The following is an 890,412-nucleotide window of genomic DNA, read 5'->3' on the forward strand; positions in this document are numbered from 1 at the left end:
GCAGCACGAGCGCGGGCATCCGCACCTTGTCCTGAATGGCGTGCCCGACCTCGTGCGCGGCGACGGCCAGGGCCGACACGCTGGGCAGGCGGTAGTTGGCTTCCGAGAGGTTCACGGTCTTGCGGATGGGGTCGTAGTGGTCGGAGAGCTGGCCGGGCACCATGTTGACGGGCACGTGCGAGAGGCCGTTCTCGTCGAGCATCATGCGGGCGAGCTCCGCGCCGGTCAGGTTGCGGCTGTTGCGCACTTGCCCCCACTTGCCGTAGGTACGGCTGAGGTAGCCCTGAATGAAGAGCGAGGCCACGAAGATGATCAGGATCAGAGGCCCATACGGCCCCATGAAGGCGAGGAAGTCCATACGCTCTCAGTATGAGTGACCTACACTCAGGTTCGGTGAAGACGGGCTTTAACTGCGTTCACGGTTGCCGCACGGCACGGACCAGGAAGCAGAGGGCGGTGCGCTCCTCCTGCTCCTGCTCCAGTTTGATGAAGCCGGGTTGCACAGTGAGGTCGAGGGCATTCCCGACCAGGTAGCCCCGCGCGATGGCGAGGGCCTTGACCGCCTGATTGACCGCCGCCGGGCCGATGGCCTGCACCTCGACCTGACCCTGTGACCGTAGCAGCGCTGCGACCGCGCCCGCCACGGCGTTGGGCCGCGACTGGCCGGAAACACGCAGAACTTCGGGCGCGGGCGGGGGCTGGGTCATCACTGGCATTCACTATAGCCTCATCTGACGCTCAGGGGGAAGGCAGGAGAAAGGGGGCACACCCGGTCGGCACGCCCCCTCTCGACCTCATTCTGTCAGTCGGCGTATTCGGCAAAGACCGCGCGGCTGATCACGAGTTGCTGAATCTCGCTGGTGCCCTCGTAGATCTCGGTGACCTTGGCGTCGCGATAGAGGCGCTCGACGGGGTACTCGCGGCTGTAGCCGTTGCCGCCGAAAATCTGGATGGCGTCGCGGGTCACGTCCACGGCGGCTTCCGAGGCGAGCAGCTTGGCGATACTGGCCTCCTTGCCGTAGGGCTGGCCCTGGTCCTTGAGCCACGCGGCCTTGAGCGCGACCATCCGGGCGGCCTCGATGCGGGCGGCCATGCGGGCGACCTTGAAGGAGACGCCCTCGAATTCCCGGAGCTTCTTGCCGAACTGCTCGCGCTCGGAGGCGTACTTCGCGGCGTGTTCCAGGGCAGCGCGGGCGATGCCGAGGGCCTGCATGGCGATGCCGATGCGCCCGGCGTCGAGGCTGGCGAGGGCGATGATGAGTCCCTGGCCCTCCTCCCCCACCATGTTCCCTGCGGGCACGCGCACCCCGTCGAAGGTGACGGTGGTGGTGTGGGCGGCGTGCAGGCCCATCTTTTCCTCGGGGCGGCCGAAGCTCAGGCCGGGGGTATTCTTCTCGACCACGAAGCAGGACACGCCGCGGGCGCCGGGGCCTCCCGTGCGGGCCATGACGAGGTAGGTCTCGGCCTGCCCGCCGGAGGTGATCCAGGCCTTGGAGCCGTTGAGCACCCAGGTGTCGCCGTCACGCTCGGCCCGCAGTCGCAGGCTGGCGGCGTCGCTGCCCGCGCCGGGTTCGGTGAGGCAAAAGGCGCCGATGTGCTCGCCACGAGCCAGGGGGCGCAGGTACCGCTCGCGCTGGGCGTCGGTGCCGTAGCGCAGCAGCATCTGCTCGGGCAGGCCGTTTTGCACCGAGACGATCACGGCGACCGAGGCGTCGGCGGCGGCGATTTCCTCCAGGCACAGGGCGTAGGTCACCGAGTCGAGGCCCGCGCCGTCCCAGGCCTCCGGGAGGGTGGCGCCCATCAGGCCGAGTTCGGCCAGCCCGCGCAGTTGCTCGTGGGGGAACTCGCCGCTGCGGTCGTACTCGGCGGCCTTGAGCGCGATCTCGGCGCGGGCGTACTCGCGGACATGCTGCACGATCATGCGCTGGTCGTCCGACAGGGCGAAGCTCATGCCCGTGTCGGCAGCGGGAAGGGTCGCGGTCATGGGGTCAGGCTAGCAAAGGGAGCTCAGGGCGACTGTCGGGCGGCTTCCAGCGTCTCCATCAGGGCCTCCTCAATGCCGCGCCCGCGCCAGGCACTCTCCACGCCCAATGCCTCGCTGCCGTCCCAGGCCAGGGCCGCGCCGATCACGGAACCGCCCGCCACGGCAAGGGCGGCCGCGGTCAGGGCCTCGTGCGGGGCCTGGGGGCAGAGCCGCACGGCCGCCGCACGCAGGGCGGGCGCGAGGGGCAGGGGCGGACGGGTGACGCGGACGCGGGCGGGCAGGGGGGGCACGGGCGGAGTGTACCGCCCCCTCTGCCCTACAATGCGCCGCGATGATGGCGCGGCAGGCGAAGGACGGTTCGGAAAAGTTCAGCACGGGACGGCGGGTGCTGGGCTGGCTGGCCGTGGTGGGCCTGAGCCTGCTCACGCTGGGGGGCGCGGCGCTGACGCTGGGGGCGTTTGCCAACCTCAATCCGGGGGCTCCGCTGTGGCTGCGGACGCTGGGGAGTGTAGAGGCGCTGCAGGCGGGAGCGCTGGGGGTGGGGGACCTGCCGGGCTTCTGGCGGGCGGTGGGCCTGAGTGTGATCACCAGCGTGCTGGCCGGGCTGATCGCCTTCGCCCGGCCGCGCTGAGGAGCGGCGAACCGCGTTTGGGGCGCGTGCTACGATTGCCCCGTTTTGCCCCTGGGGACGTGCTCGGGGCCGGGAGGAACTTGTCATGGAACCCTTGCTGATTCAGGAGGTGCTGGCGACGCTGCCGCACCGCTTTCCCTTTGTGCTGGTCGACCGGGTGCTGCGGGCCGGGGAGGGCGAGGTCCATGCCCTCAAGAACGTGAGCATCGGGGAACCCTTCTTTCAGGGGCACTTTCCGCAGGAACCCGTCATGCCGGGCGTATTGATCGTGGAGGCGCTGGCGCAGGCGAGCATGTTCTGTCTGCACGGGCAGCTCGAACCCGGCACGGTGGGGTATCTGGCGGGAGTGGAGGGGGCACGCTTCAAGCGCAAGGTGATTCCGGGCGACCAGTTGCACCTGCACGCCAAATTGGAGTTCCTGCGCCGGGGCCTGGGCAAGACGACCTGCCGCGCGGAGGTGGACGGGCAGGTGGCGGCGGAGGCGACGATTCTGTTCGCGGTGGCGAAGGGGTGAAGAGACTTGTGGCCCGGCGCGGGTGGCGTGTAGAAAAGGCTTCTGTGTCCTCCACCCGCCGCGCCGAAGGCGCCCGATGACCCGCCTCACCCGCCTCGTCACCCGCGAGTTGCTGCCGCCGCTGCTGGTGGGCACGCTGCTGTTCACGGCGATTCTGAGCTTTGGATACTTCTTTATCTCCAGCCAGTGGTTGCGGGGCGTGCCGCTGGGACTGGTGGGGCAATGGATTGCCTACCAGGTGCCCGACACGCTGGTGAAGGTGCTGCCGATGGCCGCCGTGCTGATGACCGTGGTGGCGTTCGGGCGCATGAATACCGAGCGCGAACTCGTGGCGGTGCAGGCCGGGGGCATCAGCCTGGGGCGGGCCGCGCGGCCGGTGTTAGTGGTGGGGACGCTGGTGACTGCGCTCGCGATCTGGCTGAGCCTGTGGGTGGCGCCCCGCGCGAACGTGGAGACGCGGGGGCTGTACTGGGACGTGCTGACGGGAACGGGCCTCGCGCGGCTGGCTGGGCAGACGCTTGACCTGCGGGGCGGGCTGACCCTCTATCTCGCCGGGTACGACCACGCCACCCGTCAGATGCGGGGGGTGCGGGTGGAACGCTGGCAATCGGACGACCTTCGCCGGGGCACCATCATCTTCGCGGAGGGCGGCACCTTCGAGGGCAACCGGCTCAGCCTGACGGGGTATCAGGTGTTCACGGTGAATTACGCAGCGGCGGCGGAACTCAGCCGGGTGCCGGAGAACGATCCGGTCGCCTTCCGCGCCGCCGTGCAGGAGGTCTTTCCGGGCGTGATCCTGCCGGACGAACCCGGCGCGGTGCTGAACCTCGACACCGGGCGGTCGCGGCAGGAGACCTTTGCCGAGTACGCGGATGCGATTGGGGCCGACGCCGGGGGCTGGAACGAACTGACCGCCACCCTCCGTGACCCCCAGGCCACGCCCGCCGAGCGGCAGGACGCGCGAATTGACCTCAACCGCAAGCTCGCGCTGCCGTTCGGGAATCTGGTGCTGGCGCTTGCGGCCTTGCCTTTTGCCCTGCGCTATGGGCGCACGCTGGGGGTGTCGCTGGGCGTGGCGCTGCTCGTGGCGGTGGCGTACTACCTCGTCTTCTTCGTGGGGCTGACCGTGGCGGGGAGGATGCCCACCCTCCCTGAACCCGGCGTGTGGCTCGCCAACGTGCTGTTCGCGGTGGTGGGGCTGTGGCTGCTGAGGCGGACGTGACCCAGGAGGCCCCGCCCTCCCCTCCCGAATTGCGTGCCCTGATCCTCTCGGCCTCCTTCGGGAGCGGGCACCATCAGGCGAACGGGGCGCTGGACGCGGCCTTGCGGGCAGCGGGCGTCCCGCTCCAGGCGCGGCACGCGGACTTCTTGACCTACGTGAATCCCGTGGAGCGGGCGGTCACGGCGGGTACCTACGCGGCGTGGCTGCGGTACGCGCCGGGCATGTACCGGGCGTTCTACAACTGGACGGACCGGGAAAGCGAGCCTCGGGCCTTGACGGGCACTTTCGGCTGGCTGGGCCTGCGCGGGATGCTGCGGGACGTGCGGGAGGTGCAGCCCGAACTCGTCGTGAGTTCGTATCCCACCCCCGTCGCGTTGGCACACACGGCGCGGCGGCGGCTGGGGGCGGACTTCCTGAATGCCCTGGTCGTCACCGACTACCGCATCCACCACCACTGGGCGCGGCCCGAGGCCGAGCTGCTGATGGTGGCGACCGAGGAGGCGCGGGAGCAGATGGGCCGCTGGCGCCTTCCGCCGGAGCGGGTGGCGGTGACGGGCATTCCCATCGCCCCGGCGTTCCGGGCGCTGGTGGGGGCGGACCGGGGGGCGCTGCGGGAGAAACACGGCTTGCGGCCTGACCAGCCTGTCCTGCTGGTGTCGGGCGGGGGCACGGGCAGTTACCGGGCGCTGGGGCCGCTGCTGGAGGAGCTTGCGGGGCTGGGACGTCCGGTGCAGGTGCTCGTGCTGGCCGGGGCACGGGAGCGCGGCGTGCGGCGCTTCGGTGGCGCGACGATTCACGGGCTGGGGTTCCGCGAGGACTTCCCGGAACTGCTCGCCGCCTCCGACCTCGTGGTGGGCAAGGCGGGCGGGCTGACGGTGGCGGAGGCGACCGCGCTCGGCGTGCCGCTGGTGGTCCACGACCCCATTCCGGGGCAGGAAGAACACAACGCCGACTACCTCGTGCGGCACGGGGCCGCGCTGTGGCCGCGCACGCGGGCGGAGGTGCGGGGCGCGGTGCTGCGGGCGCTGGACGAAGGCGAACACGCTCGCCTGAGCGCGAACGCCCGCGCGGTCAGCGTGCCCGACGCCGCCGACCGGGTCGCGGCGGCGCTGCTGCGGGCACTGGGGCGGGGATGAGAGGGCGGGCATGAAGCGGCGGACTTGGGTGGCGCTGGGACTGCTCGCCTATATCGGCCTCCCCTATCTGCTGGTGCAGCGGTTAGGGCTGGGACTAATCCGGGAAGGTCGGCAGGGGGAGAGGGCGGTGGCCCTCACCTTCGACGACGGCCCCGACCCGCACACGACCCCCACTGTTCTGGACGCGCTTCGGGAGGCGGGGGCGCGGGCCACCTTCTTCGTGGTGGCGGATCGGGCGGAGGCGCACTCCGAGCTGATTCAGCGGATGCTCGCGGAGGGACACGAGGTTGGAGCGCACGGGGCAAGGCACCGTCATGCCTGGCTGCGCTCACTGTGGGGGGCCTTCCGCGATCCCGGCGAGGCGGCGCGGCGGGTGTCGGCGGTCGTGGGCCGCCCCGTGCGGCTGCATCGCCCCCCGCACGGCGGCTACACGCTGGCGACCGTGCTGGGCCAGCGGGCGGCGGGGCTGATCGGGGCACATTGGAACGTGGAGGGCCGTGACTGGCACCCCGACTCCACCCCGGAGGGCCTGCGCTCGCGGGTGGGGGCACTCGTGCGGCCCGGCGCGGTGGTCGTGCTGCACGACGCGGGACCGGGAGCGCGGGTGACCGGGCCGGGGCTGCCGGGCCTGCTGGCCGACCTGCGGGCGCGGGGGTACCGGATGGTGCCGCTGGAGGAACTGGAGGGGGCCGTGCCGCTCACCCCCGCCGACCTCCCCCGGCGGGTGATGGGCGGGCTGGACGCGGGGCTGGACCGTTTGGGCGGGGTGCGGCCTGCGGGGGGGCGGGCCGATGGGCTGTTCCGGGTGGGCCGGGTGCGCTTTCCGCTGGACGGCGTTTGGCTGGCCGATGGAACGCCGGTTCCGCGCGGCACGCCCGCCGCCGAGTTTCACGTCAACAACCCGCTGATGGTGGACCTGGGCCTGCGCCGCAGCGTCCGCCTCGCCCGCGAGGACTTCCGGGACGTGGCCCACGACCTCGTGACCCGGCCGGAGTTGCGGGGCGCGGAGGTGGTCTTCTGCCTGAGTGCGCTCTCGCCGCTGCTCGCCACCCTGGGGTTTGAGACGCACGACCTCCCGCCCACCACTGCCCACCGCCTGCACCTGTGGGCCAACCTGCTGCGCCGCGCCTACGGCAGCCCGCCGGACGCCCCGGAGCCGAAGCTCAGCGTGATGGGGCGGGGGGCCTTTTTAGAGCGGTACGGCACACCCCCGAACCCCTGACCGCGTACCCTCTTCCCCGTGAACTACGACGACCTCGCCGACCTCTACGACCGCCAGTACGACCTCTACCGCGACGACCTGCACTTCTACGCGGGGCTTGCGGAGCGGGCCGGGGGGCCGGTGCTGGAAGTGGGGGCAGGGACCGGGCGGGTCACGACCTTCCTGGCGCGGCGCGGGGCCGACGTGACCGGACTGGACCCCAGTGCCCGGATGCTGGAACGGGCACGCGCACGGGCGCAGGAGCAGGGACTGACGGTCGAATTCGTGCAGGGGGACGCGCAGAGCGTGCGGCTTTCGCGCCGCTTCGCGCTGATTCTGGCGCCCTTCAACGCGCTGATGCACCTCTACACGCCCGCCGAGCAGCTCGCGGCGCTGGAGAACCTCCGCGCCCACCTCGCGCCGGGTGGGGCCTTCGCCTTTGACCTGTATGTGCCGCGCTACGGCGAGATGAACACTCTGCGGCACGAGGGCGAGACGTTCCACGGGCCGGACGGCTCGCGCACCGACGTGTTTCTGGTGCAGCGCCGCGACCGGGTGCGCCAGCACGTGACGACCGAGTACCACGTGGATACCACTGCCCCCGACGGCCTGCTGCGGCGACGGCACTTCACGCTGACCCAGCGCTACTACACCCGCTACGAGGTCGAGTGGCTGCTGCGCTGCGCGGGCTTCGAGGCGCCGCGCGTGACCGGGAGCTTTCAGGGCGGCCCGCTGGAGGAATCGAGCGAGGTGATGGTGTTTCAGACGCGGGCGCGGTGAGGCCAGGCTTCAGCGCGACCGGGCCGCCCGCTTGCGCCCGCCCACCTTCCGGCGCACCTGCCGCCAGCCGTGGCCGGGCCAGACACCGTCCGCGACGAGGTGCAGCCACTGGCTGAGGTAATACCCCAGGACGAAGGGCAGCACCACCTTGAGGCTGACGGGCTGCGGCACCGACGGCAGCGGCGCCTCCGGCCACACGAAGCGCACGAGGCCGAGGAGCACCAGGCCCCACAGCCCCAGGTACAGCAGCCGGGTCAGCGGCCCCAGCAACCAGGTGTGCGAGAGGCCCCGGTGCCGGAACAGCCAGCCGTAGGGCACCCACAGCACGCCCAGCACCCCCCAGCGCCGCTTGGAATCCACCCCCCCACCGTCCGCGAGGTCGAGATCGGGCGAGAGCAGCAGCGTTCCGGCGAAGAAGGCGAGGGAGAAGTTGAGCGCCTGCACGGGCGTCACGGTGAGGAGGTCCTGCCGCGTGGCGATCAGGGCCGCCGCCGCGAGGACGCTGTAGGCGGCGACATTGATGAGGTTGTGGACACGTCCGCTGGGCACGGGGGGCATTCTGCCGCCCGGCGCGGGAAAACGGTACTGCCGCGCCACAGGGTGGGCGGAATGTCGGCCCGTCTTCATTCGGGCGTCAGGTCAGCGGGGCATCATGCGGTATTCATGAAGCGCCCCCTTCTCCTGTTCCCGGCCGCTCTGCTGCTCGCCGCGTGCAGCACGCTGCCTGCGCCGCCCCTCCCCGCCCCGGCACCGACCCCACTGCCCGCGCCCGGCTCCGCGCCGCTGGCCGACCGTACCCTGGACCTCGGCACCGCGCTGACCCTGGGCACCGAGGCTCCCTTCGCGGGCACCTCCTGGCGGGTGGAGGACACCCCGGCGTGGCTGAGCGTCTCGCCCACGTCGGGCACCGGGGCGCTGCGGGTGCAGGTGCGGGCCAACCGGGCGCTGGGCACGCCGACCAGCGCCGATCAGGCGCGGCTGACCGGGCAAGTCAAGCTCTCGTGGCAGGCGGGCGAGCAAACGGGTACGGCGGTCTGGACCGTCACCGCCGACCAGTACGTGCTGACTGGCCGCGTGACTGACCCCGCGCAGGCGCAGGGGACGGACGTGGGCACGGCCCTGGCCGAGGACACGGCCCCCGCCGAGGCCCGCAGTGTCATCGTGAAGTACCGCTCGCCCGCCGCGCAGACGCTCGCGCTGGGCCGCAAGGTGGCCGCGCAGGACAGCACGCTGGCGAGCACCCGCGCGGCTCTGGCCGAGGTCACTCCGCAGGCCCGGCGCGACCTCGGGGGGCGACGGGCCGAACTGGTCACGGACGATGTGGCGGGCACGCTGGCCGCGCTGCGGCGGGACCCCAACGTGGAATACGCGGTGCCCAACGCCGTGCTGCGGGTACAGTCCACGCCCGCCCCGCTGGAGCCGAGCGACGAGTACGCGGGCCTCCAGTGGGCCTACCGGCTGCTGGGCTACCGCGCCGTGTGGCGCGATATGGAGTCGGGCGGCTACACCCGGCCCGTCACGGTGGCGGTCGTGGATTCGGGCGTGCGCTACGACCACCCTGACCTCGCCGGGGCGCTGCTGGGGCCGGACAACGGCGCGCTCGACGTGCTGAACTTCGTGCCCGCCGACCAGAAGGGCGCCTACGACAACGGCGATGGGGACGGCCCTGACCGTGACCCCAGCGACCCCGGCACCCCCGCCCGCCGGGGCGGCAGCCACGGCACCCATGTCAGCGGCATCATCGCGGCCCGCTGGGGGCAAATCGCCCAGTTTCCCGGCTGCACGGCCTGCAGCACCAGCGGCGTGGTGGGAGCGGCCTACAAGGCGCCCGTGAAGGTGTTGCCGATTCGCGCCATTGACGCGCAGGGCAACACCGAGGTCTCGGACGTGGTGAACGCGGTGCGCTACGCGGCGGGATTGCCCGTGACGCTGGGGAGCCAGACCTACCGGCTGGACCGTCCGGCTGAGGTCATCAACCTCAGCCTGGGGGGCGAAATCCCCGCAAGTCAGGCCGCGCCGCTGTGCGAGGCAGTCGCGGAGGCCACGGCCGCCGGGGCGCTGGTGTTCGCGGCGGCGGGCAACGGGTACGGCACCACCCCCTACTACCCCGCCGCCTGCGAGGGCGCGGTGGCGGTGGGCGCGGTGACCCTCTCGGGCGCGAGCGCTCCGCTGCGGGCGAGCTACTCCAACCGGTACCCGGCGGTGCAGCTCGCCGCGCCGGGGGGGGTGGACCTCGCGGGGGCGACGTATCACAACGGCGGGCAGCTGAACGGCAAGCCCTACGCGGACGTGATTCTCTCGACCGATTGGGACTACAGCAAGAACCAGCCCACCTACATGGGACAGGCCGGGACCAGCCAGGCCACTCCACAGGTCAGCGCCCTCGCCGCGCTGCTGCTCAGCAAGGGCGTGACCCAGGGCCGGGACGATACCCTCGCGCGGCTCACGGCGACCGCCACCGACCTCGGGGGCAAAGGCCGGGACGAGGCCTTCGGGTACGGGATGGTCAACGCGGCGGCGGCGCTGGGGGCTCCAGCCGTCAGCGACACGCTGGGGCTGCGGCTGTGGGACACGCGGGGCCTGGCATATCAGCCCGCGCTCGACGCACTGGGCCGCTTCACCGCCTACCTGCCCGACGGCACCTTCCGGGCGCTGGCGGGCCGCGACCGTGACGGCAACGGCATCTACGGCGAGACGCACGAGCCGGGCAGCGAGCGAGAGGCCGTGCTGGGGCCAGAGCGGACGCGGGCCGACCTGGGCGAACTGACGCCGACGCCCTGAGCGGGACCCACAGGGCTCCACTCGGAGGCCCTGGGCACGGGACTTTCCGGCCCAGGGCTTTTGCCTGCCCGCCCTATGTGACCTGCTTGACACTCCCCGCGCCGCCCCCTACCCTGAGCGCACGTTCAGAGCTTGAGCTGCCGTTCATGTTGCCCCGCCCGGTCCACCGTGGTCCGAGGGGGCTGAGCGGCGTCCCGGAGGGTTCATGAAAAAACTGCTGCTGACTGCCCTGCTTGCCACGCTGCCCACCGCCGGTGCCGCGACCCTCGTCTACGGGGCCAACGGCGACCCGGTCAGCCTGGAACCGGGCAACATCACCGACGGCATCAGCATTCTGGTGCAGCACCAGATCTACGACACGCTGGTGGCCTTCAAGGACGGCACCACCGACCCCGAGCCGGGCCTCGCCACCAAGTGGACCAGCAACGCGAACGCCACCCAGTGGACCTTCACCCTGCGTCCGAACGTGAAGTTCCACGACGGCACGGCGTTTAACGCCGACGCCGTGGTGTACAACTTCAGCCGCTGGTGGGACCCCAAGCACCCCCAGGGCTTCCGCAACCAGGGCCGCACCTTCGAGATCTGGGGCCAGCTCCTGGGCGGCTACAAGGGCGACGCCACCTCGGTCGTGAAGAACATCGTCAAGGTGAACAACACCACCGTGCGCTTCGACCTGAACAAGCCGTCGAGCGTGTTTCCCGAGGTGATCGGCGCCGGGTACTTCGGTATCGCCAGCCCCACCGCCATCAAGAAGGACGGGGCCAAGTACGGCACCCCGGCGAGCAAGCCTATTGGCACCGGACCCTTCATCTTCCAGAGCTGGCGCACCGGCGACCGCGTGACCCTGGCGCCCAACCGCAGCTACTGGGGGAGCAAGCCCAAGGTGGACGGGCTGATCATCCGCGCGATCAAGGACGCCTCGCAGCGCCTCAACGAGCTGAAGGCAGGCACCATCGACTTCACGTCCGACCTCACGCCCGACGCGCTGAAGTCGGTGCAGGCGGACCGCAACCTCGTGGCGGTCAAGAAGCCCTCCTTCAACGTGGGCTTCCTGAGCCTGAACAACCGCAACCAGTACCTCAAGAACGACAAGGTGCGCGAGGCCATCTCGATGGCGATCAACCGCAAGGCCATCGTGGACGCCTTCTGGAACGGGCTGGGGATCAGCAACGCTTCTTTCCTGCCGCCCGTGCTGGCGTGGGCCAACTCCAAGAATGTCCCCGCCGCCTACAAGTACGATCCGGCCGCGGCCAAGCGCCTGCTCGCGGAGGCGGGCTATCCCAACGGCATCTCGCTGGACCTGTGGTACATGCCGGTCAGCCGTCCGTACTTCCCGACGCCCAAGCCCATCGCGGAGGCCATCGCGGCGGACCTCAGCGCCATCGGCATCAAGGTCAACCTGAAGACCGAGGACTGGGCCAAGTACCTCGAAGACCGCAACAAGGAACCCGGCTTCGACATGTACATGATCGGCTGGACGGGCGACTACGGCGACCCCGACAACTTCTACGGGGCGTACTACGGCCCGACCGCCAGCGACGACATCAACTGGAATCCGCCTGAACTCCAGCGCCTGCTCGAGCAGGGCCGCGCCGCTGTGAGCCGCACCGCCAAGGCGCGGGTGTACTCGCAACTGCACGAGATCACCTACAAGGCGAACTACCGCCTGCCGATGGTCCACAGCCAGCCGCTCGCGGCCGCCCGGACCTACGTGAAGGGCTGGGTGCCCAGCCCGCTGGGCAGCGAGGCGTTCAACAACGTCTCGCTGGTCGGCAAGCGCTAACAGCGGCCGCGCACCGCACAACAGGGGGCGCGGGGCGGGCGGAGCAGGAGCGCCCGCCCCGCGCCCCCTGGTCCGGACGGCCGTCCAGTGCCGGACCTCCCCTCCTTAGTTTCAGTCCGGTGAACTCCGGAACCCGTTCGGCCCGAACCGAACCTGGGACGACCCGAAAGGACAACGACCTTGGGCAGTTACGTGATTCGCCGCCTGCTGCGGACCCTGCTGGTCATGATCGGGATCAGCGTGGTGGTCTTCGCCTTCGTGCGCTCCATCCCCGGCGACCCGGCGACCGCCCTGCTGGGCGAACGGGCGACCCCGGCCGCGGCCGCGGCGCTGCGGGAACAACTGGGGCTGAACAAGCCCTGGTTCATCAATTTCGCCAATCCGGCCAACCCGCTCGACGCCCAGTTTCCCCGCTACGTGGGGCAGCTCCTGCAGGGTGACCTGGGCAGCGGCCTCAAGAGCAACATCCCGGTGCGCGACGAACTCGCCGCCCGCTTTCCGGCGACCGCCGAGCTGAGCCTCGCGGCGCTGCTGTTCGCCCTGCTTGTCGGGCTGCCCGCCGGCATCCTGGCCGCGCTGCGGCGCAACAGCGGCTGGGACAACGCGGCAACCACCATCAGCTTGGTGGGGGTAAGCATGCCCGTCTTCTGGCTGGGGCTGCTGCTGTCGTACTTCTTCGCGGTGCGGCTGGGGTGGTTGCCGCCCTCGGCCCGGCTGGGCAACGAGACCATTCTGGAACCCATCACCGGGTTCTACGTCCTCGACGCCCTGCTGCGGGGGCAACCCGCCGCCGCCTGGGACGCTGTCCGGCACCTGATTCTCCCGGCCATCGCGCTGGGCAGCATCCCGCTGGCGATCGTCGCCCGCATCACCCGCTCCAGCCTGCTGGACGTGCTGGGGCAGGACTATGTCCGCACCGCCCGGGCCAAGGGGCTTTCGGCCCGCAGCGTGACCCTCAAGCACGCCCTGAGAAATGCCATGCTGCCGGTCGTCACCGTGGTCGGGTTGCAGGCGGGGGCACTCCTGGGCGGCGCGGTCCTCACCGAGACGATCTTCTCTTGGCCGGGGCTGGGGTCCTGGGTCTACGACGCAATCAGCCTGCGTGACTACCCCATCATTCAGGGCGGCGTGATCTTCGCGGCGCTGGTCGTCAGCGTGGTGAACCTGCTGGTCGACCTCAGCTACGCGGCGCTCGATCCCCGGATTCAGTACCGCTGAGGCGCGGGCCGGTGACCCAAGCGCGGCTCCTCCCCCGCCGTCTGGCGGCCTTTCGCCTGACCTCCCTCCCCTGGCCCCCAGACCCCGACTCCCGAGGTACTCCATGACCACCCTCTCTCCTCCGCAGGCAGCCTCCCGGCAGCCCAGCATCTTCTGGCGGCGGTTCCGGCGCTCGACCCCGGGCAAGGTCGGAGCCGTGATCGTGGCGGTGTTTGCCCTGCTCGCGCTGCTGGCCCCGGTGCTCGTGCCCTACGACCCCACCACCGACCGCGACTACCGGCTCAACCTCAAGCCGCCCTCTGTGGCCGCGCTCTGGAACCCCGAGGTCGCTGAGGAATACCGCGATCCCGTGACCGGGGCGGTCAACGTCTGGCAGGCCCCGTTCGGGACCGACAACCTGGGGCGTTCGGTCGCCACCCGCGTGCTGCACGGGGCGCAGCTCAGCCTCAAGGTGGGCGTCGTCAGCACGATTCTGGCGCTGCTGGTCGGCACGGTGCTGGGCGTCCTGTCGGGTTACTTCGGCGGGTGGCTGGACAACGTCACCGGGTACCTCAGCGACGTGATGCTGGCGTTTCCGGGCATCCTGCTCGCCATCGGCTTCGCCAGCATCTTCTCGAGCGACAATCCGCCCGTCCTGATCGCGGCGATGGACCGCCTTTTCGCGCTGAACAGCCCCCAACTCGTGACCGCGATGCTCGCCGTGTCGCTGGTGCAGGTGCCGGTCTATATCCGTCTGGCCCGCTCGGTGGTCCTGAGCGTGCGCGAGCGCGAATTCGTGCAGGCGGCGGGGGCACTGGGGGCCAGCCAGAGCCGGATGGTCTTCCGGCACGTGCTCCCCAACAGCCTCTCGCCGCTGATCGTGCAGGGAGCGCTCAGCATCGCCACGGCCACCATCGAGGTCGCCGCGCTGGGCTTCCTGGGGATCGGGGCGCAGCCGCCCCTGCCCGAGTGGGGCACCATGATCAGCGACTCCCGGCAGTATTACGTGGACGCCCCGTGGACCATGATCTTTCCGGGCCTCGCGATCTTCCTGACGGTGCTGGGCTTCAACCTGCTGGGAGACGGCCTGCGGGACGTGCTGGACCCCAGAAGTACCCAGTAGCGGTAAGGGGGAGGGGGCAGAGGGCCGGGACGCTTCCCCCCTCTGCCCCCTCCCTGCTGGGTTCAGGCCAGCGCCGCTGCCAGGTCGCCCACATCCTCGGGGCGGTAGCGCTGGCCGGTGGCGTGCAGGAGCTGGCGCACCAGCCGCAGCCCGGGCAGACGGGCGAGGTCGAGCCGCGCCGCGCCGCTGCTGCCGGTGCTCGCCTGCCCGGTGAGGTCGAGGAGGGTGTGGTAGGGCTGGAGGAGGCCGGGAGGCAGGGTGCCCCCGGTGAGCACGATCAGGTCGGCCCGTTCGGAGAACGAGGTGAGGGCCGAGTCGCGCCGCCCCACCGGAAAGGCGCGGACCCCGGCGGGCACGTCGCGGGCGAAGCGCTCGGCCTCGGGGTAGGAGTCAGCCACGAGGCCCACGTTGCCGAAGCCCAGCCGCAGCAGCGGCAGGGCGCGGGCGAGGTCGGTGCCGGACCCCAGCAGCAGGGCGTCGGCGCCGCGGGCAGCGTACCCGCTGCCCTCCAACGCGTCCATCAGGGCGTCCGCGAGGGCGTAGGTGCCGTGGGTCCCGGCCCCGAAAGCCACCGCGTCCACCCGGCCCACCCGGCGGGCGTCGGGGTCGAGGTCCACGTGCCCGGCGAGGGCCACCTCACGCGAGGGGTGAACGAGCGCCCCCACAAAACGCAGGGTGCGGCAGGCGTCCAACATGGCAGTGGGGTCGTCGTCGGGGACGGGCACGGCGAGCAGTCCGGCTCCCCGCAGGGCGCGGGCGGCATCGGCGGAGTACCCGATCAGGGCCAGGGGAGCGTCGCTGGGAAGGCGCATCGGGGGGCAGTCTAGCGCCCGGCAGGGAAGCGGCGCCGCCTCCTTTCGGGGGCAGCGCCGGGAAAGGTGGGCCGCTCAGTTCTGACGCTTCTGATCGCCCTGCTTCGAGCCGTCGCCCTGGGTCGCCCCGCTCACGGCGGCCGAGTCGGGCGCGGGCGAGCCGCCCCAGGTCGCGCCGCTGGTGCCCGCGTCGGCCGGAGCCGTCGCCGTACCCGCCGCCGCGTGGCTGGTGGCGGCGTCGGTCGCCGGGGTGGCCGGGGCGCTGGCCGGCGCCGAGGCGGGCTTGGCGGGCGCCGGGGCCGGGGCGGGCGCGGTCTCGTCGAGGCTCTCGAGCCACATGGAGCCGATCACGTTGCGGGCGTCGCGGCTGACCTTGTGCAGGCGCTCGGCGGCCTCGGGGCTGACCCCCTCCACAGCCTTGAGGATGCTGTGGCGGGCGGCGGGCACACGGGCGAGCACGATGGCGCCCCCGACGAGGGCGATCAGCAGGGACGTGCCCCCCAGGCCGCTCCCGGCCTCGGCTTCCTTGCGGCGGTCCTCACGGGCGCGGCCCCTGGCCTTCTTGCCCTCCTTGTCCAGGCGGGCGAGTTCGCGGCTGACCTGCTTGTTCAGGGGCGCGATCCGCTTCTCGACCTCGCGCTCGAGGCGGGCCTGGTCCCAGTCCCGGCGGGCGGACTTGAGTTCGCGCTCGGCCTCGCGTCGGGCGCGGGCGAGGCGGCGTTCGGCGTCCCGGCGGGCGCCCTGGGCCTCGCGGCCCGCCTTGGCGAGGGCCTTCCCACCCTCCCGGCGGGCCTCGCGCACCTCGCGGGCGATCTGGTGCTTGGCCCCCATCGCCACGTGGGCGGCGCCCTCGCGGCCTTCCTCGGCAAGTTCGGCAGCGGCGTGGGTCAGGTCGGCGGCCTTGTGGGCGACGGTGCTCGCGGCGGCCCCGGCGACCTCCTGCACGGTTTCGAGCAGGCTGTGGGCGCGGCCGGGCGCTTCCTCGCGCAGGGTTTGCACGGCCTCGCCGCCCTTGTGGACGGCGGCCTGCGCGACGTGCGCGGCCTGCTCGGCGGCGGTGGCGAGCGCGGGCTTGACCGTCTCTTCCAGCGTGTGCCCGGCGGCGGCGGCGAGGGACTTGGTGCCGCCCATGACCCGCTGACGGGTGTTCGTGTTCAGGGCCGCGGCCGCGAGGCCACCGAGCAGCAGCAGGTTCAGGATGCCCAGGGTGGTCTGGTCCTTGGAGGAGGGCGCCTCACGGTCCTGGCGCGAAGAGTGGTTGTTCATCGGGAACTCCTTTCGTCTTCCGGGGGGCGGCGGGAAAGGCCGCGCGGGAAAACCTTGCGGCCCCATTGTGGGCGCCCTGCCCCAGGGGAGTGTGGGGCGAACGTAACGCGGGTTTCATGTTCGGCCCCCCGCTTGGGCAATCAGGCCCCACTCTGCCCCCGGCCCCACGCTCTAGACTCGGGGGCGTGACCCGCAAGGCCCGCACCCCCCAGGTTGCCCCCGTGCCCGCCGCGCGGGAGGCGTCGGTTTCCCCCCCTGCCCTGCCGCTGCTCCGCCGCCTGGAGGTGCGGCACCTCGCCACCATCCGCGACCTCTCGCTGGAGCTGCGCCCCGGCTTTTCGGCCTTTACCGGCGAGACGGGCGCGGGCAAGAGCATTATCGTGGACGCGCTGGGGCTGCTGCTGGGCACCCGCGCGAATGCGGACCTGATTCGCACGGGCGAGGAGAGCCTGCTGGTGTCGGGGTTCTGGGACGAGGGCGGCGACGAGTTCAGCGCCAGCCGCCGGGTGACCACCGGGGGGCGCGGCACCGCCCGGCTGGACGGCGAACCGGTCAGCGTGCGCGAGCTGGGGGAATGGTCGGGAGGGCGGCTCACGATTCACTGGCAGCACAGCGCGGTGACGCTGCTCAGCCCGGCGCGGCAGCGGGCGCTGCTCGACCGCCAGGTGCCCGGCGAGGCGGCGGCCTACACGGGGGCGTACCGCGCCTGGACCGAGGCCCGCGCCCGATTGGAGGCGCTGCGGGCGGGCGAGCGCGAGCGGGCGCGGCAGCTCGACCTGCTGGCCTTTCAGGTGCGCGAGATCGCGGAGGTGTCGCCCCAACCCGGCGAGGAGGAGCCGCTGACCGCCGAACTCACCCGGCTGTCGAACCTCGAGACCATCGCGCAGGGAGCGGCGGGAGCGCTGGAACTGCTCTCGGAGGGCGAGACGACGGCTGCCGGGCTGATCGCCGAAGCGGTCAAGGCGCTGAACGCGGGCGCGAAGTACGACGAGACGAGTGCCCAGCTTCAGCGTGACCTGCGCGAGGCGCTCGACGCCGTGCAGGCGGTCGTGGGCGAGCTGCGTGGAGTGGCCGAGGACAGCGCCCCCGACCCCGAGGAACTCGCACGGGTGGAGGGCCGCCTCTCCGCGCTGGGCAAGCTGCGGGCCAAGTACGGCCCCACCCTGGAAGACGTGCTGGCCTTTCACGCCGAGGCGGAGGCTGACCTGAACCGCCTGACCCGCGACGAGCAGGACGCGGGGAGTCTGGAGGCGGAGGTGGAGCGGCTGCACGCGCAGGCCGTCCGCGAGGGCAAAGCGCTAGACCAAGCGCGGGGGAAAGTGGCGGGGCCGCTCGCCGCCCGGCTGGTGGCGGTGATCCGCGAGCTGGGGATGCCGCATGCCCGGCTGGAGTTCCGCCTCTCGCCGCTGGCCGCGCCCGGCCCGTCGGGGCTGAGCGACGTGGCCCTCTATTTCACCGCCAACCCCGGCGAGGACCTCGGCCCGCTCGCGGACGTGGCCTCGGGCGGTGAGCTGTCGCGGGTGATGCTCGCCATCTCCACCGTGCTGGGGGCCGACACGCCCACGGTGGTCTTCGATGAGGTGGACGCCGGGATCGGTGGGGCGGCCGCGCTGGCGGTGGCAGGGCAGCTCGCGGGGCTGGCGGGGGGACGGCAGGTGCTGGTGGTGACCCACCTCGCGCAGATCGCGGCCCGCGCCGACCACCATTACAAGGTGGAAAAACGGGTGGAGGGTGGGCGCACGGTGAGCCACGTCCGCCTCCTCACCGAAGACGAGCGGCTGGAGGAGATCGCCCGGATGCTCAGCGGGAACACCTCGGAAGTTGCCCTCTCGCACGCCCGCGAACTGCTCTCCCACGGCTGATACGAATTCCGATTGAACAGTTACAAACACTACGCCGTTTAGGGCTGAGCAAGGTTGTGCGCGAGGACGGCTAGGACGACACGGAAGCGAAGGGAGGCGAGCGTCTTCGTCTGAACGGAGCGGATTTGGGCCTCCACCAATTGGGAGAAGACGGTTTCAATGCGCTTGCGTAACTTCGGGTGGCGGTCTTCCCGCCACCCGGTGTCGTACCGGGAGTTTTTCTTGGGTGGGAACACGTATCCCAGGCAGCAGTAGCCCTTATCACCGATGATCTTTGGCCCGCCGAACTCCGGCCATCTGCGGTTCAGCTCGTAGCTGACCGTGGTGTCGTGAAGGTTGGCGGGTTTCAGCAGGTACTGAACGATTTCACCCTCCGGCGTCACCCAGGCGTGGAGCTTGTAGCCGTACACGTCGCCCTGCGTCCCAAAGCCCCACCGAGCGCCAGGAAACGCGCAGCGTTTCCCTCGTTTGGGTCGGCAGACGGGCAGTGGCATGGAGTCGATGATGACCTCTCCGCACCATTTGGGAGGGCTGACGATGGCTTCGAGGCGCTCCAGGAGACGGAGGCCACGGGTGTAAGCCTGGGTGTACGAGGGAAGACCGCTCCGATCTTCCCTCAGTATCTGCCACCAAATCGACGGAAACGGATGCTTGAAGACGAGACGGCTGAGCAGCAATGCCACCAACAGCGCATCGCTGAGCTTCTGGTGTTTGAATCGCTTGTGGTCGCTGAAATGCCGTTTGGCCCAGCGGTGAAGCTGACGAATGACAGTCCGCCGACCTAAACTGTGGTGGAGACGGTATCTACCCATACCGTCTCCATTTTTTCTCGTCCCCGCACTGCCCGAGACCACCTGACTCAAGCCCTAAACGGCGTACACTGTTCAATCCGAGCGGACTTGTAAAGCTGCGAAGCAGAGCGAGCAGGAAAAAACGGTTGCCGGGAAAGGAGTTCTCAAATCGGCGCTCTCCCGGTTTGAGAACGGATTGGACGGAAACCGTAGAACGGGCGGGTGGGGACTTGGTCAAGGCGGCCTTCAGTCCTCGGTCAGACGCGGCCCCTAAGCTGAAAGTCATGAAGAAGACGATGATGGGCGCCGCCCTGCTGGGAGCGGGCCTGCTGGCGGGCTGCACGATGACCGGACCCGGCTCGCTGCGGGTGCACGAGGTGTCGCTGTACGGCGGCACCCAGGAGCGGATCGTGTGGGTGTATGGCGCCCTGGAGGGCGGCCGGGGCAGTGTCAAGGTGAATGGCACGGCCCTTGACCTACGAGCCCAGATCAGCGATCCGCTCGCGCTGCCGGGGACCCTCAGCGTGAATGGGGCGGCGACCTACCGCCTTCCGACCTCGACCGTGACGGCCAAGCTGACCGTCACGCGGGACACGCTGGGGCGCTTCTCAGTCCCCGTCAACGAGGCACGGGGCACGGTGTACTTTACCGATGGACGCACGTGGTCGCGGCTGAATGGGGCGTCCGGGGCCAGCCTCACCGCCCTGCCGGTGAGCGGGCTGCGCGGCGCGGGTGAACTCACCGACGCCGAGGCCGACGTGCTCTCGCGGGCGCTGACCGGACAGGGGCCGCTCGCGGTGACGGTGCTGCCGGAGACCGAGGTGCCCGACCCCCGACTGACGGTGGAACCGACCCCGGCCGAGTACCGCCGCACGGCGCTCTACATCCAGTCTGGCGTGCCGACCCTGGCCGCTCAGCCGGGCACCCCGACAACACCCCCCACCGCCGGAGGCCGCGTGACCGTTACGGAACTTGCCAGCGGCACCAACGCCGCCCAGACCAGCCCCGCCGTCCAGGTCGCCACCTCGCAGAGCGCCCTGAATGCCCTGTACCGGGTCGCCTACGGCAACCAGACCGGCGCCCCCGGCGTTCCGGCGCTCCGAGCTGGGGAAACGGTGGTTGGTGTGTTCCTGGGACAGCGGCCCACCGGGGGCTACGGCATCCGGGTGACCGGGGCCAGCGTGCAGGGCGGCAGCCTGACCCTCACAGTCGAGATTCGGGCACCGGGGCCGGGGGCCATCACCACCCAGGCGCTCACGAGTCCCTGGACCCTGGTTCGGGTGCCGGGCGTGTTCCAGAGCGTGCAGCTTGTGGACAGCTCCGGGCGACCCGTTCAGCTTGGCGGCGCGAGCGGCCAGACGCGCTGACCTCAGTTCCCGCTGACCCCATCTGCTCGGCGGGTGGGGTTTTTACAATTCCCCCGCTGTCCGTCCCCCTTGGCTGGACTGAAAGCGAGAAGGACTGCTGTTTCCGGGCATGTGACAGCGGCGGGTTTGGTATGGAACCGCTTCATGCGGCAGGATAACTTCGTTACAACGTCACATTCCTGCTGTTCGAATTCCCGGAGGACCCCATGAGCCTGACCCAGCCCCCCCTGCTGCAAGCCCTCGGCATCCGCAATGCCACCGTGCACCACAACCCCGGTGTGGATGAGTTGTACGCCGCCGCTATCCGCCTCGGCGAGGGCGTGCAGGCCGCCACCGGCCCGCTGACCGTCCGCACCAACAAGACTGGCCGCAGCCCGAAAGACCGCTTCATCGTGGAAGACGACCTCACGCGGGACGCCGTGTGGTGGGGCGGCTTCAACGTGCCGACCACCCCGGAGGTCTTCGACCGCCTGCTGGCGAAGATGACCGTGCACGCCGAGGGCCGCGAGCTGTTCGTGCAGGACGTGTTCGCCGGGACCGATCCCGAATACCGCCTGCCCGTGCGGGCCGTGACCGAGATGGCCTACCACTCGCTGTTCGTGCAGAACATGTTCGTGCGGCCTACGGCCCAGGAGCGTGAGGGGTTCGAGGCGCAGTGGACCATCCTGAACCTGCCCTCCTTCAAGGCCGACCCTGCCGCAGACGGCGTGCGCAGCGACACCTTCATCTTGGTGAACTTCACCCGGCAGATGATTCTGGTGGGCGGCACCCAGTACGCGGGCGAGAACAAGAAGGGCATCTTCGGGGTGATGAACTTCCTGCTGCCGGGACGCGGCGTGATGCCGATGCATTGCTCGGCGAATGTGGGCGAGGGGGGCGACGTGGCCCTCTTCTTCGGGCTGAGCGGCACGGGCAAGACCACCCTCTCGGCCGACCCCAGCCGCAAGCTGATCGGGGACGACGAGCATGGCTGGTCGGATAGGGGCATCTTCAACTTCGAGGGCGGCTGCTACGCGAAGGTGATCAACCTGAACGCGGAAGCCGAGCCCGCCATCTACCAGACCACCCGGACCTACGGGACAGTGCTGGAGAACGTGGTGCTGGACGAGGGCGGCACCCCGAACCTCGACGACGGGAGCCTCACTGAGAACACCCGTTCGGCCTACCCCATCACCCAGATCGGGAACATCGTGGAAGAGGGCATGGCCGGGCACCCGCGCAACGTGGTCTTCCTGACCGCCGATGCCTACGGGGTGCTGCCGCCCATCAGCCGCCTGAGCCCCGAGCAGACGATGTACCAGTTCATCAGCGGCTTTACCGCCAAGATTCCCGGCACCGAGCAGGGCGTGACCGAGCCGCAGCCCACCTTCTCGACCTGCTTCGGTGCGCCCTTTATGCCCCGCCACCCCGGCGAGTACGCCAAGCTGCTCGCCGAGAAGGTGCAGCAGCACGGCGTGCGCGTGTGGCTGGTCAACACCGGCTGGAGCGGCGGGCAGTATGGGGTGGGCCAGCGCATGAGCATCCGGCACACCCGCGCCCTGATCAACGCGGCGCTGAACGGCGAGCTGGACAGCGTGGCCTTCGAGCGCGAGCCGTTCTTCGACCTGGAAATTCCCACCGAAGTCCCCGGCGTGCCCGCCGAGGTGCTGAACCCCCGTCAGGCGTGGGCCGACCAGGACGCCTACGACCGCACCGCCCGCAAGCTGGCCGGAATGTTCCGCGAAAACTTCAAGCGGTTCGAGGACGGGGTGGACCCGGCGGTGACGGCGAGCATGCCGGACCACGGGTAAACATTCCCCTACGTCCCCTACGAGAAAAGCCCCGGCCTCGGCTGGGGCTTTTTCTTGGCGGCACTGTCAGTTCACCGGCTCCGGCACGGCCACCTTCTGCGTTCCACTGAGTGTGATCCCCACACTTGCCGCGATCACGCAGCCCATCGCCAGCCACTGCCCCAGCGTGAGGCGCTCGCCCAGGAACAGGAGGCCACTCAGCGCGGCGATGGCGGGCTCCAGGCTCATCAGCACGCCGAAGACGCGGGCGGGAAGGGCGCGGAGGGCCGCCATCTCCAGGCTGTAGGGCAGGGCGCTGGAGAGGACGGCGACCGCCAGCCCCGCGAGGAGGGCGCTGGGGGCCAGCAAGCCGGTGCCCGCCTGCACAATGCCGAAGGGCAGGGTGACCGCAGCGGCCACCGTCATCCCCGCGACCACCCCCGTCACGCCGGGCACCCGCCGCCCTACCGCACCCCCGGCCAGGATATATAGCGCCCAGAAGGCCCCGGCCGTCAGCGCCAGCGCCACGCCCATGGGGTCTAGGCCCTCCCCCGCCCCACCGCGCGGCGCGATCAAAACGATGCCCAGCGCGGCCAGCGCCACCCACCCCAGGTCCTGCACCCGGCGCGAGAGGACCAGCGACAGCACCAGCGGCCCCACGAACTCCAGCGTGACGGCCAGGCCCAGCGGCAGCCGCGTCAGCGAGAGGTAGAAGGTGAGGTTCATCAGGCCCAGCGCCGCGCCGTAGGGCAGGATCGCCCGCCACGCGGCCCAGGGCAGCTCGCGCAGGCGGGGACGGAAGACCAAGCCCAGAATCCCCGCCGCCAGTGCGACGCGCAGCCCAGTGGTGCCCGCCGCCCCCAGTGTGGGAAAGAGCGACTTGGCGAAGGCCGCCCCTCCCTGAATGCTCACCATGGCGACAAGCAACGAGGGGATGGGCGGCAGGGCAGGCAGGCGCACGGGGGGCATTGTAGGGGCCGGACGGACGAAGGGGAGGCCAGGGCATGACGCCCCAACCTCCCCTGTTTAGACGTTAGACGGCTCACGCCCAGCGGATCAGCCCCGCCTCCAACTCGTTGCTCAGCCCCTCGATCACCGGGACCATCCGCACGCCCACGGTGTAGAGGCCGCTGCCGGGCAGGGGCACGGCGGCGCGGTATTCGCCGTCGCCCTGGCGCTCCAGCGGGAAGCGGGTCACGTCGTCGCCGCGCTTGAGGACCGCCTCCACCCGCAGGTCCTCGGGGCGGATGCCCGCCGGATTCACCTGCGCCCGGACCTCCACCGTCTGGCCGGGGCGGGCGGTGGCGGGCAGGTCGGCACTCGCGCTGAGGCTGGTGTGGGGCCACTGCCCGTGCACCCAGGCCTTCCATTCCGCGATCTGGCGGGCGCGGGCCGCGTTTCCGGCGGAGAGGGCCGCGCCGCGCTCGCTCAGGGGCACGTAGTACTGGCGCACGTAGTCGATGACCTGCCGCTGCATCGAGAAGCGTGGGGAGACGGTCCGGATCGCCCGGCGCACCGTCCTCGCCCAGCCCGCCCGGTCGCCGTAGTAGCTCGGGACGATCTCGCGTTCCAGCGTCTGGTAGAGGCTGTGGGCGTCGGCCTCGTCCTGCACGTTCAGGTCGGCGTATTCGCGCTCCTCGCCGATGGGCCAGCCGTTGGTGCCGTCGTAACCCTCGCGCCACCACCCGTCGAGGATGGAGAAGTTGGGCGACCCGTTGAAGCTGGCCTTCATGCCGCTGGTGCCCGACGCTTCCAGCGGGCGGCGGGGGTTGTTCAGCCAGATGTCCACCCCCTGCACCAGATGGCGGGCGACGTTCATGTCGTAGTTTTCCAGAATCACTACACGGCCCCGGAACTCGGGCTGCTGCGACATCCGGTAGATCTCCTGGATAAAGGCCTTGCCGGGGTTGTCGGCGGGGTGCGCCTTGCCCGCGAAGACGAACTGCACGGGCCGCTCGGGGTCGTTCACGATCCGGGCGAGGCGCTCGCGGTCGCGGAACAGCAGCGTGGCCCGCTTGTAGGTGGCGAAGCGGCGGGCGAAGCCGATGGTGAGTGCGTTTTCCGAGAGCAGCTCGTCGGTGGCGGCGAGGTCGGCGGCCGAAGCCCCGTTGCGCAGCCCCTGCTCGCGCACCCGCGCCCGCACGAAGGCGACCATCTCGCGCTTCATGTCACGCTGCACGTCACTGAGTTGCGTGTCGGTGAGTTGCTCGACCGCCTCCCACATCGCCTCGTCCTCCAGGCGCTCGGTCCAGTCCTGCGGCAGCACGGTCGAGAGCAGGTCGCGCATGGGCTGCGAGGTGAAGGTGAGGTTGTGCGCCCCGTTGGTGACGTGGCCGATGGGCACCTCGGACGCTTCGGCACCGGGATACAGGAACTTCCACATGTCGCGGCTGACCTCGCCGTGCAGCTCGGAGACGCCGTTGGCCGCGCGGCTCATGGCGAGGGCGAACACCGTCATGGAGAAGGTGGGCACCCAGTGGCCGTCCCAGTGCTGGTCGTGGCGGGCCAGCGCGTACAGGTCGTCGCGCGAGGTGCCCAGCAGCTCGGGCCACCCGCCGAGGTAGCGGTCCACGAGGTCGTAGGCAAAGGCGTCGTTGCCCGCCGGGACGGGCGTGTGGGTGGTGAACAGGGTGGAGGCGGCGACCGCCTCGGTCGCGGTGCGGAAGTCCAGCCCGGCGCCGACGAGTTCGCGGACGCGTTCCAGCCCCAGCAGGGCGGCGTGGCCCTCGTTCATGTGGTACACCTGCGCCGGAACCTCCAGCGCCCGCAGCGCCCGGATGCCCGCGACCCCCAGCAGCACGTACTGCTGGAAGCGCAGCTCCTGGTTGCCACCGTAGAGGCGGGCGGTAAGCTTGCGGTCCTCGGCGGAGTTCTCGGGGACGTTGGTGTCCAGCAGCAGCACGCGGATGCGCCCGATCAGGAGTTCCCAGACGCGCACGTGGATGTCGCGCCCGGCGATCTGCACGGACACGCGGGCCTCCTCGCCTGCCGGGGTGCGGGCCGGGCGGAGGGGCAGGGTGGTCAGGTCCAGCTCGTCGTAGCCTTCCTCCTGCCAGCCGTCGCGGTTGAGCATCTGCCGGAAGTAACCCTGGTGGAAGAGCATCCCCACTGCCGTGAAGGGCAGCCCCAGGTCGGAAGCACTCTTGCAGTGGTCCCCGGCCAGCACCCCGAGGCCTCCGGAGTAGATGGGCAGCGACTCGTGGAAGCCGTACTCCATGCTGAAGTAGGCGACGGGCGACATCCCCGGCGCGTGGCGGCTGGCCCAGGTGTCGGTCTTGCCGAGATAAGCGTCAAAGTCCGCGATCACGGCGCGGTAACGCGCCAGGTAGGCGGGGTCGGCGGCCGCCTCGTCCAGCCGCGTCTGAGGAATTTCCAGCAGCAGCCGCACCGGATTGTGCTGGAAGCGCTCCCACAATGCAGGATCGAGGTCGTGGTACAGCGCCTGCGCGTGTGGGGTCCACGACCAGTAGAGGTTGTAGGCGAGGTCGGAGAGCCGGGCGAGGGCGGGCGGCAGCTCCGGAAGGACGGTGACCTGACCGAGAACGTTCATACCTGCCGAGCTTATCCGAAGCGGGGCCGGGGGTGGGGTCAGCCGCCCTCGTGCGGAAGGGCCTGACCCGAAGCCCTGCGCTCGGCCTGAACGCGCTGTTCCTCGCGCACCTCACGGTCGAGGAAGTAGTTCAGGGCCGTGCGGATGCCTGCGATGGCAGCCAGTTTGCCGATGTCGTCCCAGGTGGGGGCCACCGCCGTCTTGAGAATGTCGGCGGCGAGCAGCAATTCGAGGACCAGCGCGAGCCAGTGCCCCAGGCGCAGGCGCAGGCCCTCCATGCTCTGGCCCCGGCCCATGCGCCGGGCCAGGAGGTGCCACACGGCCTCCAGCACCGCGTAGCCCACGATGACGGCCGAGACCGCCTCCACCCCGGTGGCGAGGGTCAGGGTGACCTGCCGCACGAGGTCCTCCATAGGACCCAGAAAGCCCGCTGCCTCGGCTGTCATGGGGGCAGCCTACCGCGCTAGGGTGGAGGGGTGACCGGAGATGAGGCGCAGGCTCTGCTGCACGCCGAGGGCGAACGACTCTCCCGGCGGCTGGCGCAGGTGCTGGGCGGGGGCGAGGCCGACGTGGGGCGGGCACACCTGCTGGGGCTGAGCCTGGCGACCAATCTGGTGGGTGCCCTGATCCCCACCATCGAGCAGGTCTCGCGCCACGCCGGGCGGCCCCTGCACGCGCACCTCGTGCCGGATGGGCGCGGGCGGGCAGTGGTGGAGACGGCGACCCCGGACGGCGAGATTCGTGCCCGGCTCCCGGTCGACGATCTGCTCGAAGACGCCCTCTTCGTGCGCGGGCGGCTACACCCGGCCGTGTTTGCCCACCTCGAAGGCGGCATGACGGGCAGCGAGCACCACGCGGCGCGGACGCTGGCGGCCTGCCTGAAAAGTGCGCCCGTGCTGGACGCGCTGCGGCGGCAGCTCACGGGGTTGCTGCAAAAGTAGCGGGGAGAGGCTTACGCGCCTCTCCCCCGGATGTCCGCCCGGCTTCAGTTCAGGCGGGTGATGCGGTTCAGCGGTCCCGGCGTGACCGTGTTCGCCTTGAGGTAGTTCTGGAAGGCGTCGAGGTCCACGTCGCCGCCCGTGCGGTTGGTGCCCTGGGTGAAAACGGTGAAGTTGTCGCCGCCGTCGGCCAGGAAGTTGTTGATGGTGACCCGGTAGCTCGCGGCGGGGTCGAGGGCCACGCCGTTGAGGGTGATGCTCACGACCTTGCTGTCCTTGGGCTTGCTGGCGTCCCAGGTGTAGGCGAAGCCCTGGCTGACCTGCAGGATGCGGTTGGCCCCGGCGCTGGGGTTGTCGAACTGCTGCTCCAGCACCGCCTTGATCTGAGCGCCCGTCAGCGTGATCACAGTCAGGGTGTTGCCGAAGGGCTGCACCGCGAACACGTCGCCGTAGGTCACGGTGCGCGAGGGGTTGGCCCTGACCGGCAGGTCGGCGCGGATGCCGCCGGGATTCATGAAAGCGATCACGGCCCCGCCCTTTTCGGGGGCGCGGGTGGCCGCGAGTTGCGCGTCGGCGATGACGTCGCCTAAGGCGCTCTCGCCCGCCGCATTCGCGGTCCGGGTGATCTGCTCTGCGCCCAGGGTGGCGACGACCTGCGCGGCCACGGGGTCGGTGATGGCCTTAGCCTTTTGCACGATGGCGGTCATGGCCGGGTCCTTGGGGGCAGTCGCGGCATTCACCACGACGTTGCTCGCCCGCACGTCCAGCACGCGGTTGGCGCGGGTGTCGATCTTCAGATCGAGGCGCTGGAGCAGGTGGCCCAGGGCGTCCCCCTGAATCACGACGCGCTCCCGACCGTCGGGGCCGGGCACCCGGCAGTTGTAACCCCGGTGGGTGTGCCCGGTCATGACCGCGCTGATGGCGGGATCGAGCGTCCGGGCGATCTCCACGATGGGACCGCTGAGTGTCTTGCAGTCCACGATGTCGAACGCCTCGCCCGCCGTGCCCCCCTGATGAACCAGGGCGACGATGGCGTCGGCGCCCGCGGCCCTGATCTGGGGAATCACCGCGTTGATGGCACGCGCCTCGTCCTCGAAGCGCAGCCCCGCCACACCCGAGGGGGTCACGACGGTGGGCGTGTCCTCCAGCACCGCTCCCACAAAGGCCACTCGCGCCGGGCCGACCTTCACCAGCTTGTAGGCCGGGAAGACGCGCTGCCCGGTCTTCTCGTCCACCACGTTGGCGGCGATGTAGGTAAAGCCCGCCCCCGCGAAGGTGTTCTCGAACTTGCAGGCGCGGGTGGGGTCGTTGCTCGCGCAGCCGCCCTTCTGGAAGCGCTGAAGTTCCGCGAGGCCATAGTCGAACTCGTGGTTGCCCAGCACGTTGACCTGCATGCCGAGCCCGGTCAGCGCCTTGATGGTGGGCTCGTCGCGCAGCAGCCCGCTGATCAGGGGGCTCGCGCCCGTCATGTCGCCCACACCCACGAAGACGGTGTTGGGATTGGCCTTGCGGACCTCGGCGAGCACGCCGCCGATGGCCTCGACGCCGCCCGCCTGGATGGTCTGGGTCTTCGTGCGGTCGGCGGGGTCGGGAATGCGGAAGGAAGTGGGCAGCAGATTGCCGTGAAAGTCATTCACGCCGATGACGGTGACGTCCGTCTGCGAGGGACCCAGGATCAGGGAGCAACTGCTCAGGCTGAGCGCCGCACCCACCAGCATCAGATTCTTCTTCATGCGCCTCTCAGGATAACGGGGAACGGTCAGGGGCAGGTAAGGCGGGGTTCCGGGGAAACCGGGAAGGCCACCGCTCCGCCCGGCACCGGGGGGCGTCAGGGGAACGGGACCGTCCGAGCCTGCAAATGCTTTTGCACAGCCTTCAGGAAGGCAGAGGGGTCGGTCGTCTGCCCCTGCGCGAGATCGGGCCGCCCACCGCCCCGGCCCCCGGTCGTCTTCAACACCCCAGTCAGCAGCGTCCCGGCGGGAACCTCTGCCTGCCCGCTGCCGATTCCGCAACGCCCGGAAGGGGTCACGGCAGCGCACACCTCGCCGGGTGGGGTCGCGGCCAGCACGTCGGGGAGGAGAGCGGGGTCGTCCAGGGTCAGGGCTCGCAGCGGCACCCCCGCCACCTCCCCCACCGGGGCAGCGGTGACCAGCGCGGCGGCGAGCCGGGTTCGCAGGGCCGCCGCTTCCGCCTTCAGCGCGTCCCGCTCGTGGCCCAGGGCCGCCACCCGCGCGGGCAGGTCGGGCACGCCCACGCTGAAGCCCTGCGCGAGCGCCCGCGCGTCGTGGTAGGTCGCGGCCAGGAACTCGGCCGCCTCCTCCCCCGCCCGGAAGACCACTCGCGTCAGGCCGGAGCGGATGCGCTCGGTTCGCAGGACGACCACGGGCGCGGTCATCCCCGCGCGGGGAACGTGGACGCCACCGCAAGCGCTCACGTCGAAGGGCACCCCGGTCTCGTCCCGGAAGATCACCAGCCGCACCTGCCCGCGCACCTGGGGGGGGCGCCGGAGGGGGTAGTTCGGCAACTCGGCCTCGGGGACCACGCGCGTCTCCAGGGTCAGGTCGTGGCGGGCGAGCGTCTCCCGCAGCAGCCTCTCGGCCGCCCGCGCGTCGGCCTCGGTCGGGAAGCCTTCGAGGTCGAGGGTGCAGTCGGGGCCGCGCATCCCCACGGCGGCGACGCGGAAGGCCGGATTGATCCGGAAGAACGCCTGCGCGAGCAGATGTTCCCCGCTGTGGCGGGCCATCTGCCGCCAGCGGCGGGCAGGGTCCACCTCGCCCACGACGGGCGTGCCCACGGGGGGCGGGTCACCCTCCAGCGTGTGCCAGATCAACCCGCTCACCTTGTCCTTCTGGGTGTCAGTGACGCGGGCCTCGCCGCCCTCCCAGCGCAGCATCCCCGCATCGGCATTCTGGCCGCCGCCCTCGGGGTAGAAGGCGGTGGCGTCCAGGGCGACGCGCCCCTCCTCCACCGCCGTCACCGTGGCCGCGAAGCTGAGCTGGGTGGGGTCGTCGTAGTACAGCGGCCGGGTCATGCGGCCCCGTGCGGGCGGGGGGTCAGGCCGCGCTCGCGGACAAGGCGGCGGACCTCCTGACAGCGGCACGAGGAGTAGTCGCACAGCAGCGCCTCGGGATTAGCGGTGACCAGCCGGACGGTGGCGTCCACGAGGTCGCGCACCCGGTACAGCTCCAGGGTCGCATTCCCCACGGTCACGCTCTGGCCCGCGACGTGGGGCTTGACCCGCCCGAAGGCCGCCGAGCAGTTGGGAAAGGCGGTGGGGCGCACCTCGCCGCCCACGGGCACGTAACGGGTGAGCAGCGGCATCCCCGCCACGTGCTCGCCGTAATGGACGCTGGTGTTGCTGCCGAAGTCCACGCCCATCATCAACGCGAAGCCGTCCAGGTCGTACAGCGCCCCGATGGGCTGGTAGGGACTGTCCAGCGTCTGCACTCCTGTGATCTGCTCGGCCGCCTGCCCCAGCGCGATAAAGGACAGGGTGGGGTGAAAGGAGCGCACGGCGTCCGCGCGGTCCACGAGTTCCTGCGGCACCCGGCCGATGTCACGGCTGACGCGCAGATCACGGTGAAAGCGCTGATGCACGGGCGAGGTCGCGTGCCGCAGCAGCGTGCCGTAGGTAAAGGCCGGGGCCACCACCGTCGCGGTCCGTTCCGCCAGCGCGTCCACCACAGCCTTCGCCCCGCCCTCCAGTTGCCCGAACGAGCGCAGGCTGGCGTGCACGATCACATGCTGCGAGCCGGACAACCCCAGGGCCGCCAGCCCCTCGCCAAGATCGGAGGGCGTGACGACGGGCTTGCGGCGCAGGTTCAGCACGGGGGAAGTGTAGAGCAGTCGGCCACCCGCCGTCAGCGAGGAGCAAGCCAAAAGCCCCAGCCGAAGCCAGGGCCTTCTTGCTGTGGGCCAGGAGACGGCGATTACTTCACGAACAGCATCTGCCGGTAGGTGGGCAGGGGCCAGTGCGCGTCGGCGACCAGCTTTTCCAGGCGGTCGGCGGCCTGCCGCACCCCAGCCATCGCGGGGAGAATCTGGTCGCGCATGTGGTGGGCCTTTTCATGCACGGTGTCGCCGCCCAGCGCCCGGTTCTGCTCGCGCAGGGTGCCCAGGGCGTCGTACAGCTCGTCGGCGGCGGCTTCCACCTCGGCGGTGATCTCGCGCACGGCCCGGCTGCCCCCCGCCCGCGCGAGGTCGCCCAGGTACGCCACGGCGGCGGGCAAAATCATCGTCTGCGCCACCGATTCGGTCGTCTCGCCCTCGATGTTCACCGTCTTGAAGTAGATGTCGAAGAGGATTTCCTGCCGCGCCGCGAGTTCGCGCTCGGTAAGCACGCCGAAGCCCTCGAACAGGCGCACGTTCTTCTCGTCACTCAGGTGCTCGATGGCGTCCACGCTGGTCCGCAGGTTCAGCAGGCCGCGTTCCTCCTTGGCCTCGCGGTGCCACTCCCCCGAGTAGCCGTCCCCGTTGAAGACGATACGCTTGTGGGCCGTGTACGTCTCGCGCACGAGTTCGCCCACCGCCTCGTCGAGTTCCAGCCCGCGCGTCAGGCGGGCCTGCAACTCGGCGGTGAGGGTCTGGACCGCGTCCGCGACGATGGTGTTCAGCACCGTCACCGGGAAGGAGATGCTCTGCGAGGACCCCACCGCCCGGAACTCGAACTTGTTGCCGGTAAAGGCGAAAGGACTGGTGCGGTTGCGGTCCCCGGCGTGGCGGGGGATGGGCGGCAGCACGCTGGACCCCAGGCCCAGCAGCCCGGCTTCCGGCCCGCGCCCGCCCTCACCGGATTCGATGCGGTCGAGGATGTCGGTGAGTTCGCTGCCCAGGAAGATCGAGAGAATGGCGGGCGGCGCCTCGTTCGCGCCGAGGCGGTGGTCGTTGCTCGCGCCCGCGACCGAGATGCGCAGCAGGTCCTGATGCTCGTCCACGGCCTTGAGGACCGCCGTGCAGAAGAACAGGAACTGGAGGTTTTCGTGGGGGGTGTCGCCGGGTTCCAGCAGATTCTCGCCCGCGTCGGTGCTCATGCTCCAGTTGCAGTGCTTGCCCGAGCCGTTCACGCCCGCGAAGGGCTTCTCGTGCATCAGGCAGACCAGACCGTACTTGCGGGCGGTGTTGCTCAGCACCTGCATCAGCAGTTGCTGGTGGTCGGCGGCCACGTTGCTGGGCTCGAAGATGGGCGCGATCTCGAACTGGCCCGGCGCGACCTCGTTGTGGCGGGTCTTGACCGGGATGCCCAGGGCGTACAGTTGCAACTCGGCGTCGGTCATGAAGCTCAGCACCCGGTCGGGAATCGCGCCGAAGTAGTGGTCTTCGAGTTCCTGCCCGCGCGGCGGACGCGCCCCGAAGAGGGTCCGCCCGGTCATCACGAGGTCGGGGCGGCGGAAGTAGTACTCCTCGGCCACCAGGAAGTATTCCTGCTCGGCGCCCACCGTGCTGACCACCCGCGTGCCCTCGGACGCGCCGAAGAGGTGCAGGGCGGGCGCGACGGCCTTGTTCAGCGCCTCGGCCGAACGCAGCAGCGGCGTCTTGAGGTCGAGCGCCTCCCCGGTCCACGAGGCGAAGGCGGTCGGGATGCACAGGGTCGCCCCGTTGCTGTGCCGGATGATGAAAGCCGGGCTGGAGGGGTCCCAGGCGGTGTAGCCCCGCGCCTCGAAGGTGGCCCGCAGGCCGCCCGAGGGAAAGGAGGAGGCGTCGGGTTCGGCCTGGATCAGTTCCTTGCCGCTGAAGGCCGCGATCGCGAGGCCGTCCCCGTTGGGCGAGACGAAGGCGTCGTGCTTCTCGGCAGTCGAGCCGGTGAGCGGCTGGAACCAGTGGGTGTAGTGGGTCGCGCCGCGCTCCATCGCCCACGTCTTCATGGCGAGCGCGACCGTGTCCGCGATGCCGGGGTCGAGCCGCTCCCCGCGCTCCACGGTCGCCCGCAGGCTCTTGTAGGCGGGCTTGGAGAGCCGGGCCTTGAGTTCTTCCAGCGTCAGCACGTCGCGGGCGAACAGCTCGCTGACGACCTCGGCGGGGGTGGGCACCTCGGCCCGTTCGACCCGCCAACTGCGGGCAGCGGTGAGCACGTCAAAGTCGTGGTTCATGGTTTCCTCCTGGGGTCAGGTGGGCCAGGAAGCGGCGCCGCCTGCGAATGACCGGAGTATGGGGGCGAGGGTGCAGGCTGGTCAACTTCTGGCGAACAGATTGCATAGATAGTCCCAAATTCCGCTTCCATCCGGCACGGCGCATGCAGATCGGTCTCCAAAACTTGATCAGGTCTGGAACATCTCCCCACCACCCCTTATCGTGACTCCCGGAGGCCCCCTGTTCATGACCCCTGCCCTGTCCGCCGCTGCCCGCCACCTGCTCGACCGCCTGAACGACGAGGGGGTCGAGTTTCTGCGGCTGCAATTCACCGATATCCTCGGCGCGACGAAGAATGTGGAGGTGCCGCGCTCGCAGTTCGAGAAGGCCCTGCGCGGCGACGTGACCTTCGACGGGAGCGCGGTCGAGGGCTTCACCCGCGTCGAGGAGAGCGACATGTTGCTCTCGCCGGACCTCTCCACCTTCCTGATCTACCCCCCCTTCTCGGACGAGGACCGCGAGGGAGGCCGGGTCGCCCGGCTGATCTGCGACGTGACGCTGCCGGACAGCACACCCTTTGAGGGCGATCCCCGGCGGGTGCTGCGGCGGCAGGTCGAGCGGGCCGCCGCGTTGGGGTTCGAGATGCTGGTGGGCACCGAACCCGAGTTCTTCCTCTTCGAGCGCCCGGCGCCCGGCAGCGGGGCGCGGCAGGGCACGGTGACGCACGACCGGGCAGGCTACTTCGACCTCGCGCCCGTGGACCGGGGCGAGCGCATCCGGCGGGAGATCACCCAGCACCTCGTCGGGATGGGCTTCGAGATCGAGGCCGCTCATCACGAGGTCGCGCCGGGGCAGCACGAGATCGACTTCCGCTACGCGCCCGCGCTGGAGGCCGCCGACCGCCTCGCCACCTTCAAGTTCGTGGTCAAGCGGGTGGCGCTGGAGCACGGGCTGCTGGCGAGCTTTCTGCCCAAGCCCATCGCGGGGGTCAGCGGCTCGGGGATGCACTGCCACCTCAGCCTGATGCGCGGCGGCGAGAACGCCTTCGCGGATGCGGGGGCTGAAGACGGGCTCTCGCTCACCGCCCGGCAGTTCATCGCGGGGCTGCTGGAGCATGCGGAGGGCATGGCGGCGATTACCAATCCGCTGGTCAACTCCTACAAGCGGCTGGTCCCCGGCTTCGAGGCCCCGGTCAACGTGGCCTGGAGCACGGGCAACCGCTCGGCGCTGATCCGCATCCCCGCCAAGCGCGGCGCGTCCACCCGCGCCGAGGTGCGGATGCCCGACCCCAGTTGCAACCCCTACCTCGCCCTGGCCGTGATGCTGGCCGCAGGACTCGACGGCATCGAACGCGGGCTGGAGCCACCTCCCGCCATCGCCCGCAACATCTTCCGCATGACCGTGCGCGAAAAAAGGCACCACCGGGTCCGCGACCTGCCGGGCGACCTGCGTGAGGCCGTGGGCGAACTGGAGCGCGACGAGGTGCTGGGGGCTGCCCTGGGCGAGCATGTCATGGACCGCTACGTCACGGCCAAACGCGCCGAGTGGGCCGAGTACAACGCGGCGGTCCACGCCTGGGAACTGGAGCGCTATCTGGAGCTGATCTGACCTGTGTTCGGAGCGTTCCACGGATATCGGGGCCATCTGCCGCTGTCTACCGCCCGCAGAGGAGACCAAGCGCCCTCACGCATGGGTCACAGGTGGGTCAAAAAGGCGGGACAGGAAACTCGGTTGCTTGAACAGGCCTATCCGCGCAATCGGGACAGAATCATCCCTTTATTGCTTCCCCTTTTTTGCCGCTGGCGAGATGAGCGCCGCGTTGACTTCCCCTTTAGGTGTCCCTACAATCAGGCCACCCGACAACGGCGCCCCTAAAGCGCGAATACCCCTGGAGGAAGCATGAAGAGCACCGCCCTGAGCCTGTCCGTGTTGGCCGCACTCGCCCTGGGGAGCGCCAGCGCCCAGACCACCGTCAAGATCGCCACGCTCTCGCCGCTCTCGGGTGGTCAGAGCGACCTCGGCACCCAGATTCGCAACGGCGCCCAGCTCGCCGTGAACGAATACAAGGCGCAGTTCCAGAAGCTGGGAATGAACCTCCAGCTCACCGCCTACGACGACCAGGCCGACCCCGCGACCGGCACCGCGCAGGCCCGCAAGATCGCCGCCGACCGCTCGATCCTCGCGGTCGTGGGCACCCTGAACTCGGGCGTGGCGATTCCCAGCAGCCAGGCGCTGGTGTCCAGCCGCGTGGCGATGGTCAGCCCGGCGAACACCGCGAACAACGTGACCGACCGGGGGCTCAGCAACATGAACCGCATCGTCGCCCGTGACGACGCGCAGGGTCCGGCGGGCGCGAACTTTCTGGCCGACAACCTCAAGGCCAAGAAGGTCTACCTGATCAACGACAAGACCGCCTACGGCGAGGGCCTGACCAAGGAAGTGGAAAAGGCACTCAAGGCCAAGGGCGTGCAGGTCGTGGGCAACGAGGGCACCGAGGAGAAGAGTGACTTCTCCTCCATCGTGGCCAAGATTCGCCTCCAGCGGCCCGACGCGGTCTACTTCGGCGGCATCTACAACCAGATCGGCGTCTTTATCAAGCAGCTCCGGGAAGCCGGAATCACCACCCCGGTCATGGGCGGCGACGGCATGGACAGCTCCGAACTCGCCACCATCGCGGGCAAGGGCGCGACCAACATCTACTTCACGACCGTGGCCGCACCCATCGACGCCCTTCCGGCGGCCAAGACCTTCGCCGCCAACTTCCAGAAGACCTTCAAGGATCAGGCCCAGGGCTTCGCAGCCTTCGGGTATGACGCCGCCAAGGTCGTGCTGCAGGGCATCCTGGCCGCGCACAAGGCCAACGGCAACAAGGTGCCCAGCCGCACACAGGTCGAGTCGGCGATCCGCAAGGGCAACTTCACCGGGCTGCTCTCGGGCAACGTTTCGTTCAACAGCGTGGGGGACCGCAAGAGTGCCACCCTCTACGTGATGAACGTGCAAGGGGGCAAGTACCGTCTCTCGGCCCGCCTGCCTGTCCGACCCGCCCGCCAGTAATACCCGGCAAGCACAGGGACTCCCTGCACTGGGGGCTGGGCGACGGAGGCCCAGCCCCCTTCCTGTGGCCCGGCTTCAAATGTGATCTGACGCGCTAACGTGCGGGTGGCTCCTTCGCGGGCTCCGGTATTCGTTTTCCCCTCTTCCCCGCCCCGACCGGGGCACCCTTTTTCCCGAAAGGAGTAGGACCTTGGATCTCGCCACCCTGCTGCCATTTCTCGTGAACGTGATCGCGGGCGGCCTCGTGCTGGGCTTCGTGTACGCGATCATCGCGCTGGGCTACACCATGGTGTACGGCGTGCTGCAACTGATCAACTTTGCCCACTCGGAGGTCTTCGTGACGGGCGCGGTCGTGGGCTTCGAGGTCTTCCGGGTGCTGACCCCCAGCCCCATGAACGGCTACCTCAAGCTGCTGATCGCGCTGCTGGCGGCGATGCTGATCTCGGGAACGCTCAACGTGCTGATCGAGCGCCTGGCCTACCGGCCCCTGCGGAACGCGCCCAAGCTGGTGCCGCTGATCACGGCCATCGGCGTGTCGCTGATCTTGCAAGACGTGCTGCGGCTCATCGAGGGCTTCCAGGGCCGCTTCGACCTGACCTATACGCTGCCCGAAGGCTTTTCCGGCAAGTTCTGCGGCGAGGGCAGCAGCTGCGTGGCCCTGGGCAATACCCTACGGACCATTGGCCTGGACCTGCAGCTCAAGGACGTGATCCTGATCGCGGTCTCGCTGCTGAGCCTGGGCGTGCTGAACTACCTCGTCAACCGCACCCGGCTGGGCAAGGCGATTCGCGCGGTGGCGCAGGACCGCGTGACCGCCGGGCTGATGGGCATCGACTCGAACCGCATGATCAGCGCGACCTTCCTGATCGGCGGGGCGCTGGGCGGCATCAGCGGCGTGCTGTTCGGCATGAAATTCGGCACCGTGAACGCCTACTCGGGCTTCGATCCCGGCATCATCGCCTTCACGGCGGCCGTGCTGGGCGGCATCGGTTCGATTCCCGGCGCGGTGCTGGGCGGGCTGACGCTGGGCGTGATTCAGAACCTGATCGGCGTGACGAACATCTTCGGCGGGCTGCTGGGCATCGCCAACCTCGAGGCGATTGACGCCTCCTACCAGCGGATCGGGGCCTTTATCGTGCTGGTGCTGATCCTGATCTTCAAGCCGACCGGCCTGCTCGGCAAGAGCAACGTGGAGAAGGTATGACGGCGGTACATTCCGTCTCGCCCCGGCGGGTCACCCCCGACCGCACTGGGCTGCTGCTCCTGATTTTTCTGGTGACGAGTGCGCTGCTGCTCGTCTCGCACAACCGGGACCTGCTGGGCACCCTGGGGAGCCTGGGGACGCTGCTGCAAAACCCCATCGTGGAAGCGATCGTCGTGTCGCTCTTCCTGGCGAACGTGCTGTTCGCGTACCTGTGGCGGGCCGCGCCGTGGGCCAAGGCGCTGGTCGGGCTGGGGAGCCTGCTGCTGATCCTGCCGTGGGCCGGGCAGGAGGACACCTCGCTGCTCGACCTGAGCATCCAGATCATGATCTTCGCGGCGCTCGCCCTGGGATTGAACATCGTGGTGGGCCTCGCGGGCCTGCTGGACCTGGGGTACGTGGCCTTTTTCGCGGTGGGGGCCTACACCTGGGGCATCTTTGCGAGTCCCCGCTTTGCAGAGATCCTGCGCTACTACGGTGAGAACCCCGGCGCGACGAACGCCGGAACCCTGGCATTGGGCCTGTTCCTGACGGCGGTCACGGCGGCGAGCATGGTGGCGATCAACCGGCACCACCGCCGGGTGCCCCCCACCCGCGCCTCGTCGTGGAGCTTCGGGCTGGCGAGCCTGGGGCTGGTCGCGGGCCTGATCCTGACCGCCCGCGCCCTGCTGGTCCTCAACGCCTTCCGGGCCGAGGGGCTGGCGACCGGCATCGATCCGAATTTCTTCTGGCTGTTCCTCGCGCTGAGCATCCTGGCGGCCGCCATCGTGGGCGTGCTGATCGGCCTGCCCGTGCTGCGGCTCAAGGGCGATTACCTCGCCATCATCACGCTGGGGCTGGGCGAGGTCATCCGGGTGCTGGCGAACAACCTCGACCTGTACTCGGCGGGATCGCAGGGCATCACGCCCATCAAGAGCGCGTCGGTGGGCTGGTTCGACACGCTGGCCGCGCGGCTGGGCTTCGCGGAGGACCAGTACGGCCTGCTGTTCCTGTATGCGCTCTCGCTGCTGATGGTGGCGCTGATCCTGATCGTGAACGTGCGGCTCGACCGCTCGCGCATCGGCCGGGCCTGGATCGCCATCCGTGACGACGAGGTCGCGGCGCAGGCGATGGGCGTGCCGCTGGTGCAGACCAAGCTGATCGCCTTTGCGACGGGGGCCTCCTTTGCGGGCGTGATGGGCATGATCTTCGCGGCCAAGCAGACCTTCGTTTCTCCCGAGAGCTTCAACCTGTTCCAGTCCATCGGCGTGCTGAGCATGGTGATTCTGGGCGGCATGGGATCGTTCCCCGGCGTGATTCTGGGAGCGGCGGTGGTGACGCTGCTCAACCTCCGCATCCTGCCTGGCCTGGGCGAGGCGACGGCGGGCCTGAGCTGGATTCCGCAGCAGGCCAATCCGGGGCAACTCCAGCGCCTGATTTTCGGGGCGATTCTGGTCGCCATGATGCTGCTGCGCCCGGAAGGCCTGCTGCCCAGCCGCCGCCGCACGCTGGAGCTGCACCACGAGGACAATCAGGAAGACGACAGCGCCAAGGGCACCGGCCCGGCCCTCACGAGCGGCGGGGGCGACGTGTACAGCCCCGGTCTGGAAACGCGCCGGGAAGACGAACCCGCAGGAGGGTCCAAGTGACGGCCTACCAGGGGAGTACGCCCCTCATTCTCGACGTGCAACACCTCACCAAGACCTTCGGTGGGCTGACGGCCGTCAACGACGTGACCTTCGGCGTGCCGCAGGGCGGGATCATCTCGGTGATCGGGCCGAACGGAGCGGGCAAGACGACCTTCTTCAACCTGATTACCGGCATCTACGCGCCCGACCGGGGCACCATCCGGCTGGCCGGGCGCGACCTCGTGGGGCTGCGGCCCGATCAGGTGGCGGCGGCCGGGATCGCCCGCACCTTCCAGAACATCCGCCTGTTTTCCTCCATGACCGCCGAGGAAAACATCATGGTGGGGCGGCACAGCCGCCTGAAGGCCAGCTTTCTGGACGCTGTGCTGCACACGCGCGGCTTTCACGACGCCGAGCGCGAAGCCCGCGAGACGGCGCGGATCATGCTCGACTTCGTGGGGCTGGGGCGGTGGCGGGGTGAACTGGCGACGAACCTCCCCTACGGCGACCAGCGCAAGCTGGAGATCGCCCGCGCCCTGGCGACCACGCCGAAGCTGATCCTGCTGGACGAACCGGCGGCGGGCATGAACCCGCGCGAGACCGAGGACCTCAAGGCCCTGATCCGCGCCATCCGCGACGACCTCGGCGTGACGGTGGTGCTGATCGAACACGACATGCGGCTGGTGATGACCCTGTCCGAGAACATCACGGTGCTGGACTACGGCACCAAGATCAGCGAGGGCCTGCCCCATCAGGTTCGCAACGACCCCGCCGTGATGGAAGCCTACCTGGGGCGCGGCGCGGCGGCCGGGGACTACGGCAAGGAGGCCAGATGACCGCAGCGACGACCGCGGGCGAGACGGGCGCGGCTCCGCTGCTGGAGCTGCGCGGGGTGCACACCTACTACGGCCAGATTCACGCCCTCAAGGGGCTGGACATGACCGTGAAGGAGGGCGAGATCGTTGCCCTGATCGGCGGCAACGGGGCGGGCAAGACGACCACCCTGCGGACGGTCAGCGGGATGATGAAGGCGCGGGCCGGGCAGGTGATCTACGCCGGGCAGGACGTGACCGGCGTGCCCGCCCACACCCTGCTGGGCCGGGGCATGAGCCACGTCCCGGAAGGCCGCCGCATCTTTCCGCAGCTCACGGTGCGCGAGAATCTGGAGGTGGGCGCCTACTCGGTCACCGACCGGGGGCTGATCGAGCAGCGCATTCAGGAAGGCTTCGCGCTGTTTCCGCGCCTGAAGGAGCGCGAGAACCAGCTCGGCGGGACCATGTCGGGCGGCGAGCAGCAGATGCTGGCGATTGCCCGCGCCCTGATGGTCAACCCCAAACTGCTGCTGCTGGACGAACCCAGCATGGGGCTGTCGCCCCTGTTCGTGGAAGCGATCTTCGACATTGTGCAGATGCTCAACCGCGAGCGCGGCACCACCATCCTGCTCGTCGAGCAGAACGCGAGCATGGCGCTGGGGATCGCCCACCACGGCTACGTCCTCCAGACGGGCGAGATTCGCCTCAGCCGCGCGGCGGCCGAACTCGCCCGCGACGAGACGGTGCGCAAGGCTTATCTGGGCGACGAGTAGGGTTCGGGTTGAGGGGCCGCCTTCCCATCCGGGGGGCGGCCCCATTCATTGCACCCGGTTCATGGCCCTTCGTACGTCTACGCCGCCTGGGGACGGGTAGGGTCAACCATGCGACTCTCCCACCTCGGCGCGGCGGCCTTGCTCCCGGCCCTCCTCTCGGCGTGCCTGCCTGCCCCGCAGGCTTTTGACCCAGCGCGGTTGCCCGAACCCACCGACCTCGGCGCGAAGAATGCACCGATGGAATGGTGGTACGTCTCGGGCTACCTGCCGGAGTCGGGGCTGGCCTTTCACTGGGCGCAGTTCAAGGTGAACTACCGGGGCATTCCGTACCACGCCGGGCACGTGGCGGTGACCGACCTGCGGACCGGGCAGCTCAACTTCTACGAGAACGGGGCGCAGCAGGCCCGCTTCGGCTTTCCGCCCCTGCGGGTCGAGCAGGGCGAGTGGCGGCTGCGGCAGGAGGGGGCCGCTTATACCCTGCGGGCCGGGCCGCTGAACCTCACGCTCACACCGCGCAAGGGGCCGGTGGTGCATCCGCCGGGGTACTCGGGCACGCCGGAGGTCGGGCGGCTGTACTACCAGAGCATCACCCGGCTGGACGTGGCGGGGACGGTGCTGGTGCCGGGGGCCGGGGCGCGGACGGCGACCGGGCGGGCGTGGCTCGACCACCAGTGGGGCGACCAACAGCCCGGCGCCCAGGCCCGCTGGGACTGGTTCGGGCTGCACCTCTCGGACGGCTCGGACCTGATGCTCTACCGGGTGCGGAATGCGGCGGGCCAGGTGGTGCAGGTCGCCGCCTCGCGGGTGGACGCGGCAGGAGTGGCGCGGGAGGTGCCGGGGGTCACGATGACGCCGGGCCGCACCTGGCGCAGCCCCAGCGGGCGCGATTACGTGCTGACGTGGCAGGTCACCGCGCCGGACCTCACCCTGACCCTGGAACCCGTGCGCGACGAGCAGGAACTCCTCTCGCGCAACACCTCGGTCGCCTACTGGGAGGGGCCGGTGCGTGGGTCGGGGATGCTCGCGGGGCAGCCCATCACCGCCGAAGGAATGGGGGAGTTCGTGGGCGGCCTACTGACGCGGGCCGAGGGTGGGCGCTTCGTGCCGTCCGGGCGATAAAGGGAAGCACGTCACCCCATCCTCGACTCTAGAAACTTGACATGACCACACTCAAGTCGCACAATGGGGGCACTTGAGGAGGTTCCCTTGAATCCCGAACGCTTCACCGAGGCGGCGCTGCAGGCCATAGCCGCTGCCCAACAGCTCGCCCAGTCCAACCACCAACAGACCCTGACCGTCGCGCACGTCCTGCGGACGCTGCTCGACAACGACACCGCCGCCCGCGCGGTCACGTCGGCGGGGGGCGACCTCTCGGCGATTCGCGCCGCGCTGGACGCCGAACTCGCCAAACTCCCGCGCGTGCAGGGCGGCGGTGAGAACCTGTACCTCGACCCCGCGCTGAGCCGTGCCCTGCAAGCGGCCGAGAAGGAAGCGCAGGCGCTGGGCGACGCCTTCGTCGCCGCCGACACGCTGCTGCTCGCGCTGCGCGGGGAGAGCCGCACCGCTGGCCTGCCCGCCGAAGCGGCGCTGCGCCAGGCCGTTCAAGACGCCCGGAAAGGAAAGACCGTGACGACCAAGACCGCTGAACAACAATTCGACGCGCTGGAAAAGTACGGGACCGACCTGACCCAGCGTGCCCGCGACGGCAAGTTCGACCCGGTGATCGGCCGCGACGAGGAGATTCGCCGCGTGATGCAGATTCTGCTGCGCCGCACCAAGAACAACCCCGTCCTGATCGGGGAACCCGGCGTCGGCAAGACCGCCATCGCGGAGGGGCTCGCCATCCGGATCGTGAAGGGCGACGTGCCCGAGGGCCTCAAGAACAAGCGCATCGTCTCGCTGGAGATGGGCAGCCTGCTCGCGGGGGCCAAGTTCCGGGGCGAGTTCGAGGAACGGCTCAAGGGCGTGATCGAGGAAGTCGTGCAGTCGGCGGGCGAGGTCATCCTCTTCGTCGACGAGATTCACACCATCGTGGGTGCGGGCAAGACGGAAGGCAGCCCCGACGCGGGCAACATGCTCAAGCCTGCACTGGCCCGTGGCGAACTGCACCTGATCGGCGCGACCACCCTCGACGAGTACCGCGAGATCGAGAAGGACCCCGCGCTGGAACGGCGTTTCCAGCCCGTCTTCGTGGACGAGCCCAGCGTGGAGGACACCATCTCCATCCTGCGCGGGATCAAGGAGCGCTATCAGGTCCACCACAACGTCGAGATCACCGACCCCGCGCTGGTCGCCGCCGCGCAGCTCTCGCACCGCTACATCTCCGACCGGCAACTGCCCGACAAGGCCATTGACCTGATCGACGAGTCGGCCGCCCGGCTGCGGATGGCGCTGGAATCCAGCCCCGAGCGCATCGACCAGCTTCAGCGCCGCAAGCTGCAACTGGAGATCGAGCGCGAGGCGCTGCGGCGCGAGAAGGACCAGGACTCGCAAAACCGCCTGCTGGATATCGAGGAGTCGCTGAAGGCCGTCACCGACGAGCTGAGCGAGGTTCGCAGCCGCTGGGAGGCCGAGCGCGGCGAAGTTCAGGCGCTGCGCGAGAAGCGCGAGGCGCTCGACGGGGTCCGCACCGAGATCGAGCGTGCCCGGCGCGAGTACGACCTCCAGAAGGCCGCCGAGCTGGAATACGGCACCCTGCCCCAGTTGGAACGCGAGGTGCAGGAGCTGGAACGGAAGCTCAAGGACGCCGAGTTCGCGCATATGGAGGTGACCGAGGAGGACATCGCCGCCGTCGTGAGCCGCTGGACGGGCATTCCGGTGAGCAAGCTGATGGAAGGCGAGCGCGAGAAGCTGCTGCGGCTGGAAGAACAGCTTCACAGCCGGGTGGTGGGCCAGGACCGCGCCATCGTCAGCGTGTCCGACGCGATTCGCCGTGCCCGCGCGGGCTTGAACGACCCCAACCGGCCGCTGGGAAGCTTCATGTTCCTGGGACCGACGGGCGTGGGCAAGACCGAGCTGGCGAAGGCGCTGGCCGAGTTCCTCTTCGACTCCAGTGACGCGATGGTCCGCCTCGACATGTCCGAGTACATGGAGAAGCACACGGTGGCCCGCCTGATCGGGGCGCCTCCCGGCTACGTGGGCTACGAGGAAGGCGGCCAGCTTACCGAGGCTGTGCGGCGCCGCCCCTACGCAGTGATCCTGCTCGACGAGATCGAGAAAGCGCACCCCGACGTGTTCAACGTTCTGCTGCAGGTGCTGGACGATGGCCGCCTGACGGACGGCCAGGGCCGCACGGTCGACTTCCGCAACACGTTGATCATCCTGACCAGCAACATCGGCTCGCCGCTGATCCTGGAGATGCAGCACCGGGGCGAGAGCGCCGAGGCGATCCGCGAGGCCGTGATGGAGGAACTGCGCGGCGAGTTCCGGCCGGAGTTCCTCAACCGCGTGGACGACATCATCGTGTTCGACGCGCTGACCCCGGCCGACCTGCACCGCATCGTGGATATCCAGACCCAGGGCCTGCGGCGGCGTCTGGCCGAGCGCCGGGTCGCCCTGCACCTCACCGACACGGCCAAGGACCGCCTCGCGCAGATCGGGTATGACCCCGCCTTCGGTGCCCGGCCCCTCAAGCGGGCCATCGCCCGCGAGATCGAGACGCCACTCGCGCGCGAGATTCTCTCCGGCCACGTCACCGACGGCAGCAGCCTGACGGTGGACTACGACGGGCAGGGGTTCCGGTTCGAAACGGGTGTGCTGAACTGAGGCAGGACAAAGCCGCCGCCCCTACGTGGGGCGGCGGCTTCATTTGTTCGGCTTAGCGGCGGGTCGTGTTGCTGGTGTTCACGACCGTCTGGGTGTAGCGCTTGCCCCCCAGCCCGGCGAGGCCCAGGATTCCGGCGAGGCCCAGCCAGCCCCAGTCGGTGGCAGAGTCGGTGGCCTCGGCGGGAGCGTTGGTGCCGGTGGTTTCGCCTTCGCTGCCGTCGGTCTGGGCGTATGCCGTCACGGGAAGGGCCAGCACGGCCGCCAGGGTCAGGGTCTTGAGCACGTTCTTCTTCATGAGGAGCAGTGTGACGCATCCTCCAGACGGGAGAGATGACGGTGCCTTGAGCAAACCTGTATGTGCGCGGGGCGGGGCCATTCAGGCGCCCGATTTCCACACCAGCCCCACCGCTTCCTCCACGCTGCGGACCCCCTCGCGCCCGTCCAGGCCGGGCGGCACGATGAGCTGGCGGTAGCCCGCGCGGGTCGCCTCCTCGGCGCGGCGCAGGGCGCCCTGGGTCGAGCGGACCTCACCCGCCAGCCCGACCTCCCCGAAGACCGCCACGTTGTCCGGCAGCGCCCGGCCCACGACCGCCGAGTACACGGCGAGCGCGACCGCGAGGTCGAGGCCGGGGTCGGGGACCTTCAGGCCGCCCGCGAGGTTCACGTACACGTCCAGCCCACCCAGCGTCAGCTCCAGCCGCCGCTCCAGCACCGCCAGGACCACGTCCACCCGGCGCGGATCGAGGCCCACGACCACCCGGCGGGCATTGGGGTAGGGCGTCTTGCTGGCGAGGGCCTGCACCTCCAGCAGCATGGGCCGCTGGCCGTCGATGGTCGCCGCCACGACGCTGCCGGGTACGCCGACGGGCCGCTCGGCGAGAAAGGCCGCCGAGGGATTTTCGACGGCGACCAGCCCCTCGCCGCGCATCTCGAAGACGCCGAGTTCTCCGGCCTGCCCAAAGCGGTTTTTCACCGACCGCAGGAGGCGGAAGGCCCCGACCGTCTCCAGAAAGACGGTGGTGTCCACGATGTGCTCCATCACCTTCGGTCCGGCGACGGTGCCCTCCTTGGTGACGTGGCCCACGAGGACGGTCGCGGTGCCCGTCTCCTTGGCGGCGCGGGTGAGCAGGGCGGTCCCCTCACGCACCTGCGCCACGCCGCCGGGGGTGCCGTCGCCCTCCACGGTGACGGTCTGGATGGAGTCCACGATGCACAGAGCAGGCTTGTGCTCGGCCATCAGCGCGGCGACGTGCTCGGCGCGGGTGTCGCGGGTGAGCTGAATCTCGGCGGTGACCCCCAGACGGTCGGCCCGCAGGCGAATCTGCTCCAGCGATTCCTCGCCCGCGACGTAGAGCACCGTTTGCCCCTGCCGGGCGAGGCGGTCGGCCACTTGCAGCAGCAGGGTGCTCTTGCCGATGCCGGGTTCGCCGCCGATCAGGGTGACGCCGCCCGCGACCAGTCCGCCCCCCAGCACCCGGTCGAGCTCGGGGATGCCCGTGGGCGTGCGGGGTTCCTCGCGCCGCCCCACGCCCGACAGTGGGGTGAGCTTGCCGCCGGTGACGCCGCCGTAGCCGCCCGCGCCGCCCGGCCGGGCCTTGCCGGTGGCGACCGTGGGCACCTCCTCCTCGAAGGAGTTCCAGGCCTGACAGTTCGGGCAGCGGCCCAGAGGCTTGGCCGACTGGTAGCCGCAGGAGGTGCAGACGTACTTGGTCGTGACTCTCGCCACGCGGCCTACCCGTTGGGCCTGGCGTCCGCCCGCCAGTAGTCGCCGCCCCCGGTGGCAAGATAGTCCCCGTCCACCAGCTCGGTCAGCAGCACGGAGGGGTCTTCCAGCGTGCTGTGGTCGTGCAGCAGCGCCGAGACCTCGTCCTCCGAGTAGCGGCGGCCCGGCTCGAACAGCCCGGTGAGGTGGTCGAGGATGGCGAGCTGGTGCGCCCGGCGGCGGTCGGAGGGCCAGCCGGTGATGCGGCCGTGTTCATCTTGAAAGGCGGCGATGCTTTTGGTCATGGGGGGCATGCTAGCGGGTGAGGGGGTGGGAGACCGTGGCGGGGGTGGAGACCCCTCACCCCGCTGCTTCGCAGCGCCCCTCGGCAAGCAGCTCTACGAGTCTCCCAGAGGTAGAGGGGAAAAGAAAAAACCCTCTCCCCAGGGGAGAGGGCCTCGCGCAGCGAGGGGTGAGGGGTCTTCTCAGGCCAGAATCTGCGGCGGCGCGGTCATTCCGCGCTCGAACTGGATGCCGTCCTCGCCCAGCACGACGCGCAGTTCCTCGCCCGCGTGCCCGAGGAGTTCCAGCGCCAGCGGGTCTTCGAGTTCCTCGCGGACCAGGGTGCGGAGCTGGCGGCTGCTTCCGACCGCGTGCTTGGGGCTGCGGGCCTTGAGCTTGCCCACCAGCCACGCGGCGATGGCCGGATCGAAGGTCACGTTCAGCTCGCGGCTGGCGAGTTCCTCGCGCATCTCGCCGAGAAGCTGCTGCGCCACCCGCACCAGTTCCTCCTCGCCCAGCGGCCGGAAGCGAATCACGTCGTCGAGGCGGTCAAGGAATTCCGGCGTGAAGATGTGCCGCAGCGGCGTGTTGGAGTCCTGCGTGACCGGGCTGAAGCCCACCGTCGGGTTGACGTTGAAGCCCGTGTTGCTGGTCATGATGATGATGGTGCGGCGGAAGTCCACCGTGCGGCCCAGGCCGTCGGTGAGGCGGCCGTCGTCCAGCACCTGCAGGAAGGTGTTGTACACGTCCGGGTGCGCCTTCTCGATCTCGTCAAGCAGGATCACGCTGAAGGGCTGGCGGCGCACAGCCTCGGTCAGGCGCCCGCCCTGCTCGAAGCCCACGTAGCCGGGAGGCGAGCCGATCAGCTTGGAGATGGAGTGCGACTCCTGAAACTCGCTCATGTCCACCCGGATCAGGCTGCGTTCGGAGCCGAACAGCGTCCGCGCGAGCGCCTTGGCGAGGTGGGTCTTGCCCACCCCGCTGGGACCGACGAACAGGAAGCTGGCCGCCACACGGGTGCGTCCACCCAGGCCCACGCGGGCGCGACGCAGGGCGCTGGAAAGCGCCTTGATCGCGTCGGGCTGGCCGTACACCTGATCGGTGAGCTGGGTTTCGAGGTCGGTGAGCTGCGCGGCCGACTCCTCGGAGTACACGCCGCCCATCGAGTTGATGACGCTCTCGATGTCCTCGCGGGTGACGTAGGGCTCGCCGTCTTCGGTCTCCGCGACCGGGAGGCCCACGCTCATGTTCAGGCGGACGCGGCTGGCGGCCTCGTCGATCAGGTCGATCGCCTTGTCGGGGAAGTTCCGGCCCGGCAGCGAGCGTTCGCCGATGCGGACGGCGAGTTCCAGCGCCTGCTCGGGAATTTGCACCCCGTGGTGCTCCTCGTAGCGGGGGCGCAGGCCGCGCAGAATCTGGAGGGTTTCGGCGGGGCTGGGTTCCAGCACGATGACGGGCTGGAAGCGGCGCTCCAGCGCGGCGTCCTTCTCGATGTAGCGGTGGTACTCGCCCGTGGTCGTCGCGCCGATGACCTGAATCTCACCGCGCGAGAGGGCGGGCTTGAGGATGTTCGCCGCGTCGAGGGTGCCCTCCGCGCCGCCCGCCCCGACCAGGGTGTGCAGCTCGTCGATAAAGGCCATCACCTTGGCGTTGCGGAGTTCCTCGATAATCTGCCGCAGCCGCTCCTCGAACTCGCCGCGGTATTTGGTCCCGGCCACGACGCCCGAGAGGTCGAGGCTGACCAGGCGGACGCCGTGCAGGTTGGGCGGCGTGCGCTTCTCGTGGATGGCGAGCGCGAGGCCCTCCACGATGGCGGTCTTGCCCACGCCGGGGTCGCCGATCAGGACGGGGTTGTTCTTGGTGCGCCGGGTCAGGATCTGGGTGACGCGCCGGATCTCCTCCGAGCGGCCGATGACGGGATCGAGCTTGCCCTCGCGGGCCTGCTGGGTCAGGTCGCGGCCGTACTCGTCGAGGAAGGGGGTGGCGACGGGCTTGGCCGCCTTGCCGGACGTGCCGCCCTCGCCCTGCGCGAGGACCCGCCAGCGAATGGTGTCCACGTCCTTGGTGAGTTCTTGCAGGATGCGGAAGGCCACCCCGTCCCCCTCGCGGATGATGCCGAGGAGGATGTGCTCGGTGGAGGTCACCTGGGCGCCGAGGTTGCGGGCCTCCGAGGAGGCGAGTTCCATCACCCGGCGGGCACGGGGGGTGATGGAGGGGGCGTCGTTGAGGCGGTTGCCCTCGCCCCGGCCGATGATTTCCTCGACGCGGCGGCGCAGGCCGTCGAGCGAGGCACCGAACTCGGTCAGGATGGTCGCGGCGGTGCCGCCTTCGCGCATCAGGCCGAGCAGCAGGTGTTCGGGGCCGACCATGGCGTGCCCGAGGCGGTTGCCCTCTTCGCGGGCGTAGTGGAACACGAGGCGGGCGCGGTCGTCGTATCGGTTCATGGAGGCTCCCCCCTGTGTCGGTGTCCGAGAGTGGGACGGGGCGAAGTCGTGCGGGGTCCGGGATTCAGAGAAGGAGGGCCGGGCAGGGCGGCGCGGAAGAAAACGGGATAGCCTGCCTGAAGTCTAGTCTATGGGCCGCCGGAGGCAGGAAACGCGGCGAAGGGTCACCATCTGGCTGGCCCGGACGGAGCCTCTCACGGCCCGCCCCCCGCCGCCGCGAGCCGCCGCAGCGCCGCCGACAGCGTGGTGTCCTCGCCCCGCGTGGTGAGCGCGGTGAGGTCGGCGGGCGCCGCCACGTCGGGCGTGAGGGCCGCGGGCAAGGGCTGCCCCGCCGCGTCGAAGGCCCGCAGCACGGTCAGCGAGAGCAGGTGCCCGCCCGGCAGCGGCAGGAACTGCACCCCGCTGTTGCCGACGCCGCGCGTGGCTTCCCCGACCACGACCGCCCCCGCCCCCCGCGCGAAGTGCGAGAAGACCTCGGCGCAGGAAGCCGTGCCCGGCCCGACCAGCACCGCCGTCGGGCCGCGCCACACATTCAGGTTGCCTGCCGCGGCACGGGCCACCGCCGGACGCACCTCCTGCCCGCGCACGCCGCCGTAGCTGGAGGTGCCCCCCTCCCAGCGCGACTGGTAGATCACGGGCGCGAAGACGCTCGCCGCCGCCACGCACTCGCCCAGCGAGCCGCCGCCGTTGTAGCGCAGGTCCACGACCAGCGCCGAGGCCCCGCCCGTCTGCGCCTCGGTGAGCCGTTTCAGGAACAGTTCGGAGCTGTCCTGCGGCAGAAAGCTGGGAAAGTCGATGACGGCGACCCGTCCCGCGCCCTCCGCGTTCACCCAGCCGAGGGTCGGCTCGTCGCGGGCTTGCAGCGGGGCCGTCTCCAGGGTGAGGTCGCGGTCGGGCACCCCCGCGCGGCGTAGGGTCACGGGGAGGGGGGCAGCGCGGCGCTCTAAGGTGACGAACTCGTTCGGGCCAAGGGGAAGGTTCTTGCCCCCCGCGTCCTTGCCGGGCACCTCGCCATTGACGCGGGTGAACAGGTCAAACTTGCGCACGCCCGCGAGGTCGGCGGGACTGCCGGGCATCACCGAAACCACCAGGAGTCCACCCACCACCCGCGCCGTCCGCACGCCCGTCCGGGGCACGGCGCGGTTCTCGCTGACCTCGCGCAGCCGCTCGGCCCCCTCCGGGTCGCGGACGTTGGTGTGGGGGTCGCCGAGTTCGGTCAGGAGGTCCCCCAGCACCGCGCGGGCGGTGGCGTAGTCGCAGGCGTCACCCTGGGGAGCGCAGCGCTCGGCCAGCACGTCGGCATAGCGCCGGGTGAGGTCGGCGCGGTCGGCGGTTGCCCAGCCGAAGTAGCGCGTTTCCAGGGCCTGGGTCGCCGACCCGTACAGGTCGGTCGCCGGACTCGCGCCCGCCAGCCCCAGGGACAGCGAGAGCGCGAGCGTCAGCACGCGGGAGGGGAGCGGGTTGTGGGACACGCCCCAGGCTAGCGCGGGGGCGGGCGGGGGAATCGTGCTGGGCTACCCGATGCGGGTGGTCAGCACGCCGATGCCCTCCACCTCGACCTCCACCGTGTCCCCGCGCGAGAGGGGGCCGACGCCCTCCGGCGTCCCGGTGAGCACCACGTCGCCGGGTTCCAGGGTCACGTAGCGGGTGAGGTAGGTCAGGATGGTGGGCACGTCGAAAATCATGTGGCTCGTTCGACCGTCCTGCCGCGTTTCGCCATTGATCCGCGTCATCACACGCACGTCGGCGGGGTCAAAGTCCGTCTCCAGCCACGGCCCCAGCGGGCAGAAGCGGTCGGCCGCCTTGGCGCGGAACCATTGCAGGTCGGTCTTCTGGCGGTCGCGGGCGGTGAGGTCGAGGCCGCAGGTATATCCGGCCACGGAGTCCAGCGCGTTCTCCGGCGTGAGGTCCCGTGCCTGCCGCCCGATCACCAGAGCGAGTTCACCCTCGAAGTGAAAGTTCTCGGTCCACTCCGGGTAGGCCACCGTCTCGCCCTCGGCGGCCAGCGCGTTCGGCCCCTTCAGGAAGATGCCGGGTTCCTTCGGCAGTTCGCCCGTGTCGTTGCCGAGTTCCTTGATGTGGTTGACGTAGTTGCGGCCCACGCAGACGATCTTGCTGGGTTCGGCGGGGGCGAGCAGGGTGGCGGCGGAGAGGGCCACCGTCTCCCCCGTCCGCTCGCCCGCCATGCCGCGCGTGAGGTGCACGGTGTCCCCTTCGAGTTCGCCCCAGGAAGGGGTGCCGCCGTGTGCGATTCGGACCAGACGCATGGGGCGAGGATATACGCTCGGCCATGCCTTCCCTCGCCCAGCTCCGCGAACTCCAGTCCATCGCCCAGGCCGGGCTGACCTACACGCGCGACCCCTACGACCGCGAACGCTTTGCGCGGCTGCTCGCCCTCACCGCTGAATTGCTGGCCGAAGGCACCGGACAGACGCCGGGGGAGGTTCACGGACTGCTCCAGATTGAGCGCGGCTACCTCACCCCCAAGGTGGACGTGCGGGCCGTCGTGCTGAACGCGGCGGGCGAGGTGCTGCTCACGCGTGAGCGGGTGGACGGCCTCTGGAGCCTGCCGGGTGGCTGGGCCGACCCCGGCGACAGCCCCCGCGAGGTCGCCGTGCGCGAGGTCCGCGAGGAAACGGGACGTGAGGTGCGGGCGGTGCGGCTCCTCGCCCTGCTCGACAAGGACAAGCACGCGCATCCGCCCGGTCTGTGGGCCGTCTACAAGGCTTTTATCGCCTGCGAGTTGCTAGCGGATGTGGCCGCGCACCCCGACAACACCGAGACCCTGGAGAGCGGCTGGTTCGCGCCGAGCGACCTCCCACCCCTGTCGCTGGGACGCAATCTGCCGGAGCAGGTGCGGCGGATGGTGACGCTGTGGCGGGAGCCGGGGCTGGGTGTGGACGTGGATTGAGGGACGGCTACACTCCCGCTATGCCTCCCCACCGTCCCGTCACCCCCGCGCAGCGCGACCTCGACCGGGCCATCCGCGCCGCGATCCGGGCAGATGGACGCATCGGGCACGCTCTCGCCTACGGCAGCTTCACCCAGGGCACCGCCGACGCGTTCAGCGACCTGGAGTATTACGTGTTCCTGTCGCCCGCCGAGCTGCCCGGCTTCGACGTGCGGGCGTGGCTGGAGGGGGTGGCCCCGGTGCGGCATTTCGTGCTGAACGACTTCGGGACGCCGAATGCCGTGATGGACGGCCTGATCCGGGTCGAACTGCACGCCGAGCCGGAGACCGCGCTCTTGGGGGTGGAGGGGTGGCCCAACTGGCACATGAACCCGGCGGCCATGCTGGTCAAGGACCGGGACGGCCGCCTCGCCGCCCATCTCGCGGCGCTGCGGGCAAAGGATCAGCCGCAGCCGGAGGACGAAGCCCAACTGATCCACGACCGCCTGCTGAACTGGCTGGTCTTCGGTCTGAACGTGCTGGAGCGCGGCGAACGGGTGCGGGCGCTGGAGCTGCTGGGGTGGGTGCGGGGCGGGCTGCTGCGGCTGGCGCGACTGGCCGAGGGAAGCACCGAGCACTGGCTCACGGCCTCGCGCCGGGCGGAGTGGGAGCTGAGCCAGGGGACGCTGGAAAGATACGCTCTCCTGACCGGAAGGCTGGACGAGCTGGAGGGGCTGTATGCCGAGGCGTGGCATTGGATGCAGGAACTCACCGAACGGGTGCTGGGGCTGCGGGGCGCGAGTCCAGAGCTGGCGCGGGAAGTGGGTGGCCGCCTGGGTGGGCTGCAACGGCGGCGCTAGACTGCCGCGCGTGACTTCCCTTCCCCCCGCCCCACTCCCACCGGGCTTCATCCGCGCCGGGGACGTGCTCGATGAACGCCTGAGCGCCGCGCAGGTGCGGACGCTGGATCAGAGATACGGCAACGAGGAACTGCTCTACGGTCTGGGCCTGCTGGACCTCGCCGGGCCGTTCTACCGGGTCTCGCCCTGGGAGATGGAGGACGAGCAGGGCGTGCGGCGCATCAACGCGTCGGGCTACGCGGCGGTGCCCTTCGGGGATATGCCGCCCGTCATCACCAGCTTCCTGCACGAATTTCTGGACAGGAACCGGGCGCTGAGTCTGCCGCAGCAGTCCAGCTCGCCGTGGCGGGCGGCCCTCCAGACCAACCTGGTGGGGCTGCTCTCGCGCGAGCTGCCCTCGCACGCCGACTCGCAGGTCTTCTTCTGCTCCAGCGGCACCGAGGCCATCGAGGGGGCGTTGAAGTTCGCCAAGGCGTGGCGGCCCAAGGCCAAGTACTACATCTCCTTTTCCAGCGGCTATCACGGCAAGACGCTGGGGAGCCTCAGCCTCACGCCCAACCCGGAGTATCAGGACATTTTCCGGCCGCTGGTGCCGGGCGCGGTCACGAGTCCCTACGGCGACCTGGAGGCGCTGAAGCAGCTCGTGACGCGGCTGGGGCCGGACAAGGTGGTCGCGGTGGTGGTCGAGCCGATTCAGGGCGAGGGCGGCGTGAACATTCCCCCGCCGGGCTTCCTGCGCGGGGTGGGCGAGCTGTGCCAGAGGTACGGCATCGTCTGCATCGCGGACGAGATTCAGACGGGGCTGGGCCGCACCGGGCACTGGTTCGAGTCGGCGGCGCAGGGCCTCGACCCCGATATTGTGACCCTCGCCAAGCCGCTGGGCGGCGGCATGACGGCGGTGGGCGCGACCATCGTGCGGCACGAGATCTACAAGAAGATGCTGGGCGGCCTGAGCTCCAAGCGGCACTCCAACACCTTCGGCGGCAACGCGCTGGCGATGGCCGTGGGCCTCAAATCGCTGGAGTACCTCGTCGAACAGGACCTCCCCGCCCGCAGCGCCCGCCTCGGCGAGATAGGGCTGGCGCGGCTGAAGGCCTTGCAGGAGGAGTACCCCCGCCTCTTCGAGAACGTGCGCGGTCAGGGCCTGCTGCTGGCGATGCAGTTCCGGCCGATGGTGGGCGTGCCCCTGCCCGGCCTCCTCCGGGAGATCGTCTTCGAGGCGACCGCCATCCTCGCCCTGCGCGAGCTGCACGCGGCGGAGGTGATGGCAAACCTCAGTCTCAGCTCCAAGCGCACGGTGCGGCTGACCCCGGCGCTGGACATGCCGGAAGAGCTGTTCCGCACCATGCTGGGCCGGGTCGGGGTCTTCGCGGGCCGCAACCCCGCCTCGCGCCACCTGCTGACGAACACCCCCCCGGCGGTCACGGCGCGGCTGGCGAAGTTCGCGGCGAGCAAGCCGAAGAAGCGGACGGAGAGCGACGGGTAGACGAAACCCCCTACGCCAACCCGCACGCCCGCTGCACCAGCACATGTACCTCGTCGCGGCCCATCCGGCGGGCACGGAGGGGCAGGTCGGTGGGCAGCTCGGAGAGGCCAGGCACCAGCGGCACGAAGCGGAACTCCGGGCGGGCGATCAGGTCGCGGGCAGCGGTGAAAGCGAGCACCGCGTCGAGTCGCAGTTCGTAGTGGGCGTTCAGCTCGGCGCGTAGGGGGTCGGGGTCGCCCGCCAGCAGGGCGATCAGGGCGGGGTGGGCGACGAAGCCCTCGTCCAGCGCTTCGGTCACGCGCGGTACGTCCAGCAGCAGGGCCGCGCCGGGGATTGCATACCCGCTGATGCGGCGGCGGCACGTTTCGGGGAGGTCGCCCCGCACCCCTGTCACCTCGCGCCCCACTCGCACGGCACTCGCCAGGTACGTCCAGAAGCGCCCCAGGCTGCTGTAACGGGCCAGTTCCACGTACCCGGCGGGCCGGGTGGGCAATGGGCGGGTGGGCCGGAGGGGGGCGGTCACGCCCGCATGCTAGTCGCGCCTACCACTGGGACACGGAGTCTCAAGGCCGGGTGAACGGGGCCTGGGGTGAAAGGCCCCAGTCTGAACAACTTGCACCGGGTACAAGGGGAAGCATGACCAATCCAGCCACCCTCCAGGCGATGCTCGCGCACCTCGACCTCGACGCCCTGACTCGGCTGGGGCAGAAGGTGGACCTGCCGGGCCTGCTCTCCAGCGTGTCGCAGCTCAACGACGGCCAGCTCAAGCAGCTCGCCCGCACCCTGGGCGGCGGCGGGGGCCGCACCGCCGACCTGCCCACGCCCGACGGCGACTTCTACGGTCAGTTGGGCCGCCTGACCCCCGAGCAGCGGGAGGTCCGGGGGCAGGTCCGCACCTTCATGACCGATCAGGTGCGGCCCATCATGAACGTGTACTGGAACCGCGACGAGTTCCCCCGGCAGCTTATCCCCGAGCTGCGAAAGCTCGACCTCGTGCGCCGGGTCTGGAACGAGGACGGCACCCGCAAGCCCGACGCCACGCTCGTCGAGGGCCTGATCACCCTGGAAGCCTGCCGGGTGGACGTGTCGACCGCTGTATTTTTCGGGGTGCACGCGGGGCTGGCTTTCGCCTCTATCGCGCTGGGCGGCAGTGAGGAGCAGAAGGCCGAGTGGCTGCCCAAGATGCTCGACCTGGAAGCCATCGGCGCCTTCGGCCTGACCGAGCCGGAGGGCGGCTCGCAGGTCAGCCAGGGCATGCGGACGACCTGCCGCCGTGACGGAGACAGTTGGGTCCTGAACGGCGAGAAGTACTGGATCGGCAACTCGCCCTTCAGCGACTTCACGGTGGTCTGGGCGCGGGACGAGGAGACGAACGAGGTGCGCGGGTTCATCGTGCGGGCGGGGACTGGGGGCTACCGGGTCGAGAAGATCGAGGGCAAGACGGCGCTGCGGATCGTGGAAAATGGGCACGTCTTCCTTGAGGACTGCCGGGTGCCCGAGGCTGACCGCCTGCAAGCGGTGCGCGGCTGGCGCACGACCGCCGAGGTGCTGCGGCTCACGCGGGCGGGCGTGGCGTGGCAGGGAGTGGGCTGTGCACTGGGCGCCTACGAGCTGGCGCTGGGGTACGCGCAGACCCGCGAGCAGTTCGGCAAGCGCATCGGGGAGTTCCAGCTCATCCAGAACCACCTCGTCCACATGCTGGGCAACGTGACGAGCATGCTCGCGCTGGTCCTGCGGCTCTCGGACATGGCCGACGCGGGCGAGATGAAGGACGAGCACGCCTCGCTCGCCAAGGTGGTCACGGCGGCCCGCTGCCGTGAGACGGTCGCGCTGGCCCGCGAGACCTTCGGCGGCAACGGCATCCTGCTGCAAAACGGGGTCGCCAAGCACTTCGCGGACACGGAGGCGATCTACTCCTACGAGGGCACCAACGAGATCAACACGTTGGTGGTGGGCCGGGCGATCACGGGATTCAGCGCGTTCGTGTAAAGCCTTTTCAAGAAGGCGGGCTCCCAGCATCTGAACTGGGAGCCCGCCTTCTTGGATTCGTTCGTCGAGATCAGCCTGGCGACCCCGACAGAGTTCAGGGCAGGCGCTGCACGAGCTGGTCATACAGAAAGTTGGCCGCGTCGTGCTGGTGCTGCCACAGGGTCAGCAGCCCGAACTGGTCCTGCACGGTCACCCGCCGCCCCGCCGGGAGGTCGAAGTCCAGCCGCGCGGTGAGCTTGGCCCACGGCACCAGCGATCCGGGCGCGATCAGGATGGGGCTGACCTTGATGACGCCGGGCGTATTGGGGTCCGCGACGATGGTCGCCCCCGGATAGCGGCGCTTGATCGCCCCGGCCGAGTCGCGGCCCATCGCGGCCAGGATGCCGGTCCGCTGCTCGGCGCTGAGCAGGTTGGGGTTGCCCTGAATCTGGGGCGCCAGGATCGCGTAGCGGGCGGTCGAGAGGGTCTGGGCGTTCCAGGCGTTCGCGGCCTGAGCACCCGCCGGGGCGGAGGACAGAGCGAGGGAGACGAGGGCCAGAGGCAGGAACACTTTCTTCATGCGGCCCAGTGCAGCACGCCGCACCTGACGGACGGTGAAACGGGCGTGAGGGTGCCGCCGTCACGTTCGCTGCAGGATGCGGACTGACCCCGCCCCAGGCGACAGAACCCGGCGGGCGATTCGCCCTAGCATGGCCCCCATGCAAGAGCTGCTGACCACCCTGCGCCGCCTGCGTGCCCCGGACGGTTGCCCCTGGGACCGCGAGCAGACCCACGAGTCCCTGCGCCCCTACCTGCTGGAGGAGGCGGCCGAAGCTGTGGACGCCGTGTCCGAAGGTCCGGACGCCCTCGCCGCCGAGTTGGGAGACGTGCTGCTGCAAGTCGCCTTTCATTCGGTCATAGCGGAGGAGGCTGGCACCTTCGACTACGCGGACGTGGAGCGCGGGATTGTAGACAAGCTGGTGCGGCGGCATCCGCACGTGTTCGGGAACGTGCAGGTCGCGGACGCGGAGGAGGTCGTCACCAACTGGCAGGCGATCAAGGCGGCCGAGCGAGGAGGGCAGCCCCGCCGCGCCGCCGACCGGGTGCCCGCCGCGCTGGGGGCGCTGGCCCGCGAGACTCAGGCGCAGAAGCTGGCAGGGGACGCGAGGGGGGAACGCGGCGAGGTCCGGGGAACCCTGGACCGGGCACCCGACTCCGCCGAGGGGGTGGCCGAGGTGCTGGCCGCCACGGTCGCCTGGGCACGCTCGCTGGGGGTGGACGCGGAAGTCGCCCTGCGCGAGCACACCCAGGCGCGGCTGCTGGCCCTGCCCGACTCGGAGGAAGGATGACCGACCCGGCCCCCGATCCTCTGGGCGCCGTGCTGGAGGACCCCTGGGCGCTGTGGGTCGGGCAGCGCACCCGTGCGTCCCTGCATCTCCCCGACTTCCGCCGTGCCGCCGTCCTCGTGGGGCTGACCCGCGAGGCCGATCCCCGCGTGCTGCTCACGGTGCGCTCGGCGGACCTGCCCACCCACCGGGGCCAGATCAGCTTTCCGGGGGGCAGCCTCGACCCTGGCGAAACCCCGGTGCAGGCCGCCCTGCGTGAGGCCGAGGAGGAGGTGGGCCTCTCCCCCGCCGACGTGACGGTGCTGGGCGAACTCGACGACGTGTTCACCCCGGTCGGCTTCCATGTCACACCTATCCTGGCCCGCATTCCGGCTGAACCGAGACTTACCCTGAGTGCGGAGGTGGCCGAGCTGCTGCTGCCCACGCTGGGCGAGTTGCGGGCCGCCCCCCTGGTGCGCGAGATGCGGCATCTCCCCGGCGGCGAGCGGGTGCCCCTCTACCGCTATCCCTGGCGCGGCCACGACATCTGGGGGATGACGGCGCGGGTGCTGCATGACCTGCTGGGCGAGGGGCCGTAAGGGCACACCAAAACCCCCACCGACGCGGGTGGGGGTCTGGGCTAGTCCCTCGCGGCTTTAGCGGGCGGGGGTGATGGTGATCTGGGCGTTGCGGGTGACGTTGTAGGTGTTCACAAAGGTGCGGTAGCCGGGGGCGATCAGCACGACCTCGTGGCTGCCGCGGGGCACCGACACGCTCAGGACGCCGCCCTGGATGGTGCCCACCTCGCGCCCGTCCACGAACACGCGGGCGCCCGCCACGTTGCTGCGGATCGACAGCGTGAACTGGTTGCTCACCACGGGGGCCGGGGTCACAGCCTGGGCGAAGTCCACGTTCAGGTTGGTGGTCACGCCCGCCCGCACCGTGATGGTGGTGGTGAAGTCGCGGAAGCCGGGGGCCTGCACGCGCACCGGGTAGGTGCCGGGCCGGATGTTGCTGAAGGTGGTGTTGGCGCTGCCGAGGCGCTGGCCGTTCAGGGTCACGGTCGCGTTGGCGACGTTGGTGCCCACGAACAGGCTGCCCGTCTGGACCGGGGTCTGGCCGACGACCGTGAAGAAGGCCGTGTCGGTCACCCAGCTATTCTGGGGAATGGGGTTGACCACGATGCTCAGAGCCTGCGCCAGTTGGTTCTGGCCGCGGGCCGACACGGTGGCGAACTGGTCTTGCTGGGTCTTGAAGGTGCTGATCTGGTCGAGGTCCAGCTCGGTCAGGCTGGCGAGCGCGAGCACCTTGTTCAGACCGAGGTCCTCCCCGACGGTGAAGGTGAAGTTCGCGCCTGGACGGGGGAAGGTCACGGTGGTGTTCGCCTTGACGAAGTTGTTGCCGCCGAGGCGGTTGGGGAGAATCTGGGTGACCTCGCCGTTGGCGTCCACGTTAAAGAGGTAGACGTAGGCGTCGCGGTTCACGCTCGTCGAGATCGAGATGTTCTCGCCCACGCGGTAGGTGGGGTTGGCGTTGCCGCTCGTGTCCTTGTTCACGCGCACGCTCACCGAGAGGGCAGGCTGCGCGGGGTTCACGATGATGCTCTGGGCGCTGATCTTGGGGGCCGCAGCCGCAGTGCCGAGGAGCATCGCGGCGGGGATCATCAGAAGCTTCTTCATGGGTGTACCTCCGAGACGCAGGCTACGGGGGTCTCCATGACGGGCCATGAGCGGGCACACCCCGAAACTTAATGGTGCTTCAGCCTACGGTCAGTTTGTGTGGAGGCAGCGGGGGCGGTGCTTTGCGGCACCCGGTTTGCCACGCTGAGGCTGGTGAGGTCACTGCCCCACCGAACTCCAGATCAGCGGATAATCCGGGCCGGTTCCACCCCCGCCGCCCGCCGGGCCGGGATCAGGGCCGCGAGCAGGGTGGTGCCCAGCCCCACCGCGTTGACCCACAACAGATCGGTCCAGCGCACCTCTACCGGCAGTGCGGTGATGAAGTAAAGGTCGCCCGGCAACTGGAAGGGCCGCACGGTGAAGTACAGGCTGATGCCCAGCCCCAGCAGGTTGCCCAGCAGCAGGCCGCCCAGCCCCAGCACGGCTCCCTCGATCAGAAAGACCCGCGTGATCAGCCCCCGTGTGGCCCCGATGGCCCGCAGAATGGCGATCTCCTGGGTCTTCTCGAACACGGCCAGGGTCAGCACGTTGGCGATCCCGAAAGCCGCCACGATCACGATCAGGAAGACCACAAAGGCGATCACGCGCTTTTGCAGGGCGAGCTGGTCAAGGAGCGTGCCATACAGGTCCTGCCAGGGCAGGGAAGCATAGGGCCGCAGCCGGGTCAGCTCCTGTCCTACCTCGCGGGCCAGGTCCGGGTCACGCAGCCGGAGTTGGTAGCCCGTGACGTTGCGCGTGCCCTGGAGGGTCTGGAGGGTGCCGAGACTGGTAAAGGCGTAGCCCGAGTCGATCAGGAAGTTCCCCGTGCTGAACACCCCCACCACCCGCAGGGCCGCCCGGCGCTGGGTGCTATTCAGCAGCCGGACCTCGTCGCCGGTAAAGGCGCCCACGCTGCGGGCCAGGGCCTCGCCCAGCAGGATCTCGTTCTGACCCAGCCCGCGCAGCAGCCGCGCTTCCTCCGGCCGCAGCCCCAGAACCTCGGCGGCGGCCGGAGTCACGCCGAAGAGGGTGGCGAAATCCACCCCGGCGGCGCGGCCCTCCCCGGCTGGGCGGGTCAGCAGCCCCTTGTCGCCCACGAAGGGCACAAAGGCGGTGACGCGCGGGTCCGAACGCAACTCAGCTTCCAAACCCGCGTCCCGGCCCGAGGGCGCGTAGGCATTCAGGCTGAGGTGGGGGCTGGCCCGCAGCGTGGCGTCCACCAGGGCGCGGGTAAACCCGTTGGTGAGGCTCAGGGCCGCGATCAGCACCATCACGCCCACCGCGATCCCCAGCACCGTGAGCACGTTCTGTGTCCGCCTCCGCGCGAGGTGCGCCCTCGCGACGGTCCAGGCGAGGTCCGGGGTCCGGCTCATGGGTGGGCCTGCGGAGTCAGGACGGGCGAGCAGAAGGTCTGAATCACGTCTGGGGACGATAGCAGCTTCGCCCCGGCCCGCCCGGCACGGCGAAGGGCGCGGGGCCTCCGGAGAGACTTCCGCGCCCTGACTGGGAGCGAGGGATCAGCGAACGGCAGTGATGCGGACCTGCCGCGCCCCGAACTGCAGGGCCTGGCTGCGGGTGCCCATCCAGATGTCGATGCTGTTGGTCTTGCGGGCGGCCATCGTGTCCTCGACGTAAAAAACCCGGCCCTTGAGCAGGTGGTTGTACTTCCCGCTCAGGTCCTCGATGGTGATGCGGCTGCCGTAGGGAAACATCCGCAGCAGGTCGCGGCTGAGAGCCACCACGCCGGGGCGGGTGCGGGTGCCCGTCGCGGTGATGAAGGGGGTGGAGTCGGTCTGCGCGGCGAGGCTGTTGTAGGCCGTTGCCCGCGCGATCACGCTGCGGCCCGTGCGGGTACGCTGGGCCAGCACTTCCTGCGCCTGCTCGATGGCCTGAGCGCGGGTCTGGGCGGCGGTGGGCTGAACCGGAACGGACTGGGGGCGGGCTACCGGCGCCGCCGCGACCACTGGGGCGGGGGCCACCTCGGGCGCGAGGGCTTCACGCACGGCCTGGGCCGCCAGGGCCGGAGCAGGAAGAGCGGGGGTTGCAGCAGCGGTGGCAAGGGCGGCCAGCAGGGCCGTCGGCAGCGAACGAACAGATTTCAGCATGCATTCTCCTGCGGCCGCACACGCAGGGCGGCGCGGCCGGGTAAGGTCTGGAAGAGGGCAAGCCGCAAGGGGCTTTCTTCAGGACTGAGCCTAAAGACCAGGAATGGGAGCCTTCTGTGAAAGTTGGAGAATGTCTCTCATTATTACATGGGTTGGAAGTGACACGCTGATCCTTGGTCGCCGAAATTTAGCCTTCCACACATAGAAACCGAGATGAGCAAACCTCTAACTCTCTCATTCATATTTTCATGAAGTTTTGGAGGTTTTCCCCGTTTTGCGCCGCCAACCATCCTTGAGACCGAGGAAGCGGGCGGCAATGGTGGAGCCTCTTCCACTTCGTCCAGGTCGTAAAGAAGGCCAGCTCACGGTGGGCTGGCCTCTGAACCGAAGGTGAACTTGGAAACCCTCAGGAAGTACTCAGGGTTTGGCCTCTTCGTCCTTCTCAGGAGGGGGCGGGGTGGGGGCGGCTCCCCAGCGGGAGAGGAGGTCGGAGGCGATGTCGCGGTAGATGGGTGCGGCGAGCTGGGAGCCGTGGTAGCCGCGCTTGGCGCCGTGGGCCATGACCGCGATGGTCACGCGGGGGGTATCGGAGGGATACGACACGATTCCGGCGAAGGTCGAGTCGTAAAGGCTGCTGGAGTAGCCCTGGGCGCCCAGCGATACCTGCGAGGTGCCGGTCTTGCCCATCAGGTCGTAGCCGTTCAGACCCGCCTGGGTGGGAATGGCCTCCTTGACGACCTCCTTGAGGATGGTGCGGGTCGTGCGGGCGGTGGCCGGGCGCAGCACGTCGCGCCGCTCCCCGGCGGGTTCGCCCTCCACCAATCGGGGGGCCACGTAGCGGCCGTCGTTGGCAAGCACGTTGTAGGCGGCGGCAAGCTGCAGGGTGGTGCTGCTCATGCCCTGCCCGAAGGCGTTGGTGGCCCGCACCAGATCGTTCCAGTTGCGCAGCGGTTGCAGGCGCCCGGTACTGCTGGTGACCGTGGGCAGCTCGGCATAGTCCCCGAAGCCGTAGGCGCTGAGGTACCCGCGCATTCGCTCGGGGTCGAACTTCTCGACGATGTGGCTCATGCCCACGTTGCTGCTGTAGCGCAGAATCTGGCGGGTGGTCAGCCGCCCGGGGTGGTCCACGCTGTCCCCGATGGTGCTGCCCCAGCGCTCGCCCACATAGCGGCGCATGGGCGTGTCGTACACGGTGTTGGGGGTGGTCAGTCCCTCGTTGAGGGCGGCGGCGACCACGAGCGCCTTGATCGTCGACCCCGGCTCGTACACGTCGAGCAGGGGTCGGTTGCGCCGGGTCTCGGCCGAGTACACGCGCCACTTGTTGGGATCGAAGGGGGGGTAGCTCGCCGCGGCGAGAATGCGTCCGGTACGCGTTTCAAGCACCACCACCGAGCCGTATTGCGCCTCGTGCTCGGGAACGTAGCGGGCGAGCGCGGCCTCGGCGGCGGACTGGGTGGCGGGGTCGAGGGTCAGGCGCAGGGGCTGGCCCGCCTCCAGGCTGCGGTTGTAGGCGGCTTCGAGACCCTCCAGGCCCTCGGTCGCGCCCATCATGCCGAGCACCTGTCCGGCGAGGGTGCCCTGGGGATAGACCCGCTCGCCGTCCACGCTGCGGGCGAGCACGGTGCCGTCACGGGCCACGATGGGGCCGCGCGACTGCACGACCGAGCGCTTGACCCCCTGCGGCACGCCCCATTCGAGCTGCGCGTAGGCCCACACCAGGGTCATGAACAGCGCCAGCGCGATCAGTTGCATCCAGCGCGAGCGACTCTGGATCTTCACTTCCATTCGGTCTGCACCTCCAGCGTGGTCCGGGGAGTCAGGGGGTCGGGAAGGGGCACGGCCCCGAAGCGCCCGGTCGTCGTGGGTGATCCGGCGAAGCGGCGCATGCCGTTGGCAAAGGCCCAGTCACGCACCCGCGCCGAGCCGGTCAGGGTCTGCACCCGCAGTTCCAGCTCGTCGCGCTCGGTGGTGAGCTGCGCCTCGCGGTCTTGCGCGGCCCGCAGGGTGGGGCGCACGTCCTGGGTCAAGGCCCGCGCCCCCACCAGCAGCAGCGCGAGCGCGAGGTAGATGGCGAGGTAACGCACCGCCCGCGCCCGCCAGGTGGCGATGCTCACGTCCAGCCGCGAAAGGTCGGGCAGACGCCTCCAGATGGTCACCGGGCCACCTCCCGGCCCGCCACCTCGTCCGGGCTGAGCTTGCGGGCCGCGCGGAGCTTGGCGCTGCGGGCGCGGGGGTTGCGGTCCTGCTCCTCTTCGGAAGCCTCGACCGGGCGCTTGGTGAGCGGCTCAAGGCCCGCCGACCCCCGCAGGAAGCGTTTGACGATGCGGTCTTCGAGGGAGTGAAAGGAGATCACCGCGAGGCGACCCCCCGGCGCGAGCACCGCCTCGGCGGCGGCGAGGCCGTCGCGCAGGGCGCCGAGTTCGTCGTTGACGTGGACCCGCAGGGCCTGAAAGGTGCGCCGGGCCGGGTGAATGCCCCGCGAGAAGCCGGGGTAGGCCCGCTTGACGAGGTCGGCGAGGGCCACCGTCGTCTCGATGGGCGCCTTTTCACGGGCTTGCACGATGGCACGGGCGATGCGCCGGGAGTGGCGGTCCTCGCCGTACTCGTAGATGATCGCGGCGAGTTCTTCCTCCGGCAGCGTGTTCACCACGTCGGCGGCGGAGAGGCCCGACTGGCTCATCCGCATGTCGAGCGGAGCGTCGGTGTGGTAGGAAAAGCCGCGCCCGCTGTCGTCGAGCTGAAAGCTGCTCACGCCGATGTCGAGCAGCACGCCGTCGACCTGCGACACGCCGAGGCTAGACAGCAGCTCGGGCAGGTCGCGGTAGTTGCCTTCCACGACCGTCAGGCCGGGAAGGGCGGCTTCGCGGGCGCGGTTTAAGGCATACGGGTCTTGGTCGATGCCGATCACGGACGCGCCCGCCTCCAGCAGCAGGCGGGTGTGTCCGGCGCCGCCCAGGGTGCCGTCCACGATGACGCGGCCGGGAGCGGGGGCGAGAGCTTCGATGACCTCGGTCGCCAGGACCGGGATGTGGGAGAGCGTAGGGGGGGACAGGTCGTCGGGGGGCAGGGTTGTCATGTCAGTTACGCCACGAAATGGGCGAGAAGGTCAGGGTTGGGCGGGTCCTGCTGCACGGCGGCGATGGCCGCCTCCCAGCGGGCCGGGGTCCACAGTTCCAGACGTCCGGGAGCACCCGCCACGATCACGTCGCTGCCCAGCCCCGCGAAACCGCGCAGGGCCAGCGGCACCGAGACGCGGCTCTGGTTGTCCAGCCGCGCCTTGCTGGCGCCGGAATAGAAAAACCGCACGAAGGCGCGGGAGGCCGCGTCCGTGAGGGGCAGGCCTTCGAGTTGCTCTTCGACCCGCCGCCAGCTTGCCAACGGAAAGACGTAGAGGCAGCCTTCCATGCCGCGCGTGAGGATCATCCCGTCTTCCACGAAGTCCCGAAAGGCCGGAGGCATGACCAGTCGGCCTTTGTCATCGATGGTGTAGGGGTACTCTCCGAACGGCAACGTTTCTCTCTTCCCACACGCCTCCCACCGGAGGCTCCGGCCGGGGGCGCACGACGCGCAGCCGCGCAGCGGCGTACCAGACGCGACTGTGGGCTGCTACCGGGAGTGTAACAGCCCCCCCCACGCTTTACCACCGATTCCCACAATTTCCCCGATTCGGGGAGCAGTGGCCCTCCCTTTTCCCACTTGTCCCACCGGGGCGACTGCCTCTGCCCCTCCCCTGTCGCCGCGCCCTACCCTCCGGGGATGAGACTGAATCCGACGGTGACCGGGGCGCTGCTAGCCGCCCTGGGAGTGGGGCTGGGCGCTTTCGGAGCGCACGGCTTGCGCGGCGTCCTGGACGCGGGCGACCTCGCCACCTTCGAGACGGGCGTGCGTTACCAGATGTACGTGGCGCTGGCGCTGCTCGCGCTGGGGGCGGGGGGACGGCGGGGGGCGTGGGTGCCCCTGCTGCTGGCGGGAGCCGTGATCTTCAGCGGCAGCCTGTACCTGCTTGTGCTGACCGGGCCGCGCTGGCTGGGGGCGGTGACGCCGATCGGCGGCGTGCTGATGATCGCCGGGCTGCTGGTGGCCGCCTGGGAGGCGCGGAGCAGGGAGGGCGGCCGGGCATAAGCAGGCCCACCGCCCCGGATGGGAGACGGCGGGCCTGGAGTGGACCGGGGAGGCGGTAAGCCGGGTTCTGTCTCCCACCGGGAGGTGGGGCACGGCCATCTCTCTGGGATACGCGTCGCCGCGTGCCTCAAGCGACCATCCTGGCGATCATCGGAACGGGCCGTTCCTCCCGCGCTGTCGGGTCTTGCACCGGATGGGGTTTACCAGCGCCCCCGGTCTCCCGGAGGCCTGGTGCGCTCTTACCGCACCGTTTCACCCTGACCATCCCCACCCGCGCCGGGGCTGTCTGGGAATGGCGGTCTGGTTTCTGTGGCACTGTCCTTCGGCTTCGCCGCCTCCCCCCCGACCTGGCGCTCGGGTGGGCGCTTGACTCGCCGACCAGCCGTTAGCTGGCATCCTGCCCTGCGGTGCCCGGACTTTCCTCACCCCTGCGTGAGCAGGAGCGCGGCCGTGAGCCTCCCCGCGTTCCGGAGTGTAGCAGGGCGGGTGGACGAGGGAATGGGGAGGGGAGGGCGACCTCCAGCCTCCGCCACTTTACAAAGGGCAGAACACCGACGGCACGCCTACCCCCACCGCTCCAGCGTCTCCGCCTCCTGGCGCTCCCACACCCGGCGCGGCACCTCGGCGGGGTGCAGGAGGTGGTGCAGGTCGCGGCTGTCGAGTTCGCGGTACTCGCCCGGGCCGAGGTCGCCCAGCCACAGGCCGCCCATCCGCAGGCGCAGCAGCCGCACGACCGGATGCCCGACTGCCTCCAGCATCCGGCGCACCTGTCGGTTGCGGCCCTCTCCCAGGGTGACCAGGGCGCCGCCGGGCGCGGGGCGGGCGCTGAGGGCCTGAGCCAGACCATCGTCCAGCGGGAGGCCGCGCTCCAACCGCGCGAGTTCAGATGGAGTGGGGTCGCCGTCCCCATCCGTCCAGGCCCGGTAGACCTTCTCGTGGCCGTAGCGGGGGTGGGTCAGGCGCAGGGTGAGGTCGCCGTCGGTGGTGAGGAGGAGCAGCCCTTCCGAGTCGCGGTCCAGGCGGCCGACCGGGTGCAGGCCGGGAACCGGGGGCATCGCGTCCAGCACGGTGCGGCGGCCGTACTCGTCGCGGGCGGAGGTGACGTATCCGGCGGGCTTGTGCAGGACGTAGGTGACCGGGGGCGCCGCCGTCACGTCGATCAGGCGCCCATCCACCCGGATTTCGTCGGTGGGGATAACGGTCCGGCCCAGCGTGGCGACTTCCCCATTGACGGTGACGCGGCCCGCCATGATCAGGGCCTCTGCCGCACGGCGCGAGGCGATTCCGGCCCGTGCGAGGCGCTTGTGCAGGCGCTCGGGGGCACCGCCGCTGCCGCCCGTCACGCGCCCCTCCGGGAACTGGCGGAGGGCCAGCCCAACAGCCCTGCCACGGCCAGCGCAGCCAGCAGGCCCGCGAAGCCCAGCATCGCGCCGCGCACGGCGGGGGGAGCGTGTCGCCCAGCCGCAGCACGGCGGGCACCAGGGCCGCGACCAGCAGCAAGTTGCCCCCGGCGAGCGCCCCGGCGCCCAGTGCGTCCGGTCGGCTGCTCGCGGCGAGCAGGAAGAGGCCCCAGGCCAGCACCAGCCCGCCGCTCACGCGGGCCAGCCAGAGCGGCGAGACGGTCAGCAGCGTGGCGACCTCGGGCGGCAGGAAATACAGAAACAGGCCGACCGGCACGAACACCAGCGAGGTCAACCACAGGGCAGCACGCAACACGTCCCGCAGTGTAGCCGCCGGGCCTGGGGCCACTGGTCCGGCCTGCCTCAAGGCGGGGCGAGCGGGGCCGACTCCTCCGAACCCTGCGCCGGAGTGCCGCGCCGCAACCACGGCAGGGCGACGAACGCCCCCAGCAGGCAGGCCACTCCGGAGAGGGCGATTACCCCACCCGCGTTCACGCCCAGCAGCAGCAGGCCACCCAGCGCAGTGCCCAGGGGCGCGGCAGGTCCCAGCAGCATGGTCCGCAGGCCGAACAGCCGCCCCTGCCGCTCGGCGGGCACGCTGCGGTGCAGCAGGGTGGTTTCCAGCGCGGTGTAGGGTCCCCACAGCACCCCGCCCACGAACATGACCCCCAGTGCCGCCCCGAAGCCCGGCACCAGCGGCAGCGCGGCCACACATAGCCCCCAGAGCGCCATGATGCCGACCAGGACGAGTCGGGTGGGCAGGCTCCGCGCCAGCACGCCCACCAGCAGCGTGCCTCCCAGGGTCCCCACCCCCAGCGCCGACCACAGCACCCCGTAGCCCTGCGCCCCGGTGCCCAGCGTCTCGCGGGCGAAGACAGGCAGCGCGGCCTCCAATGGGCCGTACCCAAAGTAGAAGAGGGTGGTCAGCCCCAGCACCGCAAGGACGGCGGGGGGCCACCGCCCGCCCGTGGGTCCCGTGGGTGCCCGCTCCCCCCCAGCGGCCCGCTCGCGGCGCGGTAGCAGGGGCAAGGCGAGCAGCGCCCAGGCCATCGCCAGGAAGGTCAGCGCGTCCAGCCCCAGCGCCCGTGGCGCTCCCCACGCCCCGACGAGCAGCCCCGCGAGCGCCGGACCGAACACGGTGGGCAGCTGGGTGGTCAGGCCGTAGGCGGCGTTGCCTCCCTCCAATTCATGGTCGGGGAGGAGGGCGGGCACGTAGAGGCGCACCCCGATCTGGGTGGCGGGGGCCAGCGCCCCCATCAGCGCGGCGATCAGGAAGACCAGCCACAGCTCCAGCCCTCCCAGCGCGTCCAGCAGCGGAATCAGGGCGATCAGGGCGGCGCGGGCCACATTGTCAGCCAGCATCAGCGGGCGGGGCTGAAAGCGGTCCATCGCCCGGCCCCAGAGGGGAGCGGTGACCACGGCGGGCAGCGCGAAGCACAGCAGCAGCCCCCCCACCGCCGTGCCCCCGCCTGTGCGTTCCAGCACGTACCACGTCAGCGCGAGCCAGCTCAGGGTGTCGCCCAGGCCCGAGACCATCGCGCCCAGCCACAGCCGCCGGAAGAGGGGCCGGGTACGTAGGACGGTGAAGAGGGAGGCGGGCGGCATCCGGCGGAGTATGCCGCGCCGGAAGCACCCGGCCCCCGCCCCAGCTCTCTTTTGTCCCCCTGACCCTGCTACGCTGCCTCTCCTATGCCCGTGATCGCCGTGGACAAACCGCTCGGCCTGACCTCCCACGACGTGGTGAACCGTGCCCGCCGCGCCCGGGGCACCCGGCGGGTGGGGCATACCGGAACGCTGGACCCCCTGGCGACCGGCGTGCTGGTGCTGTGCGTGGACGACTCCACCAAGCTGGTGCAGTTTATGGAGCACGACTCGAAGGACTACCTCGCCTGGATCAGCCTGGGGGCAGGCACGCCGACCCTGGATGCCGAGGGGCCGCTCGGGGAGGTCGTGGAAGTCACGCCGCCCGACGAGGCCCGCGTGCGCGAGGTGCTGGCCGGATTCCTGGGGCCGCAGCTTCAGATCCCGCCGCAATACTCCGCGATTCAGGTAGGTGGGCAGCGCGCCTACGCGGTAGCGCGGGCCGGGGGCGAACTGGAGTTGAAGGCGCGTCCGGTGGAGATTCAGGGGCTGGCGTTGCTCGGCCTCTTTTCCTCTGTAGACGACGCTCCCCGAATCTTCTCGCGTGGTGCGGAGGGGTGGACCCCCGACCCGGCAGGACGGACCTTCACTCTCCCTCCAGCATTGGGTGACTTTCCCACCCTGCTCGTCCGCGCCCGTGTGGGCAGCGGCACCTACCTGCGCTCGCTGGCGCGGGACGTGGGGGCGGCGCTGGGGGTGCCCGCCCACCTCGCCGGGCTGGTGCGGACGCGGGTGGGCCGCTACGACCTCGCGGACGCGGTGGTCGTGGACGGGTTGGCGGAGGCCCAGGGCTTGCCCGACCTCGCTGTGCTGGACTTTCCCCGGATTGAGGCCGACGAGCGCCTTGCCCGCGAGCTGCGGCAGGGCAAGCGTCCGGCGCATTCCGCGCAGGGGCGGCACGTGGTCACGCTGGAGGGAGCGCTGGTGGCCGTGGTGGACGGCGACGGCGAGCGGCTGCGGGTGGTGCGGGCCTGGGCGTAGCTCAGATGCCCGGCGCCACCTCCACCCGAATCGCCCCCATCTCCTCCAACGCGCCCGCCAACGCCGTCAATCGCTCGTCAGCCAGCGCGGGCGCGATGAACTGAACGCCGACCGGGAGGCGCACCCCGTCCACCGTCTCGAACCCGGCGGGCACGCTCAGCGCGGGCAGCCCGGCGAGGTTCACGGCTACCGTGTCCACGTCGGCGGCGTACATGGCGAGGGGATCGCCCGTCTTCTCGCCCCGGCGGAAGGCGGGAAAGGGGCTGGTGGGCGAGACGAGCAGGTCGAAGTCGCCAAAGGCCCGCGCGAAGTCGTCCGCGATCAAGCGGCGCACCCGCATGGCCTTGCTGTAGTAGGCGTCATAGTAGCCGCTGGACAGGGCATAGGTGCCGATCAGGATGCGCCGCTTGACCTCGTCCCCGAAGCCGCGCTCGCGGGTTCCCGTCATGCTGCCCACCACGTCCCCGGCCGGAACGCGCTCGCCGTAGACCATGCCGTCGTAGCGGGCGAGGTTGCTGCTCGCTTCCGGCATAGCGATCAGGTAGTAGGTGGCGATGGCGTGCCGCAGGTGGGGCAGGCTGACCTCCCGGACCTCGGCACCGGCTCCACGCAGGGCGCCCAGCATGGCTTCCAGCGCGGCCTCCACCCCCGCCGTGTTCCCCTCCAGGCTCTCGCGAATCACGCCGACCCGCAGCCCGCGCAGCTCGTCTGGGGTGCCCACTCGGAAGGCCGGGGGCGCGTCCAGGCTGGTGGCGTCACGGGGGTCGTGCCCGGCGATCACATTCATCAGGCCCGCGAGGTCGGCGGCCGACCGCGCGAAGGGGCCGATCTGGTCCAGACTGCTCGCGTAGGCCACCAGCCCGTAGCGGCTGACCCGTCCGTAGGTGGGCTTGAGGCCGTACACGCCCGTCAGCGCGGCGGGCTGCCGCACCGAGCCGCCCGTATCGCTGCCCAGGCTGACCGGAACCAGCCCCGCCGCCACCGCCGCCGCGCTCCCGCCGCTGCTGCCGCCGGGCACCCGCGAGCGGTCCCAGGGGTTGAGGGTGGGGCCGCAGGCGCTCGTCTCGGTGCTGGACCCCATCGCGAACTCGTCCATGTTCGCCTTGCCGACGATCACCGCTCCCGCCGCCGTCAGCCGCTCCACCACCGTCGCGTCGTAGGGCGAGACGTAGTTCGCCAGAATGCGGCTGCCGCAGGTCGTCGGCGTGCCCCGCGCGTTGATGTTGTCCTTGAGGACGACCGGCACCCCCGCGAGTGGCAACGTCTCCCCCGCCTTCACACGTTCTGCCACCCGCGCCGCCGCCGCCTCCGCCCCCGCGTTCAGGCTAACAACCGCGTTGAGGTCACGGGCCGCCTGGGTCCGGGCGCGGGCGTCCTCCAGCAGGGCCTGCGGGGTCACGTCCCCGGACTGAACGGCGCGGGCGAGGTCGGTGGCGGTGGGGAGGTGGGCGGACATGGGACAGAAGCTATCAGCCGCGCAGCAGCCCCGCGAACTCGGCGCCCTCCAGCGGCGGCAGCTCGTCCAGCCCGGTCAGGCCGAATTCCAGCAGGAAACGCTCGGTGGTGCCGTACAGCAGGGGCTGTCCCACCGCATCCGAGCGGCCCACCACCTTGACGAGTTCGCGCTCCTGGAGCGTGACCACCGTGCCCGCGCTGCCGCCGCGCATCGCCTCGATCTCGGCGCGGGTGACGGGCTGGCGGTACGCGATGATCGCCAGCACCTCCAGCGCGGCGGCACTCAGCGCCGGGAGGGGCGGCGGGGCCAGCAGCGGCGCGAGGTGGGCGGAGAGGGCCGGGGGCACGACCAGGCGGTAGCCCCCCGCGACCGCCTCCACCTCGAAGCCCAACCCCGCCTCGCGCAGCCGGACGGCGAAGGCGTCCAGCAGCCGGACGGCGGCCTCCTCGGGCAGCCCGAGCAGTTCGGCCACCTCGCGCCGGGTCACCGGGCGTCCGGCGGCGAGGAGGGCCGCGCCGACGAGTTGCTCGGGGGTGGGGATCACGGGCGGCGACCCGCCAACCGTGCCCGCACCTCGGCCACCGGAAGCGCTCCCTCGCGCAGCACCTCCAGCCCGCCGTCCGGCCCCACCCGCACCACCGTACTCGCCTCACCCCGTGCGGGCACGCCGCCATCGGGCAGGAGGAACACGCCCAAGCCATAGCCCTGCGCCTCGGCGTGGGTGCGGGCGGCGGGAAGTCCGGCGGGATTGAGGCTGGTCGTGGCGAGCAGGCCCCCACAGGCGGCAAGCAGCGCCGAGGCGACCGGGTGGTCGGGCAGGCGCAGCCCCACCCAACCGCCGGGCGCGAGGGGGGGCGGACAGGCGTCCGAGGCGGGCACCACCAACGTCAGCGGCCCCGGCCACAGCTCAGCGAGGGCGTCCACGACCTCCGGGGTCCGGGTCAAGGGGCGGGCGTGGGCCACGTCCAGGCACGACACCTGCACGGGCTTGGCGGGGTCGCGGCCCTTGAGGACGAAGAGGGCGGCCAGCCCCTCCGGGGAGGCCGGGTGCGCGGCGAGGCCCCAGACCGTCTCGGAGGGGTAGCCGACCACGCCGCCCCCGGTGAGCAGGGCGGCGGCCTGGGTGATCTGGGGGGAGACCCCGCTGGATAAGGGTGTGTTCATGGGAGATTCAGGGCCGGGCGCCCGCGCCCGTTGTAAGGGGAACGCAAGACCCCCGCCACTATAGTCACCGTCATGCCGGTCTACGAATACCGCGTCCGGGACCGCTCCGGGAAGGTCCTGAAGTCCCAGATGGAGGCCGAGACCGAGCGGCAGGTCCGCGACGCCCTGCGGGCCAAGAACATGATGATCGTCGAGATCAAGCCCCCCAAGACGGGCCTGAACGCCGACGTCAAGATTCCAGGCCTGACTGACCGTCCCCCCGGACTCAAGCAGGTGGCGGTCTTTTCCAAGCAGCTCGCCACACTGATCAACGCGGGCGTGCCACTGGTGCAGTCCCTCGCCATCCTCCAAAAGCAGATCGAGAGCAAGGCCTTTCAGGCCATCGTGGCGAGCATCCGCACCGATGTGGAGGGCGGCACGCCGCTCAGCGAGGCCATCGTCAAGCATCCCAAGGTCTTTAACCGCCTGTACGTCAACCTCGTGCGGGCGGGCGAGACGAGCGGCACGCTGGACTCCATTCTGGAGCGCATCGCGGCCTTTCAGGAAAAGGAACTCGCCCTGCGCGGCAAGATCAAGAGCGCGATGACCTACCCGGTGATGGTGCTGGTCTTCGCGCTGGGCATCACGTACTTCCTGCTGACGACCATCGTGCCGCAGTTCGCGGGGATTCTCGCGCAGCTCAACGCGCCGCTGCCCTTCATCACCCGGATGCTGATGGCGGTGTCGGACTTCCTGAAAAGCTCAGGGCTGCTGATCTTTGTCTTTATCGCAGTCATTGTGGTGGCTTACCGCTACGTCTACAAGACGCCGAAGGGCCGCCATACCATCGACGACATCAAGCTGCGGCTGCCCGTGTTCGGCAACCTGCTGCAAAAGAGCGCCATCGCGTCTTTCGCCCGCACCTTCGGCCTCTTGATCAGCAGCGGCGTGAACATCATCGAGAGCCTGGAGATCACCAAGGGCACCGCGAACAACGCCATCGTGGAAGAGACCATCGAGAACGCCAAGAACGTGGTGATGGTGGGCGAGCCAATGAGTGCGAGCCTGGCGACGAGCAAGGTCTTTCCACCCATGGTGGTCAGCATGGTCTCCATCGGCGAGGAGACGGGGGCGCTCGACTCCATGCTGGGCAAGGTGGGCGACTTCTACGACCGCGAGGTGGACGAGGCCGTCGAGAGCCTGACCGCCGCCATCGAGCCGCTGATGATCGTCTTCCTGGGGGCCATCGTGGGGACCATCGTGGCGGGGATGTTTCTCCCGATGTTCTCGATCATCGGGCAGCTCAGCCAGTAAATTGTCAATCTCAATCGGGCATGTCAGAAAATAGTCCAGCATGTCAGTGCTCCCAGAGGCCCTTCTCCCGAAGGGTCTTTTGGCGTCCAGGGCGATGAAAATCCGCGCCGTGTCGTGCCGAGGCTCGCCCCTCATGCTGCATAAAGCACTGTATTGACATGCTGAGCTGAGCAAGAAAATCCTTCGTCTCAGGAATTCCCCGTTCTGGCGCTCGATTTCGCTGCTCAATCCAGTCTGTCAGTTCTCAACTCAGCATGTCAGTCCGGAGAATGCGCTCCTGGACGGTGAATTTCAGCCTGAAAGCTTCTGGCCGCGAACATTGCTGACATTCCTGGCTGCGCCACTTCCGCGGCTCAGGTGCCCGTTGCCTCGTCTGAGACGCCATTCGGCCTTCGTGCAGAGTGCGTGTCAGTTCATCACCTGCCTGTCATCACCCGCCGGGGGTGTCCACATCTGCGCCCCCTGCCCCACGAAGCGCGCTCTAAGGTGACCAGGACCGCACTTGACCCTCTATGACACCTGGCACATACTGTGACCGACACCCTGGACGCCTCGCCCGCGTCTCCCCGGTCACCGCGCCGGGGAGAAGACACCGCCGCCTTGTGTCTTCACGCCTCAGGAGGACCCTTATGACCGCCGCCTGGCCTGTCACCCCCTCTCCTGACGAACGGGTCCCGCCCGACCCGCCGCAGCGCTCCCCGTTCGCGGTGCTGTACCGCCCGGTGGGCGCCCTGGACCTGCTGCGCGGCGAGCCCGCGGTGCTGCGCGGCCTCTCGCCCTTCGACCTGGAGCCGGCCCGCGAGGTTCCCAACTACCACGGCCAGCAGGGCCGGGTCGGCTGGTACGCCTCCGCCAAGATGGGCGCGCACCTGCGCTTCGAGTCGGGGCTGGAGCGCCTGCGCATGCAGTTCCTCGACTTCGACCCCGGGGTCACCGCCTTCGCCGCGCAGCCGTTCACGTTGGAGTGGACCGAGGGGGGCAAGACCTACCACTACACCCCGGACCTCTTGATCGTGCGCCCCGGTCGCCCCCGGCTCGTGGAAGACGTCAAGCCCGCCGCGTTCCACGGCTCCCCGCGGCTGCAGCGTGCCTTCGGCGCGGCCCGTGACGCCCTGGCCCCCGTGGGCGTGGACTTCGGGCTGTGGGCGTCACCCGAGACCACCGTGGTGCGCAACGTCCAGTACCTCGCCGGCTACCGGCACGCTCCCCGTGGCCTGACGACGTACCTCAAGCCTGTGCTCGCCGCCCTGCGCGACCGTCCCCGCACCCTGGCCGAACTCGCCGAACGCACCGGCCCCCCGGCGCTGACCCGCCCGGTGATCTACCACCTGATCTGGGCGCACCGCGTCCACTTTGACCTCACCCAGCCGCTCTCGCACGGCACGGTTCTTTCCCGGGCCCCCCAGCCGGGCGAGGCCACGTGACCCGCCTCGCCGCGGGCGCCGCCGTCCATCTCCAGGGCGCCGCTTACCTGGTGCTGGGCTTCACCAAGGGCGGGGAGGTCCGGCTGCGCGACGCGGACGGGGGCGAGCGGGTGCTGACGCCCCTCGACCTGACCCAGGACCCCACCTTCAGCTCCCTGGGCGAGGCGGCCACCGCCCTCTCGCCCCAGCAGGCCGCCTGGGACGCGCTGAAGCCCGAGATCCGCGCCCCGGCGCTGGAGCGCGAGGAGCACGTGCGCGAGGTGCTGACCGGGTACCGCCTGGGCCAGCCTGACCCCCGCTTTCCCGGGGAACCGCGCCCGGCCTACCAGGAAAACAGTCAGCAGAAGCGGATCGACGCCAAGGCCGCCGAGCTCGGCGTCAGTTCCCGGCAGGTCTTTCGCTGGCTGAGGGACTACCGCGCCGCCGGCAACCATCCCGCGGCGCTCATCGACCGCAACGCGGTCCGGGTGGCCGGGCGCCTCGGGGAGGCCGAGGTCGTGATCAGTGACGCCATCTTGCGCGTCGCGCGGCGCCGGCAGCAGGACAGCGACCTCTCCTACGTCACCCTGCGCGACCTGGTGGCGCGCGAGCTGGAGCAGACCGGCCACCCGGATGTGCCCCTCCCCAGCCAGAACACCTTCATCAAGCTGGTGAACCGCTACGCCCCGGAACTCACCCAGTCCGCGAAGCGGCGGCGCAGCGACGCCAGTCGGGGCGAGAAGCGCCCTTTCGGCAAGATCGTCTGCATCCGGCCCGGCCAGTACGTCCTGATCGACATCACGCCCTTTGACCTGATGGCCCGCAGCGAGATCGACGGCAAGGAGATCCGGCTGCGCCTGGTCGTCGCCATGGACCTCTACTCGCGCGCCATCGTGGCCGCGCGCCTGATGCCCTACGAGCCCGGGGCCGTGGACATCACCACGCTGATGCTCGACATCGTGCACCCGCTGCGCCCCCACCCCTCGTGGCCGGCGCTCCCGGAAGACGCCCGGCTCCCCTACCTGGGCATCCCCGAGGGCCTCATGCTGGCCGCGCACGACATGCCCGAGGGCCAGCCGCTGCTCAATTTGCCCCCGGTGTTGCCCGAGGCCATCGTGGTGGACAACGGCAAGGTCTTTATCAGCCGGCCGCTGCGCGAGCTCTGCGCGCGCCTGGGCACCGACATCCTGCTGGCCCGTCCCGGGACCGGCAGCGACAAGGCGCACATCGAGCGGCTCTTTGGCCACATCCGCGGCGCGCTGGCGGAGCGCCTGAAAGGGTACGTCGGCCCCCATGTGCTGGCGCGCGGGCTCCAGGTCGAGGCGGTGCACTTTCCCTGGGAATTGCAGTTCGAGCTCACGCAGTGGGTGGCGCGCTACTACAACCGCCGGACCCACGACGGGCTGAATCATCCGCGCACCCCCAAGGTCAAGCTCACCCCGATGGAGATGTTCGCCTTCGGCGTCTCGCACGCCGGCCACCTCACCGTGCCGCTGGGCAAGGACGCCTACTACCTCGCGCTGCGCACCGAGCGGCGCCTGATCACCGATACCGGCGTGCGCATCGACGGCGCGCAGTATGACAGCGACGTCCTCAACCCCTTTCGCAAGGCGGAGTCGCCCTATCCGGGGCTGGGGCGCAAGTGGCCCTTCAAGATCGATGCCCGCGACCCCACCGTCATCCACTTCCAGCACCCCGTGACGCTGGAGTGGCACGAGGTCCCCGAACGCGACGCGGAGTGGCGCGCGCGCCCCTTCCAGCTCGAGCTGGCCGACCAGGTGAAGGAGGTCCTGGAGGAGCGCGCGGCCATGCCCGACAAGGACCCGCTGGCCGCCGTGCGCCGTGAGATGGACGACGCCTACACGGCGCGCGTGGCGCGGTCCCAGCGCCTGGCCGCGCACACCGCGAAGCAGGCCCTGACCGGCCCCCAGAAGCAGGCCGCCTCACGGCGCGAGGCCGCCGAGACCCAGCGTGAGGCCATGACCGGCCGGGGGCGGGCCCCGAAGAAGCCGGTCAAGCCCACGGCCCCGCCCCTTCCTGAGCCAACCACCGAGAACCTCTTCGAGATCGTGGGAGATGAATTCTAAATGACCGGAATCATTCTGCCGTTCGGTCCCCCGCAGGGGGATGGCGAGGACGCCCAGGGCGACAACATCTACACCTACGACGGCTGGCGCGCGTTCGTGAACCGCCCGGTGCCCACCCCACCTCCCGCGATGACCCGCGCGCTGTATGAAGCGCTGCCGCGGGAGGGTCGCGAGTTGTACGACGAGACGCGCCGCACCTACATCATGCAGTTCGGGCCGATCAACACGCCCATGCTGGACGTCGCCAAGCAGGTGATCAAGGAGCAGGTCGACGCCAACGTGCGGGCGCCGCTTGACCAGGTGAAGACCGGCGTGATCATCGACGGGCACGCCAACCTGGGCAAGACGACCATGGTCAAGGCCATCGCCCGGCAGTTCGAGCGGAGCATCCGGGCGCGGACCTCCTTCGCGGGGCCGGAAGCCGAGCACCTGTTCATCCCCGTGGTGCACGTGACCCTGCAGCGCGACACGACGCCCAAGGCGATGGCCCAGGCGATCTGTCACTACCTGCATGTCCCCCTGCGCGGCCGCGAGACCGAGCACCAGCTGGTGCAGGCCATCCACGAGGCGGTCCGGCGGCACAGGATCTTGCTGTTCGTGGTGGACGACATCCACTTCCTGCGGGTGCGCTCGAAAAGCGGCCAGGAGACGTCGAACTTCCTGAAGTCGCTGATGAGCCTCACCGGGGCCACCTTCGTCTACGTGGGCGTGGGCGTGGAGGAGCTGGGCATCTTGCAGGAACACGGCCCCACCCTGGCGACCAGCCAGACCGCCTCGCGCTTCATCCACCTGCCCATCCCGCCCTTCGAGAAGGGAAGTGACGCCTGGACAAGACTGCTGCGCGCGGTCGAGGGGCACCTGGCGCTGCTGGATCAGGAGCCGGGCACGCTCGAGAAGCACGCGGCGCTGCTCTTTGGCCGCAGCGGGGGCAGCGTGGGCCCCCTGATGAACCTGCTGCGCAAGGCGGCCCTGCAGGCGGTGGGGGGGCAGGAGCGCATCGGCGCCCAGGCGCTGCGCCAGGCGCGCATGGACTACAAGTCCATGATGGACGGCAGCCTCGAGGAAGGGGGCAGCGAGTGAGCCGGCCCCGCCCGCTGTCCTCGGCGCCGCGCCCGCTCGGGGGCCCCGGGGGGCCGGAGGCCTTTCCCAGCTACGTGGACCGGCTGGCCGCGGGGCAGCTGATTCCGGCGGCCGTCTCGACCATCCTGAAGGACACCGGCCTGCTGACCGAGGACCGCTTCGACGCCCGCGTACTCCCCGGCTACGGCATCGACCTCACCCCCGAGCAGCGGGAGACCTTCTCGCGGGCCTGCCGGCTGGGCCCCGGCGAGCTGGACGCCATGCTGATGCGCTCCCTGGATGGGGTGGCTTACGACCTGATCGGGCTGGACGTGCGCGACGCGAACAGCGTCCGAGCGGTCGCGCACCGTGAGTGGTCGGGCTTCGCGGGCTCCGCCTGCTGCCCGGAGTGCCTGCGGGAGACCGGGGGATGGCGGCTGCGCTGGCGGCTGTGGACCTCGTTCGTGTGCCTGACCCACGGCCGGCTGCTGGGGGCGCGCTGCCCACGCTGCGAGCACCGCACCGGCAACTACCGGGCCGATCAGGGCAACCGCCCGCGCTTTCTCACCCATGTGCCGGTGCCGGGCCTGTGCGCCAACTCGCTGCCCCGGGGCCTGAGCGCCCAGGGGCGGGCGGCGGAGCCCTGCGGCTTCGACCTGCGCACCCTGGAGACGGCCGACCTCTCGGGGGCGCCGCGCCTGCTCGCGGCGCAGCGCGCGGTGAACGCGGCGCTGGAGCGCGGGGAGGCGGTGGTCGCGGGGCAGGAGGTGTCCGCCCTGGTCTATGTCCGGCACCTGCGCTCGCTCGTGGCACTCGCCCTGCACGCCGCCCAGCCCGGGGACCTGGGCGAGTTGCCCGCTCCCATCCATCGGGCCTGGCAGGAGGCATGCGAGGCCCGGGACGATCTGCGGGCCTCGGAAGCCGGAAGACGGGGCACCCGCTTCCACCCCTACAAGGCAGCGCCGGACGATCCCGCCCTGGTGGCGGCCACCCTGCCCTGGGCGGTGGAGCTGCTGGCCTCGCCGGACCAGGCCGGGGTGACGCGGGGCCTCAGACCCCTGATCGAGCGCTCGCGCGGCATCCGCGGCAGCGCGGTGCGCGCCCTGGGCCGCGACTTTCACCTCGAAGGGGTGCTCGCTGCGGCGCTGGACGAAGCGCTCGCGCCGCGCGCGCTGACCCAGCGCACGGTCGGGCACCTCGCCCCGGGTGGGACGGGGGAGTACCGGACCTTTGACCCCGCCCGGGTGCCGCACCTGATCTGGGCGGCGGACTACGAGAACGACTTCGGGCCGCTGCTGCGGGACTCGGGCCTGAGCGAGCAGGCGGCGCGGGTGGCGATCAGCATGGCGCTGGTGCGCCTCGCGCGGCCCTGCAGTGTGCGGGAGAGCGCCGCGCTGCTGGGACTCGAGGGCCGCTTCGGGGGCACGAGCACGAACCCGATGATGCTTTACCTGGGACGCACCGCCGGCAAGGAGGCTTTCAGCGAGGCCCTGCACGCCCTGGCGACGCGCCTGGAAGGGCCGGGACCGCACCGGGACTACCGGGCGGCGGAACGGGCGCTGGAGGACTTCGTGGAACTGGACGCGGACGCCTGGGAGGCCTGCCGGAACGCGGCCGGGCTGCCGAGTGCCAAGTCCGCGGCGCTGCGGCGCAACTCGGCGGCGTGGATCTGGTCGGAGATCCTGAGCAGCCACCCGCACTTCTCGCCGGCGCTCACCGCGCCGGGGCTGAACCGGGTCTCGGCGCGGGAGGTCTACCGCCGCTTCGAGGCCAGCCAGTTGCCGGCGCTGGAAGAGGCGCTGAGCGTGCAGCGCCGCTGGATGGAGGGGGAACTGGGGCTGAGCTGAGAGTTGCTCGTCTTTATGCGGGTCCACAGTCCCGGGAGCTCACGGCAGGGTTGCTGACCGTGAGCCCGTACCTTCCTGGAGTCAGCCGGGCTCCTTCTGCTGTCAGATGACCTTGCGCGTGTACCACTCCTCGAGAGTGCTCGAGGTAATAATCTCAACCCGTGGCCCCGTCTGGGGGCGTGTCAGACCGGCCTGACGGTAAGACAATCCCAGAAGGCGTTCCGCATAGGGACTGGGCGACAGCGTAGCGACAGCAACGTTCGAGGAGGTCCCAAAGTGCTGGTCAAGGGCCTGCGCGAACTGATGCATGCGCTCAACCTTGCTGACAAATTTGGCAGATACCCTGTCGTTGCTCCTCTGCGCTGCCCGATATTTGCTATCCAGGTTCTTCTTGACCTCCAGGAACTCTCCAACAGAAAGTGCCTCGAACCAGGCATTGACATCAATGGGCTTATCGACCATGGAGGCGACAGGCGTAGCAGGTGGCGCCGGGAAGTGAGGGCAATGCTCATGATAGATCTCCGCATTGTCCTGGCTGTATTTCATGCGCATCAGTTCGAGGTATACGAACTCGATGATGGCCGCCAGCGCGTCAACCCACACATCCCGACGCGAGGGAGCGCTGTACTCAAGATAGTGAGCCTGGAGCTTTTCGCAGAAGGTCCGAGTCTCGTCTCGTAGAACAGATTCAATCGAGCTGCCATAGCCGTCGACCAGATTTTCAAGGACAACTTGATACCTTGCATAATCAGCTGAGGTGCGCGTTAGTTCGCGCAGATCATCAATAATGTCAGAGCCCTGGATAAAGAGTGATGCGAGTTCGCGGGCGAACTGCTTACAGGCCTCTTCATCAACGCCCGGCTTCAGAGGGGATCGGCCGTCCTTGAAATTCTCCGGCGCCACTATTCCAACTCCGCGCCGTCCTCGACTGGTGTAGGCGCTTCCAGGCGGGTGCGAATCTGCAACAGTGGCAGGTGATACTCGGGCAACCCGCTGCGGGTCAGCATGTCTGAGATGAAGCTGCGCACATAGGGCCAGGCAATCAGGCTCGGTGTGTCTACCTCCATGAAGCTGCGCAGATTCGCTGTGGCACCCTCATAGTCGGCGCTTCTGAACATGCTGATGATGGTAAAAGCGAACTTGACCGCCGGAGCTGGCCTGGCGTCCTCGCGTGCGGTGGAATCCTCAGGGTCATCTTGGGACACGACCTCCAAGGCGAGAACGCCCTGGAGGTCGTCTACCACGGTTGAGTGAAGTACGTTGACGTCAAAGTCGGGGAAGCGGTAGGGGCCTTCCCCAGCCAAATCGAGCCGCTCAAAAGAGCATTTCAGATACTGGACGCTTTCGAGACGTATGGGATGATGGGCAGACAACTCGAGCTGGCGCACTCACCAAATATAAAGCCCCGGCGTGGGCCGAGGCTTTGTGGGCAGCGCTCTCGCGCGGCAAAGGATGGTCTGGGGGTATCCAACCGGGCTCTGGAAGGCTTGCCGGGGTGCTTGAGCGTCCGGTCTCGATATAAGCATGCTTCGCGAGCGTCTGCAAAAGCGCCTCTGGCAGAACCCCTTTTCGAAGAGCGGCAATCACGGTCTCGCGCCGCTCTGGCGCGGCCTCAGCCAGCAGCTGCTCACGGTTCAAGCGCCGCAAGAGCACGGGACCCACATCGGCTAGCGCCTCGATACGCGCCACAACATCGTCCTCGGTCCAGGAAAAGGTCTCTTCGGAGAAGTTGATCAGCGCCTCGAAAATTCGCATCTCTTCGGTAGAGCGAACCGCGAGGCGCGAGCGCGCCGCTTTCAGACGCATCAGATTGGTCTGAGCGTCCTCCCGCATCTCCTCCCAGTACTGGACAGCAAAGTCATCTTCCAGGGTGAGATGTTCGGTTGCGTTGTCAAGAACAGCGATGAAGGAGTCGAAGCGCTCCATGGCTCGGTTCTGATAGCTCTGTGACGACATTTTCTCTCCTCCCTTCCTTTCTTGATGGGCGACCTGAATCACCGGTGCTTATGAATCAGTCTGTCCAGGATAGCGCGTGGCGTGGAGGGTGCCTGAAGGTCAGACTAAGAGTTGCACCCCCCGCCGGGGCGGACATGATACCTCACTGGCCCCAGCTCTGGAGGGACTTTTGCTGACCCTTCTGTCTCATCCACATGGCCTATGTGCTATCCTGTCACAGGTGTCACATGACTCAGACTGAACTGACCGGGCGGCCGCGTGATGTGCTGCACATGATCGCCACGCTGGAGAACGCGGGGGAGATGGTCACCCTGCACCGGGTCGCGGTGGCGCTGGGCCTGCCCCGGCAGAACATCTGGATCTACGTGCGCAAGCTGCAGGAACGCGGCCTGATCATCTACAGCCCCTCCGAGCGCTTCACCACGCCGCTGCGCCTGAGCGAGGAAGGCTGGTGGGTCTCCGAGGTGCCCCGCGCCGCCGGCATCGACCTGCGCTTCCCGATCCTGGGCGAGGTCGCCGCCGGCCGCCCCACCCTGGCCGGCGAACAGGTGGAGGCCTACGCCACCCGGCTGCAAGACGTGCTGGACCTGCGCGAGGGCGACTTCCTGCTGAAGGTGCGCGGGGACTCCATGACGGGCATCGGCATCTTCCCCGGCGACCTGGTAGCGATCCGTCCCCAGCAGGAGGAACCCCACGGCGGCGAGGTGGTGCTGGTCCTGGTGCCCGGCGAGAACACCGCGACGCTGAAGCGCTGGCACCGCGACAACGGCACCGTCACCTTGGTCAGCGAGAACCCGGCCTGCGCTCCCATGACCTTCCCGGTCCAGGAGGTGCGGGTGCAGGGCTGCCTGGTGGGGCACATCGGCGCGGGGCGCAGCCGGCGCTCCCCGAACGGGGAGTAGCCCATGACCTCGCGGCCGGGAGAGGACACGCTTCGGCTGGCCCCCCGACTGCCGGGTGTTCACCCCGCGGTGCGCTACGGGGAACTCGAGCCTCCCGACCGCGCCCTGCTGCTCGCTCTGGAAGCCCAGGGAGGGGCCGCGGAGGCGAGGTGCCTGGCCCGGGTCCTGGCGGTGCCGGCGGTGGACCTTCACCCCCGCCTGGGCGCCCTCGCGGCCCTGGGCCTGATTCAGGAGGCGGCGGGCCGCTGGGGGATCGTCCCGGAACTGCGCAGCCGGGTGCAGCGCGACCTGGGCGCCTCGGTGGGAGCGCGGGTGGTGCTGAGAAGCGACCAGACGGTGCGGTGCCCAGAGCCCAACGTCGGCGAGCGGGTGCTGCGCTCACTCTGCCGCGAGGTCTTCGCGCCCCATGTGGTGCGGCCCTGGGTGCCGCTGCGCCAGGTGCTCGACGTGCAGGTCATGAACACCCTGCTCGACGAGCCGGACCGCGCCTTTCTCGCCAACCGCAGCGTCCAGGTCGACGTGGTGGTGGAGGACCTGGAGAGCGGGCGGGCCCTGCTGGCCGTGGAACTCGATGGCCCGCAGCATGAGCGCAGCCCGCAACTGGAGCGCGACGCGCGCAAGGACCGCATTCTGCGGGTCGCCGGCCTGCCGCTCGTGCGGCTGTGGACCTGCGAGGCCGATCCGCCCGGGGAGGAGCTGCTGCGCGCCCTGCTGGGCTGGCGGCTGCGCGGGGCGCTGCGGGACCCCCGCTTTCTGGCCGCGTGTCCCGCGGCGCTGCGGGAGGTGCTGGAACGGTGCCCTGCACCGGCCGGAGAGGAGTTCCAGACCCTGCGCGCCGTCCTGGGCGAGGAGTTGCTCACCTCCCTGCTGGGGGAAGGCCCGGGCGCGCCGGCGCGTGAGGCGACCCTGACGGAGATCGTGGCGGGGCTGCGCGCGGCGCACAGCGACGAGGGGATCCGCCAGTGGTTCGAGCGCGCCCGCTACACGCTGCGCGGGGAGTGCCCCCGCGACATCCTGCGGGGCGAGTGGTCTCCGGGGGACGCGCGGGTCCGGCGGGTCTGCCGGCTCGCCGCGGCGGGTGGGAGCTTCTTCGCGACCTGACCGATCAGGAGGACGACATGACGCAGCACTTCGCGCCCACCCCGGGCACGCCGGCGGTCTACACCCTGGACCTGGATTCTTTCGCCACCGGGGAGGGACGACTCATTCAGGTACTGGGCACTGTGGCGAGCAGCGAGGAGGAGGCGCAGGAGCGCTTCTGGGAGACCTTCTGGGCCGACAGCCGGGCGCCGCACAGCACTTCCGCCCGGGCCTGAGGGTGCAGCGCGGCACCCGGCCGCGAGCGCCTGGCGCGCCACTTCACGCCGGAGTTCCTGGACCGTCTCGAGAAGATCTCCGGGGCAGCGGGGGCGCTGAGCCTCTCGCTGGGCTGGTCTTCAACCTGAGCTGAGGGGCAGCGCCGCGCCAGGACGCCCCAGGCTGCTGGCGACCTCCGGTCCGCTCAGAGAGGCCGGGCGGACCCCTCCAGCGTTCTGGAGCCGCTCCAATATTCGCCGCGGCCCCGACAGGCCTTCCGTAGACTGTCGCCAGTGACTTCCCCTCCGAGGTGCTGGCCATGATGAGCTACGAAGGGCTGCCGTTCGATCCGAACGGTCCGACCCTGACCCTGCCCGAACTCGAGCAGCGCCTCTGGGGCGCCGCCAACGTCCTGCGCGGCCCGATCGACGCGGCCGACTTCAAGGCCTACATCTTCCCGCTGCTGTTCTTCAAGCGCATCAGTGATGTCTGGGACGAGGAGTACCAGGCCGCCTTCGAGGAGTCCGGCGGCGACATCTCCTACGCCACGTTCAAGGAAAATCACCGCTTTCAGATTCCCGACGGCCACCACTGGCGCGACGTCTTCGCCGTCACCGAGAATGTCGGCTTCGCGCTGGCCGCGGCGCTGCGCGCCATCGAGCAGGCCAACCCCGACACCCTCTACGGCATCTTCGGCGACGCCCAGTGGACCAACAAGGCCCGGCTGCCCGACGCGTTGATGCGCCAGCTGCTTGATGGGTTCCAGCGGCTGCGCCTGGGCAACCGCAATGTCCGCGAGGACGTCATGGGCCAGGCCTACGAGTACCTCATCAAGAAGTTCGCCGACTCGTCCAACAAGGCGGCCGGCGAGTTCTACACGCCGCGCGCCGTGGTGCGCCTGATGGTGAACATGCTCCACCCGCAGGCCCGCGAGAGCATCTACGACCCCACCGTCGGCACCGGCGGCATCCCGCTCGAGGCCGTCCACCACATCCGCGAGTCGGGCGGCGAGTGGCGCAACCTGGTCATCCGCGGTCAGGAACTCAACCTCACCACCCAGGCGATTGCCCGCATGAACCTGTTCCTGCACGGCATCGAGGACTTCAAGATCGCCCGCGGGGACACGCTGCAGGAGCCGGCCTTCCACCAGGGCGACGAGCTCGATCAGTTCGACTGCGTGCTGGCCAACCCGCCCTTCAGCCTGAAGGGTTGGGGCGCCGATCGGTGGGCCGCCGATCCCTATGGCCGGGGCGTCTTCGGCGTGCCCACCGACGGCAACGCCGACTATGCCTGGATCATGCACATGCTGAAAAGCCTGAAGCCCGGCAGTGGCCGCATGGCGGTCGTCATGCCGCTGGGCGTGCTGTTCCGCGGCGGGCGCGAGGGCAAGATCCGGCAGAAGCTGATTCAGGGCGACTACGTCGAGGCCGTCGTCGAGCTGGGGCCCAACCTCTTTTACGGCACCGGCATCCCGGCCTGCATCCTGGTGCTGCGCCTGGAAAAGGAGGAGGCTGCGCGCGGCAGCGTCTACTTCGTGGATGCCTCGCGCCTCTTTACCAAGGCCCGGGCGCAGAACTTCATGACAGACGCGCAGGCCGACGAGATCCACATGCTCTACCGGACCCGCGCGGACCGTCCCGGATTGAGCCGGGTGGTGCCCATCGAGGAAATCCACGCCGCCGGCTACACCCTCAAGCTGGGCCAGTACCTGCAGGCCGAGAGCCAGGGGGAGACCCTGACGGTGGCAGACGCCCTGACGAATCTCCGCAAGAAGCTGGCGGCCCAGAAGGTCGCTGAGGACCGCCTGGAGATCCTTCTTCAAAAGGCAGGCCACCTGTGATCACTCAACGCGACCTCGAAGCGCACCTCTGGGGCGCCGCGACGCTGCTGCGCGGCAAGATCGACGCCAGCGACTACAAGCAGTTCATCTTCCCGCTGATGTTCTTCAAGCGCATCAGCGACGTCTGGGACGAGGAGTTCGAGGGGGCCAAGGAAGCGTCCGGCGGTGACCTGGCGTTCGCGGCCCTGAAGGAGAACCACCGCTTCCAGATCCCCACCGGGCATCACTGGGACGACGTGCGCGCCGTGACGGTGGGCGTCGGCCAGGCCATTCAGGCGGCGCTGCGCGCCCTGGAGCAGGCCAACCCGAAGACCCTGGAGGGCATCTTCGGCGACGCGCCCTGGACCAACAAGGAGCGCTTCAGCGACGCCACGCTGGTGGCCCTGCTCGACCACTTCAGCCGGGTGAGGCTGGACAACGCCAACGTCCCCCACGACCAGCTGGGCAACGCCTACGAGTACCTGATCCGGCAGTTCGCCGACGACTCCGGCCACACCGCGCAGGAGTTCTACACCAACCGCACCGTGGTGCACCTGATGACCCGGGTGGCCGGCCTGAAAAGTGGCGAGAGCGTCTATGACCCCACCATCGGCACCGGCGGCCTGGCGCTCAACGGCGTGCTGGGGCTGCGCGACCAGGGCCAGGAGTGGCGCAACGTCAAGGTCTACGGTCAGGAGGTCAACCTGATCACCAGCGGCATCGCGCGCATGAACATGTTCCTGCACGGCATCGAGGAGTTCCACATCGCGCGCGGGGACACCCTGGCGGAGCCGGCCTTCCTGGACGAGGGTGGTCTCCAGACCTTCGACGTGGTCCTGGCCAACCCGCCCTACAGCATCAAGCGCTGGAACCGCGAGCGCTTCGCGGCCGACCCTTATGGGCGCAACCTCTACGGCACGCCGCCCCAGGGCAACGCCGACTACGCCTTCTTGCAGCACATCATCGCCAGCATGAACGCGACCGGGCGCGCGGCGGTGCTGTTCCCCCACGGCGTGCTGTTCCGCGACGCGGAGGCGGAGATGCGGCGCAAGATCCTCGAGGACGACCTGATCGAGGGCGTCATCGGGCTGGGGCCCAACCTCTTTTACAACTCGCCGATGGAGGCCTGCGTGCTGGTCCTGAACCGCAGCAAGCCAGCCCAGCGGCGCGGCCAGGTCGTGATGGTCGATGGCAAGCACCAGGTGACCCGCCAGCAGGCCTACAGCTTCCTCTCCCCGGAGAACGAGGCCAAATTGCTGGGCGCGTGGCGCGAGCCAGACCAGCATCCGGACATCGCCCGCGTGGTGTCCCTCGAGGAGATCGCCGGCCAGAAATTCAGTCTCAGCATCCCGCTTTACCTCTACCAGGGTCAGGATGGCCTTCAGAGTCACGACGTCCAGGTGGCGGTGTCCACATGGCGAGAGAGTCGCGCCACCCTCCAGGGACAGACCGCCACCCTCTTCGACCTGCTCCAGGAGGCCAGCCATGCAGATTGATCCCAGCGGGTGGCAACCCGTCACCCTGGGCGAGATGGTTCAGGAGATCTCGATCCACGAACGCGCTCCCGAGAAACAGGGGATTGACCGGTATGTCGGGCTCGAGCACCTCGATTCTCAGGACCTGCGCGTTCGCCGCTGGGGGCTGCTTTCCGAGGGCGTGACCTTCACCAAAGTCTTCCGCGCTGGCCAGGTGCTTTTCGGCAAGCGCCGCGTCTATCAGAAGAAGGTGGGCGTTCCCGACTTCGATGGCCTCTGCTCCGGCGACATCATCGTGCTGGCCACCAAGAGCGAGCAGCTGCTGCCCGAATTCCTGCCGCTGGTGATTCAGTCCGACGCTTTCTTCGCCTACGCCGAGAAGACTTCAAGCGGTTCGCTATCCCCGCGCACGAAGTTCCGGGAGCTCGCGAAGTTCGAGTTCCTGCTCCCCCCGCCCAAGCAGCAGCGCGAGCTGGTGGAGCTGCTGCTGGGGGTCGATGGGGCGATTGAGGCATCCGTGCTTACAGAGCAAGCCGCTCGGGAACTGTTCCTGGCGCTGGGCGCGCGCGAGATGACTCCTCCCCCGGGCTCAACGTTGATCTCTCTGGATCAGGTCGCTGACATCGTTGGAGGAAAGCAGTTGTCGCCCAGCCAAGCGACTGGGGACAACATGGTTCCCTATCTTCGAGCGGCCAATATCCGCCTTGGCTGGATCGACTTCGATGACGTCAACCAGATGAATTTCGAACCGCGAGAACAACAACGGCTCACGGTGCACCCTGGCGACACCTTGCTGATGGAAGGCAATGCCAACCCGGCCTACGTTGGCACACCGGCCCTCTTTAGCGCTGCCATGCCGCGCGGCTTTTGCATTCAGAACACTGTCATCCGCCTTCGTCCGACAGACCCGGCGAGGCTGCTACCGGACTACCTTTACATCGCGATGCGGCACTTCTTCGAATCCGGCAAGTTCAAAGAACTGGCCTCGGGAAGCAGCATCAAGCACCTGGGCTCCACTCGCGTCGCGCGGCTGATGGTGCACCTGCCTCTGCCTCATGAGCAGGCCCACACCGTCAGCCTGCTCAAGGCCGCTTCAGAGACGGCCGATCAGACTGCCCAACACCTCGCCCACCTCCGCACCCTGCGCGCCGCGCTGCTCAACACCGCCCTCTCGCCAGCGCCGGCGGCCGTCACCGCGCCGGCACCCGCCCTGGTCTCCGCATGACCTTCAACGAGGCCAACACCGCCGAGGGGCTGGTCACCCACACCCTCACGCGGTTGCGCGGGCTGCGCTGGCGCTTCGTGCCGGCCCGGGACCTGTCCCGCGAGGAGCGCGACGTCTGCGTCTGGCCGCTGGTCACCGAGGCCCTGGTCCGGCTCAACCCGGAGATCGCTGCCCGGCCGGCACTGGCCGAGGAGGTGATCTACAAGCTGCAGGCGATCTTGCACGGCGCCCGCGCCAACCCGGTGCGCGCCAACGAGGAGTTCACCTCCTGGCTGCGCGGGGAGCAGACCCTGCCCTTCGGGGAGAACCACGAGCACGTGCCGGTGCGGCTGATTGACTTTGCCGACCCCGCGAACAATGACTTCGTCGTCACCCAGCAGTACACCTACCGGGCGGGCACGCTGGAACGGCGCTTCGACACGGTGCTGCTGGTGAATGGTCTGCCGCTGGGCATCGGGGAGGTGAAGTCGACGACGCGCCCCTCGGTCTCCTGGCAGGACGGGGCCAAGGACTTTCTCGACGACTACTGGAAGAACTGCCCAGCGATGTTCGCGCCGAACGTCCTGTGCTTCGCGTCGGAGGGCAAGACCTTCCGCTACGCGGCGCTGGGCGGCGGCTACGAGCACTGGGCTCCGTGGCGCGAGACCACCGACCGCACGCCCAGCCCGCTGGAGGAGGTCAGCCGGGCGGTGCAGGGACTGCTGCGCCCCGAGACGCTGCTGAAGATGCTGCGCGACTACAGCATCTTTCCGGTGGTGCAGGGCGGCCGCAAGGTCAAGGTGCTCGCCCGCTACCCACAGGTGGAGGCCACCGAGCAGATCGTCGCGCGCGTGGTGCAGGGCCAGACCCGCCGGGGGCTGATCTGGCACTTCCAGGGCAGCGGGAAGAGTCTGCTGATGGCCTTCGCGGCCCAGAAGCTCAAGACCACGCCGGCGCTGCGCAACCCGACCGTGATCATCGTGGTCGACCGCACCGACCTGAACAGCCAGATCGGCGCGACCTTCGACGGGGCCCAGGTGCCGAACACGGTCACGGCCGACAGCCGGCGCGACCTGGAGCGCCTGCTGCGCGAGGACACCCGGCAGACCATCATCACGACGATCCACAAGTTCGGCGAGGCCGACGGCGTCCTCAACGCGCGGGAGAACATCGTCGTCCTGGTCGACGAGGCTCACCGCACCCAGGAGGGCGACCTGGGGCGCAAGATGCGCGCGGCGCTGCCGAACGCCTTCCTCTTTGGCCTGACCGGCACACCCGTCGCGCGAGGGGACCGCAACACCTTCGCGTGGTTCGGCGCCAGCGAGGACGAGGACGGCTTCCTGAACCACTACTCCTACAGCCAGTCGATCCGAGACGGGGCGACCCTGCCGGTGCACTTCGAGCCGCGGCCGGCGCACCTCAAGGTCGACCGCGCGGCGGTGGACGCCGGCATGGAGGTGCTGGCCGGCGACCACGGGCTGACCGATGCCGACACCCAGGAACTGGTACGGCGCGCCGGGCGCATGGAGCACCTCTTCAAGGCCCCGGCGCGCCTCTCGGCCATCGCCGACGACATCGCGGCGCACTTCCGCACCCGGGTGGCTCCTGCCGGCTTCAAGGGTCAGGTCGTGATGTTCGACCGCGAGGCCTGCGTGCGCATGAAGGGACTGCTCGACGAGCGCCTGGGCGAGGACGTGAGCGAGGTGGTGATGATCACCCAGCCCGGCGACCTGGAGCGCTGGCAGGAAGCCGGCCTGACGGTCACCCCGGAACAGTTCGCCCGCTGGACCGAGCTGGACAAGGACGCGGGCAAGCTCGAGAAGCTGCTCTCGCGCTTCCGGGACCCCAGGGACCCGCTGCAGCTCCTGATCGTGACCAGCAAGCTCTTGACCGGCTTCGACGCGCCCATCAACCAGGTCATGTACCTGGACAAGCCGCTGCGCGACCACACCCTGCTGCAGGCGATCTGCCGCACCAACCGCCTGTATCCCGGCAAGACCAGCGGGCTGGTTGTGGACTACCTGGGCGTGTTCGACGACGTGGCGAAGGCCCTGGACTTCGATCCCGAGAGCATCAAGGGTGTGATCCAGAACATCGCCGAGCTGGAAGCCGGGTTCCCGGCGGCGATGCGGGCGGCACTCGCGCACTTTCCCGGCGTCGACCGCAGTGTGGACGGCTTCGAGGGCCTGATGGCCGCCCAGCAGGCGCTGGCGACCCCCGCGGCGCGCGACGAGTTCGCGGCGGACTTCAGCGTGGTGCACCGGCTGTGGGAGGTGCTCTCGCCCTCCGCGGCGCTCGCGCCCTTTGAAACGGACTACCGCTGGCTGGGGAGCGTCTACGAGAGCCTGCGGCCGCCCAGCGGGATCGGCGTGCTGCTGTGGCATGCTCTCGGCGCCAAGACCATCGACCTGATCCACCGCCACGTGACGGTGGACCACATCGAGGAGAGCCTCGACACCCTGGTGCTGGAGGAAAGTGTCCTCGGGCTGCTGTCGGGCGATCAGGCCGAGCAAAAGGGGAAGCAGATCACGCTGGCGATCGAGCGGGTGCTGCGCAAGAAGGGCAACGTGGCGAAGTTCGAGCTGCTGGGTGAGCGACTGCAGCGCCTCCAGGAGCGCTACGCCCAGGGCCTCACTGGGGGGCTGGCGTGGCTCAAGGAGCTGCTCGCCCTGGCGCGCGAGGTGCTGGAGACCGAGCAGCAGGAGCAGGTCGAGATCATCCCCGACGGCAAGAGCGCTCTGACAGCTCTGTTCGAGGAGCACCGCGGCGAGGAGACCCCCGAGATCGTGGGCCGCATCGTGGGCGACATCGACGAACTGGTGCGCGCGGCGCGCTTCGACGGCTGGCAGCACACCACCGCCGGCGACCGGGCGATGCGCCAGGCGCTGCGCCGCGCGCTGCTGAAGTACAAGTTGCACACCGACGAGGAGCTCTTCGACCGGGCTTACGGGTATATCCAGCAGTATTACTGACTTTCAAGGCAGGTGAATGTGACGACGAACTTCGGTCCGACAGTCCTCCTAGACTTCAGCGACCCGGCGCAACTGGAACTGTTCCTGCGGGACGCTATTCGCCGCAAACAAGAGCATGACAAGCTGGACTTCAAGCAGGACCTGGAATTCACGACGTCGACCGGCGAGAAGAACCCCAAGGGGCGCACGAATCTCGTTCGGTTGGTGTGCTCGCTGGCCAACAGCGAGAGTCCGCTTTTCGGGGATTACGGCTTCCTGATCCTGGGGGCAGACAGTGAGGGGCAGATTCATCACGTTCCTGAACTGGACAAGGGGAGCGACAAGCTGCACGCTCAGATCGGCGACATCCTGCGCGAGTACCTGGAGCCGGTGCCTGACTTTCAGGTGCATGTGTTCCAGGAGGCCAGCGCGGCCTGGGGGTGCATTTTGATCCCGCCTGGGCAGGCGGCCCGGGGGCCGTTCATCTTCAAGAAAGAGTCGACGGAAAAGGGCTGCAATTGGCGTCGCGGCGAGTGGCGGGTGCGCCGCTCCGCGAAGGTGGTCGAACCGGATGGCTCAGACTATGCGCGGGTGGAACGCGCCAAGCTCGAGCAGGTCCTGCAACCGCTGCGCGCCCAGCTCCACCGCCATGAGCAGGCCATCGCGCAGCTTCAGGGCAAGCTCGACATGGTGAAAAAGCATCAGCTGCCGCAGATCGAGCTCCAAGCTGAGCCTTGCAAGACGCCGGTGATCCTGCACGGGGGCAACCTTGACAAGCTTCGTGCGCGCGCCATCGAGGCCGCCCGCCAGAGCCCGGAGCTTTACACGGCAATTGACGACTTTTTGCAGGAGGCCAAGCGGCGCATCACGGCGCGCTCAGCGCCCGTAGCGACAGCAGCGGTGACAAGTGCAGGGACGCTTGGCAAGCTTGCTGGTCTGGACACGGCTTCCCTTCTCAAGGCCCAGCAGCTTAGCGACGTGATCGGGGGCCCTCGCACCAGAAGGACTGTCTCGCCAAGCCGCATCAAAGCGGTGCAGAGCTTCTTGGAAGAAGTGCTGCAGGAGCCGATTGACCCCTCATGGATGGTCTTCGACGATCTGTATACCCGGACTATGCTTCTGGACCGCCAGAGCTGGGAAGGCGATGATTACCCTCTTTTTCAGAAGTTCTGTGCCCTCGAAAAGCATCATTCCGCACTGCTGCTCGACCGGATGGAGCGTCAGCGCAACCGCGAACAACTTGACGGATGCTTTGAATTCACCCTCCGGGTGAGGAACGCTGGGCCGGTTAAGACTGGGGATCTGCAGCTCACCGTTGAAGCGACGGAAGACAGCGACGTGACCCTGCTGGAGCAGATGCCTGTGCCCCGGCATGAGCTTCCTGTAGAGGAAGAGGGCCCTTTCCCCCGCTTCAAAATGCCCAAGATCTACCACCCTGCTCAACCCGAGCCGACTGCCGACATCCTCGAAGAGGACTCCTGCGAACTTGAGGCCGCTTCCCTCTCGCCTGGACAGACCGGGCCGGCCTGGACTCTGCCGGGGCGCTTTGCGGTAAAAGATCTGCCGGCTACGGGGAGCCGCAGGCTCAAGCTGAACATCAAGGTCATCTCGGATGAACTTCCTCAACCCCTGGTGCAGGTTGTGGAGACCGAGGTCCACTTTGCGAGACTCGACCGTCCAGTGCACTGAGGGGACTGGCTGACCGAGGGGAGGAAGAGGGTCGAACGGCCCGGTGCTTTGCTGCGTCCCGCCCCGAGACCAGGAGGTGCCATGAACCAGCGCCAGAGAATTCGCTATGCGCTCCGCGCCGGCGGCGAGCTCACGATTCCAGGTGCAGAAGCGGCGCGGCCTGCTGCGGCGCGCGGCGCCTACACCTGCCTGGTCTGCGGCGAAAGCCTCACGCTCAAAGCCGCCAGCAGCACGAAGGTGACCCCCTACTTTTCCCACGCCCCGGCCAGCCGCAACCGGGAAGGCCACGCCCCGGAGTCGGTGATCCACCACGCCGCCAAGGCGCGCCTGATGGCCGCGCTGAGTGCCGGCACCTCCCTGGTCGCGCTGTGGCCCTGTCCCGAGCTGGCCTGTCCTGGCCTCGCGGCACTGCCGCTGCACCTGCCTGAACACGACGAAATCCGGGCGGAAGTGGGGCTGGAAGACACCGGCTACCGGCTGGACGTGGCGTTGCGCCGGGCTGGACGAACCGTCTTTGCCTTCGAGGCCCGCCACACCCACGCGGTCGGGGAGACCAAGGCCCGCGATCTGGACGGGAGCGTGCCGTGGATTGAGTTCGCCGCCGAGGAATTCGTGGCGCAGGGCCACTTGCGGGTGCTGGACGGTCCGCGCCCCACCGAGTCGGCCGAGACCGGCCTGTGCCGGGCGTGTGCGGCGCTCAGACCCAGTGAGCGGGTCTGGGCGACCGAGGCCCTGAACGTGCGGCGCTGGCTGTGGAGCTTGCCCTGGGAAGCGCAGCTGATGGCGGATCATCACGTGCGGCAGTTGGAACAGTCCTTTGAAGGGCTGAAGCGGTCACAGGCGCGCGAAGCGCGGCGGGAGTGGTTCCAGGCCCGGGCCACCGGCGACGCGGAGATCTTCGAGATTGCGTTGCGGTTCAACGCCTGGGGGCATTCCCTGATCCATGAGCGTGCCGTCAGGGACGAACCCTGGGGGTCTCCTTACCCGGTGGGGCTGGGCTACGTCGTCCAGGCGTATCCCGAACCAGCCCTCGCGTTGCGGCTGACGGGCCGTCAGTTGCGGGCCCTGTGGTGGGGAGAACACCGGCAGGCGCTGCTCGAGCGCCGCCTGGAGCACCTCCGGGCGTGGCCGGTTCTGCCCTGTCCAACCCCGGCGCTGCCGGCGACGGGGTCATGGAGCCATGCAGCGACCCGGCACGCCGCGCTGATGCGCCTGGCAGAGCATGGGTCACGCACGGCCCTGAAGACCCGGCTTCATGCGCACGTCACCCTGTCGGCCATCATGGACGCGCCCGGGGCGTTCTCGACGAGTGGCGGGCACCACTGGATTTCTCTCAACAACCAGATCCCCCGTATCCGGGGGCTGAGCTTTTCGGGCGTGATCCGGTTGCTGCTGAAGGCTGGAGTCCTGGAGGAGGGCAGAAGTCAGGGCGGGCGCGGATTTCCGGGCCTCCCGCTGGACCCGCGGTCATGTCCTGGGTTTCCCCAGGAAGTGGCGGCCGGCGAAGCTGAGGCAGAGGGCCGGGGCCCTCCGGACTTTCCAGCGCCGCGGCCCGCTCCTCGGCCTCAGCCCACACTGTGGGACCTGGTGGAGTAGGGGATGTAACCGGGGGCGGGCGCACACGATTTGCGCCCTACTGAGCGTCTTGCCCCCGCTCACCCCACTGCTGGCCAGCGCCGGTGTCTGAAAGCCGCCCTGGCAATCACTTGCCGAGGCTTTTTCCGCATCAGAAGCGCAAAGTTCGGTAAAAGTTGTAAGGCGATCCGCAGAAGCACGCGCCACAATGGTCACAAATGCGCTTACGACACGCGACGCAGACTTCATCGAAGGGGTAGATATACTTCTTGCAATGCCAACAGTGGGTGTGAGGACGGCGGATTTCTACAAGTATCGGTCTGTATAAGGCTTTAGCCTCTGCTTGCGCTTCTGCGTGACTGAATAGCTCTGATAAGCGCTCCAGCGGAGCCTCTTTTGCGAGCTGGATCCCTACACGCCCCGCGAGACGCACAGTGGCCTGACGTATTGCAGTGTCGTCCGGTGGTAAAGCTTGAGGCATTAGCTTGTGCAAGGTCCGCAGCGTGGTTCTGGAACGTCCACTTGCGCCGTCTTTTCCAGTCAAGAAAATATCTACAAGTTGAATCCAACGGTCATGCACACGTTGTATTTCCTTCTCGGCTATATAAGCTTCGCGGTAAGGCAACACACGGTCGGCCACTTGCGGAGAACACTTTCCTTCGAAAATCTTGAAATGAGCACGTTCCACCGCCTGCAGGGTAAGAGTTGGAAATTCCACTAGCAATTCCTCAAGACGGTAGCGTTCGGGGTGGCGGAGATTAGTTCCGCACATCTGAGCAAAGTCCGAGGTGGTTTCCTCTCCGGGGGCCGTGAGGTACGCACGAAATCTCAGTGGATCTCTGCAGGTCATCTCAATGCGATGTAGGTGGTAGGAGCGGGAACTACCGTAAAGACGGATCCGCCGCACCGGTTCTGTCAATTGAATGCTAGGCATCGTCTTGCCGAGCGGCGGGGATGCGGTGCTGTCTGCGTAAGGCGTTGGCAATGTGAGTGATATTAATTCATAGTGAGCCAGGATGGCTTTGATTCGCGCTCCTAGATCAGATAGGTTCGGAGATGACTCGTGACTTTCTGGTACTGCCTTGGAGTGGACTGGCCGAATTCTTGGAATCATGTCTGGTGGAACATCGGCGCCAAGTGGCTGCATGTCCAAAGAGGCTAGACTCTGCGCAGAGGCGTCTTTTTGCGAAATGATCACTGGTCCGGAATTATGGACGCCTTTCTGAGGCTTTGGAGAAAGCCCGTCACCTGAACCCTCCACCCTGTTCTGTGCCTCAGACTTCGGTGGGACCGGGAGGCTGCGCTGATCTTTATCAGTAGCTGCAGACATGTGATCCAGAACTTTTAGCCGTTCAAGTTCTTTGCAGACGCGTGTCTCAGGGGCTGATCCCTTCAGTCCGCCAAACAATTCTGCGTGGAGTTGCAGGCGTTGAGCGGGGCTGAGTCTGGGGATGCGCAGCAGAGCGAGTTCCAGGTTGGCGCGCTGCGGATGCTCCAGATTGTTGGCAAGAAGCTCCAGCAAGTCGACCAGCCGTGTTCCCGCGCTCCAGCGAATCAGCGCGTACAGGCCGCTTGGAGTCTCAAGGTCGCGGTAGCCCAGGATCGGACATGTGCCGGTTCCAACCAGGAGCACACTGACCACCGCGCGCGCCGCGGGGTACGAGAGTACCGTCTTGGCCAGATCGCCCTCGCGCAAGTCGACGAACAGGTTGTCTGAGCTCAAGGCGAGAGGTCCCGAAGCGAGCGATGGCGCTGATACTCCCTGCGCTGGGGCCACCTGAGCAGCCACGACGAGGGGCTTCTGAGCGCCGGAGTTCAACTTCAGGTCAGTGGCACGGGTCGGGTTCAAGACCTGGGCGCCGAGCCGCGGCGCTGGGTCCGGATTCCTGGGTGTCAGAACTGCTGGCCCGGGAGTAGCCGGCCGGTTGTCCGGAAGAACCTTCGGCGGTGTGACCCCTGTAGCAGCGGTTTTTTTCTGATCCGGTTCCGCGCGGGAGTCGGGTGAAGCTGGAGGAGGACTACCTGACGAGGCACCCAGGACGAGCAGGGTACACAGCCCGCCGATCACGAATGCTCCCAGGACAGGTCCCAGAAGGGTGCTGATGACTGCCCATATGAAGCAGGCCGTCACGATCCAGCTGATCACGCGCATGTTCCGAGCGTAAAGATCGCGCGGTTGGTCCCAGATCAGCGCAGGATTTCAGCCGCCGGAAGACGCGAGGAAGCGCCGGCCGATGTGCTCTGCGCATGTGGGAAGTCTCCACGGGAATGTTCCTCCATAGGGGGCGCGTGCCGTGCCGTGAGGGTCCAACTCCAGCCAGGCCACGCCCAGTTCCGCCGCCCCCGCGCCCCCGATCCGGTGCTGGTGATAGACCTCGAAGCCGAAGACGACGCTGTCCCCTTGCATGGCTGCCACATCCAGCCGGTAGGCGCCCAGCAGGGCCTCCTCGGCGGCGTGGGTAAAGGCGGGGGGAACCCACGGCTCGTTGTGGGTCGCTTTACAGCCCAGGCGCTAACAGAACCGGCGAATCACGAAGGGGCGCTCACGCCGGCTCAAGGCCTCGGCGAGCCGCATCTTGGCTGCGAGGTGCATGACGCTCTCGCCGGCACAAGTGCTGCCAGGTTGGTGGGAGAAGTGCGCGCCGACGGGCCGGCCACGGCGCTGGTGCGCGCGGCGCAGCGAGACGGGCTCATGGCACTCCAGGCACGAGAAGGGGCCCGTGCCGGCGTAGGTCTCCGGATCCGCCAGAAGGCCGCCGGCGTCAATGGCGTAGGGAACGGCACGGGGCATGGTGGAAGCGTAATTGGCAGGGGGAGGGCGGCCGAACTGAGGAGGCTGGCGCGAGCCCGCCTCTTGTTCCCCCGGCCCGGGCGTGGGTCACGCCCGGGGAGCAGGGTTCCATCCAGGCGACTGACACGCCATCGCCCTGCGGCTTGAGTCATACCAGAATTGCTACGCTTTTCAAGGCAGTGTGGTAAATTGACCACATGACGATCCTCACGCCCGGTCTGGACCCTGCCCGTCGGCGGCGCGAGAGCGTCCGCCAGCGCGACAAGCGCTCGCAGCTTGAGCGCCTGACGCCCACCGCGCTGCTGGCCGCGCGTGACATCCTGACGCACTGGGGCCTGAGCGAGGCGTTGCAAGTCCGCCTGGTCGCGGGCGACAGCGGCATGACCAAGTCGACCTACCGCAGCAAGGTCGCCGCCGCCCAGGCGGGTACCCCGGTGGCGAGCCTGTCCGACGACGAGCTGCGGCGCTGCTCGTTGATCGTGCAAATCGCGCAGCTGCTGCAGGGGCTGTACGGCGGCGACCAGGCGCGGCTGTGGCCCACCCGGGTCTCGGACCAACCGCTGTGGGCTGGCCGGTCGCCCGCCGAGTACATGCTGGAAGAGGGCTTCGCGGGTCTGCTGAAGGTCCGTGACCACCTGCTGGCCCGGTCGCTTTGAGCCGGCCTGGCTTTGACCCGGTCCGCACCCGGGGAGCCATGGTGCCCCAGCCCACCCGGCTGCCTGGCACCATCCGGCTGGTGTCCTCGGTGCACCGCCTGGACGTGGCCACCACCTTGCGCGCGGTCACCTCGGGCCATGACCCGGCGCTCCTGGCCGAGCTCGCGGCGGTCGCCGGACCCATGACCGCGCCCACCGGGATCTTCACGCCGGCGGGCCTCGCTCAGCTGCTGGCCAACACCCGGCGCTACGGCGCCGCGGGCCGCTTTACCGTGGCGGGTGACGGCCGCTGGTATGCCGGCCTGGACCTGGACGTTGCCGAGGCCGAGCGCGGCCACCACCTGATGCGGGAGTACCGCCGTGACCGCGCCATGCCGGGTGCAGTGGCCTCGCTGGATCCCTACCAGGCGCACGTCCAGGCAAGCGGATGCTGCCTGCGGGGCGCGCCGCCTTACGACCAGCGGCTGATTCTCTCACCGGACGACTACGCGCCCGGTCAGGCGCTGGGCGCGGAGATGATGCGCCGGGGCGACCCTTTGCTGCGCTATCCCAGCGTGCGGCGGCCCGGAGGCGAGTGCGTGGTGGTATTTGCCGACCATGCCCTGGAGAGCGTCCAGTTGCTGCCTCCCCGAACGGCCCGGTGGACCGGCGAGGGGTTGGAGTGGTCCTAGGGCCATCAGGCTGAGCACAGGGGGGGAGAGCCGGGCTGCCCCAGGACCTTGGCCTGTTCCCCATGCCCAGGCCCGCCCCCCCTCTCGCCGGCCCGCCGTGCCGGGGAGAGGGCGGCGCGCCTCGGGGGCAGCATTTCCCCGGGAGCGTGCGTGGGTCAGGGTCGGCTTCCTGCGCAGCGAGGACGGGGTGGGTGGCCAGGGAATCACCGGGGGCCGGTGCCCCGAATGCCGGTCCTGGTGGAGGGCACGGCCGAGCGCACTGCGCGGGAAGCCCCCCCGCGAAAAAGGGTGACATGCTCAGCTGCACAGGGGTTGCTGACATAGGGCTGTATGCAGCCCGCGCAGCGCGTGCTGGACGCTGGGGGTGGTGACATGCTCGGCGTGGATTGACATAAATCTGTACAGCCCGTAGATAGTCGTCACCATTCGGATATACATGACACTAGACACTAGTCCTCAAGGCGCCCATTTGGGCGTCTATTCTCTTTCGAATTAGTCATATTTTTAATTTAGAGTACATCTGCTCTTATGTATAAGGCTCGAATATGTCAGCTTTACGCGCACCTGCTTAAGCTCAGAGGAGTCTGGAAGAGAGTGCAGACACAGATAAACGCTTAATTGACACCATTCGAAGGTATTTGTCACAAAATAAGACCCATTAGCATAGGATAAAGATGTCGGACAGCGGATCTCAAGAAGGTGCGCCAGTACATCAACTAATCAGAACGGCTGAGAAGAAAATCTTAATGCTGACATTCTGGTCATGTGCACCACTTCGCTACGATTGTCTATGCCCGACATTAGCGCGGCTCGCGTGAGCATTTCTGCCGGCTCAGGGCAGCCTTGGATCTTTTCGACACCATCCGGAGATGATTGACACTGGTCCCGCGGAGAATCCATTGCCATATTTTATGCCGACAACATAATATTAAGATTACATTTATTTGCAATCCATCCTGTCCTGTACGAAATAGATTTGTCCAAAAAAGCCTCCTAGAGCGCATTATTTGTAATAGAGGGCTTGCGCATCATAGCCTGGAAGCGTTCTCAGGAGGCCTAAATGGACGGTTGTCATGTCACTTACGTTCTTCGTAAAGGCCAGACCACTACCCGAACCTTCACCGAGCTGAGCGCCCTCGACCCCAACGACCTGCTCCCGCTCCGGCTCGACTTCGTCGGTGAGCCCGGGCAGAGGACCCGGACCGTCCGCGTTGCCACTCGCCCCACCAACTACCGGGGGCAGACCAGCATCGGCGGCACCTACTGGTTCACCCGCGCTGGGCGCCGCTTGCCGTACGCCAGCGGCCTCGAGCGCCTACGCCTGCAGTACGCTGACCTCGACCCCAGTACGCTCGGTGCGGCGACGCAACCGTTCGCGCTGGTCTTCGAGTATGGCGGTAAGAAGTATTGGCACCTCCCCGACCTGTTCTTGCGCCGCCGCGGTCAGCGCAAGCTGCTCGTCGACGTGCGCCCCCGTGCCTTGCAGGGTGACCCGCGCAGCCGACTTGCTTTCCAGACCACGCGCGAGGTCGCCGAGGCCGCTGGCCTGGAGTACGAGGTCTGGGGTGAACCCACCGCTGTCCAGGCCTACAATGTCCGCTTCCTCAGCGGCTTCCGCCGCCAGCCCTCGGGCTTCGAAGCTGCCGCTTCCGGGGTGCTGGCCCTCGCGCTCAGGGACACCCTTACCATCACCGAGCTGGAGGCCGCGTGTGCCACGCCGCGCCACTTTGTCCGGCCCACCCTGTTCCACCTAATGTGGCGCGGTGAGCTCCGCTTCGACCTCGACCGACCCCTAAGCAACCAGACCGAGGTGCTCCCCGGTCCCCTCGCGCCCCGCCGCGTGGTGACCTCGTGACCCGCGCAGCCACCGTCGATATAGGCACCCGCCTGCGCTACGCCGGGCGAGACTGGACGATTGTCGCGCAGCCGGCCCTCAACATCGGGCTGCGCGACGACCAGGGACTGGAGATCACGGCGACCTGGGGCTCGATCCTTCAAGCCCCCGACTACGCGGTGCTGGGCTTGGAGGAGAATCCACCGCATCCCTACCATGTGATGTTTGCCTCGCTGCCCCAGGAGGTGCGCGACCGGGCCCTGGTACTTGAGCGCCACGTCTTGGAGGTGCTCATCGGCGCGCAGGAGCGGGGCGGGCCGATCAACCCACATTACGACCCGGGTGCCCTCTCTCAGAATGAGCGCATCCGCCGCAAGGTCGAGGAACTCAGGGGAGAGAACCGCGACTCGAAAGTCAGTGACCGCCAGGTCAAGCGTTGGCTGTCAGCTTACCAGCAGAGCGGACAGTCCGCGTTCGGTCTCGTTGATCGCCGCCACCTGCGAGTCCGGGAGAGCCATTCCGAGGCCGACCGCGTAGTCATGCGCGCGATTGATGAGGTGCAGGCCGACCTGCGGGGCCGCTCGGACGTCTCGCTGAACGAGATCCGGCGGCTCACCCGCAACAAGCTAGAAGCTGGGAATCAGCTCGCTGAGAGCGAGGAGGACAAGGTTCCGGACAGGGTTCGCATGCCAGCCCGCACCAAATTCTCAGAACTCGTCCGGGTGGTGGCACCCACACTGTTCAAAAGCGCCCGGCAGCGCGATAGCATCCTCGCCAACCTGAAGAAGCGCCCCTTTGGGCGCGCGACCGCCGATCGCCCGGGGCAGGTCATCTTGCTTGATTACACTCGGTTCGATCTGCGGGCGATCAGTGAGGTCGATGGCAGCGAGCTGAACTTGCGGCTGCTGATCGCCCAAGACCTCTACAGCCGCGCCATCGTGGGCTGGGACCTCGTCGAGGTCGAGCCCCGGGGCGTCGATGCCACGCGCCTAGTCATCGGCATCCTCTTCCCAAAACTCTGGCACCCCGCCTGGCCCGAGACCTCGAGGTGGCGCTACACCGGGGTTCCGCAGGAAATCATCGTGACGGAATTCGGCCTTCCAGACGGCACCGAGCTGGCCGGACCACCCCCGCTGCTGCCTGAGCAGCTAGTGATCGACGGCGGGAAAATCTTCATCGGCCAGCATCTCCACGCCGTCGCCGACGAGTTCGGCTTAGACTTCCGCTATGCCCGGCCCTACAAGGGGAGCGACAAGGCGCACGTTGAGGTCCTATTCCGGACCATCCGCGTACGCTTCGCCGAGGGCCTGCGCGGCTACGTAGGGCCCAACATCCAGCACCGCGGGAAGAAGGTCCGGGGCTACCACACCCGCGGCGAGTTGATGCGCCTAGTGGGCGAAATGATTACCTCCGAGTACAACGAGCGCTGCCACGACGCCCTCTATGACCCGGACCGACCCAAGGTCAAGATCAGCCCCAACCGGATGCTCGACCTGGGGCTGTCGATGCAGGGCCTGTTCACCGTGCCGCGCTCGCGGAACGCCTACTACCTGGCGCTGCGCCCTGTGAAGGTCAGGCGCATCAAGGAGAACGGCGTCCACCTTGAGTACCGACGCTATGACGGCCCGGAGCTCAACCCCTACCGCGGAGGCCGCTCCCCGTTTACCCACCTGAAGGGAGAGTGGATCTTTCTGATCGACGACCGCGACCCGTCGTACATCTTCTTCCAGGACCCCCTGGAAGACGGGAATTTCTTTCCCATCCCGTGGGTGGACGCCGACCACTTGGCCCGGCCCTTCCAGGACGTGCTGAAGTCCGGGGCCTGGGAATCCCACGCCGAGAACGGGTTCGAGAACCACGCGGAGATCGATGCCCGGCGCGACGCGCGGCGCAACCGCTACGACGCGCTGATGGCAGAGCAGGACCGCCAGGGCCGTGCCGAGGCGGTGAAGCGGCTGCTGAAATTTAATGACAAGTCCGGGGGCGGCAAGCTGGATCGCGCCGACCGCAACACGCTGGCGCGTGAGAACGCCGCACAGCAGGGGCGCGAGGCGCTGCTGGGAACCGAGGCGCCCCCGCCCCTGGAGCCTGTGCCTGGACCGGGCATCGCCCCGGGAGCGCTGGACGACCTGCCGTTCGACGTCGACGAGGACAACGTCGAGATCCGGACCCTGGACTTCGATGATGACCTCGAGGACGACGATCTCGCCGAAGTCGAGGACTCCGAGGAGGACGTATGAGTGATCACCCCGATCAACACGGCCTGCCGAAGGGTGACAACAGCATCCAGACCCGCGAGGACTGGGAGGCCTACTGCGCACATAAAATTCCCCCTCGTCCGGAGCTCCTCACCCACGAGGCCTACGCGGGGCTGAGCGAGGAGGCGCGCGAGGACTACGACCTCGCGCGCGATGCCTGGCACAGTGACTTCGGCGTGGGGTCCACCCCGGCCATGACGCTGGCCCTTGAGCGCTTCCGACTGGTCGCGCGGCTGAACGCGAACAGCAACGACCCTGTCAAGGCGCACCTGGCGCTCACTGGTCCGCCCACCCAGGGGAAGACCACCATCATTCGCCACCTGGGCCGCGACTTTGAGCGGCGGCTGCGCCAGCGGCAGAAGAAGCAGGGCATCGCGCTGAGCAGGAACGCCCGGATCTGCCCCGTGGTGCATTACTCGCTGGATTCAGAGAGCACGACGCGCAGCCTGAACACCGGCATCCTGCATTACCTGGGTGTCATGCTCTCGGACACGCGGGCCTACAACAACGCTCAGCTTTCGCAAGCCACCGCCCAGGCGCTCAAGCGCTACCAAGTGCAATTGCTGATCCTCGATGACGTGCACCTGCTAAAAGACAACGCCGCAGCGATCCGCAACTACCTGAAGGCGCTCACCAGCAAGGCGCCCATCATGCTGCTGCTCGCAGGTATCGATCTCGACAAGACGGACCTCTTCGAGGAAACCAAGGACAAGACCGGCGTGAAGGCTGGGCAGACTGGCGGCCGCACCGGCCTGATCAAGGTCACCCGCTTTACCAAGGGCGGCAAGGCGTGGCGGAGTCTGATCGGCTGGATCGAGGATCAACTGGTGCTGATGGACCATCAACCCGGCAGCCTGGTACGCCTGCAAAGCTACCTCTGGAACCGCTCGCAGGGGAGCATCGGCTCGTTGATGACCCTGCTGCGCCTGGGCGCCCTGTCGGTCACGGGTGCGGCCCGCGAGTGCATCGACAAGAGGGTGCTGGACGGCATCAAGATCGATCATAATGCCGAGAAGCACGGCAACCGGGAGGAGGAGTGAACCGACTTCACCTGGGCCACCTCTCGGTGGGCCGCGAGCTGGGCCTGCGCTGCGACCCCATCCCTGGAGAGAGCTTTCCAAGCTACGCCGAACGCCTGTGCCTCTGCCAGCCTCCGTCGACGGAGGCATCGGTCAATCTCCTGCTCGCCCGCACGGGCCTCGTCCCAGCCGAGCATCATAAGGCACGGTTGTATGGCTATGGCACCGCGCTCTCGCCAGAGCATTTAGAGCGCTTCGCCCGGGTGACCGGCAACAGCGAGAAGGTCATTGGCGCGACCCTCCTCACCCACTATGCCGGTGTCTGCCTCACCCTGCCCGACGTGACCTCCGCAGATCCCGACTTCGCGCGGGCGCTGGCCCACGGCAACTGGGTCTACGGCGCTGGTACGCACGTGGGTCCCTGCTGCCTCGCCGCGCCGTGGGCAGACGCGCCTGACGGAGTGGAACACGACGGCCTGCAGCGTGCCTGGATGCTGCGCTGGAAGCTGCCGTGGGTCTTCCTGTGCCCTGAGCACGAGCGCTTTCTGCTTGGCGTGTGCCCGCGCTGCGGTCAGCGCCCAGGCAACCACCGAAACGACTTGGGCGCGATGCCGCGCTTCTCGAGCCTGCCGCCCCGCGCCGGAGTGTGTATGAATCCCCGTGCCCCTGGTGAGCGCGGCGCGGGCCGGGACTCTCTGCCCTGCGGCTACGACTTGACCAAGGCCCCGGTGACCCGGGTCAGCCAGGTGCGTTTGCTTGAGACCCAGTGCACGCTCGACCGGATACTGGCGGGGCAGACCCCGGAAGTCGATGGGCACCCTATCGCGCCACTGGAAGTCTTCGAGCACCTGCGGTCATTGGTAAGCCTGGCGCTGCACGTCGCGCGCGCAGACGATCTCGGTCCCCTGCAACCGGAGGTGGAGGCGGCCTTCGAGCGCCACACGCGAAAGCGGGAGGCGGCGCGGGGGAACAAGACCCCCGGGCGCAAGGGTACCCCGGTCCACCCCTACAAGGCTGCACCAACCGACCCGCTGCTGATGGCCGCGACTCTGCCGCTGGCGATGGACATCCTGATGGCCCCCGGTCGAGCAGAGCGCGAGGCGCGGATCGCGGGGCTGGCCGCACGGGTCCGGGAGGTCAAGCGCGGACAGGCCTGGCAACTCGCGGAGTATTTCCACTTCACAGGCCCGGTGTTGGAGGCGTATGGGGCCCAGCTCACCGCGAACGCGCAGACCCCCCGCCGATTAGGTCGCCACGCCCATAACCGCAAGCCATACAGTTGCACCGCCGATCACATTCCCCCCCAGCTCTGGCCCGAGATCTATCGCGAGCGCTTCGCGCACTTTTTCGTGGCCAGCGACACATGGACGGACAAGAAGATTGGCCTGCTGGAGACCTCGGCCCGGCGCTTTATCTCGATGATGCTCGCGCAGGTCGTGGCCTCCCTGGATCGCGTGGGAGCCGCGCAGGCCCTGGGGCTGCCTCCCTCCCACGCGGCTGGCCTGTACAACAAGGCCATGGGCATTGTGCGCGCTGGCGGCCACCTGGAGGCATTCGACGCGGCCCTGGTGGCCCTTGCAGAGGAGCTGTCCGCGCGGGAGCACCGGGTGAACTACAAGGCCCGGCGCCAAGCGCTGGCCGGGTTCTGTGAGGTGACCCCGGAGCAGTGGGCCAGCATGCGCGTCACCCGGGGCACCGGGTCGGCCGCCCAGCGCCGGGGGGCCGCGGCCTGGATCTGGTCATCCCTGGTCCTGCTAGATCCCCTGGATTCGCCGGCGCTCACAACGAAAGACCATCGGGAACGGGCGGCCAGAATCGCTGGGTACGCCCGATTCCGCCAGGTCTACCTAGAGGTGCTCCGGCCTGACCTGGATGAGCTCGCGCATCAAGTGTTGGCTCAGGCGATGCGACCCGCTTGAGTCCCGGGGAACAGGACTTCCTCTCATTGCCCCCGCTTGCGTTCGCAAGGATGATCCCTCGTTCTCATTTCAGGTGACATGATGGCAGAGCCCGTCCCACGCAGACTGACCCACCAGGCGCGCGAGATCTCACAAGAGATCGTCCGGATCGAAAGTCCGGGGGCATGCGTCCCCACAAGGCGTCTCGGCCACGCGCTTGGGCTGCAACGCCAGAGCCTATGGATGTACTTGGTGAGCCTGCAGCGGAAGCAAGCGATGCGGTCTGAGACCGAGGAACGCTATGCGGCCGCGCTTGGCTTGAGGAAGGCAGGGCAGCTGCTGGGAACTGAGCTGGCGGCGCATGACTTGCGCTTCCCGATCCTGAGCGAGGTCACCGCTGGCACAGTGGAAATGGGGAATAGCTCATGACTTCGCGGCCGGGAGCGGTCTGGGATCGGCTGGCCTTCCGTCCGGCGGTGCACCCCGTGGTGCGCTACGGGGAACTCGAGCCCCCGGACCGCACCCTGCTGCTTGCCATGGAAGCCCAGGGAGGGGCCTCGGACGGGGTGGGCCTGGCCCGGGTCCTGGCGGTGCCGGCGGTGGACCTTCACCCCCGGCTGAGGGCTCTCGCGGCCCTGGGCCTGATTCAGGAGGCGGCGGGCCGCTGGGCGATGGTCCCGGAGCTGCGTGACCGCGTGCAGCGCGACCTGGGCGCGTCGGTGGGGGCGCGGGTGGTGCTGAGATGTGACCAGACGGTGCGGTGCCCAGAGCCCAACGTCGGCGAGCGGGTGCTGCGCTCACTCTGCCGCGAGGTCTTCGCGCCCCATGTGGTGCGGCCCTGGGTGCCGCTGCGCCAGGTGCTCGACGTGCAGGTCATGAACACCCTGCTCGACGAGCCGGACCGCGCCTTTCTCGCCAACCGCAGCGTCCAGGTCGACGTGTTGGTGGAGGACCTGGAGACCGGGCGGGCCCTGCTGGCCGTGGAACTCGATGGGCCGCAGCATGAGCGCAGCCCGCAACTGGAGCGCGACGCGCGCAAGGACCGCATTCTGCGGGTGTCTGGCCTGCCGCTGCTGCGGCTGTGGACCTGCGAGGCCGATCCGCCCGGGGAGGAGCTGCTGCGCGCCCTGCTGGGCTGGCGGCTGCGCGGGGCGCTGCGGGACCCCCGCTTTCTGGCCGCGTGTCCCGCGGCGCTGCGGGAGGTGCTGGAGCGGTGCCTGGCACCGGCCGGAGAGGAGTTCCACACCCTGAGCTCCGTCCTGGGCGAGGAGCTGCTGACCTCCCTGCTGGGGGAAGGCCCGGGCGCGCCGGCGCGCGAGGCGACCCTGACCGAGATCGTGGCGGGGCTGCGCGCCACGCACAGCGACGAGGGCATCCGCCAGTGGTTCGAGCGGGCCCGCTACACGCTGCGTGGGGAGTGCCCGCGCGACATCCTGCGGGGCGAGTGGTCTCCCGGGGACGCGCGGGTCCGGCGGGTCTGCCGGCTCGCCGCGGCGGGTGGGAGCTTCTTCGCGACCTGACCGATCAGGAGGACGACATGACGCAGAACTTTGCGCCTACCCCGGGCACGCCGGCGGTCTACACCCTGGACCTGGATTCTTTCGCCACCGGGGAGGGACGGCTCATTCAGGTACTGGTCACCGTGGCCAGCAACGAGGCGGAGGCGCAGGGGCGCTTCTGGGAGACCTTCTGGGCCGGACAGCCGGGCGCCGCAGAGCATTTCCGCCTAGGCCTGAGGGTGCACCGCGGCATCGACCGCGAACGCCTGGCGCGTCACTTCACGCCGGAGTTCCTGGACCGCCTCGAGAAGATCTCCCGGGCGGCGGGGGCGCTGAGCCTCTCTCTGGGCTGGTCGTTCAACCTGAGCTGAGTGGGCGGCACCCCGGCCGAAGACCTACCGCCGGAAGCCCTTCGTGCCACTGGTGTCGAGACGGCAAAGGGCGCACAACTCTGCGGCGTCTCGGTCGCTGAGTGCACCCCCCTCGCCCAGTAGGGGGAGATACACCAATTGCTCACCCTCCCCCTGAACCTGAAAGCGCACTGCATGGCGGTAGGTGTCGATCTCCTGCAGGTGCAGCAGCTGCGGGGCGGTCCAAGTCTGTTGACCTGCAGACACCGCTCGACGCCATACCACTCGATCAGCTGGACCTGCAGGTAGGCAAAGCCGGTGCCCGGCTGGCCCGCCTGCTCTATGACGTTGCGGATGCGCGCGGCCTTGATGTCGCGACAGATATTCTTCTCTCCACCGGCGTGAGTCTTTTCCGACCAGTTGACCAGGATCAAGCTGCGGTCCGGCGCTTCGGTGGGTAATTCTCGCACCAAAGATCTGCGTCCTTTTCTGGGTCCTCGGTCCATAGAATGGTCGGACAGCGAAGGAGGGGCATGGGGCTGCGAGAATTCATCCGGGCACTTCTGTTCGGTGAGCAGGAAGACAAGAGTTTGGCACCGCCGGGAACGCCAGTCGACCAGGCGCCACCACAGGCGCGTACCGGTCGCCATTGGCACAGTCCTGTGACGGCTGAGCCTACCTTTGCCGTGATTGAACTGGAAGGCCCCAAGACGCCTGCAGGACGCGCCTCGCAGGGCGCCGAGCATGTTCTGCACCCGGTCGCCTCACCGGCCACCCACCGCCCCGTTCCACCTCGCCCCACTGCTGTAAGAGGAGTTCCCGCCGCTCCCACGAACGCGTCTTCTGCGGTCCAAAGAGAAAGTGTCCAGCCGGCGGCGAGCGCATCTCTACCATTCCGTCCTTTACCCCCCGCTGGAGCCTCCCCATCAGGGGCGTCCAGCCAGCCGCAGAGCGGAGCGGGCAACTTCGGCGTCCCGAATCCCCCGCGTCCGGCACCGTTCCGGCCGGTTCTCACCGGAGCGGCCACGGCACCGGTGGTGCCGAGTTCACCTCCACTTCCAGCTCGTCCGGCTGTCTGGTCGCCAGCGCCGGTCCCTTCCAAATCCATGGACCCGCGACCCGGAGCGCGCGAAGAACTCCTGGGGATGCTGGAGACGCGGCGTCAGCAGGTGGAAGCCACAGCGTCGTTCCAGGCCGCACTGGCCGACCCCTTTGAAGACCTGTGCTTGGCCTTGCAGGACAGCCTGGAAAAGCTGGCACGACACCCGCTGGAGGGGACCGAACTTCAAGAAATCTCCCTCGACCTGCGGCCCCCCCACTCGGAGTCCTTCCTAACCGGTGTGCCGCTGATCGCTCCTGAAGCACCCGCAGCCACAGATGGGATAGCTCTCCCCTCCCTGCCTCGGCAGGCGCGTTGGGAAAGACTGCAGCGCGACCGGGCTTACCGGGGTTCATTCCTGGAAGAGGCGCGTCGCCGGGTGAACGAGACGCGCAAGCGGGCGCAGCCTGTGCCGCTTCAAGCGTACTGGACGAACTACCACGTTCTGGATCACGCTCAGGAGAACTGGTATTTCTTCTGGCGTGCGCGCTTTCGCGCGGGGGAAGCCCTCCCCACCGACCTGAGCTACCTCTTCCTCCACGCCTACGAAGTCCTGCATGGTGTGGGCTTTCACTCACCAGACGCGGCCTTCGGGCACCTGCGCCGGCTGTGGCACAGCTACCGCGGGGCCCATCCCAGGCTGGACGACTACCTGCGGGCCTGGCTGACCGACTTCGTCCATTATTACGAACTCGACGACCAGACGGCTCAGGCCTGGTTGGAAGAGGCCCGGGCGCACGGCCGGGCCGATCTGACGGCCACCACCTGGGAAGACCGGGCGAACCTGATCATCCAGAGCTGGCTGGAAGGCGACGACCGCGACCATGTTCCCGAGGAGATGTTCCGCCAGCTCATCACCTACATACCGGGCAGCAACAAGTTCTACCGAGAGGCCCAGGACAAGGCGGTGCTCGACGCCCTGTTCGGCCGTGCGATCGCCCTCACCGACGACTTCTACTGCCAGACAACTGGCAAGTCGGTGTTCGAGCGGCTGGGTCCCAAAAAGGCGGCCCAGATCAAGAGGCAGGCCTTCGTGGGAGCCGTGTTCGAGGGCCCTGCTTTGTCCTACACGGTTGGCACGGTGCGGCGCTACCGCCGGGATGGGAAGCTCTCCAAGCTGCTCACCCAGGCAGTCCGGTACGCCGAGAACCTTGCCCGCAAGGAGGCCGGCTTCAAGGCTTTGCTGCGCGACATCGATCTGCCGGCGGAGTTGAAGGCCCACCTCGATGCCCACCTGATCCCCGAACTGGGCACCCTCCGCACGTCGAAGGCCCAGCCGCCTCCTGCCCCGGAGCGCCCCAGGGTGCAGCTGGACCCCAGCCGCCTGGCAGCCTTGCAGCAGGAATCCGAGGAGATTCGGGAGCGCCTGCTGGAAGGAAGCGCCACCGAGGAGACCCCGGAGGGGGCCGCAGTGCCTGCGCCGCCCCTTCCCGAAGTCCAGACAGTGGTTCCCGCTGGGCCACCGTCTGTCATGCCGGCCCCATCCCACCACCCGCCGCTCCCCGCCGACTTGCCGGAGGGGCACCTCACCGAGGTGGCCGGGGTCGCCGAGGTGCTAAGCGCCGCCTCGGAGGCTGGGCGCGATCTGCTGCGGCAACTGCGGAGCCACGGCTGGGAACTCGCCGAGCACGACCTGCGCCTGCCGCCGGGGACCTTCGCCAGCACCCTGGTCGACGAGGTGAATGAGGCGGCGCAACAGAGGCTGGGCGATGTGCTGCTGGTGCAGGAGGATGGTCTTCTGATCGCCGTGGAAGACTACCGGGACGAGCTGGAGTTCTTGCTGTCCTCACCTGAGCAGACGGCGGCCGCGTCCGCTCCGGCACCTCTCCCCGAGGGGCCCTGGCAGGCGCTCGCCGAGGTGCTCCCGCCCCTGCACTTGGAGCTCCTGGGTCACCTGCTGCAGGCCGACCTGACGGTTCCGGAGTTGGAAGCCTTCACTGCCACCCGTCATGCCCTCGCCTCAGCTGTCCTGGAAGACCTCAACGCGCACGCCCTCGACACCGTCGGCGACATCCTCATCGACCCCTATGGCGATCCCCTGGCCTTAGAAGACGCTTACCGCGAAGACGTGCGGCGGGTGCTGCAGGCGCAGGGCCTCATCCGCCCGGAGTAACCCACCCCCATGACCAACCCACCTGCTGTTCCCAAGCGCATCACCACCGCCCTCTTCAGCTCCCTCGGCGCAGGCGTCGTGCCCCGCACCGGCATCGAGCACATCGTTGTGGGCCGCAAGCCCGAGATTGAGGCCCTGCTGGGCGACCTAGCGAACGTCGCCGAAGGCGGCACCGGGTTCCGGGTCATCTCCGGGCGCTACGGCGCTGGCAAGAGCTTCTTGCTGCAATTGCTGCGCAACTACGCGATGAACCGCAACTTCGTGGTCGCCGACGCGGACCTCAGCCCGGAGCGCCGCCTCACGGGCGGGCGTGGGCAGGGCCTGGCCACCTACCGGGAACTGGCGCGTAACCTCTCTACCCGCGTTCGGCCGGACGGGGGCGCGCTGCCCGCCATGCTGGAAAAGTGGATCAGCGGCGTGCAGGGGCAAGTGGTCGCGGGCGGGACTGCCCCAAGTGATCCAGCATTCGGAAGTGCCGTCGAGGCGCGCATCCACGAGGCGGTGAACGAGCTCGAAGGGCTGGTGCATGGCTTCGATTTCGCAAGCGTGATCAGCGCCTACTGGCGTGGGCATCAGCTTGGGAACGACGAGCTCAAGAACGCGGCGCTGAAGTGGCTGCGCGGCGAGTACTCCACCAAGACCGAGGCGCGCGAGGCACTGGGGGTGCGCGTCATCATCGACGACGATACCTGGTACGACTACGTCAAGCTGCTCGCGCAGTTCGTCAAGACCATCGGCTACGCGGGATTGGTTGTCGTGATTGACGAGGCGGTCAACCTCTACAAGATCACCCAGAGTGTCTCGCGGAACGCGAATTACGAAAAGCTCCTGACCATGCTCAATGACACGCTGCAGGGACGCGCGCAGCATCTGCAGCTCCTGGTAGGCGCGACGCCGCAGCTGGTCGAGGACACCCGCCGGGGCCTGTTCTCCTATGACGCCCTGCGCACCCGGCTTGAGCAGAGCCGCTTTGCCCGGAGCGGCCTGCAGGATTACGCCGGCCCGGTGCTGCGGTTGGAGACGCTGACGGGGGAGGAGGTGTTCACGCTGCTGACCACCCTGCGGCGTCTGCACGCCCTACACCACGGGTACACCCCGACCATCAGCGACGACGAGCTGGTGGAGTTCATGAACGAGGTGCTGGGCCGTCTGGGGGCCGAGGGCTTCCTGACCCCCCGGGACGTCACCCGCGATTTCGTCAGCGTCCTCAACCTGCTGCGACAGAACCCTGATCAGACCTTCCTGGGGCTCGTGAAAGGTCCGGACTTCGTCCCGTCAAAGACGGACGTGCTCGCCGAAGTGCAGCGTGAGGATCAGGTGCCGGTGCCCGAGAGCGCTGAGTTCGCTGCCTTCGACCTGTGACCCCGGCGGACCCCTTCACGCGCTTGGCGCCGTTCATCCAGGAGTACATCTGGCGGCAGGGCTGGACCGAGATCCGGGCGGTGCAGGCGGCGGCCTGCGTTGCGCTGCTGGACAGCAACGACCACGTGCTGATTGCCAGCGGCACCGCGAGCGGCAAGACGGAGGCCGCCTTTCTTCCGATCCTCACCTCGTTGCATGAGGACCCGCCGCAAAGTATCGGGGCGCTGTACATCGGGCCGCTGAAGGCGCTGATCAACGATCAGTTCTATCGCCTGGGCGGCCTGCTCGAAGAGTCGGGCATTCCTGTGGGCGCCTGGCACGGCGATATCAGCGCCAACGAGAAGAAGAAGACAGTCGCCCGAGCGCGCGGCATCCTCCAGATCACGCCCGAGTCCTTGGAAGGGCTGTTCCTTCGGCGCGGCACGATTCTGGGGCAGCTCTTCCGCGACCTGCGCTTTGTGGTGATCGACGAAGTGCACGCCTTTATGGCTGACGAGCGCGGTCGCCAGGTGCTGTGCTTGCTGGAACGGCTGGAGCGCGTCACCCGCGTCACCCCGCGTCGGGTCGGGCTCTCGGCCACCCTGGGGGACTTCTCGCTGGCGCAGGCGTGGCTGGCTGGAAAGACGGGGCAGCCGGTGCGGGTGGTGAACGACGCCGGGGCGAAAAGACGTCTGCACCTCGCGTTGGAACACTTCCCGGTGCATGAGGCGCAAGGTAGCGAGGACTTCGGCCCGCTGGATGAGGCTCCCGGGCTGTACCACCACCTCTACGAGCGCACGCTGGGGCGCAAGAGTCTGGTGTTCCGCAACAGCCGTCAGGCGGTTGAGGAGACCGCAGTGGCCCTGCGCTCGCTCGCCGAGGCTCAGGGCTCGACCGACATCTACCACGTGCACCACGGCAGCGTCGCTGCCGCTTACCGCGAGGATGCCGAGCGGGCGATGCGTGAGGAGGGCCGAGCGGCCTGCACCGTGGCAACCGTGACCCTGGAACTGGGCATTGACCTGGGGCAACTCGAGCGGGTGCTGCAGGTGGACCCCCCGCCTACGGTGTCGAGCTTCGTGCAGCGTCTGGGGCGGACTGGGCGACGGGGTGGCGCCGGCGAGATGATCTTCTACACGCTGGAGCGCGGGCACACCGATCAGGACCCACCCCACCGGCGCCTGCCCTGGACGCTGCTGCAGTCCATTGCCACGGTGCAGCTGTACCTCGAAGAGCGCTGGGTGGAGCCGACCCGCCAGCCCCAGTTGCCCTTCAGCCTACTGGTGCACCAGACGCTCGGCGCGCTGGAGCAGTACGGGGAACTGGCCCCGCGTGATCTTGCGGCCCGGGTCCTCACTCTGAGCCCCTTCCAGCACGTCACCCAGGAGCAGTACCGCACCCTCTTGCAGGGGCTGCTGGCCTCCGACCACCTGCAGCGCACCGACGAGGGGGGGCTGCTCATTGGCCTTGCGGGCGAGAAGCTGGTCCAAGACTGGCACTTCTTCGCGGTCTTCCCGGATGTGCCAGAGTACGCCGTCTTCAATGGGGCCAGTGAGATCGGGACGCTGAGCAGCGCTCCTGAAGTGGGAACGGTGATTTCCCTGGTCGGGCGGGCCTGGCGGGTGACTGACGTGGACGAGAAGCGCCGGCAGGTGTTCGTGCGGAAGGAACGCGGAAGGAATACCAGCGCTTGGGCCGGCGGTGGCGGGGAAATTCACGACCGTGTCGTCCAGAAGATGCGCGAGGTCCTGGTCGCGGATACGGATTACTCCTACCTGCAGCCGGCGGCGCGCGTCAGGCTGGGGGAGGCCCGCGCCCTGGCGCGCACCTCAGGGCTCCTAGAAGGGCCGGTGCATGCCCTGAGCGAGCGCAGCCTGCTGCTGCTCCCCTGGCGCGGCACCCGGGTGCACGACACGATCCTGGCGGTGCTGTCCCGGCTGACCCCTGGAGGCGCCCAGAGCGATACACCATACTCGCTGATCGTGGCGGGGAGTCCAGAGGACCTGGCCCGGCAGGTGGCGGCCCTGCCTGCGGAAGATGAGGTGAGGGCGCATCTGCGCGAAGCGTTCCTCGCAGGTCCCCACCCGCAAGGGCCAGGGAAATTCGACGCCCTGGTGCCTCAGGAGCTGCTCGCGGATGCCCACGTCACCGATCGCTTGAACTTAGCCACGGCGCTGGGGGACCTGCGTGAGCTGGCTGGGGCCGCACCCCAGAACGCCTGAACTCAGCACCAGGAGTATGGCGACACGGCGAGCACCAGTTCAAGCCTGCCGCGTCGCCGCTGTTTGTGGGCCCGGGAAGCTTTCGGAGCTCGCCCCTGGGACAAAGCACTTTGGCTCCAATCCATAAATCTGCCAACGGACCGAGGAACCCGCCGATAGACTTTCCTCAAGCCCGGCGCAATCAGCACTCTTGACTTCGTCATCGTCGCGCCTTGAAGGAGCAAGCTCATGAACAGTCCCCTTGCGACCATCCAGGAACACCACCACGAGAAGCAGGCCGAGCAGAAAAGGGCCCTCGCGGCCAAGATGTTCAACGGTCTGATCCAGGCCGACCGCTACGTCGGAGAAGTCTTTTCTGTGGGCTTCAATGAGTTCATCGTGCAGGTACATGACAGCTTTCGGCGTGAAGTGGGTGGGATTCCGCAGGGGGCTTTCCTGATCGCAACCCGCGTCTCGCCGGGCGTCAAGAATCTCTCTATTGATGCCGAAGACAGCGAGATTGTCCTGTTACGTGTGATGGCTCCGACCACTCTGCCGCGCGATGGAGAACGGCAAGATCAGCGGGCAGACGCGGTGGCGCGGGCCATGCAAGGGGACTCCGCCTGGGAGACGGAGGTCGACGAATACACCCACAACAACCTCTCCTTTAGCGGCCTGCGGTGCCGCGTGCTGGGCACCCTCTACATTGAGGAAAATGCTGAGGCGCCAGGCGGGCTCCAGTTGCGCCTGGGCACCGACATCGACAACTTCTACTCGGGCCGGGGAATGAAGATCTACAAGCCCTCAGCAGACGCGCTCAAGCAACTGGTCAACTACCGTGACCCCGAGTTCCGCAGTGACCACCCACTGGGGGACCACACGGTCACGATCGCCAGCCTGCGGTACGGCAGCACGCGGCGCAACCTGAGCAGCGACAGCGTGGACATCAGCATCACCCCTGCGGACCTGATCGGCCAGAAGACGGCGCTCTTTGGCATGACGCGCACCGGCAAGTCGAACACCACCAAGATCATCGCGCAGGCCATTTACGAACTCCGGAGGACTCCGGTGCCTCCTGATCCCGCTGATACGCCGGAGCAGGCGCACGCGCGCGCGAACAGCAACCGCATTGGCCAGTTGATCTTCGATCCGCAGGGTGAGTATGCCAACGAGAACGTCCAAGACGGCGGACGCAACAATCCCAACGCCCTGAAGAACATTTATAGCCACCTGGGACTTCCGCGCGAGACTGAGGTGGCCACCTACGGCTTGCTGCCGCACTCCCGCGACTCCCACCGACAGCTGATGAAGATCAACGTGTACGGTCAGCCGCTTCGCCCCGCCCAGCTGCTCGCGCTTCAGCGCGCGAAAGGCGAAGCGGCTGAGGCTGCTCAACGTGCCGCCAGCGAAGCTTTTGCCGAGGACGTTCACACGCTTTTGCTGGGCAAGCAGCTGTTCAACGAACTCCTGACCGGCATCGACTCCATCTACATCCGCAACTTCGTGGCCACGGACCTGACCCCGCCTGATCTGAGCGCTTTGCCCGAGAAGGATGCGTACGGCCAGGCAGTGCGATACAACCGCCACTTGCTGGTATACCGCGCGCTGCTTGCCGGCGGTGGCCTCGAGGCACCGTTCCTGCCAGACGTTGCCGGCCTGTTTTCCAAGGACCTACGCGAAGTGCTGAGCACCCCCTATGAGCCCGAGGAGGCTGCCTCGGGGGGGCGTGGACGCGCACGGCGCAACCCGGAGATGCGCGACGCGGCCACTCAGACGGAGTTCGAGCAAGCCGCCGAACTGCTCGGGAAAGCGCAGCCGAGCTGGGATGACGTCATTACAGTCTGCAAGGCGCTCGCCAAGCTGATCGGCCGGCCCGAGTTCGCCGAATTTGACCGGAATTACCGGGCGACGCACGATGGTCGCTCGTGGTCGGATGCCACCCTGGCGAACTTGCTGGGCATGTTCTCCTACGCCAACGGCCCCAAGCTCTCCTCGCGCCTGAAGCCCAACCACGAGGCCAAGCTCACCACCGACTACGCCCAGAGCATCTACGCCGACCTGTTGGCCGGCAAGCTGGTCATCATCGACCAATCGCTCGGCGGTGCGACAAGCAATCAGGTCGTGGCCAACAAGGTGATCGAGAAAATCCTGCAAAGTCACGTCGAGGTCTTTGGTCAGGGGGAGACCCCGCACCCGATCATGATCTTCGTTGAGGAGGCCCACAACCTGCTGCCCAAAAAGACCGCGGACGGGGAGGTCAACATCTGGGCCAGACTGGCCAAAGAGGGGGCGAAGCTGAACCTCGCTCTGGTCTACGCCACGCAGGAAGTCAGCGCGCTGCAGAGCAACATCCTCAAGAACACCTCGAACTGGTTCATCGCGCACCTGAACAACAGCGAGGAGATTCGGGAAATCAGCAAATATTACGATTTTGAGGACTTCGCCGACTCCATCCAGCGCGCACCCAACAAGGGCTTCATCCGGATGCGGACGCGAACCAACGTCTTCACGATCCCAGTGCAGTTGCGCAAGTTCGACCTGGCCACCAGCAGTGCGCCCAGCGCCACTGTTGCACCCGCGCCCGGAGGGAACTGATGCCCCACGAAGGCGAACGGGCGGGGGTCACCACCAGCCTCAAGCGCCTGCTCAGCAGCGATGAGGCCCAGAAGCTCAAGGCCCGGCTGCAGAACCGGGCTCCAAGCGAGCCACCTGCAGAGGCCAGCGGCATCATTGTGGAGCGGCCCGACCCCTCCAAGTTGCCGCGCTTCGTCATCGCCATTGACGGCTCCCAGGGGGCAGTTCAAATCGAGGAGGGATTTCCTGGGGCTGAAGTGGGGGTCGTGACGGTCGCCAGCGTCATGATCGACCTTCACAAGTTGCGCGAAGCCCGGGTAGGCGGGATTCCCGATCCCCGAAAGTTCCGCAACCTGCACGAGCCGCATGGCATCGAGGTGTTCCTGCCCTCCACCAACATGGTTCTGGATGCTTGCGGTGACGCCCGCGAAAGCTACCGCAACGAATTCTTCCGCGTCCTTGGCGAAAAGCGCCTCGCTGAAGACGGCGAGAGCCTGCTCGAGACGTACGAGGCCCTACTGGTGGCCCGCGCCGACACGGGGGCAGACAAGCTCGCCTGCCCTCTGCTGGAGAGTTGCACCGAGCCTAAGGCGGGGCACAAGTACCACCAGGCCCTGGGCACCTACACCTGCGCCTGCGGCAAGAAAGTACTGTTTTCCACTGACGCCCTGCGTATCCACGAGAGCTTCATGGACGCGGGCAGCAACCAGACGGTCATCACGGAAAGTCGCAGTGTCGTCGAGCACCTCGTCCTGGTCAATTACCTGCGCTACTTCGAGAAAAAGAAGATGTGGGGTAGCATTGAGGACGTGGCCTTTGTGATGGACGGGCCTCTGGCGGTCAGCGGCCACCCCGCCTGGCTGGCCATGAGCATCAAAAAGGAGCTTCAGCGACTCGCAGAAGCCAGCCGGAAGGCGGCGGGCGTGACGCCCATCATCTTCGGCATTGAGAAGACCGGCATGTTCCAGGAACATCTCAAGCTGCTGGATCAGCGGGTTCAGAAGAAGACGCGCAGCCCAGACCAGCGGCCCGATCCACGTAAGCTGGCTCAGAAGGGCTTTCTGGAGCCAGGACGGGTCATCTTGGTCAACGACGGCTATACCAAGAAGCACATCATCTTCAAGTACGAGCCTCCAGATGTTGATCCGGATCTCTATAAAGCCTACGGCGCCACCAGTCATTATGGACGAAAGGTTCTTTACAAAACGGCGTCAGGCGCCCTCATCACTGCGATGCCAGCCTTTTTGAAGGCTGGCGACGACGATATGAAAGCCGAGGCGTGTCTGGATCAGTTCAACAGCCTGGGAGCCATCCTTTCGCTGCTGGATGCGCTGGTTTCGAATGCATTCCGGGATGCTACGATTCCCCTCGTGGTTGCACACGCTGAGGCCTCGCTCCCCGCACGCGCCAATGAGAGCGTCCTCAAGCGCTTTTTCCTCGAACATCAGAAAGCGGCGGACCCATCGTGACCCCGACGCTTTCTGCTGAACCTGACCCAGCCGCCGCGCCCTCGTCAGCGGCTGCCTATCCACTGTTGCCGGCGCCCAAAGCCAACTCAGCCACGGTGGAATCGCGCTGGATTCGCCTAGGGCCCTGGTATGCCATGTTCCCGCTGGACTTTGCCTATGAGATGATTCAGCGCTACACCGGTCCAGGCGACCGGGTCCTGGATCCCTTTATGGGGCGGGGCACCACCCTCGCCGCAGCCAGCGCTTTGGGGCGTATCGGCTTAGGCAGTGAGATCAACCCCGTCGCGTGGGTATACGCGTCCACCAAGCTCCATCCTGCGCCGAGGGAAGCAGTGCTGGCCCGTCTCCAACAGCTCCTCGAGTTCACCCCGACCTTCCAGTTGGAGCACGTGACCGACCTCCCAGATGTGGTTCCTGAGTTCTTTGACTGGGCCTTCCATCCCGAAGTCCTGAAGTTCCTACTTGTGGCTCGGGAACATTTGGACTGGCAAGAAGACGTGGTAGACCGCACCTTAATGGCCTTGATGTTGCTCGATCTTCACGGCAACGACGAGAAGTCCTTTTCGAACCAGATGCGGCAGACCAAGAGCATGAGCCCGGAGTACTCGGTCGCCTGGTGGCGCAAGAAAGCTCTCCGGCCTCGCAACAAGGACGTCGGTGAAATGATGCGCCGCAAGATCGAGTGGCGGTACAAGTTCGGCGTCATTGAAGGCGACCGCAAGACCCGCGCACTCCTGGGAGACTCGACCCAGACGCTCAAAAGGCTACGGCCCCGGGAGCATCAAAAGCATCAGTTGCTGCTGACCTCCCCGCCCTACTACGGTCTGGTCAACTACAACCGGGATCAGTGGATCCGACGCTGGTTGCTTGGCGGGCCATGGTCCAATACCACTCGGGGCTCCCACAAGCACGAGCGTGCTTTCGCCCATCAGGAGGACTACCGGCAGTTATTGCTTGACGTCTTCGCGATCTCAAGGCGGCTGCTAAATCCGAACGCGACGGTCGTCGTGCGGACCGATGCACGGAAGTTCACGTTGGAGACCACCAAAAGCGTGTTGCTCGAAGTCTTTCCCGAATGGACCATGCGGGAGAATGCCAGCCCATTCAAAGACCCAACGCAGACTCGGCTGTTCGGCGACACGCAGTCCAAGCCTGGCGAGGTGGATTTGATTCTCACCCGTGCGGCCGCGCCGCGTCTGTAGAAATCAATAGTGCCAGCGCTTTGTGCTGGTCCAACCTCCTCTGCTGCGGTGTTGAAAAATCGGCGGCTCTCGAAGCTAGTCATGGATCCCGTCATATTTGAAGCGCTGGCAGACCCGGCGGATCAGAAAGGGGCGCTCGCGCTGGGTGAGGGTCTCGGCGAGCCGCATCTTGGCGGCCAGGTGTATGACACTCTCGCCCGCGCAGGTGCTCTCGGGTTGATGGGAGAAGTGCGCCGCAACTGGCCGGCCACGGCGTAGGTGCGCGCCGCGCAGCGAGACCGGTTCCTGGTACTACAAGCAGGAGAAGGGCCCCATGCCCGCGCACGTCTCCGGATCCGCCAGCATCCCAGCGGCGTCAATGGCGTAAGGGACGGCGCGGGGCATGGCTGAAGCGTATGTGGGAGGGAGGAGGATCCAGTCTTCCTGACAGCGTTGGGGGGTGTTCCTTTCTCCCGCCGGCGCGCCAGGCGCCGCTGAGTGGGCTGCTGGCGACTGGATCAAGGTCTGCTTTCAGCTGCGCCCTGGCTGTTCACGCCAGCAGTTCGTCTTCCAGCATGACGGCTTCCGGGACATTCTCTAGGTCAGCGGTCTCCGCGGTGTACAGGTACTGCACGTTGAGCGTGATCATCTCGCTGCGCCGCAACAGGAACACGTCGCCTTCGATGGAGTAATACCGCGAGTCGAGCGATGCGTCGGAGTGGTACTCGGTGCCGGCTGGCCGGTCCGCAGCCAGGGGGCGCCGCACCGTCTCTTCCAGCATGACCGTATCGAGCTCACCCGCTGCGGTCAGGAGCCAGTCAATCACCAGGCCACGTACCAGGACCGGGCCATCTTTGTGCTTCATGTCCACCACCGCCGTGAGGTAGATGCTGGGCTCGATTACCACGCCATCGAACTCTGCGGCGTTGGTCTCTCGGTCAAGCAGATCGTGCCAGTCGTTGTTCAGACTGATCCAGCGTGCCAGGAAGCCGGACCGGGCGCTGCGGTGTGCCCAGGTGCCCAGGATGGCCCCCAAGGCGCACACCACACCGAAGTAGCCCAGATAGACAAAGGGGCGACTGCTCAGGTCTTGAATGACTGTGGTCAGCAGGACCGAGTCTTTCCCGAAATTGCCCAGCAGGAGCGAGAGCACCACATCGAACCGTGGCGCGAGGCCCACCTGTGAGGCGAGCATGCGTATGCTGGCCAATCCGGCACCCGCTGCTGGAGTTATCCGGCCTCCAGGAATGGAGTTATCCGGCACCCTCCCAGCCAACGGACGAGCTGTCCCCATTATGAAAGGCTGACCGTCTCCGGGGTCAACTTCCTGCTCTTCTTTCTGAGGCTTTCTCCCCGAAGTTCGATCCGGTAGGCGTGATGCAGGACGCGATCCAAGATCGCGTCCGCCAGCGTGGGATCTCCCAGATTCGCGTGCCAGGCCGGGGTCGGGAACTGACTGGTAATGATCGTCGAAGCCCGTTCATAGCGGTCATCCAGAATCTCCAGCAAAATCCTTCGACCTTCCGCTGTGGGCACATCCAGCCCCCAGTCATCCAGAATCAGGACGTTCACCCTGGCGATGCTCGCCAGGAGCTTCAGATACCGTCCATCCCCTTTCGCCAGGGTCAGTTCCTGCAACAGTCGCCCGGTTTGCGCATACAACGCCGTGAAGCCCTGACGGCAAGCCTGGTGCGCCAGGGCACACCCGATGAACGTCTTCCCGACGCCCGTGGGGCCGGTGATGATGACCCCCCTTTTTTCGGCGAGCCACTGACCCTGGGCCAGTGAACGCAGCAACCGGGCATCCAGCCCCCTCGGGTGTTTCACATCCACCTCTTCCAGGCTCGCATTGACCTTCAAACGCGCCGCCGTCAGGCGGCGCTGCAAGCCCCGGGTATCCCGGCAGGCCCGCTCACGGTCGACCAGCAAGGTGAGTCGTTCCTCGAAGCTCAGCTCGCGGAGACCAGGTTGTTCCTGTTGTTCTTGCAAAGCGAGCGCCATGCCATCGAGCTTCAGGGCGCGCAACTGTTGAATCACCGGATGGGGCAACATGTCAACCTCAATTCAGGGTGCGCTCGGCACCCGGTTCGTCGATCTCTGCGAAGTACCCAGGACCACGCAGATTGCTGTGGTCGGCTACAGGGAGTGCGGTGGGGGCATCGGGGAGTGGCGCTTCGTCCAGACGGTGCTTCAGGATGGATTTCACGCTCTGCAAGCTGTGCGCTTGCAGAGCCAACGCCCGCCGACAGGCCGCTTCCAGCCGCTCCCCGTACTCGCGGTGCAGGCGAAGCAGACCCGTCACGACGCGCTTTCTCTGTTCAGGATGTTGATCTCCGTCGAAGATGGCGCGCACCAGGGTCGTCGTGGCCTCCCCAATCTGCTGAGCCTGACCCAGGAGTTGGTCCGGACCCACCTCTCGGTAGTACCGGTGGTGGGCGGGCATGTGGTCCGGCACCGTGGTCTGTTGCCGGGCCGACGTCAGCGCGTCGGGGACCCGGTGATGAACCGCGATCCGTACGCCTGAACGGTAGATCTCGATCAACCGCGCGGTGAGTCGCAGATCCACCCGGGTCTTGACGTGGTGATGGGGCACGCTGTACGCGTGCCCCTGGACGACGACGTGGTAGTCCAGACCGACCGTGGCGTGCTTCCACTCGGCCACCTCGAAGGGCTGGGCGGGCAAGGGGCGCAGCAGGGGTTGATCCAGGGTTTCGAACTCACTGCGGCGACTGCCTGGCCTCTTCTGAAAGGGTTGCCCATTGAGGGTGTTCAGCAGTTCCCAGACCGCTTCGTTCGCCTCGGACAGGCTGAAGAACACCCGGTCGCGCAGCGGGGCGAGAATGCGGCGTTCCACGATCTGCACGTGCACTTCCACCAGGGCCTTGTCTTTGGGTTTGCGGACCCGGGCAGGGATGACGGCGACGTCGTAGTGCTGTGCGAATTCCTGATAGGTGCGGTTCAGCTCGGGTTCGTAGCGGCTGGCGTGGGTCACGCCAGCCTTGAGGTTGTCCGGGACGATGATCTCGGGCACTCCACCGAAGAAGTCCAGCGCCCGGACATGCGACGCGATCCAATCGTGAATGCCCTGGGTTCGGGTCACTTCGGCGTAGGTGTAGTCGCTGGCACCCAGGGTGGCCACGAACACCTGGCCAGCCTGGACGACCCCATTCCTCGGGTCGGTCAAGGGCAACGTCAGTCCGGCGTAGTCGACGAAGAGCTTCTCACCTGCCCGGTGGGTCTGGCGCATGGTCAGGCCCGTTGTGGCCTTCCACTTCCGGTAATTCTCGTTGAAGGTTGCGTATTGCCAGCCGTCCGGATGGTGCCGACGGTACTCTTCCCACAGCAGTTGACGAGTGACGCCTTTGCGCCGCAGTTCCCGGTCAATGGCGGCCCAGTCGGGCTGGTGGGTGACACTGACGGCAGCCTGCTCACGGGTACGAAAGAGCAGCACTTCGAGCTGGACATCGTCCAGCTCTGGGGGAGAGGCCAGCTCAGCCCCGCTTGCTGAGCGCGTGCGACGTAATCCTGCACGGTGCTGCGGGCGAGTTGGACGCTTTGTCCAATGAGGCGGTCACTGAGCTTCAGTTCCAGTTTCAACCGCAAGACTTCCCTGATTTTTCGCATGGACGCTCGCTTTCTGGTCATCCTGCAAGGATGACCAGGGGAGTCTCGTCCGCGACCGGAGGGTGCCGGAATCAACCAGCGCAGGGTGCCGGATTAGACCAGCGGAAGGTGCCGGATAACTCCAGCGACCCCCGCCGGATTACGCCAGCGTACGCAGCGAGCAGACCGACCCCGGTGTGCAGGGCAGCACTGAAAAGGGTGAGCCAGCCCAGGTCTGCCGCGACCTGCTGAGCGGTGACAGGGCTGCGCCGGTAGGTGCCACGCAACATCGCGTAGCGAAAAAGGAACCCTGGCAGAAGCACCAGGGTCAGAAGCAGCACAGGAAAGGCGATGTTCACCGGACGGCAACCCTCTTCTTGGGCTTGATCTCTGTCTTGGAGTTGTTCCTGGCTTCCTGCTTGAAGCGCAGGCCTTGACCGCCAGCGCGGGTAAAGATGACGACGGAGGTGCCGTCAGCCGTCTTGGCCTGCGCCAACCCATCGCGGCTCATGGCAGCTCTGTGCACGGCAAAGCCCCCATCTGGCGTGTCAATCACGCGCCGCATCAGCGCGCTGATTTTGGACTTGCGAGCCATAAAGCACCTCCTGGTGTGTGCATGCTGACTACCCTTCAAAACGCGGCATGAGAGTCGTCAGGGTACGCCAGGACGACGGGGACGGGTGCAGCAGCAGGTCTTGGAGATGGTCGAGGCCAAGCCGGAACACGGACACCGCACGGTGTCCGTGTTTCTTGATCTGTACGTCCTTCTTGTTTGCCAGCAGCTCCCCAGTCACGCAGGCCCAGATGAACGCCACGCTGACCACCGTCAATAGGGTGGACACCCGCTCCGCGCGGGTCAGGCCCGTGTCCTCCAAGTTGAAGCCCCTGGTTTTCAAGGCAGAGTGCAGATTCTCTGCCTGCCAGCGCCCTGCGTATCGTCGAAGATTTGGCCCCACGTGACCCCGGTACGCGAGGTAAAGCGTTTCTCCAGCCGCATTCTTCGTCGCGGCGACGCGAAGCGATACCCCGTAGATCAGGGTCTGGCGCCGCCAGACCCTGACTTCACCGACCTGGAGCTTCTTGAAGACGGCCCACACGGGCAGACGGTGTTGGCCGATGGTGGCGCGTGCCGGGAGTCGAATACAGGGCGCGATGCCATGTTGATCGAGGAAGCGGAACCAGTGCTGCCCAATAAACTCGCGGTCGGCCAGGAGGCACCGGACCGGCCGATCTGGGCAGAGGGTCAGGAAGCGCGCCACGAGTGATTCCCTGGTTCGGGAATCACTCGCCCCACCATGTGGGAGCAGCGTCCACATCAGGGGCAGACTGAACCCATTCCAGACTGCAGAGAGCAGCAGGATGTTCACGTCCTGCTGGCCGAATCTCCAGTTCGTCCGGTCTAAGATCAGGTCCAAGGGACCCTCTGGCAGGAAGGAAAGGGCGAAGCGGGGAAAGAGACCCTCCGGAAAGGAAAACTGGACGAAGCGACACAGCCGCTGGTAGCGGGCCGTGAGCGTGCCTGGCAACGTGACGTGGGTTTTGAGGCTGTACAGGACCACCGTACGAGCCTGGATGACCGCCAGGACCAAGGCCGTGAAGACGACCAGGCGGCGGGCATCAAGAGGAAAGGCAGACCGCAGGGCAGTCTGCAAGGTATCGTGGGGGGGTCGGCTCCCAGGGGTTTTCATCGCAGAAACACCGTACAGGAGCCGACTTTCTGCTGCCCGTCACCCGTTTTGAAGAGTAGTCAGGTGTGCATGATCCCGTGTCCTGGAAGCGGTTGCAACTGGTCTGGCTGATGGGACGTTCACTTGGTACCCGGGGGAACTGGGATCCCAAGTCCCCGTGCTTCATCCATGCACCATCCTTGACCCTGTTCTCCGCGGGTCACTGCGGGCGCTCCGGCGTGGGTGTGGAGCCTCTCCTGAACTCCGACATCGGCGCGGCGCCCCCTGCGGTCACTCTCGGTGAGGCGCTCTCGTGGGCCCAGCTTCAACGCCGTTGGCGCGGGCGTGGGCCATGACCCGCTTCCCGCGCGGTCAGGGCCGACGATGCGGGGACACCTCCAGGCGCTGGCGCTTCAGCGCGTGCTTGGTGGGAGGACTGAGTCTCGGCGAAAAAGGAGGACATGCTGAGCTGCGATAGACCAACTGACATGCAGTTCTATACAGTCACGTCAGGCCGCGGAGACGCGCGGCCCAGTGACATACCGAGCTTGAAGGGGCATCTAGGCATTCGGGCCATTTCATCAGGAATGGACGGCATGGGCTTCAAAGAATGTACTGGCCGGGAGGCTGCCTTAGGCCAGGGGCATCAGCGTTGCCGCCGCGCACGGACCAGCTTCAGGAACTCCTCCTGAAAGCCGTCAAGCACCGACTGACTGTCGATGGGCTGCACGCCGAAGCGCAGCAGCTTGAAGACATCCTTGAAGTAAGGCTTGTCAGTGATATCGACCATTTCATCCTGCTCGAACAGCGGGGTGCCGACCAGATGAATCGGGAATTCATCATCGCCAGGCTGAGGAAAGGCTCCGTCAATGCGCTGATACAGGTAGTAGGCGTCATCGTCCCACTTCCGGCCGACACACCAGATGATGCCGTTCTCCCCCGCGATTTGATTGGCAATTCCCTGCTTGGTGGTGGCAACCACGTTGCTCAACTGGATCTCTTCGCAGTCTTGCCCCATCGTCTCAGGGTTGTGATACATGACGTAGTGCCCTTGCATACACGAGAGTAGCAAGATGCGCGGACCGAGATTGGCCTCCACAAGCATCGGTGCATGTCTCCGCGTCAGGCCAGATCCGCGCCGCGCCAGCCTGGGCCACGGGCCACATCGCCGTATTTCCCTCGCTCGCCCTTCAGACCTTTTCACATGGGGAGGTGTCGGCTTCAGACTGCTGCCTTCTGGTGGTGATAACTATCTGCGGCACCCGGGTGGTGACATGAATAAAAAGTCCCCGATGAACACGAAGTCCATCGGGGGGGGTGGTGACAAATGCCTGCGTGTTGTACAAAATCCGTGTCGGAGGACAATTTACTTTCCCAATTCCAAATGTATATTCCCACTCGGCTGGGATCAGGCGCACCCCGGGGGGTGCGCTTTTTGCCGCGCAGCACGATGATTTCGCTCCCAACCCGAACCTGGACCTCCAGAAAATGGGAAAGTCGCGCGCGCCACGAAATGAGCTGGAGCGCGTATCAGACGCGACCCAGCGTACTTTCCTACTCGGGCCGATATTTTCCCACTCCGCCCGGGGAGCCAAAAAGCCGTCCTTTTCGCTGTGCTGGACGGCTTTTCTTCCGCCCTCAGGAGCGTCGCGTCCTGCCGCACCCTGACTCGACCCCCTGGGCGAACAGCAGGTCGGAAAAAAAGTGGGAAAGTTGTGCGCCTCTTCCCGAAGCACTTTCTCCGTCCAGGTCGGGCTTCAACCTACTTTCCCACTCCGCACCTGATTTTCCCACTCCCCGCCGGCCCGGACGGTCCAGCGTGCCAACCACGCCCGCCTTCCGGGGTACAGCGCTGTCCATGGGTGCTCGGACCGACCGGGACGGGCTAGTACAGCGTTCATTTAATACGAATGGCTTCGTAGTGCCGTCCTAGCGTCCGGCGGGCGACCTGGGTGGAGAACTGCCAGTTGAGGGTGACGCCCGCGCGTGAACGCGCTGCCACCCAAGCCTCGACTTCCGACCGAAGCCGTTCCAGCACTGGAATACGCCGGTTCAAGCACTGCCGCTGAAGGGCACTGAATTCCAGTTCTGCCATGTTCAGCCACGAGGCATGTTTGGGCGTGTAGACCCACTCGAAGCGGCCCACCAACCGGTGGGCCGCCTGTGGCGACATGAACTTGTAGAAACTGCCGCCGTGATGCGTATTGAGGTGGTCCTGAACCAGGGTGATCTGGACGGCTGCTGGATAGGCCCGTTCCAGGTTCTGCATGAAGGCGGTGTACTCCTCGGCGGTCCGTCGGGCACAGACCTGGACAAACCGTCGGCCTGTTTTCGGCTCGACGGCCAGCAACACAGCCGCGCTCCCAAAGCGCTGGTATTCGTAGTCTTGTTTGGCGACTCGCCCCGGTTCCGATGGAACCGGGGCCATGACGTCACCGATCAGGAAGCAGGGTTGCTCATCGAAGCACAACACGGGAAAACGGTCGTCGTAGGGCCGAGAGTACACGTCCAGAACGCGTTCCATCTCGCAGAGGAAATTCGCCGTCAGGTGCGCGATGCACCACTGCCTTTTGCGGTGCGGCTGGACCGCGTTTTTTTCAGAATGTAGAACACCGTCGACGGAGCGATGTGGTCGACCAAGTTCAGCTCTACAGCCTTCTCTGCCAGCAAGCGAATACCTCAGGAGTTGCACCTCGCATAGCGCAGTGAATAGCCGTGCTGGCGGAGAAATTCCGAGTTTCTGCTGAACGTCAGGAGCAGGCGGTTCAAATGAACGTCTGGCATGACCGTCATCAGTGCCAGAGCAGCACACGCCTCCAGGGTCATCCCGGTCTCTCGGTGCAGGATGGCCAGTGTCCAGGCCAGGAACACCAGCAGGACCCAGCGATCCAGGCCCACAGCAGTTCGCAATGCGAACTGCGCCAGACCAAACTGGTGCTTGCCCTCCTTGAAGAACGATTCCTCACTCCACCGCTTTGCCCCCTCGGCGACCACCTCGTCGCCTTCCATCAGTTCCGAAGAAACCGCGTGAAACACCCGGTCTCCACGGTCGACGCGACCCAGCACCAGCGGGTCATGCGGCCAGTTCTTCAATTCGATGTAGCCTCCATGCGGACAGTCAGCCACCGTGACCTCGCCTGGGTGCATCGTCCGCCGGGTTGACCGAACGCCCACCACAAACTCGAAGCCCAGCTGCCTGACTTCATCCAGGAAGACAGCGGATTCGAATCCGCTGTCTGCTAACACGCGAATCCGGAATCGACGACGGATCGCGTCTGGGACGGTTCGCAGAAGTTCTCGTGCCAGAGTCACTGGGGTCGCTGTCCCCTTGCCCCGGTAGACCCGGTACCCCACGGGAAACTTCACCGCTCCGTATTCGGCGAACAACACGACCAGATGGATGCCGTGAACCTCGTTGTAGACGCGAACGAAGGGCAGCGTGCTGCCCTTTTTTTCGATGCTGGTCAGGTCGACACTCAGCCGCAGGAGTGGGCGGTGTTTTCGTCGGGCCGCGACAAGCAGCGCGTCCCACTGGGCGCGCTGCAAGATGGCCCAACCCTGTGCCGTATCCCAGGGGTACTCGTTCAGGAGGCGGCTCAGCGCACTTTTGCTGACCAACTCAGCGCGGTGCAACGCCGTTTTGGTGGCAGTGTCCAGGAACATCGACAGCGCAGCCTCCAGGCTGCGCTGTTGGTAGGACGTGGTTGGAACGGCCAGGAACTCATCTGCCAGAATGCGGACGCGCTCCCCCAGAATCTGTGACGTAGACACTCCCAGATTTTCTCGGCTGGGAGCGCTTCCCCGTCGTTATGCAGGTGCAACTCCTGAGGATGACCCTGGAGGCGTGTGCTGCTCTGGCACTGATGACGGTCATGCCAGACGTTCATTTGAACCGCCTGCTCCTGACGTTCAGCAGAAACTCGGAATTTCTCCGCCAGCACGGCTATTCACTGCGCTATGCGAGGTGCAACTCCTGAGTTACACCCGTGGCCTCCGTCTCCTGGAGCGCCTCGAAGCCATCGTCAGCCCTCCCAAATGGTGCGGAGAGGTCATCATCGACTCCATGCCACTGCCCGTCTGCCGACCCAAACGAGGGAAACGCTGCGCGTTTCCTGGCGCTCGGTGGGGCTTTGGGACGCAGGGCGACGTGTACGGCTACAAGCTCCACGCCTGGGTGACGCCGGAGGGTGAAATCGTTCAGTACCTGCTGAAACCCGCCAACCTTCACGACACCACGGTCAGCTACGAGCTGAACCGCAGATGGCCGGAGTTCGGCGGGCCAAAGATCATCGGTGATAAGGGCTACTGCTGCCTGGGATACGTGTTCCCACCCAAGAAAAACTCCCGGTACGACACCGGGTGGCGGGAAGACCGCCACCCGAAGTTACGCAAGCGCATTGAAACCGTCTTCTCCCAATTGGTGGAGGCCCAAATCCGCTCCGTTCAGACGAAGACGCTCGCCTCCCTTCGCTTCCGTGTCGTCCTAGCCGTCCTCGCGCACAACCTTGCTCAGCCCTAAACGGCGTAAATTGTCATCCGACAATCCGCCAATCAAGTTGTCGATCTCCTCCCGCGTGGGCATCGCGTCCTGCGCGCCGGGGCGGGTGCAGGCCAGCGAAGCCGCGACCCCCGCCGTCCGCAGCGCCCCCGGGAGGGGTGACCCCGCGACCAGTTCGGCGGCCAGCACGCCCGCGAAGGTGTCCCCTGCTCCGGTGGTGTCCACGGGGATGACGGGGAGCGCGGCAAGGGGATACGTCTCGGCTCCAGTCACCGTCAGGCTGCCCCGCGCTCCCAGAGTCACGGTGACCGCGTGAGGTCCGGACGCGAGGAGGGCGCGGGCCTGGGCCTCCACCTCTCCCCCACCGGGGGCGAGGGCGGCCAACTCGGGTTCGTTCACGAGCAGGTGGGTGACCTGGGCGAGCAACTCGGGGTCGGGGGCCTGCACGGGAGCCGCGTTGAGAAGCACGGTCAGGCCCGCCGCCCGCGCTCGCCGCGCCGCCTCGCGGGTCACCCCGACGGGCAGTTCGCCTTGCAGCAGCAGGTGGGAGAAGGGGGCGAAGTCGGTGGGCAGATGCTCGGGCGTCATCCGGGCATTGGCGCCGCTCGCCACCGTGATCGCGTTCTCGCCGCCCTGGGCCACAGTGATCAGGGCGAGGCCCGTGGGCGCGTCCAGCGTGTGCAGCCCGCCGAGGTCCACCCCCGCCCGCGTCAGGCCGCGCAGGGCCGCCTCCTGGAAGGGGTCGGCGCCCACGGCCCCGCACAGCGCCACCCGCGCTCCGGCGAGGGCCGCCGCGACCGCCTGATTGGCCCCCTTGCCGCCCGGCGACACGCGCACGTCGCCCCCCAGGACCGTCTCACCGGGAGCAGGGATGTGGGGCGCCCGCACGGTCAGGTCGGCATTCACGCTGCCGACCACGAGCAGGGTCACTCCACCTCCGCCGTCTCGGCGGGGTAACGCTCCTGCCACAGCGCCCAGCCCTCGTCCGGAAAGGCGCGTTTGGCCTCGGGGGCGAAGAGGCGGGCGCCCTCGGCCTCCAGTTCGGGGTCGGGGCAGGGCAGCACCTGGGTCTCCTGCATGGCGGGGTGGTCGCTCCACTTGATCAACCGGCCCGAGCCGCCCCAGGGGTCGTCGGTGGCCCACACGACCCGGCCGACCCCCAGCAGGGCGGAGGCGCCGCCGCACATCAGGCAGGGTTCCAGGCTGGTGTAGAGGGTCAGCGTCTCGGGGTCCCTCAGCTTTCCCGCCGCGAAAAAGAGGTCCATCTCGGCGTGCGCCACGCTGGCAGCCCCCACATGCTCGGGCGTCTGGGCCTCCCCGACGCGGTTGCGGCCCCGGCCGATGATCTCGCCGTCGGCATTGACCAGCACCGCCCCGACGGGCGAGCTGCCCGCCTCCAGCGCTTCCCGGGCGAGGGCGAGGGCCTCCTGAAGGTAGGAACGGTGGGGGGCAGTCATGCGGCCCAGTGTGGCACGGCCCCCAGGGGAGGCGCGGGGCCGCAAGGTGAGGCTATACTGAGTCCAATTTCAAGGCGCCCCCGCCCACCCGCCGCCCCCTGCAGGCGGCGGGTGCAGCGGAGCGGGGGGCGCGAGGAGCGTGAAAGACCGGCATGGAGAGACCCTGGCTGTCCCACTACGAAGAAGGTGTGCCGCACGAGTTCACGCCGACCAACGACACCCTGCCCGACCTGCTGCGGCGCACGGCAGAGCAGTACCCCGACCGCACCGCCCTGACCTTCCTGGGCGCAAAGACGACCTACCGGGCGCTGTGGCAGCAGGCCCTGAGCTTCGCGGCGGCGCTGCAGAAGATCGGGGTTCAGCCCGGCGAGCGCGTCAGCCTGATGCTGCCCAACTGCCCGCAATTCGTGGTGGGCTTTTACGGGGCGCTGCTCGCCGGGGCCACGGTGGTCAACACCAGCCCGCTGTACACCCCGCACGAGTTGCAGCACCAGCTTCAGGACAGCGGCAGCGAGACGCTGATCCTGCTCGACGCCTTCTACCCCCGTTACGAGCAGATTGCCGGGACGGTCCCGGTGCAGCGGGTGATCGTGACCGGGATTCAGGACGCACTCCCCTTCCCGAAAAACGTGCTGTACCCGCTCAAGGCCCGCCGCGAGGGCACCTGGGTGGGCGTGAAGGCCGGGGGGTCGGTGTACTCCATGACGCAGCTCGTGCGGCAGGACGGCACGCCAGAGCCGGTAGTCATGCGTCCCGACGACGTGGCCCTGCTCCAGTACACGGGCGGCACGACCGGCGTGCCCAAGGGCGCGATGCTGACCCACCACAACCTCGTGGCGAACGCTGAGCAGGCCCGCGCGTGGATGACCGACCTGAGGGCCGGGCAGGAGGTCACGCTGGCCGCCATCCCCTTCTTCCACGTCTACGGGATGACGGTGGCGATGAACCTCAGCCTTCTGATCGGGGCGACCATCGTGCTGGTGCCCAATGCGCGGGACATCAAGATGGTGCTGGGCCAGATCGACGCGAGCGGGGCGACCCTCTTTCCCGGCGTGCCGACCCTGTACAACGCGATCAACCACCACCCCGACACCCCCAAGCACGACCTGACCAGCATCCGCGCCTGCATCAGCGGGTCGGCGCCGCTGCTGCTGGAAACGGCGCGGCAGTTCCGGCAGATCACCGGGGGCGCCAATCTGGTGGAGGGCTACGGCCTGACCGAAGCCAGCCCCATCACGCACACCAACCCGATTTTCGGTGACCAGCGCGAGGGCAGCATCGGCCTGCCGTTCCCCGGCGTGGACGCTGTGGTCATGGGCGAGGACGGCCAGCCGGTCCCGACCGGCGAGGTGGGCGAGCTGTGGGTGTCCGGCCCGATGGTCATGAAGGGGTACTACAACCGCCCCGACGAGACTGAGAAGGTGCTGCGCGAGTGGCAGGGCCAGACCTGGCTGCTGACCGGCGACATGGCCGTCATGGACGACGACGGGTACTTCCGCATCGTGGACCGCAAGAAGGACCTGATCATCGCGGGGGGCTTCAACATCTACCCGCGCGAGGTCGAGGAAGTGCTCATCGCCCACCCCGCCGTGCTAGAAGCCGCCGCCGTGGGCGTGCCCGACGAGTACCGGGGCGAGAGCGTGCACGCGGTCGTGGTCCTCAAGCCGGGGCAGGAGGCGACCGAGGCCGACATCATCGCCCACTGCCGCCGCGAACTCAGCGCCTACAAGGCGCCCCGCAGCGTGGAGTTCCGCGCCGAACTGCCCAAGACGGCGGTCGGCAAGGTGTTGCGCCGCCAGCTCGCGGACGAGGCGAAGGCGGCCCGGCAGCAGCCCGCCTGACCTTTCCCAACTGACCACGCAGGACTCCGGGGCAGCCTGGGGTCCTGCCCTTTTGGTGAGGGTCACCACCTTTCACTTGCCAGGTCAGCGGGTCTCAGAAGTCCCCGCCAGGAGTGACTTCTAAGTCCTTTTTTGCCGACTGACAGCGGGTTTGTGCCCTTTCGGAGAGCGTGTTAGGCTCGCCTTCATACCCAAGGAGGCAGGACCATGACGAACACGCTGATGGAGGGTTTCCTCCCCTTTGAACACGAGCCGTATTTCGCCTTCGGTCAGCCGGAGGTGGCCGAGCGCCAGCGGGCGGCCTACCGCGCGGTGCGGGAGAAGTATGTGGGCCAGAGCTTTCCGCTGCATATCGGCGGGCGGGCCGTGGAGGGCGAGGACACCTTCGAGGTCCGCAACCCCGCCGACACCCGCGAGGTGGTGTGGCGCTTCCCGAAGGCGACCCCGGCCCAGCGCGAAGAAGCGATTCGCTGCGCCGCCGAGGCGTTCGAGGACTGGCGCTTCTCCGACCCCCTCCAGCGGGCCACCATCTTCAAGCGGGCGGCCGAGCTGTTGCGGGCGCGGCGGATGGAATTCAACGCGGTGATGGGCCTGGAAAACGGCAAGAACTGGGCCGAGGCTGACGGCGAGGTCGCCGAGTGCGTGGACCACTTCGAGGTCTTCGCCCGCGAGACGCTGAAGTGGGCGCAGGGCAAGCCCGTCTACCCCATGCCCGACGAGCACGTCACGACCGTCTACGAGCCGCTGGGCGTGGTCGTGACCATCAGCCCGTGGAACTTCCCGGCGGCGATTCCGCTGGGCATGAGCCTGGGGGCCATCGCGGCGGGCAACACCGTAGTCTGGAAGCCCGCCTCTGAGACGCCGCTGTCAAGCCTGCTGATGGTCGAGCTGCTGTACGAGGCGGGCCTCCCGCGAGGCGTCATCCAGTTCCTGACCGGGACGGACGAGGTGCTGGGTGATCCCCTGGTGGACCACAAGGATGTCCGCATGATCGCCTTTACCGGCTCCAAGGAGATCGGCTGCCGCATCTACGAGCGGGCGGCCCGCGTGGGGCCGGGGCAGCGCTGGCTCAAGCGTGTGATCGCGGAGATGGGCGGCAAGGACCCCACGGTGGTCTGCGCCGACGGCGACATTGACGCGGCGGCGCTGGGCATCGTGCAGTCGGCCTTCGGGTACGCCGGGCAGAAGTGTTCCGCATGCAGCCGGGTCATCGCCGAGGAGAGCGTGTACGACGAGCTGCTGGAGAAGGTCGTGCGGTTGGCGGGGGAGCTGAAGGTCGGCTCGCCGGAGGAGAACGGGGCGATCGGCCCGGTGATCCATGCGGGGAGCGCCGAGCGGATCATGGGCTATATCGAGCGCGGCAAGCAGACCGCCCGCCTGGTGCTGGGCGGCGAGCGGGCGGACGCGGGCGAGGCCGAGGGCGGTTACGTGCAGCCCACCATCTTCGCGGACGTCGACCCGAAAGACCCCCTCTTTCAGGAGGAGATCTTCGGCCCGGTCCTCAGCTTCACGAAGGCCCGTGACTGGGAGCACGCCATCGAGCTGGCGAACGACTCCGAGTACGGCCTGACCGCCGCCTTCTACAGCCGCGATCCGCGCAAGATCGAGGAAGCGCGGCGGCGCATTCACGTCGGAAACCTGTACGTGAACCGCAAGTGCACGGGAGCGCTGTCGGGCACCCACGCCTTCGGCGGCTACGGCATGAGCGGCACGAACGCGAAGGTGGGCGGGCCGGACTACCTCTTCTGGTTCGTGCAGACGAAGACGGTGGCGCAGAAGTACTGAGGCTAGGGCGCGGCGCTGGCTCCGAGCCAAGCCCGCGCCTCGGCCTCGGTGCGAACAAAACGAATCAGGGGGTGGGCGGCATGCTCGTGGGCGAGTTCGCCAAAGCGTTCGCCGTGGGCCGCGAAGTCCGGCAGGACCAGCGCCGTGGGAATGCCGTAATTGGTGAGCTTCTGAAAGAGGTCGCCCGCCAGTCCGCTGCGAAGGTGGAAGAACTCCGGGCCGAGGTCCGCTTCGGTGAGGATCAGACCGCCCAAACCCCAGGCAGCGCCGATCAGGTGGGAGACGTCGGGCAGGCTCCGGACACTCACGCCCAGTTCCCCTGCCGTCTTGACCCGAGGTTCGTCCTTCATCCGGAGCAGGCTACCCCGCCTCCCCTTCTGCGAGACTGACCCCATGACCGACACCCAACCCGACCGCAACGAGCGTGCCCAGCTCGCCTTTGCCCGGCTGCTGCCCAAGCTGTTCCGGGGCGGGCAGGCCTTTGTGGGCGTGGAGGCAGCCCTGAGCGGCATGGACGCAGAGACCGCCGCCCGCCGCCCGGACGGGCTGCCGCATTCGGTGGCCGAACTGGTGGCCCACGTGAACTGGTGGAACCGCTGGATGCTCGACATCATCGAGATGGGGCAGGCCCTGCCCTACCCCGCCCACGCCGCCGACACCTGGCCTGCCGTGACCCCGGAGGACTGGCCGCGCGTCAAGGGCGAGTTCTACGAGCTGCTCGCACGGGTGGACACCCACACCGCCCGCCCGGACCTTGCCAACCCGGTCAACCACGACGAGACTATCGGCGAGCTGCTGGCCGACTTCGCCCTGCACACGGCGCACCATTTCGGGCAGGTGGTCACGGTGCGGCAGGCGCTGGGGGCGTGGCCGCCTCCGGGGGGCGGGGATACGTGGTAGACGCCGACCTCGCCGTCACTGAGCTGAACGCGGGCGACTCCAGCCGCGCCTCGCACGTGTGGCGGGTGGACACGGAGGGCGGGCCGGTCATCCTGCGGCGCTCGTGGTGGACCTCGCCCGACGTGAGTGCGTTCATGCTGGGCCTCTCGCGCCTCTTCGGGGTGGACCCGCGCGACCTGCACGCGACCGCCGACGCCTACCGCTTCTGGGGGGCGGTGGGGGCTTGGCCGGTGCCGGAGGTCCTGGGAGTCACGGACTTTCTGGGCAGCCCAGCGCTGCGGGTGGCCTTCGTTCCGGGTGAGGCTCCACGTGACCTGCGGGAAGCGGACGCGGCGGAGTTGGGGCGGCGGGTGGCGCGGGTCCATGCCCGGACAGCGGACGGCTTTGGCCCGGTAACGGGTCAGCCGTCGCATCCCCTGGCCGACTTCTACCCCCAGGCGCTGGCGGTAGTGCGTGAGTTGGCGGCGCAGTTCGGGCCGGAGGCGTGGGCAGGCCACTGGCCGGACGTGGAAGCCGCGTTCGGTGTGGCCCCCTCCCCCACCCAGGCGGTCCCGATGCTGCTGGACTGGAACGGTTCGCAGTTCGTGTGGCGAGACGGGCAGCCCTTCGCCCTGGTGGATGTGGAGGCGTCGGCCTTCGCGCCGCCCGAACTCGACCTCTGCCTGTGGGAGGTGCTGCTGGACGCGGCGAGCGCCCAGGCGTTCCGGGCCGCCTATGCCCAGACGTTGCCCTTTCCCGACCTCGGCCCGCACCGCGCGGCGTGCCGCCTGATCCTGCGGGCGCTGGAGGTGGAGGGGTCGCCGCCCCTCCCCGCGTGGCTGGCCCTGCCCCATCACTTCGACTCCTGATTCCCGAAAGGTGCCCCTCCCCGTGACCGACTCCAGCGTCTTCTACCGTTCGCGCAAGCCCTCTCCGACCGCTGTCCGTGGGGAGGGGGTGTACCTCTACGACGCGGGCGGGCGGCGCTGGCTGGACGGTTCCTCGGGGGCGCTGGTGGCGAATATCGGGCACGGGCGCCCGGAGGTCGCGGAGGCGATGGCGCGGCAGGCCCGCGAGTTGCCCTTCGTCCACGGCTCGCAGTTCACCTCGGACGTGTTGGAGGAGTACGCGGCGCGGCTGACGGCCTTCCTGGGGCTGCCGAGGTTCCGTTTCTGGGCCGTGTCGGGCGGCTCGGAGGCGAACGAGAGCGCGATCAAGCTGGCGCGGCAGTACCACGTGGAACGCGGCGAGTCGGAGCGGTACAAGGTCATCACGCGGGTGCCGAGCTACCACGGCGCCTCGCTGGGAGCGCTGGCGGCGTCGGGGATGGGGGCACGTCGGGCGATGTACGCCCCGCTGATGAACGAGGCCGCGTGGCCCAAGATGCCCAAGCCTGACCCTACCCTCTCCGGCGAGGACGACGCCGAGCGGCTGCGGGCGGTGCTGGAGGAGGCGGGGCCTTCGAGTGTCGCCGCCTTTATCTGCGAGCCCGTCGTGGGCGCATCGGATGCCGCGCTGGCCCCGAATCCGGGCTATCACGCCCGCATCGCGGAGATTTGCCGGGAGCACGGCGTCCTCTTCATCGCCGATGAGGTCATGAGCGGCATGGGCCGCTGCGGCTCACCGCTGGCGGTACGGCTGGGGGGAGACGTGACCCCGGACCTCGTGGTGCTGGGCAAGGGACTGGCGGCCGGATATGCGCCGCTGGCGGGACTGGCCGCCTCGCCGGAGACTTACCGCACGGTGATGGAGGGGTCGGGCGCCTTCCAGCACGGCTTCACCTACGCCGGGCACCCGGTCAGCGTGGCGGCGGGGCTGAGCGTGTTGGAGATCGTGGAGCGCGAGAGGCTGCCAGAACGGGCACGGGAGCAGGGGAAACGGCTGCTGGCGGGGCTGCGCGACCTCCAGGGATGTCATCCCAGCGTGCTGGAGGTGCGCGGGCACGGCCTGTTGCTGGGCGTGGTGCTAGGTGATCCCCGGACGGGCGAGGCTTGCACGGCACCGGGCCTCGCCGGGCGGGTGGCGGCGGCGGCGTGGGAGCGCGGGCTGATCACCTACCCGGGCACGGGCGCCCTGGACGGCACGCGCGGCGACCACCTGCTGCTGGGGCCGCCGCTGAGCATCACCGATGGGGAAGTGGACGAGATGCTCGCGGCGCTGGACGGGGCGCTGGAGGCAGTGGGCTAAGGTCTACAAGAGAGGGGAGCCGCCCGGCCTAGCCAGCGGCTCCCCCTTCTTCCTGCCCCTACAGCGTCAGAACCTCGTGGCCCTTGGGCGTCACGACCACCGTGTGCTCGAACTGGGCGCTGGGCTGCTTGTCGGCGGTGATGACCGTCCAGCCGTCGGAGAGCAGCCGGGTCTCCGGGCGACCGAGGTTGATCATCGGCTCAACCGTGAACACCATGCCGGGCTGGAGCTTGAGACCGGTGTACCGCGCCCCGTGATGGTAGATGGTGGGTTCCTCGTGCAGCCGCTTGCCGATGCCGTGGCCGGTGTACTCGCGGACCACACCGAACCCGCGCGACTCGGCGAGGGTCTGAATGGCGTGGCCGATATCGCCCGTGCGTCCCCCCGGCCGCACCTGCTCCAGCCCGGCAGCGAGGCACTCGCGGGTGGTGTCCACCAGCGCCTGTACCTCGGGGCGCACCTGCCCCACCGTGTAGGTGTAGCAGGCGTCGCCATAGACGCCGTCCATGTACACGCCGATGTCCACCCCGATGATGTCCCCCTCCTGCAACTCGCGCGGGCCGGGGATGCCGTGGCAGATCACCTCGTTGACGGACGCACAGATCGTGCCGGGAAAGGGGTTGGTCCTGGGGCCATAGCCCAGGTAGGCGGGCGCGGCCCCGTTCTTGCGGATATGTTCCTCGGCGAGGCGGTCGAGGTCGGCCAGGGTGACGCCGGGCTTGACATGCGGCTCCAGCACCCGGAAGCTCTCGGCGACGAGCGCCCCCGCGCGGCGCATGGCTTCGATCTCGCGGGCGGATTTCAGGGCGACTCGGCTCATAACGGATGAGGCTAGCACACGGCTGCCGGGCCGCCGGGAACCCTGGGCACGCTACGTAGGGCCGACTCACGTCGAATGTTTTGCTCCTCCCCTTGAGGGGGGAGGCCGGGACTGGTACAGCTCTGCGGAGCAGCTCTACGAGTCCGCAGGAGAGGGGGTGAGCGGGCACGCCCTCCCAGCGTGGCTGAACGGCTCTGGCGGTGTCCTCCGAGTGGCTTCTGGATGCCAGGCCTGCTCACCCCCTCCCCGACCCTCCCCCCTCAAGGGGGAGGGAGAAAGCCTCACCAGAAACGCGTTTCTCCCTTCTCAACCGAAAAGTCCATATCGACGTGAGTCGGCCCTAGCACGCTACGCTGCCCGGCATGAACGTCGTGATCAGCGTGGATATGGAGGGCGTGTGCGGGGTGGCAAGCTGGGTGCAGGTCAGCCCGCCCGAGTTTGGCGGCCTGGTGAACCCGACCGAGTACCAGGCCGCCCGCACCCAGATGACGCTGGAAGCGGCGGCGGCAGCCGAGGGGGCACTCGCCGCAGGCGCGACGGGTGTGCTGGTGAACGACTCGCACGACACGATGCGAAACCTCCTGCCCGAGCTGCTGCCGCGCGGCGTGCGCTTCACGACCGGGAACGACAAGCCGCTGAGCATGGTCCAGGGCGTGCAGGAGGAGGGCGTGGGGGCACTCCTCTTCGTGGGCTACCACGCGCGGGCGGGCAGCGTGCGCGGGCCGCTGGCGCATACCTGGAACGGCTTTATCCGGGATGTGCGGGTGAATGGCCGCTCCACAGGCGAGTACGGCCTGAATGCCCTCGTCGCCGGGCACTACGGGGTGCCTGTGGCGTTCGCCGCCGGGGACGATGTGGCCCTGGCAGAGATCACGGCGGAGCTGGGAGAAGGGGTGGTCACCGTGCCCGTCAAGGAGGGGCTGAGCACCTATGCCGCTGTCCACCTCCACCCCCAGGAGGCCCGCGAGCGCATCCGGGAAGCTGCCGAGCGAGCGGTGCGGGCGGCGAAAACGGCCACTCCGTACACGACCCGGTGGCCTGCCCACGCCGAGCTGCGCTTCGACCATCAGGCCCGCGCCGATCAGTGCGAGCGGGTGCCCGGCGTTACGCGGGTGGACGCCGAGACGGTGGCCTGGGAGAGCGGGGCCGCGCTGCACCTCTTCGGCATGTTCCGAATGCTGGCGCGGGTGGCGGAGATCAAGCTGAACGCCTGAGCGTCAGCCCAGTACCTCCCGCACCCGCTCCACCTCGGCCCGCCAAGCCGCCTCATCCTCGGCGTCGGCCCACAGGTCGGGGAGGTCGCTGTCTCCGGCGATCACGCGTGAGACGGCGGCGTGGGCCACGTCGCGCAGGCCCGCCAGCTCGGCGGCGTCGGCCCCGGCGACCCAGGCCCGCAGGCCCGCGTCGGTGAGGCGGGAGGTGTCGCCCGTCAACACGGCGGCCATCACCTCGGCAGCGGCCAGGGTGCGCCAGCCCTCCTCGGCGGCAAGGAAGTCAGTGTCGGGGTCGAGGGCCACGTCGAAGGCTTCGGCCAGGGCAAAGGCACCGTCCTGGGTCACTTCCTGCGCGAAAGCCGCGCCGACTTCGTTCTCGAATGCACCGGGTCCCCAGAGGTTCATGGGGCCAGCTTACGTGGGTTCAGCCTGGTGCCCAAGGCGGCTAGCGCGGCGCTCAACCGCTCGGCCAGTGCCTCGTCCTCTGTGGTCAGGTGCAGATCGCCCTCGTGACAGAACAGCAGCTCGAAAGGCTGCCCCGCCTCAGGGACAAGGCCGCTCCACCACCAGTCGTCGCGGCCGAGGGTGAAGCCCAGCGCCTGCCTGTTCCGGAGCAGAGGAAGGAGTTCGGATACCGGGCACCGCACCTCCGCCCACTGCAACGCTCCGAACGCCGGACTGTCCCCAAACGCCGATTCGGTCCAGCCATGCAGGGTCGTGACCTCGGTGACGCCGCACTTCGCCAGCACACCTATGACGGCCTCGGCCACACGCGGCCAGCGTTCCGAGTGAATCCAGGGCGTGTCCCAGCGCCGGGTCACCCCTGGACTGTCTTCTGCCCGTACCGCTCCTCCACATACTTGTCGAGCAGCGCCTGAAAGTCCTCCACGATGCGCGGCCCCCTCAAGGTGGTGAGCAGCTTGCCGTCCTGGTAGACGGGGGCGCGGGGGTCTTCCCCGGTGCCGGGCAGCGAGATGCCGATGTGGGCGTGCTTGCTCTCGCCGGGGCCATTCACCACGCAGCCCATCACGGCGACCTGCATCTCCTCCACGCCGGGGTACTTCACCTTCCACTCGGGCATGGCGTCGCGGATATAGTCCTGAATCTGTCCGGCGAGGTGCTGGAAAAAGGTGGAAGTCGTGCGCCCGCAGCCGGGGCAACTCGTAACTTGGGGGAGGAACTGCCGCAAGCCGAGGCTCTGGAGAATCTGCTGGGCGACCTCCACCTCCAGCTTGCGCGGGGCGCCCGGCTCGGGCGTGAGCGACACGCGGATGGTGTCCCCGATCCCCTCGGTGAGCAGTGGCGCGAGGGCCACACTGGACGCCACCATGCCCTTCATGCCGATGCCCGCTTCGGTCAGGCCGAGGTGCAGCGGGTAGTCGCACAGCGGCGCGAGCTGGCGGTAGACCTGCCACAGTTCGGGGGCAGAGCTGACCTTGACCGAGATGATGATTTTGTCGTGGGGCAGCCCCAGCCGCTCGGCGTAGCGGGCCGACTCCAGCGCGGAGGTCACCATCGCGTCGATGGTCACGTCGGTGGTGGATTTGGGATTCCCCGCCGCCGCATTCTCGTCCATCAGGCGGGCGAGGACCTGCTGGTCGAGGCTGCCCCAGTTCACGCCGATGCGGACGGGCTTGCCGTACTGCTTCGCCACCTCGATCATCGTGGCGAAGTTGGCGTCGTGGTGCTGCCCGGCGCCCACGTTGCCGGGGTTGATGCGGTACTTGGCGAGCAGCCGGGCGGTTTCGGGAAACTCGGCCAGCAGGATGTGCCCGTTGTAGTGGAAGTCCCCGACCAGGGGCACGTTCAGCCCGAGAAGGCGCAGCCGCTCCACGATCTCGGGAATGGCGGCGGCAGCTTCGCGGGTGTTGACGGTCACGCGCACGATCTCGGACCCGGCGCGGGCGAGCTGGGCGACCTGCATGGCCGTGGCCTCGGCGTCGGCGGTGTCGGTGTTCGTCATGGACTGCACGACGACGGGGTGATTGCTTCCCACGGGCACGCGGCCCACCCAGGTGGTCACGGTCTGACGGCGCGGCGTCCTCATATGCGGGCAGTCTACCCGCGCCCGTGCGGGACGTTGGGAGCGGGGGCTACTGGGCGGGTCCTACTGGGCGGGCACCTTGACCGTGCCCTTGACGATCAGGGCCTGCAACTTCTCCAGATTGACCTTCATCTGGGACGGAATCAGGGCCTCGTTGTAGCGGTCGAAGGCCAGCCCGATGCCGCCGTTGCTCAGGCCGAAGGAACGGTCGCCGCTTTTCCAGGGCCGCCCCATCGCCACGTCCTTGACCACGGTATAGACGGCGTTGTCCACCCGCTTGAGCATGGAGGTCAGGCCGTGGTTGAGGGTGGCCGGGTTCTTGTCGAAGTCGCCCAGCGCGTTCTGGTTGGTGTCCACCCCGATAAAGAAGACCGGGCGGCTGTCGCCCGCGCAGGCCTTGCGGTAGGCGGCGCTCTTGGGAACCGCCGCGTAGGGGTCGGCGCGGAACTTCAGGTCGGGGGGCAGCGTCCCCACCTTGAGGCAGGGCTGGGCCTTGATGTGGTCGATCACGCCCCGGCCACTCGCGCCCGCCGCCGCGTAGATGATGTCGTTGCCGTTGCGGGTAAGCTGCGCGGTGAGCATTTTGGCGGTGCCCGGCAGGTTAAAGCCCGCGCTGGAGTCACTGACATACACGCTGGTGACCTGACAGTCGGGGCAGGCGAAGGCCACCCCCGCCTCGAAGCCCGCCTTGAAGCGCCGAATCACCGGAATGTCGGTGCCGCCGATAAAGCCCACCCGCCCGGTCGCGCTCTGCTTGCCCGCGAGGTACCCGGCCAGGAAGCTCCCCTCCTGCTCGCGGAAGCGCAGGCCCACGGTGTTGGCCCCCTTGGGCAGGTCGTCCACCAGGATAAAGCGCGTGTCCGGGGCCTTGGCTGCCGCCGCCGTGAGCGCCGCGTTGTTGGCGTAGCCCACCCCGACCACGACCTTCGCCCCCGAGCGCACCAGACTGGGGATGCCGCGCCCAACCTCGTCGTACTGCCCCGGCTCGAAGGTGCGGACCTGCCCGCCCGTCTCGGCGATCACCCGCTGAACTCCCTGGTACACCGTCTGGTTGAATCCTCCATCCTGACGGCCCCCCAGGTCGAATCCGATGCCCACCGTGAAGCCGATGGCATGGGCGGAACCGAGCAGCAGGGCGGGCAAGGAGACCAGCAACGCGGATTGTGGACGCATACACTATCTTTCCCAGCCTCCTCTTACAGAGGCCTGACGCCGGTGGGGGGGGTGGGGGTATCCGCGACCCCCTTGACCACACCCCACCGGGCCGCGCAGACTGCCCCCAAACCAGAAGGCAACGCTTGCTCCCCGCCGGGCACGACCTCTCTCCGCAGTGACAGGAGGAGGGCCGTGCCCGGCGAATGCGGCATGGAGGCAGAAATGAACGACCACAGAACAGGGATCAGCGCCGCGCATGACCATACCCCCGGCTACACGGGGCGGTTGGGAGCGGAGATAGGCGAGGGCGTCCGGCTGCGGCTGCGCGTGGCAGGTGAGGGGGCCGGGGACGTGACGGGTGTGCGGCTCGACTTCGTGCGGGTGGGCGAGATCGAGAGCGTGCGGGCGGCCGAGGTCGGCGGGGCCGGAGAGGGCCGCTGGTTCGAGGCCGAGTTGCCGCTGGACGCCGCCCGCGTGCGTTACGCCTGGACGCTGGAACTGCCCGGCGACAGCCTGCACCTCACCGCGCTGGGGGTGCACCGGGTGCGGCGAGGCTTTCGGAGCTGGTTTCAGTACCTGGCCGGGCACCGGGCGCCCGAGTGGGCGTGGCGCAGCGTCTTTTACCAGATTTTTCCCGACCGCTTTCGCAACGGCGACCCCGCGAACGACGTGCGGGACGGCGAATACGTCTACCAGGGCCGCCCGGTGGAAAAGGCCGAGTGGGGCGCCCCCATCACCAAAGCGGGCGACATCCACGCCCACTACGGCGGCGACCTCCAGGGGGTGACCCAGGCGCTGCCGTACCTGGAGGACCTGGGGGTGAACGCGCTGTGGCTCACGCCGATCTTCGTCTCGCCGTCCAACCACCGCTACGACATCAGCGATTACCGCCACGTGGACCCGCACCTCGGGGGGGACGCGGCCTGGGACGAGTTGCAGGCGGCGGCGGACGCGCGGGGCTTCCGGCTGGTGCTCGACGGGGTGTTCAACCATGTGGGCAACGAGCACGCCCTCTTCCGGGCGGCGCTGGAGGACGGGGCGGCGCCCGAACGGTCCCTGTTTACCTGGCGCGACGAGCCGGGCAAGCCGCCCTACCACGCTTTCTTCGACCTGCCCAGCCTGCCCAAGATCGACTACCGGGCGCCGGAGGCGGTGTCCGAGTTCCTGAACGGCGAGCGCAGCGTGGTCCGCGAGTGGCTGCGGCGGGGCGCGGCGGGCTGGCGGCTGGACGTGGCGCACATGATCGGCACGGGCGGCAGCGACGAGGACAATCTGGAACTGCACCGGGCGCTTAAGGCCGCGGCCCGCGAGGAACGGCCCGACGCCTATGTTTTCGGCGAACGCTTCTTCGACCCCGAGCACGCGCTGGACGGCCAGGGCGAGGACGGCGCGATGAACTACCACGGCTTCGGGCTGCCGGTGATGCAGTGGCTGGGTGGGCAGGACCACTACGGCCGCCCCAGCCGCCCAGACGGCGAGGAGCTGGCCGAGCTGCTGCATGACGCCTGGCACGTCCTCGCGCCGCCCATCGCGCTGAGCATGTTCAACCTCCTCGAATCGCACGACATCGGGCGGGCGCTCTACCGGCTGGGCGAGGACCGGACGCGATTTCTGGCGGCCTTCACCCTGCTGATGGGCTATCCCGGCGTGCCCTGCACCTACTACGGCAGCGAGGTGGGTCTCAGCCAGCGCCAGCCGGGCATGATGCCGTGGTGCCGCGAGAGCATGCCCTGGGACGAGGCCGCCTGGGACACGGGGCTGCGGGAGCGGGTGCAGGCCCTGATCCGGCTGCGGCGGAGCACGCGGGTCTTGCAGGAGGGCACCTTACGCTTCCTGCACGCCCAGGCCGATGCCGTGGCCTTTCTGCGGGAATACACGGACGCGGAGGGCGGGGTCGAGCGGGCCGTGGTCGTCGCCAGCCGCCGCTCGGAGGCCCATCCCGTGACGCTGACCCTCCCGGCGGGCGAGTGGCGTGACGGGCTGCGCGGCGAGCCGCTGACGGGCGGCGAGGTCACGCTGGACGCGGCGGGCGGGCGGGTGCTGCTTCAGGGCTGAGGGCCGCCAGCCACCGCGCCGCTTCGCCCGGCGTACGCAGCCGCACGACCCGCAGGTGCGGATGGGCGGCGAGGTGCCCCGGCGTCTCGCGACGGCGTTTCCAGTGGGTCTTGAAAAACCACGCCAGGATGCCGTCGCGGGTGAACTGCACGTGCAGGCGTTCGCGGTTGCCGTTCCACAGCTCCTCGCGTGTCAGGCTGCGCCGCAGCGTGCGCGTGAGCAGCCGCCAAAACACGACCTGACCGGGGTAATCTAGCCACACCAGCGTGTCGGCCCGCGCCCAGCCGATGTCCCGCGCCTTGGAATAGTTGCCGTCCATGACCCAGGCGTTCCCGGCGGTGAAGGCGGCGACCTGGGCGCGGAACTCCTCGAGCGGGGCCTCCTGCCAGCCGGGGAGGTGGTTCCAGGCGTCCTGCTCGCCGTGGGGCACCCCCAGCCGCGCGGCTAACGCACGGGCCAGGGTGGTCTTGCCGCTGCCGGTGGTGCCGATCACGATGACTCGCTGCATGCGGGGCAGGAAATCACGGCTCTATGTGCGAAGGCATCCGCCATCCGGCCGGGGCTGAGAGCTGATGGCTCACGGCTGACCGCTTGCTATGCTGCCCCCAGACATGGCACACGCAGATGACGGGCGGCTGTACGCGCAGTGGGTCGAGCTTCTTTCGTGGCTGGAATCGGAGGCGGCGGCGCGGGGACTGGGCTTCCAGAAGGTCGCGGACTTTCCCGACTACATCTACCGCATGGAGCGGCCCTACGACCTGCCCACCACGGTGATGAGCGTGGCGCTCACGGCGAACGGGCAGCCCCTGATGGTCGCGGCGGTCAGTCCCCGGCACGTGGACCTGAAGGGCGTCTCGCTGCGGCTGATGGGCGGCAGCAAGCACTGGCACCTCCACGCGGGCGGGGCCGGGTTGCTGGAGGGCAAGCGGCCCTTCACGCGGGAGCGGCTCTCGCAACTCGTGGAGGGGGCGGTCAGGGGGCTGGCAGCGGTCTGACCGCATCGAGTATCAGCGAGACAAACCCCAGGTGCCCCTCCCGGTTGCGGTGGTCCAGCCGCCGAGAACGGTAGATCGGGCCGGTGGTCACGTCCCAGTCGTGGGCGTGAAACCGGCCCGAGTCGTCGCAGTATTCGAGCAGCCGGACCTCGAACCCCGCGTCCCGGAACACGGCGCTCAGACGGCGGTAGGCATAGACGACCTTGTGATCGGCGGCCGGATGGTCAGCGGGGCCAGGGCCACCCACCTGCACGGTGCGCTAGTACTCGGGGTCGGGGAAGTGGGCGTCGGGCACGGCCACGCGCAGGAAGCCGCCAGGCTCCAGATACCCGAAGCACAGGCGGGCGGCGGCGCGGCCTTCCTCCTCGGTCAGGTGTTCCCAGACGTGCTCGCACAGCAGGGCGTCGGCCCGCCGCTCCCCGAACCACGCGGCCCAGGTGGTGGGGTCCAGCAGGTCCAGTTCCTCACGCCCGGTGGGAATCCAGCCGTCCCAGCGCTGGTCCCCCGCCCCGATGAGAACCCGCAGGGAACCGGAGGCCGGGATCACAGCACCCGGAAGGCCACGAAGGCCATGCCGACTCCGATCAGGGTGCCCACCAGCACTTCCAGATAGGTGTGCCCCAGCAGCACCCGCAGGGGCAGCGGTGCGAAGCCCTCGCGCACGACGGTCCGCAGTTCCTCCACGAGTTCATTCAGCAGCCGCGCCTGCATCCCGCTGGAGTGGCGCACCCCCGTCGCGTCGTACATCACGATCAGGGCGAAGACGGCGCTGGCGGCAAAGAGGGGGCTGCCCATGCCCTGGGTGATCGCCACCCCGGTCGTCAGGGCGGCCACCATCGCGGAGTGGCTGGACGGCATGCCGCCCGTTTCCATAAAGGCGGCCGGGCGCCAGCGCCGCTCCAGCAGCAGGATCAGCAGCACCTTGATCACCTGCGCCCCGGTAGAGGCCAGCACCGCCGTCCACAACCAGCGGTTCCCGAGCAGGTCGTCGAGAGGGGAAGTCGTCACAGGGCAGGGAGTCTAGCGCGGCTGGGGCCGCCCCAGCCGACGCTCGGCCGCCGTGACAGTGTTGGCGAGCAGGGCGGCGATGGTCATCGGGCCGACCCCGCCCGGCACGGGTGTCAAGGCCCCGGCGACCTCTGCCACGTCCGGATGCACGTCGCCCGTCAGGTGGGAGGCGCCTGACCCATCCACCACCCGGTTGATCCCCACGTCCACCACGGCCGCGCCGGGCCGCACCATCTCCGGCGTGATGAGGTGCGGGCGGCCCGCCGCGACGACGAGCACCTCCGCCTCCCGCGTGACGGCCCCCAGGTCGGGCGTGCGGCTGTGCGCCAGCGTGACCGTCGCGTCGGCGGCGAGCAGCAGCGCGGCCATCGGGCGGCCCACGATGGCGCTGCGGCCCACCACGGCGGCCCGCCGTCCCCTGACCGGGATGCCGTAGTGCTCCAGCAGAAACATGACCCCGGCGGGCGTGCAGGGGAGCAGGCCGGGCCGCCCCGACCACAGCTCGCCCACGTTGACCGGGTGGAAGCCGTCCACGTCCTTGGCCGGGTTCACCGCCCGCAGCACCGCTGCCTCATCAATGTGGGGCGGGAGGGGAAGCTGCACCAGAATCCCGTCCACATCGGGGGCGGCGTTCAGCTCGGCGATCAGCGCGAGGAGGTCGGCCTGTGAGGTGCTCTCGGACAGGGCGTGAACCGTGCTCCGAAGACCCACCTCCCGCGCCTTGCGGTCCTTGCCGCGCACATAGCTCACCGAGGCGGGGTCGTCGCCCAGGCGCACGATGGCGAGGCCGGGGGGTCTGGGCAGGGCACGGGCACGCGCCGCCGCCCCCGAGAGCAGCGCGGCGGCGGCGGGCGCTCCGGCGAGAACCTGGGCGGTCACGCGCCCGGGCGCTCCGGCAGGCTGCGGCTGAGGCCCCCCAGCACCCCGTTCACGAAGCGGCCCGAGTCCTCGCCGCCGAACTTGCGGGCGATGCGCACGGCGCTCTCGATCACCGGGGGGTGCGGTTCGTCCGTGTGCAGCAGCTCGTAGGTCGCCAGCCGCAGCACGTTGAGGTCGGTCTGGGCCATCTGCTCGAAGTCCCAGCCGCGAATGGTCCGGCGCAGGTGGTCGTCGACCTCGGCGCGGTGCGCGTCCAGGCCCTCCACGAGTTGCCGGGCAAAGGCCAGCGCTTCCTCGTTCAGCGGGGTGAAGGTGTCGTCGCCCTCGCGCATGGCGCCCTCCGCGCGGGTGAAGACGGCGGACAGCGGCATTCCTGTGTTCGCTCCGCCGCCCCGCTCGGCCTCGAACAGCACGCGGAAGGCAAACTCGCGGGCGGCCCGGCGGGTGCCGACGGGCTGCTGGGCACGGTCGCGGCGGCGGGTCAAGCGGCCCCCTCGCGCGGGAGGGTCACGCCCAGCACGCTGACGTTGACGGCCTTGACCTTCAGCCCAGTCATCAGCTCGATGTTCTCGCAGACGGCGCCCTGCGCCTGCCGCGCCAGCCCGACGAGGCTGCGGCCGTATTCCACATTCAGGCCCACGTCCACGGTGACCTGTCCGCCCTCGCGGGTGACCCGCAGGGCACGGGGGCGGCGCGGCCCGCCCTGCTGCCGCAGCACCTCGCCCACCTTGAGGGGCGCGGCGGCGATCTCCACGCCCTCGATGCCGTCCAGCGTCGTGGCGGCGATGTCCGTCAGGACACTTTTGCTGATGTCTACGTCCATATCAGCAGACAGTGTAGCCGGGGGAGGTGGGAGGCTTGTGGCGTGTGGGGCGGGGAGGAGGGTGGGCGACGCTCCTCACGCCGCCCACCCCCTCGCCAAGCCAGGGGTTAGACGCCGCGCTCTGCCAGCAGCGCCGCCAGCCCAGCCTCGTCCAGCACCGCGACGCCCAGTTCCTGCGCCCGCGTGAGCTTGCTGCCCGCGTCCTCGCCCGCGACGAGGTAGGAGGTCTTCCCCGTCACGCTGCCGGAGACGCGGGCACCCGCGGCCTCCAGCTCCGCCTTGATGGCCTCGCGGGGGCGCGAAAGGCTCCCGGTGAGGACGAAGGTGAGTCCGGCGAGGGCGTCGCCGCGCGGGGCCGCCTCCTCGACCGGGGCGACCCCCGCCCCGCGCAGGCGGCGCAGCAGGTCGCGCATCGTCTCGTCGGCGAGGGCAGCGGTCACCGTCTGGGCCAGAACGCCGCCCATACCGGGCACCGCCTCGATCTGCTCCGGCGTGGCCGCCAGCAGCGCGTCCAGCGTGCCGAAGGCGCGGGCCAGGGCCTGGGCGCCGCGCTCGCCCACGTGTGGGATGCCCAGCGCGTGAATCAGGCGCCACAGCGGGCGGGTCTTGCTGGCCTCCAGTTGCGCGAGCACGTTGGCGGCCTTCTTCTCGCCGCTGCGCTCCAGAGCGGCGAGCTGTTCGGCAGTGAGGTGGTAGAAGTCGGCGGCGTCCCGCACGAGGCCCACGGCGAGGAGCTGCTCGATCAGCTTTTCCCCCAGCCCCCGCACGTCCATCGCCCCCCGGCTCACGAAGTGGCGCAGCCGCTCGTACTGCTGCGCGGGGCAGGCAGGATTGGGGCAATAGGTGTTGGCGTCACCCTCGGCCCGCACCGCCTCATGCCCGCACTCGGGGCAGTGGGTCGGAAAGACGTAGGGCTGGGCACCTTCGGGCCGTTTGCCCACGACCACCCGCAGAATCTGGGGAATCACCCCGCCCGACTTGCGCACGACCACGGTGTCGCCGATCCGCAGGTCCATGTCACGGATGTAATCCTCGTTGTGGAGGGTCGCCCGGCTCACCGTGCTGCCCTCGATCAGCCGGGGTGAGAGGTGCGCCAGCGGCGCGAGTTTCCCGGTGCGGCCCACGTTGATGACGATGTCTTCCAGCACCGTCTCGACCTCCTCCACCGGGAACTTGTAGGCGATGGCCCACCTTGGAGCGCGGCTGGTAAAGCCCGCCTCCTCCTGCATCGCGAGGGGATCGAGCTTGAGCACGGTGCCGTCCGCGTCGAACTCGAAGCCCGAGCGGCCCCCGGTCATGCGGCGGTGGTAGTCGGCGGCGGCCCCGATCCCCGTGACGGTCTCCGAGTAGCGGCTGGTCGGGAAGCCCTGCGAGGCCAGCCACGCGAGCAGTTCGGCCTGGGTCCGCACGGGTACGCCGTCGCGCTTGCCCAGGCTGTAGAAGATCGCTTTGAGGTTGCGGGAGCGCGTCACTTCCGGGTCCTTCTGCCGGAGTGCCCCGGCCGCCCCGTTGCGGGGGTTTTTCAGCAGCGGCAGGCCGAGTTCCTCGGCGCGGGCGTTGTAGGCGGCGAAGTCGGCCCGCGAGAGGTAGACCTCGCCGCGCACCTCTAACTCCCCGGTCAGGCCCGGCAGCTCGCGCGGAATGCCCGGCACGGTAAGGACCTGCTCGGTGACGAGTTCGCCCGTGGTCCCGTTGCCGCGCGTGGCGGCCCACTGGAGCACCCCGTCCACGTAGTACAGGTTCACGCTCAGGCCGTCGATCTTGAGTTCGCCCGTGTAGGTGAAGCCGTCGTACTCGGGCGGCAGCCCCAGCGCCCGCGCGAGCTTCTCCTGCCACTCGCGCAGCTCGTCGTCGTCGAAGACGTTGTCGAGGCTGGTCATCGGGGTGGGGTGGTTCACGGGCTGAAAGGCCGTGCTAGGTGCCCCCCCGACCGCCTGGGTGGGCGTGCTCTCCCCCACCCATTCGGGGTGCGCTTCCTCCAGGGCACGCAGCTCGCGCACCATCCGGTCGTACACGTCGTCGGGAATCTCGGGGTTGTCGAGTTCGTAGTAGGCGCGGGCGTGGCGCTCGACCTCCGAGCGCAGGGCCAGGTAGTCGGCCTGGGTCGCCTCGGTGGGGGGAGTGATGGGGGGGGTACCGGGGACGGCCTCGGTCATGGGAAGCAGCCTAGAGCATTTGCCGGAAAGGGGCTTTTTCCGTCTCTTGGGGCCGGGAAAAGTACCCAGGGCAGAAGGTCAGCGCGAGGGCGCCCCGGCCTTCCAGCTTCCGCTTTTCCATTCCAGTGCCGCCGACTAAGAAAGCTTCAAGACCGTCCGAAGGCTGCCTCAAGCCCAGTTCATCCACCGGGGGGAATGGTGACCCCTGCCCAGGTCTAGACACCCGGCATATTCCGTATACTCTGGGCTGGGCCTGACGCCTGTGCTGGCTGAGGCCGGGTCCCGAGCACTGACTCTGTTCCACTCCACCGGAGGAAGCATGAAAAAAGTTGTGACCATCGTCCTGGCGGCTGCCGCTGCCACGGCCTCCCTCGCCACGGCCCAGGGCGCACTGCGCGTCGGCATGGCCTACGACGCGGGCGGCAAGTTCGACAAGAGCTTCAACCAGTCCGCCTACGAGGGCGGCGTGCGTGCCCAGAAGAACCTGGGCATTCGCCTGAACGACTTCGAACCCAGCGACCCCAGCCAGACCATCCAGGGCATTCGCAACTTCGCCAACCAGGGCTTTGACCTGACCATCGGCGTGGGCTTCGCGAACAACGCCAGCATCACCCAGGTCGCCAAGGAAAACCCCGACCTGTACTTCGGGCTGGTCGACGACGTGTCCCCCCAGAAGAACGTCGCCTCGATGGTGTTCGCCGAGCAGGAGGGCAGCTACCTCGTGGGCTACCTCGCCGGGCTGAACTCCAGCACGGGCGTGGTGGGCTTTGTGGGCGGCATGGACATCCCCCTGATCCACAAGTTCGAGGCCGGGTACACGGCGGGCGTGAAGGCCGCCAACCCCAAGGCCCGCGTCATCGCCCAGTACGTGGGCACCACGCCTGACGCCTGGAACAACCCCGGCCGGGCCAAGGAAATCGCAGCCTCCATGCGGGCCAAGGGTGCCGACATCATCTTCGCGGCGGCGGGCGGCAGCGGCAACGGCGTCATCGACTACATCAAGCAGACCCAGTGCCTCAAGGCGGCCAATCTGCCCAGTGGCGTGAAGTTCAACACCAACAACTTCGCCAAGGTCCGCAAGAGTGCCTCGTACACCAAGACCTGCGCGGGCAACACCCGTCCGATGTTCTTCATCGGGGTGGACTCCAACCAGAACCGCCTCGGTGACTTCGACGCCAACCCCGCGACCATGAACCACGGCCTGACCTCGATGCTCAAGCGCGTGGACAACGCGGTGTACGCGCTGATCAACGACGTCAAGAACGACCGGTTCAAGGGGGGCGAGCGCCGCTTCGGCCTCAAGGAGAACGGCGTCGGGTACGCGGTCGACCAGTACAACCGCGCCCTGATCCCCAGCAGCCAGATCGCCCGCGTCGAGGCGCTCAAGCAGCGCATCATCAAGGGCCAGGTCAAGGTGCCCAGCACCCGCTGATCTTCCCCTTTCTCGACTGGGCCGCTCCTTCCGAGGCGGCCCGGTTTGCTTTGCCCAGACTCCCGCCTGTGCCCCGCCCCATCCCCGGAACAGGTGCTAGAATGGCCCGTTTCAGAGCGAAGGGCAGACCCGTCCTTACGCATCAGGCAGAATCCCCCGGCGGCGCGGGCCTGTGCCAGCACGCCGCCCCAAAGGAGTTTCCGGCTTGCAGAACCAGAATCTGGTGGTGCGCGGCGCACGCGAACATAACCTCAAGAACGTGACCGTGGAGCTGCCGCGCGACAAGTTCGTGGTCATCACGGGGGTGTCGGGCAGCGGCAAGAGCACGCTGGCCTTCGACACCATCTACGCCGAGGGCCAGCGCCGGTACGTCGAAAGCCTCTCGGCCTACGCCCGGCAGTTCCTGGGCCTGATGGAGAAACCCGACGTGGACGGTATCGAGGGGCTGTCCCCGGCCATCTCCATCGACCAGAAGACGACCAGCCACAACCCCCGCTCGACGGTAGGCACCGTGACCGAGATTCACGACTACCTGCGCCTGCTGTACGCGCGGGTGGGCACGCCCTACTGCCCGGTCTGCGGGCGCAAGATCGAGAAGCAGTCGCCCAGCGAGATCACGACCCGGCTGCTCACGCAGTTCCCGGACGCCCGCGCGATCCTGCTTGCCCCGGTGGTGCGCGGACGCAAGGGCGAGTACCGCAAGCTGCTCGCCGACCTGCGGCGCGAGGGCTTCTCGCGGGTGCGGGTGGACGGCACCCTCTACGAACTGGAGGAAGCCGAGAAGCTCAAGCTGGAAAAGTTCGAGAAACACGACGTGGACGTGGTCGTCGACCGCCTGACCCTGCGCGAGAGTGACCGCAGCCGGGTGGCCGAGAGCGTGGAACTGGGTCTGCGCCGGGGCGAGGGCTTGCTGCGGGTGCTGATGCCGGAGGCGGGCGAGGGCGGCACCCCGCACGAGGAGCTGTACTCCGAGCAGTTCGCCTGCCCGGAACACGGCAGCGTGCTCGAAGAACTCGAACCGCGCTCCTTTTCCTTCAACAACCCCTACGGCGCGTGCGGGGACTGCGCGGGACTGGGGCACAAGAACGAGTTCTCACCCGACCTCGTGGTGGACGAGAACCTGTCCATCGCAGGGGGCGCGATCCTGCCCTGGAGCAAGAAGGGCACGGGCGGCGGCGTCTACTACTGGGACAAGCTCAAGGCGCTTTCCGAGCATCTGGAGTTCGACCTCAAGACGCCGTGGCGCGACCTGCCGGACGCGGCCAAGAAGGCGATCCTGTACGGTCCCGGCGAGCCGTTCGAGGTGGTCTACCGGCGGGGCGGCAAGGAGACGATGCGCTTCATGACCGAGTTCGAGGGGGTTATGCCCAACCTCGAACGCCGCTACGCCGACACCGAGTCGGAGTACATGCGCGAGAAGCTCGAAGAACTCATGGAGCTGCGCCCCTGCCCCACCTGCGGGGGGACCCGTTACAAGCCCGAGATCCTGGCGGTGCGGGTGGGCGGGCTGAACATCTCGCAGTCGAGCGGGATGAGCGTACTGGAGGCCGACGCCTACTTCGGGCGCCTGCAAGACGGGCAGCTCGACCACGACGCCATCGCCCCGCACCTCGGCGGGCATCTGGGCGGCACGGCGCGGGCGCACGCTCCCCGGCGCTACGAGTACGGGCTGAGCGAGTTCGGGGAGGCGGTGGCGGCGCCCATCCTGCGGGCGATTCGCACCCGGCTGCGCTTTCTGGTGGACGTGGGGCTGGACTACCTCAGCCTCGACCGCACGGCGAATACCTTATCTGGCGGCGAGGCGCAGCGCATCCGGCTGGCGACCCAGGTGGGGTCGGGCCTGACCGGGGTGCTGTACGTGCTCGACGAGCCGTCCATCGGCCTGCACCCCAAGGACAACGGGCGCCTGATCGGCACCCTGAAGAACCTGCGTGACCTGGGCAACACCCTGATTGTCGTCGAGCACGACGAGGACACCATGCTGGAGGCCGACTACCTCGTGGACATGGGGCCGGGCGCGGGCGTGCACGGCGGCGAGATCGTGGCGGTGGGCACGCCGGGCGAGGTGCGCGACAACCCCGCCAGTCTGACCGGACAGTACCTGCGCGGCGAGCTGAAGATCGAGGTGCCGGAGACCCGCCGCCGCGGCAACGGGCGCAAGCTGCGGGTCGTCGGTGCTCGCGAACACAACCTCCAGAACGTGACTGCCGAGATTCCGCTGGGCACCATGACGGTGGTGACGGGGCCGAGCGGGTCGGGCAAGTCCACCCTGATCCACGACATCCTGCACGCCACGCTGGCCCGCGAACTCAACCGCGCCAAGACCAATCCCGGCCGCTTTGAGCGCATCGAGGGCATGGAGCACCTCGACAAGGTGATCGAGATCGACCAGAGCCCCATCGGGCGCACGCCCAGAAGCAACCCGGCGACGTACACGGGCGTCTTCACCGAGATCCGCGACCTCTTCACCCGGACGCCGGAGGCGCGGCGGCGCGGGTACGCGTCGGGCCGCTTCTCCTTCAACGTGAAGGGCGGACGCTGCGAGCACTGCAAGGGCGACGGGGTCATGAAGATCGAGATGAACTTCCTGCCCGATATTTACGTGCCCTGCGAGGTGTGCAAGGGGGCGCGGTACAACCGCGAGACGCTGGAGGTCAAGTACAACGGCAAGACCATCTCCGAAGTGCTGGACCTGACGGTGGAGGCGGCCCGCGAGTTCTTCGAGGCGATTCCCGCCATCGAGCGCAAGATGAGCGTGCTGTGCGACGTGGGGCTGGGCTACATGAAGATCGGACAGCCCTCCACCACCCTCTCGGGCGGGGAGGCGCAGCGCATCAAGCTGGCCTCGGAGCTGTCCAAGCGGGCGACGGGCAAGACGATCTACATCCTCGACGAGCCGACGACCGGCCTGCACTTCGAGGACGTGCGCAAGCTGATGGGGGTGCTCGACCGACTGGCCGAGGGCGGCAACACCCTGGTCGTGATCGAGCATAATCTCGACGTGATGAAGTGCGCCGACCACATCATCGACCTCGGGCCGGAGGGCGGCGTGCGGGGCGGGACCATCGTGGCGACCGGCACGCCCGAGCAGATCGCCGCGCACCCCACCAGCCACACCGGGGAGTACCTGCGCCGGGTGCCGGGCATCGTGCCCGCTGGAGGTGAGGCGCCCGCTGAACCTGAGCTGGTCGCCGCCGCGCCCGCCCGCAAGAGCCGGAGTAAGAAGGCAGGGGCCGCGTGACCGGGGCGACCTCCGCTTCGGCGGCCCGCCCCGCACGGGACCGCTCCGGCCTGCGCACCGCCCTGCGGCTGCTGGGCGGCTGGGCGCTGCTGGGGCTGCTGGCGTGGCTGATGTGGACCCCCGGCGCGTGGCCCGCGCTGCTGCTCGCCTGGGTGCTGCTGACCCTGCTGGCCGACGAGTTCGGCGGCTGGTTCGGGTATCTCGGCGTGCTGCTGGGGGGGCTGGCCTTCGTCGCGCCGACGCCGGAGCCCGCCGGGTGGTCGGTGATCGTGCCGCTGGTGGGGGGGGCGCTGGTGGCCCTGCTGCTGGTCAAGCACTCCGGGGGACCGTTCGTGCTGCCCTTCGCGGCGGCCATCTTCGCGCTGCCGTTGCTGGCGGTGGCCCGCTTCGGGACCAAGCTGGACCCTGGCCTGACGCTGCCGGGCGAACCCGCCTTTTTGCGAAACGCCCTGCTGGCGATGGCCGTGGCGCTGGGCGTCAGTCTGATTCGCCAGGTGACGGAGGCCGTGCTGCGGCGCCGGGCGCGGCGGCGGGCGGCAGCTCCGGCGGCGGCCGTGCCCCTCGCGGCAGTCACCTTCGAGTTTCCCGACACGCCCACCCCCGAAGGAACCGACGCGGCGCGTCCGGGCTGACAACTCTTCTATCCGTCACGCCCTGCCGCTCACCCCGGCGGGGCGTTTTGCCTGCCGGAAAAGGGCAATTTGAACTACACTTCAGGGGTGACCCGACTGCAAGGCAACAACCAGAACCGCACGGTGCTGGTGATCGGCACGCTGATCGCCGCCCTCCTGATCGCGCTGGCCGTCTACGCGGTGCGCGGCAATTCCGGCGGCAACACGGGTGGCGACACCGCCACCTTCAACCTTGGAGGCCAGCCGGTGATTGGACAGGCGGACGCGCCCGTCACCGTCGCCGTCTTCGAGGACTTCAAGTGCCCCAACTGCAAACGGTTCGAGGAGGAGTTCATGCCTGAGATTCGTGCCCAGTACATCGACACCGGGCGGGCGCGGCTGGTTCATATGAACTTCCCGTTCCTGGCCGAGGCGGCCCGGCTCCCCGAAGACGACAGCAAATACGCCGCGCAGGCTGTGGAGTGTGCGTTCGTCCAGGGCGGCACGGAGGCCTACGAGGCCCTCCGGCAGATCATCTTCCGGGCACAGGGTCCCGAGAGCGAGCTGTGGGCCACCAAGTCGCGCCTGAAGGAACTCGCCCAGAATGTCGAGGGGCTGGACCAGGCCCGCTTCGCCACCTGCCTGGACAACGACGAGACCGCCGCCGCCGTCGAGGCCGACGAGCAGCAGGCGCGGCAGGCGAATGTACCGGGCACGCCCGCGGTGTTCGTGAACGGGCGCCTGCTGGACAGCTACGACGCGGCCACCGTCGGCGCGGCCATCGAAGCTGCCGCCAACTGAGTCCCGGTGACCCGCGACAACCGCCTCTATCTCGCCTGGGTCGTCGCGCTGGTCGCGACCCTGGGCAGCCTGTACTTCAGCGAGGTCCGGGGATTTGCCCCCTGCGTGCTGTGCTGGTATCAGCGCATCGCCATGTACCCGCTGGCACTGCTGCTGGGGCTGGCGGCGCTGCGCGGCGACCTGGGCATCCGGGGCTACGCGCTGGCGCTGGCCGGGATCGGCTGGATCATCGCCCTGATTCAGAACCTGGAAGACTGGGGCGTGATTCCGGTCCTGCGCGTGTGCAGCGCGAACAACGCCGTACCGTGTGACGTGCACTGGCCGGTGTGGGACGGGCCGCTGGCGGGCCTGAACTCGGTGCTGACCATTCCGGTGCTGTCCATGATCGCCTTTACCTTGATCATCGGGCTGCTGAGCTGGCGGCGCGAGCGGCGAGTGTGAACCTCTGCCCGAACGCGAACCGGGCCGCCCTTCATCCTGGGGCGGCCCGGTTCGCGTTGGGGGGTGGTCAGACCGGCCGTCCCGCCATCATGAAACTGGCCGTCATCCCGCCGTCTACCGGGAGGATTGCCCCGGTCAGGAAGCTGGCCTCCGGGCTCGCCAGGAAATACACCGCCTGCGCCACCTCGCGCGGCTCGCCCAGGCGGCGCAGGGCGTGCAGGTCCTCGTAGTCGCGGCGGGTCTGCTCGGGGTCGCCGGACTCCGCGATGGCGGCCAGGACGCTCTCGGTGGCGATGGCGCCGGGGGCCACGGCGTTGACCCGCACGCCGCGCGGGGCCAGGTCGAGGCTCATGGCGCGGGTGAGGTTGACCAGGCCACCCTTGCTGGCGCTGTAGGCGGCGTTGTTCTGCTCTGCGAAGAGGCCCTGCACGCTCGCCACGTTGACGACGGCACTGCCCGGCGCCATCAGGTCGATCAAGGCCCGCGTGAGCAGCAGCGGTGCGGTCAGGTTCACGCCCAGGGTGCGGCTCCAGCCCCGTTCGCTGACCTCCAGCACGCTACCGGGCGCTCCCTGAAAGGCCGCGTTGTTGACGAGCACGGCGACCCCGCCCTCCTCGCGCACGGCCCGCACGATGCGCTCGCGCCCGGCGGCAGTACTCACGTCGGCGCGGACGCGGGGGTGCCCCCGCAGGGCGGGCGGCAGGGTAAGGTCCACCCCCAGCACCCGGTGGCCCCGCTCGGCGTACAGCTCGGTGATCGCGCGGCCGATGCCCCGCGCGGCGCCGGTCACGACCACCACGCCGGGCGGCAGGGCGGGAGCGGCAGCAGGCGGGGCGGTGCGGCGGGCACGGGTCATAGGGGCAGTGTGAGGGGCCGCCCCCCGTGCCCGCAAGCCGGACCACGTCGCTCAAGGGGCGCTCAAGGTGGCGGGCGAGCACAGGAGGGGGATGGCCGAAGTTGGGCCGCAGGCGGGGCGAGCAAAGCCGTGAGCCTGCTGACCTGATCGCTTCCGCCCCCGGCGAGTTCCGGTGGTTCGCACCCGCTCCCCTCTCCCGGAGGGGCGCTTTTCCGGAGCACTTCGGGTATCACTGGGACGTGAACCGCCCATCTTCCACCCAGGGGACCGCGTGATTCCCCGCGCCGACCTCCACACCGCCGCCGACCGCTTCGGCACGCCTCTCTACGTCTACGACGCCGCCGAGTTGGACGCGGCGCTGGGACGGGTGCGCTCCGCTTTCGGGGGGGCGCGGGTGTACTACGCCATGAAGGCCAACCCCAACCTCACCCTCTTGCGGCGCCTGCACGCGGCGGGGGTGGGCTTCGAGTGCGTCAGCGGCGGCGAGATCGCCCGGGCGGAGGAGGTCGGGGCCTCCGGGGACCGGGTGCTCGTCAACGGACCGGCCAAGCTGCCCGGCGAGTACGCGGCGGGGGCGCGACTGGGCGCGACTTTCGTGGTGGACCGCGAGGAGGAGGTGGGCCTGCTGCCCCCCGGCTCGCGGGCACTCGTGCGGGTGAATCCGGCGCTCGCGGTGAGCACCCACGACCACCTCGCCACGGGCGCGGCAGGGAGCAAGTTCGGGGTGACGCCTGCCCAGGTGCCCGGCGCGCTGCGGGCGCTGCGGGACGGGGGGCACACGGCGCTGGGCCTGCACGTCCATATCGGCAGCGCGATTCGGGACGCCGCCGACTTCAGCGCGGCCTTCGCACGGCTGGCCGAGTTGCATCTGGCGGTGGGCGACTTGGACGTGCTCGACGTGGGTGGCGGCTGGGGGGTAGACGCCGACCTGCCGGGCATCGCGCGGGAGGCGCGGGCGGCGGCGAGGGTCTTCGGAGCCGAGCTGTGGGTCGAGCCGGGGCGGTATCTCGTCGCGCGGGCGGGCACCCTGCTCACGCGGGTGGTGGGCCAGAAGCGCACCGGCCGCCCCTTCCTGCTTACGGACGCGGGCATGACCGAGCTGCTGCGCCCCATGCTGTACGGGGCCGAGCACCCGGTCACGGCCTTGTGGGAGGGTGAGCCTGCGGGGGTGTGGGACGTGGCGGGGCCAGCCTGCGAGAGTGGCGACCTGCTCGCCCGGGATGTGCCCCTCCCCACGCCGGTACCCGGCGGGCTGCTGGCGATTGGGGAGGCCGGGGCCTACGGCGCAAGCATGAGCAGCACTTACCTCACCCGCCCGCGCCCCGCCGAGGCGCTCTGGGAGGGCAGCGAGTGGCGGCTCATCCGTCGCCGCGAGACGCCGCAGGACGTGTGGGCGATGGAGACCGGCCTGGAGTGACGCACGGCCAGAGGCCCGCCGGGACGTTCGCCCTGCCCTCGGCTATCATGCGAGGGTGACCGTCTCGTCCACCCGCCCCCATCCGCCCGCCCCCGACACCACCCGCGCCCGCATCCTGACCGAGGCGGCGCGGCTGTTCGTGGCAAGCGGGTATCACGGGGTCTCCATGCGCGAGGTGGCAGCGGCCGTCGGCGTGACCAAGCCCGCGCTCTACCACCACTACGCGGACAAGGAAGCGCTCTTTCTGGCGATGCTGGACGGCACCCTGACCGGCCTGGCGCGGCTGGTGGCCCACGCGGGCACGCAGGTGGGGGTGCGGGCACAGCTCGAAACGTTGGTGGGGGACCTGCTGGCGAGTGCCCCCGAGCAGCGCGTTGGCCTGCAACTGGCGGGCGAACTGCGCCACGTCTCCCCCGAGCGCCGCGCCGCCTTCGAGAACGACTACCGCCGGGTGTGGATGGGCGGCCTGAACGGGCTGATCGAGGCGGCCGCCTCGCGGGGAGAGTTGCGGGGCGACCTGCCCCCCGGCGTCCTGACCCGTGCGCTGCTCGCGCTGCTGTACCCGCTGGTGACCGGCGCCCCGCCCAGTGATCCGGTGGGAACCGCCCGTGGCCTGCTGACCATCTACCTCGACGGGGCGGCGGGCGACCCCCGTGCCGGGGCGCGGCCGGAACATGAAGGGCCTTCATCTGGCATTTAAGATTCGTGCACAACTTCTCCCGGAGCATGGGTCCTATCGCGCGGCGACTTCAGGCCGCGCGTCTCCGTCCCTCTGCCCCGTTTGCCGTCCCGGCGGCCTTTTGGGTGGACGCTCGCCCGCCTGGGTGACGGCCGCCCCTCCCCCTGGAGTCCCCCTGTGTTAGAAACCCTGTTCGGCTGGATCAGTCAGCCCGAGGCCTGGCTGGCCTTTGGCACCCTGCTGCTGCTGGAGATCGTCCTCGGCATCGACAACGTCATTTTCATCAGCATCCTGGCGGGCAAGCTGCCGCCCGAGCAGCGGCAACGCGCCCGCACCGTGGGCTTAATGGCCGCGCTGGTGATGCGCCTGGGGCTGCTGTTCTCGATCTCGTGGATCTACAGCCTGCAAAACGACCTCTTCTCGGTCTTCGGACGTGGCTTTTCGGGGCGTGACCTGATTCTGATCTTCGGGGGACTCTTCCTGCTGTACAAGGCCGTCAAGGAGATGCACGAGCAGCTCGAAGGCCCCGGCACCCACGAGCCGGGCACCGGAACGAAAGTCGCCGCAGCGGGCTTCGCGGCGATCATCGGGCAGATCATGCTGCTGGACATCGTGTTCAGCCTCGACTCGGTGATCACGGCGGTCGGGATGGCCGACGACATCGGCGTGATGGTGAGCGCGGTCGTGCTGACGGTGCTGATCATGCTCGTCGCCGCGCGGCCCATCGGGGAATTCGTGCAGGCGCACCCCACCGTCAAGATGCTGGCCCTGGCCTTCCTGCTGCTGATCGGCGTGAACCTGATCGCGGACGGCTTCGGCTTCAAGATCCCCAAGGGCTACACCTACTTCGCGATGGGCTTCGCCATCATGGTCGAGTTGCTGAACCTGCGGGCGCGGAAAGGCAAGCCGGTCGAGCTGCACGACACGGGGCGCCACCCCGACAAGGCGTAAGAAAGACCAAACTCAGCGGAGGCGGAGGCTCACGGGCTTCCGCCTCTTCTCTATTCGGGGACGGCAACCGAAGCGATCTCGCGTTCACCCTGAAGCAGCACCAGCCGCAGGCCCCTGGCTTCAACGACGACCTCCAGCGAAGCCGTCGCCCAGGCTCCAGGATGTTCGCCGCGCCTGCCCATCCCCTCCGGCGCGGCGTCGTGGGCGGCGCTGAGCAGTCGCCAGACGCCCTCCTCCTGGGGACTCGTTCCGTCGCCCAGCCAGGCGGTGCTCTCCTCCACCCCGTCCCAGAGCATCGGGAGCTGGTCATTCACCACCTCTCCGAAACTCAGGCGCGGGCCGAACAGCTCGCGCAGGGCGGCCAGGAGCGGCTCAAGTCTCACGCTCACCGCTCAGGAACAGCCCGGCCGAGGGGCAGAGGTCGCGCAGCACGCACGCCTCGCAGCGGGGGCGGCGGGCGAGGCAGGTCTGGCGGCCGTGGCGGATGGTGGCGACGTGGGCGGCGTAGCGGACGCTCCACTCGTGGGGCAGCACCTCGTCGAACCAGCGCTCGATCTTGAGCAGGCTCCAGCGGGCAGGCACGAGGTCGAGCCGCGCCGCCACCCGCCCGATGTGGTTCTCGACCGGGATGGCGGGGCGGGCCAGATCGAACAGCATGAGGAGCGACGCGGTCTTCATTCCGACGCCGGGGAGGGATTCGAGGAGCGCCCGCACCTCCGCGTCCGGCAGGGAACGCAGGTCGCGCAGGCTGAGGTGGCCGCGCGTTTCCTCCAGGCGGTGCAGCACGTTCCAGATGTAGTCCGCTTTCATCCGCGCCAGGCCGCCGCCCGCGCCGCGCAGGGTGGCCTCCACCCCGTCGGGGCCGTCGGCGAGGGCCGCCTCCCAGACCGGGTAGGCGGCTTTCAGGGCGGCGAACTGCCGCCGGGTCACCGTCCCCGTGTTCTGCTGCGCGAGGATCGTCTCCACAAGGTCATCGAGCGGTTCGGGGCTGATGCGCGGCGCGGGGAGGGTGGGCAGGTAGGCCTCACGCAGCCTGCGCAGCACCTCGGGCAGGTGTGCGGGCGGCGGGGCCTCCTGGGCGGGAGTGGGGCGCGGCACGGAGGGCGCGGGTCAGGGGCGGGCACGCAGGCGGGTGCGGTTTCCGGCGCCGTCCACGGCCTCCAGATCGGCGTAGACGCCCGTGGTTTCGGCATAGAAGTCCACCCGCGAGCCGGAGGTGATGTTCAGGCGCTTGCCGTCCACGAGCACCTCGGTCACCCGGTTGTCGTCGGTCGCCACGCCCGTGACCCGGATCAGGGTGCCGCTGCGCTCGACCCGGGCCGCCTTCAGGATGGGGGCCTTCCCGTCCACGGTGATGGGCACCTCCAGCACGCTCTTGTTGCCCGCCGCGTCGAGGGCACCGATCAGGTAGGTCGCCTTGTTGCCCTGCACCTGGGTCTGGAACGCGAAGTTGGCGATCTTGCGGCTGCCCGGCTGGATGGGAATGGCTTTGCCATCCACCGTGATGCGCTCGACCCCTTGATCGTCGAGGGCGTAGCCCCGGATGGTAAAGGCCCGTGCCCGGCCCACCCCGCCGCCATCGGGACTGGTCACCACAATGCGCGGCTTGAAGGAATCGGCTTTGCGGGCGCAGCCCCCCAGCAGGGGCGCGAGCAGCAGCAGGGCGAGGGCGGCGCGGCGCATGAGGGCAAGTATAGCGGGGCCGCCGCTCCCTCCCCGAAGCGGGGTGCTTTAATACCGCCCGTGACTCTCTCCCCCCGCCTCCCCGGTCCCGCCGTCCCCGAGGGCACCCGCGACGTGCTGCCGCCCGAGTGGCAACAGCGCGAGCATCTGCGGGGGCGGCTGGCCGCCGAGTTCGCAGGGTGGGGCTACCGGGGCGTGGACGTGCCCGCGCTGGAGTTCGCCGACCCCGGCCACCCGCAAGACGCCCGCGCCTTCAAGCTGATCGACGTGGGCGGCGAGGTGCTGGCCCTGCGCGGCGAGTTCACGACGGCGGTGGGGCGGCTGGTGCGCTCGCGCTTTGCCGGGGGGCCGTTTCCGCTGCGGCTGCAGTACGGTGGGCGGCTGTGGCTGCGGGCGCTGACAAGCGAGCTGGGGCGCCTGCGCGAGTTCGCCCAGGTCGGCGTGGAGCTGATCGGCGTCTCCACCCCGCAGGCTGACGCGGAACTGCTCGCCCTGGGGCGCCGGGCGCTGGAGGTGGTGGGCGTGGTCCCCGTGATGGAGGTGGGCTATCCCGGCTTCGTGGACGCGGTGCTGGAGGACGCGGGCCTTTCCCCCGCCGCTCGGGAGGCGCTGCACGGGGCCATCGACCGCAAGAGCGGCGCGGACGTGGACCTGCTCGCCGCGCGGCATGGGCTGGAGGCCGGGGTGACGCGGACCCTGCATACCCTGACCGACCTGTACGGCGGCCCGGAGGTGCTGGCACAGGCGGGCGAACTCGCGCGGGGCGAGCGGGCGCGGGCGGCGGTGGCGCACCTGCAGGCGGTCGCGGGGCGGGCGGAGGGGGCCTTGCTGTTCGACCTCGGGGCCAGCCGCCGCTACGGGTACTACACCGGGCTGACCTTCCGGGCCTACGCGCCAGGGCTGAACCAGCCGCTGCTGGGGGGCGGGCGCTACGACCTCGGCGGGTTGCCGGGGGCGGGCTTCGCCATCGGGCTGGAGCGGCTGACCGAGGTGGCGGCGCGGGGATTGCCCCCCGAGCCGGAGGTGGTGCTGGCGCTGGACGCGGCGGGGGCCGAACACGCCCGCGCCGCCGGACTCACTGCCGAACTCGCCTGGACCGAGGACCGCGCCGAACTGCTCGCCTATTGCGCGGCGCGGGGCATTCGCCGGTGGGCGCAGGGGCAGACCCTGACCGAGGTGCCCGCATGAGTCCGGCTCCCGTGCGCGGCCCCGAGCACCTCACCCTCGCGCTGCCCAAGGGCCGCATCCTGACCGAAGCCGCCGCGCTGCTCACCCAGGCCGGGCTGCCGCTGGAACTGCCCGGCCCCTCGCGGGCGCTGCGGCACGAGCTTCCGGGCCTGACGGTGCTGGAGCTGCGCAATCAGGACGTGCCCGTCTACGTGGATCTCGGCGTGGCCGACTTCGGCATCGTGGGCAAGGACGTGCTGGTCGAGTCGGGGCGGGCCGTGTTCGAGCCGGTGGACCTCCGGTTCGCGGCCTGCCGCCTCTCACTGATCCGCGAGGTGGGGGCGGGGGGGCCGATCACGCGGGTCGCCACCAAGTACCCCCGCTCGGCCCGCGCCTACCTCGCCGCGCAGGGCATCCCCGCCGAGATCGTCAAGCTGTCCGGCAACATCGAACTCGCGGCGCTGACGGGCCTCGCCGACGCGGTGGTGGACCTCGTGCAGACGGGGAGCACCCTGCGGGCCAATGGGCTGGAGGAGCGCGACGTGCTGTTTCACTCCTCCGCCCGGCTGGTGGTCAACCGCACCGCCCTCAAGCTGCGGCGCGAGCGGCTGCGCCCCTTGATCGAGCGGTTGCGGGAACTGGTGGCGACGGGGTGAGGTTGAACGCGGGTTCACCGGCGGGGCAGCTCATTGTCGTCAACGGGACGTCCAGCGCAGGCAAGACGACCTTTTGTGAGGCGCTGCAAGACGCGCTCCCCGAGCCTTACCTGCTCACGGGATACGACGCTTTCTGGGCCAGCATGCCCGCCCGCTACTTTCCCTGGGAGACGCACGAGGAGGACGGCATTCGGTACGTCACCGGGGTTCAGGCAGGACGGCCCAGCACCACGTTGCAACTCGGGCCGGTGGGACAGCGCACCGTGTCGGGCGGTCATCACGCCGTGGCCGCGCTGCTGGCCTCGGGCCACAATGTGATCGCGGACGTGCTGTTCGTGCACCCCGACTGGTTCGCGGAAGCGAGGCGGCTGTGGACCCCCTTCGCTCCGCTGTGGATCGCCCTGAAACCTCCCCTGGCGGTCAGCGAGGAGTGGGAGGCGGGGCGGGAAGCGACCCTGGCGGGCCGACCCACTGGCCTCGCGCGGGGCCTCTTCGCCGCCGTCCACGCCCACGGTCCCCCCGACCTGGAACTCGATTCCTCGCGGCGCTCTGCCGACGAGCTGGCTCAGGCGGTCGTGGCCTGGCTGGGCCGTGGGCGTCCCCAGCCTTTTGGCGGGATGGGGACACGCGGCCGTTAGCCTCCCGCCTGGTTCGCCCGCTCCAGCGCCGCCGTCATCCGCTCCAGCGCCTCGATCAGAATCGGGCGGCTGGTGGCAAAGTTGACGCGCACGCAGCCCTGGTAGCGCGTGCCCTCCTCCCCCGGCGCGAAGAGGGGACCGCCCTGCACGGCAACGCGGGCCTCGTCGAGGAGGAACTGCTGCATGTCGGCAGCGCGGGGATGCGCCCGCAGGTCCAGCCAGCCCAGGTAGGTCGCCTCGGGCGGCGAGAAACGTGCCCAGGGCAGCCGCGCCTCCACGAAGGCCGCCATCACGTCGCGGTTGCCGCGCAGGTAGGCGACCGTCTCGCGCAGCCACGGCCCCGCTCCCTCCAGCGCCGCCCGCCACGCGGTCACGCTCAGGGTGGAGGGGTGGCCCATCAGCCCGCCCGCCGCCCCACGCACCCGCTTGACGAGTTCGGGGTCATGGCCCACCATCACGCCGATGCCCAGGCCCGCCGTGTTGTAAGCCTTGGCGGGGCCGGTCAGCGTCACCGTGCGGGAGCGCACGCGGGGGTCGGCGGCAAAGGACTCGAAGGGCACGTCCGAGAGCCGCAGGTCGGCGTGCAGTTCGTCGGACATGACCTGGAGGTCGTGGCGAAGCACGAAATCGCGCAGCCGCTCCAGTTCTTCTTTGTCCCAGACGCGCCCGCTGGGGTTGTGGGGGTGGCACAGCAGCAGCAGGCGGCAGCCGGGGGCGGCGGCTTCCAGAGCCTCCCAGTCGATCTCCCAGCGTCCGCCCGAATCTCGCGGCTCGCGCAGCGGCGCGGCGGCCACCCGGCGGCCCTGGGCCGTGATCGCCTGATGGAAGGGGTAGTAGATCGGCGTCATGGTGAGCACGGGTTCGCCCGGCGCACTCAGGGCCGCGACCGCCGCGTAGATGCCCGGCACCACGCCCGGAATGAAGGAAAAGCCTTCGCGCGGCAGGTCGGTCAGGCCGTGGCCCGCCAGCTTCTCCCCGAGGGCCGCGATCAGGCGGGCGTCCCCCATCATCTGCCCGTAGCCCAGCCCATGCGTCAGGCGCTCCTGCAACGCCTCCACGATGGCAGGCGCGACCGGGAAGTCCATGTCGGCCACCCATAGGGGCAGCACGTCCTCCGGGTAGAAGGTCCACTTCATGCTGTCGGGATGGCGCAGCGTGGCGGGGTCAAGGGAGCTGTAGGGGGAGGCGGCAGGCTCGGGAGCCAGTTCGGGCACCTCCAGCTCGGGCTGGTCGGGGGTGGGGAGGTCTGGGTGGGTCATGGGAGGAGCATACGCCGCTCTCCCGACCCACCCGGCGGTCCTCAGGGCGTCAGCCGGTGGCGGTCGCGGGGGAAGGCCCGCGCAAAGCGCACGTTGCCGATCCCCAGCAGCCGCGCGGTCAGGCGCTCGGCGCCGATGGCGAAGCCGCCGTGGGGGGGCATGCCGTACTTGAAGACCTCGGCGTAGCCCGCGAGCGCCTCCGGGTTCAGGCGGTAGGCCGCGATGGATTCTTGCAGCATGGGGTACTCGTGGATGCGCTGCCCGCCCGACGTGATCTCGATGCCCCGGAACAGCAGGTCAAAGCCGCGCGTCAGGCCCTCCCCCTCCGGGTAGGCGTAGAAGGGCCGGGCGGCGCGGGGGTACTTCGTGACGAAGACGAAATCGGTGCCTTCCGTCTCCGCGTAGTGCTGCGAGAGCAGGCGCTCGGCCTCCGGGTCGAGGTCCTTGCCGCCGACCGGGTGGCCGTACTTCTCCTCCACCAGCCGCCGGGCGTCCAGCAGCGGGATGCGCGGAATGTGGGCGGGCACCTCCGGCAGGGTGGCCCCCAGCAGGGCGAGTTCGGGGGCCGCGTGCTCGCGTAGCCGCTCCATGATGGCGGCCAGGACGCGGGTTTCCACGTCCATCACGTCCTCCTCGGACTCGATAAAGCCCAGCTCCACGTCCAGCGAGAGGTACTCGTTGAGGTGGCGGGAGGTCGCGTGTTCCTCGGCGCGGTAGACGGGCGCGACCTCGAAGACACGCTCGAAGACGCCCACCATAATCTGTTTGTAGAGCTGCGGACTCTGCGCGAGGTACGCCGGATGCCCGAAGTAGTCGATGGGAAAGAGGTTCGCGCCGCCCTCCGCCCCCGCCGAGACGATCTTGGGCGTGCTGATCTCGGTGAAGCCCTCGCCCCGCAGGTGGTCACGGAAGGCTGAGACGAGTTCGGCCTGCACCTTCAGGATCGCCCGCTCGCGCAGGCCGCGCACGGTGACCACCCGGTAGTCCAGCATCGTCTCGGGGTGAACGTGCCACTCCATCTTGGGGATTTCTACGGGGGGCGGCTCGGCGGCGGGGGTCAGCACCCGGAAGGACTCCACCTGCACCTCGTACCCGCCGGGGGCCTTGGGGTGGGCGGTGACGCGCCCGACGACCTCGATGCTGCTCTCCGGCAGTGGCAGGTCCAGCCCGCTCCCCACGCACTGCACCAGCCCCGCGCGGTCGCGCAGCACCAAAAATTGCACGCCCCCCAGGTCGCGGCGGGCGTGCAGGAAGCCTTGCAGTCGAACGGTCTCTCCCGCGTGGGCGGGAAGGGCCGAGGTCAGGGTGCGGGGAAGCGTGGTGGTCATGATGGTCTCCTGGGGCAGGCGGGGCGAAATAAGGCGAAATAGGAAAGCCCCCGACTCCTTTGATGGGGGGTCGGGGGCGCGGCGATGCTGCGGCGAGACGTCCCCTACCGGGGATCGTCATTCAGGTTCACGGGGGTGACGCGGGCCGCACTCATGCCGGGAAGTGTAGCGGGCGCACCCTGAGGCGTCAACGCGGGGGGCCGGGGGGTATCTTCGGGGGCGTGGACCTCAAGCCCGAACTCGACACCGCCGCGCGGCTGGCGCGGGAGGCAGGAGCGCTGCTGCTCGCCCACCTCGCGCGGGGGGTCACGGCCCAGCAGAAGACGGGCGCCGACGATCTCGTGACCGCCGCCGACCGCGAGGCTTCCGACCTGATCCTGGCGGGCCTGCGCTCGGCCTTTCCGGGAGACGGCCTCCTGAGCGAGGAAGCCGCCGATGACCCGGCCCGGCGGGGCCACGAGCGGGTCTGGATCATCGACCCCATCGACGGCACCAAGGAATTCACCTCGGGAAGCCCCGACTATGCGGTAAGCATCGGGCTGGCGGTGGGCGGCAAGCCGGTGCTGGGCGCGGTGTACGCCCCGGCCACCGATGAGCTGTTCGCCGGGGCGGTGGGCCTGGGGGTCACGAGGAACGGCGAGCCGACCGGGTTCGCGGGCCGCGCCGGGTACGTGGTCAGCGTGTCGGACACCGAGTTCCGGCGCGAGTTGCACGCCCACGACCTCCCCGGCATGGCCCCCAGCGGCTCCATCGCCCTGAAGCTGGCCCGCATCGCGAACGGCGAGGCCGACGTGACCTTCTCCATGAGCCCGCGCTCGGAATGGGACGTGGCGGGGGGGCACGCGCTCCTGCGGGTGCTGGGCGGCGACCTGCGGCGGCGCGACGGGCGGCCCATTCGGTACAACTCCGCCCGGCCACACCTGGAGCAGGGGATCATCGGCGGACGACCGGACGCGCTGGCGTGGCTGGAGGGCGAACTCGCGCGGCGGGGTCTCCCCACCGCCCACCTCGGCCTGACCCCGGAGGACCCCGCCTGGTCGACCCTCGCGCCGGGGGATCAGGCGGCACTGACGGGTCATCCCGGCGTCTGTGTGCGGCACGGGGGCGGGCGAGCACTGGCCCTGATCGTGGTGGGACCGGGCGGCGCGGTGGAGCGAGCGGAGGGCGACGCCTTCCACCTCGACCGCCTCTCGCGCGACGTGACGCGGGCGCTGGGCACCCTGGACGCCGCCGCGCCCGTCCCGGAGGGAGGCCCGCGCTGACCGGGGACGCCGCCGTCCCTGCCCCGCGCTGGGGCCGGGTCACTCTAAGGCCCTTGCCCGCCCTCGGGGCGGAGGAGTGGGCGACCCTCTACCGCTTCTTCCGCGACCGCGAACTCGCCGACTGGAACGGGGCCAAACCCATCCGGCTTCCGGAGTGGCTGTTCAAGCGAATCATGCTGGAGGAGGAGGGCACGGGCGAGCGGGCGGGGTTCGGGGTGCTGGATGAGCGCGGCGACCTGATCGGCAGCGCCGAGCTGTACGACCTCCACCCCGCGCCGCCCCTGCCTGCCCGCATCGGCACCCTGGGCGTGATGATCGGCCTGCGGACGCTCTGGGGTCAGGGCTACGGCCGCGAGGCGGTCATGGCCCTGCTGGCCTGGGCCTTCGAGGGCCGCGAGGTGCCGCTGACACGGGTGCGCCTGACCACCTTCGGGCACAACCGCCGGGCGCAGCGGGCCTTTGCCGCCTGCGGCTTCCGCGAGGTGGGCCGCTCCCAGGTGGGGGACCACACCGACGTTCATATGGAAATCACGAGAGGAGAGTGGCTGGATGCGCGTGCTGATGCCTGACCTGCCCGAGTTCCGGGCGCTGACCGTGGAGGGCCTGACCGCTCTCCCCTACCGCAATGGAGACCTGCCGGACGGCGAGGCCGAGGGCGTGGTGCTGTGGGGCGCGAACGCCGAGACGCGCTCCCAACTCTTCACCCGACTAGGCCTGCGCTGGGTGCTGACGCTCACGGCGGGCATCGACCATGTGCAGGGCCAGTTGCCGCCCAGCGTCGCTCTGTACAACGCCAGCCCGCTGCACGCCCGCGCGGTCGCCGTCCATACGCTTGCCGGGATGCTCGCCGCCGCGCGGGGCCTGCACCGCTTCCGGGACCAGCAGCGGGAGGAACAGTGGCAGCCCCGCCGCGACCTGGCCACGCTGGAGGGGGCGAGCGTGGTGGTGTGGGGTTACGGCCACATCGGGCAGATTCTGGAGGACCTGCTGGCCCCCCACGGCGCCCACGTCACCGGGCTGCGCTCGGCCACCCCACCCGCCGAGCGGAATGCGGCGCTGGCGGAGGCCGATTGGGTGGTCCTGCTGCTGCCCGACACGCCGCAGACGCGCGGCATCGTAAATGCGGATGTGCTGGCTCGCCTGAAGCCCGGCGCGTGGCTGAGCAACCAGGGGCGCGGCTCGCTGGTGGACACGGACGCGCTGCTGGCCGCCCTCGACTCCGGGCGCCTCGGCGGCGCGGTGCTGGACGTGACCGACCCCAAACCGCTCCCACCGGGGCACCCGCTGTGGGAGCGGGAAAATGTCATCATCACGCCGCATATCGCCAGCACGACGGCGGACCTGACAGCGCGGGGGGCGGGGTACACGCGAACCTTCCTGGAGGCGCTGGCGGCGGGCCGGGAACCGGAAGGACGAGTGGAGACGGGAAGGGGGTACTGAGGCCCGGATTCCAACACGAAGCCCCCGGCACATTCACCGGGGGCTGTCCTCGTGCTTGAGCTTTACTTCAGCAGATTCCGGCTGATCACCACGCGCTGAATCTCGTTGGTGCCCTCGTAGATCTGGTTGAGCTTCACGTCGCGCAGCAGCTTTTCCACCGGGTACTCGCCCACGTAGCCGTAACCGCCGTGCACCTGAATCGCCTCGTTCGCGGCGTCGAAGGCCATCTCCGAGCAGTAGGCCTTGGCGATGGCACTCTCCATGCCGTGCGTCAGGCCCTGATCGACCAGCCACGCGGCCTTGAGGTACATCAGGCGGCCCGTCTCCACGCCCATCGCCATCTCCGCGAGCTTGAACTGGATGGCCTGGAACTGCGAGATGGGCTTGCCGAAGGCCTCGCGCTCCTTGGAGTACTTCACGCTCTCGTCGAGCGCCCGCCGGGCGATGCCCACCGACCCTGCCGCGACCGGGATACGGGTCTTGTCCAGCGTCTTCATGGCGATCTTGAAGCCGTCGCCCAGGCCGCCGAGCTGGTTCTCCCTGGGCACGCGCACGTTCTCGAACACCAGCTCGGAGGTCAGCGAAGCCCGTTGCCCCAGCTTGTGCTTGATCTTGTTGTAGGACAGGCCGGGCGCGTCCTTGGGCACCACGAGCGCGACGGTCGCCTTGTGTCCGCCCTGCTTGTCGGTGGTGGCGAAGACCACGGTGATCTCGGCCACGCCTCCGTTGGAAATCCACATCTTGGTGCCGTTGATGACCCACTCGTCGCCGTCGAGCACGGCGGTGGTGTGCATCCCGGCGGCGTCCGAGCCGTTGTTGGGCTCGCTGAGCGCAAAGGCCGCGAGGCTGGGCTTTTCGGTCATGGGGGCCAGGAAGCGCCGCTGCTGCTCCTCGGTGCCGCCCACCAGGATGGGCGTGATGCCCAGCTCGGAGGCCATCAGCACGGTGTAAATCCCCATGCAGCCGTAGGCAAGTTCCTCGCCGATCAGGCACTCGTCCACCATGCCCAGCCCCAGCCCACCCGCGTGTTCGGGAATGGCGACGTTGAGCAGGCCGACCTCGAAGGCCTTTTCGACCACCGGCCAGGGCAGTTCTTCTCTCTGGTCGTACTCGCTGGCGACCGGAATGATCTCCTTGCGGGTGAACTCGCGGGCAAGCTGCTGAAGCTGTTTCTGTTCGTCGGAGAGGGAGAAATCGATCATGGAGACTCCTTGAAAGAGGGGGTGAATTGAACTCGGTTCAAGGTAACACGGGGAGAGCGTGTCGCTTGTGGTCGGTGGCTTGTAGAGGCCGGGACGTGGAAGCTGAGGTAGACGCCCCTCTACACGCCAAAAGCCACGGGCCACACGCCCTTACAGCACGTCGTCCGCGCTGCCCCGTTTCTTCACGTTGTTGCGCGTCTTGCGCCAGCGCAGGGCCTTCACGATGGCGGGCGCGGCGGGGTTGAGGGTCAGGTCATAGGCGGGGTACCACACCCGCTCTTCCGAGAATTTCAGCTTCATCTTGAACACGCCGTAGGAATGCTTGCTCTCGTCGAGGACGCGCGGGATGCCCCAGAAGTCGAACAGCTCATAGCCCCGGCGCTTGGCGTCCAGCATGGCATTCCAGTAAAAGGCGTCGGGGGCCTTGGCGTCCTTGTACGGCGTGCCGTCAGGCTGCACGCGGTCGTCACGCACGCTGCCACCGAAAAGGTAGGCGGTCGTGGTCCCCATCGCCAGGAAAAAGCCGCCCGCGAGCGCCTTGCCCTCGTAGCGCGACAGCACGAGATACGCTTCGCCGCCGTAGGCATTGCCCTCGCGCAGCATCGTCTCGTAGTAGGCGCGGGGAAAGGCGCCGAGTTTGGCCCGCTCGTTGGTGGCGGTGAAGATCTCCCAGAAGGCCTCGAAATCGTCGTCGCGGCCCGCCACCACCCCCAGCTTGGCGGAGGCGCGGACGTTGCGCCGGGCCATGGAGTGCAGCCCCGCGAAGAGATCGTCCTCGGACCGGGTCAGGTCCGCGACGATGGTGTGCTCGGGCTGCTCGGTCTCGGCGCGGCGGAAGGGGCCGTAGTCGGACGGAACGACCGCGCGGCCATCGGCGGGAACGGGGTGGGGCGGCTCGATCTTGAGCAGGGCGTCGGTCGGGCGGGCGACCCTGCGCACCGCCTCGGCCACGGCGGGCAGCAGGTCGAGCGATTCCAGCGCCGGGCCGCGCGGGGCGTACAGGGTCGAGAAGCCGGGCACCAGCCGCTTACGCAGCAGTTGCAGCGCCCCCACCGTCTGCCCGCCCTGGCCCTGAATCAGGAACCGCAGCGGCTCCTGCCCCAGCGTGCGCCGCGCCTCGCCGTAGCCCCAGCCTTGCAGCGGGCTGGTGATGGGAAGCGAGCGAACGGCGTCGTCGTACACGCGGGGGTCCTGGGTGGGCACGAGGGTCAGGCGCATCGGGGGGGATTGTAGCAGCGGGCCTCGGCGGGGGGCCGCTCTCCCCCCGGCCGCGCTACAGTGGGCAGATGCAAAAGAGCCTCCTGACGCTCGCGCTGCTGCTCGGCGGCGCGGCCCTGGCCCAGAGCACGGGCACGCCCCCGACTACGCCCGCTGCTCCGGCGACCCAGACGCAACCGGCCCCGGCCGCACCTGCACAAACCCCGGCGGCTCCGGCCACCACGACGCCCGCCGACCCCCAGACGGTCGTGGCACGCGTGGGGGGTGAGACGGTCACACTGGGCGAGTACGAGCGGGCCTTCCGGCTGGCGGTGGCGCGGGTGCTGAACTCGCAGGGGATTCCCTACTCGGAAGAGGCGCTGGCGCAGTTCGCCGAAGCGCGGCCCCAGTTCCTGACCCAGTATGCCCGCGACCGGGCGGTGTACCAGCTCGCCCGCCGGGGCACGGCGGTCACGGCGGCGCAGGTGGACGCCCAACTCGCCGAGACCCACGAGGGCTTTGACACGGACGCCGCCTATGCCCAGGCGCTGGCCGCCAACGGCTTTGCGAACGAGGCCGAGTTGCGGGCCGATATCGAGCGCGAGCTGGTCGTGGACGCCTACCTCGAGGGCATCAAGTCGCGCCTGAAGTTCGGGGACGCCCTGGTCGCCAGCTTCTACCAGCTCAACCGTCAGTCCTTTAACCGCCCGGCGCAGGCGTGCGTGCGGCACATCCTCGTCGCCACGCAGGCCGAGGGGCAGACCATCCTGCGCGACCTCGCGGCAGGCGGGGACTTTGCGGCCATCGCCCGCGAAAAGAGCCAGGACCCCGGCAGCGCGGCCGAGGGCGGCGAGCTGGGCTGCATCGAACCCGGCGAGACGGTCGAGCCGTTCGACCGCACGTCCTTCGCGGCGCCCCTGAATCAGCCGCAACTCGTGCAGTCCGAGTACGGCTGGCATGTCCTCGTCGTGACCCGCCGCACCCAGGCGGGCGTCGCCCCGCTGGCCGAAGTCGCGCCTGTCATCCGCGAGCAGCTCGCCCGCGACGCGGCTCAGAAATACCTTGACTCACAGCTGGCCCGCGTCACCATCACCACCACCCCGGCAGCTCTCCCCGCCCCAGCTCCCGCCTCCAGCCGCTAGACGTCTCAAGCTCCGCGGCCTCCTCTGCAGAGGGGGCCTTTTGCATTTTGGCTAAGGACCATCACTTCCGTCACACTTCGATCCGGGTCAGGTCACGGATGGGTCACAGGTGAGAACACCGGGATGAAAACTCATTCAAATGATCTACGATTCGGCGGTTTTTGAGCATTGTGAAAACCGATACGTAGACGTTTATATCATTCGATAGGCAAATCCCCATTTTCGCGGCCTGTCTAGATGTTTGCATGAAGGCATTTTCAACCCTCGTGATACATCAATGGCGTCGGCACAACACGCCTCGTATTCCAGTCTCGCCCGAGGCACCTTTCCCGTATTGCTTGGAGGACCATTCATGACTGCACGCCCCCTGCTCAGCTCGCTCGGTCTCGCCCTGCTGCTCGCTTCCTGCGGTGGTCAGACCCCGACCTCCCAGACTCCCGCCGCGCAGGTGCCGGACACGTCGGCCACGCAGCGCCCCGCGCGGACGCTGGCGCCCCTGCTGGGCACGGATAACCCGGACGCGGTCGCGGGGCAGTACATCGTGGTCTTCAGCGAGGGTGCGGCCCCGAGCAACCTGGGCGCGCAGGACGCGGGCGGGCTGATCCGGGCGCTGAACCTCGATCCCCAGGGCATCACGGTGCAGCACCTGTACTCGCAGACCATCCAGGGCTTCGCCGCCCGCCTCAGCCCCCAGAACCTCCAGGCGCTGCGGGCCGACTCCCGCGTGAAGTACATCGAGCAAGACGGCGTGATGCGCATGACGGCCACGCAGAGCGGCGCGACCTGGGGCCTGGACCGCATCGACCAGCGCAACCTGCCGCTGGACGGCAACTACGTCTACAACTCGACCGCCAGCGGCGTGAAGGCGTACATCATCGACACCGGGATCAACACCGCGCACACCAACTTCGGGGGCCGTGCGGTGTGGGGCACCAACACCACCGGCGACGGCAACAACTCCGACTGCCAGGGCCACGGGACCCACGTGGCAGGCACCGTGGGCAGCAACACCTGGGGCGTCGCCAAGGGCGTGCAACTCGTGGCCGTCAAGGTGCTGGGCTGCGACGGCTCCGGCACCAACTCGGGCGTGATCGCGGGTGTGAACTGGGCCGTGAGCAACAAGGGCAGCGGGGCGGCCGTGGCGAACATGAGCCTCGGCGGCGGCTTCAGCCAGGCCGTGAACGACGCGGTGAACAGCGCTGCGAGCAAGAACCTGATCATGGCGGTCGCGGCAGGCAACGAGAACCAGAACGCCTGCAACGTGTCCCCCGCCAGCGCCGCCAGCGCGATCACGGTGGGCAGCACGACGAACACCGACGCCCGCTCGTCCTTCTCGAACTACGGCTCGTGCCTTGACCTCTTCGCGCCGGGCAGCAACATCACCTCGACCTGGATCGGCTCGACCACCGCGACGAACACCATCAGCGGCACCTCGATGGCGACCCCCCACGTCGCCGGGTCGATCGCCCTGCTGATCGCGGGCGGCAACACCACCAACAGTGCGGTCACGAGCGCCCTGCTGAATGGCGCCACCACCGGCAAGGTCACGGGAGCGCAGACCGGCAGCCCCAACCGCCTGCTGTACACCGGCACCGGCACCACGACCACGCCTCCCTCGACCGGCACCACCACGACCTACACGGGCAGCGTGAGCAGCCGCACCAGCTCCTACAAGCCTGGCACGAGCGGCTTCTCCTACGCGGGCGGCACCCTGAAGGGCACCCTCAGCGGCCCCTCGGGCACCGACTTCGACCTCTACCTCCAGAAGTGGAACGGCAGCACCTGGGCCGACGTGGCCGCCAGCGAGAGCGCGGGCAGCACCGAGAACATCAACTACGCGGCGGCGAGCGGCACCTACCGCTGGGAGGTCTACGCCTACTCCGGCAGCGGCTCCTACAGCCTGACCGAGACAAAGTAACCTTTCCCCCGCACTTCCTCCAACTGCCCCGGCTCCGGCCGGGGTCGTTCCGTATACGACTCTGTTCCTCCTGATTCATTCTGTCTTGACCGTAACAGCGTTACGTTATAAACTAAACGCATGAAGTTGAGCGATGTTCAGAAACGACTCCAGGCTCCGTTTCCCGCTCATCTGGTGGGATGGAAGCCGCAAGCCTTCAATGGGGAGCGTACCCGCGCCCTGCTGCTCGCCTACGTGGATGCCCGCGCGGTGCAAGACCGCCTGGACGCGATCTGCCCGGACGGCTGGAGCTTCGAGATCGAGGTGATTCCGGGCACCCAGCACCCCACCGTCAAGGGCCGCCTGACCGTGCTGGGCGTGACCCGCGAGGACATCGGGGAGGCGGGCGAGGGCGAGTACGGGACCCTCAAGGCCGCGTCGTCGGACGCGCTCAAGCGCTGCGCGGTGCAGTTCGGCATCGGGCGTTACCTCTACGACCTGCCCAAGCAGTGGGCGGACTGGAATGACCAGCGGCGTGAACCCGCCGTCACCCCCGAGTTGCCCGAGTGGGCACGCCCCGATCACGAGCGCAGCCCCGGCGGAGCGCACCTCGTGCAGGCGATGGAGCAGCTCAAGTACGAACTGCCCGAGGACCTCGACCTCCAGCGCGAGGTGTACAAGCACCTTAAAGCTGCCCTGGGCAGCCTGCACACGGCCCCGCAGGGCGGACACGGACGGGCCGCGTGATCGGCACGGCGCGGGGCACCGCCGCCCGCCCCCGGCGCGGGTGGAGCGCCCCCCGCCCGGCCCCGGTGCAGGACCTGGCCCCCGCCTCCCCGCGCCACGTCGCCGCCGTCATGCTGGGCGTGATGGGGCTGATGCTGGTGGGCGGCACCCTCGCTCAACTGCTGTAAGCCTGGAGAGGAAGGTGGGAGACGCATATGACGTCTCCCACCTTCCTTTTTGCTCTACAGGCGGCGCTTCGTCGCCCCCGTCGGCACGTGGCTCCAGGGGTCGTCCGGCCAGGGGTGCTTGGGATAGCGGCCGCGCAGGTCCTTGCGCACCTCGAAATAGCTGCTGTTCCAGAACGAGCGCAGGTCCTGGGTCACCTGCACCGGGCGCCCGGCGGGGGAAAGCAGGTGCAGCAGCACGGGCGTGCGGCCCCCGTTCACGGCGGGCGTTTCGGCCAGGCCGAAGAGTTCCTGCAACTTGACGGCGAGAATGGGAGGCGATCCGTCCGGGCGATACGCGAGGCGCACGCGCGAGCCGCTGGGGACGGGGAGGTGCGTGGGGGCCAGGTCGTCCAGGCGGGCGGGCAGCGGCCAAGGGAGCAGGGCTTGCAAGGCGGGCAGCAGGTTCACGCGCCCCAACTCGTCGCGGGTGCGCACCCCCGTGAGGGAGGGGCCGAGCCAGCCTTCCAGCGTCTCCAGCAGGCCGGAGTCGGAGAGGTCGGGCCAGTCCTCGTCCGGGCGCCACTGCCGCAGGGACTCCACGCGGGCGCGGAGTTGCTCGGCCTCCGGGGAGAAGGTGAGGAGGTGCAGACCCTCGGCGCGGATGGCCCCGGCGAGAGCGGCCACCCGTTCCCCGTGAGGCAGGTCGCGCAGGGGTCGCGAGTCCAGCACCAGCGCGCCCACCCGGCGCTCGCGGGCGGCCACCAACGCTCCGGTGCGGGCGTCCCAACGCACGGCGTCCTGCCACTCCGCACGGGCCTCCAGCGCGGCGGGGTCGAGGGGCGCGGCGAGGTAGATGCGGCCCTCCCCGGTCCCCGCGTCGAGGTGGGCCACCGCGAGGGCAGGCGCTCCCGCCAGCGCGTCCCCCTCCGGTAGCCGCGCCCCCTGGCCCCCGCGAGCAGGAAGCGGCCCCCACCCCCGCCCGTGCGAGCGCCACCCGCTCCGGGTAGGCGAGGGCGACGAGCTGCCCCACCGCGAAACCATCGGGCGGCAAGTCGTCGGAGCGGACGCCCAGTTCGCGCCGCCACTGCCGCGAGAGGCGTTCTGCCCGGTCGAGGACGCCAGGCTCTCCCCCACCCCGCTCGCCCCGACGCCACGCCCGCAGCGCCGCGACCCGGTCGGTGAGGTCGGCCCCCGTCCCGGCGCCGAGGGGATCGCGTTCTTCCAGCAAGGCGGCCACGTCGGCGGCCAGTGGCCCCAGCCCCAGCGCCTGCCCGTCGTGCAGCAGGTGCGCGAGGCGGGGGTGGGTGGGCAATTCCAGCAGCGCCCGGCCCCGCGCGGTAATGCGAGCCTCCCCGTCCAGCGCGTCCAGGTCGCGCAGCAGGGTGCGGGCGGCCTCCACGCGGGGGCGGGCGGCGCGTCGAGCCAGGCGAGGGCGGCGGGGTCAGGCGCACCCCACCCGGCGAGTTCCAGCGTGAGGGGGGCGAGGTCGGCCTCCACGATCTCGGGGGGGCGGGCAGCGGCCAGCGCGGCGTGGGTGCGCTCGCTCCAGAGGCGGTAGGCCACGCCGGGAGCGGTACGGCCCGCGCGTCCGGCCCGCTGCTCAGCGGCGTCGCGGGTGACGCGGTTGGTCACCATGCGGGTCAGGCCCGTGCCGGGGTCGAAGGCCTGGGTGCGGCTCAGGCCCCCGTCCACCACGATCCGCACCCCCTCCAGGGTCAGCGACGTTTCTGCGATGGAGGTCGCCAGGATGACCCGCCGCCGACCGGCCGGGTCGGGCAGAATCGCCCGCCGCTGTTCGGCCAGCGGAAGGTCGCCGTAGAGGGGCAGCACGAGGGCGTCCACGCTGGACAGCGCCGCCATCGCCCCCCGAATCTCGCGCACACCGGGGAGGAAGGCGAGCACGTCGCCCTCTGCGTGGGCGGCCAGGGCTTCCCGCACCGCACGGGCCACCGCGTCCTCCACCCGGCCCGCCGGGTCGGTCGGCAGGTAACGCACCTCCACCGGGTAGGCCCGCCCCGCACTCTGCACCAGCGGTGCCCCCAGGCGTTCCGGCAGGGCGGGATCGAGAGTGGCCGACATGACGAGCACCCGCAGGTCCTCCCGCAGCGCTCCCCCCACCTCACGCAGCAGGGCGAGGGCGAGGTCGGCGTTGAGCGACCGCTCGTGAAACTCGTCGAGGATGACCAGCCCCACCCCGGTCAGTTCCGGGTCGCGCTGGAGACGGCGCGTCAGGATGCCTTCCGTGACAACTTCGATGCGGGTGCGGTCCGACACCCGCGACTCGAAGCGCACGCGGGAGCCCACCGTGCCGCCGACCTCCTCGCCCAGCGTCTCCGCGAGCCGGGCGGCCACCGCGCGGGCCGCCACCCGCCGGGGCTGGAGCATCACGATGGACCCGCCCCCCAGCCACTCCTCGTCCAGCAGCGCGAGCGGCAATCCGGTGCTCTTGCCCGCGCCGGGCGGGGCTTGCAGCACCACCAGCGGGTGCGCCGCGAGCGCCGCGCGGAGGTCGGGGAGCACCTCGAAGACGGGGAGGTCGGTCAGGCTCACGGGGAGGATGGTAGCAGCGGCACCCCCGGCAGGGTCAGCACGTCCCGCAGGTCGGGCAGAGTCCCGTCAAGATCGAACAGGACCGCCCGAACCCTCAGGACGCCTCGCCTCCGCTGGGGGGGGCACCTCCCTCCCCATCCGGTGATTTGTGAAAGGCCGCGCCCAGACGGCGGACATTCTCGTGAATCAGGGTGGTATTCAGGGAGACGGCGGCGAGCATGCCGCTCGCGGCGGCGCTCATCACGTACTGCGGGGCTCCTGTCATGTCCCCGGCGGCCCACACCCCCCGCATGCTGGTCATGCCGTGCTCGTTGACGATTACGCGGCTCTTGGCGTTCAGCTCGCAGCCCAGAGAAGCGGGCAGGCTGCTGCGCTGCACCTGGGTGGGGTTGAGGAACATCGCGTCCAGCGTCAGCCGCTCACCGTTCCGGAAGCGCACCCGCACGGTGTCCTTTCCCTCCAGCCGCAGAATCGGGGTGGAGATCACGGGGATGCCCACCCGCCGCAGGTCCTCGCGCTGTTCGTCGGTCAGCTCGTCGGGGCCGTCGGTGAGGAGCACCACCCGATCGGACCACGCCCGCACGCTCAGGGCGAGGTGATGGCCTTCCTGATGCGAGCCGAGCACGCCCAGCGCCGATTCACGGTTGGGCCAGCCGTCGCAGTAGGGGCAGTGGTGGACGGTCTGGCCCCAGCGTGCGCGCAGGCCCGGCACGTTGGGCAGCACGTCGCGCACCCCGCTGGCAAAGAGCAGCCGCCGGGCCTGAACCCAGCCGCCGTCGTGCCGCAGCGCGAAGCCGTCCCCCCAGGGCCTCACCTCGCGGGCCACACCGGGGCGCACGGTCACCGGGTAGGGCGCAAGGTCAGCCAGCCCCAGGGTCTTGAGCTGGGTGGGCGCGGCCCCGTCACGCGTGAAGACCCCGTGGGCCGCCTGGGAAGCGGCGTTGCGCGTAGGCCCGCCGTCCAGCAGCAGCACCTCGCGCCGGGAGCCGCCGAGCACCAGCGCGGCATTCAGGCCCGCCGCCCCCGCCCCCACGATCACGGCGTCGTAGCGCTCCACTAGCGGACCCCAGGGCGCACGGTCACGTCGGTGAGCATGGCGTCGCGCGGAGCCTCCAGCACGAACTGGATGGTTGCCGCCACCGTCTCCGGGGCGATGTAGGCGTCCGGTTGGTATGCGCCGCCCTCCTGCGCCCGCACCGACTGCTGCATGGGCGTGGCGGTGCGGCCCGGATAGACGCTGGAGACGCGCACGCCGTGCCCGGCTTCCTCCTCGCGCAGGGCATCGGCCAGCGCCCGCAGCGCGAACTTGCTCGCGGCGTAGCTGGCCCAGCCGGGGTTGGCCCGCAGGCCCGCCCCGCTGTTCACGAACACCACCGTGCCGCGCCCTTCCCGCACGCGCGGCAGCAGCAGCCGGGTCAGCTCGGCGGGAGCGACCACGTTCACGGCGAGGGTGTGGGTCCAGACCGGATGGTCCTGCTCTGCCACCGCACCCAGCTCCACCACCCCCGCGTTGTGGACCACGTTCGTCACGCGTCCCAGGTGCGCCAGCGCCGGGGCGAAGGTCTCCGGCCGGGTGAGGTCGAGGGCCAGCGGCGTGCCGCCCACCTCCGCGCAGAGGGCGCCCAGCCGTTCGCCCTCCCGCCCTTGCAGGATCAGGCTGTGGGTCCCGGCGAGTGCCCGCGCCAGCGCCGTACCGATGCCGCCCGTGGCCCCGGTGATCAGGGTGACGGGCCGCTGTGAAGTCGTCATGGGGGCACGCTAGCGCAAGAGGCGCACCCTGAAATATCGCTCCTGAAACCAGGTGGCCTTCATGATCTCCTCGTCCGGCCAGCGGGTCCCGTGAGGAACCACGACCAGCTTGTCCTCGCGGTCATCCTCACGGACGATCACGGCCGTGACCACGCCCCCCGCCCCCTGCACCGGCACGTCCCAGCCCAGCAGGTAGGCGTCGATGGGGTGGCCGTCGCCGCTGATGGTGCCCGGAATCTCCCCATAGTTCACCGGGTAGATCAGCTCCGGCCAGCGCGGATGGACGCTGCCCAGCGGACGGTCCACGACGACGCGCACCGTCCGACCGAGGTAGGAGGAGAGGTCGGGCTTCATGGGGGGAGGATAGAGAACCACCCCACCGGTAGGGGTGGGGTGGCGGGGAAGGGCAGCGTCAGTTGCAGACGTTCAGGGGGGTAGCGCTGTTGCGCGGAGCAGGCGCACCCGTCACGAAGTCGTCGCCATTCTGGTTGGTGTCCTGGCAGCCGTTCAGCTTGCGGAAGATGGAGGTGGTGTTGGACGGGGCCGGAGTGTTCGCCGTGCCCTCGCGCTCACCGGCGCCCGTGCCGAAGCCGACGAAATCAATCACGTCACTGTCCGACGCACCCGTGATGGCCTCGGCATTGCCCACCAGCGCGATCTTGCCGCCGGTTCCTCCCAGGGCTAGGCTCCCCGTCGCATCCGGCGTGGGCAGGGCGGGGGCCGACGCATTGCTCCCGTCGGCCAGCTTGACGAGGTAGTACGCTCCGGGCGCGATGGTCGCCGTGGGCAGCGCGAAGGTGTTGCTGGCAGAGAACGTCGCCGTGTTGCCCGCGTACTGGAGGCTCAGTCCGGCCGTGCTGACGGGCACCGCGCTGCGGTTAAACAGCTCCACATAGTCGCTCCGCAGGGGCGCCCCGCTGTTGCCGCCGCCGCCATAGACCTGGCTGATGACAAGCTTCCCGAGTGCAGGGGACGCCTGCACGGGTGCCTGCACCGTCACCGTCAGGGTGGCCGTGCTGCTCACAGTGCCGCTGGCGGCCTTCACCTCGTAGACGTACTCGCCAGGCGCAGTGGTGCTGGACGTGGTGACCTTGACCTCGAAGCCCTGGCCACTGGCGACAGTCGCTGGCACCGTGACCAGCTCAGGCGCGTTGTTCAGGGCCGTGACGCTGAGCTTGAGGTCGCCGCTCACGTTCTGCGCGGAGGTCGTGAAGGTGCGGGTGACGGCGGGCGCTCCGGCCGTGACGGTCAGGCTGGCCGTGCCGGGCGTCAGGCTCACGCTGGGCGTCGTGGCGGGCGGCGTGTCCGACTTCAGGTTCAGGCCGACGAGGACCGGGTCGTGGTCGCTGGAGCGGAAGGCGTCGGGCTGGAACAGGTCGGGGGTGGTGCAGGCGGGCTGGCCGTTACTCACGCTGGTGCAGTTGGGGTTGTTCTTGAACTCGACGTTGTAGTCGAGGAAGGTCGGCTCGTCGCTGTTGACGTGCCACTCGGTGATGCCGGTCACCTGGCCGCTCAGCGCGGTGCTGGACAGAGCATGGTCGAGGTAGCCGAACTGCCCGCCGAACTGGTACGAGTAGCGGTCCTCGGCAGGGATACGCTTGTTCAGGCTCTCGAAGCCCCCGGCGGTCAGGGTGCGGATGGGGTCTTCCTCGCCGTAGCTGTTCAGATCGCCCATCAGAAGGACGTCCGGGTCGCCCGAGGTGGTCTGCACGGTCTTGACGAAGTTCAGCAGTTGCCTGGCCTGCTCCACCCGCTTGAGATTCCAGCAGCCCTGGCCCTGATCGGTGTCGGTCGTGTTGCCCGTGCCGCACCCCTTGCTCTTGAAGTGGTTGGCGACCACGCTGAACACTTCGCCCGTGCCGTTTTCGCGGAAGGTCTGGGCGACGGGCGGGCGGTCGTTGATGCTGTTGGTGTCGGTGAGGAACGAACCGACGGGCGTCACCTTGCCAGGCTTGTAGATCACCGCGACCGTGATCGCGTCGGTGCCCACCTTGCCGGTCTTGACGGCGGCGTAGGTGCCCGCTCCCGCCTTGGCGTTCAGGGCCGCGACGAGGTCCTCAAGCGCCACGTCGCCGTTGTTCTGAATCTCCATCAGCGTGATCACGTCGGCGTCGAGGCCGAGCAGCGTGCTGACGACCTTGGCCTTCTGGCGCTCGAACTCGTAGGCGCTGTTCGCGCCACGGTCGGCGCTTGTGAAAGACGTGAAGTAGTTCAGAACGTTGGCACCCGCCACGCGCAGGCTGCCGCCGACAGGCTTCGGCGCCGCCTGACGGGGGTTGGCCTCCACGAACTGGGGCGCGGCGGTCGGTTCGAGCTTGAAGACGTTGTTCGCGTAGCGCAGCAGGCCCGTCAACCCACTCACGGTGTCGCCGGTGCGCCGGGTGTTCGCCCCGCTGAGGTAGGGAAGGGTCGCGGGGTTCTGCGCGTTGCTGGCGTCGTTCAGCACGATGCGGCGCAGGGCCTGGGTCGCCGCCGTCTCGCCGGACACGTTGCCGTTGGTGGGAATAAACAGCCGCCCCCCGCTGGACAGCCCGAGTTCGCCGTAGCGGCCGTACCCGTAGTTGTCGGTCACGGTCATGACCTGCGGGATGGTCACCAGCATGTTCTCGTACTGCTCGAGCTGGTCGAGGCTGTTGACCGGGAAGGTCAGCGTGACGGGCTTAGCGACCTGGGTGCCGCTGCACTTCTGGAAGGTGGTGACGCTCTCGAGCTGGGTGGCACCGAAGTATTCCTTGACGGTGCCGCTGACCTGCACCACGTCGCCCACGGCGACCGTCTGGCGGGTGCCGCCCGTGAAGACGAAGAGGCCGTCGCTGGTCGCGTCGTTGCCGTCGGGGGCGACCTCCTGAATGGAGAAGCCGCCCAGACCCGCCTGGAAGTCGCTGGTGACCACGCCGCGCACGGTGACGGTCTGGCCCGCCAGCGGGCTGGCCGCGCCGCTGCCCTGCACCGCGCCGATGTTGGTGACAGTGCCTGTAGGGGCCGGGCAGGTGGGCGCCGTCTCGCCACCTGCGCCGAAGGGCAGGGACACCGCCGTCCCCTCGGCCGCAGCGGTAAAGGTCTGCACCTCGCCGTCACGGACCTGCTCGCCGGTGATGGCGCGGGGCTGCACGGTGTAGGTGTAGCCCACCGGCAGGCTGAGGGTGCCGCTCCAGTTGCCCTGCCCACGGGGCACGAGTTCCAGCGTGTAGGTCTTCTTGAGGTCCTGCGGGCGCAGGCTGGCGGCGCCCAGGCTGGCGTCGGGCGCCGTGATGGTGGCCGTCACGCGGTCGGCCTCCACGCCCGTCACGCCCAGGGTCACCGGAGCGACGTTCGCGCCGATGTCCACCGTGACGTTGCCGGTGGTCGTGTCGAGGACGTTCACGGTGACGCCGCCCGTGCTGCTCAGGCCCGCGGTGTTCCGGACAGTCACGCTGACGTTGCGGGTGCCGGGCGCCGTGTAGGTGTGCGTGGGGTTGAGTCCGGCGCTCTGACCACTCACGGTCAGGGTCTCAGTCGCGCCGTCGCCCCAGTCCACCGTGACCGTCTGGAGCTGGGCGCTCCCGGTCTGCTGAGCGCCGATGTTCAGGGTATAGAGGGCATTCTTTTTGACGGTGGCATCGGCCGTGAGGGTCGGCGCAGCGGGCGCCACCGCCGTCACGACCTCGGTCAGGGGCACGCTGACCACCGCGTCCTGCTCGCTCAGGCGCAGGGTGGCGGTTCCCTGCTGCTGGAGGGCACCGTCGGTGCTCCGGCCCTCGACGACCACGGAGATGGCCCGGCCGGTCGGCACACCCTGAAGGGTGCCCGTCGCCGTGCTGCCGCTGCCGATCAGGCGGGCTTCCAGGGCACCGACCTTGGCCACGAGGACATTGCTCTTGGCCATCACGCCCGTTGCGGTGACCTGAATGGCGCTGGTCAGGCGGTTCATCCGCAGGGCGATGGGCGCCTCGTCCTTGAACTGCACCGCGCTGCTGCCCTTGTACAGCACGACCTTCTCGGCGTCCGCTCCGTCGTAGCCCCGCGCGACGAGCGTGTAGGCGCCCTTGACGAGGTTGGGAACCGTGAAGGTGGCCGCGCCGTTCTTGACCGTGGCGGTCAGGGTATGGACCTCGCCCTGGGTGGCCGCCTCGGTTCCGCGCACCTCCAGCGTGACCTGAGCCACCTCGTCCGGCAGGGACAGCGCCTGGAAGATCGCCTTGCCGGTCGAGGCGTCGGGGGCCTGGGGAGTGCCGGAACAGGCGGAGAGCAGCAGGGCAGCGGACAGCAGCATTCTCTTCTTCATGGGTTCTCCTGAGACAGAGCCGGAGGCTCGGGGACACACAGCGGGATTCCGGCAGGGCAAACCCGCCGGAAAGACCCGGCGCACCCTGCCTGGATGAGCAGACTATAAAGCTTCGGTGACAGAGTTCCAGGCCCCCGTGACAATTGTGTGAGAGGTGTTGTGTTTTCGGCCGGGCCAGTGGGACGGGCGCGAGCAGAGGCAGGCGCGGCGGCCCCCCTGCGCTGCGGCTGGAGAGCGTGTCACAGTAACGGGGTGTCCCCCCCCGATGCCCTCGTCGTCGGCGCTGGTCCCAACGGGCTGGCTGCGGCCATCACCCTGGCCCGCGCGGGGCTGCGGGTGAAGGTGTTGGAACGCAATGCCGCACCCGGCGGAGGCCTGAGCAGCGCTGAGCTGACCCTGCCCGGCTTCGTCCACGACGTGGGCAGCGCGATCCATCCGCTGGGGTACGCCTCGCCCGCCTTTCGGGAGTGGCCGCTCCACGCCTTCGGGCTGAGCTGGGTGCAGCCGGACGCCCCCTACGCCCAGGTGCTGGAAGACGGCTCAGGCGTGGTGGTCGAGCGCGATCTGGACGTGGCGGCGCAGGACTTCGGGTGGGATAAGGCGGCGTGGCAAGCCCTCTTCGGGCCGCTGGTGAAGGGAATGGACGCTCTGCTGGACGACGTGCTGCGGCCCCTGCCCCGTTTACCCCGCCACCCGCTCCTACTCGTCCGGTTCGGACTGCGGGGAGTCCCCCCGGCCACGTGGACGGCGGGCCTGCTGCGGACCCCGGAGGCGCGGGCGGCGTGGGCAGGGCTGGCGGCGCACGCCAATCTGCCACTGTCCACACCGGGAACGGGCGCGGCAGCCCTCGTGCTGGGCACGCTGGCGCACGGGGTGGGGTGGCCCTTTCCGCGTGGGGGGGCACAGGCCCTGACAGACGCGCTGGTGGCCTACCTGCGCTTCCTGGGCGGCGAGATCGAGACGGGGGTGGACGTGCGGCGCCCGGCGGACCTCCCCCCCGCCCGCGCCGTATTGGTGGACTCCAGTCCCGCCGTGCTGCTGGACATTCTGGGGACTCGCGTGACCCCCTCCTACCGCGCCTGGCTGAGCCGTTACCGCTATGGCCCCGGTCTCCTCAAGCTCGACTACGCGCTGAGCGGACCGGTCCCCTGGCGCGACCCGGCGGTGGGACGGGCGGGGACCGTGCATCTGGGCGGCGGGTTGGAGGCGATCACGCGGGCCGAGGCAGAAGTCGCGCAAGGTGTTGCTCCAGAGCGCCCCTACGTCCTCGCCGCCCAGCACACCCTCTTCGACCCCACGCGGGCACCCACCGGGGGCCATACCTTCTGGGCCTACGCGCACGTCCCGCCGGGCACGCCCGACACCTACGCCGGGACCATCGAGGCGCAGATCGAGCGGGCGGCCCCCGGCTTCCGCGACCTCGTGCTGGGGCGGCGGGTGACGAATGCGCGGGCGCTCGAAGCCCTCAGCCCGGTCTTCCGGGGTGGGGACGTGAACGGGGGCCGGGGCGACCTGTGGGGGCTGCTGGCCCGCCCGGTGCCCACCCCCACGCCCTACCGCACGCCTGTGCCCGGCGTGTATCTCTGCTCCAGCGCGACCTCGCCCGGTGGGGGCATCCACGGGATGAGCGGGTATTGGGCGGCGCGGGCGGTGCTGGGGGACGTGTTCGGCATCCGGGAGAGCTGACCGGTCACCTGCACCCGCCCCCCGTGCCGGGCGTCCTTCAATCCCCCACGAACACCTGCCGCTCGTACCCGCTCGCCACGCCCACCTCCGGCAACCCGGTCTCGGCGACCTCCCGCAGACGGGTCAGCACCAGGGCCAGGGTCGGCCCCTCGCCGTACATCCGCACGGCCTCGTCGGTGAGCAGGAGGTCCAGCCCGCGCGTGCCCTCCCCGTTGCGGACGCGAAAGATCTCGCCGTGGGGGTCGGGGAGACGCTCGACGGTCACGCCGGGTGGGAAGCCCTCGCGGGAGACGAGTGCAGGGAAGTCCATCTCAGGCCTCCACCGTCTCCAGGTGCCCCGGCGTCAGCGGCTCGCGCAGCAGTCGGGCAAAGCCGTCCGTCCCCTCACGCTCCATCCATCCGCGCACGAGGTCGCCGCCCACGCTGTAGGTGAAGATGTACGCCCGGAAGGTCGGCTGCGAGATGAAGCGCAGGCTCTGGCGGGCGCGGGCCTCGCTGGCGGGAGCGTAGTGGCGGATAAAGTCGAGCACCTCGGCCTCCGGGCGGCCATCGGCGTGCAGCATCAGCGCCGCCGTGCCGCTGACGCGCTTGAGACCCTCGCGGGCGCGGCCCGCCGCCAGGAACGCCCGAAGGTCGTCGGGGTCCAGACCCGCCACACCGGCCAGCTCGCCCGTCAGCCACGCCTCGACCTCCTCCCGACTCATCAGCGCCCGCAGCGCGTTCGTGGCGATCCCTTCGGAGACCACGCACTCGGGCGCGTTGATGAGTTGGATGGAGTGTTCCCACCAGCCGCGCCCGCGCACCAGCCGCGCCTCCTTGGTGGCGTGCTCGGTGTGGTGGCCGGGGTAGCCCTCGTGGGCGAGCAGGTCGGGCAGGGCGGGCAGCAGCACGGGGAGGTCGGTGTTGATGTCGATGCGGCTCTTGAGGTTGCCCAGCGGCCAGTTGTACCCACTCCATGGCCTGTCCTGCACCAGCCCGATGGAAAAGTCCTCGCCGTCCGGCAGTCCGAAGCGCTCGCGGGTGCGCTCCCGCAGGGCCGCGAGGATGGGGTCGGCCACCCGCAGAATGTCGTCCACAGGAAGGGCCACCCGCGAGCGCAGAGCCTCCTCGCGTTCCTCCAGCGTCCCGGTGCCGGGCAGCGCTGCGTCCAGGGTCCGCAGGGCCGCATCCAGCTCGGCCTCCTCCGCCCGTACGGGGTCGATGTCGTAGAGGCCGCGCACCTCCTCGGCGTAGGGGAGGTTCTCGCCCTTCAGCAGCCGGGTCATCGTGACCATCGCCCGCACCTGCACGGTCAGGAAGCCGCGCCGGGCGGGGTCCTCCACTCCCGCCACCTCGTCGAGCAGGGCCAACGCCTCGGCGTGCAGCTCGGCGGGGTCGCGCCGGGTCCGGTCGGCCCATTCGGCGGGGCCGCCGTAGCCGTCGATATAGCCTTCCGAGTGCGCGTCGATGGCGTGGGCGAGGCGGATATAGCGTTCGGCGGGGTCCATAGGCGTGAGGATACGGCCTGCCTGCTACCGGGTGCCCTCCGGCAGAAAGCCGTGCTCGGCCAGAAACGCCGCGATCCGAGCGGAGTCGGCGGCGTGGCGGTCGGGGTCGTACTTGTAGGGACTGGTGTAGAACTGCGCCAGCGACATGATGCCGCCCTCCTCGGCCTTCGCCCGCAGCCGGGGGTCGGCCATGTAACGCTCCCAGCCGCGCACCTCGCGCTCGCGGTAGAGGTCGTCCAGTTCGGCCCCGTCCGGTACCCGGTACGTCTCGTCGTGGACAAAGGCCCGCAGCGGCAGGCGGTCGCGCTTGCCGGGAGCCTCGTCGGGCACGCCCACGACGATGCTGGTCACGGGCACGCAGCTTTCGGGGAGGCTCAGGAACTCGGCGATCTCGCGCATCGCGTTGAGGGTGGTGCCCATGTAGCAGATGCCGTAGCCGCGTGCCTCGAAGCCCAGGCTCACACTCTGCGACAGCAGCACGGCGTCGAAGGCGCCCACGTGGTAGCCCAGCAGGTTGCCGAAGTTGTCCCGCGCCCCGCGCCGCCGCAGCCACGTCCGCCTGCGGTGCCAGTCGGCGCAGAAGGTGACCACCAGCGGTGCCTGCAACACGAAGTCCTGCTCCCCGTGCAGCTCGTATAGCCGCCGCTTGCGCTCCGGGTCGCGGGTCAGGACCAGTGAATAGCTGTTGAGGTTCCCCGACGACGACGTGCCCGTGATGGCCTCGTGCAATACCTCGTCGATGACCGCTTGCGGGATGGGGTCGGGCCGGTACTGGCGGATGGAACGGTGCCCGGCGAGGGCCTCGGGGACGGTCTGCATGGGCCGAGTGTAGGGCCGCCCATCCCTCGCCCGGCTCCGAAAGGTTCCGCAAGGTTGCTCTGGCCCGTTGCCGGTGGGCCGCGTCCTATCCTCTCCCCCGTGACCCTCTTTGACCCACCCGCCCCCCTCGCCGAACGCCTGCGCCCGCGCACCGTCTCGGAGGTCGTGGGGCAGACGCACCTGCTGGGGCCGGGCAAGCCGCTGACCCGGCTGCTGGCCTCCGGGCGGCTGGGGTCGCTGATCCTGTGGGGGCCGCCCGGCGTGGGCAAGACGACCCTGGCCCGCCTGATCGCGGGCGAGGTCGGCGCCCACTTCATTCCGCTCTCGGCAGTGTCGGCGGGCGTGAAGGACGTGCGCGAGGCGGTCGCGGAAGCCGAGCGGCTGCGGGGACGCGGGCAGCGCACCATCCTCTTTCTGGACGAGATTCACCGCTTCAACAAAGCGCAGCAGGACGCCCTGCTCCCGCACGTCGAGTCCGGTCTGCTGACCCTGGTGGGCGCCACAACCGAGAATCCCAGCTTCGAGGTCAACCCGGCCCTGCGGTCGCGGGCGCGGACGCTGGTGCTCGAACCGCTCTCGCAGGAGGACGTGCGCGGGCTGCTGGAGCGTGCCCTCTCCGACCCACGCGGCCTGCCGGGGGTGACGGCTCAGCCCGAGGCCCTCGACCTGCTGGCCCGGCTGGCGGATGGGGACGCGCGGCGGGCCTTGAGCACGCTGGAGGTGGCCGCGACCCTGGCCGACCCGGTGACCCCCGAGGCCGTCACGGAGGCCTTTGGCCGCCACCTCCCCGCGATGGACAAGAACGGCGAGGACTTCTACAACCTGATTTCCGCGTTGCACAAGTCGGTGCGGGGGTCGCATGTGGACGCTTCTCTGTACTGGCTCGCCCGCATGATCGAGGGCGGCGCGGACACGATGTACGTGACCCGCCGGATCGTGCGGATGGCGGCCGAGGACATCGGCCTCGCGGACCCGCAGGCACTGCGGCTGGCGGTCGCGGCCCGCGACACGGCGGAATTTCTGGGCAGTCCAGAAGGCGACCTCGCCCTCGCGCAGGCGGTCGTGTACCTCGCGCTGGCTCCCAAGAGCAACTCGGTCTACGTGGCGTGGAAGAACGCGCTCAACGCCGTGCGGGAGGGCGAGAACCTCCCCATCCCCCTGCACCTCCGCAATGCCCCCACCGCGCTGATGCGGGGGCAGGGGTACGGGAAGGGCTACGCCTACTACTTCGACGACCCGGAGGGCAGCTTCGAGCAGAACTACCTACCCGATGGGGTGCAGCTCGACCTCTACGCCCCGACCGGCGAGGGCTGGGAGGCGCGGGTCGCGGAGCGCTGGCGCAAGCTGCGGGAGGCGCATGGGGAGGCAGAAGCGATACCGGACGCGGAGGCTTGAACGCAAAAAAAACTCCTCCCCCTTGAGGGGGGAGGCTGGGAGGGGGTGAAGGGTGAACTACCGCTCCAACTCCGTCCGCGCCCGTTCCCAGTCGCTTACGCGGCTAATCTCGGCAAGGTCGTCGGCGCTCAGGGTGAGGTCGAGCGTCCCCAGCAGCTCGGTCAGTTGCGCCACGCTGTTCGCCCCGATGATGGGGGCGGTCACGCCGGGCTGGGCCAGCAGCCACGCGAGGGCCACCTGCGCGGGCTTCGCGCCGTGACGACCCGCCACGGCCTCCAGCGTCTCCACAATGTCGAAGTTGCGGTCGCTGAAGCGGCTGCGGGCATTGCCCTCGGCCCGCACGCTGTCGGGGAGGGGGGCGCCGCGCCTGTACTTCCCGGTCAGCATCCCGCCGCCCAGCGGACTCCAGGGAATCACGCCCAGGCCGTATTCCACACACACCCGCCCCAGCTCGCGCTCGAAGTTGGCCCGCGTGGGCGAAAGCAGGCTGTACTCGGGTTGCAGGCTGACGAAGCTCTCCAGGCCCTTCTTGTCACTTGTCCACAGCGCCTGCATCAGCCGCCACGCCGAGTAGTTCGACGCGCCGAGGTAGCGCACGTACCCACGCCGCACGAGTTCGGTGAAGGCCTCCATCGTTTCCTCGATGGGCGTCTGGTTGTCCACCCAGTGGGCCTGATACAGGTCGATATGGTCCACCCCCAGGCGGCGCAGGCTGTCCTCGCAGGCCTTGAGAATCCAGCGGCGCGACAGGCCCTCGCGCTGGTAGATGCTGTCCCGCCCCTCGCGGCCCCCCTCGCCCATCGGCCCGCGCACCTTGGTGGCGATCACCATGTCGTCACGCCGCCCGCGCGACTTCAGCCAGCGCCCGATGATCTCCTCGGAGACGCCACCGGGATTGCCGGGGGTCCAGGTGGTGTAGATGTCGGCCGTGTCGATGAAATTGCCGCCCGCCGCGTGGTAGGCGTCCACCAGCTCAAAGGACGCGGCCTCGTCGGCGCTCCAGCCGAACTGCATGGAGCCGAGGCCCAGGGGAAAGAGGTGCAGGCCGCTGCGGCCGAGTTTGCGGTAGGTGGTCATGGAAAACCTCGTGGGGAAAGAGGGAGGGAAGGGAGACGCGGCCCCCCCGGACAGGAAGCCGCGCCTGGGACCGGCCCAGCCTACCGCCGCGCCCGCCCCAGGGCCACCGCCGCGAGCGCTGCACCCGCGAGTCCCAGGATCAGACCGCGGTTCCGCGCCGCCGCCGTGTACGCACTCGTCCCGCGCACGGTGCCGGGGTAGTCGCCGCGTTCCTCCAACTTGCCGGAAGGGTGGTAGAGGATGTGGGCGTCTTCGGGCAGCGGCGGGCGGTCACTCTGCATGCCGGGCAGGGCGACCTCGGCCATCAGCTTTTCGGTGGCGGCGGGCGCGAGCATTCCCGAAGTTGCCATGCCTTTGCCCCCGCCGCCCACGAACAGCTCGCGCGTGGGCTTGGCCGCCGCGTGCAGGATGGCTCGGGCGACGACCTCCGGGGCGTACACGGGCGGCACGTGCTTGGGTTCGGTGGGCAGGTACGAGCGGGCGTGCAGCGGAAAGGGCGTGTCGATGGGGCCGGGCTTGATCAGGGTGACGGTCACGGGCACGTCGTCGTGCTCCAGCTCCATTCGCAGCGTGTCGGTAAAGGCCTTGACCGCATGCTTGGAGGCCCCGTATGCGCCTTGAAGGGGAATCGCCTGCTCGGACACCACGCTTCCCACGTTGATCAGCGTGCCACCGCGCTCGCGTAGCTGCGAAACAGCCACCCGCGAGCCGTACACCACCCCCCAGAAGTTGATGTCGAAGAGGCGGCGCATGTCCTCCACGTCCGACTCCAGCAGCCGCCCATACATCCCCACGCCCGCGTTGTTCACCCAGGTGTCAAAGCCGCCGAAGCTGCTCTGGGCGACCTCCGCGATGCGGGCCACGTCCTCCTCCCGGCTCACGTCGGCCACGACGGGGACGGCCTGCCTGCCCGCCGCCGTGAGCTCGTCCGCGAGTTGCCGCAGGGCTTCCTCGCTGCGGGCGGCCAGGACCAGCCGCGCCCCCTCCTTCGCCGCCAACCGCGCCGTGCTCAGGCCGATGCCGCTCGACGCGCCCGTGATGACGATGACCTGTTCGTTCAGCGGTTTGGCTTTCATGGAGCCGAGTGTGCGCGGCACGGCGGCCAGGTTTGTCTCGGTTCGGGTGAAGGGAGGCTAGCTCAGCGCGGCGTTGAGGTCGTTGCGGAGCTGTTGTGCTGCCTCCCGGCTCGCCGTCACGCTCAGCCCATCCGCGTACTGCACGGCCCGGCTCGCGCTCGCCAGCGCCCCGGTCCCGCCGGGGTGAAAAGCCGGGGCGAGGTCGGCGGCGGCGGCTCCCTGCGCCCCCAGGCCGGGGAGCAGCAGCAGGGCGCGGGGCATGGCGGCCCGGAACGCGGCGAGGTCGCCGGGGTGGGTGGCGCCCACGACCGCACCGACACTCGCATACTCGCCGCCCGGCTCCTCCGCCCCCAGCCGCGCCACCTCCGCCGCCACCCGCTCGCTGAGGCCGCCGCCTTGGAGGTCGGCCTGATCGGAATTGCTCGTCTTGACCAACACGAAGACCGCGCCGCCGTTGGCCCGCGCCGTCTCCACGAAGGGGGTCAGCGTCCCGAAGCCCAGGAAGGGATTCACGGTCAGGGCGTCCCCCGCGTGCCCCCCCGCCAGCCAGCCCTGCGCGTAGGCTTCCGCCGTGGAGCCGATATCGCCGCGCTTGCCGTCCAGCAGGATGGGCAGCCCCAGGGTGCGGGCCGCCGCGCAGACCTCCTCCAGCAGCGCGAAGCCAGGCAACCCCAGCGCCTCGAAAAAGGCGAGCTGCGGCTTGACGCACGCCGCGTAGGGCGCGGTGGCCTCCAGCACGTCCAGCGTGTGCTCGCGCAGGTGCGCGGGGTCGCGGTAGAGCCTCAGGCGGGGGTCCAGCCCCACGCACAGCCGGGTCCCCAGGCGGCGGGTGCGGTCGGTGACGAGGGCGGCGAAGGTGGGAGGCATCGGGACCGAGGCTATCAGCCCCCTCGACCGGCCCGTCCGCTCCCCCCGGCCGGAGCGCCGCTATCCTGACCCATGACCTTTTCCATCGTGGGCCGCGACCGGGTGACGGGCGACCTCGGCGTCGCCGTGGCGAGCAAGTTTCTGGCGGTCGGCGCCCTGGTGCCCTTCGCGCGGGCGGGTGTGGGCGCCGTCGCCACCCAGAGCTACGTGAACCCCAACTACGGCCCCGACGGGCTGCGGCTGCTCTCGCAGGACCTCTCGCCGGAGGAGGTTGCCGCCGAGTTCCGGCGCACCGACCCCGACATCGCGCAGCGGCAGTTCGGCATCGTGGGGGCGGACGGGCGCAGCGTGACCTTCAGCGGCGAGGGCTGCCACGCCTGGGCGGGGGGCTTCACCGGGCCGGACGTGGCGATTCAGGGCAACATCCTGACCGGGCCGGAGGTCGTGGAGGCGATGCGCGTGGAGTGGGAAGCCGCCGAGGGCCAGCCCCTCCCCCGTCGCCTGCTCGCCGCGTTGCGGGCCGGGGACGCGGCGGGCGGGGACAAACGGGGGCGGCAGTCGGCGGCCCTGCTGTGCGTGGGGCCGGGGCGCGGCTACGGCGGCCTGACCGACGACTGGGTCAACCTCCGCGCCGACGACCACGCCGACCCGGGCGAGGAACTGGAGCGGCTGCTGGGCATCCACGACCTCCTCTTTGGGCCGCCCGAATCCACCCGCGAGCTGACCGGGGAGGAGCTGGAGTGGCTCCGCGCCCTCCTCATTGTGCAGGACCACGCGACCTCGCTTCCGGCTGGTCCCTGGGACCCCGAGACGGAGGCGGCGACGTGGGCGCTGTACGGCACCGAGAATCTGGAGGAACGCTGGGTGCCGGGCGGCCAGTTCGACCCGGTGGCGCTGGCATATCTGGCCGAACGCTACGGGGACGACGTGCAGCCCGCGCCCCTGAGTCCGCAGGAAAGGGAAGCCCCAGCCGGGGAATAACCCCCGGAAGCTGATACCCTCGCCCCATGCGCCTTTCTGCCACCGATGTCTACGCCTTTCAGGCGCTGGGGTATCTGGGCACCCAGGAGCTGGGGCGCTGGGTGTCCAGCGAGGAGATCAGCGACGCCACCGGGGTCCACCGTCCCTACCTCGTGCGGATTCTGGCGGCGCTGACCGCCAAGGGCGTCGTGAAGAGCAAGAAGGGGATCGGCGGCGGCTACGCGCTCTCGCGCAAGCCCCGGCTGATCTCGCTGTGCGAGGTGGTGCGGGCGGTGGACGGTCCGGTCGCGCCGCTGTCGTGCATCAGCCTGAACTGGCACGAACCCTGCGTGGAGGAAGACCGCTGCCACGCCCGCGCGAGCATCTACACCCGGATGCGCGACGCGATGCTGGCCGTTCTGCAGGAGTTCAGCGTGGAAGACCTCGTGATCGACGCCCGGCAGGGTGTGAGTTACGGGCACTGCCTGGGGCATTTGCTCAAGCCGAACGCCTAAACGCGGCGGTGTCTACCCGGTGGGAGGGCAGTCTTCCAGACAACCCACATTGTTGACCTGTTTTGTCATCTACTGTATCTCCCACCCTGGGCTGCCCTGGCAGTCCTCCCCACCCCCTACACGCCCGGAGTGACCATGAGCGATATCGAAGCCCTGAAAAAAGAACTGCCGCCCTTCCAGATTTTCGACCTGATTCCGCAGTACGCCGCGCAGGGGGCCATCGACCCCGAGAAGATCGATCTGCTGAAGTGGGCGGGCATCTACCCGCAGCGCCCGCAGGAAGACGGCTACCTGATGATGCGCGTCAAGGTGCCCACCGCCGAATTCTCCGCCGGTACCCTGCGCGTCGTGGCGGGCATCTCGGAGGACTTCGGACGCGGCTTTCTGGACGTGACCGACCGTCAGGCTTTCCAGTTCCACTGGCTGACCATCGACAAGGTTCCGGAGATTTTCGAGCGGCTGGAGGGCGTGGGCCTGCTGCACACCAAGGGGGCGTGCGGTGACACCGTCCGCGCCGTGATCGCCTCGCCGCTCGCGGGGCTGGATGCCCGCGAGGTGCTGGACGTGCGGCCCCTCGCGGCGGCGATGGAGGGAACGCTGAGCGGCAACCCCGACTTCGAGGACCTGCCGCGCAAGTTCAAGATGTCCATCACAGGGACCCCCGAACTGGAAGGCATCCACCTCGTCAACGACGTGGGCTTCCTGGCACACACGGTAGACGGCGAGATCGGCTTCGACGTGTGGGTGGGCGGCGGCCTGGGGGCGGTGGCGCACCTCGCCAAGCGGCTGGGCGTATTTATCCGGCCCGAGGAAGTGGTCGAGGTGGGCCGCGCCATCGCCGGGGCCTACCGGGACCACGGCTACCGGGTCAACCGCAAGAAGAGCCGGTTGAAGTTCCTGATCAAGGACATCGGCGTGGAGCGGTTCCGCGAGATCGTGGAAACCGAGTACCTGGGCCGCCCCCTGCGCGACGGCCCGCCCGCCCCGGTCGCCCGCTTCGGCGGCAACGACGTGCTGGGCGTGCAGCCCCAGAAGGACGGGCTGAATTACGTGGTCGTGGCGACCACCGTGGGCCGCATCGATCCCCGCAAGGCCCGTGGCCTGGCCGACCTCGCCGACCGCTACGGCCGGGGCGTGCTGCGGACCACTGCCTTCCAGAACATGATGATTCCCCATGTCCGCACAGAAGACGTGGCGGCGCTCACCGCTGAACTCGAAGCGCTGGACCTCGCGCCCAAGACCACCCTGCGTGGCACGACCATCGCCTGCACGGGCACCCAGTTCTGCCGCCTCGCCCTGACCGAGACGAAGGCCCGCACCGCGAATCTGGTGAACGAACTCGAACCCCGCTTCGCGGACCTCGACGTGCCCTTCACCATCAACCTGACGGGCTGCTCGAACGCCTGCACCCGCTACCAGGTGGCCGATCTAGGCTTCATGGGCGCCCTGCGCGGCGAGGAAGAGGTCTACAACGTGCACCTTGCCGGAAGCATCGGGCAGGCGCAGCGCACTGGGACCAAGCTCAAGGGCGTGGTGCCCGCCGTGCGGCTCAACGAGTACGCGGGCGCGGTGCTGGCCGACTTCCAGGCCAACAAGCTGCCCGGCGAGAGCTTCGTCGAGTACGCCGATCGGATGGGCGCGGACCGCTTCACGCCCGACGCGGTGCTGAACGCGGGCCGTGAGCCGACCCCGGAGGTCGTGCCCGCATGACGGCGACCCTGAACCGATCGGAGGTCGGCACCGGGCGCGTCGTGTGGTTCACTGGGCTGTCGGGGGCGGGCAAGAGCACGCTGGCCTCGGCCCTGCGCGAGGAACTCGCCGCGCGGGGGGTGGCGGTGGAACTCCTGGACGGCGACGCGGTGCGCGAGAACCTCTCCAAGGGGCTGGGCTTCACGAAGGCCGACCGCGACACCAACGTCCGGCGCATCGCGTTCGTCGCCGGGTTGCTGGCAAAGCATGGAGTCACGGTCCTCGTCAGCGCGATCAGCCCCTACGCCGACACTCGGCGGGAGGTCCTCGCCGCGCTGCCCTCCCCCACCGAGGTCTTCGTAGACGCGCCGCTCGCGGTCGTGACCGAGCGGGACGTGAAGGGGCTGTACCTCAAGGCCATCGCGGGCGAGATCCCCCACTTCACGGGCGTCTCCGACCCCTATGAGGCTCCCGAGACCCCCGACCTTCACCTGCGGACCGACCAGATCAGCGTGGAGGAGGGGGTGCGGCAGCTCCTCGCGCACCTGGGGTACCCGGCATGACGGCCGCCGACGTGCGGACACCGGCGGAAGGCGGCGTGCCGCTGACCACCGAGCCGCGTGCTCCCCGTGAGGCGGCCGGGCACGTCGACCCCACCGCGCCCGCCTTCGCGCCGGACACCGACCCGCTGGAGGTCATCGCCTGGGCGCTGGCCGCCCACCCCGACGTGCTGATGCCGAGTGCCTTCAACCTCAACGGGGTCGTGCTGCTGGACCTCGCGGCGCGGGCGGGCTACCGGGGCGAGGTGGTGCTCGTGGACACCGGCTACCACTTCCCGGAGACGCTGGCGACGCGGGACCGCCTCGCCGCGCGGTATCCGGGGATGACCTTCGTGACCCTGAACGCGGGCGCCCACCCGGAAGACGGCCAGACGCCGCCCGACCTCTACGCCGCCGACCCCGACGCCTGCTGCGCGGTGCGGAAGGTGGCGCCCCTCCAGGCCTACCTGCGGGAGAAGGCCCCCTCCGCCCTGCTCAATGCCCGCAGCCGTGACCAGGCGACGACCCGCGCGGACATTCCCTTCGTGGAGACGGGGGGCGCCCGCGTCAAGATCAATCCGCTGGCCCACTGGACCCGCGAGCGGCTGGAAGCCTACGCCCGCGAGCACGACTTGCCCGTCAATCCGCTGTACTTCGACGGCTTCCTCAGCATCGGCTGCTGGACCTGCACCCGCGCCGTCCGCCCCGGAGAGGACGCCCGCGCGGGCCGCTGGGCCGGGAAGGGCAAGACCGAGTGCGGCCTGTGGGCAGGCGAGAACCGCCTCTGACCTCTTTTTTTCGACCAATAGTTGACCCTTTTCATCCACTGATCCCGAAAGGCTGCCCATGACGACCCTGTCCGACCCTTCCCCCATCCTCCTGCCCACGCCGCTGGGGGGCACGCTGGTCAACCGCGTGCAGCGCCCCGGCCACGACTTCGACCCCGCCGAGCTGGCCGGACTGCCGCAACTTGAGCTGCCTGACCGCGCGTATGCCGACCTGGAGATGCTGGCGACGGGCGCGTATTCGCCGCTGACCGGCTTTCTGGGCGAGGCGGATTACCTCAGCGTGATCGAGCAGATGCGGCTCGCGGACGGCACCCCCTGGAGCCTCCCCATCACGCTGGCGGTGGGGCGGGAGGACGCCGGGCGGTACACGGGCCGGGTTGTGCTGACGCGCGGCGGCGAGGCGGTAGGCACGCTGGACGTGCAGGAACGCTACGAGGCCCGCAAGAGTCTGGAAGCCCGCGAGGTCTACCGCACTGAGGATCCCGCCCATCCCGGCGTGGCGGCGCTGTACGCGGGGGGGGACGTGTATCTGGCCGGACCCGTGACCCTGTTTGAAGTGCCGCGCGGGGCCTTTCCCCGCCACCACCGCACCCCCGCCGAGGTCCGCGAGGTAATCGAGGCGCGGGGCTGGCGCACCACGGTCGCCTTCCAGACGCGCAACCCGATCCACCGGGCGCACGAGTACCTGCATAAGGTCACGCTGGAACTGGTGGATGGGCTGCTGCTGCACCCCCTGGTGGGCACGACCAAGGGCGACGACGTGCCCGCCGAGACGCGGGTCAAGGCCTACGAGGTGCTGCTGGAGGGCTACTACCCGCAGGCCAGGACGCTGCTGAGCGTCTACCCCGCCGCCATGCGCTACGCCGGGCCGCGTGAGGCGATCCTCCACGCCCTGTCGCGCCGCAACTACGGGGCCACCCACTTCATCGTGGGGCGCGACCACGCGGGGGTGGGCAACTACTACGGCACCTACGACGCGCAGGAGATCTTCTCGGCCTACCGCCCGGAGGAACTGGGCCTCCAGATTCTGAAGTTCGAGCACACCTACTACTGCAAGAGCTGCGGCCAGCTCGTCAGCCCGCGCACCTGCCCGCACGGGGCCGACCATCACCTCGTTCTGAGCGGCACGAAGGTCCGCGAGCGCCTCCGCGCGGGCGAAGGCCTTCCGGCCGAGTTCACCCGTCCCGAGGTGGCCGAGGTGCTGCGGGCGGCGTACGCGGCGCAGGAGTAGGGCGGGCTCCCCAAGCAAGCTGTGCCCCCACGCCTGCGCCCGCCGCAGGCGTTCTCAGGGGGACCGTGCGCCGCATGACACTCTCTCTCACGCCTGCCCTGTTCACTGGGCCTACCCAGGAGGGACGAATGACCCGAACCCATATCCAAAGTCTTTCCGCGCTGGCCCTGGCCCTGCTGCTGGGGGTCGCTTCCGCTCAGGGCGCGACAACCGTGCGGCTGGGCTACTTTCCCAATCTCACCCACGCGCCCGCGCTGATCGGGCTGGAGCGCGGCACCTTCCAGAAGGCGCTGGGCAGCAAGGTCAAGCTCGACGCCCGGTCCTTCGTCTCGGGCACCACGCTGACCGAGGCGTTCGCGGCGGGGCAGATCGACATCGCCTATATCGGCCCCGGCCCGGCGATCAACGCGGCGACGCGCGGGATGCCCCTCCAGATCATCGCCGGGGCGAGCGAGGCGGGCGCGGTGCTGATCGCCCGCAAGGACAGCGCCATCCGCAGCTACGCCGACCTCGCCGGGAAGCGGGTGGCGGTGCCCAGCCTGGGGAACACCCAGGACATCAGCCTGCGCCACATTCTCAAGGAAGAGGGCCTGAAGCTCCAGACCGACGGCGGCAACGTGGTCGTGACGCCCGTGGCCCCCGCCGACATCGCCGCCGCCTTCGCGGGCAAGCGGGTGGACGCCACGCTGGTGCCCGAGCCGTGGGGAGCGCTGCTGCAAGCGCAGGGGCACCGGATGATCGGCAGTGAAAAGACCGTGTGGCGCGGCGGGCGCTATCCCACGACCCTGCTCATCGTGAACACCCGCTTCGCGCAGGCCAATCCCACGCTGGTGGCGAACTTCCTGAAGGCGCATGCGGACGCGGTGGCGTACCTGAACCGCAGCCCGGCGGCGGCCCGCACGCTGATCAACGCGCAACTGGACAAGCTGACCGGGCAGAAGGTGGACGTGCGGGCGCTGCAACGCGCGATGGCCCGCACCCGCTTCACGACCGCGCTGGACCTCGACGCGCTCACCGAGTACGCCGCCCTGAATGTGGAAGCCGGATACGCCCGCAGCGTGCCCGACCTGCGGACCTTCGTCAACCTCGGGTATAAGCGATGAGTGTTCCGGCGCCGAGAACCGACCCGGCCCCCGTCCGCACCCGGCTCTCGCGCTGGCGGGTGCTGTCGTGGCAACTGATCGGGCTGGCCCTGATTCTGGGCGTGTGGTGGCTGGTCACCGACGGGCTGAAGCTCTACCCGCCCTACGTCTTTCCCAGCCCGTCCCAGGTCTGGACCGAGATCAGCTACGGCCTGTGGGGCACCGGGCCGCAGGACGGCAAATTGCTCTCGGCCATCGCGGGAAGCCTGCGGCGGGTGCTGACCGGGTACGGGATCGCGGTGGCGCTGGGCGCCCTGGTCGGGCTGCTGATGGGCGCGTGGCTGCCGCTACGGGCGACGCTGGGCGCGTACCTGACGGGCATTCAGAGCGTGCCCTCCATCGCCTTCGTGCCCTTCGCCATCCTCTTTTTCGGCCTGAACGAGCGGGCGGTGCTGTTCGTGGTGGTGCTGGAGGGCTTTATCCCGGTGGCGCTGGCCGTGTCGGGAGCGCTGCTGAACGTCTCCCCCGCCTTGCGTATCGCCGGGCGGACGCTGGGAGCGCGGGGCCTCTCCATGACGACCGGGGTGCTGCTGCCCGCCGCGCTGCCCAACGTGCTGACCGGCTTGCGAACCGCCTGGAGTTTCGCGTGGCGGGCGCTGGTGGGCGGCGAGCTGCTCATCAGCGGGGTGGCTTCCATCGGGGAGCAGTTGGAGGTCGGGCGGGCCACCGCGAACGTCGCGCTGGTGCTGGCGACCATCATCATCATCGGGATCATCGGCGGCGTGTTCGACGCGCTGCTGCGGGCGTTGGAGGGCCGGGTGCGGCGTGACTACGGGCTGGAGGTGACACAATGACCGTCAGCATGAGTGCCCCGGTTGCTGCCCCCACCGCCCCCCAGGGCCTGCCCCTGTTGCTGGACGGGGTGACCTACCGCTACGGGCGCACCCGCGCGGCGACCGCCCCGGCGGGCCTGGGGCCGCTGAGCCTGGAGGTCCGGGCGGGCGAGTTCCTGTGCGTGGTGGGGCCGTCGGGCAGCGGCAAGAGCACGCTGCTGTCGCTGCTGGCGGGCTTCCTGCGCCCGCAGGCCGGAACGATCCTGCTGGGCGACCTGCCCGTTACCGGCCCCGACCCCCGCCTGACGCTGGTGCAGCAGGAGGCGGCCCTCTTTCCCTGGCGCACGGTCGCCGGAAACCTGTCCTTCGGGCTGGAGCAGCGCCGACTGCCCCGCGCCGAGCGCGACGCCCGCGTGGGGGACGCCCTGCGCCTCGTCGGGCTGGAGGGCTACGGCGGGCGGCGGGTCCACGAGCTGTCGGGGGGACAACGGCAGCGGGTCAGCCTCGCCCGCGCCCTCGCGCTGCAACCCCGGCTGCTGCTGCTGGACGAACCCTTCAGCGCCCTGGACGACCGCACCCGCACGGTGCTGGCCGACGAGTTGCTGGGCATCTGGTGGTCGCGCAAGATCACGGTGGTCTTCGTGACCCACAACCTCGACGAGGCCCTGGCCCTGGGGCAGCGCGTCGTCGCCCTGCGCGGCGGCGAGGTGGCGCTCGACGCCCCGGCACGGGAACTGAACGTGGCCCGGCTGCGGGAGACGCTGGAGTAAGGGGGCAGACGAAAAGAAGCCGGAGCCTTGCGCCCCGGCTTCTCTCTTTGGAAAACGTTATTCGGTCTGCTTGTCCTCGCGCACCATCGCCTCCGGCTCGCGGTCGGGGCCAGCGGCGAGGACACGCTCGAAGGCGGCGACCACCGCGTCGATCTGCTCGCGCGTGATCGTGACGGGCGGCAGGAAGCGCACGACCATCGGGGTGGCGGCCAGGGTCAGCACCCCTTCCTCGTGCTCCAGGGCGGTGATGTAGGGGGCGCTGGGTTCATGCAGCTCCACACCGATCATCAGCCCCAGCCCGCGCACCTCCTTGATGCGGGGCGAGCCTATGGCCCGCAGCCGCTCCATGAAGTAGGCGCCCTTCTCGCGGGCCTGCTCGGCCATGCCCTCGTTCCGCATCGCGCGGAGGGCGGCCACTCCGGCGGCCATGCTCAGCGGATTGCCGCCGAAGGTTGTGCCGTGCCCGCCCTTGGGCATCCGGTCGGCGACCTCGGCGGTCATGGCGAACGCGCCGATCGGCACCCCGCCCGCCATCGCCTTGGCGAGGGTCATGCCGTCGGGAGTCACGCCGTAGTGCTCGGAGGCGAACATCTTGCCCGTGCGGCAAAAGCCCGTCTGAATCTCGTCGAGGATGAGGAGCGCCCCTTTCTCGCGGGTGAGCTCGCGGGCGGCGCGGATGAACTCGGGGGTCGCGGGGTGGACGCCGCCCTCGCCCTGCACGGGTTCCAGGATGACGGCGGCGGTCTTGTCGGTGACGGCCGAGCGCAGTTCCTCCACATTCCCGTAGGTCACGAAGTCCACGTTCTTGTTGTCCACCGCGTCCCCGAAGGGCTCACGGTACTTCGGCTCCCAGGTCAGGGCGAGGGCGCCCAGCGAGCGGCCGGAAAAGCCCCGGCGCATGGACACGAAGCGCTGGCGCCCGGTCGCGGTGATGGCGAACTTCTTGGCCGCTTCCATCGCCTCGGTGCCCGAGTTGCACAGGAAGACGCGCTCCAGCCCCTGCGGCAGCACGCCCACGAGTTCTCCCAGGAACTCGGCCCGCTTGTCGTTGGGGAGCGTCTGGGGCATCACCATCAACTTGCCCGCCTGCTCCTGCACGGCCCGCACCACGTCGGGATGGCTGTGGCCGATGTTCGCCACGCCGTACCCGGCCACGCAGTCGATGTACGCCCGGCCCGCGTCGTCCCAGACGGTCGCCCCCTGGCCGCGCACCATCACGACCTGGTGCTTGTTGTAGACGCCCGAGTCGAGCCGCAGTTCGACGTCGAGCCACTTGCTCCTGTTTTGCGTGCTTGTGGTCATGAACCCTCCTTGTCTCGCTCCTCAGTGTAGAGGCTGCCCATGAGCAGCCCGGCAGGGGTGTCCAGCCGGGCAGGTCAGCCCCGCCCTCTCAATGGGCAAAGATGACCTCGGCCGCAACCCGCGCCCCAGTTCTCCCGTAGAAGGGGTATATGCGCAAAGCCTTCCACCTCCCCCTCCTCGCGGCGCTGCCCGCTGTCCTCGCGGCCTGCGGCGACGACGACCTCGACCTCGACCGCTACAAGCGGACCAAGTACACCTCCTACGAGCAGTGCCGCCTCGCCAACCGGGACGCGATTCAGCGCGGCCTGCAAAACCCCTGCCAGAAGACCAGCGGCGGCTTTTACGGCCCCTACATCTGGCTGGCCTCGGGCCTGACCCGCTACGTGGGCTACACCTCCTCGGGGCGCGTGGCCCCCACCGGTCTGACCTACGACACCCGCACGGGCAAGACGACCTCCTTCAAGGCGCCGGGTGTCAGCCGGGGCGGATTCACCAGCACGGGCCGCGCGAGCAGCTCCGGCAGCGCGAGCTACGGCGGCTGAAGGATGAGCCTCCGATTCCCGCCTGTCCGAAGCAAAGAGGGCCGCGCCTTCATCCCCAGTCTGTCTTCGGTCGGGGGCCGTCATCCGGCCCCGCAGGGGTCCTGATGCAGCGCCGCACCCTCCCGCCCCGCCCCAACTGGGAGGCCCGGCTGCAAGAGGTCGGCATGACCTGGTATGCCCCCACCCCCGAACACCCGGTCCCCTACTGGGGCGAGGAAGGCTACTACGCCTTCACGCCGGGCGAGATCGAAGGCCTGAAACGGGACGCGCAGGACCTCACCGCGATGGTGCTGGAGACGACGGGCGCCGCCATTGAGGGCGGGCGACTGGGCGAACTCGGCATTCCTGCCTTTCTGCACCCGGCGGTGCGTGAGTCATGGGACCGGGACGACCCGACGCTCTACATGCGGCTCGACCTCTCGTATGACGCGCGCGGGCGGGCGCGGCTGCTGGAGGTCAACGCGCAGACGCCGACCAGCCTGGTCGAGGCCGCCGTATGCCAGTGGCAGTGGCTGGAAGACCGGCTGGAGCGCGGCGAGCTGCCCGCCGGGACGGGCCAGTGGAACACGGTTCACGAGGGACTGGGCGAGCAGTGGGCCTACCTCGTGCGTGAGCGGGGCGTGACCCAGGCGCACTTCAGCTCGGCGCGGGAGGTCGAAGACATCGCCACCGTGACCTACCTGCGTGACCTCGCGGGGGCGGCGGGGGTCAGCGGTTCCTTCCTGGCGGCGGACGAGGTGGGCACCAGCCCGCAGGAGCCCTTCCTGCTGGACACCTGGACGCTGCCCATCCGCAATCTGATGTGGCTGTGGCCCTTCGAGTACGCCTGGGAGTCGCGCGACGGTTCCTTCCTGGCGACCACCCAGACCCGGTTTCTCGAACCGCTGTGGAAGGCGGTCACGTCCAGCAAGGGCCTGCTGGCGCTGCTGCACGAGCGGTATCCGGACTCCGGACTGGTCCTTCCGGCCTCGCTGACTCCAGGGCGACTGGGCCGGGATGTGGTTCGCAAGCCGCTGTACTCGCGCGAGGGGCAGAATGTGCAGCTTCCCGGCGAGGCGGCCACGGCGGGGGCCTACGGCGACCTGCCGCTGGTGGAGCAGGCTTACGTGGAACTGCCGACCTTCCTGGCGGGCGACGGCCCCCGCTACCCGGTCCTGGGCGTCTGGGTCGCCGGGGACGAGGTCTGCGGAATGGGCATCCGCGAGGGCCGGGGGCGGGTAACCGACAACCGGGCGACGTTTGCGCCGCATGTGGTGGTGCCGGGATAAGCGGTTGGGGGTCAGTCCTCCACATTTTCCGGACTGAACTCCGCGAGAATCCGCTCCACAAAGGCCCCTTTGCGGGAGGTGTACTCGGTGCGGGCGGCCCCATGCTCCCGCGCCAGCGCCGTCTTGAGGGCCTGGTACTCGTCGCGCAGGTCGGGGCGGGAGCGCAGCACGTCCCGGAACAGAAGGTAGTTCCGCCACCGACGCTCGCCTACTGGCATCAGGTGCAGGTAGTGTGTCCGCGCCTCGTCGGGTCCTCTGGCGAAGAAGTATTCGCCCCACCCTTCCCGGTCCCCGAACGATGCATAGCCGATCTCTTCCAGTGGACGGATGCAAACGTCCAGCCGCGCGGCACCCTCCACCCCCACGGCGAGGTCGAGGATGGGCTTGGCAGCGAGCCCCGGAATACTCGTGCTGCCCACATGCTCAATCGCCACAGCCAGCGGCCCCAGCGCCTGCGCCACCCGGACGCGCTCCTGCGCGAACAGCGCCGGGTACTGGGCCGATGAGAGGCGAAGCTCGACCGTTCCCCGGCGAAGTCCCAGTGTCATGGTGCCAGTGTAGGGGGAGGCTCTTTAGTGGTCCCCGCCCAACCGCTCCGGCGGCGGATTGAGATGGGTCTTGTCGGTGCCCTCGGTGGCGGCCTCGGTGTCGAAGGGATTCTCGTTCGCCAGCCGCTCGACCTCACGGGCCGCCGCCTCGGAGGTCTCGGGGGTCCACTCGCCGTGGCGGGTCATGGTCTTCTCGTCGCTGGACTTCTTCTTGTCGTCGCTCATCTGTCCTCTCCTTAGAGTCCCAGCCAGTCGTTGCCCGCGTCCTCCGTGCCCTGCCCGACCTCCTCGGCCACCTCGTCGCGGCGGGTGGCCCAGGCCGGGAAGGGGTAGTTCACGAGGACGGGGTTGGGCACGTCGGGTTGCGACACCAGCATGGTGCCGGGTTGCAGGATGCCCGCGCGGGCGCGGAAGCTCTGCGGCAGGAAGCGGTATTCGGGCCGCTCGGCTTCGGCCAGATCGAGGCGGCCCACCACCCGGATCGCCGCGTTGGACACGATGCGCCGCTCGACTTCCGAAGCGGTTTGCTGCGCCCCGATCAGGATGATGCCGAGGCTGCGGCCCCGCTCCGCGATGTCGAGCAGCACGTCCTTGATGGGGCTGTCGCCCTCGCGCGGGGCATACTTGTTCAGCTCGTCGAGCACGACGAAGACGGTGTCCTGCCGTCCGTACCGCTCCTTGTGCTCGAACAGCTCGCGCAGCAGCACCCCCACCACAAAGCTCTGCGCGTGGGCGCCCAGCTTGTGAATGTCCACCACGCTGGTCTGCACCCCGGCCTTGAGGAGGTCGGGCCGGTACTGCGCTGCCCGCGCCGGGGTGAGGTCGCCGCGCACCAGCGGCGCCAGATGCTTCTGCACCCCGCGCAGGCGCCGCACGAAGGCGCGGAGGGTCCCCTGGTTCTGCTTGAGGACCCACTTGGGATCGCCCTCGCCGTCATTCTGCTCCAGCAGCTTGTATTCGAGGTAAGAGATGAGCTGTGCGAAGGTCTGGATGCGCGTCTTGCCCATCTCGTCAAAACGCACGTCCTCGGCGAGCAGCGTTTCGGTGTCGGGCTGCCAGTCCTCCACGGTGAGGTACGGCGCGTCGTCCCCGGCGGCGAGGCGGGCCAGCTTCTCCTCAATGTTGCCGATCACGAAGCCGAGGTTAAGGCTGGCGTTGCCGTCGGGGAACACATAGGGCAGCATCCGCCGCTGACAGAACTCGCGCAGGCTGAACACAAAGGGAGTTACACCGCCGGACCGCTGCTCCACGTCGGGCACGATCACGTCGCCCGCCCCGGCTTTGGGGGGCGCGAGGAACTGCACGTCGCGGAAGGGACTAGCCGGGAGGCCCAGCAGGTCATAGCGCCCGGCCGGGAGGCCCTTGGCCGCCTGCACGCCCCGCTCCACCGGGTCCACCTCGCGGTTGGGCTGGTCGAGGAACAGCAAATCCTCGCCCTTCACGTTGAAGATCAGGGCGCGGGTGCGGTGACCCTCGCCGTGGGTGTCCAGCACACCGCTGCGGAAAATGGCGTGCAACAGGAAAAGGGCGTAACTCGTCTTCGTCGCCACGCCGGAAATCCCGCTGATGTTGATGTGGCCGCCCTGCTCGCCGTTGACGAACTGGTAGTTCAGGGGCAAGACCTGCCCGTCCGCGAGGAGACCGCCCGGAAAGGAACGTTTCATCTTGTCCGCGCTCAGCGCCAGCCGCAGGTCCTCGCCCCGCGCGTGCCGCACCTCGTCGCCGGGCTGGGGCGGGATGAAGTTCTCGGGGCTGACGCGGGTCACGAGCACGCGGGCCGCGTAGCTCACCGAGGCCGGGAGGAGGCCCGCGACCACGTCCTGCACGTCGCTGTCGAAGGTGACGCCCTCGTGCCGCGTCCGCACATGGTCCACGATTCCGTAAAAGTGGACCGGGGAGCCGTCGGGCTTCTGCGTCCGCACGGCCACGAGGTCGTCCATGCCCACGCTCGCGCCGGGCGTCACCGCGAACCAGAAACTGACGGGGGTGGCGTCCTCGGTGCCCAGCACCATGCCGATGCGCTCGCCCTGCTCCTGTCCTGAAAGGCTCACGAGGCGACCCCCAGCTCACGGGCGATGTGCGCCCGCAGGCGCCGCGTCACGAGGTCGGCGCTCCCCATCGCGCGGGTCATGGCGTGTTCCAGCGCAGCGGTCGGAATCAGGTTCTGCGGGGCGCGGGGGTCCTTGTGCGGCTGGCTGGCGAGGCGGCACAGCAGCGGGCCGCTCACGTTCGCCACTGTCCGCACGATGGGCGGCAGGAAGTCGGGTTCCTCTGGCGCGTACATCTCCAGCCGCATCACGCCGGACATGGGGTGCTGGTAGAAGGCGGCCTCGCACAGCCGCACGTACCAGATGAAGCGGGTGATGCGGTTGTTCTCGTAGCGCATGTGCAGGATCGGCGTGCGTTCGCCGGGCTTCAGGTCGGTCAGCAGCCCGGCCCGGTCGGGGGGCAGGTACTGGGTCTGCATCGTCTTGACGCAGCCCACCACCGCACCCCCCAGGTTCTGGCTGCGCAGGGTGCCGTCCTGAATGGTCAGCGCCGTCAGGGCCTCGCGGTCGTCTCCCTCATCGAAGGGGACCCGTGAGGCCAGCCCGTGCGACAGCTCCTGCTCGGCGGCCAGCATGACCTGTTGCAACTTGTGCAGCGGCGCGAGCGGCTCGGCGCTGTCGGCCACGACGGGCGCATACTGGAGGTGCCCGGTGTGCGGGTCACGCGGCGAGAGCAGGCAGGGGTCCACCCGCAACCCCGGCGCGTGGGCGAGGAGCCGCTGCGCCCGGACCTCCCGCAGGGTGGCCGGACGGGTGCCGTGGGGGCACAGCTCGACCGCGCCCACCACGTAGGCCCCGAAACCGCCCATCCCCGCCGCGCCGTCGCCATCCTCGATAAAGACGCGCGACTCCATGCGCCGCTTGCCATCCACGACGTACACAGTTCCCAGCCGCGCGGGGATGGCCTTGGGCGCGACGGCCGCCCAGCGCGGCGTCTCGATGTCGATGAGTTCTCCCTCGAACCGCTTCAGGCCGAGTTGCCCGCCTTCCATATCCACGGGCCAGGGGTCGAGGCGAATCCGCATGAGGGGATTCTAGGGGCGAAGGGGGACGGGCGGATAAGCCCAGCCCATAAGCCGAGAGCGGAAGCCGCCGCCTCCGCTCTGTTCCTGGCCCCCTGAGGGTTCAGTCGCCGTGGTAGCCGCTCAGCGCCCGCAGGCTGGCCTCGTCGGTCAGGGTCAGGCAGCGGTAGGCGGGGGTCAGCAGGCCATCGTCGCGCATCTCGCCGATCAGCTTGGAGACGCTCTCGCGGGTGGCGCCGGTGCCCTCGGCGATCAGCTCGTGGGTGGCCCGCACGAAGCGGGTGCCGTCGCCGTGCCGCCCACCGAGGCTGGATTCCGCGAGGTTCAGCAGGTAGCGGGCGATCCGCTCGCGCAGTTCGCCGTTCTGAATGTGAACACCGTCATTCATGACGCGCTGAAGCTGGGCGCTGAGGCTGCGGGTGACTTCCCAGAGCTCGGCGGCCCCGAGGTGCTGCGGGTGCAGGGGCACCACCACCGCGTCGGTGAGCGCCGTGACCTGATGGGCACGGGCGATCGCGTGCAGCGTTTCCTCGCCGAACACGTCGCCGGGCCAGATGTGGCGCACGGTCAGGGTGCGGCCCTGGGGCGTCAGGCGCACGGCCCGCAGCAGCCCGCTTTCCAGCCGGTAGAGGCTGGGAGCCGCGTCGCCGGCGTAGTACAGCGTCTCGCCCCGGCGCAGGGGGCGGCGGTGCAAGTCGGTGTGGTGCAGGGCGGTCGTGGTCGGGATACTGTTGAGGGTCATGCGGTGACTCCTAGGGGCCAGAGGGCGAGGACAGAACTGCGAACCTGACGAGACTGTACAAGGTCTGTTCAAGGTTGAATGCCGCCTGGCCTACCTTGTGAAGGCCCGCTCTGTGGGGAATGTCACACCGCCGGGAGGGTTTCAGCTTTCACCGCGCCGCAGCCCTAGCGAGTCTGGCATCTAGACAGCTTAGGAAGAAAATACGTCCAAGCCGTCCAGCACGACGCGGGCGTGCGCCTCGACCGTGAGGGCGTGGTCGCGGTTGTACCCCCCGGCCATCATCGTGACGACGGGCACCCCAGCGCCCCGCGCCCAGGTCAGCACCCTGCGGTTGCGTTCGCCCACGCCGTCCAGGGTCAGCGCAAAGCGGCCGAAGCGGTCCCCCGCGAGCACGTCCGCCCCCGCGAGGTACAGCAGGAGGTCGGGGCGGAAGGCCTCCAGCGCTGGAAGTACTTGCCCCCGCAGCACCTCCAGATACTCGCTGTCCGTCACCCCGTCGGGCAGCCCGAGGTCGAGGCTGCTGCGCTCCTTGCGAAAGGGGTAGTTGCGCTCGCCATGCACGCTGACGGTCAGCGCACGGGGTTCGGCGGCCAGCAGCGCGGCGGTCCCGTTCCCCTGATGCACGTCGAGGTCGAGGATCGCCACCCGCTGGGCCAGCTCCTCGTCGAGCGCGACGCGGGTCAGCAGGGCGGCGTCGTTGATCAGGCAGAAGCCCTCGGCGCGGTCGCGGAAGGCGTGGTGCGTCCCTCCCGCGAGGTTGGCGCCCCAGCCGTGCGCGAGCGCGTCGTGCAGCGCAGCCAGACTCCCCCCGGCGGCGCGTCGGGCACGCTCGACCACCCCTGGACTCCAGGGCAGCCCGAAGGCCCGTTCCTCGGCGGCCGTGACCTCGCCCCGGCGCCAGCGGCGCAGCCAGACTGGGTCGTGGATGCGGGCGGCGTCGGCCCAGCGCAGGGCGGGCGTGTCCAGCACGGGAAGCAGTCCCGTCAGGCGGTCCCGGACCCCCGCGTATTTGTAGGCCGGGAAGCGGTGGCCTTCCGGCAGGGGAAAGGTGTAGGCCGCCGGGGTGTACGCCCGGAAGGGGTGGGAGAAGTGGGAGGCGGGCGCGGTCACGCGGGCCAGTGTGCCGCCCGGCGACCCCCGCCTGCCGCAGCCGGACACACCTTCGACAGAGGGTGAACAGCCCAGTCATGCCCCGGCCTTCGCTTACCCTGTGGCCCATGACCGCACCTGTTCCCCTCCCCCTCATCGTGAGCGCCGGAGAAGCCCTGACCGACCTCGTGACCACCGGGGAAGGGCTGTGGCGGGCACATCCCGGCGGGGCAGGCTGGAATGTGGCCCGCGCGTGTGCTCGGCTGGGGGTGCCCTCGGCGTTCGCTGGAGCCGTGGGCGAGGATAACTTCGGGGACGACCTCGCGCGGGCGGGGGCGCAGGCGGGACTGGACGCCCGCTTCCTGCAACGCGCTCCACAGCCCACCCTGATGGCGGTGGTCTACCAGCTCGACCCGCCCGCCTACCGCTTTCTGGGCGAGAACAGCGCCGACCTGCACTTCGACCCCGGTCGGCTGCCGGAGGGCTGGCTGGGCGCGGCCCGCTGGCTGCATGTGGGCGGCATCAGCCTCGCGCGGCCTCCCCTCTCGCGGACCCTGCTGGACCTCGTCGCGGGGGCGAAGGCGGCGGGGGTGCGGGTCAGCTTCGACCCCAACGCCCGCACCGCGCACCGCCACCCCGACTATCCGGCGACCTTCGAGCGGGTGGTGCGGCAGTCGGACCTGCTGAAGTTCAGCGACGAGGACCTCACCTTCTTCTTTCCGGGGCAGAGCGAGGCCGACGCGCTGCGGCACCTGCGGGGCCTGAATCCCCGCGCCCCGCTGGTGGTCACGCGCGGCGGGGCCGGAGCCACCCTCTACCACGCCGCCGGACGGGTGGACCTGCCCGCCGTCCCCGTCACGGTCGCGGACACGGTGGGGGCGGGGGATGCCCTGTGCGCGGGCCTGCTCGTGAGCGCGACCGAGCGCCCGGAGGCCCTGTGGACCGAGCACCTGCGGCTGGGACTGCGGGCGGCGGCAGCGGCCTGTGCGCGGCCCGGCGCCTACGCGCCCACGCGGGAGGACCTCGCCGCGCTCCGGGATTGAGGGCCTGGAGTCAGGACACCAGCCGCACGTCGTCGTGGTGGTCAGCCTCGATCATGCCCACGAAGGCGGCCACGTACTGCGGATCGAGCTGCCGCCCGGCCTGGGCGCGGAGTTCCTGGAGGGCCTGGGCACGGGGCCACGCCGCCTTGTAGGGCCGCGCACTCGTCAGGGCGTCGTACACGTCCACCACGGCGAAGAGACGGGCCGCTTCCGAGATGTCGTGGCCGCGCAGCCGTGCCGGGTAGCCGCTGCCGTCCCAGCGCTCGTGGTGGTGCCGCACGAGGTCGAGGGTCTCGGCGGGCAGGAAGTGCAGGTCTTGCAGCAGGTTGTACCCGATCACGCTGTGCGACTCGATGATGCGCCGCTCGTCGGGGTCGAGGGGACCGCGCTTGTGCAGCACCCGGTCGGGAATCGCCAGCTTGCCCAGGTCGTGCAGGTACGCCCCGCGCCGCAGGGCCGCGACCCGGTCCTCGTCCCAGCCCAGCAAGCGGGCGAGGCGCACGCTGGCCCCCACCACGCGGGTGGTGTGGCCGCCCGTCTCGTCGTCGCGGCGCTCCAGGGCCGCGCCCAGCGAGCGCAGGGTGAGGTCGTTGGCGGCACGCAGTTCGCAGATCGCCTCCCACTGCCCGAGTTGCGCCCCGATCAGGCACGCGCAGGACTCCAGCATGCCCCGCTCGGCCGCCGTGAAGGGAGCGTCGGGGCGGCCCAGGATCAGCAACCCCAGATCGTGCCCTCCGCCCGTCACGGGCACCGCCAGATGCTCCCGCCGCGTCTCCCGGGGCACCAGGGCCAGCACTTCCTCCGCGAGGGCGTGGTCGGCCTGCACGCTGTGGCTGTCGCCCGACGGGTAGATCGGCCGGTGAAGCTGTTCCGTGAACACCCCACGTGCGCCCAGCACCTGCGGCGTGCCGCGCACATAGCCCACGTAAGCGAGATGGGGCGCGAGGCCCAGGTCGGCCACCATGGCGGCCCCCGCCCGGATGATGTCCTCGGCCCGGTCCGCTTCCACCAGCCGCCCGCTGCCCTCCTGAAAGGCCGCCGTGATCCGCCGCAGCCCCGCGACCTCAGCCCTCAGGCCGCCCTCACGCAGCCCCAGGGCGCCCAGCCCGGCCACCAGCAGCAGGGCACCCAGCAGTTCGGAGACGCCCACCCCACCCCGGGCCGCCGAGATCAGGAAGGCAACCACGTAGCCCACCACCGGCCCCCAGCGTCGTGCCCCACCTAGGGGCCACGCCAGCACCGCCAGCACGGCCGTCAGCCCGGCGAGCAGCCCGGTCTGCCCCACAGCTGCAGCCCAGACCAGCCCCCCGCTTCCCAGAGTCAACAGCCCTGTGGTTAGCCACTCCCGCCCCTTCACAGATGCAGTGTAAAGGTTGGCTAAAGATTTATTTGGACTCCGATTAGATTTGTTAGAGCACCGTCAGAGGATTCAAGGGTTCTCATCCGGCTCTCTTTTTCACGTCAGTTTGCCTGCAAGCCAGCAGGCTCCCCCTGTTCCGTTCAAGTGGCCTGGCAAGGCGAATGCTTCGGAGCAGAGTGGCCGGGAATGCTGAGGGGCATCGGCAGAGGGATGGAGGGCAACTCTCCCATACGGTTGCTGTCCATTCCCCATCTCTTACAGGAAGAGCGCCGAGGGCAGAACTCTTCTCCCGGCCACCGTCGTGTTCCTGCTCGCTTCGCTCGGGTTGAACAGTTGCCGTCCTGACTGGTCCAGACTCGGTACCAACCCGCTCCTGGGGGGAGGCTGGCCCGAGCTAGGAAGGGCCAGTCAGGGCCTTCTCGTCCGACTGGCCCTTCTGCCGACGCGCGGTCAGGCGGGTTGCAGCTCGACCGGGCGGTTGTGCGCGTCCACGATGACCACGCGGGGTTCGAGGGTGCGGGCTTCTTCCTCGGTGAAGTTGCCGTAGGCCGCGATAATCACGAGGTCGCCGGGCCGCATCAGGTGCGCGGCGGCCCCGTTGATGCCGATCACGCCGCTGCCGCGCGGGCCGCTCAGGGCGTAGGTGCTCAGGCGGTTGCCGTTGGTGACGTTGTAGATATCCACCCGCTCATGGACCAGGATGTCGGCCGCATCGAGCAGGTCCTGATCGATGGTCACGCTCCCGACATAGTCGAGGTCCGCCTGGGTGACGGTCGCGCGGTGAATCTTGGCCCTGAACATGATGCGTTCCACAGCCGGGCATTGTACGGGGTGGGAACGGCCGGAGGCGTGAGGGGGATCTTGATCTTCGGCCCGCCCCCCCTTCCCCGGCAACGCTTACTCCGGCAGCGTGCCGTCCACGAACACCGTCTTCTGGTCGGTGTAGTGGACCTGCCCGGCGGGAGCGCCCCTGGGCCGCCACACGTGCTTGATGCGGGTGTAGTCCACCGGCACATTGGAACTGCCCCGCGCCTTGGAGTGCGCCGCCGCTAGCCCCGCGGCGTACAGGATGTCGGGCAGGTCTAGGTCACGCCCCCCCGAGCGCACCAGGACGTGGCTGCCGGGATAGCCCTGCGCGTGAAACCAGTGGTCCAGGCTGCGGCCCAGCCGGTGGGTCAGGGTGGCGTTCTCCTTGTTGTTGCGCCCCACAAGCACCTCGAAGCCGCCCGGCGTGGTGAAGCGCATGCCATAGGGACTCTTCTCGGGACGCTCCTGCTGCAGGGTGGCTGAGAGGGCTTCGAGGTCCTCCAGGCTGGCCGTGTCGAGCTGCGCGAGGCGGGCGCGGGCTTCTTCCAGCTCGGTTCGCAGGGTCGGCTCGCGCTCGGCCAGCCGCTCGTAGACCTCCTCGCGGCGGCGGGCGCGGGCATACCGCTTCTCGGCGTTCTGCACGGCGCTCAGGCTGGGGTCGAGGGCCACCGGAACTTCCCCGCTGCCGTCGAAGGCGGGCAGCAGCGCGGAGGCAGCCCCCGACTCGACCGTGTGGGCGTAGGCCATCAGCAGGTCGGCCTCGGCGCGGTCCTGCGCGGCGGCGTCCAGCCCGGCCTCGGCGCGGGACACGTCCGCGAGCTGGTTGTCCAGCAGGGTCACCCGCTTGTCCAGCGGCTCGCGCAGGGCCTTGCGCAGGGCGGCGGCCTTCTCGGCGCGGGCGGCCTCGCGGGCGCCTTCCTGCATCACGCCCTCGGAAACGCTGGGGTCGGCGACGAGGGACCGCACCGCCGTCAACACCTGCGGCCAGCGGTCGCCGGGCGCCTCGCCGGGAGCCAGCCCCACGCGGCGCCCGAGTTCGGCCCCCAGCAGCGGCCCCAGCCCGTCGAGCCGCTCACGCCAGCGCCCGACGGGCAGATCGGCCAGCGAGCGGGCTTCCTCCGGGGTCAGGGTGCGGGGGTCGAGCTTGTCGTAGGGGGGCGGCGGCGTGTACTCGCCCCCCGAGCGCACCGTGCGGAAGCGGTTGCGGCTTCCGGTGATCTCGCGGGCGGCGATCAGGATGCGGCCGGAAAACCCCTCGCCCGGCTCCAGCACCAGCACGTTGGCGTTGCGCCCGGTCACCTCGAACAGCAGCCGGGTGGGGGGCTGGGGCACGAAGCCGTCCTCGCCAGAAAAGTGCAGCGTGAACACCCGGTCGAGCTTGAGCTGCTCGGCCCCCACGAGGTCACCGCGCACCCGCGCCGCGAGGTAACGCTGAAAGCCGTTGTGCGGTTCGCCGCGCAGCCGCTCGCGCGACAGGAACACCACCGGCTGCGGCGGGCGGTAGCTCAGGACCAGATTTCCCACCCCGTCGAGCAGGAGCGCGGCCGTCGTCTCGTCGGGAAAGACCCAGCCCAGCGTGCGGGCGGGCAGGTGCGGGGCGAGGTCCCCCAGCACCCGCGCGAGCATCAGCCCTTCCATGCGCGGGCCTCGGGGAGGGGATCAGGGAAGCGGGTCACCGCGGCATCGTAGCGGGTCGGGAGCGGTCAGGCCGCCGGGGAGGGTAACAGGGAGAAGGGGCAGGCCCTCCGAAGAAGACCTGCCCCCGCCCCGCTGTCCGGGCCGCTTAGAAGAAGTTGCCCAGGCGGAAGTAGAATTTGCCGTTGCCGTTCTGGGGGCTGTAGCCGTAGTCGAAGCGCAGCGAGGGCAGCCGCGCTCCGCCGAAGCCCAGGTTGAGCTGCACGCCCGCCCCGATGCCGTACTTGGCCTCGAAGCCCTCGCCGTCGTTCCAGGCGTCGCCCGCGTCGGCGAACAGCACCCCGTACACACCCTGGGTAAAGGAGTTGGTGAGGTTGAAGTCGTAGCGGTACTCGGCGCTGGCGGTCAGGTAGTTGGTGCCGAACAGCTCGTTGTTGTCCAGGCCGCGAATCTGCCGCGCGGCGACCGGGGTGCTGCCGCCGCCCACCGTGAAGCCCTCGCCGCTGGGCGCGTTGCCCTGGAGGGTCCCGGCGTTCACGCGCACCGCGACGGCCTGCTGGCGGGTCTGGATGCCCAGGCCCTTGTCGAGGGTGCGGCCCAGGCCCAGGTAGGTGCTGGCTCCGGCCTCCACGGTGGTCCAGCCCACCGGGCGCTCGCCCTCGGCCCCGAAGGCGTAGGTCGCCCGCGCGTCGGCCCGCACGCCGCTCGACGGGAACTCGGCGTTGTCGCGCGAGTCGTAGACAGTGCTCGCCGTGACCGAGGTGGTGCGGCTGGTCTCGGGCAGCGCGGCCCCCGCCTGCTCGTCGGTGTAGGGCGTCTCGACGTTGGTCTCGTCGTCCTCCTTGCGCGGCTCCAGGAAGTAGGTGCGGTAGCTGTATCCGGCGCCCAGCGACACCCGCAGGTTCTGGGTGACGCTGCGCCCCAGCGAGACGCCGAAGCCGGTGTTGCGGGTGGTGTACTCGCGCCCGGTGTCCACGGTGGTGTCGCCGCTGCGGTCGGTCAGGGGCAGGTTGCCCGACACGTTGCTGTAGACCTCGGTGCTGAGGCTGGTGCGGTTTTCGCGGAAGTCGAGGAAGTCGAGGTCCAGCCAGGGAATCGTGTACGACACGCTGCCGAAGAGGTTCTGCTTCGCGTCGTTCTGCTGCGCCCCGGCCCGCACCGTCAGGCTCTGGCCCAGCCCGAAGAGGTTGGGGTTCTCGTAGGACACGTCGCCCGCGAAGCCCGTCAGGGTGTCGTACTGCAGGCCCAGCGCCACCGGGATGCCCTGGCCGCTCTCGGCGACGGTCAGGACGTAGGTGATGTTCTCGGGGTTCTGCGGATCGCTGCGGACATCGGTGCCCACGATCTGCACGTAGCCCAGGCGGCTGACCCGCGCGAGGCCCGCCCGCAGCTCGTTGAGGTTGAAAAGGCCCCCGGTCGCGGGCAGCTCGCGCAGGATCACCCGGTCCTGGGTGCGCTTCTGGCCCTGCCACTGGAGTTCGTACCCGGCGAGGCGCACTTCCCGGATGTTGAAGGTCAGCACGCCCTCGTTGAAGGTCACCGCGTCGCGGGTGCTGATCTCATACCCGGCGCGGCGGTAGGCGTCGCGCAGCGCGAGGAAGTCCTGCTGGGCGAGCTGGGGCGAGTACACGTCGCCGACCTTGGTCTTGATCGCGGCGGCCAGGGTCGCGGTGGGCACCTGGGTGTTGCCGGTAAAGGCGATGGAGCGCACCGGCCCGCTCGCCACGTCGGCCGCGCCGAAGTACACGGCGACCTGCGCGGGATTCTGGGGGTCCGCCTGGAGCGCGAAGCCCACCGGGCGCCCGGTCGCGTTCGACAGGGTGCGGACGTCGGCCTGAAGCCGCGCAAGCGAGAGGGGCTGGCCCACCTGCGTCTGGAGGGTGGTCCCCGCCGGGGGCTGAACGCCGTCGAAGTTGACGGCCGAGGCGCGGCCCTCGATGACCCGCACCCGCAGCACCCCGTTCTCCAGGGTGGTCCCCAGGACATTCACGCCGCTCTGGACGTATCCGGCCTCGTCGTAAGCGCGTTGCAGGGCTTCCACCGCCCCGTAGAAGGCCTGCGGGGTAAAGCGCTTGGCGTCATAGAGGGGCTTGAAAATCTCGGTAACGCGCTGCGCGGGCAGGAGGGTCACGCCCTCGACCTCGACGCGGCTGATGGCGGTCGTCTCGTCCACCACGAAGGTCACGTCCACCGTGCCGTCGGTGTTCACCTTCGTCTGGGCACTGATGCTGGGGGTGAAGGGGAAGCCTTCCGCGCGGTAGTTCTGCGCGAGCGCCTCTCTTGCCTGCTCGATGCGGGCGTTGTTCAGGGTCGCGCCCGGCGCCACATTGAGCAGCTCGGCGATGCTCTGCTTGAAGCCCTCGGCGGGCAGGAAGGTCAGCCCGGTCGCCTCGATCTTGCCGATGGTGGCGTTGGGCGTCACGTTGACGACCAGGGTGTCGCGGCCATTCACGGTCCGCAGCTCGGCGACGGCGGTGCGGAAGTACCCGGTGCCCAGGACCTCCTGCTCGACCTGGCGCAGGTTCACGCTGGAGAGGGCCGCGCCGGGCTGGACGCCCAGGGTGGCCTTGACGTAGTTGGCGAGCAGTTCGGTGGTGCCGTTGACGACCACGTCCTGCACGGTGGCGGCCTGCTGCGCGGCGGCGGGCGCGGCGAGCACGAGGGTCAGGGCGAGCGTGTGAGAATGTCGCATGGGTCTCCTAGTCTGGCACAGCGTGCCCCGGCACCGCCGCGCAGGCCTTTGCTGCTGGGCGTTCTGGCCGGGGAAGCTGGCGGCTGCCCTACCCTTTCCGCTGCGGGGCTGAGAAGGATGAAGGGCACTTGACGGCGTCTCCACGTCCAGCCTCCGGCGCGGGGACTTGAGCTGGGCGGCCGAAGCGGCCAGAATGCCCGGCGTGACCCACCCACCCAGGGGCCGACCATGAGGCGCCGCTTAAGGCCCTCCGGGGACAGGCCATGACCGTTCCGGCGGTGCTGGCCGCCATTCGCGCGGCCGAAGCCGAGGCCGGACGCGGGCCGGGCGGCGTGCGCCTGGTGGCGGTCACCAAGGGCCAGCCGCTGGAGGCCATCGAGCGCGTCATCCTGCCGCACGCGGGCCTGCAACCCGGCGGCCTGCCGCTGGGCGAGGGCCGGGCGCAGGAGCTGCGCGACAAGGCGGCGGCGCGGCCCGACCTGGAGTGGCACTTTATCGGGCCGCTGCAACTCAACAAGGTCAAGTACATGCGCCCGGTCACCCTGATTCACGCGCTGGAGGAGGTGCGGCAGGCCGAGGCCCTCGCCGAGGCCGGGGCCAAATGGGGCCGGGCGCCCGCCGTGCTGCTGCAGGTTCACAACGGCGAAGCGCAGAAGCACGGCGTCGCTCCGGAGGACCTGCGCCGGGTCTACGGGGAGGTCCTCGCCACCGGCCTCACGGTGCGCGGCCTGATGGTGATGGCGCCGGACGGTGACCCCGAAGCCGCCCGGCGCGTCTTCGCTGACACGGCGCGGCGGGCGCACGACCTCGGCCTCCCGGAACTCAGCATGGGCATGAGCGGCGACTACGAGCTGGCGATTCACGCGGGCGCGACCCTGGTGCGCGTCGGAAGGAGCCTTTTTCTATGACGATTCCCCCCCTGACCGATTCTGACCCCACCCAAGCCCCCCGCCTCAGCGACGCCCTGCTGCCGCACACCCCCGAGACCCTGAGTCCCCTCGACATCACCCACCAGACCTTCGGGCGCCGGGCCTTCGGGTACGACCGGGGCGCGGTGCGGGCCTTTCTGGAGCGGGTCGCGGGCCGGGTGGAGGCGCTGCTGCACGAGCGGCAGGCCCTGCGCGAGCGCCTGGGCAGCCTGGAGCGCGAGCTGGAGGAGCGCCGCCAGTCCGAAGACGAGATTCGCCGGGCGGTCGTCGCCGCCGAGCGCATCGGGCACGACCTGCGCGAGAACGCCGCGCGGCAGTGCGAGCTGATGCTCTCGCAGGCGCAGACCGAGTGTGACGCCCTGCGGCAGGCCGCCGACACCCGCGCCGCCGAGCTGGAAGCCGCGCACGAGGTGCGGGTGGCCGAGCTGGAGGTCCGCTACCGCGACCGGATGGCCGAGCTGGAGCGCCAGCACCACGACCTCACCCTGGAGCGGGACCGCGCCCACGCCGAGCGCACCACCTATCTGGACCGCGCCTACAGCGAACGCCACGCCGACCTCAGCGCCCGCCTGAGTGCCGTGCGCACCGAGTACGCGCAGTTCGTGAGCCAGTACCGCGCCCTGATGCAGTCCTTTTCCGAACTCAGCGCCCGGCACCTGCCCGCCGCCGACGACACCCTCCCGGGGACGGCGCCCGTGACCGTCATTCACGAAACCGCCACTCTGGACGCGGAGGACCCCCGGCACGGCGAGGGCCAGCGCCCGCCCCTGGTCGAGCAGAACTTCGCGTGACGGCGGGCGCGTGTGGTCGGGGCTGGGGCGTAGCCTGAGCGTATGCCCCAGCCTCCCGCCGACGCCCTGCCCGCCGTCACGCTGCCACTGACCGACCCCGACTTCATCCGCGACCCGTACCCCTGGCTGGCGGAGGTGCGGGCGGCGACCCCGGCCTTCTATGACCCGGCGTTGAACCGGGTCTTTCTAACCCGACACGCGGAGATCGCGGCCACCCTGCGCGACCGCCGCTTCGGGCGCTCGGTGCTGCACCGCTACTCGCGCGACGAGCTGGGCTGGCCGCCCCCCGACCCCGCGCAGGCGGGCTTCGACGCCTTCAACACCAACCACCTGCTGGACTCCGAGCCGCCCAAGCACACCCGGCTGCGCTCGCTGGTGGGGCTGGCCTTCACCCCGAGGCGGGTGGAGGCGCTGGGGCCGCGCATTGAGGCGCTGCTCGCCCGGCAACTGGCGGCCCTGGGCGGGGCGGGCGGGTTCGACCTCGTGTCGGGCTATGCCGAGCCGCTGCCCGTCACGGTGATCGCGGAGTTGCTGGGGGTGCCGGAGTCCGAGCGGCATCAGCTCCGGCCCTGGTCGGCGGCCATCGTGCGGCTGTACGAGCCGACCTACACGCGGGCCGATCAGGAGGAGGCCGAGCGGGCGGTGCGCGACTTCGGGGCGCTGCTGCGGGACCTCGCGCGGGCGCGGCGGGAGGAGCCGCAGGACGACCTGATCACCGCACTGGTGCAGGCCGAACAGGAGGGTGACCGCCTGACCGAGCAGGAACTCATCGACACCTGCATCCTGCTGCTCAACGCCGGGCACGAGGCCAGCGTGAATGGGCTGTCGGCGGGCGTGCTCGCGCTGATGCGCCACCGGGAACACTGGGAGACGCTGGTGGCTGCCGCCGGGCGGGAGGACAGTCTGCCTCTCTTCCGGACGGCGGTCGAGGAGTTGCTGCGCTTCGACACGCCACTCCCCCTCTTCGAGCGGTACGCACTGGAGGACCTGGAGGTCTGCGGCGCGGCCCTGCGCCCCGGCGAGAAGGTGGGGCTGCTGTACGCGAGCGGGAACCGCGACGGGCGGCGCTTCGAGCGGCCGGACGAACTGGACCTGACCCGCGACCCCAACCCGCACCTGACCTTCGGGCTGGGACTGCACTACTGCCTGGGAGCGCCGCTGGCGCGGCTGGAACTGGCCCTGAGCCTGCGGGCGCTGGCGCGGGCCTATCCGGGGCTGCGGCTGGCGAACCCCAGCGCCGAACCTGAGTATGTCGGCGGCTTCGTCATCCGGGGGCTGGCGCGGCTGGATGTGGTGGCGGAATGACCCGGCCGCCCGGCGACCGCCGCGCCGGATGGCGGGTCACGCTCGGCAACGTCGTCTTCAACAACGACACCCCGGCGGGGCGGGCCTTCGATCTGGTGCTGATCGTGCTGATTCTCGCCAGCATCGGGGTGGTCATGCTCGACAGCGTGCGGCCCTTTCGGGCAGCTTACGGCCCTGGCCTCAAGCAGGTCGAATGGGTGCTGACGCTGCTGTTCTCGCTGGAATACGGGCTGCGGCTGGTCACGGCGCGGCACCCCTGGAACTACGCCCGCTCGTTTTTCGGGCTGGTGGACCTGCTGTCCATCCTGCCGGGGTACCTCGCGCTGTTCGTGCCCGGCGCCGAGACGCTCTTGATCGTGCGGGTGCTGCGGCTGCTGCGCATCTTCCGGATTCTCAAGCTGGCCCGCTTTCTCTCGGAGGCCAGCGTGCTCACCGAGGCGATCCGGGCGAGCGCCGCCAAGATCACGGTGTTTCTGGTGACGGTCCTCACGCTGGTCACCATCATCGGGGCGCTGATGTACCTGATCGAGGGACCAGCGAACGGCTTTACCAGCATTCCCACCAGCATCTACTGGGCCATCGTCACCCTGACCACCGTGGGCTACGGCGACATCGCGCCCAAGACGCCGCTGGGCAAGGGGCTGGCCTCGCTCGCCATGATTCTGGGCTACGGGATTTTGGCGGTGCCCACCGGCATCGTGACGGTCAGCCTCGCCCGCGCCCAGGGGGCACAGAATCAGGGAGCGCAGGACCGCCGCCCGGCCCCCCGCGTGTGCCCGCGCTGCGGCCTGGAGGGACACGACCCCGATGCCCGCTTCTGCAAACGGTGTGGCGAAGAATTGCCTAGCGCGTAAGCCGCTGCCACCAGCCGGGGGCCAGTTCTCCCGCCCGCGCCTCGGCCCCGGCTTCCTCTGACCGACCCAGCGCAAGGAGAGCGAGGACGCGGGCGGGACTGCGGGGGGCAGCGCGGGTGAGGGCTTTCTCAGCGGTGCGCTCCGCTTTCGATCCGGTCCCTAGAGTCCGCTGCGCGTGGGCCAGGACCGCGAGGAGGTGCGCGTCGGCTTCCTGCCCGGTCAACTCGGCCACCTTCAAGCCTTCGGCGAGGGTCCGCAGGCCGAGGCGGGAGTCGGCGGGAAGATATAGCTCTCCCAGCAGCGTCGCGGCGGCGACGAGTGCCCCGGCGTCCCCCTCCTGCCGGGCCAGGAGTCGGGCGTGCACGGCGAGGGCTTCCGCCTCCACCTCCCCAGCCAAAGCCGCCGCGCGGGCACACAGCAGGGCGGGACGGGCGGTGCCTTGAAGGGGGGCGAGTTCACGCCGGGCTTCCCCCACCTCGCCCAGGCGCAGGTGGGCCGCCGCGCGGGTCAACGGTTCACGGCCCCAGGCCAGCGCCAGCCGGGGGCGTCCGTGATGGAGCGCTAAAGCCGCAGCTTCCTCGCGGGATAGCTCAGGGGAGGAATCGAGAACGCGCCGGGCTTCGACCTCGCCCTGGTCCAATGCTTCGGCGAGGCGAGCGGCATCCATACCGGGCCAGGATACGGCCCGCTGGGAGGTGGGGCGAACGGCTCAGGCGCTCAGCGCCATATCCAGTCCCAGGAAGCGCCACAGCGAGCGCCGGGGCACGCGCAGGCCTTCGGGGTGTTCGACGGCGGCGAGACGGCCGTCGCGAATCCAGCGGCGAACGGTGCGTTCGTGGGTGCCGGTATAGTCGGCGACTTCGCGGACCTTCAGGAGCTTGGGCATCGTCTGGAACTGTTCGGCAAGCGTCAAGGCAAACCTCCCTAAAACACGTGGGGCCGCCCGCAGGCAGCCCCAAGACGTTTGGGTGTGTGCGCGGCAAGCGCGGCGCCGGGCGCTCCTCCACCGGGGAGGCTGAGCACGGGCACAGGCGAGACGCGCAGGCTGTTCAAGGTGCCCGGAGCGTACCACGCCCCCTGTCAATGTGGCGTCAATTGTGAAGGCGACCTCAGGCCTCACCCTCACCGCGCTACGCTGCACGCCGATGAGCCTGCTGACCCAACTGTCCGGCACCCTGATCAACGTCGGCGCCGTCCTCGCCGGGACCCTGGTGGGCCTGCTGCTGGGCGGCCGCCTGCCCGAACGCACCCAGCGCACCCTGCTGCAAACGCTGTCGCTGGTGACCCTCTTTATCGCGCTGGGTATGGCGGGCGAGCTGAACCGGGTGTCGGGCGGGCCGATTCCGGGGGTGATCCTCGCGCTGATCAGCCTCGCGGGAGGAGCCGTGATCGGGGAGGCGCTGGGCATCGAGGAGGGGCTGACCCGGCTGGGTGAAACCCTGAAGCGCCGCTTCCGGGGCGGGGGCCGCTTCACGGAGGGGTTCGTGGCCGCCAGCCTGCTGTTCTGCATCGGGCCGATGACGGTCGTGGGCGGGCTGCAAAACGGGCTGACGGGCGACAACGCCACTTACGTCCTCAAGAGCACGCTGGACGGCATCGCGGCGCTGGCGCTGGCGGGGGCGTACGGGATCGGCGTGGGTTTCAGCGCCCTGACGGTCTTCGCGCTGCAAGGCGGAATCAGTCTCGCGGCGGGGGCCTTCGCCGCCGGGCTGCTGGGCGGCGCGGACCCGGAGGTGCTGAAGACCAACCCCTATGTCCTGCTGATCACTGGGATGGGCGGGCTGATCATCGTGGGCATCTCGTGGAACCTGATGCTCTCGGGCCTGGGCTGGGAGGACCGCCGGGTGCGCGTCGGGAGCCTGCTGCCCGCGCTGGCGCTGGGGCCGCTGGTGCTGTGGGGAACGGGGCTGCTGTAACGCCTTCCCTCTCGCCCAGCGAGGGAAAACCCCCTCCGGTGGGAGAGGGCTTCTCGTGGCGCCAGCCCCGCTAGGCTTCCGGCGTTCGCTTCGGCCAACCCGCATTCATCGGCACCCCGAAGACGAACATCGGTGCCAGAAAGAGCATCCCGCCGAAGACGAGGAGGAGGCTGCCGACCGCCTCGGCTCCACGCGGCGGAAGCAGCAGGAGCAACGGCACCAGGGCCAGTGCGAGTGCAGCACACGCCCACGCTGCTCGGCCCCGCCGCTTTCCATCCGGGCCGGGAAGGGCGAAGGCGAGGGCCAGTACCACGAGCATCAGGGCGTGGGCCACGCCGAGCGTGACGTGCATATTCCCGGTCACCCCCAGAGGGAGTGGGGCGACAAAGGCTCCTCCCAGCGCTGCCATCACCAGCGTGACGTGCCTTTGGGCTGGGGTCGCGCTGCCGAAGCGGGACGACCCCCACAGCAGCACCGTCAGGCCCAACCCCATCAGCGGGAGGGTCAGCAGCTCGGTCCTCGGGCCGTAGCGGTCGGCCTCGCCCGCCGCGTTGAAGTGCAGTGGAACCTGCTCAGGGAGGGAAGGCAGCAGGACAAGGAGCGCAACGAGCGAGAGCAGCGGCACCCCCACCGCCACCCCCAGCAGCACCCGCTCGGGGGCCGAATACGCCGGGAGGTGCCGCCGCGCCCCCGCCACCGCCGGACGCCGCTCGGGGTCCGCGAGGTATTCGCGGTAGGACAGGCGGTGCAGGCTCACCATGACGGGCAGGAGCAGCACCATCAATCCGACCGGAAGCACCCACGGCAGCAGCAGGTCAGGGGGCGTCAGGGCCGCGAACGCCGCGTAGACCAGTCCCAGGGTGACAAATGCCCGCGCCGCCTCCCGCTGGGTGCTGTACCACGCCCGTTCGGAGAGCAGCGCCCAGCGGGTGCGGAAGCCGAACCACAGCCCCGGCCGGGCACGGGCGGTCGCGTTTCCGATGACCACGAAGCTCAACCCGATGGCCACCGTCAGCGCCCGCAGCAGGTCCCACCCGAAGGCCAGTGCGGCGGCGGCGACGGCCGCTTGCAGCACCAGCGCCTGCGCGGTGGCGTCCGCGACCGGGCGGTGCTCGCGTTCCAGCCCTCCGAGAAGCGCCACCAGCCCACCCAGCGCCAGCGACGAGACGCTCAGCGGCAAGAGGATCAGCCGCTCGCCCTCCGGCAGCCGCGTCCAGGCCAGGGCCAGCAACCCCAGCGCGACCACCGTTCCTGACGCCAGCAGGGGATCAACCCGTCGTCTTTCCACGCTCACCCTCCTCTCCTGCCGGGCCAAAGAGGTCCAGCAGGTCCGCCACCACCTCCTGAAACACCGTCGTGTTCAGCCGGTAGATGACCTGCGTGCCGCGCCTCTCGGTCCACACCAGATCGGCGGCCTTGAGCACCGCGAAGTGTCCACTGAGGGTGCTCTTGGTGACCGGAAAGAGCCGGGCCAGCTCTCCCGCCGTCCGCTCTCCGCCGCGCAGTTCGCGCAGGATGGCGCGGCGGGTGGGGTCGGCCAGGGCGCGGAAAATCTCGTCGATGCGGTTCAGGGGCACGCTGCCCTCCCCTCCCCGTTACCGCAGCGCCCCGCGCAGGAACTCCACCACGGCCGACACCACGCCGCGCTCCAGCGGCAACTCGGCGTCGCCATACCGGGCAAAGTTGGCGGCGGGGGCCAGCGGCGCGGGCACGAGGACGTGATTGACTCCACGGGCAAGGTGGGTCCGGGCGGCGGGCTGCGCGGCGGCCAGCAGGCGGGCGTCCTCCGGGCGCACCTGAAGGTCGCGGTCGCCCTGCACGATCAGGGTGGGGAGGTTCTGGGAGGCGATCAGGCGCTGCGGGTCGTAACGCAGGCTGCTGATGAGGTACGGCTGCACGCTGGGGCGGAACAGGGGCGCGAGCACGGGCGAGACCTCGGCCACGCGCTCGCCCCGGCCCAGGGCATCCAGAATCCAGTTGGATTCCTCCACCAGCGCGGGCGGGTTGGCCGGATTCTGCCCGATCTGGCGGCGGATGGTGGTGCCGATGTCCTCGCCGGGAGCGGCGAGCAGGACCACCGCCCGCGCCGGGGTCTGCCCCTGCACGGCGGCCAGCGCGACCGTTCCACCCTCGCTGTGCCCGATCACCGCGACCGGGCCGAGGTCAGGCTGCCCACTCAGCCACGTCAGCCATGCCCGCGCGTCGTTCACGAAGTCCTCAAAAGTCTGCGCCTCCTCACGCGGGTCCGCCAAGGTGCTCGCGCCGATGCCGCGCTTGTCGGGCCGCAGGGTGGCGATGCCCCGCGCGGCGAGGTTCGCGGCCAGCTTGCGGTAGGTGCCCCCCGGTCCCACGAGTGGATTGTCCCCATTGCGGTCGGTGGGACCGCTCCCGGCCAGGATCAGCGCGACGGGCGGGCGGGCGTGCTGGGGGCCGTCCGGGGTCTGGAGGGTGGCAGCCAGCCGGGCACCCGGCACCTCCAGCGTGACCTCACGGCTGGCGGCGAGGGCCGGGGCGGAGAGCAGGGCAGCGGTCAGGGGCAGCAGTCGGGCGAGTCGCATGGAAACCTCCAGAGAGAAAGTCATTCGCTAGTTTGCCAAGTACCGAACTAAGGGTAGCACGTCATCCTGCCGTCAGTCCCGCCTCATGGGAGGCATAGGCAAGACGGGGGGCTTGACCGGACCTTCAGAAACAGGCGTGTGGGAGAGGCCTATCAGTGGCTCGTCAGCTTCGGCCCCTACGCTGCGCCGCATCTGAGTCCCACCCCATCCCAGGAGGTTTTATCCATGCGCCATTCCCTGACTGCTACCCTGACCCTCTCCGCCCTGCTGGGGACTGCGGGGGCTGCCGAACCCCGCCTCAGCGCCCAGAGCATCATCGTGAACCCCTCGCAGCCCAGCCTCGACGTGCAGGTCTGGGTGGGCAAGGACGCCAGCGGCACCCGCAACCCGGTCTACCGCCGGGGCGAGCGCATCACGATCGGGCTGAAGACCAACCGCGACGCCTACGTCTATCTGTTCAACGTGAACGCGAACGGGCAGATTGACCTCTTCTTCCCCAACGCCTATGAGGAGAACAATTTCGTCAAGGCGAATACGAACCGGACCTTTCCCGGCCGGGGCGCGAGCTACAGCCTGACGGTGGGCGGGCCGAACGGCCAGGACCGCCTGCTGGCGCTGGCGAGCACCCAGCCGCTGGACCTGAACGATGTGGCCCGCTTTGTGGAGGGCGAGAGCTTCGCGCAGGTGCAGGTGCGCGGGCAGGACAACCTCGCGCGGGCGCTGAGCATCGTGGTGCGGCCCCTCCCCGCCAACAGTTGGGTGACCGACGTGGTGACCTTCCGGGTGGGCAACACGGCGCAGGGCGGCGCGACGGGCACGGTGACCGAGACGCCCTCCCAGCCAGCTCCGGCTCCGGTTCAGCCCGTTCCCGTGCAACCGGCCCCCGTCCAGCCCACGCCCTCCCAGCCCGTGACGCGGATTCAGCCTGGCGAGAAGCGCGACGGCTCTTTCGACACGGCGATGGTGGACGCCTACGGCCGCCTCAAGGGCGAGGAATCGCTGGGCGACGCCACGACCTACGCCGTGCCCTGGGGCGACGGCCTGTGGCAGAAGTTCCGGGGCGTGGCGGCCTACGGCGACGCCGTGCTGCTGCACGCGAACGGGTCCAGCCGCGCCTACGCGGTCCACGGGCGCATCCTGGAACGCTACCTCGCACTCGCGCAGGCCGAGAACGGCGGCACCCGCCCGCCCTCGCGCCTGGGCTGGGCCGCCGCCGACGAGAAGGTCATTCCGCGCAACCCCTACGGCACGACCGGGCTGTACGGCTACTTCCAGAACGGGGCGCTCTACTCCAGCGAGAAATACGGCACCTTCTGGCTGCAAGGGGCCATCCTGAAGACCTATCAGGGGCTGGGCGGCTCGGGGTCCTTCCTGGGCTTCCCCACCCGTGACCAGTACCTGCTGAACGGGGCCTGGGCCGCCGACTTCGAGGGCGGCACCCTGCGCACCGTGAACGGCGTCGTCAAGGTGTACCGCAAGTAATCCCACCCCGCGCCGGGGGTGACTGGCCTCATCCGCCCCATCCCCGGCTGTGTGTCTCCCGCGTCCCCGGATGATTCGCCGGGCCGGGTCCGAATAGGCCGCGCGGCCAGGGGCGGTGAGCCCCGCTCCCAGCCGCGCACGTCCCGAAGCCCCCCCCATTCAGAAGGACCGTTTCAGAGGGAATCCAGCAGGTGAACGCGCCCCCAACCGGAAGTGGTGGGGGCGCTCGCCGGATGAGGAGAGCGTTACGGCCGACTGGGCGGGGCCACGCCCGCAAAGAGTTGCTGGTGAATCCGGTCGATGCGGGCGCGGCTGAGGGTCGCCCGCGTGGTCAGAACCAGGGTACTGCCACCGCTTACCGTGCGGCATTCGGCAGTGGTGACCAACCCCTCAGCGTTGTTGAGGTTGTTCTTGCTGACAAACTCCAACTGGCCGGGCGACTGCCGGGACAACAGCAGGCCCGGCCAGAGGCCCCCCTCCTCCCCCAGGGGCACCGGCGAAACGGCACGGGCCACCCGTGGCAAGGCGGCCAGCAACTCGGCGCAGCTCGCGCGGTAGTTCCGGCTGGCAGTGACGTTCAGACCCAGGGCCGTGGCCGCGCGGGAGTCCGAGTTCGTGGCGTTTGTCTGAATGGGCGCACAACCGGCCAGAGGGAGCAGCAACAGGGGCAGCACACGTTTAAACATGTCTTTTTCCTTTCCGAGAGTACGAGTCTCCCGTTCCACGTCCACTCTCAGCTCAGCTTGGCCTTGAATTCCTCGTAACCGAAGGTCTTGACCCGCTCGTAGCGCCCGTCCGCGTGCAGGATGCCGAGATCGGGGTGCTTGACGCCGTTGAAAAAGGTCGTCTTGACCATCGTGTAGTGGATCATGTCATCGAACACCACCCGGTCCCCGACCAACAGAGGGCGGTCGAAGACGTACTCGCCCACCACGTCCCCGGCGAGGCAGGTCGTGCCGCCGATCAGGTACGGATGGTCGCCGGGGGCGTAGTCGTTCGCCTCGCGGTGGGTGGTCTCGCCCTCGCCGGGGTCGCGGGCGCCCAGGATGCGCGGGCGGTAGGGCATCTCTAGCACGTCGGGCATGTGGGCGCTGACCGAGATGTCCAGCAGGGCGATGTCCTTGACGTTGTGGACCACGTCGAGCACGCTGCTGACCAGCCACCCCGTCTGCCACCCGAAGGCACTGCCGGGTTCGAGGATGACGTGCACGCCCCACCGCTCGCGGAAGGCGCGCACCACCCGAATCAGGCGCCCCAGGTCGTAGCCCTCGCGGGTCATCAGGTGCCCGCCGCCGAAGTTGACCCACTTCATCCGGGGCAGGAACTCCCCGAAGTTGCGCTCGACGACCTCCAAGGTGCGCTCCAGCGTGTCGGAGTCCTTTTCGCAGAGGGTGTGAAAGTGCAGTCCGTCGATGCCTTCGAGCAGGTCCTCGCGGAACTCGCGGCGGGTCACCCCCAGGCGCGAGAACGGTCCGGCGGGGTTGTAGAGGTCCGTCTCGACCTCAGCGTATTCGGGGTTGACGCGGAGGCCGACGTGGAGTTGCTTCCCGGCCGCCCGCGCCGCCTCGACCTGCGGGCGAAAGCGCTCCCACTGGGAAAAGGAGTTGAAGACGAGGTGGTCGGCCAGTTCCAGAATCCGGGGAAAGTCCTCGTCGGAGTAGGCGGGGGCGTAGACGTGGACCTCGCCCTGCATCTCCTCGCTTGCCAGGATCGCCTCGTTCAGGCTGCTGGCGGTCGCCCCGGTGATGCCGTACTCGCGCAGGATCCCAAAAGTGCTCCACATGGCAAAGCCCTTGAAGGCGACGATAATCTGGGCGCCGCTCTCCCGCTGCACGTGGGAGATCAGCGAGAGGTTGCGCCGCAGCCGCGTCTCGTCGAGGACAAAGGCGGGGCTGGGAATCGCCGCCCAGTCGATGGTGTCCGTGGGCGTCACGGCAGGGAGGTGGAGGTCGGTCACGGTCATGGGGGACAGGGTAGCGGGCCGGGGCGGGGGAAAAGGCCATACTGCACCCCATGCTGCGCATCGGCTCGGTGGTCTGGGGCGTGCAGGACGTGGAACGCGCCGTAAAGTTCTGGACCCAGGCGCTGGACTACCGTCCGCGTGACGAGCCAGACGCCAACTGGGTGGTGCTGGTGCCCCGCGAAGGTTCAGGGGTGCAACTGGCGCTGAAACGGGTCACCTCACCTCAGGCCAGGCGGCACCACCTCGACCTCTACGCGACCGACGCGGCGGCGGAGGTCGAGCGCCTGCTGGGGCTGGGGGCCGAACGGGTGGAGTGGACCTATGAGCCGGGGGCGGACTACGTGGTCCTGGCCGACCCGGACGGGAACCGCTTTTGCGTGGTTCAGAAAGGCTGAACCCTAGCCCGCCACGAACCGCAGCACGTCCCCCGCCCCGCCCGCAGAGTCGAGCAGCGGGACCACCGTGCTGACGCTGATCTGCGCGGCGTAGCGCACGTCCTCCTCCAGCCCGATACCGCCCAGATAGGTGCCGTGCCCGCTGCCTGACAGCACCTCGGCGGGGTTGCCGGAGCTGCGGCGCACGGTCAGGGCGATGCGGGCGCCGTCGTCGGGGGTGAAGTCGCCCATCGCCAGGAGGTACTCGGCCAGCACCCCGGCGGCGTACACGTCCTCCAGACCCACCCGGCCGTCTGTCCCCGCGCAGACGATGGCGATTTCCTCGGTCGCGCGGGCGCGGGCGCGGCGAGCGGCGGCGTGGGCGTTGGTCAGCGCCGCGAGGAGGACGTGCTTGCCGCTCGCGGCGGCGAGGTGGGCGGCGGCGGTGCCGTTGGTGGTGTTCATCACGACCGATTGAGCGGCGAAGGTCTGGGTGGCGGCCTCCACCGGGCTGTTCCCGAGGTCGAAGCCGGGGATGGGTCGCCCGCCGCGCTCACCCGCCAGCACGGTTCTTTCCCCGCGCTGTGCCAGGGCCACCTCCGGGGTGGAGGTGAGCAGCAGTGCCTCCGCTCCGCGCTCCAAATAGGCCACGGCGGTCGTGGTGGCCCGCAACACGTCCACGACGAGCACCACGTCGGAATACGCGCCGTGGGGCAGCAGATCGACCCGGAGCCTCAAGCGAGCGCCTCCCGCAACCGGGCGAGGCCCGCCGCCGCCCCGTCCGGCCCGAAGACGCTGCTTCCCGCGACAAGGCAGGTCGCCCCCGCCTCGGCCAGCAGGCGGGCATTCGCGGGCGTGACGCCGCCGTCCACCTGAAGCTCAGCCGCGCTGCCCAACTCGTCCAACCAGCCGCGCAGGGTGCGGACGCGCTCCACGCTTGCCGGAATGAATTTCTGGCCGCCGAAGCCGGGATTCACGCTCATGACGAGCACGAGGTCCACGTCGGCCAGCACGGGGCGCACGGCCTCCAGCGGGGTGCCGGGGTTGAGGGTCACTCCGGCCCGCTTGCCCAGTTCGCGGATGGTCTGCACGGCGCGGTGGATATGCCGGGTGGCCTCCACATGCACCGTGATGCCGTCGGCCCCGGCGTCTGCAAAGTCGGGCAGGTAGCGCTCGGGTTCCTCGATCATCAGGTGCACGTCCATAAAGAGATCGGAGGCCCGCCGCGCCGCCGCGAGGATGGGCAGCCCAAAGGAGATGTTGGGCACGAAGCGCCCGTCCATCACGTCCACGTGCGCCCAGTCGGCGTCCGCGATGGCCTGCAACTCCTCTCCCAGGCGGGTGAAGTCGCAGGACAGGAGGCTGGGGGCGAGCTTGACGGGGCGGGCGGGAAAGGTCACCCGGCCATGCTAACGGTTCTCATGGTGGGTCCGCTCATCTGCGGCTGTCTGCCCGCCGGCCCGTCCCGGTGGCATCATGCGGGCAACGATGTCCCCTTCCCTCTCGCCCCTGGAGGCTCGCCCATGACCGCACCGACCGACCTCTCTGCCTGGAAAGCCCTCGCGCAAAAGGACCTGCGCGGCGCTGAGCCGGAGACGCTCAACCGCGCCACGCCCGAGGGCCTGATCCTGAGGCCCCTCTACACCGCCGCCGACGTGGAGGGCCTGCCCACCGACACGCTGCCGGGCCTCCCCCCGTTCATCCGTGGCCCCCGCGCCACCATGTACACGGCGCGGCCCTGGACCATCCGGCAGTACGCGGGCTTCTCCACCGCCGAGGAATCCAACGCCTTCTACCGCCGCAACCTCGCCGCGGGGCAGAAGGGCCTCAGCGTCGCCTTCGACCTCGCCACCCACCGGGGGTACGACTCCGATCACCCCCGCGTGGTGGGCGACGTGGGCAAGGCGGGCGTGGCGATTGACTCCGTCGAGGACATGAAGATCCTCTTCGACGGCATCCCGCTGAACGAGATGTCGGTGTCCATGACGATGAACGGGGCGGTGCTGCCGGTGCTGGCCGCCTTCATCGTGGCGGGCGAGGAACAGGGGGTGCCCCGCGCCGGGCTCTCGGGCACCATCCAGAACGACATCCTCAAAGAGTTCATGGTGCGCAACACCTACATCTACCCGCCCACGCCGTCCATGCGGGTCGTGGCCGACATCATCGCGTACACGGCGCGGGAGATGCCCAAGTTCAACTCCATCTCCATCTCCGGCTATCACCTTCAGGAGGCCGGGGCCAACGCCGCGCTGGAGCTCGCTTACACGCTGGCGGACGGGCTGGAGTACGTGCGGGCCGCACTCGCCAAGGGCCTCAGCGTGGACGAGTTCGCGCCCCGGCTCTCCTTTTTCTTCGCCATCGGCATGAACTTCTACACCGAGGTCGCCAAGCTGCGGGCCGCCCGGCTGCTGTGGTCGGAGATCATGGGGCAGTTCGAGCCGAAAAACCCCATGAGCCGCGCCCTGCGGACCCACTGCCAGACCAGTGGCTGGTCGCTGACCGAGCAGGACCCCTACAACAACGTGGTCCGCACGGCAGTGGAAGCGATGGCGGCGGTCTTCGGCGGCACCCAGAGCCTGCACACCAACGCCTTCGACGAGGCGATCGGCCTCCCCACCGACTTCTCGGCCCGCATCGCGCGGAACACGCAGCTCATCATTCAGGAGGAAACGGGCATTCCGCAGGTCGTGGACCCCTGGGGCGGCTCGTACCTGATGGAGCGCCTGACCCACGACCTCGCCGACAAGGCCCGCGAACTGATGCGCGAGGTCGAGGAACTCGGCGGCATGGCGAAGGCCATCGAGTCGGGCGTGCCCAAGCTGCGCATCGAGGAGTCGGCCGCCCGCAAGCAGGCCCGCATCGACCGGGGCGAGGACGTGATCGTGGGCGTGAACAAGTACCGCCCGACCGTCGAGACGCATGTGGACGTGCTCGACATCGACAACGCCGTGGTCCGCCAGTCGCAGCTCGCCCGGCTGGAGCGCCTGCGGGCGGAGCGCGACGGGGAGGCGGTGCGGGCCGCCCTCGCCGCATTGGAGGACGCCGCCCGCACGGGTGAGGGCAACCTGCTGGCCCTGAGCGTGGAGGCGATGCGTGCCCGCGCCACCGTGGGCGAGGTGTCGGACGCGCTGGAGCGGGTCTGGGGCCGTCACCAGGCGGAGGTCCGCACCCTCTCCGGCGTCTACGCGCAGGGCTACGAGGGTGACGATGGCTTTACGGCCCTGCAAGCCGAGATCGAGACCTTCGCAGAAGCCGAGGGCCGCCGCCCGCGCATCCTGGTCGTCAAGATGGGCCAGGACGGACACGACCGGGGGGCAAAGGTGATCGCCACGGGCTTTGCCGACCTGGGCTTTGACGTGGATGTCGGCCCCCTATTCCAGACGCCGGAGGAAGCGGCGCGGCAAGCCGTCGAGAACGACGTGCATGTCATCGGCGTGAGCAGCCAGGCGGCCGGGCACAAGACGCTGATTCCGCAACTGATCTCGGCGCTGCGTGAGCAGGGCGCCGGGGACATCCTCGTGGTCGCGGGCGGCGTGATTCCGCAGCAGGATTACGCGGAACTGCGGGCGGCGGGAGTCGCGGGCATCTTCGGACCGGGGACGCCGATCCTGCACTCGGCGCGGGAGGTGCTGGGGCTGCTGCGGGAGCGGCAGGAGCAACCCGTCGCGGGAGCCACGCGTACCTGACCCCATGAAGCGTCTGTTCCTCTCCCTGCTCTGCCTCGCCCCCCTCGCCGCCGCGCAGCCTGCCCGCCTGCCCCCGGTGCCGAACCTGCCCGCCGCCCGCACGGTGACGGTGGGCGACCTGCGGACCTGCACCGTGGGGGACGTGCGGCTCACCGTGGACCGCGCCGGGCGGGTGCGTTTCCTGACCCACGGGCACCGCTACCCCGACAACACGCTGGTGGTGCGCCAGAGCTACGACCGCACCGGGCGCCTGACCGGGGTGCGGGTGGACTTCAGCGGTTTCGCCGGGCGGCTGCTGGACGTGCGGGGTGTGTTCGACGCGCGGGGCCGCCTGATCCGCGAGACGGGCTACCGCCGCGCCGGGGTAACTACCCCGCTGCGCAGCTTCATCCGCCCCCTGCCGAGGAACGCGAAGTGTTGACGGTTGGTCATGCCTGAGCATCCCCTCGCCTCTCCCCTCCTCGCGGGCAATCGCCGCGCCCTGGCCCGCGCGATCACCCTGACCGAGTCCACCCGGCCCGACCATGAGGCGGAGGCGCAGGCCCTCCTGTCCGAGTTGCTGCCGCATACCGGGCGCTCTATCCGGGTGGGCCTGACCGGGGTGCCGGGGGTGGGCAAGAGCACGCTGATCGAGGCGCTGGGGCTGCACCTCGCGGACGGGGGGCACCGGGTCGCCGTTCTCGCTGTGGACCCCTCCAGTGCCCGCACGGGCGGCTCGATCATGGGCGACAAGACCCGGATGCCCCGGCTGACGGTTCACCCGCACGCTTATATCCGCCCCAGCCCCAGCCGGGGCACCCTGGGGGGCGTCGCGCGGCGCACCCGCGAGGCGATTCTGCTGTGCGAGGCCGCCGGGTACGACGTGGTGCTCGTGGAGACGGTGGGGGTGGGCCAGAGCGAGACGCAGGTCGCCGCGATGACCGACCTTTTCGTGTTGCTGACCCTGCCCAATGCCGGGGACGAGCTTCAGGGCATCAAACGCGGGATCATGGAACTCGCCGACCTGTGCGTGGTGAACAAGGCGGACACTGACAAGGGGGCGGCCACCCGCGCCCAGACCGAGCTGACGGCGGCCCTCAAACTGCTGACCCCGCGCGGTGCCCCCTGGCGCCCCCGTGCCCTGCAAGCGTCGGCGGCGACGGGCGCAGGCATCCCCGAGCTGTGGGGGGCGGTGGAGGCGTACCGGGAGGCCGTGGAGATCGCCGCCAGACGCCGCGAGCAGACGGGCGCGTGGTTCGACGAGCTGCTGCGCGAGGCGGCGTGGCGGGCCTTTCAGGCGGGGGTGGACCCGGCGCGGCTACGTGAGCTGCGGGGGGAGGTGCTGGCGGGCCGATTGACGCCGGTGCAGGGGGTGGCCGAGCTGTCAGCGGTCAGCCTTCAGCAGTCAGTCGCGCCAGGATGACCCCATGGTCCTCGTGAAAGCGGCGCGGGGTCCGCAGGGCAAGGGCAAGGGGCACCGGACGGGCGGCGAATCCCAGGGGGGGGAGGCCCCAATAGACATGGGCCGTCGTCGGCGCGACGAGGGCGCGGGCGGGGTGGGCGAACTCGTGGCCGCCCACTGCCGTCTGACCTGTGGGCAGCACCCGCCCCGGTAACTCCCACAGGCCGAGGCCGATGGGGTCGCGGCGGGTGTGCAGCATGACGCGCTCTCCCTCAACAATCCACCAGCGCTCCTCGTGCAGGTGGGCACCGGGGGGCAGGGCAGCGCGGGCAGCTTCCACCGCCTCCCATTCCATGCATAGGCGGTTATAGGCGGGCGTCCCCGCAAACCAGGTCAGAAACACCCGTACCGCCTCCGGCACCCCGTCCGGCAGCGGTCGCCCGGTGAAGTAGGCCGCCCGCAGGTCGGTCGCGTTCAGGCCGGGGACCTCCGGCACGGGCAGGCGGCCCCAGCCCGGAAACCAGCGCAGGTAAGCGGTGCTGGCGTCCTTTTCAAAGCCGACGAGCGAGACGGGGACGCCTTCCCCGAACACCCCCGCCGCCTCCCGGCGCACGTCTGCCGCCCACAACTCCGCGTCAAAGCGGTCGGCCAGGGGGCGGAAAGTCACGCGGCGCACGTCGGCCCCGACCTCCCGCAAGGCGCCCCGCAGCAGCCTTGCCCGCTCGGGGGCGCTGAAGGGATTTTTCACCGAGCGGGCGAGGTTGGCGCTGCCCAGCAGCACGAGCAGGTGGTCAGCGTGGGCCAGCGCGTGCTGGATGCTCGCCAGGTGCGCCGCGTGGGGCGGCTGGAAGCGGCCGACGTAGACGGCCCCGGCGGTCATGGCCGCACGTGCCCCCGCAGTTCCTCGGCCACCCGGTCGCGCAGGGCGGCCACGTCGTCCGCCAGACCCACCCGGTAGAGGTGCGGGTTGAGCATGCGCCGGGTCCCCGCCGGAAGCCGCGCGAGGTCGGCGCGGGCGCGGGCCTGGAGGTCGGGCAGGCTCTCGGGACCAAGGGTGCGCTGGCCCCCCTCCATCACCACCTCGCGGGCGGGACGCCACGTCAGGCCGCCGGGCAGCCGCGAGAAGCGCAGCGGATTGACGGGGTCGCTCACCCGCTCGCCGGGGCGGGGCGCGTCGCCCAGCGTCAGCGCGTCCAGCGCGTAGCTCCCGTCCGCCTCCACCGCCCGCCACACGGCTTTTTCCCCCGGCAGGCTGGACTTGCGCGGCTCGCCCGTCAGCTTCATCTTGGGCACGCCGTCGAGTTGCGCCAGCTTGAACACGCCGCCCAGCGCCCCGCCCCCCTCGCCGCCCGCCGTGACGAGCTGGGTGCCCACCCCGTAGGTGTCGATGCGCCCGCCCTCCGCGATGATGGACGCGATCACCGATTCGGAGAGGTCGTTGCTGGCGACGATCTTCACGTCGGGGAAGCCCGCCTCGTCGAAGGCCGCGCGGACCCGGCACGAGAGGTAGGCGAGGTCGCCGCTGTCGAGCCGCACGCCGCGCAATTCATGGCCGCGCTCGCGCAGCTCGCGGGCGACGGTCAGGGCGTTGGGCAGGCCGCTCTGGAGGGTGTCCACCGTGTCCAGCAGCAGCACCGTGCTGTCGGGGTACAGCTCGGCGTAGGCGCGGAAAGCGGTCAGCTCGTCGGGAAAGCTCTCGACCCAGGCGTGGGCGTGCGTGCCGCTGACGGGCAGGCCGTAGAGCCGCCCCGCCTCCACGTTGGAGGTGCCCACCGCCCCGCCCACGAAGGCCGCCCGCGCCGCGCTCAGCGACCCGTCCGGTCCCTGCGCCCGCCGAGCGCCGAACTCCACCACCTGCCCGCCGTGCGGGCTGCTCCCCGCCGCGAGGACGCAGCGGGCGGCCTTCGTCGCCACCAGGGTCTGAAAGTTCAGCGTGTTCAGCAGCGCCGTCTCCACCAGTTGCGCCTCCCACAGCGGCGCATGCACGGTCAGCAGCGGCTCGTGTGGGAAGACCACGCTGCCCTCCCGGAACGCCGTGATCCGCCCGGAAAAGCGCCAGCCGCGCAGGGCTTCCAGGAAGGCAGGGCGAAACTGCCCCAGCCCCTCTAGATAGGCGAGGTCGCCGTCCGAGAAGCGCAGGCCCTCCAGCATCTCCAGCGCGGGTTCCAGCCCCGCCCACACCGCGAAGCCTCCCTGAAAGGGCAGCTTGCGGAAGTACAGGTCGAAGACCGCCTCCTGCGCGTGCAGGCCGTGGTGCCAGTAGCCCTGCATCATGGTGAGTTGGTAGAGGTCGGTGAAAAGGGGCGAGGCGGGAACAGTCACGCCGCATTCTCCGGCATGGCGGCTTCGGAGAGTTGCCGCCCGCGCGTCTCCACGCCGATCAGCCACGCGCAGAGGGCGGCCAGGGCGAAGCAGGCCGCGAACAGGCCCAGCGCCCAGGCGAGTTGCCCGGTCAGCAGCAGCGCCCCCAGCGACGGCGAGAGCAGCGAGGCAAGCCGGGCCATGCCGCTCACAAGGCCCATCCCAGTCGTCCGCAGCGGCGTCGGGAACAGCTCCGGCGTGTAGGCGTACAGCGCCCCCCACGCCCCCAGCAGCGCGAAGGACAGCAGCGCCGAGGTCCCCAGCACCGTGCCCGGCGTGCCCGCCAGCAGGAAGAGGAAGGCGGCCACCGACGACACCCCCAGGAAGCCCGCGAGCGTGCCCCGCCGCCCCACCCGCTCGACCAGATACGCCGAGAGCAGGTAGCCCGGCACCTGCGCGAGCGCGAGGAGCAGCGTGGTCCGGTACACCGCGCCCAGCTCCAGCCCCCCCGCCCGCAGGTACGACGGCAGCCAAGTGAAGATGCCGTAGTACCCCAGGCTCAGGCCGAACCACACCAGCGCGAGCAGCACCGTGCGCCGCCGCAGCACCCCCGCGAAGAGGGCCGCCGGGGTCACGCGGGACGCGGGGGGCGGAGCGTGCAGCGGGGCGTCGGGCAGCGCGGTCCCATTTGCCCGGGCCACCCGCGTGAGCGCCGCCCGCGCCGCCGCCTCCTGCCCCCGCACGAGCAGCGAGCGCGGCGAGTCGGGAATGCCCAGCCGGGCCACCAGGCCGACCAGCCCCGGCAGCGCGGCCAGAGCGAGGAGCCAGCGCCACGCCACGGCAGGCTCGAACAGGGTGCTGAGGGACCACGCCAGCCCCGCGACCGCGACCGTGCCCACCGCCCAGAAGCTCTCCAGGTACACCAGAAAACGTCCCCGCCACGCGGTCGGCACGAACTCGGCCATCATCGCGTAGTCCACCGGGAGCGTGCCGCCGATGGCAAAGCCCGTCAGGACGCGGGCCACCACCAGCCACGCCACCGAGGGCGCAAAGGCCCCGGCCAGCCCGAACACCACCCCCAGCGCCACCGTCGTCAGAAACACCGCCCGCCGCCCCACGCGGTCCGCCAACCAGCCCCAGAACAGCGCCCCCACGAACATCCCCGCGAAGGTGGCCGTCAGCAGCAGCGTCGCGTCCGCCGAGCCGCGCTCCAGCCCGAAGGCCGCCGAGATGCCCGGCAGCGCGAAGCCCATCAAGAGCACCTCCATCGCGTCGGCCGCCCAGGTCAGCCCGCAGATGGCGAGCAGCCGCCACTGAAAGGGGCCGAGACCGAGACGGTCCACGGCGTCGTCGAGGGAAATCGGCCGGGCAGAGGAGGTCATCGCCTGAGGAGTGTACGGGGCGAGATGCACCGATGGGGGCGAGGTTGGGAGGGGCGTGGGTTTGATGGGGGGTCGCACGCCCCCCCTGCTTCGCAGCTTTGCAAGTCACCCTGTTGCTTCGCGAAGCTCCTCTCTGCAAGCAGCTCTCCGGGTCCCACGAGGGGAGAGGAGCAAGCCACGCCTTAGCTGTCGTCCTCTTTTTCCTTTGTCGGCCGATCTCAACGTCCCCGACCGACGGCTCTAAGTTCCAGGCAGACGAGCCGTTCGGCGCATCTGCGCCGAGGCCTTTCACTTGAGCGAAGGATGGCGTAGAGGGTGAAGCCGGGGCGGGGCAAGCAGAGACAACGATGCGGGGGGACAACCTTTGCCCAGCGCAGCGCCGCTCCCCCTGTCCCCTCTGGGGGAAAATCAAATCAAGCTGCCCTGCCCCTTACCCTGTCCCCATGTCCCCCCTCCGCGACCACATCCGCCGAGAACTTCGCGTCCTCCCCGATATCGACCCCGCCGATGAAATCGAGCGCCGCGTGACCTTCCTTGCGGACTATCTGCGGGCCACAGGTACACGCGGCTATGTCCTGGGCATCAGCGGCGGTCAGGACAGCACCCTGGCGGGGCGGCTGTGTCAGCTCGCCGCCGAGCGGGTCCGGGCGGAGGGAGGCGAGGCCACCTTCCTCGCCGTTCGGCTGCCCTATGGCGTGCAGGCAGATGAGGCAGACGCGCAACTGGCACTGAACTTCATCCAGCCCGACCGCGCCGTGACGGTGAACATCAAGGCGGCGGTGGACGCCTCGGCTCAGGCCGCCGCCGACGCACTGGGCCAGCCCCTGCGCGACTTCGTGCGGGGCAATGTCAAGGCCCGCGAGCGGATGATCGCCCAGTACGCCCTCGCCGGGCAGGAGGGGCTGCTGGTGGTGGGCACCGACCACGCGGCGGAGGCGCTGACGGGCTTTTACACCAAATACGGCGACGGCGGCGTGGACCTCACGCCCCTGACCGGCCTGACCAAGCGGCAGGGAGCGCAGCTTCTGGCGCACCTCGGCGCTCCGGAGGCCACCTGGCGCAAGGTGCCCACCGCCGACCTGGAAGATGACCGCCCCGGCCTTCCCGACGAGGCCGCGCTGGGCGTGACTTACGGGCAGATCGACGCCTACCTGGAGGGCCGCGACGTGCCGGAGGACGTGGCTGCGCGGCTGGAGCGGCTGTACCTGAACACCCGGCACAAGCGCACCACGCCCGTGACGCACTTCGAGGACTGGTGGCGGGCCTAAGCCGGGCGGACCTAGGGCTACTCCCCCCCCTCGCGGGCCTCGCGCAGCAGCCAGACCCCCAGCAGGTCAAACAGCCCCACGAAGGCCAGCGTACCCAGCGCCGCCGCCCACTCCCCGCGCCCCAGTTGCAAGACCAGCGCGATCAGCCCCCCCACATTGAGCAGGGCCAGCAGCGCGAGCAGCAGTCCCGGCAGCATCAGCCCTCCAGCGAGGCGGCGCGGGCCTCGACCTCGGTGGCGGCCCGTTCCGCGTCGGCCTCGCGGAAGAAGGCGGCGGCCTCCTGATAGGCGGCCCGCGCTCCGGCCCCGTCACCCCCTTGGGCGGCGAGGTCGCCCCGCGCCCGGTGGAGGCAGGCCAGGGTCATCGGGTCGTCGGCGGCGTGGGCGTCGGCCAGGGCTTCTTCCAGCGCGGCGCGGGCCTGCTCCACTTCGCCCAGCGCGAGGTGACAGACCACGAGTTCGTAGCCGTTCACTGCCCGTTTGAAGGGCCGTTCCGCCTCCGGCAAGGCCCCGATCAATGCCCGCTCCTCTCCAAAGAGCCGCAGCGCCGCCCGGTGCTCGCCTGCCAGCCGCTCCACCATGCCGAGCTGATGCACGGCGATGTGCTCCCAGGGGTCACCCGCGTGGGCCTGCCGCAGCCGCCCGTAGACCTCACGCGCCCCGGCGTGGTCACCCGTGTGCGCCCGCACGTACCCCAGCGCCATCTGGCCCGCGCGGGAGGCGAGGAGGTCGGGGTCGGCCTCCAGGCGCTTCCGCGCTTCTTCCCAGTCCTCGCGGTCGATGGCGGCCCAGACCTCTGGCAACATGGCTCAGGATAGGCCGGAAGGGAAGCCGCGAGGTCAGAGGGTTCCCGGCTGCGTTACGCTGCCCATCGTGATCGACCGCTACCTGACCCCGGAGATGAAGACGCTGTGGAGCGAGGCGAGCAAGTACCGCGCGTGGCTGCGCGTGGAACTCGCCGCGATGGAGGCGCAGGCCCGGCACGGCGAGGTGCCCCCGGAAGCCTTCGCCGCCCTAACCGCCCGCGCTGCCGAAGATCCCCTCGACGACGCCTTCGCCGCGCGGGTGGCCGAGATCGAGGCGGTGACCCGGCATGACATCGTGGCCTTCACGCGGGCGCTGACCGAGCGCTACGGCGAGGAAGCCCGCTTCATCCACCACGGCCTGACGAGCACCGACGTGGTGGACACGGCCCAGAACCTGCTGCTGGACGAGGCCTTCGGGCTGATCCTGGCCGACGTGCAGGCCCTGCGCGAGGTCTGCCGGGTGCAGGCGGTGGCCCACAAGCACACGCCGACTGTGGGCCGCACCCACGGCATCCACGCCGAGCCGATGACCTTCGGGCTGAAGTTCCTGAACTGGATGGCGGCGCTGGACCGCGATCTGGAGCGGCTGCGGGCGGCGCGGGAGCGGGTGCGGGTGGTCATGCTGTCCGGGTCGGTGGGCACCTACGCGCACGTCGCCCCGCAGATCGAGGAGGAGGTCGCCGCCGCCTGGGGCTGGCAGGCCGCGCCCGTCACCAACCAGACCCTCGCCCGCGACCGGCACGCGGAGGTCCTGGCGGCCCTCGCCATCCTGGGGACCACGCTGGAGAAGATCGCGGTGGAGATTCGCCACCTCCAGCGCTCGGAAGTGCGCGAGGCGATGGAGCCCTTCGGCAAGGGGCAGACGGGCAGCTCCTCCATGCCGCACAAGAAAAACCCCATCCTGACCGAGAACGTGACGGGCTTCGCGCGGCTGCTGCGCGGCTACCTCGCCGCCGGGCTGGAGAACGTGGCCCTGTGGCACGAGCGCGATATTTCCCATTCCAGCGCCGAGCGCATCATCCTGCCCGACGCCACGAGCGCCGCGAGCTACGCCACCCGCCGCCTGACCGGGGTGGTGCGTGATCTGGTGGTCTTCCCGGAGCGGATGCTGCGGAACTTGAACGATCTCGGCGGGCTGGTCTTTTCCCAGCGGGTGCTGCACGCCCTGATCGACGAGAAGGGCATGAGCCGCGAGGCCGCCTACGACCTCGTGCAGCGCCATGCCCTGCGCAGCTGGGAGACGGGCGAGGGCCTGCGCGAGCTGCTGGGCGCGGACGAGGCCAACCCGCTGAGCCCGGACGAGCTGAACGCCGCCTTTGACCTGGGGTGGTACCTGCGGCATGTGGACGCGATCTACGCCCGCTTCGGGCTGTGAGGGGGAAAGGATGAGCGACCCAGTTTCCGTCGCCCTCGTCGGCGGCGACACCCCCCAGGGGGCCGAGTTCCTGCGGCTGGCGTTGGCGCACCCAGGGCTGGAAGTCACCGGGGTGAGCGCCCGCGCCCAGGCCGGGCAGCCCATCGCGGAGCTCTATCCCACCCTGCGCGCAGTCACCCGCCTGAGCTTCCGCGCCGCCGCCGGGCTGGAAGAGGCCGATGTGCTGGTGCTGGCGGACACGGCAGAGGGCGGCCCCCAGGAGGGCACCCGCCTGACGCTGGACCTCACGGGCCGCCGGGTGGCCGAGGCCCTGACCCCCGGTTCGGGCTGGGTGTATGGCCTGCCGGAGCGGACGCGGGGGGCGTTGCGCGGGGCCACGCGGGTGGCGGTGCCCGGCGACCTCACCACTGCCGCCGTGCTGACGCTCGCGCCGCTGCTGGAGCAGGGAGTGCTGCTGCCGCGTGGCCTGCGCCTGACCGAACTGCGGGGAGCGCCCGCACCCGCCTTTGCCGTGGGGCACGCTCAGGCCGATGAGATTGCCCGCGCCCTGCCGGGCCGCTTTCCGCTGGAGTTCACGGCGGCGGGGTTGCCGGGGCTGAATGGGCTGCTGCTCCTCGCGGAAGCCTGGGTTCCCGACGGCTACAGCGAACGCGACGTGTGGAGCGCCTACCGCGAGGCGTATGCGGGCGAGGCTTTTGTGCGGCTGTTGCCGGGCGACCCACCCGACCCCGCCCGGCTGCGCGGTACCCCCTTCATCGAGCTGGGCACCTGCCTCGACCTCGACTCGGGCCGCGTGCTGCTGACGGCGGCGCTGGACCCCCGGGGGCGTGGGAGTGCCGCGCAGGCGCTCCAGAGCCTCAACCTCGCGCTGGGTCAGCCGGAGGGAACCGGGCTGGGATTCACCGGGCTGCTGCCCTGACCCCTACGCCGGATGCGGCGGCACCCGCACGATGCTGAGCATGTACCGCCCCAGGGCCTGAATCGCCAGGTAGAAGTGCTCGAAGTCAATGGGCTTGACCACGTAACTCGCCGCGTGCGCCTGGTAGGAGCGCAGGATGTCCTCGTCGGCCTGGCTGGTCGTCAGCACGATCACCGGGATGGTCATCAGGTGGGGGTCGCGCTTGAGGTCTTCAAGCACCTCCAGCCCGTTCTTGCGCGGCATGTTGATGTCGAGCAGGATCACGTCGGGGCGCGGGCAGGTTTCATAGCCGGGGGCGCGGCGCAGGAAATCGAGGGCCTCGACCCCGTCGCGGGCCACGTGCAGGCAGTTGGCGATGCCCGCCGCCGCGAACGCCTCCTGGGTCAGGATGATGTCGGGCTCGCTGTCCTCGACCAGCAGAATCTCGATGGGGGTCGCGCTCGCCAGGGGGTGTGGGGGGTCTGCCGTGCTCATGGGGGGCTCCTGTCCTGTCTGCCCCCAGTCTGCGGGCCGGACCCGTCCCCCACGCTGAGCGGCGCTTCACACGGGCGCAACCCAGCCTTGACCTGGCCTTGACGGTCGTGCCCGCTCGGCCCCGCCCCCAGCCCTGCCGTACCCTGACCCCATGAACCTGCTGCAAGGTGCCCTGGGCGGCACCAGTTTTCCCGACCCCGAACGGCTGCTCGCGGACCTGAGCTGGGAGGACGCCTCCCGCCCGGTGATCGGCGTGCCCTATACCCTGGCCGACCTCCTCGCGCACCTCGGGGTGACCGCCCGCGCCAGCCTCGACCTCGCGGCGGGGCGGGCCGAGCAGTGGCCCGACGACCTCGACCCCTGGCCGGGGGTCATGGACGAAGCCGGGTTCCGCACCCTCCTCGTAGAACTGCGGCTGGGGCTGACCGAGGCCCGCGCCCTGGCCGATTCGCCCTCCGACCGGGCGCGGGACATCCTGACCGACCTTGCCGCGCACAGCGCCTACCACTGGGGCCAGGTCGCGCTGCTGCGGCGGGTGCTGGGCCTCTGGCCGGAGGGCGAGTGACCGCCCCGCTCGTCCGGGTGGGCACCCTCAACCCCGCCAAGCTGCGCCCGGTCGCGGAGGTCTTCGCGGCGTGGTGGCCCGGCGCGGCGGTGGAGGGAGTCGCGGTGCCCAGCGGCGTGCCCGAACAACCGCTGGGCGAGGCGCAGACCCGCGCGGGGGCGTTGAATCGGGCGCGGGCGGCGCTGGCCCATCTGCCCAGCGGGGATGGGTGGGGCGTGGGGCTGGAGGGCGGCGTGGAGGTGGCGGGCGACGAGGCCCGGCTTTTCGGGGTGGTGGCGGTCGCCCGGCGGCACTCGGGCGGGGTCCAAATGGAGTGGTCCCGCACCGCCGACCTGCGCCTGCCCCCTGAGGTCGCGCGGCGGGTGCGGGGCGGCGAGGAACTCGGCCCAGTGATGGACGCGCTGCTGGGCACATCGGGCATCAAGCGGGGCGTGGGCAGCGTGGGCGTGCTGACGGGCGGCCTGCTGACCCGCGCGGACGTGTGGCGGCAGGCCGTGATCCTGGCCGCGACGCCCCTGCGCGGGGCTTCCGGGCTGTACCCTGGGGCATGACGAGCGAACCGCAGGTGGTCAACAACGAGGCCGAGAACCGTTACGAGCTGCGGGAGGGCGACGAGGTGCTGGGGTTTGCCGAGTACCGCCCGGCGGGTCAGGCCCTGATGTTCAGCCACACCGAGATCGACCCCGCCCACGAGGGCAAGGGCCTGGGCTCGCGGCTGGTGCGCGGTGCCCTGGACGACGCCCGCGCCCAGGGCCGGGAGGTCGTGCCCATGTGCCCTTTCGTGGCGTCGTACATCCGCGAGCACCGCGAGTACGTGGACCTCGTGCAGCCGGGGCAGCGCGGGGTGTTCGGGCTGTAATTGACAGGACGGGAAGCCCCCTCGCCCGAGCGACGAGAGGTCTTCTTCTGTTCCCAGTTCCTACGTGGTTTCAGGCTTGACCGTCGGGCCGCCCTCGTTCAGGTCGGCCTCGGCCCGCTGCTTGATGGGGTTGCGCTCGGTGACCCTCGTCTCGGCTTCCGAGCCGGGCACGGTGGGGGCACCCGGCACCGGGGCGGGGAGCAGGCGGCCCCCGAGGGCCAGCAGGTCGGCGGTGAGCTGCGGGGCGAGGGCCTGGGCATAGCGCAGCAGCAGGGCGGGACCGCCCACCATCGTCTCGGCGTCGCCGCGCACCAGGGCGTCCACGATGCGGCGGGCGGCCTCGGCGGCGTCGAGCGAGAGGACCGGGGCGTTGTCCACGGTGGCGAAGAGGGCGTATTCCTTCTCGGCCTGCCCGGTGACTCCGGCGTGGCGGGGGCTGCCGGTCCGCATCAGGCCGGGGCAGACGGTGGTGACGCCCACCCCCTCCCGCGCGAGTTCGGAGCGCAGGGCCTGCCCCAGCCCTGCCACCGCAAACTTGCTCACCGAGTACGGCGCGAGGTGCGGCACGCCGACCTTGGCCCCCACCGACGCCACGATCAGCACCCGCCCGCCCCGCGCCCGCAGGAAGGGCAGCGCGGCCCGCGTCAGCCGCAGCGGGGCCAGGGTGTTGACCTCCAGCGACTCGCGGAAATGCTCCTCGGTCATGTTCTCCAGCGGCCCCACCGTGATGATTCCGGCGTTGTTCACGACCACGTCGAGGCGGCCGTGCTGCCGGTTGGCCTCCTCGACCGCGCGGCGCACGTCGGCGTCCACCGTCACGTCGCCGGTCACGGTGTGGACGGTGGCCCCCCGCCCCCGCAGGTCGGCGGCGGCGCGGTCGAGGTCGGCGGCGGTGCGGGCAAGCAGGGTCAGGCGGGCGCCCCGCGCGGCGAACTCACGGGCCAGGGCCAGTCCCAGACCACGCGAGCCTCCACTGATCAGGACACTGCGGCCCCGCAGGTCGAAGGGCGCATTCAGCAGGCGGCGGGCGCTCAGCAGCCCCACCCCGGCAGCCAGCAGCAGACGCTTGGGCACTCTCATACCCCCGAGTGTGCCCCTCCCCCGCCCGCGAACTCCCTAGAGTGAAGGCATGAATAACCCGCCTGCCCCCTCTCTCTTCGAGCGCATCATCGCCCGCGAGCTGCCCGCCGACGTCGTGTACGAGGACGACCGCTTTGTCGCCATCCGTGACATCGCGCCCAAGGCCCCCATCCACCTGCTGGTGATTCCGAAAAAGGTCACCACCCGCGTGGACGAGATCACCGACCCCGCCGAGATGGGCGAGCTGTGGCTGACCGCCGTGCGGGTGGCGCAGCAGCACGCAGCCGACTTCCGGCTGGTCGTGAACTGTGGGGCCGGGGCCGGGCAGATGGTCTTCCACACCCACGTCCACATCCTGGCCGGATGGGACGGGGCACCGGGGAGCGACGTGCTGTGATTCTGCAACCCTTTCAGGCCATCCTCTTCGACCTTGACGGGGTGCTGGTCGACAGCGAGGAGCTGGCGAACGGGGTGTGGGTGGAGCTGCTCGCCCAGCACGGGCTGACGCTCGACCGCGCCCGGTTCATGAGCCGGGCCGTGGGCAGCACCCACGCGGCCCTCTTCGACTGGCTGCGGTTGGAATACGGCTGGGAGCGGCCGGAGGGCTTCCTCCCCGACCTCGACGCGCGGCTGGCGCGGGCCTTTCACGCGACCCCCGCCATCGAGGGCGCGGCCGACACGCTGGTGGCCCTGCGGCGGGCGGGACTCCCCTTCGCGGTGGCGAGCAACAGTCTCCGCGCCCGGCTGCACCTCAAGCTGGAGGCAGCGGGGCTGGCCCTGCTGGTGGGCGAGCACGCCTACGACCCCGCGCATGTGGGAGGCCGGGGCAAGCCGCAGCCGGACCTGTACGCCTACGCCGCCGAGCGCTTAGGCGTCTCCCCCGCCCGCTGCCTCGTCGTGGAGGACAGCGTGACGGGCGTGCTGGCAGGAGTCAGTGCCGGGGCGACCGTGTGGGGCCTCCTCGCGGGCGGGCACGTTCACCCCGACAGTGCGGCGGCGCTGCGGGAGGCCGGAGCGGTGCGCGTGCTGAACGACCACGCGGAGTTGCGGGCGGCGCTGGGGCTGACGGTGGTGGCGTAGAGCGAGGGGAGGACGGCCCACCGCCTCTACGCCATCGGCAGCTCGATCATGCCGCCCTCTTCCCTACGCCCCTCCATGCGGGCGGTCACGGCGAGGCCGGTCGGCGTCTGGGCGAGGCCGCCTTCGGCCGTCTCACGCAACTCGGCGGGCATCAGGCGGCCCACCGAGGCCATCGCGCCCACCACCTCGTCGGGCGGGATGAAGGATTCCAGCTGCGCGAGGGCGAGTTGCGCCGCGCTCACCGCGTGGACGGCAAAGAAAGCGTTGCGGCTCACGCAGGGCACCTCCACGTAGCCGCCCACCGGGTCGCACACCAAACCGATGGTGTTCATCAGGGCGAGGCTGGCGGCGTGAACGGCGGCGCGGGGGGTGCCCCCCAGCAGTTCCACGACGGCGGCGGCGGCCATCGCGGCGCTCGACCCGATCTCGGCCTGGCACCCGCCCGCCGCGCCCGAGATGAACATGCGCTTGCTGATCGCCTTGCCCACCCCGGCGGCGAGAATCATGGGGTCCACCAGCCGCTCGTCGGGGAGGCCGAGGTGGTCGGCCACCCCGAGCAAGGCCCCCGGAATGGTCCCGGCACTGCCCGCCGTCGGCGCGGCGACGATGCGGCCCATGCGGGCGTTTTCCTCGTTCACGGCCATCGCGTAGGCCTGCACCCGCTTCAGCAGCGGGGCGTTGAGCGCGTCGGGCGCGTCCCACAGGCCCTTGGCGTTCCAGCCCACCATCCCGGTGATGCTCTTCGCGTCCGAAGCCAGGCCGCGCTCCACCGACGCCCGCATCTCCCCGATGCGGCGGCGCATCTCGGCGCGGATGTCGGCGGGGTCCAGGCCCGTCTCGGCGCAGTCCTGCGCGAGGACCCACGCGGAGGCGGGGGCCGGGGCATTCATCAGGTCGTGCAGGGTGGTCATGGGGGGAGCCTCCTCCAGAGGGGTCTAAGGGTCGGAGAGTCGAAGGGTCTGAGGGAACTGGGCGCCGAGCTTCTTAGACCCTTCGACCTTTTGACCCTGAGACGGCGGCGAGAGCCGCCTAGCCGTCCATCAATTTGGGCAGCAGGCGCACCCAGTCGGCATCAGGCCAGCGGCCGAAAAAGGCCAGGGCCTCGGGGCTGAGGGGCGCGTCGAGTTCGATGGCGACGAGGGCCTGTCCGCCCCGCGCGGCGCGGGTGCAGGTCAGGGTGGCGATATTGACCCCGTCGGCAGCGACCGTAGCCGCGATGCGGGCGATCATGCCCACCGCGTCGGTGTAGCGCAGCAGCAGGGTGGGAGCCGCCCCGCTGAAGTTCACGCCGAGGCCCTGCACGTGGGTCACCAGAATGACGCCGCCGCCCGTGGAGCTGCCCTGCACGGTGACGCGTCCGCTGTCGCCCTGCACCTCGATCTGCGCGGTGTTGGGGTGCACGTCCCCGAGGTCCACGTCGCGGAACTCGACGGTCAGCCCCGCGGCCTCCGCCTCCTCGAAAGCGCGGGGCAGGCGAGGATCGTCCGGGGCGTAGCCCAGCAGCCCCGCCACCAGCGCGAGGTGCGTGCCGTGGCCCCGGCCCGTCTTGGCGAAGCTCGCGTGCAGGCCGATCACGGCCCGGCGCGGGGCCTCACCCAGCAGGTGGTGGGCCACCAGCCCCAGGCGGCAGGCCCCCGCCGTGTGGCTGCTGCTCGGCCCGATCATCACGGGGCCGATCATGTCGAGAAGGGACATGGGGGAAGTATAGGCAACCCCCATGAGGGGCGTCCGGGGCGGGGGGACGCGGAAAACGGCGAAGGGCCGCCGCTGCAACTCAAGCGGCGGCCCTCGCGGTCGGCTTTACTGGTCTTCGCTGCCGTCCGTCAGCTCCGAGAGGTTCTCTCGCAGCTCCTCCAGCTTGCCTTGCCCGGCCCCTTCCGAGAGGCCGTTGGCGTCCATGTTGCCGGTCGCGCCCTGCATGGCTTCCTCGACGATCTCGGTCTGGTTGGTCGCGTAAGTGTGGCCCTGGTCCTGGGTGGGGTCCGTGGTGGTGCGGTCGTCGGTCATGCCCCAGGGTGGGCCGGGCGGGGGCGGGGGCGGATGTGGAGGACGCGGCGACGAATCTTAATCCAGCGCCGAGAGCAGCGCCCGACCACTCGTTCCCGGCTGCCCCAGCGCGGCGCGGGCAAGGGGAAGGCGAACCCGGTTCGGCGCGTGGGCGAAGAGCCGGAGCATGGTGCGGGCCAGTGCCCCCGCATCCGTGCGCGGCGCGAGAAAGCCGTGCCACTGGTCGGCGGGCAGGCGGAAAAAGGCGGAGAAGAAGGCGGGGAGTGCGTCCCCCGGCAGGGCCAGCAACGCGTCCACCCCCAGCAGGGCGACCTCGCGGGCGGCGCGGCGCTCCTGGGGCCACAGGGCCTCCCACCCGGCGCGGGTAGCGGCAGCGGGGCCACAGGCGGCCAGCGTTTCCGCGACCGCCCCCGCCACCACGGGCGCGTCGGCCAGCGCCCCGGCCACCTGAAAGCCGCTCACCGGATGCACCAGCCCCGCCGCCGACCCGAAGGCCAGCCAGGGACCGGGCCGGGGGGCCGCCGTGTTCATGGGAAAGGCGACCCACTCGACGTGCTCGACCTCGCGCGGGGGCGTGCCCTGGGCGGCGAGGCGGGCACGTAGGCGCTCACGCAGCAGCGAGCGCGTGACCCCAGGCCGGGCGATCAGGCTGGTCTCCTCCACGAGGTAGCGGTCCCCGCCCAGGTGCATGGTGTACAGGAAGGTCGGCTGGGCGCGGACCTCGGCGGGCGGGAGGTGCCCAGCGCGGTAATCCATCCAGACCATGCCGCCGGGAGGACCGGGGGGGCGGTCAAACTGCGCGACCACGCCGTAAGCCGTCTGGAGGGCCGCGCCGCCCGGCCTCACCGGGGCACCCAGACTCCCGCCGTGGCCTCCTGCATCCACGACGACAAAAGCCCGCCACGTCTCGCCGTCCGTGCCGCGAACCTCCCAGCCCTCCCCCACCCGGTCGGCTCCGGTAACCTGGCCGCGCGTCCAGCACAGGCCATTCCCCGCCCGCGCCAGCAGGCCCTCCAGCAGCCGGGCATTGTCCAGCAGGGCGTAGGGCCGCAGCAGGGGTGTCGCCTCGGCCCCGGCATAGACGCGCACGTCGCTCCAGACCTGCGCGAGGGCGTCCCGTGCGGGCGCAGGTACCTCGTCCAACCACGCGCCGTAGGTCGCCGGAAAGGGGCGGGGCAGGTGCGGGGCCACCAGGCGCACGCTCAGGCCCCGCGCGGCGCACGCAGCCGCCAGCGCGACCCCCGCCGGGCCTCCTCCCACGACCAGCACGTCCGTGCCTCCCACCGTCATCCCCGGCAGGCTAGCGTGGGAGGCGAGCGTGGGAGTGTGGGGGTTCGTGCGGCCGGGCTGACGGCGGGTGCGCTCCGGCTCAAGGCCGCCTCAAGCCCGAGTGTGCCCCCCATGCCAGCCGGGAGACGGCCTGCCCGCTAGCCTCCCCACATGTCTTCCCGTTCTGCTCGCCGCCTGCTGCCCGCCCTGGGGCTGCTCGCCCTCGGCCTGACCCTCGCCGCCTGCTCGGGCCAGACGGCCGGGGCGGGTGCCCAGGGCCTCCTTAACGCGGCCGTCAGCACCCGTGGGCTGGAGGTCACCCGCGACCAGCGCTACGGTCCCGACGCCCGCAACGTGCTCGACGTGTACGCGCCGCCGAACGCGCGGAATGCCCCGGTGGTGCTGTTTGTCCACGGCGGCTCGTGGCAGAGCGGTGACAAGGAGGGACACAAGTTCGTCGGCGAGAGCCTCGCGCGGGCGGGGTACGTGACGGGCGTGATGAACTACCGCCTCGCGCCGCAAAACCGCTACCCCGCCTATATCCAGGACACCGCCGCCGCGCTGCGGTGGATGCGCGACAACGCGGCCAAGTTCGGCGGCAACCCCGACAGCCTCTTCGTGAGCGGGCACTCGGCGGGGGCCTTCAACGCGGTGGAGGCGGTCGTGAACGAGCGCTGGCTGCGCGAGGCGGGCGTGCCCATCCGGGCCGTGCGCGGCGTGATCGGCATTGCGGGGCCGTACTCTTACGACTTCCGGGACTTCCAGAGCCGGGTCGCCTTCCCCGAGGGCGGCACCCCCGACGAGATCATGCCCGACCGCCACGTGCGCCCCGACGCGCCGCCCCACCTGCTGCTGGTGGCCGAGAACGACACCACCGTCCACCCACAGAACGCCCTGAATATGGAAGCCGCCTTGAAGCGGGCCGGGGTTCCCGTGACCCGCACGGTCCTGCCGCGCCTCAACCACATCACGGTCGTGGGGGCGCTAGCCCGGCCGCTGACCTTCCTGGGGGGCACGCGGCAGACGGTGATCGACTTTATCGAGGCGCACCGGTTGAAGTGAGGGCAGACTGAGGGAGATGCGTCCCCTCTCCCCTTCTGCTCCCTGGAAAGGCCCCGTGGTTGCCGGACTGGGCTTCCTGACCGTCTGGGCGCTGTGGCCGCTGATCTGGCTGGGACTGAGTTTCGGCTCTCTCCGCACTCAGGAGACGGACGCCGCGCCTCTGCTTTGGGCTGCGCCCGGCGCCTTCCTGAGCGGACTGGTCAGGGTTAGCGGGGCACCTCATCAGATTGACGGTCGGTACCTGTTGCGCTCGGAGGACAACCTGGACCGTAAGCTCAGGAGCGCAGGCTGGACGTTTGTCGACCAGATGGGGGCGAGCCGCTTCTACCACCAGAGCGAGGCGAGACTCACGACGACCTGCCGCCAGTTCAGCCGGTACTTCTCGGTCTGCAACGCTGTAACAAAAGACTGAACCTCAGGCCGGGGCCACCGCCACCTGCGGCACCAACTGCCGCCAGCTCTGCACATTGCCCACCTGCACCGTCACGAAGCGCTCCAGCGCCCGCCACAGCGCGGGCCGCTCGTCTTCCGGCACGGGGTGCTCCATGCTGACCCGCACCGAGCGGCGCACGACGTTCCGCAGGAAGTCCAGGCTGGCCGGGGGGTAGGTGGGCAGGCTGGAGCAGTCTCCGCACAGCAGTTGCCCCCCCAGCGGGTCGGGGTGTGCCGGGTCGGGAGCGCCGCAGCGGGCGCAGCGCGAAGTCTGGAGGACGAAGCCCGCCAGCCCCAGCAGCTTGTAACTCATCACCAGGGCCACCCACTCGGGGTCCGGCTGGTGCGAGACGCCGCGCAGCGCCCCGGCAAACAGGTCGAAGGCCTGCTCGGAGAACTCGCCCTCCTGAAACAGGGCGTCGGCGAGTTCAGCCATCAGGTGCGCAAAAGCGTAGCGCTCCGGCTCGGCCAACCGGGGAAGTGCCCCTTCCAGCACCGCCTGCTGCACGGTGGCGAGGTCGGCCTGCGGGGTCTGGTAAAGCTGCACGCCGACGTGGTGAAAGAGGTTCAGGCGGCTGCTCAGGGCGCCGCGCACGCCCCCCCGCGCGATGGCCTTGACCTTGCCCTGCGGGGTCAGCAGCGTCACGATGATGTCCCCGGCGGGCGTGACCCGCCGCCGGATCACGATGCCGCTGCGGTTGGCGCTGCGCGATCTCACAGCCCGCAGTCTAGGACGGCGGGCGCGGGGCGAGGGGGCGAGCGGGCACGGTTGGGGGACGCCCGCCCCCTGCGTGACGAACGGCTGAAACTCCCCCCACGTTCGGGCCGGATAGCCTCCCGTACACTCGTCCTCATGAGCGACACGCCCCCCAAGAACCACAGCGCCCGCGACGTGTTGCGGGAACTGTTTCCGGAGTCGTACCGCGAACTGTTCGGGGAGGCGCAGGGCCAGGACTCGCCCCTGACCCTGGGCCTCTACCCGGTGGCAGACGGACGGCTCGCCCTCGTGCACGGTGACCAGCTCGCCGAGTTCACCCCGCTGGACCCCAAGGGCAAGAACGCCCTGCACTGCGACCTGTGCCACTTTACCCGCTCGCGGCAGGAGGCGGCCTTTTACCGGGTGGTGATCGCGGCAAGGCGGACCCGCTACGTGACCCTGTGCCTGGACACGGCAGCCTGCCAGCGCCGGGCCGGAACGCGCGGGCTGGCGACCCTCGCCGACCGCATCTTCCCTATTGAGCCGAGTTACGCGGACTGAGCGGGGAGGGGAAGCCTGACCCTGGTGGCGACTGGTCACTGGCGACTGGCGACCCCCCATGCCGTACCCTGCCCACATGGATACCGTCTGGGCCGAACTGGAGCTGATGCGTGGGCTGCTCGCCGCCTTCGTCCTCAGCGGGCTGATCGGCTGGGAGCGCGAGCAGCTCGGCCGAGGGGCGGGCCTGCGGACCTACATCCTGATCGGGGTCAGTGCGGCCCTCTTCGTGGTGCTGGCCGACACCCTGATCGTGCGCTTCGGGGACAACTCCGAGCTGGTGCGCTTCGACCTCGTCGGGGTGCTGGGCGCGGTCGTCAGCGGGGTGAGCTTCCTGGGGGCCGGGGCGATCTTCTCGGACCGCAGCAGCGGGCAGGCCAAGGGGCTGACGACCGCCGCTGGAATGCTCGCCACCGCCGGGGTAGGCGTGGCCTGCGGCCTGCACCTGTATGTGCTGGCGACCGGATCGACCCTCCTGATTCTGTTCACCCTGGGCGTGTTGGGACGGCTGGCCGATCGGCATAAGCCGGAAGGGGAGCGGGGACACTGAGCCGGAGGAAGGCTCTCTCGCTCCAGATTGGATACAATATCCAGGTGCCTCCCTCCTTCGAGCGCCCCAGCTTGGTCCGCGACGGTGTGTATGACCACCTGCGCCGGGCGGTGCTGGACGGCGACTTTCTGCCCGGCGAGCGGCTGGGCGAGGCCGAACTGGGCCAACGCCTGGGCGTGAGCCGGACCCCGGTGCGCGAGGCGGTGATGCGCCTGACGCAAGAAGGGCTGCTCGTCGCGGAAGCGAACAAGGGCGTGCGGGTGCGGCAGGTCAGCGCCGAGGAGGCCCGCGCCACCTACGTGGTGCGCGAGGAACTCGACGGGTTGGCGGCGGCGCTCGCGGCGGCGAACCACACCGCCGAGGACGCCCGGCACCTGGAGGAGGCACTCGCCCGGCTCGGCGCGGCGCGGACGGAGGACTACCGGGTGCAGACCCGGTTGGACCTCGCCTTTCATGCGGCGGTGACGGCGGCGGCGCACAACCTTCCCCTGGCGGAACTGGCGCGGGGCCTGGAGCAGCGCGTGGCCCTGATCAAACACCAGACCCGCACCTACAACGCCCACCCGGACACGGCGGCGGGGCACACGGCGATTCTCGCGGCGGTGCTCGCCCGCGACGCGGAGGCGGCCAGAGAAGCCGCCCGGCGCCATGTCCGCACCTTCGCCCCCCTCGTGCTGGAGAACCTCGGAGTCAGACCGCATGCTTGACCAGATTTACCGCAAGGCCGTCCTGACCGTCTCAGGACAGAAGTTTGTCGAAGACCTCGTGCGCTCGCGCGGCTGGGGAATGGCCCAACGCTTCGTGGCGGGCGAGGACGCCTCCTCCGCCATCCGCGCCGTGCAGGACCTGAGCCGGGACGGGATTCTCGGGAACCTCGACCTCCTTGGGGAATTCGTCGCCTCTCCTGAGGCCGCCAACGACTTCGCCGGGAAAGTGCTTCACCTGCTCGACGAGGCGCACGCGGCCGGGCTGACCCCCTACGTCAGCGTGAAGCTCTCCAGCGTGGGCCAGGGCCAAACCGTTGAGGGCGAGGACCTCGGCCTGAGCAACGCCCGGCGCATCGTGGGGCGGGCCAAGGAATACGGCGGGTTCGTGTGCCTCGACATGGAGGACCACCCCCGCGTGGACCAGACCCTCGCGCAGTTCCGCCTCCTCGTGAACGAGTTCGGGCACGCGCATGTCGGTACCGTCCTCCAGAGCTACCTCTACCGCTCGGAGACCGACCGGGACAGCCTCGACGACCTGCGGCCCAACCTGCGGATCGTGAAGGGCGCGTACCTGGAACCCGAGTCGGTCGCCATGCCCGACAAGGCCGACGTGGACGCGAGCTACCGACGCCTGGTGTACGCGCACATGAAGGCCGGGAACTATGTCAACGTCGCCACCCACGACGAGTCCATCATCGAGGACGTGAAGCTCTTTGCCCTCGCGCACGGGGTCAGCAAGGACGCCTTCGAGTTCCAGATGCTCTACGGCATCCGGCGCGACCTGCAACAGGACCTCGCGCGGCAGGGCTACCGGGTGCGGGCGTATATCCCCTACGGGCGCGACTGGTACCCCTACTTCTCCCGCCGCATCGCGGAAACGCCGCGCAACGCCGTCTTCGTGCTGCGCGGGATGCTCAAGGGCTGAAGGCGGCAGCGGGCGTGCTGTATCCCGACGGCGGCCACGTGAACGGCTTCTACCTGGGGCAATTCCTGGGAATGTTGGGCTGGCGCTCCGGGCAGGCGGCGCACCCGCTGACCTATCTCGACCCCGACAGCGAGGTGGGGCTGGACACGCTGGCAGCGCTGCTGCTGCCGCACCTCGACGCGCTGGGCGAGGCGCAGGAAGCGGCGCTGGCCCGCACCTGGGCCTACGCGATGGCCGAGTTCGACGACCGCGACCTGGGCTGGTTCCTGCTGGGCCGCCTGCCCGAACCGCCCCGGCACCCCCGCGCCTTTCTCACGGGCCTCGCCCGCCGCCTCTTTCCGGGCGGCCTGCCCGACCCTGACCCCCACGCCCGGCGGCTCGACCGCCCGCAGGACTCCCTCTTCGACCTCGTGCCGCCGCTGACACGCGGCCCCCGGAGTGCCCCATGATCAAAGTTCAGGACTACCGCCCTCAACCTTTCACCGACTTTACCCAGCCCGAGAACGTGCAGGCCTATCAGGAGGCGCTGAAAAAGGTCCGCGCTGAACTCGTCGGCAAGCATTACCCCCTCGTCATCAACGGCGAGCGGGTGGACACCGCCGAGCGGCTCACCTCGCTCAACCCCTGCGACACCTCGGAAGTCGTCGGCACAACGGCCAAGGCCACCATCGAGGACGCGCAGCGTGCCCTGGACGGCGCCTGGGCCGCCTTCGAGAGCTGGAAGAAGTGGGACATGGACGCCCGCGCCCGCATCCTGCTCAAGGCCGCCGCGATCCTCAAGCGCCGCCGCCTCGAAGCGTGTGCGCTGATGAGCATCGAGGTTGGCAAGAACTATGCCGAGGCCGACGTGGAAGTCGCCGAGGCCATCGACTTTCTGGAGTATTACGCCCGCTCCGCGATGAAGTACGCGGGCTTCGGCGCCGCCGAGACGACCTGGTTCGAGGGCGAGGAAAACGGCCTGCTGTACCTGCCCCTCGGCGTGGGCGTGAGCATCAGTCCCTGGAACTTCCCCTGCGCGATCTTCATCGGGATGGCCGCCGCGCCGATCGTGGCCGGGAACTGCGTGATCGCCAAGCCCGCCGAGGATTCCGGATTGATCGCCGGATTCATGGTGGACATCATGCTGGAAGCGGGGCTGCCCGCCGGGGTGCTGCAATTCCTGCCGGGCGTCGGCAAGGAGGTGGGCGAGTACCTCACCACCCACGCGCGGACGCGCTTCATCACCTTCACCGGGTCGCGGGCGGTCGGCCTGCACATCAACGAGGTCGCCGCCAAGACCATGCCCGGCCAGAAGTGGATCAAGAAGGTGATCCTGGAACTCGGCGGCAAGGACGCGCTGATCGTGGACGAGACGGCCGACCTGGAAGTCGCCGTGACCGCCGCCGCGCAGGGCGCTTTCGGCTTCAACGGCCAGAAGTGCAGCGCCATGAGCCGCCTGATCGTGGTGGACGAGGTGTATGACCGGGTGGTGAACGCCTTCGTGGAACGCGCGAAGTCGCTCAAGATCGGCACGGGCGAGGAGAACGCCAACGTGACCGCCGTGGTCAACCAGATGAGCTACGACAAGATCAGCGGCTATCTGGAACTGGCCCCGCAGGAGGGCCGGGTGCTGCTGGGCGGCCAGCCTCTGCGTGAGGTGAACGGCAAGCAGGGCTACTACCTCCAGCCCACCATCGTGGGCGACGTGGACGCGCACGCCCGGATCGCGCAGGAGGAGATCTTCGGGCCGGTGGTCAGCGTGATGCGGGCGCGGGACTGGAACCACGCGCTGGAGATCGCCAACTCGACCGAGTACGGGCTGACGGGCGGCGTGATCAGCAACAAGCGCGAGCGGCTGGAGCAGGCGCGGCACGAGTTTGAGGCCGGGAACCTGTACTTCAACCGCAAGATCACCGGGGCCATCGTGGGCGTGCAGCCTTTTGGCGGGTACTACATGAGCGGCACAGATTCCAAGGCGGGTGGGCCGGACTACCTCGCCAACTTCCTGCAACTCAAGAGCGTGACCGAGCGCTGGTGAGCTAAAGGCAGAATCAACATTGAAGGGCGGGCGCCGTGATGGGTCGCCCGCCCTTCCCTCAGGTGACGTGGAGCCGGATGGACACAGAAGGATAGGCGATTGCGCCGCGCTCCGGGGCGAATGTGTGGACAGGCATGCGGCATTTCCCCGACTCACAGTACGAATCTGACTGATTTTTGACCGATTCCAAAGCTGTCTAGACCGTGTAGGAGTGTACTTCTCACTACGCTCTAGTATTCGCCCCACATTCCATTCATCTGAACGGGACATTCCTCCCAGTTCCTTCCACACCGGGGACCGGTGCGGCCGCCTTCGTCTATCGCCTTCTCGCTTTTCCAGAGGTTTCCATGACGCACACCCGCACCCTGCTCGCCGCCACCCTCGCCCTGACGCTCGCCGCCTGCGGCCAGCAGACCCAGGCCCCGGCGCCCGTTGCCGCGACGCCCGCTCCCACCGCCGACGAGGCCATCGCGGGCGCGTACCTCGTGGGGTTCAGGGAGAATGCGCTGGGGGCGCAGAGCCTGGGTGCCCAGGAGCTGGCGGCGCAGGCACAGCTTCAGGCGCAGGCCATCACGGCGGCGGGCGGCGTGCTGACCAGCCAGTGGGCCGAGATCAGCGCGGCGGCGGTGCGCCTCAGCCCCGAGGCGCTGCGCAAGCTGGAGGGCAACCCCCTGGTGGAGTACGTGGAGCCCGACCTCAAGCGGGTCGCGCTGGGTCGCCGCAGCGGAACGACCGACGCGCAGGGGGGCGGCGGCCTGAGCGCCCAGGGCCTCTCGGCGCAGGCCACCCCGGTCTACACCGCGAGCGGCGAGACCACCTGGGGCGACACCGCGCTGAAGGTGCCCACCCTGCGGGCCAGCAACTACACCGGGGCGGGCGTGGCGGTGTGCATCGGCGACACCGGAATTGACGGCAACCACCCCGAGTTCGGCAAGAAGCTCAAGGGCTTCAAGAACTTCACGGGTGAAGCAGGCCGCGACAACGCCTACCTCCTGAACGACGTGAACGGGCACGGCACGCACGTTGCCGGAACGGTATTTGCCCAGTACGGGACGGGCACCGGGGCAAGCGGGCAGCAGGACGGTATGGACGCGAACGGCGTGGTCGGCGTGGCGACGGGCGTGAACCTCTACATGGCCCGCGTGCTGGGCGACGACGGCTCGGGCAGCTCCAGCGGCATCATCAACGGGGTAAACTGGTGCGCCGCGCAGCTCAAGTCGCAGGGCGGCACCGAGGCCAAGGTCGTGATCAGCCTGTCTCTCGGCGGGGGCCGCGCCAGCAAGACCGAGCAGCGGGCCTACACCAGCGTCTACAACAAGGGCGCACTGATCATCGCCGCAACGGGCAACGACGGCGCCGCCGTCTCCTACCCCGCCGCCTACACCAACGTGGTGGGCGTGGGGGCGATCGACGACGCGGAAACCAAGGCCGACTTCTCCAACTTCGGCACCCAGGTCGATCTGGTCGGCCCCGGCGTGAGCGTGCTCAGCTCGGTGCCGCTGGGCCACGGGACCAAGGCGAGCGCCTCGGGCGGCGGCGTGACCTTCACGGACGTGCAGGCCGCTGACCTCAGCGCCAAGGCCACCTTCACGGGCACCGTGGTCGCGGCGGGCGGCACGAACAACGAGTTCTGCGGCGTCGGCACCCGCAACGCGGCCCTCAGCGGCAATATCGCCCTGATTTCGCGCGGCACCTGCTCCTTCGAGGAAAAGGTCGCCAACGCGGTCGGCAGCGGCGCCAAGGCCGTCATGATCTACAACAACGCCGCCGGACCGCTGGGCATGAGCCTGACCAACAGCTACAGCGTGCCCGTCGTGGGGATCACCCAGGCCGACGGCCAGGGCCTGCTTGCCAAGCTGCCCACCAGCGGCACGGTCAGCGTGACGGGCGCGGACTACGAGTACTTCAACGGCACCTCGATGGCGACCCCGCACGTCAGCGCCGCCGCCGCCGTGGTGTGGGCCGCCAAGCCCACCCTGACGAACACGGGGCTCCTGAACCTGCTGACCTCCACCGCCAAGGACCTCGGCACGGCGGGCAAGGACAACAACTTCGGGTACGGGCTGGTCAACCCGCTCAAGGCGATCACCGGGCAGTAAGCCAGACCTTTCAAAGGGCCGCCCTCCTTCTTGGGAGAGCGGCCCTTGGAGTTTGCTAGCCCCCTGAGCCTCGGTCCTCTCCGATCAGCCGGTCCACGGTCAGCGCCCCGCCCAGAATCGCCGGAATGCCGCCGCCAGGATGCACGCCGGTCCCGACCTGCCACAGCCGGGGCAGGGGGCGGTAGGGCTGCGGGTGCAGGGGACCGCCGCGCCACGCGGGGAGGGCCGCCCCGTAGATCGCCCCACCGGGGTGCCCGCCCGCCGCGTAGTGGGCCGGGGTCAGGGCCACCACGTCCCGCGCCGAGGCGAGCAGGCCGGGCACACCGAGGGTGCGCTCGACCCGCTCCACCTGACCGCGCACCCAGGGATGCTCGGGGCCGAGGTCACGCCCGGTGGCCGGGGCCGTGAGCAGCACGGCGAGACGGGGGCCGTCGGCGTGGACGAGGGCCAGGGTGTCCGGTGGGAGCGCCCCGGCCCGCGTCGCCGCCCGGAAGGTCCCAAAGTCGGCGGGCGGAATCACCGAGGTCGCGGGCAGCCCCGACTCGCCCGGAAGCGCCGCGTAGAGGGCCACCCCGCTTACCGTGCGCCGCTGGAGAGGCGAGCGGACCGGGCGGCCCAGCAACGCGGTCAGCCGCGCGGGGTCAAGGGCACTGACGAGGAGGTCGTGGCGCCGGACCTCCCCCCCCCGCAGGGTCAGGGTGCCGGGCCGGGCGTCCACCCGAATCACCTCGGCCCCCTCCTCCACCCGCACGCCCCGTACCCGGCCTAGGGCGAGCAGGGTGTCCAGCAGCCCCCCCATGCCGGAGGCGGGCCGCGTCACGTCCCCGGCGGCGAGGGCCGGAATCAGGGCGTAGAGGGCGGGCGCGTCCTCGGGAGCAAGGCCCGCGTTCAGCGCGTGCGTTCCTACCGCGTGGGCCAGCGCCGGGGGCAGCCGCCGGACCCAGCCCGCAGCCGTGAGGTGCGCCCCGGTCGCCCGGAAGAGGGCTGCACTCGCCCGCTGGAATACGGGGTCGGTCAGGCGGGGCGGGGTGGTCAGCAGCGTGGTCAGGTGCCCCGCCAGGGGCCGGGCGGCGGCGCGGTAGGTCTCCCAGGCCGCGGAGAGCGGGTGCCCCGGCGGCACGGGGAGGGGCACCGCCCCGAACGGCGTGTGGTGCAGACCCAGACCACCCGGCAGGGGCCGCAGCTCCAGGGGGTCGCCCTCCTCGCCCAGCCGGGCCAGCAGGGTCCGCCACACCTCCGGAAAGGTAAAGAGGCTGGGGCCGGTATCAAATTCCAGCCCCCCCACCCGCACCCGCCGCAGCTTGCCCCCCGCCCGGTCCCGCTCGTAGACAGTCACGGCGTGCCCCCGCGCCCCCAGCAGCGCCCCCAGCGCGAGACCCGCGAGGCCGCCGCCAAGAATGCCAACCGAGCGCGGCGAAATGCCCCCCCCGCTTACGGCCACAGCCCCCGCGCCAGCAGGTACACCAGCGGCACCCCCGCCACCGTCCCCACGACCCAGGGCGACAGGATGCTGAGGGGATACAGCCGCGCGGCCCGCTCGGGGGTGGGTTCGCGGCGCAGGGCGAGCGCGAGGCCGCCGCACAAGCCCCAGAGGGCCAGGGCCGTCAGTTTGGAGACGGGCCACAGCAGCGCCCCGGCCAGGGCGAACCACGCCAGGGCGTAGAGGGCCGTGCCGGGTAAGCCCAGCGTGGTCGCCACCGTCCGGACCCCGGCGGCGCGGTCGGCGGGCACGTCCTGCGCGGCGTCAAAGGCGTGCTTGCCCACCGAGTAGGCCATCAGGGCGGCCAGCGGCAGCGCGGGCACGGGCTCCCCCAGCGCCAGCGCCGGGAGCGCGAGGGGCAGCGCGTAGGCCACGTTGCTCAGGCCGTCGAGAAAGGGACGGGCCTTGAGCCGCACCGGGGGCACGCTGTACGCCGCGAACAGGCCCGCCGAGAGCAGCAGCACGAGCAGAGCCGGAGGCGGGAGCAAGAACGCCAGCACCGCCAGAAACGGCGCGTTCAGCCCCAGCACGGCCCTCAGCAGCGGTCCCCCCTCCCCCGGCCCCAGCCGCGCTCCCTGCCACCCCCCCTTGCGCTCGGAGGCGGCGTCTTCCTCGCGGTCGGCGAGGTCGTTCAGGCCGTAGATCAGCAGGTTGAAGGGCAGGGTCAGGTAGGCGAGCAGCGCCACCAGCCCCGGTTCCAGAGTCCAGAGCCGCCCGGTCAGCCACAGCCCCACCACGAGCGGCCCCACCGTGTTGACCCACAGGGCGGGGCGCGACACAGCGAGCAGCCGGGCGAGGGGGGGCAGGTGGGCAGGCAGGGTCAGGGAGCGCATCGGGGGGAAAGCGGCCAGACTGGGAGGAGGCACGGGCCGCTGCCCGCGCATTGTAGGGGGCGGGGGCCGGGACAGGTTGCCGCCTCCCCCCCGGGGACAGCCCCCCGAGGACGGCAAACCTTACGGTCCGCACGCGCCCGGCGTGGCCCAATGGGGGCCTGCCCCCGCGGCCTCCCCCCCCCGCCTCCTCCTCGTTTCTCCCCCGACCTCCCCAGGAGCCTCATGCCCGAAGACACCCTCCCCGACACCACCCCCCTCTTCACGGCCGCCGAGGCCGAGACGCGCACCGGGGTGCCCGCCGCGACCCTGCGGCAGTGGGAACGGCGCTACGGCATTCCGGCTCCGGCCCGGAGCGCCAGCGGCTACCGGATGTACTCGCCCCTCGACCTCGCGCAGATCGGGCGGATGCAGGCCCTGCTGCACGACGGGGTGCCCGCCAGCCGCGCGGCGGAACTCGCCCGGCAGGAGCACGCCGGCCCCGCCCCCGCTCCGGCGGCGCCCAGCGCCACCCCGCAAAAGCGGCTCTCGGACGAGCTGCTGGCCGCCTTGCTGGCACCGGACCTCGACCGGGCAGCGCTCGTGCTGGGCGCGGCGCACTCGCAGTTTCCGGTCGAGGAGGTGGTGCTGGCCGTCATGGCGCCCACGCTGACAGAGATCGGCACCCTGTGGGCACGGGGCGAGATCACGGTGGCCCACGAGCATCAGGCCAGCGCCTACGTGCGCGGGCGACTGATGGGCCTGCTGGAACTCGCGGGCCGCGCCGAGTTCGGGCCGCGCGTGCTGGCCGCCTGCGCTCCCGGCGAGCGCCACGAGATCGGGCTGCTGATTCTGGTGCTGCTGCTGCGGCGCCGGGGCGTGCAGGCCGAGTACCTGGGCGCCGACCTGCCGCTCGCGGACCTCGCCGCCTACGCCCGGCACCGCCCCGCCGACGCCGTGCTGCTGGGCCTCAACGGCGAGTGGGCGCTGGGGCCGACCCAGGCGCAACTCGGCGCCCTGCGGGGGCTGCGCCTGCCCATCTTCTACGGCGGGGGGCTGCTCAATGCCCGCCCTGCCCTCGCCGCCGAACTCGGCGGGCAGTACGCGGGGGCCGACGCCCAGCGGGCTGCCGATACCATCGTCGCGGCCCTGCGCCCCGGCGCACAGGAGGAGTCATGAAGATTCTGGTCACTGGAGCAAGCGGGTTTGTCGGGAAGGCGGTCGTGGCTGAACTCGTGCGGCGCGGGCATGCGGTCGCGGCCGGGTCCCGCCGGGGCGAGGGGCTGCCGGGCGCCCCCGGCGTGACCCTGGACGTGACCGACCCCGCCAGCGTGCTGCGGGCGGTGACGGGAGCCGAGCCCGACGCGCTGGTGCATCTGGTGGGCATCATCGCGGAGGAGGGCACGCAGACCTTTGCGCGGGTTCACGTGGAGGGCACCCGGCACGTCCTCGCGGTGGCCCCCCGCCCGGTGCGGTATCTGCACATGAGCGCCCTGGGCGCGGACGAGGCGAGTGCCAGCGGCTACAGCCGCTCCAAGGCGCAGGCCGAGGCGCTGGTGCGCGGCAGCGGGCTGGACTGGACCATCTTCCGGCCCAGCCTGATCTTCGGCCCTGGCGACGACTTCTTCGGGCGGGTGCTGCGCGACCTCGTCTCCACCGCCCCGGTGGTCCCCCAGATTGGGGACGGCCGCTTTCCCTTCCGGCCCGTCAGCGTGGAGGACGTGGCGCTGGCCTTCGCGGAGGCGCTGGAACGACCAGAGACGGTCGGCCAGACCTACGAACTGACCGGCCCGCAGGAGTACACCTTCCGCGAGCTGCTGGAACTGGAACTGGGAGCGCTGGGCAAGCGCAAGCCCATCGTGCCCGTGCCGCTGCCACTGATGGACCTGATGGTTCCCGCAATGGGTGTGCTGCCCAAGCCGCCCATCACCCGTGATCAGTACGCGATGCTCAAGGCCGGAAACACCGCTCCGCCCGAGCGGGCGCGGGACGCCTTTGGCCTCCCGATGCGGCGGCTGCCGGACGCGCTGCCGGGGATTCTGGGACGGTAGGGGAAAGACCCCTCACCCAACCCTCTCCCCGTGGGAGAGGGTTGGGTGAGGGGTCCTGCTTCCACCAGCCGCTCTCAAACGCTCTTGGGCAGCTCCTGCAAATACGTCAGCGGCAGCGTGCTGTCGCCCTGCTTGAAGGCGGCGAGGTAGCCGACCAGCGTGCCGCCCGAGCGCTCCACGAAGCGGCCCAGGGCCTGCGCGGTGCCGCCCGAGGCGATCACGTCCTGCACGACGAGCACCTGCTTGCCGCGCAGCCGCTCGGCGTGCGGGCCGTCGAGCCACAGCGTTTCGGCCACGCCCATCGTCATGCTGGGCACGTCCTGAATCAGCGGGGACTGCATGTAGGTGCGGCGCTTCTTGCGGGCCACCACATAGGGCAGCCCCGCGCGGTCGCTGATCTCGTGGGCGAGGGGCAGCGCGTTGGTGACCACCGTGAGCAGCACCTCGGTGCCTTCCGGAATCAGGGGCACGAGGGCCTCGGCCACGGCGTTGGTGAACTCGCTGTCGCCCAGAAACTCGACGAGCGGCACCCGCCCCACGCTGCCCACCCGCACGGTGGGAAGGTCGCGGGTCACGCCCCCGACACTGACGCGCAGGCCATGGTGTTCGGTGCCAGGCTGTTGGGTGAGGGTCATGCCCCTACCCTATCCGATCCCCTCGCCGGGCCGCAGCGCAGAGGGATCAGGAAAAGAGCGGCAGGTGCCCCAGCGCCGTCACGTCGGGGCGCTCCTGGCCCTCGGTGAAGACTGCCACGACCGCTGCGACCTCGCCGCCCACCTCCTCGATGATCTGGCGCAGCGAGTGCAGGGTGCCGCCGCTGGACACCACGTCGTCCACGATGGCGACCTTCTTGCCCTTCACCTTGGGCACGTCGAAACCGTCGAGAACGAGCAGTTGCGGCTTGCCGGTCGTGATGCTGACGACCTCGCGGGCGACCGGCTCGACCATGTAGGGCTTCTCGGTCTTGCGGATGACGATGTAGGGCTTGCCCGTCTCGCGGCTGATGACGTGCGCGAGGGACAGGGCCTTGACCTCGGGGGTCACCAGCACGTCAATGTCCCCGGGGAGGAGGGCAGCCAGGGCACGTCCAGCCTCCTCGGTCACCTCGGTGTCGCCCAGCATGTTGAAGAGGGCCACGCTGACGCCGGGACTGACCTCGACGACGGGCAGCTCGCGGGTCACGTCCCCGACCTCGACCTTGTACGTTCTCACGCGCCCGAGTGTAGCGCCCGCTGTCCGGCCTGCCCCAGCGAGACGACCTCCTCCACCCCGCGCGGTCCCAGCCGGGCCAGGAACCCCGCCTCCGGACGGTAGGCCATCGCGCTGTCGAGGGCCACGCAGCGCCCGCCCCGGTAGGTCAGCGGCTCGCCGGGACCGGGGGGCCACCCGCTCCCACCCCCCAGCAGCAGCGGCACCGGGGTGTGCCCGTGCGCCAGCCGCTGCCCCCCGAAGGTGCCCAGCAGCGCCTCCACCGCCGCCTCGCCGCCCGGCTCCGCGAAGGCGTAGCGGGCCGCGAAGTCGCTGGCGAAGCGTGCCCAGGCGTAGGGGTCGTCTCCCTGAAGGCGGCGGCGCACGGCGGCATTGACGGCCTCCACGCTCGGCCCCAGCTCCAGATACAGCGGGCTGTCGGCGTGCAGCAGCAGCCAGCGCCCGGCGCGGGCCAGGGCGGGACGCGCCGCCAGCCACGCGAGGTCGTCCCCCGTGAGCCCCCGCAGGTCGGCGGGCTGGCCGCCATTTTCCAGCCAGTACTCGCGCAGGCCGTGGGGGTCCCGGCGGCCAGGGGCAAAGCGCTGAGCCCCCAAGAGCATCACCTCGTGATTGCCCAGCAGCGCGGTCACCCGCCCCCCCGCGAGCGGGGCCTGCGCCTCCAGCGCCCGCACCAGCCGCACCACCCCGGCTCCGTCCGGTCCCCGGTCGAGGTAATCACCCAGGAAGACGAGGTGGGCCACGCCGCCCGCCCAGCCCGCATCTTCCCCGATCAATCCCGCGCCACGCAGCAGCGTCCGCAGCTTGCCCGGCACCCCGTGCACGTCGCCCACCACCCAGAGGGGGGGCGCGGAAGACACCGGGGTCATCGGGTCAGCTCTCCGGCCTCCGGTTCCGGCGCGGTCCCGGCCTCCTCGTCCAGACGGTCACTCTCCTCGCCTTGGGGAGCGGGGAGGGTGCGCCAGCTCGTCATCCGGTCGGTGATGTCCTGCTGGAGGCGCCGCACGTTGCCCTCCATCTGCGAGCGGGCGCCTTCGAGTTGGTGGCGCAGCCGCATGATCTCCTCGACCCCGGCGAGATTGACGCCGAGTTCCTGGGTCAGGCGGCGAATCTCGCGCAGGTGCTCAATATCGCGCTCGGAGTACAGCCGGGTCTTGCCGCTGCTGCGCCCCGGACGGATAAGCTGCTTGCGCTCGTACAGCCGCAGGGTCTGGGGGTGCATGTCCACCAGCTCGGCGGCGATGGAGATCACGTAGACGGGACGGTCCCTGGGGTCGAGCTTGCCGTCCTCGGCCATCCGCTCGGGGGCGGTGGCCCGCTCGCGCAGCTCGTCTTCGAGCCGCTCGATCTCGGCCTCGAACTCGCCCTGAAGGTCGTCGAGTTCGTGCTGAAGGCGCATGACTTCCTCGACCCCGGCGAGGTTGACGCCGAGTTCCTGGGTCAGGCGGCGAATCTCGCGCAGGTGCTCGATGTCGCGTTCACTGTACAGCCGGGTCTTGCCGCTGCTCCGGCCCGGCCGAATCAGGCCCTTGCGCTCGTACAGCCGCAGGGTCTGGGGGTGCATGTCCACCAGCTCGGCGGCGACCGAGATCACATAGACGGGGCGGTGCTTGGCGTCGGCGGGCATGGTCGGCTTGAGTATACCGCGAGCAAGGTTGTTGAAGGTGGCGAAAGGTGAAAAGGGGTACGCGGTTCGCGGGAGGCGGGACGCGGCGGAAGACGGGCAGGGTCTTTTCCCCGCGCACGGCGTCCCGCGCACCGCCTCCCCGCTATCATCCGCGCATGACCCCATCTCAGACCGACCTCGCCGCCCTGCTCCCCCGCGAGGAGGCCGAGCGTGAGCTGTTCGACCTGCTGCGGATTCCCTCCGTCAGTGCCGACCCCACCCACCGGGGTGACATGACGCGGGCGGCCGAGTTCCTCCAGCGCAAGCTCGCGTCGCTGGGCTTCGCGGCGCGGGTGGACCCCACCGCCGGGCACCCGCTGGTGTATGCCGAGCGCCTGAACGCCCCCGGCCAGCCCACCGTGCTGATCTACGGGCACTACGACGTGCAGCCCGAGGCGCCGCTGGAGGAGTGGACCACCCCCCCCTTCGAGCCCACCGTGCGGGACGGGCGCATCTACGCCCGTGGTTCCACCGACGACAAGGGGCAGGCCTACGCCCACGTGCGCGGCGTCGAGCTGCTGCTCTCGCAGGGCGAACTGCCCGTGAACGTCAAGTTCCTGCTCGAAGGCGAGGAGGAGGTCGGCAGCCCCAACCTGGAACCCTACCTGCGCGAGCACGCCGAGGAGCTGAAGGCCGACGTGATCGTGATCTCGGACGGCAGCCGCTTCGCGCCCGACGTGCCCACCGTGACCTACGGCCTGCGCGGGCTGAGCTACGTGGAGATTCACGTGCAGGGGGCCAACCGTGACCTGCACTCGGGGTCCTACGGGGGGGCCGCACCCAACCCGATCAACGCGCTGGCACAGATCATCGCGGGGTTGAAGGATGAGCAGGGCCGCATCACCATCCCCGGCTTCTACGACGGGGTGGAGGAACTGACCCCCGAAGAGCGCGAGATGTGGGCGCGGCTCCCGCACTCCGACGAGGAGTTCGCGGCCTCCATCGGCGTTCCGGCCCTGCCCGGCGAGGCGGGGTACTCCACCCTGGAGCGCCTGTGGGCGCGGCCCACGCTGGATGTGAACGGGATCTGGGGCGGCTACCAGGGCGAGGGTAGCAAGACGGTGATTCCGGCCAAGGCGGGCGCGAAGGTGTCCATGCGGCTGGTGCCCGGCCAGGACCCCGACCGGATCACACGCCTCATCCAGGACTACGTGCCCACCATCGCACCCGCCGGAGTCACGGCGGAGGTACATGCGCACCACGGCGGGCAGCCCGTCAAGGTGGACCTCGACTCCCCCTACGTGAAGGCCGCCGACCGTGCCCTGACCCGCGTCTACGGCAAGCCCGCCGCCTTCGGGCGCACGGGCGGGAGCATCCCCATCGTGGCGGCCTTCCGGTCGCTGCTGGGCGCTCCCGTGCTGCTGGTCGACTTCGGCCTGAACGAGGACGCGCCGCACTCGCCCAACGAGAGCTTCGCCGTGGAGGACTATCACAACGGGATTCTGACGAGCGCGTACCTGTTGCAGGAGCTGGCGGAGTGAGCGTGGATCGTAGAACGTGGACCGTGGGCAGAACCCTCCACGTTCCACGATCCACCCCCCACGTTCTGGGCGCGAGCCACCCATGCGCCTAGGCTTCCTCGCCTCCCACGGCGGCAGCGCGGCCCGGTTCCTGACCGCAGCATGCTGGGATGGGCGGCTGGACGCCGTGCCAGTTGCCCTCGCCAGCAACAACAGCGGCAGCCCCGCGCTGGCGTGGGCGCGGGAGGCGGGCCTGGCAGGAGCGCACCTCAGCGCAGCGAGGTACCCGGACCCGGAGGCGCTTGACGCAGCGATCCTGGCCTTCCTGCGCGGGGCAGGGGTGGACACGCTGGTCCTCAGCGGCTACATGAAGGCGCTGGGGCCACGGGTGCTGGACGCCTACGCGGGCCGGGTGCTGAACATCCACCCCAGCCTGCTGCCCCGGCACGGCGGGCGCGGGATGTACGGGGACCGGGTTCACGCGGCGGTCCTGGCGTCTGGAGATAAGGAGTCGGGCGCGACCGTCCACCTCGTCACGGCGGGAATTGACGAGGGGCCGGTGTTGGCGCAGACGCGGGTGCCCGTGCTCCCCGGCGATACCCTGGAGACCCTCAAGGCCCGCGTGCAAGCCACCGAGGGCGAGCTGCTGCTGTCGGCGCTGCGGGGGCTGGGATGAAGCGTAAGGTCTTCGACCTGCGGCCCTGGTCCCGTGCCCTGCACCACACCCAGACGGTGCTCCACATCCCCGGCTTCGCCATCGTGGACTTCACCGCCCACGAGGTCGGGCGCGTGCTGGACGTGCCGTTCGGGGAGCGGACGATCCGGATTCTGGACCACGGCTTCCGCTGGGTGCGCGTCCACCCGACGGGCACGGGCGAGGGCACGCTCGGGGACGCCCTGACCGCCATGCTGGACGCCTCGGGCGAGGTCCGGCAGCTCTACGTGGACATTCACGGGGGCGAGGGACTGGGGGAAGGCGGCCTGCCCTGGTGCGACGACCTCTATCTGGACGTGGTCGCGGACTGGACCCCGGACGGGCGCGTGACCGAAGTACACATCATCGACGGCGACGAGCTGGAGGAGGCGGTACGGGCCGGTCTGGTCACGCCCGCGCTGGCAGAGGCGGCCTGGGAGCGGGCGCGGGAGGTGGAGGCGGCGCTGCGGGCGGGAACGTACCCGCCGCTGCGGGTGATGACCGACTATCTGCGCGACCCCTATACCTGATCGCCGCCGGGGTTTGCATTTCGGGGGGGGACCCGCTAATCTTCTGTGCGCTGGAACGGTGCCCGAGTGGTTGAAGGGGCACGCCTGGAAAGCGTGTGTACGGGCAACCGTACCGAGAGTTCGAATCTCTCCCGTTCCGCCAGCACAAGAAAAGAGCGCCGCAGCCCCCGGTTGCGGCCTTTTTCGTTGTTCGTCGCCGCACATTTGCAACGGCCCCGGCCGTTACGCTGGAGCATGGAGCCATGGCCGACGCGCTGCTGACCCTGCTGCTGTGGCTGCCCGCCGCGTTGCTCCTCGTCTACGGCGCAGCAGGTCTCGCGGCGCTGGGCGAGCGCTCGCGCACCGGGTCACCCTCAGCGGGGTGGCGGGCGGCGATGTATCTGACGACGGCGGCAGCCTGCGGGCCGGTGGCCTGGGCACCGCTGGACGCGGCCCTGGGCGGCAACGGAGTCGTCACGAACACCACACCCCTGCTGCTGCTCCTGGCGCTCAGTGGGGCGCTGTACCTCCCTGCCGCCCGGCAGACCCGGCAGGAACGCGGCGGACGGGTCACCACCGGAGTGCTGCTGTGGCCGCCCGCTTTCCTGATTCTGCTGTTGCCCTGGGTGGGGGAGCTTCTCAGTGTGGTACTGGACGCGGTGCTGAACTGAAGCTCGGCCGCGTCTACGCTCCACACATGGGTATCCTGACCATTCTCACGCTGCTGCTGAGCGCCCTCGCGTTGCCCCTGGCGCTGGCCTGTGGGGTGGCCGGGGTCCTGCACCTGCGCAGAGCCCGGCACGGCCAGTCCAGGGCCGCCGGATGGTGGGGCGCCACCTGGATGGCGACGGGCGGGGCGTTCCTGACTCTGGGCCTGCCCAGCCTCAGCGCGGTCCTCACCGGGCAGACGCCCCCGGACTACAGCTTCCTGCTGTCAGCCTGCACCGCCCTAAGCGCCGTCCTGTTCGTTGTCACGGCTCAGCGGGCCAGGGCAGAGCACTCGCGCGGGCGAAGTCTATGGATCCTCGCCTTTCTGCTCCTGCTCCTCCCATGGATTGGAATGGCTCTGGGGTATCTCCTCCCCTGATTGATCCTTTTACCCCCGTCCCGCCCGCCAAGCGCTCCACAGCGGCAGCAGCGCCAGCCCCGCGCACGCGTAGGCCAGCGCCGGAAACCCGAGCTGCGCGATCACGAGGCCGCCCAGCAACGTCCCCGCCCCGGCGGCCACATAGCCCAGCCCGTCGGTCAGACCCTGCGCGGCCGGGTGGCGCGAGAGCGCCTTGCTGCCCGCCACGAAGGCCAGGTTCCACCCCAGCCCCAGCACAAACATGCTGACGCCCAGCCACGCGGCCCCCGGCAGCGTCGCGCTGAGGGCCGCCGCCGCCAACAGCACCGAGCCGCCCACATACCCCACCCGCACCCCCAGGCGGTCGATCAGCGGCCCGGTCAGCCAGCCGAAGCCGAACATGCCGACGATGTGCCCCGAGATCAGCGCGGCGACCCCGGCGTGGTCCACGCCCATCTCGTGGGCGCGGTGGGGGGTCAGACTCATCAGGGTGACCATCAGGCCCTGCGCGGTGGCGAGGGCGAGGGCGGTGGAGCGCACGCCGGGCTGCCGGAAGGTGGCCGCAAAGCCCGGACGCGATCCCACAGCCCGCTGCGCCGGACCTGTCACCGGGCGCCACACCAGCATCAGGAGGGCCGCCACCCCCAGCAGCCCGCCGCCGACCAGCCATCCGGCGACCTCCGGGGTGGTGCCCAGCCGCTCACCCAGGCGCTCCACCCCGCCGGAGAAGCCCGTCATCAGCAGCGACCCGGCCACGCTCATCAGCATCAGGAGGCCCAGGGCGGTGCCCCGGCGCGACTCGGGGACGCTCTCGGCGGCGGCGTAGCGGGCCTGTTGATACCCGCCCTGCGCCGCGCCCATCAGCGAAGCCCCCAGTAGAAAGACGGGAAGCAGGCCCGCCCGCGCTCCCGCAAAGCCCAGTCCCGCTCCCAGTGCCCCCAGCGCGAAGGCCGAAGCCAGCCCCACCCGCCGCCCCCGCGAGAGCATCAGCGCCCCGAACAGGCCCGCCGAGAGCGCCGCCGACGCGCTGATTAAAGTGGCGGGCAGGCCGATCAGGGACTCGAAGCCCAGGTTGCCGACCACCAGCGCCGCGAGGATGGTGCTGACGGTGGTCGCCCCGGTCGCCAGCGCCTGCGCCGCGTACAGCGGAAAAAGCCGCCCGAGCGGGAGGGCAGGGGCGGCGGCAGGAACGGCAGCGGCGGGCGGCTCAGCCACCCTGGGCGGCCCAGCGTTCGGCAACGGCGGTCTTCAGGTAGGTGGCGGCGTCCTCGGTGCTGGCCCCCGGCGTGAACACGCGGCCCACGCCCAGTTCCTCCAGCTTGGGGAGGTCCTGATCGGGGATGATGCCCCCGCCGAAAAGGATAATGTCCTCGGCGCCGCGCTCCCTGAGCAGCGCGGACACCTCGCGGAAATAGTGCATGTGGGCGCCCGACAGCACGCTGAGGCCGATAGCGTCCACGTCCTCTTGCAGGGCGGCGTTCACGATCATCTCGGCAGTCTGGCGCAGGCCGGTGTACACGACTTCCATCCCGGCGTCGCGCAGGGCGCGGGCCACCACCTTGGCCCCCCGGTCGTGGCCGTCCATGCCGGGCTTGGCGATCAAGACCCTGATGCGGCGATCTTCCATAGTTGGGTGTTCCTCCTGACAAGCGTCTGCGGGAATGGTAGCGCGGCGGGGCGGGCGTGTGGCGTGTCGCTGGTCGCGGGTGGAGCATCCCCGGCCGAACCGGGCGCTTTGATCGCCACCCGCCCACCGCTTACCTGCCCGCCCGCTCCACCCGCGCCACCACGCGCTCCTGCCCCAGCGCTTCGAGCATCTCGAACATGCCGGGGCTTTCGCTCGTTCCGGCGACCGCCGCCCGCAGGGGCTGCATCACCTTGCCGGGCTTGAGGCCGCGTTCCTCGGCAAAGGCCCGCAGCGCCGCCTCGGTCGTGGCCTGATCGAAGGCGGACAGGTTCTTCAGCCGCGCGGCGAGGTCGGGCAGGAAGGGGCGTCCCTCCTCGAGCAGCTTCGCCGCCTTCTCGGTGACGGGGTACTCCTCGGACCAGAAGTAGGGGGTCTTCTCCAGAAACTCGGAAAAGACGTCCATGCGCGGAATCATCATCCGGACGACGGCGCGGAAGTAAGCGTCGAGTGGGAGGTCGTGCTTCTGCGAGGCGAGGTACGCGTGCAGCCGCTTCGCCACCTCCTCCTCCGTCAGCACCTCGCGCAGGTACTTGCCATTCATCCACTTCAGCTTGTCGAGGCTGAAGACCGGGCCGCCCAGGGTCACGTCCTCCAGCCGGAAAACGCGCTGGAATTCGGCGAGGTCGAAGATCTCCTGGCCCTCCGGGTGCGTCCAGCCCATCGTGGCGAGGAAGTTCAGCATCGCTTCGGGCAGGAAGCCCTGGTCCATGTACCACTCGACCGAGGTGGGGTTCTTGCGCTTGCTGATCTTGGACTTGTCGGCGTTGCGCAGCAGCGGCATATGCGCCCAGACGGGCTCGGGCCAGCCGAAAGCCTGGTACAGCAGCACGTGGATGGGCGTGGAAGTGATCCACTCCTCGGCGCGGACCACGTGGGTGACTTCCATCTGGCGATCGTCCACGACGTTAGCGAGGTGGTAGGTGGGAAAGCCGTCGGCTTTGAGCAGCACCTTGTCGTCAATCTCGCGGTTCTGGAAAGTGATGGGGTCGCGCAGCCGGTCGTTCACGACGGTCTGGCCCTCGCGCGGCACCTTCAGGCGAATGACGGCGGCCTCGCCCGCGTCCACCCTGGCCTGCGCGGCGGCGGGGTCAAGGTCGCGGCTGGGGACGGCGATCACGCGGCCTTCACCTTGCGCCTGCTCGCGCAGGGCGGCCAGTTCCTCGGGCGTCTCGAAGGCGTAATAGGCGTGCCCGGAGGCGACGAGTTGCCGGGCGTAGTCGCCGTACAGATCAAAGCGCTCGCTCTGGCGGTAGGGACCGTTGGGACCGCCTTGCAGCGGGGACTCGTCGGGGGTCAGGCCCAGCCACTGCATCATCTGGAAGATGCGGGTCTCCGAGTCCGCGACGTAGCGGCCCCGATCGGTGTCCTCAATGCGGAGGATGAAGCGGCCTTCCTCGCCGCGTGCGCGGGCCTGCGCCGCGAGGGTGTGGTTGAAGAGGCCGATATAGGCCGTCCCGACGTGCGGGTCTCCGGTGGGACTGGGGGCAATGCGGGTGACGACAGGCATATGGGGGCCATGTTACGAGAGCGGGGCGGGAGGCGGAGCGAGGACGGCCCCGCCGCAGATTCGCCCTCGGCCATCCTCGCCCGCTGATACGCTCCCCCGCATGACCCGCCGCGCCGTCCTGACCTGCCTCGCCCTGCTGACCGGGGGCGCCTCCGCGCAGTTCGCCCCGGCGACGCCTGTGCCGAGCCCGTACCTTTTCGTCCAGCCCATTCCCAACCAGCCCGACCTCGACCTCAGCGGCGAGTATGTCGGCCGCCTGCGCGGTCAGAACAACCAGACGGGGCTGCTGGACATCAGCGTCAAGGTGAGCGGGTACGACGTGACCGCCAGCGTGTTCAGCCGCGCCCTGAAGCAGAGCTTTCAGGCCAGCGGCACCCGCAGCATCTTCCGGGCCAGTCCCGTCACCGTCAATCTGGTGGGGCAGAGCGGGCAGGGCAGCGCCTGCGAGGGCGGCTTCACGGAGCTGTATCAGGTGAACGTGACCTTCGTCCGGGCCAGCGAGCTGAGCGGCGAGGGCGGGCGCGGCAGCATTCAGCGGATGATCTGCGACAGCGTGACGCGGCAGTTTCGCCCCGACCCCCAGAACAGCGGCGAACTGGAAGTGGCGCGGAAGTAAGGCCCGGCCGCCTATCCTCGGGGCCATGCTCTCCGCCCAGACCGCCCGCTTTTTCGGCTACTACCCCGGCACCGTCGCCCTCGTGACCGCCGAGCACGCGGGGACGCGCAACGTGCTCAGTGTGGGGTGGCACACGGCCCTGAGCGCCGAGCCGCCGCTGTACGGGGTGGCGGTGGGGCGGGAACGGGCGACCCACCCGCTGATCGTGGGGAGCGGGCACTTCGGCGTGAACTTCCTGCCCTTTGCGGCGGCTCGGGCGGTGCAGGGGGCAGGCGTGCTGAGCCTACACGACGGCCCAGACAAGTTCGTGCGGCTGGGGCTGGAGACGCTGCCCGACGCTGGGCTGGCCCTCGCTGGGGCCTACCTGCACTACACCTGCGAGGTGGCGGAGGTGGTGCCCACCGGGGACCACGACCTCTTCGTGGGGCGGGTGACGGGGGTGCGGTACGACCCGGCGATGTACGACGACTCCGGGCTGTTCGCGGGCGAGGCCGCCGTGTACCTGGGGCGCAGCGCCTACGTGACAACGACGCACGAGCGGGTGGCCTACCCGCCGGAAGTCTTCGGCGACTGAGCGGCGTCCCGCCCCCGCGCCACGTCGCGCACCCCCCGCCGCCCGAAGGCGTGGGCGAGGTCGCGCTCGGGCAGGCGCAGCACGGTGGGCCGCCCGTGCGGGCACGACCAGGGCTGCTCGCAGCCGGACAGGGCCGAGAGCACCGCCTCTCCCCTCCCCGCGTCCAGCATCCCGGCCTTGAGCGCGGGGGCGCAGGCGAGGCGGGCGAGCACCTCGCGGCGGGGGTCGGGGCCGTCGCCCAGGGCCGCCTCCACAATCTGCTCGTGCAGCCGGGGCACCGGAAGCGCGGCGAGGACGGCGGGCAGCGTCCGCAGCCGCACCAGCCCCGCGCCGAAGTCCTCCAGGGTTAGTCCCCAGCCGCGCAGCTCGGCGCCGCGCTCGTGCAGGCGGGCGACCTGTTCGGGGGTGAGGTGCAGCAGCTCGGGTTCGGGAAGTTCCACGGGCGGCTGTGCCCCCAGCGCCCGCGTGAAGTGCTCGTAGAGGGACCGCTCGTGCGCCGCGTGCGCGTCCACGACCCACAGGTCGCCCTCCCCCTGCGCGAGAAGGTACAGCTCCTGATAGACGCCCAGGAGGGTGAGGCGGGGAAAGTTGCCGCTCGCGGCGGGCGTGGCGGACGGCTCGGGGGGAGCGAGGGGCGCCGGGGCCGCCCGCACCAGCGGATGCGCCGCCAGTGCCCCCGTCACCGCCGCCCGCACCCGCGCTGCCACGCCGGGGAGGTCGGCCAGCGCGACGACCTGCTTGGCCGGGTGCACGTTGGGGTTGTGGTCCTCGGGGGGGACGGTCAGGTCCAGCACGCACAGCGGGGCCACCCCGGAGGGCAGCAACTCCGCAAAGCCGTCGATCACGGCCCGCTCCAGCTCCGGCGGCGCCAGCACCGGCCGCCCGTTCACGCTGAAATGCATCCGGTCACGCCGGGCGCGGGTGAGTTCGGGGCGGGAGACGACGCCGCGCACGCCGTCCGTTCCCACCATCAGCACGCGGTTGGCGCTCAGCGGGCCGTACACGCTCGCCACCGCGCCCCGGTGGTCGGCGGGGGCATGGGTCAGCCGGGCCTCGCCGTCCACGGTCAGGCGCCAGTGCAGGCCCGGATGGTGCAGCACGTAGCGCCCGACCAGCGCGGTGACGTCGCGCACCTCGGCGGCGGCGGGGGCCTGGGTGCGGAGGCGGGCGGGCAACCGGGCGAAGAGCTGGCGCACCGTCACCGTCGTTCCCGCCGGGGCGGAGGTGCGGCGCACGGTCACGTCGTCGCCCGAGGCCGTCACCTCTGCCGCGCCCACCTGCGCCGCCGGGCGGGTCACCAGATGGAGGTCGCCCGCCTGTGCCGCCGCCCACAGCGCCTCGCCCCGGAAGCCCAGGGTGGTCACCCGCTCCACCGCGCCCGCCTCCGGGGCCAGCTTGCTCGTCGCGTGCCGCGCCGGGGCCAGTGCCACCGAGTCGGCGGGGATGCCACCGCCGTTGTCACGCACCCGGATCAGCGCGAGGCCGCCTCCCTCCACCTCGATCTCGATGCGGCTCGCGCCCGCGTCCAGGGCGTTGTCCACGAGTTCGCGCACCACGTCCAGCGGCCGCGACACGACCTCCCCGGCGGCGATCAGCCGGGCGACGTGGGGGGGCAGCACTTGGATGGTCATGGCCTTAACTCCTCCGCGCCGCCGCGCAACTCACCCTGCCAGCGGTGCAGCAGTTCCAGCGCCGCCATCGGCGTCAGGCGGCCCAGGTCGAGGGCGGCGAGTTCGCGGGTCAGCTTGCGGTCGTCCCCGCCGCTGTTCAGGGCGGTCAGCAGCCGGGCGGCACGGCTGGTGACGGGGGCGGGCAGCCCAGCGAGCCGCGCGACCTCCACCCCGTAGCTTTGCCGGGCCGCGCCGGGAATGACCTGATGGTAGAAGGTCAGGCCGTTTCCCCCCCCCTCCGACAACTCGGTTTCCTCGGCGGCGACGTGCAGGTTGACCAGGCCCGGCAGGTCGGCCTCCAGCCGGGTCAATTCGAAGTAGTGGGTGGCGAAGAGGGTGTGCGCCCCGGTCGCGTGCAGGTGCTCCAGCGCCGCCTGCGCGATGGCGAGCCCGTCCAGCGTGGAGGTGCCGCGCCCCACCTCGTCCAGAATGACGAGGCTGCGGTGGGTGGCCCCGTGCAGGATGGTCGCCAGCTCGCTCATCTCCACCATGAAGGTCGAGCGGCCCCCCGCGAGGTCGTCCGAAGCCCCGATGCGGGTGTGGATCGCGTCGTAGACGGGCAGTTCGGCGTGGTCGGCGGGCACGAAGGAACCCACCTGATGCAGCAGCGCACAGAGGGCCACCGTGCGGAGGTACGTACTTTTGCCCGCCATGTTCGGCCCGGTGAGGAGCAGGGTGTGGCGCGACTGCCCCAGCTCGGCGTCGTTGGGCACGAAGCGTCCGCCCGTCGCCCGCTCCACGACCGGATGCCGCGCCTGAGAGAGCCGCGCCGCTCCCCCGGAGGTCTGGGGCCGCACCCAGCCGCACTCCACGGCGATCTCGGCCAGCGCCGCGAGCACGTCGAGGTCGGCCAGCGCCCCCGCCGCCTCCGCCAGCGCCTCCGCGTGGGCGGCGAGGCCGTCGCGCAGGCCGGTGAAAACCTCCAGCTCCAGCCGCCCTGCCGCCGCCTCCAGCCGGGCGATCTCGCGTTCGCGCTCGCGCAGGTCGGGCCTCGTGAAGCGGGCGCGGTCTTTCAGGGTGGCGATCTGGCGGTAGTCGGCAGGGACCTTGCCGAGGTTCGCCCCGCTGACCTCCAGGTAGTACCCGAAGACGTTGTTGAAGCCCACCTTCAGGCTGCCAATGCCGGTGCGGACGCGCTCGGTCGTTTCCAGCTCGGCCAGCCACGCCCGGTGCCCCAGCGCCTCCGAGCGCAGGCCGTCGAGTTCGGCGTGGAAGCCGTCGCGGATCAGGCCGCCCTCGCCCGCGCGGATGGGCGGGTCGTCCACCAGCGCGGCGCGGATCAGGGTCACCACGTCGGGGAGGCCGCCGAGCCGCGCTTGCAGGCTGCCCAGCAGGCCGTCCTGCTCGTGCAGGAGGCGGGTCGCCTCGGGCAGCAGCTCCAGCGTGCGGGCCAGCGACGCCACCTCGCGCGGGGTGGCCCGGCGGGTGGCGACGCGGGCGGAGAGGCGCTCGAGGTCGTGCGCCCGGTACAGCAGCGCCCGCACCCCGCCGCGCAGGTCGGAGGCGCGGGTGAGGGTCTCCACCGCGTCCAGCCGCGAGCGGATGCTGAGTTCGTCCAGCAGCGGTGCCCGCAGCCACGCCCGCAACCGCCGCCGTCCACCTGCCGTGCGCGTCTCAGCCAGCACGTCCGTCAGGGTCACCCCCTGCGGGGACTGCGCGTGAAAGATCTCCAGCGCCCGCGCCGCCGCGTCGGTCAGGCGCATGTGGGCGCCCGGCTCGTAACGCACCACCCGGCGCACCATCTCCAGCCGCCCTTGCAACACCTCACGGGCATAGCCCACCACCGCCCCGCACGCCCGCACCAGGGCCACGCTCCCCAGCGACCCTGGCACCTCGCCCAGCACGGCCCGCAGCTCGTCCTGGGCGGCGTCCTCGGCAAAATTCGCGGGCGAGAGCATCACCGGGAAGCGGGTCTGGAAGTCGGCCAGCAGCGCGGCGTTCCCGGACAGCTCCGGGGCCAGCAATACCTCGCGGGCGCGGTGGCGGGCGAGTTCGTCGTAGAGGGCCGTGCGGGTGTGGAAGGCGGCGCAGCGGAACTCCCCAGTGGAGAGGTCGAGCAGCGCGAGCGCGTACCCGTCCCCGGTCGCCACCGCACCCAGGTAGTTCTCGTCGGCGGTGAGGTGCCGCTCCTCGGTGACGGTGCCCGGCGTGAGCAGCTGGGTGACCTTGCGGTCCACCAGTCCCGAGCCGGCTTCCTCGATCTGGTCGGCGACAGCCACCCGCACGCCCGCCGCGAGCAGGCGTTCGACGTTGCTGTCCAGCGTCCGGATGGGCACGCCCGCCATCGGGGTGGAGAAGTCCTTGCTGCTCTTGTGGGTCAGGGCGATGCCCAAGAGCCGCGAGAGGCGCTCGGCGTCCTCGCCGAAGGTCTCGTAGAAGTCGCCGCACTGAAACAGCAAGACCGAGTTAGGAAACTTGTCCGCCACCTCGTCCCGCATCCGCACGTACTGCTCCAGCATCGGCGGCAGCGGGCCGTGGCCAGTGCCCTTCAACACGCTCTGCGCAACCTCTTTCGTCCGGGGCACGGAGACAGAATAGCGATGAGGCCGACAACGAAGGCGGCCTCAAGCACGATGCGCAGAGCTGTCGGAGGCGGGCTAAAACCCCTCGATCGTCTGGACGATGCTCTGTACGGCGGGCCAGGCGACAAAAGCCAGCACGGCCACGACCAGCAAGACCAGGAACAGGGTGATCCAAAACCGGGGACCAAAGGGCGAGCGGGGTCTAGGCGGCTGAGTCATGGGCAAGGTTACCAGCGCTTCTCGCAGAACCTGCACCTGTTTCGCGTTCGCCTGGGCATGCTGCTCGCTGTCGCTCACTCGCAGCCCACCCCATCCCGGTCGCGGTCGAGGTGCGTGCCGTACCCCGGCTGCCCGACCCGCACCGGTGCCGCACCCGCTGCCCGCGCCGCTGCGCAATTGGGGTAGTACACGCTCGAGGCTGGTGGCGTGACCGGCGCCGGGGCAGGTTGACTCCGGGGCGCAGGGGCTGACGCTGGCGCTGGAGCCGCCGCCCGCCGCTCTGTGGTGATCGCGTACCTCCCCCCAGGTTGCACCCTCACCGTGACCGTGCCCTGCTGGTCGGTGCGGAACACGTTGGCGCCCACCTTCCGGTAGAGGTTCAGCGCCGTACTCGTCGGGTGCCCGTAATTGTTCGGCCCCACCCCGATCACCACGTTCTTCGGCCGCACCGCTGCCAGCCACGCCGCACTGTCCCCGTTCGCCGCCCCGTGGTGGATGCTCTTGTACACGTCCACCGGACCCCAGAAGCTGGCCGACTTCTGGCGCAACCACGCCTGTGTCTGAGGCGTTTCACTGTCCCCAGTCAGCAGCGCCCGGAAGGTGCCGTACTGGATCAGCAGCCCCACACTGTTCGCATTCTGGTCGTTACGGGGCATCCCTGGGGGCGGCGGGATGACGGTGACCTTCACGGCCCCCAGGTTGATCACCTGCTCACGGGCCAGCAGTCCCTGGGTTCCGGCCTGGCCCACCACGTTCAGGAGTCGGCCGTACGTTTGCGTGGTGGCGGCAATGCCGTTGTTCAGGAACAGCTTGGGCTTGAACAACGCGATGGCCGGGATCAGCCCGGTGATGTGGTCGGCGTCCCCGTGGCTGGCGGCGGCGAGGTCGAGGCGGGTGACCCCGTACTGACGGATCAACTCCCGCATCCGGCTCTCGCTGCGCCCCCCGTCGTACAGCAGGGTCTGCCCGGTGGGGGCCGTCACCAGCACCGCGTCGCCCTGACCGACGTCGAGGAAGCGGATGGTCAGGACGCCGGAAGGCGCGGCCTGGGCCGCCGCCATGCCCAGGGAGAGAGCCGCCAGGGTCAGCAGCCGCCTCACAGGTCGATCTCCCCGGTGGGGGCGGCCCTGTTCATGGCGTCGAGCTGAGACTGTGCGGCCGTCCGGCGCCGGGTCGTTGCCGCGTGGTCAATCTCGATCTCGAGGTCGCCATGCTCGACGTGCAGGCGGACCACGTCCCCCTCCCGCACACCACGCGGCAGGCTGGCGAGGTCCCAGTCCGCAGTCGTGCCGTCAGGCAGTTCAATGCGGGCAACGTTGCCCTCGATGCCGTCCACGGTGATCTGGGTCGGCCCGGCGAGGGTGGGTGGGGTGTCGTCCCGGTCGTGGGAGGAGTGATCTCGGTTCATGCTGCAAAGTAGCGCGATCGGCTCAGGGATACAGCTCAAATCCGCTGGCTTGGAGTGCCTGCTCCAGCGCCCGCTTGGCCAGTTGCAGCTCGGCCGAGCCGCTTGCCTCGAAGTACACCTTGATGGGCCGCCCCGGGCGAGAGCGTGCAACATCCCAGGTCACTCCTGACAGCGCGTCCTGCGACCCGATCTGCTGAAGGGCCGCTTTGACCGCCTTCTCAGGGATGCCCGCGTGGAGAGCCATATCGTCTTTGATCACGCAGCAACTTAGCGCAGTCTGAGCCCCTTCAAGCAGGCGCTCGCCACGGTCCGGACATCACTCGGATGAGACCGGCGCCGTGGCGGCAGATGCTCGCTCCTGGTTCAGCGCCAGTAGTCGGGCCAGGACCTCGTCATCACTCAGGGGCCATGTCCAGCCGTAAGCAGCGGCGACAGCCTGGTCAAGACGTTGATGGGCTTTCAGGAGGGCGTGGGCGGGGTGAGTGGCATCCGGATGCGCCCGCAGCGCCACCACGGCGTTGTAGAGCCCCGTAAGCGTCGCCTTGGGGTCCTGCGCCAGCAGATGGTCCCGGAGCTGCACGACGTAACGCGCGGCCTTCTCCACCTCGGCTTTCACCTCGTCCGTGGCATGGGGGAAGGGGAAGGTCTCGAAGCAGGTGGACGGGGTGTACCGCAGGTCATTGCCCACCCCCATGAAAGTTCCCATTGTCTGAGCCCATGCCCGGTGGAAGCTGGAAGCCAGCACGCCGAGGGTAAAGTCGTCGTCGCGGGCAACGACCACGACTTGGCTGTCTGGCAAGGTGCCTTCGGGCAGCCACACCGGCAGCAGGTGCTTGGCGACGCGGGGGATGCCGATGAAGCGGCGTAGACCCGCCGTCGCAGCCCGCATCTCGGGACGGGAGCGCTGGTGCAACCACCACCTCTCCCTCGAAGCGCGGTCACTGTTTTTCTCCCGCTCGGGCTTCACCTGCTCGACCACGTACTCGAAGGGCGCGACGTACTGGGCGGCTTCCTCCTTGGTCATCTGGCCGAAGTCCACAATCCAGCGCCCGCTGGGACGGCGGGTGAGGTCCATTCCGTTCACCCAGGGCTTGACCACGTCGGCGTTGCTGACCCCGTCGGGGTTGGGCAGGGTGAGCCACTGCTGGGCGACTTTGCCGGGGATGTCGAAGTCGCCGCCCTTCTGGGTGCCGATGAAGCTCAGCCCCGCGTTCTCCGGGAGGGGCACGGCGGCGCTCACGTCCACGCGGGTGCTGAGGTCGGCGTTGATGGTCGGGACGACCTCGCCGTTCAGCCGCTTGACCGGCTCGCTGCCGTCGTCGAACGCGAAGAGGCTTACCCGCACCGCAGCTCCATCCTGCGCCCAGGGCTCGTCGGGCCAGGCCACGAAGATGTCTCCGGTCGCCTTGACGCGCTCCAGCACCACCCGGTTCTTGCCCCCCCGGATGCTGTTGGTGGTGACGAACCCGGCCCGCTTCGTGACCCCGGCCTCCACCATCGCGCGAGCCTTTTCCGGCCAGTAGCAGACGAGGTCGCTCTGCCCCGGCAGGCGGTCGCCGTACACGCGGCGCAGGGTGTCGGTGTACCCGCGCCCCAATCCCCCGACCATCTTCTTGTCGCCCAGGAAGGGGGGATTGCCGATGATGAACTCGGCTTCGGGCCACTCGGCTTCGCTGCCGTCCTCGTTGAGCAGGGCGTCCCGGTGCTGGATGGTGTCGAGCCGCTGGAGCACGGGCGTCTCCCACTCCCCGCCGTGCGCGGCTTTCCACTGGAAATGGGCAATCCAGACCGACACGCTTGCCAGCTCATGCGCAAACGGCTCGACCTCAATGCCCAGGAGCTGCCGGGGGTGCACCTTCGGCGGCATCGCGAACGGCCCCGCGCCCAACTCGAAAGCCAGCGAGCGCACCTCGTGCTCCAGGTCGAGGAGCTGCCCCAGCGTCACCACCAGAAAGTTGCCGCTGCCGCAGGCCGGGTCGAGCACCGTCACCCGCGCGAGGCGGTCGTGAAAGCCGCGCACCACCTCCAACGCCGTAGCCTTCCCGCCCCGCTTGCTGCTGAGCGCATCCGCCTGCGCCTTCACCTCGGTCCACTCCCGGCGCAGGGGCACCATCACCACCGGCTCCACGACGCGCAGAATGTCGCCCACGCCCGTGTAGTGCGCGCCGCGCTTGCTGCGCGTGGCCGCGTCCAGGCTGTTCTCGAACAGCGTGCCGAAAATGGCGGGCTCGACCTCGGCCCAGTCCAGGGTCGCGGCGACCAGCAGCGCGTCGGCATCCTCCCGCGTGATGCCCAAGGCGGCAGAGTCGTCGAACAACCCACCGTTGAAATGCCGGATGTCGGTGCCCCAGAACTCGCCGCCGCCCTGCATGGCGCTGAACAGCTCCTGGAAGTAGCCCTGGGACCGGTCTGGGTACTCGCGGGCACGCTTCAGCAGACGGGTCAGCAGGCCGCGCTCCAGCAGGCCGACGTCCTCGGCAAACATCGCAAAGACGACGCGCATCAGGAAGTGGGCGGCCTGGGTCTGGGGCACACCACGGGCCGCGAGGGCCTGCGCCACCTCACCCACGCGGGCGGTGGCGTCCTGGGTAACGCGCTCGCGGAGCTGCCGGGGGTCGAGTTTGCCGGGATCACGGAAGCAGGCGCGTAGCGCAGTGAGGGCAGTCAGGTCACCGCCGACCGGCGCGTCGCGCTCGAGGTCGTCGAGGGTGATGCGGATGACCCTGGGGCTGCTGCCGGTGAAGTTGGTGTGGATCTCGGTGGTGCTCAGGTCGCTGACCAGCAGCAGGGGCGGGTTGCCCAGCTCTCGGGCGTACAGCAGGGCCTGCTGCAGGGCCTTCCCCAGGCTCTTGCCCTTGGCCTTGTACTCGACGACGAAGTGGCCGCGCTTGAACACGTCGGCGTAGCCGGTCTCGCCGGTGCCCGCCTTCTTGACGTGCTTCTCGAAGGCGTAGTCGTCGCCGGTCAGGTCACTCGTGGGGGTTGGCTCGCCGAGCAGAGCGCAGAGGTCGCGCCAGTGCTCCTGATAGCCCGCGCGTTCGCTCAGTCGGGGAGCCAGCTCCCGCCATTTCGCGGCGAACTCCTGTGGGGTCACTGCCGCTCCTTGGGTTGAACGGTCAGCTCTAAGTCCAGTGCCTCCAACAGGTCCACCAAGCTCTGAGGAATCTGACCCCTACGACCTGACAGCAATGCGGCCACAGCAGGCTGAGAAATGCCCAGACGTTCCGCGAGCACCGCCTGCGTCAGCCTCGGTGAGCGCATCTCCATAGCGAGACGCATGGCCTCACGAATCCGCTGATCGACCGGCGATAGACCATCTGGCATGGCAGCATCATAGCCTCCAATAAACATATTGACTATTATAACCATATCGGTTATACTTCACACATCAGAGAAGGGGCACCCGCCCTAGGAAAGTGAGAGCCCCTTCCTGAAATCCCCCCTAGCAGGAGAATTGCCATGCAGGATACCAGCCCCATCAGCGTCACCCGCACCTGGAAGCTCGACCTCTACGCCGACTACGGCGACGGCTCCAGCGCCCGCGTCTTTATCGCCACCCGCACCGTCACCCTCAGCGGGGGCCGCGACGAGCAGGGCCACGCTCTTCCCATCGTCGCCACGGTGGATGGCGCTGAAGTCCCCACCGAAGAAGCGGTCCAACTCCTGACCTGGGCCAAGCGCGACGGCCGCGCCACTCTTCTGAGCGACGAGCGCTTCATCCCCACCATCGGCAAGGCTCAGGGCTGTGAGCTTCACCGCGAACTGGGCCGCCTGGGCTACCGGAACCACTACAGCGTGGCCGGGGAGGCCCTGGAGCGCCCCGTCGCCAGCCTCGCCACTCTGACCGCGCAGGAAGCCGGGGTCGTCCGCAGCTACGCCTACGGCCAGCTCGGGCTGACCACCGGGAGCGTGGCCGCATGACCCGCCTTACCCCAGAGGTGCTGGAGGCTGCCACCGCCGAACTGGTGCGGGCCACCTGCGAGTACACCCGCAGCGCCCAGATAGAAGCCGACGTCCGCTTCAAGCTGGAGTTCGCCGAGGCGCACGCCATCGTGGACGGCGTGGAGGGCCGGAACGAGGCCGAGCGTAAGGCCAACCTCCGCCTCTCGCTCTCCGAGGAGTACAGCGCCCTCAAGGCGGCGCAGGATGACCTGCGGGACGCCCGGCGCGACCTCGACGTGGCCCAGGCGATGCTCAACACCCTGCGCTATCAGCTCCGCCTGCTGGAAGTCACGCGGGAGGTGGCCCTGTGATCCCCTCCTTCCGGCTGGGCCGCTCCCAGCGGCACGCGGCGGCGGCCGCCCTCGCCGCCATCCTGCGCCGGGAGGGGGACGAGGCCTCTCCCCTACCCGGCACCCTCCAGCGCCGTCTGGGGGAGGTTCGCGACATGCAGGCCCTCCTGGCTGGCAGCGGCGAGGTGCTCGAAGTCCACCGCGCCCTGCTCGCCGGATGCTGCGCGTATATGGCCGTGCACCTGGACCGCGACGAGCTGAACGACCTCGCCCAGGAACTACGCCGGGAGTACCGCGTGAGCCGGGGCGATGCCTCGGTTCGCCTGCACGCGCCCAGCCCCGCCTCCGCCGCCGTGAAGGCCGCGCCCCTTCTGGGCGTCGAGGCCGAGACGGCGGTGCAGGTGAGCAACGTCCACTGGGAGGTCTTCGTCACCCGCCAGGGCGTCGGCACCTTCGGGTATCAGGACACCCTGATCGTCGAGGCGGTGGCCTGATGCGGCGCCCCGATCTGGAGGCCGCGCGGGCGGAAGCCCTTGCCGCCCTGGGCCGGGGTGCCGAGCGCACCCTGGAGAAGCTGGAGGCAGCCGGGCTGGCCGTCGTGCGGTGGGCTGACCTGCCTGCCTCCGACGCTGGACGTCGCACCCTCACCGACGTCGAGCTCACCATCCCCGAGGACTGGCGTGAGCCGTTCGCGCTGATTGTCGAGGCCGGGAGTGAGGTGCTGGACCTGCACGCCCTGCTCGCCGCCGTGCCCGCTATCCGTGAGGCCGTCCACCTCGGGCGGATCATGGGCCACCGCGTGCACGTGGAGATCGACGAGGCTGAGGGCCTGGTCATGCGGGCCTGGACGGAGGAATCGTGACCGGCGAGCGCGAGACGCTGGGCACCGCGACCTACCACCTCGACGACGACACCCTGCGCTGGAGCCCTGGCGCCCGCCTGGACGCCGACGAGTACGCCCGGACCCGCGCGGCTGGATTCAAGTGGTGGCGCAGCTCGGAGGCGTGGGTGGCGAGGTGGACGACCCAGCGCGAGGACTTCCTGCTGGAGTTCGTGGAAGAGATCGGGCACGAGGCCGACCCCGACGACCCGGATGCCAGAATCACCCGCTTCGCGGGCCGCGCCGCCGCTGCCGAGGGTCGGTCTGATGAACGGGTGCGAGCCGCCATGCAGGGCCTGCCGCCGATGGGCGAGCCGATCAAGCTCGGGCACCACTCCGAGGGGCGGCACCGCCGGGCCATCGAACGCAGTGACCAGAACATGCGGAAGGCGGTCGAAGAGGGCCGCAAGGCGGAGTACTGGCGCGGCAGAGCGGCGGGCGCGGAGCGCCGGGCCAGGCAGAAGAGTGACCCTGGCGTGGTCCGGCGCCGGATCGAGAAGCTGGAAGCGGAGCGGCGCATGGTCCAGCGGTCCCTCGCGGATCTGGAGGCGCGTCCACCCACGCCGGAACGACAGGCCGCGCGGGACCGGAGTGCAGTCCATTGGCGGCGCTGGGCTGGGCACCTGGACCTGCGGCTGGAGTTCGAGCGGGCGCGGCTGGCCAGCCTGAACCCGGAGCCGTTCGTGCCGCTCGCCGCCTACAAGAAGGGAGACGTGGTGGACACCCAGCGCTACGGCCGGTGCGAGGTGGTGCGCGTGGGGCCGAAGAACGTCAAGGTCCGGCAGCTCACGGGCCCGACGAAGGGGTGGGAGTGGGCGGTGCCGCCGCACGACCTGCGGCCTGTGCCCCCGGAGGAGACGTCCACCAGCGGTTGACACCCCAAGAGAAAGGCCCCGAGTCCGTGGACTCGGGGCCTTCTACTGTGCCGTTCAGACGGCCTGCGCGATCCACTGCGCCTTGCTCTTGAACCGGGCGCCGCTGACCTTCCCGCGGTAGGCCTCGGCCTCCTGGCCGGTGAGCAGTTCCAGCCGCACGGCCTCGCCGTCGAGCACGAGCTGACCGGGGTCGCGCCCCACCCGCACCACGATCCAGAATTGCTTCCCGTCGGCGTCCTGGGCGAGCGAGGCGAGCCAGCCCCCGCCCAGGCGCTTCCCGGCCTCGGCCGCTTCCTGCTTGTTGCGGTAGGTGGTGGCCGGGGTCCACGACAGGTGCACGATGGGGTTGTCGCCCTCGGGGCTGGTGGCCGCCGCCACGGCGCTCAGGTCGCCGCCGCAGGGGGGACCCCACTGCACCACGATCTTGCTGGGCTTCGCGGCCTGGACAGGTGCGGCGGGAGCGGGCTCTGCCTGCGGGGCCTCCACGGTGACCGACTCGGCCTCGGCTTCCTCGACGACCGCTTCTTCCTCGACCGACTGGCCGCGCAGCTCGTCGGCGAGCGCCAGGGCTTCGGCGCGTTCCTCGGCTTCGAGGCGGGCGAGTTCCTCGGCCTGGGCGATGAAGCCCTTGATCTGGCCGGGCGTCACGCGCTGGCGCTCGCCGCTCGTCAGCAGGAAAAAGTCCTTGCTGGTGCGCTCGACCGTGATGCCGTGCTCGGCGGCCTGGGCGATGAGAAGGTCTTTGGCTTGGGCGGTCATGGGGGTCTTCTTCATGGCGGTTCTCCTGGGGGTGAGTGGGATGGTGGGGCCGAAGAAAGGGGCCTTGCGGCCCCCTGCGGTTACTGAAGCTCCATCGTGAGCATCGCTCGCATCAGCGGAAGCACCACCTCCACCACCCGCGCCTCCTCCCCCGACTCGACCTGCACGACCACGTCGGCCGGGTAGCGGCTGTGCCGAAGGGTCACCGGCGTGACGAGGGAGTGTCGGGCGGCGCCCAGGGCCTCGCGCATGGGCACCGTGAAGGTGGCGGTGAGGTCGCGGCCCAGCTCGACGGTGACCAGGTGTGCGGGGACGCCGCCCTCGGCCGTGACTGGGCCGGAGACGGTCTGGACCTGCTGAACGGTGTAGCTGCTGCGGGTGATGGTGGGTTCGGTCATCTGGGTTCTCTCTCTGGAGGGGTCAGGTCGGTGTCTCCGAAGCCTGCTGCGTTCCCCTCTTGAAATAAAGTGTAAGGCATAGAGCCTAACAAGTCAAGCGAGGCGGAATGGAAAAGGCCCCCGAGGTGGGGGCCGGTCTCTTGCCGGATGGCGAACGCGGGGGCATCCCCACCGATGTGGGGAACGGCGCTCAGCTTAACCGCTGGCGGTAACCCGCAGCACCGTGGCCTTCCCGACGCCGACCTCCTGCGCCACCGCCTCCAGGCTGAGCCCCTGTGCCCGCAGCTCGCGGATCCGGGTGACCTGCCCGTCACTCAGCCGGGGCTTGAGGGCCAGCCCGTGCCGCCGTCCCCAGTTGCTCAGCGCCTGGTTGCTGTACCCGTGCTCGCGCTCCATCGCGGCCAGACTCCCCAGCCGCCCGAACTCCCTGGCAAACCACTCCGCCGAGTAATACAGCGGCAGTCCCTCCCGCCGGGCCTCCTCCTCGCTCCAGTTCGTTTTCGCGTCGTCCTGTACCCGCCGCACCGCCTGCCGGTCCACCGCCGGAGACGGCCGCCCGGTGGGCGCTGCCGGGGGCGTGGGGTCCACGGCCTCCTGCTCGGTCCACCCGTAGACCTGCCCCCACAGCCCGGTGTAGGTCACGGCCTCGACGGGGCGGTACTGGCGGTACAGGAAGGGCCGGACCGGCTCATCCCAGCCGGGGTAATCCACCAGGGGGGCGGCGTCGCTGGGGGCGGCCGAGCGCTCGACCGCGTAGCGGGGCTGATCGTCCACCCGCTCGCGCCAGGGGTGCAGGCTCAGCGCGGTCGCCAGAGCGTGCGGCACCGGGGCACCCGGCAGGCACAGCGGCAGGCTGGGGAGGTAAGCGCGGCGCCCCAGCGCGAGCGGCCAGTGCGGGTTGCGCAGGGCACGGAACAGGTCGCGCAGCAGCTCGGGGTCGCCCTCCAGCCCCACCAGGAAGCTGGCGTCCGCGAGCACGGCGCGGGCGTCCACCCGGCGGTCGTAGGCGGGGTTCTCGTGGGGGCGGGTCTGGAACTCGGTCTGGACCACCCCGGCGCGGTCCACCCGCACCCCGTAAGTCAGGCGGCGCAGGTGCTCGACGCTCTCGGCGCGGTCAATGCCAAGGGCCGCCGCCGCGAGGCCCAGGACCCCGCTTTTGGTGGGCACCATCTGGGTGGGGTGCAGGCCCATCGCGGAGGGCAGCGGCTGGGTGTCGCGGGGCTGGGCGCCGCCCAGGCGGTTGCCCCAGGACTGGAGGGGGCCTTCGAGGCGGATCAGCAGGGTGCTAGGCACGGTCCGCCTCCATCGCCTCCTGAATCCGCGCGGCCAGGGCATAGGGGGTGTCGCTCCCCTCACGCCACAGCCAGCCGCTCTCCATGACGGGGGCGAGGTGCTGCGGCAGGAGGTCGGCGTACCAGCCGGATACCCCGGCGTGATGCAGCACCTCCTGGAACTCACCGGACGTGCGCAGGGGAGCGGCACGGCGGCTGCGGGCCAGGCGCTTGAGCAGCCAGGCCCACACGTCCTCGCCGTTGATGAAAAAGCCCATGCTGGCGCCGATGGGTTCGGCACCGAACATGATCTTGAGGTGCAGGGCACCGAACCAGCGGCCCCAGTCCTTGAGGGACAGGCCCTCTTTGCCCTGGAGGACGCCGTTGACGGTGGCGCGGTTGACGCCCACCATGCGGGCGAAATCGGCCTGGGAGAGGCCACGCTCGTCGAGGTGATGTTCCAGCAGTTCAGGCAGGTCACGGTACATTAGGGGTCCTCTCTCTGACTCTCTCGGAGAAGGTGCGGCTCTCGGGTCGTGGAAGGCCCCGCCTCTGCGTTGGCGGGGCCTTTGCCGTGGGGCTTAGAACTTGGCCAGCGCGGCGGCCATGATCGGGGCGAACTCGTCGTCGCTCAGGGTGCTGTCGGCTTCCTCGACCGTGATGCGGGCGTCGGGGTAGCGGGCCTCCAGCTCCTCGATGACCAGCTCGGTCAGGCGCTCGGTGTCGGCTTCGTCGCCCTGAGCGGTGGCTTCGATGATGCTGGCCTGGACGTTAATGTTCTGCATGGTGTTCCTCTCTGGGAGGGGGTCGGTCCGGTGTCTCCGGCTGTCCGCTGCGTTCCCCTCTTGGAAGACATAGTAAGGCATAGAGCCTAACGTATCAAGCGAGGGCATGAGGTACAAAAAAAGCCCCCTCCGCCCCAGCCGAGGCCAGGGGGGAGGGGGCAGGGGTCAGGGGAGCTTACTGGCCGGGGAACAGCCGCTTGAACCCGGCCTGCACGAATGCGGCGAGCATCCCGCTGTCGTTGATGCCGTGCAGCCACATGGTCTGCGGCACGCGGGGCACCAGTTCGCGGATCAGGTAGCTGAGCACCTGCGTCACCAGCAGCCCACGGGCGGTGCCGGTCACGATGGGCTTGAGCGCCATCCCGGCCTGCACCCCGGCCTCGACGAGCGCCCCGACCTCCTGCCAGGTCGCGCCGTCGCGCAGGGCCTCGACGCGGGAACGCAGGGTGGGGACGTGGGTGTCCAGCCAGGGGGTGAGCTGATCGGCGGTGGCGGCCTCGCCGGAGCGGGTGGCAGCGTTGAGGGAGAGCAGAGCGGACAGCAGAGCAGCGTTTTTCATGAGGAACCTCAATGGGCGCGGCCCCCGCGCTGGGCAGGGGCCGGGAGAGGGTGGATTGGGAGCGAATCCTCGCTAGTGAGGATCGGATAGTCACTAGCGAGGATTCGCGGCGGGCCTCACTTCAGGGGCGTGGCGGGGATGTCCTTGGGGTCCGGCGCGGGCGGGGCGACCCGCTCCAGTTGCACCGCCCCGTCCGGGTACCGCTTGAGGGTCACCCCGCCGTACACGGTCGGCTTCCCGTCCCACTCGACGTTCTTGCCGTTGGTGTCCCGAATGAAAACCTTGCTGGGCATCTCTTCTCCTTCCGCGTTGGCCTTCAGCCACTCGCGCTGGGCGTGCACCCGCCGCAGCCAGCCCTTCATAAACACCTGCTGGCTGGGCCGGGCGGCGACGATGCTCCGGTAGAACCGCTCGCGCACGTCGGTCAGCGCCAGCGCCTGCACCAGGGGCGAGGCGTTCGGGCGGGCCTGCTGCGCCTGGGCCAGCATCCGTTTGGCGTTGCCGGGGCCGTGATTGACGTACAGGTCATAGACCGCCGCACTCAGCGGCCAGGGCAGCGTGGCCGCCAGCGGCTGCCAGTACCAGGCCTCGTACAGCGGGAGCACGTCCGCGAGGGTCAGCGAGCGCACCGCCTTGACCTTGTGCCCCTGGCTCTTGCACCAGCGCTCCCACACCCGCCGGGTCACCCCCAGGTTCGTCTCCCCGCCCGGATCGGCCGGGTGGTTCACGTACCCGCCCTCGAACTCGGCCGTGAACCCGTGCGCCCGCTCGAAGGCGGATTGGAAGACCCACGCGTCGGGCAGGCGGCCCACCGTGGTGATGCCCGGCCACTCGTCGAGCGGCACCCAGTTCAGGGCGCCCCGCAGGTGCTGGCCGCGCCGGACCTCGGCGTTCTCCAGCACCCACAGCCGCCCGTCCGGACCGAGGCCGATGGGACCGACGTGGCCCTGATCCTCCGGGACCCGGCTGAACACCAGGTCCCCGGCACGGGCCTGCTCGACCGGCACCGTCCACCCACGCTCGATAAAGGCATGCTCGATGCTGCGTGCCCAGGGGGTGTCGGGGGCCTGCTCGATGTTCTCAGCGGTCCGGTACTTCCCCCAGTCCAGCTCGCGGAAGAAGCGGCGCTCCTCCCAGCCGTTGGCGTGCTCGACCACCTGCCGGGCGGCCCGCAGGCAATACCTGGGGCGGGTCTCGATGGTCAGGGCGCCGCTGACCACCAGCCCGATGGTGTGCTGAATGCGGTTCATGCGTCTCCTTCGCCGAGCCGCTCGCGCAACTGGCGGATGAGTTCGGCGTCGTTGGGGCGGGTGATCACCCGCACCGGCAGGGTGACCAGGGCCAGCAGCAGCAGGGCGTACCCCACCGTCAGCGGCTCCTCGGTGATCTGCCCCAGGCCGATGCGCAGCAGCAACCCGAACACGGTGGCGGCCATGCCCAGCCCCACGACCGGGTGGTAGGCCCGCACGAACACCAGGGCGTAGGTCGCCAGGATGATCACCGCCCAGCGCACCCGCCCGAACCACTGCCAGTCCGCGAGCGGGTAGGCCGCCACGTCGGCCAGCAGGCCCGGTGCCCGGATCGCCAGCCAGCCGAGGGCCAGCGTCACCAGGAACAGCACGATGTGCCAGGGCCGCAGCGGCGCGTGGGTGGGGGCGGCCTGTGCGGCCACGGCCCGGCGGATGCGCTCACCCTGCGGGCGGCGCTTGGTCTCCACTTCCATCATCTCCCCCTCCCTTCCGCCGCTTCGAGACGGCCTTGCTGAGTCGGTCGGCCCCGCTCGCCACGTAATCGAGCGCGGTGTCCAGCCCGTTGCTGCCGATCCAGTCGGTGAGTTTCGGCCCCAGGGTCCCGCCCACCCCCGCGCAGAGGGTCATGCCCCCGAACGTTTTCAGGGGTGCCCACAGCTCGGGGACGAAGGCGGCGGCCATCGCGCCCACCAGGCCGCCGATCAGGGTGTCGGGAATCAGGTCGGCCCAGCCGGGGAGCGGTTGGCCGAGTGCCCGCTGCTGGTTGCGGGCTCGCAGAATGGTGAGGACGGACATCAGGGTGGCCATCCCCAGCGCGTAGAGCACGGTCGGCCAGTCCACGCCATGCAGCAGGCTGGTGGGCGCAGGCGCGGGCGGTGTGGGCATCGGGCCTCCTGTTCATGGGGACTCCCAGGGGGAGAGCATTCCGGGGACGTTCAGCGGGTAGGTCGCTTTGCCGCTCTGCGAGCGCCATCGCGACTTCCAGTACCAGGGCACCGGCCTGGAGAGCGTGGGCACCCCCTTGACGACCTCGCGCCAGGGGTAGACGCGCCCGGACTCCAGCCGCACGTAGGCGTGGCCGCCCTCGGGGCAGTCAGGGCGGGTCTCCCAACGCACCCGGTACTGGCCGGGGGTCGTGGTGGGGAGGGCGATGGCGGTGACGCGGCAATAGGGGCGGGGGGCCTCGCGGGCCTGCACGATGAGTGCGACCCCGCCGGTCAGCGAGAGGGCCGCCCCGATCAGCAAGGCGGCCCGGACGTGGGTACGCAGAGGCATCACCATCTCTCTCCCGGCGGCGGAGACCTGCACTCGGGCCGGGACCGGGTGCAGGCAGGAGAGGGCTACTGGCAGGCGGTGAACCCGGAGGGGCCGTACTCCTCGATCACCGCATCCGGGTCCCCGTGGTTGTAGCCCTGGGCGGGGATAGCGACACCGCGCTCGCCACCCATCCCGGACGCGTAGCCGTTGCCGTAGCGGGCGCGGATGGTGGGCCGGGTGCTCTCGACCACGGGGACGATCAGCACGCTGGTGGGGAGGCGCTGGAGGCGCACGAGCTGACAGGCGGGGAGGGTGGGCGTGACGGCGGGCGACTGGGGCGTGTGCGTGGAGCAGGCGGCGAGGGCGAGGGTGAGGGCGGACAGGGTGAGCAACTTACGCATGGCGTACCTCCGGGTACTCCGGCAGGCAAAAGCGACGCCCCGCCTCAGGGCCGGGGCCTGGGCGGGGCGGAGGTGGAATCACTCAGGTGTGTCGCAGGGGAGTGGTCAGCGGGGCCACTGTTTGCCGGACTCGCGCAGGGGGGCGGGAGGGGGTGCAGCCTGCCCATTGGTCGCGGCCTGGAAGGGATTGACCTTCACCTTCTGTCGCACGTCCGTTCCTCCGGCCAGTTCCGACGCCACGTTCGTCAGGTAGTGCTGTGTGGGCGCAGGCATGGCTCACTCCTTGGCGTAGGCCACGCGGCCCATCGCGCTCGACGAGGCGTGCAGCACCGAGGTACTGACCGCCACGTGGTAGGCCCGGTTCGCGCCGTCCGCATACAGCGTGCTGTCCACACCCGCCGTACAGTCGTTCGGCGGTAGGAACACGAACAGGCGTGGCAGGCCCGCCGTCCCCCCACTCACGTTGAATGGCCCCTGCGGGATGCCGGTCGCGCCGTCCATGCGGTTGAGCGTGAACACTGCGCTGCCGCCCCCCGTGGCGAACACGGCCCACGACTGCGCGTTGTATTCCCCAGCGCTCACGCTGCGCGTCTGCGCCACGCCCTGCTGCACGGCGGACTGCGTGCCGACCGCGCCAATGTTGCCGCCACCGACGACGCACCCATAGGCGGTCGCGTCGTCGATCACGGTCCCGTCCAGGCGGCGTCGGCGCTCCAGGGCCAGCAGGAAACCGCCGTTGATAATGTGCAGCGCGAGGAGCAGGCCGTGCTCATAGGCGTTGACATACCACTCGGTTGAGGTCGCGTTGCCCGCTGCGTTGTTGACGTTCGCCCGGTGCGTCGTGCCCGCCCCGGTCAGGGTGCCGTCGCCTCCGGCCTCCGTCCCCAGCCGCATGGCCACGTTCTGCATGGTGGTGTTGCTCGATCCCCAGGACACCGCCAACTCCACGCACCAGCGGGTCGGGAACCCCGCCACGGCGGGCATCTGATAGATGACCCGGCCCGCGTTGGTGTTGACCGCCGGGGCTTTGTTCCACGCCGGATTCTCCGCGGTGCCTGCCCCAATCGCGTCCGCGTCTGCAAACACCAGGGTCCACCCGGCGGCCAGTAGGGTGGCGTGGAGCTGCGTGAACATGTTCTGGATGGTGCTGGTCCGGCCATTGGCGGGGGAAAACGCAACAGGCATTCAAGCCTCCTCGATGACGAGTGAGAGGTCGGTGGCCGCGCTGACCCTCAGGTACAGGGTGGCCGCGTTGAGGGCCTCGCCCACCGCGACCGTAAGTTGGCCGGGAACGGTGGTGAGCTGCACGAGCGGCTGACTGTTGGTGGGGGCGGCGGTGGGGGTGGTGTCCAGCCGGGTGGCATCCGCCGTGCGGTCAGCGGCCGTGGCATAGATCGCCAGCGTGCAGGGGGCGGTGGTGCTCACCCGGCGTAACAGCCCGGCGGGGTGAGGATTGGCGAGGTCGAGGTTGCCCGGGGCGGGGGCCGAGGCGGTGACCGTAGTAGGAGCCGCTCCCTCTCCGGCCGGACCGGGGGGGCCAGCCGGACCGACCTCACCCTGGGGACCAGGGATGCCCTGCGGGCCAGGGGGACCGGGTTCCCCCGGCAGCCCCCGCTCCCCCTGTGGGCCGGGAGGTCCAGCGGCTCCAGCAGGGCCGGGGTCGCCTCGCTCACCCTGCGGGCCTGCTGCTCCTGGCGGCCCCGGCTCCCCGTGTTCACCCTGTGGTCCCGCCGGACCTGCGGGGCCAGGGGCACCGTCTGCACCGGGAGGGCCAACCGGACCAGCGGGTCCAGGCTCACCCTGCGGCCCGGCGGGACCGGCCTCGCCTCGCTCCCCTTGGGGTCCGACCGGGCCAGCAGGCCCCGCCGCACCGGGGGCGCCATCTGCCCCCTTCGGCCCCACGGGACCCGGCTCGCCCGGAAGCCCCTGCGGTCCGGGAGAACCGACTGGCCCCGGCTCTCCCGGCTCCCCTTGCGGTCCTTGCGGCCCTGGCAGCGGCAGCGACACGGGACCTGCCTCCACCCCGCCGATGATTTCCTGCACGGCCTCGGCCACGCCCCCGCCCCGTGCATCCCCACCCGTGATGCGCGTCAGGTCAATCACGGCTCACGTCCTTCCGCAGCTTGATCTTGCCCGCCGCGAACGTCCAGACCAGCGGACCCAGTGGGTTGCCGGGCCGGGGGTCGGTGAGTTCGAGGTCCCAGACGCCGGACTCCACGTCCTGCATGTCGGCGGCGGCCACCTCGAAGGCGATGCCCACGACCGGGGCCGTCTCGACCCGCACGGCGCCGTTGGTGTGGTCCGCCTGGGCCAGCGGCACCGCGTCGTCGGCACGGGAGCGAATCTGCACCCGACGCTCGGTGAACTGAGCAGCGAACGCCTGAGCGTCCTCGGCCGTCATGGGCTGGCCGTCCACCAGCAGGGGAATGAACCGGGCGAGCGTGTCGCCACGCACCCCGGTCAGGTCGATGATGGTCGTTCGCATGGCACCTCCAAAGGACGCGCCCCAGCCGGTGCGGGCTGGGGCGGGGAAAAGGGCGGGGGCTCAGGACCGGGGTAAGAAGCGGGCGAATCGTTTGTGGTAGTCCTCCATCAACCGTTGCAGCGCGGCAGCGACCTCGCCCTCGCCCGTTTCCTCGGCGCGACGCGCCTCCTTCTGGAGAACCTTCCAGAACTCCTCCAGGTGCCGCTCCTGCTCCGCGCTGCGATGGTCAAACCTTTTCCAGTCATGCATGTGGTCATTCTGGAGGACAAGCCCGGTTAGCTGCCCGCGACGAGGTTGACCTTGTAGGACGTGCCGTCCGCCCGGATGTAGCGCAGATACGGTGCGCCGCTGCCGGAGTCCACGATCTCGAACCCCCCCGGCCCCAGGTCATCGGAGCGTGCCCGCACCACCCGCATCGCGTAGGGGTCCAGTGGCCCGGCGGCGTTCGCGGGCGTGAACAGGGCCTCGACCTCCGGCACCCCCGCGATCAGGGCCTCGTTCGCGCCATAGAGCTGCGCGGTCCACTGCTCCGCGAACGACTGGGGACCGACCGGCAGGCTCGCGGTGGGGCCGAACGCCACCTGCAGGACCCCCCGCGCCCGCAGCGAGAAGGGCCGGTCGAAGTACAGATTGATGTACCCGTCCGCCTGCTCAGCGCGGGCCACGGTGGGGGCCGGGTCCAGGGCCGCGAAGTTGTTCTCGACGCTCATCCCGAACTGCCCTCCCGCAACGAGAGTGCCGCGTATCCGCAGCCCGGCCAGGGCGATGTGGGTCGCGGTCTGCCCCATCGTGAGCCGCAGGAGGTAGACCGAGGCCACCTGCCCGGCGTCGTCGAACGCCACATAGGGCGTGTGCATGGGGCGACCGCTCAGGACGGCGGTGACCGGGCCGTCCCCGCTGCTGGGTTCCTGCTCCAGCGCCGCGACCCGCCCCTCCAGCGCGGCGAGGTTGGGCTTGCCCCCCAGGTCCCCGTAATCGCCGGAGAACTCCTGATCGGGCTGCTCGCCGTTGAGGGTGGTCGTGCCGCCCTCGACTGCTGGCGTGAAGGTCAGCACGTCGCCCCCGTACAGGGTGCTGCCGGTCGCCAGCGCCGCGCCCTCGCGGGTCACGGTGCCGCCCTCGATGGAGGTGACGGTCAGGCCGTCGAGGCTGCCCGGCAGGGTGTAGGTCAGTGGCCCCACCACGCTGAGCGGGATGGGGCGGGGGTCCGTTTTCATGGAGACTCCTGTTCGGTGGTCAGCAGCGAGAGCTGCGCGAGGTACAGCACGGTGGGGCGCGTGGTCGTCAGCGTGATGGCGACGCCAGTGGCATCCCCAAGAACCGCGTGGGCGTCCTGCCACCAGCCGCGTTCACGGTGGGGGCCGAACACGCTGCGACCTGCGACCCGCAGCACCATGTCGCCCCGGTTGATCGCCTTCCAGTCCGCCCGAACCGCAAAGCTGAGGGCATAGGCACGGGCCTCGGCGGGCGGGAAGGTCACGTTCAGCGCGTGCTCCCCCTCCGGCACGCGCCAGGTCACTCGGGTGGCGAGTTGGGGAGCGAGGGCAGGCACGACCAGCCGGGCGGCGGTCCCGGTGAGACTGCCAGAGTCGGCGCTGAGCGTGACGGGGAACAGCTCGCGCCCGGTGAGGGGCGGTGGGGCATAGACCGTGTCCGGTCTGCTGAGCACGTCCGGGTAGCCGGTGGTATCGGCGGGATCGGAGCCTGCCGGTCGGTGGATGGTGGCGAGGCCGCCCACCATGCCCCCCTGCGCCTCCCAGGTGACCACGCGGTCAGAGGTGGCCGCCTCATAGACCAGTCTGTCGGGGTCACGGAATAGCAGGCCCGGCACATGGGGGAGCACCGCACCACCCCCCAGGTCGTTGCCCATCCCGCTCAGGAGGCCAGGAGGCAGGCCGCTCAGCCGCACGAGGGTGAGCCCCCCGGAGAGCCGCTCGCGTGCCACCACCGTCGCCTGAAGGTCCGGCCGATCCACCCAGCTCACGCCCCGGTAAAGCGCGGCCGGGTAGCGATGCCAGGAGTCGGGCTGACCCGGTGGGGAGGTGAGCTGCTGCGCGAGCACGACAGCCTCAGACTTCCCCGCGTCCGGGTTGTACTCCACGGGCTGCAGGGTGTCCTGGGGAGCGGCGGGAACCTCGATGATGCCCGCGCCATCGGCCCGCCACCACCGCCCGGCCGCGTGGATATAGACCACGCCGTCTGGGGTAGAGGCACTGCGGAGGTTGACCTCGGCGCGGCGGAAGCGGGCGAAGTCCCCGAGCGGCTGCCACGGCGTCACCTGCACCGTGTAGTTGCCGTCGTGGAGGATGTTGACCAGCACGAAAAAGATGTCAGATTGGGCAGCCACGTCCTCGCCCTCGTGGCTGACGGTGGCATACACGACGCGCAGGGCACCGGCTCCAGACGCACCTGCCACGAGATACAAAAACGCGCTGCCGTTGCGGGGCGTCCCTGGGGGGTCGCTGCCCTCCTGCACGGGAGGCGGCAGGGTCGTGATCGTCGGCTCCGGCGGATCGCCGTCCTCCGTGGGGGGCGGGACCCGGAAGAGGGTCAGACCGTCCCGCACCGCACTACCGCGCACGATGCGTCCCCCGGTGCTGGGATACGGCGCGGCAACCACCAGGGCGCCGCCGCTCGGGGTTCGCATGACGGCCAGCGGGTGCAGGTCGCCCAGGAGCTGCGTGGGGAGGGCCGCGAGGGTGACGCGGGTGGAGTGGGTGTGCCACCCGTCCGTCCACTCCAAGGTTTCAGGTGAATCAAACCGCGTCGAGAGACCCGCTGAGGGCAGGTACTGCGGGAGGGCCACCGAGAGGGATCGGGTAACCGGCTGAGGGATGAAGGGCGGGTCCTCAGCCGGTCGCTGCGCCTTTGGCACATGCGCCTGCCCGTGCCACACGATCCCCGGCCGGGGGTCGATCACCACCGCCTGCCCTGGCCGGGGAGCCCCGCCCGGAGGCCTGCGGAACACCCTCCCGTCGGTCAGCACCACCCGCTCGGGCGTCACGCGCAGCACCGTCCCCTCGCTGTACCCGCTGTCCCCCGCGTCCCGGCAGGGCTCGCACAGCCGCCCACATAGGCAGCCGTCGCAGCCGCCGCGCAGGAAGCGCAGCACGGTCGAGGCGGGGCCGGGGCTCAGCCCCACGACACCACCCACCAGCCCTGCCCAGGGTTGACGACGAGGGCCTCAGCGCGGGGACGCGGCGTGATGCCGGGGCACCGCGCCGTCACGTCCTGGCCACCCACGCGCACGACGACCCGCTGGCCGGGCAGCACGCGCAGCACCCGGCCCACTTGCTCATTTGCCATCTGCTACCTCGTTTCGGTGACCACCGTCATGGAGAACTGCCCGTTGCTGCCGCTCGCGCTGATGCTCTGCACGGCGTCCAGGGAGGGCGGCGTGGTCGGGAGGATGTAGGTCCGGGTGATGCGCAGGCGCGGCCCGCCCTGCTGGGCCATGTAGGCGGCGTAGCGGGCCAGGCCCTCCGCCGTGCGGACCCAGGGCAGGGTCGCGGAGAGGACGGCCCCGTTGCCCCCTGCCCCCGGCGCAGGTGCCCGGTAGCGGATCGGCTCGGTCTCCGTCCAGCTCCGGGGTTTCTCCGGCTCCGGCTGGCCACTGGGGTCGCCGCTGCCGCCGGGCGTGGAGATGGGGTCCTCCGGTCCGCCCGGTGCCCGCCTCGGGGGGGGTGGGCCGTCGTCCCGGTCGTCGCCCTCGCCGTCCTCGTCCCCCTCGCCGCCTCCTCCGGGGCCGGAACTGGGGGGCGTCTCGAACCAGGGCTTGTCGAGCGGGTAGCTCTCCAGGCCAGGGCTGGAGGTGTTGCGGGGCAGAGGCGGCGGGGCCGTCTTCTGGTCGCGTTCGGAGGGCATGGTCGCCTGGGGCGGGGCCTGCTCGCTGACGCTGGTCTCGGAGGGGGTCGCTTTGAATCCTGCCTCCACGTCTTCCCACTCGTCGTCCACCAGGGTGGGCAGCAGGGTCGTCATCACGCCGCTGCGGTTGTAGTACCAGAGACCGTCCCCGATCGGCTGCCACTGCTCGCGCACGGTTTCGTGCATGTTGCCGTATTTGCGCTCCGCGACCTCCCCGTCATCGTCCTTCTTCACCTTCACGACCGAGGCCTTGCTGCGCCAGGTCGTGCGGCGATTGAGCCAGCCCTGGGGGGACCACTCCTGATGGACCTGCTCCTGCTCGCGCCCGATCTCGATGTCGCTCCGCCCCTTGATCGCCTCGGTGTTGTAGAGCACCGTTTCCTCCACGGAGGCCGTGAGGGTCCGCGGCCAGCCGGGGATCTCGTACAGGTAGCGGGCTGTGGTCGTTTTCAGCCGTCCCCAGAGGTTGCGCTCGACGACGCGCTCGCCCTTTTCGTCCTTCTCCCGGCGGTAGATCGGCACATCCCCCCACAAATCGACCTGCGTGGCGTCCACCCGGCTCCCGGTTTTCCAGATGGTGGTGTACTCGGTCTGAGTTTTTGTGCTGCGGTAGAGGCGCAGCACGCGCTTTCTCCCGGACTCGAAATCGTCCGCCTCGGGGTCCGGCTCCGGCTGCGGCGGCTCGGAGTCGGTGAGTTCGTAGGCGGCGTCCGACCACACGCCCGCCCCCACGTCGTTCGTGCCGCGCACCTGCACGGCGTATCGGGTGGCCCAGTCCAGCCCCGTCAGGGCCACACTGGGGCGCACACGCTCGCCGTCCTGGGGCACGGTGGCGGCAGGCACAGGCGGGAGGAGTTTCCAGTCCAGCCCCGCCTCGGCCGCCCCCACCGGGGCCAGCGCCCAGCGCACCTCGAACCCGGTCGCGCCGCTCGCCCGCTCCCACTCGGCGGTGAGGGTCTGATCCTTCGCTTTCAGGCTCAGCCCCTCCACCGGCCCCGGCGGCAGGTTGACGAGCTGCACGTCCAGCAGCGCGGGCTCGCTGTCCCCCTGCTCGTTGATCGCGTAGACCTGTACCCGCACCTGCCCGCCCACCGGGAGGCCGTCCGGCACCGCCCAGGTCTGCGCGGTCTCCACCCGCCGCAGCAGCGTGGCGTCCGGGGTCAGGGTCCGCACGTCCACCCGGTAGCGGTCGGCGGGGCCGCGCCGGGGGGACTCGGCCTCCTCGGGGTCCGCCTTCGGCGCTTCCCACTTCACACCCACGGCCGTGCTGCTGCGGGCGTAGGCGGTGAGGTTCTCGGGCGGGTGAGGCGGGGCGTCCACGTCCACGGGCGGCGTGACCACCAGCGCCCACTCCGAGGGCTCCCAGATCACGTTGCGCGTCTCGTCGCCCGCAATCGCCGTCGCGTTGACCCGCAGCCGGTAGGTGTAGGTCGTCAGGGGCCGCACCGTGTCGTCGGTGTGCCGCGTCGCCGTGGTGATCGTGACGCGGCTCCAGAGGCTGTACGGCGTGGCCTGCCCCTCCACCCGCTCCAGCACGTACTGGCTGGCGCCGGGCACGGCATCCCAGGAGAGGGGCACGGCGGTGGCCGCCACCTCGCCCGGCTGGGGCGTCGGGCTGATGCCCTCCTCGAAGCCGCTGCTGCCGTTCCCGTCGCGCTCGTCAGGGTCCGGGGAGTTCTCCAGGCGGTCGGGGTCCTCGGGGTCGGTGGGGTCCCGATCCCAGTCGGGGTCCTCGCCGTTGGGAATGCCGTCGCCGTCGTCGTCTCCGTTCGGGTCGGTGCTCGCGGGCTCGCCCCCCTCCAGCTCGATCACGGGCGCGTCCAGGGTGATGCGCTCGATGCGCTCGGATTCAACCGGCGCGGGCAGCAGCACATCCCCGGTGGGGCCGGGGGCGCGGATGGTCAGCAGGCCACCCTCCCAGCCTGCCGTGATGCCGAGGCGGCCCCAGATATCGGCCACGACCTCCTGAGCCGTTTTGCCCGCCGTGGAGTACGTCGGCCCCCCGTCGGCGCGGAAGTCGTAGCCCGGGAAGGGGGCCAGGATCAGCAGGCGGTGGGGCACCGTGGCGAGGGCGGCCTGCACCACCGCGTCCACCGCCATGCGCCGCCCGTCGCGCAGCGCGGCTGCCCGCTGGGCTTCCGGCACCTTCGCCACCCGCAGCGCCCGTTCCTGCTCGGCCCGCGCGTCCTTGTCCGCCTGGGTCTCCCAGGGCACCAGCTCGGGCAGGGTAGCCTGCGGCACCAGGGCGCGGTCGGTCGCGTGCAGGGTCGTGGTCCACCCGGCGGCGCTCCGCTCGGCCTCCCACTCGGGGAGGGTGCCGGCGACCGCGAAGGCGGCCCCCTGCCCCCCGGCCCGCGCGGTGACGGTCGGCACCGTCTGGCCGCGCACGTCGCCGATCACGGTCACGTCCAGGCGGGCGCCCTGGCCGCGCTCGGCCGAGTAGCTGAACGATTCCACGTCCATCTCGCCCGCCGTCAGCTCCAGCGGCAGGACGCGCCCGAAGGCGGAGGCGTCGGCCCAGGCCACGCCCGGCACCTGCCCGGTGAGGTAGGTGTCCAGCACCAGCCCGCGCTCGGGCACGCGGCCGGTCAGCATCTGGGAGAGTTCGAGGGAGCCCCCGACCCGGCCGGTCAGGGCCTCGTTCATTTCCAGCGCGACGGGGCGCTCAGCATCGGGCTGGGACGCCATCAGGATGATCGGCAAGGTCTCACCTCCTCAGGTCAGGGCGCGAATGCGTAGGAAGGCCCGGAACACGCCCGGCTCGGCGTCCGGCGGCACGGTCCGGGAGTAGGTCACGTCCAGGCTCTCGCCGGGCGCGAGGCCAGGGGCGGCGTGCATCTGGCCGGGGGTCAGGGTCGTCTGGCCCACCGTGACCGTCACGCCGGGGAGGTCGTCCACCAGCGTGATCTGCACGGCGCTGAGGGGCTGGTCCCCGATGTTCTTGAGGCGGCGGCTGACAGTCTTCGTCTCGCCGGGCTTCACCTCGCCCAGGTCGGGGCCGGGGGCAGGGGTGCCGTCGGGGAGGGTCCAGGCGGCGCGGTAGGTCATGCGCCGCCCTGCTGAGGGATGTAGATGGTCATGGCGTAGCTCCGGTATCTCGGATCAGAGGTGGGCGGGAAGCGGGGCGGCTCCTCGAAGGTGCAGCCGGTGAAAGTGCCGCTGGGTTCGTACCCGGCCAGGGTCACGTCGAACGGGCCGTCCCCCAGGGCACGGATGGCCTCGGCGTCCTGGGCGCTGATGACGAACCCCTCGGGAGCGGTGATGGTGAGGCGGCGTGAGGTGGGGAGTGGGGGTCGGGTGGCGATGATGCGCCCGTCGAGGGCGACCCGCTCGGCCACCGGGCGACCACCCCCCTCCAGGCTCACGCCGTCCACGGCGGGGAGGTAGCGCAGGTCTACCCCACCGATTTTCATGCGGTACATCAGCTATTTCGCCTCCTGCATTCCCGGTCCGCTTCGTTGGCGAGGGCCAGCAGCAACTGCCGCATGGTCGGGTTGTTGGTCCCGGTGACGTTCTGGCCGTTCACGGTGATGGTGATGTTGTTGTTGGTGACGGCCGGACGAGTGGCGGGCAGGGTGGGAGCTCCGGGGGTGGTGATGCCCGGCAGCCTCACCGCCTTCAGTTGCCGCTGGAGCTGCGCCATGAACTGCCGCCCCGCGTCAGCACCTGCCTTCCCGGCCTGAGCGGGCACGCCCTTGAACGCCCCCTCCAGACTCTTCTTCATCTGCTCGGCGCTGCTCTGCACGTCCCGCTCGCTCTGCTGGACCTGACGGCCCAAGGCGTCCACCTGGCTACCTGCGGCGGCCGCTCCTCCCGACACCCCCCGGAGGAGTTCCTGCAAGCCCTTCGTGCGGTCGCTGAGGGCATCCTGCGCCGCCTTGCGGGCGGCCTCAGCGCGGCCTTCCAACTGGGTCACCCGCAGTTCGGTCTCGCGGACGATGGTGTCGCGCTCGCGTTCCAGCGCGGTGGTGTCCAGGCCCGCCTTCTTGGCCGCTTCGATCTGGGCGTCCAGGGTCCGCAACCGGGCGTCCGACTCGCGCTTGATCCGGTCGCGCTCGCGTTCGTGCTCGCGGGCGCGGGCCTCGCCCAGGGCGACCACGGAGTCCTTGAGCCCCCCGTAGCTCTGCTGGAGGTTGCGGGTGGCCTCGGCGAGTTGCGCCGCGTCGTACTGCCCCCCCAGCAGCAGGGTGCGCAGCGCGTCCCTGGCCTGGTCGTAGGTCGTCTGGTTGAACGAGATCGCGTTGTTCAGCAGGTTCTCGTCGCCGAATTCCTGCCCGAAGCTCTTGAGCACGTCCTGCACGGATTGCAGGGCATCGCGCTGACGGGTGTATTCGCCCCGGAGTTGCTCCAGCTTCTGCCGCTGCGCTTCCAGCGCGGTGATCAATCCGCCCAGGGCGTCCTTCGCCTCGGTGAAGTCCTCGGGCTTCAAGGACCCCTCGCGGAACTGCTGGAGGAACGGCACGGCCCGCTGATAGGCGTCTCCCAGGTCCTCGGTTGCTCCGGCCAACTCGCGCTGCGCCGCCGCAACTCCGGTCTCCGATCCGGTGAGCCGCACGATCTGCCCGTAGAGGTTGACGAGTTCCTCCGCCTCGCCGGTGATCTGGTCCTGGAGCTTGACCTGCTCGCGCTGGCTCAGGGTCACCTCGTGCTGGGACTGGGCCAGCCGGTCGGCGAGGTCCCGGCGTTCGGCCTCGGTCAGCCCCAGTTGATCGGCCTGGGCCAGCACGGACGCGACGGCCGCCGCCTCCCGCTCACGGGCTGCGGTGACCTTTACCTGAAGAGCCAGACGCTCGGCGGCGCTCTCCGCAAGTTGCTGGGAGCGCCCCAGGGCCGCCACGTCGCGCCCCGCCTCCTCAGCGGGGTCGAGGGCGGCTTGCAGGCGGGCCTGCCGGATACGCTCGGCCGCCTGCCGCTCGGCCTCCTCCTGGGCCGCGAGACGCCCCAGCGCGGCGGACTGCTCGCGCCCCCCCAGCGCGTCGAGGTCGGCGTAGTACTGCGCCCAGACTGCCCGGCGCTCCCCGGCGGAGAGGTCGTCGGCAGAGAGGCGCTGGTCCCGCTCACGGGCGAGGCGCTCGCGGTCCAGCCGTCCCTGCTCCTGGGCCGCTTCCTCCGCGAGTCGGGCGCGGTCCCGCACCGCCTGGGCCTCCAGTTCGGCAGACGCCACCACGTTGCCCCGGAGGGCGGCGAGGCGGCGGGAGAGGTCGAGTTCGAACTGCGCGGCCTCCACCCCCCGCGCGGCGGCCAGGGCCTGTGCCTCGGCGTCCGCGACCGCCTCCCACGCCTGGGCGAGACGGCGGGCCGCTTCGCGTGCCAGGCGCTCGTCCTCCTGACGCCAGCCCTCGCGCATCGCGGCGATCTCGCGGTGGCCATCCTCCTCGATCTGGCGCTGGGCCTCGGGGTAGCCCTCCAGCTCGTCGACGCGGTCCTGAATGCTCTGGCGCAGGTCGTCGAGGTCGAGTCGCCGCTGAGCAGCGCGGCGCTGGCCCGCGTCCTGAATGTTGGCGACCTCGGCGTCCCGGGCCGCGCGGGCGGCGTCCTGCAGCGTGCGGGAGACCTCCTCCGCGCGGCGCTGGTCCTCCTGCGCCCACTGGTCGTAGAGGGCCGCGATCTGGACGCGCCCGGCTTCCTGCACGCGCTGCTGCTCGGCAGGGAACCCCTCCAGTTCGGCAATCTGCTCGCCCAGGTTCTCGCGCAGGTCGGCCAGGGCGACGGCCCGCAGCAGGGCCTCCTTCTCCACCCCGTCGCGCATCGCGGCGAGGCTGGCGTCCCGGGCCGAGCGCTCGATGCCCTCCACAGTGCGGGCCGCCTCCTCGGCCCGGCGTTGATCCTCCCGGTGCCAGGAATCGCGCAGCGCCTCGACTTCCTGACGCCCGGCCGCCTCGACGCGGATCTGTGCCTCGGGGTAGCCCTCCAGCGCGGCCACACGCTGGGCGATGTCGGCTTCAAGGTCTATGAGGGCGACGGCGCGGAGGGCCGCCTCCTTCTGGAGCCCGTCCTCCATCGCCGAAACGACGGCGTCCCTCGCGGACCGTTCGGCGTCCAGCACACGCTGGGCGTTCTCCTCGGCGAGGCGGAGGTCCTCCTCCGCCCAGCCCCGGCGCATGGCCGCGACCTGCTGGCGACCTGCCTCCTCGACCTCGCGCTGCTGCTTCGGGAAATCGGCGAGAGCGACGGCCTTTTCGGAAACCTCGCGCTGCACGTCCTGAATCTCGCGCTCGCGCAGGGCCGCGCGTTTCTCGGCACCTTCGCGCATGGCGTCCAGCTCGGCACGCTGCGCCCCCAGCGCGAAGGTGCGGGCATCCTCCACCGCCTGGAGTGCGAACTGCTTACGGATAGCCGCCGCCTCGGCCTGCTGCTGGCGCTGGAGGTCTGCCAGTTCCTCCAGCAGAACGCTGTTGTTGAGGTTGCCCGCAAAGGGCTTCTGGACCTCCTCGCGGAGCTTCTTGAACTCGCGGTCGAGCTGGGCCAGGGCCGCGTCGAGATCGGACATGCCCTCCACCCGGAGCGTGAAGGCCCGGTCCTCGATGGAGGCGCGGAGCTTCTCGATCGCCTCCTGGCGCTTCTTGGCCTGCTCGGGCGAGAGGCCAGGGCCGCCCAGCTCGGTCTTGATTCCAGAGTGGCGCTGCGCTTCGGTCCGGACGGCGATGAGGTTGGCACGGAGACGGTCGAGGTTGTCCTGCGCGGCTTTCACCTTCGCGGGGTCCACCTCGTAGATGCGCTCGCCCCAGAAGTTGGTCCCCTTCAGCTCCCCCATCTGCGCCTTTTGCAGATCGTCCAGGGCCAGCAGCACCTGCGCCTGCACCCGCGCCACCTCGGTGCCCTCCTGCCGCAGTTCGCGGACCCGCTTGATCAAGGCCTCCGAACTGGCCTGCTGATCCGCGTCGATCTGATCGTAGGTCGAGGCTGTGTCCTGCATGATCTTGTTGACCGCTGCCGCCAGGGCGGAGACCCCCAGCGCGATGGCCCCCAGCGGGTTGCTGGCGATCCAGACGTTCACCGTGGTGAAGAACCCGCCGATGGCGGTCAGCAGGGCTGCCCAGATAGCTGGTGCCGCCGCCGCGATAGCCGCCCCCCGCAGCGCCACGAAGGCACCCACGAGAGGAGCGATGTAGGGCAGCAGGTTCTCGGACCCGTTTGCGAACCGCTGGAGGGTGTCGACCCCAGCGGTCAGGCCCCGGACGAGGCCGGTCATGACCGGCAGGAGCTTGTCACCCACCGTGATCTGGAACCTCTCCCAGGAGGCCCCGAGCTGCTGCACGGCCCCGTTGTAGGTGTCCATGCGCTCGCGGGCGACGCGGGCCGCCTCCCCCTGGAGGCCCATCGCGTCAATGTTTTTCTGAATCGCGTCCGCACTCTCGTCGAGCAGGATGGTCGCGGCTCGGATGGCGTCCTGGCCGAAGATGTCTTTGAGGGCCGCGTTCCGCTGCTGTTCGGTCAGCCCCTTGAGCTTGCCGCGCAGGTCTTCGAGCACGTCGGCCAGGGGGCGCATGTTCCCGGCCGCGTCGTAGACGTTGAGGCCGATCTCTTCCATGGCCGACGCCGCTGTGCTGCTGGGCGACTGGAGAGACAGCAGCATGGTTTTCAGCGACGTGCCCGCGTCGGACATCTGTTTGAACCCGCCCTGGGCCAGGGTCGCCATGTACCCCGAGAACTGGTTCAGGTCGAGCCCGGCGCTGCGTGCCACGGGGCCCACCGAGGCAATAGCCTGGCTCAGATCTTCAGCCCCGAGGAAGGTCTTGTTGCTGAAGTTGGCGAAGGTATCCGCGATGGCGGGCATGTCCTGGGCGCTCAGCTTGAACGCAGTCATCGCAGCCACGGCGAGCTTCCCGCCCTCGGCCGCGCTGATGCCCGCGGCCCCTGCGAGGTTCAGGGCACCGACCAGCCCACCCCCGACCACGTCCGCCGCACTCAGGCCCGCGCGGTTCAGCTCCAGCATGGCGGCGGCGGCCTTGCGAGCCCCCACCCCCAGGGGTTGCCCGAGGTTCATCCCCGCCTCGCGCAGGTCGTTGAGCCCTTGGGCGGTCGGCTGGGTCAGGGCCCTGATATCGGCCATCCCCTGCTGGAACTCGGCGGCAGTGCGGAAGGAAGTGGCGAGCCCGGCGGCGAACGCCCCCAGGGCGACGGTGGTCCCCATGATGGCGGGCGACATGTCCCCGAACAGGCCGGTCACCTGGGCCAGGCCAGGCACGAACCCGGTGAGCTGCTGGAGGGCGTTGCTGATGTTCCCCGACAGCCCGGCGACGTTGATACGCCCGTTAATGGTGTTCGCCTCGCGGGCCGTCTGAGCGAGCAGGCGGTTCACGTTGCCGAGCTGATCGGCGGTGAGGCGGCCGCTCGCCGCCATGCCCTGGAGGGCCACCCGGACTCGGTTCAATTCGCCCGTGTACGCGGCGGTGGCGGCCTGCCGCTGGGCGAGGGTGGTCGCGGAGGCCGCAGCCGCGTCGAAAGCCGCGCGAGCTCCGGACAGCTCGGTCCGGAGCTGCACGATCTTCGCGGTCTCGACGTTGCGGAGCCCCTGCACCGTGCGGGTGACGGCCTGATCGAGCTGCCGGAACTCGGCGCTGCCCGCCTGTGCTCCAGCAGCAGCCACGCGCAAGGCGGATTGCAGGCCTGCGAGTCGGGTCGCGTACTGGTTGGCACTCACGTTGCCGCGCTTGTACTCGTTGTTGAGTTTTTCCAGGTCCGCCAGGAGGGTCCGGGCGTTCGCGCTGAGCCCGGCGCCCGGCCCCGCCGCGCCGCTGCCGCCGCCTCCCCCCAGACTCCGGAGCTGCGCGATCAGGGCCGTGAGTTGGCTGATCTGCGTGTTGATCTGCGCCTGCACGGCGGTCAGGGAGGAGAGGTTCAACCCGACAACCGCGTTGAGCTGGGAGTGCAGGCTTGCGAGCGCGGCGGAGATGCTGCCGGGGTTGAACGAGATGCTGACGGGCAGCACCTGACCGCCCAGGGCCGCCGTGAGCTGCGCCCGCATCGCGCTGGCCGAGGTCCCCGCCAGCTTCGTGGTGAGAGTCATCGTGCCGTGCTTCTTGGCGAAGTCGGTGACCTCGCGCACGGCGTTTAGCGCGTCGCGGGCGCCTTTGCGGAAGGGGGCTACGTCGAGGGTCGCCTGCCCTGTCAGGGCCGGGAGGCTGGGGTTCGTCATTTGCAAGGCTCCTGAGAGGGTGGAGGGGCTACGGTGGGGACATGACCCGGATTGGCATGGTGGTCCTGCTGCTGGCAGGCGTGGCAACGGCCCAGAGCTTCCGCATCACCCCCGCTCGAATTGGGGCGGACGAGGTGCGGAAGGACACAAGCAAGGAGTTCGCCGAGGGTTTCCACTACGGCGAGATCGAGAAGGCCTACCCCTACGTCTCGATCAAGGGGCTCCGACAGCCGCCCGGCAACAACGACCTGATCAGCAACTGCAAAGTGGTTGTGCGCAACGGCCTAAAAACCCCCAGCGTGGCGAAGTTCGCGAAGGTGAACAAGCCGGTCTACAGCACGGTCGGCGGCGTCTACGTCGTGAGTGGTGAGGTGGATTCCCAGAACAGCTACGGGGCGATGATCCGCTCCAAGTTCTGGTGCTCCAGCGCCTTCCAGGGCACAGCCAAGGGGGGCACGCTGTACACGATCTTCGACGTGTACTCCCGCTAGCGCCTCACCGCCGCCCGCACCTTCTCCCCGAACAGTTCGCGCATGCGGTGCGCGGCGTAGGCCTGCGCACCGGTCAGCACCGGCCCTGGCAGCACCCACCGCTGCCCGCTGCGGCCCAGCGTGAGCGGGTCACTGGGGTCCCCCTGCATCAGCGCAAGTTGCTGGAGCATCGCGTAGCTCATGCCGCCCCGCCCGGCCTCGACGTAGGCAGCGTACTCGGTGTCGTTGCTGACCGTGACCGTCACCGTGGTGCGGGTGGCCCGCGCCGTGGCGTCCAGCCCCCGGAGATAGGTCTGGGTGCGCTCGTAGGCTCCGGCCTCCGTGTTGTAGATGTTCGCCTGAGCGCCCAGGATGGCGTGCCCGAGGGCCTCGTCTCGCACCTTCCCGGCGATCTGGGGGAGGTCGTCGCAGGCCTCCTGCAGGCCCAGCAGCGCCGTTTCCAGGGCGCGGGGGTCGAGCTTGATGCCCATGCTGGCCTCCTCAGTTCTTCAGGCCCATCGCCTCGCGCAGCGCCTGCCACTTCGCTTCCTGTTCGGCGACCCGGCGCTGGCGCTGGACGGCCTCGGCTGCCCAGGGGTAGGCCTGGCGCTCCAGCCGCTCCAGGGTCTGGTTGTACGGCTGGAGGTTGTAGTGGGCGCGGCTCTTGCTGGGCGGGTCGTTGGGGTCGGGGACGTAGACCTTGCCCTGCTCCATCCCGTCGGCCACGGCCATCAGCCGCAGCCGGTGGAGCTGCTGCTCGGCGTCCCGCTCGCCCTCGATCTCGGCCGCACGGCTGATCAGGCGGAACGGCTGGGTGATCATGTTGGGGTAGGCCGCTGCGCCGAACACCCGAATCACGAACTCGTCGAGGGTGAGGTCGGGAGGCCCTGACGGTTCAGCCGCGTCATCTGCGCCGCCGTCTGTTCCGCCAGGGCCAGCAGTTTTCCCAGGTTCTCGTCGGCCTCCTCCAGCGGGTTGAGGTCGTAGAGCGCCTGGAGGACGAGCAGGCGGTCCCCCCAGGTGAGGCGGGGCATCCGGCTGCCCGGCTCGACGGCGGCGTCCACGAGCCGCCAGAACGCGGCCCAGATGTCTTGCTGGATATCGGCGGCCCGGAACTCCTCCCACTCGGCCCGCAGGGTGCCCAGGGTGGCCGTCAGGGTCATCAGGTCGATCAGGTGCGCGTCGGCCACGTCGGCACCCCAGGCCCGCAGGGTCACGCTGCCTCGGGAAAGCTGCAGGGTCGTTCGAATGGGGAGCATGCCGCCTCCAGATCAAAAAGGAAGTCTCGTGTTGTGGGGAAAAAGCCCGCCCCCAAACGGGAGCGGGCCAGGTCACGGGAGGGCTCAGGCCGCAGCGGCGACAGCCTCGCCCTTGAGGGCGGCGACCAGCGCGGCGAGTTCGTCGATCGGCCCCTGGAAGACGGCACCCATGTCGCCCTTCGCGTTGTCGAAGGCGGCGAGCACGCCCGCCTCGGTGAACCGCCCGCCCCACTGCCGGACGGGCACGCGGAAGATCCGGGTGGCGCGGCCCTCGTAGTCGCCCAGGCCGTTGCTCTGGAGGGCGACGCGGGGGTGCCAGAACAGCTCGTAGCGCTTGCTGTCGCCGTTGCCCTCGGTGATGCGGATGACCATCATCCGGGCCTCGATGCTGGCGCCGGGCTCGAAGGGGCTGATGGTGCTGCCGTTCAGGGTGGCGTCGGTCAGTGCGATAGGCACGCTGCCCTGGTGCAGCGCCTGGATGTACTCGTCGGCGGTGATGGGTTCGATGGTCTCGTAGATCGCGCTGACGTCGGTGGTGTCCTCCAGCAGCGTGATGGGCTGGCCGCCCTGGGGGTTCTGCACCAGGATGGGACTGCGCTGCACGTCGGTGGTGGGGGCGAGCTGCGCGTCGGGGCGGAAGTACCCCAGCCCGACCCAGTCGGCAGGAAGGATCAGGGCGCCCACGGCGGCCAGCGGCGAGACAAGCACGAAGTTACCCACGCGCCGGAAGTTGTCGGCGTTGAACTGGGAATCCTTGTTCTTGACGTTCAGGGCGTCGATATAGGAGTAATCGGACACGGTTAACCTCCGGCCAGCAGGCCGTCGAGCGTGACGCGCTCGTAGGTGGGGCGGTAGAGCCACGCGCCCGGCTGGAGTGGCTGGGCCACCGCCGGGCGAGACTCTCGGTAGGCTTCGGGGGCGTAGGAGTGGCCACAGAGGATGCGGCGCACCCGGAGGCCCAGGTCCTGGGCGAGGGCGGCGTCTGGGGCGATGGTGGCCACGGCGACGGCGTAGGAGGCGACGAGCCCGTCGGTGCGGATAGGGACCGGGGTTTCCACCTGCACGTAGCCCTGGGGAGCTTGCTGCTGGAGGTAGGCAAGCTGGCCCCGTGCGCCGCCTTCCACCAACTCACCCTGGGCGTCCTCCTCCTGCCACTCGGCGGGCACTTGCACCTGCTCGGGCCGGAGCACGGGCACGGTCTCGGGCAGCGCGGCCCTCAGGCGGGCGTAGAGATCGGCGACGATCACGGGGGGTTCACCTCCTCAGGACGCAGGTGCCGACGGCCTGGCCGGTGAAGTCGCTGGGCTGGCTCCACTCCATGACCTCCAGCCGCCCGCCGTCCCAGGGCTCGACGAGGACGGCGCCCTTGGGCGGGCGCTTGTGGTCGGGGTGGACAGTCAGCAAACGCACGTCGGTGTAGCTGGCGCCCTCCAGGGTGCGGGCGAAGGCTTCGGCGGCGGCGATGGCCGTGCGGCCTACCCTCTGCGGGTCCTTCACGCTGAACTCGCAGGGGTAGAGGCGCTCCCTACCGTTCTGGACATAGCGGAAGGTGCCGGAGTGGCGGAATACGAGGGGAGCGTTGGCTCGCAGCTCCTGCTGGGCGAGGGCGCGGTACTCGTCGAGTTCGCTCATCCCACGCCCCAGGGTTCAAGGATGGGTGCCGGGTTGGCCTCCCCCTGGTTCGCGGTCGTGGGCGGGGCGAGCCCGGCCTGAACCTGCGCGACATCCTGTTGATCACGCAACAGCACCACGCGCCCCAGAATGTCCCGCTCCACCGTGACCTCCCCCTCTGCCCGGAACTTATCCGCCTGACCCAGCAGGTAGGTAATCCACGCCCCCAGCGCGAGATAGGCCACGTGGGCCTGACGCTGCGCGTTCGTGGCCGTCTCACGCTCCCCGGCCAGCGCCTCCCACAGTTCGAGGCGGCGGTCAAAAACCCTTTCGCTCATGCCCAAGGCCTCGGCGGTCAGGGACAGCTCCCCCTCCAGGCGCTCGGCGACCGTGAGCGTCATGCCCCTACTCCGTCAGCGCCTTGAGCGCGGCGTCGGCCAGCGTGTCGCTGATGCCCTTGACCGCGATCAGCCGCTCGCGGGCGTTGGCCGGAATCAGCTTGCCGTCCGCCAGCGCCTTCTGAGCGGCGTCCCGCTCCGCCTGGGCGGCTTGCACCTGGACCTGGGCCTGGGCGGTCTGAGCCTGAGCCTCGGCGAGCTGCCCGCTGGTCTGCTCCAGGCTCTGCTGCAGGCTGTCGCGCTCGCTGGTCAGGATGGTGACCTGGGGCTGCAGCTCCTGCACCCGAGCCTGAGCCTGCTGCGCTTCCCGGGCCTGCTCGCCCACCTGGGTGGTGAGTGTGCCGACCTGCTGACTCAGCGACTCTACCCTGCGCTGCGCGTCGTCGCGTTCGCCCGTCAGGGTCCGCAGCTGGGCCTCCAGCTCGTCCACGCGGCCTGCATGTTCCGAGCCGCCCGCCTCCGCGAGTTGGGCTTCGAGCTGCTGAATCCGGGCATTGGCCGCTGCGAGTTGCTGCACGGCGTCATCCGCATCCGCCTGCGCCTGCGCCGCTTCCGGGTTGGTCTGTGCCTTGTACGCTGCCGCCGACATCAGGAACTGCTTGGCCTTCAATTTGTCCACCACGGCGTCGTCGAGCGTGCTGGTGTCAAAGGGCTCGCCGAGGGCGCGGTGCCACACCAAGCCGTCAAAGTACGGCTTGGCCAGCACCAAATTCTGTGTTTTGGTCATGGAAAACCTCCCGGACCGGGCTCGGCCCAGTCCGTGGTGTCAGTAGGAGCGGGAGGAAAAGCTCAGGTGCCCTGGGCGATCACCACGGCGCTGCGCTCCGCCACGGTCGCGGCGTGCACGTCGCCCACCTTCACGGCGAAGGTGTGGTTCTCGAAGGATCCGTGGTTGAGCTCCACCGTGTCGGGCACGCGGGTGTAGGTGCGCGGCCCGGCCTGGAACCCCTCGAGGTAGCTGATCTCCAGTGGGCGGGCGTTGCGGTCCAGCGCCACCCAGTCACGGTCGCTGAGGTCCGCGTACCCAGCGGCCGGGTCGTTGTACCGGGGGTTCCCCTCCGGCCCGTCGTTGAAGATCTCCGCCATCAGCGGCTCGTTGTGCGGCGTGCCCGCGCGGTAGACCGGGTTGATGTTGGGCTCCAGCCCTCCCTGGGTGCTGCCCGCCAGCGCCTGGCTGTTCAGGCTGACGTAAGCCAGCGAGTCCCAGGCGGGGGGCAGGTACAGGTCGGTCATCGTGCGGGCCACGAAGCGCCCGTCTACGGTCTGGCTGGCGAGATAGCTCTTCACCGCCTGGATGTTCTGGATGGTCGGTCCCTGCTCGCCATTGAGCAGCGGCAGGCGCGGCGCCATGCGGGCGACCGCGTCGATGACGCTCCACGCGCGGGTGCGCGCCGCCGCCTCGCCCAGTTCCTCCATCGCCTCGGCGAACTCGCCGATCTCGTCGTTGGTGTACATCTCCCAGGTGTAGGCGATGGCCAGCTCGTAGTTCACCGCGCTGTAGAACTCGCCCTGGCCGATGAAGCCGGTGTACTGGACGTTCGTCGCCTCGGGGCGCCGGGCCAGGAAGCGGTGCAGCAGGTTGGTGGCCCCCCGCGCCTTGATGGGCTTGAAGTTGTTCACTGTGCGGGTGCGGGCCACCTTCAGCAGCTCGCTCTCGAAGGGGGCGTAGCCGGGACGGCGGGCCGCGTCGCGGGTGTAGGCCAGCGCCAGCAGGAAGTCACTGGTGGTCAGCGTCTCGGTCTGCCGATGCGCCCAGCGGATGCCGGTGAGGTCTTCGAGCACGCCGTCCTGCGCCGCCAGAGCCATGTCCCAGCCCTCGCGGTTGGAGATGCGCAGGTCCTGGCTGCGCTGGAGGTTCTCGTCGAGCAGGGCACCGTAGTAGCCCTTGTAAAACGCCTGGATGCCTGTTTCCAGGATGGTCATCATGGTGAGGCGGTCGACAACCTGCTCGGGGATGTAACCGCGCAGGGCGGCCTCGCGGTACCCCATGCGGAGTTTCTGTACGGTCATGCGGCTCCTTGCTGGTGCTCAGGGAAAAGAGGGCGAAGGGCCGGGGTCAGGCGTTGGCACGGACGGCGAGCAGACCGTTCACTTTCCAGCCGACGAACACGCCGGTGTTCACGTCGCTGTAGGTTCCGTCGGGCTGCTGGTAGACCTTGGCCCCCTGCGCGAGGGCGGCAGGCAGATCGACGCGCAGGGTGACGGCGATGCCGGGGAGGAAGACGCTGGCCTGCCCGGCGACCAGGCCCTGGGGGGTCACCCTGGCGGGGTTGTTCAAGTCGTCGGCGGTGACGCGGGCGGTGACGGCCACGCCCAGCAGGCCAGCGTTGCCGATGGCGACCGGGTGGCCTTCACGGGTATTCGCGGGCACCGCGAGCGGGAGGGTGATGCCGTCCATCGGGCTGCCGTGTGCACGGGTCTTCATGGGTGGGACCTCTCGGGGGAAAGAAGAAGGCCCCTGGCGAAGCGCTCAGGGGCCGGGGAAGCGGGGCGGGGCTCAGCGCAGGCCGAGGCTGCCGCGCACGTTGGCGACGGGGTTGTGGCCCTCCACCTGTCGGGCGGGGGCACTGTTGTTGCCGATGGGGAGGGAGACGCCTCCGGCCCGCTGCGCGGCGCTCTCGTGCTGGCGCCCGCGTGGGGGAGTGGCCGCCGCGCCCATCAGCACCCGGCGCTCCTCGATCATCTGGCCGACGAGCTGCCTGGCCTCGTCCTCGCTGCCCGCCGCGACGCTGACCTGGATGACCTGCTCGCGGAACCGGGCGTCGAGGTCGAGATCGCCCACCTTCGGCGCCCGGGGGAGTTGCGCGGCCTCCAGCGCCGTGATGGCGATATTGGTGCGTTTCTCGGTGAACGCCTGGCGCTCGCTGGCCTCCAGGCGGGCATTCAGGGCCAGTACGTTGCGCTCCAGCGTGCTCTCCGCGTGGGTGCTCGCAGGCGCGGGGCTGGGCGCGGGCTGGGGCGCCGGGGCGGGCGAGGGGGCCGGGTTCTGGGCGGGTTGAGGCGCGGGCGTGGGCCCCGGGCTGGGAGCCTGGGTCACATCCTCGGCGATGGCGACCATCGTCGCGGCGTACTCGGTCTGGTGCTGGGCCTTGATCTGCTCCAGCGTGAGGCCGGGGAAGCGGTCCAGCAGGGCCTTGAGTTTGGGGTTCATGCTGCCCTCCTTGGGGCGGTGGGTTTCCTTCTGCCGGGCGGTGCCGGAGAGGTCAGAGGGGTCGGACACCGCGTCGATGGTGAGCAGTCGGAAATCCGGCTGAATCACCGCGATGATCTGCTCAGGGTCAGGGAAGTCGGCGAGGCCGGGGATTTCCTTCGCGGGCAGGTACTGGGCGCTGCCGGTCCCGTTGCTGCTGATGCCGACGGCGACCTTGCGTTTGAGCAGTGCCCGCATGGTCTGCCCGGCGACGTGGTCGTCCACCAGCACGCCGGTCGCCCGCACGGTGTCCCCGTCGAGCCACAGCCGCTCGTAGAGCACCCAGATGTTCTCCAGGCGGCCCTTGAGCGGGTCCCAGCGGTCCCAGGCGTCCTCAGGATGCTCCAGCAAGCCCCACAGACGCCCCCCCGTGAGGTCATCCTGGGCCGCGTCGATGGCGGCCTGCCAGACCTCGCGGGGATAGAGCCGCAGGTTGCGGTTCACGCGCCCGGCGGTGGCAACCGTCACGTCCACCAGGGTCACGGTCTCGCCGCCTCGCTTCTCCTCGCGCAGGGTGGCGTTCCCCCGGTCGGGGGCGAGGCGCTCGCTGAGGGTGAGCACGCCGGTGGGGGCCGCGCTCTCGCGGAGGCGGCCGGAGACGAGGGCGGTGCAGGGCGAACGGTTGAGGTGTTCGGGCATACGGGCTCCTTTCAGCCCCGCAGCGGGGGCGGGGGCTGCAAGCGGGCGAGGGCAGCTTCGGCCTGCTGGGGCGTGATCTCACCGCGCTCCAGTTGCTGACGGAGGCGCTGGCGCTCCCGCTCACGTTCACGGGAAGTGAGGGTGGCGTGCTGAGGGGACGGGGTGGGGTTCAAGGGAAACCTCCGGGGAACAGCAGCAGCCAGCCCCAGAGCCCCACGCAAGCGGCCAGGGCGACGCCGATGAACGCCATCAGCCAGGGTGGCCCCTCGCCGGGGTTGTCCTCCTGGGGGGGGCGCGGCGGGGGCGGGGGTTTAGGGGGACGGGGGGCGACTCGGCCCATCGGGTTCACCTCCTGGGGTGGGGGGAGCGGCCTGGGCCTGCCCGAAGCTGCGCCCGGTCGCCGCCATCAACTCGGTCTCGGTCGGAACGTCCGCGCCCAGGCGACCGGCGGCCGACTGATCACTCAGCCAGCCCCGGTCGGCCATCGTGGTCACCACCCGCAGCAGCGTGTCCAGTGACTCGTCGTCGAGGCGCGGGAGGTTCCAGGGGAACTCCAGCAGGTCGGCCGTGACGGTCCGGTATCCGGTGCTGCGGCTCAGGCCGTCCCGGCTGACCTTGCTGTAGGGCACGCGGTACTTGCGGTCCGGCCCGTAGCGACGGATCAGCTCGGTGCGCAGGGTCCGGTCGAGGTAGGAGCGCAGGGTCGCCTGCCGCCGCAGGCCCAGCGTCACGGCGGGGGTGCCCATCTCGCTGGCGGTCGCGCGGTTGACGCTGCCGCCCTCCCCCAGCCAGTGCTCTGGCAGCCCGCCCAGGCAGAGGCCGACCAGCCGCAGGAACACCCGCATGTCCTCCTTGGCGTCCGAAGCGCCGCTGGCCGGACGGGGGAACTCCAGCTTCTCGGTGACCCCGTCGTAGCGGTTGCCCGCCTTGTCGGTGTACCCCGGCTTGGTGATCAGGGGCACCACGGCACCCTTGGCCGGGACGTGGCGGAACGCTCCCGCTTTCGCCCGCCAACGGGCCTCGCCGCCGTCGGGCTCCTCCGGGTTGAGCATCGCCGTGTAGACGCCCACGATGCGCTGCTGAATCTCGTGGATGTTCAGGCGGTGGTTCGCCATGGCGATGTACGCCATCGCCGAGTCCACCGCACCGCTGACCAGGGGGTAGCCGCGCGGGTCGTTCCACAGGGCGTCCGAGGCCGTCCAGACGAACTCCCCCCGGCGCCAGGTGCGCTCGCGCAGGCCCTGGCGCAGGTGCAGGGCGCTCACCATGTCGGCCGCCACTGTCCCCAGCGAGGTGTCCCCCTCCACCCGTACCCCGGCCTCCAGGTCGAGGAACGCGATGCGGGCGGGGGCGTCGGCCCCAGGATCGTCGGCGCCGGTCGGCCAGACCGTGGCCTGCTCGCCGTCGGTCAAGAACTCCGGCAGCCAGCGTTCGGAGATCAGGGTGCCGAGGTTGTTCGCCTGCCAGAACTCCTCCAGAGCGGTGCGGGCGGCGCGGTCGTACACGTCGCCGTAGGAGAAGGTGTCGCCGATCAGGAAGCTCATGGCGATCTGCATGGCCCCCCAGAACAGGGGGTTGAGGTAGTACATGCTGCGGCACTTGAGCCGCTCGGCGTCGCGGTTGATGCCGTAGCGGCCGGGGCGCAGGCTGGGGCGACCCAGGCCGTCGGCGTAGGTCCACCCGCCCCGCAGGCCGGGGTCAAGCGGGCTGCCCCCGAAGGCGTCGGCGATGCTGGGGTTGGCAGGCAGCGAGGCCCCCCGCAACTGGGCGGGGGGCGGGGCGTGCTCCTGCTGACTGCTCACGGGCTGGCCGTCAGGGCCAAGAATATAGGTCGTCGTACCCACCTCCTTCCTGTGCGGACCTGACGGTCAGGACCGCCGCTGCGTGCGCAGCCGGATCATGTCTGACCCTGCCCCCGAACAACCTCTCCGGCGCGAGGGCGAGCACCGCCCCGTCCCCGTCATCGGGGGACTGGCCCTTGGTGCGTCTCTTGAAGTCGTTCTTCTTCTCCAGCTTGCGGACATCCCGGTCCCCCTTGGTGACGTAGCCGTACTTGCGTTCGGTGAGATCCCGCTTGAGCAGCAGCGGCGGATGCTCGATGCGAATGGCGCTGAGCACCTCGTCGGCCATCGCGTACATCTCGGTCACGAGGTCCGCGTACTGGTCCGGGTCGGTGGAGCTGCTGCCGAAGGCGACCTCATGCACCACGAACCCGTCCGGGAACAGGGCGGCCACGTCCACCAGCTTGCGAATGCCGTCCACGATGCCGCCGCCGTACCCGGCGTCCACGCGGACGCTGGCGGCCGTTGCGCCCAACGCCGCGTACTTCCGCAGCGCCTTGGCCGCCGCCTGCACGTAGCGGTCGGTGCGGCTCATCTCGTCCAGCTCCTGCGCTCCTTGGATCGCTTCCTCGAACCGCAGAACGCGCTCGAACAGGCCGTAGAGCGTCCCCGCGTCGTCCCCGAAGCGGGAGCAGTCGACGCCGAGTTGCACGCGGCGCACCGGACGGCGCAGGGGCTGCTGGGTGGCCAGCGCCACCATGACGGCGGCGCCCACTTCCGCCACGCCCTCGCGCCGCACGTCGCGGGTCAGGCAGGCGTCGAAGCGGCCCGCGCTGATGAAGGTGTCTCCGCCGCCGCCGCTGGGCGGGATGCCCAAGGCGCCGTACAGGAAGCCCCGCTTGGGGGCGAAGATCGTCCCCGGTGGGTGGAAGCCGCCGCCCGCCCTCGGCACCGGCCAGGGCACCGCGAAGGTGTGGCGCGTCTCGTCCATCTCGGGCACCACCTCGCACCCGAAGGTGCGCTGGTCCTCGATCATTTCGTTAAGCGTGCTGCGGGTCGTCCCGCCGGGCACTTCCACGCTCCCGTTCACGACGTTGGGGAAGTCCAGCAGCGAGAGCCGATACACCATCGCCAGCGGGTGCATCTTCATTTCCTGAAAAGTGCTGCTGCTGGTCTTGGGGTTGGCGTACAGCAGCCAGATGCGCACCGTGTTGCCGGTGAACTGGCGCTTCACCGCGTCGTACATGAACTCCGCGATGCCCTCGGCTTCCTCGAAGACCCACAGGTGGAAGTCGTTGTGCTGCCCCTGCACGCGCTCCGTGCCGGTCCCGCCCGCGTCGTTGGTCACGAAGCCCATGGCGAAGTGGTCGGCCGAGGTCTCCGCCCGCATGTCCTTGGGCATCAGGCCGGGCATGACGTTGCGCCGCCGCGCTTTGGCGTTGGCGACGTGCATGCGGATGTTCTTCCAGAGCGTGTCGCGCACCTGATCGTTGGTGTTCGCCGTGCTCTGCACGACCGACGCGCCGAACACCCGGTAGAACCAGATGATCGCCGGTGCCCCCAGCCCGTAGGTCTTCCCCAGGCCGTGCGCGGCCTCGATCACGAACACGTAGGGGACGTTCTGCTCGCCCGCGAGCTGCCGCCGCACGCTGTCCTGAATGGCCTCCAGGATCTCGTACTGACCCGGCTTCCCGTTCATGCCCCGCCAAGGCTTCATGCCCAGGACCCGCTCGCAGAAGCCGATGAGGTCGGTCCCGTAGCGCTCCGTCCATTTGCTCTGCTCGTCGCGCACCGGCCCCTGGGCCTGGAGCTTGCCGCTCTCGCGCAGGCGTTTGCGGGCGATGGCCTGCATCACCGCGCCCCGGGTCATCCAACTGGGCGGACGGTTAGAACTCCGTGTCATCGTCCTCGTCAGGCGGAATCATGGCGGCCAGGCGCCACAGCTCCTCTTCGGGCAGCTTGTCGAGGTCGTCAGGCGACTTGATGCGGCCGAAGTTGATGTTCAGCTCCTCCATGCCCAGGGCCTTGCGCTCCAGCTCGGTGCCGATCTTGATGGTCCGGGCCATGTCGAGCACGTCCATCTTCTCGGGGTCCTGATGGGCCATCGCCCGCACACCCAGGGTGACCAGGGCCTTGCCGACCTTGGCCTGCCGCCTCCGCACCTCGGTCTTCATGTCGAGGTCGAGGGCACGCAGTCTGCCGTCAACTTCCCGACGCATCTGGAGGCGCAGGTCCATCCAGTCTTCCGCTGCTGATCGGCGTTCGAGCTGCCTCTCGCTGGGGTAGCCCGGTTTGGCGGCGAGGCTCGCCAGTGTGACGGTGTCCTCTCCGCGGATGTACTCGCGGCGGATAGCACTCCAGTTGTGCTTGACGCGCTTGTCCTCGGCGCTTCGCGCCCCGCCGCTGCCGCTGTTCTTCGGGGTCGTCTTGGTTTTGGCGGGGTCACGTTTGCTCATGGGGGTTCACCTCCTTGGGTAGGGTGTCGGTATGGAGTTGCAAGTCACGCGTCGGACGCGGCGGATAGCACGCACCCTGTCGGGACTTATGGCGGCGGCATTGGCGGTCGGGCAGGTGATCTACCTGCACCAATTGGACGGCGCCCCCCTTCCTCCCAGCGTTTTGCCTGAAGGGGCTCTGGACCTGCTGAGGTGGTTCGCTGTGGCCGCGTTCGGCCTGGCGTCGGTGTGCTTCAGCTATTACCGAACTCTGGACCGTGAGCCGCAACTTCAGCCCCAGGTTCGGGCAGCGGGGGCGCAACTGATGCTGAGTTCGATCCTGACGCTCCTGGGGCTTGTGACCATTGCTGTCATGCAGGTACTCAAGCCGCTGAGGGGGGCTGGGACGGAGAGCCCGCCCGAACTGCTGCCGCTCGTGCTGCTGCTGGCCGTCGTGTTCACCCCCATCTTTTTTGCCCTCCGCTATGCCGTCTTAGGCATTGAGGCTGTCGTTGCCGTGGCCATCACCACGGCGAGCGCAGACGATGCGGACTTTGCGATTGAGATGGGACAGCGCAGGCGCTGATTACTTCGGCGTCCACCCCTGGCTGAACTCGGCGTGGCCGATTGTGCCGCGTTCGGTCATCCCGCCCCGGTCGTAGAGGCGGGTGACTTCCTCGCGCTCCATGCCGCAGCGCTGCATCACCTGCTCGGGCGTCATGTCCTCCTCGTCGATCAGGCGGCGCACGATGTCTGCCATCGGCAGCACGCCATGCTCGCCCCTGGCCCGGTTATGGCGGATGGTGCTGAGCATCTGGTCGCCGGTCGCGGGCGGCAGCAGGCGCACCACCGGCACGTACCCGTCGGTCATCGCGTAGATGCGCGGGTCGGCGCTGCACGTCCAGCGGTGGAAGCCGTCCACCACCTCGCCGTCCGGGCGGGCCACGATGGGTTGCGTCCACCCGTCTTCGAGAATGCTGACCTTCAGCAGTTGCATCTCGGGCTTGGCGACGAAGTTCGGGTTGTATCCGTTCGCGTGGAGGTCGTCGCGGTGAACCCACTCGATCCGCGAGAGGGGCTGGGCGTCACGGCCGTGCTTCATGGCGTGTCTCCTTGGAGGGCGCGGGCCTCTGCCAGCTCAGCCTGATAGCGGGCGAGATCCGCGCGGTACTTCGCGAGGTCTTTCTGAAACTGCTCGGGCGTCTTGCGGCCGATGTTCGGCTGGCGGCGCTGTTTGAAGTTGCCCCGCATCGCCATCTTCACGAAAAAGGCCCACGAGTACCCGGTCAGCGGGTGGTCCACTGTGGGGGCCAGCAAGTCTGCCGTCTTGCGGTAGTGCATCCGCAGGTGTGCCCGAATGCCCTTGCTGACTTGCGCGGCTTCCTTCTCCGGAAAGTTGGCGGTCACCAGGTCCCGCAGCCACTCCTCGTAGGTCAGGCCCGGCGGCTTCTCCGGAATCTCCCCGAAGGCGTACAACTCGGTGCGGCTGTAGCGCTTGGCCGTCTGCGCGCCGGGCACGCGGCTGAGCATCCGGTCCCACAGGGCAGGCTCGCACTGGTGGTACTGATCGAGGCGCTGCATGGGTTCCTCGCCGAAGGGTGGCGCGAGGCGCTGCTTGCCGGGCGTGAAGCCGATCTGGTCGAGCAGGTCGTACACCCGGCAGTAATCCCAGCCCAGCCGCTTGGGAGCCAACCACACGTCCTCGGTGCGCCAGTCGTAGATCGGGTAGGCCTTCCAGACGTTCCCGGCGTGCTGCACGTCGTTGGCCCCGCCGTAGCCGCCGCGGTCCTTGACGATGTAGTTGTCGACCACGCGGCGGCTCACGGCGGCCCGGCGGATCAGGCTCTCGTCGGCGCGGATGCCCAGCAGCTGCACCACGTTGCCCAGGGTGGGCGGAAACAGCAGGCCGCTCACCTCGGGAATGCTCAGGCGGGTGGCCGGATCCGTGTAGTCGTACCCCGGGATCTCGGTGATCGCCTCGGGCGGCAGCTCTCGCACCCACAGAGGGCGGTCCTCGGGTGCCCAGGGGTACCAGACGGGTGACTCACTGGAACAGGCGTTGCGGTGCTTGACCGGCACGCAGATCCAGCGCAGCGCCACATCCGGGTCGGCGGCCACCCGGCGCACGTAGTCGATGTTCTCGGTGTAGATGCATTCCTCGTCGTAAAACACCACGTCGAGGGGCGTGCGCCCGAGTTCGCGTGCGGCCTCCAGCGCGAGGTTGAGGACGATGGTGCTGTCCTTGCCGCCACTGAAGCTCACTGACACATGGTCAAAGCGTTCGAAGATCGTGCGCATGCGCTCACGGGCCAGGGTCAGCACGTCCTTGTCGCTGGCTTCGGGCTTCAGGCGGCTGTTCTTCGGGTTGTACTTGAAGGGCTTCAGGCCAGGGTGGGGCGCGGACACGTCCCCCGCGATCTCCTCGCGCATCAGGGGGTCCATTGCGGGCCTCCCTGATGACGGCGCAGGTGGGCCGTGGTCGCCAGCGGGTACTGCTCGCCCGAGCCGCACACCGTCACCGTGGCGTCGGGCAGCGGCGAGCTGCCCGGGAAGGGCAGGCTGCACAGGTAGGTGCCCTCCTCGCGGGTCAGCGCGTGCAGGGGATGGCCGCGCCGAGCGGCGAGCACCCGGCCGTCGTCCGTGAGGACCAGCAGCGCCAACGGCACGCCGGGAGCCAGCGTGTCCAGCAGGGTGGCCACCCCCGCGCCCAGGTCGGTACGCGTGAGCAACAGCGCCAGGACCTCGCTGTCGCTCGCCGTTTCCGGGGCGAAGCCATGCCGCTGCGCGAGGGCAGCTGCGCCGGGCACCGTGCCGTTATGCGCGACGTGCAGGGAGCCCGCGCGGAGCGGTTGCGCACAAGCAAGGTCGTCATGCGCACCGGCAGTCGCCAGCCGCGCGTGACCGATCACGCTGTCCACCACGGGAGAGAGGGCCGCACTGTTGACGGGGCCGAGGCGGACGTGCCGCACTCCAGGGGTGGCCCAGCCGTGGGCGTGAGGGCCGCGGGTGCCTGCGGCGCGGGCGAGGCTGCGCAACCTGTCCGCCTCCGGCGGGCCGCTGCCGCGCCAGAAGCCGAAAAGACCGCACATTACGCCAGCCCCCGCGCCGCCAGGTAGTCGCGGGCCTGGGGCAGGATGGTCGCGGCCTCGCGGACAATCTGCGGGTCGATCTCCCACGTCTCGTCCCAGCCCTGCACCTGGCTCTTGGTATAGAGGCGCTGCGGCCAGCAGCCGGTGCCCACCTGCCAGCCGCGCGGATACCCGTAGATGGGTGGGAGCGAGTAGCCCTCGCGCTTGATCAGGGCGAGCACGGCCTCGTGCGACCAGTCGCGGATGGGGCTGTAGCGCGTGATGCCCTCGCGGTTGCGGTAGAGGCCTCCCTGACCGCAGAAATTGCCCTCCGCGTGGCGGCGGCCCAGCACCAGAACGTCGAGGCGATGTTCCTGGAAGTACCGCCGCTGCGCCGTGTGCTGCACCAGCCGGAACCAGCGGGCGTTGTCCTGCGCCCGCTGCGGGAACAGCATCTGCGGATTCTTTGCCAGCCACGCGAGATCCTGACCGGTGTTGATCACCTGCACGCCAGGCGGCATGTGGTTCGTGACCCAGGCAAGGAACTCCGGGTACTCCAGGTTGGTCATCCCGAAGACGCAGGCGTCAATGCCGAGCTGGGCGCACAGCCACTCGATCACCAGAGAGTCCTTGCCGCCGCTCCAGGCGAACGCCACGCGCTTCCCAGCGAACTGGACGCGCATCTCGGCCAGGGTCCGCTCGATCAGGGCGTCCAATTGCGTGGCGGGGCAGAGGTCTTCGACCCGCGCCCAGGTGTCGAGCCAGGCCTGCTGGCTGGACACCTGCTTGCGAGGAATAGCCGCGTCGGTCATACCCCGCGCTCCCGCATGTCGCAACTGCTCGCGTCGGGGCGGTCGTCGGTCAGGAAGATGGTCTGGGCCATCATCCGGAAGCCCGACATGCGCTCGCGGAACGTCTCGATACTCTCCTCGGGGTGTACGGAGTCGATCACCGCGTTGGGGCCGAGCGCGTTGAACTGGTGCGAGACGCCGCGCGGGATCTGCATGTCCACGAAGGAGCAGGGCGGCACCAGCAGGTTGTAGCGGGTGCGCTGCACGCCCTCCGGGAGGTCGGGCATGTCGTCCTCGAACTGGAAGGGCACGAAGGGCGTCACGCCCGGCACGTTCGTCACGATGAACGGCGAGAGGCTGCCCACACGGATCACCGTGTCCGGACCGGTCATCATCCGCACGAAGCGCAGGCCGGTGTGCAGGTGCATCCGCGAGCAGATGCCGCGCTCTTCCACGTTGTAGAAGTCCATCAGGTAGCGGCTGGCGAAGTACCCGTCGAAAGGCTTTTCCAGCATGTACACGTCGCCTTCCTCGAACTCCTGGGCGCGGGTGATGCCGTCCTCGTCGGGGGTGCGGGCCGCGCGGCTGCCGTGGGCGGCCCGCACGATGCGGGCAAAGGCCCACACCATCTGCCCGGCCAGCTCGTCGCTGAGCTGCATGACGGGCGTGACGACGTTCTGCGCGGGGTCCACGAAGGTAGCCACATCGTGGATTTCGTTCTCGTCGTCGGGGTGATGCTTCATCGGCTCGGGATTCACGCGGCCACCTCGCTGAGGTAGGCGCGGATGATCGCCATGAAGGCCTCGGGCGCGGTTGCCACGCCGAACTGCTCGCGGGCACGCTTCACGGCCCGCTGGGCGAGGTCGCGGTCCGGCGCGGGCACCACGTACACGACTTGCACATACTCGGGGTTTCCTGGTCCTACCGGGGCCACCGGGGCGGGAGACTCAGTGGGGGCCGCGTCACCTCCCGCCGCCGGGGTGGGGGTGGCCTGCGCCTGCGGCGCCGCTGCTGCCGCGCCGATCAGGTCGTTCAGGAACTCGCTGGGGGCCTCGGGGAGCGCGGGGGCGCTGGCCGCCTGGGCGTCCGTCTCTTTCACGAACGCTTCGAGGTCGAATCCGGCCACGGCGCGGAGATCATCGTCGAGGCCGCCCAGCATCCCGGCGAGCAGCTCGTCGTTCCAGCCGCCGAGTTCGCCCGTTCGGTTGTGAGCCACGAGGTAGGCGGCGGCCTCGTCCTCGCTGCCGAAGGAGCCACCGCGCGTGACGGGGACCAGCCACATGCCGTCCTCGCGGACCTGCACGAACTGCGGCGCGGGCTGACCGGCGGCGTGGGCACGCTCCAGCACGGAGAGGCGGCCGTGCCCGGCGATCAGGCGGCCCGTGGCCTCGTCGATGGCGAGGGGGTCACGGAAGCCGAAGCGGGCGATGCTGGCGGCAATGGCGCCGTCGGCGTGCTCCTTCGGGTTGCCCGGCCAGCGGGCGAGCTGGTCGAGGGGCAGGTACTCGATGCGCAGGGCAACATCGGCAGGGGCGGCGGGGGTCTTACGTGGGGCCATACAAGCTCCAGCCCGACTGTCTACCGTGGTGGACACGGCAGGCTCCCATCGGGGCGACGCACAAGGATTTGCCCATGGGGCAGCGGCGTCTTGAGGTGGTCGTGGGGCAGGGGATTCCTGCGGCCCGGTGGTGCGCCCTCCCGGAGATGCACCGGGTGAGCCGGTCCGCTGTGCCCTGGAGGGCGTGGGCGGCGCGGCGGCCTGCCTGCTCGGCGGGGCGCGGAGGGTGCCCGTCTCTCCGGGCGGTCACGCCTGGCTCCCGGCGTTCGGCCTGCGAGGGTGGCCGCAGGGGGCCGCACCCGGTTCACGGATGCAGGACGCGACGCCCAGAGGCTTAGCCCTGCGCGGTTCGGTGGGGTATGGGCGACCAGGGCCGCATGTCGATGGAGGCCGGGGGATCGGCAGACGGGGAACGGGAGAGGCTCAGCACTTCATGGCGGGACCTCCAGGGGCGGGGTGAGCTGCACCGGGGCAAGACCAACGCGAAGCGCCCCCACTTCAGAGGCAGGGGCGCGTGGCATTCGGGTAGACGTGGTGCAGCTTGAGCGAAATTAGGCTGTTTCTGGGGAAACTCTGTCAAGCCCTCCCGGCAGGGTGGGCGGGTGGTACCCCGGCTGCGGATGATTGGGCGGAATCTCCCCCGCTGGGATGTCCTTGAGGGGGTGTTCGACCAGCAGCGCCCGCCGCACGCATTCCAGCGCCCGGAGGAGGCCAGGGAAGCGGCCCACGCTCTCGCGCAGTTCGAGGTGATCGTCGTGGTCACGGTAGATCAGGTGCTCATCGTCGTCCTGCCGCCGCCCCGGCTTGCGGCCCCCGGCACGGTCGCTCAAGTCCTCAATCCAGCGGCACAGGTCGGCCCAGCCCCCCGGCCCCACCCGCGTGCCGGTCAACGCTTCGAGTTCGGCGGCGTTCGCCACCACGAGGCTGTGGCCGTCCTCGCCGTAGACGATGGTGAGCCGGGCGTAGTACTGGGTCATGCCTCCGTCCTCGTCCACCACGCGAACGCTCAGCACGTCGCCGTGGAAGTAGCGACCCGTAAAGTGCTTGACCCGCGCCCGCTCCAGCTCGCGGCCTACGGTGACGTATTGAAGACGCTGCTCCTGCACCTGGAGGGCCAGCGTGAGCGCATGGTCGTCGCGCCCCGCGATCAGCATCTGGCAGGCCTCCAGGGCCAGGGCATACGAGCGGGTCAGCGCGTCCGCCAGTTCCCCGTGCAGCCGGTGCCCCTTTCCGCTCCCACCCGACTTCACGGCCATCGGCCCCAGCTCGCTCTCCCCTACCCCGATGATCTGGCGCAGCACCCCGTGAATCTTGGCCTGCTCGCGCTCCCCCTCGGAGAGGTCGCGTACCTCCTTGTCGGACAGGAAGTAGCGGCGGTGGATGCAGCGGGCGATGTTGTTGATCATCGCCCGTTGTTCCTGGGTCAGGCGGCCCACCTCGGCCTCCTGGGTGGGCACAGGGAGGTGGGGCGTCGCCACCGGCCCGCGTCCACCCCGCCCAGCCTGCTGCGCCGCCGCTGCCACCGCTTCCGCACCTGCCGCTTCGAGGAGCACGCGGGTGATATCCGCTTTCCGGGTGACATCGCTACCCCGGGGAGCGACGGTGCCCGCGAGCTGCCGCACCCGCTCCTCGGCATCCCAGCGCAGGGGCTCGGCCCCGGGTTGCCCATCCTGCTGGGCGGCGCTCGCCAGCATTTTGACGATCCGCTTCCACACGGGCCGGGAACGCGCGTCGGTCAGGTACGGCGGCGTCTCCGGCTGAGCCGGGGTGCGGCCGACATGGCGAGCGGGAACCGTTTGTTCCGCGCCGTCGGGGAAGCGCAGGCGGACGCTGGGCGCCCGCACGCCGCTCCGGGGACCGCGCACGACGACTGCCCGGCTGCCCGCTCGGGGGTGGGAGCGGGTGGGTCGGTAGTACACCAGCTCGCCGGGCTTCAGGCTCAGCAGGCTGTGCGGCAGGGCTTTCCCTGGCTTGCGGGCGGCGCGGTGCTCGGCCAGTCGCTGCTCCTCGTCGAGGCGGGCTTTCCAGCTCATCGCTGCTCCTTTCTCTGCTCCAGCAGGGCGACCAGGCGGTCACGCTGGCGGTTGCGGGTGGCGATCTCCCCCAGCGAGGGGCCGCGCCGGGGGACATAGGCCGGACCGTAGCGCTGGCGGTAGGACTCCAGGGCGAGCTCGCCGTAGCCGGTCAGCACGTACCCCGGACCGTCCGGCCCCCAGGTCACCCACTGGACGCGGCCGTCCTCCGCGAGGCGGCGCAGCAGGGCGCGGTGGTGATCGGTCAGAGGAGCGTGCTCGTCCTGGGTCCACAGGCCCGCGTCTTTCACAGCGAGCGCGGGGGGCTTCGGGATGCCGCTGAACACGGCGAGGAGACGGTAGAGGTGGGGCAGGCCAGATGGAACGGAACGGGTCTCCTGGGGGCGCTCAGCGGTGTGGGTCATGCGGTCCTTTCTTCGGCTTCGGCGGCGAGGAGGTCGTCGAGGGTCCAGGCCACGACCACCCGGAACCCGGCGGCGCGCAGGCGGGCGTGGTAGGCGAGTTGGGTGTCGGTGGGCTTGTTACCGGGCTGCTTGAGTTCGGCGAACCAGAGGCGGCGTGCCCCGTCCTGGCGGTAGACCAGCAGGTCGGGGAAGCCCGGCGTGAGCCATGCCCGGCCGCCGCCGTCGCTGCCGAGGTAGCTCTCGTGCACGTCCCAGCCGCGCAGGATGAGTTCCTCCACCGCCGCCGCCTGAAACGCGGCCTCACTGACGTACCCGTTGCTGGCGGACCGTGGAAGCCCCGCGCCCGGCACTCTGACCGGGGCGGGGGCCTGCTCCCCTGGGAACAGGTGGGCGTGACGGCGGCGGTACTCGCGCAGCCAGGCGTCGTCGTAGGGGGTCAGAGCAGCACCTCAAGGTAGTTGGACGGGGTCAGCACCGCGTGGGGCGTGGACTGCCACCACCGCCACCAGGGACGCAGGGTGACAGTGCCGACGCGGACGTGGTGGTAGGTCTTCAAGAGATGGTGCACCTCCATCTCCTCGGCCTGCCGGATGCCCATGCCCCGGTACATCCCGCGCAGCACCCGCCCGGTCTCCGGGCAGAAGGGGATGAAGACGCGCGAGACGTAGGCGATCTGGGCAGCGTCCTCGTGGGCTTCCGGCATAAGGTTCTCCAGCGGGACGACGGCCCCCGTGCTGCTGATAGCGGCCAGCGCACGGGAGCGGGTCGAGGGGTCCAGGGGGCAAGACACGTGGTGGGCGGTGGGGTGTCCACAGAGACGGCAGGTCAAATTTGGTCCTCGCTTCCTTCGGCCTCGTGCTGCTGGCGCCACGCTCGCGGTGCATCCCAGACCGACTTCATGACGGGACCGGGGCGCATCTCTCCTGTCGCCGGGTCCAGCACCTCCAGCCAGTAGCCCTCCGGCCCGAACATCAGCCCACCGCGCAGGCCCATGCCCTGGAATCCGGCCACGTAGTCCATCGGCTTCACGTCGTCGGTGCCCTGAAAGTCTTTGCGGTCCTGGGCGCCACGCTGCACGGCTTTGGCGACGGCCTCCACGCGGCGCTCAGGCGGGATCTCGCTCAGGGGCACCGGCTCCTGGGTATCGGGGTGCTCGACCTCCATGCCTTGTGCGAGGCCGCGCACGGTGTCGGCCACCCCCTGCACGTCGGCGCTGCTGGGTTGGGCCTTGCCGGTCACGGCGCGGGTCACGTCGATGACCAGGGCATAGTCGTCGGGCGCCACCACCCCCAGGGCACGGGCCACCCGCTCGTTGCTGATCTCGATGCCGCGCGAGGCGGCCTCCTCCGCTACCTCTGCGAAGTCGATCAACTGATAGAGGCGGGCACGGGAGAGCCCGAACGTCTCCAGCCCGTAAGCCTCGAAGGTGGGGTGGCTGCTGCGGTAGAGCTTCTCTGCCTGGAGCGTCCGCAGCGCCCGGCCCGCCATCGCGCCCGCGCGGACGCCGACGGCGACCTGTTCTTCCAGCTCGGCGCGGCGGGCGCGTTCCTCGGGGGTGAGGAGTTGCTGGATTTCGATCTCGGCAGCGGTCACGCGGCACCACCGTCCTGCTCTTCCAGCGTGAAGAGGACCGACCGCACCAAAGCCTCCGCCGGGTGCTGGCCCCCCTCTCCGATGTCGGGGACGAAGGGCCGGTAGTGCGCCACCGCACACCACTGCACGCTGTTCAGCCACAGGTGCGGCTGCCAGCCCTGCTGCACGCACCAGGCCACCAAAGCCGCCTGGAAGATGGCGAGGCCACCCCAGCTCCAGCGAACCTCACCGTCCGTGACTTGCGCCACCACATCTCGCCGGTCGTCGAGCGTGACCGCAATCCAATGCGCCTTGACCTCCAGCAACTCGGGGCAACGGTCGGCCAAGCGGCGTATCGCGTCCGGGAAAGGCAACGGTGTGACTGGCAGGGATTCAGCCCTCACGCCTGCACCCCCTCAAGGTCTCGGCGGCGCGTCCAGCCGAAGCGCTCCAACTCGTCGACCAGCCGGTCACTGCGGCGCAGGCTCTCGCGGAACACGGAGGTGCGGGCCTGGAGGTCGAACTCGCTGGGCTGCCAGGAGGTCGTCGAGAAGGTCATGGAGTGGCCGAGATCGAATGTCTTCACCATGTGCAGTTCGGCGCTGTCAGGCTCTGTCTCGCTCGCGGGGATGGTGGCCGTGTAGACCCGCCGCTCAATGCTGGGCTTGCCGGGCTTGCCCTTGCTGCGGACTTCAAGGTGCAGGGTGGCGTTCCAGGGGGTAGGGGCGTTCACGGGAACTGTGCTTGCCTCAGGCATTGGCCACCTCCTCGTTCAGCCAGGGCAGATCTGCGGGCGTGAGCAGTGCCGTCGCCTGAATCAGCCGCAGGGTGGCCAGCGCGTCGTCGAGCGCCGCGTGGGCCCGGAGGTCATCGGTCTGCACGCCCCGCTGGATGCAGGCGTCGCGCAGCTTGGCCCAGCGCCAGGAGCGGTGATGGTCATTCCACAATCCCGCAAGAGGTGCGTAGGCTTCCATCACGCATTCCGCTGAGCGACAGAAGGTCTGAAAGGGTTTGTACTCGTCGCTGTGCCCCCGGCCGCTGGGGTGGGCGTACCACTGCGGCATCGCGGCGTCGAGCGTGTCGCTCAGGCGAGGCACGTCGAAAGCCTTGTTGTAGATCACGATGCGGTGGGCGCTCAGGATGTCGCGGAGGCGCGGCCAGAACGCGGCGATAGATGGGCAGTCCTGCACGTCGGGGTCGGTGATGCCGTGGACCGCCTGCGCGCCGGGTTCAATCGGGCAGCTCGGGCGGATGCGCTCATTGAAGAGTGTCCGGCCCCAGGCGTCTACAATGCCCAGCTCGATCACCTCCCCGTGAAAGCCGGTGGTCTCGGTGTCGAGAACGGCGAGGCGGGGGTCGGTAGCCCAGTCGAGAAACAGGTCGAGGTGGGGACTGTTCGTCATGGTCAGGCGCTCCGGAGGTGGGAGAGGGCTTCGAGTTGCGTGTTCACGTCGGCCAGCACGTCACCAGTCAGTGTCCAGAAGCCCAGGCTCCCGGACACCGCGACCGGATTGGGCAGCACGCGCACGTTGTCCAGCACCAGGGCGAGGCTGCCGAAGTACCAGCGCTCCAGCCCGGGCGGGCAGGGGTCGCCGGGCAGCAGCAGGCCGGTCACGGTGACCACGCTGGTGACGGCCTTGGCGGGCACGTCTTGGCGGCGGTAGAGCACGCCAGTCAGCCGCTCGATGTACTCGGCCCCCTCGCGGTCGTAGGTGCCGCTGCTGTGAATGGCGAGGTCCTGGCCGACCATGCGCCGGGCCTGCGCGATCAGGTGCGGGTGCCGGGCCCAGCGTGGGCGGTTCTCGGTGCGCTTGCCGTGGCGCTCAATGGCGGTCGGCCAGGGGATGGAGAGGGAGAGGGCCTTCACGACCGCCCCCCGTGATGTGCTCGCAGGTCCGCCGGGCTGTCCAGTACAGGCACGTCTCGCTGGAGAGCTCTTGGGTCCCATAAGCCCAGGTGGATGGCGAGACGCACAGGCAGGATGTGGCGGTGGACGGCTTCCCCATACAGAAGGCTGCCCGCGCAGTACCGGGCGCGGCGGTCGGTGGTCTTGTAACCCGTGCAGGTGGTCGTCTTGTGGCAAAAGAAGGGCGTGCCCTGCTCCTGTTCACGAACGATCTCGTCGACCTTCCCGGGGCGCAGGTAGCCGGGCGCGTCGCGGCGGAAAGGGCAGTCCTGACAAGGCCGCTTCAGGCTGAACAGGGCGGCCACGTCTTCGTTGCTACGGAGGGGCAGATGCTCAGGCGTCATGCGCTCAGCCCCTCGCCGTCGCGGTCCTCGTCCTTGGGCGGGAACAGCGGCGTGGACGGCTCGACGATCTCCACCGTTAGTTCCACCTCGTAGGTGTCGGGGCTCGCGGGGTCGAAGTACCGCTCGAAGTGGGCGTGCTCGTTGAAGTGAACCTCGACGACCGCCACCACCTTGTAGTCCTTGGTCTTGCTGCCCTTGCTGGTGAGGTTCCAGGTGCGCCGGTCGCCACCCCCGAAGATGCGCAGGGTGAAGGTGGCCGCCTCACGGGTGTCCTTCTTGCGCGTGATGCGGTGCGCCCGCTGGAGGTACTTCAGGTCCGCACCACTGGGGAGTTCGAGGTGCAGGGTGGTGAACGGCACGCCGTCCTTGTCCCACTCGTGCTTGATCGCGTCCACGCTGACTTTCAGGGTCTGTTTCATGGGTTCCTCGCAGCGGCCAGGACCGCCTCGGCCAATGCCTGGAGAGCGGTGGGGGCGGTTTCGACGCCCAGGTACCGGGCTTCTTCGGCCTCGCCTTCGAGCACCCACACGCGCCCGATGTAGCCGGTGCCTTCTTTGCCGCGCAGAACGCGCTGCGTCCAGCCCCAACCGCGTGCGTCGCACTCCGCTTGGAGGGCGGCCTGAACGATGCCGCCGTGCAGCTCGGTGTCGAGGAAAGCGTCGACGCAGGGGCCGCCCGTCCGGTGGTGTCCGTCGGCGCTAATGCGCAGGACGTTGTGCTTCGCAAACCAGATGAACCGGTGGGGGAAGGCCTGCGCGAGCGCCGCCGACGTCTCGGGCCGAATCATGCGCCCCCTCCGAAATCGAACAGGCTGGGCATGATCCACTGCCCCGGCGGAATGGCGACGGGCGGGACGACGGGCGCGGCCACCTCAGGGGCAGGTGCGGGGGGCTCGGCGGGCACGGCCTTCCACTCGCCCGGACGCACGAGGCCTGCACCACGGCGGTTCTCCACAGCAGCGGCGCGGCTCCCGTCCGGCCAGGTGAGGTAGTGCGTGACGGTGGCCCGCCCCAGCACAGGCGAGAGCACCTCCTGGCCGATCTCCGGCAACGGCCGCTCGGGGGCCAAACTCGGGCCAGCCGCCGCCGCTCCCTGGGGTTCAGGGGCCTGGGGCTCGCCGAGGATGGGGGCAGAGCGCAGGGCCGCGAGCTGCTCGGGCAAGAACCGGGTGACCGTCATGCCCTGGGCTTCCATGCAGCGGCGGAACTCCTCTCCAAACCCCTCGGGCCAGTCGCAGGTCGAGGCGTGCAGGAAGCCGCGAGCGTTGTGGGCCTGGAGGTAGTCCATCAGGCCACCTCCCTGGCCTGTTCGCGCTGCTCGCGCTGGCGCTCATAGGCGTTGGCCCGCTCCCAGCCCCGGTGCCAGTGGCGGGCACCGTCCTCGGGCTCCTGGGGGCCGCTGCGCTGGCTCTGGAGGTTCATGCGGGCGTTCCAGCCCTCCCGCCAGCGGCGGGCGTGGAAGAGGGTGCAGCCGAAACCGATGACCTCGCCGCTCGGCAGGATCAGGCCGTAGCGGTCGGGGTTGCCGGGACGGGGGTAGGGCTCGATGGACAGGGCAGCGTGCGCCGAGGTCTGTACAGGTATCGTCATGGTCAGTCCCTCCGGAAAGGGGCCGCGCGAGGCAGCCCCCTGTGTGGCTTCAGTCGGCGGCGGTCGCGGTGGCGTCAGGGGTCGCGGGCGGCTCCGGGAAGCGGACCAGCGCGGGCACGAAGCCCTCTGTGTGCAGCCGGTCAGCGTGCTCCAGCAGGCGGGCACGCATCTCCTTCAGGGTCCCGCAGTCCTCGATCAGCGCCCGGCCCAGCCCCGCTTCGTCCGCGAGGGCCAGCAGCTCGTGCTTGGGGTAGCGCTTGAGCCACTCGTCGGTGAGCCTGAAGCTGGCGGCGAGGCGCTGCGGCGCGTCGGTCAGGGAGGCCAGCAGCGCGTACTCGGCAGAGGCCGGGCGCTTGTTGTCGTAGACGCTCCAGTCGTAAGCCGTGACGCTCACGAGAGTGTTCAGATAGTCCAGCAGCGTCTCGTCCGGCGTGTCGATCAGTAGGCGCAGCAGGGCGTGAACGTCCGGGACCTTGCCGTACAGGACCGCGTGATAGGCCTGACTCCGGGTTTCGATAGGAGCGAGAACTTCGCCCAGCCGCGCAGAACGGACGTGCAACTCCGGCATGAGCTCGGCACGTTTGGCCTTCTCCGGCAGGCCGTTGAGTTCGGCCAGCTTCACCCGGCCGGACCCCGGCTGTCCGCCTAGGATCAGGCCCCACACCGTCAGCGCCAGCGTCAGGTGTGTATTGCCTAGGACCGACTCGCGCAGCGCCCGCGCCCGCAGCTCGTGCGCCTCTTGATAGGCGCTGTCCGCCGTCTCCCGGACCTTCTGCGGCTTCTCTCCGCCGTCCGTCGCGCTGGCCCGCAACTGCACGCGGTCTTCCTGCCGCACCTCTCCGGTGTGTGGATTCAGAACGAAGACCAGCCCGCCCTTGCCGTCGTCCGCCCAGCCGGTATAGGGGCCGCGCCCATAGCGCTCGAATTGTCCGTCGGTGATGACGTGGACGAACTCGTGCTTGCCCTTGGCGCGCAGCTTTTCGGCCTTCGCCTTCATCCACTCGATCTGGAGGTTCAGCGCCATGGCCTTATCGGCGAAGTACGCCTCGAACGTGTCGAACAAGTCCTTTCGGACCTCCAGTCCACTCTTTTCCACATCGAATCGGGCGTGCTTCGCCAGGAACTCTCCTCGCGTAAGCATTTGGGCCAGCCCCGTCGCGCTGGTCTTCATGTAGCCGGTCGCGGACGAGGTCATGCTCAGCTGGAGGTCCTGGCCGGGCGCACGCGCGATCACCATCGCGGCCGCGAGGCTCAGCTCACCCCGGTCCAACAACTCACGCGGGGTGGTGTGCAGGTTGCGGGCCACGAGGATGCGGTCAGCCACGGGCTGGGCGGACTTGTACCCGAACATCGCCTGGATCTCCTCGATGCTGCGCCCGGCCTCGTTCAACCGCTGCATAGCCTCGCACTCCTCCAGCGGGGTCATCGAGCGGCGGCGCATGTTCTCGGTCGCGCTGACGCCCAGGGCCTCGGCATCCGTCATCTCACGGACGTGGACCATCAGGGGGTAGTCGGCGGGAATCTCGCCGCGCTCGACCCGCAGCAGCTGCGCCCGGCGCCGCGTCTCGCCCGCGACGATCTCGACCTGGCCCTCGGCGTTCCAGCGGCCGGTGCAGTTCTCGATCTGCCCCTCGGCCGCGAGGCTGGCCGCCAGTTCCTCCACGGCCTGCGGGTCGTAGTGGTTGCGGACGTTGCAGGCGCTGCGGACCGTCTGGCTCAGCGGCACCAGCAACAGTCCGAGGATGCCAGGGGTGAGGCGGGGGGCCTGGCCCTCCAGGGAGGGCGCTTCTCCAGCAACGGGCTGTTCGGTGGGGACGGGCATAGCAACCTCCTGTGCGGGAGCGGGCTTGCGGACGCAGAGGGTCACGGTCTGGACGCCCGTGCCGCTCTCGACAAAGGCGTTTTCGGCGTTCGGGGTGTGCTCGCCGTGGTCTTCGACGAGGGTGCGGAAGGTCTGCGCCCGCTTGTCCTGGCGGAAGGTGAAGCCGCTGGGGGCAATGGCGACGAGCGTGCCTCCGGGGGCGAGGCAGTTAGTCCAGGCGTGCTCGATGTGCGTGATGTAGGCCTGCGCGTCCCCCTCGGCGGTGAACGGCGGATTCATGACGATTACGGGGTAGGGCTCGGTGGGCGTGAAGGCCAGGAAGTCGCGGGCCACCGGCTGATACCCGGCCCCGACGAGGTGGGCGTGCCGGGTGTCGTCGAGCTCGATCACGTCCACCTCGGCCCCGGCGTCCAGCAGCGCGTCTGCGATGGCCCCATCTCCGGCGCTGGGTTCCAGTACCCGCACGCCTCGCACGTCGCCCAGGAAGCTGAGCATCAGCTCCACCAGCGGCTCGGGCGTCTCGAAGAAGGCCAGCGGGTTCTTCTTGGGCAGCTTGTCGCCGTCCAGCACCCCGGCCAGGATCTGGCGCACGTCGCTCGTGAACAGATGGGCCTGGGCCTTGCGGTTCCACTTGCCGCCCAGGGCCTCGATCGCCTTGGCGGTGGCCTGATAGAGCTTGCGGTCGAGGTCACCGGCGAGGGTCAGCGTCAGGCCGTCCTCGCTGATCGTGGCCTCGCGCAGGACCGCCTGCACGTCGGGCGAGAGGGCGCGGGTCACTGCGGCCCCCATTCCACGCCGCCCTGGGCGCGGGTCAGGCCGGAGACGCGGGCCTCGATGTCGGCCAGGATCGCCTCATGCTCCTCCAGCTGGCTCAGCAGAACCGGGGGCGTGATGCTGGCCTTCAGCGCGGCGTAGCGGTCGGCGGCCTCCACGCGCTCCTCGGCGCAGTTGTTGGGGTTCAGCGCGTAGTGCAGCGCGTTCTCGGCGGCGTCGCGCAGGGCGGGCTGGCAGCAGTCCATTGGCTTGCGCTTGAACTCGCGCGGGCCGTCCTTGGTAGGCAGCGTCAGGTACGTGATGCCAGGGGCGCCGCAGTGGGGGCAGTCCATCGGCAGGGCGCTGGGGCGGGGCGTGCGCTTCGCCTCGCGCTGCTGCTGCTGGGTCTCGATGCTGCGCTGGAGGCTGCGCCGGGCGTTGGGCGACGCCATGAGCATCCGGGCGAGGCTGAGGGTTTGCGGGTCGATCTGCTCGGTGGGGATGGGCTCGGCGTTGCTCACGACTTCGCTCCTTGGATGCGCGACCGCACGAGGTCAGACACGCTGGCCTTCGTGGGGGCGGCGGGGGTTTCGGGGACGCGCACGATCTCCGCGTCCAGCAGTGCAATGAAGGGGGTGCGCCACTTGGCGAGCTTTTTGTCCTTGGCCTCCGCCTTGGCGGCGGTCCGCAGCTCGCCGATGCGCTCGGTGGTCAGGTCGCCCCAGGCCGCGCGGTCGGGGTCCTCGGCCAGCAGCTCGCCGTAGAACTTCTCGCCCATCGCGGAGCGCAGCGCGGCCTCGCCGGGCCGGGCCGGAACTTCTTCAGTGCCCGTGGCCTGACCCGTTTCGTGCCCACCTTCCGACTGAGCACCCGTGACGGGTCGAGCGCTCGCCTTCCCGGCCCCGTCAGGGGCCTCGGCGCGATCAGCGCCGCGAGTACCGGAGGGTTGACCTTCCCCGGCTTCCTGGGTCGCGGCGGCGGAGCGCGAAGCGCCCTCCTCTGCCGTGGTCTCTGACGTAGTCTTTGCTTCCTTATTAAGGGTTGTTGGGTTTGTCGAGAAGTGCTTGTGGGGTTTCCCAACAACCGGTTGTTGGGTTTCCCGATAACCACTTGTGGGGTTTCCCAACAAGTGAAGGGCCTCCTCCAACTCGTCTTCCTTGACGCGGTAGTGGGTGCGGTTGTTCTCGCCGCCGGTCGCCACTTCGAGGTAGGCCTCGCAGGTCTTGTGGCAGCGCCGCACCTGATCGGGCGAGAGCAGCAGCTCGGCCTTCCACTCCTTGAGCGTCTTGTGGAACCACCCTTCCGGGTTCTTCGTGCGGGTGCTCCAGTACAGGCACTGCGAGAGGAACGCGGCGGCGGTGTAGTCGCCCAGCAGGTACACGAAGGGGACCGGAACGGGGATGACGTTCTCCTGGCCCAGAAACTGGCCAACGAGGGCCACGCCCCGGTTCTTGCTCCTCATGCCGCCACCACCTTCGGCAGCCAGCGTCCGCCCGTCGCCATGCAGCGGCAATGGGGCGAGAGCAGCGGCAGGGGGACGCCGGGGTGACCGGCCTGAGCGGGCAGCCAGCTTGTCCCACCGAACGGCTCCCGCCAGACGTTGTCGTGAGCCTCCCAGCCCAGCGTGCAGGCGATCATGCCGTCCCACTCGGGCGTCCCGTGGCGGCACAGCCCGCAGACCTCGCCCCGCAGCGCCAGGCGGTCGGTCGTGGCGACAGGCACCTGCGCGACCTCGGCCATCAGCGCCGCCCGCGCCTCGCGGTCCAGCGTGCTCGGCATCGGCCCGCTCACCGTGGCCGCGAGGTACGCCTGCTCGCTGACCTCGTGCTCGTTGTAGAGGTACGTGGTGCCCTTGCCCCGGCGCTTGTGGACTGTACAGGCCGTGGTCCCGCAGCGGCGGCAGGTCCGGGAAGTCCCGCCCTCCTGCCGCCCGGAGATGAACGTCGTCCCGCCCCAGTCGTGCGTGCAGGGGTGCTGCCAGTCGGCGCGGTCGCGGAGGTGGAACCCGTCCACGCCCTCGACGGCCCAGGCCTTGAACACCGGCTCGACGAACCCGGCGTCACGGGCGACCACCTTGCACTCGGTCCCGCTGGGAAGGCGCGAGGCGGTGCGCCACAGCAGCAGCTCGCGCCGCCCGCTCTCCCGCACGACCGCCCGCAGGTGCAGGCCCCGCGAGACGGTCCGCCGGGCCACCTGGCCCGCCGCTGCCGCCGCGAACATCTCGGCCAGCACGTCGGCCAGGGGCGCCGCGTCAGTCGCTGGCATGGGCCACCTCCGGAAGAGGCAGCACGTTCAGCCGCGCGAACGCGCCAAACAGAGCACGGGCCGCGCCGTTGTAGGCCGCTGCTGCCAGCTCCGGCGTGTCGTACAGGCCGAGGAACGTCTGTCTCCGGTCCTTGTGCACGAACGCAGCCCACTTCCCCTTGCGCTGGACCACGCCCTTGTACCCGCTCTTGTTGTTGCGGTGCATCCGGCGGTTGAAGGAGTTCTCCTGCTGCGTGCAGGGCCGCAGGTTGGCGCGGCGGTTGTCCAGCTTGTTGCCGTCCCGGTGGTCCTTGTAACGCCCGCCCTTCTCGTCGACCAGCAGGAGGTGCATCTGGATCGTGGTGCTGCGGATGCCGGGCTTGCGCCAGTACGTGCGAACGTACCCGTCGCTGTTGACGTGCCACCGGTACTGCGAGAGGAGGGCGTAATCCGCGTCGTCGCAGAGCGCCACCTTCCCCTTCCCCCGCTTGCCGACGAGTGCGATCTCGGCCATCTCAGCCCACCGCCCCCATCGCCTCGGCCTCGCCGGGCAGCCCTGCGGGATTGGCCCGCCACTGCTCCAGCAAGGCCTTGGGCTTGAAGCACCGCTCCAGGGCTTCCAGGGCCTTGCGGCCCTCCGCTTCGGTCAGGTCCGCGCTGGTTGCCAGGGGCGCGTCCCGGCGCTCGGCCAGCCAGGACGTGAAGGCCAGCCGGGTGGGGCGGTCGAGGCCCCAGCGGCGGCCCTCCAGATGCGCGGCGATCTGGCCCTTGGTGCCCCGCGTGATCGGGTCAATACGGGAGGTCGGCAAGTCGCCCTCCGTTTCAGACTCGCGGGGAGCGCTGTCGTACGACTGCGGCGGATGGAGGCTGGTCAGCGCCGCCTTCAGGTGCTTGTAGACCTCGCGCTGGAGGCCCAGGTCGTCCGGCAGTTCGGACCTGAGTTGCTCCATCGCCTGGACGAGGTGCGCCCCGCCGGGGCTGCGCTCGTGCTCGGGACGCGCCCACTCGGGTAGCTCGGGGAGGGTGACCGGCTCGCGCTTCTTCTCGTCCCAGTCACCCCAGAACTTGGGCAGATCGTAGAGGTAGCGTCCGATACCGAACTGGACGGCGCAGCGCTTGAGGGCGTCAGAGGCAGCGGCTTTCAGCGTGCCCGCGTCGCCCTCGCCCGCTTCGCCGAAGTCCTCGCGGGTGACGCCCAGGACGGTCAGGCTGCCGTGGACCGTCGGCGTGGGGGTACCGGGCACTTCACGGCAGCGGAACTCCCAGGCGTCCGGGCAGATGGCGTCGAGGCGGCTCTGCACGGCGCGGGCGTCCACATAGGCCACCAGCAGGGCGCGGGTGCGGTCCTTGGTCAGGGCCTGCGGCTTCCACCCCACGAGGTGGGCGGGAAAGGGCATCTCCAGCCGCTTCTGAACGTCAGACAGCTTCACGGGGTCACCTCCTGGGGCACGGCGTCTTGAATGCGCCGGGTGAGCAGCAGCAGGCCGCTGGCAGCCCCGATCTCCGGGACGACCAGCAGCAGCCGAAGGGGTTCAGTCACGGCCAGCGCGGCGTGCTGCAGGGCATCCAGCCCCAGCACGACGGCCAGCACCACGAGCGGCAGGGCTAGCAGCAGCCCCAGGGGGCCGAAGCCAAACTGCGAGCGGAGGTAGGAGCGCATCAGCGCCCCCTCTCGATCAACTCGGCGAGTTTGTCGGCCGGGTCGCCCACCGTGATGGGCGGGATGTGCAGTGCCGCGTCCTGCACGAAGGCGCTCTGCCCCAGCAGGGCCAGCAGTGCGTCAGCGTGCTCCACGGCATCAGCAGCGACGTGCTGTGGCTCCCGTTCGGGGTTGGCGCTCAGCAGCGCGGCCTGGGCGCTCTGGGCCAGGAGGGCGCGGGGGGAGAAGCGTGTCACCGCGTCACCTCCCGCACGGGGGCAGCCTGCGGGTGGTCGCACTCAGGGCAGGCGGTCAGACTGGCGTCGTAGGTCCCGCCGCAATGGTGGCACCACGCGCTGGGGCGGTAGCCGGTGCCCACCGTGGGGCGAGCGGTGAGGCTGAGGCGCAGCAGCTCGATCTGCGCGAGGTTGCGGGCAGCGTGCGAGGCGCTCACCGGGCACCCCCCGCCGCGCGGTCCAGTCGCTCGATCTCGGCCATCAGCAGCGCCGCCGCCTTCACGAGGTTGCGCCGCTTGTCGGTGGGCTTGAACCCGGCGGCGTCCCACGGCCAGGTCAGAAGCGGGAAGTGGGCGAAGACCACCCCCTCCGTGGCGTAGGCGACGGCCGCCCGCACGAGTTCGTTCTCGGTCAGCCCGTCGTCGGCCAGCGGGGAGCGCTCCTCCTCGGTGATTTGGCGGTGGCGCTCGCGCAGCACGTCCAGGGCGGCGGCGGTCTGCGGGGCCTCGTTCAGCAGGCGCTGACCGGTCACCACCAATGCCCGCACCTCCTCGCCGCTGAGGTTCCGGCACCCATGCGGCTGCTCCGGGTCGTGGACATTGGTCTCCGGGTCCCACAGCGTCAGGCGGTAGGGCTGCTCTGGCGCGTGCATGTCGGCATGCGGGTCGCGCTCCAGGCGCAGGACCTCGACCTGACGGTAGACGCCCCCCGTCATGCCGCCACCGCCAGCAGCGACCGCAGCTTGGGCCGGGCGTAGACCCAGGGGGTGATGTAGACCTCGGGCCACCAGTAGTTGCCGCGCTGACGGCTGATGGGCAGCGAGATCGGGCGCACCCACAGGTGGACGCCGTGCTCCTCCTGAATCCGCTGGAGCGTCGGCTCCACCTCGCCGGTTGGGCAGACCTCCTCGATCACGTGGCAGGCGCGGCCGCTGGGCAGGCGGCCAAGCCAACCGGGCACGAACACCAGGCGCGTCCAGCCCTCGCCCGCAGCCTGCGGCGAGACGGAGTGGCGGAAAAGGCGGCGCTTGCCGAGGCGGGAGGAGAGGTCGAGCGGGTGGCCGTCTACCACGGTGGACAGCGGGCGCTTGAGCGGGTCGAGGATGGAAGCCTGTGGTACAGTCATGAAGACCTCGAAAGTTCGTAGGCGGGCGCGTGTTCGGACGCGCCCTCTTCTTTTGGCTCAGGCCGGGCGAATTCCTTTGGCCTGCTCGTGACGCGCCTGGGGCGCGGGCGGAGTGATGGGATGAGGGGCCAGCCCCCGGACGTCGAGCCCAGCGGCGGCGGCCCGCTCCAGCACGAAGGCGCCGAAGTGGTGGGCGATGACCGGACACGGCTCGCGGCGGATGCGGACCTCTGTGATGGAGTTCTTGCGGATCATGCAGCCCCCTCTTGCTCTAGCAATTTTTTGGTAATTGAGGCATCCCAAAGTGCTTCAACTGGTACAGCTAGGGCCTCCGCAATGGGGGCTGCAACGCTGACCACGGCGTCTTCGACGACACCGCGCTCCTGCTTCTGGATGGTCGAAAGTTTTACGCCAGAGACGTCGGAAAGCTGCTGCTGGGTCAGCTTTCTCCACGCCCTGAGCGTCTGGAGCTGGCTCAGGCCATAGGCCCTAACAGGTGAGGTTGTCGGCTCCATACCCACAGTCTAGCAGTCATATTCTAGCAATTCAATGCTAGAGCGGGTGAAGTGTGGCGGATCGGGAACCTCGTCAGTAGCATTACCGTACTAGCAGCCAAATGCTAACCACGCCTATGCCCAGACCCCGCGCCAGAGCCAACCAGAAGGTCATCCCCAAATGGGCAGAGGCCCTAAGGGAGCGGCGCATTGCCCTCGGTCTGTCCCAGGAAGACATCACCGAGAAAACCGCCGACCTGGTGTCACAGCGTAGCGTCTCCGCACTGGAGACGGGCTCTACCCCCCTGAGCGGAATGGCGATTGGACGCGTCGTCGCGCTCGCACGTGCGTTGGGCTGGACACTGGCCGAGATGCAGCGGGCCACCGGGGTAGATCTCGGCATTGCAGAGGCATCCACGGTCGGCGAGGGGAGCGCGGACGTCTATCCCCTCTCTGCCGCACTCAACCCCGAGAAACCCGGCGGGGCGATTGACCATGAGGCCGTGGTGCCCGGCGTCGAGCAGCCCCTGCTGCTGCGGGCCGACACCGATGAGATGCACGGCACCACCCCGGCCAGCATTCGTCCCGGCGATTACCTGCACGTCGACCGCGCCCACACCACGCTCGAAGAGGGCCGCGTCTACGTCGTCACCGACGCCGACGGCCCCCACGTTCGCCTCTACACCACCACTCGCCTTGGCGCGGTCTTCCGCGCCGAGAACCGCCAGTACGAGGACATCCCCGCCCAGGAAGCGCAGGTGGTCGGGCTGGTGGCTGGCGTGACCAGCGACTACAACCCTCAACTGCTCAACTGATGGAGGTTTCCCTCGTGCAGTCGTACTTTTTGCCCAAACGTTATGCCCCGAGCAAAGCCCCGGTCTTGGGGTTAATCAGTGCCGGAACACCGCTCGACCCGTCTCCGTTCTCCGTGCGCAGGCGGATGCCCATTCCACCGGGCTTCCGCCGCTTCGGAATGTTCGTGCTCCAGGTGGACGGCGACAGCATGACGCTGGCGGACGGCACTGGGATCACCCACGGCAGCTTCGTGCTGGTTGACCGCAAGGACCTTCTCACGGACCAAGGGCACACGTTCGCTTTCCAACTGCCAGACGGAACGATGGTGGTCAAGCGACTACGGCTATTCCAGGGACGCCCCGCGATGTACAGCGACAACGCGGCGTACCCTCCCGTGCAGATTGACCCCAGCATCCGCAATTGCGGGCGCGTCTACGCGGTCAGTCAGGACGGTCGGCGTTGGGAGTTGACGCGGTACCGGGGGTGGGGAGGGACGAGTTAGCGATGGGGTACTACACGGTTGTCGTCCCAGACACGAGGGATGTCTACGGTATTCAGCGGTTTGCTGGAAGGCTCGAAGTGTCTGGGGAGTTCAGTCGGCATGGCCAGGATGAAGCGGCCTGTTACCTGACGTGGCCAGACGACGAGGTCCCCCTGGAATATGCCGAGCGTGTCGCTCAAGGCCTGAGCTGTTTTGAAGAAGATGTTGCTGTCTACAAAGACATCGTCGAGCGCCCCTACCGCTTCCAGCCGCAACCCCTTGACCACGGAAATTTGGTGCGGGTGTTCAACGAAGGCATTCGCCGCGGCTACTTCGAGCCTGCAGAACCGCTTCCTCTTCCGGAAGCGACCTTGCGAGCGGTTAAGTCACTTCAGCGGGAAGGAAGGCTCAGTCGACAGTTGGAGGTGAAACTCCAGGACGACGGCGTGGAAATCACGGCCTTCGTTTCGCCAAACATCCGCAAGTGGGGCCGCCTCCACGAAGAGGTCTACGAGGCTGTGGAGGGGACTGGAAGGCCGGACTTCCTCGTGACCTTGAAGATGGTCGAGCGTGACGTGCAGTGGGGACCGCTGCCGGGGGTCGTGCGATGAGTGTGGCCGCCTCTTGTATCGGCGAGATGGTGCAGCGCAGTCTCCCATTCCCTTCGCTGAAGTGGGTGCCCGAGCCTGCGTTGCGGTTTCCCTCGGAGGCCAAGGCCTCGTTTCTCACGCTGCCCGGCGGCGCCAGCATGATCGGCGTGTGTGCGGGGTAGTGGTGGTCAAAGTTGCGCGACAACCAATGGTTGACGTGATAGGCCGGAAGTGGAGGCGCAATTCTTGAAAAAGCTTCTTGTTCCCTGCCTGCTTCCGGCGCTTGGCCTTGGCTGGGCGCTGGCTGACACCCAAATCGCAGGCACATCCGTGTCCTACTCGGTGAAGCAGGACCCCCTCACCGGCCACAACGCCAGCATGGTGTTCATCGACGAACCCAGCGACAAATCCGGCAACACTTACGCCACCTTCGTGTGTGACCTCGGCTACCCCTACTTCCGCATCGACAGCAGGACAGCATTGGGCACTCGTTCAGGCGAGAAGGCGTTCATCTTCTACCGCTCGGACGGCGGTGCGCTACGCCAAGCCGTGGGGTACATCCGCGAGAACCGGCAGACCGGCAAGCTTTCGGTGCTGGAGTTCAACTACACCCAAAGCAGCGACGTGGTGCGGGCCTTTCTGACGAGCCAGAAGAACGTCGTCATTCGGATTCAGGCCACGACGATGGTCCCCCGCACGATGAACTTTGCGACGGCGGGCTTCGTCAAGGGCTTCCGTGCCGTCAAGCAGTGCGACTAGGAGATGCCATGAAGAAGACCTTGCTTGTATTGTCTGCCGCAACGCTCTTACTTCTCCCCACGGCTGAGGCCAAGGCCATTACTCTTCGAAGCATTATTACTGGAAGCGGGGGGCAGACACAGATTTTCCCCAGCCTGTTCACGGTGACGAAGCGGACTGCCGACTACACCTATCTGACCCTGGGGATCGGGCAGGTCGCCGTCGATGATTCCAAGCGCCTCCGCGCTGTCATGGTGCTGGCCCTTAAGGAATACCTCAAGCCGAGTGAGCGGGCGCTGTTCAACAAGACCGTGCATCAGGTGGCGACGAAGTGCTTCAACTTGGCTCCGGAACGGTTGCCCGCTATCTCGGCGTGGCTTGATCGCCAGAATGCTTCGCCACTGCGAGACGCCTCGGTGAACTTCGGCCCCATGAGCATGAACTACAGCCGGGAAATCGGGGATGACGGCACCTACGTCACGAATGTGACCATGCAGCGGACTGGTAAGCCAGGTGTAGCTCCCTGGGTCAATTACTGCGTCCGATGATCCGCCCCCTCGCCGCCCTGGCGCTGCCCGGCACAGCACCGGCTGCCTCACGTCTCCATGCCAAGCCGGACACCACCAGCGCGGTGCTGCTCTCCCTAAAGCCCGGTACGAAGCTGGACATCAAGAGCTGCACGACGACCCAGTGCAGCGTGACCGTCAGCGGCAAGGCCGGGTGGATGCTGCGCCCGCAGGTCAAGGCGGGGCCGTTCAACTGCGCGGCCCTGATCACTGTGAGCCTGCGCGACCTGCCTCGGCGAGGCCAGTTACAACCGCGGCCGGGACCGGGACAAGGACCGACTCGGGTGCGACACGCTGCCGTAAGCGAACGGGGCCTTCAGGAGGTCTATGCCTACTAAATTAAGAACGGTGCACTATTTCGAGGTTGAGGCGCTTCTCCGGGATCCTCAAGACCCTAGGGTCACTTCACCTGCGGATTTGGAGCCTTTGTGGCGAAACATGGCGCGACTGGTCCCTATTAAGGGCGTTCCCAACTCGTCATTCCATGAATTCTGGGGACAAGCAATGGTGGTAGCTGTGGACCTTAACGACGACGAGAAGGTATACGGTCGCTCCGCAAAAATGCGCAGGGATGCCCTTCCAGGCCTGCTCAGCGCCGGCAGGTTTGGGCGAATTAAGATTGGGGACGACGATTACCTCCACGAGACATCGCACTGGGTGTTTTTTAAGCGCTCACGCACTCTCGCTATCGAATACAACCAACACGCGCCCAGCTATCGCTATTTACAAAAATATCTGGACGATATGGCGCGGGCATTGCATGTGCCCATTGATGACCTGCAAGTAAAAATTCTGCTGGAGGAAGACACAGTGCAGCGGCTCATGCAAGAGGGTCCAGCGACGGTCATCGAAGTGGCGGCGCACTCTGACGAGGCGAAACTCTTGCCACGGACGAATTCCTTATCCAGGGCGTTGCGTGGTGTGGTCGAAGGAAATCGCCGGGACCAATTCAAAGCCACAGTGATGTGGTCGCGAGAGCGACCCAAGAAGGATGGGGTTCGCGGGCTACGCGACTCATATAAAGAGCAGGCGCTGGAGCTCCTGCAAAGCAGCCGGGATCTGCTGGAAACCCTTCGTGTGACGGTGGAGCCCAGCCTAGGCGCTAAGCCGAAGAAAATCGATCTGCTCCGAGACCGTTTCGTGGCGAAGATTGAGGTGGAGATGACTCCTGAGCGGAGCGTTGACTCAGATGATACATACGCCAAGATCGTAGACCACTATAATAATTCTAGATTGGGCGTAATTCCTAGAGCCTAGCGATGAGAGGGGGAATGTCATATGAGGGCAAGGGACGGGGCCAAATGGGTGTTCAACACACTGGTGGACATCCCCCTCCTGATGTACCTGCTGGCGCTAGGGGGCGCATTCTTCGCGTTACGTTTACCACGCGGTTTCACCGATGCATTCGTGGAATCCTCCCTACCACCAATGCCAAGCGTGGCCTTCGCATTGTTCGGGTTCATGATCACCGCGATCTCAATTCTGACCACTATAAAAACAACCCCATTTTTTGCGTCGCTTCACAAGGTGACCGCCGATGGAAGCTCGCCATGGAAAAGGCTCGTTGGCGCATTCATGCATTTGACGACGGTGTTTGCATTTCTCGGCATCTTCTCGATATCGATCACGAAGGAGCGACTTCTCGCCTTGCAGAACGAGAATTACGTGCTCGTTTTGTTCATCTACTTGAGTCTTGTCCTTCTCGCCTTCTGGGCCACAGCAGTCGCCATTTATTTGCTTCGGCTTGTCGCGAATGCACCGCTGCCTCCTGCAGAGCCGCAGATCGATCAGGTGGTCACAGGACGCCAGACAGATATTGTATCGAAAGAGCCCGTTCACGACATACAGGCGAAGTTCGACTAACGTATCCGGGCCTGAGGGCAAAACACGGCAGTGGAGCCCTTTGATGCCGTCGTCTGGGTCAACTGCATCGCAGCCAATGAACTTGACCATCGGCGCGATCCGCGTCTCCACTGACATCCAAGCCGACCGCTACGGCCCCGACCGGCAGCGCGACGACATCACCCGCGAGGAAAGGTGGGAAGAGTTCAAGAGGTGCACTCCATGACCCGCCCCGCCGCCCTCTACATCCGCGTCTCCAGCCACCTGCAGGCCCGCGACGACCGCTACGGCCTCGCCCGCCAGGAGGCTGAAACCCGCGCCTACGCCGCCCGCACCGGCCTGAGCATCCCCGACGGCGCCCTGTACACGGACGTCATCACCGGCCGCAGCGAGACGCGCGACGGCCTGGAGCAGCTCAAGGCCGACCGGCAGCGCTACTCGGCCATCATCACCAGCGAGGCCGACCGCCTGGGCCGCACCCCGCTCGCCGGGCACAAGATCCTCAGCGAGCTGCTCGGTCTGGGTCTCGACGTCCACAACGCCACGGACGGCTTGTACGACCCGGACGACGACGCTTCTGTCCTGACCTTCGACATGCGGATGGTGATCGCCCACCAAGAGCTGCGAAGCATCAAGCGCCGCATGTTGGGGGGAAAGCTGGCCGCCGCAGAGAAGGGCGAGATCATCCCCCACGGCTGGCGCTGCTACGGCTACCGGCAGGCCTACGAGTTGGAAGGGGGCCGCCCTATCCGGCGCATCGAGGTGGACGAGGTGGAGGCGGCCATCGTGCGGGAGATCTTTGAGCGGCTCATCCGGGGCGACACGACCGTCACCATCGCCGAGGACCTGAACGCCCGTGGGGTTCCCAGCGCAATGAATTCCAACTGGCACCATCAGCGGCCCTGGTACATGGCCCGCAACACGGCCTACAAGGGTGAGGCCCGCATGACCCTTCGGCACGCCAAGCGGGAGTTCACCTTCCCAGTGCCCGCCATCGTGGACGAGGACACCTGGCAGCTCGCGCACGACAGCCTGCGCCGCAAGCCCATCAAGCACACGGAGACCTTCTGGCTGAACGGTCTCCTCCGGTGCGCCGAGTGCGGGGGAGCGATGAGCGGGACCAACTCGCAGGCCAACCGCACCAGCTACCGCCACTACCGCTGCTCCCGGGCGTTCAAGCATCGCTTCTACGGGGACGTGCCGAGCTGCACGCAGCGGACGCACTACCGGATGAACGATCTGCACGAGCACGCCGACCGGATCGTCCGCGAGATCGCCGAGCACCCCGAGCGGTACGCCGGGCAGGCGGCCCCCACGCCCCCGGACCACAGCCGGGCACTGAAGGAGATCGACCGGCTGGAGGGGCAGCTCAAGCGCTACCTCACCGACTACCAGCGCGAGCTGCTGACCGGCGACGAGTACGCCGGGCTGCGGGACACGGCGCGGCGGCGGCTGGAGGAGCTGCGGGTGGAGGTCGCGCCGCCGAAGGTGGTCACCCTGCCCAACACGGCAGCCGCCCTCGAAGCGATTGGGCGGCTGGTGCAGGAAGGTGTTCCCACGCGGGAGGTGCTGCTGCGCTCGGGCACGCGCCTGAGCATCGCTCCGGGTGGGGTACTGGACGTGGTGCTGCGGGTGTAGGGAGGGGCGCTAGTTTCCTAACCTGATCTCGCTGACTTGAAACAGCAGGATGAAATCAGGGTGCTCGTCGCGCAGGGCGACGTACTGCTCCAGCATCGGCGGCAGCACCCCCGACCCGGTTCCTTTGAGCACATGTTGGGCAGCAGCTCCCGGCACGCGCCGAGCATAGCGCAGCCCATTCTGTTCTCAGCGGAATGGAAGTCGCGTTTGGAAATGGCAAAAAGGAAAGCCGCCCCGCGTGGGGGCGACTGCCGGAGTGTGGGAGAGGGTCAGCGGAAGAAGGGAAGCTGGGGCACCTTGAGGGGCTGACCCTTCAGGCTGGCCGCACCCTGGGTAAACAGGCCGTCCCCACCTTCCAGGTAAAGCCAGTCGGCGGGCAACGAGCCGCTCGTGAGGTTCAGGGTGGTCGTGGGGCTGTCCGACAGAGTGAAGCTGGCGGTGACCTTGTTCCAGCCCTGACCCAGTGCCCAGTTCACCTTCAGGCGGGCCGTGAAAGTCCCGTCGGTGCAGGTTTGGCTCCCCGTGACACTGACGCCCCGGTCCACGTAGACCAGCAGCCCCGTGGTGATGGTCGCGCTGGTCGGGGTGCCCGCGCTGTTACGGGTGATCTGGATGTTCGCGGGGAGGACCAGCCCATCTTTGTTGGCGTCCACGTAGAAATTGACCGCCGCACCGTTGACTTGGGCACTGGTCTTCAGCGTTCCCGTGCAGCCCTCCACATCGCCAACTTCTGACGCGTCCAGGGGGGTCAGGCGGTCGGCGGCCAGGCTGCGGGGCAGGCTCAGGGAGAAGCTGCCGTCCGCCGCCAGCGCCGTCCGAGCGACCTGCTCGCCGTCGTCCGCCACGGCAAGCAGGCTGCCCGCGCCGCCTGTCCAGGCCACCGTGCCAAAGGTCAGCGTCGCGTCGTCGAAGCTGGCCTCCTTGAGGGTGCCCGACACCGCACTCAGGTTGCTGGGCGGCGGAGTCCGGTCACAGGCAGCGAGCAGCAGGCCAGCGGAGGCGAGGGCCAACAGGGAAAGGGATTTCATATCTCCCTTACCGTAGGCCCGGCCCGCTCCCCCCGCAAGCAGATTTGCGTTCCTCTCCCCTGCCCTACTCGTCACATCCCAGCGCCCGCAACAGGTCCAGTTCCGTGATGGCCGGGCGCACCGGCCCCTGGTCAGACGACGAGACGGGAGGCCGACGCCCCAGCAACCGCTGCAACAGTTTCCGCATGCTTCTTCCTCCCTGACGCTTCTCTGACGAGAGCTTAAGCTTAGCTTAAGGCGCGGAAAATGTCACATCCCCCAATGGGGGCCATGCACCGCGTCCCGCCCGGCGCAGGCGTGGGGGCGGGCGCTCTAGCATGGGCGGCATGAGCTACCACCCCTACGACTCCCGCATGGCGCACGACGCCAGCCGCAAACTCACGGACGGGGACGTGCAGGACCTCAAGCCGGACGGCTGGTGGGGCAACGACGGCCAGCTCTACCGGGACTTCCAATTCGGAAGCTACATGGAGGGGGTCGAGTTCGCGCTGCGAATCGCGCAGATGGCCGAGGAAATCGGGCACCACCCCGACCTCCACATCCATTACGCGCGGCTACGGGTGCGCTACTTCACCCACGACGCGGGCGGCGTGACCCTGCAGGACATCGAGGGGGCGCGGGCCGTGAACCGGCTATGGGAGGAGACGCAGGCTTGAAGCTCTCGATTCCCGACGCCGACGTGCTGTGGGCCGGGTTGCCCGACCGGCGCAAGCACGAGCTGACGCTGACGGTGGAACCGGGCGACCTCGACGACCTCAACCACGTCAACAACACCGTCTACCTCGCGTGGTGCGAGCGGGTGGCCCGTGCCCACGCGCTGCGCGAGGGCATGGGCACCGACGCGCTGGTCGCGCTGGGAGCCGTCCCCGTCGCGCGGCAGCATGTCATCACGTACCACAAGCCCGCGCTGCTGGGGGACCGGGTGCGTGTCCGCACGGCCCTGACCCAACATGCCGGGGTCCGCAGCGTCCGCGCTTACACCCTCGACCGGGCGACCGAGGACGGCAGCGACGGCGAGCGGCTGGCCGAGTGCCAGACCGAGTGGGTCTGGGTGGACCCGGTGAGCGGGCGGCCCAAGCGGGCGCCGCGCGAGGTGCTGGAGGCTTTCGGGTTCTAGTGGGGGTCCTGCACAGAGGGTGGGCCGCGTCCCGGAACGTCGCCCGCCTGTCTGCTGTTCCCGCCGCGCCGGGTCAACGGCTCAGCGCCACCCGCAGCCCCAGCGCCACCATCGCCGCGCCCGTGATCCGTTCCAGCGCGGCGCGGACGCCCGGCGAACGCAGGCGGGGGGCGAGGGTCCCGATCAGGAGCACGAGCAGGCCCAGCCAGATCACCCCCCAGCCGAAGTGGATCAGCGCGAGGGTCAGCGACCGCGCCAGGGCACCCTCGCCGGGGCGAACGAAACCGGGCAGCACGGTGAGGTAGAACAGGGCCACCTTGGGGTTGAGCACGTTGGTGGTCAGGCCCTGCGCGAGGGCGGGGCCGAAGCCCAGGCGGGGGCTGGGCGCCCCGGCAGCCTGCGCCGTGTGCCGGGCTTCGCGCCATGCCCGCACGCCGAGATAAAGCAGGTAAGCGGCTCCTGCCAGTCGCACGGCCTCGTACAGCGCCGCGCTGCGGGCCAGCAGCACGCTCAGGCCCAGGGCGCTCAGGGCCGCGTGCACGAGCAGCCCGCTCGTGACTCCCAGCACCGCCCCGAACCCCGCCGGACGCCCCCCCGCCAGCGCCGCTCGCGTGACCAGCGCCGTGTCTGCCCCCGGCGTGACCGTCAGCAGCAGCGAGAGGCCCGCGAAGGCGAGGAGGGCGGAATCCATGGTTCAGGGTAACAGGGCCTGGAAAGAAAGGCGGGAGACGTTCCGGGACGCCGCCCACCGACTTCTCTTCTCCACACGCCCTACGTCACCAGTCCCGCCGCCTGGGCCGCCCGGTGCGTCCCGGTGTCCAGCAACTCGCGCAGGACGCGCACCGTCTCCTCCAGCTCGGCTTCGGTGTTGTACAGCGCGACGGGGGCGAGGCGCAGGATGTCGGGCTGGCGGAAGTCGGGGACAATGCCGCGCGAGCGCAGGGCGAGGCTCAGGGCGTGGGCCTCCGGGTGCGCGAGGGCGACGTGTCCGCCGCGCTGCCCCGGCTCGCGGGGGGTGACGACGCGCAGCTCGGGCAGGTGCTCGCCCACCCGCGCCATCAGGGACGAGGTCAGCTCCAGGCTGCGGGCGCGGACCTCGGCCATGCTCACCGTGTCGAAGACGGTCAAGGCTCCTTCCAGCGCGGCCAGCGCGAGGATGGGCGGCGTTCCGAGCTGGTACGCTCCGGCCCCAGCGGCGGGGCGGAACTCGTGCGCCATCTCGAACTGGGTCGCCTTGTCGTGGCCCCACCACCCGCGCAGGCCGGGGCCGAGGTCATGGTGCCGCTCGTGCAGGAACAGGCCGCCCGGTGCCCCCGGCCCCGCGTTGACGTACTTGTAATGGCACCACACCGCGAAGTCGGCCCCGGCGTCATGGAAGGCGTGCGGCACGCTTCCGATGCTGTGCGCCGCGTCCCAGCCGATCAGGATGCCGCGTTCATGGGCCAGGCGCGTCACCCCCAGCACGTCCAGCAGTTGTCCGGAGCGGTAAAGCACGGTGGGCAGCAGGGCCAGCGCCACATCGTCCCCCAGCGCTGCCGCGATGTCGTCCTCGTGGAGGGTGTGGCCGTCGCGGGAAGGAATCAGCCGAACCTCCGCCCCGTGCCGCGCGGCCCAGCTCTGGAGGGCGTACACGTCGGAGGGAAAATCGAGGGAGGTGGCGACGAGGTGCCGCCGGTCACCCTGGGGGCGGTACAGGGTGGCGAGGAGGGAATGCAGGTTGGCGGTGATGCTTCCGGTGGCAATCACTTCGTGGGGGTGCGCTCCGACCAGCCGCCCGATCTGCGGCGAGAGCGACTCCGCGAGGCCGAACCAGGCGTCCCAGCCCCCCACCGCGTCGCGCTGCCACTCGCCTAAGCGCCGCAGCACCGCCTCCCGCGCCGCGTGGGGCATCAGGCCGAGGCTGTTGCCGTCGAGGTAGATGCCGGGCGGCAGGGCGAACAGGTCACGTCTGAGGGCGCCGTCGGTCATAGGGTCTCCGGAAGGGTCCCGGCGGGCAGCAGCACCGCGCGTGCGGGGGCACCGTCGGCCCCCACGAGGGGCAGCGGCAGGCACACGAGGTCATACTCGCCGTCCGCTACCCCGCTGAGATTCAGGCCCTCCAGAATCAGGATTCCGGCCTCGCGGCAAGCGTGGTGCGCGTCCAGCGTCTTGCTCGTGAGGGGATCGACGCTGGGGCTGTCGGTGCCGATCAGCCGCACGCCGCGTCGGGCGGCCTCGCGGACGAACTCGGGCGAAAGGGCCACGAAATCTTCCGGGAACTCCGCCCACTGAGAGGGCTGACCCGTGTGCAGCAGCAGCCGGGGCGGGAGGACTTGGGGCAGGCCGTCCAGCACCCCCGGCTCCACCAGCCCTGCCCGCGCCCGCACCGTCAGCACCCGGCAGCGGCCCAGGTAAGGCTCCAGCCCGACCCCCTCCAGCCTCGGCGCGTCGTCGGCGTAGTGCCAGGGAGCGTCCACGTGGGTGCCGGTGTGGGTGCTCGTCCGCAGTTCGCCCGTGTTCACGCTGTCACCCTGCGCGATGCGGGCGCCCGGCTCCAGGCGATACGGCGCGTCCCCCGGCCAGGTGGGATGACCGGGGGTGAGGAGTCTGGAGATGTCGTGCATGGTGGGGAAGCTATCAGCTTTCAGCGGTCGGCTGGCGGCACCCTCACGTCCCCGGTGTACTCCCCGGAAACACCGCCACGCGCCCCACCATGTACGCGCAGCCGTACAGAAAGAGGGTCACGACGGGCAGAAAGCGCAGGCCCCGGCGGTGTTCGACGAGCTTGCCCCGGACCAGCACCTCCAGCACGTAGAGGCTCAGCAGGCAGAAGGCCGAGTACATCCAGTGTTCCCAGTCGCGGCTGGGGTCGGCGGGGTAACCGTACTTGGTCAGGCCATCCTGCACGGCGGTGGCACTGGGCACCTTCGCGCCGCCCAGCGAGAGAATCACGCCCGTCACGACCGGGATCAGGGTCAGCACCCAGGTCAGCCGCAGCCACGCCAGGAAGCCGCCGCGTACCTCGCCCCTCAGCGCCGGGCCGAGGCTCCACAGAAACAGCACCAGCGTGGCGAGCGCGTAGGGCGTGGGAAAGAGGAAGGCCAGCCCATTGTTGAACTGGTACCCGTGGATGAGCCGCAGCAACTCCATACCCAGCAGCCTAACCTGAACCGCGAACCGGACCGCTCATGCAGCTTCTGTCCGGGTGCTGCTCCCTTCGGCTGGATGCCGGGGGGGGTTCAGCGGCCTGCCGTCGGCCTCCGGGTCACCACTCCAGCCGCGTCTCGGGCGGGAGGTAGGTGCCGGGCCGCAGCTCGGCCCCGTCGGCGGTGCGGCGCAGCGTCAGGCCAGCGGGGACGGTCGCCAGCAGCACGCGCGGGCCGCTGACGGTCACCCGCAGCCCCTCCAGCGCGGGGGCACCCAGCAGCGTGCCCAGGTCCACGAGTCCTGGCGACAGGGTGACGGCGTGCTCGCCGTAAGGGCCGCTCAGGCGCAGGCTCACCCCGTCGGCGTGGAGCGAGAGCGGCAGGCCCAGGCCCACCAGGCTGCCCAGCGGCGGGTGCGGCGAGCGGGCGGGGTGCGCCACCGCCAGCCCCAGCAGGGTGCCGGGGCGCACGACCTCGCCCCCTTGCAGCAGGCGGGTGCCCTGACTGACCTCCAGATCGGTGGGGACACGCAGCACCCGGAGGCCCCCCGCCTCATGCGCCAGCCGCAGCCCGCTGAGGTGCGGCACCCGCGCGAGTTGCCCGAGGTCAAAGGGCGCGTCCAGCGGCGCCGCCAGCGGTTGCCGCCGCCCGCCCCGGCCCACCAGCCACAGGGCGAGGTCGGGGGTGTACTCCAGTCCCTCGATGGCCTCGGGCGCGGGGTGAACGGGCGCGGGCGGCAGAGTGGGACGTGGGCGGCGACGGCGACGACTCAGCAGCAGGAGGAGGCCCCCCCCCACCAACGCGGCGAGGCCCATTCCGCCGAGAACGGCCCAGAGCGCCCCCGAACCATTCTCCGATCCGCGCGGCCCCCTCTCCGGCGCCCCGACCGGGGCCAGGCCAAACGTCCGCCCCCCCCGACCAGTCGGGCACCCCCGCGCCCGCCGCCTCGCCTACCCGCGTGAACTGCACGGCCACCTCGCGCCCGCCCGGCAGGGTCCAGACCTTCCCCCCAGGCCGGGGGGAGACGCAGGGTCAGATCCTCAGCAGCCAATTCAGCGGGCAGGCGGTAGCGCAGGGTGACACTCTCGCCGGGACCGAGGGCGCGGTCGGCACCGGGATTAAGCCACAGCAGCCCGGTCTGCCGGGGCCGCACCGGCACAGAGGTGACCGCGCTCGGTGCCGCCGTCTCCCCCACCGCCAGCCGCAGCAACGCCCGCCGGGGCAGGCCACCCGCCTCGGGAGCCGGGGCGCACAGCAGGGCCGGGGTGCCGGGGGTGACCTCCTCCCCAACGCGCAGGGCCGCCTGTCCCCCCCCCACCGCCGGACGGGACAGCGTGACGCCCGACGGGCCGCTCAGGGTGAGTGGAGTGCCGTCGGGCCAAGGCACGGGCACCCGCGCGGGGTCCGTCACGGTGCGGAGCGTGGTTCCCGGCGCCACCCGCGCGAGCACCGGCACCTCGCCCACCGGCAGACTGACGCCCCGCGCGTAGCCGCTTGCCCGCAGCGCCGCCCGCGCGTCGGCGGGCAGCGGCGTGCCCAGCGCCACGTAATGCAGCGTGTCCAGCCCCCCCCTTCCCTGGAAGGCCGCGAGCGCCCGCGCCGCCGTCCAGTCCCCGGCGGGGTCGTTGTCGGTGCCGTCGGTCAGGACGATCACGGTGGTGACGTACCCCCCGGCCTGGAGCGGCGCCAGGCCCTCTCCCAGGCTGCGGTAGAGGTAGGTGTTGCGCCCATCGGCCCGCAGTGCGGCGAGGTCGGTGTTCCAGCGCGTTCGGTCGGCGGGGAAAGCGTAGCCCCGCCGTGAGCGCAGGCCCTGGTCGAAGGTCAGGAGGTCTACCCGGTCAGGCCGCTCGGCACGCACATAGTCGTTCACCGCCGCCTTGACCCGCCCGAAGATGTCCGCCTGCCCGTCCCCGATGCCGCGCATGGAGCCGCTGGTGTCCAGCACGAAGACCACGCGGGTGCGGCTGGGCAGCGACGCCGCGAAGGTGACCGCGTCGGTCGGCATAGGTGGTCCGGGCAGGCGGCACTGCTCCGGCGGCAGCGCGGCGGGCAGGCGGCGCAAGGTCACGCGCGGGGCGGCGGCAGGCGTCACGGTGGAAGCCGCTACGGAGGCCGCTGCCCCAGCCCGGCTGCCCGGCCACGCCGCGAGTCCAGGGGCCAGCAACCACGGGGCGAGGGCGAGGAGGACGGCAGAACGCGGGCGCATGCGCCCATCATTGTGACCGCTGATACCGGGGGCGTCCAATGCCGCCGGAAGTTCGTGCACCACGCCCGCCCAATTCACCCCCCCTGATTACGCTCCATGCGTAATATATTTGACCCGTTTCAAGTCTGGGAGTATACTGTCAAGACCTTCGGGGGCGCACCCAGCGCCCGTTTTTTCCGAATCGACCTGCCCAAGCTCAGGACGTGTCCCTACGGGGGCAACGCCAGGAGGATCATGACCCAGACTCCCGCCTATGACGCCAGCTCCATCTCGATTCTCAAGGGGCTGGAGGCCGTTCGCAAGCGCCCCGGCATGTACGTGCAGGGCGGCACCGGCATCGACGGCTACCACCAACTGCTGACCGAGATCATCGACAACGCCATCGACGAGGGCCTGGGCGGCTTTGCCGACGAGGTTCACGTCATCATGCACGCCGACGGCTCGGCCACTGTCACCGACAACGGGCGCGGCATTCCCGTGGACATGATGAAGTCCGAAAACCGCCCCGCCATCGAGGTGATCTTCACCGAGCTGCACGCGGGCGGCAAGTTCGGCGGCGGCGCCTACAAGGTGTCCGGCGGCCTGCACGGGGTCGGCTCCAGCGTGGTGAACGCGCTGTCGACCTACCTCGACGTGACGGTGAACAAGGGCGGCCAGCTGCACCACATCCGCTTCGAGAAGGGCGCGGTGACCACGCCGCTGGAAGTGCTGGGCCAGACGCCCGCCGACGTGACGTGGTCGACCAAGGTCACCTTCCACCCCGACCCACAGGTCTTCTCGGAGTTCGAGAACCTCTTCAATTACGACCGCATCCGGGGCCGCCTGCGCGAGCTGGCCTACCTGACCGGCCTGAAGATCGTCGTGCGCGATGAGCGCACCGAACTGCACGCCGGGGAGATCCGCGAGGAGGTGTTCCACGAGCAGGGCGGCATCGCCAACTTTGCCCGGGCGCTCGTGACCGACGACACCAAGCTGCTGTACGACCAGCCCATCGTGATGCGCGGCTCGCACATGGACGTGGAGGTCGAGGTCGCGTTTATTCACGCGAACACCTACTCCAGCGACAACATCCTGACGTACGCGAACATGATTCGCACCCGCGACGGTGGCACGCCGCTGACTGGCTTCAAGACCGCGTACACGCGCATCCTGAACAAGTACGCCAAGGACAAGAACCTGATCAAATCCGGCAACCCGGTGCCCAGCGGCGACGACCTGCTCGAAGGCATCTACTGCGTGGTCAGCGTCAAGCTGGGCGAGCCGCAGTTCGAGTCGCAGGCCAAGGTCAAGCTGCTGAACAGCGAGGCGCAGACCGCCGTGAACGCCATCGTGGGCGAGAAGTTCGCGGAGTTCCTCGAAGAGAATCCCAAGATCGGCAAGACCATCGTGGAGAAGGCCGCCGAGGCCGCCCGCGCCCGCGAGGCCGCCCGCAAGGCCCGCGACATCGTCCGGCGCTCCAACCCGCTGGAAAACGACGACCTGCCCGGCAAGCTGGCCGACTGCTCCTCGCAGGACCCCTCCGAGTCCGAGCTGTTTATCGTCGAGGGCATCTCGGCCGGTGGCTCGGCCAAGGGCGGGCGTGAGCGGCGCTTCCAGGCGATTCTGCCCCTGCGCGGCAAGATCCTGAACGTCGAGAAGTCCGAGCTGAACAAGATTCTCAAGAACGCCGAGATCCGGGCGCTGATCGGGGCCATCGGCGCGGGCGTGGAGGGCACCGGGGACCGGATGCACTTCGACCTCTCCAACCTGCGTTACCACAAGATCATCATCATGACCGACGCGGACATGGACGGCGGGCACATCGCCACCCTGCTGCTGACCTTCTTCTACCGCTACATGCGCCCGGTCGTCGAGCAGGGTTACCTCTACATCGCGCAGCCGCCGCTGTACCGCATCCTGGTGGGCCGCGAGAAGAAGGGCACCTACCTCTACACCGAGGAAGAACTCAAGGCGCACGTCGCCCGTGCCAACAAGGAAGGCAAGAAGTACGAGATTCAGCGCTTCAAGGGGCTGGGTGAGATGAACGCCGTCCAGCTCTGGGACACCACCATGAACCCCGAGACGCGGGCGCTGAAGCAGGTCAAGGTCGAGGACCTGATGGAGACCAACGAGGTCTTCGAGGACCTGATGGGCTCGGAAGTCGCCCCCCGCAAGAAGTTCATTCAGGACAACGCTCGCTTCGCCGAGATCAGCGTCTAAGCGAAGGCAGAACCGAGAAGCCCGCCCCGTGCCAGTGGGGCGGGCTTCCTCCTTTGGGGGCTTGACCCGCTGGTCGGAGTGCGGACAATGGAGCATCTGCCCTGCTTGACCCCCCTGTCCACCCCAGGAGTGCCCATGACCCGTCTGCTGATGCCCACGCTCCTCTCGACCTTTTTGCTCGCTGCCTCGGGGTACGCCCAAACCGGACCGAAAAGCAGCCTGGTAGGCGCTCCTTTCACGCCAGACGCGGTCATCGTGACCGACCGCAGCGCCGTCAATGAATTCGCAGGGGCGCTGCGGGAGGCGGCCGCCCAGGCGGGGGGCACCTGCCAGAAGAGCGAATACGTGGTCTGGCCGGAATCCAGAGACGACCTCGCCGAGCAATTTCAGGAGGGCCTGAAGGCCCTGGGCTACAGCCTCACCCTGCTGGACGAGGCCGACGAGGACGGGTATGTGGCGGCCTTTCGCCTCGCCGGAACGGGCAAGACGCCGCTGGCTGGTCTGTGGGTTGACGACGGCGACGGGGTGGTGCTGGGATGGTGCACCCTGAACACGGCCGCTGCGCCCCGCGCCAGCGCGTCGGCTCCGGCTCCCCGCCCAGCCGCGGCACCTGCACCCACCGCGCAGGCCAGCGCCCTTCACCTTCAACCGGGCAAGTACGGCTGCACCGAGACGCGGCCCCGACTGGTGAACGGCTCCTGGCAGTTCGAGTTCCAGGCCCGCGGCGCCATCCAGCTTCAACCCGACGGGCGCTACGTGGACCCTTTTGGCGTGACGGGCCGTTACACGCTGAATACCGGGCGCACGGCGGCCACCTTTTCCGGCGGAGCGCTTGGCGGCGGCACCGCCACCCCCATCGAGGGCGAGGTAGGCCGCCTGCGCGTGACGATTCCTACGGCGAGCGGCGAACGCCGCTGGACCTGCGGGCGGATGTAACCGCCCGGCTCAGCCCCGCCCTGCCCCCCACTCCACAAACTCCACCAGGTCCGCGTACTGCCGCTCCAGGCTGGGGCGGTGGACATACATCATGTGCCCGGCCTCGTAGAAGACCTCGCGGACATTCCCGCGCAGGCTGGGGTCGAGACCGAGGTGATCGAGCGTGTGCCGGGTCGCGTGGTACGGCGTGGCGAAGTCGAAGTAGCCTGACGCCACCAGCACCTTGAGGTGCTCATTCTGGTGCATGGCTTTCCGCAGCGTGTCCGAGACACGCACATGCTTGTTCTCGAACTCCTTGTAGCTCCAGGGCCGCACCCGCATGGTCAGAATCTCGTAGGGGAGGTCGGACTCGAAGCCCAACTCCGTCCGCACGTAGTGGTTCATCGCCGCCGTGTACGGCCCCAGGATGGCGCTGAGGCTGGGGTCGTACTCGTTCGCCTCGCCGCCCGAATCGCGGTCCAGCCCGGTAAAGCGGCTGTCGAGACGGCCCACCGTGCGGCCTTCGTCGCGCAGCAGTTCCTTGCAGAAGCGGGCCAGGGTGACGCGCAGGTTGTTGCGCCGGACAAAGCCCACGTCCAGCCCGGTCAGCGCCGCGTAGCGCTCGGCCACCACCCGCTGTTCTTCCTCGCTCAGGCGCGGGCCGAGATGCAGGGCGCGGGCATAGTCGCCGTCCGCGAAAGCCTCGGCCTCGCGCAACACGTCGTTCAGCGAACGCTCACCGCCGAGCTTGCCGTGATACCACGCGGTCGCGGCGGCGGTGGGCAGGTGGACGATGTACGGCAGGTCGTGCCCCGGCGTGAAGTCCACCGTCGAGAAGTCGAGAATCGAGCTGATGAGCATGATCCCGTTCAGGAACAGGCCGTGCCGCTCCTGCAAGTACCCGCTGAGGCCCGCCGCCCGCGTGGTGCCGTAGCTCTCGCCGATCAGAAACTTGGGGCTGAGCCAGCGCCCGGCCCGGCTGGTCCACAGCCGGATAAAGTCGCCCACCGACTCGATGTCCTTCTGGAAGCCGTGGAAGTCGCCGGGCTTCTCGCCTTCCGTGACGCGCGAGTACCCGGTGCTCACCGGGTCGATGAACACGAGGTCCGAGTGCGTCAGCAGGGTGAAGTCGTTGTCGGTCAGGTCGTAGGGTGGCCCGGTCAGCGCCCCCGCGTCGCCCATGACCACCCGGCGCGGCCCCAGCAGGCCGAGGTGCAGCCACACCGACGAGCTGCCAGGCCCGCCGTTGAAGCTGAAAGTGACGGGCCGCGTGCGTGGGTCGTGCTCGCCGTCGAGCGCGTAGGCCACGAAAAAGACGCGGGCGCGGGGCTTGACCCCCTCCGACTCGCCGTCTTTCGCGTGCTTCTCCTCGGCCAGCACCATCGTCCCCGCCGTGACGGTGTAGGCCAGTTCGCGGCCCCCCACGGTGATGCGGTGGCGGGTGACGCTGACCTCATCGCGGGGCTTCTCGTCCTCGGGGCGGTCCCGCTCGCCGGTCTTGACCTTGACCCTCACTTCGGTGCCCGGCTCGGTCGCCTGCTTCTCCTGTTCGTCGCTCATGGGTAGGGTAGTTCTAGCGCGTGGGGCCGCCGCGGCTTCCGACTAGCCGAAATACCCCAGCAACTCCATCAGCATCCGCGCGTAGTCATCTGGCTTGAGGCCCCGCTTTTCCAACCGCACCGACGGCGGGAAGGTCGTCACCTCGGTCCGGTGGGGAAAACGCTTGAGGCCCGGCGCGTCGTAGTCGAGCGACTTGTACGCGAAGGTCACCTGAAGGTGCGTCATCGTCTCCCCGATGCTCAGCACGCGCTTGGCGACCGCCGTCAGCCGCAGCTTGGCGAGGTCGATGAAGTTCTGAACCTCCGGGGTGGGCGGCCCGTACTTCTTGCGGAGGTCGCGCTCCACCCGGCTGACCGCCTGGAGGGTCCGCGCCTCGGAGAGCCGCCCGTAGGTGGCGATGCGCTCCTCCTCGTTGCCGCTGAAGTAGTCGGGCGTGAGGCGGGCGTTGATGGGCAGGTCGATGGAGACGGAGGCGGGCGCTTCCATCTTCTCGCCCTTGAGTTTGGCAACCGCCTGCGCGAGCATCTCGGTGTATACGTCGATGGACACGGCCTGCACGTGCCCGTGCTGCTCCTCGCCGAGGATGTTGCCCACCCCGCGAATCTCCATGTCCTTTTCGGCGAGCAGGTGCCCCGAGCCGAGGTCTTGCAGGTCGGCAATTGCCCACAGCCGCCGCTGGGCGTTCTCGGTCATGCGCGGCGGGTAGAAGAGGTAGGCGTAGGCGGTCTGCTGCCGCCGCCCCACGCGCCCGCGAAGCTGGTAGAGCTGCGCGAGGCCCAGGCGGTCCGAGCGCTCGATCAGGATGGTGTTTGCCTCGGGGATGTCCAACCCCGTTTCCACGATGGTCGTGGAAATCAGCACGTCGAAGGCCCCCTCCGCGAAGCCCAGCATGATCTCCTCGAGTTCCTCCTCGTTCATGCGGCCGTGCGCCACGCCGATGCGGGCTTCCGGAATCAGGTTGCGCAGGTACAGGCTGCGGGCGCCGATGGACGCGATGCGGTCGTGGATGTAGAAGACCTTGCCGCCGCGCTCAATCTCGGAGAGGACCGCGTCGCGCACGGTCACCGGGTCGAAGGGCGCGAGCACCGTCTGGATGGGCTTGCGACCCTTGGGCGGCGTCTGGATGGAGCTCATGTCGCGCAGGCCCACCATGCTCATGTACAGGGTACGCGGGATGGGCGTGGCGGAAAGGGCCAGCGTGTCCACGGCCTTGATGCCCTCCGGAATCTCGATCTTGCCGTCCTTGGGCACGTCGGGCAGCCCGCGCATGGCCCGCAGCTTTTCCTTCTGGCTCACCCCGAAACGGTGTTCCTCGTCCACGATGATCAGGCCGAGGTCCTTGAACCCGATATCGCCCGAGAGGAGGCGGTGCGTCCCGATGATGATGTCCACCTTGCCCTGCGCAAGGTCGCCCAGGATGCTCTTGGCCTGCTTGTCCCCGGTGAAACGCGATAGGCCCTCCACCCGCACGGGCAGGTCTTTGAAGCGCTCCACAAAGGTGGAGGTGTGCTGCTCGGCGAGCAGAGTGGTGGGCACCAGCATGGCGACCTGTTTGCCGTGCCCCACGACGCGGTGGGCGGCCCGCAGCGCGACCTCCGTCTTGCCAAAGCCCACGTCGCCGGAGATCAGGCGGTCGGCGGGAATGGGACGCTCAAGGTCGCCCATCGTTTCCTTCAGGGCCGTCTTCTGGTCGGCGGTGAGGTCGAACTTGAAGTTCTGCTCGACCTGCGCGTCCCACTCGGGTTGGGGCGGGAAGGCGTTGCCGGGCGTGACCTGCCGGGCCGCGTACTGCACGAGCAGCTTGCCCGCGACCTCCTCGGCGTTCTTGCGGGCTTTTTCCTTGGCCTTGGCCCAGTCCTTCTTGTCGAAACTGGAGAGGACCGGCGGGTCGTCGGTGGTGCCGGGGTGCCGCCGCAGCACGGGCAGTTGCTCGATGGGCACGGCGAGGCGGGCGCCGCCCCGGTAGTCGAGGTTGAGGTAGTCGCGCGTGACGCCCAGCACCGTGCGCGTCTCCAGCCCCTGAAACTGCCCGATGCCGTGCTCGGGGTGGATCAGGTAGTCCCCGACGTGCAACCCCAGCGCGTCCGTGACGGGCTTGCCCGCCAGCTTGCGCCCCCGCAGCGCCGAGCCGCCCTGGAAACCGTAGATCAGGTCTTCTGTGAGCACGACCGCGCGGTGCTCGGGAATGGCGAAACCGCCCTCGCCGTTCGCGCGGAGGAAGCCCAGGCCGCCCTCCTCCACGCGGGGCACGCTCAGCCAGGGAATCTCGTGGGTGTTCAGCAGCCGGTCCGCAAGGTAAGCGGCGGTGCGGTCGTGGCGCACCAGGATCAGCACCCGGTATCCAGCCCCGCGCCACTCGCCAATATCGCGCTCCAGGTCAGATAAGCGGGCGCGGTAGAAGGGCAGCGGCGTCAGGCCCAGGTCGTAGTCGGTCAGCTCCAGCGGGGCGCGGCCAAAGGACGTGACCTCGCGCTCCCGCAGCCGGGGCCACAGGGTATCGGTGAGCGGCCCCAGCGCCGAGGCGTAGAACTCTGGCGCGTCCAGGAACACGCGGCCCGGCAGCAGGTCCAGGCGGGTGGCGTCCCACTTCACGTCGGTGAGGTAGTCGGCGGTGGGTTCCAGGGTGAAGTCCCGGATCTTCTCGCCTGTCAGCTCGCCCGCCCCCAGGCGGCGCAGGGTGTCCAGTTCGTCCCCGAAGAACTCGGCGCGGAGGGTCAGCCCGTCCTCGCCCGCTGGCACGCCCGCCCCCGGCCCCAGCCGCAACTCCAGCGTGTCGCCGCGCAGGAGGTAGCCCGTTTCATCGTCCTCGGGGTCTTGAAGGCGTTCGTAGCCCAGGCGTTCCAGCCGGGCGAGCAGGTCCTCGCGGGGGTAGCTCGCGCCCACCCGCAGGGCGAGGGCGTGGTCCTCGGGGTGCGCCGGGAAGAGGTCGAGGGCTGTGGTCACGTCCAGCATGACGTGATCGTGCTTGCCCGCCCAGTCGCGCAGTCCCGGATTGACCGACACAGGCGAGCCCAGCGCCCCGGCGGAGGCGTAGGTGCCCAGGCGGTCGGGGGTGGTGAGCAGCACGGCGGGGCCGGGGTGGGCAGCAAAGAGGGCGGCGCGGGCCACCTGTGGCAGCAGCAGCACGTTTCCGACCGGAGCGGTCGGCATCAGTCTGGAGAGGTTGGGGGCGGCGACCGTCACCGGAAGATTGTACGCGGGGAGGGCAAAGGGTACGGGGAGCGAGAGAACGGTCAGGCGGAGGCGAGGGCGAGGATGCGGTCGGGGAAAGCAGAGAAGGCGCTTTCGGGGGCGTCCACCTGCGGATGGTCCCAGGCAATCAGACGCACCGCCACCAGCCGCGCCTCACGGTGAACGACGAGGTTCTGTCCCCGGTATCCGTCGTGCCGGAAACCGACGTGCGGGCCTTGTTCGGTGCCCAGCCACTCCGCGTCCCTCGGAAACTCCTGGGGCCGCAAGCCCACTTGCCCGATCAGGTGCAGGACGCGGTCCCGCTCTACCCCCTGGCAGCGGCACCTTTCCAGCGCCGCCACCTGCTGCGGCGTGCCGCCTGCCCGCCGGAGCGATGCGATCTGGGCCTCACCGATGCTGTACCGCGTCCAGGCAGGGAGCATCCACCACAGCAGGCCGATGGACGGCTCGGCGGGCGTGGCGGGCCGCGTACTTTCCTCCAGCCACCGCCGCGAAATCAGGCCGCCTGCACCGTCCAGGGCCAGGTGCCCCAGCCGCGCGAGGTCGCGGGCATGGAGACGCAGCCCCGCCAGACCGTGCGGATTTCCGGCCGGGTCACGCACCCATTCCCACTCCTCCATCCCCAGCGGCCCGAACAGTTCCGCACGGGCGAAGTCGTCGGCCCTCTGCCCGGTGGCCCGCTCCAGCAGACCGCAAATCAGGTTGGCGGCCTTGTTGTTGTAGGCGAAGTATGTTCCAGGGTCATGGTCCAGCTCGGCACACAGCGCGAGCTGTACAAAGTCGGAGCTGGGGTAAATCTCCTTTCCCGTATGCAACTCATTTTGCAGGCCGCTCGTGTGCGTCATCAGGTGCCGCAGCGTCACGTCCCGCTTGCGCCCCTGCTGCCATTCGGGGAAGAACTCGCACACGGGCACGTCCGCCCCCGGCAGATGCCCCAGGGTCACCGCACGGCCCACGACCAAGCTCAGTACGGCCTTGGTCACGCTCATCGTCTCGATGGGACGGTCGCCGCGCCCGTCTATCACCTCGTCTACGACCACTTCACCGTCCCGCATCACGATGAGGGCGCTGGTGTTCGTGGCGCGGGCCTCGTCCACGAGGGCGTCGAGCTGGGCTGTGGGCATGGCCCAGCGTATCCCGGCGGCCCAGCCTGCGCCCGCCGATTTACCGGCCGGTGCGGCACCCCGTCAGCAGCGCGCGCGTACGCCCCGTGTTTATCCCGACAAAAGTGCTCAGGGTCGCCTCGCCCTGATGCTCCCACCACTCCAGGCCGCCGCGTGCCCCCTCCGGCCCGGCCCGGCTGGCGTAGCGGGCACCGCTGGCACTGAGAGCCTCGGCCAAGCCGTATTCACGCCCGCCCCAGTTCAGCACCACGAAGGTGGGGCCACCCGGACCGAAGGTGGCGTAGGTGGCGCTGATCTTCTGCCCACCGCCACAGGTGTAGTGGAAGGTTCGGGAGGAGCCGGGCGTGGAAGGGCCGCCCCCCGCTTCGGCAACCGGGGCTATAGCGAGGACCAGCAGGGCAGCCGCGACCAGCCTCATCGCTCCAGCCTACAGGCCGGGGGCCTCTGCCCATACAGATTACAAATCTGGTCAACTTCTCTGTTATGCTTTGTTTTGTGAAGCGGACGATTCTTTCTCTTACCGCCCTGGTGCTGCTGGGCAGCGCGGGCGCACAGCAGGCCAAGGAACTGCGCCTCGGGGTGTTCCCCAACGTGACCCATGCGGCCGGACTGGTCGGCGTTCAGCGCGGCCTCTTCCAGAAGGAACTTGGGGGCGTCAAGCTGGTCGTCAAGGAGTTCGCCAACGGCTCGCAGATCAACGAGGCGTTCGCGGCTGGCGCGATTGACGCGGCCTATGTCGGCCCCGGCCCGGCCATGAACGCCTTTATGCGCGGGGTGCCTATCCAGGTGTACGCGGGCGCCGCGAACGCGGGTGCGGTGCTGGTCGGGCGCAAGGACAGCGGCATCCGCAACGTCAAGGCGCTGAAGGGCAAGAAGGTCGCCGTGCCCACGCGCGGCTCGACCCAGGACATCAGCCTGCGGCACCTGCTGCACGAGAACGGCCTGAAGGCCACCGACGAGGGCGGCAACGTGACCATCGTGCCCATCGACCCGGCCAACATGCCCGCCGCCTTCGCCACCAAGCAGGTGGACGCCGCGCTGGTGCAGGAGCCCTGGGGCGCGATCATGGAGTCGCAGGGGGCCAAACTCATCGCCAACGAGAAGGCGATCTGGGAGGGAGGGAACTACACCACGACCGTCCTCGTCGTGAACACCAAGTTCGCCTCGCAGAACCCCGAAGTCGTCAAGGACCTGCTGCGCGGGCACCTCGCCGCGATCAATTTCATCGGGAAGAGCAACGCCGGGGCGCAGAAAGCCATCGCGGACCAGATTCAGGCCTTTACCGGCAAGCGGCCCAACACCGCCGAGCTGTTCAAGGCGCTGGCGCGGACCAAGGTGACCTGGGACATCAACCTCAAGACGCTGGCCGAGTACGCGCAGCTCAACAAGGAAGCGGGCTTCGCGCGGGACGTGCCCGACCTGAACAAGTTCGTGAACCTCAGCGTGATTCGCGGGCTGGCGAAGTAGGAGCCACCATCTTCCAGCAACCAGCAAGAGCCCCGGCATGACGCCGGGGCTTTTGTTGTGCTGATCGCTGGCGGCGGGAAGCGGGCCGCTACACTACCCCCATGACCGGACCCAGAAAAGGCTCCAGGGGCCGACCGCCCAAACGCACTGCCGCGCAGGGACGCGGCGGCATCACCCGCGACACCAGCCGCCCCGCCCGCGAGCCGGGGGGCCGCGAAGAAAAGCAGGGCGCCGGGGAGCGTCCCCGCACCCAGGGCCAGTCGCAGGGCCGGGGCGCCCTGTCCGGCACCAATCCCGCCCGCCGCAAGCCGGGAGAGCGCGGCGAAGGGCGGGGCGGCGAGCGGCCCTTCGCGTCGGGACCGGGCCGCAAGGCGCCGCCCAAGGTGACGCGGGAGGGCGCGGGCGGGGGCAAAAAGCCCCTGCCTGACCTCAAGCGGGTGCAGCTCGACGCGCCGGACCCGGACACGACCTTCCGCGACCGCGACGGCGAGCGCCTGACCTTTCCCGACAGCGCCCTCAAACGGGTCGCCGCCCGCATCCTGACCGACAAGAACAAGGCGTGGCGCTACCGGGCCTTCCCCTTTCCCCTCTTCACCGACCGGGGCACCGAGCAGTCCTTTTACTTCGACTTCTACATCTACGACGCGGAAGACTCGGTCATCCGGCTGATTCTGGTCGTGCCCTTCGAGTCGCGCGAGGTCTGGGACCGGGTGGGGCGCTTCAAGCGGCAATACCCCATGTACCGCTACGAGCTGTGGACGCCGGAGCGGCTGGCGCAACTGGGACGGCCACGGGCGCAGCTCGGGTTCTGAACCATCCCTCCCAGCGAAGTGTCTTCAAGCGTCAGAGCGCCGTGAGAGCGATCTGGTAACGTTTCCACCTATGGGCGGCGACCTCGCGGCAGCGGGCCTGACCGGGCCAGCGCGGGGCCGCCGCCGCCTCTGACTTTCGCGCACTACACCGGGCCTTTCCTGGCCCGTGGAGGACCCAGCACCCATGACCATCACCGATCTTCCCGCCACCCAACCCGCCCTGCTGCGGCCCGGCAGCCCCTATCCGCTGGGGGCGACCTGGGACGGCAAGGGCACCAACTTTGCCCTGTACTCCGAGAACGCGACCGGGGTGGAACTGTGCCTCTTCGACGAGGCGGGCACCGAGACGCGCGTGCCGCTGACCGAGCAGACCGCCTTCGTGTGGCACGGCTACCTGCCGGGCGTGGGGCCGGGCCAACGCTACGGCTACCGGGTCCACGGCGAGTACGCGCCCGAAAAGGGCCTGCGCTTCAATCCCAACATCGTGCTGCTCGACCCCTATGCCAAGGCGCTCGACGGCGTGGAGCAGCATGACCGGGGCATCCTGGGCTACCAGGGCGAAGACGACCTCACCATGCAGACCGCAGAGCAGCGCGGCGCTCCCCTCGGCATCGTCATCGATCCGCTGTTCAACTGGGTGGGCGATGTCAAGCCGAGCGTGCCCTTTCACCAGTCGGTGATCTACGAGGCGCACGTGCGCGGCCTGACCATGACCCACCCCGACGTGCCCGAGGCGTTGAGGGGCACCTACGCGGGGGTGGCGACCGAGCCGGTGCTGCGCTACTTGCGCGACCTCGGCATCACGGCGGTCGAATTCCTGCCCGTTCACCAGCATGTGGACGACGGCTTTCTGCTGGGCAAGGGCCTGAGCAACTACTGGGGCTACTCGACCCTGAACTTCTTCGCGCCGGAGGTCCGCTACTCGGCGGCGGCGCGGCGCGGGGACCCGGCGGGCGCGGTGCCCGAGTTCAAGAACATGGTCCGCGCCCTGCACGACGCCGGAATCGAGGTCATCCTCGACGTGGTGTACAACCACACGGCCGAGGGGAACCACATGGGGCCGACGATGAGCTTCAAGGGCATCGACAACCCCACCTACTACCGCCTGGTGGCCGACAACCCGCGCTTCTACTTCGACTACACGGGCACCGGCAACTCCCTGAACGTGCGCCATCCCCAGACGCTGCAACTCATCATGGACTCGCTGCGCTACTGGGTCACCGAGATGCATGTGGACGGCTTCCGCTTTGACCTGGCCTCCACGCTGGCGCGGGGGCTGCATGAGGTGGACCAGCTCTCGGGCTTCTTCACCATCATCCACCAGGACCCGGTGATCTCGCAGGTGAAACTCATCGCCGAGCCGTGGGACGTGGGGGAAGGCGGCTACCAGGTCGGCAACTTCCCGGTGAACTGGGCCGAGTGGAACGGCATCTACCGCGACGACATGCGGGCCTTCTGGAAGGGGGAAGGCGGGCTGGCCTCCGAGATCGGGTACCGCCTCACGGGCAGCAGCGACCTCTACCAGCGCGACGGGCGCAAGCCATACGCCTCCATCAACTTCGTGACGGCCCACGACGGCTTCACCCTGCGCGACTCGGTGACCTACGAGCAGAAGCACAACGAGGCCAACGGGGAGGGCAACGCCGACGGCCACAGCCACAACCTCACCTGGAACTGCGGGGTGGAGGGCGAGACGGACGATCCCGAGGTGAACCGCCTGCGCTCTCAGCAGCAGCGCAACTTCCTGGCGACCCTGCTGCTGGGCCAGGGCACCCCGATGCTCCTGGGCGGCGACGAGATCGGGCGCACCCAGAAGGGCAACAACAACGCCTACTGCCAGGACAACGAGATCAGTTGGTATGACTGGCAGAACATCGACGCCGACCTGCTGGCCTTCACCCGGCGGTTGATCCGGCTGCGTAAGGCGCACCCCGCCCTGCACCGCCGCAAGTTCTTCTCGGGCCGCACCATCCGCGGCGAGGACGTGCGCGACATCGTCTGGCTGCGCTTCGACGGCGCCGAGATGAGCGACGAGGACTGGAACAACCCCCAGACCCAGAGCCTGGGGATGTTCCTCGACGGCGACGGCCTCGACGACGTGGACGCGGAAGGCCGCCCGCTGAAGGACGACGACCTGCTGCTGCTGCTGTCGGCCTCGCATATCGACCTGCCCTTCCGGCTGCCCGACCTTGACGGCTGCCCGCAGTGGGAACTGCTGCTCGACACCACCGACGACGGTGCCCGCGAGCGCCTTCCCGCCGGGGAGGAAACGACCCTCCAGGCCCGGAGCGTGAAGCTCTACCGCTGCGTACGCGACTGAGGGCACCACTTTCTCGCCGGAGGTTCAAGGATCGCCTGGACCTCCGACGTCTTTTGGTGAGCTTCATCCTCTTCAGACAGGACCGTCAGCATGCCTCACCGGAGCTTTACCTCCTTTTCATCGGTCCGTTCACTCCCGGCGCCTAGCCTGACGCGTTCGCCGCCTTCCCCCCGCGAAGGTGGCCCGAAAGGAGTCCCATGCGCTCAACCCTTCCCAGTGCCCCTGCGGGGGCGCTGTCTTCCCCACCTGCGCCCCGACTGGGGGCCGAACTGCTGCCCGGCGGCGCGGGCACCCGCTTCCGCGTCTGGACGACCACCGCGCAGGAGGTCGCCGTGCGCATGGGCGGCACCGACCATCCCATGACCGCACTGGGAGACAACATCCATGAAGTCACCCTGCCCGTGGGCGCGGGTACCCGCTACCAGTTCGTGCTGAACGGGCAGGCGTGGCCCGACCCCTACGCCCGCTTCCTGCCGGACGGGGTTCACGGCGAGGCGGAAGTGGTGGACCCCGCCGCCTACGGGTGGCAGAACGCCGACTGGCGCGGCTTGCCCCTTCCCGAATGCGTGTTCTACGAACTGCATGTCGGCACCTTTACCCCCCAGGGCACCTACCGGGCGGCGATGGAGCGGCTGCCCGAACTGGTGGAGCTGGGCGTGACCGCCATCGAACTGATGCCGCTCGCCGCCTTCCCCGGCTCACGCGGGTGGGGCTACGACGGCGTGGCCCTATACGCTCCCCACGCGCCCTACGGCCGCCCCGAGGACCTCAAAGCCTTCGTGGACGCGGCACACGGGCTTGGGCTGGCCGTGTTCCTCGACGCCGTCTACAACCATTTCGGGCCGGACGGTAATTATCTGGGCGTGTACAGCCCGCAGTATTTCACCGAGCGCTTTCACACCCCCTGGGGCGCGGGGCTGGACTACGCCGAGCCGCATATGCGCCGCCTGATCACGGACAACGCGCGGATGTGGCTGCACGAGTACCGCTTCGACGGGCTGCGGCTGGACGCCACCCAGGAGATGCAGGACGATTCGCCGGTCCACATCCTGCGCGAGCTGGCCGACCGGATTCACGACCTGGGCGGGTCGCACCTGCTGCTCGCCGAGGACTACCGCAACCTGCCGGGGCTGGTGACCGACCTGCACCTCGACGGGATGTGGGTGGACGACTTCCACCACGAGATGCGCGTGACCCTCACTGGGGACCGCGACGGCTACTACCAGCACTATCAAGGCGGAGCGGCGGCGCTGACGCACGTGCTGAACCGGGGCTGGACTTACGAGGGGCAGCACTGGGAGGAATGGGACGGACCACGCGGCCAACCCGCCGACACGCTGGAGGCCCCCTCCTTCGTCTATTTCATCCAGAACCACGACCAGGTGGGCAACCGGGCGGTGGGCGACCGCGTGCACCATCTGGAGCGCGTCACGCCCGCGATGTACCGGGGCGCGTCCACCCTGCTGCTGACCCTGCCGATGACCCCGCTGCTGTTTCAGGGCCAGGAGTGGGCGGCGTCCAGCCCCTTCCCCTTTTTCAGCGACCACCACGGCGAGCTGGGGCGGCTGGTGTCGGAGGGCCGCAAGAAGGAATTCGGCCACTTCGAGGGGTTCTCCGGGGAGGACGTGCTCGACCCGCAGGCGGAGGAGACGTTCCGGCAGGCGAAACTCGACTGGGCCGAGCGTGAGTCGGGCGAACACGCCCGGACGTTGGCGCTGTACCACATGCTGCTGCGCCTGCGCCGCGACGACCCGGTGCTGCGGAACCGCGAGCGCCGGACCTTGACCGCCGGACACACTGGGGACGTGGTGTGGGTCCGCCGGGTCACGGACGTGGGCGAGCGCCTGTTGCTGTGGAACGTGGGCCGGGAAGCGGTGAGCACTGAGGGTCTGACCCTCCCCTTCCGCCTCCCGCCCCGGACTGTCCTCCACTCGGAAGGCCGCCCCGACCTCCGGCTGGAGCGCGGCGAGGCCCTCCTCCTGGGAACCAGGCTGCTAGGGTCGGAAGGATGACCGACGGCCCCACCCCCCACGATCCACGATCCACCTCCCACGTTCCGTCCTCCACCTACCGCCTCCAGCTCCACTCCGGCTTCGACTTCGCCGCCGCCCGCCGCCTGCTCCCGTACCTCGCGCGGCTGGGCGTGACGGACGTGTACCTCTCGCCAATCTGGACGAGTGCGCCGGGGTCCACCCACGGCTACGACGTGACCGACCACGCTGCGGTCAATCCGGCGCTGGGCGGCGAGGCGGGGCTGCGGCGGCTCGCGGCGCGGGCGCGGGAACTCGGGCTGGGCCTGATCGTGGACTTCGTGCCCAACCACATGGGCATTCAGGGCGGCCACAATCCCTACTGGGAGGACGTGCTGACCCACGGGCAGGCCAGCCGCTACGCGCACTTCTTCGACATCTCGTGGCAGCCGCTCAAGCGGGCGCTGGAGAACAAGGTGCTCCTGCCGGTGCTGGGCGAGCAGTACGGCCGGATTCTGGAACGCGGCGAACTGGTGCTGAACCGCGAGGGCGGCGTCTTCTTCCTGACGTACTGGGAGCGCCGATTGCCGATCTCGCCGCGCACGCTGGCCCGGCCGCTGACGGCGCTGGCGACCGAGCTGACGGGGACGCTCCCGGCCGCCGACCACGCCGAACTCGCCTCGGTCGCGCGGGCGGCGGCGAACCTCCCCGTCTCGACGAGGGCCGAGCTGACCGACGCCGACCGCCTCGCGCGGGCGCAGGAGTCGGAGGTCATCACCCGGCGGCTGGGGGCGCTGGCGGAGGCGTCGCGCTCAGTGAGGACGGCGCTTGACCGGATGGTGGCGGAGACGAACGCCGACTCCGCCCGCCTCGATGCGCTGATTCAGGACCAGAACTACCGCCTCGCCTCCTGGCGGGTCGCGGCCGAGCAGATCAACTACCGCCGCTTCTTCGACATCAACGACCTCGCGGCGCTGCGGATGGAAGACCCGCGCGTCTTCGAGTGGGCGCACGCCAAGCTGTTCGAGTTGATTGGAGACGGCATCTTGCAGGGCGTGCGGCTGGACCACACCGACGGCCTGTACGACCCTGCCGGGTACTTCGTGGCCCTGCAACGGGGGGCGGCGCGGGCGCTGGGGCACGAGTGGGAGCCGGGCCAGGCGCTCCCCGTCTACGTGGTGGCCGAGAAGATTCTGGAACCCGGCGAGAAGTTGCCCGAGGACTGGGCCATCCACGGCACGACGGGCTACGACTTCCTCGCGCAACTGAACGGCACCTTCGTGGACGGAGCGAGCGAGGACGAGACCACCGCGATCTACCGCCGCTTCACCGGGGACCGGGACAGCTACGGCGACCACCTCTACCGGGGCAAGCACCTGATTCAGCGCGTTTCGCTGCCCGGCGAGGTCAACGTGCTCGCCGAGCATCTGGAACGGCTGGCCGAGGCGGACCTAAGATTCCGCGACTTCACGCTGAGCGGGCTGCGCGAGGTCATCCGCGAAACCATCGCCTCTTTCCCCGTCTACCGCACCTATATCCGCGAGGGCGGCGAGCGCGAACCCGGCGACGACGCCAAGATCGAACATGCGATCCGTGACGCCAAGGCGCACCGGGCGGCGGCGGGGCGCGACCTCGACCCCAGCCTGTTCGACTTTCTGGAGGCGGTGCTGAAGCTGGACGCCCCCGACAAGGCCACCCGCGAACGCTACGCGGGCTTCGCGCTGAAGTTCCAGCAGCTCACCGGGCCGGTCACGGCGAAGGGGGCCGAGGACACGGCCTTTTACCGCTACGCTCGGCTGCTCTCCCTGAACGAGGTGGGCGGCGATCCGGCGCTGTTCGGCACCCCGCCGAGGGCCTTCCACCGGGACGCGCAGGTCCGCGCCGAGCGGTGGCCCCACGCCATGCTCGCGGGCTCGACCCACGACACCAAGCGCGGCGAGGACACCCGCGCCCACATCTCGGTGCTGTCCGAGCTGCCGCAGACGTGGGCGGCGTACCTCAGCGGCTGGTCGGGCCTGCTGCGCGGCTTCGAGGTAGAGACGGGGACGGGCCGCGCTCCTTCCGCGCTGGACACTTACACTTTCCTACAAAACGCACTGGGGGCCTACCCGCTGGACGGGCGATTAGAGGGCTTCCCCGACCGCCTGGCCGACTATGCCCTCAAAGCCGCCCGCGAAGCCAAGCTGCGAACGAGCTGGGCCGCTGGCGACGCCGAGTACGAGGAGGCGCTGACGAGGGTGGTGCGCGGGCTGCTGGCCGACGAGCGCTTCTCGCGCGACCTCGCCGAGCTGCACCGCCGTATCAGCCCGTATGGAGCGCAGAACGGGCTCTCGGCGGCGCTCGTGCGCCTGACCGCCCCCGGCGTCCCCGACACCTACCAGGGGGCCGAGGGCTGGAACCAGAGCCTCGTGGACCCCGACAACCGCCGCCCGGTGGACTACGCGTGGCGCACCCGGACGTTGGCCCGCATCGAGAAGCGCCACGCCGAGGACCCCGCCCGCCTCGCCGCCGACCTCCTCGCCCGCTACGAGGACGGTGGGGTCAAGCTGCTGGTGACCTGGGCGGCCCTGCAAACCCGCCGCGCCCACCCGGAGCTGTTCGCGGAGGGCAGTTACCGACCCATCGAGGCCGGGAAGTACCTGCTCGCCTTCGCCCGCGAGCATACGGATGAGGTGGCGGTCACCGTCGCTCCCCGCCTCACCTACACCCTCACCCGCGAGAAGACCCCCTGGGCGCTGGGCGAGGTCTGGGGCAACCGCCAGCTCACCCTGCCGCGCCCCGGCACCTACCGCAACGTGCTCACGGGTGAACGTCTGCGCGTGCGCGGCGAGAAGGTGCCCGTGGCGAAGGTGCTGGAGACGTTCCCGCTGGCGCTGCTGGTGCGGGAGTAGCGGTCAGCCGTCTCGCGGGAACCTTTTCGCCCCGCACCCCGTATCCTGTCTTGTATGCAACTGACCGCAACCCGGACGGAAAATCTGGTTCGCACCTTCATGGCGCGGACGTACTCGTGGATGGCGGCGGGCCTGGCCCTGACTGCTGGAGTCGCCTACCTGACGGCGCAAAACGAGGTGCTGGCCGCGCAGGTCTTCGGCTGGCGCTGGGGCCTGATCATCGCGCAACTCGTGATCGTGTTTGCCCTGAGCGGGCTGGCGCACCGCATGAACAGCGCGGTGGCGGGCATGCTCTTTATCGCCTACGCGGCGCTGACGGGCCTGACCTTCAGCTCGCTGCTGCTGGCCTATGACCCCTCGGCGGTGACGGCGGCCTTCCTGACCACGGCGGGCACCTTCGGGGCGATGAGCGTGGCGGGCTTCGTGATCAAGAAGGACCTCAGCGCGATGGGCCGCTTCTTCATGTTCGCGGTACTGGGGCTCTTTATCGCCATGATCGTCAACCTGTTCGTGGCGAGCAGCGCCCTGACCCTGGGCCTCAGTGTGATCGGCGTGCTGCTCTTCGCGGGCCTGACCGCCTACGACACCCAGATGCTACGCAACCTCGCCCTCAGCGGGATTCAGGGCGAGATGGCCGAGCGGGCGGCGATCAACGGGGCGCTCGCCCTGTACCTCGATTTCGTGAACATGTTCCTGTTTATCCTGCGCCTGTTCGGGTTCGCGGGCGGCAGCGACGACTGAGCATCCGCACAAGAGAGGAGGCCCCAGCATCTGCCGGGGCCTCCTTTTTTGGAGCACGACGGTCGGCTTACCTCACACCGGTCAACTTCAGCCAGTAGTACTCGTGTTTGCCCATCAGTACTGGGTACGGCCCCTCCCCCACCACCGGGAAGTGGCTGCCCCCCGCCAGGGTCACGGGCACGCGGCCCACGTGGGCCGAGAGGTCCAGCAGCGCAGCCTGGGCACTTCCGGCGAAGTTGGAAATGATCAGCAGCGTCTCGCCGTCGTACTGGCGGGTAAAGGCCAGGATCGCCGGGTTGCCCGTCTCGATGAAGGTGAGGTCGCCGTGCGCGAAGGTCGGGTGGGCGCGGCGCAGTTCGAGCTGGCGTGAGAGCCACCTCAAGAGGCTGCCGGGGTCCTGCTCCTGCGCGGCCACGTTGACGCGCCCGTAGCCGTACACCGGGTCCTGAATGGGCGGGTAGAAGCACTGGTCCGGCAGGGCGGTGGAAAAGCCGCCGCTGATCCCCGCGTTCCACTGCATCGGGGTGCGGACGCCGTTGCGGTCGGCGAGGGTCAAGTTGTCGCCCATGCCGATCTCGTCGCCGTAGTACAGGATCGGGCTGCCGGGCAGGGCCAGCAGGACCGTGTGCAGCAGCTCGATGCGGCGGCGGTCGTTGTCCAGCAGCGGGGCGAGACGGCGGCGAATGCCCACGTTGATCTTCATGCGGTGGTCGGGCGCGTAGGCCGCGTACATGAAAGCCCGCTCGTCGTCGGTGACCATCTCCAGCGTCAGCTCGTCGTGGTTGCGCAGGAAGGTCGCCCACTGCCCGAAGGACGGAATCTCCGGCAGGCGGCCCATGATCTCGCGGATGGAGGTCGTGTCCCCGCGCCCCAGGCTCATGTACAGCCGGGGCATCACCGGGAAGTTGAAGCACATGTGGAACTCGGGGTCGGCCTCGCTGCCGAAATATTCCATCACGTCCTCGGGCCACTGGTTGGCCTCCGCGAGCAGCAGGCGGCCGGGGTACTCCTCGTCCACCACCCGGCGAAGCTGGCGCAGGATCGCGTGCGTTTCGGGGAGGTTCTCGCAGTTGGTCCCCTCGCGCTCGATCAGGTACGGCACTGCGTCCACCCGGAAGCCGTCCAGCCCGAGGTCCAGCCAGAACCGCAGGGCGCCGATCAGTTCCTCCACCACGCGCGGGTTGTCGAAGTTGAGGTCGGGCTGACTGGAGAAGAAGCGGTGCCAGTAGTAGCGCCCGCACCCCTCGTCCAGGGTCCAGTTGCTCGTCTCGGTGTCGGTGAAGATGATGCGGGCGTCCGCGTACTCGGTGCCCGTGTCGCTCCAGACGTAGTAGTCGTGGTACTCGTTGGGGCTGCCGTCGGGCAGGGTGGGGCCGCGCCGCGCCGCCTGGAACCAGGGGTGGTCCGAGGAGGTGTGGTTGGTCACGAGGTCCCCGATCACCCGCAGGCCCCGCGCGTGCGCCTCGCGCAGAAAGACCTTGAAGTCCTCGAGCGTGCCGAGGTCCGGGTGGATGTCGGTGTAGTCGGCCACGTCGTAGCCGTCGTCGCGCAGGGGGCTGGGGTACCAGGGCAGCAGCCACAGGCAGTCCACCCCCAGCGACCGCAGGTAGTCCAGCCGTCCGGTCAGGCCGGGAAAATCGCCCTTGCCGTCGCCGTTGCCGTCCGCGAAGGTGCGGACCGAGAGTTCGTAGAAGACGGCGCTCTTGTACCACTCGGGTGGGGGGGAAGGCTGGGCCTGCGTCATGCCCGGCAGTCTAAGGGGCAGGCCAGAAACGGTGCCAGGGGGCACCCTCCTCATGCGGCCCATCCATCTTTTTGATAAAGATAAATCATTATGCGTTTTGCCTCCCGCTTGGTGCTGTCCACCCTCCTGTGTTCTGCCGCCGCGTCCGCCCAGGCCGCCTCCATTCCCGTGAGTGCGACGACGAGCATCGTGGGCGACTTCGTGAAAGCGGTGGGCGGCACGCGGGTGAGCGTGAACGTGGTCGTTCCGGCGGGGAGCGACACCCACAGCTTTCAGCCGAGCACGGCGGCGATCCGGCGGCTGGCCGGGAGCCGTGCGCTGTTCGCCAACGGCGCGGGGCTGGAGCCCTGGCTGCCGAAGCTGAAGGCGGCGGCCCCGAAGGTGCCCGTCACCGAACTGACGCGGGGCCTGAAGCTGCGCGAGCTGGGCCACGCGGCGGGGGAGGACCACGGGCATGATGACCACGGTCCCCTCGACCCCCACGCGTGGTGGGACGCGGACCTCGCCGCCGGGTACGTGCGGAACGTGCAGGCGGCGCTGACCCGGCTCGATCCGGCGGGCAAGGCGACCTACACGAAGAATGCGGCGGCGTACCTGAAACAACTGCGGGCGCTCGACGCCTACGCGAAAAGGCAGTTCGCCACCGTCCCCGCCGCCCGCCGCCGCGCCGTGACCAACCACGACAGCCTGGGCTACCTCGCCCGGCGCTATGGGCTGACCGTGGTGGGCACGGTCCTGCCCGGCGGCGGCACCGAGCGCGAACCGAGCGCCCGCGAACTCGCCGCGCTGGTGTCGTCGGTGAAAAAGAGCGGCGCCCGCGTGATCTTCACCGAGGCCGCGCTGAACACCCGCCTGGCGCAGGCGCTGGCCCGCGAGACGGGGGCGAAGGTGGCCCCGCCCCTCTACACCGACACGCTGGGGCGGAAGGGCAGCGCGGGCGACACGTTTCTGAAGGCCTTCCGGCACAACGTGGACGTGATGGTCAAGGCCCTGAAGGGGTAAGGAACGCGCCCTTCTTGATTCTGCGGTCGCAAGAACGGCCCGCGACCCGCTATGCTGGCCCGATGCTGGGGGTCGAGAACCTGACGGTGCGCTACGGCACCCACACGGCGCTGGAGGGCGCGACCGTGCGCTTTGAGGCGGGACAGTTCAGCGCCGTGATCGGGCCGAACGGGGCGGGCAAGAGCACGCTGCTCAAGGTGCTGGCGGGACTGCTGCCCGACCCCCAGGGGAGCGTGCGCTTCGATCCGGGCCACACCCCGCGCAATTGCGTGTCCTACGTGCCGCAGCAGCAGACGCTGGACTGGGCCTTTCCCGTCACGGTCTGGGACGTGGCGATGATGGGCCGCACCGGGCGCCTGGGCTGGCTGCGCTGGCCGGGGGGCAAAGACCGCCAGAAGGTGGCGGCGGCGCTGGAGGAAACCGGGGTGTACGCCCTGCGACACCGCCACATCGGGGCCTTGTCGGGCGGGCAGCGCCAGCGGGTGCTGCTCGCGCGGATGCTGGCGCGGGAAGGCCACCTGCTGCTGCTCGACGAACCGCTGACCGGGGTGGACCCCGCCACCCAGGAAGGGCTGATGGCCCTGCTGCGCCGCCAGGCCGACCGGGGCCGCGCGGTCGTGATGGTCACCCACGACCTCGACCAGGCGCGGCGCTGGTGCGATCACCTCGTGCTCGTCAACCGGCGGGTCATCGCGGACGGCACCCCCGACGAGGTGTATACCCCGCAGAACATCGAAGCGACCTTCAGCGTGAGCCACCTCGGGCACACGCACGCGGAGGCGTGATGGGGACTGCGCCGCGCCGACCCTCCCGGACAGGGGCCGCCTGATGGAGTGGCTCACCGACCCCCTGCAATTCGACTTCTTCGTGCGGGCACTCGCGGCGGTCGTCCTCGTCAGCGTGCTGTGTGCGCTGGTGGGCGCGTGGGTGGTGTTGCGGGGCCTGAGCTACATCGGGGACGCGATGAGCCACGCGGTGCTGCCGGGGCTGGTGGGGGCGCTGCTCACCGGGGGCAACCTGCTGGTGGGGGCGCTGGTCGCCGCCGTGCTGACCGCACTCGGGATCGGGGCAGTCGGCCAACGCTCGGGCCTCAAGCAGGACAGCGCCATCGGCATCGTGTTCGTGGGGATGTTCGCGCTGGGCGTGGTGATGCTGTCAAAGGCGCCGACCTTCGCCACCGACCTCAGCACCTTCCTGATCGGCAATCCGCTCGGGGTGACCCCCGCCGACCTGTGGAGTGCCCTGGGCGTGACGGCGCTGGTGGCGCTGATCCTGGGGGCCTTTCACAAGGAGCTGCTGCTGGCCTCCTTCGACCCCACCGAGGCCCGCGCCATCGGGCTGCCGGTGGGTCGGCTGACCCACCTGCTGCTGGTCGTGATCGGGCTGGTGGTCGTGCTGACGGTGCAACTGGTGGGCACCACCCTCAGCGTGAGCCTGCTGGTGACCTCCAGCGCCGCCGCCAGGCTGCTAGCCCGCAGCCTGAAAAAGATGATGGCGCTCGCCGCCGGGCTGGGCATCCTGGGTGGGGTGACCGGGCTGTACCTGAGCTACTTCCTCGACACGGCGGCGGGCGCGACCATCGTGCTCGTGAACACGGCGATCTTCGTGCTGGCGCTGCTGTTCCAGCGCAAGGAATAACGTCTCCGCATGGTGGCTTAGTCCGCCTGGTCATGCATTAGGCTCGGGGCAACGGTCCGGGTTCCCCGGCGTTCGGCCCTCCCCCATTCCATGGAGCCTCCCACCTTGCGTTTCTTCCCCCTGTAACCGCGACCTGAAGCCTCGTCCCGCCCGCTGTGGCCGGGACAGCTCGCCCGCAGGGGGAACAACAGTGCTGGGACAATTGAAGGGGGTCGCCCGCAGCTTTGGCGACCGCGTGGTGGTGCAGGACGTGGACCTGGAGGTGCAGCCCGGAGAGCGGCTGGCCCTGGTCGGAGAGAATGGCAGCGGCAAGAGCACGCTGCTGCGCGTGCTGGCGGGCCTCGACCGCCCGGACGAGGGCACAGCGACGCGGACGGGCCGCGCCGCCCTGCTCTCCCAGCACGCGGAGATGGGGACGGAGACCGTGCTGGACGCCGTGACGCCGGAGGGCCTGCGGGCGGCCCGGCGCACCTTCGAGGCCGCCTCGGCCGGGCTGGGCGAGGGCACCGACGCCGCCTTCCACGCCTTCGCGGAGGCCGAGGAAGCGTTCCGGGTGGCCGGGGGCTACGAGTTCGAGGCGCAGGCGACGGCCGTGCTGGGCGGGCTGGGTCTGGACCCAGGGATAGAGGCGGGGCAACTTTCCGGCGGCCAGACCCGGCGTGTGATGCTCGCGCGGCTGCTGCTCTCGCCCGCCGACCTTTACCTCCTCGACGAGCCGACGAACCACCTTGACGCAGAGGGCGCGGCGTGGCTGGAAGGGTGGATTCGGGCCTCCCCCGCTGCGTTCGTGCTCGCCAGCCATGACCGCGCCTTCCTGGACGCGGTGACCTACCGCACGACGGAGCTGGAACGCGGGCGGCTGACCGTCTACCCCGCCCCGTACACAGAAGCGATGGCCCTGAAAGCGGCCCTGCGCGAGGCCCAGCAGCGCGACCACGAGGCCTACCGCCGCAAGCGGGCCGCCCTCGACGAAGAGCGGCGACGGCAGGCCAGCAAGGGCGCGGTGGAGGAAAACCGCCGCCGGGCGCGGGACAACGACAAGTTCCTGAGCAGCCACAAGGCGGGCCGGGCGCAGAAGCTCTTCTCCGCGCGGGCGCAGGCCATGCAGCGCCAGATCGACCGGCTCGACGAGGAAGCCGTCCCGAAGCCCTTCGAGGACCGCCGCACCCTGCGCCTGGACCTCCCCGACGCGCCCCCCGGCCCCGCCGAGGTGCTCACCGTTCGTGACCTGACCGTTTACCGGGAGGGAGAGCCGGTCCTTGCGGGGGTGCGGCTGGACGTGCGCCGGGGCGACCGCATCGCGCTGACCGGGCCGAACGGGGGCGGGAAAAGTACGTTGCTCGCCGCGCTGCTGGGGCAGCTTCCCCACGCGGGCGAGGTGCGCTGGGGCCAGGGCTTGGCCCTCTACGCGGCGGGTCAGCACGGGGAGGAACTCGCGGGGCTGCCCACCGTCGGGGACGCGCTGCTCGCGGCGAATCCAGCGCTGACCGCCCACCAGCTTCACGCGGTCGCGGCGCAGGTGGGCCTGCCCGGTGGACCTTCGTTTCCGGTCGCGGGGCTGTCGGGCGGGCAGCGCACCCGGCTGAGCCTCGCCCGGCTGAACGTGACGCGGGCGCAGGTGCTGGTGCTGGACGAACCCACCAACCACCTCGACGTGCGGGCGATCGAGGCGCTCGAGGCCCTGCTGCTCGCCTTTCCGGGTACGGTGCTGCTTGCCAGCCACGACCGGGCGCTGGTGGGGCGGGTAGCAACGCGAGTCTGGGAGGTGGGAGGGGGCGGGGTCCGCGAGGAGCCGCTCGTGACGGTCTAGCCGATCTGGTCGCTCTTCTCGCGGTTGTGGCGGGCACACAGCAGCTGCACGTTCTCGGGCGTCAGGCTGGTGCCGCCGCGCGACCACGGCAGGACATGGTCGAACTGGAGGTCGTCGGTCGCCCCGCACTCCACGCACCGGCCGCCGTCCCGCCCCCACACGGCCAGCTTGACCCAGCCGGGAATCAGGCGGCGGCGTTCGGGGTGGGCGGGGACCAGCCCAGCGTCCCCCTCCTCACCCTGCACCGCCTCCAGCCGGAAGACGAAGACGTACCGGGTTCCGTCGTGCTCCTGCGTGACGCCCGTCAGGTGAAAGACGCCGTTATAGGTCCAGATGCCGGGGCGCAACTTCTCGTAGACGCGGACCCGTTCGGGCACTGCCTCCCCACGCTCGGCCGCCAGAGCCGCCTCGAAGAAGAGGCCATTCTGAGTCAGTTTGCCGCCCGGCGTCCGCAGGGGCTGGTCCACCGTCTTGGGGTCGAGGCCACCCGTCCGGTTGACCGGCGCGTCGTGGCCCTCGTAGCGCAGCACCGTGCCGTCCTCGGTGAGCTGATCGCGGTAGGGGGCGCCCGGCTGAACGGACATGAGGAGAACGCTGTGACCCCCCCGCACCCGGAAGTTCATCCCGCGCTGGAGGGAAACCCCTTCTCGCAGGCACATCTCCAAGTGGCTCATCACACGGGCGGGCATGGGGGCACGCTACCAGGTCCGGGGGCGGCCACCCACCAAAAAAGACCGCCCCCCGGAGGGAGCGGCCTAGCGCACGAACTTCAGTAGAACTTGGTGATGCGCTCGACCGCGTGGCGGTGGTGGGGAAAGCCTTCCTCGGCCCGCTTGCCGACCGGGAGCATTCCGGCGAACTGCACGTGCCCCGGCAGGCCCAGAATCTCCCTCACCCGCTGGGGGTCGAAGCCCAGCATGGGCACGGTGTCGTAGCCCAGGCCACGGGCGGCCAGCATCAGGAACCCGAAAGCGATGTTCGCCTGCGAGAGGCCCCACTGGCCGCGCTGGGCCACGTCCTGGGCACCGAACACACCGTCGAAGGTCTGACGCTGCCCGGTGCGGCCCGCCTCACCCATGCCGGGGTGCGCGGTGTCCTCCACGGTTGCCAGGGTGTCTTCCATGTCGCTGTACACCACGATCACGGCGGGCGCATTCGTCACCTGCGCCTGGCCGTAAGCGGCCTCGCGCAGTTGCTCCTTGAGCTGTGGGTCCTGCACGACGGCAAAGCGCCACGTCTGGGCATTCCAGGCGCTGGGCGCGAGGCTGGCGAGGCGCAGGATCTCGCGCAGGTCGCCCTGGTCCATCGGCTCCTGTACGAACTTGCGGATGCTGCGGCGGCTCTCGATGGCTTCGGTCACGGTCAGGGGGCGGGTCAGGGTCGCGGTCATGCCTGGGAGGATATTGTCAACCGCTTTGAAAAGTCAAGCGGTGTGAGATTCGCCCTGATTGGCAGCCCGGGAACGTGTACAGTTGGGGCATGAGCACCGCACACCCAGGCTTCTGTCCGGTCTACCGGGCCATCGGCGTGTTGCAGGAAAAGTGGGTGCTGCACATCGTCCGGGCGCTCTTGGGCGGCGAGAAGGGGTTCAACGAACTCGCGCGGGCGGTGGGCGGCTGCAACAGTGCCACCCTCACGCAGCGGCTGGAGCACCTCGAACACCTGTCGCTGATCGCCAAGCGCACCGAGGACTCGCCGGGCAAACTCGCCCGCAGCGTCTATACCCTGACCCCCGCCGGGCGCGAGTTGCAGAGCGTCATCGACGCCATCGACGGCTGGGCGCGGCAGCACCTGGGCGCCGCGGACGTGGCGACCCCCGCGTGACCGCCGTTCTGATCTTTATCGTCCTGCCCGTTGGCCTGATCGTCCTGTCCCACTTTATCCGGCCCGTGCAGCGCGACCGCCGCCACGGGGACGCGTTTGGCGAGTCGCTCGCGGCGGGCGGCATGTTCGGTGGACACGGGCTGGAGCCGGACGAGCAGGCGGTGCGCGAGGAGACCGAGCCGGTCCGGTTCAAGTTGGACTGACCCTAACCTTAGCCTTTCAGAAGAGTGCCCCGGCATGGGCGGCGATGAGCAGGGCCGCGTCTGCCGGGGCGAGCTGCGCCGTGTCGAGGACGATGGCGCCGGGGGGTGGGGGCAGCAGCCCCTTCTCCGTCACCACCCGGCGGACCCCCTCCGGGTCGCGCAGCTTGAGGCGGCCCACGCTGCGCTCCGGCAGAGCGGCGCGGCGGGCAAGTTCGTCGGTCGGGCAGGTCAGCCACACGGGCACGAAGGTTGCCCCCCGCCCCGCGGCCAGCGCCCGGAACCGCTCCAGCGACTCGGCCTCGCCGGGCTGGTCGGCCAGATAGATCGTGAAGATGTGCGACAGTTCGCGCGGGGAGGCCGCCACCGCCTCACGCACCACCGCCCGCACCCGCGAGGCGAAGGGCCACGCCTCCGGGGGCACGGGCCGCACCCCGTCCAGCCCGAAGGCGTGAAACACCGGATCGTTGGTGAGGTGGTTGTCGAGCAGCGCCGCTCCGGTCAGCCGCGAGAGGTGCGTGCCCACCGTGCGCTTGCCGCTGCCCGGCGGCCCGACGAGGAGGTACAGGAAAGCCATGCTTGCCAGCCTAACCTGAGCCCTTCCCGCTCACATACGCCAAACGGCGGCGCCCCCGCCGCTGGGTCAGGAGCGCCGAGAGCTGACCGCTGACGGCTGAACGCTACTCCAGCACCGCCTCGTGCACGATCTCCACGTTGCCCGTCATGATGCGGCTCAGCGGGCACATCTGGGCCGCCTGCTGGACATGCTGCTCGAAGTCGGCCGGGTCGCTGCCGCTGACCTTGCCGCGCACGACGAGGCGCATGCGGCTGATCTTGAAGCCGGGGCCGTCCTTGACCATCTCGCAGGTGGCGTCCGTCCTGAGGTCCTCGACGGTGTGGCCGTGGCCCGAGAGCAGCGCCGAGAGCTGCATGGTGAAGCAGCCCGCATGCGCGGCGGCGAGGAGTTCTTCGGGGTTGGTGCCCACACCCTGCTCGAAGCGGGTCTTGAAGGAGTACTGCGCGTCTTGCAAGGTGCCCGACTCGGTGCTGACGGTGCCCTGACCGCCCCGGAGGTCGCCCGTCCAGTGGGCGCTGGCCTTGCGTGCGATATCTGCCATACCCGGCAGTGTGCGCCCGGCCGGGCGGGGGCGCACTTGAGGCAGCCTTTAGACTGCGGCATGACCACCCTGACCACGCCGCAGTCCTGGGAGACGGGCGCTCCCGTCGCGGGTTACCACTGGCCCGCCGCTGCGCCCCGCGCCGCCGTCCTGCTCACCCACGGGCTGGGCGAGTACGCCGGGCGCTACGTGGAGCGCTACAACCGCCTGATTCCGCGCTTGGGGGAGGCGGGCTTTTCGGTCTACGCCTACGACCTGCGCGGGCACGGCGCCTCACCAGGGCGGCGGGCGGTCGTGGACGCCCGGACGCTGGTGGAAGACCACCTGCTCGCGCGGGAGACGCTGCGGGGCCAGCCGCTCCCGGTCTACGCTTTCGGGCACTCGCTGGGCGGCCTGATCACGGCGGCGAGCGTGGCCCGCGACCCACGGGGGCTGAGCGGGGTCATTCTCTCCAGCCCAGCCTTGCTGGTCGGGGAGGACGAACCGCGCTGGCTGAAGGCCGCCGCGCCGCTGCTCGCCCGCATTGCGCCCCATGCCGCCACGACGGTGCTCGACAGCGCGGGCCTCTCGCGCGTCGCGGAGGAGGTCGAGGCCTACCGCGCCGACCCACAGGTCTACCAGGGCAAGGTGCCTGCGCTCACCGCCGCCTCCATGCTGCGCCTCAGCGGGGAGCTGTGGGCGCACTACGACCGCTGGCGCCTGCCCACGCTGGTGCTGCACGGCGCCGCTGACCGCATCACCGACGTGCGCGGCACCCAGCGCTTCGTGGAGGCGATCCCCGCCGAGGACAAGACCCTGCACCTCGTCGAGGGTGGGCATCACGAACTCCTGAACGACGAAGGCCGGGATGAGGCGCTGGCGTGGATTCTGGGGTGGTTGCGGGAGCGGAGTGGGGGGCAAATTGTCTGAGAATCCCTCACGTCCGCCTGCTCGGGAGCGCCGCAGGGCACCCCGCAGACCCTGACCACGCCGGGCGGGAACCTCACGGGCGAGCGGGTGCAGACGCGGCAGGTCACGCTGATCATGGAGGACGGCAGCCGCCAGACGGTGACCGGCTTCGTGCGAGCCGGGATGCTGCTGCTCGAAGACGATATCCTCCTCGCGGACGATGTGAGCAAGGTCTCGCCGCAGGGCACGTATGTGGTGGACACGCGCTACCGCTGGACGGGCCGCACCATCCCCTACGCCTTCGCGAGCAACGTGCCGCAGGCCGTCCGCGACCGGGTGACGCAGGCCGCCGCCAACATCCGCGCGACGACGAACGTGGTGGTGACTCCTCGCACCACCCAGAGCAACTACGTGCAGATCACCTACAACACCGGCACGAGTTGCGCGAGCAGCCTCGGGATGGTGGGCGGGGCACAGACCCTCACGCTGGCCGATCGCTGCTCGGTGGGCACGATCATGCACGAGTTCGGGCACGCGATGGGTCTCTTCCACGAGCAGACCCGCCCCGACCGTGACCAGTACGTCGCGATCCAGTGGCAGAACATTCCCGCCGACTGGCAGAGCCAGTACCAGATTCGCTCGGGCAGCCGGGGCTACGGCGCCTACGACTTCGACTCGATCATGCACTACCCCGCCTATTTCGACGGCAAACTGGCGATCAAGCCCCTGAACAGCAGCATCGACCTGAACCGGATGGGCCAGCGGGGCGGCTACAGCTCCACCGACGTGAGCACCATCAACGCGCTCTACCCGCGCTGAGCGCATCAAATAGAAAATAGGAGAGTCTGACCCCGCAAGGTCAGGCTCTTTTCAATCGCTGGGACTTATGGCGTGACTTCGGCCAGCGGGCGATCCACCTTCTCCCCCACCGGCTCGGGCTCGCGCCTGTCACCTCCGCCGTCCCGGATGTCGGGGTGAATCCCGAAGTCCTCGGCGATCAAGCGGGCGGTCATCTTGGCCGACATCATCACGCTGGGCGTGCCCGCGCCGGGCTGCACCCCGGCCCCGACGAGGTACAGGTTGCGAATGTCCTCCGAGCGGTTGTGCGGGCGGAAGTAGGCGCTCTGGACAAGCTGCGGCTCCGGCCCAAACGCGTTGCCGAGGTACGAGTCCAGCGTCCCCTCGAAATAGTCCGGCGTCACGAACTCGCAATGGGTCAGGCGCGAACGCAGGTCCGGGATGTGGCCGCGTTCCTCCAGAAAGGCCAGCACCCGGTCCACGAGTTTTGGCCCCTCGACCTCCCAGTCCAGGCCCGCGCCCTTGTGGGGCACTGGAATCAGGGTGTAGGCGGCGTGGTGGCCCTCGGGGGCCAGGGTCGGGTCGGTCAGGGTGGGGATGTGGAGGTACTGGCTGAAATCGTCCGGCAGCGGTTTGCCGCCGAAAATCTCGGCCAGCAGTTCCTCGTAGCGCGGCCCCAGGATGATGTTGTGGTGGCGCAGGTCGAGGGGGCGGCCGTCGTCGCGGAAGCCGAAGTAGATCACCACCAGGCTCATGCTCTGGCGGGCGGCCTTTACACGGGGGTCGCTGTTGACGAGGCGGGCGCGGCGGGGCAGCCGCTTGAGATAGGTGTTCGCCCAGTCCCCGTTGCTCACCACGATGTCCGCGTGCCGCTCCTCGCCATCCTCCAGCCGCACGCCCCGCGCCACCCGCGCTCCCAGCGGCGCCCGCACCGGGCGGCCCCGGTCGTCCGTGACCAGAATCTCCTCCACCCCGCGCCCGTACTCGATGCGCCCGCCGAGTTCCTCGAACTTTTGCACGAAGGCCCGCACCAGCGCCCCCGTCCCCCCCATCGCGTAGTGAATGCCCCAGGTCTTCTCGACGAAATGGATCATCGCGTAGATCGCGGGCACCGAGAGGGGGTTGCCGCCGATCAAGAGCGTCTCGAAGGAGAAGACCTGCCGCATCTTGGGATTCTGGAAGTACTTGGAGGTAAAGGAAAAGAGGCTCCGCACCGCGTCCAGCCGCATCAGGTCGGGCACCACCCGCAGCATGGAAGGCACGTCCCCGAAATGGGTGTAGCCCAGTTCCAGAAAGCCGCGCTGAAAGATCGCCTGCGCGTCGGCGTGGAAGCGCTCGTAGCCTTCCAGGTCTTCCGGAGCGAGTGCGGCGATCTGGCCGCGGGTCGAGTCGGGGTCGCCGTCGTAGTCGAAGTGGGTGCCGTCGTCGAAGATGATCCGGTAGAAGGGCAGGATGGGCACCAGCCGCACGTACTCACGGGTGCGCGGGCCGCCGCTCTCGCCCTCGCGAACGCGCTCGCCGGTCAGGACATGCTCGGGGTAGTCAGGGAGGCCAAGTTGCCCGCCGCCGCGCTCCAGCGCGAACAGTTCCTCAATGAAATGCGGCACCGTGATCACGGTCGGCCCCATGTCGAAGACATAACCATCGTCGGTGCGCTTCTGGTAGGCGCGGCCACCGGGACCGTCCATCCGTTCGAGGATGGTGGTGTCGAAGCCCAGGCTTTGCAGCCGGATGCCCAGGCTCAGGCCACCGAAGCCGGAGCCGATGATGAGGGCGGTTTTGCGGGTCTTGGCGGGACGTGGGGAAGTGTGGGGATCAGGCATGGGGGTCCTTGTCCGGCCCTGGCGCGGGGGTCAGAAGCCGTGGGGAAATGATCGGGAGCCGTGGTTCGGGGGCGGGGCCTACGGCTCGAAGCTCAGGCCCGCGCGGCCGCGCAGTTCCCACCACGCGCGGGGCAGCAGCAGCAGCTTGCGGGGGCCGCTGACATACGCCCGGCGGCGGAAGTTGTCGTAGTCGGCGCGGGCGAGGTCGTCGAGGATGCCCTCGTAGGAGTGGGCGGCCACCTGCACCGCGAGGCGGGCCGACCCGTTCAGGCAGGGAATCCCCGCTCGGCCCTCGGCGTACAGCTCGCGGGCGAGGCCGGAGAGGTGGCGCATCAGGGCGCGGTACTCGGGGGTCACCTCTCCCGCCTCCAGGGTGGCGCGGGACACGCCGAACTCCCGCATCAGGGCGGCGGGAAGGTACACACGCCCACGCTCGAGGTCCTCGCCCACGTCGCGCAGGACGTTGGTGAGCTGCATCGCCTGTCCCAGCTGCAACGCGGCGTGCAGGGTGCGCTCGCCACCCCGGTAGCCGCTGATGGGCGCGATCATGAACCCCACCACGCCCGCGACCCGGCGGCAGTACAGCAGCAGGTCGTCCAGCGTGTGGTATTCGGCACCGCGCAGGTCCATCTGCAGGCCCTGATGCAGCTCCTCGAAAGCCGAGAGGGGAATCGGCCAGCGGCCCGTCGCCCACGCGAGGGCCACGTCGCCGGGGTCGTGGCCCGGCTCGCCCGCGAAGGCCGCCTGCACCCGCGCCCACCAGTCGGCCAGGCCCCGCTCGGCGGCCTCGCCCCGGCGTTCGTCCACCACGTCGTCCCCGGTGCGGCAGGCGGCATACACGGCCCACACCGCCGCCCGTTCCTCGGGGCCGAAAAAGCGCGACCCCAGATAGAAGGTCTTGCTGTGGTGCCGCGTCACGTCCCGGCAGTGGGCCACGGCCGCCGGGGGCGGAGTCGGGGCAGGGGGGAGTTGGGTCACAATCGGCTCCTCTCTCTGCGAGTGTAGGGGTCAGGGCAGGGGGGAACGTGACGGTTTATTACAGATTTCTGCGGCTTTGACGGGCCGGAGCCTCTATCCCTCCCGCCCGTAGCGCTCGAAGACGACCGCCCCCAGCCGCAGTCCGTGGGTGCGGCGGCAGCCCGCAAGCTGCCGGGCCACCCAGGCCGGGTCGGGAAAGGTCAGGCCGCCAAGCGCGGGCTGCGACAGGGCGGCTTGCAGGGGTCCCCCCGTCCGGGCGAGGTACATCAGCCACAGGGTGCCGCCGGGCCGCAGCAGACGCTCCAGCTCGGCCAACAAGCGGGCCGGGTCACGGGTTTCGTTCAGGGTGGCGCCCACGGTGATTCCCTCAAAGCTGGCGTCCGGCAGCCCGCTCGCCTCCAGGTTGGTCAGCAGCCAGTCCACTCCCTGTTCCCGCACCCGCCGCCGCGCCGCCGCGAGCATCGGGGCGCTGAGGTCGGCGGCCACGACCTCGCACCCAGACTGCGCGAGCACCTCCGCATAGAACCCCGTGCTGGTGCCCGCGTCCAGCCAGCACTCGCCAGAACGGGGGCGGCACAGCATCCGGAACAGCGCCGCCTCGCGCTCCAGGGAAAAGGGCTGGCCGGTCAGCCATGTCAGCGACCGCGCCCGCCACGCGGCGTAGCCCCACGCGGTGGGGGCCAGGAGGTTGCTGCGCTGCGCCAGGGTCAGCGGACGGACGGCGCCTGCGGCCGGGTTCAGGGTTTCTTTGGTGTGGCGCGGCGCGGGCATGGGGTTCATTATGCTGGTCACATTGGCCTGCTCCGGCAGGTTGAAGTTCCTGGAGGATGTATGCAAGAGCAACGCAAGAGCATGGGGAGTGCCCTGGTCGACGTGTTCGACGCCGCCGTGGCCCTCGCCAAGACCGAAGTACGCGGGATCGCCCATCAGGTGGGGCAGGTCGCCAAGGCCAAGGGGCTGGGGGTCGTCCTGCTGCTGGGCGCGACCGGACCGCTGATTCTGGGCCTGGTGTTCCTGATTCTGGCGGTGTTCTACGGCCTGATGCGCCTGGGCCTGGGCGCCTGGGCCGCCGCGCTGATCATCGCGCTGCTGAGCTTCGCCGTGATGGGCGTGCTGGTGATGCTGGGCCTGCGCAAGCTCAGCGCCGAGGTCCCGCGCGAGGGCGGCGGGCGCTCTGACCCCAGCCGCCCCATGACCGAGGACGAGCGGCTGGAGGCCGAGTATCAGGAACAGCAGCGCCGCAAGCTGAGCGACGTGAACTACCCGGCGGGCGCGGCGACCCGCGCGGCAGGCACCGACGCCGTGATCGCCACCCCCATGTCGGGCGGCGCGGGCACGGCCGCCTCCCGGACGGGCGAGGCCAGCGTCAGCCCCAGCCGAGGATCGCACCTGACGGGTCAGGTCGCCGAGGCCCCCACTGGGAACTCGGCTCCGCACACCCGCAGCTCGCCCGACACCGCCGCGAACATCGACAGCCTTGGCCCGGCCCACACCGGGACCCGTGCGAGCGCCGCGTCGGTGGCAATGGGCGCGGACGTGGAGCGCGGCACCGTGCGCCCCGGCCTGAGCACCTCCGGCTTCACGGCGGGGGGCGCTGGCGTGAACACCAGCGATCAGGGGTCCGGCCTCAAGACCACCCTGACCCGGCAAGAGGGCGTGTCGCAGGGCACCGAGCTGCGCGGCACCGACGCCGGGCAGGTGCGCCTCCCCGTGTACGAGGCCACCGAGACGGGCGAGCCGCAGGTGTACGGCAGCGGCCTGAACAAGAAGCTCGACGGCAGCGAGACGCACGACGCCGGAGCGGGCGGGCACGGCGGCCACACCAAGAGGCACGATCCCAATATCCAGCACCCCGTGGTGCTCAAGGACGCGCCGGGCATCCCGGTGAGCACCGAACCCACCTTCCGGGATGACATGGCCAAGGAGGACCAGTGATGGACAGCCACTCCCGCAGCGAGCGTGACGAGGCCCGCGCCCGTCTCAAGGCCAGCGTGGACGCCCTGACCGAGCAGGCCAGCCTGCAGGTCCAGATGCAGAAAGACCCCCTCAAGATGCTGGGGGGCGCCTCGGCGGTTGGGGCGCTGGTCGGCATGGCGGTGGGGCGGCAGTTCCGGCGCAGCAAGAAGATCTACGTGGACGCGACCAGCCCCGCAAAGCACCAGAAGGCGTTGATCAAGGCCCAGCACAAGCAGCAGGGCGGCAAGGGCATCGGCGGAGCGCTCGTCGCTACCCTGACCACCCTGGCCTTCAAGACCCTGAACGAGCGGGTCCTGACACCCAAGCTCGAGGAGATCGCGGGCGGCCTGATGGAAAAGGCCGGGCAGGAGCCGGGCAAGGGAGGCAGTGGGCAGGCGGTGGCGAAGCCCAGCCCCCGCTCCAGCGCGGCCACTCCCACCTCCTCCGGTGGAGCAGCGAGCTTCCTCAAGCGCCCTGAGCCTGTGGGGACGGCAGGCAAGCCCACCTACGGCGAACAGAGCCTCAATCAGGCTGTCGCCACCGGTTCGCCCAGCGTGTCTGCCGCGACGGCTCCCTCGCACGTGGGGGTATTGCCCACACCGAAGAGCACGGTGGAGGCCAAGGCCCAGGGCACGCCCATCGCGCCCCACGAGAAGGTCAATCCCAACCTGCGCTGAGTCACCTGTGTCATCCAGCAGCCCACCCGCGAAGGTGGGCTGCTTGGTCATGGTCCCTGGCCGGGTCTGCTAGCCTGCGGGCCATGACGGCGACCCGCAGCACCCGCCAGCGCGACGTGATCGCCCGTGTGATGGAGGACGCGGAAGGCCCCCTCGCGGTGGGGGACGTGCTGACGCGGGCACAGACGGACCTGCCGGGTCTGGGGGTCGCCACCGTCTACCGCACCCTTAAGCTGCTCACCGAGCAGGGCCGCATCCACCCCGTCACGCTGGACGGCGAGACGCGCTACGAGCGGGCCGGACGCGGCCACCACCACCACTTCTCCTGTACCCGCTGCGGCCGGGTCTTTACCCTGCACACCTGCCCGGTGGCCCTGCCCAGCGGCACCGTCTACCCCGGCGGATTCATCGTGGAGGCGCACGAGGTGACGCTCTACGGACGGTGCCCTGAGTGTGCCCAGGAGGGGTGACTTTTCTCCACAACGAGCGGCCCGGACCGGGGTGAACTTGCCGGGCCGCTCGCCTGCCGGAGTCAGGGGGTCAGAGAGGTGCGCAGGCGTTCCAGCTCGGCCGCGTTGGGTCCCGGCGTGCGGTAGGGATTGAGGGTAGGCTGGGCCAGCAGCGCCTGCACCGTTCCGAACCCTCCGGGAAGCTGGAAGCTGTAGAGCATCGCCGTGCGGTTGACCGGCCCATCCGGCGCGGCAAAGCGGGCACGGGCGGCGAGCAGTTCGGCCCGACGGACGAGGTCGGCCTCGGCCCGCGCGAGCTGGGTCCGCTGGGCGTCGGTGAGCGCGGAGAGGAGGCGCTCGCGGCTCTGCCCCGCCGCCGAGGCCCCCAGGGTTGGGGCGGTAGCTAGAGCTTGGGCTTCGGCCCGCAGGGCGGCGCGGGCGGGGGCGGCCAGGGCCAGCGCCCCCCGAGCGGTGAGGTCAGCCAACACCCGCACGGTACGCAGCAGCCGCAGGGTGGGCAGGGCCGCCTGAACCCGCTGGGGCGTCTGGACACTCATGGGCACCTCGCTGCGGGGTGGGAGGCCCCGGCCCGTGGCCGCGGGCGTGGCGGCCCCCACCCCCCCACCGAGGGCGGTCAGGGCCAGGGCGATCAGGACAAGCCGGGTCATGGGGTCAGCTTAACCCCGGCGGGTGATGGGGGGCTGACCCCGCCGGGACCAGCCAGAAGAGGGGGAGCCGGGACTTCCACGCCCCGGCTCCCCCCCCAGTGGTGAACCCTTACTCCGCCAGGCGGCGGGCACGCTGCTCGGGGGTCTCCTCGGGCAGGATCCACGCGCCCTTCTTGGGCAGGTGGTCCTTGCTGATGCGCGGCTGGGCCTTCACGGTCTGGGTGGAGAGCCCAGTCAGGTTCTCGTACCACTTGTAGGCCTGCACCTGCACGCCCGCCGTGGTGGCGGCGTCGAGCACGGCGCGGTAGCCCTGGTGGCCCAACTCGGCGGCCCGGAGGTAGTTCATGGCGGCGTATTCGCGCTGGGCCTGCGCGAACAGCGCGTCGGCGCTGCGGGCCGCGCCCTGCACGCCCTGAACCTTCCCGGCGCGGCGGGTGATCTCCAGAATGGCGTTGGTGTTGTTGAGGTACGCGGCCGTCAGGTAGCGGTACTGCGCGTCGAGGTTGAACTGCCCGAAGGTCCGCGACAGGTCGTTGTAGGACATGATCGTCGCACTCTGATCGCCCGAATCCACGAAGCGGAAGCGCCCGCTGGAGCCGTAGGAGATATCTTCCTCGCTGTCGTAGCCGTCGTGCGGGTGCGAGAGACTCAGGTGGTGCCCGACCTCGTGCACGGTGGTGTCGGTAAAGCCGTAGCCGCCGGGGTTGATCAGTCGGGGCGTCAGGAAGGAGTACACGAAGCTCTGGGTGCCGGTCTGGCCGTCGTCATAGGCGATGCCCAGCAGCCCGCCTTGGCTGTCCGTGGCGTCGTTGAAGGCGTAGATCGGCAGCAGGTACTTGTCGCCCGCCGCCTTGTAGCTCTCGCGCAGCTCGCGCACCCCGAACTGGAACAGTTCTTCCCCGAACAGGTCGGCGTAGTCGGGCGAGCAGATGTCCTCGGCCTCGATCGGGAAAAAGCAGTTGTACACGTCGGCAAGGTCGCCGTCGAGCGCGGTCTGGCGGACGTTGGTGCTGAACTTGGCGAAGGGCTGAAGCACCGACACGCGGTCTTGCAGCAGGGTGCGGTTGAGCAGCGTGCCGGGATCGCGGGCACCCTCGCCCTGCTCGATCCGCACGTCGAGCTCAATCTCCTCGGGCATGCGCGGCGGCGTCAGGGCCACCCGGTAGATGGGGCTGGGCGTGAACAGCAGATTCAGGGCGGTGTAGCGCACCACCTGCGCGAGGTCCACGCTGACTTTGCGCCCGTAGGCGGTGCTCGCCTTGCGGGTGCCGTATTCCCAGATGGGCGGCATGCGGTAGTCGGGCTCGCCGTCGCCGGTCGAGTCCGCGTTCGTCACGTCCCAGCCGTCGGTCCAGGGATCGGGGTTGGCCGACAGGTCATAGAACCACACCCGCTGCGGCGCCGCGCCCCCCCGCACGCTGCCGCCCCAGGCGATCAGGCGGCGGCTGGCGCGGGCACCGAAGCGGGTCCCGGTGTCGGTGTCGGCCGCGTCAGCGCGGGTGTAAGAGTGGAACTTGAAGTCGGGGCGGCCATACCAGTTCACCAGATAGACCGTGTACTCGCCGGGCTTCACGCCCACGCGGGAGACGTTGTCGGCCAGCCAGTTCTCGGTCGCCAGGGCGTCAATCTCGAAGTTTTTCTCCACGGGCCGGTTGATCAGGGGCGAGGGCGTCTCGCACTCGTCGGTGGGCACCTGGTACGGCTCGCCCGTCTCCTCGTCCACCTCCGTCACGAACTGACAGTTGAAGTACTTCTGGAAGACGGTCAGCGGCTTCTCGGCCGCGCTGCTGTTCAGGAACCCGAAGAAGTCGTCCTCGAACTTCTGGTCCGCGAAAACGTAGTTGTAGTCGTAGTCGAAGACGTTGCCGGTGTACTCGGTGTTGCCATAGGCACTCGGGACGCGGGCGATCGTCTCGTAGGACTTCGGCAGGATGTCCCGGAAGTCGCGCGTGTTCACGTTCTGGGCGGTCTGAACCTGGCCGGGCAGCGCTTCCCGGTAGCCCACGAAGACCACGTTGACCTTCAGGCGGGTGCGGATGCTGTCCTGCTCGCCGGGCTTGAGGGTGCTCAGGCGGCCGAACTCAGTCTGGGTCCCCGGTGTTTCCTGGGTCCGGGTGGTGCAGGAGGCGAGCAGCGAGGCGCTGAGCAGAAACAGGGCGGTGGCACGAAGGTTCATAAGCCTCCTGGGGTCCAGGCCGGACCGTGAATGGAATCGGACGTTGCAATGAGAAGTGTAACGATTTTTTGAGAGGCCATGCACCCATCCGGGGGCGGTGTCGCCTGGACAACCCCATTGACCCGCTGCCCTGCCGCCTGCTACGGTCCTGAACAGCTCCCGCGTGGAGCGACCCCTATCCAGAGCGCCCGAGAGACCTGGCTCGCGGACGGCGCGGCAACCGGACCCCATCACGTCACGGTGCCAAGGCCAGCCCGGTGCGGTGTCAACGATGACCGCCGCACACGGGACCGATCAGGGAAGGTCACGCGGACGATTTCAACCGCCCCTTCTCGATTGCCCGAGAGGGGGCTCCCGCCTTTGGGCGCGGCTCCCCACAGTTTCCCCGCTTCTTTTCTGTGAGGAGGGTCCACCATGACCAGTTCCAAGTCTGCTCCACTGCACTTCGACACCCTGCAAGTCCACGCCGGGCAGCGCCCCGACCCCGCGACCGGGGCGCAGGCGGTACCCATCTACGCCACCAACTCCTACGTCTTCGAGTCGCCGGGGCACGCCGCCGACCTGTTCGGGCTGCGGGCCTTCGGCAACATCTACAGCCGGATTCAAAACCCCACGACCGCCGTGCTGGAGGAGCGGGTGGCCGCGCTGGAGGGCGGCGTGGGCGCCCTGGCGGTGGCAAGCGGGCACGCCGCGCAGTTCCTGGCGATCACGAACGTCGCGCAGGCGGGCGACAACATCGTCTCCACACCGAACCTGTACGGCGGCACGGTCAACCAGTTCCGGGTGACCCTGCGGCGGCTGGGAATCGAAGTGCGCTTCACCAGCAAGGAGGAGCGCCCGGAGGAGTTCGCCGCCCTGATCGACGACCGCACGCGGGCGGTGTACCTGGAAACCATCGGCAACCCGGCGCTGAACGTGCCCGACTTTGAGGCCATCGCGGCGGCAGCCCACGCGCAGGGCGTGGCCGTCTTCGTGGACAACACCTTCGGGGCGGGCGGGTACTACTGCCAGCCGCTGCGGCACGGGGCCGACGTGGTGCTGCACTCGGCGAGCAAATGGATCGGCGGGCACGGCAACGGGATCGGCGGAATCATCGTGGATGGGGGCGGCTTCGACTGGGGCAACGGGCGCTATCCCCTCTTCACCGAGCCCAGCCCCAGCTACCACGGGCTGAACTTCTGGGAGACGTTCGGCACGGGTAACGCGCTGGGGCTGCCCAACGTCGCCTTTATCACCCGTGCCCGTACCGAGGGCCTGCGCGACCTGGGGCCGACCCTGGCCCCGCAACAGGCGTGGCAGTTCCTGCAAGGAGTGGAGACGCTGTCCCTCCGGGCCGAGCGGCACGCGCAGAACGCGCTCGCGCTGGCCTCGTGGCTGAGTGCCCACCCGGACGTGGCGCGGGTGACCTATCCGGGTCTCTCCAACCACCCGCATTACGACCGGGCACAGGCGTACCTGCCGCGTGGGGCGGGCGCGGTGCTGACCTTCGAGCTGCGCGGGGGACGTGAGGCGGGCGAGGCGTTTATCCGCTCGGTGCGGCTGGCGCAGCATGTGGCGAACGTGGGCGACACGCGTACGCTGGTGATTCACCCGGCCAGCACCACCCACTCGCAACTCGACGAGATCACCCAGACGGCGGCGGGCGTGACGCCGGGGCTGGTGCGGGTGTCGGTGGGCATCGAGCATCTCGGGGACATTCAGGAGGACTTCGCGCAGGCGCTCGCCGCCGCGCTGGTGGATGCGTGACGGCGGTGGCGCGGCCCCCCCAGCCCGGCCCGCCGCCTCTTACACGGGAGGAGGCACAAGCTCAAACTGCCCTCCTCTTTCGGAACGCGCCACTGCTGCTGGACTGTGGACAGGCCGCCCACGACGTGCGGGTCGCGTACCACACGTACGGAACGCCCGCCGAACACGCCGTCCTCGTGCTGCACGCGCTGACAGGCACGAGCGCCGTGCACGAGTGGTGGCCGGACTTTCTGGGACCGGGGCGACCGCTGGACCCCACGCGGGACTACGTGGTGTGCGCGAACGTGCTGGGGGGCTGCGCGGGGACGACGGGTCCGGCCGAGTTGCCGCGCGTGGGGGGCGAGGACCCGCCCCTCACCCTGCGGGACCTGGCGCGGGCCGGGCGGGCGCTGCTGGAGCACCTCGGCGTGCGGCGGGTGTCGCTGGTGGGGGCGAGCATGGGCGGGATGCTGGCCTACGCGTGGCTGCTGGAATGCCCCGATCTGGTGGAACGGGCGGTCATCATCGGAGCACCCGCACGCCACTCGCCGTGGGCGGTGGGCCTGAATACGGCGGCGCGGGCGGCCATCCGCGCGGCCCCCGGCGGCGAGGGGCTGAAGGTGGCGCGGATGGTCGCCACCCTGAGCTACCGCAGTCCCGAGAGTTTCGCCCGTAGCCAGCCAGGCTGGGGCACCCGGCGCCCCGGCACCGCCGACATCACGACCTATCTGGAATATCAGGGAGAAAAGCTTGCAGCCCGCTTCGACGAACGCTCCTACCTCGCGCTGACGGGGGCGATGGACCGCTTTCAACCGTCGGACGCGGAGTTGCGGTCCATCCGGGTGCCCGTGCTGGTGGTCGGGATTTCCAGCGACCTCCTGTATCCGCCCGCCGAGGTGCAGGCCCACGCCGAGACGCTGCCGCGCGGGCAGTACCGAGAGTTGAAAAGCCCGCACGGCCACGACGCTTTCCTGATGGACCCTGGCCTGCTGCCGGAGTGGGTGTCAGCCTTTCTCCAGCGGGGCTGATTGCCCCCCCATTCCCCCGTTTCCTTCAGAGTTGCCCAAGCGTTCTCTCAGAAGCTGGCGTGAGGGTGGCACTTCGGTTCCTCGCCCGTTAGCGTCGGGAAGCCATGACCACGGCTTTCCAAGTGATCGAGGCAGTCGGGCTGGTGCTGCTGTCGATGTACCTGTCGTATTCGCTGTGTGCGCTGGTGGCACAGCCCCGGCGGCTGCCGCCCCACCGGGCACCCCTGCAGTTCACCTTCATCATCCCGGCGCTTAACGAGGCGGCGGTGATCGGGGCGACCCTGCGGAACCTGCGGGCGGCGGCCCCGGGCGCGCGGCTGGTCGTGATTGACGACGGGAGTGAGGATGGCACGGCGGCGCAGGTCGAAGCTGTGGGGCAGGCTGACCCCGGCGTGCGGCTGCTGCGCCGGGTGCCCCCGCAGGCCCGCACCGGCAAGGGCGAGGCGCTGAACTGGGCGGTCGCCCAGCTGCTGCAGCGGGGCCTGCTGCCGGACGTGCCGCTGGACAAGCAGCTCCTCGTGGTGTTCGACGCGGACGGGCGGCTGGACGAGGCCGCGCGGGTCTTCGCGGACCCCGACGTGATGGCGGCGCAGGCCCGCATCCGGGTGCGCCAGAGCGGGGCTGGGGCGCGGGGCTGGCGCGGCCTGCTGGGAAGGCTCCTGCTGCTTCAGCAGGACCTCGAGTTCTACATCGTGCGGCACATCCAACTGCTGCGCCAGCGGGTGGAGACGGTGGGGCTGGGCGGCAACGGGCAATTCATGCGGGTGTCGTACCTGGCAGATCGGCTCGCGGCCGGACAGGACCCCTGGCCCCCGGTGCTGCTGGAAGACTTCGCCAGCGGGCTGGAAGTGCGGCTCGCCAGCCCGCGGCACCGCCTCGTCTTCCTGGAATCGGGGGTGACCCAGCAGGGGCTGACCGACGTGCGGCGCTTCGTGCGGCAGCGGGCGCGGTGGACGCACGGTAACCTGCAATGCTTTCCCAACCTGCCCCGCATCTGGCGCACGCCGATGCCCTTGGGGGCACGGCTGGACCTGACCTATTTCCTGGCGCAGCCGTGGCTCAACCTGCTGACGCTGGGGCTGCTGGTCTACTACCCCGCCCGCGCCCTGGGACGCCTGCTGACGGGCGAGGTGAACTGGGCGCTCACGGCGGCGCTGACCCTGCCCGGCCTGATCCTGCCGCTGGCCTGGGTCTTCCTGTACAGCCGCGAGAACCGGCTGGGGCTGCGGCAGGCCGCCTTCGCCGCCGCCGGGCTTCCGGTCTATACCTTCATCATGATGATGAGCGTGCCCCTGGCGTTCCGGAACTTTCTGCGCGGGGAGCACGGGTGGGCGAAGACGGCGCGGCACGCGGAGGCGTGAGGGCTGGCCCCCTTCCGGCTCAGGGTTCGCGCAGCAGCTCGGCCAGGCGATCGGCCGTGTGGGTCAGGGTGTGGCGAGAGAGGATATGCGCCCGCGCCGCTGCCCCGAAGTCGCGGGCGCGGTGGGGGTGGGCAGCCAGAGCACCCAGCGCCGTGGCGAGCAGGCCTGGCCGGGGCTTGACGAGCAGCCCCGATACCCCGTCCTGCACGAGTTCGGCCTGCGCGGGAATGGGGGTGGTCACGACCGGGAGGGCCGAGGCCATCGCCTCCAGCGTCACGAGCGACTGGTTCTCCGCCAGGGTGGGTTGCAGCAGGGCGTCGGCGGCGCGGTAGAGGTCGGGCATGTCCCAGCGGCGGCCCAGGAACCGCGCATTGGTGACCCGCCCCCGACGGGCCACCCCCTGCACGAGGTTCCCGATCGGCGAGTCCATGTCCCCGGTAAAGACGAAGTCGAGGTGCGGGGCCGCCCGCGCCGCGAGCAGGGCCGTCATCTGGTTTTTCTCGGGGGCGAAACGGCCCGGCACGAGGACCGTGAAGCGCCCGAAGCCGTGAGCCTCCCGCAGCGCCTCCCGTTCCGCCTCGTCGTGGGCGGGCCGGTAGCGCTCAGCGTCCACGCCGTTGTGCAGCACGCGCACGTCAGGCAAGCGCATCTGCCGCCGCACGAAGTCCCCGGCCCACTCGGAGACGGTCAGAATCCGGTCGGCCTGCCGGAAGGGTCCGGCCTTGGTCCAGGGGTACGCCTCGCGGTGGGTGAAGCGCAGGGGCTGGGGATAGTGGAACTCCATCTGGTCGTGGCTGACCACCCAGCGCGGCCCCCGGAGGCGGGGCAGCAGTTCGCTGTAGTGGTGGCGATACCACATCTGGAGGACGCGCAGGTCGAAGTCGCGCGTGAGTTCCGGCAGCTCCTCCAGCGCCCCGTAGCGGTGGACGGCCACCCCCGCCTCCCCAAAGCGGCGCACGAGTTCGTCCAGCCGGGGTTCGCGGCTCAGGAACATCGTCGTTTGCAGGCCCCGTGCCTGAAGCATGGGCAGCAGATCGAGCAGCCAGACCTCGCTGCCCGCCACGCGCGGCGCGTCGGTCATGAAGGCGATGTGGGTGCGGGGGGAGGTCGGGGAGGCGGAGGCGGTGGAGGGAGCCGACGAACGCATTCGCGCAGGCTAGAGCAAATCGTGGGCAGGCGGGCGCTGACACGCCCGGTCCCTACTCCACCGCCTCCCCGCGCTGCAGCTTCACCGCCCGCACGAGGTTCTGGAACATCAGCGCACTCGTCAGCGGCCCAACCCCGCCCGGCACCGGGGTCTGTGCCCGCACCGGGAGGTCCGGCCGGGCGTCGCCTACCACCCCCTCTCCCCCCTCCGGCACGTTGATCCCTGCGTCCACGACGACGTGATGCGGCTGTACATGCTCCGGACGCAGCAGGTCCGCGTGCCCGACGGCGACGACCACGGCGTCCTGCCCCTGCAAGACCCCGGCGAGGTCGCGGGTGTGCTCGTTGCAGAGGGTCACGGTGACGCCCCGGTTGTTTAGCATGAAGGTCAGGGGCCGTCCCACCGTGCGCCCTGGCCCGATCACGGCGACCCGCCGACCTCGCAGGTCATCGCCCAGCGCCTCTCGCAGCAGGAAGCGCACGCTGCGTGGGGTGGGGGGCAGCAGGGCCTCGGTCTCACGGCCCGCCGCGATCAGGGCGAGGTTGGCGGGGGTCAGGCCCTCCACGTCCTTGCGGGGAGCGATATGGAGGAGGGCAGCGTCGGCGTCCAACCCCGGCGCGAGCGGCAGTTCGAGGACGATGCCGTGCACCTCCGGGTCGGCGGAGAGGTCACGCAACTCGGCCTCCAACTCGGCCTGGGTCGTCCCCGCGCCGAGGTCACGCACGCTGAATCGCACGCCGAGTTTGTCTGCCTGCCGCTCCTTGCTGTGGACATAGACCGCCGAAGCCTCGTCGTGGGAGGCAAGTACCGAGACGAGGTGGGGCCGGAACTTCCACCCGGCGAGCGCCGCCCGCACCTCGCGGGTCACCTGCTGTGCCAGGGGTTTGCCGAGGAGAGAGGTCGTCATTTCCCTCCCCTAGTGCCGGAAGTGCCGCGAGCCGGTGAAGACCATGCTCAGGCCGAGTTCGTTTGCCGCCGCGATGACCTCGGGGTCGCGCTTGGCGCCGCCAGGCTGGAGGATGGCCGTGACACCTGCCTCTGCCGCCAGGCGCACCACGTCGTCGAAGGGGAAGAAGGCCTCGGACGCGAGGACCGAGCCGCGTGCCCGCTCGCCCGCGTTGGCGACGGCGCGTTCGGCGGCCCAGATGCGGCTGACCGCCCCGGCCCCCAGGCCCACCGTCACCCCACCCCGCGCCAGGGCGACCGCGTTGGAGCGGGCATGCTTGACCACGGCCCAGGCAAAGCGCAGGTCGTGCCACTCCTCCTCGGACGGCTCGCGGGTGGTCACCACCTCGGGGCAGAGGTCGTCCCAGGGGCGGGTGTCGCGCTGCTGCACGGCGAAGCCCCCCGCGATCGGGCGCAGGTCCAGCGGGCTGGGGGCCGTGTCCGGCGCCGCGACGAGCACCCGCAGGTCGGGCTTTTTGGCCGCGAGCCACGCTGCCGCCTCGGGGGTCACGTCGGGGGCGATCAGCACTTCGAGGAAGGTGCCGCGCATCGCCTGTGCTCCTGCCAGGTCCACCGGGCGGCTCACCGCCACCACGCCGCCGAACACGCTGAGGGTGTCGGCGTCGCGGGCGCGTTCCCAAGCCTCCGCCACCGTGCCCGCCACTGCCACCCCGCAGGGGTTGCCGTGCTTGACGGCCACACACACGGTGCCCTCCTCCTGCCCGCTCAGCTCGGCGGCGAGCGCCCAGGCGGCATCGGCATCGGCAGAGTTGTTGAAGCTCATGGGCTTGCCCGACAGCAGGCGGGCGTCCAGCACCGGCCCGCGCTCCCACTCCCGTCGGTAGATCGCGCCGGGCTGGTGGGGGTTCTCGCCGTAGCGGACCTCGGCCACGCGCGACAGGGACAGGGTGAGGCGGTCCGGGAACTGACCTTCCTCCTCCCCCGTCAGGTACCTGGCAATCGCCGCGTCGTAGTCGGCGGTGTGGCGAAAGGCCTTGGCGGCGAGGCGGCGGCGGTCCTCCGGAGTCACCTCGCCCGTGAGGGCCAGCGGGTAGTCGGCGGGGTCCACCACCACCAGCACCGCCGCGTGGTTCTTGGCCGCCGCCCGCAGCATCGCGGGGCCGCCGATGTCGATCTGCTCGACCGCCTCCTCGAAGGCCGCGCCCCGCGCCACCGTCTCGCGGAAGGGGTAGAGGTTCACGCACACGAGGTCGATGGGGCCGATGCCGTGCGCCTCCAGCTCCGCGAGGTGCCCCGGCTCCCGGCGGGCGAGCACGCCCCCGTGGATGGCGGGGTGCAGGGTCTTGACCCGCCCGTCCAGAATCTCGGGAAAGCCCGTCACGTCGCTCACCGCTGTCGCGGGCACGCCCGCCGCCCGGAGCGCCGCCAGGGTCCCGCCCGTGCTGAGCAGCTCCCAGCCCCGCGCGGCCAACTCCCGCCCGAACTCCACCACGCCCGTCTTGTCGCTTACCGAGATGAGTGCCCGACCTGCCATCTGCCCTCCCGAACGCGGACGCCCCCGGCCCTGATGGCAGGAGCGTCCGACCCAGGCGCGCGATCTCGTGAAAGTCCGGGCGGCTTCCCCGTGGTGTGCCCCACGTTCAGCGCCAGTCGCCGCCGGTCGGGGGTCAGGATACAGAGTCAGGGCGCGGCGGCGATAGCCTCCACCTCGACGAGCAGCTCCGGGCGCACCAGGGCGGCAACCTGCACGGCGCTGCTCGCCGGAGGCCGGGCGAGGTCGATGAACTCGTCCCGGACAGCCCGGAGCTGCGGCAGGTCCGCCATATCCGTCAGGAAGAGGGTGAGCTTCACCACATGCTCGAACGTGAACCCGACCTCGGCCAACGCGAGCCGGAGGTTCCCGAAGACCTGCCGGGCCTGGGCAGTGAAGTCACCCGCCCCCACGACCTCTCCCTGGGCATTCACCGCGATCTGGCCGGAAAGGTAGACCGTGCGCCCACCTGAACGAAGCGCAGATGTTCAGGTGGTCCCGCCATCAGTTGCTGTTGCCCGACCCGTCGGGGTTGCCGCTGGGCGGCGTCTCGTGGACAAGGGTGGAGGAGGCAGCCGAAGGCCCTTCGCCCAGCACCCCGCGCAGTTCCTCCAGCACCTGCCGCTCACGGTCGTTGATCTGCTCGCCACCGAAGCCGAGGAACCCGCCCTCCTTGGCCGCCGCCGCCGTGCGCTCGGCCACGCTCAGGAGCAGGCGGCGGAAAGCGGCGAGGTCCCCCGGGCCAGCCTTGGCCCCCACCAGCCACACGGCGCGGCGCACCTCCTCGATGCTGCGGGCGCGGGCTTCGTCCAGGCTGCGGGGGCGGTCCTGCTGGGGCACCTCCTGGGCGCTGGGGGGCGTGCCCATCAGGTCAGCGGCCATCGCCTCGAGCAGGGGCGTGCGGTCGGCGGCGCTCACGCTCTCGCGGATGGCGGCGCCGATGGCCTGCGCCTCGGCCACCAAGCCCGTCACGCCGCTGGGGCTGGCGGCGACCACGGCGGCTCCCACGCGGCCGGGGGCGGTCATGACCTGATACCACTCGTCGGGGGTGAAGCTGTCCTTGAGGCTCATGGGGGCACCTTAAGCCGGGCGGGGCGGGCGCTGCCTTGCGGGAGCCTTTACGGGCAGGCGAACGCGGCCATGAGCGCCCGTTGAGGGTCGGCGCGGTCCCCGCCAGGCTGGGCCTATGGTGAAGGCATGGAAGAGATCACGGTCTCCACGTGGCCGGAGCTGCACGAGGTCCTGTACGCCGACTCGTGGGATCCGGCGCTGCGAAGGCACCGTTCGCCCTACGTGTTCCGGGGGCAGGGGCGGGGGTCGGCGCCGCTGACAACCTCGCTGCAACGGCAGGGGGGCGATACGCGGGCCATCGAGCGCCACCTGCTGCGCAACTTCCGCAAGTACGCCCACCGCAGCGGCATCGACCGGGACCTCGCGTGGTACTGGCTGGCGGTGGGGCAGCACCACGGCCTGCCCACCCGGCTGCTGGACTGGACCTCCTCGCCCCTGGTGGCGCTGCACTTCGCCACCGCCGAGGAAGACCTCTACGGCGAGGACGGCGTGGTCTGGATGACCAACTTCGAGCGGACGAACGCGACCCTGCCCCCGCCGCTGGCCGCCCTGCTGGAGCAGGAGGGGGCGGGCGTGTTCACGGTGGACATGCTCGCCGCCTTTTCGCGGGCGCGGGAGCCGCTGGTGGTGGCCCCCGCCTCGCCCGCCTTCGAGCTGAACTGGCTCGAGGACCTGGAGCGCGAGGGCGAGCAGCCCTTCCTGCTGTTTCTGGAGCCGCCTTCCCTGGACGAGAGGATCGTGCAGCAGGCGGCGCTTTTTTCGCTGCTCTCCACCCCCGACCTCGCCCTCGACGAGTGGCTGGCCGGGCACCCCGGCAGCGCCCGCAAGGTGATTCTCCCGGCCGAATTCAAGTGGGAAATCCGCGACAAGCTCGACCAGTCCAACATCACCGAGCGCACCCTCTTTCCGGGGCTGGGGGGCCTGGGCAAGGCCCTGCAACGCTACTACCGCCAGCGCGGGGAGGGCCGGGGGCAGGGCGACGCGCTCGAGGAGCAGAAGGAGGAGTTGCGGCAGTGGGAATGACGGCCCGGGCCGGGGCGCCCTAATACATGTGAAAGTCCTGCAACCCGGTTGCCTCGCTGTACTGGGTCTCGACCGCCGACACGCGGGCGTGGGGCGGGCCGCGCCGCAGCCAGTGCAGCAGCCGGGCCAGGGCCTCGGGGGAACCCTCCGCCACGACCTCCACCCGGCCGTCGAGGAGGTTCTCGGCACTGCCCGACAGGCCGAGGTCGCGGGCGTAGCGCTGCACGTAGCGGCGGTAGCCCACCCCCTGCACGGTGCCGGAAACGAGAGCGGTCAGACGCATGGGCGGATGCTAGCCCGCTCCAGACGCGGGGAGGGTGCCGAAGCTGACGCTGGGGTGAAAAACGCGGGCGGACGCTCACCCCGGGGCCTTTAGAATGGGCCGGATGCCCGCCCGAACCGTCCCCCCCACAGGCCCGGCGTGACCCAGGCTTCTCCTCCCCGCTCCCCGTCCCGCCGCCCCCTGCGGTGGGCCGGGCTGCTGGCGCTCGCCGCGCTGCTGGGGCTGGCGGCGTGGTTTGCGCCCTCGCTGCTGGGGCAGTGGGCGCTGCGGCAGTTCGGCGGGGACATGGTGACGGCCGAGGGCGTGGGCGGGCGACTGTGGTCGCCGGGGCTGCGCGGCGCACGGGTCAGGATTCCCGGCGTGGACGCGGCGGCGGACGAGGCCAGCGTGCGCGTGACCGGCGTGGACCCCCGCACCCGCACCCTGCGGCTGGACGTGGCCGTGAAGGGCGGCACCGTGAACCTGCGCCTGGGCGACCTGCTGCGCCGCGGCCCCGCGTCCGAGGAAGGCGGCGAGGGCGGCTGGCGGGTGGTGCTGGGCGGACTGGACGTGCAGAACACGCGGGTGAATGTGGATGGGGCGGGCCTGAACGTGCCCGACGGGCGCTTCCGGGTCTCACCGCTGGAGGATGGACGCCTCGCCGTGCGGGGGCAGACCCGGCAGGGCGACCTGAACGCGAACGTGACTGTGCAGGAGGGAGAACTGGGCAACCGCTTCCTGCTGGACGTAGACGCCGACGCCCGGATCATCAACCACTACTGGCCGGGCGTGACGGGCGGGCGGATCAGCGGGCAGTACGCGGTGGGCGGGGGCGACCCGATTCGCGGCGACCTGCGGGTGCGCGGCGCGGGCCTGCGGGTCCCGGAAGCCCGCTGGGTCACCGTGCGGGACGTGAACGGCACCTTCGCCCACCGGGGCGACGCGCTGGCACTGCGGCTCGCCGGGCGCGGCTGGGATGGCCCGGTGACCGCGCGGGCAACCGCGAACACCCGCGAGCAGCGCTGGGACGTGACCGCCGAGGCGACCCCCCGGGTGGCCGGACTGGCGCGGGCGCTGGGCACCACGGGCGACGGCACCGTGCGCCTGCGGGCCACCGCCGGGGGCTGGAACCGCGCCGAGGTGCGGGCAGAGGCGAGCGGGGCGGGACGCTTCTCCGGGGTGCCCTTCCAGGGGCTGCGGGCGACCTACGCCTTTGCCAGCCCGGCCCAGCACGGCGAGCTGCCCGAGGCGAACACCCTGGGCTTCCGCGCCCGGACCAGCCTCAGCGGGGAGCAGACGCTGGCGGGCGAGTGGGCCTTCGGGCGCTCAGGGCAGGCGACGTGGGCGGGCGACTTCGCCGGGAAACCGCTGGACGTGCGGGCGGGCGTGGACGCGCGGAACCTCGTCACGCTGGCGGGCGAGGGCCTGGGCGGGCCGCTCGCCGGGCGCTACTCGCTGCGGACGCAGGCGCTGACCGCCACCCTGAATCCCACCTTTGGGGCGGCGTCGGCGCGGGTCGCGCTGGAAGGCACGCCGCGTGACCTGCGGGCGCGGGTGACCGATGGGGTCGCGGGTCCCTTCCGGCTGGCGGGCACCGCGCGGCTGGACCGGGAAGGGCTGCGGGCCGACCTGGGCGCGGCGCAGCTTGACCTGAACCGCGAGTTCCGGGGTGGTTGGACGCTGCGGAATCTCAGCGGGGCGGGTGTGACCCTGAGCGGCGGCGGCAACCTCGATCTGCGCGAAGGTCTCCTCGGCGGGACGCTGGCGGCCGACGTGCCCGGCGTGACCCAGACCTTGCGCGGCCCGGTGGCCCTGAACCTGCCCGAGCAGCGCGGCACCTTCGAGCCGGACGGACAGCGGCTGGTGTGGAACGGGGACGCCTTTACCCTGACGGCCCGCGACCTCGCGGTGGCGGGTGGGGCGCGGGTCAGCGGCACGGCGACCGTCACGACCGCGCGGCAGGTGACGGGCACGCTGACGGCGCGGGGCAACGGCTATGACCTGACGGCCACCGGGCGCGGCGACTATGCCGACCTGCGCGGCACGGCGGGCGGCGTGGGCGTCTCGGCGCGGACCGTGCTGGCCGACGACTTCCGCACGACGGCGCAGGTCGAGGGGGCCGACATCGCGGGCGAGTTCGCCGTGGAGGACGGCGGGGTGCGGTTCGCCCTCACGACGGCGGGACCCGGCGGCGATCGGGAGACGGCACGGGGCGTGCTGAGTGGGCAGAACTGGGACGCGACCGGGCGGGTCAACCTCGCGGCGCTGCGGCCCCTGGTCGGGCAACCTGACCTCGCCGGGACGCTGAACCTCGCGCTGGCGGGTGCAGGGGGCACGGCGGGAGTGGACGCGCGGGTGGCCGGGGCGAGCGTCGCGGGCACGCTGACCCGGCGCGGCGGCGAGGTCACAGCCGACCTGCGCGGTGCGTATGCGGACGCCCTGGCCCGCCTGAGGGGCCGGGTCTACCCCGACGTGGCTGCCTCTGGCCCGGTGACGTGGCAGGGGCAGACCCTCGCGGCGAGCGTGACGGGGCCTTACGGCGACCTGCGGGCACGGCTGACCGGGCGCACCACGCCGCTGACTCAGGCGGGCGTGACACTGCCGGGGCAGCCGCTGGACCTCACGGCGACGCTGACTCCCCGGCTGACGGCGAACGGCACCTGGGGCGACCTGCGGGTGCGGTACGACGCCCGCTCGGGACGGGTGGCCGTGCAGGGCAGCCAGGCACTGACCGCCTTCGGGCGCTCCGGGCGGGTGCAGGGAAGCGCGACGTGGGCACCCGACTTCGTGGGCGAGGTGCAGGCGCGGGGCACGCTGGAGGGCGGCTACGCCCTGACGCTGGCCGGCCCGTGGCGGGCGCTGGACGTGACCGCGCGGGGACCGGGTGGCCTCCGGGCGAGCGGGACAGCGGCAGTCCCCGCAGCAAGCTATGACCTGCGGGTGCGCGGGCCGCTGGAGGGCTTCTACGTGGACGGACGGGTGCGTGGCACTGGAACCAATCCACGCGGCACCCTCGACGTGTTCGACGGCGTGGGCGGCTCGGCGCGGGTCAACCTGCGTGGCCTCTCCGACTTCGACGTGCGGGCGCGGCAGCTCACGCTGGCGGGGCAGCCACTGGTGGGCGACCTGACAGCGCGGGGCGGGCGCCTCTCCGGCACCCTGAGCGCGGGGCCGCTGCGCCTCGTCGCGCGGGACGGCCGGGTGGACGCCTCTGGGGAACTCGCCGGGCATCAGTTGAGCGCCCAGGGCCGCCTGACCCTGCCCGCGACCCTGCGAGACCTGCGCGTGAACGTGACCGGACTGCTGCTGACCGCGGCGGCTACCGGGGACGTGGACAACCTGCGCGGCACCATACGTCTGCGGCCCCAGCGCTTCGGGACGGGAGCGGCGCGGGCCACCCTTCCGGCGCAGACGTTCCCGCTGACCGCTGACCTGACCGGACCGCGCGTGACGGTGGGGGGATTGACCTACGCGGCAGGGCGCTGGAGTGGCGGACTGGGCGGGCAGTATGCGCTGGGCGGGCAGGCTGGAACGGTGGCCGTGCGGGGGGGAGGCCGGACGCTCGCGGCACTGCCGTCGGGTCCCCTCGCCGGGCGGGTCAACCTCCTGCCGCGACTGGGCGGGCGGGTCCAGACAAGCCTCTCCCCCTTACTGGCCGAGTTGCCCGCCGATCTGCGGAGCGAACTCGTCGCCGGGCAGCTCGTCGCGGATGTGACGGCGGACGGCGCGACCCTGAGCACCTCCGGCAGCCGCTATCTGGGCGGGCCGCTGGGCCTGCGGGCGCGGGTGGACTGGCGGCGGGGGGTGCGGGCGTCGGGGACGCTGAGCCATCCGGGCAGCCGGGCGCCCTTCGTCTACGACGGGCGCGACCTGCGGGTGCGCGGCGCGAGGCTGGATGCCCGCGTGCTGCGGCCCTTTGTGGACGCGACCGGGCGCGTGACGGCCACGCTGACGCTGCCGGGGCTGGACCCGGAGCGGGCGAGCGGGCAAGTCGGCGTGAATGTCCGGGCGCTGGGCGAGCGGGTCACGGGCCGCGTCACGCTGCGGGACGGGCAGCCTGCGGGCGAGCTGCGGGCGGGGCCGCTGCGCCTGACCGCACGGGAAGGAACGCTGGCGCTGACGGGCGAGGCGGCGGACCACACCCTGACCGCGACGGCCCGGCTGCGGGGGCTGAGCGAGGTGTCGGACGTGCGGGCCAGCGTGACCGGCCCCTACGTGGAAGCGAGTGCGGCGGGCGACCTGACCGCCCTGCGCGGCAACGTGCGGATCCGCGAGCAGGGCTTCGGGTCGGACGCTGCACGGCTGGTACTTCCCGCCCAGACGTTGCCGCTGAGCGCCGCCCCCACGGCGGGCCGCGTCACGGTGGGCGGCCTGAGCTTCACGGGTGGGCGCTGGGCTGGCGGGACCAACCTCCGCTACACCCTCGGCGGGCGGGCCGGAACGGTGGCCGTGCGGGGTGGGGGCCGGACACTCGCGGCGCTGCCGTCGGGTCCCCTCGCCGGGCGGGTCAACCTCCTGCCGCGACTGGGCGGACAGCTTCAGACCAGCCTCTCCCCCTTCCTGGCCGAGTTGCCCGCCGATCTGAGGCGCGAACTTGTCGCTGGGCAGCTCATCGCGGACGTGATGGCGGACGGCGCGACCCTGAGCAACTCCGGCACGCGCTACCTGGGCGAGCCGCTGGGCCTGCGTGGGGCGGTGTCGTGGGGGGACGGCGTGCGGGCCACCGCCGAGCTGACCCACCCCGGCACCCGCATCCCGCTGACCTACGACGGGCGCGACCTCGCCATCCGGGGAGCAGTGCTGGACGCCCTCGCGCTGCGGCCCTTCGTGGAGGCGACCGGGCGTGTGACTGCCGACCTGACCGTGCCGGGGCTGGACTTTGGCCGGGCAACGGGCCGCGCTGACGTGAACCTCGCCGCCGCCGGACAGAGTGCGACCGGGCGGGTCACGCTGACACGTGGACAGCTCGCGGGCGACCTGCAGAGTGACCTCGGCGGGCGGGCGCTGCGGGTGCGTGGGCCGCTTTATCCCCGTGCGAATGCCGACCTGATCCTGGGGGAGGTGCGCGGCACCCTCAGTGGCAACGCGGCCGGGACACTGACCCTGCGGGCGGCGGGTCGGTACGAGGGCCGGGCCGTGGACCTCACGGCGGTGGGCCGGGCGCTTACCGGACCGGAGGCGAGCGCGACCCTGCGCGGCACCGTGGCGGGCGGGACCCTCGCGCTGAACCTGAACCGCACCCCGGACGACTGGGCGGTCACGGGCCGGGTGGACGTGCCCGACCTGGGGCCACTGGCGGGCACGGACGGGCGGGTCAGCGGCACGGTGAGCGGCACCCTGCGCTCGCTGCGGCTGGACACCGCAGGCGAGGTCGCGGGCGTGGCCTTCCGTGCTCCGGCGACCTACGCGGGCGGCGTGCTGCGGGTGCAGGGCGGCACCGGAACCCTCCCGGATGGCCTGGGCACCTTCCGGGCGAGCGGTCCTGTCTTCCCCGAGTTGCGCCTCAGTGCGAAGGCCAGCCTGCGCGACGCCCTTCCCGGCGAGTACACCGGGCAGGTGCTGGGGACGCTCTCCAAGCCCGACGTTCGGGTGCAGGGTGCCCTCAGCGGCGGGGTGGGCGGCCTTCAGGCAGCGGGCACCCGCGTCACGGCGCGGCTGTTCGGGCGCGACTGGAAGGCCGACCTGGGCGGCGAGGCCCTGGCCGGGACCGTACGTGGGCGGCTGGGGTCGGGGGCGCTCGGGGGACTGCTGGCAGCGCGGCTGAACGTCCACGCGCCGTACATCGCCGGAGATACCCGCGTGCGGCTCGACGGGGTGACGGGCTGGAACGCCCGCACCGGCTGGCTGGGCGACCTGCGGGCCACGGGAACGGTGCCCGGCGGAGCACTCGACGCCCGGCTGACCGGCGCCGGACCGCTGGCCCTGGCGGCGAGCGTCGGCCCGGCGCGGGTGACGGGGAGCTTCCCGGCCGACCTCCCGCTGCGGCCCGGCGGCACCCTCGACCTCGCGGCGCTGGACGTGGGGGCGCTGTGGGAGCGTCCTGGTCAACTGCGGGTCACCGGGCGGGCCACGCTGGAGGGCACGACCTGGGCACAGGCCGGGGCCACCTTCGCTGGGCGGCTCGACGACGTGGAGGGTGACCTTAGCGGCGATGTGGGCGCGACCTACCGGGCGGGGAACGTCTCGCTGCGCCTCGCCGGAGCGCGGCTCTCGGGTGGGGGCACCCTGGAGGGCGGACGCTACCGCCTGAATGTGCGGGCCGACCCCGTGCGCCTCGCGCGGCTGCTGCCCCCCGGCTGGGACGTGGACGCGCTGACTTTCGGCGGACAGGTGGAGGCGAGCGGCACCCTGACGGGCGGTCCGGAGCGGGTCGAGGCCCGCAGCCTCGCCCTGCGCGGCGAACAGGGCGAGGCTGGACCGTTCAGCCTGTACGGGCGGGCCGTGTTCTCGCGGCAGCCCGGCACCCCTGACCGGCTGGAGGCCGAACTCGACGGCAGCCTGCGCGGCGGAGTCTTGAAGGCGCGGGGGACGCTGCCGGACGGCGTGCGCGTGACGGTTCGGGATGTGGACGCCCGTGCCTTTGGCGTCGGTCAGGTGGGGGGCGACCTCACCCTGACCGGGCCGCTGCGGGACCTGCGCGTCTCCGGGGAGGCGACGGCCCGCACGGACGACTTCGATGCCCTCGCCACCCTCTCCGGCCCGGTCCGGGGCGCCCGTGCCCACGCCCGCCTGACCCTGAAGGGCCAGGGGCGGAGCGGGCTGCTCTACGCCGACGCCCGCGACCTCGACCTGGGGGCGGGCACGCTGCGGGCACGGGTGTATGGGACGGCTCGGCAGGGCGGCAACGACCTCACGCTGGACCTGGAGGGCACCTGGCCCCGGCTGGCGGGCACCGCAACGGCGCGGGTCGGTGGCCTGCCCGCCCCCGTGACCCTGCGCGGCGACGGGCGCGGCGGCTACGCGCTGGCAGCGGGAGCGCTGGGCGAGGGCACCCTCACCCTTACGGATGGGGAGGGCTTCATGCCTAACCTCGGTGGCACCCTGCGGCTGCGGCCGCTCGCGTTGGTGGAGGGCGCAGCGGGCGAGGCGACGGCGGAGGTCACCCTTTCCGGTCCGCTCACCGCACCGCGCCTGACCGGGACGCTGGAGACACGCGGGGCGGAAGCCTTCGGCGTCACGCTGGCCGACACGCGGGGCACCTTCGGAGGCACGCTGGCCGACCTGCGCGGCACGTTGACGCAGGGGACGGACCCGGTCGCCACCCTGGAGGGACAGCGCCTGACCCTCTCCGGCCTGACGCTGGGCGCGGCGGGCGGCACCCTGCGGGCGAGCGGGACGGCCACGCTAGACGCGTCCCCAGCGGCCGACCTCACCCTGTCGGCGGGAGACGGACTGGAGGGCAACGTGCGGGCCACTTACCGCGCCCGTGCCCTCGCGCTGGACGGCACCCTGGGAGCAGCGGGGCTGCGGGCCGCGCTCGACGTGAACGCCGACCCCTTCACCGGCTGGCACGGCACCGTGCGGGTCACAGGCGGCCCCGACGGGGTGCTGACCCAGCCCGCCGTGCTGCGGCTGGACGGCCCGCTGGGACAGCCCCTGGTGCGCGGCGAGGTCGGGCTGCTGGGAGCAGGAGCGCGGATCGTGGCGACCCCGAACGGGGTGCAGGTCCGGCTGGTGGACGGCCCCGGCGCCCAGGCGAATGGAGTCCTGGAAGTGCGCCGGGGCGAGGCCGGGAACTGGCGCTGGCTGGGCACCGCTGCGCTGACCCGCCCCGAACTCAGCCTCAGCGTGACCCCGCAGGGACCGCTCGCCGACCCCCGCCTGACCCTCAGCCTGCGCCGGGGCGAGTGGAGGGCGGCGGGCGAGGCGAGCCTGCGCTCGGCTGACCTCGACCTCACCGACGGCGAGCGGACCGGGGCGCTGACCTGGAACGGGGACGTGCTGCGGGCCGACCTGCCGGGCCTGGACCTGGGGCGGCTGAACCTGGAGGGTGTGACGGGCCGCCTCACCGCCAGCGGCACGGCGAACACCGCGAGCGGCGAGGGCCGGGTGGCCCTGCGGGTGACGGACGTGACCACCACGTACACGGTGCCCTACCTGGGCCTGACGCTAGGGGGAGACTTGACCGGGGACGTGACCCTGGCGGGCGGACGCCCCCGCCTCACCGCGACCGCCGCGCTGCCCGCCGGAACGCTGAACCTGACCGCCGCGCAGGGCGAGGGCGGCTGGACCGGCCGCCTCACGGGGAGTGTGCGGCGGGGGGACGGCACCCTCACGGCGGACGTGACCGCCGGGACGGGGGGCCTGACCGGGTCCCTGGCGGCGGCCCGCTACCCCCTCGCCCTGCCGGGGCTGGGCGCGACCGGGGAGGAGGTGCGGCTGGACGGCGAGGTGGCCCTGCGGGGGCAGACCTTTGCCGCGAACCTCAGCGCAGTGAACACGGTCGGCGCGGCCCGCGTGACGGGCACGGGCGGACTGGCCGACGCGCTGCCCGCGCTGGAGGCCCTGGGCACCCTGCGCCCCACCGGGGACGGCTACCGCCTGCGGGCGCGGCTGGATGAGGTGGAACTGGGCGAACTCGCGCTCGCCCCTGGCCTCGCGGGGCGGGTCAGCGGCGAGGCCACCCTGAACGACGGCGGCGGCACGGTCATCCTGACCAGCCCGGCGCTGACCCTGGGACCCAAGCAACTCGGCGCCCGCGTGGAGGGCACCCTGATCGGCGGCGACTGGCGCCTGCGCGGGTTCCTGGGCGAGACCGACTTCCTGGCCTCGCTGACGGGCGGCGTGCTGAGCGGCCAGGCCACCCTCCAGGCCCTGCCGCTGGGAGCGCTGACCACCGCCGTGACGGGCACCCCGGTCGGCGAGGGCGTGGTGACGGGCGTGGCCCGCTTCCGCGTTCCGCTGGCCGACCCGCTGGCGGGCAGCGCCACCGTCGTGGCCGAGCGCATCCGGGTGACCGCCGTCACGGGGACCGGGCCGCAGGCCGTCACGGAAACCTTGACCGGGACGGGCACCCTGGACTACGCCAACCGCGAGCTGCGGAACGTCAACATCCAGCTCGCTGGGGCCGGAACCTGGGACGTGCGCGGGGGCTATGCCCGCGAGCGGGTGGACCTGCAGGCCCGCTTCGAGGGCACCACCTTCACCCCGGTGCTGCGGCTCCTGCCGGGGCTGGCCGGGCTGGACCCCAGCCTCAAGGGGACCGTCACCCTGTCAGCGGCGGGCACCTACGACCGCCCGCGCGGCCTGCTGCGGGCACAGAACCTCGCCGGGAGCGTGGCAGGCCTGAGCGTGCAGGTACCTGTGCTGGAGGGCGACCTGCCCGACTCCGGGGCCTTTACCGCCAGCGGGCGCGTGCTGACGGGCGGCGTGTTGGGGAGCGACGGCACCTTGGAGGTGCGCGGGCAGCTCAGCCTGGGGCGCCTGTCGGGAACGACCGCCACCTTCCGGGGCCTGCTCGCCCCGCAGGCGCTGGGGGCGCTGCCGAACAGCGTCGTGACCGTGACCCAGGCCGGGGAGGACCGCTGGACCGTGGAGGCCAGCAGCCGCACGCCCGCCACCGCCGCTGGTCCCGCCGGAACGCTGCGGCTGACCGGGGCGCTGACTCCCCGTCTCGATCTCACCCTGACCGCGCAGGGCTACGCGCTGCCCATCTCGGTGATCTCGGCGCGGGACAGCAGTCTGGACGCCGACCTGCGGCTCCTCGACGACGGCGCGGCGGTGCGGGTCAGCGGCGCGGCCTCCTTCGCGCGGCTGGTGCTGGGGCGCGTAGGCGCGGTGGCGACCATTCCCCCGCCCGGTCAGAGCACGGCGGGCACGGACGGCCGCCCCACCGACAACTTCCCTTCGCCGCTGCCGCCCGAGTACACGACCTTCCCCGACCCGGCCGGGGAGGAAGGGGGGAACGTGCCCGCCCCGGCCCGGCCCTTCCTGGAGCGGCTGGTGTTCGAGGACATTCCCATCCGCGCCCCCGGCGGCATCCGGGTGGACGAGGCGCTCGCGCGGGCCGAGTTCGGCGGCGGGCTGGTGCTGTCGGGCACGGGGGCGCGGCCCCGGCTGACGGGCGAGATCGTGGCCGAGCGCGGCAGCCTCTTTCTGCGCGAGAACGAGTTCGCCCTGCGCGAGGGCCGCGTGACCTTCGCCGGGGACGGCCTCTACCCGTCCTTCGCGCTGAACGCTGCCGGAACGGTCGCCGCCGTGACCACCCGGCAGCGGGTGCCCGTGGTACTCGACGTGCGCGGGCAGTTCGAGCCGCAGGAAAACGGCCAGAGCGTCCTGAACCTCCAGACCACCCTGAGCTGTGCGCCCGGCGCGAACGGCACCTGCGCCGACCCGGTCACGCGCACGCCCTACACGGAAGCGCAGCTCTACGCGCTGGTGGCGACCGGGGTGCCCAACCTCGACGCGCTGCCGGAGAACCTCGCCTCGCTGGGCACGAGTGCGCTTCAGACCGCGCTGAACATCTTCGTCCTGGGCGAGCTGGAGCGGAACGTGGCCCGCGCCCTGGGGCTGGACGTGTTCCGCCTGACGCCCAACCTCGCGGCGGACGGCGGCGAGTTCGGGGCGACGATCACGCTGGGGTCGTACCTCACCCGCAACCTCTACCTGCAATACCAGGTGGACCTGACGGGCGAGGGGCTGCTGGACGCGACCTACACCACCCCCGACGGCCGCCTCTCCTTCCAGGTCAGCACGCCGCTGGGCCTGGGCCTCCAGGCAGTGCGCCCCTCCATCAGCGCGGCCTACAACTTCGGCCCGCGCAGCAGCGTGAGCGTGGGCGTGGCGAACGACGAGGACAGCACGACCTTCCGCTTCGGGGTGACGTACCGGTTTTTCGGGAGGTAGCGGCCCCAAAAGAAACGCCCCAGCACAGGCCGGGGCGTCTTCTTTTTGAAGGGGGCTTAGCGGCTCACCGCCCCGCTCACCCGAGGCTCCAGCGCGTACAGCGCCACCACCGCGACGAGGGTGCCCACCCAGCCGGGGGCCGAGCCGAGGTCGAGTTCGAAGGTGCGGCCCAGGACCGTGCTGCCGAGCTGCCCGCTGAGCTTCTCGCCCTGCTGCTGCGCGACGATGTTCCAGCCCACGATGGGCTCGCCCAGAAAGCCGGTCACCCGGTCCACGCCACGCAGCACCAGCTTCTGGCCGCCGACGTTGCCGCGCAGCTCGCCTTCTTCCAGCTCGATGCGCACGCTCTCGCCGCCGACGGTGCCCTGCACGCCGCGTTCGGTGATTTCGAGGTTGATGTCCTTGCCGTACAGCCCGCCGCCCGCGCGGCCCGAGATGCGGTCGCCGTCGATGGCGCAGCGGACGCCGAAGCCGTCCGCACCGCCGAGGCGGCCCTTGATGAGGTCTTGACTCATGCCGGGGAGTATAGCGGGAGGGAGCGCACGGCTGGTCGGTTGTGAGGTCTGGGGAAACCGGAGCAGGCCCCTCGTCCCTACGCCCCCCGCGCGACCAGCCCAACCCGCTCGAAGTAGTCCCGGCGCCGCAGCAGCGGCCCGCCCTCGCCCAGCCGCGCCCGGCCCACGTCCCAGCGCTCGAAGAGAATCCGCAGCGCTCCTCCCAGCAGCGCCGCCCCGTACCACGCGGGCGGCGGGGCCGAGAAGCGCAGCGTCTCGCCGTCCCAGGCGAGGTGGGGACACCCCTCGTCGTGGGCGGCCCAGACCATGCCGCCCCGCTCACCGAGACGTTGGGCGCGGACCCGCAGCGGCCCCTCGCGCACCTCCGCGTCGTACTGGGGGGCGGCGTAGACGTCGGCGTACAGCTCATAGAGGTGCCCCTGGAGGCGGTGGGCCTGTGCCCGCAGGCGGGCCTCCTCGCGCCCGGTCAGGGTGCCGGGAGGAGCGTCGAGCGTGCGGCGCACGTCGGCCAGTTGGTTCTCCACGGGCACCAGCCGTTGCCGGGCGGTGGGCGGAGGCGGCGGGGGCGGCGGGTCGCCCTCCAGCGTGCGGGCGGGGTCGGCGTACTCGCGCGAGCCCCAGCCCTGCGGCTCTCGCAGGGTGCCGTCCTCGATCACCCACAGGCGGTTGGCGACCTCGCGGGCGAAGCGGCGGTCGTGGGTCACGATGACCACCGCGCCGCCGTAGGCGTGAACGGCCCCCTCCAGCGCCTGCAACGCCTCCACGTCGAGGTGGTTGGTGGGTTCGTCCAGCAGCAGCAGGTCGGAGCGCAGCGCACTCACGAGCGCGAGGCCCGCCCGTGCCCGCTCGCCGCCGGAGAGGACCTCGGGGGGCTTGGGCCAGTCCTCCGCCGTGAATCCGGCGCGGCCCAGCAGCGCGTTCGCCCGTGCCCCGAAGCGGCGCTCGAACTGTGCCCGCAGCCCCTCGCCGGGGGTCAGGCCGTGCCAGGTCTGGTCGAGGGAGGCGACCGTGACGCCGTTGCCGACGCGCAAGACCGGCTCGGGGGAACCGGGGTCGGGATGCAGTTCTCCCGCCAGCAGACGCATCAGCGTGGTCTTGCCTGTCCCGTTGGCGCCCATCAGCGCCACTCGGTCGCCCTGCCGCAGCTTGAAGGCCACGTCCCGCAGCACCTCGCGCTCACCGTAGTGTTTGGAAAGGTGCTCGCCCCAGGCCACCAGCGGCGCCCGCGCCGTGCCTGCCAGCAGGCGCATCCGAATCTGGCGCTCGGGGAGGGGGGCCTCGGTCACGGGGACGCGCCCCGCCCGCGTCTTCAGGGCGCGGGAACGGCGGCCCCAGTCGTCCAGGCGCTCGGCGCTCCCGCTCAGGCGGGCAGCCTCCTGCTGGCCCAGCCGGGCGGCCCTAGTCTGGGTGCGGCGTTCCAGTTCGCGCTGCTCGCGGGCGCGGGAGTAGCCGCCGGGATACTCGCGGGCCTCGCCGCCCTCCAGCCACAGGCTGCGGGTCGCGGCGGCGTCCAGAAAATCGCGGTCGTGGCTGGTGAGAATCACCCCGCCCCGGAAGTCGCGCAGCCAACCTTCCAGCCACTCTCGCATCCGGATGTCGAGGTGGTTGGTGGGCTCGTCGAGCAGCAGCAGGTCGGGTTCCTGCGCGAGCGCGAGCGCCAGTGCCAGCCGGGTCCGCTCGCCGCCCGAGAGCGTGGCCGCCTCCCGGTTCAGGAAGCGGGTGAGGTCCAGCATCCCCAGCACCCGCGCGGCGCGGGCGGGCCAGCGGTAAGCGTCGGCGTCCTCCAGCCGGGCGTGCAGGGCCGACCACGCGGCGAGGGTGCTGGGGTCCCCCAGGTTCGCCTCCAGCGCGAGCAGCTCGGTTTCCAGCGCCCGGTAGGGGTGGGCCGCGTCCACGAGGTCGCGCACCGTCAGGCCCGGCAGGTGAACGTGGTGCTGCGCCAGCACCGCCATTCGCAGCCCCTCGCGCCGCCAGAGGGTGCCTTCCTCGGGCAAGACCTCCCCCGTCAGCACCCGCAGCAGCGTGGTCTTCCCCGCCCCGTTGCGCCCCAGCAGGGCGAGGCGGTCTTGCGGGGAGACCGTCAGCGACACTTCCCGCAGCACCGCCCGTTCCCCGAAGGTGACGGTGAGCGAATCGGCGGTCAGCAGCGGCGGCACGGGAGGGAGGCTAGCAGAGCTGTCCCGGCCCACCTGTCATGCGGGCTTCAGAACGGTCAGTGCCCCCACCGGGCACGCCCCGCTATCATCCCCCGGTGTTCGCCCCCGCCCCCACCCCCGCCTGGGTCGTCGCCGCCCTCTACCAGTTCCGTCCGCTGGAGGACCCCGCCCGGCTGCGGGACGACCTCCGGCAGCTCGCCTCCCGCCTGGGGCTGTGCGGCACCCTGATCGTCGCGCCGGAGGGGATCAACGGCACGGTGGCCGGGTCGCGGGAGGGCATCGACGAGTTGCACGCCTTCCTGCGGGCGGCAGGCTTCGACCGCATGGAGTACAAGGAGTCCGCGAGCGAGGAACAACCCTTCCGGCGGCTGAAGGTGCGGCTCAAGCGCGAGATCGTGACGATGGGCGTGCCCGTGCAGCCGCCCTTGCAGGTCGGGCACTACGTCACCCCGGCCGAGTGGAACGCGCTGCTGGACGACCCCGACGTGCTGGTGATCGACACCCGCAACCGCTACGAGGTGGAGGCCGGGACCTTCCGGGGGGCCGTGAGTCCGGAGCTGGACTCCTTCCGCGAGTTCCCGGCGTGGGTGGAAGCCCACCGCGCTGACCTCGCGGGCCGCCGCGTCGCCATGTTCTGCACCGGGGGCATTCGCTGCGAGAAGTCCACCAGCCTGCTGCGGGGGCTGGGCTTTGAGGACGTGTTCCACCTTCAGGGCGGCATCCTGCGCTACCTGGAGGAGGTTCCCGAGGGGGAGAGCCGCTGGGAGGGCGAGTGCTTCGTGTTCGACGGCCGCGTGACGGTGGGGCATGGCCTGACCCCCGGCACCGCGCAGATGTGCCACTCCTGCGGCTGGCCCCTGACGCCGGAAGACACCGCCCATCCGCACTACGAACCCGGCGTGAGCTGCGGCCACTGCTTTGGGGCCACGACTCCGGCGCAGAAGGCCGCTTTCCGCGAGCGCCAGCGCCAGTACGACGCGGCGGGGCAGGCCTGACCCCAAACCAAAAACACCCCGGCGCGGGGCCGGGGTACTGGTGAGGGCGTGGCTTATTCCTGGGTCTGTTCGGGCTGGCTGCCCTGTTCGGCGTCCACCGTCTTCGGGGCGCTGAGCGGTTGCCCACCCGTGCGAATCTGGATGGAGCGCTTCTGGGCGGCTTCCGAGCGGGGCACATGCACGGTCAGGGTGCCGTGGTCGAAGCTGGCCTCGACCTTGGTCAGGTCGTACTTGGCGGGCACGCTGAAGGTCCGGACGAAGGTGCCGTAGGCCCGCTCGACGCGGTGGGCGGTGCGGCCCTCCTTGCGGTCGTAGCGGCGCTGGCCCTGCACGGTCAGCGTGTTGTTCTCGGCCTCGATCTGAATGTCGCCAGGCTGCACGCCGGGCAGGTCGAGCGTCAGTTCGAGGCCCTGCTCGTCCTCGTGGATGTCGATGGGCGGGGCGAGGCGGGCGGCCTGGCCGTTCATGGCGCCGCCGAACGCGCGGTCCATACGCTGGGTCAGTTCTTCGATTTCGCGGAAGGGATCAAATCGCATCATCTTGAAACCTCCTGATGGGGAAGCGCGGGGTCGTGGCCTGCACCTCGCGCTCAACTGGCCAGAGTGTAAAACCTGAGCACAGTCATGTCAAGTTTAGTGCGCCTTAAAGTGTATGGGCGAACTTGCCTTTCGCCAGGGCGACGGGGCGGTGTACACTCCCGCAGGCGCAGACCACCCTGGTTCGCGCTGTCCCCACCCCTCTTCGGCGGTCCCGTGAGGCCGCACCCGCCCCGTGAGGCAGGAGAAGGAGTCCCATGCACCCCACCCCGATGAGCCGACCGCCTGTGCCGGACGGCGTTTTTTTTATGCCCCGCCGGAGCCACCTGTGACGCCCAAGGCGACCATCCTCAGCTCGGACGAGGTGCGCCGGGCGCTAACCCGCATCGCGCACGAGATCGTGGAGCGCAACAAGGGGGCCGAGAACCTCGCCCTGATCGGCATCCACACGCGCGGCATTCCCCTGGCGGCGCGGCTGGCCCGCAAGCTGGAGGACCTGGAGGGCGTATCCATCCCGACCGGGATGCTCGACATCACCCTCTACCGCGACGACCTCTCCGAAGTCGCGCACCAGCCCATCATCCGCGAGACGCAGGTGCCCTTCGACCTCGCCCGGCGGCGGGTGGTGCTGGTGGACGACGTGCTGTACACCGGGCGCACGGTACGCTCGGCGCTCGACGCGCTGATCGACCTCGGACGGCCCGAGGGCATCCAGCTCGCCGTGCTGGTGGACCGGGGGCACCGCGAACTGCCCATCCGCGCCGACTACGTGGGGAAGAACCTGCCCACCGCCCGCAGCGAGATGGTCAAGGTGAAGCTGGCGGAAACGGACGGCGTGGATGTCGTCGAACTCCACGACATGCCCGAGGAGCGCCTGTGACCGCCCCCACAGCGGCGGGCACGCGCCCCCGGCACCTCCTCGACTTCGCGGACTGGACGCCCGAGCGCCTGACGGCCCTGCTGGACAACGCCGACACCATGAGCCAGGTGCTCGACCGCCCGGTGCGCAAGGTCCCGGCGCTGCAAGGGCTGACGGTCTGCACGGCCTTTTTCGAGAACAGCACCCGCACCCGCGTGAGCTTCGAACTCGCCGCCCGGCGCATGAGTGCCGACGTGGTGAGCTTCGCAGCGGGCACGAGCAGCCTGAACAAGGGCGAGTCGCTGCGCGACACGGTCGAAGTGCTGACCGCCTACAAGGTGGATGCCTACATCGTGCGGCACCCGGCGAGCGGGGCGGCGCATCTGGTGGCCCGCTACTCCGGCAAGCCCGTCATCAACGCGGGCGACGGCCGCCGGGCGCATCCCACCCAGGCGCTGCTCGACGCCTACACCATCCGGCAGGAGTTCGGCTCGCTGGAGGGCAAGACGGTCGCCATTCTGGGCGACATCCGGCACTCGCGGGTGGCTCGCTCGAACGCGGAGCTGCTGCCCAAGCTGGGCGCCCGCGTGCGGCTGTGCGGCCCGGCGACGCTGCTGCCCGCTGACCTCGCCGCCCTGCCCGGCGTGACCCTGACCACCGACCCGCGCGAGGCCGTGCGGGGCGCCCACGCGGTGATGGCCCTGCGACTCCAGCAGGAGCGCATGTCGGGCGGGTACCTCGCCAGCCTCGCCGAGTACGCCGACCACTATCAGGTCAACGCCGGGCTGCTGCGGGAGGCCGAGCCCGGCGCCATCGTGCTGCACCCCGGCCCCATGAACCGCGACCTGGAAATCAGCTCGGACGTGGCCGACGGGGGGCAGAGCCGGATTCTGCGGCAGGTCGAGTACGGGCAGGCCGTGCGGATGAGCGTGCTGTACCACCTGCTGGTGGGGCGGGAGTAAGGGTAGCTCCCTCTCCCCGCGTGGGAGAGGGCCTCGCGCAGCGAGGGGTGAGGGGGCGTGTGACCAACTCGGTCAGCGGCAAGGCGACCTGCCCACCATGACCGCCGCGCCGCGGGTCGCTTGCGGTCACCCCCTCCCGGCCTCCCCCCTGAAGGGGGAGGAGCAATGAAGCAATGGACGCCTGCATTTAGGGGACTCAAATGACACAGCTCACCATCACCAACATCAAACGCCCCGGATCCGACCGGCTGGAATCCGTCGCCGTCGAGAACGGCGTGATCCAGGGCTGGAACCTTCCGCACGGGGGAGAAGTTATCGACGGCAGGGGCGGTACGGTCGCGCCTGCCTTTATCGAACCGCACGCCCACCTGCGTGAGCCGGGGCAGACGCAGAAGGAAGACCTCGCCTCGGGCCTCGCGGCGGCGGCGGCGGGCGGGTACGGCACGGTCGTCTCCATGCCCAACACGTCGCCCGTGGTGGACGATCCGGCCACCGTGCGGGCGCTGATCGAGAAGGCGGACGGCCTCGGTTTCGCCCGGCTCCGGCCCGCCGCTGCGCTGACCCGTGGGCAGAACGGCGAACACCTCGCCGAACTCGCCTACCTCAAGGAAGCGGGCGCCGTCATGTTCACCGACGACGGCCGCACGAACGAGGATGCCCGCGTGCTGCGGCTGGGGCTGGAGTACGCCCAGAGCCTCGGGATGGTCGTCAGCGTGCACGCCGAGGACGCCTCCCTGCGGGCGGGCGGCGTGATGAACGAGGGGCCAGTGTCCGAAGCCCTGGGGCTGCCCGGCAACCCGGCGGCGGCGGAAGCGGCGCGGGTGGCGCGTGACCTGGAAATCGTCGCGCAGACGGGGGCGCGGCTCCACGTCCAGCACCTCTCGACCGAGCGGGCGCTGGACCTCGTGCGGGGGGCTAAGGCGCGGGGCCTGCCCGTCACCTGCGAGGTCTGCCCCCACCACCTGCTACTGACCGACGAGGCGCTGCGGTCCTTCGACGCGATCTACAAGGTCGCCCCGCCCCTGCGGACCCAGGCCGACGCCGACGCGCTGCTGGGGGGCCTGCTCGACGGCACGGTGGATTGCCTCGCCACCGACCACGCCCCCCACACGCGGGCAGAGAAGGAACGCGACCTGCTGGAAGCTCCCTTCGGCATCGCCTACATCGAACTCGCCTTTCCACTGATGTGGACCCGCTTCGGGGAGCGGCTGGGCCTGGAGCGGCTGCTCGACCTGATGACCGTCGCCCCCGCCCGCGTGCTGGGCTGGCCCGCGCCCACGCTGGAGCCAGGCGCCCCCGCCGACCTCGTGGTGCTGGACCTAGAGACGGAGCGGGCGGTGGACCCCCGCACCTTTCTCAGCAAGGCGAAGTTCTCGCCGTGGGCGGGCGAGACGCTGCGGGGCTGGCCCACCCTGACGGTGGTGGGGGGCCGGGTCGCGTTCGGGCGGTAACGGGGCATACGAGAACGCCGGGCACTTGGAGGCCCGGCGTTCTTCTGTTCGGCTTACAGGTCGAGGGGGTCGGGGTTCTCGGACGCCCTCGAACCCTCGTCCTTGTCGTTGCGCTGGAGGGCTTCTTCGAGGCGGTCTTCCCCCACGCCGGGGTTGACCCGCTTGGTCTCGGGGAACTCTTCGCGGGCGTTGGCGTCGGTGTTGGCGAGGTCTCCGGGATCGGTCATGTCGTCTCTCCTTGGGGGGCATCCTGCCACGCGGTCCCTGGCGCCAAGCGGCGGGCTTCTTACACTGTGACCCTTTGACTAAGGCGGGCTCAACGGGCGTCCGCGCCCACGGCCTCCGTGACCGACGTGAAGCCGTCGCGCTCCAGCAGACGCGAGAGGCCCCGGTTGATACGGGCAGGGAGTCCCGGCCCCTCGTAGATCAGGGCGGTGTACACCTCGACGAGGCTGGCCCCCGCACGAATCTTCGCGTAGGCGTCCTCGGCGGTGAACACGCCCCCCACGCCCACGATGGGCACCCGGCCACGGGTCAGGCGATACGCCTCGCGCACCAGGGCCGTGCTCCGCTCGCTCAGAGGCCGCCCGCTGAGGCCCCCGGCCTGCTCGCGGTTGGGGTGGGTCAGGCCGTCCCGCGAGAGGGTCGTGTTGCTGACGATCAAGCCGTGCGCCCCGGCCTCCAGCACCGCCCCCACGCTCGCCTCGAAGTCGGCGGGGTGGAGGTCGGGGGCCAGCTTCACGAGGATGGGGGGACGGTTCAGGGTGCGGACACGGGAGGCCTCCACCTCCGCCACCACCGCCCGCACAAGGGCCGCCAGGTCGCCCGCCGCTTGCAATGCCCGCAAGCCCGGCGTGTTGGGACTGCTCACGTTGACCACGAAGGCGTCGGCCACATCCCCCAGCGCCCGCACGAGGCGGAGGTAGTCGGCCGTCGCGTCCTCGTTGGGCGTCGCCTTGTTCTTGCCGATGTTGACCCACACCGGGACCGGGCGCTCCCGCAAGGCGGCGAGGCGGCTGTGCAAAGCGTCGGCCCCAGCGTTGTTGAAGCCCATGCGGTTGATCAGCGCCCCGTCGGGCGGTAAGCGGAAGAGGCGGGGCCGCTCGTTGCCCGGCTGCGCAAGCGGCGTCACCGTGCCGACCTCCACGAAGCCGAAGCCCAAGGCGGAGAAGGCCGGGACCGCCTCCCCGTTCTTGTCCAGGCCCGCCGCCAGCCCCAACGGGGAGGGGTAGGCGTGGCCCCACAGCGTTTGCGTCAGCCGGGGATCGGCCGGAGCCGTGAGTGCCCGGACGGGAGAGGGCCACCCCGGCACCCGTGAGGCCATGCCCAGCGCCCGCAGGGTGAGGTGGTGGGCGTCCTCGGCGTCGAGGCGGAACAGGGCAGGCTGAAGCAGGCGGCGGTACATCGGGCCTCAGGATACGGGGCGGGCCAGAAAAAGGGCGCCTCCGGGGGAAGGCGCCGTACGTCTGAAGTGGGGAGGTTAGCTCCTGGCCTCGGCGTAGACCGGTTCGAGCTGCACCAGCCGGGCGTGTTCCTGCCGCTCGCTGTCCGCGATCAGGTCGGCCAGGGTGGTGGCCCCCAGCACGTCGCGCAGGGCGGTGTCCACCCGCTGCCACAGGTCCACCGTGCCGCAGACGTGCCCCCTGTCGCAGACGTGGTCCTCCTCAACGCAGGAGACGGGCGCGATGCTGCCCTCCATCGCCGTGACGACCTCGTAGGCGCTGATCTCGGGGGCGGGGCGGGCGAGGCGGTAGCCGCCGTGGGCGCCGCGCACGCTCTTGATGAATCCGGCGCGGCGCAGATTACTCGCGATCTGTTCGAGGTAATGCTGGCTGATGCCCTGGCGTTCGGCCACGTCCTTGAGCGGCACGGCCACGCCGCCTTCCCGGCGCCCGATCTCGATCAGGGCACGCAGGCCGTACTGGGCTTTGGTCGAGACCCACATGGGACAAGTGTACCCGTAAACCCGGACGCCGTGTAGGGATTTAACGACATTGAGAAGGGGTTGGGGGGAGTGGCGGAAGGCCAAAGGTTGATCCCAGTGACCTCATGCACCTCACTCCCCGCACGGCTTACCCGGAATGGAGAGCCGCAGCTCCGTCACGTCCAGCCGCAAGCGGTCACCCGCCTGAACCCGCAAATGGTGGCAGCCGGGCGGGAGGGACCGGTCCGCGAGGGTCAACGTGCCTCCCGCGTACTCCGCCCGGACCGACGACACCCCGGTGAAGGTCAGGGTGGCGGCATACCGGCCCGCGACTACATGCTGGGCGCCCCCTCTATGCCACGAGCGTTCGGCCTGGGCCGCCTTGTCCGAGGTCTGGAAAGGGACGTTGGGGATGTTGCAGGCGGCCAGCAACAAGGCGAGCGTGACCGCAGGAACTGAGCGCACACGGGTGGGAACCGTCATCGTGAACCTCCGGGGAATGGAACGTGCCCTCAGCGTAACCGGGTGGGGTCTGCCGGGACGCCGCACATCCGCAGCGATCATGTGGAAGGGCCTCCGCGCCCCCGCTCCCCTACAATCCGGCCCGTGACGGCCCTGCCTCCCCTGCCCGCCTCCCTCGCCGCCCTCTCGCCCGCCGACGTGCTGCTGCGGCTGCGGGCGGCGGGCGCACCGGGGGTCGCGCTGCTGGAATCGCTGGGGCCGGTCGTGGAGTACGGGCGCTTCTCCTTCCTGAGCGCCTGGCCCGTGCGGGTGCAGGAGGAATTGCCCGAGCGCCCCGCCGGAGACGCTCTCTTCCCCGCCTGGCTGGGAGGCCTGAAGTACGAGGCGGCGGGCGCCTTCGGGCTGGACACCCACGCCCCGGACGGGCGGGCGGGATGGTGGGGTCTGTACCCCAGCGGGCTGGTGTGGGACCGTGCGGCGGGGACGCTGGAGGCTGTGGGCGAGGCCGGGCATGTGGACTGGGCGGCGGCGCTGGCGGGGGAACCGGCGTCCCAGCCGACCCTCCAGGTGGGCACCTTCGGGGCGGACGACGTGGACTATCCGGCGGGCGTCCGCGCCGTGCAGGAGCTGATCCGGGCCGGGGAGGTCTATCAGGTCAACCTCTCGCGGGGGGTGCGGGCAACCGCCGAGGGCGATCCCCTCGCCGCCTACCTGCGGCTACGGGAGGTCAATCCCAGCCCCTTCATGGCCTTCGTGGACCTGGGGGACGAGGCGGTTGTGTCGTGCTCTCCCGAACGGCTGGTCCTGTGGGCGGGGGGCGAGGTCTCGGCCCGCCCCATTGCGGGCACCCGGCGCCGGGGCGACACGCCGGAGGAGGACGCGGCGCTGGAGCGCGAACTCCGGGGCGACCCCAAGGAGACCGCCGAGCACACCATGCTGGTGGACCTCGTGCGGCACGACCTGGGGCGGGTGGCCGCGCCCGGCACGGTGACGGTGCCCGACTTCGGGCTGGTGGAGCGCTACAGCCACGTGATGCACCTCGTCTCGGAGGTGCGGGCGCGCGCGCGGGAAGGGCTGACCGTGCGTGAGCTGCTCGCCGCCACCTTTCCCGGCGGCACGATCACGGGTGCTCCCAAAACCCGGGTGATGACCGCCATCCGCGACCTCGAACCCGGCGCACGCGGGTGGTACACCGGGGGCGTGGGCATCGTGAGCGGGGGGCGGGTGGACGTGAACATCTTGATTCGGACGGCGGGATTTACGCGCACGGGTCAGGGCTGGACCGTCACCGTTCGCGCGGGCGGCGGCACCGTCATTGACGCCGACCCCCGGCGGGAGGCGCAGGAGACGGTCCACAAGGCGCAGGCCCTTCTCGCGGTCCTCGCGGGGCAGCCGGGGCGTCCGCCGCAGCCGCCCGCCCCCCGGTGCCGGGGCGTCCCTGGGCGCCGCCGCGTGCGGAGACCCGCACGGGCCTGCGGGTGCTGGTGCTCGACAACCGCGATTCGTTCACCCTCAACCTCGTCCACGACCTGCTCGCGCTGGGGGCCAGGGTGGACCTGCGGACCCAGGACGAGAGCGCCGACGCGCTGCTGGCCTCCCGCCCCGAGGCCGTCCTCGTGGGACCGGGGCCGGGCACCCCCGCCACGAGCGGCCCCACGCTGGAGCTGACGCGCCGCTGTCTGGAGGGGGGCGTGCCGCTGCTGGGCGTCTGCCTGGGGCATCAGGCGCTGGGCGAGGTGCTGGGGGGCCGGGTGGAACGCGCCGCCCCGGTCCATGGTCGTCCGGCGGCGGTGCGGCATGCGGGAACAGGTCTCTTCGCCGGGGTGGCGGACGGCGCCCCTTTCGGCCGTTATCACTCGCTGGTGGTGCGTGGCCTGCCGGGCGAGCTGGTCACCGCCCGCAGCGAGGACGGGGAGGTGATGGCGCTGGAGGTGCCGGGCCGCCCCGCGTGGGGGGTGCAGTTTCACCCCGAAAGCGTGCTGAGTCCGGCAGGGCGGGTGCTGCTGGGCAACTGGCTGCGGCTGAGCCGCGAGGCGCGGGGGTGAAGCCGCTTCCGCCGGGCGTGCAGGCTCCCGCCTGGTTGCTGGGCGAGACGGCCTTCACGACGGTGCGGACGTGGAACGGGGCGGCGCTGCTGTGGCCGCACCACCTCGCCCGGCTGCGAGGCACCTGCGCGTGGCTGGGCCTCCCCGCCCCGGAGGAGGAATGGCCCCAACTGGACACGGCGGGGTGGGGTCTGCTGCGCGTCACTGTGACGGCAGAGGGCACCTTCTGGTCGCAGCGACCGCTGGCCCCGGGGCCGAGGCCGGAGGGAGGGGTCGCCGTGCGCCTCACCGCCATGCAGGTCCACCCGCACCTCGCCGCGCACAAGACGGGCAATTACCTGCCCTACCTGCTCGCGGGCCGGGCGGCCACGGAGGCCGGGGCCTTCGAAGGCTGGCTGACGGACGGGGCCGGACACGTCGTGGATGGAAGCCGCACCTCGCCGCTGCTGGAACTGGGAGGGCGGCTGGTCATGCCCTCGGGCGGGCTGCCGGGGGTCACGCGAGCGGCGTTTCTGGAGGGGCAGGCGGTCGAACCTCGGCCCGTCGCTACGGCCGAAGTGGCCCACGTCACCCGCGCCTGGGTGTGCGGCAGCGGGGTGGGGGTGGTCCCGGTGTGCCGGATCGTGGGCGAGGGCTGGGACATCAACCTCCCCGCCGGGTGGCCCGCGGTGACCGACCGGGCGCTGGTGTGGCCAGAAGCGGAAGCACGTCCCTGACGCTGTTCGGACGCTGCCAAACAATGGAGGAGCGGCGAGGTCTCCCCCGCCGCTCCTGTCCCGCCTCCCGGCTTTAGCGCCCGTCTTGTCCCTCGCGCTCGCTCTGAAGGCGGCCGCCGCCCACCGCGTCTTCGAGGCGCAGGGCACCGTGGCGGCGCATCAGGCTGAGGGCCTCGTCGGCGCGGCGGCCGTCGGGATCGCGGGCGATCACGAGGACGTGGCCGTCGCCCAGCGCCTGCTGGAAGCGCTCGGCCTCGGGGGCAGGCACGCCCATGCGGCGCAGCAGCTTGACGTAGTCGCCGTGGTCGCTGCCCGTCAGCGCCCCGAAGAGGCCACCCAGCCCCGCCCCGCCGATCACGCCGAACAGGATGGTGAGCAGGCCGCCTTCCTGATACACGCGCGTTTCGGGAATCCACAGCAGCAGCAGCCAGATGGGGACGGTGAGGGCCAGGGCCGCCAGCACGCCGCGAATCACGCCGCGAATCACGCTGGCCGACCCGCCGGGTGCCCCCGCCTCGGGGCTGACCCCGGTGGCCTGCGCGAGTTCATCTTCGGCCACCGCGTCGGTGAGGGCAAAGGCGAGGCGGTCACGGTCGAAGCCCCGGGCCTGAAGGGCGGTCAGGACGCCCTGGGCCTGCCGGGGATCACGAAAGAGGGCAACGACGCTTTCCATTCCTCCGGTTTTACCACGCTCCCGCGCCCTGCGGCGAGGGACACAGCGGCGAGGGACAGGGCGGCGAGGAACCACCGGGCCGGGCCTCCCCCGCCGGGTGGGGGGGCCAGACCCTGCGGCAGGCGGTACGTTCCGCCCAGGGGTCCTTTCCTATACTGCCCGCATGACTGGCGTGGCCGCCCTGACCCTCCCCGGTGCCGCTTTCGAGGCGCGGCTGCGCGAGGTGCTGCGTTCTCGCGTGGCCTTTATCGAGCTGATCGGGGACGACCTCGTGGCCGCCGGGGGCAAACGCGCCCGGCCCGCCGTGACGCTGCTCGCGGCCCAGGCTCTCGGCGCCCGGCCCGGCGCGGCCGAGTGGCCCCACGTGACCGACCTCGCCGTGGGCGTGGAGCTGCTGCACTCGGCCTCTCTGCTGCACGACGACCTGATCGACGACGCCGAGACCCGCCGGGGCCAGCCCGCCGCCTTCCGGCGCTTCGGAAACGTGGTTAGCGTGATGAGCGGCGACTTCATGCTCTCACGGCTGCTCACGCTGCTCGCGGGACTGCCGGGGGGCGCGGACCTGACCCGCGCCTTCGGGGACGCCGCCTCGCGCATCTGCGAGGGCGAGGTGCTGCAATTTCAGGTCGCGGCCTACGGAGACTACAGCCTGGAGGCCTACCTGGAAGTCATCGGCGGCAAGACGGCGGCCCTGCTCGCGCTGGCGGCCTGCGGTCCCGCGTGGCTGCTGGGCGCCCCAGCCGCGCAGCGCGAGGCCCTGGCGACCTTCGGCTGGGAGTATGGGCTGGCCTTCCAGATGCGCGACGACCTGCTGGACCTGACGGGCGACGAGGCGGCCCTGGGCAAGCCCGTCGGCGGCGACCTGCGCGAGGGCAAGGCCACCCTGCCGGTGCTGGACCTGCTCTCGGGTCCCCACGCCGGGGAGGTCCGCGAGGTGCTGGAGCGCCGCGCCGCCCGCTCCGGCGACGTGGGGCGGGTGCGTGACCTCGTGGAAGGTACGGGGGCCGCAGAGCGCACCCATGCCGAGATTCGCCGCCGCGCCGACCTCGCCGCCGCCGCGCTGGAGGCCCTGCCTCCCTCCGCCGCCCGCGAAGCCCTGGCCGACCTCGCCCGGCACGAGAGCCGCCGCCGGGCCTGAGCGCCCGTTTGAAAAGTCGGAGTCGCTCCCTCACTGACGCGGTGGACACGAGCTTGCTGCTCCTCGGCAAATAGCTCTGCGGGTCCCCCTCTCGGGAGACTGGCACAGCTCGCACCCCGAGAGGCTGGGACTCGTAGAACTGCAAAGCAGAGGAGAGTGGACGGCCACGCCGTTCCAGGGCGGCGACAGCGCCCCTTCACTCCTTCGGTGAGACCCTGTTTAAACACGCTCTGCGGGACCCATGCAAGAGGCCCCGGACGTTCCTGCACCTCGGGCGGTCTGGGGTCCGCTGCTGGGCAGAGGGGGAGCGGCGTCGTCCCAACCCCGTGGACGCTCTCTGTACCGGGTCCAAGTCTGTCCCCTCTCGGCCTGCCAGTTGACAGGCCAAGGGAGGATTTTCCCCACCGCTTGTCCCTCTGGAATCGCTTCCGATTTTTCCCCGTCCAGGCAGGCGGTTTTCCGAGGTTGACGCTCTCAGGTTGCCCCGATACAACGGGGGTGCCCCCGGCAAGTGGGGCGGGGCCGGAGCCGGGACGCTCAGCGCTGCGGCGCGTGTATCCTCGGGCGGACACCGGGACTATCCCCAAAGGAGCGTGATGAGGGCATCAGGACTCAACTGGCAGGGCCTCATGGAGCAACTCCAGGAGGCTTTGCCCCACTGCGAGGTGACCGACCAGTCGCTCGCGTATTTCAAGTATCCCCGGCGCACCGTCGCCGTGAACCTGCCCGTGCGGATGGACGACGGGCGCATTCAGGTTTTCCGGGGCTACCGCACGGTGCATTCCACCGCGCGGGGGCCAAGCATGGGCGGCGTGCGCTTCCGCGCGGGCCTGAGCGCCCACGAGTGCGAGGTGCTCGCCGCGATCATGACCCTCAAGGCGGCGGTCGCGGACCTGCCCCTCGGCGGCGCCAAGGGCGGCGTGGACGTGGACCCGCAGACCCTCAGCCCGCATGAGCTCGAGGGCCTGACCCGCCGCTACACCTCGGAACTCGTCGAGCTGATCGGACCGACCGAGGACATTCTCGCCCCCGACGTGGGCTCCGACGCGCAGACCATGGCGTGGATGCTCGACGCCTATGGCGAGAACACTGGCTCGACCCAGGGCGGCATGGTGGTAGGCAAGCCCATTCCGTTGGGCGGCTCCTACGGCAGCAAGGACGCGCGGGGCCGCTCGGCGGCGATGGTGGCCGCGCAGGTGCTCGAACACCGGGGCGAGAGCCTGCGCGGAGCGCGGGTGGCCGTCTACGGCTTCGGGGACGTGGGCCGCAAGGCCGCGCAGGTGCTGGGGGAGCGCGGCGCCCTCGTGATCGCGGTGTCCGACCAGCACGGGGCCTCCTTTGCCAGCGGCGGCCTCGACCTCGCGGCGCTCTCGGCGTACCGCGAGCAGCACGGCAGCGTGCGCGGCTTCACGACCGAGATCGCCCCCGACGAGGTCGTCGAACTCGACGTGGACATCCTGATGCTGGCCTACGACTACGGCTCGGTGAACGCGGGCAACGCCCACGCGGTCCGCGCCCGCTACGTCGTGGAGGCCACCAACCGGGCCGTGCTGCCCGAAGCCGAGCGCGTCTTGCGGGCGCAGGGCGTGTGCGTGCTGCCCGACCTCGTCGCCAGCATCGGCGGCGTGATCGTGAACTACCTCGAGTGGGTGCAGGACGCCAGCAACTTCTTCTGGACGCCCACCGAGGTCGAACGCGCCATCGACCTGCGGGTGAACGCGGCCCTGCGGGACGTGACCGCCTACATGCGGACCCGTGACCTCGACATGCGCACGGCGGCCTACGCGCTGGCCCTGAATCGCCTGCACGAGGCGGCGGTGATGCGCGGCGTGTACCCGTAACCCAGGGTCCAGGCGCGTCAGCCCAGTCAGCGGCCACGCGCGGCGAAGTCAGACAACGTCCCCTGCCCCCTTCCCTCCCCGGAGGCTTTCCCATGACCACCACACAGGACCCGCAGGCCCAACCGCCGCAGAATACGCAGCGCCTCGGCCAGCACACCATCCCCAGCTACCTCGATCCCAACAACATCGGCCCCTACGAGATCTTTCTGGAGCAGGTCGAGCGCGTCACGCCGTATCTCGGCAAGCTCGCCTACTGGGTCGAGACCCTCAAGCGGCCCAAGCGCATCCTGGTCGTGGACATTCCCATTCACCTCGACGACGGCACAGTCGCGCACTTCGAGGGCTACCGGGTGCAGCACAACACCTCGCGCGGCCCGGCCAAGGGCGGCATCCGCTACCACCAGGACGTGACCCTCAGTGAAGTCATGGCCCTTTCCGCCTGGATGACGGTCAAGAACGCCGCCGTGAACCTGCCCTACGGCGGGGGCAAGGGCGGCATCCGCATCGACCCCCGCAAGTACTCGACCGGGGAACTCGAGCGCCTGACCCGGCGCTACACCACCGAGATCGGCCTGATCATCGGGCCGGACAAGGACATCCCCGCGCCCGACGTGAACACCGGGCCGCAGACGATGGCCTGGATGATGGACACCTACTCCATGAACGTGGGCCGCACCGCGACCGGCGTGGTGACGGGCAAGCCCGTGACCCTGGGCGGGTCGCTGGGCCGCGCCGACGCGACCGGCCGGGGCGTGTTCGTGACCGGCGCCGAGGCGATGAAGAAGCTCGGGATGCCGATGGAAGGTGCGCGGGTCGCCGTGCAGGGCTTCGGCAACGTGGGCGAGGCCGCCTCGCGCATCTTCCACGGGCACGGGGCCAAGATCGTCGCCATTCAGGACGTGACCGGGACCATCCACAGCGCGGCGGGCATTGACCCGGCGGCGGCGCTGGCCCACCTGCGGCAGACAGGCAAGATCACCGGGCTGCCCGGCACCGAGGAAATTACCCGTGACGAGTTCTGGGGCGTGGACTGCGACGTGCTCGTGCCCGCCGCGCTGGAAAAGCAGATCACGCTGGAAAACGCCGACCGCATCAAGGCCCGCCTGATCGTGGAGGGCGCCAACGGCCCCACCATCCCCGCCGCCGACGACCTGCTGGCCGAGCGCGGCGTCACGGTGGTCCCCGACGTGCTGGCCAACGCGGGCGGCGTGACGGTGTCCTACTTCGAGTGGGTGCAGGACTTTTCAAGCTTCTTCTGGACCGAGGAGGAGATCAACGGCCGCCTCGACCGCATCATGTCGGAAGCCTTCCTGAGCCTCTGGGACGTCAAGGAGCGCCACGGGGTGACCCTGCGCACCGCCGTGTACATCGTGGCCTGCACGCGGGTGCTGGAAGCGCGGGCGCTGCGGGGGCTGTACCCGTAAGGGCCGCCCGCCACCTCCTCTTCCGAGAAAGCCTCAGCCCCGCGCTGGGGCTTTTTCTGCTGTTGGCTGAAAGCTGGAGGCTGACCGCTATGCTTGCCCCATGACCGACCCCCTGCGCGGCTGGCAGCCTGCTCCTCCCGGCTTCAAACACGTCGTGAGCGTGTCGCTGGGCAACTCCTCGCGCAATGCCCGCGAAGAACTCACGGTGCTGGGCCAGCCCTTCGTGCTGGAGCGGCTCGGCACCGACGGAGACGCGAACAAGGCCGCCGAACTCTTCGCCGCGCTCGACGGGCGGGTGGACGCCTTCGGGCTGGGAGGGGCCGACCTGTACGTGATCGCAGGCGGACGGCGCTACACCTTCAGCAATGTGCGCAGGCTCGTGTCGCATGCCCGGATCACGCCCGTGCTGGACGGCAGCGGCCTGAAAAACACCCTGGAGCGCGACGCCATCGCGCAGCTTGACCCGGTGGTGGGGTGGCGCGGGCAGCGGGTGCTGATGGTCAGCGCGGTGGACCGCTTCGGGATGGCGGAGGCGCTGGCGGGGGCCGGGGCGGACGTGGTATACGGCGACCTCGTGTTCGGGCTGAACCTCAACGTGCCGCTGCGCTCCATCGGGGCCTTGCGACGGGTGGCGCGGCTGGCGCTTCCGGCGCTGACCCGGCTGCCGCAGGACTGGTTCTACCCCACGGGCGAGAAGCAGAACACCAGCGTGCAGGGCCAGGGCACCCGCTACTACGCCTGGGCCGACGTGATCGCCGGAGACACCCACTACGCCAAGCGCTACGCCCCACGTGACCTGCGGGGCAAGACCATTCTGACCCAGACCATCACGGAAGCCGACCGCGCCTGGATGGAGGAACGCGGCGTGGCCCGCCTGATCACGACCACCCCGCGCATCGGCAAACGCAACTTCGCGACCAACGTGCTGGAAGCCTTTTTCGTGGCCCTGAGCGGCAAGCGCGAGGCGCTGAGCGAGGCCGAATACCTGCGCTTTGTCCGGGAGGTGGGCTTCCGGCCCGAGGTGACCGCACTGGGGTGAGCCAGCAGGCCGCGCCGCGCCCCGGAGCGTGAGGCCCCCTCAACCTCACCCTCAGATGCCGGGGCACGCCACTGCCTACGCTGGGGGTCAAGGACGTGACCCATGACCCAGCGAGACCCCCGGCTTGACCTGATTCCCGACCAGCGCACCCGCGTAAGCGTGGCGACCTACCCCACCTACGGGGAGGCGCAGCGGGCGGTGGACTACCTCAGCGACCAGAAGTTTCCGGTCGAGCGCACCGCCATCGTGGGCGAGGGCCTGAAGATGGTCGAGCAGGTCACCGGGCGGCTCGACTGGGGCCGGGCGGCGGGGCTGGGGTTCGGGCAGGGCATCTTCATCGGCCTGTTCGTGGGCCTGCTGTTCGGATTGCTGGGGCTGGGCGGCGGCAACCTGCTGTTCGCGGTCGGGTACGGCATCTTCATGGGCGGCGTCACCGGACTGCTGTGGGGCGTGGTGGGCTACGCCCTGAGCGGCGGGCGGCGCGACTTCACCTCCGCCTCGGGCATGAGGGCGGACCACTACGTCCTGCTGGCCGACCCGGAGGTCGCCGAGCAGGCCCGCACCCTGCTGTCGGCCATGCCCGCCCGTTAGAGCCTTGAACAGACAGAAGGACGGCCCCCGGAGAACGGCGCCCCAGGGGCCTGCCCCAACGCCCAAGGCTCTCCTTGAATGCACTCGCGCTGCTGCGCCGCTCAGAAAGTCCGCTCGGCCAACGCATGCGGAGCACCACCGCCTTCCTATGACCAATGCTCTGGGTTCCTGGGTGACCCAGAGGCTCCCGTGTCGGGGGCTTTCTTTGTGGCCGATCCCGCTGTTCCCGGCGCAGGAACGGGCGGGCGCGGGTAGCATGGTTCCATGACACAGCCCGCGACCGAGCTTCAGGAACTCATCGCCGCGATGGAGCAGCGCCGCGCCAAGGTCGAGGCGGGCGGCGGCCCCGAGCGGCAGGCCAAGCAGCGCGAGGGGGGCAAGCTGACCGCTCGCGAGCGGATCGAACACCTCCTCGATCCCGGCTCCTTCATGGAGCTGTCCACCTTTGTCGAACACGGCCGCAACCGTCTGATGGAGGGCGTGGACGCTCCCGGCGAGGGCGTGGTGACTGGCCGGGGCACCATCCACGGGCGGCAGGTCTTCGTGTTCAGCCAGGATTTCACCGTGCTGGGCGGCAGTCTGGGCAAGATGAACGCCGCCAAGGTCACCAAGGTGATGGACCTCGCCGCCAAGACGGGTTGCCCGGTCATCGGCCTGAACGACAGTGCGGGCGCCCGCATTCAGGAGGGCGTGGACAGCCTCAGCGGCTACGGCGAGATCTTCTACCGCAACGCGATCTACTCGGGCAGCGTGCCGCAGATCAGCGCGATCCTGGGGCCGTGCGCGGGGGGCGCGGTGTACTCGCCCGCCCTGACCGATTTCGTCGTGATGAGCCAGGGTAGCTCCTACATGTTCATCACCGGGCCGGAGGTCATCAAGTCGGTGACGCGCGAGGAGGTGACCTTCGACGGGCTGGGCGGGGCCGACGTGCACACCCGCAAGTCGGGCGTGGCCCACCTCTCCTACGAGGGCGACGAGGCCGTGCTCGCGGGCATCCGCGACCTGCTGACCTACCTCCCGCAGAGTGCCCGCGAGGAGACGCCCGTGCAGCCCTGCGCCGACCCCGCCGACCGCCCCAACCCCCGGCTGCTGGAGATCGTGACGCCGGACCAGCGCAAGCCCTACGACATGCATGCGGTGATCGGGGAACTCGTGGATGGGGACAGCTTCCTCGAAATCCAGCCGAACTGGGCGAAGAACATGATCTGCGGCTTTGCGCGGCTGGACGGCCGGTCGGTCGGCATCGTGGCGAACAACCCCAAGGTGATGGCGGGCACGCTGAACATCGACGCCTCGGACAAGGCCGCCCGCTTCATCCGCACCTGCGACTGCTACAACATCCCGATCCTGACGCTGGTGGACGTGACGGGCTTCCTGCCGGGGGTCGCGCAGGAACACGCCGGGATCATCCGGCACGGGGCCAAGATGCTCTACGCCTACGCCGAGGCGACCGTCCCCAAGATCACCCTGATCACCCGCAAGAGCTACGGCGGGGCGTACCTCGCCATGAACAGCCGCGACATGGGCGCGGACGTGGTGTACGCCTGGCCCACCGCCGCCGTCGCCGTGATGGGCGCCGAGGGGGCCGCCAACATCGTCTACCGCCGCGAGATCGGGCGGTCCGAGAACCCGGAGGCCACCCGCGCGGCCAAGATCGCCGAGTACAAGGAAACCTTCGACAACCCCTACGTGGCGGCCGCCAAGGGATACATCGACGACGTGATTCCGATGGAGGACACCCGCCGCCGCCTGATTCAGACCTTCGAGATGCTGCGCGGCAAGGAAGAGGCGCGGCCCTACAAGAAGCACGGGAATATCCCGCTCTGAGCGCGGGCACAGGGAAGGGCGCGGCGGGGAAGTCCACCCCGCCGCGCCCCCTTTCAATCCCAACGCCTCAGCGGGCGCCGAAGTTCTGCACCCAGTAGTGGCGGTAGCTGCCGCCCTGCGCGTAGCCCACACCGAGTTCTCGGAAGCTGGGGTTCATGATGTTGCGGCAGTGGCCCTCGCTGGCGAGCCAGCCCGCCACGACCTGCTCCGGAGTGGTCTGCCCGGCGGCGATGTTCTCCCCGATGGTGCGCCACGCGTACCCGGTCGCGGAGATGCGCTGCGCCATCGTGCGCCCGTCGAGGCTGGTGTGGCTGAAGTAGTTGCGCGTCGCCATGTCGGTCGCGTGGCCCTGCGCGGCCTGCTCGAGCTGCGCGTTGTAGGTCAGCGCGGGCGCCGCCGCGAAGCTGGTCGCGCCGCAGCTGCGGGCCTGAGCACGGGCGGCGTTCGTCAGCTCCAGCACGCGCCCGGCGTAGCCGCTCGGCGTGGTCGGCGCGGGCGCCGGGGCCGGGGTCGGCGTGGGGGCGGGAGCGGTCGCCGCCGTCACGGTCAGGGTGAAGTCGATGTAGGAGCTGCGGTAATTGGTGAGCGCCGCGCGAATCACGGCGTTCCCGGCGCCCGTGGCCGTCACCAGTCCGGTCTGGGTCACGGTGGCGACGGCGGCGTTGCTGGTGGTCCAGGTCAGCTCACCGGGGTAGGGGGCGCGGCCCCCGACCGTCACGTTGAGCTGCCGGGTCTGCCCCACCACCAGGGTTCCCGCGCTGGCCTGGGCCTCCAGCGTCCCGGCAGCCGGGGTGACGGCGGGCACCTGCGCGGCCGGGGCAGAGGGAGCGGAGGGGACCGAACCGCACGCCGCGAGAGACAGGAGGCCGCCGACCAGCAGAACTTGCTTCAGAGCAGACATAGGCCCCATCTCATCAAGCCAGCGTAGGCAGGGCATGAGTTGAGACTTCTCATCTCTCATTCTGAGGCAACGGTGTTGACGACGGCGACGGAAGCCAAAGGCTGGATTTTCTGACTCAAGGAATCTCTAAGCTTCTCACGCAGTCTGTGAACTTTCTCCTGCCTGGGCGGACAAGGTCACGGATTTCCGTCTTCGTTCATGAGGAAGAAACCTATCTCTTCTCCCTCCACGACCGAGATCGGGGAAGTGGGCGGCACGCTGGCGAGCAGGAATTCCCCCAGGGTCGCCGCGCCGTTCAGCAGGGCACCGTCCACCGCCGGGTCCAGGGTGCCCCACAGGTGCGCCCGCCCCCCGGCCCCGGCCGCCTGCCACAGGAGTGCTCCTACCGCCTCGCTCCCCGCGTAGGCGAGCATCAGGGCGTAGTCGCGCCTTCCCTCCAGCGAACGGGCCAGATGACGGGCCAGAGCGCTTCCCCACTCGGGCGTGCCGTGGGCCTCGGCCAATACGGCGGCCCAACGCGGCAGGTGCAGGCGCGACACCTGCTCGGCAGTGAACGGGGAGGGCGAGGAGTCGGCCCGGTACACCCCGCAGCGCAGGCTGGCGATCTCCTCCCCCGTTCCTCGCGCCCGGCCCGGCACAGCGACCAGCGGCGGGTGCCCCCGCGACCGCTGCCACGTGGCCGCCTCCCGCAGCCGCTCCGGAGCTGCGCCCGGCAGAAAGGCAGCATTCAGGCCCAGGACATTGACCCCCGGAGTGTGCAGCGCGACCCCGCCCGCCACCTCCGCCCGCTCTGAGGCAAGCGGCCCGTAGTACGCGAGAAGGTCGGTCAGGGCGGCGGACAAGGGGAGGGTCATGGGAAGCAGCCTAGACAAAACTGCAGACCAGACAGAACAACGCGCCGCCTCCGGGTGGGAAAGGCGGCGCGGCGTAGTGGTGACCCCAACGGGACTTGAACCCGTGTCTGCGCCTTGAGAGGGCGCTGTCCTGACCGCTAGACGATGGGGCCGTCCGAAGTGCGGGAGGTCCGCCCGTGGGCGGGGTCAGGCGCGAAGAGAAAGTGTAGGGGCACGTAGGCAGGGAAGTCAAGCCCCCCGGCTATTCCAGATCGTCGTAGTGGTGCAGCAGCGCCGCTTCGGGGTCGGCGCCCGCGTGGTGGTGCCGGGCCACCAGCCGGGCCACGCGGGGCCGCGCCCCCGCCCGCGCGAGCAGCTCGGCACCCAGTTCCGGGTGGTACGCCCGCACCGACAAGGCCCCGAAGGGCAGCAGCCGGGCCACCCGGTTGGGCACCAGCCCCACGAGCACACGCTCGGCCACCCGGTAGGGGCGAATGCTCTTGCCACAGTCGTGCAGCAGCGCGGCCGCGACCACCTCGGGAGGGGCCGCCGGATGGTCGCGCAGCAGGTGACGGGTGACCCGGCAGGCGTGCTCCCGGTCACGCGGGTCCATCCCCAGGAAGACGCGGGCCTCGGCGGGGGTCAGGTGCCCGGTCGCCCAGCCGTCCTGCGGGGCCGCGAGGCGGACGCTCAGGCTGCGGGCCAGCCGGGCGGCCTTGCCCAGATAGCCCCGCGCCTTGCGCCGAACCCGCGCGGCCACCGACAGGCGGGGCACCCGGCCGAGTTCGGCGGGTCCAGGCGCCGGGTCAGTCCGCAGCCGCTTCTCCCGCTCCGGCCTCCAGCGCGGCCAGGGCACGCTCGGCGCTCATGGCCGCGCGGGTGCCCGCGCCCACGCTGGTGGCGAGCTGACGGTAGACGTGGTCCGACACGTCCCCGGCGGCAAACAGCAGGGGCACGCTCGTGTAGATCTCGTCGGTGACCTCCACGTAGCCGTCGGAGCGCAGGGCCACCACGTCCTTCACGAAGTCGGTGTTGGGCACGTGCCCGATAAAGATGAACACCCCGTCAGTGGGCAGCTCGCTGACCTCGCCCGTCTCCAGGTTCTTCAGGCGCACGCCCGTCACGTGATCCGCGCCCTGAATCTCCTCGACGACCGTGTTCCAGATGTACTTCATCTTGGGGTTGGCAAAGGCGCGGGCCTGCGCGACCTTGTTCGCCCGCAGAGTGTCGCGGCGGTGGATCAGGGTGACCTCGTCCGCGAACTTGGTCAGGAACAGACCCTCCTCGACGGCGGCGTCCCCGCCCCCAATCACCACGACCTTCTTGCCCCGGTAGAAGAAGCCGTCGCAGGTCGCGCAGGTCGAGACGCCCTTGCCCCAGAAGTGTTCCTCGCCGGGGATGTTCAGGCGGCGGGGATTGGCCCCGGTCGCCAGAATCACGCTCCGGGCGCGGTAGGTGCCGCCGTAGCCGCGCACCGTGAAGGGGTACTCGTGCGCGTACTCGTCACGCTCAATGGCCTCGACCTCCTCCATCTCGATGCGGGCACCGAACTTCTCGGCCTGCTGCACCATGCGCTGGGCGAGTTCCATGCCGGGAATCGGCTCGGGAAAGCCGGGGTAGTTCTCGACCTCCTCGGTCTGGGCGATCTGGCCGCCGGGCAACCCCTTTTCCAGCACCAACGTGCTCAGGCCGCCGCGCCCCGTGTAGATGGCCGCCGTCAGCCCGGCCGGTCCGCCGCCGATAATCACCACGTCGAAGTCCTGGGTGGACACGGGAGTGCTCGTCATGCTTCCGAGCGTACCACCACGCACATTTGGGCATGGTCAGGCAAGCACACTTTATTTTTCAAAGCATCTGGGATCAAAAAAAGCCCCCGCACGGGGCGGGGGAAACTGGCTGGGGCACAAGGACTCGAACCTTGATTAACGGTGCCAGAAACCGTCGTCCTGCCATTAGACGATGCCCCAACGGGAGATGCTCTGGCGTGATGCCCGGCCGGAGGGCTGAGCGTGAGGGAGTATAGCCGCCCATTCCTGGGCCGTCAACTGCGGGCCAGGCCGGGCACCAGGGGGCAAAGGAGCCGGAATGCGCCCTGGCCGGGCTCGCACCTGCGCTTGCCCCCCCTATGGGGTGATGTTACACTGAGGTGTTGCCGCGCCCAAGCGCAGGTACAGGTATATGTGGGGCCGCACCCGAGCTGGAGGCGACCCCGCAGGAGGAGCAGGAGTTCATGGAAGACCAGACCCAGACCCCCGCCGCTGAGGGCGGGACCACTCAGCCCACGCCGGGCACCGAGCAAGTCACCAGCGGGCAAGTCACCAGCGAGCAGGCGACGCAGGCCCAGGCCGCGCCCGTCCAGGCGAGCGCCCCCGAGGAACGCGAGTACCCCGCTATGACCATGGAGGACGTGCTCGCCAGCGAGTCGACCGAGCACCAGATGGTGTCGCGCGGTGACATCGTGGACGGCACCGTCGTGTTCATCGGCAACGAGGGCATCGCGGTAGATGTCGGCGCCAAGGTGGAGGGCACCATTCCCCTCAACCAGATTGGTGACGAGCCGGTCACGCTGGAAGAAGCCCAGACGATGTACAAGCCCGGTGACAAGATCGAGGCGTATGTCGTGCGGGTGGACCTCGCCAACAGCCAGATCGTTCTCTCCAAGAAGCGGGCCGACCAGGACAAGGGCTGGCGCGTGCTCGAGAAGATGCAGGAGAACGACGAGGCCTTCGAGGTCGAGGTGCTCGAGAAGGTGCGCGGCGGCCTCGTCGCGCAGGTCGAGGGCATCCGGGCCTTCCTGCCCGCGTCGCAGGTCGACACCCGCCGGGTCAACGACCTCGATCCCTACGTTGGCAAGCCCCTGATGGTGAAGCTGATTGAGCTGAACCGCAAGCGTAACCGCGTGATCATCAGCCACCGCGCCATCATGGAGGCCCAGAAGGCCAAGGCGCGCGAGGCGACGGTCGGCCAGCTCGTTCCCGGTGCGCAGTTCGAGGGCGAGGTCGTGGAGATCACGGACTTCGGCGTCTTCGTCAACCTCGGCGGCATCGACGGGCTGGTGCACCGCAGTGAACTGACCTACGGCCGCTTCAACCACCCCCGCGACGTGGTCAAGGTGGGCGACAAGGTGCAGGTGCAGGTCATTGACGTGGACGAGGGCCGCGAGCGCATCAACCTCTCCATGAAGGCCCTGACCCAGGACCCCTGGGAGGGTGCTGTCGACCGCTACTCCATCGGCCAGCGCGTGAAGGGCAAGGTCACCAACCTGACCAACTTCGGTGCGTTCGTGGAGCTGGAGTCGGGCCTCGAGGGCCTGGTCCACGTCAGCGAGATGAGCTGGACCAAGCGCGTGCGTCACCCCAACGAGGTCATGAAGGAAGGCGACGAGGTCGAGGCCGTCATCCTGCGCATCGACCCCAAGGAGCGCCGCATCTCCCTCGGCATTCGTCAGACCACCGACGATCCCTGGAGCGCGCTGCCTGACCGTTACCCGCCCGGCACGCCCGTCAAGGGCAAGATCACCGGCATGACCGACTTCGGCGTCTTCATGGAGATCGAGGAGGGCATCGAGGGCCTGATTCACATCAGCGAACTCGACACGGCGCGCGTGAACAACCCCGCCGACCTCTTCAAGAAGGGCGACGAGATCGAGGCCGTGATCCTGAACATCGACCCCGTCGAGCAGCGGGCGAGCCTCTCGCGCCGCCGTGCCCTCGGTGGCGGCGGCCCGGTGCGCGACTACGTCAGCCAGGGCGGCGGCAGCCGCAGCGACCGTTACAGCGGTGGCGGCGGTCAAGGCGGCGGCAACCGTGGCGGCGGCCGTGGTGGGCGCGGCGGCGGCGCTGACTACAACTACAACGCCAAGGACGCCCAGCAGGGCGGCAAGATCAGCACGAAGCTGGGCGACGTGTACGCCGACCTCTTCGCGCAGTTCGGCCTCGGCGGCGACAAGAAGGACGAGGGCAGCACCCCCGCCGACACCACGGAAGGCACCGAGAAGCAGGGCGAGTAATCCCCTGACATCGGCGGCGAGAGGCCCACGGGAGTGATCCCGGCGGGCCTCTCCCCTTTTGGGTTCGCGGGGTAGGCTGGCCCCATGACCGCTTCCCTGACCTGGGGCATTCTCGGCGCGGCGCGGATCGCCCGTGCCCTCATTCCCGCGATCCGTGCCGACGGGGGCGAAGTGACGGTGCTGGGCACCCGCGAGCCGCACTCGGAACGGGTGCAGGCTTTCGCGCGGGAATGGGGCATCGGGCGGGTGGGCACCTACGCCGACGTGATCGCCTCGGACGTGGGGGCGATCTACAACCCGCTCCCCAACGATGCCCATCGCCCCTGGACCGAGGCCGCGCTGCGGGCGGGCAAACACGCCCTGACGGAAAAGCCGCTGACACTGAACGCGGGGGAGGCGCAGACGCTGGCAGATACCGCCGCCGAGACGGGCCGGGTATTGCTGGAGGCGTTCGCCTACCGCTTTCAGCCCCACGTGGCCCGGCTGCGGGAGATCGTGGTCTCGGACGAACTGGGGGAGGTCCGGGCGTTCCGGGGCGCTTTCGGCTTTCCACTGACCAATCCAGACGACTTCCGCTGGGAGGCCGAGATGGGCGGGGGGGCGCTCTACGACGTGGGGTGCTACCCGGTCAGTCTGGCCCGCCTCCTGCTGGGCGAGCCACGAGCGGTGACAGCCCAGGCGCGGTGGACGCCGGGGGGCGTGGACCTGGGCCTGAGCGGGACGCTGGACTTTGGTGGGACGCTGGCGAGCATCGACTGCGCCTTCGACTGGGGTCCGGCACCCACCCAGCGGCTCACGGTGGTGGGCACGCAGGGCAGCCTGGAGCTGGACGGAGCCTTCGAGAGCCACAACGGGGCACCCTTGACCCTGCGGGTCCGCACCAAGGCGGGCGAGCGTCGTGAGGCGTTTGCTCTCCACAACGGGTACGCGGCGATGGTGGCCCACTTCGGCCGGGTCGTGCGGGGGGAGGAGGAGGCCCGCTTTCCCCCGCAGGACGCGGTGCGGCAGGCGCGGGTGCTGGACGCGCTGTTCGCGGCGGCGCGGGAGGGGCGGACGGTCACGGTGGGCTGACGGCACTCACGGCAACGGCCAGCGCACCGTCCCGAGTTGATCGGTGCGCCAGACCTTCGCTCCCGCAGCGCCGATTCGTTCCAGCACATCCGGGTGGGGGTGCCCGTAAGTATTGCGCCCCACGCTGACCAGCACGTCGGCGGGGGTGCTCTCCCGAAGCACGGCCTCACCCGTGCTGTGACGGCTGCCGTGGTGGGCGGCCTTGAGCAGGTCGAGGTCGCCCACGCCCACCCGCGCCTCGCCCCAGGCATCCAGGTCGCCCAGCAGAGCGGCGCGGAAGTCGCCCGCCTCGACGGTCAGGGCGACGCTGTTGTCGTTGTCCTCGCTGGACCAGAAGCGGCCCTCGGGCCACAGGACGGTGAGGCGCACGCCCCCAGCCTCCACCCGGTCGCCCCGGCGGACCTCACGGACGGGCACACCTTCTTCACGTGCGACAGCGAGAAGCTCGGCCAGCACAGGATCGTCGGTCTTGCGCTGGCCGATCCACAGTTCGCCCACGGGCAACGAGCGCAGGACGCCGGAGAGGCCCTCGATGTGATCCGTGTCCGCGTGGGTCGCCACCACCACGTCCAGTCCCCTCACCCCCAGCGCCCGCAGCGCGGGAACGACCGTGCGGGTGCCCACGTCGTAGTCGGAGCCGACCGAGCCGCCGCCATCCACGAGAACCTCCAGCCCCCGCGAGCGGATCAGGGTGCTGTCGCCCTGGCCCACGTCCAGAAAGACGAGTTCGTGGGCAGGGCGAATCCAGCCTGGCAGGGACGTCAGGAGAGCACAACTCAGCGCAGTACCCAGCGCCACAGGTGCTCTCACCCGCCCCAGCAGCCATAGCACCCCGGCGAGCGCGGCCACCCCGTAAGCCACGAAGCCTCCCGCACCCACGTTGCCCCAGGTCAGCACCGGGGCTTTGCCGAAGACCTCCACGACGAACAGCAGCGCCGAGGCGAGCAGGCCCGTCAGCGGACTCAGGACCACGCCCAATGGTCCCAGCAACCCCGCTAGAAATCCCAGGGGCACCAGCGCGGCCATGATCACCCCCGCCACAAGGTTGGCGGGCAGGCCGACGAGCGGCAGTTGCCCGAAGGTGCCCGCGATGACGGGCAGGGTGGCGAGTTCGGCCAGCACGGTGGCGACGAGGGCGAGGCGCAGGGCCATCGGCCATCGGCCCGGCAGCCGGGCGGCCAGCTTGCCCGAGAGGGTCAGCCCCAGCACCGCGAGGAAAGAGAGCTGAAAGCCCACGTCCAGCAACCACAGCGGAAAGGGCAGCAGGCAGGCCACCGCCGCGAGCGCGACTGTGCCGTAGGGGTCGGGTCTGCCGCGTCCGAGTGCGAAGGCAACGAGCACGGCGAAGCCCATCAGCACCGCCCGCAGGATGCTGGGCGAGACGCCCACCAACATCAGGTAAGGAATGAGCAGCGCGGCGGCCACCGCGTAGCGCCACGCCACCTGCACCCGTAGCCGGATCAGCAGCCACACGACCACCCCGGTCAGCAGGGCCACGTTCTGCCCGCTGAGGGCCATCAGGTGCGAGAGGCCCGAGCGGGCGAAGGCGTCGCGCACCGAATACCCTTCCGCGAACTCCTCGCGGCCGATGTCGCCCCGGTCGCCCAGCTCGATGGCCTGCATCAGCGCGGCCTGCCGATCGTTCAGCCCGGCGGTCAGGCCCCGGCGGAACCAGCCGCGCCAGCCGCCTTCCGGGGTGTGGGCGCGGACCTCGGCGGCGGCGAGCACCGTCGTCGGCGTGGGGACCAGCAGCCCACCCTGCCCACGCAGCCACCCCGCCTGATCGAACCCGCCCGGAAGGCGCCGCCCCTCGGGGCGCACCAGACGGCCACTCACGGTGAGGTGGCCCGGTGGCTGGGTCGGTTTGGGCGACAGGGCCACCCGCGCCGGGGGATCGGCCAGCCGCAGAAATTGCCCGTCCCACTCGCCGCGCAGGGTGACGAGGGCACCCACCCAGGGGGTCAGTGGGTCCGGTTTGGCGGCGTTCAGGCGCTCGGAACCGAAGCCCAGCCCCAGGCCCACGACCGCGAGAAGGCCGAGGAGCGGACGGCGATCCAGCGCAGCGAGCACCACACCGGCCAGCATGACCAGCCCGCCCCAAACCAGTCCCAAGCCCAGCAGGATGCCGCCGATCACGCCGAGAGCGAGCGGGATAGGCCAAGCGAGGCGTCCGGCGGAGGCCCGTGTGCCGCTGAGGGTTGCCGGGGTTGAGGCAACAGGAGAAGCGGCGTGCCGTCCCAGCATCAGAAGGTGACGAGGGGCGTGAGGTCAGCGAGGGTCGAGGGGCCGATGCCCTTCACCCGGTCGAGGTCAGCCAGCGAGCGGTAGGGCCGCCCGGCCACGATCCGGGCCGCGAGGGCAGGGCCGATGCGCGGGAGGGCTTCAAGCTGTTCCGGGGTGGCCGTGTTCAGGTTCAAGCGGCCGGAGATGAGCGGCGTCACGCTGCCGGTGGTGGGGTACTCCGGCGCAGCCTCAGGCGGCGTGGGGGGCAGCGGCAGGGCCACCCGCGTCACGGTGGGGGTACTGACAGGCGGGCGCAAGGCAGGTCCCAGCGTCAGCGCCCCCACGGCCAGCAGGCCGCCCGCGAGCAGGGCTGTCCAGTGCCGTTCGGTGGGAAGCACGCCGGGAGTGTAGGGCGCGGCCCTCTGCGCGTGGGCCGCAAATGTGGAGCGCGGCCCCGCGCCCACCATGCGGGACACTCCCGCCGCCCACGCCCGTCCGCCAGCCTATGCTCTGCGCGTGACCTCCGTCCCCGCCTCCCGCGCCGCTCGCCTCACGCCCACCGTCTTGCTGTGCCTCGCCCTGGTGTATGTGCTGTGGGGCAGCACCTATTTCGGCATCAAGGTGGCGATCGAGAGCCTGCCGCCGATGGGGATGCTCGCGTTGCGCTTTCTGGCAGCAGGGGCGCTGCTGTACGGGTTCCTGCGCTGGCGCGGAGCACCGGCTCCGACCGCGCGGGAGTGGCGGGCCTCGGCGCTGGTGGGCCTCTTGCTGCTGGGGGGCGGCACCGGGCTGGTCACCCTGGCCGAGCGCGACGCGAGCAGCAGCGTGGCGGCGATGGTGATCGCGGTGTCTCCCCTCTTTGCCTCGCTGTTCGCGCGGCTGTGGGGCGAGCGCACCAGCGGGCGCGAGTGGGTGGGCATCGGGATCGGGCTGGTCGGCATCGTGCTGCTGAACGTGGGCGAGCTGCGGGCCACGCCGCTGGCCGCCGCGCTCCTCATCCTGGCCCCGCTGTGCTGGACCTTCGGCAGCCAGTGGTCGCGCCGCCTGCCCCTCCCCGCCGGGCTGATGGGCAGCGCTGCCGAGATGCTGACGGGCGCCGTGCTGCTGGGGGGGCTGAGCCTGGTGATGGGCGAGCGCTGGGGCACGCCCACCCCGGCCAGCCTGTGGGCGCTGGGTTACCTGGCGGTGTTCGGGAGCCTCGTCGCCTACAGCGCCTACATGTACCTCGTGGCGCACACCCGCCCCGCGCTGGCGACGAGCTACGCCTACGTCAACCCGGTCGTGGCCGTGCTGCTGGGCGTCGGCCTGGGTGGCGAGAGCTTGACCGGGCTGGGGTGGCTGGCGCTCGCCGTGATTCTGGCGGGGGTGGTGCTGGTGGTGTGGCCGCGTGGGGGGACATCGGCACCGGAAGCGTGAGGCCCGGCCGGATTACCGCTTGCTGAGCAGATACCCCTTGGGGTGGTGCCCGCCGCTGTACACCTGAAACAGTTCGCGGACGTGCCAGCGGTCCTGATCGCGCAGCAACCCTTCAAAGAGCCGGATCTCGTGGGTGACCACCGCGAGGCGGCCGTGGCGCGACAGCAGGCGGTGCATCTCGGTCAGGAAGGCGGGGTACAGCGCGGCGTTGGCCCGGTGCGAGCCGATCGCGTCGCCCCAGGGCAGGTCGCAGACGATCAGGTCAAAGGAGCGGGGGGGCAGGCCCGTCGCCAGGGCGTCCACCGCCGCCACCTCCACCTCCCGCCCGGCGGCCTGAAGGTTGGCGCGGGCGCAGGCGACGGCTTCTGGGTCGAGGTCCACACCCACCATCGCCGCCGACGGTCCCAGCAGGGCGCGTTCCACGAGGAGGGTGCCGCTGCCCGCCATCGGGTTGAAGATGCGGTCCTCCTCGCGCACCCCGGCGAGGCGGTGCAGGGCGAAAGCAATGGTCGCGTTCAGGCCGCCGCCCCGGTTGCAGACCCGCCACGCCCGCGCCGAGAGGGGCCGGGGGGTGATCCGCGCCAGCACCTCCCAGCCGGGGCCGCCTTCCTGGGGGCGCAGACGGACCAGCAGTTCGCCTTCTTCCGGGTCAAAGGGGAGGTTCAGCCCGCGCGACAGCTCCTCGGCCAGCCGGGTCATCACCGCCGACTCGCGGCCCGCCGCCGCCAGCCGGAAGGAACGGTGGCCCCCCCAGCGCACGACTTCCCCCAGAAAAGCCGTCAGTTCCCCGAGTTGCTGGTGCCCCAGCAGGCCGCGTGGCCGGGGCACGTCCCAGGCCCGCACCCGGTAGGCCGCCACCGCCCCGCGCAGCCGGGTCAGGCGCTCGGGGTCGCCGGGATACCAGAAGCGCAAACCCCGGAGGTCGCGGGCGAGGGGCACCCCGCGCAGCTCCTCAGCGGCGACCTCCTCCAGGCCGGGCAACGCCTCCAGCACGTACTCGTGGGCGGGCTGGCGGGCGCGGTGGTCGCCCTTCGGTTTCTGCGGGCGGGTGAAGGTGGGATTCTTCTGGCGGGACGGGCTGGGGCGGGCGGGGCGGGGCATAGCAGGGCAGTATACGGGGCGGGCCGCGCTGCCGGGGCCTCCAGAGTCTGCGCGGGTGTAGAATCGCGCGTTCCCGCATGACCCGCCCTCCCCATCCCCCCTCCACCTCGTGGCCGCGTGCCTCCGGGCGGCCCCGCCGGGCGCTCGTGGCCCGCTTCACGCCGCCCCAACTCATCGCGCTGGTGTACCTCGTCGGCATCGCGCTGGGCACGGCGCTGCTGCACCTGCCGGGGGTGGTGGCGCCAGGGGCCGAGCTGAACTTCGTGGACCGCCTGTTCACCGCCACGAGTGCCATTTGCATCACCGGGCTGGTGGTGGCCGACACGGGCGAGGCCTTTACCCGGCCCGGCCAACTGCTGATCCTGCTGCTGTCGCAGGTGGGCGGGCTGGGCATCCTGACCTTCGGGACGCTGTTCGCGTTCCTGACCGGGCGGCGGGTGAACTTCTCCGAGCGGCAGCACCTCGTGCAGCAGATCAACGCGCTCGACGTGGGCGGGGTGCTGCCCCTCATCCGCACCATCTTCCTGTACACCTTCGTGGCGCAGGCGGCGGGGGCCGCGCTGCTCGCCCTGCGCTTCGTGCCGCAGTTCGGGCTGGGGGAAGGGCTGTATCAGGCGGTCTTTCACTCGGTAAGTGCGTACAACAACGCGGGCTTCGTGGTGGTGCCCGGCGGGATGGGGCAGTACGCCGCCGATCCCCTCGTCAGCCTGACGATCAGCAGCCTGATCGTGCTGGGCGGGCTGGGCTTTCTGGTGCAGCTCAACGTGCTGGGGCACCTGCGTCAGCCCCGGCGCACCCGGCTGCTGACCTACTCCAAGATCACGCTGGTCACGACCGGGCTGCTGCTGGGGCTGGGGGCGCTGCTGCTGCTCGCGCTGGAGTGGGGCAACGCCCGCACCCTCGGCCCGCTGGACACGGGCGGCAAGCTGATCGCGGCCTTTTTCCAGAGTGTGACCCCGCGCTCGGGCGGCTTCGCCACGGTGGACATCTCGTCGATGACGAGTGCCAGCCTCTTTCTCCTGATCGGGTTGATGTTCATCGGGGCGAACAGCGGCTCGACCGGGGGCGGCATCAAGACGAGCACCTTCGCCATCCTGGTGGGCAGCGCGTGGAACATGGTGCGGGGCCGGGGTGACCTGATCGTGTTCGGGCGGCGCATCCTGCCCGAAAACCTCGTGCGGGCGGGCACCGTGACCACCCTGTACACCCTGATGGTCGCCACCGCCTTTTTTGCGCTGCTGGCGACCAACCCGAACCTGGGCTTCACGCACCTGATGTTCGAGACGGTGAGCGCAGCGGCGACCGTGGGCCTGTCCATGAACACCACCCACCTCATCAACGACCCCGGCCTGATCATCCTGACCGTGCTGATGTACCTGGGACGCATCGGGCCAGTGACCTTCGCGGTGGCCTTCAGCCTGCGCAACCAGCAGAGCCGGGCGATCAAGTACCCGCCCGAGCGGGACATCCTGGTGGGCTGAGCCGCCCCTGGGCTAGCCTGTCCCCCGCCATGAGGACTCATCCATGAAGACCAAACAATGCCTGGTGATCGGGCTGGGCCGCTTCGGGACCGCCGTGGCGACCACCCTCTACGAGATGGGCCACGAGGTGGTCGCCATCGACCGCGGCGAGGAAAACGTCGAGCGGGTGATGAACCTCGTGACGCACGCGGCCGTCGTGGACGCCTCCGACGAGCGGGCGCTGCGGGCCATCGGGGTGGGCGACTTCGACGTGGTGGTCGTCGCCATCGGGACCGACGTGCAGGCGAACATCCTGGCGACCATGAACGCCAAGAGCCTGGGCGCCCCCTACGTGGTCACCAAGGCGGTGGACGAGATGGCCCGGCGGGTGCTGGAGCGCATCGGGGCCGACCTCGTGATTCGGCCCGAGCACGACATGGGCGTGCGGCTGGCCCGGCAGATTGCCACTCCCAACATCGTGGACACGCTGGACCTGGGGGGCGACTACGCCATCGTGGAGATCGAGGCCAACGAGCGGCTGCGCGGGCGGCTGCGCGACCTTAACCTGACCGGGCGTTTTGGCGTGCAGGTGATCGCGGTGAGTCGGGGCGGACGCATCGAGGTGACCCCCCGCGCCGAGGACGAGTTGCGCCCCCACGACAAGCTGGTCGTGATCGGGACGGGGCACTCGCTGGACGAGTTGCGGCGGTACCTGGGGGACTGAAGCCTGAGGCCGCCAGCGGATCACTCCTCTTCCGGCACCGCCCGCACGTTGGGGCACTCCAGCCCGCGCAGGGTCAGGGCCTCCACGACCTCGCGCGGGGGAAGGGTGCCCTCGACCCGCGTCTGGGCGGTGAGGGGGATGGGCTGGCCGGTGGTCCTCACCTCGCTTCTCACCCCCAGACGCAGTGCCCGCTCCACGCAGGCCACGTCGGTCGGGGCGAGGGTCAGGGTGGTGCGGCGCACCCCGTTGACGAGGGCGACGGAGACGGGGGCAGGCGAGTAGCCCTCCAGCACCCGCGCGGCCCGCGTCTGTCCGGCGAAGGCACCTGCTATCGCCGCGAGCAGCGGCAACCCCGCCGCCAGCCCCCAGACCACGCCCGCCCGCGCCGCCCCCGGCCGGAGCAGCAGCACGACCAGCGCCCCGGCGAGGGCAAACGCGAACAGCAGGTAGAGCGTGGGAAGCACAGTCAGGCGCCCTCCGCCAGCAGCGCCCGCGTGGCCCCCTCCAGGTCACCGCTTCCGGCGAGGCTGCTGCCCACCAGCACCGCGTCGGCCAGCCCGCGCACGCCCGCGAGGTCGGTGGCGGTCCGGTAGCCGCTTTCCGCGACGAGCAGGCCCGTGAAGCCCGCCTCCCGCGCCCGGCGAATCAGGCGGGGGCTGACCCCGAGGTCAATCTCCAGGGACCGCAGGTCGCGGTTGTTCACCCCGATGATCTCAGCCCCCGAAGCGAGCGCCATCTCCAGTTCGGCCTTGTCGTGGACCTCGACCAGCGCGTCGAGGCCGACGTGGTGGGCGGCCCGCAAGTACTCGCCCGTTGCCTCCCCCAGCACGCTCACCATCAGCAGCGCGGCCGAGGCGCCCCAGTCGGCGGCCTCGCGCAGCATGGCGGGGTGGACCACGAAGTCCTTGCGGAGGGCCGGGGCCGTCACGGCTCCCACGACCTCGCGCAGCGCGTCTGGACCGCCGCCGAAGTGCCTCGGTTCGGTCAGCACGCTGATGGCCGAGGCGCCGCCCGAGACGTAAGCGCGGGCCGCCGTCGCCGGGTCCAGGGGCGCGATGGCTCCCTGGCTGGGGCTGGCCCGCTTGACCTCCGCGATCAGGGAGAGGCCGGGGCGGGCAAGGGCCGCGTGGAAGGCCCTTGCCCGCGTCCGCTCCGGCCCGAGCTGGGGGTCGGCTCCCGCGTAGTCGGCCACCCGCTCGCGCACGATGCGCCCCAGGACGCCGGAAATGGAGATGGACTCGGGCAGCGGCGCGGCGGTCATATGGGCGGGAGTATAGGGCGGTGGGGGACTCCCTCCCGCCGGGCGCCCCGTCCCGTGAGGCCCGTGTTAGCCTGAGCCCCATATGAGCCTCGCCCCCGGCAACGGCCCCGTGCAGATCACGCAGGAGCAACTTCAGGCCCGCATTCAGGAACTCGGCCACAAGATCCGGCAGGACTATGCGGGCAGGGACCCGCACCTGATCTGCGTGCTGAATGGTGCGTTCATGTTCCACGCCGACCTCGTGCGGGCAGTTCAGATGCCCTGCACCATCGACTTTCTCCAGGCCAGCTCCTACGGGGACGCCAAGCAGTCCAGCGGCGAGGTCAAGCTCGTCAAGGACCTGCAATTCCCCATCAGCGGGCGGCACGTCGTGCTGGTCGAGGACATCGTGGACACGGGCATTACCATGAACTACCTGCTGCACTACCTCCAGGGACGCGGCCCGGCCAGCCTCAAGGTCGCCGCGCTGCTGAGCAAGCCCAGCCGCCGCCGGGTCGAAGTGCCCGTCGAGTACCTGGGCTTCACCATCCCCGACGCCTTCGTCTACGGCTACGGCCTCGACCGCTCGCAGTTCGACCGCAACCTCCCCTTTATCACCAGCCAGGCGTAACGCGTGCGCTGGGGATGGCCTGCGCTGCTGGTTGTCCTCGCGCTGCTGGCCGGGGTGGGCGTCTGGCAATCGCGCGAGAGCCGCTGGCGTGGGCCGCTGTACTGCATCGAGAAGCCGGGGCAGGTCTGGGGCGTCTCTCCCCTGCCCGCCGGAGCCACCCCCACCTGCCCCGAGAGCCGCTCCTACCGGGAGGAGGTGCGTTCGGGGTACGCGCGGGTCGAGCAGTACGTGCTGCCCGGCTGGCGTCCCCGCGTGCTGATCCCCGCGCTGGAGGCGGGCGGCTACGTCCCCCAGGGCGGACCGGAGGGCCTCTACCGGGACGACGACGAGTTCGCCGCGCTGCTGAACCGGGGCACCGAGCAGCTTCAGTACGTGGCCGAGCGCCTGCCCGGCCCGCAGACGCGCGTCACGCTGAGCGGGCGCTGAGGCTCAGGTTTCCCGCTCGTCGCGCACGAGGGCCACGTAGAGCGCCTCCGCCTTCGCCCGCGCCCACGGCGTGCGGCGCAGGAATTTCAGGCTGGACGGCACCGATGGGTCGTTCTGGAAGCAGCGGACGGGCACCCGGCGGGCCAGTTCCGCCCAGCCGTAGTGCCCGGCGAGGCGTTCCACAATCTCCTTGAGGGTGACGCCGTGGAGGGGATCGGGCGAGGGACGGGTCATCCGGCCATGTTGGCACGAGGAGCGGGACCCGGTGCCCTGCCCCCTGACCGAGTGCCTGTGCCAACATGCGCGGGTGAATCCCCTGCTCCTGCGCTCCATGATCGTGACGGGCGGCCTGATCGCGGCCCTCAACGTGCTGTTCGCCGGATTCGAGCACGGCTTCGGCAACCTGCCGCTGTGGTTCTGGCTCTCGCAACTGCTGCTGCTTCCGGCCATGCTGCTGCCCGCCCGCCTCTTCCCGGTCGCGGCGACCACCCGGCCCTTTCTGCGCCGGGCATCCATCTACGCGCTGGGGTGGCTGGCCCCCTACGGCGTGTTCAAGGTGACGGGCGACGCGCTGCGGCCCGACTTCAGCCTCGACGCGTCGTTAATCGGTCTGATCGTGCTGTGCTGGATTTTTGGGCTGGTGTTCGCCACCCTTCGCAAGCCGATCTGAGGCTTCAAGCACAGGGCCGCCCGCAGCGATGTGGGCGGCCCTCCTCTCTAGCTGGCTCAGACGACGATGCGCCGGAAGGCCCCGTCCTCGCCCACCACGGGCAGCTGGCCGTACATCAGTTCCTGCTCGACGACGCGGGCGATGTCCTCACCGAGCTGCTGGGCGTCACGCTCCTCGGTTTCCAGCGGCTGGGCGATCACATCGAAGCCGCGCAGGGCGTTCACGTCCTGGTGGCGCACCTCGACGCGCAACTCGTCCCCGGCGACCTGCGGGGTGATCTGGATGCCCTCGGGGTGCTCGTAGGTGAAGGCGGTGCGGAAGGCGGCGAGGGCTTCTTCGAGGTTCACGGGGGCAGTCATGCGGGCAGTCTGCCGCGCTCCTACCTGCTCCGACTGCTGTTCGCAACACACCCCTATGGGCGGGTGAAGGGCGGGTAAAGGCCCGGCGCCTATACTCGGCCCCACATGACCACAACCCAGCCTCCCGCGCCGCCCGTGCGCCCGCCCGCCGCGACCCCCGTGAGTCCGTGGGCGCTGTCGGCCTTCTGGTTCGGAACGGCCTTTCACTGGCTGCTGCTGCTGCTGATCCTGATGCCCGCCGACGTGGTGCGCTTCGTGGGAGAGGAGCAAAAAGGCAGCTACCTGGGGGCGCTGGTGGCGGTGGGCGCCGTGATCGGGCTGGTGCTGCCCCCCATCGTGGGGGCGCGGAGTGACCGCTCGGGGCGGCGGCTGCCCTATATCCGGCTGGGATTGGCGGTCAATCTGGCGGGACTGGCCGTGATGGGCTTTGCGGCCACGGCACTCACGGGGGTGGGGGGCTTCTGGGTGTACGTGGCAGGCTTCCTGCTGGTGCAGTTCGGCAACAACTACGCCACCGCCCCCTACAGCGCCCTGATTCCGCAGCTCGTCGCCGTGCGTGAGCGTGGGCGCTACAGCGGCGTGATGGCGATGCTGCAGGCCTTCGGGCAACTGCTGGGGGCGGTCGCCGCCTTCGGGCTGGGGGCGCTGGGGCTGCCGTCGTGGGTGTCCTTCGCGCTGATCGCCCTGCTGCTGCTCGGCCCGGCGCTCGTCACCCTGCGGGGCGTGCCCGCCGAGCTGGACCGGGTGGAGGGGGCGGAACAGGCCCCCAGGTTGAGCTGGGCGCAGGTGTTCGCCTACGCGCCCTTCCTGTGGGTGTTCGTGACGCGGGTGCTGTTCGCGCTGGGGCAGTACAGCGTGCAGCCCTTCCTGCAGTACTACAACGCCGACGTGCTACGGCAGACGGACGCGGGCACGAGCACCTCCATCATGCTGGCGTGCATCATCGTGGGGAGCATCGCTTCGGCGCTTGTCGGCGGGCGGCTGAGCGACCGGGTGGGCCGCAAACCCGTGATCTACGTGGCGGGCGGGCTGATGGCGGGGGCGGCGCTGCTGCTGCTCGTCGCGCCGGGCTTCCCGGCGGCGCTGGCCCTCGCGCTGGTCTTCGGGCTGGGCTTCGGGGCCTTTACCAGCGTGGACTGGGCGCTGGGCAGCGACGCGATGCCGAGCGCGGGGAGCTACGCCCGCGACATGGGCATCTGGCACGTGGCTTTTGTCGCCCCGCAACTGTCCAGCGCTCCGCAGGGCGCCCTGCTGGACTGGGGCAACGCGCAGGGGGGCAACCTGGGCTACACGCTGGTCTTCGGCCTCGCGGCGCTGTTCTTCGTGGCGGGCGTGGTCTTGGTGCGGAACGTGCCCGACCGGGTGCATGAGAGGGCGGCCTGAACCCAACCTTGAGACGGTGCGGCTCCCCCTACAAAGGGGGGAGGGCCATGTGGCAAGGTGCCCCCATGAACCAGAACAACGAGCACCCCACCCGCGAGGAGACGATCAAGGCGATGGCCGCCGTCATGAAGGGCGTTAAGTTCGCCATGCTGACGGTCGAGACTGAAGACGGCCACCTGCAGGCCCACCCCATGACCACCCAGCAGACCGAGTTCGACGGCGACGTGTGGTTTATCGGGGGCAAGGACACCAAGCAGGTCCAGAGCATGATGGTCCGCCCCAACGTGAACGTCAGCTATGCCGACCACAGCGGCGGCAACTACGTCAGCATCAGCGGGCAGGCGGAACTGGTGGAGAACCGCGCCAAGCTCGAAGAGCTGTGGAGCGACTTCTACAAGGCGTACTTCCCCGGCGGCATCGACGACCCCAGCGTGCAGCTCATCAAGATCGAGGCGCAGGGCGGCGAGTACTGGGGCAGCGACGGCAAGCTCAAGAACATGCTCCAGATGGCCCGCGCCGCCGTGACCGGCAAGCCCGCGACCGACCTGGGCACCAACGAGACCGTCGAGTTCTGAGTCCGGGGTCAAGCACAAGAAGAGAGGCGAGGGATGTCCCCGCCTCTTTCTCTTGGTCGCTCCTCAGTCCAGCTTGAGGTCGAAGGTCGGCACGGCGGGTTTGGGGTCTTCGGCAGGCTTGGCCGGGGTTGCGCCGTCCAGCACGAGATCGTCAGCGGCAGCGGTCACGGCCTCCACGGCCGTCTCCTCTGCCACCTCGTCCGGCCCGATGACGATGGTCTGGGCGGGTGGTTCAATGTCCAACTCCTCCGCAGGTACGTCTGTGGCAACTGGTCCGTCCTCGGAGATTTGCGGCGCGTCCTGAGCCTCGGTGCCCAGCGGAGCGGAGGGCGTCGCTGGGTCCTCCACCACGTCCGGCCCGAGTTCGATGGGCTGGGAGGGTGCCTCGATGGTCAGGGGTTCGGCGACCGGCGCCTCCGCATCGGGGGAAGCCGCCTGGGCCGAGGCCACGTCGTCGGCGGTGGTCTCCGGGGATTCCCCACTGGCATCGGCAACCTGGGGAGCGCGGGCGTGGGCGTGGAAGGTCAGGGACGGGGCAGGCTGGACTGTGACCTGCATGGCTGGGGCCGTTTCGGCGCGGGGAGCCGCCGCAGGAGTGGCTGGAACGCCCTGGGCCGCGCGGCGGGCGGCGATCAGGATCGCGTCGACCTCGTCGGCACTCAGCAGGCCCTTGGCTTGCAGGGTGCTCAGAATCGCCAGCGAGAGCTTGCGGACGTATTCCACCTCGGTGGCGGAGGGGGCGGGCGGAGTGGGTTGCGCGTCGGGCCGCGTCATGGGGGCACCCTAGCGCGTCCGGGTGGACTGTGGCGAGGGGCCGGGCAGACTGTGGGGTCGGCGTCAGCCGGAGGGGGACAGGCTGATCTAGAGTGAGCGGGCATCCGCAGGCGACATGGACACGGCCGCGAGTCAGCTTCTCTGGGCGGTGGTATCGTGTGGCCTGTCTGCAACGGCGAGGCGCGGTTTCTCCCCCTGGGGAGGGCCGGAGCACGGTCCGCCGGGCACGCCGCGGCCCCCGCCCTGCCGCAGGGAGCGCAGGGAAGGCACCAAGGAAGAGGAGGACTGAGGGAATGTACCGAGGAAGAGAAGGGCAGTGGGCGTGGCTGCTTCACCGCCTGTCGGGGCTGGCGATTCTGGCTTACTTCCTGCTGCACGTGGTCAGCATCAGCCTGATCATGTTCGGCGAGGACGTGTATATGGCAGTTCACGAGGCGTATGACCTGTGGCCCTTTCGGGTGGGTCTGATCCTGGTGACGGCGGGAGTGGTTTACCACGCCCTGAACGGCCTGCGCATCATGGTGATGGACTTTACCGGCCGGGGCGTGGCCTACCAGCGCCAGATGTGGTACGGCGTGATGGCCCTGACCCTGCTGGCGACGGCCTACACCACCTGGGTGAATATTCCGCGCATCCTGGGGGGCTACTGATGATTCGCGCACGCACCTTCACCGATGCCCGGCAGCAGTCGCACTCCAACGCCGAGTTGAACTGGTGGATCTTCATGCGCATCAGCGGCCTGATCCTGGTCTTTCTGGTGCTGGGGCATATCTACATGACCTTTATCCAGGTCAGCGAGTCCGACGCCACCTACACGGCGGTGGTCGCCAAGCTCCAGAACCCGGCCTGGAAGTTCTATAACTGGACCATCCTGGCGCTCTCCATGCTGCACGGGGTCAACGGGGCGCGGTATTCCATCGAGGATTACGTGCGCTCGCGGCCCAACCGGGCGTGGGTCAAGACCATTTTCTACACGATCTGCGCGGTGATCTTTACCCTGGGCACCGTCGGACTGTTCTCGATCTAGGGCTTAGAGCATTTGTCCAAATTACGCCGTGAGTGGAACGGCACACCTCACGGCTCCACTTTCCCAAATGCTCGCTTGAACTCTCTCGCTCCGCTCGGTCAAAAAGAAGGTCTCTTTTTGACAAGTGCTTTAAAGGACGGACTATGCACCATCGTTTCGACGTACTGGTGGTGGGGGCGGGCGGCGCAGGACTGATGGCCGCCCTCTACGCCGCCAAGGGAGGCGCCTCGGTCGCCTGCATCACCAAGCTGTACCCGACCCGCTCGCACACCGGGGCCGCGCAGGGGGGCATCGGCGCGGCGCTGGGCAACGTGCAGGAAGACCACTGGGAATGGCACATGTTCGACACCATCAAGGGTGGCGACTATCTGACCGACCAGGACGCCGCCGAGGTGTTCGCCAAGGACATCATCGACGCGGTGTACGAACTCGAGCACATGGGCCTGCCCTTCTCGCGCACGCCCGAGGGCAAGATCGCCCAGCGCAAGTTCGGCGGCCACACCCGCGACTTCGGCAAGGCGGCGGTCGAGCGCTCCTGTTACGCGCAGGACCGCACCGGGCACATGATCCTCCAGACGCTGTTTCAGCAGAACGTCAAGGAGGGCACCACCTTCTACAACGAGTTCCACGTCACCGACCTGATCATCGAGGAGGGGCGCTGCCGGGGCGTCGTGGCCTACCACTACGCGACCGGGGAGATCCACACCTTCCACGCGAAGGCGGTCGTGCTCGCGGCGGGCGGCTACGGGCGCATCTTCAAGATCACGTCCAATGCGCTGACGCTGACGGGCGACCTGATGAGCATCTACTACCGCAAGGGCCTGCCGCTGGAGGACATGGAGTTCTACCAGTTCCACCCCACCGGCCTCGCCAAGCTGGGCATTCTGGTCACGGAGGGCATTCGAGGCGAGGGCGGCATCCTGCGCAACGCGGACGGCGAGCGCTTCATGGAACGCTACGCGCCCACCATCAAGGACCTCGCGCCGCGCGACATCGTCTCGCGCTCGATCATCACCGAGATCCGCGAGGGCCGGGGCGTCGGTGCCGACAAGGACGCCGTCCACATCGACCTGACGCACCTCCCGCGCGAGGTGATCGAGGGCAAGCTCGCGGAGATCACCGACCTCGCCCGCACCTACCTGGGGCAGGACCCGGTCAAGGACCTCGTGGCGATTCAGCCCACGGCGCACTACGCGATGGGCGGCATCCCGACCGACATCAACGGGCTGTGCCTCAGTGACGGCGCGGGCGGCAGCATCGAGGGGCTGTACGCGGCGGGCGAGCAGGCCTGCGTCAGCTTGCACGGGGCCAACCGCCTGGGCACCAACTCGCTCGGGGACCTGATCGTGTTCGGCCGCCGTGCCGGGACCGCCGCCGCGCAGTACGCCCGGCAGGTCGAGTACGCGGAGATGCCCGCGAACGTCGAGCGCGAGAGCGTGGCGGTGCTCGAGGACCTGCGGGCCGCGAGCGGCAAGGAGAACGCCGCCGTCATTCGCCGCGAGCTGCAAGAGTCGATGATGAACAACGTCGGCATCTTCCGCAACGGGCCGGACATGGCGCGGCAGGTCGAGATCATCAAGGACCTCAAGGACCGCTACCGCCACGTGAGCGTGTCGGACCCCGGCCGCCGGTACAACAGTGAGCTGATCGAGGCGATGGAACTCGGCTTTATGCTCGACTGCGCCGAGGCCATGACCGCCAGTGCGCTGAACCGCACCGAGTCGCGCGGCGCCCACGACCGCGAGGACTACCGCGAGCGCGACGACGCCAACTGGCTCAAGCACACCATGGCCTACAAGAACCTGAACAAGCCCGGCGACGTGGTGATCGGCTACAAGGACGTGGCCCTCAAGGGGTACACCCACGCCTTCGAGCCGAAAGCCCGCGTGTACTAAGTGGGGCGGGGAAGGGGCCTCCCGGTCTCCCCTCCTCCCCACCCCAGAGGAACCGACATGGCAGAACAGCACATCACCAAAAACACGTCCACCACGCCCCCCATGCGCGTGAATGTCAAGATTCTGCGCTTCAACCCCGAGACCGACAAAAAGCCCCACTGGGAGACCTACCCGGTGGAGGCGCAGCCCAGCGACCGCGTGCTGGACGTGCTGAACTACATCAAGTGGTATGTCGAGCCGACGCTGACCTTCCGGCGCTCGTGCGGGCACGGCATCTGCGGCAGTGACGCGATGATGATCGCGGGCCGCAACCGCCTGGCGTGCAAGGCGCTGCTGCGCGACGTGGTCAAGGACGGCGGCACCCTGACCGTCGAGCCGATCCGGGGCCTGAAGGTCGAGAAGGACCTGCTGGTCGACATGGACCCCTTCTTCGACTCGTACCGGGCGATCATGCCCTACTTCATCAACGAGTCGCCGCCTCCAGCCGGGGAGCGTATCCAATCGCCCGAGCAGGCCGACCGGATGCAGCACTCCAGCAACTGCATCCTCTGCGCGTGCTGCACCACCTCCTGCCCGATCTTCTGGGTGAACGGCTCGTACCTCGGCCCGGCGGCCATCGTGCAGGCGCACCGCTTCATCTTCGACAGCCGCGACGAGGCCACCAACCAGCGCCTGAACATCATGAACCAGAACACGGGCGTCTGGCGCTGCCGCACCGCCTACAACTGCACCGAGGCGTGCCCCCGCGACATCCCGATCACCACCATCATCGAGGAGGTCAAGCGGGCGGTGATGTACCAGCAGTCGTAAAGCCCCACACGCGAGAAGCAGAGGCCACCAGACCTCTGCTTCTTTTTTTGCTCCTCGACGCTCAGAACTGCATGACGTACCGCACCCCGGCCTCGTCCCGGCACTCGCCGAAGCCGCGCCCCGCGTCGTCCACGGTGAGGGTGCAGGCCAGGGTACGAGGCGCCGGGCCAGCGGTGCGGGCGATCAGGCTGCCCGCGCGGAGGGTGCCCTGGGGCTGCGGGGCGGGGCCGAGGCGGGCGCCCCAACCGAAGGTGGAGCCGCCCGTCCCCGCCGTGCCACCCACCGCCACGCTGAGGGTGAGGGGCGCGGGCGCTCCGGCAACGGTACCGTCCAGCACCGTCACGCGGCCCGTGTAGGTTTGCCCGCCGATGCTGAGGGTCACGTTGTCCGGCCCCGCTGTGGGCAGGCTGGGGCGCAGGCTGCCCGCCGCGAACGTCACGGTGCCCTCCTGCCCGGTGGCGGCATTGACAACCCGGCCCGGCGCCGCCGCCGTGAACGTGGGGGCACACGAGGCCAGCAGCGCGGCGAGGGCCACGGCAGCAAACTGTTTCATGGCCCCAGCGTAGTCGGGCGCGGCGGGGCTTTGGTGACCGCCGCCACACCCAGCTCACCGTTCTGCGAAGTCGTGGACGAAGCGGACCTGCGCCTCCGTTTCAATGGCCCCCTTGCGGGCCTCGCGCACGCGGAGGATGGCCTGCTCGGGCGGCATCCCCGCGCGGACGAGCAGGCAGGCAGCGACCAGCCCCGCCCTGCCCAATCCCCCCCGGCAATGCAGGACGACCGCGCGGCCGTCGAGCAGGTGGTCCATCAGCTCATCCAGAAAGGAGCCGAATGTATCGAGGTCGCGCGGCACGTCCACGTCGCGGATCGGGCAGCCCACCAGCGTCAGCCCGCGCCCCGCGACCCGCTCGTGGTAGTCGGGGATGCCCAGCAGCTCGAACTCGTGGTCTTCCAGCAGGGGCGCGATGACGCTCACGCCCTCCTGCGCGAGGCGGGTCAAGTCGGCGTCCAGGTCGCGCTCGTGGGTCACGCCGGGCTGGTACAGGCTCTCACCCTTCTTGCCGGGAGCGATGGTCAGGCCAAGGCGACCCGGCCACAGGCCCGTGTCTACCCAGTCCACCCGCAGTGGGGAGGTGGTGCTGGTCATGCCCCGGCCTCTTCCCGGAGCCAGCGGGCTGCGTCGAGCGCGTGATAGGTGATGATCGCGTCGGCCCCGGCGCGGCGCATCCCGGTCAGGGTTTCGAGCACGGTGCGGCGCTCGTCCATGTACCCGGCCTGGGCCGCCGCCTTGATCAGCGAATACTCGCCGCTGACGTTGTAGGCGACCAGGGGCAGGTCAAAGTTCTCGCGCAGCGCCCGCAGCATGTCGAGGTAGGCCAGCGCGGGCTTGACCATCAGGAAGTCGGCGCCCTGTTCGGCGTCCAGCCGGGCTTCCCGCAGGGCCTCGCGCTCGCTGCCCGCCGGGTCCATCTGGTAGGAGGCGCGGTTGCCCACACTGGGGGCGCTCCCCGCCGCGTCGCGGAAGGGACCGTAGTAGGCGCTGGCGTACTTCACCGCGTAGGCCATGACAGGCACGTGGTCAAAGCCCGCCGCGTCCAGCGCCGCCCGAATCGCGCCGACCTGTCCGTCCATCATCGCGCTGGGAGCCACGACATCGGCCCCAGCGCGGGCCTGTGAGACGGCGGTGCGGGCGAGGAGTTCCAGCGCGGCGTCGTTGTCCACCGTCCAGTCGCCCTCCCCCGTCTGGCACAGCGGCCCGCAGTGGCCGTGGTCGGTGTACTCACACAGGCAGGTGTCGGTGACCACGGTCACGCCCGGCACCCCCGCCTTGATCGCCGCCGCCGCCCGCTGAATCACGCCGCCCTCGGCGTAGGCCCCGCTGCCCTGGGGGTCTTTCTGGGAGGGGATGCCGAAGAGGATCACGCTGAGGATGCCCAGTTCCAGCGCCTCCTGCGCCTGGGCGACCGCCCCCGCGACCGAGTGGCGGCTCACGCCCGGCATGGTGGCGATGGGGGTCTCGCCGTCTTCCTCGTGGACGAAGATGGGGTGGATGAAATGGCGGGCCGAGAGGCTCACCTCGCGGGTCAGGGCACGCAGGCCAGCGCTGCGGCGCAGGCGACGGGGACGCTCCAGCATGGGAGGCAGGCTAGCGCAGCGGGGGCCGCAGGAATGGAAGGCAGGCGCCGCCGGTCAGACGACGAAGGCCCGCACCCCCCGCCCCAGGCATGCCCGCAGCAGATTCTGCCGGGTCCGGGCGACGACCTCCGGGTCGGGGTGGGCGACCGCGATGACCACGCGGGAGCGGCCCGCCGCGTCCTGACCGCGTTCCAGGCTCAGACGGGCACCGCCCGGCACGTCTAGCAGGGCGGCGAGGGTCGCCTCGTCGGGCGGCTGCGGCAGGGTGACGTACTCTCGGCCCTCTCCCCCACCCGTCATCCGGCGTGGCCGAGGCGGTCGGCGGCCTCCCGCGCGGCTTCCTCGCCCCAGACGTGGGCGGCCACGGCAAGGGCGGCGTGGAGGGCAGGCAGGCCGGAGGGGGTCGTCGTGAGGAGGCCGTCGGTCACGACCTCGCCGGGGCGTACATCGGCGGGCGCGTAGCCCCAGAGCGTGTCCGCGAGGTCGGCGGGGCCACCCACCACCCGGCCCGCCAGGGTGCCCGCCATGCCGGGAAGCAGGAGACCGCCCCCGCTCGCGCCCGTGGGCAGCGCCGCGTGCCTGGCGAGAAACTCGCGCAGCAGGGGGTCGCGGGCCGCCTTCGCCGCGCCGGGGCCGCCGGGAATCAGGAGGGCGGCGGGTTCGGGCAGCGCGGCGTACAGGACATGCGGCGTGCTCACCAGCCCCCCGGCGGTCACGATGCTCGCCCGCGAGCGGCTCACCGTGCGGGCCCGGCCCTCGCCCCCGCACAGGCGGCAGACGGCGACCATGATGCCGAGTTCCAGCTCACTGACCCCGGCGTAGACGGGGATGGCGACGACGGGGCCTTCGGGCGCCGTTCCCTCCGGAGCAGGAACCTCGGTCATGGCCGCAGCCGCTCCACCCGGTAGCCTCGGCGGGCGTGGGGCGGGCCGACCTCGCCCTGTGCCAGCAGCCGGTCGGCGGCTTCGGCGGACAGGCGCTCCACCCGCAGCAGGTAGCCGCGCAGCGTCTCGGGGGCGTCGAAACGGCGGGGGTGGGGGTCGCCCTCCACCCGGAGGTCGAGCCAGTCGGGACCGTGGGGCTCGGCGGTCATAGCTCGCGCAGGTCCTCCCACAGTTGCCAGCCCACGCCGGGCGGGGTCGCGTCCAGCAGCGGGTTCAGGGCGTGGCTGGCGGCCTCGGCGTGGGCGTGCAGGGCGTCCGAGCCCGGTTTCTCGTCGTACAGGCGCAGCACGGTGAACTGGTAGAAGGTCTGGGTGGCAGTCGGCTCGCCGTTCTCGAAAAAGGCGAAGGGCGGCTGCACCGCGTCCCACAGCACGTGCGCGTCGTCGAGGTCGTGGGTCAGGAACTGTTCGAGGTCCACGTCCAGGCTCTCGGGGTGCCACAGGTAGCCTTGCAGCAGGCGCACGGCGGCGCGGCCGTTCCCGGCCGAGGCACTGGACTCTTCGGGAGAGGTCATCAGGGGGCAGCATACCCGCTGGCCCCGGCCGCCATTCCCGCAGCGGGGTTCTGCTTTGTTAATGGGAGAGACTCCTCTTCCTGCCCATCACGGCCGCCCTCGTGATTTTGCCCGTCCGTCTGGGACAGAGCGACCTCTACACTTTCCCGCCCCCCGTCTGTACCGGAGCTGTCTCCAGCAGCACCAGCGCGTCGCGCACCCGCCACGGCCCCGGCTCCCAGCCGGGATGCAGCGCCCGCAAGACGGCCTCCGGGTGGGGGTGCTGCCCCTCCAGCGCCCGCCCCGCCTCACGCCACACGCCGGGGCAAAAGGGGGCCAGGGCGGGGTCAGCGGCGAGTGCCCCGCGCAGCCAGCGCAGGGTGGGGAGGCCGTCCCGGATGGTCGCTCGGGCCTCCAGCGCCAGCAGGCCCGCCGTCAGGCCGGGGTCGGCGTCGGGGGGGCCGGGGGGGCCGGGCAGCCCGGTCTGAACACGGCGCAGCAGCGCGTGGGCGCGGTTGATATGCCCCAGCGCTTCTTCCTCGCGGCCCGCCCGCAGCAGCGCCTCGGCGTGGAGGGCGTGGGCCTGTGCCCCCGCGTAGGGGTGGTCGGTCAGGTCCAGCGCCCGCCCGGTGAATTCCAGCGCCCGCCGGGGGTCGGGGTCGGCCAGAGCGCGGCTGAGCCACTGGTCAAAGCGCAGCACCTCCTCCCGGTCGCCGGAGGCAGCGGGGGCCGCGAGGAGATGGTCGAGCAGGGCACGGGCGTGGGCGAGGTCGGGGTGGTCGGTGGCTGGCCCGGCGAAGGGCTGGAGGTAGGGCAGTCCCACCCCCCGTGTCAGGTAGGCCAGCGCGACCCGGTAGTCGGTGCGGCGGGTGCGGTAGGCGGCCTCCGGGCGGCGCGGGCCGGGGCGGGCGAGCAGGCGACGGGCGGCGGCCGCGAGGGCGAGCGCCTCGTCCGGACGGGCCAAGGCGAGCAGCAGCGGCACCCCCTCGCTGAGTAGCCGGGCGCGGGGCACAGCGTCGCCGTCCCAGGACCCGTCAGGGAGCAGGGCCAGCGCCGAGCGCCAGCGCTCCAGGCCCTCGGCGGGGCGGCCCAACCTCCGCAGGGCGGTCGCCGCGCGGGCCAGGGCGCGGGCCTGCTCCTCGGCGCTCCCACCCGCCGCTTCCAGCCGCCCGGCCGCCTCGGTCAGGGCCTCCAGCGCCCCGTGGGGCTGGCCCAGGCGCAGCCGCAGGTCGCCCTCCTGGTAGCGGGCGCGGGCGGAGAGCAGCGGGCTGGCCTCGGGCACCCCGCGCAGGCCGCGCAGCGCCGCCTCCCAGTCGCCCCGGTCCTTGGCGACGAGGCCGCGCCACAGCTCCGCCCGCGCTCCCCCCGCCGCCGTGCGCGGGTCGGTGACGGCGCGGGTGGCCGCCGCCAGGTCGCCGCGCCAGCGGGCCAGCGCCGCCTCCACGAGCAGGGCGTCCGCCTGCGCCGCCGCCTGCCAGGGGTCGGGGGGACCGGCGAGGGCCGAGCACAAGTCGGGGTGGTGCAAGCCCGCCTCGGCCGCCTCGAAGTTGCCCGCGTCCACGCTGCTTTCTGCCAGTTTGACCCGCGCCCACGCCCGCACCGCCGCCCGCCCGGATTCGAGCAGGGTGAAGAGGGCGTCGCGGGCACCCGGATCGTCGTACTCGCCGCGTCCGGCGTGGTGGGCGGCGACCGCGCGGGCCAGCGCTTCCCGCACCTCGCCCGCTGCGCCCCGGCGCACGCGCGGCCACAGGGGCGGGAGGTGCCGCGTCTCGTCGGGATGGGCCGCGAGCCAGCGGGCGAGGGCCTCCCACTCCCCCAGCCCCGCGAAAGCGGTCAGCCGTGCCCCGGCGAGGGCCGGGTGGGGCGGCGCAGCGGTCAGGCGACGGCGGGCCGCGTCCTGCTCGGCGGCGGGCACCCCGGCGAGGGCGGCGGCGAGGGCCGGGGCCGGGGTCCACCCCTGCGGGTGCGGATGCAGCAGGGCGCGGGCATGGGGGGGCAGGGCCGTCACCTCGTTTCCCAGCGCCGCCGCAAGAGGCTCGGGGCACAGAATGTCGCCTTCCAGCGCCGACACCGCCGCCGCCAGCCGCCGCACGTCGGGGTCGGCGAGGAGGCGGGCGGGGGGGCCGCCGGGTCCGGCTCGCCCCCCGCCGCCAGCAACGCGAGGCGGTCGAGGTGCCGCCCCGTTTCGCGCACGAGCGCATCCGCCCGTTCGCGAGACACCCCCAGACGCGCCATCAGGTAGGCCCGCGCCTCGGCGGGGGTGGGGGGCCGCAGGTCGATGACCTCGGCGACGCCGGGAGGCAACCCCGCCGCGTCCTCCAGCGCGAGCAGCACCGCCACACCGGGCGGCGCGAGGCGCAGCAGGTGCTCGGCCGCCCACGCCGCCGGGGTCAGGGGGCCGTCGGGCGAGCGGGGCGGCTCTCCCCCGAAGCGCACGTCCGACGTGACCCGCGCGAGCAGCACGCCCGGCACGGGGGGGAGGGCGCGGCGGGCTGCCTCCGCTTGCGCCGCCGCCTGCCCCGCCCAGGAGGTGCCCGCCGGGGTCAGACGCAGAGTGTCGGCCACGTCGCCGTCCAGCCCCAGCCGCCGCACGCTCAGGCCCGGCACCTCCTCCAGCGCCCGCTCCAGGTGGTCGAGCAGCACCGTCTTGCCTGCGCCGGGCCGCCCGGTCACGATCAGCCGGGGCGAGCGCCCGGCCCGCACCCCGGCCAGAAACTGCTTGTAGGCGCGTTTCTTGGCGCGGCCCAGCAGTTCGAGTTCGGGGGGCAGCGGAGCGGGCGGGGCCGGGTCGGGGGCAGCGACCTCCAGCGGGCGGCCCGCCTCCCGCGCGAGGTCGGCCAGGATGCCGCGCAGCAGTGCCTTGTCGCGCGGGGTGCCCACGTCGCGGTAGACGATGTTGCGCACCGACGCCGGGTTGCCGCCCCGCTCGCGCAGCTCGGCCTCCAGCCAGCGCAGGCTGCCGCGCACGCCCCGGCCCGGCTCCTGCTGGGGGGGCAGGTGCACGCGCAACTCGGCCAGGGCTGCCTTCCAATCCACGGTGGGGCGAGCCTAGAGCATTTGCCATGGAGGTGCCGCCGCAGGTGCTGTCCACGCCCCCCGGTTCCTGACGGGGCGGGTCAGATTCTGCGCGGGCGCCTGTGTATACTCGGTCCAGTTTTCCCACAGTTCAGACCCCAGGAGGAACCCCCATGTCCCAGAAGTTTGCCGTGCCTGCCCTCGTGACCCTCGCCCTTGCCGCTGCCGGAAGCGCCTCCGCGCAGTCGCTCGCCGCCGCGCAGTCCCTGTACGACCAGGGCAAGTGGCAGGAGGCCGCCAGCGCCGCCGCCGCCCTCAAGACCAGCGCGGGCTACGCCCTGGCGGCCGAGTCCACCACTGCGGGCGCGGGCCTGAGCGCCGAGAGCGCCAAGAAGGGCCTGTTCCAGAAGGCGCAGGACTACGCCCGTCAGGCGATCAGCGCCGACAAGAACAACCCCGACGCCTACTTTGAACTCGCCCGCGCCCAGGGCCGCCTCGCGCAGTACAGCGGCATCCTGAACAGCCTCGGGCTGGCGGGCGATATGAAGAAGAACCTCGACACCGCGATCAAGCTCAGGCCCAATATGGCCTCCGCCTACGTGGCGCTGGGGCTGTGGCACGCCAACCTCGTGTCCAAGGGCACCGTGGCGACCCTGGCGACGGGCGCCAAGCGCAACCAGATCAACCCCAACTTCGAAAAGGCCATCGCGCTGGAGCCGAACAAGGCCATTCACCGCATCGAGTACGCCAACGCGCTGATTCTGCAGGGCAACAAGGCGGCGGCCCGCACCCAGCTTGAAAAGGCCGTGACCCTGCCCGCCGACACCTTCTGGGAAAAGCGCGATCTGGAGCAGGCGCGGAAGACGCTGGCCGGGCTGTAAACCGTCAGCAACGTCGAAGAGTCCCAGCCTCGGCTGGGGCTTTTTGTTGCCGGTCAGCCTCCCAGGAGCGCCACCGCCCCCGGCAGCACCTCCACGCGCACCCCCGTCGCGCGGCCCACCACGTCGCCGTCAAGGTGCAGCCAGGTCGGCTGCGCCCAGGCCAGCTCGGCCACCCGGCCTGCCTGGTGGTGCACGCCGGGGTCACCCAGGTGACGGCCCGGCAGTACCAGCGCCATCAGCCGCAGCACCTGCCGCCGCCCCAGCGGACCGCTGACGACCACGTTGAGGAGGCCGTCGCGTGGGTCAGACTCGGGACTGATGTGAAACCCGCCCCCGTAGCGCGTGCCGTTCATGGCGGCGGCGAGGATGCTGGGGCCGGCATACAACGGCTTGCCGTCCACGTCCGCCGTGACGGGGGTGAGGGTGAGGTGACGCAGGGTGGTCAGCGCGGCCCAGGCGTAGCGCCCCAGCCCCGGCAGCCACGCGGGGGCGTCGGGGAGCCGGGCGGTGAGCTGAGCGTCGAAGCCCATGCCCAGGCCGTTGAGCAGCAGCCGCGTCTCGCCCGCACGGTCGCCTCCCTGCAAGGATACCCGCAGGGCATCCACCGGCCGGGGCGACCCCGCGAGCCGCGAGAGGGCCGCCCGGAAGTCCCCCGGCTTGAGGCCCAGCATCCCCGCGAAGTCGTTCCCGGTGCCCAGCGGAATGACGCCCAGGGGCCGCCCGGTCCCCACCAGCGCGGGCAGTAGCGCCCCCACCGTGCCGTCGCCGCCCACCGCGAGCACCGCCACGCCGGGGGGCAGCGCCTGCACCCGCGCCAGCGCCGCCGGACCGCTCGCCTCCTGAATCACCTCGTACTCCAGCCCACGCACCCGCAACTCGGCTTCCAACCGGGGCCAGGTGCGCCCGGCCAGGCCCCGCCCGGCGGTGGGGTTGAGGACGACGGCATAGGAACGGGCGAGTGGGGCCAACGGGGAAGGTGCCTGGGTCACGTTAGGGGCAGGATAGAGTCGCCAGCGGTCCGCCGTCAGCAGGAGACGTGGGCCGACTTGGCTGCTACGCCCAGTCTTCCGGCCGCTGGGCCAGCCCGAAGTGCCACGCCACCGCCGCCGCGATGCGCCGCGCCGCGTGTCCGTCCCCGTAGGGATTGCGGGCCGAACGCATCCGGGCGAGTTCGGCCTCGTCGGAGAGCAGGCGGCCCAGCACCGCGCGGAGGTTCTGGGGATCGTTCCCGGCGAGGGTCAGCACACCCGCCTCCAGCCCCTCGGGGCGCTCGGTGACGTTGCGCAGGACCGCCACGGGGACGCCCAGCGCCGCGCCCTCCTCCTGCAAGCCCCCGGAGTCGGTCGCCAGCAGCGCCGAGGCCGCCATCAAGGGAGCCATCTGCGCGTAGTCGAGCGGGTCGGTGAGTTCGAAGTTGGGCAGCCCCGACAGCGCCGGGCGCACCGCCTCCTGCACCGCCGGATTGAGGTGAACCGGGTAGACGAAATGGGTGTCGGGGTGGGCGCGGGCCACGTCCGCGAGGGCCTCGGCCATCTCGCGCATCACCGGCAGGTTTTCGCGGCGGTGCATGGTGACGGTCACCAGCCGCCCACCCGCGTCCAGTTTCGCCTGCCACTCGGGGCGCAGCGGCACCCGCCCGGCGACCTCGCGCACCGCGTCCACGGCGGTCTGTCCGGTCACGAAGAGGCCCAGCTCTCCCTTGCCCTCCCGGCGCAGGTTCGCCGCGCTGCCGGGGGTGGGCGCGAAGTCGAGGTCGCTGAGCACCCCGGTCAGGCGGCGGTTGGCCTCCTCCGGAAAGGGTTCGCGCATGCTGCCGCTGCGGAGCCCCGCCTCCACGTGTCCCACCGGAATCCCCTCGTAAAAGGCGCTGAGGGCCACGCAAAAGGACGTGGTGGTGTCCCCGTGCACCAGCACCATGTCCGCCCCCATGTCCCGCAGCTTTCGCCCCGCCTGCGGCACGATGCGCCCGGTCAGGTCGGCCAGCGTCTGGCGGTCGGTCATGACCTGCAGGTCCTCGTCGGGGGTCAGGCCGAAGACGGCGAGCGCCTCGTCGAGCATCTGCCGCTGCTGCCCGGTCGAGAGGATTCGCGGCGTCAGGCCAGGCTGCGCGGCGATGGCCGAGTACACCGGGGCCATCTTGGTGGCTTCCGGGCGGGTGCCGAAGGCGAGGACGATGCGCTTGGGGGCGGGGTCAGTCATGGAGGCTCCAGGGGTCAAGACAGCGCCCCGGCAGGGGCGGGGCGAGAGGGGAACTTAGCGGTGGTCGCCCGAGGGGGCGGGAGGCACCGGACGGACCGCTTCACGGCCGTGCGCCCGCACCCGGCGGTGCGCGACGAACCACAGACAGAAGGCACAGGCGGCCACGGTCCCCGCGATGGCGGCGAGGGGCACCCCCTGCGCCAGCATCCCGATCACGCCGCACCACAGGGCGACGATCCACAGGATCACGGCGGTGCGCCGGGCCGACGACGTGCGGGCCAGCACCCGGTGATGGATGTGGGTCTTGTCGGGGTGCCCGAGCGGATTGCGGATGCCCCGCGCCAGCCGCCCGATCACGACCTGCGTGGTGTCGAGGATGGGCAGCGCCATCACCAGCAGCGGCACCAGCAGACTGGCCCCCGCACTGAATTTCAGGGTTCCCAGCAGGCTCACGGCGGCGAGCGTGTAACCGAACAGGTACGCTCCCGCGTCGCCCATGATGATCCGGCTGGGGTTGAAGTTGTGCCGCAGGTAGCCCAGCGCGGCCCCCGCCAGCCCTGCGAGCAGCACGACCGCCGCCGCCCGGTCCGGAAACTGCGCCGCCGTGACGAGCAGCACCATGCTCGTCACGAAGCCCACGCCGCCCACCACGCCGTCCACCCCGTCCATCAGGTTGACGGCGTTCGTCAGGCCCACCACCCACAAGATGGTGAGCGCCACGCTGAGCGGCCCGTTCACCCCGTCCGGCAACGTGGGCAGGAAGGGAATCGCGTTGAAGTCCAGCGTCAGCCCGTTGACCACCAGCAGCACCGCCGAGAGCGCCTGCACGATCAGCCGGAACAGGGGCGAGAGGCCGAACTGATCGTCGATAAAGCCGGTCAGCACCAGCACCGACGCCCCCAGCAGGATCGCCAGCACCTGAATATTGACCTGCTCGATCACGATGGGCCGCAGCGCCCACGCCACGACCACGCTGACCAGAAAGCCCGCGAAAATCGCCAGCCCACCTGCGTTGGGCAGCGGCTCCTTGTTGAGCCGCCGCTCGTTGGGTTGGTCCGCCCAGCCCACCTTGATGGCGAACTCGCGCACGCGCGGGATAAACCGCCAGGTAAAGAGCCACGCGGTCAGAAAGGTGAGCAGCACGCTCAGAAAGCCGCGCCCGGTGGGGTTGGCGATCCCCAGGGCGGCGGCGAGGTCCCTCAAGAAATCCATAAGCTGATGGGATTGTACGGGTCAGGCATGAGGAAGGCGACCGACGAAAGGTGCAGCCTGCCCTCCTCCCGCGTCTCCCCTACTTCGTCCCGTAAATGCGGTCGCCCGCGTCGCCCAGCCCCGGCACGATGTAGCCGTGGTCGTTGAGGCGCTCGTCCACGGCAGCGACCACGATCTCCACGTCGGGGTGATCGCGCTCGATAACGGCGACGCCCTCGGGGGCCGCGAGGATGCACATCAGCTTGATGCTCTGGGCGCCCGCCGCCTTGAGCGCCGTGATCGCCGCGCTCGCACTGCCGCCCGTGGCGAGCATGGGGTCAGTCAGGAAGACACGGCGCTCGGCGATGTCGGCGGGGAGCTTGTTGTAGTAGGCGACGGGTTGCAGCGTTCCAGGGTCGCGGTACATCCCGATATGCCCCACCTTGGCGGCGGGCACGAGGTTCACGATCGCGTCCGTCATGACCAGTCCGGCCCGCAGGATGGCGACGAGGGCGAGCTTCTTCCCGCTGAGCATCGGGAACTCGCCTTCCTCGATGGGGGTCTGGAGGCGGGTGGGCGTCATCTCCAGGTCGCGCATCGCCTCGTAGGCGAGCAGCATGGACACCTCGGCGGCGAGTTCGCGGAACTCCTTGACGCCGGTGTGCACGTCGCGCATCAGGGAGAGTTTGTGCTGGATGAGGGGATGGGTGACGGCCGTGAGCATGGCCCCACGATACCCGCCCGGCGGTAGCTGCCCCAGACCTATCCCGGCAACCGCGCCAGCACATGCCGCGCCAGCCGCTCCTTGACCGGCCGCTGGCGGTCGAACTCGTAGGGTTCGTTCATCAGGAACCAGTACAGGTCGTGCAGGTAGGTGTGCGCGAGGTACGCCCGCAGCCGGGTCAGGGTGGCGGGGGCGTGGTCGGGCAGGAGGGTCAGCGCCGCGTTCAGGCTCTCTCCCGGCGGCAGGAGGTCGAGGGTGCCCGTCTTGAGCAGGGCGAGGTCGCGCAGGGGGTCGTCCCAGCCTGCCTTCGTCCAGTCGATGACAAGGACTTCACGGCTAGCCCCGTCCGCCGGAACGGGCGGCGTGATCAGGATGTTGTCGTGCCACAGGTCGAGGTGGCAGAACGAGGCGGGCTGGTCCAGCAGCCCACGCTCCAGCGGTTCCTCGACCGCGTCGAAGAGGTCGTCGAGGGGATAGGCTGCCAGCGCCGAGCGGAAGCGCCGCAGCCGCTCGCGCACCCGGCGCAGGTCCACCTGCCCCGCCCGCTCCTGGTGCAGCGCCCGCAGAATCTCGCGCAACCTCGGCAGCGCGGCGGGAACGTCGGCGGCGGTGAGGGGACGCCCCGGAAAGCGGCGCAGGATCAGGGCCTCAACCCCGTCGGCCTCGACCGCGTCCACCACCCAGGCCCCCAGGTCGGCGCGGCGCATGTTTCCGGCCTCCAGGCGATGCTCGCCGCGCTGGGTGCGGTACACCTTGACGACCACGTCGCCGCCCGCCGCCGCGTACACCCGGCTCTGCATCCCCGCGTCCATCGGGGTCAGGGGACCGAAGCGGGCTTCCAGCACGGGGAAACGGTGGGATGGCAGGCCGCCCAGGGTCACGCGGGCATCATAGCGGGGCCGCGCCGGGCCGGGCGGGACCGTGGCCCCGCGTGACCGGGGACGTTCAGGCCTCCGCGCCCGCCGGGACGGGGGGCAACCCGGCGAGCAGCTCCACGAGCTGTGGGTCGAGAGCCTTGCCCGCCTGCGCCTGCACGGCGGCCAGATTCCCGTCCGCGTGGGCCGAGGCGTTCGCCACCGCGAGGATGCGGGCATACAGCGGAATGTCCTCGCCCGCCAGTCCGTCCGGCTCGCCCGACCCGTCCCAGCGCTCGTGGTGGTGCCGGATGGCCCGCTGCGCCTCCGCGAGGTGCGGAACGCTGTGCAGGAAGTTGGCCCCGACCTGCGCGTGCCCCGGCTCGCCGTGAATCTTGCCGAGGTCGTGCAGCAGCGCGGCGTACCACAGCTCCTCGCGCTCACGGGGCGACAGGCCCGCCGCCTCCCCCAGCCGCGCCGCCGTCTGCGCGACCGTTTGCCCATGCCCCAGCGCGTCGAACTCCAGGCTTTCCACGGCCTCGACCACGGCCGAGGCAATCTGGCGGGCCGTCTGCCGCCACTCGCGGCGGCTTTCCATCACGGCGACGAGCGGGGCGACCGCCCCTGCCCAGGAAGTGACTGCCGACTGCGCGGCCGGACTGAGGGACGTGCCCGCCGGACAGTCCAGCACCAGCGCCCCCAGCGTCCGCCCGTGATCGGTCAGCGGCACCACGAAGGTCAGCGGCGCCTGCCGCGCTCCTGCCGCCTCCAGCCGGGCCAGGGCCTCCGGGGGGTTGGCCGCGTAGAGGTCGCGGTCCTGGAGGAGCTGGGGACGGCCACCCGCCGTCACCCACGGCCCTTCCAGCGTGGTGCCCACCAGGGTGCGGGGGTAGCCGTGGGCAGCCGCGACGGGGGCGGCCCCACGGCCCAGCACCGCGTAGCCCCTCACCTCACCGCCCAGCAGCGTCGCGGCGTGGGCCAGTGCCCCTTCCAGCACACTCGCCGCACTCGGCCGTGCGAGCAGGCTCGCGAGCAGGGCGGTCGCGTCGGCGGGGGCGCTGCCGAGGGCCGGGGAGGGCGTGACAGGAGCAGCCTCGGACCCGGAGGGAGGCTGCGGCGGACGGGGGCGCCTGAACACGTTGTGCGGAGTATACCCGCGCTACCCTGCCCCGGTGACGCGCCCCCCCACCCGGACCCCGCCCCCCCCAGCCCGTTTTAGCCGGGTCACGGCGGCCGTCGAACGTGGCTACGCCCGCTACGCGCGGCAGGCAGAGGGTTGGCTGACCCGCTACCGGGAGCGCGGCGGACACGTCTACTGCGGGGCCGGGTGCTTCGCGTGCTGCAACATGCCCATCCGGGTAAGTCTGGCCGAGGCGCTCGTTACCGCGACCGCGCTCGATGAGGAAACGGCGGCCCGTGTGGAGGCGCACGCCCGCCAGGTCCTGCACAACGCCCGCACCGCTCCCGACGAGGAAACCTACGTGGAGCGCCACCGCCGCGAGGTGGGGTTTTGCCCGCTGCTCGACCGCCAGACGGGGGGGTGCAGCCAGTACGCCGCCCGCCCCACCCGCTGCCGCGACACTTTCAGTGCGCTGCCCGCCCGCTACTGCGCTGCCGGAACCTGGGAGACCCTGACCCGCCGCGAGAAGGCCGACTACGCCCGCGAGGTCGCCCGCACCCCCGGCACCGACGGCGAACTGCATTACGTGGCGCCCCTGGAACACCTCTCCGAGCCGATCTGGGCCGCCGCCGCCCGCGCCATGCGCCAGGAGTGGGGCCTGGAGGTCTGGGGCGACTTCTGGACGCTGACCACCCTGGCCCGGCGGGGGGACTTCATGGACCGGGTCGCGCGGGGCGACGCCCGGGGGGCGTGGCAGGCCGCGCGGCGGGCCGGGCTGGCGCATGCAGTGGTGCTGGAGATCGGGTAACCCACAAAAAAACTCCAGCCGGGGCTGGAGTCAAGAATCGCGAGCCGCTCAGGTGCCGGGTGCGAACCGCGTGTGTCCCCGCAGCCGCACCGCCCGGTAGTACGCCTCCGCCGCCGAGAAGCATGCGGGCCGGGCCGCCAGGGCCTTGCGGGCACAGATCGCCCGCAGATTGGCGTAAAAGGCCTCGTCGCTGGCGCGGCGGTTGGCGGCGGTCGGTTCCAGCACCCGCAGGTTGTGGTACGCGAAGTCGTGCACCACGCACGCCGGGGCGAAGTCGTCGCGGTAGCCCAGGCCGAGGCCCCGCGGGGTGCTGCACCCGTTGTTCTGCCAGTCGAGGCCGGGCCACAGCGGTTGAAGGCGGGGCCGCGCCGCCGCGAAGGCTTCCGGCGTGCCCCACCCCAGCCGCTTGACGACCGCCACCGGGTCCTCCTCCCCGTCAGGCACAGGCGGAAAGAGTGCCGGGGCACACGACCCCAGCACTCCGGCCACTAGCACCAGTCCGGCGCGGCGCACAGCGCTTACTTGCGGGCCGCCTCGATCAGGGCGGGCACGATCTGGTTCACGTCGCCCACGATGCCGTAGTCGGCGACCTTGAAGATGGGCGCCTCGGCGTCCTTGTTGATCGCCACGATGTACTTGCTCTTGCCCATGCCCGAGAGGTGCTGCACCGCGCCGCTCACGCCCAGCGCGACGTAGGCCTTGGGCTGCACGGTCTTGCCCGTCTGGCCCACCTGCTCGGCATAGGGCCGCCAGCCCGCGTCCACGACCGCGCGGGTCGCGCCCACGCCCGCCCCGATGCGGTCGGCGAGGCCCTCGACGTACGCCGAGAAGTTCTCGGGGCTGCCCACCCCGCGCCCGCCCGTCACGATCACGTCGGCTTCGGTCAGGGCCACGCGGCTGGACTTCTCCACGCTCTTGCCCGTGACCTCCACGCGGAGAGCCGGGAGGTCGAGTTCCACGTCGTACTGCTCGCCTGCGGCCGCCGCCGCCTGGGCGGGCGCGAAGGAGCCGGGCTTGACCGTCACCACGATGACGGGCGCCTCGGCCTCCACCGTCTCGGTGACCCGGGCGAGGTAGGTGTAGCGCTGCGCTTGCAGGGCCGCGCCGTTCGCCCGCAGCGCGATCGCGTCCTCGAGGTAGGGAGCGTCGAGTTTCACGGCCACGCGCGGCGCGAACTCGCGGCCCGAGCGGCTGCCGCCGATGATGACGGTGTGCGCCTCGCCCTCCTGGGCGATCTGGGCGGTCGCAGCGGCCCACAGCTCGGCGTTGTACTGCGCCAGTGCGGGCAGGTCCGCCACGAGCACCTGATCGGCGACGGCAGCGGCGGCGTTGGCTACGTCGGCGGTGCCGTGACCCAGGACGAGCAGGGTGATGGGGCCTTCGCGGCCCGACTCACGGGCGGCGGTGACCATTTCGAGGGTGGCCTTGGCGAGCTGGCCGCCCGAGTGTTCAGCGACGATCAGGATCATGCGAGCACCTTCCAGTGTTGGAGAGACATGTGGGGTTCCCAGAAAAGCGCAGGGGCCGTCCCCGGAGCGTTAAGCAAGGACTTTCGCTTCGTTGCGCAGGAGTTCGAGGAGCTGTTCGGCAGCCGCCTGCGGGTCCTTGCCGTCGATCATCTTGTTCAATCGGGCGCGGGTCTGGATCTCGCTGCCCACCACGCGCACGGTCGGCGCCGTGCCGTAAGTGTCCAGCGTATCCTTGCGCAGTTCCTTCTTCTTGGCCTTCATGATGTTGGGCAGCGTCGGGTAGCGCGGCTCGTTGAGGCCCTGCTGGGTGGTCACCACGGCGGGCAGGGAGGCGCGGAAGCTCTCGTTGCCGTCGTCCACGTCGTGGCGGCCGGTGAGGGTGTCGCCCTCGACCTTCAGCTCGTTCGTCCAGGTGAGCTGCGGCCAGCCCAGGCGCTCGGCGGTCGCGGCGCCCAGCGCCTGGCTGTCCCAGTCGGCCTCCTGCCCGCCGACGAGGATCAGGCCCGCACCTTCCGCCTGCGCGACTTGGGTCACGACGCGGCTCAGGGCGATGGGGTCGAGCTTCTCGTCGGTCTCGACGTGGATGGCCCGGTCGACGCCCATCGCCAGGGCGGTCCGCAGGGCGTCCTCGACCCGCTTCGGGCCAACCGCCAGCGCCACGATCTCCTCGACGGCGGCGCCGCCCTCGCGCAGACGCAGGGCCTCTTCCACACCGTACTCATCCATGCCGTCGATCACCAGGGTCGCCCCCTCCAGATCGACGTGGCCCCCGCTGATCTTCACGCGGGCCTCCGCGTCGGGCACTTGTCTTACCAGGGTCAGGATCTTCATTTGGCCTCCAGAATAAAGCGGGGTGGCGATTGGCCCTCCCCCTTGCCGCTACAGTTTGCCGTTTGCTGTCCAGGGCAGGTGGACCCGGAAGGGCCTGCCTGCTTCTTGGACTCGGTGCAAGTTTAGCAGGCTGGCTTGGAGGCGCGGAATCCTGCCAAATGCCCCCCGCCCATCTCCTATTCATAAAGCCGCCGTCAAACTCATGAGGGGCGGGACTCATCTTGGTCCCCGAGGCTGCGGAGGATATGAAACAGCTTCTTGCCCTGACCGCTGCCGCCGCCCTTGCTACGGCGGGCGCCCAGACCACCACAACCACTGTGAACGCGATTCCTGCCACGCCCATCAGCACGGGCCTGAGCGGCGTCGAACTCGGCCTGACCGGTGGCTACGCGGGCGGCCTGAGCGGCGAGGTGTTCCTGCACGCGCCGAACGTGGCTGGCCCCTTCGGTGTGAAGGCGGGCGTGGCGTTCACGCGCTCGGACCGGCTCGACGACAACGCGGCCCTCGTCACGTTGGGTGAAGGTGACGCGATCACCCTGGGAGAGTTCAAGGACATTTTCGACGCCACCGAGACGGGCAGCGCGACCGTGTTCAGCCTCGACGGCACCTACGCGCTCGGGCAGGTCGCGCCGGGTCTGAACAGCCTGGTCTATGCAGGCGGACGCTACGGTCTGTTCCAGGGAGCCATCAACTACGAGGGCGAGAGCACGACCTACTCCAGCAGCAACTTCGGCATCGGCGCGGGCCTGATGCTCAGCTACCCGCTCAGCGGCGGCCTGAGCCTCGTGGGTGACCTCGGCGTCGACCAGTTCTTCGGTGGTGCGGTCAACGTGCGGCAGTCGAGCGGTGCGGACACCGACGCGGGCGCGGCCCAGGGCGTCTACCGCCAGCCCGGCACCGTCTTCAAGGCCCGCATCGGCATCAAGACCGGCTTCTAACCCCCACTTCCCTGCGGCCCCTCGTCCCCGGCGGACGGGGGGTCTTGCTGTGGCCGCTCCAGCAGCGCTTCTAACTGGGTGAAGGCCGCCACCACACGCGGGAATCCCAGGTACGGCACGCAGAACAGCAGCGCCTCGCGGACCTCGGCCTCGGTGGCGCCCGCCCGCAGCGCCCCCCGCAGGTGCGTCTTCAGCTCCGGGGGGCTGCCCAGCGAGGCCAGCAGCGCACAGGCGATCAGCTCCTTCGTCCTCAGGTCAAGGCCGGGGCGCTCGTAGACCGTGTCATAGGCGAAGTCGCGGATATACGCCATCAGGTCAGGGTCAAGGCGGGCGAGCCGCGCGAGGATGCGTTCCTCCTGTGCCCCGAAAATCTGGGCGCGGGCGCTGGGCTGGTCGGCAGGGTCGGACATGGCGAGCAGGCTAACAGCGCCGGGGCGGCCCCTCCCCACAGGAAAGGGCCGCCCCACGAACTGGCGTTTACTTCTTGAGCGCCTTGACGACCGCCGAGGTCAGGTCGGTGGCCTGGGTGTTGGCGTACACGACGACACCCGACTGCGCGGCCACGCGGCGGTCGAGGACCACCGTGAAGCCGCTGCCCCGCGCGACCGACGCCACGACCGAGTTCAGGCGGGTCTGGAGCGGCTTGAACTCTTTTGCCAGCCGGGTGCTGTGGCTCTTCTGGGCCGAGGCGAGGCCCTGCTGCGCCTTCTGGTAGGCCTGCACGTCGGCGGCCTTGCGGGTCTTCTGGGCCTGGGCGGCGAGCTTTTGCAGGTTGGTCTGCTTGGCCTTCAGGTCGGCGTCCACCCGCTTTTGCAGGCTGAGGTAGCCCGAGGAGTTGGGCATCGCGGCGACGGCCTGCTGCACGTTCACGAAGCCGACACGCGAGCGGGACTTCTGGGCGTGCGGCACGGTGCTGAGCAGGGCCAGCGGAAGGAGGAGAAGGGCGTAACGCATGGGCACTTCCTTTTGTGGGGGGGGCTTTCGGGAGGCGGGCTTGGGACGGGGGGGCAGCTTCAAGGCGAGACCCCCGCCGGTGCGGGGGCCGTCAGCCTGCGCGGGCAGGGAGCCTCGCTTACTTCAGGGCCTTGACGGCGGCGTCGGTGAGGTCGGTGCCGTTCTCGGCGAAGACCACGAGGCCGCTGGTGGCCGCCACGCGGCGGTCCATCACGATGGAGTAGCCGTTTTGCTTGGCGACGGTGCTGATCGCCGTGTCGGCGGCTTTTTCGGCGGCCGTCACGCGGGCCTGCATGCCCTGAATCTGGGTGTCGTAGGCCTTGGCGCGGGCCTGAAGGGTGCCCACGAGCTGCGTGCGCTTGTCCTTTTCGGCGGCCGAGGCCTGAGCGCCCTTGGCGTCGATGTCACGAATCTGCTTTTCCAGGCCGCTGAGTTCGGTTTCGGCCTTCTTGCGCAGTTCGGTCAGCTCCTTGCCGACCGGCTGGGCGTTCATGATGGTTTGAACGTCCACGAAGCCGACCTTCTGGGGCGTGGTCTGGGCGTGAGGGGCGAGGGAACCCAGGCCGAACGCGGCCACGAGGGCCACGGGAGCGAGCGCCTTGGCGTTAATCTTCATGGGGCGCACGCTAGCACGGCCCTTTCTGAGCGGCATGAAGTTCTGTGCATCCGCCTCACATGGGCAATCAGCGCTGCGTCAGCTTGACAGGGGCTTCCATCCGGCGCCAGGAAAGGTAAGCTGGGTCATGCTTGTCCGCGACTGGATGACGCGTGACCCCATCACGGTCACGCCCGATACGCCTGTGATGGACGCCCTGCGGATTCTCAAGGAACGGGGCTTCCGCCGCCTCCCGGTGATGGAGGGGGGCCGCCTGATCGGCATCACCACCCGCAAGGACCTCAAGGACGCGATGCCCAGCAAGGCGACCACCCTGAGCGTCTGGGAACTGAACTACCTGCTGAGCAAGCTGACCGTCTCGGAGATGATGGCCCGGCCCGTCATCACCGCGCAGGAAGACGAGTACATGGAAGACGCCGCCCTGCGGATGCAGGAGCACGGGGTCGGCGGCCTGCCCGTCGTGGACGCGGGGGGCCGGGTCACGGGCATCATCACGATCACCGACGTGCTGCGGGCCTTCGTGGACATCATGGGCATGAAGGAGGGCGGCACACGCCTGACGCTGGACATGCCCGACACCCCCGGCAGCCTCGTGCGTGCCGCTCAGGCCGCACAGCCCAGCAACATCATCAGCGTGGCGACCTACGGCCACAGCGCGGAAGGGGGCGAGCCCCACCGCCGCTTCGTGATGCGCGTGACGGGCGACGGAGCGCGGGACGTGACGGCGCGGGTGCGGTCGGCGGGAATCGACGTGCTGGACTGAGGGACCCCTCACCCCCTGGCTTCGCCAGGCCCCTCTCCCCTCTGGAGAGGGGTTTTTCAATGTCCTCCCTCCCGCTCAGCCAGTGCCCGCCACGCCGCCGACACCGCCGCGCCGCGCCCGAAGGGGACACCCAGGCTGGCGAAGCAGTCCTCCAAGATGCCCGCGACGCCCAGCGCGTCGTAGCGGTCGGCGTAGCCCAGGGTCGAGACGCGGAAGACTGTGTCCTCGTGCGGAGCCTGACCGGGGAGTGCCCGCTGGCCCATCTCGGCGAGGCGGGCGGCCACCTGACGGCCGGTGAGGGGCGCGGGCGGCCGCAGCACCGCGACGGCGGGCGAGGTGCGGGCCGCCCAGGCCGGGGCACCCAGCGCTTCCCCAGCCGCGATCAGCGCGTCGGCCTGCCGCCGTTTCTCGGCCCACAGCACCTCACGCGGCACGGCGAGCAACCGGTCGAGGGCCAGCGACAGCGCGGAGATCAGGTTGATGGCGGGCGTCTGGGGGGTGTTGCCCCCCTTCTGCCCGCGCAGCTCGCGGGTCAGGTCGAGGTAGAAGCCGCGCCCGGTGGCCCCCACCATCCGATCCTGCACCTCGGGGCTGAACAGCACGAAGCCCAGGCCGGGCGGGGTCGCGGTCCCCTTCTGGCTGCCGCTGACGATGGCGTCCACCCCCCACTCGGCGGGCCTAAGCTCGGCCACCCCGTAGGAGGTGATGCAGTCGGCAATCACAATCAGGTCGGGATTCTTCGCCTTGGCCGCCCGCGTGATCGCCGCGAGGTCGTGCAGCGCCCCGGTGCTCGTTTCACTGTGGGTGACGAGGAGGGTGTGGGCGTCCGCACTGGCCTCGGCCACCTCCTCCGGGTCCAGCAGGTCGCCCCAGGTCTTGGAGACGAGGGTGGTGTCGTAGCCGAGCCTCTGCGCCATCTCGCCCCAGCGTTCGCTGAACTTGCCCGCCTGCGCGTTGACGACCTTCGCGCCCTCCGGGGTCAGGCTGATCAAGGCTCCCTCGAAGGCCCCGGTGCCGCTGCTGGTGGTGATCACCGCGTCGTAGGGGTCGCCCAGCAGGGCCGTGAGCTTGGCCCGCGCTTCTGCCAAGGCCGCGATCCCCTCCGGCGAGCGGTGGTGCGGCTGCGGGCGGGCGAGTTCCAGCAGCACGCGCGGCTCGACCTCCACCGGGCCGGGGGCGATCAGGCGCTGGCGGTTGAGGGGCAGGTGGGGGGGCCGGGAGGGGGCGTCGGGCATGGGGGCATGCTAGTTCGGAAGACAGCTTCGGTGCGCGGCCTCCTTAGCTCAAGCGGCGACCCGGCAGCCGGAGCTCCTGCATGACACTGCCCTCAAGGGGACCACAGCAGCCCCCAGTCCAGAAAGACCACCCCGCAGACCAGCACGACGGTCAGGGCCACTGAAAAGAGCAGCCCGAATCCCGTCCGCTACCTCGGCGGCGCCAGCGGCAGCAGCCGCACCCCGCCTTCCCCGTCGCCGCCGATCAGGGTGGTGCCGTCGGGACTGAGGGCCTCGGGCCAGCCGTCCCAGACGCGGGTGATCGCCCCCAGGGTGCGCCCCGTGGCGACCTCGCGCAGCTCCAGCCACTCGCGGCCCTGCACGTCCACCCCCGCGCGGCGCACCAGGACCCGGCTGCCGTCCGCGCTGAAGCCGACCACGCCGCTGGTCCCCGCGAGGTAGGCGGGCGCGGGCAGCTCCTTGCCGTCCGCGAGGCGAATCAGGCGCCCGCGCGAGGCCAGCATCCCCATGCTGTCGGGGGTGAAGGTGCCGTAGCCCACCCCGTTCAGGGTGGTGCGGAGTGCCCCCGTGCCGCTCTCGAAGAGGCGCGTTTTCGTCTGCCCCCGGAAGAGGGGCGCGAAGAGGCGGCTGTCGGGACTGAAGGGCAGCGCGGTCGGCTCGCCCCCGCTCTGGCTCGTCACGGTGGTCACGCGCCGGACCGCCGCCCAGTCCCACAGTTGCGCGTAGCCGTTGCGGTTGCCCGCCGCCAGCCGGGTTCCGTCGGGGCTGAAGGCGAGTTGGGTTGTCCCCGTCAGGCCGCCCGCGACGAGCAGCTTCTGAAAGGTGGGGGCCGCAGACGCCGCCGGGTAGGTGCTGAGCACCCCGACCCGCCCGGCGCGGGTGAGGGGATCGGGCGTCAGCGCCACGGCGATCCAGCGCCCGTCGTGGCTGAGGGCCGGGGGCACGTCCAGCAGGGCCTCGGGCGGCAGCATCACCGAGCGGCGGCCCTCGCCGGTCGCGGCGTCCAGCAGCCGGACATGGGCGCTGTAGCGGCCCCGCACCGCGACGAGGCCAGAAGTCGCTCCCGGCGTCACGGGCAGCGCGGCGGGGGCGACCCCCACCACCACGAGGGGATCGGGCGGCACCCGGCGCTCGCTCGCCGCCGTCTGGGCATGGGCGGGCGCCAGCGCGAGAAGGGCCAGCAGGGGCCGCGCCCGCCGCGCCGTGAGGGGAGCGCCGCCGGGCCGGGCGGATGGGTTGAGCTTCACGCGGTCAGGCTAGCGCGGGGGCGGGGCCGGGAGGTGTGCGGGATTCGGCGTCCACGCCCAACCCCCTCCACCTCCAGCCTGCTACACCTGCACCAGATACGCCGAGTCGATCATGTCGAGTGCCCGGATGGCCCCGAGCTGCTCGGCGCTCAGCCCGTCATCCAGCGTGAGGGTAAAGAGGGCCTGCCCGCCCCGCTCGGCGCGGCCCAGCGCCATGCCCGCGATGTTGACGCCCCACTCCCCCAGCAGGGCCGAGAGCGCGGCCACCGCGCCGGGCCGGTCCTGGTTGGAGGCGATCAGGATGAAGCCCTCGGGGGCAAGTTCCACCCGGAAGTCGCGCAAGCGGGTCAGCCGGGGACTGCGCCCGAAGACGGTGCCGCCCACCGTGCGGGTGCGGGGGCGGCCCCCCTCGCCGTGGGCGGTCACGCGCAGGATGACCTCGGTCTGGTAGTCGGGACTCTGGGCCTCCTCGCGCACGGTCAGGGTCAGGCCACGTTCGCGGGCCAGGGCGCGGGCGTTGATCAGGTTGGGCACCTCGTCGGTGCTGCCCGAGAGGTAGCCCACCAGCGCCGCCGTGACGACCGGCGCGGGGTCGGCGGGAAAGTCGCCCCGGAAGGTCACCTCCAGTTCGTGCGCACCCGGCAGCAGTTGGGTCAGGATGCGCCCCAGCTTCTCGCCCAGGTCGAGGTAGCCGCCCAGTGCCTCCAGGGTGCGGGGGTCCAGCGCGGGCGCGTTCACGGCCCCCCGGCTCACGTCCCCGTGCAGGGCGGCGAGGACCCGGCCCACGATCTCGGCCCCGACGCGCTCCTGGGCTTCCACGGTATTCGCGCCCAGGTGCGCGGTGACACTGAGGTTGGGCGCGTCCAGCAAGGCGTGCCCCGGCGCGGGCGGTTCCTCCACGAACACGTCTATCCCCGCGCCCAGCAGGTGCCCCCGGTGCAGGGCCGCCGCCAGCGCCCCCTCGTCCACGATGCCGCCCCGCGCCGCGTTCACGACGACCGCGCCGGGTTTCAACCGGGCGAGTTCGCGCTCGCCGATCATTCCCCGCGTTTCCTCGGTCAGCGGGGTATGGACGGTCAGGAAGTCCACCCGGTCGAGCAGCTCGTCCAGCGTGGCGGCCCGCTCCACGCCGAGGCGCTCGAACTTGTTCTCCGGGACGTAGGGGTCGTGGGCGACCACATTCAGCCTCAGCCCCTGCGCCCGGTCGGCCACGATGGACCCGATGCGGCCCAGGCCCACGATGCCCAGCGTCTTGTCTTTCAATTCCGTGCCCAGGAACGTCCGGTCCCACTGCCCCGCCCGCGTCCGGCGGTCCGAACGCGTCAGGCCCCGCGCGGCGGCGAGCAGGTGCGCGAGGGCGAGTTCGGCGGCCGAGACGTTGTTGCTCTCGGGCGCGTTGAGCACCAGGATGCCCCGGCGCGAGCAGGCGTCGAGGTCGATGTTGTCCACCCCCACGCCCCCGCGCCCGATCACCCGGAGTCTCGGCCCCGCCGCCTCCAGCAGTTCGCGGTCCACGCGGGTGCGGCTGCGGGTGATCAGCGCGTCGTAGTCCGGCAAGCGGCGCAGCGTCTCCTCGCGCGGCAGGTTGCCCTCATAGTCGATCTCGAAGCCCTCGTGCTCCAGGGGGCCGGGGTTCATCTCGTCGCAGATCAACACCCGCAATGGAGCGGCGGGGAACGGGTCCGGCCGGGCAGGGAACGGCAGCGTCATGCCCCAGCGTAAGCGGCCACTTCCGCCGGAAGGCGGGGGCTGGCTAGGGCGTGATCGGCGGGCCGTGCAGGTCCACGTCCAGCGCCAGTGCCGAGTGCAGCCGCCGGGCGTACTCGCCCTCCCCCACCTCGTAGACCCCCAGCCGGGCGATGTGGGGGTTCTGAATCTGCGCGTCCAGCAGGGTGAAGCCCCGCGCGTGCAGGTGCCCGGCCAGCCGCACCAGGGCGACCTTGCTCGCGTCCCGGACGCGGTGAAATTTGCTCTCCGCGATAAAGGCCCCGCCCAGCGCGAGCCCCAATACCCCGCCCGCGAGTTCGCCCTCCCGCCAGACCTCGAAGGAGTGGGCCAGTCCGGTCCGGTGCAGGTGCGCGTACAGCTCGGCCAGCGGCGGGCTGATCCACTCGCCGTCGCGCTCGGGGGACCCCGGCAGGCGGCCCCGGCAGCCCTCCACGACCTGCGCGAAGGCCGTGTCCACCCGCACCTCGAAGCGCCCCAGTTCCCGCCGCAGCCGCCGCGCGACATGCAGCCCCTCCGCCCCCGTCAGCGGCACCAGCGCCCGCGTTTCCACCGCGTACCACTGGACCCCCTCGCCGTTGTCCATCAGGAAGGCGCCCGACGCGTACCCCCGCGCGACCTCTCGGGTCAGGGGGTCCGGGTGCTGGAGGAAGTGGGAGGCGTGGGGCATGGGAGGAAGGGTGAGTGGTCAGCGGGGAGTGGGAAGTGAAAGAAGCGCGGCGGGAGCTGAGACCGGGGCTCCACTTCCCACTTCCTCCTCCCTACTCACCCCTTGGGGTACAGCACCGCCTGGGTGCAGCGGAACAGTGCCATGACCCGGCCCTCTGGCCCCCTCACCTCGGCGTCCCAGACCTGGGTGGTGCGCCCGGCGTGGACGGCGCGGGCCTCGCAGGTCACAACGCCCTCGCGGGCGGTCGAGAGATGATTGCTCTTGAGTTCGATGGTGGTGAAGTTGCTGGCCCCCTCCGGCAGCAGCATCCGGGTGCCGTAGCCGCAGGTCGTGTCGGCCAGCGCAATCACCGATGCCGCGTGCAGGAAGCCGTTGGGCGCCAGCAGTTCGGGCCGTACCGTCAGCTCGGAGCGCAGCAGCCCGCGTTCGGCGTGCGTGAAGCGAATGCCCATCAGGCCGGGCAGGTGGCCCTCACCAAAGGCGTTGAGGTGGTCGAGCGTGGGCAGCATGGGGGGAAGGTAGCAGCCCAGCGCTAGCGGGGCCACAGCCGGTTCATCCACCCCGCCGGGTTGGTGCCCTCGCCGCGCACCCGCATCTCCAGGTGCAGGTGCGGCCCGGCGCTCAGGCCCGTGGAGCCGACCTCCCCGATCTTCTGGCCGCGCGTGACCTTCTGGCCGACCTTGGCGGTGACCCGGCTCTGGTGGAAGTACAGGCTGGTCAGGCCCGCCCCGTGGTCGATCACGACGAGGCCGCCGCGCACCGGGTACATCCCGGCGATCACGACCGTGCCGTCGTTGACCGCCAGGACGGGCGTGCCCACGGGTGCGGGGTAGTCGGTGCCGTAGTGGTACTGCACCGGGCCGCCCGCCACGTAGGTGCGCGGCTGCCCGAAGGCGCTGCTCTGGGCCTTCACGGCCACGGCGGGGGCAAAGGGCCGGGTCCACACCTGCGGGGTGCGGCGGGCGTAGGCCTGCTCGACGGCGGCGTCCTCCGCCTTGCGGCCGGGGTCCTCGAGCTTGCGGCTGATGGCGCGGGGCAGATTGAGGTACTGCACGGTCTGGTTCAGACCTGTCACCGGGACGCTGCCGCGCAGGGCCTTGCCGTCCAGCGCGACCTCGTAGGTCACCGGGGTGGTCTTGCCCAGCACCACCCGCCCCGGCACCACGTACTCGCCCGCCGCCCCGACCGGGGTCAGGCGCTCGGCGGGCAGCCGCACGTTCTCGCCCACCTCGCTGGGAAAGCGCACCGTGACCTCGCCTGCCCGCGCCCCGCTGAGCCGCAGCACGAAGGCGTCGCCCATCCGCACGCTCGCCGGGGCCATCACCGAGACGCCCTCCAGCCGGGTCACGCGGGTCAGGGGCGGCGCGGCCGGGGCCGGGGGCGTGGCGGCAGGGGGCGTCGTGGTCGGTGGAGTCGCCGGGGCCTGGGGGGGCAGCGGCGGCTCGCCGGGCAGGCGCAGGGTCTGCCCGATCTCGATGGTGGTGCCCGTCAGCGCGTTCAGGCGCTGCAACTCCGCGACGGTCGTGCCGTACTTGCGGGCGATGGAATACAGCGTGTCGCCTTTCACGACGGTGTGCGCCGCTCCCGCCGTTCCCAGCAGGAGCGCGGCGGCACAGAGGAGCGGCCAGGCCGGACGAACTGGAACGCGGCGGCGGGTCATGCCCGGCAGGATAGCCGCCGGGGGCGGGGGACCGGATGAACCCTCAAGGCTGAGCCGTGTCCAGCACCAGCGTCACCGGGCCGTCGTTGGTCAGGTCGAGGGTCATGTGTGCCCCGAAGACCCCCTCCCCCACCGGCAACCCGCAGGCCCGCAGCGCCGCGCCAAACTCGGCGTACAGCGCACGGGCCTGCTCGGGCGGCGCGGCCCCCGAGAACCCCGGCCGGTTGCCCCGCCGCGTATCGGCAAAGAGGGTGAACTGGCTGACGCTGAGGACCCCGCCGCCGATGTCCAGCACGCTGCGGTTCATCTTCCCAGCTTCATCTGCGAACAGGCGCATCCGGGCGATCTTGGCGGCGAGGGCCTGTGCGGTTTCCGGGGTGTCCTCCGGCGCGACGCCCAGCAGCACGAGGAGGCCGGGACCCGTTTCACCCGTGACCCGGCCGTCGACCGTGCAGGTCGCGCGGGTCACGCGCTGCAAGACGGCCCGCACGCTAGTTGCCCAGCCGTGCCCGCAGGCTGCCGATCGCGTCCGTGAGCAGCTCGGCCTCCGTGAAGTCGAGGTTGCCGCGCGTCTTCTCGGCCAGCATGGTGAGCAGCCGGAGGGAGCGCTCGGCGGTCTGGCGGGCACGGTCCTCGGTCAAGAGGCCGTCGCGGGCGGCGCTGGCGGTCGCGGCGTTGAGGTCGCCGAGCGCCGCTTCGGCGGTGGCCTGAAGGGTGCTCACGAGTCCGACGAATTCGGGGTTGGGCATGGGGGCAGTCTACAGAGAGGGCCTCCCTCTCCGGAGATCAGCCCTGCGCCGGGGTGCCCGCCGGGGCCGCGCCCAGCTTGGGGCGGTGGCTGCGGGCCTCGCGCCGGGTCTTGGGGTCGAGGCCGACGAGCAGGAAGAAGTTCTCCAGCGCGTTCTCGCGGCCCTTGATCTCGGCGTGCTCGTGCTCGGGCGTGCCCGTCACGAAAGGCAGGGCGCGGTAGAGGGAAAGTGCGTACTCGACCACCTCGTCGCTGGCGTGCATCTCGGCGTACTGCCCGAGTTCGACGTACAGCGCCCGGCGGCTCTCGGCGTGCTGCAAGAAGGCGTCTGGGTGCGGCGTTTCCGGTGCCCGCAGCATGTCCTGCCGGGCGATGCGGCGGTAGTGCTTGAGACCTTGCAAGAGCTGTTCGGTCGTCATCAGTTCCTTCATCGGTCCTCCAGCCGGAGCGGCCTCCGGCCTGCTGTGAGCTGAAGTATAGGCTCCCCCGACCCCCGAGGCTGACCCCATGAGAAGCGACTCACGCCAAAGCGGGGACGATTGTGCCCGTGAGAAAGATGAGATTTGTACTCCGACCAGGAGTCCCCGAAAGCGCCGTCCACACCGCCAAAACCTCCCCATCTAAAGAAATGAGTCAGAATCTGAGAAGTTTGAATCTGATCGGACGTTTTCCCTCATTTCATCGAAAAGATGATCGTATAGAGGCCGCATAGGCGCATAAAAAACCCGGTTTCCCCCGAGGATTAAGGAAAAAAGAATAAAGGCCGGGTAAACTCACCCGGTCGATGAAAGCGCTCCGAACCCTCCTGATTGCCGCCGCCCTGGGCAGCGCGCCCGCCCTCGCCGCCACCTACACCGTCAAGGCGGGAGACACGCTCTCCAAGATCGCCAGCGTGTACCGAATGGAACCCGCGCAGATCATGCGCCTGAACGGCCTGCGGTCTACCACCATCGAGATCGGGCAGAAGCTGAACCTGGGCAATGTGGCCGTGCCCGCGACCACCGCCCGCACGGCAGCCCCGGCGGCCCCCCGTGGCGGCGCGTTCGTGCGGGCCACCGCCTCACGCTTCCTGGGCATTCGCTACGCGCTGGGGGGCACGGGAGGCCGGGGCATCGACTGCTCGGGCTACACCTCGCTGGTGTTCAGGCAGCTCGGCATCACCCTGCCGCGCACGGCGGCCGCGCAGTGGCGCACGGGCTACGCGGTGAGCAGCCGCAACCTGATGCCCGGCGACCTCGTGTTCTTCAACACCACCGGCCGGGTCGCCAGCCACGTCGGCATCTATATCGGCGACGGCCTGATGGCGAACGCCAACAGCTACCAGGGCCGCACCGTGATCGAGCCGCTGTTCGGCAACCCCTACTGGGCGCAGCGCTACGTCGGCGCCCGCCGCGTCCTGAGCTGACCCTCCCCCATCCCTTTCATCAACCGAGTGCCCCCGCCCGCGTGGTGGGGGCGCTGCGTTTTGGGGGCTGTCCGCGCCCAGCAGGCAGCGAAAAGGCCCCAGCCGGGGCTGGAGCCTGAACAGGGTGCGCAGGGCCTCCTTTACTGACGAATCACCTGCGCGTCCTTGGGCAGCGTCTTGAGGCCCGCCACCGTCAGGCCGCTGTTCACGCGGTAGTTGGAGACATTCAGGTCCGCCAGCACGCGGTTGCCGGAGCCCAGGAACTGAATGCGGGTGGGGCGCCAGCCCGCTTCCGTGATCCACACACGGGCCTTGTCGCCGCTGTTCTTGGGGGTGGCTTCAAGCTGGTAGACCTTGTTGCCACCGGAGGTCGTGGTGCCCAGCAGCCGCACGGTGTAGTCGCCCAGCAGGTCGGAGACGTTGCTCAGCCGGGTGAAGTCCAGCCCGCCGAGGCCCGCCTGAGCGGTGGCCTTCTTGATGGGCGTGACCGTGATCTGGTTGGTCAGGAAAAGGTACTGCCGGACCTCGTTGCGGTCGGCCACCACGATGTTGTCGGCCAGCGCGTCGGGCGCGTTGAACTGGATGCGGGCCACACCCTGCGCGGGAATGGAGCGCACAGTCAGGTCGATCTTCTGGGCCTGCGATTCCAGCGAGGCGCTCCCGGTCAGGCGGAAGGACACGTCCTTGGCCGACTTCTGGGCGCTGTCCACCCGCTTGAGGATGTCCTGCGCGGTCTGGGCGCCCGCTGTGGACACCAGCGCGGCGAGGGTCAGGAGGGGGAGAAAGTGCTTCACGTCCGGTAGTCTTTCACCCGCCCCCATGAGAAGAGGGGGCCGAGGCTGACCACGCATTCACGCCGCCCAGAGACGGTGGGAACGGCTACTCGCCGCTGTCCCCGGCGCCTCCCAGCGGGAAGCGGTAGGTCGCCCGGACGCCAAAGCCCCCGGTGCCGCCCCGTACATCGGTGGTCAGGGTGCCGGGGCCGAGGGGGACTTCAACCTCTGCCCCGGCCCGCAGGGGTGCAGCCGCGCGGCGCCACGGCTCGTAGGCGACGTACAGGCGCGTAGTGCTCTCCTCTCCCAGCAGGCCAGGCACGCCCAGGCTGCCCACCGCCCCCCAACTTCCCGGCCCGGCGAGGGCGTCCAGCGAGGCGGTGAGGCCCGACTCGGCGGCGTAGGTCACTCCACCCGTGACCCCCAGCACGTCGGCGCCCGCCCGTGCGCCCAGCCGCAAGGTCAGGCTGCCCGTGCCCTCGGTGAGGGGTTCGGCCTCTGGGTCGTCGCCCTCCTCGGGCGGGAGGGTGCGGGTGAGGTCGCGCCGCCACTCGGCCCCCAGCAGGGCGTGGGGCTGCACCCCGAACTCGCCCCCGGCCACCGCGACGAGGGTGCGGTTCACCCGGTAGCGGGCCGTCACGTCGGCCGCCCAGCCCCGCGCCCGCAGGTCGGTGGGCGTGAGACTCCACGCGGCCAGGGGGTCCACGTCGGTCGCGGCGGCGGTGAAGAAGCTTCCGCCCACATTCAGGGCCACCGGCCCCAGCGTGCCGCTCGCGCGGGTGTCCAGCCGCACGCCGCCCCGGTACGTCACGGCGGCCCCACCCGTCAGCGAGACGGCTCCAGCGGGGGGCAGGCTCAGGCCGCCCGAGAGCCGCGCCTCCAGCGCCCGCGTGCTCGCCGCCGCGTCCAGCCGCACCCGCCCGAGGTCCACGTCCGTCACGCCCACGCGGGCCAACACACCACCCGGCGCTGCGTAGGACACGCCGAACTTCAGTTCCGCCGCGCTTGCCGCGCCCCCCAGCAGGGCGCCGACCATCAGCGCCCGCCGCACCGTCCCCCAGCTCTGGCCTGTCATGGGGGCAGGGTACTCCGGTCTGGCCTTCCGTCAGGTAGGCGGCAGGCGAGCGGGGTAGCGTGGGGACGTGAAGCGGCTCTCGCGTCTTCCCTTCCTCGCTGCGCCCCTGCTGGCGCTGTCCCTGTCCGGCTGTGCGCCGCTGGCCTCGCTGCAATCGGTGGTGCAGGTGCCCACCTTCGAGCTTCAGAGCGTGCGCCTGACCAGGCTCAGCCTGCCGGGGGGCGGCAACCCGGCCCTCGCGTCCGTCACGGTGGGCCTGCGGGTGGGCAATCCCAACCCCCTCCCCGTGCGCCTCGCGCGGGTGGATGCCCGGCTGGTCATTGACGGCGAGGATGTGGGCGCTGTCACCCTGCCCGGCGTCAACCTGCCCGCACGGGGCGAGGGGCCGCTCGTGGCCGAGGTGCGGCTGCCCGTCACGCTGACGACGGCCGGGGCCTTCCTGCGGGTGGCGCGGGGGCAGGAGGTGGCGTTCCGGGTGGACGGCAGCTTCACCGCCGACTTCGGGCCGCTGGGACAGCCCACCTTCGGGCCGTTCACGCTGGCGCAGGGCGTGTGGCAGCAGCCAGCGATCCTGCCGTTTTGAGGGCTGCTACCTTGCCCCCGTGACCGTGCCCCCCGACACCTCCCCCAGCCCTGACCCCCAGCGGGCCTGGGCTTACCGCCCGGCCTCTCCCCTGCGCGGTGCTCCGGACGGGCCGCTCGCGGGGCTGACTTTCAGCGTGAAGGACCTGTTCGGCGTCCCCGGCTGGCCGCTGACAGCGAGTACGCGGGCACCCGTGCCGGAGGTCGGGGAAAGCGTGCTGGTGCGGCGGTTGCTGGACCTGGGGGCGTCGGCAGTCGGCAAGACGCATCTGCACGAGGTCGCCCTGGGCATCACGGGGATGAACGGGTACGGGGGCACCGAGCACCCATTTCTGCCGGGCCATGCCCCCGGCGGAAGCAGCAGCGGGGCGGCGGTCACGGTGGCGCTGGGGCAGGTGGATGTTGCGCTGGGGACGGACACGGGCGGCTCGATCCGGGTTCCGGCGGCGTGGTGCGGGGTGGTGGGGTACAAGCCGACCAAGGGGCATCCGGCCTGGAGCACCGACGGCGTGCTGCCCCTCTCGCCCACCTGCGACCACGCGGGGCCGCTCGCCCGCGACGTGGCGACCGTGGTGCGCGTTCACGAGGCGCTGACGGGTGAGAGCGTCCCGAGGCAGGACTGGGCCGGGGTGCGGGTGGGCCTGTGGCTCCCGGAGGGGTGGGTGACAGACGGGGTGCGGGCGGCGGTGCAGACCTTCGCGGCCACGCTGGAGGCACGTGGCGCGGTTCTCTCAACGGTGAGGCTGCCCGAGATGCTCGACGCCTACACGCCCATCGTGCTGAGCGAGGCGGCGCAAGTGCACCGGGAGGCGCTGCGGCGGGCCGAGCCGGGCTTCCTGCCCTTCACCCTGGCCTCGCTGCGGCAGGGGGAGGCGCTGGGCACGGAGGAGGTGGCGGCCGCCCAAGCCCGCCGGGAGGTGTACCGGGCCGAGGTGGACGCCCTGTTCGAGAGCTGCGACGTGCTGCTCGCGCCCGCCGTTCCTACACCCCCGCCGCCGCTGGGCACGGACGAAGTAGACCTGCCGGGGGGCCGCGTCCCCCTGCGCCGCGCCGTGCTGCGCCTGACCGTGCCCTTCAGCCTGCTGGGGCTGCCCAGCGTGGCCCTGCCGACAGGAATGCCCTGGGTGGGGGTGCAGCTCGTGGGACCACGCGGAGAAGACGCGCGGGTGCTGGGGCTGGCCCGGTCACTGACGGCTGAGGGCTGAAGGCTGACCCCTCCCCTACAATGCCCCCCATGAAGACCGATCCCGTGGACCTGACCCTCTTTCTGGCGCAGAGCGTGGTGGACCAGCCCTCGCTGGTGCGGGCCTCGCGGCGCGGGCCGACCGTGATCGTGCGGGTCGGCCCCGGCGAGGAAGGCCGCTTCATCGGGCGGCAGGGCCGGGTCATCCAGGCGATCCGCACCCTGGTCCGGGCCGCGACCGATCCCGCCGACCGCATCAACGTGGACCTCGACGCGCCGCGGAAGGGTTGAGGGTGGGCGCATGAATCCGCCGGACGACACCACCCGGCTGGGGCACTTCCTGGGACCACACGGCGTCTCGGGCGGCGTGAAGGTCTACGTGCTGGGCGACCCCGCGCAACTGCTGGAGCTGCCGCGCGTGTGGGTCGAGGGCCGGGGCTGGCTGCGGGTGCGCCGCGCCGACCCCCTCGCGCCGGGGGTGGCCCTGCATCTCGCGGGAATCACTACCCGCGAGGGCGCCGAGGCGTTGCGCGGCGCGAATGTCTACGCCGCCGACGCCGACCTCCCCCCGCTGGAGGAAGGCGAGTACTACTACCACGAGCTGCGCGGCCTGCCCGTGTCCAGCGCGGCGGGCGAGCGGCTGGGTGAGGTCGTGGACGTGCAGGACGCCGGGCATCAGGACCTGCTGGTCGTCTCACACCCCGGCGGCGAGGGCTTCCTGCCGCTGCAAGCGCCCTACGTGGAGGTCCGCCTGAATGCCCAGGGCCGTCCCGAGGCCGTCGCCCTGACCGACGAGGCTCCTGCCGGGCTGCTGGGCGAGGAGGCGGAGGAAGCGTGAGGCTCAGGTGCTGACCTTCTCCTTCCTGACCCTCTTTCCCGAGCTGCTCGCCCCCTTCGCGTCCGAGGCGATTCTGGGCAAGGCGGCGGTGCGGGGGCTGATCGGCGTGAACCTCGTCGACATGCGTGACTTTGCGGACAACAAGCACGCCAAGGTGGACGACACGCCGTATGGCGGCGGCGCGGGCATGGTCATCCGGGTGGATGTGGCCGAGCGTGCCCTGGCGAGCCTGCCGCCCGCCGACGAGGTGATCCTGTTCACGCCCGCCGGGGAGCGCTTTACCCAGCGCACGGCGGAGGAGCTGTCCACGAAGACGCACCTCGCCTTCCTATGCGGGCGCTACGAGGGCTTCGACGCTCGGGTGGAGACGCTGGTGACGCGCGAACTCAGCATCGGGGACTTCGTGATGATGGGGGGCGAGGCGGCGGCGGCCTGCGTGCTGGAGGCGGTCGCCCGGCTGCGTCCCGGCGTGTTGGGCGACGAGGCCTCGCACCGGGACGATTCCTTTTCCAGCGGGCTGCTGGACTACCCGGAGTACACCCGCCCGCCCGAGTGGCGCGGTCAGGCGGTGCCCGACGTGCTGAAGGGGGGCAATCACGGCGCCATCGCCCGCTGGCGGCGCGAGCAGGCGCTGGCCCGCACCCTGGCGCGGCGGCCCGACCTGCTGCCGGGTGCGGGCCTCACGCCCCAGGACAGCGCGGCGCTGCTGGCGCTGGGGGCGACCCCGGAAGACCTCGCCGCGTGGGGGGCTCCGCCGCCGCCCGCGCCCCGGCGGAAGCGGTCGCGCTCGCCGAAAGATGAGTCTGGTCTGTAGTCCCGGCTGACGTTGCCCCGCGCCCGAAGGCGCAGCATAGCCGCAGAGATATGTCGTTGCCGCTCTTTCCCCTCCCGAACACCGTCCTCTTTCCGGGACAGGTGTTGCCGCTCTACGTCTTCGAACCGCGTTACCGCGAACTGCTGGCACGGGTGCAGGCGAGCGGGGAGCCTTTCGGCGTGGTGCGGCTGCAGCCCCGGCTGGAGGGCGGCACGACCCTGCTGGACCGCATCGGGCGGGTGGGCACCCTGGCGCACCTGCTGGAAGCCGAGACGCACGAGGACGGCACGAGCAGCATCCTCGTCGTGGGGGGCGAGCGCTTCCGGGTGCGCGAGTTCGACCCCACGCACGCTTACCTCAGCGCCGAGGTGGACCCCTGGCCGCTGGACCCCGACCCGCTGGGTGCCCCCGCCGAGGAAGCCACCGCCCGGCGGCTTCTGAGCGACCTGCTGCGGCTGCACCCCACCGAGACGGAAGCCATCCGCTCCAACGCGCCGGACACGCCCCTGCTGCTGGCGAGCTACGCCGCCGCCCTGCTGCCGCTGGACGCCGAGCAGCGAGAAGAAGCGCTGCGGGCGCCCACCCTGCTCGACCGCCTCGACATGCTGCGGGCGGCGGTGCCGCTGGGGGCGCGGGAGCTGAACTAGCGGCTAGAACACCACCGTCTTGTTGCCCTCCACCAGCACCCGGTGGTCCACGTGGGCCTTCACGGCGCGGGCGAGCACCTGCCGCTCCACGTCGCGCCCGAGGCGCACCAGGGAGTCGGGCGTCTCGCGGTGGGTGACCGGGACCACGTCCTGCGCGATGATCGGCCCGGCGTCGAGTTCCTCGGTGACGTAGTGGCTGGTCGCCCCGATCAGCTTGACGCCACGCTCGAACGCGGCCCGGTAGGGGTTGGCTCCCACGAAGGCGGGCAGGAACGAGTGGTGGATGTTGATGACCGGGCAGCCTACCTCCCGCAGGAAGTCGCCCGACAGGATCTGCATGTAGCGGGCCAGCACCACGAAATCGGCCCCGGCCTCCCGCAGGAGCCGGACCTGTTCGGCCTCGGCCTCCGGCTTGTTCTCGCGGGTCACGGGCACCACGTGAAAGGGCACGCCGAAAGTCTCCGCGTCGCCCCGCAGGTCCTCATGGTTACTCAGGACGAGGGGCACCTCGGCGTTCAGGTCGCCCCGGCGCACCCGCCACAGCAGGTCGAGCAGGCAGTGGTCGTAGCGGCTCACCATCAGGGCCATGCGCCCCGGCCGCGCGGCGTCACTGAGGCGCCACTCCATTCCGAAGGGTTCGGCCACCACGTTCTGAAAGGCCCGCCGCAACGGCTCGAGCGCGAGGTCGAGGCCCGCGAGCGAGAACTCCATCCGCATGAAAAAGGTGCCCCCCACCAGACCGCTGGAATGCTGGTCGGAATGGATGATGTTCGCCCCGTGGTTGAAGAGAAACTGCGACACCGCCGCCACGATCCCTCCCCGGTCGGGGCAAGTCACGGTGAGAACCGCCGTGTCGGAGGGACCGGGGGTAACGGCGTCGGTGGGGGGCAGAGGTGGGACCGTCATGTGCCGGGCAGGATAGCGGGGCAGGCGACGGGCCGGGTGCTCTACCCTTGGACCGTGTCCACCCCCGACCTTCCCCCGGCCCTGAGCTACGACCCCGCCGCGCACGCCGCGCTGCTGGCGGACTACTGCCTGTCGGCGGCGCCCGGCGAGCGCCTGCTGGTCGCGGGCGGCGTGTCCGGCACTCCCCTGGTGCGGGCCGTGACCCGCGCCCTGCTGACGCGCGGCGCCCGCCCGGTGGTGCGGCTGGACTACCCCGGCCAGGACGACGACTGGGCCGAACTCGCGCAGGACGCGGTGCTGGACAGTGCCCACCCCGCCGACCTCGCGGACGTGGAGGCGCTGGGCGGCAGCCTGCGCATCCTGACCCCCGAACCCAATACCCCCGGCGACGCCGCCCGCCGCGCCCGCCTGACGGCCTCCCGCGCCCCGGTCGCCGCGATCCGGGCGCGGAAGAAGTGGAGCCTCACCCTCTACCCCACCGCGCACGCGGCGGCCCAGGCGGGCATGTCGGAAGCCGAGTTCGGCGCCTTCGTCATGCGGGCGATGTTCCTCGACCGCGCCGACCCGGTGGCCGCCTGGGGCGAGGTGCGCGAGATGCAGGCGCGGCTGATCGAGCGGCTTACGCGGGCGGACACGGTGCGGATCGAGGCCCCCGGCACCGACCTCACCCTGCGGGTGGGGGGCCGCACCTGGGCCAACAGCGACGGCAAGCGCAACATGCCCAGCGGCGAGGTCTTTACAGGGCCGCACGAGGACAGCGCCGAGGGCGTGGTGACCTTTACCGTACCTGCGAGCTACGGCGGCGTGGTGGTGCGCGGCGCGAGGCTGGTCTTCCGGGCGGGCGAGGTCGTGGAAGCAAGCGCCGAGGAAGGCGAGGACGTGCTGCGGGCGGCTCTGGCGACCGACCCCGGAGCGCGGCGGCTGGGCGAGCTGGGCATCGGCACGAACTTCGGCATCCAGACGCCGACCGGGAACATCCTCTTCGACGAGAAGATCGGCGGCACCGTTCACCTCGCGCTGGGCCGCTCCTACCCCGAGACCGGGGGCACCAACGCCAGCGCGATCCACTGGGACCTGATCACCGACCTGCGCGGGCAGGGTCGCCTGACGCTCGACGGGGAAGTGGTGCAGGAGGGGGGCCAGTTCCTCTGACCTGAGCAGCCCGCGCAAGTGCGGCCCCGGACCGATCAGGGACATGGTAAGAGTGCAAGATGGACGACGCCCTCACCGTGTCCCTGATCTACGCCATTGCCATTCCATTGGTCACGCTGGGGCATGAGCTGGGACACGCCGTGGTGCCGCTGCTGAAGACGCGGGAGCCAGTTCGGGTGCAGCTTGGACCTGCAAGCAGTCCTCCGCTCTTCCAGACGCGGCTGGGACGGCTCACCTTTGACGTTCGGCGCCTGTTCTTTGTGGGCGGCTGCTGCTTCTGGCCGGGCCTGACCCCCCGTCAGCACTTCTGGGCCGTCGCGGGCGGGCCGCTCGCCTCGCTGCTGATGCTGGTGGTGGGAGCCGCTGCACTCGTCGGCATTCGCACCGAGGCGGTGTGGCTTGTCGCGCAAATTTTTATGACTCTGAGCTTTTTCCAGCTCGTCATGACGCTCTGGCCGATGCAGTATCCGGCATGGTACGCAGGCTACGCCGGGTTTCAAAGCGACGGCGCCCAGCTCCTCCGCCTCTGGCCCCGCCTCCGCCCGGCGAGGTAAACGGAGAGGCCGGAGCACCCGCCCCGGCCTTTTTCGCTTCCCCAATGCCCGCTTACACCCGTGTCAAATCCTTCGGCAGCGGCAGGAACTCGATTTCTGGGTGCTGCTCGGCGGTGTAGTCGAGGTCGTACTTGGAGCGGAACAGCATCACCGGGCGGCCCTGGTCGTCCTCGACGTGCCGGGCGAAGCGGGCCACGTTGCTGGGATCGCCCGCCAGCCACCGCACGAGCTGATAGGACGTGACATGCAACTCCACGTCCACCCCGTATTCCTCCTGCAAGCGGGCCTGAAAGACCTCGAACTGGAGGGGGCCGACCGCGCCCAGGTAGGGGTCACGGGCGCCGTCGGTGGGGTAGAAGACCTGCACGACGCCTTCCTCCGCAAGCTGGGTCAGGCCCTTCATAAAGGCCTTGCGCTTGCCCACGTCCTTCAGGGAGATGGTGGCGAAGGTTTCCGGCGTGAAGCGCGGAAAGCTCGGAAGCGTGACCTTGGCGTCCACGCTCACCACGTCCCCGATCTGGAAGACGCCGGGGTTGACCAGCCCGACGATGTCACCGGGATAGGCTTCCTCCACCTTCTCGCGGTCCTGCGCGAAGAGGGTGTGCGCCTGCGAGAGCCGCAGCTTGCGCCCGGTGCGGGTATGGGTCACGTCCATGCCGCGCTCGAAATGCCCGCTCATGACCCGCATAAAGGCGGTGCGGTCGCGGTGTGCCCGGCTCATGTTGGCCTGCAACTTGAAGATGAACCCCGCGAACCCCGCGTCGGGCGCCCGCTCGCCCAGGTTCGTCTCCACCGGGCCGGGCGGCGGCGCAAGGTCCACGAAGTTCCGCAGGAAGTGCTCGACCCCGAAGTTGTTCATCGCCGAGCCGAAGAAGACTGGGGTGAGTTCGCCCGACAGGAAGGCGGCGGGGTCGAACTCGGGCATCGCGCCCTGAATCAGCTCCACGTCCTCGCGCAGCTTGGCGGCGAGGTCGGCGCCCACGAGCGCGTCGAGCTGGGGGTCCTCTAGGCCCGCCGTCTGCACCGGCGCCCGGTGCTTGCCGCCGGAGGTCCGCTCGAAGGCAAGGACCTGCCCGGTCTGGAGGTCATAGACCCCCTTGAAGTCGGGGCCGTCGCCAATGGGCCAGGTCAGCGGCACCGCCGTGATCTTCAGGGTCCCCTCCACCTGCGCGATCAGCTCGAAGGGGTCCTGGGCGGGGCGGTCCATCTTGTTCACGAAGGTCAGGATGGGAATGCCCCGGTTGCGGCACACGGCGAAGAGCTTCTCGGTCTGCGCCTGCACGCCACGGGCCGCGTCCAGCACCATCAGCGCGGAGTCGGCGGCGGTCAGGGTGCGGTAGGTGTCCTCCGAGAAATCCTGGTGTCCCGGCGTGTCGAGCAGATTGATGTGCCGCCCGCCGTACTCGAAGGTGAGTGCCGAGGAGGAAATCGAGATGCCGCGCTGCTGCTCGATGCTCATCCAGTCGGACTTGGTGTGCGAGCGGCCTTCCTTGGCGGTGACCGATCCGGCCTCCTGAATGGCGCCTCCGTACAGCAGCAGCTTCTCGGTGATGGTGGTCTTGCCCGCGTCGGGGTGGGAGATGATGGCAAAGGTGCGGCGGCGGGCGATTTCAAAGTCGAGGGCGGCGGTGGGGGTGGTCATGCGGGAACTCCTGCGGGCGGGAAGAGGACGCGCCCGGCGCTGTGGGTCTGGGGAAAAACGCTCACCTGCGACTCGCGCTCACGGGGGCGGGAGGAGGTGGGTCATCCCGACATGATAGCGCCCCCGCCGGGCTGGAAGGCCGCGAGCGCCGCGTCCAGGGTCCCCAGCCGCGCTGCGATCAGCCGCGCCGGGTCGCGGTTGTACCCTCCGGCCATCACGGTGACGAGCGGCGTCCGGGTGTGGGCCGCCCAGCGAAACACCCGGTCGTCGCGCTCCCGCACTCCCTCCAGCGTCAGCCCCAGCTTGCCCAGTTGGTCCCCTTCCAGCACGTCCGCTCCCGCCAGGTAGAAGGCGAAATCGGGCCGGAAGGCCGCCCCGGCAGGCGCGACCTCCCGGTCGAGGGCGGCGAGGTAGGCTGCGTCCCCGGTGCCATCGGGCAACGCTACGTCGAGGTCACTGGTCGCCTTCTGAAAGGGGTAGTTGTTCGCCCCATGCACGCTGACGGTGAGCACACGCGGCTCGCCCGCGAACAGCGCCGCCGTGCCGTTGCCCTGATGCACGTCGAGGTCGAGAATCAGCACCCGCCGCGCGTGCACGCCGTCCAGCAACCAGCGGGCGCTGATCGCTACGTCGTTGAGGAAGGAAAAGCCCTCGGCCCGGTCCCGCGAGGCGTGGTGCGTTCCCCCGCCGAGGTTGATTCCCAGCCCGTGCGCGAGGGCATCGCGCGTGGCCGCCAGGGTCGCGCCGCTGCTTCCCAGACCGCGCTCCACGACCGCCGGGGACCAGGGAAAGCCCAGCGCCCGCTCCTCCTCCCGTGTGACCTCGCCCCGGCGCCAGCGGGCCAGGTAGACGGGGTCGTGGACTCGCTCGGCATCGGCCCATGCCAGCGGCGGCGCGTCGAGGAGGGGGAGGCGTTCGGCAGCCCCCGCGAGCAGGCGGTCCAGGAACTCACGGGGCAGGAACTGACGGCGGGGCGGTGGCGCCGCGCTATAGGCCGCCCGGCGAAAAGCGGTCCAGGCGCGGGGCCAGGCGGGAGGGAGGGGTGGAGTCACGGGGGCAGGCTACGGCTCGGTAAGCCGCGTGAATGGACTAATGCAAGGGGCGCCAGACAAATCTGGCAGTTCAATCCTATCCATTGCCATTTGGTGTTAGATAGCCCAGATGTCGCCAGTTCCAGGGAAGTGGGGCGGCATGGATGAAGTACTGACGTTGGAGGAACTGGCCACTTATCTCAAGGTCAGCGAGACGACGGCCTACGCCCTGGTGCGGAGCGGGGACATTCCGGGGCGCAAGGTGGGGCGGGAGTGGCGCTTTCTCAGGGCGCGAGTGGTGGAGTGGCTGATGCAAGCCGGAGGAGACGACATGGAACAGCAGAGCGGTGTGGTGCAGCGCGACGAGCACGGTAGCGAGTACAAGGTGGAAGGCGGGCGCGAGTATGTGGCGATGTGGCTGCCCCTGTCCCGCGAGGAGAAGGCCGCGCAGCTGGACAAGGCCGCCCGCGAGGGGGTCAACGTGAGCGAACTGGTCGCGGAGTACCTGAAACGCTGGGCGCAGGCGTAAACGGTCCTGTCAGGCCAGAGGCTCCCCACGCGGGGGGCCTTTTTGCGTGCGGGTCAGTTCAGCGCCCCGTCACCCGGCCCCGCCGCACCCAGGTAGGCGGCGGTCAAGTCGCGCAGCATCCGGCGGGCCAGGGCGATCAGGGCGTCCTCGCCCGTGTCCTCCACCCGGAACCTCAGGCCCTGACCGTACTCGCCCACGAAAGCCCCCCCGTCGCGGCGCACCCGCACCAGCACCTCGCACAGGCCCAGGCGCAACCACGCGGCGTGCCAGCCGCCTGGGGGCGGTGGACGCAGGGGCGCGTCGGGATCGGGCACGAGGTCCAAGGAGACGTTGTTCAGCGGCAGGCCCGGCCCGCTGGCGGTTCGCAGCGCGTGGTACAGGGCGTTCAGCAGCGCCTCGCACGCCCGCGCCTCGGCCTGACGCTCGCCCGCGCGGCGACGGATGGCAGCTTGCAGGGCGTCGAAGTCGGACACGGGGTATTCGTATCACGTCGGGGAACCGGGAAGGAACGGTTCCCGGCGCCCCCCGCTATCCTGCCCCGCGTGCCTCCCTTCCCCGCCCGGCCCCTGCTACTGCTGTCCAACGGCACCGCCGAGGACCTGATCGGGGCGCGGCTGCTGGAGGAAGTGGGGCGGCCCGCGCGGGTGCTCCCGCTGGTGGGCGAGGGGCGGGCGTACGCGGGGGTCCCCGGCGCGACGAAGATCGGCCCCACACTGAGCCTCCCCAGTGGGGGCTTTCCCTTCGGGAGCGTGGCGAACCTGCGGGCCGACCTGCGGGCGGGGCTGATCGGCACCACGCTGGGGCAGGTGCGGGCGGCACGGGCGGCGGGCCGGGAGGCGGGAGTGGTGGCCGTGGTGGGCGACGCGCACGCGCTCACCCTGGGAACCCTGGCCGCGCGGGCGGGGGGGGTGCCGCTCGTGCATGTCCAGCCCCTCCTGAGTGCCCACTACGCCGAGCGGCTGGGGCTGCGGGGAGCGCTGCGGGAACTGAACGCGCTGGGGGCCAACCTGCCGCTGCCTTCCGAACTCGCCCTCGCCCGGCGGGCGCACACGGTCTACCTGCGGGACGCGGCGACCGCCCGGCTCTACGCGGCGCGGGGGGTCCCTGCCCGCTGGGCTGGAAGCTTTGCGATGGACACGCTGCCCGCCCCCGAGCGAGACCTCTCCGCCCTGATCGGTGACCGCCCGGCCCTGGCCCTGCTGCCGGGATCGCGGGAGGACCACCGGGAGAGCCTCCCCCTGATGCTGCGGGCCGCCGCCCGGTTGCCGGAGGTGACGCCGCTCGTCGCCTGGCCCCACGGGTGGGCGGCCGTGACCCTGCCGCCGGGGTGGACTCTGCGCGTGGAGGACGACCGGACGGCCTGGGCCGAGGGAGAGCGAACGCGGGTCACGCTGCTGCGCGGGGCCTTCGGAGCGGTCGCGCGGGCGGCCGACGTGGCCGTGGGCACGGCAGGCACCGCCAACGAGCAACTCGCCGGGCTGGGGGTGCCCGTCGTAGCCTTTCCCACGCGGGGGCCACAGTTCACCCCCGGCTTCGTGCGGCGGCAGGGGCGGCTCTTGGGAGAGGCGCTGCGGCCGGTCCCGCCGGACCCGGAGGCGATGGCGGCCGAGGTGCGGGCAGTGCTGCGGGACGGCCGGGGGCGGGCACGAGCCGCCCTGGACGGACTGACGCGGATAGGGCCGGGAGGGGCGCTGCCCGTGATTGCGGCCGAGTTGCGGGCCTTGCTGGATCAGCGGCCGTAGCTCGCGGCCAGCCGCCGCCAGCCCTCCCGCCCCCCGATGCGGCGGGGGGGCAGGTCGCGCAGCAGGACGGGCTGGAGGCCCCGCTCGGCCAGCCCTGTCAGCAGCACGTCGAGCAGGGCGGGCGTGACCTCCGGACCGTCGTGCAGCAGAACCACGCTGCCGGGCCGCACGCGGGCGAGCACCCTGGCGGCAAGGGAGGCCGCGTCCCCCTCCGTCCAGTCCCGACCTTCCACGTCCCAGAGCGCCACTTCGCGCCCGGCGAGGCGGACCAGCAGGCGAGTCAGCGGGCCGTGGCCCCCGTAGGGCGGGCGGTAGAGATGCGGCCCCGGCTCTCCCGCGCGGGGATGCCAGCGCACCTGTGCCCACTCACGCCAGGGGGGCAGCCGCAGGGCATGGACGTGCCAGCGCCCGTGCGCCTCCAACCCGTGCCCGGCGGCGCGAAGGGCCGCCAGATGCTCCGGCCAACGCTCGGCAGCGGGCGCGGTCACGAAGAAGGTCGCGGGAGCCCCGTGGCGGGCGAGTACCGCGAGCAACTCGGGAGTGCGCTCGCCGGGGCCGTCGTCGAAGGTGAGGGCGACCCTGGGACGGTCGCGGCCCCCTGGTCCCAGCGCCCCCCACCCGGCGGCGCGGCCCCCGACCTCGGCGGCAAGGACGGCTCCCAGGCCCGCCAGGGCCACCCACGCCCAGGCTCTCATGAGACAGCGCCCGGTTCGCCTGCTACCCTGGCGCGGTGCCACAGGTCGCCGGGCCGGAGTTCACGGTCGTTATCCCTGCACGCAACGAGGCGGCCTCCTTGCCGCTCACCCTGCGTGCCCTGCACCGCCAGACGCTCGCCCCGCGCGAAATCATCGTGGTGGACCACGCCAGCCACGACGGCACGGCGGCGGTCGCGCGGGCCTGGGGGGCGCGGGTGGTGACCTGCGGCGAACCGGGCATTGGCCGCGCCCGGCAGGCGGGGCTGGAGGCCGCCCGAACCGACTGGGTCGCCACCACCGACGCGGACTCGTTGCCCGCGCCCGGCTGGCTCGCGGCCCTCGTGGGGGCGGCGCCGGGCCGGGTCGCCCTGTACGGCCCCCTGCGTTTCTGCGGGGTGTCGCCCGTGGTGGCGGCCACCTCGGAGGTCGGGTACACGGCTTTCCTGCGGACATGCGCCCTCGCCGGGCGGCCCAACCTCGCCGGGGCGAACATGGCCTACTCGCGGGCGGCGGCGCTCGTCGCCGGGGGCTATCCGGATGTCGAGGCGCTGGAAGACGTGGGCCTCGGCCTTGCGCTGGCCCGGCTGGGCGAGGTGGCCTACGTGCCCGGCGCCAGGGTCGAGACGAGTGCCCGGCGCCTCTCGGGGGGCGCACTTCCTTTTCTGTGGCGGCACATCCTCAACCTCAGCGGTCATACGCGAGGGTATTTCGACCCGTGAGCGCCGCCGCCCCCTCCGCGAAGGGGACCTCCTGCAGGGTGCCCAGCACGCCGGAATACACGTCGAGCACCCGCTCGGCCACGCCCCCCGGGGTCCAGGTCGCTCCGTGCCGCCGCGCTCCGCGCGAGAGCCGCGACCACAGGGCCGCGTCCCCCAGAATCGCCGCCGCGTGCCGGGTGAGCGCCCCAACGTCGCCGGGCGCCACGAGGTACCCGCTGCGGCCCGTCGCCACGCCGCTCAGCGTGCCCCGGGCGCCCACCGCCACGACGGGCACGCCCATCAGTTGGGCCTCCTGCAAGACCAGCCCCTGCGTCTCGGTGTCGCTGGCGAAGAGGAACAGCTCGGCCAGCCGGTAGTACGCGCCGATCTCGGTCCAGGGGCGCACCCCCAGGAAAGTCACCCGCTCCGCCACGCCCCGGCGCCCCGCGTGCTCTTCCAGCCGCCCGCGCTCCGGCCCCTCCCCCAGCACCACGAGGTGCGCGTCGGGCAGCCCCGCCAGCGTGTCCAGCACGAGGTCAAAGCGCTTCTCGCGGGCCAGCCGCCCCACGGTGAGCAGCCGCCGCCGTCCGGCGGGCCAGGGATTCTGGATGGGCGGGGCACCGCGCAGCACTTCCGGCTCCACGGCGGTCGGGATGACGACCGGGTTCCGCACCCCCATCTCGCGGGTCACGTCGAGCATTCCGGCGGTCGGCATGATGACCGCGTCGGCCCGGCGGTAGTAGTGGCCCATCAGGCGGGTCACCACGCGGGTCTGGCGCTGCAGCGCGGTCAGGCCGGGCACGTAGTGGGTGTAGGCCTCGATATGGGTGTGGTAGGTCGCCACGTGCGGCACCCCCCACTTGCGGGCCAGCCGCGCTCCGGCCAGCCCCAGGGTCAGCGGCGTGTGCGTGTGAACGAGGTCGTAGCGCTCGGCGAAGTCCCGGCGGGTGGGCCACGCCAGCCGGTAGGTCGGCAGAAAGAGGTAGCGCACACTGGCCGCCCGGCGCACGTCGGGCCGGGTGTCCTGCGCTTCCGGAAAGAAGGGGGCGACCACCTCCACGTGATGCCCCCGCGCCCGCAGCTCGTCGCTGAGCAGCCCCACGCTCGTCACGATGCCGTTCTGGTCGGGAAGGAAGGTGTCGGTGAAAAGCCCGATTCGCAGCGGTCTCATGCGCCGCACCTGCGGACCCGTTGGCTGAGGAGAGGCTGAAGCATCGCTGAACGAGAGCATACGACGCCGTGCATGAGAGGTGGGCGCGAAAGGGCACGCTACAGTCAGGGCATGTCCCGTGTGCCGCCGCCCCTGCGCCGCGCCCTGCTGCGGGCCGGAGCCGGGGGAACGCTGGCGGGCGGCGACCCCGGCTCACCCCACCTCGGGCTGGTCGTGCCCGTGCGGACGCCGGAGGACCTGGCGGCAGCGGCGAAAGCTGGGGTGCGGGCCACCCTGCTCGTCTCTCCCGCGCTGGCCCGCCTCGCTCCCGAAGTCATCCGGGCCGCCGCCCAGGCCGGGCACGAGATCGCCGGGTGGGGCGCCCCGGAGGGCGTCGCCGGGTTGGAGGTCTCCGCCGGGCGGCCCGTCACCCTCTGGAGCGCCGAGGCGCCGCCCGCCTCACCCGCCCGACTCGCCGCGCTGGGCCTGACGCCGCTGCCCCTTCCCCTCACCGCCCCGGAACCCGGCGGGACGCTGCGGCTCTCGCCCACCGACCTCGCGGCCGAGGTGCCCCGGTTGCGGGCCTTGGGGTACCGGCCCGGCCCGGTGGGGGAATTGCCGGGGCTGCGGCGGGCGCGGGGGCGGGACCTGGGGCTGCACCTCTACCGCCGGGCGGTGGACGACCGCTTCGCGCAGGCGCACCGGGTCCGGGCACTGACCGAGCGGGCCGACGGGGTGCTGCGCGTGAGCCGACAGCCTGCCCCGCCCGAGCTGGGGTGGCCGACCGGCGCGGCGGTGGCCGAACTGCACGTCCATTCACCGCGCCTCGTGGGACTGAGTGCCCGCAGCCCGCTCGCCGCCTACCGCGCCTTTGCCCGCTCGCTGCGCGACGTGGCGGCGGTGCTGCGCGACGATCCCGAGTTCGCGGACGTGCAGGGGGTCGTGGCGGTCACCCTCTTTCACGAGCCGCTGGCGCAGCAGGGCTTTCAGGTTCTCTCCCTGCCACCGCTGCGGACGCGGCTCTACAGCCTGGGCTTCCGGCTGATGCGCCGGGTGTACGGCACGGCGGTCCCCACCTCCGAACCGGAGCCGAGGCTGGCGTGGATGACGCGGGCAGCGTTTCTGGCGCGGCACGGGTAACGGACTTCTCCCCTACCCCGGCAGCGCGAACACCACCGCTGTGCCCCGTCCCGGCTCGCTGTCTACCTCCAGCTCACCCCCCGCCAAGGCCACCCGCTCGCGCAACCCGATCAGGCCGAGATGCCCCGCCTGGGCACGGGCCTGCGCCTGGTCCGGCGTGAAGCCCTGCCCGTCGTCGCGCACGGTCACCCGCACCCCGTCCGGGGCGTAGGCCACCCGGATGGCCGCGCTGCGGGCGCCCGCGTGTTTGTCCACGTTGGCGAGGGCTTCCTGCACCAGCCGGAACACCGTGAGCTCCACGGCGGGGGCGAGGCGGCGCTCGGGGCCGCTGACCTCCAGCCGGGTATCGGTCGCGGCCTGTCCCGCCAGCCACTCCAGCGCGGGCAGCAGCCCGAGGTCGTCGAGCACGCTGGGCCGCAGGTTTCGCGCAAAGCGGCGCACGCTCTCGATCGCCGCGTCGAGGTCCCCCAGGATGTCCTGCGCCCGCTCGCGCCCCGGTCCCTCCAGATCGCGGGCCAGCCGGGCCACCCGGCGCGAGGTGGCGATCAGGACCTGCGCGGTGTCGTCGTGCAGCTCGCGGCTGATGCGCCGGCGTTCCTCCTCCTGCGCCTGGGTAAAGAGGGTGAGGTAGGTCCGCAGCTCGGTCTGGCGGCTCGTCGCGGCCTCCAGCGCCCGGCCCCGGCGCTGAATCTCGGCGGCCAGGGTCTGGAGTTCGGAGAGGTCACGGGCCACCGCCAGCATCCCCCCGGCTGGCCCGCTCACCGCGCTGAGACGCACCTCCAGGCGGTACGGTCCGACCTCGATCTCGGCGCGGCCCCCGGCGGTCTGACGCCGCGCTCCTTCCCAGGCGGCGTGCAGGGCGGGGCGGGTTCCCGGCGTGGGCAGGGTCAGCAGGCTCGCGCCCACGAGCGGCCCCAGCAGCCGAACGGCGGCAGGGTTGGCGTAGGTCACGAGTCCGGCCCCGTCCGCGCTCAGGATCAGGTCGTGGGCGCCTTCCGCGAGCTGGCGGTACCGGGCCTCCTCCCGCGCGAGCGCCGAGAGCAGCCGCTCGCGGGTCAGCGTCAGGGCCATCTGGTCGGCCACGCTGCGCGACAGGGCCAGCACCCGGTCGCTCGGCGGCTCGGTGCCGGGGTCGTCGGCGTAGAGGAAGCCCAGCACCTCCTCCCCCTCGCCGCCCCCCCGCAGCGGCACGATCAGGGCGCTGCCCGCGACCGGCAGGGCGTGCCGCCGAGTCAGCGGGCGCGGCCCCCGGCCGAGTTGCCCCGCGAGCGAGGCGAGTTCGGCTCCATTCGGCGCGTGCAGGTTGTAAGTCGCGCAGCGCACCACCGCTCCGTCCTCGCCCGTCAGCGCGATCAGCCCCCGGCCCGCCCCCAGCGCCAGGGTCGCCAGCCGCGCAGCTTCTGCGAGGGCGCGGTCGCTCTGGTCCTCACCCAGCAACCGGCCCACGTTCAGCAGGACGGCGGCCTCGCGCTCGCGGCGCAGTTCTTCCTCGTACAGCCGGGCATTCTCGATGGCGAGGGAAGCCTGCCCCGCGAACACTTCGGCCAGCGCGAGGTCGTCGGCGTCGAGGGGCAGCGGCGCCGTCCAGTACAGGGTCAGCACCCCGAACACGCCCGAGCGGGTGCCCAGCGGCAGGCTCACCACGCCCCGGTAGGGGTACTCGCCCCGCGCGAGCAGCGACCGAGTGTAGCGGCTGCTGCCCCCGTACCCCTCGGCGGGGAGGTCGCGGGCGGCCACCATCTCGCGGCGCTGCACGGCCCGCCCGGTCACCCCGCCCCCCACCTTGGCCCGCACCCGCAGCACGTACTCGCCCGGCAGCCCCAGCGCTCCCCGGATGCTGAGGGTGCGCCCGTCGGGTTGCAGCTCGTAGACGCCCGCCGCGTCCGCTCCGAAGAGGAGCTTGGCCCGCTCCAGCACCTTCGACAGGGTGTCGGGCAGGTGCAGACTCCCCGCCAGCGCCGCGCCCGCCTCACGCAGGGCTTCGGCCGCTTCCCGCTTGCGGGTCTCGGTACCGTAAAGCCGGGCGTTGTCGATGGCGAGGCTGGCCTGCTCTGCCAGCGCGAGTACCAGCCAGGTGTCGTCCTCCGAGACGCGCACCCCCGCCGAGCGGCTGTCCACGTACAGCAGCCCCAGCGGGCGCCCCCGTGCACTCAGGGGGGCAATCAGCGCGACCTCCGGGTCGAGTTCCGCCAGGCCCGCCGCCATGGGCGAGGCCCCGTCCCGGCTGCGGTCGTACAGGATGACCTCGCCGCGGTCGACCAGCCGTCCGAAGGACACCGGCCCCACCCCCACCCCCCCGGTAAAGGCCGAGTCGAAGCCGTAGGAGAAGACCTCGCCCGTCCGCGCCCGCCCGTCCTGCACCTCGCTGAAGAGGGCCACGAACGCCCGCCCGAAGCCCAGCGCGAGCGCGGCGCTCTCTGCGGTCGCGGTCAGCACCTCCGCGAGGTCGAGGCTCCCGCCCAGCCGCCGCACGAGCTGCTCGACCGTCTCTGCCACCCGGCCCCGGCCCCGCCGCGTCTCGCGGGCCTGCACGCCTTCGAGCGCCAGCGTGAGCAGCGGCAGCAGCCCGGCCAGCGCCTCCACCCCGGCCCCCTCCGCCCCCACAAGTTCCAGCACGCCGCCCCCGAACGGCAGGGCGACCAGCATGCCCTCCTCCTGCCGCTGGCCCGACGCCAGCGCCCGCGCCGCCAGCGTGCCGTCGCTGAGGCCCAGGCCCCGCCCTTCCTCACCCACGACCACGAGCGCCCCGCCCGTCACCGCCCACACCTGCACCCCATGCGCCCGCACGGCCTGACAGGCGAAGCGGGCCAGCGCCGCGCCGAATGCCCCCACGGTGGGCGCGGCAGCGAGGTCGGGGGGGAGGGGGGGGAGGGTCATGGGGAAAAGTTCAGGAGATGCTGAGGAACTGCGCCGGTGCCAGAGGTTCTGGGGTTGGGGAGGCGGCATTGGCTTTGAAGGTGTACAAGCCCAGATTTGAGAGGGCGAGCTGGCGCTCGCGACCCCCCTCTGCTGCGCAGCTCTACGAGTCCCAGCCTCTGCAAGCAGCTCATACGAGTCCCCCACAAGGGGAGAGGAGGAAAGGCGCCACAGCCTGAGCATTTCAAAAACGGGCACAGCCGACGCCACACAGGTGTGGGCGAACGGCCCCCGCACCGCCTTCCCCACGTCGGCTCGCGCAGCGAGACGGTGGCCGCGACGAGATCACACCAAGATCCAACATTCCGGCAGAAGACAACGCCCACCCGCGCCGCCCATGTGGCCCTGCCGAGCGCAGCGCCGCTCCCCTCCACCCAGTACCAGACGCGCTGAATGAGTGAGCGGCAACGCGCGGGCCGCCCCGCGCGGCAGAGACGTTGCCCCCTCTGCTGCGCAGCTCTACGAGTCTGGGGGAGGGGCTGGGGGTGGGGGCAAACCGAATCGAGACCCCTTGCCCCCGCCCCTCACAGCGTCTTCGGATCAATCCACCCCCGCTTGATTCCGTACAGCACCGCCTCCGTCCGGCTGCCCACATCCAGCTTGGAAAAGATGTTCGCCAAGTGGACCTGCACCGTGCGCGGGCTGATGTCGAGATCGCGGGCGATCTCCTTGTTCGTTCGCCCGGTGGCGGCCACCCGCAAGACCTCCAGCTCGCGGGGGCTGAGCGCGTCCTCCGGCGGCGTGGGCGTCTGCTGGGTGCTGAAGCGCTCCAGCACCTTGCGGGCGACCGAGGGGTGCAGGGCACTCTCCCCCGCCGCGACCGCCCGCACCGCGCCCAGCAGGTCGTCTTCCGAGGTGTTCTTCAGCAGGTACCCGGCCGCCCCCGCCTCCAGCAGCGCGAAGACGTAAGCGTCGTCGTCGTAGCTCGTCAGGACGAGGACGCCGACGCCCGGCAGGAAGGCCTTGATGGCGCGGGTGGCCTCGATGCCGTTCATGCCGGGCATGGACACGTCCATCAGGATCACGTCGGGGCGCAGCTCGCGGGCCTTCCCGACCGCGTCCTCGCCGCTGTCGGCCTCGCCCACGACGTGCAGGTCGCTCTCGCCTTCCAGCAGTTCGCGGGTGCCCTTGCGGACGACCGGGTGGTCGTCGACCAGGAGCAGGGTGATGGGCCGCGCGGGGGCGGCGGAGGCGTCGGCGTCGTGCATGGGGGCAGCATACGCGAGGCCAGCAGAAACCGCCCCCACGTGGGAGGGCGGCTTCCGGGGAGAGGGCGGGCAGGCTCAGTTCTTGCTGAGGTTCTTCCAGTACGTCCCGGCGCGGGCAAAGGCCAGCATCGGGTTGTAGTTCTCCTCGCTGATGCCCTGGATGTTGTCGCGGTAGGCCAGGATGCCGGGGGTGCTGGGCATCAGGATGAAGTAGGCCTGATCGCGGGCACGCTCGGCGATCTGGGTGTACAGCTCGTCGCGGCGCTCGGCGTCGCTGGTGCTGCGGGCCTCGTTCACCCAGGCGTCGATCTGTTCGTCTTTGAAGTTGGCGCGGGGGTTGTAGTAGCCCTCGCTGGAGTAGAAGGTGTGGACGAAGTTGTCCGGGTCGGCGTAGTCGGGCGCCCAGCCGGTGCTGATCAGGATCTCCTCGCCCTTGTCCCCGGCTTCCAGAATCTCGCTCCACTGCTTGGCTTCGAGGTTCACCTTGAACTTGGGGTTCAGGGACTCGATGTTCTTCTTCAGCAGTTCCATCCCAGTCTGCTGAGGTACGCTGCCCGCGCGGTAGGTCGCGTTCACGACAAAGCCGTTTTCCCAGACCTGACCGTCCCAGGCCTGCTGGAAGGCTTCGCGGGCCGCGTCAAGGTCGAACTGCGGGGGCTCCACGTCGGGGTTGTAGCCGGGGAAGGTTTCCGGCAGCAGGAAGTTGCGCGGCTCGCCCACGCCGTTTTGCACTTCCTTGATGTAGGTGTCCACGTCGAAGGCCGACACGAAGCCCTTGCGGACGTTCACGTCGCTGAAGAAGTTCGCCGGGATGCCCTGGCCGTCGAGCTTGCCGCTGCCCAGGCGCCCCTCGCCCTTGATGTCCTGGTTCATGAAGATGCCGAAGGCGCTGGTGTCGGGCAGGTTGTCCAGCACCGCCACGCCGGGCTTGCCGCGCAGCTGCTCTTCGATGATGGCGCGGCCACCGGTCTCGACCATGTCGGCGTCGCCGCGCAAGAAGGCCTGGAGGCGGGCCGCCTGCTCGGGCACGATCTGGATCAGCACGTTCTTGATGCTGGCCTTGTCGCCCCAGTAGTTCTCGAAGGCCTCGGCGCGGAAGGCGGTCGCGTCCTTGCTCACGAACTTGTAGGCCCCGGTGCCGCTGGGCTGCTGCGAAAGCGGGCTGCCGGTCAGGTCCTTGCCCACGGCGTCCTTCCAGGTGGCCTCGGTGCCGTCCCACTCGCCGATCTCCTTGGCGTGTTCGGAGTCCACGATGGCCTGACCGATGTAGGCCAGCTTGGACAGGAACGCGGGGTCGGCCTTGGGCAGCGTGAAGACCAGCGTTTCGCCGTCGCAGCGCACCGCCGCGCTGATCTTGTCCCAGGTGACCGAATCGTCGTCGTTGGCGTTGGCCCCGGTGCCCAGCAGGCTCTCGGCGAGGAACCAGTTGCCGCTGTCGCTCGTGTTCGTGACGAGGTTGCGGCGGAAGGTATATTCGGCGTCGGCGCACTTGAACTCATTGCCGGTGTGGAACTGCACGCCGTCACGCAGGGTAAAGCGGTACTCGGTGCCCCCATTGGCGATATTCCACTCGGTCGCCAGCAGCGGCTCGAGTTCGGTCAGGCTGTTGCCCTGGTAGGTGACTAGCGTCTCGTAGAGGTTCTCCACGACCTGACCGCTGCCGGTGTCGTAGGTGGTGCCGGGGTCCAGCGTGGGGATGTCGGCGCTCTCCTGCACGACGAGCACGTCGCGGCTGCCGCCGGAGGAGGTGCTGCCGGTGGACGCGGTCTCGCCGGAACCCTCGGTGCCGCTGCCCTCGGTCGTCGCGATGGTGCCGCTCTCGGTGCTGGTGTTGGTCTCGGTCTTGTCGTCGCAGGCCGCGAGGGTCAGGGCCAGGGTGGTCAGGGCGATCAGGCCCAGCGGGCGACGGAAGCGGGGATCGGCTTTGGTCATGGAGACTCCTGTGAGGGATGGGGTGGGACGGTGTGGGGCCAGAGTGTAGCGAAGCGGACAGACAATCGGCCGTGCCCCGGTGGAAGGGTCGGACTGCGGGGCAGGATAGCAGCCTAGCGCCCACTGATGAGGACTTCTCCCAGCCTGATTAAGTGTGACTCACCCGTGATCACGCTCCGATTGAAATGCCCCGCACAGCGGGCTTGAGTGCCCTCATGTAAGGTTTCGTGATGATTTCGGAGACGTATACAGAATCGTTCGTGCTGCGCGGCACAGCGGCGGGGGGGACCCTGCGGCTGGTCGGCATTGACGCGACGGGGCTGGTGGAGGAGGCGCGGGTGCGCCACGGCCTGAGCAAGACCGCCACCGCCGCGCTGGGGCGCACGCTGGCCGCCTCCGCGCTGCTGGCGGTCGTGCTGGGCAAGAAGCCTGACAGCCGGGTCACCGTGCGAGTGCAGGGGGGCGGACCGGTGGGCTGGATCGTGGCCGAGGGCAGCGCCGACGGCCGGGTGCGCGGCTACGTGCGCGAGCCGGGCGCGGACCTGCCGCTGCGCGAGTCCGATGGCAAGCTGGACGTGCGCGGCATCGTGGGCACCGACGGCGAACTGTCCGTGACCCGGCTGCTGGACAACGGCGAGCCGTACACGGGCAGCGCCCAGCTCGTCAGCGGCGAGATCGCCGAGGACGTGAGCGCGTACCTGGGCGTCTCCGAGCAGATTCCCAACGCGGTGCTGCTGGGCGTGTACGAGGAAGGCGGCCGGGTCTACCGCGCGGGCGGGCTGCTGGTGCAGGCGATGCCGGGCGTGACCGACGAGACGCTGGCCCGGTTGGAGGCCAACATCCGGGGCATGGGTCAGCTCACCGACCACCTGCGGCGGGGCAGCCTGCTGGAGACGATGCACACGGCGGCGGGGGGGCTTGACCTCGTGCTGGCGGCGGCGGCGCAACCCGCCCGCTTCCAGTGCCGCTGCTCGCGGGGCAAGGCGCTCGACAGCCTGAAGTTCTTCGCGCCGGGCGAGCGCCAGGAGATGCGCGACGAGGGTGGGCAGGAGGTCGTGTGCCACTGGTGCGGCGAGCACTACCAGATCACCCCCGGCGAGATCGCCAGCCTCGACGCGGAGACGGCGCGGGCGCAGGCCTGAAGTCGGCCGCTTGATGGAGGGAGGGTCACCCGCTGGGGTGGCCCTTTCTCCTGGGTGGACTGAGCGGCGAACGACCGGGCGCAGGGGCCTCCCGCGTTCTGCCGAGGATGAATGGGCACAGAGGCGCGGACCATATCCTCCCCAGCCCGACCTGGGATACTTCCGTCATGAAGAACCGTCTCCCCGCCGTCCTGCTGGTCCTCGTGGGTCTGGGCCTGGGCGCCACGCTGCTGCGCGATCAGGTGCCGGTGTCCGGCGCCCAGCCACCCGCCGCCGAGGAAGCGGCCCCGGCGAGCGAGGCGGGCGCCCGGCTTCAGAACGAGCGCAACACCATGGACATCGTGCGGCGCTACGAGCCGGGGCTGGTGTTTATCAGCACCGAGCTGGAGGTCGTGCAGGACCTCGGGTGGCTGTTCGGCGGCGGTCAGACGCAGGTGCAGCAGGGGGTGGGGAGCGGCTTTTTCGTGAACGAGGCGGGCGACATCCTGACCAACTACCACGTCATCGCGGGCGAGGGGGGCCAGGGCAAGGCCGACCGCATTACCGTGCGGGTCATGGGGCAGGAAGAAGCTGTGCCCGCCGAGGTGATCGGCACCGCCCCGCAGTACGACCTCGCGCTGATCCGGGCCGAGGGGCTGGCCCAGAACTTGATCCGGCCCATTCCGCTGGGCAACAGCGACACGCTGGCGGTGGGGCAAAAGGCCGTGGCGATGGGCGCTCCCTTCGGGCTGGAATTCAGCGTCACGGAGGGCATCGTGAGCAGCACCGAGCGGCAGATTCCCATCGGTTTCTCGGGGTCCGGGTCGGGCGAGGGCATCACCCAGAAGGCGATCCAGACCGACGCGGCGATCAATCCGGGCAACTCCGGTGGACCGCTGCTGGACTCGTCGGGGCGCGTGATCGGGATCAACACCCAGATCGCCACGGGCGGCAGCCAGCAGAGCGCCGGGGTGGGCTTCGCCATTCCGGTGAACGCCGCCAAGAACCTGCTGCCCCGCTTGCAGGAAGCCGGGGGCGGCGAGGTCCGCGCTCCCCGGCTGGGCATCACGGCGGGGCTGGTCGTGCAGGCCCGTGGGCAGCAGGCAGCGGTGGGCCTGAGTGCGCTCACGGCGGAGGGACGGCGCCAACTGGGACTCCCGGAGCGCGGGCTGGTCGTGGGGCAGGTCGCGCCGAACACCCCCGCCGCCCGCGCGGGACTGCGCGGCGGGGAGGCCCGCGAGTTCCCCGGCGGCGTGATCGCGCTGGGGGGCGACGTGATCGTGGAGGCCGAGGGGCAACCAGTCGACGCCCTCGAAGATCTTCAGGCCGCCCTGCTGGACAAGAGCGAGGGCGACGCCGTGAGCCTGCGCGTCTGGCGAGACGGCGAGGAGCGCGAGGTACAGGCCACCCTCGACGCCTCCGCCTTCGAGTGACCGCCCCATGACCGCCGACCCGGCCAGCCTGGGCCGCGAGGTCTGGGACCGCCTGCGCCCCGAGGACCGCGAGTGGCTGCGCTCGCTCTCACGGGAGGCGGGGCCGGGGGCACGGGTCGCCCTGGTGGGCGGAGCGGTGCGGGACGCGTTGCTGGGCGGCACCCCCCTCGACCTCGACGTGGCGGTGGAGGGGGTGGACGCGGGTGCCCTCGCGGCGGCGAGCGGCCTGCCCACCCTGGTTCACCCCGCCTTCGGCAACGCGACCGTGACCCTGCCGGACGGCCGACACGCCGACCTCGTGCGGGCGCGGCGCGAGACGTACCCGGTGCCCGGCGCGAACCCGTTGCCCCTTCCCGGCACCCTGGAAGACGACCTCGCCCGGCGCGATTTCGGGCTGAATGCGCTGGGGCTGGAGGTGCCCCCGGATGGGCCGCCCCGCCTGCTGGACGTGACGGGCGGATTGGACGACCTGCGGGCACGGGTGCTGCGACCCCTGCACCCCCACTCCCTGCACGAGGACGCCAGCCGCCTGGTCCGGGGAGCGCGGCTGGCTGGGCGGCTGGGCTTGGAGGCCCACCCGGAGTTGCAGCGGCAGGTGCCCGACGCCCTCGGTATGGCCGAGCAGACGCCCCGGCTGTGGGCCGAGCTGTGGCTGCTGCTCCGGGAACCCCGGCCGGGGCGGGCCGCCCGCGTGCTGGAGGGGTGGGGGGCGGGCTGCCTGCTTCCCGCCGGAGCCGCCGAGCGGCTGGAAGCCCTGGACGCCCGGCAGGACGCGGGCGAAGTCGTCTCCCCCACCACCTCCGCGGCGGCCCTGCTCTCGGCGGCCCCCGACCCCGCCGCGTGGGCAGGTCGGCTGGGGTTGGGGGAGAAGCCCGGCGCCCTGCTGGCCCGCGCCCTGGGAGATGCCCCGGCCTCCCCCGGCAGCCCGGAGACCATCCTGCGGGCGCTGCTGCGGCCGGGGGCTTACGCGGGCCTGAGCGGGCGGGACGTGGTCGCCCGGGGCGTTCCGCCCGGCCCGGCGGTGGGGGCGGCACTCGCCCACCTCGCGGCCCTGCGCCGGGTCGGTGAGGTGCAGTCCCGGTCGGACGAGGAAGCGGCGCTGGAGGCTTATCTCCGGGGGGAGGCCGCGACTCCGTCACCGGGCTGACGGCGGCGGGCCGGGCGCGGCCCGTAGAATGCCCCCCTATGCTCCTGAGCCTGCTGACCGAAAGTCCCCTGGCGTTCGTGATTATCGCGGCGGCGCTGGCGCTGTCGCTGACCGTTCACGAGTTCGCCCACGCCTGGACCGCCGACCGGCTGGGCGACCCCACGCCGAGGCGCTTCGGGCGGGTCACCCTCAATCCCGGCAAGCACCTCGACCCCTTCGGGACACTGCTGCTGCTGATCGCAGGCTTCGGCTTTGCGCGGCCTGTGCCTATCAACCCCAACAACCTGGGACGCTGGGGCACCCTGTGGGCGACCGCCGCCGGGCCGATCAGCAACATCCTGATCGCCCTGCTGTGCGCCCTGTTGCTGGCGGTCTTGCCCAAGACCGGGCTGATCCCGGTGATTCTGCTGACCGTGCTGAGCGTCAACATCGTGTTGGCGGTCTTCAACCTGATTCCGATTCCGCTGCTGGACGGCAGCCGCATCCTGGGCGCCCTGGTGCCCTCGCTGGGGCGCAGTCTCGCGCAGTTCGAGGCCCAACCCTTTTCGTTCCTGATCGTGATGCTGTTTATCTTCCTGGCCCGTGAACCCATCGAGCAGATCATCGGGACGGTGCAGGGCTGGGTGCTGAGCCTGGTGGGGCTGCGCTAGGCCTGCTCCCCACGGCAAAGGCCCCCGCCAGAACGGCTGGGGCCTTGTTTTCTGCCGGACTTACCGCAGGTGGAACATCATCGCCACGTGCGCCCCGGTCCCCCCCAGCACGAACAGGTGCCAGATCTCATGGAACCCGAACACCCCGGGGCGGGGATTCCAGCGCTTGGTCCCGTAGATCACCGCGCCGATGGAGTACAGGACGCCCCCCGCCGCCAGCCAGAAGAGGGCCGCGCCGGGCAGGGTGCGGGCGAGTTGCGGCAGGAACAGCAGCGCCAGCCATCCCATGCCCAAGTACAGCAGTGTGCTGACCCAGCGCGGCAGCCGCATGGTGAGCAGCTTGAGGAGGACGCCCGCCCCCGCAATGCCCCACACCAGCCACAGCACGGCGTCGCGCCATACGCCCTCCAGCCCGAAGTAGGCGACCGGGGTGTAGCTTCCGGCGATCAGGAGGAAGATGCCCGCGTGGTCGAGCTTGCGCAGCCACAGCAGCCCGCGCTCGCCGGGGCGGAAGGAATGGTAGCTCGCCGACGCCGCGTACAGCGCCACCATGCTCAGCCCGAACACCGCAAAGGGCCACAGCGTCAGCCCCCGTGACGAGGCCCACCACAGCAGCGGCCCCAGCACCGCGAGGCCCGCGAGCGCCCCACCCCAGTGGGTCAGGGCGTTTACAGGTTCGCGGGGGGCGGTCAGCAGTCGCTTCACGCCCCTCAGGGTAGAGCGCGGGCCGGGAAGGATGTGGGGACTGGGACGCAGTCCGCGGCGCGGCTCCCTAGGTCTGGCCTACTTCCCCCCGTAGTTCGGCGCTTCCTTGGTAATGGTGACCCCGTGGGGGTGGCTCTCCACCAGGCTCGCGCCCGTGATGCGGACAAACTGGGCCTCGCGGCGCAGGGTGCCGAGGTCGGGAGCACCGCAGTAGCCCATGGAGCTGCGCAGGCCGCCGACAAACTGGTAGATCACCTCGCCCGCCGTGCCCCGGTAGGCGATGATGCCCTCGATGCCCTCGGGAACGAACTTGCGGCTGCCGCCCTGGAAGTAACGGTCGGCACTGCCCTGGTCCATCGCGCCCAGGGACCCCATGCCCCGGTAGCTCTTGTAGCGGCGGCCGTCGCGCAGCACGACCTCGCCGGGGGCCTCGTCGGTTCCGGCGAGCATGGACCCCATCATGACGGCGCTCGCGCCCGCCGCGATGGCCTTGGGCACGTCGCCCGTCTGCTTGATGCCCCCGTCCGCGATGACGGGAATGCCCGCCTCCAGCGCCGCTGCCGACGCCTCGAAGATGGCGGTGATCTGCGGGACGCCGACCCCCGTGACCACGCGGGTGGTGCAGATGCTCCCCGGCCCGATGCCGACCTTCACCGCGTCGGCCCCCGCCGCGATCAGGTCCCGCGCTCCGGTGCGGGTGGCGACGTTCCCCGCGATCACATCCACGTCGAAGGTCTCCTTAACCCGCGCCAGTGCGTTCAGGATGCCCTGGCTGTGGCCGTGGGCGCTGTCGAGCACCAGCACGTCGGCCCCCGCCGCCACCAGCGCCCCGGCGCGGTCCATCAGGTCGGCCCCCACCCCGATGGCCGCGCCCACCCGCAGCCGTCCGAGGTCGTCCTTCGCCGCTCGGGGGTACTTCACCCGCTTGGCGAGGTCCTTGATGGTGATCAGGCCCCTCAGGAATCCCTCCCCGTCGGTCACCAGCAGCTTCTCGATGCGGTGGCGCTTGAAGATCTCCTGCGCCTGCTCCAGCGTGGTGCCCACCGGCACGGTGACGAGGTCCTCGCGGGTCATCACGTCCGCGACGGGGAGGCTGAGGTCGTCCACGAAACGCATGTCGCGGTTGGTGATGATGCCGAGCAGCTTGCCCGCCGGATCCGTGACCGGCACACCGCTGATCCGGTACTCGGCCATCAAGCGGTCGGCGTCGGCCACGCTCGCAGAGGGCGGCAGGGTGATGGGGTCCACGATCATGCCGCTTTCCGACCGCTTGACCTTGCGGACCATCTCGGCCTGGGCGTCGATGCCCATGTTCTTGTGGAGGATGCCCAGACCACCCTCCCGCGCCATCGCCACCGCCATCGCCGTTTCGGTCACCGTGTCCATCGCCGCCGAGACGAAGGGGATGTTCAGCCGCACCCGCCGGGTGAGCTGCGTCTCCACACTGACCTCGTGCGGCAGCACCGTGGAGTGCCGCGGTTGCAGCAGCACGTCATCAAAGGTGATGCCTTCCTGGCCGAACTTGTAGGCGTAGCGGTCCTCGTGGGCAGCCGGGGACGGCTGGGCGGGCGTCGAGGGGGCACTCATGCACCGGAGTGTACCTGGGGAGGGTGAGGCCGCCGCCGGAACTGTCCCGCACCCCTGACCGCCCAGCGGCCCTTGCACGGTTCTGGGGAGCGTGCTAGATTCTGCCTCGCCCTTGCAAGGGGGCCGAAGAAGAGTGTGGGGTCGTAGCTCAGCTGGGAGAGCGCGTCGTTCGCAATGACGAGGTCAGGGGTTCGATCCCCCTCGACTCCACCATCAGGAAAGTCCGCCATGCGCGGGCTTTTTTCTTTGGCATCGGGCTGACCCAGTCAGGGAGAGCAAACCCCGCCCTTGCGAGCGGGGTCTTAGACCCTCCTCTTCTTCCGAGGCTGGGTCAGCGCCGCACGACGGCCGGGTATTCAGGCTCGCCCCGCAGCGGGGCCAGGGCCGCAACATTCAGCGGCAACGTGAGCAGGCGCTCGCCCTGGCGCAGTTGCAGTCCTGTCGCCGTCCCGGCCAACTTCAGCGTGACGCCCGGCAGGGTCTTCAGCGCCGAGAGCGGGACGTAGGCCGCGCGGCCCACGACCTGCACCGGGAGGGTCCGGGGAGGCGTCCCGGCTTGCGGGAACCCCAGGGTCACCGTGCGCGGCGTGAGGACCTGCACCCGTGCCCCCAGCGCCGCCGTGAGGTCAGTCAGGGGCAGGACCACCTGTCCGTTCACGGCCCTCGCTCCGCGTCCGGCGGCCTCGGCGGCAGCCTGGGGCGTGCGGCTGGGGGCGGGTGGAGGCGTCACTGGGCGAACGGGGGCCGGGGGCTGGGCTGCCACCGGAGGGGTTGGGACAGGCTTGGCGGGGGTGGGGGCAGGCACCGGTGCATTCGGCCGGGTCGCCGGAAGCGCGGCGAGCGCCGCCCGCTTGGAGGCGGTGCGGGCGGCGGTCTCCTGCGGGGTCAACACGCGGCCCCACCCGGCGGGCACGCTGCGAAAGCTGGTCCACGGACCGTCGGCGAGCGGGGCCTGCCGCTCCACGGCGCTCAGGCCGCCGCCCTCGGTGGCGAAGTACAGCACGCCCCGGTCGCTCACGGCGACGGACGTGTCGATCTTCTTGCCCGTCTTGACCGTCCAGCGGACCTGCCCGTTCGGGCCGATGGCGTGCACCGTCCCCGTCAGGTCCGGCACGACCACGCTGCCGTCGGCGAGCTGCACGGCCGCCGCCGCGACCGGGGCGCCCGCCGCATAGACCCACTCGTCCTCGCCCGTCGTGTTCACGGCGTAGACCTTGCCGTCGTAGCTGCCCACGACGACCAGATCGTCGCTTGTCACGATGGGGCTGGCGTTCACGAAGAGGTCGGTCTGCCGGGTCCAGCGCAGCTTCCCGGCGGGGTCAAGGGCGTACAGCTTGCGGTCGCTGGAGCCGAAGTACACGTTCCCCTGACGGTCAAGCGCGGGGCTGCTGAACACCAGCGACCCGGCCCCGAAGGCCCACTTGAGTTTGCCGTCGGGGGTCAGCGCGTGCAGGCGGTTGTTCTGCGCCCCGAAGTAGATGGTGCCGTCCCGCGCGACCGCCGGGCTGCTGAACACAGGCGCCCCCACCTTGAAGGTCCACAGCACCTGCCCCCCCGGCCCCAGCGCGTACACCGTGCCGCCCGCCGTCGCCGCGATCAGGCTGCCGTCGGGCCGCAGCGCCGGGCTGGCAAAGATGTCCCCGTCCAGCCGGGTACGCCAGAGCTGCTTGCCAGAGGCATCTGCCGCATAGATGTGGTCGTCGTAGGAGGCCGCGATCACCGTGCCCTGCGGCGTGATCACCGGACTGGCCCGCCCAATGTCCCCCACGGGGAGGTTCCAACGCTCCACGCCCCGCCCGTCCGTGCGGTGCAGGCGGTTGTCGGACCCGACGAAATAGAGGTCACCGTCGTCCGACACGGCGACAGTGGAGATGACCTTGAGGTCCTTGAACCACGTGACGGTGGGCGAAGGGGAAATGGAAGAGGATTGAGCGAGAGCCGTCGGCGCAAGCAGAGCAAGTGAGAGAATCAGCGCTTTTCTCATGTGAAGGTAAGCTCCTTTACACTCCCTTTACAGGGTGGTTTGGCGAATGGACGCTCGCCAAGCTAGCGTCTTAAGATGCTCTCGCTATGAAAAAGATTCTCATGCTGACCGCGTTCGCCCTGGCGGGACTGGCCGCCGCCCAGGACACCACCACGCCCCCCACCGACACCAGCACCGAGACCCAGCAGACTGAGACGACGGAAACGACCACCGAGACGACCGAGACCACGACGACCACCACCGAGACGACGGTCCAGACGGGCGCCGCGACCACCGTGTCCCCCGCGACCCTCAGCGCCGAGCAGAACTTCGCCCGCGCTCAGGAGTTCGCCGTGCAGGCCGACGTGGCCTACCCGCTGCCCTTCTACGACCGCACCCTGTGGAAGGCCGCCGTGGACCACGCCTTCTACGCCGCGCAGCAGGAAGCGACCAACCGCAACTACCAGGCCTACCTCGCGCAGCTCTACACCAAGACCCAGTGGTGGATCAACGCCTACAACGCCTGGACCCGCCTGGGCGAACTGAACGACACCGAGCGCCAGCTCGCCAGCCTCAGCGCCGCCAAGCTCGCCTACCTGGCCCTCCAGCGCGGTGACCGCGCCGCCGCCCGCACCTACGTGGACCAGGGCCTGAGCTGGGCCGACAGCGCCAGCCTCCGCGCCATCCAGAGCCGCCTGTAAGACGCAGCGATTTAGGGGCGCCCTCCATGTGGGGGCGCCCTTTTTTGGTGCCCGCCCCTAGACTGCCCCCATGCGCGTCCTCGTCCTTTCCGACACCCACGGCCCGCTGCGCCCGGAGGTTCTGCCTCTCGCCGCGCGGGCCGACGCCGTGCTGCACGCGGGAGACGTGGGGCGACCAGAGGTGCTGGGGGAGCTGCGGGCGGCCTCTCCCGGCCCGGTTCACGCGGTGCGGGGCAACGTGGACCGCTCGCCGCCCCTGTCCGGGTTGCCGGAGACCCTGCTGCTGGAGCTGGGCGGCGTCTGGGTGTACCTGCTGCACGACCTGGCCGCACTGGACCTCACCCCCGTCGCGGCCGGGATACGGGTCGTGATCTCGGGCCACACGCACCAGCCCCGCGTGGAGGAACGCGGTGGCGTCCTCTTCCTGAATCCGGGGTCGGTGGGACCGCGCCGCTTCCGGCTGCCGGTGGCCTGCGCGTGGCTGTATCTGGGGAGAGGCGGGGTGCGGGCCGAGCCGGTCGTCCTGGCCCCCTGAGCGGCCCCCGGCGGGTGTAGCCTGCCTGCCATGACGGCCCTTTCCACTCCCGTGCGTGTTCACGGCACCCTGCACGCCCTGCAGGTGCCCATCCCCTACCCCATGAAGACCGTCACGGTGCTCGTCGACACGGGCGGCCCGGTCACCCTGATCGACACCGCGCTCGACACGCCGGAGGCGCGGGGAGCCATCGAGGACGGACTGGCGGCGCTGGGCCTGCACTGGCCGGACGTGGAACGGGTCATCATCACCCACCACCACCCCGACCACTACGGGCTGGCGGGGCTGGTGGAGGAACGCAGCGGGGCCAGCGTCCAGATGCTCGACGTGGAGATCGGGCGCGGCGAACGCTACTGGCACCTCTGGGAAGAGTGGCTACCGGGGCATATCAAGCACATGCAGGACCACGGCCTGCCGCCGGAGTTGCTGGAGAGTCTGGAGCGCGACAGCCGCCGCACCCGCGACCGCGTTCACCCCGCCAGCCGGGTCCAGCCGCTGCGCGAGGGCGGGCACGTGCCGCTGGCCGGGGCCGAGTGGGAGGTGCTGTGGCTGCCCGGCCACGCCGACGGACACCTGGGCCTCTGGAACGAAGGAGAAAGTCTGCTGATCGCTGGGGACGCCATCCTGCCGCGCATCAGCCCCAATATCGGTCTGTACGCCTATACCCGGCCCGACCCGCTGGGGGACTACCTCCAGACGCTCGGCAAGCTCGAAGCCCTGAACCCCCGCCGCGCCGTCGTGGGGCATCACGGTCCCGTCATGGAGGGCGTGCAGGCCCGCGCCCGCGAACTGCGCTCGCACCACCACGAGCGGCTCGACTTCGTGCAGGCCGAGGCCGCGCAGGAGGCCCGCACCGCCTACGAACTGAGCCTGGTGATGTTCCCGCGCGACCTCAACGTGGCCGGGCGGCGCTTTGCCCTCGCGGAGACGCTGGCGCACGCCGAGCACCTGCGGCTGCTGGGGGCGCTGGCCCGCACCTGGCAGGACGGGGCCTGGGTGTACCACGCCTGAACCCCCCGGCGGCCACCCTTTGGGACCACCCGCCCACTCTATACTCGCGCCCATGACGGCCCCGGAACTTCAGCGCATCATGACCGCCCTGGCCGACAGTGGCCTGAGTGTCGAGGCGGTCGAGGACGGCGCGCTGGTGCGCCACGGCGAGAGCCGGGTGGCCCTCTTCGCGGAGCGGGACCCGCAGGGGGGCGTGATCGTGCGCCTGCACCTCGACCTCGACCTGTACGTCGAGGAAGACTCGCTCGCGGACATCCTGATGGGCATGAACCTGATGAACCAGGGCCTCGACTACGGCGCCCTGAACCTCGATCCGGTCGAGGAGGAGGACACGCCGGAAGACGCTCCCCTCACCTTCGCGGTGCTGGGCCGCGCCGTGCTGTGGCTGCGCGACCTCGGCCCGGAGGAGCTGGAGCGCCTGCGCGAACACCTGCGCCGCTTCGAGGCCGAGGTGACCGAGGCGGTCGAGCGGACCCTGCACGGCGGCAAGGGCCTGAGCGCGTAGGCGCGGGGGGCGTGAGGGGGCGAGCCAGGCTCCCACCCTGGCCTAATCCGCGCGGAGTAGGCTCAGGGCACCTGTTTCCCTACTGGTGCCGCGTCTGGAGGTCCATCCACTGAACCGGGCTGCCCTGCCCGCGCCGCTGGAGGAAGCCATGCCTGCCCGTTCTCAGCCGTCACGCCGCCCTGCCCCCGCGCACTTCACCCTGCTCAGCCGCAACCGGGTGTACGGCGTCTTCACCTCGCTCGAAGACCTGCGGCACTGCACGGACCGGCTGCTGGCCCTGGGGCTGAAGGACCAGGCCGTGCAGATCATCATGGGAGACGACGGTCACCGAGCGCTGGACGCCGAGGGCCACGGCCTGTGGGGGCGCTTGCTGCGCCTGATGCAGGGCCTCACCGACGAGCGCTCACACATCGAGCAGTACGCCCACGCCCTGGGACGCGGCGACATCGTGCTGAGCGTGGACCTGTCCGGCACGGGGACGGGGATCGCGGCGGTGGCCCAGGCGTTCCGCGACAGCCACGCCCGCTTCGTGAACCACTACGGCCCCTGGGTGGTCGAGCCGCTGGAAGCCTGAAGGCGCTCCGCAAGGCCGGAGGCCGGAACCCCACAGGTCCCGGCCTCCGCCTTCCCAGTGTTACTGACGCTCTTGCAGCGGCACGTACTTCTGGTCGCGCTCGCCCGTGTACACCGCGTCGGGGCGCAGCAGGCGGTTGTCGCGGGTGTACTCGATCACGCTGGCGCACCAGCCGCTGATGCGGGCGAGCGCGAAGATCGGCGTGAAGTACTCCTTGCGGATGCCGAGGTCGGAGTAAACGGTCCCGGAGTAAAAGTCCACGTTGGGGTAGATGCCCTTGGAGCCGATGCGGTCCACGACCGTCTTCTCGATGGTTTCGAGAATCTGGTAGTAGGTGCTCTTGCCTTCCTTGTTGGCGACGACCTCGGCGTAGTCGCGCAGCACGCGCGAGCGGGGGTCGAAGTACTTGTAGACGCGGTGCCCCACGCCCATGATCTTTTCCTTGCGGTCGAGCTTCCCGGTGATGTAGGCCTCGGCCTGGTCGGGGGTGCCGACCTCATCGAGCATGTCCATCACGGCCTCGTTCGCGCCGCCGTGCAGCGGTCCCTTCAGTGCCCCGACCGCCGAGGTGATGCAGGAGTACATGTCGCTGAGGGTGCTCGCCGTGGCGATTGCCGTGAAGGTCGAGGCGTTCATGCCGTGGTCGGCGTGCAGCACGAGGGCGATGTCGAAGAGGCGGGCCTGCTCCGCCGAAGGCTCCTTGCCCGTCAGCATGTACAGGAAGTTCCCGGCGTGGGTCAGGTCCATGCGGGGGGCCACGATGTCCTGGCCCTCCTGGGCGCGGCCCAACGCCGCGATGATCGTGGAGAACTGCGCGATCATCCGCACCGAGATGGCGCGGCGGGCCTCTTCGGTGGTCTGCTCGGCCTGGGGGTCGAGCAGCCCGAGATACGACACGGCGCTGCGCAGCGCCTGCATGGGGTGAACCCCGCGCGGCATGGTGCGGATGATCTCGGTGAGCGCCTCAGGGATGGCGCGGTTGGCCTTGAGTTCGGCGTCGAAGGCGGCGAGTTCGGCGGCGGTGGGCAGCTTGCCGTTCAGCAGGGCCAGCGAGAGTTCCTCGAAGGTGCTGTGCTCGGCCCACTCCTGAATCGGGATGCCGAGGTGGGTCAGGATGCCCTCGGTCCCGTTGATAAAGGTCAGCTTGCTCTCGGTGAAGAGGACGCCTTCCAGCCCCTTGGCGACGTTGGCGGTGTTCGTCATGGTGGGCACACCATACCACCGCGCCGCGCCGGGGCCGTCCATTCCACGCGGTTCCCGCTCCGGTGACAAGGACGGCGCCCAGGCCCCCTACAATGCCCGCCATGTCGGTGCCCGCTGCCCCCCACCCCGTCACCCTGGCCCTCGATACCGCCACCCCCTTCCTGACCCTGGCGCTGGCCTGGCCCGGCGGCGAGCGGACCTGGCGCGAGGAGGTCGGGCGGGCGCACGCCGAGCGGCTGGCGGGGGCGGTGCGTGACCTGTTCGCGGACGCGGGCCTCCCCTTTCACGCCGACACCCTCGTGATCGGCACCGGGCCGGGGTCCTACACGGGCGTACGCGTGGGCGCGAGCTACGCCCTGGGCCTGGGGCGGGTGTGGGGAGCGCGGGTGCTGGGCGTGCCCACCCTGGAGGGGCTGGTGGGCGGTCTGGAAGGCGAGGTCGCCGTCTCGCTGGACGCGCGGCGGGAGAATGTGTACGGCGCGGTGTACGAGGTGCGGGGCGGCGTGGTGGGCCGGGTGATTCACCCCCCGCACAAAGACAGCCTGAGTGCCTTCGAGACGCTCGCCGCCGGACGCCCGCACCACCGCGACCCGGCCCCAGATGGCCTCGCGCTGCTGCGGGCGGGGCTGGACCACGGGAGCGAGAAGTGGGCACTGGCGTACCTGTGACGTGGCCCGACTAAGCCCGCGCCCGCAGCCCCAGCAGCAACCCCGCCGTATACGCCCCCGCAAAGGGCAAGTTAGCCGTCAGCACCCGCCCCAGCCACGGGGCCCCGGCTTCCCCGCCCTGACGTAATAGGGGGTCGGCCAGCGCCTGCACGCGCGGCCAGTTCACGGTCAGCAGGTCCCAGGAGGCCAGCAGTTGCACCGCCACGAACAGCAGCCCCAGCAGGGTCAGCGCCAGGCGGCCCACCTTCCGCAGCGCCAGCCCGGTGGCAAAGCCCAGCAGCGCCCCCACGCTGAGGTCGGGCAGCACGGAGCGCAGCGCCTCGGTGAGGGAGGCGTCGGGGCTGGGGGCGGGGGGAGAGGAGGCCAAGGGCTGGAGGGCATCGTAGCGCCCTATACCTCAACCCCGCGCCAAAAGGCGGAGGCGCCGGGGGGCCGGGCAGGGTATGGTGGGCAGCGACGTGACGCCCGAGCCTGATGTCCTCCCCCCCGAGTTGCTGGACCGCCTCAGCCGGGGGGACGAGGCGGCGTGGTACGACTTCGTGTCCGCCTACGAGGGCCGCATGTACGCCTACCTCTACCGCCTGGAGGGCAACGCGGAGGACGCGCTGGACCTCACCCAGGAGGTCTTCTACCGGGCGTGGCGCTCGATCCGCACCTTCCGGCCCGGCGAGCGGGTGCTGCCGTGGCTGTATCAGGTCGCCCGCAACACCCAGATCGAGTCTCACCGCCGCAAGCAACTGGCCCGGTTCAGCCTGGAAGAGGCCCGCGAGGACGTGGGCTTCGAGGTCACCAGCGCGGCCCGCTCGCCCGTGCAGGCCGCCGAGAGTGCCGACGCGCAGGACCGCGTGCAGCGGGCGCTGATGGAACTCGCCCCCGAGTACCGCGAGGCCGTCGTGCTGCGCTTTGTCGAGGACCTCCCCTACGACGAGATCGCCCGCATTCAGGGGGTGGCGGTGGGCACGGCCAAGAGCCGCGTCTTCCGGGCCAAGGAGCAGCTTGCCGGGCTGCTCGCCGACGCGGCGGACGTGCATTGAGCGGCAGGCCATTCATGAACTGCGACGAACTCCCTCCGGCGGGAGGAATGGAACCTGGCGCCTTCCCGCTGCGGCCGCCCACCCGTTAGCCTCGGCGGGTGAGCAGCAGGAGAGCGGCACTCGCAGCGCTGGGCTTGGCCGTCCTGCCGTGGACGACCTGGGTCGAGGCATGGACGACACAGACCGTGCCGTTTCAGGTCAGGGTGTCCATGCCCCAGGACGCGGCGGCCCCGTTGACGGTGACCTTCACGGCGCAGGCGCCCACCGAGAACCGGGTGGTGTGGGACTTCGGGGACGGGAGCACGGCCCAGGGCACGCGCGTGGAGCACACGTTCTACCGCGCCGGGCGCTACGCGGTGCGGGCGAGGCTGCTGGACTCGCGCGGGCAGCCCCTGGCGACGGCGACCGGGCCGCTGGAAGTGCGCAGCGGGGGACCCGAGCGGGCCGAACTCGTCGTGCTGCTGGGGCGGGACGAGGTGCGGTTCTCGGCGGCGGGGAGCGTGGCTTACCGCCCCGGCACACCGAGCTTCACGCTGGATGGTCGACCGGTGGGGACGGGGCCGCTCTCCCTGGCCCCCGGGGAGCACCGGGCAGCGGTGCGGCTGCCCGGCGAGAGCGGCCTTCTCTCGCGGGAGGTGAGCTTCCGCATGGCGCCCCTGCCCGGCAGCGTTCCCTTCGAGACGGAAGTGCTGCGCCTGACCAACCAGGCGCGGGCGCGGGGCTGGAACTGCACGGCGCTGCGGGAAGGCGGCCAGAGCCTGCCGCCGCTGAAACGCCACCCTGAGCTGGAGGTTGCGGCGCTGGCGCAGTCGGCGGGGATGGCCCTGCACGGCTACTTCGACCACCGCAGCGCCCTGGACGGCAGCACCCCCGCCACCCGGCTGCGGGCGACCGGCCTGCGGGTGGAGGCCAGCGCCGAGAACATCGCCGGCGGGCAGCCCACCCCGCAGGCGGTCGTGGACGCCTGGCTGCGCAGCCCCGGCCACTGCCGGAACATCATGGGCGACTTCACGCACCTCGGCGTGGCCCACGTCGAGCGGCCGGGCACCCGCTACCGCCACTTCTGGACCCAGGTGTTCGCCACGCCACTGGAGGCAGCAGGCCGGTAGGTGGCCTCAGCGCCGCTCGTCCACCAGCGGCGGCTCGCCCAGCCGGACCCGCGCCAGGGTGCCGCCGCCCGGCGCGTCCTCCAGGGTGACGTCGCCGCCGTGGGCACGGGCGTAGCGGCGCACCAGCGACAGGCCCAGCCCCTGCCCCGGTGCCACGCCCAGAGGACCGCGCTCGTAGGGCAGGAACATCTGGGCGCGGCGCTCGGCCGGGATGCCGGGGCCGTGGTCACGCACGGTGATCTCAGGCTGCCCATCTTCGACCGCGAGCGCCACCTCGACCGGGCCGGAGGTGTACTTCAGGGCGTTCTCGATCAGGTTTTCCAACATCTGCGCCACCCGGTCGGGATCAACCGACCACACGACCGGTTCCTCCGGCACCTGCGCCGTGACGCGCCCGCCAGCGACCCGCTGCACCATCAGCCGCAGGTCGCTGGGAGCCACCCGCAGGGTCACGTCGAGGTACAGGTCGTCCAGCCGGGTGAGGTCGGCGCGGCTGGCGAGTTGCCGGGCGCTCTCCTCGATCATGCCCAGCAGACGCTGAAGCTGCTCGGGGGTCTCGGCCTGCCGCAGCAGGTCGCTGGCGAGCAGCAGGCTCTGGAGGGGACGGCGCAGCTCGTGACTGGCGAGACTCAGGGCCTCGCGCTGCCGGGCCTCGCGCCGAGCACGGCGTTCGCGCTCCGAGCGCCACAGCCGCAGCGCCCGCACGATCAGGGCCATGCTCAGCAGTCCGGTCACCAGCGCCGTCCCCAGCAGCACCTGCCGCAGTCGCCGGAACTCCTGCGCGTAATCCTTCCCCAGCTGATTCGATAAGTCCTCGGCTTGGGCACTGAGCTGCACGGCCTGCCGCCCCGCTTCCGCGAGGGCCTGCGGGTTGCCCTCCTCTACCAGGACGCGTATTCGGCTCAGCCGCGCATCACCCAGCGCCTCGACCTCGGCCAGGTGCTCGAACTGCGCCGGATTCAGCAGGCTTGACCGCACCTGATCGCGGATTTCCTCGCGCTCCTCACGGGCTACCGCCGGGTCGAGACGGGCGGCGCGGTACTGCAACACGTCCTTGGCAAGGCCGTGGTAGCTGTAGATGGACCAGCCGTCGCCCCGGTCCAGCAGCGACAGGTAGGCGGGCTGCAGCGCGAGGAGCAGGAGCACTGCGGTGATCACGGTGGGCAGCAGCGCGAGCAAGCCCTCTCGCGCCCGGACCCACAGGGGAACCCGGTGGGCGGGCGCGGCGCTCAGTGCGGCGTCTTCGGGGGTGCGGGCGCTCACGGGGCGGGCGAGATGCGCTCGACGAACCACACCCACGCCGAGCCGTACTGGCTGCGCGGGAATCGCCGCTCGTCGGGCGGGAGGACCACGGTCAGCGGCCCTTTTTCCAGGGTGGAAATCGGTTTCCCGTTGGCGGTGTGCGCGAGCATGATGGGCGCGGCGCCGTAATCCCGGGCCGCGATGGTCGTCACGTAGCCGTTGCTGGCGTGCAGGCGCATGTCCTGCCCGGCAAAGCCCCCCAGCCGGGCGAGGTCGCGCAGCGGGACCCCCTCGTAGGTGAAGGTGCGCCCGAGCTGCGCGTGCCGGGTGACGTAGCGCACGGTGGGCAGCGCCAGCAGCTGGCTGCGGGTCAGCGTCAATGTCTGGGCCTTGCCCTCCAGCCGCAGCAACGGGCGCTCGCCGGGCTTGGCGGCCGGGATGGGCCGCGCCGTTCGCAGGTAGGTAAAGGACGTGCTCGCCGCCTGCCCCCACCCGCCGGGAAGCAGGCTGCCGACCACCGCCGGGCCGAGCGCTAAGGCCACCAACAGAACGCGCCTTGTGGGGAACACGGCCCCAATCTAGATGTCTCCCGGCGGTGTCTCAAGGGGGCAGTGCGTGAGAAGGACATGAGTTGAGCGGGTCTGGCCCTGCGCTCAGGCGTCAGCCGGGCGTCATGCGGAGGGAGAACAGTGGGGGCATGCGTCTTTCCTCCCTCCTCCGGTTCATGACCCCGCTGCTGGGTGCCCTCTCGCTGGGCGCCGCCGGGGCCGCCCCCGTCCTGAGTGCGCAGAGCATCATCGTCAACCCGGTTCAGACCAGCCTGGAGGTCCGGGTGTGGACCGACCGGGGCAGCGGCACGCAGGCGCCCACCTACGCGGTCGGCGAACGCATCCGGCTGTATGCCAGCGTCAACCAGGACGCCTACGTGTACCTCTTCAACGTGGACCCGCAGGGGCAGGTCGACCTCGTGCTGCCCAACCAGTACCAGAGCGGCGGCAATTTTGTGAAGGCGAACACCACCCGCACCTTTCCGGCGGCGGGCGATCCCTTCACCTTCGACATCGCGGGACCCGCCGGTCTGAACAAGGTGCTCGCCCTGGCGAGCCTGAAGCCGCTGGACCTGGGGCAGATCGCCACCTTCAAGAGCCAGCAGGGCGGCTTCGCCACCGTCAGCGTGCAGGGGCAGGGCCAACTCGCGCAGGCGCTGAGCATCGTGGTCAATCCGCTGCCGCAGACGAGCTGGGTGTCGGACACGGCCTACTACACGGTCGCCGCGCGCAAGGAACAGGCCGCGCCCCTCCAGACGCCCGCCCCGGCGCCCACCACGACTGCCCCCAGCCGCGGCACGCCGATTCAGCAGCCGCCTCGCACCGCCCAGGCCCTCTCGATCACGGTGCAGCCCCTGCCGAACGTGCGCGAGTGGAAGGCGACCGTACAGGGCCGTAGCCTCCAGGCCGTGTATGACGAGTACGCCGCCCGCCTGAAGGCCGAAGGCTTCACCCAGGCCAGCCTCCGCAAGACCGGCAACCACCTCCGGGGCGAGTTCCGCAAGGGCACTGTCCGCGCCGAGCTGGAGGTCAAGCAGAAGGGCAAGAAGGCCGACTACGAGGTCAGCGTCGAGCGCCGCTGAGACCAGGAACACCGCCGGGCACCCGTGAGAGGGAGGCCCGGCGGTGTTCCTGATCTCCCCCGGCCTCAGGAGCTGTTTCAGGAAGGCCTCGGCCTCACCGGGATGTTGGAAAGGGAGGGTGCCCGTCTGGGACGGCGACGCCGTCCACCCCACTACAAGGGGGCAGGAGCAGCCCCCCGCAGTCCTCAGGAAGGCCGTGAACCCTGGCCGACTGTTGAAGCAGACCCTCAGCGGGCCGGGTGGGTCGCCTTCCAGGCCAGAGCGAGGTCCTCGTAGTAGGCACGGACATTGTTCGTCAGGGTGCGGACCAGCCCCGGCGCGTCCGTGGCGCGGCCATAGCCTGAACTGGACCACAGTTCCAGGGCCTTGACCGTGAGTTGCCGGCTTCCCAGCGTGACCCGCACGTCGGGGCGCAGTTGCAGGCTGAGGTCGATGGTGTAGAGGTAGTCGCCGTCCTCGGTCTCGAAGGCGTCCACCGAGAAGACCTGCTGCACCGTGCAGGTTTTGGGGTCGCCGGAGGGCACCCCGTACAGGGTGGCGTAGCGCATCAACTGCTCGTCGAGCAAGACGGCGAGGTCCTCGACCTCCTCGTCGTCGACATACACGTAGGCGACGGGCGGGCAGAGGTCGGCCGCCGTGAGTGCCCGCAGGTTTCCCTGCTGGTGGTCGGCTCCGGCCAGAGGGGTCAGGAGGGCCAGGGCGGTCAGCGCCAGCAGGGGTTTTTTCATGGCTCAGTGTACGCCTGGGGTGGAGCGCCGCCCCGCGCGTCTCGGGAGGCATCTGCTACGCTGGGCCTACAGCTTTTCTTCACGCCGCGGCCCCCGGCCGCTCCCCTCGCCATGCCGACGCTTCCGCCCCGCCCGCCCTCCTGCCTGCCGCCCCCCGCGTGCGGGCGGCCTCCGGCGCGGCTGCTCAACCAGCGCCGGGCGCCCTGACTGGCCCTTCCGGCCCACCTCGCTCCCCGGACCTGGGCTGAGAGGTGGGCCGCCCGGCTCTGTCTTCCCCGCTCTTCCCCACTCCCCGAGGTGTCCGATGACCCGAACCCGTTCTTCTCGCAAGGCGGCCGCTCCCCCCGCCGCCGATCCCGTCCCTCCCGCCATGACGGACGACATGGTGCAACTCCTGACCCCCGGCGGCGAGGTCACCGACCCCGCCCGGCTGCCCGACCCGGAAACGCAGCGCCGCCTCTACCGCCTGATGCGCCGCGCCCGGCACTTCGACGAGCGGGCCTGGGTGCTGTACCGCACCGGGCGCATGGGCGTCTTTCCACCCTACGGCGGCATGGAGGCCAGCCAGGTCGGCACCGCCGCCGCGCTGACCCACGAGGACTGGCTGTTCCCGACCTACCGCGACACGGGCGCGGCGCTGACCTACGGCCTGCCCATCCCGCAGACCATCGCCTACTGGCGCACCAGCCCGCACGGCTGGGCGATGCCGGAGAACCTCAAGGTCCTGCCCTTCTACATCCCCATCGCCACCCAGTACCCGCACGCGGTGGGGGCGGCGCTGGCCGAGCAGCGGCGCGGCACCCAGAACGTGGCGATGGCCTTTATCGGGGACGGCGGCAGCTCGGAAGGGGACTTCCACGAGGCGCTGAACTTCGCGGGGGCGCTGAACGCCCCGTGCGTGTTCATCCTCCAGAACAACGGCTGGGCGATCAGCGTGCCCACCCGCGCCCAGACGAAGGCGACCAATCTGTCGCGCCGCGCCGACGGCTACGGCATTCCCGGCGTGCGGGTGGACGGCAACGACGTGCTGGCGACCTACGTGGTCACCCGCGAGGCGGTGGAGCGGGCGCGCCGGGGCGAGGGACCGACCCTGATCGAGACCGTGACCTACCGGGTCAAGCCCCACACGGTCGCCGACGACCCCAGCCGCTACCGCACCGCCGAGGACACGGCGGGCTGGGACGAGAAGGACCCGGTGGTGCGCCTGCGAACCCACCTGCTCGCCCAGGGTCACCTGACCGAGGCCGAGGACGCCGAGATCGTCCGCGAGATCGAGGCCGAGTTCGAGGCCGCGCTCGCCGAGGCCGACGCCTACCCCGAGCCGACCCCCGCCGAGATCGTCGATCACGTCTTCGCCGAGCCGACCCCGGCCCTGCGACGGCAGCGGGCCGAGCTGCTGGCGGAGGAAGGGCAGTGAAGCCGTCCTTCTCTGCCGTTCGCCCCACGCCCCGCACCCCCCGCTTCCCCGAGGTTTCCGCATGACCGCCACTGTCACCGCCCTGCGCACCATGACGATGGTCGCTGCCATCAACGACGCCCTCGCCCTCGCCCTGGAACGCGACCCCGACGTGCACATCTTCGGGGAGGACGTGGGCGTGATGGGCGGCGTGTTCCGCGCCACCGACGGCCTGCAATCCCGCTTCGGGACGGACCGCGTGTTCGATACCCCGCTGGCCGAGGCCGGAATCGTGGGCATGGGCATCGGCATGGGGCTGGCGGGACTGAAGCCCGTCGCGGAAATTCAGTTCGCGGGCTTCCTGTACCCGGCGCTCGATCAGGTGCTCTCGCACCTAGGCCGCTACCGCCACCGCACCCGCAGCCGCTACCACCTCCCGATGGTCGTGCGGGCGCCCTACGGCGGCGGTGTCCACACCCCCGAACAGCACGCCGACTCGCCCGAGGCGATCCTGGCCCACACCCCCGGCGTGAAGGTGGTCATCCCCTCCACCCCCCGCGACGCCAAGGGCCTGCTGCTGGCCGCCATCGAGGACCCCGACCCCGTCTTCTTCTTCGAGGCGATCAAGCTCTACCGCTCGGTGAAGGAGGAGGTGCCCGAAGGCCACTACACGATTCCGCTGGGGCAGGCCCGCATCGTCACCGAGGGCGACGACGTGACGGTCATCTGCTACGGCGGCATGGTCGAGGTCGCGCAGAAAGCCGCTGAGGCCGCCCGTGCCCACGGGATCGGGGTGGAGGTGATCGACCTGCGGACGCTGGTGCCTCTGGACACGGGCACCATCCTGGCTTCGGTGCAGAAGACGGGCCGCGTGATCGTGGTGACCGAAGCGCCGCGCACCGGGGGCTTCCACAGTGAAATCAGCGCGACCATTGCCGAGGAAGCGATTGACTTTCTGCGGGCGCCCATCCTGCGGGTGACGGGCTTCGACGCGCCCTACCCGCCCTTCACCTCCATCGAGGACGCCTACCGCCCCAATCCGGTGCGGGTGGCGAAGGCGATTCGGAAGGTCATGGCCTACTGACCGATACGGATTCCGGCCATTTCGTCCTCCTTCGGGAAAGCACCGAAGGAGAACTCCATTCTGGAATCCGTACTTTTCCCTTCTCCCTTTGGTCGGGTGGATCAGTGATGCAAGAGCTGATCCACCGGAATCAGATGAGTGCGCCCTGGGGCACGTTCGGGCCTCAGCGCTGAATCATGAAGCTCACGCACCATAACGGGGATGCGTCCCGCACCCCTGCTGCTCACCGCCGCCCTGCTCACGGGGACGGCGGTCTTTGCCGTGGACCGCTTTCGCTCGTCTGGAGAGGCGGACGCCCAGCCGCCTGCCCCGGTGCTGGCCGCCGCCCAGACGACACCCCCTCCAGCCCCTGCTCCCGCACCGGAGCCTGAACCCGCGCCACCTACGCCTGAGCCCGAACCGGACCCTGCGCCGGAACCCACCCCACCGCCCCTCCCCAGTTCCGCGAAGGTGTCCGGCATTCGGCACGAGTACCAGCGGCTGAACAACTGCGGCCCGGTCACGGTGGGCATGGCGCTGAGCCGCTGGGGAAGCACGCTGAATCAGTACGACATCGCCCCGAAGCTCAAGCCTTCGTCGGGGGACGTGAACGTGTCGCCGGACGAGCTGGCCGCCTATGCCCGCTCGCAGGGGATGGACGTGCACCTCGCCACGAACGGGGACCGGCCGCTGCTCAAGCGGCTGCTGGCGGCCGGAATTCCGGTGATCGTGGAGACGTGGTTCGTGACCCCCGACAGCGGCGGCATGGGCCACTACCGCCTGCTGACCGGGTACGACGACGCGGCGCAGACCTTCAGCGCCCTCGATTCGTACCTGGGGCCGCTGACGATGCCGTATGGCCGTTTCGATGAACTGTGGCGCTCGTTCGGACGCACCTTCCTGGTCGTGACGCCGCCGGAGCGGGCGGCCGAGGTGCGGGAACTGCTCGCCGAGCGGGCCGACCCGGTGCGGGCCAAGGCGGAGGCGCTGCGGGTCGCGCTGGCCGAGGCCGAGCGGCGGCAGGACGCGGTGGGCTGGTTCACGGTCGGGCACGCCAAGCTCGCCCTCGGGGACGCGCGGGGAGCGGCGCGGGCCTTCGATCAGGCGTTCGCGGCCCAGCCCGACCCGGCCCTCGACCCCACCCGACCCGCCCGCGTGGTCGGCGGGCTGCCCTGGCGGGCGACGTGGTATTCCTTCGGGCCGTTCGAGGCGTACCTCCGCACCGGGCGCAACGCCGACGTGCTGCGCCTGGCCGGGAACATCCTGCGCGACGTGCCCACCCACGAGGAAGCGCACTACTGGCGGGGCCGGGCGTTGAGCGCCCTGGGCCGCACCGCCGAAGCCCAGGCCGCTTACCGCGAGGCGCTGCGGCTGCGGCCGGGCTACGCGGCGGCGCGAGCGGAACTGGCGAAAGGCTGACCGCCGACTCCTCCCTGCGTTACCCTGCCACATGACCCTCCCGAGCGATGCCCGCCTCACGCCGGAAGCCTTTGCCCGTGCCCGCACCTTCCTGCTGGAGCGGGGCAGGCCGCTGGAAGCCGCCCGTTTCCGCCACGCCTTTGAGGGGGGGAGTGCAGCGGACGTGCTGGACGCCTTGCGGGCCTCCCGCAACCCCGACGGCGGCTTCGGGTGGGCGCTGGAGCCGGACGTGCGGACGCCGGAGAGCAGCGTGTTGGCGACGGGGACGGCGCTGGAGGTGCTGCACGACCTCGGCGTCCCCGACTCCGACGAATTGCTCGGCGGCGCGGTCATGTGGCTGCGCGGGAACCTCAACGTCACGCTCGGCGGGTCGGTGTGGCGCTTCCTGCCCCCTCTAGCGCAGGCGTATCCGCACGCTCCTTGGTGGAGCCAGGCGGAACCCGAGGCGTTCGCAGCGGCCTTCGGGCAGTTTCGGGTCAACCCCCGCGCGGGAATCGTGGCCCGGCTGTGGCGCTGGCCGGAGCTGCTGCCAGAGGGCCTGTTGGCACTCCTCACGCTGGAGACGCGCGACGCCATCCTCGCCGGGCTGGAGCCGGGGGACGTGAACGGGCACGCGGTCGCTGCCCTCTTCGCCCAGACCCCCGAAGTGCCGGAAGACCACCGCCTCCCCGTGCTGGACTACCTGCGCGACGTGCTGCCGGAGCGGGTGGCGGCCACGCCCGAGGCCCTCGCCGGGTACGGCCTCGACCCTCTGCAGGTGGCCCCCACGCCCGCTTCTCCGCTCGCCCCCGTGCTGGAAGACTCCCTTGCGGCTGCCCTCGCTCACCTCCTGGCCTCTCAGCGGGAGGACGGCTCCTGGGCACCGACCTGGGACTGGGGCGGCACCTTCCCGGACATGTGGCCGCAGGCGGAAGCCGAGTGGCGCAGCGTGCGGACCTGGGAGGCGCTGCGGGCGCTGCGAGACTGGGGACGGCTTGAGCAGCGCTAGGAGCCATTCGCCCTCCCGCCGACCATAAGAAGCCGCCCCACCTTCCCGGCGGGGCGGCCCTCCTCGCGGCGCCTACTTCTTGGGCGCTTCGATGGTCTTGACGGTCTTGCCTGCGGCGCGGGCGGGGGCCTTCTGCACCGTCTGGCCCAGGGAGGCGGTTTCGCGCTCGACCTGTTTGTTGATGATGACCTGCTGAACGATCCCGATCAGGGTGGACAGGATGATGTAGATCGTCACGCCTGCGGGGAAGGTCAGGGCAAAGTACAGGAAGATGAGGTAGATAAAGGCCTGCTGCCGGAACATCTCGGGGCTCTTGCGGGTCATCACGTAGAGCTGGCCGATGTTCACGACGAGGTAGATCAGCGCGAGGATGTAGAAGGGGTCCGGAATGGCGAGGTCGGGCAGCCACAGAAAGCCCGAATCGAACTCGAAATTGCGGATGGTGGACCACAGCGCGATCAGCACCGGGAAGGGCAGCAAGGTCGAGAAGCAGCCCGCCGGGTTGAAGTTGTAGTCGCGGTAGAGCTGCGCCATCTCCAGCCGCATGGCCTGCTGGCTGTCGGCATCGGTCTTGCCCTTGTACTTCTCCTGAATCTCCTTGATCTTGGGCTGCATGACCTGCATCCGCGCCGTGGTGCGGCCCTGCGCCTGCATCAGCGGCCACATGATCAGCCGCAGCAACACGGTCAGCAGCACCAGGACCAGGCCCCAGTTGCCCACGAAGCTATAGAGCCATTCCATCAGCTTCACGATCAGGAGGCTGATCTGTCCGAACCAGTTGGGGTCGAAGAGCCCCGGCAGGGTGCTCAGGCCGCTCTGGTAGAGGTGAATCAGCTCGTTGCGCCCGCCGTAGACCTCCAAGTTGCTGTCGCCGGTCAGGCCCACCCGGATCAGGCCCTGCTCGCCCCCGGTCAGCGCGGCATCCGCCTGGGTCTCGCCCTGAGGCCGCACGATGAGGGCGTGCGCGACCTGGCTGGGGTTTTCCTGCAACGCGGCGTACTGGATGTTCTCGACCGTCAGGGTGCCGCTGCCCTGCACGGCGGCGGGCTGCCCCCCCACGGGGACGGCCTGCACGCGGGGGTTGTCGGCCTTGCCCAGACCGGGGAACAGCATGGAATACGTCTCCGGGCCATTCTCGATCCGGGTGCGGACGTCCACCTTGTAGTTGCGCGGGTGCAGGGTGACGGTCTTGGTGACGGCCACGCCGTTCTGGGTGTACCGGAACACGGCGTCCTGGCGGTTTTGCGCGAGGTTCTGGGTCAGCCGGGGGGCGCTGGCCTCGGCGGGGGCAGCGGGGTCGAGGCCCTCGCCCTCCAGCGCCAGCGCCTTGCGATTGCCCACCATGTTCACGATGCCGCGCTGCTCGCGCAGGGCGGTGAAGTCGTAGGTGCCGTCGGGGCGCTGCTTGATAAAGGGCGTTCCCGCGTAGTTCTTGACGTACCAGCCGATCACCTCGCCCCGCGCGTTGAACACCACGTCGCTGAGGTTGCTGGTGGCGATGAACTCGTCGCCGGGCTGGCCGTCGAAGTCGGCCGTGATCCACTCGGGCGTGATCGCCTTGCCGAAGGTGGGGAGGGGGCCGGTGGTGCCGCAGCCGGTAAGCAGCAGCGCCCCCAGGGCCGTCAGGGGAAGCAGGGTTCGGGTCTTCATCAGGGTGACTTTCTGGAGCGGGGACGGGAGGAAGGAGCGGGGCGGGCACGCGGCCACTCCCCCGGCACCGGGTCGAAGCCGCCCGGCACCAGCGGATTGCAGCGCACGACGCGCCAGGTCGCCAGCCACCCGCCCTTCAGGGCACCGTGCCGCTCGACCGCCTCGGCCGCGTACTGCGAGCAGCTCGGGGTAAAGCGGCAGGTCGGGGCGGGCTTGCGCGGCGAGAGGTCGCGCTGATACCAGCGAACGAGCCGCAGCAGGGCGCGGGAGGCCGCGCTCATGGGCGGCCCTCCTCGGCGGGGGTTGGAGCAGGGGGGGTCACGGGGCCGGGTACGCGGGGGGAGGGACCAGAGTTCCCGCCCCGGCCCCCGCGCTTGCCCTTGCCCGGCGTGCCCGCAAAGGCCCGCGCCAGCGCCGCCTGAAGCTCCGGGAAGGGCACTTTCAAGACGGCTGGGTTGGGCAGCAGGATCGCCCGGCAGGGGGGCAGGCCGCCCGGCAGGGTCCGCAACGCCTCGCGCACCCGGCGGCGGGCACGGTTGCGGTCCACCGCGCGGCTGAGGGTCTTTTTCGGCACCACGATCCCAATGGTGGCGCGGGGCCGCCAGACCTCACCGTAGCGGGGGCGGTAATCGGTGACGCGCAGGGTAAACAGGCGGTCGCGCACGACCGCGCCGTGCTGCCGGACCCGCCGGAACTCGCGGTCCCCGGTCAACGACACCAGCGCCACCGGACGGCGGGGCCGTTCCTGGGTGGCGCTGGTGGGGTCGGTAGGGGCGATGGCCTGCTCCTGGCGGGGCGGGGCCTTACTCGTCGCTGACGGTCAGGCGGTGACGGCCCTTGGCGCGGCGACGGGCCAGGATGTTGCGGCCCGCCTTGGTCTTCATGCGGGCGCGGAAGCCGTGGGTCTTGGCCCGCTTGCGGACATTCGGCTGGTAGGTACGCTTCATGGTCTTACTCCTTACTCGCGGCGGGCGGCCTGGGGCGCATGTCCCCTGCGGCCTGCCGTGCGTGCGCGACAACTCGCCCCCTGGGAGGCAAACTCCGGGAGTGTAGCACGCGCCCTGGGGGAGCGGGAAGAGGCGAAGGGTGACAGCATGGCGACATGGGCGACCTGCCTCTGACCGACCTCGCGGCTCTGAACGACTACTCGCGCGACTTTGCTGCCGTGCTGTTTGAGCGCTGGCCGGAGTGGCGCGACCTCGCCGTGTACAACCCGGAGGAGGGCACATTGCTGCTGGAGGTGGCGCCGGAGACATCGGGAAGGCCAAAAATCCGCCTGTACACCGACGATGACGAGGTAACGGTCGAATTTGACCTCTGGCACGCCCATTACGACTGGGCGGGTGAGTCCCGCGAGGACGAGTGGCAGGGCGCCCTAGACCTCGTGGTGGACCTGCTGGCCGAGCGCCTGGCGGTTCAGGTCTGGATGGCAGGCGACCGCTGGAGTGGATCGGCTCTGGTCGAAGCAGGAGACGGCTGGCTCCCCTTTCCGGAGGACTGGGACGCTTCCGACCTCACGCGGAGCTACCGCCGTTCCTTTCGCGGAACCTTCGGCGGCGAGCGGTCCTTTGCACCGTGACGCCTGCCCCACTGTGACCCCCGAGCTTGCCGCTCCTGCCCCCGCCGCGCTACTAATGGCGGGATATGCGTGATGCCTTGTGGGCTGCCCTGAAGACCGTGAATGACCCGGAACTGCACCGCGACCTCGTGTCGCTGGGCATGATCGAGCGGGCGGAGGTCGAGGGCGGGGTGGCGCAGGTCAAGGTCAACCTGACCACGCCCGCCTGCCCGCTCAAGGGCCAGATCGAGGGCGACGTGCGCTCGGCCGTGCTCGGGGTACCGGGCATTCAGGATGTGATCGTGACCTTCGGCGCGATGGTCCGCACCGGGGGGCAGCCCGCGTTGCCGGGCGTCAAGCACGTGCTGCTGGTGGGCAGCGGCAAGGGCGGCGTGGGCAAGAGCAGCGTGGCGGTCAACCTCGCGGCGGCCCTCGCCCAGGACGGGGCGCGGGTGGGCCTGCTCGACGCCGACGTGTACGGCCCCAGCGTGGCGCACATGCTGGGCCGCACCCAGGAGCGCGTGACCGCCAACGCCGAGCGCAAGATGCAGCCCCTCGAAGCGCACGGCCTGCGGTTCCTGAGCATGGCGAACCTCTCCCCCGCGGGGCAGGCGCTCGTGTGGCGCGGGCCGATGCTGCACTCGGCCATCCAGCAGTTTCTCAAGGACGCGGCCTGGGGCGAACTCGACTACCTGATCGTGGACCTGCCGCCGGGCACGGGCGACGTGCAGCTCAGCCTGACCCAGACCATTCAGGTGACGGGCGCCGTGATCGTGACCACCCCGCAGGACGTGGCCCTGATTGACGCGGCGCGGGCGGTGGACATGTTCCGCAAGGCCAGCGTGCCCGTGCTGGGGGTGATCGAGAACATGAGCTACTTCGTGGCGCCCGACACTGGGCTGACCTACGACATCTTCGGGCGCGGCGGAGCGCAGAAGCTGGGCGGGTTGCCGCTGCTGGGCGAGGTGCCGCTCGACCTCGAAGTGCGCAAGGACGCCGACGCGGGCGCTCCCGCCGTGCTGGCGCACCCCGACTCGGCGGCGGCGCAGGCGCTGACCGGCGTGGCGCGGGCGCTGGCCGGGCGGGTCAGCGTGCAGGCCCTGTCGCAGTTGCCCGACCAGCTTCCGGTGGTCTGAGGTGACGGCCCTGGCCCCCCAGCCTGCGCCCGCGCCCGCCCCGGAGCGCACCAAACCCCGATTGCTGGAGCGGCTCAAACGCGCCGGGCCGCAGACGGTGCAGGACCTCGCGGCGAACCTCGGCATCAGCGTGCCGGGGGCGCGGCGGCACCTGCTCGACCTTCAGGAGCAGGGGCTGATCGAGGCCCGCACCGAGCGGCCCGGCGGGAGGGGGCGGCCCCAGCACGTCTTCGTGCTCACCGACCGGGGCGAGGCGACCTTTCCGAAAACGTACTCGGCGCTGTGCGTGGACGTGCTGCGGCACCTCCAGGCGCTCTACGGCGACGAGGCGGTGACGCAGGTGCTGGGCGCCCGCAGCGCGGAACTCACCGCGCAGGTGCAGGCCGCGCTGCCCGCTGAGCTGCCACTGGAGGAGCGGATCACCCGCTTCGCCGCGTGGCTGACCGAGCTGGGCTTCGACGCGGTGGCCGAACCCGGAGCGCGGGCGGGCGAGTGGCTGATCGTGGAACGCAACTGTCCCAACCTGACGGTGGCGCGGCAGTTCCCGGAGCTGTGCCACAGCGAGCTGCGACTCTTCACCGAGGTGCTGGGCGTGCCCGTGACCCGCGAGACGCGCATCGCCTGCGGGCAGGGCCAGTGCCGCTACCGGATCGGCCCCTGACCGTGACTGCCCCCGACCGGGCCACCGGCCAGCCCCTCTACAGCCTCGTCGCGTGGCCGCCCGAGGCGCTCGACACCTGGCTGCGGCGCACCCAGGAGCGGCTGGGCGTGCGCGGCTTCGGGGCGCCGCACCTGAACTTGCGGGCGCCCTTTCAGACCGACCTCACGCCGGGGGAACTCGTCGCGGCCTTTCGGGAGGCGCTGCGGGGGACCGCACCCTTCGAGGTTCCGGTGCGTGGCTGGAAGCGGCTGCCGCACATGGTCTTTCTAGAGTGCGTGCGGACCCCCCATCTCGCTGACCTGCACGCCCGCGCCCTGAGCGTGAGGCCGTCCACCCGCGCTCCCCACGACGGCGAGGGCTACACCCCGCACCTGACGCTGGGCCTGGGCATTCTGCCGCGTGTCGAGGGCCTGATCTGGGCCGAGGTGCAGCGGCTGACTCCTCCCGTCACCTCCTTCGGGGTGGAGGTCCTGAGCCTGACCCGCGAGGAGCGCGGCGAGGTGCAGGAGGTCCACACCTTTCCGCTGGGCGAGGGGGCCGAACTGCTCGCCCGCCTCACCGGGGAGGCGGGGCGGGCGGAGGTGCGGGGCGCGGAGGGTTAAACCAGCGTCGGGGCCGTCAGCATCGGGGCCAGCGCCGCCGCGAAGCGCTCGTACCCGGCGAAGTCGAGCTGCTGCTCGTTGTCCGAGAGCGCAGTGGAGGGGCTGGGATGGACCTCGACGTGGAGGCCGTCGGCGCCCACCGCCAGGGCCGCCTTCGCCAGCGGAATCAACAGGTCGCGGCGTCCGGCGGCGTGGGTCACGTCCACGATCACGGGCAGGTGCGTCTCCTGCTTGGCGAGGGCTACCGCCGAGAGGTCGAGTGTGTTGCGCGTCCACTTCTCGAAGGTGCGGATGCCGCGCTCGCAGAGAATCACCTCGGGGTTGCCCTCCGAGAGGATGTACTCGGCGGCGTAGAGCCATTCCTCAACCGTGGCCGCGAGGCCGCGCTTGAGCAGCACCGGGCGGCGGGCGCGGCCCACCTCGCGCAGCAGGGCGAAATTGTGCATGTTGCGCGCCCCGATCTGGAGAATGTCGGCGTGCTCGGCCACGACCTCCACGTCGCGGGTGTCCATCACCTCGGTCACGAACAGCATGCCGTGCTCGCGGGCGACCTGCCCGCCGATGAGGAGGCCGTCCACCCCCATCCCCTGAAAGCCGTAGGGACTCGTGCGGGGCTTGTACGCGCCGCCGCGCAGAACCTTGACGCCCCGGCCCGCCAGGAACGCGGCCGTCTCCTCCATCTGCCCCGCCGACTCGATGGAGCACGGCCCGGCGATGATGACCGGGGGCGCGTCCCCGCCGATCCGCACCCCGTCGATGTCGAGCACGGTGTCGGCAGGCTGCACCTTGCGCGAGACCAGCAGTTGCTTCTTGTCGTTGCTCTCCTCGAGGTCGAGGCTGGCCTTGAAAATCTCCTTGAAGATCGCCTTGACCGCCGCGTGCGAGAAGGGGCCGGGGTTGAGGCGCTCGAGTTCGCGCAGTTGCTGTTCCTCGCGGGCGGGGTCGTAGTGCTGCGGGCGGCCCTCGGCGGACTTGGCCCGCCCGATCTGCGCGACCACCTCGCCCCGGCGGGAGAGGAGGGTCAGGAGATCCCGGTTGATCGCGTCCACCTCCGCGCGGAGGTCGTCAATGCTGCGCTGGGGAGAGGTCATGCGGCCAGTGTAGGGGGGGGACCCCTGGGCCGTCCGTGACCCTGCTAGTCAATTCGGGGCGGACGTGTCCGGCGCGTTGACCATATGGACCGCTACCCGCGAAAGCGCCGCGTACAGTTCCCGCGCCTCGGCCTCCCCGATCTCGGGCGTTTCGCGCAGCGCCGCGTTCATGCAGGCGAGCCACGCCCGGCCCCGCGTCGGCGTGATCTCGAAGGGGAGGTGCCGCGCCCGCAGCCGGGGGTGCCCGTAGCGCTGGTGGTAGAGGGGCGGCCCACCCAGAAAGCCCGACAGGAAGGCAAACTGCTTTTCTGCCGTGTGCGTCAGGTCGTCGGGAAAGATCGGTGCGAGGTCGGGGTCGCGGGCGACGTGGGTGTAAAAGCGCCGCACCAGCGAGGCGAGCGCCTCTGGCCCGATGCGGTCGTAGAGGGAGCCGCCCTGGGTGATGGAGAGGGGTGCGGTCATGGGGGGAGGGTAGCGCGGGGCCAGGGACCAAAAGGAAAGGCGGGAGCCGCTTGCCCCCGCCCCCCTGCTTAACCGCTCAGCTCCACTGCCACACGGCCGGTTCGAACTCGTAGCTGCCGAGCAGCCGGAGGCCCTGACGGCGCAGGTGCCCAATCGCGTGGAAGGGGAAGTGGTAGCCCGTGACCCACAGCCCCTCCTCCACCGCCTCGTTGAAGATACGCTGGCGGGTGCGGGCGGCGAGCGGTCCGTCCGTGTCAAAGCCGATGTACGCGCCCCGGTGCCGCAGCGAGAGCAGGAAGTGCCCCGCCGCGTCCCCGAAGACCATCAGGCCCGCGTTGCCGCTCCCCGCCCGCACGCTGAGGTGCCCCAGGGTGTGCCCCGGCGTGGCGACGGCCGTAACGCCAGGGACGATTTCCGCGCCGGGCTGGATCAGCGTGAAGCGGTCGCGCAGGCCGATCAGCCCCGCCTGCACCGCCGCGTTGGGGCTCTGCTGGGTGGTCCAGAACTGGAACTCGGCCGAGCCCATCACGTGCCGGGCGCTGGGGAAGGTCGGCTGCCCATTTGTGGTCAGGCCACCGATATGGTCCCCGTGCCCGTGGGTGATGAACACGGTGTCGATGCTCGCCGGGTCGATTCCGGCCCGCCCCAGGTTGGCGACCAGTTGCCCGCCCGTCCCCCCGCGCCCGGTGTCGATCAGCACCCGCCGCCCGCCGACCTCCAGCACGACCGGATTGAAGTGGTTGACCGTGTTCGTGGCGGGAACGGAGTACTCGGCCAGGGTCGCAGCGAACTCGGCCTGACGGTCCGGGTTGGCCCCCCAGGTCGGCAGCACGGCGGCGAGGGGTGCGGTGCCGTCACTGACGACGGTGGCGGTCATGTCCCCGATGCGCTGGCGGTAGAAGCCGTTGCCATTGAGGGGTCCGGCGGGAGCCTGGGCAGGTGTCGCGGGGGCGGTCTGGGCGCGGACCAGCGGGGCGGCGGCAGTGACCAGCCCCGCCGCGCCCAGCAGGCGCAGGGTGTCGCGGCGGTTCAGGGGCCGGGCGGGGGCGTCGGACGGACGGCTCGAATCGCTCATAGGGCAACCTCCGGAGTGGGGTATGACCCTTTGACGTTAAACGGTCTCGCCCACCGAATGTGTAGGTTCTGCTGCGGAAGGCTGGGGAGTTCGCCCCAGCCCATACAGCCCCAGCCCCGCCCGCATCGCCGGGCCGCTCGCCAGCGCGAAGGCCAGGGTGCCCCAGCCCACCAGCCCACCCAGCAGCCACCCCAGCGCCAGCACGACCAGCTCAATCCCCCCGCGCACCCGCGCCACGTCCCAGCCCGTGCGGCGGCTGAGGCCCAGCACCAGCCCGTCACGCGGCCCGGCCCCCAACCCCGCCGCGACGTAGGTGCCCGTCGCCAGTCCCAACAGGCCGACGCCGAGGCCGAACTGCACCCAGCGGGCCAGGAAGCCGGAGGGGTCGGGCACCAGCGGCGCCAACAGGTCCAAGAAGAGGCCGATCACCAGCACGTTCAGCACGGTCCCCGGCCCGATCCGCTCGCGCAGGAAGAGCGCCGTGAACGCCACGATCCCCACGCCGGTCAGGATGCTGACCGTGCCCAGCGTCAGCGGGAGGTGCCGCGTCACCCCGAGGTGAAGGGCTTCCCACGGGGCCACGCCCACCCGCGCGTCCACCATCAGCCGCAGGGCGAGGCCGTACAGGGCCAGGCCAAAGACCAGCAGGCCGTAGCGCCCCGGCGTGGGCAGGCGCGTGGCGGCGGCGAGGGGCGCGGGGCGGGGCATGGGGGCGAAGGTAGCACCCGGCTCCCACCCGGCCCAAGGCGAGTCGGGCGCAGAGCCTCGCTTAACCCTCCCCTGCGTCCCCCGCCCCAGGGGACACAATCGGAGAGACGGAGGTTTCGCCTATGGACTCGCAGATCAACGACCGCTTCGAGGACACCCTCAGCCAGCACGACCGGCTGGAAGCCCTGGCCGACACGTTGCAGCCCAAGGTGCGCGAGCTGCTGGACGCCCTGCCCGACTCGGTGGAGGCCGTGCTGCACGGGGAGCCGCTGGGCCACCCCCTCCACCCCATCCTGATTCACCTGCCGCTGGGAGGGTGGATCGTGGCGGGACTGCTGGACTTCCTGCCGGGAGGCTCGCCGGAGAACGAGGCCGCCGCCGACCGGGCGCTGCTGCTGGGCACGGTGGGTTCGGTGGCCGCCATCGCCGCCGGGTGGACCGACTGGGCGAACACGCGCGGCGAGGCGCGGCGCACCGGCCTGATTCACGGCACGGTGAACGAGGTGGCCTTCCTCCTCAACGTGGCCTCGCTGCTGGCCCGCAAGCGCCACAAGCGGCGGCTGGGCAAGGTGCTGTCGGGCACGGCGCTGGGGCTGGCGGGGCTGGGGGGCTTCCTGGGTGGACAGCTCGTCTACCGCCACGGCCTCGGCGTGGGCAAGACGCTGGCGCACCCGCAAGGCTGAGGCGGGGGACCGGGCCAAGGCAGAGGGGGCACCGCACTGGATTGCCCCTCCTCCCGCATTCCGGGTGAACCGTGCCTTCAGCCTGGGCGGACTTGTCAGGCGGCGCAGCACGGCGGGCAGGCACCGGGCAGGGGCCGGGACAGCGCCGCTTCGGTCACCGAGTGGACGGCGACCCGATTACTCCTCGCGGGACCGCACCGGAAAGGCCGGGTGAATTCGCAGCACCCGCGTCAGCGCGACCACCCACGCCAGCGAGAACAGCGCCCCGCCCAGCACGTCGGTCGGGTAGTGAACGCCGATATACACGCGCGACCACATCATTCCCAGCACGTACAGGCCACCCAGAATCAGCGCCGGAACCCGCCAGCGCGTCGGCCACAGCAGCACCAGCAGCGAGGTCGCCAGCGCCGAGGCGAACATCGCGTGCCCGCTGGGAAAGGAATAGTCGGGTTCAGGAAGGATCGGGGTCCAGAAGGCGGGCCGGGGCCGGTCGAAGACGTTTTTGAGCAGCACGTTGATCAGCGCCACGCCGCCCAGGCCCAGAGCCAAGAAGTACCCCAGCCGGTGCCGCAGCCGGTAGAAGAGAAAGACCAGCACCAGCGTCACGGGCACCATGCCCCGCGCACTCCCCAGCAGTGAGAAGGTGGCGGCCACGTGGTCGAGCAGAGGCGACTGCCCCGCGTGCAGCGCGCGCATCAGCGGTTCCTCGAAGGCAAAGGGCTCCTTGTCGAAGACGTCCTCCGCGATGGAGACGAAGATCAGCAGGGGCACCAGCAGCCCGAAAAACAGCAGCAGCAGCCTGCGCCAGTGCGCCCGGACAAAGGCGAGAAGGTGTCTCAGGGGGCCAGAGGTGGAAGGGGCCGGGGTCATGAATCCGCCCACGCTACCCTCCCCCGCTCGGCAGCGGGTCCAGGCAGCAGTGGGCAAGTGTTCATCCCCGCCAGGCGGGCACTGCCGCACCGTCCCGGCCCCGGTCCCCTACACTGTCCGGGTTGCCGCGCCTGCGCGGAGTCAAGGAGGACACTGTGGGACTCGCCATCGGAATCGTCGGGCTGCCGAACGTCGGCAAAAGCACCCTGTTTAACGCCATCACGCGGGCCGGAGCGCTCGCCGCCAACTACCCCTTCGCCACCATCGAACCCAACGTGGGCCGGGTGACCGTGCCCGACGAGCGCCTCGCCGCCCTGAGCAAGGTCTTTACCAAGGGCGACCGGGTGCCGCCCATCATCCCCACCTTTGTCGAGTTCGTGGACATCGCCGGGCTGGTCAAGGGGGCCAGTCAGGGCGAGGGCCTGGGCAACCAGTTCCTGGCGAACATCCGCGAGGTGGACGCCATCGCCCACGTCGTGCGCTGCTTCGAGGACGGCAACGTGGTCCACGTGGCCGGGAAGGTCGATCCCATTGACGATATCGAGACGATCAACACCGAGCTGATCCTCGCCGACCTCGCCGGGCTGGAAAAGCGGCTGGCGAACCTCCAGAAAAAGGCCAAGGGCGGCGACAAGGAGGCCCGCGAGCAGGCCGAACTCGCCGAGCAGATTCTGGCCGTGCTGGGCGAGGGGAAACCCGCCCGCGCGGGCCGCTACGAGGGCAGGATTCCCAAGGAATTCGGCCTGATCACCACCAAGCCCGTGATCTACGTGGCGAATGTGGGCGAGGACGACCTGGGGGAGGACAACGCGTACGTGCAGCAGGTGCGCGAATACGCTGCCCGCGAGGGGGCCTCGGTCGTCAAAATCAGCGCCCAGATCGAGGGCGAACTCGCCGAGATGCCGGAGGACGAGGCCCGCGAGTTCCTGGCTGACCTCGGCGTGGAGGAAAGCGGCCTCGACCAGCTCGTCAAAGTCGGGTACGAGACGCTGGGCCTGATCACCTTCATCACTTCCGGCGAAAAGGAAGTGCGGGCCTGGACCATCCGCCGGGGGGAGAAGGCGCCCGAAGCTGCCGGGGAGATTCACTCCGACCTCGAACGCGGCTTTATCCGCGCCGAGGTCATCGAGTGGCAGAAGATGGTCGAGGCGGGCGGCTGGGCGAATGCCAAGAGCAAGGGCTGGGTCCGCACCGAGGGCAAGGAGTACGTGATGCAGGACGGCGACATCATGAACGTGCTGCACAACATGTAAACCGAACGGCCAGCACGAGGCGGAAGGGCACTGGGGGGTCCCAGCCTTCCGCCTCGTGCGTTCGGCCCTCCGTCCTCTCTGCGCTACAGTGCTTCCCCCATGACGACCCCCTCCCCCACCCCCAGTCCCGAGGCGCCCCAGGGCGTCACCCTCGTCGTCACCGAACTCGTGCGGCCCGCGCGGGTGGCGGACTACGAGGCGTGGGCGCGGGAGCTGCACGGGCGGCTGGGGCAGCAGCCCGGCTTCGTGGGAGTTCACGTCCTGCGGGGCGAGAGCGGCGGCACGCCGGAATACATGACGCTGCTGCGCTTCGCCTCGCCGGAAGCGCTCGCGGCGTGGCGGGAGTCGGAAGCCTACCGCTCGGCCCTGGCCCGGCTGCCCGAGTTCACGGCGGGCGAGGTGGACTACCGCGAGTCGGTGGGGCTGGAGGCGTGGTTCGACCGCCCCACCCGCACGACCGGAGCCCCGCCCCTCTGGAAAAACGTGCTGGTGGGCTTCGTGGGGGTCTACCCGCTGATTCTGCTGTTCACGTGGCTCTCGCACCCGCTGGTGCAGGGCTGGCCGTGGTGGGCGGCGATTCTGCCGTCGGCGTTTCTGGCGACCGTCTTCCTGAACTGGCCGGTGCTGCCGCTGCTCTCGCGGGGGCTGCGCGGATGGCTGTATCCCCGGAGGTAAGCCGACATAGAAAAGGCCCCAGCGTTCTGCCGGGGCCTTCCTGCGTTCCGGGGTCAGTCCGCCGGGACCGCCACCACGTCGGGCGAGTCCTCTCCGGCGGGCAATTGGCGGCGCACCTCGCGCATGGCGCTGTGGATGACGCCCAGAGCGAGGCTCATGGTGAGCATGGAGGAAAAGCCGTAGCTCACCAGGGGAAGCGGCACCCCGGTCACCGGAAAGAGGCCCGCCGCGACCGCCAGATTCACGAAGGCCTGCCCCACCACCATGAACATCGCGCCCGTGGCGAGGATGGTCGCGCCGTGGATCTCGGGGGTCATGGGGCGCACGCGGGTGGCGAGCTGCGAGACTTGCAAGGCAGTGGCCACGATGAGCCAGTAGGCGAAAAAGAGCATCGCCACGCCCAGCAGCCCGGTGGAGTAGCCCACCGTCGCCACGATCAGGTCGGTGTCGTCGGCAAAGTACGAGTAGCGTGGCCCATCCGGACCCTGCCCCCACAGCCCGCCGAAGTTGAGGTCGCGGTGGGCCTTGCCGATCTGATCCAGGCCCACCTCCGCCGTCTCCTCACGGTTCACGTGGCCGAAAAAGCGTTCGAGGATATAGGGGTGCGTCTCCAGATACTTGTTGAGGAAGGGCAGGCTCAGCAGCCCCAGCGCCAGCACGAAGCCGCTGATGTTGGTGATGCGGACCCCGGCGGCGTACATCAGGATGATGCCGAGGCCAAAGGTCAGCACCGAGGTGCCCAGGTCGGGTTCCAGAATGATCAGCAGCGTCGTGAAGACGATCATCCCTGTGGCGCTGATCAGCTTGTTCTGCACGCCCCGCCGCGAGAAAAAGGACGCCAGTTGCAGCACCAGCCCCAGCTTGGCGAGTTCGGACGGCTGAAAGCGAATCGGTCCGAACTCCAGCCAGCGCTTGACCCCCTCGCTGCCCGCCGCCCCCTGCCCGATAAAGAGGGTCAGCACCAACAGCACCAGCGTGAAGCCCCAGAAATAGGGGGCCAGCTTCAGGAAGAAGCGGGGCCGCAGCCGCGCCACCAGAAAGGTCGCCGCGAGCGCGATCAGCGCCTTGACCCCGTGGTCCAGAATCTTTTCCGGGGAGGCCGTCGCCACCCCGATCAGCCCCAGCGTCAGCAAGATGACCTGCGCCATCACGAGTTGCAGACTCATGCCTGTCCCTCCGGCTGGGCCGCCCCCGCTAGTTCACGGGCCACCCGCGCGAAGGTCAGGCCCCGCTCGCGGTAGTCGCGGAAGCTGTCAAAGCTGGTGCCCACGGGCGCGAGCAGCACGGTGCCAGACCCGCCGGGACCGCCCAGCGCCGCGAGTCCCGCCGCCGCCGCCGCCCGCAGGGTGGCCTCGCCCGTCTCGCCCCGCACGACCTCATAGGGAAGGTCCAGCCCACGGGCGAGCGCCTCGCCGTCTTCCCCGAAGGCGATCACGCGGGTGACCCGGCCCCGCGCCGCCTCCCGCAGGGGAGCGAGGTCGGCCCCCTTGTCGCGCCCGCCTACCAACCACGCGACGGGCGGCACCGAGCGTTCCAGCGCGGCCTGCACCGCGAGCGTCCGGGTGGCGATGGAGTCGTCCACGAAGCGGACGTTGCCCACGCGGGCGACCGTCTCGAAGCGTCCGGCGACGGGCTGGGCGGCCCGCAGCGAGTCGGCCAGCGCGGGCGCGTCCACCGGGCGGCCCAGCCGCGAGAGCAGCGCCTCGGCAGCGAGGAGGGCGGCGGCGGCGTTGGCGGGGTGCAGGCCCTCGGGCAGCTCGGAGGCGGCCAGCACCTCCCGCCCGTCCGCGAGGCTCAGGCGCCCAGGGGTGAAGGGCCGCACCTGCGCCCGCGCCGGCACGTCCAGCCCCGCCGGGACGACGAGCACGTCCTCCCCCGTCTGCCCTGCCGTGATGTTCCGCTTGGCCGCGTGGTAGGCCTCCACCGTGCGGTGGCGGTCGAGGTGGTCCACGCCGAGGTTGGTGATCACCGCGACAGGCAGGCGCAGGCCAGGCACCCGCTCCAGTTGAAAGCTCGACAGCTCGACCACCGCGACCTCGGCGTCGTCCACCACGTCGAGGAGAGGAGGGTCGATGTTGCCGCCCTCACGGGCGCCGACCCCCTGGCCGCGCAGCAAGTGGGCGATCAGCACCGTCGTGCCACCCTTGCCCGCCGTGCCCGTCACGCCCACCATCGGCAGTGTGGGGCGGGCGCGGGCCGCCAGCACGACTTCCCCGATGACCTCCGCCCCGCGCTCCGCGAGCGCGAGGAGGTCGGGATGGTCGATGGGCACCCCCGGTGCGGCGACCACCGTGTCGTAGGTGCCCGCCACGTCCCCCCGCCTGAAGCTCAGTTCACCCATCAGGGCCTCGTCCTCGGCCCCCGGCCGGGCGTCGTGCCACTCGGCCTGCCGCCCCTCACGGCCCAGAAACCGGGCCACGCCGCGCCCGCTGCGGCCCAGCCCGTAGATCAAGATTCGTTCGCCGCCCCCACTCCGTCCCCCGCGCTCCGTCACGCCCTTACCATAGGACAGCCGGTGACATGGAGGGGTGAATCCCACGGCCTCAGCGCAGCACGGGCAGGGCGTCTTCCTCCGGCTGGGGCACGGCGGGCGGCGTCACGCTCAGGCCCGCCTCCTCCCCTGCCCAGGTCATAAAGGCCGCGAGGCCCCGGCGGAACATCGGCGGGCGCTTCTCGCGCTTGCCCAGTTTGCGGACCTTGCCGCTCGGCCCCGGCTCGGGGGCGGGGAGTTCGGGCACCAGCGCCCAGTTCACGTTCATGGGCTGGAAGCCCTTGGGGTTGGCGGAGGCGAGGTAGCGCGTCAGGCCCCCCAGCATGGACTCGGCGGGTGGCGTCAGCGGCGCGAGGCCCAGCGCGAGCCGCGCCGCGTTCGTGCCCGCCAGCCACCCCGTCGCGGCGGATTCCAGATACCCCTCGGTGCCCGCGAGCACCCCCGCGACGAACTTCTTCCCGTCGGCCCGAAGCTGGAGGGTCGAGTCCAGCACCTCCGGGGCGCAGAGATACGTGTTGCGGTGCATCACCCCGTAGCGGACGATCTCGGCGTTTTCCAGGCCGGGGATAAGCTGGACGACCGCCTTCTGATCCCCCCACTTCAGGCCGGTCTGGAAGCCGACGAGCGACCACATCCGGCCCTCGCGGTCCTCCTGGCGCAGCTGGGCGACCGCGTAGGGCCAGCGCCCGGTGCGGGGGTCATCCAGGCCCTTGGGCGACATCGGGCCAAAGCGCGGGGTGTCCACCCCCCGGCGGGCGATCTCCTCGATGGGCATGCAGCCCTCGAAGAATTCGAGCTTTTCCCAGTCGTGGGGGGTGTGGGCACGGGCCTGCTCCAGCGCCCCGAAAAAGCGCAGGTACTCCTCCTTGGTGAAGGGGCAGTTGATGTAGTCCGCGCTCTGCTCGTAGCGCCCGGCCCGCCACGCCACGCCCAGGTTGATGCTGTCAAAGGCGATCACGGGCGCGGCGGCGTCGTAGAAGCTCAGGCGCTCGCTGCCGGTCAGGCGCATCAGGTCGGCGGCGAGGGCGTCCGAGGTCAGCGGCCCGGTGGCGATCACCGCGATGCCTTCCGGGACAGCCTCAATCTCACCGGGCACGACCTCGATGAGGGGGTGCCCGCGCACCGCCTGGGTCACGCGGGCGCTGAACTCGTCGCGGTCCACGGCGAGGGCGTTGCCTGCCGGAACGCGGCTCTGGTCGGCCGCCCCCACGATGGCTCCGCCCACCGAGCGCAGTTCGGCTTGCAGGAGTCCTTTGGCCTGCATCTCGCCCTCGCCGCCCAGCGACGTGGAGCAGACGAGTTCGGCGAAGTTGCCGGTGCGGTGCGCGGGGGTCATCTTGACCGGGCGCATCTCGAACAGGCGCACCCGCACGCCGAGGCGGGCCGCCGCGAGTGCGGCCTCCGAGCCCGCGAGCCCGGCGCCGACGACGGTGATGGTGGGGGAAGAAGCGGTCATCGGGGCGCAGTGTAGGCGAGCGGGCCTCGCGGCGCGGTGCGCGGCGGCAACATTCAGCGCTCCGGCGTGCCCCCCACCGCCGCTTTGACCCGCGAGAGCCCCTCGTACAGCAGCGTCCGCAGGGCCGCGAGGCGGTCAGACGGCAGCGGCAGCGTCATGTCAAAGCGCGTCTCCCCGGCGGGCACGCTGACGGCCTCCACCCCGCCCGAGGCGATCAGGCGAGTCGCCCGGCGGGAGTGGCTGGGAGAAGTCACCACGAGGACCCGCCGCCACCCCCGCTCGCGGGCGAGGTCGCGGACACGGGCGGCCTCGTCGCGGGTGGTCGTCACGCGGCGCAGGGTGACGATCTCCGGGCCGCCCTGCGGGTACAGGGCGCGGATGTGGGCGCGTTGGAGGTCGCTCTGGCGGGGGCAGCTCGTCGGGCCGAGGAGGTCAGACTGCTCCGAGACGGTGAGCCGGGGCGCGTACCCGGCCCGCCACAGCTCCAGCCCGCGCACCAGCCGCGCGAGGCTGTGGGGGTCCAGCGTGCCCGTCCCGCACTGCACCCCCGCTCCCAGCACCACGACCGCGTCGGCGCGGACGGGGGGCTGCGAGAGCACCAGCCCGGCAAGGGGAGCGCGGAGCACCGGGGTCAGCAGGCACGCGGCAAAGACGGCGGCCACGACGCCCGACCCCACCCGCAGCCCCCGCCGCGACGGGGCGAAAGCTCCCGCCACCCCACCCCCCAGCACCAGCGCGAGCAGCAGCGGGACCGTGCCGCGAATCTCACCCAGGTAGGCGGCCAGGACCGCCAGGGCCGCGCCGATGGCCGCTCCCTCCAGCACCCCCCGCCCGCGCTCAGTCGCCATGCGCCTCCGGGACCGGGTCGAGCTGCACCCGCATCCGGGGATAGGCCACCTCCAGGCCCGCCGCGTCCAGGGCGGCGCGGGCAGCCTCCAGCACGCGCATCCGGGTCACGGGGTAGCTCGCTACCTCCTCCGCGTCGATCCAGAAGCGCAGCAGCAGCCGCACCCGGCTCTCCTCCAGTTCCTGCACGAGGACCACGGGTGGAGGGTCGTCGAGCACGCCGGGAAAGGTCTGGAGAACGGGCATCAACACCGCCCGCGCCCGCTCCACGCCACCCTCGTAGGCGACGCCCAGCGGGATGTTGAGCCGCAGCCGCCCGCCCACCGTCAGGTTCTCGACGACCGCGCCCGCCACGTCCTTGTTGGGGATGCTGACGTACTCGCCGTCGCGGGTGCGCAGCCGGGTGGTCCGCAGGGTCAGGCTGGCGACCTGGCCCTCGTGGTTCTCGGTGCGGATCCAGTCCCCGATGCGGAAGGGGCGGTCGAGCAGCAGCGTGACCCCGCTGATCAGGTTGGCGAGGATGTCCTGCGCGGCGAAGCCCACCGCCAGCCCCGCCACCCCCAGGCCGCCCAGGATGGGCAGCAGGTCGATGCCGAACTGCGCCGACACGAGGTACACGCCCAGCAGCACCCACACCGCCCGCGTGAGGTTGCGGGCCAGCAGCCGCAGGCTGGCGTCGAGGTCGAGGCGGTCGGCCTCCACCCGCAACAGGTGCGACACCACGCTCCAGCCCACGAACAGCAGCAGCAGCAGCAGGTAGGTCCGGAAGACCGGGCGGCTCCAGTTCGACAGTCCCGGAAACAGCGCCCCCACCGACAGCACCACCAGCAGCCCGAAGGTCAGGCGCAGCACCGTGCGGACGAGGTGCCCGGCCGTCGCCTGCGCGTCCGTCCGGACCAGCCGCCGCACCAGGACCTGCCCCGCCCGCGACGCCAGCCGGAAGACCAGGGCGTAGACCAGCACCAGGCCCAGGGCGATCAAGGCGTTCGCGCCGTAGGCGGCCAGCGCCCGCTCCACCTCGCGCCAGGTGTCCAGCAGCGCCGCCCACAGCGCGTCCAACCCCAGCAATTGCGAGGTGTTCACGTCGCCGGTCATGGGGGGAGTGTACCGGGCCAGGGAAAACCGCCGGGGACCACCGCCCCCGGACCCCCTCCCTATACTCCCGGCCATGACCCGCCGACCCGCCCTCCTCGCCGCACTCGCCCTGGCCGCCGCGCTGCTGGCCGTCGCGCTGGCGCTGACCTCGCGCTCCGGCACCCCAGCCGAGAGCAGCCCGGAGGTGCGCTTTGTGCGTGAGATGACCCAGCACCACGCGCAGGCGGTGGACATGGCGACCCGCTTGCGCGAGCGCACCGACGACCGCACCCTGCGTTCGCTGACCCTCGACATCGTGCTCTCGCAGCAGGAGCAGATCGGGCAGATGCGCGGCTGGCTGACCCTCTGGGGCCTGCCGTGGGGCGGCGAGGGCATGAGCGCCGAACACGCCCGCATGATGGGCATGGCGACCCCGGAGGAGCTGAACCAGATTGACACCCTGCCCGTGCGTGACGCCGAGGCCCATTTCCTGCGGCTGATGATTCGCCACCACCAGGGGGCGCTGGCGATGGTGGAACCCGCCCTCGGGGACGGGATTCGCCCGGAGGTCCGTACCCTCGCCCGGCAGATTCAGGCGGCCCAGGGCGGCGAGATTCGCCTGATGGAAGACCTGCTGCGCCAGCGCGGGGAGTCCCTGCCGCCCCCACCCGAAGCGGCTGAAGGCGGGGGGCACGAGGGGCACTGAGGGCCAGACGGGACGGACGCGGAGGTAACTTTCCCGCGTCCGTCTCCCCTTTTCCCTACTCGTCGTCCCAGCTCAGCTCATCCAGCCCCGACCCCCGTCCCTCCCGGCGTTCCTTGCGGCGGGCCTGCTTGCCCGACTTCTTCTTGGGGCGGGGAGGAAGCTGCAACTCGTAGGTGCGCGTGGGATCACAGGGGGCGGGCTGCTCGCCCAATCGCTCGCCGGGGTCGGCGGTGCGGAGGTTGCCCGCCGGGTGCAGGTGCCGCCCCGCGCAGTAGGGGCACTCGTCCACGACCCAGAACATCAGCCGGGTGCCGGGCAGGTCGCGCAGCGTCACGGAGGCGGGCCGGGGGCCTTGGCGGTCGCGTTTGCCCATAGGGGGTCAGGCTAGAGGAGGTGGGACGGGGGGAATGTGGGGGAAGGCGCGTGGCCCGCGACCACAACCTCCACACTTTCTCCCGCTCGGTCTATCCGGCGACCTTGCAAGTTCACTCGGAGGTTTCAGGTGCACACGTCAACCTCGTGCACCAGAGGCCGTATCCGGCTGCGCACCCGGCGGCTGACCCAGTCCAGCGCTGTACCACAGCATGACGGCGCCGGCGACCACGGCTCCCACCGCAGGGGCTGCTTCCCATCCCAGGGCGAACAGGCTGGCGAACAGCGCGGCCGTGCCCACCATCATGAACGCGAGCTGCCGGAACACCGCTGCGCCAAACGCCTGAGCAAACGGATAGAAGTGTGCGCCAACAGCGAACACCACCCACAGCACCACCAGCGGCGCCTGGCCTGCCAGCGTCAGCAGCCGGGCACCCACCGATAGAGCCAGCACCATCAGCAGCACGCTCACCTGATAGGTACGCCAACTCGCCGCGTCTGGTCGCCGGGGGGCCGGGAGCGCCCCCGGTCGGCGCAGCCGCGAGAGCGTCAGGACGAAGGCAAGCACGCCCAGACCGCGCAGGCTCCAGGCCAGGGCGCTGGGAAAGACACCCACATTGAACAGAATGAAGCAGAGCCCACCAAAGGCACCCAGCATGGCTCCCAAAACGTGACCTGGCATCCCTCAGGGTACCGGACTGGCCGTGAGGACGGCGTGCCCGGATCGCCACGTCACTGCGGGGAACCGATGCCGGACACCTGCTCGGGGAACAAGTCTAGGGCCTACGCCTCCCCCTCCGTGTCGTCGCGCAGGTACGTCACCACCGAGCGGCAGTGGGTCAGGCCCGCGTGGGCGTACAGGGCACGGGCGGGGCGGGCGTGGTCGTGGGCGCGGGCGCGGAGGTGGCGCAGTTCGGGGGAGGCGGCGGCCTCGGCGGCGGCCAGCGCCAGCAGCACCCGGCCCAGCCGCTGGCCACGCTCGGCGGGGTGCACGGCGAGGTAGGTCAGGTCGGCCCGCGAGGCTTCGGGGTTCAGTTCCAGCTCGGCGAAGCCCACAGGCTGCCCGCCGCGCGTCAGGACCACCAGCCGCACGTCGTCGCGGGCAAAATGGGCCTGCAAGTCGGCGTCGGTCCAGTCGAGGCGCTCGGACCAACCGTCCTCGGCGGCGCGGTACAGGGCGCGGTAGGCGGCGGGCGTGAGGTGGTCGGTCGCCGCGTAACCCTCCGGCACGCGGGCCTGCCGGGCGAGGTCAGGCACCCGCGCCGTATAGAAATCGGTGGTGTGCATGGGCGTGAAGCTGCACGCCTCCAGAGCCTCCCGCGCGGCGAGGTTGTCGCGGGCGGCAAAGGCGTACACCGGCAGCCCGTCGGCCCGCTCCACCGCCCGCGCGAGCAGGCCGTGCAGCTCGCCGCTCCCCAGTGGGCCTTCCAGCACCAAGCCGTCACGGAAGGGGGCGAGGCCGCAGTAGGCCTCCACCGCCCCGTCGAGGCCCTCGGCCACCAGACACACCCGGTCCTCGCACTCGCCGCGCAGCTCATGCTCGTCGCGGGCGTCGGGCGCGAAGACCTCGCGCTCGGGGGCGTCGTCCATCCAGGTCAGCAGGGCCAGGACGTCGGGGGCATCGGTCGCTTGCATGGGGCGAATCATGGAAAGACCTCCGGGGGGCAGAAGACGGGGGGCCGGGACCGGACGGTGGAGATGACGCTCAGCCTAGAAAGTGGCGCCGCTCACGTCTGCCCGGCCCCTCACCCCGCGCCCCGGCCCGCGCGTGCTATGCTCCGGCTATGCCCTGAAGCAGGGTACGACGCCTTCCTTCCCCACCAACACGCCAGACGTGTGGACGGGGATTTTTTCGTTTTGGGGGGCGCAGAGGTCAGGCCCCTGACTCTGGAAGGCTGACGGGAGGTTGCCCCCATGACCAAATCCCCCGACTCCAAATCGCGCTCCCAGACGGGAGGAACCGACCTGCTCTCCCTGCGTGCCCAGCTCGCCCGCGCGGAAAAGGCCGCCCGCCGCGCCCCGACGCCGCCCCCCGCCCGGCCCGAGAACCTGCGCCTCAAACCCGTTAAGCCCCAGCGGGAGGTGGACCTGGCCGGAGTAGACACCAGCGAGCACAGCCTCTCGCGTGCCCACGCCCGGCTGCGCGACGCCGTGTATGACGGCAAGTATCACCTCTGCCCCCACGCCATCGGGCACGCCCGCGCCGAGGGGTTTCTGGAACACGACATCATTCAGGTACTTGTGGCCGGGCGGGTGCGGGCCGTGTACCCGGAGGACCGCCGCTGGCTGGTGTGCGGCTATTTCGAGGCTTGCGGGGTGGCCCTGCCGCTGCACGTGGTGGTGGAACACGCCCACGACGGCTACCTCGACGTGGTGACCGCCTTCGTGCCCAAGCAGCCGCACCACATCATCTCCCGCGCCCGCCTCGCCGTGATGCTGCGCTACGACGACGAGAGAATCCGGACGCGCACGGCGACGCCGGGGAACAAGCCGGGCAACCGCAGCAAGGGGAAGTGGAAGAAGGGGGCGTAGGTCAGGCAGGCAGGAGGCTGGCGAGATCAGGAACAGCCGCGAACGCCCCCAAGGCCAGCGCCCTTTCTCGCAGGCGCGGATGTGGGTGAATGAGGATCGCCCGCAGGCCCACCGCCACCGCGCCGCACACGTCATGACTGGGGGAGTCGCCGATATATACGGCCTCCTCCGGTTTCACGTTCATGCTGTCCAGCAGGGCATGAAATGGGCGGGGGTCCGGCTTGAGGGCACCGACCTCTCCTGCCACCACGACCGCTTCAAAGGGGCCGTCCGGGAAGCAGGCCGAGAGCCTGCATCGCTGGCTGGGACCATCGTAAGCATTGGTCAGGAGGCCCAGGCGCAGGCCACGGGCGTGCAAAGCGGTCAGCAACTCCACCGCTCCGGGTGAGGACACCGTTTCCCGCAGCAGGGCGGCGGCAAAGTGCGCCAGATGGTCATCCGTGCAGCTCACGCCGTAGGCTGCCAGCGTCCGGGTGAGCCGCTCGTGATCCATCCGGAGGGGGTCACTCTCCCCCGCTTCCACCCGCGCATGAAAGGCCATGATCTCGTTCACCGCGCACTGGACGAACTCACCCTGCGGGACATGCGCACAGGCAAGTTGCCGGAGCGCCTCCAGCGCGGCCGTGTCTGCCGTGACGTAGTCGGTCAGTGTGCCGTCAAAATCAAAGAGGACAGCCCGCACATCGGAGGGGGGGGTCACGGCTGGGAGTGTATGGGAGCCGCCCCACTTGGTGACGAAGGTTTCTGCGTTCCTCCTCTCCCCTGCTACCCTCTCCCCCGTGACCCGCCTCGGCCTCTCGGACACCATCGCCGCCATCGCCACCGCTCCCGGCCACGCGGGGGTGGGCATCGTGCGGGTGAGTGGACCGGACGCCCTGCGGGTGGCCGACGGTCTCTTCCAGGGGCGCGGGCAGCCCAGCCGCACGCGGGGCGGGCGCTTCCTGTATGGGGAATTCGTGGCGGAGGGGGGCGAACGGCTGGACGACGGCCTGTGCCTCGTCTTCCGGGGGCCGCATTCGTACACGGGCGAGGACGTGGCCGAGTTCCAGACACACGGCAGCCCGGCGGTGCTCTCGCGGCTGCTCGCGCGGGCGCTGGACCTCGGGGCACGGCCCGCCCGACCCGGTGAATTCACCCTGCGGGCCTACCTCGCCGGGCGGCTCGATCTGGCGCAGGCCGAGGCGGTGCTGGACCTCGTGAACGCGGGCACCGACACCGCGCGGCGGCAGGCGGCGCTGGGGCTGTCGGGAGCGCTCGGGGACCGGGTGGACCGCATCGCGGCGGCTCTGACCCAGACCCTGGCCGCGATTCAGGCGATGCTGGACTACCCCGAAGAGGGCGTGCCCGAGGAGGAACGAGCCGCGCCGCTCGCGCAGGCCGAGGCCGACCTCGCCGCCCTCGTCGCCACGGCCCGCGCCGGGCAGGTCGCCACGCGGGGGGCACGGCTGGCGCTGATCGGGCGCCCCAACGCGGGCAAGAGCAGCCTGCTGAACGCCCTGCTGGGCTACGAGCGCTCCATCGTGACGCCCATTCCCGGCACCACCCGCGACTATCTGGAGGCGCAACTCTCGCTGGCCGGAGTGCCCGTGACCCTGGTGGACACGGCGGGCCTGCGCGAGACGGCCGACGAGGTGGAGGCCGCGGGCGTGCGTCAGGCGGTCAGCCTCGCGCAGGGGGCCGACCTCGTGCTGGCGCTGGAGGACGGCAGTCTGCCCCGCGAGGCACTGCCGGTGGACCTGCCGCCGGGGGCACGGGTGATCCGCGTGCGAACGAAGGCCGACCTGCCTGCCGCCTGGGAGGACGCCGGAGCACTGGCGGTGAGCGCCGTGACGGGCGCGGGCCTGCCCGAATTGCGGGAGGCCATCCACGCTGCCCTCCTCGGGGACGCGGCGCGGGGCGAGGCGTGGCTCACCACCGAGCGCCAGGCCGACGCCGCCCGGCGGGCGCTGGCGCACATCCAGGCCGCCCGAACTCTCCCCGACGACCTCGCCGGATATGAGCTGGAAGAGGCGTTGCGGGCGCTGGCCGAACTCACGGGCCGCGACGTGTCGGAAGACGTGGTGGACGCGGTGTTCCGGAACTTCTGCGTGGGGAAGTAGCCCCACCGCAGAACACCCGGCGCTCAGGCCGGGTGCTGGGGGACTGGACGCTCAGTCCTGCTCGGTGTCCTCGGAGGTCTCGTCGCCGGGGATGGTGCTGGCGGGGTCGCTGGCGATCATGCTGCCCTGCGAGGCCACGTCCTGCTTGTCCAGGCCGCGTTCCTCGAACTCGTCGGCGTTGCGGGCCTCGGCGCGGGCCTCCTTGAGGGCGTCGCGGCGCTCGTCGGTGCGGCCCATGAACTGGAGGTCCACGTTGCTGATCTCGCCTTCCGTCTGGGGCACGTCGTTGGTACGGTCATCAGGTCCGGTCATGGAGTTACGCTAGCAGGGCACTTACGGGCGCGGGCTGAGGCTCCCTTTAGCGATTCAGGCCCCCAACCGCAGCACGCTCTGGTTGCCGCGCAGCACGAACACCAGCACGCCCACCTCCGCCAGAATCCCGGCGCGGCGTTCCAGATCGCGTACGGTGTCGGGCGCACCGACCCACTGGCGGCGGGGGTTCTCGCCGGGTTCGAGGTAGAAGCCCTCCGGAATGGCGACGATGGCGACCCGGCTGGCACTCGCCCGCGCCTTCATCGCCTGCTCGACGAGTTCGGGAGGCGCTTTCTGGGTCAGCACGATCAGGTTGCCCCCCGCGCGGATGGGCGGAATGACGAGGGGCGTGCCCACCACGCGGGGGTCCTGGGGTTCCAGCCGCGCCAGCAGCCGCAGCGCCGCCCGCAGCGCCTCCGGAGTCCGCCCGCCCGGCGTGGCCCCGGCGGGAGTCGCCACGCTGACGGGGAGGTCCAACGCCAACGCCTCCTGAATCAGACTGCTCGCCAGCCGCACGGCGCTGTTCACGTACACGTCGGTGCCGGAGGTGTCCACGAAGACGGTCAGGCTGCTCGCGGCCGTGCGGTCGAGTTCGCGCACGGTGAGGTCGCCGCTGCGGGCCGAGAGCCGCCAGTGCACCCGGCCCGGCGGGTCACCCGACACGTAGGGCCGCGCTCCGCGCAAGCTGATGGGGTCTTCGAGGCCCAGCGTGCGCGAGAGCTGGCCCTCGCTGAGCAGGGGGCGCAGCAGGTCGGGCAGCACCAGCCCGTGCGTGCCGGGATAGACCTCGATGCCAGCGGGCACGTTCAGCGGCACCGAGCGCCAGAACAACCCCAGCGGATCGGCCCAGCGCAGGGTGCCGCCCGGCCACGCGTACTCGCCCCGGCGGTTGAGCAGCAGCGAGCCGTCGAGTTCGGTCACCGTCTGCCCCAGCGTCAGCCCGCCCGCCGTGAGCACCTCGCTGGACACCACCGAGAGGGGCGTGGGGTCTTCCACCATGACGCGCAGGGGCCGCCGGGTGTCGATCTCGATGCGGACCCGGTAAGGCACGCGCGTGCCCTCGAAGCCCTGACCGGGGAACTCGCGGGTCAGCCGGACGGTGGGCGGCTTGCGTCCCAGGAACCACGCCAGCGCCACGCCCAGCCCCAGCGCGGCGAGCACCAGCCCCAGCGCCGCGAGGTTCAGACCGCCCCCGCCGCCTGGGCCGGATCCGCCGGGACCGGCTCGGCCCGCAGCACGTCCGCGACGACGCTCTCGGGGGGCGTTCCGGCCAGCCGCGCCTCGATCCGCAGGCTGAGGCGGTGGGCGAGGACCGCCGGGGCCGCCGCCTTGATGTCGTCGGGCACCACGAAGGCCCGGCCGTCGAGCGCCGCGAGTGCCTGCGCCACCCCTTGCAGGGCGAGGCTGGCGCGGGGACCGCCGCCCAGCGCGACCTGCGGGTGCGAACGGGTGCGGGCGGTCAGGGCCGCCGCGTAGCGCCGCAGCTCGTCCGACACGCGCACCGCCTTGACTGCCGCCCGCGCTGCGAGGAGGTCTTCCGGCGTGCTCACCGACCCCAGCGTGTCGATGGGGTGCGCTCCCTGGAGGCGGCCCAGCATCTGCACCTCCTCCTCCAAGGAGGGATAGCCTACCGACAGCTTGAGCAGGAAGCGGTCGAGCTGCGCTTCGGGCAATCGGTAGGTGCCCTCGTGCTCGACCGGGTTCTGGGTGGCGATCACCACGAAGGGCTGCGGCAGGCGGTGGGTCACGCCGGACTCGGTGACCTGCCCCTCCCCCATCGCCTCCAGCAGCGCCGACTGGGTCTTGGGGGTCGCGCGGTTGATCTCGTCGGCGAGCAGCAGGCCGGTGAAGATCGGGCCGGGCACGAACTCGAAGGTCCCGGTCGCCGGGCGGTACACGCTGACCCCGGTCACGTCGCTGGGCAGCAGGTCGGGCGTGAACTGCACCCGGCGGAAGGTCAGGCCCAGGCTGGCGGCGAGGGCACGGGCTAGCATCGTCTTGCCGGTGCCGGGCGCGTCTTCGAGCAGGATGTGCCCCCCAGTCAGAATCCCGGCGAGGGTCAGACTGGTGACCCCCTCCTTGCCCACGAGGACGCGGGCCACGTTGTCTCCCACAGCGCGGGCGAATCTTCCCACGGCGGCGAGGTCGGCGGGCGGGGTCGGCAGGTCAGCGTGGGTCATGGGGTCTCCTGGGAGGATGCTGTGTGGATGGCGGAATCGGTGGGGGCGTCGGGCAAGTTCAGCGGGCGGTACTCGGCGCTGAGGGCGGCGATGTCACGGGCGGCGGCTTCGGCCCGGTCGGCATCCTCGTCGGTCACGCGGCCGCCGTAGCGCACCGGGGCGTAGGCAGTGACCAGCGTGCCCAGCGGGGCGGCGAGGTCGGGGAGGTTCAGGCTGGCGCGGGCCGCATGCTCGGCGGGCGTCTCGGAGGGGCCGCGCCCCAGTCCTGCCGTGCCCAGCGCCGCCTGCGCCGAGCGGTAGGCCAGCCGGACCCGGTGCAGGGCTTCGGGGTGGGCGGTGGGGGCGGCACCGTCCTCGCCCTTCTCGCCGTCGTCCCCCTCCTCCTCGGGAGAGCGGCGCAGCTTCCAGGCCAGAAACAGGATGGCGATGGAGAGGAAGACGGCGGACGCGAAGGCAATGCGGTTGAACCAGGAAGCAAACGCCAAGCCCCAACCCGGCGCGGACTCGCCCGTCGTCTCTCCCGTTCCCATTCCACCCTCTCCTGCGGGTGCAGACGGCGCCGCCCCCGGCCCACCCGAGCTGCCAGCCGTCATGCCGTAGAACAGCAGCATGGCCCCGAGCAGCAGCATTCCGGCCACCGCCGCGACCTCCCACCAGTGGAGGCGGCGCGGCCCGTCCACCACGCGCTTGGGCAGTCGCCACAGCAGGAAGATCACCGACATGAGGAGCAGCATCCCGCCCAGCAGCACGAGGTCGGCACCGGGAAGCTGCACGCCCGTCTGCACGGCCTCGGCCGGGAGGGGTCCGCTGGGTGCGCGTTTCCGCACGACCGTTCCTTCCGAGATGGACTCCGAACTGCCCACCGGAGCTGCCCCCTGCTGCTCGGTCGCCGCCCCCCCCTCCAGCGAGAACGTGGGCTGAGGCTGCGGTCCCAGCGCCAGCGTGCCCAGCGCGAGCAGACCCGCGAGCACGCCACCGATCAGCGCCGCATTCCACACGGCGCGGCCTGATCCCGTCAGGCGGCGGGCGGGGCGCTCCTCGCGCCCGGTGGACCCCAGGGCACACAGCAGCAGCGCGAGCAGGCCCAGCCCCAGCCCCGCCGGGAGACCGAACACGGGACTGGGGGCCAGGCCCAGCACCCCCGGCAGCAGCAGCAGGGCGAGCCACACGGCCCCCGCGGGGCGGCCCACTTCCAGATGACTCAGGCCGATGTGCAGCAGCGCCGCCGTCAGCACCACCGGCAGGAAGAGGGCGGCGTAGGCCAGAATCGCGCCGATCGCGTTGCCACCCCCGTCCCCCACCCCGGCCAGCAACGGCAGCGCGGTGAGGCACGCGGCTGACAGCAGCAGCGGCACTCGCACAATCTCGGCGGCCTGGTCAAGGCGGATCAGCAGCAGCACCCCGAAAAAGGCCAGCACCCCCCACCACGGCAGCCACGAGGCCGCCACGAAGGGCGCGGCGAGCAGCAGCCACGAGCGGTCGAGGCGCAGGGGCCGCCGGGCGGGAGGAACAGGAAGAGTCGTCATTCGGAGAGCCTCAGCCTAGCGCGGGACCGGCCGCGCCGGGTGCAGACCTAGGGCGGGCCAGCCGGGCCACCGTGCGGGCCGCCGCCTCGGCCTGCTCCGCGCCCTCCTCGGAGGGCGAGAGGCCGTAGCGGACCGGAGCATAGACAGCCAGCAAATCACCCAGCGCCTCAGCCACTTCGGGCAGCGTCTCCGACACCCGCGCCGCGTGTTCGGCGGGCGTCTCATCTGGAGCACGGCCCAGGCCTACCCGCGCGAGGGAGGCCAGCGCAGAGCGGTAGGCCCACCGAACCCGGTGCGGGTGGCTGGAATCAGAAGGGACTGTGACCAGGGCTTCCGCGACGATCAAAGAGCGGCCCGGCCGTAGTCGAGAGCGCCACCACCGCCAGGCCAGCCAGCCCAAAGTTACGGCCAGCGCGAGCCCCAGGGCCACCGCGCCGCCCAAGACCGACGAGGTCACGCTGGGAATGGATTGGCGCGTGGGGGCCTGCTGCTGGGCAGCCTCCTGTTCGGCTTCCCCGGTGTCCCCTGCAGGCTCAGCACCCAGCTTCCGGCCAACTTCTCCCAGCTTGCTCGTGCTGCAACCAATTTCATTTCGGCACGCCTCGCCCCGACCGGACGCCCTCCAGCCTTCGGCGTGGCCGGTCACCAGAGCCGCCACCGCCTGCACAATCCAGCTCGGAGTCCCGCTCTGACCATTGCGGTCACTCTGCGTCGGCAGCGGCAGGCTCAGGGCCGCGAGCAGGACGCCCAGACCCAGGGCGGTGAGGCCCAGCCGCCGCAACGCCTTCCCCTTCCCGTTCAGGGGTTGCAGGGCGCGGTCTTCCTGGCCCGGCCCCCCGGCGACGGCGACGAAGAAACACAGCACGCCCCCCACCAGCGCCCAGGGCTCCCCGGCCCCGAACAGCGCCGACCCCAGCAGCAGCAGCAACAGCAGCGCCGCCCCCAGACGGCGTGTTCCGCCCTCCAGCGCCCAGAGCGCGACGTGCAGCACCGCCAGGCCCAGCAGCAGCGGCAGGCTGCCCTGCACGGCCTGCAACCGGGCATCGGCAACCTGCCACGCCCTAGCCCCGTCTGGGATGTCCACCCACACCCAGGAGGGCAGTTCTCCCAGGGTACCCAGCAGCAGCAGGGCCAGCAGGCGCATCCCCCGCAGCCACGCCCACCGCCGGGCCAGCCCCACGATCCCCACGGCCCCAACCACCGCCCACAGCGGCCACCACGCCAACCCCACCAGCGGCGCGGCAAGCAGCAGCCACGAACGGTAGGGCCGACGGGCGGGCGAGTCGGAGAGATCGGCGGTCAGCGTCATGGGTGGCCTCCGGGGGGTGGGAAGGTGGAAGAGGCGCGGCCTCTTTCCCTATGTGAGCCCCCGCGCCGATGGTCCTGAGCGGCGGCCGCATGCAGTGATGTCCCCATCGTAACACCGCCGTCCCTGGTCTGCCTGCCACTTTGCGGCCCTTGTGCGGCCTACAGCAAAAGCCCCCGCCACAGGGACGGGGGCCACAGGAACCGGGAGATCAGTCCAGGAAGTCGCGCAGCTTGCGGGTGCGGCTCTCGTGGTACTTGAGCTTACGCAGCGCCTTGTTCTCGATCTGGCGGATGCGCTCGCGGGTCACGTTGAAGCGCTGGCCGACTTCCTCCAGCGTATGCTCGCGGCCGTCCACCAGTCCCTTACGGAACTTCAAAACCATCGCCTCGCGCTCGGTGAGCTTGGAGAGGGCCTTTTCCAGCTCCTCGGAGAGCAGGGTCTTGGCGGCGTTGTCCACCGGCGAGTCGAGGTTCTCGTCGGGAATGAAGTCGCCGTAAAAGGAATCCTTCTCGTCGCCGATGGGGGTTTCCAGCGAGACGGGCTCCTGCGACACCTTCTGCACTTCCTCGACCTTGTTGGCGTCCCAGCCGGGACCCATCGCCTCGGCGATCTCCTCGTAGGTCGCCTCGCGCGAGAGTTCCTGCTGAAGCTGCCGGGCGGTGCGGGTCAGCTTGTTGATCGTCTCGACCATGTGGACCGGGATGCGGATGGTCCGGGCCTGGTCGGCGATCGCGCGGTTGATCGCCTGCCTGATCCACCACGTCGCGTAGGTCGAGAACTTGTAGCGGCGGCGGTACTCGAACTTCTCGACCGCGCGGATCAGGCCCTGGTTCCCTTCCTGAATCAGGTCGAGGAAGCCCAGCCCACGCCCGGTGTACTTCTTGGCGATGGACACCACGAGCCGGAGGTTGGCCTCGATCAGCCCCTGGCGGGCGGCGGCGCCGTCCTCCATCTGACGCATCAGGCGGCGGCGCCCGCGGTCGTCGAAGGTGTCGCCTTCCTCCTCCAGCCGCTTGCGGGCCTCCTCGCCCTCCTCGATGCGGCGGGCGAGCGCGATCTCCTCCTCGAGGGTCAGCAGGGGCACCCGGCCGATCTCGTGGAGGTACTGCCGCACCGGGTCGTTGGACACGGCGCGGGGCATGTCGTCGAAGTACTTCTCCTCGTCGTCGGTGTCGGCGGCGGCGGTCGCGGCCGGACCTTCCGTCTCCTCGTCGAGGTCGTCGTCCTCGTCCTCATCAAGGTCCTGCACCTCGATCTGCTGCGAGGCGAGGAACAGTTGCATGTCCTCGAAGGCCTCGGCACTCTCGGGGTCAAGGCCGGAGGCTTCGAGGGCCACCGACAGCGCCGCCGCGATCTCCTCGCTGGAGAGCACGCCCGCCGCCTTGCCCACCTTCAGCAGTTCCTGGATGGAGGGGTGCGCGTAGTAGGGCTTGTCGGCGGGTACGGGAACGGCAGCCCCCTTGGCGGCAGGCGCGGCCTTGCTCGCCGCCGGGGCCTTGGCCGCCTTGCGGGGAGGCGCCGCAGTGGGAGTGGCGTCCTCGGTGGGAGCCGCCGCCTCGGGTGCGGGCGCGGCCTTTTTGCGGGCCGGGGCCTTTTTGGGAGCGGGGGTCAGGGCCGCTTCCGCCTCGGGAGCGGTGGCCGGGGCAGCGGCAGCCTTGGGCTTGGCCGCTTTGCGGGGCTTGGGGGCGGCGGCGGGAGCCACCGTCTCGGCCACTTCGGGGGCCGGAGCGGCGGGCGCGGAAGCCTTGGTGCGGGCGCGTGCTCGGGTGGGTTCTGACATGCGGACTCCTGTGGCGCCCAGGCCGGTGCAGGGTGGGCCGGATGCGGCCCGGCCGGAAAACTGGCGTGCGGGAGAGAAACGGTAGAGGAAAACTTGGCGCCGGTGGCCGGGCACCCTGGGGGGCGCCGGGGTCTGGAACGGGTCAGTCTAGCAAAGACCCCCTCGCCCGCCGAAAGCCGCGTCACGGTCAGCCGACGCCCGGCGGGAGAAAGGAGAATACGGCACCAGCGGAACGAAGGTTCCCGCCCCGATTGACACCCGCCAGCCGGGCAGAGTAGCCTTCTCGGTACCGCTAACGACTGTTTTGGAACCGCTTCCGCAAGGGAAGGAGGCGGGCCGCCGAGTGGGCAGGCCCAGACCGGGTTCCAGTCAGCGAAGGGAGAACCATGAAACGAGTGCTTGCCAGCCTCAGCCTGACCCTCGCCTGCGCCGCCGTGAGCCAGGCGGGGGCCGTGACCCTGACCTTCGCCTGCGATTCGGTGGGCCAGGGCTTCGACGAGTGCAAGAAGGGCGCCGACGCCTGGGCCAAGCGCACGGGCAACACCGTGCGGCTGATTCAGGTGCCCAAGGAAACCGATCAGCGCCTCGCGCTGTACCAGCAGCAGCTCGGTGCCCGCTCGGCGGACGTGGACGTGTACATGATCGACGTGGTGTGGCCGGGCCTGATCGGCCAGCACCTGCTGGACATGAAGAAGTACATCCCCGCTGCCGAGGTCAACCGGCACTTCCCCGCCATCGTCCAGAACAACACGATTAACGGCAAGCTGGTCGGCATGCCGTGGTTCACGGACGCGGGCGTGCTGTACTACCGCACCGACCTGCTGAAGAAGTACGGCTACACCAAGCCCCCCAAGACCTGGAACGAGCTGTCGACGATGGCCCAGAAGATCCAGGCAGGCGAGCGCAAGACCAACTCCCGCTTCGTGGGCTTCGTCTTCCAGGGCAAGAACTACGAGGGCCTGACCTGCGACGCGCTGGAGTGGATCGCCTCCTTCGGCGGCGGGACCATCGTGGATTCCAGCGGCAAGGTGACGGTCAACAACGCCAAGGCCGTGCAGGCCCTGCAGGCGATTCAGGGCCTGGTGGGCACCGTCGCCCCGCAGGCCGTGACGACCTACGGTGAAGAGGAAGCCCGCAACGTGTGGCAGGCCGGAAACGCGGCCTTTATGCGCAACTGGCCCTACGCCTACGCAGCCGGGCAGGAGCAGGGCAGCGCCGTGCGCGGCAAGATCGGCGTGGCCGCGCTCCCCGCAGGCCCCGGCGGCAAGCCCGCCGCGACGCTGGGCGGCTGGCAGCTCGCCGTGAACGCCTACTCCAAGAACCCCAAGGAAGCCGCCGAGCTGGTGCGCTACCTGACGGGCGTGCAGGAGCAGAAGCGCCGCGCGGTGGAGGCGAGCTACAACCCCACCATCGCTTCCCTCTACAAGGACAAGGACGTTCTCAAGGCCGTGCCCTTCTTCGGCAGCCTGTACGACGTGTTCACCAACGCGGTGGCCCGCCCCGCGACCGTCACGGGCAGCAAGTACAACCAGGTCAGTGACGCCTTCAGCACCGCCGTCTACAACGTGCTGACCAAGAAGAGCGCTCCTGGCCCGGCCATGAAGACCCTCGAAGGCCAGCTCAACCGCATCAAGGGACGCGGCTGGTAAGACCCGCGCGGGCGGCGCCGCAAGACCCGCCGCCCCCGGAGTCCGGGTGCCCCCCACTCACGGGGCACCCTTTTTGCTTCCCCCGCCCCTCCCCCTTTCCCGCCCTCTTATCCCGCGAGGTGCCTCCGATGACCACTCCCCTTCCCTCCCGCCCCACGGCGGCCCCCGCACGCACGGGCCGGGGTCTGCAAGCCAGCCGCACCCGCGTGGCGCTGCTGCTGCTGGTGCCCATGCTGCTGGTGCTGGCCGCCGTCGCCGGGTATCCCCTGCTGCGGACGATCTACCTGTCGTTTACCGAGTACAACATCCTGACCGACCCGGCCCCGAAGTGGATCGGGCTGGGCAACTACTGGTTTACCACCGAAGACGGGGTGGGCCTGGGGGTGCTGCAAATCCCCGAGTGGTGGCAGTCGGTGTGGAACACGGTCAAGTTCACCGTGGGCAGCGTGCTGCTGGAAACCGTGCTGGGGCTGGCCTTCGCGCTGATCATCAACTCCAAGATCCGGGGCCGGGGTCTGCTGCGCACCGCGATCCTGGTGCCCTGGGCGATTCCCACCGTGGTGAGCGCCCAGATGTGGAACTGGATGTACAACGACTCGTTCGGGATCATCTCGGACTGGGGCCAGCGCCTGGGCTTCCTGCAAGCCGGACAGTCCTTCCTGAGCAACCCCGACACGGCGCTCGCGGCCTTGATCGCGGTGGACGTGTGGAAGACCACGCCCTTTATGGCGCTGCTGCTGCTGGCGGGCCTCCAGACCATTCCCAGCGACATGTACGAGGCCGCCGACGTGGATGGGGCCAACAAGTGGACGCAGTTCTGGCGGCTGACGCTGCCGCTGCTGACGCCCGCCCTGCTGGTCGCGCTGATCTTCCGCACGCTGGACGCGCTGCGGGTGTTCGACATGCCCTACATCGTGAAGGGGAATGCCCCGGAGACGATCACCATGAGCATTTATGCCCGGCAGGAGCTGATCCTGAACTCGCAGTTCGGGTTCGGGAGCGCGATCAGCGTGCTGATCTTCCTGATCATCATGGTGTTCACGGCGATCTACGTGACCAGCCTGCGGGTCAAGTTCGACTGAGGGGGTGAAGGCATGAATTCCAAGAATCCGCTGGTCCGCACCGTCACCCTGATTCTCTTCTGGCTGGTCGTGGCGGTCGTGCTGTTCTACGTCCTCTTTCCCTTCTACTGGGCCATCAAGACCAGCCTGACGAGTTCGGCGCGGCTCTCGGCCGAGGCGCTGCAATGGTTTCCCAGCGTGCCGAGCTTCCAGAACTTCGTGGACGTGTTCACCGGGGCGCCCTTCGGCCGCAACCTGCTCAACAGCGTGGTCGTGGCGACGGGCACGGTGCTGCTGAGCCTGCTGCTCTCGGTGCTGGCGGCCTACGCGCTGGGCAAGTTCCGCTTTCAGGGCAAGACGATCCTGATGTACCTGATCCTGGCGGTGAGCGTCTTTCCGCAGATCGCGGTGCTGTCGGGGCTGTACACCATGATCCAGACCTTCGGCCTCTACAACTCGTGGGGCGGGCTGATTCTGTCGTACATGATCTTCACGCTGCCCTTCACGGTCTGGACCCTGACTGCCTTCGTGCGCGAGATTCCCACCGAGTTGGAGGAAGCGGCCTACGTGGACGGTGCCTCGCCGTTGCAAACCCTCTTCCGGGTGCTGCTCCCGGTGATGACCCCGGCGCTGGTCACGACGGGCCTGCTCGCCTTTATCAACGCCTGGAACGAGTTCCTGTTCGCGCTGACCTTCACCACCGACGCCACGGCGGCCACCGTGCCGCCCGCCATCGCCAACTTCACCGGGGCCTCCCAGTACGAGAGCCCCTTCGGGCTGACGATGGCCGCCAGCGTGATCGTGACGATTCCGCTGATCATTCTGGTGCTGGTGTTCCAGCGCAACATCGTCTCCGGCCTGACGGCGGGGGCGGTCAAGGGCTGAGGGGAAAGTAGGGATGGGAAAGGCCGCCCCCGTTGGAGGCGGCCTTTCAGAGCATTGGACGCAAGAAGGTGTTCGGCGAGCTGGTCTGGATGCCCCCTCACCCCTTGCTGCGCAAGGCCCTCTCCCACGGGGGGAGAGGGTCAAAATATGATTCCTGGCCGCTTCCCCTACGGCAGCACCGGATACAGGTCCACCCGCCCGCCCGGCCGCACGTCCTCGCGGGCGGCGATGGCGACGCTGGCGCTGGACCCGGAGCGGCTGCCCAGGCGGGTCAATAGGTCCACGAACTCGTTGACGCCCAGACCGCCGTTGGTGATGTACTCGGCGGGCACGCCACGGGTGGTGAGGTGGATAACCGTGTCCTGTACGAGGTCCTGAATCTGGTTCTGGACGGTGCGGGGGTCCCCCAGCGTGACGGTCGCCCGGCGGATGGTCTGCCCGCCCCTGTACAGGACGGTGTTGGGACGGGCGGCGCAGGTGAGATCGACCGGGAAGCCCACCGCCGTGTTGTTCGCCGCGCGGCACTGCACGAAGGCGCTGGCGTTCAGCCCACGCAGGCTGATTTCCAGGCGCTCGCGGGCCGCCGCGTTCAGGCGGGCGGGCGGCGTCCCTTTGGCCCCCCGGCCCGCCGCTGCCGCTGCCGCGCTTTGCAGGAAGGCGTCGAGGTTGCGCACCCCCGGCACGACTCCCGCGTACACGAGGTCGTTTTTGGGGTAGGCGAGGTCGGCGCTGCGGCTGGCGCTGAGTTCGTCGCGGGTGCTGGAAAACTCGTCCTGAAGGCGGTCGAGGCTGCTGCGGGCGCTGGCGAGGTCGCGGCCGAGCGTCTCGTTGGCAGCCCGCAGCTCGGCCTGCTGGGTTCGCAAGCTGGCGAGTTCACGGGCCGCCGCGTCGCGGTCGGCCACCAGCCGGGCACGCTCGGCGGCCAGCGTGTCGCGCTCGCGGGCAGCGGCATCACGCTCACGGGCGAGGCGGTCGCGCTCGGCGGCGACCATGTCGCGCTGGCGGGTGGCGGCGTCGCGGGCAGCGACGGCGGAGGCGCGGGCCTGCACGGCGGCGTCCCGTGCGCGGGCAGCGGCGTCGCGCTCACCCTCCAGGCGGTCGCGGGCAGCGATCAGGGTGCGGCGCTCGGCGGCGAGGCGGTCACGGGCTTGCTGGGCCTGGGCGCGGGCGGCCTCCGCCTGGGCACGGCCTGCTTCCGCCGTGGCACGGGCCTGACGGGCGGCGTCGCGCTCGCGGGTGGCCGCGTCGCGCTGGGCCTGCACCTGCTCACGGGCAGTTTCCAGGGCCTCGACCTGACGGTTCAGGGCCGTCACGCGCGACTGTGCCGCCTCGGCCCGCCTCTGGGCGGCGTCGGCGCGGGCCTGGGCTTCCCCGGCGGCGGCCTCGGCCTGGGCGGCGCGGCGGTCGAGGGCGGCAACCTCGTTGCCCAGCGCCTCCACCTGCGTGTTGAGAGCACGGGCACGCTCGCGGCTGTCGGCAAGTTGGGTCTCGGACGCTTCCAGCGCGGCGCGGCTCTCCTCGGCGCGGGCCTCCAGGGTGCGGCCCAGGGCAGTGAGTTCGGTGACCCGCGTTTGCAGGGCGCGCGCCTGTTCCTGTGCACGGGCGCGGTCGGCCTGGGCGGTGTCACGGGCCTGCTGGGCCGTTCTCAGCGCCGCCTGGGCTTCTGCCAGACTCGCCTGCGCCTGCGCCCGCTCCTGCTGGAGGGCCTGGGCCGCCCGCCGCGCCTCGTCCCGCTCGCGCTGGGCGGCCTGCAACTCGGCCTGCACGCCCGCAACCTCTTCCCGCAGCGCGTTGATCTGGGGGCGGAGCTGATCGGCCTGGGCGATCGTGTTCACGGCGGAGCGGTTGAGTAGCAGGAAAGCCCCCAGGCTTGCCGCACTGATCCCCATGCCCGCGAGCACCGCCACCAGCAGCGCCGTGCTCTTGGGCCGCAGTCCGAAGAGGCGCAGGTGCTTGCGCCCCACCTTGCGGGCGATGGTGTCGGCCGAATAGGCGACCACGCCCGAGAGCAGCACCACGAAGGGTAGAAAGAGCCACAGCACGCGCCCTCAGCCCCCTATCCCTACAGCTCGAAGTCGTCGCCGAGGTAGTGGCGGCGGGCGTCCTCGTCGGCCCCAAATTCCTGCGGGGTGCCCTCGAACTTCACTTCCCCGTCGAACATCAGGTAGACGCGGTCGGTCAGCGCGATCGTCTCGCGCACGTTGTGGTCGGTGATAAAGACCCCGATGCCCCGGCGGTCGCGCAGTTCGCGGATCAGGCGTTGAATCTCGCGGATGCTCTTGGGGTCCACCCCGGTAAACGGCTCGTCGAGAAGCAGGTAGTCGGGGTCGGTGGTCAGGGCGCGGGCGAGTTCCAGCCGCCGACGCTCGCCGCCGGAAAGCTGGTAAGCGTAGTTTCCGGCAAGTGCCGTCAACCCGAACTCGGCCAGCAGCGCGTCGGCGCGGGCCTCCTGCTCGGCGCGGGGAAGGCCCTGGTATTCGAGGATGGCGAGCAGGTTGTCCCGTGCGGTCAGCTTGCGAAAGGCGCTGGGTTCCTGCGGCAGGTAGCCCAGTCCCAGCCGCGCCCGCTCGTGCATGGGCAGCCGGGTCACGTCACGGTCTCCCAACAGGATGCGCCCCCCGCCCGGCCGGATAAAGCCCACCAGCATGTAGAAGGTGGTCGTCTTGCCCGCCCCGTTCGGCCCGAAGAGAGCCACGATCTCGCCAGGCCGCACGATGAAGTCGGCCCCGCGCACCACCGCCCGCCGCCCGTAGCTCTTGCGCAGGCCCTCGGCCCTCAGCTCGGGGCGCTGAAAGTCGATCTGGACGCCGTGCGGGACGGAAAGGGGGGCAGGCGCGGTCACGCTTTGGAGCGTAGCACGGGGGTCACGGGGGTGGGGGTGAGGGGGGCGACGAAGGGGCGGAAGGTGAGGCGGGGCTGCACAACTCAGGCAACTTTGCTGGGGCGTCACCATTCCCTCCCCCGCCGTACACTACCCCCATGCTTCTGACCCTCATCGTTCTGGATTCTGTCGGCGTGGGCGAGTTGCCCGACGCCGCCGCCTTCGGGGACGTGGGCGCCCACACCCTCAACCACACGCTCGCGGCGGCTCCAGTTCATCTGCCCAATCTCGTCCGGCTGGGCCTATCGCGCATCCCCACCGTGCAGACCTCGCCCCAGACGGTCCCGGCGGGCGAGGTGACGGGCGCTTACGGCCGGATGCGCGAGGTCAGCCCCGGCAAGGACACCTCGACCGGGCACTGGGAGTTCATGGGCGTGCAGCTCGAGCACGCCTTTCAGGTCTTCCCCGACGGCTTTCCCCCGGCCGTGATGGACCGCTTCGACGCGGCGACCGGGCGCGGGCACCTGTGCAACCGGCCCTACAGCGGCACGGACGTGATTCGGGACTACGGGGAAGAACACCTCCGCACCGGCTTTCCCATCGTGTACACCAGCGCCGACAGCGTGTTCCAGATCGCTGCGCACGAGGACGTGGTGCCGCTGGAGACGCTGTACGCGTGGTGCGAGGCAGCCCGCGAGATTCTGCAAGGTGAGTACGCGGTCGCGCGGGTGATCGCCCGGCCCTTCCGGGGAGAGCACCCCTTCGAGCGGGCGAACGAGCACCGCAAGGACTACTCGCTCGTCCCACCGCGCACCGTGCTGGACGCGCTGAAGGAGGCCGGACGCGACGTGGTGGGCATCGGCAAGATTCCCGACATCTACGCGCATCAGGGCTTCACGGAAGAGATTCACACCGACAACAATGCGGACGGTGTCCAGAAGACCCTCGCGCGGATGCGGCAGGGTGGAGACGGCCTGATCTTCACCAATCTCGTGGACTTTGACGCCAAGTTCGGCCACCGCCGCGACCCCGCCGGGTACAGTGCGGCGCTCGCCGAGTTTGACGCCGCGCTGCCGGAGTTGCTGGCCGCCGTGCCGGAGGGCGGGGCGCTGCTCCTCGTGTCCGACCACGGCAACGACCCCACCTGGCACGGCACCGACCACACCCGCGAGCACGGGCTGCTGCTGGGCTGGCACCCCGGCCTGGGGGGAGCGGTGGACCTGGGCGAACGGGCCACCTTCGCGGATGTGGGGGCGACCGCCGCAGAGGCACTGGGAGCCGACTGGGATGGGCCGGGTGAGAGCTTCTGGACGCGGCTGAAGGACTGAGCCCGCAGGAGGCCGCCCCCGCCTTTCGCCCCGGCCCCGAGCAGTTCAGCCTCACGCTGCTGCTGGGCGGGCGCTTCGCGGGGTCGCAGGAGTGGACGCTGCACCCCGAACGTGGGGCGCTGGTCGCGCGGGTGGAAACCGAGTTCGGCGGAGTACTCCCCGAGCTGCGGCGGGTGCAGCAGAGCCGGATGCACCCCCGGCTGCTCACCAGCCTGCACTACGCCGAGGGGGACGGGCGCAACCGGGCCAGCTTCGAGACGACCTTCGACCGCCGCAGCGGGCTGGTCACGCTGAGGCAGGGCCGCGACGAGGCCACCGCGCCGCTGACCACCGAACATCACGACCCCGTCTCGCTGCTGGTGTGGCTGCGCAGGCTGGAAGAGGTCGAGCGGGCCACCGTGCAGATGGCGGGGGGACACGTGCTGGTGCAGCGGCTGCCCGACACGGCGGTGGGGGACCTCCCCGCCCGCGTCTACCTGCTGCGGCCGGGCGGGGCGTATGTGTTCGTGGAAGCCGCGCCCCCCCACCGCCTGCTGCGCCTGATTCAGCCCACCGATTTCGGGCCGCTGGAGGCCGTGACCGAGCCGCCCAAGAAGCCCCAGCCCGAGCGTCGCCGACGGCGGGCGGGTTAGGCAGCCCTGGGCCGGGGGCCGTCCGCGCCCAGCAGGATGACGCAGGCCCCCGGCCCCTTTCTCACCTCTCCCCTGCCCTTACCCAGGAGTGTCCCCATGCAAGTCCTTCAAGGCGACGCCGCCCGCGCGGCCCTGACCCGTACCTTCTCCGAGATTCCGGTGCCGCAGAGCGTGCTGGCCCGTATCGAACAGACCTTCGGGGAGCCGCTGACTCCCGAGGAGGTCGTCTCGCGCATCCTCGCGGACGTGCGGGCGCGGGGGGACGACGCCCTGCGCGACTGGACCGAGCGGCTGGACGGCCACCGCCCGGAGGCGCTGGAAGTTTCCGGGGCGGAGCTGGAGGCCGCGCAGATTGAGCCGGAACTGCACGAGGCGGTGCGGCTCGCGATCCGGCGGGTGCGGGCCTTCTACGAGGAGCAGCCCGCGCACGGCTTCCTGCAGGAGGGACCGGACGGCACCCTGGGGCAGCTCGTGCGCCCGCTGGGGCGGGTGGGCGTGTACGTGCCCGGCGGCCTCGCGCCGCTGATCTCCACCCTGATTCACACGGCGGTTCCTGCGCAGGTGGCGGGCGTGCCGGAGATCGTGGTGACGACCCCGCCGGGCAAAGGCGGCTCGGTGCATCCGGCGATTCTGGTCGCGGCCCGCGAACTGGGCATCACGCGGGTCTTCCGGGTGGGCGGGGCGCAGGCCATCGGAGCGCTCGCCTACGGCACCGCCAGCGTGCCGGGGGTGGACAAGATCGCGGGGCCGGGGAACCTTTTCGTGGTGATTGCCAAGCGGCTGGTGTACGGCGCGGTGGGCATCGAGAGCCTGCCGGGGCCGACCGAGACGCTGGTGGTGGCCGACGACAGCGCTTCTCCCCGCTTCGTGGCCGCCGATCTGCTCGCGCAGGCCGAGCACCTGGGGGCCGAACCCGTGCTGGTGTCCACCAGCCGGGAGCTGTTGATTGAGGTGCAGAACCAACTCGACGCCCAGCTCGAGGCCCTCCCCGAACCGAACCGGAGCTGGGCGCGGGACAGTGTGCTGAGCCGGATGAAAATTGTCCTCGCCGCCGACCTGGACGAGGCGCTGGACCTCTCCAACCTGTACGCCCCCGAGCACCTCTGCCTGCTCACCCGTGATCCCTGGAGCCTGCTGAACGGGGTGCGCCGCGCCGGGGGCGTCTTCGTGGGCGAGGCCAGCATGGAGGCGCTGGGCGACTACGTGGCCGGACCCAGCCACGTGATGCCGACCGGGGGCACCGCCCGCTTCATGAGTCCGGTCAACGTGCGCGACTTCCAGACGATCATCTCGGTGGTGGGCGTGCACGAGGAGACGCTGCGCCGCATCGGTCCCCCCGCCGCCGTCCTCGCCCGCGCCGAAGGGCTGGAGGCCCACGCCCGCGCGATTGAAAGCCGCCTGACCCCGGCAGTGCCGGATGCTCACCCGGAGGCGACGCTGGAGGCGATGGCGGACGTGTCGGAGGAGGCGACCTCGGGGCTGTAGGGGGCGGTCGGCTTTCAGGGGTCAGCCGTCAGCGAGGGCGTTTTCGGGAGCGGAATAGAACTCGGGGTTGCCGGGACTGGGACGGCGTTGCCGTCCTCCCCGGCCTTCCCCCACAAGGAGGGAGGAAAAGCCTCATCCACACAATTCTCGCTATTGCACATCAGGTGTCACAAAGGGGGAGGTTTCAGTGCCTTCTACGCCCTTGCCTTCCCAGTCGCGTCAGTCCAGGCTGATTGCTGACGGCTGACCGCATTTCCCCCGCAACCTTCGCCCCTTCCAGCGCATAGTGCCCGGTATGAGTCTCGCTTCCTCTGCCCCGGCCCTGGAATTGTTGGACCTGCGCAAGAGCTTCGGGGGCCGCGCGGCGGTGGCGGGCGTGAGCCTGACGGTGCCGCCTGGCGAGCTGTACGCGCTGCTGGGTCCCAACGGCGCGGGCAAGACGACCACCATCCGCATGATCGCGGGGCTGACCCGGCCCGACGGAGGTACGGCCCGCATCTACGGGCATGACGTGACCCGTGACGCCCGCGCCGCCAAGCGGCAGCTCGCCTACCTCCCCGACGACCCGCTGCTGTACGGCAAGCTGACCCCGCCCGAGTACCTGGAATTCGTGGCGGGGCTGTGGGAGATGGACGCCCGCGAAGCCGCGCCCGAAGCCGAGCGGCTGCTGCGCTGGCTGAACCTGTGGGAGCACCGCCGCGAGCGCACCGAGGGCTTCTCGCGCGGCATGAAACAGAAACTCGCCCTCGCCGGGGCGCTGATCCACCGCCCGCGCCTGATGCTGCTCGACGAGCCGCTGACCGGGCTGGACGCGGCGGCCTCGCGGCAGGTCAAGGACGCGCTGCGTGAGTTCGTGGACGGGGGCGGCGCGGTCGTGCTGACCACCCACATCCTGGAAGTGGCAGAGCGGTTGGCCGACCGCCTCGGCATCATCGCGGCGGGGACGCTGGTCGCGGAGGGCACGCCGGGCGAGCTGCTGGCCCGCACGGGGACAGGCACGCTGGAGGACGCCTTTCTCAGCCTGACCGGGCTGCGCGTGAGTAACGAGGATCCGGCGGGGACCCCCGCGTGAGGCCCGGCACGCTGCCGTGGCTGCTGCGCTGGCAGACGCGCTGGGCGTGGCAGAACCTCAGCGGGGGAACGAGGCGGGGGCTGATCGTGGGGGCGGTGTTCGCCGTGGGGCTGGGGGCAGTCCTCTTCTTCTTCTTGCAATCCCTGCTCGCCGGGGTCCCACTGGACCGCCCCCTCCCCGACGCGGCGCTGGGACCGCTGACGCTGGGGCTGGTCTTCGTCTTCACGCTGATGATCTCGGCGTGCGTGACGGCGGCACTGGAGGCGCTGTACACGCGGGGGGACCTGGACCTCTCGCTGCACTCGCCCGTCTCGCCGCACACAGTGCTGGCGGCGCGGGCGCTGGGGGTAGCCTTTTCGGGGGCGCTGGGGTCGGCACTGCTGATCGTGCCGCTGACCTTCCTGCTGGGGGTGCTGGGCGCGTGGCGCGGGCTGGGGCTGCTGGGGTGGTGGCTGGGGGCGGCCCTGCTCGCGGCGACGCTGGGGCTGTGGCTCACCCTGGGGCTGGTGCGGGTGCTGGGAGTGCGCCGGGCACGGGTCACGGCGTCGGTGGTGGGGGCGCTGCTGGGGGCGAGCCTCTTTCTGGCGTTCCAGTTGCCCAACATCCTGGGGCTAAGCGGGCGCGGGGACCTCGTCCTGCGGGTGCTGGAGGGCTTCGGGCCGGGACGGGGCGGCTGGCCGGAGCGGGAGTCGGCCGTGTGGTGGCCCGCCCGCGCCGTGTGGAGCGAGCCGGGGCCGCTGCTGGCGCTGGGGCTGGGGTCGGCGCTGGTGTTCGCGCTGAGCGTGCCGCTGCTGACCCGGCTGTTCGTGAGCGGGGTGGCGGCCACCGCCGAGGGGAGCGGGGTCCGGCGGGCGGAGCGCGGGCGGACCGGGCCGCTGCGCTTTCGCCCGGCACGGCAGGCCACGCTGCTCAAGGAATGGCGCATGGTGGGCCGCGACCCCGAACTGCTCTCGCGCACGCTGCTGCAACTCGTGTACATGCTGCCGCTGATGGCCTCGGCGTGGCGCGGCTCGGTGGAGGGGGCGGCCAGCGCGGGCATTGTGCTGCTGGGAGCCAGCCTCGCCTCGGCCCTGGCGCACCTCACCCTCAACGCGGAGGACGCCCCCGACCTCCTCGTCACCGCCCCGCGCAGCCCGGCGGCCCTGCGGCGCGACAAGTGGCTGGCCGCCGCGCTGCCACCCCTGGGGCTGGGAGTGCTCGGCGTCGGGCTATTTGCCGCGCGGGATCTGCTGGCCCCTGGCCTGGCCCTCGCTCTCCTATGTTTGGTGGCGCTGGGGGTCGCGGGAAGCGCCCTGCTGGTGCTGTGGCGGCCCCTGCCCGTGCGCCGGGCGGACGCCTTCAAGACCCGGCCGGGCAACACCCTGGGGCAGACCCTGCTGACCCTGCTGTTTCAGGGGGGCCTGAGCGTGGGGGCGTATGCGCTGGCCCGTGGGCAGGCCTGGAGCCTCGCGCCGCTGCTGGCGGCTGGCGTGGCACTGGCGGTGGCGTATGGGGGGCGGGGAACGGATGCTCGGTGAGGGGGAGGCAGGGAGTAGACCTTAGATCCTCCCCTGCTCCTGCCAAAGCCGTCTTTTCCCTGTGTCAGCCGGTCCCAATGTCCCCACCCCTCCAGCCCACTTTCCAGGCAGCCAAGCCGTTCGGCGCGTCAGCGCCGAGGCCTCCCAATTGGGTGAAGGATGGCGTGGAGGGGGAAACGGGAGCGGGGTAGGCAGGGCCGGAACATGGGGGGACAACCTTTGCCTAGCGCAGCGCTGCTCCCCCTGCCCCTCTGGGGTAGGGGGCTGGGGGGTGGGGCAAGCTGCAATCAAGACACCCAGCCCACCTCTTCCCCATTCAGCTCAAGCCTCAGCCCTCAAACGCCGCCCGCTTCGGCTCCGGCAACCGGTACGCGATCAGCGCACTGGGAAGCAGCAGCGTCAGACTGACCAGCGCCGCCGTCGTCGGCGTCGTCACGTCCGCCAGCGCCCCCACCAGGAAAATCAGCAGCCCCGCGAAGCCCCACGAAAAGCCCATCATGATGCTGCTCGCCACCGCCACATGCCCTGGCGCGTACTCCTGCGCGGCAACCACGCCGACCGGCACGCTCGCATTCACGGCCGCCCCCACCAGGAAGGTGAGCGGATAGAACCACCAGTTCGCCGGGCTGGACAGAATCAGCAGCACGAAGAAGGGAATGGTGGTCAGGATGGCCGCCCGCAGCACGGGAACCCGCCCGTAACGGTCGCTGGCCCGCCCCCCCACGATGCCCCCGATAGCGCTGGCGACGGCGTACACGGCCAGCGTGACCCCCACCTCCCGCGCCCCGAAGCCCCGCCCCAGCAGGATGAACGGCAGCATCGCGTTGTAGCCCATGCTGGCGAGCGACCGCAGCACCGCCATCGCCCACAGGCCCACCAGCGGCCCCCGGAAGATGCCCGCGTACTCGGCCAGCGAGACCCGCCGCCCCTCGGCCCGGCCGGGCGGCGTGACCGCGAAGGTGATCACCGCGATCACGGCCCCGATCAAGGCGAACCAGGGCAGGTTCTCCAGCCCCACGCCCGCGAACACCGGCCCCAGCGCCATGCCCGCCGTGCCCCCGGCGCTGAACAGGCTCGCCCACAGCCCCCGCTTCTCGGACGGACTGCTCAGGGCGACGTAAGCGGCCCCGGCCGGGTGGAAAAAGCCGCTCCCGAAGCCCGCGACCGCCACCAGCAGCACCAGCGCCCCGAACCACGGGACAAAGCCCATCGCGGTGAGGCCCAGGCCCGTCATCAGTGGCCCCAGCGCAGCGGCGTAGCGGCGGTCCACCCGCTCGCCCAGAATCCCCAGGAGCGGTTGCAGCACGCTGGAGGTCAGGCTGTAGACGCTGGAGAGCAGCGTGACGGCAGCGATGGACACGCCGAACTTGCCCTGCAACGCAGGGGTCAGCGGCGTGAGCATGGCCCCGTAAGCGTCGTTGATGAAGTGGCCTGCCGTCACCGCCACGGCGACGGCGGTGGCGTGACGGGCGGCGATTCGGGCGGGGGCGGCCTGCATGGGCGCTACGCTACGCCTCCCCGCCACCCCAACACGAGCAGGCACACACGGCTGTCCCGCCTGAGGGGCCACCAATCGCCGACGCTCAAGGAAGCATGAAGGCGCTAACTCAGCGAATAGAGCGATGTGAAGCGGATGTGGGCTTCTTCACAGCTTAGGCTGAGGTATGACCCTCGCTCTGCGCACCGCCGTGGCTGCCACCCTGCCCTCGGAGGAGCAACTCGGCCTCCAGCTTGCGGCCCTGCCCGAACGGGACTGGGCCGAAGTCGCGGCGCTCTTTGCCCGTGACCTGCCCGAACTGGAAGTTGCGGTGGCGCTGCCGGGCGCGGAGCCGCTGGCGCACGCGCTGGGGCGGCTGCGGGGCCTGACGGTGCTGGAAGTGCGGGGGGGCCGCCTGCCCGAACGGCCCGGCAGACCCGTGCTGGGCGACGCCGTGATCGTGACCCGCCAGCTTACCGACGGGCTGGCCGAACTGGAGGTGCTGCTGCGGGCCGAGGCCGCCGCCCTGCGGGTGCGGGCAGTTGCGGTGGGCGTCGAGCGCACGAACGGAAGCGGCCGCACCCGGCTGGAGCTTCAGGGCCTGCGGGTGCTGAGCGCCGTGGCCCTCGCGGACACCCCGGAGGGCCTGAAATTTGAGCAGCGGGTGCCGCCCCGGCTGCGCCGCGTGTCGTAAAGGCGCTCAGCCCTCCGAGGTCGCCTCGCGGTAGGCCCGCAGCGCCCGCTCCTCGGCGGGGATGCGAATCAGGAGAAGCAGGGCGGCGTTGAGCAATGTCCCTGCCAGCGCCGTGCGCCACGCCCCCACCGCCAGCGGCCCGGAGGCGAGTTCCAGCGCCACGACCACGTAATTGGGGTGCCGCACGTACTGAAACGGCCCCCCGGTTACCCGCTCGCCCCCCGGCACGATCAGGATGCGGGTGTTCCAGTAGCGGCCCAGGGTGCGAATCACCCAGTACCGCAGCGGCTGCGCGAGCACGAACAGCAGCAGCGCCGCCCAGTTCACCCCACCACGGGCGCGACGGCCCTCCCACAGCAGGCCCAGCATCCAGGCCGGGTGCAGCAGGAAGAAGAGGGGGTAATGCTCGCGGCCGTACTCGACCGCGCCGTTCTCCCGCGCCCAGCGCTCATTGGCGCGGGCCACCCGCAACTCCAGCAGGCGCTGCACCAGCAGGAAGCCGAAAAGGAGGGGGGCGAGGGTCCGGGCTTTCACCGCACAGCCTCGCCCGCCAGCAGCGCGTCCGCCGCCGCGTCCGCGTCCAGTTCACCACGTGCCACCCGCGCATAGAGGTCGCCGCTGGCCTCCCGTGCCCGCTTGAGCACGCGCTCTTGCACCAGCGTCCGCACCTCGAACTCGGCGCGGTGGGCGCGGCGGGTGTGCAGGCCCTCTTCACCCAGATGGGCGCGGTGGGCCAGGACGGCCTCCAGCACGGCCTCCACCCCCTCGCCCTTCTGCGCGACCGTGCGGCGCACCGGGGCGAACCAGGTGTACTCGTCGTGGGCGCCGAGGCCCTGCGCGGCGAGCAACTCGCGCACGGTGCGGTCCGCGCCGGGCAGGTCGGCCTTGTTCACCGCGATCACGTCGGCGATTTCCATGATCCCGGCCTTGAACGCCTGCACCCCGTCCCCGCCCGCCGGGGTCACGACGAGCAGGGTGTGGTCGCACACGGCCGCCACGTCCACCTCCGACTGGCCGACGCCCACCGTCTCCAGAATCACCCAGTCGAAGCCCGCCCCCTCCAGCAGCGCGAGCACGGGCAGGGTGCGCGGCGAGAGGCCACCCAGTGCGCCGCGGCTGGCGAGCGAGCGCACGAACACGCCGGAGTCGCCGTGATGCCGCAGCATCCGGATGCGGTCGCCCAGGATCGCGCCGCCGGAGTACGGGCTGCTGGGGTCCACTGCCAGCACCGCCACCCGCTCGCCCCGTGCCCGCAGCACGGCGATCAGGGCGTCGGTAAGGGTGCTCTTGCCGCTGCCGGGGCTGCCCGTCACGCCCAGCACGACAGCGCGGTCGGGGCGCTCGCGGGCGGCCCGCAGCACGGGTCGGGCGGTGTCCAGGCCACTTTCGGCCAGGGTGATCGCGCGGGCCAGGGCGCGGGGGTCCCCGGCGCGGAAGCGGGTCACGAGGTCAGGCGGGGTCAAGGGGTCACCTCCGCCTTCTGGGAGGGGTGGACAGAAAGCCGTCGCATGGTGTCCCCAGGCTAGCGCCCCGCTCGGCCCTCACGGGGCCTGCCCCAGCACGTCGTCGGCCTCGGTCGCCTCGATCAGGTCCTCGAGATGCGCGTCGTCGTTGAAGCCCAGCAGGGTGCCGCTGTCCTCGCCCAGCAGAACGCGGGTGATGGAGGTGTTCGTCACGCTCAGGCGTGCCCAGGCGTGGCCCGGCACCCCGCCGAGCGCCAGCCCCACCGCCACCCGCACCACGCCGCCGTGGGTGAAGACGAGGACCCGCCCCCCTGCGTGCCGCCCCCGCAGGCGCCCGAAGGTCTCGCCGCAGCGGGCGAACAGGTCGGCCATGCTCTCTCCGCCGGGCCGCCGGGTGCCCCAGGGGTCGGTCTGGAGGTCGCGCAGGTACTCCGGGTGCCGCCGTTCGATATCGGCCACCACCAGCCCGCCGAGTTCGCCCACGTCAATCTCGCGCAGGCCCGGCTCCGGCTGCACGGTGGGCTGCCCCGCCAGCCGCTCGGCCACCGCGTCGGCGGTTTGCGAGGCGCGGGTGAGGTCGCTGGTGTATACCGCGTCGAAATGCTGCCCGGTCAGCCGCTCGGCCAGCGCCGCCGCCTGCAACACCCCGATGTGGCTGAGGGGCACGTCGGTCTGGCCCTGGTAGCGCCCGTCCGCGTTCCAGGTGCTCTCGCCGTGCCGCACCACCCAGAACTCGGTCGCGGTGCGGCGGTCGGGCAGCCGGAAGCCGGTGGGGGGACGGTACCTCATCGGGAGGAGGCCCCGTCCAGCCCGGCCAGCGTCACGCCCGCGCCGGGCACCATCTCCCCGATCACCCAGGGCGACTCCCCCGCCCCACGCAGGGCCGCCAGCGCCGCCTCCTGCTCCCCGGCCGGAACGATGAACAGGAAGCCCACGCCCATGTTCAGCGCCCGGAACGCCTCGGCCCGCTCCATCCCGGCCCGGCGCACGATCAGCTCGAAGACCGGGGGCACCGTCCACGAGCCGGTATCCACCCGCATCCCCAGCCCTGCGGGGAAGACGCGCGGCGGATTGTCCACCAGCCCGCCCCCGGTGATGTGCGCCATGCCGCGCACGTCCACCCCGGCCCCGGTCAGCGCGTCGAAGGCTCCCAGGTAGGCCCGGTGCGGCACCGTCAGCAGGTCCTCCAACCGCTCGCCGCCGAGGTCGGCCCGCGCCTCTCCCCAGTCCAGCTCATCCAGCGCCATCCGCGCGAGGCTGTAACCGTTGGTGTGCAGCCCGCTGCTGGGCAGGGCGATCACGGTGTCGCCCGCCTGAATCCGCGAGCCGTCGATCAGCCGGGGGCGGTCCACGACGCCCACGATGGTGCCCACGAGGTCGAGTTCGCCCTCGGTGTACACGCCGGGCATCTCGGCCGTCTCGCCGCCCAGCAGCGCCACGCCGAGGGCCTCGCACGCCTCCGCCGCGCCCGTCACGATGGACGCCACCTGCTCGGGAATCAGGCGCGAGGTCGCCACGTAGTCGAGGAAAAAGAGGGGCCGTGCGCCCTGCACCAGAATGTCGTTCACGCAGTGGTGGACGATATCGGTGCCCAGCCCACCCACCCGCCCGGTGCGGACAGCCACCCGCGTCTTGGTGCCCACCCCGTCAGTCGAGGCGACGAGGATGGGGTCTTCCATGTCCCCGAAGGCCGCCCGGAAGAGGCCCCCGAAGCCCCCCAACCCGCCCAGCACGTTGGGGGTGTGGGTGCGGGCGACCGCGCCTTTCATCAGGGCGACCGCCCGGTGCCCCGCGTCGATGTTCACGCCTGCCCGCTCGTAGGCGGGGGCCGCGTCCGTGTTGGCTTGCGTCATGCTCCTCCCAGGTGTTGCCCCAGGCCGGGGCCGCTCGGGAGGCAGCATAGCGGAGAAGAAGGCGGAACCTTTCGCCGTCAGCCCCTCGCCCCACCCCGCCGCACCATCCACCAGCGCCCCAGCACGCCCAGCCCCACCACCGCCGAGAGCAGCCCCAGCCCCCAGGCCATGCGGGTGGCCGAGCCGCTGAGCCACACCACCAGCGCGGTGACGGGCAGCGCCCCCACTGCGGTCGCCACCATGAACGGCCGGAAGCCCATGCCCGCCGCCCCCGCGACCAGATTGAGCACGTCGGCGGAGAGGACCGGCATCAGCCGCACCAGCAGTACCCCTTGCAACCCGTAGCGCTCGGCGAAGGTATGGGCCGTCTGCCGCGCCCGCTCGCCCGCCAGCGCACGCACCAGCGTGTCCCCCAGCGCCCGGCCCAGGCCGTACCCGGCGGCGGCGCCCAGCAGGGTGCCCAGGTAGACCAGCAGGAAGCCCTCGACCGGACCGTAGGCCCGCGCCGTCACCGCCGTCATCACCAGGGCGGGCAGCACAGGCACCGCCGCCTGGAGCACGAACCCCGCCAGCAGCGCGAGCGGCCCGGCCCAGCCCAGGTCCTCCACAAAGGCGCGGGTGACCGCCGGGTCGCTGGAGGTCAGGGCCTCCCACCCCTCGCCCAGAAAGGCCCGCGCGTCCGGCGTGAGGGCCAGCGCGGTCAGCCCCAGCACCAGTGCGGCGGGGAGAATCCACCGCAGCGCCGCGACCACTCGGCGGGGAGGGAGGGGCGCGGAGGTCATGGCGGCAGTGTAGAGGGGCCGGGTGAGGAGGCGACCAGTCCTTTCGCCCCGCTATGCTGCCCCCCGATGCACCCCGATCTGCTGACCCGCGTGCTGTCGCTGCTGCCCCAGGAGGCGGGCCGCCCGGAACTGGCCCACTTCCACGCCATGCTGCGCGACTACCCGCAGCGCGGCGGCAAGGGCATCCGTTCGGCGCTGCTGCTGGCCTCCGCACGGGCGCACGGGGCGCGGCCCGGCACCCCCGCGTGGGAGGGGGCGCTGTGGCTCGCGGCGGGGCTGGAACTCTTCCAGAACTGGGTGCTGATTCACGACGACATCGAGGACGACTCGGAGGAGCGGCGGGGCCAACCTGCGCTGCACCGCCTGCACGGGGTCCCCCTGGCGATCAACGCGGGCGACGCCCTGCACGCCTACATGTGGGCCGCCGTCCACCGCGCCGGGGTGCCGGGCGGCATGGAGGAGTTCCTGGCGATGATTCACCGCACCGCCGAGGGCCAGCACCTCGACCTGAGCTGGGTGGAGAGCGGCGAGTGGGCGCTCACCGGGGCCGACTACCTGGAGATGGTGCGCCTGAAGACCGCCCACTACACCGTGGTGGTCCCGCTGCGGCTGGGGGCGCTGGCCGCCGGGCACACCCCCGACGAACGCTTGACCCCGGCGGGGCTGAAACTCGGCGCCGCCTTCCAGATCCGGGACGACGTGCTCAACCTGCTGGGCGACGCCGCGCAGTACGGCAAGGAGATCGGCGGCGATCTGCTGGAAGGCAAGCGCACCCTGATCGTCCTGCACTGGCTGGAGACGGCTCCGGCCGAGCAAAAGGCCCTCTTTCTGAACCAGATGGCCCGCCCCCGCGCCGACAAGGACGCGGGCGCCATCGCCCGGATTCACCGCTGGCTGCTGGAGAGCGCCAGCGTGGCCCACGCCCAGGCCCACGCCGACGCCGAGGCGCGGGAGGGGCTGGCCCTGCTGGAGGAGGCGCTGGCGGGTGCCCCCGACCCGCAGGCTGCCCGCGAGCTGGTGGACACGGTGCGGGGGCTGGCGACGCGCGAGGCGTGAGGGAAGGGCTTGGGCGGCCTACCCCCCCACCAACTCCAGCGCCGCGTCCGCGAACCGCCCGAAGCCCGCGTTCAGTTCCCGCAGCGCCGCCCCGTCCGGCACCCCCCATTCGGGAAAGTACAGCCCCACGTTGACCTCCAGCCCGAAGGCGGGCACCCCCGTCCGCGCGTTCCAGCGGGCGCTCAGCGTGTCGGTGGTCCAGGGGTCGCCCACCGCCACCCGCGTATGGGTGCCCATCAGGACCGGGGCGAAGGCCGCCTCGCACGCTTTCCGCAGCTCCTCCCACAACTCGGGGGGGAAGGTGGGGCTGGCCGCCGTGCCCGGCATGATCGTCAGCGCCGGGCGGGGCGCTCCGGTGTCCGGCCCCAGCGCCGGGCCGCGCGAGGCCATCGCGTGCCCCACGATCATCAGCCGCGCCCCCGCGATCTCGGCCTCCACCTGCCGGTCGAAAGCGTCCCAGACGCGCCGCAGCCGGGCCTCCCGCGCCTCCGGGGACAGTTCGAAGCCCGCCGGGTAGAGGGGCTGGCGGGCGAAGTCGGTCTCCTTGATGACTCCGTTGTCCGCCTCGTCGTCGCGGTGGCGATTGAGGTCGGCGGCGAAGCGGCTCCACGGCGCTTGCAGGAAGCGGGCACCGGGCAGGGCGAAGATCAGATCGGTGTAGGGATCCCCCTCCAGAAAGACGCGGCGCAGCAGGGCCTCGCGCTGCCCGGTGTCGAACACACCTTCCCCCAGCATCTCGCGCAGCACGTCGGCGGGCAGCGCCCCGGATGGGTGGGGGGTCAGGATCAGGAGGTCGTCACGGGTGGGCGTCATGGGGAGGATGGTACGCCCGCGCCTGCCCAACTGCGGCCTGCCGCACCGCCCGCCCTCACCCCCGCCGCTAGACTGAGGGGATGCAGCTTTCGGCCCTCTCCACCCTGAATTACCGGAACCTCGCGCCGGACACGCTGACCTTTCCGGCCGGGGTCACGGGCGTGTTCGGGGAGAACGGGGCGGGCAAGACCAACCTGCTGGAGGCCGCCTACCTCGCCCTGACCGGGCTGACGGACGTGACGCGGCTGGAGCAGCTCGTGCAGTCGGGCGAGCGCGAGGCCTACGTGCGGGCCGACGTGCAGCAGGGCGGCAGCCTCAGCATTCAGGAGGTCGGGCTGGGGCGCGGGCGGCGGCAGCTCAAGGTGGACGGGGTGCGGGTCAGGACGGGCGACCTGCCGCGCGGGAGTGCGGTGTGGATTCGCCCGGAGGACTCCGAACTCGTCTTCGGTCCCCCGGCGGGGCGACGGGCGTATCTGGACGCGCTGCTCTCGCGCCTCAGCGCCCGCTACGGCCAGCAGCTCGCCCGCTACGAGCGCACCGTCTCGCAGCGCAACGCGGCCCTCCGCGCAGGCGAGGACTGGGCGATGCACGTCTGGGACGAGGCTCTGGTCAAGCTGGGGACCGACATCATGCTCTTTCGCCGCCGGGCGCTGACCCGGCTGGCCGAACTCGCCGCCGAGGCGAACGCCGCACTGGGCAGCCGCAAGGCGCTGACCCTCAGCCTGCAGGAGTCCACCGCGCCCGAAACCTACGCGGCCGACCTCACCGGAAAGCGGGCCGAGGAACTCGCGCGGGGGGCCACCGTGACCGGGCCGCACCGCGACGACCTCGTGCTGCGGCTGGGCGACTTTCCGGCGAGCGAGTACGCCAGCCGGGGCGAAGGGCGCACCGTCGCGCTCGCGCTGCGCCGCGCCGAACTCGAGCTGCTGGCCGAGCGCTTCGGGGAAAAGCCGGTCCTGCTGATTGACGACTTTTCGGCCGAACTGGACCCCGGCCGCCGCACCTTTTTGCTCGACCTTGCCGCCAGCGTGCCGCAGGCCATCGTGACGGGGACCGAGCGGGTGCCCGGCTCGGCGCTGACCCTGCGGGCGCAGGCGGGGCGCTTCACGGCCGAGGGGGAAGCGGTGGGGACGGGAGCGCTGGAGGTGACGGCGTGAGCCACTCCCGTGGCCCCCGCCGCCTGGGGGGTCCGCGTGGCCTCTCCGACCTGATGGGGGCGACGCTGGGCAGCGCCCGGATCGCCAAGGGGGTGCAAAAGGCGCGGGCGATCCTGGCCTGGCCGCAGGCGGTGGGGCCGGAGATCGCGCGGCTCACCCGACCCCGCTCGCAGCAGGGGGGCACCCTGTTCGTGGAGGTGCGCGACTCCACGACCGCGCATCACCTCACGTTGCAGCGCCACCACTTCCTGCGGCGGCTCAACGAGGTGCTGGGCGAGGAGCGGGTCACCGAGATTCGGTTCAGCGTCGGAACGGTGCCGCCGCCCCCAGACGTGCCCCGGCAGGCCCCCCTCCCCGCCCCGGACCGCGAGCGGGCGCGGGCGCTCGTGCAGGACGTGCAGGGGGACCTCAGGGGCGTGGCCCTGAAGGCTGCCGAGGCGATCACGCGGGCGCGGAAGTGGCGCGAGGAACAGGGCTGGCGGCCCTGCCCGGTGTGCGGCGAGGCCAGCCGTGAGCAGCCTTGCCGGGCGTGCGAACTGACCCTGGAAGACCCCAACGTGCGCCGAGCGGCCCGTACCCTGACCCGGCACCCCGAGCGGCTGGCTGCCCTGCCCGCCGTGCTGGGGAACAGTGGAGCGGACGCGGCCCGGTTCCTGGCGCTGGCCTCGCTGCGGGAGGCGCTGGAGCTGCTGGCGCTGGAATGCGTGCGCGGCGGCGGGGAGGCCGGGTACCGCGACTTTCTGGCGGAACAGGCGGAACTGTTCGTCGCCCTGACGCGCCGCGCCCCCCGCCGCCCCCTGACCCGCGTGGACCGCGCCACGTTGCCCGAGCGGGTGCGGACGGTGCTGGAAGCGGGGCGCTAGCCGCTCACCCCGCCCGCGTCACCGCCAGCACCTTGAAGCCTCCCTCGCGCCGCAGCTCGCGCACCGGGCCGAGGGTGCCCATCGCGGCCTCATAGGGCAGCGGCTCGTTGGCGACGAGGTAGAGGGTGCCGCCGGGGACGAGCCGCCGCCCCGCCGCCGCAATGAACTCGCGGGCCACGTCCAGCACGACCCCGCGTCCCACATGGAAGGGCGGGTTGGTGAGGACCACGTCGAAGGTACGCTCCCCCAGCGCCGCGTCCACGTCGCTGTGCAGCACCTCGCCGGGCAGCCCGTTCGCGGCGAGGGTGGCCTGAGCACTCCGCACGCTCTGGAGGTCGCCGTCCACCAGCGTGACGGCCCCCCCGCGCCGCGCCGCCCACGCGCCGATCAGGCCGGTCCCGCAGCCCAGGTCCAGCACGCGCTGGCCGGTGAACTGCACGTCCCCCAGCGCCTCGAGCAGCAGGACGGTCGCCTTGTCGGGCCTCGCGGCGCTGAAGACACCCGGCAGGCCGACGACGCGCAGGCCCTCCAGCTCGTAACCTTCCGGGTCGGGGAAGGCGGGCGTGGGACCGGGGCGGCGCACCATCCGGGCCACCCGCATGCCGCCGTCGCGGGCGATCGTCTCACCGCTGCCGAAGGCGTTTCCGGCCGCGCGGACATAGCGGTCATAGCCCTTGTCACGGTCCCCAGCGAGGTAGAGGGTCCCGCCGGGCGGCGTGCAGGCGTGCGCCCACGCGACCTGCGCGAGCGCGTAGGCGTTGCCCCGGTCCCCGGCCAGCACCAGGGCCACCGTGCGCGGGCGCTCGGGCCACTGCTCCCGCAGGTTGTCACCGGGGACGGCGGGATGGGCGTCTATTCCGGCCTCCCGCAGCGCCGCCAAGGCCGGGGCCGCCCCCTCCACCGCCCGCAGGGTCACGCCGGGCAACGACCCCAGCAGCCCGCCCCCAGCCGCGAGGTCCAGCACGTCGCCGCGCACCCGGTCCCTGCGCATCGTCTGCGCGAGGAGTGCCTGCGCGTCGTCCACCCCCGGAAACCCGCGCACGCCGGGTTTGGTCAGGGCGCGCAGGCCGTCGAGCCGGGGGGGCAGCGCGGCGGGCCGCACGTCGAAATAGCTCCCGGCCTCGGCTTGCGGGGACACCTCGGCGGGAGGCCGGGCCGGGCGGGAGAGGCGGACTTTGGACTTGGGCTTGCGGGTCACGGCTAGAAGCTATCAGCCGTCCGCTCCCGGAAACCGGGGCGTCCTGCCGAAAGCGGAGAGCGGACCCCTGATAGCTTCTTCCCCATGCCCTCCGTCACCCCCGACTGGTCTTTCGAGCGCGAGCACTGGCGGCGCGGCTATTTCCGGGTCGCGGGGGTGGACGAGGCGGGCCGGGGCGCGTGGGCTGGACCGGTGACGGTGGCGGCCGTCATCCTGCCGGGACTGGCACAGGACTACCCCTTTCGGGACTCCAAGCAGCTTTCCGCGGCCCAACGGGAGAGGTTCGCGGCGGAGGTCCGGCGGTTGGCCGCAGCCTGGGCGGTCGAGCACGCCTGGCCCGAGGAGATTGAGCGGCTGAACATTCTGGGGGCCACCCACGCGGCGGCGGCGCGGGCGCTCGCGCGGCTGGACCCGGCGCCGCAGGCCCTGGTGACCGATTACCTCCGCCTCCGCACCCCCCTCCCGCTGCTGGCGCCCCCGAAGGCCGACGCCCTGAGCTACTCAGTCGCCGCCGCCAGCCTGCTCGCCAAGACCGAGCGCGACCGGGTAATGGTCGAACTTGACGCCCAGCATCCCGGCTACGGCTTCGCAGGCCACAAGGGCTACGGCGCTCCCGCCCACCGCGCAGCGCTGGAGCGGCTGGGGGTCAGCCCGGTCCATCGGCGGGGGTACGCGCCGGTCGCCCGGCTGCTTCAGGCGGGCCTGTTCACCGACTGACGAGCCACGCCAGCCCGAAGCACAGCCCGGCGGCCAGCAGGCTGACCGTCAGAGCGGCGAGGGGCCAGTGGATGCGCTCGGTCCCCTCCCCCAGTCGGCCCCGCGAGTAGGCCGTCGCCTCCTGGGAGTCGAAGGCCCCCATCGCCAACGACCCCGCCAGCACGCACAACAGTGTGCCCGCCCCATTCAGGCCCAGCCGCACCCCTTCCCAGCCGGGCCGAATCAGGAAGTGACCGACGAGGGCCGCCGCGAGGGCGACGCCCACTCCAGTCAGGAGGCCCCGCCCCAGCAGCCCGCGCAGCACGTCCCAGCGGGTTTGAGGGGGGCTGTCGGGGGCGAGGCTCATGGCCCTATCTCAGCACGCGAGGGGGACTGGGGCAAGCCGAGTTGTCGCCCAGCATGCAGAGTCGGGCGGCTGGGCAGGGCACAGTGACGGGCACACACGGGCGGGGCACGGTCACCCGGCAGCGGGCCGGGGGCGGGGGTCACGCCGGGACCGCAGCGGGGGCGCGGGCCAAAGTCCCCCGAGGGAGGGCCACCATGTCGAGCCGCAACCTTGCCCAACTCCTGACGCTGGCGGGCGCCGCCTCTATCCTGGGGTCCATCGCGATCTGGGCCACGCGCGGCGGCACGGGCACCACGCCCGAGGAACGCGCCCACGGCGAGCGCTTCGGCATCTTCGTGGGACTGTGGGCGCCCACCTTCTTCATTCTGGCGAACCGCTACAACGCCCACGCCCTGCGCGAGGAGTAGGGCCGCCCTAGCCCTCCGCGGGAGGCCGTTCCAACCCGGTCTGCAACTCGCTGGGGCGGAACCCCACGCGTTCGTAGAGCCGCTGGGCGTGGTACTCGGGGTCGGCGACGATCACCAGGGTCCGCGCCCCGAGGTGGTGCCGCGCCCACTCGCCCGCGAAGTGAACGAGGTGACCCGCCAGGCCGCGCGACCGCTGCGCCGGGTGGGTTTCCACATTCTGGTAGCGGGTGACTCCTCCGCCCGCGTCGTACACGCCCAGGCCCGACACCATCTGTCCGTCCACGAAGGCCCCCAGGCAGGCTCCGTGCCCCGCCTCCTGTGCCCGGCGCAGCCCCGCGAGGCGCCCGGCGGCAAAGGTGCGGTAGCCCTCCGCCTCCAGCGGGTGCGGGTCGGCGGCGTTCACGGCGACGCGCAACTCCAGCGCCGCGTCCCAGTCGGCGTCGTTTTCCAAAAGGCGTAGGGTCACGCCGCTGGGCAGGGGACGATCCGGCGCGGTGGTCGCCGGGGCCGTGAGCACCGTGTCGCGCGTGAGGCGGAACCCGGCGGCCCCGAACTCCTCGGCCGCGCCCGCCTCCCCGCCGACGGTGTCCAGCCCGAAGGTGACGTGCCGGGCCGTGGGGTGCGCCTCGCGGAAGCGGGCCAGCCACCGCTCCAGGCTGCCGGGCGCGGGCGGCGCGTGCAGCAGCAGAAAATTGCCCCACCAGAAGGTGGGATTGTCCGGCGTACGAACCACGGTGAAGTCGCCCCGGTCCTCGACCTGGGCTCCGGCCAGCCGCCTCAGGGCGAGGTCGGTGCGGTAGCCCAGTGCGTGGGGCGTGCGGAAGGGAGGCGTCATACCGGGCAGACTAAGGGCGGGCACCCCCGCCGGGCATCCGCCGAAGAGCGGAGGCTAACAGCCGTCGCTGCTGAAGCCCTCGCATGGTTCCCGCGGGGTCCAGGGCGTGTCCAGCGTCTTGCGGGCCAGGGCCAGCGCGAAGGCCGCCGCGTCCGTCACCAGCGCGGGCGAGAGGGTCCGGTCGGCGGGCGCGTGGTAGCCCCCGTCCAGCCCCCGGTGAATGAAGGCGGTCCGCACGCCCCAGCCGATAAACGGCACGTGGTCGCTGCTTCCCGTCACGCCAGAGGACCGGCCGAAGGACTCGCGCTCGGGCGGGCTGTCCTCGAACAGCCGCACGCCGGGGCGCACCAGCTGCGCGATGGGCCGCAGCTCGGCGTGCGCGGCCAATCCCAGCGGCTCGGCTCCCACGCCCACCATGTCGAGGTTGATCATCGCGCGGGTCTGCCGCAGTGGGAAGCGGTGCGCGTCCACAAAGGTGCGGCTGCCGTGCAGGCCGTCCTCCTCCCCGTCGAAGAGGACGAGCCAGACCTGCCCGGCCAGCGGGGTGCCTGCTGCCCGCCGCGCCGCCTCCAGCACGGCCAGCACGCCGCTCGCGTTGTCGTTGGCGCCCGGCGAGGCGTTCACGCTGTCGAGGTGCGCCCCGAGCACGATCTCGGGCTTCGCCTCCACCCGCGCCGCGATCAGGTTGGCCCCCGTGACCTCGCGCCGTTCCACCTTCGAGACCAGCTCCGCCTCATCGCCTGCCCGCGCCCAGACTTTGCGGCCGTCCGCCGCGCTGACCCACACCAGCGGCAGCGGGGTGCCCGAGATGCGCTCCAGCCGCGTGACCTCGCAGTCCTGCACGAGGACCAGCCCCAGCGCCCCCGCCTGGGTCGCCCGGCCCACGATCTCGCCGCGGGACAGCCCGGTGTCCTCCCAGTCCTGGCAGCGCAGCAGCGCGATCTGGCCGCGCAGGCCCCGCGCCTCCATCTGCTCGTGGGAGAGGCCGCCCGGCAGGGGCACCAGCCGCCCCGACTGCTCGCCGCCCCCGGCGCCGTAGAGGGCGTGGGCGGGCACGCGCAGGCCCCCCACCGTCAGCGTGCCCCCCCGGTCGAAGGGCCGCTCCAGCGTGACGGGCTGGCGGGTGACCCGGTAGCCCAGCGCCTCCAACTGTTCCTCCAGCCAGTCCAGCGCCCGCGCGTGCCCCGGCTCGCCCACCGGACGGGGGCCGAACGCCCGCACCTCGGCCCAGTCCGCCGCCACGGTGCGGGCCTGCGCCCCCTCCTGCAGGGGCGGATTCTGCGGACGGGTGCCCAGGTACACGCCGCCCGCCAGACCCAGGGCGGCCAGCAGGGGCAGCGCCCACTGTCGCGGCGGGCGGGCCGGGCGGGTGGGGAGGGCACGGCGGGGCATGGGGTCAGGGTAGCGGGTGGGGGGTAGGGACAGGCGCGAAGGTGCGGGCCTCCAGCCTCAGCAGACAGAAGTCGCCGGGGGCGGTGGTCTACACTGCCTGCGTGACCGAAGGGCCGACCGCCAATATCCGTAATTTTTCCATCATCGCCCACGTGGACCACGGCAAGTCCACGCTGGCCGACCGCATTCTGGAACGGCTCGGCGCGATGGGCGAGCGCGACAAGCGCGACCAGACCCTCGATACGCTGGAGCTGGAGCGCGAACGCGGCATCACCATCAAGTCGACGCCGATCCGCCTGACCTACCGCCGCGAGAGCGGTGAGGAGTACGTCTTCAACCTGATCGACACGCCGGGGCACGTGGACTTCAACTACGAGGTGTCGCGCTCGCTCGCCGCCTGCGAGGGCGTGCTGCTGCTCGTGGACGCCTCGCAGGGGGTGGAGGCGCAGACCATCGTCAACGCCTACCTCGCCATCGACAACAACCTCGAGATCGTCCCGGTGGTCAACAAGATCGACCTGCCCGCCGCCGATCCGGAGGGGGCCGCCCGCGAGCTGGAGGAGGTCATCGGCATTCCCGCCGACGACGCCGTGTTCGCCTCCGGCAAGGCGGGCATCGGCATTCCGGAGATTCTGGAAGCCATCGTCGAGCGCATTCCGCCGCCGCCCGGCGACCCGGCGGCACCGCTCAAGGCCCTGATCTTCGACTCCTTCTACGACGCCTACCAGGGCGTGATCCTGTTCGTGCGGGTGCTGGAGGGGACGCTGACGCCGAAGCAGCCCATCATGCTGTTCTCGACGGGCAAGACCTTCGAGGTGGACAAGGTGGGCACCTTCTCGCCGGGCCTCGTGGTGGGCGACTCGCTTCCGGCGGGCACGGTGGGCTGGGTCGCGGCGGGGATCAAGGACATCCACGACGCACAGGTGGGCGACACCCTGACGCAAAAGGACCGCCCCACCCCCGAACCGTTCCCCGGCTTCAAGCCCGCGCAGCCGGTGGTGTTCTCGGGCCTCTACCCCACCTCCACCGAGGAGTACCGCAAGCTGCGCGACGCGCTCGAAAAGCTCAAGCTCAACGACGCGGCCTTTACCTTCGAGCCCGAAACGTCGGAGGCGCTGGGCTTCGGCTTCCGCTGCGGCTTCCTGGGCCTGCTGCACGCCGAGATCGTGCAGGAGCGGCTGGAGCGCGAATTCGACCTCGACCTGATCGCCACCGCGCCCGCCGTGGTGTACCGGGTCACGCTGACCAACGGCGAAGTTTTTGAGACCCAGAACCCCGCCGAGTTCCCCACCCGCGACCGCATCAAGCAGGTCGAGGAGCCGTATATCAAGCTCTCGATCATGCTGCCCGAGGACTACGTGGGGCCGGTGATGCAGCTCCTGCAAGAACGCCGGGGCTCCATGATCACGATGAACTACGTGGGCAAGCGGGTCGAGCTGCTGTACGAGGTGCCCTTCGCGGAAATCCTCTACGACTTCCACGACCGCCTGAAGTCCATCTCGCGCGGGTACGCCTCGATGGACTACGAGCAGATCGGCTACCGCGAGGGCGAGCTGCGTAAGGTCGACATCATGGTGAACAACGAGGTCGTGGACGCCCTCGCCGTGATCGTCCACGAGGACAAGGCCTACTCGCTGGGCCGCAAGATCGTGGACAAGATGGCCGAGGTGATCCCCCGGCAGATGTTCCCGGTCCCCGTGCAGGCCACCATCGGCGGCAAGATCATCGCCCGCGCGACCGTGAAGGCCTACCGCAAGGACGTGCTTGCCAAGTGCTACGGCGGCGACATCTCCCGCAAGAAGAAGCTGCTCGAAAAGCAGAAGAAGGGCCGCGCCCGCATGAAGCAGATCGGCACGGTGGAGGTCCCGCAAGAGGCGTTCCTGGCGGTGCTGAGTACCGAGGAGTAACCGTCACCCCCGCCCGGCCTGCTCGCCTCCCCCCGGCGCAGCAGGCCGCTTCCGTGCCCCGCTCCACCTTCCCTCAAGATCACGCCCTCCCCAGCCGAGGAGTGCCCTCATCTGGGCTGCCTACTGTGTGAGAAAAGCCCGTCAGCTTCTCATCTCACGCCGAAAGGACGCCCGACCATGACCCACGCGCATGAGCCTTCGCCCGACCTGAACCGCATTCGCCCGCCCGCACCGCCCGTCTCGACCTTCGGGGGCACCCAGGTCCTGCGCCCGGATGTGGTGCGGGTGCGGCTGCCACTGGTCAACGTCTTCCTGATGGGCCTGCCCGGTGGGGACTGGGTCCTGCTCGACGCGGGGCTGCCGGGCACCGCCGGGCTGATCCGCAAGGCCGCCGACGAGTACCACGCGGGCCGTCCGCCGGTCGCCATCGTGCTGACGCACGGACACTTCGACCACATCGGGGCGCTGCACGACCTGCTGAAAACCTGGCAGGTGCCGGTGTACGCGCACCCGCTGGAGTTGCCGCACGTCACCGGGCAGACTCCCTACCCCTTCCCCGACCCCACCGTGGGCGGCACGACTAGCCTGCTCTCGCCCGCCTTCGTGCCCGGCCCCTTCGACTTCCGGCCCCACGTGCAGGCACTTCCGGAAGACGGCAGCGTGCCGCACCTGCCCGGCTGGCGCTGGCTGCATACGCCGGGGCATACCTCCGGGCACGTCTCGCTGTGGCGCGAAGAGGACCGCACCCTGATCGCCGGGGACGCTTTCGTAACCACCAAGCAGGAGTCGGCGGTCGGGGCTTTTGCTCTGCGGCCCACCATCATTCACCGCCCGCCCGCCTACTACACGCCCAACTGGGATGAGGCGCGGGACTCGGTGCGGCGGCTCTCGGCGCTGCATCCCTGGCTGGCTGTTACCGGGCACGGGCACCCCATGTCGGGGCCGGAGATGGAAGCCGACCTCGCGCGGCTGGCCCGCAACTTCGACGAACTGGGGCGCCCCCGCCGGGGCTGGTACGTGGATCATCCGGTGCCCGTGGGCGTGCCCCCGGTCGGCCCCGACCCCCTCAAGCAGCGGGTGCTGGCGGCCCTCGCGCTGGGGGCGCTGGCACTGGTGTTGACCCGGCGCCGCTAGAGCTTCCCTCTTACCTCCCTACACCGGGCGGGCCATCACGGGCGCGTCACAGGTGTGGGGATTCTGTCAGAGCGGGGTTTTTACACTCCCCTCCGTGAGCACAGGAGACGCGCAGGTCGCTCGGCCGGGAGTTCTGGGAACCGTGTCCCGGCTCCCGCACCTGCCGCGCCGCCTCCGCGTGGGCACGCGGGCGGGGACCTTGCGGGCACAGTTCACGCTGGTGATCTTCCTGCTGACCTTCCTGCCGAACCTCGGCCTCACCTTCACGCTGGCGGGCGAGGCGGCCTCGTCCACGCTGGCGCTGTGGCTCACCCTGGTCGCGGCGCTGTGTGGCGGGGTCGGCTACCTGCTGGGCGGCGTGCTGCTGCGCCCGCTGCGGCGGCTGGAGGGCGAGGTCGGGGCGGGCAGCTTCGCCCAGCCGCACCCGGACGACCCGGCGGAAATCCGGGCGCTGCGGGGGGCCTTCACCGGGCTGCTGGGACGGCTCGCCACCGAGCAGGAGCGGCGGGGTGCCTTTATGGCGACGCTGGTGCACGACCTGCGGACGCCGCTGATCGCCGCCGGGCACCTCGCACGGCTGCTGGGTCAGGGCGCCCTGAGCGCCGAGCAGCGCCGCGAGGTCGCGGGCGAGGTCGAGCGGGAGAATGCCCGACTGCTCGCCCTGGTCGCCCAGATGGCCGACGCCCACCGTTTCGAGCGCGAGGAGGTGCAGCTCTCGCCCTCGTGCACCGACCTCGGCACCCTGCTCGCGGAGGTGGCCCGGCGGCTCTCGCCCCAGGCGGAGGCGCGGGGCGTGAGCCTCACCGCAACCGGGACGGGCCAGGTCCCCGCCGACGCTGCCGTGCTGGAGCGGGCGGTGACCAACCTCGCGGCCAACGCGCTGCGCTACGCCCGCACCCGTGTCGAACTGCGCGTGACCCCGCAGGGGCTGGAGGTCCGCGACGACGGTCCCGGCCTGTGTGCGCCCCTCTCCGAACTCGCCCAACCCTTCAACGCGCAACCCGCCACCATCGCCGGGCAGCAGTACGCCGCCGGGATGACGGGCCTGGGCCTCTTTATCGCCCGCCGGGTCGCGGAGGCGCACGGCGGCTCGCTGGAGTACCGCCGCGACGCGGCCTCGCCCCTGCCCACCACGTTCTGCCTGCTGTTACCGGAGGTGACCCCTTGAGAATCGTGATTGCCGACGACCACCCCCTCTTCCGCATGGGCCTGAAATACGCGCTGCTGCACCAGGGCTTTGACGTGGTCGCCGAAGCCGCCGACGGCCTCCAGGCCCTGGGCGCCTGCCGGACCCTGGAACCCGACGCCGCCCTCCTCGACGTGAAGATGCCCGGCCTGACCGGCATCGAGGTCTGCGAGCGCCTGCGCCAGACCCACCCCGGCGTCGTCAGCGTCCTGATCACCACCTTCGCTGAGCCTGCCATCGTGCAAGCGGCGCGGGCGGCGGGGGCACGCGGCTACGTGAGCAAGGAAACCGACCCCGAATCGCTCGCCCGGCAACTGCGCGACATCGTGGCGCACCCCGACGTGGACCGCCTGCCGCAGGTCGAGGTGCCGCGCCTGACCCCCCGCGAGTCGGAGGTGCTGCCGCTCCTCGCCCAGGGCTTTTCCAACAAGGAGATCGCCAAGAACCTCGGCGTCAGCCCCGACACCGTCAAGGACCACCTCGCCCGCCTGTACGTGAAGCTCGAAGCCGGGGACCGCACCGAGGCGGTCAGCCGGGCGCGGAGCATCGGGCTGCTTCAGTAGGGCGGGCGCCGGAGAAGCAGGGAAGTGGGGACTGCCTCCGCTTCCCTGCTTCTCTAGCCCGCCCGTGCCCTTGGCTCCGCTGCGGCCCCTAGCCTGGGGCATGGGCACCCCTTTTCCCCTCTCGGCGCGGGTGCGCGGCCTCAAGCCCTCGGCCACGGTCGCGGTCACCTCTCGGGCGCTGGAGTTGCGGCGGGCGGGGGCGGACGTGCTGAGCCTCAGCGTGGGCGAGCCGGATTTCGAGACGCCGCCGCATGTGAAGGCCGCTGGCATCGCCGCGATTGAGGCTGGGCACACCCGCTACACGCCCGTGAACGGTCTCCCCGAGTTGCGCGAGGCCGTGAGCGCCAAGTTCGCCCGCGAGAACGGGCTGGAGTACGCGCCGGACGCCGTGACGGTCACGAGCGGGGGCAAGCAGGCGATCTTCAACGCCCTGCTCGCGCTGCTGAACCCCGGCGACGAGGTGCTCATCCCCGCCCCGTACTGGGTGAGCTACCCGGAGATGGTGGCCCTGACGGGCGCGGTGCCGGTGGCGGTGCCCACGCGGGCGGAGGCGGGCTTCGTCCTCGACCCGGAGGAACTGGCGGCGCGGGTCACCCCGAAAACACGCCTGATCGTGCTCAACAGCCCCGGCAACCCCACGGGAGCCGTGTACCCGGTAGAGGTACTGGAGGCGGTAGTCGACCTTGCCCGGCGCCGCGACCTCTGCCTGCTCTCGGACGAGATTTACGAGCATCTGGTCTATGACGCCGAGCACGTTAGCCCCGCCCGCTACGCCCCCGAGCGCACGCTGACGGTAAACGGCGCGAGCAAGGCCTATGCGATGACCGGCTGGCGCATCGGCTACGCGGGGGGGCCGCCGGAGTGGATCGCGGCGATGAACGCCTTGCAATCCCAGAGCACGACGGGGGCCTGCACCCTATCCCAGCACGCGGCCCTCGCCGCGCTGACCGAGCACGAGGCGACGGCCCGCTTCGTGGCAGAGGCACGGTCGGCCTACCGCGAGCGGCGGAACTTCCTCGTCGCAGGGCTGAACGAGTTGGGGTTACCCACTCCGACCCCGCAGGGCGCCTTCTACGTCCTGCCCGACTCCACCCACCTACATCCCGACGAACTGGAGGCGAGTCGCCTGCTGCTGGAGCGCGGCGGCCTGGCGGTCGTGCCCGGCACCGACTTCGGGGCGCCGGGACGGGTGCGCCTGAGCTATGCGGCGGGGCTGGACACGCTGGGGGAAGCGCTGCGGCGCATAGAAGCTGTGCTGACGGCTGAGGACTGACAGCTCTGCCCGGAACCCTTCCGCCCCCCACCCCGTACCCTAGCCGTATGACGAATGCTGATGGCAGTTACAGTCTCCGCGATTTCCTGGCCCAGACCGCCGAGCGCGACAATCCCGGCGAGGTCTTCGAACTCGAATCCAGCAAGATGCTGGAGGTCAAGGTCAATGGCCGCGTGTGGAGCAAGCTCGGCGCGATGATCGCCTACAAGGGCAACCTCTCCTTCAAGCGGGAGGGCACCCTGGAAGGCGGGCTGATGAAGGCCCTCAAGCGGGCGGTCAGCCAGGAGATGAGTCCGCTCGCCAAGATCGAGGGCCGGGGCGTGGCCTACCTCGCGGATCAGGGCAAGGAGATTCAGATTCTGCGGCTGTCCGGCGAGAGCCTGAACGTGAACGGCAACGACCTGCTCGCCTTCGAAGACAGCGTGCAGTACGACATCACCATGCAGCGCCGCGCGGCGGGCATGGCGGCGGGCGGACTGTTCAGCGTGCGGGTGCAGGGGCAGGGGCTGGTCGCCATCCTCAGCCACGGCAAGCCGCTCACGCTGCGGGTCACGCCGAACGAACCGATCTTCACCGACCCCAACGCGACGATTGCCTGGAGCGGCAACCTCCAGCCGCAGCTCCGCATGGCGACCGACCTGCGCTCCATGTTCGGGCGCGGCGGCGGCGAGACCTACCAGATGGTCTTCCAGGGCGACGGCTTCGTGGTGGTGCAGCCCTACGAGGAGTTCGAGGCCGGGATGTTCGGCGAAGGCGGCGGGGGCGTGGGCAAGACGCTGGGCGACCTGTTCGACTGAGGCCTGCGGCGGTGCCAGGAAGGGTGAGGGGCGCTCGTGGGTGCCTCCCACCCTTCCTCTGTTCTCCACACCCTCCAGGCCACCCGCTACACTCCCCCGGATGACCTTGATCGTGATGGCGACGGGCGGCACCGGGGGGCACATCTACCCGGCGGTCGCCACCGCGCGGGAACTGATGGGCCGGGGACACCGGGCGCTGCTGCTGGGACAGCGTGGCGGCATGGAGGAACGCTTCGCGGCGGATTCAGGCCTGGAGTTTCACGGGGTGGACGCGGGCAAGCTCGCCCGCAGCGGGCAGGGCCGCCCCGACCCCCGCGAACTGCTGCGGGCGGCGCGGGGGGTGGCCGAAGCGCGGGCCTTCCTGCGGGAGGCGCAGCCGGGGGCGGTCGTCGGGTACGGGGGCTTTGCCAGCCTGCCCGGAGTGCTCGCCGCGCAGAGCCTGGGCCTGCCCACCGTCCTGCACGAGCAGAACGCCCGCCTGGGCCTGACCCAGCGCCTCGCCGTGGGGCGGGCACGGGCAGTGGGCACGGCGTACCCGCAGGTCGTGGGCCTGAACCCCGATAAGGCCACCCAGGTCGGCATGCCCGTCCGCGAGGAGCGTCTGCCCCGCCCGGAGGCGCTGGCGCGGCTGGGCCTGCGCGAGGGAGCGCTGACCGTGCTGATCATGGGCGGCTCGCAGGGATCACTGGCCCTCAACACCGGGGTACCCGACGTGCTGCGGGCCGTGTTTGGGCCAGAAGGCCGCACCCCGGACGGCCAACCCGTGCAGGTGCTGCACTCCACCGGCCCGCGCTGGATCGACGAGGTGGCCCCGCGCGTGGCCGACCTGCCCTGGTACCACCCCGCCCCCTATGTGGACGCGGTCGCCGCGTGGTCGGCGGCCGACTTCGGGATCACGCGGGCAGGGACGGGCACGCTGGCAGAAGCCGCCTTTCACGGGGTGCCGCTGGTGATGGTGCCCCTGCCCGAGTCGGCGGAGAACCACCAGTTCCACAACGCGCAGAGTGTGCAGGGCGCGGGGGCGGGGCGGCTGGTGGAGCAGGCGGACCTCGCCGAGGCGCTGGGTGGGGCGGTGCTAGAGTGTGCGCAGCCCGGCACGCGGGCGGCGATGCGGGAAGCGGCCCTGGGGCGCTCGCCCGCCGGGGCCGCCGCGCGGCTCGCGGACCTCGTGCTGCGGCACGTCCGCTGACTCTGCTCGCGTGCCTCCCCTCCTTCCCACCATGACTGATCCCTCCTCCCCCACCCCGAACGCCCCCGGCACCCCGTCCTCCCCGCATGGTCAGCCTCACTACCACCTGATGGGCATCGGCGGCATCGGCGTGAGCGCCTTCGCGCGGCTCCTTGCGGCGCGGGGGGTGCGCGTCAGCGGCTGCGACGAGCAGGCGTCCGAACTCACCGAGGGGCTCGTGCGCGAGGGGATCGCGGTGGCCCACACCCACGACGCCGCGCATGTGGCGGGCGTGGACGTGCTCGTCGCGTCGGAAGCGGTGCCCAAGGACCACCCCGAACTCGTCGCCGCCCGCGCCGCCGGGGTGGAGGTGCGGCCCCGCATGGCGCTGCTGGGCGAGCTGCTGACCGCCTCGCCCTCGGTGGGCGTGATCGGCACCCACGGCAAGACCACCACGACCTCCATGATCGCGGTGGCGATGGCGGGCGCAGGGCTGGACCCCTCTGCCTTTGTCGGCGGCATCGTGCCCGAGTTCGGCTCCAACGCGCGGCTGGGGGCGGGTCCCTTCGTCGCGGAGGTGGACGAGTCCGACCGGGGGTTCGCGGCCCTGAGCTGCGAGACGGCCGTGTTCACCAACGCGGAAGACGACCACGTGGGCGGCAACCAGGCGACCTACTGGGAGACGGTGGAGGAACAGCACGCCGCCTTCGCCCGCTTCGTGGGGCAATCGGGCCGGGTGCTGTACTGCGCGGACTGGCCGGGCTTGAAGGAGCTGTGCAGCACGGCAACGGAACGCCTGAGCTACGGCCAGGCGGAAGGGGCCGACTACCGCGCCCTGAACCTGCGTCCCGACGCCGAGGGCACCTCCTTCACGGTGACCCGCCGGGGCGAGGTGCTGGGCGAGGCCCGCGTGGGGCTGCCGGGCACCCACAACGTGCTGAACGCGCTCGCGGCGCTGGCCGTGACCGACCTTTACGGGGGGGACTTCCGGGCCGCCGCCGACGCGCTCGCCGCCTTCCGGGGACCGGGGCGGCGCTGGCAGCGGGTGGGCGAGCTGAACGGGGCGCTCGTGGTAGACGACTATGCGCACAACCCCACCAAGGTGGCGGCGGCGGTGCAGGCCGCGCGGCAGACCGGGCGGCGGGTGCGGGTGGTGTTTCAGCCCCACCGCTACCTGCGCACCCAGCAGTCCTGGCCCCGGCTGGCCGACGCGCTGATGCCCGCCGACGAGGTGCTCATCCTCGACATTGCGGCGGCTTCTGAAACGCCCATCCCCGGCATTCACGCGACGCTGGTCAGTGACCGGATGCGCGAGGGCGGGCACGCGGGCGTGCGTTACCTCCCCGACCGCAGCGAGGTGGTGCGTTACCTGCGCGAGACGGCGGACGCGGGCGACCTGATTGTGACGATGGGGGCGGGCGACGTGTGGAAGCTGTCCCGTGAGCTGGCCGTAGGAGGGCAGGCATGACCACCCTGAGTCCCAGCCGCACGGGGGCGCGGGTCGAGCGCCAGCCCCTCGCCCGCTACACCACCCTGGGCGTGGGCGGGGAGTCGGAGGTCTGGTTCGTTTCGGACCACGCCCAGCTCGCGGAGGCGATGGAGGCTCCATACCGCATCCTGGGCGGGGGCAGCAACCTCGTCGTCGCAGACGAGGGGGTGCCCGAGCGGGTCATCCGCCTGACCGGGCCGCTCGCGCAGGCGGACCTCACCCCTGATCCCGAACTCAGCACGCCCGAGCAGATCGTCACGGGCTGGGTGGGCGGCGGCGTGCCCCTCCCCGGTCTGATTCGCAAGCTCCAGAAACTCGGCCTGAGCAACCTTGAAGGCACGGTGGGCATTCCCGCGCAGGTCGGCGGCGCGGTGTGGATGAACGCGGGCACCCGCTACGGCGAGATGTTCGACGGCCTACATACGCTGGAGATCGTGACGCCGGACGGAATGCGGCAGGTCACGCCCGACGACCTCGCCTGGGGATACCGCAACAGCGGGATTCCCCGAAATCACATCGTGACCCGCGTGCGGCTGAAACTGCGGCCCTCCACCCCGGAGGAGGTGCTGGCGAAGATGGACTTCGCGGATCAGGCCCGCAAGAGGCAGCCCAAGATGAAGACGCCCGGCTGCGCCTTCAAGAACCCCGGCGGCGGGAAGGGGGCGGGTCAACTGATTGACGAGGCGGGCCTCAAGGGCACCCGCTTGGGCGCGGCCATGATTGCCCCGGAGCACGCCAACTTCATCGTGAACCTGGGGGGAGCGACCGCCGCCGATGTCCACGCCCTGCTGGATCTCATCCGCGAGCGGGTGGGCGTGCCGCTGGAGCTGGAATACGAGCTATGGCCGGAGACGCTGCCGGGGTAAGCGGCCAGCTTCCAGCCTCAGCCACAGAGGACCAAGCCAAAGACAGAGAAGGGGACGGCCGAAGCGTGACCAGATGCTCACGCTGACCGCTGGAAGCTGGTGGCTGGCCGCTACACTAGCCCCCATGACCGATCCCGACCCCCGGCCCAAAAACCGCCGGGTGCCCCCGCCGGGGCCTGCGCCTGAACCCACCCCCACCGAGCCGCCCGTCCCCGAACCTGTGGAGGAAGTCGCTCCCCCGCCGCCTCCCCCCCGGCCTCCCCGGAACCTGCGTCCGCTGTGGTGGACCCTGGGGGTCGCGGCCGCCTTGGGATTGATCGCGGCGAGCTGGTTCGCCCTGCCCATCCGCACAGTCACCGTGCAGGGCCACGAGCGGCTCTCGGAGGCGCAGGTGCGGCGGCTGGCGGGCCTGACGCCGGAGTTCGGGTGGCTGTACTACGGCCGCTGGCGGGCCGGGGGGCTGGCGCGGAGCCCCTGGATCGAGGCAGCGACCGTGACCCGGCGCTTTCCCGACGCGGTGGTCGTGCGGGTGCGTGAGCGTGAGCCCTTTGCCCGCTGGAAGAGGCCGGGCGGCGAGATCGTGACGCTGGCCGAGGACGGCACCCTGCTGCCGGGGGCACGGAATGTGGGCGGTCTGCCCCTGATCAGCGGGTGGGGACCGGACCGCCGCGCCGAGGCCCTGGCCCTGACGCGTGCCTTACGGCGTTACAATGTGCAGTCGGTCGCCTATACCCCCAGCGGGTTCACGGCGGCGACGCCAACCACGACGGCCTGGAGCGGGGACCTCTCCACGCTGCTGAAGTATGCTGGGGCCATCGTGCAATTTCCCGATCAAGAGATTCATATCTACCCCTGGGGGGTGAGCGTCCAGTAATGAAGGACAACCCGATCATCGTGGGGCTGGACATCGGCACCACCAAAATCACGACCGTCATCGGGGAAGTCGGCGATGACGGTTCGGTCGACATTATCGGCGAAGGCAGCGTGCCCAGCGAGGGCATGAAACGCGGCGCCGTCGTGAATCTGGAGCGGGCCACCGGGGCGATCCGCCAGTCGGTGCAGGCCGCCGAGCGCGTCAGCGGCGTGCGGGTGGCCTCCGTGTTCGTGTCGGTCGCGGGCAACCACGTCAAGGCGATCACCAGCCACGGCCTCGCGGCGATTCGCCGTCATCAGGAAATCAGCCAGTCCGACGTGGACCGCGCCATCGAGAACGCCCGCGCGGTGCCCCTCGACCCCAATCTGGAGATCATCCACACCCTGCCGCAGGAGTACGTGGTGGACGGGCAGGAAGGCATCAAGAGCGCGGTGGGCATGCACGGCGTGCGGCTGGAAGTCGACGTGCACATCGTCGCCGGAACCGCCGGGCCGCTGCTGAACCTGCGCCGCTGCGTGCAGGAGGCGGGGCTGAAGGTGGAAGGCTTCGTCCTCCAGGCCCTCGCCTCGGGCCTCGCCACGCTGGAGGCCGCCGAGCAGTCGCAGACGGTCGTGGTGATCGACATGGGGGGCGGCACCACCGACGTGGGCGTCTTCAAGCGCGGCAACCTCGCGCACTCGGCGTGCATTCCCATCGGCGGGGACCACGTGACGGCCGACCTCGCGCAGATTCTCAAGCTGCCGCACGAGGAAGCCGAGAACGTCAAGCGCCGTTACGGGGCGGCCGTGCCCGAACTCGCCGACCCCGACCTCACGCTGGAGATCACCACCGCGAACGGCTCGACGCACGCGATCAGCGCCTTTGAGCTGTCGCGCATCATCAAGCCGCGCCTCACCGAGATTTTCGGGATGGTCCGCGACGAGATCGATCAGGCGCTCGGCCCGGTGGAACTCGTGGCGCAGGGGGTCGTGCTGACGGGTGGGGCCAGCCTGCTGCGCGGGATTCCGGAACTCGCCCGCGACCGCTTCCGCCTGCCCGTGCGGGTGGGGCGTCCGCGCGGCATCGGCGGCCTGACCGACATCGTGAACGGCCCCGCGCACGCCGGGGGCGTCGGGCTGGTGCTGTACGGCATCGGGCAGGACGGCAAAGTGCCCGTGTCGGTCTTTCGCCCGGAGGAACCGGCGACCCCGCCCCCCACGCCGCAGCCCGCCGCCAAGGGCAACCCCGAACCCAAAAAGGACCCCGGTACCGTCACGGTAGCAGCCCCCGCGCCGAGCCAGCCTGCTCCCAAAAAGGAACGGTCCAAGGACGGGGTCAGCCTCAAGGACCGGGTGCGCGGCTTTTTCAAGGACTGGATGTAGGCCGCCCAACGGCAGGCAGCTCACCTTTGCCGTGCCGACCGTAAAGGTACGGTAAGCTACCCAGAGCAAAGCAGAGGGAGGCGACGCCTTCCCTCCGAAGGAGACATGATGCAAGCGGCGAGAATTCGCGTGATTGGCTTGGGCGGGGCGGGAAACAACGCCGTCAACCGCATGATCGAATCGGGACTTGAGGGTGTGGAGTTCGTGGCAGGCAACACCGACGCGCAGGTGCTGGCCAAGAGCCACGCCGAGGTGCGTATCCAGCTTGGCGACCGCCTGACGCGCGGCCTGGGCGCGGGTGCCGACCCCGAGGTGGGCGAGAAGGCGGCCCTCGAGGACCGCGAGCGCATCAAGGAATACCTCGACGGCACCGACATGCTGTTTATCACCGCCGGGATGGGCGGCGGCACCGGCACCGGCTCGGCGCCCGTGGTGGCCGAGATCGCCCGCGAGATGGGCATCCTGACGGTCGCCATCGTGACCCGGCCCTTCAAGTTCGAGGGGCCGAAGCGCCAGCGCGTCGCCGAAGAGGGGATCGCCAAGCTCACCGAGCGCGTCGACGGCATGATCGTCGTGAACAACGAGAAGCTGCTCACGGCGGTGGACAAGAAGGTGAGCTTCCGCGAGGCCTTTTTGATCGCCGACCGGGTGCTGTACTACGGGGTCAAGGGCATCAGCGACGTGATCAACGTCGAGGGCATGATCAACCTCGACTTCGCGGACGTGCGCAACATGCTCTCCAACTCGGGCACGGTCCTGATGGGCATCGGCGCGGGCCGGGGCGAGAAGGTGGCTGAGGAAGCCGCCATGAGCGCGATCCACTCGCCGCTGCTCGAGCGCGGCATCGAGGGTGCCCGCCGCATCCTGATCAACGTGACGGGCGGCTACGACCTCTCCATGACCGACGCCAACGAGATCGTGGAAAAGATCCGCGAGGCCACCGGCTTCGAGGACCCCGACATCCTCTTCGGCATCACCCCCGACGAGGCGGCGGGCGACGAGGTGCGCGTCACCGTGATCGCCACCGGCTTCGGCGAGGGCACCTTCCCCGGCACGCTCTCGGCCGGGATGGGCATGGGCAAGCCTGGGGGCCGCAGCTCCAGCCTGGAGACCTTCGTGCGCCCGGTGCGCGGTCAGGGCGGCGGTTCCTACGATCCCAAGGACTACGACATCCCCGCTTTCCTGCGGAACGTCGGGCGGGACTGAGCTCAAACCGGGAGGGGGCCACGCGCAGATGCCGTGGCCCCCTTCTTCTCTCCACCGGGCTAGATGCTCAGCGTCATGGCGCAGCGGTACAGGTCACGGCTCACGTCCTTGCGCCGCTCCCAGGTCTCGTGCAGGGGCGTGTGGACAACCTCGCCGTTGACGCGGCCCACCATCACGCCCCCCACGCCGTCCATCAGGGCGTAGACGGCGGCTTCTCCCAGACGGCTGGCGAGCACCCGGTCGCTGCTCACGGGCGAACCGCCGCGCTGGATGTGGCCCAGGATGCTCACGCGCGTCTCCAGGCCAGTCCCGGCCTCGATCGCGCTCGCCACCCCCTGCGCCCCGCCCGGATACCCTTCCGCGACGATGATGATGGAGCTGGCCTTGCCCTTCGCCACGCTGTCCTTGACAATCTGGACCACTCCGTCCACGGGCTTGGGGTCTTCGGGGATGAAGACCTCCTCGGCGCCTCCCGCGACCGCCACCTCCAGCGCGATGTGCCCGGCGTGGCGGCCCATCACCTCGATCACGAAGATGCGCTCGTGCGAGGCCCCGGTGTCGCGCAGCTTGTCCACCGCGCCCAGCGCCGTCTCCACCGCCGTGAAGTACCCGATGGTGTGGTCGGTGCCGTACAGGTCGTTGTCGATGGTGCCGGGAATGCCGACGATGGGAATGCCGTGCTCCTGCTGCAAGTAGTACCCGCCGTGAAAGGAGCCGTCCCCGCCGATCACGATCAGGCCGTCCACCCCCCACTCGCGCAGGTGAGCCGCCCCGCTCGCGCGGCCCTCGGGGGTGCGCCAGGTCTTGCTGCGGGCGGTGAGCAGGACGGTGCCGCCCCGCTGAATGGTGTTCGCCACGTCGCGGGGACCGATCATCCGCAGGTCGCCCCGGTGCAGGCCGGAAAAGCCCCGGCGCACGCCCACGACCTCGATGCCGTGGTGGGTGGCGGTGCGGACCACGGCGCGGATGGCGGCGTTCATGCCGGGAGCGTCGCCGCCGCTCGTCAGGACGGCCAGCCGCTTGATTCCGGCGGAGTTGGGATGTGGCTCGGCGTGCGGGAGGTCAGCGGGCTGGGGCAGATCGGCAGGCGGCAATTCAGACATGGCAGACCTCGGAGGTGGGGAGGGATTCAAGGCGACGTGACCCGCAGGGCCAGCGCATAAGCGTCATTCTTACGCAAACCCGCCGCGACGAGCAATTCCCGGATTTCACGGGCCGGGCGGCCCTCGGCGGCCCACGCGCGGGCCTGCGCCTCGGGGTCGGGAGCTTCCTCGCCGGGCAGGAGGGTGCCCTGGGGCCGCCCGGCCACCACCACCACGATCTCGCCGCGCACCCCTTCCCCGAAGTGGGCGGTGAGGTCCGCGAGGGTGCCCCGCGCTGTCTCCTCGAAGCGCTTGGAGAGTTCGCGGGTCACGCTGGCCCCCCGCTCGGGGCCGCAGGCGGCGGCGAGGGCAGCGAGGGTGTCCCCCAGGCGGTGCGGACTCTCGTACAGCACGGTCGTTTCGGGGCGGGCGGCGATGGCGGCCAACCTCTCCTTGCGTTCGCGGCCCGAGCGGGGCAGGAAGCCCTCGTAGGTAAAGCGGGCGGTGGGCAGGCCCGAGAGGACCAGCGCGGGGACGAAGGCGGTCGGGCCGGGCAACACCTCCACCGGAATCCCGGCCTCCACCGCCGCCCGCACGAGTTCCGAGCCTGGATCGCTGATGCCTGGCGTGCCCGCGTCGCTGACGTAGGCGAGCCGGGGGTGTGCCTCCAGCACGGCGGGGGCGCGGTGCATGGTGTGGGCGTCCAGGCGCACGAGGGGACGGCTGATGCCCAAGTGGGTCAGCAGCGCCCCCGTGCGGCGGGTGTCCTCGCAGGCCACGGCGTCGGCACCACGCAGCACCTCCACCGCCCGGAAGGTCAGGTCCCCGAGGTTGCCGACCGGGGTGGGGACCAGCCACACGTGGGGGGAGGTGGAGGCAGCGGCCCCCGTCTCGTCGGCCGGAGTCAATCCTCGCCCCTGCCCTGGGGCACGCTGCCCGGCAGGGCGGACTCGGCGGCGAGGCCCGGCAGTGGCTTGATCCGCACGCGCACCCGGCGGCGGGTCAGGGCACTGGTGATGCGGGCACGCAGCAACTCGGCCTCGCCCACCGTGACCGTCACGACCGTGCCCTCGGGCAGCCGCGCCCCGACCAGCACGACGACGCCGCCCTCCACGATGCCCTTGTACGCCCTCATGGCCTCCACTCTAGAGCCTGACACCGCCGGGCAGGGCAGGAAGGCTCACGCTTCCCGGCCCTGTGCCCGGCGCTGGCGGCGCTCGGCGTTGGACAGGGCCTCGCGCAGCGCCACGATCTCGCCCTCGCGGGCGCCTCCCAGCCGGGCGTAGCGGTCGATGACCTCGGCGGCTTCGCGGCGGCGGCCCAGGCGCAGCAGGATCACCCCCAGGTGCTCGCCCCCCACGAAGTAGGCGCGGGGATTTTCCGGGTCGGCCAGCACCTGTGCCCGCGCCGACGCCAGCCGCTCCAGCGTGACCCGGTGCCGCCCCACCTGCCAGCGCACCAGGTAGGTCGCCAGCGCCAGCGTGACGAGCGCCCCCAGGGTGGCCGCGCTGTACGCCTCCGGCACCCCCACCTGGGTCCCCAGCCGCACCATCAGCGGAAAGGAAAACGCCAGCACGACCAGGACAGCCAGGGTCGCGGCGTAGTTCATGGGCGGCAGTCTAGCCTGTCGCCGCCCGCCTGGAACACCGTGAGCCCCCCCGCCGCCCTATCCTCTCCCCCATGCGCCTGCACCTCATCACCGTCGGGGACCCCAAGCTCGCCTACGCGAAGGCGGGCTGGGACGAGTACGCGGGGCGGCTGGGGCGCTACCACAAGCTGCGCGTGACACGGGTGACGGGCAAGACCCAGGCCGCCGAGAGTGGGGCGATCGCGCGGGCGGCGGGCAAGGCCCCGCTGGTGCTGCTCGACCCGCGCGGGCGGCAATTCAGCAGCGAGGGGCTGGCCGCCTTTCTGGAGGCCGAGGCCGTGAGCGGCACGGGCGAACTCGCCTTCGCGGTGGGCGGGCCGGACGGGCATACCGACGCGCTGCGGGCCGGGGCACGGCGGCTGTGGAGCCTGGGCGACCTGACGCTGCCCCACGACCTCGCCATGATCGTGCTGGTGGAAGCGCTCTACCGGGCCTCCACGATCACGGCGGGGGAACCGTACCACCGGGGGTAACACCCAAACGAGAGGGGAGACGCGCAGAACGTCTCCCCCTCTTCGGCCAGTGCGGCTTAGACGCTCTGCACCTCGAAGTGCAGCCCCAGCGCCTCCGTCTCCGCGTTGGGGTCCTTGCCCGCGACGAGGGCGTACCCGGCCCGCTCGGGGGTCAACCACTCGGCGGTGACCCGTCGCAGGTCGTCCAGGGTGACGGCCAGCAGGCGGGCCTTGTACGCCTCCTGCACCTCGGGGGTGTAGCCCGCCTGATCCCCGAAGAAGCGCAGGCGCCCGGCGGTGTCGGGGCTGGTGAGGGGATCGAGGGTCTTGCTGGCCCCCAGGATGGCCTCGGTGAGTTCGCGCGCGCCGAGGTCGCCCGCCAGGAAGGTGGGCACGTCCCGGAAGACCTCGTAGGTGCGGGCGACGTGGGGGTCGCGGTAGCTGCTCATGGTGAAGACCCCGGCCCGCGCGTCGAAGGCCGCGCTGCCGCCGTACGCGCCGCCCTTCTCGCGCAGTTCGGGGAGCAGGTACTCGCTTCTGAGGAGGCGCGAGAGCACCAGCAGCGCGGGGCTGTCGGGGTGGGTGTAGGGGACCGTCTGCCACGCGACCGCGTTGAAGGCGACGGGCGAGTCGGTGAGCCGCGCCTGCGGACCGCCCGCGAGGGTGCCGGGCTGGGGCCGCCCCACGGCCTCCCCCTCCCCGAAGGTGGCCGTGATGGGGGCGAGGTCGAGCGCGGCGTCCTCCGGGGTGGCGGTCAGGCACAGCAAGGGTTCGCCCTGGAGAATCAGGTCGCGGATGCGGGCGAAGCGCGAGAGCAGCGCGTCCACCTCGGCCTCGCCCCCCTCCACGATGCGGGTCAGGGCGGTCAAGGCGGTCAGGCCGCTGAACTCCTCCTCGATGCGGGCGGCGGGACTGACCTGTGCCCCGGCGAGGCGCTCGGCGTAGGCGCTGCCCGCGTTCACCACGCTGGCCTTCAGGCCCGCCAGCCGCTGCTTGAGGAGCTGATCGAGGCGTTCGCGGGTGAACTCCGGCGCCGCAATCAGGTCGCGCAGCACGTCGACCAGCGCCGCCGCGTTGCGCGAGAGGGCCTTGCCGCCGAAGGTCAGCGAGAGGCGCAAGGCGTCGAGATCGCCCGGCTGACCGCCCACGCCCACGCTGGCGCTCACGCCACCCGTCACGGCCTCGATGCGGCGGGCCAGCGCGAGGTAATCCTGCCCGGCGGCCCCGCTGCGGGTGACCGCGTAGGCGTAGAGGGGGAGGGTGCCCAGGAGGTCTTCCGGCACCTCGGGCAGGCGCACCTGCACGTCGAGGTACACCAGCCCGCCCGTGGGCTGCGGCACCCGGCCCACCAGCGCCCGGCGCACCGTCTCGGTGTCGTAGGGGACGCGCAGCACGGTCGCGGGCACATCGTTCAGGGTCAGGGTGGGGAGCACACTGGGGTCGCTGGGCTGCTCCTGAAGTTCCTTCAGGCGCAGGCTCTCCGCGACGATGCGGGCGTGGTCCTCCTCGGTGAAATTGGCGCTGAGACGCTCCACGAGTTCGCGCTCGCTCTGCTCGGTGCGGGCCATCAGCTCGGGGTCGGGGCGCAGGACCAGGGTCACGCGGTGGGGGTTGTCCAGCAACTCCCGCTCGATCATCGGCTCAAAGACGCGCCCGGCAGCGAGGTCGGCCCGCAGCCGCTCCAGCTCGGCCTCCAGCCGCAGCCCAGTCACCGGGTCGCCGCCGTAGAGCCACGGCCCCAGCAGGCGGAACATGACTTGCAGGGCGTAGGGGAAGCCGCTGTTGGACACCTCGCGCTGACTGATCTCGAACTGGTGCAGGCTGCTCTCGATCAGGGTGGGGTCAATGCCCTCGTCCGCGATCTGGCGCAGGGTGCCCAGCACCAGCGCTTCCACCTCGTCGGCCTGGCCCGCGCTCAGGCCCTTGAGTCCGGCGGCAAAAGCCCCCTCGCGGAAGGAGTCGCGGTAGCCCGTCAGGTCGGCCAGCGCACTCCCCAGCCCCGACTCGATCAGGGGACGGGTCAGCGGCGCGGCGGGGTTCCCCAGCAGCACGTCCGAGAGAACGCTCCAGCGCAGGTTGTGGTCGGGGTCGGTGGTGTGCCCCAGCTTCCAGGCGACGAGGACCTGCCCGCCGCGCTCCACGTCGGTGCCGGGGTAGCCCACCTCCATGCGGCGCGGCTGGGAGAAGTTCGGCTGGTCGGGAATGCTCACGTCCAGCGTCTGGGGGCTGAACTTGGACATCACGTGCGCCTCGATCTCGTCCAGCACGCGGGTCAGGTCGAGGGTGCCGTAGGTGTAGAAAAAGGCGTTGCTGGGATGGTAGTGCGCGGCGTGGAAGGCCCGCAGGTCCTCGTAGGTGAGGCCGGGGATGTGTTCGGGCGCCCCGCCGGAGTTGTTCGCGTAGGTGAGGTCGGGGTAGAGCGCCGCGCCCAGCGAGCGGTACATCACCGCGCCCGGCGAGGCCATCGCGCCCTTCATCTCGTTGTAGACGACGCCCTGAAGCTTGAGGGTGCTCGTGGGGTCGTCCGGCGTCTCGAACTCGAAGCGGTGCCCGTCCTGCCGGAAGCTCTCGTAGCGCATCAGGGGAAAGAAGGTCGCGTCGAGGTACACGCCCAGCAGGTTGAAATAGTCCTGCTCGTTGCGGGTGGAGAAGGGGTAGGTCGTCCAGTCGCTCGCGGTCATCGCGTTCATGAAGGTGTTCAGCGACCGGGGCAGCATGGCGAAGAAGGGGTCGGCCACCGGGTACTGCTGGCTGCCCATCAGCACGACGTGTTCGAGGATGTGCGCCACCCCCGTCGAATCCTTGGGCACCGTCGGGAAGGTCACCCCGAAAGCGAGGTTGTCGTCCTCGCGGGCGACGTGGGCGTGCCGGGCGCCGAGCTCATGGCGCAGCAGCACCAGCGTGCCCTGCATCTCCGGCAGGGCCTCCACGCGCTCGACGGTGTAGCGGCCGAGGCGGTCGCCGGGGGCGGGCAGGGCAGGGCGGGTGGTGACGGTCATGGGAGAAAGTCTAGCGCCGGGGCCGGGAGGCACACGCCGCATGCCCGCGGGGTACGCTGAGCCATGACCGACCTCCTGATTGGGCTGGGGCTGATCGGCGTTCCCGCCGCGCTGACGCTGGGGTTCTGGAAGCTGCGCCCTGGGCTGGAGCGCGGCTCCGGAAGGGTGGACCCGCTGACCGGAGCGCTGTTCTTCGGGGCCGTGGAGCGGGGGGCCGAGGGGCTGAAGTTGGAGGAGGGCGCCGCGCAGGCCAGACGGGGCCGCGAAAGCTGACCCTCCACCCCGACCGTCCTCATGCGGGGCCGCTACACTTCCGCCATGCGACAACTCACCTCCGCGTGTGTGCTGCTGCTCGGCACCCTGGTACTCGGGGCGTGCGGCGACACGCTGCCCACCGGATCGGGCGCGACGGGTCTGCGCGACGCCCTGAACTTCACGACGACCAGCCTGCCCGTGGCCTACGCGGGCGAGCGTTACGAAGCGCCCGTCACGGTGGCGGGTGGCGCGGGGCCGTACACGGTGCGCCTCGCGTCGGGGAAGCTGCCCGACGGCGTCACCCTGAGCGGGATGCGGCTGACGGGCACGCCCACCAAGACGGGCGCGTACACCTTCACCCTGGAAACGGCCGATGCCAACCTCAGCTCCAAGGTGCGCGAGTACACGCTCAACGTGAACGACCTGCCGCCGCTGGCCGTCAAGCCCCAGCTTCCGAGCGGCGAGCTGCGCGGCGAGACGCGCATCCCGCTGAACATCACCGCCCCGCGCACCGTCCGCGCGGCCCGCGTGACCTGGGAACTGCCGGAGGGCGTGACGGTGACGCGCGTGCAGCCTGCCGACGCTGCCGGGGTGCTGTTCTGGAAGGTCGCGGGCCGCACCCTGACCGTGGACCTGGGCTTCAAGAGTGTGCCCGCAAACGGCACCCGCGTCGCTCTGGTCGCTCTGAAGCCGCAGAAGGTGGTCAAGCTGGACGCGACCCGCTTCGCGTTCGAGGCACGGGACGGGGCGGGCAAGCTGCTCGCCGAACAGAAGCTTCCCGCCCCGCCTGCTCCCGCACCGACGGCGGCTCCGGCCCCAGCAGCGGCCCCAACGACGGGCGGCACAGGCACGGCGGCCCCGGCGTCGTCCACGGCCACGCCACCCGCGCCCGCCGCGAACCCGGCGACGACCACGCCGAACCCCACGACGCCTGCCGTACCCTCCACTCCCCCGGCCACACCCGGCAGTGGGGGCGGGCAGTGAGGCGGGCACTGACGCTGCTGGCCGCGCTGGCGCTGGGGGCCGCGCCGCTCATGGTGCAGGCGACGACGGCCCCCACCCTCACGCTGACCCAGCAGGCGCGAAAGGCGGCGATCATCGTGCGGGCCACGCTGGGCACGTCCACCCGCGTCACCGAGGGCGACGTGACCTGGGTGGTTTACCCCCTCACCGTGGCTGAGGCCGTGGTGGGCGACCCCGCGACCCTGCCGCAGCGGGAGGGCAAGCCCGCGCTGTACGTGCTCGCGGGGCTGGAAGGCGTGCCGGAACTCCGCGCCGGGCAGGAGGGGTTCTTCCTGCTCTACGGTGGACGCATGGACAGTCCGCTGGTGGGCTTCTCGCAGGGCTTCTATCCCATCGTGAACGGCAAGGTGACGCGGCCGGGTGCGACGGCTAGCGACACCACTTCCACGGGTACAGGCACGGCGACGGCCACCGCGCCCTCTACGGCGGCGGGAGCAGCCACCACTCCGGCAACGGCTGGGGCAGCCGGAACCCCTCCCACCACAACGACGCCGAGTGCGCCTGGGACAACGGCGCCCGCCTCTCCAGCGGCGACGGGAACGACCGGGACCACGGGCGCAACGGGCACGGCCTCCCCCACCGCGACGACTCCGACAACCCCTCCAGTCACCAGCGGCACACCTCCGACAACAACCTCAGCCGCAGCGACCCCACCCACCGCCCCTGCTGACCCAAACGCCTTTCCCACTGACCCGGCCGCCTTCCGGGACGCGCTGCGGGCGGCGCGGGGGGGCCAGTGATGCGGCGGGTTTCTCTGCTGGCCCTCGCGCTGTTGGCGGGCACGGCGGGCGCGGCGAGCGTGAAGCTGCGTCCCCAGGGCGCGGACCTCACCCGCGCGGTGGAGGCGGCGCTGGCGGCCCTCAGCACGCCCGAGAATCCGGTCACCCTGGACACCAGCGGCGGCCCGGTGCTGGCGCTGGGGGGCACGGTGCCCTTCAACCCCGACGTGGCCGCCCGAACCCTGACGGTGGGTGGTGAGCGCCGCATCGAGTTCAACCCGCAGGGACCCCTCCCGCTGGCCGAGGTGCTGCGAACCGAACTCACCCGCGAACTGGGCCTGAGGGAATGGACGCCCGCCGCCGCCCGCGTGCGCCTCAGCGGAGCGGACCTTAATGGGGACGGTACCATCGACCTGACCGACCTCGCCCTGCTGATGAACAACTACGGCAAGACGGGCGCTTTGGCGGGCGACCTCAACGCGGACCGCAAGGTGGACGACGCGGACGTGCGGCTGTTCTCGGCGCAGTACAAGTTCTAGCCATCAGCTCTCAGCCGTCAGCGGTCAGCAAAAAAAGCTGATGGCTGACGGCTGAGAGCTTTTCCCCTGCTACCCTGCCCCCATGACAGGCGACGAGCGCGACACCATCGACCTTCAGGACTTCCTGAAGCTGCGCGGCATGGTCGAGACCGGCGGCGAGGCCAAGTTCCGGGTGCAGGGCGGCGAAGTGCGGGTCAACGGGGAGATCGAGACGCGTCGGCGCAAAAAACTGCGCCGGGGTGACGTGGTGGAGTATGCGGGCGAGCGCCTGCGGGTGGACTGGTGACCGGGGACGCGGCCTGGGCAGAAGCCCTGCTCGACTTTCGCCGCCGCAAGGACGCGCACTTCGCATCGGGCAAGGGGCCTATTCCTGCGGACGCGCTGGCCGACTTCCACGGCCTGAGCTACTTCGCCCCCGACCCGGAGTGGACCTTCGTGCTGCCCGTCGAACCGGGCGACGGCGCCGAGGTCACCCTAGCGACGAACACGGGCGAGCCGCGCCCGATGGCCCGCTTCGGGGAGGTCACGCTGCCGCTGCCGGACGGCCCCCACCGCCTCACCCTCTTCGCCCCTCCCAGCGATGAGGCCCCCGCACGGGTCTTTGTGCCTTTCCGCGACGGCACCAGCGGGCAGGACACCTACGGGGCCGGGCGCTACCTCGACGCGCCGCTGGCCCGCACCCCGGAGGGATTGCGGGTGAGCCTCGACTTCAACCTCGCCTACCACCCGTACTGCGCGTATGGGGACGGGTGGACGTGCCCGCTGCCGCCGCGCGAGCACTGGCTGCCGGTCCCGGTGCGGGCGGGGGAGCGGCTGCCGGAAGCGGAGCAGCCTTAACTCAGGACCCGTCGCCTCCGACCTCTGGACCCCCCACCAGTCCCGGATCAGGCCACAGCCGCAGATTGGCCGGTCCCGCCACGTCGCGCAGGTCCACCGGGCCATAGGCGCGGGAATCCAGACTCTCCCCGATCAGGCGGTTGTCGCCCAGCACCCAGACCTTGCCGGGAGGCACCCGCAGGGGCGGCTGGTCGCTCAGCACGCCGTCGTTGACGTAGCTTTCGGCCAGCACGCGGCCATTCACGACGACCTGACTGTCGCGGATTTCGACCGTCTCGCCGGGGAGGGCGATCAGGCGCTTGACGTTGTAGGGACGGTAGCGCAGCCCCAGCCGGGTGTCGTAGCTGTAGGGGCTGTCGGCGGGGGCCTTGAAGATCAGCAGGTCGCCGCGCTGCGGGTAAGGGGTGGGCAGGCCCCAGGCCCGCAGCCAGCGCGGGTACTTGAGCAGCAGCAAGAGGTCGCGGTTATGGAGGGTCGGCTCCATCGAGTCGCCGTCCACCCGCGCCAGGGTCGCCCCGAAGGTGGTCGCCAGCCACACCGGGAACAGGGCTCCCAGAATCCAGACCCGCCAGACCTCGCGCCAGCCGCCGGAGACTCGCGGAGAAGGGGCGGGCGGCGTCACGCGGGGCATGCTAGAGCATTTGCCGCCAGGGGGCCGCCGCCTTCACCGCCACTTCAGAGTCTGGGCGTGGGGCCGGGGCGGGGGCTAGGCTGGGGCGCATGACCGCTCAGGAACTCATCGTCGAGAAGTACCACGAGGGACAGGGCACCCCGGCGCAGGTGGGCAAGATGGTCCGGGTCCACTACACCGGCACGCTGGAGAACGGCCAGAAGTTCGACTCCAGCCGCGACCGGGGCGAGCCCATCGAGTTCCCGCTGGGCGTGGGTTACGTCATCCCCGGCTGGGATCAGGGCATCGCGCAATTGCGGGTGGGCGACAAGGCGCGGCTGACCATTCCCGGTCACCTCGCCTACGGGGCGGCGGGCGTTCCCGGCGTGATTCCGCCGGGCGCGACGCTGATTTTCGACGTGGAACTGGTAGACGTGCGGTAAGGGAAGCGGCCAGTCGCCAGCCTCCGGCGGCCAGAAAGACGGGCGCCCCGCATCTCGCACGTGGGGCGTTGTTTTGGCAGGTGAAGGCAACTTTCCCATCCGACGTGCAGGATCTTCGGTGAAGGTGGGGAGTAGAGAGGCAGAAGGCTCAAGGGACTTCCCCCTGGCCTTCTGCCTTCCGCCTTCTGCACCCCTCGCCAGAGGTCTATTCCTCGTTCTCGTCCAGCGTGTCGCCCATCCGGGGGATGGGGTCACCGTCCGGAATTTTCATGTTGCCCTGCTCGTCGATCCCGCCCGTGCCCTCGTAGCCGAGGTCGGTGGTGCCGGGGCTGTCCTGCACCACGCCCGACTGCGGGGTGGGGAATTTGGTGGCGCTCTCCGAATCGGTGCTGCGCTGCTCCTGGGGGGCGTCGTTCTGCTCGTCGCTGCGGCGTCCGGTCATGGGGGCACGCTAGGCCGGGGCACGGGCGGGTGCGTGTGCCGGGCGTGAAGCGGGGTTCACGGGGCTACAATCGCCTCACCCATGTCCAGATTGCTCATTCTGTTGACGGCCGCGCTGTCCGCCGCTCCGGCCCTGGCCCAGACGCCCGCCCCCACGCCCCTACCCCTTCTGGCTCAGGCGGCCAAGCCTGCCGCGATCCAGCCCATCCCCGCGAACGTGCTGCGCGTGCGCTACGTGCGGCCCGACGGCCAGTACGCGGGCTGGGGCCTGCATGCCTGGGAAGACACCACCGCCCAGGTGGAATGGAGTAAGCCCCTTCCCCCCACCGGGCAGGACGCGGGCGGCGTGTACTGGGACCTGCCGCTCAAGCCGGGCGCCCGGAAGGTCGGATTGATTGTCCACAAGGGCGACACCAAGGACCCCGGCGCCGACCAGTTCGCGGACCTCACCAAGGGACGCGAGGTGCTGATTCAGAGCGGCAAGGCGGAACTGGCCTACGTCTCCCCGGAGCCGCCCGTCCCCGCCGGAAGCGCCCGCGTGAACTACTACCGCCCCGACGGCAACTATGCGGGCTGGGGCCTCCACGTCTGGGAGGGTGCGAAGACGCCGACCGAGTGGGCCAAGCCTCTCCCGCAGACCGGGACGAACTCCTTCGGCGTGTACTGGGACGTGCCCATGAAAGACGGCTGGCAGAAACTGAACTTCATCGTGCACAAGGGCGACGAGAAGGACCCCGGCCCCGACCAGAGCCTCGCGCAGACCGCCGGGAACCAGGCCTGGGTCGTGAGCGGCAAGCCCGAGGTCTACACCACCCGCCCCGACACCAGCGTCCGCACGGTGGGTGACCTGACCAAGCAGCAGGCGATCATGGTGGGCGCGGACCTCGTGGCGGTGCGGCCCGAGTTGGTGCAGCCCGGTGCCCTCCTGACCCTGCACACCTCGCCCACCGCCGCGCTGAAGCTCACCCCGGCGGGCGTGGAGGGCGGCGACACGCTGACCCTGCTGCCGGTAGAGGGCGGGATGACCCCGGCGCTGCGTGCCCAGGTGCCCCACCTGGCGACCTACGCCCTGCTGCGGGTGCGCGAGGAGGACCGCGCCCAAATCGGCGCCGCCCTGCGCGGCCAGCTTGCCGTGAGCAGCGCCCTGCCCGACGGCACCCTGCTGGGCGCGACCGGGGTGCAACCCGCCCGTGCGCTGGACGCCCTGTACGCCTATGACGGTCCCCTCGGCGTGACCTGGGCGGGGGGGCGCCCCACCCTGCGCCTGTGGGCACCCACCGCGCAGGACGTGAAGCTGCGCCTTTCCAATGCGGACGGCAGCGGCGAGCGCACCGTCGCCCTCACCCGCGACGCGAAGGGCGTCTGGAGTGCGACGGGCGAGCCGGGCTGGAAGGGCCTGGGCTACCGCTACGAGGTGCGCGTCTTCGCGCCCAGTACCGGGAAGGTCGAGACCAACCTCGTCACCGATCCCTACGCGGTGGCGCTGAGCCTGAACTCCACGCGCGGGATCATCGCGGACCTGAACGACGCGGCCATGAAGCCCAAGGGTTGGGACACCCTGAAAAAGCCCGAGCTGGCGAGCGTCTCCGACCTCAGCCTGTATGAACTGCATGTGCGGGATTTCAGCGTGCTGGACCAGACGGTCCCGGCCGCGCAGCGTGGGACATACCTCGCCTTTACCCAGGGCAGCAGCGCGGGCATGAAGCACCTGGGGTCGCTGGCAGACGCGGGCCTGAAGGCGGTTCACCTCCTACCCACATTCGACATTGCGACGATCAATGAGGACAAACGGACGTGGCGTACCACGCCGCCCGATATTTCCACTCTGCCTCCGAACAGCGAGCAGCAACAGCAACTCGTCACCAACGTCAAGGACCAGGACGGATTCAACTGGGGCTACGACCCCTACCACTACACCGTGCCGGAAGGCAGCTACGCGGTGAACCCGGCGCAGCGGACCCTGGAATACCGCCAGATGGTCGCGGCGCTGAACGGGGCCGGGCTGCGGGTCGTGCAGGACGTGGTGTACAACCACACGAACGCCTCGGGGCAGGCCGAGCGCAGCGTGCTGGACAGGATTGTGCCGGGGTACTACCACCGCCTCAATCTGGACGGTGCGGTGGAGACGAGCACCTGCTGCGCGAACACCGCCTCCGAGCACCGGATGATGGAAAAGCTGATGATCGACTCGCTGCTGACCTGGGCGCGGCAGTACAAGGTCGACGGCTTCCGCTTCGACCTGATGGGCCACCACATGCTCGTCAACATGGGGAACGTGCGCCGGGCGCTCGACGGCCTGACCCTGCAGAAGGACGGCGTGGACGGCCGGAAGATCTACGTCTACGGCGAGGGCTGGGACTTCGGGGAGGTCGAGAAGAACAAGCGGGGCGTGAACGCGACCCAGCTCAACCTCCACGGGCAGGGCATCGGCACCTTCAACGACCGCATCCGGGACGCGGTGCGGGGCGGCAACCCCTTCGGCGGGCTTCAGGACCAGGGCTTCGCCACCGGCCTCTTCACCCTGCCCAACGGTCTGCCGCAGAACACCGACCGGGCGCGGGCGCTCGCGCTGGCCGACCTCGTGCGGATCGGCCTGACCGGGAACCTGCGCGACTACCGCCTGACCAATGCGGCGGGCCAGACGGTCGCAGGCAAGGACCTCTCCTACAACGGGGCGCCCGCCGGGTACGCGGCCACTCCGCGCGAGACGATCAACTACGCCTCGGCGCACGACAACCAGACCCTCTGGGACGCCGTGCTGCTCAAGGCGCCGCGCACGGCGACGACCGCGCAGCGCGTCCGCATGAACAACCTCGCCGTGAGCGTGGTTGGGCTGGGACAGGGCATTCCCTTCTTCCACGCGGGCGAGGAACGGCTGCGCTCCAAGAGCTTCGATGGCGACTCGTACAACAGCGGCGACTGGTTCAACGCGATCAGTTGGACGGGCGCGGACAACGGCTTCGGCCGGGGCCTCCCGCCCGCCGAGAAGAACGAGGGCAACTGGCCGCTCTACCGCACCCTGCTGGCCGACCCGAAGCTCAGGGTCACGCCTGCCGACGCCACCCGTGCCACCGACCACTTCCGCGAAACGCTCCAGATTCGCGCCAGCTCCAAGCTCTTCCGGCTGGAGACGGGAGCGCAGGTGTCCCAGGCGCTGACCTTCCTGAACACCGGGCCGAACCAGACGCCCGGCGTGATCGTGATGAAGCTCAGCGGGCAGCCCGGCCAGGGCCAGCCGTACCGGGACATCGTGGTGGTGTTCAACGGGAGCGGTCAGGCCGTGAACTTCGCCCACGCCAGCCTGCGGAACCTGCGGCTCGATCTGCACCCGGTCCTGGCGAAGTCCAGCGACCCGGTGGTGCGCGGCGCGAAAGCGCAGGGAGGCACGCTGAACGTCCCCGCGCTGACGACGGCGGTGTTCGTCGGGAAGTAACCCCCAGCCCCGTGGCGGCCTGTCTCCGGTTGGGGACGGGCCGCCTCCCTTTGGGCCTAAACTCGCCCCATGCCTACTCCCATCCCCGTGATTCTCGACGGTGACCCCGGCCTCGACGACGCCATCGCGTGGCTGCTCGCCTTCGCCAGCCCGGAGGAACTGGACATCCTCGCCCTCACGACCGTGCACGGCAACGTGGGGCTGGACCGGACCACCCGCAACGCCGGGGTGACGCTGGCGCTGGCCGGGGCCGACGTGCCCGTGTACGCGGGGGCCGACCGCCCACTGCTGCGCGACCCGGTCACGGCGGCCAACGTCCACGGCGAGACGGGCCTGCCCGCCGCCGATCTGCCGGAGCCGTCGCGGGGGCCAGAGGCGGAGCACGCGGTCAACTTCATCGTGCGAACGGTGCGCGAACGGCCCGGCGAGATCACGCTGGTGGCGACCGGGCCGCTGACGAACGTGGCCCTCGCCTTCCGACTGGCCCCCGACCTGCCGGGGAAGGTGCGCGAGGTCGTGTGGATGGGGGGCAGCACCGGCGAGGGGAACCGCACGCCCTCCGCCGAGTTCAACGCGCTGGCCGACCCGCACGCGGCACAGATCGTGCTGGCTGCGGGGGCGCGGGTGCGGATGTTCGGCCTGAACGCGACCATGCAGGCGGTTGCCACGCCGGGGCGCGTGGAGCGGCTGCGTGAGCTGGGCAACCGGGCGGGCCGGGTCAGCGCCGAGCTGCTGACCTTCTACGCGGGCATCTACCACGAACGCTACGGCATGACGGGCGGAGCGCTCCACGACCCCCTCGCCGTGGCCGCCACCCTCCGCCCGGAGCTGTGCCGGATGCAGCCCATGCATGTGCAGGTGGAAACGCACGAGGGGCTGAACTTCGGGCGCACTGTCTGCGACCGCTACGGGGTGACGGAGAAAACCGCCAATGTCGAGGTAGCGGTAGAGGTGGACGACGGGGCCTTTTTTGAGCTGCTGCTGGAGCGGGTGGGAAGGCTGGGGTAGGGGGAGTTGTGGCGGGGCGACGGTCACATGCCCCCTCTGCTTCGCAGCTTTACAAGTCACCCCGTTGCTTCGCAACGCCCATCTCTGCCAGCAGCGCTACGAGTCCCGCTGGGGAAGAGGAGTCAACTGACGCTCCAGCTTTTGCTTTCTTTTCCCTGTGTCAGCCGCCCGAAGCGTCCCCACCTTGCAACCTGACTTTCCAGTCAGACGAGCCGAACGGCTCGTCTGCGCCGAGGCATTTGGTTGGGCGGGACTTGCAAAGCTGCGAAGCAGAGGATGGCGTGGAAGGGGAAACCGGGATGGAGCAAGCGACGCCGAAACAAGGGGGCACGACCTTCGCCCAGCGCAGCGCCGCTCCCCAGCCCCCCCTGGAGGGAGGGGCTAGGGGTGGGGGTAAGCCGAATCAAGACAGCTTGCCCACCATGACGCCCTCCTCATCCGCCCCCATCGCCTCGAACCGCCCGCGAAACAACCAGTACGTTTCCTCCGCGACGTGCAGCGCTCCTGCCCCCTCATTCCGCGCCCGCACCCGCCGCAACGCCTCCTCATCCGGCACGGCGAGCACGTGGAAGGTCAGCGGCACGCCCAACCCGGCGGCCCTCGCCCGCAGCGCGTCCCGACTCGCCCGCGTCCAGAAGCCGTGGTCCAGAATGACGGGCACCCCCAACTCCAACGCCCGCACCCACTGCGTTTCCATCAGCTCCAGCACCCGCGAGTGATAGACCGGGAAGAGGTCAGCGGGCGGGTCCTGACCGTACAGGGCGACCATCCACTCGTCGCTGGTAAAGCGCATTCCCGGCAGTTCCTGCTCCAGCCGCCGGGCGAAGGTGGTCTTGCCGCTGCCGATAAAGCCGTGCAGGGCGTGGATACGCGGCTCAGCCATCCGCCTCCCCCACCCGCAGCGCCACCCGCTCGCCCCCCGGCAGGCGGTAGGCGGTGAGGAGCCGGGCAGGCAGGTCCGCGATCACGTAGGGCACCGGGTAGGCGGCCAGCCGGGTATCCGCATCGCTGGGCCAGGCCGGGCCGCGCGGGTGGCTGTGGTACAGGGCCACCAGCGTCTGCCCGCCGAGCTGCATCGCCCGCAGCGCCCTGAGGAGGTGGCCGGGGTCGGCGAGGTAGGTCCGCTCGGGGTCAGGCGCGATGTTCGGCAGGGGATAGAGGGCGGCGGCGTGCGTGGCCTCGCCGCGTGCGTGCCCGCCGAGCGCCCCCACACACTCGCGCGGGGCGTCGCGGCGGGCGTGCGCCCACAGCGCGTCCGCGAGGGCGGGGGGCAGGATCAGGGTCACCCCGGCATTATCCATGCCGCACCCAGGGCGCGGCCCATCACGTCCCCGTCACAGGTGGGCAGCCCGAAAAGCGGCGCTGGGCGCGGGCGGCGCGGGCATGGGGTGGGCTACACTGCGGGCTATGGCGAAGGCTCGTGCAAAAACGGCTCCTCCCCCCAGTCGGTTCGACGGGGAGGCGCTGGGCCTGGTGCTGTTCGCACTGGGCATCTTTCTGGCAGTGACCCTGCTGCTGCCACAGTTCTTCACGGGCGGCGGCATCATGGCGCAGGCGAATGGAGCCCTCACCGGCTGGCTGGGCTGGGGCGCCGGCCTGCTGCCGCTGGTGCCGGTGTGCTACGGGGTGCTGGTGTTTCTGGGCCGCGACCTCTCCGGCCTGACCCGGCGGGTGCTGGGCGGCGCGGTGGTGGTGGCGGCCCTGCTTGCCCTGCACGAGGTTTTCGTGCCGGGGGCCGCCGGGGAAGGGGCCGCGCGGGTGATGGCCCCGCTCACGGGAGCGCTGAGCTACGCCGCCGCCCTGCTGCCGCTGGTGGTGCTGACCCTGGGCGTCGAGATCATGCTGCGGATGCCGCCCTTCACGCTGCTCAAGGGCTTTTTCCGGGGCGTCAGCGTGCTGCTGGGCGGCGGGGCGACCGCGGTGCAGGGGGCCATTGAAGCGCGGCAAGACGGGCGCGAGGCGGCGCGGGCACGGGGTGGGGTGCGGCAGGCGCTGGCGGCGCAGACGCGCGAACTCGAAGCCCTGCGTCGCCTCTACCCCAGTGCCCAGGCCCTGCGCGACCAGCAGGAGGAGATTCGCGCCGCCACCCGCGACCTGCGCCGCCAGGACGAGTCGGGCCTCAAGGGGCTGGAAGGCGACCTGAAAGCCTGGCGCGAGGTCACCGGAACCTTCGTGGGGAACGCCGCCCGCGACCTGCGGGCCGAGGTGACCGCCGAGGCCCCCGATGCGGGTGCCCAGGCCGAGGCCGCCGCGAACGAGGTCCGGGCCGGGCGCCACGAGCTGTGCGTGGAGTTGCCCGGCACCCTGGCGAGCGGGGCGCTGGAGCGGCAGCGGCGGGGGCTCGTGACCGACCTGCAACGCCTCGCCGCCCGCGCCGGAAAGTTGGAGCGCGAGCGGCAGGCCGCCGAGAAGGCCCTCGCCAAGCCCGACGCGGGGGTGCTGGCCCGCGAGCAGGCCGCGCACCGCGAGCGGGCCAAAGCCTGGCGCGAGTTGGCGGAAGACTTCACCACCTGGCGAGCACGCGAGCGCCATTATCCCGGCTGGCCCGACCTCGCGGCGGCCTTCGACCGGGCCCCCACCGAACTCGCCGCTGCCCTCGCGGAGGCGCTCGCCAGCGATCCGGGCGGCACCCTGGCCGACCAGCCGGAGTGGCGGGCACGGCTGGAGCGGGCACAGCAGGACGCCCTCGAACGCGCGGCGGCGATGGCCGTGGGCGCGGCGCCGCTGAGCCAGACCGCTCCCACCCGGCCGGACACCGAAGATGCGGCAGTCGCTCCCACGCTGGACTTCGACTTCACCCGCCCGGAAACCGGGGAGGAGACGGCGGACGAGCCCGCCTCTCCCCTTTCCTCCTCCCCGGCGGCTGGCCCCAGCACGACGGTCCTCTCTGCCGTCCCGCCCGAGCCCGGCGTGCTGCTGGGGACCGGGACCGACGGGGTGCGGGCCGCGCCTCCCCGCCCGGCCCCGCAGCCCCAGCCCGAGGTCAAACCCGCCGCCCCCTGGGAGAGCGCCGAACCCGAGCGCCGCCGCCCGGCCCAGGGCGCGACCGACATCGCGCTGCCGGGCTACGACCTGCTCGACCCCATTCCGGTGGGGACGGTCAACCCGGCTGCCCTTCAGGTCGCCGCGCAGCAGCGGGCCGCCGTGATCGACCAGACGCTGCGGCATTTCGGCCTCCAGGCCCGTGTGGTGGACTTCGCGCGGGGGCCGACCGTCACCCGCTACGAGATCGAGCCCGCACCCGGTGAGAAGATCAGCCGCATCGCCAGCCTCTCGAACGACCTCGCCCGCGCCCTCGCCGTGGGGGGCGTGCGCGTGGAGGCCCCGGTGCCGGGCAAGAGCGTGATCGGCCTGGAGGTGCCCAACCTCGAACGCGAGCCGGTCACCTTTCATCAGGCGGCGGCGGCCCCGACCTTCCGGGGCACGCGGGCCAAGCTGCCCATCATCCTGGGCAAGAGCATTGACGGCGAGCTGATGGTCGGCGACCTCGCCAAGATGCCGCACCTCCTGATCGCGGGGTCGACCGGCTCGGGCAAGTCGGTGTGCGTCAACACGCTGATCACGTCGCTGCTGTACCGCTACCTGCCCACCGAACTGCGCTTCCTGATGGTGGACCCCAAGATGGTGGAACTCACGCCCTACGACGGGATTCCCCACCTCGTGCGGCCGGTGGTGACCAACCCGATGGACGCGGCGGGTGTGCTGCTGGGCGCGGTCGCCCACATGGAGCGGCGCTACAAGATGATGAGTCAGGTCGGAGCCAAGAACCTCGAGCAGTACAACGCCAAGATGCGGCAGGTCGGCGAGACCGAGTTGCCGCACCTCGTCATCATCATCGACGAGCTGGCCGACCTGATGATCACCTCGCCCAAGGAGGTCGAGTCGGCGATCATGCGCCTTGCGCAGATGGCCCGCGCCACGGGCATGCACCTCGTCCTCGCGACCCAGCGGCCCTCGGTGGATATCCTGACCTCGCTGATCAAGGTCAACGTGCCCGCCCGCATCGCCTTCGCCGTGAGCAGCAGCCACGACTCGCGCACGATTCTCGACTCGGTGGGCGCCGAACGCCTCACCGGGATGGGCGACATGCTGTTCTACCAGCCCGGCCTGATCAAGCCCGTGCGCCTGCAAGGGCCGTACATCTCGGAGGTCGAGTCGGCCCGCGTCGCGGACGAGCTGCGGCGGCAGGTCTTCGACGACGCCTTCGTGGAAGCCTACGGCTCGGACTTTGAGGGGGCTCCGGAGGCGAGCGGCCCAGGCCCGGACAAGGCCAACATGGACTTTTCCGACCCCCTGCTGCGGCAAGCGGCATTGATCTGCATCGAGGAGGGCCAGGGCAGTGTCTCGCGGCTTCAGCGCCGATTGTCGGTGGGCCACGCCCGCGCGGGCAAGCTGATGGACATGCTCGAGGCGATGGGCATCGTCTCCAAGCACCAGGGCAGCAAGCCGCGCGACGTGCTGATCACGGAGGCGGATCTGCCGGAGTATTTCGGGCGCTAACCGCCCCAACCAATCTGGGAGTTACATGAGAAAGCGGCCAAGCTCGGTCGTTTTTTCTTTTATGAGTTGTGGGGGAAAGGTTACCGAAGTTGCGTTTCAGCGCGGGGTGTAGAACATTGGGGAGCGGACCAGCCTTTCCAAACCCTATTCCCGAGGTGATGTCATGAAGAAGCAGACCAACCTGCTCACGCTCAGCCTGATGCTCGCCACCCCCGCGCTCGCGGGTGGGGCGGGCGCTCCCGCCGCCCAGAACCCCGCGACCTGCCGCAGCATCGCGCAGATCGTCTCCACCGACCCGCAGTTCAGCACCTTGCTGACGGCGGTCGAGGCGGCCGGGCTGACCGAGACGCTCGCGAGCGGCCAGTTCACGGTCTTCGCGCCCACCAACGCGGCCTTTGCCAAGCTGCCCAGCGATCAGCTCGCCATGATCCTCAACGACGAGGAAATGCTGCGCAGCGTGCTGCTGTACCACGTCGTGCCCGGCAAGGTCAGCGCGGCGCAGGTCCGCAGCCTGACGAGCGCCCGCACCGCGCAGGGGGCCACGGTGAATGTCCGCGTGATGAATAACCGCGTGATGATCAACAACGCCGCCGTGACCCGCGCCGATGTGGCCGCCTGCAACGGCGTGATTCACGTGATCGATACTGTGCTGGTGCCGCCCGCTGCCCCCGCCGCGGCAACCCCCGCTCCCGCTGCCCCGGTCGTGAGCACGCCCGCCCCCGCCGCGCCCGTGACGACGGCTCCGGCGGTCACGGCGCCCGCCGCCTTCGACCTGCGGAGCATTCCCGCCGTACCGCTGACGGGTTCGACGACTTCCACCACCACGACCACGACGACCACCACCGAGACGACGACCACGGAAACGGCCACGACCGAGTCGACGGACGCGGCGGCGGAGACGAGCACCGAGACGGAAGCCACCGTCGCGACCAACACCCTCTACGACGTGATCGTGGCCGACGAGCGCTTCAGCACGCTGCTCGACCTGCTCAGCGACGCGGGGCTGACCGAGACGCTGACGACGGGCGAATACACCATCTTCGCGCCCACCAACGAGGCCTTTGCGGCCCTTGACGACGCGACCCTCGCCAACCTCGCCGCCAACCCCGACGTGCTGCGGCAGGTACTCTCCTACCACGTGGTGCAGGGCCGCCTGACGGCCGAGCAGCTTGCCAGCAGCACCAGCCTGACCTCGGTGCAGGGCGGCGTGCTGTCCCTGAGCCAGAGCGGCACCTCGCGGACGGTCAACGCGTCCCCGATCGCCGAGACCTTCGCCACCGCGAGCAACGGCACCATCTTCGTGATCAACCAGGTGCTGCTGCCCCCCGGCCTGACCATCCCGGCGGCCGAGGTCGTGGAAGAAGCGCCCGCCACGGCCGAGGCGACGACCGCCACCACGACGACGACGGGCACTACCTCGGGCACCGCGACTGCGACGACCACCGCGACCGTCACCCCGGCGGCGGGCAGCCTCGCGGCCTTTGTCACCACCGACCCCCGCTTCAGCATCCTCGCGGAGCTGATTCGCGCGGCGGGCCTGACCGAGACGCTGGGCGGCGGCGAGTTCACCCTCTTCGCGCCCACGAACGACGCCTTTAACGCCGTGCCCGCCGCCACGCTGACGGCGCTGCGTGCGGACCCCGCCCGCCTGCGGCAGATCCTGCTGTACCACGTGGTCCCCGGCCGCGTGACCGCGACGGCGCTGGCCGAGAGCCCCAACCTCACGACCGCCGCCAATGTGCAGGTCCCGTTGACCCGCCCCAGCGGCACCACGGGTGCCCGGATCGGAGGCGCGACCATCCAGGGCGAGGGCATCGCCACCTCCAACGGCACCGTGTACATCATCAACACCGTGCTGATTCCCGCCGGGCAGTAAGCCCACCCGCCTTCCCCCCAGCCGCCCGCCCCGTGCGGGCGGTTTCGTATGGACGGGGGGCGGGGCAGGCACGGTACACTCGCGCCCGTGACGAGGCGGCGCAGGACGAGAGGAGCAGTGGCCCTGGCCCTGCTGGGGCTGGCCGGGACGTGGGCCGCCGCCCGCCCGGTGGCGGTGGGCGGCGCGGTGCAGGCGGCGGCGGTGGAGACGCGGACCCTGCCGGGGGGGGCGAGGCCCTGGCGGTCTGGACCCTGCCCCGGCTGGGCGTGGCCGTCCGCAACGACCCGCAGGACGTGCGCCTGCGCTACGGCGAGCGTGAGTTGCGCCATGCGCCGGGGACCGGCTGGCGGGCGGTGGGCTTCACGTTGCCGGGCGGGACGGGGCTGGCCGCGCCGCAGGCCATCGGTCCCAGCCTGTATGTGCCGCTCGCGGCCCTGCGGCTGCTGGGGGTGCCGGTTACAGCGGACACGCCCAGCCTCCTCGGGTTCGCCGCCCCCGCCACCGTGCCGGAGGAGACGCTGCCGCCCTCGCCCGACCTGCCCGCCCCCGACGCGGCGCCCGTCCCGCCTGCCCTGCCCCCGCTGGCGAATCTCGACACGGTGCGGGTGGGGCGCTCGGTCTACCGCACGGTGGAGGTGCAGCGGGTCGTGCTGGAATTCAGCGCCGCCGCCCCCCACAGCGTGGTGCGCGAGTCGGGTGGCCTGAGCGTGGTGCTGCCGCGCGTGACGGGCACCCCCTCCCAGACGGCCCTGCGCAGCGGCGACCTGCTGCGGGTGGAGCCTGCCGGGAACGGCGTGCGCGTTCACCTGCGCACGGGTGGGGGCACCAGCGAGATCTTCACCCTGAACAACCCCTACCGGGTCGTGATCGACACGACCACCCACCTCGACCCCCGCGTGCCGCCCCCCGTCAACCCGGAGGCGCTGCCGGAGGGAGTGACCTACCGCACGCGCGGCGGGCTGCACCTGCTGAGTTTTGACCCGGCGCGCTTCCAGCCCCGCGTGGTGACGGCCCCGGTGGGGGCAGCCAGGGACGTGGCCGCGCTGGTGGGGGCGGCAGGCGCCGTGGCGGGCGTGAACGGCGGGTATTTCGACCCCGCGAGCAGCCTGCCGGTGGACCTCGTGGCGGTGGGGGGCTTCCTCACGGCGGGCAGCCTGGAAAAGCGGGCGGCGGTGGGCTTTACCCCCCAGGGCACGCCCCTTTTCGGCTACCCCCGCCCCCGCTACGTGGTGGGCGGTGACCTCGGCACCCTCACCGTGAACGGGGTGGGCGCGAAGGTGCGGCCCACGCTGCTGACGGCCTTTGTGGGGGACGGCGCGACGCGGGTGGGGGCCGAGGGGCTGACCACCCTCTGGAGCGAGGGGGGCCGGGTCAGCCGGGTCGTTTCCGGTCCGGCCGTGCCGCCGCGCGGGTTGCTGGCGCTGACCTTCGATCCCGCCCGCTTCCCCGCGCTGCCGCGCACGCCGGGCGCCCGGCTCACGGTGTCGGTGAACTGGCAGGCCACCGACGCCCCCTGGGAGCGGGCGCAGGACGCGCTGGCCGCCGGGCCGCTGCTGGTGCGGGAGGGCCGGGTGGTCCTCGACCCGAAGCGCGAGGCTTTCGACACGGGCGCGAGCATCTGGCGGGCCACCCGGCAGGTCGCCTTCGGGGTGCTGGAGGGCCAGCCCACCGTCGCCTACCTGGAGCACGGCACGCCGGAAGCGTTCGCGGCGGCCCTCGCGGGAGCGGGCGTGCGCGACGCGGTGCGGCTGGACAGCGGGTCGAGCGCGACGGCCTACCTGACGGGCGGGTATGCGGGGCTGGGCGGCTACCTCAACACCGTCTGGAGTCGGCCGGTGCCCAACGCGATCGTCTTCGTGCCGAAGGTGACCGGGGCGCAGAAATAGGGTCCGGCTAGACCCCCACTCGCAGCCGCTCCAGCAGGCGCACATACGCCTCGGCAGTCACGCGCACGTCCCCGAGGGAACGGTGCCGCCCGCCGGGGGCGAACTCCAGCCCCAGCCGCTCGGCAAGGAGGTCGAGGCGGTGCGAGCGCTCGCCGGGAAAGGCACGGCGCGAGAGCTGCATGGTGCAGTGCTCGGCCGGGGGCGCCCAGCGCAGGCCGCAGCGCCCGGTGGCCGCCCGCAGAAAGCCCCCGTCGAAACCGATGTTGTGGGCGACCACCGCCGAGTCGCCCACGAAGTCGAGGAACTCGGGCAGCACGTCGCGCAACTCCGGCGCCCCGCGCACCATCGCGTCGCTGATGCCGTGAACCTGCTGCGCCCGCCAGGGAATCCGCAGGGAATCGCCTGAGCTGCTCACCGGGCGCACCAGCGTCTCGAAGCGCTCGTCCTCCACGACCCGCCCGTCCCGCACCCGCATGGCCCCGATCTCCACGATGGCGTCGCGCTCGGGCGAGAGGCCAGTGGTTTCCAGGTCGAAGACGACGACGTTCACGCCTCCCAGGGTAGCGTGCCGGGAGCCGGGCGGCGTCACCACAGGAATCCCCCTGCCGAACCGAACCCGGCAGGGGGCGAACTCGGCAGGGGGAAAGCTCAGGGCTACCCATCGGCGCGTCGGCGAGGGCGGTTAGGCAGGCACCTGACCCTTCGGGCGGTTCCAGAAGCGGTGCTGGGCCACGGCGGCGATAAAGCCCTGGGTGAGATTCACGAGTTCCGCGCCGTCCGACGTGACCACGCCGAGGTCGGGCTGGCCCTGCGGCCCGGAAAGGTCCACCCCGGCGAGGTCGGCCGCCCGCAGCAACGCCACACCCTCACCCGCCGCGCCGATGGCCTTGCCGTGCTTGAAGCTCTCGTTGAGGAAGTGCAGGGCGTCCCCCTGCCCCTTCAGGGCGTCGATGCTGGCCGGCCCGCCCGGAACGAACACGGCGTCGTACATCACCGAGGCAGTGGTCATGAAGCTCTTGTCCACCTTGACCTCGCCGCCTTCTCCCTGCAAGGGTTTCTGGAACCTGGAGATCACCTCGACGGTGGCCCCCGCGTCGGTCAGCGCCTGCCGCACGGCACTCAGGCCCGCGTCGTCCACACCGTCGGCGGCCAGCACCGCGACCTTGCGGGTCCTGATGGAGTCGGTGCGCTTGCGGGCCTCCACACCGACTTCGGGCACCCGCCCCGTCACGGCCGGACTGGCGTCCTCGGTGGGCGGCTCGACGCCGATCCCCTCGGCCACCCGCACGGCGAGGCTGTGGTCGATCCGGTTGAGGTACTCGTGGACCATGCGCTCGCGGATGGCGAAGACCTCCACCTTGCCCAGCTCGAACTGCGCGGCCTCGACCAGATGGTCCTGCTCGGGCGGGGTCAGCGAGTGCCAGAACATCGCGGGCTGGGTGAAATGGTCGGCAAAGCTGGGGCTGCGCCCACGGATCTTGTGGGCCGCCACCCGCTCCGCGTAGTGCACGTACCCGCCCTCGGCCTCGGGAGCGGGCCGGGGCGTGCCGTCGCCCAGCGAGTTGGGGAAGTACGACACGCGGCCCCGGTGGATGGTCTGCTGCCCGTAGCCCTCGCGCTGGTTGTTGTGGACCGGCGCGACCGGGCGGTTGATGGGAAGCTGCGCGAAGTTGGGCCCGCCCAGCCGGATCAGCTGCGTGTCGAGGTAGGAAAAGAGCCGCCCCTGCAGCAGCGGGTCGTTGGTGAAGTCGATGCCCGGCACGACGTGACCGGGGTGGAACGCCACCTGCTCGGTTTCCGCGAAGAAGTTGTCGGGGTTGCGGTTGAGGGTCATCTTGCCGACGATCCGCACCGGCACCTCGTTCTCGGGGATGATCTTGGTGGCGTCGAGCAGGTCGAAGTCGAAGCGGTGCTCGTCCTCTTCCTCCACGATCTGCACGCCCAGCTCGTACTCGGGGAAGTCGCCCTTCTCGATGGCCTCCCACAGGTCGCGGCGGTTGAAGTCGGGGTCCTTCCCGGCGATCTTCTGCGCCTCGTCCCACACCAGCGAGGCCGTGCCCAGCACCGGACGCCAGTGGAACTTCACGAAACGGGCCTTGCCCTCGGCGTTGACGAAGCGGAAGGTGTGCACCCCGAAGCCCTCCATCATGCGGTAGCTGCGGGGAAGGGCGCGGTCGGACAGCACCCACATGACGTTGTGGGCAGTTTCGGGCATCAGGGAGATGAAATCCCAGAACGTGTCGTGCGCCGCCGACGCCTGCGGCATCTGGTGGTGCGGCTCGGGCTTGACGGCGTGGACGAGATCGGGGAACTTCACGGCGTCCTGAATGAAGAAGACGGGCATGTTGTTGCCCACGAGGTCCCAGTTCCCCTCCTCCGTATAGAACTTCACCGAGAAGCCGCGCACGTCGCGCACCGTATCGGCCGAGCCGCGAAAGCCCGCCACGGTGGAGAAGCGCACAAAGACGGGGGTTTTCACCGACGGGTCCTGAAAGACGCGGGCGCGGGTCAGCTCGGTCAGCGGCTCGTACACCTGAAAGTAACCGTAGGCGCCCGAGCCCCGGGCGTGCACGACCCGCTCGGGGATGCGCTCGTGGTCGAAGTGCATCATCTTCTCGCGCAGGTGGAAATCCTCGAGCAGCGTGGGGCCGCGCAGACCCGCCGTCAGCGAGTTGTCGGTGTCGCTGACCCGCAGGCCCTGGTTGGTGGTGAGGTACTGGCCGCGCGAGTCCTTGCGGCTTTCGCTCAGTTGCTCCTGCTTGCTCTGCTCGCTGACCCCACGGGGTTCGGGGGACGCGGGCGGCCGGTTCGGGTGGTCGGTCATGGAACTCTCCTTCCAAGAGAATCGGAGGCGGGGCGTCAACGGAGCAGGTCGCCCGAACCAGCCCAGAACGCGGCTCAGGCGACCCTCCAGACTCCGTTGAACGTGGCCGTCAGTGTAGCGCGGGCTCCCCCGGGGGCCTTTTTTCTGTTCCGAACCGTGAAGTCTTCCTGAACGCTGAAGCAGCCCGCCGCGCCCGCAAAACCCCGGCGGACCGGGTGCGTCCTTTGTCGTGCCGGTCCTGCGGATGGGTCACGGCTGCTCCGGCGGTACAGCCCCCCGCCCCATCAGCCCGGCCACCGCCTCCTCCTTGCCCTTGGCCTCCACCTCGATCCAGGGCACGTCGCGGTACGCGCTGGGTAGATCGGTGATCAGGTGGCTGTGGCGGCGGTCCTGCGGACTGTCGATGCCGTTGGAGAGGTGGACGACCTGCCACTCCGGGGGCCGCCACGTCGCGCGGGCTTTCAGCACCCACTCGCGCACGCTGGGGTCCTCCTGACCCTCCAGCTTCTCGCGAACGACGTGGTGGTGGGCGTCGAAGACGAGGGGCACCCCCGTCGCCCCGCAGACTGGCAGCAGGTCCTGCGGGCCGTAGGCGCGTTCGTCGTTTTCCAGCCCCAGTCGCAACCGGGCGCTGTCGGGCAGGTCGGGAATAATGGCGGCGAGTTCGGCCGCCCGCCCCCCCTTGCCGCCGTGCAGCAGCAGCAGGTTCCAGGTCGAGCGCGGAAAGCCGAAGCGGTCAAGCGTATCGGCGTGCGCGGCGAGGGTGCGGGCGCTGGAGGCGCGGACCTCGGGGCGATCGGAATTGAGCACGATGAACTGCTCGGGGTGCATCAGCACGCGAATCCCGGCGTCCTCGAAGGCATACCCCGCCTCCCGCATCTGCGGCGCGAGGTGCCCCAGCACCGCCCGCCCGGTGTCGTCGCCCTCCAGGTCGAACATCGGAAAGAGGCTGGAGCTCAGGCGGTAGAGCCGGATGCCCCGCTTCGCGCAGAAGTCGGCCGCCCGGCGCACCCGCACGATGTTGTCACTGTAGAGGTCGAGCAGCTTGGCTTCGCGTTCCCCCGGCGAGAGCTTCTGGTAGTTGGTCAGCGTAATGGTCCGGAAACGCACCTCCGGGCCGACCGTCATGCACACCAGACCGTAGGCGGGGGCGGTCACGAGGCCCCCCGTTTCGCAGCCGCCCGGCAGCGGTCCGAGCAGTAGCGCACGTTCTCCCAGTCGCGCTCCCACTTCTTGCGCCAGGTAAAGGGCAGGCCGCACGCCGCGCAGACCTTGCTCGGCCGCTCGGAGGGCTTGCGGCCCCCGCCGAAGGTTCTGGCCCGGTCAGGCATGGGCTGCCCCCAGCGCGGTCAGGGCACGGGCGGCGAGGGCGGTGGGGGTGTCGGCAGCCGCCACGCCGAGGGTCAGCACGTCTGGCTCGTCCCGGCCCGGCGGTTCCAGCGTGGCGAGTTGCGAGGGCAGCAGGTCCGGCCCCGCGTAGTGCCCGGTGCGGGCGGCCAGCCGCTCCCGCAACAGGAGCTCCGGCACCCGCAGGAACAGGAAGCGGACTCCCGGTCCCCGCAGCCGGTCCCGGTAGACCCGCCGCAACGCCGAGCAGGCCAGGACCGCGGCGGGCCGCGTTCCCAGTTCCGCCCGCAACCGCTCCAGCCACGGCCAGCGGTCCGCGTCCGTCAGGGCCTCGCCCCGCGCCATCCGGCGGCGGGCTTCCGGCGTGTGGAAGTCGTCGCCGTCGAGAAACGGCCACCCCGTGCGGGCGCTCAGATCGCGCCCCACCGTCGTCTTGCCACTGCCCGCTGCGCCCATCACGACCAACCGCATGGAGACAGTCTGAGGGTTGGCCCGCCCGGCAACCGTGGGCATGAAGGAAATGGGTTGACGCCGGAGCCATGACCCCTCAAGCTAGGTGACACAAGCCTTGCGAGATAAGACTTATCCCCGGAGGTCTCCCATGACGCCCCTGAAGTCCGGCACCGTCGATCTGGTCATTCTGGCGGCCCTGCACGAGCAGCCGCGCTACGGGCTGGAACTCGCCGACCATATCGGCACCCGCAGCGGCGGCCTCTTCGAACTCTCGGAGGGGAGCCTCTACCCCGCGCTGCTGCGGCTGAGCAAGGCCGGGCTGATCGAGGGCGAGTGGCAGCCCACGCCGGGGGGCGGCAGCCCGCGCAAGGTCTACCGCCTGACCGACGCGGGAGGGCAGGAACTCGCGCGGCGGCGGGCCGAGTGGGAACGGCTTCAGGTGGCCGTGAATGCCCTGCTGCTGCGCCGGGGGGTGCGGGCATGAGCCGGGTGTTCAGCCGCTACGTCCACCGCGCCACCCTGGGCCTGCCCCGGCAGGAGCGCCTGGAGGCCGCCGCCGAACTCCGCACCCACCTGATGGACCGCGCCGCCCGGCTGGAGGCCGAGGGGTTCAGCCGCGAGGAGGCCGAACACCTCGCCGTGAAGGGGATGGGCGACGTGGGCGTCACCAACCGGCAACTGCTGGGGCACGTCTTTACCAACCGGGTCGCCTGGGCAGTCCTGGCCGTGCTGGTGCTGGGAGGCGGAGGGTGGTGGGTATGGCAGAACGTGCCGCTGCCAGGGTGGGGGCAGGCGACGTGGCGGTGGGACAGCGAGTTGGGGACGGCGGACCTGGCAGCGCTGTTCGAGGACGCGAACGCGCCGCGCGGTCACTATCTCGCTGGGCAACTTTCACTGCCCACGCGGGCCGAGTGGCTCTATATCACCCTCGTCCCGCGGAAGAACGAGGGGATGGCAGTGCTTCACATCTCCTCCCTGCGGCCTCACCCGAAAGACGACAATGCGCCGACCACTCGCCCGGCCAACGAGCGCACTGTCTCCCGCCTGTTGCTGGGCGGCGCGGCCTGGGAAACGCTGCCGACGAACTGCACTCGTTCAGTACCGCAGGTTCGGCTGTATGTGAAGACCCTGCCGCTCAGCCCCTGGAGTCTGGGGAGCATCTGCACAGGCGTCACGCTGCCACCGACCAGCCAACTGTCGGGGTGGAGCGCGGGCTGGCAGCCCGAGACAGACGGGTCCCTCACCTTGAACCGGTGGACGGTGCTGGCTGCTTACGGTGTGGGCTACGGCCAGCGGAACGCCAAGAGCGGCGTCATCAACTCAGACCCCTGGAACAGCCAGCATGCCGTCCTCTTCGCGGTGATGCCTGCCGACCACGCCCTGCACACTGGACGAAAGATCCCGCCCGGCACATCCAGCGGTATCTATCTGGAAACCAACAACTGGAAGAAGGACGGCTCCGGCCTCCCCCGCCCTACCCTGAAGTGGCCCTAACCCCCCAGCGCCGCGTGCGCCTCGAGCAGCAGCGCTTCGGTCTCGTCCCAGCCCACGCAGGCGTCGGTGACGCTCACGCCGGGCTGGAGCCGGGACAGGTCGGCGGGAATGGCCTGCTTGCCGGGGCGCAGGTTGGATTCCAGCATCAGGCCCCTCAGCGCCGTCTGCCCGGCGAGGCGCTGCCCCAGCACGTCGCGCCAGACGCCAGCCTGCCGGGTGTGGTCCGAGCCGCTGTTGGCGTGCGAACAGTCCACCATGACGGCGGGCGTCAGGCCCGCCCCCTCCATCAGCGCGGCGGCCTCGGCGACGAAGGGGACGGCGTGGTTCGGCCCGGCCCGGCCCCCGCGCAGGATCACGTGCCCGTGCGGGTTACCCCGCGTGTGGACCACGCAGGCGCGGCCGTCGTCGTCGATGGTGAAAAAAGCGTGGGGATGCCGCGCGGCGAGAATGGCGTCCACGGCGAGCTTGAGGCCCCCGCCCGTGCCGTTCTTGAAGCCCATCGGAGCACTGACCGCGCTCGCCATCACCCGGTGGGTCTGCGACTCGGCGGTGCGGGCGCCCAGGCAGGCCCATGCGACGGCATCGAAGAGGTACTGCGGGGCGAAGGGATCGAGCAGCTCGGTGGCGACGGGTAGGCCGAGTTCGGACACGCGCAACATCAGCTCGCGGGTGCGGCGCAGCCCGGCGTTCATGTCGTTGGCCCCCGTCATGTCGGGGTCGATCAAAAAGCCACGCCAGCCTACCGTCGTGCGGGGCTTGTCCACGTAGACGCGCATCTGAACTTCCAGCCGGTCCCCCACCCGCGCCCGCAGCCCGGCGAGGCGCCCCGCGTAGGCCACCGCCTCCCCGAAATCGTGGACCGAGCACGGCCCCACCACCGCGAGCAGGCGTCCGTCGCGCCCCGCCAGGATGTCCTGCGCGGCCTGCCGCCCGGCGAGGACGGCCGCTTCGGCGGCGGGCGTGAGGGGCAACTCGGCCTTGAGGTCGCGCGGGGTGACCAGCCGCGTGAAGGCCGTGACGTTGAGGTTCTCGGTGCGGGCGGGGTGGGCCTGGGGCTCGGGCTGGGGCATGAGGGTCCTTTTATGGCTCAAACGAAAAGGCCCGGAGGTGCATTCCTCCGGGGGCTGGTGGCTGATAGGCAGCGCGGTGTCAGGCCCGGAGGAACCGGGGCCAATAGGACAGCGCGGCGCGGGGCGACATGGGGGCAGTCTAGGCTGGGGGAATGAGGGGGCCGCCGAGCGGTCTAGGGGATTGGGGGAAGTCGGCAAGGAGCGACCGACTCGGGATGTCCCCGCCGGGTTCGGCCTTCCCCGTCCGCTAAACTGGCCTCCGGTCGGACGCAGTCTCCCGGTGGCACCCGCCGGGGCACGCGGATCCGAGGACCAGCGGAGCCGGAGGGGGACGGCTCTTCTTTCTCGCCGCTGAGTGGCGACCGTCTGCCCCCGGTACCCCAGGCGGGGCGGCGGCGCTCTTCCCCGGAGGTGCCCATGTCCACACGTCCTCTTCCCCCCCAGGCAGGCGGTCCATGACCGTCGCCGTCTTCTTCCCGTTCCTGATGGCCGCGCTCGCCGCCTGGCTGGGGCCACGGTTGGGCCGCCGCACCGGATATGTCGCCGCGGCGGCCTTTCTGCCCGCGCTGCTCCTGATCCCCGACCTGCTGCGGATGCCGGGGGCGGCCCCCGCGCTGGAGGTCACCCGCTGGGTGCCCACCCTGGACCTCGACCTCGCCTTCCGGGGCGACGGGTTCTCGCTGCTGTTCGCCGTGCTGATCGGCGTGATCGGCACGCTGGCGAGCCTGTACTCGGTCGCCTACCTTTCGGAGCGCGAGCGGTTCGGGCGCTTTTACAGTTACCTGCTGCTGTTCGGCGGCTCGATGCTGGGGCTGGTGCTGACCGACAACCTCGTGGCGCTGTTCGGGTTCTGGGAGATGACCAGCGTGACCAGCTTCCTCCTGATCGGGCTGTGGCACACCCGCTCGGCAGCGCGGGACGGGGCGGTCAAGGCCTTTCTGGTCAGTGCCCTCGGCGGCCTCGCGCTGCTGGCCGCCGTCGCCCTGATCGCGCTGGGGGGCGGCAGCACGTCGCTCTCGGCGCTGGACGTGGGGGCGCTGCGCGAGTCGGCGTATTTCACCCCCGCGCTGCTGCTCACGCTGCTGGCGGCCTTTACCAAGAGCGCCCAACTGCCCTTCCACCTGTGGCTCCCCACCGCGATGGAGGCGCCGACCCCGGTGTCGGCCTTCCTGCACTCCGCGACGATGGTGAAGGCGGGCGTGGTCCTCGTCGCCAAGTTCGGGCTGCTGTTCGGGGGGGCGGCGCTGTGGTCGGCCATCATCGTGCCGGTGGGACTGGCGACGCTGGTTTGGGGGTCGTGGCTGGCCCTGCGGCAGACCGACCTCAAGGCGCTGCTGGCCTACTCCACCGTGTCGCAGCTCGGCCTGCTGATGAGTCTTTACGGGCTGGCCGACGCCGAGGGCCGCTTCTCCGCGACCGCGCACCTGCTCAACCACGCGGCGTTCAAGGCGGCCCTCTTTTTCGTGGTGGGCATCATCGACCACGAGACGGGAACCCGTGAGCTGCCGCTGCTGGGGGGCCTGCGCCGGGCGCTGCCGGTCACCTTCGCAGTGGCGCTGCTGGCGGCCCTCAGCATGGCGGGGCTCCCGCCGCTGGGGGGCTTCATCTCCAAGGAGCTGTTTTTTGAAGCGATGCTGCACCAGGGGCCGCTCTTTATCGCGGTGGCGGTGGTGGGCAGTGCCCTGACCTTCGCGTACTCGCTGAGGCTGCTGCGGGTCTTTCTGGGAACGCCGCGTGCGCCCGCCGGGGCCGAGCCGCACGAGGCCCCGCCCGGCCTGACCCTGCCTGCCGCGGGCCTCGCGCTGACCGCGCTGGCCTTCGGGGTGCTGCCCGGCACGGCGGAGGCGTTGACCCGCACCGCGCAATCGGCGCTGAATTTCGCGGACTACGACGGCTACCTCTCGCTGTGGCACGGGGTCACGCCCGCGCTGCTGGCGACCCTGCTCACCTGGGCGCTGGGGGCGGTGCTGGTGTGGCAGGCGAGAGGAATGGAGACGCTGGGGCGGCGCCTGACTCCCCGCGTGAATGCAAACACGGTGTACTACGGCCTGACCCAGACGGTGAACGTCTTTTCCTCGTGGCTGATCGCACGGACGCAGGGGCTGCCGTTGCCGGACCAGCTGCGCATCATGCTGGCCGCCGCCGCGCTGATGGGCGGGTACGCGGTGTGGCGGGCGCCGCAGGTCTTCTACCCCTTCGGGGAGCTGCCGCTGGGGGTGCTCCCCATCGCCGCGCTGCTCGTCGCCGGAGCGGTGGGGGTGCTGCTCTCGCGCGGGCGCCTGACCGCCGTGATCGTGACGGGCCTGACGGGGTTCGGCAGCGCGGCGGCCTTCCTGGCCTTCCGGGCGCCCGACCTCGCCCTGACGCAACTGCTGGTGGAGGCGGTGACGGTGATCCTCTTTCTGCTGGCCTTCCGGTACCTGCCGGGGGTGCGCGACCTGCCACGCACGCGCTGGCGGTATGTCTTCGACGTGGCGGTGGCCGGACTCGCGGGGGTGGGCATCACGCTGCTGGTGCTGTCGAGCGTGCGCTTTCTGGCGCCGCCCATCTCGCCTTACTACCTCGAATACAGCTACAAGGGGGGCGGCGGCAAGAACGTGGTCAACGTGCTGCTGGTGGACTTCCGGGGCTTCGACACCCTGGGCGAGATCACGGTGGTGGGGATGGTCGCGCTCGCCGTGCTGAGCCTGGTGCGGCTGGGCAAACCCGGCCGCCCCCGCCGCGCCCCGGATGACACGGCGGAGCTGCCGGCCCGGAGGCGGCCATGACCCGGCCCCCCGCTTCCACCGGCCGCGAGGCCCCCGCCCCCGCGCCCCTCACCAATGACCCCATCCTGCGCTCGACCAGCCGGGCGGTGTTCGCGCTGGTGCTGCTGTTCGCCTTTCTGCTGCTGTGGCGCGGGCACAACGCGCCGGGCGGCGGCTTTATCGCCGGGCTGATGACCGCGTGTGCGCTGGTGCTGCACCGCATCGCCTACGGCTTTTCCGCGCTGCGTCTCGACCCGGCGCGGCTGATTCCCTGGGGGCTGGCCCTTTCCTTCGTGACCGGACTGGTGCCCTACCTGCTGGGGAGGCCCTACCTCAAGAGCGACTACGGCTACATCACCACGGCGGTGACGGGCGAGTTCGAGTGGGCGACCGCGCTGCTGTTCGATGTCGGGGTCTTTCTGCTCGTCGTGGGGGCCAGCCTCACCATCGCCTACGCGCTGACCGAGGTGGCCCCACAGGAGACGGTGGAGGGCGACGAATGAACCGGGCCGCCCTCTCCCACCCCTGCCCCGTTTCCCTCCCGGAGGCCCGCTGAATGGAAACCCTTTTTGCCGTGATTATCGGCCTGCTGGTGGCGGCGGGCGTCTTTCTGCTGCTCTCGCGGGTGATCGTGCGGGTGGTGCTGGGGCTGACCTTTATCGGCTACGCGGCCAACCTCGCCATCCTGACGGTCGCGGGGCTGCGCGACGTGTCGCCGCCGCTGCTGACACTGCCCGGCCCCTACATGGACCCCCTCCCGCAGGCGCTGATCCTGACCGCCATCGTGATCGGCTTTGCCACCACCGCCCTGCTGCTCACGGTGGCGCTGCGGGCCTATCAGGTCGCCGGGCACGACGACGTGGAGGCCTTCGGGGACAACCTCGCCCGTGACCCTGGCGCCCATGACGGCTCCTTTGCCGACCCCGAGCACCAGAGCCCCGACCGCCCCGACGTGGAGGACGAAGAGTCGGCGCCTGTCGCCGCCGGGAGCCGCCCGTGACCCCGGCCGACCTCGCGTGGCTGCCGCTGGCGCCCATCCTGACGCCGCTGGGCATCGGCCTGCTGCTGCTGTACCCCTGGCGCCGCCCGGTGCGGGTGGGGCTGGCGCTCGCCGGGGCGCTCGGGGTGCTGGTGTTCGCGGCGTGGCTCGTCGCGGCCACCTCGGGCGGGGCGGTGCTGGTGAGCAGTCTGGGGGGCTGGCCCGCGCCCTTCGGCATCGTGATGACCGCCGACCGCCTGAGCGCGTGGATGAGCCTGCTCGCGGCGGTCAGCGGCGTGCTGGCGGTCTGGCAGGCCGCTGCCGACCCCGACCCGGTGCGCGAAAAGCACCACCTCTTCGGGCTGCTGTTCTTCCTGTTCGCGGGGGTGCAGCTCTCCTTCCTGACGGGGGACCTCTTCAACCTGTTCGTGGCGTTCGAGGTGATGCTGGTCGCCTCCTACGCGCTGGCGGTGCTGGGGTCTACCCGCGAGCAACTGCGCGAGGGGTTCCGCTACATCGTGATGAATCTGGTCGCCTCGGCGCTGCTGGTGGTGACCTGCGGGCTGGCCTACGGGGTGCTGGGCACGCTGAATTTCGCGCACCTCGCGCAGCGCTCGGCCGAGCTGGGACCGAATGCGACGGTGACGGCGGTGGGCGTGCTGCTCCTGATCGTCTTCGCGGCCAAGGGAGCGCTCTTTCCGCTGGGCTTCTGGCTGCCGGGCACCTACCCGGCGCTGCCGCCCGCCGTGGGAGCCTTTTTCGCGGCGGTGCTCACCAAGGTGGGCATCTACGCGCTGATCCGGGTGTTCACGACCGTCTTCAACCAGGACCCCGCCCTGCCCAACACGCTGCTGCTGGGGCTGGGCGCCGTGACGATGCTGTTCGGGGCCTTCGGCGCGGTGAGCCAGCGCGAGTGGCGGCGCATCTTTTCCTTCACGGTGATCAGTTCGGTGGGCTACCTCGCCTTCGGGCTGGGGCTGGGCACCCCGGAGGCGCTGCGGGCCAGCGTGGCGTACCTCGCGGTGAGCGTGCTGGTCACGGCGGCGCTGTTCGCCATCGCGGCGGTCGCGGAACGGGCGGCGGGGTCGCGGCTGGTGACGGTGCGGGGCATGATCGACTTTCTGCCGCTGCTGGCGGGGTGCTTCCTGCTGTGTGCGCTGACGGTGGCGGGGCTGCCGCCCTCGGGCGGATTCGTCGCCAAGTACGCGCTGGTGCGGGCCGGGCTGGCCCAGGGGTCGCCGCTGGCGCTGGCGGCCGTCTTCAGCGCCCTGCTCGCCAGCCTGATCCTGCTGTACGCGATGCTGGGCGTGTGGCGCGGGTTTTTCTGGGGCAAGCACCTCGTGATGTTCCCGGTGTACCGGGTGCCCCTCCCGCTGCGGGCCGCCGCCTACGCCGCGACCGCGCTCGTCGCTGGGCTGACCCTCTTCGCGGGGCCGCTGCTGGGCTGGGCCGACGCGACCGCCGCCGAGCTGAGCGAGCCGGGGCAGTACATCCGGGGCGTGCTGGGCGACGAACCGGTCGTGATTCCGCCCCCGCCCACCGTGCCGGAGGCGCCGTGAACCGCCCCACCCTGGTCTCCCTGCTGGCGGTGGTCTGGGCGCTGCTGCTGGGCGAGCCGGGCGTGCGGAACCTCGCGGTCGGGCTGGCGCTGGGGGTACTGATCGTGCGGCTGTTTCCACGGGCGGTGGGGGCACGCGCGGCCCCTCAGCGGCCACCTGATCTGCGGGCCTCCCTGCGGCGCGGGGTCGGCTGGCTGGCCTTCGTTGGCTTTTTCCTGCGCGAGCTGGCGGTGGCGAACGTGCAGGTCGCGCTCCTCGCGCTGCGGCCCCGCCCTCCCCTCAACCCCCTGATCGTGGAGGTCCCGCTGCGGCTGCGGGGCGAGGGGCTGCTGACCGTCCTCTCCGCCGCGATCACGCTGATGCCGGGCACCGTCACGATGGGCCTGAGCCGCGACCGCCGCACCCTCTACGCCCACGCCATCGGCACCGCCGACGCCGAGGCGGCCCGCGCGTCCATCGTGCGGGTGGAGCGTTACCTGCTGCCGCTGGACACTCCCTTTCCCCTCTCCCCCACCGGAGGCCCCGCATGATCATCAACCTGGCCCTGGGCATCGTGACCCTCTCGGTGCTGCTCGTGACCTACCGCGTGCTGCGCGGCCCCTCGTGGGGCGACCGCATCATGGCCTTCGACTTCCTGAGCGTGAATCTGGTCGTGCTGTTTGCCCTGATCGCGGTGCGCACCGGCTACCTCGTGATGCTGGACGCCGCGCTGGTCCTGAGCCTGCTGGGGTTTCTCTCCACCGTGGCCCTGACCCGCTACCTGCTGCTGGGCCGGGTGATGAAGTGAGGAGGCCCGCCGACCTCCTCCTCCCCGCCGGGAGGCGTCTCCGTGGATGACTTCCGGCCCGCCCGCGACCTCCCGATCCTGTTCGGGGCCTTTTTCGTGCTCACCGCGGCCATCGGGGTGGTGCGCTTTCCGGACCTGTACTCGCGGCTGCACGCGAGCAGCAAGCTCGTCACGTTGGGGTCGGCGGGCATCTTCCTGGGGGTGGCCTTTGCGCTCAACGACGCGGCGGCCTTTACCCGGCTGGCGGCGGTGCTGCTGTTTCAGTTCCTGACTACGCCCCTCTCGGCGTACCTGATCGCGCAGGCGGCCTACCTACGGGGCTTGCCGCCCATCCTGGGGGACGGGCGGGGCGAGGGGATCGACGAATGGGGCGCCCTGGGACGGGCCGACGAGGTCGCGCAGGCCGACCGCGAGGCCCTGCGGGTGCTGGCCGAGGAGGGCCTCGCGGACGAGGGGTAGGCGGGGGTTACGCCTTGGCCGCGTCCCCGGTCCCGCCCCCGCGCGGGCGCCACAGGCTGACGAGCACGCCGCCGCCCAGAATCGCCAGGGTCACCGTGAGGCTGATCGCCGGGTCCACCTTGCCGAACGCCTGCCCCCAGAAGATCTTGCCGCCGATAAAGACGAGCACCAGCGCGAGGGCGGGCTTCAAGGCCCAGAAGCGGTCCACCAGCGCACCGAGCGCGAAGTACAGCGCCCGCAGGCCCAGGATGGCGAAGATGTTGCTGGTGTACACGATGAAGGGGTCCTGCGTGATCGCGAAGATCGCCGGGATGGAGTCCACCGCGAACACCAGATCGGCGAACTCGACGAGCAACAGCGCCAGCAGCAGAGGCGTGGCGTGCAGCCGCACCCGCCCGGCGGCGTCGGGCAGCCGGGTCAGGAACTTCTGGCCGTCGAGCTTCGGGCTGATGGGGAGAAGGCGCCGCAGCGCCCGCACCACGATATGCCGCTCCAGATCGGGGGCCTCGCCGTGCCCGCCGCCCCCGCGCAGCAGCTTGATGCCGGTGAGCAGCAGGAAGCCCCCGAAGACCCACATCACCCAGTCGAACTCCGACACCAGCGCCGCGCCCAGCGCGATCATGATGCCGCGCAGCACGATCACGCCCAGAATGCCCCAGAACAGCACCCGGTGCTGCAGGGCGCGGGGAATCGCCAGCGCCGCGAAAATCACGCTGATCACGAACACGTTGTCGAGGGCCAGCGCCTTTTCCACCGCGAAGCCGGTCAGGTAGGCCATGCCGCTCTCGGCGCCCAGCGCCCACCACACCCACGCGCCGTACAGCAGGGCCACGGCGATGTAAAAGGCACTCAGGCGCAGGCTGGCCGCGACCCCCAGCTCCTCGCCCCGCTGCCCCCGGCGCCGCGCGAGCACGCCGAGGTCGAAGACCAGCAGGCCCAGCACCAGCCCGAAGAAGACCACCCACATCCACACGGGCTTGCCCATCCACTCCGTCGTCCACAGGTCCATTCCGAGCGTGTCCTTCCGGACCGGGCCATCCGGCGCTGCTCGGCGGCGAGGGCTCCACAACGGGGAGGGGCCAGCACCGGAGCAGGCGTCCCCGGATGGGGGTCCTGCCCAGGTCTGGCCCTCGCTGCGGGGGACCGGGGCGGCGTTGCCTCCCGAACTGTCGGTCCCCGCGCACCCGGCCGAGCTTCGGCGCGGGCGGCGTACTCCCCTGGAGTGAGCGCAGTGTGACAGAGCGCGGCCCCCGCCGAGTGTGGCGGGGACAACGGTCCGGGGAGAAATCAGGCCTCGGGGTCCGCAATCTGGCGCAGGCGCTCGACCCGCTCGGCCAGCTCGGTCAGTTCCAGGCCCCGCAGGGCCTTGGCGGCGCGGGTGATCCCGGCCTCATCCACCCGGTTCTCGTTCCAGCCCGCGATCAGCATCGCGCAGCCTTGCAGGGCGCCCGCCATCTGCTCCTTGTGGAACATGGCGGCGAGTGCCCCGTCCCGCTGGGGCTGGGTCTGCTGCACCTGCCCCTGCACGTCCAGCACAACCTGCATAAAGACCTGATCGAGCCGGGCGCGGTCGTCGGCAGAGAGGGTTACGTCGGAGGAACCGGGAGCTTGCGTCATGCCCGGCAGTCTAGAGGCGCCGGGCACCGGGGTCAGCGCCCCACGAACGGCGCGAGCAGCAGCGGCGCGAGCAGCAGGCTGACCAGCAGGCCGTTGAGGAGGGCCGAGAGCAGCAGGGTCGCGCCCGCCTGCACGGGGTCGCGCAGGTTCATGCTGGACTGCACCGCGAGGTAACCGAACACGACCAGCGCGAGCGTCACCAGCAGGCTGACCAGCCAGCCCAGGATGGGAATGATCCCCAGCAGCGTGCCCAGCAGGCTCAGCGGCACGTAGAACAGCGAGAAGGTATAGGCGACCTCCTCGTAGCGCCCGGTGCCCCCGAAGAGGCGGCGGCCCAGCAGGTAGACGGCCCCGGTGAAGATGCCGAATTGCAGCGGAATCAGCAGCAGGCGGCTGAAGAACTGCCCGGGCACCGTCACGTCCCCGTGAAAGGGCGCAAAGAGGGCCGCGATCATCGCCGAGGCGAGGGCGGCGAGGCCCACGTACAGGAAGGCCTGCCGCACCCCACCCCGGCGCTCGAAGTGCTCGAAGGTCGTGGGGCTGGGCCGAGCCAGCACCGCCGCGCTCTGGGCGAACATGTCGGCAAAGGTCGCCTGGATCCGGGTCGGGGCGCTCATGCCCCCAGTACGCGGCGGGGGCCGGGACCGTTCCCGTCGCCCCCCGTGCGACAATCACCCCATGACCGGATTCCCCTCCCCAGACGCGGACGGCGCCGCGACCCACTCCGGGTTCGTCGCCATCGTGGGCAAGCCCAACGTCGGCAAGAGCACGCTGCTCAACGCCTTTCTCAACACCAAGGTGGCCCCCACCAGCCCCCGGCCGCAAACCACCCGCCGGGGCGTGCGCGGCATCCACTCCACCGACACCCACCAGATCGTCTTCGTGGACACGCCGGGCCTGCACAAGCCCAAGGACGCCCTGGGCAAGTACATGAACCAGGAGGTCCACAGTGCGCTCAGCGACGTGGACGTGATCCTGTGGGTCGTGGACCTGCGCCACCCCCCCACCGACGAAGATCAGCTCGTGGCCCGGCAGGTGCGCGACCTGCCCAAGCCGCTCTTCCTGATCGGCAACAAGACCGACGCCGCCAAGTACCCCGACGAGGCGATGAAGCTCTACCGGGCGCTGCTCGAAGAGCGCACGGGCGAGACGGCCGAGGTTATGCTCAGCGCCCAGAACAGCCCCGAGGCGGTGGGCACCCTGCGCGAGCAGATTCTGGACGCCCTCCCGGAAAACCCCTTCTTCTTCCCGCGCGGCAGCGCGTCCGACCAGAGCCGCGAGCAGTGGGCCGCCGAGATCATCCGCGAGGAAGCGATGAAGAAGCTGCGCGACGAGCTGCCCTACGCCGTCGCCACCCGCGTCAACCGCTGGACCGAGCGCGAGGACGGCCTCCAGCGCATCGAGGGCGAGATCGTCGTGGAGAAGAACGCCCACAAGGGCATGGTGATCGGCGCCGGGGGCAAGCAACTGCGCGAGATCGGGCAAGCGGCCCGCAAGCAGCTTGAGGTGTTCCTGAACCGCAAGGTGTTCCTGGGGCTGGAGGTCATCGTGATTCCCGGCTGGCGCGAGGACGAGGAGGCTTTGCGGGAGCTGGGATACGAATAACGCGGTCAGCGTTCAGTGCTGAGGGGGCGGGCGCTCAGGCGTTCGCCTCCTTGCTTTGGATGCTGAGGCGCTCGCGTTCGCGCAGGGCATCCTCGTAAAAGAGTTTGGTCTGGTACATCCGAATCTGCCCGACCTTGTACAGCGCGGCGAACTCCTCCCGGCTCACGTAACGGGCCTCGGCCACCTCGTCGGTGAAGGTGGGGGCGACGGTCTGCCCCGGCAGCGGCTCGGCCAGCCAGATGTGGCGCAGGACGAAGGCGCCATCGGGAAACTGACCCAGGTAGGTGTTCAGATACTTCACCAGCCGGACGCGCAGCCCGGTTTCCTCGTAGGCTTCGCGCACGGCGGTGTCCTGCGGGTTCTCGCCCTCCTCCACAGTGCCCGAGGGGATGTGCCACAGCCCGGCCTTCTCCATCTGCCCCGGCACGCCGAGCTCACGCACGAGCAGGATGTCGCCGCACTCATTCAGGATGACCACGCCGCCCGCGTGCAGCTCGACGGGAACGTGCGTGCGCTCGTCGTGCTGCATCACCCATCGCCCCCTGCTCCAGCCTTCCTCGTCCAGCGGTCGGCGTCGCGGGTCTCGACCTTCGCCATCATCCGGGTAAAGCCACGTTCCAGGCTCAGGCCGCGTTCGTTCGCCATGCACAGCATCACGAACAGGAGGTCGGCCAGCTCCATCTCCAGGTCACCCGCCTCCTCGCCGGGCTTGGGCTTCTTGCCGTTCCCGTGGGCGATTACGCGGGCAATTTCACCCGTTTCCTCGGTCAGGCGGGCCAGCATCAGCAGGGGCGGGAAATACCCCTCCTCGAACTGGGAGATGTAGGCGTCCACGCGCTGCCGGGCGTCCTCGAAGGTCAGGCTCATGCTCGGCAGGGTAAACAAAAACCAGCCGCGTGGGGGCGGCTGGGGCGGTGAGGGGGGCAGCTCAGCGGATGTAGAGGTAGGTTTCCTGCACGTCGCGGTCAGCGGCGGCGTAAGGCTGCACGTAGGTGGTGGTGGCCGTGTTCCAGCGGCCGTCGGTGTAGACCCCGCTGAAGACGAGTTCGGTCGTGGGGCGCACCCGGGTGAAGATCGCCCGGACGCGCTGGAGGCCGCGCGGCGCCGCCACGTTGTAGGTCACGCCGTCCTGCGGGCGGGGAAAGACGGTGGTGCCCGCCTGCACGTAGACACCCTGCACGAGCGTGCTGGCGACGCCGCCGGGCTGCAGGGCGACCAGCGTGACGTAGCCGGGCGTGCGGGTGGTGAGCTGGAAGCGGACCTCCTCGCCCACCCGGTAGGTGGCCCCCTGGCCGCGGTCGGGGCGCAGGTCTGCGATCAGGTTGCCGCGGCTCCCGGCGAGGCCGAGGTTGCTGCCGACCGTCACGGTGCAGGAGCTGAGGCCCAGGGCGAGGGCACCGAACAAGGCGAGCTTGTGCATGGGAGCAGCCTAGTCGCCCAAGCTGACGCGCTCCTGAGAGCCGGGTGCCCGGAAGGTCAGAGAGCGCCCCATGTCGCGCCCCGGTGGGCCGTAGCATGGTGTATGCGCCGCCCCCGCCCGCACCCCGCCGTGCCCCGGCTGCTGCTGCCGCTGCTGCTGCTCGCGCCCCTGGCGACCCCCGCACAGGCGACCCGCGCGGCGGCTCCAGCCTCCGGCCCCCAGGAGACGCGGCCTGGCCCGTCCCTGCCCCCCGCCCGCTACACGCTCAATCGCCTGTTCGAGGACGCGGAAGCCGGGCGAATCCGGCTGCTGACCCTGGCGGGCACCGGGGACGCCTCGGTGTACCTGAATGATCAGACGCGGCCCGTCTCGCTGGTGGTGCCGACCGACGCCGCGACCCAGGCCTCCACCCTGACCCGGCTGCGGCAGGCCGACGTGCCCCTGCGGGTCGTGACGGGCGGTTCGCCCTTCGCGTGGGTGGGGTCGGTGCTCCCGCTGATTCTGACCGGGCTGATCCTGCTGGTGCTGTGGCGCTCGCTGCGCGGCGGGGCGGGCGGAGGGAACGCGGCGGGGAACTTCGGGAAGTCAAAGGCGGCGGTGATCAGTGAGGGGCAGATCAAACTGACCTTTGCCGATGTCGCGGGCTGTGACGAGGCCAAGAGTGACCTGCAGGAAGTCGTCGACTTCCTGCGCCACCCCGAGCGCTACCACCAGCTCGGTGCCCGCATCCCCCACGGGGTGTTGCTGGTCGGTCCTCCCGGCTCCGGCAAGACCCTGCTCGCCAAGGCGGTCGCGGGCGAAGCCCGCGTCCCCTACTTCTCCATCTCCGGCTCCGACTTCGTCGAGATGTTCGTTGGCGTCGGCGCCGCCCGCGTCCGTGACCTCTTCGAACAGGCCCGCAAGTCCGCCCCCTGCATCGTCTTCATCGATGAGATCGATGCCGTGGGTCGCAAGCGTGGGGTCAACCTCCAGGGCGGCAACGACGAGCGGGAACAGACGTTGAATCAACTGCTCGTGGAGATGGACGGCTTCGCCTCGGGGCAGGAGGTCATCATCCTGGCGGCGACCAACCGCCCGGATGTGCTGGACGCCGCGCTGCTGCGTCCAGGACGCTTCGACCGTCAGGTGGTGGTGGACGCCCCCGATGTGCGGGGGCGGGAGATGATCCTGCGCATTCATGCCCGCAAGAAGCCTCTGGATCCCAGCGTGGACCTCGGCGTCATCGCCAGAAGGACGGCGGGGATGGTGGGGGCGGATCTGGAGAACCTGCTGAACGAGGCGGCGCTGGGGGCGGCGCGGGCAGGGCGGTCGAAGATCGTGATGCGGGATGTGGAAGAAGCGCGGGACCGGGTGCTGATGGGACCGGAGCGCCGCTCGCTGGTGGTGCGGGAAGCGGACCGGCGGGTGACGGCCTACCACGAGGTCGGTCACGCCCTCGCCGCTCAACTGCTGCCCCACGCCCAGCGGGTCGCCAAGCTCACCGTGGTGCCGCGTGGCCGGGCGGCGGGCTACATGATGCCCGACGCCGACGACCGCCTGCACGTCACCCGCCCCGCGCTGGAAGACATGGTCGCCGTGGCGCTCGCGGGCCGCGCCGCCGAGGAGGTCGTGTTCGGAGAGATCACGACAGGTGCCCAGAACGACTTCCAGCAGGCGACCGGCCTCGCCCGGCGAATGGTCACCGAGTGGGGCATGTCGCCGCGCATCGGCAAGGTGGCGCTGGCCGAGGGCGAGGGAAGCTTCCTGGGGGGCGGCCCGCAGCTCGTGCCCATGAGCGAGGCGACCGCGCACACGGTGGACGAGGAGGTCCGGGGCATCATCGAGGCGGCCTACGCCCGCGCCGTCGCCCTGCTGCAGACGCACCTGGTCCGCGTCCACGAGGTCGTCGAGGTGCTGATGCGCCGCGAGACGCTCAGCGGGGAGGAGTTCTCCACCCTGCTCGCGGGCGGCACGCTGGACGAGTTGCCCCCGGCCCCCCTCCCCCCCGCGCCGCTGCCCGCCTGAGGGACAGATGGAGCGAGCCGCCGACCCACACGGTTCGGCGGCTTCTCTAGGCCCAGCGATCAGATCTCCTCGTCCTCCGGGTCGCGCATCCGGGAGGGCGGGACCGGGGGCTGGGTGCGGTTCTGCTCGCGGCGGGGGTCGGAGATAGGGGCACCCCCCGCCACCTTGATTTCCAGCGGGGTCGAGCCGAAGCTCAGGCTGCGCTGCGGGGCCGGAATCTCGATGCCCGCCTCATCCATGGCGATCTTGATGCGGCGGTTGAACTCGCGGCCCAGGGCGTACTGGCCCTTGGGCTGCACCTTGTACAGCGCCCGCAGGGTCACGCCGTCGGGGGCGAGGCGGGTCACGCCCTGAATCTCGGGTTCCTCCAGAAAGGACGCCGCCCACGCCGGGTCCGCGTACAGTTCGCGGCTGACCCGCTCCAGCACCCGCAGCGCCTCGTCGATATCCGCGCCGTAGGTCACGTCCACCGTGGCGACCACCCGCGACCAGTCCTTGCTGCTCACGCTGACCGTCTGAATCTGTCCGTTGGGAATGATGTGCACGGTGCCGTCGAGCGCCCGCAGGGCCGTCAGCCGCAGGTTGAGCCGCTCAACCGTGCCCGAGAGCTGCCCGGTATTGACGGTGATCACGTCGCCCACCCCGTACTGGTCTTCGAGCAGGATGAAAAAGCCGGTGAACACGTCCTTGATCAGGCTCTGGGCGCCGAAGCCCACCGCGAGGCCCAGCACCGACACGCCCGCCAGCAGGCTGGTCGCGTTGACCCCCAGCGCCTGCAATCCGGCGATCAGGGCGAGAATCACCAGCGCGACCTTGAGGGTGCTGTCCACCACCCCCCGCAGGGTCTGCACCCGCACGGTGCGGCGGTTGAATTCTTCCTCCGCCACGATGCGCGAGGTCAGGGTGCCGATCAGGTTCCAGCCGATCAGGGACAGTGCCACGATCACGAGGACCTGCCCGGCGGTGTGCCGGAAGCCCTCCACGATGTCCCCGCCGAGGTCGAACAGCACGGGCACGCTGGGGAGGTAGGCCACCCGTGTGGCGACCGCCAGCCACCCCAGCGCCACCACGGCGGTCCACAGCCAGCCCAGCCCCGACACCAACCGGGGGGCGGCATGACTCTCCAGCGCCCGCAGCACGGTCCGTCCGAAGCGGTAGAGCGCGTATGCCACCACCAGGGTCAGCCCCAGGCCGAGCCAGACCTGGGGCTTCTGAAATTGAAAGGCGAGTTCGTTCAGCAGGTCATCGGACATCGCTCCAGCCTCGCATGGGGAGGTGAGGCTGGGCAACGCCGGGTCAGGCCGGGGCCAGCGCCGCCTCCAGCCGGGCAATCAGGTCGGCCTCGTGGGCGCGGGCGGCCCGCAGCAGGGCATTCTTGACCGCGCGGGCGTCGGCGCTGCCGTGGCCGATGAAGGCCAGCCCCCGCACCCCGATTAGGATGCTTGCTCCGTAGGTGCTGGGGTCCATCCGCTCGGCCAGCCCCCGCAGCGCTGGGCGCACCAGCAGGCCGCCCACCTTGGTCTTCAGGCTGCCCCCCAGCGCCTCACGCACCCACCCGAAGAGGACCTTGGCCTCGCCCTCCGCGAGCTTGAGGACCACGTTGCCGGTAAAGCCGTCGGTCACCACGATGTCGGTGGTCCCATGGAAGAGGTCGCGGCCCTCCACGTTGCCGTGGAAGGTGATGCCGTGGCCGTGCAGCTCGCGCAGCAGACCATGCGCCTCCAGCACGAGCTGGCTGCCCTTGTGGGCTTCCTCCCCGATGGAGAGCAGGCCCACCGTGGGGTTCTCGCGGTCTTCCACCACCCGCAGGTACACGGTCGCCAGCCGCGCCCACTGCGCGAGGTACGCCGCCTTCACGTCCGCGTTCGCACCCACGTCCAGCAGGGTCACGAAGCCCTTCTGACTGGGGAGGTGCGTCAGGATGGCCGGGCGGTCCACCCCCTTCACGCGCCCCAGCGTCAGCAGCGCCGAGGCCATCGTCGCCCCGCTGTGGCCCATGCTGACGGCGGCGGCGGCCTTCCCCTCCTTCACCAGCCGGGTGCAGACGTTGATGCTCGCCCCCGTGCGGCTCCGCACGTCGGAGGCGTGCTCGTCCATGCCGATCACATCGGGTGCGTCGACCACGTCCAGCGGCAGGCTGGCGCTGCCAGGGTGCTTGCCGAGTTCGGCATGCAGCGCTACCCGCGGCCCGACGAGCAGCACGGGCACCCCCGCGCGGGCGGCCTGCACCGCGCCCTCCACATTCGGCACGGCCCCGTGGTCCCCGCCCACCGCGTCGAGGGCGATGGGCAGGGTGGTCTTCGGGGTGCCCGGCTCAGCGTTCATCCGGCTCCGTCAGCGCAGCCGTGACGTAAAAGGGGCGGCTTCCGGCTTCGGCGCGGCCCTCGCTGGGCAGACGGTAGCCGGGGCGCTCCACCTCGGGGCGCAGGGCCGAGAGGTCCACGTACTCGTCGGCGGCATTTCGCAACTCGTAGCTCGTCATCTCGGGAATGCTCGCCACGACCACCCGCTTGCCCCGCGCCCGCAGCACCTCGACCGGGCGCTCGAAGTCGCCGTCGCCGGTCAGCAGGATGGCGGTGTCATAGCGGTCGGCCGTGGTCAGCAAGTCGGTCACCAGAAAGATGTCGAGGCTGGCGCGGCGCTGCGTCTCGCCGTGCTCGTCGGTGACCTCGCGCAGCGGGCGGGTGCGGACCGTATAGCCCATGTAGGTCAGGGCGTCCACGAAGCGCTTTTGCTTGTCGTCGGGGTGGGCGGGCACGGCGGTGTAATAGAAGGCGTTGTGGAGGGTGGCGCCCGCGCGGAAGTGCTCCAGAATCTTGCGGTGGTCGAAGTTCCAACCCAGGCGGCGGGCCGCCGCGTAGACGTTGGCCCCGTCAATAAAGAGGGCAATGCGTTCGGTCATAGGGGCTCCTGCCGGGGCACGTCGTGGCCCCGGCACCCTCAGCATACGGGACCCTGCTCCAGCCCAAGCTGTGGCCGCCCGGCCGGGTCGTGCAGCGCGGCCCACACCTCCGAGCGCAGCCGCCGCAGGTCCACCCCGCCGTAGGTGTCGGGGAGGCGCCCCAGGTACCCCTCCGCTTTGTGGAAGTTGCGGTGGGTCAAGCTGCCGTGGTGCCAGCGCTTGTGCAGGGCGGCGGCGAGCAGGATCAACGCTTGCAGGAAGTCGCGCTCCACCCCCGTCGCCGTGCGCCACGGCACCTCCCAGGCCTCGTGGGCCTCCCACCACTTGCCCGCGTCGAAGAGCCGGGCGCCCTCGCGCAGATGCTCCTGCCCTTCCCCGGTCATGGCCGCAGCCTAGCGCGTCCCGCCCGTGAACCCACCGTTAGGTGCCCTGCATCTGGCCCATATCCACCCATGCCCCCGGGGGGTATACTCGGCCCATGAAGCCTGTGGAACTCACGGACAGCAACTTCCAGAGCGAGACCGCCCAGGGCCTGACCCTGGTGGACTTCTGGGCGCCCTGGTGCGGTCCCTGCCGCATCATCGCCCCGGTCATCGAGGAACTCGCCGGGCAGTACGAGGGCCGGGTCAAGGTTGCCAAGCTCAACGTGGACGACAACCCCAGCGTCTCCGGCCAGTACCGCGTGATGAGCATCCCCACCATGATCCTGTTCAAGGACGGCCAGCCTGTCGAGGGCATGGTCGGTGCCCAGCCTAAGCGGGCCTTCGAGGCGCTGCTCGACAAGTACGCGGCGGCCAGCGTCACGAACTGACCTCCTCACGACTGCGCGGGCCGCCTCTTCTCGGGGCGGCCCTTCGTCATGGTCAGAAGCGGGTGATCGGCGGCGGGGTCCAGGCGTGTAGACACTCGGAGAGCAGCACCTCGCCGTCGGGCCACGCCCCATGCCCGCTTGCCACGTTGAGGTGCCCGGCCTGCCCCGCCGTGACAAACTCGGCGCCCCAGGATTCCGCGAAGCTCTGCGCCCGCTCGAACGTGGCGAACGGGTCATTCTCGCTGGCGACCACGAGGGCCGGAAAGGGCAGCGGCTCCAGCGGAGTCGGAGCCAGGTCGCGTACGCCGGGGAACTGCGCGTAGGTGGTGCCCTGGTCTGCATCAGTTGGAGCGACCAGCAGCGCTCCCCTCACCCGCTCGTGCCCGCCATAGAGCCGCGCCCAGTGGACGATGGTCAGCACGCCGCAGGAATGCCCCACCAGCACCAGTTCGCCGGGCGTCGCCTCCACGACCTCCTGCAGCCGGGCACTCCAGGCTTCCGGTGTGGGCTGCTCCGGGTCGTCCTGCCGCACCCGCGCCGCCCCGAACTGCCGCTCCCAGAGGGTCTGCCAGTGCCCTGGCCCGCTGTCGCCCAATCCGGGCACGATTACGAGGGTGGGGGTCATGACCGAGGCTATCAGTCTTCAGCGGTCAGCAACGAAAAAACCCCGCCGAAGCGGGGCTGGGAACTCCTCTGGATCAGACGAGTTCGATCAGGGCCATCGTGACGCCGTCGCCGCGACGGGTGCCCACGCGCAGGATGCGGGTGTAGCCACCGGGACGGTCGGCGTACTTGGGGGCGACCTCGTCCATGACCTTGCGGACCACAGCGGTGTCGTGGATGTCGCGGGCGACGAGGCGGCGGGCGTGCAGGTCCCCACCCTTGGCGGTGGTGATCAGCTTCTCGACGTAGGGGCGCAGCTCCTTGGCCTTGGTGAGGGTCGTCTGGATGCGGCCCTCACGCAGCAGCGCCGTCGCCTGGGCGCGGGCCAGGGCGGTGCGGGCGCTGCTGTTGCGGTTGAGCTTGCGACCGGCTTTACCGTGACGCATGGGGAATCTCCTTGGGGGTCGGGCGCGGCAGCAACGTCCGCGCCCCTGAATTAGTCACGCAGGGCGAGGCCGAACTGCGCGAGCTGCTGCTTGATCTCGTCGAGGCTGCGCTCGCCGATGCCGGGCACCTTCTTCAGGTCGCGGTCGCTCAGCGCACACAGGGCGTCCACGCTGTCGATGCCTTCCTCCTTGAGGGAGTGCAGCACGCGGGTGGTCAGGCCCAGGCCTTCGAGGGTCACGCGGGGCGTATCGAGGTCGCCCGCCGGGTACGAGCCGGGGTCGAGGTCGGGCATCCGGGGCAGTTCAGGCGTCGCCACCGCCACCGGGGCCGCCGGCGTGTAGGCCGGGGTCAGCTCGGGAGCGGCGGGCAGCGTTTCCACGTTGCCGAACACCGTCAGCTCGTCGCGCAGAATCTCGACGGCCTTGTCCAGCGTGTCCTGGGGGCCGACGCTGCCGTCGGTCCAGACGCGCAGGATCAGGCGGTCCAGGTCGGTCTGCTGGCCCACGCGGGTGTTCTCCACGTGGTAGGCCACCCGGCGCACCGGCGAGAACACGGCGTCCACCGGGATCGAGTTGATGCGGTCCTTGGTGGAGTGCTTGTCGGCGGGGACATACCCCTCGCCTTCCTCGACGCGCACCTCCATTACCAGCTTGCCGTCTTCGGCGAGCGTGGCGATGGGGAGGTCGGGGTTGACGATCTCGGCGTCACTGGGCACCTCGAAGGCGCTCGCCCGCACCACGCCCTCGCCCTGCGCCCGCAGGGTCAGGGTCTTGGGGCCGGGGGCGTGGAACTTCACGACGAGTTCCTTGAGGTTCAGAATGATCCGGATGACGTCTTCCTTGACGCCGGGGATGGTCGAAAACTCATGGAGGACATCCTCGATGTACACGCTCGTCACGGCGGTGCCGGGGATCGAGGACATCAGGATGCGCCGGATGGGATTCCCGATGGTGACGCCGTAGCCGCGCGCGAGCGGTTCGAGCACGAACTCGCCGTAATCGCCGTCGACGCGGGCCTTGAGTTGAGGGCGCTTTTGATCCACTGGGGCCTCCCGATTAGCGCGAGTAGTACTCGATGATGAAGTTCTCGTTGATGGGCAGGGCGAGGTCTTCACGCGCGGGGAGGCGCACGAAGGTGCCGCTGAAGGTCTCGGGGTTCAGTTCGATCCAGGGGCTGACGCGGCGGCGCTTTTGCGCCTCCATGTTCTCCTGAATAAAGCCCATGGAACGGCTCTTCTCGGAAACGGTGATCTCGTCGCCGATCTTGACCCGGTAGCTGGGAATATCCACCCGCTTGCCGTTGACGAGCACGTGCCCGTGGCCGACAAACTGCCGGGCCTGGCGGCGGGTGCTGGCAAAGCCCATGCGGAAGACGACGTTGTCCAGGCGGCGTTCGAGCAGTTGCAGGAACACCGTGCCGGTCACGCCGGGCACGTTCGCCGCCTCCTCGAAGAGGTTGCGGAACTGCTTTTCGTTCATGCCGTACAGCCGGGCAAGCTTCTGCTTTTCACGCAGGCGCACGCTGTAGTCGCTGGGGCGGCCACGACCCCGGCGCTGCCCGTGCTGACCGGGCGCGTAGGGACGCCGGTCGAGGTACTTCTGGACTTTCTCGGTCTCCGCGAGGTTAATGCCCTCGCGGCGGCTGAGCTTGGTAATGGAACCACGGAAACGACCCATGTCTTGACTCTCCTTGCGGTTTCAGGCGTCAGGCCTGCAAACCGGGTCTGCGGCCCTCTGGTGCCCGCTTCCTCGCCGGTGGTGCGGCTCTCTTCCCAGGGGGAAGGCGGAAGCGGGACAGGTGGGCGCGCGCAGCGCGGGTTAGGCGCGGAACTTCTTCTTGGGGCGGCAGCCGTTGTGGGGCACGGGGCTGTCGTCCATGATGGACTTCACTTCGATGCCGGAGGCCTGAATGGCGCGGATCGCCTGCTCGCGGCCCGAACCGGTGCCGCGCACGATGACGTCCACGATGTTCATGCCGAAGGTCTGCTGCGCCTTCTTCACGGCGTCAGCAGCGGCGAGCTGGGCCGCGTAGGGCGTGCCCTTCTTGCTGCCCTTGTAGCCGATCGTGCCGCCCGAGGACCACGCGACGGAGTTGCCGTCGAGGTCGGTGATGGTCACGATGGTGTTGTTGTAGCTCGCGTGCACGTACGCGCGGCCCGCGCTGATGTTGCGCCGGGCGCGGCGGGGGGTCTTGCCCTTGGTGGTCTTCGCCATGGCTTACTTCCTCGTCGCCTTCTTCTTGCCCGCGACGGTCTTGCGCGGTCCCTTGCGGGTGCGGGCGTTCGTCTTGGTGCGCTGGCCGCGCACGGGCAGGCCGCGGCGGTGGCGCAGGCCGCGGTACGCGCCGATGTCCATCAGGCGCTTGATGTTCTGGCCAACTTCCGAGCGGAGGTCACCCTCCACCTTGAAGGTGCGCTCGATTACATCCCGCAGGGTGCTCTGGTCCGCTTCGGAGAGGTTCTTGACGCGGGTGTCGGGGCTGATTCCCGTCTGCGCCAGCACTTCCTTGGAGCGGGTCAGGCCGATCCCGTAGATATAGGTCAGGGCGATCTCAACGCGCTTCTCGCGCGGAAGGTCTACACCGGCAATACGCGCCATGCTTAGCCCTGCCTCTGCTTGTGCTTGACATTGGAGCAGATGACCAGCACGCGCCCGTGGCGGCGGATCACCTTGCAGTTGTCGCACATCTTCTTGACACTGCTGCGAACTTTCATGCGTCCTCCTCGCAGCCGCCTCACGTCACCGCCCATCCTGGCGGCGCGCTCAGCAGCGCTCGACCCCCCGGAGCCGGGGAATCTGATGGGTATCCGTGCCCGGAAGGGCTACTTGCGGTAGACGATGCGGCCCCGCGACGTGTCGTAGGGGCTGATCTCCAGAACCACACGGTCACCGGGCAGAATCCGGATGTAGTGAATCCGCATCTTGCCGCTGATGTACGCCAGAATGTCGTGCCCGGTATCGAGCTTGACCCGGAAGGTGGTGTTGGGCAGCGCCTCTTCGACTACGCCCTCGGCCCGCACGGTATCGGATTCTTCCTTCTTGCGCTTTTCCCGCTGTTCCGGCATCTTTCGTCTTGCCACGTAACCTCCAGGCCTGATACAAGCCAAAGGGGAAGTTAGCACGCCGGGGGGGGCGGGGGCAAGCGCCCCGCTTCCCGGAGAGCCTCGCGGCTCTGGCCCACATCAGCCCTGTTCAGGCTTGTCTTAGTGGAGCACGGCCGCGATCCGCCCGTAAACCTCGTCCATGGTCCCCACGCCGTCCACGGAGCGCAGGTGCCCGCGCGTTTCGTAGTAGTCGATCAGCGGCTGGGTCTGCTCGCGGTAAACCTGCTGGCGCCTCCGGGCGACCTCCTCGGTGTCGTCGCTGCGTACGGGTTCGCCCCGTGCGGCGGCCTGCCGTCCCCGCTCCACGATGCGTTCGATCAGCAACTCGTCGGGGACTTCGAGCAGCGGAACGGCGGTGACGGGGGCGCCGAGGTCCTCCAGCAGCCGGTCGAGGGCCTCGGCCTGGGCACGGGTGCGCGGAAAGCCGTCGAAGATCACCCGCACCGCATTCATCCCCCTCAAGTAGTCCCGGATCAAGGCGATCAGGATGTCGTCGGGCACCAAGGCGCCCGCATCGAGAATCGGCTTGACCTGCTGGCCCAACTCCGTGCCGCGCGCGACGTGGTCACGCAGGATGTCCCCTGTGCTGATCTTGGTCAGGCCCTCTTCCCGGGCCAGGCGCTCGGCCTGGGTGCCCTTTCCGGCGCCGGGGGGGCCAAGAAAGATCACGACCTTGTTTCCGGATTGTGTCATCGTTCCTCCTTCAGGGAGTACAGCATAGAGGCCGCGCGGCAGCCCGGGCCTGTCTCCCCGGACGTGACGGGCACGCGGAACCCAAAAAAACCGCCCACCCGGAGGTGAGCGGCTGGAGCAGAGGCGACTTCAGTTCAGGCGGCCACGGATGCGGCCCTTGCTGATAAAGCCGTCGTAGCGCCGCACGGTGAGCTGCGCTTCGAGCTGCTTGAGGGTCTCGAGTGCCACGCCCACGATAATCAGCAGGCCGGTGCCGCTGAACTGGAAGGTGGTGATGCCCGTCGCCCGCTGCACGATCTGGGGAAAGACCGTCAGCACGACCAGGAAGATCGCGCCCCACAGGCTCAGGCGGCTGCTGATGCCGCCCAGGTACTCGGCGGTCGCCGTGCCCGGCCGCACGCCGGGAATGAAGCCGCCCGCCTCGCGCAATTGCTCGCTGATGCGCTTGGGGTCGAACTGCACGCTGTTGTACAGGTACGTGAACCCGAAGATCAGCGCCGCTTCCAGCAGGATGTACCAGGGGCTGCCGAAGGTCAGGTACGTCTGGATAAACGCGTTGACCTCGGGCGCCCGCTCGGCGGTGGCGCTGCCGATCAGGTTGGGGAGGATCAGCATCGCCGAGGCGAAAATCACCGGAATCACGCCCGCCTGGTTCACCTTGATCGGGAGCCAGGTGGCCTGCCCGCCCAGGTTACGGGCCGCCCCGCCGGGCGCTCCCCCACGGGCGCGGGCGTAGGTGACGGGCACCCGGCGCTCGCCCTGGTACACGTACACGATGCCCGCGATGGTCACCAGAATCACGGCCGCGAAGGCCAGGATCTGCAGCAGCGACACCTGCTCGGTGCGGAACAGCTCGCCCGTCGCCGCGATCTCACGCGGATAGTTGGCGATGATCCCCGCCGTGATGATCAGGCTGATGCCGTTGCCGACCCCCACCTCGGTGATGCGCTCGCCGATCCAGAGGGTAAAGGCGATGCCCGCCACCTGGGTCAGTACCATCACCAGGATGGTGAAGAGGCCGGGGTCCCAGCCCACCGCGATGAACTGCGGGTTGCTGGTGATGTACAGCGAGAAGAACAGGGCCTGAAAGGTCCCCAGCGCGACCGCCGCGTAGCGGGTGTACTGGTTGATCTTCTTGCGGCCCTCCTCGCCCTCCTTGCTGAGTTTTTCCAGCGAGGGGACGGTGGTCGTCAGCAGCTGAATCACGATGCTGGCCGTGATGTACGGCAGCACCCCCAGCGCGAAGATCGAGAACTGCGAAAGATTGCCGCCCGAGATCAGGCTGATCAACCCGAAAAGGCCACCCGAGGTGGCCTCCGCGAGAGCGGCTGCATTGACGCCCGGCGTCGGAATGGTACTTCCGAAACGGAAGACGGCAAGCAGCAGCAGGGTGAAGACAATCTTCCGCCGCAGGTCCGGAATCCGGAACGCGTCGCGGAAGGCGCGCAGCATGTTACTCTGCCTGCTCTATCGGGGCCTGCTCGGCGTTCTCGCTGCTGGCCTGGGCGATCACAACCCGGCCGCCCGCCGCTTCCACGGCGCGGACCGCCGACTCGCTCGCCGCGTCCACGTGCACGGTCACGGCGCGGGTCAGTTCGCCGCGGCCCAGCAGCTTGACGGGGCGGTTCTTGCGCCGCACCAGTCCAGCCAGTTCCAGCGCCGCGCGGTCGAAGGTCTCCCCTTCCAGCCCGGCAAGCTGACCAAGGTTGACGACCTCGTAGGTCGTGCCGACGTTGTTGAAGCCGCGCTTGGGCAGCCTCGAGATCAGCGTGCTGCGGCCACCTTCAAAGAAGGAACCCTTGCCCGCGCCGCTGCGGGCCTTCTGGCCCTTGTGCCCGCGACCGGCGGTCTTGTCGGTGCCGCCGGGGCCACGGCCCACGCGCTTGCGGTTCTTGCGGCTGCCGGGCGCCGGGGTCAGTTCGTGGAGCTTCACGCTTCCACCTCCACCAGATGTTGAACGGTCTTGATCATGCCGCGCACGGCGGGGGTGTCCACCAGTTCACGGGTGTCGCCGATCTTGCGCAGGCCCAGCGCCTTGACGGTCTGCACCTGATTCTCGGGACGGCCGATCACGCTGCGGCGCAGGGTCACCTTCACGGTCGAGGAGGTCACAGGGCACCTCCCGCCTGGGCTGCACCGGCCTCGGTGGTCGCCGAAACCGCAGCAGAACCCGCCACGCGGGGCTGGGTGTCCAGACCACGGGCCGAACGCACCTGCTTGGCGGTGCGCAGGTTCTTCAGGCCGTCGAACACCGCGTAGGCCACGTTGACCTTGTTGCGGCTGCCGAGTTCCTTGGAGAGCATGTTGGTGATGCCCGCCAGCTCGGCGATCGAACGGGGCACGGTGCCCGCGATCACGCCGGTACCGGGGCCTGCAGGCTTGAGCAGCACGCGGCTGGTGGAGTTCTCACCGACGATGTCGTGGGGAATGGTGCCGTTTTCCACCGGCACGGAGATCATGTTCTTGCGGGCGATCGCCTTGGCCTTCTCGATGGCGACGGGCACTTCCTTGGCCTTGCCGATGCCCATGCCGACGCGGCCGTTGCGGTCACCCAAGATTACGAGCGCGGCGAAGCGGAAGCGGCGCCCCCCCTGGTAGGTCTTGGAGGTACGGTTGACGAAGAGCATCTTCTCTTCGAACTCGCTGGTCTCCCGCTCGCGGTCATTGCGACGATTAAAAGTCAAGGCCACCCTCCCGCGCCGCGTCTGCGAGCGCTTTGACCCGGCCGTGGTACTTGTACCCGGCGCGGTCGAACACGACCTGCTTGACACCCTTGGCCACGGCGGCCTCGGCCAGCGCCCGGCCCACCGCCGCGGCGGTGTCGGTCTTGGTCCCGGTCTTGACGGCGCTGCTGCTCGCCGCCGCCAGCGTGGTCCCGGTGGTGTCGTCGATAATCTGGGCGTAGATGTGCTTGCTGGAGCGGAACACGCTGAGGCGCGGGCGCTCCGCCGCCGCGACACGCACCTTGCGGCGGGTGCGCAGCTTGCGCCGAATGGCAGTCTGGTTCGCCATTACTTCTTCCCTTTCCCGCCGGTGGCCCCGGCTTTACCAGCCTTGAGGGCGATCTGCTCGCCCACGAAACGCACACCCTTGCCGTGGTAGGCATCAGGCTTGCGCACCTTGCGCACGTTGGCGGCAACCTGCCCCACGAGCTGCTTGTCGATGCCCGACACGTCGATGCGGGTGGGCTCGGGCACCGTGAAGGTCACGCCTGCGGGCGGCTCGATCACGACCGGGTGGCTGTAACCGATGGTCATCTCGAGGTTCTTGCCCGTGAGCTTGGCGCGGTAACCGACGCCGCGCAGTTCGAGGTTGATGGTGAAGCCGTCCGACACGCCCTTGACGGCGTTGGCGACCAGCGTGCGGGTCAGGCCGTGCAGGGCGCGGTGCTCCTGGCGGTCGCTGGGCCGCGTCACGAGAAGCTGATCGCCTTCGGTCGCGATGGTCAGGGCGGGGTTGTAGGGCACGGCGAGTTCGCCCTTGGGGCCTTTGGCGCGGAACAGTCCGCCCTCGGCGCTCACGGTCACGCCGCTGGGCACGGCGATGGGTTGTTTACCAATACGGGACATGGCTGTCCTCCTTGAGTCCTTAAGTTCTGAGCAGCCGCGCGGAGTGCATGCGCGGGCCAGAGGTCAGGGCTGCGGGCTTACCAGAGAACGCAGACGACTTCGCCGCCCACGCCCTGCTGACGCGCCTCGCGGTCGGGCAGCAGGCCCCTGCTCGTCGAGACGACGGCGAGGCCCAGCCCGCGCTGGACGCGGGGCAGGTTCTCGGCGCTCACGTAGGCGCGGCGACCGGGGCGGCTGACGCGCTCGATGTGCTTGATGACCTGCTCGCGCTTGGCGCCGTACTTCAGGGTCAGGCGCAGCACGTCGAACTTCTGGCCTTCGGGGCGCACGCGCTCCACGTTGGCCACGTAGCCTTCGCGCATCAGCAGTCGGGCAAGCTCTTCCTTGAACTTGGAAGCCGGGATGTCGACGCTCTCCTTATAGGTGCGCGTCGCGTTGCGGATGCGCGTGAGCATGTCGGCGATGGGATCACTCAGCATGATTCTCCTCCGGGGGCTGGGCCTGAATGCAGGAGCCCCGGCTGGGGGGAAGCTGCGCCCACGTGTGAGGCAGCTTCCGGAGTCTTCCCAAAGAATGTGGTCCTGCTGGGGCAGGCGCTTCTTCTGTTGGGTCCTGAGCCCTGAACCGGACGATCACTGCCCAAAGGGGGCCAGTTCGTATCCGGCGAGGGGGTGGGGGCGGCGGGCGGTGTTACCAGCTCGCCTTTTTGACGCCGGGGAGTTCCCCACGGTGCGCCAGTTCGCGGATGCAGATGCGGCACATTCCGAAGAACCGGTAGTAGCCACGGGCGCGGCCACAGCGGCTGCACCGGTTGTAGTTCTGCACGGCAAACTTGCTGCCACGCTGCGCCTTCACGACTTTAGAGGTGTTCGCCATGTCAGTCCTTATTTCCGGAAGGGGAGGCCCATGGCCTGCAGGAGCGCCCGGGCTTCCTCGTCGGTCTTCGCGGTGGTCACGATGGTGATGTCCATCCCGCGCACCTTGTCGACCATATCATAGGTAATTTCCGGGAAGATCAGTTGCTCCTTGATACCGAGGTTGTAGTTGCCACGGCCGTCAAAGGCGTTGGGGTTGATCCCGCGGAAGTCACGGATACGGGGCAGGCCGATGTTGATCAGCTTTTCCAAGAACACGTACATGCGCTCGCCGCGCAGCGTGACCTTGATGCCGACTGGCATGCCCTGGCGGAGCTTGAAGTTGGAGATGCTCTTTTTCGCCTTGGTGATGATAGGCTTTTGCAGGGTGATCAGCGCCAGCTCACGGGCCGCCTTGTCGATGGCCTTGGAGTCTTCCTTCGAGGACCCCAGGCCCTCGTTGATCACGATCTTCTCGATGCGCGGCACGGCCATCACGCTGGAGTAGCCGAACTGGCCCATCAGCGCGGGGCGCACCTGCTCGTTGTACTTGGTCTTCAGGGTCTGCATGTCTCTGGCCTCTCTTCGGGCGGGCTGGGTCGCCCGGGTTCACGCGCGGGGGGCGTGGCCCTGAATGTCAGTCGATGACCTTGCCGCTCGCGACCGCGACCCGAACCTTCTTGCCGTCCACGATCTGCTTGCGGATGCGGGTGGCCTTGCCGGTCTCGGGGTCAACCAGCGCGACCTTGCTGGCATGCAGGGCACCTTCACGCTGCTCGATGCCGCCCGTGGGGTTGGTGGCCGAGGGCTTGACGTGCTTGGTCACGAGGTTGACGCCCTCGACGACGACCTTGGCCTCGCGGGGCAGGGCGAGCAGCACCTTGCCGGTCGCGCCGCGGTGCTTGCCGCTGAGCACGACGACGGTGTCGCCCTTCTTCACGTGCAGCTTGTCGCTGTGGTGGCTTCCGGCGCTGGGGCGGGGCATCACAGCACCTCCGGGGCCAGGGACACGATCTTCATGAAGCGGCGGTCGCGCAGTTCGCGGGCAACCGGCCCGAAGACGCGGGTGCCGCGGGGCTCGCCCTGGTTGTTGATGATGACGGCCGCGTTCTTGTCGAAGCGGATGGTGCTGCCGTCGGCACGCTTGATCGCGTGGCTGGTGCGCACGACCACAGCCTTCACCACGTCACCGGACTTGACGGTGCCGCGCGGGGCCGCGTCCTTGACCGACGCCACGATGATGTCGCCGACGTGGGCGTAGCGCTTGTTGCCGCCGCCGCCCGTGGTCAGGCCCTTGCCGCCGATGCCGCTGTTGAGCACGCGAATGCACATCAGTTCGCGCGCGCCGCTGTTGTCCGCCACGTCGAGGCGGGACTGGGGCATGATCATGCGTTACCGCCTTCCGTCTCGACCGCCGTGGTCTCGATGCCGCGCGGGCGCTCGATCAGGCGGGTGACCTTCCAGGTCTTGGTCTTGCTGATGGGGCGCACAGCGAGAATCTCGACGCGGTCCCCAATCCGGTACTCGTTGGTCTCGTCGTGCGCGGCGTACTTCTTGGAGCGCGTCACGATCTTGCCGTACAGCGGGTGCATGAAGCGGCGCTCGACCTTGACGCTCACCGTCTTGTCGGCCTTGTCGCTCACCACGACGCCCGTAAAGGTCTTTTTCATTGGGTGTCTCCTGCGGCGCTCTGGGCCTGGGCCACGCGCTCGGCGCGGCTCTGCTCACCGCGCACAGTGTTGAGCTGCGCCACTTCGCGCCGGAGCTGGCGCACGCGGTGCGGCTGGGCCAGTTGGCCCATCGCCGCCTGGAAACGCAGCTCCATCAGTTCCTTCTTGCGGGCGTCAATCTCGCGGGCGAAATCGGCGTCCGAGAGGTTGCGCATCTCACTGGGCTTCATCGTAGACCTCGCGCTTGACCATCTTGGTCTGGATGGGCAGCTTGTGACCGGCCAGGCGGAAGGCTTCCTTGGCCTGCTCTTCGGTCACGCCAGACACCTCGAACATCACGCGGCCGGGCTTGACCACGCTGACCCAGTACTCCACCGCACCCTTGCCCTTCCCCATTCGGGTTTCGGCGGGCTTCTTGGTGACGGGCTTGTCGGGGAAGATGCGGATGTAGATCTTGCCGCCGCGGCGGAAGTGACGGCTCATCACGATGCGGCACGCCTCGATCTGGTTCGACCGAATCCAGGCGGGTTCCAGGGCGATCAGGCCGTAGTCACCGAACGCGACGTAGTCGCCGCCCTTGGTGTCGCCGGTCATGCGGCCACGGAACTGCTTGCGGTACTTGGTGCGCTTCGGAAGAAGCATCACTCACCTCCGGGACGGCGCCGCGCGGTGGGGCGGCGGCGGTTGGGACGGTCACCCTCAGGACGGCGCTCGTCGTTGCGGCGGGGCGGGCGGGCCAGCGTCTCGGTCTTGCCGCCGATCACTTCGCCGTTGAACACCATCACCTTGATGCCCAGCGAGCCGTAGGTGGTCTCGGCACGGGCGGTGCCGTAGTCGATATCGGCACGCAGGGTGTGCAGGGGCACACGGCCCTCGCGGACGCTCTCGGTGCGGGCCTGCTCGGCGCCACCGAGGCGACCCGACAGCACGATCTTCACGCCACGGGCGCCCGACTCCATCACGCGCTGCGCGGCCTGCTTCATCGCGCGGCGGAAGGCGAAGCGGCGCTCGATCTGCTCCGCAATACGCAGGGCGACCAGCGGGGCGCTGATGTTGGGGTTGGGGATCTCGGCGACGTTCACGGCGACGGTCCCGGCGCTCACGAGGCGCTCGATGTCCCCGCGCAGCTGCTTGATGCTCTCGCCACCCTTGCCGATCACGATGCCGGGCTTAGCGGCCGAGATGATCACGTTGACCTGCTGGCCCGCGCGCTCGATCTCGATGCGGGCGATGCCGGCGGCGGCGAGCTTCTTGCCCACCATCTTGCGGATGCGCTCGTCTTCCTTAAGAAGGCCGGCGTACTGCTTCTTGCCCGCGTACCAGCGGCTGTTCCAGCCCCGGGTGATGCCCAGGCGGAAGCCGTTCGGGTTGATCTTGTTGCCCATTACTTGTTCCCCCGGCGCGTCTCGCGCTCGCCCACGATGATGGTGATGTGGCTGGTGCGCTTCTTGATGATGTTGGCGCTGCCACGGGCGCGGGGAATCAGCCGCTTGAGGGTCGGCCCGGCGTCCACGTAGGCCGCCGTCACGACGAGGCGGTCTTCGAGCATCTCGTCGTTGTGGACCGCGTTGCTCTTGGCGCTCTTGAGGACCTTGGCGACGGGCTCCGACGCGCTCTTGGGAATAAAGCGCAGCAGGTCCTCGGCCTCGGCGACGCTCTTGCCGCGGATCACGTCCACGACGAGGCGCACCTTGCGGGGGCTCATGCGCACGTACTTCGCCACGGCGTAGCCGGGACGGCGCAGCTTGACCTGCTGCTTGCGCTGCTTCTTGTTGCGGAAGCCCTGGGTGGGGGTGGTGTCAGGAGCGGTCATTTCTTCTTGCTCCCCTTGGCGTTCTTGTCGGCGCCGTGCCCGCGGTAGGTGCGGGTAGGGCTGAACTCGCCGAGCTTGTGACCGATCATCTGCTCGTTGACGAACACCGGCACGTGCTGCTTGCCGTTGTGCACCGCGATGGTGTGACCGATCATCTCGGGCACGATGGTCGAGCGGCGCGACCAGGTCTTGATGACGCGCTTGTCCTTGCGCTCGTTCTGGGCGTCCACCTTCTTCAGGAGGTGGTCGTCCACGAACGGCCCTTTTTTGAGGCTACGGGGCATGTCTCCCCTCCTTACTTCCCGCCGCGGCGGGTGACGATGAAGCGGTCACTGATCTTGCGCTTCTTGCGGGTCTTCAGGCCCTTGGCGGGCTGGCCCCAGGGGCTGACCGGCTGACGCCCGGCGCCCGTGCGGCCCTCACCACCGCCGTGGGGGTGGTCGACCGGGTTCATGGCGCTGCCGCGCTGGTGGGGCTTCTGGCCCAGCCAGCGGCTGCGGCCCGCCTTGCCGATCACGATGTTCTTGTGCTCGGCGTTGCCCACGGTCCCGATAGTCGCGTAGCACTCGGAGTGCACTCGGCGAATCTCACCGCTGGGAAGGCGCAGCAGCACGTAGTCGCTCTCCTTGCCCTGCACCTGAATGGAGGTGCCAGCAGAGCGGGCGAGCTGGGCACCTTTGCCGGGCACCAGTTCGACGGCGTGCACCACAGCACCCACCGGCACGAAGCGCAGGGGCAGCGCGTTGCCGAGCTTGGGATCGGCCTCGGGACCCGCGTTCACGGTGGCGCCGACGGTCAGGCCCTCGGGCGCCAGCACGTAGCGCTTCTCGCCGTCGACGTAGTTCAGCAGGGCGATACGGGCGCTGCGGTTGGGATCGTACTCGATGGCAGCGACGCGGGCGGACACACCGGCCTTGTCACGGCGCTTGAAGTCGATGATGCGGTAGAGGCGCTTGTGCCCGCCGCCGATAAAGCGGCTGGTGATGCGGCCCCGGTTGTTGCGCCCGCCGGTCTTGGGCAGGGCCTCGGTGAGGGCCTTTTCGGGACGCTTCTTGGTCAGCCCCGAGAAGTCCGCGGTCGTCATCTGACGGCGGCTGGGGGTATACGGACGGTACTTCTTGACGGCCATGTCTCAATACTCCTTAGGCCAGGGCCTCGAGGGCCTCGATCTTCTGACCGTCCGCAAGCCGCACGATGGCCTTCTTGCGGTCCGCCCGGTGCCCGATAAAACGGCCCACGCGCTTGCGCTTGCCCGCGACGTTCATGGTGCTGATGCCGACCACGGTCACACCGAAAGCCTGCTGCACCGCGGCCTTGATCTCGGTTTTTGTGGCCTTGGGGCTGACCCAGAACGAGTACACGCCGCGCTCCATGCCCGCGTACGCCTTCTCGCTGATCACGGGCTGCTTGATGATGTCGTAGTAGCTCACTGCGCGGCCTCCTCAGACATGACCTCGTCCTGAGCGGGCTCCAGCGCGACCGCGTCGATCACGAGGCGCTCGTGGCGCAGGATGTCGTAGACGTTCAGGCCCGCGACGGGGAGCACGGTCGCCCACGCGACGTTACGGGCGGCGCGGCGGGTCATCTCGTCGTCGGTGACGATCAGCACGCGCTCCGACCCGTCGAGGCCATTCTGCGCGGCCCAGGCGACAAAGCTCTTGGTCTTGCCGTCGAGGTCGAAGCCGTCCACCGCCACCAGTCTGCCGGTGTTCTGGCGGTCGGCCAGCGCCATCGCCAGGCCGAGCTGCCGCACCTTGCGGGGCAGGGTGTAGGCGTAGGAGCGGGGCTTGGGGCCGAAGGCCACGCCGCCGCCCACGAAGGTCGGCACGGAGCGGTCGCCGTGACGCGCGTTGCCGGTGCCCTTCTGGGAGTACATCTTCTTGCCCGTCTTGCTGACTTCGGCCCGCGTCTTGGTGCTCGCGGTGCCGCGGCGGCGACCGGCGAGCTGCCAGGTCACGACCTCGTGCAGCACGTGCGGGTTCACTTCGGGAAGTTCGAGGTCGATGCTGCGACCGCCCCGGCTCCCGATGACGTTGATCTGCGCCATGTCTTACTTGCCTCCCTTGGCGGCCTGGCGCAGCACCACGAGGCCACCGTTCGCGCCGGGAACCGCACCCTTGACCAGGATGATGTTCTCGTCGGCCCGCACCTCGACCACTTCGAGGTTCTGCACGGTGACGCGCTCCATGCCCATGTGCCCGGCCATGCGCTTACCCTTGTACACGCGGCCCGGCGTCTTGCGCTGGCCGATCGAACCGGGGCGGCGGTGCCACTTCTTGGAGCCGTGGCTCGCCGGACCACCCGCGAAGTTCCAGCGCTTCATGACGCCCTGGAAGCCCTTACCCTTGGAGGTGCCGGTCGCGTCGATCTTCTCGCCCTCGGCGAAAATGTCGACGTTCACGGTGTCCCCCTCGGGGGCAAAGCCACGGAACTCGCGCAGGAAGCGCACGGGCGAGACGCCTGCCTTGCGGAAGTGGCCCAGGATGGGCTTGTTCACGCGCTTCTCGCTCTTGGGCGAGAAGCCGATCTGCACGGCCTCGTAGCCGTCGGTCTGCGCGGTCTTGCGCTGCACGACGGGGCACGGACCCGCCAGCACGACCGTCACGGGAATGGCGCGGTCGCCCTTCCAGATCTGGGTCATGCCGATCTTGGTGCCGAGGATGCCCTTCATGCGCGGCCCCCGACGGTCTTGATCTCGATGTCCACGCCGGTCGGCAGGTCGAGGGTCATCAGGCTGTCGATCGTCTTCTTGGTGGGATTCATGATGTCCACCAGACGGTTGTGGGTGCGGATCTCAAAGTGCTCGCGGCTGTCCTTGTGCTTGAACGGCCCGCGCAGCACGGTGAAGCGACGGATGCGGGTGGGCAGCGGCACAGGACCGGCCACGTCCGCCCCGGTGCGCCGGACCGTGTCCACGATCTTGGAGGCGGACTGGTCCAGCGCCTTGTGGTCGAAACCACGCAGTTTGATACGGATCTTCGGGGCAACCATTGTCTTTACTCCAGGACCTTGGTGACGACGCCGGCGCCGACGGTGCGTCCGCCTTCACGGATGGCGAAGCGCAGACCTTCTTCCATGGCGATGGGCTTGATCAGGTCCACCGTGAAGGTCACGTTGTCCCCGGGCATCACCATCTCCACCCCTTCGGCCAGTTCCACCACGCCCGTCACGTCCGTCGTGCGGAAGTAGAACTGCGGGCGGTAGCCCCGAAGAACGCGCTGTGACGCCCACCCTCGTCCTTGGACAGCACGTACACACTGGCCTCGAACTTGGTGTGCGGCTTGATCGACCCGGGCTTGGCCAGCACCTGGCCACGCTCCACGTCGTCGCGAGCGACGCCACGCAGCAGCACGCCCACGTTGTCGCCGGCCATCCCGGAGTCCAGCAGCTTGCGGTGCATTTCGATGCCGGTCACGGTGGTCTTCTTGGTGTCGCGCAGACCGATGATCTCGACTTCGTCCTGCACCTTGACCACACCGCGCTCCACACGGCCGGTGGCCACAGTGCCGCGACCGGTGATGGTGAACACGTCTTCGACGGGCATCAGGAAGGTCTTGTCGGTGTCGCGCTCGGGGGTGGGGATGTAGGAGTCGATGGCGTCGAGCAGTTCCCAGATGCGGTCGACCCACTGGTTCTCACCGCGGGCGGTCTTGGGGTTGGCCTGCAGGGCTTCCAGCGCCTGAAGGGCGCTGCCCTTGACGACGGGGAGGTCATCGCCGGGGAACTCGTACTTGCTGAGCAGCTCGCGCACTTCCATCTCGACGAGTTCGAGCAGTTCTTCGTCGTCGACCATGTCGACCTTGTTCATGAACACGACGATGTAGGGCACGCCGACCTGACGGGCGAGCAGGATGTGCTCGCGGGTCTGGGGCATGGGGCCGTCAGCGGAGCTGACGACCAGGATCGCGCCGTCCATCTGAGCGGCACCGGTGATCATGTTCTTGACGTAGTCGGCGTGGCCGGGGCAGTCGACGTGCGAGTAGTGGCGGGTGGGGGTGTTGTACTCGACGTGGGAGGTGTTGATGGTGATGCCGCGGGCCTTTTCTTCGGGGGCCTTGTCGATCTGGTCGTAGGCCAGGGTTTCGATGGTGGGGTCCATCGCGGCGGCGGTGAAGGTGATGGCCGCGGTCAGGGTGGTCTTGCCGTGGTCCACGTGCCCGATGGTGCCCACGTTCACGTGGGGCTTGGTCCGCTCAAACGTTCCTTTTGCCATGATCTTTCCTCCAAGCGGTGGGTGGGCACGCCAAAGTGACCCTTTGATCGGGCCTGTGGGCGCACTCCCACATTGGGTTGATTCCCGCCAGGGCAGTGTCCCGCCTTGCTGGCACGTTGCGGGGGAGACAGGCGTCGCCTACCGCACCGACTTGTCAGGGTACCCAATCTGACGCGGAGCTGCAAGTCCCTGGGGTTCTTGCCCGCTAGCGCGTCAGGTAGGCCCGCACCTCCCGGTCAAAGGCTCCCACCAGCATGATCAGCCCCAGCACCGTTCCGAACGGAATGACCAGGAGGCTGAGGACCGCGATCACCACGCTCGAGACCCAGCCGGAGCGCCGCCCCTCCAGCACCGCCCGCCGGGTGATGTGCAGCCACAGCACCAGCCCAGAAGTCAGCGCGAAGGAGAGCCACAGCACCGTTTGAATCTGCCCTTCGCTGATCTGAAGGGCCGGTCCACCCGTCGCGGCCGAGAGGTCGGCGAGGACCTGCCGGATGGTCGGCCCGGAAAAGGGCAGCGTCAGCAGGGAGATGGCGTTATAGATCAGGGCGATCAGGAGGGGGGTGGTCAGCAGGCCCAGGCGGGCCGGTCGGGTGGGGGGGGCAGGAAGCGGCGCACTCATGGGGGCAGGCTAGAGCATCGGCCCCGGCTGGACTCGGGGGTCAACGAAAAAGCGCCCCCAGGTGGGGACGCTTCTTTTCGCCTGGCCCGGTCAGGCCAGAGCGCTTACTTCTTCATCAACTGCTGCGCGAGGTTGTTCGGCACCTGGGTGTAGTGGTCGAAGAACATCGAGTAGCTGGCGCGGCCCTGGGTCTTGGAGCGCATGTCGGTGGCGTAGCCGAACATCTCGGAGAGGGGCACGAAGGCCTTCACGATCTGCGCGTTGCCACGGGCTTCCATCCCCTGGATCTGACCACGGCGGCTGTTCAGGTCACCGATGATGTCGCCCATGTACTCCTCGGGGGTGGTCACCTCGACGCGCATCACAGGTTCCAGAATGGCGGGGCTGCCCTTCTGGACGGCTTCCTTGAGGCCCATGCTGCCGGCGATCTTGAACGCCATTTCGCTGGAGTCCACCTCGTGGTAGCTGCCGTCATACAGGGTGACCTTGAGGTCCACGACGGGGAAGCCGAGCATGGGGCCGCTCTGCATGGCCTCTTCGATACCCTTCTGGGCCGGCCCGATGTACTCCTTGGGCACGGTACCGCCCACGACGGCGTTCTCGAAGATGAAGCCCGCGCCGGGTTCCAGCGGCTCGACCCGCAGCTTGACGTGGCCGTACTGCCCGCGACCACCCGACTGACGGGCGAACTTGCTGTCCACCTCGACCTGCTTGGTGATGGTCTCACGGTAGGCCACCTGCGGGGCGCCCACGTTGGCCTCGACCTTGTACTCGCGCTTCAGGCGGTCCACCAGAATCTCGAGGTGCAGCTCGCCCATCCCGGCGATGGTGGTCTGGCCGCTCTCCTGGTCGGACTCCACCTTGAAGGTGGGGTCTTCTTCGGCGAGCTTCTGCAGACCGATGCCCATCTTTTCCTGGTCGGCCTTGGTCTTGGGTTCGATGGCGAGCTTGATGACCGGCTCGGGCACGTCGATGGACTCGAGCAGCACGCGCTCGTCGCCGTCGCCGATCAGGGTGTTGCCGGTGCCCGCGTCCTTGAGGCCGATCACGGCGCCGAGTTCCCCGGCCTTGAGTTCGGTGACTTCCTCACGGCTGTTGGCGTGCATTTTGAGCAGGCGGCCGACGCGTTCGCGCTTCTCCTTGGAAGCGTTGTACACGTAGCTGCCCGACTGCAGGGTGCCCGAGTAGATACGCACGAAGGTCAGGCGGCCCACGTAGGGGTCGGCCATGATCTTGAACGCCAGCGCGGCGAGCTTGCCTTCGGGGTCGGCGGGGAATTCGCGGGTTTCCTCGCTGTCTTCCACCGTGCCCTTGATGGCGGGCACTTCGAGCGGGCTGGGCAGGTAGTCGATCACCGCGTCGAGGAGGAGCTGCACGCCCTTGTTCTTCAGGGAGGAGCCGCACAGCACCGGGAAAATGCGCTTCTCGATGGTGCCCTTACGGACCGCCGCGACGAGCTGCTCGACGCTGGGTTCCTCGCCTTCTAGGTACATCATCATCAGGTCTTCGTCGACCTCGGCGGCCGCTTCGATGAGCTGCTGGCGCATCTCGCGCACTTTCTCCATGTACTCCTCGGGCACGTCGCCGACGGTGATTTCGGTGCCGAGGTCATTGGTGAAGGTGTGCGACTGCATCCGGACGATGTCGATGATGCCCTTGAACTCGTTTTCCTGGCCCATGGGGTACTGAATGGGGGCAGGAATCGCGCCGAGGCGCTCGCGGATGTCGTTCACCACGAGTTCAAAGGAGGCGCCCGTCTTGTCCATCTTGTTGGAGAAGGCGATGCGGGGCACGCCGTAACGGTCGGCCTGACGCCACACGGTCTCCGACTGCGGCTCGACGCCCTGCGAGGAGTCGAACACCGCGACCGCGCCGTCGAGCACGCGCATGGAGCGCTCTACTTCGATGGTGAAGTCCACGTGGCCGGGCGTGTCGATGATGTTGACGACGTATTCCTCGTTCGTGCCCGAACGGGTCCACTTGGCGGTGGTGGCGGCGGCGGTGATGGTGATGCCGCGCTCGCGCTCCTGCTCCATCCAGTCCATCGTCGCGGCGCCGTCGTGCACCTCGCCGATGTTGCGGTTGCGCCCGGTGAAGAACAGGATGCGCTCGGTGGTCGTGGTCTTGCCCGCGTCGATGTGCGCGGCAATCCCGATGTTGCGGAAGTGCGTGAGGTAGCTCTGCGCTTTGGTGGTCATAGGACTCCCTATTGTCCGTGGTGACGTGTGCCGTCACCGTAAGGTCCGCTGCCAGGCGTTCCAGCGAAACGGGACAGACGGCATTGGGGGCCGCTGTCCGGTCACGCTCTATATCAGCCGGAGTGAATTACCAGCGGTGCTGTGTTACCAGCGGTAATGGGCGTAGGCGCGGTTGGCTTCCGCCATGCGCTCCACGTCGTCTTTCTTCTTGATGGCGCCGCCACGGCCCTGCGCGGCGTCCATGATCTCGCCTGCGAGGCGCTCGATGGCGGTGCGCTCGGGGCGGCCGTCCACGGCGGCGAGCATCCAGCGCAGGGTCAGGCTCTGCTGACGGCGGGCGCTGACCTCGACGGGCACCTGGTAGGTGCTGCCGCCAACGCGGCGGCTGCGGACTTCGACGCGGGGCTTGACGTTGTCGAAAGCCTGCTTGAAGACCTTGAGCGGCTCCTGGCCGGTGCGCTCCTGCACCAGGCGGCAAGCTCCGTAGAAGATGCGCGAAGCGAGGTTCTTCTTGCCGTCTTCCATGATGCGGTTGATCATCGCGCTCACCAGCACGTCCTGATACACCAGGTCGGGCTGAACGGGGCGCACTTCTGCTCTGCGGCGACGTGCCATGTTGACTCCTTGAAACTCAGACTTGGGAACGGCTCAGCCCACCTGGGGACTGGCCCTGCGGCCTACGGGAAGGGAAGAAGGCACTCCGGAAAGGAGGCCCGCCCCTGTGCCGGGGGCTTACTTCTTCTTCGCGCCAGCGGCCGCCGCGCCCGCCTTGGGCTTCTTGGTGCCGTACTTGGAGCGGCTCTTGTTGCGGTCCTTGACGCCCTGGGTGTCGAGGGTGCCGCGCACGATGTGGTAGCGCACGCCGGGAAGGTCCTTCACACGGCCGCCGCGGATGAGCACGACCGAGTGCTCCTGAAGGTTGTGGCCTTCGCCGGGGATGTAGGCCGTGACCTCGAACTGGCTGCTGAGACGCACACGGGCGATCTTGCGCAGCGCCGAGTTGGGCTTCCTGGGGGTGGTGGTCTTCACGACCGTGCAGACGCCGCGGCGGAAGGGGCTGCCCTTGAGGGCCGGGACCTTGCTCTTCTTCTGCAGGGTGGCGCGCCCCTTGCGGAGCAGTTGCTGGGTGGTAGGCAGGGTGAATCACTCCTTACTGGGCACGGTGCTGTGGCGCACGTCGTGCAGATGGTCCCACCCACGCACCCTCCCTGACGGGAAGGCGGGAGCGGGGACGGGTTGACCTGAAACAGCCGAGGTGATCGACGCGGACATCACTGAAAGCCGTCAGCATCGGCCCAAGACCCGCGCGTGCCGAACAACGTCCCTGGTGCAACCCTGAACCGGGCCGTTGTCAACCGGAGCAGCATACCGCCTGGCGCGGCGGGGGCGCAAGGACGGGACGCACGCGCCGGTTCAGCCCCCGGCCGGGCGCTCCTCCGCGCCGCCTTCCTCGTCGATCCACAGGCGGGGCGTGCCTAGGGGGACGGGCAGGGTCAGGCCCGCGAGGTAGGTCTGGAGGTGCTCCGGCAACTCAGAGACGTGCAGCGGCTCGCGGGGTGCGGCCACCAGACGGTAGACGCCGGGCTCGCCGGGGACATGGTCGTAGACGTACGCTCCCCGGCGCTGAGGCGGCGTAAGGTGCTCGTCGAAGCCGCCTGCCAGCGCGTTGGCTTCTTCGCGCTCGGGGCGGGTGTCGACCCAGACGTGCAGGGCTTCGAGGAGTTCCTCGGAGGCGAGGGCTGGGGCAGGAACGTGGGGATCGCCCGCTGCCATGAACTGCCCGATGCGGCCACCCTCGTCGGCGGCGAACCAGTCGAACTCGACCCCGGTGATCTCCTCACGGGTGATGACGGTGTGGCCTTCCGTGAGGCTCATTCGGCCCCCCCGGCGCGGAAGGCGGCGGCCACGACCTCGCGGGCCTCGGCCATCACCTGCCGCAGATGCTCCTCGCCGCCGAAGCTCTCGGCGTAAATCTTGTACACGTCCTCGGTGCCGCTGGGCCGGGCGGCGAACCAGGCGCGGTCGGTCGTCACCTTCAGGCCGCCGATGGGTTCGCCGTTGCCGGGAGCGCGGGTGAGCTTGGCGGTGATGGGGTCGCCCGCCAGCGTGGAAGCCGTCACCTGCTCGGGACTGAGGTTGGACAGCACCTTCTTCTGGGCGGCGTTGGCGGGGGCGTCCTGACGGTCGTAGGCGGTTTCACCGTACTGCTCGGTCAGGGCCGCGAAGCGCTGCGAGGGCGTCTGCCCGGTCTTCGCCGTGATCTCGGCGGCGAGGAGGCCGGGGATGATTCCATCCTTGTCGGTGCTCCACGCGCCGCCGTTCAGCCGCAGGAAGCTCGCGCCCGCGCTCTCCTCTCCCCCGAAGCCGAGAGAACCGGTCAGCAGGCCGTCCACGAAGTACTTGAAGCCCACCGGAACCTCGACCAGCCGCCGTCCCACGCCCGCCGCGACCCGGTCGATCAAGGCGCTCGACACCAGCGTCTTGCCCACGCCCGCGTCCGCGCTCCAGCCGGGGCGGTTCTGGAAGAGATAGTCGATCATCACGGCGAGGTAGTGGTTGGGGTTCATCAGCCCGTCGGGGGTCACGATGCCGTGGCGGTCGGCGTCGGGATCGTTACCCACAGCCACGTCAAAGTCGTCCTTGAGCCGCAGCAGCCCGGCCATCGCGTAGGGGCTGGAGCAGTCCATCCGGATCTTGCCGTCGCGGTCCACCGGCATGAAGGCGAAACGGGGGTCCACCGTCTCATTGACGAGGGTGAGGTTCAGCCCGTGCGCGTCCCGGATCGCCTCCCACACAGGCAGGCTGGCGCCGCCCAGCGGATCGACGCCCAGCCGCACGCCGCTCTCGCGGATGGCGGCGAGGTCCACCACCTCTCCGAGTTGGGCCACGTAGGGGGCCACGAAGTCGAACGGCTCCAGCGCGGTGAGGGCGTCGTCAAGGCTCACGCGCCGCACGTCCCGCAGGCCGTCCTCCAGCAGCGCATTGGCCCGTGCCTGCACCCCCTTCGTCACGTCGGTATCCGCAGGGCCACCCGAGGGCGGGTTGTACTTGAAGCCGCCGTCCTGCGGAGGGTTGTGGCTGGGCGTGATGACGATGCCGTCGGCGGTCCCAGCCTGCCCGGCGCGGTTGTGGTTCAGGATCGCGTGACTGATCAGGGGCGTGGGCGTGAAGAAGCCCGGCTGGGCACGCACGCGCACCCCGTTGGCGACGAGCACTTGCAGGGCCGTCATCCACGCGGGTTCGCTGAGGGCGTGGGTGTCCAGCCCCAGGTACAGCGGCCCGGTGATGCCCGCCGCCGCCCGGTGTTCCGCGACGGCCTGCGAGACGGCGAGGATGTGCGCTTCGTTGAACGAGCCGTTCAGGGACGTGCCCCGGTGCCCGCTGGTGCCGAAGGCGACGCGCTGGGCCACGTTCTGTGGGTCGGGCCGCGTCTCGTAGTAGTGGGCCACCAGGCGCGGGATGTTGGTGAGCAGTGAAGGCGGCGCGGGCTGCCCGGCGAGGTCGTGGAGGGTCATGTTCCGCAGTGTAAGCACCCGGTCCCCGCCGGAGCCTGAGCCGGAACAGGGTGAATCTTGGCGCAGAGGCCCGCCTCCCTCCCCTGCTACCCTCGGCCCATGCGCGAGTTCCTGAACGACTGGTGGCGACTGCTCAAGCTGATCGTCCTGTCGCTGGCAGTCCCGGTGGTGCTGTGGCTGCTGCTGGTGTGGCTGGGCGTCCTGCGCTGAGCCGCCGAGATGGTTGGAACCGCTCCCAACGCGGGTTTTCGGTGCGGGCGTGTTAGCTTCCAGCCATGACGGGCAAGCAGAAGGGGCAGGCGGGCACCCAGCCGGGGCCGGGCCGGGCGAACAGTTTTGAGCATGCGCTGGTGCTGGAAACCGCGCGGGTGACCGAAGGCGCGGCGCTGGCCGCCAGCCGCTGGGTCGGCATGGGCGACAAGAACGCGGTGGACGGCGCAGGCACCGAGGCCATGCGCGAACTGCTGAACTCGCTGGACATCCGGGGCCGGGTGGTGATCGGGGAAGGCGAGATGGACGAGGCCCCGATGCTCTACATCGGCGAGGAGCTGGGGCGCGGGCAGCATGAGGTCGACATCGCGGTGGACCCGGTCGAGGGCACCTCGGTGACCGCCAAGGGCCTGCCCAACGGCCTGGCCGTAATCGCCCTCTCCGAGCGGGGCGGCCTGATGCACGCGCCCGACTGCTACATGGACAAGCTGGTCGTGCCGCCCCCCGCTGCTGGCCGGGTCCACCTCGACTGGCCGGTGGAGGCCAACCTTGCCGTGCTCGCGCAGAGCCTGGAACGCGACGTGGAGGACCTGCTCGTCACGATCCTCGACCGTGAGCGGCACGCCGACCTGATCCGCAAGGTCCGGGCGGCGGGCGCCCGCGTGAAGCTGATCGGGGACGGGGACGTGGTTGCCAGCCTCGCCGTGGGTGTGCGCGGCACCGGGGTCCACGCGCTGATGGGGTCGGGTGGCGCTCCTGAAGGCGTGCTCTCGGCGGCGGCGATGAAGTGCCTGGGTGCGGAAATCCAGGGCCGCTTCATCGCGGAAGACGACGCCATGCGCGAGCGGTTCGCCCAGATGGGCGTGGACGAGAAGAAGGTCTACCGCACCGATGAACTCGCGCCGGGGGGACAGATCGTCTTTTCGGCGACCGGCATCACCTACGGCGAACTCCTGAGCGGGGTGCGGCGTTTCGGCGGCGGCGCCCGCACCCACACGCTGGTCATGGGCTACGCCACCCGCGTGGTGCGCTTTATCGACACGGTGCATCTGGAGGACGACTCCGCCCGCGTCACCATCCGCGTCTGACCTATCCGGCCAACGTCCAGGGTGACGGATCGCTTAATGTTGAACTATCCGACTGGGGGGAGTAGGGTGAAGCCATGACGAACCCGGTGCGGATGACGATCCTCTATTACTCGACCTACGGTACCAACCACCAGATGGCGGAAGTGGCTGCGGAGGCGGCCCGTGAAGCCGGGGCGGAGGTGCGGCTGGTCAAGGCCCGCGAGACCGCGCCCCAGAGCGTGGTGGACAGCCAGGAAGCGTGGAAGGCGCAGCAGGAGCGCACCGCGCATATCCCCGAAGCGACGCCCGACGACATGCAGAACACCGACGCCATCCTGATCAGCACGCCCACCCGCTGGGGCGGCGCGGCGAGCCAGTTGCGGGTCTTTATCGACACGCTGGGCGGCCTGTGGGCCTCGGGGGCGCTGGCCGACAAGACCTTCAGCGTGATGACGAGCGCCCAAAACCCCAACGGCGGGCAGGAAACCACCATCCAGACGCTGTATGTCATGGCGGCGCACTGGGGCGCGATCATCGTGCCCCCCGGCTACACCGACCCCGCGATCTTCGCCTCGGGCGGCAATCCCTACGGCGCGAGCGTGACCGCCAACGGCCAGCCACTGAGCGAGGAGGACAAGGCGTCCATCCGCCACCAGGTCCGGCGTCAGGTCGAGGTGACCCGCAAGCTCAAGGGTTGAAGCCCCGCCCACCTGCCTCCCCTGTCTGCGGACCGGGGAGGTTGTTCGTGTCAGCGGGGGGGCGTCATCCTCCGCCCCCCCGCACATCGAACGTGCCCGAGCGCAGCAGCGCGGCCTCGCCCTCTCCGAAGGGGCTGTGCGCCCGCGACCAGCGCACCGCTGCCTCGATGTCGTAGGGCACGGCGCGGAAGTCGGCGGTCCAGTGTCCCCGGCGGCACTCCAGCAGGGTCCAGCGGGCGCGGGGGTCGCCGTCCACCTGATCGCTGACGGCCCCGGCGTTCACGACCAACGTGTCGCCCACCCGCGTCGCGCCGGGGCGGTGGGTGTGGCCGCACAGGACGACCTCCGCTCCCAGCGGCTCAACGAGGGCATGCAGGGCACGGGGGTCGCGGGCACGGTAGAACCCTCTCCCCTCCCCTTCCGGCTGCCAGACCCACAGCAGGCTCTCTCAGGCAGAGGTCGGGGTGCCGTGACAGGCGAACACGTGGCCGTCGGGTGTGCGGGCCGTCAGGGGCAGGGCCGCGAGCCGCGCCCGCGTCGCCGCGTCCAGTTGTGCTTCCAGCCACGCCCCGTACTCGCGGGCGAGGGGGGAGCGCCGACCGCCCGGCCAGAACTTCTCCTCGTTGTTGCCGCGCACCTCCAGCGCTCCGGCCTGGGCCAGTTCGTGCTGAAGGGCGGCGGCGCGGGCCGGGTCCGCCGATCCCTCCACCTGATCGCCCAGATTGACCACGAGGTCGGGCGACTCGGCCCGCAGCTCACGCAGCACGGCCCCCAGCGCCGGAGCGTTGCCATGTACGTCGCTGAGAACGGCCAGTCTCACCCGCGCAGGCTATCCCGCCCCCGGCCCCGCTAGCATGCGGCCCATGAGCATCCTTCCCGACTGGCGCATTCGCGAGCTGGCCCACGCGGGCATGATCACGCCCTTCGAGGACCGGCTGGTCCGGACCGCCGAGCAGGGGCACGTGATCAGCTACGGCCTGAGCAGCTTCGGGTACGACCTGCGCTGCGCCGACGAATGGAAGGTCTTTACCAACGTCTACGGCGCCGTGGTGGACCCCAAGGCGTTTGACGACCGTTCCTTCGTGGACCTCCGGGCGAACGAGATCATCATTCCGCCCAATTCCTTCGTGCTCGCGCGCAGCCTGGAATACATGCGGATTCCAGACACCGTGATGGTCGTGGCGCTGGGCAAATCAACGTATGCGCGCTGCGGCATCGTCGCCAACGTGACGCCCCTCGAACCTGGCTGGGAAGGTCACGTCACCCTGGAATTCAGCAACACCACGCCCCTCCCGGCCAAGATGTACGCCAACGAGGGCTGCGTGCAGCTGCTGTTCTTCGAGGGCGAGCGGCCCGAGGTGACCTACGGCGACCGGGGCGGCAAGTACCAGGCCCAGCGGGGCGTGACCCTCCCCCGGCTGTGATCCGCTCCCGCACCCCGGCCGACCTCCCCGCGCTGGAGCGGGTGCTACACGAGGCCCACGAGACGGACAGCTATCCGACGGTCTGGCCCACCGACCCCGCTGCATTTCTGACTCCTCCCTCGGTGGGCGAGTGGGCGGTGGGCGAGTGGATGGCCGAAGATCAGGGGCAGGTGGTGGGGCAGGTCGTCCTGCGCCCGGTGACTGACCCCGCCCCCGGCTGGGTCAGGGCGACGGAGCTAGCCGCGCCGGAGGTGCTGATCCTGTCCCGGTTGTTCGTCGCTCCGGCGGCACGGGGGCGGGGTCCGGCGCGGGGCCTCTTGCGCACCGCCTGGCAGGAGGCGCTGAACCGGAGGAGACGGGCGATCCTCGATGTTCACCACCGCAACTGGGGAGCCATTCGTCTCTACGAGGCCGCAGGCTGGCGGCGCGTCGCCACGGTGGGCGGCGACTGGACCGAACCGGACGGCAAGGTTCCCCAGGTCCACGTGTACGTGGCCCCGGAGCACGCCGCGCCATCTCTAAACCCGACTTGAGCTTTTTTGCGGCTCCCTCCTGACAGGGGCTGTCAGGCTCGGGACATGCCAGACCAGGACGACAAGAACAAGGGTCACACCAGCCAGCCCGGCGAGTACGAGCGCAACGGCCAGGAAGTCCACGAGCGCGACAAGGACGGCAAACCTTCCTTCAAGGGGGTCAACGACCGCGAAGCGAAGGGTGCCCGCAACACCGAGCACGACGGGCACAAGGAACAGCAGGACGTGGAGGAAGCCCGCAGCGTGCCCGCGAGCAAGCAGGGCTGAACCGTCCCCCCGTCCCCGCATGAAACCGCCCACCTGCTCAGAGGTGGGCGGTTTCGTTGGGCAAGACTTACGTGGTGCGGGGGGGCGGCGTCAGGTGGGTGTCGCGGAGCTCGCGTTTGGGCACGCTGAAGACGCCGAGGCGGGGCAGTACCCAGCGGTCCAGACCCCACCACCCCGCGACCCGCCAGGCCAGCACCAGCCAGGTCGCCAGGATGAACAGCAGCGGGTTGGTGGAGAGGGTTCCGGCGAACAGGAAGTTCGCGTTCATCAGCCCGCCGAAGAAGGCGGCGACGCCGGTCAGCAGGCCCAGGATCAGCGCGATGCCCACCGCCGTTTCCCCGAAGGCGACGAGGTAAGAAAAGAGGGTCGCGTTGGGCAGGGCGAAGTTCTCGATAAAGGAGCCGTACCAGCCCGAGACCGCAGGCCGCTCGCCGCCCGTCTTGGCGAGGGCGCCTTGCAGGAAGCCCGTGACGGCGGTTCCAGCCTCCGAGCCGACCCAGGCGGGATCGGTGACCTTGTGCCAGCCGGCCTGGAGCCACTGCCAGCCCACGTAGATGCGCAGCAAAGCCCACAGGGGCGCGAGGCGGGTGTCGGCGAAAAGAAGCTGCGAGATGCCGGGCTCGGTGACGATGCGGGTGGGAGCAGAAGCCTGAGCGGTCATGAGCGTCCTCCTGAAACCGGGGAGAGGGTCGGCTTGCCTGGGAGGCTGGCTGACTCGGAACCAACCTGTATGGACAGGGTGATTCACCCCCATTACCAACCCATTACCCGACGACCCGAAGCGGTTCCAGGGCCGCCCGCAGTGCGGGAGGCAGGGACACGGGCCGCCGCGTGCCCCGGTCCACGTACACGTGCACGAAATGGCCCTGCGCACAGGCCGCGTCCTCACCTTCCCGGAACACCGCCAGTTCGTAGCGCACGCTGCTGCGCCCGAGGTGTGCCACGCGCACGCCCACGCCCAGCAGGTCCGGAAAGGCCGCCGGGGCGAAAAAAGCGCAGCCTGTCTCCACGACCAGGCCGATCACGCTGCCCGCCTGCACGTCGAGCGCCCCCCGCCCCGCGAGGTAAGCGTTCACGGCGGTGTCGAAGTACGCGTAATACGTGACGTTGTTGACGTGCCCGTACACGTCGTTGTCGGCCCAGCGGGTCGGGATGGGGTGGTGGTGGGGATAGTCGGCGCGGGCGTGCGGGGCAGGGCGAGTCATGCGGGCAGCGTACCGGAGCCGTTCGGTGGGGAGGGACGCCGTGGCTGGACCGTGACGCCCCCGCGTTAGATTGCCCGCATGAGCAAGGCAGACACTCTGGTCATCACGGCGGCGCGGCGCACGCCCATCGGCAGCTTTCTGGGCACCCTCGCGGACGTGTCGGCGGTGGACCTCGGCGTGACGGCGACGCGGGCGATTCTGGAGGGCGTGAACCCGGACGAGGTCGCGGACGTGATCGTCGGCAACGTGCTGCAGGCCGGACAGGGCATGAACGTGGCGCGGCAGCTCGCCATCAAATCGGGGCTGCCCCACCACGTGCCGGGGCAGACGGTCAACCGGGTCTGCGGCTCGGGCCTGCAGGCGGTCGTGAGCGCCGTGCAGGGCCTGAAGTCTGGGGACGGCCAGCTTTACCTCGCGGGCGGCACCGAGAGCATGAGCGGGGCGCCCTTCCTGCTCCCCCGCGCCCGGCAGGGCTACCGCCTGGGGCACGTGCAGGCGCTCGACTCCATCCTGTCGGACGGCCTGACCGACGTGTTCCACGACGTGCACATGGGCATCACGGCAGAGAACATCGCCGAGGACTGGAACCTCTCGCGTGAGGAGCAGGACGCCTTCGCGGTGGAAAGCCAGCGCCGGGCCGCCGCAGCGATCGAGTCCGGGGCCTTCGTGGACGAGGTCGTGCCCGTGGAGGTGCCGGGCAAAAAGGGGCCGACCCTCTTCGAGAAAGACGAGTACGTGCGCCCCGGCACCACCGCCGAGACCCTTGCCAAGCTCAAGCCCGCCTTCAAGAAAGGTGGCACCGTGACGGCGGGCAACGCCTCGGGCCTGAACGACGGCGCGGCGATGCTGGCCGTGACCACCGAGGGCTACGCGCGGGCGAACGGCCTGCCCGTCCTGGCCGAGATCGCGAGCTACGCGGCGATCGGCGTGGACCCCCGCATCATGGGGATTGGTCCGGCGAAGGCCGTGCCCGTTGCGCTGGAGCGGGCAGGCATGAGCGTGGGGGACGTGGACCTCTTCGAGCTGAACGAGGCCTTCGCCGCCCAGAGCCTCGCGGTGGTGCGCGACCTCGGCGTGGACCCCGCGCAGGTCAACGTGACGGGCGGGGCCATCGCGCTGGGGCACCCCATCGGGGCGTCGGGCGCCCGCGTCCTCGTGACGCTGATTCACGCGCTGCGCCGCTCGGGCAAGGAAACCGGGGTCGCCAGCCTGTGCATCGGCGGCGGCATGGGGATCGCGATGGTGGTGCGGGCGCGGGGTTGAACCCGTCACGCACGCGGGGCGGAGGCTGGCCGGAGGCGGCCCCTCCGCCCCGCGCTCTTGCGGCAGATTATTCGCCGGGACCGCCCAGGCGCAGCCGCAAGGCCAGCCCCGGCGCGGTCCGGCGCAGGTGTCCCAGCAGCACGGCGATCAGCAGCACCAGGGCCGACATCTCCAGCAATTCTTCCAGCGCGATCAACTGCACCATCGCGATCTGCGCCGCCCGGCTCAGGCCCGCTCCCCCCGCGTCGGCCTCGATCCGGGCCTCGAACAGTTCCAGCCCCAGCGCCCCCACCACGTACAGCCCGCCGACGAGCAGCAGGGTGCCCCGGAGCCCTGCGGGCAGGTGGCGCAGAAACCGCACCAGCAGCACCCCGACCCCCAGCACCAGCAGCCCGTAGGGAATCACCCAGGCGTAGTAGAGGAACCCACTCAGGCCGAACAGGTCACGAATGGGAGCGCCAAGCTTGTCGTGCAGGGCGAAATACTCGTCCAGCATCAGGAAAAAGGCCAGCGCCGCCAGCCCGGTCCAGGTGCGGGCGAAGGGGTCGCCCCGGCGCCGGGCCACCCGCCCGGTGAGCCACAGCAGCACCGTGGCCAGGAAAAACAGCAGGGCGTTGTAGGTGGACGGGATGTTGTACTCGCCGTAGAGGTTGGTACCCGCCGAAAATTCGGGGTGGTGAAACCCCGTCCACAGCAGTGGCCCGAGCTGTCCCAGCAGCCCGGCCGCGACCACCAGCACGACTCCCAGCGCGAGCGCGAAGATCAGGGGCCGTACTGACACCCGAACCTCGACGGACTCGTGGGTGGAGGCAGGCGGTTCAGCCTCCCGGCGGGAAGGGTTATGCGGGGCATGGTCCGGGCGACCAATCATGATTCTCCTTTGCGGGCAGTGCCTGTGCGTGACCCAGCAGACTTCGCAGTGCCCCCGAAGATACACCCGGCTCCCGGCCCTTACCCTGTCTCCCATGACCTCCGACGCCCCGACGGCCCTGTTTCAGGCGATTCACGCGAACAACGAGGACGGGGTCAGCCTCCTGATCGCGGCCGAGCCCGAGCTGCTGACCGCCCGCAGCCCCAGCGGCCTCTCCCCGGTCCTCTTCGCCGCGTACTACGTTCGCCCCCGAATCGTGCGCCTGCTGGTGGAGGCGGGAGCACCGCTGAGCGTCTACGAGGCGGCGGCGACCGGGGAAATGAGCGCCCTCAAGGCCCATCTGGATGCGGACTCGGAACTGGTGAATGGCCTCAGTCCCGACGGCTTCTCTCCGCTGGGGCTGGCCGCCTTTTTCGGGCACGAGGAGGCCGCCGCCGAACTGCTGAAACGCGGAGCCGACGTGAACCGACCCAGCGAGAACCCGATGCGGGTGCGGCCCCTGCACTCGGCCGCCGCCGGGAACCACACGGCCCTGGCCCGGCGGCTGATCGCGGCGGGGGCGGACGTGAACGCCCCGCAGGAGGACGCCTTCACGCCGCTGATGGCGGCGGCACAACATGGCAATGCCGAACTGGCCGAGGCGCTGCTCGCGGCGGGGGCCGACCCGGCGGCCCGCACGGCAGACGGACGGGACGCGGCGGACCTCGCCCGCGAGGAAGGGCACGCGGCGCTGGCCGAGCGGCTGACCCGGCTCGCCCCATGAGGCCCACCGCCCACGAGCCTCAAGGAAGCCGGAATTGCGGGCACCGGGCACCCGGCCCGACACTGGAACCATGACCGACCCCCGAGACGGCCGTCCCGACGAGGACCGCGAGCGCCAGACCCCGATGCCCGTGAACGAGCTGACGGGCCAGCCGGACCCGCGCACGGGCTTTCAGACCCACGACCCCAAGGACGTGCACCAGGACCTCTATACCTCGACCCCGGCGGAAGACCATGTCGCCAGCGCGGATCAGGGCAAGGGCAGCGGCGTTTCGCTCCCGCCGGTCGATCCCGGCGCCGTGACCCACCAGTTCGACCACCTCGCCACCCGTGACCCGGAGGCGATGGCCCACCAACTGGAGGCCCCCGAGTTCGCCGGAGCGCAGACGGTCGCGGGCGTCGGCGTGGACGGCACGCTGCTCGACCGCGTGATTCCGGCGGGCGTCGACGCGGGCGTCAGCGCCAGCGTGGTGACCAACGACGACCGGCTGGGCGGAGCCATTGACCCCAACCCCGGCTACGTGCCCCCCAGCCAGCAGACGGTGCCCCACCTCGGGGAGCAGCCCGGCGACCTGCCGACCGGGGCGCCCGCCGAACTGCGCGACGACGTGGAGGGCCGGGGCCGCTGAGCTGCCGCCAACTTTGAACCCCCGCCGAAGACTGGCGGGGGTTTTCTTCAGGACGCGGGTTACAGGCTGATCAGGAAGGGGTCTTCCAGCGCCTCACAGACGGACCGCAGGAAGCGGGCCGCGTCCGCGCCGTCGATCAGGCGGTGGTCGTAGGTCAGGCTGAGGGGCAGCATGTTGCGGGGCTCGAAGCTGCCCGTTTCCTTATTCCAGACCGGCTCCATGCCGCCGCGCGACACGCCCAGGATGGCCACCTCCGGGCTGTTCACGATGGGCGTGAAGCCCGTGCCCCCGATCCCGCCGAGGTTGGAAATGGTGAAGGTCGCTCCCTGCATCTCGTCGGGCTTGAGTTTGCGCTCGCGGGCCTTTTCCGCCAGCTCGCTCAGTTCCAGCACGATCTCGGTGATGCTCTTGCGGTCGGCGTCCTTGAGAACAGGTACGAGGAGGCCCTGGGGCGTGTCCACCGCCACGCCGAGGTTGACGTACTCCTTGTAGATGACCTGCTGATTGTCCAGGTCGAGCGACGCGCCGAACTTGGGGAACTTCCGCAGGGCATTCGCCACGACCTTCATCAGGATGTGGGTCATGGTGAGCTTGCCGCCTGCCTTCTCGACCCGCGCTCCGAACTGGCGGCGCGTCTCCTCCATGCGCGTCACGTCGGCCTTGTCGAAGTGGGTGACCATCGGGATGGTCGTCCACGAGGTCGTCATGGAGCGAATCGTCGCCTTGCGGATGCCGCTCATGTCCTCGCGGCGCACGCTGCCCCACTTCTCGAAGTTGGGGAGGGGCGCGGCCTGGACGGGCGCGGGAGCCTGAGCCGCCGGAGCCGGGGCCGGGGCCGGGGCTGGGGCCGGGGCCGCCGCAGGCTGGGCGCTGGGCGCTGGCCGCTGGCCGCCTCCCGCCGCCTGCCGCACGTCCTCCTCGCTGATGCGGCCCGCGATCCCGGTCCCGTGAACGGCCTGGATATCCACCCCGATCTCGCGGGCCAGGCGGCGCACGCTGGGCGCGGCGGGAACCACCGGGCGGCCGTCGTAGGTCTGGGTGTCGTAGGGACGCTGGGCGCCGGGAGCCTGGCTGGGGGCCGACTGGGTGGGCGTGCGCTCGCCGGGGGACGGCGTGTTCCCTGTGCTTCCGGCCTGTTCCTTCTGCGCCTCCTGCTGGGCCTGGGCGACCCGGTTGGCGGTGCCCCCCTGCGGCGCCGTGGCAGACGCGTCGGGTTCAGCGGCGGGAGCGGAAGCCGCCGGAGCCTGTCCGCCGCCCACCGTCAGGATCACGCCGCCCACCTTCACGGTGTCCCCGACCTTGACCCCCACGCTCTCGACCGTGCCGGACGCATTCGCGGGAACCTCGACCACAGCCTTGTCCGTCTCGATCTCGATGACCGGCTGGCCCTCGCTGATCTGGTCGCCGGGCTTGACCAGCACCGTCACCACGGTCCCCTGTTCGATGTTGTCGCCCACGTCGGGAAGGGTGACCTGAGCGCCCGCCGACGCTCCACCGCTGGCCGCTGGCTGCTGGCTGCTGACTGCTGAAGGCTGGCTGCCCCCACCCGTCCCTGCCTGCTCCTTCTGCGACTCGATCTGCGCCTGCGCGACCCGGTTGGCCGTGCCAGGGTCGTTCGCCACCGTCGGTGCGTCCGGCTCGGCGGAGGGGGTCCCCGGCGCGGGGGTCTGTCCGGCATTCTGGTCGCCCGTACCGCCCTGGGCGGGGTCCGCCGGAGCGCCGCCCCCCAGCGTCAGGATCGTGCCGCCCACCTTCACGGTGTCACCCACGTTCACGCCCACGCTCTCGACGGTGCCACCTGCCGTGGCGGGGACTTCCACCACGGCCTTGTCCGTCTCGATCTCGATGATGGGCTGGCCCTCGCTCACGGTGTCGCCGGGCTTCACCAGCACCGTCACCACGGTCCCCTGTTCGATGTTGTCGCCCACGTCGGGCAATTTGAGTTCTGTCGCCATGTTGGCACGCTCCTTGCTTGAGAGGGCCATCAGCTCTCCGCGATCAGCCATCAGCATAGGCGGCTGATCGCGGAAGGCTGATGGCTGACGGCTTAACGCAGGACGGGAGCTTCGCGTTCCGGATCGATGCCGAGGTCCGCGATGGCCTTCGCCACCACGTCACCCTTCACCTTGCCGTCGCGTTGCAGGGCGTACAGGGTCGCCAGCACCACATGCTTGGCGTCCACTTCGAAGAAGTCGCGCAGTTCCTCGCGGGCCTCCGAGCGGCCGAAGCCGTCGGTGCCCAGCGTCCAGACCTTGCGGTCGAGGTGCCCGTTCAGGCCGTCGGCGCCCAGCTTCACGTAGTCGCTCACCGAGACGATCACGCCGGGCGCGTTCTCCTTGCTGAGCTGCGAGGCGACGTAGCTGACGCGCGGTTCTTCCTGCGGGTGCAGCATGTTGTGGCGCTGGGTCAGCAGGGCGTCCTGATGGAGTTCCTTGTAGCTCGTGACCGACCACACGTCGGCGGCGATCCCGTAGCCCTCCAGCATCGAGACGGCCTCCAGCGCCGCGCCCATCGCGGGACCGCTGGCGAGAAGCTGGGCGCGGAGCTTGGCCTTGGTGTTCCCACTCTTCTGGAAGCGGTACATCCCCTTGAGGATGCCGTCGTGGATTTCCTGGTGCGAGCGGCCGTCCCCCGGCATGGGCGGCTGCACCTCGTTCTCGTTGTCGATGGTGACGTAGTAGAACTCGTCGATGCCGTCCACGTACATCCGCTGGATGCCCGCCTCCACGATCACCGCGAGTTCGTAAGCGAAGGCCGGGTCGTACACCTTGAGGTTGGGCACGACGTAGGCCTGGAGCAGCGAGTTGCCGTCCTGGTGCTGGAGGCCTTCGCCCGCCAGGGTGGTGCGCCCGGCCGTCGCCCCGAACAGGAAGCCGCGTGCCCGCTGGTCGGCCGCCGCCCACACCAGGTCGCCGATGCGTTGCATCCCGAACATCGAATAGAAGACATAGAAGGGGATGGTGGGCACGCCGTGGTTCGCGTAGCTCGTCGCGGCGGCGATCCACGAGGCCATCGCGCCGTCTTCCGTGATCCCCTCTTCGAGCATCTGCCCGTCGGTGCTCTCCTTGTAGGCCATCAGCGAGCCGAAGTCGACCGGCTGGTAGGTCTGCCCGCGTGGGGAATAGATGCCGATGCGGGGCACCAGCGCGTCCATCCCGAAGGTGCGGGCCTCGTCGGGCACAATGGGCACGATGAGCTTGCCGATCTCCTTGTCGCGCAGCAGCTTGCTCAGAATCTGCACGGCGGCCATCGTGGTGCTGACCGCGCGGCCCTTGCTGCCTGCTGCGAACTCCTCGTAGAACTCGCCGGTCGGCACGGTGGGATGGGGGTACTCGACCCGGCGCTCGGGCACGAAACCGCCCAGGGCCTCGCGCCGCTCCAGCATGTACTTCACTTCCGGGGAATCGGGGCCGGGGTGGTAGAAGTCCAGATGCTCGACCTGCTCGTCGGTCAGGGGCAGTTCCAGCAGGTCACGCAGGGTCTTGAGAGACTCGAACTCCAGCTTCTTGACCTGGTGGGCCACGTTGCGGGCCTGCGCCGTCTCGCCGAGGCCGTAGCCCTTCACCGTGCGGGCGATGATGACGGTCGGGCTACCCTCATGCCGCACGGCGCGGTCGTAGGCGGCGTAAATCTTGTGGATGTCGTGCCCGCCCCGGTTGAGCAGTTCGAGATCGGCGTCGGTCCAGCCCTCGATCAGGGCCTGAAGCTCGGGCGTGTTGAAGAACTTCTCGCGCAGCTCCTTGCCGCCGAAGGCCGCGTAGCGCTGCGACTCGCCGTCCACCAGCGCCTCGAAGCGCTTGACGATGGCCCCGTTGTAGTCCTTCGCCAGCAGCTCGTCCCACTTGGAGTCCCAGACGACCTTGATGACGTTCCAGCCCGCGCCCCGGAAGAGGGCCTCGAACTCCTGAATCACCCTGGAGTTGGCCCGCACCGGCCCGTCGAGGCGCTGGAGGTTGGCGTTGAGGACAAAGACGATGTTGTCGAGGTTCTCGTAGGCGGCGAACCGGAGCGCCCCCACCGACTGCGGCTCGTCCATCTCGCCGTCGCCCAGGAAGGCCCAGACCTTGGCGTTGCCCCTGGGTTTGAGGCCCCGGTTTTCGAGGTACTTGATATAGCGGGCCTGATAGATCGCCTGAATGGGACCGAGGCCCATGCTGACGGTCGGGAATTCCCAGTAGTCGGGCATCAGCCAGGGGTGCGGGTAGGAGGAGAGGCCGGGGCCGTCCGGGCTGAGTTCGCGCCGGAAGTTGTTCAGGCGGGCCTCGTCGAAGCGGCCCTCCAGATAGGAGCGGGCGTAGATGCCGGGGCTGCCGTGCCCCTGGAAGAAGATCAGGTCGCGGTCCGGCCCGGCCCCGTGTCCCCGGAAGAAGTGGTTGAAGCCGACTTCCAGCAGCTCGGCCGACGAGGCGTAGGTCGAGAGGTGCCCGCCGATGCCGTCACTCTTCTTGTTGGCCTTGACGACCATCGCCACGGCGTTCCAGCGGATCGCGTTGCGAATCTTGCGCTCCAGCTCGGCGTCGCCGGGGTACTCGGGCTGCGCTTCGGCGTCAATGGTGTTGATGTAGGGCGTGTTCTGCTTGAACTGGATGGGCGCCCCGTGGAAATAGGCGTAGTGGTCGAGGTCTTCGAGCAGTTGCGCGGCCCGGTCGTCGCCCGCGTCGGCGAAGACGTAGGCGAGCGAGTCGAGCCACTCCTGCTTCTCGACCTCGTTGAGCTGCTCGCGCTGCTGCGGCGGGAGGTTCGCACGCGGGGCACGGTTCGGCGGCGATTTTGTCATGCCGCCAGTCTAGGCCCCCCGATTGCCCGCTTCCAACAGGGCAAAGTGCAGGGACTGACCACCCGCAGTGGTCGGTGTGGCAGGCTGGGAGGCGATGGAACTCCGGCACCTCCGCCACTTCGTCGCCCTCGCGGAAGAGGGGCATTTCGGCCGCGCCGCCGAGCGGGTCTTCGTGGTGCAGCAGGCCTTGTCGAACTCCATCAAGAACCTGGAAGACGAGGTGGGGGTGCCGCTCGTGCGCCGGACCACCCGCCGGGTCCAGCTCACGCCCGCCGGGGAGGAGTTTCTGGTGGGTGCCCGCCAGACCCTCTCGCTCGCGGCGCAGACGGTGGAGGGGGCGCGGCGGGCGGCGCGGGGCGAGGTCGGGCGGCTGACGCTGGGGTTCGTGAGCGGGCTGGCGTTCGGAGGCCTGCCGGAGATCGTGCGGGTCTTCCGCGAGCGCTTTCCGGAGGTCAGCGTGGACCTGCGCGAACTCACCGCCCAGGAGCAGGAGGCGGGGCTACGCGGCGGCACGGTCGACCTGGGGCTGATGCTGCTGCCCGTGCGCGACCCCTCGCTCTCCTCGCGCCCGCTGTGGAGGCAGCCGCTGGTCGCCGCACTCCCCGCCGGGCACCCGCTCGCGGCGCGGGCCGAGCTGGAGATCGGGGACCTCGCGGGCGAGCCGTTCGTCTTCTTTCCCCGGCACCTGCGGGCCACCTACTTCGATCAGGTCATGCGTTGGACCTCCGGGGCCGGGTACACGCCCAACGTGGTGCAGGAGGCCATCGAGATTCCCACCCTGCTCTCGCTGGTGGCGGCGGGGGTGGGGGTCTTCCTGCCCATCCGCTTTTTCGAGCGATTGTCGCTGCCCGGCGTGGTCTACCGCCCCCTGCAGGACCCGCCCGTCGTGGAGATCGTGGCGGTGTGGCGCGGCGGGGGGGAAGTCAGCCCGGTGGTGGGGAGTTTTCTGGAGGTGGCCGCAGATGTGCTCGGTCGCGGGCAGGTGAGCCCGTAACCTGACCCATGTCCCTCTCCCTCGCCGAGCGGCCCACCGAGGTCCTGATCCTGGGCAGCGCCCACCTGACCACGTTGACGCCCGGCTCGGCGGCTCGGCGCTGCGGCGCACGCTGGAGCGGCTGGAAGGGTGGAGGCCGGACATGGTGGGGGTTGAGTTGCTGCCGGGCGAACTCGTGGACCTATACCGGCAGGAGGGAATTGCACCAGCAGACTTGGCCGTCGGCGGCTATCCCCAGGCCCTGCATCTGGAGACACTGGCTCGTGCTCATCGCCCCTGGAGCCGGGCAGAGGCCGTGCAGATCGCCCACGACCCAGGGACCGGGGCGGGCGACCGTGTACTGGCGTGGCTGCTGGCGCTGGAACCGGCCAACGCCCTGCTCCACCTGTCCCCTGCCCTGAGGCTGCCGGAAGAACTGGCGGAAGTGCTGGAGGCTTTTGGTCGGGGTGGTGAGGTGCGGCGGCTGGCCCTGCCGCTGGCGTGGGCGCTGGGGCATTCACACATCGCGCATCTTGACGATCACACTGGGTTGGAGATCTACACGGAGAACGAGGCCGAACTGGAGCGACTGTGGAATGACCCGACCTTCCGGCAAACGGTCCAGCAGCATCCCAGTCTCACCGAAAGCCAGCAGGCGATGCAGGAAGCTGCCGCTGCCGACGACTACTGGCATTACCTGCGGCACGCCAACGGCCCAGCAGCCGTCGCCTCCAATGCCGACTTAGAGACGGGCACTTACCTGCGCTCGGAGTGGTCCGGTCAGGCCCACCGCGCCCGCGTCGCCCAGTGGGACACCCGCAACCTGTTCATGGCGGCCCGCGTGCGGCGGGCTTCGGCATGCGTTCTAGGGGGCAAGCTCCTCGTGATCGTGGGGGCGTCGCACAAGGGACCCATCGAACAGGCTCTGGTCGCCCTGGCCCCCGACCTGCGCCTGGTCGCCCTGGAGGAACTGGAAGTCTGATCCCTTCCCCCGCCATGTGGCCGATGCTCCCGCGTCCGCTCTCACCCCACACTGGCGCGGTGACTGACCTCAGACTGCCGCTTCCCGGTGGGGGCCTGCTGGCCCTGCGCGTGGCCCTGCTCTGCCTGGACGGTGGGCGGCTGCTCACCTGCTGGGACCACCGGTATCCAGACTTCCTGGCCCTTCCCGGCGGCGCGGTGCAGGCCGGGGAGAGCAGTGAGGCCGCCGCCCACCGCGAGTGGCACGAGGAAACCGGCCTGAGCGCGGGCGAAGTGCAGTTGGCCGGGTTTGTCGAGAACTTCTTCGACTGGGAGGGCGCCCCCGCGCACGAGTTGGGCTTTTACTACCGGGTCTCGCCGTCCACTCTGCCCGTCGCTCCCTGCCCGGTGCGGGACAATCCCGACGTGGAACTGCGCTGGCTCCCGCTGGCCGAACTGGGCGAGCACACCGTCTATCCGCTGTGCCTGCCGGAGCTGCTGCGGGTGCCGCCAGGCAAAGTCCGGCATTTCGTGGTGGACGAGCGGAGCCGGGCATGACCGATAACCCCGAATACAACGACCCCCGCCTCGTGCCCCTCTACGACCTGCAAAACCGCTGGGGAGCCGACGACGACTTCTTTCTGGCGCTGGCGAACGGGCGGCCGGGAAGCCGCATTCTCGACCTCGGCTGCGGCACGGGCCGCCTGACGGTGGCGCTGGCGCGGGCCGGGCACCGGGTCACGGGCATTGATCCCGCCCACGCCTCGCTGGATGTGGCGCAGGCCAAAGCAGGAGCGCAGGCTGTGCAGTGGATTCACGGCACGGCGGAGGATGCGCCGGGCAACGCTTTCGACCTCGCGCTGATGACCTCGCATGTCGCGCAGATTTTTGTGGAGGACGCGGCTTGGGCCGAAGTCCTGGGGCACCTTCACCGCGCCCTGGTGCCCGGCGGACGGCTGGCCTTCGATTCACGCGACCCGGCGGCGCGGGGCTGGGAGGTGTGGGATTCCGACGACGAACACGAGCATCTGACCCTGCCGGATGGTCAGGAACTGGACACCTGGACAAAGCTGGAGGGGGTGGCGGATGGCCGCGTGACGTTTACTGGCTACACGCAGTTTCCAGCCTCTGGGGAGACCGTCGTGGACCGCAGCACCCTGCGTTTCCGTACCGAGGCCGAACTGCGCCGGAGTCTAGTCGTGGCAGGCTTCGAGGTGGAGCGCATTTACGGCGGCTGGCACGCCGAGCGCGTGGGCGAAGGGTGCGGTGAACTGGTCGTGGTGGCGAGGAAACCCCGGTGAGGCGCGTCCTGATCGTCGGCAGCCCCGGCGCGGGCAAGAGCACCTTCGCCAAGCGGCTGGCGGAGCGCACGGGCCTCCCCCTCGCGCATCTGGACGACCTGTACTGGGACCCCGGCTGGAAGCAGGTGGACCGGGAGCTGTGGCTGTCGCGCCTCTCGGACGCGCTGGCGGGGGAGCGCTGGATTCTGGACGGGAACTTTTCGAGCACGCTGCTCCGGCGGGCGTACCGGGCAGACACCGTGTTCTTTCTCCGGCCGCCGCGCTGGCAGTGCCTCTGGCGGGCCTTCTGGCGCGAGCGGCTGGGGCGGTCTCCCCACGGCGGGCATCCGCCGAAGTGGCCCTCGCGGGCGCTGCTGCTGGACATCTGGCAGTTTTCCCCGCAGGCCGAGTGGCAACTGGCCCAACTGCGGACCGTGCCGGGACTGCGGCTCCTCGTGCTGCGGGGTGACCGGGAAATTGAGACGGAGCTGAATGGATGGGCAGGCTGAGCTCGGTCATCCTTCCCACACCCTGCTTACGTTGGTGACGTAAACTGATGGGATGCATTCGCGTGCCGGAACCCGGCGTTCGGCCCATACCTTGTCCCGCCCCACGGAGGTTTCCCGATGCTGAAGGTCAAATCCGAGTTCACGCCGTCCGGAGATCAGCCCACCGCCATCAAGTCGCTGGTGGACGGGCTGGAGTCGGGCCTGCGGTTCCAGACCCTGCTGGGCGCGACGGGTACCGGCAAGAGCGTGGCCTGGCACGAGCCCGTCACGGTGGAAGTGGCCGGAGAGGTCCGCCGCCTGCCCATCGGCGAACTCATTGACGGCGTGTTCGGCAGGCCCACCCAGGACGAGGAGTCGCTGGAATTGCCACCCGCTGATCCCATGCGGGTCCTCGCCTGGGATGCAGAGACGGGGCGGGTGGAGTGGCGCTCCGTGACAGCCCTGAGCCGCCACCGCACGCCGGAGACGTTGCACCGCCTGACCACCGCCTGCGGGCGAGACGTGACTGTGACCGCCGATCACAGCGTATGGGTGATGCGGGGCGGTCAGCTCCACCTGATCCACGGCGATCAGGTGCGGGAGGGCGACGCCCTGCCGGTGCCGCGCCAGGTGCCCGAGCCACGGGGCACGCTGGAAGCGCTGAACACCCTGGAGGTGCTGGACAACCTGGCCTTTCACGTCGCGGTGCCCTACCGGGCCGAGCAGGACGCCGAGTGGCAGTCGCTGCTACGGGAGCACTACCCGCGCGGGCAGGCGTCGGGCAAGCTGCACGCGCTGCGGCACGGCAAGAAGGGCGGCGGCCTTCACCTGGCCGGGGCACGGGCGGCGGCCCTGGGTGGGCTGGTGGCCCTGGCCGAGGCCCGCGTCTCGGCGCGGACCGTCTCGCTTCCGGCCCGGTTGGCCCTCACGCCTGCGCTGGCGCTCCTGTTCGGGCAATACGTGGCCGAGGGTCACGCCGCTGACCGCTTCGCCCTGATCTCGGCCCGTGATCCGGAGGTGCAGGCCCACCTCACGCGGGCGCTGGACGAACTGGGTGCCCGGCACTTCCGGCGGCAGGACGGCGACTTCGTGCTGGGGAACCGGGTCTGGCATGAGCTGCTCGCGCGGCTGATGGGCCGGAGCGCCCACACCAAGCACCTTCCGGAGAATTTCGCCGCGCTGCCGAATGCCTTTCTCGCCGCGTTGCTGCGGGCCTACTTCGAGGGCGACGGCGGGCTGGAGGGCGGAGCGGTCACGGCCGTCACGGCGAGCGGGCGGCTGGCCGGAGAACTGGCCGAGGTCCTGCTGCGCTTCGGGGTCTGGGCACGGCTGCGCGAGGTCCAGAAGCGGCGGCCCGACGGGACGACCGGCACCTACCACAAGCTGACGATCTCCGGCGCGGAGAACTTGCGGGCCTTCGCCACCGAGGTCGGCTTCCTGAGCGGGCGCAAGCGGGAGGCGCTGGCCGCCGCACTGGAACGGGCCGGAGAGGGCAACACCAACGTGGACCTCGTACCCGGCGTCGGCCCCCGCCTCCTCGCGGAACGGGAGCGGGCGGGCCTGAGTCAGAGTGACGTAGCGGGACGGGCAGGCTGCACCCGCACGGCTGTCTCCGCCATCGAGCGCGGCGAACGGGCTCCGAGTGCTGACCTCTTCCGGCGGCTGTGCGCGGCCATCGGCATCCCCGACGCCGCCTTCACCGGACTCGCGGACGTGCATTGGTCGCCCATCACCCTGGCCGAGCAGGTCGCGCCCCCCACCCCCTACGTGTACGACTTCAGCGTGGACGGTTTCGAAACCTTCCTCACCGGGCGCGGGGGCCTCTTCGTCCACAACACCTACTCCATGGCGAAGGTCATCGAGGAGACGGGCCGTCCCGCCCTGATCATGGCGCCCAACAAGATCCTGACCGCGCAGCTCGCCTCCGAGTTCCGCGAGTTCTTCCCCGACGCGGCGGTCGAGTTCTTCATCTCCTACTACGACTACTACCAGCCCGAGGCTTACGTGCCGGGCAAGGACCTCTTTATCGAGAAGGACGCCGCCATCAATCAGGAGATCGAGCGGCTGCGGCACTCCACCACGCGGTCGCTGCTCACGCGGCGCGACACCATCGTGGTGGCGTCGGTGTCGTGCATCTACGGCCTGGGGGACCCCAAGGAGTACACGGCGCTCAACGCGGTGCTGAAAAAGGGCGGGCAGATGCCGCGCGACGAGCTGCTGGGGCGGCTGGTGAACATGCAGTACGAGCGCAACGACATCGAGATGATGCCGGGCCGCTTCCGCGCCAAGGGCGAGATGGTGGAAGTCTGGCCCGCCTACGACGAGCAGCCCCTGCGCATCGAGATGTGGGGCGACGACATTGAGCGCATCTCGGTGGTGCATCCCCTGACCGGGGACCGGCTGGCCGACCTCGATGCGACCGTGATCTACCCCGCCAAGCACTACGTTTCCTCGGCAGGCAACATCGAGCGGGCCATCGTGACCATTCAGGAAGAACTGGACGGGCGGCTCGAGTACTTCAAGTCGGTGGGCAAGCTGCTGGAGGCGCAGCGGCTCAAGGAGCGCACCCTCTACGACCTGGAGATGCTCAAGGTGCTGGGCTACTGCTCAGGCATCGAGAACTACTCGCGGCACATCGACGGCCGGGCACCGGGGGCCACCCCTTACACCATGCTGGACTACTTCCCGGACGACTTCGTGACCTTTATCGACGAGTCGCACGTCACCGTGCCGCAGATCGGCGGGATGGCGAACGGCGACCGGGCGCGGAAGCAGACGCTGGTGGACTACGGGTTCCGGCTGCCGTCCGCGATGGACAACCGCCCGCTGAACTTCGACGAGTTCCTGGAAAAGACCGGGCAGACCGTCTTCGTGTCGGCGACCCCCGGCCCCTTCGAGCGGCAGGTCAGCGACAGCGTGGCCGACCAGATCATCCGCCCGACCGGGCTGATCGACCCGCCCGTCACCGTGCGCCCGATTCAGGGCCAGATCGAAGACCTCCTGGGGCGAGTGCGCGAGCGGGCTGCCAAGGGCGAGCGCACGCTGGTCACGACGCTGACCAAGCGTATGGCGGAAGACCTCACCGAGTACCTGCTGGAAAAGGGCGTCCGCACGCGCTACATGCACTCGGACATCGACTCGGTAGAGCGGCAGGTCATTATCCGCGACCTCAGACTCGGGCACTACGACGTGCTGGTGGGCATCAACCTGCTGCGCGAGGGCCTGGACCTGCCGGAAGTCTCGCTGGTGGCGATTCTGGACGCCGACAAACCGGGCTTCCTGCGCTCGGAGCGGGCGCTGATTCAGACCATCGGCCGCGCGGCCCGCAACGTGAACGGCGAGGTGATCCTCTACGGCGACACGGTGACCCCCGCGATGGAGTACGCGATGGAGGAAACCCGCCGCCGCCGCGAGAAGCAGATGGCCTACAACGAGGAACACGGCATCACGCCGACCACCGTTCGCAAGGGCGTGCGCGACGTGATCCGGGGCGAGGAGACGCCCGACGAGGTCACGTCCGAGAATGTGGGCGACGACCGCGACGCGCTGGCCGCGCAGCTCACCGACCTCGAACTCGACATGTGGCAGGCGTCCGAGGACCTCGACTTTGAGCGGGCGGCGGGCCTGCGCGACCAGATTCGCGCGATTGAGGCCAAGTTACAGGGCAAGGAGTTCAAGCAGGCGACGGTGCCGGGGCAGAAGGTGCGGAGGAAGGGTCGGCGGTAAGGCGGCTCAGCGGAGGCGACGGAGGGTGCAGGTGCCGTCGCTGAGCGGCTTGAGGCCCCGCAGGAGGGCCTGACGGGAGAAGTCCGTGCCTCTTTGGGCTTTTCCCAGTCGCTCGTTGTTCCAGTCTACCGAGCCGTAGAGCAGAGCGCCCTGGGCGACGGTGGACCCCGCCGCGAACTGCGCGAAGCAGCGCAGGCTGTTGAGTTCCATTACGGTGGCGTCTATGCCGCGTTCCTTGGGGGAGAAGCTGATATGTCCGCCGCCCATCAGCCCTTCTGCGGCGTAAATTTGGCCCGTCGTGTCGTTTGAAATCTGCTTGCCGAGCCTCATCTGAAGGCGGACGCTCAGGCCGTCCTTCCGGGTCGCGGTTAACTCCCAGATTTGCCCGCGATCAAGCGTAGAACCTGAACGCGAATCAGCGCCGCTCGCCAGCACGTTAGGGGGAGGGGCCAGCAGAGCCACCGCGAGGAGAAAAGGCAGGGGAAACAGGCGCATGGCCCAGACTATCTGGCGAGCGCCATTCCCGCTCAACGCCTCAGCGCCGGGTCAGCTTGCACTCGCCCACGCCGAACATGGGCGCGTAGGAGGCCCGCAGGGTCGCCAGCAACTCCTCGCGGACATTGCCCTGGCCGCCCTTTACGGTTCCCGTCACCGTATACGTCTCCCCCTCCTCGCGCATCCGCAGCGAGAGGCCGCTGAAGCTGCGTCCGCCGGGGTCGGCGAACAGGGAGCAGAAGGCCAGCCCCTCCCCTTCCCCGGCCCCAGCCTCTGCCAGCCGGTCATCCACCGAGGGGTTGGGCAGGACCGTCACGAAAAATTCCTGAGCGAGCTTCGCCACCATCAGGATCTGGGCCTGGCCCATGCCGCGTGGTGTTCCGGCAAAGACGGCCGTCAGTGGAGCCTTGCCCGCACCTCCGGCCTGACGCACCCCTTCCTGGAACGCCCGCTGCTCCCCGGCCGACAGTGGCCCCAGCACCAGCTCGGCGCGGAAGGCTTGGCCCTTGTCGGTCCGGCCCTCCAGCAGCCAGGTCTGCCCATTCTGGAGAGGAGCGGTCGCCGCCGCCGGGGCCGGAGCCGCCTGCCGCAGCGGCGTGGCGGGAATGCCCTGCACGGTCGGGGGCGCGGGGGGCTGTGCGGCAGCCAGCGTGCTCGGCGCGAGGGCCAGCAGGCCAGACAGGATCAGGGAGCGCATGGGCCAGCCTATCCCGCCGGAGCGGGGGGCGCTCGGCGATTTGCGGTGGCCCGCATCAATGACTCCCGGCTCAAAGCCCCCCGCCGCCGTCTGGGTGCTCCTCCTCCCGGTAGGCCTGGGGCGAGCGGCCCGTCGCCGCCTTGAAAGCGCGGCTGAAGTGGAAGGGGTCGGCGTACCCCAGCCGCGCGGCGATCTCCTTGACGCTGAGCGGTGTAAAGCCCAGCAGCCGCCGCGCTTCGAGCATCCGTCGGTCCTGAATGACCTCCTTGGCGGGCTTGCCCAGCGCCGAGTGCGTCACGCGCGAGAGGGTGCGGGGCGAGAGGTTCAAGGCCTCCGCGTACCGGCCGACCTCGTGCCACTCGGTAAAGTGCTGCTCCAGCAGGGCCAGGAAGCGGGGCAACTCGGACCCCGCCGCTTCCCGCTCCAGCATCCCGGTCGCCTGCACTGCGCGGCGCACCAGCACGAGGAGGCCCTGCACCAGCACCCGCGCCAGCGCGAGGTCGCCCGATCCCGCCCGCGCCCGCTCGTACTCGGCGTGCAGCAGCTCCAGCAGTGTCAGGGCCTGCGCCTGCACCTCCAGGGATACCGGGAGGGTCTGGTCGCCGGGCGCGTAGTTGAACAGGAGCTGGCCTTCCGCCGCGCCGGGCAGCCCCGCGAGCAAGTCCTCGGAGAACGACACCACGTACATCCCCAGCGCCTCGCCGTCCACGAAGGCATGCACCTGCCCCCGCGCGATCAGGGTCACGCTGAGGGGCTTGAGCTCGGCCGTCCGCCCGTCAATGGTGTGCCGCGCCCGGCCCGCGTGGACCCACAGCAGCTCCTGAAAATCGTGGCGGTGCGGCCGGAACACCTGCCCCGGCGCGGACTGCCAGTTCTCCAACCGCTCCACGACGAGGGGCCGCGCCCCGTCCTTGAGGGGCACGTAGCGGGGACCGGGGGCGGAGGTCATGGGTAAGGTCACCTGAGCGGGTGGTGTGGATAGGCAAGGGCTGAACCCCGTGCCCTCCGGCTTTCAGAACACCTGGGCCTCACAGGTGCCGACCCCAGCGGCCCTGGCCCAGCCCTGCATCTCGCGCCCGGTGGCTCCACGGGGGCGCGGCAGGGTGGCCCGCCAGCGGCGCTCCGCCTCCGCTACCCGGTCAGCCTGTTCCCTTTGCTGCGGCAGGGTACCCGACAGCAGGATGCCCCGGTGCCGGTCACCGTCCCGCACCCCGAAACAGATCAGGCCCGTGCGTCCTGCCGCCTCTGACGCGGAGACCACCAGCGTCAGGGGCACAGTTTCACTGACCACCACCCTTCCCAACGTGGTGGGCGCGGACCAGCGCCTGCCGTCCCACTGCGGCTGGCCCGCGACCGTCAGGCTGTGCAGCACCTCGCGGCCCCCAGCGTCCACGCCCCTCAGGAGCCAGTTCTGTCCAGGCCGCAGTCCGGACGGCGCGGACGGCCCGTCGGTACCCCCTCCCGCGGCTCCTGGCCCCAGGGCAAGCGCCGCGACCAGAGGCAGCATCAGGTTTCGGATTGTCCGCATAGCTCAAGACTACGGGGCGGCGCCCTGGGGCGTGGGCGGCGACGCTTCACACAACGCAGAGCCTGCCCCCCCGCTAGTGCAGCACCCGCTGCCCCTCTCCCTCACCTTCCGGCCCGTCCACCTCCGACCTCTGCGCGGGCAGGATCAGGTTGGCGACGATGCCCACCAACGCGGCGAGGGCCATGCCGTGCAGTTCCAGCTCGGTTCCGGCCACATTGATCGGAAAGGCCGCCCCCCCCAGCCCCAGCACCAGAATCAGCGAGACGATAATCAGGTTGCGCGAGTGCGCGAAGTCGATCCTGGCTTCCGCCAGCGTGCGAATACCCACCGAGGCGATCATGCCGAACAGCAGGATGGACACGCCACCCAAGACGCCTTGCGGCAGGCTCCGCAGCACGGCGGCCAGCTTGGGCGAGCAGCCGAAGAGGACGGCGAAGACCGCGCCGATCTGGATCACGCGGGGGTCGTACACGCGCGTCAGGGCCAGCACGCCCGTGTTCTCGGCGTAGGTGGTGGCGGCGGGGCCACCCAGCGCCGCCGAACTCATGTTGGCGATGCCGTCCGCGAAGAGGGTGCGGCTCAGGCCGGGCCTCTCCAGAAAGTTCTTGCCCACGACCCGCCCGTTCACGATCACGTCGCCCACATGCTCGATAAAGGTCACGACCGCCACGGGCGCGATGATCGCCACCGCCCGCCAGTCGAAGGCCGGGGCGTGGAAGTCGGGCAGGCCGATCAGCGGGGCCGCCGCGACCGCGTCCAGCGCCTCCCGGCTGATCTGTCCACCCGCGAGCGACACGAGGTACCCCACCACCACACCCACCAGAATGGGAATCATGCGGAAGAGGCCCCGTCCCCACAGACTCGCCACGACCGCCGCCGCGAGCGTGACGAGGGCCAGCCACCAGTTCGTCTTGGCCTGATTCACCGCCACGCTGGAGAGCCCCAGCCCGATCACGATGATGACCGGCCCGGTCACAACGGGCGGAAAGACCTGGAGCAGCCGCCCCACCCCCAGCACCCGCACCAGCCCGGAAAAGAGCAGGTACATCGCCCCAGCGGCGATCAGGCCACCCCCGGCGGCGGCGGGGCCGAACTCCTTGACGACCAGCGCGGTCGGCGCGATGAAGGCGAAGCTGGACCCCAGGAAGATGGGCACCTGCCCGCGCGTGAGCAGGTGAAAGAGCAGCGTCGCCACCCCCGCTCCGAACAGGGCCACCGAGGGCGAAAGCCCGACCAGGATGGGCACGAGCACCGTCGCCCCGAACATGGCGACCGAGTGTTGCAGCCCCAGGACGAGGCGGCGGGCGGGCGGAAGGGGAGCAGGAGCGGTCTGGGTCATGGGGCCTCCGGGGACAGACGCGGCATGGGACCTTCGCCGCCGGGAGCGGGCGGGGCGGGGCAGCGCGGGTTGTTCCGGGAGGTCAGCATACCGCGTCCCCCACGCGCCGCAGGCCCCTGAGCACATGTACCCTGGGAGGATGAATCCCAAGGGCGACCTGATCGCGCGGCTCGCGGCGCTGGGCCTCGGCACCCCCACCTTCGACGCGGAGGGGACAGGCCCCGCCCACGAGCGCACCTTTCGCGTCACCGTGAGGGCCGGGGGCCGCGAGCTGGGCCACGGCGAGGGCCGCTCCAAGCGCGACGCCGAGCGGGCCGCCGCCGAGGACGCGCTGGAGCGGCTGGAGGGCGGGGACGCGGAGGAAGTGGAGCAGGAGGACACCGCCGCCCCGCAGGGCCGCTGGCCCATCTACGCCGCCGTGCTGGAGGGCGCCCTGGAGACGGCGCTGGAACTCGCGGACGACGACGCGACCCTCGACGACGTGCGCCGGGACGCCGCCCGCCTGTACCGCGACCTGCTGGCCGACCTCGGCCACGGCCCGGGGGAGCAGGACTGAAGGGCGCGGATGCCGAGGCCCGCGCCGCCGCATACTTGGAGGGCCTCGGCCGGGTCATCCTGGCCCGCAACTACCGCATTCCGGGCGGTGAGATCGACCTCGTGTCGCGCGACGGGGACGTGCTGGTCTTCACCGAGGTCCGTCAGCGCCGCTCGGCCCGTTACGGCGATGCCGCCGAGACTGTGACCCCGCGCAAGCTCGCGCTGATGCACCGGGCCGCCCTGACCTACCTCGTGCGCGAACTCGGCCGCGACGACCTGCCCTGCCGCCTGGAGGTGCTGACCATCGACGGCCCAGCCGAGACGGGGACGCTGCGGCTGGTGGCGGTGGAGTAGGGCATCAGGACAGCAAAACACCCTCACCGCGTGGGAGAGGGTGGGGTGAGGGGTCTTCCTCTGCGCTCAGAACCCCAGCGGCGCTCCGAAGTCCTCCTGGGCGGGCGGCTCGTAGGGCAGCGTCTCCTCGGGCGGCAGGCCCTGCTCCCCCAAACCGCCGTCGCCGTAATCCTCTGGCGTGGGGAGCGGCTCGGGCAGCGGCTCCGGGGCCACGTCTTCCACGGGCGGAGCGGGCGTGCCGAAGTCGTCCTGCGGCAGCGGCTCGGGAGCGGAGGGGTCTTCCGGCAGCGGGGCCTCGGGGGGGGCCACCTCCTCGGGGAAAGCTTCGGCGGGAGGCTCGGCGGGCACAGGCTCGGGAAGGGGCTGCACGTCGGGGAGAGGCTCGACCGGCTCCGGCTGGGGGACCGGGACGGGCACGGGGTCCGGCACCGGGGCGGGTTCGGGCGCTGGAGCGGGAGCCGGGGTCGGCGCAGGGGCCGGGGTGCGCCGACCGAAGAAACCGCCCTCGCTGCGGGCACTGCCGTCGTGGGCGACCTGGGGCTGATCGGCCTCCTCCTCGCGGAAGGCCATGTTGACCTGCCGCACCACCCGGTAGGTGATGCCACTCGGCTCGGCGAAGGGCACGCGCGGCTGCCCCGCCAGCGCCCCTGCCACCGCCTGCTGCCACACCAGGGTGGGAATCTCACCGCTGTAGGCCCAGCCGGGGAGCGGCTGGCCGTTTTCCTGGCCCACCCACACGGCTCCCGAAATCAGGGGGGTGACTCCAGCGAACCACAGGTCCTTCACGTCGTTGGTGGTGCCCGTCTTGCCGCCCACGTCCCAGCCGGGAATCTGGGCGCGGGTGGCGAGGCCGCCCTGCGCGGGGGTCAGGTCGTTCACCACCCCGCGAATCATGTCCAGCCCCAGCCACGCCGTCCGCACGTCCCAGACCCGCTTGGCCTGCGGCGCGGGGCGGGCGTACAGCACCTCGCCCTTCGGCCCCTCCACCCGGCGCACCAGCGTGGGCGAGTAGTACAGGCCCCCGTTGGCGAAGGGGACGTAGGCGGCGGCCATCTGCAGGGGACTGGCCTCCAGCGTGCCGATGGAGAGCGACAGCCCCGCGTCGGGCGGCGGGGTCAGGCCGAGTTCGCGCAGCTTGGCCTCGAAGTTCGGAACGCCGAGTTCCTGCGCGATCCGTACGGTCGTGAGGTTGAGGCTGTGGTCGAGTGAGTAACGCATCGTCTTGTACTCGCCGGTCCAGCGCCCGTTGTAGTTCTGCGGCTGGTAGCTCCCGGTCAGGGGTGAATCCAGCACGGTGTCGCTCTGTTTCCAGCCTTTTTCCAACGCGAGCGTGTACAGCAGCGGTTTGATAGAGCTGCCGACCTGCCGCCGCGCCTGGGTCGCGTTGTTCCAGTCGGCGGGACGGCCCCCGGTCAGCTTCTGGCCCACCAGGGCGAGGACTTCCCCATTTTTGGGGTTCAGGAAGGCGCCCCCCAGCGTCGCGCCCTCGGGCAACTGGGCGTTCAGGCTGGCCCGCTCGGCGGCCTTCTGGGCCTGGAGGTCCATTCCGGTAAAGACCTTGCCGCCGCCGTACAGTGCCTTGCCGGTCACACCTGCCTGTTTCAGTTCCTGCTCCACCGCTTGCAGGTAGTGAAAGGCCGTCTGCGCGGGCGGCGGCGGCATGTTCTCCTCCAGCCGCTCGGGGCGCTCCAGCACCGCCGAGCGCAGGGTGCCGTCGGGGTTCCAGCCGATGCGCCAGCCCGCCGGATAGATGGGCGTCTTCCACGCGGCGTCGGCCTCCGCGCGGGTGGCGACCCCGTCTTCCACCATGCGGTCGAGGACGTTCTTCATCAGGGGGCGATACGCGGCAAAGTCCTTGTAGCGGCGGTTGGGTGCGGGCACGATGGTCGTGAGGTACACGCTCTCGGCGAGGTTGAGGGCGGAGGCGTCCTTCTTGAAGTAGGCCCGCGCCGCCGTCCCCGCCCCGATGATGTCGCGCTTGCCGCCGTCCCCCCAGTAGATGACGTTGAGGTAGGCGGCCAGAATCTGTTCCTTGGAGAAGTTGCGCTCCAGTTGGTAGGCGAGCACCGCCTCCTTGAACTTGCGCTCCAGGGTCCGGGCGCCTTCGAGGTCGTGCAGCAGCGTGTTTTTCACAACCTGCTGGGTGATGGAGGAACCGCCTTCGAGGTCGTTGAACAGCACGCCCTTGAGTAGCCCGCGCACGATGCCCTGGTAGTCCACCCCCCGGTGCTCGAAGAAGCGGCGGTCCTCGCTGGTCACGATGGCCTTGCGCAGCCAGGGGCTGATCTCGTTCAGGGCCAGCAGGTCGCGGTTGACGCCGCTCCCCCCGCCCAGGCTGGGGGTCAGGGTCCCGACGAGTTCGCCCTTGCGGTCGTACACCCGCGTCTGCCCGCTGAGTTCCAGCACGTCGAGGGTCTGCACGCTGGGCAGCTCGCGCCCCCAGGTCCACCACAGGCCGCCCGCCCCCGCCGTTCCCAGCAGCAGCAGCACGCCCAGCCCCGTGAAAAAGCGCATGAGCCTACTCTAGTGGGCCGCCGCGCCGCTGCCAGGGCGCGGAGCACGGTCGGGAAGAAGGGACGCGGAACCACTCATCGGCTCCCAGACTAGTGCCCGCAGATGAGGCGGGCGTCCTCCGGAAGCATGACGCGGGGAGGCCAGTCGGGGGGGCACGCTGGGGGCATGGCCCGCTTCCTGCGCCTGCTCGCCCACTTCACCGGGGTGCAGGCCCGGTGCTGCACCTTCGCTTTCAGCGTGGTGGGGCTGCTGGCGCTGTCCAGGGGACTGCCGCTGGAGGACTGGGGGCTGGCCCGTTACGACTTCCTGTTGCTGGGGTGCCTGCTGGTCCAGGCGGTGCTGGTCTGGACCCGTTTCGAGACGCCGGGCGAGGCGGCGGTGCTGCTGCTCTTTCACGCGCTGGGCTTCGGGCTGGAGGCGCAGCGGGTCGCGCTGGGGGCCTGGGCCTACCCGGAGGAGGCAGTGAGCAAGGTCCTCGGCGTCCCGCTCTACGCGGGCTTCATGTACGCCAGCGTGGGGAGCTATGTCGCGCAGGCGTGGCGGCGCTGCGAACTGCGCCTGAGCGGGGAACCGCCGCTGATGTGGCAACTCGCGCTGGTCGGGGCCACCTACGCCCACTTCCTGCTGGGGGCCGGGCTGGAGGTGCGCCTGGGGCTGACGGCGGCGCTGCTGCTGGCCTACCGTCGCACGCGGGTGGGCTTCACGGTAGGCGGCGAGCGCTTCCGGATGGGGCTGCCCCTCTCGCTGGGCCTGATCGCCGCCTTCGTCTATCTGGCGGAAAATGTGGCGACCGGGCTGGGCGCGTGGGTCTATCCGCATCAGGCCGGGGGCTGGCGGCCCGTCCACCCCGGCAAGTGGCTCGCGTGGGCACTGATGCTGACACCCGCCGTCCTGATCGTGGCCCGAATGAGAGCCGGGGAGGAGCGGGCCGGAAACGTGAGGGCTACCATGTCCTCCACTCCCGCTCGCCGCAGCGGGCGAAGCGAGACGCCATGACCCAGACCCTCCCCTCCCCCACCGCTGCTCCCCAAACCGACCTCCCGCGTCTGTTCGCGCCCCTCGTGAAGGGCGCGGCGCAGGCCATCACCGACTACCGCATGATCGAGGAAGGCGACCGGGTGATGGTCTGCCTGTCGGGGGGCAAGGACAGCTACACGCTGCTCGACATCCTGCTCGACCTCCAGCGCCGCGCCCCCATCGACTTCGAGGTCGTGGCGGTGAACCTCGACCAGGGGCAGCCGGGCTTTCCCACCCACGTGCTGCCGGAGTACCTCACGCGGCTGGGCGTGCCCTTTCACATCCTGACCGAGGACACCTATTCCATCGTCAAGGAGAAGACGCCGGAGGGCAAAACGACCTGTGCCTTGTGCAGCCGTCTCAGAAGGGGCATCCTGTACCGCCACGCCCGCGAGATCGGCGCGACGAAGATCGCCCTGGGGCACCACCGCGAGGACATCCTCGAGACGCTGTTTATGAACCTGTTCTTCGGTGCCCGCCTCAAGGCGATGCCGCCCAAGCTCCAGTCGGACGACGGCACCAACGTGGTGATCCGGCCGCTGGCCTACCTCCCGGAGCGGGACATCGAACGCTACGCGGTGGCGAAGGGCTTTCCGATCATCCCCTGCAACCTGTGCGGCAGCCAGGAGAACCTCCAGCGCAAGGTCGTGGGCGAGATGCTGGAGGGCTGGGAGCGCGAGCATCCGGGCCGCCTCCAGAACGTGCTGCGGGGGCTGACGCGGGTCACGCCGAGCCACCTGCTGGACCGCGACCTGTTCGACTTCGCCTCCCTGAGCGTCCAGCCTACCGAGGGCGATAAGGGCTTTGACGTGGAGGAGTATCCCGAGCGCGAGTTCCTGGCGGGCCTGAGCGAGATGCAGATGCTGGGGTAAGGGCCACTCAGCGCAGACGCAGCGCCCCCCGCACCTCGGCCACATGCTGCTCCACTCGCAGCAGGTCGGGCAGAACGTACCGCTCCAGCACGGCGAGATTGGCCTCGTCCTGCTCGGGGCGGATGTTCTCGTGCAGGATCATGCCCACGTCCACCGCCAGGTCCTCCAGCACCCGCCGGGTGAGGTAGAACCCCAGCAGGTCCGGGTCGGGGACGGCCGGGGCTCCCACCGCTTCCTCGTAGGCGGGCGGCAGTTCGGGCAGGTGGGGGTGCAGCATCCACAGGTCGTGCTCGGGCGGGGCGGGTCGGGCCGTCTCCCAGTCGATCAGCCACAGCCCGCCCGCCGCGCCGCGCATCACGTTGCCGCCGTGCGCGTCGGTGTGGCACACCACGAAACGTCGGGGCTGGGCGCGTGCCAGGCCCTGGAACGTTCGTGCCTGAGCAAGTACCCGCCGCAGGGTGGCCTCGTGTGGCAGCAGCAGGTCGCGCAGGGCCACCACCCCCGCCCGGTCCCCCACCGTGCTCGTCCGCAACCGGGCCAGGTCGCCCAGCAACCCCACCTCGAAGGGGAGGGCGAAGTCCTCGGGAGGGACCGGCCACTCCTGCCCCCTCCCCAGCAGCCTCTTGCTGCCCGCGTGCAGCCGTCCCAGCAGCGGGACGATCTCTGGGAGGGCCGCCGCCCAGTCCGCCCCCAGGGAAGTGCCGTCGATCCAGCCGTATAGGGCCAGGCCGTAACCGTCCACTTCGGCGAGATCGCTCCCGAACTTGGTGGGAATCGGCCGGGGAACCCGCGTCAGCACCCCCGTCTCCCGCAGGGCACGCAGCAGCGGGCGTTCGGCCCGCACCCGCCGCCGCAGGTCGTGTCCGGACGGCGTGTCCGGCAGCAGCTTGAGAAACCAGCGGCCTGAGGAGCCTTCGGCGCGGTAGGCGGGGGCCGTTCCCTGAGGCAGAAAGGAGAGCGTCTCGACGTCCAGCCCGTAGCGGCCCCGCACCGCGCAGGGCCGCCAGGGAAATTGGAGGCTCAGCCGCCATGCTGGTCCACCGCGCAAGTGGCGGTCAGAGCAGCCGCCCCTCGTCCTCCCCCGGTTCCGGCGTCTTGACCGGCACCCCCCGCGCATTCAGCGCCTCGCGCAGCATAGGGATGTTCTTCAGGGCGTGTCCCTTGGTCGTGTTCTGGAAATACACGTACAGCTCGCTGAGGTCATCCGTCACCAGCGCAATTTTCTCGGCCCACTCGTCCATCTCGGCGCGGGTGTAGAGGTAGTCGTGGCGTTCGGCGGCGCTCTGGCCTTCCCACCAACTGCCCTTGTTGCGCCCGTGCAGCCGCAGGTAGCCCACGTCGGTCGTGACGTGGACCTGTGGATCGGGCATCCCGCCTACGGGTGGATAGTCCGGGCTGACCCAGATCAGGCCGTATTCCGCCATGCCCTCGCGCACGCCCGGCTGGTCCCAGGAGGCGTGGCGCAACTCGACCGCCAACTCGTGCCCGGTGAAGCGCTCGGCCAGCGCGAGCAGGTACTTGCGGTTGTCGGCCGTGCGGTGAAAGGAGTAGGGAAACTGCGCCAGATACGGTCCCATCTGCCCGGCGTCGCGCAGGGGCTGGGGGCTTTGCAGCATCCGGTCGAAGTCGGCGTCGGTGGGGGCGCGGTCGTGGGTGAAGGCCTTGTTCAGCTTCACCGTGAAGCGGGTGCGTCCGCCGGACTTGCGGACCATCCCCTCAAAGGCCTTGAGGCCGGGAATCGCGTAGAAGGAACTGTTCAGCTCGGCGGCGTCGAAGTGCCGGGAATAGGTTTCTAAGTAGGCGTCCTTCTTCACGCCCTCGTAGATCAGGCCGGGCGCTGCCCAGTCGTCGTTGGTGTAGCCGCCGCAGCCGATCCAGACACGCATGGGGGCAGCCTAGCGCGGGGGTGGGCGCCGGGACCTGAAGCCCCGCTTGAGGGTTGACGCCTCTCTCAGCGCAGCCGGGGCCGCACGTTCAGCCGCGCCCAGAAGTCGGTGATGGTCCGCAGGGCGCAGCGGAACTGCCCGAAGTCCATCGGCTTGACCACGTAGGCCGTCGCGCCGTGCGCGTAGCAGTCGGCCACGTCGCGCTCCTCGCCGCTGGTGCTCAGCATCACCACCGGAATCTCGCGGGTGGCGGGGCCGCCGCGAATCTGGTCGAGCACGGCGAGGCCGTCCATCTGCGGCATTTTCAGGTCGAGGAGAATCAGGTCGGGCAGCAGGCCCCCACGCAGCGCGGCGAGGGCCTCGGGACCGCTGGCCGCCACCTCGACCTCCGCCTCGCGGTCCTGAAGGGCGTTGAGGGCCAGTTCCACATCGTTCGGATTGTCGTCGACCAGCAGGATTCGCCGTCTTTCCATGTGCCCCGTCACCCCACCCCTTCGCCTGACCTGCACGAATCACGGCCCGTCCTGCACTCCCCGGAACGTAAAGATTTTATCAAATCCATCCTAAGCACAAAGGTGTGAGGAACTCATGTCCAGTCAGGTCCGGCCCGGCCCGGCGGACACGCCGGGCGGCGGGCTAGACTGCCCCCCATGCTCACGAAGCGCATCATCCCCTGTCTGGACGTGCAGGGCGGGCGGGTGGTCAAGAATGTCCGCTTTTTTGAGGACCACCGAGACGCCGGGGATCCCCTCGTGCTCGCGCAGGCGTACGAGGCGCAGCAGGCCGACGAACTCGTCTTCTACGACATCACCGCGACCCACGAGGGCCGGGCGCTGATGCTGGACGTGGCCGCGCGGGTGGCCGAACAGGTGATGATGCCGCTGACGGTGGGCGGGGGCGTGAACGCGGTGCCGGACTTCCGGCAACTGCTGATGGCCGGGGCTGACAAGATCAGCGTGAACAGCGGCGCGGTGCGGCGGCCCGAGCTGATCCGCGAGGCGTCGGACCACTTCGGAGCGCAGTGCGTGGTGCTGAGCATCGATGCCAAGCGGCGACCGGATGGCGAGGGCTGGACCGTCCACGTGGGCGGCGGGCGGGTGGACACCGGCCTCGACCTGCTGGCGTGGGCCGAGCAGGGGCAGCGGCTGGGTGCGGGCGAACTCTGCCTGAACGTGATGGATGCCGACGGCACGCGGGCGGGTTTCGACCTGGAAGCGACCCGCGCCGTGGCCTCGGCGGTGGACCTCCCCGTGATCGCCTCGGGCGGGGCCGGGCGGCTGGAGGACTTCCGCGACGTGCTGCGCGGCGGCGAGGAGGGCGGGCAGGCCGACGCCGCGCTCGCCGCCAGCGTCTTTCACTTCGGGGAACTGACGGTGCCGCAGGTCAAGGCGTACCTGAAGGCCGAGGGGCTGCCCGTGCGCCCCGATTGGCGGGACGTATGAGCGGTCCCAGTACGCCCCAGCTCGACGCGCTGAAGTTCGGGCCGGACGGCCTGATTCCGGTCGTGACCCAGGACGCCCGCACGGGCGCGGTGCTGATGCAGGCCTACGCCGACCGCGCCGCCGTCGAGCGCACCCTGGGCACCTGCGAGGCCACCTATTACAGCCGCTCGCGGGGGGAACAGTGGGTGAAGGGAGCCACCAGCGGGCACACCCAGCGGATCGTCTCCGTGCATCTGGACTGCGACGGCGACAGCGTGCTGTACCGGGTGGAGCAGACGGGGCCAGCCTGTCATACCGGGGAATATTCCTGCTTCCACACGCCACTCTTGGAGGGAGACGCCCCCGACACCGGACTGGGCGGCACGCTGGAGCGGGTCCACGCGACCATCGTGGAACGGCTCGCCACCTTGCCGGAGAACAGCTACGTGGCGCGGCTGCATGCGGGCGGCCTCGACCGGGTGCTGAAGAAGATCAGCGAGGAGGCGGGCGAGGTCCTGCTCGCCGCGAAAAACGGGGACCGGGCGGAACTGGCGACCGAGGCCGCCGACCTTTTCTTCCACACCCTCTTCGCGCTGGCGGAGGTGGGGGTTTCGCCGGGTGACGTGGCCGCCGTGCTGCGGGAGCGCGAGGGCAAGAGCGGCTTGAAAGGGCCGAAGGAAGTCGGCTAACCCTCGACCCTCAGCTCCGGCTGCGGGGGGCGGTCCCGGTCTGCGGCGATGGCAGCGGCGACAGCCTCCGGCGAGATCGCCCCGCGCGGCACCCGGCCCACCTGGGTCCACAAGCCCGTCTCCACAGCGGGCGGCAGCACCAGCGTGAGGCCGATGCCCCGCGCCTCCAGCCGGGCGACCTCGATGGCGCGGGCGAGGGCGGCCTTGCTCGCCGCGTACTGCGAGAAGCCCCGTGCGGTGACGAGTTCGGGCCGCGCCCCCAGCAGGTAGACGCGCCCGCCGGGAGTCATGCGCCCCAGACCATGCTTGAGCACCCACAGCGCCCCGAAGTAGTTCGCGTTCCACACGGCCCGCACCGCTGCCGGGTCCGCCTCCTGCACGGGGCCGGGGAGGGCCGCGCCCGCCGCGTAGACGAGGGTATCCAGCTCCCCCACCCCCTCCAGCAGTGCCCGCACGTGGCTCTCGTACCCCAGGTCGGCGGCCTGAGAGTCCGCGCCGAGTTCGGCCGCCAGCGCGGAGAGCCGCCCCGCGTCCCGCCCGCTCAGGGTCAGTCGGTCCCCGCGTGCGGCGAAGGCCCGCGCCGCCGCCGCCCCGATGCCTCCCGTCGCTCCCACGATCAGCGTGTGCATGGGCCGAGCAGACCACCCGGCCGCGCCGGGGACGGTGGCGGGGCGGACAGAGCTGGTGGGTAAAGCTCCGCTCAAGATCCGGGGGGCATCCAATCGCGCCGCCACTGCTTAGGGCTGAGAGAAGACCGGAGGCGTCCCCCGCTTCCGGGAGGAGACCTCATGAAGCGATTTGCCCTGCTGTCTGCCACCTGCGCCCTTGCTCTCTCGGCCTGCACCGGGATGAGGCCCCCCGCCGCTCCCCAGGGCATGACCGCCTACGGGCTGGACACCCAGGGACGCCTCGTGACCTTCGGCACCGACAACGCGGCGGCCAGCCTGCGCCGCATGGCCGTAACTGGACTGCCGAGCGGGGAGACACTGATTGACCTCGACGTCCGCAACACCGATAACAGGCTCTATGCCATGTCGAGTACGGGCAAGCTCTACCGCCTCGACCCGGCCACCGGAGGCCTGAGCGCTGACGGGTCCAGCCTGACGGCAGGCATCACGCCCGTCGCCATCGACTTCAACCCGGCGGCCAACCGCCTGCGCGTCTTCGCGGAGACGGACCGGAACTTCCGCCTGACGCTGGGCGCGGCGCCCGTCCCGGCCACCTCGCCCGCCGGAACGGTGACCGACGACGGTACGCTGAGGTACGCCACGGGCACCGCCAACCCCGACCTGGCGGCCGCTGCCTACACCAACTCCTTCAACAACAGCGCCACGGGGGCCATCGGCACGGGCACGACCACCACCCTCTACTCCATCGACGCGGCGGCGGACACGCTGGTGAGGCACAGCAGCGCCGAGGGCTCGACGCCTGCGGGCAACTTCAGCACCCTGACCTCCGTGGGGGCGCTGGGCGTGGACGCCATGAAGGGCATGACCGGCTTCGACATCGCCGGGGCCGACATGGCCTACCTCAGCGTGAGCATGGGCGGCAACACCATGCTATACACGGTCAACCTGACGACGGGCGCGGCAACCGCCAAGAGCACGGTCAGCGGCCTCACCCTGCGCTCCTTCGCGCTGGCGCTGCCGAACCAGTAAGCGGCCCTCGCCTCACCTGCCCCCGGCCAGCGTTGCCGGGGGTGTTTTGTTGCCCCATTCGCTAGGCTGTCTCCCATGACCCTGCCCCCCCACGACGCGCCCAAACCCACCTGGCGGGCTTGGGCGCGGGAAGTGCGGGCCGGGCAGCCGAACCGCTCCGCCGAACTCTGCACCCACCTCGCCGCCTTTCTGCACGCGCGGGGAGCGCGGCGGGTGCTGGCCTACTACGCCCTTCCCGGCGAGCCGGATGTGGGGACGTTGGTCGCCGAGTTCGAATTGCTGACCACCCGCGCCCGCTTCCGGCCCACGCCGCACCTCACCCTGCATCCCTGGGAGACGGCCACCGAGGTCAGCCGCTTCGGGGTGCGCCAGCCCCCGGCGGGTGTCCCGCGTGTGGGGCTGGAAACGGTGGACGCCGTGCTGCTGCCCGGCCTCGCCTTCGATCACTTTGGCGTGAGGTTGGGCTATGGGGGCGGCTTCTACGACCGACTGCTGCCGGACTTCTCCGGCCTGACCGTGGGCGTGGTCTGGGAAGCGCTGGTGGTGGACGAGTTGCCGAGCGAGACCCATGACCTGCGGGTGGGGTTCCTGGCGACCGAGAGCGGCATCAGCCCCACTCAACCCTGACCCAGAGGCCACGCCTCCCAGGGGACGTAGAGCCCACCCGGTCCCGGCTTGCGCATCACCCAGACCTCGCGGGCGGTGAAGGTCAGCGGGTGCGCCTCCAGGTCGGCAAACTCCGCCCGCGCGGCTTCCAGCACCGTGCCGAGGTCCACCGCACGCCGCCGCAGGGACAGCGTCAGGTGCGGCGTCATCTGTGGTCCTTCGTAGCCGAAGCGCTGGGACGGATTCAGCGCCCCCAGCAGCCGGAGGTGCAGCGCCACCACGTCGGGCGAGGTGACCCCGAGGTAGACGGCGGTGCCGTTGCGGAAAGCCTGGGGACCGCCAATGTTCAGAGTGACGGGAGAACTCGCGGCCACCACGGTCCGTGCCGCCTCCCACCAGCCTAACTCCGGGGTCAGGCCACTCCGCGCTTTCACGGTCACGTGCGCGGCACTCTCGCGCAGCCCCAGTCGGGTGCGGAAGGCGTCCACCCGCGCCCCGAGGTCGGGCGGCGGCAGGACCCCTAGCAGGAAAGAGGCGTTCGCATGCGCGTTTTTCGGCCCGGTCATGCCCCAGCCTACCCACTGACACGTCCGGGCGGCCCGGACGCGGGCAGCGGCGCTCCGGTACAGTTTGGGGGTGACCCCGACGACCGAAACGCCGCTGAAGCGGACGCCCCTGCACGCCGCGCACCTGCGGGCGGGTGCCCGCATGGTTCCCTTCGGAGGCTGGGACATGCCCGTGCAGTACGCGGGCGTCAAGGCCGAGCACGAGGCGGTCCGCACCCGCGCAGGAATGTTCGACGTGTCCCACATGGGCGAGTTCCGCGTGACCGGGCCGGATGCCGAAACCTTCCTCCAGCGCGTCACCACCAACGACGTGAGCAAGCTCAAACCTGGCCGCGCCGGGTACAACTGGCTGCCCAACGAGGCGGGCGGGCTGGTGGACGACATCTACGTCTACCGGGTGGCCCCCCAGGAGTTCCTGCTGGTGGTGAACGCCTCCAACATCGAGAAGGACTGGGCGCATCTCGGGGCGCACGCGGCGGACTTCGACGTGACCCTCACCGACGAGTCACCCGAGTGGGGATTGATCGCCGTGCAGGGGCCGGAAGCCGAGGCCATGCTGCAACCCCACACCGACGTGGACCTGAGCGCGAAGAAGAAAAACGCCTTCTTCTCCGGCACCCTGCTGGAGTTCCCGGTGATGTTCGCCCGCACTGGGTACACAGGCGAGGACGGCTTCGAGGTCTTCGTGAAGGCCGGGGACGCCGAGGCCCTGTGGGACCGCCTGATCGCGGTCGGCCTGACCCCGGCGGGCCTGGGCGCCCGCGACACCCTGCGGCTGGAAGCAGGCTTTCCCCTCTACGGCCACGAGTTCGCAGACAACCTGCACCCCCTCGCCAGCACCTACACCTGGGTCGTTAAGGACAAGGAGCACGTAGGCCGCGCCGGGATTCAGGCCGCGCCCACCGTCAAACTGATTGGCCTCGCGCTCGACCGCGTGCCCGTGCGCGAGGGCTACCCGGTGCTGCTGAACGGCGAGCCGGTCGGCCACGTCACCTCCGGCACCACCAGCCCCACGCTGGGTCACCCCATCGCCATGGCACTTGTGCGGGCGGATGCGGCGGCGCAAGACGCCTTCGAGGTCGAGGTGCGCGGCAAGGCGCATCCGGCTCGTCGGGTGGAGCTGCCCTTCTACAAACGCTGAAGCCCCGCAACACCTCCGACAGACTTCCGCCCCCGAGATAGAGGAGAATCAAGCCCATGCAGACCCCCAGCGAACTGAAATACGCCGCCTCCCACGAATGGCTCGCCTCCGACGGCACCGTCGGCATCACCGATTTCGCGCAGGACCAGCTCGGCGACGTGGTGTACGTGGAACTGCCCGAAGTGGGCCGCGTGGTCTCGGCGGGCGAGACGGTCGCCGTCGTGGAGAGCGTGAAGACCGCCTCCGACATCTACGCTCCCGCCAGCGGCACGGTCGTGGCCGTCAACGAAGCCCTCTCCGGCAGCCCCGAACTCGTCAACAGCGGGGCCTACACCGACGGCTGGCTCTTCAAGCTGGACGTGACCGAGGAAAGCGGCGACCTGATGGACGCCGAGGCGTACAGCACCGCGAACAACTGAGCCTTCAGCCCCCAGCGGTCAGCCGTCAGCGGAGAGAGGCTGGACGCTGACCGCTGAGCCCTGATCGCCCCCCAAGGAGACCCCATGCGCCCCCCCCAATCCCGTCCACTCAGCGAACTCCTGCAAACCGACGACTTCACCCGCCGTCACATCGGCCCCACCGAGGCGGAACAGGCCGAAATGCTGGCCGAACTCGGCGTCTCCAGCCTCGACGAACTGACCGAGACGACCCTGCCCGAAGCCATCCGCTTCACGGGCGAGCTGAAGGTGGGCGGCCCGGTGACCGAAGCGCAGGCGCTGGCCGACCTGAAAGCCGTGGCCGCGAAGAACAAGGTCTTCCGGTCGTACATCGGCATGGGCTACCACGGCACGCACGTGCCCCCCGTGATCTTGCGCAACATGCTGGAAAACCCCGGCTGGTACACCGCCTACACGCCCTACCAGGCCGAGATTAGCCAGGGCCGCCTGGAGATGCTGCTGAACTTCCAGCAGACGGTAATGGACCTGACCGGGATGCCCGTGTCCAACGCCTCGCTGCTCGACGAGGCGACCGCCGCCGCCGAGGCGATGACCCTCGCCAAGCGGGTGGTCAAGAGCAAGGGCAACGTGTTCTACGTGGCCGACGACGTGCATCCCCAGACGCTGGACGTGATTCGCACCCGCGCCGAGTACTTCGGGTATGAGGTGGTCACGGGGGCCGCGAACGGGGAGCTGCCCGAGGGCACCTTCGCCGCGCTGATGCAGACGCCCGGCACCTACGGCGACCTGCACGACCTCGCCCCCATCTCCGAACGGGTTCACGCGGGGCAGGCGGCCCTGATCGTGGCGACCGACCTGCTGGCCTGCGCCCTGGTGACCCCGCCCGGCGAGCAGGGAGCCGACATCGTGATCGGGAGTGCCCAGCGCTTCGGCGTGCCGATGGGCTTCGGGGGGCCGCACGCGGCGTTCCTGGCCTGCCGGGGCGAGTACCAGCGCTCCATGCCGGGCCGCGTGATCGGTGTGAGCCGCGACAGCAAGGGCAAGACCGCCCTGCGGATGGCGATGCAGACCCGCGAGCAGCACATCCGCCGCGAGAAGGCGACCTCCAACATCTGCACCGCGCAGGCGCTGCTGGCGAACATGGCCGCCGCCTACGCCGTCTACCACGGGCCGGAAGGGATTCGGACGATCGCGGAGCGGGTGCATGTCCTGACGGGAATCCTGGAGAGGTTCATCGTTGAAGCAGGCATCACGCCTCTGAACGAAACGTTCTTCGATACGCTCAGCTTCGAGGGTGATGCCGACGCCATCCGTGCCCGTGCCGAGGCTAAAGGCATCAACCTACGCTACGAGGGCAATCGCGTGAGCGTCAGCCTGGACGAAACGGTGACTCCTGCTGATGTCGAGGACCTGATTGAGGTCATTGCTGGGACCCGTCAAAACGGTCAGGGCCAAGAGTTCAAGGTGTTGTCGGACTACCAGCACAAGGGCGGCAACGGTATCCCCGCCAACCTCGAGCGCACCTCCGAGTACCTCACCCACCCCGTCTTCAACACGCACCACTCCGAGCACGCGATGCTGCGGTACCTGAAGACGCTGGAAAACCGCGATTACAGCCTCGTGCACGGCATGATTCCCCTGGGCAGCTGCACGATGAAGCTCAACGCCACCGCCGAGATGATCCCGGTGACGTGGCCCGAGTTTGGGCAGCTCCACCCGTTCGCGCCCGAGGGGCAGACCGAAGGCTACGCGCAGATGCTCGCTGAGTTGGAAGCGTGGCTGGCCGACATCACCGGGTACGACGCGGTGAGCCTCCAGCCCAACAGCGGGGCGCAGGGCGAGTACGCGGGCCTGCTTGCCATCCGCAAGTACCACGAGAGCCGGGGGGAAGCGCACCGCAGCGTCTGCCTGATCCCCGCGAGCGCCCACGGCACCAACCCCGCGAGCGCCGCCATGCTGGGCATGCAGGTCGTGGTCGTGAAGACCGACGAGAGCGGCAACATCGACCTGGCCGACCTGCGGGCCAAGGCGGAGGCGCACAGCGACAAGCTCGGCGCCCTGATGATCACCTACCCCAGCACCCACGGCGTCTACGAGGAACACGTCACCGAGGTGTGCGAAATCGTGCACGCACACGGCGGGCAGGTCTACCTCGACGGGGCGAACATGAACGCGATGGTGGGCGTCGCCAAGCCGGGGCTGATCGGGTCGGACGTGTCGCACCTCAACCTGCACAAGACCTTCGCCATCCCCCACGGCGGCGGCGGGCCGGGCATGGGGCCGATTGGCGTCAAGGCGCACCTCGCGCCCTTCCTCCCCAACCACGCGGTCCGCGCGACGAGCGAGAGCCGCACCGGGGCCGTCAGCGCCGCGCCCTACGGCAGCGCGAGCATCCTGCCCATCTCGTACCTCTACATCCGGATGCTGGGGCCGGAGGGTCTGAAGAAGGCCACCCAGGTCGCGCTGCTGAACGCCAACTACATCGCCAAGCGATTGGGCGGCGCCTTCCCGGTGCTGTACACCGGCCGCAACAGCCGGGTGGCGCACGAGTGCATCCTCGACATTCGCCCCCTCAAGCAGGCCAGCGGCATCACGGAAGAAGACATCGCCAAGCGGCTGATGGACTACGGCTTCCACGCCCCCACCATGAGCTTCCCGGTGCCCGGCACCCTGATGATCGAGCCCACCGAGAGCGAGCCGAAGGAAGAACTCGACCGCTTCATCGACGCGATGCTGCATATCCGCCGTGAGATTCAGGAGGTCGAAGACGGCCTGCTGGCGGCCGAGGACAGCCCGCTGCGCCACGCGCCGCACACGCAGGACGACCTGATGGTTGACGAGTGGAACCGGGCCTACAGCCGCGAGACGGCCGCCTTCCCCAGCCGCGCCCAGCGGGCCTGGAAGTACTGGCCCGCCGTGAACCGGGTGGACAACGTGTACGGCGACCGCAACTTCGTGTGCTCGTGCCCACCCATCGAGGATTACGCGGACTTCGAGTTCAGCGGCTGAGCTGAGGGTCTGGAGGAGGCGCAGTTGACCACTGCGCCTCCTCCTCTTTGTCTCGGCCATGCAGCCTCTTGAGCTGAGTCTCAACCCAGGCGTCACCGGGCCGCCGACAATGCACCAACCCCAAGGAGGTGCGCCCATGACCGACGACCGCCGAAACAGCGACAACCCACCTGTGGATACCAGCCAGTCCCCTGGCGAGGGCGGTCACAGGACCCTGAACGAGCCGGGCAACACTGCCGCACCCAGCCTCGACCCCACCTTGGGCACCTCGCGTACGGGTGGCATGGGGGGGAGGGCGGGGACGGCCGACCTGAGAGTCAACCCGGTCCCAGAGCCACAAGACATCTGAAGCTTCACCCCTGAAGGAGGAGGCCCCGCGCCTTCCTATTCTGTTGTGGCTGTACCCAGGCATAGGAAATTCTCAGCAAAACACTGAACCCTCTATGAAGACGCTGAGATGCGGTTCAGGTGCATGAAGATGAGGAAGGTGTGACACAATACACTGACCAACGGGGCGGCCTCACCTGAGGACGGCGGCCCCACCGCTCAAGGAGACCTCATGAAAAAGACCTTGCTCTCGACCAGCCTCCTGATGGCGCTCGGCACGGCCCTCGCCGGTGGCAGCGGCTCCGCGCCCACCACCACGACGCCGCTGACTCCCGTGACCCCGCAGGTCACGCCGGTGACCCAGACGCCCGTCGTGGCCTGCACGCCGGGCACGTGGGCACGCGCCGCCATCGAACTCGTGACCCAGCGGGGCCTCTTCATCGGCTACCCTGACGGTCAATTTGACTGGTGCCAGGCGGCCACCCGCCAGGAGGTCGCGCAGGTGCTGGCCCGCCTGATCGCGCAGCTCCCGGCCAACCAGACCACCTTCAACCCTGCCGAACTCCAGACCCTGCGCCAGGGCCTGCAAGAAGCCCTGACCGGCCTGGAGCAGCTGCGCGCCCAGGTGGCCGCCCAGAACACCGCCATCGAGGAACTGCGCGCCCAGATCGCCGAGCTGCAGGCGGCCATCGCCAACCTGCCCGCGGGCGGGGTGGGCGCGGCCGGGGCCACCGGTCCCCAGGGGCCTGCTGGTCCTCAGGGTCCCCAGGGTGAGACGGGCGCGACCGGGCCGCAGGGTCCGGCGGGCGCTCAGGGACCGGCCGGTCCGGCAGGGCCTCAGGGTCCCCAGGGCGAGACCGGGCCGCAGGGTCCCGCCGGTCCCCAGGGGGCGTCCTATGTGCCCCCCGTCGAGCCGCTGCGCTACGGCAACTACATCGGGGTGTCGTACTACAACATCCTCCAGCAAAACGTGGGGTCGATGGTTCGCGTCATGGTCGGCAACGACGCCCTGATCGGCAGCCTGGGCCTGCGCGTGACCGGCGACTTCCGCGTGCGCGGCGAGACCCCCGGCAACAGCATCAGCGCCATTGCCACCTACCGCGGCACCTTCAACCGCGCCGACGGCATCCTGGGCGCGGGCGGCGGCTACAACCTGGAGCGTCAGTCGACCTTTGGCGAGCTGCTCGTGGGCGTCGACTACCGCATCATCGACCGCGTGGCCCTCTTCGGGGAAGCCCGGCAGCAGTTCTACTTCGACGGCTCCAACACCACCAACAGCTCCATCGCGGCCGGGGTCAAGTTCCGCTTCTAAGCGGCCCTTCTCCTGCCACCCCCGTGGAACCCCTGACCGGGTTCCATTTTTGTTGTGCCGCGCGTGGCCCCGTCACTCCTCGCCCACCACAGGCCGAATCCGCCACGCCTGACGGGCCAGCACCCCTGAGAGCAGCAAGCCCCCCACGTGCCATAGCGGAAGCTGCCCGGCGAACACAAAGGCAATGTCTGCCAGCACCAGCAGCCCAGCCAAGCCTAAACCGACAAGCGGTACCCGGCTCTCGTGGGGGGTGGTGTACATCGCCGCGCGGGGCTGGGGGTCGTGCATGGCGTCGCGGGCCTCGGCGTAGCGGATCAGGGTGAGGACCCCGTACACCAGCAGCAGGCCCGAGAGCAGCAGAAGGGCCAGGCCCGGATACCGCCCACTGCCCGCGTAGTCCAGCGCCCCCAGCGTGAAGTGCCACAGCGAGGTCAGGATCGCCAGCAGGGCCAGGCCCAGCGTGGCGGGCGTGCTGTAGGTGGGGGGTGCACCGAGCGGAGGCATGGGAGGGGCTTCACCTTACCCCCAGGCCTCCTCCCCGACCGTGCGCGGGCAACCAAGGCCAAGATCAGGGACCCCCAACGCCCCCCAACGGGGGGGAAGGCCCAAAAAGGCGTGCGGCACGCCTCCGCCGGGATTGTGCAGAAAAACCACGTCTACAACACCCTTTTTCGTGCTTGGCAGAGAGGCGTCGGTGGGCGTACACTGGCGCTCTACCGCCGTGGTTCACGGCGAGGACAGGGGGGTGAAGGAACACATGGGCACCAAGGAAGACGTGCGTGCGCGGCTGAACATCGCGGACGTCATCGGGGAACATGTGCGCCTCTCCCCCGCCGGAAAGGGCCGCCTCAAGGGGTTGTGCCCTTTCCACAAGGAGAAGAGTCCCAGCTTTCAGGTCGACACCGAACAGGGCTACTTCTACTGCTTCGGGTGCAAGGCGGGCGGGGACGTCTTCGCCTTCGTGCAGCGGGTCGAGAACCTGAGCTTTGGAGACGCGCTGCGGCAACTCGCCGAGAAGGCCGGGATTCAGGTCGAGGCCCGCTACGGCGAACGCAGCAGCCGCGACCTGTACGACGTGAACGCCTTCGCGCTGGAGTACTTCCGCGAGCATCTGCCCGGTCCCGCGCTGGACTACCTGCGGCGCCGGGGGCTGACCGACGCGACCATCGGGGCCTTCGAACTGGGCTACGCTCCCGACTCCTGGGACGGCCTGCTCAAGCGGGCGCGGGCACGAAACCTGACCGAGCGGCAACTGCTCGAAGCCGGACTGCTGACCGAGAACCCCGAGTCGGGACGGGTCTACGACCGCTTCCGGGGCCGGGTGATGTTCCCCATCCGCGACCACCTCGGCCGCCTGGTGGGCTTCGGGGGCCGGGTGCTGGACGACAGCAAACCCAAGTACCTCAACACGCCCGAGACCGAGGCCTTCCACAAGGGCGAGTTGCTCTACGGCCTCGACAAGGCGCGGTCCACCCTCAAGGACGGGGGCGAGCTGATCGTCGTCGAGGGGTACATGGACGTGATCACCCTGCACCAGCACGGCTTTACCGGAGCGGTCGCCAGTCTGGGCACGGCGCTGACGGCAGAGCACGCGGCGCTGCTGGAGCGGCTGGGCGCCTCCAGCCTCGCCCTGATGTTCGACCGCGACGAGGCCGGACTCAAGGCCACCCTCTCGGGGCTGGATCAGGTGCTGGGGGCCAAGTTCCGGGTGCGGGCGACGAGTGTGCCCAGCGGCAAGGACCCCGCCGACGCCCTGCTGGCCGGGGACGAGGCGGGCATCCGCGAGGCGCTCGCGGGCGGGCTGGACGAGGTGCGCTTCCGGGTGCAGGCTGCCGTGGAGGCGCACGGGGTGGACACCACCGAGGGCAAGCGCCGGGTGCTGATGGCGCTGTTGCCACGGATGCAGAACCTCGATCCGCTGGATGAAGGCGCCGAGCGGATGCGGACCCTGGCGTGTGAGTTGCTGGGCATTCGCCCGGAGGCGCTGCTGGAATGGATCGGCAGCAAGGCGCGGCGGCGCACCCTGACCGACACCCACCTCGCGGGCATGAGCACCGCCCGCGCGGAGGAAGGCCGCGAACTCGCCCTGCTGCGGCAACTGCTGGTCGATCCCTCCCTCCTCGCCAAGCTCGACGGCACGACCCCCTGGCGCAACGAATCTGTCCGCAAGGTCATGCTGGCCGCGCAGGGTGCCCAGAGTCCCGACGACATTCTGGAGGTCTTCCGGGGCCAGCCCGAGGAGCAGCTCCTGATCCGCCTGATGTTCGAGAGCCGCGACCCCGGTGCCCACTCCCGCGCCACGAGCGAGCTGTACGAGCAGAAGGTCGCCGCTTACGCTGCCGCCGCGGTGGATGACATCCAGGTGGGCCTGAGCATCGACTCGCTGCGGGCCGAGGTCGACCTTCTCAAGCGGCAGATGGCCGCCGCCGCGCCGGGCGAGCAGCTCACCTACCTGCGGCAGATTCAGGAGTTGCAGCGGGCCATCGAGGCCGAGAAGCGGGCGCGGCGCTCGGGGGCCTGAACCCGGACGTGGACGGGCCTGGCGTCATCACGACCTCGCTTGGACAGGACACCGCACACCTCCGGCCTGCGTGCGGGGTTTCCACCGCCGATACAGGAAAAGCCCGCCTTGCGGCGGACTTGTCTTTTTGGCGTGCCCGAAGAGATTCGAACTCCTGGCCTTCTGATCCGTAGTCAGACGCTCTATCCAGCTGAGCTACGGGCACATGCCTGTGGTGGTGCTTGGCGGAGAGGGCGGGATTCGAACCCGCGGTACACTTTTAAGGCGTACGAGCGTTTAGCAAACGCTTGGTTTAAGCCGCTCACCCACCTCTCCAATAGAGGCACCGGATTGTCATGCTTGGCCCTGCTTGATGGCGAGGGGTGAGGGATTCGAACCCCCGGTGGGTTGCCCCACTACGGTTTTCAAGACCGTTGCCTTCAACCACTCGGCCAACCCCCCTTGCGGCGGGGCGCTCCCGATCTGTTCCCGGAGGAACCTTCTCAAGCGCGAAAGGAAGTATAGGTACGCTTCCGGAACTTGTCAACGCCTGCGCCGCCGCCTGCTCCAGACCAGCCCCAGCAGCGCCGCCCCAGCCGCGACCGCCCACCAGCCGGGACCCCGCCGGGGCCACGCGGCCTCACCGCGCAGCAGGGCGGCCAGAGCCACCTCATGCCGGGTGCGGGGCGGGGCGGGGAGCCAGGCCGGGGGCAGGGTCAGGTCGGCGTGCAGAACGCCTGTGCGGTAGCGGTTTTCCCAGGGGTGACCGCTGCCCGCCGCCCGCTCGCGCCCGGCGGCCCGCAGGCGCTCCGGCCCGGCCTCCTCCACCCAGGGGAGCAGGGCGAGGAAGCCGGGACGCGGCTCGGTCAGCGCATAGGACCGGGGTTTGGGGGCGTCCTCGGCGCGGCCGGTGATCGCGCTCTGGCCGTCGAAGGTGAGGTCGAGCAGGTTGCCGACCACCATCGGGTTGACCGCATAACGGATGGAGCGGCCCCGCGTGGTGGCCTGCCAGCTCGACTCCAGCCACGCGACGGGCTGATCGCGCACGTTCTCGGGATCGGGCGGCAGCCCCTCCAGGTCGGTCCAGGGGGCACCGTTGGCGTCGGGTTGCAGGAGGACGGTGCAGCCCTGCGCCTCCAGCCGCGAGGTCACGTCCTCGCGGAAGGCGTCGAGGCTGATCGCCACCCCCAGGTCCCCCACGGGTGTGGGAAAGACCCGCAGTTCCTCCAGTGGCCCCGGCGTCAGGTCCACGCCCCCAGCCTCCTCGGCGGGGGTGAGGTGGACCTTGTCGGCCACGCCGATGAGGTCGCCCTGGGGGTCCAGCAGGACGGTCTCGTTGTGAAGCACGCCCGGCTCTCGGTGCACACGTCCCCCCTCCAGCCGGAAGCGCGGCATGGGCGCCGAGCCGCAGCAGAGGTACACCCCGTACTCGCGGGCGAGGTCGCGGCAGGTTTCGAGGTACAGCCGGGCGTTCTCGCCGCTCAGGGCGAGTTGCAGCGCCCGGATGGGCGAGACGCGCTCGCGCAGGAGCACAGGCAGGGCGTGGGGAAGGTGACGCAGGAAGAGGAGGAGCGCCGCCCGCTCGAAGGTCCCGGCCCGCACCGCCAGCGGCACCCCGCGCAGCACCAGCGGCAGCCCGTTGAGTTCGGTCAGGACGACGAGGTTGGGGCGATCCGGGGCGAGGTGGGGCCGGGCCAGCTCCAGTTGCCCGCGCAGCCAGGCCCGGAAGGTGTCCGCGCTGGCGAAATCCCCCGCGCTCCAGTGCGGCTGCACGGCGAAGGCGCGGAAGTGCCGGGGCTGGGCTTCACCGGAGGTCATGCCGACCAGCGTAGCGGGCCGCGTGGAATCATGCGGCATGTCTGGCCCGCCCACGTCCGGCCCGCCCGCCGAGATCACCCCGCTGGGGGACACCGCTCTGGTCGTGCGCTCGGCCCTGACGCCCGTGCTGCGGGCGGACCTCGCGGCGCGGCCCCTGCCCGGCGTGCAGGAGACGGTGCCCGCGCTGGACGTGCTGACGGTCCTCTACGACCCGCTGCATACCGGTCCAGAGGCGCTCGCGGCGGCCCTGCGCGAGCGGCTGGCGGGGTTGCGCTCCGTGGAGGCCGCGCCGGGACGCCTGCACCTCCTCCCCGTCACGTTCGATGGACCGGATTTGGGCTGGTGCGCCGGGCAGGTGGGGATGAACGAGTCGGCGTTCATCCGGGTGCTGGAGGAGGCGACCCTCACGGTGGCCTTCCTGGGCTTCACGCCGGGATTCGCCTTTCTGACCGGGTTGCCGCCACCGCTCCAGATGCCCCGCCTCTCCACGCCCAGGGAGCGCGTTCCGGCGGGCAGCGTGGCGCTGGGGGGACCGTGGGCGGGCGTGTATCCGCGCGAGACGCCGGGGGGCTGGCGAATCGTGGGGCACACGGGCGTGCTCCTCTTCGATCTGGGACGGCCGGAGCCGGTGCTGTGGGGGCCGGGCGACCGGGTGCGGTTGGTGGCGGTTCATGCTTGAGGTCCTGCGTCCGGGCCTCCAGACCACCGTGCAGGATGCAGGGCGGCGGGCTTTGTCGCTCGGCGTGCCGGGGGGCGGCGCGGCGGACCCGGTCAGCCTGCGGCTGGCAAACGCCCTGGTGGGCAACCCGGCGGGGGCAGCGGGACTGGAGGTGACCCTGGCGGGGCCGTCGCTGCGCTTTCACGCGGCGGCGCTCGCGGCCCTGTGCGGTGCCCCTTTCACGGCCACGCTGGACGGCCAGCCCTTTCCCCTGGAGCGGGCGGTCGCCGTGCCTGCCGGGGCGACGCTGGATGTGGAGGCCCCGGCGCGGGGGCTGCGGGCCGTGCTCGCCCTGCGGGGCGGGCTGGACGTGCCCGAGGTGTTCGGCAGCCGCTCCACGGACCTCAAGACGGGCTTCGGGGGGCTGGAGGGGCGGGCGCTGCGGCGGGGGGACCAGCTCGGGTGGTTCACTCGGCCAGAGGTGACCCCCCCAAGGACGTTTCTCTCCCCCACCCTCCGGACGCTGACCGGCCCGGTGGTCACGCTGCGGGTGCTGCCCACCCCGGAGGCGACCCCGGCGCTGCTGGCGGCGCTGACCCGTCACTCCTTCACCGTGAGTCCGCAGGCCGACCGCATGGGCGTGCGGCTGGTGGGGGGGGTGCCCGCCCCCCACGACCCCACGCGGGTCAGCCTGCCCAACGTGCCGGGGGCGGTGCAGCTTCCGCCGGACGGACGACCCATCCTGCTGCTGCCCGACGCGGGGACCCACGGGGGCTACCCCACCCCGCTCGTCGTGGCGGCGGTGGACCGTCCGGTGCTGGGGCAACTGCGGCCCGGCGACCGGGTGCGTTTCCGGGTGGTGACGTTGGAAGAGGCCCACGCCGCGCTGCGGGCACGGGAACGAACTTTACGCGGGGTGGAGGGGGCGCTGCGGTGGTGGTACGGGCAGAGCAGAGATGAAGCCACTCGCACGCAACACCCGTGAGATGATGGCGACACATGGAAGCTGATCAACTGAATGCCGCGCTGGACGCACTCGCGCGGCGTGTCAAATCCAATTTCACCGAGGATGCCGTCGAGCACACCCTGACGGAAACCCGGTTTTACGAGGCCCTGGGCTACGAGCGCACCGGGCGGGATATTCGGCGCAAGCCCAAGGGCAAAAGCGGTATTCCCGACGCCCTGTTGCTCAACAGCGACGACAGCATTCAGGTGGTGGTCGAAGTCAAGCGGCCCAGCGAGGACCTGACCGACCATCTGAATCAGTTGACCCGTTATGTCCGTGACCTGCGTGCCCGCTTCGGCATCCTGACCAACGGGACGGGATTTCGCATGTACCGCCGGGACGGACAGGCCCTCACAGAGATGGCCTCTGGGACGGCGACCGAGGTGCGGGCGACGGACTTTGTCCCCCTCGCCAAACAGACGCTTAACCCGCTCGACCGGGCACAGGTGGAAGCGCGGGTGCGCGAGTCCCAACAGGAAGGCTTGCCCCTCCGTTACGCCGACGATCTGCCCAGCACCCAGTTTCTGTACTCGCTCGGCCTGCAAGAGGGCAGTCCTTTCGCCACGCTGGTTCAGGCGACCACGCAACTTCTGGCCGATTTGCAGGGCAAAAGCGAGTTCGTGAGCGGCAGTTACCAGTTCTGGAAAAAGGTGTATGCGCGGGAACTGGACGAGAAGCGCATTCCACAGCTCTGGCAAGCTTCAAAAGCTCTGAACGACACGTCCGGCGAGGGCCTGTACCGCTTCTCGTTCGCGCTGGAAACGTCCTATGCCCTGGCCGCGCGGCTGATGCTCGCCAAGGTCATTCAGGACCACAGCGGGGGCGGGGCCATTACGGGCGGGGTCAGTCTAGCCGACCAGCTCCTGACCCAACTCGGGCAGCACGTCCATGACCGCACGGGAACGCTCCTTCCCGAGGCGTACCCCGAGGCGGTGCGCGACCTGTTCGACCGCTACGCCCGCACCCTCTTTACCAGCGTGTACGCCACCGACATCTTCGACTGGTGGCGCGACCATGCCGCCGCTCCCGGCCCCGCTGCCGCCTTTTCCGACGCTCTGGCCCGGCTGCTGCTCGCGCTGCTGCGCTTTGATTTCAGCACGCTGGAAGGTGACTTGCTGGGCGAGCTATACCAGCAATATTTCGACCCGGAAACCCGCAAGGCGCTGGGCGAGTTCTACACGCCGCCCGCCGTGGTGAACTTCATCCTAGATGAGGTCGGGTACACCGGGCGGCGGCAGGAGCGGCTGCTCGACCCGGCGACCGGCAGCGGCACCTTTCTGATCGGGGCGCTGAGGCGTTACCTGGGCGCCAACCAGGACGCAGACCCGGTGGAGACTCTGCGGGGGCTGACCGAGGATTACGCTCTGGTAGCCTTTGACATCAATCCCTTCGCGGTCATCATGGCGCAGGTCAACTTCGCGGCGCTGCTGGTCCCGCTGTATGCCCGCGCCGCGAAACAGGACCCGGATTTCGTGCTGCGACGGCTGCCCGTCATCCGCACCGACTCGCTGCGGCAGGAGAACTTGGAGGGCGAAGCCCTGACGCAGGGCAGCCAGAAAGGTCAGAGCATGTACGGCCTGGATTTCGGCAGCACCACCATCACCGCGCAGATCGAGCTGCCTATCCGCACAGGCAAGAAGACCGGGCACACGGTCCACCTGACCTTTCCCCAAGTCGAGGAAGCCAAGCGCCGGGGCGTGGTGGACAACGAGCGCGAGTGGCTCCGCGCCCTGCAAGCCGTGTTCGCCGCCGTGGAACTGCGGTCTCAGGCCTTCGACCGCAAGCAACCCCTCCCCGACCTCAGCGCGAACATCCGGTCCTTTCTGGCACGCGGTCAGGGCTCGGAACGGCGCCTGCAAGAACAGGCCGAGTATCTGACGCCCTACGCCGGGGAAGTCTGGAAGACGCTGCTGGAACTCAAGGAAAAGCACGGCGACGGGCGTTTCCTCAAGACCCTGGAAGACCTGATGCTGGGCCTGGTTCTCAAGCATTACCTGAAATACGACTACGTGGTGGGCAACCCGCCCTATGTCCGCATCCAGAACCTTCCCGAGAACCTGCGCCGCTACTGGGAAACCATGTACGTCTGGACAAGCGGCAATTTCGACATCTACATCCCCTTCATCGAGCGTGCCCTGCTGGGCCGCCAGGGCGAGGAAGCGCACGGCTGGCTCAAACCCGGCGGCAAGCTCACGTACATCCTCCCCAACCGCTTCATGAATGCCGGGTACGCCGGGCTGCTGCGCTCGAACCTGCCCCGCGTGGCGCACCTGCGTTCGCTGCTGAACATGGGCGCGGCGACCTTTCAGCCCCCACACGAGGACCACGCTAGCAAGCTGTTCAAGGAGGCGCTGGTCTACCCTGCCGTCCTGAGTCTCCAGAAACGGGCGAGCACCCCCGCCACGCCCGAACCCTCCGCCGCTTTTCCCGCCGTGCGTCTGGTCCCACGTACCCTGCCCATCAATCCCGCCGATGCCCTGCGGCAAATCCGGGACGCCTACGCCGACCTCCGCGCCGGAAAGCCCGCCGACCTGGGCGAATTGGGCGACGCGTTGAGCGTGCCGCCGCCCCGCGCAGGCGAACTGGAGGCGGGCCGCCGCGATTTTACCCCTGCGGGCTGGTTCCTGATGCCGCCGGAGGAACGCGCCGTCTTCGAGAAACTAGACGCCGTGGGACAGCAGGTAGACCCGGAAGTTCAGATGGCGCGGCAAGCCGCCACCCTGGCCGCCTTTGACCAGGAAGCCCAAACCAGGGGGACCGTCGCGGCACCTGCTGCCGAAGTCAACGCCCTGCAACCCCACCGCCGCCTGAAAACGTATACCTCGACCGTCAGCGGCGGCTTTGCAGGGATTCAAACCAGTGCGGACAACATCATGGTGTTGCGGGAGATCGCCAGAAACGCTGACGGTTCTCTCCTGACCCTCCAGCCGCGCGGTGGCGGCGGACCCGTCACCATCGAAAAGGACGCCCTGCGGCCCTTCCTGTTCGGCAAGGACGTGGAACGCTGGCATGTGGACTGGCAGGGCTGGTGGGTGGTCTTTCCGTACCTGGAAACCGAGACGGGCTTCCGGCTGATCCCCACGGCCCGCTACCGCGATCACGTCACGACCCCCAGGGGCAAGGGCGAGGGCCGCCGCGTCTTCGGCAGCTATCCCGCCGACTTTCCCAATCTGGAAGCTGCTTATCCGCACCTGTGGGCCTACCTGAACACCCACGAAGCGGCACTCCGTGGCCGGGAAAATGGAAAGTACAAGGTGGGCAAGGATGACGAATGGCGGTGGTATGACTTGGCCCGGCCTCAGAGTTTGGAGGCGTCTTCCGGGAGGAAAATCGTGATGCAACTTTTGGGGAGATCGACCCAGGGTGCTTCCGACACGATGGGGAGATTTTTCCAAGCTGGCGGAAAAGGGGGTGGGGCTTACGGCGTCCAATTGTCGGACGACGCTTTGACCAACTATTTCGCTACCTTGCTTTCTAGCCATCCAGCCGATTTCTTTATCAAGTCATCGGGCATCGTCTACAGCGGAGGGTACTACTCTTACGCCGACGCATACATCCGCAATCTTCCCATCCCCGCGTCCACCCCAGCCCAACGTGACCAACTTTCCCGTTTGGCACGGGAGCTCACGGCCTGTACGGGGGAACTGCGGCGGCTGGAAGCGCAGGCGCGGGCCTTTCCCGACAGCGTGAGCGAAGAGAGGCGGGCGGCGGGCACTCTGCCCGAGCTGGACGCGCTGGGCGGAATGGCGCAGGCGGCGGGGCTGGCGCAGAAGCTGGAGGCAAGTAAGGTGCAGGACATGGACGGGGGGCTGCTGGGCAAGCCCGGCGAAGTCACCCTGAAGATTGGAAAAGGCACGCTGACGCTGGGAACCGAACACGCCCGGCTGGTCCGCGAGGTTCTGGCCGAACGGCGCAGCCTGGGGCGGGACGAACTGCTGGCCTTGCGCGTGCCGGAACGGACGGCGGATGTGCGGGCTTATCTCGACACGCTGGCGGGGTGGCGAACACGCATGGCCGAATTGCGCGGCGAGATCGAGACGCGTGAGGCTGAACTGAATGACGTGGTATACGGACTTTACGGCCTGAACGCGGACGAGCGGGCCGTGGTCGAACGGTTTTTGGAGCGGTTCTGATGCTGCCTGTGATGGACCTCAACGCCGACCTGGGCGAAGGCAGCCCGCACGAGGCGGCGGTCATGCCCTTCGTCACCAGCGCCAACATCGCCTGCGGGGGCCACGCGGGGGACGCGGAGACGATGCGCGGCAGCCTGCGCCTCGCCGCGCGGCACGGGGTGGCGGCGGGGGCGCACCCCGGCTTTCCCGACCGCGAGGGTTTCGGGCGGCGGGAGATGCACTTCTCGCCCCAGGAGGTCACGGCCTTCGTGCGCGAGCAGATCGAGACGCTGAAGGCGGTCGCGGCGCGGGAGGGGGTGCGGCTGGCGCACGTCAAGCCCCACGGGATGCTCTACAACATGGCCGTGCGCGACGCGGCGCTGGCGGGCGCGATTGCGCGGGCGGCGGCAGATTCGGGCATTCCGCTGTATTTCGGGCTGGCGGGGGAAGGCAGCGTGATGCTGCGCGAGGCGGCGGCCCTGGGGCTGACACCGGTGGGCGAGGCCTTCGCGGACCGGGGCTACGCGCCGGACGGCTCGCTGTGGCCGCGCGGTCAGGCGGGGGCGCTGCTGCCCCACGCCGAGGCCGTCGCGCAGGGCGTGCGGGTGGCACGGGAGGGCGTGGTGACCGCCGTCACGGGTGAGGCGGTGCGGGTGCCCGCCCGGACCCTCTGCCTGCATGGGGACGGGGCGGAGGCGGCGGAGTTGGCCCGCGACCTGCGCCGAGCATTGGAAGCGGCGGGGGTCCGGGTGGCAGCGCCCACCCAGGGTTAACGCCAGCCTGCCCCCGGCACCGGGGGCCGCAACGCCGCGTACAGCTCGGCGGCATAGCGGTCGGTCATGCCGGAAACGTAGTCGCATACAGCGCGGGGCAACCCACCCTCCTCGGCGCGAGCCCGCACGCCGGGGGGCAGCATGGAGGGCCGCTCCAGCAGCGCCGTGAACAGGCCCGTCAGCAGCCGGGTGCCCTGCTCGACCTGCATCTCTACCCGCCAATGACGGTAGAGCCGCGAGCGCAGGAATTCGCCCGTCTCACGCAGCCGCACTCGCATCTCGGGGCTGTAGGTGACCAGGCGCTCCGGCAGCGCCCGCACCGCCTCCGGGGTCCGCACGCCGCTCTCCACGATGGCCGCGTGGGTCGCCCGTGTCAGGTCGTCGATCAGCCAGCCCAGCAGTTCGCGGTGCAAGGTGCGGCGGTCGCGCTCGGTGAGGGAGGGGGAAGCGGGGGGCACGCGCCGGAGCAGCTCGGCCCACAGCGGCAGTTCCGTCAACTCCTCGGCCGTGATCAGGCCGCTGCGCAGGCCATCGTCGAGGTCGTGGGCGGTGTAGGCGAGCGCGTCGGCGGCGTCCACGAGCTGCGCTTCCAGGCTGGGCGGTCCCAGTCCCGCCCGGCTGTGCTTGTTCAGGCCGTCGAGGGTATCGCGGGTGAGGTTCAGGCCCCGGAAGTCCGGGTAACGGTCTTCGAGCACGGTCACGATGCGGCAGGCCTGCGAGTTGTGGTCAAACGTGTTGTCGGGAGCGGCTCCGTGCCCCTCCATCAGTGCGTTCAGCGCCCGCTCGCCCGCGTGCCCGAAGGGAGGGTGCCCGAGGTCGTGCGCGAGGGCGATGGCTTCCGCCAGCGTCTCGTTCAGCCCCAGGGTCAGGGCCACCGAGCGGGCGACCTGTGAGACCTCCAGGGTGTGGGTCAGCCGGGTGCGGTAGTGGTCGCCCTGCCCCCCGCTGAGCGACACGTTGACGAAGACCTGCGTCTTGTATTCCAGCCGCCGAAAAGCGGTCGTGTGCAGGATGCGGTCGCGGTCCTTCTGAAAGGCGGTCCGGGTCTCGCTCTCGGGTTCGGGAAAGGCGCGGCCCCGCGCGGCGCGGCTGAGGGTGGCGTACGGCGCGAGGGTCGCCGCCTCGCGGGCCTCCAGGTCGGCGCGGGTGAACATGGGGGGATTGTGGCAGAGCGGGCGGGGCCACGTGCGCCCCCTCCCCAACGGGAGGTACCCGGCCGGGGCCGCCGTCCGGCATACTCGGGGGCGAGCCGGGACCCCTGCCTGGCCTGACCCCCGACCGGGACCCCCCCCATGACCCCCTTTTCTCCCTCCAGACGGCTGCCGCGCCCGCCCGGACGCGGCGCCTCTTGCCGCCTGCGCGGGCGGCGGGACCGGGCGTGAACGACGCCCTCGCGTCCTCCTTCGCGGCGTGGCTGATGGGGTCGGCGTTCGCCGCGCTGCTCACGGCGCGGTTCGCGTGGCGGCGGCGGCAGGCACCGGGGGCCACCCCCCTGGCCCTGCTGCTGCTCTCGCTCGCGGTGTGGACGCTGACCTACGCCCTGCACTGGCTGAACGTGCCGCCCGGCGCGGTGTTCTGGCTGGACGCCACCTTCTTCGGGGTGGTGGGGGCGCCCGTATTTGTGTGGCTGCTCACCCGCGAGTTCACCCAGCCGGGCCGCCCGCTGCGGCCACTGGAATGGGCCACGCTGCTCGCGGTGCCGGGGGTGACCTGGGGCCTGCTGCTGCTCGGCGACCCCGGCGGCGTGCTGTTCGGGGCCGGGGCCACGCAGGACGCGCACACCCGGCTGGCCGGGGGACCGTGGTTCCGGGTGGTCGTGCTGCACGGCTACGCGCTGATGGCCCTGAGTGCGCTCGCGCTGGGGCAGTTCTGGCGCCGCACGTCCGGGGTCTATCGGCGGCAGGCCGGGGTCCTGCTCGCGGGGCTGTGCGTCCCCTGGGTCGTCAATTTCGTGAGCGTGCTGGGGGGGCGGCCCTTTCCGGATTTCGACCTCACGCCCATGCTGTTCATGGCGACGGCGCTGGTCTTTCTGTGGGGACTGCTGGGCTTCCGGCTCTTCGACCTCGTGCCGGTGGCGCGGCACCTCCTCGTCGAGCAGATGGGTGAGGGCGTGGTGGTGCTTGACGCGCAGGAGCGGGTGGTGGACCTCAACCGGGCCGCCCGGCGCCTCGCGGACTCCACGCGGCCCTCCCCCATCGGGCGCCCCGCCGCCGAGGTCTTCGAGCACTGGAGTGCGGCCCTGGCCTCCCGCGGGGGGCTGGACGAGGGCGCGACCGAGCTGACCGTGGACGGCCGCGCCCTGGAGGTGCGCGTCTCGCACCTGCGCGACGGGCGGGGGCGCTCGCAGGGGCAGGTGGTGGTCTGGCGCGACGTGACCCGGCAGCGGCGGGCCGAGGCCGCGCTGCGTCAGGCGCATGAGCAGTTGCAGGTGCGCCTGACCGAGATCGAGCGCCTGCAAGCCGAGCTGCGCGAGCAGAGCGTGCGTGACCCCCTCACCGGGCTGCACAACCGCCGCTACCTCAGCGGGGCGCTCGAAGCCTTGCGGGGCCAGCCGTTCAGCGTGGTGCTGCTGGACATCGACCACTTCAAGGGGGTCAACGACTCGCTGGGGCACGCGGGCGGAGACGCGGTGCTGCGGGCGGTGGCGGATCACCTCGCGGGGGCCGTGGCGCCCGGCGAGACGGTCTGCCGCTACGGGGGCGAGGAATTCGTGGTGCTGCTGCCGGGCCTGAGGACGGACGCCGCCCTCGCGCGGGCCGAGGGCTGGCGGCAGGCGGTCGCGGCGCGGGGGGTCGCCGTGGACGGCGGGCGGGTCCCCGTCACCGTGTCGCTGGGGCTCGCCGGAGCACCCGACCACGGCACCGACCCCGACCGGGTGCTGCTCGCCGCCGACCGGGCGCTCTACGCGGCGAAGGAGGGAGGCCGCAACCAGTGCCGGGTGGCCCCCGCGCCGGACAGTCTGCCCGCCGAGGTGACGCTGGAACCGCTGCCGTGACGGTGCAGCGGGAGGCGAGTGGGAGGTCGTGCGGCCTTACGGTTGACGAAAGTGGCGGATGGTCAAGCGGTGGAGGCGAAAGCCTGCCTCCTCGTACAGCGTGGGCGCGTGCTGGTCATGATCGTCGTTGACGTACAGGTGAACTTCGCTTGCCCCGGCTTCCCGAAGTTGCCCCAGTGCCAGCTCGGTCAGAGCGCGGCCCAGTCCCCGCCGACGAAAGTCCGGGTGCACCGCGAGTTCCCAGAGCCAGGAAAAGCCGCCGTGGGCGGAGGTTAGCGCGTAGCCCGCCAGCTTGCCGTCCACTCTCAGGCCGAGAGCAGGAAAGATCTCCGGGTCGGTGCGCCACCCGGCCAGCTTGCGAACCCCTCTGAACGTCAGATCATGCAGGGCTTCAACTTCGTCGTGGCTAGGCTGAACGAGGTCGGCATCCGGTGGAAGGACGGGCACGCCCACCCCGGCCAGATCACGGTGAACCATGCGGCGCTGCGTGCGCCCAGGGCGGAAGCCATGCGAGGCCAGCAGTTGCGCTTCCCACGTCCGTTCACCCGGCAGAGGACACTCCACCCGCAGGCCCGCCAAGCGTTCCAGCGCGGCCCGCACCAGGGCGTCAGCATCGGGCGCGTCCGCATAGGGGAAGTCCAGAAAGCCGTACCCGCTCGCCCTGTCCGCATACAGGCAGGCAGCGGCGTGGCCTCCCAGCAGCAGGTATTCCATTCCGTCCTCGGTGATGGCCGACTCGACCCCCTCCGGCGACTCTGGGGAAAAGTCGGGCCAGTCTGCCCGTGCCCGGTCGTGCAGGTGGGCGAGGAGCGCGGCGTCCTGCGCGGTCGCGGAGCGAATCATGGTCGCACCCTAACCCTCCGGCCCAGGTCGACCCATCGGCCAAACGGCGCATCCTCCGTGCTCTAGAGTGCCCCCCATGAACGAGGGTGGGGCGGGGAGCGGGGACACGCAGGTCATCTACGACGGCCATATCGTGCGGCTGGAGAAGCTGGAGGGCAAATGGGAGGTCATCCGGCACGCCGACGCGGTGGCGGTGCTGGCGCTGAATGACCGGGGCGAGATGCTGCTGGTGCGCCAACTCCGGCGGGCCATCGGCGGGGTGACCCTCGAAGCCCCGGCGGGCCTGATCGACGAGGGCGAGACGCCCGAGCAGGCCGCCCGCCGCGAGTTGCAGGAGGAGGTGGGCCTCGATGGCGAGATGACCCTGCTGACCCGCTTCTACTCCAGCCCCGGCTTCTGCGACGAGCTGCTGTACGTGTTCGCCGCCGAGAACCTGCGCGAGAGCAGGCTCCCCCACGACGAGGACGAGGAGATCGAGGTCGTATGGATGGCGCCGGGCGCGGTCTTGGACGGCCTGAGGGACGGCACCCTGCACGGCAGCGCGAGCACGGTGGCGGCGGCCCTCTACGGCCTTCAACGCCTCGCGGAGCGGCGCTCATGAAAACCTACGTCTCCCCCAGTGGGCGCCCCGACACCGAGACGGTGGTGGCGGTCGGCTCCTTCGACGGGGTGCATCTGGGGCACCAGGCCCTGCTCGCGCAGCTCAAGGAGCGGGGGCGGGTGCACCGGGTCCCCACGGTGGTCTACACCTTTGACCCGCCCACCCGCGTGCTGACCCAGGGGGTCGAGTTCCTGTCCACGCTCCCCGAAAAGCTCGCGCTGCTGGCCCGCTACGGCATCGACGAGACCATCGCCGTGCCTTTTACCCGCGAGTTCGCCGCCCGGCCCAAGGACGCCTTTCTGGAGGACCTGCGGGCGCTGCGGCCCCGCTCGCTCGTGGTGGGCGAGGACTTTCACTTCGGGCGCGGGCGGGCGGGGGGCGTCGATGACCTGCGCGGGGTCACCCGCGACGTGGTGACGGTGCCCATGCACCAGCTCGGCGGCGATGACATCAAGAGCACCCGCATCCGCGAGTACCTGCGCGGGGGCGACGTGGAGGGTGCCCGCCGCCTGCTGGGTCGCCACTACGATGCGCAGGGGGTGGTGGTCCCCGGCGACAAACTCGGCCGTCAGCTCGGCTGGCCCACCGCCAACATTCAGGTGCCGGAGGGCAAGGCGCTCCCCCTCGGCGTCTACGCGGTCATCGCCATCACCGAGCGCGGACCAGGCAATCAGCAGCGCCATCACGGGGTTGCCAACGTGGGCTTCCGCCCCACCGTGAATGGGACCGAGCGCCGTTTCGAGGTGCATTTCCTCGATTTCAACGGGAACCTCTACGGCGAGGAGGTGGGCGTCAAGTTCTTCGCCCGATTGCGCGGGGAACAGAAGTTCAGCGGCCTGGACGAACTGAAGGCGCAGATTCAGCGGGATGCCCAGGCGGCGCGGGAGGCGCTGCGGGACGTGGAGTAGAGCCGGTGGCCCGTGGAGGCCGCAGCCAGAAGTTCGAGCTTCCGCATCCCCCGCCAGAGCGCAGATCAGGGCCTGCCAGGAAGCGCCTCGGCCAGGAGGGAGAAGTTGGTGACCCGCCACTCGCCCCAGCCGTCGGCGATATTGGCTTCTCCGCTGCCGCTGTAGAGCCGGGTGGGGTAGCCCAGTCTCAGGTCGTACTCGGCCTCTACAACTGGGCAGGGCTGGCGACGAACCAGAATGAGGGTCTGCGCGATCTGCTCAAAGCGGTCCTCCACCGTGGCGGGGGCCAGCGGAGGCGGTGAGCCGCCGTCCGTGACCAGCGGGAGGACCTCCCGCACCGCGCCGCCCCCGACGGCCACCCGCACGGGCGGGAACATCACCGGGGCAGCCACCTGCTCGAAGTCATACCAGTAGGTGGGAGGCCGCGCTCCAGCCCACCGCGCCCGCGCCGCCGCCAGTTCCCGCTCCAATGCGGCGAAGTCGGGCCGCACGTAGCCGGGAGCGCACACCACCTGCCGGGAAGGCGGCGCTCCCCCGCCCCCCGCCTGGGCCGCACCCGCCACGATCAGCAGCCCGGCCACGGTTCCCAGCATCCCCCGGCGCAGAAGTGTCATGCGGTCAGCATAGGCACTGGGGACGCCGGGCGTACCCTGACCCCATGAGCCTTCCTCCCGCCCTCGACCTCGGCTACTCCTTCTGTCCCAACGACACTTTCATCTTCTACGCGCTGCACGCGGGCCGGGTCCCGGCGCCGCTGCCGGTGCGCGAGCGGCTCGAAGACGTGCAGACCCTCAACGAGTGGGCGCGGGAGGGCCGCCTCCCCGTCACCAAGATCAGCTACCGCGCCTACTTCGAGGTGATGGACCGCTACGTCGCCCTCCGCGCGGGCGGGGCGCTGGGGCGCGGCGTGGGGCCGCTGGTGGTGGCGCGGGAGGAACTGGGGGACCTCAACGGCAGACGGGTCGCCTCGCCGGGCAACCTCACGACCGCCGACCTGTTGCTGCGGCTGGCTTACCCAGAGGTGCAGCTCACGCCGATGCGCTACGACGAGGTCATGCCCGCCGTGGCGCGGGGCGAGTACGATGCCGGGCTGATCATCCACGAGTCGCGCTTCACGTACCCGCAGCATGGGCTGGTCAAGTTGATGGACCTCGGCGCGTGGTGGGAGGGCGAGACGGGATTGCCGTTGCCCCTGGGCGCGATCTTGGTGCGGCGCGACCTGCCGCTGGAGGTGCAGCGCGGCCTGAACGCGGCGGTGCGGGAGAGCCTGGAGTACGCCTACGCGCACCCGGCCGAACCCAAGGCCTATATCCGGGAGCACGCGCTGGAGATGGGCGACGACGTGATGCAGGCGCACATCGACCTGTATGTGAACGACTTTTCGCGCGACGTGGGCGAGGAAGGCGAGCGGGCCGTGCGCGAGTTGTACCGCCGGGCGGTGGCGGTGGGGGCGGCGCGGCCCTCGAACCTTCCCCTTTTCGTGCAGGAATGAGGGCCGCCCGCCCGGCGTTTAGGCGACGCTACGCCCCCTCTCAGAAGGTGTGCTGAGGGGGAATTCCCACGTCGGCCCGCATGTGACCTTGGTGAGCGGAGGACACCCATGCACAAGCCCATGCTCGCTGCCCTGACGGTCGCGCTCGGAACCCTGGGGGCGGCCCTGGCCCAGGGGTCGGCCTCGCCCACCGGCCCCGGCCCCGCCCAGACGACGATTCCCACCCCGCGCCCGCTGCCCGCCCCCGAGCCGCCCGTCACCGTGACGGCCACCCGCAACGAGCCCCGCGCCCTGGGCTTCACACCCGACAAGCTCGCCCGGCTGAAGGTTCCGGCGGGCTTCCAGATCAAGGTGATGGCGACGAACCTCGGCAACGCGCGGATGATGCACGTGATGCCCGACGGCGGCATTTACCTGACGCGGCGGGGACAGAACGACATCTGGTACCTCAAGGATGTCAACAAGGACGGCCTCTTCGACGCGGGCGAGCGCCGCATGGTCGCGCAGAACCTCAAGCTGGTGCATGGGCTGGACGTACGGCAGGGCAAGCTCTACGCGGTGGGCGAGAAGACCATCTGGGTGATGGACATGAGCCGCGACGGGGGCCTCAGCGTGCCGCGCGTCTTCGCCGACGGCTTTCCCGACGCCGGGCAGCACCCCGCCCGCAGCCTGAAGTGGGGGCCGGACGGCTACCTCTACGCCTCCTTCGGCTCCACCAACAACGACGCCCCCACCCAGAACCCGGAGGAGGCGACCATCCTCCGTATCCGTCCCGACGGGCAGTGGCGCGAGGTGTACGCGCGGGGGCTGCGCCACACCGTCGGCTTCGGGTGGCACCCGGTCACGGGGACGATGTACGGCCTGGACATGAGCATGGACTGGCACGGCGACGACCTCCCGCCCGAGGAGCTGAACGTCATCCAGCGTGGGCGCAACTACGGCTGGCCCTTCTGCTACGCCGACCGCCGCCCCGACCCCTACACCAACACCAGCCAGATTCCCGGCAAGATCACCAAGGCCGAGTACTGCGACCTGACCCAGGGCAGCCTGCTGACGTACACGGCGCACGCCTCGCCCATCGCCCTGAACTTCTACACGGCGACCCAGTTCCCCGCCGAGTACCGCAATGACGCCTTCGTCGCCTTCCGGGGCTCGTGGAACCGCTCGGCCCCCAGTGGCTACGAGATCGGCCGCATCAACTTCGACGCGCAGAACCGGCCCACCGCCATCGAACCCTTCGTGACCGGCTTCGTGTACGAGGAAGGCGGAGAGTGGAAGCAGTTCGGGCGCGTGGCGGGCGTGGCGACCTACACGGACGGCAGCCTGCTCTTCACCGACGACCAGAGCGGCGTGATCTACCGCGTGCTGTACACGGGAGGCCAGTGATGAAGCTCCAGACCAAGCGGCTCCTGACCCTGGGCGCCCTCGCGTTGGGCGCGGCAGTGGCGGGCGGGGCGGGCGCCCCCATGACGATGGCCCCGGCGAGCATGCCCCTCAGCGCGACCGCCGCCTTGCGTGACCCCGCCGGGCAGGTGCTGGGCACCGCCCGCTTCGTCCAGCAGGGGATGGGCGTGCAGGTCACCGTGGAGGTGCGCGGCCTGACGCCGGGCCAGCACGGGATGCACGTCCACGAGTACGGGCGCTGCACCCCCGGCGTGGACGAGGCGACGAACACCACCGTCCCCTTCGGTGGGGCGGGCGGGCACTTCGACCCCGGCATGAGCAAGAACCACGACGACCCGCAGGCCCCCAACAAGTACGGCCACGGCGGCGACGCCCCGATGCTGAACGTGGGCGCCGACGGGGTGGGCCGCGCGAGCTTCACGACCAACAAGTTCAGCCTGACGGGGATGAACGGGGCGCTGAACCGCACCCTGGTCATTCACGCCCGCCCCGACGACTACAAGTCCGACCCGGCGGGCATGTCCGGAGCGCGGGAACGCTGCGGCGTGATCACGCGCGACAATTTCACGGCGACCGACTACACCCTGCCCGGCGCCCAGGACTTCCCCGAGGGCGTGGCCTACGATGCCCGCCGGGGCGTGATCTACACCGGCAGCGCCGTGAACGGCACGATCTACGCGATCAACGCCGCGACCGGAGCCGTCAGCAAGTTCCAGGAAGGCGGGGCGCTGGGGCGTCAGGCCGCGCTGGGCTTGAAGGTGGACGCGCAGGGCCGCCTGTGGATCGCGGGCGGGGCGCAGGGCACGGTGAGCATCCTCACGCCCGACGGCATGACGCTGAAGGTGCTGGAGACGCCGAAGTCGCCCAACCCCTTCGTCAACGACCTCACGCCCGCCCCCGACGGCAACGTGTACGTCACCGACTCCAACCGCCCGGTGATCTTCCGGGTCGACCGCAACCTGAACCTCACGGCGTGGCTGAACCTCGCCGGGACGCCCATCAAGTACGGCCCCGGCGTGAACCTCAACGGCATCGTCCCCACCCCCGACGGGCGCTCACTGCTGGCGGTGCAGACGAACACGGGTGAGCTGTGGCGCATCGACCTGCGGACGAAGGCCGTGCGCCGGGTGATGACGGGCCTCATGAATGGCGACGGCCTGCTGCTGGACGGCCGGACCCTCTACGTCACGCGCAATAAGGATCAGGTCGTGAGCAAGGTCAGCCTCTCGGCGGACTACGGCACGGGTCAAATGGTCGCGGAGGAACCCCTGCGCGGCCTTCGCTTCCCGGCGACGCTGGCGATGGTCGGGGGTGACCTCGTGGTGACGCAGGCGCAGCTTGACCGCAACATGGCGGGGATTCCGCCCGAGACGCCGTTCCGGTTGACGCGCTTCGGCAAGTTCTAAGGGTCGGCAGAGCACCGGGGGAGGCCGCGCGGTCTCCCCTCTTTCCTTTGTAAGACTCCCGACGCAACGCCCCTCCTACGCTGGCGGGCGTGACCCAGCCTCCCCCCGAAACGCCCGCCCCTGCCCTGGACGTGCGCGGCCTGCACAAGCGGTACGGACGCCACAGCGTCCTGCACGACATTGACCTCGCGGTGACTCCCGGCGAGGTCTACGCGCTGACCGGTCCCAACGGTGCGGGCAAGAGCACCCTGATTCGCACGGTGACGGGGCTGGCCTTTCCGACCTCGGGGACGGTGCGGCTCTGCGGGCGCGACGTGCACCACGACGGCCCGCGGGCTCGCGCCGCGCTGGGGGCAGTGGTGGAGGCCCCGGCCCGCTTCCACCCCGAGTTCACCGGCACCCAGAACCTGCGGATGCACGCGGGCCTCGCGGCGATGGCGCCGGGGGCCGAGCGGCCGGACATGGCCCGCATCCGCGAGGTGCTCGCGCTGCTGGAACTCACCCGCATGGCCGACCGCCGGGTCGGGGAGTACTCGCTGGGGCAGCGGCAACGGCTGGGGGTGGCGAGCGCGATTCTGGCCCGGCCCCGCGTGCTGATCCTCGACGAGCCGACAAGCGGGCTGGACGCGCTGGGCATCGGCCTGATCCACCGCATCGTGACCGACCTGGCGGCGGACGGCTGCGCGGTCCTGCTGAGCACCCACCACCTGCGCGAGATCGCCACCTACGCGCACCGGGTCGGCATCCTGACGGGCGGGCGGCTGGTGGACACGGTGGACCTGCGCTCAAGGCAGGCGGCCTACCGCTTCCGGGTGGGGGACCCCGCTGGGGCCGCCGAGTGGCTGCGGCGCCTCCCGTTCGTCAGTGGAGTGGGCACCCGCACGCCCTACGCGCTGGCGCACCTCGGGGACGACGCGCGGGTGCCCGACGCGCTCGCGCACTTGAGCCAGGGCGGATTCCGGGTGCTGGAGGCCGCCCCCGACCACTTCGACCTGTACGAGTACTACCGCGAACGGGTGGAGGTGGCGGTATGAGACGCATTCCGTCTGTTCCGTGTCCAATCCGGGAAAACACCGGACTGGACATTCCACGCCCGGAACGCGCCCTGCTCCTTCTCCCTTCGGTCGGATTTCATCCTGCCGGGGGCAGGATTTCATCGGAGTGGCTATGACCCTCTTCGCGCTGGAACTTCGCAAGCTGCTCAGGCGGCGCAGCGCCCGGCTGGGGCTGCTGGTGTGCTTCCTTCTGCCGCTGCTGTGGCCCTGGGCGCCCCGCGTGGAGGCCCTCTTCGGGGTCGAACTCGTCAGCGGGTGGCAGCTTCCGGCGGTCAGCCTGGGCGTGCTGGTGCAGTTTCTGCTGCCCCTCTTTATCGCGGTGACGTGCGCGGAACTCATCGGGTCGGAGGTCAGCGGGGGCACGCTCGCGCCGCTGCTGCTGCGGCCGGTCAACCGCACCCGCGTGCTGACGGGCAAGCTGCTTGTCGCGCTGCTCTACCCGCTGCTGCTGGTGCTGGCGACGGTGACGGGGTCGCTGCTCGCGGGCCTCTTCCTGGGGCTGGGGCCGTTCACCGGGGGGACCGGGCTGGGGCCGGGGTTCTTTCAGGGTGTGGGAACGCTGACGCCGGGGCAGGCGCTGGGGCAGGTGTTCCGCGCCTCGCTCCTGGCCGCGATCATGCTGCTGCCCGTCGCCAGCCTCGCGGTGCTGTTCGGGGTGCTGTACCTCAACACCGCCGCCGCCGCGCTCGCCACGCTGGCGACCCTGAACATCCTGCGCCTGTTCGCCGTCTTTCCCGAGTGGGTGCAGCGGCTGCTGCCCACCACCCACTTCGACCTGTACGCCCGGCAGACGGACGTGGCCTCGGGGCTGATCCTGCTGCTGATCTATACGGCGGGCTTCGGGGTGCTGGCGGCGCTGGCGTTCGAGCGGCGGGACGTGTAGGACACAACAGACGGAGCGGGGGAGCTGGCACGCACGCAGCTCCCCCGCTCCATTCGGCTTTATCCCACGCTCTTGACGGTGTACCGGAGCTGCCGCTCGCCCTGCGTGACCTCGAAGCTCTCCCCCACCCGGCGGCCCATCAGCGCCTGCCCGACCGGGCTGTCCTCGCTGACCTGGGTGGCGCCTTCCGCGAGCGCGTCCACCTCGACGGCGCTCACGAGGCGCACCTCCAATTCGCGGTCATGCTCGTCGTCGCGCAGGACCACCAGGGAGCCGAGGGTAATCTGCCCATCCTGTTCGGGCGTGCCCTCCACGATGACGGCGCGGGCCAGCACGTCCTCCAGCTCCAGAATGCGGGCCTCCATGCTGGGCAGGTCAATCTGGGCGGTTTCGAGGTTGCGGTCTTCAAGGTCCATCGCGTCGTCACGGGCGGCGGCGATCTGGGCGATGGCGTCATCACGGCGCTGGCGTTCCTTGTCGAGCGTCTCCTGCAGGCGCTGGTGGCCTTCCGCCGTCATCTGCACTTCTTCTGCCATAACTCCTCCTGTGGTCTTTCGCGGGGGTCTCGCGGGGGCGCGGCGGCCTCCGGTCAGAGGGCCACTGTAGGGAGCGTGGCGCCGGGCGCGGTGACAGGCGGCTTAAGACACCGCCGGGACACATGCGCCAACGCGCGTTTCTGAATTCCTCACCGGACGGGGCCGGGCGTGGCCTGTAATCGGGGCAGCGCGGCCCGCCCCCATCAGGGAAGCAGGCCCACAGGAGGAAGCCCATGACCGATCCCAATGCCCCCATCAACCGCGACCCGTCCATCGCCGACGAGCCGACCGACCCCGTGCAGGAAGACCGCACCGTCACCGCCGAGGAATTCGAGCAGGACGACCGCGAGCCGACTGACGCCGAGTTGCGGCCCGTGGGCGGCGCGAGCATCACGGGCGCCGACACGATGGACTACTCGCTGCCCGAGGACGACGACCCCGCCAACCAGGACGCCCAGGCCAACGCCGACCAGATTCGCGACGTGGCCGAGGTCGAGGCCGACTTCCCCGTCTCCGGCGAGGTGTCGGGCGGGCGCGTGGGCGAGGGCAGCAGCGACGCGCTGGCCGGAGCGGGCGTGGTGTACGACGACGGCATCGACCCGGACATCCGCACCGAGATGATGGACAACGCGGCGGCCTACGGCACCGACTTCGTGCCCAACAACGTGAACGACGAGCCCGCCTTCGACGACGGGGTGCCCGGCAGCTTTTCGGATTTCAGCGTGATCAGCACCGACAACACCGAGGGCACCACCCGCCTCGCGGACCCCAGCCAGGACGCGGGCGGCGAGGTCAAGGGCGCCCGCGTCGCCGGGTCCGGCGGCATCGACGGCGGCCCGCCCCGCACCCGGCCGCTGCCGGGCACCGAGGAAGACGCCGACGCGTAAGCCGTTGGGGACAACAGCGAGGGGTGGGAGGCGCCACGTGTGCCCCCACCCCTCACCCGTTGCGCTTACTTGTTCTGCGACAGCCGGTCCAGCACCAGCTTGCTCACGCTCTTGAGGGTCTCGAACACGCCGCCGCCGTTGTGTGCGGTCGCCTCAAAGAGAATCAGTTCCTTTTTGGGGTCCACCACCGCGCGGATCATCTCGGTGGGCAGTGCTCCCTCGATGTCGCGCTTGTTGATCTGGAGGACGATGGGCACGTCACGCACGTCGATGCCGTGCTCGGCGAGGTTCTCGCGCAGGTTGCGCATGCTCTCGGCGTTGGCCCGCAGGCGGTTGGGGGACGAGTCGGCCACGAAGACGATGCCGTCCACCCCGCGCAGGATCAGCTTGCGGCTGGCATTGTAGAAGACCTGTCCTGGCACGGTGTACAGGTGAAAGCGCGTCTTGAAGCCCTGCACGGTGCCCAGGTCCAGCGGCAGGAAGTCGAAGAAGAGGGTGCGCTCGTCCTCGGTGGCAAGGCTGACCATCTCGCCGCGCAGGTGACCGGGCACCTTGGAAAAGACGTGCTTGAGGTTGGTCGTCTTGCCGGACATGCCGGGGCCGTAATAGACGATCTTGCAGTTGATCTCGCGGGCCGCGAAGTTGATGGTGCTCATGGTGTGTCTCTCCCTCCCTTCCCTTAGCCGAACAGGTCGTCAAGCAGGGCGTTGGCCCCGTTCGAGAAGTCGTCGCTGAACTGCACGGGTGGCGCGGCCTCCAACTCGGTGAGGATCGCCGCGACCTGCGCGATGGTCTTCTTGGTGTGCACCTTGACGCGGCCCAGCGGCACCGACACGTCGAAAATCAGGGTCAGCAGCGCGGAGTCGCCCACCGATTCGACGTACAGGGTGCCCTGCTCGCCCTGGTGAATCTGCTCGCTGAAGGTGCGCTCGCCCAGCATGTTCGCCAGGGCGGCGGTGGCGGCGGCGTTGGAGGCGACCAGGGTGGCGACGCTGTCGAGCGCGGGGGGCCGGGGCGCCCACAGCGCCTCCTTGTGCGAGAGCACGAAGCCCTTGCGGTCCACCAGCAGGCAGTAGCGGACGCCTGTGGCGCCCAGCAACTCTTCCAGATGCTGGTCGACCCGCTCGAACGCGTCGCCGTACAGGGCGAGAGAAGGTTCAATCATGTCCCGGCGAGTGTACGGGGGTGGTTCACACGAACTTCTGACAACGGGGACCGCTCAGCTCTCCACGCCCTGCCGGAACGCCGCCCACGTCGCGGCGTCGCGGGGCAGGCCCCCCTCCTCCGTCCAGATCCAGTAGGGCGTGTAGAGGCTGCGGGCGGTGAGGACCTCGTCGCGGAAGATCTCGGCGCTGACGCCGGTATGCAGCAGCCCGCTCGTCTCGAAGCGGCGCAGCACCCCGGAGCGGTCGTAGGGCACCCGCCGCAGCTCGGGCACCCAGCCCCCCGGCGCGGCGGTCAGCAGGAGGTACTGGGCACGGGGGTCGCCGTCCATCGGGGTTCCGGCGGCCCCGGTGTTCAGGACGAGGACCCCGCCCCGCTCGGCCCGCGCCGGGCGGTGGATGTGCGATCCGACCAGCACGCCCGCCCCGCCCGCCAGTTCGGCCACCCGCCGGGGGTCGGTGCGCTCGCTGAGGCTCTCGCGGTAGTCGGCGGGAGTACCGTGGGCGACGAGGACGGGCGGGAGGCCGGGCACCTCCAGGGTGCGGGTCATGGGCCAGTTCCCCGGCACGTCCAGCAGTCCGGCGCGGTCCAGCTCGGTCGCCGTCCAGTCGGTCGCGCCCCAGAAGGGGTCGGTGAACCAGTCGCCCGGCAACGTCTCCGAGCGCCCGTGCCACAGCCGCACGAGGTCGTCGTGGTTGCCCAGGGTAAAGGTCACGTCCTCCCGCGAGAGCAGCAGCGAGAGGGCCTCCACCGAGTCCGGCCCCCGGTTCACCACGTCGCCGTTGACGAGGACATGCTCGGCCCCCTGCGCCCGCGCGTCGGCCAGCACCGCCCGCAGCGCGTCGGCATTTCCGTGAATGTCCGCGATGACGGCGAGGCGCACGGGGGGCATTCTAGGCGAAGCTGGGCAGTGCAGCGGTCAGCGCCGCAGGACTTCCAGTGCGGCTTCCAGCACCGGGTCCCGACCCGCGAGGATGTCCGCCACCTCCGGTCCGGCGCGGAGGTTCGGCTCCACCCGCACGGGCAAGGGCACCCGGCCGTCCGGCGTGGCCCGCGCGGCGGTCAGGCGCAGCACCGAGGGTCCCGGTAGGGCGAAGTCTCGCGCGAGGGTGTTCAGCAGGCCCCGCGTGGGCAGGCCGACTACCGTGCCGCCCGCCTGCTGGCCCCAGTAGGCGAGCAGTTCGCCGCACGACGCCGTGTCCGGTGAGACAAGCAGCGCGAGGGATCCTTTCCAACGCGGCCAGGCGCGGGCGGCCTGCGCCTGCGGGGTGGTCCGCCAGTCATAAATTGCCGCCCCACTGCGGCCCACGCCGATCAGGTTGACCCGGTCTCCGGCCAGCACCTGCGCCGCCGCCAGGCACTCGTCCAGTACGCCGCCGGGGTTGTCGCGCAGGTCCACCACGAGTCCGTTCGCCCCCCGCGCCGCCGCCTGCCCCACCACCTCGCGGAAGGCGGCTCCCATCCCGACCTCGAACCATTCGGGAAGCCCGACCACGGCGACCTTCCCCTCCCAGCGCAGGGTGGGCCGTAGCCGGGGGTCCAGGGCGGCTGGGGGCGGGGCAGGGTGCATGGGGACATTCCAGAGGGGCCGGGTGTGCCCGTCTCCCAGCGCCGCGAGGACGGCACTCAAGGCGGCGCGGCCCTGAGACTCCGAGCAGCGGGCCTGCCCCGCGCAGCGCCGGACGAGGTCGGCTCTCTCCGCAGTGAGCAGGCGGTCCACCTCCCCCATCCGTGGCCCGGCGTAGTGGGCTCGCAGCAGCCGGGCGGCGGCGTCATAGAGGGCGAAGGCGTCCACGGGGGGCGGGCCGCCCGTGCCCCCCGCTCCGGCCAGCCCCAGGGTCAGCAGGCCCGGCAGGGCGAGGGCACGGCGCAGGTGGGAACGCATCGCTTCCAGGGTACGGCGCGGCGGCCCCGAACGTTCCACGATCCGCCGACGGCTGCCCAATAGCACCCCCGGCCCCTGAAGGCGGGCCGCCGGGCGCTCTATGCTCCTGCCCATGATTGACGCGCTGGTCGGAAAGACGCCGCTCGTGCAACTCGGCCGGGTGACCGAGCCGGGCATGGCGGACGTGTTCGTGAAGCTGGAGGGCCTGAATCCCGGCGGCTCCATCAAGGACCGCACCGCGCTGGGGCTGGTGACCGACGCCGAGGAGCGCGGCGTCCTGAAGCCGGGCGGCACCCTGGTCGAGCCGACGAGCGGCAACACCGGCATCGGGCTGGCGCAGGTCGCGGCGGCGCGGGGCTACCGGTTGATCCTGTGCATGCCCGCCCAGATGAGCGAGGAGCGCAAGCGCACCCTGGAAGCCTACGGCGCCCAGCTTGTGCTGACCGACCCCGAGCGCCGGATGCTCGCCGCCATCGAGGAAGCCGAGCGCATCGCCGCCGAGACCGGCGCCGTCATGCTGGGGCAGTTCTCCAACCCCGCCAACCCGCAGACCCACGAGCGCACCACCGGCCCCGAGCTGTGGGAGCAGATGGAAGGCCGGGTCGACGCCTTCGTGTACGGCTCGGGCACGGGCGGCACCATCAGCGGGGTGGGGCGCTTCCTCAAGCGGCAGGACCCCGGCATCCGGGTGATCGCCGTCGAACCCGCCCGCAGCAACGTCCTCTCGGGCGGCGAGCGCGGTGAGCACGGCTTTCAGGGCATGGGACCGGGCTTCATCCCGCCCAACCTCGACCGCTCGGTGATCGACGAGGTGATTCCCGTCTGGGAGGAGGACGCCTATCCCCTGGCCCGCCGCCTCGCCCGGGAGGAAGGCGTCTTTGTGGGCATGAGCAGCGGCGCGATGGCGTGGGCCGCGCTGGAGGTCGCCCGCCGCCTGGGACCGGGCAAGCGGGTGGCGACCATCGCCTGCGACACGGGGGCGCGGTACCTCACGACCAGCCTCTTTCACCCGGACCGGCCGGGGACGCCCAAGGGATACAAGCCGTACTCGCGTGAGCGGGTAGAGGAGTAGCTGCTAGCGGCCAGCCAAAACCGAAAAGGCCCCGGCACAGGCTGGGGCCTTTCTGCTTGCCGGGTGGCTTACCGCCTGCGGCCTCCGAACATCCCGATCAGGTCATTGAGGGCGTTGCCGTCGCCGTCGCGGTCGAGGACATTGTTCAGGGTGCCGACCATTCCGCCGAGGTTGCCCTGCTGGCCACTGCCCATCTGCCCGGTGCCGGGGTGGCCCGGCAGGCCGAAGGGATTGGGCTGGTCCTGTTCGTGGCGGTAGCCGGGAATGACCTGACCGCCGCCGAGGCCGCCGCCCATCCCGCCGCGCTGCTCGTAGCCCTGGCCGTAGCCGGGGTTCTGCTGGGGCTGTCCGCCGCCCAGCATTCCGCCGAGGCCGCCTCCCGCCGCACCGCCCCCGAGCAGGCCGCCCAGGATGCTGCCGATGTCGATGCCGCCCATGCCCCCAGCCTGACCGCCGGGAAAGCCGCCCGTCTGTCCCTGCCCCATCCCGCCCTGACGGCGGCGGCTGAGGTAGGCCAGCACGAGGGGCGCGGCCATCGAGAGCAGTTGCATGGCGAGTTGGGGGTCGATTCCGGCGCGGCGGCTCACCGCTTGCGCGGCGGCCTGCTGCTGCCCGCCGAAGACCTTGCCCAGAATCCTCTGGCCCTCGTAGGGGTCGGGGGCCTGTCCCTGCCCGAACAGGTCCAGCGCACGGCCGTCGTGCTGGTCGAGCGCCCCGGCGAGCGACTGGGCGCCCTGGGGGTCCTGGGCGTTGCGGGTCATCGCGCCGAGCAGCAGTGGAATGGCCGCTTCCATCGCCGCCTCGGTCTGCTGGGGCGAGGTACCGAGCCGCTGGCCGAGGGTGGCCTGGGCCTGGCTCATGCCGCCGAGCATGTTGAAGATGTCCATCATGGTGGTCTGCCTCCTGTGGGGGTGAGCGGTGACGTTCGCCCGCAGCCTAGGCCCCGCCCCCGGCACGGCGGGAGGGGGGGAGGTTGAGGGTTCCTTGCTCCTTGCCAGGCCCCGGTGCGCCCCTCACCAGACGGCCTGCACGCGCACCCCGAACGCCGGGCGATCCAGCCGGGTGGTCAGGGCCGCCGTGTGCGCTCCGACCCGCAGGGCCACACCCGCGTAGGGTGTCCCGTCGTAGCCCAGCGTGGCCCGCAGCGGACGGCCCTCGCCGGGGCGCAGCGGCAGGGCGTAGCTGCCCTCGGCCCGGCCCAGCCGGGTGACCACGTCGTACTCGGCCCGCACGCGCAGGTAGTCCAGCGGCAGCACCTCGGCCCCCAGGGTGAGCGACCCCGGCAGCGCCCGCGCCCAGACCTCGCCGTACCCGCCCAGCGCGAGGGCGACCGCTCCCAGTGGCCCCGCCGAGCCGTAGCCGCCCGCCACGGTGAGCGGCCCCCCCACGTGGTAGGCGAGGGTGCCCCCGCTGTAGCTCGCCCCGCCGCGCAGGAGGTTCAGGCCCAGCACCCAGCCGCCCTGCCGCCACAGGAACCGGGTGTCGCGCACGCCGCCCTCCCAGCTCAGGCTGAACGCGCCCGACCCCAGCAGCTCGTGGGCGGCGGGGTTCCACAGGGGGGGCACGGCGACCGGGGCGTCCTGGCTGCCCAGCGCCCCCAGCCCGGCCCCGGCCAGCAGGGCGGGCACCCGCAGGTCCGCGCCCAGCGGCGCACGCCAGGGCAGCAGCCAGTCGTCCCAGGGGGAAGCCAGCGGCCCCGGCAGGGCGTGGGCCTCGCCGCTCACCCCGAAGGTTCCGGCGACGGCGCAGGCATAGCCCGCCCGCGCGTGCCGCCGCACCCGCGCGTCTTGCAGGTAGAAGGGGTAGGCCAGGCAGCCCCCCGCCGGAGCGGCCCCGGCAGGCCACGCCAGCTCCCGCGTCAGGCTGGGCGGCGTCAGGTCCACCAGGGCGGCGTGGGTGCGGGTATGCGAGCCAACCTCCCAGCCTGCCCCGCGCAGCTCCTCCAGCTGCGCCGCCGTCAGGTACCCCGGCTGTCCCACCCGCTCCCAGATGGGATAGACCGTGCCCGCTACTCCCAGATCGCGCAGCACGGGAAAGGCCAGGGTGTAGACGCTCTCGAAGCCGTCGTCGAAGCGCAGGGACGCCGTCCGGGCCGAGGCGGGGAAGCGCAGGGCCTCGCTGCTCGTCACGAACAGGTAGCCCGCGGCCCGCAAGGTCTCGACCCGGCGGCGCAGCGTGGCCACGTCCAGCCCCAGCGTCACCCCGCCCCCGCCCCCGACCTGGTGGTAGACCAGCGGAAGGTGTCCGGCCTCCGCGCGGGGCAGGCAGCACACACAGACGAGGGCCAGCAGCAGGGCAAGAAGGCGCACGAGCGGTGAGTATAGGCAGCTCCTCTGTCTGGCCTATTACCCTGGAGCCGTGCCCGCTCCCCTGTCCCCCCGCTTCTTCGACCGTGACCCGGTGCGGGTCGCCCGCGAGGTGCTGGGCAGCACGCTGGTGCGGGTGCTGCCCGGTGGCGAGGTCCTCGCGGGCCGGGTCGTGGAGGCCGAGGCCTACGACTGCCCCCGCGACCCCGCCTGCACCGCCGGACGCTTCCACGCCGTCCGCACGCTGGCGATGGCGATCCCGCCGGGCCACTGGCTCTTCTGGACGGCGCACGGTCATCCCCTGCTGCAGGTCGCCTGCCGGGAGGAGGGCGTCTCGGCCAGCGTGCTGATCCGGGCGCTGGAACCGCTGGAGGGTGTCGGCCACATGCTGACCCACCGCCCCGTGACCCGCGAGCGCGACCTCACCAACGGTCCCGCCAAGCTCGTCTACGCGTTGGGGCTGAATCCCGAACAGATCGCCGGGCAGCCGGTCGACGGCCCCGCCCTGCAGCTCCTCCCCGGCCTCCCCGTTCTCGACGAGCAGGTCGCCATCACCGCCCGCGTCGGCCTGCTGGCGGGCAAGAACCTGCCGTGGCGCTTCCTGATTCGGGGCAATCCCTGGGTATCGCCCGGCGTGCCCAGCATGGAGCTGTGAGGACCGCCCGGCCCCACCCGCTACCCTCCCCCCATGCCCCTCACGCCCGCCGCCCTCCGCGCCCTCGCCCACCGCACGCTGACCCGTCAACCCTCTGTCCAGGTCGCCCTGAACGACATGGGCTTTCTCCAGGCCGACCCCATCCGCGCCCCGGCCCGCGCCCAGGACCTCACCCTGATGCAGCGGGTGCGGGGCTACCGGGCGGGCGACCTCGAACGCCTCTACCCCACGCTCGACGCCGAGGAAGACATGCTCCCCAACTACGGCTTCGTGCCCCGGCGCGTGCAGGCGCTGCTTCACCCGCGCGAGGTGGGCCAGACGCGAATCGAGCGCGAACACCCGGACCTGTTAGATGAGGTCCGGGCGCTGCTGCGGGAAGTGGACGAGGTGCATCCCCGCGAGGTGGCCGCGCGGCTGGGCCGGGGCCGGGTGGCGAATGCCTGGGGCGGGCAGTCGGCGGCGACCACGCGGGCGCTCGACGCCCTGCACCACCGGGGCGAGGCCCGCGTGACCCGCCGGGCATCGGGGGTGCGGCTGTACGGCCCGGCTCCCCATCTGGCAGCCCTGCGCGAGCGGCCCCTTCCCGTGGAGGACCGGGTGCGCGGGGCCGTTCACCTGCTCGCTGCCCTGTACGCCCCACTGCCGGAGGCCAGCCTGGGATATCTGGTGAGCCTGTCGGGGTTCGGGTTGCCGCACCTGCGGGGCGAGCTGCGAACCGCCTTTCGCCGGGCGGTGCGCGAGGAACTGCACGGGGAAACGGTGGACGGCCTGCGCTACGTCTGGCCCGCCGACTGGGACGTGTCGACGCCGCCTGCCCCGCGCGGCGTGCGGATCGTCGGCCCCTTCGACCCCCTGGTGTGGGACCGGCGCCGCTTTGCCCACCTGCACGGCTGGACCTACCGGCTGGAGGCTTACACTCCTGCCGAGAAGCGGCAGTTCGGCTACTACGCCCTGCCCATCTTTCAGGCCGAGCGGGCGGTGGGCTGGGCCAACCTGCGGGCGGGGGGCGGCGAACTGCGGGCCGACGTGAACTTCGCCCCCGGCGTGCGTGAAACGGCGGCGCTGCGGCGTGGGCTGGAGACGGAGCTGGAGCGGTACCGCAGGTTTCTGGGCCTGGAAGCCTAACCCTCCCCGTGCCACCCCCCCGCCACCCGCGCCAGCGCCTGCCGCACGCCGCTGCCGGGGTCGCGCCCGGCCTGCGCCGCCGTCGCCAGCACGTTCAGGGCGAGGCCCGCCCGTTCCTCCGCCCGCCATTCGGCCTCGCTGCGGCGGACGCCGTGGGCGGCAAGTTCCGCGAGGTACGCCCCGCGCAGCCGGGGGCCGAGGCGGGCGCGGTCCGAGGCGTCCAACCGGACATACAGCAGGTGGGCAAGGTCCTCTCCCAGCGGCGCCGCGTGCGTCTGCCCGTAGTCGATCAGGATGGGTGACCCGTCGGCCCGTGACCACAGCACCTGCCCGGCGTGGAGGTCGCCGTGGGCCAGGGTGACGCCGCGCGTGGCGGCCAGAAGGGCGGGGAGGGCTGCGGCGGCGTCCCGCACCGCCACCCCCTCGGCCTGGGTCCAGTCCGGGGCTGGGATGACCCGCCCGGCCCGCTGCACCGCCCGCGCCGGGTCCCAGGTCCACTCGCCGCGCAACTCGGGACGGTCCAGCCAGAAGGCGTGGTGCCGGGCCAGCAGCCGAGCGATCCGCTCCAGCGCGGCCTCCCGCTCGGCGTCGGTGGCGAAGGCCCCCCAGCCCGTCGTCGTGTCGGTCAGGTCCTCGGTGAAGAGGTGCGCTCCCAGCCGTGCCGGGTCGCTCGCCGCGTGGAGAAAGCGGGCGTGAGGCACGGGCGACAGGGGCGCGAGGTCACGCAGGTAGGTCGCCTCGCGGACCAGCCGGACGTGGGCACGCCCGTCGCGCCAGCCTGCCGGGAGGTACTTCAGGAAGAGGGGGTCGCCCGTGCCCGCATACCGCGCGAAGGCGGCCCCCTCCCCCACCCACGCCTCGCGCAACCGTCGGGGGTCAGGAAAGGCGGCCCGCAGCTCCCCCGGCCACACCCGCGCCGAGCGGGCGGGGCCAGGGCTGGAAAGCCGCCGCAGGTCGCCGACGAGGGCCGCCAGCCTCACGCCAGCAGCGACAGCACCCCGGCCAGCGTGCCCCCGGTCAGGGCCGCGCCCACCAGAAAGACGCCCAGGCACCCCAGTCCGCGCGAGCGCCGCGTCTGACGGTAATGCCCGCCCCCGACGTAGCGCCCCCGGTGGCCGCTGCTGTGGCTGGTCAGGCCGCCCAGAAAGCCGCCCCGGTGGTGCCCACTGCTGTGGCTGTGCCCCAGCATCCCGAAGCCCCGGCGCCCGTGGCTGTGGCTATGGCTGCGACCGAACGAAAAGGAGCCGCCTGAAAATCCGCTCATGCCCCAGGGTACGCGACCGGGCAGGCGGGAGTTCCGGCGCCGGGGTGTCGGCCCCTTCACGGCGGCGAGGGGCGGGCCTGCGCGTATCATGGCCGATCATGACAGAGCGCAAGTATTTCGGCACCGACGGCGTGCGGGCGGTGGCGGGCGAGTATCCCCTGACTCCGGCCTGGGTGATGACCCTGGGCGCGGCGGCGGGCGAGGTCTTCAAACGGCGCAATCCCCGTGCCAGCGTGGTGATCGGCAAGGACACCCGCCAGAGCGGCGACATGCTGGAAGCGGCGCTCGCGGCGGGCCTGACCAGCCGGGGCGTGACCGTGATCCACCTGGGCGTGCTGCCCACCCCCGGCGTGAGCTACCTCACCCGGCACCTCGGCGCCGACGCGGGCGTGGTCATCAGCGCCTCGCACAACCCCTACCAGGACAATGGGATCAAGTTCTTCGGCCCCGGCGGCCAGAAGCTCAGCGACGCGACCGAGCTGGCCATCGAGGCCGCCATCGACGAGGTGCCCTCGCTGCCGCCCGTGACGGGGATCGACCTCGGCTCGGTGACGAACTACGCGGAAGCCGAGCGCCTCTACATCGGCTCCCTGCGCGAGCACGCGCCCGACCTCACGGGCCTGAAGGTGGCGATGGACTGCGCGAACGGGGCCGCCTACCGGGTGGGGCCTAAGGTGTTCCAGGCGGCAGGGGCCGACGTGTTCGCCGTCTATACCACCCCCGACGGCCGCAACATCAACCGGGACTGCGGCTCGACCCATCTGGAACACCTCCAGCGCCTCGTGCGCGAGGGGGACTATGACCTCGGCGTGGCCTTCGACGGGGACGCCGACCGCGCCCTGTTCGTCGACTCGCGCGGCAACGTCGTCCACGGCGACCACATGCTGCTGCTGGGCGCCCGCGCACGGGGCGAGACGGCGGTGGTGACCACCCTGATGGCGAACATGGGCCTGGAGGTCAAGCTGGGAGAAGCGGGAGCCCGGTTGGAGCGCACCGCCGTGGGCGACCGCTACGTCCACGAGCGGCTGCACGAGCAGGGCCTGACCCTGGGCGGCGAGCAGAGCGGGCACATGCTCTTTCTCGACGTATCGCCCACCGGGGACGGGGTGCTCACGGCCCTGCTGACCCTGGGGCATATGCGGGAGCTGGGCACCACGCTGGACGAGTTGCACGACGACCTCGTGATGTTCCCGCAGACCCTCGTCAACGTGCGCGTGACCGACAAGAAAGCCATCTCCCGCGACGAGGCGGTGCAGGCCGCCGTGGCCGAGGCCGAGGCCCGCCTCAATGGCCGGGGCCGCGTCAACCTGCGCCCCAGCGGCACCGAGAACCTGATCCGGGTGATGGTCGAAGGCCCCAACGAGGCCGAGATTCACGAGGTCGCCCGGACGCTGGCGGGTGTGGTGGAGCGGCAGGGACAGCGCGGCTGACCCTTTCTTTCCCCCTGGAGGCCCTGGCACCCGCGCCGGGGCCTCGGTGCTTGTGTGGCGTTTTCGACAGGCGACAGGAGTTGGCTCGCAGTCTGGAGCGGTCAGATTTCTAAAATGGAGATGAAATGGGGTTGAGCCGCTTCTCATCTCAGCCTGCCCTTGCCCTCGCCCACGCGCCCCCGGAGGCTCCTGATTCCATGTCCTTTGCCCTGCGCCTGACCCTCTGCCTCGCCCTCGGCCTGACCGCCTGCGGCACTCCCTCACCCAGCCCGGCCCCCAGCCCGCCCCCGTCCCCCCGCCGCCCGCCGCGGCGCCGGTCGCCTCGGTCACGGGCGTGAGCGTGGACGCCCCGGCCTTTCAGCTCACGGTCGGGGCGCAGCGGGGCGTGCGGGCCACGGTGCAGGGCACCGGTAGTTTCAATGCAGCGGTGACCTGGGCCAGTGACCGCCCGGGGGTCGCGGGTGTGGATGGGCAGGGGCAGGTCAGCGCCGTCGCGCCCGGCACCGCCACCATCACCGCGACGAGCGTGCAGGACCCGGCCAGGAGCGCCGCCCTGACCGTCACGGTCGTGGCCCCCCCGGCCCCTCCGGCCGTGCCCGGTCCAGTCGCCCCCACCGTTTCTGGGGTGAGCCTCAGCCACACGGCCCTGACCCTGACGGCGGGGGGAAGTCAGCCGGTCACTGCCACGGTGGAGGGCACCGGGGTTTTCAATCCGGCGGTCACCTGGGTCACCTCCGACCCTGGCGTGGCGGGCGTGGATGCGGCGGGTCGGGTGACTGCCGTCGCCCCCGGCACAGCCACGGTCACGGCGATCAGCGTCGGGGACCCCGGCCGCCGGGCCAGCCTGAGCGTGACCGTCACGGCCAAGGCCCCCACCGTCACGGGCGTCACGCTGTCCCCGACCGAGCTGAGCCTGACCACGGGCGGCAGCCAGGTGGTCACGGCGGCCGTGCAGGGGACCGGGACCTTCAACCCGGCGGTCACCTGGAGCAGTTCACAGGCGGGCGTGGCGAGCGTGGACGCAGCGGGCCGGGTCACCGCCGTCACTCCCGGCCAGGCGACCATTACGGCCACGAGCGTGGGCGACCCCAGCCGCCGGGCCAGCCTGACGGTCACGGTCAGCGCCCCGGCTCCTACGGTCAGCGGCGTCACCCTCAGCCCCGCCTCCCTGACCCTGACCGCTGGAACGGGGCAAGCCGTCACCGCGACCGTGCAGGGCACCGGCAGCTTTGACCGGACCGTCACCTGGTTCACCTCCAACCCCGCCGTGGCGGGCGTGGACGGGTCGGGGCAAGTCAGCGCCGTGGCTCCGGGCGGCGCCACCGTCACCGCTGTCAGCGTGGGGGACCCCAGCCGCCGGGCGACGCTGAGCGTGACCGTCGTGGCCGCGCCCCCGCCGCCCACGCCCCAGCCTCCGGCCCCGCAGCCCCCGGCTCCGGGCGCGGACCCCTTCGCCATCACGGTCGTCTTTCCGGACGGCACCCTGCTGACCCCCGCCCAGAAGGACGCCTTCACCGGGGCGGCGGCCCGCTGGTCGCAGGTCATCGCCGCAGGGCTGCCCGACGTGGCGGGCGTGCAGCTTTCCACCGGAGCGCGGGTCACGGTGGACGACCTCACCATCGTGGCGAGCAGCGTGCCCATCGACGGCCCCGGCAATGTGCTGGGGCAGGCCGGACCCAGGCAGGTGCGGCCCGGCACCACGCTGCCGCTCTGGGGCGAGATGCAGTTCGACTCGGCCGACCTCGCGGGCATGGAGGCGAACGGCACCCTGACGGGCGTGATTCTGCACGAGATGGGGCACGTGCTGGGCATCGGCACCCTGTGGAACAGGTACCTGACCGGCAACGCGGACTCCTGCGCGGCCGCGACCCAGGTGCAGTACACCGGAGCGGCGGGCCTGCGCGAGTACCGCACGCTGGGTGGGCTGGCCCCCGCCGTCCCGGTCGAGGACCGCTACGGCGAGGGCACCAAGTGCGGCCACTGGAAGAAGTCCGTCTTCGGGGCCGAGCTGATGACCGGCTTCGTGAGCCGGGGCCAGATGCCCCTGAGCCGCCTCACCCTGGGGGCGCTGGCGGACCTGGGCTACAGCGTGAACTACGCGGCGGCGGACGCCTACGCCCTCGCCAACGTGGCCGCGCAGGGGCTGGAGGCTTTCCCCATCGTCGAGCGGCTGATCACGCCGGACGGGGTGCTGGACGGCCCGCTGCATCAGCACTGAGGCCAAACGCTCCGGGTCTCTCTCCCGGCGCCCCTAGAATGCCCGCATGACCCCCCCCTCGCCCGACACGCTCGTGCTCATCGACGGACACGCGCTGGCGTTCCGCTCCTACTTCGCGCTGCCGCCCCTGAGTAGCAGCAAGGGGGAAGCGACGCACGCGATCCTGGGCTTCCTGCGCCAGACGCTGCGGCTCGCGCGGCAGGCCAGCAACCAGATCATCGTGGTGTTCGACCCGCCCGGCGGAAGCTTCCGGCACGAGCAGTACGACGGCTACAAGTCGGGCCGCGCCCAGACCCCCTCCGACCTGCCCGGCCAGATTCGCCGCCTGCGCGAGATCGTGGACGCGCTGGGCTGGCCCCGGCTGGAGGAACTCGGCTACGAGGCCGACGACGTGATCGGCTCGGTGACCCGCATGGCGGAAGGCCGGGGCTTTCAGGTGCGGATCGTGACTTCCGACCGCGACGCCTACCAACTCCTCGACGACCACGTGCGCGTGATCGCCAACGACTTCTCGCTGATCGGGCCGCAGGAGGTGCTGGACAAGTACGGGGTCACTGTGCGGCAGTGGGTGGATTACCGGGCGCTGACCGGGGACGCCAGCGACAACATCCCCGGCGCCAAGGGAATCGGCCCCAAGACTGCCGCCAAGATCCTGCAGGAGTACGGCACCCTCGACGCCGCGCTGGAGGCCGCCCGCGCGGGCACGCTGGAACCCAAGGGGACCCGCGAAAAGCTGCTCGCCTCGGAAAAGGACGTGCTGTTCAGCCGCGACCTCTCGCGAATGGTGACCGACCTGCCCCTGCGGGTGGACCTCGGGGCGCCGCGCGGTCCGGGCAACCCCGACCGCCTGATGGAGCTACTCGACGAGCTGGAGCTGGTGTCCCTCAAGCGGGAGGTGCTCGCGCTGGGGCAGAAGGAGGCGGACTCGCTCGTGGCAGCGGCCACCGCCCCCGAAGCCGGGACCTTCACCCCACCCCAGACCGAGCCGTGGCGCACGCCGGGGCCGGACGTGACCTGGGGCTACGTGCTCTCGCGCGAGGACGACCTCACCGCCGATCTGATCGGGGCGGCCACCTTCGACGGCGAGGTCGCCCGCGTCGCGCCGACCGAGGAACGCACCCCCCCGCCCGGTGCGCTGCCCGCAGCGGAGGCGCCCGCCGAGCCCGCGCTGCTCCCGGAAGCGCCCCGGACCAAGGCGGAGCAGAAGGCGCTGGAAAAGGCCGCCCGCGCCGCCGAGAAAGCCTCGCAGCGCCTAGCGGCCCTTTATCCCCCCACCGTCTCCGACGCCGAGTTCATCGGGCAGCGGTCGGTGCGGGCGGCGGGGGCCAAGGCGCTCGCGGCGCACCTCAGCGTGCGCGGCACGGTGGTGGAGCCGGGGGACGACCCCCTCCTCGTCGCCTACCTGCTCGACCCCGCGAACACGAACATGCCCACGGTGGCCGAGCGCTACCTGCGCCTGTCCTGGCCCGACGACGCGGCCACCCGCGCGGCGATCACCCACCGCCTGATGGCCGACCTTCCGCCCCAGCTCGACGAACCCCGCCGCAAGCTCTACGCGGAGATGGAACTCCCCCTCTCGGCGGTCCTCGCCCGGATGGAGGTGCGCGGGGTGCGGCTCGACAGCGCCTACCTGCGCGGACTGTCCATCGCCACGGCCGAGCGCCTCGCCACCCTGGAGGCCGAGATTCACGGGCACGCGGGCCGCGAGTTTCCCATCCGCAGCCGCGACCAACTGGAAACCGTGCTGTACGACGAACTCGGCCTCGCCAGCGGCAAGAAGACCAAGCTGACGGGCAAGCGGAGCACGGCAGTCTCGGCGCTGGAGCCCCTGCGCGACGAGCACCCCATCATCCCCGCGCTGCTCGAATACCGCGAGTTAGAAAAGCTGCGCGGCACCTACCTCGACCCCCTCCCCAACCTCGTTAACCCACAGACCGGGCGGCTGCACACCACCTTCGCGCAGACGGCGGTGGCGACCGGGCGCCTGAGCAGCCTCAACCCCAACCTCCAGAACATCCCCATCCGCTCGGAACTCGGCCGCGAGATTCGCAAGGGCTTTATCGCGGACGACGGCTTCGTGCTGATCAGCGCCGACTACTCGCAGATCGAGCTGCGGCTGCTCGCGCACATCGCCGAAGACCGCCTGATGCAGCAGGCCTTTCAGGAAGGGGCCGACATCCACCGCCGCACCGCCGCGCAGGTGCTGGGACTGGACGAGGCGACCGTCACGCCCAACCAGCGCCGCGCCGCCAAGACGGTCAACTTCGGCGTGCTGTACGGCATGAGCGCCCACCGGCTGAGCAACGATCTCGGCATCCCCTACGCCGAGGCCGCCTCCTTTATCGAGGTGTACTTCAGCACCTACCCCGGCATCCGGCGCTACATCGACCGCACGCTGGAGTTCGGCCGCGAGCACGGGTACGTCGAGACGCTGTACGGCCGCCGCCGCTACGTGCCGGAGCTGAAGGCCTCCAACCGAACCCTGCGCGAGGCGGGCGAGCGGCTGGCCTACAACATGCCCATTCAGGGCACCGCCGCCGACATCATCAAGCTGGCGATGGTGCGGCTCGACCGCGAGCTGGAGGCGCTGGGCGCCCGGCTGCTGCTGCAGGTCCACGACGAACTGCTGATCGAGGCGCCCGAGCACCGTGCCGAGGAGGTGGCGCAACTCACCCGCGAGGTGATGGAGGGCGCCGCGCAACTCAGCGTGCCGCTGGCGGTCGAGGTCGGTGCGGGGCCGAACTGGTACGACACGAAGTAGGGACCACTCGAAGGGGGCGAGATTGAGGGCAGCAACACCCCCTGAACCTCGCCCCTTCAAGGGTTCAAACTCAGCGCCGGGCCGTCAGACCTTCACGAACTCCTGCACGCCCAGCACGAACATCACCGCGCCGCCCACCGCGACCTCCACCGGGTCGGACGCCATGCCCTCGCCGCCCTCGCCCATCGGCACGCCGGGGGTGACGAGGCGGGTACGGGTGCGGCAGGTCTGCTGAACGTGGCGCTTGAGTTCGTCCATGCGCGTGTCGGGCACGCCGATCATCAGGGTGGTGTTGCCCTCGCGCAGAAAGCCGCCCGTGCTGGCGAGCTTGGTGACCTCGAAGGCGTTTTCCGACAGCACCCGGATCAGCGCGGCGGCGTCGGCATCCTGAATCACGGCGAGCACGAGCTTCATGAAGCCCAGCATAACAGAGGCTCCGGCCCCGCCCGGCCCGCCCCAAAGGAAAAGGCCTCCACGGTGGGAGGCCCAGGGGTCGGGAGGACAGAGAGGTCAGGCGACCTGCTTCTTCTTGCCCGTCGCGGGAGCCGGGGCCGCCTGCTCCTGGCCCAGCGCCTGCGCTTCCTTGAGGCGGAAGATCACGAGGCTGCCCACGAAGGTGCAGGTGATCATGCCGTGCGCGTTCAGCAGCGACAGGGCCGCCATCACGTCGTCACGGGTCATGCGGAGCTGCTCGCTCATGTACAGGGCGCTGTCGGCGCGGCCTTCGAGGTAATCACGGACGCGCTTGGCATCTTCGGTCAGGGGCGTGGCGGGCACGTCCGCGAGGCCGGGGTCGGCCAGGCCATACACGGCGCGGGTGCCGGTGCCGGGCAGGCGGCGCACCCGGCCCTGGTCGAGCAGGCTGGCGAGGGCCGCCCGCAGGTGCGACAGGGCCAGGCCGGTGGTCTTGGCGAGCTCGGTCTCGACCCATTCAGGCTTGCTTTCCAGCGCCTTCAGGACGAGCTTTTCATTGGCACGCCGGGTTTCTTGCAGGTCTTCGAGGGTGGGGGGGTTAAACATGCGCTATCCTCCGGAAAACCAGAGCGGACGGTCAGGCCCCTCCGGCTATGAGTCGAGATCGTGGACTCGGTACAAGTGCGCAGGGCGCAACTTTCCTATTGTGACAGATTAGCCTCTCATCTGCATGAGCCAAGATGATTGGACGTTGAACTGGGGGCAACAAACGGCGGGCGGGCCGGGCGGCTCCCCGCTTCCTGATTTCTGGACTTCAGCGTACCCCTCCGCCATCAGACCACCGTGAGAGGGGCCACGGGGGGCCTCCAGCGTTCCTTGACAGGGCGGGGGAAGACCCAGACAACGTGAGGACGGCAACGTTCTCTTGCCCAGTGCCGTAGGGTCTGGTGGGAGGAACGATGCTGGACATCCAGAACCTGAGCAAGACCTACGGGCGGCACACGGCGCTGCGGGACGTGAGCCTCACAGCGGGGGAGGGCGAGGTCTTTGGGCTGCTCGGCCCCAACGGGGCAGGCAAGACGACCCTGCTGCGCATCCTGGCGACCCTCTTGCAGCCGACGGCGGGCACCGCGAGCGTGGCGGGCCACGACGTGGGGCGCGAGCCGGAGGCGGTGCGCCGGGTAATCGGCGTGGTGAACGGCGGCATGGGCCTGCCCGCCCGCCTGACGGGGCGCGAGGTGCTGCGCTCCTTCGCAGGCTTCTACGGCATGACGCGGGCGCAGGCCGACACGCGCATCGCGGAGCTGGACGCGGCGCTGGACCTGGGGCGGACCCTCGACACCCGCGCGGGCGAGTACTCGACGGGCATGAAGCAGAAGGTGGTGATCGCCCGCGCGGTGATCCATGACCCGCAGGTGCTGGTCCTCGACGAGGCGGCCAGCGGACTGGACATCTTCGCGCGGCGCACCCTGCTCGACTTCGTGGCGGGGGCGCGGCGGCCGGGGCGACTGACCCTCTACTCCACCCACGTCATGAGCGAGGCGGAGGAGGTCTGCGACCGGGTGGCGATCCTGCACCAGGGCGAACTGGTCACGGTGGGGGGCATTCCGGACATCCTCGCGCGGACGGGCGAGCGCACGCTGGAACGGGCCTTTTTCGCGCTGGTACGCGGCACGGGGCAGGAGGCGGCGCGTGCGTCCTGACTATCTCTGGCGGGTGGCCTCGCGTGACCTGCTCTCGACCCTGCGCGACCGCCGCACCCTGACGAGCACCATCCTGATTCCGCTGCTCCTCATTCCCCTCTTCACGCTGGGGCTGCCCCTGCTGCTGGGCAGCTTCATCGGCGGGCAGGCGCAGGAGCGCCAGCAGGTCGGGGTGGTGGGCACCCTGCCCGCGCCCCTCCGCACGGCCCTCACCCGCGACGAGAAGGCCCCCGACGGCACCGTGATCCGCGCCGGGGTCGAACTCGTCCCCGTGGAGGACCCCCGCGCCGCCGTGCAGTCGGGCGAGGTGGACGCGGCGCTGCGGGCGCCCGCACCGCTGCCCACCCGCGCGGGCGACGGGGCAGGGCAGTTGGAGGTCTACGCCAAGCTGGGCAACCTGCGGGCACAGACCGGGGCCTTCGCCAAGGTGCAGGCCACCGTGGAGGCCTACAACCGTGAGCTGGCCGTCCAGCGCCTCGGCGGGCTGGGGCTGGGGCCGCAGACGTTGACGCCCGTGACCCTCTCCCCCATCGACGCCAGCCCCGAGCAGGAACGGCGCAGCGGGCAGCTCGCCTTCCTGATTCCGCTGCTGATGCTGAACTTCATCCTGTCGGGGGCGATGGCGACCGCGCTGGATGCCACGGCGGGCGAGAAGGAGCGCGGCACCCTGGAAAGCCTGCTCGTCTCGCCCGTGCGGCGCTCGGAGGTCGTGGCCGGGAAGCTGCTCGCCACGACGATCACGGCGCTCACGACCGCGCTGTTCAGCGTGGGCGGCTTTCTGCTGACCGGCGTGCTGTCGCGCACGCTGCTCGACGGGAATGGGGCGAACGCCGAACTCACCCAGGCCTTCGGCGGGCAGCTCACACTGACGCTGGGGGGAGCGCTCGCGCTGCTGGGCACGGTGATCAGCGCCGCCCTGCTGATCAGCGCCGTCCTGATCGCCCTGAGCATCTACGCCCGCTCGTACAAGGAGGCGCAGACCTACGTCACGCCGCTCTCGCTCGCCATCGTCTTTCCGGCGGTGCTGCTGCAATTCAGCGACTTCCTGACCCTGAGCGACGGCATCTACGCCCTGCCCCTCTTCGGGAGCATGGTGTCCATTCTCGACGTGGTGCGTGGCAACCTGACGGCCGGGCACGCGCTGACCGCCATCGGGGCCAATCTGGTCGGGACGCTGCTGCTGGGCCTGCTCGCCCTGCGGTCCTTCCACCGCGAGGAAGTCATCTTCCGGAACTGATGGGCCACACGGGAGAGGGCGGACCCCCATGCACGGGAGGTCCGCCCTCAGCTTGAACGGCTCAGTTGCGCCGGGTGGGGTCGGTAGGGTTGGGGTTCAGCGGGTCCATGCCGGACCGGGCCTCACCCTCCAGGGGCTGCTCGGCGAGGTCCGCTTGGCCTTCGAGCGCGGCCACGCCCGTCTCGTGGGGGCGCACGGCGAGGGGGTCGATGACCGGTTCTTCCTTGCTCACGCTGTCGACCAGGATGTCCAGCACGTCCCCGGCCCGCGCGGCCTCGATCGCCTTGTGGGTCACGATCTCGCCGACGTTCAGGATGATGGTGTCGTCGGGCGCCAGAATCACGCGGGTGACCGGGCGGCCCAGCGCGTCGCGGACCTTCTGCTCCATCTGCTGCTGCTGGCGGTTCTCCAGGGCTTCTCCGGCCTCCTCGCGCTTGTCGCTGAACCACGACTTGGCGCGGTCGAGGAAGTTGCTCGCGCCCTCACTGACGCTCGCCACGCCGCCGGACAGGGCGGCGGCGGTGCCCGTGCCGCCCGCCCCAGACTGCGGCGCGACCGTCGCGGCGATCAGGGCGGCGTCCAGGCCCAGGGTCCGGGCACGCTCGGCCACGGCGGGCGTCACGATCTGGCCCTGCACGGCGAGGAGGTTGCCCGAGGGCGTGCGCACGTCGCTGCGCACCCGGCGCCCGATGGTGTCCTCCACGGTGGTGGCTTCGCGGCGCCCGGTCAAGGTCTGCACCGTCTCGGTGAGGCTGCCGCCGCCCGCTGCGGCCACCAGCGCGGGCAGGCGCCCGGCCTGCTCGGCCCGCTCGGCGTGGAAGGGCGTGATGACGGTGCCCTGGTGAACGATGACCTCCTGCACGCCGTCGGCCACTTCCGCCGTCACGTCGGTGCCGGCGGTCTTGCCGATCACGTAGTCCTTCTGGCGCTCGGCGCTGGCGCCCTTCAGGTCGTCCACGCTGCCCTGCACGCGCTCCTTGGCGCTGCCGTAGGCCTCGGAGAGCACCCCGCCCGTCGCGGCGGTCGCGAGCGCGGCCAGCTTGCCCACGCCCTCGGCGCGGTCGGCCTGCTCGGCGGTGATGGTCTCGCCCTTGTGCACGATCACGGTGCCGTCGTCCAGGGTGATGTCGCCGCCCGCCGTCTTGCCGACGACGTACTCCTTCTGACGCTCCTTGGTGGCGTCGGCGATGTTCTCGTAGCCCTGCTTGACGCTCTCGGCGGCGCTCTGGTAGGCGCCCTTCAGGCCGCCCGGCTCCTGCTCCTGCATGGCGCTCGCCACGCTGACCGGCACGATGGCGGCGTCCTGCCCGATCTGCACGTCCTCGGGCGCGGGCACGAAGCTCCGGCCGCTGGTGAGGTCGCTGAAGATGCCGCCCGTCGCGTCGTAGCCTTCCACGCGCCCGGTCGTCTCGTCGAAGTACACGTCGGCGATCTTGCCGAGGTTCTGGCCGTCGGTCGTCAGCAGGGTCATCCCGACGAGGCTGATGTTGGAGTCCAGCACCTCGGCGAGGCGCCCGTCCTCGCGGGTGGAGGTCACGGCATCGGCGCTGTCCACCATGATGGCGTCCTCGCCGACCGAGCGGATCGCCTCGAAGGGCACCACCCGCGCCGAGCGGAACCAGCCGCCCTCGTCGACAAGCAGTCCCAGCACCTGATTGGCCTGGTGGTCGAAGACGAGGTCGCGCACGCTGTCGATGCGCTCGCCGGTGTTGATGGCCACGACGTTGCGGCCCAGCAGGTCTTTGCCTTTGATCATGCGAGTCCTCCGGGTAGGGGGCGGCTCAGAAGCCGAGGTTGAGGATGCCCTGGGGCTTGAGGTACAGGAAGTACGCGAGTAGGAACAGAATGAGCAGGATCAGAATGATGAGCAGCGCCGTGCGCCCACCGCCCCCGCCGTTGCCTTGCAATCGAGCCATGAATGAGCCTCCTCCGGGGAGTTTAGAAAGTCGGCTCCGTGCGTGCGAGCCACCCTTCCTCACCCGGGGTTGACGCAACCTTGCGCTGCCCTTGAGGTGTTCCCATGCTTCTCATTCGCCGCAGTGGGGCTGGTTCAGAGGACCCCCCGGCCAACGCACAATTCCTGTCAGAGGGACTGATCCAGAATGAGGCATGGGTCAAGAGATGCTCAACGCTCTCCTTTTTCCGCTTCTGTTCAGCATTGTGGGCGGCACGTACGCCTACCTGCGTTTTCCCGACCGCCGCCCCAAGGTGCTGCTGACCCTGGTGCTGTTCCAGCTGGTCGGGGCCTACGGGCACGCCAGCCAGCCCGACACCGGGCTGTTTGGCCTCCTGACCCTGCACCTGCTCGTCGTGGTGACGTGGCTGGCCCACTACCTTCAGACGCCGCAGGGACGCCTCCGACCGGAGCGGGTGCGCGGCGAGTAGAGCGGCCCAGTCGACAAGAAAGCCCCCACCCTGTGATCGGGTGGGGGCTTTGCTGCGACCTGAACCGGCTTACGCCTGAGCGCTCGCCTCCTTGCGGCCACGCTCCAGGATGCCGCGCAGCACGGTCTGGAGGATGCCGCCGTTCTTGTAGTAGTCGATCTCGACCGGCGTGTCGATGCGGCACTGGAGGATGACCTCGCGGCTCTGGCCGTCCTTGGTCACGCGCAGGGTCACGTCCTGACGGGGCTTGAGGTCACCCGGCAGGATCAGGTCGAAGGTCTCGTCACCCTGGATGCCGAGGCTGTCCGCCGTCTCGCCGTTCTTGTACTGGAGGGGCAGCACGCCCATCCCGACGAGGTTGGAGCGGTGGATGCGCTCGAAGCTCTCGGCGATGACGGCCTTCACGCCCAGCAGGAAGGTGCCCTTGGCGGCCCAGTCGCGGCTGGAGCCCATGCCGTAGTCCTTGCCCGCGAAGACGAGCAGCGGCACGCCCGCTTCCTTATAAGCGGTCGAGGCGTCGAAGATCGAGGTGACCTCACCCGTCAGGAAGTTCGTGGTGAAGCCCCCCTCGGTGCCGGGCGCGAGCTGGTTCTTGAGGCGGATGTTGGCGAAGGTGCCGCGCGTCATGATGCGGTCGTTGCCCCGGCGCGAGCCGTAGGAGTTGAAGTCCTTGGGTTGAATGCCGCGCTCCAGCAGGTACTTACCCGCCGGGGTGTCCGACTTGAAGGACCCGGCCGGGCTGATGTGGTCGGTGGTCACCGAGTCGCCCACCTTCACGAGCACGCGGGCGCCCTCGATGGAGGTGATGTCGCTCGGGCCGCCCGCCAGCGTCTCAAAGAAGGGCGGGTTCTGGATGTAGGTGGACTCGGGGTTCCAGTTGTACAGCGCCCCCTCGGCGACGGGAATCGCGTTCCACTGCTCGTTGCTCTTCTCGATGCCGTCGTAGACACGCTTGAACATCTCGGCGTTGATCGCCTGATCCATGATCTGCTGGATCTCGGCGCCCGTGGGCCACAGGTCGCGCAGGTAGACGGGCTGGCCGTCAGGATCGGTGCCGATGGGGTCATTCACGATGTCGTTCACGACCGTGCCCGCCAGTGCGTAGGCCACAACGAGGGGCGGCGAGGCGAGGTAGTTCGCCTTGATGTGGGGGTTCACGCGGCCCTCGAAGTTGCGGTTGCCCGACAGCACCGAGGCGACCACGAGGTTGCCTTCCTCGATGGCCTGCACGGTGGGCTCGGGGAGCGGCCCCGAGTTGCCGATGCAGGTCATGCAGCCGTACCCGACCGTGTTGAAGCCGATCTGGTCGAGGTAGTCCTGCAACCCGGCGGCTTCGAGGTACTCGGTCACGACCTTGGAGCCGGGCGCGAGGCTGGTCTTGACCCAGGGCTTGGGCTTGAGGCCGCGCTCGACGGCCTTCTTGGCGACGAGACCCGCGGCGATCAGCACGCTGGGGTTGGAGGTGTTCGTGCAGGAGGTGATGGACGCCAGCGTCACCGCGCCGTGCCCGATCTTGATGTCGGTGCCGCCGATGGTCCCCTGCGCGTCCAGCTTGTCCTGGCCCAACTCGAAGCCCCGGTTCTTGATGGGGGCGGTGAGCGCCTCAGCAAACACCGTGTGCATGTCGGTGAGGTCCACCCGGTCCTGCGGGCGCTTCGGCCCGGCGAGGCTGGGCACGATGGTGGACAGGTCGAGTTCGATGGTGTCGGTGAAGACGGGATCGGGCGTCTCGTCGGTGCGGAACATGCCCTGGGCCTTGTAGTACGCCTCGACGAGTTCGATCTCGTCTTCCAGGCGACCGGTGCGGCGCAGGTAGCGCAGCGCTTCCTCGTCCACCGGGAAAAAGCCCATCGTGGCGCCGTATTCGGGAGCCATGTTGGCGATGGTCGCGCGGTCGGGCAGCGTCATGCTGCTCAGGCCCGCCCCATAGAACTCGACGAACTTGCCCACCACGCCCTTCTCGCGCAGCATCTGCGTGACGCGCAGGGCGAGGTCGGTGGCGGTCGCGCCCTCGGGCATCGCGCCCGTGATCTTGAAGCCGATCACCTCGGGCATCAGCATGTAGATGGGCTGGCCCAGCATCACGGCCTCGGCCTCGATGCCGCCCACGCCCCAGCCCACGATGCCCAGGCCGTTGATCATGGTGGTGTGCGAGTCGGTGCCCACGAGGCTGTCGGGGTACACGACCACGCCGTCATCCTCGGGGCGGCTCTGCACGCCCTTGGCAAGGTACTCGAGGTTAACCTGGTGGATGATGCCCGACGCCGGCGGCACCACGCCGAAGTTGTCGAAAGCCTGCTGGCCCCAGCGCAGGAACTCGTAGCGCTCGCGGTTGCGCTCGAACTCCAGGGCCATGTTGTTGGCGAGCGCGAAGTCGGTGCCGAACTCGTCGACCTGCACCGAGTGATCGATCACAAGGTCGACCGGGATCAGCGGGTTGATCTGCTTGGGGTCACCGCCGAGCTTGACCATCGCGTCGCGCATGGAGGCGAGGTCCACGACGGCGGGCACGCCCGTGAAGTCCTGAAGGATCACGCGGGCAGGCTTGAAGGGAATCTCGATCTCCTCGTTGACCGGTTTCCAGCCTGCGACCGCACGGACATCCTCCTCGCGCACGTCGTAGTTGTTGGCCTCGCGCAGGACGCTCTCGAGCAGCACCTTGACCGAGAAGGGCAGGCGGGCAACGTCCGCGCCGTCCACCTGAAGCTTGTTCAGGTCGTAGAAATAGAGCTTCTGCCCAGCCTTGGTGGTGAGCACGTCACGCGCACCGAACAGGTTCATCGCCATGAATGGTCTCCTTCTGGCCGCCTCTTTCGGCAGGCCCCCGCAGAGCGCGGGAAAGATGCCTCCATCATAGGCGGAGCGCCCCCAGGACACCCCGTCTCCGGCACAGGGACGGCGTTACCCCTATGGGGACAACAGAGTGGAGTGAGAGGATGCCCTATGTCCGGCCCTCTGCACGGCTTCACGGTCCTGAACCTCGCGCCCAACCTGCCCGGCCCGCTGGCCGCCGCCGCGCTGCGGGATGACGGGGCGCGGGTAGTCAAGATCGAACCGCCGGGGGGTGACCCCTTCGCGGCCTGGGCGCCGGACTGGTACGCGGAGTTAACGCGGGGGGTGGAAGTGCGGCGCCTCGACCTCAAGGGAGCGGAGGGACAGGCCGAGATGCGGGCTTTGTTGGCGGAGGCTGACCTCCTGCTTACAAGCAGCCGTCCCTCGGCGCTGGGGCGGCTGGCGCTGAACGGAGAGACGCTGGGGCGAGACTTTGGGCGCCTGTGCCGGGTCCTGATCGTGGGCGACACGCGCACGCCGGAAGTGCCGGGGCACGACCTGACCTATGTAGCCCAGGCCGGGCTGATTGACCCCGCCCGGCCCGCCATGCCGCGCACCCTGCTGGCCGATGTGCTGGGCGGGCAGCGGGCGTATGCGGCGGCGCTCGCCCTGCTGCTGGGCCGCGAACGTGGGTCGCCCGAGCGCGAGCGGGTGGTGGGCCTTGGCGATGCGGCGCAGGCAGCGGCGGGGCCGTTGCGGTACGGGTTGACGGCGCCGGGGGGGCTGCTGTCAGGAGCCTCGCCCACATATCGCCTGTATGCCACTGCCGACGGCACGGTCGCGGTGGCCGCGCTGGAAGCGCACTTCGCCGCCCGCTTCCGCGAGGTGATCGGCCCTGACCCGGAAGGCACCTTCCGCTCGCAGCCCACCGCCCACTGGCTCGCTGTGGCCCGCGAGCACGACCTGCCGCTCGCCGCCGTGCCGGGCGAAGTCCCTGCCCCGGCTTCCTCAGCATTCCGCTCCGAATAGAGCGTTGAGTCGAACCCGCCGGAGGAGTAGACTGGGCTTATTGAGAAGTATTCCTATTAAGCCCGATTCCTGCCCGGAGGCTCCATGACCACCTCGACCCTGCCGACCCCCTCGCCTGCGCGTTCACCCCGGCCCTTTCGCCTGTCGCCGGAACTGCGAGCGGCCGTCCTGCTGACTACCCTGACGTTGCTGGGCCTGCTGGTGGGGCTGGCGGGTGAGCACCTGCTGGTCCTACCCACCGCCGCCTGGATGGGGTACGGGCTGGCGTATCTGGCGGGGGGAATTCCCGCCGGGCGCGAGGCGGTGCACAGCCTGCTGCGCGAGCGCAAGCTGGACGTGGACCTGCTGATGGTGCTTGCCGCGCTGGGGGCCGCCTCCATTGGGCAAATGGCGGACGGGGCGATTCTGCTCTTTCTGTTCAGCCTGTCCAACACCCTTCAGGACTGGGCGATGGGCCGCACCAAGAACGCGGTTCAGGCACTGATGGACCTCAACCCGGAGGGGGCGACCGTGCGCCGGGACGGTCGGGAGCGCTGGTGCGAGCTGGGCGAGATCCGGGTGGGCGACCTGCTGGTGGTGCGCCCCGGCGAGCGCATCGCCGCCGACGCGCGGGTGGTGCGTGGGCAGACCAGCGTGGACGAGTCGCCCATCACCGGGGAGAGCGTGCCGGTGGACAAGGGACCGGGCGGCGAACTCGCCTCTGGGACGGTGAACCTCAACGGCAGCGTGGAGGCCGAGGTGATCCGGCCCGCGGGCGAAAGCACCCTGGCCCGGCTGGTCGGACTGATGGAGGAGGCGCAAACCCAGAAGAGCCGCGCCGAGAGCCTCACCGAACGGTGGGAAAGCCCCTACGCGACCGCCGTACTGCTGGGTGTGCCGCTGGTGTTCGCGCTGCTGTACTACGGCTTTGGCCTCCCCACCGATGACGCGTGGTACCGGGCGATGACCTTCATGGTGGTCGCCAGCCCCTGCGCGGTGGTGATCTCGACGCCCGCCGTAATGCTCTCAGCCATGGCTGCTGCCGCCCGCGCCGGAGTCCTGTTCAAGAGCAGCGCGGCGCTCGACGCGCTCGCCGGGGTGCAAACGGTCGCCTTTGACAAGACGGGCACGCTGACCCAGGCGAGGATGACCCTCTCGCACGTTCACGCCCCCGACGAGCGCTCGGCCCTGGCCCTGGCCGCCGGACTGGAAGCGCACAGCGAGCACCCCATCGCGCGGGCGGTGGTGGCCGCCGCGGAGGACCGCGGGGTCGCGCCGCTGGCCCTCACGAACGCACAGGCGGTGCCCGGCCACGGCATCACCGCCCACACCCCGGAGGGCGAGGTCGCCTGGGCGGGCAATCTCCGGCTGGCCGAGCGGCAGGGGGCGAGCCTCCCGGCCGCGCAGCGGGCCACGCTGGAGGAGCTGGCCGCCGCGGGCCGCAGCGTGGTCGTCGTGGGAGTGGAAGACCGGGTCGTGGGCCTGCTGGGCGTGGCCGACGCCCTGCGCCCCGGCATTCGGGAAGCGCTGGACCGGCTCGCGGCCAGCGGCGTCCCGCACCGGGTCATGCTGACGGGCGACCGCGAGGAGGTGGCCCGCACTGTGGCGGGCGAGGTCGGCCTGAGCGAGTACCGCGCCGAACTGCTGCCCGAGGACAAGCTGCGGATCATCGGGGAGCTGCCCGGCCCGGTGGCGATGGTGGGCGACGGGGTCAACGACGCGCCCGCGCTGGCCCGCGCCGACCTCGGGGTGGCGGTGGCCTCGGGGACCGACGTGGCGATCGAGAGCGCCGACGTGGTGCTGATGCAAAACGATCTCGGGCGTCTGGCGGGCGCGGTGCGGCTGGCCCGCGAAGCGCGGCGCACCGTGCGGCTGAACCTCGCCTTCGCCTTCGGGGTGATCCTGATCGTCGCGCCGCTCGCGGTGGCGGGGCAGGTGCCGCTACCGCTGGGCGTGGTGGCACACGAGGGCGGCACCGTCTTCGTGGTGTTCATGGGCCTGCGGCTGCTGCGGCGCCGGGTGTAGGGGCCGGGTATAGAGGAAGTGAAGGCCTACGCCGCTCCGGGAAGGGTACGCTGGCCTTCCACACCCACTTCACCCCAGGGAGGTCCACCCATGAGTGACGACAAGTCCCATCCCTCCGCCGACCGCAGCCCCGAGGGCGGCGCCAAGGACACCGACGACCTCAGCGGCGAGAAGGCCGTACGCCGCCCCGGCATGGCCGAGAAGGGACAGCAGGTCGACCAGACGCCGAAGGACGTGACGGGCGAGCACGACGCCCTGACCCCGCAGCGCCGCCTGCCTTGAAGGGCGCGAGGAGGCTTTCCATGAGCGACCCCGGCAAGAACGGCACCGGCCCCCAGGACAACGTGCCGCAGGAGCAGGTGCAGGACAACCCCAACTGGCAGACGGGCACCCCCAAGACACCGAACGAGGGTCAGACGGACGCCCACTGGGGGCAGGTGGGCGACGAGAACGCGGACGCGGGGGCGGGAACGCCCCTGACCGCAAACCCCGGCGCCCCGGCTCCCAGCGCCGTGGGTGGCGAGGCCCGCACCCCCACCACCCACGGCGGGATGGCGTCGGGTCTGCCCGCGAGCGGGGCGACGACGAACCCGCAGAAGACCGTGGACGGGGACGAGCACAGCTAGGCCCCCACCAAAGAGAACGGAGCCTTCGCCCGGTTGGGGAGGCTCCGTTCTTCTGTCTCGCCCTTCAGTCCAGCGGCCCGAAGCTCAGCAGCACGTGTTCGGCGCTGAAGCCCGGTCCCATCGCGGACAGCATGCCCTGGCCCAGCGGTTCTCCGCGCAGCACCTCCTCCAGCACGAAGAGAACCGTCACGCTGCTCATGTTGCCGTGCGCGGCGAGGACGCGGCGGCTGGAGTCGAGCGCCCCTGAGGGCAGGTCCAGCGCCTCTTCATAGGCGGCAAGCACCTTGACCCCGCCGGGATGGACCACGAAGGTGCCCACATCGTCCCGGCTCCAACCGCGCCCGGCGAGGGCCTGCGCGACGTTCTCCCGCATCATTGAGCGCACCAGGGTGGGGATGTCGCGCGAGAAGCGCACCTTCAGGCCGTCGTCCACCACGTCCCAGCCCATGATGTCCTCGGAGTCCTCGATCAGGGTGGAGAAAGCGCCGTGCAGGGTGGCCAGCGGGGGCGGGCCGGGCACGTCGGCGCCGGTGATGACGAGGGCCGCGCCGCCGTCCGCGAAGAGGGCGGTGCCCACGAAATTGCTCTTGGATTCGTCGCCCTTGACGAGCGTGAGGCTGCACAGCTCGACCGCCACGAACAGCACCCGCCGGAATCCCGCCCGCACGAGGTCGGCCGCCCGAGCGAGGCCCGCCGCCCCACCCGCGCACCCCAGGCCCCACACCGGCAGCCGCGCGGCGTGCGGGTTCAGTCCCAGCGCTCCGATCAGATACGCGTCGAGACTGGGAGTGCTCAGGCCGCTGGTGTTCACCACGACGACAGCGTCAATGTCCTTCGGTCCCACCCCCGCCCGCTCCAGCGCCTCCTGGGCCAGCCGCAGGGTCAGGGCGCGGGCCTCCTCCACGAAGACCGCGTTTTTCTCCCCGAAGCCGCGCGATTCCAGGTACCACTCCAGCGGGCGCGACAGGGCGCGGGACTCGATCTGCGCGTTGTCAAACACGTCCAGCATGTGCGGGCGGGCCGCCATGCGCGGAAAGAGGCGGCGGGCGGCCTCGCGGACCTCGGCCTGGGGGGCGCGGTAGGGCGGGTGCCCGGTCACGAGCGAGCGCACCAGCGGCAGAGGCGAGGGAGCAGGCATGCGGCATTCTCCCCTCTCCCCCGCCGGGCACCGTGCGCTGAGGCACCGTCGGGGCGGACGGGGGCTTCACCGTTGGACCACCGAGGCAAAGGGGGAGAAGGTCACCCCCTCTCCCCCACCGGGCCTTCCCGATTCTCAGCGCCGGGCGGCCTGCTGGCGCTCCCACTCCTGACGGCCCACCTCGTCGAGGGCGGCGAAGTCCTCGTCCGAGAGGGTGAGCGACGCGGCGGCCACGTTCTCCTCCAGGTGCTTGACCTTGCCCGTGCCGGGAATGGGCAGCATAACGGGGCTGCGCTTCAGGACCCAGGCGAGGGCGACCTGCGAAGGGGTCGCGCCCAGGCGCCCGGCGATCTCGGTCAGGACGCTGCCCTCCTGCGCCAGCCGCCCGGCGGCGAGGGGGTACCAGGGGATAAAGCCGATGCCCTCGCGCTCGCAGTGGTCGAGCACGTCTTCCGACTTGCGGTTCGCCAGGTTGTAGAGGTTCTGCACGGTGGCGACCGGGAAGACGCGGCGGGCGGCCTCGATCTCCTCGACGCCCACCTCGCTGAGGCCCGCGTGGCGGATCACGCCCTCGTCCATCAGCTCGCGGATCGCACCGAACTGCTCGTCCTGCGGCACGTGGCGGTCGATGCGGTGCAGTTGCCACAGGTCGATCCGCTCGACCCCCAGGCGGCGGCGCGAGATATAGGCCTGCTGCTTGAGGTACTCGGGGCGGCCCACCGGAATCCACACGTCGGGGCCGGTGCGGGTCAGGCCGCCCTTGGTCGCCACGACCACCGTGTCGTAGGGGTGCAGCGCCTCGCGGATCAGTTCCTCCGAGACGGCCGGGCCGTAAGAGTCGGCGGTGTCGATGAAGTTCACGCCGAGGTCGGGCAGGCGGCGCAGGGTCGCCAGGGCACCCTCGCGGTCGGCGGGGTCGCCCCAGATGCCCTCGCCGGTGATGCGCATCGCGCCGAAGCCCAGGCGGTTCACGCTGAGTTCGCCGCCGATCTTGAAGGTGCCGCTCGCCGCCGCGTTGGGAATGGTCTGGGTCATGGGTGGGTCCTCCGAGGGGGCATTCTGACGCGTGGACTGATGGCCGAGGGTGAGCGGCGGGGGTTGCGCCCGGCGGGGCTGCGGGGTTAACTGCCGCCCGGTGCTGCCCCCCGCAGCGCCGCCCAGTAGCCGTCCAGCGCGGCGCGGCCCGCTTCCGTGATGCGGTAGCTCGTGACGGGCACCTTGCCCCGGAAGGCCTTGTGCACCTCGATGTATCCGGCGTCTTCCAGCTTGGCCGCGTGGCTGGAGAGGTTGCCCTTGCTGAGGCCCAGCGCCGACTCCAGAAACTTGAATTCGGCCTCCTGCGCTCCGGCCAGCAGGGAGAGAATGGCGAGGCGCACGGGTTCATGCACCAACCGGTCGAGGCCAAGCAGGGCCTGCACCGGGTCGGGCGGGCCGGGGGGAGGGTCGCCCACGCTCACGGGGTCACCGTCAGCCCGAGGCGGGCACGCATCCCGCGCAGTTCAGCCGCCACTCTCCGCGCCTCAGCGTGCTGGCGCAGGGCGAGCCAGATCAGGAACAGGGAAAGGCCCATCATGGCGGCAACCTGTGCAGTCTCGCGCCAGGGTTCCGCGAACGCCGAGCGTCCACCCACCAGCGTGGCCCCCAGCAGCAGCATCCCCAACCCGGCGGTGCGGGTGTGAGGCTGGTCCACCAGCCGGAAGACGGCCGGAGCCGCGAGGAGCAAGGCGAGCAGCGCTGACCATGGCAGGTCCCGGAAGGCGGGAAACGCCGCCTGCACCCATCCGCCGCGCTCGGCCAGCCACGCGAGAAGGGTGCCCGCTCCCGCTCCGGCGAGAAGCCCCCACGCAAAAGCGCCGCCTGCCCGTGGCCGCTCCTCCACGGCCCCAAGGGTCTGATAGTGCCGACGGCTGAGGCGCACCACGCCGGTAAAACCCAGCGCGACTGCCGCCGCCCACAGCATCAGTCCCGCCGCGCTCACCTCCGACCGCGCCAGCAGGAAGGTCAGCGGCAGCACGGCCGCCCCGTAAAGGTGCCCCAGCCCCAGCGCCGAGGCCGAGAAACGGGCGTACCGTTCGGTGAGGGCCTGGAGCCGCGCATAGTCGGTGGGGTTGGGCAGGTTCATCGTCATCTCTGCACCGCTCCTCAGCGCCGCGCGGCCAGCGGGGAGAGCAGGACGAGCAGCAGCCCCGCAGCCGCCAAAACCGGGGCCGAGAAGCCCACGGCCAGCGCCACCAGCAGCACGCCCAGCGCCAGAGGTAGGGCGGCCCGGCGGGGACGGACGAGAGCCGTCATGACCAGGGCGACAGCGAGCAGCAGTCCCGGCCCCCACCCCACGGCAGGCAGTCGGCCCGCCGCCGCGAGCGCCGATAGCACCAGCAGGGGCACCATCGCCCGGAGCGCCTCGCCAGCACTCATCTGCCACGAACGGGGGAAGCGGGGTCGGGGGTTGATCTGAGTCATGGAAATAGTCTGCATTGCAGACCGGTTTACGTCAAGCGCAGATTTGCGATACCGACCCATATGTCTGGGTAGACGAGTGAGACGGGGCGGTCAGTCCTCCCCGTCCTCCTCCGGCTCCCCCCAGCGCTCGCGGGCGACGAACTGCGACAGGCGCTTGCGGTGGCGGCTGCTCCAGTCGATAGAAGGCCGCTTCTGGTCGTGCGGGAGGTAGCCCAGGCGGTAGACGGCCATCAGTTCGAGGTCGTCGGGGACGCCCAGCAGGGTCTGGATGGCCTGCCACTGGCGAGGAATCTCCATCGGGGTGGAGACGAACTGGATGCCCATTCCGAGCGCTCCCACCGCGTTCCAGATGTTCTCCATCGCCGCGCCGAGGCCGAACACCGAATAGAAGCCGCTGAGTTCGCCGGGGCGGTACTCCGCCCTGTCCAGCAGCGCGGCGAGCAGCAGCGGGCTTCCGGCGACGAGTTTGCGGTTGTCCTCGCCCAGCTTTCTGGGCACGCCGAGCTGCCGCATGACTTTCAGGCCCGCGTCGCTGAAGACCTGCCGGGTAAAGGGCCGCAGCGGGCCGGGCAGGTGGTCGATGTGGATGCCGTCGCGCCGCTCCTCCATCTCGGCCTCACTGAAGCGGAAGTAGCGGCGGTAGCGCTCGAAAAAGACACCGGCCTCGATCAGCTCGGTCATGCTCTCGCCGGAGATGCGGGCGATCTCCGCGATGGTCATCGGGTTCTCGACCAGCACGAAGCGCCACGGCTGGCTGTTGAAGTGGCTGGGGGCCGCCTGCGCGACCCGCATCAGCAGGTGCTGGTGCTCGCGGCTGACAGGGTCGGGCCGAAAGGGGCCGTTGGTGGTGCGCCGGGCGAGCATCCCCTCGATCAGGGGGAGCGCCGGGGGTTGGGCGGGAGGGGGACTCATTGAAGGCAGGCTAGCGCGGCCATGCGGGGACGGGCGGCCCCACTGCCCCTCACCACGCTCCCCATACGCCCAGCGCAAACAGCCCCGCCGCCACGAGCGCTCCCCGCCAGTGGTCGGCCCGGCCCGGCCTCGTGCGCGGCATCCAGAGAAGCGCTCCCAGCGCGGGCAGCAGCGCCCATCCGCCCGAGCGCCAGGCCAGCAGCGCCGAGAGGCCCACCCCCACACACACCGCGAAAAAGAGGGCGTGGTGCAGCCAACGAACCACCTTCCAGCGCCCCAGTTGCAGCCCCAGCCCCAGCGTGAGCAGCCCCAGCAGCAGGGCGGCGGTGAGCAGGAGGGCGAGGTGGGGCGGGGCCATCCGGTCATGCTGGCACGGGTACGCTGGGAGCCATGCCCCGCCGCCTGCCCGCCGCTGCCCTCCTCGCCCTCCTGACGCTGGCGAGCTGCGGTCCCCGCACCGGGGGGGAGGCGGACGACCTCACCGCGCAGGTGCTGTTCACCGGGAATGGCACCTACGACCGCCAGGGCGACCGCCGGGGCGAGAAGGTCGCCGGGGGCCTGCGGCAGACGGTCTGGGAGACGGACCCGCCCCTCCCCGCCCGCCGGGTGACCGTACGCTATGACAGTGACGCTCGCCCGCTGGCGTGGGCACTGACGATCGAGTCACCGGAGTTCAGCGCCGCCGACCTCGCCGGGGAGGGAGCGCGGCGGGTCCAGACCCCGTCCGGGGCCGAGGGCCTGCGCCCTGCACCGGGGGGTCGCCTGGCCGAGACGGTGATCTTGGAGCAGCCCGGCGGCGACCTGCGGGTGGTCACGCGGGGGTACGCGGCGCAGGCGGAGGCGGAGGTGCTGCCCGCGTTTCGCTAGCCGTCCGTGCTGAGCCGTCAGCAAAAAGCCCCAGCCGCGGCTGGGGCCTGCGGCAAAGGGAACGCCTTACTTCAGCAGTTCGCCCTCGCCGAAGAACAGCCCCAGCTCGCGCTCGGCGCTTTCCGGCGAGTCGCTGCCGTGGGTCACGTTCTCACCGGTGGTGGTGGCGAAGTCGGCGCGGATGGTGCCGGGGGCGGCGTTCGCGGGGTTGGTCGCGCCCATCATGGCCCGCCAGCCGGAGATGGCGTTCTCGCCTTCCAGGGCGATGGCGACCACGGGGCCGCCCGTGATGAAGTCGACGAGTTCACCGAAAAAGGGACGCTCGCGGTGCTCGCCGTAGTGGGTCTCGGCGGTCTCACGGGCGATCACCATCTGCTTGAGGCCGACGATGCGGTAGCCCTTCTTCTGGATGCGGGCGAGAATCTCGGGGGTCAGGCCGCGGCGCACGCCGTCGGGCTTGATCATGGCAAAGGTGCGTTCCATAGCGCCCGCGAGAATAGCAGGCGGGGCGGCTAAGCCCTTCATGTGAAGGTCATTCAGGGCCGCTTACAATGCTCGGGTGACGCACCTTCCTGACTCTCGCCTCTCGCCAGTGGCGGCGCGAATCGCGCTGACGGCGAGCGCGGTGGCCGCCGCCGGGCTGCTGCTGTTTCCCCTCGCCACCCTGGGGCGCGGCTTCGACGCCGACCCTGTCCTCCTGCACCTGACCGGCGCCGTGACCAACCTCAGCGCCAACCCCGACGCGCCCCTGCCGCCCACCGGCACCGTCCTGCCGCTGGGGTGGGCGGCCCTGGCCCTCTTGATCGTCAGCGTGGTGGGTGCCCTGCGCCGCGCCTCCTGGGTGTGGCTGATCGGCCTGCTGGCCGCCGTGCTGGGTATCGCCGCCGTGGTCCTGCTGGGGCAGGGCCTGGGGGACCAGACCGCCCGCATCGCCGCCGACACGACCCTGCGCCCCGGCTTCAAGCGGCAACTGCGCTCCTTTTACGAGGGTGGGGGAATGAACCTGGGCCTCTTCCTGACCGTGCTGGGCGGTCTCATCACGGCAGGGGCGGGCCTCAGCCGCTTTCCGGCGTGGTGGGAGCGCCTCAACCGGCTGCGGGGGCTGCTGGTCCCCGCCGTCGCCATCGCGCTGGCGGTGCTGGTGGGCGCGGTGGTCGTGCTGCTCGTGCAGCCCGCCGTGAACGCCTCGGGCACGCCGCTGACCCCCTGGACGGGCTGGCTCGCCAAGAGCGACCTCGTGTATTTCGTGTATTCGACCCTCTTCGCGCCCGTGACGGCGCTCAACCCCTTGCTGGAGAGCCTCAAGCTGGCGACCCCGCTGATTTTCACCGGGTTGTCGGTGGCGTTCGCGTTCCGCACGGGCCTGTTCAACATCGGGGCGCCGGGGCAGCTCACCATCGGCGCGATCATGGCGATGCTGGTGGGCGTGTACGGCCCGGCGGGGCTGGGCTGGGGCCTGCTGCCACTCTCGGTGCTGGCGGCGGCGGCGGGCGGGGCGCTGTGGGGCGCGATTCCGGGCGTGCTGAAGGCCCGCTTCGGCTCCTCGGAAGTCATCAACACGATCATGCTGAACTACATCGCCTCGGCGATTTTCATCTTCCTGATCGGGTCGAACACCTTCACCTTCCTGGGGCGCGAGTACACCCTGCCCTTCAAGGCCGAGGGTTTCGAGCCCGCCTCCGAGGAACTGCGCGAGGGGGCGCGGCTGCCCACCCTGCTCGACCTCTTCAATGTCGGGGCGCAGGGCAGCACCGCGCTGACGGTGGGGCCGTTCGCGGCGCTGCTGGCCTACGCGGTGGCCCGCTTCGCGCTCAAGCGCACCCCGCGCGGCGGGCTGATCGCGCTGGGAGCGGCACTGCTTGCGGCGGTGCTGACCTGGCGCATTGGCATTCCGGTGACCGTGATCGGGAGCCAGCTCAATGCCTCGTTCCTGATCGCGCTGGCGTGCGTGGGCCTGTTCGGGGTGCTGATGTGGCGCACGGCGACCGGGTACGCGCTGCGGGCGGTGGGCCTCTCGCCCCGCGCGGCGGAATACGGCGGGATCAGCGTGGCCCGCGGCACCATCCTGGCGATGACCCTGGCGGGCATGTTCGCGGGGCTGGCGGGCACCCACTACGTGAACGGCGGGGCGCTCGACGAGTACCGCCTCAAGGGCAACATGCCCGTCAGCGTGGGCTTCGACGGCATCGCGGTGGCCCTGATGGGGCAGAACACCCCGGCGGGCGTGATGGCGGCCAGCCTGCTGTTCGGCACCATCGACACCGGCAGCGTGGGCGTGCAGCGGCTGGAAAACATCAGCCGCGACATCGTGGTGGTGCTCAAGGCCTTGATCGTGCTGTTTATCGCGGCGGGCGGGTTCCTCAGCCGCCGGGTGACCGATCCGCCGCCGCCCCAGCTCGCGGCGACGGGCGGCGGGGGCAACGCGGCCCCGGCGGTCGCGGGCTTGAGCCCCTCGGTGGCCGCGCAGGAACGCGCCACCCCCAATCCCAACGTGACCCTCTCCAGTGAAACCAAGAAAGACGTGACCCAGGGGGGAAGCCAATAATGGACGGCCTTTTCGCGCAACTCCTGACCACGGCCTTCCTCGCCACCTTCATCCGCAGCGTGGTGCCGCTGCTGCTGACCGGGCTGGGCGGCCTCTTTTCCGAACGCAGCGGCGTGGTGAACATCGCGCTCGACGGCCTGATCATCTTCGGGGCGCTGGCGGGCGCGGTGGCGACCCTGGCGCTGGAGCCTTCGCTGGGCTCGCTGGCCCCCTGGCTGGGATGGCTCGCTGGGGCGATCGTGGGCGGATTGATCGCCTGGGTCCACGCGGTCGTCTCCATCAAGTACCGGGCCGATCAGGTGATCTCGGGCACGGCGATCAACCTGCTGGCGACCGGGGTGCCCGCCGTGATCCTGACCGCCCTGTACGGCAGCAGCACGGAAAGCCCCAAGGTGCAGAACGCGCTGCCGCTGTGGGGCATCGGGGAACTGCGCTTCAGCCCCCCCGTGTTCTTTGCGCTGCTGACGGTGCTGGTGACGTGGTATGTGCTGTACCGCACCCCCTACGGCCTGCGGCTGCGGGCCACCGGCGAGCACCCCGGCGCGGCGGCCAGCATGGGCGTGAACGTGCGGCGGATGCGCTACAGCGGCGTGATCCTCTCGGGCATCCTGGCGGGAACGGCGGGGGTGTTCCTGAGCATCGGGAACCTGGACTCCTACGTGCGCAACATCAGCGCGGGCCTGGGCTTCATCTCGCTGGCCGCGCTGATTTTCGGGCAGTGGAAGCCACTGGGCGTGCTGGGGGCGACCGTGCTGTTCGGCTTCCTGCAAGCGCTCTCCATCACGCTGGGCGGCACCGACCTGCTGCCCCCCACGCTGGTCGGGGCGCTGCCGTACCTGATCACCATCATCGCGCTGATCTTCACCGGACGCAGCGCCGCGCCCAAGGCGCTGGGCAAACCGCTGGACGGATAAACCGTAGCGCTGGCACGTGGGCCGTGGGGACTTTCCCTGCGGCCCATGCCTTTGGACCCGGCCAGGCCTAACCCCGCGTCAGCCTGTCTCATCCCCGCGCCCGCGCCCGCGTGCTCCTCTGCGGGGGATGGCCCAGCGTGCTTCCCTCGTGTCCCGTCTGCTGCTCCTCCTCGCGCTGACCTCCCCCCCGCCCGCGCTGGCGGCTCCGGCGACCGTGACGGTGCGGCCGGGCGACACCCTGTACGGCCTCTCCCAGCGAACCGGGGTGAGCGTGACGCGGCTGCGCTCGCTCAACGGGCTGAAGGGTACCCTGATTCGGCCGGGCCAGGTGCTGCGACTGCAGGGCGCGACGGCGGCGGTCAAATCTTCCAGCGCCCTGGCCCCCTACACCGTGCGGCGCGGGGACACGCTGAGCGCCATCGCCCGGCGGGCGGGGGTGAGTGTGACGGCGCTGCGGGCGGCGAACGGCCTCCCGGGCAGCCTGATCCGCACCGGGCAGAAGTTGAAGGTGCCCCCGCGTGGCAGCCAAAGCTGGCCACCGGCAACCGCCGCCCGCGTCAGCCCGCCGCGTCCCACCACCGAGGTGCGGGTGATCCACAGCTACGTGGCCGCCAAGCCCGGCGAAACCCTGGGCACGCTCGCGCAGCGCTACCGCACCACCGAGAAGAACCTGCTGGCCCTGAACGACCTCGGCCGCCGCCGCCTCTACCCCGGCCAGCGGGTACTCGTGCCGCAGCGCGTTCCGGTGCCCATTCCGCCGAAGCCGACTGGCAAGCCCGTCACCGTCAAGCGGCTGACGCCCCTGAATATCCCGGTACGGGTCGTGAACGTGGACCTGCGCTGGCGCGACGTGCTCGTCACGCCCGTGCTGCCGCCGGGCGGGATCGGGCGGGGGGCGCGGGTGAGCACCCTGTCGCGGCTGAGCGGGGCAAAGGCGGTGGTCAACGGCAGCTACTTTCACCCGCAGTCGTACATCCCGGCGGGGGACCTCGTGGTGCGCGGGCGGCTGGTGGCGCTGGGGCGGATTCCGGCGGGCCTGGCGATCACGCCCGACAACCGGGCGACCATCCGGACCGTGCCCGCGCGGGGAGACGGGGCAAAGGTGGCGTGGCGCGGCATGGAAACGGTGGTTGCTGCTGGCCCGCGCATCCTGAAAGACGGGCTGGTCAACCGGCAGTATTCCAGCGCCTTTCGAGACCCGGCCCTCTTCGGGCGGGCGGCCCGCAGCGCGGTGGGGCTGGTGAGCAACCGCGACCTCGTGCTGGTCACCACCCACGCGCGGCTCACCACCACCGAGATGGGCAAGGTGATGGCCCGCCTGGGGGTCCGGGACGCCCTGCTCCTCGACGGCGGCAGCAGCGCGGGCGTCGCGTGGAACGGCTCGGCGGTGCTGGAAAGCGTGCGGAGCGTGGCGTATGGGATTGGCGTCTTTACAGGCTACGAGGGGCGGCGGTATGCACGGTGAGGGGAGGGGGTGGCGGGGAGGGGGGTGACACGCCCCCTGACCCCGTTGCTTCGCAACGCCTCTCGCCCATGCGGGGTGAAGCCCGGCTCTTGCTGAAGCCACCTTTCCCCTGTGTCCGCCGGTCTCAACGTCCCCGCCCTGCGAGTCCACGTTCCAGGCAGACGAGCCGTTCGGCGCATCTGCGCCGAGGCCTTGCATTGGGCGGAGGATGGCGTGGAAGGGGAAACGGGGGCGGGGTAAGCGGCGCCGCCATATGGGGGGACGACCTTTGCCTAGCGCAGCGCCGCTCCCCTGCCCCCTCTGCTTCGCAGCTCTACGAGTCTGGGGTAGGGGCTGGGGGTGGGGGCAAACCGCAATCAAGATGCCCCGCCCCCAAGAGACGACACCCCCAACCCCAACGGCCCCACCCCTTACCATGCCCCCATGCCCGTCCCCCCCCTCTCCCCCAAGGCCCGCCCATGAAGCCCGCCCAGGTGCAGGCCCAGCTCACCCGCGTCCTTTCCTCGGCCATCGCGGAACTGCGTGACCCCCGCGTGCCCCTGATCGTGACGGTGGAGCGCGTGACGGTGACCCCCGACTACGGCCTCGCCCGCGTGTATGTCAGCGCGATGGGGGCGGACATGCCCGCGCTCCTCGACGCCCTGGGCCGGGCACGCGGCCACCTCCAGCGCGAGGTCTCGGCGCAGGTGCGGATGCGCCGCACGCCCACGCTGGAGTTCTACGACGCGGCGGAGTCGCGGCTGTGACCGCTCCCCGCGAGACCCGCACCCCCATCCGCGTGCGCTACGCCGAGACGGACGCGATGGGGGTGGCCCACCACGCCAACTACCCCGTGTGGTTCGAGGTGGGCCGCAGCGACCTGATGCGGGACCTGGGCCTGCCGTACGCCGAGGTGGAAGCGCGGGGCTACTACCTGATGCTCTCTGGCCTGAACGTGGAGTACCGCCGCGCCGCGCGCTACGACGAGGCCCTGACGCTGGTGACGCGGGTGGACGCGGTGCGCTCGCGCACGCTGACCTTTCGCTACGAGCTGTGGCACGGCGAGACGCTGCTGGCGACCGGCGAGACCCGCCACATCGCCACCGACAAGACCTACCGCCCCGCGCGGCTGCCCGAAGACGTGCTGGCGCTGCTGGGGGCGGGGGGCTAGACTGCCGGGCACATGAGCCACCTGTCGCGCACCCTGCCCATCAAACGCGCCGCGCACGTCTATCTGGTGCGGGGCGAGGAACTGCTGCTCGTGGAAGAGCGCATGGACGACGGCAGCATTTTCTACGGCCTGCCCGGCGGCAAGGCGCACCCCGGCGAGAGCCTTGCGGACGCCGCCGTGCGGCAGGTGGCGGTGGAGACCGGCCTGACGGTGACCGACCTCCGTTTCGTGAGCCTGCTGGAAGGCGAGATGCTGCGCGGTACCCGCAACGAGTGCTACGCCAACTTCGCCCGCTTCACGGCCGCCTACCATGGGGACCTCGACCCCACCGACCCGGAGGTCGTGGGTGTCAAGTGGGTCCCCTTCGCGCAGGTGGAGGGCCTGATCCGCTACGGCCCGCCCCCGGAGTGCGAGGAGCGCAACCCGCTGATCTGGGTCCCCACACGCGACTTCCTGAAGGGCGAAGCGCGGGCGTACTACCCGATCTAGCGGCCAGCCGGGGCTGGGCTTCTGCAACCCACCCCACCGCCTCCCCTCGCCCCAGGCCCTAGCCTGGGCCATGCGGCGTCCGCTCCTCTCCCTGCTTGTGCTGGGCCTGCTCACGGCGGCGCCAGTGCCCGCGCAACCCGCCTCCACCCCACCCGCCGATCCCCTGCGCGACCCCATCTTCCCTGAACTGGGGCAGGCGGGGCTGGACGTGCGGCACTACGACCTGCACCTGACGGTCACGGAACCCGGCACGCGGGAGGTGCGTGGGGTGGTCACACTGACGCTGACGAGCACGCGGCCTCTGGCGCAGGTGCGGCTGGACTTCCTGGGACCGGGGGTGGAGGCGGTGCGCTGGAACGACCGGGCGGTCCCCTTCCGGGTGGACGAGAAGGCCGCCAAGCTGACGGTCAGGCCCCCGGCCCCGTTGCGCCCCGGTACGACCGCCCGGCTGACGGTGGAGTACGCGGGGACGCCCGGCGAGATCGAAGACCCCGACTTCCCCACGCCGCTCCTGCTGGGCTGGCAAGGTGTCCCCGCCGAGGGCGGTCGGGCGGGAGCAAACTTCGTCCTGAGCGAGCCGAACGGAACGCACACTTTCCTCCCGTCCAACGACCACCCCTCCGACAAGGCGACCTTCACCACGCGGGTGACCGTGCCGCGCGGGTATACGGCGGCGGCGAGCGGGGTAGAGGCGGGGCGGGTGGACGCGGCGGGGACGAGCACCTTCACCTTCTCGCAGCGCGAGCCAATTCCGACCTATGCGCTGGGGGTCTTCGTGGACCGCTTCTTGCGGGTGGACGAGTCTGCCGTGCCCGTGGGCGTGGCGGGCAGCGGGGTGGTGCGGCGGGACTTCTTTCCGCCGGAGACACCCGGCATGGTGCGGGCGGCCTATCGGCGCACCGACGAGGCGCTGCGGGTTCTCTCGGACTGGTTCGGGCCATACCCGTTCGGGGCCTACGGGGTGGCGGTGGTCACGCCCCGGCTGCCCGCGCTGGAGACGGCGACCCTCTCCACCATGCCGCTGAACATGAGCACCGAACGCACCGCCGTCCACGAGATCGCGCACCAGTGGTTCGGGAACGCGGTCACGCCTGCCACGTGGCCCGACGTGTGGCTCTCGGAGGGGCTGGCCGCCTACGCGGAACTGCTGTGGACCGAGCACCTCGGCGGGGACGGGCAGGCCTACGCCGCCCGCTGGCACGCCAACCTGACCCGCGCGGGCACCCGGCCGCTGCGGGCGACGCGGGCGGAGGAACTGTTCGACCTCAGCACCTACCAGCGCGGAGCACTGACCTTCCACGCGCTGCGGGCGGAAGTCGGGGACACGGCCTTCCGCGACTTCCTGCGGGCCTACGTGACGCGCTTCTCGGCGGGGTCGGGAACGGTGAGCACCCCGGCCTTCCTCGCCTTCGTGCGCGAGCGGGCAGGAGCGGAGGCCGAGGCGACGGTGCGGCGCTGGGTGGAACAGCGGGCGCTGCCGCCGCTGCCAGTGGTGGGGCGCTAATGTCCCCCTTTGGACGGACGCTTCCCTTCCCCTCCCCGCCCTAGCCTGCGGGCATGATGAGGCGGATGACCCGCACCGCCCTGCCCCCCGTCCCGCCGCCCGGCCGCCCCGGCCTGCTGGCCGACCTGCGGGACGCGCAGACCTACCGCACGGCCCTGTACGTGGGGCTGGCGCTGCCGCTGGGACTGCTGGTGACGGGGCTGCTGCTGGGGGGCGTGCTGGCCGGGGTGGTGACCCTGCCACTCCTCGTGGGGGCCGGGCTGCTGCTGGGCACCCTGTGGCTGGTGCCAGGGCTGGCGGACGTGCAGCGGGGGCTGGCGCGGCTGCTGGGGCTGCACTTTGCCCCCGCTGGCCCTCCCCCGCCGGGGGGCGTGGCGGGCTGGCTGCGGGCCACCCTCGCGGACGGGGCGACCTACCGGGCGCTGATGTTTCACCTGCTGCAACTGCCCCTCGCCGCGCTGTGCTGGGCGGTGGTGGGGGTGCTGCTGGCCGCCTCGGTGCTGGGGCTGACCGCGCCGTGGTGGGCGGCGGGCTCCCTCCCGGTGAGCTGGGGGGGTGGGGAGGTGACCCTCTCGGCCCCCGGCGTGGCGGGGCTGGTGCTGGCGGGGGCGGGGGGCCTGCTGGTGACGGCCGGGGTGCTGAACCTGCTGGGGCGGGTGTGGGCGTGGCTGGCCTTCGCGCTGCTCTCGGTGCCGCAGGACGGGGCGAGTGCCCGGCGGGAGGTCGTGGCGCTGCGCCGGGCCGCTGGCCGGGTGGCGCTGGGGGACGACCTGGGGGCGACCCTGGCGGACCTCGCGGGGCAGGCGCGGGCGGCGAGTACGGCGCAAGCGGTGGCGCTCACCGCGCCCGACGGCACCCTGCGGACGGTAAGCGGACCCGACGACCCCGCCCTGCACGGCCCCGGCCCCCTGCCCCCACCCGGCGGGGCGGACGTGCGGCCTCTGCCCGGCGGCGGGACGCTGGCGACCCTCCCGGTGGTAGCGGGCGGGCGTGATGGCGGCACCCTGCGGGCCGCATACGTGGCGGGCACCCGCCCCAGTGGGGACGAACTCGCCTTCCTGCTCTCTATCGCCGACCACGCGGGGACGGCCCTGCACGCCGCCGAACTGATCGCGCGGGCGGGCGAGCGCGGCGGCGAGCTGGAACGGGCGCGGCTGGCCCGCGAGCTGCACGACAGCGTGGCCCAGGCCCTCTACGGCATCACCCTGGGGGCCAAGACCGCCCGCGCCACCCTGGACCGCGACCCCGCCCGCGCCCGCGAGAGCCTGGAATACACCATCCGGCTGGCCGAGGGCGGCGTCTCGGAGATGAAGGCGCTCCTCTTCAGCCTGCGCCCCGACGCGCTGGAGGAAGGCGGGCTGGTCGCGGCCCTCGCGCAAACGGCGCACGCCCTGGAAGCGCGGCACGGCCTGACCGTCCACGCCGACACGCCCCAGGAACCCGCCCTTGCCCCCCACGCGCAGGCCGCCGCCTACCGGGTCGCGCAGGAGGCCCTGCACAACGTGGTCAAGCACGCCCGCGCCCGCGAGGTGTGGCTCTCGGTGCGCGGGGAGGGGGGCACGGTGCGGCTGGAGGTCCGCGACGACGGGCGCGGGTTCGACCCCGCCGCGCTGCCCGGCGGCACCCTGGGCCAGCGCTCCATGCGCGAGCGGGCGCGGGAGGCGGGGGGCGAGTTGACGGTGCAGAGCGAGCCCGGCGTGGGCACCACCGTCACCCTGACCCTGCCCACTGCCCCCCGGAGTCCTCGTGACCGCCCCCACCCGGCCCCCCGCGCGGCCCCTGGCCCCGGTGCTGGCCCGCGTCGCGCTGGGGCTGGGCCTGGTCGCGGCGGGGGCGGGCCTGACCTGGGCGGGCTGGCGGGTCACCCCCATTCCCGGCCTGAGCGTGCGCGAGACGCCGCTGGAAGTGCCGCTGGACGGGGCCTCGGCGCTCGCCGTGCGGCTGACGGGCGACCGCACCGACCTCGCCGTGGCGGGACTGCCGTGGCCGGGCCGGGCCGCGCTGGTCGGACGGGCCACCCACCGCGAGCGCAATCCGCTGCGGGTGCAGACCTCCCGCGAGGGGACCACCCTGCGGGCCGACGTGCGGCTGGACGTGGCCCCGCTGAGTGACGACCGGGTGAACCTCAACACCCCCGCCGTGCAGCACCGCCTGGACGTGCAGCTCTCGCGCGGAGTGCCCGTCACCCTGGGGGCCGAAACCGCAAGCGGCGACCTGCGGCTGGACCTGCACGCACTGCGGCTGCGCGAGCTGACCGCCCGCACCCGCTCCGGCTCGCTGGTGGTGACCCTGCCCGCCGGGGAGAGCGGTCCCCTCACGCTGGGCACGGCGAGCGGCGGGGTCACCCTCCGCGCTCCGGCCACGTGGCGGGCACCGGCCCTGGGGGTCACCACTGGCAGCGGCGCGGTGACCCTGCGGCTGGGGGAGGCGTGGGCGAGGCGGCTGACCGTCACCACCCAGAGCGGCGACGTGGCGGGCGAACTGCCGCGCGGGGAGATGGGCCACGTGACCTCCACTTCCGGCGACCTCGCCCTGCGGCTGCCAGACGGGGCGGCAGGGACGCTCACGCTGCAAACGACTTCCGGGGAGGTGCGCCTCAGCCTCCCGCCCGACTCCTCCGCCCGCGTGCGGCTGGTGGGCGGCCGCTTGCTGGACCCGCCGGGCGACCTGCTGCGGCAGGGGGACGTGATCGCCACCGACCCCGCCGCCCTGACCGACCCCGACCTCGACCTCCGGGTGGAAGCGCCCCGCCTGCGCCTCGCCCGACGAGTGCCCGACACCGAAGGAGACACCCCATGACCCCCGACCCCCAAACCGTCCGCGTCCTGCTGGTGGACGACCACGCCGTCGTTCGGCAGGGTTTGCGGCTCTTTCTGGGCCTCGACCCGCAGATCGAGGTCGTGGGCGAGGCTGCCAACGGCGAGGAAGCTCTCTCCGAAGCCGAGCGCCTGCGCCCCGACGTGGTCGTGATGGACCTGATGATGCCCGTGATGGACGGGATTCAGGCCACCCGCGCCATTCGCCGCAGCCTCCCCGACACGGAAGTCATTGCCCTGACGAGCACGCTGGAGGAACACAAGGTCAACGGTGCGATCGACGCCGGGGCGATGGGCTACATGCTCAAGGATGCCTCCTCCGACACACTGGCCGAAGCCATTCACGCCGCCGCACGGGGCGAGGTGCGGCTGCACCCGGAAGCGGCCCGGCGGCTGGTCCGCGACTTCCGCTCCACCGACATGCGCGAGAGCCTGACGCCCAAGGAGGTCATCGTGCTGCAACTGATCGCGCGGGGGTACTCCAACCGCGACATCGCCGCCGACCAGAACGTCACCGAGGCGACGGTGAAGACGCACGTGAGCCGCCTGCTGAGCAAGCTGGGGCTGGAAAGCCGCACCCAGGCGGCGCTGTACGCGCTGCGGCACGGGCTGGCGAGCCTGGAATGAAGCGGCCAGCTTCCAGCGGCCAGCCACCAGCGTTCGGCGGACTCGGGCTGGTCTTGCTGATGCTGGGCTTTACGGGGCTGGGGGTCGTGCTGGGACTGCTCCGCGCCGTCTCGCTGGAGGGGCCGGAGTGGTGGAAGTTGGCAAGCTGGACGCCCCTGCTCCTCGCCCCGGTAGGGGTGATGGCGGCCCTGACGCTGTGGCTGGGGCGGCGGCATCCCACAGCGGCGGCGTGGGGAGGCGTGGGCGCGGCACTCGCGTCGGTGTGGGCCAGCCTCACCCTGCTGCACCCGGAGGTCAACCGGGACGCCAACATCGGGATGGGCTTTTATGGGGTGCTGGGTTGGATTTTTCCACTCGGCCCGGCCTTTGGGTTGGGGGCGCTGCTCGGCCTGCTGGCGGAGCGTCGGCGCGGCCTTCCACCCTCTCCCGCCGCGCTGGAGGATGCCCGCCCCCTTCCACCGCTGCGGCCCTGGCTGTGGCCGCTCCTCGCCCCGGCGCTGGTGTCACTGGCGGTGTCGGTGATGCCCTTCGCGCGGGTGGTGGTGCGGGAGGGCGCGGGCGACTGGCTGGGGCTGTTGGTGGCTGTTCTGTTCCTGTCCGCCGGGCAGCTCGCCGTCGGCCTCGCGCCCGCCCTGATCGTCCTGCTGGCGCTACGGGGGCAGGCCGCCCGTGACGGCGTCGTGCAGCCCCGCCTCGCTGCCTTCTGGGGCCTGTGCTTGGGCCTGGCGGTGACGCTGGGACTGTTCGGGTTCGGAACGGGGCTGCTGGATGGGGTGCCGCTGGAGGTCTACATCCTGCTGTGTGCGCTGCCCCCCGTGCTGGGGTACGGAGTGGGCGGGTGGCTGGGACGGCAACGGAGGGAATAGCACTGCGCCCCGTGCCATCCTGAACGCCTCCATGCCCCAGCCCATCACCACGGACGTACCCCGTTTTTGGCAGGCGTTCGAGCACCTTGATGCTCCGGACGCCATAGACCACTTTCAACGGTTTTACTTGGACGCCGGAACGCCGGGCGTCCAAGCCTTTATCCCGGAGCGCATCGTTTCGGCCGAGTCCCTGGTTACAGCGGTCCGCGCCCGGCGGGCCTACTACGCCAGCATTCGGGAGCGGTCACTGGCAACCCTCTCCGATCTGGGGCCGCGCCTTGACGCGGTGCTCGCGCGGTTGCCGGAAGTCGTGCCGGGAGCCCCTACCGACGACGTGTACTTCGTGATCGGGGCGATGAACAGCGGGGGAACGCTCTCGCGGGGCGAGGCCGGGACGTTCGCCATCATCGGGCTGGAATTCTTCTGCGCGGGGCCGGGGGCCATAACGGACGACCTCAACTCCTGGGAAAGGGCGGTGATCCGCACGCCGGACGCCCTGCCCAGCATCGTCGCCCATGAACTCGTACATACGCTCCAGCCCGTCCCGCAGGACGCCGAACCCACCCTGCTGCTCCACTGCCTGGCCGAGGGTGCGGCAGAGTACGTGGGCGAACTCATCAGCGGCGAGGTGATCAATCCCAGTCTCCACGAGTACGGCCTGACGCACGAACTCACGCTCCGGGCACGGTTCCAGCGGGACATGGCGGCGGGAGTGGGGCCGGAGCATTGGCTCTATCAGGGAAACCGGGCGGTAGACGAGCCCGCCGATCTCGGCTACTTCATCGGGGCACAGATCATGCGGGCGTATCACGGGCGGTACCGGGACAGGCCCGACGTGATGCACGACCTGCTGCACCGCGCCCTGCTGGAGCCCAGAGCGTTCGCCCGAAAGAGCGGGTACTTTTCCTGAACGGCTGAAGGGGAGGCCACCCTACCGCGCCTCCCCTTCCCCGGTTCCTGACCCTCACCCCAGGTCGTTCAGCACGTCCCCTAGTTCCTTTTTCACGCAGGTGAACATCGGCGTGTCCTGCAAGGTGTAGTTGCTCGCCTCGGTGTAGCGCAGGCGGTGAACGAGGTCCACGAACTCCTGCGGGTAGTCGGAGTCAAAGGACACGACGAACTCCTGGTCGTCGATGCCGTAGGAGTAGCTCGTGTTGATTCGCACGCCCTTGAAGGGACCCGACGCGTAGATGTGCTCGTCCATCATGCCCTGGCGCGAGTGCGGCGTGAGGTCGTACCACGCCCGCGTCTTCACGAAGGGATAGATAAACAGGAACTTGCCCTGCCCCGGCAGAATCTCCAGCCCGTGCCCGCTGCCTTCCACCCGGTTGACGTACTGGCTGCGCTTGTTCATGGAGATGAAGTTGTAGGGCTGCGTGAGGTAGCCCATCAGCCGGGTGCGGTTGAGCCGCCCCTGCGCCTCCTGAAAGTCCCGCACGTCGAAGGCGATGCGCCACAGCATGAAATCCACGTCGCCGCGCACGCCGACCAGCGAGTAGGTGCGCTGAATACGGCCCTGCTCCGGGGCGCCGTCCGTGACCCAGCCCTCGGCGGCGGCGAGAAACTCGGCCTTGATCTCCTCGCGCTCGGCGGGGGGCAGGCGGCGGAAGGCGGGGTCCAGCTTGAAGAACGCGTAGTTCAGGAACTGCCGCTGGGCACGGTCGGGGTCGCGCTGCGTGACCTGCCCGCTGGGATCGAGGTCCACCATCATCTTCGGGCGGCCACCGGGCGCACCGCCGGGACGCCCCCCGGTGCTCGGCGGCGTCTCCCCCGTCTGTGTCGGCTTCTGATCGTCGCCGCTCACCCCGTCACCGCCTGACCGCGCAGGTCGGTGGGCAGGCCGAAGTTGGCCCGGTAGAGGCTCTGAATCGCGTCATACTCGGTGTCCGTCAGGGGCGCGGCGGCAAAGGTCTGCACGTATTCCTCCAGCCCCTTCTCGTCGTAGATGTTGGGGAGAATGCTCGCCATCGCGGGCGAACGCAGCGCGAACCCGATGGCGAGCTGGCCGATGGTCCGGCCCCGGCCCTCCACGAACTCGGCATTCAGTTGCTCAACCTTCTTCAGGCCGTCTTCCATCCAGGCCTTGCGGCGGGCGTTGGTGGTCATGCGCCAGTTGCGGTGGTCGCCGGGCTCGAACTCGGTGTCGAGGGTCATGTAGCCCTCCAGCAGCCCGGAAGCGTGCGGGACGCGGGCCATCACGCCCACACCCTCGGCCTCTGCGACGGGCAGAATCTGTTCGCCCAGCACCTGCTCCAGCAGGTTGTAGATGATCTGGGTGGGAGCGCGGCGCTCCCGGATGGACGCGATGCCCTCCTCGATCTGCCGCTCGTTGAGCGCCGGACCCAGCGCGGTGCCGTAGGCGCGAATCAGACCTTCGGCCTTGAGCTTTTCCAGCTCGGCCCACAGGTCGTCGTTGCGAATCGCGTCCACCCGGCAGTTGTGCAACTGGTAGTAGTCGATGTAGTCGGTGCCCAGCCGCTTCAAGGAGCCTTCCAGCGCCTTGCGGAGGTAGGCGGGCGTCCAGTCGTGCGGGCGCTCCTGCTGACCCGGACGCTCGGGGTGGGTGTAGATGTCGTAGCCGAATTTGGTGCCGATGACGATCTTCTCGCGCACGTCCCCCAGCGCCCGGCGCTGGATTTCCTCGGCGCGGCCCGAGGCGTAGGTGTCGGCGTTGTCGAAAAACGTGACCCCGAGGTCGTAGGCGCGGCGCAGCAGGCGGACGGCCATCTCCTCGTCCTTGACGCCCCACCACGTCGTGCCGACGGTCCACACGCCGAACCCCACCGCGCTCACGGTGAGGTCGGTGCCCAGCAGTTTGCGGTACTCCATGGGCGGTACTGTTTCACCGCGCCCAGGGGACGTTTTGCCCCGAACGGTCGGTCAGGTGGGGCGAAGGCGACACGGCAGGCGCCCAGCACTCTTGAGAACTTAATAAAGCCTTCCTTTATCCAACTTGGGGAGAAGGATCAGCTTATACGAAGCCTGCCCGGAGCCAGGCGGGATGCATCGTCTTGGCGGTGCATCTAGGCTGACGGCCTGCCCGAGTCCGGGCCACAGGGAGGAGAGCGCTAGCCATGACCAACCCATCCACCGATCCCGGCGAGTCCCCCGACTCGCCCGCTCTCTTGGCCCCCATGGGGGTGCTGGAAAAACAGATCTACCGCGGCCCCAACGTCTACGGCTACCAGCCCATGATCCGCTTCCAGCTCGATCTGGGGACGCTGGAGGAGTACCCGTCGGACACACTTCCCGGTTTCAACGACCGCCTGCTGGAGCTTCTGCCCACGCTGGAGCGGCACGGCTGCTGCTTCCGCGAGCCGGGGGGCTTTATCCGCCGCCTGCGGGACGGCACCTGGCTGGGGCACGTGGCCGAACACGTCGCGCTGGAACTTCAGACGCTGGCGGGCACGCCGGTCACCTACGGCAAGACCCGCTCGGTGAAGGGGCAGCCGGGTGTCTACAACGTGCTCTATTCCTACCGCGAGGAACGGGTGGGCCTGCTCGCGGGGGCGGTGGCGCTGCGGCTGGTGCAGAGCCTGCTGCCGGGGGAGCTGCGGGGCCTTCGGGGGGTGGAGCGGCTGCTGCCTGGCGGCGTGAGCGACCTCGACCCCGACTCGCCCTTCGACTTCGGGGCAGAGCTGAGCGAGCTGCGGCGGCTGGCGCGGCGTCACGCCTTCGGGCCGACCACCCAGTCCCTGGTGGACGAGGCGCAGCGGCGCGGCATTCCCTTCCTGCGGCTGGACGAGCACAGCCTGGTGCAGCTCGGCTACGGCAAGTACCAGCAGCAGATTCGCGCGAGCATCACCAGCAAGACGCCCCACATCGCCACGATGACCGCGAGTGCTCTGTACCGGACATCTTGCCTTTAAACTGCGCCTGGCACGTGAAACGGCATGCTCAGCAGCCTGATCAGCCCTGGTAATTCGGGCAGATTCCACCGCAGGGCATTGCACAGCTGCTCTGCGCCGTACCGCACCAGGCTCATGGCCGGGCGGCCATGAGCCTTCACCTTGATCGGGACGTGCGCTTGGAGCCATACGCCCACCCGCAGGCAACTGACCCAGGCCAGGATGACCAGCCCGAACAGCCGTTCTAGTCGGTCTGGTCGAGTGATACCGGTCCGCTCCAGGTCAAACCCGCGCACCTTGAGGCTGGCGAACGTGCACTCCACCGACCAGCGCGCCCGGTACAGGACGCAGGTGTCCCAGACGCTGAAATCCGTGGCGATCGCCACCAGGTCCCCCGCGGGGGACCTGGTGGCCACGACCTGCATCACCTCCCCGTACACGTTGGCCCGCTCGGCGAGGCACCGCACTTCTCCGACCTTCAGATCACCGAACCACGCATCCACACGCAACTCGTCGACCACGGCGTTCTTCCTGATACGGATGGCGCGCTTGATGCCCTTCCGTCTCAGGAACCGGAACCACTCGCCGCCGATGAACTCCCGGTCGGCGACGAGGCCCTTCCAGCGGCCCGCTGGAAGGGCCTTCAGGAGTCGTGAGACCAGCTGGATCCGCCGGACCGTGCTGCTGTTGCCGTCGTGATCCAGGGCAGTCCAGACGAGTGGCACCGTGTAGCCGTGCAGGACGACGCCAAGCACCAGGAGATTCAGGGGCGACTCGCCGCGCTCCCACGTCGTGCGGTCCATGCTGAGCAGCAATTTCCCTGGGGGCAGCAGAGCCAGGAGGAAGACCAGGAAGACGGACTCGGTGAGCTGAGGATCCCGGTACCCTCGTTCCACCCGGCGTCTCTTTGCGTCGAGGGAGCTGACTCCGGGCAGGTGGGCGCACAGGTCACTCTGGTTCACGCTTCGGGCCGTCACCATCGCGAAGATCAAGTCCACGACACGCTGCAGCGTGTCGTGGCGCAGGAAGGGCACGCAGGCTTTGAAGTGGCGGGTGAGTTCGATACGCTGGAGATCGGCGGGTTTTGGGATGGTCACACACTCAAAACACCGCCGTTTACGCCGTTTAGGGCTTGAGTCAGGTGGTCTCGGGCAGTGCGGGGACGAGAAAAAATGGAGACGGTATGGGTAGATACCGTCTCCACCACAGTTTAGGTCGGCGAACCGTCATTCGTCAGCTTCACCGCTGGGCCAAACGGCATTTCAGCGACCACAAGCGATTCAAACACCAGAAGCTCAGCGATGCGCTGTTGGTGGCATTGCTGCTCAGCCGTCTCGTCTTCAAGCATCCGTTTCCGTCGATTTGGTGGCAGATACTGAGGGAAGATCGGAGCGGTCTTCCCTCGTACACCCAGGCTTACACCCGTGGCCTCCGTCTCCTGGAGCGCCTCGAAGCCATCGTCAGCCCTCCCAAATGGTGCGGAGAGGTCATCATCGACTCCATGCCACTGCCCGTCTGCCGACCCAAACGAGGGAAACGCTGCGCGTTTCCTGGCGCTCGGTGGGGCTTTGGGACGCAGGGCGACGTGTACGGCTACAAGCTCCACGCCTGGGTGACGCCGGAGGGTGAAATCGTTCAGTACCTGCTGAAACCCGCCAACCTTCACGACACCACGGTCAGCTACGAGCTGAACCGAAGATGGCCGGAGTTCGGCGGGCCAAAGATCATCGGTGATAAGGGCTACTGCTGCCTGGGATACGTGTTCCCACCCAAGAAAAACTCCCGGTACGACACCGGGTGGCGGGAAGACCGCCACCCGAAGTTACGCAAGCGCATTGAAACCGTCTTCTCCCAATTGGTGGAGGCCCAAATCCGCTCCGTTCAGACGAAGACGCTCGCCTCCCTTCGCTTCCGTGTCGTCCTAGCCGTCCTCGCGCACAACCTTGCTCAGCCCTAAACGGCGTGCCGTTTGTTGTGCCACTTCGCGACCGATCACACGTTCAGAAATTTTCCGTCCAGCACAGCTTCAACCTGAAGATGTCCGGTACAGAGCCGCGAGTGACAAGGACCTCACCAAGCGGCTGCTCGACCGCGCCGGGCTGCCCGTGCCGCAGGGCGTGGTCGTGCGCGACGCGGAGGAGGCCGTGCGCGAGGCCCGCCGCCTGAAGGGGCCGGTCGTGACCAAGCCGCTCGACGGCAACCACGGGCGCGGCGTGTCTCTGAACCTCACGACGGAGGAAGAGGTCCGCAAGGGCTTCGAGGAGGCCCGCGCCCACAGCCGCAGCGTGGTCGTCGAGCAGTTCTACACCGGCAACGACCACCGGGTGCTGGTGGTGAACGGTGAGGTCGTCGCGGTGGCCGAGCGGGTGCCCGCCCATGTGGTGGGCGACGGCAGCCGGAAGATTGCCGAACTCGTAGAGGAGGTCAACCGCGACCCCCGCCGGGGCGACGGCCACGAGAAGGTCATGACCCGCATCAAGCTCGACGAGCATGTCCTGACGCTGCTGGCCCGCTCGGGCCGGACGCCGGAGACGGTTCCGGCGGCGGGCGAGGTGGTCCCCCTGCGCGACACCGCCAACATCTCCACCGGGGGCACCGCCGTGGACCGCACCGACGTGATTCACCCCGAGAACGTCACCATCGCGCGGCGGGCAGCGCAGGTCATCGGGCTGGACGTGGCGGGCATCGACCTGATCACGCCCGACATCTCGCGCTCGGTGCACGAAACGGGCGGCGGCATCGTGGAGGTCAACGCCGCGCCGGGCTTCCGGATGCACCTGCAACCCTCCGAAGGCGAGGGGCGCAACGTGGCCGCCCCCGTGCTGAGCATGCTGTTCCCCAGGGACACGCCCTGCCGGATGCCGATCATCTCCATCACTGGCACGAACGGCAAGAGCACGACCTCGCGCATGGTCGCGCACATCCTGCGCCACGCGGGGAAGGTCGTGGGCCTGACGACCTCCAACGGCATCTACATCGACGGGGAGCAGATTCTGAGCGGCGACACCACCGGTCCCAAGAGCGCGAAGGTGGTCCTGAGTGACCCCAGCGTGGAGGTCGCCGTGCTGGAAACGGCCCGCGGCGGCATCCTGCGCGAGGGGCTGGGCTTCGACCACTGCGACGTGGGCGCGGTGCTGAACATCCAGCCCGACCACCTCGGGCTCAAGGGGATCGAGACCCTGCAAGACCTCGCCTGGGTCAAGTCGCTGATCGTGGAAGTGGTGACCAAGAACGGCACCAGCGTGCTGAACGCCGACGACCCCCTCACGCTGAGGATGCGGAAGAAGGCGGGCGGGAGCCTCACCCTGTTTTCCATGCAGGGGGGCAGCGGATGCTCGCGCGACGTGCAGGATCACATCGCCGGGGGCGGCACGGCGGTGCTGCGCGAACCCACTGCGCTGGGCGACGAACTCGTGCTGTACCAGGGCGGGCAGCGCCAGCCCATCTTGCGGGCGCGGGACATCCCCGCCACGCTGGGCGGTTTCGCGCAGGTCAACGTGCAAAATGCCCTCGCGGCGGCGGCCATCGCGGTCGCGCAGGGGGTGGAACTGCCGGTGATTCGCACGGCGCTGGCGTCCTTTACCACCTCCTACGAGCAGAGCCCCGGCCGCCTGAACCTCTATGACGGCCACCCCTTCCGGGTGATGCTGGACTACGCGCACAACCCCGCCGGGCTGTCGCACCTGCGTGACCTCGTGACGCACCTGCGCCCACCGCGTGGCCGGGTGATCGGCGTGATGGGCGTCGCCGGGGACCGCCGCGATCAGGACATCCGGCAGATGGGCGAAATTGCAGCAGAAATGTTCGACGACCTCATCGTGCGCGAGGACGAGCTGCGCCGGGGCCGCCCCAGCGGGGAGGGCGCCCGCCTGCTCAGCGAGGGGGCGGTCGCGGGGGGCCTCTCTCCCGAGCGCATCACGACCATCCTCTCCGAACGGGCGGCGGTGGACCACGGGCTGAGCGTGGCCCGTCCCGGCGACCTCGTGATCTACCTCGCCACCGAGGTCGAGGAGACTTGGCGGCGCATCCGCGACTTCGACTCCTCGCACCTCCCCCCGGCGGGCACGCCCGAGGAACCCGGCCACCAGGGGGCCTACCATGACTGAGACGCCGCGCTGGGCGATCATCGTCCACGGCGGGGCGCACCAGACTCCGCCCGAACAGGTCGCGGCCAGCCGCGCCGGGTGTCTGGCAGCGCTGAGCGCCGGGCGCCGGGTGCTGGAGGGCGGCGGCACGGCGGTCGAGGCAGTCGAGGCCGCCCTCCGGGTGCTGGAGGACGACCCCACCTTCAATGCCGGGTACGGCTCAGCGCTGACGGCGGACGGCACGGTCGAGATGGACTCCGCCGTGATGGACGGGCAGACCCTGGAGGTGGGCGCGGTCGCGGGACTGGCCGGGGTCCGTCACCCGGTCAGCGTGGCCCGGCGCCTGCTGCGTGAGAAAGAAGTGCTGCTGACCGGCGCGGGTGCCCGCCGCTTCGCCGAGCGCAGCGGGGCCGAGCTGTGCGCCCCCGAAGAACTGATCTCGCCCCAGCAGCGGAAGACCTTCCAGGAACACGACACCGTCGGTTGCGTGGCCCTCGACCTGCGCGGCCACCTCGCCGCCGGGACCTCCACCGGGGGCCTGACCGGGCAGCCCGCCGGGCGGGTGGGCGACTCGCCCCTGATCGGCTGCGGCTTCTACGCCGAAGACGGAGTCGGCGCGGTGGCCCTGACCGGCGAGGGCGAGAGCCTGGCCCGCTGGATGACGGCGGCCCGCATCCTCCACCGCCTGCCGGGCAGGACACCCGACGAGGCCCTGCGCACGGTGCTGGAGGAGATGGGCACGCGGGTCGGCGGCACCGGGGGCGGCATCGCCCTGACGCCGGACGGGCAGGCCGGGTGGTGGCACACCAGCCCCGACATGCCCACGGCCTACCAGCGCTCCGACATGCCCAGCCCCCGCACCTACCTGACGAAAACCGAGGAGAGAGACGATGTCCACACACCACACGGCTGAACGGGGCGCCCGGCCGGGGCGCGGAACGCTGATCATCATCGGCGGGCACGAGGACAAGGAAAAGAGGCGCGAGATTCTCAAGGAAGTCGCCCGCCGCGTGCAGGGCGGCAAGCTGGTGATCGCCACCGTCGCCTCGCACCAGCCTGAGGGCTACTTCGAGAGCTACCAAGAGGGCTTCGGGGGCCTGGGGGTGGGCGAACTCGCCGAGCTGTATATCGAGGAGCGGGTGGAGGCCTCGCGCGAGGACAAGCTGGGGCTGCTTGACGGCGCGGCGGTGGTGTTCTTCTCCGGCGGCGACCAGCTCCGCATCACCAGCCAGATCGGGGACACGCCGCTCGAAGCCCGCATCCGCGAGGTCTACGAAGGCGGCGGCGTGATCGCGGGCACCTCGGCGGGGGCTTCCGTGATGTGCGAGACGATGCTGGTCAAGGGCAGCAGCAAGGAGTCCTACCGCATCGGGGACCTTCAGATGGCGCCGGGGCTGGGTCTGGTGCGCGGAGTCATCATCGACCAGCACTTCGCCGAGCGCGGGCGCATCGGCCGCCTGCTGGGGGCGGTGGCGCAAAATCCCCGCGTGCTGGGCATCGGCATTGACGAGGACACGGCCATCGTGCTGGAAGGCAGCCACTTCACCGTGATCGGCAGCGGGGCCGTCTACGTCGCCGACGGCGAGGGCATCACCCACTCCAACATCGCCGAGGCCCGCACGGAAGAACCCCTCTCGCTGTACGACGTGCGCCTGCACGTCCTCTCGCGTGGCGACGCCTTCGACCTGGAACGCCGCAAACCCGTTCCCGCCCGCCAATATGAGGAGGCGGAAGAGGCGGCGGGGTAATCGTCCCCACGGGAGGGTGCGGAAGGCTTGACGAATGCTGCATACCGCGCTAACTTGGTTTTATCACCGCCCGAAGGGGCGGCTTTTTATGCCCGCCGCCTCCCATGTTTCGCCCGTCCAGCAGAGCGGTCAAGCGTAGGCTGGCCGGGTGGACGACGCAGCGATAATCGGCTTTGTGGGCGCCCTGCTCGGTGCCCTGGTGGGGGCCGCCGGGACCTACCTGGCGACCGTGGGAGCGGCCCGGCGGCAAGGTCAGGACCGGGCGCGGGCGGTGCTGGGGGCGGTCGGGGCGGCCCTGGGCAGCGGCGGGGCCGAGGAAAGCCGGGCCAGCGCGGAAGCCACCCTGCGCTGGCTGGGGGAGCTGCGGGCGCTTCTCAACACGAATGGGCCGGAGGCCGATCAGCCCGCGCAACTCGGCCTGCGCCTGAGCATTCCCAACCTGACCCAGCCCGTGTGGGCGGGGCTGCTGGGGGCAGACCTGGGGTACGTGCCGCCCGCCGTCTACCTCAAACTCTCGGAACTGGACGCCCTCACGGCGCACGCCAACGGTTTGGCGGCGCAGTGTCTGGACCCGGCACTGACCCTCTGGCGCCTGCTGGACAGGTTGCCGCCCGACCTCACTTCCCGCCACCTCGCCGCCCTGCCTCAGCGGGCCGAGCTGGAAGCGGCGGCGCAGCGCCTGACGATGCTGCTGACCGTGCTGCTCGACCTCTACCGCCAGCACGCCGCGATCCGGCACGAGTTGCGCCCGATGCTGCCCACGCCACGCGCCGGAACGCTTACTCCGGCCACCCCGTAGAGGCGGCATGGGTTTCTTTGACCCCCCCGCCCCCGAACCCCAGCCTGTCCACCGCGCGGGGAAAGACCTGACCTGTGCCCACTGCGGCCACGCGGCCTTTTACGCGGGCGAGGCGCAGCTCAATACCCAGGGCCTCACCTTCCTGGGGTTGGACTGGCTGAACGGCAGCGCGGATTATTTTGCCTGTGCCCACTGCGGGCACCTGCACTGGTTTCTTCAGGTGCTGCCCTGAATCGCCCCGCTTGAGATTGACGAATGCTGTATACCGCGCTATCCTTACTTCATTCAACCGCCCGAAGTGGCGGTTTTTTCATGCCTGCCCGTGTTGAGTGGCTGGGGCACCGGAAAGACCAGCCGGAAGTCGGGGACACCCAGGGTCAGCAGGGGACGAACGGGCGGCGGCGTGGGCGTCAGGCCCCGCAGATGCCCCACGGTCAGCCGGGCGGGGGTGACGCGCCCGCTGGCCTCCAGGGGGGTCAGCAGCCAACCACCTGCCCCATCCAGCCCCGGCTGCGCGAGCGTCCGCAGGGGCGGGGGCAGAAGGCCAGTGCGAACGGGCACGCGCCAGGTGCCGACCTCGTACCCCAGGCGGGCAACCTCCGCGCCGTCCTCCCCCGACACCCGGACTTCGCCCCAGCGCTCCTGGCCGAGCCAGTCGAAGCGGGCCAGATGTTTGGGAATCCCCCAGTTGCGCCGCCCCCACACCACGCTCTCCTCGGTGCTCACCACGATGGCCTGGACCTGGGGCCTCCACCCAGCAGGCGTGCGGGTGAGTTCGGCCCACAGCAGCTCGTCGTAGGGACCGACCGGGGAGGATGCGTAGCGCACCAGCATCAGCACCCCCGAGGCCGAGAGGGCGATCAGGCCGCGTCCGGTGAGCGTCCAGGGAGGCGGGGTCATGGGGCCAGGGTACGCGCTAGCCTGCCTCCCGATGCTCAAGCACGTCTCCTTCGTGACCCGCGACCTCGCGGCCACCCTTGCCTTTTACGTGCGGCTCGGCGGCGTGGTCGAAAAGGACCTGACGACCGCCGAGGGCTACCGCCGGGGCGTGATCCGGCTGGGCGGGGGCCGCCTCCAGTTCTTCGAGATTCCCGGCGAGACGCCCACGCCGCACGGGCACTGGGCCGACCACATCGCCCTGCATGTCCCCGGCCTCCGCGCCCTCCTCCCCGAGCTGCGGGCCGCCGGGGTGACGGTCAGCCGCGACCTCCAGCCCAGCCCCGGCGGGCGGGACATGGCCTTCGTGCTGGACCCGGATGGGCGGCAGGTGGAACTGCTGGAAGCGGACTCGTAGGGCAAAAAAGGGGGGGAAACGCACAGAACGTCTCCCCCTCCGCAGCAACCCCATGCCCTATGGCCCTTCGGTATACACCCGGCTCGGATAGTAGTACTTGTCCAGCAGCAGCTTGCCCAGCGCGACGACGGGCACGGCGAGGAGCGCCCCTACGAAGCCCAGCAGCGAGGCTCCCACCAGAATGGCGACGAGCACGGTCACCGGGTGCAGGTCGGTGGTGCGGCCCAGCACGTAGGGACTCAGGAAGTTGCTCTCGATCTGGTTGGCCAGGACGAACACCACGACGACGAACAGCATCTTGACCCACCCCAGCGGCAGCGCGAGCAGCAGCGCGGGGGTCGCGCCGATCACCGGGCCGAGGTACGGCACGATGTTGAAGGCTCCCGCCAGAAACCCGATGGCGGCGGCGCTGGGGATTCCCAGGAGGGTCAGCCCCAGGAACACGAAGACGCCGATAAAGGTGGCGATCACGAGTTGCCCGCGCACGTACCCGCCCACCGCCGTGCCCAGCAGGCCGCTCAGCTCCAGCACGCGCGGCTGCCAGGGGCGCGGAAAGGCCCGCAGGAGGGAAGCATTGACCCGGCTGTAGTCCAGCATCAGGTAGATGCTCAGCAGCAGGATGATCACGATCTGGCCGACCACCCCACCGATGGAGACAATCTGCCGGAAGACCGTGCCCGTCGAGTTCAGGGCATTTTGCAGGATGGGGATCAGGTTCTGGCCGAGGTTTTCGACGTAGGTCTGCACCGCTTCCGTGATGCGCTCGCGGGCGTCCGCGAGGTTGCCGATGCCCCGGTCCCCCAGCCACCCGAAGAGGCGGTCAATCACCACGCCGAGTTGCCCGATCTGGTCCGGGAGCCGCGCGAGCAGGTCGATGAGCTGCGCCGAGACGGTGACCAGCAGCGCCCCCGCCAGCGCGAACAGCGCCACGAACAGCAGCAGCACGAAAAAGACGCCCAGCCCCCGCGACACCCGCCCCCGCTCCAGCCAGGTCAGCAGCGGATTGGCGAGGTAGGCGATCAGAAAGGCGATCAGCACGTTCCAGATGATGGTGCTGACCTCGCCCGCCAGGCGGTAGAGGAGGTACAGGGCCAGTCCGAAGACCAGGAGGCGAATCCAGGGACTGCGCCAGGCGTACTCGAAGGCGGTCGGCGGCTTGGGGGGCGAGATCACACCCGGCATGATACGGAGCCTCTGCCCGCCTCCGCACAGGAGCGAAAATTAACCCAGCGCCCTGCCCGTGCGGCGGCTTCTGCTACAGTGGCCCCATGTTCCCGTGTTGCCTCTCCCCCGCGGCCTGAGCGACACGCTTCCCTGCCGCGCCCCTTCCCTGTGTGGAGTCGGCGCGGCTTTTTCTTTTCCCTTCCCAGGAGCCCCAATGACCCACTCCCCCTCACCCCGCACGCCCGATCCCGATATCCACCTCTACGACACCCTGCGCGGCGAGAAGGTCCGCTTCGTGCCGACCACGCCCGGCCGGGTGGGGATGTACCTGTGCGGCCCCACCGTGTACTCGGACGCGCACCTCGGACACGCGAAAAAGGAGGTCGCCTTCGACGTGGTGCGGCGGGCGCTGATGCACTTCGGGTACGGGGTGCGCTACGTGACCAACGTGACCGACGTGGGCCACCTCCAGAACGATGCCGATGAGGGCGAGGACAAGCTCCAGGCCCGTGCCCGGCTGGAGCAGCTCGAACCGATGGAGGTGGCCGACAAGTACTTCTGGTCCTTCCAGCGCGACATGGACGCCCTGAATGTCCTCAAGCCGTCGATCAACCCCCGCGCGACCGGGCACATCCCCGAGCAGATCGCGCTGATCGAGGAACTGATCGAGAAGGGCCACGCCTACGAGTCGAACGGCAGCGTCTACTTCGACGTGCGCTCGTGGCCCGAGTACGGCAAGCTGTCGGGCCGCAAGCTCGACGAGCAGGCCGAGGGCACGCGGGAAGCCGTGCGCGAGGAGAAGCGCGACCCCCGCGACTTCGCCCTGTGGAAGCGGGCCGAGCCCGGCCACCTGATGCGCTGGGAGTCGCCCTGGGGGGTGGGCTTTCCCGGCTGGCACATCGAATGCAGCGCGATGAGCCTGAAGTACCTTGGCGAAGGCTTCGACATCCACGGCGGGGGGCTCGACCTCCAGTTCCCGCACCACGAGGCCGAGATCGCGCAGGCGGAGGCCGCCGGGCACGCCTTCGCCCGCTACTGGATGCACAACAACATGCTGACCATCGGCGGCGAGAAGATGTCCAAGAGCAAGGGCAACTTCACGACCATCCGTGACCTGCTCGAGCACCACGACCCGATGGTGGTGCGCTTCCTGCTGGTGGGCAGCCACTACCGCTCGGTGACCGAGTTCTCGGAGGAGGCCTTCCAGAGCGCCCGGAATGGGTATCGCCGCCTGACCGAAGCGCTGCACGAGGTCGAGCGCCGATTGCCGAACGCCCCGGAACGCGACGACCCGGCCCTGCGCGGCAAGATCGCCGCACACGTCGAGGAGTTCGAGCACGCCATGCGCGACGACTTCAACACGCCCCGCGCGGTAGCGGCCCTCTTCGGCTTGACGACCGACGTGAACGCGGCGCTGAACGGCGGCGAGGTGGGGCGGGGAGCGCTGGAAGCCGCCCGCGACGCCTACCGCCAGCTCGGGGGCGACGTGCTGGGGCTGTTCGCAGAAGGCGCGGCCACGGGCCAGGACGACACGGAGGTCGTGGACGCCCTGATGGAACTCGTGCTGCAGGCCCGGCAGAACTACCGCCTGCAAAAGCAGTACGCCGAGGCCGACCAGTTGCGCGACACGCTGACCCGCGTGGGCGTGACCGTGGAGGACACCAAGGACGGCCCGCGCTGGCGGCGGTGAGGGACGGCGGGGGCAACAGGGCACGGCTGTTGCTCAAGACTCGCCGTTCCCCCCTCATGGCCCGCGCCGCTACACTTTCTCCATGTTTCCCCTCGTGCGGCAGGTGCTGGACAACTTCAACTTCGACGTGGACCCCGACCTCTCCGAAGGGGAGAACGCCGAGGAGGTCATCAAGAGCGCGGCGCTGCTCTCGGGGGCGATCGCGGTCGAGCCTATCCCCTTCGCGGACATGCTGCTGATTACCCCCGTGCAGGCCAAGATGGTGCTGCACATCGGCAAGATCTACGGCTTCGAGATCACCCCGGAGCGCTCGCGCGAGATCGCGCAGGAGCTGGGGGCCACCGTCGCCTACGGTCTCGTGGCGCGGCAGGTCATGCGCGGGATCGCCAAGCTGGCCCTGCCCGTGATCGGCGGGATCATCACCGCCCCCGCCGTGTACGGCTGGACCTTCGCGCTGGGGCGGGTGGCGCAGCAGTACTTCGAGCGCAAGCGGGCCGGGCTACCCGCCACCCGGCAGGAACAGGTCAAGGTCGTGCAGGAGGCCAAGGCGCAGAGCCGCCGGGTGCTCCCCACCCCGCAGGACTTCTCCGACCTCGCCTCCGAGCTGCGCCGCCGCGCCGAGGAGAAGGGGAAAGGTGGGGGCCGGGGCGACCTGAATTGAGATGGGACAGGCGGAAGCGGCCCGGCTGATCTGGATCAACGGTCCCTTCGGGGTGGGCAAGACGCAGACCGCCTACGCGCTGCACCGCCGCCTGCCCGGCAGCTTCGTCTGCGATCCCGAGTATCTGGGCTTCGCCATCCGGCGCATGACCCCCCGCGAGCTGCGCGGCGAGTTTCAGGACCTGCCACTGTGGCGCGAGGGAGTCTACACCCTGCTCAGCCGCAACCTGACCCACTCGCGCCGGGTGGTGATCGTGCCCATGACGCTGGTGGTCCCGGCATATTTCGACGAGACGGTGGGGCGGTTGCGGGCGGACGGCCACCGGGTCTGCCACGTCGCGCTGCTCGCGTCCCGGCCCACCGTGCTGCGGCGCTTGCGTTCGCGTGGGCAGGGGGCCAGCAGCTGGGCCGCCGGGCAGATCGACCGCTGCCTCGACGGGCTGGGCCAGCTCGACCCCGCCGACTGTCTCTCCACCGACCACCTCACGCTGGAGGAGGTCACTGAGGAGGTCGCGCGGCGGGCGAACCTGACCCTGCGGCCCGACCACACACCTCCCTTCGCTCGCCCGCTGCGGCGCTGGGCGGTGGCGCTGCGCCACCTGCGGCGCGACTGAAGAGTGGGGGCCGCTTTCCCCCGCTTGACCCCTTCCCCTTCCCTGCGCCACACTCTCCCCAGCGTTGATCCGCAGGAGTAGCGGGACACGTACCTCCGAGCGAGTCCGGGACGGTGTGAGCCGGGCAGGTGGCGGCCGGCGAAGGGCGGCGGGGAGCTGAAATGCGACAAAAGTGCCCGCCCAAGCCGCAGAACGCGGTGGCGGGAACTGGGGTGGAACCGCGCGGAACAGTCTGCGTCCCCAGGCGGCGAAATGTCCGTCTGGGGACGTTTCGTTGTGGGAGGTCTAAGGGTCGAGGGGCTAAGAGTCTAAGAACACCCGCGCTGCTGTTCCTCAGACCCTTTGCCTTTTAGACCCTTAGACCCTCCGAAGGAGCCTGTATGCCCGCAACCTCAATGGAAGAACTCGTCAGCCTGTGCAAGCGCCGGGGCTTTATTTTTCAGGGCAGTGAGATTTACGGCGGCCTGCAGGGGTTCTACGATTACGGCCCCCTCGGCGTGGAGCTGAAGAACAACATCAAGGCCGCGTGGTGGCGCACCAATGTCTACGAGCGCGACGACATGGAGGGCCTCGACGCCTCGATCATCATGCACCGCATGGTGCTGCGGCACTCGGGCCACGAGGCCACCTTCAGCGACCCGATGGTGGACAACAAGAGAAACGGCAAACGCTACCGCCTCGACCACCTCGTGAAGGACCAGAAGGCCGACGTGCAGGTGAAGGTGGCCGAGTTGATGGGCGCGGACGCCGACAACTTCGCCGCGCTGGTGGCTGCCCTGAACGCAAATCCCGCGCAGGCGTCGCAGGCGCTGAAGGACGCTGGCGTGCGTGACCCCTTCTCCGGCGAGGTGGGCGACTGGACCGAGCCGCGCCCCTTCAACATGATGTTCAAGACGACCATCGGCCCGGTCGCGGACGAGGACAGTTACGGCTACCTGCGGCCCGAGACCGCGCAGGGCATCTTCACCAACTTCAAGAACGTGGTGGACTCGACCTCCCGGCGCCTCCCCTTCGGCATCGCGCAGATCGGCAAGGCGTTTCGCAACGAGATCACGCCGCGCAACTTCATCTTCCGGGTGCGCGAGCTCGAGCAGATGGAAATCGAGTTCTTCTGCACCCCCGGCACCGACGAGGAGTGGCACGAGCACTGGCTCGAGCAGCGCCTGAAGTGGTGGGAGGCGCAGGGCGTGCCGCGCAGCAAGATCGAGATTCTGGACGTGCCACAGGAAGACCTGGCGCACTATTCCAAGCGCACCTACGACCTGATGTACGACTACCCCACGCTGGGGCACGAGGAGATCGAGGGCATCGCCAACCGCACCGACTTCGACCTCGGCAGCCATACCAAGGCGCAGGGCGAACTCGGGATTCAGGCCCGCGTGGACGAGAACCTCGACTCGGTCGCCAAGCTGACCATCCCGCACCCGGAGACGAACAAGCCCGTCGTGCCCTTCGTGATCGAGCCGTCCGCCGGGGTGGACCGGGCGATGCTGGCGGTTCTCAGCGAGGCGTTCACCAAGGAGACGCTAGAGAACGGCTCGGAGCGCATCGTGCTGAAGCTCAAGCCGCATCTGGCCCCCATCAAGGTGGCGGTGATTCCGCTGGCCCGCAACCGCGAGGAGATCACGACGGTCGCGCGGGCGATCAAGGCCGAGCTTCAGGGCCTGGGCCTGGGCCGGGTGCTGTACGAGGACTCCGGCAACATCGGCAAGGCGTACCGCCGCCACGACGAGGTGGGGACGCCCTTTTGCGTGACGGTGGACTTCGACACCGTGGGCAAGGGCGAGGACCCGAATCTCACCGACACCGTGACGGTACGCGACCGCGACACGCTGGGGCAGGAACGGGTCAAGATCAGTGAGCTGGCGGGGTGGATCCGGGAGAAGCTGAGGTAGACGGCCAACCTCCAAGCACCGACCAGCCAACGCCCCCGCCTCCGCGCGGGGGTTTGTCCTGCGGGTGGGTTCATGAAGTTCTCCCTCCTACACCGACCGGGGCACCGGGTGCTGGGGCTTTCTACAATCAGAGTCAAGCCAGCACCACTCGGTACTCGACCCGGAGGCCACCATGACTGTCACCGAGGAACCACCGCTTCGCAGCACCAGTCCGCGTCCCTGGCTGTGGGGCGGCGTGTTGCTGGGCCTCGGCCTGGGCGGATTTTTCGACGGCATCGTGCTGCACCAGATTCTTCAGTGGCACCACCTGCTCAGCGAGGTCTACCTGCCGACCACACTCGAAAATCTCAAAATCAACACCGTGGCGGACGGCTTTTTCCACGCGGCCACCTGGGTGTTTACCCTGATCGGCCTTCTCCTGCTGTGGCAGGGGACGCGGGGCCAGCATGTGACGTGGCGGACCTCAGCGCTGATCGGGGCGCTGCTGTTCGGCTGGGGGCTGTTCAATGTGGTGGAGGGATTGGTCAACCACCAGCTCCTTCAGATTCACCATGTGCGGCCCGGCCCGAATCAGGCGCTGTACGACCTCGGCTTTCTGGTGTGGGGGGCGGCCATGCTGCTCGTCGGGTGGGCGCTGATGCGGCGGCCACGGGCTGGGACCAGTCCCATCTGAGTAGGGGCTTGGGCGGCATGTGTGGCGGGCAGGACTGGCTCGCACTGGCCTTCGGGGTGGGGGCAGGTGCACAAATAAGGGCGAAGGCCGTCACGCTGCCTTCGCCCCTCGCTCTGCCCAGCGCCTAGTCCCGCCCCTCGCCCTCCCCGTACTTGCTCTCCAGATAGCGCCGCTGGGCCTCCAGCGTGCGGGTGTGCTGGCCCCGGCGCTCATGGACGACCTCCCCCATTCGGCGGCCGATCAGGTCGAGCTGACTCAGCAGCAGGCGCTCGGCGTCGGGGGTGCGGGGAGCCGCCTGATAGGTGTGCAGCAGTTCGGGCAGGTCCTCGCGGGCGGCCTGCCGGGCGTCGAAAGCGTCGCGGCCCAGCGCCTCGTCTCCGGAGGTCAGGCGCAGGGCATCACGGGTGGAGATGATTGCGGCGTGGAAAGCGGACCGGGCCGCCGGGGGCAAGGCACGCTCGCCGGAGCGCAGCAGCCGCAGCAGCCGTGCCTCGTCGTCCTCGGGGGTAGCCTGCGCGAGGGGCACCTCGGGAGCGGGGGTCAGCAGGCGGCGGCCCTGAAAAAAGGTGCGGGCCACGCCTAGGAAGGCCAGGAACAGCGTGATGCCGATCAGCCACCCCGCCGGGTCCCAGCCCAGCGCGAGCAGGACGCCGAACAGCAGCAGCAGCCCCAGCACCGCGACAAAGCCCAGCACGCCCTGCACGGCCAGCCAACCCAGGCCCTTGGCGCGGCGCCCCAGGTCAGGCGGGAGCGCAGGACGGGGCAAGGCGGGCCGGGAAGGGGTCACCCAGGGATCGTCGCCGGGACGGGGAGGCTGAGGGGGGACACGCGCCGACATATGGTCAGGGTACGGGGTGAGGGGCTTCCCGGTTCCCGCGCAGCTCCCGCACCCGGTCCGCCAGCGCCTGCCACGGCTCCAGCCGGAAGTGGGTGTGGCCGAGCGGACTCGTCGAGGGCAGCACCCAGACCTCGGCCCCCTCCAGCGGCAGAAGTTGCGGGCCATAGGGCAGTTTCCCGGTGGGCAGGCCCAGCGTCTCGGAGGCCCCCCGCTTGGAGGTAAACGCGACGAGGGCCGGGCGGTAGCGCCGAATCTTCTCGCGCAGTTCATCGGGCGCCCAGGCTTCCGTGGGCAGGGCCGAGTCCACCCCGCTGTGTCGCTTTGCCACATCGGTGAGGCCGATGCCGTACTGAGGCAGGGTGGGGTACTCGCGCGGGGCGAGTTGCCGAGGCGTCAGGCCCACCTGGGCCAGCACCCGCCAGAACTTGTTTTCCGGATTGGCGTAGTACGCCTTCGCGCGGGCGCTGATGCGGCTGGGAGCCGTGCCCACAAGCACCAGCGTCAGCCCTTCCTCCAACACGTCGGGAACGAGATAGCCCTCCCCCGCAGGCACCTCAGTCGTCGTCATACCGCTCCTCCGCGAAGGGGTCGCCGCGCATGTGGTACCCGTTGCGCTCCCAGAAGCCGGGGCGGTCGGCGTCCATGAACTCCAGCCCGGTCAGCCACTTGGCACTCTTCCAGAAGTACAGGTGCGGCACGACCAGCCGCAGCGGGCCGCCGTGTTCGGGGGTCAGCGGCTCGCCGCCGAAGGTGTGCGCCAGCAGGTTCTCGGGCCGGGTGAAGTCCTCCAGCGAGAGGTTGGTCGTGTATCCCCCCACCGAGTGCTGCATGACGTGGGTGGCCTCCGGCTTGAGCTGAAGGTGCTCCATCAGGTCGGTCACCCGCACACCCGTCCAAGTCGTGTCGAGCTTGCTCCAGTGGGTCACGCAGTGGATGTCGTAGGTCAGGGTCGTCTGGGGCAGCGCCAGCAGGTCGGCCCAGGTGAAGGTCTTCTCCTCGGCCAGCCCGAAGACGCGCACGACGACCTCCTCCGGGCGGTAGTGCTGCGCGGGGCCGTACGTCAGGACCGGAAAGCGGGTGGTCAGCGTCTGGCCGGGGGGGATGCGGCCCCCCCTGTCGTCCGCCGGTTTCTTGAAAAATTTGCCGAGCATGGGGGCATTCCACCCCCGCACGGCCGCGCGGGCTATGGGCACGGGCACCTTTGGGGCCTTCCCTCAAGACTTTCATCAGGCTGCCCAGACAGCAGACATTCGCCTGACCTGGGGGGTGTACGCTGGACACCAACGCGGGCCAGCCGAGGCGCTGACCGGCCCCCGACCTCCGGAGAGAGCCATGACCGACCACGACCAGAGAACCCGCGCCCGGCACGAGGTGGAACGCGCCCGCCGGGTGGCGCACCTGCACGACCTGCTCGCCATCTTGCGGCGCGAGCGGGGCGACCTGCTCCCTTTCGACTGGGTGCGGCACCTCTCGCCCCAGGGGGAGCACGCGCTGGGGGTGCAGGCGATTCCCGTCGAGAAGATCGCCGGGTCAGTGGACCGCTACCGCGAGTTCGACCGCCACTACCTCCCGCGCGAACGCCACCTCGACGAGCGCTGGATCGGCGTACGCTCGGCGCAGCTTCAGGGCAAGGAACTGCCGCCCATTCAGGTCTACAAGGTGGGCGAGCTGTACTTCGTCAAGGACGGCAACCACCGCGTCTCGGTCGCGCGGCGGCTGGGGCAGAAGTACATCGACGCGCACGTGATCGAGTTGCAGGTGACCGTGGCCCCCGACGAAGACGACTCCCTGCGCGACCTCATCCTGAAGGGGGAATACGCCCGCTTCCTGCGCGAGACGCGGTTGGGCGAGGTGGTGCCGGATCACCGCGACATCTGCTTCACCACGCCGGGGCGCTACGACCGGTTGCTGGAGCACATCCGCACCCGGCAATATTTTCTGGACCGCAAGCCGGGGCGCGAGGGGCTGCCCCCGGTGTCGTGGGAGGAGGCGGTGGAGAGCTGGTATCGCCGTCTCTACAGCCGGGTGGTCGAGAACCTGGAGAAACACGGCGTCATGGCCCGCTTTCCAGGCCGCACCGAGGCCGACCTGTACCTCTGGATCATGGACCACCGCTACTTCCTGACCCAGCAGTACGGCCACGACGTGGGCAGCGAGAAGGCCACCCGCGACTTCGGGGAGCACCATGCGCCGCCCCTCTACCGTCGGTTGGGACAGCGGCTCAAGTTGCGCTGGCAGGGCAAGTTGGGGACGGCGTAGGGGGCGCGGGAGGAACGCCCCTTCTCCCGCGCTCCGCCCATCACGTCTCCTTTACCCGTTCAGCACGTACCCCACCAACGTCCCCACACCCCACCCGGTCGCCTCGCCGTCCTTCTGCGCGTTTCCGGCGATGTCGAGGTGCGCCCAGGGCCGGGTGACGAACTCCTGCAGGAAGAGGGCCGCCTTGATGCTGCCGCCCTGGGGCACGAGGTCGGAGTTGCGGAGGTCGGCCAGCGTCTCCTTCTGGAAGGCCCTCAGGTACGGCGCGTGGAGGGGCAGTTCCCAGACGTACTCGCCCGCCGCCTCCGCGCTCGCCTTGAGCCGGGCCGCGAGGTCGGCGTCGCTGGAAAAGAGGCCCGCGATGTCGCTGCCGAGGGCGATCATCTTGGCCCCGGTCAGGGTCGCCACGTCCACGATCTCGGTGGCGCCCTCGTCGCAGGCCACCGCAAGGGCGTCGGCCAGGATCAGGCGGCCCTCGGCGTCGGTGTTCACGACCTCCACCGTCTTGCCGTTCGCCGCGCGGTAGATGTCGCCGGGGCGCATGGCGTGGGGGCCGACCATGTTCTCGGCGGCGGGCACGTACGCGCGGACCTCCAGCCCTTCGGGAAGGCGGCCCCGCAGGGCCGCGAGCGCCCGCATCGCGCCCAGGACGGTGGCCGCGCCGCCCATGTCGTTTTTCATGGGGGCCATGCCCGCCGCGGGCTTGATGGAGTAGCCCCCCGTGTCGAAGGTCACGCCCTTGCCCACCAGGGCGACCACCCGCGTCACCTCGCCCCGCGCGGGGAGGGTGACCCGGATCAGGCGCGGGCCGGTCGCGCTTCCGGCGGCGACAGCGGCGAGCAGGCCCATCCCCCGCGCCTCGATCTCGGTGCTGTCCCAGATGTCCACGTCGGCCCCGTGGCCCTCCAGACGCCGGGCTTCGCGGGCGAGGGTCGCCGGGTTGAGCACGTTGGCGGGCGCGTTCACGAGGTCGCGGGCGAACTGCACCCCGGCGGTCAGGGCGTCGAGCCGCGCCGCGTCCGCGAGGCCCCCCACGGTCAGGGACGTGGGGCCGGGGCGGGCCTTCTCCCGGTAACGGGCATCCTTGCGCCCGGCGGCGAGCGCGGCGAGGGCGAGGGCGTCCCCGTACTCACTGGCCTCCACCGCCAGGGACGCGGCGCCGAGGTCGGTCGCCAGCTTCACGAACGCCGCGCCCACCTCGCGGGCCTGCCCCGCGTCCTCGGGAATCAGGGCGGCGGCCACGTCCCCCGACTCACCGCGCGAGAGCAGGGCGACCTTGCCCGGCTTCAGGTCACGGGTCAGGCGCTCCGGTCCCCCGGCCGCTCCCGGCGTCACGAACGTCAGCGTCAGGTCGGCGGCCTGCGCCCCCTCCAGCGGTCCCATCACGAGTTGCATGGCCCCCAGTAGACCACGCGCTCCCCAGCAGCCGGGCCGAACTAGGCCACTTCATCTACCTTTGGACGATAGTTGACCTAAGTAAACTATTGCCGTAATTTAAGCGGATGACCGCTTCCCCCTCCCCCTCGCCGAAAGCGGCGCCGACGCCCGAACAGGTCAGCCTGTTCATCGGGCGGCTGTGGCAGTTCAACCGCAAGCTCAAGCAGGACATCAACCCGCTGCTGGTCGAGAAACATGACCTCGACACCCGGCGCTTTTTCGTGCTGCGCGGCATCCAGACCGGGGCGGGCTATCCCAAGGTGCTCGCCGAGCGGCTGGAGCTGCCGCCCGCGCTGCTCAGCCGTTACCTCGACGGGCTGGCGCGGCAGGGATTGATCGCCCGGCAGCTCGACCCCGACGATTCGCGCCGCACCCGCCTGAGCCTGACCCCGGCGGGCGAGGCCGCGCTGGCCGCCACGGTGCAGAGCGTGCACGCGCTGGTCGGCACCCGGCTCTCCCGCCTCGACCCCGAGACCCTGACCACCGTGCTGGACGCCCTCGCCGTGCTGACGGACGAGGGGCTCACCCAGGAGGACCCCTCTTGACCGCACCCGTTTCCCCCACCCCCGCCGCGCCACAGTTCACGGCCCAGGAAAAACGCACCACCCTGATCGGCCTGCTGGTGGTCTTTTTGCTCGCCGCGCTTAGCCAGACCATCGTGGGCACGGCGATGCCGCGCATCATCGAGGACCTGCAGGGCTTCAACCTCTATTCGTGGGTCACCACCGCCTACCTGCTCGCCTCCACGGTGATGGTGCCCATCTACGGCAAGCTGTCCGACCTGTACGGGCGCAAGCCCATCCTGGTGTTCGGGATCGTGGTCTTCCTGCTGGGGTCGGCGCTGAGCGGTCTGAGCGGGGAGCCGTGGCTGGGCAACTTTCTGGGCGGCGGCATGAACCAGCTCATTGCCTTCCGCGCGGTGGCGGGGTTCGGCGGCGCGGCGCTGTTCACGACCGCCTTTACCATCCTGGCCGACATGTTCGACCCCGCCGAGCGGGCCAAGTTCGGCGGGCTGTTCGGGGCGATCTTCGGCCTCGCCAGCGTGATCGGTCCGGCGGTGGGGGGCTTCCTGACCGATCAGGCGTCGTGGCGGTGGGTCTTCTACGTGAACCTGCCGCTGGGCCTCTTCGCGCTGTTCCTGATCCTGGCGAAAATGCCCAAGCTGACGCACCGCATGGCAGGCAAGATCGACTACCTGGGCGCGGCGCTGATCCTGCTGACCACCATTCCACTGCTGCTCGCGCTGACCTGGGGCGGCATCACCTACCCCTGGGACAGCGCCCGGATTCTGGGCCTGTTTGCCCTCAGCGCCGTCTCGCTGCTGGCCTTCGTCTGGGCCGAGTCGCGCACGAAAGACGCGATCATTCCGTTAAACCTCTTCCGGGTGCCGATGTTCAGCCTGGGCAACCTGGCGTCCTTCATCATGGGGATGGCGTTCCTGGGCGTGATTCTGTTCCTGCCGCTGTTCATGCAGATGGTGCTGGGCGTGTCGGCGACCAACAGCGGCTTTTCGATGCTGCCGCTGATGGGCGGGCTGATCCTGTCGAGCATCGTGGCGGGGCAGGTCGTGGCCCGCACCGGGAAATACAAGCCCTGGATGCTGGGCGGGGCCGTCGTGCTGCTGCTGGGCATCTACCTGCTGACCTTCCTGACGCCGCAAACCACCCTGCTCGACCTGGGCTGGCGCATGTTCATCGTGGGGCTGGGGCTGGGGCCGTCGCAGAGCCTCTTTACCCTGGCGATTCAGAACGCGGTGCCGCTCCAGCAGCTCGGCATCGCCACGTCGAGCAGCCAGTTTTTCCGGCAGATCGGCTCGACCATCGGGGCGGCCGTGTTCGGCACGCTGCTGCTGAACAACCTGTACACCGAACTGCCCAAGCATCTGCCGCAGATTCCGGGGATGCAGATGAAGGCGGACAACTTCGACCTGGGAGCACTGCGGGCCAGCGGCACCGGAAACGGCCCGGAGAAGGAGATTCAGGCGGCCTTCGACGCCCAGTACCGCCAGATTGAAGCGGCGCTGAACGGGGACGCGGCGGCGGCCAAGACGGTCGCGTCCAATCAAGCCCTGCCCGCCGAGCTGCGCGACCTGGTCACGGGCGGCGGGCTGGAGGCACGGGTCCACGCGGGCCTGGAAGCGCAGGCGAAGGCCGTGCAGTCGGCCCTGGTGAATGGGGAGGCCGGACGGCAGGCGCTGCTGGCGAGCGGGGAGACGCCCGCCGCGCTCAAGGCCCAGCTCCGCGCCCTGCCCGCGCAGGCCCTCGCCACCCCGCAGGCGGCGCAGGCGACCGCCGCGCAGGTCGGGCAGGCGATCCTCGCGCAGGAGCCTGAACTCGTGCAGGAAACCACCCGCAGCACGCTGGCCGAGCTGAAGACCCGCCTGGAGGGGCAGGCCCGCACCCTTGCGGCCCAGCTCACGACCGGGCTGAAGGACGGCTTCACGGCGGCCATGACCCAGATGTTCGGCACCAGCCTGTGGTTCGTGCTGGCGGGGTTGCTGGTCACGCTCTTCGTGCCCGTGCTGCCGCTGCGGTCCAAGGCCGAGCCGGTGACGGTGGCGGGGACGCCGGAGGCGCAGCCGGGCGACTGAAGGGGCTCTGGGCTATGAGCCGTGGGCTATGGGCAAAAGCGATTCTGCTGTGGCTCATGGCCCAGAGCTCATAGCCCACAGCCCTCGCCTGAGGCCGCTTCCCCTCCCCGCCGTATACTCCCCCTTACTGTGACTGGTTCCATTCAAATCACCGAGGGCGCCCTCGCGTCCCTCATCGGGCTGACCGCGCACGAGGTGCCGGGAGTGGTGGGCATGGCCCCGGCAAACCTCAAGGAGGGCATCTCCCGCGTGCTGGGCCGCGCCAACGCCCGCGAGGGCGTCGTGGTGACCCGCGAGGGCGGGGACTACTCCGCCGACCTCTATATCGTGATGGCCTACGGGGTCAGCATCCCCACCGTCGCCCAGAACATCAAGGAGCGGGTCGAGCACCTCGTGCGGACCCAGGCGGGGATCGAACTCAAGACCACGCGCATTCATGCGGTGGGGGTGCAGCGTGCCTGAGCACACCACTTCCCTGACCCCCGCCGACCTCGCCCGGATGCTGCGGGTGGCGACCGACTGGCTGGGCGTGTACCGCGAGCAGGTCAACGCCCTGAACGTCTACCCGGTCCCCGACGGCGACACCGGCACCAACATGCACCTCACCCTGCAATCGGTGCGGCGCGAACTCGATACCTGCGACGAATCCAGCATGGCCTCGGTCGCCCGCGCGATCAGCTACGGGGCGCTGCTGGGAGCGCGGGGCAACTCCGGGGTGATCCTCTCGCAACTGCTCAAGGGCTTCGCGGAGACGGTGCGTGGGGTGAATACCATCGACGCCGCCACCCTCGCCGCCGCCTTCCGCGCGGCTCAGAAGGCCGGATACGGGGCCGTCATGAAGCCCGTCGAGGGCACCATCCTGACCGTGGCGCGGGGCGTGGCGGACGGCGCAAACGGTCCCCGCGAGCGCGACACCGTGGACGCGGTGCTGGAACAGGCCCTGTTCGAGGGGCAAAAGCTGCTCGACCAGACCCCGGAGATGCTCCCGGCCCTCAAGCAGGCGGGCGTGATCGACTCCGGCGGCCAGGGCTACCTGTACGTGGTGCAGGGGATGCTGGCGGCCCTGCGCGGCGAGGCGCTTCCCGAGGCCCCCGAGGTCACCGGCTACGCGGGCGAGCAGTTCGAGACCGAGGAGTTCGGCTACTGCACCGAGTTCCTGATGTCGGAGGCGACCAAGCCCATCGAGGAGATCCGCGAACTCGTCACGCCGTTCGGAGACAGCCTGCTCGTCGTGGGCGCGGAGGGCTACGTCAAGGGCCACATCCACACCAACGAACCTGACGCGCTGCTGGCGACGGTGGGCCGCTACGGGCGGATGCTCAAGACCAAGGTCGAGGACATGTCCGAGCAGCACACCGAGATTCTGGGCATGGCGGGGGCGGCGGCCCGCGCCGAGGAGGAGGTGCCGCCGTCCGGCCTCGTCGCGGTGGCGAGCGGCTACGGCCTCGTCAAGCTGTTCCGTTCGCTGGGTGCCCGCATCGTGTCGGGCGGGCAGACCGCCAACCCCAGCGTGCAGGACATCGTGGACGCGGTGCGGTCGGTCAGTGCCGAGCATGTGCTGATCCTCCCCAACAACAAGAACGTCCTGATGGCCGCCGAGAAGGCGATGGAACTGATGGAGGGCCGCGCCGTGGTCGTGCCGACCCGCACGCTGGGGCAGGGCATCGGGGCGGCGCTCGCCTTCCAGCCGGACGCCGACGCGGAGAGCCTGCGCGACGCGATGGTGGAGGCGGCGGGCCGCGTGACCACCTTCGAGGTCACCCGCGCGAGCCGTTCGACCAACATCACGACCCGTGAGGGCGAGACGCTGGAGATCACGGAAGGCGACGTGATCGGGCTCAAGGACGACGAACTGGTGCAGGCGGGGGGCACCCCGGAAGACAGCGTGCTGCACATGCTGAACCGCAGCTACGAGGGGCAGGAGGTCATCACGGTCTTCGGCGGGCCGCAGAGCACCCCCGAGAGCCTGGAGGCCCTGGCTGGGCGCCTCCGCCACGCCTTCCCGCTCGCGGAGGTGGAGGTGCACTCGGGCGGGCCGGACCTGTACGACTACCTCGTGACGCTGGAGTAAGCAGGCAAGAGAATGTCGGAGGGGTCGGGGCACTTCCCGGCCCTTCGCCTTTGACGCCTCCCCGGTCAAAGGGTGGCAGGCGCACGTTGAGGCAGGACACCGCGCAGGAACGCGAAATCCCTCAGCGGTGCAGCCCCGCCGCTTCCTCCTCGGTCAGCGGCGCGATACCCACCGGCAGCAGGAAGGGGCGGCCCCCTCCGGCATTGGCCTGCCCGTAGGCTTCTCCCTTCCGCATCAGAAGAATCAGGTCGCGTTGCAGGTCGCGGGCCTGCTCGTCGGTAAGACGAAAGACGGGAAAGCCTTGCAGCATCAGCGCGGCGGGTCCCTGCCACTCCTGCAACTCGCTGACCTTGCGGTCGGCCGGGCTGCCCTGACGCATGTGGTAGCCGGGCGGCTCCGGCGTCGCGTACAGCCACCAGCCCCAGCGCCGCCCGGACTCGCGCAGGGCGCGGCTGAATTCACGGTCGGCGGCGTGGTGGAAGAGGCGGTAATTGTGCTTGGCAGAGGCCCCGGTCAGTTCCTCCAGGTCGGCGGCGGGCGTGTTCAGGTGATCCACGAAGTAGGCGTCGGCGCTGGGCTGATAGTGCTTGACCGGGCGGCCCGCCCGACGTTCCAGGCGAATCACCCGCAGCAGCCCCGCCCGCGCGAGGGCCTGCACGTCCCGGTGAACGACCCGCAGGTCCAGCCCGGTCTGCCGGGCCGCCGCCGAGACGGTCGTCTCCCCGCTCAGAAAGGCCGCCAGCACCCGCCGGGGCCGCTCGCGCAGCAGCAGGGCGATGGCGACGGGGTCGGTGACCTCGAAGAAGTCGCCATCCGAGCTACTCGCACTTGAGGATTTCACGGTGAGTAGTATGACGCGGACACTCGGGGCATGACCGAAATCACCCTGACAGAGCTGGCCGAATGCACCGACCGCACGACGCCGCTGGTGCTGCTGGGCCGCCTTTGGAATGGCCTAGATGCTCAGGCGACCGAGGACGGCGCGGTGCGGATTGAGAATGGACGCATCACCTTCGCGGGCGAACGGGCGGCATTGGCAGCCCCGGCGAATGCCCTGACCGTCCGCACCGGGGGCACGCTGATGCCGGGCCTGATCGACCTGCATGTTCACGCCCGACCGGGCTATCTGGCCTGGTTCGTGGCGGCGGGCGTGACGACCGTGCGGGACGCCTGCAATTCGCTGGAGACGGTGGCGCAGATGCGGGCGCTGGCCCTGAAGCCCCGGCTGCTGCCCTGCGGCCCGCTGCTGGACGGCCCCGACGCCTTCTTCCACAACTTCGGGCCGGGAGCCGTCCACCGGCCGGGCGACGGGCTGGAACGCCGCGCCGGGGCGTGGGTGGTGGACACCCCCCAGGAGGCGCGGGACGCGGTGACCCGCCTGCACGGGGAGGGGATCACCCAGCTCAAGCTGTACGAGCAACTTGCGCCGGAGGTGTACGAGGCGGCGGCCCGGCGTGCCAGGGAGCTGGACCTGCCCGTCATGACCGACCTCGGCATGCTGAGCACGCGCGGGCTGACGGGAGCGCGGGTGGACGCCCGGCAGGCGCTCGCGCTGGGTGTGCGGACCATCGAGCACGTGTCCGGCTACGCCCTGGCCTACCAGAGGATGGGCGGTGATCCCCTCGCGGAGAGGCTGGACGGCACCCTGCTGGACGACCTCGCGGGCCTCACGGTGGAGGCGGGCACGGCGCTCGTCCCCACCCTGATGATCTTCGCCACGCTCGCCCGCGATGAAGTCTTTGATACGTCCGGCGTGCCGCTGGCCGATCTGGACGATGCGGTGCAGGCGAGTCTTCAAGCCCAGTGGCAGAGGGTTCACGCGGGCACCGCGCCCGCTCGCCACCATGCCCGCGCGGACTTGCGGCTGGCCTCCGAACTGCTGACCCGCGTTCGGGCGTTGGGCGGACGCATCGGGGCGGGCACCGACACCCCCGCTGCCGCGTTCAACCTGCCCGGTGGCGGGCTGCATCAGGAGCTGGAGCTGCTGGCGCAGGCGGGCCTCTCGCCCCTGGATGCCCTGAGGGCCGCGACGAGCGAGGCCGGGCAGATTCTGGGGCGGCCGGACCTCGGCGTGCTGCGGGAGGGCGCGGTGGCCGACGTGCTCGTCGTGCGCGGCAATCCCCTGCGCGACCTGCGGGCCACCCGGCAGATCGCGGCGGTGGTGCAGGGCGGGCGGGTCCACACCCCGGAGGCGTTGCGGGAGGCGCTCCTGCGGCAGGGGGCGGAGATGGAACTGGCGCGGTCGTCCTGACCACTCACCGGAAGAGCGGGCGCGGAGGAGCCAGGCCGCGTCCCGCCCTCAATCCTCCCCGAACACGTCCAGCGGCAAAAAGGCGCTCACCGTGTAGTTGGGCGCGTCCACGATCTGGCTGATCTTGAGGTCCACGCAGGCGCTCGACAGGACATACGCCTGCTCCAGCGTCAAGCCCCGCGCCTCCAGCCGCCGCAGCAGCGGGCGCAGGGCAAGGCGGGCGGCTTCCATCAGGTCGGGGTGGTGGCCGGTCGCGGCGTGCCAGCGGCGGCTGCTTCCGCCGTGGGTGGGGGTGGTGAACTCGGGGGTGACGAGGTTCGCGCCGCGCTCCACGCCGAAGCGCAGGGTGATCTGCCCCGCGCACTCGATCCCAGTGCCCGACAGCTCGCCGTCGCCCTGCGCCGCGTGCAGGTCGCCCACCGAGAACAGCGCCCCCGGCGCCTCGACCGGGAGCCAGAGGGTGCTGCCCGCCACGAGTTGCCGGATGTCCATGTTGCCGCCCACCGAGCGGGGCGGCGCGGTGGGGTGCGGTCCCGGCTCGCCCGGTGCCACGCCCATGACACCGGGAAAGGGCGCGAGCGGCACCCGGATGCCCGGCAGGAACTCGGCGTGGTCGCCTGCCCGCAGGTCCCAGAGGTGGGTGTAGGGCTTCAGGCCCTCGGCGCCCAGCACGGCGTCCAGCAGGCCGATGCCGTCCGGACGGCACCCGGTCCAGCCCCAGGCGGCGGTGCGAACCTCCAGCAACTCAATTCGCAGAGCGTCCCCCGGCTCAGTGCCCTCCACGAAGACGGGGCCGGTAAGCGGGTGCCCGCGTGGGCCGGGGCGTGGGCCGTGGGCATCCGCCGCCGCGAGCGCGAGCAAGTCTGCTGGGCCGGAAGCGTCTCCCTGCGCCGCCCGCCGCGCCACCCCGCCGTCCGAGGCGTCGAGCGTGTCGAAGGTCACCGTGTCGCCGGGGCGAACGCTCAGGGCCGGGGCCAGGGCGCGGTCCCAGACGGTGTGGATGGACTCGGGGCCGAGGTGGTGATGGGTCATGCGGCCAGACTACGGCCCGGCCGCCGCCCCGGTATCCTCCGCCCATGCTCGACCCGCACGGCCCCCTCCCCTTTTCCGCTGCCGTTCATCCGGCTGCCCGCCCCGCCACGCGCCTGACCTGGGACTCGCGCGAGGCGTCCCCTGAGGTCGCCTTCGTCGCCCTCCCCGGCGAGACGACGCACGGCAACCGCTTCGTGGAGGCGGCGCTGGCGGCGGGGGCGCCCTTCGTGCTGACCGATCTGGACGTGGAGCGGGCGGTGCGGGTGCCGGACGCGCGGGAGGCCCTCTTCACCTGGGCACGGGCAGAGCGGGCACACAGCCCGCTGGCGGTCGGCATCACCGGGAGCGTGGGCAAGACGACCGCCAAAAGCTACGCGGCGGCGGCGCTGGACGCGGCCTATATGCCGGTCTACAACACCATGCCCGCCATCGCCTGCTTCCTGACCCAGCACGGGCGCGGCGGGCGGCCCCTGGTGGTCGAGATGGGCATCGACCGGGTGGGCGAGATGGCCGAGTTGGTGGACCTCGTGCGGCCGGACGTGGGCGTGGTGACCGCGATCGGAGCGGCGCACCTGGAGCAGCTTGGCAGCCTGGAGGGGGTCGCCCGCGAGAAGGGCGTCATCCTGCAAGGGCGCCGGGGGCTGGTGGGCACCCAGGCCGCCCCGTGGTTCCCCCGCACCCCGACCTACGGCTTCGGGGAGGGCGTGACCCATGCTGCGGAAGGGCTGGAGGTGACCCCACAGGGCGCCCGGTTCACCTTCCGGGACGTGCCCGTCACCCTGCCCCTCGCCTCGTGCGTGCAGGCCGAGGCGGCGGTGCTGGGCCTCGCGCTCGCGGCGGAGGCGGGGGTGGGGCTGGAGGAAGCGGCCGCCCGACTCGCCGGGGTGACGGTGCCGGGAGGGCGCTACCGGGTCCATCCCGGCCGCTACACCGTGATCGACGACGCTTACAACGCCTCCCCGCTCGCGGTGACCGCCGCGCTGGACGCCCTCGCCGCCTTTCCGGGCCGCCGTATCAGCGTGCTGGGACGGATGCTGGAGCTGGGCGAGACCGAGCGCGAATTGCACGCGGAGGTTGGCGCCCACGCCCGGACGCGGGCCGACCTGACCTACGGGGTGGGCGCCTTCGCTGCGGAATTGGGCGACCGCCCCTACAGCACCGTGCCCGAGCTGCTGGCTGACCTCCTCGCGGAGGTGAAGGACGGCGACGTGATTCTCGTCAAGGCCAGCCGGGGCATTTCGTGGACGCCGGAGCGGCGGGCACAGGAGGGCGTAGGGCTGGACGTGGTGGTGGGGGCGCTGCTGGAGGCCAGGGGGTAGGTCAGGGCGGCAGGCTCTTGATTCAGGCGGGATGAGTCGCACGCCCCTTCCCCCTGCTTCGCAAGGCCCTCTCCGCCAGCAACTCTGCGAGTCCCACGAGAGGGGAAAAGCCCTGCTCTTGCTCAAGCCATCTTTCCCTGTGTCTGTCGCCCGAAGCGTCCCCACCCCGCGAGCCTGCTTTCCAGACAGACGAGCCGTTCGGCGCGCCAGCGCCGAGGCCTTCCGGTTGGGCGAAGGATGGCGTGGAGGGGGACACGGGGGCGGGACAAGCAGAGTCAGAACATGAGGGGACGACCTTCGCCCAGCGCAGCGCCGCTCCCCTGCCCCCGCTGCTTCGCAGCTCTACGAGTCTGGGGGAGGGGCTGGGGGTGGGGGCAAACCGCCATCAAGATGCCCGGCCCCACCTTCTCAGCCCCGCCCGCGAAACAATGCCCCCATGCGCCCCCTCCTCCTGATCCCCCTGCTCCTCCTTGCCGCCTGCGCCCCTGCCCCCTCGTCCGGCACCGCCACTCGCAGCGCCCCGACTGTCCCCGCCTTCGACGCCGCCTTTTCCCCGGACGGCGTGGCCTGGATTGAGGCTGGCCGCGCCTGCGTCGCCCGCGCCCCCTCCTACCGTCCCGTCTGCCCCCGTCTCCCCGGCCCGGCGGTCGCGGTGGCCTGGAATGACGGCGACGCCTGGGTGGCCCTGCCCGGCGCGGGCATTCTGCTCACCCTGGACCGGGCGGCCCGCTCGGTGCCGGTGGGCCGGGTGGTGGCCCTGTCGAGCACCCGCGCCTACCGCGAGGACGGCACGGCCGTGACCTACGGCGGGCAGCCCGCGCGGGGCGTGGCCGGGGCGCCCACGGCCGTGGTGACGGGCGGCGACGGCGAGGACTACGCGCTGGTCGCCGGAACCCTGCGCCGGGTGGCGGACGGGGCAGCGGTGGAGACCCGCCCCCTCCCCTTCCTGGCCGCCACGCCGACCGGGGCCGCCACCTTCACCCTGCCGACCGCCGCCACGCGGGTGGACCGCTTCCGACTGACGGGCGAGGCGCTGCAACGGCTGGACGCCTCTGGGCGGGTGCTCGCCAGTGTGCCGCACGGGCCGGGCCGCGTCGGCCTGGTCGGGGCAGACGTGGTGACGGTCGCGCCCGGTGGAGCGGTGCGGGTCTTCGGGACGGGTCTGGAACCGGTCCGCCGCTGACTCGCGCCAGCTCCGCGCCCTGCCGACCCCGGCGGGGCGCGTCTTCATGATTCGGGGGGATCAAAACAGAAGACGTCCCAGCGCGGTTTTTTCGGCTGTCAGAGTTCGGTGATGGGGGGGGTGGTTGCATGGGCGGCGATATCGGCCGACGCTCCTGTTTGCCCCGGCACGACGCTGCGGCGCGGGGGGAGTCCCCCGGCCCGATCTCGGTGAGAAGTCTTAAATCCGCCCCGCCCCTGGAGGGAGAATGTCAAGCCTGCTACAACGCCTCAGCCGACCGCGCCCAGCGGCCATCGGCGTGGAGATCGGAACGAGCGCCATCAAGGTGGTGGCGCTGCGGCCCGGTGCCCCGCCCGCGCTGCACCACGCGGTCATGACCCCGACGCCCATCGGCAGCATGCGCGACGGGCTGGTCGTCGAGCCGCAGGCGGTGGCGACCGAACTGCGCGGGCTGCTCTCGGCGCACGGGATCACCGCCCGGCATGCCGTTACCGCCGTACCCAACCAGTCGGCGGTGACGCGCAACATCATGGTGCCGCGCATGGAACGTGGGGACCTCGACGAGGCGATCAAGTGGGAGGCCGAGCGTTACATCCCCTATCCCATCGACGAGGTCAACCTCGACTACGACCTCCTCGACGACCCCGCGCAGGTGCCCGAGGACGGCCAGATGGAGGCCGTGATCGCGGCGGCCCCCAGCGAGGCGGTCGCCCGGCAGGCCGAGGTCCTGCGGCTGGCGGGCCTGGAGCCGGTGGTGGTCGACCTCAAGAGCTTCGCCACCCTGCGGGCGCTGCGCGGCAACCTGCTGGGCGAGCACCTGAACAAGACCACCCTGATGGGCAAGAACTACACCGAGCACAGCGAGGTCGCGCTGGTGCTGGAAATCGGCGCGAGCAGTTCCGTCATCAGCCTGGTGCGCGGCGACCGCATCCTGATGGCCCGCAACATCGGGGTGGCCGCCGACGACTTCACCACCGCGCTGCAAAAGGCCTTCGACCTCGACTTCGGCGCCGCCGAGGAGATCAAGCTGGGCTACGCGATGGCGTCCACGCCCACCGAGGCCGAAGAGGACCTGCTGAACTTCGACCTCGCCCGCGAGCAGTACAGCCCCGCCCGCATCTTCGAGGTGGTGCGGCCCGTGCTGGCCGATCTGGTGACCGAGGTGCGGCGTTCGCTGGAGTTCTACCGGGTGCAGTCGGGCGACGTGGTGATCGACCGGACCTTCGTCGCAGGGGGCGGCGCCAAGCTGCGCGGGCTGGAGGGTGCCATCAGCGACGCGCTGGGCTTCCGGGTGGACGTCGCCAACCCCTGGCTGACCGTGGACACCAGCGGGGCCGGGGCCGATCCCGGTTACCTCCAGCAGCACGCTGCCGAGTTCACGGTGCCGCTGGGCCTCGCGCTGCGGGGGGTGCCGCATGGTTGAGATCAACCTGCTGCCGCAGGAGGGGCGCCGCAGCACCCGGCCCGACGGCTGGAAGTACGGCGCCGCCAGCGTGCTGGGCCTCTCGCTGCTGCTGATCGCGCTGGGCGAGGCCCGCGTGGGGGGCCGCCTGGCCGCATTGCGCGACGAACAGGCCCAGCTTCAGGGCGAGATCGCGGCGCTGCAGGGCGCCAAGACCGAGCACGACGGCCTGGTCGCCGAGCAGCGCACCCTGGAGGGCGTGACGGCGGTGGCGAACCAGCTCCGCGACGGCAAGACCTACTGGACGAACGATCTGGCGGCCTTCTCCGCCCAGCTTCCCAGCGGGGGCGGCGTGGCGCTGACCTCCATGACCGTCAAGCCCCTGGACCCCGCCGCCCTGGGCAGCCTCCAGCAGACGGGCGTGTACGCGGGCAAGAACGTGATCCGCGAGTTCGACCTCTCGGGCACGGCCCGCAGCCAGCAGTCGGTGGTGAACTTCCTGAACGCCTTCGAGAACAGCCCCGGCTTCGCGGTCAACTTCCGCAGCGTGCAGCGCGAGGGCGAGGGGGACCTCTACACCTTCGCCGCCTCGGTGGGGCTGGTGGGCGAGGAGCCTGCGGCCCCGGAGGGCGCGGCGGGCACCTCTGCCCCCGAGGGCACCCCAGCTCCCGAAGCCCCGCCCGCCGAGCCGGTGAGCGGCACCGGAGACAGCAATGGCTAAGCCTTCCTTCCAACTTTCGGGGCTGGCCCCACGCACCCTTTTCCTGCTGGCCCTGGCGGGCAGCGCCCTGCTGCTGATGGCGTGGTACTTCGGGCGCTACCAGACCCGCGTGCAGGAGATCACCCTGCTGGAGAGCGAGCTGGAAACCACCCGCCTGACCGCCGACCGCTACCGCGCCGCCCAGCGGGCGCTGCCCGAGCTGCGCGAGACGGTCGCCCGGCTGCGGGTCGAGCGCGACCAGTTCCTGCGGGCGCTGCCGCCCACCGCGCAGTTCGGCACCGTGCTGGACGAGGTGCGGCGCAACGTGCTCGCGGCGGGCGCCGAGCTGAGCACCTTCACCGTGCAGAGCGGTCCCGGCGAGGGCCTGCCCGGCGGGGTGCGGCCCATCGGGTTGAACCTCGGGGTGCAGGGGCAGTACGCCGAAGTGTTCCGGGCGCTGCGCAGCCTGGAGACCATGAACCGCTTCACGACGGTGGGCGGGGTGGGCCTCCAGATGCCCACCGCCACCTCGTTCAACCCCAGCCTGGAGGGCACGCTGAACCTCACCGTGTACACCTATGACCCCAGCGCGGCGGCGGCCACCGGCACGGGCGCGGCGGAAGCCCCCGAAGCCCCGGCCACCCCCGCCGAGGCCCCCGCCCAAGGAGGCGCCCAGTGACCTCCCGACCCACCGAAGGCGGCAAGCCGCCCCTGCTCTCGCGCGAGATGAGGCTGGTGCTCGTGCTGCTGCTGCTGCTGGCCCTCCTGGGCGGCTGGTTCGTCTGGACCTCCAACCGGGACGCGGCGGCCCTGGCGGACGTGCCCGCCCCTACCCCCACCGGCGACCCGCCCGCCGGGGGCGAGGAGGGCACCGAGGCAGCCGTCACCCCGGCCCCCGGCACTCCGCAGGAGGAGCCCAGCGCCCAACCCGAAGCCGCCGTGCCCGTCGAGCCCAGTGGCGAGATCGAGGTGCCCCAGATTCCTGCCTTCGGGGCCGCCGAGGAGACGGACGCTGCGGAGACCGCCGAGGCCGTGCCCACGCCGGGCGGCATCAACCCCGACACTCCCCTCGCCGCGCTGCCGGGCCGCAACCCCTTCCGGCCGCTGGAACTGGAGCGCACGGAGGGTTCTGAAGCCCCCGCGTCCCCTGTCGCGGCGGCCCCGCAAGCCCCTGCTGCGGCCGACCCCGTCACCCTCCCGGCGAGCGAACCCGCCCCGAGCAGCAGCGGCGCTCTGGCGCTCTCGCCCCTGCCGGGCACCGGCGCTTCCCGCCCGACCCCCACCCCGTCCGCTGCGGCGGCCCCCACTCCCACCGCACGGTCCTCCGGAGCACTGCCCACCCCGACCCTTCCCGGCACAGGCGGCGTCAGCGTGACCCGCCCGGCTCCGGCGACGACCAGCCCCACGGCCTCCGCGCCCCGGACGAGCCGACCCAGCGCGGCCCCGTCTGCCTCGCGCCCAGCAGCGACAGCCCCGACCGCAAGCACGGGCCGTCCTTCCGGCAACGCAGCGGCGCGGCCTGCCCCGGCGACCTCGCGGCCCTCCGCCGCCGTCTCGGGCACCGTGCCCCCCGCACCCCGTCCGGCCCCAGTGGCAGGCGTCAGCGTGCCGCGTGACGCCATCGACCTGGGAGCGGCGGCCCCAGGTCCGGCGGCCAGCCCTGCTCCGGCTCCCGCGACCGCGCCGGGCACGCCCCAACCCGTCACCCAGTTCGGCCTGGAGGGAGGCGTGAGCGCGGCCAGCCCGCTGGGCACCCTGGTGCAGACCCGCGCCCTGGAGTTCGACGCCGCCGTCCTCGGCCCGGTGAACACCGCGATCTTCCGCTCGAAGGAGGGCTACGTGGTCGTCTCGCAGGGCCAGACCCTGCCCGACTCGGACGCGGTCGTGCGCGAGGTCCGCGCTGCGGGCGTCACCCTCGAACTCGGCGGGGAGACGCTGGACCTCGGCGAGGAGGCCCAGTCCAAGGAAGCCCAGCCCACGGGACTGACCGAGTCCCTGCCCGTGGTGATCGTGCGCCAGCCTGCCGACGCCTTTTCCGCATGGGGCGACCTCGCCGTGATCGCCGAGTTCGACGTCACGCAAGCTGACCCCCCGGCGGACCCCCGCCTCGCGCTGGCCCTCGTGGCCCCCACCCCCGACCTCTCCCGTGACCAAGGTGAGCCATGAAGAGATACGCCCTCCTGCTGACCGCCGCGCTCGGCATGGCCGCCGCGCAGCCCTCCACCCCCGCTCCAGCAACCGCTCCCACAGGCACGGCCGACCGCCAGCTCTCCGGCGCTGCCGTCACCTTCGACCTGCGCCGGGCGGGCAGCGACCTGACCTCCATGCTGCTGGCCCTCGCCAAAAGCGCCGGGTACGAGGTGCTGCTGGAACCCGGCGTGGAGCCGATTCTCCAGGCGGGCAGCCCCGGTGGGGCGGGCACGGCGGCGGGCGGCCCGGCCCCCGCGCTGGTGACCTACAGCGTGGTCAGCAAGCCCTTCAATGAGGTCTGGCCGCTGGTGCTCGACCTGTATGGCCTGAGCTACGAGACGCTCCAGATCGGCGGCAAGCCCGTCCTGCGCGTGACCGCCCGCCCGGTGCAGAAGATCGTGCGCCTGCCCGCCGCCCTGAGTGCCCCCCTGGTCGAGCGGCAGCTCAAACTGTCCTTTGGCAGCCTGAAGACGGTCAGCACGGGCCAGAGCACAGGCGGGCAGGGGAACAGCACCAGTTCCTCCGAGACGACCCGCGAGGAGATCGTCCTCGACTCGCCCACCCTGCGGATCATCGCAGAGACCGCTTCCAACAGCGTCATTATTCGGGGGACCAATCAGGAGGTCGCGCAGGTCGAGCGCCTGCTCGCGGAGATCGTGGCGGCGCAGCCTGCCAATGTCCGCGTCGCGCCCAGTGAGCCGCCCACCGTGCAGCGCATCTATACGGTCAAGGGCGCTCCTGCCGACGTGACGGCCCTGCTGACCGCCCAGTTCCCCGAACTGCGGGCCACCGCTGTGGGCCAGACCGGCCAGATCGTGATCACCGGGCCGCAAAACCGGTTGGACGCCGCACTGGCCCTGCTGTCCCAGGTAGACCGCGCTCCTGCCCCCGCTGCCCCCACCCAGGCCGAGGCGCCTGCCGTCCAGCGCGTCTACGCGGTCAAGGGCCAGCAGGCCGACATCGTGACGCTGCTGGGAGCGCAGTTCTCGACGCTGAAGGTCACCCCCGTGGGGCAGACCGGGCAACTCGTGATCACCGGGCCGCAGACGCAACTTGACGCGGCGCTAGCGCTGCTGGGTCAGGTGGACCGCCCCGCGCCGCCCGCCCAGACCGGGCCGCAGATCGTGCAGCGCGTCTTTACCCTGATCAACGCGAGCGCCGAGGAGGTCAAGGCCACCCTGGAAGGGACGCTGGCCCGCGAGGTCACCCCCGAAAAGCCCGCCATCACGAACGTGCCTGTCAACGCCACCGACGCCAACGGCAACTCGATCACGGTGACGGTGCCCGCCTCCAACGCCAACGCCGCGCCGTCCCAAACCGCGCAGGCGGCAGAAGCCCCAGCGGCCAACACCAATGCCGCCACCCTGATCGCCGACCGCCGCACGAACACCCTGATCGTGCGCGGCACGGCGGCACAGGTCGCGCAGGTAGCCGAGCTGATTCCGCAACTCGATCAGGTCGTGCCCCAGATCAACGTGCAGGTCCGCATTCAGGAGATCAACGAGACGGCGGCCCGCACGCTCGGCATGGACTGGAAGGTCAACTTCGGGGGCTTCAACGTCAATGTGGGCGGCAGCGGCCTGGGCGCGACCTTCGACCCGACCAAGAGCCTGGTGGGCTTCAACATCTTCCCCACCCTGCAGGCGCTGGAGACCCAGGGCTTTACCAAGCGCGTTTACGACGGCAACATCTCCATGCAGAGCGGCCAGCGGTCGCTGGGCACTGGGACCAGCTCGCAAAACGCGTCGGCGAATGCGGCGGCCTCCATCAAGAGCGGTGGGCGACTGGAGATCAACATCCCGTCGGCGGCGGGCAACATCGAGAAGCAGATCGACTACGGCCTCAACCTCGACTTCTTCGATCCGCAGGTGGCCCCCGACGGCACCATCACCCTGCGGGTGCGCGGGCAGGTGAACAACATCGCCGGGGCGCTGCCCACGACTGCCCTGCCCAACCTGCTGAACTTCACCAACTCGGAAGCGCAGAGCACCGTGACCTTCAAGAACGGCCAGACGGTGCTGATGAGCGGCCTGCTGGGTACCACCGAGTCGCGCTCCACGAACGGCGTGCCCCTCCTGAGCAGCATCCCCATCATCGGCGCGGCCTTCAGCAAGCAGACCACCGACCGGTCGCAGACGCAGCTCCTCGTCATCATCACCGGGACCGTCGTCAAGTAACCCGTCTCCCCTGCTCACGCGCCCTCCCTCACTGGGGGGCGTGTTTGTTTGGGCAGGGCACGGTCTGCCCCGGCGGCCCGGCGCTAGATTCCGGCCATGCGTGCGCTTCCCGACCTCCTCTCCCCCCCCGCCCCGGAGTCCCGATGAGGTACCTCACCGCCGGGGAGTCGCACGGGCCGCAACTGACGGCCATCATCGAGGGCCTGCCCGCCCAGTTGCCGCTGGGCAAGCCCGACCTCGACCCCTGGCTGCGGCGGCGGCAGGGGGGCTACGGGCGCGGGCGCCGCATGGTGATCGAGACGGACGAGGCGCAGATTCTCAGCGGGGTCCGGGCGGGCCGCACGACGGGCGCCCCCGTCACGCTGGTGATCGAGAACCGCGATCACCGCAACTGGACCGAGATCATGTCGCCCGAGCCGGGGAACGAGCCGCGCAAAAAGGCCCTCACCGACGCCCGCCCCGGCCACGCCGACCTCACCGGCGGCATCAAGTACCGCCACAAGGACCTGCGCGACGTGCTGGAACGGGCCTCGGCGCGGGAGACGGCGGCGCGGGTGGCGGTGGGGGCGGTGGCGCTCAAGCTGCTGGGCGAGCTGGGCGTGGAGGGCGCGAACTACGTCGCCAGCCTGGGCGGGATCGAGACGCGGCAGCCCTTTTCCTGGGATGCGCTGGACGCCATCGAAGCCTCTGACCTCCGCACCCCCGACGAGGACGCGGCTGCGCAGATGCGGGAGCGCATCGACGGGGCGAAACGGGACGGCGACACCCTGGGCGGCATTCTGGAGGTGCGCTTCCGGGGCCTTCCGGTGGGCCTGGGCAGCCATGTCCACTGGGACCGCAAGCTCGACGGGCGCATCGCGCAGGCCTGCCTCAGCGTGCAGGCGATGAAGGGCGTGGAGATCGGGCGGGCCTTCGAGAACGCCGCCCGGCCCGGCAGCGGGGTCCACGACCCGGTGTACTACCGGGAGGGCACCTACGCCCGCGACACGAACGGGGCGGGCGGGCTGGAAGCAGGTATGACGAACGGCGAGGAGCTGATCGTGCGCGTCGCCATGAAGCCCATCGCCACCCTGATGAAGCCCCTCCCAACCGTGAACGTGGTCAGCCACGAGGCGTCCGACGCCGCCCGCGAGCGCAGCGACACGACCGCCGTGCCCGCCGCCGGGGTCATCCTCCAGTGCGTGATCGGCTGGGTCCTGGCCGACGCGATGCTGGAAAAGTTCGGCGGCGACACCCTGCCCGAGCTTCAGGAACGGGTGGCGGCGGCGCGGGCGTATGCGCGGGGGTATTAGAGCTTTTCTCTCTGCTGGTACGGGGGCGAGCTTTGCCCGCCACCCCCCTCCCAACCTCCCCCGCAAGGGGGGAGGAGTTTTGGCAGTCCGTACGCCAGTTCTGACTACGCCTTTTACAAGAGGTGAGAGTGTGGGTCGTGCTTCCTTATCCCCGTGGTGAAGCGCTAGGGACGTTGTGGACAGAATTGTTTTTCGTAACGCTTGACGCGCAGAGAAGGACATCGCGTCTCGGGCATGATCTTTTTAGCTCCTCCCCCCTTGCGGGGGAGGCTGGGAGGGGGGTAGACGGCACAGCTGTCTCAGCGCCAGAACCTCCGCCCCCACGCCCCTCCACGAGCCACAAGCGACACGCCACACGCCCAAAGGTTCCCCCATACCCGGAAGCCAGGAGCGACTTGCCCTAGACTGTCCCGCATGAACGGGTTCGGCCTGATCGAGCGTCCCGTCACGTGGGTGGCGCTGGCGGGCTTTATGGGCACCGGCAAAAGCCGCGTGGGCTGGGAACTCTCGCGGGCGCTGGCCCTGCATTTCGTGGACACCGACAAGCTGATCACCCGCGTGGTCGGCAAGACCATTCCCGAGGTGTTCGAGCAGGAGGGCGAAGGCTATTTCCGCGCCTGCGAGTCGGAGGTCGTCGAGCGCGTGACGCGGCTCGACCACGCCGTTGTGAGCCTGGGCGGGGGCACCTTCATCCACGAGGCCAACCGCCGCAGGCTGCTGGAGCGCGGCCCGGTCGTGGTGCTGTGGGCCTCCCCCGAGACGGTCTACCAGCGCACCCGTCACTCCGAGCGGCCCCTCCTCAAGACCCCCGATCCCCTCTCACGCATCCGCACCCTGATGGACGAGCGCGAACCGCTCTACCGCCAGGGCACCATCCATGTCCACAGCGACGGCCGCCCCGCCGAGGAGATCGTGGAGGAGGTCATCGACCGCCTGTGGGCCTGGGCCGACGCGAACGCCGGGTGGGATGAGGCCGAACCCGTGGCCGAGCGGGCGTCCGACTAGCGTGCGGCGGGTCGAAGTTGGGGGAGAGCCCCCCTACGCCGTTACCGTGGGGGCCGGGCTGCTGGAGCAGGTGCAGGTCCCCCAGCGCCACGTCGCCCTGATTCATCCCGCCGACCTGCCGCCCGCCTTTGTGGAGGCAGTGCAGGCGGCCCTCTCCCCCACCGTCACGGTGAACGTTCCGGCCCGCGACGAGTGCAAGACGCTGGCGGTCTACGCGGACGTGCTTTCGCGGCTGGCGGCGGCGAACCTCCCGCGTGACGGGGCCGTCGTCGGGCTGGGGGGCGGCGCGGCGACCGACCTCGCGGGCTTCGTGGCGGCCTCGTACCTGCGGGGCGTGGCCTTTTACACCCTCCCGACCACGCTGCTGGGCATGGTGGACGCGGCGGTGGGCGGCAAGACGGGCGTGAATCTCCCCGAGGGCAAGAATCTGGTGGGGGCCTTCTGGCCGCCCCGCGCCGTCTGGTGCGACGTGGAGACGCTGAGCACCCTGCCCCCCGCCGTCTTCCGCGAGGGGGCAGCGGAGGCGTACAAGCACGGCATGATCGCGGACCCTTCCCTGCTGCCCCGCGTGCTCTCGCCCGAGTTCCGGCCCGGTGGTCCTGAGTTGGAATCCACCCTCGCGGACGCCATCCGGGTCAAGGCAGACGTAGTGACGCGCGACCCGACCGAACGCGGCGAGCGGGCCTTTCTCAACTTTGGGCACACGCTGGCGCACGCGCTGGAGGCCCACACGCACCATGCCATTCCCCACGGCGAGGCGGTGGCCTACGGAATGCACTACGCCGCGCGGCTCTCGCGGGCGCTGGGTGGGGTCGACCTGACTGGGCACACGTTGGCTTTCCTGCGCTGGCAGCAGCCCACGCCCCTCCCCGACCTGACCTTCGACAGCCTGTGGCCCTACATGGCCCGCGACAAGAAGGCCGACGCGGACGGCGTGCGCTTCGTGCTGCTGCACGATCTCGCGCGTCCCTTCCTGGGTCGGGTGCCGGAGGAGGTGCTGCGCCGGGAGTTCGCGGGGTGGCAAACCGACCTCCTCCCTGTGCGCTGACCCGCTACGCTGGGGCATGATTCTCGTCCTCAACGGCCCGAATCTGAACCGCCTCGGCCTGCGCGAGCCGGGAGTGTACGGCACGCAGACGCTCGAAGACCTCGAACGGCTGTGCGAGGGCTGGGGCGCCGAGCTGGGCACCGCCGTCACCTGCCGCCAGAGCAACTACGAGGGCCAACTGCTGGAGTGGATTCAGGACGCCGAGGAGCACGGCTTTGCGGGCATCGTGTTGAATCCGGGGGCCTTGACACACTATTCCTACTCCTTGCGCGACGCCATCGCCGGGCAACGCCTCCCGGTCGTGGAGGTCCACATCTCCAACGTGGACGCCCGCGAGGAGTTCCGGCACAGGTCGGTCACGGCGGCCGTGTGCCGGGGCAAGATCAGCGGGCTGGGGTTTCTGGGGTACCGGCTGGCGATAGAGGCTTTGGTGGACGACGGCGCCGCAGAAGGAGGGAGCTGAAATGGCGAGTGGGCTCAGCAACAAGCTCACGGGTCAGATCGGTGAATTTCTGGTCTGCGCGGAACTGGGGAGACAACTTGACCTCGTGGCTACTCCCTTTGCGGGAAACGTACCCGCCTTCGACTTGCTCGTGGCGGATGAACAGTGCCGCTCTATTCCGATTCAGGTCAAGGCCGCGAGGGGACCTCAGTGGCTCTCTCCTGCAAACCTCTGGATCAATCTGGAAGTTGTCGGCAACAGGCAGGTGGACCACGGCGACCGGAACCTTGCCCATCCCAACCTGATCTACGTATTCGTGGCGATTGCGGACAAGGACGCCGTACGGGCCGGGGGAGGCGCGAAAGACCGCTTCTTTGTGCTCACTCAACAGGACGTGCAGAACATCATGGCTCCGGCGTACCGGGCGTACATGGAAGCCCGCGAAGTTCCCTGGAGCCGTCCGCGCAACCCCGCCTCGTTCGATGCCCGCCTGAACGCTTCTCAGATGGAACCCTACGAGGACAACTGGGACCTCATTCGCCGCCAGCTTGAGGCGCAGTCCGCGCCCCCATTGCCCTTGCCCCCCGCCCCCCACCTCTGATACCCTCACCTTTAGTGTTTCGTGCTTGGTAGGGCCGAAACGACCGGGAGGCACCCGGACACGCACGCACTTTCTCCCCCGTCAGGGCGGGGCGTGTCGCCGCCAAATCCCATACTTACGGAGTTTCACGGTGAAAACCTTTGTTCCCAAGAACGACGAGCAGAACTGGGTCGTGGTGGACGCCTCGGGCGTGCCCCTGGGCCGCCTCGCCACCCTGATCGCCAGCCGCATTCGCGGCAAGCACCGCCCCGACTTCACGCCCAACATGATTCAGGGCGACTTCGTGGTCGTGCTCAACGCCGCGCAGGTCGTGCTGACGGGCGGCAAGCTCGACGGCAAGGTGTACACCCGCTACAGCGGCTACCAGGGCGGCCTCAAGACCGAGACCGCCCGCGAGGCGCTCAAGAAGCACCCCGAGCGCGTCATCGAGCACGCGGTGTTCGGCATGCTCCCCAAGGGCCGCCAGGGCCGCGCGATGCACAGCCGCCTGAAGGTATACGCGGGCGAGACGCACCCCCACGCCGCCCAGAAGCCCCAAAAGGTCGAGGTTCGCTGATGGCTATTGAACAGTTCTACGGCACTGGCCGCCGCAAGGCCGCCGTCGCCCGCGTCTTCCTGCGTGCGGGCGAGGGCAAGATCATCGTCAACGGCAAGGAGTTCCAGACCTACTTCCGTGGGCTGCTCCGCGCTGTGCACGCGCTCCAGGCATTCCGCGAGACGGGCACTGCCGGGCGCTACGACGCCTACATCACCGTGACGGGCGGCGGCCCCAGCGGTCAGGCCGACGCGATCAAGCTCGGCATCGCCCGTGCGCTCCTGAAGGTCAACCCCGACTTCCGCGCCCAGATGAAGCCCAAGGGCCTCCTGACCCGCGACCCCCGCGAGGTCGAGCGCAAGAAGTACGGCCTCAAGAAGGCCCGCCGCGCTCCCCAGTTCAGCAAGCGCTGAGTCGGACACGCTTCCAAGAGTCCCCCTTCCCGAGTGGAGGGGGATTTTTCTGTGGCGTGTCCTCTACACTTTCCCGCGATGGCCGGGCCGCTGATCGACCTCCAGAACGTCACCGTGCGGGTGGGCGATCATTGGCCGCTGCGGGACGTGACGCTCTCGCTGGGGCCGGGCGAGGCGCTGCTGCTGGAAGGACCGAACGGCAGCGGCAAGACCACGCTGCTGCGGCTCCTGGCGGGCGAGGTCGCTCCGGTGGAGGGCGAGCGGATTTACCGGCTGGGCGGACAGGAACGGCGTTCGGCGGTGCGGGCGCGGCAGACCCTCTCGGTGGTGGGGCCGGACGCCGAAGCCTTCTCCCTGACGCGCGACTGGCTCCAGACCGTGCGGGACGTGCTGCTGGCGGGATTCGAGGGGGGCATCCTGCGCCTGTGGACCCCGACGCCGGAAGCGCAGGGGCGGCTGGCCGAAGTCGCCGCCCTGACGGGCGTGACGGAGTGGCTGGACCGCGATGTCCGCACCCTCAGCCACGGGCAGCGGCGCCGGGTGGGGCTGGCGCGGGCGCTGATGCCCCAGCCGGAGGTGCTGCTGCTCGACGAGTTCACCGACGGGCTGAGCGCGGGGGCGCGGGAGGAACTGGGACAGGTACTGCGCGAGGTTCACGGCTCGGGCGTCGGGGTCGTCCTCGCCACCCACCGCCCCCAGGAGGTCCCGGACCTGCCCTGGCGACGGCTGCGGGTGATGGAAGGTCGGGTGTGGGAAACCGGGAGCGACAGCCGGACTCCCCCCTCCCCCACGCCCCTTCCCCGCCCCCCCGGCGAGGGCGATCTCGTGCGGCTGCGGGACGTGGAGGTCTACCGCAACGGGCGGCGGGCACTGGGGCCGCTCTCGTGGACGTGGCGGGCGGGCGAGCACTGGCTGGTGACGGGCGAGAATGGCAGTGGCAAGAGCACGCTGGCACGGCTGATTGCCGGGGAACTGCACCCCGCGCTGGGCGGCCGGGTGGAGCGGCCCTACCTCGCCCGCGACCGGCTGACCGACCGCCGCCGCACGGTCGGCCTCGTCTCCGCCGAGATAGGCGTGCGGCAGCGCCGGGGCTGGACGGGCCGCGAGGTGATCGGCAGTGCGTGGAGCGGGACCGAGGGGTTCGCGCCCAGCCTCACCCCGGAGCAGGCGGCGCGGGTGGAGGCCCTGGCGGGGCATCTCGGCGTGACCGGGCTGCTGGACCGCCCTGCCGACACGCTCTCGCAGGGGCAACTGCGGCGGCTCCTGCTCGGGCGGGCGGTGGCCCACCGTCCCCGTCTGCTGATCCTCGACGAGGGGCTGGACTTCGTGGACGCCGAAGCCCGTGCCCGGTTCCTGGCCCTGCTTCCAGACCTCGCGCGGACAGGAACGCACGTCCTGGTGGTCGCCCACCGCGAGGCCGACGCGCCGCCTGGGTTGACGCATCACTCGGAATTGGGAGAGGGACGGATCAGGCGGGTGGGGCCTCTGCCCCCTCCAGCCGGTCCGCCAGCCCTTCCAGATAGGCCCCCAGCGCCTCCGGGCCGCTGACCTGAGCGTGGGCGTGGGGCGTGAGCAGCGGCAACTGACCAACCTGCACCGCGTACCCGGCGAGTTCGAGCATCGCCACGTCGTTGTCGCTGTCGCCAAAAACGACCGTGCGCTCCAGTTCGATCCCCAGCCCCTCTGCGATCAGAGTCAAGGCCGCGCCCTTGTGTGCCCCGGTGGGGGTGACCGTCAGGAACTCGGAATAGGGCGGCTGCGCCCCGGTCAGCACCAGGTGCGGGTGCGACTCGCGCAAGCGGGCGGCGAAGTCGGCCACGCCGGGGTGGTAGAAGCCCACCTTCAGGGCGGGCTCGTCCGTGGGGGCGTCCGCGAGGGGACGCACGCCGCGCTCGACCATCCAGGCTTCGGGCGGGCGGCCGGGCGGCAGCTCGGCGTAGAGGCCACTGGGCATGAAGACCACCACGCGGGCGTCCTCCAGCTCGTGTGCAAGCACGGCCCGGAGTTCCTCCACCGTGAAGCGGGCCTCGCGGTGCAGCTCACCGCCGAGTTCCACCCGGCCCCCATTGTTGGTCGCCACCGCGTCGGGCTGCGCGGCCTCCAGCACGGGGCGGGGGGCGCTGTCCCGCCCAGTAATCACCGCTACCCGCACCCCCAACCCCCGCAGCCGGGCGAGCGCCGCCGCCGTGGGCGCGGGCACCTCGCGGCCCATCTCGGGAATCAGGGTGCCGTCGAGGTCGAAGGCGAGCAGCAGGGGCAGAGCGTGGGGCCGGGGGCGTTCGGGCGGGCGCGTCACGGGGGAGAGGCTAGCAGGCGGGGGCACCGGACAACGCGAGGGCCGCCCACCCCCGGTGAGGGGAGCGGGCGGCCTTGCGGCAAGCGGGGCTTACTCGCCCAACGTCTCGACGGGGGTGAAGTCGCTCTGCGCTTCGGTGGCCGTCTCGGCGGGAGCGGCCTGGGCGGCGAGCGCGGCGGCCTTGGCCTGCTGGCTGCGGGCGGCGTCCTTCATCACGCGGCTGCGGTCGCTCTTGATGCGGGCGGCCTTGCCGCGCAGTTCGCGCAGGTAGTACAGCTTGGCGCGGCGGACCTTGCCGCGCTCCAGCACCGTCACCTTGGCGACGAGCGGGCTGCTGAACGGGAAGACGCGCTCGACGCCCTCGCCGAAGCTGATCTTGCGGACCGTGAAGCTCTTGCGGCTGCCCGTGCCGTTGACGGCGATGACCACGCCCTCGAAGGCCTGGTTGCGGGTGCGGTTGCCTTCGACGACCTTCGTCTCCACGCGCACGGTGTCCCCGGGCTGGAACTCGGGGTGGTCCGTCTTGATGTGCCCCTGCTCGACCGAGCGCAGGATCGCGCCGCGATTCACTTTGACCTGACTCTGCATGTGTCACCACTCCTTTACCAGCGGACCATCCCACCTCCCGGCACAGCAGTTCCCAGCACACCGGCACGGGCAGAGACGTTCTTGGTCTGTACGCTCCCGCGTCATCGCGCGGGGCTGAACCTGAGAAGTATACGCGCCGGAGCGGGGGCAGCTCAAGGGGAGCACGGCCCTATCTGCCCCAGGTCACGGTGAAGCCTTGATGAAGCTCTATTCTGGCGCGGTGAGCGATTCGTCAAACGCCAGGGATACCGCCCTCGCCGGAGCGCAGGAGGCGGTCGGCCGTCAGCGGCGGCGTCTCGCCGAGGTGCGGGCACGCGAGCACGTGGGCGCGGCCGGGTGGGCACAGACCAGCACCCTGGAACAGATCATCCGCGCCGGACAGGAGGGCCTCGCCGCCACCGACGCGCTGCGGCAGGTCGTGAAGGTGACCACCGAGCAGCTGCGCAGCCTGCCCCTCGCGGCGGAGGAGCGGCAGCGCCATGAACATGCCCAGGCCCTCGCCGAGATCGTGCAAAGCGGTGAGGAACAGATCACGGCGGCGGCGGCCCTCGACGGACTGATCTGCCAGGCGCTGGAGGAGGTCGCCCGCACCCCCATGAGCGAGGTCAGCGTGCAGACCCTGCGCCGCATTCACGACCGCGTGCAGGCCCAACTGGGCGCCCTGAACACCATTATCGAGGCCGCCCGTGCTCAGGCCGACACGCTGGAGCAGGTCGGGCGACTGGAGCGCCTCAGCGCCGAGCACCAGGCGAGGGTCGAGGCGATTCAGGCCCTGAGCGCCGACCACGAGGTCGAGCTGCTGGCCGAGGCGGGCGAGCAGATCGTGGAGCGGATCAGCGAACTCGACGAGGCGGGCGAGGAACAGCTCGGCGCCCTGGGCCGCATCGCGGAGGCGGCCCTGGACAAGGTCGCCGAGACGGCCGCCGCGCCCGAACAGCAGGCCGAACTGCTGGGAGCGCTGGTCCAGACCGCCCAGCAGAAGGCCGAGGCCCTCCAGCCGGACGGCGACGCTTCCGCTAAAGGGTGATCCAGTAGCGCCGCAGGGGGCTGGGGTGGTCGGGCACCCGCCCCTCATATTCCAGCACCCCGCCATTGGCCTCGATCACCCGCCGCGAGCCCAGGTTGTCCACGTCACAGGTGACCAGAACGCGCTCCAGGCCCAGTTCACGTGCCCGCTCCAGCGCCAGCCGCAGGGCGAGGGTCGCGCGCCCCTGTCGCCGCGCCGAGGGCCGCACCTCGTAGCCGATGTGCCCGCCGAACTCGCGCAGCCGCTGGTTGAGCGTGTGGCGAATGGACACCCGCCCCAGGTACCCGTCCCCCTCCACCAGCCAGCGGTATTCGGAGTGGACAAACCCCTCAGGCAGCTCGCGGCCCGGCTCGAAGCGGCGCAGGGAATCGAGGAAGGAGGGGAAGTCGGCCTCCAGCGCGGCCACGTCGAGGCTCAGGGTGTCGCCCAGGCCGCTGCCGTCTGCCTGGGCCTCGCGCACGGCGGCCAGAAAGCTCTCCTTGTACCTCTCCGACGGGGGAACGAGTTCGGGCATGGGGCAGAGACTAGCGGCCCAGGGCAGGGGACTGCCTCTGCTGCCCGGCCTAGTGCGGCTGGGGGAGGAACACCCCTCACCCCCTCGCTGCGCGAGGCCCCTCTCCCCCAGGTAGAGGAGTCAGGCAAGCCCTCCCCGGGGGAGACTCGTAGAGCTGCAAAGCAGAGGGTGGGGTGAGGGATCTTTTCTATGGAGCCTGATCCTCAATCAAACGCCCTGGGGCGGTCCCACTCCAGCTCAGGGCACTGACCATCCAGACTGGACAATTGGGCAGCGGATTGCGCCCCCCGCACCGGAAACCGGGGACCCCGGCGCGTACAATCGGGCGCGTGAGAGAGGCGGCATTTGGCACGGTGGACCTGGGGCGGCTCTCGTACCGCGAGGCGTGGGACGTGCAGCACGAGGTCCACGCGCAGGTCGCGGCGGGCGGGCGGCCCCAGCTTCTGCTGGTGGAGCACCCGCCCGTGCTGACGCTGGGCCGCAAGGCGCGGGAGGGCGGCAACATCGTCGTGACGCGCGACTACCTCGCCGCGCAGGGCATCGAGGTGCTGGAGGTCGAGCGCGGCGGCGACGTGACCTACCACGGCCCCGGCCAGCTCGTGGCCTACGCGATTTTTCCGGTGGGTCGCCGGGTGGCCGATTTCCTGCGGCTGCTGGAAGGGGCGACCATCGCGGCGCTGCGCGACCTCGGCCTGTCCGACGCCCGGCCTAATCCCGGTTATGCAGGCGTGTACATGGAGCCGCGCGAGGTGAACGGCCGCGTCTACGAGCAGAAGATCGCCTCCTTCGGGGTGGCGGTGCAGCGCGGGGTGGCCCTGCATGGGCTGGCGCTCAACGTCACGACCAACCTCCAGCATTTCGACCTGATCGTGCCCTGCGGCCTCACCGATACGCATATGACCAGCGTGGAGCGCGAGTACGAGCGGCGCGGGCTGGACCGCATGGCCGAAATGGACACGGCGCGGGCGGCCCTCACGCGGGCCTTTCACACCACCTTTGAAACCTACGACTGGACGTTGCCCACGGCGGCAGCGGGAGGCTGAGACATGACCCAGCAGGACAAGCCGGTGCAGGACCGGGAAGTCAAGTTCATCAAGAACGGCATCTACCGCAAGGATTCGGTGCCGGTGCGCGAGAAGAAGCCCGAGTGGCTCAAGGTGACCATCCCGACCGGGCAGGTCTACGGCGAGGTTCGCAAGATCGTCAAGGAACACCGCCTGCACACGGTCTGCGAGGAGGCGATGTGCCCCAATATCGGCGAGTGCTGGAGCCGGGGGACGGCCACCTTCATGCTGATGGGGCATGTCTGCACGCGGGCCTGCCGCTTCTGCGCGGTGGACACCGGGAACCCGATGGGCAAGCTCGACCTCGACGAGCCCATGCAGGTCGCCGACTCGGTGCGGCTGATGGGCCTGAAGTACGTCGTATTGACCTCGGTGGACCGCGACGACCTGCCCGACGGCGGCGCGTACCACTTCGCCAAGACGGTGCAGGCGATCAAGAAACTCAACCCGGAGACGCGGGTCGAGGCCCTCACGCCCGACTTCGGCGGCAACCCGCACTGCGTGGACCTCGTGCTGGAGAGCGGCGTGGACACCTACGCGCAGAACTTGGAAACCGTGCGCCGCCTGACGCATCCGGTACGCGACATCCGCGCGAGCTACGAGCGCACGCTGGGGGTGCTGCAACACGCCAAACAGGCCCGCCCCGACGTGATCACCAAGACCAGCATCATGCTGGGCCTGGGCGAGACGCGGGAGGAACTGCGGGGGGCGATGGCCGACTGCCGCGCCGCCGGGGTGGACGTGCTGACCTTCGGGCAGTACCTGCGCCCGACCATGCACCACCTGCCCGTCGAGCGCTACGTCTCCCCCGCCGAGTTCGAGGAAATCCGTGAGGAAGCGATGGCCTTCGGGTTCCTGGAGGTCGTGTCCGGCCCGCTGGTGCGCTCCTCGTACAAGGCCGAGCAGATCGTGATGGACAAGCCGGGGAATCTGCCCGAGCACCTCGCGCACTTGGATGCGGGGAGCGAACTCAGCCTGATCTGAGGCGTGAGGGAGGGGCGGGGGCCAGCGCGAACGGCCCCCGCCCTCTCGTATCGGACCAAAGAAAAAAGACACGGGGCGAATCCCGTGTCTCTCTTGGTACGGAAGGGCGGACTTGAACCGCCGACCTCACGCTTATCAGGCGTGCGCTCTAACCAGCTGAGCTACTCCCGTGCACTCGCCGCCCGCGCTGCGGACAAGCGGGAGTCAATCTAGCAGCGCCCGCGCGGGGTGTCAACGGTTCTCCGACGTGCCGATGCCCCCGCCGGGGGGAGGCCCGGTGTCAGGTTGCGGTGAGAGGGGGCGTGGTCCCCTGCGGGCGTATGCGTGACCGCCTGCTCCCCCTGCCCGACCCGGCGTTCCGTCTGGGGGAGGGCGGGGTAGGCTCTCCCACCCGCACCGAGGAGGCCCGCCGCGCGGCCTACCAGTGGGCGCTGCCGATCGCGCTCCTCGCCGTGGCCGTGGGCCTGGCCCTGGTCTGGCCGCTGCACCCGGCGCAGACGGCGCTGTGGGGAGGATTGGCCACCGTGCTGGCCGTGACCCTGGTCCTCTCTGCCCTGCCGCGTTGCCCGGTCGGGGTGCTGGACCGGCTGCTGCTGCTGGGAGGCTGGAGTTTCCTGCTGGGGCGGCTGGGGCTGGGGTTGTTCGCACCGCACCTCGTGAGCGGCGGCCCGGAACTGCTGGGCTTGCTGCTGCCGTGGTTCGTGCTGGGGCTGCTGGCACCGGGGTGGCTGCTGGAGTATGCCCTGGGCCGCTGGGCAGCGCGTGGAGCCCTGGCCGCCACGGGAATCCTGGGGGCGCTCTACGCCGTCCGGGTCGTGGCAGGCATGGGCGAGAGCGGCCTGATCCTCGCCCTGCTCGCGCAACTGCTGCTGGTGGGGGGGCTGGCCTTGCTGGGGCAGGAGGCCACGCTGGCCCGCACCGGTCCTCACCAAGACCCCTGGGCGGACCTGCCCTCCGGCGAGTTCGACGCGCTGACGGGTGTGCCGCTGCGGCGCCCACTGGAGCGGCGGCTGAGGACGCTGCGCCGTCCGGTCGCGGTGGCGGTGGTGGAGGTGGACGACCTGCCAGAGCTGGAGCGGGGGGGCGGCCCGCTGCTCGTGCAGACGGTGCGGGCGCACCTGGCCCGCACGCTGGCGGCGACCACCCGCACGGGTGACCCGGTGGCGTACCTGGGGGAAGGCACCTTCGCCGTCCTGCTGCCCACCACGGACCCCCTCGCCGTGCGGGTCGTGGCCGAGCGGCTGCGGCTGCGGGTGGCCTCGCGGCCCCTGGCCGGGCGGGTGGTCACCGTGAGCGTGGGCCTCGCCGTGGGGACCGGGGCAGAGGCGCTGGCGCGGGCCGAGGCCGCCCTGCGGGACGCGCAGGCCGGGGGCGGGCACCGGGTCGAGGTGGCGCCGGACTGACGACCCCCGCACCTGCATTGACACGGCCCCGGCTTCCGGCGTCCAATGGGGGCACCATGAAACGCTTCCAGCAGATGGGGCGTGCGGGCGCCGTGGCGGCCCTCACCCTGACCCTCGCGGCCTGCGGCACCCTGAACAACCCTTCCCGCAGCGCGGACACGGACTGGCGCGACGACGCGATCTACTTCGCCCTGACCGACCGCTTCGCCAATGGCAACCCTGCCAACGACAACGGCGCGAACCGGAACGCCGGGGACCGCGCCGACCGCACCAACCCGCTGGCCTGGCACGGCGGCGACTTCGCGGGCCTGAAGGCCAAGATCGAGGAAGGCTATTTCAAGCGGATGGGCTTCACCGCGATCTGGATCAGCCCGGTCGTGCTTCAGGTGCCCGCGATCGAGACGGGGTCGGGACCGCACCAGGGCCGCCCTTTCGCGGGCTACCACGGCTACTGGGCCGAGGACTTCTTCAGGGTGGACCCGCACTTCGGAACCCTGGACGAGTACAAGGACCTGATTCGCACCGCCCACCGCAACGACATCAAAATCATTCAGGACGTGGTCGTGAACCACGCGGGCTATGGGGCAAAGCTGGTCACCGAGAAGCCCGGCTGGTTCCGCACGGGCGAGCAGTGCGGCAAGGACGACGTGACCCAGTGCCTCGCCGGGCTGCCCGACTTCCGGCAGGAGGTGCCGGAGGTGACCAAGTACCTCAACGACTTCGTGAGCTACTGGCAGCGCGAAACGGGCATCGACGGGCTGCGGATCGACACCATGAAGCATGTCCCCGACGACTACTGGCGGCAGTTCTTCGCGGCGGGCGGCGCGGGCGATCCCCGCAAGCTGTGGTCGGTGGGTGAGGTCTTCGACCCCAGCCCGGCGCGGCTGGCGCACTTCATGAATGACCTCGGGGCACCCAGCGTCTTCGACTTCCCGCTGTACTTCGCCATCAAGGACCAGCTCTCGACCCCGAACGGCGACCTGGGGAGGGTGGCCGACGTGTTCGCGCAGGACGGCGCCTACCGCGACCCCACCCGGCTGACCACCTTCGTGGACAACCACGACGTGCGGCGCTTCGTGAGCGAGGTGCAGGCCAAGGGTGGCAGCGCCCCGCAGGCCGCCGAGCGCCTCGACCTCGCCCTGAGTCTGATCTACACCTCGCGCGGCACGCCCAGCGTCTATCAGGGCACCGAGATCGCGCAGCCGGGTCTGGGCGACCCCTACGACCACCCGGCGGGCCAGGGCAACCGCGAGGATATGAACTTCGCGGCCCTGACGGGCAGCACGCTCGACGAGCGCCTGGGGGCGCTGGCCGCCGCCCGGCAGAAGTATCCGGCCCTGACACGCGGCGCCCAGCAGGAGCTGTGGCGACCCAACGGGGGCGCTCCCGTCCTTGCCTACCGCCGGGTCCTCTCCGGCGAGCGGCCTGTCGTGGCCGTGCTGAACAATGGGGACACGCCGCTGGACCTCGCCACGCTGCCGGGCGGCGGCATCCCGCTGCTCGGCACCTTCGGGGGCGGGGCGCTGACGGAGATCACCGGACGGGCCTCCGACCTGCGGGTCGAGGGCGGGCGGCTGGTGGGCACGGTCCCCGCCCGCGCGGCGCTCGCGGTCTCGGGCACGGCGGGCAGCGCGGGCACCGTCAACGCCCGGCTCCCTGAGGTGAGCGGCGTGACCGCGCGGGCCGGGGACGGCGCGGCCGAGCTGCGCTGGACGGCCCCCGCCGACCCCGCCGTCACGGGGTACCGGGTCTACGCCCGCACCGGGAGCGGCGCCGAGCGGCTGCTCAATTTCGCCCCGCTCCCCCGCGAGCAGACGACCTACCTCGTGCGCGGCCTCGCCAACGACGAGCAGACGACCTTCCGGGTGGTCACGGTGGACGCGCAGGGCGCCGAGAGCCGGGGCGTGACGGTGGCCGCGACCCCCAGCGCGAACAACACGGTCCGGGTCACCTTCACGGTCGACGCCCGCAGCCAGGGCAACGGCCCCATCGAGCTGCGGCGCTTCGACACCGGGCAGCAGGTCGAGTACCCCATGACCCAGGTGTCGCGCGGGGTTTGGAAGACCGACATCGAGCTGCCCCTCTTCCGCGAGGTCAAGTTCAAGTTCGGGAGTGACCACCCCCGCGCGAAGAACAGCGGCTACGAGGGACCCGACCAGCCCGACCGCTCTTATGTGGTGGGCACCGCGGGAAATAGCTACAGCGGCACCTACGACTTCATCACCCGGCCGGTCCCTGACGCCGTGATCGAGGGCCGCGTGACGGGTGAGGGGCAGGCGCTGGAGGGGGCGCTGGTCGAGGCCACTTCCGCCGACCCGAAGGTCAACTATGCCCTGACCTTCCCCGACGGCTCGTACACCCTCTTCGTTCCGGCGGGAGCGCAGACCCTCAAGGCGACAGCGGAGGGCCTCGCGGAGGCGACCCGGCAGGCCACCGCCCCCGCGACGGGCGTGGACTTCGCGCTGGTGCCCGCCGGGGCGCAGGGGCCGCAGGTCGGGAAGTACCGCATCGACGGCGACCTGAGCGACTGGTCGGCTCCCAAGATCAGCGTGCAGAGTCCGGGCGAGGGCGTCTTCGGGGCGGACAACAACTGGCTGACGCTGCGGGCCGACAGCGACGCCCAGTATCTGTACCTCGCCTACACCTACCGGGTGTCGGGCAACAGCGCCATCCTGTACCTCGACTACAAGAGCGGCGGCGCGGCGCAGGCCGACCGCTTCGAGGCGTGGCGGCAGGCGGCGACCTTCAGCGGCGGCATGGGCGGCGTGGACGCCTTTATCGCCCGCTACGGCAACGAGGCCGCTGAGGTCCGGCGCGTGGAGAGCGACACCGCCACCCCGGAGGTCGCGGCGAGCGGGTACACCATCGGGACCTCCGGCACGCTGCCCGCCCAGACGGTGGAGCTGGCGATCCCCTGGACCAGTCTGGGGCTGAGTGGTCCCCCGGCGGCGGGCGTGAATGTGGTGGGCGGCATCTTCGGCGGGGAGGGCTACGGCGCGGGCGACATCATCCCCGACGCGGGCAGCACGCCCCCCGGCGCGAACACCATCGGCAGCGACGCCGAGCAGCGCCGGGCGACCTTCACCGCGCCCGTCACCGTTCGCTAAAGGTTTAGACTCGGTTCACCGGGGAGCCTCACCGTCAGGCTCCCCTGTTCGCTGGCCTTTCCCGCTCCCGCCTGACACGGGGCTGACAAAGGGCCGGAGAATCGGAGGGTATTGTCATGGTTCTGTCTAAATTCATGCCCAAAAACCCGCAGTTCAGCGCCAAGTTCGCCCAGGCCGCCCGCAATGCCCATGTGACGGCCCAGGCGCTGGTGGAACTGCTCGAGAACTACACCGATGTCGAGGCCAAGGTGAACCGCATCCGCGACCTCGAACACGAGGGGGACCGCATCAGCCGCGAAGTGACCAACATGCTGGCCGAGTCCTTTATCGTGCCCTTTGACCGCGAGGACATCATCGCCCTGAACGACGAACTCGACGATCTCGTCGACAGCATGGAGGACGCCGCCCGCAAGCTCAGCCTGTACGGTGTTGAGCGTCCGCTGCCGCAGATGGCGCAGCTCGCGCGGGTGGTGGAGGGGCAGTGTGCGCTGCTCGCGCAGGGCATGCCCCTGATCGAGAGCAAGGACCGCGTGCGCGAACTCGCCGCGCTGGCGCAGCAGATCCGGGCGCTCGAGGACGAGGGCGACACCATCAGCGACCACGTGCAGCGCGAACTGTACGTGGGGGTGCACGACGTGCCGGGCATGATCCGGGCGATGCGCGGCGGCGAGATCGTCGACCTGATCGAGGACGCCTCCGATCAGGCGCAGCGGGTCGCCAAGACGGTCGAGAGCATCCTGCTCAAGAACGCCTGAGCCGGGGAGACGCGACAGCTATGGAAGCGGCCCTGATCGGATTTGTCATCATCATCGCGCTGGCACTGGCCTTTGACTTCATCAACGGCTTTCACGACACCGCCAACGCCATCGCCACCTCGGTCGCCACCAAGGTGCTCACGCCCGCGCAGGCCATCGCCATGGCCGCGATTCTCAACGTGGTCGGGGCGCTCGCGGGTACGGCGGTTGCCAAGACCATCGCCACCGACATCGTGCCGCAGGAGTTCGCCACCCTGGGCCTGACGGGCGCGGCGCTGCTGAGCGCGATCATCTGGAACCTCTTCACGTGGTGGAAGGGACTGCCGAGCAGCTCCAGCCACGCCCTGATCTTCTCGCTGGTGGGGGCGGGCGTCGCGGCGGGCGGATGGGAGATCATCATTCCCGCCGGGGTTCGCAAGACCCTGATCGGCCTGGTGAGCAGCCCGGCGCTGGGCTTTATCGTGCCCATCGTGTTCATGGCGCTGCTCTCGTGGCTGGTGCTCAGATGGATGCGCCCGCGCACGGTCACGCGCACCTTCCGCTGGCTCCAGATCGGCTCGGCGGCCTTTATGGCCTTCTCGCACGGCGGCAACGACGCGCAAAAGGCGATGGGCATCATGACCTTCGCGCTGAGCGCGTACCTGGGCACCCAGGTCAGCGAGGTGCCGCTGTGGATCATCCTCTCGGCGGCGGCCGCGATGGGCCTGGGCACCGCGATGGGCGGCTGGCGCATCATCAAGACGATGGGCTTCAAGGTCGTGGACCTCAAACCCGTCGACGGCTTCGTCGCGGAGGCGAGCGCCGCCGCGATCATCGTGAGCGCCACCCACCTCGGCATCCCTGTGAGCACCACCCACACCATCTCGACCTCGATCATGGGCGTGGGCACCACCAAGGGCTTCCGCAAGGTCAAGTGGCAGGTCGCCGGGCGCATCGTGCAGGCCTGGATCTTCACGATTCCGGTGTGCATCGCGCTGGGCTGGATCATCCACAAGGTGATGCTGCTGACGCTGGGCATCTGAGCGAACACCGCCAGACGGTGGGCGACGGGAAGTCCCGGTCGCCCACCGTCTGCTTGGGTGGTCTGCCGGCGTTACGTCAGGCCCAGCCGCCGCGCTTCCTCCCACAGGTAGGCGCGGGCGTGGGGGTGGGCGGCCTGCTCGATCAGGGCGACCGCCTGCGCCTTCTCGTCGTGGCCCAGAATCTCCGCGACCCCCTGCTCGGTCACCACGGCGGTGGGCTGGAAGGAGGTCGTGGGTTCCTGAAGCATGGGCACGATGGTGGACACCTGCGCCTTGGGGTGCCAGGAGCGCAGCGCCATGATCGCCTGGCCGCCGGGCGAGTGCAGCGCTCCCACGATGAAGTCGGTCTGCCCGCCGAAGCCCGAGTGGATCCGCGCCCCGATGCGGCTGGCGTTGGCCTGCCCGAAGAGGTCGATCTGGAGGGCGGTGTTCACGCTCGTCATGCCGGGCTGCTGGGCGATCTGCGCGGGGTCGTTGGTGACTTCGGTGCGGCGCATGACCACCCGCTCGTTGCCGTCGAGCCAGCGGTACAGCTCGGGCGAGCCGAAGGCGAAGGACGCCACCACCGGTCGGTCGGGGTCCAGCGCTCCGGCCGCGTCGAGGCTGAGGATGCCGTCGCTGAACATCTCCGACCAGACCCCCAGTCGGCGGCGGCGGCTCAGGCCGGGCAGGGTCGCGTCGGGCACCTCCCCGATGCCGAGTTGCAGGGTCGCGCCGTCGGCCACGCGGGCCGCCACCCGGTCCCCGATCAGGGCCGCCGACTCGGCCGCCCCCGCCGCTGGCTCCCCGCGCGGGGGGGGCGAGGCGAGGGCTTCGTCGACCTCCAGCAACCCGTCGAAGAGGTCCACGTCGTATTCCCCGTCCCCGAAGGTGTAGGGCATCTGCGGGTTGAGCTGCCCCAGGATCAGGCCGCCGCGTGCCCGGCAGGCCTCAATCGCGGCGGGGAGAATGTTGACCTCGGTGCCCAGCGACACCCTCCCGCCGCGCGGCGCGGAGACGTGCAGCAGCAGCACGTCGGGCGGCCGGGTGGTGGAGAACAGCAGCGGCACCTGCGAGAGCCGCGCGGGGGTATAGCTCAGGCGGGCGCTGCCGCGCATGCCCGGCCCCACGAAGGAGGTCTCGTAGCTCACCCCGTCCCGGCGTGGCAGGCCCCGCGGGGCGTTGAGCGCGTTCAGGCGGTAGCCCGGCAGCGTCCCGTCCACGAGTCCCAGGAGCCGCCAGGGAACCGCATGGTTGCCGCTCATGACCACGCGGGCGCCTGCGGGGAGCCGCCGTTCTTCCAGCAGGGCCTGAATCTGGGCCGCCGTTTTGGTGTTCATGCCCACATTCTGCGACGGGCGGGTCGAACGCGCCGGGGCATTTGCCGGGGGTTTAGCCCCGGTCAGGACGGCTGGCCCACAGTTCCAGCAGGCCACGCACGGTCAACGTCTCGTCGTAATGGTCGATCTCGCGGCAGATCCCCTCCACCGTGCGCGAGAAACCGCCCGTGGCGACCGCGACGGCCGGACCCGGTAGCTCGGCGCGGATGCGGCGCAGCAGGCCGTCCACCATCTCGGCGTACCCGAAGACGAGGCCGGATTGCAGGGCGTGGGTGGTGTTCTTGCCGATGGCGGTGCGCGGCGCTTCGAGCGTGATGCGCGGCAGCTTGGCCGCCCGCGAGAAGAGGGCGTCGGCGCTGAGCTGCGCTCCCGTCGCCAGCACGCCCCCCAGAAAGCGGCGCCCGCGCCCGATCACGTCGAAGTTGGTGGAGGTGCCGAAGTCCACGACGACCGCGTACTCGTGCCCGCCGAGGTACCGCTCGGCCCCGAACAGGTTGGCGAGGCGGTCGGCGCCCACCGCGCCCGGCTGGTCGAGTTCGACCGTCACGTCGGGCAGGTTCCCCGCGCTGACCTCGAAGGCCTCCACCCGGAAGTGGCGGCGCAGGGCGAGCGCATAGTTCTGGCCCAGCGGCGGCGCCACACTGCTTAGCACGGCGGCGCGGGGCGGCGCGGCCCCCGCCAGCGCGAACAGGCCCTGAAGTTGCAGCGCGAGGTCGTCGGGCAGATGGTCGCGGTTGGTGCGGACCCGCCAGGTATGGGTCAGGGTCAGCGAGGCGTCCGCAAGGCCCAGCACCGTGCTGGTGTTGCCGATATCCACGGCGAGCAGCGGAAAGGAGGAGTGGGAGGCAGGCACGGGGGCATTGTGGCAGAGGCCAAAGGACGGGGGCAGGGGCCAAAGCTCTGGCCCACTGCCCCCCAGTCCCAGATTTACTGGAAGCTGGCGAGGTCCAGCGTCACGCTGTAGGCGCAGTTGGTGTCGGCCTCGGTGCGGATCAGCAGCTCGGCCTTGTCGCTCGCGCCCAGTCCGGCCTTGAGCGGCTCGAAGTAGTAGACCAGCGTACCCGCCCAGGTGCCCGCGTCCTGCTTCCAGTCGTTGACGAAGGAGCGGCGGGCCGGGGCCACCAGCTTGCCGTCCGCGCCGCGCAGCCGCACGAGGTAGGCGTCCCGGGCCTTCTCGGTGTGAAGGCCACGCACCTGAAGGTCGACGCGCAGCAGGCCGTCCGCGAGGCGCTTCCCGGCCAACTCTGCCCCCAGAGCATCGGCGGCGCTGAGGTTCTTGAAGTTGTCGCGGGCCTCCACCGCCTGGAAATAGAGCTGGTCGGCCTGCCCGCTCGCGGTCACGGCCAGCGGACGGCTTCCGGCCTTGAAATCGGTCGGCGTGGCGAGCCAGTCGGCCACGCACTTGTCTCCGCCGTCGAAGGCCTTCACCGCCCCGGCACCCGAGACGAACTGGCCGTCTTTGACGTTCAGGTCGATGGTCTGGTAGGTGGGCACCGCGTCGCGGCGGCCATACGCGCCGTCGATAACGTTCTTGGCGGTCGTCTCCTCCAGCTTGGGCACCCAGGCGAGGGCGGGCGCGGAGAGCAGCACGGCGAGGGAAAGCAGAGCAGTTTTACGCATGGTGAACCTCATAACAAAGGGGAATGACGGGAGGCTGACCTGAAGCGGTCCGGGGATCAGGCGTCCTTGAGATAGACGACCCGGCAAGCCGCGCCCGCCTTGCGAAATTGCTCGGCGGCGGCGGCGCTCAGGACCACGTCGGTCCGGACCGGGGAGTTGGGGGCGATGCGGGGGGCCTGCACGCGCGTGGCCTTGACGCGGGTGATGTTCTGGAAGGCGCCGAGCTGCCCTTCCGAGGTCGCGTAGGTGTGCAGGTTGCCCTCGTTGACGAGCTGGGAGGACACGCCGCGCACCAGCGCCGCGTCGGGCCAGAGCTGGGTGCCCGCTGCATCGTAGACCCGGCTGGTCATGTCGCGGTCGAAGCGGCCCAGCCCCCGTACGTCCACAACGACGGTGCAGGCCAGGGGACGCGTCTCGGTTCCCGCTGCCGCTCCGCCGCCACCGCCGCCCGCACGGGCAATCTCGCCGCCGCCCGCGCCGCCCCCACCACCGGGGCACCGCTGCCGCCGCGTCCGGGGGCCTCGCCGGTTCCGGTAGAGCCGCCCGCGCCGTTGCCGCCCGGACGTCCGCCGGTCGGAGTTGTTCCCTCGCCGCCGGTGCCGCTCGCGGTGCCGCCCGAACCGCCACGCCCGGCGCCGGAGCCGGGGTCGGGGGCCGAACCGGACCCGCTCCCAGACCCTGCGCCGGTAGAGGCGCGGGGAGTCTCGGCGGGGGCAGCCGGAGCGCTTCCCGTACCCCCACCCCCGGCAGCAGGTGCAGTTGGGGCCGCCGGGGGGTCGGGGCGGTGCCCGCACGGGGCGTGGGGCTGGCGGTGCCCTCACCCGTTCCAGCGGGGGTGCCGGGGGCCGGGCCAGGACGGGACGCCTCGGCGGCGGGGGCCGGGGAGGTGCCCTGTCCCGCCGCGCCACGGGTGGGGGCGCTGGCCTCGCCGGGCGCAGGGGCAGGGGTGGCCGCTGCCCCCCGACCAACCGCCGATTCCGCTGGAGCGGTCGCCGGGGCCGGAGTTCCGGGCCGCGCCGAGGCCACCGGGTCCGCACTTCCGCCCGACGTGCCCGCCGCCGGACGGGACGCGGCAGGCGCGTTGGGGGCCGTCTCCTGCGGGGTGCGGCTCACGGTGCCTGCACGTCCGGTGACGGCCTCGGGGGTGCCGGGGCCTGGGTGCCGCGCGGGGCTAGGGGCGCGTCGGGCGCGGTGCCTTGGGGGGTACGGGCGGCGGCGCGGGGAGCCTCGGCCGTCTCCCCCGCCGCTGGAGTGCCCCCGCTGCCGCGTGCCGGGGCGCTCTCGCCGCCCGCCTCGGTGGAGGCAGACCCGGCGCCACGGGCGGGCGCGGGTTCCTCGGTGGCGGTGGCACGGCCGCGAGCAGGCGCGGCCGTTTCCTCCGCGCTCGCCGGGGCCGCATCCTCGCGGCGGGGCAGGGTGGCGACCGTCTCGGCGGGGGTGGCCATTTCGGGTGCCTCGGCGCGGGCCTCGGCTTCGGTGGGCACCTCGTCGAGCGGGGTGGCCTGGCTGGGCGCCTCCGCCTCCGGCACGAACAGGCCCGACCCACTCGGCGCACCCGCCGACGCCTCCGGGGCAAGTTCCTGCGGAGCCGCCTCGGGCGCAGGTGCCCCCGCCGTCGTGGGCGAGGGGGCCGGGGCGTCCGGGGCCGCGCTCGCGGGGCGGGCGGGGTCGGGGGTGCTCGCGGTGGCCGGAGCAGGAGCTGCCGTGTTGGGCGTTGGCGTCGGGACGGGTGTGGTGCGCGTTGCCGGAGCTGCGGAGGTCTGCGGGGCGGCCCGCTGAGCCGTCCGCGCTGGAGGCGGCGTCGATCGCGTCTGTGGTGCGGGAGTGGGGTCTGACTCGGGGGGAGAGGTCCGCTCCGGCGCCGCCCGCGTCTCCGGCGGCAGGGCCGGGGGTGGGGGCGGCGGGGCGGGTTCGGGAGCCGGGGTCGCCGGAGGTGGCGCGGCTTCCTCCACCTGCGCCTCGGCCTTTGGCGGCGGGGGCGTTTCAGGCCGGGCGGCGGGCGCCTCCACGCGGGGGGGCGGTGTCAGGGTGGCCGTGGGGGTCGGCGACGGCGCCAGCGTCACCACTTCCAGCGGGGCACGGTCCAGATCGGGCGGACTGGCCGCCGCGAAGCGCACGTCGGGCCGCACCGCAAGCAGCCCCAGCAGCAGCGCCCCGTGCAGGGCCAGCGTGACCCCCGCCGCGCGAAGCTGGTCGCGGCGCTCGGGGTTGGGCGGGGGCGGCGGGGGGCCGGGCAGGGTGGTCATGGGGTCACTCCTCCGCGTCGCGGGTGCCCAGCGCCAGACGCTCGCCCCCGGCCTTCTTGATCTCGTCCATCACGCGCACGACCGTCCCGTAGTTGCCGCGCTCGTCGGCCCGCAGGCCCACCAGCCCGCCGGACGACTTCACCAGCGGCTCCAGCCGTCCGCCCAGCCGGGTCAGCGTGGTTTCTTTGCCGTTCAGGAAGATCTTGCCTGAGCGGTCCACGCTCACGATGGGCAGTTCCGGTGTCTCCTGCACGGTCGTGCTGGCGCGGGGCAGGTCGAGGGGCAAGGCGTTTTGCCGGGCGCCCAGGCTGCTCGTCAGGAAGAAGAAGATCAGCAGCAGCAGCACGATGTCCACCATCGGCGCGAAGTCGAAGGTCACCCCGCCCTCGCTGCTCTCGCGGAAGCGCCGCCTCACCGCGTGGCCCCAACCGCCGGAACGGAGTCAAAGTTCAGCGCCACCTCCGGCACCACGCCCCGGCCCCGGCCTGCGAGCCACGCGGGAACCTCCTCGCGCACCCGCTCGGCCCCGGTGGCGATCCGGTCGGCGCGGGCCTTGAGCGCGTTGCGGGCGACGTAGGCGATCACCGCCACGATCAGCCCGGCCGCCGTGTTGATCAGCGCCTCGCTGATGCCCTGCGCAAGCTGATCGGGCGTCGGGTTGGTGGTGTTGCTGAACACCAGAAACGAATTCACCATCCCGATCACGGTGCCCAGCAGCCCCAGCAGCGGCGCGATCTGCGCGGCGGTCCCCAGCGCCGAGAGGCCCGCGTACAGCCGGGTGTCCTCCGCGAGCAGGGCCGAGTTCATGGCGGCCTGGGCGGCCTCCGGGCCACGGTCGGCGCGGCCCAGCCCGGCCCGCAGCACGTTGACGGCCGAGCCGGGATGGGCGGCGCGGTCCACTTCGGCCAGCGCCGCTGCCGGGCCGCTCTCGGCAGTGACCGCCCGCGCCCGCTCGATCAGCGCGTCCGGGTCACGCCCCAGCCGGGCCAGCGTCTGCGCCCGCACGGCGGCGGTATAGACGACGTACACGGACAGCGCGGCCAGGACCCAGAGGAGGGGGCCAGCGGCCCGCAGAAGTTCCACGACGTTCATGGCCTTCACGGGTAGCACGCGGGGACGTGGCAAGCGTGAAAAGAGCTGATCCGGCCCTCATCCGGCGCCGCCGCGCGGCCTCCCCGACGCGTCCGGCCTGGCCGTTCAATCCACACCAACTCACTCGACTTTAGCGGGCGGAGTGGGTAGAATACCCCCATAACTAGGAATCATTCTCAAGAAGAGTGACCCAGCCAAAGGAGCTTTCATGACCGATCAGCCCCACCAGCTCGAGATTCGTAACCTCCACGCCTCCGTCGGTGACCAGCCCATCCTGAAGGGGGTCAACCTCGTCGTGCCGCGCGGCGAACTGCACGCGATCATGGGGCCGAACGGCAACGGCAAGAGCACCCTCGCCAAGGTGATCGTGGGCGACCCCGAGTACACCGTGACCGAAGGCGAAGTCCTCGTGGACGGCCAGAACATCCTGGAGATGGAGCCCGACGAGCGTGCCCGCCTCGGCGTCTTCCTGGCCTTCCAGTACCCGGTCGAGATTCCCGGCGTGACCATCGCCAACTTCCTGCGCCTCGCCATGCAGGCCCGCAAGGCCGAGGGCGAGGAGGTCAGCTTCACCGAGTTCTACGGCAAGCTCACGGGTGCCCTGAAGACCCTGGAGTGGGACGAGAGCATCGTCGAGCGCTACCTCAACGAGGGCTTTTCCGGCGGCGAGAAGAAGCGCAACGAGATTCTCCAGATGCTGATGCTGGAGCCGAACTACATCATCATGGACGAGACCGATTCCGGCCTCGACGTGGACGCCCTCAAGATCGTCGCCAAGGGCGTGAACAGCCTGCGCGGCCCGAATCTCGGCGGCCTGATCATCACCCACTACCAGCGCCTGCTGAACTACATCGTGCCTGACCGGGTCCACATCATCGTGGACGGCCGCGTCGTGCAGTCGGGCGGCCCCGAACTCGCCCAGAAGCTCGACTCGGAAGGCTACGACTGGGTCAAGCAGCTCGCGGTCGCGGGCGACTGACCCCTTCCTCCTCTCAAGGAGCTTCCAAATGACCAATCCCGAAGTGGCCAACATCAACAAGGACTACGAGTACGGCTGGAGCAACCCCGAGCGGTACGCCGTCAAGGCGCCCAAGGGCCTCTCGCGCGAGGTCGTCGAGATGATCTCGAAGGCCAAGGACGAGCCGCAGTGGATGCTCGACTTCCGCCTCAAGGCGCTGGAGATCTTCTACTCCAAGCCCATGCCCACCTGGGGTGCGGACCTCAGCGGTCTCAACCTCGACGAGATCTACTACTACATCAAGCCTGAGGGCTTTAACGCCCGTTCCTGGGACGACGTGCCCGACGACGTGAAGCAGACCTTCGAGCGCCTGGGCATCCCAGAAGCCGAGCGCAAGGCGCTGGCGGGCGTCGGCGCCCAGTACGAATCCGAGATGGTGTACCACAACCTCAAGGAGGAGTGGGAGAAGCTCGGCGTCGTGTTCCTCTCCATTGAGGACGGCCTCAAGCAGTACCCCGACCTCTTCCGCGAGTACTTCGCCACCGTCGTGCCGCCCGAGGACAACAAGTTCGCGGCGATCAACTCGGCGGTGTGGTCGGGCGGGTCCTTCGTGTACGTGCCCAAGGGCGTGAAGGTGGACATTCCCCTTCAGACCTACTTCCGCATCAACGCGGAGAGCAGCGGGCAGTTCGAGCGCACCCTGATCATCGTGGACGAGGGCGCCCAGGCCCACTACATCGAGGGCTGCACGGCGCCGACCTACGCCAGCGACTCCTTCCACTCCGGCGTGATCGAGATCATCGTCAAGGAAGGCGCCCGCTTCCGCTACTCGACCATCCAGAACTGGAGCCACAACGTCTACAACCTCGTGACCCAGCGGGCCGCCGTGTACGGCAACGGCGTGATGGAGTGGGTGGACGGCAACCTGGGCTCCAAGGTCACCATGAAGTACCCCGCCTGCTACCTGCTGGAGGAAGGCGCCCGTGGTGAGGTCCTGTCCATCGCGATGGCCGGACGCGGCCAGCACCAGGACGCGGGGGCGAAGATCGTCCACTTCGCGCCGTACACCAGCGGCACCATCGTGTCCAAGTCGATCTCCAAGGACTCCGGCCGCTCCTCCTACCGTGGCCTCGTCAAGATCTACGAGGGCGCCCGTGGCAGCAAGACGAACGTCGAGTGCGACGCCCTTCTGCTCGACGAGGAAGCCCGCACCGACACCTACCCCTACATCGAGATCGAGGAAAAGGACGCGAGCGTCGGCCACGAGGCGACCGTCTCCAAGATCAACGACGAGCAGATCCTGTACCTCCAGAGCCGCGGCCTGAGCGAGGACGAGGCGGCAGGCCTGATCGTGCGCGGCTTCATCGAGCCGATCGCCAAGGAACTCCCGCTGGAGTACGCGGTGGAACTGAACCGCCTGATCGAGCTGGAGATGGAAGGCTCGGTCGGCTGAGTGAAGCGGGGGCTGTTCATCTGCGTGGCAGTGCTGGCAACAGTCGCTGCCGCCGGGTGGACAGCCCTCCGGTTGGAATTCGATCCCAGCTTGTTTCGTCGGCCCCTGTACGGTCTGACTCATCAAGTGTATGCGTGGCAAGACCTGGGCCGTGCCTATCCCAGCCGCGAGGTCGCTGTTCAGTTACGGCGCGGACGTGACCCGACCGCCGAGGCCAGAGCGTGTGCCCACGCTTTCGAGATCCGCTCCTTAAGCGATGGGCAACAGATGACCTGCCATGTGTTCGGCGACGAGGCGTCCTATCAGAAGTTCCGGGCAGGAGATCAAAGCTGCGTACTGGCAAAGGCCGTGCAGACACCCTATGCCAGTGCCGAACAGGCTGAAATCACTGTCCATCAGGGCGAACCGTGCGTTTGAGTTTGATCTCGTTCTCTGGCCTCTTCCCGCTATGGCTGCGTCTCAGAAACTCCACGAACAAATCGACCGCTTAAGCCCTAGAGGCTGGCTCGTTCTGCTTTCTTTCCTGAAAGCGGAAGTAGAGCAGGGCCGAGAGGAGTTTGCCGAACTCCTGACCCTGACAGAAAACTTCGTTGCCGAGCAGGGTTATGCAGGCAGCGGCGAAAAGGAGAACCCTAACCCATGACCCAACCCTTTACCCAAGACCTCGTCACCCAGGCGGGTGGTCCCGAGTGGCTGCGCAACAAGCGCCGCGAATCCCTCGACCTCTTCAACACGCTCGAAGTGCCCAACGAGGGCGTCGAGGCCTGGAAGTACACCCGTGTGGACGTGGACTTTGGCGAGCTGCGCCCTCACCCCAAGCGGGAGCGCGTGGCTGACATCGCGGCGCTGCCGCAGAGCGTGCAGAAGCGCCTGACGAGCACCGACGTGGGCGCCTACCTCGTGCTGGACGGCCCGGACGTGGTGTACGCGACCGAACTGCCCGCCGACCTGCGCGAGAAGGGCGTGATCTTCACCGACCTGAAGACGGCGGTGGAGCAGCACGCGGACAAGGTGCAGCAGTACCTGTACTCGGTGGTCCCGGCGGAAGTGCCCGACGACACCACCATCGCCGCGCCCGGCACTACGCCCAGCAAGTCCCCCGACCCCAGCGAGGGCAAGTTCTCCGCGCTGGCGGCGGCCCTGTGGACCAACGGCGCGTTCGTGTACGTGCCGCGTGGCGTCGAAGTGGAGCTTCCCCTCGGCTCCTTCCGCGTGATGAGCGAGGCGGGCACCTACACGGCGACCCGCACCCTCGTCGTGGCGGAGGAGAACGCGCAGGTCACTTTCATTGACGAGCAGGACAGCGAGGAACTGCCGGGCACCTACGCCATCGGCGCGGTCGAGCTGGTGGTCAAGTCGGGAGCGCGGCTGCGCTACGTCTCCATCCAGAACTGGGGCAAGGGCGTGACGCATATCCAGCGTCAGCGCGGCGACGTCCACCGCGACGCAACGCTGAACAGCCTCGTCGTGACGATGGGTGGGACGCTGAGCCGCACCGAGATGCAGTCCTACCTGCGTGGGCAGGGCAGCGACAGTGAAATGCTGGCGCTGTACTTCGCCAACGAGGACCAGCACTTCGACCATTACACGCTTCAGCACCACGCCGCGCCGCACGCGCACAGCGACCTGCTGTACAAGGGCGTGAACGCTGATCAGTCGGTGGGCGTGTTCAGCGGCATGATCAAGGTGGACCTCGGCGCCCAGAAGACCGACGCCTACCAGAAGCACCGCACGCTGATGCTGTCGAGCGAGGCGCAGAACTTCTCGGTGCCCCAGCTGGAGATCAACGCCAACGACGTGCGCTGCTCGCACGGCTCGACCACCGGCCCCGTCAATCAGGAGGCCCTGTTCTTCCTGCGCTCGCGCGGCATCCACAAGGAACTCGCCGAGAAGATGCTCGTCACCGCCTTCCTGGAGGACGTGCTCTCGCGCGTGCCGCTCCAGAGCGTGGTGAAGTACATCGAGGGCATCATCGCGGAGAAGGTGGGAGCGGCGTAAGGACAAGCGGTTAGCTTTCAGCGGTCAGTCTCGAAGAGGGATTGGCCGCTGGTTTCTGTTGGTGCGGCTTCAAGGGTGAATCAGGCCAGTCCGCTCGGCTTGGGCGATCAGCTCCCGCGCCACCGCCCACAACGTGGGGAAGTCGCGCAGGTATTTTTCCTTCAGGTTCAGCACGCGTTCGGCGGTGAGGGCTGGGTAACGCTCCGCACAACCCAGGCCACCGTCCCCCCAGGTGAGCAGCATAGGCTGAAGGGCGTCCAGCGCACGGGCGAAACGAGCCTCTCCAGTTTCACAGGCCTCAAATTCCTGCCAGAGGGCAAGAAACTCAGCGGCCTGTTCAGCAGGAAGGGTGCCGAACAGCCTTGCAGCGGCAGATTTCTCGGCATCTGCTTGAGCAGCGTGCTGCTCGGCGGTGGCGGTGAAGGGCAAGTCCCCAGCGTGAATCTCCACGAGGTCGTGGATGAGCAGCAGGCGCACAACATGGTTCAGGTCGGTACCCCTAGGAGCATGCTCACCCAGCGTGAGAGCCATCAGTGCCAGGTGCCAGGAGTGCTCGGCACTGTTCTCAGCACGGACGCCAGCATGCAGGAAAGTCGTTCGCTGCACGCTCTTCAGGCGGTCACAAGCCAGCAGAAAGTCAATTTGGGCGGGCAGGCGCTGCATCAGTGAGTTCATCCTACCGGCTCCCTCCCCCACCCCGGCACCCGCCCAATCCTCTCCCGCGCCTCCTCCGCGTCTGTCTCCTCCGGGCGGCACAGGTCCCACTCGCGTCCCCCAGCATAGGCACCGATCACCAGCAGGTCGGCGCTGCTGCCGTCATTCCTGTGTCCGGTTCCAGCGGGCAGGAGCAGTACGTCCCCCTCCCCCACCTGCACCTGCGGGCCGCCCTCGCCGCCGAGGGTGAGGCGGGCCTGACCGCGGGCGATGACAAGGACTTCGTGGGCGGTTGAGTGGTAGTGGTGGAAGTCGCAAATGCCGTTTCGCCAGGCGTTCGTCCAGCCGCGTTCGGCGAGGTGCTGTTCGATCTGGGCGGGCGTGTGGCCCGTCAACGCGGCGCGGTAGATCAGCACGGGGCGGGGGTCATTGGGCACATCCCCGTTGGGCGCGAGGGGCAGAGCTTCAGGCACCATGCTCCAGCCTACGCGCCCGCCGCTATGCTGCCTCCTATGAAGGCGTGGGTGGTGGGCGGCGTGCTGATGGTGGCCCTGAGTGGCTGCGGCGAGGTCCGGTATCTGACCCAGGCGGCGGCCGGGCAGCTCGACCTGCTGGTGCGGGCGCGGCCGGTGGCGAACGTGCTGGTGGACCCCGCGACCCCGTCGGAGACACGCCGCAAGCTGGCGCTGGTGGGGGAGGTCCGCGCCTTCGCCGTGGGCGAGTTGGGCCTGCCCGACCGGGGGGCCTACCACAAATATGTGGACGTGGGCCGCCCTTACGTGGTGTGGAACGTGTTCCGGGCACAGGAGTTCGGGCTGGATCTGCTGACCTCCTGTTTTCCGGTGGCCGGGTGCGTGGGCTACCGGGGCTACTTTCGGGAGGCCGATGCGCGGGCCTACGCCGACACGCGCCGGGCAGCGGGCGAGGACGTGCGGGTGGGCGGCGTGACCGCGTACAGCACGCTGGGCTACCTGCGCGACCCAGTGCTCTCCACCATGCTGGCTTACCCCGACCCCACCCTGATTCGCACCGTGATCCACGAACTCGCCCACCCCGCCGTGTACATGCCCGGCGATACCGTCTACAACGAATCCTTTGCCACAGCCGTGGAGGAGGAAGGGTGGCGGCGCTGGTTTTCGGCACACGGGACGCCGGAACTGAGAGAGGCCGACCGGATCGCGCAGGAACGGTCGCAGGCGTTCGAGGCCCTGCTGCTGGAGGCGCGGGCCGAGTTGCAGTCCCTCTACGCGCAGCCCCTCACGCCGGACGAGTTGCGGACACGCAAGGCGGCGGTGCTGACCGCCTTGCAGGAACGCTATACAGCCCTCAAGGCAAGCTGGGGCGGCTACGCGGGCTACGACGGCTGGTTTGCCACTGGAGTCAACAACGCGGCCCTGGCTTCGGTCGCCGCCTACGCGACGCTGGTGCCCGAGTTCGAGGCGGCGCTGGGACGGGTCAGAGGTGACCTCCCCACCTTCTACGCGCTGGCGCGGCGCTGCGGCGAGCGTCCGTCCGGCGAACGGGTGGCCTGCCTGCGGGGGCAATGAGAAGAGAAGAAGGCCGGGACCCCCCAGGGGGAATCCCGGCCCAGACGTATCGGGGGCTTAGCCCTGGTTGGCCTCGTCGCTGGCCTCAGCGGTCTCGCGCTGGGCTTCGCTGCCCTCGGCGGCCTCGGCCTTGACCTCCTCGATGCTGGCGTCGCCCTCCAGTACGGCGGCGGCGGCCTCCTCGGAGAGTTCGCCCGCGGCGACCAGACCAGCAACCTGGGCGGCCTGGGTCTCGGCTTCCAGCTCCTCGGCGGTGAGGCGGGGCGGCAGCACGCTGATGACCACGAGGTCCTCTTCCACGGCGAGCTTGACGCCCTCGGGGAGCTTGATCTGCCCGGCGGTCACGTGGTCGCCGATGTTCAGGGCAGCCACGTCCACGCTGATTTCCTGCGGGATGCGGCGGGGACCGGGGGCCACGATGTCGAGGTTGTGCACCACGATGTCGACCAGGCCGCCCATGACTTCGCCCTGGCTCTTGCCCGTGGTGTGGACGGGCACGCTGACCTGCACGGGCTCGCCGTAGGTCACCAGGTAGAAGTCGGCGTGGATCGCCTCGCGGCGGCGCTTGTCCATCTGGACGGTCTTGACGAGGGCCGGGAAGGTCTCGCCGCCTTCCAGGGTGATGTCGAAGAGGCCCGTGGTGCCCTGCTGACGGAAGGCGCGGTCAAAGGCCTTGCGCTCGATGGCGAAGGAGACGTTCTTCTCCTTGTTGTAGGCGACGGCGGGGATCAATCCGGGCGCCAGCTTCTGCTGGCCGGTGCGGGGGATGGCTCTCAGTTCCATGTGCGTGTTTCCTCCGGGGTCCGCAGTGGCCGCCTCACCCGCGCCGCGTCCGGGGCCAGGAGTCCGGGGACATGGGGGCGGGGGCCATGCAACCCTGGCAGTGTAGCAAATCGGGGCGGGCGCGGGAGCAGGGCACAGGACTCCCTCCGCCTCTCGGCTCCGGGCCGCCTCTGCTAGAATCCGGCCTGTTGCCGCGCGGCGCCCTGGCAGACAGGAAAAGCGCCCCGGCCAAATCCAGACAGGAACGGCCACAGCAGCACGGCCCGCCCCCGGCAGGGCTCGGAGACAAGGAGACACACATGATCAGCGTGACAGAACTGCGCAACGGCACCAAGGTGGAGATGGACGGCGGCCTGTGGGAGTGCCTGGAGTACTCCCACCTCAAGATGGGGCGCGGCGGCGCCAAGGTGGTCACCAAGTTCCGCAACATGGAGACCGGCTCCATCGTGGACCGCACCTTCAACAGCGGCGAGAAGCTTCAGGACATCTACGTCGAGGGCAAGAAGATGCAGTTCCTCTACAAGGACGGCTCGGACTTCGTGTTCATGGACCTGGAAACCTACGACCAGGTGCACCTGCCCCCCTCGCTGGTGGGCGACGCGGCCAAGTTCATGAAGGAGAACACCGAGATCGAGGTGGCGATGTACGGCGACAAGCCGCTGAGCATCACGCTGCCCAATCAGGTCATCCTCAAGATCACCCAGACCGACCCCGGCGTGCGCGGCGACACCGTCTCGGGCGGCACCAAGCCCGCCACCCTGGAGACGGGCGCGGTCGTGCAGGTGCCGCTGTTCGTCGAGCAGGGCACCGACGTGAAGGTCGACACCCGCACGGGCCAGTACCTCAGCCGCGCCTGATGACCTCCGCCCGAAGCGCCGCCTCCCGACTGTGGGGGCGGCGTTTCGCCATGCCGTTAGACTCGGTCCAGTTCGCCCCTGTTCGGCGGCGAGTGCGACGGAGTGCGTCCGATTCCTTAAGATTCGGGAGAGCACCGAATCCTCGTCCATCTCCCGCAATCCGTGGTCGTTGCTTCTCGCGCTGCTTCGCAGCTTTGCAAGTCCGCTCGGGTTGACCCTCACGAGTCGACCGCCATTCGTATGACCGCCCGCCCCGCACCGCTTACCCTTCCGGGAGGAACCATGAACCCAGACGACCTGAAGAAGATTCTCGACGCCCTCAGCCAGGCCGATGTGCGCGAGTTCAGCCTGACGACCGGCTCCTTCGCCCTCGACCTTAAGCGTGGCCCGCAGGCCGCAGGCATGTCGGCTCTGGCAAGCGCCCCCGCCCCGGCTCCCCACGCGGCGCCCAGCTTCCAGCCGCTAGCGGCCAGCAGCGCAGCGCCCGCTTCCGCCGAGGCTCCCAGCGCTCCGGCGCCTGCGGCCTCCGCCAACGCCCCCGCCGAGACGCCCACCCCCGCGGCGTCCCCGGCCAAGCCCGCCTCCGCCGGAACGCCGGTCAAGGCGCCCATCGTGGGCACCTTCTACTCGGCCAGCAGCCCCGACGCGGCGCCCTACGTCAAGGTGGGCGACACGGTGAGCGCCGGGCAGGTGCTGTGCATCATCGAGGCGATGAAGCTGATGAACGAGATCGAGGCCGAGACCGGCGGCGTGGTGCGCGAGATCCTGGTAAAGAACGCCGAGCCGGTGGAGTACGGACAGACGCTGTTCATCATCGAGTGATGTCGAGGGTCGGAGAGTCTAAGGGTCGAGAACGCTCCAGCCCTTGGACCCTTCGGCTCTTTGACCCTTAGACCCTTGCCGGAGGCAAGCCCATGTTCAAGAAAATCCTGATCGCCAACCGCGGCGAGATCGCCCTGCGCGTCATCCGCACCGCGCGGGAGATGGGCATCAAGACGGTCGTGGTGTACTCCACCGCCGACGAGAAGAGCCTGCCCGTGCTCCTGGCCGACGAGTCGGTGTGTGTGGGGCCGCCCGCCTCGACCGCGAGCTACCTGAACATCCCCAACATCCTCTCGGCCGCGCTGATGACCGGGGCCGAGGCGATTCACCCCGGCTACGGCTTCATGGCCGAAAACCCCGACTTTGCGGAAATGTGCCGCGAGCACGGCCTCGTCTTTATCGGGCCGACGCCGGAATCCATGCGGGCGCTCGGAAGCAAGGCGGGCGGGCGCGATATCGCCGCGCAGAGTCGGGTGCCGGTCGTGCCCGGAACGGGCGTGCTCGACGACGTGGACGCCGCGCTGCTCGCCGCCAAGCAGATCGGCTACCCGGTGCTGCTCAAGGCCAGCGCGGGCGGTGGCGGGCGCGGCCAGAAGGTGATCCGTACCCAGGACGAACTCGCCAAGGGCTTCGCGCAGGCGCAGGAGGAAGCGCGGCTGTACTTCGGGGACCCCGCGATCATCATGGAGAAGTTCCTGGAGGAGTTCCGGCACGTCGAGGTGCAGGTGATGGGCGACGGCCAGGGCCACGTGATCCACATCGGCGAGCGCGACTGCTCCATCCAGCGCCGCAACCAGAAGCTGATCGAGGAAGCGCCCTCGACCCTGCCCGAATCGCTGCGGCAGGAGATTCTGGACGCGGGCGTGCGCCTCGCCAAGCACGTGAACTACGCGGGCGCGGGCACCCTGGAATTTATCGTGGACCGCGACGGCAACTATTACTTCATGGAGATGAACACCCGCATTCAGGTCGAGCACTGCGTGTCCGAGATGATCTCGGGCCTCGACTTCGTGCGGCTCCAGCTTCAGATCGCGGCGGGCGAGGGCCTGCACCTGCGGCAGGAGGACGTGAAGCTGCACGGCCATTCCATCGAGTGCCGCATCAATGCGGAAGACCCCGACAAGGACTTCCGCCCAGCAGCGGGCAAGATCGACGACGTGCATTTCGCGGGCGGCCCCGGCGTGCGGGTGGACAGCCACGCGTACACCGGGTACGTGATCCCGCCCCACTACGACTCGCTGATCGGCAAGCTGATCGTCCACCACGACAGCCGCGAGCAGGCGATCAGCCGCATGAAGCGGGCACTCGAGGAGAGCGTGATCCACGGTCCCAAGACCACCATCCCGCTCTACATCAAGATCATGGACAATCCCTTTTACAAGCGGGGCGCCGTGATGACCAACTTCCTCAAGACGCGCATGGAGATGTGATCCAAACGGGAAGAAGGGACGTGGCCTCGCACCACGTCCCTTCTGCTCTGGTCGGCTTACTCGCCGGTCAGGATGTTCTGGTTCTTGTTCTCGCGGTCCTCGATGATCTTGCCGAGGATAAAGAACGTGGGGGGCCAGAAGCCGATGAACAGGCCGCTGCGCTGCTTTTCCTCGCCGCCCTTGTCGCCTGCGCCGCCGTCCGCCTTGCCAGCGGTGAAGCTGGCGGCCGAGGTGAGAATCGAGGCGAAACCGAGGATGTACATGATGTTGGACAGTTTCATGGGTCAACCTGCCTTTCGGGAGAACTCTCGGGGAGGGTGGTCCTGCCCCGAACACGGGTCAACTCTCGCCCGCGCTCCCGGCCCGAAACGTAAAGAGCGCCACGTTGTAAACGTTGTGTGGAGTGTTCACAAGGAGGCTGTAAAAGCCGTGCCAGACTGCACCCGATGAGCCTGCCTGGTTGGAAGGAACGGGACGCGCGGCTCTCGCGGCGGCTGGGATGGGGTTGGCCGGAGGAACCTCTGCTGGACGCGCTGAACCTCTCGCCCACCGCCCGCGTGCTCGACGTGGGTGCGGCCGACGGGCGGCTCTTGCGGGCGCTAAAGGCACGCGGTCACGAAGGCGGCGTGTTCGGACTGGACCCCGAGCCGGGATTCGGAATTCAGCGCGGCGTGGCCGAGCGTCTCCCCTTTCCCGCCGCCTCTTTCGATGCCGTGCTGCTCGTGCGCGTGCTGGCCCACCTGCCTGGCCCCGCCCGCGCTCTGGCCGAGGCGCGGCGGGTGCTGCGGCCCGGAGGTCAGCTCGTCGTGGCGGCGCAGGGGGATTGGCACCTCGCCCGGCTGCGGGGTCTGGGTGGGGCGCCGTCGGAACCGCCTTCCCCACCCACCGAAGCTGACCTCTTCTTTCCGGTCGTGCTGATGCCAGAGGACGTGCGGGTACTGGCGGCCAGCTATGGGGTGAGCCTCGGCGGGCGAGACTTGACCCCCTCCCTAACCGACACCCTCCACCTGCGGGTCGAGGTGGAGCGGCGTTAGGGCAGGCTTACTTGTCGAAGCGCTCGTATCCGGCGGCGCTGCGGCGCTGGGCACCACGGGCGTAGTCGAGCTGCATCTCGACCGTCTCGTGGCGGCCCTCGGTGAAGGTGCTCACCGGCATCCAGTAGTTCAGGCGGTCGTCCCCGAGCTGCACCCACAGCTTGGCCTCGTCCGCGGCGTCGCGCCAGAAGGTGACGTGCGCGAAGCCGTTGCCCTCGGCCCAGGTCCGCACGTCCTCCAGCACGCGGGCGGCGCGGGGGTGGGTCAGCTCGAACTCGCGGCCATCCTGCTCGTTGCGGAACTTGATCTCGACCATACTGCCCCCAGGGTACCCGACCGGGAGGGGCGCTATCCTCCGCGCCGATGCTCTCCGCGCCCCTGAAGGTCACCACCCTGAATGTCAACGGGCTGCGCAGCGCCCTGCGCAAAGGGCTGGAAGGCTGGGTCGCCCGCGAAGCGCCCGACGTGCTGCTGCTGCAAGAAGTTCGCGCCGACCCCATGCCGGGGCCGTTCGCCGCGCTGGGCTACGGCAGCGCGTGGTTTCCCGCCCGCAAACCCGGCTACAGCGGCGTGGCGGTCCTCAGCCGCCACGGGCTGGAGGACGTGCGCCCCGGCATGGACCACCCCGAGATGGACGCCGAGGGCCGGGTGCTCAGCGCGGTGGTGCGCGGAGTGCGCTTCGCCAGCGTGTACCTGCCCAGCGGCAGCTCCGGTCCCGAGCGGCAGGGGTTCAAGGACCGGGTGCTGGCCGACTACCACGCCTGGACGCTGGGCACGCTCGCGCAGGGCCTGCCCCTGGTGATCGGCGGCGACTACAACGTGGCGCACCGCGAACTCGACCTCAAAAACTGGCGCAGCAACCGGGGCAACAGCGGGTTTCTGCCCCACGAGCGCGAGTGGATGACTGCCCACCTTTCCTGCGGCCTGACCGACGCGCACCGTGCCGCTCTCGGCGAGCGGTCCGAATACACCTGGTGGAGCAACCGGGGCAACGCCTACGCAAACGACGTGGGCTGGCGCATCGACTACCTGCTTGCGGCCGGGGTGGAGGTGCGGGAGGTCGTGGTGGACCGCGCCGCCCGCCTCAGCGACCACGCGCCCGTGACGGGGTGGGTGACTTCCGCGTCAGAAACCGCCTGAGGCACTCCTCAAGGTGCCGTCAGGTCCCGCGTGGTAGACTGACCGCGCTGCCGGGTCATAGGACTGTGCCCCTGCCCCCCGCCTCCGGGCACCGCCCGCACGGGAGGGGGCCGGGCGCGACCCGAGACAAGCGCGAAACCCTCTGCCCCTGGGCGAGAGCGTCGTTTCGGCTCAGATGCCTGCCCACGCCGTGTGGCCGCCCTCGCCGGAAACGACCTCCACATAGAGTCCCATGGGCACGTCCTGATAGGTGAGGAATGCCCAGAGCGAAAAAGGAGCGCGTGGCGCCGGACGAGCTGCGCCGCACCGCCTCCGAAGAACAGACCACTCCCGCCGCCGAGCCCCAGGCCCCAGAGGCCCAGCCTTCTGAGGCTCAGACCCCGGCCCCCCAGCGGCGCGGACGCCCGGCGAAGGCCGCCGCGACTGCGTCCCCGAAACAGGCGGCCCCCCAAGACACCCCTCCCTCAGCGGAGGCCCCCAAGCCCCGGCGCGGCCGTTCCGCGCGGGCCGTGACCGCTCCGGCGAACGCCACTCCCGAATCCGTCGAGCCCGCCGAGCAGGCGGCGACCGAACCCGTGCCCGCCCCCAAGCCCCGCCGTGGGCGCAGGGCGACGGCCGTGACTCCTGAACCCACCCCGGAGGTGACGGCCGAAAGTCCAGTCATCACCGCCAACCGGTCCGAGCCGGAAGCCCCGGCCCCCGCCAAGCCTGCCCGCCGGGGCCGTCAACCTAAGGTGGCGGAGGCAGCGACCGCGGAGCCCACTCCCGACCCCGCGCCCCCGGTGGCCGAAGCAACCGAGGTCACCCCGCCCGAAGCCCCCGCAGGGCCGCGCCGGGGCCGCAAGGCAAAGACTGCCCCCGTGGCCGAAGCCGCCGCGCCGCAGCCCGACGTGCTCCCGCCCGTGGCGAGCGAGCCGACCGACCCCGTGCTGCTGGAGGTGCCCAAGCCCCGGCGCGGCCGCAAGGCCAAGGCGACCCCGACCCCCGAACCCGCCGAGGCCCCGCTGGACGAGGTGCTGGGTGGCGTCGAGTCCGTCGAGGTGGAGGACGCCCCCGCCCCGGCGGGCGACGAGCCTGCCCCAGTCATCACCCTGACGGGCGACGGACAATCCGACACGCCCGAACCCCTGATCGACCTTCCGCATGAGACGGAGGACGAAGACGAGGCCCGCGCCGAGGCGGAGCGTGCCTCGTCGGACGACCCTGGCCGCAGCCTCGTGGTGGCGCAGCTCCGCAAGCTGGGGCGGCCCATTCACGTGCGCGACTTGGAACGCACCTTCACCCGGCAGATGCTCGACCGGCTGGGCGACTGGCGCGACCTCGAAGCGCTGCTGGACGACCTGACCCGCACGGGCGAGGTGATCCGCACCCGCAAGCGCACCTACGGGCTGCCCGAGGCGATGAACCTCGTGCGGGGACGCTTCCAGGCGTCGGCAGCGGGCTTCGGCTTCGTGGTGCCCGACTCCGGCGGCGAGGACTTCTATGTCGCGCCCGAGCACACGATGGAAGCCTGGAACGGCGACATCGTGCTGGTGCGGATGGAGGGCCGGGGCGACGGGGGGCGGGACGGCGGCAGCCGGGGACCCCGCCGGGGCCAGCGCGGCGACGGCAGCCCCCGTGCGTCGGTGGTCCGCATCGTGCAGCGGGCCTACAAGCAGCTCGTGGGCACGCTGGAATTCAGCAAGGGCCACCCCATCCTCAAGCCCGACGACCACCGCGCCCGGCACCGCATTCTGCTGCTGCCACAGGGCATCGACGAGCTGCACAGCGGCGCGAGGGTCGTGGCCGAGCTGTTCTGGCCCGAGGGGACCGGCGAGGACGAGGTCTTCGGGCAGGTTACCCGCGTGCTGGGCGAGCAGGACGACCCCGAGACCGAGACAGAAGCCGTTATCGTCAAGTACGGGCTGCGCGGCGAGTTTCCGGAGGAGGTGCTGGAGCAGGCGAACGCCATTCCCACCCAGATTCCCGCCGAGGCGCTGGTGGGCCGACTCGACCTGCGCGAGTTCAACATCTTCACGGTGGACGGGCGCGACGCGAAGGACTTCGACGACGCCATTCACATTCAACCCACGCCCGAAGGCACCTTCGTGGTGGGCGTCCACATCGCGGACGTGAGCCACTACGTGACTGAAGGCTCGCCCCTCGACAAGGAAGCCTACGCCCGCGCCACCAGCGTGTACCTGCCCGGCCGCGTGCTGCCCATGCTGCCCGAGCACCTCTCCAACGGCGTGTGCAGCCTGGTGCCCTACGAGGACCGCCTGACGATGACCGCGCTGGTCGAACTTTCGGCGGAGGGCGACATCCTGAAGGTCCAGCTCGCGCCCTCGGTGATCAACTCCAAGGCCCGGCTGACCTACGACGAGGTGCAGGCCTACTCGGAGGCGACCGCCACCCTGCCCGACCACGCCCGGCACCTGGAGGGTGACCTCCACCTGCTGCTGAAGATCACGACCAAGCTGCGCCAGAAGCGCCTGCGCGAAGGCTCGCTGGACTTCAAGCTGCGCGAGGTCAAGGTGGACGTCGGCAAGGACGGCCGCATGGAACTGATCCCCATCCGCGAGGAAACCGCGCGGGGGATGATCGAGGACCTGATGCTGCTCGCCAACAAGGTGGTGGCCCACGAGCTGCTGCAGCGCGAGATTCCGGCCCTGTTCCGCATCCACGAGGAACCCACCCTCCAGAAGTTCCAGGAGGCGACGAACGCGATCGCGCGGCTGGGCCTGTCCTTCCCCGGCGGGGAACCCACCCCGCAGGCGTACCAGGCGGTGCTCAAGGGCGTGCGCGGCACCCCGCGCGAGAGCGTGGTCAACACGCTGCTGCTGCGCTCCATGCAGCAGGCCAAGTATGCGGGCGAGAACCTCGGGCACTTCGGCCTCGCCTTCGACGAGTACCTGCACTTCACCTCGCCCATCCGCCGGTATCCCGACCTGCTGGTCCACCGCGTCCTGAAGGGGATGCTCTCGGGCGAGCTGCGGGCGAACAGCCGGGCCGTGAACGACCTGCGGGCCAAGCTGCCCGGCATGGGCGACCACACCTCCGAGCGCGAGCGGGCGGCGGCCGAGGCCGAGCGCGACCTCACGAAGTACTACCAGGCGAAGTGGGCGCAGGAACACCTCGGCGAAACCTTCCCCGGCCACGTGTCGGGCGTGGTCGCCAGCGGCCTGTTCGTGGCGCTGGACAACGGCGTGGAGGGCAAGCTACACATCTCGCACCTCGACGACGACTACTACATCTACCTCGAGGACGCGCAGATGCTGCGGGGCCGCTCGAACGGGCGCACCTTCCGCCTCGGGGACCACGTCACCGTGACCATCAGCCAGGTCAACCCCCTGGCCCGGCAAATCGATTTCACCCAGGAGACCGATATGGAAGGCAACCCCATTCGCCCCCGCGCCCGGCGCCGCGAGGACCGCGAGGCCGAGAAGCGCGAGAAGCTGCAAACGGTGAGCACCTCCGCGCCGCGCAAGTTCACCCTGGACGACCCCCAGCCCGCCTCCCCGGCGCCCCGCCCCGCACGGGGACCGCAGCAGGGCCAGGGCGGACGGGACGGCCGCGACCGTGACCGTGGTGGGCGGCTTGCCGGAAACGGCCAGGGCCAACCGAACGGCAGCGGGCGCGGTGGCCGCCGGGTCATCACCCTGGAACGCCCCCGCAACGAGCACCTGCGCCCGGTGAACATCACGGTGCAGCGGATGTACTTCGGGGACTGGACCGTGGAGAACCTCCCCCCCGACGAGGGAGGCCACGGCGAGGGGGGCCGTTCCGGAGGCCGCCGCTTCGGGCAGGACGGGCGCGGCAGCGACCGGGGCAGCCGGGGTCCGGCCTACTCGCGCGGCGCGAACGACCGGGGCGCGGTGCGGGACTTGAACGGCCGCTCGGGCGGCGGCCCGCGTGGTGGGACGCCCCGCTCGGGCCAGCCCCAGACCCAGCCGCAGCAGACCGACGCGGGCGGGGACGCCAACCGCCGCCGCCGCCGCCGGGGACGCCGGGGCGGGAACGGACCGCAGGGCTAAGCCACATCATGGGAGCGGGCCAAGGGGAAGACCTCTGGCCCGCTCTCTTTGACTGGCGGCTGGCTGCTGGCGACTCCCCCTACGTCTCGTACGTCCGCGCCACGCTCGTCAGCACGCTGCGGAACTCGCCCGGCGTGATCAGTCCCATGCTCATCGCGTGGCTGGCGGCGTTCAGGCTGTCGGCGGCGAGCACGAGGTCCACGCCCGCCTTGCGGACCTCCCCCCGCAGCTTCAGGACGCCCTCGTCGCGGCTGGCCTCGGTCACGTCGCGGATATACACCGCGAGCACCCGGTCGGGGTGACGGCGCACGACCTCGGCGTAGATTTCAGGGTCTTTCTCGCCGCTGTCCCCGATCAGCACGAACTTGAGGTCGGGGTAGCGCTCGAAGATGCGCTCGATGACCCCGTGCTTGTAGCCGCCGTGCCCGCCCAGCAGGTCGAAGCCCCAGTTGCGCAGGAACAGCGGCCCCAGCGGAATGCGGCGGTAGTCGAGAAACTGCCACAGCAGGTCGAAGAAGTTCCACGGGCTGCTGGAGACATAGAAGATCGGGTTGCGGGCCTCACCCTCGCGGGTCAGTGCCCGGTAGAGTGCCCCCACGCCGGGAAAGGGCAGGCGGGTGCGGGCGTTGCCGGTCAGGCTGGTCATCAACATGCGCGGCAGGCTGGTCACGTCCGACTGGATCACGGTGTCGTCGAGGTCGCTGATGATGCCGAAGCGGGCCTCGGCGACGACCTGCACGCGGGCGCGGGTGGTGCCCTCGCGGCCCTCGATCTGAAGCTGCGCCTCGTGCCAGCCGGGAGCGAAGGGGGCGGCGCCGGGCGCAGGAGCGAAGACCAGGGTGAAGTAGCCGTCGCTGCCGCTCACGTCGCTGGCTGTGACGCCGCCCAGGGTGCCCGTCACGCGCACGCCGCCCACTTCGCGCGAGAGCAGGCGCCGCAGCACGTTGCGGAAGTTACGCCAGCGGGCATCCCCCTTGCGGGCCGGGGCTAGGGTGCGGGGGAGCAGCACCCGCCCCTGCACCTCGACCGACTGCGGGGTACCCCAGCCCACGTAGGGCTGCAAGATCAGCTTGCCCCGCGCCCGCCGGGGCTGCACGTAGCCGCTCACCGCGTGGTCGAGCGCCAGCAGTCCGCGCTCCAGCACCGGGAGCGCCCTCTTGAAGGCTGTCTTGGCGACACTCATTTCGGGGGTCAGTCTACGCAAGCCGCCGCGCCGCTTGTCCCGCGCGGGCCTGAAGGGAAACTTGTGGTGCGTTACCGCTGCCCGTCCCGGTGGTCGTAGCGCCGCCGGATCAGCCGCGCCGACACCCGGTCCCCCAGCGCGGGGAAGAAGTGGTCGAGCGCGGCGAGCACCGCGTACCCACGCGGCACGATCACCTCGCGGCGGGGGCGCTCCAGCACGTCCGCCACGGCCTCCGCCACGACCTCCGGGCCGGGCATGGGCAGCCGGGCGGAGGCGGTCATCTCGCTTTTCACGAAGCCCGGCGCAATCAGACTGACCGTGACCCCGCTGCCCTGAAGCTCGCGGCGCAGGCCCAGCGAAAAGCCGCGCAGGCCGAACTTGCTGGCCGAGTACATGCCATTGGTGGCCGCCCGCCCCGCGACTGAGCCAATGTTGACGATGTGGCCCCGGCCCCGCGCCCGCATGGACGGCAGCACCAGCCGGGTGAGTTCGATGGGGGCTTCCAGATTGACCCGCACCACGCGCAGCGGATCGGGGTCGTCCCACCACCAGCCGCGCTCGACGGTGACGCCCGCGTTGTTGACGAGCACGTCGACCGGGCCGAACTGGGCCTCAGCAGCAGCGAGCAGCGCCCGACGGTCCGCGTCCACGGTCACGTCGGTGGGCACGGCGAGCACCCGCGAGCCGGAAGGGTCGAGGCGGCGGGCCAGGGCGGCGAGCTGATCGGCGCGGCGGGCGGCCAGAACCAGGCGGTGGCCCCGCGCAGCGAGCGCCTCGGCGGTGGCGAGGCCGATGCCGCTGGAGGCCCCGGTCAGGAGGACGGTCTGGGGGGTCATGCCCCGCATGGTAGTGCCCCCCGGCCCGGTTCCTCAGCCGCCCGTCAGCCGCGCACGCCAGACTGCCCGGATGAAGCGTGCCCGTGTCCTCCTGCTCTCCCTTGGCCTGCTGGGAGTCTCGGCCCTCGCCGCGCCGCGTCTCGTCCCGCTTCCCACTCCACCCGTGACCGACCTCCCCGAACTCCAGCCCGAGCCGCCACGCCCGCAGCCCCTCGCGCCGCTGCTCCCGCTGGACGTGGCGCCCGCGCCGACTCCCCGGCCCTCCCCCACCCCGGCGGCCACCTACCGCCCGAGTGACCCCCTCTGGCCACGGCAGTGGAACCTGGCCGCGATCCGGATGCCGGGGGCATGGGCGCAACTCGCGGGGAGCGGGCGGGGCGCTCCGGTGACCGTGGCGGTGCTGGACACCGGGTATGTCAGCACGCCGGAACTCGCCGGGCGGCTGGTGAACGGCCACGACTTCGTGTCGGACCCGGCGCGGGCGGGGGACGGCGACGGGCGCGACCGGGACGCGAGCGGGGTGGGCGAGGCCGCCTACCACGCCGAGGTGATTGGCAACCTGATCGGCGCGGCGCACGACGGGCGCGGCATGGCCGGAATTAATCCCCGCGCCCGTGTGGTGCAGGTGCGGGTGGCGGGCCAGGACGGGCTGGTGGACCCACAGGACCTCGCGGACGGGATTCGCTGGGCGGCGGGCCTGCCGGTGGCGGGGGCGCCTACGAACCCCAACCCGGCGCGGGTGCTCAACCTCAGTCTGTATGCCGACTTCATCCCGCTGACGGGGTGTGACGCCCGCATTCAGGCCGCCGTGGACGCGGTGACGGCGCGGGGGGCGCTGGTCGTCGCCGGGGCCGCCAACGACGGGGCCGACGCCGCCGGGTACTCGCCCGCCGGATGCCGGAATGTCCTGACCGTGACGAGCGTGTCGGAGGGCGGACAGCGCCCCGGCTACGCCAACTGGGGCCGCACGGTGGCCCTGGCCGCGCCCGGCGGCGAGCGGGGACGGGGCATCCTGGCGAGCAGCGTGACCGGACCCGGCGGCGAGCGCAGTCCCGACGGCACCAGCCTCGCCTCGCCGCACGTGTCGGGGGTCGCCAGCCTGCTGTTCGGGCTGAAGCCCACGCTCACGCCTGCGCAGGTGCGCGAGGTGCTGACCCGGACGGCGACACCCTTTCCGGGCGGGCGCTGCGACCCCGACGCCCGCAAGACTTGCGGAGCGGGCACCCTCAATGCGGAGACGGCGGTGCGGGCGGCGCTGGCCCCTTCCCCCACGCCGGGCGGGACGCTCCGCCCCGGAGGGGTGCGTTAGGCTGGAGGCCATGCAGACCCGGAGAACCCTGTGAATGCCCCCGCGTGGCGCATCTGGCTGGTGGTCGCCCTGATGTGCGGCTGGGGCATCCTGGGGATTCGCTTCTTCCAACGGGGCGAGACCATCTTCGCGCTGCTGTGCCTGGCCCTGTTTCTGAACAATGCAGTGACCCTGTGGCGGCTGACGAGGGGCGGCAAATAGCTAACGCAGGCGGGCTCGGCCCAGCCGCCAGCCTGAGGAGCGCGAATACCGGATGAGGTCGGGCACCGGCAGCACCACCCGCGCCGTCATCCATGTCTGCGAGGGCTTGTGCAGCGCCCACCCGCCTCCCAGGGTGACGGCGGCGTGCTCTACCGCCCCCGACGAGTTGCGCCATACCAGCACCGTTCCCGGCTGATCGTCGCGGCCACCGGGCTGGGTGTGCTCCGCCAGGAAGGCTTCGAAGGGGTCGCGCTGCATCCAGTCCCGTTCGGCCCCCGGTACGCCCGCCGCGCCCATCACCGTGCCGAAATAGTTGGGGCCGCTGGCGTGGGGAAAGGTGCCCGCCAGTTCACGCGCTCCGAGGAGGACGCTCGCCGCTGCGTCCCAGACGTGTTCCGGCACTTCGGCTCTCTGACAGTCCCGCTGACCCTGAGCCACCACTCGCCCCAGGACAGCGGGCGACAGCAGGGACGACCACCACACGAAGCGCGAGCCGGGGAGGTGGGGCAAGAGGTCGGCGAAGTCCCGGACGTGGGGGACGGCCCCCCGGCCATGCCGCACCTGTGCCCGCACCAGGGCACGCTGCGTGGCAGTCGGGAGGGCCAGCCACTCCCCCTCGCTGAGCCAGGCGACGTGATCGGCTCCGGGTGCGACTCCCCAGAGTGCAAACGTATCCCGCTCCTCGGGCGTGACTCTCGCTTCAACACGGAGTTCGGCGTGCAGTCCCAGCCCCCGCGCCTCCTCCCCCGTCAGGAAGAAAGGCTGACGCTCCGGGGCCAGCCACCCGGCCCACCAGCTCAGCAAGTCCGGCGAGACGGGAATGTTCAGGACGTGCATGGTCCGCATGCCTTTCACGCCCGGCGCCGCGCCCCATCCGTCAAACGGCGTGCCTCACAGCGGCTCGACGTACACTTCGCCCGCCTCCAGCACCGTGCGGTAGAGCTTGACGGGCTTGACGGCGGGGAGTGCTTTCGCCTTGCCAGTGGCAAGTTCAAATTTGCCCCCGTGCTTGGCGCAGGTAATGCGCCCGGCGCTCACCTCGCCGCCCAGCAGGGGGTAATCCTTGTGGGTGCAGTTGTTGCGCAGCGCGTAGAACTCGCCCTCGTAGCGAACGACCACCACGCTGAGGCCTTCCACGCTCACCTCAGTCTGGCTGCCCTCGGGCAGTTCTGCCTCTAGCCCAACCCGCACCCGCCCGTGTGTCTCGCTCATCGGGGCGAGTCTAGCGGGCGGGTGCGGGTGCTCACGGGTGCAGCTTATTCAAACAGCGTGCTGACGCTCTCGCCGGTGTGGATGTTGGCGATGGCGCTCGCAAAGAGAGGTGCCACGTCGAGCACGGCGAGCTTGCCGTTCGAGGCGGCGACCTTCTCCGGGGAGACGTACACGGTGTTCGTGCTGGCGACCTGGGTCACGTCCAGGGCCGCGATGCGCTCAATGGCCGGACCCGTGTACACGCCGTGCGTGACGGCCACGTACACGTCCTTGGCGCCCATGCTGCGGGCCAGGTTCACGGTTTCCACCAGACTTCCGGCGGTGCTGATCTCGTCGTCCACGATAAAGACGGTCTTGCCCTCCACGTCCCCGATCAGGGCGCGGGGCCGGACCTCGGTGTCCGAGAGCCGCTCTTTGTCGATCATGGCGAGGCCGGAGTCGAGGCGGCGGGCGATCTGCGAGGCCCGCTTGATGCTGCCCGCGTCGGGGGCCAGCACCACGCCGTCGTGGGCGTCGGGCACGCAGCTCTTGAAGTGCTGGCTCAGGACCACGTCGGCCGAGAGGTGGTCCACCGGAATCTTGAAAAATCCGTGGACCTGCGGCGCGTGCAGAGTCATGGTCAGCACCCGGTCGGCGCCTGCCGCCTGCAGGAGGTCGGCCATCAGGCGCCCGGCGATGGAGATGCGCGGGCTGTCCTTCTTGTCGCTGCGCGAGTACGAGTAGTACGGAATCACCGCCGTGACCCGGCCCGCCGAGGCGCTCTTGGCGGCGTCGATCATCAGCATCAGTTCCAGGATCGCGTCGCTGACGGGCGTGCTGAACGACTGCACGATGAAGATGTCGCCCTCGCGCAGGGACTGTTCGTAGTGGACGATCAGGTTGTCGTTGGTGAACTTCTCGGTCTTGCTGTGCCCGAGCGGCACGCCGAGGTTGTCGCAGATCGCCTGCGCGAGCGGGCGGTTGCTCTGACCGGAGAACACCAGCAGCGGGTGGCGGCGGCTCTGGGTCAGGCGCTCGGTCAGGGGGCTTGGGGAGACAGTCACGGTGGGGGACCTCCGGGGAAGGCGAGGGGCGCAAAGATGGACCGCCGCAGGGCGGACCGCACAGCAGCATACCCGCCCCGGACACATTCGCGCGGGAGGGCGGGGGAGCGGTTCCCCTCTCAGGAACACCGCCCCCCCGCCGCCATACGGCGTTGGTCCAATTCGTGACGGATCGGAATAGCGCCGATCCAGTCACTCCTTTCCCGAAAGCCGTTCGCTTCCTCCTCGCTCTGCTCGGGTAGAACAGAAACAGCGCCTGTTCGACCGGAACCTGTCTCAGCCCCCCCGGCCGAACAGTTTGCCCACCTTGCCGAGCAGGCCTTCTTTGTGCTCATTCACCTCGTCGCCCACCGCGCGGGCGTAGGCGTACAGGGCCTCTCTCGCCTCGGGGCTGAGGGAAGACGGCTTGGGCACCGTGAGCTGGTACTCCACGATCAGGTCGCCCATGCCCGACCCCTGGAGCCGGGGCATGCCCTGCCCGCGCAGGCGATGCAACTCGCCGTGCTGCGTCCCCGCCTTGACCTCGACCGTCTGCGGACCGTCGAGGGTGGGCACCGTGATCTCGCCGCCCAGCGCGGCCTTGGCGAAGCCGATGGGCGCCGTGTAGATCAGGTGTTCCTGCTCGCGGCGCAGCTCGGGGTGGGGCTGCATCTCGATGTGCACGTACAGGTCGCCGTTGCCGCCCGGCCCGTGGTTGCCGCGCCCGGCGACCCGGATGCGGTAGCCCTCGTCGATGCCGCGCGGCAGCTTGACGGGCACCCGCTCGGTCTTCAGCGTGTGGCCGCGCCCCTTGCAGACCGTGCAGGGGTCCACGACCGTCTGGCCCTCGCCCCGGCAGGTGGGGCAGGGCTGCTGGGTCTCCACGACCCCGAAGATGGTCCGCGCCTGCGCCCGCACCGCGCCCACGCCGCCGCAGGTCGCGCAACTCTTGGGCGGCTGCCCGCCGGGTTCGGTGCGGCTGCCCTGGCAGTGGTCGCAGACGGTCAGGCGGTCGACCTCGACCTCGATCTCCTCGCCCGCGCGGGCCTGCTCCAGGGTGATCCGCGCCTCGACCTCGATGTCGTCGCCACGGGCCGGACCCCGGCGACCGCCGCGCCCGGCCATGCCCCCGAACAGTTGCTCGAAGATGTCCATCGGGTCGAAGCCCGCGCCGGCCATGCCACCGAAGGGGTCGCCGCCCGGCATCCCCGCCCCCGGCGCCGAGCCGAAGCGGTCGTAGTGAGCCCGTTTCTCGGTGTCGGAGAGGACCGCGTAGGCCTCGTTGATCCGGGCGAATTGCTCGGCGGCCCCCGGCTCCTTGTTGCGGTCGGGGTGGAACTTCAGGGCCAGCTTGCGGTAACTGCTCTTGATTTCGTCGGCGCTCGCGCTGCGCGAGACACCCAGCAACTCGTAATAGTCCATGATTTCGTTTTGCCGGGCCTGCACCCGACCTCCGGGGTCAGGTTAACACGACCGGACTCAAGAAAAGTAGGCGTGGCCCGACAGATCGCTGTCCACCGGGCCACGGCCCTGGGAGGTCACTCGCCGCCTACCGCCGCGCTTCCCAGTCCAGAATCACTTTGCCACTCTGCCCGCTGAGCATCGCGTCAAAGCCTTGCTGGAAGTCGTCGATGGAAAAGCGGTGGGTCAGGATCGGCGTGAGGTCGAGGCCCGACTGAATCAGGGCGGTCATCTTGTACCACGTCTCGAACATCTCGCGGCCGTAGATGCCCTTGAGGGTCAGCATCTTGAAGATCACGTCGTTCCAGTCGATGTCCACCCGCCCCGAGGGAATCCCCAGAATGGCGACCTTCCCCCCGTGGTTCATCACCTTCACCATCTGCGCGAAGGCGGCGCCCGACCCGCTCATCTCCAGGCCCACGTCGAACCCCTCGGTCATGCCGAGTTCCGATTGCGCGACCGACCACAGGTCCTCTTTCGCCACGTTCACCGCACGGGTGGCCCCCATCCGGCGGGCGAGGTCCAGCCGGTACTCGTTCACGTCCGTCACGACCACGTTCCGCGCCCCCACGTGCCGGGCGACGGCGGCGGCCATCACGCCGATGGGACCCGCGCCCGTGATCAGCACGTCCTCCCCGACGAGGTCGAAGGAGAGCGCCGTGTGCACCGCGTTGCCGAAGGGGTCGAAGATCGCCGCGATCTCGTCGGGGATGTCGTCGGGCAGCTTGAAGGCGTTGAAGGCAGGCAGCACGAGGTACTCGGCGAAGGAGCCGGGGCGGTTGACCCCCACGCCCAGCGTGTTGCGGCAGAGGTGCCGCCGCCCAGCGCGGCAGTTGCGGCAGTGCCCGCAGGTGACGTGCCCCTCGCCGCTGACCCGGTCACCGACCGCGAAACCCCGCACCTCCGACCCCATTCCAGCCACCACGCCGACGTATTCGTGCCCCACGACCATCGGGACCGGGATGGTCTTCTGCGCCCACTCGTCCCACTTGTAGATGTGGACATCGGTGCCGCAGATGGAGCTGTTCCGGATGCGAATGAGCAGGTCGTTGGGGCCGGGGGTGGGCACGGGAGCCTCGACCATCCACAGGCCCTCGCGGGCTTCCTGCTTGCTGAGGGCCTTCATGGTGGTGGGGAGGGTGAGGTCAGGGGTGGGGGCGGGGGCAGTCATGGCAGGGAATCCTCGGAGGTAGGAAGTGGGGAGGGGCGGAGCAGCAACCCCCGCAGGATACTGCCCGCCCCTGAAAAGACCGCCGAACACCGGGCACAGTCTTCCCCGGCACGCAGACGCGCTAGTCTGGCTCCATGACCCAGCCCGTCAGCCCCCAGCAGCAATTTCGCAGTGCCCGCAGTGGCCGCAACGTCGTGCCCGGCTGGACCACCCTCGTGCCGGGACAGCCCGACACGGTGGAAGTTCAGCTCGACGTGGACGCCGCCGACCTCGGCCGCGAACAGGCGCTGCTGCTCGTCGAATACTGGGCGACCCCGGAAGACGTGACCCTCCAGAGCATCGTGCCCGTGCGGGCCTTCCGTTCCGCCCCCGAGGGCTGGTGCCTGTTCGTGCCCTCGCAGGGACGGGTGCTGCTGCGGGCCATCGACCCGCAACCGGCCCCCCCGGTGCTGGCGAGCCACTGGCTGAATATCGAACCCGGCACCCAGCCGGGCACCGTGGTCAGCGTCAGCGTGAAATTCCCGGTTTCAGGAGACACGGTCCCGTCCGGCAACCTCCCTCTCAACAACTGACCCTGCTTCCCTTATCCTCAGCCGCCCGCTCCCGCCAGTAGCCCCTCCAGGCCCCGGCGGGTGGCGGCGAGCGCTTCAGGAATGCGCCACGCGGCGCGGTCGCGGGGGCCGACCGGGTTGCTCACACCGCGCACCTCCAGCGCAGGGACGCCCGCGAGCAGGGCGGCGTGGGCGACCCCCGCCCCCTCCATCCCCTCGGTGAGCGCACCGGGATAACGGGCGGCCCATGCCTCGGCCCCCTCGCGGCTGCCCGTCACCGTGCTGAGGGTGAGGGTAGGACCGTACCTGGCTTCCAACCGGGTAGCGAGGGCTTGCGCCCCTTCCCAGACGCCGAAGACCCCGGCGTGCGTCCCCTCCTGAAGCACGGACAGCCCTAGCTGGTCCAGCCCCAAGAAGGTGGAGCCGTCCCACGCGCCGAGGTCCGCCTGCACGATTCGCGACGACACGGCGAGGTCGCCGGGTCCGAGGCCGCTTCCCGGATACGCCCCGCCGATTCCTGCGCTCACGGCGAGGTCATAGGACTGACGCGCCAGCGCCGACGCCGTGGCAAGCGCCGCCGCGACCGGGCCGACCCCGCTCACCACGACGTCGGCGGGAAGGTCGGTGAGCCGGGCGGCTTCCCCGGCGGTGGCGACAACGATCAGGACGCGCACTTCAAGCCTCGCATGGCCCACACCGTAGCGCCCCAGCCGGAGCCGGGGCGCTGCGGGCGTCGGAAACGGTTACTCCGCGACCTTCAGCCGCACGTCCACGTTGCCGCGCGTCGCCACGCTGTAGGGGCAGACCTCGTGGGCGGCGTGCATCAGCGCCCCCGCCTGCTCGCGGGTCAGGCCGGGAAAGCGGCCTTCGAGTTCCACGTCGAGGGCGAAGGCCAGCCCACTTTTTTGCAGGCCCACGCGGGCGGTGATGGTGCTGTCCTCGCTCAGCTCGATCTTCTGGCGGCGGGCCACCACGCCGAGCGCTCCCTGGAAACAGGCCGCGTACCCGGCGGCAAACAGTTGCTCGGGGTTGGTGCCGGGGCCACCGTCGCCGCCGATCTCGGCGGGCACGCTGAGGCCCAGGTCCAGGCGGCCGTCCGTGCTGCGGGTATGGCCCGAACGGCCCCCGGTGGCGGTCGCTTCGGCGGTGTAGAGATTGCTCATGGGCGGCATCATGCACCTCCGGGCGGCAAAAGAAAAGGACGCCTGCCTTCACAAGCGTCCTGGGTGGCGAAAAGGTTCAGGCGTCGCTCTTGACGAGGGTGGGCGGCTGCACCGCGCTCGCCCCGTTGCCCTTCGGTCTGCCCCGGTCTTGCAGCAGGCTTAGCAGGTTGACCCCAGTCGCGTTCTCGACCTGCTCGACCATCCCGATGATGTTGGCGGGGAGAGTCTGCATGGCGCTGCGGGTGGCCTGCCCGTTGCCGGAGTCGATCACGGTGAGCTTGTCGATCTGCATGCCCTGGACCGAGGCGGCAAACTGCTCCACGATGCCGGGCAGCATGTTCAGCACGTAGGCCCGCTCGCCCTCGGGTCCCGCCTGGCGGAAGGCGTCCACCATCAGCGCGACGGCCTGGGCCTTGGCGCGGCCTTCCTCGATGATGGGGGCGGCGGCGGCCTGCGCGGCGAGCAGTTCGGCTTCGCGCTTGGCACGGGCGGGAGCCACCACGTCGGCTTCGAGGCGCTTCTGGTTGAGCAGGACGCGCTCCTGCTCGAGTTCCTGCTCGGCGACCACGCGGGCGCGTTCGGCGTTCACCTTCGCCTCGTTCTCGCGGGCGGCGGCGATGGCCTCGAGTTCGGCGCGGCGCACGCGCAGCTCGTTCTCGCGCTCCAGGATGGCCTGCTGCGCGACCGTCTGGGCCACCTGCGAGCGCTGCCGGGCCTGGGCCTCGACCTCGGCGGCCTCAGCGTTCTGCTGGGCCTCGATGGTGCGGGCCTGGCGCTGGGCCTCGGCGCGGCGCTGGCGCAGGGTGGCTTCCAGGGCCGCCTGCTCCTGCTCGAAGTTCTGGGTGGCCCGCACCTTGGCGAGTTCGGCCTCCACCGCCGCCTCGTTCTGCCGGGCCTGCTGGATGGCCCCGAGTTCGGTGCGGCGCACTTCCAGCTTGTTCTGCTCCTCGATGATCGCCTGCTGGCTGATCGCCTGCGCGACCTGCGAGCGCTGCTGCGCCTGCGCCTCGGCCTGGGTCGCTTCCGCGTTGCGCTCGGCCTCCGCGATGCGGGCCTCCTTCAGCACCTCGGCAGTCTTGCGGCGGCCGATGGAGTCGAGGTACCCGCCCATGTCGGTCACGTTCTGGATCTTGAGGGTGTCGAGCTTGATGCCGAGGTTGTTGGTGTCGTGCTCGGCCTCCTCGATCAGCGCCTCGGCGAAGCGCAGGCGGTCCTCGTTGATCTCCTCGGGAGTCAGGGTGGCCACCACACCGCGCAGGTTGCCCTCCAGGGTGTCGCGCACGATGGAGGTGAGGTTCTCGCGCGGCACGTCCAGAAAGCGCTCGATGGCGTTGGAGAGCTGCGGCTCCTGCGCGTTGATTTTCACGTTGGCGACCGCGTGGATCTTGAGGGGGATGCCGCCCTTGGAATACGCATTCTCGATGCTGAGGTCCAGCGGAATGGTCGTGAGGTCCATCCACGACACCTTTTCCAGCACCGGGATGCGGAAGGCCCGCCCGCCCCGGATCACCCGGTAGCCCACCGTGTCGCCTTCCTCGGTGCGGCGGCTGCGGCCTGAGATCACCAGGACGCGGTTGGGCGGCACCACGATCAGAAAGCTCTTGATCAGCGCCAGCACGATGAAGATACCCAGCAGGATGAGAAAGGCGGTCACGAGGGTTGCGGTCATAGGGGACTCCTTTGCAACGGGGAGAGGAGGAAGGTCAGGGGTCGCGCCCGTCCCAGGCGCCCACGTCGAGGATGCCGCCCTGCACGCCCAGAACGATCACGGCGTCTCCAGTCTTCAGGGCGTCGGTGCTGCGGGCGAGGGCATGTTCGATCTGCCCGGCGACCGTGACGGCCACCTTGCCGGGTCGCCCCGGCGCGGGGGGCACCAGGACTTTGCCCGTGCGCCCAGTGAGCCGCCCCGCCCCGCCACTGACCTCGCCGCGCGTGCGGGCCAGTCGGAAGGCGAAGGAGGTGAAGGCCCCCACTGCCAGCCCGGTCACCAGCGCCATGACCAGCCGCCCCACCCCACCCAGGCCCAGCAGCCCCGCCACCGTCCCCGCCAACCCGAAAAAGGCCGCGAAGCTGACCAACGAGCGCAGCGAGAACCACGAGGCGAGGTCGCCCGCCTCCGGGTGGTCGGTAGGGGCGCCGTGATCGTGCCCGCCCACCAGCGACAGCACCAACAGGCCGCCGCCCACGATCAGGCTCAGCAGATAGAAATCCATGTCCAGGGTGTCCTCCTCGCTCCAGGGTACGCGGGGAGGCCCGTCCGGGTTGCCGAGCTTGCGTGCCCGGCGCCTACGGCATCAGCCGCTCGGTCCGCCAGCCCTCCCCCGCCCGCACGTAGCGGAAGCGGTCGTGCATGCGGTTGCGGCGGCCCTGCCAGAACTCCCACTCGGCGACGACCACACGGTAGCCGCCCCAGTACCCCGGCTTGGGAACGGGCGTGCCCTCCGGGTAACGGGCCTGCAACTCGGCGAACTTGGCCTCCAGCGCCCCCCGGTTTTCTATGGGCGCACTCTGCGGGTCGCTGGCGTGGGCGGCGAGCTGGCTCTGGTAGGGCCGGGCGTGGAAGTAGGCGGTGCTTTCCTCCTCAGGGACGCGCTCGACTCGCCCATAGGCCCGCACCTGCCGCTCCAGCTCGGCCCAGTGGAACAGCACCTCGGCCTGCGCGTTGGCGGCGAGGTCGCGGCCCTTGCGCGAATCGTAGTTGGTGTAGAAGGTCAGGCCGCCCTCCTCCGCCCCGCGCAGCAGCACGGTCCGCACCGAGGGCCGTCCGGCGGCGTCGGCGGTGGCGAGGCTCAGGGCATACGGCTCGCGCAGGTCGGCGGCGATGGCTTCCTCCAGCCAGGCCCGAAACTGGAGGAGGGGGTCGGGGTTCAGGTCGGCGCGGCGCAACTCGGCGCGGGTGTATGACAGGCGCAGGCTGGTGAGGTCAGTCATGCAGGGTCCTCCGTTCGCTGGGGCTGGCAGTTGGGGCAGAAGTGGGTGCCACGCTGCGCGAGCACGATTTTCTGGATGGGCGTACCGCAGCGGGGGCAGAGCTTCCCGGTCTGGCCGTAGACGGCGTGGCGGGTCTGGAAGGCGCCCGGTTCACCGTCATGCTGGCGGTAATTGCCCAGGCCGTCGCCTAGAGAACTTCCGCCCGCCTCCACCGCCTCGTGCATCACGTCGCGCACCGCGTGGTAGAGGCGGCCCGCCTCCTGGGAGGTCAAACGCGCTTGAGCGGGATGAATCTGCGCCCGCCACAGGCTCTCGTCGGCATAGATGTTGCCCACGCCGCTCACGGGCTTTTGCGAGAGCAGCCAGGGCTTGACGGCCCCGGCGTTGGCGGCCAGCCGCACGAACTCCTCCTCGCGGAAGTCCTCCGAGAGTGGCTCCGGCCCCATCCCCAGCAGCGTGGGCATCCCGGTGTAGACCCCACGCGGCACGACGGCCATCTTGCCGAAGCGCCGGGGGTCGTGGAAGTAGAGGATGCCCGCGTCGGTGGTCAACGTGACGCGGGTGTGCGGTCCCTCCTCCAGCCGGAAACCTCCGGTCATGCCGAGGTGGACAATCAGGTCATGTTCCTCGCCGTCGGCCTCCGCGGCCGCGAGATGCAGCATCAGGTACTTGCCCCGGCGCGACAGACCGCTGACCCGCCGCCCGTGCGCGAGGTGGGTGTCGCGGTAGCGGTGCGGCGCGTCGTGCGTGACGGCCAGGATGGTGCGCCCGGCGAGCAGCGGCTCGATCTTGCGGCGCGTGGTTTCCACCTCGGGCAGTTCGGGCATGGGGCGAGGATAGCGGCCCGGCTTTCGCCGAACAGAGTGCAGCGCTGCCCTATCCTGCCGACCATGCCCACGCTGCTGCTCACCGGCTTCGAGCCGTTTCACACCCACCCGGTCAACCCCAGCGCGGAAGCTGCCCGTACCCTGGACGGGCTGGAAGTGGGCGGGGTGCGCGTTCAGTCGGCCCTGCTACCGGTAGAGCCGGGAGCGGCGGCTGGAACGCTGTTCGGCCTGCTCATGCGCCATCAGCCCGGCGCCGTGCTGCTGACCGGCCTCGCGGCGGGCCGTCCCCAGGTCACGCTGGAGCGGGTTGCCGTGAACGTGATGGACTTCCGTATTCCCGACAATGCCGGGCAGACCTACCGCGACGCCCCTGCCTGCGCGGACGCCGGGGCACCCGCCGCCCTCCTCTCCACCCTGCCGTTGCGTCCCATCCTGGCCGCGTGGCGTGGGGCAAACATCCCCGGCGACATCAGCAACACGGCGGGGCTGTACGTGTGCAATTTCGTGATGTACCACGCCCTGCACCACCTGACCCAGGAGGGCCGCGCCCACGTTCCCTGCGGCTTCCTGCACGTCCCCGCCAACCCGGAGGTGGCTCTCGCCGTGCCGGAGGACCGCCCGGCCCTCTCCTACCTCCCCCAGTCGGAGATCACGCGGGCGGTGCGGGTGGCGGTAGAGGTGCTGGCGGGCAGCCTGAAATAAAGGGTCACGGAAACGGCGCTTTCCCCTCCACCCACCCACCTTCCGGCCCCCCTGCCCAGTGCCACTCACCGGGGGCTGAGGGCTTGCCCGCCAGAGCCTCCGCCACCGCCGCCAGCGGCACCCGCCGGGCAAAGCGGGTGCGGGCGTGCCACTGGGCCAGGGCGCGGGCCGGGTCGCCCGGTCGCAGGCCGCGCAGGGCCGCGTCCGCCCGGTTCACGGCGAGGTCGAAGAGGGCGGGGGGCACCTCTCCAGCGGGCGCCGTCGCCTCCGGGTTGGGTGGGTTCAGGAAGGGGCGGTCGTCGGGGGGCATGGCTGCCACTGCCCCTCAGGGCTTCATGCGGTGCAGTTCCACCACGTAGCGGGCGAGTTCCTGCGGGGGCGCGACCTCCCGCGCGATCTCGACTCGGGCCTCCAGCATGGGGAGGTCGTAAGGGTCGATCCGCAGGAATTCGTTGGTCAGCAGCAGGGCGCGGCGCTGGTCGCCTTCCTCGCGGGCCTGCGAGGCGCGGGTGCGGACTTCCATCGTGAGCAGCAGGCGCAGTTCCTCGCGGACTTCCTCGGCCCACTCGCTTTCCATCCGCAGCCCCGGCAGGAAGGGGCCACGGTACAGCGCCAGCGCCCGCGCGAGGTCGCCCGATGCGAGCGCCGCCCGCAGCTCGGTCACGTCGAGGTGGACATGCACGTCCGGTCCCAGGCTGTAGCGCGGCTGCTTGGCGCTGCCCTCCATCGTGAGGACCTCGGCCCCCAGCCGCACCCGCAATTCGCGGAAGACGGCCCGGAAGTAGTCCCCGGCGGTCTTGGGATCGCGGTCGGGGTAGAGGGTCGCTTCCAGCTCGCGGCGGGTGCGCCCTGGATTGAGGGCGAGGTAGACCAGCGTGAGTACCCCGCCTTCCAGGCTGAGGGTGATCGTCTCGCCCCCGCGCTCAATCTCCGAGCGGCCCAGGGTGTGAACCCGCAGGTGCAGCGCCCCGGAAACGGGCGTCTCGCTGCCCGGCACGTTGAGCTTTTCCAGCACGAGCTGGGTGTCGGGCGCGAGGTCGGGGTCCAGCAGCGCCCGCTGCACGAGGTTGGCGAGTTCGTGCAGGTCGGGGCGGTAAAGCATCCGGTCGCGGGCAGCGATCAGGGCGGTGAGCGCCTCGCGGAAGGTCCGCAGACTCTCGTCGGTTTGCCCCAGTCCCGACTGCG

903 protein-coding genes, 8 tRNA genes, 1 other RNA gene, 7 pseudogenes and 1 riboswitch (2 of these 920 running past the window's edge) are annotated in these 890,412 nt (G+C 70.3%); of the genes and pseudogenes, 424 read left to right on the forward strand and 495 right to left on the reverse strand.

Annotation, left to right across the window (positions count from 1 at the left end; translation table 11 throughout):
• The 4 genes from C3K08_RS06740 to C3K08_RS06755 all read right to left on the reverse strand — a co-directional run.
• A protein-coding gene (locus C3K08_RS06740; RefSeq protein ID WP_104990610.1) for a zinc metallopeptidase crosses the window boundary here: on the reverse strand, positions 1–358 show its 5' portion. The gene continues 335 nt to the left of window position 1, outside the view; 358 of the gene's 693 nt are visible here — the first part of the coding sequence; the start codon lies at positions 356–358; its stop codon lies beyond the left edge, outside the window.
• A gap of 58 nt (positions 359–416) precedes the next feature.
• Positions 417–707 (reverse strand): stage V sporulation protein S, encoded by a 291-nt coding sequence (locus C3K08_RS06745; RefSeq protein ID WP_104991963.1) that lies wholly within the window; start codon positions 705–707, stop codon positions 417–419.
• Positions 708–802: 95 nt separating this feature from the next.
• Positions 803–1,984, reverse strand: a complete 1,182-nt coding sequence (locus tag C3K08_RS06750; protein ID WP_104990611.1) for an acyl-CoA dehydrogenase — start codon at positions 1,982–1,984, stop codon at positions 803–805.
• A 23-nt stretch (positions 1,985–2,007) separates the two neighbouring features.
• On the reverse strand, positions 2,008–2,274 hold the full coding sequence (locus tag C3K08_RS06755; protein WP_199777009.1) for a hypothetical protein: 267 nt from the start codon (positions 2,272–2,274) through the stop codon (positions 2,008–2,010).
• Positions 2,275–2,315: 41 nt separating this feature from the next.
• Between C3K08_RS06755 and C3K08_RS06760 the strand changes: the two genes are divergently transcribed.
• From C3K08_RS06760 to C3K08_RS06785, 6 genes are all read left to right on the forward strand, one after another.
• Positions 2,316–2,615: a hypothetical protein gene (locus C3K08_RS06760; protein ID WP_104990612.1), complete on the forward strand. Its 300-nt coding sequence runs from the start codon at positions 2,316–2,318 to the stop codon at positions 2,613–2,615.
• 85 nt (positions 2,616–2,700) lie between these two features.
• Positions 2,701–3,129, forward strand: coding sequence for a 3-hydroxyacyl-ACP dehydratase FabZ (fabZ, locus tag C3K08_RS06765; RefSeq protein WP_104990613.1), 429 nt, complete (start codon positions 2,701–2,703; stop codon positions 3,127–3,129).
• 76 nt (positions 3,130–3,205) lie between these two features.
• Positions 3,206–4,351, forward strand: a complete 1,146-nt coding sequence (locus C3K08_RS06770) for an LptF/LptG family permease (RefSeq protein ID WP_104990614.1) — start codon at positions 3,206–3,208, stop codon at positions 4,349–4,351.
• Positions 4,330–5,487: a glycosyltransferase gene (locus C3K08_RS06775; RefSeq protein WP_234009205.1), complete on the forward strand. Its 1,158-nt coding sequence runs from the start codon at positions 4,330–4,332 to the stop codon at positions 5,485–5,487. Before C3K08_RS06770 ends, C3K08_RS06775 begins: the two co-directional genes overlap by 22 nt.
• Positions 5,488–5,497: 10 nt before the next feature.
• The gene (locus C3K08_RS06780) at positions 5,498–6,709 is read left to right on the forward strand and encodes a polysaccharide deacetylase family protein (protein WP_104990616.1); all 1,212 of its coding nucleotides are present in this window, start codon (positions 5,498–5,500) and stop codon (positions 6,707–6,709) included.
• Positions 6,710–6,727: 18 nt separating this feature from the next.
• Positions 6,728–7,468 carry a class I SAM-dependent methyltransferase gene (locus C3K08_RS06785; RefSeq protein ID WP_104990617.1) on the forward strand — a complete coding sequence of 247 codons (741 nt, stop codon included), beginning with the start codon at positions 6,728–6,730 and terminating at the stop codon, positions 7,466–7,468.
• 9 nt (positions 7,469–7,477) lie between these two features.
• Here C3K08_RS06785 and C3K08_RS06790 read toward each other — a convergent pair whose 3' ends face one another.
• Positions 7,478–8,017, reverse strand: coding sequence for a DUF2227 family putative metal-binding protein (locus C3K08_RS06790; RefSeq protein WP_199777010.1), 540 nt, complete (start codon positions 8,015–8,017; stop codon positions 7,478–7,480).
• 114 nt (positions 8,018–8,131) lie between these two features.
• Between C3K08_RS06790 and C3K08_RS06795 the strand changes: the two genes are divergently transcribed.
• From C3K08_RS06795 to C3K08_RS06810, 4 genes are all read left to right on the forward strand, one after another.
• Positions 8,132–10,249 (forward strand): S8 family serine peptidase, encoded by a 2,118-nt coding sequence (locus C3K08_RS06795; RefSeq protein ID WP_104990618.1) that lies wholly within the window; start codon positions 8,132–8,134, stop codon positions 10,247–10,249.
• A gap of 205 nt (positions 10,250–10,454) precedes the next feature.
• Entirely contained in the window at positions 10,455–12,032 is a 1,578-nt protein-coding gene (locus tag C3K08_RS06800; protein ID WP_104990619.1) for an ABC transporter substrate-binding protein, read from the forward strand.
• A gap of 180 nt (positions 12,033–12,212) precedes the next feature.
• The gene (locus C3K08_RS06805) at positions 12,213–13,250 is read left to right on the forward strand and encodes an ABC transporter permease (protein WP_104990620.1); all 1,038 of its coding nucleotides are present in this window, start codon (positions 12,213–12,215) and stop codon (positions 13,248–13,250) included.
• A gap of 103 nt (positions 13,251–13,353) precedes the next feature.
• Positions 13,354–14,352 (forward strand): ABC transporter permease, encoded by a 999-nt coding sequence (locus tag C3K08_RS06810; protein WP_104990621.1) that lies wholly within the window; start codon positions 13,354–13,356, stop codon positions 14,350–14,352.
• Between the two features lie 62 nt (positions 14,353–14,414).
• Here C3K08_RS06810 and C3K08_RS06815 read toward each other — a convergent pair whose 3' ends face one another.
• Positions 14,415–15,164, reverse strand: a complete 750-nt coding sequence (locus C3K08_RS06815) for a shikimate dehydrogenase (protein ID WP_104990622.1) — start codon at positions 15,162–15,164, stop codon at positions 14,415–14,417.
• A gap of 75 nt (positions 15,165–15,239) precedes the next feature.
• Positions 15,240–16,430 carry a hypothetical protein gene (locus C3K08_RS06820; protein WP_104990623.1) on the reverse strand — a complete coding sequence of 397 codons (1,191 nt, stop codon included), beginning with the start codon at positions 16,428–16,430 and terminating at the stop codon, positions 15,240–15,242.
• Positions 16,431–16,615: 185 nt separating this feature from the next.
• Here C3K08_RS06820 and recN point away from each other — a divergent pair, with 185 nt between their 5' ends.
• Positions 16,616–18,292, forward strand: a complete 1,677-nt coding sequence (recN, locus tag C3K08_RS06825) for a DNA repair protein RecN (RefSeq protein WP_104990624.1) — start codon at positions 16,616–16,618, stop codon at positions 18,290–18,292.
• Positions 18,293–18,330: 38 nt separating this feature from the next.
• Here the strand turns inward: recN and C3K08_RS06830 are convergent, their stop codons facing one another.
• Positions 18,331–19,104, reverse strand: coding sequence for an IS982 family transposase (locus C3K08_RS06830; RefSeq protein WP_104990625.1), 774 nt, complete (start codon positions 19,102–19,104; stop codon positions 18,331–18,333).
• A gap of 263 nt (positions 19,105–19,367) precedes the next feature.
• Here C3K08_RS06830 and C3K08_RS06835 point away from each other — a divergent pair, with 263 nt between their 5' ends.
• Both C3K08_RS06835 and pckA read left to right on the forward strand, forming a co-directional pair.
• The gene (locus tag C3K08_RS06835) at positions 19,368–20,450 is read left to right on the forward strand and encodes a protease complex subunit PrcB family protein (RefSeq protein WP_104990626.1); all 1,083 of its coding nucleotides are present in this window, start codon (positions 19,368–19,370) and stop codon (positions 20,448–20,450) included.
• A 206-nt stretch (positions 20,451–20,656) separates the two neighbouring features.
• Complete coding sequence (pckA, locus tag C3K08_RS06840) at positions 20,657–22,240, forward strand: phosphoenolpyruvate carboxykinase (ATP) (RefSeq protein WP_104990627.1); 1,584 nt, start codon at positions 20,657–20,659, stop codon at positions 22,238–22,240.
• A gap of 66 nt (positions 22,241–22,306) precedes the next feature.
• Here the strand turns inward: pckA and C3K08_RS06845 are convergent, their stop codons facing one another.
• The 3 genes from C3K08_RS06845 to C3K08_RS06855 all read right to left on the reverse strand — a co-directional run bounded on the left by C3K08_RS06845 (position 22,307) and on the right by C3K08_RS06855 (position 26,215).
• Entirely contained in the window at positions 22,307–23,188 is an 882-nt protein-coding gene (locus tag C3K08_RS06845; RefSeq protein WP_199777012.1) for a DMT family transporter, read from the reverse strand.
• Between the two features lie 73 nt (positions 23,189–23,261).
• On the reverse strand, positions 23,262–25,769 hold the full coding sequence (locus C3K08_RS06850; protein WP_104990628.1) for a glycosyltransferase family 1 protein: 2,508 nt from the start codon (positions 25,767–25,769) through the stop codon (positions 23,262–23,264).
• 38 nt (positions 25,770–25,807) lie between these two features.
• Entirely contained in the window at positions 25,808–26,215 is a 408-nt protein-coding gene (locus tag C3K08_RS06855) for a DUF1622 domain-containing protein (protein ID WP_234009206.1), read from the reverse strand.
• 30 nt (positions 26,216–26,245) lie between these two features.
• Between C3K08_RS06855 and C3K08_RS06860 the strand changes: the two genes are divergently transcribed.
• Entirely contained in the window at positions 26,246–26,710 is a 465-nt protein-coding gene (locus C3K08_RS06860; protein WP_104990629.1) for a hypothetical protein, read from the forward strand.
• A 44-nt stretch (positions 26,711–26,754) separates the two neighbouring features.
• On the opposite strand, the gene C3K08_RS06865 is transcribed toward C3K08_RS06860, so the two are convergent.
• From C3K08_RS06865 to C3K08_RS06880, 4 genes are all read right to left on the reverse strand, one after another.
• Positions 26,755–28,440: a bifunctional UDP-sugar hydrolase/5'-nucleotidase gene (locus C3K08_RS06865; protein ID WP_104990630.1), complete on the reverse strand. Its 1,686-nt coding sequence runs from the start codon at positions 28,438–28,440 to the stop codon at positions 26,755–26,757.
• A gap of 95 nt (positions 28,441–28,535) precedes the next feature.
• The gene (locus C3K08_RS06870) at positions 28,536–29,738 is read right to left on the reverse strand and encodes an alanyl-tRNA editing protein (RefSeq protein ID WP_104990631.1); all 1,203 of its coding nucleotides are present in this window, start codon (positions 29,736–29,738) and stop codon (positions 28,536–28,538) included.
• Entirely contained in the window at positions 29,735–30,535 is an 801-nt protein-coding gene (locus C3K08_RS06875; RefSeq protein WP_104990632.1) for an AAC(3) family N-acetyltransferase, read from the reverse strand. The genes C3K08_RS06870 and C3K08_RS06875 overlap by 4 nt, the downstream gene beginning before the upstream one ends.
• 101 nt (positions 30,536–30,636) lie before the next feature.
• A complete protein-coding gene (locus tag C3K08_RS06880; protein ID WP_104990633.1) occupies positions 30,637–32,793 on the reverse strand; it encodes a glutamine synthetase III in 2,157 nt (718 codons plus the stop codon).
• Between the two features lie 226 nt (positions 32,794–33,019).
• Between C3K08_RS06880 and glnA the strand changes: the two genes are divergently transcribed.
• The 8 genes from glnA (at position 33,020) to clpB (ending at position 43,985) form a co-directional block, all read left to right on the forward strand.
• Positions 33,020–34,381 carry a type I glutamate--ammonia ligase gene (gene glnA / locus C3K08_RS06885; protein ID WP_104990634.1) on the forward strand — a complete coding sequence of 454 codons (1,362 nt, stop codon included), beginning with the start codon at positions 33,020–33,022 and terminating at the stop codon, positions 34,379–34,381.
• Between the two features lie 291 nt (positions 34,382–34,672).
• The gene (locus C3K08_RS06890; RefSeq protein WP_104990635.1) at positions 34,673–35,827 is read left to right on the forward strand and encodes a branched-chain amino acid ABC transporter substrate-binding protein; all 1,155 of its coding nucleotides are present in this window, start codon (positions 34,673–34,675) and stop codon (positions 35,825–35,827) included.
• Between the two features lie 190 nt (positions 35,828–36,017).
• Positions 36,018–37,031 (forward strand): branched-chain amino acid ABC transporter permease, encoded by a 1,014-nt coding sequence (locus C3K08_RS06895; RefSeq protein WP_104990636.1) that lies wholly within the window; start codon positions 36,018–36,020, stop codon positions 37,029–37,031.
• Positions 37,028–38,656 carry a branched-chain amino acid ABC transporter permease gene (locus C3K08_RS06900; protein WP_104990637.1) on the forward strand — a complete coding sequence of 543 codons (1,629 nt, stop codon included), beginning with the start codon at positions 37,028–37,030 and terminating at the stop codon, positions 38,654–38,656. The genes C3K08_RS06895 and C3K08_RS06900 overlap by 4 nt, the downstream gene beginning before the upstream one ends.
• Positions 38,653–39,471, forward strand: coding sequence for an ABC transporter ATP-binding protein (locus C3K08_RS06905; RefSeq protein ID WP_104990638.1), 819 nt, complete (start codon positions 38,653–38,655; stop codon positions 39,469–39,471). The genes C3K08_RS06900 and C3K08_RS06905 overlap by 4 nt, the downstream gene beginning before the upstream one ends.
• The gene (locus C3K08_RS06910) at positions 39,468–40,220 is read left to right on the forward strand and encodes an ABC transporter ATP-binding protein (RefSeq protein WP_104990639.1); all 753 of its coding nucleotides are present in this window, start codon (positions 39,468–39,470) and stop codon (positions 40,218–40,220) included. The genes C3K08_RS06905 and C3K08_RS06910 overlap by 4 nt, the downstream gene beginning before the upstream one ends.
• Positions 40,221–40,328: 108 nt before the next feature.
• Positions 40,329–41,339, forward strand: a complete 1,011-nt coding sequence (locus tag C3K08_RS06915; RefSeq protein WP_104990640.1) for a lipocalin family protein — start codon at positions 40,329–40,331, stop codon at positions 41,337–41,339.
• Between the two features lie 87 nt (positions 41,340–41,426).
• Complete coding sequence (gene clpB, locus C3K08_RS06920) at positions 41,427–43,985, forward strand: ATP-dependent chaperone ClpB (RefSeq protein ID WP_199776884.1); 2,559 nt, start codon at positions 41,427–41,429, stop codon at positions 43,983–43,985.
• A 52-nt stretch (positions 43,986–44,037) separates the two neighbouring features.
• Here clpB and C3K08_RS06925 read toward each other — a convergent pair whose 3' ends face one another.
• From C3K08_RS06925 to C3K08_RS06950, 6 genes are all read right to left on the reverse strand, one after another.
• The gene (locus C3K08_RS06925) at positions 44,038–44,280 is read right to left on the reverse strand and encodes a WGxxGxxG family protein (protein ID WP_104990642.1); all 243 of its coding nucleotides are present in this window, start codon (positions 44,278–44,280) and stop codon (positions 44,038–44,040) included.
• Positions 44,281–44,361: 81 nt separating this feature from the next.
• On the reverse strand, positions 44,362–45,711 hold the full coding sequence (gene radA, locus C3K08_RS06930) for a DNA repair protein RadA (RefSeq protein WP_104990643.1): 1,350 nt from the start codon (positions 45,709–45,711) through the stop codon (positions 44,362–44,364).
• Positions 45,712–45,716: 5 nt separating this feature from the next.
• Positions 45,717–45,992 (reverse strand): DUF2087 domain-containing protein, encoded by a 276-nt coding sequence (locus tag C3K08_RS06935; RefSeq protein WP_104990644.1) that lies wholly within the window; start codon positions 45,990–45,992, stop codon positions 45,717–45,719.
• Between the two features lie 180 nt (positions 45,993–46,172).
• Positions 46,173–48,413 (reverse strand): ATP-dependent Clp protease ATP-binding subunit, encoded by a 2,241-nt coding sequence (locus C3K08_RS06940; protein WP_104990645.1) that lies wholly within the window; start codon positions 48,411–48,413, stop codon positions 46,173–46,175.
• 194 nt (positions 48,414–48,607) lie between these two features.
• Complete coding sequence (locus C3K08_RS06945; RefSeq protein ID WP_234008996.1) at positions 48,608–49,885, reverse strand: S41 family peptidase; 1,278 nt, start codon at positions 49,883–49,885, stop codon at positions 48,608–48,610.
• A 42-nt stretch (positions 49,886–49,927) separates the two neighbouring features.
• A complete protein-coding gene (locus C3K08_RS06950) occupies positions 49,928–50,680 on the reverse strand; it encodes a fumarylacetoacetate hydrolase family protein (protein ID WP_104990646.1) in 753 nt (250 codons plus the stop codon).
• A 23-nt stretch (positions 50,681–50,703) separates the two neighbouring features.
• Here C3K08_RS06950 and C3K08_RS06955 point away from each other — a divergent pair, with 23 nt between their 5' ends.
• From C3K08_RS06955 to C3K08_RS06965, 3 genes are read left to right on the forward strand one after another with little or no spacing between them, the layout of a single operon-like run.
• Complete coding sequence (locus C3K08_RS06955) at positions 50,704–51,324, forward strand: NUDIX hydrolase (protein WP_104990647.1); 621 nt, start codon at positions 50,704–50,706, stop codon at positions 51,322–51,324.
• A 20-nt stretch (positions 51,325–51,344) separates the two neighbouring features.
• Positions 51,345–52,163: a hypothetical protein gene (locus C3K08_RS18415; protein ID WP_234008997.1), complete on the forward strand. Its 819-nt coding sequence runs from the start codon at positions 51,345–51,347 to the stop codon at positions 52,161–52,163.
• Positions 52,164–52,173: 10 nt separating this feature from the next.
• Positions 52,174–53,649: an aspartate aminotransferase family protein gene (locus tag C3K08_RS06965; RefSeq protein WP_234008998.1), complete on the forward strand. Its 1,476-nt coding sequence runs from the start codon at positions 52,174–52,176 to the stop codon at positions 53,647–53,649.
• 10 nt (positions 53,650–53,659) lie between these two features.
• Here the strand turns inward: C3K08_RS06965 and C3K08_RS06970 are convergent, their stop codons facing one another.
• Positions 53,660–54,172 carry a hypothetical protein gene (locus C3K08_RS06970; RefSeq protein WP_104990649.1) on the reverse strand — a complete coding sequence of 171 codons (513 nt, stop codon included), beginning with the start codon at positions 54,170–54,172 and terminating at the stop codon, positions 53,660–53,662.
• Positions 54,173–54,285: 113 nt separating this feature from the next.
• On the opposite strand from C3K08_RS06970, the gene C3K08_RS06975 reads away from it, so the two are divergent.
• Positions 54,286–55,638, forward strand: a complete 1,353-nt coding sequence (locus C3K08_RS06975) for an acyl-CoA dehydrogenase family protein (protein ID WP_199776885.1) — start codon at positions 54,286–54,288, stop codon at positions 55,636–55,638.
• Between the two features lie 94 nt (positions 55,639–55,732).
• Here the strand turns inward: C3K08_RS06975 and C3K08_RS06980 are convergent, their stop codons facing one another.
• Entirely contained in the window at positions 55,733–56,197 is a 465-nt protein-coding gene (locus tag C3K08_RS06980; protein ID WP_104990650.1) for a hypothetical protein, read from the reverse strand.
• Positions 56,198–56,336: 139 nt separating this feature from the next.
• On the opposite strand from C3K08_RS06980, the gene C3K08_RS06985 reads away from it, so the two are divergent.
• On the forward strand, positions 56,337–56,966 hold the full coding sequence (locus C3K08_RS06985) for a MazG family protein (protein ID WP_104990651.1): 630 nt from the start codon (positions 56,337–56,339) through the stop codon (positions 56,964–56,966).
• Positions 56,963–57,541 (forward strand): CoA pyrophosphatase, encoded by a 579-nt coding sequence (locus C3K08_RS06990; protein WP_104990652.1) that lies wholly within the window; start codon positions 56,963–56,965, stop codon positions 57,539–57,541. The genes C3K08_RS06985 and C3K08_RS06990 overlap by 4 nt, the downstream gene beginning before the upstream one ends.
• Before the next feature lie 57 nt (positions 57,542–57,598).
• On the opposite strand, the gene C3K08_RS06995 is transcribed toward C3K08_RS06990, so the two are convergent.
• From C3K08_RS06995 to mraZ, 7 genes are all read right to left on the reverse strand, one after another.
• A complete protein-coding gene (locus C3K08_RS06995; protein WP_104990653.1) occupies positions 57,599–58,621 on the reverse strand; it encodes a DUF4384 domain-containing protein in 1,023 nt (340 codons plus the stop codon).
• Positions 58,622–58,803: 182 nt separating this feature from the next.
• Positions 58,804–59,973, reverse strand: coding sequence for an ABC transporter permease (locus tag C3K08_RS07000; protein WP_104990654.1), 1,170 nt, complete (start codon positions 59,971–59,973; stop codon positions 58,804–58,806).
• A gap of 144 nt (positions 59,974–60,117) precedes the next feature.
• Entirely contained in the window at positions 60,118–60,705 is a 588-nt protein-coding gene (locus C3K08_RS07005) for a 3D domain-containing protein (RefSeq protein WP_104990655.1), read from the reverse strand.
• A 417-nt stretch (positions 60,706–61,122) separates the two neighbouring features.
• Positions 61,123–62,490, reverse strand: a complete 1,368-nt coding sequence (locus C3K08_RS07010) for a penicillin-binding protein 2 (RefSeq protein ID WP_104990656.1) — start codon at positions 62,488–62,490, stop codon at positions 61,123–61,125.
• Positions 62,481–62,861 carry a hypothetical protein gene (locus C3K08_RS07015; protein WP_234008999.1) on the reverse strand — a complete coding sequence of 127 codons (381 nt, stop codon included), beginning with the start codon at positions 62,859–62,861 and terminating at the stop codon, positions 62,481–62,483. Before C3K08_RS07015 ends, C3K08_RS07010 begins: the two co-directional genes overlap by 10 nt.
• A complete protein-coding gene (gene rsmH / locus C3K08_RS07020; protein WP_104990657.1) occupies positions 62,858–63,781 on the reverse strand; it encodes a 16S rRNA (cytosine(1402)-N(4))-methyltransferase RsmH in 924 nt (307 codons plus the stop codon). Before rsmH ends, C3K08_RS07015 begins: the two co-directional genes overlap by 4 nt.
• Positions 63,782–63,786: 5 nt before the next feature.
• On the reverse strand, positions 63,787–64,215 hold the full coding sequence (gene mraZ, locus C3K08_RS07025; protein WP_104990658.1) for a division/cell wall cluster transcriptional repressor MraZ: 429 nt from the start codon (positions 64,213–64,215) through the stop codon (positions 63,787–63,789).
• Positions 64,216–64,461: 246 nt separating this feature from the next.
• Between mraZ and C3K08_RS07030 the strand changes: the two genes are divergently transcribed.
• The gene (locus C3K08_RS07030; RefSeq protein WP_104990659.1) at positions 64,462–64,827 is read left to right on the forward strand and encodes a DUF423 domain-containing protein; all 366 of its coding nucleotides are present in this window, start codon (positions 64,462–64,464) and stop codon (positions 64,825–64,827) included.
• Positions 64,828–64,867: 40 nt separating this feature from the next.
• On the opposite strand, the gene rnpB is transcribed toward C3K08_RS07030, so the two are convergent.
• From rnpB to C3K08_RS07050, 3 genes are all read right to left on the reverse strand, one after another.
• An RNA gene (gene rnpB / locus C3K08_RS07035) (RNase P RNA component class A) lies at positions 64,868–65,291 on the reverse strand.
• Between the two features lie 99 nt (positions 65,292–65,390).
• Positions 65,391–66,170 (reverse strand): pseudouridine synthase, encoded by a 780-nt coding sequence (locus tag C3K08_RS07040; protein WP_104990660.1) that lies wholly within the window; start codon positions 66,168–66,170, stop codon positions 65,391–65,393.
• Positions 66,171–66,590: 420 nt separating this feature from the next.
• Positions 66,591–67,832, reverse strand: coding sequence for an MFS transporter (locus C3K08_RS07050; protein ID WP_158679866.1), 1,242 nt, complete (start codon positions 67,830–67,832; stop codon positions 66,591–66,593).
• An 84-nt stretch (positions 67,833–67,916) separates the two neighbouring features.
• Between C3K08_RS07050 and truB the strand changes: the two genes are divergently transcribed.
• Positions 67,917–68,849 carry a tRNA pseudouridine(55) synthase TruB gene (truB, locus tag C3K08_RS07055; protein WP_104991971.1) on the forward strand — a complete coding sequence of 311 codons (933 nt, stop codon included), beginning with the start codon at positions 67,917–67,919 and terminating at the stop codon, positions 68,847–68,849.
• Position 68,850: 1 nt separating this feature from the next.
• Here the strand turns inward: truB and gatA are convergent, their stop codons facing one another.
• Genes gatA through C3K08_RS07070 form a run of 3 tightly spaced genes read right to left on the reverse strand, consistent with a single transcriptional unit; the run spans position 68,851 to position 71,469 of the window.
• Complete coding sequence (gene gatA, locus C3K08_RS07060) at positions 68,851–70,305, reverse strand: Asp-tRNA(Asn)/Glu-tRNA(Gln) amidotransferase subunit GatA (protein ID WP_104990662.1); 1,455 nt, start codon at positions 70,303–70,305, stop codon at positions 68,851–68,853.
• A gap of 13 nt (positions 70,306–70,318) precedes the next feature.
• Entirely contained in the window at positions 70,319–70,849 is a 531-nt protein-coding gene (gene scpB / locus C3K08_RS07065; RefSeq protein WP_104990663.1) for an SMC-Scp complex subunit ScpB, read from the reverse strand.
• A complete protein-coding gene (locus C3K08_RS07070) occupies positions 70,846–71,469 on the reverse strand; it encodes an L-threonylcarbamoyladenylate synthase (RefSeq protein WP_104990664.1) in 624 nt (207 codons plus the stop codon). Before C3K08_RS07070 ends, scpB begins: the two co-directional genes overlap by 4 nt.
• Positions 71,470–71,541: 72 nt before the next feature.
• Here C3K08_RS07070 and C3K08_RS07075 point away from each other — a divergent pair, with 72 nt between their 5' ends.
• From C3K08_RS07075 to C3K08_RS07095, 5 genes are all read left to right on the forward strand, one after another.
• Positions 71,542–72,762, forward strand: coding sequence for a type II secretion system F family protein (locus C3K08_RS07075; RefSeq protein ID WP_104990665.1), 1,221 nt, complete (start codon positions 71,542–71,544; stop codon positions 72,760–72,762).
• A gap of 629 nt (positions 72,763–73,391) precedes the next feature.
• A complete protein-coding gene (locus C3K08_RS07080) occupies positions 73,392–74,186 on the forward strand; it encodes a TnsA-like heteromeric transposase endonuclease subunit (RefSeq protein WP_158679867.1) in 795 nt (264 codons plus the stop codon).
• Entirely contained in the window at positions 74,183–76,252 is a 2,070-nt protein-coding gene (locus C3K08_RS07085; protein WP_104990667.1) for a DDE-type integrase/transposase/recombinase, read from the forward strand. The genes C3K08_RS07080 and C3K08_RS07085 overlap by 4 nt, the downstream gene beginning before the upstream one ends.
• On the forward strand, positions 76,253–77,332 hold the full coding sequence (locus C3K08_RS07090; RefSeq protein WP_104990668.1) for an ATP-binding protein: 1,080 nt from the start codon (positions 76,253–76,255) through the stop codon (positions 77,330–77,332).
• Positions 77,333–77,406: 74 nt separating this feature from the next.
• The gene (locus tag C3K08_RS07095; protein ID WP_158679868.1) at positions 77,407–79,158 is read left to right on the forward strand and encodes a TniQ family protein; all 1,752 of its coding nucleotides are present in this window, start codon (positions 77,407–77,409) and stop codon (positions 79,156–79,158) included.
• 102 nt (positions 79,159–79,260) lie between these two features.
• Here C3K08_RS07095 and C3K08_RS17865 read toward each other — a convergent pair whose 3' ends face one another.
• The 3 genes from C3K08_RS17865 to C3K08_RS17870 are packed head-to-tail and all read right to left on the reverse strand — an operon-like array spanning position 79,261 to position 81,156.
• On the reverse strand, positions 79,261–80,061 hold the full coding sequence (locus C3K08_RS17865) for a hypothetical protein (protein ID WP_158679869.1): 801 nt from the start codon (positions 80,059–80,061) through the stop codon (positions 79,261–79,263).
• Complete coding sequence (locus C3K08_RS07105; protein WP_104990671.1) at positions 80,061–80,546, reverse strand: hypothetical protein; 486 nt, start codon at positions 80,544–80,546, stop codon at positions 80,061–80,063. The genes C3K08_RS17865 and C3K08_RS07105 overlap by 1 nt, the downstream gene beginning before the upstream one ends.
• Positions 80,473–81,156, reverse strand: a complete 684-nt coding sequence (locus tag C3K08_RS17870) for a hypothetical protein (RefSeq protein WP_158679870.1) — start codon at positions 81,154–81,156, stop codon at positions 80,473–80,475. The genes C3K08_RS07105 and C3K08_RS17870 overlap by 74 nt, the downstream gene beginning before the upstream one ends.
• 185 nt (positions 81,157–81,341) lie before the next feature.
• On the opposite strand from C3K08_RS17870, the gene C3K08_RS18260 reads away from it, so the two are divergent.
• The 9 genes from C3K08_RS18260 to C3K08_RS07150 all read left to right on the forward strand — a co-directional run bounded on the left by C3K08_RS18260 (position 81,342) and on the right by C3K08_RS07150 (position 94,046).
• Positions 81,342–82,016, forward strand: coding sequence for a LexA family transcriptional regulator (locus C3K08_RS18260; protein WP_234009001.1), 675 nt, complete (start codon positions 81,342–81,344; stop codon positions 82,014–82,016).
• Between the two features lie 3 nt (positions 82,017–82,019).
• Entirely contained in the window at positions 82,020–83,117 is a 1,098-nt protein-coding gene (locus tag C3K08_RS18265) for a DUF2726 domain-containing protein (protein ID WP_199776886.1), read from the forward strand.
• Between the two features lie 17 nt (positions 83,118–83,134).
• On the forward strand, positions 83,135–83,332 hold the full coding sequence (locus tag C3K08_RS07120; RefSeq protein WP_104990672.1) for a hypothetical protein: 198 nt from the start codon (positions 83,135–83,137) through the stop codon (positions 83,330–83,332).
• 299 nt (positions 83,333–83,631) lie between these two features.
• Entirely contained in the window at positions 83,632–85,152 is a 1,521-nt protein-coding gene (locus C3K08_RS07125) for a class I SAM-dependent DNA methyltransferase (RefSeq protein WP_199776887.1), read from the forward strand.
• The gene (locus tag C3K08_RS07130) at positions 85,149–86,627 is read left to right on the forward strand and encodes a class I SAM-dependent DNA methyltransferase (RefSeq protein WP_199776888.1); all 1,479 of its coding nucleotides are present in this window, start codon (positions 85,149–85,151) and stop codon (positions 86,625–86,627) included. Before C3K08_RS07125 ends, C3K08_RS07130 begins: the two co-directional genes overlap by 4 nt.
• Positions 86,617–87,831, forward strand: coding sequence for a restriction endonuclease subunit S (locus tag C3K08_RS07135; RefSeq protein ID WP_158679871.1), 1,215 nt, complete (start codon positions 86,617–86,619; stop codon positions 87,829–87,831). The genes C3K08_RS07130 and C3K08_RS07135 overlap by 11 nt, the downstream gene beginning before the upstream one ends.
• The gene (locus C3K08_RS07140; RefSeq protein ID WP_104990674.1) at positions 87,828–90,782 is read left to right on the forward strand and encodes a type I restriction endonuclease subunit R; all 2,955 of its coding nucleotides are present in this window, start codon (positions 87,828–87,830) and stop codon (positions 90,780–90,782) included. Before C3K08_RS07135 ends, C3K08_RS07140 begins: the two co-directional genes overlap by 4 nt.
• An 18-nt stretch (positions 90,783–90,800) precedes the next feature.
• Complete coding sequence (locus tag C3K08_RS07145; RefSeq protein ID WP_104990675.1) at positions 90,801–92,450, forward strand: helix-turn-helix domain-containing protein; 1,650 nt, start codon at positions 90,801–90,803, stop codon at positions 92,448–92,450.
• A gap of 81 nt (positions 92,451–92,531) precedes the next feature.
• Positions 92,532–94,046: a competence protein CoiA family protein gene (locus C3K08_RS07150; protein WP_104990676.1), complete on the forward strand. Its 1,515-nt coding sequence runs from the start codon at positions 92,532–92,534 to the stop codon at positions 94,044–94,046.
• A 130-nt stretch (positions 94,047–94,176) separates the two neighbouring features.
• Here C3K08_RS07150 and C3K08_RS17880 read toward each other — a convergent pair whose 3' ends face one another.
• A complete protein-coding gene (locus tag C3K08_RS17880) occupies positions 94,177–96,177 on the reverse strand; it encodes a hypothetical protein (RefSeq protein ID WP_158679872.1) in 2,001 nt (666 codons plus the stop codon).
• Positions 96,178–96,537: 360 nt separating this feature from the next.
• On the reverse strand, positions 96,538–96,816 hold the full coding sequence (locus tag C3K08_RS07160) for a competence protein CoiA family protein (protein WP_104990678.1): 279 nt from the start codon (positions 96,814–96,816) through the stop codon (positions 96,538–96,540).
• A gap of 197 nt (positions 96,817–97,013) precedes the next feature.
• Here C3K08_RS07160 and C3K08_RS07165 point away from each other — a divergent pair, with 197 nt between their 5' ends.
• The 14 genes from C3K08_RS07165 to C3K08_RS07235 all read left to right on the forward strand — a co-directional run bounded on the left by C3K08_RS07165 (position 97,014) and on the right by C3K08_RS07235 (position 119,000).
• Positions 97,014–97,472 carry a hypothetical protein gene (locus C3K08_RS07165; protein ID WP_104990679.1) on the forward strand — a complete coding sequence of 153 codons (459 nt, stop codon included), beginning with the start codon at positions 97,014–97,016 and terminating at the stop codon, positions 97,470–97,472.
• Positions 97,473–97,510: 38 nt separating this feature from the next.
• Entirely contained in the window at positions 97,511–98,143 is a 633-nt protein-coding gene (locus tag C3K08_RS07170; RefSeq protein ID WP_104990680.1) for an RES family NAD+ phosphorylase, read from the forward strand.
• Between the two features lie 1,060 nt (positions 98,144–99,203).
• The gene (locus tag C3K08_RS07175; protein ID WP_104990681.1) at positions 99,204–99,998 is read left to right on the forward strand and encodes a TnsA-like heteromeric transposase endonuclease subunit; all 795 of its coding nucleotides are present in this window, start codon (positions 99,204–99,206) and stop codon (positions 99,996–99,998) included.
• A complete protein-coding gene (locus C3K08_RS07180) occupies positions 99,995–102,217 on the forward strand; it encodes a DDE-type integrase/transposase/recombinase (protein ID WP_104990682.1) in 2,223 nt (740 codons plus the stop codon). Before C3K08_RS07175 ends, C3K08_RS07180 begins: the two co-directional genes overlap by 4 nt.
• On the forward strand, positions 102,214–103,275 hold the full coding sequence (locus C3K08_RS07185; protein ID WP_104990683.1) for a TniB family NTP-binding protein: 1,062 nt from the start codon (positions 102,214–102,216) through the stop codon (positions 103,273–103,275). Before C3K08_RS07180 ends, C3K08_RS07185 begins: the two co-directional genes overlap by 4 nt.
• Positions 103,272–105,173: a TniQ family protein gene (locus tag C3K08_RS07190; RefSeq protein ID WP_104990684.1), complete on the forward strand. Its 1,902-nt coding sequence runs from the start codon at positions 103,272–103,274 to the stop codon at positions 105,171–105,173. Before C3K08_RS07185 ends, C3K08_RS07190 begins: the two co-directional genes overlap by 4 nt.
• A gap of 404 nt (positions 105,174–105,577) precedes the next feature.
• Positions 105,578–106,672 (forward strand): DUF2726 domain-containing protein, encoded by a 1,095-nt coding sequence (locus tag C3K08_RS07200; protein WP_104990686.1) that lies wholly within the window; start codon positions 105,578–105,580, stop codon positions 106,670–106,672.
• 17 nt (positions 106,673–106,689) lie between these two features.
• On the forward strand, positions 106,690–107,022 hold the full coding sequence (locus C3K08_RS07205) for a hypothetical protein (protein ID WP_104990687.1): 333 nt from the start codon (positions 106,690–106,692) through the stop codon (positions 107,020–107,022).
• 1,457 nt (positions 107,023–108,479) lie between these two features.
• Positions 108,480–110,213, forward strand: coding sequence for a TerB N-terminal domain-containing protein (locus tag C3K08_RS07210; protein WP_234009002.1), 1,734 nt, complete (start codon positions 108,480–108,482; stop codon positions 110,211–110,213).
• A gap of 9 nt (positions 110,214–110,222) precedes the next feature.
• The gene (locus tag C3K08_RS07215; protein ID WP_104990689.1) at positions 110,223–111,575 is read left to right on the forward strand and encodes an ATP-binding protein; all 1,353 of its coding nucleotides are present in this window, start codon (positions 110,223–110,225) and stop codon (positions 111,573–111,575) included.
• A gap of 23 nt (positions 111,576–111,598) precedes the next feature.
• Positions 111,599–113,776 carry a DEAD/DEAH box helicase gene (locus tag C3K08_RS07220; protein WP_158679874.1) on the forward strand — a complete coding sequence of 726 codons (2,178 nt, stop codon included), beginning with the start codon at positions 111,599–111,601 and terminating at the stop codon, positions 113,774–113,776.
• Between the two features lie 228 nt (positions 113,777–114,004).
• Complete coding sequence (locus C3K08_RS07225; protein WP_104990691.1) at positions 114,005–116,350, forward strand: helicase HerA domain-containing protein; 2,346 nt, start codon at positions 114,005–114,007, stop codon at positions 116,348–116,350.
• Positions 116,350–117,798, forward strand: a complete 1,449-nt coding sequence (locus C3K08_RS07230; RefSeq protein ID WP_104990692.1) for a DNA double-strand break repair nuclease NurA — start codon at positions 116,350–116,352, stop codon at positions 117,796–117,798. Before C3K08_RS07225 ends, C3K08_RS07230 begins: the two co-directional genes overlap by 1 nt.
• On the forward strand, positions 117,795–119,000 hold the full coding sequence (locus tag C3K08_RS07235; protein WP_199776889.1) for a DNA methyltransferase: 1,206 nt from the start codon (positions 117,795–117,797) through the stop codon (positions 118,998–119,000). The genes C3K08_RS07230 and C3K08_RS07235 overlap by 4 nt, the downstream gene beginning before the upstream one ends.
• A 75-nt stretch (positions 119,001–119,075) precedes the next feature.
• Here C3K08_RS07235 and C3K08_RS18890 read toward each other — a convergent pair whose 3' ends face one another.
• The 10 genes and pseudogenes from C3K08_RS18890 to C3K08_RS07280 all read right to left on the reverse strand — a co-directional run bounded on the left by C3K08_RS18890 (position 119,076) and on the right by C3K08_RS07280 (position 128,020).
• Complete coding sequence (locus C3K08_RS18890) at positions 119,076–119,273, reverse strand: competence protein CoiA family protein (RefSeq protein WP_158679941.1); 198 nt, start codon at positions 119,271–119,273, stop codon at positions 119,076–119,078.
• Positions 119,274–119,529: 256 nt separating this feature from the next.
• Entirely contained in the window at positions 119,530–120,174 is a 645-nt protein-coding gene (locus C3K08_RS07240; protein ID WP_104990694.1) for a hypothetical protein, read from the reverse strand.
• Between the two features lie 98 nt (positions 120,175–120,272).
• Entirely contained in the window at positions 120,273–121,031 is a 759-nt protein-coding gene (gene istB / locus C3K08_RS07245) for an IS21-like element helper ATPase IstB (protein ID WP_104989849.1), read from the reverse strand.
• 7 nt (positions 121,032–121,038) lie between these two features.
• Positions 121,039–122,603, reverse strand: a pseudogene (gene istA / locus C3K08_RS07250) (IS21 family transposase).
• Positions 122,604–122,674: 71 nt separating this feature from the next.
• Entirely contained in the window at positions 122,675–122,941 is a 267-nt protein-coding gene (locus C3K08_RS07255; protein ID WP_104990695.1) for a hypothetical protein, read from the reverse strand.
• Positions 122,938–123,177: a hypothetical protein gene (locus tag C3K08_RS07260; protein ID WP_104990696.1), complete on the reverse strand. Its 240-nt coding sequence runs from the start codon at positions 123,175–123,177 to the stop codon at positions 122,938–122,940. The genes C3K08_RS07255 and C3K08_RS07260 overlap by 4 nt, the downstream gene beginning before the upstream one ends.
• Before the next feature lie 28 nt (positions 123,178–123,205).
• Positions 123,206–124,270 (reverse strand): IS4 family transposase, encoded by a 1,065-nt coding sequence (locus tag C3K08_RS07265; RefSeq protein ID WP_104990697.1) that lies wholly within the window; start codon positions 124,268–124,270, stop codon positions 123,206–123,208.
• A gap of 625 nt (positions 124,271–124,895) precedes the next feature.
• The gene (locus C3K08_RS07270) at positions 124,896–125,306 is read right to left on the reverse strand and encodes a hypothetical protein (RefSeq protein ID WP_158679875.1); all 411 of its coding nucleotides are present in this window, start codon (positions 125,304–125,306) and stop codon (positions 124,896–124,898) included.
• An 840-nt stretch (positions 125,307–126,146) separates the two neighbouring features.
• Positions 126,147–126,941: an IS630 family transposase gene (locus C3K08_RS07275; protein WP_158679876.1), complete on the reverse strand. Its 795-nt coding sequence runs from the start codon at positions 126,939–126,941 to the stop codon at positions 126,147–126,149.
• Positions 126,929–128,020, reverse strand: a complete 1,092-nt coding sequence (locus tag C3K08_RS07280) for a transposase (protein ID WP_102128614.1) — start codon at positions 128,018–128,020, stop codon at positions 126,929–126,931. Before C3K08_RS07280 ends, C3K08_RS07275 begins: the two co-directional genes overlap by 13 nt.
• Before the next feature lie 38 nt (positions 128,021–128,058).
• Between C3K08_RS07280 and C3K08_RS07285 the strand changes: the two genes are divergently transcribed.
• Both C3K08_RS07285 and C3K08_RS07290 read left to right on the forward strand, forming a co-directional pair.
• A complete protein-coding gene (locus C3K08_RS07285) occupies positions 128,059–128,226 on the forward strand; it encodes a hypothetical protein (RefSeq protein ID WP_199776890.1) in 168 nt (55 codons plus the stop codon).
• Positions 128,226–128,768, forward strand: a pseudogene (locus C3K08_RS07290) (IS982 family transposase); the annotation flags it as partial. The gene C3K08_RS07285 and the pseudogene C3K08_RS07290, both read left to right, overlap by 1 nt.
• On the opposite strand, the gene C3K08_RS07295 reads toward C3K08_RS07290, so the two are convergent.
• Together C3K08_RS07295 and C3K08_RS07300 are read right to left on the reverse strand one after the other, a co-directional pair.
• Complete coding sequence (locus tag C3K08_RS07295; RefSeq protein ID WP_104990700.1) at positions 128,733–129,677, reverse strand: ribokinase; 945 nt, start codon at positions 129,675–129,677, stop codon at positions 128,733–128,735. The pseudogene C3K08_RS07290 and the gene C3K08_RS07295 sit on opposite strands and share 36 nt — an antisense overlap.
• On the reverse strand, positions 129,674–130,204 hold the full coding sequence (locus C3K08_RS07300) for a nucleoside deaminase (protein ID WP_104990701.1): 531 nt from the start codon (positions 130,202–130,204) through the stop codon (positions 129,674–129,676). The genes C3K08_RS07295 and C3K08_RS07300 overlap by 4 nt, the downstream gene beginning before the upstream one ends.
• Before the next feature lie 152 nt (positions 130,205–130,356).
• Here C3K08_RS07300 and C3K08_RS07305 point away from each other — a divergent pair, with 152 nt between their 5' ends.
• Positions 130,357–132,045, forward strand: a complete 1,689-nt coding sequence (locus C3K08_RS07305) for a long-chain fatty acid--CoA ligase (protein WP_104990702.1) — start codon at positions 130,357–130,359, stop codon at positions 132,043–132,045.
• A gap of 207 nt (positions 132,046–132,252) precedes the next feature.
• A complete protein-coding gene (locus tag C3K08_RS07310; protein ID WP_104990703.1) occupies positions 132,253–133,830 on the forward strand; it encodes an L-glutamate gamma-semialdehyde dehydrogenase in 1,578 nt (525 codons plus the stop codon).
• Positions 133,831–133,832: 2 nt separating this feature from the next.
• Here C3K08_RS07310 and C3K08_RS07315 read toward each other — a convergent pair whose 3' ends face one another.
• Positions 133,833–134,180, reverse strand: coding sequence for a DUF4180 domain-containing protein (locus C3K08_RS07315; protein WP_104990704.1), 348 nt, complete (start codon positions 134,178–134,180; stop codon positions 133,833–133,835).
• A 43-nt stretch (positions 134,181–134,223) separates the two neighbouring features.
• Here C3K08_RS07315 and C3K08_RS07320 point away from each other — a divergent pair, with 43 nt between their 5' ends.
• From C3K08_RS07320 to C3K08_RS07330, 3 genes are read left to right on the forward strand one after another with little or no spacing between them, the layout of a single operon-like run.
• Positions 134,224–134,730 carry a DinB family protein gene (locus tag C3K08_RS07320; RefSeq protein ID WP_104990705.1) on the forward strand — a complete coding sequence of 169 codons (507 nt, stop codon included), beginning with the start codon at positions 134,224–134,226 and terminating at the stop codon, positions 134,728–134,730.
• Positions 134,697–135,578, forward strand: a complete 882-nt coding sequence (locus tag C3K08_RS07325) for a hypothetical protein (RefSeq protein WP_104990706.1) — start codon at positions 134,697–134,699, stop codon at positions 135,576–135,578. Before C3K08_RS07320 ends, C3K08_RS07325 begins: the two co-directional genes overlap by 34 nt.
• 22 nt (positions 135,579–135,600) lie before the next feature.
• Positions 135,601–136,896: an aspartate aminotransferase family protein gene (locus tag C3K08_RS07330; RefSeq protein WP_104990707.1), complete on the forward strand. Its 1,296-nt coding sequence runs from the start codon at positions 135,601–135,603 to the stop codon at positions 136,894–136,896.
• A 58-nt stretch (positions 136,897–136,954) separates the two neighbouring features.
• Here the strand turns inward: C3K08_RS07330 and map are convergent, their stop codons facing one another.
• Positions 136,955–137,716, reverse strand: coding sequence for a type I methionyl aminopeptidase (gene map / locus C3K08_RS07335; protein WP_199776891.1), 762 nt, complete (start codon positions 137,714–137,716; stop codon positions 136,955–136,957).
• 362 nt (positions 137,717–138,078) lie between these two features.
• Here map and C3K08_RS07340 point away from each other — a divergent pair, with 362 nt between their 5' ends.
• Entirely contained in the window at positions 138,079–138,930 is an 852-nt protein-coding gene (locus C3K08_RS07340) for a M55 family metallopeptidase (RefSeq protein ID WP_104990709.1), read from the forward strand.
• A 3-nt stretch (positions 138,931–138,933) separates the two neighbouring features.
• Here C3K08_RS07340 and C3K08_RS07345 read toward each other — a convergent pair whose 3' ends face one another.
• The 4 genes from C3K08_RS07345 to C3K08_RS07360 are packed head-to-tail and all read right to left on the reverse strand — an operon-like array spanning position 138,934 to position 142,147.
• Positions 138,934–139,335 (reverse strand): DUF4259 domain-containing protein, encoded by a 402-nt coding sequence (locus tag C3K08_RS07345; RefSeq protein ID WP_104990710.1) that lies wholly within the window; start codon positions 139,333–139,335, stop codon positions 138,934–138,936.
• Positions 139,332–139,751: a hypothetical protein gene (locus C3K08_RS07350; protein ID WP_158679877.1), complete on the reverse strand. Its 420-nt coding sequence runs from the start codon at positions 139,749–139,751 to the stop codon at positions 139,332–139,334. Before C3K08_RS07350 ends, C3K08_RS07345 begins: the two co-directional genes overlap by 4 nt.
• Positions 139,748–140,977, reverse strand: coding sequence for a flavodoxin-dependent (E)-4-hydroxy-3-methylbut-2-enyl-diphosphate synthase (ispG, locus tag C3K08_RS07355; protein ID WP_104990712.1), 1,230 nt, complete (start codon positions 140,975–140,977; stop codon positions 139,748–139,750). Before ispG ends, C3K08_RS07350 begins: the two co-directional genes overlap by 4 nt.
• Before the next feature lie 60 nt (positions 140,978–141,037).
• Entirely contained in the window at positions 141,038–142,147 is a 1,110-nt protein-coding gene (locus tag C3K08_RS07360; RefSeq protein WP_104990713.1) for a BMP family protein, read from the reverse strand.
• 204 nt (positions 142,148–142,351) lie between these two features.
• Between C3K08_RS07360 and C3K08_RS07365 the strand changes: the two genes are divergently transcribed.
• On the forward strand, positions 142,352–144,184 hold the full coding sequence (locus C3K08_RS07365; RefSeq protein WP_104991975.1) for an alpha-amylase family glycosyl hydrolase: 1,833 nt from the start codon (positions 142,352–142,354) through the stop codon (positions 144,182–144,184).
• Here the strand turns inward: C3K08_RS07365 and C3K08_RS07370 are convergent.
• Positions 144,141–144,692, reverse strand: coding sequence for an AAA family ATPase (locus C3K08_RS07370; RefSeq protein WP_104990714.1), 552 nt, complete (start codon positions 144,690–144,692; stop codon positions 144,141–144,143). The genes C3K08_RS07365 and C3K08_RS07370 overlap by 44 nt on opposite strands.
• A gap of 103 nt (positions 144,693–144,795) precedes the next feature.
• Here C3K08_RS07370 and C3K08_RS07375 point away from each other — a divergent pair, with 103 nt between their 5' ends.
• Positions 144,796–145,179 (forward strand): NADH-quinone oxidoreductase subunit 15, encoded by a 384-nt coding sequence (locus C3K08_RS07375; RefSeq protein WP_104990715.1) that lies wholly within the window; start codon positions 144,796–144,798, stop codon positions 145,177–145,179.
• Here C3K08_RS07375 and C3K08_RS18425 read toward each other — a convergent pair.
• From C3K08_RS18425 to ligA, 7 genes are all read right to left on the reverse strand, one after another.
• Positions 145,157–145,432 carry a hypothetical protein gene (locus tag C3K08_RS18425; protein ID WP_234009003.1) on the reverse strand — a complete coding sequence of 92 codons (276 nt, stop codon included), beginning with the start codon at positions 145,430–145,432 and terminating at the stop codon, positions 145,157–145,159. The two genes, C3K08_RS07375 and C3K08_RS18425, sit on opposite strands and share 23 nt — an antisense overlap.
• 6 nt (positions 145,433–145,438) lie before the next feature.
• Positions 145,439–145,726, reverse strand: a complete 288-nt coding sequence (locus C3K08_RS18430) for a hypothetical protein (protein ID WP_234009004.1) — start codon at positions 145,724–145,726, stop codon at positions 145,439–145,441.
• Entirely contained in the window at positions 145,723–146,187 is a 465-nt protein-coding gene (locus C3K08_RS07385) for a divergent PAP2 family protein (RefSeq protein ID WP_104990716.1), read from the reverse strand. Before C3K08_RS07385 ends, C3K08_RS18430 begins: the two co-directional genes overlap by 4 nt.
• A gap of 12 nt (positions 146,188–146,199) precedes the next feature.
• Positions 146,200–147,066: a bifunctional methylenetetrahydrofolate dehydrogenase/methenyltetrahydrofolate cyclohydrolase FolD gene (folD, locus tag C3K08_RS07390; RefSeq protein WP_104990717.1), complete on the reverse strand. Its 867-nt coding sequence runs from the start codon at positions 147,064–147,066 to the stop codon at positions 146,200–146,202.
• On the reverse strand, positions 147,063–147,551 hold the full coding sequence (gene nusB, locus C3K08_RS07395) for a transcription antitermination factor NusB (RefSeq protein WP_104990718.1): 489 nt from the start codon (positions 147,549–147,551) through the stop codon (positions 147,063–147,065). The genes folD and nusB overlap by 4 nt, the downstream gene beginning before the upstream one ends.
• Positions 147,548–147,889, reverse strand: coding sequence for an Asp23/Gls24 family envelope stress response protein (locus tag C3K08_RS07400; protein WP_104990719.1), 342 nt, complete (start codon positions 147,887–147,889; stop codon positions 147,548–147,550). The genes nusB and C3K08_RS07400 overlap by 4 nt, the downstream gene beginning before the upstream one ends.
• Before the next feature lie 107 nt (positions 147,890–147,996).
• Positions 147,997–150,045, reverse strand: coding sequence for an NAD-dependent DNA ligase LigA (ligA, locus tag C3K08_RS07405; RefSeq protein ID WP_104990720.1), 2,049 nt, complete (start codon positions 150,043–150,045; stop codon positions 147,997–147,999).
• A gap of 319 nt (positions 150,046–150,364) precedes the next feature.
• On the opposite strand from ligA, the gene C3K08_RS07410 reads away from it, so the two are divergent.
• From C3K08_RS07410 to C3K08_RS07430, 5 genes are all read left to right on the forward strand, one after another.
• Positions 150,365–151,477 carry a BMP family protein gene (locus tag C3K08_RS07410; RefSeq protein ID WP_104990721.1) on the forward strand — a complete coding sequence of 371 codons (1,113 nt, stop codon included), beginning with the start codon at positions 150,365–150,367 and terminating at the stop codon, positions 151,475–151,477.
• 205 nt (positions 151,478–151,682) lie between these two features.
• Positions 151,683–154,718: an excinuclease ABC subunit UvrA gene (uvrA, locus tag C3K08_RS07415; RefSeq protein WP_104990722.1), complete on the forward strand. Its 3,036-nt coding sequence runs from the start codon at positions 151,683–151,685 to the stop codon at positions 154,716–154,718.
• Complete coding sequence (locus C3K08_RS07420) at positions 154,715–155,350, forward strand: hypothetical protein (RefSeq protein ID WP_199776892.1); 636 nt, start codon at positions 154,715–154,717, stop codon at positions 155,348–155,350. Before uvrA ends, C3K08_RS07420 begins: the two co-directional genes overlap by 4 nt.
• 87 nt (positions 155,351–155,437) lie before the next feature.
• Positions 155,438–156,130: a thioredoxin domain-containing protein gene (locus tag C3K08_RS07425; protein WP_104990723.1), complete on the forward strand. Its 693-nt coding sequence runs from the start codon at positions 155,438–155,440 to the stop codon at positions 156,128–156,130.
• Between the two features lie 6 nt (positions 156,131–156,136).
• On the forward strand, positions 156,137–156,571 hold the full coding sequence (locus C3K08_RS07430) for a disulfide bond formation protein B (RefSeq protein ID WP_104990724.1): 435 nt from the start codon (positions 156,137–156,139) through the stop codon (positions 156,569–156,571).
• A gap of 67 nt (positions 156,572–156,638) precedes the next feature.
• Here the strand turns inward: C3K08_RS07430 and C3K08_RS07435 are convergent, their stop codons facing one another.
• A complete protein-coding gene (locus tag C3K08_RS07435) occupies positions 156,639–157,427 on the reverse strand; it encodes an SDR family NAD(P)-dependent oxidoreductase (protein ID WP_104990725.1) in 789 nt (262 codons plus the stop codon).
• A gap of 271 nt (positions 157,428–157,698) precedes the next feature.
• Here C3K08_RS07435 and lysA point away from each other — a divergent pair, with 271 nt between their 5' ends.
• The 3 genes from lysA to C3K08_RS07450 all read left to right on the forward strand — a co-directional run bounded on the left by lysA (position 157,699) and on the right by C3K08_RS07450 (position 160,474).
• The gene (gene lysA, locus C3K08_RS07440) at positions 157,699–158,844 is read left to right on the forward strand and encodes a diaminopimelate decarboxylase (protein ID WP_104990726.1); all 1,146 of its coding nucleotides are present in this window, start codon (positions 157,699–157,701) and stop codon (positions 158,842–158,844) included.
• 55 nt (positions 158,845–158,899) lie between these two features.
• Positions 158,900–159,544, forward strand: a complete 645-nt coding sequence (locus C3K08_RS07445) for a TetR/AcrR family transcriptional regulator (protein ID WP_104990727.1) — start codon at positions 158,900–158,902, stop codon at positions 159,542–159,544.
• Positions 159,545–159,700: 156 nt separating this feature from the next.
• Entirely contained in the window at positions 159,701–160,474 is a 774-nt protein-coding gene (locus C3K08_RS07450; protein WP_104990728.1) for a TerC family protein, read from the forward strand.
• Positions 160,475–160,524: 50 nt separating this feature from the next.
• On the opposite strand, the gene C3K08_RS07455 is transcribed toward C3K08_RS07450, so the two are convergent.
• From C3K08_RS07455 to C3K08_RS07465, 3 genes are read right to left on the reverse strand one after another with little or no spacing between them, the layout of a single operon-like run.
• On the reverse strand, positions 160,525–160,857 hold the full coding sequence (locus C3K08_RS07455; protein ID WP_104990729.1) for a hypothetical protein: 333 nt from the start codon (positions 160,855–160,857) through the stop codon (positions 160,525–160,527).
• Positions 160,847–161,572 carry an endonuclease III gene (gene nth, locus C3K08_RS07460; protein WP_199776893.1) on the reverse strand — a complete coding sequence of 242 codons (726 nt, stop codon included), beginning with the start codon at positions 161,570–161,572 and terminating at the stop codon, positions 160,847–160,849. The genes C3K08_RS07455 and nth overlap by 11 nt, the downstream gene beginning before the upstream one ends.
• A gap of 12 nt (positions 161,573–161,584) precedes the next feature.
• A complete protein-coding gene (locus tag C3K08_RS07465) occupies positions 161,585–162,157 on the reverse strand; it encodes a hypothetical protein (RefSeq protein WP_104991977.1) in 573 nt (190 codons plus the stop codon).
• Between the two features lie 51 nt (positions 162,158–162,208).
• Between C3K08_RS07465 and C3K08_RS07470 the strand changes: the two genes are divergently transcribed.
• Genes C3K08_RS07470 through C3K08_RS07480 form a run of 3 tightly spaced genes read left to right on the forward strand, consistent with a single transcriptional unit; the run spans position 162,209 to position 164,618 of the window.
• The gene (locus C3K08_RS07470; RefSeq protein ID WP_104991978.1) at positions 162,209–163,345 is read left to right on the forward strand and encodes an ATP phosphoribosyltransferase regulatory subunit; all 1,137 of its coding nucleotides are present in this window, start codon (positions 162,209–162,211) and stop codon (positions 163,343–163,345) included.
• Complete coding sequence (hisG, locus tag C3K08_RS07475; RefSeq protein ID WP_104990730.1) at positions 163,342–163,980, forward strand: ATP phosphoribosyltransferase; 639 nt, start codon at positions 163,342–163,344, stop codon at positions 163,978–163,980. Before C3K08_RS07470 ends, hisG begins: the two co-directional genes overlap by 4 nt.
• A 2-nt stretch (positions 163,981–163,982) precedes the next feature.
• Complete coding sequence (locus C3K08_RS07480) at positions 163,983–164,618, forward strand: AAA family ATPase (protein ID WP_104990731.1); 636 nt, start codon at positions 163,983–163,985, stop codon at positions 164,616–164,618.
• On the opposite strand, the gene C3K08_RS07485 is transcribed toward C3K08_RS07480, so the two are convergent.
• Positions 164,615–165,877, reverse strand: a complete 1,263-nt coding sequence (locus tag C3K08_RS07485) for a MalY/PatB family protein (protein ID WP_104990732.1) — start codon at positions 165,875–165,877, stop codon at positions 164,615–164,617. The two genes, C3K08_RS07480 and C3K08_RS07485, sit on opposite strands and share 4 nt — an antisense overlap.
• A 41-nt stretch (positions 165,878–165,918) precedes the next feature.
• Positions 165,919–167,205, reverse strand: coding sequence for an aspartate--tRNA(Asn) ligase (gene aspS, locus C3K08_RS07490; RefSeq protein WP_104990733.1), 1,287 nt, complete (start codon positions 167,203–167,205; stop codon positions 165,919–165,921).
• Between the two features lie 221 nt (positions 167,206–167,426).
• On the opposite strand from aspS, the gene C3K08_RS07495 reads away from it, so the two are divergent.
• Genes C3K08_RS07495 through C3K08_RS07505 form a run of 3 tightly spaced genes read left to right on the forward strand, consistent with a single transcriptional unit; the run spans position 167,427 to position 169,907 of the window.
• Positions 167,427–168,467, forward strand: a complete 1,041-nt coding sequence (locus C3K08_RS07495) for a 3'(2'),5'-bisphosphate nucleotidase CysQ (RefSeq protein ID WP_234009005.1) — start codon at positions 167,427–167,429, stop codon at positions 168,465–168,467.
• A gap of 53 nt (positions 168,468–168,520) precedes the next feature.
• Positions 168,521–169,036 (forward strand): GNAT family N-acetyltransferase, encoded by a 516-nt coding sequence (locus tag C3K08_RS07500; RefSeq protein ID WP_234009006.1) that lies wholly within the window; start codon positions 168,521–168,523, stop codon positions 169,034–169,036.
• Positions 169,017–169,907 carry a D-2-hydroxyacid dehydrogenase gene (locus C3K08_RS07505; RefSeq protein WP_104990735.1) on the forward strand — a complete coding sequence of 297 codons (891 nt, stop codon included), beginning with the start codon at positions 169,017–169,019 and terminating at the stop codon, positions 169,905–169,907. The genes C3K08_RS07500 and C3K08_RS07505 overlap by 20 nt, the downstream gene beginning before the upstream one ends.
• A 62-nt stretch (positions 169,908–169,969) precedes the next feature.
• On the opposite strand, the gene C3K08_RS07510 is transcribed toward C3K08_RS07505, so the two are convergent.
• Together C3K08_RS07510 and C3K08_RS07515 are read right to left on the reverse strand one after the other, a co-directional pair.
• The gene (locus C3K08_RS07510) at positions 169,970–171,109 is read right to left on the reverse strand and encodes an acyl-CoA dehydrogenase family protein (RefSeq protein ID WP_104990736.1); all 1,140 of its coding nucleotides are present in this window, start codon (positions 171,107–171,109) and stop codon (positions 169,970–169,972) included.
• Positions 171,110–171,259: 150 nt separating this feature from the next.
• Positions 171,260–172,327: a peptidoglycan bridge formation glycyltransferase FemA/FemB family protein gene (locus C3K08_RS07515; protein WP_104990737.1), complete on the reverse strand. Its 1,068-nt coding sequence runs from the start codon at positions 172,325–172,327 to the stop codon at positions 171,260–171,262.
• Positions 172,328–172,395: 68 nt separating this feature from the next.
• Between C3K08_RS07515 and C3K08_RS07520 the strand changes: the two genes are divergently transcribed.
• From C3K08_RS07520 to C3K08_RS17890, 4 genes are all read left to right on the forward strand, one after another.
• Positions 172,396–173,448: a peptidylprolyl isomerase gene (locus tag C3K08_RS07520; RefSeq protein WP_104990738.1), complete on the forward strand. Its 1,053-nt coding sequence runs from the start codon at positions 172,396–172,398 to the stop codon at positions 173,446–173,448.
• Positions 173,449–173,800: 352 nt separating this feature from the next.
• The gene (locus C3K08_RS07525) at positions 173,801–175,366 is read left to right on the forward strand and encodes a S8 family peptidase (protein WP_104990739.1); all 1,566 of its coding nucleotides are present in this window, start codon (positions 173,801–173,803) and stop codon (positions 175,364–175,366) included.
• A 120-nt stretch (positions 175,367–175,486) separates the two neighbouring features.
• On the forward strand, positions 175,487–176,092 hold the full coding sequence (gene ddrA, locus C3K08_RS07530; RefSeq protein WP_104990740.1) for a single-stranded DNA-binding protein DdrA: 606 nt from the start codon (positions 175,487–175,489) through the stop codon (positions 176,090–176,092).
• Entirely contained in the window at positions 176,089–176,259 is a 171-nt protein-coding gene (locus tag C3K08_RS17890; protein WP_158679878.1) for a hypothetical protein, read from the forward strand. The genes ddrA and C3K08_RS17890 overlap by 4 nt, the downstream gene beginning before the upstream one ends.
• Before the next feature lie 54 nt (positions 176,260–176,313).
• Here C3K08_RS17890 and C3K08_RS18895 read toward each other — a convergent pair whose 3' ends face one another.
• The 5 genes from C3K08_RS18895 to C3K08_RS07555 form a co-directional block, all read right to left on the reverse strand.
• The gene (locus tag C3K08_RS18895; RefSeq protein WP_369848161.1) at positions 176,314–178,788 is read right to left on the reverse strand and encodes an ATP-dependent RNA helicase; all 2,475 of its coding nucleotides are present in this window, start codon (positions 178,786–178,788) and stop codon (positions 176,314–176,316) included.
• Between the two features lie 94 nt (positions 178,789–178,882).
• A complete protein-coding gene (locus C3K08_RS07540; RefSeq protein WP_104990741.1) occupies positions 178,883–179,845 on the reverse strand; it encodes an NAD(P)/FAD-dependent oxidoreductase in 963 nt (320 codons plus the stop codon).
• Entirely contained in the window at positions 179,845–180,537 is a 693-nt protein-coding gene (locus C3K08_RS07545; protein ID WP_104990742.1) for an SDR family oxidoreductase, read from the reverse strand. Before C3K08_RS07545 ends, C3K08_RS07540 begins: the two co-directional genes overlap by 1 nt.
• A gap of 9 nt (positions 180,538–180,546) precedes the next feature.
• Positions 180,547–180,891, reverse strand: coding sequence for an inorganic diphosphatase (locus C3K08_RS07550; RefSeq protein ID WP_104990743.1), 345 nt, complete (start codon positions 180,889–180,891; stop codon positions 180,547–180,549).
• 58 nt (positions 180,892–180,949) lie between these two features.
• The gene (locus C3K08_RS07555) at positions 180,950–184,801 is read right to left on the reverse strand and encodes an ExeM/NucH family extracellular endonuclease (RefSeq protein ID WP_234009007.1); all 3,852 of its coding nucleotides are present in this window, start codon (positions 184,799–184,801) and stop codon (positions 180,950–180,952) included.
• A gap of 252 nt (positions 184,802–185,053) precedes the next feature.
• Here C3K08_RS07555 and C3K08_RS07560 point away from each other — a divergent pair, with 252 nt between their 5' ends.
• Positions 185,054–186,487: an NAD(P)/FAD-dependent oxidoreductase gene (locus C3K08_RS07560; protein WP_104990744.1), complete on the forward strand. Its 1,434-nt coding sequence runs from the start codon at positions 185,054–185,056 to the stop codon at positions 186,485–186,487.
• Positions 186,488–186,524: 37 nt separating this feature from the next.
• Here C3K08_RS07560 and C3K08_RS07565 read toward each other — a convergent pair whose 3' ends face one another.
• The 3 genes from C3K08_RS07565 to C3K08_RS07575 are packed head-to-tail and all read right to left on the reverse strand — an operon-like array spanning position 186,525 to position 188,793.
• A complete protein-coding gene (locus tag C3K08_RS07565; protein WP_104990745.1) occupies positions 186,525–186,797 on the reverse strand; it encodes a hypothetical protein in 273 nt (90 codons plus the stop codon).
• Position 186,798: 1 nt separating this feature from the next.
• Entirely contained in the window at positions 186,799–187,974 is a 1,176-nt protein-coding gene (locus C3K08_RS07570) for a hypothetical protein (protein ID WP_104990746.1), read from the reverse strand.
• 24 nt (positions 187,975–187,998) lie between these two features.
• Positions 187,999–188,793, reverse strand: coding sequence for a nitroreductase family protein (locus tag C3K08_RS07575; protein ID WP_104990747.1), 795 nt, complete (start codon positions 188,791–188,793; stop codon positions 187,999–188,001).
• A gap of 99 nt (positions 188,794–188,892) precedes the next feature.
• On the opposite strand from C3K08_RS07575, the gene C3K08_RS07580 reads away from it, so the two are divergent.
• Positions 188,893–190,188 carry a replication-associated recombination protein A gene (locus C3K08_RS07580; protein ID WP_104990748.1) on the forward strand — a complete coding sequence of 432 codons (1,296 nt, stop codon included), beginning with the start codon at positions 188,893–188,895 and terminating at the stop codon, positions 190,186–190,188.
• A gap of 57 nt (positions 190,189–190,245) precedes the next feature.
• On the opposite strand, the gene C3K08_RS07585 is transcribed toward C3K08_RS07580, so the two are convergent.
• The 3 genes from C3K08_RS07585 to pyrF all read right to left on the reverse strand — a co-directional run bounded on the left by C3K08_RS07585 (position 190,246) and on the right by pyrF (position 193,208).
• On the reverse strand, positions 190,246–191,265 hold the full coding sequence (locus C3K08_RS07585) for an aldo/keto reductase (protein WP_104990749.1): 1,020 nt from the start codon (positions 191,263–191,265) through the stop codon (positions 190,246–190,248).
• 80 nt (positions 191,266–191,345) lie between these two features.
• On the reverse strand, positions 191,346–192,341 hold the full coding sequence (locus tag C3K08_RS07590; protein ID WP_104990750.1) for an SDR family oxidoreductase: 996 nt from the start codon (positions 192,339–192,341) through the stop codon (positions 191,346–191,348).
• 57 nt (positions 192,342–192,398) lie between these two features.
• Entirely contained in the window at positions 192,399–193,208 is an 810-nt protein-coding gene (gene pyrF / locus C3K08_RS07595) for an orotidine-5'-phosphate decarboxylase (protein WP_104990751.1), read from the reverse strand.
• A gap of 72 nt (positions 193,209–193,280) precedes the next feature.
• Between pyrF and C3K08_RS07600 the strand changes: the two genes are divergently transcribed.
• The 9 genes from C3K08_RS07600 to C3K08_RS07640 all read left to right on the forward strand — a co-directional run bounded on the left by C3K08_RS07600 (position 193,281) and on the right by C3K08_RS07640 (position 201,615).
• A complete protein-coding gene (locus tag C3K08_RS07600; protein ID WP_104990752.1) occupies positions 193,281–194,189 on the forward strand; it encodes a DUF1028 domain-containing protein in 909 nt (302 codons plus the stop codon).
• A 26-nt stretch (positions 194,190–194,215) separates the two neighbouring features.
• Positions 194,216–194,683 carry an RrF2 family transcriptional regulator gene (locus C3K08_RS07605; RefSeq protein ID WP_104990753.1) on the forward strand — a complete coding sequence of 156 codons (468 nt, stop codon included), beginning with the start codon at positions 194,216–194,218 and terminating at the stop codon, positions 194,681–194,683.
• Positions 194,684–194,818: 135 nt separating this feature from the next.
• The gene (locus tag C3K08_RS07610; RefSeq protein ID WP_104991981.1) at positions 194,819–196,393 is read left to right on the forward strand and encodes a nitrite/sulfite reductase; all 1,575 of its coding nucleotides are present in this window, start codon (positions 194,819–194,821) and stop codon (positions 196,391–196,393) included.
• Entirely contained in the window at positions 196,390–196,935 is a 546-nt protein-coding gene (cysC, locus tag C3K08_RS07615; protein WP_104990754.1) for an adenylyl-sulfate kinase, read from the forward strand. Before C3K08_RS07610 ends, cysC begins: the two co-directional genes overlap by 4 nt.
• The gene (locus tag C3K08_RS07620) at positions 196,932–197,699 is read left to right on the forward strand and encodes a phosphoadenylyl-sulfate reductase (protein ID WP_104990755.1); all 768 of its coding nucleotides are present in this window, start codon (positions 196,932–196,934) and stop codon (positions 197,697–197,699) included. Before cysC ends, C3K08_RS07620 begins: the two co-directional genes overlap by 4 nt.
• Positions 197,700–197,757: 58 nt before the next feature.
• Positions 197,758–198,930, forward strand: coding sequence for a sulfate adenylyltransferase (gene sat / locus C3K08_RS07625; protein ID WP_104990756.1), 1,173 nt, complete (start codon positions 197,758–197,760; stop codon positions 198,928–198,930).
• A 128-nt stretch (positions 198,931–199,058) separates the two neighbouring features.
• On the forward strand, positions 199,059–200,033 hold the full coding sequence (locus tag C3K08_RS07630) for an aliphatic sulfonate ABC transporter substrate-binding protein (RefSeq protein WP_104990757.1): 975 nt from the start codon (positions 199,059–199,061) through the stop codon (positions 200,031–200,033).
• Positions 200,030–200,866: an ABC transporter permease gene (locus C3K08_RS07635; protein WP_104990758.1), complete on the forward strand. Its 837-nt coding sequence runs from the start codon at positions 200,030–200,032 to the stop codon at positions 200,864–200,866. Before C3K08_RS07630 ends, C3K08_RS07635 begins: the two co-directional genes overlap by 4 nt.
• Positions 200,863–201,615, forward strand: a complete 753-nt coding sequence (locus C3K08_RS07640; RefSeq protein WP_199776894.1) for an ABC transporter ATP-binding protein — start codon at positions 200,863–200,865, stop codon at positions 201,613–201,615. The genes C3K08_RS07635 and C3K08_RS07640 overlap by 4 nt, the downstream gene beginning before the upstream one ends.
• A 57-nt stretch (positions 201,616–201,672) precedes the next feature.
• Here the strand turns inward: C3K08_RS07640 and C3K08_RS07645 are convergent, their stop codons facing one another.
• Positions 201,673–202,917 carry an aspartate aminotransferase family protein gene (locus C3K08_RS07645; RefSeq protein ID WP_104990760.1) on the reverse strand — a complete coding sequence of 415 codons (1,245 nt, stop codon included), beginning with the start codon at positions 202,915–202,917 and terminating at the stop codon, positions 201,673–201,675.
• 149 nt (positions 202,918–203,066) lie between these two features.
• Between C3K08_RS07645 and C3K08_RS07650 the strand changes: the two genes are divergently transcribed.
• Positions 203,067–203,459 (forward strand): hypothetical protein, encoded by a 393-nt coding sequence (locus C3K08_RS07650; RefSeq protein WP_104990761.1) that lies wholly within the window; start codon positions 203,067–203,069, stop codon positions 203,457–203,459.
• A 104-nt stretch (positions 203,460–203,563) separates the two neighbouring features.
• Positions 203,564–204,727, forward strand: a complete 1,164-nt coding sequence (locus C3K08_RS07655) for a glutathionylspermidine synthase family protein (protein WP_104990762.1) — start codon at positions 203,564–203,566, stop codon at positions 204,725–204,727.
• Between the two features lie 11 nt (positions 204,728–204,738).
• On the opposite strand, the gene C3K08_RS07660 is transcribed toward C3K08_RS07655, so the two are convergent.
• From C3K08_RS07660 to C3K08_RS07685, 6 genes are all read right to left on the reverse strand, one after another.
• Positions 204,739–205,275, reverse strand: a complete 537-nt coding sequence (locus tag C3K08_RS07660) for a GrpB family protein (protein ID WP_104990763.1) — start codon at positions 205,273–205,275, stop codon at positions 204,739–204,741.
• Positions 205,276–205,299: 24 nt separating this feature from the next.
• Complete coding sequence (locus C3K08_RS07665; RefSeq protein ID WP_104990764.1) at positions 205,300–205,500, reverse strand: hypothetical protein; 201 nt, start codon at positions 205,498–205,500, stop codon at positions 205,300–205,302.
• A gap of 11 nt (positions 205,501–205,511) precedes the next feature.
• Positions 205,512–207,287, reverse strand: coding sequence for an ATP-binding protein (locus tag C3K08_RS07670; RefSeq protein ID WP_104990765.1), 1,776 nt, complete (start codon positions 207,285–207,287; stop codon positions 205,512–205,514).
• Positions 207,288–207,322: 35 nt separating this feature from the next.
• On the reverse strand, positions 207,323–208,348 hold the full coding sequence (locus C3K08_RS07675) for a DNA double-strand break repair nuclease NurA (protein ID WP_158679879.1): 1,026 nt from the start codon (positions 208,346–208,348) through the stop codon (positions 207,323–207,325).
• Between the two features lie 100 nt (positions 208,349–208,448).
• The gene (locus C3K08_RS07680; protein WP_104990766.1) at positions 208,449–209,087 is read right to left on the reverse strand and encodes a Crp/Fnr family transcriptional regulator; all 639 of its coding nucleotides are present in this window, start codon (positions 209,085–209,087) and stop codon (positions 208,449–208,451) included.
• A 189-nt stretch (positions 209,088–209,276) separates the two neighbouring features.
• Entirely contained in the window at positions 209,277–210,197 is a 921-nt protein-coding gene (locus C3K08_RS07685) for a histone deacetylase (protein ID WP_104990767.1), read from the reverse strand.
• A gap of 107 nt (positions 210,198–210,304) precedes the next feature.
• Between C3K08_RS07685 and C3K08_RS07690 the strand changes: the two genes are divergently transcribed.
• Complete coding sequence (locus tag C3K08_RS07690) at positions 210,305–211,219, forward strand: carbohydrate kinase (protein ID WP_104990768.1); 915 nt, start codon at positions 210,305–210,307, stop codon at positions 211,217–211,219.
• 10 nt (positions 211,220–211,229) lie between these two features.
• Here the strand turns inward: C3K08_RS07690 and C3K08_RS07695 are convergent, their stop codons facing one another.
• The 4 genes from C3K08_RS07695 to C3K08_RS07710 form a co-directional block, all read right to left on the reverse strand.
• Positions 211,230–212,504 (reverse strand): HD-GYP domain-containing protein, encoded by a 1,275-nt coding sequence (locus C3K08_RS07695; RefSeq protein WP_234009008.1) that lies wholly within the window; start codon positions 212,502–212,504, stop codon positions 211,230–211,232.
• 525 nt (positions 212,505–213,029) lie between these two features.
• Positions 213,030–213,392 carry an aspartate 1-decarboxylase gene (gene panD / locus C3K08_RS07700; protein WP_104990769.1) on the reverse strand — a complete coding sequence of 121 codons (363 nt, stop codon included), beginning with the start codon at positions 213,390–213,392 and terminating at the stop codon, positions 213,030–213,032.
• Positions 213,393–213,476: 84 nt separating this feature from the next.
• The gene (locus tag C3K08_RS07705) at positions 213,477–215,024 is read right to left on the reverse strand and encodes an NFACT family protein (protein ID WP_104990770.1); all 1,548 of its coding nucleotides are present in this window, start codon (positions 215,022–215,024) and stop codon (positions 213,477–213,479) included.
• Positions 215,025–215,169: 145 nt separating this feature from the next.
• Entirely contained in the window at positions 215,170–217,713 is a 2,544-nt protein-coding gene (locus tag C3K08_RS07710) for an outer membrane protein assembly factor (protein WP_104990771.1), read from the reverse strand.
• 263 nt (positions 217,714–217,976) lie between these two features.
• Here C3K08_RS07710 and C3K08_RS07715 point away from each other — a divergent pair, with 263 nt between their 5' ends.
• Genes C3K08_RS07715 through C3K08_RS07730 form a run of 4 tightly spaced genes read left to right on the forward strand, consistent with a single transcriptional unit; the run spans position 217,977 to position 221,592 of the window.
• Entirely contained in the window at positions 217,977–218,621 is a 645-nt protein-coding gene (locus tag C3K08_RS07715; RefSeq protein WP_104990772.1) for a YggS family pyridoxal phosphate enzyme, read from the forward strand.
• Positions 218,618–219,433 carry a DivIVA domain-containing protein gene (locus C3K08_RS07720; RefSeq protein ID WP_104990773.1) on the forward strand — a complete coding sequence of 272 codons (816 nt, stop codon included), beginning with the start codon at positions 218,618–218,620 and terminating at the stop codon, positions 219,431–219,433. The genes C3K08_RS07715 and C3K08_RS07720 overlap by 4 nt, the downstream gene beginning before the upstream one ends.
• Positions 219,434–219,475: 42 nt before the next feature.
• Complete coding sequence (locus C3K08_RS07725) at positions 219,476–220,738, forward strand: cytochrome P450 (protein ID WP_104990774.1); 1,263 nt, start codon at positions 219,476–219,478, stop codon at positions 220,736–220,738.
• Positions 220,735–221,592, forward strand: coding sequence for an ion transporter (locus C3K08_RS07730; protein WP_104990775.1), 858 nt, complete (start codon positions 220,735–220,737; stop codon positions 221,590–221,592). The genes C3K08_RS07725 and C3K08_RS07730 overlap by 4 nt, the downstream gene beginning before the upstream one ends.
• Here C3K08_RS07730 and C3K08_RS07735 read toward each other — a convergent pair.
• Together C3K08_RS07735 and C3K08_RS07740 are read right to left on the reverse strand one after the other, a co-directional pair.
• Complete coding sequence (locus C3K08_RS07735; protein WP_104990776.1) at positions 221,582–222,259, reverse strand: hypothetical protein; 678 nt, start codon at positions 222,257–222,259, stop codon at positions 221,582–221,584. The two genes, C3K08_RS07730 and C3K08_RS07735, sit on opposite strands and share 11 nt — an antisense overlap.
• A gap of 42 nt (positions 222,260–222,301) precedes the next feature.
• Positions 222,302–222,505, reverse strand: a complete 204-nt coding sequence (locus C3K08_RS07740; protein WP_199776895.1) for a helix-turn-helix domain-containing protein — start codon at positions 222,503–222,505, stop codon at positions 222,302–222,304.
• Between the two features lie 232 nt (positions 222,506–222,737).
• Between C3K08_RS07740 and C3K08_RS07745 the strand changes: the two genes are divergently transcribed.
• The gene (locus tag C3K08_RS07745; RefSeq protein WP_104990778.1) at positions 222,738–223,508 is read left to right on the forward strand and encodes a DUF554 domain-containing protein; all 771 of its coding nucleotides are present in this window, start codon (positions 222,738–222,740) and stop codon (positions 223,506–223,508) included.
• Between the two features lie 70 nt (positions 223,509–223,578).
• On the opposite strand, the gene C3K08_RS17895 is transcribed toward C3K08_RS07745, so the two are convergent.
• The 3 genes from C3K08_RS17895 to C3K08_RS07760 are packed head-to-tail and all read right to left on the reverse strand — an operon-like array spanning position 223,579 to position 226,066.
• Complete coding sequence (locus C3K08_RS17895) at positions 223,579–224,796, reverse strand: DUF1648 domain-containing protein (protein ID WP_158679880.1); 1,218 nt, start codon at positions 224,794–224,796, stop codon at positions 223,579–223,581.
• A complete protein-coding gene (locus C3K08_RS07755; RefSeq protein ID WP_234009009.1) occupies positions 224,777–225,085 on the reverse strand; it encodes an autorepressor SdpR family transcription factor in 309 nt (102 codons plus the stop codon). Before C3K08_RS07755 ends, C3K08_RS17895 begins: the two co-directional genes overlap by 20 nt.
• Positions 225,086–225,103: 18 nt before the next feature.
• Positions 225,104–226,066 carry an alpha/beta hydrolase gene (locus C3K08_RS07760; protein ID WP_104991986.1) on the reverse strand — a complete coding sequence of 321 codons (963 nt, stop codon included), beginning with the start codon at positions 226,064–226,066 and terminating at the stop codon, positions 225,104–225,106.
• 225 nt (positions 226,067–226,291) lie between these two features.
• On the opposite strand from C3K08_RS07760, the gene C3K08_RS07765 reads away from it, so the two are divergent.
• Entirely contained in the window at positions 226,292–227,548 is a 1,257-nt protein-coding gene (locus tag C3K08_RS07765) for a DUF4384 domain-containing protein (RefSeq protein WP_104990779.1), read from the forward strand.
• Positions 227,549–227,793: 245 nt separating this feature from the next.
• Here C3K08_RS07765 and C3K08_RS07770 read toward each other — a convergent pair whose 3' ends face one another.
• Together C3K08_RS07770 and nspC are read right to left on the reverse strand one after the other, a co-directional pair.
• Positions 227,794–228,234 (reverse strand): hypothetical protein, encoded by a 441-nt coding sequence (locus C3K08_RS07770; protein WP_104990780.1) that lies wholly within the window; start codon positions 228,232–228,234, stop codon positions 227,794–227,796.
• A 47-nt stretch (positions 228,235–228,281) separates the two neighbouring features.
• Complete coding sequence (nspC, locus tag C3K08_RS07775; RefSeq protein ID WP_104990781.1) at positions 228,282–229,511, reverse strand: carboxynorspermidine decarboxylase; 1,230 nt, start codon at positions 229,509–229,511, stop codon at positions 228,282–228,284.
• Positions 229,512–229,561: 50 nt separating this feature from the next.
• Here nspC and C3K08_RS07780 point away from each other — a divergent pair, with 50 nt between their 5' ends.
• Complete coding sequence (locus C3K08_RS07780; RefSeq protein WP_104990782.1) at positions 229,562–229,906, forward strand: VOC family protein; 345 nt, start codon at positions 229,562–229,564, stop codon at positions 229,904–229,906.
• A gap of 3 nt (positions 229,907–229,909) precedes the next feature.
• On the opposite strand, the gene C3K08_RS07785 is transcribed toward C3K08_RS07780, so the two are convergent.
• Both C3K08_RS07785 and rpe read right to left on the reverse strand, forming a co-directional pair.
• Positions 229,910–230,623 (reverse strand): 2-phosphosulfolactate phosphatase, encoded by a 714-nt coding sequence (locus C3K08_RS07785; RefSeq protein WP_104990783.1) that lies wholly within the window; start codon positions 230,621–230,623, stop codon positions 229,910–229,912.
• Complete coding sequence (gene rpe / locus C3K08_RS07790) at positions 230,620–231,285, reverse strand: ribulose-phosphate 3-epimerase (protein ID WP_104990784.1); 666 nt, start codon at positions 231,283–231,285, stop codon at positions 230,620–230,622. The genes C3K08_RS07785 and rpe overlap by 4 nt, the downstream gene beginning before the upstream one ends.
• 123 nt (positions 231,286–231,408) lie before the next feature.
• Here rpe and scpA point away from each other — a divergent pair, with 123 nt between their 5' ends.
• From scpA to meaB (C3K08_RS07805), 3 genes are read left to right on the forward strand one after another with little or no spacing between them, the layout of a single operon-like run.
• Positions 231,409–233,571, forward strand: a complete 2,163-nt coding sequence (gene scpA, locus C3K08_RS07795) for a methylmalonyl-CoA mutase (protein ID WP_104990785.1) — start codon at positions 231,409–231,411, stop codon at positions 233,569–233,571.
• 4 nt (positions 233,572–233,575) lie between these two features.
• On the forward strand, positions 233,576–233,992 hold the full coding sequence (locus tag C3K08_RS07800; RefSeq protein ID WP_104990786.1) for a hypothetical protein: 417 nt from the start codon (positions 233,576–233,578) through the stop codon (positions 233,990–233,992).
• A gap of 9 nt (positions 233,993–234,001) precedes the next feature.
• Positions 234,002–234,973: a methylmalonyl Co-A mutase-associated GTPase MeaB gene (gene meaB / locus C3K08_RS07805; protein ID WP_199776896.1), complete on the forward strand. Its 972-nt coding sequence runs from the start codon at positions 234,002–234,004 to the stop codon at positions 234,971–234,973.
• On the opposite strand, the gene C3K08_RS07810 is transcribed toward meaB (C3K08_RS07805), so the two are convergent.
• Genes C3K08_RS07810 through C3K08_RS07820 form a run of 3 tightly spaced genes read right to left on the reverse strand, consistent with a single transcriptional unit; the run spans position 234,942 to position 238,635 of the window.
• Positions 234,942–235,832, reverse strand: coding sequence for an adenylyltransferase/cytidyltransferase family protein (locus C3K08_RS07810; protein WP_104990787.1), 891 nt, complete (start codon positions 235,830–235,832; stop codon positions 234,942–234,944). The genes meaB (C3K08_RS07805) and C3K08_RS07810 overlap by 32 nt on opposite strands.
• Entirely contained in the window at positions 235,829–237,226 is a 1,398-nt protein-coding gene (locus C3K08_RS07815) for a nicotinate phosphoribosyltransferase (RefSeq protein ID WP_369848555.1), read from the reverse strand. Before C3K08_RS07815 ends, C3K08_RS07810 begins: the two co-directional genes overlap by 4 nt.
• Before the next feature lie 44 nt (positions 237,227–237,270).
• Positions 237,271–238,635, reverse strand: a complete 1,365-nt coding sequence (locus C3K08_RS07820) for an MFS transporter (protein WP_104990789.1) — start codon at positions 238,633–238,635, stop codon at positions 237,271–237,273.
• Between the two features lie 443 nt (positions 238,636–239,078).
• On the opposite strand from C3K08_RS07820, the gene nadE reads away from it, so the two are divergent.
• The gene (gene nadE / locus C3K08_RS07825) at positions 239,079–239,903 is read left to right on the forward strand and encodes an ammonia-dependent NAD(+) synthetase (protein WP_104990790.1); all 825 of its coding nucleotides are present in this window, start codon (positions 239,079–239,081) and stop codon (positions 239,901–239,903) included.
• Between the two features lie 17 nt (positions 239,904–239,920).
• Here nadE and C3K08_RS07830 read toward each other — a convergent pair whose 3' ends face one another.
• Complete coding sequence (locus tag C3K08_RS07830) at positions 239,921–240,100, reverse strand: hypothetical protein (RefSeq protein ID WP_104990791.1); 180 nt, start codon at positions 240,098–240,100, stop codon at positions 239,921–239,923.
• Complete coding sequence (locus C3K08_RS07835; protein WP_104990792.1) at positions 240,100–240,708, reverse strand: hypothetical protein; 609 nt, start codon at positions 240,706–240,708, stop codon at positions 240,100–240,102. Before C3K08_RS07835 ends, C3K08_RS07830 begins: the two co-directional genes overlap by 1 nt.
• Positions 240,709–240,775: 67 nt before the next feature.
• On the opposite strand from C3K08_RS07835, the gene purB reads away from it, so the two are divergent.
• Positions 240,776–242,083: an adenylosuccinate lyase gene (purB, locus tag C3K08_RS07840; protein WP_104990793.1), complete on the forward strand. Its 1,308-nt coding sequence runs from the start codon at positions 240,776–240,778 to the stop codon at positions 242,081–242,083.
• Positions 242,084–242,093: 10 nt separating this feature from the next.
• Positions 242,094–243,002: an N-acetyl-gamma-glutamyl-phosphate reductase gene (locus C3K08_RS07845; RefSeq protein WP_104990794.1), complete on the forward strand. Its 909-nt coding sequence runs from the start codon at positions 242,094–242,096 to the stop codon at positions 243,000–243,002.
• Positions 243,003–243,005: 3 nt separating this feature from the next.
• Here the strand turns inward: C3K08_RS07845 and C3K08_RS07850 are convergent, their stop codons facing one another.
• Positions 243,006–243,476, reverse strand: a complete 471-nt coding sequence (locus tag C3K08_RS07850) for a response regulator (RefSeq protein WP_104990795.1) — start codon at positions 243,474–243,476, stop codon at positions 243,006–243,008.
• A gap of 151 nt (positions 243,477–243,627) precedes the next feature.
• Here C3K08_RS07850 and C3K08_RS07855 point away from each other — a divergent pair, with 151 nt between their 5' ends.
• Genes C3K08_RS07855 through C3K08_RS07865 form a run of 3 tightly spaced genes read left to right on the forward strand, consistent with a single transcriptional unit; the run spans position 243,628 to position 244,900 of the window.
• Positions 243,628–244,041 (forward strand): DinB family protein, encoded by a 414-nt coding sequence (locus tag C3K08_RS07855; RefSeq protein ID WP_104990796.1) that lies wholly within the window; start codon positions 243,628–243,630, stop codon positions 244,039–244,041.
• Entirely contained in the window at positions 244,038–244,592 is a 555-nt protein-coding gene (locus tag C3K08_RS07860) for an inosine/xanthosine triphosphatase (RefSeq protein WP_104990797.1), read from the forward strand. Before C3K08_RS07855 ends, C3K08_RS07860 begins: the two co-directional genes overlap by 4 nt.
• A complete protein-coding gene (locus C3K08_RS07865) occupies positions 244,589–244,900 on the forward strand; it encodes a GNAT family N-acetyltransferase (RefSeq protein ID WP_104990798.1) in 312 nt (103 codons plus the stop codon). Before C3K08_RS07860 ends, C3K08_RS07865 begins: the two co-directional genes overlap by 4 nt.
• Positions 244,901–244,960: 60 nt before the next feature.
• On the opposite strand, the gene C3K08_RS07870 is transcribed toward C3K08_RS07865, so the two are convergent.
• The gene (locus C3K08_RS07870) at positions 244,961–245,980 is read right to left on the reverse strand and encodes an SDR family oxidoreductase (protein ID WP_104990799.1); all 1,020 of its coding nucleotides are present in this window, start codon (positions 245,978–245,980) and stop codon (positions 244,961–244,963) included.
• A 49-nt stretch (positions 245,981–246,029) separates the two neighbouring features.
• Here C3K08_RS07870 and C3K08_RS07875 point away from each other — a divergent pair, with 49 nt between their 5' ends.
• Complete coding sequence (locus C3K08_RS07875) at positions 246,030–246,377, forward strand: histidine triad nucleotide-binding protein (protein ID WP_104990800.1); 348 nt, start codon at positions 246,030–246,032, stop codon at positions 246,375–246,377.
• The gene (locus C3K08_RS07880; RefSeq protein ID WP_234009010.1) at positions 246,374–247,060 is read left to right on the forward strand and encodes an HAD family phosphatase; all 687 of its coding nucleotides are present in this window, start codon (positions 246,374–246,376) and stop codon (positions 247,058–247,060) included. Before C3K08_RS07875 ends, C3K08_RS07880 begins: the two co-directional genes overlap by 4 nt.
• Positions 247,061–247,086: 26 nt before the next feature.
• On the opposite strand, the gene sdaAA is transcribed toward C3K08_RS07880, so the two are convergent.
• The 4 genes from sdaAA to C3K08_RS07900 all read right to left on the reverse strand — a co-directional run bounded on the left by sdaAA (position 247,087) and on the right by C3K08_RS07900 (position 250,357).
• Positions 247,087–247,971 (reverse strand): L-serine ammonia-lyase, iron-sulfur-dependent, subunit alpha, encoded by an 885-nt coding sequence (gene sdaAA / locus C3K08_RS07885; RefSeq protein ID WP_104990802.1) that lies wholly within the window; start codon positions 247,969–247,971, stop codon positions 247,087–247,089.
• Positions 247,972–248,089: 118 nt separating this feature from the next.
• Positions 248,090–248,755: an L-serine ammonia-lyase, iron-sulfur-dependent subunit beta gene (sdaAB, locus tag C3K08_RS07890; RefSeq protein WP_104990803.1), complete on the reverse strand. Its 666-nt coding sequence runs from the start codon at positions 248,753–248,755 to the stop codon at positions 248,090–248,092.
• A gap of 105 nt (positions 248,756–248,860) precedes the next feature.
• Positions 248,861–249,067, reverse strand: coding sequence for a hypothetical protein (locus C3K08_RS07895; protein ID WP_104990804.1), 207 nt, complete (start codon positions 249,065–249,067; stop codon positions 248,861–248,863).
• A 57-nt stretch (positions 249,068–249,124) separates the two neighbouring features.
• Positions 249,125–250,357, reverse strand: coding sequence for a lycopene cyclase family protein (locus C3K08_RS07900; protein ID WP_104990805.1), 1,233 nt, complete (start codon positions 250,355–250,357; stop codon positions 249,125–249,127).
• Positions 250,358–250,507: 150 nt separating this feature from the next.
• Between C3K08_RS07900 and C3K08_RS07905 the strand changes: the two genes are divergently transcribed.
• Together C3K08_RS07905 and C3K08_RS07910 are read left to right on the forward strand one after the other, a co-directional pair.
• Positions 250,508–251,398, forward strand: a complete 891-nt coding sequence (locus tag C3K08_RS07905; protein WP_104990806.1) for an alpha/beta hydrolase — start codon at positions 250,508–250,510, stop codon at positions 251,396–251,398.
• A 16-nt stretch (positions 251,399–251,414) separates the two neighbouring features.
• Positions 251,415–251,810, forward strand: a complete 396-nt coding sequence (locus C3K08_RS07910; RefSeq protein ID WP_104990807.1) for a hypothetical protein — start codon at positions 251,415–251,417, stop codon at positions 251,808–251,810.
• Between the two features lie 3 nt (positions 251,811–251,813).
• Here the strand turns inward: C3K08_RS07910 and recO are convergent, their stop codons facing one another.
• On the reverse strand, positions 251,814–252,548 hold the full coding sequence (recO, locus tag C3K08_RS07915; protein WP_104990808.1) for a DNA repair protein RecO: 735 nt from the start codon (positions 252,546–252,548) through the stop codon (positions 251,814–251,816).
• Positions 252,549–252,683: 135 nt separating this feature from the next.
• Between recO and C3K08_RS07920 the strand changes: the two genes are divergently transcribed.
• From C3K08_RS07920 to C3K08_RS07950, 7 genes are all read left to right on the forward strand, one after another.
• Entirely contained in the window at positions 252,684–253,088 is a 405-nt protein-coding gene (locus tag C3K08_RS07920; RefSeq protein WP_104990809.1) for a hypothetical protein, read from the forward strand.
• 76 nt (positions 253,089–253,164) lie between these two features.
• Positions 253,165–253,635, forward strand: a complete 471-nt coding sequence (locus C3K08_RS07925; RefSeq protein ID WP_104990810.1) for an MgtC/SapB family protein — start codon at positions 253,165–253,167, stop codon at positions 253,633–253,635.
• A gap of 38 nt (positions 253,636–253,673) precedes the next feature.
• Entirely contained in the window at positions 253,674–254,342 is a 669-nt protein-coding gene (locus C3K08_RS07930) for a GntR family transcriptional regulator (protein ID WP_104990811.1), read from the forward strand.
• Positions 254,335–255,267 (forward strand): proline dehydrogenase family protein, encoded by a 933-nt coding sequence (locus C3K08_RS07935; RefSeq protein WP_104990812.1) that lies wholly within the window; start codon positions 254,335–254,337, stop codon positions 255,265–255,267. The genes C3K08_RS07930 and C3K08_RS07935 overlap by 8 nt, the downstream gene beginning before the upstream one ends.
• A gap of 14 nt (positions 255,268–255,281) precedes the next feature.
• Positions 255,282–255,716, forward strand: coding sequence for a hypothetical protein (locus tag C3K08_RS07940; RefSeq protein ID WP_104990813.1), 435 nt, complete (start codon positions 255,282–255,284; stop codon positions 255,714–255,716).
• Complete coding sequence (gene pruA, locus C3K08_RS07945) at positions 255,713–257,284, forward strand: L-glutamate gamma-semialdehyde dehydrogenase (protein WP_104990814.1); 1,572 nt, start codon at positions 255,713–255,715, stop codon at positions 257,282–257,284. Before C3K08_RS07940 ends, pruA begins: the two co-directional genes overlap by 4 nt.
• Before the next feature lie 347 nt (positions 257,285–257,631).
• On the forward strand, positions 257,632–259,383 hold the full coding sequence (locus tag C3K08_RS07950; RefSeq protein WP_104990815.1) for a S8 family serine peptidase: 1,752 nt from the start codon (positions 257,632–257,634) through the stop codon (positions 259,381–259,383).
• A 55-nt stretch (positions 259,384–259,438) separates the two neighbouring features.
• On the opposite strand, the gene C3K08_RS07955 is transcribed toward C3K08_RS07950, so the two are convergent.
• Positions 259,439–260,824, reverse strand: a complete 1,386-nt coding sequence (locus C3K08_RS07955; RefSeq protein WP_234009011.1) for an NAD(P)/FAD-dependent oxidoreductase — start codon at positions 260,822–260,824, stop codon at positions 259,439–259,441.
• Positions 260,815–261,696: a UbiA family prenyltransferase gene (locus tag C3K08_RS07960; RefSeq protein ID WP_104991987.1), complete on the reverse strand. Its 882-nt coding sequence runs from the start codon at positions 261,694–261,696 to the stop codon at positions 260,815–260,817. Before C3K08_RS07960 ends, C3K08_RS07955 begins: the two co-directional genes overlap by 10 nt.
• Before the next feature lie 222 nt (positions 261,697–261,918).
• On the opposite strand from C3K08_RS07960, the gene C3K08_RS07965 reads away from it, so the two are divergent.
• Positions 261,919–262,851, forward strand: a complete 933-nt coding sequence (locus C3K08_RS07965; RefSeq protein ID WP_104990816.1) for a MerR family transcriptional regulator — start codon at positions 261,919–261,921, stop codon at positions 262,849–262,851.
• Entirely contained in the window at positions 262,848–263,723 is an 876-nt protein-coding gene (locus C3K08_RS07970) for a complex I NDUFA9 subunit family protein (RefSeq protein WP_104990817.1), read from the forward strand. The genes C3K08_RS07965 and C3K08_RS07970 overlap by 4 nt, the downstream gene beginning before the upstream one ends.
• Before the next feature lie 74 nt (positions 263,724–263,797).
• Here C3K08_RS07970 and C3K08_RS07975 read toward each other — a convergent pair whose 3' ends face one another.
• Genes C3K08_RS07975 through hspR form a run of 4 tightly spaced genes read right to left on the reverse strand, consistent with a single transcriptional unit; the run spans position 263,798 to position 266,556 of the window.
• Positions 263,798–264,358, reverse strand: a complete 561-nt coding sequence (locus tag C3K08_RS07975) for a phosphoribosyltransferase family protein (RefSeq protein WP_104990818.1) — start codon at positions 264,356–264,358, stop codon at positions 263,798–263,800.
• Between the two features lie 46 nt (positions 264,359–264,404).
• Complete coding sequence (locus C3K08_RS07980) at positions 264,405–264,935, reverse strand: phosphoribosyltransferase family protein (RefSeq protein ID WP_104990819.1); 531 nt, start codon at positions 264,933–264,935, stop codon at positions 264,405–264,407.
• Positions 264,932–265,798, reverse strand: coding sequence for a metallophosphoesterase (locus tag C3K08_RS07985; RefSeq protein ID WP_104990820.1), 867 nt, complete (start codon positions 265,796–265,798; stop codon positions 264,932–264,934). Before C3K08_RS07985 ends, C3K08_RS07980 begins: the two co-directional genes overlap by 4 nt.
• A complete protein-coding gene (gene hspR, locus C3K08_RS07990; protein ID WP_234009012.1) occupies positions 265,795–266,556 on the reverse strand; it encodes a heat shock protein transcriptional repressor HspR, fused homodimer type in 762 nt (253 codons plus the stop codon). Before hspR ends, C3K08_RS07985 begins: the two co-directional genes overlap by 4 nt.
• A 155-nt stretch (positions 266,557–266,711) precedes the next feature.
• Here hspR and C3K08_RS07995 point away from each other — a divergent pair, with 155 nt between their 5' ends.
• From C3K08_RS07995 to C3K08_RS08020, 6 genes are all read left to right on the forward strand, one after another.
• Positions 266,712–268,076, forward strand: a complete 1,365-nt coding sequence (locus C3K08_RS07995) for a dipeptidase (protein ID WP_104990821.1) — start codon at positions 266,712–266,714, stop codon at positions 268,074–268,076.
• Positions 268,077–268,158: 82 nt separating this feature from the next.
• Positions 268,159–268,731: a phosphoribosylglycinamide formyltransferase gene (locus tag C3K08_RS08000; RefSeq protein ID WP_104990822.1), complete on the forward strand. Its 573-nt coding sequence runs from the start codon at positions 268,159–268,161 to the stop codon at positions 268,729–268,731.
• The gene (locus C3K08_RS08005) at positions 268,728–269,279 is read left to right on the forward strand and encodes a DUF402 domain-containing protein (protein ID WP_104990823.1); all 552 of its coding nucleotides are present in this window, start codon (positions 268,728–268,730) and stop codon (positions 269,277–269,279) included. Before C3K08_RS08000 ends, C3K08_RS08005 begins: the two co-directional genes overlap by 4 nt.
• A 52-nt stretch (positions 269,280–269,331) precedes the next feature.
• Positions 269,332–269,421 (forward strand) — tRNA-Ser (locus tag C3K08_RS08010).
• 100 nt (positions 269,422–269,521) lie between these two features.
• Positions 269,522–269,929: a hypothetical protein gene (locus tag C3K08_RS08015; RefSeq protein WP_104990824.1), complete on the forward strand. Its 408-nt coding sequence runs from the start codon at positions 269,522–269,524 to the stop codon at positions 269,927–269,929.
• 26 nt (positions 269,930–269,955) lie between these two features.
• Positions 269,956–270,345 (forward strand): hypothetical protein, encoded by a 390-nt coding sequence (locus tag C3K08_RS08020; RefSeq protein WP_104990825.1) that lies wholly within the window; start codon positions 269,956–269,958, stop codon positions 270,343–270,345.
• A 9-nt stretch (positions 270,346–270,354) separates the two neighbouring features.
• On the opposite strand, the gene C3K08_RS08025 is transcribed toward C3K08_RS08020, so the two are convergent.
• The 3 genes from C3K08_RS08025 to gltX form a co-directional block, all read right to left on the reverse strand.
• The gene (locus tag C3K08_RS08025; protein WP_199776897.1) at positions 270,355–271,539 is read right to left on the reverse strand and encodes an MFS transporter; all 1,185 of its coding nucleotides are present in this window, start codon (positions 271,537–271,539) and stop codon (positions 270,355–270,357) included.
• Complete coding sequence (locus C3K08_RS08030; protein WP_104990826.1) at positions 271,532–271,951, reverse strand: cobalamin B12-binding domain-containing protein; 420 nt, start codon at positions 271,949–271,951, stop codon at positions 271,532–271,534. The genes C3K08_RS08025 and C3K08_RS08030 overlap by 8 nt, the downstream gene beginning before the upstream one ends.
• Before the next feature lie 130 nt (positions 271,952–272,081).
• Positions 272,082–273,518: a glutamate--tRNA ligase gene (gene gltX / locus C3K08_RS08035; protein WP_104990827.1), complete on the reverse strand. Its 1,437-nt coding sequence runs from the start codon at positions 273,516–273,518 to the stop codon at positions 272,082–272,084.
• 100 nt (positions 273,519–273,618) lie between these two features.
• Between gltX and C3K08_RS08040 the strand changes: the two genes are divergently transcribed.
• Both C3K08_RS08040 and C3K08_RS08045 read left to right on the forward strand, forming a co-directional pair.
• Positions 273,619–274,134 (forward strand): hypothetical protein, encoded by a 516-nt coding sequence (locus C3K08_RS08040; RefSeq protein ID WP_104990828.1) that lies wholly within the window; start codon positions 273,619–273,621, stop codon positions 274,132–274,134.
• A 25-nt stretch (positions 274,135–274,159) separates the two neighbouring features.
• Complete coding sequence (locus C3K08_RS08045; RefSeq protein ID WP_104990829.1) at positions 274,160–274,708, forward strand: flavin reductase family protein; 549 nt, start codon at positions 274,160–274,162, stop codon at positions 274,706–274,708.
• Here C3K08_RS08045 and mutL read toward each other — a convergent pair.
• The 8 genes from mutL to C3K08_RS08085 form a co-directional block, all read right to left on the reverse strand.
• Positions 274,681–276,339: a DNA mismatch repair endonuclease MutL gene (gene mutL, locus C3K08_RS08050; RefSeq protein ID WP_104990830.1), complete on the reverse strand. Its 1,659-nt coding sequence runs from the start codon at positions 276,337–276,339 to the stop codon at positions 274,681–274,683. The genes C3K08_RS08045 and mutL overlap by 28 nt on opposite strands.
• Complete coding sequence (mutS, locus tag C3K08_RS08055; protein WP_104990831.1) at positions 276,336–278,837, reverse strand: DNA mismatch repair protein MutS; 2,502 nt, start codon at positions 278,835–278,837, stop codon at positions 276,336–276,338. Before mutS ends, mutL begins: the two co-directional genes overlap by 4 nt.
• Before the next feature lie 138 nt (positions 278,838–278,975).
• Complete coding sequence (locus C3K08_RS17900) at positions 278,976–279,119, reverse strand: hypothetical protein (protein ID WP_158679881.1); 144 nt, start codon at positions 279,117–279,119, stop codon at positions 278,976–278,978.
• Between the two features lie 74 nt (positions 279,120–279,193).
• Complete coding sequence (locus C3K08_RS08065) at positions 279,194–280,219, reverse strand: excalibur calcium-binding domain-containing protein (RefSeq protein ID WP_234009013.1); 1,026 nt, start codon at positions 280,217–280,219, stop codon at positions 279,194–279,196.
• The gene (locus tag C3K08_RS08070; RefSeq protein ID WP_104990833.1) at positions 280,216–280,527 is read right to left on the reverse strand and encodes a DUF3006 domain-containing protein; all 312 of its coding nucleotides are present in this window, start codon (positions 280,525–280,527) and stop codon (positions 280,216–280,218) included. Before C3K08_RS08070 ends, C3K08_RS08065 begins: the two co-directional genes overlap by 4 nt.
• A gap of 22 nt (positions 280,528–280,549) precedes the next feature.
• Positions 280,550–280,786: a hypothetical protein gene (locus C3K08_RS08075; protein ID WP_104990834.1), complete on the reverse strand. Its 237-nt coding sequence runs from the start codon at positions 280,784–280,786 to the stop codon at positions 280,550–280,552.
• Positions 280,787–280,843: 57 nt separating this feature from the next.
• Positions 280,844–283,621: a class I SAM-dependent DNA methyltransferase gene (locus tag C3K08_RS18450; protein WP_234009014.1), complete on the reverse strand. Its 2,778-nt coding sequence runs from the start codon at positions 283,619–283,621 to the stop codon at positions 280,844–280,846.
• A complete protein-coding gene (locus tag C3K08_RS08085; protein WP_234009015.1) occupies positions 283,618–283,878 on the reverse strand; it encodes a helix-turn-helix domain-containing protein in 261 nt (86 codons plus the stop codon). Before C3K08_RS08085 ends, C3K08_RS18450 begins: the two co-directional genes overlap by 4 nt.
• 108 nt (positions 283,879–283,986) lie before the next feature.
• Between C3K08_RS08085 and C3K08_RS08090 the strand changes: the two genes are divergently transcribed.
• From C3K08_RS08090 to C3K08_RS08110, 5 genes are read left to right on the forward strand one after another with little or no spacing between them, the layout of a single operon-like run.
• Positions 283,987–284,448, forward strand: coding sequence for a hypothetical protein (locus C3K08_RS08090; protein WP_104990835.1), 462 nt, complete (start codon positions 283,987–283,989; stop codon positions 284,446–284,448).
• Complete coding sequence (locus C3K08_RS08095; protein WP_104990836.1) at positions 284,445–284,780, forward strand: hypothetical protein; 336 nt, start codon at positions 284,445–284,447, stop codon at positions 284,778–284,780. The genes C3K08_RS08090 and C3K08_RS08095 overlap by 4 nt, the downstream gene beginning before the upstream one ends.
• Positions 284,777–285,253 (forward strand): hypothetical protein, encoded by a 477-nt coding sequence (locus tag C3K08_RS08100; RefSeq protein WP_104990837.1) that lies wholly within the window; start codon positions 284,777–284,779, stop codon positions 285,251–285,253. Before C3K08_RS08095 ends, C3K08_RS08100 begins: the two co-directional genes overlap by 4 nt.
• Positions 285,253–285,621, forward strand: coding sequence for a hypothetical protein (locus tag C3K08_RS08105; RefSeq protein WP_104990838.1), 369 nt, complete (start codon positions 285,253–285,255; stop codon positions 285,619–285,621). The genes C3K08_RS08100 and C3K08_RS08105 overlap by 1 nt, the downstream gene beginning before the upstream one ends.
• A complete protein-coding gene (locus C3K08_RS08110; RefSeq protein WP_104990839.1) occupies positions 285,618–286,514 on the forward strand; it encodes a DUF3560 domain-containing protein in 897 nt (298 codons plus the stop codon). Before C3K08_RS08105 ends, C3K08_RS08110 begins: the two co-directional genes overlap by 4 nt.
• Before the next feature lie 54 nt (positions 286,515–286,568).
• Here C3K08_RS08110 and C3K08_RS08115 read toward each other — a convergent pair whose 3' ends face one another.
• The 23 genes from C3K08_RS08115 to C3K08_RS08215 form a co-directional block, all read right to left on the reverse strand.
• Positions 286,569–287,288 (reverse strand): hypothetical protein, encoded by a 720-nt coding sequence (locus C3K08_RS08115; protein WP_104990840.1) that lies wholly within the window; start codon positions 287,286–287,288, stop codon positions 286,569–286,571.
• Between the two features lie 65 nt (positions 287,289–287,353).
• Entirely contained in the window at positions 287,354–287,671 is a 318-nt protein-coding gene (locus tag C3K08_RS08120) for a hypothetical protein (RefSeq protein ID WP_104990841.1), read from the reverse strand.
• 195 nt (positions 287,672–287,866) lie between these two features.
• A complete protein-coding gene (gene cas5e / locus C3K08_RS08125; RefSeq protein WP_158679882.1) occupies positions 287,867–288,964 on the reverse strand; it encodes a type I-E CRISPR-associated protein Cas5/CasD in 1,098 nt (365 codons plus the stop codon).
• Positions 288,957–289,430 (reverse strand): helix-turn-helix transcriptional regulator, encoded by a 474-nt coding sequence (locus C3K08_RS08130; protein WP_104990843.1) that lies wholly within the window; start codon positions 289,428–289,430, stop codon positions 288,957–288,959. The genes cas5e and C3K08_RS08130 overlap by 8 nt, the downstream gene beginning before the upstream one ends.
• Before the next feature lie 93 nt (positions 289,431–289,523).
• Positions 289,524–289,727 (reverse strand): hypothetical protein, encoded by a 204-nt coding sequence (locus tag C3K08_RS08135; protein ID WP_104990844.1) that lies wholly within the window; start codon positions 289,725–289,727, stop codon positions 289,524–289,526.
• 175 nt (positions 289,728–289,902) lie between these two features.
• Positions 289,903–290,286 (reverse strand): hypothetical protein, encoded by a 384-nt coding sequence (locus tag C3K08_RS08140; RefSeq protein ID WP_104990845.1) that lies wholly within the window; start codon positions 290,284–290,286, stop codon positions 289,903–289,905.
• Positions 290,287–290,402: 116 nt separating this feature from the next.
• Positions 290,403–291,536, reverse strand: coding sequence for a glycoside hydrolase family 108 protein (locus C3K08_RS08145; RefSeq protein ID WP_104990846.1), 1,134 nt, complete (start codon positions 291,534–291,536; stop codon positions 290,403–290,405).
• Complete coding sequence (locus C3K08_RS08150; protein WP_158679883.1) at positions 291,533–292,012, reverse strand: hypothetical protein; 480 nt, start codon at positions 292,010–292,012, stop codon at positions 291,533–291,535. Before C3K08_RS08150 ends, C3K08_RS08145 begins: the two co-directional genes overlap by 4 nt.
• Complete coding sequence (locus C3K08_RS08155; RefSeq protein ID WP_104990848.1) at positions 291,975–292,421, reverse strand: hypothetical protein; 447 nt, start codon at positions 292,419–292,421, stop codon at positions 291,975–291,977. Before C3K08_RS08155 ends, C3K08_RS08150 begins: the two co-directional genes overlap by 38 nt.
• 12 nt (positions 292,422–292,433) lie before the next feature.
• Positions 292,434–292,811 (reverse strand): hypothetical protein, encoded by a 378-nt coding sequence (locus C3K08_RS08160; RefSeq protein ID WP_104990849.1) that lies wholly within the window; start codon positions 292,809–292,811, stop codon positions 292,434–292,436.
• Positions 292,812–292,876: 65 nt separating this feature from the next.
• The gene (locus tag C3K08_RS08165) at positions 292,877–293,194 is read right to left on the reverse strand and encodes a hypothetical protein (RefSeq protein ID WP_104990850.1); all 318 of its coding nucleotides are present in this window, start codon (positions 293,192–293,194) and stop codon (positions 292,877–292,879) included.
• 105 nt (positions 293,195–293,299) lie between these two features.
• Positions 293,300–293,467 (reverse strand): hypothetical protein, encoded by a 168-nt coding sequence (locus C3K08_RS17905; protein ID WP_158679884.1) that lies wholly within the window; start codon positions 293,465–293,467, stop codon positions 293,300–293,302.
• A 3-nt stretch (positions 293,468–293,470) separates the two neighbouring features.
• Positions 293,471–294,379 carry a hypothetical protein gene (locus C3K08_RS08170; protein WP_104990851.1) on the reverse strand — a complete coding sequence of 303 codons (909 nt, stop codon included), beginning with the start codon at positions 294,377–294,379 and terminating at the stop codon, positions 293,471–293,473.
• Entirely contained in the window at positions 294,380–294,619 is a 240-nt protein-coding gene (locus C3K08_RS18455; RefSeq protein ID WP_234009016.1) for a hypothetical protein, read from the reverse strand.
• A gap of 670 nt (positions 294,620–295,289) precedes the next feature.
• Positions 295,290–295,679, reverse strand: a complete 390-nt coding sequence (locus C3K08_RS08180; protein ID WP_104990852.1) for a hypothetical protein — start codon at positions 295,677–295,679, stop codon at positions 295,290–295,292.
• 60 nt (positions 295,680–295,739) lie between these two features.
• Positions 295,740–295,928 (reverse strand): hypothetical protein, encoded by a 189-nt coding sequence (locus tag C3K08_RS08185; protein ID WP_104990853.1) that lies wholly within the window; start codon positions 295,926–295,928, stop codon positions 295,740–295,742.
• Between the two features lie 26 nt (positions 295,929–295,954).
• A complete protein-coding gene (locus C3K08_RS08190; protein ID WP_104990854.1) occupies positions 295,955–296,896 on the reverse strand; it encodes a hypothetical protein in 942 nt (313 codons plus the stop codon).
• Complete coding sequence (locus C3K08_RS08195) at positions 296,893–298,821, reverse strand: hypothetical protein (RefSeq protein ID WP_104990855.1); 1,929 nt, start codon at positions 298,819–298,821, stop codon at positions 296,893–296,895. Before C3K08_RS08195 ends, C3K08_RS08190 begins: the two co-directional genes overlap by 4 nt.
• Positions 298,812–298,985, reverse strand: coding sequence for a hypothetical protein (locus C3K08_RS18275; RefSeq protein ID WP_199776899.1), 174 nt, complete (start codon positions 298,983–298,985; stop codon positions 298,812–298,814). The genes C3K08_RS08195 and C3K08_RS18275 overlap by 10 nt, the downstream gene beginning before the upstream one ends.
• Positions 298,986–298,988: 3 nt before the next feature.
• Positions 298,989–302,246: a fibronectin type III domain-containing protein gene (locus C3K08_RS08200; protein WP_104990856.1), complete on the reverse strand. Its 3,258-nt coding sequence runs from the start codon at positions 302,244–302,246 to the stop codon at positions 298,989–298,991.
• A 12-nt stretch (positions 302,247–302,258) separates the two neighbouring features.
• The gene (locus C3K08_RS08205; RefSeq protein WP_104990857.1) at positions 302,259–302,591 is read right to left on the reverse strand and encodes a hypothetical protein; all 333 of its coding nucleotides are present in this window, start codon (positions 302,589–302,591) and stop codon (positions 302,259–302,261) included.
• A complete protein-coding gene (locus C3K08_RS08210; RefSeq protein ID WP_104990858.1) occupies positions 302,588–302,965 on the reverse strand; it encodes a hypothetical protein in 378 nt (125 codons plus the stop codon). Before C3K08_RS08210 ends, C3K08_RS08205 begins: the two co-directional genes overlap by 4 nt.
• Positions 302,965–308,682 carry a phage tail tape measure protein gene (locus tag C3K08_RS08215; RefSeq protein ID WP_104990859.1) on the reverse strand — a complete coding sequence of 1,906 codons (5,718 nt, stop codon included), beginning with the start codon at positions 308,680–308,682 and terminating at the stop codon, positions 302,965–302,967. The genes C3K08_RS08210 and C3K08_RS08215 overlap by 1 nt, the downstream gene beginning before the upstream one ends.
• Positions 308,683–308,723: 41 nt before the next feature.
• Between C3K08_RS08215 and C3K08_RS08220 the strand changes: the two genes are divergently transcribed.
• Positions 308,724–309,173: a hypothetical protein gene (locus tag C3K08_RS08220; RefSeq protein ID WP_104990860.1), complete on the forward strand. Its 450-nt coding sequence runs from the start codon at positions 308,724–308,726 to the stop codon at positions 309,171–309,173.
• Here C3K08_RS08220 and C3K08_RS08225 read toward each other — a convergent pair.
• The 15 genes from C3K08_RS08225 to C3K08_RS08290 form a co-directional block, all read right to left on the reverse strand.
• The gene (locus C3K08_RS08225) at positions 309,170–309,643 is read right to left on the reverse strand and encodes a hypothetical protein (RefSeq protein ID WP_104990861.1); all 474 of its coding nucleotides are present in this window, start codon (positions 309,641–309,643) and stop codon (positions 309,170–309,172) included. The genes C3K08_RS08220 and C3K08_RS08225 overlap by 4 nt on opposite strands.
• Before the next feature lie 10 nt (positions 309,644–309,653).
• Positions 309,654–310,010 carry a hypothetical protein gene (locus C3K08_RS08230; RefSeq protein ID WP_104990862.1) on the reverse strand — a complete coding sequence of 119 codons (357 nt, stop codon included), beginning with the start codon at positions 310,008–310,010 and terminating at the stop codon, positions 309,654–309,656.
• The gene (locus tag C3K08_RS08235) at positions 310,007–310,411 is read right to left on the reverse strand and encodes a hypothetical protein (RefSeq protein WP_104990863.1); all 405 of its coding nucleotides are present in this window, start codon (positions 310,409–310,411) and stop codon (positions 310,007–310,009) included. The genes C3K08_RS08230 and C3K08_RS08235 overlap by 4 nt, the downstream gene beginning before the upstream one ends.
• Positions 310,412–310,495: 84 nt before the next feature.
• Complete coding sequence (locus C3K08_RS08240; protein ID WP_104990864.1) at positions 310,496–311,209, reverse strand: hypothetical protein; 714 nt, start codon at positions 311,207–311,209, stop codon at positions 310,496–310,498.
• Positions 311,210–311,211: 2 nt separating this feature from the next.
• Positions 311,212–311,658 carry a hypothetical protein gene (locus C3K08_RS08245; RefSeq protein WP_104990865.1) on the reverse strand — a complete coding sequence of 149 codons (447 nt, stop codon included), beginning with the start codon at positions 311,656–311,658 and terminating at the stop codon, positions 311,212–311,214.
• 7 nt (positions 311,659–311,665) lie between these two features.
• Entirely contained in the window at positions 311,666–312,043 is a 378-nt protein-coding gene (locus C3K08_RS08250) for a hypothetical protein (protein ID WP_104990866.1), read from the reverse strand.
• The gene (locus C3K08_RS08255; RefSeq protein ID WP_104990867.1) at positions 312,040–312,423 is read right to left on the reverse strand and encodes a hypothetical protein; all 384 of its coding nucleotides are present in this window, start codon (positions 312,421–312,423) and stop codon (positions 312,040–312,042) included. The genes C3K08_RS08250 and C3K08_RS08255 overlap by 4 nt, the downstream gene beginning before the upstream one ends.
• 4 nt (positions 312,424–312,427) lie before the next feature.
• Complete coding sequence (locus tag C3K08_RS08260) at positions 312,428–313,147, reverse strand: hypothetical protein (protein ID WP_158679885.1); 720 nt, start codon at positions 313,145–313,147, stop codon at positions 312,428–312,430.
• Between the two features lie 62 nt (positions 313,148–313,209).
• Positions 313,210–314,430, reverse strand: a complete 1,221-nt coding sequence (locus C3K08_RS08265) for a hypothetical protein (RefSeq protein ID WP_158679886.1) — start codon at positions 314,428–314,430, stop codon at positions 313,210–313,212.
• Positions 314,431–314,476: 46 nt separating this feature from the next.
• Positions 314,477–314,845 (reverse strand): hypothetical protein, encoded by a 369-nt coding sequence (locus C3K08_RS08270; protein WP_158679887.1) that lies wholly within the window; start codon positions 314,843–314,845, stop codon positions 314,477–314,479.
• A 72-nt stretch (positions 314,846–314,917) separates the two neighbouring features.
• The gene (locus C3K08_RS08275; RefSeq protein ID WP_104990871.1) at positions 314,918–316,249 is read right to left on the reverse strand and encodes a hypothetical protein; all 1,332 of its coding nucleotides are present in this window, start codon (positions 316,247–316,249) and stop codon (positions 314,918–314,920) included.
• An 11-nt stretch (positions 316,250–316,260) separates the two neighbouring features.
• Positions 316,261–316,422 (reverse strand): hypothetical protein, encoded by a 162-nt coding sequence (locus tag C3K08_RS17910; protein WP_158679888.1) that lies wholly within the window; start codon positions 316,420–316,422, stop codon positions 316,261–316,263.
• Positions 316,423–316,560: 138 nt separating this feature from the next.
• On the reverse strand, positions 316,561–318,051 hold the full coding sequence (locus C3K08_RS08280) for a hypothetical protein (protein ID WP_104990872.1): 1,491 nt from the start codon (positions 318,049–318,051) through the stop codon (positions 316,561–316,563).
• Positions 318,052–318,061: 10 nt separating this feature from the next.
• Complete coding sequence (locus C3K08_RS08285) at positions 318,062–319,900, reverse strand: hypothetical protein (protein ID WP_104990873.1); 1,839 nt, start codon at positions 319,898–319,900, stop codon at positions 318,062–318,064.
• Between the two features lie 16 nt (positions 319,901–319,916).
• Positions 319,917–320,486, reverse strand: coding sequence for a hypothetical protein (locus C3K08_RS08290; RefSeq protein WP_104990874.1), 570 nt, complete (start codon positions 320,484–320,486; stop codon positions 319,917–319,919).
• Positions 320,487–320,574: 88 nt separating this feature from the next.
• Between C3K08_RS08290 and C3K08_RS08295 the strand changes: the two genes are divergently transcribed.
• Positions 320,575–321,051, forward strand: a complete 477-nt coding sequence (locus C3K08_RS08295) for a hypothetical protein (RefSeq protein WP_104990875.1) — start codon at positions 320,575–320,577, stop codon at positions 321,049–321,051.
• On the opposite strand, the gene C3K08_RS08300 is transcribed toward C3K08_RS08295, so the two are convergent.
• The 33 genes and pseudogenes from C3K08_RS08300 to C3K08_RS17915 all read right to left on the reverse strand — a co-directional run bounded on the left by C3K08_RS08300 (position 321,052) and on the right by C3K08_RS17915 (position 342,064).
• Positions 321,052–321,567 (reverse strand): ParB/RepB/Spo0J family partition protein, encoded by a 516-nt coding sequence (locus C3K08_RS08300; RefSeq protein ID WP_104990876.1) that lies wholly within the window; start codon positions 321,565–321,567, stop codon positions 321,052–321,054.
• On the reverse strand, positions 321,564–322,907 hold the full coding sequence (locus C3K08_RS08305; protein ID WP_104990877.1) for a phosphoadenosine phosphosulfate reductase family protein: 1,344 nt from the start codon (positions 322,905–322,907) through the stop codon (positions 321,564–321,566). The genes C3K08_RS08300 and C3K08_RS08305 overlap by 4 nt, the downstream gene beginning before the upstream one ends.
• Positions 322,895–323,554 (reverse strand): hypothetical protein, encoded by a 660-nt coding sequence (locus C3K08_RS08310; RefSeq protein WP_104990878.1) that lies wholly within the window; start codon positions 323,552–323,554, stop codon positions 322,895–322,897. Before C3K08_RS08310 ends, C3K08_RS08305 begins: the two co-directional genes overlap by 13 nt.
• Positions 323,554–324,345 carry a phosphoadenosine phosphosulfate reductase family protein gene (locus C3K08_RS08315; protein WP_104990879.1) on the reverse strand — a complete coding sequence of 264 codons (792 nt, stop codon included), beginning with the start codon at positions 324,343–324,345 and terminating at the stop codon, positions 323,554–323,556. Before C3K08_RS08315 ends, C3K08_RS08310 begins: the two co-directional genes overlap by 1 nt.
• A complete protein-coding gene (locus tag C3K08_RS08320; RefSeq protein ID WP_234009017.1) occupies positions 324,342–325,082 on the reverse strand; it encodes a hypothetical protein in 741 nt (246 codons plus the stop codon). The genes C3K08_RS08315 and C3K08_RS08320 overlap by 4 nt, the downstream gene beginning before the upstream one ends.
• A complete protein-coding gene (locus tag C3K08_RS08325; RefSeq protein WP_104990880.1) occupies positions 325,079–325,882 on the reverse strand; it encodes a hypothetical protein in 804 nt (267 codons plus the stop codon). The genes C3K08_RS08320 and C3K08_RS08325 overlap by 4 nt, the downstream gene beginning before the upstream one ends.
• A gap of 551 nt (positions 325,883–326,433) precedes the next feature.
• Positions 326,434–327,915: a hypothetical protein gene (locus tag C3K08_RS08330; RefSeq protein ID WP_104990881.1), complete on the reverse strand. Its 1,482-nt coding sequence runs from the start codon at positions 327,913–327,915 to the stop codon at positions 326,434–326,436.
• The gene (locus C3K08_RS08335) at positions 327,912–328,319 is read right to left on the reverse strand and encodes a hypothetical protein (RefSeq protein WP_104990882.1); all 408 of its coding nucleotides are present in this window, start codon (positions 328,317–328,319) and stop codon (positions 327,912–327,914) included. Before C3K08_RS08335 ends, C3K08_RS08330 begins: the two co-directional genes overlap by 4 nt.
• A complete protein-coding gene (locus C3K08_RS18460) occupies positions 328,316–328,597 on the reverse strand; it encodes a VRR-NUC domain-containing protein (protein ID WP_234009018.1) in 282 nt (93 codons plus the stop codon). Before C3K08_RS18460 ends, C3K08_RS08335 begins: the two co-directional genes overlap by 4 nt.
• A 158-nt stretch (positions 328,598–328,755) precedes the next feature.
• Positions 328,756–329,022, reverse strand: a complete 267-nt coding sequence (locus C3K08_RS08345; protein WP_104990884.1) for a hypothetical protein — start codon at positions 329,020–329,022, stop codon at positions 328,756–328,758.
• A gap of 122 nt (positions 329,023–329,144) precedes the next feature.
• Positions 329,145–329,912 (reverse strand): hypothetical protein, encoded by a 768-nt coding sequence (locus tag C3K08_RS08350; RefSeq protein ID WP_104990885.1) that lies wholly within the window; start codon positions 329,910–329,912, stop codon positions 329,145–329,147.
• Complete coding sequence (locus C3K08_RS08355; protein WP_158679889.1) at positions 329,909–330,295, reverse strand: hypothetical protein; 387 nt, start codon at positions 330,293–330,295, stop codon at positions 329,909–329,911. Before C3K08_RS08355 ends, C3K08_RS08350 begins: the two co-directional genes overlap by 4 nt.
• Positions 330,292–330,624 carry a hypothetical protein gene (locus C3K08_RS08360; protein ID WP_158679890.1) on the reverse strand — a complete coding sequence of 111 codons (333 nt, stop codon included), beginning with the start codon at positions 330,622–330,624 and terminating at the stop codon, positions 330,292–330,294. Before C3K08_RS08360 ends, C3K08_RS08355 begins: the two co-directional genes overlap by 4 nt.
• 16 nt (positions 330,625–330,640) lie before the next feature.
• Positions 330,641–331,294 carry a 3'-5' exonuclease gene (locus C3K08_RS08365; protein WP_104990888.1) on the reverse strand — a complete coding sequence of 218 codons (654 nt, stop codon included), beginning with the start codon at positions 331,292–331,294 and terminating at the stop codon, positions 330,641–330,643.
• 2 nt (positions 331,295–331,296) lie between these two features.
• On the reverse strand, positions 331,297–331,758 hold the full coding sequence (locus tag C3K08_RS08370) for a hypothetical protein (protein ID WP_104990889.1): 462 nt from the start codon (positions 331,756–331,758) through the stop codon (positions 331,297–331,299).
• Positions 331,755–332,141: a DUF6283 family protein gene (locus C3K08_RS08375; RefSeq protein WP_158679891.1), complete on the reverse strand. Its 387-nt coding sequence runs from the start codon at positions 332,139–332,141 to the stop codon at positions 331,755–331,757. Before C3K08_RS08375 ends, C3K08_RS08370 begins: the two co-directional genes overlap by 4 nt.
• On the reverse strand, positions 332,138–332,560 hold the full coding sequence (locus tag C3K08_RS08380) for a hypothetical protein (protein ID WP_104990891.1): 423 nt from the start codon (positions 332,558–332,560) through the stop codon (positions 332,138–332,140). The genes C3K08_RS08375 and C3K08_RS08380 overlap by 4 nt, the downstream gene beginning before the upstream one ends.
• Complete coding sequence (locus C3K08_RS08385; protein ID WP_104990892.1) at positions 332,557–332,928, reverse strand: hypothetical protein; 372 nt, start codon at positions 332,926–332,928, stop codon at positions 332,557–332,559. Before C3K08_RS08385 ends, C3K08_RS08380 begins: the two co-directional genes overlap by 4 nt.
• Positions 332,925–333,428, reverse strand: coding sequence for a hypothetical protein (locus C3K08_RS08390; protein ID WP_104990893.1), 504 nt, complete (start codon positions 333,426–333,428; stop codon positions 332,925–332,927). The genes C3K08_RS08385 and C3K08_RS08390 overlap by 4 nt, the downstream gene beginning before the upstream one ends.
• Positions 333,428–333,730, reverse strand: a complete 303-nt coding sequence (locus tag C3K08_RS08395; RefSeq protein WP_104990894.1) for a hypothetical protein — start codon at positions 333,728–333,730, stop codon at positions 333,428–333,430. The genes C3K08_RS08390 and C3K08_RS08395 overlap by 1 nt, the downstream gene beginning before the upstream one ends.
• 49 nt (positions 333,731–333,779) lie before the next feature.
• Positions 333,780–336,329 carry a ParB N-terminal domain-containing protein gene (locus C3K08_RS08400; RefSeq protein ID WP_158679892.1) on the reverse strand — a complete coding sequence of 850 codons (2,550 nt, stop codon included), beginning with the start codon at positions 336,327–336,329 and terminating at the stop codon, positions 333,780–333,782.
• A complete protein-coding gene (locus C3K08_RS08405) occupies positions 336,326–336,826 on the reverse strand; it encodes a hypothetical protein (protein ID WP_104990896.1) in 501 nt (166 codons plus the stop codon). The genes C3K08_RS08400 and C3K08_RS08405 overlap by 4 nt, the downstream gene beginning before the upstream one ends.
• Positions 336,823–337,767, reverse strand: coding sequence for a hypothetical protein (locus tag C3K08_RS08410; protein WP_104990897.1), 945 nt, complete (start codon positions 337,765–337,767; stop codon positions 336,823–336,825). Before C3K08_RS08410 ends, C3K08_RS08405 begins: the two co-directional genes overlap by 4 nt.
• Complete coding sequence (locus C3K08_RS08415; RefSeq protein ID WP_104990898.1) at positions 337,764–338,570, reverse strand: hypothetical protein; 807 nt, start codon at positions 338,568–338,570, stop codon at positions 337,764–337,766. The genes C3K08_RS08410 and C3K08_RS08415 overlap by 4 nt, the downstream gene beginning before the upstream one ends.
• On the reverse strand, positions 338,557–339,063 hold the full coding sequence (locus C3K08_RS08420) for an HNH endonuclease (RefSeq protein ID WP_104990899.1): 507 nt from the start codon (positions 339,061–339,063) through the stop codon (positions 338,557–338,559). Before C3K08_RS08420 ends, C3K08_RS08415 begins: the two co-directional genes overlap by 14 nt.
• A gap of 343 nt (positions 339,064–339,406) precedes the next feature.
• A pseudogene (locus tag C3K08_RS08425) lies at positions 339,407–339,979 on the reverse strand (Rad52/Rad22 family DNA repair protein); the annotation flags it as partial.
• Positions 339,976–340,209, reverse strand: a complete 234-nt coding sequence (locus C3K08_RS08430; protein WP_104990900.1) for a hypothetical protein — start codon at positions 340,207–340,209, stop codon at positions 339,976–339,978. The gene C3K08_RS08430 and the pseudogene C3K08_RS08425, both read right to left, overlap by 4 nt.
• Positions 340,209–340,445 (reverse strand): hypothetical protein, encoded by a 237-nt coding sequence (locus C3K08_RS08435; RefSeq protein WP_104990901.1) that lies wholly within the window; start codon positions 340,443–340,445, stop codon positions 340,209–340,211. The genes C3K08_RS08430 and C3K08_RS08435 overlap by 1 nt, the downstream gene beginning before the upstream one ends.
• The gene (locus C3K08_RS08440) at positions 340,442–340,642 is read right to left on the reverse strand and encodes a hypothetical protein (protein WP_104990902.1); all 201 of its coding nucleotides are present in this window, start codon (positions 340,640–340,642) and stop codon (positions 340,442–340,444) included. Before C3K08_RS08440 ends, C3K08_RS08435 begins: the two co-directional genes overlap by 4 nt.
• Entirely contained in the window at positions 340,639–341,139 is a 501-nt protein-coding gene (locus tag C3K08_RS08445) for a hypothetical protein (protein WP_104990903.1), read from the reverse strand. The genes C3K08_RS08440 and C3K08_RS08445 overlap by 4 nt, the downstream gene beginning before the upstream one ends.
• Positions 341,136–341,549 (reverse strand): hypothetical protein, encoded by a 414-nt coding sequence (locus tag C3K08_RS08450; RefSeq protein WP_104990904.1) that lies wholly within the window; start codon positions 341,547–341,549, stop codon positions 341,136–341,138. The genes C3K08_RS08445 and C3K08_RS08450 overlap by 4 nt, the downstream gene beginning before the upstream one ends.
• Before the next feature lie 57 nt (positions 341,550–341,606).
• The gene (locus C3K08_RS08455; protein ID WP_104990905.1) at positions 341,607–341,804 is read right to left on the reverse strand and encodes a hypothetical protein; all 198 of its coding nucleotides are present in this window, start codon (positions 341,802–341,804) and stop codon (positions 341,607–341,609) included.
• Positions 341,801–342,064 (reverse strand): helix-turn-helix transcriptional regulator, encoded by a 264-nt coding sequence (locus tag C3K08_RS17915; RefSeq protein WP_158679893.1) that lies wholly within the window; start codon positions 342,062–342,064, stop codon positions 341,801–341,803. Before C3K08_RS17915 ends, C3K08_RS08455 begins: the two co-directional genes overlap by 4 nt.
• Before the next feature lie 293 nt (positions 342,065–342,357).
• On the opposite strand from C3K08_RS17915, the gene C3K08_RS08460 reads away from it, so the two are divergent.
• The 10 genes from C3K08_RS08460 to C3K08_RS08495 all read left to right on the forward strand — a co-directional run bounded on the left by C3K08_RS08460 (position 342,358) and on the right by C3K08_RS08495 (position 348,693).
• Positions 342,358–342,858 (forward strand): S24 family peptidase, encoded by a 501-nt coding sequence (locus C3K08_RS08460; protein ID WP_234009019.1) that lies wholly within the window; start codon positions 342,358–342,360, stop codon positions 342,856–342,858.
• On the forward strand, positions 342,858–343,340 hold the full coding sequence (locus tag C3K08_RS08465) for a S24 family peptidase (protein WP_234009020.1): 483 nt from the start codon (positions 342,858–342,860) through the stop codon (positions 343,338–343,340). The genes C3K08_RS08460 and C3K08_RS08465 overlap by 1 nt, the downstream gene beginning before the upstream one ends.
• Before the next feature lie 2 nt (positions 343,341–343,342).
• On the forward strand, positions 343,343–343,930 hold the full coding sequence (locus tag C3K08_RS17920; protein ID WP_158679896.1) for a hypothetical protein: 588 nt from the start codon (positions 343,343–343,345) through the stop codon (positions 343,928–343,930).
• 309 nt (positions 343,931–344,239) lie between these two features.
• Positions 344,240–344,668 (forward strand): hypothetical protein, encoded by a 429-nt coding sequence (locus C3K08_RS08475; protein WP_104990909.1) that lies wholly within the window; start codon positions 344,240–344,242, stop codon positions 344,666–344,668.
• 8 nt (positions 344,669–344,676) lie between these two features.
• Positions 344,677–345,195 carry a hypothetical protein gene (locus tag C3K08_RS08480; protein ID WP_158679897.1) on the forward strand — a complete coding sequence of 173 codons (519 nt, stop codon included), beginning with the start codon at positions 344,677–344,679 and terminating at the stop codon, positions 345,193–345,195.
• Entirely contained in the window at positions 345,192–345,551 is a 360-nt protein-coding gene (locus C3K08_RS08485) for a hypothetical protein (RefSeq protein WP_104990911.1), read from the forward strand. Before C3K08_RS08480 ends, C3K08_RS08485 begins: the two co-directional genes overlap by 4 nt.
• On the forward strand, positions 345,541–346,470 hold the full coding sequence (locus C3K08_RS17925; RefSeq protein WP_369848179.1) for a DUF6731 family protein: 930 nt from the start codon (positions 345,541–345,543) through the stop codon (positions 346,468–346,470). The genes C3K08_RS08485 and C3K08_RS17925 overlap by 11 nt, the downstream gene beginning before the upstream one ends.
• Positions 346,471–346,518: 48 nt before the next feature.
• Entirely contained in the window at positions 346,519–347,076 is a 558-nt protein-coding gene (locus C3K08_RS08490; protein ID WP_158679899.1) for a hypothetical protein, read from the forward strand.
• Between the two features lie 76 nt (positions 347,077–347,152).
• On the forward strand, positions 347,153–347,281 hold the full coding sequence (locus tag C3K08_RS18730; protein WP_255411727.1) for a hypothetical protein: 129 nt from the start codon (positions 347,153–347,155) through the stop codon (positions 347,279–347,281).
• A complete protein-coding gene (locus C3K08_RS08495) occupies positions 347,278–348,693 on the forward strand; it encodes a recombinase family protein (RefSeq protein WP_104990913.1) in 1,416 nt (471 codons plus the stop codon). Before C3K08_RS18730 ends, C3K08_RS08495 begins: the two co-directional genes overlap by 4 nt.
• 9 nt (positions 348,694–348,702) lie before the next feature.
• Here the strand turns inward: C3K08_RS08495 and C3K08_RS17930 are convergent, their stop codons facing one another.
• From C3K08_RS17930 to C3K08_RS18735, 3 genes are all read right to left on the reverse strand, one after another.
• Positions 348,703–348,849 (reverse strand): hypothetical protein, encoded by a 147-nt coding sequence (locus C3K08_RS17930; RefSeq protein ID WP_158679900.1) that lies wholly within the window; start codon positions 348,847–348,849, stop codon positions 348,703–348,705.
• A gap of 113 nt (positions 348,850–348,962) precedes the next feature.
• Positions 348,963–349,721, reverse strand: coding sequence for a hypothetical protein (locus C3K08_RS08500; RefSeq protein WP_158679901.1), 759 nt, complete (start codon positions 349,719–349,721; stop codon positions 348,963–348,965).
• A 64-nt stretch (positions 349,722–349,785) separates the two neighbouring features.
• Entirely contained in the window at positions 349,786–349,908 is a 123-nt protein-coding gene (locus C3K08_RS18735; RefSeq protein ID WP_255411728.1) for a hypothetical protein, read from the reverse strand.
• A 139-nt stretch (positions 349,909–350,047) separates the two neighbouring features.
• On the opposite strand from C3K08_RS18735, the gene C3K08_RS08505 reads away from it, so the two are divergent.
• Entirely contained in the window at positions 350,048–350,377 is a 330-nt protein-coding gene (locus tag C3K08_RS08505; protein WP_104990915.1) for a 4a-hydroxytetrahydrobiopterin dehydratase, read from the forward strand.
• Positions 350,374–350,838 (forward strand): thioesterase family protein, encoded by a 465-nt coding sequence (locus tag C3K08_RS08510; protein ID WP_234009021.1) that lies wholly within the window; start codon positions 350,374–350,376, stop codon positions 350,836–350,838. The genes C3K08_RS08505 and C3K08_RS08510 overlap by 4 nt, the downstream gene beginning before the upstream one ends.
• 73 nt (positions 350,839–350,911) lie before the next feature.
• Here the strand turns inward: C3K08_RS08510 and C3K08_RS08515 are convergent, their stop codons facing one another.
• From C3K08_RS08515 to C3K08_RS18805, 6 genes are all read right to left on the reverse strand, one after another.
• On the reverse strand, positions 350,912–351,529 hold the full coding sequence (locus C3K08_RS08515) for a LysE family translocator (protein WP_104990917.1): 618 nt from the start codon (positions 351,527–351,529) through the stop codon (positions 350,912–350,914).
• Positions 351,530–351,609: 80 nt separating this feature from the next.
• Positions 351,610–352,806: a kynureninase gene (gene kynU, locus C3K08_RS08520; RefSeq protein ID WP_104990918.1), complete on the reverse strand. Its 1,197-nt coding sequence runs from the start codon at positions 352,804–352,806 to the stop codon at positions 351,610–351,612.
• The gene (locus C3K08_RS08525; RefSeq protein ID WP_104990919.1) at positions 352,803–353,441 is read right to left on the reverse strand and encodes a cyclase family protein; all 639 of its coding nucleotides are present in this window, start codon (positions 353,439–353,441) and stop codon (positions 352,803–352,805) included. The genes kynU and C3K08_RS08525 overlap by 4 nt, the downstream gene beginning before the upstream one ends.
• Before the next feature lie 43 nt (positions 353,442–353,484).
• The gene (locus tag C3K08_RS08530; protein WP_104990920.1) at positions 353,485–353,967 is read right to left on the reverse strand and encodes a hypothetical protein; all 483 of its coding nucleotides are present in this window, start codon (positions 353,965–353,967) and stop codon (positions 353,485–353,487) included.
• A 115-nt stretch (positions 353,968–354,082) separates the two neighbouring features.
• Entirely contained in the window at positions 354,083–354,778 is a 696-nt protein-coding gene (locus C3K08_RS08535; protein WP_104990921.1) for a hypothetical protein, read from the reverse strand.
• Positions 354,733–356,169 (reverse strand): VWA domain-containing protein, encoded by a 1,437-nt coding sequence (locus C3K08_RS18805; RefSeq protein WP_104990922.1) that lies wholly within the window; start codon positions 356,167–356,169, stop codon positions 354,733–354,735. The genes C3K08_RS08535 and C3K08_RS18805 overlap by 46 nt, the downstream gene beginning before the upstream one ends.
• A 234-nt stretch (positions 356,170–356,403) precedes the next feature.
• Here C3K08_RS18805 and C3K08_RS08545 point away from each other — a divergent pair, with 234 nt between their 5' ends.
• Positions 356,404–358,368 (forward strand): DNA topoisomerase subunit B, encoded by a 1,965-nt coding sequence (locus tag C3K08_RS08545; protein WP_104990923.1) that lies wholly within the window; start codon positions 356,404–356,406, stop codon positions 358,366–358,368.
• 135 nt (positions 358,369–358,503) lie between these two features.
• A complete protein-coding gene (locus tag C3K08_RS08550) occupies positions 358,504–359,304 on the forward strand; it encodes a hypothetical protein (protein WP_104990924.1) in 801 nt (266 codons plus the stop codon).
• 9 nt (positions 359,305–359,313) lie between these two features.
• Here the strand turns inward: C3K08_RS08550 and C3K08_RS08555 are convergent, their stop codons facing one another.
• From C3K08_RS08555 to C3K08_RS08570, 4 genes are read right to left on the reverse strand one after another with little or no spacing between them, the layout of a single operon-like run.
• On the reverse strand, positions 359,314–360,843 hold the full coding sequence (locus C3K08_RS08555; protein WP_104990925.1) for a S10 family peptidase: 1,530 nt from the start codon (positions 360,841–360,843) through the stop codon (positions 359,314–359,316).
• 42 nt (positions 360,844–360,885) lie between these two features.
• Positions 360,886–364,026, reverse strand: coding sequence for a DEAD/DEAH box helicase (locus C3K08_RS08560; protein ID WP_104990926.1), 3,141 nt, complete (start codon positions 364,024–364,026; stop codon positions 360,886–360,888).
• Between the two features lie 50 nt (positions 364,027–364,076).
• On the reverse strand, positions 364,077–365,159 hold the full coding sequence (locus C3K08_RS08565; protein WP_104990927.1) for a serine hydrolase: 1,083 nt from the start codon (positions 365,157–365,159) through the stop codon (positions 364,077–364,079).
• A 40-nt stretch (positions 365,160–365,199) separates the two neighbouring features.
• Positions 365,200–365,577, reverse strand: a complete 378-nt coding sequence (locus tag C3K08_RS08570; protein WP_104990928.1) for an MliC family protein — start codon at positions 365,575–365,577, stop codon at positions 365,200–365,202.
• A 77-nt stretch (positions 365,578–365,654) separates the two neighbouring features.
• Between C3K08_RS08570 and C3K08_RS08575 the strand changes: the two genes are divergently transcribed.
• From C3K08_RS08575 to C3K08_RS08600, 6 genes are all read left to right on the forward strand, one after another.
• Positions 365,655–366,626: an ABC transporter substrate-binding protein gene (locus C3K08_RS08575; RefSeq protein WP_199776900.1), complete on the forward strand. Its 972-nt coding sequence runs from the start codon at positions 365,655–365,657 to the stop codon at positions 366,624–366,626.
• Between the two features lie 101 nt (positions 366,627–366,727).
• Positions 366,728–367,438, forward strand: coding sequence for a hypothetical protein (locus C3K08_RS08580; RefSeq protein ID WP_104990930.1), 711 nt, complete (start codon positions 366,728–366,730; stop codon positions 367,436–367,438).
• Between the two features lie 184 nt (positions 367,439–367,622).
• A complete protein-coding gene (gene glgX, locus C3K08_RS08585) occupies positions 367,623–369,758 on the forward strand; it encodes a glycogen debranching protein GlgX (RefSeq protein ID WP_104990931.1) in 2,136 nt (711 codons plus the stop codon).
• Positions 369,759–369,955: 197 nt separating this feature from the next.
• Positions 369,956–371,770 carry a malto-oligosyltrehalose trehalohydrolase gene (gene treZ, locus C3K08_RS08590; RefSeq protein ID WP_104990932.1) on the forward strand — a complete coding sequence of 605 codons (1,815 nt, stop codon included), beginning with the start codon at positions 369,956–369,958 and terminating at the stop codon, positions 371,768–371,770.
• Positions 371,767–374,619: a malto-oligosyltrehalose synthase gene (gene treY, locus C3K08_RS08595; RefSeq protein ID WP_104990933.1), complete on the forward strand. Its 2,853-nt coding sequence runs from the start codon at positions 371,767–371,769 to the stop codon at positions 374,617–374,619. The genes treZ and treY overlap by 4 nt, the downstream gene beginning before the upstream one ends.
• A 54-nt stretch (positions 374,620–374,673) precedes the next feature.
• The gene (locus C3K08_RS08600) at positions 374,674–375,360 is read left to right on the forward strand and encodes a Bax inhibitor-1/YccA family protein (protein WP_104990934.1); all 687 of its coding nucleotides are present in this window, start codon (positions 374,674–374,676) and stop codon (positions 375,358–375,360) included.
• A 67-nt stretch (positions 375,361–375,427) separates the two neighbouring features.
• On the opposite strand, the gene treS is transcribed toward C3K08_RS08600, so the two are convergent.
• On the reverse strand, positions 375,428–377,104 hold the full coding sequence (treS, locus tag C3K08_RS08605) for a maltose alpha-D-glucosyltransferase (RefSeq protein ID WP_104990935.1): 1,677 nt from the start codon (positions 377,102–377,104) through the stop codon (positions 375,428–375,430).
• Between the two features lie 90 nt (positions 377,105–377,194).
• Here treS and C3K08_RS08610 point away from each other — a divergent pair, with 90 nt between their 5' ends.
• The 4 genes from C3K08_RS08610 (at position 377,195) to C3K08_RS08625 (ending at position 381,554) form a co-directional block, all read left to right on the forward strand.
• Positions 377,195–378,106, forward strand: a complete 912-nt coding sequence (locus tag C3K08_RS08610) for a metal ABC transporter solute-binding protein, Zn/Mn family (RefSeq protein WP_104990936.1) — start codon at positions 377,195–377,197, stop codon at positions 378,104–378,106.
• A 62-nt stretch (positions 378,107–378,168) separates the two neighbouring features.
• Positions 378,169–378,891, forward strand: coding sequence for a metal ABC transporter ATP-binding protein (locus tag C3K08_RS08615; protein ID WP_104990937.1), 723 nt, complete (start codon positions 378,169–378,171; stop codon positions 378,889–378,891).
• A 43-nt stretch (positions 378,892–378,934) separates the two neighbouring features.
• Positions 378,935–379,744, forward strand: coding sequence for a metal ABC transporter permease (locus C3K08_RS08620; protein WP_104990938.1), 810 nt, complete (start codon positions 378,935–378,937; stop codon positions 379,742–379,744).
• Positions 379,745–379,934: 190 nt separating this feature from the next.
• A complete protein-coding gene (locus tag C3K08_RS08625; RefSeq protein ID WP_234009022.1) occupies positions 379,935–381,554 on the forward strand; it encodes an ABC-F family ATP-binding cassette domain-containing protein in 1,620 nt (539 codons plus the stop codon).
• On the opposite strand, the gene C3K08_RS08630 is transcribed toward C3K08_RS08625, so the two are convergent.
• Together C3K08_RS08630 and C3K08_RS08635 are read right to left on the reverse strand one after the other, a co-directional pair.
• Positions 381,551–382,138, reverse strand: coding sequence for an HNH endonuclease (locus C3K08_RS08630; RefSeq protein ID WP_199776901.1), 588 nt, complete (start codon positions 382,136–382,138; stop codon positions 381,551–381,553). The two genes, C3K08_RS08625 and C3K08_RS08630, sit on opposite strands and share 4 nt — an antisense overlap.
• A gap of 185 nt (positions 382,139–382,323) precedes the next feature.
• Positions 382,324–382,944 (reverse strand): nitroreductase family protein, encoded by a 621-nt coding sequence (locus tag C3K08_RS08635; protein WP_104990940.1) that lies wholly within the window; start codon positions 382,942–382,944, stop codon positions 382,324–382,326.
• Between the two features lie 89 nt (positions 382,945–383,033).
• Here C3K08_RS08635 and C3K08_RS08640 point away from each other — a divergent pair, with 89 nt between their 5' ends.
• Both C3K08_RS08640 and C3K08_RS08645 read left to right on the forward strand, forming a co-directional pair.
• Positions 383,034–383,378 carry a helix-turn-helix domain-containing protein gene (locus C3K08_RS08640; RefSeq protein ID WP_104990941.1) on the forward strand — a complete coding sequence of 115 codons (345 nt, stop codon included), beginning with the start codon at positions 383,034–383,036 and terminating at the stop codon, positions 383,376–383,378.
• Positions 383,375–383,581 (forward strand): hypothetical protein, encoded by a 207-nt coding sequence (locus C3K08_RS08645; protein WP_104990942.1) that lies wholly within the window; start codon positions 383,375–383,377, stop codon positions 383,579–383,581. The genes C3K08_RS08640 and C3K08_RS08645 overlap by 4 nt, the downstream gene beginning before the upstream one ends.
• 16 nt (positions 383,582–383,597) lie before the next feature.
• Here the strand turns inward: C3K08_RS08645 and C3K08_RS08650 are convergent, their stop codons facing one another.
• Both C3K08_RS08650 and C3K08_RS08655 read right to left on the reverse strand, forming a co-directional pair.
• Positions 383,598–384,155, reverse strand: coding sequence for an AAA family ATPase (locus tag C3K08_RS08650; protein WP_104990943.1), 558 nt, complete (start codon positions 384,153–384,155; stop codon positions 383,598–383,600).
• Positions 384,156–384,258: 103 nt separating this feature from the next.
• Complete coding sequence (locus C3K08_RS08655; protein ID WP_104990944.1) at positions 384,259–384,696, reverse strand: OsmC family protein; 438 nt, start codon at positions 384,694–384,696, stop codon at positions 384,259–384,261.
• Positions 384,697–384,756: 60 nt separating this feature from the next.
• Here C3K08_RS08655 and C3K08_RS08660 point away from each other — a divergent pair, with 60 nt between their 5' ends.
• Both C3K08_RS08660 and C3K08_RS08665 read left to right on the forward strand, forming a co-directional pair.
• The gene (locus C3K08_RS08660) at positions 384,757–385,605 is read left to right on the forward strand and encodes an alpha/beta hydrolase (protein ID WP_104990945.1); all 849 of its coding nucleotides are present in this window, start codon (positions 384,757–384,759) and stop codon (positions 385,603–385,605) included.
• An 87-nt stretch (positions 385,606–385,692) separates the two neighbouring features.
• The gene (locus tag C3K08_RS08665; protein WP_234009023.1) at positions 385,693–386,403 is read left to right on the forward strand and encodes a M12 family metallopeptidase; all 711 of its coding nucleotides are present in this window, start codon (positions 385,693–385,695) and stop codon (positions 386,401–386,403) included.
• Positions 386,404–386,468: 65 nt separating this feature from the next.
• Here C3K08_RS08665 and crtI read toward each other — a convergent pair whose 3' ends face one another.
• From crtI to C3K08_RS08680, 3 genes are all read right to left on the reverse strand, one after another.
• A complete protein-coding gene (gene crtI / locus C3K08_RS08670; protein WP_104990947.1) occupies positions 386,469–388,205 on the reverse strand; it encodes a phytoene desaturase family protein in 1,737 nt (578 codons plus the stop codon).
• 78 nt (positions 388,206–388,283) lie between these two features.
• Positions 388,284–389,183: a phytoene/squalene synthase family protein gene (locus C3K08_RS08675; RefSeq protein WP_234009024.1), complete on the reverse strand. Its 900-nt coding sequence runs from the start codon at positions 389,181–389,183 to the stop codon at positions 388,284–388,286.
• Positions 389,184–389,276: 93 nt separating this feature from the next.
• Positions 389,277–389,954: a class I SAM-dependent methyltransferase gene (locus C3K08_RS08680; protein ID WP_234009025.1), complete on the reverse strand. Its 678-nt coding sequence runs from the start codon at positions 389,952–389,954 to the stop codon at positions 389,277–389,279.
• 60 nt (positions 389,955–390,014) lie between these two features.
• On the opposite strand from C3K08_RS08680, the gene C3K08_RS18470 reads away from it, so the two are divergent.
• The 3 genes from C3K08_RS18470 (at position 390,015) to C3K08_RS08695 (ending at position 392,286) form a co-directional block, all read left to right on the forward strand.
• Entirely contained in the window at positions 390,015–391,118 is a 1,104-nt protein-coding gene (locus C3K08_RS18470; RefSeq protein ID WP_234009026.1) for a phage holin family protein, read from the forward strand.
• The gene (locus tag C3K08_RS08690) at positions 391,118–391,816 is read left to right on the forward strand and encodes a hypothetical protein (RefSeq protein ID WP_104990950.1); all 699 of its coding nucleotides are present in this window, start codon (positions 391,118–391,120) and stop codon (positions 391,814–391,816) included. The genes C3K08_RS18470 and C3K08_RS08690 overlap by 1 nt, the downstream gene beginning before the upstream one ends.
• Positions 391,817–391,899: 83 nt before the next feature.
• Complete coding sequence (locus C3K08_RS08695; RefSeq protein ID WP_104990951.1) at positions 391,900–392,286, forward strand: Fur family transcriptional regulator; 387 nt, start codon at positions 391,900–391,902, stop codon at positions 392,284–392,286.
• A 62-nt stretch (positions 392,287–392,348) separates the two neighbouring features.
• On the opposite strand, the gene C3K08_RS08700 is transcribed toward C3K08_RS08695, so the two are convergent.
• Both C3K08_RS08700 and C3K08_RS08705 read right to left on the reverse strand, forming a co-directional pair.
• Positions 392,349–392,933: a hypothetical protein gene (locus C3K08_RS08700; protein WP_104990952.1), complete on the reverse strand. Its 585-nt coding sequence runs from the start codon at positions 392,931–392,933 to the stop codon at positions 392,349–392,351.
• A gap of 109 nt (positions 392,934–393,042) precedes the next feature.
• Complete coding sequence (locus C3K08_RS08705; RefSeq protein ID WP_104990953.1) at positions 393,043–395,109, reverse strand: hypothetical protein; 2,067 nt, start codon at positions 395,107–395,109, stop codon at positions 393,043–393,045.
• A gap of 172 nt (positions 395,110–395,281) precedes the next feature.
• A riboswitch (SAM riboswitch) is annotated at positions 395,282–395,373 on the forward strand.
• A 150-nt stretch (positions 395,374–395,523) separates the two neighbouring features.
• Between C3K08_RS08705 and C3K08_RS08710 the strand changes: the two genes are divergently transcribed.
• The 3 genes from C3K08_RS08710 to C3K08_RS08720 all read left to right on the forward strand — a co-directional run bounded on the left by C3K08_RS08710 (position 395,524) and on the right by C3K08_RS08720 (position 399,223).
• The gene (locus tag C3K08_RS08710) at positions 395,524–396,855 is read left to right on the forward strand and encodes an O-acetylhomoserine aminocarboxypropyltransferase/cysteine synthase family protein (RefSeq protein ID WP_199776902.1); all 1,332 of its coding nucleotides are present in this window, start codon (positions 395,524–395,526) and stop codon (positions 396,853–396,855) included.
• Positions 396,852–397,862, forward strand: a complete 1,011-nt coding sequence (locus C3K08_RS08715) for an alpha/beta fold hydrolase family protein (RefSeq protein ID WP_104990954.1) — start codon at positions 396,852–396,854, stop codon at positions 397,860–397,862. The genes C3K08_RS08710 and C3K08_RS08715 overlap by 4 nt, the downstream gene beginning before the upstream one ends.
• Before the next feature lie 104 nt (positions 397,863–397,966).
• Entirely contained in the window at positions 397,967–399,223 is a 1,257-nt protein-coding gene (locus tag C3K08_RS08720) for a glycosyltransferase family 2 protein (RefSeq protein WP_104990955.1), read from the forward strand.
• Positions 399,224–399,242: 19 nt separating this feature from the next.
• Here C3K08_RS08720 and C3K08_RS08725 read toward each other — a convergent pair whose 3' ends face one another.
• From C3K08_RS08725 to C3K08_RS08745, 5 genes are all read right to left on the reverse strand, one after another.
• Complete coding sequence (locus C3K08_RS08725) at positions 399,243–400,370, reverse strand: glycosyltransferase family 4 protein (protein ID WP_104990956.1); 1,128 nt, start codon at positions 400,368–400,370, stop codon at positions 399,243–399,245.
• 52 nt (positions 400,371–400,422) lie between these two features.
• A complete protein-coding gene (locus tag C3K08_RS08730) occupies positions 400,423–401,277 on the reverse strand; it encodes a bifunctional 5,10-methylenetetrahydrofolate dehydrogenase/5,10-methenyltetrahydrofolate cyclohydrolase (protein ID WP_104990957.1) in 855 nt (284 codons plus the stop codon).
• A gap of 9 nt (positions 401,278–401,286) precedes the next feature.
• Complete coding sequence (gene purH, locus C3K08_RS08735; protein WP_104990958.1) at positions 401,287–402,810, reverse strand: bifunctional phosphoribosylaminoimidazolecarboxamide formyltransferase/IMP cyclohydrolase; 1,524 nt, start codon at positions 402,808–402,810, stop codon at positions 401,287–401,289.
• A gap of 146 nt (positions 402,811–402,956) precedes the next feature.
• Positions 402,957–403,241 (reverse strand): RidA family protein, encoded by a 285-nt coding sequence (locus C3K08_RS08740; RefSeq protein WP_234009027.1) that lies wholly within the window; start codon positions 403,239–403,241, stop codon positions 402,957–402,959.
• A gap of 70 nt (positions 403,242–403,311) precedes the next feature.
• Complete coding sequence (locus C3K08_RS08745; protein WP_104990960.1) at positions 403,312–403,878, reverse strand: hypothetical protein; 567 nt, start codon at positions 403,876–403,878, stop codon at positions 403,312–403,314.
• A 126-nt stretch (positions 403,879–404,004) separates the two neighbouring features.
• On the opposite strand from C3K08_RS08745, the gene C3K08_RS08750 reads away from it, so the two are divergent.
• Positions 404,005–404,901: an FRG domain-containing protein gene (locus C3K08_RS08750; RefSeq protein WP_104990961.1), complete on the forward strand. Its 897-nt coding sequence runs from the start codon at positions 404,005–404,007 to the stop codon at positions 404,899–404,901.
• Positions 404,902–404,920: 19 nt separating this feature from the next.
• Here the strand turns inward: C3K08_RS08750 and C3K08_RS08755 are convergent, their stop codons facing one another.
• Positions 404,921–405,184, reverse strand: a complete 264-nt coding sequence (locus tag C3K08_RS08755) for an acylphosphatase (RefSeq protein WP_104990962.1) — start codon at positions 405,182–405,184, stop codon at positions 404,921–404,923.
• Between the two features lie 138 nt (positions 405,185–405,322).
• Here C3K08_RS08755 and C3K08_RS08760 point away from each other — a divergent pair, with 138 nt between their 5' ends.
• Complete coding sequence (locus tag C3K08_RS08760; RefSeq protein ID WP_234009028.1) at positions 405,323–416,008, forward strand: translocation/assembly module TamB domain-containing protein; 10,686 nt, start codon at positions 405,323–405,325, stop codon at positions 416,006–416,008.
• A 56-nt stretch (positions 416,009–416,064) separates the two neighbouring features.
• Here the strand turns inward: C3K08_RS08760 and C3K08_RS08765 are convergent, their stop codons facing one another.
• A complete protein-coding gene (locus C3K08_RS08765) occupies positions 416,065–416,523 on the reverse strand; it encodes a hypothetical protein (RefSeq protein ID WP_104990963.1) in 459 nt (152 codons plus the stop codon).
• 77 nt (positions 416,524–416,600) lie between these two features.
• Positions 416,601–418,679: an ABC-F family ATP-binding cassette domain-containing protein gene (locus tag C3K08_RS08770; RefSeq protein ID WP_104990964.1), complete on the reverse strand. Its 2,079-nt coding sequence runs from the start codon at positions 418,677–418,679 to the stop codon at positions 416,601–416,603.
• Positions 418,680–418,774: 95 nt separating this feature from the next.
• Between C3K08_RS08770 and C3K08_RS08775 the strand changes: the two genes are divergently transcribed.
• Complete coding sequence (locus tag C3K08_RS08775; RefSeq protein WP_234009029.1) at positions 418,775–419,674, forward strand: rhodanese-related sulfurtransferase; 900 nt, start codon at positions 418,775–418,777, stop codon at positions 419,672–419,674.
• A gap of 53 nt (positions 419,675–419,727) precedes the next feature.
• Here the strand turns inward: C3K08_RS08775 and C3K08_RS08780 are convergent, their stop codons facing one another.
• On the reverse strand, positions 419,728–420,213 hold the full coding sequence (locus tag C3K08_RS08780; protein WP_104990966.1) for an Hsp20/alpha crystallin family protein: 486 nt from the start codon (positions 420,211–420,213) through the stop codon (positions 419,728–419,730).
• Between the two features lie 325 nt (positions 420,214–420,538).
• Between C3K08_RS08780 and pyrR the strand changes: the two genes are divergently transcribed.
• The 3 genes from pyrR (at position 420,539) to C3K08_RS08795 (ending at position 423,482) form a co-directional block, all read left to right on the forward strand.
• Positions 420,539–421,090: a bifunctional pyr operon transcriptional regulator/uracil phosphoribosyltransferase PyrR gene (gene pyrR, locus C3K08_RS08785; RefSeq protein WP_104990967.1), complete on the forward strand. Its 552-nt coding sequence runs from the start codon at positions 420,539–420,541 to the stop codon at positions 421,088–421,090.
• Positions 421,087–422,031 (forward strand): aspartate carbamoyltransferase catalytic subunit, encoded by a 945-nt coding sequence (locus tag C3K08_RS08790; protein WP_104990968.1) that lies wholly within the window; start codon positions 421,087–421,089, stop codon positions 422,029–422,031. The genes pyrR and C3K08_RS08790 overlap by 4 nt, the downstream gene beginning before the upstream one ends.
• A gap of 200 nt (positions 422,032–422,231) precedes the next feature.
• On the forward strand, positions 422,232–423,482 hold the full coding sequence (locus C3K08_RS08795) for a dihydroorotase (protein ID WP_104990969.1): 1,251 nt from the start codon (positions 422,232–422,234) through the stop codon (positions 423,480–423,482).
• Positions 423,483–423,535: 53 nt separating this feature from the next.
• Here C3K08_RS08795 and C3K08_RS18280 read toward each other — a convergent pair whose 3' ends face one another.
• The 4 genes from C3K08_RS18280 to C3K08_RS08810 all read right to left on the reverse strand — a co-directional run bounded on the left by C3K08_RS18280 (position 423,536) and on the right by C3K08_RS08810 (position 425,889).
• Positions 423,536–423,709 (reverse strand): hypothetical protein, encoded by a 174-nt coding sequence (locus C3K08_RS18280; protein ID WP_199776903.1) that lies wholly within the window; start codon positions 423,707–423,709, stop codon positions 423,536–423,538.
• 89 nt (positions 423,710–423,798) lie between these two features.
• Positions 423,799–424,887, reverse strand: a complete 1,089-nt coding sequence (locus C3K08_RS08800; RefSeq protein WP_104990970.1) for a quinone-dependent dihydroorotate dehydrogenase — start codon at positions 424,885–424,887, stop codon at positions 423,799–423,801.
• A gap of 75 nt (positions 424,888–424,962) precedes the next feature.
• Complete coding sequence (locus tag C3K08_RS08805; RefSeq protein WP_104990971.1) at positions 424,963–425,427, reverse strand: Rrf2 family transcriptional regulator; 465 nt, start codon at positions 425,425–425,427, stop codon at positions 424,963–424,965.
• A gap of 111 nt (positions 425,428–425,538) precedes the next feature.
• On the reverse strand, positions 425,539–425,889 hold the full coding sequence (locus C3K08_RS08810) for a hypothetical protein (RefSeq protein ID WP_104990972.1): 351 nt from the start codon (positions 425,887–425,889) through the stop codon (positions 425,539–425,541).
• 123 nt (positions 425,890–426,012) lie between these two features.
• On the opposite strand from C3K08_RS08810, the pseudogene C3K08_RS08815 reads away from it, so the two are divergent.
• Positions 426,013–427,913, forward strand: a pseudogene (locus C3K08_RS08815) (chorismate-binding protein).
• A complete protein-coding gene (locus C3K08_RS08820; RefSeq protein WP_104990973.1) occupies positions 427,910–428,629 on the forward strand; it encodes an aminotransferase class IV in 720 nt (239 codons plus the stop codon). The pseudogene C3K08_RS08815 and the gene C3K08_RS08820 overlap by 4 nt, the downstream one beginning before the upstream one ends.
• Before the next feature lie 73 nt (positions 428,630–428,702).
• Here C3K08_RS08820 and C3K08_RS08825 read toward each other — a convergent pair whose 3' ends face one another.
• Positions 428,703–429,302, reverse strand: a complete 600-nt coding sequence (locus tag C3K08_RS08825; protein ID WP_104990974.1) for a hypothetical protein — start codon at positions 429,300–429,302, stop codon at positions 428,703–428,705.
• Between the two features lie 163 nt (positions 429,303–429,465).
• Here C3K08_RS08825 and C3K08_RS08830 point away from each other — a divergent pair, with 163 nt between their 5' ends.
• From C3K08_RS08830 to C3K08_RS08855, 6 genes are all read left to right on the forward strand, one after another.
• Positions 429,466–430,440 carry a polyprenyl synthetase family protein gene (locus C3K08_RS08830; protein ID WP_104990975.1) on the forward strand — a complete coding sequence of 325 codons (975 nt, stop codon included), beginning with the start codon at positions 429,466–429,468 and terminating at the stop codon, positions 430,438–430,440.
• A gap of 596 nt (positions 430,441–431,036) precedes the next feature.
• Positions 431,037–432,281, forward strand: a complete 1,245-nt coding sequence (locus tag C3K08_RS08835) for a Glu/Leu/Phe/Val dehydrogenase (protein ID WP_104990976.1) — start codon at positions 431,037–431,039, stop codon at positions 432,279–432,281.
• 92 nt (positions 432,282–432,373) lie between these two features.
• Positions 432,374–433,705, forward strand: coding sequence for a Glu/Leu/Phe/Val dehydrogenase (locus C3K08_RS08840; protein ID WP_104990977.1), 1,332 nt, complete (start codon positions 432,374–432,376; stop codon positions 433,703–433,705).
• Positions 433,706–433,805: 100 nt separating this feature from the next.
• The gene (locus C3K08_RS08845) at positions 433,806–434,744 is read left to right on the forward strand and encodes a quinate 5-dehydrogenase (RefSeq protein ID WP_199776904.1); all 939 of its coding nucleotides are present in this window, start codon (positions 433,806–433,808) and stop codon (positions 434,742–434,744) included.
• A gap of 102 nt (positions 434,745–434,846) precedes the next feature.
• Positions 434,847–435,335, forward strand: a complete 489-nt coding sequence (locus C3K08_RS08850; RefSeq protein ID WP_104990978.1) for a general stress protein — start codon at positions 434,847–434,849, stop codon at positions 435,333–435,335.
• Positions 435,336–435,599: 264 nt separating this feature from the next.
• Complete coding sequence (locus C3K08_RS08855) at positions 435,600–437,162, forward strand: acyl-CoA carboxylase subunit beta (RefSeq protein ID WP_104990979.1); 1,563 nt, start codon at positions 435,600–435,602, stop codon at positions 437,160–437,162.
• A 67-nt stretch (positions 437,163–437,229) separates the two neighbouring features.
• Here the strand turns inward: C3K08_RS08855 and C3K08_RS08860 are convergent, their stop codons facing one another.
• The 6 genes from C3K08_RS08860 to C3K08_RS08885 form a co-directional block, all read right to left on the reverse strand.
• A complete protein-coding gene (locus tag C3K08_RS08860) occupies positions 437,230–438,063 on the reverse strand; it encodes a CAP domain-containing protein (RefSeq protein ID WP_158679902.1) in 834 nt (277 codons plus the stop codon).
• 176 nt (positions 438,064–438,239) lie between these two features.
• A complete protein-coding gene (locus C3K08_RS08865) occupies positions 438,240–438,917 on the reverse strand; it encodes a hypothetical protein (RefSeq protein WP_104990981.1) in 678 nt (225 codons plus the stop codon).
• A gap of 77 nt (positions 438,918–438,994) precedes the next feature.
• Positions 438,995–439,069 (reverse strand) — tRNA-Glu (locus C3K08_RS08870).
• An 89-nt stretch (positions 439,070–439,158) separates the two neighbouring features.
• The gene (locus tag C3K08_RS08875; protein ID WP_104991998.1) at positions 439,159–439,671 is read right to left on the reverse strand and encodes an HDIG domain-containing metalloprotein; all 513 of its coding nucleotides are present in this window, start codon (positions 439,669–439,671) and stop codon (positions 439,159–439,161) included.
• A gap of 31 nt (positions 439,672–439,702) precedes the next feature.
• Positions 439,703–440,683: a thioredoxin-disulfide reductase gene (gene trxB, locus C3K08_RS08880; protein WP_104990982.1), complete on the reverse strand. Its 981-nt coding sequence runs from the start codon at positions 440,681–440,683 to the stop codon at positions 439,703–439,705.
• A gap of 106 nt (positions 440,684–440,789) precedes the next feature.
• Positions 440,790–440,863: transfer RNA gene (locus tag C3K08_RS08885), tRNA-Gln, on the reverse strand.
• Positions 440,864–441,126: 263 nt separating this feature from the next.
• On the opposite strand from C3K08_RS08885, the gene C3K08_RS08890 reads away from it, so the two are divergent.
• Both C3K08_RS08890 and C3K08_RS08895 read left to right on the forward strand, forming a co-directional pair.
• The gene (locus tag C3K08_RS08890; RefSeq protein WP_104990983.1) at positions 441,127–442,905 is read left to right on the forward strand and encodes a 30S ribosomal protein S1; all 1,779 of its coding nucleotides are present in this window, start codon (positions 441,127–441,129) and stop codon (positions 442,903–442,905) included.
• An 84-nt stretch (positions 442,906–442,989) separates the two neighbouring features.
• Positions 442,990–443,976 (forward strand): Gfo/Idh/MocA family protein, encoded by a 987-nt coding sequence (locus C3K08_RS08895; RefSeq protein ID WP_104990984.1) that lies wholly within the window; start codon positions 442,990–442,992, stop codon positions 443,974–443,976.
• Between the two features lie 6 nt (positions 443,977–443,982).
• Here C3K08_RS08895 and C3K08_RS08900 read toward each other — a convergent pair whose 3' ends face one another.
• Together C3K08_RS08900 and C3K08_RS08905 are read right to left on the reverse strand one after the other, a co-directional pair.
• Entirely contained in the window at positions 443,983–446,220 is a 2,238-nt protein-coding gene (locus C3K08_RS08900; protein ID WP_104990985.1) for a DNA internalization-related competence protein ComEC/Rec2, read from the reverse strand.
• Positions 446,220–446,597 carry a ComEA family DNA-binding protein gene (locus tag C3K08_RS08905; RefSeq protein WP_234009030.1) on the reverse strand — a complete coding sequence of 126 codons (378 nt, stop codon included), beginning with the start codon at positions 446,595–446,597 and terminating at the stop codon, positions 446,220–446,222. The genes C3K08_RS08900 and C3K08_RS08905 overlap by 1 nt, the downstream gene beginning before the upstream one ends.
• A 118-nt stretch (positions 446,598–446,715) precedes the next feature.
• On the opposite strand from C3K08_RS08905, the gene yedA reads away from it, so the two are divergent.
• On the forward strand, positions 446,716–447,615 hold the full coding sequence (gene yedA / locus C3K08_RS08910; protein WP_234009031.1) for a drug/metabolite exporter YedA: 900 nt from the start codon (positions 446,716–446,718) through the stop codon (positions 447,613–447,615).
• Between the two features lie 12 nt (positions 447,616–447,627).
• On the opposite strand, the gene C3K08_RS08915 is transcribed toward yedA, so the two are convergent.
• Positions 447,628–448,716, reverse strand: coding sequence for a methyltransferase domain-containing protein (locus C3K08_RS08915; RefSeq protein WP_104990988.1), 1,089 nt, complete (start codon positions 448,714–448,716; stop codon positions 447,628–447,630).
• Between the two features lie 77 nt (positions 448,717–448,793).
• On the opposite strand from C3K08_RS08915, the gene C3K08_RS08920 reads away from it, so the two are divergent.
• Together C3K08_RS08920 and C3K08_RS08925 are read left to right on the forward strand one after the other, a co-directional pair.
• Positions 448,794–450,197 carry a TrkH family potassium uptake protein gene (locus tag C3K08_RS08920; RefSeq protein ID WP_104990989.1) on the forward strand — a complete coding sequence of 468 codons (1,404 nt, stop codon included), beginning with the start codon at positions 448,794–448,796 and terminating at the stop codon, positions 450,195–450,197.
• A gap of 43 nt (positions 450,198–450,240) precedes the next feature.
• A complete protein-coding gene (locus tag C3K08_RS08925; protein WP_104990990.1) occupies positions 450,241–450,900 on the forward strand; it encodes a TrkA family potassium uptake protein in 660 nt (219 codons plus the stop codon).
• Positions 450,901–450,920: 20 nt separating this feature from the next.
• Here C3K08_RS08925 and C3K08_RS08930 read toward each other — a convergent pair whose 3' ends face one another.
• Together C3K08_RS08930 and trpC are read right to left on the reverse strand one after the other, a co-directional pair.
• Positions 450,921–451,364 carry a hypothetical protein gene (locus C3K08_RS08930; RefSeq protein ID WP_104990991.1) on the reverse strand — a complete coding sequence of 148 codons (444 nt, stop codon included), beginning with the start codon at positions 451,362–451,364 and terminating at the stop codon, positions 450,921–450,923.
• Positions 451,365–451,366: 2 nt separating this feature from the next.
• Positions 451,367–452,161, reverse strand: coding sequence for an indole-3-glycerol phosphate synthase TrpC (trpC, locus tag C3K08_RS08935; protein WP_104990992.1), 795 nt, complete (start codon positions 452,159–452,161; stop codon positions 451,367–451,369).
• 82 nt (positions 452,162–452,243) lie between these two features.
• Between trpC and hpt the strand changes: the two genes are divergently transcribed.
• Positions 452,244–452,771, forward strand: coding sequence for a hypoxanthine phosphoribosyltransferase (gene hpt / locus C3K08_RS08940; protein WP_104990993.1), 528 nt, complete (start codon positions 452,244–452,246; stop codon positions 452,769–452,771).
• Between the two features lie 3 nt (positions 452,772–452,774).
• Positions 452,775–453,197: a hypothetical protein gene (locus C3K08_RS08945; RefSeq protein WP_234009032.1), complete on the forward strand. Its 423-nt coding sequence runs from the start codon at positions 452,775–452,777 to the stop codon at positions 453,195–453,197.
• A gap of 3 nt (positions 453,198–453,200) precedes the next feature.
• Here C3K08_RS08945 and C3K08_RS08950 read toward each other — a convergent pair whose 3' ends face one another.
• The gene (locus C3K08_RS08950; RefSeq protein WP_104990994.1) at positions 453,201–453,431 is read right to left on the reverse strand and encodes a VF530 family DNA-binding protein; all 231 of its coding nucleotides are present in this window, start codon (positions 453,429–453,431) and stop codon (positions 453,201–453,203) included.
• Positions 453,432–453,504: 73 nt separating this feature from the next.
• Between C3K08_RS08950 and C3K08_RS08955 the strand changes: the two genes are divergently transcribed.
• A complete protein-coding gene (locus C3K08_RS08955; protein ID WP_104990995.1) occupies positions 453,505–453,867 on the forward strand; it encodes a hypothetical protein in 363 nt (120 codons plus the stop codon).
• A gap of 56 nt (positions 453,868–453,923) precedes the next feature.
• On the opposite strand, the gene C3K08_RS08960 is transcribed toward C3K08_RS08955, so the two are convergent.
• Complete coding sequence (locus tag C3K08_RS08960) at positions 453,924–454,226, reverse strand: hypothetical protein (RefSeq protein ID WP_104990996.1); 303 nt, start codon at positions 454,224–454,226, stop codon at positions 453,924–453,926.
• Positions 454,227–454,331: 105 nt separating this feature from the next.
• On the opposite strand from C3K08_RS08960, the gene C3K08_RS08965 reads away from it, so the two are divergent.
• Together C3K08_RS08965 and C3K08_RS08970 are read left to right on the forward strand one after the other, a co-directional pair.
• Entirely contained in the window at positions 454,332–455,609 is a 1,278-nt protein-coding gene (locus C3K08_RS08965) for an MFS transporter (protein WP_104990997.1), read from the forward strand.
• Between the two features lie 65 nt (positions 455,610–455,674).
• Positions 455,675–456,184, forward strand: a complete 510-nt coding sequence (locus tag C3K08_RS08970; protein WP_104990998.1) for a pyridoxamine 5'-phosphate oxidase family protein — start codon at positions 455,675–455,677, stop codon at positions 456,182–456,184.
• A 63-nt stretch (positions 456,185–456,247) separates the two neighbouring features.
• Here the strand turns inward: C3K08_RS08970 and C3K08_RS08975 are convergent, their stop codons facing one another.
• Complete coding sequence (locus tag C3K08_RS08975; RefSeq protein WP_104990999.1) at positions 456,248–456,958, reverse strand: hypothetical protein; 711 nt, start codon at positions 456,956–456,958, stop codon at positions 456,248–456,250.
• A gap of 293 nt (positions 456,959–457,251) precedes the next feature.
• Here C3K08_RS08975 and sdhC point away from each other — a divergent pair, with 293 nt between their 5' ends.
• From sdhC to C3K08_RS08995, 4 genes are all read left to right on the forward strand, one after another.
• A complete protein-coding gene (sdhC, locus tag C3K08_RS08980; RefSeq protein ID WP_104991000.1) occupies positions 457,252–457,608 on the forward strand; it encodes a succinate dehydrogenase, cytochrome b556 subunit in 357 nt (118 codons plus the stop codon).
• Positions 457,608–457,985, forward strand: coding sequence for a succinate dehydrogenase hydrophobic membrane anchor subunit (locus C3K08_RS08985; protein ID WP_104991001.1), 378 nt, complete (start codon positions 457,608–457,610; stop codon positions 457,983–457,985). Before sdhC ends, C3K08_RS08985 begins: the two co-directional genes overlap by 1 nt.
• Positions 457,986–458,128: 143 nt before the next feature.
• The gene (gene sdhA / locus C3K08_RS08990; protein WP_104991002.1) at positions 458,129–459,880 is read left to right on the forward strand and encodes a succinate dehydrogenase flavoprotein subunit; all 1,752 of its coding nucleotides are present in this window, start codon (positions 458,129–458,131) and stop codon (positions 459,878–459,880) included.
• 57 nt (positions 459,881–459,937) lie between these two features.
• On the forward strand, positions 459,938–460,690 hold the full coding sequence (locus C3K08_RS08995) for a succinate dehydrogenase iron-sulfur subunit (RefSeq protein WP_104991003.1): 753 nt from the start codon (positions 459,938–459,940) through the stop codon (positions 460,688–460,690).
• 61 nt (positions 460,691–460,751) lie between these two features.
• On the opposite strand, the gene C3K08_RS09000 is transcribed toward C3K08_RS08995, so the two are convergent.
• The 9 genes from C3K08_RS09000 to C3K08_RS18475 all read right to left on the reverse strand — a co-directional run bounded on the left by C3K08_RS09000 (position 460,752) and on the right by C3K08_RS18475 (position 467,299).
• Positions 460,752–461,243 (reverse strand): hypothetical protein, encoded by a 492-nt coding sequence (locus tag C3K08_RS09000; protein ID WP_104991004.1) that lies wholly within the window; start codon positions 461,241–461,243, stop codon positions 460,752–460,754.
• A 54-nt stretch (positions 461,244–461,297) separates the two neighbouring features.
• Positions 461,298–461,837 carry a cyclin-dependent kinase inhibitor 3 family protein gene (locus tag C3K08_RS09005; RefSeq protein WP_104991005.1) on the reverse strand — a complete coding sequence of 180 codons (540 nt, stop codon included), beginning with the start codon at positions 461,835–461,837 and terminating at the stop codon, positions 461,298–461,300.
• A complete protein-coding gene (hemB, locus tag C3K08_RS09010; RefSeq protein WP_104991006.1) occupies positions 461,834–462,826 on the reverse strand; it encodes a porphobilinogen synthase in 993 nt (330 codons plus the stop codon). Before hemB ends, C3K08_RS09005 begins: the two co-directional genes overlap by 4 nt.
• A gap of 54 nt (positions 462,827–462,880) precedes the next feature.
• Positions 462,881–463,126, reverse strand: a complete 246-nt coding sequence (locus C3K08_RS09015) for a hypothetical protein (protein WP_104991007.1) — start codon at positions 463,124–463,126, stop codon at positions 462,881–462,883.
• Positions 463,123–463,710 (reverse strand): transcriptional regulator, encoded by a 588-nt coding sequence (locus C3K08_RS09020; protein ID WP_104991008.1) that lies wholly within the window; start codon positions 463,708–463,710, stop codon positions 463,123–463,125. The genes C3K08_RS09015 and C3K08_RS09020 overlap by 4 nt, the downstream gene beginning before the upstream one ends.
• Complete coding sequence (locus C3K08_RS09025) at positions 463,707–463,919, reverse strand: hypothetical protein (protein WP_104991009.1); 213 nt, start codon at positions 463,917–463,919, stop codon at positions 463,707–463,709. Before C3K08_RS09025 ends, C3K08_RS09020 begins: the two co-directional genes overlap by 4 nt.
• On the reverse strand, positions 463,916–464,284 hold the full coding sequence (locus tag C3K08_RS09030) for a DUF3208 domain-containing protein (protein ID WP_104991010.1): 369 nt from the start codon (positions 464,282–464,284) through the stop codon (positions 463,916–463,918). The genes C3K08_RS09025 and C3K08_RS09030 overlap by 4 nt, the downstream gene beginning before the upstream one ends.
• Positions 464,285–464,420: 136 nt before the next feature.
• Positions 464,421–466,355, reverse strand: coding sequence for a hypothetical protein (locus C3K08_RS09035; RefSeq protein WP_234009033.1), 1,935 nt, complete (start codon positions 466,353–466,355; stop codon positions 464,421–464,423).
• The gene (locus C3K08_RS18475) at positions 466,268–467,299 is read right to left on the reverse strand and encodes a hypothetical protein (protein ID WP_234009034.1); all 1,032 of its coding nucleotides are present in this window, start codon (positions 467,297–467,299) and stop codon (positions 466,268–466,270) included. The genes C3K08_RS09035 and C3K08_RS18475 overlap by 88 nt, the downstream gene beginning before the upstream one ends.
• A gap of 152 nt (positions 467,300–467,451) precedes the next feature.
• On the opposite strand from C3K08_RS18475, the gene C3K08_RS09040 reads away from it, so the two are divergent.
• Positions 467,452–468,159 (forward strand): hypothetical protein, encoded by a 708-nt coding sequence (locus C3K08_RS09040; RefSeq protein ID WP_104991011.1) that lies wholly within the window; start codon positions 467,452–467,454, stop codon positions 468,157–468,159.
• Positions 468,160–468,212: 53 nt separating this feature from the next.
• Here the strand turns inward: C3K08_RS09040 and C3K08_RS09045 are convergent, their stop codons facing one another.
• The 6 genes from C3K08_RS09045 to C3K08_RS09070 form a co-directional block, all read right to left on the reverse strand.
• On the reverse strand, positions 468,213–469,148 hold the full coding sequence (locus tag C3K08_RS09045; protein WP_104991012.1) for a diacylglycerol kinase family protein: 936 nt from the start codon (positions 469,146–469,148) through the stop codon (positions 468,213–468,215).
• Between the two features lie 64 nt (positions 469,149–469,212).
• Positions 469,213–470,358 (reverse strand): non-hydrolyzing UDP-N-acetylglucosamine 2-epimerase, encoded by a 1,146-nt coding sequence (gene wecB / locus C3K08_RS09050; RefSeq protein WP_104991013.1) that lies wholly within the window; start codon positions 470,356–470,358, stop codon positions 469,213–469,215.
• A 54-nt stretch (positions 470,359–470,412) separates the two neighbouring features.
• On the reverse strand, positions 470,413–471,570 hold the full coding sequence (locus C3K08_RS09055) for an MraY family glycosyltransferase (RefSeq protein ID WP_104991014.1): 1,158 nt from the start codon (positions 471,568–471,570) through the stop codon (positions 470,413–470,415).
• Between the two features lie 79 nt (positions 471,571–471,649).
• The gene (gene upp, locus C3K08_RS09060) at positions 471,650–472,273 is read right to left on the reverse strand and encodes a uracil phosphoribosyltransferase (protein WP_104991015.1); all 624 of its coding nucleotides are present in this window, start codon (positions 472,271–472,273) and stop codon (positions 471,650–471,652) included.
• 38 nt (positions 472,274–472,311) lie between these two features.
• On the reverse strand, positions 472,312–473,154 hold the full coding sequence (locus C3K08_RS09065; protein ID WP_234009035.1) for a phosphotransferase family protein: 843 nt from the start codon (positions 473,152–473,154) through the stop codon (positions 472,312–472,314).
• Between the two features lie 64 nt (positions 473,155–473,218).
• Complete coding sequence (locus C3K08_RS09070) at positions 473,219–474,265, reverse strand: HD-GYP domain-containing protein (protein ID WP_199776905.1); 1,047 nt, start codon at positions 474,263–474,265, stop codon at positions 473,219–473,221.
• A 34-nt stretch (positions 474,266–474,299) separates the two neighbouring features.
• Between C3K08_RS09070 and C3K08_RS09075 the strand changes: the two genes are divergently transcribed.
• Positions 474,300–475,055, forward strand: coding sequence for a YkgJ family cysteine cluster protein (locus C3K08_RS09075; protein ID WP_104991016.1), 756 nt, complete (start codon positions 474,300–474,302; stop codon positions 475,053–475,055).
• Positions 475,056–475,103: 48 nt separating this feature from the next.
• Here the strand turns inward: C3K08_RS09075 and C3K08_RS09080 are convergent, their stop codons facing one another.
• The 3 genes from C3K08_RS09080 to C3K08_RS09090 all read right to left on the reverse strand — a co-directional run bounded on the left by C3K08_RS09080 (position 475,104) and on the right by C3K08_RS09090 (position 477,355).
• Complete coding sequence (locus tag C3K08_RS09080) at positions 475,104–475,499, reverse strand: phospholipase A2 (protein WP_234009036.1); 396 nt, start codon at positions 475,497–475,499, stop codon at positions 475,104–475,106.
• Between the two features lie 74 nt (positions 475,500–475,573).
• A complete protein-coding gene (locus tag C3K08_RS09085) occupies positions 475,574–476,524 on the reverse strand; it encodes an electron transfer flavoprotein subunit alpha/FixB family protein (protein ID WP_104991018.1) in 951 nt (316 codons plus the stop codon).
• Positions 476,525–476,593: 69 nt separating this feature from the next.
• On the reverse strand, positions 476,594–477,355 hold the full coding sequence (locus tag C3K08_RS09090; RefSeq protein ID WP_104991019.1) for an electron transfer flavoprotein subunit beta/FixA family protein: 762 nt from the start codon (positions 477,353–477,355) through the stop codon (positions 476,594–476,596).
• Positions 477,356–477,600: 245 nt separating this feature from the next.
• Between C3K08_RS09090 and C3K08_RS09095 the strand changes: the two genes are divergently transcribed.
• Entirely contained in the window at positions 477,601–478,293 is a 693-nt protein-coding gene (locus C3K08_RS09095) for a hypothetical protein (protein WP_104991020.1), read from the forward strand.
• Here the strand turns inward: C3K08_RS09095 and C3K08_RS09100 are convergent.
• The 3 genes from C3K08_RS09100 to C3K08_RS09110 form a co-directional block, all read right to left on the reverse strand.
• A complete protein-coding gene (locus C3K08_RS09100) occupies positions 478,290–478,703 on the reverse strand; it encodes a carboxymuconolactone decarboxylase family protein (RefSeq protein ID WP_104991021.1) in 414 nt (137 codons plus the stop codon). The genes C3K08_RS09095 and C3K08_RS09100 overlap by 4 nt on opposite strands.
• Before the next feature lie 67 nt (positions 478,704–478,770).
• The gene (locus tag C3K08_RS09105) at positions 478,771–479,247 is read right to left on the reverse strand and encodes an OmpH family outer membrane protein (RefSeq protein ID WP_104991022.1); all 477 of its coding nucleotides are present in this window, start codon (positions 479,245–479,247) and stop codon (positions 478,771–478,773) included.
• Between the two features lie 118 nt (positions 479,248–479,365).
• Positions 479,366–479,863: an OmpH family outer membrane protein gene (locus tag C3K08_RS09110; protein ID WP_104991023.1), complete on the reverse strand. Its 498-nt coding sequence runs from the start codon at positions 479,861–479,863 to the stop codon at positions 479,366–479,368.
• A gap of 127 nt (positions 479,864–479,990) precedes the next feature.
• Here C3K08_RS09110 and C3K08_RS09115 point away from each other — a divergent pair, with 127 nt between their 5' ends.
• A complete protein-coding gene (locus C3K08_RS09115; protein WP_104991024.1) occupies positions 479,991–480,626 on the forward strand; it encodes a CBS and ACT domain-containing protein in 636 nt (211 codons plus the stop codon).
• A 56-nt stretch (positions 480,627–480,682) separates the two neighbouring features.
• Here C3K08_RS09115 and C3K08_RS09120 read toward each other — a convergent pair whose 3' ends face one another.
• The 9 genes from C3K08_RS09120 to C3K08_RS09160 all read right to left on the reverse strand — a co-directional run bounded on the left by C3K08_RS09120 (position 480,683) and on the right by C3K08_RS09160 (position 488,342).
• Positions 480,683–481,861: an aminotransferase class V-fold PLP-dependent enzyme gene (locus tag C3K08_RS09120; RefSeq protein WP_104991025.1), complete on the reverse strand. Its 1,179-nt coding sequence runs from the start codon at positions 481,859–481,861 to the stop codon at positions 480,683–480,685.
• A gap of 188 nt (positions 481,862–482,049) precedes the next feature.
• Entirely contained in the window at positions 482,050–483,108 is a 1,059-nt protein-coding gene (locus C3K08_RS09125) for a WD40 repeat domain-containing protein (protein ID WP_104991026.1), read from the reverse strand.
• A gap of 81 nt (positions 483,109–483,189) precedes the next feature.
• Positions 483,190–484,818 (reverse strand): phosphoglycerate dehydrogenase, encoded by a 1,629-nt coding sequence (gene serA / locus C3K08_RS09130; protein ID WP_104991027.1) that lies wholly within the window; start codon positions 484,816–484,818, stop codon positions 483,190–483,192.
• A gap of 43 nt (positions 484,819–484,861) precedes the next feature.
• On the reverse strand, positions 484,862–485,503 hold the full coding sequence (aat, locus tag C3K08_RS09135) for a leucyl/phenylalanyl-tRNA--protein transferase (protein WP_104991028.1): 642 nt from the start codon (positions 485,501–485,503) through the stop codon (positions 484,862–484,864).
• Positions 485,504–485,598: 95 nt separating this feature from the next.
• Positions 485,599–486,012, reverse strand: a complete 414-nt coding sequence (locus tag C3K08_RS09140) for a PaaI family thioesterase (RefSeq protein ID WP_199776906.1) — start codon at positions 486,010–486,012, stop codon at positions 485,599–485,601.
• 23 nt (positions 486,013–486,035) lie between these two features.
• Positions 486,036–487,163: a peptidoglycan DD-metalloendopeptidase family protein gene (locus tag C3K08_RS09145; RefSeq protein WP_104991029.1), complete on the reverse strand. Its 1,128-nt coding sequence runs from the start codon at positions 487,161–487,163 to the stop codon at positions 486,036–486,038.
• 43 nt (positions 487,164–487,206) lie between these two features.
• On the reverse strand, positions 487,207–487,653 hold the full coding sequence (dtd, locus tag C3K08_RS09150) for a D-aminoacyl-tRNA deacylase (RefSeq protein ID WP_104991030.1): 447 nt from the start codon (positions 487,651–487,653) through the stop codon (positions 487,207–487,209).
• Position 487,654: 1 nt separating this feature from the next.
• Entirely contained in the window at positions 487,655–487,912 is a 258-nt protein-coding gene (locus C3K08_RS09155; RefSeq protein WP_104991031.1) for a DUF1844 domain-containing protein, read from the reverse strand.
• A 37-nt stretch (positions 487,913–487,949) separates the two neighbouring features.
• Positions 487,950–488,342: a hypothetical protein gene (locus tag C3K08_RS09160; protein WP_104991032.1), complete on the reverse strand. Its 393-nt coding sequence runs from the start codon at positions 488,340–488,342 to the stop codon at positions 487,950–487,952.
• Between the two features lie 353 nt (positions 488,343–488,695).
• On the opposite strand from C3K08_RS09160, the gene C3K08_RS09165 reads away from it, so the two are divergent.
• On the forward strand, positions 488,696–489,316 hold the full coding sequence (locus C3K08_RS09165; protein WP_104991033.1) for a LysM peptidoglycan-binding domain-containing C40 family peptidase: 621 nt from the start codon (positions 488,696–488,698) through the stop codon (positions 489,314–489,316).
• 140 nt (positions 489,317–489,456) lie between these two features.
• On the opposite strand, the gene C3K08_RS09170 is transcribed toward C3K08_RS09165, so the two are convergent.
• Both C3K08_RS09170 and C3K08_RS09175 read right to left on the reverse strand, forming a co-directional pair.
• Positions 489,457–490,110 (reverse strand): outer membrane lipoprotein carrier protein LolA, encoded by a 654-nt coding sequence (locus C3K08_RS09170; protein ID WP_104991034.1) that lies wholly within the window; start codon positions 490,108–490,110, stop codon positions 489,457–489,459.
• An 85-nt stretch (positions 490,111–490,195) separates the two neighbouring features.
• Positions 490,196–491,164: a hypothetical protein gene (locus C3K08_RS09175; RefSeq protein WP_234009037.1), complete on the reverse strand. Its 969-nt coding sequence runs from the start codon at positions 491,162–491,164 to the stop codon at positions 490,196–490,198.
• Positions 491,165–491,231: 67 nt separating this feature from the next.
• On the opposite strand from C3K08_RS09175, the gene C3K08_RS09180 reads away from it, so the two are divergent.
• Genes C3K08_RS09180 through C3K08_RS09205 form a run of 6 tightly spaced genes read left to right on the forward strand, consistent with a single transcriptional unit; the run spans position 491,232 to position 495,228 of the window.
• Positions 491,232–491,747, forward strand: a complete 516-nt coding sequence (locus C3K08_RS09180; protein ID WP_104991035.1) for an LEA type 2 family protein — start codon at positions 491,232–491,234, stop codon at positions 491,745–491,747.
• A gap of 19 nt (positions 491,748–491,766) precedes the next feature.
• Positions 491,767–492,951, forward strand: coding sequence for an amidase (locus tag C3K08_RS09185; protein ID WP_234009038.1), 1,185 nt, complete (start codon positions 491,767–491,769; stop codon positions 492,949–492,951).
• Positions 492,952–492,980: 29 nt separating this feature from the next.
• Positions 492,981–493,220: a KH domain-containing protein gene (locus tag C3K08_RS09190; protein ID WP_199776908.1), complete on the forward strand. Its 240-nt coding sequence runs from the start codon at positions 492,981–492,983 to the stop codon at positions 493,218–493,220.
• Between the two features lie 10 nt (positions 493,221–493,230).
• Positions 493,231–493,767 (forward strand): ribosome maturation factor RimM, encoded by a 537-nt coding sequence (rimM, locus tag C3K08_RS09195; protein WP_104991037.1) that lies wholly within the window; start codon positions 493,231–493,233, stop codon positions 493,765–493,767.
• 7 nt (positions 493,768–493,774) lie between these two features.
• A complete protein-coding gene (gene trmD, locus C3K08_RS09200; protein ID WP_104991038.1) occupies positions 493,775–494,581 on the forward strand; it encodes a tRNA (guanosine(37)-N1)-methyltransferase TrmD in 807 nt (268 codons plus the stop codon).
• 50 nt (positions 494,582–494,631) lie between these two features.
• Entirely contained in the window at positions 494,632–495,228 is a 597-nt protein-coding gene (locus C3K08_RS09205) for an LON peptidase substrate-binding domain-containing protein (protein WP_104991039.1), read from the forward strand.
• Between the two features lie 3 nt (positions 495,229–495,231).
• Here the strand turns inward: C3K08_RS09205 and purU are convergent, their stop codons facing one another.
• Complete coding sequence (gene purU, locus C3K08_RS09210) at positions 495,232–496,134, reverse strand: formyltetrahydrofolate deformylase (protein WP_104991040.1); 903 nt, start codon at positions 496,132–496,134, stop codon at positions 495,232–495,234.
• Between the two features lie 54 nt (positions 496,135–496,188).
• On the opposite strand from purU, the gene C3K08_RS09215 reads away from it, so the two are divergent.
• Together C3K08_RS09215 and C3K08_RS09220 are read left to right on the forward strand one after the other, a co-directional pair.
• Positions 496,189–497,286, forward strand: a complete 1,098-nt coding sequence (locus C3K08_RS09215; protein ID WP_234009039.1) for an aminopeptidase — start codon at positions 496,189–496,191, stop codon at positions 497,284–497,286.
• Positions 497,287–497,345: 59 nt separating this feature from the next.
• Complete coding sequence (locus tag C3K08_RS09220; protein WP_104991042.1) at positions 497,346–497,840, forward strand: M50 family metallopeptidase; 495 nt, start codon at positions 497,346–497,348, stop codon at positions 497,838–497,840.
• Between the two features lie 52 nt (positions 497,841–497,892).
• On the opposite strand, the gene C3K08_RS09225 is transcribed toward C3K08_RS09220, so the two are convergent.
• Both C3K08_RS09225 and C3K08_RS09230 read right to left on the reverse strand, forming a co-directional pair.
• A complete protein-coding gene (locus tag C3K08_RS09225; protein ID WP_104991043.1) occupies positions 497,893–499,482 on the reverse strand; it encodes a peptide chain release factor 3 in 1,590 nt (529 codons plus the stop codon).
• Positions 499,483–499,583: 101 nt separating this feature from the next.
• The gene (locus tag C3K08_RS09230; RefSeq protein WP_104991044.1) at positions 499,584–500,534 is read right to left on the reverse strand and encodes a histone deacetylase; all 951 of its coding nucleotides are present in this window, start codon (positions 500,532–500,534) and stop codon (positions 499,584–499,586) included.
• A gap of 139 nt (positions 500,535–500,673) precedes the next feature.
• Between C3K08_RS09230 and C3K08_RS09235 the strand changes: the two genes are divergently transcribed.
• Positions 500,674–501,042, forward strand: a complete 369-nt coding sequence (locus tag C3K08_RS09235) for a helix-turn-helix domain-containing protein (RefSeq protein ID WP_104991045.1) — start codon at positions 500,674–500,676, stop codon at positions 501,040–501,042.
• A gap of 53 nt (positions 501,043–501,095) precedes the next feature.
• On the opposite strand, the gene C3K08_RS09240 is transcribed toward C3K08_RS09235, so the two are convergent.
• Positions 501,096–501,515: a hypothetical protein gene (locus tag C3K08_RS09240; protein ID WP_104991046.1), complete on the reverse strand. Its 420-nt coding sequence runs from the start codon at positions 501,513–501,515 to the stop codon at positions 501,096–501,098.
• 69 nt (positions 501,516–501,584) lie between these two features.
• Here C3K08_RS09240 and C3K08_RS09245 point away from each other — a divergent pair, with 69 nt between their 5' ends.
• Positions 501,585–502,784 (forward strand): lipid-A-disaccharide synthase-related protein, encoded by a 1,200-nt coding sequence (locus C3K08_RS09245; RefSeq protein ID WP_104991047.1) that lies wholly within the window; start codon positions 501,585–501,587, stop codon positions 502,782–502,784.
• Here C3K08_RS09245 and C3K08_RS09250 read toward each other — a convergent pair.
• Positions 502,772–503,479, reverse strand: a complete 708-nt coding sequence (locus tag C3K08_RS09250; protein WP_104991048.1) for a polysaccharide deacetylase family protein — start codon at positions 503,477–503,479, stop codon at positions 502,772–502,774. The genes C3K08_RS09245 and C3K08_RS09250 overlap by 13 nt on opposite strands.
• Positions 503,480–503,514: 35 nt before the next feature.
• Here C3K08_RS09250 and C3K08_RS09255 point away from each other — a divergent pair, with 35 nt between their 5' ends.
• The gene (locus C3K08_RS09255) at positions 503,515–504,198 is read left to right on the forward strand and encodes a glycosyltransferase family 2 protein (RefSeq protein ID WP_104991049.1); all 684 of its coding nucleotides are present in this window, start codon (positions 503,515–503,517) and stop codon (positions 504,196–504,198) included.
• Here C3K08_RS09255 and C3K08_RS09260 read toward each other — a convergent pair.
• The gene (locus tag C3K08_RS09260) at positions 504,164–505,348 is read right to left on the reverse strand and encodes a glycosyltransferase (RefSeq protein WP_104991050.1); all 1,185 of its coding nucleotides are present in this window, start codon (positions 505,346–505,348) and stop codon (positions 504,164–504,166) included. The two genes, C3K08_RS09255 and C3K08_RS09260, sit on opposite strands and share 35 nt — an antisense overlap.
• A 111-nt stretch (positions 505,349–505,459) precedes the next feature.
• Between C3K08_RS09260 and C3K08_RS09265 the strand changes: the two genes are divergently transcribed.
• Positions 505,460–506,467 carry a Sectered polysaccharide deacetylase gene (locus C3K08_RS09265; RefSeq protein ID WP_104991051.1) on the forward strand — a complete coding sequence of 336 codons (1,008 nt, stop codon included), beginning with the start codon at positions 505,460–505,462 and terminating at the stop codon, positions 506,465–506,467.
• A 12-nt stretch (positions 506,468–506,479) separates the two neighbouring features.
• Here the strand turns inward: C3K08_RS09265 and C3K08_RS09270 are convergent, their stop codons facing one another.
• The 3 genes from C3K08_RS09270 to C3K08_RS09280 form a co-directional block, all read right to left on the reverse strand.
• Positions 506,480–509,344, reverse strand: coding sequence for a GAF domain-containing protein (locus tag C3K08_RS09270; protein ID WP_104991052.1), 2,865 nt, complete (start codon positions 509,342–509,344; stop codon positions 506,480–506,482).
• 563 nt (positions 509,345–509,907) lie between these two features.
• Entirely contained in the window at positions 509,908–510,591 is a 684-nt protein-coding gene (locus C3K08_RS09275) for a response regulator transcription factor (protein ID WP_104991053.1), read from the reverse strand.
• Between the two features lie 75 nt (positions 510,592–510,666).
• On the reverse strand, positions 510,667–512,523 hold the full coding sequence (locus C3K08_RS09280; RefSeq protein WP_104991054.1) for an ABC transporter substrate-binding protein: 1,857 nt from the start codon (positions 512,521–512,523) through the stop codon (positions 510,667–510,669).
• Between the two features lie 230 nt (positions 512,524–512,753).
• On the opposite strand from C3K08_RS09280, the gene C3K08_RS09285 reads away from it, so the two are divergent.
• The 4 genes from C3K08_RS09285 (at position 512,754) to C3K08_RS09300 (ending at position 516,874) form a co-directional block, all read left to right on the forward strand.
• A complete protein-coding gene (locus tag C3K08_RS09285; RefSeq protein ID WP_104991055.1) occupies positions 512,754–513,665 on the forward strand; it encodes an Hsp33 family molecular chaperone HslO in 912 nt (303 codons plus the stop codon).
• A 167-nt stretch (positions 513,666–513,832) separates the two neighbouring features.
• On the forward strand, positions 513,833–515,077 hold the full coding sequence (locus tag C3K08_RS09290; RefSeq protein ID WP_104991056.1) for a S1C family serine protease: 1,245 nt from the start codon (positions 513,833–513,835) through the stop codon (positions 515,075–515,077).
• Positions 515,078–515,084: 7 nt separating this feature from the next.
• Positions 515,085–516,224 carry a CCA tRNA nucleotidyltransferase gene (locus tag C3K08_RS09295; RefSeq protein WP_104991057.1) on the forward strand — a complete coding sequence of 380 codons (1,140 nt, stop codon included), beginning with the start codon at positions 515,085–515,087 and terminating at the stop codon, positions 516,222–516,224.
• Between the two features lie 38 nt (positions 516,225–516,262).
• Positions 516,263–516,874: a site-2 protease family protein gene (locus C3K08_RS09300; RefSeq protein ID WP_104991058.1), complete on the forward strand. Its 612-nt coding sequence runs from the start codon at positions 516,263–516,265 to the stop codon at positions 516,872–516,874.
• A 60-nt stretch (positions 516,875–516,934) separates the two neighbouring features.
• Here the strand turns inward: C3K08_RS09300 and C3K08_RS09305 are convergent, their stop codons facing one another.
• Entirely contained in the window at positions 516,935–517,579 is a 645-nt protein-coding gene (locus C3K08_RS09305) for a hemolysin III family protein (protein WP_104991059.1), read from the reverse strand.
• Positions 517,580–517,657: 78 nt separating this feature from the next.
• On the reverse strand, positions 517,658–519,166 hold the full coding sequence (guaB, locus tag C3K08_RS09310; protein ID WP_104991060.1) for an IMP dehydrogenase: 1,509 nt from the start codon (positions 519,164–519,166) through the stop codon (positions 517,658–517,660).
• Between the two features lie 137 nt (positions 519,167–519,303).
• Between guaB and C3K08_RS09315 the strand changes: the two genes are divergently transcribed.
• Positions 519,304–519,379, forward strand: a tRNA-Ala gene (locus C3K08_RS09315).
• 118 nt (positions 519,380–519,497) lie between these two features.
• On the opposite strand, the gene C3K08_RS09320 is transcribed toward C3K08_RS09315, so the two are convergent.
• Positions 519,498–521,024 carry a PQQ-binding-like beta-propeller repeat protein gene (locus tag C3K08_RS09320; protein WP_369848202.1) on the reverse strand — a complete coding sequence of 509 codons (1,527 nt, stop codon included), beginning with the start codon at positions 521,022–521,024 and terminating at the stop codon, positions 519,498–519,500.
• A 212-nt stretch (positions 521,025–521,236) separates the two neighbouring features.
• Between C3K08_RS09320 and C3K08_RS09325 the strand changes: the two genes are divergently transcribed.
• The 5 genes from C3K08_RS09325 to C3K08_RS09345 all read left to right on the forward strand — a co-directional run bounded on the left by C3K08_RS09325 (position 521,237) and on the right by C3K08_RS09345 (position 524,455).
• Complete coding sequence (locus C3K08_RS09325) at positions 521,237–521,830, forward strand: hypothetical protein (protein WP_199776909.1); 594 nt, start codon at positions 521,237–521,239, stop codon at positions 521,828–521,830.
• 70 nt (positions 521,831–521,900) lie between these two features.
• Positions 521,901–522,365: a metallophosphoesterase family protein gene (locus C3K08_RS09330; protein WP_104991062.1), complete on the forward strand. Its 465-nt coding sequence runs from the start codon at positions 521,901–521,903 to the stop codon at positions 522,363–522,365.
• A 30-nt stretch (positions 522,366–522,395) separates the two neighbouring features.
• Entirely contained in the window at positions 522,396–523,376 is a 981-nt protein-coding gene (locus C3K08_RS09335; protein ID WP_104991063.1) for an MBL fold metallo-hydrolase, read from the forward strand.
• A gap of 52 nt (positions 523,377–523,428) precedes the next feature.
• Positions 523,429–523,881: a hypothetical protein gene (locus C3K08_RS09340; RefSeq protein WP_104991064.1), complete on the forward strand. Its 453-nt coding sequence runs from the start codon at positions 523,429–523,431 to the stop codon at positions 523,879–523,881.
• Positions 523,882–524,029: 148 nt separating this feature from the next.
• The gene (locus C3K08_RS09345) at positions 524,030–524,455 is read left to right on the forward strand and encodes a hypothetical protein (RefSeq protein ID WP_158679903.1); all 426 of its coding nucleotides are present in this window, start codon (positions 524,030–524,032) and stop codon (positions 524,453–524,455) included.
• Between the two features lie 60 nt (positions 524,456–524,515).
• Here the strand turns inward: C3K08_RS09345 and C3K08_RS09350 are convergent, their stop codons facing one another.
• Positions 524,516–525,658 carry a citrate/2-methylcitrate synthase gene (locus C3K08_RS09350; RefSeq protein WP_199776910.1) on the reverse strand — a complete coding sequence of 381 codons (1,143 nt, stop codon included), beginning with the start codon at positions 525,656–525,658 and terminating at the stop codon, positions 524,516–524,518.
• A gap of 101 nt (positions 525,659–525,759) precedes the next feature.
• Between C3K08_RS09350 and tsaB the strand changes: the two genes are divergently transcribed.
• Entirely contained in the window at positions 525,760–526,326 is a 567-nt protein-coding gene (tsaB, locus tag C3K08_RS09355) for a tRNA (adenosine(37)-N6)-threonylcarbamoyltransferase complex dimerization subunit type 1 TsaB (RefSeq protein ID WP_104991067.1), read from the forward strand.
• Positions 526,327–526,336: 10 nt separating this feature from the next.
• Here the strand turns inward: tsaB and C3K08_RS09360 are convergent, their stop codons facing one another.
• A complete protein-coding gene (locus tag C3K08_RS09360; protein WP_104991068.1) occupies positions 526,337–526,693 on the reverse strand; it encodes an FUN14 domain-containing protein in 357 nt (118 codons plus the stop codon).
• Between the two features lie 76 nt (positions 526,694–526,769).
• Between C3K08_RS09360 and C3K08_RS09365 the strand changes: the two genes are divergently transcribed.
• Positions 526,770–527,360, forward strand: coding sequence for an RNA polymerase sigma factor (locus C3K08_RS09365; protein ID WP_104991069.1), 591 nt, complete (start codon positions 526,770–526,772; stop codon positions 527,358–527,360).
• A gap of 98 nt (positions 527,361–527,458) precedes the next feature.
• Entirely contained in the window at positions 527,459–528,469 is a 1,011-nt protein-coding gene (locus C3K08_RS09370; RefSeq protein ID WP_234009040.1) for a CAP domain-containing protein, read from the forward strand.
• Positions 528,470–528,475: 6 nt separating this feature from the next.
• Here C3K08_RS09370 and C3K08_RS09375 read toward each other — a convergent pair whose 3' ends face one another.
• Positions 528,476–529,732, reverse strand: a complete 1,257-nt coding sequence (locus tag C3K08_RS09375) for a HAMP domain-containing sensor histidine kinase (RefSeq protein WP_234009041.1) — start codon at positions 529,730–529,732, stop codon at positions 528,476–528,478.
• Positions 529,729–530,253, reverse strand: coding sequence for a hypothetical protein (locus tag C3K08_RS09380; protein ID WP_234009042.1), 525 nt, complete (start codon positions 530,251–530,253; stop codon positions 529,729–529,731). Before C3K08_RS09380 ends, C3K08_RS09375 begins: the two co-directional genes overlap by 4 nt.
• A gap of 155 nt (positions 530,254–530,408) precedes the next feature.
• Between C3K08_RS09380 and C3K08_RS09385 the strand changes: the two genes are divergently transcribed.
• Entirely contained in the window at positions 530,409–531,341 is a 933-nt protein-coding gene (locus C3K08_RS09385) for a DUF4384 domain-containing protein (RefSeq protein WP_234009043.1), read from the forward strand.
• Positions 531,342–531,568: 227 nt separating this feature from the next.
• Here the strand turns inward: C3K08_RS09385 and C3K08_RS09390 are convergent, their stop codons facing one another.
• Entirely contained in the window at positions 531,569–532,069 is a 501-nt protein-coding gene (locus tag C3K08_RS09390) for a hypothetical protein (RefSeq protein WP_104991071.1), read from the reverse strand.
• A 382-nt stretch (positions 532,070–532,451) separates the two neighbouring features.
• Between C3K08_RS09390 and pdhA the strand changes: the two genes are divergently transcribed.
• The 4 genes from pdhA to C3K08_RS09410 all read left to right on the forward strand — a co-directional run bounded on the left by pdhA (position 532,452) and on the right by C3K08_RS09410 (position 536,935).
• Positions 532,452–533,486, forward strand: coding sequence for a pyruvate dehydrogenase (acetyl-transferring) E1 component subunit alpha (gene pdhA / locus C3K08_RS09395; RefSeq protein WP_369848558.1), 1,035 nt, complete (start codon positions 532,452–532,454; stop codon positions 533,484–533,486).
• Positions 533,487–533,568: 82 nt separating this feature from the next.
• The gene (locus C3K08_RS09400; RefSeq protein WP_199777039.1) at positions 533,569–534,549 is read left to right on the forward strand and encodes an alpha-ketoacid dehydrogenase subunit beta; all 981 of its coding nucleotides are present in this window, start codon (positions 533,569–533,571) and stop codon (positions 534,547–534,549) included.
• A 201-nt stretch (positions 534,550–534,750) separates the two neighbouring features.
• Positions 534,751–535,947, forward strand: a complete 1,197-nt coding sequence (locus C3K08_RS09405) for a C39 family peptidase (protein ID WP_104991074.1) — start codon at positions 534,751–534,753, stop codon at positions 535,945–535,947.
• A 31-nt stretch (positions 535,948–535,978) separates the two neighbouring features.
• Positions 535,979–536,935 carry a hypothetical protein gene (locus C3K08_RS09410; protein ID WP_104991075.1) on the forward strand — a complete coding sequence of 319 codons (957 nt, stop codon included), beginning with the start codon at positions 535,979–535,981 and terminating at the stop codon, positions 536,933–536,935.
• 72 nt (positions 536,936–537,007) lie between these two features.
• On the opposite strand, the gene yidC is transcribed toward C3K08_RS09410, so the two are convergent.
• The 4 genes from yidC to rpmH all read right to left on the reverse strand — a co-directional run bounded on the left by yidC (position 537,008) and on the right by rpmH (position 539,532).
• The gene (gene yidC / locus C3K08_RS09415) at positions 537,008–538,585 is read right to left on the reverse strand and encodes a YidC/Oxa1 family membrane protein insertase (protein ID WP_199776911.1); all 1,578 of its coding nucleotides are present in this window, start codon (positions 538,583–538,585) and stop codon (positions 537,008–537,010) included.
• Complete coding sequence (gene yidD, locus C3K08_RS09420; protein ID WP_104991076.1) at positions 538,585–538,866, reverse strand: membrane protein insertion efficiency factor YidD; 282 nt, start codon at positions 538,864–538,866, stop codon at positions 538,585–538,587. The genes yidC and yidD overlap by 1 nt, the downstream gene beginning before the upstream one ends.
• Positions 538,863–539,297 (reverse strand): ribonuclease P protein component, encoded by a 435-nt coding sequence (gene rnpA, locus C3K08_RS09425; RefSeq protein WP_104992010.1) that lies wholly within the window; start codon positions 539,295–539,297, stop codon positions 538,863–538,865. Before rnpA ends, yidD begins: the two co-directional genes overlap by 4 nt.
• Positions 539,298–539,388: 91 nt before the next feature.
• Entirely contained in the window at positions 539,389–539,532 is a 144-nt protein-coding gene (gene rpmH / locus C3K08_RS09430) for a 50S ribosomal protein L34 (protein WP_027459398.1), read from the reverse strand.
• Positions 539,533–539,687: 155 nt separating this feature from the next.
• Here rpmH and C3K08_RS09435 point away from each other — a divergent pair, with 155 nt between their 5' ends.
• The 4 genes from C3K08_RS09435 to C3K08_RS09450 all read left to right on the forward strand — a co-directional run bounded on the left by C3K08_RS09435 (position 539,688) and on the right by C3K08_RS09450 (position 542,542).
• Positions 539,688–540,164, forward strand: a complete 477-nt coding sequence (locus C3K08_RS09435) for a hypothetical protein (protein WP_104991077.1) — start codon at positions 539,688–539,690, stop codon at positions 540,162–540,164.
• A gap of 65 nt (positions 540,165–540,229) precedes the next feature.
• Entirely contained in the window at positions 540,230–541,279 is a 1,050-nt protein-coding gene (locus C3K08_RS09440; protein ID WP_104991078.1) for an Mrp/NBP35 family ATP-binding protein, read from the forward strand.
• Position 541,280: 1 nt separating this feature from the next.
• Positions 541,281–541,940 carry a metalloregulator ArsR/SmtB family transcription factor gene (locus tag C3K08_RS09445; protein ID WP_104991079.1) on the forward strand — a complete coding sequence of 220 codons (660 nt, stop codon included), beginning with the start codon at positions 541,281–541,283 and terminating at the stop codon, positions 541,938–541,940.
• 2 nt (positions 541,941–541,942) lie between these two features.
• Positions 541,943–542,542, forward strand: a complete 600-nt coding sequence (locus tag C3K08_RS09450; protein WP_234009044.1) for a 2'-5' RNA ligase family protein — start codon at positions 541,943–541,945, stop codon at positions 542,540–542,542.
• Here C3K08_RS09450 and C3K08_RS09455 read toward each other — a convergent pair.
• From C3K08_RS09455 to C3K08_RS09470, 4 genes are all read right to left on the reverse strand, one after another.
• Positions 542,539–543,633 carry a bifunctional 3-deoxy-7-phosphoheptulonate synthase/chorismate mutase gene (locus tag C3K08_RS09455; RefSeq protein ID WP_104991080.1) on the reverse strand — a complete coding sequence of 365 codons (1,095 nt, stop codon included), beginning with the start codon at positions 543,631–543,633 and terminating at the stop codon, positions 542,539–542,541. The genes C3K08_RS09450 and C3K08_RS09455 overlap by 4 nt on opposite strands.
• 48 nt (positions 543,634–543,681) lie before the next feature.
• Positions 543,682–544,095: a globin gene (locus tag C3K08_RS09460; RefSeq protein ID WP_104991081.1), complete on the reverse strand. Its 414-nt coding sequence runs from the start codon at positions 544,093–544,095 to the stop codon at positions 543,682–543,684.
• Between the two features lie 76 nt (positions 544,096–544,171).
• On the reverse strand, positions 544,172–545,170 hold the full coding sequence (locus tag C3K08_RS09465) for an MBL fold metallo-hydrolase (protein WP_104991082.1): 999 nt from the start codon (positions 545,168–545,170) through the stop codon (positions 544,172–544,174).
• A gap of 36 nt (positions 545,171–545,206) precedes the next feature.
• Positions 545,207–545,878 (reverse strand): YitT family protein, encoded by a 672-nt coding sequence (locus C3K08_RS09470; RefSeq protein ID WP_104991083.1) that lies wholly within the window; start codon positions 545,876–545,878, stop codon positions 545,207–545,209.
• 122 nt (positions 545,879–546,000) lie between these two features.
• Between C3K08_RS09470 and C3K08_RS09475 the strand changes: the two genes are divergently transcribed.
• A complete protein-coding gene (locus C3K08_RS09475; RefSeq protein ID WP_104991084.1) occupies positions 546,001–546,561 on the forward strand; it encodes a DUF2231 domain-containing protein in 561 nt (186 codons plus the stop codon).
• A gap of 177 nt (positions 546,562–546,738) precedes the next feature.
• Here the strand turns inward: C3K08_RS09475 and C3K08_RS09480 are convergent, their stop codons facing one another.
• Positions 546,739–547,431, reverse strand: coding sequence for a phosphatase PAP2 family protein (locus C3K08_RS09480; protein WP_104991085.1), 693 nt, complete (start codon positions 547,429–547,431; stop codon positions 546,739–546,741).
• Between the two features lie 155 nt (positions 547,432–547,586).
• On the opposite strand from C3K08_RS09480, the gene ychF reads away from it, so the two are divergent.
• Both ychF and C3K08_RS09490 read left to right on the forward strand, forming a co-directional pair.
• Positions 547,587–548,684 (forward strand): redox-regulated ATPase YchF, encoded by a 1,098-nt coding sequence (ychF, locus tag C3K08_RS09485; protein WP_104992012.1) that lies wholly within the window; start codon positions 547,587–547,589, stop codon positions 548,682–548,684.
• A gap of 99 nt (positions 548,685–548,783) precedes the next feature.
• A complete protein-coding gene (locus C3K08_RS09490) occupies positions 548,784–549,359 on the forward strand; it encodes an antibiotic biosynthesis monooxygenase (RefSeq protein ID WP_104991086.1) in 576 nt (191 codons plus the stop codon).
• Positions 549,360–549,412: 53 nt separating this feature from the next.
• Here C3K08_RS09490 and C3K08_RS09495 read toward each other — a convergent pair whose 3' ends face one another.
• Genes C3K08_RS09495 through C3K08_RS09515 form a run of 5 tightly spaced genes read right to left on the reverse strand, consistent with a single transcriptional unit; the run spans position 549,413 to position 555,247 of the window.
• Positions 549,413–550,525: an FtsW/RodA/SpoVE family cell cycle protein gene (locus C3K08_RS09495; protein ID WP_104991087.1), complete on the reverse strand. Its 1,113-nt coding sequence runs from the start codon at positions 550,523–550,525 to the stop codon at positions 549,413–549,415.
• Entirely contained in the window at positions 550,522–551,853 is a 1,332-nt protein-coding gene (murD, locus tag C3K08_RS09500; RefSeq protein WP_234009045.1) for a UDP-N-acetylmuramoyl-L-alanine--D-glutamate ligase, read from the reverse strand. The genes C3K08_RS09495 and murD overlap by 4 nt, the downstream gene beginning before the upstream one ends.
• Positions 551,854–551,902: 49 nt before the next feature.
• Positions 551,903–553,306, reverse strand: a complete 1,404-nt coding sequence (gene trmFO, locus C3K08_RS09505) for a methylenetetrahydrofolate--tRNA-(uracil(54)-C(5))-methyltransferase (FADH(2)-oxidizing) TrmFO (RefSeq protein ID WP_104991088.1) — start codon at positions 553,304–553,306, stop codon at positions 551,903–551,905.
• A 53-nt stretch (positions 553,307–553,359) separates the two neighbouring features.
• The gene (locus C3K08_RS09510; protein WP_104991089.1) at positions 553,360–554,154 is read right to left on the reverse strand and encodes a YdcF family protein; all 795 of its coding nucleotides are present in this window, start codon (positions 554,152–554,154) and stop codon (positions 553,360–553,362) included.
• A complete protein-coding gene (locus C3K08_RS09515; RefSeq protein WP_104991090.1) occupies positions 554,144–555,247 on the reverse strand; it encodes a mechanosensitive ion channel family protein in 1,104 nt (367 codons plus the stop codon). Before C3K08_RS09515 ends, C3K08_RS09510 begins: the two co-directional genes overlap by 11 nt.
• A gap of 73 nt (positions 555,248–555,320) precedes the next feature.
• Here C3K08_RS09515 and C3K08_RS09520 point away from each other — a divergent pair, with 73 nt between their 5' ends.
• Positions 555,321–555,932 (forward strand): DUF305 domain-containing protein, encoded by a 612-nt coding sequence (locus tag C3K08_RS09520; RefSeq protein ID WP_104991091.1) that lies wholly within the window; start codon positions 555,321–555,323, stop codon positions 555,930–555,932.
• Between the two features lie 55 nt (positions 555,933–555,987).
• Here the strand turns inward: C3K08_RS09520 and C3K08_RS09525 are convergent, their stop codons facing one another.
• The 3 genes from C3K08_RS09525 to C3K08_RS09535 all read right to left on the reverse strand — a co-directional run bounded on the left by C3K08_RS09525 (position 555,988) and on the right by C3K08_RS09535 (position 557,951).
• Positions 555,988–556,305, reverse strand: coding sequence for a hypothetical protein (locus C3K08_RS09525; protein WP_104991092.1), 318 nt, complete (start codon positions 556,303–556,305; stop codon positions 555,988–555,990).
• A gap of 138 nt (positions 556,306–556,443) precedes the next feature.
• A complete protein-coding gene (locus tag C3K08_RS09530; RefSeq protein WP_158679904.1) occupies positions 556,444–556,920 on the reverse strand; it encodes a hypothetical protein in 477 nt (158 codons plus the stop codon).
• Between the two features lie 167 nt (positions 556,921–557,087).
• Positions 557,088–557,951 carry a GNAT family N-acetyltransferase gene (locus tag C3K08_RS09535; protein WP_104991094.1) on the reverse strand — a complete coding sequence of 288 codons (864 nt, stop codon included), beginning with the start codon at positions 557,949–557,951 and terminating at the stop codon, positions 557,088–557,090.
• Positions 557,952–558,218: 267 nt separating this feature from the next.
• On the opposite strand from C3K08_RS09535, the gene C3K08_RS09540 reads away from it, so the two are divergent.
• A complete protein-coding gene (locus C3K08_RS09540; protein ID WP_104991095.1) occupies positions 558,219–558,836 on the forward strand; it encodes a DUF4258 domain-containing protein in 618 nt (205 codons plus the stop codon).
• A 1-nt stretch (position 558,837) separates the two neighbouring features.
• On the opposite strand, the gene C3K08_RS09545 is transcribed toward C3K08_RS09540, so the two are convergent.
• Positions 558,838–559,536, reverse strand: a complete 699-nt coding sequence (locus C3K08_RS09545; protein ID WP_158679905.1) for an HAD family hydrolase — start codon at positions 559,534–559,536, stop codon at positions 558,838–558,840.
• Between the two features lie 79 nt (positions 559,537–559,615).
• On the opposite strand from C3K08_RS09545, the gene mnmE reads away from it, so the two are divergent.
• Positions 559,616–560,935, forward strand: coding sequence for a tRNA uridine-5-carboxymethylaminomethyl(34) synthesis GTPase MnmE (mnmE, locus tag C3K08_RS09550; RefSeq protein WP_104991096.1), 1,320 nt, complete (start codon positions 559,616–559,618; stop codon positions 560,933–560,935).
• A 51-nt stretch (positions 560,936–560,986) separates the two neighbouring features.
• Here the strand turns inward: mnmE and C3K08_RS09555 are convergent, their stop codons facing one another.
• The 6 genes from C3K08_RS09555 to rpoD all read right to left on the reverse strand — a co-directional run bounded on the left by C3K08_RS09555 (position 560,987) and on the right by rpoD (position 568,042).
• Entirely contained in the window at positions 560,987–561,247 is a 261-nt protein-coding gene (locus C3K08_RS09555) for an M-like protein (RefSeq protein ID WP_104991097.1), read from the reverse strand.
• A gap of 54 nt (positions 561,248–561,301) precedes the next feature.
• Complete coding sequence (locus C3K08_RS09560; protein WP_234009046.1) at positions 561,302–562,408, reverse strand: DUF58 domain-containing protein; 1,107 nt, start codon at positions 562,406–562,408, stop codon at positions 561,302–561,304.
• Between the two features lie 20 nt (positions 562,409–562,428).
• Positions 562,429–563,427, reverse strand: coding sequence for a MoxR family ATPase (locus C3K08_RS09565; protein ID WP_104991099.1), 999 nt, complete (start codon positions 563,425–563,427; stop codon positions 562,429–562,431).
• Complete coding sequence (locus C3K08_RS09570) at positions 563,424–564,953, reverse strand: DUF4129 domain-containing protein (RefSeq protein ID WP_104991100.1); 1,530 nt, start codon at positions 564,951–564,953, stop codon at positions 563,424–563,426. Before C3K08_RS09570 ends, C3K08_RS09565 begins: the two co-directional genes overlap by 4 nt.
• Positions 564,954–564,963: 10 nt before the next feature.
• A complete protein-coding gene (locus C3K08_RS09575; RefSeq protein WP_104991101.1) occupies positions 564,964–566,262 on the reverse strand; it encodes a DUF4129 domain-containing protein in 1,299 nt (432 codons plus the stop codon).
• Positions 566,263–566,470: 208 nt separating this feature from the next.
• A complete protein-coding gene (gene rpoD / locus C3K08_RS09580; RefSeq protein ID WP_104991102.1) occupies positions 566,471–568,042 on the reverse strand; it encodes an RNA polymerase sigma factor RpoD in 1,572 nt (523 codons plus the stop codon).
• A gap of 386 nt (positions 568,043–568,428) precedes the next feature.
• On the opposite strand from rpoD, the gene C3K08_RS09585 reads away from it, so the two are divergent.
• The 3 genes from C3K08_RS09585 to C3K08_RS09595 all read left to right on the forward strand — a co-directional run bounded on the left by C3K08_RS09585 (position 568,429) and on the right by C3K08_RS09595 (position 571,637).
• A complete protein-coding gene (locus C3K08_RS09585; RefSeq protein ID WP_104991103.1) occupies positions 568,429–569,691 on the forward strand; it encodes an ABC transporter substrate-binding protein in 1,263 nt (420 codons plus the stop codon).
• Between the two features lie 128 nt (positions 569,692–569,819).
• The gene (locus C3K08_RS09590) at positions 569,820–570,773 is read left to right on the forward strand and encodes a carbohydrate ABC transporter permease (RefSeq protein ID WP_104991104.1); all 954 of its coding nucleotides are present in this window, start codon (positions 569,820–569,822) and stop codon (positions 570,771–570,773) included.
• 12 nt (positions 570,774–570,785) lie between these two features.
• The gene (locus C3K08_RS09595; protein ID WP_104991105.1) at positions 570,786–571,637 is read left to right on the forward strand and encodes a carbohydrate ABC transporter permease; all 852 of its coding nucleotides are present in this window, start codon (positions 570,786–570,788) and stop codon (positions 571,635–571,637) included.
• Positions 571,638–571,804: 167 nt separating this feature from the next.
• Here the strand turns inward: C3K08_RS09595 and C3K08_RS09605 are convergent, their stop codons facing one another.
• Entirely contained in the window at positions 571,805–573,679 is a 1,875-nt protein-coding gene (locus C3K08_RS09605) for a DUF3084 domain-containing protein (protein ID WP_104991107.1), read from the reverse strand.
• A 20-nt stretch (positions 573,680–573,699) separates the two neighbouring features.
• Positions 573,700–574,479 (reverse strand): LPS export ABC transporter ATP-binding protein, encoded by a 780-nt coding sequence (gene lptB / locus C3K08_RS09610; RefSeq protein ID WP_234009047.1) that lies wholly within the window; start codon positions 574,477–574,479, stop codon positions 573,700–573,702.
• A 137-nt stretch (positions 574,480–574,616) separates the two neighbouring features.
• On the opposite strand from lptB, the gene C3K08_RS09615 reads away from it, so the two are divergent.
• The 5 genes from C3K08_RS09615 to C3K08_RS18810 all read left to right on the forward strand — a co-directional run bounded on the left by C3K08_RS09615 (position 574,617) and on the right by C3K08_RS18810 (position 580,492).
• Entirely contained in the window at positions 574,617–575,786 is a 1,170-nt protein-coding gene (locus tag C3K08_RS09615) for a phosphopentomutase (RefSeq protein WP_104991108.1), read from the forward strand.
• Between the two features lie 131 nt (positions 575,787–575,917).
• Positions 575,918–576,418, forward strand: coding sequence for a hypothetical protein (locus C3K08_RS09620; RefSeq protein WP_369848212.1), 501 nt, complete (start codon positions 575,918–575,920; stop codon positions 576,416–576,418).
• Positions 576,419–576,514: 96 nt separating this feature from the next.
• Positions 576,515–577,903: a histidinol dehydrogenase gene (gene hisD / locus C3K08_RS09625; RefSeq protein WP_104991110.1), complete on the forward strand. Its 1,389-nt coding sequence runs from the start codon at positions 576,515–576,517 to the stop codon at positions 577,901–577,903.
• Between the two features lie 295 nt (positions 577,904–578,198).
• Positions 578,199–578,975 carry an ABC transporter ATP-binding protein gene (locus C3K08_RS09630; protein WP_104991111.1) on the forward strand — a complete coding sequence of 259 codons (777 nt, stop codon included), beginning with the start codon at positions 578,199–578,201 and terminating at the stop codon, positions 578,973–578,975.
• Complete coding sequence (locus C3K08_RS18810; protein WP_104991112.1) at positions 578,972–580,492, forward strand: hypothetical protein; 1,521 nt, start codon at positions 578,972–578,974, stop codon at positions 580,490–580,492. The genes C3K08_RS09630 and C3K08_RS18810 overlap by 4 nt, the downstream gene beginning before the upstream one ends.
• Positions 580,493–580,820: 328 nt before the next feature.
• On the opposite strand, the gene C3K08_RS09640 is transcribed toward C3K08_RS18810, so the two are convergent.
• Positions 580,821–581,990, reverse strand: coding sequence for an MFS transporter (locus tag C3K08_RS09640; RefSeq protein ID WP_104991113.1), 1,170 nt, complete (start codon positions 581,988–581,990; stop codon positions 580,821–580,823).
• A 166-nt stretch (positions 581,991–582,156) separates the two neighbouring features.
• Here C3K08_RS09640 and C3K08_RS09645 point away from each other — a divergent pair, with 166 nt between their 5' ends.
• A complete protein-coding gene (locus C3K08_RS09645) occupies positions 582,157–582,663 on the forward strand; it encodes a hypothetical protein (protein ID WP_104991114.1) in 507 nt (168 codons plus the stop codon).
• Between the two features lie 6 nt (positions 582,664–582,669).
• On the opposite strand, the gene C3K08_RS09650 is transcribed toward C3K08_RS09645, so the two are convergent.
• The 5 genes from C3K08_RS09650 to C3K08_RS09670 all read right to left on the reverse strand — a co-directional run bounded on the left by C3K08_RS09650 (position 582,670) and on the right by C3K08_RS09670 (position 586,761).
• Positions 582,670–583,197 (reverse strand): isoprenylcysteine carboxyl methyltransferase family protein, encoded by a 528-nt coding sequence (locus tag C3K08_RS09650; RefSeq protein WP_104991115.1) that lies wholly within the window; start codon positions 583,195–583,197, stop codon positions 582,670–582,672.
• Complete coding sequence (gene meaB / locus C3K08_RS09655) at positions 583,194–584,126, reverse strand: methylmalonyl Co-A mutase-associated GTPase MeaB (protein ID WP_104991116.1); 933 nt, start codon at positions 584,124–584,126, stop codon at positions 583,194–583,196. Before meaB (C3K08_RS09655) ends, C3K08_RS09650 begins: the two co-directional genes overlap by 4 nt.
• 78 nt (positions 584,127–584,204) lie before the next feature.
• Positions 584,205–584,915, reverse strand: coding sequence for a histidine phosphatase family protein (locus tag C3K08_RS09660; RefSeq protein WP_104991117.1), 711 nt, complete (start codon positions 584,913–584,915; stop codon positions 584,205–584,207).
• A complete protein-coding gene (gene purM, locus C3K08_RS09665; RefSeq protein ID WP_104991118.1) occupies positions 584,912–585,979 on the reverse strand; it encodes a phosphoribosylformylglycinamidine cyclo-ligase in 1,068 nt (355 codons plus the stop codon). Before purM ends, C3K08_RS09660 begins: the two co-directional genes overlap by 4 nt.
• 77 nt (positions 585,980–586,056) lie before the next feature.
• Positions 586,057–586,761: a TVP38/TMEM64 family protein gene (locus C3K08_RS09670; RefSeq protein WP_104991119.1), complete on the reverse strand. Its 705-nt coding sequence runs from the start codon at positions 586,759–586,761 to the stop codon at positions 586,057–586,059.
• A gap of 66 nt (positions 586,762–586,827) precedes the next feature.
• Between C3K08_RS09670 and C3K08_RS09675 the strand changes: the two genes are divergently transcribed.
• Entirely contained in the window at positions 586,828–587,817 is a 990-nt protein-coding gene (locus C3K08_RS09675; RefSeq protein ID WP_104991120.1) for a polyprenyl synthetase family protein, read from the forward strand.
• Between the two features lie 18 nt (positions 587,818–587,835).
• Here the strand turns inward: C3K08_RS09675 and C3K08_RS09680 are convergent, their stop codons facing one another.
• Positions 587,836–588,630: an N-formylglutamate amidohydrolase gene (locus C3K08_RS09680; RefSeq protein WP_104991121.1), complete on the reverse strand. Its 795-nt coding sequence runs from the start codon at positions 588,628–588,630 to the stop codon at positions 587,836–587,838.
• 80 nt (positions 588,631–588,710) lie between these two features.
• On the opposite strand from C3K08_RS09680, the gene recF reads away from it, so the two are divergent.
• Both recF and C3K08_RS09690 read left to right on the forward strand, forming a co-directional pair.
• Positions 588,711–589,787, forward strand: coding sequence for a DNA replication and repair protein RecF (recF, locus tag C3K08_RS09685; protein ID WP_104991122.1), 1,077 nt, complete (start codon positions 588,711–588,713; stop codon positions 589,785–589,787).
• Positions 589,788–589,840: 53 nt separating this feature from the next.
• On the forward strand, positions 589,841–590,650 hold the full coding sequence (locus tag C3K08_RS09690) for a DUF721 domain-containing protein (protein WP_104992016.1): 810 nt from the start codon (positions 589,841–589,843) through the stop codon (positions 590,648–590,650).
• Between the two features lie 4 nt (positions 590,651–590,654).
• Here C3K08_RS09690 and C3K08_RS09695 read toward each other — a convergent pair whose 3' ends face one another.
• The gene (locus C3K08_RS09695) at positions 590,655–591,848 is read right to left on the reverse strand and encodes a class I SAM-dependent methyltransferase (RefSeq protein WP_369848217.1); all 1,194 of its coding nucleotides are present in this window, start codon (positions 591,846–591,848) and stop codon (positions 590,655–590,657) included.
• Between the two features lie 84 nt (positions 591,849–591,932).
• Between C3K08_RS09695 and C3K08_RS09700 the strand changes: the two genes are divergently transcribed.
• Positions 591,933–592,565 (forward strand): ribonuclease HII, encoded by a 633-nt coding sequence (locus C3K08_RS09700; protein ID WP_104991123.1) that lies wholly within the window; start codon positions 591,933–591,935, stop codon positions 592,563–592,565.
• Here C3K08_RS09700 and C3K08_RS09705 read toward each other — a convergent pair.
• Positions 592,555–592,911, reverse strand: coding sequence for a hypothetical protein (locus C3K08_RS09705; RefSeq protein ID WP_104991124.1), 357 nt, complete (start codon positions 592,909–592,911; stop codon positions 592,555–592,557). The genes C3K08_RS09700 and C3K08_RS09705 overlap by 11 nt on opposite strands.
• A gap of 194 nt (positions 592,912–593,105) precedes the next feature.
• Between C3K08_RS09705 and C3K08_RS09710 the strand changes: the two genes are divergently transcribed.
• Positions 593,106–593,318, forward strand: a complete 213-nt coding sequence (locus tag C3K08_RS09710; RefSeq protein WP_104991125.1) for a hypothetical protein — start codon at positions 593,106–593,108, stop codon at positions 593,316–593,318.
• Positions 593,319–593,325: 7 nt separating this feature from the next.
• Here the strand turns inward: C3K08_RS09710 and C3K08_RS09715 are convergent, their stop codons facing one another.
• Together C3K08_RS09715 and C3K08_RS09720 are read right to left on the reverse strand one after the other, a co-directional pair.
• The gene (locus C3K08_RS09715) at positions 593,326–594,153 is read right to left on the reverse strand and encodes a GNAT family N-acetyltransferase (RefSeq protein WP_104991126.1); all 828 of its coding nucleotides are present in this window, start codon (positions 594,151–594,153) and stop codon (positions 593,326–593,328) included.
• Between the two features lie 54 nt (positions 594,154–594,207).
• Positions 594,208–595,545, reverse strand: a complete 1,338-nt coding sequence (locus tag C3K08_RS09720; RefSeq protein ID WP_104991127.1) for a M28 family metallopeptidase — start codon at positions 595,543–595,545, stop codon at positions 594,208–594,210.
• A gap of 101 nt (positions 595,546–595,646) precedes the next feature.
• Here C3K08_RS09720 and lepA point away from each other — a divergent pair, with 101 nt between their 5' ends.
• From lepA to ftsZ, 12 genes are all read left to right on the forward strand, one after another.
• The gene (lepA, locus tag C3K08_RS09725) at positions 595,647–597,452 is read left to right on the forward strand and encodes a translation elongation factor 4 (protein ID WP_104991128.1); all 1,806 of its coding nucleotides are present in this window, start codon (positions 595,647–595,649) and stop codon (positions 597,450–597,452) included.
• Positions 597,453–597,629: 177 nt separating this feature from the next.
• Positions 597,630–598,586 carry an MBL fold metallo-hydrolase gene (locus tag C3K08_RS09730; protein WP_104991129.1) on the forward strand — a complete coding sequence of 319 codons (957 nt, stop codon included), beginning with the start codon at positions 597,630–597,632 and terminating at the stop codon, positions 598,584–598,586.
• 94 nt (positions 598,587–598,680) lie between these two features.
• Positions 598,681–599,754 (forward strand): sensor histidine kinase, encoded by a 1,074-nt coding sequence (locus C3K08_RS09735; RefSeq protein ID WP_369848221.1) that lies wholly within the window; start codon positions 598,681–598,683, stop codon positions 599,752–599,754.
• The gene (locus C3K08_RS09740; protein ID WP_104991130.1) at positions 599,751–600,335 is read left to right on the forward strand and encodes a response regulator transcription factor; all 585 of its coding nucleotides are present in this window, start codon (positions 599,751–599,753) and stop codon (positions 600,333–600,335) included. The genes C3K08_RS09735 and C3K08_RS09740 overlap by 4 nt, the downstream gene beginning before the upstream one ends.
• Positions 600,336–600,435: 100 nt before the next feature.
• Positions 600,436–601,608, forward strand: coding sequence for a pyridoxal phosphate-dependent aminotransferase (locus C3K08_RS09745; protein WP_104991131.1), 1,173 nt, complete (start codon positions 600,436–600,438; stop codon positions 601,606–601,608).
• Between the two features lie 47 nt (positions 601,609–601,655).
• Entirely contained in the window at positions 601,656–602,405 is a 750-nt protein-coding gene (locus tag C3K08_RS09750; protein ID WP_104991132.1) for an AIM24 family protein, read from the forward strand.
• Between the two features lie 100 nt (positions 602,406–602,505).
• On the forward strand, positions 602,506–603,594 hold the full coding sequence (gene murG, locus C3K08_RS09755; RefSeq protein WP_104991133.1) for an undecaprenyldiphospho-muramoylpentapeptide beta-N-acetylglucosaminyltransferase: 1,089 nt from the start codon (positions 602,506–602,508) through the stop codon (positions 603,592–603,594).
• A gap of 31 nt (positions 603,595–603,625) precedes the next feature.
• Positions 603,626–605,041 (forward strand): UDP-N-acetylmuramate--L-alanine ligase, encoded by a 1,416-nt coding sequence (gene murC, locus C3K08_RS09760; RefSeq protein WP_104992019.1) that lies wholly within the window; start codon positions 603,626–603,628, stop codon positions 605,039–605,041.
• On the forward strand, positions 605,038–605,928 hold the full coding sequence (locus C3K08_RS09765; protein WP_104991134.1) for a UDP-N-acetylmuramate dehydrogenase: 891 nt from the start codon (positions 605,038–605,040) through the stop codon (positions 605,926–605,928). Before murC ends, C3K08_RS09765 begins: the two co-directional genes overlap by 4 nt.
• Before the next feature lie 124 nt (positions 605,929–606,052).
• Complete coding sequence (locus tag C3K08_RS09770; RefSeq protein ID WP_104991135.1) at positions 606,053–606,802, forward strand: cell division protein FtsQ/DivIB; 750 nt, start codon at positions 606,053–606,055, stop codon at positions 606,800–606,802.
• Positions 606,802–608,163 carry a cell division protein FtsA gene (gene ftsA, locus C3K08_RS09775; protein ID WP_104991136.1) on the forward strand — a complete coding sequence of 454 codons (1,362 nt, stop codon included), beginning with the start codon at positions 606,802–606,804 and terminating at the stop codon, positions 608,161–608,163. The genes C3K08_RS09770 and ftsA overlap by 1 nt, the downstream gene beginning before the upstream one ends.
• Before the next feature lie 108 nt (positions 608,164–608,271).
• Positions 608,272–609,369 (forward strand): cell division protein FtsZ, encoded by a 1,098-nt coding sequence (ftsZ, locus tag C3K08_RS09780; protein WP_104992020.1) that lies wholly within the window; start codon positions 608,272–608,274, stop codon positions 609,367–609,369.
• Positions 609,370–609,428: 59 nt separating this feature from the next.
• Here ftsZ and pfkA read toward each other — a convergent pair whose 3' ends face one another.
• The 4 genes from pfkA to C3K08_RS09800 are packed head-to-tail and all read right to left on the reverse strand — an operon-like array spanning position 609,429 to position 612,060.
• Positions 609,429–610,472 carry a 6-phosphofructokinase gene (gene pfkA / locus C3K08_RS09785; protein WP_104991137.1) on the reverse strand — a complete coding sequence of 348 codons (1,044 nt, stop codon included), beginning with the start codon at positions 610,470–610,472 and terminating at the stop codon, positions 609,429–609,431.
• A gap of 26 nt (positions 610,473–610,498) precedes the next feature.
• A complete protein-coding gene (gene rsmI / locus C3K08_RS09790) occupies positions 610,499–611,359 on the reverse strand; it encodes a 16S rRNA (cytidine(1402)-2'-O)-methyltransferase (protein WP_104991138.1) in 861 nt (286 codons plus the stop codon).
• On the reverse strand, positions 611,356–611,586 hold the full coding sequence (locus C3K08_RS09795; RefSeq protein ID WP_104991139.1) for a hypothetical protein: 231 nt from the start codon (positions 611,584–611,586) through the stop codon (positions 611,356–611,358). Before C3K08_RS09795 ends, rsmI begins: the two co-directional genes overlap by 4 nt.
• Before the next feature lie 45 nt (positions 611,587–611,631).
• Positions 611,632–612,060, reverse strand: coding sequence for a hypothetical protein (locus C3K08_RS09800; RefSeq protein WP_104991140.1), 429 nt, complete (start codon positions 612,058–612,060; stop codon positions 611,632–611,634).
• A 71-nt stretch (positions 612,061–612,131) separates the two neighbouring features.
• Between C3K08_RS09800 and C3K08_RS09805 the strand changes: the two genes are divergently transcribed.
• Positions 612,132–612,572, forward strand: coding sequence for a 23S rRNA (pseudouridine(1915)-N(3))-methyltransferase RlmH (locus C3K08_RS09805; protein WP_104991141.1), 441 nt, complete (start codon positions 612,132–612,134; stop codon positions 612,570–612,572).
• A gap of 56 nt (positions 612,573–612,628) precedes the next feature.
• Here C3K08_RS09805 and C3K08_RS09810 read toward each other — a convergent pair whose 3' ends face one another.
• Positions 612,629–615,550, reverse strand: coding sequence for an insulinase family protein (locus C3K08_RS09810; protein WP_199776912.1), 2,922 nt, complete (start codon positions 615,548–615,550; stop codon positions 612,629–612,631).
• 63 nt (positions 615,551–615,613) lie between these two features.
• Between C3K08_RS09810 and C3K08_RS09815 the strand changes: the two genes are divergently transcribed.
• The 6 genes from C3K08_RS09815 to C3K08_RS09840 all read left to right on the forward strand — a co-directional run bounded on the left by C3K08_RS09815 (position 615,614) and on the right by C3K08_RS09840 (position 618,923).
• Positions 615,614–615,823, forward strand: a complete 210-nt coding sequence (locus C3K08_RS09815; protein ID WP_104991143.1) for a hypothetical protein — start codon at positions 615,614–615,616, stop codon at positions 615,821–615,823.
• Positions 615,824–615,868: 45 nt separating this feature from the next.
• Positions 615,869–616,789, forward strand: coding sequence for an Ig domain-containing protein (locus C3K08_RS17935; RefSeq protein ID WP_158679906.1), 921 nt, complete (start codon positions 615,869–615,871; stop codon positions 616,787–616,789).
• Entirely contained in the window at positions 616,786–617,568 is a 783-nt protein-coding gene (locus C3K08_RS09825; protein WP_104991144.1) for a hypothetical protein, read from the forward strand. Before C3K08_RS17935 ends, C3K08_RS09825 begins: the two co-directional genes overlap by 4 nt.
• Positions 617,568–618,086 (forward strand): hypothetical protein, encoded by a 519-nt coding sequence (locus C3K08_RS09830; protein WP_104991145.1) that lies wholly within the window; start codon positions 617,568–617,570, stop codon positions 618,084–618,086. The genes C3K08_RS09825 and C3K08_RS09830 overlap by 1 nt, the downstream gene beginning before the upstream one ends.
• 82 nt (positions 618,087–618,168) lie before the next feature.
• Complete coding sequence (locus tag C3K08_RS09835; protein WP_104991146.1) at positions 618,169–618,372, forward strand: RNA-binding S4 domain-containing protein; 204 nt, start codon at positions 618,169–618,171, stop codon at positions 618,370–618,372.
• Positions 618,369–618,923 carry a DUF1684 domain-containing protein gene (locus C3K08_RS09840; RefSeq protein ID WP_234009048.1) on the forward strand — a complete coding sequence of 185 codons (555 nt, stop codon included), beginning with the start codon at positions 618,369–618,371 and terminating at the stop codon, positions 618,921–618,923. Before C3K08_RS09835 ends, C3K08_RS09840 begins: the two co-directional genes overlap by 4 nt.
• A 1-nt stretch (position 618,924) precedes the next feature.
• Here C3K08_RS09840 and lepB read toward each other — a convergent pair whose 3' ends face one another.
• On the reverse strand, positions 618,925–619,554 hold the full coding sequence (lepB, locus tag C3K08_RS09845; RefSeq protein ID WP_104991147.1) for a signal peptidase I: 630 nt from the start codon (positions 619,552–619,554) through the stop codon (positions 618,925–618,927).
• Between the two features lie 89 nt (positions 619,555–619,643).
• Between lepB and C3K08_RS09850 the strand changes: the two genes are divergently transcribed.
• A complete protein-coding gene (locus C3K08_RS09850) occupies positions 619,644–619,976 on the forward strand; it encodes an FKBP-type peptidyl-prolyl cis-trans isomerase (RefSeq protein WP_104991148.1) in 333 nt (110 codons plus the stop codon).
• A 205-nt stretch (positions 619,977–620,181) separates the two neighbouring features.
• Here C3K08_RS09850 and C3K08_RS09855 read toward each other — a convergent pair whose 3' ends face one another.
• The gene (locus tag C3K08_RS09855; protein WP_104991149.1) at positions 620,182–620,418 is read right to left on the reverse strand and encodes a hypothetical protein; all 237 of its coding nucleotides are present in this window, start codon (positions 620,416–620,418) and stop codon (positions 620,182–620,184) included.
• A gap of 81 nt (positions 620,419–620,499) precedes the next feature.
• Between C3K08_RS09855 and pulA the strand changes: the two genes are divergently transcribed.
• Together pulA and C3K08_RS09865 are read left to right on the forward strand one after the other, a co-directional pair.
• Complete coding sequence (gene pulA, locus C3K08_RS09860) at positions 620,500–623,850, forward strand: pullulanase-type alpha-1,6-glucosidase (protein WP_104991150.1); 3,351 nt, start codon at positions 620,500–620,502, stop codon at positions 623,848–623,850.
• A 69-nt stretch (positions 623,851–623,919) separates the two neighbouring features.
• The gene (locus tag C3K08_RS09865) at positions 623,920–624,858 is read left to right on the forward strand and encodes a nucleoside hydrolase (protein WP_104991151.1); all 939 of its coding nucleotides are present in this window, start codon (positions 623,920–623,922) and stop codon (positions 624,856–624,858) included.
• Between the two features lie 403 nt (positions 624,859–625,261).
• Here the strand turns inward: C3K08_RS09865 and C3K08_RS09870 are convergent, their stop codons facing one another.
• Together C3K08_RS09870 and C3K08_RS09875 are read right to left on the reverse strand one after the other, a co-directional pair.
• Positions 625,262–625,741, reverse strand: a complete 480-nt coding sequence (locus C3K08_RS09870) for an AAA family ATPase (protein ID WP_104991152.1) — start codon at positions 625,739–625,741, stop codon at positions 625,262–625,264.
• The gene (locus C3K08_RS09875) at positions 625,734–626,159 is read right to left on the reverse strand and encodes a Mov34/MPN/PAD-1 family protein (protein ID WP_104991153.1); all 426 of its coding nucleotides are present in this window, start codon (positions 626,157–626,159) and stop codon (positions 625,734–625,736) included. The genes C3K08_RS09870 and C3K08_RS09875 overlap by 8 nt, the downstream gene beginning before the upstream one ends.
• A gap of 106 nt (positions 626,160–626,265) precedes the next feature.
• Here C3K08_RS09875 and C3K08_RS09880 point away from each other — a divergent pair, with 106 nt between their 5' ends.
• From C3K08_RS09880 to C3K08_RS09890, 3 genes are all read left to right on the forward strand, one after another.
• The gene (locus tag C3K08_RS09880) at positions 626,266–629,358 is read left to right on the forward strand and encodes a DNA translocase FtsK (protein WP_104991154.1); all 3,093 of its coding nucleotides are present in this window, start codon (positions 626,266–626,268) and stop codon (positions 629,356–629,358) included.
• A gap of 163 nt (positions 629,359–629,521) precedes the next feature.
• Positions 629,522–631,234 carry a fasciclin domain-containing protein gene (locus C3K08_RS09885; RefSeq protein WP_104991155.1) on the forward strand — a complete coding sequence of 571 codons (1,713 nt, stop codon included), beginning with the start codon at positions 629,522–629,524 and terminating at the stop codon, positions 631,232–631,234.
• A 149-nt stretch (positions 631,235–631,383) separates the two neighbouring features.
• The gene (locus C3K08_RS09890) at positions 631,384–633,120 is read left to right on the forward strand and encodes a phosphodiester glycosidase family protein (RefSeq protein ID WP_369848226.1); all 1,737 of its coding nucleotides are present in this window, start codon (positions 631,384–631,386) and stop codon (positions 633,118–633,120) included.
• Between the two features lie 7 nt (positions 633,121–633,127).
• Here C3K08_RS09890 and C3K08_RS09895 read toward each other — a convergent pair whose 3' ends face one another.
• The 5 genes from C3K08_RS09895 to C3K08_RS09915 all read right to left on the reverse strand — a co-directional run bounded on the left by C3K08_RS09895 (position 633,128) and on the right by C3K08_RS09915 (position 637,762).
• Positions 633,128–633,670, reverse strand: a complete 543-nt coding sequence (locus tag C3K08_RS09895; RefSeq protein WP_104991156.1) for a PolC-type DNA polymerase III — start codon at positions 633,668–633,670, stop codon at positions 633,128–633,130.
• Positions 633,671–633,802: 132 nt separating this feature from the next.
• Positions 633,803–635,944: a catalase gene (locus tag C3K08_RS09900; RefSeq protein WP_104991157.1), complete on the reverse strand. Its 2,142-nt coding sequence runs from the start codon at positions 635,942–635,944 to the stop codon at positions 633,803–633,805.
• Positions 635,945–636,193: 249 nt separating this feature from the next.
• Positions 636,194–637,072 carry a UV DNA damage repair endonuclease UvsE gene (gene uvsE / locus C3K08_RS09905; protein ID WP_369848559.1) on the reverse strand — a complete coding sequence of 293 codons (879 nt, stop codon included), beginning with the start codon at positions 637,070–637,072 and terminating at the stop codon, positions 636,194–636,196.
• Positions 637,073–637,098: 26 nt separating this feature from the next.
• Positions 637,099–637,275 carry a DUF2256 domain-containing protein gene (locus C3K08_RS18900; protein ID WP_104991159.1) on the reverse strand — a complete coding sequence of 59 codons (177 nt, stop codon included), beginning with the start codon at positions 637,273–637,275 and terminating at the stop codon, positions 637,099–637,101.
• Positions 637,268–637,762 carry a gluconokinase gene (locus C3K08_RS09915; protein ID WP_104991160.1) on the reverse strand — a complete coding sequence of 165 codons (495 nt, stop codon included), beginning with the start codon at positions 637,760–637,762 and terminating at the stop codon, positions 637,268–637,270. The genes C3K08_RS18900 and C3K08_RS09915 overlap by 8 nt, the downstream gene beginning before the upstream one ends.
• A gap of 130 nt (positions 637,763–637,892) precedes the next feature.
• On the opposite strand from C3K08_RS09915, the gene C3K08_RS09920 reads away from it, so the two are divergent.
• Both C3K08_RS09920 and C3K08_RS18285 read left to right on the forward strand, forming a co-directional pair.
• Positions 637,893–638,228: a PadR family transcriptional regulator gene (locus C3K08_RS09920; RefSeq protein WP_104991161.1), complete on the forward strand. Its 336-nt coding sequence runs from the start codon at positions 637,893–637,895 to the stop codon at positions 638,226–638,228.
• Positions 638,225–639,238 carry a permease prefix domain 1-containing protein gene (locus C3K08_RS18285; RefSeq protein ID WP_199776914.1) on the forward strand — a complete coding sequence of 338 codons (1,014 nt, stop codon included), beginning with the start codon at positions 638,225–638,227 and terminating at the stop codon, positions 639,236–639,238. Before C3K08_RS09920 ends, C3K08_RS18285 begins: the two co-directional genes overlap by 4 nt.
• Here C3K08_RS18285 and C3K08_RS09930 read toward each other — a convergent pair.
• Positions 639,235–640,308 (reverse strand): 3-deoxy-7-phosphoheptulonate synthase, encoded by a 1,074-nt coding sequence (locus C3K08_RS09930; protein WP_104991162.1) that lies wholly within the window; start codon positions 640,306–640,308, stop codon positions 639,235–639,237. The genes C3K08_RS18285 and C3K08_RS09930 overlap by 4 nt on opposite strands.
• 455 nt (positions 640,309–640,763) lie before the next feature.
• Here C3K08_RS09930 and mbhE point away from each other — a divergent pair, with 455 nt between their 5' ends.
• From mbhE to mnhG, 7 genes are read left to right on the forward strand one after another with little or no spacing between them, the layout of a single operon-like run.
• Entirely contained in the window at positions 640,764–643,076 is a 2,313-nt protein-coding gene (gene mbhE, locus C3K08_RS09935) for a hydrogen gas-evolving membrane-bound hydrogenase subunit E (protein ID WP_104991163.1), read from the forward strand.
• Positions 643,073–643,558 carry a Na(+)/H(+) antiporter subunit B gene (locus tag C3K08_RS09940; RefSeq protein ID WP_104991164.1) on the forward strand — a complete coding sequence of 162 codons (486 nt, stop codon included), beginning with the start codon at positions 643,073–643,075 and terminating at the stop codon, positions 643,556–643,558. The genes mbhE and C3K08_RS09940 overlap by 4 nt, the downstream gene beginning before the upstream one ends.
• A 53-nt stretch (positions 643,559–643,611) precedes the next feature.
• On the forward strand, positions 643,612–644,055 hold the full coding sequence (locus C3K08_RS09945; RefSeq protein ID WP_104991165.1) for a sodium:proton antiporter: 444 nt from the start codon (positions 643,612–643,614) through the stop codon (positions 644,053–644,055).
• Entirely contained in the window at positions 644,052–645,593 is a 1,542-nt protein-coding gene (locus tag C3K08_RS09950; RefSeq protein WP_104991166.1) for a proton-conducting transporter membrane subunit, read from the forward strand. The genes C3K08_RS09945 and C3K08_RS09950 overlap by 4 nt, the downstream gene beginning before the upstream one ends.
• Complete coding sequence (locus C3K08_RS09955; protein ID WP_104991167.1) at positions 645,590–646,123, forward strand: Na+/H+ antiporter subunit E; 534 nt, start codon at positions 645,590–645,592, stop codon at positions 646,121–646,123. The genes C3K08_RS09950 and C3K08_RS09955 overlap by 4 nt, the downstream gene beginning before the upstream one ends.
• Entirely contained in the window at positions 646,120–646,380 is a 261-nt protein-coding gene (locus C3K08_RS09960; protein WP_027459842.1) for a monovalent cation/H+ antiporter complex subunit F, read from the forward strand. The genes C3K08_RS09955 and C3K08_RS09960 overlap by 4 nt, the downstream gene beginning before the upstream one ends.
• A gap of 42 nt (positions 646,381–646,422) precedes the next feature.
• On the forward strand, positions 646,423–646,839 hold the full coding sequence (gene mnhG, locus C3K08_RS09965; RefSeq protein WP_104991168.1) for a monovalent cation/H(+) antiporter subunit G: 417 nt from the start codon (positions 646,423–646,425) through the stop codon (positions 646,837–646,839).
• 7 nt (positions 646,840–646,846) lie between these two features.
• Here the strand turns inward: mnhG and C3K08_RS09970 are convergent, their stop codons facing one another.
• The 3 genes from C3K08_RS09970 to C3K08_RS09980 all read right to left on the reverse strand — a co-directional run bounded on the left by C3K08_RS09970 (position 646,847) and on the right by C3K08_RS09980 (position 649,073).
• Positions 646,847–647,848 (reverse strand): TerC family protein, encoded by a 1,002-nt coding sequence (locus C3K08_RS09970; protein WP_104991169.1) that lies wholly within the window; start codon positions 647,846–647,848, stop codon positions 646,847–646,849.
• Between the two features lie 278 nt (positions 647,849–648,126).
• On the reverse strand, positions 648,127–648,456 hold the full coding sequence (locus C3K08_RS09975) for a hypothetical protein (RefSeq protein WP_104991170.1): 330 nt from the start codon (positions 648,454–648,456) through the stop codon (positions 648,127–648,129).
• A 32-nt stretch (positions 648,457–648,488) separates the two neighbouring features.
• Positions 648,489–649,073 (reverse strand): YIP1 family protein, encoded by a 585-nt coding sequence (locus tag C3K08_RS09980; protein ID WP_104991171.1) that lies wholly within the window; start codon positions 649,071–649,073, stop codon positions 648,489–648,491.
• A 61-nt stretch (positions 649,074–649,134) separates the two neighbouring features.
• On the opposite strand from C3K08_RS09980, the gene era reads away from it, so the two are divergent.
• Positions 649,135–650,061: a GTPase Era gene (gene era, locus C3K08_RS09985; protein WP_104991172.1), complete on the forward strand. Its 927-nt coding sequence runs from the start codon at positions 649,135–649,137 to the stop codon at positions 650,059–650,061.
• A 34-nt stretch (positions 650,062–650,095) separates the two neighbouring features.
• Here the strand turns inward: era and C3K08_RS09990 are convergent, their stop codons facing one another.
• The 3 genes from C3K08_RS09990 to C3K08_RS10000 all read right to left on the reverse strand — a co-directional run bounded on the left by C3K08_RS09990 (position 650,096) and on the right by C3K08_RS10000 (position 651,481).
• A complete protein-coding gene (locus C3K08_RS09990) occupies positions 650,096–650,590 on the reverse strand; it encodes a Nudix hydrolase (RefSeq protein ID WP_104991173.1) in 495 nt (164 codons plus the stop codon).
• On the reverse strand, positions 650,590–650,928 hold the full coding sequence (locus C3K08_RS09995) for a nucleotide pyrophosphohydrolase (RefSeq protein ID WP_104991174.1): 339 nt from the start codon (positions 650,926–650,928) through the stop codon (positions 650,590–650,592). Before C3K08_RS09995 ends, C3K08_RS09990 begins: the two co-directional genes overlap by 1 nt.
• Before the next feature lie 61 nt (positions 650,929–650,989).
• Positions 650,990–651,481 carry a DUF4384 domain-containing protein gene (locus C3K08_RS10000; protein ID WP_104991175.1) on the reverse strand — a complete coding sequence of 164 codons (492 nt, stop codon included), beginning with the start codon at positions 651,479–651,481 and terminating at the stop codon, positions 650,990–650,992.
• A gap of 102 nt (positions 651,482–651,583) precedes the next feature.
• On the opposite strand from C3K08_RS10000, the gene ftsH reads away from it, so the two are divergent.
• On the forward strand, positions 651,584–653,485 hold the full coding sequence (gene ftsH, locus C3K08_RS10005; protein ID WP_104991176.1) for an ATP-dependent zinc metalloprotease FtsH: 1,902 nt from the start codon (positions 651,584–651,586) through the stop codon (positions 653,483–653,485).
• A gap of 59 nt (positions 653,486–653,544) precedes the next feature.
• Here ftsH and C3K08_RS10010 read toward each other — a convergent pair whose 3' ends face one another.
• The 4 genes from C3K08_RS10010 to C3K08_RS10025 are packed head-to-tail and all read right to left on the reverse strand — an operon-like array spanning position 653,545 to position 656,770.
• Positions 653,545–654,726 (reverse strand): mechanosensitive ion channel family protein, encoded by a 1,182-nt coding sequence (locus tag C3K08_RS10010; RefSeq protein ID WP_104992022.1) that lies wholly within the window; start codon positions 654,724–654,726, stop codon positions 653,545–653,547.
• Positions 654,727–654,781: 55 nt separating this feature from the next.
• On the reverse strand, positions 654,782–655,810 hold the full coding sequence (gene plsX, locus C3K08_RS10015) for a phosphate acyltransferase PlsX (RefSeq protein WP_104991177.1): 1,029 nt from the start codon (positions 655,808–655,810) through the stop codon (positions 654,782–654,784).
• Positions 655,800–656,387 carry an NYN domain-containing protein gene (locus C3K08_RS10020; protein WP_104991178.1) on the reverse strand — a complete coding sequence of 196 codons (588 nt, stop codon included), beginning with the start codon at positions 656,385–656,387 and terminating at the stop codon, positions 655,800–655,802. Before C3K08_RS10020 ends, plsX begins: the two co-directional genes overlap by 11 nt.
• 38 nt (positions 656,388–656,425) lie before the next feature.
• On the reverse strand, positions 656,426–656,770 hold the full coding sequence (locus C3K08_RS10025; protein ID WP_104991179.1) for a DUF309 domain-containing protein: 345 nt from the start codon (positions 656,768–656,770) through the stop codon (positions 656,426–656,428).
• Between the two features lie 95 nt (positions 656,771–656,865).
• On the opposite strand from C3K08_RS10025, the gene trxA reads away from it, so the two are divergent.
• The gene (trxA, locus tag C3K08_RS10030; RefSeq protein WP_104991180.1) at positions 656,866–657,198 is read left to right on the forward strand and encodes a thioredoxin; all 333 of its coding nucleotides are present in this window, start codon (positions 656,866–656,868) and stop codon (positions 657,196–657,198) included.
• A gap of 52 nt (positions 657,199–657,250) precedes the next feature.
• On the opposite strand, the gene C3K08_RS10035 is transcribed toward trxA, so the two are convergent.
• From C3K08_RS10035 to pgm, 38 genes and pseudogenes are all read right to left on the reverse strand, one after another.
• The gene (locus C3K08_RS10035) at positions 657,251–657,823 is read right to left on the reverse strand and encodes an alpha/beta hydrolase (protein ID WP_104991181.1); all 573 of its coding nucleotides are present in this window, start codon (positions 657,821–657,823) and stop codon (positions 657,251–657,253) included.
• A gap of 73 nt (positions 657,824–657,896) precedes the next feature.
• Positions 657,897–658,247 (reverse strand): 50S ribosomal protein L17, encoded by a 351-nt coding sequence (gene rplQ / locus C3K08_RS10040; RefSeq protein WP_104991182.1) that lies wholly within the window; start codon positions 658,245–658,247, stop codon positions 657,897–657,899.
• Between the two features lie 50 nt (positions 658,248–658,297).
• On the reverse strand, positions 658,298–659,290 hold the full coding sequence (locus C3K08_RS10045; RefSeq protein WP_104991183.1) for a DNA-directed RNA polymerase subunit alpha: 993 nt from the start codon (positions 659,288–659,290) through the stop codon (positions 658,298–658,300).
• 13 nt (positions 659,291–659,303) lie between these two features.
• Positions 659,304–659,924 (reverse strand): 30S ribosomal protein S4, encoded by a 621-nt coding sequence (gene rpsD, locus C3K08_RS10050; protein ID WP_104991184.1) that lies wholly within the window; start codon positions 659,922–659,924, stop codon positions 659,304–659,306.
• Between the two features lie 141 nt (positions 659,925–660,065).
• Positions 660,066–660,461 (reverse strand): 30S ribosomal protein S11, encoded by a 396-nt coding sequence (gene rpsK, locus C3K08_RS10055; RefSeq protein ID WP_104991185.1) that lies wholly within the window; start codon positions 660,459–660,461, stop codon positions 660,066–660,068.
• Between the two features lie 3 nt (positions 660,462–660,464).
• A complete protein-coding gene (rpsM, locus tag C3K08_RS10060; RefSeq protein ID WP_104991186.1) occupies positions 660,465–660,845 on the reverse strand; it encodes a 30S ribosomal protein S13 in 381 nt (126 codons plus the stop codon).
• A 2-nt stretch (positions 660,846–660,847) separates the two neighbouring features.
• Positions 660,848–660,961: a 50S ribosomal protein L36 gene (rpmJ, locus tag C3K08_RS10065; RefSeq protein WP_012693977.1), complete on the reverse strand. Its 114-nt coding sequence runs from the start codon at positions 660,959–660,961 to the stop codon at positions 660,848–660,850.
• A 108-nt stretch (positions 660,962–661,069) separates the two neighbouring features.
• A complete protein-coding gene (gene infA / locus C3K08_RS10070; RefSeq protein ID WP_019588656.1) occupies positions 661,070–661,312 on the reverse strand; it encodes a translation initiation factor IF-1 in 243 nt (80 codons plus the stop codon).
• A gap of 138 nt (positions 661,313–661,450) precedes the next feature.
• The gene (locus tag C3K08_RS10075) at positions 661,451–662,044 is read right to left on the reverse strand and encodes an adenylate kinase (protein WP_104991187.1); all 594 of its coding nucleotides are present in this window, start codon (positions 662,042–662,044) and stop codon (positions 661,451–661,453) included.
• A 129-nt stretch (positions 662,045–662,173) separates the two neighbouring features.
• On the reverse strand, positions 662,174–663,496 hold the full coding sequence (secY, locus tag C3K08_RS10080) for a preprotein translocase subunit SecY (RefSeq protein ID WP_104991188.1): 1,323 nt from the start codon (positions 663,494–663,496) through the stop codon (positions 662,174–662,176).
• Position 663,497: 1 nt separating this feature from the next.
• Entirely contained in the window at positions 663,498–663,977 is a 480-nt protein-coding gene (gene rplO, locus C3K08_RS10085) for a 50S ribosomal protein L15 (RefSeq protein WP_104991189.1), read from the reverse strand.
• Positions 663,974–664,141, reverse strand: a complete 168-nt coding sequence (rpmD, locus tag C3K08_RS10090; protein WP_104992023.1) for a 50S ribosomal protein L30 — start codon at positions 664,139–664,141, stop codon at positions 663,974–663,976. The genes rplO and rpmD overlap by 4 nt, the downstream gene beginning before the upstream one ends.
• 11 nt (positions 664,142–664,152) lie before the next feature.
• A complete protein-coding gene (gene rpsE, locus C3K08_RS10095) occupies positions 664,153–664,728 on the reverse strand; it encodes a 30S ribosomal protein S5 (protein WP_199776915.1) in 576 nt (191 codons plus the stop codon).
• Complete coding sequence (gene rplR, locus C3K08_RS10100) at positions 664,718–665,056, reverse strand: 50S ribosomal protein L18 (RefSeq protein ID WP_104991191.1); 339 nt, start codon at positions 665,054–665,056, stop codon at positions 664,718–664,720. Before rplR ends, rpsE begins: the two co-directional genes overlap by 11 nt.
• Entirely contained in the window at positions 665,056–665,613 is a 558-nt protein-coding gene (gene rplF / locus C3K08_RS10105; protein ID WP_104991192.1) for a 50S ribosomal protein L6, read from the reverse strand. The genes rplR and rplF overlap by 1 nt, the downstream gene beginning before the upstream one ends.
• A gap of 77 nt (positions 665,614–665,690) precedes the next feature.
• Complete coding sequence (rpsH, locus tag C3K08_RS10110; protein ID WP_104991193.1) at positions 665,691–666,092, reverse strand: 30S ribosomal protein S8; 402 nt, start codon at positions 666,090–666,092, stop codon at positions 665,691–665,693.
• 211 nt (positions 666,093–666,303) lie between these two features.
• A complete protein-coding gene (locus C3K08_RS10115) occupies positions 666,304–666,489 on the reverse strand; it encodes a type Z 30S ribosomal protein S14 (protein ID WP_027460639.1) in 186 nt (61 codons plus the stop codon).
• 8 nt (positions 666,490–666,497) lie between these two features.
• The gene (rplE, locus tag C3K08_RS10120; RefSeq protein ID WP_104991194.1) at positions 666,498–667,037 is read right to left on the reverse strand and encodes a 50S ribosomal protein L5; all 540 of its coding nucleotides are present in this window, start codon (positions 667,035–667,037) and stop codon (positions 666,498–666,500) included.
• 67 nt (positions 667,038–667,104) lie between these two features.
• Positions 667,105–667,452 carry a 50S ribosomal protein L24 gene (gene rplX / locus C3K08_RS10125; protein WP_104991195.1) on the reverse strand — a complete coding sequence of 116 codons (348 nt, stop codon included), beginning with the start codon at positions 667,450–667,452 and terminating at the stop codon, positions 667,105–667,107.
• Positions 667,452–667,856 (reverse strand): 50S ribosomal protein L14, encoded by a 405-nt coding sequence (gene rplN, locus C3K08_RS10130; protein WP_104991196.1) that lies wholly within the window; start codon positions 667,854–667,856, stop codon positions 667,452–667,454. The genes rplX and rplN overlap by 1 nt, the downstream gene beginning before the upstream one ends.
• Positions 667,853–668,137 carry a 30S ribosomal protein S17 gene (gene rpsQ, locus C3K08_RS10135; protein ID WP_104991197.1) on the reverse strand — a complete coding sequence of 95 codons (285 nt, stop codon included), beginning with the start codon at positions 668,135–668,137 and terminating at the stop codon, positions 667,853–667,855. Before rpsQ ends, rplN begins: the two co-directional genes overlap by 4 nt.
• Positions 668,134–668,367: a 50S ribosomal protein L29 gene (gene rpmC, locus C3K08_RS10140; protein ID WP_104991198.1), complete on the reverse strand. Its 234-nt coding sequence runs from the start codon at positions 668,365–668,367 to the stop codon at positions 668,134–668,136. The genes rpsQ and rpmC overlap by 4 nt, the downstream gene beginning before the upstream one ends.
• On the reverse strand, positions 668,354–668,779 hold the full coding sequence (gene rplP / locus C3K08_RS10145) for a 50S ribosomal protein L16 (protein ID WP_104991199.1): 426 nt from the start codon (positions 668,777–668,779) through the stop codon (positions 668,354–668,356). The genes rpmC and rplP overlap by 14 nt, the downstream gene beginning before the upstream one ends.
• The gene (gene rpsC, locus C3K08_RS10150) at positions 668,779–669,522 is read right to left on the reverse strand and encodes a 30S ribosomal protein S3 (protein WP_104991200.1); all 744 of its coding nucleotides are present in this window, start codon (positions 669,520–669,522) and stop codon (positions 668,779–668,781) included. Before rpsC ends, rplP begins: the two co-directional genes overlap by 1 nt.
• Positions 669,522–669,950 (reverse strand): 50S ribosomal protein L22, encoded by a 429-nt coding sequence (gene rplV, locus C3K08_RS10155; protein ID WP_104991201.1) that lies wholly within the window; start codon positions 669,948–669,950, stop codon positions 669,522–669,524. The genes rpsC and rplV overlap by 1 nt, the downstream gene beginning before the upstream one ends.
• Entirely contained in the window at positions 669,947–670,234 is a 288-nt protein-coding gene (rpsS, locus tag C3K08_RS10160; protein ID WP_027460648.1) for a 30S ribosomal protein S19, read from the reverse strand. The genes rplV and rpsS overlap by 4 nt, the downstream gene beginning before the upstream one ends.
• Positions 670,235–670,245: 11 nt before the next feature.
• Positions 670,246–671,079, reverse strand: coding sequence for a 50S ribosomal protein L2 (gene rplB, locus C3K08_RS10165; RefSeq protein WP_104991202.1), 834 nt, complete (start codon positions 671,077–671,079; stop codon positions 670,246–670,248).
• Positions 671,080–671,092: 13 nt separating this feature from the next.
• Positions 671,093–671,380, reverse strand: coding sequence for a 50S ribosomal protein L23 (locus tag C3K08_RS10170; protein ID WP_104991203.1), 288 nt, complete (start codon positions 671,378–671,380; stop codon positions 671,093–671,095).
• Positions 671,377–671,997 carry a 50S ribosomal protein L4 gene (gene rplD / locus C3K08_RS10175; RefSeq protein ID WP_104991204.1) on the reverse strand — a complete coding sequence of 207 codons (621 nt, stop codon included), beginning with the start codon at positions 671,995–671,997 and terminating at the stop codon, positions 671,377–671,379. The genes C3K08_RS10170 and rplD overlap by 4 nt, the downstream gene beginning before the upstream one ends.
• 3 nt (positions 671,998–672,000) lie before the next feature.
• On the reverse strand, positions 672,001–672,621 hold the full coding sequence (gene rplC / locus C3K08_RS10180) for a 50S ribosomal protein L3 (protein WP_104991205.1): 621 nt from the start codon (positions 672,619–672,621) through the stop codon (positions 672,001–672,003).
• A complete protein-coding gene (gene rpsJ, locus C3K08_RS10185) occupies positions 672,618–672,941 on the reverse strand; it encodes a 30S ribosomal protein S10 (RefSeq protein WP_019588633.1) in 324 nt (107 codons plus the stop codon). The genes rplC and rpsJ overlap by 4 nt, the downstream gene beginning before the upstream one ends.
• A gap of 5 nt (positions 672,942–672,946) precedes the next feature.
• Positions 672,947–674,163 (reverse strand): annotated as a pseudogene (gene tuf, locus C3K08_RS10190) (elongation factor Tu).
• Between the two features lie 205 nt (positions 674,164–674,368).
• Positions 674,369–674,785 (reverse strand): hypothetical protein, encoded by a 417-nt coding sequence (locus C3K08_RS10195; protein WP_104991206.1) that lies wholly within the window; start codon positions 674,783–674,785, stop codon positions 674,369–674,371.
• A gap of 104 nt (positions 674,786–674,889) precedes the next feature.
• Complete coding sequence (gene fusA / locus C3K08_RS10200; RefSeq protein ID WP_104991207.1) at positions 674,890–676,983, reverse strand: elongation factor G; 2,094 nt, start codon at positions 676,981–676,983, stop codon at positions 674,890–674,892.
• A 144-nt stretch (positions 676,984–677,127) separates the two neighbouring features.
• Positions 677,128–677,598: a 30S ribosomal protein S7 gene (gene rpsG, locus C3K08_RS10205; protein WP_104991208.1), complete on the reverse strand. Its 471-nt coding sequence runs from the start codon at positions 677,596–677,598 to the stop codon at positions 677,128–677,130.
• Between the two features lie 117 nt (positions 677,599–677,715).
• Complete coding sequence (rpsL, locus tag C3K08_RS10210; RefSeq protein ID WP_104991209.1) at positions 677,716–678,120, reverse strand: 30S ribosomal protein S12; 405 nt, start codon at positions 678,118–678,120, stop codon at positions 677,716–677,718.
• A gap of 276 nt (positions 678,121–678,396) precedes the next feature.
• Positions 678,397–678,858, reverse strand: a complete 462-nt coding sequence (locus C3K08_RS10215; RefSeq protein ID WP_104991210.1) for a hypothetical protein — start codon at positions 678,856–678,858, stop codon at positions 678,397–678,399.
• Positions 678,855–680,498 (reverse strand): phosphoglucomutase (alpha-D-glucose-1,6-bisphosphate-dependent), encoded by a 1,644-nt coding sequence (pgm, locus tag C3K08_RS10220; protein WP_104991211.1) that lies wholly within the window; start codon positions 680,496–680,498, stop codon positions 678,855–678,857. Before pgm ends, C3K08_RS10215 begins: the two co-directional genes overlap by 4 nt.
• Before the next feature lie 275 nt (positions 680,499–680,773).
• Between pgm and glpX the strand changes: the two genes are divergently transcribed.
• Together glpX and wrbA are read left to right on the forward strand one after the other, a co-directional pair.
• Entirely contained in the window at positions 680,774–681,796 is a 1,023-nt protein-coding gene (glpX, locus tag C3K08_RS10225; RefSeq protein WP_104991212.1) for a class II fructose-bisphosphatase, read from the forward strand.
• Positions 681,797–681,870: 74 nt separating this feature from the next.
• Positions 681,871–682,473, forward strand: coding sequence for an NAD(P)H:quinone oxidoreductase (gene wrbA, locus C3K08_RS10230; protein WP_104991213.1), 603 nt, complete (start codon positions 681,871–681,873; stop codon positions 682,471–682,473).
• Positions 682,474–682,537: 64 nt separating this feature from the next.
• Here the strand turns inward: wrbA and C3K08_RS10235 are convergent.
• Positions 682,538–683,293: pseudogene (locus C3K08_RS10235) on the reverse strand (metallophosphoesterase).
• Between the two features lie 43 nt (positions 683,294–683,336).
• Here C3K08_RS10235 and dcd point away from each other — a divergent pair.
• Genes dcd through C3K08_RS10250 form a run of 3 tightly spaced genes read left to right on the forward strand, consistent with a single transcriptional unit; the run spans position 683,337 to position 684,697 of the window.
• A complete protein-coding gene (dcd, locus tag C3K08_RS10240; protein ID WP_104991214.1) occupies positions 683,337–683,897 on the forward strand; it encodes a dCTP deaminase in 561 nt (186 codons plus the stop codon).
• Positions 683,894–684,430, forward strand: coding sequence for a GNAT family N-acetyltransferase (locus tag C3K08_RS10245; protein WP_104991215.1), 537 nt, complete (start codon positions 683,894–683,896; stop codon positions 684,428–684,430). Before dcd ends, C3K08_RS10245 begins: the two co-directional genes overlap by 4 nt.
• A gap of 45 nt (positions 684,431–684,475) precedes the next feature.
• A complete protein-coding gene (locus C3K08_RS10250) occupies positions 684,476–684,697 on the forward strand; it encodes a hypothetical protein (RefSeq protein WP_104991216.1) in 222 nt (73 codons plus the stop codon).
• A gap of 67 nt (positions 684,698–684,764) precedes the next feature.
• Here the strand turns inward: C3K08_RS10250 and C3K08_RS10255 are convergent, their stop codons facing one another.
• Both C3K08_RS10255 and C3K08_RS10260 read right to left on the reverse strand, forming a co-directional pair.
• Positions 684,765–685,358, reverse strand: coding sequence for a DoxX family protein (locus C3K08_RS10255; protein WP_104991217.1), 594 nt, complete (start codon positions 685,356–685,358; stop codon positions 684,765–684,767).
• Positions 685,359–685,461: 103 nt separating this feature from the next.
• A complete protein-coding gene (locus tag C3K08_RS10260; RefSeq protein WP_104991218.1) occupies positions 685,462–685,902 on the reverse strand; it encodes a thioesterase family protein in 441 nt (146 codons plus the stop codon).
• 78 nt (positions 685,903–685,980) lie between these two features.
• Between C3K08_RS10260 and C3K08_RS10265 the strand changes: the two genes are divergently transcribed.
• Positions 685,981–687,165 carry an acetyl-CoA C-acetyltransferase gene (locus tag C3K08_RS10265; RefSeq protein WP_104991219.1) on the forward strand — a complete coding sequence of 395 codons (1,185 nt, stop codon included), beginning with the start codon at positions 685,981–685,983 and terminating at the stop codon, positions 687,163–687,165.
• A gap of 67 nt (positions 687,166–687,232) precedes the next feature.
• Here the strand turns inward: C3K08_RS10265 and C3K08_RS10270 are convergent, their stop codons facing one another.
• Positions 687,233–688,036: a hypothetical protein gene (locus C3K08_RS10270; RefSeq protein ID WP_158679907.1), complete on the reverse strand. Its 804-nt coding sequence runs from the start codon at positions 688,034–688,036 to the stop codon at positions 687,233–687,235.
• A gap of 94 nt (positions 688,037–688,130) precedes the next feature.
• On the opposite strand from C3K08_RS10270, the gene C3K08_RS10275 reads away from it, so the two are divergent.
• Positions 688,131–688,799: an ankyrin repeat domain-containing protein gene (locus tag C3K08_RS10275; RefSeq protein ID WP_104991221.1), complete on the forward strand. Its 669-nt coding sequence runs from the start codon at positions 688,131–688,133 to the stop codon at positions 688,797–688,799.
• A gap of 70 nt (positions 688,800–688,869) precedes the next feature.
• Complete coding sequence (locus C3K08_RS10280; protein WP_104991222.1) at positions 688,870–689,427, forward strand: hypothetical protein; 558 nt, start codon at positions 688,870–688,872, stop codon at positions 689,425–689,427.
• A gap of 59 nt (positions 689,428–689,486) precedes the next feature.
• On the opposite strand, the gene aceF is transcribed toward C3K08_RS10280, so the two are convergent.
• Both aceF and aceE read right to left on the reverse strand, forming a co-directional pair.
• Positions 689,487–691,382, reverse strand: coding sequence for a dihydrolipoyllysine-residue acetyltransferase (aceF, locus tag C3K08_RS10285; RefSeq protein WP_199776916.1), 1,896 nt, complete (start codon positions 691,380–691,382; stop codon positions 689,487–689,489).
• 92 nt (positions 691,383–691,474) lie between these two features.
• Positions 691,475–694,204 (reverse strand): pyruvate dehydrogenase (acetyl-transferring), homodimeric type, encoded by a 2,730-nt coding sequence (aceE, locus tag C3K08_RS10290; protein ID WP_104991224.1) that lies wholly within the window; start codon positions 694,202–694,204, stop codon positions 691,475–691,477.
• Positions 694,205–694,298: 94 nt separating this feature from the next.
• On the opposite strand from aceE, the gene C3K08_RS10295 reads away from it, so the two are divergent.
• From C3K08_RS10295 to uvrB, 6 genes are all read left to right on the forward strand, one after another.
• Positions 694,299–695,198, forward strand: coding sequence for a LysR family transcriptional regulator (locus tag C3K08_RS10295; RefSeq protein WP_104991225.1), 900 nt, complete (start codon positions 694,299–694,301; stop codon positions 695,196–695,198).
• A 142-nt stretch (positions 695,199–695,340) separates the two neighbouring features.
• A complete protein-coding gene (locus C3K08_RS10300; RefSeq protein ID WP_104991226.1) occupies positions 695,341–696,159 on the forward strand; it encodes a DUF5694 domain-containing protein in 819 nt (272 codons plus the stop codon).
• Between the two features lie 59 nt (positions 696,160–696,218).
• Complete coding sequence (locus C3K08_RS10305; RefSeq protein ID WP_199776917.1) at positions 696,219–696,695, forward strand: NUDIX hydrolase; 477 nt, start codon at positions 696,219–696,221, stop codon at positions 696,693–696,695.
• Entirely contained in the window at positions 696,692–697,438 is a 747-nt protein-coding gene (locus C3K08_RS10310) for a class I SAM-dependent methyltransferase (RefSeq protein ID WP_104991228.1), read from the forward strand. Before C3K08_RS10305 ends, C3K08_RS10310 begins: the two co-directional genes overlap by 4 nt.
• Positions 697,435–697,926 carry a DNA topology modulation protein FlaR gene (locus C3K08_RS10315; protein ID WP_104991229.1) on the forward strand — a complete coding sequence of 164 codons (492 nt, stop codon included), beginning with the start codon at positions 697,435–697,437 and terminating at the stop codon, positions 697,924–697,926. Before C3K08_RS10310 ends, C3K08_RS10315 begins: the two co-directional genes overlap by 4 nt.
• A 117-nt stretch (positions 697,927–698,043) precedes the next feature.
• Positions 698,044–701,631, forward strand: coding sequence for an excinuclease ABC subunit UvrB (gene uvrB, locus C3K08_RS18905; RefSeq protein WP_369848237.1), 3,588 nt, complete (start codon positions 698,044–698,046; stop codon positions 701,629–701,631).
• Positions 701,632–701,637: 6 nt separating this feature from the next.
• Here the strand turns inward: uvrB and C3K08_RS10325 are convergent, their stop codons facing one another.
• The 5 genes from C3K08_RS10325 to C3K08_RS10345 form a co-directional block, all read right to left on the reverse strand.
• Entirely contained in the window at positions 701,638–702,126 is a 489-nt protein-coding gene (locus C3K08_RS10325; RefSeq protein WP_104991230.1) for a hypothetical protein, read from the reverse strand.
• Positions 702,127–702,166: 40 nt separating this feature from the next.
• Entirely contained in the window at positions 702,167–702,823 is a 657-nt protein-coding gene (locus tag C3K08_RS10330) for a hypothetical protein (protein ID WP_104991231.1), read from the reverse strand.
• A gap of 70 nt (positions 702,824–702,893) precedes the next feature.
• Positions 702,894–703,772, reverse strand: coding sequence for an AraC family transcriptional regulator (locus C3K08_RS10335; protein ID WP_104991232.1), 879 nt, complete (start codon positions 703,770–703,772; stop codon positions 702,894–702,896).
• Between the two features lie 63 nt (positions 703,773–703,835).
• Positions 703,836–704,351 carry a hypothetical protein gene (locus C3K08_RS10340; protein WP_158679908.1) on the reverse strand — a complete coding sequence of 172 codons (516 nt, stop codon included), beginning with the start codon at positions 704,349–704,351 and terminating at the stop codon, positions 703,836–703,838.
• 73 nt (positions 704,352–704,424) lie between these two features.
• The gene (locus tag C3K08_RS10345) at positions 704,425–705,690 is read right to left on the reverse strand and encodes a uracil-xanthine permease family protein (RefSeq protein ID WP_104991234.1); all 1,266 of its coding nucleotides are present in this window, start codon (positions 705,688–705,690) and stop codon (positions 704,425–704,427) included.
• A gap of 139 nt (positions 705,691–705,829) precedes the next feature.
• Between C3K08_RS10345 and C3K08_RS10350 the strand changes: the two genes are divergently transcribed.
• Entirely contained in the window at positions 705,830–706,246 is a 417-nt protein-coding gene (locus C3K08_RS10350; protein ID WP_104991235.1) for a putative dsRNA-binding protein, read from the forward strand.
• Positions 706,243–706,581, forward strand: coding sequence for a YraN family protein (locus C3K08_RS10355; RefSeq protein WP_104991236.1), 339 nt, complete (start codon positions 706,243–706,245; stop codon positions 706,579–706,581). Before C3K08_RS10350 ends, C3K08_RS10355 begins: the two co-directional genes overlap by 4 nt.
• A 66-nt stretch (positions 706,582–706,647) precedes the next feature.
• Here the strand turns inward: C3K08_RS10355 and C3K08_RS10360 are convergent, their stop codons facing one another.
• Positions 706,648–709,095 (reverse strand): transglycosylase domain-containing protein, encoded by a 2,448-nt coding sequence (locus tag C3K08_RS10360; protein WP_104991237.1) that lies wholly within the window; start codon positions 709,093–709,095, stop codon positions 706,648–706,650.
• Positions 709,096–709,260: 165 nt separating this feature from the next.
• On the opposite strand from C3K08_RS10360, the gene C3K08_RS10365 reads away from it, so the two are divergent.
• Positions 709,261–710,091 carry a DUF817 family protein gene (locus C3K08_RS10365; RefSeq protein ID WP_234009049.1) on the forward strand — a complete coding sequence of 277 codons (831 nt, stop codon included), beginning with the start codon at positions 709,261–709,263 and terminating at the stop codon, positions 710,089–710,091.
• A complete protein-coding gene (gene ttcA / locus C3K08_RS10370) occupies positions 710,088–710,984 on the forward strand; it encodes a tRNA 2-thiocytidine(32) synthetase TtcA (RefSeq protein ID WP_104991239.1) in 897 nt (298 codons plus the stop codon). Before C3K08_RS10365 ends, ttcA begins: the two co-directional genes overlap by 4 nt.
• A 7-nt stretch (positions 710,985–710,991) precedes the next feature.
• On the opposite strand, the gene C3K08_RS10375 is transcribed toward ttcA, so the two are convergent.
• The 3 genes from C3K08_RS10375 to C3K08_RS10385 form a co-directional block, all read right to left on the reverse strand.
• Entirely contained in the window at positions 710,992–711,975 is a 984-nt protein-coding gene (locus C3K08_RS10375; protein ID WP_158679909.1) for a phosphotransferase enzyme family protein, read from the reverse strand.
• A 64-nt stretch (positions 711,976–712,039) separates the two neighbouring features.
• Entirely contained in the window at positions 712,040–712,870 is an 831-nt protein-coding gene (locus C3K08_RS10380) for a DUF72 domain-containing protein (protein ID WP_104991241.1), read from the reverse strand.
• Between the two features lie 65 nt (positions 712,871–712,935).
• Entirely contained in the window at positions 712,936–713,343 is a 408-nt protein-coding gene (locus tag C3K08_RS10385; protein WP_104991242.1) for a response regulator, read from the reverse strand.
• Between the two features lie 177 nt (positions 713,344–713,520).
• On the opposite strand from C3K08_RS10385, the gene hisF reads away from it, so the two are divergent.
• Both hisF and hisIE read left to right on the forward strand, forming a co-directional pair.
• On the forward strand, positions 713,521–714,312 hold the full coding sequence (gene hisF, locus C3K08_RS10390) for an imidazole glycerol phosphate synthase subunit HisF (RefSeq protein WP_104991243.1): 792 nt from the start codon (positions 713,521–713,523) through the stop codon (positions 714,310–714,312).
• On the forward strand, positions 714,309–714,980 hold the full coding sequence (gene hisIE / locus C3K08_RS10395) for a bifunctional phosphoribosyl-AMP cyclohydrolase/phosphoribosyl-ATP diphosphatase HisIE (protein WP_104991244.1): 672 nt from the start codon (positions 714,309–714,311) through the stop codon (positions 714,978–714,980). Before hisF ends, hisIE begins: the two co-directional genes overlap by 4 nt.
• On the opposite strand, the gene C3K08_RS10400 is transcribed toward hisIE, so the two are convergent.
• Positions 714,977–715,609: an SDR family NAD(P)-dependent oxidoreductase gene (locus C3K08_RS10400; protein WP_104991245.1), complete on the reverse strand. Its 633-nt coding sequence runs from the start codon at positions 715,607–715,609 to the stop codon at positions 714,977–714,979. The two genes, hisIE and C3K08_RS10400, sit on opposite strands and share 4 nt — an antisense overlap.
• Before the next feature lie 159 nt (positions 715,610–715,768).
• Here C3K08_RS10400 and C3K08_RS10405 point away from each other — a divergent pair, with 159 nt between their 5' ends.
• Together C3K08_RS10405 and C3K08_RS10410 are read left to right on the forward strand one after the other, a co-directional pair.
• Entirely contained in the window at positions 715,769–716,638 is an 870-nt protein-coding gene (locus C3K08_RS10405; protein ID WP_104991246.1) for a DUF4394 domain-containing protein, read from the forward strand.
• Between the two features lie 75 nt (positions 716,639–716,713).
• Positions 716,714–717,265: a 5-formyltetrahydrofolate cyclo-ligase gene (locus C3K08_RS10410; RefSeq protein WP_104991247.1), complete on the forward strand. Its 552-nt coding sequence runs from the start codon at positions 716,714–716,716 to the stop codon at positions 717,263–717,265.
• On the opposite strand, the gene C3K08_RS10415 is transcribed toward C3K08_RS10410, so the two are convergent.
• A complete protein-coding gene (locus tag C3K08_RS10415) occupies positions 717,256–717,810 on the reverse strand; it encodes a 2'-5' RNA ligase family protein (protein WP_104991248.1) in 555 nt (184 codons plus the stop codon). The genes C3K08_RS10410 and C3K08_RS10415 overlap by 10 nt on opposite strands.
• 70 nt (positions 717,811–717,880) lie before the next feature.
• On the opposite strand from C3K08_RS10415, the gene gcvT reads away from it, so the two are divergent.
• The 4 genes from gcvT to C3K08_RS18815 all read left to right on the forward strand — a co-directional run bounded on the left by gcvT (position 717,881) and on the right by C3K08_RS18815 (position 723,997).
• Entirely contained in the window at positions 717,881–718,951 is a 1,071-nt protein-coding gene (gene gcvT / locus C3K08_RS10420; RefSeq protein ID WP_104991249.1) for a glycine cleavage system aminomethyltransferase GcvT, read from the forward strand.
• A 56-nt stretch (positions 718,952–719,007) separates the two neighbouring features.
• Positions 719,008–719,370 (forward strand): glycine cleavage system protein GcvH, encoded by a 363-nt coding sequence (gene gcvH, locus C3K08_RS10425; protein WP_104991250.1) that lies wholly within the window; start codon positions 719,008–719,010, stop codon positions 719,368–719,370.
• Between the two features lie 84 nt (positions 719,371–719,454).
• On the forward strand, positions 719,455–722,358 hold the full coding sequence (gene gcvP, locus C3K08_RS10430) for an aminomethyl-transferring glycine dehydrogenase (RefSeq protein WP_104991251.1): 2,904 nt from the start codon (positions 719,455–719,457) through the stop codon (positions 722,356–722,358).
• A gap of 559 nt (positions 722,359–722,917) precedes the next feature.
• The gene (locus C3K08_RS18815; RefSeq protein ID WP_158679910.1) at positions 722,918–723,997 is read left to right on the forward strand and encodes an autotransporter outer membrane beta-barrel domain-containing protein; all 1,080 of its coding nucleotides are present in this window, start codon (positions 722,918–722,920) and stop codon (positions 723,995–723,997) included.
• A 72-nt stretch (positions 723,998–724,069) separates the two neighbouring features.
• Here C3K08_RS18815 and C3K08_RS10440 read toward each other — a convergent pair whose 3' ends face one another.
• On the reverse strand, positions 724,070–724,501 hold the full coding sequence (locus C3K08_RS10440) for a hypothetical protein (protein WP_104991252.1): 432 nt from the start codon (positions 724,499–724,501) through the stop codon (positions 724,070–724,072).
• A 253-nt stretch (positions 724,502–724,754) separates the two neighbouring features.
• Here C3K08_RS10440 and dnaG point away from each other — a divergent pair, with 253 nt between their 5' ends.
• Positions 724,755–726,518, forward strand: coding sequence for a DNA primase (dnaG, locus tag C3K08_RS10445; protein WP_104992026.1), 1,764 nt, complete (start codon positions 724,755–724,757; stop codon positions 726,516–726,518).
• Between the two features lie 128 nt (positions 726,519–726,646).
• On the opposite strand, the gene C3K08_RS10450 is transcribed toward dnaG, so the two are convergent.
• The 4 genes from C3K08_RS10450 to C3K08_RS10465 all read right to left on the reverse strand — a co-directional run bounded on the left by C3K08_RS10450 (position 726,647) and on the right by C3K08_RS10465 (position 728,315).
• Positions 726,647–726,723: transfer RNA gene (locus tag C3K08_RS10450), tRNA-Arg, on the reverse strand.
• Between the two features lie 17 nt (positions 726,724–726,740).
• A tRNA-Ser gene (locus tag C3K08_RS10455) sits at positions 726,741–726,833 on the reverse strand.
• A 38-nt stretch (positions 726,834–726,871) separates the two neighbouring features.
• Positions 726,872–726,959 (reverse strand) — tRNA-Ser (locus C3K08_RS10460).
• A gap of 81 nt (positions 726,960–727,040) precedes the next feature.
• Positions 727,041–728,315 carry a nitrilase-related carbon-nitrogen hydrolase gene (locus C3K08_RS10465; RefSeq protein WP_104991253.1) on the reverse strand — a complete coding sequence of 425 codons (1,275 nt, stop codon included), beginning with the start codon at positions 728,313–728,315 and terminating at the stop codon, positions 727,041–727,043.
• A 37-nt stretch (positions 728,316–728,352) separates the two neighbouring features.
• On the opposite strand from C3K08_RS10465, the gene C3K08_RS10470 reads away from it, so the two are divergent.
• The 4 genes from C3K08_RS10470 to pxpA are packed head-to-tail and all read left to right on the forward strand — an operon-like array spanning position 728,353 to position 734,864.
• Entirely contained in the window at positions 728,353–728,994 is a 642-nt protein-coding gene (locus C3K08_RS10470) for an allophanate hydrolase subunit 1 (protein WP_104991254.1), read from the forward strand.
• Entirely contained in the window at positions 728,987–729,958 is a 972-nt protein-coding gene (locus tag C3K08_RS10475) for a biotin-dependent carboxyltransferase family protein (RefSeq protein ID WP_104991255.1), read from the forward strand. Before C3K08_RS10470 ends, C3K08_RS10475 begins: the two co-directional genes overlap by 8 nt.
• Before the next feature lie 14 nt (positions 729,959–729,972).
• On the forward strand, positions 729,973–734,112 hold the full coding sequence (locus C3K08_RS18820) for an N-6 DNA methylase (RefSeq protein ID WP_104991256.1): 4,140 nt from the start codon (positions 729,973–729,975) through the stop codon (positions 734,110–734,112).
• Complete coding sequence (gene pxpA, locus C3K08_RS10485; protein ID WP_104991257.1) at positions 734,112–734,864, forward strand: 5-oxoprolinase subunit PxpA; 753 nt, start codon at positions 734,112–734,114, stop codon at positions 734,862–734,864. Before C3K08_RS18820 ends, pxpA begins: the two co-directional genes overlap by 1 nt.
• Here the strand turns inward: pxpA and C3K08_RS10490 are convergent.
• Complete coding sequence (locus tag C3K08_RS10490; RefSeq protein WP_104991258.1) at positions 734,861–736,018, reverse strand: deoxyguanosinetriphosphate triphosphohydrolase; 1,158 nt, start codon at positions 736,016–736,018, stop codon at positions 734,861–734,863. The two genes, pxpA and C3K08_RS10490, sit on opposite strands and share 4 nt — an antisense overlap.
• A gap of 224 nt (positions 736,019–736,242) precedes the next feature.
• Between C3K08_RS10490 and C3K08_RS10495 the strand changes: the two genes are divergently transcribed.
• Positions 736,243–737,859, forward strand: coding sequence for a histidine kinase N-terminal 7TM domain-containing protein (locus tag C3K08_RS10495; RefSeq protein WP_234009050.1), 1,617 nt, complete (start codon positions 736,243–736,245; stop codon positions 737,857–737,859).
• A gap of 36 nt (positions 737,860–737,895) precedes the next feature.
• On the opposite strand, the gene C3K08_RS10500 is transcribed toward C3K08_RS10495, so the two are convergent.
• Positions 737,896–738,702, reverse strand: coding sequence for a GNAT family N-acetyltransferase (locus C3K08_RS10500; protein WP_104991259.1), 807 nt, complete (start codon positions 738,700–738,702; stop codon positions 737,896–737,898).
• A gap of 76 nt (positions 738,703–738,778) precedes the next feature.
• On the opposite strand from C3K08_RS10500, the gene C3K08_RS10505 reads away from it, so the two are divergent.
• Positions 738,779–739,303 carry an NUDIX hydrolase gene (locus C3K08_RS10505; RefSeq protein WP_104991260.1) on the forward strand — a complete coding sequence of 175 codons (525 nt, stop codon included), beginning with the start codon at positions 738,779–738,781 and terminating at the stop codon, positions 739,301–739,303.
• The gene (gene ribF / locus C3K08_RS10510; RefSeq protein WP_104991261.1) at positions 739,300–740,211 is read left to right on the forward strand and encodes a riboflavin biosynthesis protein RibF; all 912 of its coding nucleotides are present in this window, start codon (positions 739,300–739,302) and stop codon (positions 740,209–740,211) included. The genes C3K08_RS10505 and ribF overlap by 4 nt, the downstream gene beginning before the upstream one ends.
• A gap of 65 nt (positions 740,212–740,276) precedes the next feature.
• On the opposite strand, the gene C3K08_RS10515 is transcribed toward ribF, so the two are convergent.
• Entirely contained in the window at positions 740,277–740,825 is a 549-nt protein-coding gene (locus C3K08_RS10515) for a DUF6174 domain-containing protein (protein ID WP_104991262.1), read from the reverse strand.
• A gap of 44 nt (positions 740,826–740,869) precedes the next feature.
• Between C3K08_RS10515 and C3K08_RS10520 the strand changes: the two genes are divergently transcribed.
• The 5 genes from C3K08_RS10520 (at position 740,870) to C3K08_RS10540 (ending at position 746,451) form a co-directional block, all read left to right on the forward strand.
• Positions 740,870–741,703 carry a 1,4-dihydroxy-6-naphthoate synthase gene (locus C3K08_RS10520; RefSeq protein WP_104991263.1) on the forward strand — a complete coding sequence of 278 codons (834 nt, stop codon included), beginning with the start codon at positions 740,870–740,872 and terminating at the stop codon, positions 741,701–741,703.
• A gap of 108 nt (positions 741,704–741,811) precedes the next feature.
• Positions 741,812–743,089 carry a sorbosone dehydrogenase family protein gene (locus tag C3K08_RS10525; protein ID WP_104991264.1) on the forward strand — a complete coding sequence of 426 codons (1,278 nt, stop codon included), beginning with the start codon at positions 741,812–741,814 and terminating at the stop codon, positions 743,087–743,089.
• Entirely contained in the window at positions 743,089–744,513 is a 1,425-nt protein-coding gene (locus C3K08_RS10530) for a superoxide dismutase family protein (protein ID WP_104992028.1), read from the forward strand. The genes C3K08_RS10525 and C3K08_RS10530 overlap by 1 nt, the downstream gene beginning before the upstream one ends.
• Positions 744,514–744,602: 89 nt before the next feature.
• Positions 744,603–745,547: an ABC transporter ATP-binding protein gene (locus C3K08_RS10535; RefSeq protein ID WP_104991265.1), complete on the forward strand. Its 945-nt coding sequence runs from the start codon at positions 744,603–744,605 to the stop codon at positions 745,545–745,547.
• A gap of 133 nt (positions 745,548–745,680) precedes the next feature.
• Positions 745,681–746,451 carry an ABC transporter permease gene (locus tag C3K08_RS10540; protein WP_104991266.1) on the forward strand — a complete coding sequence of 257 codons (771 nt, stop codon included), beginning with the start codon at positions 745,681–745,683 and terminating at the stop codon, positions 746,449–746,451.
• Between the two features lie 59 nt (positions 746,452–746,510).
• On the opposite strand, the gene C3K08_RS10545 is transcribed toward C3K08_RS10540, so the two are convergent.
• Positions 746,511–746,987 (reverse strand): GreA/GreB family elongation factor, encoded by a 477-nt coding sequence (locus C3K08_RS10545; protein ID WP_104991267.1) that lies wholly within the window; start codon positions 746,985–746,987, stop codon positions 746,511–746,513.
• Positions 746,988–747,220: 233 nt separating this feature from the next.
• Here C3K08_RS10545 and C3K08_RS10550 point away from each other — a divergent pair, with 233 nt between their 5' ends.
• Positions 747,221–747,874, forward strand: a complete 654-nt coding sequence (locus C3K08_RS10550) for a hypothetical protein (protein WP_104991268.1) — start codon at positions 747,221–747,223, stop codon at positions 747,872–747,874.
• A gap of 65 nt (positions 747,875–747,939) precedes the next feature.
• Here C3K08_RS10550 and C3K08_RS10555 read toward each other — a convergent pair whose 3' ends face one another.
• From C3K08_RS10555 to C3K08_RS10570, 4 genes are read right to left on the reverse strand one after another with little or no spacing between them, the layout of a single operon-like run.
• Positions 747,940–748,530 carry an ATP/GTP-binding protein gene (locus C3K08_RS10555; protein ID WP_104991269.1) on the reverse strand — a complete coding sequence of 197 codons (591 nt, stop codon included), beginning with the start codon at positions 748,528–748,530 and terminating at the stop codon, positions 747,940–747,942.
• 23 nt (positions 748,531–748,553) lie between these two features.
• A complete protein-coding gene (locus C3K08_RS10560) occupies positions 748,554–749,039 on the reverse strand; it encodes a roadblock/LC7 domain-containing protein (protein WP_104991270.1) in 486 nt (161 codons plus the stop codon).
• 54 nt (positions 749,040–749,093) lie between these two features.
• Positions 749,094–749,930 (reverse strand): metallophosphoesterase, encoded by an 837-nt coding sequence (locus C3K08_RS10565; protein WP_104991271.1) that lies wholly within the window; start codon positions 749,928–749,930, stop codon positions 749,094–749,096.
• Positions 749,931–749,957: 27 nt separating this feature from the next.
• Complete coding sequence (locus tag C3K08_RS10570; RefSeq protein ID WP_158679911.1) at positions 749,958–750,923, reverse strand: S41 family peptidase; 966 nt, start codon at positions 750,921–750,923, stop codon at positions 749,958–749,960.
• Between the two features lie 112 nt (positions 750,924–751,035).
• Here C3K08_RS10570 and cysK point away from each other — a divergent pair, with 112 nt between their 5' ends.
• Positions 751,036–751,995, forward strand: coding sequence for a cysteine synthase A (gene cysK / locus C3K08_RS10575; protein WP_104991272.1), 960 nt, complete (start codon positions 751,036–751,038; stop codon positions 751,993–751,995).
• A 68-nt stretch (positions 751,996–752,063) separates the two neighbouring features.
• Here cysK and C3K08_RS10580 read toward each other — a convergent pair whose 3' ends face one another.
• Both C3K08_RS10580 and C3K08_RS10585 read right to left on the reverse strand, forming a co-directional pair.
• Positions 752,064–752,885, reverse strand: a complete 822-nt coding sequence (locus C3K08_RS10580; protein ID WP_104991273.1) for a DUF937 domain-containing protein — start codon at positions 752,883–752,885, stop codon at positions 752,064–752,066.
• Between the two features lie 123 nt (positions 752,886–753,008).
• The gene (locus C3K08_RS10585) at positions 753,009–754,304 is read right to left on the reverse strand and encodes a polysaccharide deacetylase family protein (protein ID WP_104991274.1); all 1,296 of its coding nucleotides are present in this window, start codon (positions 754,302–754,304) and stop codon (positions 753,009–753,011) included.
• Positions 754,305–754,353: 49 nt separating this feature from the next.
• Here C3K08_RS10585 and C3K08_RS10590 point away from each other — a divergent pair, with 49 nt between their 5' ends.
• Together C3K08_RS10590 and C3K08_RS10595 are read left to right on the forward strand one after the other, a co-directional pair.
• Positions 754,354–754,956, forward strand: coding sequence for a DNA-3-methyladenine glycosylase (locus C3K08_RS10590; RefSeq protein WP_104991275.1), 603 nt, complete (start codon positions 754,354–754,356; stop codon positions 754,954–754,956).
• Between the two features lie 33 nt (positions 754,957–754,989).
• Entirely contained in the window at positions 754,990–756,081 is a 1,092-nt protein-coding gene (locus C3K08_RS10595) for a DNA glycosylase AlkZ-like family protein (protein WP_104991276.1), read from the forward strand.
• Here the strand turns inward: C3K08_RS10595 and C3K08_RS10600 are convergent.
• Positions 756,078–757,061 (reverse strand): phosphotransferase family protein, encoded by a 984-nt coding sequence (locus C3K08_RS10600; RefSeq protein WP_234009051.1) that lies wholly within the window; start codon positions 757,059–757,061, stop codon positions 756,078–756,080. The genes C3K08_RS10595 and C3K08_RS10600 overlap by 4 nt on opposite strands.
• Positions 757,058–757,345, reverse strand: coding sequence for a hypothetical protein (locus tag C3K08_RS10605; RefSeq protein ID WP_104991277.1), 288 nt, complete (start codon positions 757,343–757,345; stop codon positions 757,058–757,060). The genes C3K08_RS10600 and C3K08_RS10605 overlap by 4 nt, the downstream gene beginning before the upstream one ends.
• A 98-nt stretch (positions 757,346–757,443) precedes the next feature.
• Here C3K08_RS10605 and glmM point away from each other — a divergent pair, with 98 nt between their 5' ends.
• The 3 genes from glmM to polA all read left to right on the forward strand — a co-directional run bounded on the left by glmM (position 757,444) and on the right by polA (position 763,754).
• Complete coding sequence (gene glmM, locus C3K08_RS10610) at positions 757,444–758,775, forward strand: phosphoglucosamine mutase (RefSeq protein WP_104991278.1); 1,332 nt, start codon at positions 757,444–757,446, stop codon at positions 758,773–758,775.
• A 334-nt stretch (positions 758,776–759,109) separates the two neighbouring features.
• Positions 759,110–760,993: an Ig-like domain-containing protein gene (locus C3K08_RS10615; protein WP_104991279.1), complete on the forward strand. Its 1,884-nt coding sequence runs from the start codon at positions 759,110–759,112 to the stop codon at positions 760,991–760,993.
• Between the two features lie 46 nt (positions 760,994–761,039).
• Positions 761,040–763,754 carry a DNA polymerase I gene (gene polA / locus C3K08_RS10620; RefSeq protein ID WP_104991280.1) on the forward strand — a complete coding sequence of 905 codons (2,715 nt, stop codon included), beginning with the start codon at positions 761,040–761,042 and terminating at the stop codon, positions 763,752–763,754.
• An 84-nt stretch (positions 763,755–763,838) separates the two neighbouring features.
• Here polA and C3K08_RS10625 read toward each other — a convergent pair whose 3' ends face one another.
• Both C3K08_RS10625 and C3K08_RS10630 read right to left on the reverse strand, forming a co-directional pair.
• On the reverse strand, positions 763,839–764,168 hold the full coding sequence (locus C3K08_RS10625; protein WP_104992031.1) for a cyclic-di-AMP receptor: 330 nt from the start codon (positions 764,166–764,168) through the stop codon (positions 763,839–763,841).
• A 96-nt stretch (positions 764,169–764,264) separates the two neighbouring features.
• Entirely contained in the window at positions 764,265–764,774 is a 510-nt protein-coding gene (locus C3K08_RS10630) for a transcriptional regulator (RefSeq protein ID WP_104991281.1), read from the reverse strand.
• 353 nt (positions 764,775–765,127) lie between these two features.
• Between C3K08_RS10630 and C3K08_RS10635 the strand changes: the two genes are divergently transcribed.
• Both C3K08_RS10635 and C3K08_RS10640 read left to right on the forward strand, forming a co-directional pair.
• Complete coding sequence (locus C3K08_RS10635) at positions 765,128–765,871, forward strand: ATP-binding cassette domain-containing protein (protein WP_104991282.1); 744 nt, start codon at positions 765,128–765,130, stop codon at positions 765,869–765,871.
• Complete coding sequence (locus C3K08_RS10640) at positions 765,861–767,108, forward strand: ABC transporter permease (RefSeq protein WP_104991283.1); 1,248 nt, start codon at positions 765,861–765,863, stop codon at positions 767,106–767,108. Before C3K08_RS10635 ends, C3K08_RS10640 begins: the two co-directional genes overlap by 11 nt.
• Before the next feature lie 61 nt (positions 767,109–767,169).
• On the opposite strand, the gene C3K08_RS10645 is transcribed toward C3K08_RS10640, so the two are convergent.
• Together C3K08_RS10645 and C3K08_RS18740 are read right to left on the reverse strand one after the other, a co-directional pair.
• On the reverse strand, positions 767,170–768,864 hold the full coding sequence (locus C3K08_RS10645; RefSeq protein WP_104991284.1) for a PRC-barrel domain-containing protein: 1,695 nt from the start codon (positions 768,862–768,864) through the stop codon (positions 767,170–767,172).
• Between the two features lie 25 nt (positions 768,865–768,889).
• Positions 768,890–769,024, reverse strand: a complete 135-nt coding sequence (locus C3K08_RS18740) for a hypothetical protein (protein ID WP_255411729.1) — start codon at positions 769,022–769,024, stop codon at positions 768,890–768,892.
• A 193-nt stretch (positions 769,025–769,217) separates the two neighbouring features.
• Between C3K08_RS18740 and C3K08_RS10650 the strand changes: the two genes are divergently transcribed.
• A complete protein-coding gene (locus C3K08_RS10650) occupies positions 769,218–769,493 on the forward strand; it encodes a hypothetical protein (protein WP_104991285.1) in 276 nt (91 codons plus the stop codon).
• 69 nt (positions 769,494–769,562) lie between these two features.
• Here the strand turns inward: C3K08_RS10650 and acnA are convergent, their stop codons facing one another.
• A complete protein-coding gene (gene acnA, locus C3K08_RS10655) occupies positions 769,563–772,280 on the reverse strand; it encodes an aconitate hydratase AcnA (protein ID WP_104991286.1) in 2,718 nt (905 codons plus the stop codon).
• A 156-nt stretch (positions 772,281–772,436) separates the two neighbouring features.
• On the opposite strand from acnA, the gene C3K08_RS10660 reads away from it, so the two are divergent.
• The 4 genes from C3K08_RS10660 (at position 772,437) to C3K08_RS10675 (ending at position 775,924) form a co-directional block, all read left to right on the forward strand.
• The gene (locus tag C3K08_RS10660; RefSeq protein WP_104991287.1) at positions 772,437–773,294 is read left to right on the forward strand and encodes a CoA transferase; all 858 of its coding nucleotides are present in this window, start codon (positions 772,437–772,439) and stop codon (positions 773,292–773,294) included.
• Positions 773,295–773,378: 84 nt separating this feature from the next.
• Complete coding sequence (locus C3K08_RS10665; protein WP_104991288.1) at positions 773,379–775,298, forward strand: heavy metal translocating P-type ATPase; 1,920 nt, start codon at positions 773,379–773,381, stop codon at positions 775,296–775,298.
• Between the two features lie 90 nt (positions 775,299–775,388).
• The gene (locus C3K08_RS10670; protein ID WP_104991289.1) at positions 775,389–775,580 is read left to right on the forward strand and encodes a hypothetical protein; all 192 of its coding nucleotides are present in this window, start codon (positions 775,389–775,391) and stop codon (positions 775,578–775,580) included.
• A 20-nt stretch (positions 775,581–775,600) separates the two neighbouring features.
• Positions 775,601–775,924, forward strand: coding sequence for a hypothetical protein (locus C3K08_RS10675; protein ID WP_104991290.1), 324 nt, complete (start codon positions 775,601–775,603; stop codon positions 775,922–775,924).
• Between the two features lie 64 nt (positions 775,925–775,988).
• Here C3K08_RS10675 and C3K08_RS10680 read toward each other — a convergent pair whose 3' ends face one another.
• From C3K08_RS10680 to C3K08_RS10710, 7 genes are all read right to left on the reverse strand, one after another.
• The gene (locus C3K08_RS10680) at positions 775,989–777,062 is read right to left on the reverse strand and encodes a type III polyketide synthase (RefSeq protein WP_104991291.1); all 1,074 of its coding nucleotides are present in this window, start codon (positions 777,060–777,062) and stop codon (positions 775,989–775,991) included.
• 135 nt (positions 777,063–777,197) lie between these two features.
• Positions 777,198–778,097, reverse strand: coding sequence for an aldo/keto reductase (locus C3K08_RS10685; protein ID WP_104991292.1), 900 nt, complete (start codon positions 778,095–778,097; stop codon positions 777,198–777,200).
• 86 nt (positions 778,098–778,183) lie between these two features.
• On the reverse strand, positions 778,184–778,513 hold the full coding sequence (locus C3K08_RS10690) for a transcriptional regulator (protein ID WP_199776918.1): 330 nt from the start codon (positions 778,511–778,513) through the stop codon (positions 778,184–778,186).
• 2 nt (positions 778,514–778,515) lie between these two features.
• Positions 778,516–779,190 (reverse strand): hypothetical protein, encoded by a 675-nt coding sequence (locus C3K08_RS10695; RefSeq protein WP_104991293.1) that lies wholly within the window; start codon positions 779,188–779,190, stop codon positions 778,516–778,518.
• A 14-nt stretch (positions 779,191–779,204) separates the two neighbouring features.
• The gene (locus C3K08_RS10700) at positions 779,205–779,522 is read right to left on the reverse strand and encodes a hypothetical protein (protein WP_104991294.1); all 318 of its coding nucleotides are present in this window, start codon (positions 779,520–779,522) and stop codon (positions 779,205–779,207) included.
• A gap of 90 nt (positions 779,523–779,612) precedes the next feature.
• A complete protein-coding gene (locus C3K08_RS10705; RefSeq protein WP_104991295.1) occupies positions 779,613–780,434 on the reverse strand; it encodes a nitroreductase family protein in 822 nt (273 codons plus the stop codon).
• A 49-nt stretch (positions 780,435–780,483) separates the two neighbouring features.
• Positions 780,484–780,792 (reverse strand): hypothetical protein, encoded by a 309-nt coding sequence (locus C3K08_RS10710; RefSeq protein WP_104991296.1) that lies wholly within the window; start codon positions 780,790–780,792, stop codon positions 780,484–780,486.
• A gap of 32 nt (positions 780,793–780,824) precedes the next feature.
• Here C3K08_RS10710 and C3K08_RS10715 point away from each other — a divergent pair, with 32 nt between their 5' ends.
• A complete protein-coding gene (locus C3K08_RS10715) occupies positions 780,825–781,301 on the forward strand; it encodes a hypothetical protein (protein ID WP_104991297.1) in 477 nt (158 codons plus the stop codon).
• A gap of 66 nt (positions 781,302–781,367) precedes the next feature.
• Here the strand turns inward: C3K08_RS10715 and ndk are convergent, their stop codons facing one another.
• Positions 781,368–781,784 (reverse strand): nucleoside-diphosphate kinase, encoded by a 417-nt coding sequence (ndk, locus tag C3K08_RS10720; RefSeq protein ID WP_104991298.1) that lies wholly within the window; start codon positions 781,782–781,784, stop codon positions 781,368–781,370.
• Positions 781,785–781,860: 76 nt separating this feature from the next.
• On the opposite strand from ndk, the gene C3K08_RS10725 reads away from it, so the two are divergent.
• The 12 genes from C3K08_RS10725 (at position 781,861) to C3K08_RS10780 (ending at position 794,587) form a co-directional block, all read left to right on the forward strand.
• On the forward strand, positions 781,861–783,846 hold the full coding sequence (locus C3K08_RS10725; protein ID WP_104991299.1) for an ABC transporter permease: 1,986 nt from the start codon (positions 781,861–781,863) through the stop codon (positions 783,844–783,846).
• On the forward strand, positions 783,846–784,760 hold the full coding sequence (locus tag C3K08_RS10730; RefSeq protein WP_104991300.1) for an ABC transporter permease: 915 nt from the start codon (positions 783,846–783,848) through the stop codon (positions 784,758–784,760). Before C3K08_RS10725 ends, C3K08_RS10730 begins: the two co-directional genes overlap by 1 nt.
• A gap of 148 nt (positions 784,761–784,908) precedes the next feature.
• Complete coding sequence (locus tag C3K08_RS10735) at positions 784,909–786,225, forward strand: LysM peptidoglycan-binding domain-containing protein (RefSeq protein ID WP_234009052.1); 1,317 nt, start codon at positions 784,909–784,911, stop codon at positions 786,223–786,225.
• Between the two features lie 458 nt (positions 786,226–786,683).
• Positions 786,684–786,971 carry a ribosome-binding factor A gene (locus C3K08_RS10740; RefSeq protein WP_104991302.1) on the forward strand — a complete coding sequence of 96 codons (288 nt, stop codon included), beginning with the start codon at positions 786,684–786,686 and terminating at the stop codon, positions 786,969–786,971.
• A gap of 56 nt (positions 786,972–787,027) precedes the next feature.
• On the forward strand, positions 787,028–787,375 hold the full coding sequence (locus C3K08_RS10745) for a thioesterase family protein (RefSeq protein ID WP_234009228.1): 348 nt from the start codon (positions 787,028–787,030) through the stop codon (positions 787,373–787,375).
• 12 nt (positions 787,376–787,387) lie between these two features.
• On the forward strand, positions 787,388–787,864 hold the full coding sequence (locus C3K08_RS10750; RefSeq protein ID WP_104991304.1) for an NUDIX hydrolase: 477 nt from the start codon (positions 787,388–787,390) through the stop codon (positions 787,862–787,864).
• A 70-nt stretch (positions 787,865–787,934) separates the two neighbouring features.
• Positions 787,935–789,368: a M1 family metallopeptidase gene (locus C3K08_RS10755; RefSeq protein WP_104991305.1), complete on the forward strand. Its 1,434-nt coding sequence runs from the start codon at positions 787,935–787,937 to the stop codon at positions 789,366–789,368.
• Positions 789,369–789,421: 53 nt separating this feature from the next.
• Positions 789,422–791,479, forward strand: coding sequence for a sensor histidine kinase (locus C3K08_RS10760; RefSeq protein ID WP_104991306.1), 2,058 nt, complete (start codon positions 789,422–789,424; stop codon positions 791,477–791,479).
• Positions 791,480–791,651: 172 nt separating this feature from the next.
• Positions 791,652–792,167, forward strand: coding sequence for a DUF4097 family beta strand repeat-containing protein (locus tag C3K08_RS18910; protein WP_369848562.1), 516 nt, complete (start codon positions 791,652–791,654; stop codon positions 792,165–792,167).
• Positions 792,164–792,811, forward strand: a complete 648-nt coding sequence (locus tag C3K08_RS10770) for a response regulator transcription factor (protein ID WP_104991308.1) — start codon at positions 792,164–792,166, stop codon at positions 792,809–792,811. The genes C3K08_RS18910 and C3K08_RS10770 overlap by 4 nt, the downstream gene beginning before the upstream one ends.
• Entirely contained in the window at positions 792,808–793,677 is an 870-nt protein-coding gene (locus C3K08_RS10775; RefSeq protein ID WP_104991309.1) for a hypothetical protein, read from the forward strand. The genes C3K08_RS10770 and C3K08_RS10775 overlap by 4 nt, the downstream gene beginning before the upstream one ends.
• Before the next feature lie 31 nt (positions 793,678–793,708).
• The gene (locus C3K08_RS10780; protein ID WP_104991310.1) at positions 793,709–794,587 is read left to right on the forward strand and encodes a hypothetical protein; all 879 of its coding nucleotides are present in this window, start codon (positions 793,709–793,711) and stop codon (positions 794,585–794,587) included.
• A 54-nt stretch (positions 794,588–794,641) separates the two neighbouring features.
• On the opposite strand, the gene C3K08_RS10785 is transcribed toward C3K08_RS10780, so the two are convergent.
• Positions 794,642–795,388, reverse strand: coding sequence for a chlorite dismutase family protein (locus C3K08_RS10785; protein WP_104992033.1), 747 nt, complete (start codon positions 795,386–795,388; stop codon positions 794,642–794,644).
• Positions 795,389–795,477: 89 nt separating this feature from the next.
• Positions 795,478–796,506 (reverse strand): aldo/keto reductase, encoded by a 1,029-nt coding sequence (locus C3K08_RS10790; RefSeq protein ID WP_104991311.1) that lies wholly within the window; start codon positions 796,504–796,506, stop codon positions 795,478–795,480.
• A 245-nt stretch (positions 796,507–796,751) separates the two neighbouring features.
• Here C3K08_RS10790 and C3K08_RS10795 point away from each other — a divergent pair, with 245 nt between their 5' ends.
• Positions 796,752–797,546: a hypothetical protein gene (locus tag C3K08_RS10795; protein WP_369848250.1), complete on the forward strand. Its 795-nt coding sequence runs from the start codon at positions 796,752–796,754 to the stop codon at positions 797,544–797,546.
• Here C3K08_RS10795 and C3K08_RS10800 read toward each other — a convergent pair.
• Positions 797,543–798,505 (reverse strand): IS4 family transposase, encoded by a 963-nt coding sequence (locus C3K08_RS10800; RefSeq protein WP_104992034.1) that lies wholly within the window; start codon positions 798,503–798,505, stop codon positions 797,543–797,545. The two genes, C3K08_RS10795 and C3K08_RS10800, sit on opposite strands and share 4 nt — an antisense overlap.
• Before the next feature lie 203 nt (positions 798,506–798,708).
• Between C3K08_RS10800 and C3K08_RS10805 the strand changes: the two genes are divergently transcribed.
• From C3K08_RS10805 to C3K08_RS10830, 6 genes and pseudogenes are all read left to right on the forward strand, one after another.
• Positions 798,709–799,482, forward strand: a complete 774-nt coding sequence (locus tag C3K08_RS10805) for an IS982 family transposase (RefSeq protein WP_104990625.1) — start codon at positions 798,709–798,711, stop codon at positions 799,480–799,482.
• 97 nt (positions 799,483–799,579) lie between these two features.
• Positions 799,580–801,631, forward strand: a pseudogene (gene cphA / locus C3K08_RS10810) (cyanophycin synthetase); the annotation flags it as partial.
• The gene (locus C3K08_RS10815) at positions 801,624–802,523 is read left to right on the forward strand and encodes an isoaspartyl peptidase/L-asparaginase family protein (RefSeq protein ID WP_104991312.1); all 900 of its coding nucleotides are present in this window, start codon (positions 801,624–801,626) and stop codon (positions 802,521–802,523) included. The pseudogene cphA and the gene C3K08_RS10815, both read left to right, overlap by 8 nt.
• Entirely contained in the window at positions 802,501–803,358 is an 858-nt protein-coding gene (locus tag C3K08_RS10820; protein WP_104991313.1) for a cyanophycinase, read from the forward strand. The genes C3K08_RS10815 and C3K08_RS10820 overlap by 23 nt, the downstream gene beginning before the upstream one ends.
• Positions 803,359–803,506: 148 nt before the next feature.
• Positions 803,507–804,157 (forward strand): hypothetical protein, encoded by a 651-nt coding sequence (locus C3K08_RS10825; RefSeq protein ID WP_104991314.1) that lies wholly within the window; start codon positions 803,507–803,509, stop codon positions 804,155–804,157.
• A gap of 7 nt (positions 804,158–804,164) precedes the next feature.
• A complete protein-coding gene (locus C3K08_RS10830; RefSeq protein ID WP_104991315.1) occupies positions 804,165–804,389 on the forward strand; it encodes a DNA-binding protein in 225 nt (74 codons plus the stop codon).
• A 53-nt stretch (positions 804,390–804,442) separates the two neighbouring features.
• Here the strand turns inward: C3K08_RS10830 and C3K08_RS10835 are convergent, their stop codons facing one another.
• Positions 804,443–805,057 (reverse strand): hypothetical protein, encoded by a 615-nt coding sequence (locus C3K08_RS10835; protein ID WP_234009054.1) that lies wholly within the window; start codon positions 805,055–805,057, stop codon positions 804,443–804,445.
• Positions 805,058–805,088: 31 nt separating this feature from the next.
• Between C3K08_RS10835 and C3K08_RS10840 the strand changes: the two genes are divergently transcribed.
• Entirely contained in the window at positions 805,089–805,451 is a 363-nt protein-coding gene (locus tag C3K08_RS10840; RefSeq protein ID WP_104991316.1) for a VOC family protein, read from the forward strand.
• Between the two features lie 57 nt (positions 805,452–805,508).
• Here C3K08_RS10840 and C3K08_RS10845 read toward each other — a convergent pair whose 3' ends face one another.
• On the reverse strand, positions 805,509–806,624 hold the full coding sequence (locus C3K08_RS10845) for an AI-2E family transporter (RefSeq protein WP_234009055.1): 1,116 nt from the start codon (positions 806,622–806,624) through the stop codon (positions 805,509–805,511).
• Between the two features lie 205 nt (positions 806,625–806,829).
• Between C3K08_RS10845 and cysS the strand changes: the two genes are divergently transcribed.
• From cysS to C3K08_RS10870, 5 genes are all read left to right on the forward strand, one after another.
• Positions 806,830–808,305, forward strand: a complete 1,476-nt coding sequence (gene cysS / locus C3K08_RS10850) for a cysteine--tRNA ligase (protein WP_104991318.1) — start codon at positions 806,830–806,832, stop codon at positions 808,303–808,305.
• 82 nt (positions 808,306–808,387) lie between these two features.
• Positions 808,388–808,966 (forward strand): YcjF family protein, encoded by a 579-nt coding sequence (locus C3K08_RS10855; protein WP_104991319.1) that lies wholly within the window; start codon positions 808,388–808,390, stop codon positions 808,964–808,966.
• Position 808,967: 1 nt separating this feature from the next.
• The gene (locus C3K08_RS10860) at positions 808,968–809,579 is read left to right on the forward strand and encodes an AAA family ATPase (RefSeq protein WP_104991320.1); all 612 of its coding nucleotides are present in this window, start codon (positions 808,968–808,970) and stop codon (positions 809,577–809,579) included.
• Positions 809,580–809,959: 380 nt separating this feature from the next.
• Positions 809,960–811,474, forward strand: a complete 1,515-nt coding sequence (locus C3K08_RS10865; protein WP_104991321.1) for a glycine--tRNA ligase — start codon at positions 809,960–809,962, stop codon at positions 811,472–811,474.
• Positions 811,475–811,646: 172 nt separating this feature from the next.
• The gene (locus tag C3K08_RS10870) at positions 811,647–812,147 is read left to right on the forward strand and encodes a DUF2243 domain-containing protein (protein WP_104991322.1); all 501 of its coding nucleotides are present in this window, start codon (positions 811,647–811,649) and stop codon (positions 812,145–812,147) included.
• A 124-nt stretch (positions 812,148–812,271) separates the two neighbouring features.
• Here the strand turns inward: C3K08_RS10870 and C3K08_RS10875 are convergent, their stop codons facing one another.
• From C3K08_RS10875 to C3K08_RS10885, 3 genes are read right to left on the reverse strand one after another with little or no spacing between them, the layout of a single operon-like run.
• Complete coding sequence (locus C3K08_RS10875) at positions 812,272–812,985, reverse strand: hypothetical protein (protein ID WP_104991323.1); 714 nt, start codon at positions 812,983–812,985, stop codon at positions 812,272–812,274.
• Between the two features lie 4 nt (positions 812,986–812,989).
• Positions 812,990–813,553, reverse strand: a complete 564-nt coding sequence (locus C3K08_RS10880; RefSeq protein WP_104991324.1) for a mismatch-specific DNA-glycosylase — start codon at positions 813,551–813,553, stop codon at positions 812,990–812,992.
• Positions 813,540–814,136 (reverse strand): sulfite oxidase-like oxidoreductase, encoded by a 597-nt coding sequence (locus tag C3K08_RS10885; RefSeq protein WP_104991325.1) that lies wholly within the window; start codon positions 814,134–814,136, stop codon positions 813,540–813,542. Before C3K08_RS10885 ends, C3K08_RS10880 begins: the two co-directional genes overlap by 14 nt.
• A 181-nt stretch (positions 814,137–814,317) precedes the next feature.
• On the opposite strand from C3K08_RS10885, the gene C3K08_RS10890 reads away from it, so the two are divergent.
• Positions 814,318–815,244, forward strand: coding sequence for a DUF4032 domain-containing protein (locus C3K08_RS10890; protein WP_104992036.1), 927 nt, complete (start codon positions 814,318–814,320; stop codon positions 815,242–815,244).
• A gap of 51 nt (positions 815,245–815,295) precedes the next feature.
• Here the strand turns inward: C3K08_RS10890 and C3K08_RS10895 are convergent, their stop codons facing one another.
• Positions 815,296–816,639, reverse strand: coding sequence for a leucyl aminopeptidase family protein (locus C3K08_RS10895; RefSeq protein WP_234009056.1), 1,344 nt, complete (start codon positions 816,637–816,639; stop codon positions 815,296–815,298).
• Between the two features lie 107 nt (positions 816,640–816,746).
• Here C3K08_RS10895 and C3K08_RS10900 point away from each other — a divergent pair, with 107 nt between their 5' ends.
• From C3K08_RS10900 to C3K08_RS10915, 4 genes are all read left to right on the forward strand, one after another.
• Positions 816,747–817,226 (forward strand): MarR family winged helix-turn-helix transcriptional regulator, encoded by a 480-nt coding sequence (locus C3K08_RS10900; protein WP_104991326.1) that lies wholly within the window; start codon positions 816,747–816,749, stop codon positions 817,224–817,226.
• On the forward strand, positions 817,223–819,271 hold the full coding sequence (locus tag C3K08_RS10905) for an MDR family MFS transporter (RefSeq protein WP_104991327.1): 2,049 nt from the start codon (positions 817,223–817,225) through the stop codon (positions 819,269–819,271). The genes C3K08_RS10900 and C3K08_RS10905 overlap by 4 nt, the downstream gene beginning before the upstream one ends.
• Positions 819,272–819,400: 129 nt before the next feature.
• Entirely contained in the window at positions 819,401–819,733 is a 333-nt protein-coding gene (locus C3K08_RS10910; RefSeq protein WP_104991328.1) for an Asp23/Gls24 family envelope stress response protein, read from the forward strand.
• Positions 819,734–819,770: 37 nt separating this feature from the next.
• Positions 819,771–821,342 (forward strand): DAK2 domain-containing protein, encoded by a 1,572-nt coding sequence (locus tag C3K08_RS10915; RefSeq protein WP_199777046.1) that lies wholly within the window; start codon positions 819,771–819,773, stop codon positions 821,340–821,342.
• 121 nt (positions 821,343–821,463) lie between these two features.
• On the opposite strand, the gene C3K08_RS10920 is transcribed toward C3K08_RS10915, so the two are convergent.
• Positions 821,464–822,183, reverse strand: coding sequence for a helix-turn-helix transcriptional regulator (locus C3K08_RS10920; protein WP_104991330.1), 720 nt, complete (start codon positions 822,181–822,183; stop codon positions 821,464–821,466).
• A 30-nt stretch (positions 822,184–822,213) separates the two neighbouring features.
• On the opposite strand from C3K08_RS10920, the gene C3K08_RS10925 reads away from it, so the two are divergent.
• Positions 822,214–823,593, forward strand: coding sequence for an amidohydrolase family protein (locus C3K08_RS10925; RefSeq protein ID WP_104991331.1), 1,380 nt, complete (start codon positions 822,214–822,216; stop codon positions 823,591–823,593).
• Between the two features lie 48 nt (positions 823,594–823,641).
• On the opposite strand, the gene C3K08_RS10930 is transcribed toward C3K08_RS10925, so the two are convergent.
• Positions 823,642–824,625 carry an acetamidase/formamidase family protein gene (locus tag C3K08_RS10930; RefSeq protein ID WP_104991332.1) on the reverse strand — a complete coding sequence of 328 codons (984 nt, stop codon included), beginning with the start codon at positions 824,623–824,625 and terminating at the stop codon, positions 823,642–823,644.
• A 44-nt stretch (positions 824,626–824,669) separates the two neighbouring features.
• On the opposite strand from C3K08_RS10930, the gene murF reads away from it, so the two are divergent.
• From murF to C3K08_RS11005, 15 genes are all read left to right on the forward strand, one after another.
• On the forward strand, positions 824,670–825,944 hold the full coding sequence (murF, locus tag C3K08_RS10935) for a UDP-N-acetylmuramoyl-tripeptide--D-alanyl-D-alanine ligase (RefSeq protein ID WP_104991333.1): 1,275 nt from the start codon (positions 824,670–824,672) through the stop codon (positions 825,942–825,944).
• A gap of 436 nt (positions 825,945–826,380) precedes the next feature.
• Entirely contained in the window at positions 826,381–827,127 is a 747-nt protein-coding gene (locus C3K08_RS10940; protein ID WP_104991334.1) for a hypothetical protein, read from the forward strand.
• Positions 827,128–827,374: 247 nt separating this feature from the next.
• The gene (gene pilM, locus C3K08_RS10945; RefSeq protein WP_104991335.1) at positions 827,375–828,550 is read left to right on the forward strand and encodes a type IV pilus assembly protein PilM; all 1,176 of its coding nucleotides are present in this window, start codon (positions 827,375–827,377) and stop codon (positions 828,548–828,550) included.
• Positions 828,543–829,250: a fimbrial assembly protein gene (locus tag C3K08_RS10950; RefSeq protein WP_104991336.1), complete on the forward strand. Its 708-nt coding sequence runs from the start codon at positions 828,543–828,545 to the stop codon at positions 829,248–829,250. Before pilM ends, C3K08_RS10950 begins: the two co-directional genes overlap by 8 nt.
• Entirely contained in the window at positions 829,243–829,908 is a 666-nt protein-coding gene (locus tag C3K08_RS10955) for a type 4a pilus biogenesis protein PilO (protein ID WP_104991337.1), read from the forward strand. Before C3K08_RS10950 ends, C3K08_RS10955 begins: the two co-directional genes overlap by 8 nt.
• A complete protein-coding gene (locus tag C3K08_RS10960) occupies positions 829,905–831,395 on the forward strand; it encodes a hypothetical protein (protein ID WP_104991338.1) in 1,491 nt (496 codons plus the stop codon). Before C3K08_RS10955 ends, C3K08_RS10960 begins: the two co-directional genes overlap by 4 nt.
• On the forward strand, positions 831,392–833,596 hold the full coding sequence (locus tag C3K08_RS18515) for a type II secretion system protein GspD (protein WP_104991339.1): 2,205 nt from the start codon (positions 831,392–831,394) through the stop codon (positions 833,594–833,596). The genes C3K08_RS10960 and C3K08_RS18515 overlap by 4 nt, the downstream gene beginning before the upstream one ends.
• A 143-nt stretch (positions 833,597–833,739) precedes the next feature.
• Complete coding sequence (gene aroC / locus C3K08_RS10970; protein ID WP_104991340.1) at positions 833,740–834,888, forward strand: chorismate synthase; 1,149 nt, start codon at positions 833,740–833,742, stop codon at positions 834,886–834,888.
• A gap of 414 nt (positions 834,889–835,302) precedes the next feature.
• On the forward strand, positions 835,303–835,893 hold the full coding sequence (locus tag C3K08_RS10975; RefSeq protein ID WP_104991341.1) for a shikimate kinase: 591 nt from the start codon (positions 835,303–835,305) through the stop codon (positions 835,891–835,893).
• On the forward strand, positions 835,856–836,941 hold the full coding sequence (aroB, locus tag C3K08_RS10980; RefSeq protein WP_199776919.1) for a 3-dehydroquinate synthase: 1,086 nt from the start codon (positions 835,856–835,858) through the stop codon (positions 836,939–836,941). Before C3K08_RS10975 ends, aroB begins: the two co-directional genes overlap by 38 nt.
• A 16-nt stretch (positions 836,942–836,957) precedes the next feature.
• Complete coding sequence (aroQ, locus tag C3K08_RS10985; RefSeq protein WP_104991343.1) at positions 836,958–837,404, forward strand: type II 3-dehydroquinate dehydratase; 447 nt, start codon at positions 836,958–836,960, stop codon at positions 837,402–837,404.
• Position 837,405: 1 nt separating this feature from the next.
• Positions 837,406–837,984 (forward strand): hypothetical protein, encoded by a 579-nt coding sequence (locus tag C3K08_RS10990; RefSeq protein ID WP_104991344.1) that lies wholly within the window; start codon positions 837,406–837,408, stop codon positions 837,982–837,984.
• A 130-nt stretch (positions 837,985–838,114) separates the two neighbouring features.
• Positions 838,115–838,540, forward strand: a complete 426-nt coding sequence (gene rplM, locus C3K08_RS10995) for a 50S ribosomal protein L13 (protein WP_104991345.1) — start codon at positions 838,115–838,117, stop codon at positions 838,538–838,540.
• Positions 838,540–838,932, forward strand: coding sequence for a 30S ribosomal protein S9 (gene rpsI / locus C3K08_RS11000; RefSeq protein WP_104991346.1), 393 nt, complete (start codon positions 838,540–838,542; stop codon positions 838,930–838,932). Before rplM ends, rpsI begins: the two co-directional genes overlap by 1 nt.
• A 78-nt stretch (positions 838,933–839,010) precedes the next feature.
• On the forward strand, positions 839,011–840,480 hold the full coding sequence (locus tag C3K08_RS11005; RefSeq protein ID WP_104991347.1) for an ATP-binding cassette domain-containing protein: 1,470 nt from the start codon (positions 839,011–839,013) through the stop codon (positions 840,478–840,480).
• Here the strand turns inward: C3K08_RS11005 and C3K08_RS11010 are convergent.
• Both C3K08_RS11010 and rplS read right to left on the reverse strand, forming a co-directional pair.
• Positions 840,401–841,228 (reverse strand): HAD hydrolase family protein, encoded by an 828-nt coding sequence (locus C3K08_RS11010; RefSeq protein WP_104991348.1) that lies wholly within the window; start codon positions 841,226–841,228, stop codon positions 840,401–840,403. The genes C3K08_RS11005 and C3K08_RS11010 overlap by 80 nt on opposite strands.
• Before the next feature lie 90 nt (positions 841,229–841,318).
• Positions 841,319–841,816, reverse strand: a complete 498-nt coding sequence (rplS, locus tag C3K08_RS11015; RefSeq protein ID WP_104991349.1) for a 50S ribosomal protein L19 — start codon at positions 841,814–841,816, stop codon at positions 841,319–841,321.
• A gap of 220 nt (positions 841,817–842,036) precedes the next feature.
• On the opposite strand from rplS, the gene C3K08_RS11020 reads away from it, so the two are divergent.
• The gene (locus C3K08_RS11020; RefSeq protein WP_234009058.1) at positions 842,037–842,843 is read left to right on the forward strand and encodes a hypothetical protein; all 807 of its coding nucleotides are present in this window, start codon (positions 842,037–842,039) and stop codon (positions 842,841–842,843) included.
• On the opposite strand, the gene C3K08_RS11025 is transcribed toward C3K08_RS11020, so the two are convergent.
• Positions 842,833–843,357: a GNAT family N-acetyltransferase gene (locus C3K08_RS11025; protein WP_104991351.1), complete on the reverse strand. Its 525-nt coding sequence runs from the start codon at positions 843,355–843,357 to the stop codon at positions 842,833–842,835. The two genes, C3K08_RS11020 and C3K08_RS11025, sit on opposite strands and share 11 nt — an antisense overlap.
• Before the next feature lie 329 nt (positions 843,358–843,686).
• On the opposite strand from C3K08_RS11025, the gene lipB reads away from it, so the two are divergent.
• Entirely contained in the window at positions 843,687–844,400 is a 714-nt protein-coding gene (lipB, locus tag C3K08_RS11030; protein ID WP_104991352.1) for a lipoyl(octanoyl) transferase LipB, read from the forward strand.
• A gap of 3 nt (positions 844,401–844,403) precedes the next feature.
• Positions 844,404–845,405, forward strand: a complete 1,002-nt coding sequence (lipA, locus tag C3K08_RS11035; RefSeq protein ID WP_104991353.1) for a lipoyl synthase — start codon at positions 844,404–844,406, stop codon at positions 845,403–845,405.
• Between the two features lie 94 nt (positions 845,406–845,499).
• Here the strand turns inward: lipA and C3K08_RS11040 are convergent.
• Positions 845,500–845,576 (reverse strand) — tRNA-Ile (locus C3K08_RS11040).
• Between the two features lie 149 nt (positions 845,577–845,725).
• On the opposite strand from C3K08_RS11040, the gene C3K08_RS11045 reads away from it, so the two are divergent.
• From C3K08_RS11045 to C3K08_RS11060, 4 genes are all read left to right on the forward strand, one after another.
• Complete coding sequence (locus C3K08_RS11045; RefSeq protein ID WP_104991354.1) at positions 845,726–846,808, forward strand: diguanylate cyclase domain-containing protein; 1,083 nt, start codon at positions 845,726–845,728, stop codon at positions 846,806–846,808.
• Between the two features lie 56 nt (positions 846,809–846,864).
• On the forward strand, positions 846,865–849,915 hold the full coding sequence (locus C3K08_RS11050) for an alpha-amylase family glycosyl hydrolase (RefSeq protein ID WP_104991355.1): 3,051 nt from the start codon (positions 846,865–846,867) through the stop codon (positions 849,913–849,915).
• A gap of 116 nt (positions 849,916–850,031) precedes the next feature.
• The gene (locus tag C3K08_RS11055; protein ID WP_104991356.1) at positions 850,032–850,670 is read left to right on the forward strand and encodes a DUF47 domain-containing protein; all 639 of its coding nucleotides are present in this window, start codon (positions 850,032–850,034) and stop codon (positions 850,668–850,670) included.
• Between the two features lie 20 nt (positions 850,671–850,690).
• Positions 850,691–851,692 (forward strand): inorganic phosphate transporter, encoded by a 1,002-nt coding sequence (locus C3K08_RS11060; RefSeq protein WP_104991357.1) that lies wholly within the window; start codon positions 850,691–850,693, stop codon positions 851,690–851,692.
• Positions 851,693–851,763: 71 nt separating this feature from the next.
• On the opposite strand, the gene C3K08_RS11065 is transcribed toward C3K08_RS11060, so the two are convergent.
• From C3K08_RS11065 to C3K08_RS11095, 7 genes are all read right to left on the reverse strand, one after another.
• Positions 851,764–853,011, reverse strand: coding sequence for an acetyl-CoA hydrolase/transferase family protein (locus tag C3K08_RS11065; protein ID WP_104991358.1), 1,248 nt, complete (start codon positions 853,009–853,011; stop codon positions 851,764–851,766).
• A gap of 52 nt (positions 853,012–853,063) precedes the next feature.
• A complete protein-coding gene (locus tag C3K08_RS11070; RefSeq protein ID WP_104991359.1) occupies positions 853,064–853,864 on the reverse strand; it encodes a type III pantothenate kinase in 801 nt (266 codons plus the stop codon).
• A gap of 74 nt (positions 853,865–853,938) precedes the next feature.
• Positions 853,939–854,631 (reverse strand): hypothetical protein, encoded by a 693-nt coding sequence (locus tag C3K08_RS11075; protein ID WP_104991360.1) that lies wholly within the window; start codon positions 854,629–854,631, stop codon positions 853,939–853,941.
• Positions 854,632–854,687: 56 nt separating this feature from the next.
• The gene (locus C3K08_RS11080; RefSeq protein WP_104991361.1) at positions 854,688–855,017 is read right to left on the reverse strand and encodes a hypothetical protein; all 330 of its coding nucleotides are present in this window, start codon (positions 855,015–855,017) and stop codon (positions 854,688–854,690) included.
• A gap of 723 nt (positions 855,018–855,740) precedes the next feature.
• On the reverse strand, positions 855,741–856,877 hold the full coding sequence (locus C3K08_RS11085) for a hypothetical protein (protein WP_104991362.1): 1,137 nt from the start codon (positions 856,875–856,877) through the stop codon (positions 855,741–855,743).
• A gap of 4 nt (positions 856,878–856,881) precedes the next feature.
• Entirely contained in the window at positions 856,882–857,292 is a 411-nt protein-coding gene (locus C3K08_RS11090) for a biopolymer transporter ExbD (RefSeq protein ID WP_104991363.1), read from the reverse strand.
• Positions 857,289–857,969 carry a MotA/TolQ/ExbB proton channel family protein gene (locus tag C3K08_RS11095; protein ID WP_104992038.1) on the reverse strand — a complete coding sequence of 227 codons (681 nt, stop codon included), beginning with the start codon at positions 857,967–857,969 and terminating at the stop codon, positions 857,289–857,291. Before C3K08_RS11095 ends, C3K08_RS11090 begins: the two co-directional genes overlap by 4 nt.
• 208 nt (positions 857,970–858,177) lie before the next feature.
• On the opposite strand from C3K08_RS11095, the gene sufC reads away from it, so the two are divergent.
• From sufC to sufD, 4 genes are all read left to right on the forward strand, one after another.
• Complete coding sequence (gene sufC, locus C3K08_RS11100) at positions 858,178–858,948, forward strand: Fe-S cluster assembly ATPase SufC (protein ID WP_104991364.1); 771 nt, start codon at positions 858,178–858,180, stop codon at positions 858,946–858,948.
• A 28-nt stretch (positions 858,949–858,976) separates the two neighbouring features.
• Complete coding sequence (gene sufB, locus C3K08_RS11105) at positions 858,977–860,380, forward strand: Fe-S cluster assembly protein SufB (protein ID WP_104991365.1); 1,404 nt, start codon at positions 858,977–858,979, stop codon at positions 860,378–860,380.
• Between the two features lie 367 nt (positions 860,381–860,747).
• A complete protein-coding gene (locus tag C3K08_RS17940) occupies positions 860,748–861,023 on the forward strand; it encodes a hypothetical protein (RefSeq protein WP_158679913.1) in 276 nt (91 codons plus the stop codon).
• Entirely contained in the window at positions 861,020–862,378 is a 1,359-nt protein-coding gene (gene sufD, locus C3K08_RS11110; protein ID WP_104991366.1) for a Fe-S cluster assembly protein SufD, read from the forward strand. The genes C3K08_RS17940 and sufD overlap by 4 nt, the downstream gene beginning before the upstream one ends.
• Before the next feature lie 69 nt (positions 862,379–862,447).
• Here the strand turns inward: sufD and C3K08_RS11115 are convergent, their stop codons facing one another.
• Together C3K08_RS11115 and C3K08_RS11120 are read right to left on the reverse strand one after the other, a co-directional pair.
• Positions 862,448–863,041 (reverse strand): HD family hydrolase, encoded by a 594-nt coding sequence (locus C3K08_RS11115; RefSeq protein ID WP_104992039.1) that lies wholly within the window; start codon positions 863,039–863,041, stop codon positions 862,448–862,450.
• 8 nt (positions 863,042–863,049) lie between these two features.
• Positions 863,050–863,508: a cupin domain-containing protein gene (locus C3K08_RS11120; protein WP_104991367.1), complete on the reverse strand. Its 459-nt coding sequence runs from the start codon at positions 863,506–863,508 to the stop codon at positions 863,050–863,052.
• Between the two features lie 36 nt (positions 863,509–863,544).
• Here C3K08_RS11120 and C3K08_RS11125 point away from each other — a divergent pair, with 36 nt between their 5' ends.
• The gene (locus C3K08_RS11125; RefSeq protein ID WP_158679914.1) at positions 863,545–864,579 is read left to right on the forward strand and encodes an aminopeptidase; all 1,035 of its coding nucleotides are present in this window, start codon (positions 863,545–863,547) and stop codon (positions 864,577–864,579) included.
• A 57-nt stretch (positions 864,580–864,636) separates the two neighbouring features.
• On the opposite strand, the gene C3K08_RS11130 is transcribed toward C3K08_RS11125, so the two are convergent.
• A complete protein-coding gene (locus C3K08_RS11130; RefSeq protein ID WP_104991369.1) occupies positions 864,637–865,362 on the reverse strand; it encodes a 50S ribosomal protein L25/general stress protein Ctc in 726 nt (241 codons plus the stop codon).
• 299 nt (positions 865,363–865,661) lie between these two features.
• Between C3K08_RS11130 and efp the strand changes: the two genes are divergently transcribed.
• The 3 genes from efp (at position 865,662) to accC (ending at position 868,471) form a co-directional block, all read left to right on the forward strand.
• Entirely contained in the window at positions 865,662–866,219 is a 558-nt protein-coding gene (efp, locus tag C3K08_RS11135; RefSeq protein WP_104991370.1) for an elongation factor P, read from the forward strand.
• Between the two features lie 282 nt (positions 866,220–866,501).
• Positions 866,502–867,041 carry an acetyl-CoA carboxylase biotin carboxyl carrier protein gene (accB, locus tag C3K08_RS11140; protein WP_104991371.1) on the forward strand — a complete coding sequence of 180 codons (540 nt, stop codon included), beginning with the start codon at positions 866,502–866,504 and terminating at the stop codon, positions 867,039–867,041.
• A gap of 92 nt (positions 867,042–867,133) precedes the next feature.
• On the forward strand, positions 867,134–868,471 hold the full coding sequence (gene accC, locus C3K08_RS11145) for an acetyl-CoA carboxylase biotin carboxylase subunit (protein WP_104991372.1): 1,338 nt from the start codon (positions 867,134–867,136) through the stop codon (positions 868,469–868,471).
• A gap of 56 nt (positions 868,472–868,527) precedes the next feature.
• On the opposite strand, the gene C3K08_RS11150 is transcribed toward accC, so the two are convergent.
• Entirely contained in the window at positions 868,528–868,752 is a 225-nt protein-coding gene (locus C3K08_RS11150; protein WP_104991373.1) for a hypothetical protein, read from the reverse strand.
• A gap of 165 nt (positions 868,753–868,917) precedes the next feature.
• Between C3K08_RS11150 and C3K08_RS11155 the strand changes: the two genes are divergently transcribed.
• Positions 868,918–869,505 carry a class I SAM-dependent methyltransferase gene (locus C3K08_RS11155; RefSeq protein WP_104991374.1) on the forward strand — a complete coding sequence of 196 codons (588 nt, stop codon included), beginning with the start codon at positions 868,918–868,920 and terminating at the stop codon, positions 869,503–869,505.
• A gap of 7 nt (positions 869,506–869,512) precedes the next feature.
• Here the strand turns inward: C3K08_RS11155 and C3K08_RS11160 are convergent, their stop codons facing one another.
• Positions 869,513–869,821: a hypothetical protein gene (locus C3K08_RS11160; RefSeq protein ID WP_104991375.1), complete on the reverse strand. Its 309-nt coding sequence runs from the start codon at positions 869,819–869,821 to the stop codon at positions 869,513–869,515.
• A gap of 47 nt (positions 869,822–869,868) precedes the next feature.
• Between C3K08_RS11160 and C3K08_RS11165 the strand changes: the two genes are divergently transcribed.
• The gene (locus C3K08_RS11165) at positions 869,869–870,645 is read left to right on the forward strand and encodes an exodeoxyribonuclease III (RefSeq protein WP_104991376.1); all 777 of its coding nucleotides are present in this window, start codon (positions 869,869–869,871) and stop codon (positions 870,643–870,645) included.
• A 257-nt stretch (positions 870,646–870,902) separates the two neighbouring features.
• A complete protein-coding gene (rnr, locus tag C3K08_RS11170) occupies positions 870,903–874,658 on the forward strand; it encodes a ribonuclease R (protein WP_234009059.1) in 3,756 nt (1,251 codons plus the stop codon).
• 79 nt (positions 874,659–874,737) lie between these two features.
• On the opposite strand, the gene C3K08_RS11175 is transcribed toward rnr, so the two are convergent.
• Together C3K08_RS11175 and C3K08_RS11180 are read right to left on the reverse strand one after the other, a co-directional pair.
• Positions 874,738–875,841, reverse strand: coding sequence for an App1 family protein (locus C3K08_RS11175; protein WP_104991377.1), 1,104 nt, complete (start codon positions 875,839–875,841; stop codon positions 874,738–874,740).
• Positions 875,842–875,912: 71 nt separating this feature from the next.
• Entirely contained in the window at positions 875,913–876,677 is a 765-nt protein-coding gene (locus C3K08_RS11180; RefSeq protein WP_199776920.1) for an SDR family oxidoreductase, read from the reverse strand.
• Between the two features lie 70 nt (positions 876,678–876,747).
• Between C3K08_RS11180 and C3K08_RS11185 the strand changes: the two genes are divergently transcribed.
• Positions 876,748–877,986 (forward strand): S8 family serine peptidase, encoded by a 1,239-nt coding sequence (locus C3K08_RS11185; protein WP_104991379.1) that lies wholly within the window; start codon positions 876,748–876,750, stop codon positions 877,984–877,986.
• Between the two features lie 30 nt (positions 877,987–878,016).
• Complete coding sequence (locus C3K08_RS18295; protein ID WP_199776921.1) at positions 878,017–878,187, forward strand: hypothetical protein; 171 nt, start codon at positions 878,017–878,019, stop codon at positions 878,185–878,187.
• Here the strand turns inward: C3K08_RS18295 and C3K08_RS11190 are convergent, their stop codons facing one another.
• From C3K08_RS11190 to tdh, 5 genes are all read right to left on the reverse strand, one after another.
• Complete coding sequence (locus tag C3K08_RS11190) at positions 878,188–879,033, reverse strand: hypothetical protein (protein WP_234009229.1); 846 nt, start codon at positions 879,031–879,033, stop codon at positions 878,188–878,190.
• Positions 879,034–879,078: 45 nt separating this feature from the next.
• Positions 879,079–879,399 carry a non-heme iron oxygenase ferredoxin subunit gene (locus C3K08_RS11195; protein ID WP_104991381.1) on the reverse strand — a complete coding sequence of 107 codons (321 nt, stop codon included), beginning with the start codon at positions 879,397–879,399 and terminating at the stop codon, positions 879,079–879,081.
• Positions 879,400–879,443: 44 nt separating this feature from the next.
• Positions 879,444–880,442 carry a ribose-phosphate pyrophosphokinase gene (locus tag C3K08_RS11200; RefSeq protein WP_104991382.1) on the reverse strand — a complete coding sequence of 333 codons (999 nt, stop codon included), beginning with the start codon at positions 880,440–880,442 and terminating at the stop codon, positions 879,444–879,446.
• A 276-nt stretch (positions 880,443–880,718) separates the two neighbouring features.
• Complete coding sequence (gene dnaJ / locus C3K08_RS11205) at positions 880,719–881,843, reverse strand: molecular chaperone DnaJ (protein WP_104992041.1); 1,125 nt, start codon at positions 881,841–881,843, stop codon at positions 880,719–880,721.
• A gap of 127 nt (positions 881,844–881,970) precedes the next feature.
• Positions 881,971–883,008 (reverse strand): L-threonine 3-dehydrogenase, encoded by a 1,038-nt coding sequence (gene tdh, locus C3K08_RS11210; RefSeq protein ID WP_104992042.1) that lies wholly within the window; start codon positions 883,006–883,008, stop codon positions 881,971–881,973.
• Positions 883,009–883,187: 179 nt separating this feature from the next.
• On the opposite strand from tdh, the gene C3K08_RS11215 reads away from it, so the two are divergent.
• Positions 883,188–883,625, forward strand: a complete 438-nt coding sequence (locus C3K08_RS11215) for a uracil-DNA glycosylase (protein ID WP_104991383.1) — start codon at positions 883,188–883,190, stop codon at positions 883,623–883,625.
• A 17-nt stretch (positions 883,626–883,642) separates the two neighbouring features.
• Here the strand turns inward: C3K08_RS11215 and mqnB are convergent, their stop codons facing one another.
• The 6 genes from mqnB to C3K08_RS11245 all read right to left on the reverse strand — a co-directional run bounded on the left by mqnB (position 883,643) and on the right by C3K08_RS11245 (position 888,525).
• On the reverse strand, positions 883,643–884,278 hold the full coding sequence (gene mqnB, locus C3K08_RS11220) for a futalosine hydrolase (protein WP_104991384.1): 636 nt from the start codon (positions 884,276–884,278) through the stop codon (positions 883,643–883,645).
• Positions 884,279–884,347: 69 nt separating this feature from the next.
• Complete coding sequence (locus C3K08_RS11225; RefSeq protein ID WP_104991385.1) at positions 884,348–884,767, reverse strand: organic hydroperoxide resistance protein; 420 nt, start codon at positions 884,765–884,767, stop codon at positions 884,348–884,350.
• A 76-nt stretch (positions 884,768–884,843) separates the two neighbouring features.
• Entirely contained in the window at positions 884,844–886,436 is a 1,593-nt protein-coding gene (locus C3K08_RS11230) for a flotillin family protein (RefSeq protein WP_104991386.1), read from the reverse strand.
• Between the two features lie 34 nt (positions 886,437–886,470).
• Positions 886,471–886,980 carry an NfeD family protein gene (locus C3K08_RS11235; RefSeq protein ID WP_104991387.1) on the reverse strand — a complete coding sequence of 170 codons (510 nt, stop codon included), beginning with the start codon at positions 886,978–886,980 and terminating at the stop codon, positions 886,471–886,473.
• Positions 886,981–887,053: 73 nt separating this feature from the next.
• Positions 887,054–887,698, reverse strand: coding sequence for a pyridoxamine 5'-phosphate oxidase (gene pdxH / locus C3K08_RS11240; RefSeq protein ID WP_104991388.1), 645 nt, complete (start codon positions 887,696–887,698; stop codon positions 887,054–887,056).
• Entirely contained in the window at positions 887,695–888,525 is an 831-nt protein-coding gene (locus C3K08_RS11245) for a DNA-formamidopyrimidine glycosylase (protein ID WP_104991389.1), read from the reverse strand. The genes pdxH and C3K08_RS11245 overlap by 4 nt, the downstream gene beginning before the upstream one ends.
• Positions 888,526–888,588: 63 nt before the next feature.
• Between C3K08_RS11245 and C3K08_RS11250 the strand changes: the two genes are divergently transcribed.
• Positions 888,589–889,227, forward strand: a complete 639-nt coding sequence (locus C3K08_RS11250) for a pyroglutamyl-peptidase I (RefSeq protein WP_104991390.1) — start codon at positions 888,589–888,591, stop codon at positions 889,225–889,227.
• 4 nt (positions 889,228–889,231) lie between these two features.
• Here C3K08_RS11250 and C3K08_RS11255 read toward each other — a convergent pair whose 3' ends face one another.
• Entirely contained in the window at positions 889,232–889,537 is a 306-nt protein-coding gene (locus C3K08_RS11255; protein ID WP_104991391.1) for a hypothetical protein, read from the reverse strand.
• Between the two features lie 15 nt (positions 889,538–889,552).
• Positions 889,553–890,412 carry the 3' portion of an SARP family transcriptional regulator gene (locus C3K08_RS11260; protein WP_369848261.1) on the reverse strand. The gene runs 673 nt beyond the window's last position, so 860 of the gene's 1,533 nt are visible here — the last part of the coding sequence; the start codon falls outside the window, past its right edge; it ends in the stop codon at positions 889,553–889,555.

It is taken from the genome of Deinococcus sp. NW-56 (genome assembly GCF_002953415.1).
Lineage (GTDB): Bacteria > Deinococcota > Deinococci > Deinococcales > Deinococcaceae > Deinococcus.

Coding starts and splice junctions, on each gene's coding strand:
- C3K08_RS06745 (WP_104991963.1), bottom strand. CDS start 707: ATGACCCAGCCCCCGCCCGCGCCCGAAGTTCTGCGTGTTTCCGGCCAG.
- C3K08_RS06750 (WP_104990611.1), bottom strand. CDS start 1,984: ATGACCGCGACCCTTCCCGCTGCCGACACGGGCATGAGCTTCGCCCTG.
- C3K08_RS06760 (WP_104990612.1), top strand. CDS start 2,316: ATGATGGCGCGGCAGGCGAAGGACGGTTCGGAAAAGTTCAGCACGGGA.
- fabZ (WP_104990613.1), top strand. CDS start 2,701: ATGGAACCCTTGCTGATTCAGGAGGTGCTGGCGACGCTGCCGCACCGC.
- C3K08_RS06770 (WP_104990614.1), top strand. CDS start 3,206: ATGACCCGCCTCACCCGCCTCGTCACCCGCGAGTTGCTGCCGCCGCTG.
- C3K08_RS06780 (WP_104990616.1), top strand. CDS start 5,498: ATGAAGCGGCGGACTTGGGTGGCGCTGGGACTGCTCGCCTATATCGGC.
- C3K08_RS06795 (WP_104990618.1), top strand. CDS start 8,132: ATGAAGCGCCCCCTTCTCCTGTTCCCGGCCGCTCTGCTGCTCGCCGCG.
- C3K08_RS06800 (WP_104990619.1), top strand. CDS start 10,455: ATGAAAAAACTGCTGCTGACTGCCCTGCTTGCCACGCTGCCCACCGCC.
- C3K08_RS06810 (WP_104990621.1), top strand. CDS start 13,354: ATGACCACCCTCTCTCCTCCGCAGGCAGCCTCCCGGCAGCCCAGCATC.
- C3K08_RS06815 (WP_104990622.1), bottom strand. CDS start 15,164: ATGCGCCTTCCCAGCGACGCTCCCCTGGCCCTGATCGGGTACTCCGCC.
- C3K08_RS06820 (WP_104990623.1), bottom strand. CDS start 16,430: ATGAACAACCACTCTTCGCGCCAGGACCGTGAGGCGCCCTCCTCCAAG.
- C3K08_RS06830 (WP_104990625.1), bottom strand. CDS start 19,104: ATGGGTAGATACCGTCTCCACCACAGTTTAGGTCGGCGGACTGTCATT.
- C3K08_RS06835 (WP_104990626.1), top strand. CDS start 19,368: ATGAAGAAGACGATGATGGGCGCCGCCCTGCTGGGAGCGGGCCTGCTG.
- pckA (WP_104990627.1), top strand. CDS start 20,657: ATGAGCCTGACCCAGCCCCCCCTGCTGCAAGCCCTCGGCATCCGCAAT.
- C3K08_RS06845 (WP_199777012.1), bottom strand. CDS start 23,188: ATGCCCCCCGTGCGCCTGCCTGCCCTGCCGCCCATCCCCTCGTTGCTT.
- C3K08_RS06850 (WP_104990628.1), bottom strand. CDS start 25,769: ATGAACGTTCTCGGTCAGGTCACCGTCCTTCCGGAGCTGCCGCCCGCC.
- C3K08_RS06855 (WP_234009206.1), bottom strand. CDS start 26,215: ATGACAGCCGAGGCAGCGGGCTTTCTGGGTCCTATGGAGGACCTCGTG.
- C3K08_RS06865 (WP_104990630.1), bottom strand. CDS start 28,440: ATGAAGAAGAATCTGATGCTGGTGGGTGCGGCGCTCAGCCTGAGCAGT.
- C3K08_RS06870 (WP_104990631.1), bottom strand. CDS start 29,738: ATGACCCGGCCGCTGTACTACGACGACCCCACCCAGCTCAGCTTCGCG.
- C3K08_RS06880 (WP_104990633.1), bottom strand. CDS start 32,793: ATGAACCACGACTTTGACGTGCTCACCGCTGCCCGCAGTTGGCGGGTC.
- glnA (WP_104990634.1), top strand. CDS start 33,020: ATGACCCCTGCCCTGTCCGCCGCTGCCCGCCACCTGCTCGACCGCCTG.
- C3K08_RS06890 (WP_104990635.1), top strand. CDS start 34,673: ATGAAGAGCACCGCCCTGAGCCTGTCCGTGTTGGCCGCACTCGCCCTG.
- C3K08_RS06900 (WP_104990637.1), top strand. CDS start 37,028: ATGACGGCGGTACATTCCGTCTCGCCCCGGCGGGTCACCCCCGACCGC.
- C3K08_RS06910 (WP_104990639.1), top strand. CDS start 39,468: ATGACCGCAGCGACGACCGCGGGCGAGACGGGCGCGGCTCCGCTGCTG.
- C3K08_RS06915 (WP_104990640.1), top strand. CDS start 40,329: ATGCGACTCTCCCACCTCGGCGCGGCGGCCTTGCTCCCGGCCCTCCTC.
- C3K08_RS06925 (WP_104990642.1), bottom strand. CDS start 44,280: ATGAAGAAGAACGTGCTCAAGACCCTGACCCTGGCGGCCGTGCTGGCC.
- C3K08_RS06935 (WP_104990644.1), bottom strand. CDS start 45,992: ATGACCAAAAGCATCGCCGCCTTTCAAGATGAACACGGCCGCATCACC.
- C3K08_RS06940 (WP_104990645.1), bottom strand. CDS start 48,413: ATGAACCGATACGACGACCGCGCCCGCCTCGTGTTCCACTACGCCCGC.
- C3K08_RS06950 (WP_104990646.1), bottom strand. CDS start 50,680: ATGCGTCTGGTCCGAATCGCACACGGCGGCACCCCTTCCTGGGGCGAA.
- C3K08_RS06955 (WP_104990647.1), top strand. CDS start 50,704: ATGCCTTCCCTCGCCCAGCTCCGCGAACTCCAGTCCATCGCCCAGGCC.
- C3K08_RS18415 (WP_234008997.1), top strand. CDS start 51,345: ATGCCTCCCCACCGTCCCGTCACCCCCGCGCAGCGCGACCTCGACCGG.
- C3K08_RS06975 (WP_199776885.1), top strand. CDS start 54,286: ATGACCAATCCAGCCACCCTCCAGGCGATGCTCGCGCACCTCGACCTC.
- C3K08_RS06980 (WP_104990650.1), bottom strand. CDS start 56,197: ATGAAGAAAGTGTTCCTGCCTCTGGCCCTCGTCTCCCTCGCTCTGTCC.
- C3K08_RS06985 (WP_104990651.1), top strand. CDS start 56,337: ATGCAAGAGCTGCTGACCACCCTGCGCCGCCTGCGTGCCCCGGACGGT.
- C3K08_RS06990 (WP_104990652.1), top strand. CDS start 56,963: ATGACCGACCCGGCCCCCGATCCTCTGGGCGCCGTGCTGGAGGACCCC.
- C3K08_RS06995 (WP_104990653.1), bottom strand. CDS start 58,621: ATGAAGAAGCTTCTGATGATCCCCGCCGCGATGCTCCTCGGCACTGCG.
- C3K08_RS07000 (WP_104990654.1), bottom strand. CDS start 59,973: ATGAGCCGGACCCCGGACCTCGCCTGGACCGTCGCGAGGGCGCACCTC.
- C3K08_RS07005 (WP_104990655.1), bottom strand. CDS start 60,705: ATGCTGAAATCTGTTCGTTCGCTGCCGACGGCCCTGCTGGCCGCCCTT.
- C3K08_RS07010 (WP_104990656.1), bottom strand. CDS start 62,490: ATGGAAGTGAAGATCCAGAGTCGCTCGCGCTGGATGCAACTGATCGCG.
- rsmH (WP_104990657.1), bottom strand. CDS start 63,781: ATGACAACCCTGCCCCCCGACGACCTGTCCCCCCCTACGCTCTCCCAC.
- C3K08_RS07030 (WP_104990659.1), top strand. CDS start 64,462: ATGAGACTGAATCCGACGGTGACCGGGGCGCTGCTAGCCGCCCTGGGA.
- C3K08_RS07050 (WP_158679866.1), bottom strand. CDS start 67,832: ATGCCGCCCGCCTCCCTCTTCACCGTCCTACGTACCCGGCCCCTCTTC.
- truB (WP_104991971.1), top strand. CDS start 67,917: ATGCCCGTGATCGCCGTGGACAAACCGCTCGGCCTGACCTCCCACGAC.
- gatA (WP_104990662.1), bottom strand. CDS start 70,305: ATGTCCGCCCACCTCCCCACCGCCACCGACCTCGCCCGCGCCGTTCAG.
- C3K08_RS07070 (WP_104990664.1), bottom strand. CDS start 71,469: ATGAACACACCCTTATCCAGCGGGGTCTCCCCCCAGATCACCCAGGCC.
- C3K08_RS07075 (WP_104990665.1), top strand. CDS start 71,542: ATGCCGGTCTACGAATACCGCGTCCGGGACCGCTCCGGGAAGGTCCTG.
- C3K08_RS07080 (WP_158679867.1), top strand. CDS start 73,392: ATGACCGCCGCCTGGCCTGTCACCCCCTCTCCTGACGAACGGGTCCCG.
- C3K08_RS07090 (WP_104990668.1), top strand. CDS start 76,253: ATGACCGGAATCATTCTGCCGTTCGGTCCCCCGCAGGGGGATGGCGAG.
- C3K08_RS18260 (WP_234009001.1), top strand. CDS start 81,342: ATGACTCAGACTGAACTGACCGGGCGGCCGCGTGATGTGCTGCACATG.
- C3K08_RS18265 (WP_199776886.1), top strand. CDS start 82,020: ATGACCTCGCGGCCGGGAGAGGACACGCTTCGGCTGGCCCCCCGACTG.
- C3K08_RS07120 (WP_104990672.1), top strand. CDS start 83,135: ATGACGCAGCACTTCGCGCCCACCCCGGGCACGCCGGCGGTCTACACC.
- C3K08_RS07125 (WP_199776887.1), top strand. CDS start 83,632: ATGATGAGCTACGAAGGGCTGCCGTTCGATCCGAACGGTCCGACCCTG.
- C3K08_RS07135 (WP_158679871.1), top strand. CDS start 86,617: ATGCAGATTGATCCCAGCGGGTGGCAACCCGTCACCCTGGGCGAGATG.
- C3K08_RS07140 (WP_104990674.1), top strand. CDS start 87,828: ATGACCTTCAACGAGGCCAACACCGCCGAGGGGCTGGTCACCCACACC.
- C3K08_RS07150 (WP_104990676.1), top strand. CDS start 92,532: ATGAACCAGCGCCAGAGAATTCGCTATGCGCTCCGCGCCGGCGGCGAG.
- C3K08_RS17880 (WP_158679872.1), bottom strand. CDS start 96,177: ATGCGCGTGATCAGCTGGATCGTGACGGCCTGCTTCATATGGGCAGTC.
- C3K08_RS07160 (WP_104990678.1), bottom strand. CDS start 96,816: ATGCCCCGTGCCGTTCCCTACGCCATTGACGCCGGCGGCCTTCTGGCG.
- C3K08_RS07165 (WP_104990679.1), top strand. CDS start 97,014: ATGACGATCCTCACGCCCGGTCTGGACCCTGCCCGTCGGCGGCGCGAG.
- C3K08_RS07170 (WP_104990680.1), top strand. CDS start 97,511: ATGGTGCCCCAGCCCACCCGGCTGCCTGGCACCATCCGGCTGGTGTCC.
- C3K08_RS07175 (WP_104990681.1), top strand. CDS start 99,204: ATGGACGGTTGTCATGTCACTTACGTTCTTCGTAAAGGCCAGACCACT.
- C3K08_RS07185 (WP_104990683.1), top strand. CDS start 102,214: ATGAGTGATCACCCCGATCAACACGGCCTGCCGAAGGGTGACAACAGC.
- C3K08_RS07200 (WP_104990686.1), top strand. CDS start 105,578: ATGACTTCGCGGCCGGGAGCGGTCTGGGATCGGCTGGCCTTCCGTCCG.
- C3K08_RS07205 (WP_104990687.1), top strand. CDS start 106,690: ATGACGCAGAACTTTGCGCCTACCCCGGGCACGCCGGCGGTCTACACC.
- C3K08_RS07215 (WP_104990689.1), top strand. CDS start 110,223: ATGACCAACCCACCTGCTGTTCCCAAGCGCATCACCACCGCCCTCTTC.
- C3K08_RS07225 (WP_104990691.1), top strand. CDS start 114,005: ATGAACAGTCCCCTTGCGACCATCCAGGAACACCACCACGAGAAGCAG.
- C3K08_RS07230 (WP_104990692.1), top strand. CDS start 116,350: ATGCCCCACGAAGGCGAACGGGCGGGGGTCACCACCAGCCTCAAGCGC.
- C3K08_RS07240 (WP_104990694.1), bottom strand. CDS start 120,174: ATGCTCGCCTCACAGGTGGGCCTCGCGCCACGGTTCGATGTGGTGCTC.
- istB (WP_104989849.1), bottom strand. CDS start 121,031: ATGTTGCCCCATCCGGTGATTCAACAGTTGCGCGCCCTGAAGCTCGAT.
- C3K08_RS07260 (WP_104990696.1), bottom strand. CDS start 123,177: ATGGCTCGCAAGTCCAAAATCAGCGCGCTGATGCGGCGCGTGATTGAC.
- C3K08_RS07265 (WP_104990697.1), bottom strand. CDS start 124,270: ATGAAAACCCCTGGGAGCCGACCCCCCCACGATACCTTGCAGACTGCC.
- C3K08_RS07270 (WP_158679875.1), bottom strand. CDS start 125,306: ATGCAAGGGCACTACGTCATGTATCACAACCCTGAGACGATGGGGCAA.
- C3K08_RS07285 (WP_199776890.1), top strand. CDS start 128,059: ATGCAGGTGCAACTCCTGAGGATGACCCTGGAGGCGTGTGCTGCTCTG.
- C3K08_RS07300 (WP_104990701.1), bottom strand. CDS start 130,204: ATGACTGCCCCCCACCGTTCCTACCTTCAGGAGGCCCTCGCCCTCGCC.
- C3K08_RS07305 (WP_104990702.1), top strand. CDS start 130,357: ATGGAGAGACCCTGGCTGTCCCACTACGAAGAAGGTGTGCCGCACGAG.
- C3K08_RS07310 (WP_104990703.1), top strand. CDS start 132,253: ATGACGAACACGCTGATGGAGGGTTTCCTCCCCTTTGAACACGAGCCG.
- C3K08_RS07315 (WP_104990704.1), bottom strand. CDS start 134,180: ATGAAGGACGAACCTCGGGTCAAGACGGCAGGGGAACTGGGCGTGAGT.
- C3K08_RS07320 (WP_104990705.1), top strand. CDS start 134,224: ATGACCGACACCCAACCCGACCGCAACGAGCGTGCCCAGCTCGCCTTT.
- map (WP_199776891.1), bottom strand. CDS start 137,716: ATGAGCCGAGTCGCCCTGAAATCCGCCCGCGAGATCGAAGCCATGCGC.
- C3K08_RS07340 (WP_104990709.1), top strand. CDS start 138,079: ATGAACGTCGTGATCAGCGTGGATATGGAGGGCGTGTGCGGGGTGGCA.
- C3K08_RS07345 (WP_104990710.1), bottom strand. CDS start 139,335: ATGAACCTCTGGGGACCCGGTGCATTCGAGAACGAAGTCGGCGCGGCT.
- ispG (WP_104990712.1), bottom strand. CDS start 140,977: ATGAGGACGCCGCGCCGTCAGACCGTGACCACCTGGGTGGGCCGCGTG.
- C3K08_RS07360 (WP_104990713.1), bottom strand. CDS start 142,147: ATGCGTCCACAATCCGCGTTGCTGGTCTCCTTGCCCGCCCTGCTGCTC.
- C3K08_RS07365 (WP_104991975.1), top strand. CDS start 142,352: ATGAACGACCACAGAACAGGGATCAGCGCCGCGCATGACCATACCCCC.
- C3K08_RS07370 (WP_104990714.1), bottom strand. CDS start 144,692: ATGCAGCGAGTCATCGTGATCGGCACCACCGGCAGCGGCAAGACCACC.
- C3K08_RS07375 (WP_104990715.1), top strand. CDS start 144,796: ATGGCACACGCAGATGACGGGCGGCTGTACGCGCAGTGGGTCGAGCTT.
- C3K08_RS07400 (WP_104990719.1), bottom strand. CDS start 147,889: ATGGACGTAGACATCAGCAAAAGTGTCCTGACGGACATCGCCGCCACG.
- ligA (WP_104990720.1), bottom strand. CDS start 150,045: ATGACCGAGGCCGTCCCCGGTACCCCCCCCATCACTCCCCCCACCGAG.
- C3K08_RS07410 (WP_104990721.1), top strand. CDS start 150,365: ATGAAAAAAGTTGTGACCATCGTCCTGGCGGCTGCCGCTGCCACGGCC.
- C3K08_RS07435 (WP_104990725.1), bottom strand. CDS start 157,427: ATGACCCGTGCCCGCCGCACCGCCCCGCCTGCTGCCGCTCCCGCCCTG.
- C3K08_RS07465 (WP_104991977.1), bottom strand. CDS start 162,157: ATGCGCCGCGCCGCCCTCGCCCTGCTGCTGCTCGCGCCCCTGCTGGGG.
- hisG (WP_104990730.1), top strand. CDS start 163,342: ATGAGTCCGGCTCCCGTGCGCGGCCCCGAGCACCTCACCCTCGCGCTG.
- C3K08_RS07485 (WP_104990732.1), bottom strand. CDS start 165,877: ATGACCCACCCAGACCTCCCCACCCCCGACCAGCCCGAGCTGGAGGTG.
- aspS (WP_104990733.1), bottom strand. CDS start 167,205: ATGACCACCACGCTTCCCCGCACCCTGACCTCGGCCCTTCCCGCCCAC.
- C3K08_RS07505 (WP_104990735.1), top strand. CDS start 169,017: ATGCGCGTGCTGATGCCTGACCTGCCCGAGTTCCGGGCGCTGACCGTG.
- C3K08_RS07510 (WP_104990736.1), bottom strand. CDS start 171,109: ATGATCGATTTCTCCCTCTCCGACGAACAGAAACAGCTTCAGCAGCTT.
- C3K08_RS07515 (WP_104990737.1), bottom strand. CDS start 172,327: ATGCGCCTGACCCTCGTGCCCACCCAGGACCCCCGCGTGTACGACGAC.
- C3K08_RS07520 (WP_104990738.1), top strand. CDS start 172,396: ATGCAAAAGAGCCTCCTGACGCTCGCGCTGCTGCTCGGCGGCGCGGCC.
- C3K08_RS07525 (WP_104990739.1), top strand. CDS start 173,801: ATGACTGCACGCCCCCTGCTCAGCTCGCTCGGTCTCGCCCTGCTGCTC.
- ddrA (WP_104990740.1), top strand. CDS start 175,487: ATGAAGTTGAGCGATGTTCAGAAACGACTCCAGGCTCCGTTTCCCGCT.
- C3K08_RS07545 (WP_104990742.1), bottom strand. CDS start 180,537: ATGACGACTTCACAGCGGCCCGTCACCCTGATCACCGGGGCCACGGGC.
- C3K08_RS07550 (WP_104990743.1), bottom strand. CDS start 180,891: ATGAAGCCCGACCTCTCCTCCTACCTCGGTCGGACGGTGCGCGTCGTC.
- C3K08_RS07555 (WP_234009007.1), bottom strand. CDS start 184,801: ATGAAGAAGAGAATGCTGCTGTCCGCTGCCCTGCTGCTCTCCGCCTGT.
- C3K08_RS07565 (WP_104990745.1), bottom strand. CDS start 186,797: ATGGACTTCCCTGCACTCGTCTCCCGCGAGGGCTTCCCACCCGGCGTG.
- C3K08_RS07570 (WP_104990746.1), bottom strand. CDS start 187,974: ATGGACCCCGCCGAACGCTATATCCGCCTCGCCCACGCCATCGACGCG.
- C3K08_RS07575 (WP_104990747.1), bottom strand. CDS start 188,793: ATGCAGACCGTCCCCGAGGCCCTCGCCGGGCACCGTTCCATCCGCCAG.
- C3K08_RS07585 (WP_104990749.1), bottom strand. CDS start 191,265: ATGACCACCTACCGCAAACTCGGCCGCAGCGGCCTGCACCTCTTTCCC.
- C3K08_RS07590 (WP_104990750.1), bottom strand. CDS start 192,341: ATGAAAGCCAAACCGCTGAACGAACAGGTCATCGTCATCACGGGCGCG.
- pyrF (WP_104990751.1), bottom strand. CDS start 193,208: ATGCCTCCCACCTTCGCCGCCCTCGTCACCGACCGCACCCGCCGCCTG.
- C3K08_RS07600 (WP_104990752.1), top strand. CDS start 193,281: ATGACCTTTTCCATCGTGGGCCGCGACCGGGTGACGGGCGACCTCGGC.
- C3K08_RS07605 (WP_104990753.1), top strand. CDS start 194,216: ATGCGCCTTTCTGCCACCGATGTCTACGCCTTTCAGGCGCTGGGGTAT.
- C3K08_RS07610 (WP_104991981.1), top strand. CDS start 194,819: ATGAGCGATATCGAAGCCCTGAAAAAAGAACTGCCGCCCTTCCAGATT.
- cysC (WP_104990754.1), top strand. CDS start 196,390: ATGACGGCGACCCTGAACCGATCGGAGGTCGGCACCGGGCGCGTCGTG.
- C3K08_RS07620 (WP_104990755.1), top strand. CDS start 196,932: ATGACGGCCGCCGACGTGCGGACACCGGCGGAAGGCGGCGTGCCGCTG.
- sat (WP_104990756.1), top strand. CDS start 197,758: ATGACGACCCTGTCCGACCCTTCCCCCATCCTCCTGCCCACGCCGCTG.
- C3K08_RS07630 (WP_104990757.1), top strand. CDS start 199,059: ATGACCCGAACCCATATCCAAAGTCTTTCCGCGCTGGCCCTGGCCCTG.
- C3K08_RS07635 (WP_104990758.1), top strand. CDS start 200,030: ATGAGTGTTCCGGCGCCGAGAACCGACCCGGCCCCCGTCCGCACCCGG.
- C3K08_RS07640 (WP_199776894.1), top strand. CDS start 200,863: ATGACCGTCAGCATGAGTGCCCCGGTTGCTGCCCCCACCGCCCCCCAG.
- C3K08_RS07645 (WP_104990760.1), bottom strand. CDS start 202,917: ATGACCACAAGCACGCAAAACAGGAGCAAGTGGCTCGACGTCGAACTG.
- C3K08_RS07650 (WP_104990761.1), top strand. CDS start 203,067: ATGCGCAAAGCCTTCCACCTCCCCCTCCTCGCGGCGCTGCCCGCTGTC.
- C3K08_RS07655 (WP_104990762.1), top strand. CDS start 203,564: ATGCAGCGCCGCACCCTCCCGCCCCGCCCCAACTGGGAGGCCCGGCTG.
- C3K08_RS07660 (WP_104990763.1), bottom strand. CDS start 205,275: ATGACACTGGGACTTCGCCGGGGAACGGTCGAGCTTCGCCTCTCATCG.
- C3K08_RS07665 (WP_104990764.1), bottom strand. CDS start 205,500: ATGAGCGACGACAAGAAGAAGTCCAGCGACGAGAAGACCATGACCCGC.
- C3K08_RS07670 (WP_104990765.1), bottom strand. CDS start 207,287: ATGGTGCTGGGCACCGAGGACGCCACCCCCGTCAGTTTCTGGTTCGCG.
- C3K08_RS07675 (WP_158679879.1), bottom strand. CDS start 208,348: ATGCGGATTCGCCTCGACCCCTGGCCCGTGGATATGGAAGGCGGGCAA.
- C3K08_RS07680 (WP_104990766.1), bottom strand. CDS start 209,087: ATGACCCTCAACAGTATCCCGACCACGACCGCCCTGCACCACACCGAC.
- C3K08_RS07690 (WP_104990768.1), top strand. CDS start 210,305: ATGACCGCACCTGTTCCCCTCCCCCTCATCGTGAGCGCCGGAGAAGCC.
- C3K08_RS07705 (WP_104990770.1), bottom strand. CDS start 215,024: ATGGAAGGGCTGATGCTCGCGCGGGTGCTGGGGGACCTCGCCCCGCAC.
- C3K08_RS07710 (WP_104990771.1), bottom strand. CDS start 217,713: ATGCGACATTCTCACACGCTCGCCCTGACCCTCGTGCTCGCCGCGCCC.
- C3K08_RS07715 (WP_104990772.1), top strand. CDS start 217,977: ATGACCGTTCCGGCGGTGCTGGCCGCCATTCGCGCGGCCGAAGCCGAG.
- C3K08_RS07720 (WP_104990773.1), top strand. CDS start 218,618: ATGACGATTCCCCCCCTGACCGATTCTGACCCCACCCAAGCCCCCCGC.
- C3K08_RS07725 (WP_104990774.1), top strand. CDS start 219,476: ATGCCCCAGCCTCCCGCCGACGCCCTGCCCGCCGTCACGCTGCCACTG.
- C3K08_RS07730 (WP_104990775.1), top strand. CDS start 220,735: ATGACCCGGCCGCCCGGCGACCGCCGCGCCGGATGGCGGGTCACGCTC.
- C3K08_RS07735 (WP_104990776.1), bottom strand. CDS start 222,259: ATGGATGCCGCTCGCCTCGCCGAAGCATTGGACCAGGGCGAGGTCGAA.
- C3K08_RS07745 (WP_104990778.1), top strand. CDS start 222,738: ATGAGCCTGCTGACCCAACTGTCCGGCACCCTGATCAACGTCGGCGCC.
- C3K08_RS07760 (WP_104991986.1), bottom strand. CDS start 226,066: ATGCGACTCGCCCGACTGCTGCCCCTGACCGCTGCCCTGCTCTCCGCC.
- C3K08_RS07765 (WP_104990779.1), top strand. CDS start 226,292: ATGCGCCATTCCCTGACTGCTACCCTGACCCTCTCCGCCCTGCTGGGG.
- C3K08_RS07770 (WP_104990780.1), bottom strand. CDS start 228,234: ATGTTTAAACGTGTGCTGCCCCTGTTGCTGCTCCCTCTGGCCGGTTGT.
- nspC (WP_104990781.1), bottom strand. CDS start 229,511: ATGACCGTGACCGACCTCCACCTCCCTGCCGTGACGCCCACGGACACC.
- C3K08_RS07780 (WP_104990782.1), top strand. CDS start 229,562: ATGCTGCGCATCGGCTCGGTGGTCTGGGGCGTGCAGGACGTGGAACGC.
- scpA (WP_104990785.1), top strand. CDS start 231,409: ATGACCGCACCGACCGACCTCTCTGCCTGGAAAGCCCTCGCGCAAAAG.
- C3K08_RS07800 (WP_104990786.1), top strand. CDS start 233,576: ATGAAGCGTCTGTTCCTCTCCCTGCTCTGCCTCGCCCCCCTCGCCGCC.
- meaB (WP_199776896.1), top strand. CDS start 234,002: ATGCCTGAGCATCCCCTCGCCTCTCCCCTCCTCGCGGGCAATCGCCGC.
- C3K08_RS07810 (WP_104990787.1), bottom strand. CDS start 235,832: ATGACCGCCGGGGCCGTCTACGTCGGCCGCTTCCAGCCGCCCCACGCG.
- C3K08_RS07815 (WP_369848555.1), bottom strand. CDS start 237,226: ATGATGCAGGGCTACTGGCACCACGGCCTGCACGCGCAGGAGGCGGTC.
- C3K08_RS07820 (WP_104990789.1), bottom strand. CDS start 238,635: ATGACCTCCTCTGCCCGGCCGATTTCCCTCGACGACGCCGTGGACCGT.
- nadE (WP_104990790.1), top strand. CDS start 239,079: ATGTCCCCCCTCCGCGACCACATCCGCCGAGAACTTCGCGTCCTCCCC.
- C3K08_RS07830 (WP_104990791.1), bottom strand. CDS start 240,100: ATGCTGCCGGGACTGCTGCTCGCGCTGCTGGCCCTGCTCAATGTGGGG.
- C3K08_RS07835 (WP_104990792.1), bottom strand. CDS start 240,708: ATGTTGCCAGAGGTCTGGGCCGCCATCGACCGCGAGGACTGGGAAGAA.
- C3K08_RS07845 (WP_104990794.1), top strand. CDS start 242,094: ATGAGCGACCCAGTTTCCGTCGCCCTCGTCGGCGGCGACACCCCCCAG.
- C3K08_RS07850 (WP_104990795.1), bottom strand. CDS start 243,476: ATGAGCACGGCAGACCCCCCACACCCCCTGGCGAGCGCGACCCCCATC.
- C3K08_RS07855 (WP_104990796.1), top strand. CDS start 243,628: ATGAACCTGCTGCAAGGTGCCCTGGGCGGCACCAGTTTTCCCGACCCC.
- C3K08_RS07865 (WP_104990798.1), top strand. CDS start 244,589: ATGACGAGCGAACCGCAGGTGGTCAACAACGAGGCCGAGAACCGTTAC.
- C3K08_RS07870 (WP_104990799.1), bottom strand. CDS start 245,980: ATGAGAGTGCCCAAGCGTCTGCTGCTGGCTGCCGGGGTGGGGCTGCTG.
- C3K08_RS07875 (WP_104990800.1), top strand. CDS start 246,030: ATGAATAACCCGCCTGCCCCCTCTCTCTTCGAGCGCATCATCGCCCGC.
- sdaAA (WP_104990802.1), bottom strand. CDS start 247,971: ATGACCACCCTGCACGACCTGATGAATGCCCCGGCCCCCGCCTCCGCG.
- sdaAB (WP_104990803.1), bottom strand. CDS start 248,755: ATGTCCCTTCTCGACATGATCGGCCCCGTGATGATCGGGCCGAGCAGC.
- C3K08_RS07895 (WP_104990804.1), bottom strand. CDS start 249,067: ATGACCGACGACCGCACCACCACGGACCCCACCCAGGACCAGGGCCAC.
- C3K08_RS07900 (WP_104990805.1), bottom strand. CDS start 250,357: ATGACGGTGGGAGGCACGGACGTGCTGGTCGTGGGAGGAGGCCCGGCG.
- C3K08_RS07905 (WP_104990806.1), top strand. CDS start 250,508: ATGTCTTCCCGTTCTGCTCGCCGCCTGCTGCCCGCCCTGGGGCTGCTC.
- C3K08_RS07910 (WP_104990807.1), top strand. CDS start 251,415: ATGCGTCCCCTCTCCCCTTCTGCTCCCTGGAAAGGCCCCGTGGTTGCC.
- C3K08_RS07920 (WP_104990809.1), top strand. CDS start 252,684: ATGAGCGACACGCCCCCCAAGAACCACAGCGCCCGCGACGTGTTGCGG.
- C3K08_RS07925 (WP_104990810.1), top strand. CDS start 253,165: ATGGATACCGTCTGGGCCGAACTGGAGCTGATGCGTGGGCTGCTCGCC.
- C3K08_RS07935 (WP_104990812.1), top strand. CDS start 254,335: ATGCTTGACCAGATTTACCGCAAGGCCGTCCTGACCGTCTCAGGACAG.
- pruA (WP_104990814.1), top strand. CDS start 255,713: ATGATCAAAGTTCAGGACTACCGCCCTCAACCTTTCACCGACTTTACC.
- C3K08_RS07950 (WP_104990815.1), top strand. CDS start 257,632: ATGACGCACACCCGCACCCTGCTCGCCGCCACCCTCGCCCTGACGCTC.
- C3K08_RS07960 (WP_104991987.1), bottom strand. CDS start 261,696: ATGCGCTCCCTGACCCTGCCTGCCCACCTGCCCCCCCTCGCCCGGCTG.
- C3K08_RS07965 (WP_104990816.1), top strand. CDS start 261,919: ATGCCCGAAGACACCCTCCCCGACACCACCCCCCTCTTCACGGCCGCC.
- C3K08_RS07970 (WP_104990817.1), top strand. CDS start 262,848: ATGAAGATTCTGGTCACTGGAGCAAGCGGGTTTGTCGGGAAGGCGGTC.
- C3K08_RS07975 (WP_104990818.1), bottom strand. CDS start 264,358: ATGACCCTCACCCAACAGCCTGGCACCGAACACCATGGCCTGCGCGTC.
- C3K08_RS07985 (WP_104990820.1), bottom strand. CDS start 265,798: ATGACCCCGGTGTCTTCCGCGCCCCCCCTCTGGGTGGTGGGCGACGTG.
- hspR (WP_234009012.1), bottom strand. CDS start 266,556: ATGCCCGCCGACGCCAAGCACCGCCCCGTCTATGTGATCTCGGTCGCC.
- C3K08_RS07995 (WP_104990821.1), top strand. CDS start 266,712: ATGACCCCATCTCAGACCGACCTCGCCGCCCTGCTCCCCCGCGAGGAG.
- C3K08_RS08000 (WP_104990822.1), top strand. CDS start 268,159: ATGCGCCTAGGCTTCCTCGCCTCCCACGGCGGCAGCGCGGCCCGGTTC.
- C3K08_RS08005 (WP_104990823.1), top strand. CDS start 268,728: ATGAAGCGTAAGGTCTTCGACCTGCGGCCCTGGTCCCGTGCCCTGCAC.
- C3K08_RS08015 (WP_104990824.1), top strand. CDS start 269,522: ATGGCCGACGCGCTGCTGACCCTGCTGCTGTGGCTGCCCGCCGCGTTG.
- C3K08_RS08020 (WP_104990825.1), top strand. CDS start 269,956: ATGGGTATCCTGACCATTCTCACGCTGCTGCTGAGCGCCCTCGCGTTG.
- C3K08_RS08030 (WP_104990826.1), bottom strand. CDS start 271,951: ATGGAAGATCGCCGCATCAGGGTCTTGATCGCCAAGCCCGGCATGGAC.
- gltX (WP_104990827.1), bottom strand. CDS start 273,518: ATGCCTGTCGTCACCCGCATTGCCCCCAGTCCCACCGGAGACCCGCAC.
- C3K08_RS08040 (WP_104990828.1), top strand. CDS start 273,619: ATGACCCGCCGCGCCGTCCTGACCTGCCTCGCCCTGCTGACCGGGGGC.
- C3K08_RS08045 (WP_104990829.1), top strand. CDS start 274,160: ATGCTCTCCGCCCAGACCGCCCGCTTTTTCGGCTACTACCCCGGCACC.
- mutL (WP_104990830.1), bottom strand. CDS start 276,339: ATGACCATCCAAGTGCTGCCCCCCCACGTCGCCCGGCTGATCGCCGCC.
- mutS (WP_104990831.1), bottom strand. CDS start 278,837: ATGCTGGAGCAGTACGTGCGGATGCGGGACGAGGTGGCGGACAAGTTT.
- C3K08_RS17900 (WP_158679881.1), bottom strand. CDS start 279,119: ATGACTCAGCCGCCTAGACCCCGCTCGCCCTTTGGTCCCCGGTTTTGG.
- C3K08_RS08070 (WP_104990833.1), bottom strand. CDS start 280,527: ATGAACCGAGATCACTCCTCCCACGACCGGGACGACACCCCACCCACC.
- C3K08_RS08085 (WP_234009015.1), bottom strand. CDS start 283,878: ATGTTTATTGGAGGCTATGATGCTGCCATGCCAGATGGTCTATCGCCG.
- C3K08_RS08090 (WP_104990835.1), top strand. CDS start 283,987: ATGCAGGATACCAGCCCCATCAGCGTCACCCGCACCTGGAAGCTCGAC.
- C3K08_RS08095 (WP_104990836.1), top strand. CDS start 284,445: ATGACCCGCCTTACCCCAGAGGTGCTGGAGGCTGCCACCGCCGAACTG.
- C3K08_RS08105 (WP_104990838.1), top strand. CDS start 285,253: ATGCGGCGCCCCGATCTGGAGGCCGCGCGGGCGGAAGCCCTTGCCGCC.
- C3K08_RS08115 (WP_104990840.1), bottom strand. CDS start 287,288: ATGAAGAAGACCCCCATGACCGCCCAAGCCAAAGACCTTCTCATCGCC.
- C3K08_RS08120 (WP_104990841.1), bottom strand. CDS start 287,671: ATGACCGAACCCACCATCACCCGCAGCAGCTACACCGTTCAGCAGGTC.
- C3K08_RS08130 (WP_104990843.1), bottom strand. CDS start 289,430: ATGTACCGTGACCTGCCTGAACTGCTGGAACATCACCTCGACGAGCGT.
- C3K08_RS08135 (WP_104990844.1), bottom strand. CDS start 289,727: ATGCAGAACATTAACGTCCAGGCCAGCATCATCGAAGCCACCGCTCAG.
- C3K08_RS08140 (WP_104990845.1), bottom strand. CDS start 290,286: ATGAAAAACGCTGCTCTGCTGTCCGCTCTGCTCTCCCTCAACGCTGCC.
- C3K08_RS08145 (WP_104990846.1), bottom strand. CDS start 291,536: ATGAACCGCATTCAGCACACCATCGGGCTGGTGGTCAGCGGCGCCCTG.
- C3K08_RS08150 (WP_158679883.1), bottom strand. CDS start 292,012: ATGATGGAAGTGGAGACCAAGCGCCGCCCGCAGGGTGAGCGCATCCGC.
- C3K08_RS08155 (WP_104990848.1), bottom strand. CDS start 292,421: ATGCCCACACCGCCCGCGCCTGCGCCCACCAGCCTGCTGCATGGCGTG.
- C3K08_RS08160 (WP_104990849.1), bottom strand. CDS start 292,811: ATGCCTCTGCGTACCCACGTCCGGGCCGCCTTGCTGATCGGGGCGGCC.
- C3K08_RS08165 (WP_104990850.1), bottom strand. CDS start 293,194: ATGCGTAAGTTGCTCACCCTGTCCGCCCTCACCCTCGCCCTCGCCGCC.
- C3K08_RS17905 (WP_158679884.1), bottom strand. CDS start 293,467: ATGCCTGCGCCCACACAGCACTACCTGACGAACGTGGCGTCGGAACTG.
- C3K08_RS08170 (WP_104990851.1), bottom strand. CDS start 294,379: ATGCCTGTTGCGTTTTCCCCCGCCAATGGCCGGACCAGCACCATCCAG.
- C3K08_RS08180 (WP_104990852.1), bottom strand. CDS start 295,679: ATGCGAACGACCATCATCGACCTGACCGGGGTGCGTGGCGACACGCTC.
- C3K08_RS08185 (WP_104990853.1), bottom strand. CDS start 295,928: ATGCATGACTGGAAAAGGTTTGACCATCGCAGCGCGGAGCAGGAGCGG.
- C3K08_RS08190 (WP_104990854.1), bottom strand. CDS start 296,896: ATGAAAACGGACCCCCGCCCCATCCCGCTCAGCGTGGTGGGGCCACTG.
- C3K08_RS18275 (WP_199776899.1), bottom strand. CDS start 298,985: ATGGCAAATGAGCAAGTGGGCCGGGTGCTGCGCGTGCTGCCCGGCCAG.
- C3K08_RS08205 (WP_104990857.1), bottom strand. CDS start 302,591: ATGACCTACCGCGCCGCCTGGACCCTCCCCGACGGCACCCCTGCCCCC.
- C3K08_RS08210 (WP_104990858.1), bottom strand. CDS start 302,965: ATGTACCGCATGAAAATCGGTGGGGTAGACCTGCGCTACCTCCCCGCC.
- C3K08_RS08215 (WP_104990859.1), bottom strand. CDS start 308,682: ATGACGAACCCCAGCCTCCCGGCCCTGACAGGGCAGGCGACCCTCGAC.
- C3K08_RS08220 (WP_104990860.1), top strand. CDS start 308,724: ATGACCCGGATTGGCATGGTGGTCCTGCTGCTGGCAGGCGTGGCAACG.
- C3K08_RS08225 (WP_104990861.1), bottom strand. CDS start 309,643: ATGGGCATCAAGCTCGACCCCCGCGCCCTGGAAACGGCGCTGCTGGGC.
- C3K08_RS08235 (WP_104990863.1), bottom strand. CDS start 310,411: ATGCTCCCCATTCGAACGACCCTGCAGCTTTCCCGAGGCAGCGTGACC.
- C3K08_RS08250 (WP_104990866.1), bottom strand. CDS start 312,043: ATGAGCGAACTCGACGAGTACCGCGCCCTCGCCCAGCAGGAGCTGCGA.
- C3K08_RS08255 (WP_104990867.1), bottom strand. CDS start 312,423: ATGACGCTCACGGTCGCCGAGCGCCTGGAGGGGGAGCTGTCCCTGACC.
- C3K08_RS08260 (WP_158679885.1), bottom strand. CDS start 313,147: ATGACCAAAACACAGAATTTGGTGCTGGCCAAGCCGTACTTTGACGGC.
- C3K08_RS08265 (WP_158679886.1), bottom strand. CDS start 314,430: ATGACCGTACAGAAACTCCGCATGGGGTACCGCGAGGCCGCCCTGCGC.
- C3K08_RS08270 (WP_158679887.1), bottom strand. CDS start 314,845: ATGAAGACCCGTGCACACGGCAGCCCGATGGACGGCATCACCCTCCCG.
- C3K08_RS08275 (WP_104990871.1), bottom strand. CDS start 316,249: ATGCCCGAACACCTCAACCGTTCGCCCTGCACCGCCCTCGTCTCCGGC.
- C3K08_RS08285 (WP_104990873.1), bottom strand. CDS start 319,900: ATGACCCGGGGCGCGGTGATGCAGGCCATCGCCCGCAAACGCCTGCGC.
- C3K08_RS08290 (WP_104990874.1), bottom strand. CDS start 320,486: ATGAGCAAACGTGACCCCGCCAAAACCAAGACGACCCCGAAGAACAGC.
- C3K08_RS08295 (WP_104990875.1), top strand. CDS start 320,575: ATGGCGGCGGCATTGGCGGTCGGGCAGGTGATCTACCTGCACCAATTG.
- C3K08_RS08300 (WP_104990876.1), bottom strand. CDS start 321,567: ATGAAGCACGGCCGTGACGCCCAGCCCCTCTCGCGGATCGAGTGGGTT.
- C3K08_RS08305 (WP_104990877.1), bottom strand. CDS start 322,907: ATGGACCCCCTGATGCGCGAGGAGATCGCGGGGGACGTGTCCGCGCCC.
- C3K08_RS08310 (WP_104990878.1), bottom strand. CDS start 323,554: ATGTGCGGTCTTTTCGGCTTCTGGCGCGGCAGCGGCCCGCCGGAGGCG.
- C3K08_RS08315 (WP_104990879.1), bottom strand. CDS start 324,345: ATGACCGACGCGGCTATTCCTCGCAAGCAGGTGTCCAGCCAGCAGGCC.
- C3K08_RS08325 (WP_104990880.1), bottom strand. CDS start 325,882: ATGGCCCCACGTAAGACCCCCGCCGCCCCTGCCGATGTTGCCCTGCGC.
- C3K08_RS08330 (WP_104990881.1), bottom strand. CDS start 327,915: ATGAGCTGGAAAGCCCGCCTCGACGAGGAGCAGCGACTGGCCGAGCAC.
- C3K08_RS08335 (WP_104990882.1), bottom strand. CDS start 328,319: ATGACCCACACCGCTGAGCGCCCCCAGGAGACCCGTTCCGTTCCATCT.
- C3K08_RS08345 (WP_104990884.1), bottom strand. CDS start 329,022: ATGCCGGAAGCCCACGAGGACGCTGCCCAGATCGCCTACGTCTCGCGC.
- C3K08_RS08365 (WP_104990888.1), bottom strand. CDS start 331,294: ATGACGAACAGTCCCCACCTCGACCTGTTTCTCGACTGGGCTACCGAC.
- C3K08_RS08375 (WP_158679891.1), bottom strand. CDS start 332,141: ATGACGCCTGAGCATCTGCCCCTCCGTAGCAACGAAGACGTGGCCGCC.
- C3K08_RS08380 (WP_104990891.1), bottom strand. CDS start 332,560: ATGAAACAGACCCTGAAAGTCAGCGTGGACGCGATCAAGCACGAGTGG.
- C3K08_RS08385 (WP_104990892.1), bottom strand. CDS start 332,928: ATGATTCGGCCCGAGACGTCGGCGGCGCTCGCGCAGGCCTTCCCCCAC.
- C3K08_RS08390 (WP_104990893.1), bottom strand. CDS start 333,428: ATGGACTACCTCCAGGCCCACAACGCTCGCGGCTTCCTGCACGCCTCG.
- C3K08_RS08395 (WP_104990894.1), bottom strand. CDS start 333,730: ATGACGATACCTGTACAGACCTCGGCGCACGCTGCCCTGTCCATCGAG.
- C3K08_RS08410 (WP_104990897.1), bottom strand. CDS start 337,767: ATGAGGAGCAAGAACCGGGGCGTGGCCCTCGTTGGCCAGTTTCTGGGC.
- C3K08_RS08415 (WP_104990898.1), bottom strand. CDS start 338,570: ATGCCAGCGACTGACGCGGCGCCCCTGGCCGACGTGCTGGCCGAGATG.
- C3K08_RS08420 (WP_104990899.1), bottom strand. CDS start 339,063: ATGGCCGAGATCGCACTCGTCGGCAAGCGGGGGAAGGGGAAGGTGGCG.
- C3K08_RS08430 (WP_104990900.1), bottom strand. CDS start 340,209: ATGCGCTCCTACCTCCGCTCGCAGTTTGGCTTCGGCCCCCTGGGGCTG.
- C3K08_RS08445 (WP_104990903.1), bottom strand. CDS start 341,139: ATGACGGGGGGCGTCTACCGTCAGGTCGAGGTCCTGCGCCTGGAGCGC.
- C3K08_RS08450 (WP_104990904.1), bottom strand. CDS start 341,549: ATGACTGTACCACAGGCTTCCATCCTCGACCCGCTCAAGCGCCCGCTG.
- C3K08_RS08455 (WP_104990905.1), bottom strand. CDS start 341,804: ATGATCCGCAAGAACTCCATCACAGAGGTCCGCATCCGCCGCGAGCCG.
- C3K08_RS17915 (WP_158679893.1), bottom strand. CDS start 342,064: ATGGAGCCGACAACCTCACCTGTTAGGGCCTATGGCCTGAGCCAGCTC.
- C3K08_RS08460 (WP_234009019.1), top strand. CDS start 342,358: ATGGCGATTGGACGCGTCGTCGCGCTCGCACGTGCGTTGGGCTGGACA.
- C3K08_RS08465 (WP_234009020.1), top strand. CDS start 342,858: ATGGAGGTTTCCCTCGTGCAGTCGTACTTTTTGCCCAAACGTTATGCC.
- C3K08_RS17920 (WP_158679896.1), top strand. CDS start 343,343: ATGGGGTACTACACGGTTGTCGTCCCAGACACGAGGGATGTCTACGGT.
- C3K08_RS08480 (WP_158679897.1), top strand. CDS start 344,677: ATGAAGAAGACCTTGCTTGTATTGTCTGCCGCAACGCTCTTACTTCTC.
- C3K08_RS08485 (WP_104990911.1), top strand. CDS start 345,192: ATGATCCGCCCCCTCGCCGCCCTGGCGCTGCCCGGCACAGCACCGGCT.
- C3K08_RS17925 (WP_369848179.1), top strand. CDS start 345,541: ATGCCTACTAAATTAAGAACGGTGCACTATTTCGAGGTTGAGGCGCTT.
- C3K08_RS18730 (WP_255411727.1), top strand. CDS start 347,153: ATGAACTTGACCATCGGCGCGATCCGCGTCTCCACTGACATCCAAGCC.
- C3K08_RS08495 (WP_104990913.1), top strand. CDS start 347,278: ATGACCCGCCCCGCCGCCCTCTACATCCGCGTCTCCAGCCACCTGCAG.
- C3K08_RS08500 (WP_158679901.1), bottom strand. CDS start 349,721: ATGAAATCCCTTTCCCTGTTGGCCCTCGCCTCCGCTGGCCTGCTGCTC.
- C3K08_RS18735 (WP_255411728.1), bottom strand. CDS start 349,908: ATGCGGAAACTGTTGCAGCGGTTGCTGGGGCGTCGGCCTCCCGTCTCG.
- C3K08_RS08505 (WP_104990915.1), top strand. CDS start 350,048: ATGAGCTACCACCCCTACGACTCCCGCATGGCGCACGACGCCAGCCGC.
- C3K08_RS08515 (WP_104990917.1), bottom strand. CDS start 351,529: ATGGATTCCGCCCTCCTCGCCTTCGCGGGCCTCTCGCTGCTGCTGACG.
- kynU (WP_104990918.1), bottom strand. CDS start 352,806: ATGACCGACGGCGCCCTCAGACGTGACCTGTTCGCCCTGCCGCCCGGC.
- C3K08_RS08525 (WP_104990919.1), bottom strand. CDS start 353,441: ATGCACGACATCTCCAGACTCCTCACCCCCGGTCATCCCACCTGGCCG.
- C3K08_RS08530 (WP_104990920.1), bottom strand. CDS start 353,967: ATGGAGTTGCTGCGGCTCATCCACGGGTACCAGTTCAACAATGGGCTG.
- C3K08_RS08535 (WP_104990921.1), bottom strand. CDS start 354,778: ATGGGCCTCGCCGCGTTGGTGGGGGGGGGCCTCCTCCTGCTGCTGAGT.
- C3K08_RS18805 (WP_104990922.1), bottom strand. CDS start 356,169: ATGCGCCCGCGTTCTGCCGTCCTCCTCGCCCTCGCCCCGTGGTTGCTG.
- C3K08_RS08545 (WP_104990923.1), top strand. CDS start 356,404: ATGACCCAGACTCCCGCCTATGACGCCAGCTCCATCTCGATTCTCAAG.
- C3K08_RS08550 (WP_104990924.1), top strand. CDS start 358,504: ATGACCCGTCTGCTGATGCCCACGCTCCTCTCGACCTTTTTGCTCGCT.
- C3K08_RS08555 (WP_104990925.1), bottom strand. CDS start 360,843: ATGAGCGACGAACAGGAGAAGCAGGCGACCGAGCCGGGCACCGAAGTG.
- C3K08_RS08565 (WP_104990927.1), bottom strand. CDS start 365,159: ATGCCCACAGCCCAGCTCGACGCCCTCGTGGACGAGGCCCGCGCCACG.
- C3K08_RS08570 (WP_104990928.1), bottom strand. CDS start 365,577: ATGAGGCTGGTCGCGGCTGCCCTGCTGGTCCTCGCTATAGCCCCGGTT.
- C3K08_RS08580 (WP_104990930.1), top strand. CDS start 366,728: ATGACCGGACCCAGAAAAGGCTCCAGGGGCCGACCGCCCAAACGCACT.
- glgX (WP_104990931.1), top strand. CDS start 367,623: ATGACCATCACCGATCTTCCCGCCACCCAACCCGCCCTGCTGCGGCCC.
- treZ (WP_104990932.1), top strand. CDS start 369,956: ATGCGCTCAACCCTTCCCAGTGCCCCTGCGGGGGCGCTGTCTTCCCCA.
- treY (WP_104990933.1), top strand. CDS start 371,767: ATGACCGACGGCCCCACCCCCCACGATCCACGATCCACCTCCCACGTT.
- C3K08_RS08600 (WP_104990934.1), top strand. CDS start 374,674: ATGCAACTGACCGCAACCCGGACGGAAAATCTGGTTCGCACCTTCATG.
- treS (WP_104990935.1), bottom strand. CDS start 377,104: ATGACGCAGGCCCAGCCTTCCCCCCCACCCGAGTGGTACAAGAGCGCC.
- C3K08_RS08610 (WP_104990936.1), top strand. CDS start 377,195: ATGCGTTTTGCCTCCCGCTTGGTGCTGTCCACCCTCCTGTGTTCTGCC.
- C3K08_RS08615 (WP_104990937.1), top strand. CDS start 378,169: ATGCTGGGGGTCGAGAACCTGACGGTGCGCTACGGCACCCACACGGCG.
- C3K08_RS08620 (WP_104990938.1), top strand. CDS start 378,935: ATGGAGTGGCTCACCGACCCCCTGCAATTCGACTTCTTCGTGCGGGCA.
- C3K08_RS08630 (WP_199776901.1), bottom strand. CDS start 382,138: ATGTCCGTTCAGCCGGGCGCCCCCTACCGCGATCAGCTCACCGAGGAC.
- C3K08_RS08635 (WP_104990940.1), bottom strand. CDS start 382,944: ATGACCGCGACCCTGACCCGCCCCCTGACCGTGACCGAAGCCATCGAG.
- C3K08_RS08640 (WP_104990941.1), top strand. CDS start 383,034: ATGAGCACCGCACACCCAGGCTTCTGTCCGGTCTACCGGGCCATCGGC.
- C3K08_RS08650 (WP_104990943.1), bottom strand. CDS start 384,155: ATGGCTTTCCTGTACCTCCTCGTCGGGCCGCCGGGCAGCGGCAAGCGC.
- C3K08_RS08655 (WP_104990944.1), bottom strand. CDS start 384,696: ATGGCAGATATCGCACGCAAGGCCAGCGCCCACTGGACGGGCGACCTC.
- C3K08_RS08660 (WP_104990945.1), top strand. CDS start 384,757: ATGACCACCCTGACCACGCCGCAGTCCTGGGAGACGGGCGCTCCCGTC.
- crtI (WP_104990947.1), bottom strand. CDS start 388,205: ATGCCTGATCCCCACACTTCCCCACGTCCCGCCAAGACCCGCAAAACC.
- C3K08_RS08680 (WP_234009025.1), bottom strand. CDS start 389,954: ATGCCCGCGCCGCGCCACACCAAAGAAACCCTGAACCCGGCCGCAGGC.
- C3K08_RS18470 (WP_234009026.1), top strand. CDS start 390,015: ATGCAAGAGCAACGCAAGAGCATGGGGAGTGCCCTGGTCGACGTGTTC.
- C3K08_RS08690 (WP_104990950.1), top strand. CDS start 391,118: ATGGACAGCCACTCCCGCAGCGAGCGTGACGAGGCCCGCGCCCGTCTC.
- C3K08_RS08695 (WP_104990951.1), top strand. CDS start 391,900: ATGACGGCGACCCGCAGCACCCGCCAGCGCGACGTGATCGCCCGTGTG.
- C3K08_RS08700 (WP_104990952.1), bottom strand. CDS start 392,933: ATGACCCGGCTTGTCCTGATCGCCCTGGCCCTGACCGCCCTCGGTGGG.
- C3K08_RS08705 (WP_104990953.1), bottom strand. CDS start 395,109: ATGAACCTTCGTGCCACCGCCCTGTTTCTGCTCAGCGCCTCGCTGCTC.
- C3K08_RS08710 (WP_199776902.1), top strand. CDS start 395,524: ATGACCAGTTCCAAGTCTGCTCCACTGCACTTCGACACCCTGCAAGTC.
- C3K08_RS08720 (WP_104990955.1), top strand. CDS start 397,967: ATGACCACGGCTTTCCAAGTGATCGAGGCAGTCGGGCTGGTGCTGCTG.
- C3K08_RS08725 (WP_104990956.1), bottom strand. CDS start 400,370: ATGCGTTCGTCGGCTCCCTCCACCGCCTCCGCCTCCCCGACCTCCCCC.
- C3K08_RS08730 (WP_104990957.1), bottom strand. CDS start 401,277: ATGACGACCTCTCTCCTCGGCAAACCCCTGGCACAGCAGGTGACCCGC.
- purH (WP_104990958.1), bottom strand. CDS start 402,810: ATGGCAGGTCGGGCACTCATCTCGGTAAGCGACAAGACGGGCGTGGTG.
- C3K08_RS08745 (WP_104990960.1), bottom strand. CDS start 403,878: ATGAGCCTCAAGGACAGCTTCACCCCCGACGAGTGGTATCAGGTCATG.
- C3K08_RS08750 (WP_104990961.1), top strand. CDS start 404,005: ATGGAAGAGATCACGGTCTCCACGTGGCCGGAGCTGCACGAGGTCCTG.
- C3K08_RS08755 (WP_104990962.1), bottom strand. CDS start 405,184: ATGCGTCTGACCGCTCTCGTTTCCGGCACCGTGCAGGGGGTGGGCTAC.
- C3K08_RS08765 (WP_104990963.1), bottom strand. CDS start 416,523: ATGAGTCAAGACCTCATCAAGGGCCGCCTCGGCGGTGCGGACGGCTTC.
- C3K08_RS08780 (WP_104990966.1), bottom strand. CDS start 420,213: ATGATGCGATTTGATCCCTTCCGCGAAATCGAAGAACTGACCCAGCGT.
- C3K08_RS08795 (WP_104990969.1), top strand. CDS start 422,232: ATGACACAGCTCACCATCACCAACATCAAACGCCCCGGATCCGACCGG.
- C3K08_RS18280 (WP_199776903.1), bottom strand. CDS start 423,709: ATGACCGATCCCGGAGACCTCGCCAACACCGACGCCAACGCCCGCGAA.
- C3K08_RS08800 (WP_104990970.1), bottom strand. CDS start 424,887: ATGTACCGCCGCCTGCTTCAGCCTGCCCTGTTCCGCCTCGACGCCGAG.
- C3K08_RS08805 (WP_104990971.1), bottom strand. CDS start 425,427: ATGTGGGTCTCGACCAAAGCCCAGTACGGCCTGCGTGCCCTGATCGAG.
- C3K08_RS08810 (WP_104990972.1), bottom strand. CDS start 425,889: ATGACGGTTCCCACCCGTGTGCGCTCAGTTCCTGCGGTCACGCTCGCC.
- C3K08_RS08825 (WP_104990974.1), bottom strand. CDS start 429,302: ATGGAAAGCGTCGTTGCCCTCTTTCGTGATCCCCGGCAGGCCCAGGGC.
- C3K08_RS08830 (WP_104990975.1), top strand. CDS start 429,466: ATGACTGGCGTGGCCGCCCTGACCCTCCCCGGTGCCGCTTTCGAGGCG.
- C3K08_RS08835 (WP_104990976.1), top strand. CDS start 431,037: ATGAGGGCATCAGGACTCAACTGGCAGGGCCTCATGGAGCAACTCCAG.
- C3K08_RS08840 (WP_104990977.1), top strand. CDS start 432,374: ATGACCACCACACAGGACCCGCAGGCCCAACCGCCGCAGAATACGCAG.
- C3K08_RS08845 (WP_199776904.1), top strand. CDS start 433,806: ATGACCGACCCCCTGCGCGGCTGGCAGCCTGCTCCTCCCGGCTTCAAA.
- C3K08_RS08850 (WP_104990978.1), top strand. CDS start 434,847: ATGACCCAGCGAGACCCCCGGCTTGACCTGATTCCCGACCAGCGCACC.
- C3K08_RS08855 (WP_104990979.1), top strand. CDS start 435,600: ATGACACAGCCCGCGACCGAGCTTCAGGAACTCATCGCCGCGATGGAG.
- C3K08_RS08860 (WP_158679902.1), bottom strand. CDS start 438,063: ATGTCTGCTCTGAAGCAAGTTCTGCTGGTCGGCGGCCTCCTGTCTCTC.
- C3K08_RS08865 (WP_104990981.1), bottom strand. CDS start 438,917: ATGACCCTCCCCTTGTCCGCCGCCCTGACCGACCTTCTCGCGTACTAC.
- trxB (WP_104990982.1), bottom strand. CDS start 440,683: ATGACGAGCACTCCCGTGTCCACCCAGGACTTCGACGTGGTGATTATC.
- C3K08_RS08890 (WP_104990983.1), top strand. CDS start 441,127: ATGGAAGACCAGACCCAGACCCCCGCCGCTGAGGGCGGGACCACTCAG.
- C3K08_RS08895 (WP_104990984.1), top strand. CDS start 442,990: ATGACCGCTTCCCTGACCTGGGGCATTCTCGGCGCGGCGCGGATCGCC.
- C3K08_RS08900 (WP_104990985.1), bottom strand. CDS start 446,220: ATGCTGGGACGGCACGCCGCTTCTCCTGTTGCCTCAACCCCGGCAACC.
- C3K08_RS08915 (WP_104990988.1), bottom strand. CDS start 448,716: ATGCCCCGCCCCGCCCGCCCCAGCCCGTCCCGCCAGAAGAATCCCACC.
- C3K08_RS08920 (WP_104990989.1), top strand. CDS start 448,794: ATGACCCGCCCTCCCCATCCCCCCTCCACCTCGTGGCCGCGTGCCTCC.
- C3K08_RS08925 (WP_104990990.1), top strand. CDS start 450,241: ATGAAGACCAAACAATGCCTGGTGATCGGGCTGGGCCGCTTCGGGACC.
- trpC (WP_104990992.1), bottom strand. CDS start 452,161: ATGACCGCCGCGCCGCTGCCCGAGTCCATCTCCATTTCCGGCGTCCTG.
- hpt (WP_104990993.1), top strand. CDS start 452,244: ATGAGCCTCGCCCCCGGCAACGGCCCCGTGCAGATCACGCAGGAGCAA.
- C3K08_RS08950 (WP_104990994.1), bottom strand. CDS start 453,431: ATGACCCGTCCCTCGCCCGATCCCCTCCACGGCGTCACCCTCAAGGAG.
- C3K08_RS08960 (WP_104990996.1), bottom strand. CDS start 454,226: ATGACTGCCCCCGTGAACCTCGAAGAAGCCCTCGCCGCCTTCCGCACC.
- C3K08_RS08965 (WP_104990997.1), top strand. CDS start 454,332: ATGACCACAACCCAGCCTCCCGCGCCGCCCGTGCGCCCGCCCGCCGCG.
- C3K08_RS08970 (WP_104990998.1), top strand. CDS start 455,675: ATGAACCAGAACAACGAGCACCCCACCCGCGAGGAGACGATCAAGGCG.
- C3K08_RS08975 (WP_104990999.1), bottom strand. CDS start 456,958: ATGACGCGGCCCGACGCGCAACCCACTCCGCCCGCCCCCTCCGCCACC.
- sdhC (WP_104991000.1), top strand. CDS start 457,252: ATGTACCGAGGAAGAGAAGGGCAGTGGGCGTGGCTGCTTCACCGCCTG.
- C3K08_RS08985 (WP_104991001.1), top strand. CDS start 457,608: ATGATTCGCGCACGCACCTTCACCGATGCCCGGCAGCAGTCGCACTCC.
- sdhA (WP_104991002.1), top strand. CDS start 458,129: ATGCACCATCGTTTCGACGTACTGGTGGTGGGGGCGGGCGGCGCAGGA.
- C3K08_RS08995 (WP_104991003.1), top strand. CDS start 459,938: ATGGCAGAACAGCACATCACCAAAAACACGTCCACCACGCCCCCCATG.
- C3K08_RS09000 (WP_104991004.1), bottom strand. CDS start 461,243: ATGAAACAGTTTGCTGCCGTGGCCCTCGCCGCGCTGCTGGCCTCGTGT.
- C3K08_RS09005 (WP_104991005.1), bottom strand. CDS start 461,837: ATGACCAGCACCACCTCCCCACTGCGGGTGGACTGGGTAGACACGGGC.
- hemB (WP_104991006.1), bottom strand. CDS start 462,826: ATGCTGGAGCGTCCCCGTCGCCTGCGCCGCAGCGCTGGCCTGCGTGCC.
- C3K08_RS09015 (WP_104991007.1), bottom strand. CDS start 463,126: ATGACGGGTGGGGGAGAGGGCCGAGAGTACGTCACCCTGCCGCAGCCG.
- C3K08_RS09020 (WP_104991008.1), bottom strand. CDS start 463,710: ATGACCGAGGTTCCTGCTCCGGAGGGAACGGCGCCCGAAGGCCCCGTC.
- C3K08_RS09025 (WP_104991009.1), bottom strand. CDS start 463,919: ATGACCGCCGAGCCCCACGGTCCCGACTGGCTCGACCTCCGGGTGGAG.
- C3K08_RS09030 (WP_104991010.1), bottom strand. CDS start 464,284: ATGACCTCTCCCGAAGAGTCCAGTGCCTCGGCCGGGAACGGCCGCGCC.
- C3K08_RS09040 (WP_104991011.1), top strand. CDS start 467,452: ATGTCCCAGAAGTTTGCCGTGCCTGCCCTCGTGACCCTCGCCCTTGCC.
- wecB (WP_104991013.1), bottom strand. CDS start 470,358: ATGACTGACCCCGCCCCCAAGCGCATCGTCCTCGCCTTCGGCACCCGC.
- C3K08_RS09055 (WP_104991014.1), bottom strand. CDS start 471,570: ATGGATTTCTTGAGGGACCTCGCCGCCGCCCTGGGGATCGCCAACCCC.
- upp (WP_104991015.1), bottom strand. CDS start 472,273: ATGCTCACGGCCGTCACCCATCCCCTCATCCAGCACAAACTCTCCCTG.
- C3K08_RS09085 (WP_104991018.1), bottom strand. CDS start 476,524: ATGATCCTGATCGTCGCTGAACACTCGGGCGGCCAGCTCGCCAAGGCC.
- C3K08_RS09090 (WP_104991019.1), bottom strand. CDS start 477,355: ATGAAGATCCTGACCCTGGTAAGACAAGTGCCCGACGCGGAGGCCCGC.
- C3K08_RS09095 (WP_104991020.1), top strand. CDS start 477,601: ATGAAACAGCTTCTTGCCCTGACCGCTGCCGCCGCCCTTGCTACGGCG.
- C3K08_RS09100 (WP_104991021.1), bottom strand. CDS start 478,703: ATGTCCGACCCTGCCGACCAGCCCAGCGCCCGCGCCCAGATTTTCGGG.
- C3K08_RS09105 (WP_104991022.1), bottom strand. CDS start 479,247: ATGCGTTACGCCCTTCTCCTCCTTCCGCTGGCCCTGCTCAGCACCGTG.
- C3K08_RS09110 (WP_104991023.1), bottom strand. CDS start 479,863: ATGAAGATTAACGCCAAGGCGCTCGCTCCCGTGGCCCTCGTGGCCGCG.
- C3K08_RS09115 (WP_104991024.1), top strand. CDS start 479,991: ATGCTTGTCCGCGACTGGATGACGCGTGACCCCATCACGGTCACGCCC.
- C3K08_RS09120 (WP_104991025.1), bottom strand. CDS start 481,861: ATGCCCGACGCCCCCTCCCGGCCCCCCCACCTGCCCCTCAACCGCCAG.
- serA (WP_104991027.1), bottom strand. CDS start 484,818: ATGACGCTGCCGTTCCCTGCCCGGCCGGACCCGTTCCCCGCCGCTCCA.
- aat (WP_104991028.1), bottom strand. CDS start 485,503: ATGCCCCACGCCTCCCACTTCCTCCAGCACCCGGACCCCCTGACCCGA.
- C3K08_RS09140 (WP_199776906.1), bottom strand. CDS start 486,012: ATGCTGCCCACGCTCGACCACCTCAACGCCTTTGGTGAGGGCCACCTG.
- C3K08_RS09145 (WP_104991029.1), bottom strand. CDS start 487,163: ATGACCCGCCGCCGCGTTCCAGTTCGTCCGGCCTGGCCGCTCCTCTGT.
- C3K08_RS09155 (WP_104991031.1), bottom strand. CDS start 487,912: ATGCCCAACCCCGAATTCGTCGGACTCGTGAGCACCCTTCAGGCCACC.
- C3K08_RS09160 (WP_104991032.1), bottom strand. CDS start 488,342: ATGAAGGAACTGATGACGACCGAACAGCTCTTGCAAGGTCTCAAGCAC.
- C3K08_RS09165 (WP_104991033.1), top strand. CDS start 488,696: ATGAAAGCGCTCCGAACCCTCCTGATTGCCGCCGCCCTGGGCAGCGCG.
- C3K08_RS09175 (WP_234009037.1), bottom strand. CDS start 491,164: ATGACAGGCCAGAGCTGGGGGACGGTGCGGCGGGCGCTGATGGTCGGC.
- C3K08_RS09190 (WP_199776908.1), top strand. CDS start 492,981: ATGAAGACCGATCCCGTGGACCTGACCCTCTTTCTGGCGCAGAGCGTG.
- rimM (WP_104991037.1), top strand. CDS start 493,231: ATGAATCCGCCGGACGACACCACCCGGCTGGGGCACTTCCTGGGACCA.
- C3K08_RS09205 (WP_104991039.1), top strand. CDS start 494,632: ATGTCGTTGCCGCTCTTTCCCCTCCCGAACACCGTCCTCTTTCCGGGA.
- purU (WP_104991040.1), bottom strand. CDS start 496,134: ATGACGGTCCCACCTCTGCCCCCCACCGACGCCGTTACCCCCGGTCCC.
- C3K08_RS09220 (WP_104991042.1), top strand. CDS start 497,346: ATGGACGACGCCCTCACCGTGTCCCTGATCTACGCCATTGCCATTCCA.
- C3K08_RS09225 (WP_104991043.1), bottom strand. CDS start 499,482: ATGACCACCCCCACCGCCGCCCTCGACTTTGAAATCGCCCGCCGCCGC.
- C3K08_RS09235 (WP_104991045.1), top strand. CDS start 500,674: ATGGATGAAGTACTGACGTTGGAGGAACTGGCCACTTATCTCAAGGTC.
- C3K08_RS09250 (WP_104991048.1), bottom strand. CDS start 503,479: ATGAGAGCCTGGGCGTGGGTGGCCCTGGCGGGCCTGGGAGCCGTCCTT.
- C3K08_RS09260 (WP_104991050.1), bottom strand. CDS start 505,348: ATGAGACCGCTGCGAATCGGGCTTTTCACCGACACCTTCCTTCCCGAC.
- C3K08_RS09265 (WP_104991051.1), top strand. CDS start 505,460: ATGTCCCGTGTGCCGCCGCCCCTGCGCCGCGCCCTGCTGCGGGCCGGA.
- C3K08_RS09270 (WP_104991052.1), bottom strand. CDS start 509,344: ATGACCCTCCCCCCCCTCCCCCCCGACCTCGCTGCCGCGCCCACCGTG.
- C3K08_RS09275 (WP_104991053.1), bottom strand. CDS start 510,591: ATGCACGACGCCGACGCCTCCGCCGCCCCCGCGCGGCCCATCACCCTG.
- C3K08_RS09280 (WP_104991054.1), bottom strand. CDS start 512,523: ATGACCAAAGCCGATCCCCGCTTCCGTCGCCCGCTGGGCCTGATCGCC.
- C3K08_RS09285 (WP_104991055.1), top strand. CDS start 512,754: ATGATTTCGGAGACGTATACAGAATCGTTCGTGCTGCGCGGCACAGCG.
- C3K08_RS09290 (WP_104991056.1), top strand. CDS start 513,833: ATGAAGAACCGTCTCCCCGCCGTCCTGCTGGTCCTCGTGGGTCTGGGC.
- C3K08_RS09295 (WP_104991057.1), top strand. CDS start 515,085: ATGACCGCCGACCCGGCCAGCCTGGGCCGCGAGGTCTGGGACCGCCTG.
- C3K08_RS09300 (WP_104991058.1), top strand. CDS start 516,263: ATGCTCCTGAGCCTGCTGACCGAAAGTCCCCTGGCGTTCGTGATTATC.
- guaB (WP_104991060.1), bottom strand. CDS start 519,166: ATGAGTGCCCCCTCGACGCCCGCCCAGCCGTCCCCGGCTGCCCACGAG.
- C3K08_RS09325 (WP_199776909.1), top strand. CDS start 521,237: ATGAAAAAGATTCTCATGCTGACCGCGTTCGCCCTGGCGGGACTGGCC.
- C3K08_RS09330 (WP_104991062.1), top strand. CDS start 521,901: ATGCGCGTCCTCGTCCTTTCCGACACCCACGGCCCGCTGCGCCCGGAG.
- C3K08_RS09335 (WP_104991063.1), top strand. CDS start 522,396: ATGACGGCCCTTTCCACTCCCGTGCGTGTTCACGGCACCCTGCACGCC.
- C3K08_RS09340 (WP_104991064.1), top strand. CDS start 523,429: ATGACGGCCCCGGAACTTCAGCGCATCATGACCGCCCTGGCCGACAGT.
- C3K08_RS09345 (WP_158679903.1), top strand. CDS start 524,030: ATGCCTGCCCGTTCTCAGCCGTCACGCCGCCCTGCCCCCGCGCACTTC.
- C3K08_RS09350 (WP_199776910.1), bottom strand. CDS start 525,658: ATGACGAACACCGCCAACGTCGCCAAGGGGCTGGAAGGCGTCCTCTTC.
- tsaB (WP_104991067.1), top strand. CDS start 525,760: ATGTCGGTGCCCGCTGCCCCCCACCCCGTCACCCTGGCCCTCGATACC.
- C3K08_RS09365 (WP_104991069.1), top strand. CDS start 526,770: ATGGTGGGCAGCGACGTGACGCCCGAGCCTGATGTCCTCCCCCCCGAG.
- C3K08_RS09385 (WP_234009043.1), top strand. CDS start 530,409: ATGCGTCTTTCCTCCCTCCTCCGGTTCATGACCCCGCTGCTGGGTGCC.
- C3K08_RS09390 (WP_104991071.1), bottom strand. CDS start 532,069: ATGAAAAAACCCCTGCTGGCGCTGACCGCCCTGGCCCTCCTGACCCCT.
- pdhA (WP_369848558.1), top strand. CDS start 532,452: ATGGTGCAACTCCTGACCCCCGGCGGCGAGGTCACCGACCCCGCCCGG.
- C3K08_RS09405 (WP_104991074.1), top strand. CDS start 534,751: ATGCGTCCCGCACCCCTGCTGCTCACCGCCGCCCTGCTCACGGGGACG.
- C3K08_RS09410 (WP_104991075.1), top strand. CDS start 535,979: ATGACCCTCCCGAGCGATGCCCGCCTCACGCCGGAAGCCTTTGCCCGT.
- yidC (WP_199776911.1), bottom strand. CDS start 538,585: ATGAAGACCCGAACCCTGCTTCCCCTGACGGCCCTGGGGGCGCTGCTG.
- yidD (WP_104991076.1), bottom strand. CDS start 538,866: ATGAGCGCGGCCTCCCGCGCCCTGCTGCGGCTCGTTCGCTGGTATCAG.
- rpmH (WP_027459398.1), bottom strand. CDS start 539,532: ATGAAGCGTACCTACCAGCCGAATGTCCGCAAGCGGGCCAAGACCCAC.
- C3K08_RS09435 (WP_104991077.1), top strand. CDS start 539,688: ATGGGCGACCTGCCTCTGACCGACCTCGCGGCTCTGAACGACTACTCG.
- C3K08_RS09440 (WP_104991078.1), top strand. CDS start 540,230: ATGCGTGATGCCTTGTGGGCTGCCCTGAAGACCGTGAATGACCCGGAA.
- C3K08_RS09455 (WP_104991080.1), bottom strand. CDS start 543,633: ATGACCTCTCCCCAGCGCAGCATTGACGACCTCCGCGCGGAGGTGGAC.
- C3K08_RS09460 (WP_104991081.1), bottom strand. CDS start 544,095: ATGACCGCACCCCTCTCCATCACCCAGGGCGGCTCCCTCTACGACCGC.
- C3K08_RS09465 (WP_104991082.1), bottom strand. CDS start 545,170: ATGAGCGATTCGAGCCGTCCGTCCGACGCCCCCGCCCGGCCCCTGAAC.
- C3K08_RS09470 (WP_104991083.1), bottom strand. CDS start 545,878: ATGCCCCGCCCCGCGCCCCTCGCCGCCGCCACGCGCCTGCCCACGCCG.
- C3K08_RS09475 (WP_104991084.1), top strand. CDS start 546,001: ATGGACTCGCAGATCAACGACCGCTTCGAGGACACCCTCAGCCAGCAC.
- C3K08_RS09480 (WP_104991085.1), bottom strand. CDS start 547,431: ATGACCCCGGCCCCTTCCACCTCTGGCCCCCTGAGACACCTTCTCGCC.
- C3K08_RS09490 (WP_104991086.1), top strand. CDS start 548,784: ATGACGACCCCCTCCCCCACCCCCAGTCCCGAGGCGCCCCAGGGCGTC.
- C3K08_RS09495 (WP_104991087.1), bottom strand. CDS start 550,525: ATGAGTCTGCAACTCGTGATGGCGCAGGTCATCTTGCTGACGCTGGGG.
- trmFO (WP_104991088.1), bottom strand. CDS start 553,306: ATGACCGCTTCTTCCCCCACCATCACCGTCGTCGGCGCCGGGCTCGCG.
- C3K08_RS09510 (WP_104991089.1), bottom strand. CDS start 554,154: ATGGCGACTGAGCGCGGGCGGGGGGTGCTGGAGGGAGCGGCCATCGGC.
- C3K08_RS09515 (WP_104991090.1), bottom strand. CDS start 555,247: ATGACCGGCGACGTGAACACCTCGCAATTGCTGGGGTTGGACGCGCTG.
- C3K08_RS09520 (WP_104991091.1), top strand. CDS start 555,321: ATGACCCGCCGACCCGCCCTCCTCGCCGCACTCGCCCTGGCCGCCGCG.
- C3K08_RS09525 (WP_104991092.1), bottom strand. CDS start 556,305: ATGGGCAAACGCGACCGCCAAGGCCCCCGGCCCGCCTCCGTGACGCTG.
- C3K08_RS09535 (WP_104991094.1), bottom strand. CDS start 557,951: ATGATTCGCCCCATGCAAGCGACCGATGCCCCCGACGTCCTGGCCCTG.
- C3K08_RS09540 (WP_104991095.1), top strand. CDS start 558,219: ATGACCAAATCCCCCGACTCCAAATCGCGCTCCCAGACGGGAGGAACC.
- C3K08_RS09555 (WP_104991097.1), bottom strand. CDS start 561,247: ATGACCGGACCTGATGACCGTACCAACGACGTGCCCCAGACGGAAGGC.
- C3K08_RS09565 (WP_104991099.1), bottom strand. CDS start 563,427: ATGACCCACGCTGACCTGCCGACCCCGCCCGCCGACCTCGCCGCCGTG.
- C3K08_RS09570 (WP_104991100.1), bottom strand. CDS start 564,953: ATGACGACTCTTCCTGTTCCTCCCGCCCGGCGGCCCCTGCGCCTCGAC.
- C3K08_RS09575 (WP_104991101.1), bottom strand. CDS start 566,262: ATGACGCTGACCGCCGATCTCTCCGACTCGCCCGCCCGTCGGCCCTAC.
- rpoD (WP_104991102.1), bottom strand. CDS start 568,042: ATGTCAGAACCCACCCGAGCACGCGCCCGCACCAAGGCTTCCGCGCCC.
- C3K08_RS09585 (WP_104991103.1), top strand. CDS start 568,429: ATGAAACGAGTGCTTGCCAGCCTCAGCCTGACCCTCGCCTGCGCCGCC.
- C3K08_RS09590 (WP_104991104.1), top strand. CDS start 569,820: ATGACCACTCCCCTTCCCTCCCGCCCCACGGCGGCCCCCGCACGCACG.
- C3K08_RS09595 (WP_104991105.1), top strand. CDS start 570,786: ATGAATTCCAAGAATCCGCTGGTCCGCACCGTCACCCTGATTCTCTTC.
- C3K08_RS09615 (WP_104991108.1), top strand. CDS start 574,617: ATGCTTCTGACCCTCATCGTTCTGGATTCTGTCGGCGTGGGCGAGTTG.
- hisD (WP_104991110.1), top strand. CDS start 576,515: ATGCAAGTCCTTCAAGGCGACGCCGCCCGCGCGGCCCTGACCCGTACC.
- C3K08_RS09630 (WP_104991111.1), top strand. CDS start 578,199: ATGAGTCTCGCTTCCTCTGCCCCGGCCCTGGAATTGTTGGACCTGCGC.
- C3K08_RS09640 (WP_104991113.1), bottom strand. CDS start 581,990: ATGCAGGCCGCCCCCGCCCGAATCGCCGCCCGTCACGCCACCGCCGTC.
- C3K08_RS09645 (WP_104991114.1), top strand. CDS start 582,157: ATGACCCTCGCTCTGCGCACCGCCGTGGCTGCCACCCTGCCCTCGGAG.
- C3K08_RS09660 (WP_104991117.1), bottom strand. CDS start 584,915: ATGAGGTACCGTCCCCCCACCGGCTTCCGGCTGCCCGACCGCCGCACC.
- purM (WP_104991118.1), bottom strand. CDS start 585,979: ATGACGCAAGCCAACACGGACGCGGCCCCCGCCTACGAGCGGGCAGGC.
- C3K08_RS09670 (WP_104991119.1), bottom strand. CDS start 586,761: ATGACCTCCGCGCCCCTCCCTCCCCGCCGAGTGGTCGCGGCGCTGCGG.
- C3K08_RS09675 (WP_104991120.1), top strand. CDS start 586,828: ATGCACCCCGATCTGCTGACCCGCGTGCTGTCGCTGCTGCCCCAGGAG.
- C3K08_RS09680 (WP_104991121.1), bottom strand. CDS start 588,630: ATGACGCCCACCCGTGACGACCTCCTGATCCTGACCCCCCACCCATCC.
- recF (WP_104991122.1), top strand. CDS start 588,711: ATGCAGCTTTCGGCCCTCTCCACCCTGAATTACCGGAACCTCGCGCCG.
- C3K08_RS09690 (WP_104992016.1), top strand. CDS start 589,841: ATGGGGGCGACGCTGGGCAGCGCCCGGATCGCCAAGGGGGTGCAAAAG.
- C3K08_RS09700 (WP_104991123.1), top strand. CDS start 591,933: ATGCCCTCCGTCACCCCCGACTGGTCTTTCGAGCGCGAGCACTGGCGG.
- C3K08_RS09705 (WP_104991124.1), bottom strand. CDS start 592,911: ATGAGCCTCGCCCCCGACAGCCCCCCTCAAACCCGCTGGGACGTGCTG.
- C3K08_RS09710 (WP_104991125.1), top strand. CDS start 593,106: ATGTCGAGCCGCAACCTTGCCCAACTCCTGACGCTGGCGGGCGCCGCC.
- C3K08_RS09715 (WP_104991126.1), bottom strand. CDS start 594,153: ATGACGCCTCCCTTCCGCACGCCCCACGCACTGGGCTACCGCACCGAC.
- C3K08_RS09720 (WP_104991127.1), bottom strand. CDS start 595,545: ATGCCCCGCCGTGCCCTCCCCACCCGCCCGGCCCGCCCGCCGCGACAG.
- C3K08_RS09730 (WP_104991129.1), top strand. CDS start 597,630: ATGACCCACGCGCATGAGCCTTCGCCCGACCTGAACCGCATTCGCCCG.
- C3K08_RS09745 (WP_104991131.1), top strand. CDS start 600,436: ATGGGCACCCCTTTTCCCCTCTCGGCGCGGGTGCGCGGCCTCAAGCCC.
- C3K08_RS09750 (WP_104991132.1), top strand. CDS start 601,656: ATGACGAATGCTGATGGCAGTTACAGTCTCCGCGATTTCCTGGCCCAG.
- murG (WP_104991133.1), top strand. CDS start 602,506: ATGACCTTGATCGTGATGGCGACGGGCGGCACCGGGGGGCACATCTAC.
- murC (WP_104992019.1), top strand. CDS start 603,626: ATGACTGATCCCTCCTCCCCCACCCCGAACGCCCCCGGCACCCCGTCC.
- C3K08_RS09765 (WP_104991134.1), top strand. CDS start 605,038: ATGACCACCCTGAGTCCCAGCCGCACGGGGGCGCGGGTCGAGCGCCAG.
- C3K08_RS09770 (WP_104991135.1), top strand. CDS start 606,053: ATGACCGATCCCGACCCCCGGCCCAAAAACCGCCGGGTGCCCCCGCCG.
- ftsA (WP_104991136.1), top strand. CDS start 606,802: ATGAAGGACAACCCGATCATCGTGGGGCTGGACATCGGCACCACCAAA.
- ftsZ (WP_104992020.1), top strand. CDS start 608,272: ATGCAAGCGGCGAGAATTCGCGTGATTGGCTTGGGCGGGGCGGGAAAC.
- pfkA (WP_104991137.1), bottom strand. CDS start 610,472: ATGTCTGAATTGCCGCCTGCCGATCTGCCCCAGCCCGCTGACCTCCCG.
- C3K08_RS09795 (WP_104991139.1), bottom strand. CDS start 611,586: ATGAGGGCGTACAAGGGCATCGTGGAGGGCGGCGTCGTCGTGCTGGTC.
- C3K08_RS09800 (WP_104991140.1), bottom strand. CDS start 612,060: ATGAACTACGCCGCGACCCTGGCTGTCCTGGTCGTGCTGGCGTTTTCC.
- C3K08_RS09805 (WP_104991141.1), top strand. CDS start 612,132: ATGCGCCTGCACCTCATCACCGTCGGGGACCCCAAGCTCGCCTACGCG.
- C3K08_RS09810 (WP_199776912.1), bottom strand. CDS start 615,550: ATGACCGTCACCACCCGCCCTGCCCTGCCCGCCCCCGGCGACCGCCTC.
- C3K08_RS09815 (WP_104991143.1), top strand. CDS start 615,614: ATGACCGACCTCCTGATTGGGCTGGGGCTGATCGGCGTTCCCGCCGCG.
- C3K08_RS17935 (WP_158679906.1), top strand. CDS start 615,869: ATGCGACAACTCACCTCCGCGTGTGTGCTGCTGCTCGGCACCCTGGTA.
- C3K08_RS09830 (WP_104991145.1), top strand. CDS start 617,568: ATGCGGCGGGTTTCTCTGCTGGCCCTCGCGCTGTTGGCGGGCACGGCG.
- C3K08_RS09835 (WP_104991146.1), top strand. CDS start 618,169: ATGACAGGCGACGAGCGCGACACCATCGACCTTCAGGACTTCCTGAAG.
- lepB (WP_104991147.1), bottom strand. CDS start 619,554: ATGCCCCGCGTGACGCCGCCCGCCCCTTCTCCGCGAGTCTCCGGCGGC.
- C3K08_RS09850 (WP_104991148.1), top strand. CDS start 619,644: ATGACCGCTCAGGAACTCATCGTCGAGAAGTACCACGAGGGACAGGGC.
- C3K08_RS09855 (WP_104991149.1), bottom strand. CDS start 620,418: ATGACCGGACGCCGCAGCGACGAGCAGAACGACGCCCCCCAGGAGCAG.
- pulA (WP_104991150.1), top strand. CDS start 620,500: ATGTCCAGATTGCTCATTCTGTTGACGGCCGCGCTGTCCGCCGCTCCG.
- C3K08_RS09865 (WP_104991151.1), top strand. CDS start 623,920: ATGCCTACTCCCATCCCCGTGATTCTCGACGGTGACCCCGGCCTCGAC.
- C3K08_RS09870 (WP_104991152.1), bottom strand. CDS start 625,741: ATGGCTGAGCCGCGTATCCACGCCCTGCACGGCTTTATCGGCAGCGGC.
- C3K08_RS09875 (WP_104991153.1), bottom strand. CDS start 626,159: ATGGATAATGCCGGGGTGACCCTGATCCTGCCCCCCGCCCTCGCGGAC.
- C3K08_RS09880 (WP_104991154.1), top strand. CDS start 626,266: ATGGCGAAGGCTCGTGCAAAAACGGCTCCTCCCCCCAGTCGGTTCGAC.
- C3K08_RS09885 (WP_104991155.1), top strand. CDS start 629,522: ATGAAGAAGCAGACCAACCTGCTCACGCTCAGCCTGATGCTCGCCACC.
- C3K08_RS09900 (WP_104991157.1), bottom strand. CDS start 635,944: ATGACCGACCACCCGAACCGGCCGCCCGCGTCCCCCGAACCCCGTGGG.
- uvsE (WP_369848559.1), bottom strand. CDS start 637,072: ATGACGGTCGGCCCGGAGGTGCGTTTCCGGACCATTACGCTGACCAAC.
- C3K08_RS18900 (WP_104991159.1), bottom strand. CDS start 637,275: ATGCCTGACCGGGCCAGAACCTTCGGCGGGGGCCGCAAGCCCTCCGAG.
- C3K08_RS09915 (WP_104991160.1), bottom strand. CDS start 637,762: ATGCGGTTGGTCGTGATGGGCGCAGCGGGCAGTGGCAAGACGACGGTG.
- C3K08_RS09920 (WP_104991161.1), top strand. CDS start 637,893: ATGACGCCCCTGAAGTCCGGCACCGTCGATCTGGTCATTCTGGCGGCC.
- C3K08_RS18285 (WP_199776914.1), top strand. CDS start 638,225: ATGAGCCGGGTGTTCAGCCGCTACGTCCACCGCGCCACCCTGGGCCTG.
- C3K08_RS09930 (WP_104991162.1), bottom strand. CDS start 640,308: ATGCCCCAGCCCGAGCCCCAGGCCCACCCCGCCCGCACCGAGAACCTC.
- mbhE (WP_104991163.1), top strand. CDS start 640,764: ATGACCGTCGCCGTCTTCTTCCCGTTCCTGATGGCCGCGCTCGCCGCC.
- C3K08_RS09940 (WP_104991164.1), top strand. CDS start 643,073: ATGACCCGGCCCCCCGCTTCCACCGGCCGCGAGGCCCCCGCCCCCGCG.
- C3K08_RS09945 (WP_104991165.1), top strand. CDS start 643,612: ATGGAAACCCTTTTTGCCGTGATTATCGGCCTGCTGGTGGCGGCGGGC.
- C3K08_RS09960 (WP_027459842.1), top strand. CDS start 646,120: ATGATCATCAACCTGGCCCTGGGCATCGTGACCCTCTCGGTGCTGCTC.
- C3K08_RS09970 (WP_104991169.1), bottom strand. CDS start 647,848: ATGGACCTGTGGACGACGGAGTGGATGGGCAAGCCCGTGTGGATGTGG.
- C3K08_RS09975 (WP_104991170.1), bottom strand. CDS start 648,456: ATGACGCAAGCTCCCGGTTCCTCCGACGTAACCCTCTCTGCCGACGAC.
- C3K08_RS09980 (WP_104991171.1), bottom strand. CDS start 649,073: ATGAGCGCCCCGACCCGGATCCAGGCGACCTTTGCCGACATGTTCGCC.
- era (WP_104991172.1), top strand. CDS start 649,135: ATGACCGGATTCCCCTCCCCAGACGCGGACGGCGCCGCGACCCACTCC.
- C3K08_RS09990 (WP_104991173.1), bottom strand. CDS start 650,590: ATGCAGCACGACGAGCGCACGCACGTTCCCGTCGAGCTGCACGCGGGC.
- C3K08_RS09995 (WP_104991174.1), bottom strand. CDS start 650,928: ATGAGCCTGACCTTCGAGGACGCCCGGCAGCGCGTGGACGCCTACATC.
- C3K08_RS10000 (WP_104991175.1), bottom strand. CDS start 651,481: ATGCACAAGCTCGCCTTGTTCGGTGCCCTCGCCCTGGGCCTCAGCTCC.
- ftsH (WP_104991176.1), top strand. CDS start 651,584: ATGCGCCGCCCCCGCCCGCACCCCGCCGTGCCCCGGCTGCTGCTGCCG.
- plsX (WP_104991177.1), bottom strand. CDS start 655,810: ATGAACGCTGAGCCGGGCACCCCGAAGACCACCCTGCCCATCGCCCTC.
- C3K08_RS10020 (WP_104991178.1), bottom strand. CDS start 656,387: ATGACCGAACGCATTGCCCTCTTTATTGACGGGGCCAACGTCTACGCG.
- C3K08_RS10025 (WP_104991179.1), bottom strand. CDS start 656,770: ATGACCGGGGAAGGGCAGGAGCATCTGCGCGAGGGCGCCCGGCTCTTC.
- trxA (WP_104991180.1), top strand. CDS start 656,866: ATGAAGCCTGTGGAACTCACGGACAGCAACTTCCAGAGCGAGACCGCC.
- C3K08_RS10035 (WP_104991181.1), bottom strand. CDS start 657,823: ATGACCCCCACCCTCGTAATCGTGCCCGGATTGGGCGACAGCGGGCCA.
- rplQ (WP_104991182.1), bottom strand. CDS start 658,247: ATGCGTCACGGTAAAGCCGGTCGCAAGCTCAACCGCAACAGCAGCGCC.
- rpsD (WP_104991184.1), bottom strand. CDS start 659,924: ATGGGTCGTTTCCGTGGTTCCATTACCAAGCTCAGCCGCCGCGAGGGC.
- rpsK (WP_104991185.1), bottom strand. CDS start 660,461: ATGGCGAAGACCACCAAGGGCAAGACCCCCCGCCGCGCCCGGCGCAAC.
- rpsM (WP_104991186.1), bottom strand. CDS start 660,845: ATGGCGCGTATTGCCGGTGTAGACCTTCCGCGCGAGAAGCGCGTTGAG.
- rpmJ (WP_012693977.1), bottom strand. CDS start 660,961: ATGAAAGTTCGCAGCAGTGTCAAGAAGATGTGCGACAACTGCAAGGTG.
- infA (WP_019588656.1), bottom strand. CDS start 661,312: ATGCCGGAACAGCGGGAAAAGCGCAAGAAGGAAGAATCCGATACCGTG.
- C3K08_RS10075 (WP_104991187.1), bottom strand. CDS start 662,044: ATGACACAATCCGGAAACAAGGTCGTGATCTTTCTTGGCCCCCCCGGC.
- secY (WP_104991188.1), bottom strand. CDS start 663,496: ATGCTGCGCGCCTTCCGCGACGCGTTCCGGATTCCGGACCTGCGGCGG.
- rplR (WP_104991191.1), bottom strand. CDS start 665,056: ATGGCGAACCAGACTGCCATTCGGCGCAAGCTGCGCACCCGCCGCAAG.
- rplF (WP_104991192.1), bottom strand. CDS start 665,613: ATGTCCCGTATTGGTAAACAACCCATCGCCGTGCCCAGCGGCGTGACC.
- rpsH (WP_104991193.1), bottom strand. CDS start 666,092: ATGCTGAGTGATCCCATCGCCGACATGCTCACGCGCATCCGCAACGCG.
- C3K08_RS10115 (WP_027460639.1), bottom strand. CDS start 666,489: ATGGCGAACACCTCTAAAGTCGTGAAGGCGCAGCGTGGCAGCAAGTTT.
- rplE (WP_104991194.1), bottom strand. CDS start 667,037: ATGCAGACCCTGAAGACCAAGTACAACGAGCAGGTGCGCCCCGCGCTG.
- rplX (WP_104991195.1), bottom strand. CDS start 667,452: ATGCCCCGCCCCAGCGCCGGAAGCCACCACAGCGACAAGCTGCACGTG.
- rplN (WP_104991196.1), bottom strand. CDS start 667,856: ATGATCATGCCCCAGTCCCGCCTCGACGTGGCGGACAACAGCGGCGCG.
- rpsQ (WP_104991197.1), bottom strand. CDS start 668,137: ATGAAAAAGACCTTTACGGGCGTCGTGGTGAGCGACAAGGCCGACAAG.
- rpmC (WP_104991198.1), bottom strand. CDS start 668,367: ATGAAGCCCAGTGAGATGCGCAACCTCTCGGACGCCGATTTCGCCCGC.
- rplP (WP_104991199.1), bottom strand. CDS start 668,779: ATGCTTCTTCCGAAGCGCACCAAGTACCGCAAGCAGTTCCGTGGCCGC.
- rpsC (WP_104991200.1), bottom strand. CDS start 669,522: ATGGGCAACAAGATCAACCCGAACGGCTTCCGCCTGGGCATCACCCGG.
- rplV (WP_104991201.1), bottom strand. CDS start 669,950: ATGACCGCTCCTGACACCACCCCCACCCAGGGCTTCCGCAACAAGAAG.
- rpsS (WP_027460648.1), bottom strand. CDS start 670,234: ATGCCCCGTAGCCTCAAAAAAGGGCCGTTCGTGGACGACCACCTCCTG.
- rplB (WP_104991202.1), bottom strand. CDS start 671,079: ATGGCCGTCAAGAAGTACCGTCCGTATACCCCCAGCCGCCGTCAGATG.
- rplD (WP_104991204.1), bottom strand. CDS start 671,997: ATGGCGCAGATCAACGTCATCGGGAGCCGGGGCGGTCGCAGCATCGAC.
- rplC (WP_104991205.1), bottom strand. CDS start 672,621: ATGAAGGGCATCCTCGGCACCAAGATCGGCATGACCCAGATCTGGAAG.
- rpsJ (WP_019588633.1), bottom strand. CDS start 672,941: ATGGTTGCCCCGAAGATCCGTATCAAACTGCGTGGTTTCGACCACAAG.
- C3K08_RS10195 (WP_104991206.1), bottom strand. CDS start 674,785: ATGAGTGCGCCGCTTCCTGCCCCCCCCACCCGACCGGCCCGCCTGGGC.
- fusA (WP_104991207.1), bottom strand. CDS start 676,983: ATGACCACCAAAGCGCAGAGCTACCTCACGCACTTCCGCAACATCGGG.
- rpsG (WP_104991208.1), bottom strand. CDS start 677,598: ATGGCACGTCGCCGCAGAGCAGAAGTGCGCCCCGTTCAGCCCGACCTG.
- C3K08_RS10215 (WP_104991210.1), bottom strand. CDS start 678,858: ATGAGCCTCACGGAAGGCCACACCGTCATCACCCGTGAGGAGATCACC.
- pgm (WP_104991211.1), bottom strand. CDS start 680,498: ATGACCCTCCACGACCTCGCCGGGCAGCCCGCGCCGCCTTCACTGCTC.
- glpX (WP_104991212.1), top strand. CDS start 680,774: ATGACGGGCAAGCAGAAGGGGCAGGCGGGCACCCAGCCGGGGCCGGGC.
- wrbA (WP_104991213.1), top strand. CDS start 681,871: ATGACGAACCCGGTGCGGATGACGATCCTCTATTACTCGACCTACGGT.
- dcd (WP_104991214.1), top strand. CDS start 683,337: ATGAGCATCCTTCCCGACTGGCGCATTCGCGAGCTGGCCCACGCGGGC.
- C3K08_RS10250 (WP_104991216.1), top strand. CDS start 684,476: ATGCCAGACCAGGACGACAAGAACAAGGGTCACACCAGCCAGCCCGGC.
- C3K08_RS10255 (WP_104991217.1), bottom strand. CDS start 685,358: ATGACCGCTCAGGCTTCTGCTCCCACCCGCATCGTCACCGAGCCCGGC.
- C3K08_RS10260 (WP_104991218.1), bottom strand. CDS start 685,902: ATGACTCGCCCTGCCCCGCACGCCCGCGCCGACTATCCCCACCACCAC.
- C3K08_RS10265 (WP_104991219.1), top strand. CDS start 685,981: ATGAGCAAGGCAGACACTCTGGTCATCACGGCGGCGCGGCGCACGCCC.
- C3K08_RS10270 (WP_158679907.1), bottom strand. CDS start 688,036: ATGATTGGTCGCCCGGACCATGCCCCGCATAACCCTTCCCGCCGGGAG.
- C3K08_RS10275 (WP_104991221.1), top strand. CDS start 688,131: ATGACCTCCGACGCCCCGACGGCCCTGTTTCAGGCGATTCACGCGAAC.
- C3K08_RS10280 (WP_104991222.1), top strand. CDS start 688,870: ATGACCGACCCCCGAGACGGCCGTCCCGACGAGGACCGCGAGCGCCAG.
- aceF (WP_199776916.1), bottom strand. CDS start 691,382: ATGGCGACAGAACTCAAATTGCCCGACGTGGGCGACAACATCGAACAG.
- aceE (WP_104991224.1), bottom strand. CDS start 694,204: ATGACAAAATCGCCGCCGAACCGTGCCCCGCGTGCGAACCTCCCGCCG.
- C3K08_RS10295 (WP_104991225.1), top strand. CDS start 694,299: ATGGAACTCCGGCACCTCCGCCACTTCGTCGCCCTCGCGGAAGAGGGG.
- C3K08_RS10300 (WP_104991226.1), top strand. CDS start 695,341: ATGGTGGGGGTTGAGTTGCTGCCGGGCGAACTCGTGGACCTATACCGG.
- C3K08_RS10310 (WP_104991228.1), top strand. CDS start 696,692: ATGACCGATAACCCCGAATACAACGACCCCCGCCTCGTGCCCCTCTAC.
- uvrB (WP_369848237.1), top strand. CDS start 698,044: ATGCTGAAGGTCAAATCCGAGTTCACGCCGTCCGGAGATCAGCCCACC.
- C3K08_RS10325 (WP_104991230.1), bottom strand. CDS start 702,126: ATGCGCCTGTTTCCCCTGCCTTTTCTCCTCGCGGTGGCTCTGCTGGCC.
- C3K08_RS10330 (WP_104991231.1), bottom strand. CDS start 702,823: ATGCGCTCCCTGATCCTGTCTGGCCTGCTGGCCCTCGCGCCGAGCACG.
- C3K08_RS10335 (WP_104991232.1), bottom strand. CDS start 703,772: ATGACCTCCGCCCCCGGTCCCCGCTACGTGCCCCTCAAGGACGGGGCG.
- C3K08_RS10340 (WP_158679908.1), bottom strand. CDS start 704,351: ATGCGGACAATCCGAAACCTGATGCTGCCTCTGGTCGCGGCGCTTGCC.
- C3K08_RS10345 (WP_104991234.1), bottom strand. CDS start 705,690: ATGACCCAGACCGCTCCTGCTCCCCTTCCGCCCGCCCGCCGCCTCGTC.
- C3K08_RS10350 (WP_104991235.1), top strand. CDS start 705,830: ATGAATCCCAAGGGCGACCTGATCGCGCGGCTCGCGGCGCTGGGCCTC.
- C3K08_RS10360 (WP_104991237.1), bottom strand. CDS start 709,095: ATGCGCTTTTTCACGGGGCTGGGCGTGCTGCTGCTGCTGGGAACGGCG.
- C3K08_RS10365 (WP_234009049.1), top strand. CDS start 709,261: ATGGCCCGCTTCCTGCGCCTGCTCGCCCACTTCACCGGGGTGCAGGCC.
- ttcA (WP_104991239.1), top strand. CDS start 710,088: ATGACCCAGACCCTCCCCTCCCCCACCGCTGCTCCCCAAACCGACCTC.
- C3K08_RS10380 (WP_104991241.1), bottom strand. CDS start 712,870: ATGCGTGTCTGGATCGGCTGCGGCGGCTACACCAACGACGACTGGGCA.
- C3K08_RS10385 (WP_104991242.1), bottom strand. CDS start 713,343: ATGGAAAGACGGCGAATCCTGCTGGTCGACGACAATCCGAACGATGTG.
- hisF (WP_104991243.1), top strand. CDS start 713,521: ATGCTCACGAAGCGCATCATCCCCTGTCTGGACGTGCAGGGCGGGCGG.
- hisIE (WP_104991244.1), top strand. CDS start 714,309: ATGAGCGGTCCCAGTACGCCCCAGCTCGACGCGCTGAAGTTCGGGCCG.
- C3K08_RS10400 (WP_104991245.1), bottom strand. CDS start 715,609: ATGCACACGCTGATCGTGGGAGCGACGGGAGGCATCGGGGCGGCGGCG.
- C3K08_RS10405 (WP_104991246.1), top strand. CDS start 715,769: ATGAAGCGATTTGCCCTGCTGTCTGCCACCTGCGCCCTTGCTCTCTCG.
- C3K08_RS10410 (WP_104991247.1), top strand. CDS start 716,714: ATGACCCTGCCCCCCCACGACGCGCCCAAACCCACCTGGCGGGCTTGG.
- C3K08_RS10415 (WP_104991248.1), bottom strand. CDS start 717,810: ATGACCGGGCCGAAAAACGCGCATGCGAACGCCTCTTTCCTGCTAGGG.
- gcvH (WP_104991250.1), top strand. CDS start 719,008: ATGCAGACCCCCAGCGAACTGAAATACGCCGCCTCCCACGAATGGCTC.
- gcvP (WP_104991251.1), top strand. CDS start 719,455: ATGCGCCCCCCCCAATCCCGTCCACTCAGCGAACTCCTGCAAACCGAC.
- C3K08_RS18815 (WP_158679910.1), top strand. CDS start 722,918: ATGAAAAAGACCTTGCTCTCGACCAGCCTCCTGATGGCGCTCGGCACG.
- C3K08_RS10440 (WP_104991252.1), bottom strand. CDS start 724,501: ATGCCTCCGCTCGGTGCACCCCCCACCTACAGCACGCCCGCCACGCTG.
- dnaG (WP_104992026.1), top strand. CDS start 724,755: ATGGGCACCAAGGAAGACGTGCGTGCGCGGCTGAACATCGCGGACGTC.
- C3K08_RS10465 (WP_104991253.1), bottom strand. CDS start 728,315: ATGACCTCCGGTGAAGCCCAGCCCCGGCACTTCCGCGCCTTCGCCGTG.
- C3K08_RS10470 (WP_104991254.1), top strand. CDS start 728,353: ATGTCTGGCCCGCCCACGTCCGGCCCGCCCGCCGAGATCACCCCGCTG.
- C3K08_RS10475 (WP_104991255.1), top strand. CDS start 728,987: ATGCTTGAGGTCCTGCGTCCGGGCCTCCAGACCACCGTGCAGGATGCA.
- C3K08_RS18820 (WP_104991256.1), top strand. CDS start 729,973: ATGGAAGCTGATCAACTGAATGCCGCGCTGGACGCACTCGCGCGGCGT.
- pxpA (WP_104991257.1), top strand. CDS start 734,112: ATGCTGCCTGTGATGGACCTCAACGCCGACCTGGGCGAAGGCAGCCCG.
- C3K08_RS10490 (WP_104991258.1), bottom strand. CDS start 736,018: ATGTTCACCCGCGCCGACCTGGAGGCCCGCGAGGCGGCGACCCTCGCG.
- C3K08_RS10500 (WP_104991259.1), bottom strand. CDS start 738,702: ATGATTCGCTCCGCGACCGCGCAGGACGCCGCGCTCCTCGCCCACCTG.
- C3K08_RS10505 (WP_104991260.1), top strand. CDS start 738,779: ATGAACGAGGGTGGGGCGGGGAGCGGGGACACGCAGGTCATCTACGAC.
- ribF (WP_104991261.1), top strand. CDS start 739,300: ATGAAAACCTACGTCTCCCCCAGTGGGCGCCCCGACACCGAGACGGTG.
- C3K08_RS10515 (WP_104991262.1), bottom strand. CDS start 740,825: ATGACACTTCTGCGCCGGGGGATGCTGGGAACCGTGGCCGGGCTGCTG.
- C3K08_RS10520 (WP_104991263.1), top strand. CDS start 740,870: ATGAGCCTTCCTCCCGCCCTCGACCTCGGCTACTCCTTCTGTCCCAAC.
- C3K08_RS10525 (WP_104991264.1), top strand. CDS start 741,812: ATGCACAAGCCCATGCTCGCTGCCCTGACGGTCGCGCTCGGAACCCTG.
- C3K08_RS10530 (WP_104992028.1), top strand. CDS start 743,089: ATGAAGCTCCAGACCAAGCGGCTCCTGACCCTGGGCGCCCTCGCGTTG.
- C3K08_RS10540 (WP_104991266.1), top strand. CDS start 745,681: ATGACCCTCTTCGCGCTGGAACTTCGCAAGCTGCTCAGGCGGCGCAGC.
- C3K08_RS10545 (WP_104991267.1), bottom strand. CDS start 746,987: ATGGCAGAAGAAGTGCAGATGACGGCGGAAGGCCACCAGCGCCTGCAG.
- C3K08_RS10550 (WP_104991268.1), top strand. CDS start 747,221: ATGACCGATCCCAATGCCCCCATCAACCGCGACCCGTCCATCGCCGAC.
- C3K08_RS10555 (WP_104991269.1), bottom strand. CDS start 748,530: ATGAGCACCATCAACTTCGCGGCCCGCGAGATCAACTGCAAGATCGTC.
- C3K08_RS10560 (WP_104991270.1), bottom strand. CDS start 749,039: ATGATTGAACCTTCTCTCGCCCTGTACGGCGACGCGTTCGAGCGGGTC.
- C3K08_RS10565 (WP_104991271.1), bottom strand. CDS start 749,930: ATGCCCCCCGTGCGCCTCGCCGTCATCGCGGACATTCACGGAAATGCC.
- C3K08_RS10570 (WP_158679911.1), bottom strand. CDS start 750,923: ATGCGTTCCCACCTGCGCCGTGCCCTCGCCCTGCCGGGCCTGCTGACC.
- cysK (WP_104991272.1), top strand. CDS start 751,036: ATGATTGACGCGCTGGTCGGAAAGACGCCGCTCGTGCAACTCGGCCGG.
- C3K08_RS10580 (WP_104991273.1), bottom strand. CDS start 752,885: ATGATGGACATCTTCAACATGCTCGGCGGCATGAGCCAGGCCCAGGCC.
- C3K08_RS10595 (WP_104991276.1), top strand. CDS start 754,990: ATGCCCCTCACGCCCGCCGCCCTCCGCGCCCTCGCCCACCGCACGCTG.
- C3K08_RS10605 (WP_104991277.1), bottom strand. CDS start 757,345: ATGAGCGGATTTTCAGGCGGCTCCTTTTCGTTCGGTCGCAGCCATAGC.
- glmM (WP_104991278.1), top strand. CDS start 757,444: ATGACAGAGCGCAAGTATTTCGGCACCGACGGCGTGCGGGCGGTGGCG.
- polA (WP_104991280.1), top strand. CDS start 761,040: ATGACCCCCCCCTCGCCCGACACGCTCGTGCTCATCGACGGACACGCG.
- C3K08_RS10625 (WP_104992031.1), bottom strand. CDS start 764,168: ATGAAGCTCGTGCTCGCCGTGATTCAGGATGCCGACGCCGCCGCGCTG.
- C3K08_RS10630 (WP_104991281.1), bottom strand. CDS start 764,774: ATGTTTAACCCCCCCACCCTCGAAGACCTGCAAGAAACCCGGCGTGCC.
- C3K08_RS10635 (WP_104991282.1), top strand. CDS start 765,128: ATGCTGGACATCCAGAACCTGAGCAAGACCTACGGGCGGCACACGGCG.
- C3K08_RS10645 (WP_104991284.1), bottom strand. CDS start 768,864: ATGATCAAAGGCAAAGACCTGCTGGGCCGCAACGTCGTGGCCATCAAC.
- C3K08_RS18740 (WP_255411729.1), bottom strand. CDS start 769,024: ATGGCTCGATTGCAAGGCAACGGCGGGGGCGGTGGGCGCACGGCGCTG.
- C3K08_RS10650 (WP_104991285.1), top strand. CDS start 769,218: ATGGGTCAAGAGATGCTCAACGCTCTCCTTTTTCCGCTTCTGTTCAGC.
- acnA (WP_104991286.1), bottom strand. CDS start 772,280: ATGGCGATGAACCTGTTCGGTGCGCGTGACGTGCTCACCACCAAGGCT.
- C3K08_RS10660 (WP_104991287.1), top strand. CDS start 772,437: ATGTCCGGCCCTCTGCACGGCTTCACGGTCCTGAACCTCGCGCCCAAC.
- C3K08_RS10665 (WP_104991288.1), top strand. CDS start 773,379: ATGACCACCTCGACCCTGCCGACCCCCTCGCCTGCGCGTTCACCCCGG.
- C3K08_RS10670 (WP_104991289.1), top strand. CDS start 775,389: ATGAGTGACGACAAGTCCCATCCCTCCGCCGACCGCAGCCCCGAGGGC.
- C3K08_RS10675 (WP_104991290.1), top strand. CDS start 775,601: ATGAGCGACCCCGGCAAGAACGGCACCGGCCCCCAGGACAACGTGCCG.
- C3K08_RS10680 (WP_104991291.1), bottom strand. CDS start 777,062: ATGCCTGCTCCCTCGCCTCTGCCGCTGGTGCGCTCGCTCGTGACCGGG.
- C3K08_RS10685 (WP_104991292.1), bottom strand. CDS start 778,097: ATGACCCAGACCATTCCCAACGCGGCGGCGAGCGGCACCTTCAAGATC.
- C3K08_RS10695 (WP_104991293.1), bottom strand. CDS start 779,190: ATGACGATGAACCTGCCCAACCCCACCGACTATGCGCGGCTCCAGGCC.
- C3K08_RS10700 (WP_104991294.1), bottom strand. CDS start 779,522: ATGACTCAGATCAACCCCCGACCCCGCTTCCCCCGTTCGTGGCAGATG.
- C3K08_RS10705 (WP_104991295.1), bottom strand. CDS start 780,434: ATGAGTCCCCCTCCCGCCCAACCCCCGGCGCTCCCCCTGATCGAGGGG.
- C3K08_RS10710 (WP_104991296.1), bottom strand. CDS start 780,792: ATGGCCCCGCCCCACCTCGCCCTCCTGCTCACCGCCGCCCTGCTGCTG.
- C3K08_RS10715 (WP_104991297.1), top strand. CDS start 780,825: ATGCCCCGCCGCCTGCCCGCCGCTGCCCTCCTCGCCCTCCTGACGCTG.
- ndk (WP_104991298.1), bottom strand. CDS start 781,784: ATGGAACGCACCTTTGCCATGATCAAGCCCGACGGCGTGCGCCGCGGC.
- C3K08_RS10730 (WP_104991300.1), top strand. CDS start 783,846: ATGGACGGCCTTTTCGCGCAACTCCTGACCACGGCCTTCCTCGCCACC.
- C3K08_RS10740 (WP_104991302.1), top strand. CDS start 786,684: ATGAAGCCCGCCCAGGTGCAGGCCCAGCTCACCCGCGTCCTTTCCTCG.
- C3K08_RS10745 (WP_234009228.1), top strand. CDS start 787,028: ATGGGGGTGGCCCACCACGCCAACTACCCCGTGTGGTTCGAGGTGGGC.
- C3K08_RS10750 (WP_104991304.1), top strand. CDS start 787,388: ATGAGCCACCTGTCGCGCACCCTGCCCATCAAACGCGCCGCGCACGTC.
- C3K08_RS10755 (WP_104991305.1), top strand. CDS start 787,935: ATGCGGCGTCCGCTCCTCTCCCTGCTTGTGCTGGGCCTGCTCACGGCG.
- C3K08_RS10760 (WP_104991306.1), top strand. CDS start 789,422: ATGATGAGGCGGATGACCCGCACCGCCCTGCCCCCCGTCCCGCCGCCC.
- C3K08_RS10770 (WP_104991308.1), top strand. CDS start 792,164: ATGACCCCCGACCCCCAAACCGTCCGCGTCCTGCTGGTGGACGACCAC.
- C3K08_RS10775 (WP_104991309.1), top strand. CDS start 792,808: ATGAAGCGGCCAGCTTCCAGCGGCCAGCCACCAGCGTTCGGCGGACTC.
- C3K08_RS10780 (WP_104991310.1), top strand. CDS start 793,709: ATGCCCCAGCCCATCACCACGGACGTACCCCGTTTTTGGCAGGCGTTC.
- C3K08_RS10785 (WP_104992033.1), bottom strand. CDS start 795,388: ATGATGGTGGACCTCGATCCCAGCGGGCAGGTCACGCAGCGCGACCCC.
- C3K08_RS10790 (WP_104991311.1), bottom strand. CDS start 796,506: ATGGAGTACCGCAAACTGCTGGGCACCGACCTCACCGTGAGCGCGGTG.
- C3K08_RS10795 (WP_369848250.1), top strand. CDS start 796,752: ATGACCAACCCATCCACCGATCCCGGCGAGTCCCCCGACTCGCCCGCT.
- C3K08_RS10800 (WP_104992034.1), bottom strand. CDS start 798,505: ATGGTGACGGCCCGAAGCGTGAACCAGAGTGACCTGTGCGCCCACCTG.
- C3K08_RS10805 (WP_104990625.1), top strand. CDS start 798,709: ATGGGTAGATACCGTCTCCACCACAGTTTAGGTCGGCGAACCGTCATT.
- C3K08_RS10815 (WP_104991312.1), top strand. CDS start 801,624: ATGACTGAGACGCCGCGCTGGGCGATCATCGTCCACGGCGGGGCGCAC.
- C3K08_RS10820 (WP_104991313.1), top strand. CDS start 802,501: ATGTCCACACACCACACGGCTGAACGGGGCGCCCGGCCGGGGCGCGGA.
- C3K08_RS10830 (WP_104991315.1), top strand. CDS start 804,165: ATGGGTTTCTTTGACCCCCCCGCCCCCGAACCCCAGCCTGTCCACCGC.
- C3K08_RS10835 (WP_234009054.1), bottom strand. CDS start 805,057: ATGACCCCGCCTCCCTGGACGCTCACCGGACGCGGCCTGATCGCCCTC.
- C3K08_RS10840 (WP_104991316.1), top strand. CDS start 805,089: ATGCTCAAGCACGTCTCCTTCGTGACCCGCGACCTCGCGGCCACCCTT.
- cysS (WP_104991318.1), top strand. CDS start 806,830: ATGACCCACTCCCCCTCACCCCGCACGCCCGATCCCGATATCCACCTC.
- C3K08_RS10855 (WP_104991319.1), top strand. CDS start 808,388: ATGTTTCCCCTCGTGCGGCAGGTGCTGGACAACTTCAACTTCGACGTG.
- C3K08_RS10860 (WP_104991320.1), top strand. CDS start 808,968: ATGGGACAGGCGGAAGCGGCCCGGCTGATCTGGATCAACGGTCCCTTC.
- C3K08_RS10865 (WP_104991321.1), top strand. CDS start 809,960: ATGCCCGCAACCTCAATGGAAGAACTCGTCAGCCTGTGCAAGCGCCGG.
- C3K08_RS10870 (WP_104991322.1), top strand. CDS start 811,647: ATGACTGTCACCGAGGAACCACCGCTTCGCAGCACCAGTCCGCGTCCC.
- C3K08_RS10875 (WP_104991323.1), bottom strand. CDS start 812,985: ATGTCGGCGCGTGTCCCCCCTCAGCCTCCCCGTCCCGGCGACGATCCC.
- C3K08_RS10880 (WP_104991324.1), bottom strand. CDS start 813,553: ATGACGACGACTGAGGTGCCTGCGGGGGAGGGCTATCTCGTTCCCGAC.
- C3K08_RS10885 (WP_104991325.1), bottom strand. CDS start 814,136: ATGCTCGGCAAATTTTTCAAGAAACCGGCGGACGACAGGGGGGGCCGC.
- C3K08_RS10890 (WP_104992036.1), top strand. CDS start 814,318: ATGACCGACCACGACCAGAGAACCCGCGCCCGGCACGAGGTGGAACGC.
- C3K08_RS10895 (WP_234009056.1), bottom strand. CDS start 816,639: ATGCAACTCGTGATGGGACCGCTGGAGGGGGCGCAGGCCGCCGACCTG.
- C3K08_RS10900 (WP_104991326.1), top strand. CDS start 816,747: ATGACCGCTTCCCCCTCCCCCTCGCCGAAAGCGGCGCCGACGCCCGAA.
- C3K08_RS10915 (WP_199777046.1), top strand. CDS start 819,771: ATGCTGCGGGTGGCGACCGACTGGCTGGGCGTGTACCGCGAGCAGGTC.
- C3K08_RS10925 (WP_104991331.1), top strand. CDS start 822,214: ATGACCGAAATCACCCTGACAGAGCTGGCCGAATGCACCGACCGCACG.
- C3K08_RS10930 (WP_104991332.1), bottom strand. CDS start 824,625: ATGACCCATCACCACCTCGGCCCCGAGTCCATCCACACCGTCTGGGAC.
- murF (WP_104991333.1), top strand. CDS start 824,670: ATGCTCGACCCGCACGGCCCCCTCCCCTTTTCCGCTGCCGTTCATCCG.
- C3K08_RS10940 (WP_104991334.1), top strand. CDS start 826,381: ATGCGCCCCCTCCTCCTGATCCCCCTGCTCCTCCTTGCCGCCTGCGCC.
- pilM (WP_104991335.1), top strand. CDS start 827,375: ATGTCAAGCCTGCTACAACGCCTCAGCCGACCGCGCCCAGCGGCCATC.
- C3K08_RS10950 (WP_104991336.1), top strand. CDS start 828,543: ATGGTTGAGATCAACCTGCTGCCGCAGGAGGGGCGCCGCAGCACCCGG.
- C3K08_RS10955 (WP_104991337.1), top strand. CDS start 829,243: ATGGCTAAGCCTTCCTTCCAACTTTCGGGGCTGGCCCCACGCACCCTT.
- C3K08_RS18515 (WP_104991339.1), top strand. CDS start 831,392: ATGAAGAGATACGCCCTCCTGCTGACCGCCGCGCTCGGCATGGCCGCC.
- aroC (WP_104991340.1), top strand. CDS start 833,740: ATGAGGTACCTCACCGCCGGGGAGTCGCACGGGCCGCAACTGACGGCC.
- C3K08_RS10975 (WP_104991341.1), top strand. CDS start 835,303: ATGAACGGGTTCGGCCTGATCGAGCGTCCCGTCACGTGGGTGGCGCTG.
- aroB (WP_199776919.1), top strand. CDS start 835,856: ATGAGGCCGAACCCGTGGCCGAGCGGGCGTCCGACTAGCGTGCGGCGG.
- aroQ (WP_104991343.1), top strand. CDS start 836,958: ATGATTCTCGTCCTCAACGGCCCGAATCTGAACCGCCTCGGCCTGCGC.
- C3K08_RS10990 (WP_104991344.1), top strand. CDS start 837,406: ATGGCGAGTGGGCTCAGCAACAAGCTCACGGGTCAGATCGGTGAATTT.
- rpsI (WP_104991346.1), top strand. CDS start 838,540: ATGGCTATTGAACAGTTCTACGGCACTGGCCGCCGCAAGGCCGCCGTC.
- C3K08_RS11005 (WP_104991347.1), top strand. CDS start 839,011: ATGGCCGGGCCGCTGATCGACCTCCAGAACGTCACCGTGCGGGTGGGC.
- rplS (WP_104991349.1), bottom strand. CDS start 841,816: ATGCAGAGTCAGGTCAAAGTGAATCGCGGCGCGATCCTGCGCTCGGTC.
- C3K08_RS11025 (WP_104991351.1), bottom strand. CDS start 843,357: ATGCCCGAACTCGTTCCCCCGTCGGAGAGGTACAAGGAGAGCTTTCTG.
- lipA (WP_104991353.1), top strand. CDS start 844,404: ATGACCCAGCAGGACAAGCCGGTGCAGGACCGGGAAGTCAAGTTCATC.
- C3K08_RS11045 (WP_104991354.1), top strand. CDS start 845,726: ATGCGTGACCGCCTGCTCCCCCTGCCCGACCCGGCGTTCCGTCTGGGG.
- C3K08_RS11050 (WP_104991355.1), top strand. CDS start 846,865: ATGAAACGCTTCCAGCAGATGGGGCGTGCGGGCGCCGTGGCGGCCCTC.
- C3K08_RS11055 (WP_104991356.1), top strand. CDS start 850,032: ATGGTTCTGTCTAAATTCATGCCCAAAAACCCGCAGTTCAGCGCCAAG.
- C3K08_RS11060 (WP_104991357.1), top strand. CDS start 850,691: ATGGAAGCGGCCCTGATCGGATTTGTCATCATCATCGCGCTGGCACTG.
- C3K08_RS11065 (WP_104991358.1), bottom strand. CDS start 853,011: ATGAACACCAAAACGGCGGCCCAGATTCAGGCCCTGCTGGAAGAACGG.
- C3K08_RS11075 (WP_104991360.1), bottom strand. CDS start 854,631: ATGCGTAAAACTGCTCTGCTTTCCCTCGCCGTGCTGCTCTCCGCGCCC.
- C3K08_RS11085 (WP_104991362.1), bottom strand. CDS start 856,877: ATGACCACCCTGCCCGGCCCCCCGCCGCCCCCGCCCAACCCCGAGCGC.
- C3K08_RS11095 (WP_104992038.1), bottom strand. CDS start 857,969: ATGAACGTCGTGGAACTTCTGCGGGCCGCTGGCCCCCTCCTCTGGGTC.
- sufC (WP_104991364.1), top strand. CDS start 858,178: ATGACCGATCAGCCCCACCAGCTCGAGATTCGTAACCTCCACGCCTCC.
- sufB (WP_104991365.1), top strand. CDS start 858,977: ATGACCAATCCCGAAGTGGCCAACATCAACAAGGACTACGAGTACGGC.
- sufD (WP_104991366.1), top strand. CDS start 861,020: ATGACCCAACCCTTTACCCAAGACCTCGTCACCCAGGCGGGTGGTCCC.
- C3K08_RS11115 (WP_104992039.1), bottom strand. CDS start 863,041: ATGCAGCGCCTGCCCGCCCAAATTGACTTTCTGCTGGCTTGTGACCGC.
- C3K08_RS11120 (WP_104991367.1), bottom strand. CDS start 863,508: ATGGTGCCTGAAGCTCTGCCCCTCGCGCCCAACGGGGATGTGCCCAAT.
- C3K08_RS11125 (WP_158679914.1), top strand. CDS start 863,545: ATGAAGGCGTGGGTGGTGGGCGGCGTGCTGATGGTGGCCCTGAGTGGC.
- C3K08_RS11130 (WP_104991369.1), bottom strand. CDS start 865,362: ATGGAACTGAGAGCCATCCCCCGCACCGGCCAGCAGAAGCTGGCGCCC.
- efp (WP_104991370.1), top strand. CDS start 865,662: ATGATCAGCGTGACAGAACTGCGCAACGGCACCAAGGTGGAGATGGAC.
- accB (WP_104991371.1), top strand. CDS start 866,502: ATGAACCCAGACGACCTGAAGAAGATTCTCGACGCCCTCAGCCAGGCC.
- accC (WP_104991372.1), top strand. CDS start 867,134: ATGTTCAAGAAAATCCTGATCGCCAACCGCGGCGAGATCGCCCTGCGC.
- C3K08_RS11150 (WP_104991373.1), bottom strand. CDS start 868,752: ATGAAACTGTCCAACATCATGTACATCCTCGGTTTCGCCTCGATTCTC.
- C3K08_RS11155 (WP_104991374.1), top strand. CDS start 868,918: ATGAGCCTGCCTGGTTGGAAGGAACGGGACGCGCGGCTCTCGCGGCGG.
- C3K08_RS11160 (WP_104991375.1), bottom strand. CDS start 869,821: ATGGTCGAGATCAAGTTCCGCAACGAGCAGGATGGCCGCGAGTTCGAG.
- C3K08_RS11165 (WP_104991376.1), top strand. CDS start 869,869: ATGCTCTCCGCGCCCCTGAAGGTCACCACCCTGAATGTCAACGGGCTG.
- rnr (WP_234009059.1), top strand. CDS start 870,903: ATGCCCAGAGCGAAAAAGGAGCGCGTGGCGCCGGACGAGCTGCGCCGC.
- C3K08_RS11175 (WP_104991377.1), bottom strand. CDS start 875,841: ATGAGTGTCGCCAAGACAGCCTTCAAGAGGGCGCTCCCGGTGCTGGAG.
- C3K08_RS11180 (WP_199776920.1), bottom strand. CDS start 876,677: ATGACCCCCCAGACCGTCCTCCTGACCGGGGCCTCCAGCGGCATCGGC.
- C3K08_RS11185 (WP_104991379.1), top strand. CDS start 876,748: ATGAAGCGTGCCCGTGTCCTCCTGCTCTCCCTTGGCCTGCTGGGAGTC.
- C3K08_RS11190 (WP_234009229.1), bottom strand. CDS start 879,033: ATGCGGACCATGCACGTCCTGAACATTCCCGTCTCGCCGGACTTGCTG.
- C3K08_RS11195 (WP_104991381.1), bottom strand. CDS start 879,399: ATGAGCGAGACACACGGGCGGGTGCGGGTTGGGCTAGAGGCAGAACTG.
- dnaJ (WP_104992041.1), bottom strand. CDS start 881,843: ATGGACTATTACGAGTTGCTGGGTGTCTCGCGCAGCGCGAGCGCCGAC.
- tdh (WP_104992042.1), bottom strand. CDS start 883,008: ATGAAGGCCCTCAGCAAGCAGGAAGCCCGCGAGGGCCTGTGGATGGTC.
- C3K08_RS11215 (WP_104991383.1), top strand. CDS start 883,188: ATGACCCAGCCCGTCAGCCCCCAGCAGCAATTTCGCAGTGCCCGCAGT.
- C3K08_RS11225 (WP_104991385.1), bottom strand. CDS start 884,767: ATGAGCAATCTCTACACCGCCGAAGCGACCGCCACCGGGGGCCGTTCG.
- C3K08_RS11230 (WP_104991386.1), bottom strand. CDS start 886,436: ATGACCGCAACCCTCGTGACCGCCTTTCTCATCCTGCTGGGTATCTTC.
- C3K08_RS11235 (WP_104991387.1), bottom strand. CDS start 886,980: ATGGATTTCTATCTGCTGAGCCTGATCGTGGGCGGCGGCCTGTTGGTG.
- pdxH (WP_104991388.1), bottom strand. CDS start 887,698: ATGACTGACCTCACCAGCCTGCGCCTGTCATACACCCGCGCCGAGTTG.
- C3K08_RS11245 (WP_104991389.1), bottom strand. CDS start 888,525: ATGCCCGAACTGCCCGAGGTGGAAACCACGCGCCGCAAGATCGAGCCG.
- C3K08_RS11250 (WP_104991390.1), top strand. CDS start 888,589: ATGCCCACGCTGCTGCTCACCGGCTTCGAGCCGTTTCACACCCACCCG.
- C3K08_RS11255 (WP_104991391.1), bottom strand. CDS start 889,537: ATGCCCCCCGACGACCGCCCCTTCCTGAACCCACCCAACCCGGAGGCG.